Annotated in this window: 692 protein-coding genes, 4 tRNA genes, 1 rRNA gene, 1 other RNA gene, 6 pseudogenes, 3 riboswitches and 2 other annotated features; of the genes and pseudogenes, 624 read left to right on the plus strand and 80 right to left on the minus strand. The window is 49.9% G+C overall.

The annotated features are described in order from the left end of the window. The 10 genes from AC50Y3_RS09950 to AC50Y3_RS09995 all read left to right on the plus strand — a co-directional run. Window positions 1-81: ribosomal RNA gene (locus AC50Y3_RS09950) — 23S ribosomal RNA — on the plus strand; the annotation flags it as partial. A gap of 227 nt (window positions 82-308) precedes the next feature. After that, complete coding sequence (locus AC50Y3_RS09955) at window positions 309-635, plus strand: Mpo1-like protein (protein WP_494818625.1); 327 nt, start codon at window positions 309-311, stop codon at window positions 633-635. Window positions 636-652: 17 nt separating this feature from the next. Then, window positions 653-1900 carry an MFS transporter gene (locus tag AC50Y3_RS09960; RefSeq protein WP_494818626.1) on the plus strand — a complete coding sequence of 416 codons (1248 nt, stop codon included), beginning with the start codon at window positions 653-655 and terminating at the stop codon, window positions 1898-1900. Window positions 1901-2087: 187 nt separating this feature from the next. Continuing rightward, window positions 2088-3896 carry an extracellular solute-binding protein gene (locus AC50Y3_RS09965; RefSeq protein ID WP_494818627.1) on the plus strand — a complete coding sequence of 603 codons (1809 nt, stop codon included), beginning with the start codon at window positions 2088-2090 and terminating at the stop codon, window positions 3894-3896. Between the two features lie 91 nt (window positions 3897-3987). Further along, entirely contained in the window at window positions 3988-4884 is an 897-nt protein-coding gene (locus AC50Y3_RS09970) for an ABC transporter permease (RefSeq protein WP_494818628.1), read from the plus strand. 12 nt (window positions 4885-4896) lie between these two features. Then, a complete protein-coding gene (locus AC50Y3_RS09975) occupies window positions 4897-5775 on the plus strand; it encodes a carbohydrate ABC transporter permease (protein WP_494818629.1) in 879 nt (292 codons plus the stop codon). Between the two features lie 48 nt (window positions 5776-5823). Continuing rightward, window positions 5824-7587: a histidine kinase gene (locus AC50Y3_RS09980; RefSeq protein WP_494818630.1), complete on the plus strand. Its 1764-nt coding sequence runs from the start codon at window positions 5824-5826 to the stop codon at window positions 7585-7587. 1 nt (window position 7588) lies between these two features. Continuing rightward, window positions 7589-9211 (plus strand): response regulator transcription factor, encoded by a 1623-nt coding sequence (locus AC50Y3_RS09985; protein ID WP_494818631.1) that lies wholly within the window; start codon window positions 7589-7591, stop codon window positions 9209-9211. Window positions 9212-9319: 108 nt separating this feature from the next. Next, window positions 9320-10276, plus strand: coding sequence for a 3'-5' exoribonuclease YhaM family protein (locus AC50Y3_RS09990; RefSeq protein ID WP_494818632.1), 957 nt, complete (start codon window positions 9320-9322; stop codon window positions 10274-10276). A 76-nt stretch (window positions 10277-10352) separates the two neighbouring features. Continuing rightward, a complete protein-coding gene (locus AC50Y3_RS09995; RefSeq protein WP_494818633.1) occupies window positions 10353-11339 on the plus strand; it encodes a Gfo/Idh/MocA family protein in 987 nt (328 codons plus the stop codon). 61 nt (window positions 11340-11400) lie between these two features. Here AC50Y3_RS09995 and AC50Y3_RS10000 read toward each other — a convergent pair whose 3' ends face one another. Further along, the gene (locus AC50Y3_RS10000) at window positions 11401-12273 is read right to left on the minus strand and encodes a helix-turn-helix domain-containing protein (protein WP_494818634.1); all 873 of its coding nucleotides are present in this window, start codon (window positions 12271-12273) and stop codon (window positions 11401-11403) included. A gap of 156 nt (window positions 12274-12429) precedes the next feature. Between AC50Y3_RS10000 and AC50Y3_RS10005 the strand changes: the two genes are divergently transcribed. From AC50Y3_RS10005 to AC50Y3_RS10025, 5 genes are all read left to right on the plus strand, one after another. Continuing rightward, a complete protein-coding gene (locus AC50Y3_RS10005) occupies window positions 12430-12756 on the plus strand; it encodes a UxaA family hydrolase (protein ID WP_494818635.1) in 327 nt (108 codons plus the stop codon). After that, a complete protein-coding gene (locus AC50Y3_RS10010; RefSeq protein WP_494818636.1) occupies window positions 12753-13916 on the plus strand; it encodes a UxaA family hydrolase in 1164 nt (387 codons plus the stop codon). The genes AC50Y3_RS10005 and AC50Y3_RS10010 overlap by 4 nt, the downstream gene beginning before the upstream one ends. Before the next feature lie 32 nt (window positions 13917-13948). Beyond that, the gene (locus tag AC50Y3_RS10015) at window positions 13949-15046 is read left to right on the plus strand and encodes a Gfo/Idh/MocA family protein (RefSeq protein WP_494819214.1); all 1098 of its coding nucleotides are present in this window, start codon (window positions 13949-13951) and stop codon (window positions 15044-15046) included. Between the two features lie 229 nt (window positions 15047-15275). Beyond that, the gene (gene sigK / locus AC50Y3_RS10020) at window positions 15276-15977 is read left to right on the plus strand and encodes an RNA polymerase sporulation sigma factor SigK (RefSeq protein WP_494818637.1); all 702 of its coding nucleotides are present in this window, start codon (window positions 15276-15278) and stop codon (window positions 15975-15977) included. Window positions 15978-16201: 224 nt separating this feature from the next. After that, the gene (locus AC50Y3_RS10025) at window positions 16202-17302 is read left to right on the plus strand and encodes a polysaccharide deacetylase family protein (protein ID WP_494818638.1); all 1101 of its coding nucleotides are present in this window, start codon (window positions 16202-16204) and stop codon (window positions 17300-17302) included. A gap of 376 nt (window positions 17303-17678) precedes the next feature. Here AC50Y3_RS10025 and AC50Y3_RS10030 read toward each other — a convergent pair whose 3' ends face one another. Continuing rightward, window positions 17679-18218 carry a hypothetical protein gene (locus tag AC50Y3_RS10030; protein WP_494818639.1) on the minus strand — a complete coding sequence of 180 codons (540 nt, stop codon included), beginning with the start codon at window positions 18216-18218 and terminating at the stop codon, window positions 17679-17681. Window positions 18219-18319: 101 nt separating this feature from the next. Beyond that, window positions 18320-18449: riboswitch (SAM riboswitch) on the minus strand. Window positions 18450-18584: 135 nt separating this feature from the next. Here AC50Y3_RS10030 and AC50Y3_RS10035 point away from each other — a divergent pair. After that, window positions 18585-19562, plus strand: coding sequence for an aldo/keto reductase (locus AC50Y3_RS10035; RefSeq protein ID WP_494818640.1), 978 nt, complete (start codon window positions 18585-18587; stop codon window positions 19560-19562). A 55-nt stretch (window positions 19563-19617) separates the two neighbouring features. Here the strand turns inward: AC50Y3_RS10035 and AC50Y3_RS10040 are convergent, their stop codons facing one another. Further along, the gene (locus AC50Y3_RS10040) at window positions 19618-20556 is read right to left on the minus strand and encodes a helix-turn-helix transcriptional regulator (RefSeq protein ID WP_494818641.1); all 939 of its coding nucleotides are present in this window, start codon (window positions 20554-20556) and stop codon (window positions 19618-19620) included. A 95-nt stretch (window positions 20557-20651) separates the two neighbouring features. On the opposite strand from AC50Y3_RS10040, the gene AC50Y3_RS10045 reads away from it, so the two are divergent. From AC50Y3_RS10045 to AC50Y3_RS10080, 8 genes are all read left to right on the plus strand, one after another. Then, window positions 20652-21425 carry an SDR family NAD(P)-dependent oxidoreductase gene (locus AC50Y3_RS10045; protein WP_494818642.1) on the plus strand — a complete coding sequence of 258 codons (774 nt, stop codon included), beginning with the start codon at window positions 20652-20654 and terminating at the stop codon, window positions 21423-21425. A 50-nt stretch (window positions 21426-21475) separates the two neighbouring features. Then, window positions 21476-22483: a sugar phosphate isomerase/epimerase family protein gene (locus AC50Y3_RS10050; RefSeq protein WP_494819215.1), complete on the plus strand. Its 1008-nt coding sequence runs from the start codon at window positions 21476-21478 to the stop codon at window positions 22481-22483. Beyond that, window positions 22480-23286: an SDR family NAD(P)-dependent oxidoreductase gene (locus AC50Y3_RS10055; protein ID WP_494818643.1), complete on the plus strand. Its 807-nt coding sequence runs from the start codon at window positions 22480-22482 to the stop codon at window positions 23284-23286. The genes AC50Y3_RS10050 and AC50Y3_RS10055 overlap by 4 nt, the downstream gene beginning before the upstream one ends. Continuing rightward, the gene (locus AC50Y3_RS10060) at window positions 23283-24044 is read left to right on the plus strand and encodes an SDR family NAD(P)-dependent oxidoreductase (RefSeq protein ID WP_494818644.1); all 762 of its coding nucleotides are present in this window, start codon (window positions 23283-23285) and stop codon (window positions 24042-24044) included. Before AC50Y3_RS10055 ends, AC50Y3_RS10060 begins: the two co-directional genes overlap by 4 nt. Before the next feature lie 48 nt (window positions 24045-24092). Beyond that, the gene (locus AC50Y3_RS10065) at window positions 24093-25088 is read left to right on the plus strand and encodes an aldo/keto reductase (RefSeq protein ID WP_494818645.1); all 996 of its coding nucleotides are present in this window, start codon (window positions 24093-24095) and stop codon (window positions 25086-25088) included. A 159-nt stretch (window positions 25089-25247) separates the two neighbouring features. Beyond that, complete coding sequence (locus tag AC50Y3_RS10070) at window positions 25248-27293, plus strand: molybdopterin-containing oxidoreductase family protein (RefSeq protein WP_494818646.1); 2046 nt, start codon at window positions 25248-25250, stop codon at window positions 27291-27293. A gap of 13 nt (window positions 27294-27306) precedes the next feature. Beyond that, complete coding sequence (locus AC50Y3_RS10075; RefSeq protein ID WP_494818647.1) at window positions 27307-28194, plus strand: AraC family transcriptional regulator; 888 nt, start codon at window positions 27307-27309, stop codon at window positions 28192-28194. 99 nt (window positions 28195-28293) lie between these two features. Further along, entirely contained in the window at window positions 28294-29172 is an 879-nt protein-coding gene (locus AC50Y3_RS10080) for a phytanoyl-CoA dioxygenase family protein (RefSeq protein ID WP_494818648.1), read from the plus strand. Between the two features lie 22 nt (window positions 29173-29194). Here the strand turns inward: AC50Y3_RS10080 and AC50Y3_RS10085 are convergent, their stop codons facing one another. Beyond that, window positions 29195-30061, minus strand: a complete 867-nt coding sequence (locus tag AC50Y3_RS10085; RefSeq protein ID WP_494818649.1) for a helix-turn-helix domain-containing protein — start codon at window positions 30059-30061, stop codon at window positions 29195-29197. A 124-nt stretch (window positions 30062-30185) separates the two neighbouring features. Here AC50Y3_RS10085 and AC50Y3_RS10090 point away from each other — a divergent pair, with 124 nt between their 5' ends. The 3 genes from AC50Y3_RS10090 (at window position 30186) to AC50Y3_RS10100 (ending at window position 33401) form a co-directional block, all read left to right on the plus strand. Beyond that, window positions 30186-31250 (plus strand): Gfo/Idh/MocA family protein, encoded by a 1065-nt coding sequence (locus AC50Y3_RS10090; RefSeq protein ID WP_494818650.1) that lies wholly within the window; start codon window positions 30186-30188, stop codon window positions 31248-31250. Between the two features lie 21 nt (window positions 31251-31271). After that, on the plus strand, window positions 31272-32111 hold the full coding sequence (locus AC50Y3_RS10095; protein WP_494818651.1) for a sugar phosphate isomerase/epimerase family protein: 840 nt from the start codon (window positions 31272-31274) through the stop codon (window positions 32109-32111). 717 nt (window positions 32112-32828) lie between these two features. After that, window positions 32829-33401, plus strand: a complete 573-nt coding sequence (locus AC50Y3_RS10100; protein WP_494818652.1) for a nitroreductase family protein — start codon at window positions 32829-32831, stop codon at window positions 33399-33401. A gap of 59 nt (window positions 33402-33460) precedes the next feature. Here AC50Y3_RS10100 and AC50Y3_RS10105 read toward each other — a convergent pair whose 3' ends face one another. Further along, window positions 33461-34726 (minus strand): helix-turn-helix domain-containing protein, encoded by a 1266-nt coding sequence (locus AC50Y3_RS10105; RefSeq protein WP_494818653.1) that lies wholly within the window; start codon window positions 34724-34726, stop codon window positions 33461-33463. Between the two features lie 160 nt (window positions 34727-34886). Further along, window positions 34887-38057, minus strand: coding sequence for a beta-galactosidase (locus AC50Y3_RS10110; RefSeq protein ID WP_494819216.1), 3171 nt, complete (start codon window positions 38055-38057; stop codon window positions 34887-34889). Between the two features lie 151 nt (window positions 38058-38208). Between AC50Y3_RS10110 and AC50Y3_RS10115 the strand changes: the two genes are divergently transcribed. The 17 genes from AC50Y3_RS10115 to leuS all read left to right on the plus strand — a co-directional run bounded on the left by AC50Y3_RS10115 (window position 38209) and on the right by leuS (window position 55255). Beyond that, window positions 38209-39315, plus strand: a complete 1107-nt coding sequence (locus AC50Y3_RS10115) for a LacI family DNA-binding transcriptional regulator (protein ID WP_494818654.1) — start codon at window positions 38209-38211, stop codon at window positions 39313-39315. A 381-nt stretch (window positions 39316-39696) separates the two neighbouring features. Next, window positions 39697-40164: a stage V sporulation protein AC gene (gene spoVAC, locus AC50Y3_RS10120; protein ID WP_494818655.1), complete on the plus strand. Its 468-nt coding sequence runs from the start codon at window positions 39697-39699 to the stop codon at window positions 40162-40164. After that, a complete protein-coding gene (spoVAD, locus tag AC50Y3_RS10125; protein WP_494818656.1) occupies window positions 40151-41167 on the plus strand; it encodes a stage V sporulation protein AD in 1017 nt (338 codons plus the stop codon). The genes spoVAC and spoVAD overlap by 14 nt, the downstream gene beginning before the upstream one ends. A 26-nt stretch (window positions 41168-41193) precedes the next feature. Next, window positions 41194-41544, plus strand: a complete 351-nt coding sequence (gene spoVAE, locus AC50Y3_RS10130) for a stage V sporulation protein AE (RefSeq protein ID WP_494818657.1) — start codon at window positions 41194-41196, stop codon at window positions 41542-41544. Between the two features lie 184 nt (window positions 41545-41728). Next, window positions 41729-42685, plus strand: a complete 957-nt coding sequence (locus AC50Y3_RS10135; RefSeq protein ID WP_494818658.1) for an AAA family ATPase — start codon at window positions 41729-41731, stop codon at window positions 42683-42685. Between the two features lie 5 nt (window positions 42686-42690). Then, window positions 42691-43953, plus strand: coding sequence for a DUF58 domain-containing protein (locus tag AC50Y3_RS10140; protein WP_494818659.1), 1263 nt, complete (start codon window positions 42691-42693; stop codon window positions 43951-43953). After that, window positions 43950-46184 carry a DUF4129 domain-containing transglutaminase family protein gene (locus AC50Y3_RS10145; RefSeq protein ID WP_494818660.1) on the plus strand — a complete coding sequence of 745 codons (2235 nt, stop codon included), beginning with the start codon at window positions 43950-43952 and terminating at the stop codon, window positions 46182-46184. Before AC50Y3_RS10140 ends, AC50Y3_RS10145 begins: the two co-directional genes overlap by 4 nt. 95 nt (window positions 46185-46279) lie before the next feature. Further along, a complete protein-coding gene (locus AC50Y3_RS10150) occupies window positions 46280-46834 on the plus strand; it encodes a YqeG family HAD IIIA-type phosphatase (protein ID WP_494819217.1) in 555 nt (184 codons plus the stop codon). Next, window positions 46831-47955 carry a ribosome biogenesis GTPase YqeH gene (gene yqeH / locus AC50Y3_RS10155; protein ID WP_494818661.1) on the plus strand — a complete coding sequence of 375 codons (1125 nt, stop codon included), beginning with the start codon at window positions 46831-46833 and terminating at the stop codon, window positions 47953-47955. The genes AC50Y3_RS10150 and yqeH overlap by 4 nt, the downstream gene beginning before the upstream one ends. A 51-nt stretch (window positions 47956-48006) precedes the next feature. Continuing rightward, window positions 48007-48867, plus strand: coding sequence for a shikimate dehydrogenase (gene aroE / locus AC50Y3_RS10160; protein WP_494818662.1), 861 nt, complete (start codon window positions 48007-48009; stop codon window positions 48865-48867). 40 nt (window positions 48868-48907) lie between these two features. Then, the gene (gene yhbY, locus AC50Y3_RS10165) at window positions 48908-49198 is read left to right on the plus strand and encodes a ribosome assembly RNA-binding protein YhbY (RefSeq protein WP_091219793.1); all 291 of its coding nucleotides are present in this window, start codon (window positions 48908-48910) and stop codon (window positions 49196-49198) included. Window positions 49199-49227: 29 nt separating this feature from the next. Then, the gene (gene nadD, locus AC50Y3_RS10170; RefSeq protein WP_494818663.1) at window positions 49228-49824 is read left to right on the plus strand and encodes a nicotinate-nucleotide adenylyltransferase; all 597 of its coding nucleotides are present in this window, start codon (window positions 49228-49230) and stop codon (window positions 49822-49824) included. After that, window positions 49814-50389 carry a bis(5'-nucleosyl)-tetraphosphatase (symmetrical) YqeK gene (gene yqeK, locus AC50Y3_RS10175; RefSeq protein ID WP_494818664.1) on the plus strand — a complete coding sequence of 192 codons (576 nt, stop codon included), beginning with the start codon at window positions 49814-49816 and terminating at the stop codon, window positions 50387-50389. Before nadD ends, yqeK begins: the two co-directional genes overlap by 11 nt. Next, entirely contained in the window at window positions 50386-50733 is a 348-nt protein-coding gene (gene rsfS, locus AC50Y3_RS10180; RefSeq protein WP_494818665.1) for a ribosome silencing factor, read from the plus strand. Before yqeK ends, rsfS begins: the two co-directional genes overlap by 4 nt. Further along, window positions 50730-51668, plus strand: a complete 939-nt coding sequence (locus tag AC50Y3_RS10185) for a CvfB family protein (RefSeq protein ID WP_494818666.1) — start codon at window positions 50730-50732, stop codon at window positions 51666-51668. Before rsfS ends, AC50Y3_RS10185 begins: the two co-directional genes overlap by 4 nt. Before the next feature lie 2 nt (window positions 51669-51670). Continuing rightward, window positions 51671-52429 (plus strand): class I SAM-dependent DNA methyltransferase, encoded by a 759-nt coding sequence (locus AC50Y3_RS10190; protein ID WP_494818667.1) that lies wholly within the window; start codon window positions 51671-51673, stop codon window positions 52427-52429. 68 nt (window positions 52430-52497) lie between these two features. Next, window positions 52498-52728: a binding site (T-box leader), on the plus strand. A gap of 82 nt (window positions 52729-52810) precedes the next feature. Then, entirely contained in the window at window positions 52811-55255 is a 2445-nt protein-coding gene (gene leuS, locus AC50Y3_RS10195; protein WP_494818668.1) for a leucine--tRNA ligase, read from the plus strand. A 73-nt stretch (window positions 55256-55328) separates the two neighbouring features. On the opposite strand, the gene comER is transcribed toward leuS, so the two are convergent. Beyond that, entirely contained in the window at window positions 55329-56168 is an 840-nt protein-coding gene (gene comER / locus AC50Y3_RS10200; RefSeq protein WP_494818669.1) for a late competence protein ComER, read from the minus strand. Between the two features lie 176 nt (window positions 56169-56344). On the opposite strand from comER, the gene AC50Y3_RS10205 reads away from it, so the two are divergent. From AC50Y3_RS10205 to AC50Y3_RS10215, 3 genes are all read left to right on the plus strand, one after another. Next, complete coding sequence (locus AC50Y3_RS10205) at window positions 56345-56881, plus strand: ComEA family DNA-binding protein (protein WP_494818670.1); 537 nt, start codon at window positions 56345-56347, stop codon at window positions 56879-56881. 178 nt (window positions 56882-57059) lie between these two features. Beyond that, window positions 57060-57590: a deoxycytidylate deaminase gene (locus AC50Y3_RS10210; RefSeq protein ID WP_494818671.1), complete on the plus strand. Its 531-nt coding sequence runs from the start codon at window positions 57060-57062 to the stop codon at window positions 57588-57590. A gap of 139 nt (window positions 57591-57729) precedes the next feature. Continuing rightward, the gene (locus tag AC50Y3_RS10215) at window positions 57730-60453 is read left to right on the plus strand and encodes a ComEC/Rec2 family competence protein (RefSeq protein ID WP_494818672.1); all 2724 of its coding nucleotides are present in this window, start codon (window positions 57730-57732) and stop codon (window positions 60451-60453) included. Between the two features lie 47 nt (window positions 60454-60500). On the opposite strand, the gene AC50Y3_RS10220 is transcribed toward AC50Y3_RS10215, so the two are convergent. Continuing rightward, entirely contained in the window at window positions 60501-60818 is a 318-nt protein-coding gene (locus AC50Y3_RS10220; protein ID WP_494818673.1) for a hypothetical protein, read from the minus strand. Window positions 60819-60989: 171 nt separating this feature from the next. On the opposite strand from AC50Y3_RS10220, the gene AC50Y3_RS10225 reads away from it, so the two are divergent. The 4 genes from AC50Y3_RS10225 to holA all read left to right on the plus strand — a co-directional run bounded on the left by AC50Y3_RS10225 (window position 60990) and on the right by holA (window position 65215). After that, complete coding sequence (locus AC50Y3_RS10225) at window positions 60990-61949, plus strand: D-2-hydroxyacid dehydrogenase (RefSeq protein ID WP_494818674.1); 960 nt, start codon at window positions 60990-60992, stop codon at window positions 61947-61949. A 331-nt stretch (window positions 61950-62280) separates the two neighbouring features. Further along, window positions 62281-62829 (plus strand): RNA polymerase sigma factor, encoded by a 549-nt coding sequence (locus tag AC50Y3_RS10230; RefSeq protein WP_090980011.1) that lies wholly within the window; start codon window positions 62281-62283, stop codon window positions 62827-62829. Next, window positions 62826-63947: a zf-HC2 domain-containing protein gene (locus AC50Y3_RS10235; RefSeq protein ID WP_494818675.1), complete on the plus strand. Its 1122-nt coding sequence runs from the start codon at window positions 62826-62828 to the stop codon at window positions 63945-63947. Before AC50Y3_RS10230 ends, AC50Y3_RS10235 begins: the two co-directional genes overlap by 4 nt. A 251-nt stretch (window positions 63948-64198) precedes the next feature. Then, complete coding sequence (holA, locus tag AC50Y3_RS10240) at window positions 64199-65215, plus strand: DNA polymerase III subunit delta (RefSeq protein ID WP_494819218.1); 1017 nt, start codon at window positions 64199-64201, stop codon at window positions 65213-65215. A gap of 65 nt (window positions 65216-65280) precedes the next feature. Here the strand turns inward: holA and rpsT are convergent, their stop codons facing one another. Continuing rightward, complete coding sequence (gene rpsT / locus AC50Y3_RS10245; RefSeq protein ID WP_210663126.1) at window positions 65281-65553, minus strand: 30S ribosomal protein S20; 273 nt, start codon at window positions 65551-65553, stop codon at window positions 65281-65283. 188 nt (window positions 65554-65741) lie between these two features. Between rpsT and gpr the strand changes: the two genes are divergently transcribed. From gpr to AC50Y3_RS10345, 20 genes are all read left to right on the plus strand, one after another. Then, the gene (gpr, locus tag AC50Y3_RS10250; protein WP_494818676.1) at window positions 65742-66749 is read left to right on the plus strand and encodes a GPR endopeptidase; all 1008 of its coding nucleotides are present in this window, start codon (window positions 65742-65744) and stop codon (window positions 66747-66749) included. Between the two features lie 482 nt (window positions 66750-67231). Next, the gene (gene spoIIP, locus AC50Y3_RS10255; protein WP_494818677.1) at window positions 67232-68551 is read left to right on the plus strand and encodes a stage II sporulation protein P; all 1320 of its coding nucleotides are present in this window, start codon (window positions 67232-67234) and stop codon (window positions 68549-68551) included. A gap of 27 nt (window positions 68552-68578) precedes the next feature. Continuing rightward, a complete protein-coding gene (locus AC50Y3_RS10260) occupies window positions 68579-69061 on the plus strand; it encodes a hypothetical protein (protein WP_494818678.1) in 483 nt (160 codons plus the stop codon). Between the two features lie 66 nt (window positions 69062-69127). Then, window positions 69128-70945 (plus strand): translation elongation factor 4, encoded by a 1818-nt coding sequence (gene lepA, locus AC50Y3_RS10265; protein WP_494818679.1) that lies wholly within the window; start codon window positions 69128-69130, stop codon window positions 70943-70945. Window positions 70946-71072: 127 nt separating this feature from the next. Further along, entirely contained in the window at window positions 71073-72230 is a 1158-nt protein-coding gene (hemW, locus tag AC50Y3_RS10270) for a radical SAM family heme chaperone HemW (RefSeq protein WP_494818680.1), read from the plus strand. Between the two features lie 109 nt (window positions 72231-72339). Further along, window positions 72340-72801 carry an N-acetyltransferase gene (locus AC50Y3_RS10275; protein WP_494818681.1) on the plus strand — a complete coding sequence of 154 codons (462 nt, stop codon included), beginning with the start codon at window positions 72340-72342 and terminating at the stop codon, window positions 72799-72801. 192 nt (window positions 72802-72993) lie between these two features. Next, the gene (locus AC50Y3_RS10280; RefSeq protein WP_494818682.1) at window positions 72994-74076 is read left to right on the plus strand and encodes a C40 family peptidase; all 1083 of its coding nucleotides are present in this window, start codon (window positions 72994-72996) and stop codon (window positions 74074-74076) included. Between the two features lie 302 nt (window positions 74077-74378). Further along, window positions 74379-75404 carry a heat-inducible transcriptional repressor HrcA gene (hrcA, locus tag AC50Y3_RS10285; protein WP_494818683.1) on the plus strand — a complete coding sequence of 342 codons (1026 nt, stop codon included), beginning with the start codon at window positions 74379-74381 and terminating at the stop codon, window positions 75402-75404. A gap of 62 nt (window positions 75405-75466) precedes the next feature. Beyond that, window positions 75467-76033: a nucleotide exchange factor GrpE gene (gene grpE / locus AC50Y3_RS10290; RefSeq protein WP_494819219.1), complete on the plus strand. Its 567-nt coding sequence runs from the start codon at window positions 75467-75469 to the stop codon at window positions 76031-76033. Window positions 76034-76099: 66 nt separating this feature from the next. Next, the gene (gene dnaK, locus AC50Y3_RS10295) at window positions 76100-77944 is read left to right on the plus strand and encodes a molecular chaperone DnaK (RefSeq protein WP_494818684.1); all 1845 of its coding nucleotides are present in this window, start codon (window positions 76100-76102) and stop codon (window positions 77942-77944) included. Window positions 77945-78069: 125 nt separating this feature from the next. Then, complete coding sequence (gene dnaJ, locus AC50Y3_RS10300; RefSeq protein WP_494819220.1) at window positions 78070-79209, plus strand: molecular chaperone DnaJ; 1140 nt, start codon at window positions 78070-78072, stop codon at window positions 79207-79209. 85 nt (window positions 79210-79294) lie between these two features. Further along, the gene (locus AC50Y3_RS10305) at window positions 79295-79447 is read left to right on the plus strand and encodes a YfhD family protein (protein WP_494818685.1); all 153 of its coding nucleotides are present in this window, start codon (window positions 79295-79297) and stop codon (window positions 79445-79447) included. Between the two features lie 16 nt (window positions 79448-79463). After that, window positions 79464-79652 (plus strand): hypothetical protein, encoded by a 189-nt coding sequence (locus AC50Y3_RS10310; RefSeq protein ID WP_494818686.1) that lies wholly within the window; start codon window positions 79464-79466, stop codon window positions 79650-79652. A 125-nt stretch (window positions 79653-79777) separates the two neighbouring features. After that, on the plus strand, window positions 79778-80110 hold the full coding sequence (locus AC50Y3_RS10315) for a cupin domain-containing protein (protein WP_494818687.1): 333 nt from the start codon (window positions 79778-79780) through the stop codon (window positions 80108-80110). Continuing rightward, a complete protein-coding gene (locus AC50Y3_RS10320) occupies window positions 80110-81135 on the plus strand; it encodes a Gfo/Idh/MocA family protein (protein WP_494818688.1) in 1026 nt (341 codons plus the stop codon). Before AC50Y3_RS10315 ends, AC50Y3_RS10320 begins: the two co-directional genes overlap by 1 nt. A 140-nt stretch (window positions 81136-81275) precedes the next feature. Next, window positions 81276-82256, plus strand: a complete 981-nt coding sequence (gene prmA / locus AC50Y3_RS10325) for a 50S ribosomal protein L11 methyltransferase (RefSeq protein WP_494818689.1) — start codon at window positions 81276-81278, stop codon at window positions 82254-82256. Between the two features lie 36 nt (window positions 82257-82292). Next, window positions 82293-83000, plus strand: a complete 708-nt coding sequence (locus AC50Y3_RS10330; RefSeq protein ID WP_494818690.1) for a site-2 protease family protein — start codon at window positions 82293-82295, stop codon at window positions 82998-83000. Window positions 83001-83140: 140 nt separating this feature from the next. Then, on the plus strand, window positions 83141-83917 hold the full coding sequence (locus AC50Y3_RS10335; protein WP_494818691.1) for an RsmE family RNA methyltransferase: 777 nt from the start codon (window positions 83141-83143) through the stop codon (window positions 83915-83917). A gap of 5 nt (window positions 83918-83922) precedes the next feature. Further along, window positions 83923-85311, plus strand: a complete 1389-nt coding sequence (mtaB, locus tag AC50Y3_RS10340; RefSeq protein WP_494818692.1) for a tRNA (N(6)-L-threonylcarbamoyladenosine(37)-C(2))-methylthiotransferase MtaB — start codon at window positions 83923-83925, stop codon at window positions 85309-85311. 118 nt (window positions 85312-85429) lie between these two features. Next, window positions 85430-85867, plus strand: coding sequence for an NUDIX hydrolase (locus AC50Y3_RS10345; protein WP_494818693.1), 438 nt, complete (start codon window positions 85430-85432; stop codon window positions 85865-85867). Between the two features lies 1 nt (window position 85868). On the opposite strand, the gene AC50Y3_RS10350 is transcribed toward AC50Y3_RS10345, so the two are convergent. Continuing rightward, window positions 85869-86852 carry a Na/Pi cotransporter family protein gene (locus AC50Y3_RS10350; protein WP_494818694.1) on the minus strand — a complete coding sequence of 328 codons (984 nt, stop codon included), beginning with the start codon at window positions 86850-86852 and terminating at the stop codon, window positions 85869-85871. Between the two features lie 109 nt (window positions 86853-86961). Between AC50Y3_RS10350 and AC50Y3_RS10355 the strand changes: the two genes are divergently transcribed. From AC50Y3_RS10355 to AC50Y3_RS10380, 6 genes are all read left to right on the plus strand, one after another. Further along, the gene (locus AC50Y3_RS10355; protein WP_494818695.1) at window positions 86962-88371 is read left to right on the plus strand and encodes a class I SAM-dependent rRNA methyltransferase; all 1410 of its coding nucleotides are present in this window, start codon (window positions 86962-86964) and stop codon (window positions 88369-88371) included. Window positions 88372-88662: 291 nt separating this feature from the next. Then, entirely contained in the window at window positions 88663-92205 is a 3543-nt protein-coding gene (gene addB / locus AC50Y3_RS10360; RefSeq protein ID WP_494818696.1) for a helicase-exonuclease AddAB subunit AddB, read from the plus strand. Continuing rightward, window positions 92205-96497, plus strand: a complete 4293-nt coding sequence (addA, locus tag AC50Y3_RS10365; RefSeq protein ID WP_494818697.1) for a helicase-exonuclease AddAB subunit AddA — start codon at window positions 92205-92207, stop codon at window positions 96495-96497. Before addB ends, addA begins: the two co-directional genes overlap by 1 nt. Window positions 96498-96521: 24 nt before the next feature. Next, window positions 96522-97748: an exonuclease SbcCD subunit D gene (locus AC50Y3_RS10370; protein ID WP_494818698.1), complete on the plus strand. Its 1227-nt coding sequence runs from the start codon at window positions 96522-96524 to the stop codon at window positions 97746-97748. Beyond that, window positions 97745-101260 carry an AAA family ATPase gene (locus AC50Y3_RS10375; RefSeq protein ID WP_494818699.1) on the plus strand — a complete coding sequence of 1172 codons (3516 nt, stop codon included), beginning with the start codon at window positions 97745-97747 and terminating at the stop codon, window positions 101258-101260. The genes AC50Y3_RS10370 and AC50Y3_RS10375 overlap by 4 nt, the downstream gene beginning before the upstream one ends. Window positions 101261-101390: 130 nt before the next feature. Continuing rightward, complete coding sequence (locus tag AC50Y3_RS10380) at window positions 101391-102002, plus strand: hypothetical protein (protein ID WP_494818700.1); 612 nt, start codon at window positions 101391-101393, stop codon at window positions 102000-102002. A 175-nt stretch (window positions 102003-102177) separates the two neighbouring features. Here the strand turns inward: AC50Y3_RS10380 and AC50Y3_RS10385 are convergent, their stop codons facing one another. The 4 genes from AC50Y3_RS10385 to AC50Y3_RS10400 form a co-directional block, all read right to left on the minus strand. Then, window positions 102178-103305 (minus strand): Ger(x)C family spore germination protein, encoded by a 1128-nt coding sequence (locus tag AC50Y3_RS10385; RefSeq protein WP_494818701.1) that lies wholly within the window; start codon window positions 103303-103305, stop codon window positions 102178-102180. Further along, window positions 103302-104372: a GerAB/ArcD/ProY family transporter gene (locus AC50Y3_RS10390; RefSeq protein ID WP_494818702.1), complete on the minus strand. Its 1071-nt coding sequence runs from the start codon at window positions 104370-104372 to the stop codon at window positions 103302-103304. Before AC50Y3_RS10390 ends, AC50Y3_RS10385 begins: the two co-directional genes overlap by 4 nt. A 6-nt stretch (window positions 104373-104378) precedes the next feature. Continuing rightward, complete coding sequence (locus AC50Y3_RS10395) at window positions 104379-105797, minus strand: spore germination protein (RefSeq protein ID WP_494818703.1); 1419 nt, start codon at window positions 105795-105797, stop codon at window positions 104379-104381. 218 nt (window positions 105798-106015) lie between these two features. Beyond that, on the minus strand, window positions 106016-107359 hold the full coding sequence (locus tag AC50Y3_RS10400; RefSeq protein WP_494818704.1) for an FAD-dependent oxidoreductase: 1344 nt from the start codon (window positions 107357-107359) through the stop codon (window positions 106016-106018). 269 nt (window positions 107360-107628) lie between these two features. Between AC50Y3_RS10400 and AC50Y3_RS10405 the strand changes: the two genes are divergently transcribed. The 29 genes from AC50Y3_RS10405 (at window position 107629) to rnpB (ending at window position 135253) form a co-directional block, all read left to right on the plus strand. Beyond that, a complete protein-coding gene (locus AC50Y3_RS10405) occupies window positions 107629-108102 on the plus strand; it encodes a hypothetical protein (protein WP_494818705.1) in 474 nt (157 codons plus the stop codon). Window positions 108103-108254: 152 nt separating this feature from the next. After that, window positions 108255-108593: a histidine triad nucleotide-binding protein gene (locus AC50Y3_RS10410; protein ID WP_494818706.1), complete on the plus strand. Its 339-nt coding sequence runs from the start codon at window positions 108255-108257 to the stop codon at window positions 108591-108593. A gap of 119 nt (window positions 108594-108712) precedes the next feature. Then, window positions 108713-108886, plus strand: a complete 174-nt coding sequence (rpsU, locus tag AC50Y3_RS10415) for a 30S ribosomal protein S21 (protein ID WP_090573672.1) — start codon at window positions 108713-108715, stop codon at window positions 108884-108886. Between the two features lie 15 nt (window positions 108887-108901). Beyond that, entirely contained in the window at window positions 108902-109345 is a 444-nt protein-coding gene (locus tag AC50Y3_RS10420; protein WP_494818707.1) for a GatB/YqeY domain-containing protein, read from the plus strand. 141 nt (window positions 109346-109486) lie between these two features. Further along, entirely contained in the window at window positions 109487-110833 is a 1347-nt protein-coding gene (locus tag AC50Y3_RS10425; protein WP_494818708.1) for an MATE family efflux transporter, read from the plus strand. Between the two features lie 77 nt (window positions 110834-110910). Continuing rightward, complete coding sequence (locus AC50Y3_RS10430) at window positions 110911-112287, plus strand: NfeD family protein (protein WP_494818709.1); 1377 nt, start codon at window positions 110911-110913, stop codon at window positions 112285-112287. 18 nt (window positions 112288-112305) lie between these two features. Next, window positions 112306-113301 (plus strand): flotillin-like protein FloA, encoded by a 996-nt coding sequence (gene floA, locus AC50Y3_RS10435; protein ID WP_494818710.1) that lies wholly within the window; start codon window positions 112306-112308, stop codon window positions 113299-113301. Window positions 113302-113351: 50 nt separating this feature from the next. Then, complete coding sequence (locus AC50Y3_RS10440) at window positions 113352-113864, plus strand: hypothetical protein (protein ID WP_494818711.1); 513 nt, start codon at window positions 113352-113354, stop codon at window positions 113862-113864. Window positions 113865-114026: 162 nt separating this feature from the next. Then, window positions 114027-114305, plus strand: coding sequence for a sporulation protein YqfC (yqfC, locus tag AC50Y3_RS10445; protein ID WP_090979929.1), 279 nt, complete (start codon window positions 114027-114029; stop codon window positions 114303-114305). Window positions 114306-114317: 12 nt separating this feature from the next. Beyond that, entirely contained in the window at window positions 114318-115511 is a 1194-nt protein-coding gene (yqfD, locus tag AC50Y3_RS10450; RefSeq protein WP_494818712.1) for a sporulation protein YqfD, read from the plus strand. Between the two features lie 6 nt (window positions 115512-115517). Next, on the plus strand, window positions 115518-116489 hold the full coding sequence (locus AC50Y3_RS10455; protein WP_494818713.1) for a PhoH family protein: 972 nt from the start codon (window positions 115518-115520) through the stop codon (window positions 116487-116489). Between the two features lie 475 nt (window positions 116490-116964). After that, window positions 116965-119220 (plus strand): HD family phosphohydrolase, encoded by a 2256-nt coding sequence (locus tag AC50Y3_RS10460; RefSeq protein ID WP_494818714.1) that lies wholly within the window; start codon window positions 116965-116967, stop codon window positions 119218-119220. Then, window positions 119217-119714, plus strand: a complete 498-nt coding sequence (gene ybeY / locus AC50Y3_RS10465) for an rRNA maturation RNase YbeY (protein ID WP_494818715.1) — start codon at window positions 119217-119219, stop codon at window positions 119712-119714. The genes AC50Y3_RS10460 and ybeY overlap by 4 nt, the downstream gene beginning before the upstream one ends. Beyond that, on the plus strand, window positions 119714-120064 hold the full coding sequence (locus AC50Y3_RS10470; protein WP_494818716.1) for a diacylglycerol kinase family protein: 351 nt from the start codon (window positions 119714-119716) through the stop codon (window positions 120062-120064). The genes ybeY and AC50Y3_RS10470 overlap by 1 nt, the downstream gene beginning before the upstream one ends. Window positions 120065-120083: 19 nt before the next feature. Next, window positions 120084-120518, plus strand: a complete 435-nt coding sequence (gene cdd, locus AC50Y3_RS10475) for a cytidine deaminase (protein WP_494818717.1) — start codon at window positions 120084-120086, stop codon at window positions 120516-120518. Between the two features lie 39 nt (window positions 120519-120557). Continuing rightward, the gene (era, locus tag AC50Y3_RS10480) at window positions 120558-121484 is read left to right on the plus strand and encodes a GTPase Era (RefSeq protein ID WP_494818718.1); all 927 of its coding nucleotides are present in this window, start codon (window positions 120558-120560) and stop codon (window positions 121482-121484) included. A gap of 172 nt (window positions 121485-121656) precedes the next feature. After that, window positions 121657-121809, plus strand: coding sequence for a YqzL family protein (locus tag AC50Y3_RS10485; RefSeq protein ID WP_494818719.1), 153 nt, complete (start codon window positions 121657-121659; stop codon window positions 121807-121809). Window positions 121810-121835: 26 nt separating this feature from the next. Next, window positions 121836-122582: a DNA repair protein RecO gene (recO, locus tag AC50Y3_RS10490; RefSeq protein ID WP_494818720.1), complete on the plus strand. Its 747-nt coding sequence runs from the start codon at window positions 121836-121838 to the stop codon at window positions 122580-122582. Window positions 122583-122606: 24 nt separating this feature from the next. Then, complete coding sequence (locus AC50Y3_RS10495) at window positions 122607-123998, plus strand: MATE family efflux transporter (protein WP_494818721.1); 1392 nt, start codon at window positions 122607-122609, stop codon at window positions 123996-123998. A 368-nt stretch (window positions 123999-124366) separates the two neighbouring features. After that, entirely contained in the window at window positions 124367-125254 is an 888-nt protein-coding gene (gene glyQ, locus AC50Y3_RS10500; RefSeq protein WP_090979907.1) for a glycine--tRNA ligase subunit alpha, read from the plus strand. Beyond that, window positions 125247-127328, plus strand: a complete 2082-nt coding sequence (gene glyS / locus AC50Y3_RS10505; RefSeq protein ID WP_494818722.1) for a glycine--tRNA ligase subunit beta — start codon at window positions 125247-125249, stop codon at window positions 127326-127328. The genes glyQ and glyS overlap by 8 nt, the downstream gene beginning before the upstream one ends. Before the next feature lie 188 nt (window positions 127329-127516). Beyond that, a complete protein-coding gene (locus tag AC50Y3_RS10510) occupies window positions 127517-128335 on the plus strand; it encodes a pyruvate, water dikinase regulatory protein (RefSeq protein WP_494818723.1) in 819 nt (272 codons plus the stop codon). Between the two features lie 81 nt (window positions 128336-128416). Next, window positions 128417-128884, plus strand: a complete 468-nt coding sequence (locus AC50Y3_RS10515) for a YaiI/YqxD family protein (RefSeq protein WP_494818724.1) — start codon at window positions 128417-128419, stop codon at window positions 128882-128884. Window positions 128885-128925: 41 nt separating this feature from the next. Beyond that, a complete protein-coding gene (gene dnaG / locus AC50Y3_RS10520; RefSeq protein WP_494818725.1) occupies window positions 128926-130785 on the plus strand; it encodes a DNA primase in 1860 nt (619 codons plus the stop codon). A gap of 18 nt (window positions 130786-130803) precedes the next feature. After that, a complete protein-coding gene (gene rpoD, locus AC50Y3_RS10525; protein WP_090979899.1) occupies window positions 130804-131928 on the plus strand; it encodes an RNA polymerase sigma factor RpoD in 1125 nt (374 codons plus the stop codon). 106 nt (window positions 131929-132034) lie between these two features. Beyond that, window positions 132035-132862 (plus strand): hypothetical protein, encoded by an 828-nt coding sequence (locus tag AC50Y3_RS10530; protein WP_494818726.1) that lies wholly within the window; start codon window positions 132035-132037, stop codon window positions 132860-132862. Window position 132863: 1 nt separating this feature from the next. After that, a complete protein-coding gene (locus AC50Y3_RS10535; protein WP_494818727.1) occupies window positions 132864-133658 on the plus strand; it encodes a tRNA (adenine(22)-N(1))-methyltransferase in 795 nt (264 codons plus the stop codon). Continuing rightward, on the plus strand, window positions 133622-134743 hold the full coding sequence (locus tag AC50Y3_RS10540) for a Nif3-like dinuclear metal center hexameric protein (protein WP_494818728.1): 1122 nt from the start codon (window positions 133622-133624) through the stop codon (window positions 134741-134743). Before AC50Y3_RS10535 ends, AC50Y3_RS10540 begins: the two co-directional genes overlap by 37 nt. Before the next feature lie 103 nt (window positions 134744-134846). Continuing rightward, window positions 134847-135253, plus strand: an RNA gene (gene rnpB, locus AC50Y3_RS10545) — RNase P RNA component class A. A 99-nt stretch (window positions 135254-135352) separates the two neighbouring features. Here rnpB and AC50Y3_RS10550 read toward each other — a convergent pair. Next, complete coding sequence (locus tag AC50Y3_RS10550) at window positions 135353-137194, minus strand: S8 family peptidase (protein WP_494818729.1); 1842 nt, start codon at window positions 137192-137194, stop codon at window positions 135353-135355. Between the two features lie 197 nt (window positions 137195-137391). Here AC50Y3_RS10550 and AC50Y3_RS10555 point away from each other — a divergent pair, with 197 nt between their 5' ends. The 6 genes from AC50Y3_RS10555 to thiI all read left to right on the plus strand — a co-directional run bounded on the left by AC50Y3_RS10555 (window position 137392) and on the right by thiI (window position 141995). Continuing rightward, the gene (locus AC50Y3_RS10555; RefSeq protein WP_091219611.1) at window positions 137392-137892 is read left to right on the plus strand and encodes a YpuI family protein; all 501 of its coding nucleotides are present in this window, start codon (window positions 137392-137394) and stop codon (window positions 137890-137892) included. Window positions 137893-137945: 53 nt separating this feature from the next. After that, the gene (locus AC50Y3_RS10560; RefSeq protein WP_494818730.1) at window positions 137946-138158 is read left to right on the plus strand and encodes a DUF1540 domain-containing protein; all 213 of its coding nucleotides are present in this window, start codon (window positions 137946-137948) and stop codon (window positions 138156-138158) included. A gap of 6 nt (window positions 138159-138164) precedes the next feature. Next, complete coding sequence (locus AC50Y3_RS10565) at window positions 138165-138572, plus strand: hypothetical protein (protein ID WP_494818731.1); 408 nt, start codon at window positions 138165-138167, stop codon at window positions 138570-138572. 165 nt (window positions 138573-138737) lie between these two features. Further along, the gene (locus AC50Y3_RS10570) at window positions 138738-139442 is read left to right on the plus strand and encodes a lytic transglycosylase domain-containing protein (protein WP_494818732.1); all 705 of its coding nucleotides are present in this window, start codon (window positions 138738-138740) and stop codon (window positions 139440-139442) included. Window positions 139443-139597: 155 nt separating this feature from the next. Then, a complete protein-coding gene (locus tag AC50Y3_RS10575) occupies window positions 139598-140767 on the plus strand; it encodes a cysteine desulfurase family protein (protein ID WP_494818733.1) in 1170 nt (389 codons plus the stop codon). A gap of 7 nt (window positions 140768-140774) precedes the next feature. Beyond that, window positions 140775-141995, plus strand: coding sequence for a tRNA uracil 4-sulfurtransferase ThiI (thiI, locus tag AC50Y3_RS10580; RefSeq protein ID WP_494818734.1), 1221 nt, complete (start codon window positions 140775-140777; stop codon window positions 141993-141995). Between the two features lie 23 nt (window positions 141996-142018). Here the strand turns inward: thiI and AC50Y3_RS10585 are convergent, their stop codons facing one another. Next, complete coding sequence (locus AC50Y3_RS10585) at window positions 142019-142720, minus strand: TerC family protein (RefSeq protein WP_494818735.1); 702 nt, start codon at window positions 142718-142720, stop codon at window positions 142019-142021. A gap of 205 nt (window positions 142721-142925) precedes the next feature. Here AC50Y3_RS10585 and AC50Y3_RS10590 point away from each other — a divergent pair, with 205 nt between their 5' ends. The 7 genes from AC50Y3_RS10590 to AC50Y3_RS10620 all read left to right on the plus strand — a co-directional run bounded on the left by AC50Y3_RS10590 (window position 142926) and on the right by AC50Y3_RS10620 (window position 148366). Then, the gene (locus AC50Y3_RS10590; RefSeq protein WP_494818736.1) at window positions 142926-143585 is read left to right on the plus strand and encodes a YjbE family putative metal transport protein; all 660 of its coding nucleotides are present in this window, start codon (window positions 142926-142928) and stop codon (window positions 143583-143585) included. 108 nt (window positions 143586-143693) lie between these two features. Further along, a complete protein-coding gene (locus tag AC50Y3_RS10595; RefSeq protein ID WP_494818737.1) occupies window positions 143694-144176 on the plus strand; it encodes a hypothetical protein in 483 nt (160 codons plus the stop codon). Between the two features lie 82 nt (window positions 144177-144258). Then, window positions 144259-146100 (plus strand): translational GTPase TypA, encoded by a 1842-nt coding sequence (typA, locus tag AC50Y3_RS10600; protein ID WP_494818738.1) that lies wholly within the window; start codon window positions 144259-144261, stop codon window positions 146098-146100. A 145-nt stretch (window positions 146101-146245) separates the two neighbouring features. Further along, window positions 146246-146545, plus strand: a complete 300-nt coding sequence (locus AC50Y3_RS10605; RefSeq protein WP_494818739.1) for a YlaH-like family protein — start codon at window positions 146246-146248, stop codon at window positions 146543-146545. 1 nt (window position 146546) lies between these two features. Continuing rightward, the gene (locus tag AC50Y3_RS10610; RefSeq protein WP_494818740.1) at window positions 146547-146819 is read left to right on the plus strand and encodes a hypothetical protein; all 273 of its coding nucleotides are present in this window, start codon (window positions 146547-146549) and stop codon (window positions 146817-146819) included. Between the two features lie 14 nt (window positions 146820-146833). Continuing rightward, entirely contained in the window at window positions 146834-147838 is a 1005-nt protein-coding gene (locus tag AC50Y3_RS10615; RefSeq protein WP_494818741.1) for an LCP family protein, read from the plus strand. A gap of 75 nt (window positions 147839-147913) precedes the next feature. After that, window positions 147914-148366: a pyridoxamine 5'-phosphate oxidase family protein gene (locus AC50Y3_RS10620; RefSeq protein ID WP_494818742.1), complete on the plus strand. Its 453-nt coding sequence runs from the start codon at window positions 147914-147916 to the stop codon at window positions 148364-148366. A 64-nt stretch (window positions 148367-148430) separates the two neighbouring features. Here the strand turns inward: AC50Y3_RS10620 and AC50Y3_RS10625 are convergent, their stop codons facing one another. Beyond that, the gene (locus AC50Y3_RS10625; RefSeq protein WP_494818743.1) at window positions 148431-148976 is read right to left on the minus strand and encodes a YhcN/YlaJ family sporulation lipoprotein; all 546 of its coding nucleotides are present in this window, start codon (window positions 148974-148976) and stop codon (window positions 148431-148433) included. Window positions 148977-149090: 114 nt separating this feature from the next. Here AC50Y3_RS10625 and AC50Y3_RS10630 point away from each other — a divergent pair, with 114 nt between their 5' ends. After that, window positions 149091-150422: a PhoH family protein gene (locus AC50Y3_RS10630; RefSeq protein ID WP_494818744.1), complete on the plus strand. Its 1332-nt coding sequence runs from the start codon at window positions 149091-149093 to the stop codon at window positions 150420-150422. Here the strand turns inward: AC50Y3_RS10630 and AC50Y3_RS10635 are convergent. Next, complete coding sequence (locus AC50Y3_RS10635; RefSeq protein WP_494818745.1) at window positions 150419-150940, minus strand: hypothetical protein; 522 nt, start codon at window positions 150938-150940, stop codon at window positions 150419-150421. The genes AC50Y3_RS10630 and AC50Y3_RS10635 overlap by 4 nt on opposite strands. Window positions 150941-151179: 239 nt before the next feature. Between AC50Y3_RS10635 and AC50Y3_RS10640 the strand changes: the two genes are divergently transcribed. Then, window positions 151180-152538 carry an ABC transporter substrate-binding protein gene (locus AC50Y3_RS10640; RefSeq protein ID WP_494818746.1) on the plus strand — a complete coding sequence of 453 codons (1359 nt, stop codon included), beginning with the start codon at window positions 151180-151182 and terminating at the stop codon, window positions 152536-152538. Here AC50Y3_RS10640 and AC50Y3_RS10645 read toward each other — a convergent pair. Then, the gene (locus AC50Y3_RS10645; RefSeq protein ID WP_494818747.1) at window positions 152509-153594 is read right to left on the minus strand and encodes a coiled-coil domain-containing protein; all 1086 of its coding nucleotides are present in this window, start codon (window positions 153592-153594) and stop codon (window positions 152509-152511) included. The genes AC50Y3_RS10640 and AC50Y3_RS10645 overlap by 30 nt on opposite strands. 111 nt (window positions 153595-153705) lie before the next feature. On the opposite strand from AC50Y3_RS10645, the gene AC50Y3_RS10650 reads away from it, so the two are divergent. Beyond that, window positions 153706-154944, plus strand: a complete 1239-nt coding sequence (locus tag AC50Y3_RS10650; protein ID WP_494818748.1) for a class I SAM-dependent methyltransferase — start codon at window positions 153706-153708, stop codon at window positions 154942-154944. A 95-nt stretch (window positions 154945-155039) separates the two neighbouring features. Here AC50Y3_RS10650 and AC50Y3_RS10655 read toward each other — a convergent pair whose 3' ends face one another. Then, the gene (locus AC50Y3_RS10655) at window positions 155040-155276 is read right to left on the minus strand and encodes a DUF2626 domain-containing protein (RefSeq protein ID WP_090979850.1); all 237 of its coding nucleotides are present in this window, start codon (window positions 155274-155276) and stop codon (window positions 155040-155042) included. Window positions 155277-155546: 270 nt separating this feature from the next. Between AC50Y3_RS10655 and AC50Y3_RS10660 the strand changes: the two genes are divergently transcribed. From AC50Y3_RS10660 to AC50Y3_RS10685, 6 genes are all read left to right on the plus strand, one after another. Next, window positions 155547-156194, plus strand: coding sequence for an RsfA family transcriptional regulator (locus AC50Y3_RS10660; RefSeq protein WP_494818749.1), 648 nt, complete (start codon window positions 155547-155549; stop codon window positions 156192-156194). Between the two features lie 133 nt (window positions 156195-156327). Next, window positions 156328-157257, plus strand: coding sequence for a ketopantoate reductase family protein (locus AC50Y3_RS10665; protein WP_494819221.1), 930 nt, complete (start codon window positions 156328-156330; stop codon window positions 157255-157257). A gap of 26 nt (window positions 157258-157283) precedes the next feature. After that, window positions 157284-157679 (plus strand): DUF3397 domain-containing protein, encoded by a 396-nt coding sequence (locus AC50Y3_RS10670; protein ID WP_494818750.1) that lies wholly within the window; start codon window positions 157284-157286, stop codon window positions 157677-157679. A gap of 156 nt (window positions 157680-157835) precedes the next feature. Then, window positions 157836-159464, plus strand: coding sequence for a bacillithiol biosynthesis cysteine-adding enzyme BshC (bshC, locus tag AC50Y3_RS10675; protein ID WP_494818751.1), 1629 nt, complete (start codon window positions 157836-157838; stop codon window positions 159462-159464). A 50-nt stretch (window positions 159465-159514) separates the two neighbouring features. Continuing rightward, window positions 159515-160783 (plus strand): adenosylhomocysteinase, encoded by a 1269-nt coding sequence (locus AC50Y3_RS10680; RefSeq protein WP_494818752.1) that lies wholly within the window; start codon window positions 159515-159517, stop codon window positions 160781-160783. A 149-nt stretch (window positions 160784-160932) separates the two neighbouring features. Further along, window positions 160933-162030 carry a DUF4349 domain-containing protein gene (locus AC50Y3_RS10685; protein WP_494818753.1) on the plus strand — a complete coding sequence of 366 codons (1098 nt, stop codon included), beginning with the start codon at window positions 160933-160935 and terminating at the stop codon, window positions 162028-162030. Window positions 162031-162060: 30 nt separating this feature from the next. Here AC50Y3_RS10685 and AC50Y3_RS10690 read toward each other — a convergent pair whose 3' ends face one another. Beyond that, the gene (locus AC50Y3_RS10690; protein WP_494818754.1) at window positions 162061-162348 is read right to left on the minus strand and encodes a hypothetical protein; all 288 of its coding nucleotides are present in this window, start codon (window positions 162346-162348) and stop codon (window positions 162061-162063) included. A 222-nt stretch (window positions 162349-162570) separates the two neighbouring features. Between AC50Y3_RS10690 and mraZ the strand changes: the two genes are divergently transcribed. From mraZ to AC50Y3_RS10865, 35 genes are all read left to right on the plus strand, one after another. Then, complete coding sequence (gene mraZ, locus AC50Y3_RS10695) at window positions 162571-163008, plus strand: division/cell wall cluster transcriptional repressor MraZ (protein ID WP_494818755.1); 438 nt, start codon at window positions 162571-162573, stop codon at window positions 163006-163008. A gap of 57 nt (window positions 163009-163065) precedes the next feature. Next, complete coding sequence (rsmH, locus tag AC50Y3_RS10700) at window positions 163066-163998, plus strand: 16S rRNA (cytosine(1402)-N(4))-methyltransferase RsmH (protein ID WP_494818756.1); 933 nt, start codon at window positions 163066-163068, stop codon at window positions 163996-163998. A 67-nt stretch (window positions 163999-164065) separates the two neighbouring features. Next, complete coding sequence (locus AC50Y3_RS10705) at window positions 164066-164473, plus strand: septum formation initiator family protein (RefSeq protein ID WP_494818757.1); 408 nt, start codon at window positions 164066-164068, stop codon at window positions 164471-164473. Between the two features lie 10 nt (window positions 164474-164483). After that, window positions 164484-166718, plus strand: coding sequence for a penicillin-binding transpeptidase domain-containing protein (locus tag AC50Y3_RS10710; RefSeq protein WP_494818758.1), 2235 nt, complete (start codon window positions 164484-164486; stop codon window positions 166716-166718). Window positions 166719-166813: 95 nt separating this feature from the next. After that, window positions 166814-168754 (plus strand): stage V sporulation protein D, encoded by a 1941-nt coding sequence (locus AC50Y3_RS10715; protein WP_494818759.1) that lies wholly within the window; start codon window positions 166814-166816, stop codon window positions 168752-168754. A 105-nt stretch (window positions 168755-168859) separates the two neighbouring features. Then, window positions 168860-170344, plus strand: a complete 1485-nt coding sequence (locus tag AC50Y3_RS10720; protein WP_494818760.1) for a UDP-N-acetylmuramoyl-L-alanyl-D-glutamate--2,6-diaminopimelate ligase — start codon at window positions 168860-168862, stop codon at window positions 170342-170344. After that, a complete protein-coding gene (locus AC50Y3_RS10725) occupies window positions 170344-171750 on the plus strand; it encodes a UDP-N-acetylmuramoyl-tripeptide--D-alanyl-D-alanine ligase (protein WP_494818761.1) in 1407 nt (468 codons plus the stop codon). The genes AC50Y3_RS10720 and AC50Y3_RS10725 overlap by 1 nt, the downstream gene beginning before the upstream one ends. 10 nt (window positions 171751-171760) lie before the next feature. Further along, complete coding sequence (mraY, locus tag AC50Y3_RS10730) at window positions 171761-172717, plus strand: phospho-N-acetylmuramoyl-pentapeptide-transferase (protein ID WP_494818762.1); 957 nt, start codon at window positions 171761-171763, stop codon at window positions 172715-172717. A gap of 610 nt (window positions 172718-173327) precedes the next feature. Beyond that, the gene (gene murD / locus AC50Y3_RS10735) at window positions 173328-174767 is read left to right on the plus strand and encodes a UDP-N-acetylmuramoyl-L-alanine--D-glutamate ligase (protein ID WP_494818763.1); all 1440 of its coding nucleotides are present in this window, start codon (window positions 173328-173330) and stop codon (window positions 174765-174767) included. Between the two features lie 45 nt (window positions 174768-174812). Continuing rightward, a complete protein-coding gene (gene spoVE, locus AC50Y3_RS10740) occupies window positions 174813-175910 on the plus strand; it encodes a stage V sporulation protein E (protein WP_494818764.1) in 1098 nt (365 codons plus the stop codon). Between the two features lie 7 nt (window positions 175911-175917). After that, window positions 175918-177030: an undecaprenyldiphospho-muramoylpentapeptide beta-N-acetylglucosaminyltransferase gene (gene murG / locus AC50Y3_RS10745; protein WP_494818765.1), complete on the plus strand. Its 1113-nt coding sequence runs from the start codon at window positions 175918-175920 to the stop codon at window positions 177028-177030. Window positions 177031-177208: 178 nt separating this feature from the next. Next, complete coding sequence (murB, locus tag AC50Y3_RS10750; protein WP_494818766.1) at window positions 177209-178114, plus strand: UDP-N-acetylmuramate dehydrogenase; 906 nt, start codon at window positions 177209-177211, stop codon at window positions 178112-178114. 15 nt (window positions 178115-178129) lie between these two features. Continuing rightward, on the plus strand, window positions 178130-179410 hold the full coding sequence (gene murA, locus AC50Y3_RS10755) for a UDP-N-acetylglucosamine 1-carboxyvinyltransferase (protein ID WP_494818767.1): 1281 nt from the start codon (window positions 178130-178132) through the stop codon (window positions 179408-179410). A gap of 91 nt (window positions 179411-179501) precedes the next feature. Then, window positions 179502-180266, plus strand: coding sequence for a cell division protein FtsQ/DivIB (locus tag AC50Y3_RS10760; protein ID WP_494818768.1), 765 nt, complete (start codon window positions 179502-179504; stop codon window positions 180264-180266). A gap of 241 nt (window positions 180267-180507) precedes the next feature. After that, window positions 180508-181752 (plus strand): cell division protein FtsA, encoded by a 1245-nt coding sequence (gene ftsA, locus AC50Y3_RS10765; RefSeq protein ID WP_494818769.1) that lies wholly within the window; start codon window positions 180508-180510, stop codon window positions 181750-181752. 17 nt (window positions 181753-181769) lie between these two features. Continuing rightward, window positions 181770-182888 (plus strand): cell division protein FtsZ, encoded by a 1119-nt coding sequence (ftsZ, locus tag AC50Y3_RS10770; protein WP_494818770.1) that lies wholly within the window; start codon window positions 181770-181772, stop codon window positions 182886-182888. Between the two features lie 322 nt (window positions 182889-183210). Then, window positions 183211-184215 (plus strand): sigma-E processing peptidase SpoIIGA, encoded by a 1005-nt coding sequence (gene spoIIGA / locus AC50Y3_RS10775; RefSeq protein ID WP_494818771.1) that lies wholly within the window; start codon window positions 183211-183213, stop codon window positions 184213-184215. Continuing rightward, window positions 184194-184916 (plus strand): RNA polymerase sporulation sigma factor SigE, encoded by a 723-nt coding sequence (sigE, locus tag AC50Y3_RS10780; RefSeq protein WP_090638315.1) that lies wholly within the window; start codon window positions 184194-184196, stop codon window positions 184914-184916. Before spoIIGA ends, sigE begins: the two co-directional genes overlap by 22 nt. Window positions 184917-185119: 203 nt before the next feature. After that, window positions 185120-186124, plus strand: coding sequence for a methionine ABC transporter ATP-binding protein (locus AC50Y3_RS10785; protein ID WP_494819222.1), 1005 nt, complete (start codon window positions 185120-185122; stop codon window positions 186122-186124). Continuing rightward, a complete protein-coding gene (locus AC50Y3_RS10790) occupies window positions 186121-186798 on the plus strand; it encodes a methionine ABC transporter permease (protein ID WP_494818772.1) in 678 nt (225 codons plus the stop codon). The genes AC50Y3_RS10785 and AC50Y3_RS10790 overlap by 4 nt, the downstream gene beginning before the upstream one ends. Window positions 186799-186842: 44 nt before the next feature. Next, window positions 186843-187700, plus strand: a complete 858-nt coding sequence (locus tag AC50Y3_RS10795; RefSeq protein ID WP_494818773.1) for a MetQ/NlpA family ABC transporter substrate-binding protein — start codon at window positions 186843-186845, stop codon at window positions 187698-187700. A gap of 192 nt (window positions 187701-187892) precedes the next feature. Next, window positions 187893-188288 carry a GntR family transcriptional regulator gene (locus tag AC50Y3_RS10800; RefSeq protein WP_494819223.1) on the plus strand — a complete coding sequence of 132 codons (396 nt, stop codon included), beginning with the start codon at window positions 187893-187895 and terminating at the stop codon, window positions 188286-188288. Then, window positions 188285-188974, plus strand: a complete 690-nt coding sequence (locus tag AC50Y3_RS10805; RefSeq protein ID WP_494818774.1) for an ABC transporter ATP-binding protein — start codon at window positions 188285-188287, stop codon at window positions 188972-188974. The genes AC50Y3_RS10800 and AC50Y3_RS10805 overlap by 4 nt, the downstream gene beginning before the upstream one ends. Beyond that, window positions 188971-189798, plus strand: a complete 828-nt coding sequence (locus AC50Y3_RS10810; RefSeq protein WP_494818775.1) for a hypothetical protein — start codon at window positions 188971-188973, stop codon at window positions 189796-189798. The genes AC50Y3_RS10805 and AC50Y3_RS10810 overlap by 4 nt, the downstream gene beginning before the upstream one ends. Window positions 189799-189813: 15 nt before the next feature. Continuing rightward, window positions 189814-191028 carry a hypothetical protein gene (locus tag AC50Y3_RS10815; RefSeq protein WP_494818776.1) on the plus strand — a complete coding sequence of 405 codons (1215 nt, stop codon included), beginning with the start codon at window positions 189814-189816 and terminating at the stop codon, window positions 191026-191028. A gap of 165 nt (window positions 191029-191193) precedes the next feature. Then, window positions 191194-191976, plus strand: coding sequence for an RNA polymerase sporulation sigma factor SigG (gene sigG / locus AC50Y3_RS10820; RefSeq protein WP_090573745.1), 783 nt, complete (start codon window positions 191194-191196; stop codon window positions 191974-191976). A 150-nt stretch (window positions 191977-192126) separates the two neighbouring features. Continuing rightward, window positions 192127-192402, plus strand: coding sequence for a YlmC/YmxH family sporulation protein (locus AC50Y3_RS10825; RefSeq protein WP_494818777.1), 276 nt, complete (start codon window positions 192127-192129; stop codon window positions 192400-192402). 96 nt (window positions 192403-192498) lie between these two features. Beyond that, window positions 192499-193347: a peptidoglycan editing factor PgeF gene (gene pgeF / locus AC50Y3_RS10830; RefSeq protein WP_494818778.1), complete on the plus strand. Its 849-nt coding sequence runs from the start codon at window positions 192499-192501 to the stop codon at window positions 193345-193347. Window positions 193348-193350: 3 nt separating this feature from the next. Then, the gene (locus AC50Y3_RS10835; RefSeq protein ID WP_494818779.1) at window positions 193351-194076 is read left to right on the plus strand and encodes a YggS family pyridoxal phosphate-dependent enzyme; all 726 of its coding nucleotides are present in this window, start codon (window positions 193351-193353) and stop codon (window positions 194074-194076) included. Between the two features lie 61 nt (window positions 194077-194137). Continuing rightward, window positions 194138-194584 (plus strand): cell division protein SepF, encoded by a 447-nt coding sequence (locus AC50Y3_RS10840; RefSeq protein WP_091219483.1) that lies wholly within the window; start codon window positions 194138-194140, stop codon window positions 194582-194584. 7 nt (window positions 194585-194591) lie between these two features. After that, a complete protein-coding gene (locus AC50Y3_RS10845) occupies window positions 194592-194855 on the plus strand; it encodes a YggT family protein (RefSeq protein ID WP_494818780.1) in 264 nt (87 codons plus the stop codon). Further along, window positions 194855-195637 (plus strand): YlmH family RNA-binding protein, encoded by a 783-nt coding sequence (locus tag AC50Y3_RS10850; protein WP_494818781.1) that lies wholly within the window; start codon window positions 194855-194857, stop codon window positions 195635-195637. The genes AC50Y3_RS10845 and AC50Y3_RS10850 overlap by 1 nt, the downstream gene beginning before the upstream one ends. 131 nt (window positions 195638-195768) lie before the next feature. Continuing rightward, window positions 195769-196266 carry a DivIVA domain-containing protein gene (locus tag AC50Y3_RS10855; protein WP_494818782.1) on the plus strand — a complete coding sequence of 166 codons (498 nt, stop codon included), beginning with the start codon at window positions 195769-195771 and terminating at the stop codon, window positions 196264-196266. A 67-nt stretch (window positions 196267-196333) separates the two neighbouring features. Next, window positions 196334-196638: a binding site (T-box leader), on the plus strand. A gap of 51 nt (window positions 196639-196689) precedes the next feature. After that, window positions 196690-199785: an isoleucine--tRNA ligase gene (gene ileS / locus AC50Y3_RS10860; protein ID WP_494818783.1), complete on the plus strand. Its 3096-nt coding sequence runs from the start codon at window positions 196690-196692 to the stop codon at window positions 199783-199785. A 125-nt stretch (window positions 199786-199910) separates the two neighbouring features. Continuing rightward, window positions 199911-200237, plus strand: coding sequence for a DUF5665 domain-containing protein (locus tag AC50Y3_RS10865; RefSeq protein ID WP_494818784.1), 327 nt, complete (start codon window positions 199911-199913; stop codon window positions 200235-200237). A 32-nt stretch (window positions 200238-200269) separates the two neighbouring features. Here the strand turns inward: AC50Y3_RS10865 and AC50Y3_RS10870 are convergent, their stop codons facing one another. Beyond that, window positions 200270-200986, minus strand: a complete 717-nt coding sequence (locus tag AC50Y3_RS10870) for a TraR/DksA C4-type zinc finger protein (RefSeq protein WP_494818785.1) — start codon at window positions 200984-200986, stop codon at window positions 200270-200272. Between the two features lie 177 nt (window positions 200987-201163). On the opposite strand from AC50Y3_RS10870, the gene lspA reads away from it, so the two are divergent. From lspA to AC50Y3_RS11000, 26 genes are all read left to right on the plus strand, one after another. After that, window positions 201164-201688, plus strand: a complete 525-nt coding sequence (lspA, locus tag AC50Y3_RS10875; protein ID WP_494818786.1) for a signal peptidase II — start codon at window positions 201164-201166, stop codon at window positions 201686-201688. Then, entirely contained in the window at window positions 201660-202604 is a 945-nt protein-coding gene (locus AC50Y3_RS10880) for an RluA family pseudouridine synthase (protein WP_494819224.1), read from the plus strand. Before lspA ends, AC50Y3_RS10880 begins: the two co-directional genes overlap by 29 nt. 110 nt (window positions 202605-202714) lie before the next feature. Continuing rightward, entirely contained in the window at window positions 202715-203950 is a 1236-nt protein-coding gene (locus tag AC50Y3_RS10885) for an LL-diaminopimelate aminotransferase (RefSeq protein ID WP_494818787.1), read from the plus strand. Between the two features lie 416 nt (window positions 203951-204366). After that, on the plus strand, window positions 204367-204900 hold the full coding sequence (pyrR, locus tag AC50Y3_RS10890; protein WP_494818788.1) for a bifunctional pyr operon transcriptional regulator/uracil phosphoribosyltransferase PyrR: 534 nt from the start codon (window positions 204367-204369) through the stop codon (window positions 204898-204900). 14 nt (window positions 204901-204914) lie between these two features. Then, window positions 204915-205820 carry an aspartate carbamoyltransferase catalytic subunit gene (locus AC50Y3_RS10895; protein WP_494819225.1) on the plus strand — a complete coding sequence of 302 codons (906 nt, stop codon included), beginning with the start codon at window positions 204915-204917 and terminating at the stop codon, window positions 205818-205820. A 32-nt stretch (window positions 205821-205852) separates the two neighbouring features. Beyond that, on the plus strand, window positions 205853-207148 hold the full coding sequence (gene pyrC / locus AC50Y3_RS10900; RefSeq protein ID WP_494818789.1) for a dihydroorotase: 1296 nt from the start codon (window positions 205853-205855) through the stop codon (window positions 207146-207148). 30 nt (window positions 207149-207178) lie between these two features. Next, complete coding sequence (gene carA / locus AC50Y3_RS10905) at window positions 207179-208324, plus strand: glutamine-hydrolyzing carbamoyl-phosphate synthase small subunit (protein ID WP_494818790.1); 1146 nt, start codon at window positions 207179-207181, stop codon at window positions 208322-208324. Continuing rightward, entirely contained in the window at window positions 208311-211529 is a 3219-nt protein-coding gene (gene carB, locus AC50Y3_RS10910) for a carbamoyl-phosphate synthase large subunit (protein ID WP_494818791.1), read from the plus strand. The genes carA and carB overlap by 14 nt, the downstream gene beginning before the upstream one ends. A gap of 90 nt (window positions 211530-211619) precedes the next feature. Continuing rightward, window positions 211620-212351, plus strand: coding sequence for an orotidine-5'-phosphate decarboxylase (gene pyrF / locus AC50Y3_RS10915; RefSeq protein ID WP_494818792.1), 732 nt, complete (start codon window positions 211620-211622; stop codon window positions 212349-212351). Continuing rightward, window positions 212352-212999, plus strand: a complete 648-nt coding sequence (gene pyrE, locus AC50Y3_RS10920) for an orotate phosphoribosyltransferase (protein WP_494818793.1) — start codon at window positions 212352-212354, stop codon at window positions 212997-212999. A 156-nt stretch (window positions 213000-213155) separates the two neighbouring features. Beyond that, a complete protein-coding gene (locus tag AC50Y3_RS10925) occupies window positions 213156-213407 on the plus strand; it encodes a hypothetical protein (RefSeq protein WP_494818794.1) in 252 nt (83 codons plus the stop codon). Window positions 213408-213657: 250 nt separating this feature from the next. Continuing rightward, window positions 213658-214653, plus strand: coding sequence for an ABC transporter ATP-binding protein (locus AC50Y3_RS10930; protein ID WP_494818795.1), 996 nt, complete (start codon window positions 213658-213660; stop codon window positions 214651-214653). A 4-nt stretch (window positions 214654-214657) separates the two neighbouring features. Then, window positions 214658-215482 (plus strand): ABC transporter permease, encoded by an 825-nt coding sequence (locus AC50Y3_RS10935; protein WP_494818796.1) that lies wholly within the window; start codon window positions 214658-214660, stop codon window positions 215480-215482. Beyond that, window positions 215466-216296, plus strand: coding sequence for an ABC transporter permease (locus AC50Y3_RS10940; RefSeq protein ID WP_494818797.1), 831 nt, complete (start codon window positions 215466-215468; stop codon window positions 216294-216296). Before AC50Y3_RS10935 ends, AC50Y3_RS10940 begins: the two co-directional genes overlap by 17 nt. A gap of 124 nt (window positions 216297-216420) precedes the next feature. After that, entirely contained in the window at window positions 216421-217371 is a 951-nt protein-coding gene (locus AC50Y3_RS10945) for an ABC transporter ATP-binding protein (RefSeq protein WP_494818798.1), read from the plus strand. Window positions 217372-217375: 4 nt separating this feature from the next. Continuing rightward, window positions 217376-218491, plus strand: a complete 1116-nt coding sequence (locus AC50Y3_RS10950) for an ABC transporter permease (protein WP_494818799.1) — start codon at window positions 217376-217378, stop codon at window positions 218489-218491. 188 nt (window positions 218492-218679) lie between these two features. Next, on the plus strand, window positions 218680-219444 hold the full coding sequence (locus tag AC50Y3_RS10955; RefSeq protein ID WP_494818800.1) for an ABC transporter ATP-binding protein: 765 nt from the start codon (window positions 218680-218682) through the stop codon (window positions 219442-219444). After that, window positions 219410-220489: an efflux RND transporter periplasmic adaptor subunit gene (locus tag AC50Y3_RS10960; protein ID WP_494818801.1), complete on the plus strand. Its 1080-nt coding sequence runs from the start codon at window positions 219410-219412 to the stop codon at window positions 220487-220489. The genes AC50Y3_RS10955 and AC50Y3_RS10960 overlap by 35 nt, the downstream gene beginning before the upstream one ends. 3 nt (window positions 220490-220492) lie before the next feature. After that, complete coding sequence (locus tag AC50Y3_RS10965; protein WP_494818802.1) at window positions 220493-223399, plus strand: ABC transporter permease; 2907 nt, start codon at window positions 220493-220495, stop codon at window positions 223397-223399. A 6-nt stretch (window positions 223400-223405) separates the two neighbouring features. Then, window positions 223406-224293, plus strand: coding sequence for an ABC transporter ATP-binding protein (locus AC50Y3_RS10970; RefSeq protein WP_494818803.1), 888 nt, complete (start codon window positions 223406-223408; stop codon window positions 224291-224293). A 44-nt stretch (window positions 224294-224337) separates the two neighbouring features. Next, window positions 224338-225840 carry an ABC transporter substrate-binding protein gene (locus tag AC50Y3_RS10975; RefSeq protein ID WP_494818804.1) on the plus strand — a complete coding sequence of 501 codons (1503 nt, stop codon included), beginning with the start codon at window positions 224338-224340 and terminating at the stop codon, window positions 225838-225840. Window positions 225841-225978: 138 nt separating this feature from the next. After that, window positions 225979-226143 carry a hypothetical protein gene (locus AC50Y3_RS10980; protein WP_177245843.1) on the plus strand — a complete coding sequence of 55 codons (165 nt, stop codon included), beginning with the start codon at window positions 225979-225981 and terminating at the stop codon, window positions 226141-226143. An 83-nt stretch (window positions 226144-226226) separates the two neighbouring features. Next, window positions 226227-226303 (plus strand) — tRNA-Met (locus AC50Y3_RS10985). Between the two features lie 21 nt (window positions 226304-226324). After that, window positions 226325-226401: transfer RNA gene (locus tag AC50Y3_RS10990), tRNA-Ile, on the plus strand. A gap of 21 nt (window positions 226402-226422) precedes the next feature. Next, window positions 226423-226508, plus strand: a tRNA-Leu gene (locus AC50Y3_RS10995). A gap of 203 nt (window positions 226509-226711) precedes the next feature. Then, window positions 226712-227272, plus strand: coding sequence for an NUDIX hydrolase (locus AC50Y3_RS11000; protein ID WP_494818805.1), 561 nt, complete (start codon window positions 226712-226714; stop codon window positions 227270-227272). 31 nt (window positions 227273-227303) lie between these two features. Here AC50Y3_RS11000 and AC50Y3_RS11005 read toward each other — a convergent pair whose 3' ends face one another. Then, window positions 227304-227999 (minus strand): helix-turn-helix domain-containing protein, encoded by a 696-nt coding sequence (locus tag AC50Y3_RS11005; protein ID WP_494818806.1) that lies wholly within the window; start codon window positions 227997-227999, stop codon window positions 227304-227306. Window positions 228000-228149: 150 nt separating this feature from the next. On the opposite strand from AC50Y3_RS11005, the gene AC50Y3_RS11010 reads away from it, so the two are divergent. The 3 genes from AC50Y3_RS11010 (at window position 228150) to AC50Y3_RS11020 (ending at window position 230692) form a co-directional block, all read left to right on the plus strand. After that, entirely contained in the window at window positions 228150-228695 is a 546-nt protein-coding gene (locus AC50Y3_RS11010; RefSeq protein WP_494818807.1) for a hypothetical protein, read from the plus strand. Window positions 228696-229150: 455 nt separating this feature from the next. After that, entirely contained in the window at window positions 229151-229852 is a 702-nt protein-coding gene (locus AC50Y3_RS11015; protein WP_494818808.1) for a uracil-DNA glycosylase, read from the plus strand. A gap of 12 nt (window positions 229853-229864) precedes the next feature. Then, entirely contained in the window at window positions 229865-230692 is an 828-nt protein-coding gene (locus AC50Y3_RS11020; RefSeq protein WP_494818809.1) for an SPL family radical SAM protein, read from the plus strand. A 55-nt stretch (window positions 230693-230747) separates the two neighbouring features. On the opposite strand, the gene AC50Y3_RS11025 is transcribed toward AC50Y3_RS11020, so the two are convergent. The 3 genes from AC50Y3_RS11025 to yicI form a co-directional block, all read right to left on the minus strand. Beyond that, the gene (locus AC50Y3_RS11025) at window positions 230748-231752 is read right to left on the minus strand and encodes an S-layer homology domain-containing protein (protein WP_494818810.1); all 1005 of its coding nucleotides are present in this window, start codon (window positions 231750-231752) and stop codon (window positions 230748-230750) included. A gap of 94 nt (window positions 231753-231846) precedes the next feature. Then, a complete protein-coding gene (locus AC50Y3_RS11030; protein WP_494818811.1) occupies window positions 231847-232185 on the minus strand; it encodes a L,D-transpeptidase in 339 nt (112 codons plus the stop codon). A 241-nt stretch (window positions 232186-232426) separates the two neighbouring features. Next, window positions 232427-234754 carry an alpha-xylosidase gene (gene yicI / locus AC50Y3_RS11035; RefSeq protein WP_494818812.1) on the minus strand — a complete coding sequence of 776 codons (2328 nt, stop codon included), beginning with the start codon at window positions 234752-234754 and terminating at the stop codon, window positions 232427-232429. A 125-nt stretch (window positions 234755-234879) separates the two neighbouring features. On the opposite strand from yicI, the gene AC50Y3_RS11040 reads away from it, so the two are divergent. Continuing rightward, window positions 234880-235761, plus strand: a complete 882-nt coding sequence (locus AC50Y3_RS11040; RefSeq protein WP_494818813.1) for an AraC family transcriptional regulator — start codon at window positions 234880-234882, stop codon at window positions 235759-235761. A 130-nt stretch (window positions 235762-235891) separates the two neighbouring features. On the opposite strand, the gene AC50Y3_RS11045 is transcribed toward AC50Y3_RS11040, so the two are convergent. From AC50Y3_RS11045 to AC50Y3_RS11055, 3 genes and pseudogenes are all read right to left on the minus strand, one after another. Further along, window positions 235892-236068, minus strand: a complete 177-nt coding sequence (locus AC50Y3_RS11045; protein ID WP_494818814.1) for a YjfB family protein — start codon at window positions 236066-236068, stop codon at window positions 235892-235894. A 77-nt stretch (window positions 236069-236145) separates the two neighbouring features. After that, on the minus strand, window positions 236146-236331 hold the full coding sequence (locus AC50Y3_RS11050) for an excalibur calcium-binding domain-containing protein (RefSeq protein ID WP_494819226.1): 186 nt from the start codon (window positions 236329-236331) through the stop codon (window positions 236146-236148). Further along, window positions 236317-237030 (minus strand): annotated as a pseudogene (locus AC50Y3_RS11055) (stalk domain-containing protein); the annotation flags it as partial. The pseudogene AC50Y3_RS11055 and the gene AC50Y3_RS11050, both read right to left, overlap by 15 nt. A gap of 490 nt (window positions 237031-237520) precedes the next feature. On the opposite strand from AC50Y3_RS11055, the gene AC50Y3_RS11060 reads away from it, so the two are divergent. After that, complete coding sequence (locus tag AC50Y3_RS11060; protein WP_494818815.1) at window positions 237521-237790, plus strand: hypothetical protein; 270 nt, start codon at window positions 237521-237523, stop codon at window positions 237788-237790. A 258-nt stretch (window positions 237791-238048) separates the two neighbouring features. On the opposite strand, the gene AC50Y3_RS11065 is transcribed toward AC50Y3_RS11060, so the two are convergent. Further along, a tRNA-Val gene (locus AC50Y3_RS11065) sits at window positions 238049-238124 on the minus strand. 146 nt (window positions 238125-238270) lie between these two features. On the opposite strand from AC50Y3_RS11065, the gene AC50Y3_RS11070 reads away from it, so the two are divergent. From AC50Y3_RS11070 to AC50Y3_RS11080, 3 genes are all read left to right on the plus strand, one after another. Further along, window positions 238271-238435, plus strand: coding sequence for a hypothetical protein (locus AC50Y3_RS11070; RefSeq protein WP_494818816.1), 165 nt, complete (start codon window positions 238271-238273; stop codon window positions 238433-238435). A gap of 65 nt (window positions 238436-238500) precedes the next feature. Next, on the plus strand, window positions 238501-238758 hold the full coding sequence (locus tag AC50Y3_RS11075) for a hypothetical protein (protein WP_494818817.1): 258 nt from the start codon (window positions 238501-238503) through the stop codon (window positions 238756-238758). A gap of 129 nt (window positions 238759-238887) precedes the next feature. Beyond that, window positions 238888-239151, plus strand: coding sequence for a DUF3892 domain-containing protein (locus tag AC50Y3_RS11080; RefSeq protein ID WP_494818818.1), 264 nt, complete (start codon window positions 238888-238890; stop codon window positions 239149-239151). A gap of 75 nt (window positions 239152-239226) precedes the next feature. On the opposite strand, the gene AC50Y3_RS11085 is transcribed toward AC50Y3_RS11080, so the two are convergent. Further along, window positions 239227-239961, minus strand: coding sequence for an MBL fold metallo-hydrolase (locus AC50Y3_RS11085; RefSeq protein WP_494818819.1), 735 nt, complete (start codon window positions 239959-239961; stop codon window positions 239227-239229). Window positions 239962-240133: 172 nt separating this feature from the next. Between AC50Y3_RS11085 and AC50Y3_RS11090 the strand changes: the two genes are divergently transcribed. The 3 genes from AC50Y3_RS11090 to AC50Y3_RS11100 all read left to right on the plus strand — a co-directional run bounded on the left by AC50Y3_RS11090 (window position 240134) and on the right by AC50Y3_RS11100 (window position 241475). Next, window positions 240134-240334 carry a hypothetical protein gene (locus AC50Y3_RS11090; RefSeq protein WP_494818820.1) on the plus strand — a complete coding sequence of 67 codons (201 nt, stop codon included), beginning with the start codon at window positions 240134-240136 and terminating at the stop codon, window positions 240332-240334. A 158-nt stretch (window positions 240335-240492) separates the two neighbouring features. Then, window positions 240493-241059: a stalk domain-containing protein gene (locus AC50Y3_RS11095; protein WP_494818821.1), complete on the plus strand. Its 567-nt coding sequence runs from the start codon at window positions 240493-240495 to the stop codon at window positions 241057-241059. Window positions 241060-241175: 116 nt separating this feature from the next. Continuing rightward, a complete protein-coding gene (locus AC50Y3_RS11100; protein ID WP_090976987.1) occupies window positions 241176-241475 on the plus strand; it encodes a DUF1292 domain-containing protein in 300 nt (99 codons plus the stop codon). 61 nt (window positions 241476-241536) lie between these two features. Here the strand turns inward: AC50Y3_RS11100 and AC50Y3_RS11105 are convergent, their stop codons facing one another. Together AC50Y3_RS11105 and AC50Y3_RS11110 are read right to left on the minus strand one after the other, a co-directional pair. Then, the gene (locus AC50Y3_RS11105) at window positions 241537-241956 is read right to left on the minus strand and encodes a DUF1885 family protein (protein ID WP_494818822.1); all 420 of its coding nucleotides are present in this window, start codon (window positions 241954-241956) and stop codon (window positions 241537-241539) included. Between the two features lie 141 nt (window positions 241957-242097). Then, window positions 242098-243564, minus strand: a complete 1467-nt coding sequence (locus AC50Y3_RS11110; RefSeq protein ID WP_494818823.1) for an aminotransferase class I/II-fold pyridoxal phosphate-dependent enzyme — start codon at window positions 243562-243564, stop codon at window positions 242098-242100. A gap of 141 nt (window positions 243565-243705) precedes the next feature. Between AC50Y3_RS11110 and AC50Y3_RS11115 the strand changes: the two genes are divergently transcribed. After that, window positions 243706-244971 (plus strand): MFS transporter, encoded by a 1266-nt coding sequence (locus AC50Y3_RS11115; protein ID WP_494818824.1) that lies wholly within the window; start codon window positions 243706-243708, stop codon window positions 244969-244971. Window positions 244972-244989: 18 nt separating this feature from the next. Next, window positions 244990-246192, plus strand: a complete 1203-nt coding sequence (locus AC50Y3_RS11120; RefSeq protein WP_494818825.1) for an MFS transporter — start codon at window positions 244990-244992, stop codon at window positions 246190-246192. A gap of 76 nt (window positions 246193-246268) precedes the next feature. Here the strand turns inward: AC50Y3_RS11120 and AC50Y3_RS11125 are convergent, their stop codons facing one another. The 3 genes from AC50Y3_RS11125 to AC50Y3_RS11135 form a co-directional block, all read right to left on the minus strand. After that, window positions 246269-246943, minus strand: a complete 675-nt coding sequence (locus tag AC50Y3_RS11125) for a TetR/AcrR family transcriptional regulator (protein WP_494818826.1) — start codon at window positions 246941-246943, stop codon at window positions 246269-246271. Window positions 246944-247016: 73 nt separating this feature from the next. Next, the gene (locus AC50Y3_RS11130; RefSeq protein WP_494818827.1) at window positions 247017-248039 is read right to left on the minus strand and encodes an ABC transporter permease; all 1023 of its coding nucleotides are present in this window, start codon (window positions 248037-248039) and stop codon (window positions 247017-247019) included. Next, window positions 248029-248784, minus strand: a complete 756-nt coding sequence (locus AC50Y3_RS11135) for an ABC transporter ATP-binding protein (RefSeq protein WP_494818828.1) — start codon at window positions 248782-248784, stop codon at window positions 248029-248031. The genes AC50Y3_RS11130 and AC50Y3_RS11135 overlap by 11 nt, the downstream gene beginning before the upstream one ends. 230 nt (window positions 248785-249014) lie before the next feature. Between AC50Y3_RS11135 and AC50Y3_RS11140 the strand changes: the two genes are divergently transcribed. Continuing rightward, window positions 249015-252017 carry an efflux RND transporter permease subunit gene (locus tag AC50Y3_RS11140; protein WP_494818829.1) on the plus strand — a complete coding sequence of 1001 codons (3003 nt, stop codon included), beginning with the start codon at window positions 249015-249017 and terminating at the stop codon, window positions 252015-252017. 60 nt (window positions 252018-252077) lie between these two features. Here the strand turns inward: AC50Y3_RS11140 and AC50Y3_RS11145 are convergent, their stop codons facing one another. Next, the gene (locus AC50Y3_RS11145) at window positions 252078-252932 is read right to left on the minus strand and encodes a phytanoyl-CoA dioxygenase family protein (RefSeq protein ID WP_494818830.1); all 855 of its coding nucleotides are present in this window, start codon (window positions 252930-252932) and stop codon (window positions 252078-252080) included. 167 nt (window positions 252933-253099) lie between these two features. On the opposite strand from AC50Y3_RS11145, the gene AC50Y3_RS11150 reads away from it, so the two are divergent. Continuing rightward, window positions 253100-254005: a helix-turn-helix domain-containing protein gene (locus AC50Y3_RS11150; RefSeq protein WP_494818831.1), complete on the plus strand. Its 906-nt coding sequence runs from the start codon at window positions 253100-253102 to the stop codon at window positions 254003-254005. Window positions 254006-254062: 57 nt separating this feature from the next. Here the strand turns inward: AC50Y3_RS11150 and AC50Y3_RS11155 are convergent, their stop codons facing one another. Further along, the gene (locus AC50Y3_RS11155) at window positions 254063-254713 is read right to left on the minus strand and encodes a YktB family protein (protein ID WP_494818832.1); all 651 of its coding nucleotides are present in this window, start codon (window positions 254711-254713) and stop codon (window positions 254063-254065) included. Between the two features lie 130 nt (window positions 254714-254843). Here AC50Y3_RS11155 and AC50Y3_RS11160 point away from each other — a divergent pair, with 130 nt between their 5' ends. Continuing rightward, window positions 254844-255062, plus strand: coding sequence for a hypothetical protein (locus AC50Y3_RS11160; protein WP_494818833.1), 219 nt, complete (start codon window positions 254844-254846; stop codon window positions 255060-255062). A gap of 164 nt (window positions 255063-255226) precedes the next feature. After that, window positions 255227-257200: a stalk domain-containing protein gene (locus tag AC50Y3_RS11165; RefSeq protein WP_494818834.1), complete on the plus strand. Its 1974-nt coding sequence runs from the start codon at window positions 255227-255229 to the stop codon at window positions 257198-257200. Window positions 257201-257288: 88 nt separating this feature from the next. On the opposite strand, the gene AC50Y3_RS11170 is transcribed toward AC50Y3_RS11165, so the two are convergent. From AC50Y3_RS11170 to AC50Y3_RS11180, 3 genes are read right to left on the minus strand one after another with little or no spacing between them, the layout of a single operon-like run. Beyond that, window positions 257289-258377 carry a Gfo/Idh/MocA family protein gene (locus AC50Y3_RS11170; RefSeq protein WP_494818835.1) on the minus strand — a complete coding sequence of 363 codons (1089 nt, stop codon included), beginning with the start codon at window positions 258375-258377 and terminating at the stop codon, window positions 257289-257291. Continuing rightward, complete coding sequence (locus AC50Y3_RS11175; protein WP_494818836.1) at window positions 258374-259351, minus strand: AraC family transcriptional regulator; 978 nt, start codon at window positions 259349-259351, stop codon at window positions 258374-258376. The genes AC50Y3_RS11170 and AC50Y3_RS11175 overlap by 4 nt, the downstream gene beginning before the upstream one ends. Before the next feature lie 31 nt (window positions 259352-259382). Beyond that, entirely contained in the window at window positions 259383-260378 is a 996-nt protein-coding gene (locus tag AC50Y3_RS11180; RefSeq protein WP_494818837.1) for a Gfo/Idh/MocA family protein, read from the minus strand. A 241-nt stretch (window positions 260379-260619) separates the two neighbouring features. Between AC50Y3_RS11180 and yidD the strand changes: the two genes are divergently transcribed. From yidD to AC50Y3_RS11210, 6 genes are all read left to right on the plus strand, one after another. Then, the gene (gene yidD, locus AC50Y3_RS11185; protein WP_475779293.1) at window positions 260620-260895 is read left to right on the plus strand and encodes a membrane protein insertion efficiency factor YidD; all 276 of its coding nucleotides are present in this window, start codon (window positions 260620-260622) and stop codon (window positions 260893-260895) included. Between the two features lie 378 nt (window positions 260896-261273). Beyond that, entirely contained in the window at window positions 261274-263286 is a 2013-nt protein-coding gene (gene metG, locus AC50Y3_RS11190; RefSeq protein WP_494818838.1) for a methionine--tRNA ligase, read from the plus strand. A 120-nt stretch (window positions 263287-263406) separates the two neighbouring features. Next, complete coding sequence (locus AC50Y3_RS11195) at window positions 263407-264354, plus strand: metal ABC transporter solute-binding protein, Zn/Mn family (RefSeq protein WP_494818839.1); 948 nt, start codon at window positions 263407-263409, stop codon at window positions 264352-264354. A 15-nt stretch (window positions 264355-264369) separates the two neighbouring features. Continuing rightward, the gene (locus AC50Y3_RS11200) at window positions 264370-265170 is read left to right on the plus strand and encodes a metal ABC transporter ATP-binding protein (protein ID WP_494818840.1); all 801 of its coding nucleotides are present in this window, start codon (window positions 264370-264372) and stop codon (window positions 265168-265170) included. Further along, window positions 265171-265977, plus strand: coding sequence for a metal ABC transporter permease (locus AC50Y3_RS11205; protein ID WP_494818841.1), 807 nt, complete (start codon window positions 265171-265173; stop codon window positions 265975-265977). Window positions 265978-265995: 18 nt separating this feature from the next. Then, complete coding sequence (locus AC50Y3_RS11210; protein WP_494818842.1) at window positions 265996-266709, plus strand: cytochrome c biogenesis CcdA family protein; 714 nt, start codon at window positions 265996-265998, stop codon at window positions 266707-266709. A gap of 156 nt (window positions 266710-266865) precedes the next feature. Here AC50Y3_RS11210 and splB read toward each other — a convergent pair whose 3' ends face one another. Then, window positions 266866-267936 (minus strand): spore photoproduct lyase, encoded by a 1071-nt coding sequence (gene splB, locus AC50Y3_RS11215; RefSeq protein WP_494818843.1) that lies wholly within the window; start codon window positions 267934-267936, stop codon window positions 266866-266868. A gap of 183 nt (window positions 267937-268119) precedes the next feature. Here splB and mntR point away from each other — a divergent pair, with 183 nt between their 5' ends. After that, the gene (mntR, locus tag AC50Y3_RS11220; RefSeq protein WP_494818844.1) at window positions 268120-268542 is read left to right on the plus strand and encodes a transcriptional regulator MntR; all 423 of its coding nucleotides are present in this window, start codon (window positions 268120-268122) and stop codon (window positions 268540-268542) included. A gap of 71 nt (window positions 268543-268613) precedes the next feature. Here the strand turns inward: mntR and AC50Y3_RS11225 are convergent, their stop codons facing one another. After that, entirely contained in the window at window positions 268614-268910 is a 297-nt protein-coding gene (locus AC50Y3_RS11225; protein ID WP_494818845.1) for a hypothetical protein, read from the minus strand. Window positions 268911-268942: 32 nt separating this feature from the next. Further along, entirely contained in the window at window positions 268943-269893 is a 951-nt protein-coding gene (locus tag AC50Y3_RS11230) for a DUF1385 domain-containing protein (protein ID WP_494818846.1), read from the minus strand. Between the two features lie 202 nt (window positions 269894-270095). Between AC50Y3_RS11230 and AC50Y3_RS11235 the strand changes: the two genes are divergently transcribed. The 5 genes from AC50Y3_RS11235 (at window position 270096) to AC50Y3_RS11255 (ending at window position 274329) form a co-directional block, all read left to right on the plus strand. After that, a complete protein-coding gene (locus AC50Y3_RS11235) occupies window positions 270096-270620 on the plus strand; it encodes a YqhR family membrane protein (protein ID WP_494818847.1) in 525 nt (174 codons plus the stop codon). Window positions 270621-270705: 85 nt separating this feature from the next. Beyond that, the gene (gene aroQ, locus AC50Y3_RS11240; protein WP_494818848.1) at window positions 270706-271158 is read left to right on the plus strand and encodes a type II 3-dehydroquinate dehydratase; all 453 of its coding nucleotides are present in this window, start codon (window positions 270706-270708) and stop codon (window positions 271156-271158) included. Window positions 271159-271162: 4 nt separating this feature from the next. Continuing rightward, on the plus strand, window positions 271163-272239 hold the full coding sequence (locus AC50Y3_RS11245) for a M24 family metallopeptidase (protein ID WP_494818849.1): 1077 nt from the start codon (window positions 271163-271165) through the stop codon (window positions 272237-272239). 132 nt (window positions 272240-272371) lie between these two features. Beyond that, complete coding sequence (gene efp, locus AC50Y3_RS11250; protein WP_090976934.1) at window positions 272372-272938, plus strand: elongation factor P; 567 nt, start codon at window positions 272372-272374, stop codon at window positions 272936-272938. A gap of 137 nt (window positions 272939-273075) precedes the next feature. Beyond that, window positions 273076-274329 carry an aspartate kinase gene (locus tag AC50Y3_RS11255; RefSeq protein ID WP_494818850.1) on the plus strand — a complete coding sequence of 418 codons (1254 nt, stop codon included), beginning with the start codon at window positions 273076-273078 and terminating at the stop codon, window positions 274327-274329. A 75-nt stretch (window positions 274330-274404) separates the two neighbouring features. On the opposite strand, the gene AC50Y3_RS11260 is transcribed toward AC50Y3_RS11255, so the two are convergent. The 3 genes from AC50Y3_RS11260 to comA form a co-directional block, all read right to left on the minus strand. After that, window positions 274405-274866, minus strand: coding sequence for a DUF441 domain-containing protein (locus AC50Y3_RS11260; protein WP_494818851.1), 462 nt, complete (start codon window positions 274864-274866; stop codon window positions 274405-274407). A 115-nt stretch (window positions 274867-274981) separates the two neighbouring features. After that, the gene (locus AC50Y3_RS11265; protein WP_494818852.1) at window positions 274982-275692 is read right to left on the minus strand and encodes a 2-phosphosulfolactate phosphatase; all 711 of its coding nucleotides are present in this window, start codon (window positions 275690-275692) and stop codon (window positions 274982-274984) included. Window positions 275693-275722: 30 nt separating this feature from the next. Continuing rightward, the gene (comA, locus tag AC50Y3_RS11270) at window positions 275723-276562 is read right to left on the minus strand and encodes a phosphosulfolactate synthase (RefSeq protein WP_494818853.1); all 840 of its coding nucleotides are present in this window, start codon (window positions 276560-276562) and stop codon (window positions 275723-275725) included. Window positions 276563-276765: 203 nt separating this feature from the next. On the opposite strand from comA, the gene AC50Y3_RS11275 reads away from it, so the two are divergent. The 29 genes from AC50Y3_RS11275 to clpP all read left to right on the plus strand — a co-directional run bounded on the left by AC50Y3_RS11275 (window position 276766) and on the right by clpP (window position 301490). Beyond that, on the plus strand, window positions 276766-277032 hold the full coding sequence (locus AC50Y3_RS11275) for a YqhV family protein (RefSeq protein ID WP_210659596.1): 267 nt from the start codon (window positions 276766-276768) through the stop codon (window positions 277030-277032). Window positions 277033-277181: 149 nt separating this feature from the next. After that, complete coding sequence (gene spoIIIAA, locus AC50Y3_RS11280; RefSeq protein ID WP_494818854.1) at window positions 277182-278192, plus strand: stage III sporulation protein AA; 1011 nt, start codon at window positions 277182-277184, stop codon at window positions 278190-278192. Then, on the plus strand, window positions 278185-278703 hold the full coding sequence (spoIIIAB, locus tag AC50Y3_RS11285) for a stage III sporulation protein SpoIIIAB (RefSeq protein WP_494818855.1): 519 nt from the start codon (window positions 278185-278187) through the stop codon (window positions 278701-278703). The genes spoIIIAA and spoIIIAB overlap by 8 nt, the downstream gene beginning before the upstream one ends. 15 nt (window positions 278704-278718) lie before the next feature. Next, window positions 278719-278922 carry a stage III sporulation protein AC gene (gene spoIIIAC, locus AC50Y3_RS11290; RefSeq protein ID WP_494818856.1) on the plus strand — a complete coding sequence of 68 codons (204 nt, stop codon included), beginning with the start codon at window positions 278719-278721 and terminating at the stop codon, window positions 278920-278922. Window positions 278923-278952: 30 nt separating this feature from the next. Next, entirely contained in the window at window positions 278953-279348 is a 396-nt protein-coding gene (spoIIIAD, locus tag AC50Y3_RS11295) for a stage III sporulation protein AD (RefSeq protein WP_091219247.1), read from the plus strand. A 6-nt stretch (window positions 279349-279354) separates the two neighbouring features. Next, a complete protein-coding gene (spoIIIAE, locus tag AC50Y3_RS11300) occupies window positions 279355-280635 on the plus strand; it encodes a stage III sporulation protein AE (protein WP_494818857.1) in 1281 nt (426 codons plus the stop codon). Window positions 280636-280658: 23 nt separating this feature from the next. After that, window positions 280659-281363, plus strand: a complete 705-nt coding sequence (gene spoIIIAF, locus AC50Y3_RS11305; RefSeq protein ID WP_494818858.1) for a stage III sporulation protein AF — start codon at window positions 280659-280661, stop codon at window positions 281361-281363. An 18-nt stretch (window positions 281364-281381) separates the two neighbouring features. Then, window positions 281382-282017: a stage III sporulation protein AG gene (spoIIIAG, locus tag AC50Y3_RS11310; protein WP_494818859.1), complete on the plus strand. Its 636-nt coding sequence runs from the start codon at window positions 281382-281384 to the stop codon at window positions 282015-282017. A 36-nt stretch (window positions 282018-282053) separates the two neighbouring features. Continuing rightward, entirely contained in the window at window positions 282054-282776 is a 723-nt protein-coding gene (locus tag AC50Y3_RS11315; RefSeq protein ID WP_494818860.1) for a SpoIIIAH-like family protein, read from the plus strand. A gap of 265 nt (window positions 282777-283041) precedes the next feature. Continuing rightward, a complete protein-coding gene (gene accB / locus AC50Y3_RS11320) occupies window positions 283042-283533 on the plus strand; it encodes an acetyl-CoA carboxylase biotin carboxyl carrier protein (RefSeq protein WP_494818861.1) in 492 nt (163 codons plus the stop codon). A gap of 55 nt (window positions 283534-283588) precedes the next feature. Then, the gene (gene accC / locus AC50Y3_RS11325) at window positions 283589-284947 is read left to right on the plus strand and encodes an acetyl-CoA carboxylase biotin carboxylase subunit (RefSeq protein ID WP_494818862.1); all 1359 of its coding nucleotides are present in this window, start codon (window positions 283589-283591) and stop codon (window positions 284945-284947) included. Window positions 284948-285086: 139 nt separating this feature from the next. Beyond that, on the plus strand, window positions 285087-285494 hold the full coding sequence (locus AC50Y3_RS11330) for an Asp23/Gls24 family envelope stress response protein (protein WP_090976899.1): 408 nt from the start codon (window positions 285087-285089) through the stop codon (window positions 285492-285494). Window positions 285495-285594: 100 nt separating this feature from the next. Then, window positions 285595-286158, plus strand: a complete 564-nt coding sequence (gene amaP, locus AC50Y3_RS11335; protein WP_494818863.1) for an alkaline shock response membrane anchor protein AmaP — start codon at window positions 285595-285597, stop codon at window positions 286156-286158. An 11-nt stretch (window positions 286159-286169) separates the two neighbouring features. Then, entirely contained in the window at window positions 286170-286400 is a 231-nt protein-coding gene (locus AC50Y3_RS11340; protein WP_494818864.1) for a DUF2273 domain-containing protein, read from the plus strand. 105 nt (window positions 286401-286505) lie between these two features. Next, window positions 286506-286958, plus strand: a complete 453-nt coding sequence (nusB, locus tag AC50Y3_RS11345) for a transcription antitermination factor NusB (RefSeq protein ID WP_494818865.1) — start codon at window positions 286506-286508, stop codon at window positions 286956-286958. Window positions 286959-287092: 134 nt separating this feature from the next. After that, the gene (folD, locus tag AC50Y3_RS11350; RefSeq protein WP_494818866.1) at window positions 287093-287953 is read left to right on the plus strand and encodes a bifunctional methylenetetrahydrofolate dehydrogenase/methenyltetrahydrofolate cyclohydrolase FolD; all 861 of its coding nucleotides are present in this window, start codon (window positions 287093-287095) and stop codon (window positions 287951-287953) included. 11 nt (window positions 287954-287964) lie between these two features. Next, window positions 287965-289317 carry an exodeoxyribonuclease VII large subunit gene (gene xseA / locus AC50Y3_RS11355; RefSeq protein WP_494818867.1) on the plus strand — a complete coding sequence of 451 codons (1353 nt, stop codon included), beginning with the start codon at window positions 287965-287967 and terminating at the stop codon, window positions 289315-289317. 3 nt (window positions 289318-289320) lie between these two features. Beyond that, window positions 289321-289578 (plus strand): exodeoxyribonuclease VII small subunit, encoded by a 258-nt coding sequence (gene xseB, locus AC50Y3_RS11360; protein WP_091219218.1) that lies wholly within the window; start codon window positions 289321-289323, stop codon window positions 289576-289578. Between the two features lie 2 nt (window positions 289579-289580). Beyond that, on the plus strand, window positions 289581-290492 hold the full coding sequence (locus AC50Y3_RS11365; protein ID WP_494818868.1) for a polyprenyl synthetase family protein: 912 nt from the start codon (window positions 289581-289583) through the stop codon (window positions 290490-290492). A gap of 103 nt (window positions 290493-290595) precedes the next feature. Then, window positions 290596-292494: a 1-deoxy-D-xylulose-5-phosphate synthase gene (gene dxs, locus AC50Y3_RS11370; RefSeq protein ID WP_494818869.1), complete on the plus strand. Its 1899-nt coding sequence runs from the start codon at window positions 290596-290598 to the stop codon at window positions 292492-292494. Between the two features lie 17 nt (window positions 292495-292511). Continuing rightward, window positions 292512-293333 carry a TlyA family RNA methyltransferase gene (locus AC50Y3_RS11375; RefSeq protein ID WP_494818870.1) on the plus strand — a complete coding sequence of 274 codons (822 nt, stop codon included), beginning with the start codon at window positions 292512-292514 and terminating at the stop codon, window positions 293331-293333. Between the two features lie 243 nt (window positions 293334-293576). Continuing rightward, complete coding sequence (locus AC50Y3_RS11380) at window positions 293577-294038, plus strand: hypothetical protein (RefSeq protein WP_494818871.1); 462 nt, start codon at window positions 293577-293579, stop codon at window positions 294036-294038. Window positions 294039-294104: 66 nt separating this feature from the next. Next, a complete protein-coding gene (gene ahrC, locus AC50Y3_RS11385) occupies window positions 294105-294554 on the plus strand; it encodes a transcriptional regulator AhrC/ArgR (protein WP_494818872.1) in 450 nt (149 codons plus the stop codon). A 60-nt stretch (window positions 294555-294614) separates the two neighbouring features. Beyond that, the gene (gene recN, locus AC50Y3_RS11390) at window positions 294615-296315 is read left to right on the plus strand and encodes a DNA repair protein RecN (protein ID WP_494818873.1); all 1701 of its coding nucleotides are present in this window, start codon (window positions 294615-294617) and stop codon (window positions 296313-296315) included. A gap of 122 nt (window positions 296316-296437) precedes the next feature. Continuing rightward, window positions 296438-297763 carry a SpoIVB peptidase gene (spoIVB, locus tag AC50Y3_RS11395; RefSeq protein WP_494818874.1) on the plus strand — a complete coding sequence of 442 codons (1326 nt, stop codon included), beginning with the start codon at window positions 296438-296440 and terminating at the stop codon, window positions 297761-297763. A 230-nt stretch (window positions 297764-297993) separates the two neighbouring features. Continuing rightward, window positions 297994-298812, plus strand: a complete 819-nt coding sequence (gene spo0A / locus AC50Y3_RS11400; RefSeq protein WP_475779326.1) for a sporulation transcription factor Spo0A — start codon at window positions 297994-297996, stop codon at window positions 298810-298812. A gap of 125 nt (window positions 298813-298937) precedes the next feature. Further along, on the plus strand, window positions 298938-300128 hold the full coding sequence (locus tag AC50Y3_RS11405; protein WP_494818875.1) for an MFS transporter: 1191 nt from the start codon (window positions 298938-298940) through the stop codon (window positions 300126-300128). A gap of 81 nt (window positions 300129-300209) precedes the next feature. Beyond that, window positions 300210-300890, plus strand: a complete 681-nt coding sequence (locus tag AC50Y3_RS11410) for an RNA polymerase sigma factor (protein WP_494818876.1) — start codon at window positions 300210-300212, stop codon at window positions 300888-300890. Between the two features lie 27 nt (window positions 300891-300917). Further along, window positions 300918-301490 (plus strand): ATP-dependent Clp endopeptidase proteolytic subunit ClpP, encoded by a 573-nt coding sequence (gene clpP / locus AC50Y3_RS11415; protein WP_494818877.1) that lies wholly within the window; start codon window positions 300918-300920, stop codon window positions 301488-301490. 70 nt (window positions 301491-301560) lie between these two features. Here the strand turns inward: clpP and AC50Y3_RS11420 are convergent, their stop codons facing one another. Next, window positions 301561-301854, minus strand: a complete 294-nt coding sequence (locus AC50Y3_RS11420; protein ID WP_494818878.1) for a DUF2627 domain-containing protein — start codon at window positions 301852-301854, stop codon at window positions 301561-301563. Window positions 301855-302015: 161 nt separating this feature from the next. Here AC50Y3_RS11420 and lpdA point away from each other — a divergent pair, with 161 nt between their 5' ends. The 5 genes from lpdA to lipB all read left to right on the plus strand — a co-directional run bounded on the left by lpdA (window position 302016) and on the right by lipB (window position 307786). Beyond that, window positions 302016-303443, plus strand: coding sequence for a dihydrolipoyl dehydrogenase (gene lpdA / locus AC50Y3_RS11425; RefSeq protein WP_494818879.1), 1428 nt, complete (start codon window positions 302016-302018; stop codon window positions 303441-303443). 146 nt (window positions 303444-303589) lie between these two features. Then, window positions 303590-304624: a thiamine pyrophosphate-dependent dehydrogenase E1 component subunit alpha gene (locus AC50Y3_RS11430; RefSeq protein WP_494818880.1), complete on the plus strand. Its 1035-nt coding sequence runs from the start codon at window positions 303590-303592 to the stop codon at window positions 304622-304624. A gap of 1 nt (window position 304625) precedes the next feature. Then, complete coding sequence (locus AC50Y3_RS11435; RefSeq protein ID WP_494818881.1) at window positions 304626-305609, plus strand: alpha-ketoacid dehydrogenase subunit beta; 984 nt, start codon at window positions 304626-304628, stop codon at window positions 305607-305609. 39 nt (window positions 305610-305648) lie between these two features. Then, window positions 305649-307046, plus strand: a complete 1398-nt coding sequence (locus tag AC50Y3_RS11440) for a dihydrolipoamide acetyltransferase family protein (protein WP_494818882.1) — start codon at window positions 305649-305651, stop codon at window positions 307044-307046. Between the two features lie 17 nt (window positions 307047-307063). Continuing rightward, window positions 307064-307786 (plus strand): lipoyl(octanoyl) transferase LipB, encoded by a 723-nt coding sequence (gene lipB, locus AC50Y3_RS11445; RefSeq protein WP_494818883.1) that lies wholly within the window; start codon window positions 307064-307066, stop codon window positions 307784-307786. Here the strand turns inward: lipB and prli42 are convergent. Then, window positions 307754-307852 carry a stressosome-associated protein Prli42 gene (prli42, locus tag AC50Y3_RS11450; protein WP_494818884.1) on the minus strand — a complete coding sequence of 33 codons (99 nt, stop codon included), beginning with the start codon at window positions 307850-307852 and terminating at the stop codon, window positions 307754-307756. The two genes, lipB and prli42, sit on opposite strands and share 33 nt — an antisense overlap. A 78-nt stretch (window positions 307853-307930) precedes the next feature. On the opposite strand from prli42, the gene AC50Y3_RS11455 reads away from it, so the two are divergent. Beyond that, window positions 307931-309064, plus strand: a complete 1134-nt coding sequence (locus AC50Y3_RS11455; protein WP_494818885.1) for a M20/M25/M40 family metallo-hydrolase — start codon at window positions 307931-307933, stop codon at window positions 309062-309064. 93 nt (window positions 309065-309157) lie between these two features. On the opposite strand, the gene mciZ is transcribed toward AC50Y3_RS11455, so the two are convergent. Further along, window positions 309158-309316: a Z-ring formation inhibitor MciZ gene (gene mciZ / locus AC50Y3_RS11460; RefSeq protein WP_494818886.1), complete on the minus strand. Its 159-nt coding sequence runs from the start codon at window positions 309314-309316 to the stop codon at window positions 309158-309160. 109 nt (window positions 309317-309425) lie between these two features. Between mciZ and AC50Y3_RS11465 the strand changes: the two genes are divergently transcribed. From AC50Y3_RS11465 to fur, 4 genes are all read left to right on the plus strand, one after another. Next, window positions 309426-309983 (plus strand): NUDIX hydrolase, encoded by a 558-nt coding sequence (locus tag AC50Y3_RS11465; protein WP_494818887.1) that lies wholly within the window; start codon window positions 309426-309428, stop codon window positions 309981-309983. Between the two features lie 2 nt (window positions 309984-309985). Next, window positions 309986-311206: an endonuclease Q family protein gene (locus AC50Y3_RS11470; RefSeq protein ID WP_494818888.1), complete on the plus strand. Its 1221-nt coding sequence runs from the start codon at window positions 309986-309988 to the stop codon at window positions 311204-311206. A gap of 65 nt (window positions 311207-311271) precedes the next feature. Further along, window positions 311272-311916, plus strand: coding sequence for a stage II sporulation protein M (gene spoIIM / locus AC50Y3_RS11475; RefSeq protein ID WP_494818889.1), 645 nt, complete (start codon window positions 311272-311274; stop codon window positions 311914-311916). Between the two features lie 99 nt (window positions 311917-312015). Next, window positions 312016-312480, plus strand: coding sequence for a ferric iron uptake transcriptional regulator (gene fur / locus AC50Y3_RS11480; protein WP_494818890.1), 465 nt, complete (start codon window positions 312016-312018; stop codon window positions 312478-312480). A 70-nt stretch (window positions 312481-312550) separates the two neighbouring features. On the opposite strand, the gene AC50Y3_RS11485 is transcribed toward fur, so the two are convergent. Further along, a complete protein-coding gene (locus AC50Y3_RS11485; protein ID WP_494818891.1) occupies window positions 312551-313843 on the minus strand; it encodes a S8 family peptidase in 1293 nt (430 codons plus the stop codon). Between the two features lie 207 nt (window positions 313844-314050). Between AC50Y3_RS11485 and ald the strand changes: the two genes are divergently transcribed. The 34 genes from ald to AC50Y3_RS11655 all read left to right on the plus strand — a co-directional run bounded on the left by ald (window position 314051) and on the right by AC50Y3_RS11655 (window position 346520). Next, the gene (ald, locus tag AC50Y3_RS11490; RefSeq protein ID WP_494819227.1) at window positions 314051-315193 is read left to right on the plus strand and encodes an alanine dehydrogenase; all 1143 of its coding nucleotides are present in this window, start codon (window positions 314051-314053) and stop codon (window positions 315191-315193) included. 120 nt (window positions 315194-315313) lie between these two features. Beyond that, entirely contained in the window at window positions 315314-315547 is a 234-nt protein-coding gene (locus AC50Y3_RS11495) for a DUF4227 family protein (RefSeq protein WP_494818892.1), read from the plus strand. Window positions 315548-315647: 100 nt separating this feature from the next. Then, on the plus strand, window positions 315648-316556 hold the full coding sequence (gene xerD / locus AC50Y3_RS11500; protein ID WP_494818893.1) for a site-specific tyrosine recombinase XerD: 909 nt from the start codon (window positions 315648-315650) through the stop codon (window positions 316554-316556). A gap of 7 nt (window positions 316557-316563) precedes the next feature. Further along, a complete protein-coding gene (locus tag AC50Y3_RS11505) occupies window positions 316564-317739 on the plus strand; it encodes a phosphopentomutase (RefSeq protein ID WP_494818894.1) in 1176 nt (391 codons plus the stop codon). 56 nt (window positions 317740-317795) lie between these two features. Continuing rightward, the gene (locus AC50Y3_RS11510; RefSeq protein WP_494818895.1) at window positions 317796-318620 is read left to right on the plus strand and encodes a purine-nucleoside phosphorylase; all 825 of its coding nucleotides are present in this window, start codon (window positions 317796-317798) and stop codon (window positions 318618-318620) included. A 112-nt stretch (window positions 318621-318732) separates the two neighbouring features. Beyond that, on the plus strand, window positions 318733-318906 hold the full coding sequence (locus AC50Y3_RS11515) for an aspartyl-phosphate phosphatase Spo0E family protein (protein WP_494818896.1): 174 nt from the start codon (window positions 318733-318735) through the stop codon (window positions 318904-318906). Between the two features lie 48 nt (window positions 318907-318954). After that, on the plus strand, window positions 318955-320283 hold the full coding sequence (locus AC50Y3_RS11520) for a pyrimidine-nucleoside phosphorylase (protein ID WP_494818897.1): 1329 nt from the start codon (window positions 318955-318957) through the stop codon (window positions 320281-320283). Between the two features lie 195 nt (window positions 320284-320478). After that, entirely contained in the window at window positions 320479-321669 is a 1191-nt protein-coding gene (locus AC50Y3_RS11525; RefSeq protein ID WP_494818898.1) for a D-alanyl-D-alanine carboxypeptidase family protein, read from the plus strand. 206 nt (window positions 321670-321875) lie between these two features. After that, a complete protein-coding gene (spoIIAA, locus tag AC50Y3_RS11530; RefSeq protein WP_494818899.1) occupies window positions 321876-322229 on the plus strand; it encodes an anti-sigma F factor antagonist in 354 nt (117 codons plus the stop codon). Next, window positions 322226-322672 (plus strand): anti-sigma F factor, encoded by a 447-nt coding sequence (gene spoIIAB, locus AC50Y3_RS11535; RefSeq protein ID WP_494818900.1) that lies wholly within the window; start codon window positions 322226-322228, stop codon window positions 322670-322672. Before spoIIAA ends, spoIIAB begins: the two co-directional genes overlap by 4 nt. A gap of 20 nt (window positions 322673-322692) precedes the next feature. Next, complete coding sequence (gene sigF / locus AC50Y3_RS11540) at window positions 322693-323448, plus strand: RNA polymerase sporulation sigma factor SigF (RefSeq protein ID WP_494818901.1); 756 nt, start codon at window positions 322693-322695, stop codon at window positions 323446-323448. Between the two features lie 128 nt (window positions 323449-323576). Further along, window positions 323577-324242, plus strand: coding sequence for a stage V sporulation protein AA (locus AC50Y3_RS11545; protein ID WP_494818902.1), 666 nt, complete (start codon window positions 323577-323579; stop codon window positions 324240-324242). Next, window positions 324235-324678 (plus strand): stage V sporulation protein AB, encoded by a 444-nt coding sequence (locus AC50Y3_RS11550; RefSeq protein WP_494818903.1) that lies wholly within the window; start codon window positions 324235-324237, stop codon window positions 324676-324678. The genes AC50Y3_RS11545 and AC50Y3_RS11550 overlap by 8 nt, the downstream gene beginning before the upstream one ends. Before the next feature lie 180 nt (window positions 324679-324858). Continuing rightward, window positions 324859-326445, plus strand: a complete 1587-nt coding sequence (locus AC50Y3_RS11555) for a spore germination protein (protein ID WP_494819228.1) — start codon at window positions 324859-324861, stop codon at window positions 326443-326445. A gap of 132 nt (window positions 326446-326577) precedes the next feature. Further along, complete coding sequence (gene lysA / locus AC50Y3_RS11560; RefSeq protein ID WP_494818904.1) at window positions 326578-327909, plus strand: diaminopimelate decarboxylase; 1332 nt, start codon at window positions 326578-326580, stop codon at window positions 327907-327909. 26 nt (window positions 327910-327935) lie between these two features. Then, a complete protein-coding gene (locus tag AC50Y3_RS11565) occupies window positions 327936-328367 on the plus strand; it encodes a peptidylprolyl isomerase (RefSeq protein ID WP_494818905.1) in 432 nt (143 codons plus the stop codon). A gap of 231 nt (window positions 328368-328598) precedes the next feature. Continuing rightward, window positions 328599-328802, plus strand: a riboswitch (FMN riboswitch). Window positions 328803-328952: 150 nt separating this feature from the next. Further along, window positions 328953-330077 carry a bifunctional diaminohydroxyphosphoribosylaminopyrimidine deaminase/5-amino-6-(5-phosphoribosylamino)uracil reductase RibD gene (gene ribD / locus AC50Y3_RS11570; protein WP_494818906.1) on the plus strand — a complete coding sequence of 375 codons (1125 nt, stop codon included), beginning with the start codon at window positions 328953-328955 and terminating at the stop codon, window positions 330075-330077. Window positions 330078-330097: 20 nt separating this feature from the next. After that, window positions 330098-330787 carry a riboflavin synthase gene (ribE, locus tag AC50Y3_RS11575; RefSeq protein WP_494818907.1) on the plus strand — a complete coding sequence of 230 codons (690 nt, stop codon included), beginning with the start codon at window positions 330098-330100 and terminating at the stop codon, window positions 330785-330787. A gap of 35 nt (window positions 330788-330822) precedes the next feature. Next, window positions 330823-332049, plus strand: coding sequence for a bifunctional 3,4-dihydroxy-2-butanone-4-phosphate synthase/GTP cyclohydrolase II (locus AC50Y3_RS11580; RefSeq protein WP_494818908.1), 1227 nt, complete (start codon window positions 330823-330825; stop codon window positions 332047-332049). 56 nt (window positions 332050-332105) lie between these two features. Next, entirely contained in the window at window positions 332106-332576 is a 471-nt protein-coding gene (gene ribH / locus AC50Y3_RS11585; RefSeq protein ID WP_494818909.1) for a 6,7-dimethyl-8-ribityllumazine synthase, read from the plus strand. A gap of 36 nt (window positions 332577-332612) precedes the next feature. Continuing rightward, complete coding sequence (locus AC50Y3_RS11590) at window positions 332613-333398, plus strand: segregation and condensation protein A (RefSeq protein ID WP_494818910.1); 786 nt, start codon at window positions 332613-332615, stop codon at window positions 333396-333398. Further along, window positions 333367-333981 carry an SMC-Scp complex subunit ScpB gene (scpB, locus tag AC50Y3_RS11595; RefSeq protein ID WP_494818911.1) on the plus strand — a complete coding sequence of 205 codons (615 nt, stop codon included), beginning with the start codon at window positions 333367-333369 and terminating at the stop codon, window positions 333979-333981. The genes AC50Y3_RS11590 and scpB overlap by 32 nt, the downstream gene beginning before the upstream one ends. Window positions 333982-334050: 69 nt before the next feature. Beyond that, on the plus strand, window positions 334051-334746 hold the full coding sequence (locus tag AC50Y3_RS11600; protein ID WP_494818912.1) for a DUF2953 domain-containing protein: 696 nt from the start codon (window positions 334051-334053) through the stop codon (window positions 334744-334746). Between the two features lie 83 nt (window positions 334747-334829). Then, window positions 334830-335282 (plus strand): GerW family sporulation protein, encoded by a 453-nt coding sequence (gene ytfJ, locus AC50Y3_RS11605; RefSeq protein ID WP_494818913.1) that lies wholly within the window; start codon window positions 334830-334832, stop codon window positions 335280-335282. A gap of 131 nt (window positions 335283-335413) precedes the next feature. Then, on the plus strand, window positions 335414-336622 hold the full coding sequence (locus AC50Y3_RS11610; protein WP_494818914.1) for a D-alanyl-D-alanine carboxypeptidase family protein: 1209 nt from the start codon (window positions 335414-335416) through the stop codon (window positions 336620-336622). Then, window positions 336616-337296, plus strand: a complete 681-nt coding sequence (locus AC50Y3_RS11615; protein ID WP_494818915.1) for a nucleoside recognition domain-containing protein — start codon at window positions 336616-336618, stop codon at window positions 337294-337296. The genes AC50Y3_RS11610 and AC50Y3_RS11615 overlap by 7 nt, the downstream gene beginning before the upstream one ends. A 37-nt stretch (window positions 337297-337333) precedes the next feature. Then, window positions 337334-337822 carry a spore maturation protein gene (locus AC50Y3_RS11620; RefSeq protein WP_494819229.1) on the plus strand — a complete coding sequence of 163 codons (489 nt, stop codon included), beginning with the start codon at window positions 337334-337336 and terminating at the stop codon, window positions 337820-337822. A 121-nt stretch (window positions 337823-337943) separates the two neighbouring features. Further along, the gene (locus tag AC50Y3_RS11625; RefSeq protein WP_090976791.1) at window positions 337944-338684 is read left to right on the plus strand and encodes a pseudouridine synthase; all 741 of its coding nucleotides are present in this window, start codon (window positions 337944-337946) and stop codon (window positions 338682-338684) included. 102 nt (window positions 338685-338786) lie between these two features. Then, window positions 338787-339314 (plus strand): redoxin domain-containing protein, encoded by a 528-nt coding sequence (locus AC50Y3_RS11630; protein ID WP_494818916.1) that lies wholly within the window; start codon window positions 338787-338789, stop codon window positions 339312-339314. A gap of 18 nt (window positions 339315-339332) precedes the next feature. Further along, window positions 339333-340997, plus strand: coding sequence for a cytochrome c biogenesis protein ResB (gene resB, locus AC50Y3_RS11635; protein ID WP_494818917.1), 1665 nt, complete (start codon window positions 339333-339335; stop codon window positions 340995-340997). Beyond that, a complete protein-coding gene (gene ccsA, locus AC50Y3_RS11640) occupies window positions 340994-342253 on the plus strand; it encodes a cytochrome c biogenesis protein CcsA (protein ID WP_494818918.1) in 1260 nt (419 codons plus the stop codon). The genes resB and ccsA overlap by 4 nt, the downstream gene beginning before the upstream one ends. 36 nt (window positions 342254-342289) lie before the next feature. Further along, window positions 342290-343006: a response regulator transcription factor gene (locus AC50Y3_RS11645; protein ID WP_091219085.1), complete on the plus strand. Its 717-nt coding sequence runs from the start codon at window positions 342290-342292 to the stop codon at window positions 343004-343006. Beyond that, complete coding sequence (locus AC50Y3_RS11650) at window positions 343007-344416, plus strand: ATP-binding protein (protein WP_494818919.1); 1410 nt, start codon at window positions 343007-343009, stop codon at window positions 344414-344416. Window positions 344417-344594: 178 nt separating this feature from the next. Continuing rightward, a complete protein-coding gene (locus AC50Y3_RS11655; protein WP_494818920.1) occupies window positions 344595-346520 on the plus strand; it encodes a glycoside hydrolase family 130 protein in 1926 nt (641 codons plus the stop codon). Between the two features lie 119 nt (window positions 346521-346639). Here the strand turns inward: AC50Y3_RS11655 and serA are convergent, their stop codons facing one another. After that, entirely contained in the window at window positions 346640-348232 is a 1593-nt protein-coding gene (gene serA, locus AC50Y3_RS11660; protein WP_494818921.1) for a phosphoglycerate dehydrogenase, read from the minus strand. A 264-nt stretch (window positions 348233-348496) separates the two neighbouring features. Here serA and AC50Y3_RS11665 point away from each other — a divergent pair, with 264 nt between their 5' ends. Continuing rightward, a complete protein-coding gene (locus tag AC50Y3_RS11665) occupies window positions 348497-348823 on the plus strand; it encodes a rhodanese-like domain-containing protein (protein WP_494818922.1) in 327 nt (108 codons plus the stop codon). 4 nt (window positions 348824-348827) lie between these two features. Here the strand turns inward: AC50Y3_RS11665 and AC50Y3_RS11670 are convergent, their stop codons facing one another. Next, the gene (locus tag AC50Y3_RS11670; RefSeq protein WP_494818923.1) at window positions 348828-349754 is read right to left on the minus strand and encodes a hypothetical protein; all 927 of its coding nucleotides are present in this window, start codon (window positions 349752-349754) and stop codon (window positions 348828-348830) included. A 164-nt stretch (window positions 349755-349918) separates the two neighbouring features. Between AC50Y3_RS11670 and AC50Y3_RS11675 the strand changes: the two genes are divergently transcribed. From AC50Y3_RS11675 to AC50Y3_RS11685, 3 genes are read left to right on the plus strand one after another with little or no spacing between them, the layout of a single operon-like run. Beyond that, a complete protein-coding gene (locus tag AC50Y3_RS11675; protein WP_494818924.1) occupies window positions 349919-350512 on the plus strand; it encodes a CPBP family intramembrane glutamic endopeptidase in 594 nt (197 codons plus the stop codon). After that, window positions 350509-350745 (plus strand): hypothetical protein, encoded by a 237-nt coding sequence (locus tag AC50Y3_RS11680; protein ID WP_494818925.1) that lies wholly within the window; start codon window positions 350509-350511, stop codon window positions 350743-350745. The genes AC50Y3_RS11675 and AC50Y3_RS11680 overlap by 4 nt, the downstream gene beginning before the upstream one ends. A gap of 44 nt (window positions 350746-350789) precedes the next feature. Next, on the plus strand, window positions 350790-351677 hold the full coding sequence (locus AC50Y3_RS11685) for a metallophosphoesterase (protein WP_494818926.1): 888 nt from the start codon (window positions 350790-350792) through the stop codon (window positions 351675-351677). Here the strand turns inward: AC50Y3_RS11685 and AC50Y3_RS11690 are convergent. Next, complete coding sequence (locus AC50Y3_RS11690; protein ID WP_494818927.1) at window positions 351619-352620, minus strand: polysaccharide deacetylase family protein; 1002 nt, start codon at window positions 352618-352620, stop codon at window positions 351619-351621. The genes AC50Y3_RS11685 and AC50Y3_RS11690 overlap by 59 nt on opposite strands. Before the next feature lie 178 nt (window positions 352621-352798). Here AC50Y3_RS11690 and AC50Y3_RS11695 point away from each other — a divergent pair, with 178 nt between their 5' ends. The 58 genes from AC50Y3_RS11695 (at window position 352799) to AC50Y3_RS11980 (ending at window position 400511) form a co-directional block, all read left to right on the plus strand. Then, entirely contained in the window at window positions 352799-353119 is a 321-nt protein-coding gene (locus AC50Y3_RS11695; protein ID WP_494818928.1) for a hypothetical protein, read from the plus strand. A 359-nt stretch (window positions 353120-353478) separates the two neighbouring features. After that, window positions 353479-354084, plus strand: a complete 606-nt coding sequence (locus tag AC50Y3_RS11700; protein ID WP_475779370.1) for a genetic competence negative regulator — start codon at window positions 353479-353481, stop codon at window positions 354082-354084. Between the two features lie 159 nt (window positions 354085-354243). Further along, window positions 354244-355485 (plus strand): Glu/Leu/Phe/Val family dehydrogenase, encoded by a 1242-nt coding sequence (locus AC50Y3_RS11705; RefSeq protein ID WP_494819230.1) that lies wholly within the window; start codon window positions 354244-354246, stop codon window positions 355483-355485. Window positions 355486-355557: 72 nt separating this feature from the next. Continuing rightward, on the plus strand, window positions 355558-356256 hold the full coding sequence (gene prsW, locus AC50Y3_RS11710; protein ID WP_494818929.1) for a glutamic-type intramembrane protease PrsW: 699 nt from the start codon (window positions 355558-355560) through the stop codon (window positions 356254-356256). A gap of 52 nt (window positions 356257-356308) precedes the next feature. After that, a complete protein-coding gene (locus AC50Y3_RS11715) occupies window positions 356309-356467 on the plus strand; it encodes a hypothetical protein (protein WP_475779372.1) in 159 nt (52 codons plus the stop codon). A 101-nt stretch (window positions 356468-356568) separates the two neighbouring features. Further along, complete coding sequence (ypeB, locus tag AC50Y3_RS11720; protein ID WP_494818930.1) at window positions 356569-357903, plus strand: germination protein YpeB; 1335 nt, start codon at window positions 356569-356571, stop codon at window positions 357901-357903. Between the two features lie 108 nt (window positions 357904-358011). After that, window positions 358012-358665: a flagellar brake protein gene (locus AC50Y3_RS11725; protein WP_494818931.1), complete on the plus strand. Its 654-nt coding sequence runs from the start codon at window positions 358012-358014 to the stop codon at window positions 358663-358665. Window positions 358666-358766: 101 nt separating this feature from the next. After that, window positions 358767-358943, plus strand: a complete 177-nt coding sequence (locus AC50Y3_RS11730) for a hypothetical protein (RefSeq protein WP_494818932.1) — start codon at window positions 358767-358769, stop codon at window positions 358941-358943. Window positions 358944-359082: 139 nt separating this feature from the next. Beyond that, the gene (cmk, locus tag AC50Y3_RS11735) at window positions 359083-359778 is read left to right on the plus strand and encodes a (d)CMP kinase (protein WP_494819231.1); all 696 of its coding nucleotides are present in this window, start codon (window positions 359083-359085) and stop codon (window positions 359776-359778) included. Between the two features lie 3 nt (window positions 359779-359781). Beyond that, a complete protein-coding gene (locus AC50Y3_RS11740; RefSeq protein ID WP_475779376.1) occupies window positions 359782-360360 on the plus strand; it encodes a lysophospholipid acyltransferase family protein in 579 nt (192 codons plus the stop codon). A gap of 110 nt (window positions 360361-360470) precedes the next feature. Continuing rightward, window positions 360471-361718, plus strand: coding sequence for a 30S ribosomal protein S1 (gene rpsA, locus AC50Y3_RS11745; RefSeq protein ID WP_494818933.1), 1248 nt, complete (start codon window positions 360471-360473; stop codon window positions 361716-361718). 143 nt (window positions 361719-361861) lie between these two features. Then, entirely contained in the window at window positions 361862-362491 is a 630-nt protein-coding gene (locus tag AC50Y3_RS11750; RefSeq protein ID WP_494818934.1) for a YphA family membrane protein, read from the plus strand. A 3-nt stretch (window positions 362492-362494) separates the two neighbouring features. Further along, window positions 362495-363433, plus strand: a complete 939-nt coding sequence (locus tag AC50Y3_RS11755) for a YIEGIA family protein (protein ID WP_494818935.1) — start codon at window positions 362495-362497, stop codon at window positions 363431-363433. Next, the gene (locus AC50Y3_RS11760) at window positions 363426-363611 is read left to right on the plus strand and encodes a capping complex subunit for YIEGIA (RefSeq protein WP_091219041.1); all 186 of its coding nucleotides are present in this window, start codon (window positions 363426-363428) and stop codon (window positions 363609-363611) included. The genes AC50Y3_RS11755 and AC50Y3_RS11760 overlap by 8 nt, the downstream gene beginning before the upstream one ends. Window positions 363612-363750: 139 nt before the next feature. Further along, window positions 363751-365073 (plus strand): ribosome biogenesis GTPase Der, encoded by a 1323-nt coding sequence (gene der, locus AC50Y3_RS11765; protein WP_494818936.1) that lies wholly within the window; start codon window positions 363751-363753, stop codon window positions 365071-365073. Window positions 365074-365151: 78 nt separating this feature from the next. Continuing rightward, window positions 365152-365751: a glycerol-3-phosphate 1-O-acyltransferase PlsY gene (gene plsY, locus AC50Y3_RS11770; RefSeq protein WP_494819232.1), complete on the plus strand. Its 600-nt coding sequence runs from the start codon at window positions 365152-365154 to the stop codon at window positions 365749-365751. Window positions 365752-365763: 12 nt separating this feature from the next. Continuing rightward, entirely contained in the window at window positions 365764-366786 is a 1023-nt protein-coding gene (locus AC50Y3_RS11775; protein ID WP_494818937.1) for an NAD(P)H-dependent glycerol-3-phosphate dehydrogenase, read from the plus strand. 119 nt (window positions 366787-366905) lie between these two features. Next, window positions 366906-367187, plus strand: a complete 282-nt coding sequence (locus tag AC50Y3_RS11780) for a stage VI sporulation protein F (RefSeq protein ID WP_091219033.1) — start codon at window positions 366906-366908, stop codon at window positions 367185-367187. 178 nt (window positions 367188-367365) lie between these two features. Beyond that, window positions 367366-367545: a DUF2768 family protein gene (locus AC50Y3_RS11785; RefSeq protein WP_494818938.1), complete on the plus strand. Its 180-nt coding sequence runs from the start codon at window positions 367366-367368 to the stop codon at window positions 367543-367545. Between the two features lie 52 nt (window positions 367546-367597). Then, the gene (locus AC50Y3_RS11790; RefSeq protein ID WP_494818939.1) at window positions 367598-367894 is read left to right on the plus strand and encodes a 2Fe-2S iron-sulfur cluster-binding protein; all 297 of its coding nucleotides are present in this window, start codon (window positions 367598-367600) and stop codon (window positions 367892-367894) included. Window positions 367895-367911: 17 nt separating this feature from the next. After that, window positions 367912-368490 carry a hypothetical protein gene (locus tag AC50Y3_RS11795; protein ID WP_494818940.1) on the plus strand — a complete coding sequence of 193 codons (579 nt, stop codon included), beginning with the start codon at window positions 367912-367914 and terminating at the stop codon, window positions 368488-368490. Window positions 368491-368524: 34 nt separating this feature from the next. Next, window positions 368525-368872: a 2Fe-2S iron-sulfur cluster-binding protein gene (locus tag AC50Y3_RS11800; protein WP_494818941.1), complete on the plus strand. Its 348-nt coding sequence runs from the start codon at window positions 368525-368527 to the stop codon at window positions 368870-368872. Between the two features lie 15 nt (window positions 368873-368887). After that, window positions 368888-369619: a YphF family lipoprotein gene (locus tag AC50Y3_RS11805; RefSeq protein ID WP_494818942.1), complete on the plus strand. Its 732-nt coding sequence runs from the start codon at window positions 368888-368890 to the stop codon at window positions 369617-369619. 337 nt (window positions 369620-369956) lie between these two features. Then, window positions 369957-371435 (plus strand): stage IV sporulation protein A, encoded by a 1479-nt coding sequence (spoIVA, locus tag AC50Y3_RS11810; RefSeq protein WP_494818943.1) that lies wholly within the window; start codon window positions 369957-369959, stop codon window positions 371433-371435. A gap of 286 nt (window positions 371436-371721) precedes the next feature. Continuing rightward, the gene (locus tag AC50Y3_RS11815; protein ID WP_090976740.1) at window positions 371722-371997 is read left to right on the plus strand and encodes an HU family DNA-binding protein; all 276 of its coding nucleotides are present in this window, start codon (window positions 371722-371724) and stop codon (window positions 371995-371997) included. A gap of 248 nt (window positions 371998-372245) precedes the next feature. Beyond that, on the plus strand, window positions 372246-372467 hold the full coding sequence (mtrB, locus tag AC50Y3_RS11820; RefSeq protein ID WP_091219013.1) for a trp RNA-binding attenuation protein MtrB: 222 nt from the start codon (window positions 372246-372248) through the stop codon (window positions 372465-372467). A gap of 80 nt (window positions 372468-372547) precedes the next feature. Beyond that, window positions 372548-373081: a hypothetical protein gene (locus AC50Y3_RS11825; protein ID WP_494818944.1), complete on the plus strand. Its 534-nt coding sequence runs from the start codon at window positions 372548-372550 to the stop codon at window positions 373079-373081. A gap of 302 nt (window positions 373082-373383) precedes the next feature. Further along, window positions 373384-374253, plus strand: a complete 870-nt coding sequence (locus AC50Y3_RS11830) for a heptaprenyl diphosphate synthase component 1 (RefSeq protein ID WP_494818945.1) — start codon at window positions 373384-373386, stop codon at window positions 374251-374253. Window positions 374254-374263: 10 nt separating this feature from the next. Next, on the plus strand, window positions 374264-374983 hold the full coding sequence (locus AC50Y3_RS11835) for a demethylmenaquinone methyltransferase (RefSeq protein ID WP_494819233.1): 720 nt from the start codon (window positions 374264-374266) through the stop codon (window positions 374981-374983). Further along, window positions 374980-375855 carry a UbiA-like polyprenyltransferase gene (locus tag AC50Y3_RS11840; protein ID WP_494818946.1) on the plus strand — a complete coding sequence of 292 codons (876 nt, stop codon included), beginning with the start codon at window positions 374980-374982 and terminating at the stop codon, window positions 375853-375855. The genes AC50Y3_RS11835 and AC50Y3_RS11840 overlap by 4 nt, the downstream gene beginning before the upstream one ends. A gap of 29 nt (window positions 375856-375884) precedes the next feature. Beyond that, the gene (locus AC50Y3_RS11845) at window positions 375885-376511 is read left to right on the plus strand and encodes a UbiX family flavin prenyltransferase (RefSeq protein WP_494819234.1); all 627 of its coding nucleotides are present in this window, start codon (window positions 375885-375887) and stop codon (window positions 376509-376511) included. Next, complete coding sequence (locus tag AC50Y3_RS11850; RefSeq protein WP_494818947.1) at window positions 376474-377340, plus strand: menaquinone biosynthesis protein; 867 nt, start codon at window positions 376474-376476, stop codon at window positions 377338-377340. Before AC50Y3_RS11845 ends, AC50Y3_RS11850 begins: the two co-directional genes overlap by 38 nt. Then, on the plus strand, window positions 377337-378311 hold the full coding sequence (gene hepT, locus AC50Y3_RS11855; RefSeq protein WP_494818948.1) for a heptaprenyl diphosphate synthase component II: 975 nt from the start codon (window positions 377337-377339) through the stop codon (window positions 378309-378311). The genes AC50Y3_RS11850 and hepT overlap by 4 nt, the downstream gene beginning before the upstream one ends. 21 nt (window positions 378312-378332) lie before the next feature. After that, window positions 378333-378776: a nucleoside-diphosphate kinase gene (gene ndk, locus AC50Y3_RS11860; RefSeq protein WP_494818949.1), complete on the plus strand. Its 444-nt coding sequence runs from the start codon at window positions 378333-378335 to the stop codon at window positions 378774-378776. A gap of 45 nt (window positions 378777-378821) precedes the next feature. Next, window positions 378822-379604, plus strand: a complete 783-nt coding sequence (locus AC50Y3_RS11865) for a CheR family methyltransferase (RefSeq protein WP_494819235.1) — start codon at window positions 378822-378824, stop codon at window positions 379602-379604. A 67-nt stretch (window positions 379605-379671) separates the two neighbouring features. Then, entirely contained in the window at window positions 379672-379839 is a 168-nt protein-coding gene (locus AC50Y3_RS11870) for a hypothetical protein (protein ID WP_177245828.1), read from the plus strand. Between the two features lie 202 nt (window positions 379840-380041). Next, a complete protein-coding gene (aroC, locus tag AC50Y3_RS11875; protein ID WP_090976721.1) occupies window positions 380042-381211 on the plus strand; it encodes a chorismate synthase in 1170 nt (389 codons plus the stop codon). Beyond that, window positions 381211-382320 (plus strand): 3-dehydroquinate synthase, encoded by a 1110-nt coding sequence (aroB, locus tag AC50Y3_RS11880; protein WP_494818950.1) that lies wholly within the window; start codon window positions 381211-381213, stop codon window positions 382318-382320. The genes aroC and aroB overlap by 1 nt, the downstream gene beginning before the upstream one ends. 1 nt (window position 382321) lies before the next feature. Next, window positions 382322-382690, plus strand: coding sequence for a chorismate mutase (gene aroH / locus AC50Y3_RS11885; protein ID WP_091218988.1), 369 nt, complete (start codon window positions 382322-382324; stop codon window positions 382688-382690). 353 nt (window positions 382691-383043) lie between these two features. Further along, window positions 383044-384594: an anthranilate synthase component I gene (trpE, locus tag AC50Y3_RS11890; RefSeq protein ID WP_494818951.1), complete on the plus strand. Its 1551-nt coding sequence runs from the start codon at window positions 383044-383046 to the stop codon at window positions 384592-384594. A gap of 8 nt (window positions 384595-384602) precedes the next feature. Continuing rightward, a complete protein-coding gene (gene trpD, locus AC50Y3_RS11895; protein ID WP_494818952.1) occupies window positions 384603-385655 on the plus strand; it encodes an anthranilate phosphoribosyltransferase in 1053 nt (350 codons plus the stop codon). Further along, on the plus strand, window positions 385645-386439 hold the full coding sequence (trpC, locus tag AC50Y3_RS11900) for an indole-3-glycerol phosphate synthase TrpC (protein WP_494818953.1): 795 nt from the start codon (window positions 385645-385647) through the stop codon (window positions 386437-386439). Before trpD ends, trpC begins: the two co-directional genes overlap by 11 nt. After that, on the plus strand, window positions 386439-387152 hold the full coding sequence (locus AC50Y3_RS11905) for a phosphoribosylanthranilate isomerase (protein WP_494818954.1): 714 nt from the start codon (window positions 386439-386441) through the stop codon (window positions 387150-387152). The genes trpC and AC50Y3_RS11905 overlap by 1 nt, the downstream gene beginning before the upstream one ends. Further along, window positions 387149-388354 carry a tryptophan synthase subunit beta gene (gene trpB / locus AC50Y3_RS11910; protein WP_494818955.1) on the plus strand — a complete coding sequence of 402 codons (1206 nt, stop codon included), beginning with the start codon at window positions 387149-387151 and terminating at the stop codon, window positions 388352-388354. Before AC50Y3_RS11905 ends, trpB begins: the two co-directional genes overlap by 4 nt. After that, on the plus strand, window positions 388350-389159 hold the full coding sequence (trpA, locus tag AC50Y3_RS11915) for a tryptophan synthase subunit alpha (RefSeq protein WP_494819236.1): 810 nt from the start codon (window positions 388350-388352) through the stop codon (window positions 389157-389159). Before trpB ends, trpA begins: the two co-directional genes overlap by 5 nt. Window positions 389160-389349: 190 nt before the next feature. Beyond that, the gene (gene hisC / locus AC50Y3_RS11920) at window positions 389350-390447 is read left to right on the plus strand and encodes a histidinol-phosphate transaminase (protein WP_494818956.1); all 1098 of its coding nucleotides are present in this window, start codon (window positions 389350-389352) and stop codon (window positions 390445-390447) included. A gap of 4 nt (window positions 390448-390451) precedes the next feature. Continuing rightward, window positions 390452-391543, plus strand: a complete 1092-nt coding sequence (locus tag AC50Y3_RS11925) for a prephenate dehydrogenase (RefSeq protein ID WP_494818957.1) — start codon at window positions 390452-390454, stop codon at window positions 391541-391543. Window positions 391544-392124: 581 nt separating this feature from the next. Next, window positions 392125-392721: an RNA polymerase sigma factor gene (locus AC50Y3_RS11930; RefSeq protein WP_090976703.1), complete on the plus strand. Its 597-nt coding sequence runs from the start codon at window positions 392125-392127 to the stop codon at window positions 392719-392721. Then, window positions 392718-393320 (plus strand): anti-sigma factor family protein, encoded by a 603-nt coding sequence (locus AC50Y3_RS11935; protein ID WP_494818958.1) that lies wholly within the window; start codon window positions 392718-392720, stop codon window positions 393318-393320. Before AC50Y3_RS11930 ends, AC50Y3_RS11935 begins: the two co-directional genes overlap by 4 nt. Before the next feature lie 50 nt (window positions 393321-393370). Next, on the plus strand, window positions 393371-393961 hold the full coding sequence (locus tag AC50Y3_RS11940; protein ID WP_494819237.1) for a histidine phosphatase family protein: 591 nt from the start codon (window positions 393371-393373) through the stop codon (window positions 393959-393961). 146 nt (window positions 393962-394107) lie between these two features. Beyond that, window positions 394108-395364 carry a hypothetical protein gene (locus tag AC50Y3_RS11945; RefSeq protein ID WP_494818959.1) on the plus strand — a complete coding sequence of 419 codons (1257 nt, stop codon included), beginning with the start codon at window positions 394108-394110 and terminating at the stop codon, window positions 395362-395364. A gap of 292 nt (window positions 395365-395656) precedes the next feature. Next, the gene (locus AC50Y3_RS11950; RefSeq protein ID WP_090976696.1) at window positions 395657-395839 is read left to right on the plus strand and encodes an IDEAL domain-containing protein; all 183 of its coding nucleotides are present in this window, start codon (window positions 395657-395659) and stop codon (window positions 395837-395839) included. 163 nt (window positions 395840-396002) lie between these two features. Further along, a complete protein-coding gene (locus AC50Y3_RS11955) occupies window positions 396003-396425 on the plus strand; it encodes a DUF2487 family protein (RefSeq protein ID WP_494818960.1) in 423 nt (140 codons plus the stop codon). 254 nt (window positions 396426-396679) lie between these two features. Further along, entirely contained in the window at window positions 396680-397210 is a 531-nt protein-coding gene (locus AC50Y3_RS11960) for a QcrA and Rieske domain-containing protein (protein ID WP_494818961.1), read from the plus strand. Window positions 397211-397226: 16 nt separating this feature from the next. After that, on the plus strand, window positions 397227-397898 hold the full coding sequence (gene qcrB / locus AC50Y3_RS11965) for a menaquinol-cytochrome c reductase cytochrome b subunit (RefSeq protein WP_090976689.1): 672 nt from the start codon (window positions 397227-397229) through the stop codon (window positions 397896-397898). Window positions 397899-397920: 22 nt separating this feature from the next. Continuing rightward, entirely contained in the window at window positions 397921-398802 is an 882-nt protein-coding gene (locus AC50Y3_RS11970; protein WP_494818962.1) for a c-type cytochrome, read from the plus strand. 177 nt (window positions 398803-398979) lie between these two features. Beyond that, window positions 398980-399552: a DUF1405 domain-containing protein gene (locus AC50Y3_RS11975; protein ID WP_494819238.1), complete on the plus strand. Its 573-nt coding sequence runs from the start codon at window positions 398980-398982 to the stop codon at window positions 399550-399552. 44 nt (window positions 399553-399596) lie between these two features. Continuing rightward, a complete protein-coding gene (locus AC50Y3_RS11980; RefSeq protein WP_494818963.1) occupies window positions 399597-400511 on the plus strand; it encodes a hypothetical protein in 915 nt (304 codons plus the stop codon). A 6-nt stretch (window positions 400512-400517) separates the two neighbouring features. On the opposite strand, the gene AC50Y3_RS11985 is transcribed toward AC50Y3_RS11980, so the two are convergent. Continuing rightward, on the minus strand, window positions 400518-401345 hold the full coding sequence (locus AC50Y3_RS11985) for a YitT family protein (RefSeq protein WP_494819239.1): 828 nt from the start codon (window positions 401343-401345) through the stop codon (window positions 400518-400520). 203 nt (window positions 401346-401548) lie between these two features. Here AC50Y3_RS11985 and AC50Y3_RS11990 point away from each other — a divergent pair, with 203 nt between their 5' ends. The 24 genes from AC50Y3_RS11990 to AC50Y3_RS12105 all read left to right on the plus strand — a co-directional run bounded on the left by AC50Y3_RS11990 (window position 401549) and on the right by AC50Y3_RS12105 (window position 425577). After that, the gene (locus AC50Y3_RS11990; RefSeq protein WP_494819240.1) at window positions 401549-401869 is read left to right on the plus strand and encodes a nucleotide pyrophosphohydrolase; all 321 of its coding nucleotides are present in this window, start codon (window positions 401549-401551) and stop codon (window positions 401867-401869) included. Between the two features lie 53 nt (window positions 401870-401922). Continuing rightward, entirely contained in the window at window positions 401923-402468 is a 546-nt protein-coding gene (locus tag AC50Y3_RS11995; protein WP_494818964.1) for a tetratricopeptide repeat protein, read from the plus strand. A gap of 7 nt (window positions 402469-402475) precedes the next feature. Continuing rightward, window positions 402476-403282 (plus strand): 4-hydroxy-tetrahydrodipicolinate reductase, encoded by an 807-nt coding sequence (dapB, locus tag AC50Y3_RS12000; protein WP_494818965.1) that lies wholly within the window; start codon window positions 402476-402478, stop codon window positions 403280-403282. Window positions 403283-403346: 64 nt separating this feature from the next. Further along, complete coding sequence (locus AC50Y3_RS12005; RefSeq protein ID WP_494818966.1) at window positions 403347-403766, plus strand: methylglyoxal synthase; 420 nt, start codon at window positions 403347-403349, stop codon at window positions 403764-403766. After that, window positions 403763-404461: a bacillithiol biosynthesis deacetylase BshB1 gene (bshB1, locus tag AC50Y3_RS12010; RefSeq protein WP_494818967.1), complete on the plus strand. Its 699-nt coding sequence runs from the start codon at window positions 403763-403765 to the stop codon at window positions 404459-404461. The genes AC50Y3_RS12005 and bshB1 overlap by 4 nt, the downstream gene beginning before the upstream one ends. A gap of 125 nt (window positions 404462-404586) precedes the next feature. Next, complete coding sequence (bshA, locus tag AC50Y3_RS12015) at window positions 404587-405747, plus strand: N-acetyl-alpha-D-glucosaminyl L-malate synthase BshA (RefSeq protein WP_494818968.1); 1161 nt, start codon at window positions 404587-404589, stop codon at window positions 405745-405747. A 47-nt stretch (window positions 405748-405794) separates the two neighbouring features. Next, complete coding sequence (locus tag AC50Y3_RS12020; RefSeq protein ID WP_494818969.1) at window positions 405795-407126, plus strand: CCA tRNA nucleotidyltransferase; 1332 nt, start codon at window positions 405795-405797, stop codon at window positions 407124-407126. Then, the gene (locus AC50Y3_RS12025; RefSeq protein ID WP_494818970.1) at window positions 407123-408106 is read left to right on the plus strand and encodes a biotin--[acetyl-CoA-carboxylase] ligase; all 984 of its coding nucleotides are present in this window, start codon (window positions 407123-407125) and stop codon (window positions 408104-408106) included. The genes AC50Y3_RS12020 and AC50Y3_RS12025 overlap by 4 nt, the downstream gene beginning before the upstream one ends. Window positions 408107-408505: 399 nt before the next feature. Next, window positions 408506-409474 carry a 3-methyl-2-oxobutanoate hydroxymethyltransferase gene (gene panB / locus AC50Y3_RS12030; RefSeq protein WP_494818971.1) on the plus strand — a complete coding sequence of 323 codons (969 nt, stop codon included), beginning with the start codon at window positions 408506-408508 and terminating at the stop codon, window positions 409472-409474. Continuing rightward, window positions 409471-410439 carry a pantoate--beta-alanine ligase gene (gene panC / locus AC50Y3_RS12035; protein WP_494818972.1) on the plus strand — a complete coding sequence of 323 codons (969 nt, stop codon included), beginning with the start codon at window positions 409471-409473 and terminating at the stop codon, window positions 410437-410439. The genes panB and panC overlap by 4 nt, the downstream gene beginning before the upstream one ends. Next, window positions 410354-410737 (plus strand): aspartate 1-decarboxylase, encoded by a 384-nt coding sequence (gene panD / locus AC50Y3_RS12040; RefSeq protein ID WP_494818973.1) that lies wholly within the window; start codon window positions 410354-410356, stop codon window positions 410735-410737. The genes panC and panD overlap by 86 nt, the downstream gene beginning before the upstream one ends. Window positions 410738-410866: 129 nt before the next feature. After that, window positions 410867-411655: a hypothetical protein gene (locus AC50Y3_RS12045; RefSeq protein WP_494818974.1), complete on the plus strand. Its 789-nt coding sequence runs from the start codon at window positions 410867-410869 to the stop codon at window positions 411653-411655. A 24-nt stretch (window positions 411656-411679) separates the two neighbouring features. Next, window positions 411680-414586 (plus strand): ATP-dependent DNA helicase DinG, encoded by a 2907-nt coding sequence (gene dinG / locus AC50Y3_RS12050; RefSeq protein WP_494818975.1) that lies wholly within the window; start codon window positions 411680-411682, stop codon window positions 414584-414586. Next, the gene (locus AC50Y3_RS12055) at window positions 414583-415239 is read left to right on the plus strand and encodes a redox-sensing transcriptional repressor Rex (protein WP_494818976.1); all 657 of its coding nucleotides are present in this window, start codon (window positions 414583-414585) and stop codon (window positions 415237-415239) included. The genes dinG and AC50Y3_RS12055 overlap by 4 nt, the downstream gene beginning before the upstream one ends. Beyond that, entirely contained in the window at window positions 415220-416521 is a 1302-nt protein-coding gene (locus AC50Y3_RS12060; protein WP_494818977.1) for an amidohydrolase, read from the plus strand. The genes AC50Y3_RS12055 and AC50Y3_RS12060 overlap by 20 nt, the downstream gene beginning before the upstream one ends. Next, the gene (locus tag AC50Y3_RS12065) at window positions 416521-417045 is read left to right on the plus strand and encodes a cell wall elongation regulator TseB-like domain-containing protein (RefSeq protein ID WP_494818978.1); all 525 of its coding nucleotides are present in this window, start codon (window positions 416521-416523) and stop codon (window positions 417043-417045) included. The genes AC50Y3_RS12060 and AC50Y3_RS12065 overlap by 1 nt, the downstream gene beginning before the upstream one ends. A gap of 158 nt (window positions 417046-417203) precedes the next feature. Further along, window positions 417204-417740: a hypothetical protein gene (locus AC50Y3_RS12070; protein ID WP_494818979.1), complete on the plus strand. Its 537-nt coding sequence runs from the start codon at window positions 417204-417206 to the stop codon at window positions 417738-417740. Next, window positions 417733-419253 (plus strand): AAA family ATPase, encoded by a 1521-nt coding sequence (locus AC50Y3_RS12075; protein WP_494818980.1) that lies wholly within the window; start codon window positions 417733-417735, stop codon window positions 419251-419253. The genes AC50Y3_RS12070 and AC50Y3_RS12075 overlap by 8 nt, the downstream gene beginning before the upstream one ends. Before the next feature lie 159 nt (window positions 419254-419412). After that, window positions 419413-420288, plus strand: coding sequence for a 3-hydroxyacyl-CoA dehydrogenase family protein (locus tag AC50Y3_RS12080; RefSeq protein WP_494818981.1), 876 nt, complete (start codon window positions 419413-419415; stop codon window positions 420286-420288). Continuing rightward, complete coding sequence (locus tag AC50Y3_RS12085) at window positions 420285-421484, plus strand: acetate/propionate family kinase (protein ID WP_494818982.1); 1200 nt, start codon at window positions 420285-420287, stop codon at window positions 421482-421484. Before AC50Y3_RS12080 ends, AC50Y3_RS12085 begins: the two co-directional genes overlap by 4 nt. A gap of 50 nt (window positions 421485-421534) precedes the next feature. Further along, window positions 421535-422830, plus strand: a complete 1296-nt coding sequence (asnS, locus tag AC50Y3_RS12090; RefSeq protein WP_494818983.1) for an asparagine--tRNA ligase — start codon at window positions 421535-421537, stop codon at window positions 422828-422830. Window positions 422831-422854: 24 nt separating this feature from the next. Beyond that, a complete protein-coding gene (locus AC50Y3_RS12095; protein ID WP_494818984.1) occupies window positions 422855-423697 on the plus strand; it encodes a DnaD domain protein in 843 nt (280 codons plus the stop codon). Window positions 423698-423841: 144 nt separating this feature from the next. Continuing rightward, window positions 423842-424924, plus strand: coding sequence for a CDP-glucose 4,6-dehydratase (gene rfbG / locus AC50Y3_RS12100; protein WP_494818985.1), 1083 nt, complete (start codon window positions 423842-423844; stop codon window positions 424922-424924). Window positions 424925-425103: 179 nt separating this feature from the next. Continuing rightward, a complete protein-coding gene (locus tag AC50Y3_RS12105) occupies window positions 425104-425577 on the plus strand; it encodes a Fur family transcriptional regulator (RefSeq protein WP_494818986.1) in 474 nt (157 codons plus the stop codon). Window positions 425578-425601: 24 nt separating this feature from the next. On the opposite strand, the gene AC50Y3_RS12110 is transcribed toward AC50Y3_RS12105, so the two are convergent. Both AC50Y3_RS12110 and AC50Y3_RS12115 read right to left on the minus strand, forming a co-directional pair. Next, window positions 425602-426360 carry an MBL fold metallo-hydrolase gene (locus AC50Y3_RS12110; protein ID WP_494818987.1) on the minus strand — a complete coding sequence of 253 codons (759 nt, stop codon included), beginning with the start codon at window positions 426358-426360 and terminating at the stop codon, window positions 425602-425604. A gap of 219 nt (window positions 426361-426579) precedes the next feature. Beyond that, complete coding sequence (locus AC50Y3_RS12115; RefSeq protein ID WP_494819241.1) at window positions 426580-427923, minus strand: hypothetical protein; 1344 nt, start codon at window positions 427921-427923, stop codon at window positions 426580-426582. 231 nt (window positions 427924-428154) lie between these two features. On the opposite strand from AC50Y3_RS12115, the gene AC50Y3_RS12120 reads away from it, so the two are divergent. The 11 genes from AC50Y3_RS12120 to AC50Y3_RS12170 all read left to right on the plus strand — a co-directional run bounded on the left by AC50Y3_RS12120 (window position 428155) and on the right by AC50Y3_RS12170 (window position 439199). Then, complete coding sequence (locus AC50Y3_RS12120) at window positions 428155-428922, plus strand: glycoside hydrolase family 73 protein (RefSeq protein WP_494819242.1); 768 nt, start codon at window positions 428155-428157, stop codon at window positions 428920-428922. Window positions 428923-429310: 388 nt separating this feature from the next. Further along, window positions 429311-429658, plus strand: a complete 348-nt coding sequence (locus AC50Y3_RS12125) for a DoxX family protein (RefSeq protein WP_494818988.1) — start codon at window positions 429311-429313, stop codon at window positions 429656-429658. Between the two features lie 407 nt (window positions 429659-430065). Next, window positions 430066-431022, plus strand: coding sequence for a D-2-hydroxyacid dehydrogenase (locus tag AC50Y3_RS12130; protein ID WP_494818989.1), 957 nt, complete (start codon window positions 430066-430068; stop codon window positions 431020-431022). A 4-nt stretch (window positions 431023-431026) separates the two neighbouring features. Then, on the plus strand, window positions 431027-431383 hold the full coding sequence (locus AC50Y3_RS12135) for a CidA/LrgA family protein (protein WP_494818990.1): 357 nt from the start codon (window positions 431027-431029) through the stop codon (window positions 431381-431383). After that, a complete protein-coding gene (locus AC50Y3_RS12140; protein WP_494818991.1) occupies window positions 431373-432062 on the plus strand; it encodes an LrgB family protein in 690 nt (229 codons plus the stop codon). Before AC50Y3_RS12135 ends, AC50Y3_RS12140 begins: the two co-directional genes overlap by 11 nt. Before the next feature lie 118 nt (window positions 432063-432180). After that, entirely contained in the window at window positions 432181-433347 is a 1167-nt protein-coding gene (locus AC50Y3_RS12145; RefSeq protein WP_494818992.1) for a peptidylprolyl isomerase, read from the plus strand. Between the two features lie 269 nt (window positions 433348-433616). Beyond that, a complete protein-coding gene (locus AC50Y3_RS12150) occupies window positions 433617-435254 on the plus strand; it encodes a peptide ABC transporter substrate-binding protein (protein ID WP_494818993.1) in 1638 nt (545 codons plus the stop codon). 84 nt (window positions 435255-435338) lie between these two features. Next, entirely contained in the window at window positions 435339-436274 is a 936-nt protein-coding gene (locus AC50Y3_RS12155; protein WP_494818994.1) for an ABC transporter permease, read from the plus strand. Beyond that, window positions 436271-437218, plus strand: a complete 948-nt coding sequence (locus AC50Y3_RS12160) for an ABC transporter permease (RefSeq protein ID WP_494818995.1) — start codon at window positions 436271-436273, stop codon at window positions 437216-437218. Before AC50Y3_RS12155 ends, AC50Y3_RS12160 begins: the two co-directional genes overlap by 4 nt. A 20-nt stretch (window positions 437219-437238) precedes the next feature. After that, on the plus strand, window positions 437239-438237 hold the full coding sequence (locus tag AC50Y3_RS12165; protein ID WP_494818996.1) for an ABC transporter ATP-binding protein: 999 nt from the start codon (window positions 437239-437241) through the stop codon (window positions 438235-438237). Further along, on the plus strand, window positions 438234-439199 hold the full coding sequence (locus AC50Y3_RS12170; RefSeq protein ID WP_494818997.1) for an ABC transporter ATP-binding protein: 966 nt from the start codon (window positions 438234-438236) through the stop codon (window positions 439197-439199). The genes AC50Y3_RS12165 and AC50Y3_RS12170 overlap by 4 nt, the downstream gene beginning before the upstream one ends. 69 nt (window positions 439200-439268) lie before the next feature. Here the strand turns inward: AC50Y3_RS12170 and rocF are convergent, their stop codons facing one another. Then, window positions 439269-440177, minus strand: coding sequence for an arginase (gene rocF / locus AC50Y3_RS12175; protein ID WP_494818998.1), 909 nt, complete (start codon window positions 440175-440177; stop codon window positions 439269-439271). 161 nt (window positions 440178-440338) lie between these two features. On the opposite strand from rocF, the gene rsmD reads away from it, so the two are divergent. Both rsmD and coaD read left to right on the plus strand, forming a co-directional pair. Then, window positions 440339-440923: a 16S rRNA (guanine(966)-N(2))-methyltransferase RsmD gene (gene rsmD, locus AC50Y3_RS12180; protein WP_494819243.1), complete on the plus strand. Its 585-nt coding sequence runs from the start codon at window positions 440339-440341 to the stop codon at window positions 440921-440923. A 2-nt stretch (window positions 440924-440925) separates the two neighbouring features. Beyond that, on the plus strand, window positions 440926-441438 hold the full coding sequence (gene coaD / locus AC50Y3_RS12185; protein ID WP_494818999.1) for a pantetheine-phosphate adenylyltransferase: 513 nt from the start codon (window positions 440926-440928) through the stop codon (window positions 441436-441438). Here the strand turns inward: coaD and AC50Y3_RS12190 are convergent. Next, window positions 441435-442646 (minus strand): nucleoside recognition domain-containing protein, encoded by a 1212-nt coding sequence (locus AC50Y3_RS12190; protein WP_494819000.1) that lies wholly within the window; start codon window positions 442644-442646, stop codon window positions 441435-441437. The two genes, coaD and AC50Y3_RS12190, sit on opposite strands and share 4 nt — an antisense overlap. 100 nt (window positions 442647-442746) lie before the next feature. Beyond that, window positions 442747-443988: a nucleotidyltransferase gene (locus tag AC50Y3_RS12195; protein WP_494819001.1), complete on the minus strand. Its 1242-nt coding sequence runs from the start codon at window positions 443986-443988 to the stop codon at window positions 442747-442749. A 115-nt stretch (window positions 443989-444103) separates the two neighbouring features. Here AC50Y3_RS12195 and AC50Y3_RS12200 point away from each other — a divergent pair, with 115 nt between their 5' ends. The 6 genes from AC50Y3_RS12200 (at window position 444104) to fabD (ending at window position 448657) form a co-directional block, all read left to right on the plus strand. Continuing rightward, window positions 444104-444613 (plus strand): YceD family protein, encoded by a 510-nt coding sequence (locus AC50Y3_RS12200; RefSeq protein WP_494819002.1) that lies wholly within the window; start codon window positions 444104-444106, stop codon window positions 444611-444613. A 99-nt stretch (window positions 444614-444712) separates the two neighbouring features. Continuing rightward, the gene (gene rpmF / locus AC50Y3_RS12205) at window positions 444713-444886 is read left to right on the plus strand and encodes a 50S ribosomal protein L32 (protein ID WP_090976607.1); all 174 of its coding nucleotides are present in this window, start codon (window positions 444713-444715) and stop codon (window positions 444884-444886) included. A gap of 195 nt (window positions 444887-445081) precedes the next feature. Beyond that, entirely contained in the window at window positions 445082-445699 is a 618-nt protein-coding gene (gene fapR / locus AC50Y3_RS12210) for a transcription factor FapR (protein ID WP_494819003.1), read from the plus strand. Further along, window positions 445683-446672 carry a phosphate acyltransferase PlsX gene (gene plsX, locus AC50Y3_RS12215; protein ID WP_494819004.1) on the plus strand — a complete coding sequence of 330 codons (990 nt, stop codon included), beginning with the start codon at window positions 445683-445685 and terminating at the stop codon, window positions 446670-446672. Before fapR ends, plsX begins: the two co-directional genes overlap by 17 nt. 8 nt (window positions 446673-446680) lie before the next feature. Further along, a complete protein-coding gene (locus tag AC50Y3_RS12220) occupies window positions 446681-447667 on the plus strand; it encodes a beta-ketoacyl-ACP synthase III (protein ID WP_494819005.1) in 987 nt (328 codons plus the stop codon). Between the two features lie 63 nt (window positions 447668-447730). Then, the gene (gene fabD / locus AC50Y3_RS12225) at window positions 447731-448657 is read left to right on the plus strand and encodes an ACP S-malonyltransferase (protein WP_494819006.1); all 927 of its coding nucleotides are present in this window, start codon (window positions 447731-447733) and stop codon (window positions 448655-448657) included. A gap of 70 nt (window positions 448658-448727) precedes the next feature. Here fabD and AC50Y3_RS12230 read toward each other — a convergent pair whose 3' ends face one another. After that, window positions 448728-448880 carry a hypothetical protein gene (locus tag AC50Y3_RS12230; protein WP_494819007.1) on the minus strand — a complete coding sequence of 51 codons (153 nt, stop codon included), beginning with the start codon at window positions 448878-448880 and terminating at the stop codon, window positions 448728-448730. A gap of 267 nt (window positions 448881-449147) precedes the next feature. On the opposite strand from AC50Y3_RS12230, the gene fabG reads away from it, so the two are divergent. From fabG to AC50Y3_RS12325, 19 genes are all read left to right on the plus strand, one after another. Further along, window positions 449148-449900, plus strand: coding sequence for a 3-oxoacyl-[acyl-carrier-protein] reductase (gene fabG, locus AC50Y3_RS12235; RefSeq protein ID WP_494819008.1), 753 nt, complete (start codon window positions 449148-449150; stop codon window positions 449898-449900). A gap of 95 nt (window positions 449901-449995) precedes the next feature. Beyond that, window positions 449996-450232: an acyl carrier protein gene (acpP, locus tag AC50Y3_RS12240; protein WP_091218839.1), complete on the plus strand. Its 237-nt coding sequence runs from the start codon at window positions 449996-449998 to the stop codon at window positions 450230-450232. A 137-nt stretch (window positions 450233-450369) separates the two neighbouring features. Beyond that, on the plus strand, window positions 450370-451611 hold the full coding sequence (gene fabF, locus AC50Y3_RS12245) for a beta-ketoacyl-ACP synthase II (RefSeq protein WP_091218836.1): 1242 nt from the start codon (window positions 450370-450372) through the stop codon (window positions 451609-451611). Further along, the gene (gene rnc / locus AC50Y3_RS12250) at window positions 451601-452290 is read left to right on the plus strand and encodes a ribonuclease III (RefSeq protein ID WP_494819009.1); all 690 of its coding nucleotides are present in this window, start codon (window positions 451601-451603) and stop codon (window positions 452288-452290) included. The genes fabF and rnc overlap by 11 nt, the downstream gene beginning before the upstream one ends. Window positions 452291-452495: 205 nt before the next feature. Then, complete coding sequence (gene smc / locus AC50Y3_RS12255; RefSeq protein WP_494819010.1) at window positions 452496-456074, plus strand: chromosome segregation protein SMC; 3579 nt, start codon at window positions 452496-452498, stop codon at window positions 456072-456074. 104 nt (window positions 456075-456178) lie between these two features. Further along, window positions 456179-457183 (plus strand): signal recognition particle-docking protein FtsY, encoded by a 1005-nt coding sequence (gene ftsY, locus AC50Y3_RS12260; protein WP_494819011.1) that lies wholly within the window; start codon window positions 456179-456181, stop codon window positions 457181-457183. Between the two features lie 178 nt (window positions 457184-457361). Then, the gene (gene ylxM, locus AC50Y3_RS12265) at window positions 457362-457688 is read left to right on the plus strand and encodes a YlxM family DNA-binding protein (protein WP_494819244.1); all 327 of its coding nucleotides are present in this window, start codon (window positions 457362-457364) and stop codon (window positions 457686-457688) included. Window positions 457689-457710: 22 nt separating this feature from the next. Next, window positions 457711-459084 carry a signal recognition particle protein gene (ffh, locus tag AC50Y3_RS12270; protein ID WP_494819012.1) on the plus strand — a complete coding sequence of 458 codons (1374 nt, stop codon included), beginning with the start codon at window positions 457711-457713 and terminating at the stop codon, window positions 459082-459084. Window positions 459085-459122: 38 nt separating this feature from the next. Next, complete coding sequence (gene rpsP / locus AC50Y3_RS12275; RefSeq protein WP_090976586.1) at window positions 459123-459395, plus strand: 30S ribosomal protein S16; 273 nt, start codon at window positions 459123-459125, stop codon at window positions 459393-459395. Window positions 459396-459421: 26 nt separating this feature from the next. Next, entirely contained in the window at window positions 459422-459652 is a 231-nt protein-coding gene (locus AC50Y3_RS12280) for a KH domain-containing protein (RefSeq protein WP_091218819.1), read from the plus strand. An 85-nt stretch (window positions 459653-459737) separates the two neighbouring features. Beyond that, on the plus strand, window positions 459738-460253 hold the full coding sequence (rimM, locus tag AC50Y3_RS12285) for a ribosome maturation factor RimM (protein ID WP_494819013.1): 516 nt from the start codon (window positions 459738-459740) through the stop codon (window positions 460251-460253). A gap of 4 nt (window positions 460254-460257) precedes the next feature. Then, complete coding sequence (trmD, locus tag AC50Y3_RS12290; protein ID WP_494819014.1) at window positions 460258-461010, plus strand: tRNA (guanosine(37)-N1)-methyltransferase TrmD; 753 nt, start codon at window positions 460258-460260, stop codon at window positions 461008-461010. A gap of 179 nt (window positions 461011-461189) precedes the next feature. After that, window positions 461190-461531, plus strand: a complete 342-nt coding sequence (gene rplS, locus AC50Y3_RS12295; RefSeq protein WP_091218811.1) for a 50S ribosomal protein L19 — start codon at window positions 461190-461192, stop codon at window positions 461529-461531. Between the two features lie 105 nt (window positions 461532-461636). Continuing rightward, window positions 461637-462344 (plus strand): signal peptidase I, encoded by a 708-nt coding sequence (gene lepB / locus AC50Y3_RS12300; RefSeq protein WP_494819015.1) that lies wholly within the window; start codon window positions 461637-461639, stop codon window positions 462342-462344. 14 nt (window positions 462345-462358) lie between these two features. After that, on the plus strand, window positions 462359-463231 hold the full coding sequence (gene ylqF, locus AC50Y3_RS12305) for a ribosome biogenesis GTPase YlqF (RefSeq protein ID WP_494819016.1): 873 nt from the start codon (window positions 462359-462361) through the stop codon (window positions 463229-463231). 134 nt (window positions 463232-463365) lie between these two features. After that, on the plus strand, window positions 463366-463977 hold the full coding sequence (gene rnhB, locus AC50Y3_RS12310) for a ribonuclease HII (protein ID WP_494819017.1): 612 nt from the start codon (window positions 463366-463368) through the stop codon (window positions 463975-463977). Window positions 463978-464198: 221 nt separating this feature from the next. Continuing rightward, window positions 464199-466127, plus strand: coding sequence for a TP0910 N-terminal domain-containing protein (locus tag AC50Y3_RS12315; protein WP_494819018.1), 1929 nt, complete (start codon window positions 464199-464201; stop codon window positions 466125-466127). Continuing rightward, window positions 466124-466438, plus strand: coding sequence for an EscU/YscU/HrcU family type III secretion system export apparatus switch protein (locus AC50Y3_RS12320; RefSeq protein ID WP_494819019.1), 315 nt, complete (start codon window positions 466124-466126; stop codon window positions 466436-466438). The genes AC50Y3_RS12315 and AC50Y3_RS12320 overlap by 4 nt, the downstream gene beginning before the upstream one ends. Continuing rightward, window positions 466435-466845 carry a YraN family protein gene (locus tag AC50Y3_RS12325; RefSeq protein WP_494819020.1) on the plus strand — a complete coding sequence of 137 codons (411 nt, stop codon included), beginning with the start codon at window positions 466435-466437 and terminating at the stop codon, window positions 466843-466845. The genes AC50Y3_RS12320 and AC50Y3_RS12325 overlap by 4 nt, the downstream gene beginning before the upstream one ends. A gap of 69 nt (window positions 466846-466914) precedes the next feature. Here the strand turns inward: AC50Y3_RS12325 and AC50Y3_RS12330 are convergent, their stop codons facing one another. Both AC50Y3_RS12330 and AC50Y3_RS12335 read right to left on the minus strand, forming a co-directional pair. Continuing rightward, entirely contained in the window at window positions 466915-468474 is a 1560-nt protein-coding gene (locus AC50Y3_RS12330) for a YifB family Mg chelatase-like AAA ATPase (RefSeq protein ID WP_494819021.1), read from the minus strand. Window positions 468475-468585: 111 nt separating this feature from the next. Continuing rightward, a complete protein-coding gene (locus AC50Y3_RS12335) occupies window positions 468586-469053 on the minus strand; it encodes a DinB family protein (protein ID WP_494819022.1) in 468 nt (155 codons plus the stop codon). Window positions 469054-469340: 287 nt separating this feature from the next. On the opposite strand from AC50Y3_RS12335, the gene sucC reads away from it, so the two are divergent. The 100 genes from sucC (at window position 469341) to AC50Y3_RS12835 (ending at window position 572566) form a co-directional block, all read left to right on the plus strand. Beyond that, the gene (gene sucC, locus AC50Y3_RS12340) at window positions 469341-470501 is read left to right on the plus strand and encodes an ADP-forming succinate--CoA ligase subunit beta (RefSeq protein WP_090976562.1); all 1161 of its coding nucleotides are present in this window, start codon (window positions 469341-469343) and stop codon (window positions 470499-470501) included. Window positions 470502-470558: 57 nt separating this feature from the next. Beyond that, window positions 470559-471488: a succinate--CoA ligase subunit alpha gene (gene sucD / locus AC50Y3_RS12345; RefSeq protein ID WP_494819023.1), complete on the plus strand. Its 930-nt coding sequence runs from the start codon at window positions 470559-470561 to the stop codon at window positions 471486-471488. Window positions 471489-471665: 177 nt separating this feature from the next. Then, window positions 471666-472781 carry a DNA-processing protein DprA gene (gene dprA, locus AC50Y3_RS12350; protein ID WP_494819024.1) on the plus strand — a complete coding sequence of 372 codons (1116 nt, stop codon included), beginning with the start codon at window positions 471666-471668 and terminating at the stop codon, window positions 472779-472781. Between the two features lie 26 nt (window positions 472782-472807). After that, the gene (gene topA, locus AC50Y3_RS12355; RefSeq protein WP_494819025.1) at window positions 472808-474910 is read left to right on the plus strand and encodes a type I DNA topoisomerase; all 2103 of its coding nucleotides are present in this window, start codon (window positions 472808-472810) and stop codon (window positions 474908-474910) included. 10 nt (window positions 474911-474920) lie between these two features. Further along, a complete protein-coding gene (gene trmFO / locus AC50Y3_RS12360) occupies window positions 474921-476297 on the plus strand; it encodes an FADH(2)-oxidizing methylenetetrahydrofolate--tRNA-(uracil(54)-C(5))-methyltransferase TrmFO (RefSeq protein WP_494819026.1) in 1377 nt (458 codons plus the stop codon). 222 nt (window positions 476298-476519) lie between these two features. Continuing rightward, window positions 476520-477065: an ATP-dependent protease subunit HslV gene (hslV, locus tag AC50Y3_RS12365; RefSeq protein ID WP_090976555.1), complete on the plus strand. Its 546-nt coding sequence runs from the start codon at window positions 476520-476522 to the stop codon at window positions 477063-477065. Between the two features lie 39 nt (window positions 477066-477104). Beyond that, on the plus strand, window positions 477105-478511 hold the full coding sequence (gene hslU / locus AC50Y3_RS12370; RefSeq protein WP_494819027.1) for an ATP-dependent protease ATPase subunit HslU: 1407 nt from the start codon (window positions 477105-477107) through the stop codon (window positions 478509-478511). Between the two features lie 33 nt (window positions 478512-478544). Then, a complete protein-coding gene (gene codY / locus AC50Y3_RS12375) occupies window positions 478545-479315 on the plus strand; it encodes a GTP-sensing pleiotropic transcriptional regulator CodY (RefSeq protein WP_494819028.1) in 771 nt (256 codons plus the stop codon). Window positions 479316-479565: 250 nt separating this feature from the next. Further along, window positions 479566-479976, plus strand: a complete 411-nt coding sequence (gene flgB / locus AC50Y3_RS12380; RefSeq protein ID WP_494819029.1) for a flagellar basal body rod protein FlgB — start codon at window positions 479566-479568, stop codon at window positions 479974-479976. Between the two features lie 2 nt (window positions 479977-479978). Further along, entirely contained in the window at window positions 479979-480428 is a 450-nt protein-coding gene (gene flgC, locus AC50Y3_RS12385; protein WP_494819030.1) for a flagellar basal body rod protein FlgC, read from the plus strand. 49 nt (window positions 480429-480477) lie between these two features. Continuing rightward, window positions 480478-480786: a flagellar hook-basal body complex protein FliE gene (gene fliE / locus AC50Y3_RS12390; protein WP_494819245.1), complete on the plus strand. Its 309-nt coding sequence runs from the start codon at window positions 480478-480480 to the stop codon at window positions 480784-480786. A gap of 43 nt (window positions 480787-480829) precedes the next feature. Beyond that, window positions 480830-482392, plus strand: a complete 1563-nt coding sequence (fliF, locus tag AC50Y3_RS12395; RefSeq protein WP_494819031.1) for a flagellar basal-body MS-ring/collar protein FliF — start codon at window positions 480830-480832, stop codon at window positions 482390-482392. A gap of 20 nt (window positions 482393-482412) precedes the next feature. Then, window positions 482413-483414, plus strand: coding sequence for a flagellar motor switch protein FliG (fliG, locus tag AC50Y3_RS12400; protein ID WP_091218765.1), 1002 nt, complete (start codon window positions 482413-482415; stop codon window positions 483412-483414). After that, window positions 483407-484234, plus strand: coding sequence for a FliH/SctL family protein (locus tag AC50Y3_RS12405; protein WP_494819032.1), 828 nt, complete (start codon window positions 483407-483409; stop codon window positions 484232-484234). The genes fliG and AC50Y3_RS12405 overlap by 8 nt, the downstream gene beginning before the upstream one ends. Next, window positions 484224-485558 carry a flagellar protein export ATPase FliI gene (gene fliI / locus AC50Y3_RS12410; RefSeq protein ID WP_494819033.1) on the plus strand — a complete coding sequence of 445 codons (1335 nt, stop codon included), beginning with the start codon at window positions 484224-484226 and terminating at the stop codon, window positions 485556-485558. Before AC50Y3_RS12405 ends, fliI begins: the two co-directional genes overlap by 11 nt. A gap of 9 nt (window positions 485559-485567) precedes the next feature. Further along, the gene (gene fliJ, locus AC50Y3_RS12415) at window positions 485568-486014 is read left to right on the plus strand and encodes a flagellar export protein FliJ (protein WP_494819034.1); all 447 of its coding nucleotides are present in this window, start codon (window positions 485568-485570) and stop codon (window positions 486012-486014) included. A gap of 52 nt (window positions 486015-486066) precedes the next feature. Beyond that, the gene (locus AC50Y3_RS12420) at window positions 486067-486975 is read left to right on the plus strand and encodes a MotE family protein (protein WP_494819035.1); all 909 of its coding nucleotides are present in this window, start codon (window positions 486067-486069) and stop codon (window positions 486973-486975) included. Window positions 486976-487005: 30 nt separating this feature from the next. Continuing rightward, window positions 487006-488502, plus strand: a complete 1497-nt coding sequence (locus AC50Y3_RS12425; RefSeq protein WP_494819036.1) for a flagellar hook-length control protein FliK — start codon at window positions 487006-487008, stop codon at window positions 488500-488502. A gap of 53 nt (window positions 488503-488555) precedes the next feature. Next, window positions 488556-489014 carry a flagellar hook capping FlgD N-terminal domain-containing protein gene (locus AC50Y3_RS12430; protein ID WP_494819037.1) on the plus strand — a complete coding sequence of 153 codons (459 nt, stop codon included), beginning with the start codon at window positions 488556-488558 and terminating at the stop codon, window positions 489012-489014. After that, window positions 489007-489384: a TIGR02530 family flagellar biosynthesis protein gene (locus tag AC50Y3_RS12435; protein ID WP_494819038.1), complete on the plus strand. Its 378-nt coding sequence runs from the start codon at window positions 489007-489009 to the stop codon at window positions 489382-489384. The genes AC50Y3_RS12430 and AC50Y3_RS12435 overlap by 8 nt, the downstream gene beginning before the upstream one ends. Before the next feature lie 118 nt (window positions 489385-489502). Then, a complete protein-coding gene (gene flgG / locus AC50Y3_RS12440) occupies window positions 489503-490330 on the plus strand; it encodes a flagellar basal body rod protein FlgG (protein WP_494819039.1) in 828 nt (275 codons plus the stop codon). Between the two features lie 55 nt (window positions 490331-490385). Further along, the gene (locus AC50Y3_RS12445) at window positions 490386-490613 is read left to right on the plus strand and encodes a flagellar FlbD family protein (RefSeq protein ID WP_494819040.1); all 228 of its coding nucleotides are present in this window, start codon (window positions 490386-490388) and stop codon (window positions 490611-490613) included. Beyond that, window positions 490610-491092, plus strand: a complete 483-nt coding sequence (locus tag AC50Y3_RS12450) for a flagellar basal body-associated FliL family protein (RefSeq protein ID WP_494819041.1) — start codon at window positions 490610-490612, stop codon at window positions 491090-491092. Before AC50Y3_RS12445 ends, AC50Y3_RS12450 begins: the two co-directional genes overlap by 4 nt. 45 nt (window positions 491093-491137) lie before the next feature. Continuing rightward, on the plus strand, window positions 491138-492139 hold the full coding sequence (gene fliM, locus AC50Y3_RS12455; protein ID WP_494819042.1) for a flagellar motor switch protein FliM: 1002 nt from the start codon (window positions 491138-491140) through the stop codon (window positions 492137-492139). Next, window positions 492129-493376, plus strand: coding sequence for a flagellar motor switch phosphatase FliY (gene fliY / locus AC50Y3_RS12460; protein WP_494819043.1), 1248 nt, complete (start codon window positions 492129-492131; stop codon window positions 493374-493376). The genes fliM and fliY overlap by 11 nt, the downstream gene beginning before the upstream one ends. A 20-nt stretch (window positions 493377-493396) precedes the next feature. Further along, a complete protein-coding gene (locus tag AC50Y3_RS12465; protein WP_090637619.1) occupies window positions 493397-493759 on the plus strand; it encodes a response regulator in 363 nt (120 codons plus the stop codon). Between the two features lie 4 nt (window positions 493760-493763). Further along, window positions 493764-494375, plus strand: a complete 612-nt coding sequence (locus AC50Y3_RS12470) for a flagellar biosynthetic protein FliO (protein ID WP_494819044.1) — start codon at window positions 493764-493766, stop codon at window positions 494373-494375. Next, window positions 494372-495127, plus strand: a complete 756-nt coding sequence (gene fliP, locus AC50Y3_RS12475; RefSeq protein WP_494819045.1) for a flagellar type III secretion system pore protein FliP — start codon at window positions 494372-494374, stop codon at window positions 495125-495127. The genes AC50Y3_RS12470 and fliP overlap by 4 nt, the downstream gene beginning before the upstream one ends. A gap of 24 nt (window positions 495128-495151) precedes the next feature. Beyond that, window positions 495152-495421, plus strand: a complete 270-nt coding sequence (gene fliQ, locus AC50Y3_RS12480) for a flagellar biosynthesis protein FliQ (protein WP_091218725.1) — start codon at window positions 495152-495154, stop codon at window positions 495419-495421. An 11-nt stretch (window positions 495422-495432) separates the two neighbouring features. Then, window positions 495433-496221 (plus strand): flagellar biosynthetic protein FliR, encoded by a 789-nt coding sequence (gene fliR, locus AC50Y3_RS12485; RefSeq protein WP_494819046.1) that lies wholly within the window; start codon window positions 495433-495435, stop codon window positions 496219-496221. A gap of 16 nt (window positions 496222-496237) precedes the next feature. Next, entirely contained in the window at window positions 496238-497329 is a 1092-nt protein-coding gene (gene flhB, locus AC50Y3_RS12490; RefSeq protein WP_494819047.1) for a flagellar biosynthesis protein FlhB, read from the plus strand. 30 nt (window positions 497330-497359) lie between these two features. Beyond that, on the plus strand, window positions 497360-499393 hold the full coding sequence (flhA, locus tag AC50Y3_RS12495) for a flagellar biosynthesis protein FlhA (protein ID WP_494819048.1): 2034 nt from the start codon (window positions 497360-497362) through the stop codon (window positions 499391-499393). Beyond that, window positions 499390-500721 carry a flagellar biosynthesis GTPase FlhF gene (gene flhF / locus AC50Y3_RS12500; RefSeq protein ID WP_494819049.1) on the plus strand — a complete coding sequence of 444 codons (1332 nt, stop codon included), beginning with the start codon at window positions 499390-499392 and terminating at the stop codon, window positions 500719-500721. The genes flhA and flhF overlap by 4 nt, the downstream gene beginning before the upstream one ends. Next, complete coding sequence (locus AC50Y3_RS12505; protein WP_494819246.1) at window positions 500721-501590, plus strand: MinD/ParA family protein; 870 nt, start codon at window positions 500721-500723, stop codon at window positions 501588-501590. Before flhF ends, AC50Y3_RS12505 begins: the two co-directional genes overlap by 1 nt. Before the next feature lie 28 nt (window positions 501591-501618). Continuing rightward, complete coding sequence (locus AC50Y3_RS12510) at window positions 501619-502926, plus strand: protein-glutamate methylesterase/protein-glutamine glutaminase (RefSeq protein ID WP_494819050.1); 1308 nt, start codon at window positions 501619-501621, stop codon at window positions 502924-502926. Between the two features lie 47 nt (window positions 502927-502973). After that, window positions 502974-505043: a chemotaxis protein CheW gene (locus AC50Y3_RS12515; RefSeq protein ID WP_494819051.1), complete on the plus strand. Its 2070-nt coding sequence runs from the start codon at window positions 502974-502976 to the stop codon at window positions 505041-505043. A 14-nt stretch (window positions 505044-505057) separates the two neighbouring features. Further along, a complete protein-coding gene (locus AC50Y3_RS12520) occupies window positions 505058-505519 on the plus strand; it encodes a chemotaxis protein CheW (RefSeq protein WP_494819052.1) in 462 nt (153 codons plus the stop codon). Window positions 505520-505524: 5 nt separating this feature from the next. Continuing rightward, window positions 505525-506142, plus strand: a complete 618-nt coding sequence (locus tag AC50Y3_RS12525) for a chemotaxis protein CheC (protein ID WP_494819053.1) — start codon at window positions 505525-505527, stop codon at window positions 506140-506142. Then, window positions 506139-506633, plus strand: a complete 495-nt coding sequence (locus AC50Y3_RS12530) for a chemotaxis protein CheD (protein WP_494819054.1) — start codon at window positions 506139-506141, stop codon at window positions 506631-506633. The genes AC50Y3_RS12525 and AC50Y3_RS12530 overlap by 4 nt, the downstream gene beginning before the upstream one ends. A 1-nt stretch (window position 506634) precedes the next feature. Beyond that, complete coding sequence (locus tag AC50Y3_RS12535) at window positions 506635-507057, plus strand: hypothetical protein (RefSeq protein WP_494819055.1); 423 nt, start codon at window positions 506635-506637, stop codon at window positions 507055-507057. Window positions 507058-507061: 4 nt separating this feature from the next. Beyond that, window positions 507062-507847 (plus strand): FliA/WhiG family RNA polymerase sigma factor, encoded by a 786-nt coding sequence (locus AC50Y3_RS12540; RefSeq protein ID WP_091218697.1) that lies wholly within the window; start codon window positions 507062-507064, stop codon window positions 507845-507847. Window positions 507848-507868: 21 nt separating this feature from the next. Continuing rightward, entirely contained in the window at window positions 507869-509275 is a 1407-nt protein-coding gene (locus AC50Y3_RS12545) for a flagellar assembly protein A (protein WP_494819056.1), read from the plus strand. Window positions 509276-509323: 48 nt separating this feature from the next. After that, window positions 509324-509647, plus strand: a complete 324-nt coding sequence (locus AC50Y3_RS12550; protein WP_494819057.1) for a hypothetical protein — start codon at window positions 509324-509326, stop codon at window positions 509645-509647. Between the two features lie 33 nt (window positions 509648-509680). Beyond that, window positions 509681-510286, plus strand: a complete 606-nt coding sequence (locus AC50Y3_RS12555; RefSeq protein WP_494819058.1) for a hypothetical protein — start codon at window positions 509681-509683, stop codon at window positions 510284-510286. Further along, entirely contained in the window at window positions 510279-510839 is a 561-nt protein-coding gene (locus tag AC50Y3_RS12560; protein WP_494819059.1) for a hypothetical protein, read from the plus strand. The genes AC50Y3_RS12555 and AC50Y3_RS12560 overlap by 8 nt, the downstream gene beginning before the upstream one ends. Before the next feature lie 203 nt (window positions 510840-511042). Next, window positions 511043-511741, plus strand: a complete 699-nt coding sequence (rpsB, locus tag AC50Y3_RS12565; protein ID WP_090976482.1) for a 30S ribosomal protein S2 — start codon at window positions 511043-511045, stop codon at window positions 511739-511741. A gap of 149 nt (window positions 511742-511890) precedes the next feature. Continuing rightward, complete coding sequence (gene tsf, locus AC50Y3_RS12570) at window positions 511891-512541, plus strand: translation elongation factor Ts (protein ID WP_494819060.1); 651 nt, start codon at window positions 511891-511893, stop codon at window positions 512539-512541. 115 nt (window positions 512542-512656) lie between these two features. Beyond that, complete coding sequence (gene pyrH / locus AC50Y3_RS12575; RefSeq protein ID WP_494819061.1) at window positions 512657-513388, plus strand: UMP kinase; 732 nt, start codon at window positions 512657-512659, stop codon at window positions 513386-513388. Continuing rightward, complete coding sequence (frr, locus tag AC50Y3_RS12580; RefSeq protein WP_494819062.1) at window positions 513388-513942, plus strand: ribosome recycling factor; 555 nt, start codon at window positions 513388-513390, stop codon at window positions 513940-513942. The genes pyrH and frr overlap by 1 nt, the downstream gene beginning before the upstream one ends. Window positions 513943-514014: 72 nt before the next feature. Beyond that, window positions 514015-514782: an undecaprenyl pyrophosphate synthase gene (gene uppS, locus AC50Y3_RS12585; RefSeq protein ID WP_494819063.1), complete on the plus strand. Its 768-nt coding sequence runs from the start codon at window positions 514015-514017 to the stop codon at window positions 514780-514782. Window positions 514783-514809: 27 nt separating this feature from the next. After that, window positions 514810-515604, plus strand: coding sequence for a phosphatidate cytidylyltransferase (locus AC50Y3_RS12590; protein ID WP_494819064.1), 795 nt, complete (start codon window positions 514810-514812; stop codon window positions 515602-515604). 20 nt (window positions 515605-515624) lie between these two features. Beyond that, complete coding sequence (locus AC50Y3_RS12595; protein ID WP_494819065.1) at window positions 515625-516764, plus strand: 1-deoxy-D-xylulose-5-phosphate reductoisomerase; 1140 nt, start codon at window positions 515625-515627, stop codon at window positions 516762-516764. 79 nt (window positions 516765-516843) lie between these two features. Beyond that, window positions 516844-518124: an RIP metalloprotease RseP gene (gene rseP, locus AC50Y3_RS12600; RefSeq protein WP_494819066.1), complete on the plus strand. Its 1281-nt coding sequence runs from the start codon at window positions 516844-516846 to the stop codon at window positions 518122-518124. 7 nt (window positions 518125-518131) lie between these two features. Beyond that, the gene (gene proS, locus AC50Y3_RS12605; protein ID WP_494819067.1) at window positions 518132-519580 is read left to right on the plus strand and encodes a proline--tRNA ligase; all 1449 of its coding nucleotides are present in this window, start codon (window positions 518132-518134) and stop codon (window positions 519578-519580) included. An 81-nt stretch (window positions 519581-519661) separates the two neighbouring features. Continuing rightward, a complete protein-coding gene (locus AC50Y3_RS12610; RefSeq protein WP_494819068.1) occupies window positions 519662-523972 on the plus strand; it encodes a PolC-type DNA polymerase III in 4311 nt (1436 codons plus the stop codon). A 738-nt stretch (window positions 523973-524710) separates the two neighbouring features. Continuing rightward, complete coding sequence (gene rimP, locus AC50Y3_RS12615; RefSeq protein ID WP_494819069.1) at window positions 524711-525172, plus strand: ribosome maturation factor RimP; 462 nt, start codon at window positions 524711-524713, stop codon at window positions 525170-525172. A gap of 62 nt (window positions 525173-525234) precedes the next feature. After that, window positions 525235-526332, plus strand: coding sequence for a transcription termination factor NusA (gene nusA / locus AC50Y3_RS12620; protein WP_091218655.1), 1098 nt, complete (start codon window positions 525235-525237; stop codon window positions 526330-526332). Window positions 526333-526358: 26 nt separating this feature from the next. Continuing rightward, on the plus strand, window positions 526359-526676 hold the full coding sequence (gene rnpM, locus AC50Y3_RS12625) for an RNase P modulator RnpM (protein ID WP_210661455.1): 318 nt from the start codon (window positions 526359-526361) through the stop codon (window positions 526674-526676). Further along, a complete protein-coding gene (locus AC50Y3_RS12630; RefSeq protein WP_494819070.1) occupies window positions 526657-526992 on the plus strand; it encodes a L7Ae/L30e/S12e/Gadd45 family ribosomal protein in 336 nt (111 codons plus the stop codon). The genes rnpM and AC50Y3_RS12630 overlap by 20 nt, the downstream gene beginning before the upstream one ends. Next, window positions 526985-529921, plus strand: coding sequence for a translation initiation factor IF-2 (gene infB / locus AC50Y3_RS12635; RefSeq protein ID WP_494819071.1), 2937 nt, complete (start codon window positions 526985-526987; stop codon window positions 529919-529921). The genes AC50Y3_RS12630 and infB overlap by 8 nt, the downstream gene beginning before the upstream one ends. A gap of 7 nt (window positions 529922-529928) precedes the next feature. After that, entirely contained in the window at window positions 529929-530282 is a 354-nt protein-coding gene (rbfA, locus tag AC50Y3_RS12640) for a 30S ribosome-binding factor RbfA (RefSeq protein ID WP_091218644.1), read from the plus strand. Beyond that, window positions 530279-531289 carry a DHH family phosphoesterase gene (locus tag AC50Y3_RS12645; protein WP_494819072.1) on the plus strand — a complete coding sequence of 337 codons (1011 nt, stop codon included), beginning with the start codon at window positions 530279-530281 and terminating at the stop codon, window positions 531287-531289. The genes rbfA and AC50Y3_RS12645 overlap by 4 nt, the downstream gene beginning before the upstream one ends. Beyond that, window positions 531286-532209, plus strand: a complete 924-nt coding sequence (truB, locus tag AC50Y3_RS12650) for a tRNA pseudouridine(55) synthase TruB (RefSeq protein ID WP_494819073.1) — start codon at window positions 531286-531288, stop codon at window positions 532207-532209. Before AC50Y3_RS12645 ends, truB begins: the two co-directional genes overlap by 4 nt. Window positions 532210-532237: 28 nt before the next feature. After that, window positions 532238-533194 carry a bifunctional riboflavin kinase/FAD synthetase gene (locus AC50Y3_RS12655; protein WP_494819074.1) on the plus strand — a complete coding sequence of 319 codons (957 nt, stop codon included), beginning with the start codon at window positions 532238-532240 and terminating at the stop codon, window positions 533192-533194. Window positions 533195-533361: 167 nt separating this feature from the next. After that, window positions 533362-533631 carry a 30S ribosomal protein S15 gene (gene rpsO, locus AC50Y3_RS12660; protein ID WP_090574209.1) on the plus strand — a complete coding sequence of 90 codons (270 nt, stop codon included), beginning with the start codon at window positions 533362-533364 and terminating at the stop codon, window positions 533629-533631. Between the two features lie 242 nt (window positions 533632-533873). Further along, on the plus strand, window positions 533874-535979 hold the full coding sequence (pnp, locus tag AC50Y3_RS12665; RefSeq protein WP_494819075.1) for a polyribonucleotide nucleotidyltransferase: 2106 nt from the start codon (window positions 533874-533876) through the stop codon (window positions 535977-535979). Between the two features lie 135 nt (window positions 535980-536114). After that, window positions 536115-537110 carry a polysaccharide deacetylase family protein gene (locus tag AC50Y3_RS12670; protein ID WP_494819076.1) on the plus strand — a complete coding sequence of 332 codons (996 nt, stop codon included), beginning with the start codon at window positions 536115-536117 and terminating at the stop codon, window positions 537108-537110. Between the two features lie 74 nt (window positions 537111-537184). Further along, entirely contained in the window at window positions 537185-538450 is a 1266-nt protein-coding gene (locus tag AC50Y3_RS12675) for a M16 family metallopeptidase (protein WP_494819077.1), read from the plus strand. After that, a complete protein-coding gene (gene dut / locus AC50Y3_RS12680; protein ID WP_494819078.1) occupies window positions 538431-538874 on the plus strand; it encodes a dUTP diphosphatase in 444 nt (147 codons plus the stop codon). Before AC50Y3_RS12675 ends, dut begins: the two co-directional genes overlap by 20 nt. Before the next feature lie 355 nt (window positions 538875-539229). After that, the gene (dpsA, locus tag AC50Y3_RS12685; RefSeq protein WP_494819079.1) at window positions 539230-540129 is read left to right on the plus strand and encodes a dipicolinate synthase subunit DpsA; all 900 of its coding nucleotides are present in this window, start codon (window positions 539230-539232) and stop codon (window positions 540127-540129) included. Next, entirely contained in the window at window positions 540126-540713 is a 588-nt protein-coding gene (locus AC50Y3_RS12690) for a dipicolinate synthase subunit B (protein WP_090976436.1), read from the plus strand. Before dpsA ends, AC50Y3_RS12690 begins: the two co-directional genes overlap by 4 nt. 94 nt (window positions 540714-540807) lie before the next feature. Continuing rightward, the gene (locus tag AC50Y3_RS12695) at window positions 540808-541848 is read left to right on the plus strand and encodes an aspartate-semialdehyde dehydrogenase (RefSeq protein ID WP_494819080.1); all 1041 of its coding nucleotides are present in this window, start codon (window positions 540808-540810) and stop codon (window positions 541846-541848) included. A gap of 80 nt (window positions 541849-541928) precedes the next feature. Further along, window positions 541929-543146 carry an aspartate kinase gene (gene dapG, locus AC50Y3_RS12700; protein ID WP_494819081.1) on the plus strand — a complete coding sequence of 406 codons (1218 nt, stop codon included), beginning with the start codon at window positions 541929-541931 and terminating at the stop codon, window positions 543144-543146. Between the two features lie 188 nt (window positions 543147-543334). Next, window positions 543335-544198 carry a 4-hydroxy-tetrahydrodipicolinate synthase gene (gene dapA, locus AC50Y3_RS12705; protein ID WP_494819082.1) on the plus strand — a complete coding sequence of 288 codons (864 nt, stop codon included), beginning with the start codon at window positions 543335-543337 and terminating at the stop codon, window positions 544196-544198. Window positions 544199-544577: 379 nt separating this feature from the next. Beyond that, window positions 544578-546257 (plus strand): ribonuclease J, encoded by a 1680-nt coding sequence (locus AC50Y3_RS12710; RefSeq protein ID WP_091218615.1) that lies wholly within the window; start codon window positions 544578-544580, stop codon window positions 546255-546257. Window positions 546258-546415: 158 nt separating this feature from the next. Then, complete coding sequence (locus AC50Y3_RS12715) at window positions 546416-547174, plus strand: ClpP family protease (RefSeq protein WP_494819083.1); 759 nt, start codon at window positions 546416-546418, stop codon at window positions 547172-547174. Beyond that, on the plus strand, window positions 547171-547395 hold the full coding sequence (locus AC50Y3_RS12720; RefSeq protein ID WP_210661430.1) for a YlzJ-like family protein: 225 nt from the start codon (window positions 547171-547173) through the stop codon (window positions 547393-547395). Before AC50Y3_RS12715 ends, AC50Y3_RS12720 begins: the two co-directional genes overlap by 4 nt. 76 nt (window positions 547396-547471) lie before the next feature. Beyond that, window positions 547472-550114: an FtsK/SpoIIIE family DNA translocase gene (locus AC50Y3_RS12725; protein WP_494819084.1), complete on the plus strand. Its 2643-nt coding sequence runs from the start codon at window positions 547472-547474 to the stop codon at window positions 550112-550114. A 98-nt stretch (window positions 550115-550212) separates the two neighbouring features. Next, window positions 550213-550992, plus strand: a complete 780-nt coding sequence (gene sleB, locus AC50Y3_RS12730) for a spore cortex-lytic enzyme (protein WP_494819085.1) — start codon at window positions 550213-550215, stop codon at window positions 550990-550992. Between the two features lie 128 nt (window positions 550993-551120). Next, window positions 551121-552401, plus strand: coding sequence for an EF-P 5-aminopentanol modification-associated protein YfmF (gene yfmF, locus AC50Y3_RS12735; RefSeq protein WP_494819086.1), 1281 nt, complete (start codon window positions 551121-551123; stop codon window positions 552399-552401). A 4-nt stretch (window positions 552402-552405) separates the two neighbouring features. Then, window positions 552406-553692: an EF-P 5-aminopentanol modification-associated protein YfmH gene (gene yfmH / locus AC50Y3_RS12740; protein WP_494819087.1), complete on the plus strand. Its 1287-nt coding sequence runs from the start codon at window positions 552406-552408 to the stop codon at window positions 553690-553692. 14 nt (window positions 553693-553706) lie between these two features. After that, the gene (gene ymfI / locus AC50Y3_RS12745) at window positions 553707-554438 is read left to right on the plus strand and encodes an elongation factor P 5-aminopentanone reductase (RefSeq protein ID WP_494819247.1); all 732 of its coding nucleotides are present in this window, start codon (window positions 553707-553709) and stop codon (window positions 554436-554438) included. A gap of 88 nt (window positions 554439-554526) precedes the next feature. Further along, complete coding sequence (locus AC50Y3_RS12750) at window positions 554527-554778, plus strand: DUF3243 domain-containing protein (protein ID WP_475779588.1); 252 nt, start codon at window positions 554527-554529, stop codon at window positions 554776-554778. A gap of 155 nt (window positions 554779-554933) precedes the next feature. Next, the gene (locus AC50Y3_RS12755; protein ID WP_090976411.1) at window positions 554934-555698 is read left to right on the plus strand and encodes a DUF3388 domain-containing protein; all 765 of its coding nucleotides are present in this window, start codon (window positions 554934-554936) and stop codon (window positions 555696-555698) included. Between the two features lie 20 nt (window positions 555699-555718). Then, on the plus strand, window positions 555719-556645 hold the full coding sequence (locus AC50Y3_RS12760; RefSeq protein WP_494819088.1) for a RodZ domain-containing protein: 927 nt from the start codon (window positions 555719-555721) through the stop codon (window positions 556643-556645). A 109-nt stretch (window positions 556646-556754) separates the two neighbouring features. Further along, window positions 556755-557243: a YajQ family cyclic di-GMP-binding protein gene (locus AC50Y3_RS12765; RefSeq protein ID WP_494819089.1), complete on the plus strand. Its 489-nt coding sequence runs from the start codon at window positions 556755-556757 to the stop codon at window positions 557241-557243. Between the two features lie 137 nt (window positions 557244-557380). Further along, entirely contained in the window at window positions 557381-558709 is a 1329-nt protein-coding gene (rimO, locus tag AC50Y3_RS12770) for a 30S ribosomal protein S12 methylthiotransferase RimO (protein WP_494819090.1), read from the plus strand. Further along, entirely contained in the window at window positions 558706-559281 is a 576-nt protein-coding gene (pgsA, locus tag AC50Y3_RS12775) for a CDP-diacylglycerol--glycerol-3-phosphate 3-phosphatidyltransferase (RefSeq protein WP_494819091.1), read from the plus strand. Before rimO ends, pgsA begins: the two co-directional genes overlap by 4 nt. 112 nt (window positions 559282-559393) lie before the next feature. Continuing rightward, window positions 559394-560635 carry a competence/damage-inducible protein A gene (locus AC50Y3_RS12780; protein WP_494819092.1) on the plus strand — a complete coding sequence of 414 codons (1242 nt, stop codon included), beginning with the start codon at window positions 559394-559396 and terminating at the stop codon, window positions 560633-560635. Window positions 560636-560958: 323 nt separating this feature from the next. Beyond that, window positions 560959-562017, plus strand: coding sequence for a recombinase RecA (gene recA / locus AC50Y3_RS12785; protein WP_494819093.1), 1059 nt, complete (start codon window positions 560959-560961; stop codon window positions 562015-562017). A 91-nt stretch (window positions 562018-562108) separates the two neighbouring features. After that, complete coding sequence (locus tag AC50Y3_RS12790) at window positions 562109-562774, plus strand: RecX family transcriptional regulator (protein WP_494819094.1); 666 nt, start codon at window positions 562109-562111, stop codon at window positions 562772-562774. Between the two features lie 179 nt (window positions 562775-562953). Further along, window positions 562954-564495, plus strand: coding sequence for a ribonuclease Y (rny, locus tag AC50Y3_RS12795; RefSeq protein ID WP_494819095.1), 1542 nt, complete (start codon window positions 562954-562956; stop codon window positions 564493-564495). A 75-nt stretch (window positions 564496-564570) separates the two neighbouring features. Beyond that, window positions 564571-565365, plus strand: coding sequence for a TIGR00282 family metallophosphoesterase (locus tag AC50Y3_RS12800; protein ID WP_494819096.1), 795 nt, complete (start codon window positions 564571-564573; stop codon window positions 565363-565365). 145 nt (window positions 565366-565510) lie between these two features. Further along, on the plus strand, window positions 565511-565771 hold the full coding sequence (locus AC50Y3_RS12805) for a stage V sporulation protein S (RefSeq protein ID WP_028597363.1): 261 nt from the start codon (window positions 565511-565513) through the stop codon (window positions 565769-565771). Window positions 565772-565867: 96 nt separating this feature from the next. Then, window positions 565868-566818: a dipeptidase gene (locus AC50Y3_RS12810; protein WP_494819097.1), complete on the plus strand. Its 951-nt coding sequence runs from the start codon at window positions 565868-565870 to the stop codon at window positions 566816-566818. A gap of 190 nt (window positions 566819-567008) precedes the next feature. Then, window positions 567009-568742 (plus strand): 2-oxoacid:acceptor oxidoreductase subunit alpha, encoded by a 1734-nt coding sequence (locus AC50Y3_RS12815; RefSeq protein WP_494819098.1) that lies wholly within the window; start codon window positions 567009-567011, stop codon window positions 568740-568742. Window positions 568743-568745: 3 nt separating this feature from the next. Further along, window positions 568746-569612 carry a 2-oxoacid:ferredoxin oxidoreductase subunit beta gene (locus AC50Y3_RS12820; RefSeq protein WP_494819099.1) on the plus strand — a complete coding sequence of 289 codons (867 nt, stop codon included), beginning with the start codon at window positions 568746-568748 and terminating at the stop codon, window positions 569610-569612. A gap of 98 nt (window positions 569613-569710) precedes the next feature. Beyond that, window positions 569711-570280 (plus strand): phosphate propanoyltransferase, encoded by a 570-nt coding sequence (pduL, locus tag AC50Y3_RS12825; protein WP_494819100.1) that lies wholly within the window; start codon window positions 569711-569713, stop codon window positions 570278-570280. A 173-nt stretch (window positions 570281-570453) separates the two neighbouring features. Beyond that, on the plus strand, window positions 570454-572055 hold the full coding sequence (gene miaB / locus AC50Y3_RS12830) for a tRNA (N6-isopentenyl adenosine(37)-C2)-methylthiotransferase MiaB (RefSeq protein WP_494819101.1): 1602 nt from the start codon (window positions 570454-570456) through the stop codon (window positions 572053-572055). Between the two features lie 22 nt (window positions 572056-572077). Then, window positions 572078-572566, plus strand: a complete 489-nt coding sequence (locus tag AC50Y3_RS12835) for a YlbF/YmcA family competence regulator (RefSeq protein WP_494819102.1) — start codon at window positions 572078-572080, stop codon at window positions 572564-572566. A 57-nt stretch (window positions 572567-572623) separates the two neighbouring features. Here the strand turns inward: AC50Y3_RS12835 and AC50Y3_RS12840 are convergent, their stop codons facing one another. After that, on the minus strand, window positions 572624-573820 hold the full coding sequence (locus AC50Y3_RS12840) for an MFS transporter (protein ID WP_494819103.1): 1197 nt from the start codon (window positions 573818-573820) through the stop codon (window positions 572624-572626). A 193-nt stretch (window positions 573821-574013) separates the two neighbouring features. Here AC50Y3_RS12840 and lepB (AC50Y3_RS12845) point away from each other — a divergent pair, with 193 nt between their 5' ends. From lepB (AC50Y3_RS12845) to AC50Y3_RS13075, 47 genes and pseudogenes are all read left to right on the plus strand, one after another. Next, window positions 574014-574565 (plus strand): signal peptidase I, encoded by a 552-nt coding sequence (gene lepB, locus AC50Y3_RS12845; protein WP_494819104.1) that lies wholly within the window; start codon window positions 574014-574016, stop codon window positions 574563-574565. Window positions 574566-574567: 2 nt separating this feature from the next. Then, window positions 574568-575572, plus strand: coding sequence for a DUF4184 family protein (locus AC50Y3_RS12850; RefSeq protein ID WP_494819105.1), 1005 nt, complete (start codon window positions 574568-574570; stop codon window positions 575570-575572). A 68-nt stretch (window positions 575573-575640) separates the two neighbouring features. After that, a complete protein-coding gene (locus AC50Y3_RS12855) occupies window positions 575641-575982 on the plus strand; it encodes a DUF3889 domain-containing protein (RefSeq protein ID WP_494819106.1) in 342 nt (113 codons plus the stop codon). Between the two features lie 55 nt (window positions 575983-576037). After that, window positions 576038-576349, plus strand: a complete 312-nt coding sequence (locus AC50Y3_RS12860; protein ID WP_210661392.1) for a heavy metal-binding domain-containing protein — start codon at window positions 576038-576040, stop codon at window positions 576347-576349. Between the two features lie 146 nt (window positions 576350-576495). Next, on the plus strand, window positions 576496-576804 hold the full coding sequence (locus AC50Y3_RS12865) for a rhodanese-like domain-containing protein (RefSeq protein WP_091218217.1): 309 nt from the start codon (window positions 576496-576498) through the stop codon (window positions 576802-576804). A 130-nt stretch (window positions 576805-576934) separates the two neighbouring features. Beyond that, window positions 576935-579151 carry a heavy metal translocating P-type ATPase gene (locus AC50Y3_RS12870; protein WP_494819107.1) on the plus strand — a complete coding sequence of 739 codons (2217 nt, stop codon included), beginning with the start codon at window positions 576935-576937 and terminating at the stop codon, window positions 579149-579151. A 39-nt stretch (window positions 579152-579190) separates the two neighbouring features. Continuing rightward, window positions 579191-579455: riboswitch (cobalamin riboswitch) on the plus strand. Window positions 579456-579629: 174 nt separating this feature from the next. After that, window positions 579630-580631 carry an ABC transporter substrate-binding protein gene (locus AC50Y3_RS12875; RefSeq protein ID WP_494819108.1) on the plus strand — a complete coding sequence of 334 codons (1002 nt, stop codon included), beginning with the start codon at window positions 579630-579632 and terminating at the stop codon, window positions 580629-580631. 1 nt (window position 580632) lies between these two features. Beyond that, the gene (locus tag AC50Y3_RS12880) at window positions 580633-581673 is read left to right on the plus strand and encodes a FecCD family ABC transporter permease (protein WP_494819109.1); all 1041 of its coding nucleotides are present in this window, start codon (window positions 580633-580635) and stop codon (window positions 581671-581673) included. After that, entirely contained in the window at window positions 581670-582473 is an 804-nt protein-coding gene (locus tag AC50Y3_RS12885) for an ABC transporter ATP-binding protein (protein ID WP_494819110.1), read from the plus strand. Before AC50Y3_RS12880 ends, AC50Y3_RS12885 begins: the two co-directional genes overlap by 4 nt. Before the next feature lie 100 nt (window positions 582474-582573). Then, window positions 582574-583632 (plus strand): nicotinate-nucleotide--dimethylbenzimidazole phosphoribosyltransferase, encoded by a 1059-nt coding sequence (gene cobT / locus AC50Y3_RS12890; protein WP_494819111.1) that lies wholly within the window; start codon window positions 582574-582576, stop codon window positions 583630-583632. Between the two features lie 40 nt (window positions 583633-583672). Continuing rightward, a complete protein-coding gene (gene cobU, locus AC50Y3_RS12895; protein ID WP_494819112.1) occupies window positions 583673-584296 on the plus strand; it encodes a bifunctional adenosylcobinamide kinase/adenosylcobinamide-phosphate guanylyltransferase in 624 nt (207 codons plus the stop codon). Between the two features lies 1 nt (window position 584297). After that, complete coding sequence (cobS, locus tag AC50Y3_RS12900; RefSeq protein WP_494819113.1) at window positions 584298-585113, plus strand: adenosylcobinamide-GDP ribazoletransferase; 816 nt, start codon at window positions 584298-584300, stop codon at window positions 585111-585113. Between the two features lie 286 nt (window positions 585114-585399). After that, complete coding sequence (locus AC50Y3_RS12905) at window positions 585400-586440, plus strand: LacI family DNA-binding transcriptional regulator (protein WP_494819114.1); 1041 nt, start codon at window positions 585400-585402, stop codon at window positions 586438-586440. A 359-nt stretch (window positions 586441-586799) separates the two neighbouring features. Further along, window positions 586800-588194, plus strand: a complete 1395-nt coding sequence (locus tag AC50Y3_RS12910; protein ID WP_494819115.1) for an ABC transporter substrate-binding protein — start codon at window positions 586800-586802, stop codon at window positions 588192-588194. A 193-nt stretch (window positions 588195-588387) separates the two neighbouring features. Beyond that, entirely contained in the window at window positions 588388-591324 is a 2937-nt protein-coding gene (locus AC50Y3_RS12915; protein WP_494819116.1) for an extracellular solute-binding protein, read from the plus strand. Between the two features lie 109 nt (window positions 591325-591433). Then, on the plus strand, window positions 591434-592306 hold the full coding sequence (locus AC50Y3_RS12920; protein ID WP_240548257.1) for a carbohydrate ABC transporter permease: 873 nt from the start codon (window positions 591434-591436) through the stop codon (window positions 592304-592306). 4 nt (window positions 592307-592310) lie between these two features. Further along, a complete protein-coding gene (locus AC50Y3_RS12925; protein WP_494819117.1) occupies window positions 592311-593177 on the plus strand; it encodes a carbohydrate ABC transporter permease in 867 nt (288 codons plus the stop codon). A gap of 13 nt (window positions 593178-593190) precedes the next feature. After that, window positions 593191-594666: an SMP-30/gluconolactonase/LRE family protein gene (locus AC50Y3_RS12930; protein WP_494819118.1), complete on the plus strand. Its 1476-nt coding sequence runs from the start codon at window positions 593191-593193 to the stop codon at window positions 594664-594666. After that, window positions 594647-595267 (plus strand): Yip1 family protein, encoded by a 621-nt coding sequence (locus AC50Y3_RS12935; RefSeq protein ID WP_494819119.1) that lies wholly within the window; start codon window positions 594647-594649, stop codon window positions 595265-595267. The genes AC50Y3_RS12930 and AC50Y3_RS12935 overlap by 20 nt, the downstream gene beginning before the upstream one ends. Before the next feature lie 14 nt (window positions 595268-595281). Beyond that, window positions 595282-597858, plus strand: a complete 2577-nt coding sequence (locus tag AC50Y3_RS12940; RefSeq protein ID WP_494819120.1) for a DUF5696 domain-containing protein — start codon at window positions 595282-595284, stop codon at window positions 597856-597858. Continuing rightward, complete coding sequence (locus tag AC50Y3_RS12945) at window positions 597855-598757, plus strand: carbohydrate ABC transporter permease (protein WP_494819121.1); 903 nt, start codon at window positions 597855-597857, stop codon at window positions 598755-598757. The genes AC50Y3_RS12940 and AC50Y3_RS12945 overlap by 4 nt, the downstream gene beginning before the upstream one ends. A 36-nt stretch (window positions 598758-598793) precedes the next feature. Further along, window positions 598794-599777 carry a carbohydrate ABC transporter permease gene (locus AC50Y3_RS12950; protein WP_494819248.1) on the plus strand — a complete coding sequence of 328 codons (984 nt, stop codon included), beginning with the start codon at window positions 598794-598796 and terminating at the stop codon, window positions 599775-599777. A 27-nt stretch (window positions 599778-599804) separates the two neighbouring features. After that, entirely contained in the window at window positions 599805-601583 is a 1779-nt protein-coding gene (locus tag AC50Y3_RS12955) for a DUF5060 domain-containing protein (RefSeq protein ID WP_494819122.1), read from the plus strand. 32 nt (window positions 601584-601615) lie between these two features. Next, complete coding sequence (locus AC50Y3_RS12960; protein WP_494819123.1) at window positions 601616-602611, plus strand: glycosyl hydrolase; 996 nt, start codon at window positions 601616-601618, stop codon at window positions 602609-602611. A 43-nt stretch (window positions 602612-602654) separates the two neighbouring features. After that, a complete protein-coding gene (locus AC50Y3_RS12965; RefSeq protein WP_494819124.1) occupies window positions 602655-603650 on the plus strand; it encodes a glycoside hydrolase family 113 in 996 nt (331 codons plus the stop codon). 214 nt (window positions 603651-603864) lie between these two features. Next, on the plus strand, window positions 603865-606414 hold the full coding sequence (gene hrpB / locus AC50Y3_RS12970) for an ATP-dependent helicase HrpB (protein ID WP_494819125.1): 2550 nt from the start codon (window positions 603865-603867) through the stop codon (window positions 606412-606414). A 13-nt stretch (window positions 606415-606427) separates the two neighbouring features. Continuing rightward, on the plus strand, window positions 606428-606718 hold the full coding sequence (locus AC50Y3_RS12975; protein WP_494819126.1) for a DUF1294 domain-containing protein: 291 nt from the start codon (window positions 606428-606430) through the stop codon (window positions 606716-606718). Between the two features lie 227 nt (window positions 606719-606945). Continuing rightward, on the plus strand, window positions 606946-609039 hold the full coding sequence (locus tag AC50Y3_RS12980) for a HelD family protein (RefSeq protein WP_494819127.1): 2094 nt from the start codon (window positions 606946-606948) through the stop codon (window positions 609037-609039). Window positions 609040-609985: 946 nt separating this feature from the next. After that, window positions 609986-610789, plus strand: coding sequence for an aminoglycoside adenylyltransferase domain-containing protein (locus AC50Y3_RS12985; RefSeq protein ID WP_494819128.1), 804 nt, complete (start codon window positions 609986-609988; stop codon window positions 610787-610789). Window positions 610790-610906: 117 nt separating this feature from the next. Next, window positions 610907-612007, plus strand: coding sequence for a DUF3900 domain-containing protein (locus AC50Y3_RS12990; protein ID WP_494819129.1), 1101 nt, complete (start codon window positions 610907-610909; stop codon window positions 612005-612007). Window positions 612008-612041: 34 nt separating this feature from the next. Beyond that, window positions 612042-612461, plus strand: a complete 420-nt coding sequence (locus AC50Y3_RS12995) for a ribosomal maturation YjgA family protein (RefSeq protein WP_494819130.1) — start codon at window positions 612042-612044, stop codon at window positions 612459-612461. A 106-nt stretch (window positions 612462-612567) separates the two neighbouring features. After that, on the plus strand, window positions 612568-613329 hold the full coding sequence (locus AC50Y3_RS13000; RefSeq protein WP_494819131.1) for an SDR family NAD(P)-dependent oxidoreductase: 762 nt from the start codon (window positions 612568-612570) through the stop codon (window positions 613327-613329). Window positions 613330-613405: 76 nt separating this feature from the next. Then, complete coding sequence (locus tag AC50Y3_RS13005; protein ID WP_494819132.1) at window positions 613406-614074, plus strand: response regulator transcription factor; 669 nt, start codon at window positions 613406-613408, stop codon at window positions 614072-614074. A 2-nt stretch (window positions 614075-614076) separates the two neighbouring features. Then, a complete protein-coding gene (locus tag AC50Y3_RS13010; RefSeq protein WP_494819133.1) occupies window positions 614077-615489 on the plus strand; it encodes a sensor histidine kinase in 1413 nt (470 codons plus the stop codon). Between the two features lie 16 nt (window positions 615490-615505). Continuing rightward, a complete protein-coding gene (locus tag AC50Y3_RS13015) occupies window positions 615506-616216 on the plus strand; it encodes a metallophosphoesterase family protein (RefSeq protein WP_494819134.1) in 711 nt (236 codons plus the stop codon). A 162-nt stretch (window positions 616217-616378) separates the two neighbouring features. Then, window positions 616379-616771: pseudogene (locus tag AC50Y3_RS13020) on the plus strand (GNAT family N-acetyltransferase); the annotation flags it as partial. Between the two features lie 144 nt (window positions 616772-616915). Beyond that, the gene (locus AC50Y3_RS13025) at window positions 616916-617317 is read left to right on the plus strand and encodes a GNAT family N-acetyltransferase (protein ID WP_494819249.1); all 402 of its coding nucleotides are present in this window, start codon (window positions 616916-616918) and stop codon (window positions 617315-617317) included. Window positions 617318-617373: 56 nt separating this feature from the next. Beyond that, window positions 617374-617859, plus strand: coding sequence for a DUF1572 family protein (locus AC50Y3_RS13030; protein WP_494819135.1), 486 nt, complete (start codon window positions 617374-617376; stop codon window positions 617857-617859). Between the two features lie 143 nt (window positions 617860-618002). After that, window positions 618003-618203 (plus strand): annotated as a pseudogene (locus AC50Y3_RS13035) (N-acetyltransferase); the annotation flags it as partial. Further along, on the plus strand, window positions 618203-618448 hold the full coding sequence (locus tag AC50Y3_RS13040; protein ID WP_494819136.1) for a hypothetical protein: 246 nt from the start codon (window positions 618203-618205) through the stop codon (window positions 618446-618448). The pseudogene AC50Y3_RS13035 and the gene AC50Y3_RS13040, both read left to right, overlap by 1 nt. Further along, complete coding sequence (locus AC50Y3_RS13045; RefSeq protein WP_494819137.1) at window positions 618420-618854, plus strand: hypothetical protein; 435 nt, start codon at window positions 618420-618422, stop codon at window positions 618852-618854. The genes AC50Y3_RS13040 and AC50Y3_RS13045 overlap by 29 nt, the downstream gene beginning before the upstream one ends. Before the next feature lie 323 nt (window positions 618855-619177). Further along, entirely contained in the window at window positions 619178-619507 is a 330-nt protein-coding gene (locus AC50Y3_RS13050; protein ID WP_494819250.1) for a low molecular weight protein tyrosine phosphatase family protein, read from the plus strand. A 55-nt stretch (window positions 619508-619562) separates the two neighbouring features. Next, window positions 619563-619835, plus strand: a pseudogene (locus tag AC50Y3_RS13055) (NUDIX hydrolase); the annotation flags it as partial. Window positions 619836-619936: 101 nt separating this feature from the next. Continuing rightward, the gene (locus AC50Y3_RS13060; protein WP_494819138.1) at window positions 619937-620482 is read left to right on the plus strand and encodes a hypothetical protein; all 546 of its coding nucleotides are present in this window, start codon (window positions 619937-619939) and stop codon (window positions 620480-620482) included. Between the two features lie 36 nt (window positions 620483-620518). Continuing rightward, the gene (locus AC50Y3_RS13065; protein WP_494819139.1) at window positions 620519-620713 is read left to right on the plus strand and encodes a hypothetical protein; all 195 of its coding nucleotides are present in this window, start codon (window positions 620519-620521) and stop codon (window positions 620711-620713) included. Window positions 620714-620734: 21 nt separating this feature from the next. After that, window positions 620735-621424: pseudogene (locus AC50Y3_RS13070) on the plus strand (methyltransferase domain-containing protein); the annotation flags it as partial. Window positions 621425-621481: 57 nt separating this feature from the next. Further along, window positions 621482-622003 (plus strand): annotated as a pseudogene (locus AC50Y3_RS13075) (GNAT family N-acetyltransferase); the annotation flags it as partial. 48 nt (window positions 622004-622051) lie between these two features. On the opposite strand, the gene thrC reads toward AC50Y3_RS13075, so the two are convergent. Beyond that, a complete protein-coding gene (thrC, locus tag AC50Y3_RS13080; RefSeq protein ID WP_494819251.1) occupies window positions 622052-623320 on the minus strand; it encodes a threonine synthase in 1269 nt (422 codons plus the stop codon). A 182-nt stretch (window positions 623321-623502) separates the two neighbouring features. Here thrC and AC50Y3_RS13085 point away from each other — a divergent pair, with 182 nt between their 5' ends. The 19 genes from AC50Y3_RS13085 (at window position 623503) to fosB (ending at window position 637725) form a co-directional block, all read left to right on the plus strand. Further along, complete coding sequence (locus AC50Y3_RS13085; protein WP_494819140.1) at window positions 623503-624399, plus strand: LysR substrate-binding domain-containing protein; 897 nt, start codon at window positions 623503-623505, stop codon at window positions 624397-624399. After that, entirely contained in the window at window positions 624396-625874 is a 1479-nt protein-coding gene (locus tag AC50Y3_RS13090; protein WP_494819141.1) for an FAD-binding oxidoreductase, read from the plus strand. The genes AC50Y3_RS13085 and AC50Y3_RS13090 overlap by 4 nt, the downstream gene beginning before the upstream one ends. Next, window positions 625871-626431 (plus strand): MFS transporter, encoded by a 561-nt coding sequence (locus AC50Y3_RS13095; RefSeq protein ID WP_494819142.1) that lies wholly within the window; start codon window positions 625871-625873, stop codon window positions 626429-626431. The genes AC50Y3_RS13090 and AC50Y3_RS13095 overlap by 4 nt, the downstream gene beginning before the upstream one ends. A gap of 143 nt (window positions 626432-626574) precedes the next feature. Further along, window positions 626575-627237, plus strand: a complete 663-nt coding sequence (locus AC50Y3_RS13100) for an FMN-dependent NADH-azoreductase (RefSeq protein WP_494819143.1) — start codon at window positions 626575-626577, stop codon at window positions 627235-627237. A 277-nt stretch (window positions 627238-627514) separates the two neighbouring features. After that, the gene (gene helD / locus AC50Y3_RS13105) at window positions 627515-629920 is read left to right on the plus strand and encodes an RNA polymerase recycling motor HelD (RefSeq protein ID WP_494819144.1); all 2406 of its coding nucleotides are present in this window, start codon (window positions 627515-627517) and stop codon (window positions 629918-629920) included. A gap of 29 nt (window positions 629921-629949) precedes the next feature. Further along, a complete protein-coding gene (locus AC50Y3_RS13110) occupies window positions 629950-630378 on the plus strand; it encodes a GNAT family N-acetyltransferase (protein ID WP_494819252.1) in 429 nt (142 codons plus the stop codon). Between the two features lie 161 nt (window positions 630379-630539). Continuing rightward, the gene (locus AC50Y3_RS13115) at window positions 630540-631160 is read left to right on the plus strand and encodes a TVP38/TMEM64 family protein (RefSeq protein ID WP_494819145.1); all 621 of its coding nucleotides are present in this window, start codon (window positions 630540-630542) and stop codon (window positions 631158-631160) included. Further along, entirely contained in the window at window positions 631157-631522 is a 366-nt protein-coding gene (locus tag AC50Y3_RS13120) for a tetratricopeptide repeat protein (RefSeq protein WP_494819146.1), read from the plus strand. Before AC50Y3_RS13115 ends, AC50Y3_RS13120 begins: the two co-directional genes overlap by 4 nt. 299 nt (window positions 631523-631821) lie before the next feature. Beyond that, entirely contained in the window at window positions 631822-632169 is a 348-nt protein-coding gene (locus tag AC50Y3_RS13125; protein ID WP_494819147.1) for a hypothetical protein, read from the plus strand. Window positions 632170-632261: 92 nt separating this feature from the next. Continuing rightward, entirely contained in the window at window positions 632262-632675 is a 414-nt protein-coding gene (locus AC50Y3_RS13130) for a hypothetical protein (RefSeq protein ID WP_494819148.1), read from the plus strand. Beyond that, window positions 632665-633120 carry a hypothetical protein gene (locus AC50Y3_RS13135; RefSeq protein ID WP_494819149.1) on the plus strand — a complete coding sequence of 152 codons (456 nt, stop codon included), beginning with the start codon at window positions 632665-632667 and terminating at the stop codon, window positions 633118-633120. Before AC50Y3_RS13130 ends, AC50Y3_RS13135 begins: the two co-directional genes overlap by 11 nt. Window positions 633121-633183: 63 nt before the next feature. Then, window positions 633184-633615: an NUDIX domain-containing protein gene (locus AC50Y3_RS13140; RefSeq protein ID WP_494819150.1), complete on the plus strand. Its 432-nt coding sequence runs from the start codon at window positions 633184-633186 to the stop codon at window positions 633613-633615. Window positions 633616-633848: 233 nt separating this feature from the next. Continuing rightward, window positions 633849-634517, plus strand: coding sequence for an HAD family hydrolase (locus AC50Y3_RS13145; protein ID WP_494819151.1), 669 nt, complete (start codon window positions 633849-633851; stop codon window positions 634515-634517). Between the two features lie 19 nt (window positions 634518-634536). After that, window positions 634537-635055, plus strand: coding sequence for an NUDIX domain-containing protein (locus AC50Y3_RS13150; protein WP_494819152.1), 519 nt, complete (start codon window positions 634537-634539; stop codon window positions 635053-635055). A 66-nt stretch (window positions 635056-635121) separates the two neighbouring features. Beyond that, window positions 635122-635628 (plus strand): GNAT family N-acetyltransferase, encoded by a 507-nt coding sequence (locus AC50Y3_RS13155; RefSeq protein WP_494819153.1) that lies wholly within the window; start codon window positions 635122-635124, stop codon window positions 635626-635628. 18 nt (window positions 635629-635646) lie between these two features. Next, window positions 635647-636138 (plus strand): NUDIX domain-containing protein, encoded by a 492-nt coding sequence (locus AC50Y3_RS13160; protein WP_494819154.1) that lies wholly within the window; start codon window positions 635647-635649, stop codon window positions 636136-636138. Window positions 636139-636169: 31 nt separating this feature from the next. Next, window positions 636170-636649, plus strand: a complete 480-nt coding sequence (locus AC50Y3_RS13165; protein WP_494819155.1) for an SRPBCC family protein — start codon at window positions 636170-636172, stop codon at window positions 636647-636649. Between the two features lie 40 nt (window positions 636650-636689). Continuing rightward, entirely contained in the window at window positions 636690-637277 is a 588-nt protein-coding gene (locus AC50Y3_RS13170; RefSeq protein WP_494819156.1) for a hypothetical protein, read from the plus strand. Window positions 637278-637317: 40 nt separating this feature from the next. Continuing rightward, the gene (gene fosB / locus AC50Y3_RS13175; RefSeq protein ID WP_494819253.1) at window positions 637318-637725 is read left to right on the plus strand and encodes a metallothiol transferase FosB; all 408 of its coding nucleotides are present in this window, start codon (window positions 637318-637320) and stop codon (window positions 637723-637725) included. Between the two features lie 25 nt (window positions 637726-637750). On the opposite strand, the gene AC50Y3_RS13180 is transcribed toward fosB, so the two are convergent. Together AC50Y3_RS13180 and AC50Y3_RS13185 are read right to left on the minus strand one after the other, a co-directional pair. Next, a complete protein-coding gene (locus AC50Y3_RS13180) occupies window positions 637751-638125 on the minus strand; it encodes a VOC family protein (RefSeq protein ID WP_494819157.1) in 375 nt (124 codons plus the stop codon). 81 nt (window positions 638126-638206) lie between these two features. After that, window positions 638207-639616: a sulfatase family protein gene (locus AC50Y3_RS13185; RefSeq protein WP_494819158.1), complete on the minus strand. Its 1410-nt coding sequence runs from the start codon at window positions 639614-639616 to the stop codon at window positions 638207-638209. A gap of 129 nt (window positions 639617-639745) precedes the next feature. On the opposite strand from AC50Y3_RS13185, the gene AC50Y3_RS13190 reads away from it, so the two are divergent. Genes AC50Y3_RS13190 through AC50Y3_RS13205 form a run of 4 tightly spaced genes read left to right on the plus strand, consistent with a single transcriptional unit; the run spans window position 639746 to window position 642549 of the window. Next, the gene (locus AC50Y3_RS13190; protein WP_494819159.1) at window positions 639746-640801 is read left to right on the plus strand and encodes a formylglycine-generating enzyme family protein; all 1056 of its coding nucleotides are present in this window, start codon (window positions 639746-639748) and stop codon (window positions 640799-640801) included. After that, window positions 640794-641339 carry a GrpB family protein gene (locus AC50Y3_RS13195; protein WP_494819160.1) on the plus strand — a complete coding sequence of 182 codons (546 nt, stop codon included), beginning with the start codon at window positions 640794-640796 and terminating at the stop codon, window positions 641337-641339. Before AC50Y3_RS13190 ends, AC50Y3_RS13195 begins: the two co-directional genes overlap by 8 nt. Further along, window positions 641336-642082 (plus strand): ferritin-like domain-containing protein, encoded by a 747-nt coding sequence (locus AC50Y3_RS13200; RefSeq protein ID WP_494819161.1) that lies wholly within the window; start codon window positions 641336-641338, stop codon window positions 642080-642082. The genes AC50Y3_RS13195 and AC50Y3_RS13200 overlap by 4 nt, the downstream gene beginning before the upstream one ends. Continuing rightward, the gene (locus tag AC50Y3_RS13205) at window positions 642079-642549 is read left to right on the plus strand and encodes a GNAT family N-acetyltransferase (RefSeq protein WP_494819162.1); all 471 of its coding nucleotides are present in this window, start codon (window positions 642079-642081) and stop codon (window positions 642547-642549) included. The genes AC50Y3_RS13200 and AC50Y3_RS13205 overlap by 4 nt, the downstream gene beginning before the upstream one ends. Here AC50Y3_RS13205 and AC50Y3_RS13210 read toward each other — a convergent pair. Next, on the minus strand, window positions 642538-642984 hold the full coding sequence (locus AC50Y3_RS13210) for a GNAT family N-acetyltransferase (RefSeq protein ID WP_494819163.1): 447 nt from the start codon (window positions 642982-642984) through the stop codon (window positions 642538-642540). The genes AC50Y3_RS13205 and AC50Y3_RS13210 overlap by 12 nt on opposite strands. Window positions 642985-643093: 109 nt before the next feature. Here AC50Y3_RS13210 and AC50Y3_RS13215 point away from each other — a divergent pair, with 109 nt between their 5' ends. From AC50Y3_RS13215 to AC50Y3_RS13225, 3 genes are read left to right on the plus strand one after another with little or no spacing between them, the layout of a single operon-like run. Then, window positions 643094-643609 carry a GNAT family N-acetyltransferase gene (locus AC50Y3_RS13215; RefSeq protein WP_494819164.1) on the plus strand — a complete coding sequence of 172 codons (516 nt, stop codon included), beginning with the start codon at window positions 643094-643096 and terminating at the stop codon, window positions 643607-643609. Between the two features lie 20 nt (window positions 643610-643629). Beyond that, the gene (locus tag AC50Y3_RS13220) at window positions 643630-644109 is read left to right on the plus strand and encodes a GNAT family N-acetyltransferase (protein WP_494819165.1); all 480 of its coding nucleotides are present in this window, start codon (window positions 643630-643632) and stop codon (window positions 644107-644109) included. Then, complete coding sequence (locus AC50Y3_RS13225; protein ID WP_494819166.1) at window positions 644102-644563, plus strand: GNAT family N-acetyltransferase; 462 nt, start codon at window positions 644102-644104, stop codon at window positions 644561-644563. Before AC50Y3_RS13220 ends, AC50Y3_RS13225 begins: the two co-directional genes overlap by 8 nt. Before the next feature lie 49 nt (window positions 644564-644612). On the opposite strand, the gene AC50Y3_RS13230 is transcribed toward AC50Y3_RS13225, so the two are convergent. Together AC50Y3_RS13230 and AC50Y3_RS13235 are read right to left on the minus strand one after the other, a co-directional pair. Continuing rightward, complete coding sequence (locus AC50Y3_RS13230; RefSeq protein ID WP_494819167.1) at window positions 644613-646664, minus strand: Tat pathway signal sequence domain protein; 2052 nt, start codon at window positions 646662-646664, stop codon at window positions 644613-644615. After that, a complete protein-coding gene (locus AC50Y3_RS13235) occupies window positions 646651-648060 on the minus strand; it encodes an MFS transporter (RefSeq protein WP_494819168.1) in 1410 nt (469 codons plus the stop codon). Before AC50Y3_RS13235 ends, AC50Y3_RS13230 begins: the two co-directional genes overlap by 14 nt. Window positions 648061-648177: 117 nt before the next feature. On the opposite strand from AC50Y3_RS13235, the gene AC50Y3_RS13240 reads away from it, so the two are divergent. After that, complete coding sequence (locus AC50Y3_RS13240) at window positions 648178-649422, plus strand: helix-turn-helix domain-containing protein (protein ID WP_494819169.1); 1245 nt, start codon at window positions 648178-648180, stop codon at window positions 649420-649422. A 60-nt stretch (window positions 649423-649482) separates the two neighbouring features. On the opposite strand, the gene AC50Y3_RS13245 is transcribed toward AC50Y3_RS13240, so the two are convergent. After that, window positions 649483-649971, minus strand: coding sequence for a YhjD family protein (locus AC50Y3_RS13245; RefSeq protein WP_494819170.1), 489 nt, complete (start codon window positions 649969-649971; stop codon window positions 649483-649485). Continuing rightward, the gene (locus AC50Y3_RS13250; protein WP_494819171.1) at window positions 649968-651233 is read right to left on the minus strand and encodes a DNA polymerase IV; all 1266 of its coding nucleotides are present in this window, start codon (window positions 651231-651233) and stop codon (window positions 649968-649970) included. Before AC50Y3_RS13250 ends, AC50Y3_RS13245 begins: the two co-directional genes overlap by 4 nt. Before the next feature lie 480 nt (window positions 651234-651713). Here AC50Y3_RS13250 and AC50Y3_RS13255 point away from each other — a divergent pair, with 480 nt between their 5' ends. The 6 genes from AC50Y3_RS13255 (at window position 651714) to AC50Y3_RS13280 (ending at window position 660507) form a co-directional block, all read left to right on the plus strand. After that, a complete protein-coding gene (locus AC50Y3_RS13255; protein WP_494819172.1) occupies window positions 651714-652319 on the plus strand; it encodes a Ger(x)C family spore germination C-terminal domain-containing protein in 606 nt (201 codons plus the stop codon). A 1138-nt stretch (window positions 652320-653457) separates the two neighbouring features. Then, on the plus strand, window positions 653458-654477 hold the full coding sequence (locus AC50Y3_RS13260; RefSeq protein ID WP_494819173.1) for a LacI family DNA-binding transcriptional regulator: 1020 nt from the start codon (window positions 653458-653460) through the stop codon (window positions 654475-654477). A gap of 173 nt (window positions 654478-654650) precedes the next feature. Beyond that, window positions 654651-655544, plus strand: coding sequence for an ABC transporter permease (locus AC50Y3_RS13265; RefSeq protein ID WP_494819174.1), 894 nt, complete (start codon window positions 654651-654653; stop codon window positions 655542-655544). A 29-nt stretch (window positions 655545-655573) separates the two neighbouring features. Then, the gene (locus AC50Y3_RS13270; protein ID WP_494819175.1) at window positions 655574-656446 is read left to right on the plus strand and encodes a carbohydrate ABC transporter permease; all 873 of its coding nucleotides are present in this window, start codon (window positions 655574-655576) and stop codon (window positions 656444-656446) included. 92 nt (window positions 656447-656538) lie between these two features. Then, window positions 656539-658062 carry an ABC transporter substrate-binding protein gene (locus AC50Y3_RS13275; RefSeq protein WP_494819176.1) on the plus strand — a complete coding sequence of 508 codons (1524 nt, stop codon included), beginning with the start codon at window positions 656539-656541 and terminating at the stop codon, window positions 658060-658062. Window positions 658063-658149: 87 nt separating this feature from the next. Beyond that, a complete protein-coding gene (locus AC50Y3_RS13280) occupies window positions 658150-660507 on the plus strand; it encodes an alpha-L-rhamnosidase-related protein (RefSeq protein WP_494819177.1) in 2358 nt (785 codons plus the stop codon). A gap of 1038 nt (window positions 660508-661545) precedes the next feature. On the opposite strand, the gene AC50Y3_RS13285 is transcribed toward AC50Y3_RS13280, so the two are convergent. Continuing rightward, window positions 661546-662796 (minus strand): family 8 glycosyl hydrolase, encoded by a 1251-nt coding sequence (locus tag AC50Y3_RS13285; protein ID WP_494819178.1) that lies wholly within the window; start codon window positions 662794-662796, stop codon window positions 661546-661548. Window positions 662797-663193: 397 nt separating this feature from the next. Here AC50Y3_RS13285 and AC50Y3_RS13290 point away from each other — a divergent pair, with 397 nt between their 5' ends. From AC50Y3_RS13290 to AC50Y3_RS13310, 5 genes are all read left to right on the plus strand, one after another. After that, window positions 663194-665005 (plus strand): cache domain-containing sensor histidine kinase, encoded by a 1812-nt coding sequence (locus tag AC50Y3_RS13290; protein ID WP_494819179.1) that lies wholly within the window; start codon window positions 663194-663196, stop codon window positions 665003-665005. Then, a complete protein-coding gene (locus tag AC50Y3_RS13295; RefSeq protein ID WP_494819180.1) occupies window positions 664980-666050 on the plus strand; it encodes a helix-turn-helix domain-containing protein in 1071 nt (356 codons plus the stop codon). Before AC50Y3_RS13290 ends, AC50Y3_RS13295 begins: the two co-directional genes overlap by 26 nt. 154 nt (window positions 666051-666204) lie before the next feature. After that, window positions 666205-667548, plus strand: a complete 1344-nt coding sequence (locus AC50Y3_RS13300) for an ABC transporter substrate-binding protein (RefSeq protein WP_494819181.1) — start codon at window positions 666205-666207, stop codon at window positions 667546-667548. Between the two features lie 99 nt (window positions 667549-667647). Continuing rightward, complete coding sequence (locus AC50Y3_RS13305; protein ID WP_494819182.1) at window positions 667648-668532, plus strand: carbohydrate ABC transporter permease; 885 nt, start codon at window positions 667648-667650, stop codon at window positions 668530-668532. Beyond that, entirely contained in the window at window positions 668529-669353 is an 825-nt protein-coding gene (locus AC50Y3_RS13310; protein ID WP_494819183.1) for a carbohydrate ABC transporter permease, read from the plus strand. Before AC50Y3_RS13305 ends, AC50Y3_RS13310 begins: the two co-directional genes overlap by 4 nt. Window positions 669354-669577: 224 nt before the next feature. Here AC50Y3_RS13310 and AC50Y3_RS13315 read toward each other — a convergent pair whose 3' ends face one another. Both AC50Y3_RS13315 and AC50Y3_RS13320 read right to left on the minus strand, forming a co-directional pair. Then, on the minus strand, window positions 669578-671275 hold the full coding sequence (locus tag AC50Y3_RS13315) for an NAD-dependent malic enzyme (protein WP_494819184.1): 1698 nt from the start codon (window positions 671273-671275) through the stop codon (window positions 669578-669580). Window positions 671276-671499: 224 nt separating this feature from the next. Then, window positions 671500-672105: a TetR/AcrR family transcriptional regulator gene (locus tag AC50Y3_RS13320; RefSeq protein WP_494819185.1), complete on the minus strand. Its 606-nt coding sequence runs from the start codon at window positions 672103-672105 to the stop codon at window positions 671500-671502. A gap of 299 nt (window positions 672106-672404) precedes the next feature. Here AC50Y3_RS13320 and AC50Y3_RS13325 point away from each other — a divergent pair, with 299 nt between their 5' ends. The 13 genes from AC50Y3_RS13325 to AC50Y3_RS13385 all read left to right on the plus strand — a co-directional run bounded on the left by AC50Y3_RS13325 (window position 672405) and on the right by AC50Y3_RS13385 (window position 683282). Further along, entirely contained in the window at window positions 672405-672551 is a 147-nt protein-coding gene (locus AC50Y3_RS13325) for a hypothetical protein (protein WP_494819186.1), read from the plus strand. Window positions 672552-672655: 104 nt separating this feature from the next. Continuing rightward, complete coding sequence (locus AC50Y3_RS13330; protein WP_494819187.1) at window positions 672656-672853, plus strand: hypothetical protein; 198 nt, start codon at window positions 672656-672658, stop codon at window positions 672851-672853. Between the two features lie 225 nt (window positions 672854-673078). Then, entirely contained in the window at window positions 673079-673555 is a 477-nt protein-coding gene (locus tag AC50Y3_RS13335) for a glutathione peroxidase (protein WP_494819188.1), read from the plus strand. 416 nt (window positions 673556-673971) lie between these two features. Beyond that, window positions 673972-675003 (plus strand): LacI family DNA-binding transcriptional regulator, encoded by a 1032-nt coding sequence (locus AC50Y3_RS13340; RefSeq protein ID WP_494819189.1) that lies wholly within the window; start codon window positions 673972-673974, stop codon window positions 675001-675003. Window positions 675004-675118: 115 nt separating this feature from the next. Continuing rightward, window positions 675119-676576 carry an extracellular solute-binding protein gene (locus AC50Y3_RS13345; RefSeq protein WP_494819190.1) on the plus strand — a complete coding sequence of 486 codons (1458 nt, stop codon included), beginning with the start codon at window positions 675119-675121 and terminating at the stop codon, window positions 676574-676576. Between the two features lie 113 nt (window positions 676577-676689). Then, window positions 676690-677565, plus strand: coding sequence for an ABC transporter permease subunit (locus tag AC50Y3_RS13350; protein WP_494819191.1), 876 nt, complete (start codon window positions 676690-676692; stop codon window positions 677563-677565). 5 nt (window positions 677566-677570) lie between these two features. Then, the gene (locus AC50Y3_RS13355; RefSeq protein WP_494819192.1) at window positions 677571-678440 is read left to right on the plus strand and encodes a carbohydrate ABC transporter permease; all 870 of its coding nucleotides are present in this window, start codon (window positions 677571-677573) and stop codon (window positions 678438-678440) included. 11 nt (window positions 678441-678451) lie between these two features. After that, on the plus strand, window positions 678452-679942 hold the full coding sequence (locus AC50Y3_RS13360; RefSeq protein ID WP_494819193.1) for a CehA/McbA family metallohydrolase: 1491 nt from the start codon (window positions 678452-678454) through the stop codon (window positions 679940-679942). 281 nt (window positions 679943-680223) lie between these two features. Further along, window positions 680224-680565 carry a hypothetical protein gene (locus AC50Y3_RS13365; protein ID WP_494819194.1) on the plus strand — a complete coding sequence of 114 codons (342 nt, stop codon included), beginning with the start codon at window positions 680224-680226 and terminating at the stop codon, window positions 680563-680565. A gap of 193 nt (window positions 680566-680758) precedes the next feature. Beyond that, entirely contained in the window at window positions 680759-681223 is a 465-nt protein-coding gene (locus tag AC50Y3_RS13370) for a hypothetical protein (protein ID WP_494819195.1), read from the plus strand. A 130-nt stretch (window positions 681224-681353) separates the two neighbouring features. After that, window positions 681354-681827: a DUF2975 domain-containing protein gene (locus AC50Y3_RS13375; protein ID WP_494819196.1), complete on the plus strand. Its 474-nt coding sequence runs from the start codon at window positions 681354-681356 to the stop codon at window positions 681825-681827. Then, window positions 681824-682027 (plus strand): helix-turn-helix domain-containing protein, encoded by a 204-nt coding sequence (locus AC50Y3_RS13380; protein ID WP_113035934.1) that lies wholly within the window; start codon window positions 681824-681826, stop codon window positions 682025-682027. Before AC50Y3_RS13375 ends, AC50Y3_RS13380 begins: the two co-directional genes overlap by 4 nt. A 466-nt stretch (window positions 682028-682493) precedes the next feature. Continuing rightward, complete coding sequence (locus tag AC50Y3_RS13385) at window positions 682494-683282, plus strand: P-loop NTPase family protein (protein ID WP_494819197.1); 789 nt, start codon at window positions 682494-682496, stop codon at window positions 683280-683282. Window positions 683283-683349: 67 nt separating this feature from the next. Here AC50Y3_RS13385 and AC50Y3_RS13390 read toward each other — a convergent pair whose 3' ends face one another. Beyond that, a complete protein-coding gene (locus AC50Y3_RS13390) occupies window positions 683350-683799 on the minus strand; it encodes an NmrA family NAD(P)-binding protein (protein ID WP_494819198.1) in 450 nt (149 codons plus the stop codon). A gap of 94 nt (window positions 683800-683893) precedes the next feature. On the opposite strand from AC50Y3_RS13390, the gene AC50Y3_RS13395 reads away from it, so the two are divergent. The 5 genes from AC50Y3_RS13395 to AC50Y3_RS13415 all read left to right on the plus strand — a co-directional run bounded on the left by AC50Y3_RS13395 (window position 683894) and on the right by AC50Y3_RS13415 (window position 686495). Continuing rightward, window positions 683894-684307, plus strand: coding sequence for a MerR family transcriptional regulator (locus tag AC50Y3_RS13395; RefSeq protein ID WP_494819199.1), 414 nt, complete (start codon window positions 683894-683896; stop codon window positions 684305-684307). Between the two features lie 422 nt (window positions 684308-684729). Further along, window positions 684730-684933 carry a hypothetical protein gene (locus AC50Y3_RS13400; protein ID WP_494819200.1) on the plus strand — a complete coding sequence of 68 codons (204 nt, stop codon included), beginning with the start codon at window positions 684730-684732 and terminating at the stop codon, window positions 684931-684933. A 155-nt stretch (window positions 684934-685088) separates the two neighbouring features. Continuing rightward, a complete protein-coding gene (locus tag AC50Y3_RS13405) occupies window positions 685089-685331 on the plus strand; it encodes a hypothetical protein (protein ID WP_494819201.1) in 243 nt (80 codons plus the stop codon). 219 nt (window positions 685332-685550) lie between these two features. Beyond that, on the plus strand, window positions 685551-685859 hold the full coding sequence (locus AC50Y3_RS13410; protein ID WP_494819202.1) for a hypothetical protein: 309 nt from the start codon (window positions 685551-685553) through the stop codon (window positions 685857-685859). Between the two features lie 126 nt (window positions 685860-685985). Next, entirely contained in the window at window positions 685986-686495 is a 510-nt protein-coding gene (locus tag AC50Y3_RS13415) for a DinB family protein (RefSeq protein WP_494819203.1), read from the plus strand. Between the two features lie 794 nt (window positions 686496-687289). Here AC50Y3_RS13415 and AC50Y3_RS13420 read toward each other — a convergent pair. From AC50Y3_RS13420 to AC50Y3_RS13435, 4 genes are all read right to left on the minus strand, one after another. Then, window positions 687290-688333: a Ger(x)C family spore germination protein gene (locus AC50Y3_RS13420; protein WP_494819204.1), complete on the minus strand. Its 1044-nt coding sequence runs from the start codon at window positions 688331-688333 to the stop codon at window positions 687290-687292. After that, window positions 688320-689402 carry a GerAB/ArcD/ProY family transporter gene (locus tag AC50Y3_RS13425; protein WP_494819205.1) on the minus strand — a complete coding sequence of 361 codons (1083 nt, stop codon included), beginning with the start codon at window positions 689400-689402 and terminating at the stop codon, window positions 688320-688322. The genes AC50Y3_RS13420 and AC50Y3_RS13425 overlap by 14 nt, the downstream gene beginning before the upstream one ends. Further along, complete coding sequence (locus AC50Y3_RS13430) at window positions 689399-690715, minus strand: spore germination protein (protein ID WP_494819206.1); 1317 nt, start codon at window positions 690713-690715, stop codon at window positions 689399-689401. Before AC50Y3_RS13430 ends, AC50Y3_RS13425 begins: the two co-directional genes overlap by 4 nt. 386 nt (window positions 690716-691101) lie before the next feature. Beyond that, on the minus strand, window positions 691102-691671 hold the full coding sequence (locus AC50Y3_RS13435) for a TetR/AcrR family transcriptional regulator (protein WP_494819207.1): 570 nt from the start codon (window positions 691669-691671) through the stop codon (window positions 691102-691104). 319 nt (window positions 691672-691990) lie between these two features. Here AC50Y3_RS13435 and AC50Y3_RS13440 point away from each other — a divergent pair, with 319 nt between their 5' ends. From AC50Y3_RS13440 to AC50Y3_RS13465, 6 genes are all read left to right on the plus strand, one after another. Beyond that, entirely contained in the window at window positions 691991-692371 is a 381-nt protein-coding gene (locus tag AC50Y3_RS13440) for a DoxX family protein (protein WP_494819208.1), read from the plus strand. Window positions 692372-692676: 305 nt separating this feature from the next. After that, window positions 692677-693585 carry a phosphotransferase gene (locus AC50Y3_RS13445; RefSeq protein ID WP_494819209.1) on the plus strand — a complete coding sequence of 303 codons (909 nt, stop codon included), beginning with the start codon at window positions 692677-692679 and terminating at the stop codon, window positions 693583-693585. Window positions 693586-693662: 77 nt separating this feature from the next. Further along, entirely contained in the window at window positions 693663-695579 is a 1917-nt protein-coding gene (locus tag AC50Y3_RS13450; RefSeq protein ID WP_494819210.1) for a PAS domain S-box protein, read from the plus strand. Next, window positions 695560-695880, plus strand: a complete 321-nt coding sequence (locus AC50Y3_RS13455) for a PAS domain S-box protein (protein ID WP_494819211.1) — start codon at window positions 695560-695562, stop codon at window positions 695878-695880. The genes AC50Y3_RS13450 and AC50Y3_RS13455 overlap by 20 nt, the downstream gene beginning before the upstream one ends. Before the next feature lie 501 nt (window positions 695881-696381). Then, on the plus strand, window positions 696382-697314 hold the full coding sequence (locus tag AC50Y3_RS13460; protein ID WP_494819212.1) for an acetamidase/formamidase family protein: 933 nt from the start codon (window positions 696382-696384) through the stop codon (window positions 697312-697314). 453 nt (window positions 697315-697767) lie between these two features. Then, on the plus strand, window positions 697768-698394 hold the full coding sequence (locus tag AC50Y3_RS13465; protein ID WP_494819213.1) for a hypothetical protein: 627 nt from the start codon (window positions 697768-697770) through the stop codon (window positions 698392-698394). Window positions 698395-698596 lie beyond the last annotated feature (202 nt).

Here is a 698596-nt window from a genome sequence, read left to right on the forward strand (position 1 = left end):
ACGATCAGGTTGATAGGTTCGAGGTGGAAGTGCAGCAATGCATGCAGCTGACGAATACTAATCGGTCGAGGGCTTATCCTACGAACATTCGCTCGGATGTTCAACTTCGGATCAAGATCAGCTAAACAAGACCTTCGCAAAGGTTCGTATCCAGTTTTCAAGGCGCAACACGCCATACATACCAAACCGATTCTATTCCATAGGATCGGTTTTTTTGTTGTGCGAAAACAAAGGATATGGTACCTTGATCTTCGAATACATTACATCACCGTGCGAGAACGCTTACATCTAATTGGGGGATAACATCGATGCGATCTTTTCAGAGCTACGAGGAATTTTGGCCGTTCTACCTGTCACAGCATCGGAAAGCAACTACGCGGGCATGGCATTTTGTAGGTACGACCTGCGTACTCCTATGCGTGGCTGCAAGCTTTATTTTTCAGTGGTGGATGTTCCTTCTGGCACCTGTTATTGCATATGGGCTGGCATGGTTCAGCCATTTCTTTATCGAGGGGAATAAGCCGGCTACGTTCGGACATCCGGTGTGGTCGTTGCGGGCAGATTTTCGAATGTATGGCTACATGCTGGTTGGCAAGTTGGGACAAGAACTCAAGAAAAATGGCTTGAATAACTAGGCAAATAGATCAAGGGGATGCCGCGAGTGTGGAGAAGAATTCAAGGGAATGCGAGGAACTGCTTGCTCTATGAGCCGCTGTTTCTGATCCCATTTAACATGTACATGACCTATGCCTCGATCTATATGCTTGAGCTCGGGGTAAGTGAAACACAGATTGGACTCATCACATCGATCGGGATGGCCATGCAAATCTTCACTTCTTTGATCAGTGGTCACTTGACTGACAAAATGGGCAGACGCCGCGCGCTGCTCGTCTATGATGTGATCAGTTGGAGCGTCGCGACTTTGATCTGGGCGGTATCACAAAATTTCTGGTTCTTCCTGGTGGCTGCGGTTGTGAACAGTTTCCAGCGTGTGCCGACGACCGCTTGGTACTGCCTGCTCGTGGAGGATACCGATCCCAAGGATCGTTCCATCGTGTTTACCATACTTATGTTCATCGGCGTCATCGGAGGGTTGTTCGCGCCGCTTGGCGGCTTGTTCGTTAGTCAATTCACATTGGTGCCGGCGATGCGCATTATGTATGTGATAGCTTTTGTAGGGATGACTATCATGATGATTGTCCGTCATTTAACTACACATGAAACTGCAATCGGAATCAAGAAGATGGAAGAAAGCTCGACAGTCAGCCTTTCGGATACGATCACCGAATACAAAGATGTCTTGAAGATGATCGCAGCGAATAAAGCGTTGATGATTATATTCGGTGTGTACATCCTATTCAATTTTCAAATGACGCTGCGCAATACGTACTTGTCTGTCTATTGGGTGGATGCCCTGCATATCAATGACTCGGTCATCTCGATCTTTCCGGCGATTTCATCGGCTGCCATGATCCTATTCCTGATGGTGGTTACCCCAAGACTCAAGGAGCGTCTCGCCAATCAGTACATGATTGTAGGCTTCTTGATTTCGGCAATATCATTCGTCATGCTGCTGACAACAGGGCCCGAGAACATTACGGCAACGGTCATTAGTACGGTTCTGATGGCTATCGGGGGATTGCTGGCAAGTCCCTATTTAGAGTCCTCCATACAGAATGCGATCGATGACCACAACAGAGCGAAGGTTTTCTCAATTCTTGGCGTGCTTATTCTGATTTTCACGTTTCCTGCGGGAATACTTGGCGGTTGGACTTATACGATCAATGCGAAGTTTCCGCTTGTGTTTATCGTCGCGGCGTTTCTAGTAAGTGTGATTATGATGGTTCTGTATGCCAGAAGAACCGCGCGAACCGCTATTCACAACTCAATCTCCGGTTGATTATATTTGTTAATAAAAGGGAAACCATGCTGCTGATGAACAATCAGAGCATGGTTTTTTATGTTTTTGCAGGGAGTGCGTCAATGTACAATTTGCGATATGAAGTAAAGAATGGAATATATAAACATCAAATGGCCGCCTCTATAATAAGCCTTGTAAGCACCACTACAAAGTAAAGGGGTAGAACATGAAACGGTATGCAAAGCTAGCAAAAGGCGTCACGCTCTCGCTCGTCCTTGGCATGCTTCCAACGCTTGCTGCTTGTTCCGACAACAACAGCAATCAAGAAGCATCGAACACCACTGCAACGACGACGAACAATCAAGCTGCAAACAATGGCGCGGCAGCAACCGATGAGAAGCCGGCGGCTGATATTTGGAACCAGAAATTCGATCCTCCGATTACGATTACAACTGCGGTTGTAGATGATGGCGCTTCTAGGGGCAATGCCTTTAAGCCCGGTGAGTCCATGGAGGACAACGTTCATACCCGCTGGATGAAAGAAAACATGGGGATCGACATTAAGTTTGATTTTATCGTAACGAAACCGGAAGATTATGATACCAAAATCCGCTTGCTGCTCTCCAGCAACGGCAAGCTTCCGGATGTATTCTCGGCACCGGGGGACTCAGTTCAGAATCTGATATCCGCAGACCGGGTAATGCCGCTGGATGAAGCGATAGAGAAATATGCGCATCCGGAATACAAGAAAATTCTTGAGAAATACAACTATGCGCTAGGTGGCGTGAAACGTGACGGCAAGCTTTATGGTCTCCCAAGCTTCTTCATGGGGGATGAAGGTACGGTCATGTGGATTCGTAAAGATTGGCTGGATACGTTAGGCTTGCAGCCGCCTAAAACGATCGCTGAACTTGAAAACGTTCTCAAACAATTCACCGAGAACGATCCGGACGGCAACGGCAAAGCGGATACCTTCGGATTGGCTGTGCCTTTGAAAGAAGGTCCATGGACATGGATGGGACAAACGGACGCGATTGTAGGGGCATTTACGAAACAAATGATCAATACGTACGATGTCACCAGCTACTGGAACTTAGGCGATGACGGCAAGCTGAGCTACGGTGCGATTCATCCGGATGCGAAGAAGTACCTGGAAACGATGAGAGACTGGATGAGCAAAGGCTACATGGATAAAGAAGCAGGGATCAAAGATCCAATGAAAGCTTCCGAGATGGCTGCCAGCGGCAAAGCAGGCGTTATGTTCGGACCTTTCTGGATGGGTGACTGGCCGCTTAGCGATGTAACGAAGCTGAATCCTAAAGCAGATTTCGAGCCTTTCGAGCTTCCGGCTGGTGCGGATGGTTTGGTAGGACGTGCCGAGAAATCGATCACCGGCGGCTTCACGATGTTCAACAAAGACTTCAAAAATATCGAAGCATGGTTTGCTTACTTCAACAAAATCTTCGCTAAAAACCTGGAGCAAGAAGGCGATCCGTACTTCGATCCACGCTTCAAAGACGGTTATCACGAAGGTTACGATTATGTAAATATGGACGGTAAAATCATCAAAGGTAATTACAAAGACGCAGGTGTTCCGGAAGACAAATGGCCGCTTAAAGACGGCAGCCGCATGGATATGCGTTTCATGATCGCGAGCATCATTGGCGGTACTACAACGATTCCGTTCTCCAACGACGCACCGATCAAGAAATTCCTGGCTGATCCTAATGCTGAGCCGCTGACAACAAGAGAGTTTGACGTGAAGCAGATGGCGAAGAAACAAATCGTTGCTGCAGGGGTCCGGATGAACCAAGGTATCGAAGAAGGTAAAAACTATTTCACCGGTCCAATGACGGATACGATGAAATCCAAGGGCGAGCTGCTGAAGAAACTCGCTACGGAGAGCTACCTGAAAATCATTTACGGCGAGAAACCGCTCGAATTCTTCGACGAGTTCGCTAAGCAATGGTTGGATAATGGCGGCGAGAAGATTACCGAAGAAGTGAACGAATGGTACGCAGATAGTATCAAATAACGAGCATGGAATGACCGAGTATAAAACGGGGGAGAGGCTGCTGCAAGCTGTCGCCGATCCCCCGTTTTTCTATGGAAAGGAAGGATGCAGTGTGGCGTCATATTGGAGGAAGACATGGCCGTTTCATATACTGGTGTTGCCTGCGTTAGTGTTATGCATCATTTTTAATTACATTCCGCTATTCGGCGTCATCATTGCCTTTGAAGACTATCAGCCATGGCTTGGTATCACCAAGTCGGCGTGGGTGGGACTGGAGCATTTCCGCACCCTGTTTGAATACCCGGACAGTAAACAGGTCATTTGGAACACGCTCATCATTGCATCATTTAAACTTGTCATTAACTTGTTCATACCGATAATATTTGCGCTGCTGCTGAACGAAGTTGCCAAAACATACTTCAAACGCATTCTACAGACGCTTGTTTATTTGCCGCACTTCTTATCTTGGGTAATTCTTGGCGGGATCATGATCGATATCCTGTCCACGGATGGCGGGATCGTGAATAGGCTGATCGAAGCGTTTGGCGGCAAGAGTATCTTCTTTCTAGGCAATGGCCAATGGTTTCGTTTTACGGTTATAGTAAGCGACGTGTGGAAGGAATTTGGTTTCTCGGCGATTATCTTCCTGGCTACGCTCGTCGGCATCAATCCGGCGTTATATGAAGCGGCAGAGATTGACGGGGCCAGCCGTTGGCAGCAAGTCATTTACATATCCATACCACTCATTCTGCCTATCGTTATCGTAGTAGCAACGTTATCTCTTGGTCGTATTTTGGATGCAGGGTTCGACCAAATCTTGAATCTCTATAATCCGCTCGTATTCTCGCATGGCGATATTATCGATACGTTTGTATATCGTGTGGGCTTAAATAATGGACAGTTCAGCTTTGGTACGGCCGTAGGGCTATTTAAGTCGGTAATCGGCTTCATCTTGATTGTTGTCAGCTATAGATTGGCTTACAAGCTAGCCAACTACCGAATCTTCTAAAGGAGGCCCGTAATGAAATTTCGCTCCCGAGGTTACGCTGCATTTGCGATATCCAATAATATTTTGCTAAGTTTGCTCGGCATTCTCTGCATTCTTCCATTGATCCACGTATTTGCGGTGTCCTTCAGCTCGCGTGCGGCAGCTACGGCGAACATCGTCAATTTCTGGCCGATCGGCTTTACGTTAGACGCTTATGCCAAGACGTTAGCGAATGAGAAGTTTCTGCTTGCGATGTGGATCGGCGCAGAACGTACGATACTAGGGACGGTCATATCCATGGCTGTTATTACGATGGCTTCCTACAGTTTGTCGAAAACAAGCCTTCGCTTCCCCGGGCGTCAAGTATATACGTGGATCTTCGTCTTCACGATGCTATTCTCCGGTGGCTTAATTCCTTCGTATATCGTCATCAGCAAGCTTCACCTTCTAGATAGCATCTGGTCACTGGTGTTGCCCGGTGCGGTAAGCGTGTGGAATATGATCCTCATGCTCAACTTCTTCCGAACCATTCCGCAGGACTTAGAGGAAGCCGCTTATATCGATGGTGCAGGTCATTTGCGCGTATTATGGAGCGTTTATCTACCGGTATCGATGCCTTCTATCGCCACTTTGTCGTTGTTCACGATGGTATCGCATTGGAACTCCTGGTTTGATGGCATCATCTACATGTCCAAGCCGGACGGCTATCCACTAGCCTCGTATCTGCATTCCATGATTGTCAGCGATAACTTGTCCCGAATCGGCGTATCAACGGAATCGATTGCCAACTTCTCGAACCGGACGGTCAAAGCGGCGCAAATCTTTATCGGTGCCTTACCGATTCTGATGGTGTATCCGTTCCTTCAGAAATATTTTGTTAAAGGGATCGTGCTCGGTTCCGTAAAATCCTAATCTAGTCGTTATATAGCTCAAAGAGGAACGGATTCGGATGGTGACCAGATGAGATTCAGACGTGCCGTAGGCGGCAGAATAAATATTTTTACCAAGATCATGATCGTCATTGTGCTCCTGCTTGTACCGATCGTGATGATGTACAACTCCTCTAACAAAATAAGCACGGGCGTAGTGGAACGAGAGCTGCTTCAGGTTAACCTGAATCGGCTCCGTTTCTTTGTCGATCAAATGGATACAGAGGTAGACCGGCTGTGGAGAGCAGCGTTCGTCATTGCAAGAGAACCGGATGTGGTTCAGTTGCAGTTTCGTTCTTCAAACACGGGGGCGTATTCGAGACTTGAAGCGAAGAAACTGCTGCAGGAGAAGCTCGATATGCAGTCGACCACCTTGGCCTGGACCAATAAATTGACTGTTTTCTCGCCACCGTCCGGGATAGCGGTATCGACCAATTGGATGGAAGAGTACAATGAAGCTTATTTCGAGAACGCGGTTCAAGATCATTGGGATTACCGGCTAATCGAAACGGAACGAGGGGAAGAGAAGGCATTCGTACGCCATTTGATACTGCCCTTTACGCCGCTCGGCAAACCTGAAAATCCGAATTTATATGTGGAAGTAACCTTCTTAACGGAGAATCTAGTGAACATGCTGGAGCGGTTCATGCAGGGCAGCGGCGGTAAGCCCTTCTTGTATCACCCGGCTTTCGAGACGATTCAGACGCATGACTCGGATAAGCAGCTGATCGGAGAGATGACTCGTCAATTCGCTATCCTGAAACGGAACACACAAAATAAAGAGGGCTCTGTCAAGGTAACGTTTCATGATGAACCGTATCTGGTTAACTATGCTGCATCCGCCGCTTTGGGCTGGTACTTAGTTGATTTTGTGCCCATGAAGAAGGTATTGCAGCCGATTGATCAAAGCAAACGTATTTTCTATGGAGCAGGACTGCTGCTTCTGGTGCTTGGCGTTGCAGCAGCGGCACTGCTATATCGGAACGTTCAGCGGCCGATCTATGAACTAATCCGTGCGGTTAAGTCGCTGCGCCGCGGTGAATACGGGCATCGCATCGAACGCGAGCCGCAGAATGAATTTCATTATTTGATCGAACAGTTTAACTTGATGTCAGACGATATTCAAACCTTAATCGATAAGGTTTATATCGAGGAGCTGCGTGCGAAGGAATCCTCACTTAAACATTTGCAAGCGCAAATCAATCCGCATTTCTTATACAATAATTTTGCCTATATCCAAAGTATGGCGCAGCTGGACCGCACGAAAGCCATTATCGCTTTCACACAGCATCTAAGCCAGTATTACCGCTATACGACGAAGACGGAGCAGCAGCTCACCTTCCTGTCGGAAGAGATGGATCTGCTTCGCAATTACTTGGAAATTCACCGGATGCAGTCGGAACGGCTTCGCTACGATGAACATATTGAGGAAGGCCTGATGCAGCTGCTGCTTCCGCGGTTACTCCTGCAGCCGCTTGTGGAGAATGCGATCGTGCATGGCATGGGTGGAAGAAAAGGAGAGTGCCGGATTATCATTTCCGGCTACCGCACGGAGAACGGCTGCGAGCTTGCGGTCGAGGATAACGGAATCGGCATGAAGCAGGAGGCGCTGGATGCTCTCCGAAGCTCGCTGCTGCAATCCAGTGCTATTCAGAGTCTTGGCTTATGGAATGTGCACCAGCGGTTGAGGCATTATTTTGGACCTTTATCCGGCTTGCATATCGATCACTCTACGTTAGGCGGACTACGTGCACGGCTGGTCATTATCAAAGAGGGAGGCGATTCCCATATTTGACATGCTGATTGTCGACGATATCCCATCTCAGGTGGACAGCATCGCGGCGACGATACCGAAGGAGGCGCTCGGTATTGCGCGTATTCATAAGGCTTTCTCAGGCGAAGAGGCACTCGCGATATTCAGGGAGCATCCGATTCAGCTTGTCATTACAGATATTCGCATGCCGGAGATGAGCGGCGTTGAATTGATCCAAGAGATTAGAAGGGCGAATCAGAAAGTGAAATTGATCGTCCTCTCCGGGTATGCGGACTTCGAATACGCGCAAAGTGTCGTGCCGTACAACACTTCAGGCTACCTTATGAAGCCGGTAAACCCGGAACAGCTTCGCTCTATGCTGGAGAAACTCGTTGAAGAGATTGCGGATGAGCTGAAAGCGCACAAGCAGCAGCAGCGCAATGTATATGCTTACCGAGAAAACTTACCAACATTACGCAGCGAGCTGCTGGGCCGACTATTATGTGATGGACGCGTTTCCGATACGGAGCTTGAAAGGAAGCTGTCCTTGCTCGAGCTGCCTTTCTCCTCTCAACAAGATACCGGTATGTTCGCCGTGCGACTGGAAGGGCGCATGCAGGATTATAAAAGAATGGATCGGGCACTCATTGAATATGCGGTCATGAATATGGCAGAGGAAGTGTTTCATGACGCGTTCCATCTATGGTTCTGTTTGGATCAGAATGAATATCTTGTCTTTATCGCCTCGCCAATTGGAAGCAGGGACGGCACATTTACGGGTATTGACCGTTCAGCACTCGATTGCCGGGCAGCCAAGCTGAAGAAGAAGGCGGAATCGCTGCTGAACAACAGCTTGTCCGTTGCGGTGGCCGTGAACGGGACCTCCTTTCCGGTGGGCTTGCCAAAGCAATACCGAATGATCGTGAACGGAATTCGGACCATCGAGGAGGCTAAACGTCAAAGCGTGTTTCTGCGGGTGGACGATCAGCCGGAGCCGCTTGCAATCGGGAATATGACCTCCCTGTATAAACCGCCGTTGCTGCTGCATTTGCTAGATACAGGGAATTGGGACGGGGCGGATAAGAAGCTGAGCGATATTTTCAATGAATTAAAGAGTGTTCATTATCCGCCAGAGTATGCGAACGAAGCGTATTTTACGATTGCAGGCGCTTACCAGTATATGGCGCATAAGAAGGGAAAGCTGCTAAGCGAGCTTGGCGGCTCTACCTTTGGCCTTATGCCTGCGGCTCCTTCCTTAGCGCAGCTGGAGAGATGGGCTTACTTCCTCTTTAGAAGTATTCGGGAGCTGTTTGGCGATCCATCCGAGAAGCAGAAGGTTAGCCTGATCGATAAGGTACACAAATATGTGGAACAGAATATGAATGGCAGTCTGTCGCTTCAGACGGTTGCGGCTCATATTGGCTTACATCCGGCTTATCTGTCGCGTGCCTATCGTGCTGAAACCGGCAATAATCTAAGCGATTATATTCTCAAATATCGGATGGAGCTCGCCACCTACATGCTGCGCAGCAGCGATAAGAAAATCTACGAAATTGCCCAGACGCTCGGTTATCAGGCTGTTCCGCATTTTATCAAGCTGTTTAAGGCACATTCCAATATGACACCGCAGGAGTATCGGGAGCGGGTAATACTGCCATCCGGTTAATACAATTGGGTCGTTTTCCTATGAAATTGTGCGCTAATAAAAGGATTTTGCCGTGGCCTTCCCGAAGTTCTAGGAGTTAGGTTGTCGAATAGGTGGAGGGAAATGTGCATGACAATTGTCAGAGATTTGCGAGATGGTGAAGAATTTGTCGGTTACTATCTCATTAAAGAGAGCGAAGTGAAACAAACCAATACGACGCCTCCTAAGGATTTTATGAATATCGTGCTTTCGGATGCCAGCGGTCATGTGGCCGGGAAGCTGTGGGATGCGACACCGTCCGATAAAGAAAACCTAGTTCCGCTTACCCTCGTGAAGGTGCAAGGGATGGCTCAGCTTTACAGAGAGAAGCTGCAGGTAAAGATCGTTCGTATTCGCAAGACGACCGAAGCGGATAACGTTCAGTTAACGGATTTCGTAAGATCGGCGCCGGTTCAGCCTGAGGTGCTGCTTGCAGGGATCCATAAGGCCAAAGACAGCATAACGGACACCGATATGCGCGCCATTGTGGACTATTGTATGAACAAAGTCGGGGATAAGCTGCTTCACGCGCCTGCGGCAAAATCCTACCATCATGCGTACTATGCAGGACTCGTGTATCATATCTCAAGGATGCTGGAGCTGGGTGAGTTCATTTGCAAACAGCGTCCGTTCTTGAATGCAGATTTACTAAAAGCAGGCATCATCCTTCACGATATCGCGAAGCCGGTGGAGATGGTTTCTGAGCTTGGCATTGTGTCAGACTATAGCAATTCGGGTAAACTGATTGGGCATATCTCGCAAGCGTCGCTGTGGGTAGCCGAAGCTGCGATGCGCCTCGGCATCGATCCGGATTCGGAACGTATAATGGCTTTGCAGCATCTTGTGCTCTCCCATCATAATCTGGGCGAATGGGGAAGTCCGGTGCAGCCGCAGCTGGCAGAAGCGCTGGCACTGCATCATATTGATTCCATCGATGCGAAGCTGCAAATGATCGAGGATGCTTTCGACACTACGGGCAGCCACGAGGCATGGACGCCGCAAATTCGCGGTTTGGAGAATAAAGCCTTCTATCGGCTTACCTTCTAACAGCTACTTCTGAAGGATGGCGGCAGCCGGTTCTTCTTGCTACAATAGAAATTATCACCATTGTCGGAGGATTGCTATGATTAGATTTGGCGTTATCGGAACGAATTGGATTACGGATTCTTTTATCGAAGCAGCTAGACAAGTGGAAGGGTTCAGTCTTACCGCAGTCTATTCCAGAACCGAGGAGCGGGCGAAGGCGTACGCAGCCAAGCATAACATTCCGTTCACATTCACGGATGCTGCTGAGATGGCAGCGAGCGGCGAGCTGGATGCCGTATATATCGCCTCGCCAACATCGCTCCATGCTGAGCTGGCTATCTTGTTTATGAGTAAAGGGAAACATGTGCTGTGCGAGAAACCGGCAGCTTCGAACACGCGCGAGCTGCAGCAGATCGTGGATGCGGCAAAGCAGTATGACGTCGTTTTCATGGAAGCGATGAAGAGCACGCAGCTGCCTGGTTTCGCGGCGATTATGGAGCATCTGCCGAAGCTAGGGAAGGTTCGGCGGTATTTTGCAAGCTACTGCCAGTATTCTTCGCGATACGATGCCTATAAAGCAGGACAAGTATTGAATGCTTTCAAACCGGAATACTCCAACGGAGCACTGATGGATTTGGGTGTTTATTGCATTTATCCGCTTGTTGTTCTGTTCGGCCAGCCGGATGAGATTCGGGCGAGCGGTTATTTGCTGGAATCAGGCGTGGATGGGCAAGGCAGTCTGATTGCCAAGTACCCGGACATGGAAGCCTCCATTATGTATTCCAAAATCAGCAATTCTTCGCTGCTAGCGGAAATCCAAGGTGAGGAAGCAACGATGACGATCGACAGCATTAATTTGCCGATCAACATCCGGATCCATTACCGGGATGGACGGGTTGAGGATGTATCGAAACCGGTTGACCGCCATACGATGAGCTATGAGGTAGAGTCCTTTATCCACTTGATTCAAAGCGGAGAAAGGGAGTCCAAGCTCAATTCGCATGCGAATTCCTTAGCCGTGATGAACATCCTTGATGAGGCACGGCGTCAGCAAGGTTTGGTATTTCCCGCTGATCTGAACTAGTTAAAAAAGCTGCAGATGCATGAGTCTACCACTCATACTTCTGCAGCTTTTTTTATTGCCATTATGTGTTTCGATCATCCACGCGTTTGTAATGTGCCGGGGTGCTGCCGGCCACTTTCTTGAACATGCGGTAGAAATGGGGCAGGCTCTCAAAGCCGCACATATTCGCGATTTCGGCAACCGTATAATCGGTGTCGCCGAGCAGCTCCTTAGCGTGCATGACCCGTTTGGCGATGATATACTCCGTTACGTTTAGTCCGGTCATCTGCTTGAACATTCTGGAGAAGTAGGAAGGGCTGACAGCTGCACGCGCCGCGAGAGAGGACAAGCTTAAGTTCTCTACCAGATGCGCGTCAATATAATTCAGCGCGGTTTGCAGCCATAATGGTCTTGAGCCGCCCTGCTGCTGCTTAGGCTGCCCGGGATTCATTTTACGATTCGTATGAAGAAGTACGGTTTGCAGCAGCAAGAGCACCGCTTGACTATAGCCGGGTTGACGCAGTAGAAGCTCTTCGTTCATCTCGTCGATAATGGATTCGATCCGAATGCGTTCGGCCGGAAGCAGCTCAATGCGGTAATTGCGCCCTGTCTTGGCCATATCGAAACAGCGCAAGAAAGAGTACGTATCCTTCCCAATTGCGGTCGTTTGCACATATTGTCCGCTGAAGAACATAGCCGAGGACGTGATCGGTTCATCCGAATGCGGGAGCGTACGATGTATCGTATTGCCGGGGATCAGATAGAGATCACCGGCTTGCATTTCATAGAAGGTATGATTGATAAAGAACGAGCCGGAACCGCCGTGGACATAAATCATCTCATACCAGTCATGCAGATGGTCCGGCAGCTCTGCTTGCAGGTTCTTCGTACTGCGCAGCACGAGCTCAATTGGCAGCGAAGTGTCGGGATCAAAATGTTTGCGAAGCGGGTTCATCGACTTGCCACCTCCAAGATGTGCTACTAGTTCAAAAAAAGGTATATTTTCAGCGAAATTGATTATTTATATTCTGTTTCTTTGTTTCTATAATTGAACTATATCGAAGCTGAAGAAGAATGTCTATCATGGAGTCAACCGGAAGGCGGAGCTAACGTGGAACACCGTATTGAAACAGGCGCAGACGCGTTGTACATGGACGAGCGCGATCATGTAGCAACAGCGCTTCGCGATATGAAGGCAGGAGATTCGATCCATTACCGCAATGCAGCCGGGCTGCAGTTGATAACGCTTGCAGAAGATATCCCTTTTGGCCATAAAGTGGCGATCGCGGACATTGCATCCGGACAGGATGTTCGCAAATACGGAGAAGTGATTGGACGGGCTGTCAAACCGATTACGCTTGGCTGCCATGTGCATGTACACAATATTGAAGGCATCCGCGGCCGCGGAGATCTGGGAACGAAGGAGGCAGCGCAATGAGTAAGACATTCATGGCGTACGAACGCCCAAATGGAGATATCGGAATTCGCAATCATCTCCTAATCATCCCGACAGTTATTTGCTCGAATCAGGTGTGCAGCCGGATTATGCAAATGGTACCCGGTGCCGTTGCTATTCCGCATCAGCATGGATGCAGTCAGATCGGCGCAGATAAAGAGCGTACGTTCGATGTGCTTGCCGGTACAGGCAAAAATCCTAACGTTGGCGCAGTTATCATCATCAGCTTAGGCTGCGAGGTTGTAGACCCCATCGCATTGGCTGAAGATATTCGCAAAACAGGCAAGCCTGTCGAGGTGTTCGACATTCAATCGGTCGGCGGCTCGGTCAAGGCGATTTCATATGGCACGGAATTGGCGAAACGGATGATGGCTGAGCTGGAGAAGGAAGAGAAGGTGCCGGTTCCGCTCAGCAAGCTTAAAGTAGCGGTGAAATGCGGCGGCTCTGACGCGACTTCCGGTCTTGCCTCTAATCCGGCACTCGGTGCCGCGGCGGATTCGCTGATCGCTGAGGGCGGTTCCATCGTAATTGGGGAAACGACGGAGATCATCGGCGCGGAGCATTTGCTCGCTGAGCGCTGCGTGACGGAGGAGCTGTCCGACCGACTCTATTATATCGTGAGCCGTTTTGATAAAGAGGTTGAACGGATGGGTGCAGACATGCGCGGCGGTAATCCAAGCCCGGGCAATATTGCAGGCGGATTGTCTACGATTGAGGAGAAGTCGCTCGGTTGTATTAGCAAATGCGGTAAAGCACCGATTAAAGGTATTATTGAATATGCGGAGTATATTCCTGAGAACGGGCTTTATTTTATGGATTCGCCGGGTAACGATATTGAATGCGTATCGGGTATGGCCGCTGGCGGCGTTCATATCGTATGCTTCACAACAGGCCGCGGCACGCCAACAGGAGCAGCGGTTGTACCGGTTATTAAGATTACCGGAAACAAGATGATGTTCCAGCGGATGGAAGATAATATGGATATTGACGTCAGTGACATGCTGGACGGAACAGCTAGTCTTGAACAAGCAGGCGAGCGGATTTGGCAGGAAATTGTTGAGGTTGCGGAAGGCAAATGGACGAAAGCGGAAGTGCTGGGCCATCAAGAGTTCAGTATTAACCGGATCGGACCAAGCTTGTAAAATCTATCGGAGGTGCTTGAGGCGTGAGCGCGATGAAAGAGAATTGGCTGGATTTAGAGTATCGCCCGGCGCTGCCTGCCAATAAAGAAATGGGCATCGGCATTGTCGGTGCAGGTGAAATTGTGGATGCCTGCCATCTGCCGGCCTATCAAATGGGCGGACTTCGCGTTGTCGGCATTTATGACGTGAATCGGGAGCGGGCGGAGAAGCTTGCAGCTAAATACGGCATTCCGAAAGTCTATAACGAGCTCGATGAGCTGCTTGCAGACCCGGAGGTGCGAATAGCGGATCTTGCTATCCCAGCGAAGATTCAGCCGGAGATCGCGGAACGGGCAGCAGCGGCGGGCAAGCATATCCTCTGCCAGAAACCGTTGGCGGAATCTTACCCTGAGGCTGTGCGTATCCAACAAGCATGCGAACGCTTTGGGATAAAAGGAGCCGTCAACCAGCAGATGCGGTGGTCGCCAAGCATTCGAGCCAGCCATACGATCATTCGGCGCGGCTGGCTGGGGGAGCTGTTGCAGGCTTCGATTCAAGTCAATGTGAAGCAGGATTTTGCCAACTGGGGCTGGCTGCGCGAAATGCCGACGTTGGAATTCATGTATCACAGCATTCATTACATGGATGCGATTCGCTTCCTGTTCGGCACACCGGAGTATGTGTATGCAGACGGAGCGCGTTTCCCGGGTCAACGTACGATCGGGGAGACACGCACGCTGCTTCATATCAAGTTTGCGGGCGAAGCACGCGGTATCATTCATGATAATCACAACCATATCGCTGACGAAGACGATTGGTATGCGACTTATCGCTTCGAAGGCACTGAGGGGATCATCAAGGGCACGAACGGATCGCTGTACAACTATCCGGTTGGACGAGAAGACACACTCAGCTTCTTTACGAAAGCGATCCATGAGGATTACTGGTTTACGCCGAAGCTGCATGGCAAATGGTTCCCGCATGCGTTCATGGGGACGATGGGCGAGCTGATGCGCGCAGTGGAAGAAGAGCGCGAGGCGGAGAACAGCGTTGCGGATAATTTGAAGACGATGCAGATGGTGTTCGGTGCGTATTTGTCCATGAAAGAGAACCGTCCTGTGACGCTTCAAGAGATCGCGGATAGCGTGTAAGTGTAGAAGAGCCTTGTCATATGAGATGACAAGGCTCTTTTGTTGTGGAATTCTAGGGGAATGGAACTGGCAACCTAGGTGCACCTGACTATGGAATATAAAGCCGTACAGGCACGTATAGGCCGCCGCCTACATACACTGTAGAACAGTCTTCACTGTCGGTAATGGGAGAACTACTCTTGTCGTTGTCCTCCTGTTAGAGGCGAAATTGTATGGAGGTGGCTTTTCGATGCCCGGATTGTTTGCGGCGATCGCATTGTTTATCAAACAGCTGTCGCTCCTTGTTTCTTACGTCAAGAACAACGCTTTTCCCCAGCCGCTGCATGAAGAAGATGAGCTCAAGCACCTTCAGCTCATGGCAGAGGGAAACCAAGTTTCGCGCAATCTGCTCATTGAGCATAACCTCCGATTGGTTGCCCACATCGTCAAGAAATTCGACAACACCGGTGAGGACCTGGAAGACCTCATTTCGATCGGTACGATCGGGCTTATTAAAGCGATTGAAAGCTTCCAGACCGGAAAAGGGACGAAATTGGCGACATTTGCGGCGCGTTGTATCGAAAATGAGATTCTGATGCATTTGCGGTCATTGAAGAAAACGCGCAAGGATGTTTCCCTGCACGATCCGATTGGAACGGATAAAGAGGGCAATGAAATCACCTTGATCGATATCCTTGGCACGGAAGCCGATGATGTCGCGGAGAAAGTGCAGCTCAAAATCGAGAAGAGCAAGATTTATAAAAATTTAGATATATTGGATGACCGCGAGAAGGAAGTCGTCGTCGGCCGATTTGGCCTTATTGCCGGCGGCGAGGAACGGACGCAGCGGGAAATCGCGAAGGAGCTCGGCATCTCGCGTTCGTATGTGTCACGCATTGAGAAGCGGGCGCTGATGAAGCTGTATCATGAGTTTTATAAGGCGAAGAAGTGAAAACAGTGGTCACTGTATAGGAGAGACCGTTACGTAACAATTAGAAGCTTAATAAAGTAAGCCTAAGAGGCGGGTGTCAATATGACATTCCGCTTTTTTTGTTCAATCCCGTAATTCTTAGGCAGGACTCAAGGACTAGGCAACATTTGTCGAACTAGCTTCGTCGAATAAATGAAAGCGCGATTGGCTGAATCACCCCTACATTGAATGGCGGAGTTGACCCTATGTCTTTAAAAACCAGAAAATTCGTTCTAACCTCATTGCTGCTGGGTCTAACCGCTCTTTGCTGCGTTTTGATCATCCAAACTTATCATGCCCGAATGCCTTTGGTCGGACGATTGTTCTATGGTAAAGGGGACCTGGCAAGTAATAGAGATCTAAAGCCAGGCCCGGATGAACCCCATGGCGAATACTATAAAGGCCATGTCATTGTGCTCATGTATCACGAGGTCATGAAGCATCCGCACGATGCCAGTGCACTGCCTGTCAGTAAATTTGAACGACAGCTCGAATTGATGAAGGCCAACAATTTTCATTGGATAACGATGGATCAATACCGAGGTTTCATCTTGCGTGGAGAGCCGGTTCCGGATAATGCGGTGCTGCTCACGTTCGACGACGGCTATGAATCTTTCTACCAAGATGTCTATCCGGTCTTGCATAAGTATGAGGCGCCGGCAACTAACTTTCTAATCGTGAGCACGATAGGCAACCCTCGGCACATCGGGGTTCCCAAACTGAATTGGGACCAGGTTAAGGAAATGAAAAGAACCGGAATATCCTTTTACAGCCATTCCTTCGACTCTCATTTATATGAGCCTACGGATGCAAAGGGCAAGCATAAGATAGCTGCGTTGACCGGACCTGTTTATTTGAAAGACAAGGGAAGGCGGGAGACGAAGAAAGAATACCAGCAGCGGGTAAAAGCGGATTTGGAGCACGCGAATAAGGTTCTGGCGCAAGAGCTTGGTAAGTCGAACCATGTGCTTGCTTTCCCGTACGGCGCCTTCTCCAAGCCGTTGCTCGATATTTGCGCGCAGCTTGGTATCGACGTGACTTTGACCGTCAAAGATGGCCTGGACAGCCCCTACCAGCGTAACGGTTTCCGTCTCAATGCCGGTGGCGCACAGAATAATCCCGACTTGCAGGTAGCGCTTATGAAACAAGCGACGCAACGGCTGGGACATGCCCACTTCGACCGCGCGCCGGAACGAAAACGCGAGGCATTATGGACGTTGGCCGCGATGGCGATCATCGCTGCGTTACTTGCGAAATCGACGTTCAAGCTGCAGCAGGAGAAACGGCGCATGAGCAACGCGGCGTAAAGAATTGCATAAGGCGAAGAAGTAAGGGACGGTTGAACTGGGATGATTCCAGGTTCAACCGTTTTTTTAGTTGCACAGTGCCGAGTGCCGTTTACCGCAAGACAGCCATCGCATGTCGCAATTGGCATGTCTCAAAAATCTAACGAACCGTACGGGCGTTATTGGGCCGAATTTCGCGGTTTTCAGATTCTAACGAACCACAGAGGCTTTATTTCGTGGAAAACGTCCTCAAAATACCCGGAAACCGTCAAATAAGACCTCTACGGTTCATTAGATTTTATTTGGAGGTGTTTTCGCTCAAATAAGACCTGTACGGTTCGTTAGATCATTCGGCAAGCGACAGTCAACAGCTCATCTCCGCCGCCCAACGCCTTGACTAAAACGAAACATAAGACTGCGTATAGCGAAGCAGGTGCGAGCGATCCCAGAGGTAGCGTTCATCTTCGTGCTGAGCTGCAGTCGGCTCAGAATTCGCCTTCAGCTTCAGCAGCGCAGACGCGATGAGCTCGGATCTCACAGGGCCCCATGTGTCCAGCTTACTCTGAACGTAGCTGAAGCTCTCGAGCAACGTCTGCCCCTTTATCCGCTGAAGGGGAGAAGCCCACATCACAAAGTCGCCATGCAAATTTTTGCGTGGGATGGTAAACTCCGCTAGCCCAACTGCTCCCGTAGTTGTGGTGATCGCAAGTAAACCGCAGAAATAATCGCTGCCGTGGCCAGGCTGAAGCCTCTCCGTAAGCTCACTGTCGAAGCGAAAACATTCGATTCGGCTAATTTTACACTGCTGCATAAACTCTAACGAATAGCCAATTACCGAATTTCGCAAATTGAGCAGCGCAATCAGCTGGGGAAGCGTATCCCGGTGATACTCGGTTGATTCATCTATCGTCGTATGGTCAGGAATCGTGTTCGGCATCATGATCCTCCAGTACACAAGTGTAGTTGTTTATAGAAAAACAAAAATGACCTTCTCTGGAATCAGAGAAGGTCATAGGAATGTAATGTCATAGATCCTCGCTCTTATCTCCCAGATTCGCTTCGTAAAGCGTTCCGCAAGAATTAGCACCGTGCATTCCTTTGCAGTAACAAAGGTCTGTCGGTTGCCGGGTATCATCGGGCTTGTCCCTCCACCTACTCTTGATAAGAAAAATACATATTAAATTTTTACCATTATGCTACATAAACAACCACTATGTCAAGGGGGTGCGCGTTTTGGCAGCCTCTCATTTTAAGGTATAATAAGCCAATATACTCGCTATTTGTGGAAGGAGCTCAGCAGCGTATGAAATATCGCTATCTCGGAAGAAGCGGACTTGAAGTGTCCGTTCTAGGCTTAGGAACCAATGCTTTTGGGAAACGTGCCGATCAGGAAACATCCATTCGAATTATTCATCATGCGATGGATAAAGGCATTAATTTTATTGATACCGCTAATATTTATGCAGGCACGGAATCGGAACGAATTATCGGGGTGGCATTAGAGGGAAAGCGGGACCAAGCCGTGCTGGCTACGAAGGCAGGACTAGTGAGGGGCGCAGGTCCGAATGCCAAAGGATCTTCTCGCCGCCATCTGATGCAGGAGCTGGAAAACAGCCTGAAACGTCTGCGAACCGACTATGTCGACCTGTATCAAATCCATACATTCGACCCGCACACGCCGCTAGAGGAAACATTAGCTGCGCTCGAAGATATGGTTCGTTCAGGCAAGGTTCGTTATATTGGCGCTTCCAACTATGCCGCGTGGGAGCTGATGAAAGCGCAGGGGATCAGCGATTCCAAAGGCATTGCGAGGTTCGTATCCACGCAAACCAGCTATTCGCTCGCAGATCGGACTCCCGAGCAAGAGCTTGTTCCGGTATGTTTGGATCAAGGCGTAGGCATCATCCCGTATTTCCCACTGGCAGGCGGCATTCTGACCGGCAAATACGGCTTAACGGCGGAAGAAGCACCGGTAAGCTCCAGAGTTGTTACCGACCCTAGCTTCGTTCGCTTCCTGGATGAACGAAGAATTACGTTGGGGCAACAGGTAAGCAAACTCGCGGCTGACAGCGGCTATAGCGCGAGTGCGATTTCGCTCGCATGGCTTATGGAACGGCCTGCAATCTCGACAGTCATTGTCGGTGCCACACGTGTCGAGCAGCTGGAAGATAACTTAAATAGTGTTGAAATGAATCTTGGTCAAGAGGTAACGGATGCTCTGAACGCATGGAGCGAAGAATTCCGTTACGGCAAACCGTTTGCGCTCTACCGTTTACCTTAATGAAAAGGACAGTCTCCAATCCCCGCGAACGGGTGACGCAGAGGCTGTCCTTCTTCTATATCGTCCGCGACAGCTTCCTAAACTGCATGGCCGACATCCCTTCCCAGCGTCTGAAAATCCGGCTGAAATAGTGAAAATCCTCATAGCCGATTGCCCCAGATATCCATTCAATCGTCTGATCCGTTTCCCTCAGGAGCCGTTTGGCTTCCTGATGGCGTACCGTCTGCACGAATTTATTCGGCCCCACGCCCATCATCGCTTTGAACTGCCGACTCATATAATCTTCATGTACGAGCAGAAACTTCGCCATATCCGCACTCGACCATCGGCGGCTGCAATCGGCACGAATCTCATGAACCAGCTCAAGAAGCCGTTTCTCATATTTCGGATGCGGCGTTCCCCGTCCTTCATTCTGCTGACGGAGCAGCAACCCGATCAGTTGGATCATCAGCCCTTTGCACACACTGTCGTAGTCCTGCTGCCGATCATTCCATTCCTGAATGACATTTTCAAACAAGGAGATGATCCTCGGTGACACATTCGTAAGCAATGATTCTGCGAAAATCGGTCGATCTGCCCCCAGATAGGGCATTTCACTGAAGGCATCCGGATCCGGATTAGATTCATCCGCGATGATGGTATGGCTGTTGGCTGCGCCATCGAAAAAGTCAAAATGAATACCAAGCAGCTCTGCATGCGGTTCCGTCAGCACCTCGATGCGATGGTATCGCCAAGGTGTTAAAACAAGCAAACTGCCTGCTCGAACTTCAATGACTTCCCCTTCAATCGTTGCCCTGATCTCGCCATGTTTCACATAAATGAGCTGAAAATCATAGATTCGTCGGCTCCACTTGAACGCCGGAGCACGGTAATGCTGCCGCGCCCAATGGATAACAGGGGAGATGTCCCTTAAAGCCGTTTGCCTAATCGGAGGAAAAAGAGCTTTGTCCAATTGTTCAGCACCGCCTTGTACGCCGAGTTCGGAAAAGTCCAAAAAACGATCACCTTTATGTAAAGCCTTCCAGATACTGAAATGTTAACATGTAAGCGCATTCCTTAACAAGGATGAAAGGAACGGGTGATCTCGACATGAATAGCAGCAGCCATTTATTTCAAATAACAGGTAAAGTTGCATTAATTACAGGAGGGACCGGCGGACTTGGCGTTGTGATGGCACAAACCTTGGCTGAAGCGGGAGCAGCGGTCGTTATTACAAGTCGTTCAGAGGAGAAAGCAGCTGAAATTGCCAAGCAACTATCTATTGATACAGGTACTGAAGTGATAGGAATGGCAGCTGAGCTAACGGATGCCGACCAGGTGGAGCAGCTGGTGCAAGCTGTCAAAGAGCGCTACGGACGGATCGATATTTTGATCAACAATGCGGGAATCAACATTCGCAAGCCGATCGAAAGCTACGATGAAACAAGCTGGGATCTGGTGATGGGTACAAATTTAAAAGCACCCTACCTGTGCATCCGCGCGGTTACGCCGATCATGAAAGAACAGCGATCCGGCCGAATTATTAACGTGGCTTCGATGCTCGGTATGGTCGGTCTGCCGGAGAGAAGTGCCTACTGTGCCAGTAAGGGCGGCGTCATTCAGCTAACCAAGGTGCTGGCCTTAGAGCTTGCCCCCTTCAATATTACCGTGAACGCGCTTTGTCCCGGTCCGATCGCTACTGAGCTCAATACGGTTGTGATGAACAATCCGGAAGCGAATCGGTTTTTTGTCGATCAAATTGCGCTGGGGCGGTGGGGAAGACCAGACGAAATTGCAGGACCGACTTTATTCCTCGCGTCAGATGCATCCAGCTTCATGACAGGCGGGGCGTTAACGGTTGACGGCGGTTGGACGGCAAAATAAAAAGGGCTTCATCACTTAGTTGGACAGTTGGATACGAAAGGGTGATCGTGATGCGTTTTGGCTTATCCGTATTTGGTACGACCTATGCGATGGGCTTGCACCCACGTGCAGGAAGGCCGAGAATATCGGCCGAGGAAGTCATGAACATGGCGCTGCAAAATAGTCTGCAAGGCGTGGAGCTGTCCCTCCCGATGCTGGAAGGTTGTGACCACAGAGCCATAGCAAGTAAAGTCGAGGCGAATGAGCTCTATATCACAATCGCTTCTGACGGCTTCGATGCTGCTCGATTAGGTGAAGCTTTCCACGTCGCAAAGGCAGTCGGAGCCAAGGTTGTACGCACAGTGGCAGGCGGAGCGAAGTTTGGCGGAGATCGCCGTCACTTAGTCGGGAGTTGGCAGCCTTTCCTCGAGGAGGTTCGCGCAGGGCTCACTGCTGCAACAGCTCTGGCAGAAGAAGCAGGCGTCATTCTAGCGCTGGAGAACCATCAGGATCTTTGCTCGGAAGAGCTGATCTGGCTGTGCGAATCGATCGGTTCCCCGAATTTCGGATTAACGCTGGATACGGGCAATCCGCTCGCGACTGCAGAGGAACCCGTCGAATTTGCCAAGCGGATCTCTCCTTACCTCAAACATGTCCACTTAAAGGATTATTGGATTTATCCGAGTGCGGAAGGCTACATGCTCGTCCGCTGTCCAATCGGACAGGGTGCGGTGGATTTTCCGGCGCTATTGAATGTGTTTCGCGAAAGCCAGGCAGCGAACGAGCTGTGTATGTCCATTGAAATGGGAGCATTGGATGCTAGGCATACAAGGGTGCTTGCCGATGATTACTGGCCGGAATACCCGGCGCGATCCGCCAGAGAATTGGCGGAGCTGCTCCGTTTCGTTCAGCGCAATGCGAAGCCGTCCGCCGATTGGCGTACGCCGCATGAACGGGGAGAAACGGTGGAAATCGTTGCAGCCTACGAGCAGTCGCAGCTCTTGTCGAGCATCGCTTATGTGCAGCAGCTGATGAACAGCTTGAACACTGTGAAACCAGAGGAGGAGGCATTGTCATGATCATCGATTTACAAGGGAAAGTAGCCATCGTTACCGGTGCCGGCAGAGGGATTGGACGTCATATTGCACTCACGCTTGCAAAGGAAGGCGTCATTACGATTGCAACGGATATCAAGCAAGAGCTGCTCGATGACCTGGCGCTGCAATTCGCGGAGGAGCAGCTTACAGGCGCGCAGTTCATCTGTGATGTGCGGGATTCGGCAAGAATCGCTGAGGTTGTGGAGGAGGTACGGAGCCGGTTTGGGCGAATAGATATCTTAATCAACAATGCCGGAGTGGCCAGCGGCGGCACTGTTGAGCTGCTCAAGGAAGACATTTGGGACGCCAACATGGATATTAATTTGAAGGGTACCTTTCTGATGTGCCAAGCAGTTGTCCCGATTATGAAAACCCAAGGCTCGGGCCGTATCTTGAACGCGGCCTCCTTCGCTGCGATCGTGCCGGCTTACGGAAGCGCGGCGTATGCTTCTTCCAAAGCTGCGGTAAAACAGTTCACACGGGTGCTTGCGGGCGAGCTTGGCCCCTATGACATTACCGTGAATTGTTATTCGCCGGGGATGATTCCGACGGACATGAACCGTTATGCAGAGCAGCCGGAGGAGCGTCAGCAGCGGCTGCTGGATACGCTTACGCTTCGGCGCTGGGGCAGCAAGGACGATGTCGCGAACCTGATCTGCTTCCTTGCTTCTGACCTTGCCGGATATATTACCGGTACGATGATCGACGTAAGCGGAGGCAAATTCGCGACCCAGATTCCGAGTATCGCCTATGAGGCAGCGCGGAAGGATGCACTGCGGTCATGACGGCTCCCCTCATCACGTTTGAAGGGAAAACGGTCGTTGTCACAGGCGGGGCTAAAGGAATCGGACGTGCAATTGCGAAGCGATTTCTGGAGTGCGGAGCGAGGGTCATCATTGCCGATCATGACGAGAGTGGTGCTGAGACGGCTAGGCAGCTTGCGGATACTTGGGATGAGGTTTATTTTATCCGCTGCGATGTTTCCAAGCTGAATGAAGTGCAGTCGCTCGTTAACGAGACGATGCGTCAATTCGGCGGTGCTATCGATGTGCTCGTCAACAATGCGGGGATTTTCCCAAGAGCTGATTTGCTGAACACCGATGAAGCGTTCTGGGATAACGTGCTCGGCATTAATCTCAAGGGTGCCTATATGCTGTGCCAAGCCGTCGTGCCTGGCATGATTGAACGGGGCAGCGGCGTCATTATCAATATTGGCTCCAACCATGCGACTGCAGGCGAGCCGGCTACGATGGCTTATGCCGTTTCCAAAGGCGGCATCGTCACGTTGACGCGGAATCTGGCAAAGGGGCTTGTGAAGCACGGCATTCGGGTGAATTGCGTGCAGCCGGGCTGGGTGGCATCGGAGGGCGAGGTCGCAAGGTGGAAAGCGAACGGAATGGATGAAGAGCAAATGGCTGCTCTAGCCGGGCGATTGCAAACCGGAGAGGATATCGCGGATGCGGTTGTCTTCATGTCATCCGGCATGAGTAAGCAGATTAACGGTCAAGTGCTCATTGTGGACGGTGGAATTACTTTAAAATAACTGCAAGCTTGCAGCTGGCTGAAAATGGGATCTGGGAGGAAATGAATAATGCGTTATCGCAACATACCGGGAACACCTTTAAACGCAGCTGTCATTTGTATGGGGACAGCCGGTTTCGGCGGCGGAATGCCGCGCGAGGATGCGTTCCGTCTGTTTGATCTCTATCTGGAGCAGGGCGGCAATTTTATCGATACTGCGCTCGTATATGACGATTGGCTCGGCCAAGGAAGAAGCTTGACGGAAATCCGGATCGGAGAATGGCTGAAGGAACGCGGCCATCGCGAGCAGCTTATTCTAGCGACGAAAGGCGCGCATCCGGAGCTTGCGACGATGCATATCCCAAGGCTTGGACGAGCAGATATCGAAGCGGATATTGCGAGAAGCTTGCGCCAGCTCCAGACCGATTATATCGACCTCTACTGGCTGCATCGCGACGATGCGAGCGTACCGGTTGGCGAGATCATGGAGACGCTGCATGACGAAGTGAAGGCCGGCCGCATCCGCAGCATCGGTTGCTCCAACTGGACGGTGGAGCGGATCGAACAAGCGCAGAGCTATGCTGCTGAACATGGGTTAACGCCTTTCGCGGCTAGTCAGCCACTCTGGAATCTAGCCGTATGTACGCCGGGTTCAATTGGAGATCCGACACTCGTGGTGATGAGCGATGCGGATCGGAATTATTTTGCCGAGTCGGGGATGGCCGTCATTCCTTATTCGTCGCAAGCGAACGGCTTCTTCAGCGGCCGATATGCAAGAGGCAAGGATGCAGGCAATCAAGGCAGCGCAGCAGGCGTGCAGAAGATGTATTTCAATGACGCCAGCTTCGACCGTCTGGAGCGTGTACAGCAGCTTGCGGCCGAGCTCGAGACGACCAGCACAGTTATTGCGCTGGCGTATTTAACCTCGCAGCCGTTCCCGGTGTTTCCGATTATCGGCGCCTCGAAGCCGGCATACGTGCTGGATAGCTGCGCAGCAAGTGAGGTTACACTCACGCCTGCGCAATTGCGATTCTTGGAGACGGGCTCCTACGTTTCCGCCGTATGACAATAGCGAAGGCTTGCATCCTGCAGTGTAGGGATGCAGGCCTTTCTTGTTTATACTAGAAGAAAGGCTAACCTTGCCTGCGCTTTTCACACAAGGCTGCACCCGATATAATAGATTCATGTGTACCGCGGAAGTGAAAGTGAAGGAGTGAATCGCAGGATGACAGCAACTTATTTGGAACCGAATGGCGTATTTCCATCGGTCTGCTCACTGGATTGTCCCGATCAGTGCGGACTTCTTGTACATAAAGAGAATGGTCGAATTGTGAAAATAGAAGGCGATCCCGAGCATCCGGTTACGCAAGGGGCGATCTGCAATAAGGTTCGGAACATGACGGAACGCATCTACGATAAGGATCGTTTGCAATATCCGCTTAAGCGTGTCGGTCCCAAAGGGAGCGGGCAGTTTGAACGCATTACTTGGGAGGACGCCATCGGCACGATAACGTCCAAGTGGAAGCATTTGATTGCAGATGAAGGGCCGGAAGCAATTCTGCCTTACAGCTTTTATGGCAACATGGGTCGTATTGGCACGGAAGGTTTAGGCCGCCGATTCTTCAATCGGATGGGGGCAAGCAAGCTGATTTATTCGATCTGCGAGGCTGCGGGTACAGAAGGGTACGGCTACACCATGGGTGGAAGCTACGGTACCGATCCGGAGGAAACCGTTCATGCGAAGCTGATCATCATGTGGGGAATCAACGCGGTCAGCACGAATATGCACCAAGTGACGATTGCCGAGAAAGCGCGCAAGAATGGTGCGACTGTTGTCGTTATCGATGTTCACCGCAATCGGACCGCGAAGTGGGCGGATTGGTTCATTCCGGTTATGCCCGGTACAGATGCGGCGCTCGCACTTGGAATGATGCATATTCTATTCGCCGAGAAGCTGACAGATGAGTTGTTCATGGAGCAGTTTACGGTTGGCCATGAACAGCTTCGTGAACATGTGAAATCGTACACACCTGAGGTGGTATCCTCGATTACAGGCGTGCCGGTCGATGATCTCTATAAACTGGCCCGTATGTATGGCGGCAGTGAAGCGGCGTTTATCCGTATCGGAAACGGTCCGCAGCATCATGATAACGGCGGCATGACGACTCGCGCAATCGCCTGTCTTCCGGCGGTATCAGGGCAATGGATGAAGCGGGGCGGCGGTGCGATTAAAGGAAACGGCGGTTATTTGGCTTTAAATAAGTCCGCACTGGAACGACCGGATCTGCGAGCCGCGGGAGGCGCTCGCGAGGTGAATATGAATCTACTCGGCAGTGCGCTGACGGATTCGGATATGCCGCCAATTTCCTCCTTGTATGTGTACAACTCCAATCCGGCTGTCGTAGCACCGAGCGCAACTAAAGTAAGAGAAGGTCTCTTACGCGAGGATCTGTTTACGGTTGTCCATGATTTGTTCCTGACGGAGACGGCTGCATTTGCGGATATTGTACTGCCGGCTACGTCGGCTTTTGAGAATACCGATCTCTACCTTTCCTATTGGCATCACTATGTGCACCTTCAGCAGCCGGTTGCAGCGGCATATGGAGAAAGCAAGTCGAACTCCGAAGTGTTCAGACTGCTTGCGGCGGCGATGGGCTATGAGGAAGAGGCGCTTCAGGATTCGGATGAGGCCATGATTGAGCAGGCGCTGAACAACCCGAATAATCCGAATTTGGCCGAGATTTCACTGCAGACGCTTCAGGAACACGGTGCGATCAAAGCAAATGTGAAGCCGCTGTTCCCAGGTAAACTGCGGACGCCGAGCGGTCGAATTGAGCTCTATTCGGCTTCAATGGAACGCAAAGGTTACCCGCCAATGCCGACATACACGCCACTTGTGGACGACGGACCCTATCCGTTCTTATTCATACCGACAGTCAATCATAATTTCTTGAATTCGACGTTCTCCAACAACGAGAAGCATGTTGCCATGGAGAAAACGCCGAAGCTGCACATGAACCGCGCCGATGCAGAAGCACGAGGGATCGAGAACGGCAATGTCATTCGAGTGTGGAATGATCGCGCTAGCTGCGAGCTCACTGCGGCAGTAGGTGACGATGTGCTGGCAGGTGTCGTTGTCAGCCAGGGATTATGGGCGGATGGGACTGACGGCGGCAAGGCGATGGTTAATGCGCTCACCCCGGACCGGGTGGCGGATATGGGAAGAGGAGCGACCTTCTTCTCCGGACGGGTGCAAGTCGACAAACGGTGACGAGGTGGCAGGCATGAGCTTACGGCTGGAAATGCAAGGGCAAAGCTTACGTCCGGAGCATATGACGACGGATCGGCAGCAGGGCCGTAAAGGCGTGTTGACGACGCGGCACCAACATCCGGTTTTTCATTTGATGTATATAACGGGAGGAGCGGGAAGCTTCCTCGTAAACGACAGGAAGAGCCGGGCATTGCCCGGCTTCTTGTATGTGATCAACCCGAACGAATGGCATCAGTTTCATGCGGATGACGATATCGGGCTGCATAATCTGGAATGTACGTTTCTGCTTCGCGTTGAAGGGAGCAACGAGCCTGCGCAAACGGTGAATCTATTCGATTGGATCGAAGAGAAGAGAGGATATGTGCTGCCTGCCGGTTTCCGTGATGAGCCCATTCTCGTACCGCCCTCGCTTAGGCCTTTTCTGCTTGAAGGGTTTAATCGGCTACTTGACCCCAGCAATCGATATGTCTCAACCGAGCATCTGTCGCTGATGGTGATCGAGCTGATGCTGCGCGTTGAACAAACGATAGGGAAGCTTAGTGAGCAGGTCATCGATTCGACGTCCACAGAGCGGCAAGCTGGAGCCATAACCGGTGAAATCAACGCTCTGCAGCAATATATGCGCGCACATATTGGCGAGCAGCTTAAGCTGGAGGAACTGGCGCAGCATGTCCATTGGACGCCGAATTACTTATGCCGTGTATTTAAAGCGCATACATCGATGACACCTATGGCTTATCTCCAGCAGCTGCGCATGACAGAGGCGGAGAAGCTGCTGCTGTATACGGATTTTCCCGTATTCACGATTGCTGAGATGCTGGGCTATGAGGATGCTTCGTATTTTGCCAGACTGTTTCGCAGACACCATGGGCGGGCACCGAGCGAATATCGGATAATATAGTCCGTATTCGGTGTAAGATTCTACCTTCCTATCAGATGTCGGCGCCGCTATGATGAAGGAGAGAAGAACAATCCTAGATCAAAGGCGGTCGGTGGGCGAATGCGATTGACGCTTGAGCAAATGATCCGATATCAAACCGAAGGGTATTTGATTGTGCCGAATGTATTCACGAATGAGGAGCTGCAGCCCGTTATAGACGAGCTTTCGGCTGAATTGGATACTAGGGCCAGACAACTGCTGGCTGAGGGCAAGCTGACTGAACTGTACGAGGATGAGCCATTCGAGAAACGATTTACAAGGTTGTATGAGCAAAATAAGGAAATAAGCCGGGGGTTTGATATTAACGGCTACTTGGGTGAAGCGATCTTTCGTTTCATGGGCAGCGAAGGGCTGCTTGATCTTGTCGAATGCCTATTAGGAACGGAGCTCAGCTGTAACCCCATTCAGCATATCCGTGCGAAACATCCGGCGAAGTCCACACAGTCGGAACCGGATTATTTTCAAAATGTCCCTTGGCATCAGGATTGTGCCGTCACCTCGCCTGACTCGGAAGCATCGGAGATTATTACGTTCTGGCTGCCGCTTGTGGATGCAACCGCCGAAACCGGCTGTATGGAGATCATGCCGCATGTGTTCAAGCAGGGATACATCAACCATCGCGCGGAAGGCGGAACGACGATCGTTCCTGAGAAGCTGCCTACCGTAACACCAGTGTTAGCGGAGTGCAAGAAGGGCGGCCTCGTCATCATGAACAAGTACACGCCGCACAGAGGGATCTCCAATCGATCCGATATCATAAGGTGGTCGATTGATTTGCGCTATCATAAGACAGGCGCACCATCCGGGCGTTCGATGCATCCTTCCTTCCCGGTTCGGAGTGCATATGACCCGGCAAGCGTGCTGACAGATGTAACGGAGTGGCGCAAGATGTGGCGTGAGGTTAGAGAAGAAAAAGGGAAGAGCATGCACCGCGTGTAGCTTATAATAAGAAACGGCCCCATTACTGGGGCCGTTTTGCTTTCCGATAGGCCATCGGCACCATGCCTTTACGTTCGCGGAAGATGCGGACAAAGGTTTTATATGAACCGAAGCCGACTTCAAGCGCGACATCCACGACGCTGTAATCGGTGGACACCAGAAGGCTGCTTGCATGACGCAAGCGCAAATCATGGACGAAATGAACGAAGGTTTGGCCGGTCGTTTCCTTGATCACTTCGCTGATGCGGGAGACGCTCATGCCGAAACGCTCCGACAGCTGTGATAAGGTAAGCTCTTCGCGATAATTGCGGTGAATGTGATGGATGATCGGCCAGATGGACAAATTCGTTTTGCCAGGGGTGGTTAAAGGAATGTTCTCCGGCTGATTTGCTCTTCGCTCCCGGTCGAAACAAACGAGCAGCTCCTTCAATCGCGCCTGCAGCAGCGTTTGTCGCCACGGTTCATTCTCCGTGTACTCCTTCAGCATGTCTTCAATGAGATATAGCATTCTCTTGTGCTTCGGGCCGGTAAATGTCGTATACGGTTCAAGGAGGCTAGGCTCGATCAAGTCTGTTAATCCGTCGCCATGACCGGAATCGATGAGCAGATCCATGCTGAAATTGCAATTGTAAAGCACGAGCGTGCTGCCGGGTTCCGTGAAGATCTCATGGACCTGATACGGCTGCACGAACGTAAACGTGCCCGGGAGCATCTCATGTTTCACATCGTTGATGCTTTCCCAGCCTCGGCCGTCAACGACATAGGAGAACTCCAGGAAATCGTGGCGGTGTGCCCGAAACCCTTGTTTGAGTGTGTTCAAGCTCATATGCAGCGGAAACGCGGTATCCATATTCGGATATGATTTCAAGTAATCTGGAAAAAAGGTCATAGAATAGGCGGCCTCCGAAGAAATGGGACGTTTATCGAAATATGAGTCAAGCTTTTTTCTATTTACTACTTTATCATAGAAGTGGTAGAAGAAGTGATGGATCCGAGGAGGCAGTTGGATTAACATGGCGATTCGAATTGGTATTATTGGTGCAGGAAATATTGGAAGCGTTCACGCAGCACAATTCTCGCAGCTCGGCGAGCTCTGCCAAATCACTGCAATCACGGATGTGTTCCTGCCTTTGGCAGAACAGAGGGCCAAAGAATACGGTATTGCTGAAGTGCTGGCATCGCCAGAAGCGCTGATTCACAGCGACAATGTGGATGCTGTTGTCATTGGTGTTCCGAACCAGTATCATGCGGAGCTTGCGATTCAAGCGATTGAAGCCGGCAAGCATGTGCTGCTGGAGAAACCGATGGGTATCAACGCCGATGCAGCCAGACAAATTCTGAAAGCGAGCCGCTCCTCCGATCGTGTCGTCATGATCGCGCATCAGATGCGCTGGGAGTCGGTTCCGATGCAAATCAAGGAACAAATCGACCGCGGCGAGCTGGGTCACATTTATACAGCCAAAACAGGCTGGTACCGCCGCAAAGGCATACCGGGCTGGGGCACTTGGTTTACACGTAGCGATCAATCGGGCGGCGGTCCGTTGATTGATATCGGCGTGCATATGCTGGATCTCGCGCTGTACCTTATGGGCAATCCGAAGCCGGTGTCCGTTTATGGCGCCACCTATGCGGAGTTCGGACCGAAGCGTAAAGGGATCGGTACTTGGGGCAAGCCGAATTGGGACGGTATCTATGATGTGGAGGACTTGGCAACCGCTTTGATCAAAATGGATAACGGCAGCACCTTGTCGCTTGAGGTCAGCTGGGCCGTTCATATGGACACGGACAATACGCCATTCGTGCATTTGATGGGTACGGAAGGCGGCGCTAGTTACCGTGGAGCTAAAGGCAAGCTGCTCACGGAGAAGTTCAATCAGCCGATGGAAATTCCGCTCAGCAAGCCGGAGAACGACGAGAATGAGCGCTTGCGTCTCAGCCGCCATTTCTTGAGCTGCATTAAAGAGGGTAAACAGCCTATAACGTCTGCACTGTCCGGGTTTACGAACAATTTGGTGCTGGATGCGATCTACGAATCCTCTCGTACCGGTAATGAAGTGAAGCTGGACTGGAATCTATAAAACAATTGGAGGATCATGCACATGCTAAGAGGGTTATCACATGCCGGACTCGGCAAGATCGGAAGCGATGAGAATCTAATCGCAGCCGCAAGCCAGTATGGCTTTCATACGGTAGATATTAACGCGAAGGGACTTATTGAGCGCAATGGTTTGGAAGGCGCTAAGGCGCTTCTCGCGAAACATGAAGTAGCCATTGGCTCGATCGGTCTTTCCGTGGAATGGCGGGATTCGGAGGAGAAGTTCCGCGAAGGACTCAGCAAGCTGGCTGAGGAAGCTGCAGCGGCGGCGGCTCTGGGCTGCACGCGCTGCTGCACCTATGTGCTGCCTGCAACGAACTTTAAGGCGGCACATTTCACGGTGCTCGCTACTCGCAGACTGCGCACTTGCGCACAGATTCTCGGCGCATATGGCATTTCCTTGGGCCTTGAATTTGTTGGCCCGCATCATCTGCGCACCGCTTGGACGAATCCGTTCCTGTGGACGCTGGAGGAAACGCTCGATTGGATCGCGGCAATTGGCGAACCGAATGTCGGCTTGTTGTTCGATGCGTACCACTGGTACACGAACGGCTTGACCGTTGCCGATATCGAGGCGCTTACACCGGATCAGATCGTGCATGTTCACATTAACGATGCGCCTGATCTGCCTTTGGAAGAGGTACGCGATAATGGCAGACTCTATCCGGGCGAAGGCGTTATCGATCTGGCCGGGTTCCTTCGGGCGCTGAACGCGATTGGTTACAAAGGTTCGGTTACGCAGGAGATCCTCACGGCCGAACCGCCTGCGCAATCACCGGAGGAGCTGCTTGCACGCTCCCAGGCAGGCTTCGACCGCGTGTATACCGCGGCTGGCTTGGCTTAATAGAGATCGTGAATCCCGCGGGGGCCGGCTGTGAGAGCCGGACTTTGCGGGATTTTTTGTTTTGTGCCGGGGGTCGGTTGGGCGATGTTCGGCCTAATAACGCCTGTACGGTTCGTTAGCTTTTCTCGGAAAGCTCTAACGAACCGTACGGGTCTTATTTGAGCGAAAACTCCACCAAATAAAATCTAACGAACCGTAGAGGTCTTATTCGACGGATTCCGGGTATTTTGAGGCCGTTTTCCCCGAAATAAAGCCTCTGTGGTTCGTTAGAAGCTCGAAGCCTCGAAATTCGGTCCAATAACGCCTGTTCGGTTCGTTAGCTTTTTGCGGAAATTTCTAACGAACCGTACGGTGCTTATTTGAGTGAAAACAGCACCAAATAAAATCTAACGAACCGTAGAGGTCTTATTTGACGGTTTCCGGGTATTTTGAGACCGTTTTCCCCGAAATAACGCCTCTGTGGTTCGTTAGAATCTCGAAGCCCCGAAATTCGGCCCAATAACGCCCGTACGGTTCGTTAGCTTTTCGCGGAAATTTCTAACGAACCGTACGGTGTTTATTTGCCTCCAGATAGCTTCAATGAAATTTCACGAACCGGGTTGGCATTATTTGACGATTCGCGCTCTCTGGGAACTTCTAGCAGGACATCCGTGGATCAAATATTGAGTTGAATTATGCTACAATTATAGTATCACTTACTAGAATAGGAGACGGTCAATGAATATTCACGAGGCAATTCGCACAAGAAGAAGTATTGGTAAAGTAACGCAGGATCCGATCGACAAAGCGATTATCGAGCAGATATTGGAAGCGGGCATCTATGCGCCGAATCATCGTCTAACAGAGCCATGGCGGTTCTTCGTCCTTCGCGGCGACGGACGCAAGCAGCTCGGCGATGCGCTTGCGCGTATTGCTCTTGCCGGCGAAGCTGACCCTTCAACGCCTGAGAATGAGCTTAAAGGCGAATCAGCTAAGAAAAAAGCATTCCGCGCACCGGTCATAATCGCAGTTGCCGTCTCGCCTGTTGAACGGCACGATATCATAGAGCTCGAGGAATACGGCGCAGTAAATGCAGCCATCCAGAACATGCTGCTTACCATACACGCACTTGGCCTTGGCGCTGTATGGCGCAGCGGCGAACCTTGCTACCATCCGCTGATGAATGAAAGCTTCGGCTTGCGTCCTCAGGATAAGATGCTCGGATTCATCTATCTTGGTGTTCCGGACATGGCTCCGCCTCAGCCGAGGCGGGCAGCAGCGGAATTGAAGACGACTTGGATTGACGGCTAAGCTGGACTAAGCTAGGGCAATCGAATGCAGCGAACGAATAAAAAGAGATGGCTCCCGGATCAACCGGGAATCATCTCTTCTTTTTTGTTCAGCGGTTTGTCTTTATTAATCAAGAAACTAGCCGTTTCCAGCGCCAGCTCCATTTGACCGGTGGTCATGTAGTAGTTGAACAAATCTTTCTCGTAACGCTCCACCAGCATGGCGTCACCATTCTTACGGATAATGGCCAGCGCATGGTTACGCAAATAACTATAATAGTGCTCGTGCTGCTCTTCGATTTTGTAGAGGAGAAGCTGGAACCGGATCTGCAGCATCTGGTCATGAATTTCTTTCGCAGATCGGAATCCGCCTTCCGTAACGCGAAGCAGTTCATCTTTGCTCAGCAGATTCCCCTGCAAGGAACAGCGGATATAACCTTCGAGAGAGAGCAGGTACAGCATGGTCTTTGGATTATTCAGCTCCATCGAAGCTTGATAATACTGGAACGCCATCTCGTAATTGCTCTGTTCCAGATATTCATAGGCTAGATTATGAAGCGCAATCCTTTTACGCTCCGGGGCGTTACAGATGTCACAGGACTTAATCAAATTCTCGAAACGCAAAATAATATCCGCATGGTTGCGATTCTCATCGAACACGACCTGCAGCAACAACAGCATCTCTGCATCGATGGTTCTCACGAAGTTACGGCTGTCTTTGAAGAAACGAAGCGATTTCTCCCCGTAATAATAGGCCATCATGTGTGAACCAATCCAATGATAGGCTACAGCCATATGATAGTAATATTCCGGATTGTTATATTCCTCAGCGTCGATTTGCTTCAATGTGTCAATCGCCGTTCGATAGTCTTGTCTAGCGAGAAAGCAGATTCCCGTTACGTGAAGCAGGAGATTGCTCTCATAGGTCGGGAGTTTGGAGTGGCTGCGCTGCATCTTCTGTACGATGGTATAGGCGGCGTCCGATTGGGAATGCGCCAGATAATATTTGGCCTGAATCAATTGGTAGAGTGCAGTATAATCCGATATCTGAATCAGTTGCTCATTCTCGAGCTCAAGCTTAATCGCTTCCATCTCATCTAACATCAGCATCACGATCGCTTCATGCCATGCAAATAGCCGCTTCTTAATTGTGTTTAATTTAACGAGCTCATGTTCGAGGTTGATATTCAACCGTTCGGTGAGTAGTGAACTGACCTCGGGCGAGAAATCCGTCGAGCCTCGCTCGATTTTGCTGATATGTGTATCAGAGCAAATGCCTCTGCCTAGCTGTTCTTGGGTCATACGTGCTTGTTCGCGATAAAATTTGATGATTTTCCCTACATGCATGTGTGATTCCTCCAACTGCAACCCCTTAACCGCTTCAACAACTGGTTCGACAGGGCTTGAGAATGATACGATTTCACCATTATAACATGACCTTGAAGCCTGTATGACAAAAAGAAAAGACAAGCAGGGAGCTCTCTCCGTTCTGCTTGTCTTCGCCATATTACAGGGAGACGTCGATCTGAACCTCATTCGGACGATAAACCGCAAGCAGTTTGCCGTCAGCATCTGCAGCGAACATGACGGTCCGCTCCTGTGGCAATGTAAAGGCGTACACGGTACCCGACTGTGGATCGCGGACTTCAATGGCCGTATCGCAGCCGAATTCGGATACGAAAATGTATAGCGAACCGGAAGCGAACGCCAGCTTGCGGCCGTAAACGCCGGGCAGCTCCCCGCCGTGCAGCCATTCGAGCTCTTCAGCTACGCCGGCTTGCGCCAGTGCAGCACCGTACACCGCTTGCAGCGGCTCAAGGCGCTCATTCAGCTCAAGCGGAAGCGGGCACCAGAGCAGGCGGCCTGCGCCGATCGCAATGTCCGTCACTTTGGCAGGGCCTTTATCGGCGGAGGTGAGTACACCTTTGTTGCTGTCCGTGATGCGATCGCCGCCGAAGGAAATCGGGTGCAGCACGCCATTGCCGAGCTCAAGCAGCTCTTCGCGAAGCAAGTTGCTGACCGCGTTCTGTCCCAGCTCGCCGGTCAAGCGCTCAACCGGGCGCCAGTACTCATCGAGTCCAAGCGGACCGGTAAAGAGCAGCGTACCGCCATTAGCCTTCACATGCGAGAGCAGCTGATCCAGCGCTTGGCTGCTGAAGTTATGAGCGCTTGGCACAATAATGAGCTTCGGCTTCGTAACGGCAAGTGAATCCAGCTGATATTCTCCAAGGCCGAATGCGTGAACATTCATCGTGTAGGACAAGGTCCGAATTGCGCGAGTGGTTGCTCCATAAGCAAGCTTACGGTTCGAGAAGTCGTTGGAATAAGGGAAAACAACCGCAACCTCTTCCAGTTTACGATCCTCGAACAAGTCGCGAATTTGTTCCATGAATGCGCCGAAATCATACGATACGTTTGCTTCCGGTTTCTCCGTACCATCTGCGCGCAGCGCTCCGATATGGGACTCATTGATATTGTTCATGTAGAAGTTAATGTTCCAGATCCACTGAACCGCACCGGCTCCGCCAGTAGAGAAGGCATACGCATATTTGCGCTCCAGAATGTTGCGAAGCTCTTCTTCGCTGCGTTTGGCACGGCCATCCGGCGTCTCCACGTACATAATGCCGGTTTCTTGAATGAGGTTCGGTTTATCCGGTGCTTTGGCGAAAATACCATCCCATACGAGATTGTCCATCAGCCACCACGAGTGAACCGTCGTATAATCGACCTCTTGCGCGTAGAAGAACGGCGATGGACGTTGAGCGCCCAGCCCTTCATCCTGCCCAACAGTAACCAGCTGCTTCGGCTGAATCGCACGAATTGTCGCAACGAGCTGGGAAGCCCAGCGGTTGTGCATATCCATCGTAAACAACGTGTAGTCGAGCCACGGACCGCCATGTTTCTTCAGCGTATTTGTTGTTCCGAAGCTGATTTCGCTTGCTTCAGGAAGCTTCACGGACTCAAAGGACGGCAGCTCCGAAGGCGTCATATTCCAGCGCTCTTGCAGCACGCGAATCGAGCCATGGCGCTCTTGCAGCCATTTGACATAATGGGCTTTCTCGAACTGATCGTGAGCGGATCGCGGTCCGGAGAAGATCCGTGTCGGATCGAACATGGATGGCTCATTGATCAAATCCCAATGAACATGCTTCGATTCGGCATGGCGGGATACGATAGCTGCAATAAACCGTTTCTGCGCTTCCACACTGCGCGGATCCAGGTAAGGGTTGACGCCTTCCCATGCTTCCGGCGTGAAAGCGAAGAAGTTGAACGTCACTTCAAGGTCATACCGCTTAGCCGTGAGGAAGAAGGCATCAATTGCGCGCAGCACCTCTTCGTAAGGATGACCGTCAACGTACATGACGCTGCGATACGCTGTCCAGATCCCGGTACGGATCGAGTTGATGCCCGCACGTTTCATTTGTGCCATGTCGCGATCCCAAACAGCTGCATTTGGCAGGAACAAATATTTACGCGCCACGTCGCTCGTCATGTAAGTCATGCCGACAATCGGAAGCGGACGTCCGTTTTTCCGGAAATAGTCCCGATCGCAAGTAATCATCTCCCCGGATTTGAGCAGCGCCTCATCCATGCCCCAGAAGCCTTGACGGAGCAAGCGGTGTTCGCCCTCAGGGGAAACGGCTTCGCATTCTACGACATAGAAGCCTGATTCTACGTTAAAAGGCAGCACGATGCGCTGAATGCTCAGCTCGCGGCCGATCGCAAGCTCTGCCTTGCTGCGCCATACTTCTGTGAAATCATCCTCTTCATAGACAAAAGAAGGGGTAGGCTCGCTGACCGTATTGCTCTTCGCTTTGCGTACGCGCATATTGAACGACCAAGCCGCTGCTGCTTGATTGCTTGTCCGCTCGTCGCGAGCCAATTGCAGCTGCTGACCTTGGAGCATCAACACCGGACGTTCTCCAAGCTCATACGAGCCGTAATTCGGCTTCAGCCATAGCTCTGTAACGCCCTCCGAAGTGAAGCCTGCCCACTCGGTAAGTGCGGCAGCGCCGTTGCCTGTCCAGAACGAGCTGCGCAGTGGCTGATTGATGAGCATCCAGCGTCCGCCGCTGAAAGGACCTTTCGTGTGCTCAAGCAAGATAGCGGGAGCAGACAGCTCACGCGCAAGACCATCTCCGCTGATTCCGCGAAGCAGCGGATAGATGTGGGCGTCGATCGGGCCGGCAGAGCCGCCCTCGCCCGGCTTGTCATCCGCTCTTGTGACATGCAGCGCAAGGCCGAAGGTGGACTCGATCGCAAACAAGGATTCGTAGCCGGCAAAGAGCGGAATATCGCGGAAATGCTGCAGCTTGGCAACGCCTTCTACAGTAACAGGAAGTGCCTCATGGATATGCAGCTGTTGATGGTAGGCCGTTTGGTCCGGCTCTAATTGCCATTCGCCGTTCTCTTCATAGACAGGTGTCTTAAACGGTGCGCCGCCCGCTACCAGGAGACCTTTGCCTTCATTCGCATGTGCGAGAATAGAGGGCCAAGCTGATTTAGGGAAATAGGAACCGTGAAGATGCACATATGTAGAAGCACCCGGCATACGATCTGCGAGTTCCGCTGCGGTTACGATTTGGAAGCTTTCTCTTAGCTGTGCCAGTGCTCCGGCATCAGGGCGATCTCCGGAATAGGGGAAATTTTCATCATAGAATAAAATAGTGCTGCTCATTCTCAAGTCACTGCCTCTCCTAGTTAGTTCTTCTTGTTCACATATTGTTAGGTTTGTTAGGTTGATCTGCTCTTTATCCGGGGCCAACTTTAGAGGTAAACTAAAGAAAAGTCAATTGGAATTATTGCGGGTATGAAGGGGTAAAACAGCCGTGGCACAGAAAATATCGATGCAGCAAATAGCCGACCGTCTAGGGGTTTCCAAATATACCGTTTCTCAAGCGCTCGCAGGTAAACCGGGCGTCAGTGAGGCGACCCGCAGGGAAGTGACAGCTCTGGCCAGCGCACTGGGCTATAAGGTGCGACCGGTACCTGCCGGGCAGGCAGACGAGGTACAAGGAGCAAGAATCGTACATATCGGTTTAGCTGAACAGCATGTGAAGGAACCGCATTTCTGGCAGCGAGTCAGAGAAGGGCTTGAGGCCGGCTGCCATATGCATGGCATGACGCCGAAGTTCTTTACATTCGGAATGGCGGAAAATGCGGCTGCACAAGATTGGCTGGCGCCTAAGCCTGAGTCGGAGTCCGGGCATGCAGCAGCAAGCACTGCAGCCGGGTTCATTATTGCCGGCAAATGCCCGCTGGACACGCTGCTCAAGTTGAAACGTCTCGGGCTTCCCATGGTGCTGGTTGATCATGAAGAGCCGTTGATCGGTGCGGATGCGGTGCTAAATGCGAATACGGATGCGGGCCGGATGGCCTGCCATCATTTGTTGACGCAGGGCTGCAACTCTCTTGTCTTTGTCGGTCGTGACAGCTTTGCCGTTAGTTTTCGCGAGCGGTGGTGGGGCTGCAAGCTGGCGTTGGATGAGTCGAAAGAAGGACGACGCGGTGCGCCGGGTAAACCGGCCGCGCAGCTGAAGAAATGGACCGTTCCCTATGGAAGCACGCAGTGGAATGCGTGGCAAAACGGTCTTGAGCGGCGATTAGATGCAATGTACAGCACCGCGATCGCAAAGGGAGAGGCTGATCAGCATGAAGAACTGCCGGATGGGTACATTTGCGCGAACGACGACATTGCCTTATGCCTGCTCCAGCTGCTCGAGCAGAAAGGCATCATGAAGAAAGTGAGAGTCGTCGGCATAGATAATACGGCTCCGGGGATGGAGGCGGTTGTTCCGCTGACTACGGTAGATTTGGCGAAGGAATGGCTGGGCATTCGAGCCGTGGAGCAGTTTGCGCGCAAGCTTGCGCAGTCCGAGGCGCAGCCGGAGAAAATCATCCTTTCCGCCAAATTGGTTGTGCGAAATTCAGGCTGACGCATTTATTCTGGGCTGGACAAATCTCGTATCCGCACAAGCCCGCATAAGATAGCGCAGAAGCCGTTTCAGGCGGAGAGGAGCCTCCCCACATGCAAATGGAGCAACATGCCCGTAGAATATCGATGCTGCTTGCGCTTGTGCTGTTCGTGCTGCTGGTTGTGTTATTGTTTATCGCGTTCCTATAAGCTTCACTGCCGGGCTTTACCGTGTAAACCTTTGGTTGCCATACCGAAGGTTTTTTTGCATTTTCTTAACTGTCTGGCGCCTCTTCCAAATTCGGCATAATGGACGACAATTTAACACATACTCCAGAAAGACGAACCCAAGGAGGCAACCATCATCGCAACGAAAAGCGCAGGACAAGGCAAATACCAAAAAATGTCTATGTCACCTAAAGAATATCAGGCCTACGCCAAGAAACGCGAGCCGGCAAGATCCGTACTGGCAAATTGCGTTCGGGCCTTCTTAGTCGGTGGCTTCATATGTGTACTTGGACAAGCCATAACGGAAGTGTTCATATATGGGCTCCATATGTCCAAAGAAGATGCGGGCAATCCGACGGTAGCTGTACTAATTTTAATTTCTGTCATTCTGACTTGTCTTGGTGTATACGACAAGATTGCGCAGTGGGCAGGAGCGGGCACCGCAGTCCCCGTTACAGGCTTCGCGAACTCGATGTGTTCAGCGGCGCTTGAGCACCGAAGTGAAGGCCTCGTGCTCGGTGTAGGCGCGAATATGTTCAAGCTGGCTGGCTCTGTCATCGTATTTGGCGTCGTTGCTGCATTTCTAGTCGGTATCGTCTACTTAGTGTTCGGAATCGAGGGGACTTTCCATGCTACGCGGTAAACAAACATGGTGGTTTGATCAGCGTCCGGTCATTATCGGCGCCGCGACCGTCGTCGGTCCGGATGAAGGCGAAGGACCGCTGGCAGCAGATTTCGATCTTGTCCATCCGGAGCTCGATATGCAGCAGAAGAGCTGGGAGAAGGCGGAGCGACTCCTGCTTGAGCAAGCATCGGAGATGGCGCTGAAATATGCCAAAGTCAACAAGCAGCAGCTGCAGTTCTATGTCGGCGGCGATCTGATGAACCAAATTATTAGCAACAGCTTCGCGGCCAGAACAATCGGTGCCCCTTATCTCGGTGTATTCGGCGCTTGCTCAACGTCAATGGAATCGCTTGCCATTGCATCGCTAATCGTCAATTCCGGCTCTGGCGAATATGTGCTTGCAGGTACTTGCAGCCATAACTGCACAGCGGAGAAACAATTCCGCTATCCAACGGAATATGGCTCCCAGAAACCGCCGACGGCACAATACACCGTAACCGGAGCAGGTGCGGTCGTCGTTGCCCCAGCAGGCGACGGTCCTATTGTGGAATGTGCAACAATCGGTCGGATTGTAGATCTGGGTATTACGGACCCGTTTAATATGGGAGCGGCGATGGCCCCGGCTGCTGTCGACACCTTGAAGTCGCATTTTAACGATACAGGCAGGCAGCCGAAAGACTATGATTTGATCGTGACAGGGGATTTGGCTACAGTCGGGCATGGCATCGCGAAAGACCTGCTGAAGCGGGATGGCGTACCGATGGAAGATACGGTTTTCGGCGATTGCGGCTTAATGATCTACGATGTGCAAAACCAGAAGGTGCAAGCCGGGGGAAGCGGCTGCGGCTGTTCGGCAACGGTTACTTATGGTCATCTGTTAAAGCGGCTGAAGCAAGGGGAGCTGAAACGAATTCTCGTCTGCGCGACAGGCGCACTGCTCTCGCCGCTGTCGTTCCAACAAGGCGAATCGATCCCATGTATTGCCCACGCCGTAGCGCTCGAAAGTCCAATGCACAACTAATAGGGAAGGAAAGGAGCAGAGTTTACATGATCTATTTATGGGCTTTTATCGTGGGCGGGGGCATTTGCGTCATCGGCCAGCTTATGTTTGATATTGCGAAGCTGACACCTGCGCATACGATGGCAACACTCGTTGTTGCAGGTGCCGTAGTGGACGGGGTCGGCTTGTATGAACCACTCGTCAAATTTGCCGGCGCAGGAGCAACGGTACCAATAACGAGCTTCGGCAACGCGCTTGTGCACGGCGCTGTAACGGAGTATCAGAAGGATGGCTGGATCGGGATCATTACCGGTATATTCAGCATCACGAGCGCGGGGATTTCCGCCGCGATTATTTTCTCCTTTTTGGCAGCGCTGGCGGTTCGGCCTAAGGGGTAGCAGTAGACATTCAACTAGCTGAGGATAAGCGGAAAATATAGACAGTTCTACCGAATTGGAGCGTCCCTGTGGGATTCTCCAATTTTTTTTGGCGGATATGTTGCTATACGAGTAGTTGTATTTTTTGTAAAATAATAGAATCACTACTCTCATATCCAACTACCATCATCCGGGAGGAATTGTCATGGACAATCGTACAGCAGAGTATCGCTTATGTAAGGAAATTCGCCGTAATTTGGGCAGTTGTATATTGGGTAAAGAAGTCGAAATCGAGAGACTGCTTACAGCGCTGCTTGCCGGCGGCCATGTACTCATCGAGGATGTGCCGGGAACGGGCAAAACACAGCTTGTCAAAGCACTTTCCCGCACAATAGGCGGCCAATTCCGACGCATTCAATGTAACCCCGATCTACTCCCAACTGATATAACCGGCGTTGCAATCTATCATCCGAAGAATGAAACCTTTATGTTCCGGCCCGGTCCGGTCATGACGAATTTGTTGTTGGTCGATGAGATCAACCGCGCGACCACGAAGACACAATCGGCACTATTGGAAGCGATGGAAGAACATCATGTTACGGTGGATGGCGAGTCGCACGAATTACCGGTACCGTTCACGATGATTGCCACGCAGAATCCCATCGAATTCGATGGCACGTATACGCTCCCAGAGGCACAGCTTGACCGATTTATGATGAAACTTTCACTCGGCTATCCAGATGCCGCGACAGAGAGGCAAATGATTATATCTCCTAATGCTTCCTCTCCGGCAGATAAGCTGGAGTCGGTAGTAGATGTCGAGCAAATCGCCGTTATGATGGAAGCCGTTAAACGAGTGCATCTTGACGAAGCGGTTGCCGATTATATCGTGCGAATTGTACGTGCAACGCGCAATCACAGCGGCGTACAGCTTGGCGCGAGTCCGCGTGCTGCTATTTCCCTGACGGCAGCAGCCAGAGCAAACGCTTATCTGCAAGAACGCGATTATGTCATACCTGATGATGTGAAGCTGCTTGCTTCCTCGGTGCTAGCTCATCGGATGATTATGCATACGGAAGCCAGAATGAACGGTCTGAAGCCTGAGGACGTGATTCAATCCGTCATCCGTGACACGAATGTCCCTGTCCGAATGGAGCGCTGACGCTGATGCTTACGGCTAAAGCGACAATGTTTAGATGGCGTTTTATCGGCCTTGTATATGTGATCTCGCTCTTATTTTTACTTTTTCAAGGCGGCAAGACGTCTTTCATGTTGTTCTGTATCTTTAATGTGCTGCTGATTTATTTGGTCTTTGGCAGGTGGAGCGGTATTGCATCGGTAACCGGAGTTCGGAGGCTGAGCAACGGTGCGAACTCGATTAGTGAGCAGTCATTGTCTGCCGGGACACGGCTTGAAGTAAGTCTGACCATGCAAATTCCGGGCGTCTGGCCCATCCCGTACGTACTCGTTCGCGACCGTTTGAAGAGTATAAGCGGGACCGTGATTCCGATTGAAGCTTCCTTCGTGCCGAACTATCGCAGAAACGGTGTGGTTCAATACGTAACACCGCCGCTGGAACGCGGTGTCTACCGGTTTGATTCAACAGAATGCTCAACGCGGGACATATTCGGTTTATTCGAGCACAAGGGATCTTTCGAATCGTCCGAGCCGTTCACCGTGTATCCGCGGATCGCAGTGATTCGGCAGTGGAAGCAGATGAAACGAGGTTCGAAGGGGCCGTACTCGACCTCTGCATCACGTCTATCAGCGAAAGAAACGACACAGATCAACGGTGTCCGCGAATATATTTATGGCGATCGTCTGTCTAGGATTCATTGGAATGCTACGGCAAAGACAGGGCAGTGGAAGTCAAAGGAATTCGAGCGCGAATCCCTTCCGCGAACCGTCGTCATGCTGGATCGGTATGCCGGTTCATATGAGAACAAGGACCAATTCGAGCTGGCGGTTTCGGCTGCTGCCTCGCTTTTGGAATTCGGGTTTCGGCGAGCGACTGCCGTCGGGTTGATTTCGGCCGGCAAGAAGAGTGAAGGCTTCACGCCCAAAGCGGCTGCTGAACAACGCGAGCTGATGATGAACCATCTGGTCCGTGTGCAAGCGGATGGAGAACAGCCCCTATATCGCGCCATCCGGCAGTCCGGAACGCTTGCAGCAGCGGGTTCCTTTGTTGTTATTGTCAGTCCGCAAGTAGGCGAAGAAACCGTTCGTGCGATGGAATGGCTAAACCGTACCGGCGTCGTCCCTGTCCTCATCCATTTGCAGTCTAAGTCTACTCTAGGGAAGAGTATCGCCGTCAGTGAAAGCCGCAGCAACGAATGGATGAAACTGCTGCGTAAGAACGGCTTCGCGGTGCATGCAATCAGTTCGCTGCAAGAACTGCCAGACGCGCTTGAAGGAGGTCAGCTGTCATGAGAACCTTCAACCGTGTGGCAATCAAATGGTTTTCCGCAGATGTTTATCGTAAACTATCGGCTATATTTTCCGCACTTATTGTTTATCAGTGGATTCGATGCTTGGGTGATTACTGGTGGCCGGAGACCTATACAATCGTCAATGGAGTCTTATTCGCCGCTGTTGCGGCTAATCTGCTCATCCCTTCCAAGCTGCTTTCCGGAACGGTACAGCTGATATCGCTGGTTGGACTTAATGCAGCTTATTCGGGGTACGTTTGGGTGGCATTCGAAGGTGATAAACGATCCGTTACGCAGTGGGTGGATTGGTTCCGGCTTCAATACGACCAACTGACTCCTTTCATATGGATAAGCCTTGGCGCATGGGCGGTTTTCCATGCCATTGTCCTGCTGCGCCATAAACGAGCCTATATGATGATCGCCGTGGGACTTGCGATTCTATCGCTGGCTGCAGCAGATTCCTTGTTTACACCGATCCATCTGTGGGACGAGATAGCCTGGCTGGTTTTCATCGGTCTTGGTTGGCTGGTTGCAAGCCACTTCTCAAGATTCAAGGAACGCCATCCTGAGAATTGGGCGCAGCTTCTGGAATATCCGCTAAGCTTGTTTCTGCCGATGCTGCTTATTATTACGCTTGTTATGGGTGCAGGTCTGTTTGTGCCGGCTGTGAAGCCAATCTTGACGGATCCTTATACGGCGTGGAAAGAAGCGCGCGGGGAATCCATTCCTAATTTGGTGGGAGACAAAGCGATTATCGTTCCCGCCAGCAAGAACAATGCGGATGGGAAATCCGGCTACAGCCGGGACGACAATGAGCTCGGTAACGGATTTGAATTCGATTATACGCCTATCATGACCGTCACGACGACCAAACGCAGCTATTGGCGCGGTGAAACCAAATCGCTCTATAGCGGTAAGGGCTGGTCGGAGGCTCCGCTGGAGAAGAAAGAGAAGGCACTCGGCTCTATCGTAAGTAAGCAAATACTGAAATCCAACGGTATTGCGGATACAACGAAGACAGAGGTTGTCGATCAGACGATTACGATGCTGAAGAAGGATAAGTACCCGGTCTTATTCGGTGCTGGACCGATCTCGTCCGTGCTTGCGGTCAATGGGAAGAATACGTCGCTGCCTAAGCTGAATTGGATGTCCGATGCTTGGGAGCTGCGACTGCCCAAATCCAGCACGACCAGCTACCCGGAGAGCTACATCATCCAATCAAGCATTCCGATTCTGGATGTGGCCGCGATGGAAACCGGAGCACCTGCGACACTGAGTACCGACATCGATCCTATGTATCTGCAGCTGCCGGATACTTTACCGGTTCGCGTGAAGCAGCTTGCTCAGAATATTACGTCTACGGGAGCAACGCCTTACGATAAAGTGAATTTGTTGGTTTCCTATTTGCAGGCGACCTATTCGTATACCAATACACCTGACTTGTCGAAGCGTGTGAGCGATGATTTTGTGGATTCCTTCCTATTTGAAGTGCGCGAGGGATACTGCGATTACTTCTCCACATCGCTCGCCGTCATGTCGCGTACACTAGGTATTCCTGCCAGATGGGTGAAAGGGTATTCGCCCGGCTCTAAACCGGTTGATCCGGAAATGCAGCGTCTCCAAGGAATGACAGGCATAGAAACGGAAGAGAGCGATGCAGGCACGTACACCGTGCGAAACGCAGATGCGCATTCCTGGGTTGAAATTTATTTCAACGGCTATGGCTGGCTGCCTTTCGAAGCGACTTCCGGATTCGCATTTCCTTATGCGGTGCCGAAGGATAAAGCAGAGCCTGAGCTCGCACCTGTTCCGGTTCCGGAACTGGACGACGTCACGCAGCCTGCTGAGGATAGCGGCTTTAAGGTGAAAGCTTGGATGTTCTGGACTGCAGCTTCTGTTCTTGCGCTGGCGCTCGCAGTGCTGGGCTTCCGTCCCTTGCTGGCGCAGCTCAAGAGATATCGCGGTGGCTCCGCCACGATCAATGAGCGAATTGTAAGAGAAACTAACCGTCTGATTAAGCATTGCCGCAAGAAGGGGCTTGATTATAACGAATATGAGACGGTCCGAGAAACGATGGTACGCTGGTCGGGTAGGCTCTCTTCGCTGCAAACGCAGTTCCGTGAGGTGCAAGTGGCGTTCGAGCAAGCGATGTACAGCAATAAGACGATGACGCGGGAAGAAGCAGATCGTTTATCGCTGACGATGAAACAAATTCGGGAGCATTTGGGATAGTCAAGCTTTCAAGCCGCTTAAAGGTGTGTTTTACGCATCTTTAGCGGCTTTTTTGCAACAAATTCACTAATTATGGTATAGTTTGCGTGATAGCGATAAGCAGGGGAGTCGAAACTATGTTTGAACGGCTGTTGCCGCACATGCGCGTCAATACCATTTATGATATCAATATGCATACCTTGAAAGAGCAAGGAATGAGAGGCATCATTACAGACCTCGATAACACACTCGTCGGAGCAAGAGAACCGCTGGCTACGCCGGAGCTTGTCAAATGGCTCGACGATGTGCGCGATAATCTTGGCTTCAAGGTTGTCATCGTATCCAACAATAATCAGACACGGGTCGGGAAGTTCGCGGAGCCGCTGAATATTCCATTCGTACATGCTGCCCGAAAGCCGGCCGGAAGGGCGTTTACTCGCGCGCTTAACGAGCTGGGTTTGTCCGCGGAGCAAACGGTCGTAATTGGTGATCAAATGATGACAGATGTGCTTGGCGGAAGAAGGATGGGATTGTTTACAATTCTCGTCCGTCCAATCGCACCACATGATGAAGGAATCATGACCCGTTTCAATCGGTTTCTGGAACGCATTGCCCTGTCCCGTCTGCGGAAGAAAGGGCTATGGCCCGAGGAGGAACATAAGAAATCATGACTACTTACCATCAAGAAGACAAGAATGCTTGCGCCGGCTGCGGCGTGAAGCTGCAAACCGAATCATCGGACAAGCTGGGTTACATCCCGCAAGCGGCGCTTGCTAAGGATCCGGCCATCTGCCAAAGATGCTTCCGGATCAAGAACTATAATGAAGCAGCGTCAATCGCTGTGGATCAAGACGACTTTCTGCGACTGCTAAGCGGTATTGCGAATACGCAAAGCCTGGTCGTACATATTGTCGACTTGTTTGATTTCGAAGGCAGCCTGATCTCCGGCTTGCAGCGGTTCGTCGGCAACAATCCCGTTTTGCTCGTGGTGAACAAGATTGACTTACTGCCGAAGAGCATTAACCCGAACCGGATACTCAACTGGGTGCAGAAACAAACGAAAGCGCAGGGCTTGAAGGTTGTCGATGTGGTGCTTTGCTCCGCGAAGCGCAATATCGGCTTTGAGCGCGTTATCGAAGCGATCGGAACGCACCGAGGTAAGCGCGATGTGTATGTTGTCGGGGCCACTAACGTTGGGAAATCAACGCTGATTAACCGACTGATTCGCGATTACAGCGACCTGGATCGCGAGCTGACAACATCTCGCTACCCGGGAACAACGCTTGATGCGGTTCATATCCCGCTTGATGACGGGAATGAAATCATTGATACCCCGGGAATCGTTTATTCGCACCGGATGACAGAGATCGTACCGCGCGAGGTGCTTGGCGCCTTGCTGCCGGATAAACCGATCAAGCAGCTGGTCTATCAGCTGAATGCGGGGCAAACGCTGTTTGTCGGCGCACTGGCGAGGTTTGATTTTATAGAAGGGGATCGTCAATCGTTCTCCCTCTATGTCTCGAATGCGCTTCAGGTGCACCGGACGAAACTCGAGCGCGCAGACGAGCTGTACGAAACGCATAAAGGCGAAATGCTTGCACCTCCTTCCAAGGAGCAGCTAGAGGAAATGCCGGCATGGACGCGTCATCGTTTGACGATTAAACGCGGCACGGATACGGATGTGTTTATCTCCGGTTTGGGCTGGATCCATATCAACGGCAGCAGCGGCGCGCTGGTTGATGTATTCGCACCGAAGGGGATTCGAGTGCTGCAGCGCGATGCGTTGATCTAATCGAATAGTGTAACTGCCGATTCATCTTGCATGGGGAGAGTGAACAGAAGGATGGGCAACGCAGTGGACAGCCATACCGTGCTCTACAGTGTAATCGGGGATCCGATCCGGCATTCGAAATCGCCGATTATGATGAACCGCGCATTCCGAGAGACCGGCATCAATGGCATTTACACCGCTTTTCATATTACAGGTGACCGACTTGGAGATTTCGTGGCAGGTGTACGAGCGATGGGGATTCGCGGCGTGAACGTGACGATTCCGCATAAGCTCGATATTATGCCTCTGCTGGATGAAATCGATGAGAGCGCGCAGGCGATCGGTGCTGTGAACACGATTGTGAACACAGACGGTCATTTGACAGGCTACAACACCGACGGACTTGGTTATGTGCGGTCGCTTAAAGAAGAGGCGAAGTCTGATCTTGCAGGTGCTAATGTGCTGATTATCGGTGCAGGCGGCGCGACTAGAGGCATTCTGTACGCACTGGCCCGTGAAGGCGTCGGCTCGATTACGATATCCAACCGTACGGTAGCTCGTGCCGAAGAGCTTGCAGATGCATTCCGACCACTGGTTCCTTCGATTCGTGCCATTGGACAGGATGAATTGCAGGAAGCTTGCGGCTTGAATGATATCATTATTAATACAACCTCGCTTGGTATGTATCCGAATGTGGAGGCCACACCGATCGACAGTACATGGCTGAAACCGGATACGGTGGCGAGCGATCTTATTTATAACCCGCTGACGACGAGATTTCTCGCGGAGGCGCAAGAACGAGGCTGCCGCATTCACGGCGGGCTTGGCATGTTTATCTATCAAGGCGCCTATGCCTTTGAATATTGGACGGGCCGTCCGGCTCCGGTTGCCGCTATGCGGGAGACGGTGCTGGAGGCGCTGCTCGCCAAATAGGGAAGTTCAGTTTTTATTTTGACGAGAGAAGGAATCACATATGTTAACAGGTAAACAAAAACGTCATTTGCGCTCGCTGGCGCATCATTTAACGCCGATTTTTCAAGTAGGTAAAGGCGGCACCAACGATCATCTCGTTCGCCATATCGAAGAAGCGATCGAAGTTCGTGAATTGATCAAAGTCTCCGTGCTGAACAACTGTATGGATGACCCCAAGGAAGTAGGCCAATGGATCGCAGAAGAATCCGGCTCCGAGCTCGTTCAAGTCATCGGCAAAACGATCGTATTGTACAAAGAATCGAAAGATAACAAAACAATCGAGCTTCCTTAAAGGCAGGTTCGGCTAAGGCGAGAGGAGTCATGTCGTTGATTAAAGTGGGATTTATGGGCGGAACGTTCGACCCCATTCATTATGGCCATTTGCTGGCTGCCGAATCGGCACGCGAAGCTTGCGGACTGGACGAGGTTTGGTTTATTCCTGCCGGTCATCCGCCGCTGAAAGAAAACGGGCCTCTTGCTGACGGCCAGACACGGCTGGAGATGGTGTACCGTGCAATCGATTTTCAACCTCATTTCCGCGGGATGGATGTTGAACTGGAGCGTGAAGGCACCAGTTACACGATCGATACGGTAAAATCACTCATGGACTTGTATCCGGACAGGGAGTTCAGCATCATCATCGGTTCGGACCGCGTCAATGACCTGCCGCAGTGGCATCAAATCGAGGAATTGGCAAAGCTGGTTCGTTTTATCGGTGTACGCAGAGCCGGCGAAGAGCTGAAGGTTGATGCTCTTCCCGTTTATCTGCAGGAAAGACTGTCGATGATTGAGATGCCGCAGATTGGTATCTCATCCACGGATATCCGGAATCGTCGTGCACAGGGCCGGTCGATTCGTTTCCTCGTTCCGGAGAAGGTATATTCGTTCATCAGAAGGAACGAACTCTATGAATCGTGATGAGATGATTGCCAGGGTAAAGGCCGAGATGCCGGAGCGGAGATGGACCCACACGGTCGGCGTAATGGAGACATCCGTTATTCTTGCGGAGCGGTTCGGTGCCGATCCTGTCAAAGCGGAGCAGGCAGCTATTCTGCATGATGTCGCCAAATATTGGGCCACCTCCCGCATGGAAGTGATCATTCGGGAAGAAGAGCTCCCCGCTGATCTATTACTGTTTGATAAAGAGCTGTGGCATGCGCCTGTTGGCGCGTTCGTCGCTGAGCGCGATTATGGTGTCAAAGACCTTGAAATTCTTGATGCGATTCGTTACCATACCTCCGGTCGCGAGAAGATGACCCTGATGGACAAGGTCGTTTGTCTGGCCGATTATATGGAGCCGGGCCGCGATTTTCCCGCAGTTCAATCCATTCGGGAGTTAGCGGAGCATAGTGTGGAACGCGCTTTGGTCGCGGGGTTTGATTCAACGATTTCTTATTTGCTGCAGCAGGGAAAACGGATTTATCCGCTTACAGTCGCAGCGCGCAATGATTTACTACTAACGATACGGGAGGCGGGGCTATGACGGTTCATTCCGACGAGCTGCTCAAGCTTGTAGTTAAGGCAGCCGATGATAAAAAAGCGCAAAATGTAATCGCGCTTGACTTGAAAAACATCTCGCTTGTAGCGGACTATTTTGTCATCTGCCACGGGAATTCGGATGTGCAGGTGCAGGCCATTACAACAGAAATTCGCAAACAAGCAGAGTCGCGCGGCGTACGTGTTCGCGGGATTGAAGGCGCGGATACCGGAAGATGGGTGCTGGTAGACATCGGTGATGTTGTAGTCCATGTATTCCACCGCGAAGAGCGCGAATATTACAATATCGAACGTCTATGGTCCGACGCGAAGGTCGTGGAATTCGCATGAGTTTAATTGCCGGTACTACGATGAAGCTTAAGTTGGCACGCGAAGTTTCGCCTTATGGTTATTTCATGACCGATGGCGAATCGGAAGTGCTGCTCCACTATACCGAGCTTGTCGGACACCGTCCGCAAATCGGACAATTCTATGATGTATTTCTGTTCTTCGATTCGGAGGATCGGATCGCCGCAACGATGAAGACGCCTCTCATTCAGCTCGGTACTGTGGCGAGACTCGCGGTAGCGGATATTCATCCGCGAATCGGAGCCTTTCTCGAGATGGGCCTTGGCCGTCAGCTTCTGCTGCCGCTCTCTGAGCAGCCGGAATTGAAAGAGCTTCGCCCGAAACGCGGCGATGAGGTTCATGTTATTCTTGCCCATGACAAAATAGGCCGTCTTGTCGCTAAAGTGGCCTTCGAGGAAGAACTCTCGGAGCTGGCATTCCATGCGCCGCAAGCTTGGCATAACACTTGGGTCGAGGGCTGGGTAACGAAGACGCTGAAGATCGGCTCGTTTGTGATGATCGATGGCGGCGTAATCGGATTTGGCGCTTATGGCTTTATCCCTGCCGATGAGCGGACGCGGTTGCTGCGACTCGGTGAGCGTGTGAAAGCGCGGGTTACTTTCGTACGTGAGGACGGACGTGTCAATCTGTCCATGAATCAGCGTAAGGAAGTAGGACGTGTAGAAGATTCGGAGCGTATTCTGACCTTCTTGAAGGAGCGTCCGAACGGCGCTATGCCATATTCGGATGAAACGCAAGCCGAAATCATCAAGGAGAAATTCAGCATCAGCAAAGGCGCGTTCAAGCGGGCTATCGGTAAGCTGATGCGCGAAGGACTCGTCGTCCAAGAAGGAAGCTGGACGAAGCTGACCGAGCAAGCGAAGGCGGCGGCGACTGCCACGACGCAGGCAACTTCTGCGGCAGACGCGGGGGAATAGAGATGGAAGCTTATCGGCATTTCGCCTCCGTATATGACAGACTGATGGAAGAGATGCCGTATCCGCAGTGGCTGAAGTTCGCAGAGGATTGCTGGAAGCGATACGGAACGCCTAAGACTGTCGTTGATCTGGGATGCGGAACAGGCAGCATTGCGATTCCGCTGGCACGAAGCGGTTATCAGGTCTACGCGATTGATCTTTCCTCCGATATGCTGACCATTGGGCAAAGCAAGTGGGGGGATGAACCTTCACGCAGCGGCGGCTCGATTACTTGGCTTCAGCAGGATATGACCGAGTGGGAGATCGGCGAAGAGGTCGATGCCGTTATCTCTTTCTGCGATTGCATCAACTATCTGACGGAGGAAGAAGAGGTCCAAGCCGCTTTTCAGGCAACCTATCAAGGCTTGAAGTCAGGCGGTCTGTTCCTTTTTGATGTCCATGCGCCGAAGACGTTAGCTAGGTATGCGGATGAGCAGCCTTTTGTACTCGATGATCCGGATGTGGCTTACATTTGGACCTGCGAGCTGGATGAAGAGCGAGTTGAGATCGAGCACCGGCTGACGATATTTGCGCAGGAGAGCGGTCCGCGAGACAGTTATTCTCGCATTGAGGAGACGCACGTACAACGGGCGTATGACGCGGAGTGGATTCGGGAATCACTGCTAATGGCAGGATTCAGTCATGTGGAGCAATTTGCGGATTTCACGATGGATGAGGCTAATTCGGAATCAGAACGGCTGTTTTTTGCGGCAATCAAGTGAAAATGACAGATTCCGGGCGTTCTATGCCTTGACATGACAGGATTCGCTTCTTTATAATCGAACTATCTATTTAGGTGTTGAAGAGGAGCAGTAGCTTTAGCAGCGTTTGGATCAGAGAGCCGGCGGTAGGTGCAAGCCGGACCAACGTGAAGTGAACTCGCCTTGGAGCCGCGCGTGAACACGATTTCAGTGGTAAACGTGCCGTTTCGCCTGCGTTAAGGGCAAAGAGTGAGCAGCGACAAAGCATGTCGTTTGCTAACTAGGGTGGTACCACGGGAGAATAATCTCTCGTCCCTAGCGTTGTCGCTAGGGACGGGAGTTTTTTTGTTTTCTAATAAGGACTGGTTTGGCATGGAAGAGAGAATAGGGAGGCAATTCGTTATGACACAGGAACGCCAGGATCAACAGGGATATAACCCGTTAGTCATTGAGCCGAAATGGCAGAAGCATTGGGATGAGAACAAGTCGTTCAAGACGACCGAGGATGCAGGGAAACCGAAATTCTACGCACTTGATATGTTCCCTTATCCATCCGGAGCGGGACTTCATGTCGGCCATCCGGAAGGTTACACCGCAACAGATATCGTCTCGCGTTATAAGAGAATGCGCGGCTATAACGTGCTTCATCCGATGGGCTGGGATGCATTCGGTTTGCCTGCTGAGCAGCATGCGCTGGATACCGGTGAACACCCGCGTGAGATTACGGTCAAGAACATCAACAATTTCCGCCGTCAAATTAAATCGCTAGGTTTCTCCTACGATTGGGACCGCGAATTCAGCACAACAGATCCGGACTACTACAAGTGGACGCAGTGGATCTTTATTCAGCTGTTCAATAAAGGCTTGGCTTATGTAGCCGAAGTGCCGGTTAACTGGTGTCCGGCGCTTGGTACGGTTCTTGCCAATGAGGAAGTCATCAACGGCTTGAGCGAGCGCGGCAACCATCCGGTTATTCGTAAGCCGATGCGCCAATGGGTGCTGCGCATTACGGAATACGCAGAGCGTTTGCTTGAAGATTTGGAAGAGCTGGATTGGACCGAGAGTATTAAAGACATGCAGCGCAACTGGATCGGTAAATCCAAAGGCGCGGAAGTTACGTTCGCCATCGACGGACATGATGCATCCCTTGTTGTATTTACGACTCGTCCGGATACGCTCTTCGGAGCTTCGTACTGCGTACTTGCGCCGGAGCACGAGCTGGTAGATGTGATTACAACTTCCGCGCAGCAAGCAGCTGTAAAGGATTATCAAGAAACAGCCGCACGCAAGAGCGACCTTGAGCGTACGGATCTGAATAAAGACAAGAGCGGCGTATTCACCGGTGCTTATGCAGTCAATCCGGTTAACGGTGCGCTTGTTCCGATTTGGATTGCCGATTACGTCCTTGCCGGTTATGGCACAGGCGCAATTATGGCCGTTCCGGGACATGATCAACGCGACTGGGAATTTGCAAAGCAGTTCGATTTGCCGATTGTAGAAGTCGTTCAAGGCGGCGATGTGCTGGCAGAAGCTTTCGCAGGCGACGGTCCGCATGTGAATTCCGGATTCTTGGACGGTCTGAGCAATGAAGCGGCGATTGCACGCGCTATCGAATGGCTGGAAGCGGAAGGCAAAGGCCAAGGCAAAGTGACTTACCGTCTTCGCGATTGGCTGTTCAGCCGTCAGCGCTACTGGGGCGAGCCGATTCCGATTCTCCATTTGGAAGACGGCAAAATGAAGCCGGTGCCGGATGATCAATTGCCGCTGCTGCTTCCTGACGTGGATCAAATCAAACCATCGGGTACAGGCGAATCTCCGCTTGCGAATGTAACGGAGTGGGTCGAAACGATCGATCCGGAAACCGGTTTGCGCGCGCGTCGCGAAACGAACACGATGCCGCAATGGGCCGGCAGCTGCTGGTACTACCTGCGTTTCATTGATCCGCATAACGATAAAGAATTGTGCTCCAAAGAGAAACAAGCCGAGTGGCTTCCGGTTGATCTGTATATCGGCGGCGCTGAGCATGCCGTGCTTCACTTGCTGTATGCACGCTTCTGGCATAAAGTGCTCTACGATATCGGCGTAGTGGATACGAAAGAACCGTTCCATAAGCTGGTTAATCAAGGCATGATCTTGGGTACCAACAATGAGAAAATGAGTAAATCACGCGGTAACGTTATCAATCCGGACGATATCGTGAACGTATACGGCGCTGACACACTTCGTATGTACGAAATGTTCATGGGGCCGCTTGAAGCGACTAAGCCTTGGAACACAAACGGCGTTGAAGGCATGTACCGCTTCTTGGCTCGCGTATGGCGCTTGTTCGTTACGGACAGCGGAGAGCTTGCTGAGAAAATCGGCGGCAGCGGCGATGTGTCCGAAGCGTTCAAACGCACATGGCACCGTACCGTGAAGAAGATTACCGATGATTACGAGAACCTTCGTTTCAATACGGCGATCAGCCAGTTGATGATTTTCGTCAACGATGCTTACAAAGCGGAATCCTTGCCACGCGAAGCAATGGAGAGCTTTGTTCAAATGCTTTCGCCGCTTGCGCCGCACATTGCGGAAGAGCTGTGGTCGAAGCTGGGTCGTACGGATGCCTTAACTTATGCGGCATGGCCGACTTTCGATGAATCGTTGACCGTTGACCAAGAAGTTGAAATCGTCGTACAAGTGAACGGCAAAATCGTTGAGCGGATTTCAATTGCTGCAGATACGGACGAAGCAGAGATGGAGCGAATCGCGAAGGAGTCCGAGAAAGTAGCGGAAGCAATCGCAGGGAAAACCGTTCGCAAGCTGATCGTCGTTAAAGGCAAGCTGGTTAATATCGTAGTAGGCTAAACAAAGCGTGGGTTCTACCGCATCCACAAATAATAAAGAAAGAGGTGAGCGACCTCTTAACGCAAAGCATGCGTTAAGGGCCGTTCACCTCTTTGCCGTATAAGGACACTTTTACACGTTCTAAATCTTCGTTGTATTTGGCATGTGTGGCTCGAATGAGCCGATTGAACACGCCGTCCAGCTCATTATTTAGCAGCGCCAGCGCTTGTGCAGTAATACCGCCGGGCACTGCAACACGTCGTTGCAGTTCCTCAGGTGACATGCCGCCCGCCGTTAAGAGCTGGCCTGTGCCTAAGAGCATTTCGCTGGCAACGATACGCGCCTCATCACGCGGAATGTTCGTTTCCTCTGCGGCCGCATCGATGAAACGCTGGAGGAGGTAAGACATGATGGCCGGACCGCAGCTGGATAAATCCGAGACGATTCGCGTATGCTGCTCTTTGATTGGCATCGGCTCGCTGATATAGGAGAGCAGATGGTTCAAGCGATTCTTATCGGCTTCGGTCATCCGGTCGCCGAACATACACAAGGATACGCCGCTGCACATATAGTTTGTGATGCTCGGAATGACTTTGGCTACTTTACAAGGAAGCGATTCCTCCAGCTGCTCGATCATAACCGGACTTGTGATCGAGATGACAATCTGCTGCGGCTGGATGACATCGCGGATTTGGTCGATGACGTTTTTGAACTCCATCGGTTTAATACATAGAAAGATCAGATCCTGATCGATGACGGCATCGCGGTTCGAAGGGACAGCCTGAAGACCGGGATGGCGGTCAGCTAAGCAGATTGCTTTTGCTAAAGTACGGTTGCTGGCTGTTATTTGCGACGGCTTCAGAGCTCCCGATCCGATAAACGTATCGATGAGCAAGCTGCCCATGCTTCCAATCCCGATAAATCCGACATTCATCGCAATCCCTCCTATGCGCTATAAGGCGATCAGCGCAGCTTTAACACAGTAATGGGTAAGTGGAGCGGTAAAGTATTTATGGTGCTCTTACTACGTTATGCCGGGCAGCAAGGACATCATGACCAGCAATAACGATAAAAATGACAAAGTTTTCTAAATTGGGGAGGAGTATAGGTATGCTGCAAAAAGGAACAGACCGAATAGATCGGCAAAAGCTATTGATTTATGCCATGTTTCTCGCCGCGATCCTATTGGCTGTCATTGCTATCGTACATCCGAAGGCTGCGGAGCCGCCAGGCTGGGTTTCGGTGAATGAGGAGGTAGACAGGGCATTAAAGCCGCTTGAGCAGCGAATAGCCGACAAACAATTGGGCGGCGGTGCGGAACCGACACCTGATGTGGCAGCGGTACAGTCAAACGATGCTTTGGTTAGAGAGACTGCACCGGAAGCTGCTGGTACAAAGCCAGTTGCTGCGGGTAATGAGAAAGAGGTGCGTTCAGATGATGCGACTGGTGGGAAGATCGACATCAACCACGCCACGGCTGAGGAGCTGGATGCGATTCCCGGTATTGGTGCCTCCAAAGCCAAAGCGATTATTGAGGATCGGGAGAAAAACGGTTTCTATAACAGCTTAGAGGATTTGCTTCGCGTGAAAGGCATAGGTCCGAAGCTGCTTGAGAAAATGAAATCTTCCATTGTTCTCCATCCCTGATTATGCGACAATAAGAGAAATATCGGGCTGCAACGGCTATAATCACACCTGAAGTAAATAGAATGGATTCCTCTTATTAATGATCATACGTTCCCAAGCCCGTACTTGTGACGCCGGATTGAATGAGAGGTATAGATTGCAGAAGAACATGGATGCGCAAGGAGGAAGGGCTGCAGAGATGACAGAAGAGGTTCAAGACAGCGCCAGAAAAGACTGGGACACTTATTTTATGGATATTGCGTACATGGTTTCTACTCGTTCGCGTTGCCCGCGCCGACATGTCGGTACTGTTCTGGTACAGGGGAAGAAGCTGCTTGGGACGGCTTATAACGGCGCGCCTATGGGCGTGGCAGACTGCTCTGAGGATGGCTGCATGATCGTCGAGGAGCTCGAGATGAAGCAAGTCGGCGATGTGGAGCAAATGGTTAAGAAGCAGCGATGTATCCGTACGATTCATGCGGAACAAAATTTGCTTCTGTTTACAGACCGGATTGACCGTGAGCGTTCAACCGTGTATGTGACGGATCAGCCTTGCTGGACCTGCGCGAATATGCTTGCTAACAGCGGTGTGCGCGAGATTGTATATCATCGTGCATATGCCAAAGACAGCGATAAAGTAGCATCGCTTATGAGCTTAAAGGGGATCGTTTTCCGTAATCTTGCTGCTTATGAGCCGCCGGCTCAAGCAGGTATGAATGTTATTGGATAATCATCAGCACATGTGGGGAAGAACCTCCGACCGTGCCTAAGGAAGAGCGCTGTATGATCCTTAATGGATCATCTCAGACGGCTTTCGTAGGTATGGACGGAGGTTTTTTTGTATGGTTTGAACGAAAGGAGATGGGCGGATGGGGGCGCGAAGACCGCTCATCTGGTTTACGGTGTGTTGGGTGCTCGGAGCATGTGCCGCTGCGGGGTTGATGGACAGCGGCGTTTTTTTGACCGGTTCAGCTTTGTTTGCCGCCTTGCTCGCGTTGGGACTGCTGAAACGTGCTTCATGGCCGCTCGTTGCTGCATGCTTGGCCGCCTTCATGGCTGCGGCCGGAGAGCGAATGTGGGTGGATGCGCGTAATGTCACAGCTCTTCCGGAGCTTCAGGCGACTGCGTATGAAGCTGTTCCTGCCGGTTCAGCCGTGTTCGGGGCGAAGATCAGCGGCATTATTATTTCACCGATTGAGCTTGACGGTGATCAGGTTCGGTTCCGCGTTGCTGTAGATGAGGTTAAGTTGGATGGGGAAAACAGTTCGACACTGTTGGGAGGCGAGCGAGTACAGGTGCAAGTGCGGCTTGCAGCAGAGACCGAACTCGCTGATGCAGCTTGTTGGAAGCGTGGAATGGAGGTGTCGGCTGTTGGTGGGCTGTCCGCGCCTATGGCTGCCACGAATTTCGGCGGCTTCGATTATCGCCGCTATTTGAACAACCAGCACATCCATTGGCAGTTCAGTGTGGATGGCGCTATGTCGGTGCAGGTAAGCGCAGGTTCGCGTTTGTCTCCTGCCGCGCTGCTCCGCTATGTCGATGAAGTGCGCGCCTCGCTTGGAGCGCAAATGGACAAGCTGTATCCGGACCTCCAGTCCGGGTACATGAAAGGCCTCGTCCTCGGCATAAGCGACGATCTCGATCCCGCCGTGTACCGCCGGTTTGCGCAGCTGGGGCTTACGCACATCCTGGCCATTTCAGGCCTGCACGTCGCCGTATTCCTCTACATGCTCGGCGGCCTGCTGCGCTTAACGCGAATGACGCGGGAGCGCATGCTGCTGCTGCTCATGGCGGCGGTGCCGCTGTATGTGCTCCTCGCAGGAGCTTCGCCGTCGGTCGTGCGCTCCGGCATTATGGCCGTGCTCGGCCTGGCCGCCGCGCGCCTCCACAAGCTCGGCGACGGGCTGCATTTACTGGCCGCCGCCGCGCTGCTCATGCTCGCCTTCGACCCGTACATGCTCGGAAACGTCGGCTTTCAGCTGTCATTCCTCGTGACGGCGGGTCTCATTCTCGGCGTGCCGCCTGTGCGCGGCTGCTTGCCTGCCGGGAAGCGCTGGTGGGCGCGCTCCCTGCTCGATTTGCTCACGGTCACTGTGGTCGCACAGCTCGTCTCGCTGCCGGTTACTATTTATTATTTCAACGCCGTACACCTGCTCTCGATCGGCGCGAACCTGGTGCTCGTACCGTTCATCAGCTTTATCGTCATGCCGCTGGGCGGTGCTTCGATCTTGCTCGGTGCTTTATGGCATCCGGCTGGTGCATTGCTGTCACAAGTAGCCGTATTGGGTAATGAATTGACGTTTGCTTTTGTTACACAGCTGAGTAGTTGGAACAGCTTCCGATTGATTTGGGCAACACCGCCGCTGTGGTGGGTAGTGAGTTACTATGGATGGCTCTGGATTAGTTTTGTTTTGCTTGGAAGGATGAAGCGTCATCGACAGCGCGCTTCGGAAGAAACCTCGACTTCCGGTTTTAGCTTGGATTCGTCTTTAAATTTGGATTCGATCTCTCCTTTATACTCACATTCCTTATCAGGCATGGACCTCACACAGCCAATCCTTGGTCCTAGTCATACGGAGTCACCGGTCATTTCCTTCATAGACATGTCGCCATCAGAATCGCCGCGAGCTCGCAGACGCAGCATCTTTCTTCTGTCTCTCTCCGTTATCAGTCTAGGGCTGCTTTTATTATGGGCTTACTACCCAGACATTAGGGACCGAAATGCGTATGTCGATTTTATCGATGTGGGTCAAGGGGATGCGGTTCTGATTCGCAGTTCAGGCGGGAAGCGAATTTTAATCGATGGCGGAGGGGCTGTTCAGTTCGGACGTAAGGAGGCGTGGCGGGAGCGTAGAGATCCCTATGAAGTAGGCCGCAAGCTTCTCGTGCCGCTGCTGCAGAAGCGTGGCGTACACCAGCTTGATCTGCTCGTTCTATCGCACCTTGACAGCGACCATATCAAGGGTCTGCAGGCCGTACTTAGTGATATCAAGGTAAGGGCGATTTTATGGAATGGGACGCTGAAAGATTCGGAGGATTCGATCAAGCTGCTGCGCATGGCGGTTGATAAAGGTATTCCTCTCTATAAAAGTACCGCAGGTTTGAACTGGCAACTCGATTCCAATACGACAATTCAGGTGCTCGGTTTAGCGCCTGGCGCTACCGATAAAATTACCGAAGAGGACGAGCAGAATGGCCAAAGCGTTGCTTTACTCTTCGAGTTGTATACCCGCAGGTTTCTGTTTACTGGTGATGCGGACGGAAAGGAAGAGAAGCTGCTGCTAGGGCAGCTTCAGACTTTACAGCCTCTAATGGTTTCACGGGTTTCAAGCTCACCAATCGACGTCATGAAAATCTCCCATCATGGCAGCAAAACCTCCACCTCCGTTCAATGGCTCAACTATTGGAGGCCTGGGTGGGCGGTCGTCTCCGTCGGACGAACCAATACATACGGTCATCCGGCACAGGATGTGATGGATCGATTAGTCGCGGCAACCATTCAAATACGCCGAACAGATTGGCACGGCGAGATTCAGTTCCGCATCAGCCCGGATCAAGCCATTACCCACAGAGAAAAAATCCCCGGTACCTAGCAGTCATCCTGCAAGGCACCGGGGAAACGCATTTATGTGTAATCTATTTAGTGAAGTGATTTAATTTTCTTCGCCAAATCCATGCGCTGCAGCTTCAACGTTCCAATCAGCTCGCGAATCGTGCTTTCCTCCGCGGGATCGCTGCTCTGCTTCATTTGTGCAAGCAGATCCATCATTTGATGGTTGATCGTATTGAATTTATGCCACAGCTCTTCTTTGGCACTTCGTACAGCCTCTTCGCGGTCCGATGCATTCTTCTGATGCATCGCTTCAAGCAGCTCTTCCTGCCACTGCTGATCGCCAAGCTGTTTGGCAAAGTTGTAGAGGTCCAAATAATCGTCAAACCAATTGCTGGTCTTAGTCATCGTGGAGGGCTCCTTTCGTGCGCTTGTCTACCTCATATTATACTTAGATTAAGAAGAAGATCAAATCTCCCTTGCTCTTTTTTGTTCGACTTTCAACGGTTTCGGTTTGACATCGTTCTTGGAGCGGTGGTAATCTGTGGCAAAGAACGGTTAGGGAAGGGGATCAAGACCATGGGAACGATTGTGTCCGTACATCCTTTTGACGGAGAACAAGTGAAGGCTATACAAGATGCTTGTCCAAGCTTGGATTATCGTAGTGTTAGCGGCTTTGACTCTGATGAGGCAAGAGCGGCTCTAATGAAGGCAGAAGTTATTTTGGGCTGGAACCGTGATGTGCTCAAAATCATTCATGCAGACGGCATACCGCTTAGGTGGCTGCAAAACTTAGGCGCAGGCGTTGACCATATCCCTCTGGATCGGCTGCAAGCTCTCGGCGTCACACTGACTCAAGCTTCCGGTGTTCATCCGAACGGGATCTCGGAATCGATCTTTGCCATGCTTCTATCCTTAACAAGAAACGTACATTTCGCGATTCGTAACCAGCAAACGCAAACGTGGAAACCATCGAAGAATATGGGTGAAGCGCATGGGAAGACCATTGCGATTCTCGGGACAGGCGCGATCGGGCTTGAAACGGCTAAGCTGGCCCAAGCGTTTAACATGAACGTGCTTGGCGTTCGCAAGTCGGGCGAGCCTGCCGAATGGGTAGACCATATGTACACCATGGAACAACTTAATGAAGTACTCGCACAGAGCGATTACATCGTGAATTGCTTGCCGCTGACTGCGCAAACGAGGCACGTCATAGGCAAGGAAGAGTTTGCGGTCATGAAGCGATCCGCGATTTACATTAATATTGGCCGAGGCGGCACAACGGATACAGCAGCCCTGGTTGATGCTCTGCAGTCGGAGCGGATCGGCGGAGCGGGACTCGATGTATTCGAGCAGGAGCCGCTGCCTCAAGATCATCCTTTGTGGACCATGGAGAATGTTATTCTAACCCCGCATGAAACAGGAAATACACCTTATTATATGGACCGGGCATTATCCATAGTGCTCGATAACTTAAAGCATTACAGCGCTCATGGAAAACCTTGCCGAAACGTGGTCGACTGGCAAGCGCAATACTGATTTTTGTTAGTAGTCCAAAAGCCGTACGCCTACTGGTAATTTCTAGTAGGGTGTACGGTTGTTCTATTTTCTGCTATCATTTTGAATAGTATGCTTTCCTTCATCATTTCTTCAAATGGAAGCGGAAATGCATCGTTCTTCCTAAATTCTCGTTGAAAAAAGACTGCCGATCGGCCCGAAAACGGCGATTATCCTCACTTTTTTGGCAGTTGGTCTTTATTTTTGATTTAGCTCCATCACAACAGCTTAAATTTTTATAAAGAAATGTTTAGGCTTGGTGCAACATTATAATAAACCTTTCCGTCTGAAAGGTTGCAAGGGGGGATCCTCCGTGGTAGAGCCAGGCCTTATTAAAGCCGCACAAGCCGGCGATGGCGACGCTCTTATTTCTCTATTGCGCGAGATTGAGAATCATGTTTACCGGACAGCCTATTATATTGTAGGCAATGAGCAGGATGCTATGGATGCGGCTCAAGAAGCACTTATTCGTATTTATACGAAAATCGGCAGCTATGAAGAGAAAGCCCAGTTTAAAACCTGGGTACAGCGGATCGTAACTAACATATGTATCGATAAGTTTCGTCGAACCAAACCGACTGTATCCATTGACGAGCATGAGATGGTGTTCAAGGATAATCAATCGGTTGAAGAGGAAGTTCTTACTTCCTATGCTGCGCAGGATATCCGCAAAGCGATCGACAAACTGCCTGAGCATCATAGGGCCGTTGTTGTTCTTCGTTATTTGCAGGATTTCTCGTACAATGAAATCGCCGATTCACTTGATCTGCCGCTGAATACGGTCAAATCTTATTTATTCCGGGCAAGACAACAGCTGCAAACATACCTGCATGATTATCAGAGAGGGGGTGTCCGAGGATGAATTGTCAAGAGGTGATGGAATATATGCAAAGGCAGCTTGACGGCGATCTGGATGAGCAGGAAGCCGAATTCTTGATGACTCATACACGGCATTGCCCGGAATGTGCAGCCATGCTTGAACGGCTTGAAACGCTCTCCTCCGGACTAACCAACCTGCCGAGGGTCACGCCGAGCTACAGTTTAGTGGATGCGATACTGCCACGACTGGCAGAGCTTCAAGTCGCTCAGGATACCATTCAAGGCGATATTCCTATGCAAGACCGTGAAGCGGATCAATCGGCAATGGCAAGACGAATTGCGCCAAACTCGGAGAAGAGAAGATGGACGGATCGCTTCTCGATTCGTGCAATTGGCGGCGTTATCGCAGCAGGCATCATAGCGGGGCTGTTTCTCGTCAATTACGACCCGAGCCGCTCGATGAGCGACGATTCTGCACCGGATATGTCGACAGCTTCATCCGATACTTATGATACGGCACAGAATACGTCTTCAGCCGATTCTATAGTCAGTACGGATCAATCGGCAGACTCAACGAACGATTCGGCTGCTGCCAACGAGATCACGACTGAAACGGCTGCACCATTGGCTTCTACATCGGATACGAAAACGATGATGAAAGCGGAGAGCCGCAATGTCGATCCGAATGGTGAAGTGATGCCGCCGCTTACAACGGAAACCGATGGCGGGGCACCTGCAGTAAAAGGCCAGTCCCCTAACTACGAGGTTTCCCGTTCAAGCAATTCCGATTCCGGCAATACCGCTGCTGCTACGGACAGCGCTGCCGGAGATCAGGCTGCGAACAGTAAAGCGGATAACGCCAATACGTCGGCAAGCAATAAGAGTACTGACATTGGGGCTAATCACTTAATCATGGCTTCGCCAATCTCGCCGGATGGCAAGTACCAAGCATTTATTGTCGAGGATACCGTTCGCATCTATACCGTTCAAGACAGCTTAATGATTTTCCAAGGTGTCAAACGGGCAGGTATTGCGAATTTGAAGTGGTCCGAAGACAGTGCGTTGTTAACGTATGAGGCTAACGATGGCGATGGGGTCAAACAGATATTCTCCGTTGATCCCAAGAAAGAAGCCGAGCAACAAGTACAATCTATTAAATAATGTGGCAGCTGATGCACACTTTACGGGATGTTCGCGTATGGTGTAGGGAGCAGGAAACCAGTCATAGGACGGCACCTTGACGTCGTATGACCATTCGCAGCCGGTGCCATGGACCGTATGCTAGCGAGTGTTTATATAGATGTTCGGGGACAAAGGGATGAGTCGCATGCTGACTTCATCCCTTTGTTGCGTTTTTTGCAAAATGGCGCTATCGTAGGGTTGGTGGTTAAAGGGGGACTTGTGCCGTGGAAATGAAAGATGTCATGAAGGAATTGAAAGCGGGAACGATTCGTCCCGTCTATGTACTTTACGGAAAAGACCGATATCGCATGCGGCAGTTCGTGTCGAGTTTAACGGATAAACTGCTGCCTCCTGACGAGCAAGAGCTGGGACTAGTAAAATTCGATACATCGGAAACACCTATAGAAGAGGCAGTAGCAGAGGCCGAAACGTTGCCTTTCTTCGCATCGCGCAAGCTGGTGCTAATTCGGGATTCCTCCGTGCTCGCTGCGGCACAAGGCAAAGAGGGGAAACTTGAGCATGGAACAGACACCCTGATTGCTTATTTGAAGCAGCCTTGTGAGAGCAGCGTCATTGTGTTCCAAGTCATGGCTGAGAAGCTGGATGAACGCCGTAAGGTGGTAAAGCTGTTAAAGGAGCAGGATGCTTTAATTCCGTTTCAAGAGCTCCAGGAGAATGAACTTCTACAGTGGACAGTTAAGCGTGCGGAGGAACAGGGACGTGGGATGAGCCGTGACGCCGCACAGCTGCTTCTGGCGCGCACGGGAACCAACATGCAGCAGCTGGCGCATGAAGTGGACAAGCTCTGTCTGCATGCCGGCAGCGGAGGCTCCATCAGCAGCAGCGATGTGGAGCATTTGATTGCATCGACGGTAGAAGAGGACGTGTTCGCGCTTATTGACGCGATGGCTTCGCTGCAAGTGGACCGTGCCCTTAAATTATATGGCGAGCTGCTGCTCCGTCGCGAAGAGCCAATTAAGATCGCAGCTTTGATTGCAAGGCAATTCCGCATTATGCTGCAGGTCAAAGAGCTGGAGCAGCATAATTATTCCCCGCAGCAGATGGCAGGACAGCTGGGCTTGCATCCTTACGCCGTCAAGCTGGCCGCAGAGAAGGCGAAACGGTTTACTGCACAGACCCTCGGGAAACATCTGAACAAGCTGGCAGAGCTGGATTACAGTATGAAGACGGGGCGCATCGATAAGACGCTGGGGCTGGAGCTGTTTCTACTCTCGCTTGCCGCTTAATATGGACATAAAAAAAGTCCTGCTTTTACGCACTAGGCGTAAGAGCAGGACTTTCGTTTGATTGATTAGGCTTGTGCGCTAAGTGCGTTAAGCTTTTTAGCCAGGCGCGACTTCTTGCGAGCAGCTGCATTTTTATGAATCAGGCCTTTAGTTACGGCTTTATCCAGCTTTTTTGTAGCATTGATAAGAGCTGCTTTAGCAGCATCAACATCAGTAGCAACAACAGCTTGATCAGCAGTTTTAACGGCCGTGCGAAGAGCTGATTTTTGCGAAGCGTTCAAAGCGCGGCGTTTCTCGATAGTTTTAACGCGTTTGACTGCGGATTTAATGTTTGGCATTGCATTCACCTCCTGTAAAAAGGGAGAATCCCTTTGTAACAACACAACTTGACATAGTGTATCATGGGCATGACCAAAAAGCAATAGTTCGTTCATGTCTGAATCCACCTAAAACGACAGTAACCGCATAATTCGAGGTCCGCTTTCGCAAACTAGACACAAACGGATGGAAGGAGCGCCCTTATATCATGAGCGAGCTTGATCTGCAAGAGTTTAACGTGGGAATCGATTTGGCGCTTGAAGCGAAGGAATATGCGGAGGCAGCCGGGAACGGCCCGGTACCCGGTGTTCTCTCCGAAGTATCGGAGGATGACGGTATTACGATCACGAGACTTGAAGTAACCACTGAAGAAGGCTCCCGAATTATGGGCAAAATGATAGGTCACTACGTGACCTTCGAAGTGCCGGAGCTGCGTAAGCAAGACACCGTACTGCAAGACCGCGTGGCTACGAAGCTGGCGCAGGAGTTTGCGGAGTTTCTACTGCGAATTGGCGTCAGCAAGACGGCGAATGTTTTAATCGTCGGACTTGGCAACTGGAATGTCACGCCCGATGCGCTCGGTCCGATCGTTGTCGAGAATGCGCTTGTTACGCGCCACTTCTTTGAGCTGATGCCGGGGGAAGTCGCACCGGGCTACCGAAATGTAAGCGCAGTTGCGCCGGGCGTGCTTGGCATAACAGGTATTGAGTCGAGCGACATCGTACAGGGGATCGTGGATCGCTCGAAACCGGATCTCATCATTGCAATTGATGCACTTGCATCTAAAGCGCTTGAGCGTGTAAACACGACGATTCAAATTGCAGACACCGGTATTCATCCGGGTTCCGGGATCGGGAACAAGCGGCGTGGGATCACGAAGGAAATCATGGGGGTTCCTGTTGTTGCAATCGGTGTTCCGACTGTGCTGTATGCGTCAACGATTGTGAGCAACAGCATCGATCTTATGCGGGATCATTTGAAGAAGCATGCGGCGGGGAAGGCAGACGGTTTCCTTGGCTTGCTTGATTCTATCGATGAGAATGAGCGGCTTCAGCTTGTGCGTGAGGCACTTGGTCCGCTAGGCCATGATCTGCTTGTGACTCCGAAAGAAATCGACCAATTCATCGAGGATATTGCCAACATCGTGGCAAGCGGATTGAACGCTGCACTGCATGAGGCAGTCGATAAAACGAATGTAGCTGCTTATACACATTAGGTCTGTTGCTATTGAATCAAGTGTCAACATAAAAGAAGTGCACACAGTGCTTTGGGGCTGTCGGAAAAGCGAGCTATCGCTTTTTTGGCAGCCTTTTCTGTTGGAGGGGGTGGCTCCGCTTGATTTTTACATCCCGGTAATAGTGTTCCAATGCTCTAACGAACCGTACATCGCTTATTTCACCAATATTGACTCCGAAATTATTCTAACGAATCGTAGGGGAGCTATTTGACGGTTTTTGAGTATTTGTGAGCCGATTATTCGCAAATAAGGCCCCTACGGTTCGTTAGATTTTCGCAGAATGCGATCCCCAATCCCCAATCCCTATATCCAACTCTACCAAATCTATTACTCTAGCAATCTAGCGATTCTCCAACTCTAGTAAACTTTCGGTTCTATTAAATTCGCTTGCCTCATAAAGTGATACTAGCCTAGTGCGCGATGAGGCAATGCCACAATTGGAACTGGGAGGAGTACAAGGAATGAAACGATTGATTGTCACCCTGAACCTTGCTAAAGGCAGCATGCGTTTGCGTCAGCTGCTTGTAGCAGGCCGTACCTTTGCGTTGTTGTCATTGGGATCGATGATCCTTGTCATTGTAGTAGGCGTCGGCGCGATTGTGCATCAGAATGCCGCGTCATCGCCGGTTTCATCTATGAAAGGGTTCGCGGCTGCGGTATCCGGCGGATTATTTAAAGACATGCTGTCCATGGAGTTGCCGGGAACAAGCGATGGTTCGCCGAGAACGGCCATTAACGGCCGACAGATCAGTACATTTCTGTTTCGGCTGCTGACCGACATTAATCCGGAAGATCCGAGGAGCTTGTTAGCAAGTCAATATCCCGGCATGAGCGGCGACACTACTGTCATCCTGCGACCGGGAACGGGTACGGATGCGGTAGTCGAATCCGGAGATCATGATTCGATTCCGGGTCAAGAGGAAGTCAGTGACGAAACAGGGCTTCCGGTTACGGATTCGGGCAGGCCGGATCATGAAACAGGAGATACGGAGCCGGACGTAACGGAACCGGATACCGGCACAGATACTGGTGAACAGCCGACGACGCCGGTGAATCCGCCGGTAGATACAAAGCCGGAGACAGATCCGGAGCAAGTAGAGCCTGTAAGTCCGGCGAATCCGACAACCGCAGGCAAAAAGGTCGTTTTTATCTACCACTCGCACAGTCGGGAATCCTGGTTCCCGGAAATCAGCAGTAAGAAATACGCAGAATCGCCTGTGAAGAACATCACGCTTCTTGGCAAACGCCTTGCTTTTCAACTGGAGAAAAGCGGTATCGGGGCACAACAATCTTCCACAGATTATGTAACGGCGATTAAAAACTACAATTGGCTCCTATCCTATAAGTATTCGAAGAAAACGGTCGTCGATGCGATGGCCAAAAATAACGATCTCAAATTCTTCTTTGATATCCACCGAGATTCCTTGCGGCGCAAAAATACGACGATCACCATTAACGGGGAAACGTATGCGGAGGTTTTCTTCATCATCGGGCTGGCCAATCCCAATTGGAAGCAGAATGAAGCATTGGCGAACCGCATGCACGAGGCGCTGGAAAAGAAATATCCGGGACTCTCGCGCGGGATTTTAGGTAAAACGACTGCTAGCGGCAACGGGGAATATAACCAATCGCTCTCGCCTGACAGTGTTTTGATTGAGGTTGGCGGAGTAGACAACACGTTGAAGGAATCCTATCGGACCATTGATGTGCTGGCGAAGGTTATATCGGACATCTACTGGGACTCAGCGAAAGTGACAGCACCGTTATCGAAAGCGAAATAAAAGTTAAAACATAGGGGAGTGAAACGAATGCGTCGTCAATCGATGAAAATGGCACTGGTAGGAGGAGCGGTTGCGCTCATCATTTTGTTTGGTATAGATATGGCTTCGAGCGGTATCGACCGTGTGTATGGACCCGTCGAAGGAGGCGTGCAAGCCGTAAATCCTGCCGGATATTCGTCCTCCGTGCTGACTGAGAACGAAGATGAATCCTCTGTATCCGGTGCTTCGGGTTCAACTGACATTGAGCAGCTCCCCGAGAATCAAGCAGATCAGAATATACAAAGACGCACTGTCGCAGATGCGCAGCACGGGAAAACAGAAGAGGAAATCCGCCTGGAATATGAACGGAAGCTCCAAGAAGAGCTCAATAAACGTTTGACAGGATTACCTGATTTGCGCAGCGATGCGACGGTTAATAAGGTTGCAGATGGGACGGCTGGGGTGCTTCAAACGGTGTCTGCGAAGGGGATTCGGATGGTCGTTTCGTTTTTTGAATCGGTAACGGATTGATGGTGACCCCTCAAGCTGTTATACTTATAAGAATGATTAGCAATTAGGTACCTCTGGGGGTTTAGCATGGCGGACGTACGAGACAGACAAAAACGAATTCGCAACTTTTCAATTATCGCCCATATCGATCATGGGAAATCAACGCTGGCAGACCGGATCCTTGAATTCACCGGCGCGTTGTCATCAAGAGAAATGCAAGAGCAAGTGCTCGATCAAATGGATCTGGAGCGCGAACGCGGCATCACGATAAAGCTGCAAGCCGTTAGACTCGGTTACAAGGCCGACGACGGTGTTGAATACATTTTGAATTTGATTGATACACCGGGACACGTAGACTTTACGTACGAGGTTTCGCGCAGCTTGGCTGCTTGTGAAGGTGCTTTGCTCGTTGTCGATGCCGCGCAAGGTATCGAAGCGCAAACGCTGGCCAATGTATATTTGGCACTCGACAATAATCTGGAGATTATTCCTGTACTGAACAAAATCGACCTGCCAAGCGCAGAGCCGGAACGCGTGAAACAGGAAATTGAAGATGTTATCGGTCTTGACGCAAGCGAAGCTGTACATGCCTCTGCGAAAGCGGGCATCGGCATCAAGGAAATATTGGAGCAGGTTGTCAGCAAAGTTCCCGCACCGACAGGTGATCCGGACAATCCGCTTAAAGCCCTTATTTTCGACTCGCACTACGATCCTTACAAAGGGGTTATCGTGTATGTGCGTGTTATCGACGGCAGTATCAAAGCAGGTAAGAAAATTCGCTTCATGGCAACAGGAGCAGAGTTCGAAGTTATCGAAGTCGGTGCCTTCATGCCTCGTATGGGCATCGTTGACGAGCTGGCTGTAGGCGACGTAGGTTTCGTCGTTGCAGGGATCAAGAACGTTAAGGATACTCGTGTCGGGGATACCGTTACTGATGCGAAGAAACCGGCTTTAGAAGCACTGCCTGGTTACCGTAAGATCAATCCGATGGTTTTCTGCGGTCTGTATCCGATTGAAACGCAGGATTATAACGATCTTCGCGATGCGCTGGAGAAATTGGAGCTCAACGATGCGTCGCTTCGATATGAAGCGGAGTCATCTACTGCGCTCGGTTTCGGTTATCGCTGCGGATTCTTGGGATTGCTTCACATGGAGATCATCCAAGAGCGGATTGAGCGCGAGTTCAACATCCCTCTTATTACGACAGCGCCAAGCGTAATTTATCGCGTCACTCTGACTAACGGCGAAGTGATGGAGATTGACAACCCGTCCAACTATCCGGATATCGGTAAGATTGAATATGTTGAAGAGCCGTTCGTAAAAGCAGGGATCATCGTACCGAATGATTACGTTGGGGCGATTATGGAGCTTTGCCAGAATAAACGCGGCGAATTCGTCAACATGGAATATCTGGACACGAACCGTGTAACGATCACCTACGATATGCCGCTTTCTGAAATCGTTTATGATTTCTTTGATCAATTGAAATCAAGCACGAAGGGCTATGCTTCCTTCGACTACGAGCTGTCCGGCTATCGCCAGTCCAAGCTTGTGAAGATGGACATCATGCTCAACAACGAGCAGGTGGATGCCTTGTCCGTTATCGTTCACCGTGACCGCGCTTATCACCGCGGACGGATCATTTGCGAGAAGCTCAAGGAGCTGATCCCTCGTCAAATGTTCGAGGTGCCGGTACAAGCATCGATCGGAACGAAGGTTATCGCTCGTGAAACCGTTAAAGCGATGCGTAAGAACGTTCTTGCCAAGTGTTACGGCGGTGACATCAGCCGTAAGCGGAAGCTGCTTGATAAGCAGAAGGAAGGTAAGAAACGGATGAAGCAAGTCGGCAGCGTTGAGGTGCCGCAAGAGGCATTCATGGCCGTACTTAAGATCGACGAGGATTAGAATCAATCAAGTTAGAGACGTTGTTCTGGGGAGGGAGCCATCGTGCTCCCTTTCTTCATTCTAATGATAATGTACAAGTTTCACTTTATTGATACGAATTCCCTTACTGTGGAGGTGACAATCGCTAATGTTTAACCATGCGCCGAAGGCGCTTTATATTCATATCCCTTTTTGCACGAACAAGTGCCACTACTGCGATTTTACGTCTTATGTCCTTCGCGGGCAGCCGGTAGACGCTTATCTGGATGCGCTTGAGAGCGAGATGGCGCGTACAGTCGAGGTGCTTCCACCGGAAGAAATCCTTACGGTTTTCGTTGGGGGCGGCACGCCTACGGTGCTGACACCGCCTCAGATGGAGCGTTTTCTGACTTCCGTAAAGAAATATTTCCCCATTCATCCGGATGCGGAATTTACGATGGAAGCCAACCCGGGAACAACGGATTTGGACAAGCTGACAGCTATGAAGGCAGGCGGCGTCAACCGAATCAGCTTCGGAGTACAGTCGTTTGATAACGGGCTGCTGGAGCGGATCGGCCGCATTCACAATGTCGATGATGTCTATCGCAGCATCGACAATGCGCGAACGGCAGGCTTTAGCAACTTATCGATCGATCTCATGTTCGGCCTTCCCGGACAGAGCGTGGAACAGCTATCGGATAGCGTGAATCGTGCGCTGCAATTAGGACTTCCACATTACTCCCTCTATGGTCTTAAGGTGGAAGAGAACACGTTGTTCCATACATTATATGAGCGCAATGAACTGCCGCTTCCTCCGGAAGAGGATGAGCTTGCGATGTATATGCATCTGATTGATCGGCTTAAAGCGGAAGGTTTTCAGCATTATGAGATCAGCAACTTCGCAAAGCCGGGTCACGAGAGCAGACACAATATTACGTATTGGCGTAACGAGCCTTATTATGGTCTTGGTGCAGGCGCACACGGTTATGCAAAAGGCGAGCGGCATGTCAATATTAAAGGGATTCAGCCGTACATTGATGCGGCAGCGCAGCGGCTTCCGCGGCTTGAAACGAACCCGGTTTCCGAGCATGAAGCGATGGAAGATTTCATGATGGTTGGACTTCGCATGCTTGAAGGCGTGAACAATGATCGTTTCTCCGCTCAATTTCCCGGTCAAACGATCGAAAGTGTGTTTGGTGAGGCGCTCCAAGCAGTGCTCTCGCAGGGGCTAATTGAACCTACGGAAGGCAATGGCGGCGGTTATCGGTTGTCTGAGAAGGGAATCCCGCTTGGCAACGAAGTATTCGGTGCCTTTATCAGCGGATAAAGTGAGCGGATCAGGTCAAATTATTCTTGTGTTAACATTCATGTTGGTGTATATTTATTCGTGTTAAACGCAGTTTACTATAGAGTTTATGGAAGCGGAGGCGAGTGGGATGCAAGCGGTATGCAGAAAGGCGACCGAGAATGATATCGAAACATTAGTGGATTTAATAGCAGGGTACGCCGAGAAAGGAATTATGCTGCCGCGATCTCGCGATATGCTGAAGCGTCAAATTCATACATTCGTTGTGGCGGAGGTTTCAGGTGAAGTTGTCGGCTGCGGTTCGTTAACACAGCTGGGCACTGACCTCGTTGAGATCCGCTCGCTAGGCATATCTGAAGGCTACAAAGGGCTTGGTATTGGCAGCAAGCTTGTTGATCAATTACTGCTTGAAGCTAAGGAGCAGAACATCCCTAAAGTGATGGCACTGACTTACGAAGTCAATTTCTTCGAGAAGAACGGCTTCACGATCGTCAACAAGGAGATTTTTCCCGAGAAGGTATGGACGGACTGTATCCACTGCCCGAAACAGCATGCTTGTGACGAAATCGCCGTACTTAGAACGTTGAACTAAGGCAGATCCAACAACCAACCATGATGCAACGACAAGCTTAATATAATGAACAAGCCACCGTGCCTTTTCGAAAAGGTCACAGTGGCTTTTTTGTTTGTTTCAGCCTGCGATCGGCCATAAAAAAGACCTGATTGGGAACAATACAAGCTGACAGCATGAGATCAGCAACCCTTACAGGAGGATACACAAATTATGAAACGCTTAATGATCTTCATCTCCGTAGCGCTAATTCTGGCCTCTTGTTCGGTTAAAGAGAATGCGCATGTAGAGAAGAATAACGCAAGCGGCTCGCTCGTTAATTTACAGCTGCAAGGTCATCAAGGGGCGATAACGACACCTTATAAGATGAGAAACGGGAAGGTTTGGATTCCGGCTGATAAAGCCGCGGAGCTGTTCGGCTATAGATACGAGATGGAACCAACAAGCAGGTCCGCATCGATGGGGTATACGGATCCCATATATAGATTCAATCTGAATGATAAGCAGGCTAACGTCGGAGACGAGCCAATTATGCTGCATGAGGCACCACAGCTAATCGATCGTAAGCTGTATTTGGAAATGAGCTCGTTGTCGCAGCTTTGGCAAACGCCGCTCGAGTGGGATGCAAAGCTAAACTCCATCGTGGTCACACCTCCCCCGGTGGATAAGCCCAAACAATCATCTGCGTTAAGTGTGCGAAGGAACACGATTAGAGCAAAGGCGCTCGACACGAATGATTCGCAATGGGACCCGAATACAGATGGCAACACAGATGGAAATACGGATTGGAATCCGGATTGGGGGCCAAACCCGGATAACAATCCCGATAACAATCCTGATTCAAACACAGGCGGCGAGAACCCAGGCGAGAATCCCAATGGAAACTCGGGGGGGAATATAGAACCCAGCGCAGATGCGGAGAAGGTCATATCTTTTGCCAAGCAATTCATGGCGATCCCATACAAATTCGATGCAGCACCATATGCCAAGAGCCGCAAGTTCGATTGCTCGTCGTTTGTGCAGCATGTTTTTGATCATGTAGGCATTGAGCTGCCGCGTTCATCAAGAGCGCAATCGAAGATCGGCAAATACTTGACCAAGGCGAACTTCATTCCGGGCGATATTGTTTTCTTCTACACCCCCGGCAGGTACAGCAGCAACAAAATTGTCGGCCATGTCGGAATCTATATCGGTAACAATCAGGTCATTCATACGTATGGAAGTCCCGGCGTCACGATTACTGAACTGGAAGGGAGCTGGGATAGGCGGATTTTGTGGGGAAGAAGAGTACTCTAAAGGAACGAACCAAACAATGCTGTCTCGAAAGTGTGCAGGCTAACGCTAACTTTTGAGACGGCTTTTTTATTACGAAGAAGTCGCAGAGACATTACTGCCGTGAAATGTGGCTTTTTTATGTAAACAACTGCCTTCTTCTGGCCCAAAATAGCGAACTGACTTGACAATTGGCAAGCGGTTTTGGTATTTTTGTAGTAATGATTAGCACTCATCGATAACGAGTGCTAACGGCAAAGGGATGACCGTAATTAAGGGAAGCAGCAACAGCACGAATTGACCTTGAGAAACCGGGAGGGACTGCGATGTTAACTGAACGGCAACGAATGATTTTGAATGTCATCATAGACGATTATATCCGCTCAGCGGAGCCAATTGGTTCACGCAGCATTTCGAAACGAAGCGATGTCAGCTTTAGCCCGGCAACGATTCGTAACGAGATGGCTGATTTGGAAGAGCTCGGATTTCTGGAACAGCCTCACACCTCGGCAGGTCGCATTCCATCTATTAAAGGCTACCGCTATTACGTCGATCATCTTGTAAGACTGAGTCAAGTTAACGAACAGGATATGCAGACGGTTCGCTCCTTCTTCACGGAGAAAGTGAACCAAATGGAACAGATTATTCAACATGCAGCCATGATTATGTCCAATCTGACGAATTACACGAGCATCGTGCTTGGGCCGGAGACGTTTACGAATTCGCTGAAGCATTTCCAGCTCGTTCCCATCAGCGATGACACGGCGGTAGCCATTATCGTTACCAACACCGGTCATGTTGAGAACCGTACGATTTCCTTGCCGGATGATATGAGCATGGAGGAAATGCAGCAGGCTGTTAACATTCTAAACAGCAAATTGATCGGGGTGCCAATTGCGCGCCTTAAATCGAAGCTGTATTCCGAAGTCGGTCAAGAGCTTGGCCGTTATGCGGATCAATGCGAGCGACTGCTCGGTGTACTCGACGACGCATTAATGAGCGAAGACGACCACCGTGTATTCTTAAGCGGGACAACGAACATGCTGACACAGCCGGAGTTCAAGGATGTCGACAAAGTAAAGACGCTGCTCGACCTGCTTGACGAGACGCCGACCATTATGCAGATGTTCAGCACGCTGCCAAGCGGTATTCAAGTTCGTATCGGAACAGAGAATACCCATGAGGCGATCAACAACTGCAGTTTGATTACGGCGACTTATTCGGCACAAGGCAAACAGCTGGGCACGATTGGGATTTTGGGACCGACACGAATGGATTACGGTAAAGTCATCAGCTTGCTGGATTTACTGTCCAAGGATATGGCGGTTCTGCTCGGCCGATGGTACAAATGACGTAAATTAGCATGTGTGAAGGCATTAGGGATTACTTTCAGGAGGTGTAAGCGCTCGTGTCTGTGAATGAACAGCATACAGATGAAGAACATAAACATGAAGAGAACCGTGCAGCTGACGAAGTGCAAGAAACGGTGAACGAAGAAACGGCAGCTCCCCAAGAAGAAGGAAGCGCAGAAGATTCCCGCGTAGAGGCTCTTGAGAAATTAGCCGAAGAGAACCAACAGCGATACTTAAGAGCACAAGCCGACTTTGACAACTTCCGTCGTCGTACGATGAAAGAGAAGGAAGAGCTTGGGCAGTATGCTTCCATGAAACTAATCGGGCAGCTTCTGCCGGTAGTTGATAACTTTGGCCGCGCTATTGAAGCTGCGAAGAACGGCGGCGACGGTGAATCGTTCTCCAAGGGCGTCGATATGATTTTCCGCCAGCTTGAGCAAGTGCTCGAAGCTGAGGGACTGAAAGCGATGGATGCGGTAGGACAGCCGTTTAACCCGGATTTCCATCAAGCCATTATGCAAGTCGAATCCGACGAGCATGAAGAAGGCGTCGTTGTTGAAGAAGTGCAAAAGGGCTATGTCCTGAAGGATAAAGTGCTGCGTCCCGCTATGGTGAAAGTCAGCGGTTAACGATCAGCTTGCCTATAGATGATTGTGATCGTTCAAAATATATACCTTTGAGGAGGAACTTTAATTATGAGTAAAGTAATTGGTATCGACCTTGGTACAACAAACTCTTGCGTTGCGGTAATGGAAGGCGGCGAAGCTGTCGTAATCCCAAATCCGGAAGGCAATCGTACTACACCTTCTGTTGTTGGTTTCAAGAAAGACGGCGAGCGTATTGTCGGTGAATCGGCAAAACGTCAAGCCATCACAAACCCAGACCGCACAATCATGTCCATTAAGCGCCACATGGGCTCCAGCCATAAAGAAGTTATCGACGGCAAAGATTATTCGGCTCCGGAAATTTCCGCAATCATTCTGCAAAAGCTGAAATCAGATGCTGAGGCTTACCTTGGCCAAACGGTAACACAAGCAGTAATCACGGTACCGGCTTACTTCAATGACAGTCAGCGTCAAGCAACGAAGGATGCGGGTAAAATCGCAGGTCTTGAAGTACTTCGTATCGTCAACGAGCCTACAGCTGCTGCACTTGCTTACGGTCTTGAGAAAACGGAAGATCACACGATCCTCGTTTATGACCTTGGCGGCGGTACGTTCGACGTTTCCATCCTTGAGCTTGGCGATGGCTTCTTCGAAGTAAAAGCAACAAGCGGTGACAACCGTCTGGGCGGCGACGACTTTGACCAAGTAATCATCGACTACCTGGTATCCGAATTCAAGAAGGAACAAGGCGTAGACCTTTCCAAAGACAAAGCAGCAGTACAACGTTTGAAGGATGCTGCTGAGAAAGCTAAGAAAGAACTTTCCGGCGTATTGACTTCGACAATCTCCTTGCCGTTCATTACAATGGCAGACGGCGTTCCACAGCATTTGGAGCTTAGCCTGACTCGTGCGAAGTTCGAAGAATTGTCGCATGCCCTTGTAGAGCGCACACTTGGTCCAACTCGTCAAGCATTGAGCGATGCTGGCATGTCCCCAAGCGATATCGATAAAGTGGTTCTTGTCGGCGGATCGACTCGTATTCCGGCAGTACAAGAAGCAGTTAAGAAATTGATCGGCAAAGAGCCGCATAAAGGCGTTAACCCGGATGAGGTTGTAGCACTTGGTGCAGCAGTTCAAGCCGGCGTACTGACAGGCGATGTGAAAGACGTTGTATTGCTCGACGTAACTCCATTGTCCCTAGGTATCGAAACAGCTGGCGGTGTGTTCACGAAGATGATCGACCGCAACACTACAATTCCTACAAGCAAATCCCAAGTGTACTCCACTTACGCGGATAACCAACCAAGCGTAGAAATCCACGTGCTTCAAGGTGAGCGTCAAATGGCCGCAGGCAACAAAACGCTTGGCCGCTTCACACTTGGTGATATTCCACTGGCTCCGCGCGGCGTACCGCAAATCGAAGTTACCTTCGATATCGATGCCAACGGTATCGTTAACGTATCTGCGCTTGATAAAGGCACAGGCAAGAGCCACAAAATCACGATTACATCTTCCGGCGGTTTGTCCGAGGAAGAAATCGATCGCATGATGAAAGATGCGGAATTGAACGCTGAAGAAGATCGCAAACGTCGTGAGCTTGTTGAAGCGAAGAATGCGGCTGACCAGCTCGTATATTCCGTTGACAAAACAATCAAAGATCTTGGCGATAAAGTAGATGCAGGCGAAATCGCGAAAGCGAACGAAGCTAAAGAGAAAGTGACTGCAGCGCTGGCAACAGACGATGTAGAACAAATCAATGCAGCTGCAGAAGCGTTGACAGAAATCGTGCAACAGCTTTCCGTGAAGCTGTATGAGCAAGCACAAGCTGCAGGCGGCGCTGAAGGCCCAGGTTCTGAAGCAGGCGGCGAATCCTCCTCCAGAGGAAAAGATAACGTAGTCGATGCTGACTATGAAGTCGTAGACGACAAGAAGTAAGTAGTGTAAATTAAGTTATACGCAAACGGTGTGCCGTCCGAAAAAACTTTGGACGGCGCAGCCGTTTTTCGTGTGTCTAGATAGATAATGTTTATGCAGCGCAAATAGGAGACGGGGTGACGGAGTTGGCTGACAAGCGGGACTATTATGAGGTGCTCGGCGTCGGGAAAGACGCAGGCGAGGAAGAGATCAAGAAAGCGTATCGTAAAATGGCGCGCCAATACCATCCGGACGTAAACAAAGCGGCGGATGCGGAAGATAAATTTAAAGAAGTGAAGGAAGCTTACGACGTACTTAGCGATGATGGTAAGCGTGCTACGTATGACCGACATGGTCACGTAGATCCGAACCAAGGCTTTGGCGGCGGTGCCGGTGATTTCGGCGGCGGCTTCGGCGATATTTTCGACATGTTCTTCGGCGGCGGCGGCGGTGGACGTCGTGATCCTAATGCCCCGCAGCGCGGGAATGACTTGCAGTACACGATGACAATCGAATTCAAGGAAGCGGTATTCGGTAAGGAAACGGAAATTACGATTCCACGTACCGAAACTTGCGACACTTGCGTAGGTTCTGGAGCGAAGCCGGGTACGAAACCGGAGACGTGTTCCGTTTGTCGCGGCACAGGTCAGCAAGAAGTGGTTCAAAATACGCCGTTTGGCCGTATGGTGAACCGCAGAGCTTGTTCGAACTGTAATGGCGCGGGCAAAATCATCAAAGAAAAATGCGGTACTTGCCATGGCGCAGGTAAAGTGAAGAAGCAGCGCAAAATCAATGTGAAAATTCCTGCCGGTGTCGATGAAGGCGCGCAAATTCGCTTAAGCGGCGAAGGTGAGGGCGGGTCACGCGGAGGCCCGGCCGGGGACTTATATATCGTAATTCGTGTGAAGCCGCATGATTTCTTCGAGCGTGAGAACGATGATATTTACTGCGAAGTACCGCTGACGTTTGCTCAGGCGGCTCTTGGCGACGAGATCGAAATTCCGACGCTGACTGAGAAAGTGAAGCTGAAAATTCCTGCAGGTACGCAAACCGGCACTTATTTCCGTTTGAAAGGAAAAGGGGTTCCTCGTCTTCGCGGTTACGGTCAAGGCGATCAGCATGTGAAAGTAACTGTCGTGACGCCGACTGCCCTTAACGATGAGCAGAAGGAATTGCTTCGTCAGTTCTCCGGCGTTGGAGCAGCAGGCGGCAGCACGGATGGCGGACAGCAAGAACACCATGAATCGATCTTCGAGAAGATGAAGAAAGCATTCCGCGGCGACTAATCGGTTAAAGCATAAGATCGCAGCCACTTGTTTATGCTAACTTTCGTGTCCGAATCATCCTCTACATGAAGGAGCATAACCAACCATGAGCGATCAAGACTTGGAGAAACAAAATTTCGCAGAGCTGCCGATCGGTAAGAACGAAGATGTGGAATTTTCAGCGGAGCTGGCTGACGAGGAAGATAAGAAAGCCATGCAGCGAGCCGCAGAGGCGGACGCCAGAGCGCAGAAGAAATGATGAGGCTGTTACTTGTATGACAGTCATCCATGCAACATTTCAAGATGGAGATGGAGCACGGGAGGCGCAGCTTAAGCTGATGGCTCTGCGGCTTCAGGTGGATGGCGGCGCTGACGGCGCCTCGCTGACTGCCACCGTCGGTGATGATCTGGTCGACCGCGCACTTCATTTGATCGAACAAACCGGCGGAACAGCTAATTTGTGAGCAATAGGATGTAGATACCTTACCTGCAATGATGTCGGGGTAGGGTATCTTTTTTTTATTCTTGTGAAACGTTTCAACGTATGGCAAAATGAACGATAGCTTGAAGTTTTATGAGGAGGATTAGCATGCCGGTAAATTTCAAAGGTGCTACGCAAGAATATCCCGAGTGGAGCGAGCTAAGCCATTATGGGATAAACCACCTTAAGGTCGGGGATATCGTTCAGCTGCATTATCATGATGCGAATGAATACTGGATCATTATAAGCGGTAAAGGAACGTGCACAACGGAAGGCGACACATACGAAATCGGTGCCGGAGATATGGTTCTCACGAAACGCGGAGACGAGCACTCCTTAGTCGTTACTGAAGAGATGGTTGCCGTTTATATTTATGGCATTATGCCTGAAGGCGGCCGAGTGGGTTACCTATTCAAGGATAAAGGAGATGCAGCACAATAATGACATTGAATATCATTCAAGTCGGCCTAGGTATGCATGGGTTTGGCGTTGCGCTCCATTTCGTGAAGCAGTCCGTAGATTTCGCTTATGCAGGTGTAGTTGAAATCAATCCGGCTCGTCTGAAAGAATGTGCGGCAGAGCTCGGCGTTGCGGAAGAGAATTGTTATACCGATTACTTGGAAGCGTTCGCATCCTGCGAAGCGGATGCCGTGTTTGTAACCGCAGCTTCCCCTTATCATTATGCAATTTGCAAAGCGGCTTTGGAGAAAGGGCTTCATGTGCTGGTTGAGAAACCGTTCGTCCTCGATATCGGCGAAGCTTGTGAGCTCGTTGAGCTTGCGAAACAGAAACAGCTCATTCTGATGGTCAGTCAAAACTATCGCTACCAGAACCATGTCCTTTCGCTGAAGAAGGCAATTTCTGAGATGGGGAAACCGTTGTTTGTGCAGGCTCAGTTCTTCTATGATCATTTTGGCAAGGACTATCAGCAGGTAATGGAGAACTTCATGCTGCTTGAGATGGCTGTCCATCATGTGGACATGATTCGCTACTTACTGGAATCCGATATTCGGACCGTGTCGGGCAAAACGTGGAATATCGAAGGAAGCATGTACAAGGGTCATCCGAACGTACAGGCAAGTATGGAGCTGGACAACGGAATTCCTGTCTTCTACTTAGGCAGCCTCGTATCCAAGGGTCTATCAACACCTTGGGAAGGCGACTGGCGGATTCAGTGCGAGAACGGATCGATCCATTTGGATGATCTCGGACAAGGCTATGGCGTGTATATCGTGGACCAAGAGCAGAACAAACGATTTATCTCCTATGCAGACGGTCCGCTGCCGGATACTAAGCAAGGCATTCACAGTGTTTTGTCAGAGTTTGCCGCGCGGATCAAAGATGGAGCAGAACCATCTATCTCGGGCCGAGATAATTTGCGTACTTTAGCTGCCCTGATAGCCATCGGCGATTCCTCTCGCACAGGAGAAGTTACGTATCCGGAGAGCTACATTGCTACTAAGTAAGGATGTGCATGACAAGTCTCTGCTGCCGAAGTGCTGCAGGGGCTTGTTTTTTTGTGTGAAGCCTTTATCTGGTGTAGAATAGACAAGATAGGTTTAAAATGACAAAGAGGAACGATAACACGATCAGGGGGATTTACAAAGTGAAATGGCATGAACTGACAATCTCGACGACCGAAGAAGCGATCGAGATGATTTCCAACTTCTTGCATGAAATGGATGCCGACGGCGTATCCATTGAAGAATCAGGTACACTGAACAAACAGCGGGACACATCGCTCGGCCAATGGTATGAGCATCCGCTTAACGATATTCCCGAAGGCCAGGCAGTTATTAAAGGGTACTTCTCGGAGCTTGATACGGACATCGACGCACTCTTGGCTATCTTGCCTGAGCGAATCGATCAGCTTCGCGAATTCGATATCGATCCCGGTGACTATACCATTACGAAGGCACTGGTTGACGAAGAAGACTGGGCTAACGCATGGAAACAATATTTCAAACCGATCCGAGTGTCGGAACGTTTGACGATTAAACCGACTTGGGAAGAGTATACGCCTTCACCGGAAGAGCGCATTATTGAACTCGATCCAGGTATGGCTTTCGGAACAGGTACACACCCGACAACCGCGCTTTGCCTGCGTACGCTCGAGACGGTAATCAAGGGCGACGAAGAAGTTATCGATGTAGGGACAGGTTCCGGCATATTGGCTATCGGCGCCGTTCTGCTAGGCGCACGCCGCGTGCTTGCCCTTGATCTGGATCCGATTGCAGTTACCTCTGCTACGGAGAATACACGACTAAACAAGCTGGAAAATGATATTCAAGTGCATCTAAGCGATCTGCTGGGGGTACTGAACGCAGATGGCAATACGACGGATAAGCCGCTGAACGTGACCGTACCGGTCGATGTAGTTGTGGCTAATATCTTGGCTGAAATCATCCTGCTGTTCATCGACGATGTTTATGCAGCGCTTAAGCCGGGCGGCACCTATATTGCATCGGGTATCTTTAAGAATAAGGAAGATGCCGTTGCGGAAGGTCTTGAGCAAGCCGGCTTTACGATTATCGATCGTCAGCGTGACCAGGACTGGCTCGCTTTCATCGCGAAGAAACCGGAGTAAGCTTACGCTCTGCAAAATGGTGTAGGAGGGTGAACGGTGTCGGACTTTTTGTGGTATCCGATTAAAGATTTACCTTTTATTTTTCTAACGATCATGATTGCGTTTACCGTTCATGAGTTCGCTCATGCCTACAGCGCCTATAAATTCGGCGATCGCACTGCGTACGATGCCGGTCGGGTAACATTGAATCCTCGCGTCCATCTCGATATATTCGGGACCATTCTGATCCTGATTGCAGGATTTGGATGGGCCCGGCCCGTTCCGGTTAATCGGAGCCGCTTTAAGTATCCTCGGTTGATGGGCATCGTCGTTTCGGCAGTAGGGCCGCTCAGTAATTTGTTGATCGCTGTCATTGGCATCCTTGCTGTCTATCTCGTGAATGAGACTGGTTACTTGGACTCCGCATCGCGCGGGGTTCAACAAGCTATCGGGCATTTTTCATATTATTTAATTACGATCAATATCCTATTGTTTCTATTCAATCTCATCCCGGTACCGCCGTTGGATGGGTATCGGATTATTCAAGATTTGGTTCCGCTCAAGGTGAGAGTCCAGATGGATCAGCACGCACAGTGGGGAATTTTCATTTTCCTGTTAATTGTATTTATTCCCTCGCTGCGGCAGGAAACGCTTGATCCGCTCTTTTCATTATGGGTGAACATTTTTTTGTACTGCCGAGATACGTTTGAGCTGTTCTTCACGCCGGTGGATTGGTCCACCCTCTGGACGGATTTCTTCGTGTAGTATCTAGTGACGCCGCGAGCTGGAAAATGTTTAACGACCCTAGCGGAGCGAGTGTAAACCGTGTATGATGTAGGTTGGAGTTTTGACACAGCCCTTGGGTTCAGCGGGACTGTGATTTGACTGGAAAGGTTCTACCGAAGATGCAACGATATTTTGTCACGCCGGAGCAGTTTACTGACAATTTGGTTGTTCTTACAGGCGACGATGCTCATCATGTTACACGCGTGATGCGAATGGAAGCGGGAGATACCATTATTGTAAGTGACGGCCGCATACGTGTCGCGGAAGCGACGATTCGCGCTTTAACACCGGGCAAAGTGGAAGCTGAGGTTTCCGAATGGATGACCATGAGCGGTGAACCGACTTGGTCGGTGACGGTAGCCCAAAGCTTGCCGAAGGGCGATAAAATGGAGATTGTCATCCAGAAGGGGACGGAGATCGGCGCAGCAAGCTTCGTGCCGTTCCAATCCCAGCGGATGATTGTTCAATATGATGAGAAGAAAGAAGCCAAGCGACTTGACCGTTGGGGCAAAATCGCGAAGGAAGCCGCCGAGCAGGCACACCGAAGTCGCATTCCGGTTATTGAGCCGGTAGCGTCATGGCGGGAGCTGGTCAAACGCATTCCTGAGTACCACTTGGCGTTGTTTTGTTATGAGAAGGAAGGCGGTGGACTTGGTTTGCGTGATGCAATCCAGGCGCGCCGAGGAACGGCAGAAGGCTGGAGCAATGATGAGCCGCGCAATATTCTGCTCATTGTTGGACCAGAAGGCGGCTTCACCGAACGTGAAGCCGAGGAAGCAGAAGAGGCCGGTGCCGTCATTATCGGTCTTGGCAAGCGAATCTTACGCACGGAAACCGCTGCGATGGTTGGACTCGCCTGCCTCATGTATGAATCCGGAGAAATGGGAGGCGTTTAACAACTATGCCATCGGTTGCTTTTTACACATTAGGCTGCAAAGTTAACTTTTACGATACGGAAGCGATCTGGCAGCTGTTTAAGAAGGAAGGCTATGAGCAAGTCGACTTCGAAACAACTACTGCTGATGTCTATCTGATCAATACTTGTACAGTAACAAATACGGGGGACAAGAAGAGCAGACAGATTATTCGTCGCGCCATTCGTCGTAATCCGGATGCTGTTATTGCGGTTACGGGCTGTTATGCCCAAACTTCACCTGCCGAAATTCTGGCTATTGAAGGTGTCGATCTAGTCATCGGAACACAGGATCGGGACAAGCTGATGAATTATATTACGGACCTGCAGAATGAGCGTCAGCCCGTGAACGCGGTTCGCAATATTATGAAAACACGTGAGTTCGAGGAACTGGATGTGCCGGATTTTGCAGAGCGTACGCGTGCGTTCCTTAAGATCCAAGAAGGCTGCAACAACTTCTGCACCTTCTGTATTATTCCATGGTCACGTGGATTGTCACGCAGCCGTGAAGCGGAAAGCGTCATTAACCAAGCTCGTCAGCTGGTTGCATCCGGGTACAAAGAAATTGTACTGACAGGCATTCATACCGGCGGTTATGGTGATGATATGGAGAACTACCGTCTATCTGACCTGCTGTGGGATCTTGACGCGATTGAAGGTCTTGAGCGGATTCGGATCAGCTCTATCGAAGCGAGTCAAATCGACGAAGCGATGATCGACGTGCTGAACCGTTCCAGCAAAATGTGCCGTCATCTTCATATCCCGCTGCAATCCGGGGATAACGATGTATTGAAGCGGATGCGCCGCAAGTATACCGTGGAACAGTTTGCCGAGAAAATCAAGCTGCTGCACGAAGCGATGCCCGGCGTTGCGATTACGACGGATGTTATCGTTGGGTTCCCCGGCGAAACGGACGAAATGTTCGAGAACGGCTATGCGTTTATGGAGCAAATGGGTTTCGCCGAAATGCATGTATTCCCTTACTCCAAACGGACGGGTACGCCTGCCGCGCGCATGGAAGATCAGATCGACGACGAGCTGAAGAACGAACGCGTTCATAAGCTGATTGATTTGTCCGAGCGGATGCAATTGGATTATGCGAAGAAATACGTCGGTGAAGTGCTTGATATCATTCCAGAGCGTGAGCACAAAGGCTCGGAAGGTTCCGGTCTGATTATGGGCTACTCCGATAACTACATCCAGGTTGTATTCGAAGGTTCGGAATCGCTGATTGGCGAGCTGTGCAGAGTGAAAATCACGGAAGCCGGCGTCAATGAGTGTCGCGGACAGCTTGTACGCGTATTGGATACTCATACGGCGTCTACTGCCCGTGTCAAAGCTGCGCCGCAGCAACAGCCGCAAGCCATGCAGGCGTAAACTTGTACGAATCAATAGCATGCAGCGAGGATTCTTATGCGGCCCGGACAGGGCTGCAAGAGAGTCCTTGCTCTACATAAGAGCATAATATCCAAGAAACGCGAAGGGGGAACGCAAAATGAAGGAGATTTCAGCAGGTGGCGTCGTGTTCCGTAAGGTTGGCGGTGAGCTGCAGGTGCAGTTGATCCAAGACCGCTATGGCAAGATATCGCTGCCTAAAGGCAAAATGGAACCGGGCGAAACCATTGAGCAGACAGCCCTTCGCGAAATCGTCGAGGAGACGGGAATGGAAGGCGTCATCGTTTCGCCAATAGATCAGATCAAATACAAATACAACCATGAGTCCAAGGGACTTGTGGATAAAGAAGTTCACTACTATCTCGTGGAAGCAGTAGGCGGTAAGCTGCAGGCGCAAGTCGAGGAAATTCGAGGCGTAGAATGGTTTGAACCGATGGAAGCATGGCGCAGGCAGAAGCAATCCGGCTATAACAACAATGATCGGATTCTAGCCGGAGCGCTGCGCCTGCTTGGATTGAATGTTCAAAGCGGCGGCTGATTCAGGTTGCGGACAGTTTCCTTAAACGGGGAAGGTAGCAGATCGGTAAGGCAATCAACGAGCACAGGACATTAAAGATCGTCTGGGCGTGGGCAATTTGACTGGCCGGCGATGATGTTAGTGAGGCCGCAAGGGTGCCGAGTTCACCTGCGAATGGGGCAAACAAGGCTGCTCCGCCGACGTTTAGGAGCACATGCGCCCAAGCAACGAATCGGCCGGATGGCGTACCTCCAAGTGCTGCGAGTACGGCTGTAATACAGGTGCCGACATTGGCGCCGAGGACAATCGCGATGCCAACATCGAGCGGCATGGCGCCGGACTGGGCGAGGCCCATAACGATGCCGATTACGGCGGCGCTGCTGTGAACGGCAGCTGTTAACACAACGCCTGCTGCCAGTCCCCATAGTACGCTGTCTTCCGCACGACTCATGAAGCCTTGGAAGAATGGGGTAGCTTGTACGGCAGGGGCAACGGATTGCATGAGCCCGATTCCAATCAACAGCAATGCGAATCCGCCTGTCACGACAGACCCGTTACGGAAGGGATTCAAGAAGCGGCTAACAAACTGTCCTGCGCGACTCCTGCTGCCAAGGCCAACCTCGCCGAAGAGGGCGGTTAGCAGCCAGATGACGAGAGAGATTTGGAGCAGCGGCCATCCAAGGCTGCCTAGGTTCAGGCCGATCAGCTCGGTCGTTAAGCAGGTGCCGATATTGGTGCCTAGTATAATGCCGAGCGTACGCGGAAATGTAAGCACGCCGGCATTAACGAGGCCAATTGCGATTACGGTAACGGCTGTGCTGCTCTGCAGTACAGCCGTTGTTGCTGTCCCGACAAGCAAACCGTGCAGCGGTGTGGCAGTGGACCTGCGCAGCACGTCCTGCAGCCGATGGCCTACAGAACGATGCATAGCCAGCTCCATCGCTCTCATGCCGAGCATGAAAACGATAAACCCTCCCAGTACGCGGGCTGCGATCATGATTAACATGGCAGTAAGCTCCTTTAACAAGATTAACGATACATATGCAGTAGATCGGACGAGCATGACTAGATCGGATGATCGGATCAGGTAAGCGATAGAAAGGATGAGGCTACATATGGAACGCGCGAAAGCGATATTGCAGCGTGACCGCAAGAAAAGATTGGAGGCCGGGCACCCGTGGGTGTTTGCCGGTGAGATAAACCGTGTCGAAGGAGAGGTGACTCCCGGAGATCTGGTTGAGCTTGTCACGCATCAAGGCAAATACTTGGCAACGGGGTATTGGAATCCCAAGTCGCAAATTACAGTTCGGGTTACATCCTATAAACCGATTGAAGCCATGGACGAAGCTTATTTCCGGGAACGTTTCATGCAATGCGCGCAGCATCGGAGCCGTTTTGTAAACGGTCATGATTGCCGGTTGGTGTACGGAGAGGCTGATTTTCTGCCGGGTCTTATCGTAGACCGGTTCGGTGGTGTGCTAGTCGTTCAATTGCTGACTTTAGGCATGGATATTCGCCGAGATGCGATTGTCGCGGCGTTAGTTGCTGTATTTGCGCCGCAGGGCATTTACGAGCGCAGCGATGTATCCGTTCGTGAGCTGGAAGGAATCGAGCAGCGGACAGGCGTTCTATATGGGGATTGTCCGCGTATCGTGGATATCCTGGAAAATGGCCTTCAGATGGAAGTGGATATCGTAGAAGGGCAGAAAACCGGTTACTTCTTCGATCAACGCGAGAACAGAGCTTCGATCGCACCATTGATGCTTGGCTGGGGAGCACGCAGCGGCATTCAATTGAAGGCAGTAGAAGAGGGCGAGCCTTCGTCGGCTCCTTCGGACGATACCGGAACATTGGCAGCTCTTAATGAAGAGAAGCTTGTCCCCGTCAATGCCAACGGCAAAGTAGTCACGTTCCCTTATTGGGATGGCGCAACGGTGCTGGAATGTTTTGCACATACGGGCAGCTTCACGTTGCATGCCTGCAAATATGGCGCGAAGAAAGTAACATGCCTTGACGTATCCGAGCATGCGATCGAAACCGCACGCCGCAATGTCGTTCGGAACGGCTTCGAGGAGCGAGTGGAGTTTGTTGTCGCGGACGCATTCGAATATCTTCGCAGACAAGTGAAGGGAATCGAAGAACGCCAAGAGCGCAGCAGCGCTAAGGCGGTGGATACCTCCAAGAAAATGGGAGAAGCTGGCCGGAAATGGGATGTAGTCATTCTTGATCCGCCGGCGTTCACGAAGTCGAAGAATGCAATTGAAGGCGCAGTAAGGGGCTACAAGGATATCAACCTTCACGGGATGAAGCTTGTGAATGAAGGCGGCTACCTGGTTACAGCCAGCTGCTCCTACCATATGCGTCCTGAGCTGTTCCTCGAGACGATCCAAGCGGCTGCGATCGATGCAGGAAAGACACTTCGCTTAATCGATTGGCGCGCAGCGGGCAAGGATCATCCCCAAATCGTGGGGGTCAACGAAGGCCATTATTTGAAGTTTGGGATATTCGAAGTGCGGAGCCGCTAGTATCAACTTGATTATCGTTTTAACGCCCCCTTAATTAAGCTCGCTTAATTAAGGGGGCGTTTTTTTGGGGCACCCACCATCAGTATCAACAATACCGCCACCACCCCAACCGAGATTCGTAACCCGGCAGCTAAACATTTGATTTGATTTCCGGCTGTCGGTTGCAGCCAGTTGGCACAAAGAACAATTTACCTTAACCGAAAACGAACAAATGTTTGTGTTTTGGGGTGAAACAAGCCGGGGCGTATGGTAGAATAGTAGAATCGAATAACGAGAAGAGGTTGGCGGATTATGACGCTCCGATTTGTAATTGGCCGGTCAGGGTCGGGTAAGACCCATTATTGTTTGGATCAAATTCGCAGCAGCGTGCTGGCACAGCCAGATGGGCCGCCGATCGTCATATTAGTGCCGGAGCAGGCAACCTTCCAAACGGAATATGCATTGCTGAACCATACAGAGCTTAGTGGTTCAATTCGAGCGCAGGCGCTCAGCTTCCGCCGTTTATCCTTCCGGATTATGCAGGAGACCGGCGGCACGGCACTGGTTCCAATCAGCGAGAACGGCAAGAATATGCTGCTTTACAAAATCGTCCACCGTCTCGAGGAGCAGCTGCAATTGTTCAAAGGCAGCGAATCCCAGCATGGATTTATTGAACGTCTGGGCGAGCTGATGACCGAGTGGAAACGATACGGGATCGGCACAGACGAGCTGTCCTCCTTCGTCGAAAGCCGTATGCCTCAGAAGGGCAGCTCGCTGCTAGGGAGAAAACTTCATGATCTACAAATGATAGCCTCAGGCCTTGAGCGTGAATTGGACGGGCTTTATGTCGATGCCGAGGATTATTTGAGCTGGCTGGTTAAAGGCTTTCATCAAGCGCCTTCAATGGAAGATACAGAGATTTGGGTAGATGGCTTTCACGGCTTTACGCCCAAGGAATTCGACGCGCTAGGCACGTTGATGAAGTACTCCAAAGGTATGACCGTGACACTATGTCTGGACAAGCTTTACGAACAAAGTGAGCAGCCGCATGAGCTGGACCTATTCCGGCCGACTGCGGAGACCTATATGAAGCTGCGCGATTTGGCAGTCGAGAACGGCGTGGAGTTCGAAGAGCCTGTCCTGTTAGGCGGAACACCTTACAGGTTCAAGGAAAACCCGATGCTTGCGCATTTGGAACGCCATTATGGCGGCAGGAAGCCGCTTAATCTTCCCGAGACTGAGTTGAATCAGGGAGGCGTATCACTCCATGCCGCAGCTAATCGCCGTGCAGAAGTAGAGGCGGTCGCTCGCGACATTACGCGCAGAGTACGTGACGAAGGGCTGCGCTATCGGGATATGGCCGTTATGGTACGGAATGCGCCGGATTACAACGATTATATTAAAGCCGTATTCGCCGATTACGGCATTCCCTTCTTCCTCGATCAGAAGAATGGTGCGCTTCATCATCCATTCGTCGAGTTTATTCGCTCTGCGCTGGAAATCGCGACGCATGGCTGGCGTTATGAAGCCGTATTCCGCTGTATTAAATCAGAGCTTCTCATTCCAGAGGATGGCAGCATAACGCGGGAAACGTTTGATTTGCTGGAGAACTATGCGCTTGCAGCAGGCATGAACGGCAACAGATGGACGACGCTCAGCCAGTGGAAGCCTTTAATGCGAGATACGCTGGATGGCGATCCCGTTCAAGCAGGCGAGAATGAGCTGCGAGAATTTGATGCTATAATGGCCGCCAGGGAAGCGGTTGTACCGATTCTGCGTAAATTCAGCAGAGAGATGAAGAAAGCTAGCAGCGTCAGACAAATGTGCGAGGCCATGTACAGACTGCTCGTCACAATTGAAGCGCCGGATCGGATGGAGCGCTGGAGCCGCAAAGCGATTGCGGATGGCAATCCCCTTCGGGCGAGAGAGCACCGGCAGCTGTGGGACGGCGTTATGGATTTGCTTGATCAGCTGACCGAAATGACGGGAAGCGAATCGATGCCGCTCGAGCTGTTCACGGGCATGGTGGAGACGGGACTTGAGAGCTTAAAGCTTGCATCCGTTCCGCCTTCGCTTGATCAAGTGTTGATCGGAAGCATGGATCGTACGCGCTCCGGTCACATCACAATTTGTTATTTGCTCGGAGCGAACGACGGCGTCATGCCGCAGCGCATGCAGGAGGATGGCGTACTGACCGAGCAGGAGCGTGAAACGCTGGAATACGGCGGACTTGTCATGGCGCCGGGCGTTCGTCGCAAGCTGCTGGATGAGCGGTTCATGATCTACAACGCGCTTACGACCCCAAGCGAACATCTGTGGATAAGCTGGCCGCAGTCGGATGAAGAAGGGAAAAGCTTGCTTCCTTCCGAAATTATTCGCCATATTAAAGGGCTCTTCCCCGGCATGATGGAGAAGGGAATCGCAGGCGAGCCTGTTCCGGCTATGCCGACGTCCGAGCAGCAAGCGTTTATGGCACATCCTGAACGAACGCTCTCATACCTAATCACGCAATTGCGGATTTGGAAGCATGGCGGCGAGATTGCTCCGCTTTGGTGGGAGGCTTACAACTGGTTTGCCGTTCGGCCGCAGTGGCAGGACAAGCTGCAGCGCCTCGTTTCTTCTTTGCAATATACCAATGAGGAAGTGACGCTTTCCCCGGAAACGGCTGAGCAACTATATGGAACGCTGTTGCGAGGAAGCGTGTCTCGGATGGAGCGTTTCGTGTCTTGTCCGTTTCAACATTTTGCGATACATGGTCTCCGTCTTCGTGAGAGAGCCCTCTATAAACTGGCTGCTCCGGATATCGGACAGCTGTTCCATGCTGCACTGAACCGGCTGACGGAAACGTTAGGCGACAGCTGGGCTTCGCTCACTCCGGAACAGCTGCGCGACGCTTCGACGGAGATCGTAAACGAGCTGGCAATGAGGCTGCAATCGCAGATCCTGTTCAGCAGCAACCGCCATCAATATGTAGCGCGCAAGCTTCGCGATATCATTAGCCAAGCTGCGGTTATTCTGGGTGAGCATGCAAGGCGGGCGCAGTTTAAACCGGTTGGACTTGAGATTGGCTTCGGGCCGCAAGGACCCTTGCCTGCGGTTACGATCCCGCTGTCCGACGGCAAAATGCTGGAGATGGTCGGCCGAATTGACCGTGTCGACGCTGCTCAGACGACTGATGGTCTGCTGCTGCGTGTCATCGACTATAAGTCCAGCGCGAAGCAGCTTCGCTTGGAGGAGGTTGCATACGGCATGGCGCTGCAAATGCTGACCTATCTGGACGTTCTGCTTACGCATGCACCGGAATGGCTTGGACAGCCTGCGAAAGCAGCAGGTGCGTTATATTTCCACGTGCATAATCCGATGCTGTCTACCTCTAACGGTATGCCGCCTGCGAAGGCGCGCACTGAAATACTGAAGCGATTCAAGCTAAAAGGACTGGTTCTGGCAGATGAAGAAACGGTCAGAATGATGGACGGTGCGCTTTCAACCGGTTATTCCGAGCTGCTGCCGCTTGCGCTGAAGCGTGACGGCGGCTTCTACAGCAGCTCGTCAGTCGTATCCGATGAGCAGTGGGGAACGCTGCGCCGTTCGGTGCGAGGAACACTTCGCCGAATCGGCGACCGGATCGCGGGCGGAGATGTTTCGATTACCCCGTATCGGCTGGGCAATAAGACACCATGTCAATTTTGCGCGTATAAGCCGGTGTGTCATTTTGATCCCTTGGTAGAAGGCAATTGCTATACAAGGCTGAACAAGCCCGGTAAAGATGAAGTTTGGGAGCTGCTCGCGAGCGGTGATGATGATGCAGGCGGTGCGGTTGATGTACAAGAAGATACAGGGAAGGAGCAAAAGTGATGACGACAACGTTACCCGGGAATACGACAATTCCGCCAAAGCCGATCGGAAGCACGTGGACGGATGACCAGTGGAGAGCCATCGTAACAGGCGGCAGTAATATCTTGGTTGCGGCGGCTGCGGGCTCAGGCAAAACTGCCGTACTGGTTGAACGGATTATCCGCAAAATCTCGGCAGATACCGATGTCGATCGGCTGCTTGTTGCGACCTTCACGAAAGCGGCGGCCGCGGAGATGAAAGAGCGAATTCGAATCGCCTTGGAGAAAGAGCTGGATCGAAATCCGGGCTCCGATCATCTGCGACGTCAGCTTGCCTTAATGGGGCGCGCCTCGATCACGACGCTGCATTCCTTCTGTCTGGATGTTATTCGGCGCTACTATTCGTTAATCGGACTCGATCCCGGATTTCGCATCGCCAATGAGACGGAAGCGGAGCTTCTGCGCATTGACGTGCTTGATGCATTATTCGAAGAGCGGTACGGGGAGCCGGAATCCGAGGAAGGTCAATCGTTCCTTCAGCTGGTTGACAAGTTCGGCGGGGAACGCGGCGATGAGCCGCTCTACGCGCTTGTTATGAAGCTCTATCACTTCTCGCAGAGTCATCCTTGGCCGAAGGTATGGCTGGAGGAGACGGCGAATGCGTTCCAAGTTCAGGATGCGGAAGAGCTTAGTCAAACCGAATGGGTGACGAGTTTGACGGATGCCGTATCGTTGTCCCTGCAAGGCGCAGTCAGCCTGCTGGAACAAGCGGAGGCTCGAACCTACCAGCCCGGAGGTCCGGATGCCTATGGCGAGACATTCCGAGATGATTTGGCGCTTGTTCGCTCGCTTCTCTATCGGGTTGAAAGTCAGCCATGGACCACATGGCATGAAGGGTTCACTTCTGCCAGCTTCGGGAAGCTGAAGAGCCAGCGCGGCGATGCATGCGACAAGGCGCTGCAGGAACAGGCCAAAGACTTGCGCGATCGTGCCAAGACAATCATCGCTGATTTAACCGACGAGCTGTTTACTCGTACTCCGGAGGAGTTTGCGGCAGAGCTAGCCGAGATGGCACCGCTTATGAAGACACTGGCTTCCCTTGCCGATCAGTTCGGCAGCCGGTTCGAAGCGGCGAAGCTGGAGAAAGGGCTCATCGATTTCGGCGATATGGAGCACTATTGCCTGCGCATATTGCGCGATGCTGATTCCACAGCCACTTCGTTAGTACCGTCAGCAGCGGCATTGGAATATCAGCAGCAGTTTCAAGAGATTTTGCTCGATGAATATCAAGACACGAATATGGTTCAAGAAGCGATTGTATCGCTAATCTCGCGTTCAGGCAGCGGGAACCGATTCATGGTAGGCGACGTGAAACAGAGCATCTATCGATTCCGCTTGGCGGAACCGGGGTTGTTTCTGCGTAAATATAAGAGTTATCACATGGCCGGTGAAGTGGACGCAGCAGCTTCGAAGGATGTACCTGACGAGCAAGGCAGCGGGGAGTTTGGCGTACGGATCGATTTGGCGCGAAATTTCCGCAGTCGGCAGGAAGTCGTGGATGGCGTTAACAATGTGTTCCGCGCCATCATGCGCGAGAAAGCAGCGGAAATGGACTACGATGCACGTGCCGAGCTGGTGTGCGGCGCAACCTATCCGTCTTCAAGCGAAGGCGGTTCTGCCGAGCGGTATGCGGTAGAGCTTGCCGTTCTTGACCGTGGCAAAGGGGAAGCGGCAGACCATTCCTCTGAATCGCAAGAAGAGACCGAAACGGAAGGCGAAGGCGTGTCGGCGGCTGAATCCGCGGAAGATTTGCAAACCGTACAGCTTGAAGCGCGCTATATTGCCAGTCAAATTGTTCGGCTGAAAGGCATGCAGACAGATGCCGCAAACGCAGAGCCCTTCGAGGTGTACGACGGCAAGAAGGGCCGTAAGCGACCGCTTGCTTGGCGAGATATCGTAATTTTGCTGCGGGCAGATAAGCAATGGGCGCCTGTCATTATCGAGGAGCTGCAGCAGCATGGCATTCCGGCTTATGCTGAACTAAGCAGCGGCTACTTCGAGGCGACTGAGGTCGAAACGATGCTTTCTTTGCTGCGCGTCATAGACAACCCCTATCAAGATATTCCGCTTGCGGGCACGCTTCGTTCACCGCTGGTTGGGCTGTCGGGGGAAGAGCTTGCTCTTATTCGAATCGCTGCGGGTCGCGTTTCCTATTTTGAAGCGGTCAGAAATGCAGCGGATGATCCCAATATGCCGGAAGATACGCAGCGGAAACTGCAAAGCTTCCTAGCTACACTTGAAGTGTGGCGGGGAGAGGCCCGTCAGGGATCGCTTGCCGATTTGCTATGGCGCATCTATCGGGAGACCGGCTATTACGATTTGGCGGGCGGTATGACAGGTGGACTGCAGCGGCAAGCGAATTTACGCGCGCTTCATGACCGGGCAAGGCAGTATGAGGCCACGACGCTAAGAGGTTTGTTCCGATTCCTGCGGTTTATTGACCGGATGCGTGAGAGCGGCGGCGACCTCGGAACGGCGAGAGCGCTCGGGGAACAAGAAGATGTCGTACGCATTATGTCCATCCACAAGAGTAAGGGACTGGAGTTTCCGGTAGTCTTCGCTGCGGGCCTCGGCAAGCAGTTTAATAAAAGGGATCTAAGCAGTCCATTCCTTATGCATAAACAGCTTGGATTCGGTCCTCGTTATGTCGATACGGAGCTGAGAGTCAGTTATCCGACATTGCCGCAGCTGGCGATCAAACAGCGTCTGGCGATGGAAACGTTGGCGGAAGAGATGCGGATATTGTATGTCGCGTTGACGCGGCCAAAGGAGAAAATGTTCCTCGTCGGAACGGTCGCAGACGCAGCGAAGCAGCTGCAGCGCTGGGAATCAGCCCTGGATGCAGGCGGAGGATTGGCGGATTTCCGAATCGCCGGCGCGTCTAGATTTCTGGATTGGCTCGGACCGCTCGCGATGGGAGCGGGAATACCGACTGTCATGGTAAGCGAAACGGATTACTCCGTGGTTGAAGCCGGAAGTGCGGAAGCGGTCGAACGTGTAGGAACATTCGAAAGTTTGGAAGTAGCTGAAAGTAATAAAACAGCCAGAGGCGCTGAGGTTATTGAGTCGTTGTTAGTTGGACAAGTTGGACACGAATCCGAGGCTGCGTTGCCAGTTGTCGAGGCAACAGATGGTGATGGCAGGGTCATCTCCTTCCGCGATTGGCGGACTGCAGTCGTTCCTGCTTCAGTCCTCGGCCTTGAAGCGGCAGCGGGCACGGAGGAAGAAACGGAAGAGGCGGCGGCATTCGCTGAGCGCATGCAAGCTGTACAGGAGCTTGTTCCACTGCCTGAATCGCCGGAGGCTGCGGAGGAGATCGAACGTCGACTTAGCTGGCAGTATCCCTATACAGCGGCTACGATGACGGCAGCCAAAACATCCGTAACCGAGATGAAACGGCTGCATGCCGAAGCCGGAATGGATGAGGCGGCATTTCTGCTGCCGGAGCTTGCTGGAGACGACGGGTTAGCCGGCCTGGGTTCAGCGGAAGAAGCTGATTATCTTGAAGAAGCTTCAGAGATTGAGGCTGTACAGTCTTTCAATGCAAGTATAGGGATGGAGGAGCAGGTTGAGTTTCTTTTTGACGAAGAGTCTGTCAGTTTGGTTCAAGAGGAACCTCAGACTCGGCGTGTAGTAGAAGAGACAGCGGAACATAAAGGAAAACAAGCCTGCGATGGGGAGTATACCTTCCGTCTGCGCCGTCCGAAGTTTATGGAGGAAACTGCATTAACGCCAGCCGAACGAGGGATGGTCAGCCATCTCGTGATGCAGCATATCCCGCTGACGGACGAGCTGTCGGAAGACACGGTTAAAGCAACAGTAGCGAGTCTTCGAGAGCGTAATATGCTGTCTGCACAGCAGGCGGCGGCCGTGGATATCGCGGGTTCGGCGGCATTTTTTCAAAGTGAGGTCGGCCTTCGACTGCTTCGGGCACAATGGGTGCGCCGCGAGACACCGTTTAGCTGTACGTTCCCCGCCGATCGCGTTTATCCGAATGCGTCGCACCAATTGAGCGACGAGCCAATCCTCATTCAAGGGGTTATCGACTGTCTGTTCCAAGATGAAGCAGGCAGACTTGTGCTGCTAGACTACAAAACGGACCGGATTACGTTGAAACGATGGGCGGAGGCGGCGGAACGCCACCGTTTCCAGCTCACGCTGTATGCGGAAGCGATTCAGTCCATTATTGGACGCAAGATTGACGAATGTTACGTGTTCTTCTTCGATGGGGGAGAAGCGGTGAAATTGTTTTAATCAGAAGGGACGGGGAAACAAGCGATGCGCATACTGCATACGGCAGACTGGCACTTCGGGCGGTCGCTCGAGGGTCGCAGCCGATTAGAGGAACAAGCGGCTTTCGTAGACGAGCTGGCTTCTCTCGTTAAAGACGAAGAGATCGATTTGGTGCTGCTCGCAGGCGATGTCTACGATTCCGTCAACCCGCCGGCAGCGGCGGAGCAGCTTTTCTATGAAGCGGTTGCCCGATTAGCCGATGGCGGCAAGCGGACCGTAGCGGTTATCGCGGGCAATCACGATCATCCGGAGCGGGTGTCTGCATCTGCTCCGCTGGCAGCACGAAGCGGCATTCGGCTGGTAGGGATGCCGACAGACCAACCGATTATAGTCAATGTTGCCCGCACGGGAGAGCAAGCAGTTATTGCAGCCTTGCCTTATCCGTCGGAATCCAGGCTGCGCGAGCTGCTAAGTGAAGCGACCGATGAGGCGCTTCTGCGCACGGCCTATTCGGAGCGAGTGGGGCGGCTTATGACGCAGCTTGGTGGTGCTTTTCGCAGTGACACGGTGAATTTGGCGATGAGTCATATTTATGTGCTTGGCGGTTTGGAGACCGATTCCGAGCGTCCGATTCAAATCGGAGGCGCTTATACGGTGGATCCTTCCGCGCTCCGAATCGGTGCGCAATATGTGGCGCTTGGTCATTTGCATCGTCCACAGCGGGTAGCCGGGGATGAGACGATGCGTTACAGCGGTTCGCCGCTTGCCTATAGTTTCTCAGAAGCAGGCCAAGCGAAGTCGGTTACGGTATTTGATGCGGAGCCGGGTAAGGTAGTTGTGCCGCAGGAGATTCTGCTTAGCTCAGGCAAGCCGCTCGTGAGTTGGAACGCTAAGGGCGGTCTGGCCGAAGTATACAGCTGGCTCGAAGAAGGACGCGATGCGCGTGCATGGATTGATCTGGACGTGTGGATGACGGAAGCGATGACGCTTCAGCATATCCAGCAGCTGCGCAAGCTGCATGACGGACTGATCCATATCCGTCCGATCTATCCGGAATCTGCCGAAGCGCTGGAGTCAGGTGAACGTTCGCGTGAGCAGTTACCTGCCGAAGAACTGTTCAGACGTTTTTTTGCCAAGCAGACCGGAGGCGGAGAGCCTGATGATCAGACGGTTCAGTTGTTTTTGGAGCTTATTGCCGAAGAGGAAGATTTGCAAAGCGGCGACAATAGCGTAACTGACGACGAACCGGTGTCGGGAGGTGAGCGCGTATGAAGCCGATATCCCTTCGATTAAGCGGATTACAGAGCTACCGGGAACCGCAGGATGTCGATTTTGAACGGCTAACCGAAGCCGGCGTATTCGGTATCTTCGGTCCGACCGGGAGCGGGAAATCCAGTATTCTTGACGCGATTACGTTAGCTCTCTACGGCAAAGTTGAACGGGCTGCGAACGGGACGCAGGGCATTATGAATCAAGCGGAGAAAACGCTCGCGGTGTCGTTCACGTTCGAGCTCTCCGGTGCCGGAGAGAAGAAGCGTTTCCGCGTTGAACGGCAATTTAAGCGCGGCGGCGACGTGTCCGTCAGCAATACGATCAGCCGTTTCGTGGAGATTACCGAAGCGGGCGATGTCGTTCTCGCGGATAAACTCGTAGATGTGACGCGCTGCGTGGAAGCGCAGATTGGTCTTCATATGCAGGACTTCACGCGCGCGGTTGTTCTCCCGCAAGGGAAGTTCGCGGAGTTTCTGTCGCTGACCGGCAAGGACCGACGCTCCATGCTGCAGCGTCTGTTCCGTTTGGAGCGGTTCGGCGACGGCTTAGCGCTGAAGCTTAGCCAGCGCATGAAAGCGGCGGAAGCCGCGCTCAATGAGGCGGCGGCCGAGCAGCTTGGCCTCGGCGACGCTTCTGCCGAAGCGGTGGCTGCCGCGGAGGCCCGTTACCGCGAAGCGGCTGCCGCAGCCGCGGCAGCGCGCGCCGCGCTTGCCGAAGCGGAGCGGCTGCACGCGGAGCGCCTGCATGTGCGCGAGCGCCTGAGCGCGCTGCGCGAGAAAGAGGCGCTGCAAGCGCAGCTGCTCGCGGAAGCGCCGCGCGTCGCGGAGCTCGAGCGCGAGCTTGCGCGCCTCGCCGCCGCGGAGCGGCTCGCGCCCGCGCTCGGCGCAGCCGCCGCGGCCGAGGCGGCGCTGCGCGCAGCCGCCTCGCGCCGCGAGGCCGCCGGGCTGGCGCACGCCGCCCGGCTTGAAGCGGCCACGGCCGCAGCCGCCGCGCGCTCGGCGGCGGCCGCCGAGGCCGCGGCGGGCGAGCCGCGCCTGGCGCAGCGGCTCGAGCAGCTCGCGCAGGCGCAGCGGCTCGAGAGCGAAGCCGCCGCGCTTGCGCGGAGCGTCGCGGACGGCGAGCTGCGCGCCCGCGAAGCGGAAGAGCGCAGCCGCACCTACGGCGAGCAGGCTGCCAAGGCGCAGGAGATGCTCGGCAAGGCTGCGGCCAAGCAGGGCGAGCTGCGCCAGGAACTGAAGGCGGTGGAGCTTACCGCCGCGGACCGGGACAAGCGCAATGCGCTGAGCAAGAGGCTGCAGCAGCATAATCACTTGAATGCGCAAGCTTCGGCTGCGCAATCAGAACGGAACGCTGCGGTTGAGCTGCACAACCAAGCGAAGGTTCGGATGGAAACGGCGCAAGCCGAGCAGCGTCAAGCGGCGAGCGATCTTCACGGACAGCTCCGGCAATTGAAGCCGGTATATGCATCGTTGACAGGCTTGACCCATGAGCTGAGTGAATGGAGCCGGTCGCTGCCGCAGTGGGTGGAACGCGTCCGCCGGGAGCAGCGCGAACAGCAGCGGTTACAGCTGGCTTCGCAGCTGGCGGAAGGCTTGACGCAAGGCGAGCCGTGTCCCGTATGCGGATCATGTGTACACCCCGGTAATCATGGGATTGCCGACGAGGATCAAGGTTCCGCTGGCGATACGGTGCTTGCTGCTTGGGAGCTGGTGATTCAGCAAGCCCCGCAGCTGCAACTGCGCCTATCACCCTTGCATACTAAAGCCAGTACTGCAATGGATCGGCTAACCGATACGATCGATTCGCTTTCAAATGTTTCGCCTTCGTTTGACTCGGGATCTAGTGACTCTAACTCTATTGATTCTGATTTCAGCTCGACGAAGTTGTCAGATAAAGCAATGCCGGAGGCTGCCGCTGCAGCCGAGTTCACCGAAAGGCTTACATCGGATGATATAGCTTCTGACGAAGCGCTGGCAGCACATCAAGGAGCCTTTAAGGCCATCGCTGAAATGATAGCCATGCACGAAAACTGGCTTGCTAGTGCGGAGAAAGGTTTTGCCGGCAGCCGAGTCCGGTTCACAGATGCCACTCGAATAAGTGAACAGTTCTCCAACGACTATCGGACGCAAGCGGCACTTTCGGATCGCGCAGAGGCTCAATACGAGCAATGCGCGAAGGAACTGAAGCAGGAACAAGCTTTGTGGTTGGAGCAATTCGGAGCCGCCTTGCAGCCGTCGCAAGGGGATGAGCTTCTTCAAGAGCTGGAGCGTCGTGAAACAGCTGCACTTGAATTGCGAAGCCGCCTTGAGCGGAGCGTCAGTTACATCGAGGATACGACGCGGACGCAGCAAGAAAGTGCGAATCAGTCACAAGCGGCTCAGCTTGAATTCGCGACTCTGTCGGCAACGCTTGCCGGCCAGCAGCAGCAGTTAGGCGAGAAACGCGGCCAATTGCATAGCATTACTAACGGAGTCCTAGCAGCAGGTTTAATTACGGAAGCAGAACAAGAATTGTCTAGGCTGCGAGCGAATCTGAAGTCGCTCACCGATCGCCACGAAACCGCACAGCAAGCTTTGTCGGAAGCGGCGCAGCAGCGGAGTGCTGCTGAAGAGGCGGAATTCGCAGCTGACAATCGACATAAGGAAACAAGCGCGGCTTGGCAGGAAGCCTTAGCGGCGTCCCCGTTTGAGAGCAGCGAGGAAGTCATTGCTTTGCAGCCAATGCTTGTCCATCAATCCCGGATTAAAGAAGATATCGCCAAATATCATGAAGCGCAGCAGCAGTTAGCGGCGCAAGTGGAACTGCTTCGGGATCAACTGCAGGGACGCAGTCAAACCGATGAAGAATGGCTAGAAGCGGTTGCGCTGCTAGAGCAAGGCCGCGCGATGAATGAGAGCATGCTGCAAGCGGCAGCCAAAGCCGAACGGGATATGGACGAGCTGAAAGCGAAACAGGAACGGTGGAACGGCCTGGAAGCGAAACGTCTGGGGATGGAGCAGCTTTGCGGCAGACTGAAGTCGCTGCAAACCGTGTTCCGGGGGAATGCATTCGTAGAGTATGTCGCCGAAGAACAGCTGGTACAAGTATGCCGAGCTGCTTCAGAGCGGCTTAGCTTCTTAACGAAGCGCCGCTATGCGCTTGAAGTCGATTCCAGCGGCGGCTTTGTCATTCGAGATGATGCCAACGGCGGTATTCGCCGTCCGGTTTCGACGCTCTCCGGCGGTGAAACCTTCTTGGCATCGCTGGCGTTGGCACTTGCCTTGTCAGGTCAAATTCAGCTCCGCGGCAAATATCCGCTGCAATTTTTCTTCTTGGACGAGGGCTTCGGGACGCTGGATCCGGAGCTGCTGGATACGGTTATTACCGCGCTGGAGAAGCTGCATAACGATACGCTGTCCGTGGGCGTAATCAGTCATGTACCGGAGCTGCGGGCACGCTTGCCGAGACGGCTTATCGTTAAGCCTTCCGAACCATCGGGGCGAGGCAGCCGGGTCGAACTCGAAACGATGTGACGGAACTGTTAACGTTGCTCCATTCCGGTTGCATTCGCGAGCGGAAAACGCTAACTTAGTGAAGGGCCCTTACGGCCAAACCAAGCGTAGGCGCCAATCCTAATCGAACTAACCTTTTGGAGGTAACACCGTGGAGGAGCACAAGCCAAAACGACCGATTTTTACGCCAGTCGTCCTTATTTTGCTTACATTCAGTTTAATCGGCAACGTGTTTCTATACAGCCGTTCGATTCAACATGACAAGGATGAACGCATCAGCCGCGGTACGTCGATCCTGCAGTCCGGCAATGATGCCAAGCTTTACTTTGATCAAGTGACAGCTGGACTTGAGGATTTACTGAAGCATCAGGATATTCCTACCCGGTTGGCAGCCAAGAGCTTGCTGATTGCAGCGTACCATAAGAGCTCTGCCATCACGACTTTTATTAAAGAGGCGGAGACCGTGAGCGGCGCTGAATTCCCGGCACCGAAACGCAATGCAGCCACGTTCTTGGAGCAATCGGAGAAATCGCTGCAGACGCTAGGCAATCACACGGGTCCGTTGACGAATGAGGAACGAATCTACTTAAAATCGCTATTAGCCGTCAATCAAGCCTGCGCGGCAGAGATGGCAACCTTCAAGCATGATACGATATCCGAAACGACCTCGCTGACAATACTTGTCGATGAAGCGTGGGTCAATTCGGGGAAGAAGCTGGTGGAATTTATGAACAAGCCGGCGAATGTTATGTTTGGCAAGTAGATGGAGTAGGAGCCGCGTCAATCCCCATCCGGGATTCGGACAGCAAGCTCTAATGCAAGAAAGGCTGTTCTCCAAGTGCGATATTGCACTGGAGATCAGCCTTTTTCTCATTTCTTATACACAATCTCTTATATAACTCTCAATTCATACCCATCCCTAACTCCACAGCCTTGCTTCAATTCTTAATGCCCTTCGAAATAATCTCAACATCAACCTTCGTCTGAAAATCGGTTTTCGGATAAACAGTCTCCCAGTCGATCGATTTCCAATAGGCAGGATGGAAGGCGATCAAGTCTCGGCCGATGCCAAGTGCATCGGAATTCGAGCGCCGAAGCACTTTCGTAACCTGCTCGGTTTCAGCAGTTAGCAGGCCAGAGAGGCGTTTGTTTAAGTCTGCGATGACCTTTTTATCGGCTAGATTGTCCTTCCCGTATTCAATAACGGAAGCTTTGAGCGACAGCTGCAGCTTAACGGTTACGTTTCCTTCGGCATTAATCGAGACATGCTTGGAGCGTTTTAACTTCACGATATCGATGGAGATGTACTCCTTTATATCGCCAGGCGCGTTCTTCTCTCCATCTTCGAAGTTTCGGGTCATTACGCAGATACCTTCGAGCTTACCGCTTAGCAATAACAGCATCATGGATTGGTTGGTATTCAGGTGATACCCGGTATATTTGCGATTATTCATCAGTGCGACACCATCGATTTCAGCGCGGCTTCCGACCTTCTTCATGATGGGCAGGACCGAATCCCGGCCCGGATCGAAGAAGATGGGAAAGACGGAATGCAGGGTCACGTTTGGAATCGCTGTTTCATAACGCGCGCTGATGATGAGCTTTCTCAGATATTCGCCTGCCGTCGCCGACCCGAATCGTTCCAGTCGAATTAAGTCGCTGGCTTTGCCTTGCACGATCGCAACCATAGATAGCATCGGATCTGCGGAGCTTCGGAATGTGGCATCGAGCAGCGAGGCCAAGTCTTGGCGTGCCAGCTTATCGCTGATCAGCATTACTTGATTCTTGGAGGTGGCAACAGGGCCTGCCAATTGCACGCCGATTTTCTTATATAAGGATTCCTCCATCGTAGCGCCTGAGGCCGAAATAACCTCATGTGTCGGAGCAGATCGCTCCTTTCCCCCCGGAGATTGAATGGTCACGGTCGTCACAATCTCATTTTTATCGTTCAAATCCAGGGATGTAGCATAGATAAGCTGTAAGTTCTTTAATTCATTGTGGTAGCTGCACCCCGAAACCGTCAGTACGGAGAGCAGACACGTCAAGAGCAGAACGGTTCGCTTCATGCAGCCTGACCTTCCTTTTTACCCGTCATCCACGCAATTAGCAGCAGGACAACCGGGAATCCGAGTACGAAATAGGCTCCGTACTCAACCATTTTCGTTAAATGCTCGATCCCGGTATCCGATCTCCAGAACAATCCCGTCATACAGATGAGCGGAGTCATATAATAGATGGCCATTTTGTGTTTATTACGATGAAACAGGTAACCAAGCCCTCTCCCAGTCGCATACACATAGCTCGTTAATGTCGCCGTTACTTTGACCAGCCACAAGGACAGAAACAACAAATCGAGCCGCTCTACGAAAGGCAGTGAGATTCCATTCATGTAGTAAGGAACCGGCTGCGGCACGCGTCCAAGCGCTTCAGGGCTGAAGTTGAAGGAGCAGGTGAGCACAACGATGAGATAGAAGAATGCAGCTGACCCGTTTGCCCATAACATCGGAGCGACCAAGCTTTTCCCATTCTTTTTGACGTCCGAATTGATGACAAACAGAAGCTCAAAGCCGAGAAAAGAGATCACGGAGCTCTTCATCCCGAGCAATATGCCATTCCAGCCGCTATCACCGATTGGCAGCAAATAACGGTAATCAAAGTTATCTTGACCGAAGAACAGCAAGGCCAGCATGAGGATGAGGATAAAAGAGATTAATGTATGGTAACGCGCGATAATAGGAGCGCTTTCCTTGGCGAAGTAGAGGAGGATGACGCCATTTGCAATGATTACAAGCCAAGGATTGGAGAAAGGCAGAATCCATAATTCAACGAACACCATTTCCAGAAGAAGGATCAAAGTGGAAGTCATCGTAAAATAGGCGATATAGACGATAGTCACCAGGTTCCCAAACCACTTTCCAAGCAACAGCGGCGCGAATTCAAATAAACTTTTCTGTGGGAATCGGGAGCATAGTGCTATATAACCAAGCAGGAGAAGCTGAATGATGACACCTGCCAGAAGTACAGAGATCCAACCGTCTCGACCGGCCGCAAGATGCAGCGCATAGGGGAAAGCCAGTACACCGATCCCGACTTGCGTTTGCAAAATAAATCCGAACAATTGAAAGCGTGACATGCTGGTTCACTCCTGCTTGGACGTCTTATTGCCAAACATCCGCATAGGCAGTTGAATTAGCGCGGGCAGCAGACGCCGGGGCTCTAATGGTGCAAACGGATAGAAATAAGGGACGCCATATGATTCGAGTTTCGTGAGATGCATGAACAGCAAGCTGAAGCTAAGCGCGATTCCTACAAATCCGAGCATCGCGGAAGCAAACATAACCGGAATGCTGACAAGCCGAAGGGCGAGCCTCATTTCTTGGGAAGGTAGACTGAAAGAGGCTACCGCCGTTAGAGCTATGACGACGATCATCGTCGTGGATACCAGATTCGCGTTAACCACTTCCGTTCCGATAACCAAACCGCCAACGATCGACAGTGTAGAGGCGATTGATTTCGGCAGACGGAGTGCTGCTTCCCGGAGCAGTTCCAGCACGATGATCATGAATAACGCTTCGATTAACGGATCGAACGGAATATTTTCAAGCGAAGCCTTGAGTGAAAACACGAGATCAATCGGCAGCACTTCGAAGTGGTTGGATACGATTGCAATATAGATCGATGGAAGCGCGACGGTCAGCAGCATGCTAATGTAGCGAAGGAATCGGAAGAAAGTCCCGTTCCACCATCTCGACACGTAATCGTCCGGTACTTGAAAAAACATAAAGAAGGTAACCGGAAGGATTACCGCCATCGCATTGCCGTCAATTAACAGCACGACTCTGCCCTCCATCAAGTGAGACACCGTTGTATCGGGGCGTTCAGAGAATAGCGTTTGAGGGAAAAAGGAGAATGCGCTGCTCTCGAGCAATTCCGTAATCTGGCCGGCAGACTTTACGAAATCAACGGAGATCCCGGAGATTTTGGCTGAGATTTGCTCTACCACGTTGGGATCAGCCATTTCTTGCAGATAAAGGAGTGATACATTCAGCGAGCTCTTCGCACCGAGCACATAATTTCGTTCCACAAGCTCTGCCGCCGTTAACCGCTTTCGGATGAGCTGAGCGTTGATCACTAAATCATCGACAAATCCTTCGTGAGAGCCGCGGATCGTTTGTTCGTTTTGCGGTTCGGCAGCATGGTCGGTCAACTGGATGCTGACATCTGCCAGCATGATCTCCGTGCTTTGATCTAGCAAAATCGCACATTTTCCCTGCTCCATCCCCTCGGCAGCGGAGTGAAAGTCGTTTACTCGCTTCAAATCTAAGATAGGGAGCACGTCTTCAAGGCGATGCTCAGTCGCTCGTTGGATGGGTTTAAGTACGCTGTTTTGCAGACGCTCCCGGTCTGTGTAAGCAATATGGTAAAGGATGCAGCCTTTGATGTCCTTCAGCCGAAATTCTCTGCTGTAAATATCGCCGGGTGCCTTGAAAACATCGGTTAAGCCGCGGATATTCGACTCCAGATCAGCGGAAGTCGGCAAAGCATGAAGATTAGCCATCGCCACAATTCCTCCACATAGCTCGATTAATCCATTTGAGTATGCACCAATAATGGTGTTTTCATCCAAAAATAGTAGAGCTGCCCACTGAAGCCGAACCGAATAAGCCTGCCGCCATAACAAAAAAGCCGAGAACGGAATAACCGTTTCTCAGCTCCTTATATTGTCGGGGGAAGATAAATCTATTAATGGCGTCCTAGCAGCGTCTGTGCGCCGTTCTACAGCTCCACAGCATGTCTTCTTAGTTTTGTTGCCTGCTCTTGCGATAACTCCTCTACAAGCCGCTCCGCCACGCGTCGTCCGCTTGAGAAAGCCCGCTCGGCTAGCTCGCCTTTCCCTTCACAGCCATCACCGCAGAAGTAGAACGGCATGCTTTCAATTCGATTTGGCACAAGCCGGTTGCCCGCAATGTTTTTCACACTCTGAACCATTGCTTTCTTCGATACCCGTTTCACGGCAACGGCATCCCGCCAATTGGGATAATGGCGATCAAATAAAGACTCCATTTGCTGTGTACGCTCTTCCAAGTAGGCTTTGCGGTCTTCGTCGCTGCTGCTCTCATCGCTTAAGTAAGCGATGCCCTGCAGCAGCTGTCCGCCTTCCGGCACGAGAGTGTGGTCAGTGGCCGATACATCCGAAATAAACAGCTTATGGTTCATATCGCTAATATAGCTGAAAGGCCTTGCAACAACGTGATTCAATCCAATGTCATAGACCATGACTTCGGTTGCCGTATTTTGCTCGTAAGGGGCCAGGAATGGCTCCCAAGGCGTCCCGCGCAGCAGCTTAACGACTTGCTGAATCGGCATCGCGAATATGATGCGATCGAAGGTTTCTTCTCGTGCTTTTGTATTCAGCACATACTTGCCCTGCTCATAACGGATGCCGTCAACACCCTCCTGAAGCGCGATCGACCAGCGCTCGGATGCATGGATTTTGTCGCGCAGCTGATTCGTAATGACCGCCCAGCTGCCCAGCACATAGTTCACAGGTCGGTGTGATAGAAACAAATTATGATAATAATCGCTGATGACTGCACCCGGTACGCGGCGGGCATCCTCCGGCGTAATGAAGAAGTTGCTGCACACCAGATGCTCCCACAGTTCCTTCACATCTTCTGCCGCACCTGATTCCGCTAAGTAATCGCCTAGCGTCGCGTAATGCTTAACTTGGTGAATATTCGCCATTATGGCTGTTATTTCACCGACGAAACGGACCTTCTGCATGGGGGTCAATATATCGGTTTTTACTAAATTCACAAAATCCAGCGGAGCAGGGGTCAGATGCTCACCTTTCTCATACATGACTTTGCGTTTGTCCACTTGTTTGCTGCTGAAATCCAAGTGCAGCTCGCGCTCCATAACCGAGAGCGTATGCCGGTCCAAGCCATAAATAGCGTGTGCCCCGTAGTTTAGCGTGAAGCCTGCCTTCTCATACGTGAAAGCACGTCCGCCAAGCTGAGGGCTCCGCTCGAATAAAACACCACTGACGCCGGGCTGCTCTGACAAGTATGCGGCAGCGGTTAATCCCGCAAGTCCGCCTCCGATAATGGCAACATTCATTTCCGATCTCCTCCTAGTGACAAGCAGCCGGGTTTTTGCGTGCAGGTCTGCAGCGTGACGAGCAGCTCGTCCAATCCATCCCTTGGCAACTTATGTCCTTTCACATTATACGCCGCTTGTTCGAAGCCAATCTATCTCATTTCTGACTGATAGACTTGCCGAATCGGCATCGGTTTTCCAAGGGACAAAAGCCCATTTTTAGCGCTTGCAGGCGCCATTTGCCTACGGGCGAATATCATGGTAGGAGAATGAAGGAGGTCATGATCCGCATGGAAAAGAAGGTTTCAACGTCGCCGGTAGGGAAAACGCCAAACCAGCCGATGTCAAACAAATCATTGTCCAACAAATCTATGCCTAATAAGTCGATGCCTAACAAGTCGATGCCCAATCAGCCTATGCCTAACCAGCCGATACACAAGCAGTCAACTGCTGTGATGCCGGCGAAGCACGACAACATGCCTATGGAGAAGCATGAAATGAAAAAAATGTGCCAAGACCATATGCACCGTTACGTGCTCGTGCAAACACGTGACGGCTGGTGCTGCGATGGGATTGTTGAGCATATCGATGACGAATGCGTCTGTATTGCCGTGCCATACTGCGGCCCCCATATGGACCGTGCATTTTTCCCTGGTGGAGGCGGGTTTTTCCCACCCCCGTTCTTCCCGCGTCGCCGGTTCGTTCGGCAAGTGTTCCCGCTTGGCGGACTGCTCGGCTTATCGCTGCTTCCGTTTTATTGGTAAGCGTGATTATTTTCTTGGTTTTGTTAGAGCCGGCGTTCCACGGGGCGCTGGCTTTTTGCACGTGCAGGAGGCATGATTCCGGATTGGACTTGCCCTTTATTTTTCGCTATGATGGACGAAGAATTGTAAACTCGTGAAAAAGGAGCAGAGTCATGGACTGTATATTTTGCAAGATTATAGAAGGAAGCATTCCTTCAAAGAAAGTGTTCGAGAATGAACGCGTACTTGCTTTCCACGACATTCAGCCGCAAGCACCGGTACATACACTGATTATTCCGAAGAAACATATCCCGACGATGAATGACGTTACAGATGAGGATGACGCAGTAATGGCTGAATTATTCACGGTTGCGCGTCAGCTTGCGAAGGAGCTGGGCGTTGCTGAATCCGGCTATAGAGTTGTCAATAACTGTAACAGCGACAGCGGACAAATCGTGTTTCACCTGCATCTTCACCTGCTCGGCGGAGAGAAATTAAAGCCTCTGGGTTAAGTGTATAAAAATAGCATAGTCTTTCAAGTTGACACTGCCTTTCCTTATAACATATAATTTAGTTTGATGAACCGTGTTAACTTTTACTGGACGGTCTGATTCGGAGGGAGGGAAAACTGGTGTCTGAAACAAAAGTTCGCAAAAACGAGACGATCGATGCTGCACTCCGCCGCTTCAAACGTACCATCGCAAAGGATGGCGTATTGGCCGAGGTGAAGAAACGCAAGCATTATGAGAAGCCTAGTGTCAAGCGTAAGTTGAAGTCCGAGGCTGCGCGTAAGAGAAAGTTTTAGGAGGATCCTTCCACAATGAACCTTAGCGAACGATTAAACGACGATATGAAGCAAGCGATGAAGAGTCAGGAAAAATTCAAGCTCACCACAATTCGAATGATACGAGCTTCTATCAAGAATTTGGAGATCGACTTGAAACGTCCGCTCGACGACGCAGAAGTGCTTGATATCTTAAGTCGTGAGATCAAACAACGTAAAGATTCCCTCCAAGAATTTCAGAAAGCCGGCCGCGACGATCTCACGAAAGATGTCGCAGCAGAAATTGAAATTATTAGTGTATACCTGCCTCAGCAGCTGACCGAAGAAGAGATCAAGTTGATTGTTCAGCAGACCATCCAGGAAACCGGTGCTTCTTCTAAAGCCGAGATGGGGAAAGTCATGAGCGCACTTTTGCCTAAAACAAAAGGGCGGGCTGATGGTAAACTAGTAAACACATTTGTGCAGCAATTTCTGCAATAAACATAGGCTGACAGCCAAACACTCCCCGTAAGGGGAGTGTTTTTTCGTTTTATCTGGGCTTACTCCAATCAAGACCTATTGACCATTTGCCCAAACTAGCCCAAAATTAGGCTAACCTATAGAAACGAGGCATACAGCAGCATGTTGCGTAATTGGAAAGAAATTCTAATGTTAGCCATTCCATCGCTTGTCTCATTTGCAAGTATGACGATGACCGGTACCATTAACTTGATTTTGGTCGGACAGCTCGGAGCTCTTATCATTGCTATTGTAGGCGTATCCAACATCATCATGTATAACGCTTTCGCATTGTTCTCCGGTATCGGGCACACCGTCAATTATTTAGTCGCACAGAATCACGGCGCAGGTGATATGAAAAAGGGCATTCAGCGAACGTATATCGCCATGTACATGTGTCTCATTTTTGCCTTGCTGATTGCAGTAGTCGGTTGGATTGGCGCAGATGATATTTTACGCTGGACGGGCGGCTCGAAAGAGCTGGTTGAAACCGGTGATTTCTATCTGGAGCTGCGGTTTTACGCGATGTCCTTTGGTATCGTCAACTTCGCGTTCCATGGTTTTCTGCGCGGCATAGGCGCAACCAAATTGTCCATGGTCGTTTCGCTTCTTGTCAATGTACCGATTATTTTGCTTACGTACACCTTGACCTTCGGCCATTGGGGTATGCCTGATCTCGGATTAACGGGAGCCGGAATTGCCATATTAATCGGTGAAGGTTTGCAAACGCTTATTTGTGTCTTTATCTTCTTCATCGTGCTTCACAAGAAATATCACACCCGCAGTCGTATTGCCTTCGCCATCCAGTGGATGGAAATGAAGCTTCTGATGATCGAGAGTGGAAAACTCGGCATTCAAGAATTTTCGCTGAGCATCTCGATGTACATCTTTACCGCTTTCGTGGCAAGGCTTGGCGATCATGCGCTGGCCGCCAACGAAGTGGCGTTAAGCATCATGTCCTTCGGATTCATGCCTGCATTTGCGTTCGGCTCGACCGCGACTATTCTCGTCGGTCAGCATGTCGGCAAAGGCACACCGCTCAAGGGACGCCGAGTCGGTACCGATACTGCGATATTAGGCTCGATCTTTCTTATTTTGCTCGGCACAGTTGAATTTGTTTTCTCTAAGCAAATTACGCATCTCTATACGAATGATCCCGAGGTCTATAAGCTCGCTGCACATCTGATTCAGATTTCTGCATTCCTGCAGATCTTTGACGGGCTCCTGAACTTCTATGCGGGCGGTCTGCGAGGAATTGGAGATACCACATTCCTGCTTCGTGTATCCTTCGTCGTAAGCTGGTTTATTTTCGTTCCGCTTGCCTATGTGTTCATCTTCGTCTTTCATTGGGGCAGTATGGGGGCTTGGCTCGCGCTCTATGCATTCCTCATGGTATTCGGCATAGCTGTGATGGTGAGGTTCTATCGAACCGATTGGACCGCAGTCCGTCTGAAAGAAGCCAGCCATTAATAACTGAAACGAATTGGTGTCATGTACGTAACATTAACTTAGGTTATAAGCTTGTTAATGTACAAGGAGGGACTGGCGTGCAGCTTGCCCATAGGTGGAGATTGAAATTGGTGCTTCCTGCTCTGATGGCGCTGCTTTATGTGATGGCGATGGCTATTCCGGCCTTTGCCGCAAATGGCGGCTCAGACAGCGCATCAGTAGGCTCAACCATTTACGTCGTGAAAGTGAAGCAGACCGTTGAATCCGGCTTGCAGAAGACGCTGGAGCGGGCTTATCAAGAAGCCGAGGATGCAAAGGCTAAACGAATGCTGATTGTTCTCAATACGCTTGGAGGGCGGCTGGACAGCGCTCTGGAGATCGGAGAACTAATTAGAACGAGTAAAGTGCCGACAACGGTATATGTGCAGGGGAAAGCCGTTTCAGCCGGGACATACATTGCCCTAAACGCAGACGAGATTATTATGCAGCCCGGCAGTACAATCGGAGCGGCAGCCGTTGTGGATGAATCCGGTGAGCTGGTCACGAATCCGAAGACGCTTTCTTTCTGGACGGAAGAGATGAAAGCGGCAGCGCTGCTGAACGATCGCGATCCTAATATTGCAGCAGCGATGGTGAACTCGAATCTGGAGCTTGAATTGAGCGCTCTCGGGCGCACGAAAGCCAAAGGCGATATTCTCACGTTATCTGCCGGGGATGCGCTGAAAGTAGGCTATGCGGAGTTTACGGCGGCAACGGTGGATGACGCACTCGCGAAATTGAATCTGCCGCAACCGAACATTGTGAATTACGAGGTTAGTGCACTAGAGCGGGTCGGACAATTCTTAACCCTGCCAATCGTTATGACGCTGCTTCTGATTATCGGCATAGCAGGCGTTGCGATCGAGCTGATGATACCGGGATTCGGGGCTCCGGGCATCATTGGCGTCATCGGCTTCGGACTGTATTTCTTCGGCCACTATATTGTTGGCTTTGCGGGACTTGAGGATGTGATCCTGTTTATTATCGGGATCTTGCTGCTTGTCTCGGAACTGTTCGTACCGAGCTTCGGGATACTGGGTATACTTGGTTCTATATCGTTAATTGCCAGTGTGCTCATGGCTGCGCCGAATCCGAAGTCGGCCGGTTTATCACTCATCGTGGCTGTCGTTGTTGCGGGCGTTATCGTATTCATCATCGCCAAACGGTTTGCACATCGCGGGATATGGAATAAATTCATTCTGCGTGATCAGCTGACGACGGCTGAAGGGTATATCTCAACGGCAAGCAAAGTATCGTATCTGGGGATGAATGGCAAGACGCTGACGCCTCTGCGGCCTGCAGGAACCATTCGCATTGGCGATAGCCGGATAGACGTTGTCACATCAGGGGAATTCATTCCATCCGGTGCCGATGTTACGGTTATTAAAGTCGAAGGCGCACGTGTCGTTGTCGCCCAGCTTGATGAGAAGAACTAATTAATTGGAGGGGTTTACATGACAGTCGATCCAACTGTAACGATTGTAATTATTGTAGTGCTAGCGGTCATCGCATTATCCGTATTTCTAACCTTCTTCCCAATTATGCTATGGATTTCTGCACTTGCTTCAGGTGTGCGAGTCGGAATCATTACGCTCGTTGCGATGCGCCTGCGCCGCGTTGTTCCTAGCCGGATCGTCAATCCGCTAATTAAAGCGACGAAAGCCGGTCTTGGGCTTACGATTAATCAACTGGAGAGCCATTTCCTGGCGGGCGGTAACGTTGACCGTGTCGTCAACTCCTTGATTGCCGCGCAACGCGCGAACATCGATCTTGAGTTTGAACGTGCGGCGGCAATTGACCTCGCAGGACGCGATGTCCTGCAAGCTGTTCAGATGAGCGTTAACCCGCGTGTTATCGAGACGCCTACGGTTGCGGCCGTAGCGAAGAACGGGATCGAAGTGAAGGTAAAAGCGCGAGTAACGGTTCGTGCGAACATTGAACGTCTGGTCGGCGGTGCCGGCGAAGAAACGATCATTGCGCGTGTCGGTGAAGGGATTGTAACAACCGTCGGTTCCTCTAATTCGCATAAGGATGTTCTGGAGAATCCGGATTTGATTTCGCGTACGGTACTTGGCAAAGGTCTTGATGCCGGAACGGCCTTCGAAATCTTGTCGATCGATATCGCGGATGTTGATGTAGGTAAGAATATCGGCGCGCATTTGCAAACCGAACAAGCGGAAGCGGACAAACGGATTGCGCAAGCGAAAGCCGAGGAGCGCAGAGCGATGGCTGTTGCGCATGAGCAGGAAATGAAAGCGCGCGTTGTTGAGATGCGTGCGCTCGTTGTGGAATCCGAGTCGCAAGTTCCGCTTGCGATGGCTGAAGCGCTGAAGCAAGGCAAGATCGGCGTGCTTGATTACATGAATTTCAAGAATATTGAAGCCGATACCAGCATGCGCAATTCGATCGGAAAAACAGACGCGTCAGCGCCGGAAAAAGAAGAACGTTAATCGCAGACCCATTCTTGAGATGACAACGATAATCTGAAGGGGGTGAGCGTTTGAATGAGCTGATCAAGCTGTTGGTTTCCAACATTTACGTCGTCATCGTGCTCGTAGGTTTTCTGCTTACGCTCATAAACAAAATGAGGAACAAGCCGGGTAATCCGAACACGCCAAGCAATCGGATGCCGCCGTTCGGGGGAGAGCCTCCCTTAAGACGGCCGGCTGCGTCTCCGATGGATTCGCGCCCGGTACAGCCGCAACGGCGGCCTGTCCAACAACGGCCCGCAGAGCCGTCCCAGGAGCCGCGACAAGTTGTATATAAGTCGCAGTTCGATACAGCCGGCGAAGAAGGCGTCAGCTCTGAGTATGCGGATCCTGAGATGCTGCAACGTACCGTGCAGCCGGTTCGCGGAAATGACAGGGCAACACTTCCCAGAGCCGCTCAAGCAGGGCAGCAGCCAAAGCAGGCGGATAGCTTCCGCGTTCCGCAAGGCGATGAGCTGCGTCGTGCATTTATTATGGCGGAAGTACTGGGCGCACCGCGTTCGAAGCGGCCGCTGCGCAAATAACGAAATGGTTAGCAAACAAGCTGCATGAAGCAGAATCAAGTAGAACCGACCCGATTGGGTCGGTTTTTTTGTGTTTGATTGGCGTGCACGCGGCCATATTCCTCATATTTGGGGCCGCTCTCGCATAATTTGGTACAGTACGGGAAGGGGGCTTCTGCCTGCATGCGCCGATTAAATCGCAAACTGCGTAAGATGGCAGCGGATCTACTGGATCTGCCGCCGGATGTCGTAATGGATTTGCCACGATTAACGATGATCGGCGATCGCCAATTATACATCGAGAATCACCGCGGCGTACTGCATTTCTCCAGCGACAAGCTGCGGCTGGCGCTCAGTAAAGGAGAATTGGAAGTGACGGGCAGCGAGCTGGTCATCCGTACGATTTGGACAGAGGAAGTGTTTATAGAAGGGGTTATTAAACATATCGAAGTGCGAGAATAGGGGGCAATTGTAATGAATGCGACATGGATGCAGTGGCTCCGCGGATTTGTATCGATTCGTGTACGCGGCGGGGCTATAGAAAAGCTTGTGAATGCTGCTCTGGCGAAAGGGCTGCAACTGTGGTCCATTCGCCATACAAACGATCGCGAGCTCGTTTGTTATCTTCAGGTCAATGATTTCTTCCGGCTTCGTCCGATTCTGAAAGAGACAGGCTGTCGCATTCACGTCACGTCGAGGCAAGGATTGCCATTCTGGCTGCTGCGTGTGCGGAGACGCGTTTTTTTTGCGGCGGGGCTCGTCCTTTTCTTCGTCGGCATGTACCTGCTCTCCTCGCTCGTCTGGTCCATTGACGTGAAGGGGAATAACCGTTTGTCGGAGGAGCAAATTCTTCAGGTGGCCAAGCAGGAGGGGCTGTACCCGTTTCAGTGGTCGTTCCGGCTTGCTGATGCCTCTGTGTTGTCCAAGCGTCTCGCGCAGCAGCTGCCTGGAGCGGCCTGGGTTGGCGTGGAGAAGCGGGGGACACGCATAACGATACAAGTGGTCGAGACTTCGGTGGCAACGCCGAAGATCCCTCAGAATCCGCGGCATCTCGTCGCTTCAACGGATGCTGTTGTCACCAAAATATTGGCAGAGACCGGGAAGCCGGTCGTGAAGCGTAATATGAGGGTGAAGCAAGGAGATATTCTTATCTCCGGTTTGCTTGGGGATGAGAATAATACCGCCGCTGTAGTCGCGAAAGGCGTTGTGAAGGGAGTCGTATGGCATGAGTACGATATCGTTTCTCCGCTTGAGCGTACGATGAAGGTCTATACAGGCGAGAAGAAGGTCATCTGGTATGGTGTCGTGGCAGGCAGAGCGCTTAAGGTGAGCGGGTTCGGCAAACCCCCTTATGCCATGTACGAGAGCATCAAGCAGGAAGAGAAGGCGGCTTGGCGGACGATGAGTCTTCCATTTGGAAGGATCAAAGAAACGATTATGGAAGTGCGAATGGAACACCAAACCGTTGGCGTAGAAGAGGCTAAAGCGGAGGGCATTCAGCAGGCCAGAGCGGATTTAATAGCGAAGGTAGGGCCTGATGCAGAGGTGCTGGCCGAAAACATTTTGCATGAAAAGACGGAGAATGGTAAAGTTTATATGAAAGTGCTTTTTGAGGTGGATCAGTCGATTGCGATAGAGAGACCGTTAGTTCAGATGCAAGGGGATTGAGTATTTTTGCAAAATGAATTCAAAGTAGCCAAAATTCCACTTGCAAACGCAGCGGAAGGACTTGCTCTGCTAGGCCCGCAGGATAAATTTCTGCGATTAGTCCAGCAGCAGACATCAGCGGACATTATGTCTCGCGATGCGGAGATTTCCATTTCAGGGCCAACGTCCGAGGTGGATTCTATTGAACAGCTTTATACCGTTTTGCAGCAGCTGATAAGAGGCGGATACTCGCCGACAGAGCGCGACATCGCTTACGCCCTGGATCTTTCCAAGACGATGCAGGCCGAACAATTGCTAGACCTCTTCAAAGCGGAAATTACGACAACGTTTCGCGGCAAACCGATTCGGGTAAAAACGATTGGCCAACGCCATTACGTCAAAACGATCAAGAAGATGGATATCGTATTCGGTATCGGTCCGGCCGGTACGGGGAAAACGTATTTGGCAGTCGTGCTTGCCGTAGCGGCATTGAAGGAAGGCTCGGTCAAACGGATCGTGCTGACCCGTCCGGCTGTTGAAGCGGGCGAGAATCTCGGATTCCTGCCGGGCGATTTGCAAGAGAAGGTTGATCCGTATTTGCGGCCGCTCTATGATGCCCTTCATGATGTGCTTGGTCCGGACCAGACGACCAAGGCATTTGAACGGGGTCTTATCGAAGTGGCGCCGCTCGCTTATATGCGCGGACGGACACTTGAGGATTCATTTATTATTTTGGACGAAGCACAGAACACGACACCGGAGCAGATGAAAATGTTTCTGACGAGGCTCGGGTTTGGCTCCAAAATGGTCATTACCGGAGACGTCACCCAAATCGACCTGCCGCGCGGCAAGCGCTCAGGACTCATCGAGGCACAGCGCATCTTAGCGAACATTCCGGAGATCGGCTTTATCTTATTTACAGAACAGGACGTTGTCCGTCACAGCCTCGTCCAAAAAATCATAACCGCCTATAACATCGACGCCGAGGCACAGAACTAAAGGTTTTTGACCGGGTTCTCGCAGTTGTTTGTTCTTGGTGTTATTTAGCAGTAAGCCTTGTGACCGTAGGTCACAAAGCGATTCCCAGCACAACAGTGATGCTAATCGCACGAAAGAAGTAGCGTTGCACACCCGGGGCATCAAGCCGGGGAGGGACGCCGCAAGAAAAGTGTGTCCGCTTCAGCGGACGAAAACGAGCCAACGTCGAAGTATGGTCGAAGACGGCCCAGGCGGCAGGCGCGGTACATTCCGGGTCCAGGGACGGCGTCTCTGGGGTCCCCCTTAGGTAAGGGGGATTTAGGGGGATGTATCGGCAGTTGTAATAAAGTTTATTTTTTAATACAAGGTACATATAGGGTCCAGGGACAGTGTCCATGGGGAGCTCTGGCTGTAAGGGTTCCAGGGACATAGTCCCTGGATTTCTCCTTACGAAGGAGATCCAGGGGGATGTGTAGTTTCTAGGAGGATATCAACCATGGTAAACCAACAAGCCAACCCGGATGAGTCTAAATCATCGTCCTCCGGATGGAGTGGATGGAAGCACAGCTCGGCTGTTCGCTGGGTATTGCTGCTTCTGTTTGTTTTGCTATTTTATTTCTCTCTTGCCCCACACGTGCTCCCCAAAACGTATAACATCGAGTTAGGTAAAGCCAGTGACCGCGACATTGAAGCGCCGGTGGATATTAAGGATGAGAAGGCGACGCTTCAGGCGCAGGAGCTTGCTGCCGAACGGGTGGAGCCGATTTACTCGATCGTAGCTCTCCGCAGCGAAGCGCTGCTGGAGCAGATTTTTGCCCGCATGGAGCAGTTGAATCAGGATGACCAAGTCACGTTGGAAAACAAGGTGTCCATTTATCGCAACGAAATTCCGCAGCTGTACACGGAATACGTCGATCAATTTGTTCAGAATAACAAAGGTAATGGCACCTATAACGATACATTGCTTAATGAAATGGCAGAAGTAGTGAAATCGCAGGCTTATCGCATTCCGGAGGAGACCTATTATAAGCTGCCTTCGCTTTCGGCGATCCAGCTTAGCGACATGCATTTGGTTGGTGTGAATATCGTCCGTAAGCTGATGGGTGATTCGCTTCGCGAAGCGGAAACGGCAAGAACGAAAGTAGCGGAGCTCGTCAATGCGAGCACGCTTACCGAACGTAAAACAAGGGAAATCGTGCAGGAGCTTGCCCGATACGCGATCATGCCGAATAAGTTTCTCGATACGCAGGCAACCAACGACGCCAAAGTAGCAGCGAAAGAGAATACGACGCCCGTTGTGGTGAAGCAAGGAGATATTATCGTTCATAAAGGCGAGGTCATTTCAAAGGATCTCTATGACCGGCTTTCCTCCATTGGTGTGCTGCAAACCAAGAAGTCCTATTGGCCGCAGCTCGGATTGCTGTTGCTCTCCGTCCTGTTTCTTATCGTAATCTACAGTTATCTGGAGAGAGCGGCGGGCTTAAGCAGCGGATCGTCTAATGTGCGTTACAGCAACGCCCAGCTGTCGATGCTGCTCTTGATTTTTTTGCTCAATATTCTCGCCATGCACATTGTGGAATTAACACAAACGCAGGAGATGCCGTATGTCGGCTACCTAGCGCCTTCCGCAATGGGTGCGATGTTAATTGTATTGCTGCTGGACATTCAGCTGGCAGTTGTGAGTTCATTTTTATTTGCGATTGTGGGCAGCGTTATTTTCAATATGGAGTCTGGGCAGCTATTCGACTTTAATTATGGCTTTACGACGGCTGTCGTTTCGTTCGCCGCGATCTTCGCGATACATCGTGCCAGTCAGCGTTCGACGATTCTGAAAGCCGGTATAATGGTCAGCTTGTTCGGCTCGGCTTCTGTTCTGGCCATTCTATTGTTAGGCGAGCTTCCTCCCAAATCAGAGATCATCATGACGGTCGCTTTTGCGTTTGCGAGCGGGCTGTTGACGGCGATACTGGTAGTGGGATTAATGCCGTTCTTCGAAGTGACATTCGGTATTCTGTCTGCCCTGAAGCTTGTAGAGCTGTCCAATCCGAACCATCCGCTGCTTCGCAAGCTGCTCACGGAAACACCGGGTACGTACCACCATAGCGTGATGGTTGGGAATTTATCAGAAGCGGCTGCAGAGTCGATTGGCGCGAACGGTCTCTTATGCAGAGTGGGGTCCTTCTATCATGATATAGGGAAGACGAAGCGACCTAGTTATTTTATCGAAAATCAGACAAACTATGAAAATCCGCATGATTCCATTGAGCCTAAATTAAGTAAATCGATCATCATCGCCCATGCGCGCGACGGTGTGGAGATGCTTCGCAACCATAAGCTGCCGAAGCCGATCCGCGACATTGCCGAGCAGCACCATGGTACGACTTGTCTGAAATACTTTTATCACAAGGCTTATAAATTGGCGGAGGAAGCGGGCATGGAGCCTGATTTTACAGAGGAAGATTTCAGGTATCCGGGACCTAAAGCGCAGTCGAAGGAAGCGGCAATCGTCGGTATAGCGGATTGTGTGGAAGCGGCGGTACGCAGCTTGCGAAGCCCGACGGTGGAGCAGGTAGAATCGATGATTCACAAGATCATTAAAGGCCGGCTGGACGATGATCAGTTCAATGAATGTGATCTGACGCTCAAAGAGCTGGAGAAGATCGCACAGACGTTGAAAGAAACGGTTATCGGGATTTTCCACTCGCGCATCGAATATCCGGAAGATGTAAAACAAAAGGAGCGTCTGGCATGAGCTTGAAGTTAGAATGGAGCAATGATCAAGAAAAAGTCGAAATTTCCGAGTCCTTTATCGGCGTGCTGGAGCAGCTGCTGCAATTCGCTGCCGAAGCAGAGGGGATGACGGATGGAGAAGTGACCCTCTCGATCGTGGATGATGAGGAAATCCATCAATTGAACAAAGAATATCGCAACATCGATCGTCCTACAGACGTATTATCCTTCGCGATGCAGGAGGAAACAGACGAGGAGCTTGAAATCATCTACGAGGTAGAAGATGTGAGCGAGACGGTGCCTTTTGAAGGGATGCTTGGCGATATTATTATTTCGGCGGAACGGGCTAAACTACAAAGTGAAGAGTATGGCCATTCCTTGGAGCGCGAGCTCGGATTTCTGTTTGTGCATGGTTTCCTTCACCTGATCGGTTATGATCACCAAGACGAAGCGAGCGAAGCTGTGATGACCGAGAAACAGGAAGCCGTTCTCCGCCTTGCAGGTCTGACCCGTTAATGAAACGACTGCTGCGCAGCTTCTATTACGCGGGGTCAGGTATTATATCTGCAGTTCGAACCCAAGCGAATATGCAAATTCATGTGGTTTGCACGATAGGCGTTAATGTGGCGGGACTGTTGCTTGGACTGACGCGAATAGAATGGGTTGCCATCATTGCGGCCCAAGCTGTCGTGATGGCAGCCGAACTGATGAATACGGCAATTGAGCATGTCGTTGATCTGGCAAGTCCAAGCCGGCATCCGCTTGCGAAAGCTGCCAAGGATACAGCAGCCGGTGGTGTGCTGGTTACTGCAATTGGGGCCGTTATTATCGGCCTGTTTGTATTTATTCCACATCTTTGGCCTTAGCGGAGAGGAGCTTAAAACGATGACATCATCAATCGGAGAATTATCGCCGGTTTGGCGGCAGTTAATGCAGCAAGCCGTAGAAGCTCGGAGCCGAGCCTATGTACCCTATTCGAATTTTCAAGTAGGAGCGGCACTGCTGGATGCCGAAGGCGGCGTGCATTTTGGCTGTAACGTAGAGAATGCAGCTTATAGTCCAACGAACTGTGCGGAACGTACAGCATTGTTTCGGGCTATAGCAGACGGGCATCAGGCAGGCTCGTTCGAAGCGATTGCGGTCGTAGGAGATACCGATTCTCCAATTACGCCTTGTGGTGTATGCAGACAAGTGCTGGTCGAGCTTTGCCCGCCGGACATGCCTGTTATAATGAGTAATATGAAGGGAGAATGGCGTGTATCGACAGTAGCGGAGCTGCTGCCGGGCGCCTTCTCATCGGATGCATTGACGAAAGCGTAGGAACGCGCAACGTTCTGGAAGGGGATAAAGTTACAGCTTATGAATTCATCATCGTCGGGATCTAAAGGATCCAAGGAGAAATACCATTCCGGGTTTGTCGCCATTATTGGCAGACCAAACGTCGGCAAATCGACCTTAATTAACGAGGTCATCGGACAGAAAATCGCCATTATGTCAGACAAGCCGCAAACAACGCGGAACAAAATTCATGGGGTATATACGAAGGACAATTCCCAAATTGTATTCCTCGATACACCCGGTATACACAAGCCGACTTCTAAACTAGGTGACTTCATGGTGAAGTCCGCCGTAGGTACGCTTGGCGAGGTAGACGCAGCTCTATTCCTCATCGATGCTTCTGAGGGACTTGGCGGGGGAGACCGCTTCATCATCGAGGCGCTTAAGAAAGTGAAGACGCCGGTATTCCTCATCATGAACAAGATCGACAAAATCGAGCCGGAGGCGCTGCTGCCCCTAATCGTGCAATACAAAGACTTGTATGATTTTGCGGAAATTATTCCGATCTCTGCCTTGCAAGGCAACAATGTGAACACGCTTCTAAGAGTGCTCAGCAGCTATTTGCCGGAAGGACCGCAATATTATCCGGCCGATCAAATTACCGATCACCCGGAGCAATTCGTATGTGCGGAGCTTATCCGTGAGAAAATTCTTCATCTGACGCGCGAAGAGGTACCGCATTCTATCGCCGTAGCGATTGAGAATATGAAGGTGCAAGAGAACGGCGTCGTAAACATCGGAGCTGTTATCTATGTCGAGCGTGATTCCCAGAAGGGGATCGTCATCGGCAAGCAAGGTGCGCTGCTCAAGCAGGTTGGCAAAGAAGCACGCCGTGACATTGAAACGTTGCTCGGCTCCCGCGTCTTTCTGGAGCTGTGGGTGAAGGTGAAGAAGGATTGGCGGAATCAAGAGCGGGTGCTTAAGGATCTCGGCTTTAGAAACGACTAGAAGCTCTTGCGGCGGCTAATATAGTCATGCGATCCCCAGCGTATGAAACGGCATTGAGAGTTAATTTCCTTTCTACGGGAAAATGTCCGATATTTGTCTGGCATAGCGATATCATCTTCATCGCATCCTAATCCGTGAGCAACATTTCTGAGCGCGGAAAGGATGAATACGAATGCGAGACTTTTCGTGGAAGTATTTTACGCTGACCGGGGATGTGGAAGCTTTCATGCTTTACAGGGAGATGGACGAGCAGGCAGTTTCTGCGGAAGCTGTCGGCAGCGAGGAAGAGGGAGAACCAGTGCCCGAAACGGATAACTCCGTTTAGGACGCGCAGGTTGGGGGAGAAGCGATATGCAGTACCGAGTCGAAGGCATTGTCATCCGGAGCATGGATTATGGGGAAGGCAACAAAATCATTACGCTTCTGACGAATACGCACGGCAAAATCGGAATTGTCGTGCGTGGCGCCAAAAAACTGAAGAGCAGGCATGGATCACTCGCGCAATTATTTACGTATGGCGAATATCTATTCTTCCGAAATAGCGGCCTGGGTACGTTAACGCATGGTGAGATTATTGAATCTCACCATGTTTTGCGTGAACAGCTGGATAAAACCGCCTATTCTTCTTATGCGGTGGAATTAGTAGATCGAGCACTGCAGGAAGAGGACTTGGGGTCGTTCATGTTTGAACAGCTGAAGGCCTTCTTGACCGCCATATGCGAAGGGAAGGATTTGCTTATTACGATCCAGCTCTTCGAAATGAAAATACTTGCGGCAGCCGGTTACGCCCCAGACCTTAGTGCTTGCATTTCGTGCGGCAATGAGAGCGGCCCGATGGCGCTCAGCGTAAGAGGCGGAGGCATTATCTGCGGCAGATGCCGCTATAAAGACGGAACAGCAATCGAACTCAGCGATGGCGCGCTTAAACTGCTGCGATTATTCTGGCAGCTCGATATGCGCAGGCTTGGCAACATTCAAGTGAAGGACGAGACCAAACAGCAATTAAAGCACATTATGCGTTCATTAATGGATACGCATATTGGACTGCAGCTGAAGTCTCGCTCTTTTCTGGATCAGATGGATCGTTATTCGTTGTAATTAGGCAGGAGGAATCGTTTCGATATGGCTGGGCAGTCAACACCGAGAATTTGGTCGCTGACATGGCCGATTATGATTGAGATGATGCTGCAATTTATGCTCGGAACAGCAGACACCCTTATGGTGAGCCGAATTTCGGATGATGCCGTCGCTGTTGTCGGGATATCGAATATGTTCTTTAATGCAGTCATTATTTTATTCACACTTGTGACGAGCGGGGCCGGAATTCTTATTGCGCAGAAGCTGGGCGCAGGCAAGCCGGACGAAGCACGCAAAATCGGTATCATGTCCGTTTCCATCACTGTAATACTAGGAATTATCATTAGTGTTTTACTTATTTATGGAACGCCTCTATTTACAACGGCACTGCATGTCCCCGACAATTTGAAGGGTTTATCGCATACATACATGTCGATCGTCGGTGGTGGGATGGTCATCACCGCGCTGAATTTGTCCATGAGCACGGCGGTCAGGAATACCGGAAATACTCGTTCTCCCATGTATATTGCGCTTGGAATGAATGCGTTGCATGTGTTTCTAAACTATGCGTTTATTTTCGGGGCGTTCGGCTTGCCGCAGCTTGGACTTATGGGGGTTGGCATATCGACCGTTATCAGTCGAACAGTAGCCTTCTTCTTCCAGCAGCATTTGTTCCGACATGCGTTTGGCGTACCTGTGTTAGTTCGGGAATTTGGCCGCTTTCATGCAAAGCTGCTCAGAGAAGTGCTTAAGATCGGCTGGCCAATCAGCGTGAACGGAGCTTCGTGGACCTTCTCGCAGGTTGTTATTTTCAGCATTATCGCCTCCATGGGCGAGCAGCCGCTGGCGGCACGCACGTATATGAACACGATGGAGTCGTTCGCCTTTACATTCGGCTGGTCGCTCGCGCTTGCTGCTCAAATCCAAATTGCGCATCTGTATGGAGCGAAGAAACTAAGGCAAGCATACTATAGTGCATATCGCGCGCTAGGCTTCGGAGTAATCGTCGTACTTGCCAATACGGCCATCCTGCTGCTATTCCGAACCTCCATTATTACCACGTTCACCAAGGATCCATGGATCATCGATATGGCCGTATCTCTTCTATGGCTCAATTTAGCGCTGCAGCCCGGTAAAATGCTCAACATGGCACTTGGCCAGTCACTCGGAGCGGTAGGCGACAGCCGAACCGTTATGACGTACTCTTTACCGAGCATGTGGATCATTGCCGTTGGCGTCTCCTATATGCTTGCCATCCCGATGCACTGGGGGCTGTATGGCATTTATATCGGCATGATCAGTGACGAGTATCTGCGCGGTGCATTATGTTATTTCAGATGGCGCAAGCATCGCAAGAAGCTGTTGTTTGCCGAGGCTTTCCGTGAAAATGTGAAACTCGGCACCCGCGCCAGCAGCAGCGATACTGTTCCGCTGTAGGTGAATAAAGCTTTTCATTGACACGGGTGGTTAGAATTGCTAAGATAGGATATTATGAAATATGAACGATGATGGAGAAAGTAGTCACGTACAGTCGTCAGATATAGCGAGCCGGGGATAGTGGAAGCCTGGTCGGACGTTCGCGATGAAAGGCACTCCGGAGTTTATGCGAGTTTAGAAAAGAGGGTTTTCAAGCATCCATGCGGATTCGCGCTTGAAGGCCAAGTAGGGTGGAACCGCGGGAGCGTAATAGCTTTCGTCCCTATGTCTGACATCAGACGTAGAGGCGAAGGCTTTTTTATATGCCTTTACATACGTTTCGTTCAGACGCCATGCATGGCAAACAATTTCGATAGGAGATGAGTGACATGAACTTTCAAAACATGATTTTGACGCTGCAGCAGTTCTGGGCCGAGCAAAATTGCATCCTCGTTCAGCCATATGACACCGAGAAGGGTGCAGGCACAATGAACCCCATGACATTCCTTCGTTCGATCGGCCCGGAGCCTTGGAACGTAGCGTATGTGGAGCCGTCCAGAAGACCGGCAGACGGCCGTTATGGCGAGAACCCGAACCGTCTTTATCAGCATCATCAGTTCCAAGTTATCCTTAAGCCATCCCCAGACAACATTCAAGAGCTGTATCTGGAAAGCCTGAAGCGCCTTGGCGTGGATCCGCTTCACCATGATATTCGGTTCGTTGAAGATAACTGGGAATCACCGACACTTGGTGCATGGGGGCTTGGCTGGGAAGTGTGGCTGAACGGTATGGAAATTACGCAGTTCACGTATTTCCAACAAGTCGGCGGCATTGATGCCAACCCGGTTGCGGTTGAAATTACGTACGGTATGGAGCGTCTAGCTTCTTACATTCAAGAGAAAGAAAATGTGTTTGATCTGGAGTGGGTAGACGGCGTCACTTATGGCGATGTATTCCTGCAGCCGGAATTCGAGCATTCGAAATATACATTTGAAACTTCCGATACGGCAATGCTGTTCTCGCTGTTCAACATGTATGAGGAAGAAGCGAAGAAAACGATGGAGCATAAGCTTGTATTCCCGGCTTACGACTACGTACTTAAATGCTCGCATACTTTCAACCTGCTCGATGCAAGAGGGGCAATCAGCGTAACAGAGCGGACTGGTTACATTATGCGTGTTCGCAACCTGGCACGTGCATGCGCAGCGACCTACCTGGAAGAACGCGAGCGTCTTGGATTCCCGATGTTGAAGAAAGGAGTGAACGATAATGGCTAAAGACCTTTTGCTTGAGATCGGATTAGAAGAGGTACCGGCTCGTTTCGTCCGTGGTGCTATGAATCAATTGAAAGAAAAGATGGCAAAGTGGCTTGAAACGTCCCGCATCGGCCATGGTGCTGTAGAAGCGTATGCGACTCCGCGCCGCCTTTCCGTTCTCGTTCGCGATGTAGAAGAGAAGCAGGCCGATGTGAGTGAAGAAGTTAAAGGCCCTTCCCGCAAAATCGCATTGAATGAACAAGGCGAATGGAGCAAAGCAGCACTCGGCTTCGCTCGCAGCCAAGGCGTGGCACCTGAAGATTTCTTCTTCAAGGAGCTTGCGGGAGTAGAGTATATCTACGCAAACAAGAGCAGCATAGGTACGGTCACTAGCGACGTGCTTCCGGAAGGTTTGGTTTCGCTCATCACTTCGATGTCATTCCCTAAGAACATGCGCTGGGGCAACTATGATCTTCGTTTCGTGCGTCCGATCCGCTGGATGGTAGCTTTATTCGGCGAGGAAATCGTTCCGATCGAAATTACGGCTGTTCAAAGCGGCAGAACGACTCGCGGTCATCGTTTCTTGGGCGGCGAAACGGTTATTGCGGAGCCTTCGCAATATGTGGAGCGCCTAAGGGAGCAGCAAGTTATTGTAGATACTGCTGAGCGTGAAGCCCTTATCGTCTCGCAAATTAATGCACTTGCGGCCGAGAAAGGCTGGCAAATTGCGATTAAAGAAGATTTGCTTGAGGAAGTTGTATTCCTCGTTGAATACCCGAATGTCCTGTTCGGTACATTCGATCCGTCATTCTTGAACATCCCTCAGGAAGTATTGATCACTTCGATGCGCGAGCATCAGCGTTACTTCCCGGTTCTGGACGATAACGGCAAGCTGCTGCCATTCTTCGTAACGGTTCGAAACGGCGACCGTACATCGATCGAATCGGTTGCCAAAGGGAATGAGAAGGTACTGCGCGCACGTTTGTCGGATGCGAAGTTCTTCTATGGGGAAGATCAGAAGCTCGCGATCTCCGATGCGCTTGCGAAGCTTACATCGATCGTTTACCACGAGGAGCTGGGTACGGTTGCAGATAAAGTGGCTCGCATCGTAGCTACTACTGAGAAACTGTCGCAGGCACTAAGCACAGATGCTCAAACGGCAACAGATGCAGCTCGCACAGCTGCGATTTGCAAGTTCGACTTGGTTACGCAAATGGTCTATGAATTCCCTGAGCTTCAAGGCATCATGGGTGAGGATTATGCGCGTAAAGCCGGCGAAAGCGAATCCGTAGCGAGAGCAATTAACGAACACTATCAACCGCGTTTCGCCGGTGACAGAGCGCCTTCATCCTTGGTAGGAGCACTGGTCAGCCTTGCAGACAAAATCGATACCATTGTCGGCTGTTTCTCCATCGGAATCTTGCCAACAGGTTCGCAAGATCCGTATGCACTGCGCCGCCAAGCTGCCGGTATCGTACAGATCGTGCTTGCACACGGACTGAAGCTGCCGCTTAGCACGCTGTTTGATCTATCGCTTGAGGTTCATGCTGCCCGCTCGTTGAAACGTGATGCGGCTGAAATACGTAAAGACTTGTATGAGTTTTTCTCCCTCCGCGTGAAAAACGTGCTGTCGGAGCAAAGCGTTCGGTACGACGTAGTCGATGCCGTTATGGCCGTTGGCTACAATGATTTGCGTCAGACGGTGGACCGCGCGGCCGCTGTTATGGCGGTTGCTGCGGGAGATCGCCGCGATGAATTTAAAGCCGTGGTCGATTCGCTTACCCGGGTTTGCAACCTTGCTGCGAAAGCAACGTCTAAAGAAGTAGATGAAAGCTTGTTTACGGACGAAGCCGAAGGCGCCCTGTATCGTGCTTGGTCAGAGCTTCATGATGACGTAGCTGCGCAGGTAGAAGAAGGACGTACTGCAGAAGCGATTGCCAAGCTTGCCAGCTTGAAGACGCCGATCAATGTATACTTCGATAAAGTCATGGTAATGGCTGAACACGAAGCAGTACGTGCTAACCGTCTTGCTACGCTTGCTGCTATCGCAAGCAGCGTCGTGAAAGTGGCGGATTTTTCGAAACTTGTTTGGTAAGTGTTTTTCCGCAGGAAAAGACACTACCTTGGACTAACTTGTTTTTCCGCAGGAAAAGACACTACCTTGGACTAACTTGTTTTTCCGCAGGAAAGACACTACCTTGGACTAACTTGTTTTTCCGCAGGAAAAGACACTACCTTGGACTAACTTGTTTTTCCGCAGGCAAAGACACAGGAGGGGAAGAAATGGCTACAGATACGCAGCCTGAAGTGATTATTTACGTCGTTTCCGATTCCGCCGGTGACACCGGCGAGCTTGTCGTTCGGGCTGCGATAGCCCAATTTCATCCCATCAACGCAGATATCCGCAGAGCGCCGTTCGTCCATGATGAAGCGTCGCTCGAGCGGTTCGTGCTGCAAGCCAAGGAACATAGCGCCATCATGCTCTATACACTCGTACTTCCGGGATTGCGCGATCGTATGGTCGAGTTTGCCCGGATCCACGAGGTAACAGCTATCGATTTGCTGGGGGCGTTAATTACAAGCCTCGAAGACAAAACAAACCGCAAATCGCGGCAGGAGCCCGGTCTCAATCATGTGCTGGATGAGGACTATTTCCGCAAGGTGGAAGCTGTTGAATTCGCCGTCAAGTACGATGATATGCGTGATACGACAGGAATTTTGAAGGCCGATATCGTCCTCGTCGGTGTTTCACGCACGTCAAAGACCCCACTCTCTATGTATTTGGCTCATAAACAGTTCAAGGTCGCTAATGTTCCGCTCATGCCGGAGCTCGATCCGCCGGACGAGTTGTTTCAAATTCCTAAAGAGAAAGTAGTAGGTCTTACGATTGATATCAATTATTTGAACGGTATTCGCAAAGAACGATTGAAAGCACTCGGATTACCGGATAGCGCTGCTTATGCAACAACAGCCCGAATTGAGCGAGAGCTCAAATATGCGGCGCAAATCACGGATCGAATCGGTTGTCTGGTCATTGATGTCTCTCATCGGGCCGTCGAAGAAACGGCAAGTCTGATTTTGGAGTATATAGAATCCAATTGATGCAAGATGGGTGCAGGATTTTTTGGTTATTTGCCGTATATAATAGTACGGTAGTTACAAGAAGATGCGGTGATGCAACGAATGACAGCAATACCAACGATTGTAGTAGATGCTGATGCGTGTCCGGTTAAGAGGGAAATTGTCGAAGTGGCGCGAAAATTCGCGGTTCCTGTTCTGATGGTGGCTTCCCATGATCATCGGCTCCAAGAAGAAGTGGGTGTTTCGATTATGCAAGTCGATCGAAGCGACCAGTCTGTCGATTTGTATATCGTCAACCATATTCAGCGCGGCGATATTGTCGTCACACAGGATTTTGGCCTAGCTACAATTGTATTGTCGAGAGGTGCGATTGCACTATCCCCACGCGGTCAACAGTATGATGACAGCAACATCGATTACTTGATGGAGCGCAGGCACGAGCTGGCGAAGAAGCGTCGAAGCGGCGGCAGAACGAAAGGGCCAAAGGCGATGTCTAACGAGGATCGTGTGTATTTTCAGCAAAACCTGACAAAAGTTTTGCAAACTCGGCAGGAGAATGCCAAGCCGTAGCGAATAGTATTACTTGTCATTTAGGATGAAGGTGAAGGTGTATGGCTTACGAGAAAATACCGGATTCTGTCATTGAAGCGGTGCTTAAGCATCACGATATTGTAGACACGGTAGGAAAGTACGTTCACCTCTCGAAGCACGGGAAATACATGAAGGGGCTTTGCCCGTTTCATTCAGAGAAGTCCCCGTCGTTTACCGTTACCCCGGAGAAGGGAATTTTTTACTGCTATGGGTGCGGTAAGGGCGGCAACGCTATTAAGTTTATTGAGGAGATTGAGGAATATACGTTCCCTGAAGCTATTCGTGTAATGGCGGAGGAAGCGAATATTCCCATCACCTGGTCAGGATCGCAGGAACGTCAACAATCCGCTGATGGGGGAGATCGCGATACTCTGATCGAAGCGCATGAGCTGTCGGTGAAGTTTTATCATTATTTATTGATGAATACGACGAATGGACAGGCTGCGCTGCAATACTTACGCAATCGTGGAGTTACGGATAAGCAAATCGATCATTTTATGATCGGGTATGCGCCTCCGGCTTGGGACACACTCGCGCGATTTCTCGAGGGGCGGGGATTTAATCTCGCACTGATGGAGAAAGGCGGACTGCTTATTGCCAAGCAGGACAAGAGCGGCTACATTGATCGGTTTCGTGATCGTATCATGTTTCCGATCTGGAACCGCGACGGCAAGGTTATCGCCTTGGCAGGCAGGATGCTCGGTGAAGGTCAACCGAAATATTTGAATTCACCGGAGACGATGCTGTTTAACAAGAGCCGCAACCTGTATAACTTTCATCATGCCCGGACAGCCATGCGTAAAAGCCGCCGAATTGTTCTGTTTGAAGGTTATATGGATGTCATCAAAGCATGGAGTGCAGGCGTGCATAACGGTGTAGCCTCTATGGGTACGGCACTGACAGAAGAGCATGCCTCGATATTGCAGCGCAATGTTGAAGAGGCGGTGCTCTGTTATGATGGCGATAATGCTGGACAAGCTGCTGCCTTGAAGACGATTCCGCTATTGGAGCGAGTGGGATTACGTGTACAGGTTGCGATGCTGCCCAGAGGAATGGATCCGGATGAGTACATTGAGAAGCATGGAGCAGAAGCGTTCATGCGAGAAACGATTGAACATCCGGTGTCCGCAACGAAATTTAGACTACTATATGCTAAGAAAAACCATATACTCCTAGAAGAAGAGGGACAGAAAAATTACCTGCTCGAAGCGGTCGGCATCATTGCCGTGCTTGATTCTCCGACAGAGCGGGAATTTTATCTGAAAGAGCTGTCCCGCGAGTTCGATATGTCTCTGGATTCTTTGAAGCAGGACTGCTTTGATCGACGGCAGCAGCTGCAAAAAATGAAACCGCAAAGGGATAATAACGACAATTCGTGGAATAATGGTAGGAATGAAAACCGCGAGAACCGTCGTACGTCCTCTGCACCGCCTGTTTTGCCTGCTTATCAGGTCGCTGAACGCAAGCTGCTTGCGCAGATGCTGCAGGATGCTGATACAGCAAACACGGTGCATCAGAAGCTCGGAGAGGCTTTTAATGTAGAGGATCACGCAGCGCTTGCTGCTTATTTATATGCTTACTATGCGCAAGGACATGATCCGGATGTTAGTCGGTTTATCGCTTCGCTCCAAGATAGCCGGCTTGAACGGACCGCTGCTTCTATATTGATGTCGGACGATGACATTCCCTTCGACGAGCATATGCTCGCTGATTATGTGAATGAAATCTTGAAGGTGCCGAAGTTTCGGGAAATCGATCAGATGAAAGAAGCTATGGTACGCGCGGAACGTTCCGGGGACATGTTGAAAGCAGCACAAATTGCAATTGAGATGAATGCCCTAGAGAGACAGCTAAAAGGTCGGCAGGATGATCGTTTCTAGGGAGGAGGGAGTCGGATTATGGCGAATGATCAACATACTGAATTGGATACTGAACAGAAGCTGGAACTCGTCAAGGAACAGCTGATTGAACACGGGAAGAAAAGATCCTCCTTAACGTACAAAGAGATTATGGAGAAGCTCTCACCTTTCGATCAGGATCCGGAACAAATCGATGAGTTTTTCGAGCAGCTTGATGATATCGGCATTGAAGTGGTAAATGAGAACGACGATCTTCCGATTAGCAATCGGGATGACCAAGAGCGTGAACATGACGACTTCAATTTCGATGATGATCTGGCGCTCCCGCCCGGCATCAAAATCAACGATCCGGTTCGCATGTATTTGAAAGAAATCGGACGTGTACCGCTGCTATCGGCAGATGATGAAGTCGAGCTCGCCAAGCGGATTGAGAATGGGGACGAAGAAGCGAAGCGCAGACTTGCGGAAGCGAACCTCAGGCTCGTGGTCAGTATCGCCAAACGTTATGTTGGACGCGGCATGCTGTTTCTGGATCTCATTCAAGAAGGCAACATGGGTCTAATTAAAGCGGTTGAGAAGTTTGACCATACGAAGGGCTATAAGTTCAGTACTTATGCCACTTGGTGGATCAGACAAGCGATCACGCGTGCGATTGCAGACCAAGCGCGCACGATCCGGATTCCGGTTCATATGGTCGAAACGATCAACAAACTTGTTCGGGTATCGCGTCAGTTGCTGCAGGAACTCGGACGTGAGCCAAGTCCGGAAGAAATTGCGGCTGAAATGGATTTGAGCACGGAGAAAGTGCGTGAAATCATGAAGATCGCACAGGAGCCGGTATCGCTTGAAACTCCGATCGGGGAAGAAGACGATTCGCATTTGGGCGACTTTATCGAGGATCAAGAGGCACTCGCGCCGGCAGATGCTGCCGCATACGAGCTGCTGAAGGAACAGCTTGAGGACGTGCTGGATACGCTCACGGAGCGTGAAGAGAACGTACTGAGACTTCGTTTCGGACTTGATGACGGTCGTACACGTACGCTGGAGGAAGTCGGCAAAGTGTTCGGCGTTACACGTGAACGGATTCGTCAGATTGAAGCGAAAGCACTTCGCAAGCTTCGCCATCCATCGAGAAGCAAACGTTTGAAAGATTTTCTTGAATAACAACCGGGACCTTTCTGCTTGAAGCAGCAAGGTCTTTTTTCCACCTTGTGGAATTTATATGTGTACACTTATAAGAAACCACCATGAGAGGAATTACTTTGACGTTATGGATCAAGAGCGCCGCAAGACTATCGTAAGAGAGATCGAGCATTGGCAGCGCAGTAAACTGCTTCCCGAGCAATATTGTGATTTTCTGCTCAACTTATATTTGGAAGAAGGAGAAAAGCGTGCTCCGTCGACCTTTGCGGGTCGAGCGGCGGTAATAGTGAAAGGAGCATCCGTAAAACAATGGCTCCTGACATTTGGAATTTTTTCCTTGATCTGTTTTGTTTTTCTTTATTTTACTGTTTTTCATCCGGCATTGCAAATTGCGCTGTCGATTGCAGGCGTCTACATCCTGCTGTTCCTAGGACAGCGATATCGTGCCAAAAACGAATCTGTAGGGATCGGACTAATCGGGACCGGGATGCTGCTGATGCTAGGTGCCGGCTTATATATGCTGCAGCTTCATGCGCTTGAAGGATGGGGATGGAAAGCCGGACTTCTTGCATGCTGTTCCTTATTTTGGATTGCATTTGGCATCGGAGCACGAATACCGCTGCTTCATCTATGTGGCTGGATGGCTTCGTTTCTCGTCTATGCTTGGCTGCTGTCTAACAATACGGATTCGCCAAAATGGTTCGAAATTCAGCTGTACTGGCTGCCGGCTTCGTTCGTTTTTGGCTGGTGCAGCTGGTTCTTTCACCGCTGGTCGAGACCTGTGGCTTCGATTTTGTTTGTTGCCGGTGCGCTCGTCTGGTTCATGCCTGAACTCTACTCGGCTGTATTCGCAGATGCGGAGTTTGGATTACAGCTTCAATTAATGGTCAAAATTATGGCGGGAGGGGCACTGCTCTTCTCCCTTCGAAAACAATGGATTGCGTGGGTTGCATGAGATGATAAAGTTGTCTAAACGTTTACAGCAAATTGCAGATCTGGTCTCGGCACAATCGAGAATTGCCGATATCGGTTCCGATCATGCGTTGCTGCCGGTTAATTTGCTGCAAAGCGGGAAATGTCCGTCCGCTATAGCGGGAGAGTTGAATACAGGACCGTTTCAAGCTGCCAAGAGACAAGTAGCTGAAGCGGGTTTGACGAAGAAGATTGAAGTTCGACAAGGCGACGGACTAGCCGTGCTTGCTCCGGGTGAAGCAGACACTGTCACCATTGCCGGAATGGGCGGCAGCTTAATGGCCGACATCTTGGAGACGGGCCGTCAGGCAGGCAAGCTTGAAGGCGTTCGCGAGCTTGTCTTGCAACCGAATGTAGGCGAAGAAATCGTTCGAAAATGGCTCGTAGAGCATGGGTACGTCCTGCAGGATGAAGTAATCCTAGAAGAGGATGGTCGCATCTATGAGGTGCTGCATGCCCTGCATGAACGGCATAGCCCGTCTGGGGTCACCAACGAAAGCGTATATAATCCGTCGTTTCTAGACATTCCGTCAATGACCGAGGCTGTTAAGGGTGATTGGCTTTACCGTATGGGCCCCTATTTGCTGAGACAGCCGAGTGATTGGCTGCATAACAAATGGCAGCATGAGCACGGGAAACTGGATCGGATTTGCCGCCAGCTTGGGCAATCGGATTTAGCGGAATCGCGCGAGAAGGAAGCGCAGCTCCGCGGTGAAATGAAAGGGATTGAGGAGGTGCTGTCATGTTTGCGAACGGCCAAACCGTCATCCAGCTCATAGAACAGCTTGCTCCTAAACATATCGCGATGGAGAACGACAAAATCGGTCTTCAGCTCGGCACCCTGCAGAAGGTGGTCAGTAAAGTGCTTGTTGCACTTGATGTTACCGACGAGGTAGTTGATGAAGCCATCGCATTAGGTGCAGAATTGATCATTGCCCATCATGCTATTATTTATAGACCCCTTGCGAAGCTGGACACTTCAACTCCGGCAGGGAAGTTATATGAGAAGCTGATCAAGAACGACATCGCGGTCTATATTGCGCACACCAATCTGGATGTTGCCGACGGCGGAATCAATGACTGGATGGCTGATATGCTCGGATTGCCAGCTGAAGGCCGCGCGTCACTAGAGGATGTTCATACGGACAAGCTGTTCAAGCTGGTCGTCTTTGTTCCGAAGACGCATCACGAACAAGTGCTTCAGGCGATTTGGAATGCAGGGGCAGGCGATATTGGCGGTTATAGCCAGTGCAGCTTTAATATTGAGGGGGTTGGCACCTTCCTGCCGGGCGATAGCGCGGAGCCGTTCATCGGGGAGAAGGGCAAGCTTGAGCGTGTACAGGAGATCCGAGTGGAAACGATTGTGCCTGCAAGCGTGCACCGGAAAGTCGTACAAGCGATGCTGAAGGCTCATCCCTATGAGGAAGTTGCTTATGACTTGTATCCCGTTGATATGAAAGGCCGTGTGTTTGGTCTTGGCCGCGTAGGCAAGCTGCCTGCCCCAGTGAAGCTGCGTGAGCTTGCCGAGCGGGCGAAAGCGGTATTCGAGGTTCCTGCTCTGCGCGTCGTAGGCGATCTTGATCGCGATGTGCGCAAGGTGGCAGTGCTTGGCGGCTCCGGAGCCAGATATGTGAGACATGCGTTGTTTGCGGGCGCTGATGTGCTCGTAACGGGTGATATCGACTACCATACGGCGCATGATGCTGCTATGGCCGGGCTGTCGATTATCGACCCCGGCCACAATATTGAGAAGCTGATGAAGCCTCGTGTGGCAGAATGGCTGCGCCGAGAGCTCCAGCAGCGGAAATATGCGACGGAGGCGATTGCCTCGCAGGTTGAAACCGAACCGTTTCAATTCTTGTAAAATGTAAGTAAATATTGTTACAGCCGCTAATCATTTCGTCTCGATGGAAATGATATAGACCTTGAGCTTTTCCTTCGATCAGCGTATACTGTGTTGTACACGGAAAGTTTGACAGACAATCGCTGGCGGCCTTGTTGCCGCGAGAGGAAAGTCCGGGCTCCGTAGGGCAAAGATGCTGGATAACGTCCAGTCGGCGCGAGCCGAAGGATAGTGCCACAGAAATGGACCGCCGATGGCCGGATGCAAATCCGGTACAGGTAAGGGTGGAACCGTGGTGTAAGAGACCACGAGCGCCATTGGTGACAATGGGGCTGGTAAACCCCATCTGGAGCAAGACCGAGAGAACGCGGCAGCTTCGCGCTGCACCTCTGCCCGGGGAGCGTTCGGGTTGGTCGCTTGAGCTGATTAGCAATGATCGGCCTAGATAGATGATTGTCGCTTCAAACGTGGGAGGGTAGTTCCCGTCACACCACAAGAGGCACAGAACCCGGCTTACGGCAAGCTTTCCACATGCTCAAAAAACCCGCAAGGCTTATGCCTTGCGGGTTTTTTCGATTCATCTGGGATGAAAACCGATTCGAGCTGTTATCTCAAACGGTTTTCATCCTGCTATTCATATTTGCTTGCGATTTGTGCCAGCCGCCGTTCAACCTGCTGTGGAAATTGCTGCAGGGATACCTTCGACTGCTGCGCCGCTTTCAATGCATTAACGATGTCGATTTGGCCATAGCCAAAATATTTATCCTTGCCTTTATCGCCAAGATCCTTGGCAGATTTCCGCATAATGTCCATGACTTCAACATTGGTTAGCTCCGGATTGATCGACCGAATGAGCCCTGCAAGAGCAGCTACATGCGGACTAGCCATCGAAGTCCCGGATAGCGCAGCATATTGGCTGCCAGGGTAGGTGCTGGCGATACTAAAGCCCGGTGCGGCTACATCGATGTAATCCCCGTAGTTCGAGAATGTAGAGCGAGTTCCGTCCGAATTCGTGGAAGCCACTGCGAACACCTCGGGATAAGCGGCCGGATAGCCGGGACGTTCCGTATTGTCATTGCCGCTTGCGGCTATTAGAACTACGCCTTTGTCATAGGCATATTTGATGGCATCATGTAGAAACTGAGCTTCCGCATAGTTCCCCAAACTCATATTGATGACTTTGGCACCATGATCCGTCGCCCATATAACACCTTCTGCGACCGTGTAAGTGGAGCCCGCGCCGCTGCTGTCCAGCACTTTGACCGGTAACACTTTGTTGTACCAGGTCAGACCTGCGACGCCTTCTCCGTTGTTGACAGCCGCAGCGATGATTCCTGCGACATGCGTGCCATGACCCACATCGTCATCGGGCGGTGTCCCTGCGATAACCAGATTCGTGCCATCTGCAAGCTTGCCTTTCAGATCGGGATGATCCATTTGCACGCCTGTATCCAATACTGCGATAACGACGTTGTTGCTGCCTTTTGAAACATTCCAGCCCTTCTCGGTTTCGATTACGGGCAGATTCCATTGATATTCCGAGTAAAGGGCATCGTTAGGTATAATATCTGATGCCGCATTGGTCATATATAGATAGTGAGGCTCGGCATACACAACATGCCAGCTCGTTTTGAAATACCGCATCATCGATTCCGCATCCATCACTCTGGAGCGAAAAACGTAGGTGTATCCCAATTTTTTCACGGAAAGGGCGGTAATATCAAGCTTGATTTGGGCTAATTGATCTACCGTAGGCGGTTGACGGAATTTCACGACAACTTCATTCATATGGTAGTGGCTCGCATTGCCGTTGTCTTCACCGGTTCTAACCGTAATATCTTCGGTTGAATTCGGTTTGACGGACTCGATCTTGTACTTGCCTTCGGCCGGGTAAGGGACAAGCCGCAAATTGCGCTGTTGATGGCCCTGTACCTTCGTCACGATGTCCTGAAGCAGAATAGCGGCTATACCGTCGCCGATGTGCTTCGTATCCGGCACACCGATGACCATGTAGCGATGTCCATTCAATTGAAGTGGAGAGGAGGAGTAAGCCTTCCCTACGATGACACGCTGCTTCGCCTTCATCATCTCTTCGTTAAGCTGCGATAAAGCAGGGCTGCTGCCCTTCGTAATGGAGTGACTTTGATGTCTCCACCAAACGTAGATCATCTGCTTGTGCATCTTCATTAAGTGGGTGAGATGCTGCTCATTCGTTGCTGCAGAGGCTTCATGCTTCATCAGCTTCTGGAAGTTCTTCGCGCACTCGGCGTGGCATAGAACAGCGGTAGCGTCCATATCATGTTTTACCGTCGCTAGCTTGAGCTGACGCTCACGATGCGCGGACATGGTGCGCATTTCGGGTTTCTTTTCTTTATTGGCGGGACTTGGCGAGCTGAACCAAGGTGTGAACGGAATAAGCAAAGCGAGAGCTGCCAAAATACAAAACCAGCCGACCCACTTTCGCCTCGTCATGATGAATACCCCCTTGAATGGCTGTACTTGCTTTGTTAAACTGGAAGCCCGAAATGGGGCTGCTTGTCTTAGGGTGACGTCGGGTAGGTGAAAATATACGGAGGCTTTGGTAATCCGGAGTACCATCTGTTTGCTATTTGTGGTACGATGTTGATGATTTAAGTATTGTTTGCGATGATGAAAGGGGATCTACCATAATGCCTTCGACTAACGTAAAAGCGATTAGCGAATCAACGAGAGACAAATTAAAACTTGCGGTCGGCCATTTGGAGACGTTTCTGAACCAGTATGCGCTTCCACAGCTAACAGAAGAAGACCAAGGAAGCGATTCCGAGCTTTTCTATAAAGGTCTGCTGGCAGACTTAAGACACATGCTTGTATTCTCCGAAGTGGCTTACGAAAAATTGGGTGTGGCGCTAAGACGTCCTAATTTCGATATTGATTTTGCTGAGCGTGGTCTTTACGAAGCTTATCATCAATGTGTAAATGCATTTTTCTACCCTAAGAACGAATGTTATTCCGAGGACGGCCGTTACGCGTACACTGGACAAGATGCGATTCGTTTCCGCAAGAAGCCTGTACGTGCCGCTCGTGATATCGTACTTACTGTATCGAAGATTTATGAAGAGCTCCGCGATGATCTATCCTACTATGAGAGCGACTATATGACTCAGCGCCGTATGCAGGGTCAAAAATAAGGAAAGCATAACTCACCCCCGGTACGGGCAACTTGATACCGGGGGTGATTTTTATGCCGAATGGCGTAAGCTGTAGTGTTGCCAACTGTTCGTTCTGGAAAGAAGGAAATCAGTGCAATGCCGCGAAAATTGAAATCGACATCGACAGTCATGCGAACAATCATTTCGGATCTGAATTTGCTGAAGAGGGCTTTGGCGGTGAACATCACGATACCGCAGCGAACAAGGCAGCAACCTGCTGCCATACCTTTAAAGCGAAGGAGTGAGGCTTGATGGAACGCGAATCAGAAGGGCATTTCTCCCATAGCCCGCATGATGACTCATCGACTAATCCTTTGTATCATCCTGACATGAAGGCTTACAACGAAGAGATGTCTGCCGAAATTGCAGTACCGCGTCAGGCGATCCATTCCTATCCAAGTCGTGAGAGCAACCATCTCACGAATGATGCTGTCCGTGAAACGAAGTCTGCCGGGCGCGCAACAGGCTGGGCAGCGCTAATATTAGCGGCATTGTCATGGGTGGTATGGCCGGTCGTACTCGGTGCTACGGCAATTATTGTCGGTTTTATCGCTTACAGGCAGGGTGCTCGCGGTCTTGGCGTTTGGTCCATTACGCTTGGATTTATAGCCGCTGCTGCTTACTTGGTCCTTGTTCCCCTTTATTACGCGATAACCTAATGGATCTGAAGCCGGCCAGAGATGAATCTCTGCCGGCTTCTTTCATGACAAACAGGCTACACCGCTTATCGGCTGGGACTATTGACGCACTGGCGGAGCCTGTGAAAAAGTTGTAAAATAGTGCTAACTAATGTCGAATTGCACTAAGGGATGTGGAGGTACACCATGAGCATCGATCCACGAATAATGAAATCATTGCTGCAATTGCAGATGATGCCTAGTCTAGATTTGAACGGGAATGAGAATGTCTTGTCTTCTGCAAGCGGCCAGGATGGTTCCTCCATGTTTGATACTTTGCTTCAGCAGTATATGGCAGGCGGGACAGGCTCATCAGCTCTTTCTGACATGACCGCGCAACCTGGCATGATGTCATTGGATTCATTAAGCAGCTTCATACCGCTGATCCAATCTGCAGCCATTCAAGGCTCATCAGATGACGGTGGAAGTCCCGCTGAATATGAGGCTTATATCAATGAGGCAGCGGCCAAGTATGGCATAGATCCAGCACTAATTAAAGCTGTTATACATACGGAATCTTCTTATAATCCGGATGCGGAATCCGCTGCCGGAGCGAAAGGTCTCATGCAGCTAATGGATGGAACAGCTCGTGGCCTTGGTGTAACCAATTCGTTTGATCCGCAGCAAAACATTGAAGGCGGCACCAAATTCCTTGCTTATCTCATGCGCAAGTATGATGGCAATGAACAAACGGTATTGGCTGCTTACAATGCCGGCCCGGGCAGGGTCGACCGTGCGGGAATTAAGAGCAATGAAGATTTTACGGCAATGATGTCGTTGCTTCCTCAAGAAACACAGCGCTATGTAGCGAAGGTGCAACGCGCCAAAGATCAATACGACAGTTCGATTTAAGCATGCATGCTAACAGCCGCAAGAGATCATTAAGGGCTGGGGAGAATAAGAGATCACGGGGATCGCTGTGACTATGGGCAAGATGCAAGAAGCCCTTGACAGCATTTTCGCTGATCTTTTTCGTTTGTTGGCAGAAGGATGAGAGGAAGCTGGATATGAAGTATTATTTTGACCACTGTGCTTCGACGCCGCCGCATGAAGAAGTCATTCGCACGATGGCGGAAGTAATGGCGAAACATTATGCAAATCCGTCGTCGCTTCACAGAAGCGGACAAGAAGCGGGGAATTTACTGGAGCGTGCAAGAGGTGCCATTGCTTCGCTATTTCCAGCTACAGATACGAAGGAATGGATATTTACCTCCAGCGGGACGGAGAGCAACAACATCGCCGTTATGGGAGCGGCCAGGGGTGGAAGGAAACGCGGGAAGCATTTAATTACAACGGCTGTGGAACATCCATCCGTTTATGAAGCATTCAAAGCGCTTGAGCGCGAAGGATTCCAAGTGACCTATTTACCGGTCGATTCGCTTGGGGTGATATCCGTATCCGAACTTGAAGCAGCGATAACAGATGAAACGATACTGGTAAGCGTGATGCATGTGAATAATGAAGTTGGGGCCGTTCAGCCGATTGAGGAAATCGGCAAGCTGCTGAAACAACACAGAGGCGTACTGTTTCATGTGGACGGGGTGCAAAGCGTCGGTAAATTGACGGTTGATCCGGCAGGCTGGGGCATCGATATGTTCTCGGCATCCGCCCATAAAGTGAATGGCCCTCGAGGCGTGGGATTGTTGTATGTACGGCAAGGCTTAACGCTTGAGCCGTTGTTCAGAGGAGGGAGCCAGGAGCGGGAGCTTCGTCCGGGCACTGAGAACGTGCCGGCCATTGTTGCTTCCGCAAAAGCGTTCCGTCTTGCCGTGGAGAGCAGCCCCGCAAGAGCTGATCGCATGTACAAGCTCAGAGAACAGCTTATAACCTGCATCAAGGATATACCGGAGCTGCTTATTAACGGCAGCACCGAGTGTAAGCCTGGCAGCTGCGCAGCGCCTCATATCGTGCATTTCTCATACCCCGGCATGAAGCCGGAGGTCATCATTCATATGTTGGAGAAGCAGGAAATAATGGCGTCGACCAAATCGGCTTGCTCGTCTAAGAGCGACGAGCCAAGCCGCGTACTGCAAGCGATGAAGGCTTCATATGAAAGCGCAGTGAGCGGGATACGCATTAGTTTCGGGGATGAACATGGCGCGGCGGAGCTGGACTGGCTTTGCCGGAAGCTGCGTTTGGTCGTTCAGCAGCTAAAGCCGCTCGAGAGGAAGGGGTAAACCGATTATGAATCCGGATATGATCCTAATTCGTTTCGGCGAATTTACGATGAAAGGCAAGAACCGAGACCGTTTCGACAAGCGAATGGTTGAGCAAGTGAGACGAGCGGTAGCAGGCTATGTTCGCGCTGAAATTACGCGGACGTATGGAAGAATTTATATCACATTAAATGGTGAACCGTATGAAGAAATTGCTGCAAAGCTTAAGGATATTTTCGGAATTGCGACCTTCAGTCCGATTCGGAAAGTAGCTAACGAATTGGAAGCCATTCGTGCCGCCGCACTGGAAGTGATGCGCGCGCTTCCGGCGCAGCCTGCGACATTCAAAGTATCCACAAAGCGGGTAGAGAAGCAGTTCCCACATGATACGCAAGAGATGAACCATTTGGTCGGCGGCCATGTGCTGCGCGAAACCCCTGGTTTGAAAGTGAATGTAAGAGAACCTGAGGTTGAGCTTCGCGTGGAAATTCAACCGGAAGGCACCTATGTCTTCAGCAGCGTCGTACAAGCCGCAGGAGGCTTTCCTTACGGCACGAACGGAAAAGCGGTGCTGTTGCTCTCCGGAGGGATTGACAGCCCTGTAGCGGGCTATCTGGCGATGAGACAAGGTCTGGAGATCGAGGCGGTTCATTTTCACAGCTATCCGTTCACAAGCGATAAAGCAAAGGAGAAAGTAATCGACTTAGTCAGACGATTGTCACATTACAGCGGAGTGCCAATCAAGCTTCATCTGGTCTCGTTTACGGATATCCAAACGGCACTGGCGCAGTCCGGACAAGATCCGCTCATCATTACGCTGATGCGCCGCTCGATGCTTCGTATCGCAGAATTGATTGCCGAACAGGTCAGTGCATTCGGCATCGTATCCGGTGACAGCTTAGGACAAGTCGCGAGCCAGACGCTTGGCAGCATGAATGTCATCGGCCGGTCCACGCAGCTGCCGCTGCTCAGACCGCTCATTACAATGGACAAGAATGAAATTATTCGAATCGCTCGTCAGATCGAGACGTTCGAGACGTCGATTCTGCCTTATGAGGATTGCTGTACGTTATTTGTGCCAAGATCACCGAGCACCAACCCGAATCTGGCAATAGTCGAGAAAACCGAGCAGGCAATTGACGGACTGGATGCCATGATCGCGGAGGCTGTATCGAGCGTGGAAGTTATGCGCATAACGCCGGAGGTACGAAGTGCTGTTCAGACAGCAGGCGAGGATCGCTGGTTCTAAACAAAAAAGCAGGGAGCCCCAAATTAATGGGTTTCCCTGCTTTTTTCCATTCCGGATGCTTGTTTGCGCGAAGCGTTTTTCCAAAGACCGGCTACGATGATGACAATGACGATCAGAATCAAAAAAGACCATTCAAACGCGGGATTGCTCTTGAAGAATTCTTCCAATTTAATTTCATGTGTAATCATCTTGGCAGCCGTGTAAGCCAGCACGCCGGAACCGACATAGACTATCCACGGGATCTTGTTGATCAGCTTAATAAACAGCGTACTGCCCCATACAACGATTGGAATACTGATGATCAGTCCAAGCAAAACAAGTGCTACACTGCCGTGAGCTGCACCTGCGACAGCAATGACGTTGTCTAAACCCATTGCTGCGTCGGCTATAATGATGGTACGAACGGATTGCCACAATGTGTTGCCCGCTGTGATATTGTCATGTGCTTCATTATCAACCAGCAGCTTGTAGGCGATCCATAGCAGCAGAATGCCACCTGCCAGCATGAGCCACGGAACATTTAGCAAATATACAACTAATGTGGTAGCAATGGCCCGAATACCTACGGCACCGACTGTCCCCCATATAACGGCTTTCTTTTGCTGTTCCTTAGGCAGTTTTCGAGCTGCCAGCCCGATTACGATGGCATTATCACCGGCAAGAATGAGGTCGATAAAAACGATTGTAACCAGTGCAGATAGGAATTCAAGCGATAAAATGTCCATTGACTTCCTGTCCTCCTTTTCTTAAGAGCGCTATGATGTTTATCGTTGTTACGTTCGAAATCGAAGAAGGATTCAAAAATTGATAAACATAAGCTGTCCACTTGGGACATACACGTTCATAGACGAGTGCTTTCCGTACTTAATAGGAAACTCGCATCGCAAAAAGGACGGCAAAAGCCGTTTCTTCTTGAGGGGGCGTAATTTTGTGGACAGCTTAATCATTTTCGTTCAAATTATGTTTATCAATTTGCTCTTGAGCGGCGACAATGCCGTAGTGATCGCTCTGGCAAGCCAGCAGCTCCCGAAAGCCCAGCGGCGCCAGGCTGTTGTGTGGGGCGCTGCTGCGGCCGTACTGCTGCGCTGTTTATTGACGCTGATTGCACTGACGCTGCTGCAGGTACCGTATCTTCAGGCAGTTGGTAGTATCTTGTTGTTCATGATTGCGATTAAGCTGGTAACGGACGCTTCGGCACATGCGGAGGAATACCACAACATGCGCAAAGTAACCTCGCTTTCCAGTGCGATCCGAACCATCGTGATCGCTGATTTTATTATGAGTTTGGACAACGTCCTTGCCATTGCCGCAGTGGCGGAAGGAGAGCCCGTACTTATTCTTCTCGGGATTGCCCTTAGCATACCTATGATTATTTGGGGGAGTCAGCTGCTTAGTACCATGATCCGTAAATTTCCGTCATTTGTTTACATCGGTGGGGGATTACTCGGCTATGCGGCCGGTGAAATGCTGGTTCACGATCCAGCGATTCACCCATTATTTTCGAATGAATTATCCGTTCTGTTAAAGGCCATTCCGGTTCTTTGCATCCCTTTGGTCATTATTGTGGCATTGCTGCGAATAAAAAGATAAGGTAAACTATATTTTTAGAGTAAATATAGCAGTAACACTGGTTTTTTGCCTGCTGTTCCAGTACACTAGTAGATGTTAAAAAAGTGCCAAAGAGAAAGGAACATAGGCATGTCGAAAAACCAATACACCATCGGTCTTCTTTTTTTGATCGTAGGTGCTGTTATTTTACTCGGAAAGCTTGGACTGTTTGCGTTTATCGGCACAAACTTCTGGCCGCTTTTCGTTCTGATTCCCGGCATATTGCTGCACGTGCTGTTTTTTGGACGACTGCTTCCTCCGATTGTTCTGATCCCGGGAGCTATTCTGACAATTGACGCCTTTATTTTTTTCTTTTGCATTGCGTTCGGATGGAGCAACATGCACTACTCATGGCCTTTATTTATCTTGGGGGTTTCCATCGGTTTATACGAATATCATTTGTTTGATACGTACCATCCGAAGTTTCCACGAACGCTTGCCATTATCCTTGCTCTTGTTTCAGCGTCGTTTTTTGGCATCATGCTGGTGTGGGGCTGGGGTTTATACCTCATTGCCATTGCATTTATCGCGCTTGGTGCTTGGCTCGTTGCGGGACGTAAAGCTCGCTGGTAAAGGTTCAATTGTTTAACACGTTTGACGCAAGCCCGCACACAGCAGACTAATAAATAAAAAAAAGTTGGAGTGGATTCTTAACATGCAAGTCAGAGAGAACATCAGGAATATCGCAATTATTGCGCACGTTGACCATGGTAAAACTACGCTAGTCGACAAATTGCTTCAACAATCCGGCACGTTCCGTGACAATGAAACGGTTCAAGAACGCGCAATGGATTCCAATGATTTGGAACGGGAACGCGGTATCACCATTTTGGCGAAGAACACAGCAGTTAACTACAAGGAATATCTAATCAACATCGTGGATACTCCTGGACATGCCGATTTCGGCGGCGAAGTAGAGCGTATTATGAAAATGGTTGACGGCGTTCTTCTTGTCGTTGACGCATTTGAAGGCTGTATGCCACAAACGAAATTCGTACTTCGTAAAGCACTGGAAAGCAATTTGACTCCGATTGTTGTTTTGAACAAAATCGACCGTCCGAATGCGAGCCCAGAGCAAGTTGTCGACGAAGTATTGGATCTGTTCATCGAGCTTGGTGCCAGCGACGAGCAGCTTGAGTTCCCAGTTGTCTATGCATCCGCATTGATGGGAACAGCTAGCTTGGATGTTGACAAACAAGATGAGAACATGCAGGCGCTTTATGAGACTATCATCGAGCAAATTCCAGCTCCGACAGAAAGCGTAGACGAGCCGCTTCAATTCCTCGTTACGTTGCTTGATTACAACGAATACTTGGGCCGTATCGCAGTTGGCCGCGTAAACCGCGGTATCATCCGTCAAGGCCAATCCGTCGCAGTTATTAACCGCGATGGCGTGACGAAACAAGCTCGCATCGAGAAGCTGTTCGGCTTCCAAGGTCTGAAGCGCGTAGAGGTTGAAGAAGCAGGCGCAGGCGATATCGTTGCCATTGCCGGTATTCGTGAAATCAACATCGGTGAAACCATTGCAGATCCTGCTAACCCAGAGGCTTTGCCGGTTCTGAAAATCGATGAGCCGACACTGCAAATGACTTTCCTCGTTAACAATAGTCCGTTCGCAGGCCGCGAAGGCAAATGGGTAACTTCCCGTAAGCTTCGTGAGCGTCTGTTCAAAGAGCTTGAAACAGACGTGGCTCTTCGTGTAGACGAAACAGACAGCCCGGATGCATTTGTCGTTTCCGGCCGCGGCGAGCTTCACCTTGGTATCCTGATCGAGAACATGCGCCGTGAAGGCTTCGAGCTTCAAGTTTCCAAACCGGAAGTTATCATCAAAGAAATTAACGGTCAGAAAAACGAGCCTTATGAGCGTTTGCTTATCGACGTACCGGAAGAAAGCACTGGCGCGGTAATGGAGAGCCTTGGCTCGCGTAAAGCCGAAATGGTCAACATGATCAATAACGGTACAGGTCAAGTGCGTATTGAGTTCATCATTCCAGCACGCGGATTGATCGGATACCGTACGAACTTCTTGACACTTACTCGCGGCTACGGCATTATGAACCATGCCTTTGACAGCTATGGTCCTCTTGCAGGCGCATCTGTAGGCGGCCGTCATCAAGGCGTTCTGATCTCCAGCGAGAATGGCGTAACGACTTTCTACGGCATGATGGGCGTAGAAGATCGCGGCGTTCTGTTCATGGAGCCGGGTACAGATGTATACGAAGGTATGATTGTCGGCGAGCATAACCGCGACAACGATATTATCGTCAATATCTGTAAAGAAAAAGCACTGACAAACGTTCGTTCTGCTGGTAAAGACGACACGGTTCGTTTGAAAACACCGATCTTGTTCTCCCTTGAACAAGCACTGGAATATTTGAACGATGATGAATATTGCGAAGTGACACCGAAGTCGATCCGTCTTCGTAAGAAGCTTCTCAATAAGAGCGAGCGCGAGCGCGCTGAGAAACAACGTAAAACAGCTCAAGCTGGCGTTTAAGAAGTATACAGCCGCCATTGATGGTAGTAGATGACAGGCAGGGCTTGCAGCGATCTCTTCAAAGGAAGAGTTCGCTGTTGCCCTGCCGTTTCTCGTCCCTGACCTAATGGAAGTCATTTCAAGTAAATCAGGAGGTAGAAGCATCATGCAGAACTGGTTTCATGCTCATCCGATTTTGACCTATCTCATCATTCTGGCTTTAACCATTTATATTTTTAACGCTGTATTTCGAGTGCAACGTTTGCCGATTCTAAAAGAAGTACTTGTGCATCTCGTTATGGCTGTGGGCTCATTCGTGCTGTTCGTGCTGCAATTTGATAAACTGCCCATTATTCAATGTATGTCCGTTGCCGTATTTATGATGGCCCTGCTTCGCGGCAGACAATTGTATGACAAGATCAAAGCAAAACGCGGTGGTAGCAGCTCGGATACGGGAGGGGCTTAACTTGCGGTTTGAGGATGCCTTGTTCAATTGGCTTCAAATTCAGCTGGTAGCAGATGCAAGACCGGAAGATCGTGCTGCAGCAGACACCCGGGATTTCTTCCTTGAGATTCTAACGGAGGATCACGGCATATCGAATCTGCACATACATACGGTAGATGACACGATGATCCATTTGAGGTATGACAAGGAAGGCAAGAGCAAGCTGCAAATGTTTCCCCGCGAATCCGGAGAGCAGCTCCTTCAAGATATTAACGAGAATCCGAAATATAACTGACGAAGGTGGAAGTCATGACTAGGGAATCCGATTTGCCTCCACGTAAGGGCAAGAAGAGATATTGGCTGCGCCGGATGATGGTTCTGTTTCTGGCCTTATTGATTGGTGTTGCGGGATATCTTGGCTATTTGTATAAGGTTTCGAAGGACGTACTGGGTGAAATCACGACGGATGCCGATCCGACGGTTACGGTCTCTGCGAATCAGTCGGTTAAAGTGAAACCGGTAACGATTATGCTGCTTGGCGTAGATACACGGAAGGAAACCGGTAGTTTAAATACCGATGTTATGATGATTGCGACGTTTAATCCAAATACGAAGTCAGCAGTTGTCGTGTCCATTCCGCGCGATTCCAAGATTGAGCTGTCCGGTTACAATAGCCGTAAAGCAAATGCGTACTATTCGAGATTCCTCGCAGGTGCAAGAAGCGATGGATTGAAGGGTAAAGACGCGGAGCGGCAAGCGAAGCAGGATTTGCGTAAAATGTTCAGCAAATATTTCGATATCCCGATCGACTATACGGCAACGATCAACTTTCAAGGCTTCGTTGATGTCGTAGACGCGCTTGGCGGCGTCGATGTGGATGTGGATATGGACATGCGTTATGTCGACACGGCTGACGGAACGAACATCGATCTGAAGAAAGGTCCTCAGAACCTGAAGGGTGATGATGCGCTTGATTTCGTCCGTTACCGCAAATCCAATGACGGTACGAATATGTCCAGCGACTTTGACCGCAATCGTCGTGAAAGTCAGGTGCTCGGCGAAATCGCAGATAAGCTCAAATCCTTCTCCAGCGTGCCTAAGATAGCTAACGTTATTAAGGCAGTAGGCAACAATATGCGCATGGATATTCCGAGTAATGAAGTGGAGAATATGATGAAAACTTACTTCGGGATCAGCAAAAGCGATATCACCTTTATCCCGCTCGTAGGAGAGTGGCACTCGCCATATGTTCGCCTGGATGAAGCCAAACTTCAAGAAGCGAAATCGGCACTGGCGTCCAAATTGGCGGAATGAATGTGGTAGTACGACGTATGCTATGTTATAATAAAACCATCGAAGCACTGACACAATAGGCAAGGAGGACTGCGGATGACTGAACTTGTCACCGTACTTACTGACGAGCTGCTAAGTGGCCTGGAGAAAGAACCGTTTGTACTGTTGCACACGATTGATGCAGACAGCGGAACTCCGACTTCCAGCGTAATATCGTGGGTTTATGCGGTCAACCGCTCCACACTGCGTTTCGCCATTGATGGCCGTTCGCGCCTAACGGTGAATATGACTTCGAAAGTGGATGTAAGCGTTACTGTGTTTGCGCCGGGTACTGTTCAAACGATCTACGGCACGGCACGGCTTGTAACTGAAGCGCTTGAGGACGTGCCATTCAAATTGGTATGCTTCGACATCGACATTGCTTCGGTTCGCGATGCGATGTTTTACGGCGCACGCTTGTCCGCAAGACCTGAATATGAGAAAACTTACGACAGAAGAGCCGCAGACAAACTGGATGGACAGGTGTTTGCTGCCATGAAGAAAGCCTAGTGAGGAATCACTAGGCTTTTTGTGTTCTTATACCGACTCTCACGGTGCTGGTGTCTTCGTAAGTCTAAAGCTTTTGACTCATTTTTTGCTTGTCAGTCTTAGCGGGATCCGGTTGCTCCGGTTGGATATCTCTCGGCACTTGAGGGACGATCCGCCCTATGATGTCGGCCATCTCTTCGGCAAATCCGGCAATGGGTCTGCCGCGCTTCATGTCGGCCTGTACTTCTTTCAGCCGAGTCCCAATGTCGATATCGGCCGTTACGATGGCGTCAATACCATAGGGATCTTTACGGAATGCTTCGGCAACCGCATATTTGATTGTGCCAACACGGGATCGTTCCAAATTCCCTGCCACATCGATACCAACGATCGCTGTATTTTTAAACACGACACAGTGAGCGGCCTTCACGCCGGGTACATGCCGCGCCAGATCCTCAAGATGAGCTGCGACTTGTTTAGGGCTGCTGATTTGCTTCTTCTGCGGAGCGCTCTGCTGTGCACGAACGCGATTATCATTTTGTGGAGAGGGTGATGTCTCATTGCGGGCGACAGTATTACAGCCTGTTGCCAGCAAGCAAAGGATCATAGCGGGCACCAGCCACTTTCTCATATTCGCCACCTGACCTTTCTAGAGTCTGCAAAGTTTGTTCAAGCATAGTTTGCCTAGATGAAGGCCGCGCTATGTACGCCTTTGAACGAAATTCCAACGCCAGGAGGGCTCACGATGAAAAAGATATTCGTGCTCGACACCAATGTACTCTTACATGATCCGCAAGCGATCTTCGCTTTCGATGACAATGAGGTCATTATTCCCGCGGTGGTGTTGGAAGAAATTGATTCAAAGAAAAGATTGGCCGATGAGCTTGGCCGCAATGCGCGGCATGTTTCCCGGCTGCTCGACCAAATGCGGCTGACGGGCCGGCTGCATGAAGGAATTGAACTTGATAACGGGGGCGTTCTCAAGGTAGAACTGAATCATCGCAGCTTTATGCGTGTACAGGAAATGTTCGGCGAAATGTCTAACGACAATCGAATCCTTGCGGTAGCGCTCAATTATCATCTCGAAGAGCAGGACAAAGGGGACCCGCGTCCTGTCATTATCGTCAGTAAAGATGTACTCGTCCGCATTAAAGCGGATGTGCTGGGGCTTGAAGCCCAAGATTATTTATCCGATCAGGTGGTAGCGCCATCGGATGTGTATGCGGGTTATTTAACCCTTAAAGTGCATCCTTCGGTCATTGATGAATTTTATACGTACCGTTTTCTTACGATCAAGAACTTGCTGCTGAATACTCGGCTGCACCCGAATGAATTTGTTATCCTGCGGGATGAAATGGGGACATCTAAATCCGCACTGCTCAAAGTGAGCCAAGACGGAGCGAGGCTGGAACCGCTGTATCTGAGCAATGATCCGGTGTGGGGGATTACCGCCCGCAATGCGCAGCAGCGCATGGCACTGGAGCTGCTGCTTAGCGACGACATTCCGCTCGTGACGCTGACCGGTAAAGCCGGTACAGGCAAGACGCTGCTGGCGCTTGCTGCAGGTCTGATGAAGGTGGAGGATGAGCACAAATACAAGAAGCTGCTGATCGCAAGGCCGGTCGTTCCAATGGGGAAGGATATCGGGTATTTACCGGGTGAGAAGGATGAGAAGCTGCGTCCGTGGATGCAGCCGATTTATGATAATTTGGAATATTTGTTTGATACGAAGAAGTCGGGCGATATTGATAAAATATTAATGGGGCTCGGCAGCATTCAAGTAGAGGCGCTCACCTATATTCGGGGACGTTCGATACCGGGGCAATTCATAATCATCGATGAAGCGCAAAACTTGACTCGGCATGAAGTGAAGACCATCGTATCGCGTGTCGGAGAAGGGAGCAAGATCGTCCTGATGGGCGATCCGGAGCAGATCGACCATCCTTATCTGGACTCCATTAGCAATGGACTCACGCATATCGTGGAGCGCTTCAAGCAAGAAAGCGTCAGCGGCCATATGACGCTGGAGAAAGGCGAGCGTTCGAGACTCGCCCAATTAGCTGCGGATCTGCTCTAATCGGATTCGGATGCTTCCAGCACAGTTGTTGAGCTGCAGCGGTAGGCACGTGCAATCCCCTCAATAAGCGCAACCTGATGACGGTCAATGGCGAGCAGCCGGCGGCCGTCATTTTGCATCAGGTGGGCAAGGGCATGCTCGTCCGCTTGTTCTGCGGCTGAAGCAGGTTCAGCATCAGGCGTAGTGCCCGGGATCAAGCAAACAATCGATGCGAGCTCTAAGTTGAGATAACGATTATTTGAGTACGTAATGAGCCCATAATCCGTAAAGGTGCGGACATTAAGCGACCATGTCTCATCAAGCTGGGCCCATTGTCCAAGCTCGCAGCTTACTTTAAATCGCGTGGCGACAAACGCTTCAATTGTATCCGCGTCTGCTTGGCTATTGACGAGGAGCAGCGTGTCATCGCGATCCAGCAAGTTAAACGGAGATTCGGCCAATTCTTGCAGCATTTGCACGAATTGTTCCGGCAGCGTACCTTTCGGTAATTGCAAGTCAACGCTATAAATCGGCTGCATGGTCTCTGCCTCCTTGAAAGGGGAGTTTTCACCAAGTATGACGGATTCTGCAGCGGGAATCAATTTGAAATTCCGCGGACCAGCTGCAATTGACAGGCGACAAAAAAGCGCTTTCTTGCTAAAATAAAGATTAGCTAAAATTTAGCGTTAGAGGTGAGAGTTTGTCTCCGACAAACTCCCTATTAGCGTTAGAGGTGAGAGTTTGTCTCCGACAAACTCCCTATTAGAGGAGGGACACGGTGTCACGCAGAAAATATGTCATGCTGCTGCTGTGCGTATTTACGATTTGTGCTGCGCTGCTTGTTCCCATGTTCGGTAAGCCGGGATCGCCGGTCACTCACTCAGATGACGATCAATTATCGAATGACAAACCTCAGGTCGTTGATGGGGATGAGCAGGATCGAAAGACGATTTCAATTGCAGTCTCGATGGACGAGGCTGAGTACCAATATTGGCAGGGCGAGAATGAGCATTTTGAGCTATCCCATCCTCGAATCAGCATTCAAATGACGAATATACATAACGAAGATGCTGATGAGGCAAGGAAGAAAGCATCGGAGAAAGGCGAACCTTTCGATCTGATGCTGTTAGACAATGATCGCGTGCGAGAATTTGCCGTACAAGGGTTTCTGCTCCCCGTCGACGATATTGTTTCCGGAGATACGGCTGCCGATCAAATGGAAGCGCTAACAAGTATTGTGAAGTGGAATGGCTCGCTGTGGGGTGTTCCTCTTGACTGTAATCCATTGCTTGTAGTTTGGCAGAAAAATCTGCTCAAGGCTGCCGGCCTGATTGCGCCGCCTAAAGATCTCGAAGCATTCAAGGTTGCTGTTGCGGCCTTAGCGGCAACGAACCCTCAGCTCAGTCCGTTTAACCTCAACACGGCTGACGCGAAGGAAATGGCTGCTTGGATGGGGATGTTTAGGGAGAACAGTGAGGCGGCTGCCAATTTGTCTCCATTCACCATCACGCAGAAGGAACAGCTTTATTTTGCCGCTGAATATGCTGCAAAGTTGGACAGGCTAGCGCCTGTCCAACAGAAAACTCAGCTGCTCGGGGCATTTGGAGCCGGAACGCTGATGTCTGCGGTCATGCCGTGGACGCTCTTTAAATCCTTAACGGATGAGGAGAGAGAGCTGTTGTCGGTTGGCACATCGACAGGCTCAGTCGTTCGCACGAATGGAAGAAGCTTTGTGATGCTGGCAGAAACAGAACGGGTGAGCGAAGCCAGTGCGTACATTACGGAAATGACCTCCACAGAAGCGCAGCTGGATGACTATCAGTCGCTCGGGCGGTTGCCTTCACGTATTTCGGGGATGACAAATGAATTTGAATATAACGATATCGATCAAAGGCCGCCTCATTACCTTGTCAGTATGCTAAGCCGAGCATCCGTAACGCCTGATCCTTCCTGGAGGGAAAGATGGGAACGCTGGTCGAAGCTGCTTGTCATACTTGGCGGGAACAAGACCGAACTCACACCTGAGCTGGCCAGTAAATTTATATCCCTATGGAACGAGGAGCCGGAACAACCAAAAGGCGGTGCCGAAGCACCGCCTGAGGAGCCATCAAAGACTGATGGTAAGCTTGATCAATAGCTTGCCATCCTCTACGGTGACCGATTTGGTTTTGAGGAAGGATACGATTTTGGAAGGGTAGAAGCCGAGATCGAATTCTTTCTCTAGAGCTGCTCTTGTCGTGTCCGGCAGCTCCAAGCCGTTAAAAATAAGCGAATCGACATGAAATAAGATGGAGCCGTCTTTCTCCAATGAATAATGACCTGTTAATTGCACTTCCATGTTAACGCGTTTGCCGGTTACGATGACTTTGTCCGGATTGAAGACGAAGGAGAAATTGTCGAACAGCTCATTTTGCTCTCGCAGGAAAGCATTAAGCTTATCGTCCGGGATGGAGAGCGAGTAATTGAAGCCGTCAATTTCAAGCATGTCTTTATTGTTTTGCACCCAAGCCGGCATTTTCTTCATCGCTTTGGACAGCGCGCTGAAGTACCGTTTTACCTCTAACAATCCGACATTCTGCCAGTAGTCCGTAAATTCATTAATGAGCAGCTTGAGTTTGTCAGCATCGGATCGACCGCTTAACGAGGAGTCGACATCTTGCTGAAGTGCCATAACTCGGTTTCGCTGCGTAGTGAGACGTTCTTCGACTTCGGTAAGCTGTTCCGACTGCGTATCGAGCTTGCTGATGCTTTTCTTCAGTTCTTGATATTGCTTCAAGTACGAGTTGAGCGTAAGCTTGTCATTAGTAAAGATAAGGTCGAAAAAATCAAGCAGCTGCAGCAGCTCTGATAAATTGTGCGAAGACACAAACGCCGTCAGGAAAATATCCCGTTCACCGGTGTAGTAGGCGCGAAGCACTTTCCCTGCCTCTTCGCGTTTCTTCTCGATCGTTTGCTCTTGGCTTGCCAGCTTCACTTTGGAATCATGCAGCTGCGCAAGGATCGACTGCTGCTGTTCTTTCACGCGTGCAATTTCTTTGTCAATTTCAACGACGGAGAGGCTTTTCTCCAGTATCGCTCGGACCTCTTCATCCTTCGGGGTTGCAGGGTCGGCAAATACGGGGAAAATAGTTAGCCACACTGCGAGCGCGCAAACGGCGAACGCCGCAATCCGGCGGCGTATCGTTCCTTTCACGAAGGGCTCCCCTTTCTTTCTTCTTCACACTTTGCATGCACTACTATATGCATGTACCAATTCTATTATATCTGTAAGCACTAATTTTGTCCTTGATTTGGAGGGGATTGCATGAGCGGAAACGGCGGGCGATTGTCCTTGTTAATTGGGGAGCAAATCGCACGGAGCCAGCTGAGGGGACGGGATTCTGTACGCGCCCGGGAGACTGCTGAAGTCAGCTGTATCTCGTTCCATGATTATATGGCCCTGTGTTTATATGACGAGAAGGAAGGCTATTATCGCTCAGGGAAAATACGAGTGGGCAAGAAAGGCGACTTCTATACGAGCTCTGCGATCGGCTCCATAATGGGAGAGAAGCTGGCAAGCTGTGCTGCCTCGTTAATCGGAGACCGTGGGGAGTCAGCGCCTGTTAGGATAATGGAATGGGGGGCAGGTACCGGGCTGCTCTCCCAGCAAATGATTGTAGCATGGTCAACGTCAAGGCATTCGTGGCTCTCTCAAGCGGAGCACGTTATTGTGGACAGCAATCCTGTGCATCTACATGAGGCACAGTCGAGGCTGGAGCAAGCAGCAGCGGCCCTGGATCGTTCAGATTCGCCGCGGCCGCAGTTGCGTTACATGACGCCGGAAGAAGCGTATAAAGCATTGCTGGATGCAAACGACAGGGGGACCTCTTCATCTTCGTCGTCGCCGGCGACTTATTCGATCATGATTGCAAATGAGCTGTTGGATGCATTTCCGGTACATCGAGTCGTCTTGAAGGAAGGCCAGCTCTGGGAGCTTGGCGTTGCAGCTAGGAACGACAACGAAGATGGAGAAGCATTTCGCTATGTCTACACACCTTTAACTGATGAACGGATTGCAGAAGTACTGAAACGGGATGGAATCGCCTTGCGGGAAGGGCAGATTACCGAGGTAAACCTCGCTGCCGAGCGATGGATTACAGAACTTACCGGCATGATCAAACATGGGGCACTCCTTCTCGTGGACTACGGTCACGAAGCGCAAGAATTAACGGCATCGCATCGAATGCAAGGAACGCTGCTGTGCTATAAGGATCATGTGGCGCATGACCGTCCCTTCAGCGCTCCCGGAGAACAGGACATCACCTCGCACGTCAATTTCACTGCTTGCAGACATGCAGCCGAACAGGCGGGCTGGCAGGTGCAGTATTATGATACGCAGAAGCAATTTCTCCTCGATCAAGGCTTGCTGCAGGACCTAGTCGCACATGATGGGACGAATCCCTTCGGTGAAGCAGCAAGACGCAATCGTTCCATCCGCCAGCTGCTGCTAAGCGATAATATGAGCGAGTCGTTTAAAGTGATGGTGCTGCTCAAAGGCGAATAATAATGCGGTCAAACGAAAAAAGGCTGTTCCGGAGATGGTATCCCATCTTCTCGGAGCAGCCTTTTGGCTATTTGTGAATGTCAGAAGGTCCGTTATTAGAATGGGTTCCCCATTACAAATACGGTCCAATACGTGAAGCTGACGAACGAGATAAACATGTATCCCCAGAACATCAACATATAGGTTCTTTCGGAAAAGTTCAAATAGCCTAACAGGACAAACACGACGGTTTGAATAAAGAACAAGAGTGCCATCTCGGTCATATGCCCTGCAAACGCCATTAGCGCGATTACAAGCGTCCAGAAACCGAGCACTCGGAACATGCGTGCCATGATTTCATCCCCCTTCTCGTCAGTCTCGACCCGATTACTATTGCCCATTATAACGTTTCAGGTAACATGTGTAAACTGTTTCACTCGTGACGAATTGGCAAACTTTTTGCCTCCTTTTCACGCTCTGATACAAGTTTGCTTCAAATTACGAAAAAACATGTATGAGCCGTCAAAAAAATGGATATACAAATTAGTATCCGATAGATTCTATGAACTCTACCAAGGGCATAGAGATAAAGTAAGCGCCTAATGTTAGGAGGTTTTGGTTGCATGACAGCAGTCAGACAAGATGCCTGGAGCCCGGATGACGATCTCATCCTAGCCGAAGTGACGCTGCGGCATATCCGCGAGGGAAGCACGCAGTTGGCCGCTTTTGAGGAAGTAGGAGAGCGGATCGGCCGGACATCGGCCGCATGCGGATTCCGCTGGAACAGTTGTGTCCGCAAACGCTATGAAGATGCGATACAAATTGCGAAGCAGCAGCGCCAGAAGCGGAACTATATGAAAAAACAAACGTACGTTGCAACACCTCATGTATCCGCGATCAGCATGCTCGACACAGAAGAACGTACGTACAAGAACGATCCGTTGACGGAAGAATCGCTATCAATTGATACCGTTATCCGATTTCTGCGGCAATGGAAAGGTACTTATCAAGAGCTTAATCGCCAGATCAAGACGCTTGAACGCGATCTGCGCGAGAAAGATGAAGAATTGTTCACCTTACGTGAGCTGAATGAAAGATTATCGCTTGAAGTCAACAATGCCCAAACGGATTACCGTGCGGTCAATGATGACTACAAAACGCTCATTCAAATTATGGACCGTGCACGCCGTTTGACCGTGCTGACAGAAGAAGATGAGGCTAAACCTCGCTTCAAAATGGATGCGAACGGTAACTTGGAACGAATCGAATAGCCGGCTTGTTTGACTGAAAAGCCGCTCTCCAAAATCTCTCCGAACCTGCTATAGGTGCGGCGGGATTTTTTAGTTTGCTTCTGTTACGATAAGTTTAATCAGGCGGAAGTAGAAATGAGGCAAACCAGTGAGAATGATCATCGTGGGAGCGGGAGCGCTCGGACTTTTATATGGAGCAAGGCTGGCGGAGGCCGGGACCGAGGTTATTATCTTGACGCGCTCGGAAGAGCAAGCGAAGCGGCTGCGTGAGGAAGGTATCCAGTTGACCAAACGGGATGGCATGCAATATCAGGTGAGTGTACAGGCTTCGACGATCGATACGTATGTTCCAGTTGGACTACAGCAAGAGGATTGGGTCTGGCTCACCGTCAAGCAAGTGCATTTGGATGCGCAGTTGCTGCAGCAGGTGGGGCGCTTGGCTGTCCATGGTTGTTCGATACTTGCGCTTCAAAATGGGATAGGGCATCTGGATTTACTGCGCACGGTATGTCCTGAAGAGCAGTTAAATGCAGCTATTACGACAGAAGGTGCAATGCGAATCGACGAACATTCCGTTCACCATACAGGAAGCGGGACGATAACGTTCGGCAGTTGGCTGAAAAACGAAGAAAAGGCGAGCAAACCTCAAAAAATGTTGTTAAAAGTGCTTAATGGGGCAGGAATTGAAGGCAAACTGTCGAATGAGATGGAGACTGTTGTTTACAGGAAATTACTGATCAATGCTGTCATCAATCCGCTAACCGGCATATTCGGTGTACGGAATGGGGAGCTCCCATCTGATCCATGCCGATTGCGCTGGATGAAGGCTTTGCATGAAGAGAGTGAGCACATTCTCGTTCGATCCGGAATGGTGAAGGATGCGGATAGCTGGGATCAGCTGCTTCATATTTGTGAAGCTACCGCAGGGAATCAATCTTCCATGCTGCGAGACGTATTGGCAGGACGTCCAACGGAGATCGATTGGATCAACGGCGGCATCGCGTCGCTGGCCAGAACCATTCAAGCACCTGCTCCGATGAATGAAGCCGTACTGACACTAATTAAAACACTCCAAACGAACTAATGACCGTAGAGAGGGGCGAACCGAGGATGCAGTGGATTTGGGAAAGCATCAAGAACGTCTACGCTTTTCTAGCTGTTCTTCCGATCATACCGTTTCTACTCGTATATTTTGGTTATGGAGCTTTCACCGGCGATAAGAAGAAAGCATTCAGCACCGCTATGGATGTAACTACCGCACTATTAATTGGCTGTGTGGCCGTATTGTTTAATAAAATTTTTCATAGTTCCTTTGGGATATACGGAATCTTACTTCTTCTGCTCCTTGGCGGCGGTCTGCTCGGCAACGTGCAATATCGGTTGAAGGGCAATATCAACATGCGCCGCATAATGCGTGCAATCTGGCGGCTCGGCTTCTTTCTAATGAGTCTATGTTACGTCATACTGATGTGTATCGGCATCGGGAAGAGTTTTTTTAACGTGTAATCGTTGTTCATCTATCAATATAGATTCGAGGATCACTCTCCATTCACGGAGGGTGGTTTTTTTTTGACGGTGCGCTTTACGTTGTGTACAATGAATGAGAAAAACTGCACTTATTCTAAAGGTGTTACTTACAAGGAAGAAAGGTAGAGACTGTCCATGAAAATCGATACGGTTCAGCTGCCTTTCGGACAGCCTGTCACCGAAGCTTATATACATCGAAGCCACCCCGGCGTAGAGGCGCTGTTCGGCAGCCACGCGGCAGAAAATATGCACTGGAAACGCAGGATGAACTGGCTCTCTGAGAACGCGGATAAGCGCATAGATGCCCAACTTCTTGGCGATACGCTCCAAACGTACAATACGCGTTATAACAACAACGCTGCGGTTATGGCGAATATCGAAGCGATCCGCTCGGGAGCGCCGGTCGTTGTGACCGGTCAGCAAGCAGGGCTGTGGTCAGGTCCGCTGCTCGTCATTCATAAAGCGGTTACGGCGATTTCAGCTGCGAAGGAAGCAACGGCTCGGCTGGGTTCGGTTGTTGTGCCGGTGTTCTGGATTGCCGGCGAGGACCATGACTTCGATGAAGTTAACCACGCCTATGTGCGAGGGGAAGCGGCGTTGACCCGATTGGCTGTCCAGAGACCCAGAGGTGCCCGCACCTCCGTCAGCAGGACGAAGATCGCACAGGAAACGTTCACGGAAGCGGTTCAACTGCTTAGCGCGGCATTGCCGGACACATCCTTTAAGCCGGAGCTCCTGGAGAAACTGGGCCAATTCGCGAAACAATCCGAGACCTTGTCCGATTTGTTCGCTTATTTGCTTGGTTGGCTGTTCGGCAGCCAAGGGCTAATTCTGCTTGATGCGGATGATGTCGGCATTCGGAAGCTGGAAGCGCCGATGTTCGGTCAAATGCTGGCACGCAACGATGAGCTGGAGTCGGCTTACTTCCGCAGTGCAAGCCAGCTGCAGGAGCTCGGATTCTCGCCTTCCGCGGATGTTACGCAGGGGAGTGCGAACCTGTTTCTCTTCGACGAGGAAGAACGGATATTGCTACATAAGCATGATGGCCGGTTTCGGAATCGGAAAGGATCGAAATCATGGTCCATCGAGGAGTTGCAGACATGGGCAGCCGGCGATCCGCAGCGGTTCAGCAACAATGTACTGACGAGGCCGATCATGCAGGACTATGTGCTGCCTGTTCTGGCTGTGGTTCTCGGTCCAGGGGAGATCGCATATTGGTCGTTAACCGGTGAGGCGTTCAAGGTATTGGGCATGGAGATGCCGATTGTTGTGCCGCGCATGTCCTTCTCGCTGATTGAGGACAAAACGTCCAAGTATATGGCCAAGTATGGATTATCTTTCGAGGAAGTGGCTTACCGATTTAAGGCATGCAGAGAAGCCTGGCTTAAGGAGCGGGATGAAACCGGCATTGAAGGCGGTTTTGCCGCTGCCCTAGCAGGTATTGAAGCCCTCTATGAGCCCATAAAGGCTTTAACCGTTTCAGTTGAGAATGGATTAGGAGAATTGACGGATCAGAATCTGCTTCGAATCAAGGATCAAATCTCTTATCTTCAGAAGCGGACAATGGATGCGCATGCCAAGAAGTTCGGAGCCGCACTTCGTCAATTGGACTGGATTGCCCTTTCATTGTGGCCGGAAGGCAAGCCTCAGGAACGTGTATTGAATGTGATGGAATTCTATAATCAATATGGAAGATCGTGGATCGACAAACTGCTGGAGATCCCCTATGATCAGCAGAACGGCCATCATTTGATTTCGATTTAAGGCAAGGATCAACAACGAGCATGTAGAAGAAGAGAGGGTGCTGAAGAACAATGACCGTTAATGCGAAGCAAAACAGTATCGTGCGTGATATGGCGCTTGCGCCGGAAGGACATTTGAAAATTGATTGGGTTGCAGCCCATATGCCGGTACTTAACCGTATTCGTGAGCAATTCGAGAAGGAGCAGCCGTTCAAAGGTTTGAAGGTTGCGATCTCCCTCCACTTGGAAGCCAAAACAGCCTATTTGGCTAAAGTTGTTCAAGCCGGCGGTGCAGAAGTAACGATTACAGGCAGCAACCCGCTGTCCACGCAAGATGATGTATGTGCGGCGCTCGTTGAAGACGGCATCACTGTATTTGCCAAATACAATCCGGAGCCTGCTGAATATAAGTCATTGCTTATCAAAGCACTTGAAACGAAGCCTGACCTCATTATTGACGACGGCGGCGATTTCGTTTCGATCCTCCACGCGGAACGTCCTGACCTAATGGAGAATATTCGCGGCGGCGCGGAAGAAACAACGACAGGTATTCTGCGTCTGAAAGCGATGGAGAAGGATGGTTCGCTCAACTTCCCGATGGTTGCCGTTAATGACGCGTTCTGCAAATATTTGTTCGATAACCGTTACGGCACGGGCCAATCGGTATTTGACGGTATTAACCGGACGACAAACCTTGTTGTAGCCGGCAAAACAGTTGTTGTTGCAGGTTATGGCTGGTGCGGTAAAGGGGTAGCGATGCGTGCGAAAGGTCTTGGCGCGCAAGTTATCGTAACAGAGATCGATGCGATTCGCGCCGTTGAAGCATATATGGACGGATTCACAGTCCTTCCGATGATTGAAGCTGCGAAGCTTGGGGATTTCTTCGTTACGGTAACGGGTAACAAAGATGTCATTCGCGGCGAGCATTATGAAGTCATGAAGAATGGTGCGCTTCTGTCCAACGCAGGCCACTTTGATGTTGAAGTGAACAAACCTGAGCTTGAGGCACTTTCCAACGGTAAGCGTGTAGTGCGCCGCAACATTGAAGAGTACCAATTGAAAGATGGCCGCAGCATTTATTTGCTGGCTGAAGGCCGCTTGGTCAACCTCGCTGCAGGCGATGGTCACCCAGCCGAAATTATGGATATGACGTTTGCTCTGCAAGCGATGTCGCTTAAATATGTGAACGACAACTATAACAGCATCGGCAAGAAAGTTGTAAACGTGCCTTACGCGCTGGATGAGCAAGTAGCTCGCTACAAGCTGGAAGCAATCGGAACGGGCATCGATAAACTCTCCGATGAACAGAAAGCTTATCTCGACAGCTGGCAAGAGCATTGATACAACGTAGTAATTACAAGACGCATGAACTTGTGTTCCTTATGGAACCGGTTCATGCGTCTTTTTTCTCCCACAATATGCAACATCTACCTTTCTGCCAACGTTTGATAGGTAGGTCGACCATATTAAAGAAAAGCGGGGGTTGTATCATGAACATGCTTCATGGCGTAGGCGCAACAAAAAAGAGAAGCGTCCGATGGTTATTGCTGGTTAGCATCGTGGTCATGGTATGGATGCTGGCAGGTTGTTCTGCGGGCAACAGTAATTCAAATGATGCGAAGAGCGACGGGTACGCAGGCAGTAGTGCAACCACAAACAACGCCGCGATGAACACGGAGATGGCAGCGCCGCCGATGGCAGACGGGGACGTAGCCACGAGCAATTCATCTTCGAATGCGAGTACTGCAGACACAGCCAGCAGTGAGGAGGCGCCCGCAGCCGGGATGAGTGATGCCGACAGCAACATTCCGGATGGCGAATCCAGCTTCACTCGCAAAATCATTTATAAAGCGTCCGTGAACATGGAGGTTGAAGACTATGGCAAGGCTCAAACCTCTCTACGGAATTTGATTCATTTGTCCGGCGGCTATCTGCTCTCCTTCTCGGATAAGAAAACTACCTCCGAGCTGGGCGGTACCTACACGATTAAAGTGCCGGCTGCCGGCTTTGATACTTTCATCAGCGAGCTGGAGAAGATCAAACACGAAGGCTTCGAGAGCAGCGCGCAAGGGACTGATGTGACGGAAGAATACGTCGATATGGAGGCAAGGCTGAAGGCTCGTCAAGTGGTAGAGGCTAGATTGACAGCATTCATGGAGAAAGCGACGAAGACGACCGATTTGCTGCAAATTTCGAACCAGCTCGGTGAAGTGCAAACCGAGATCGAGCGGATTAAAGGACGTATTCGCTATTTGGACAAAAATGTGGAGTACTCCACCATTGATCTTAGGATGTATCAAGTGCTGGAGCCTGTTACGACCAAAGAAGAAGAGAATCCAGGGTTTCTGAATCGAATTTCGGATGCTATGTCCGGCAGCACGAATGTGGTATACGCGTTCATTCAAGGCGTATTTATCTTCATTGCCGGTGCATTACCGGTTCTGGCTTTGGTGGCAATCGTAGGTATTCCTGCTTATATGGCATACCGAAGCAACCGGCGTAAACGCAATTCACATCCGGCGGCGAGCACGAAAAATATCCCGGCACCTGAGGCTCGGGAACCAGTTAAAGAAGATTCAGAAGCATAGAAGATCCAATAGGCAAACCGAAGAGCTGCATCACATGTCCCCGGCGACATGGGATGTCAGCTCTTTTTGCCGTGTCTGGCTGCTGCCGGCAGCGCGCTGGAGAGCAAAAGTTATGGCGGTTTTCCTGGCGATCGCAGAGCGTTCCTCCTCGGAAGCTTCCAAGAAGGTTGGATCGCGGAATAGAGCGGTCAGTGCTTCCTCGCTGGCAGCTGCAGCTTCTTCCTCACTGCGGAGTAAATAGTGTGATACTTGATAACAAAGCAGCTCGACCTTGCGAAGAAGGTTGATTTTATAGGTCAAGGCGGAAGTGCCGGTCACAGGCAGGCCCCCTTATGTATGATTCATCCAGCATTTCTTTTCTAGTGTACACGATCCAAAGCACTAAAAAGTTTCAAAATCGTAACAAGGTTAATCCCATAAATTATTTTATTAAATCCTGCTAAAGGAGCAGGATTTCAAGTAGCGGTGGCGAATAGTTCAACCTTAGTGGTAGAAAGTGGGGTTAAGTGGAGGATTTGGGGGAAGGGGTGGAGCGGTTCAATGTTTATGGGCGAATATCAACATAGCATTGACGAGAAAGGCCGCATCATTATCCCGGCTAAATTCCGCGAACAGCTTGGCGACCACTTTGTTGTCACTCGAGGACTTGATAACTGTTTGTTTGTTTATCCGCAAAGCGAGTGGAGCTTGCTTGAACAGAAGCTGAAATCGCTGCCCATGATGAAATCAGATGCACGTGCGTTCTCCCGTTTTTTCTTCTCCGGGGCAACGGAATGCGAGCTCGATAAACAGGGAAGGGTAAACTTACCGAATACGCTGTGCGAATATGCCAAGCTGGATAAGGACTGTATTGTGCTGGGCGTTTCGAACCGTGTAGAGATCTGGAGCAAACCGATCTGGGAGAGCTATTTCAAGCAATCCGAAGAGACCTTCAATGATATTGCAGAGAAGCTTGTTGATTTTGATTTTAATTTTTAGCTCGCTTGCCGAATCATTTAGGTGGAGCGAGGGGTTTAGAGCAGGGAGGATTACAGCATGTTTCAACACATCACGGTATTGAAAGAAGAAGCAGTAGATGGACTTGCCATTAAACCGGACGGCATCTACGTCGATTGTACACTCGGAGGAGCCGGCCACAGCGAGCTTATCGCATCAAGGCTCGGACCCCAAGGAAGACTTATTGCATTGGATCAGGACGACTGGGCACTCGACAACGCGCGTGTCAGACTGTCCGATTACATGGACCGTGTCACACTGGTGAAAAGTAACTTTCGTTATTTAGCGCATGTGCTGAAGGATTTAGGCATTTCCGGCGTAGACGGCGTATTATTCGATCTTGGCGTTTCCAGTCCGCAGCTCGATGAAGGTGAACGCGGCTTTAGCTACAATCATGATGCGCCGCTTGATATGCGGATGGATCAAGACGGTATGCTGACAGCAGATGATATTGTCAATACATGGGATGAACGAGAAATCTCCCGCATTATTACGAACTACGGTGAAGAGCGGTTTGCCAGATCCATTGCCCGCAAGATCATCGCTGCCAGAGAGCAGAAGCGAGTCGAAACAACCGGCGAGCTGGTCGAAATTATAAAATCCGGCATACCTGCGGCTGCAAGGCGGACTGGCCCGCATCCTGCGAAACGTACGTTTCAAGCGCTGCGCATTGCGGTTAACGATGAGCTTGGTGCTGAAGAGGAAGGTCTTGAACAGACAATAGACGTATTGAATGCCGGAGGCAGAGCTTCAGTCATTACGTTTCATTCCTTGGAAGACCGTATTTGCAAGCAGTTGTTTGCGAAATTTGTTGAAAAATGCACCTGTCCAACCGACTTTCCGATGTGTGTTTGCGGCGGAGGGGGCAAGCTGAAGCTTGTGAATCGTAAGCCGATTCTGCCAAGCGAAGAGGAATTGGAACAGAACCCAAGATCGCGTTCCGCGAAGCTTCGCGTTGCTGAGAAACTGTAACCGCATAGAAGACAACACACCATAGATGATGATGTAGTAGTAACAGAGAAGGGGAGAGGGTACCGCAATGGCATATGTGAATGGGAATCTAGCGCTGCAGCCAAAACGAAAGACGGAGCCGCGGCCGCAGTTCCGCGAAACCAAAAAAGTTGTCATCAAACGCAAGTCGCTGCCGGTGCAGGAGAAGCTGCTGTACATGTTTACGATTCTCGTTTGTGTACTTGTAGCCGGCGTCGTTATTTTCCGTTATGCACAAATCTACCAGATGGAGCTTCAAATCAAGCAATTGACAAAGCAGCATGCGCAGCTGACCGAGCAGGTAGCATTCTTGAAATCGGAATACGAGAAAGCGAACGACCCGAAGAATATTAGGGATCTTGCAGAGAAGTACGGATACACTTATCCAGAAGATGACTCCTCCCTAATTAAAGTAAATGCGGCTACTGAAACGACTGTCGCGAGCAGTAAGGAATAGGTGAACAGTTATGACAAAGAGAATTAGATTACGGACATTGTTGGTCGGAGGGTTCATCACCCTCCTTTTTGTTTTATTAGTAGGTCGAATCTATTGGGTTCAAGTGGTGCACGCCGACTTCTGGGCGGATAAAGCCAGAGAAGTATGGTCGAAGTCGGAGAAGATTATTCCGGTTCGCGGTACGATCTCTGATCGGGAAGGCAATATACTCGCTATGGATGTTGCGGCGTATACGGTTGCTGTCAATCCGAAGATCATTCATGACTTGAAGCTGGAAAATGTAATCATCAATAAACTGAGCGGTGTTCTTGGCAAATCGCAGATTACACTGCGTGAAATTGTAGAAGCAAAGCAGAAGAACGGCGAATACTATCAACAGCGCGAGGTGCGTAAGGAAGGCTGGAAGATTGATAAATCGGTTGCGGATCGCATTCTCCGTTTCAGAGATCAGCTTGTCGAGCAAACCGGCAGCAAGGATGTTGGCATCTACTTGATTGATCAACAGAAGCGCTCCTATCCGAAAGGCAGTTTGGCTTCACATATTCTCGGCTATGAGAACAAAGAAGGAAAGGCTGTTATGGGGCTTGAAGCCGCGCTGGATGATAAGCTGAAAGGTACAGAGGGCGAAATCAAATACGAGCGGGACGGCAACGGTGTCATTCTGGAGAATGGAACCGTCAACTTTAAGCCTTCCGTGGACGGTAAAAATATTAAGCTGACGATTGATACCGAAATCCAGCACTACATCGAAGAAGCGATTAAAGAAACGTACGATAAATATAAGCCGAAGAGCATCACGGCGATTGCGGCGGACCCGCAAACGATGGAGATTCTCGGGATGGCGAATATGCCCGATTTTGACCCGAATACGTACTGGACTGCACCGCAGGAGAACTTTTACGATCATTCGATTAAGTCCTTGTACGAGCCGGGTTCGACATTTAAGATCGTGACGCTCTCCGGCGCGGTTCAGGAAGGTTTGTTCAACCCGGACGCGACCTATAAATCCGGTGCCATTAAAGTACCCGGCGGCACGATTCACGATATCAATAGAGAAGGCTGGGGCACCATTTCGTTCTTGGAAGGGTTGAAACGCTCCAGTAACGTCGCTTTCGTAAAGCTGGGCTATGAAGGGCTGAAAGCGGAGAAACTGATGAGTTATATCTCGAATTTCGGCTTCAGCCAGAAGACAGGCATTGAGCTTCCGGGGGAGATCAAGGGACAGGTTAACTTTAATCCCCGTTATCCAACTGAGGTTGCAACCGCAGCTTTCGGTCAAGGTAAAGTACTCGTAACGCCGATTCAACAAGTCGCGGCTGTAGCTGCCGTAGCCAACGGCGGCAAGCTGCTTGTGCCGCATTTGATCAAAGAAATTCAAGATCCGGTCACAAAGAAAGTAGAAGTGATCAAACCACAGGTTGTCCGTCAGGTGATCACCGAACAAACGGCCAAGAAAGTGGATGAATACTTGGAGCAAGTCGTATCCGACCAAGAGATTGGTTCCGGACGCAGAGCCTATATTGAAGGCTACCGTGTTGCCGGTAAAACGGGTACTGCTCAGAAGGTTATCAACGGCGGATATGCAGACGATAAGTACGTGATTTCCTTCATCGGCTTCGCGCCGGTAGGCAACCCGAAGATCGTCCTTTACCTCGTAATGGATGAGCCGAATGATCGGTTAGCATCCGGCGGTACGGTCATGGCGCCTGTATTCAAGCAGATCGTACAGCAAAGCCTTCGCCATATGGGTGTTGATCCGGTGACAACGGTGAAGACGACAACCTCTAGCACCCCGAATCAAGAGCAAACCGTAGAAATTCCGAGTTTGACGAAGCTGGATCTAACGAAAGCGAAAGCGCAGTTGAAATCGCGTAAGCTAAACTACGAAATTGTAGGTAAAGGCACCACCGTCTTGCAGCAAATTCCGAAGGCGGGCACGTCAGTCAGCCCGGATCAGCCAATCTATCTGTTAACGGAAGAGCGAACGAAGCTGCCGGTACCGAATATGAAAGGCTTATCGCTTCGTGACGCAATGGAGATGTGCTCGATTCTGCAGATTCGCGTGATGACCACAGGAGAAGGTTTTGTAATCTCCCAGTCATTAGCGAAGCAGGGGGAGAACAAAGTGCTTAAGCTTGTTCTGTCACCGCCGGCGATACAAGCCTCCACGCAGACGAGTAACGGAGAAGATGCGACAACAGAAGCAAAAGACAACAGCAAATCGGGAACTACTTCAGGGGGCTAGGCTTGTTCTAAGCCCCTTTTTCTTTGAATAGGCTTGGATTAGGAAACGGATGGACGAACGTTCCCGTTTTACGAGCTATTCGGAGGGGATGTTAAGTGAAGGTTTCGAGTGTGACGATCAGGCGCAGGCTGTTCACGGCGCTTCTTATTGGCATTCTTGCATTCTCGCTTCTGGCCGGACGATTGGGTTATGTTCAGCTGTGGAAAGGCGAAGAGCTGGCAGCTAAGGCGGAGGATTCCTGGCGCAGGGAGATTCCGTTCTCGGCGAAGCGGGGCGAGATCTTGGACCGAAACGGCTCCATGCTTGCGTATAATATAAGCTCACCTACCGTGATGGCGATACCTGCCCAGATCAAGGATGCAAAGTCGACGGCCGCTCAGCTGGCCGGTGTGCTGGATATGTCGGAGGATCTTATTTATACCACGATCAAGAAGAAGCAGATGATTGTCAGCCTTAAACCGGGCGGCCGCAAAATCACTACGGAGAAAGCGCAGCAAATTCGGGATCTTAATCTGCCCGGCATCGTGGTAGCTGAAGATAACAAGCGTTACTATCCGCTCGGAAGCTTTGCCTCGCATGTGCTCGGATTTACCGGGATTGATAATCAAGGCTTAACCGGTATTGAAGCTAAGTATGACAATATGCTGGAAGGCATTAACGGGAATATTTCCTTCTTATCGACGGCCGGAGGCGGGCAAATGCCCGGTTCGGGCGATACGTATTTGGAGCCCAAAGACGGACTTAATTTAGAGCTAACGATAGACAAGCAGATCCAGACGATTATGGAACGGGAGCTTGACCAAGCGATGGTCAAGTTTCAGGCCGATGACATCATAGCAATCGCAATGGATCCTACGAATGGCGAGATTCTCGGGATGGCCAGCAGGCCAACCTACGAGCCGGATAAATACCGCGATGTAGATCCGGCGATCTACAATCGCAATTTGCCGATTTGGATGACGTATGAGCCGGGGTCCACATTTAAGATCATTACACTGGCAGCCGCACTCGAAGAGAAAAAGGTCAATCTCACTAGTGAGCATTTCTTTGATCCGGGTGCTGTTGAAATCGGCGGCGCACGGCTGCGCTGCTGGAAGAAAGGCGGCCATGGCAGCCAAACTTTCCTTGAAGTTGTGCAGAACTCTTGTAACCCGGGATTCGTTGCGTTAGGCAATAGACTTGGCAAAGAGAAGCTGTTCGATTATATTAAGAACTTCGGCTTCGGCAAAAAAACCGGAATCGACCTCGGCGGCGAGGAGAACGGCATTATGTTCAAAATGAGTCAGGTCGGACCGGTTGAGCTTGCGACTACTGCATTCGGTCAAGGGGTATCGGTTACCCCGATTCAACAGATCACAGCTGTTTCGGCAGCGATCAATGGGGGTACACTGTATAAGCCGCATGTCGCCAAATCATGGATTAATCCCGAGACGGGCGATACGGTAAGCACGGTACAGCCGGAAGCGGTTCGAACTGTCATCTCCGAGGATACGAGCAAGCAGGTGCGAGAGGCGCTGGAGAGCGTCGTCGCCAAAGGAACAGGACGCAACGCTTTCATAGATGGCTATCGTGTCGGCGGTAAGACAGGTACAGCCCAGAAGGTTATCAACGGCCGCTATTCGCCGAATGAGCATATCGTTTCCTTTATCGGTTTTGCTCCGGCAGATGATCCGAAGATTGTTGTCTATGTCGCAGTCGATAACCCGCAAGGCATTCAATTCGGGGGCGTCGTCGCCGCGCCGATTGTACACAATATTTTGGAAGATGCACTGCCGTACATGGGCGTTGCTCCACGGAAGGATCAGCTGAGCAAAGAGTATAAATACGGTGAAACACCGATTGTGGAAGTGCCGAATCTCATCGGCAAGACTGTCTCTGATATTTATGAAGATTTGAATATGAACTTCAACCTTACCTCGGCAGGGAGCGGGGACACCGTAATTAGGCAGTCGCCTGCTGCGGGCACGCGGGTCGACCGAGGGTCAACCATACGGATTTATTTAGCAAAAGACGATGATGAAAGCACTGTTCGCTGACTATAATGAGTATAGATAGATGAAGTAGGCCGCGACCCAACTCTGCTGCTTCTTCATAGGCGGCCCTGCGCAGATTTGATCTGCTCACGGGAGGGGACTTAAGCGATGCGTGTGGAACACTTGGCTGCACTGCTGCTCACATCTGTTCTTGTCGGTGAAGGGACCGCGGAGGTTGGTGGTATTGAGACCGATTCCCGCCGCGTCTTGCCCGGCTGCGTCTTTATCTGTTTGCGTGGACATACGGTTGACGGGCATGAATATGCCGCAGAGGCCGTTGCCAGAGGGGCTGTTGCGCTGGTTGTGGAGAGGCAGCTGGATCTGCCCGTACCGCAGCTTATCGTCAAAGACAGCCGCTATGCGATGGCTGCGATCGCCAATCATTATTTTGATTATCCGAGCCGTAAGCTGAGATTAATAGGTGTAACGGGGACGAACGGCAAAACGACGACGACCTATTTGATTGAGAAAATCATGAGTGACGCCGGATTCAGCACAGGTGTTATTGGAACGGTGGAAATGCGCTACGCAGGCAAAACGCTGCCGATGTCGGGAACGACACCTGAAGCGCTGGAGCTGCAGCGTAATCTTGCTGTCATGGTTGAAACCGGTACGCAGTACTGCGTCATGGAAGTTTCCTCGCATGCGCTGGAGCAGGGACGAGTAAAGGGCAGCCGGTATCGGATCGCGATTTTCACCAATTTGACGCAGGATCATCTCGACTATCATGCTACGATGGAGCGGTATGCTGCAGCCAAAGGGCTGTTGTTCTCCCGGCTTGGCAATGAATTCGGGCGTGCGCCGGAAGATCGCCTATTCGCGGTACTGAACGCCGATGATGAAGCCTCGCCGAAATATGCGGACGTAACGGCAGCTGAGGTGGTTACGTACGGTATCGATCATGATGCGGATGTACGTGCTGACAAGGTGCGTATTACTGCACACGGGACCGCGTTTCATGTGGAAACGTTCGCCGGCTCTGCGGATATTACACTGCGCATGGTCGGTAAATATAATGTGTACAATGCGTTAAGCGCCATCAGCGCTGCTCTAATTGAAGGAGTGTCGCTGAAACAGATCAAGCAAAGTCTGGAAGATATCCCCGGTGTTCCGGGCCGTGTCGAGTCGGTGCAAGCCGGACAGAAGTTCGCGGTCATTGTGGATTATGCGCATACGCCTGACGGATTACAGAATGTGCTTACTGCTGTAAAAGAATTTGCGGTAGGCCGCGTCATTTGCGTATTTGGCTGCGGCGGCGATCGCGACCGGACGAAACGGCCGCTCATGGGCCGAATCGCCGCGCAGCTCGCGGATTATTGCATCATTACATCGGATAATCCCCGTACGGAGGATCCGGAACGTATCCTGCTGGACGTTGAAGCAGGACTCATACAGGATGATACGGCGGCTAATCGTTACGAGCTGCTTTCGGACCGCAGAGCGGCGATACAAAAAGCGGTTGAAATGGCGAGGCGTGACGATGTAGTATTAATTGCGGGGAAAGGCCACGAAACCTATCAGGATATCAGAGGCGTCAAGTATGACTTTGACGACCGCGAGGTGGCTAAAGAAGCGATAAGGAGTCTTTCATAGTGATTACACGTAAATTAAGTGCGATTGCCGCTATGTGCGGTGGAACGATACAAAACGATACAGACGCCGGCAGTCTGGAAATTGCCGGCGTCTCCATCAACTCTCGGCGCATGTCGCCGGGACAATTGTTCATTCCGATCAAAGGCGAGAACTTTGACGGTCATGAATTTGCAAGCAGCGCCATAGAAGGCGGCGCAGTCGCTACGCTGTGGCAGCGGGATAAAGAACTTCCAGAAGCGCTTGCGAGTGGAGTGCCGATTGTTCTGGTGGACGATACTACGGCGGCCTTGCAGCAGCTTGCGTCCGCATATCGCGACGAATTACAGGTGCGCGTTGTTGGCGTGACGGGCAGCAATGGCAAAACGACGACAAAAGATATGGTCGCAGCGCTGCTGTCGGGCTTTTTTCGCGTGCATAAAACAGATGGCAATTATAACAATCATATCGGCTTGCCACTGACGCTTCTGGCGTTAAAAGAAGATGTGGAAGTCGTTGTGCTCGAGATGGGGATGAGCGAGTTCGGCGAGATCGATCTGCTTACGCGGCTTGCGAAACCCGATGTCGCCATCATTACGAATATCGGCGAGTCTCATATGCTCCAGCTTGGTTCACGTGCGGGCATTACCCAAGCGAAGCTTGAAATTGTGGCTGGCTTGAAAGAAAACGGCTTGCTGCTTATTAACGGTGATGAACCGCTTCTACATGAAGGACTTAAGCAAGTCTCGTTGCCGGAGAACACAGAAGTACAAACCTTCGGTTTGCAGGAGGGGAATCATTGGGCGGCTGCGAACGTTATCGTGGACGCTACGACTTCAAACTTTGATGTTAGCGGCGATAATGGGCTCCGGCACGTTGAACTTCCGGTGGCCGGGACGCATAATGTATCGAATGCGCTCGCCGCGATTGCGACAGCGAAGAAATTCGGTCTGCCCGACGATGTGATTCGTCAAGGATTTGCTGGGCTGAAGCTGACAGCTATGCGCATTGAGCCGGGTGTTGCGTATAATGGAGCAATGCTACTTAATGATGCCTATAATGCCAGTCCGACTTCCGTCCGCGCAGCGATCGATCTCGTAGCAGGGCTATCTGGCTATAACTGTAAATGGCTCGTCCTTGGTGATATGCTGGAGCTCGGGCCGGATGAAGAAGCGATGCATAGCGCAATCGGCGCTTACGTGAATCCATCGAAAGCCGATCAGGTACTGACCTTCGGTAAGCTTTCGCAGAACATCGCCTCAGCAGCGGCAAAGCAATTTGGCAGCTCTGATCGTGTAAAGGCATTCGAAGACAAACAACAGCTTATAGCATGGCTCCGCGCACAACTAGTGCCGGAAGATCTCGTACTGGTGAAAGGATCCCGCGGCATGCGCATGGAAGAAATTATCCATGACCTGCAGCGTGCATAGAGGTGAAATTATGGACGTAAAGGTCATTCTTCTGTCAATCGGCGCTTCCTTCATGCTTGCGATACTGTTCGGACCTTTGTTCATTCCGCTGCTGAAACGGTTGAAATTCGGCCAGCAGATCCGTACAGACGGCCCGCAAAGCCATCTGAAGAAATCAGGGACCCCGACGATGGGCGGCATCATTATAATGCTGGCTGTATTGCTCGCGTTTCTGAAGTTCTCGGATAAAACGTCTTCCTTCTGGGTGCTGCTCGTTGCATCGCTCGGATTTGGGCTGGTCGGATTTCTGGATGATTATATCAAAATCGTATTTAAACGGTCTCTTGGCCTGACAGCGATGCAAAAGCTCATCGGCCAGCTGCTTTTTGCCGTAATTATATGTGTACTGCTCTATCAAATGCATCATAGCACGGTGATCGGAATCCCAGGGACATCCGTGGAGCTTGATTTCGGATGGTTCTACTATCCGTTCGTCGTTATTATGCTGTTCGGCACTACGAATGCGGTTAACTTCACAGACGGCGTTGACGGATTGTTGGCAGGGACAGGCGCGGTCGCGTTCACAGCCTTCGCAATCCTCGCGCTCCATGCAAGCGAACACGAATCGGCGATCTTCTCGGCTACGATGATCGGCGCAATGCTGGGCTTCTTGGTGTTCAACGCGCATCCGGCAAAGGTGTTCATGGGCGATACGGGCTCACTCGGCATCGGCGGCGGTATGGCGGCTGTGGCGATTCTTACGAAAACCGAAATCCTGCTGGTCATTATCGGCGGCGTTTTCGTTCTGGAGATGCTGTCGGTTATACTGCAGGTAGGATCTTTTAAACTTCGAGGCAAACGTATTTTCAAAATGAGTCCGATCCATCATCATTTTGAATTGTCCGGCTGGTCGGAGTGGAAGGTTGTTACTTCCTTCTGGGTCGTCGGGATTGTGTTCGCAGCGATTGGCTTGCTGCTGGGAAGGTAAGGGCAGGAGGCGCTTTAGGGGTAGGACGCTGGGAGTACCCCGCTGCGCGTGCGGATCATTGTTACGATCGCTGTTGTCCGTCGGATTTCTTTGAATTTATAACCGATTTATCGGTTGAATTCCGTCGGACAAAGGCGAACGCTGACGCTTCTACACAACGACCGCCCGCTCCGCTCTTGTACCCGGCTATTCTTTTAAAGTCCCGGAGGGACAAGGCAGCGCAGCTGCCGACTGTCCTCAAAGTCCCGACAGGGACAAGGTAGCGCAGCTACCGACAACTAACCCTGCGCGGAAATGGGAGCGTGTCCCGAAGGGACGAAAGCGGGCACTACGCATAGGTTGCAACAACGCCGCGCCTCTGTGGCCCAAACGTTCTTCAGTGACGAAGTCAACAGGTAGCACAGGCGCACCAAAATGAAAGTTAGTCCCGCAAGGGACTTCGAGCACCCCCACCAACCGGACCTAGGAGCGCCTCTGACACTCGAACGTTATACCTTCCGGGTGTCCAGAGGGCCGGGGCCCTCGGGGTCCCCCTTTCAAAGGGGGATTTAGGGGGATTGTCACTCTAGGGGGATGGCCCATAGGGATTGAAGAATAGGAGTGGACATATATGAAACACCCATCCTTATACAAGGATCAACAGGTTGTCGTCCTCGGCTTAGCGAGAAGCGGGGTCAGCGTCGCGAAGATTTTTCACAAGCTCGGCGCGAAGGTGACCGTTAACGATATGAAAGAACGTCATTTATCTCCCGAAGCGGACGAGCTGGACGCTTTGGGTGTTTCTGTTATATGCGGCAGTCATCCGGCTGATCTCATTGATGCGCATACGGCACTGGTTGTGAAGAACCCGGGCATCCCGTACACGTCCGCACCGGTCAAGCAAGCGCTGGAGCTGGGCATCGAAGTCGTCACAGAAGTGGAAGTCGCCTATCTGCTGTCGCCTGCCCCGATTATCGGGATTACCGGGTCCAATGGCAAAACTACGACAACGACATGGATCGGCGAACTGTTGGAAGCGGCAGGACTCAATCCGATCGTAGCCGGTAATATAGGGACGCCACTATGCGAAGCGGCGCAGACGGCATCGAGCGAAGATTGGATTGTCGCGGAGCTTAGCAGCTTTCAATTGAAAGGCACAACGGAGTTTCGGCCGCGGATCAGCATGCTGCTCAACGTAGCGGAGACCCATCTGGACTACCATGGCAGCATGGAAGACTATGTCGCGTCCAAAGCGAAGCTGTTTGCAAATCAGACGCCTGAGGATACGGCGATTTTGAATGCAGATGATCCGGTTTGCCGCGAGCTGATGCATGCTGGAACGATTCGCGCACGCATTTTGCCGTTCTCTACGACCAAAGAGCTTACATATGGCCTATGTGTAATCCCGCCGTTCCCAGCGGACCTCACAGAGCCTGCCGGAGATGTGAAGCGTCTGATTGTATGGCGTGACGAGCAAGGGCAGTCCCATGACATCATACCGGTGGATGAAGTCGGCATTCCGGGCCGCCACAATACCGCTAACGCGCTTGCAGCCATTGCGGCGTGTATCGCAGCAGGCGCGAGCATCGAAACGCTTGTAGAGCCGCTTCGTCAGTTCCGCGGTGTGGAGCATCGACTGGAATTTGTCCGCAATCACAACGGAATCGCTTACTACAATAATGCAAAAGCAACCAACGGAACAGCTACGATCATCGCGCTGCGCTCGTTCCAAGGCCGCCGTATCGTACTCATTGCCGGGGGGCTGGACAGGGGCTCCGACTATATGGAGCTGCTGCCGCATTTCCGCGATCAAGTGAAAGCTGTCGTCACGCTCGGCGAAACTCGCGCCAAAATTGCCGAAGTGGCAAGGCTTGCAGGTTTAACGACCATTAAAGTCGTCGAACCTGTGGAGGACGCCGAAAGCACGCTGCAGCTCGCCGTACGAGAAGCAGCAGCCCTCGCGGAGCCGGGAGATACCGTTCTCCTGTCTCCGGCCTGTGCAAGCTGGGATATGTTTAAATCCTATGAAGAACGAGGGCGCATTTTTAAAGAATCGGCGCATAACTTGTAAGTAGGGGGCTTGTCCCTACTTAAGCTTGCAAGAGGTGTTCGCGCTATGGCAAAAGGCAGGTCTGCCCCGGATATGTGGATGATCATTTCGATTGGACTCATTTTGGCGATCGGACTTGTAATGGTGTACAGCGCCAGTGCGGTGCTGGCCTTCCATGAATTTGGAGACAAATTCTATTATGTGAAACGACAGGTTTTGTTTGCTGCGCTCGGTATTGGGGCGATGATCGTCACCATGAACGCAGACTATTGGATTTGGCGCAAGTGGGCGAAGCTCGGTCTATTCGTGTGTTTCGGCATGCTTCTGCTCGTGCTTGTACCCGGTATCGGGGTCGTGCGCGGCGGTGCGCGAAGCTGGCTCGGGATCAGCTCGTTTGGCATTCAGCCTTCCGAATTTATGAAACTCGCGATGGTTATTTTCCTCTCGAAGCTCCTTGCGGACAAGCAGCAGGCGGTAACGCAGTTTACGAAAGGCCTGCTGCCGCCGCTCGGCATTATGGGACTGGCCTTCGGGCTCATCATGATGCAGCCGGATCTGGGCACAGGAGCTGTCATGATCGGCGCTTCGCTGCTCGTGATTTATACAGCAGGTGCACGCTTAGCGCACTTGGGATCGTTAGCCTTAGTAGGTGTAGCCGGCCTCGTCGGGCTTATATTGGCGGCGCCATACAGGCTGCAGCGGATTACAGCTTTTCTTGATCCATGGGCAGATCCCCTTGGAGCGGGCTATCAATCCATACAGTCGCTCTATGCGATTGGACCAGGCGGGCTGGTAGGTCTTGGCCTTGGAATGAGCAGGCAGAAGTTCAGTTATCTCCCCGAGCCGCAAACCGATTTTATTTTTTCAATCGTGTCAGAGGAACTCGGCTTTATTGGCGGGACAACCATTATCACCTTGTTTGCGATCTTGCTATGGCGAGGCATGCGGACTGCAATTGCAGCACCGGATACGTTCGGCAGCCTGCTGGCCGTCGGCATCATCGGCATTGTCGCCGTACAAGTGTTTATCAATATCGGTGTTGTAATCGGCATGATGCCGGTTACGGGTATCACGCTCCCGCTGGTTAGCTATGGAGGCTCCTCGTTGACGCTGCTTCTGACATCGTTAGGTATTTTACTGAATATATCCCGTTACTCGAGGTGACTAATACATGCGTATCGTATTGACAGGCGGCGGAACAGGCGGCCACATCTATCCCGCGCTTGCAATTGGCAAGCAGGTGATGGAAGAGCAGCCGGACTCGTCCATCCTGTACATCGGCTCCCCGAAGGGGCTTGAAAGCCGGATCGTGCCTGCGCAGGGCATTCCCTTCGAATCCGTCGAAATTACAGGCTTTAGACGAAAGCTTTCGTTCGAGAATGTCAGGACGGTCATGCGTTTTCTAAAAGGTGTTCGGAGGTCGAAGCAGCTGCTGCGAGATTTTAAGCCGGACGTTGTTGTCGGTACAGGCGGTTATGTATGCGGACCCGTCATTTATGCCGCAGCCAAGCTAGGCATTCCGACACTCATCCATGAGCAGAATGCTGTCGCAGGCTTGACCAATCAGTTTCTCTCCCGCTATGCGAGCAGCGTAGCGGTCAGCTTCAAGGATGCGCTGTCGCAATTCAAGCGGCAGCCGAATACCTTATTTACCGGAAATCCTTGTGCAACCAGCGTCGTTAGAGCCGATAAAGAACAAGGCTACTCCAGACTAAACATCCCGGCAGGCAGTCAGGTCGTGCTGCTTGTAGGGGGCAGTCGCGGAGCGAAAGCGATAAATGATGTCATGGTGGACATGGCACCGCTGCTTGAGCGGCTGCCAGACGTCCATTTTGTGTTTGTAACCGGAGAGAGCTATTACGAGAACACGAAGCGCCGCATTGAAGAGGTACAGCCGGTACGTTCTGAGCGCCTCCAAGTGCTGCCGTATTTGCATCACATGCCAGAGGTGCTTGCGATTTCCGATCTGGTGGTCGGAAGGGCAGGCGCATCCTCTATTGCCGAATTGACGGCACTCGGCATCCCATCGATTCTGATTCCATCGCCGAACGTGACGAATAATCATCAGGAAGCGAATGCCAGAAGTCTGGTAGATGCCGGTGCCGCCGAAATGATCCTTGAACGCAATCTGAACGGGGAGCTCCTATTCGAGCGAATCAGCCGGATTATCCATAGCAAGCAAACGCAGACGGCGATGAGCGCTGCTGCAAAATCACTGGGCGTGCCGGATTCGGCAGCGCTGATCGTCCATGAATTGAAGCAATTAACAACAAGACAAAAATAAGTCTGTCCTATGGGCGATTGTCACACTCCTGTGCGGGAAGGCATAGTATATTGCATAATCGTGACCGTCACCCGGCGGGCCTCTCAGTCTCTGCTTCGCAGCAGGGCGGCGGGCCACCCGGAGGAGCGAACGAGCGCCAGGCAAGTTTCAATCGCTATAGCAGAAGGAGGTACGACAGATGGAGCAGTTTTTGGCGGAGCTTAGCGAAATAGATGCAGGCACAGTCCTGTTTAACAAGCCACTCTCCGAATTTACAACTTGGAAAATCGGTGGACCGGCAGATGTACTTATTATTCCGAATACCGAAGACCAGCTGGTGTCGGTCGTCCGGTTGCTCCATAAACATGGGGTACAGTGGACCAATCTCGGACGCGGCTCCAACATGCTAGTCAGCGACAAAGGAATCCGCGGCGTCGTCATTCAACCGGGTGAAGCATTCGATTATGCACGATTTGATGGCACGCTCGTTCATGCAGGTGCCGCTTTCTCCTTTATTAAGCTGTCGGTTCTGGCAGGCAAAGAAGGGTTATCCGGATTGGAGTTCGCGGGGGGAATTCCAGGATCGGTAGGCGGAGCTGTCTATATGAACGCCGGCGCTCACGGGTCGGATGTGTCACGTATCTTCAAATCAGCTGACATTGTACTGGAAACAGGGGAATTGGTTCGCTACGGAACAGAGGATATGAATTTTTCTTACCGCCATTCATGCTTGCATGAACGGCCGGGCATCGTCATTGGAGCCGTGTTTGAGCTTGTGCAGGGAGAACGCAAAGAAATAATGGCGACTACTTCTGCTTACAAACAGCGTCGACTGTTGACTCAACCGCTGCAATTGGCTTGTGCCGGAAGTGTGTTCCGCAATCCGCCGAATGATTTTGCCGCAAGGCTCATTCAAGAAGCGGGTCTCAAAGGAATGCGCTGCGGTGGCGCCGAGATCTCGAACTTGCATGCCAATTTCATTGTCAACACCGGGCAAGCGAAAGCTGAAGACGTTCTCACCCTGATGAAAACCATACAAAGCACCGTGAAGGACAAATTTGGAGTCGAACTGGTGGCGGAGGTACTGGTTATGGGTGAGCGGTAATCCGGAGGTGATAAATTGGACAAATTGGTGATTGAAGGCGGGAAACCTCTCTCAGGAACCATTGTTATCCAAGGCGCGAAAAATGCCGCTTTGCCGATTTTAGCTGCTAGTATGCTGGTAGAAGGAAAAGTGACGATCGATCATGTACCGAAATTGCTTGATATCGACGTCATGCTTAACATTTTGCGCGAACTTGGCTGCCGAGCCGAGCACGAGGACGAAACCGTCTCGCTCGATACGTCAAGCTTGCATTCTTCCCACATTCCTGAGGCTCTTATGCGTCAAATGCGATCATCCATTTTTCTTATGGGGCCGCTGTTAGCAAGGTTTGGCGAAGTAACGATATATCAGCCAGGCGGCTGCGCGATCGGAGAACGGAAAATCGATTTGCATCTTAGCGGCCTTCGGGCGCTGGGAGCGCAGGTCGACGAGGAAGACAGCCGAATAGTTTGTTATGCAAAACGGTTAAAAGGCGCGGAAATTCACCTGGATTTCCCGAGCGTCGGAGCTACGGAGAACATTATGATGGCCGCGGTGCTTGCCGAGGGGCTGACCACGATCAGCAATGCTGCTCGTGAACCGGAAATTCAAGATTTACAGCATTTCTTGAACAGTATGGGTGCCAAGATCTTCGGTGCCGGTACGGATACGATTACGATCGAAGGAGTAGAGAAGCTGACGCCTTGCCGCTATCAAGTCATTCCGGACCGGATTGTTACCGGAACAGTGATGGTAGCCGCTGCCGCAACGCGCGGGCAGGTGACACTGCTGAATACATGTCCTTCGCACTTAACCTCTCTCATCCATGTGCTTAGACGCACAGGTGTTCAAATAACGGTTGACGATGATATAATCAAAGTAGGTACAGCAGCACGCCCTAAAGCTGTTGACCGCATCGTAACCTCGCCTTATCCTGCTTTTCCTACCGATTTGCAATCGCAAATAATGGTTCTGCTTGCACTGGCAGACGGTGTAAGTGTCATGAAAGAAACGATTTTCGAAGGCAGATTCAAGCATGTCGATGAACTCTCACGCATGGGAGCCGATATCCGCGTTGATCTGAACTCCGCTTTCATCCGCGGCGTGTCGCGTTTATATGGCGCAACGGTAGAAGCAACGGATTTGCGCGCCGGTGCAGCTCTGGTCATTGCGGGGCTTGCCGCGCAAGGGAAAACGGTCGTGGAGCAGGTGCATCATATCGACCGCGGATACGACCGGATTGAGACGATGCTAGGCAGGCTGGGAGCCAGAATTACCCGTTATTCTCCTGTGCCGAACAATCAAATCGTTCCATAACAACAGGTGTGGACAGATATAAGAACGCGTGAGCGGCTTTTGCCATGATTGGCGGGAAGCCGTTTGCGTTTATACAAAGAGGGGACAAGCTATGCAAGAGAAGATGCCCGTGCTGCGTGAACCCGTGAAACGGCGCAGAAGCGGCAAGAAGCTGTTAGCGGTGCTATTCTTATTGTTCGTCGTGATTCTTGGTGTACTATTCTTTAATTCTTCCATTAGCAAAGTAGCTACTGTGACTATTGAAGGTCAGCATTACCTGAACGCAGCCGAAATCCGGAAGGTTGCCGGCATTGCGGCAGGGGATTCTTTCTTTGGGACATCTGCAAGTAAATTGGAAGCAAGAGTGCATACGATTAAAGCCATTGAGAATGTGAAAGTCACCAAAGCATTCCCCGGAAGTATCACGATCCATGTGCAGGAGTTCAAAACCGTCGCCTACACATTGTCGAAGAACGGCGAAATCACGGCTATTTTGGCTAACGGTACCGGTATTGCAGCCGGCTCTGAGATGATTGTCGACAAGCCGATTCTGTCGGGCTGGAAGTCGGATGATCCTATTTTGGCCGAGCTCTGCAAAACGCTATCGACGATTCCAGAAGATTCCATAGCTGACTTCTCAGAGATTAAACCGGAGCCGTCTCCATCGTATAAGGATCGGATCAAGATCTATACCAGGACGCGTTTTGAGGTGATTACAGCGGTGTCGCTGCTGCCCGAGAAGATCCCAACGCTGAATGCCGTCATTGAAATTCAACCACCGGGACTAATTACTATGCTGCTTGCGGATAAATATGCTTCATTTACGCCTGAAGTCGCAGATAATCAAGGGATTTCCCAAAAAGAGACTACTCAATAGCTTCAAAGAATGATAGAATTTTAGTTATGTAGATTTAATTGCCCTTTTTGCATTTTTTCGGAAGAACACCAACCAGAGCATGTACATTCATGTAATGGACGTTTAAATAAACCTTGAAAAAATTGTAGAAAAAAGAGGGATATTCAGGATTACGTTGAATTAAAAAGAAATGCAACGCAGTCGCGGCATTTAATGTACCTAATTAATGTACCTAATTAATGTTGAACGGAGGTGCCAGAGGTTGAGCAGCAATGACATCATCGTCAGTTTGGACATCGGTACATCCAAGGTTCGTGCTATTATTGGCGAAGTGAATAACGGCGTCATTAATATTATTGGGGTTGGATCGGCCGACTCGGAAGGTATCCGTAAAGGGGCTATCGTTGATATTGACCAAACCGTTCAATCCATTCGCAATGCGGTGGATCATGCCGAGCGTATGGTCGGTATTCAAATAAGCGACGTATACGTAGGCGTTCAAGGTAATCATATCGGTTTGCAAACGAATCACGGCGTTGTCGCCATATCCAATGAAGATCGCGAAATCGGAGAAGAAGACATCGAACGCGTTTTGCAAGCGGCGAAAGTAGTAGCTTTACCTCCGGAACGCGAAATCATTAACCTAGTTCCAAAGCAGTACTTGGTTGACGGTCTTGAAGGCATCTCGGATCCTAGAGGCATGATCGGTGTTCGTCTAGAAGTCGAAGCAACACTCGTTACCGGGGCCAAAACAGCGATACATAACTTAGCCCGGTGCGTCGAGAAAGCGAATTTGCGTATTGCCGGCATTATTCTAATGTCATTAGCGTCAGGACAAATGGCGCTCACCAAAGATGAGAAAATGATGGGTACTGTCCTCGCAGACATTGGCGCCGGATCCAGTACCATTGCAATTTTTGAGCAAGGAAGCATTGTTGCAACTTCCACGCTGCCGGTTGGCGGCGAGTATGTGACCAGCGATATTTCCTACGGACTCCGCACTCAAACCGAGCAAGCCGAGAAAATCAAGCAGAAGTTCGGCTGTGCACTTATCGATGATGCGGCTGAAGATCAGAAATTCAAAGTGATGCGCATGGGCAGCAACGTGGAGAAGGAATTCTCTCAGGTTGACCTGGCCAACATCATTGAGCCACGGATGCAAGAAATTTTTCACTTGATCCGTCAAGAAGTACGCCGACTTGGCTATGGTGATAAGATCAATGGATATGTATTAACGGGCGGTACAGTGACGATGCCGGGAACATTGGCTCTGGCCCAACATGAGCTGGAAGCAAGCGTACGCATTGCAGTGCCGGATTATATCGGCGTTCGTGATCCTGCTTTTACCAGCGGTGTTGGTATGATTCAATATGTTTCAAAGTATATGAAAGGCAAGGTGGTTTCTTCGCCTAAGAAGAGCGCCAGCCGGAAGTCCAGTTCAACGAATTCGCCCTCGAAGCCTGGCCTTTTTGAAAAATTGAAAAATATGTTTAGTGAATTTATTTGATCGGGGGATACAACAGCATGTTGGAATTTGATTTCGAAAATGAGCAGCTGGCTCAAATCAAAGTCATCGGTGTTGGCGGTGGTGGCAGCAATGCCGTAAACCGAATGATTGAGAATGGTGTCAGAGGCGTAGAATTCATAACGGTGAATACAGATGCGCAAGCATTGCATATGGCGAAAGCGGAGCAGAAGCTTCAAATCGGTGACAAGCTGACTCGCGGACTAGGTGCAGGCGCAAACCCGGAGGTCGGCAAGAAAGCAGCTGAAGAGTCACGCGAATCGGTCATGAACACGCTTAAAGGCGCGGACATGGTATTCGTTACAGCAGGTATGGGCGGCGGAACCGGAACCGGTGCTGCTCCCGTAATCGCTGAGATCGCTCGCGAGTGCGGCGCGCTGACAGTCGGCGTCGTAACACGTCCATTTACGTTCGAAGGACGCAAACGCTCCGGACAAGCTGAGCTCGGTATCGAAGCGCTCAAAGAAAAAGTAGATACGCTGATTGTTATCCCGAATGACCGTTTGCTAGAGATCGTAGACAAGAAGACACCTATGCTTGAAGCATTCCGCGAAGCGGATAACGTGCTCAAGCAAGCTGTACAAGGGATCTCTGATCTGATCGCAGTACCGGGCTTGATCAATCTTGACTTCGCTGACGTTAAGACGATCATGACGGAACGCGGATCTGCTCTAATGGGTATCGGTAACGCAACAGGCGAAAACCGTGCTGCAGACGCAGCTCGCAAAGCCATTCAAAGCCCGCTGCTTGAAACGTCTATCGACGGTGCGCGCGGTATTATCATGAACATCACAGGCGGCGCTAATCTCTCGCTCTATGAAGTGAACGAAGCGGCAGAGATCGTCATATCAGCTTCCGATCCTGATGTAAACATGATCTTCGGTGCAAGTATCGACGAGAACTTGAAAGAAGAGATTAAAGTAACGGTTATCGCAACAGGCTTCGAGCACCGTAACAGAGCTGAGGTTCGACGTCCTGTAACCGGACAACCGGAACCAACAAGCGCCGATGCTCCGCGCCAGCAAGCTGCAAGCACGGGTCCTAAACCGTTTGGGAGCAATGTATCCAGCGATCAACTCGATATTCCGGCATTTCTTCGCAATCGTCGCAATACCTAGTCTTCTATAATAAGGACTTTAGCCGCTTTCCGGATCATCGGAAAGCGGCTTTTTTGCTATTTTCGCAGCTGGAAATCGTTACTTTTATTGGCATCGCAGAGCTCAATTCAATCCCTTTGCACTAACCGAATTAGGTGAATGCTGCATCCACTGACTCACGTCAGTGCACGCAAACCAATCACCTTCATCGACAAAAAAAGATCGCTCCTGACGGCATGTTTAGACAGACATTGTAATAGGATTTAACTATACTAGACACAAGCCGCAAATCCTCGCTAAGCTTTTACGAGGGAATCGGCGACCAGGGAAGTGCGGCAGGAAGGTGAATGCACTGGATGCAGTTTATCTCGACGTATTATTCATGGTCAACCTGCTCATAGACGGCTCAAATTTGCTGCTGACTGCTTGGGTGCGAAGTATACGTGCAAAGTGGTGGCGGGTTCTCCTCGCCGCAGGTGTAGGCAGCTTGTATGCCGTCATGATTGTGTTTCCGCCGTTGTCGTTCATGTTTACGATCGTCATCAAGATCGCACTGTCTATCATCATGCTGCTCATAGCGTTCGGATTTGGAAGCGTTCAATATTTTGCTCGCCATGTAGGTGCGTTTTACGGCGTCAACTTTGCTGCCGCCGGTGCAGTAATTGGAGCCCATTATTTGTTTATGAACAGCTCCAATAAGCTTTGGAATACCGTCGCCACGGTAAATGGGAAATTATATTTCATGCTGAAGCCATCGATGCTCTTTGTCTTCAGTCTTATTGGCGTCGGCTATTATATCTACCGATCGGTGATGACACAGCGCAAAGAACGTGATTTGGTCACCAATCATCTCGCGGAGGTGAAGGTTCGAATCGAGGATAGGGAGCATAGCTGCACAGGGCTGATCGACACGGGCAATCAGCTGTACGAACCGCTGACCCGTACACCGGTTATGGTCATGGAAGCTGCCGTTTGGCAAGATGTGCTGCCTGCTTCATGGATTGCTCAAATTCGGGAATCGCAGGTCGATAAGCTCTTAGCGAGCATGACGGATGATACGCCCTTCATTTGGCGAGACCGGCTAAGATTAGTGCCCTATCGTGGTGTGAATCGCGGTGCACAGTTCATGCTGGCGATTAAACCGGATCTTGTCATCATCAATCGCGATGGTGAAGTCTATGAATCCAAGAAAGTGCTCATTGGTTTAGACGCCGGTAAACTCGTCGCTGACGGCACCTACCAGGCGATCATCCATCCGTCACTTCTTCAAAATCGAAGTGTCACGATCGATACAATACACAGTTCTTCGGGAAGGGATGGAACAGCATGCTCGTCAAATGGAAATTGATCCTGCAGTTATATTATTATCGCGTTTTGTTTTTATTCGGATTAAAGAGCGAGGAAATTTATTATATCGGCGGGAGCGAGGCGCTTCCACCCCCGCTTACGCGTGAAGAAGAGGAATATTTGCTCGAGAAGCTGCCATCAGGTGACTCCGCGATCCGTGCGATGCTGATCGAACGCAATCTTCGTTTAGTCGTGTACATTGCCAGGAAATTCGAGAATACGGGCATTCATATTGAAGATTTGGTGTCCATCGGTGCAATCGGGCTCATTAAAGCGGTCAACACGTTTGATCCAGAGAAGAAAATCAAGCTCGCTACGTATGCCTCACGCTGTATCGAGAATGAAATATTGATGTATTTGCGCCGCAACAGCAAGACGCGGACAGAAGTCTCGTTTGATGAACCGCTCAATATCGACTGGGATGGTAATGAGCTTCTCCTATCCGATGTGCTTGGAACCGAGAATGATACCATTTATCGTAATATTGAAGAACAGGTAGATCGTAAGCTGCTTCATAAAGCACTGGATAAGCTGACGGAACGCGAACGGATTATTATGGAGCTGCGGTTCGGGCTTGCTGATGGGGAAGAGAAGACGCAGAAGGATGTTGCCGACTTGCTCGGCATTTCGCAGTCCTACATCTCAAGGCTGGAGAAACGGATCATTAAACGGCTGCGTAAAGAGTTTAATAAAATGGTCTAATTGGTGAACAAAGCGTCCGCAATCCCTGTAACAGCAGGGGTTGCGGATTTTTTTGCGCGTAACTAGAAACTCATTCCAGTGACAATGAAGCCAAAAATTGTTTATAATGCTTGTTGTTCTTTCAAGCTGGGCATCAGATTGATAATGAGGGAACAGGGTATTCTAGCGATAACGGCATAGATGGATGGCAGGAGGTTTTACCGCTGATTGAGCTCTTAGACATAAGTAAGTCATATAGCACGGGCAAGACGAATGTGGAAGCAATCAAAAACATTAGTCTTACTATAAATAAAGGCGAAATATTCGGCATCATCGGACACTCGGGAGCAGGCAAAAGCACATTGCTGCGCTGCGTGAATCTATTGGAACGGCCTACTTCAGGGTCTGTGAAGGTTGGAGATGTAGAGTTAACGAAGCTCTCAACTACACAGCTGCAGCAGGAGCGCCGCCGCATTGGGATGATATTTCAGCATTTTAATCTGCTCTCCATGGCGACGGTTCGCGATAATATTGCTTTCCCGCTGGAATTGGCTAAACAATCAAGGTCAGCGATCAAGCAGAGAGTGGACGAGCTATTGAAGTTAGTAGGCTTGGAGCAGCATGCAGATAAATATCCCGCTCAGCTGTCAGGCGGTCAGAAACAGCGTGTCGGCATAGCAAGAGCGCTTGCCAACAATCCGGATGTGCTCCTCTGCGACGAAGCAACCTCAGCGCTGGATCCGCAAACGACAAACGCGATTCTATCGCTTCTGCTTGATATTAATGAGAAGCTGGGCATTACGATTCTTCTGATCACGCACGAGATGCATGTCATTCGTTCGATTTGCGATCGCGTCGCTGTTATTGACGGGGGAGAAATCGTAGAGATGGGGGAAGTGCTGGACGTATTCCTCAAACCTCAGCATGCCATTACGATGGATTTTGTCAGCCAAATTGCAGATTCCTTCGATCCGCGCGAGCTGATCGGTACGCGCAGCGGTCGACTTGTTAAGGTAAACTATGTCGGCGAAGTAACATACGAGCCGCTTCTGTTTAATGCGGTTAAGGCCACTACGGTGGAATTTACGATTTTGCAGGGGACGGTTTCACGTATGAAAAATACACCGTATGGCCAGCTTGTGATCGAATTTATCGGCAATGACCGTGAGATTGACGAAGTACTTGCGGGTTTGCGCGGTGAAGGGCTGGAAGTAGGTGAGCTGAAATGATGCTAAAACAAGGAATCGACTGGTCTGATGTTCGCTGGGAGGAAGTTTGGAAGGCGACTAAGGATACATTAACTATGCTAGGCGCGTCCTTGCTGTTCACTATCATTCTTGGCTTGATTCTGGGTGTAGTTTTATTCCTGACCTCCAGAAGACAGCTGCTGGAACAGCGTGTCGTCTATGCGGGACTTTCGCTTGTAGTTAATATTCTTCGCTCTGTCCCATTCGTCATTCTCATGATTATGATCATGCCGCTTACGAAAGCCCTAACAGGCACAACGCTAGGCGTGCAAGGCTCTATTCCGCCTTTGGTGATCGCTGCGGCTCCGTTCTTCGCTAGGCTTGTGGAGACGTCGCTGCGTGAGGTTGACCGCGGCGTTATCGAAGCCGCACAGTCGATGGGGGCTTCCCGCATGGACATTGTAAGGCGAGTGCTGCTGCTTGAAGCAAGGCCGGGTTTGTTAGCGGCCATTACCATAACAGCGGTTACGCTCGTTTCCTACACGGCGATGTCCGGTGTAATCGGAGGCGGCGGTTTAGGTGACCTGGCGCTGCGATACGGGTATCAGAGATTTCAGACCAGCGTCATGATTGTCACGGTAGCATGTCTTATTATTTTGGTTCAGATCCTGCAGATGGCCGGTGATTACCTGGTACGCCGATTTAGCCGGAAGTAAGGTGAACAGCATAGAAAGCTTTATTACAGATGGAGGAATGAAGAATGAAAAAGGTAAGTTTTGCACTATTGCTTCTAGTACTCGTTGTGGCATTGTCCGCATGCGGAGCCAAAAATAACGAAGCGAACAATTCGAACGCAGGCAATTCGGCTGCCAATAATGGCGGTAATGCTCCTCAAGAAGTAACTCTTAAGGTTGGCGCGACGCCGGTACCGCATGCTGAAATTCTTAATTTCATCAAGCCGGCACTGAAGGCTAAAGGCATTAATCTTGAAGTTGTAGAATTCAATGACTACGTACAACCGAACACGCAATTGTACGAGAAGCAATTGGATGCCAATTTCTTCCAACACACACCTTACCTGGAGCAATTCAACAAAGACAAAGGGTATGATCTGGTCAATGTTGCCGGCGTCCATATTGAGCCGTTCGGTGCTTATTCGAAGAAAGTGAAAAGCGTTGATGAACTGAAAGACGGCGCTAAAGTCGTTATTCCGAATGATCCGTCCAATGGCGGCCGTGCGCTGGCATTGCTTGCAGCAAACAATGTCATTAAGCTGAAAGACGGCGTAGGCGTTGCTGGTACTGTTCATGATATTACGGAGAACCCGAAGAACCTGAAGATCACAGAAGTTGAAGCCGCGACACTGCCACGTGTTCTGGATGAAGTGGATCTGGCTTTGATCAACACGAACTATGCACTTGAAGCAGGTCTTGTTCCAACGAAGGACGCCCTGTTCATCGAAGGCAGCGATTCACCCTATGTGAATATTGTTGTTGCTCGCCCGGATAACAAAGATTCGGATGCGATTAAAGCATTAACAGAAGCGCTGCAATCGGCAGACGTGAAGAAATTCATCGAAGACAAATACGAAGGCGCGATTATCCCGGCCTTTAAATAATACAAATGTAATCAAAGCACTGTCTCTCCCGAACCTAATCGGGGGCGGACAGTGCTTTTTATTTTGCCGAAACAAGGCAGTTGACAAGGCGGTGTACTACGGGTATAGTACACGTATAAGGTGTATGAACTAAGTAGTACACACACTTCAAAAATACGGAGTTGGATATGGATGAACAATAGTGATGGCAGCGTGGATGTGAAATTCAATACCCGAGATCCGGTCTATCTACAGGTGGTAAAACACTTCAAAGAGCAGATTGCAACCGGGCGATTAATGAAGGGGCAAGTGATTCCTTCCCGCCGCGAGATTGCAGGGACGCTCAAGATAAATCCGAACACCGCCCAGAAAGCTTACAAAGAAATGGAGGAACAAGGCTTGATCGTTACGGAAGGCAACTCCCCGAGTCGTATAACGACGGATGAACAAATACTTAGTTTGATTCGCAGTGAACTCATTACGGATGCCGTTGATGCATTCGTGCAATCTATAGCCAATATCCAAGTTCCGGTTGATGAGCTGCTTGCAATTGTAAAGACCAGCTATACGAAAGCCGCAAATGGTGAAGAGAAGGAGGTACAATCATGATTGAAGTGAAATCGATCCGTAAAAAATACGGACGTAAGAAGGTGTTGTCCGATGTATCCTTCTCGGCTAAGAAAGGCGAAATTACCTGCTTAATTGGGATTAATGGCGTCGGTAAGTCAACCATCTTGAAAGCGATTATGGGGCTTACGCCTTTAGATGCCGGGAGCATTGCGATTGATGGCATGACCATCGGCAAACAAATCTATGAACATATCGCCTATGTGCCGGACAATATAACGATGCCGCCGTCGATGACCGTAGCAGCAAGCATGCAGTTTATGAAAGACTTCTACACATGCTGGAATGAAGCTCGCGCGGAAGAGATGCTAACGTTCTTTAAACTGAACCGCAAGGACCGGATCAGTGAACTGTCCAAAGGGAATACGGCTAAGCTGAACCTGCTGCTGGGTTTGTCCCTTGATGTTGATTATGTGCTCATGGATGAGCCGTTCTCCGGTATTGATATTTTCAGCAGGGAACAAATTGCTTCCGTTTTTACCAGCCATCTGGTTGAGGACAGAGGCGTTATCATTACGACCCATGAAATCAACGATATCGAGCATCTGATTGATGAAGTTGTGCTTCTCGACAACGGAGTCGTGAAGAGTCAGTTCAACTGTGAAGCGATGCGGATGCAAGAAGGCAAATCGGTCATGGATGTTATGAGAGAGGTGTTCTACGGATGAATCGCTTTTTGAAGCTGCTCCATATGGAGGTCACGCGTTTTTGGAAGATTTATATATCGTTGTTTGCACTGACGATAGTGATGCAGGGACTCGGAATCGTAATCATGTGTAATCGGTATATGGATCAGGTTAATGAATCTAATATAAGTTCCATCGCCAAATATGTAGCAGAGAACGGGAAGACTAGTTTCTCGGTGATACTCAGCCAAGCGAACCTGTGGTTTCTAAGCCCTATTGCACTCTGTATTGGCGGGCTTTCCTTATATGTTTTCCTGATTTGGTATCGGGAATGGATGGGAAAGAACTCATTTATTTACCGGCTGCTTATGCTGCCAACGGCCAGACATAATGTGTATTTGGCTAAACTCGGTGCGATATTGATTTTTGTTCTTGGTTTGGTAGCTTTCCAGCTGCTAATCCTGCCGCTTGAATACAAACTGTTTGAATCGATAGTCGGCGAGGGATTGCGGAACCAAGAATCGCTGTCGTTCATCATTCAAACGCACTCTATACTGCAGGTATTGATTCCATACTCCTTCACCGAATTTGTGCTTTCTTACGGGTCAGGCCTACTCGCAGTCATTATTTTATTCACAGCCATCTTATTGGAGCGGAGCTATCGTTTCAAAGGTATTATCGCAGCAGTGCTCTACATTGGTCTTACTATTCTGATCTTGGCGCTGCCGGTTCTCATTTCGAATCGAAACGAAGATTATTTGTATCCGATTGAGCAATTCGTGATTGAGCTTGTTGTCGCCATACTCGTAGGGGCTATGTCGCTTGCATTCAGCTTCTACTTAATGAACAAGAAAGTAACGGTATAAGGAGGTATAGAGAAAATGAAACGCTATTGGTTCTCCACACTGCTCGTCATCTTCATCCTTGCGAGCGTTGGCACTTATTATGTGAGAGCGGCTACCCGAAGCTTGCCGGAATATCGACTCGAAACGATATCGGGTGATGATAGAGAAGCAGCAAATCTGGTGCTGTACGGATCTGAAATCAATGAAGGCACGCTCGAGATTACTTCGAAGGGCAGCGCATTTGACAGCCGGAAGTCATTATTCGAACGGAAGTACTCGATTACGGAGATGTACAAATTTAGCCCGGACATTCTCAAGTTGATTAAAGAACATCGCGGCTTTATGCGTGGGAAGCGGGCTTACTCCGTTTTCTATCAAGACGAACAGCACTTGGCTTATGCCGGTGTGAACAGCGGCAGCCAGCGGAATGATGGTTCACGGAGCATGAGCATCTCTTTTGATCTGCTGAACTTGAAAACAAAGGAGAAGAGCGGCTTTACAACGAAGCTTCCAAACAATGAGAACTATAATTGGGTTAACGTTAACAATATTCAAGTAGAAGATCACACGCTGAAAGTATTGACTACCAATTCAAATAAGAGCAGCGTATACTCGGCAGACGGACCTCTTCAAGAGGTTCACCTGTATACCGTTGATTTGAAAGAAAAGCAAATCGTTCGCGACGACATTGTTTTAGCGGACAAGAAGGCAGAGGACGGGACCGTGCTTCATTACTACATGGAGCAGCCTATTCACTCGTCCCTTCCTACGGAGCAGATGATTTACAAGCAGGATACGGTGAAAGTTACGAAGAATAAAGAAGGCGATCAAACCACGGAGACGGTAAAAGAAGAACTGTTTACTTACAACCTTAAGACAGGACAATCGCAAGCAATCCCGGCTTTTACTAGCAGCGATTTGCTTGGTTCCCAGTTATTTGTTGACGGTGATACGGTCATCCTCTTCACTCAAGGCGGTAATTCGGTTTCTGTAAAACGGTACAGCATTAGTAAGAAAGACTCGAAGCAATTCGAAGTTCCTTTGGTTACTGGCAGCAATCCAAACTCCGTGATATCCGGCGATCGAATTTATACAATTTCGACGAACGGCGAGTCAAAGGATGTAGCCATCATCGATCTTTCGAAAGGCGAATTGGTCTATACGGGTTCCGTTACTGTCAACGAATCAGGCGCAGAACGCAAGAAAATGATGCAGCGCTTGAATGTTTACTCCCTTTACTTGAATAATTAGCACGAATTCGTTTCGTAAGCAAGCCCTTGGAATTACTCCGGGGGCTTGTTTGCGTTTACATCGCAGGTCAGCTTTGAGAATGACTTTCTTCTTGCGGGAGGGGGAATAAATTGGGGGGGCAAGGAGATACTGAACATTAATGTTTCTCCTTGGGAGGTAATCACGTTGACCCGAAACAAAGTCGAGATTTGTGGAGTGGATACCGCGAAACTGCCTGTCCTCACTAATGCGGAGATGCGCGAGCTATTTACCGCATTGCAAACGCAAAATGAGTGGGCAGCAAGAGAGAAATTAGTCAATGGCAACTTGAGGCTAGTGCTTAGTGTGATTCAACGGTTTAACAACCGCGGGGAATTCGTCGACGATCTCTTCCAAGTCGGCTGCATCGGCCTCATGAAAGCAATCGACAATTTCGATCTCAGTCAGAATGTTAAGTTTTCCACCTATGCGGTTCCGATGATTATCGGTGAAATCCGCCGTTATTTAAGGGACAATAACCCCATTCGTGTGTCGCGTTCATTGCGTGATATCGCGTATAAGGCACTGCAGGTGCGGGACAGCTTAACGAACAAAAACTCAAGGGAGCCGACGATTTTTGAAATTTCCGAGGCGCTGAACGTTCCGAAAGAGGATGTCGTTTTTGCGCTCGATGCCATTCAAGACCCGGTATCATTGTTCGAACCGATTTATCATGATGGGGGAGATCCCATCTATGTGATGGACCAAATCAGCGATGACAAAAACAAAGACGTGTCGTGGATTGAAGAGATTGCTCTTCGAGAAGCGATGCACAAACTAAATGAACGCGAGAAAATGATTCTGTCGATGCGCTTCTTCGAAGGGAAAACGCAGATGGAGGTAGCCGACGAAATCGGCATCTCACAAGCGCAAGTATCCCGTCTCGAGAAATCTGCCATCCAACAGATGCAAAAGCATGTTAAAACGTAAATCGACCAAAGTGAAACGGCGCCTAGCGCCGTTTTTTTGCTTTGTGTCCGAAAAGCTATAATTACTGGCAAGCAGGACATTTTGCCCATTTGGCACATATAGTGATAATAAGGTGATGGGCAGTTCTCTCGGAAGCGTGGTGAACGGTTAATGAAAATATCGGATTTTCAGACGAAGGACGTTATCAATATCGTAGATGGACGCAAGCTCGGGCAGGTCAGTGACTTGGAGCTGGATTTGCGGCAGGGACGCATTGACTCCATCGTTGTACCGAACTATTCCCGTTTCTTCGGCTTGTTCGGAGGCGGCACAGATGTGGTGATCCCTTGGCGTAATATTGTGAAGATCGGCACAGATGTCGTACTCGTACGGATTGATGATGCAAAGGTGTACCGGACGGAGGAAGACGATGTGCAGGTTCGATAAGCGCGTCAGACTGCCGTTTGATAGGAGCCTTGCGGGCGATGGCCGCTCGCAAGGAGGCTGGCATGCGTGGTACACTGGTATTGAGGTGATTGAATCATGGAACCGTTTAAACATGTTGATACAGCGAAGAGCCCTTCGCTTTTTTTATTGCCACAATGGATAGAGCGGTTTGATGGATTAACCGTCGGATTCTCCGGCAGGGAAGGCGGCGTCAGCCATGCGCCTTGGCAATCATTGAATTGCGGGCTTCATGTTGGGGATGCGCCTGATGATGTCGTACGTAATCGCAGTTTATTGGCAGAGTCGCTAGGCTGGCCGTTCGAAGCATGGACCTGCGCGGAGCAAGTGCACGGCAATCATGTCCATATTGTCGATGCAAATGACCGAGGCAAAGGCAGAGCGAGCCGTGCGTCCTCGATTGCGGATGCCGACGCGCTTGTGACCGACCAGAAGAATGTAATGCTTACTTCCTTCTACGCGGATTGTGTGCCGCTTTATTTCTTCGATCCTGTTCGCGAAGTGATTGCGCTTGCCCATGCCGGATGGAAAGGGACCGTGCTGGAAATCGCCAGGTTGACCGTCGAACGCATGGTATCGACCTTTGGCTGCGATGCGGCCTCCATTCAAGCGGCGATTGGTCCATCTATTGGGATGTGCTGCTACGAGGTGAATGACGTTGTGCTTGATCGCGTGCTGCCGTTAATCGCGGACTTAAAAGCGAATCCAGCCGACATGGTCGTGCCGACCAGCGAAGGAAAAGCTAGGATAAACTTGAAAGAATTGAACCGACAGATTATGATAAAAGCAGGAATTTTGCCGAGCCGTATCGAATGTTCAGATTGGTGCACCGGTTGCGCTACGAATCTGTTCTTCTCTCACCGAGTCGAAGGCGGAGCGACAGGCCGAATGGTGAGCTGGATCGGCATGAAAGAAGGAGACAAGTAAGGCGTGACGACTTTATCACAGCGTATTGAAGATGTGGAACGGCGGTTGGCAGAAGCATGCGCAAGAAGCGGCCGGCAGCGTTCGGAGATTGAACTGATTGCAGTAACGAAGTATGTAGGTGTACCCCAGACGCAAGCAGTCTTGCAGCAAGGTCTAATTCATATGGGTGAGAATCGCTGGCAGGATGCGGCAGAGAAGTGGAACGCGATTTCAGGCAGCCAGTGGGATGCAAGCTTAGAACATGCGCCGTCCGGACAAGCTGTATGGCATTTCATTGGGTCGCTGCAAACGAATAAGGTTAAAGAAGTCATAGGGAAATTTACATACATCCATTCCTTGGATCGTCTTTCATTAGCGGAGGCAATCGAGCGTAAGGCTGCGCAGCTTGAGATCAAGGTTCCATGCTTTATTCAAGTTAATGTATCCGGCGAAGACAGCAAGCATGGCCTTCAGCCTGAAGAACTGATCCCTTTCGCCAAGCAGCTAGTGGCCTTTCCTCATATCGAGCCGGTTGGGCTGATGACGATGGCGCCGCTTGACGGCGAAGCCGAGCAATCCCGTCCCGTATTTCGCGGGCTAAGACAGCTTCGCGACGAACTGAACCGCAGCGCTGTATTGAGCAAGCAGGTCCACGGTTTGTCGATGGGCATGTCCGGAGATTTCGAGGTTGCTGTAGAAGAAGGCGCAACATGGTTAAGACTAGGAACGGTACTGGTAGGTCACAGCTAAGGCTGCGTTTCAGCAAATGAAGAACTGGAATGCAAATTATAAGGGAAAGAGGGCGACGGGCATGATGAATAAATTTATGAGCTTTCTCGGCCTGCAAGAGGAAGAGGAAGTCGTAGAACGTGAACGAATTGACAATCATGACGAACAAGATAATGAAACTTCTCCCTTTGAGCAACGTAAACAACCTGCAAAGGGAAATAATATCGTCAGTATTCATTCGCAGAAGAATGTGCGCGTTATTCTGAACGAACCCCGTTCGTACGAAGAAGCACAGGATATTGCGGACCACTTGCGCTCGCGTCGTTCAGTTGTTGTGAACCTGCAGCGTGTTCGTTCGGATCAGGCAGTGAGAATCGTTGACTTTCTCAGCGGTACGATTTATGCGTTGAACGGCGGCATTTCTAAGCTAGGTCCTAATATTTTTCTTTGCACGCCCGACTCGGTTGAAATTCAAGGCGCAATAACGGAAATGCTGGCAGATGAGCAAGATTACAAAAAAATGAGGTGACCTTGAGTTGGACGTAGCAAATTTAATCTTAACCCTATCACAGATTTATCAGTATATGATCATTGCTTACGTGCTGTTGTCATGGCTGCCGAGCCTGCGTGAGAGCTTTATCGGCGAATTACTGGGTAAGCTGGTTGAGCCGTATTTGGCGCCATTCCGCAGATTTATCCCAAATATCGGAGGCGTGATTGATATCTCCCCGATCGTAGCTTTGTTTGCGCTTCGTTTCGTGGCCTTGGGACTGATATCGGTCATCGATATGTTTATCTAATGAAAAACGAAATCTATGTCCATTTCCATCCGGATGAGCGGCCCTTCGTGGACCGCGCCTCGGAATGGATAGAACGAGCAGCGTTCGGTCACGAAATGAAAGTGACCGATTTTCTCGATCCAAGGCAGGCCGATATCGTAGCGTCGCTAGTGAATCGGCGTGCAGATGTTGGTCTTCGCTTTGTAGGCGGCTATGAAGGCGCGGAGCGTAGAAGGGCAATTATTGCGCCTGATTACCGAGATCTCGACAGTGAGCCTGAAGGGATTGCTTTAATCGAAGTAACCGGCGGCACGCAAGGTCATTTGGAGCTCGATCATGGCGATTATCTGGGAGCGCTTCTTGGTTTAGGCATTAAGCGTGATCGCATCGGTGACCTTCATGTGCATGAGGATAGCTGCCATTGTTTAGTCGTCTCGGAAATAGCCGATTATATTAATATTCATTTACGACAAGTCCACCGTGTTCATGTCCTAACGGACATCCTTCCTCTGGATCAGCTGCGGCCTGCGGTTTCCGCTATGGAAGAGATGAATTTGTCGGTGGCTTCTTTGCGTCTTGACGGGATTGCCAGCGATGTACACCGGATCAGCCGATCCAAGATCGTGGATCCCATCAGGGCAGGACGATGCCGTGTCAATTGGAAAGTAGAAGAGGATCCTTCCGCGCAATTGAAGGAAGGCGACGTCGTTTCGATGCAAGGGCTTGGCCGATTCAAAGTGCTTCTTGTAGAGGGTGTTACGAAGAAAGGCAGGGTTCGGGTCAAAATCGGCAAATTTATCTAATCGTTTGCAGGAAAATGACTCCATCTGTCGAAATTAGAAGTAAACTCAGGAAGGATACCGCTTAAGGCGCTAGTCCCATACGGGGATGGCCTAAGCATGATCCCCTTCGACTACAATCAGGAGGTGCGCCAATGCCGCTTACGCCATTGGACATACATAACAAGGAATTTGGCAGACGACTTCGCGGGTACGATGAAGATGAAGTAAATGAATTTCTTGATCAGGTCATTAAGGACTATGAGGCGCTCATTCGCGAGAACAAAGAAATTCAGAATCAAGCACTATCCATGCAAGAGAAGCTGAATCACTTCTCCAACATTGAAGAAACGCTAAGCAAAACAATCATTGTGGCGCAGGAAGCGGCAGATGAAGTGAGAAGCAATGCGAAGAAAGAAGCGCAGCTGATCGTAAAAGAAGCCGAGAAGAATGCAGACCGCATCATCAATGAGTCGCTTAGCAAATCCCGTAAAGTGGCGCTTGAGGTAGAGGAGCTTCGCAAACAAGCTTCGATCTATCGTGCCAGATTCCGTACGCTTGTAGAGGCTCAGCTTGAGCTGCTTAGCCATGACAGCTGGGATACATTGGATGGCCCGCCAAGCATTTCGAGTGAAATCGCTCGCGGCGTGTAAATTTTGCTGCGATTGGTTTGACAATTGTTTAGGAATCGCGTATAAATGGTAATAATCAATCTATACGATCAGTTCGTTGACGAGAACGAGTACGTTTCTGTTAGCTCTACAGAGAGCCGGTATTTGCTGAAAGCCGGTGTGTGAACAGTTGCGGAATATCCTCTCCGAGAAGCACTGCCTAACCTTATGGACGCCATAAGCAGTAAGCAGTTCCGGAAGTCCACCGTTATGAGGAACTCGGATGCATGCATCCGTGACGAAGGTGCCAAGCATAGCGGCGCGTCCATTTGCCATCTCGCGAAGAGAAGGTAGGAGGTACGTGGCTAAACTTGGAATTAGGGTGGTATCGCGAGCTATAGTCTCGTCCCTTTACAGGGGCGGGGCTTTTTTTATTTTCCAGGAGAATGAAAGGGGTTTGAACGTATGCAACGCGTCGATGTCAAAGAGAAGGCAAGAAGTCGGGACTCGCGAGTACTGGCCAAGTGGAGAGAAGAAGAGACGTTTAAGCAGTCGATTACGAACCGGGAAGGCAAGCCGAATTTTGTTTTCTATGAAGGGCCGCCAACAGCGAATGGCGCTCCGCATATCGGTCACGTGCTGGGACGCGTTATCAAAGACTTCATCTGCCGCTACAAGACGATGGATGGCTACCGCGTAGTCCGTAAAGCAGGCTGGGATACGCATGGATTGCCGGTAGAGCTTGGCGTGGAGAAGCAGCTGGGGATCTCCGGTAAACAGGAAATCGAGAAATACGGTGTAGAAGCCTTCATTACGAAGTGCAAAAACAGCGTATTCGAATATGAACGCCAATGGCGTGAACTGACGGAAGCGATCGGCTATTGGACCAATATGGATGATCCGTACATCACGCTGAACAACAACTACATCGAGAGCGTTTGGCATATTCTATCGACGATCCACGGTAAAGGACTGCTGTATCGCGGTCACCGAGTAAGCCCATATTGCCCTTGCTGCCAAACGACACTAAGCTCGCATGAAGTTGCACAAGGGTACGAGGATGTCAAAGATCTTAGCGCCACGGTGAAATTCAAGCTCGTGGACTCCGATGAGTATGTTCTGGCTTGGACGACAACGCCTTGGACACTTCCGGCGAACGTGGCCCTTGCCGTTAATCCGAATTTGGATTATGCGCGCGTGCTGAAGGATGGTCAAGTTTATATCGTCGCTGAGGCGCTTGTTGAGAGTGTTATGAAGGGCGAATTCGTCATCCAATCGACTGTAAAAGGTTCAGAGCTGGTCGGTAAGAAATACGAGCCGCCATTCAAATACGCACAAGTCGAGAACGGTCACTTCGTAATCCCAGGTGATTTCGTCAGCGACACAAGCGGTACAGGTATCGTTCACATTGCTCCGGCACATGGTGAAGATGACTATAAGGTCGCTCGTCAGAATGGCGTCAGCTTCTTGAATGTGGTGGACAATGCGGGGCGTTATGTCGATGCCGTAACGGATCTGGCCGGTCGTTTCGTGAAAGAATGCGATGTCGATATCGTCAAAATGTTAAGCGAACGCGGCTTGCTCTTCTCCAAAGAACGTTATGAGCACAGCTATCCATTCTGCTGGCGCTGCAAAACGCCGCTGATCTATTATGCGACAGACAGCTGGTTCATCGAAACAACAGCGGTGAAAGATCAATTGATCGCTAATAACAGCGGCGTGGAATGGTACCCGGGGCACATCCGTGAGGGCCGTTTCGGTAAATTCCTGGAAGATCTCGTTGACTGGAATATCAGCCGTAACCGTTACTGGGGAACGCCGCTGAACGTTTGGATTTGCGACAGCTGCGGCGGGCAGCATTCACCGGGCAGCAGAGCGGACTTGGTTGCACGCTCCACATCGCCGATCTCGGAGGACATTGAGCTTCATAAGCCATACGTGGATGAAGTGAAACTTAACTGCCCGCATTGCGAAGGCGGCGTGATGACACGGACTTCCGAAGTTGTCGACGTATGGTTCGACAGCGGCTCTATGCCATTCGCGCAATACCATCAACCGTTTGAGAAGCAAGAGATTTTCGCTGAACAATATCCGGCGGACATCATTTGCGAAGGAATTGACCAAACGCGCGGCTGGTTCTTCAGCTTGCTGGCTGTATCTACGCTGTACAACGGTAAGGCACCGTACAAAGCGGTTATTTCCACCGGGCACATCCTGGATGAGAACGGACAGAAGATGTCCAAATCCAAAGGGAATGTTATCGATCCTTGGGAAATCATTAACGAATACGGTACTGACGCATTCCGCTGGGCTCTGCTGGCTGATAGTGCGCCTTGGAACAGCAAACGGTTCTCGCGTGGAATCGTAGGCGAAGCCAAATCCAAAGTAATCGATACGATCGTTAATACGCATGCATTCTTCGCGCTGTATGCATCGATTGACGGTTACGACCCTGCTGCCGAACCGGCACGCGTATCCGCTGATAAGCTGGATCGCTGGATCGTATCCCGCTTGAACAGCTTGACTGCTCAAGTGAACAAGAGCCTGTCCGTCTATGACTTCCTCAATGCTGCTAAGGGCATTGAAACCTTTGTCGACGAGATGAGCAACTGGTATATCCGCCGTTCCCGTGACCGTTTCTGGGGCAGTGGTCTGACAGACGACAAGCTGGATGCTTACGGGACGCTTCGTACCGTCTTGCTTACGGTTTCTCGCCTGATCGCACCATTCGCGCCGCTGGTAGCCGAAGATGTGTATACGAATCTTGGAGACGGCAGCAGCGTACATCTGGCGGATTACCCGAAAGCCGATGAAGCGGCAATCGATGAAACGCTGGAGCGCGATATGGAAACAGCGAGACAAATCGTTGAGCTTGCTCGCAACGTCCGTAATGAAACGGGCATTAAGACACGTCAGCCTCTATCGGAGCTTATCGTAGCGCTAGACAATGAATTCGACCTGTCGCCATATGAAGCGATCATCAAGGATGAAATCAATGTGAAGACGATTACGATTGCCAGCGGCGACACCGGCTTCGTTGACTTTGCGTTTAAGCTGAACCTCAAAGTAGCCGGCAAAAAGTACGGCAAACATGTCGGACCTATCCAAGGCTACTTGAAGTCGCTGACTCCGGAGCAAACGAGCGGCATTATGAAAGCAGGCGTGCTGACATTCGCATCGCCGGACGGTGAGTCGCTTGAGATTGCGCTTGATGAGCTGCTCGTTGAGAAGCAGGCTAAATCCGGTTTTGCATCGGCTTCGGGTTATAACTTAACGGTTGCTATCAATACTGATATCACTCCGGAGCTTGAGCAAGAGGGTTTAGTACGGGAAGTGATCCGTGCTGTACAGGACACGCGCAAGAAGCTTGATCTTCCGATTGAAATGCGTGTACATCTTGTTCTGGATGTCGATGCGGAGCTGCTTGCGGCTCTGCAAGCCTTCGAATCCGTGCTGTTCGAAAGCGTCCTGCTGCGCAGCGTGGAGTATGGCAGCCAAGCGGATATGGAACGCGTATCGCTCGGAGATAAAGAGATTGGAATTTCTGTCGTAAGGGTATAGTAACCTCATAGCAGCAAACAACACGAACGCCCATGAAGAGGAACGGCGAGCGGCATATTTGCCGCTTCCGAACCGCTGCATGGGCGTCGTTCTTGTTTGCTTCAAGCCCTGGGGAGGGATCCTTCATGACAGAAGAAAATAAAGATTTAGTCGGCGTCCGCCACGCCTTGGATGCCTTGGAGAAACGGCTGCAAAAGGTTGCCGTAGAGATGGAGCGATCGCAAATCGCCGATTATGTGCTGCTCCTTAATCGCCCGTACTCGCTCATGTGGCGCAATTTGCTCGGCGGCACTGCGCGGGGCGTCGGAATCGCGATTGGCTTTACGTTCTTTGCGGCAACGATTCTCTATGTGCTGCAGCTGCTTGGCGCACTCAACTTGCCGATCATTGGTGACTATATTGCAGACATTGTCCGCATCGTACAGCATCAGCTGGAAGGGAAGACTTATTAATTTAAGGGGTAGGGGAATTAGTCGTCATCGCTCTATTGCTGTTCGAGCATATGATCGCCTTCCTCATGCTCCATATAATCATAATATTCCCGATTGCGGACAACACTGATATGTTTGCCTGTAATATCCGTTGCCAGGAAGCTTTCGAGCGGCTCCACGTAGCCGTCCGGTTCATCGGCTTCGATGCCGATCTCTTCGTATGAACGAACATTGGCGTTCTCCGACATGGCCGGTGAATCGGAGTTGCCCCAGCTCTCGACGATTTGCCAAGCATCTTCGCCATCGAAGCCGTTGTATCCATCTTCATGCTCATCCATGCTGGAGCGGCCAAAGCCTGGTGCAAGGAATTGTTCCTCCACCGGACGATGCTCCGAAATGTCTTGTCTTGGTGAATGCGCAACACAGTACAGCGAATCAGGCAGTGCTTGCAGCCGTTCGAGCGGTATACTGCTCCCGCATGTAAGGCAGCTGCCATAGCTGCCTTCCTCGATGGCGGTTAATGCAGCTTCAATGCGGCTTAGATGGAGTTCTTCCTGCTCATGAAGCGCAAGGTCTTTGCCGCGCTCATAAGTTTCCGTAGCCGCATCAGCCGGATGGTTGTCATACGATGACAAATCGCCGGATTCATCCTTAAGTGAGGCGGAGAATCCGTAATGCTCGCTGCTTGCTAGCCGCTGTTCAATTGCCGCTTTCTCTACAACAAGGCTGCTGCGTAGATTTCGCAGCTGGGTGTTCGTAAGGTTCGTCATGATAAGTGCCCTCTCTTCACATTGGCATGATGGCATACTTTCTGTCGTTAGTTTCCCAACAAAGCCGGTGTTTTAGAGGCGGGTATTCATGGATGAATTGGCAAGGGCATACGGAATTTGTCCTAGTCTGTATGAGCTCTCCTATGCTACAATGTTGAGGACAAGGGGGCATATGCGATGAAATATTATTACTATTGGCTAGCGGTTGTTGTATTCGTAATTGACTATTTTACCAAACAATGGGTTGAGAAAAGTCTTACGATCGGTGAAACTAAGCATGTGCTCGGCGATTTCTTTATTCTAACTTCCATTCGAAACAAAGGTGCCGCGTTTGGAATTTTGCAAGAGCAGCGTTATCTGTTTATTTTGATTACGCTTGTTGTTGTAGGTGGCATTGTATGGTATATGATGAAGAACCGCGACTCCGGTAAAGCTTTGCTTCTGGGAGGTCTTGGTCTCGTACTTGGCGGCGCACTTGGCAACTTCTTGGAGCGCGCACTGTATGGCGAGGTTGTCGATTTTCTGCAGTTTACGTTTGGCAGCTATGTATTCCCCATCTTTAACATCGCCGATTCCGGTATTTGTATCGGTGTAGGTATGATTTTGCTGGATGCGATTCTGACATCCAAGAGAGAGAACGGAGATTCAAATTCAAATGGACAAAAAGAACCTAATGGACAAGGGCACCAATTTATTCAATGATGAGCCCATGAGTTTTACCGCGGATGATGCGGATGCCGGTGAACGGCTTGATAAATTCGTAACCGAAAGTATTGAAGAAGGCTCTGTTTCCCGTACAATGGTGCAAGACTGGATCAAATCCGGCGCCGTACTGGTGAATGAGCGTCAAGTGAAGGCGAATTACAAGCTAGCCGTGGCCGACGTGGTCACGGTTATTATTCCTGAGCCGGAAGAAGCTGTTATCGAAGCGCAGGACATTCCGCTTGATGTGGTTTACGAAGACAGTGATGTGATCGTGATCAACAAACCGCGCGGCATGGTTGTTCATCCTGCACCGGGGCATTACTCCGGTACGGTAGTGAATGCACTGATGTTCCACTGCAAGGATTTGTCCGGAATCAACGGTGTGCTTCGCCCAGGTATCGTGCACCGCATCGATAAGGATACTTCCGGCCTAATCATGGCTGCGAAGAACGATCTGGCACATGCTTCGCTTGCTGCGCAGCTCAAAGCCCACACGGTGACGCGAAAATATCTTGCCCTCGTGCACGGGACGATGCCGCATGAGCATGGAACCGTTGATGCGCCGATCGGGAGAGATCCTCAGGATCGCAAGGTGTTCATCGTTACGCAGCGCGGCAGTAAGGAAGCCATCACGCATTTCCAAGTGGCGGAGCGTCTGGGTGATTTCACGCTGCTCGAGCTGAAGCTGGAGACGGGTCGGACGCACCAGATCCGCGTGCATATGAAATACATCGGGCACCCGCTTGCAGGCGATCCGATTTACGGACGTAATAAGACGATCGGTCTCAAAGGACAGGCGCTGCACGCGGCCGTTCTTGGATTCGACCATCCGCGCACAGGCGAATATATGGAGTTTTCTGCTCCGATTCCGCCTGACATGGAACATGAGCTGATGATTTTGCGTCAACGCTAGTTGTGGAATAGTACAAACTTTTCACTAATTTCTTTATGTGGTTCAAGGCTTACGTTGCGCTATGATGATAACAAACTGTAAGCAGTGACAATGAAAGGTGAGATGGATCGATGACTCAAATCAATCACAACTATACGCAGCTGCAAGGGAGCTACCTGTTCTCTGAAATCGCTAAGCGCCGTACTACATTTATTCAAAACAACCCAAATGCTCAAATTATCAGCCTCGGAATCGGCGACGTAACACGTGGTCTGCCGGATGCGGTAACGAAAGCGATGCACGCTGCAGTTGATGAGCTGGCTAATCCGGGTTCGTTCCGCGGCTATGGCCCGGAGCAAGGTTATGACTTCCTCATTAACGATATCATCAACAATGACTATAAAGCGCGCGGTATCGACATTGCGACGAATGAAGTATTCGTCAGCGACGGATCCAAGTGTGACGTGGGCAACATTCAAGAGATTTTCAGCCAAGATGCTGTTATCGCGGTTCAAGATCCGGTATACCCTGTATACGTGGACACGAACGTAATGGCTGGCCGTTCCGGCAAGTTCAATAAAGAAACGAACCAATACGAGAACATCGTCTATCTGAAATGCGACGCGTCGAACAACTTCACGCCGAGTCTGCCGGAGCGCAAAGTTGACCTGATCTACTTGTGCTACCCGAACAACCCGACAGGGATGACGCTTTCGAAGGAAGAGCTGAAGCGCTGGGTTGACTTCGCGAAAGCGAACGACTGCATCATCTTGTACGATTCGGCTTACGAGGCATTCATTCAAGAAGCGGATGTTCCGCGCAGCATCTATGAAATCGAAGGCGCGAAAGAAGTAGCGATCGAATTCCGCAGCTTCTCCAAGACTGCCGGCTTCACCGGTGTTCGTTGTGCGTACACAGTTGTTCCGCGCGAGCTGAAAGCGAAAGATGCAGACGGTAACGTACTGCTCGTTAACGATCTCTGGAACCGCCGCCATACAACGAAGTTCAATGGGGTTTCCTACGTGACACAACGCGGTGCTGCAGCAATCTATACGCCGGAAGGCAAAGAGCAAATCGGCGCGATCATCGATTACTACATGACGAATGCGGGCATTATCCGTGAAGGTCTTGCATCGCTTGGTCTGGAAGTGTTCGGCGGCGTAAACGCTCCTTACATCTGGCTTAAAACTCCGAACGGTTTGGACTCATGGGCATTCTTCGATAAGCTTCTGTCGGAAGCGAATATCGTAGGTACACCGGGTGTAGGCTTCGGGCAAAGCGGTCAAGGTTATTTCCGCCTGACAGCGTTTGGCAGCCGCGAGAATACAGAAAAAGCGGTTGAGCGGATTACGAAGCTCAGCTTGTAACAAAGAAACTTGCGCAGGCGTCCTCGGACGATGCGTAAGTTTTTTCTTTATAGAGAAATATACATACTATCGCATATTAATCCGAATACGGAGCAAAAGAACCTTGACAGCTTTTGTCGAACGTGGGATAATTCTTTTGATAAACAATATGTACCTTTAACTCAGTCCAGAGAGGCTGGCAAGGTAACGTGAATCGTTTATTCGCTTCTTATAGCAGGACAACTTCCCACTCGCGCTGTGTGCGCAAGTGGAGCTTGTCTAACGGCTGAGATGCGAAACTAATGAACGTGAAACTCCTTGCGCACCCGCAAGGAGTTTTTTTTGTGGCCAAAGATGAATGGTTTGCATGTACACAACTGAATATGCAGCATTCATCCAACGTTGATTGCATTGACTCAAGGAGGCGGAAGAAGCGCATGGATGAGCAGCATCGGATCATAATGGATGAGACGGCAATACGCCGCGCGCTGACTCGAATCGCCCATGAAATTGTCGAAAAGAACAAAGGAATCGACAATTGTGTACTCGTAGGGATTCGAACGCGCGGCATCTATTTGGCACAACGTATCGCAGAACGCATTCACGAAATTGAAGGCTTCCCGGTAGAAGTGCAAGAGTTAGACATTACCTTGTACCGCGATGACCGCGAAGCTGGAAGCTCGGCTGCTACGCATGGCAATGCGACTTCGGTGAGCGTGAAGAACAAACGAGTCATCCTATTCGATGATGTCCTTTACACAGGCAGAACGATCCGAGCAGCCATGGATGCGCTCATGGACTGCGGCAGACCGCAATCCATCCAACTTGCCGTACTGGTTGATCGCGGCCATCGCGAGCTGCCGATTAGACCGGATTACGTAGGGAAGAACGTACCGACCTCTAAACAGGAGCAAATCGAGGTTTTTCTCCAGGAAGTCGACGAGAACGATCAAGTGACGATTATCCATTAAGGGGGTGGGCTTTCATCATGACAACCGCAACATTAGTCAGGCAGCGAAGCTTGCTGGGACTTAAAGAACTAAGCAAAGAAGAAATCTGCTCCATCTTGGACCGCGCCTCTTACTGGGAGGCAAGTTCGAATAAAGTCGAACAGGTTCAGCAAGGCAAGTTTGTAGCGAATATGTTTTTTGAAAACAGCACGAGAACGAGATTTTCCTTCGAGGTTGCCGAGAAACGACTCGGTACGGAAGTGCTAAACTTCTCCGCCGCGGTTTCGAGCGTACAGAAGGGCGAATCGATTTACGATACGGTGCGCACGCTTGAATCCATGGGTATCGACGCAGGCGTCATCCGGCTTAAGCCAATCGGCGTTCTGGCCGAGCTGGCACAGAAAATTAAAGTGCCATTAATTAATGCAGGCGATGGAAACAACGAGCATCCGACACAGGCACTGCTCGACCTATATACGATGCGTAAGCAGTTCGGCGAGCTCAAAGGGCTGACGGTTTCGATTATCGGAGATATCCAGCATAGCCGAGTAGCACGCTCCAATTTGTACGCTTTGCAGAAATTTGGCGTCAATGTCCGCTTCTGCGCTCCAGAGACGATGAAGGCAGAAGAGCTTGATGCGCCCTATGTTTCCATGGAAGAAGCGCTTCGCTCCGACGTTGTCATGATGCTGCGCGTACAGCTGGAACGCCACGAGAGCGGCATTCTAAGTTCAGCGGAATCCTATCGCGAGCAATTCGGATTGACCGAAGCACGGGCAGCGACATTAGCGCCCCACGCCATCATTATGCACCCGGCACCAATCAATCGCGACGTTGAAATCGATGATGCACTGGTCGAACATCCGCAATCACGCATTTTCCCGCAAATGGCCAATGGCGTACCGATTCGGATGGCGGTCATCGAACGAGCACTAGCATAACTAACTATGGAAGCCGAAAGGAGAAAACGATCATGGCAATATGGATTTTAAACGGACTCGTTTGGGACGAACAGACAGGTGAGACAGCACGAAAGCACGTTCGAATTGAGAATGGACTGATCGCTGCGATTGCCGATGCGGCTTCCGGTGAGCCGGATACTAAAGGCCACGACATTATTGATGCACAGGGAAAGCTAATCTCCGCAGGTTTTATCGACATGCATGTGCATCTGCGCGAGCCGGGCTTTGAATATAAAGAAGATATCGCAAGCGGTACACGCTCCGCGGCAAGAGGCGGCTTCACGACAATCGCCTGTATGCCGAACACGCGTCCCGTAACGGATACGCCCGAGACAGTACGCTACATACTGGATAAGGCTAAGACCGCAGGAATCGTTAATGTGCTGCCTTATGCAGCCATTACGAAGAACGAGCTTGGCCGCGAGCTGACAGACTTCGCATCGCTTAAAGAAGCAGGCGCAATCGGATTTACCGATGACGGCGTTGGCGTACAGAACGCGCAAATGATGAAAGATGCGATGAACCTGGCTGCTTCGATGAACATGCCGGTTATCGCACATTGCGAAGACGATTCGCTCGTAGTTGGAGCAGCAGTAACGGAAGGCAAGTTCGCAGCAGCGAACGGACTTAAAGGAATTCCGAACGAGTCCGAAGCGATCCACGTTGGACGCGATATTTTGCTGGCTGAAGCTACCGGGGTTCACTATCATGTCTGCCACGTGAGCACGGAGCAGTCGGTCCGCCTGATCAGAATGGCTAAACAAATCGGCATTAAAGTAACCGCTGAGGTTTGCCCGCATCATTTGATTCTCTCCGATGAGGATATCCCAAGCATGGATGCCAATTGGAAAATGAATCCGCCGCTGCGCACGCCGCGTGACGTACAAGCGGTTATCGAAGGTCTTGAAGATGGCACGCTGGACATGATCGTAACGGACCACGCGCCGCACAGTGCGGAAGAAAAGGCACGCGGCATGATGCTGGCACCTTTTGGCATCGTCGGTTTCGAAACGGCATTCCCGCTTATGTATACGAAATTCGTCAAAACAGGCAAATGGTCGCTGGGCTTCTTGCTTAAACGGATGACATCAGACCCGGCGCGCGTCTTCGGACTTCGCAGCGGCGTTCTGGAAGCAGGCGCACCTGCTGATCTGACCATCGTCGATATCGAGAATGAGCGTGAGGTTAACCCGGAGAGCTTCGCTTCGAAGGGTAGAAATACACCATTTGGCGGCTGGAAGCTGTCCGGCTGGCCGGTAGTAACAATCGTAGATGGAAATGTGGTTTGGACAGAGCTTCAAGAATAGTAAGCAACTTGATAACTAGGAGTGATACGGATGCAAGCAAGATTGTTGTTAGAAGACGGCACGCTGTTTACAGGACTCGGCTTTGGCGCTGAGGGTCAATCCGCCGGCGAGGTTGTTTTTAATACAGGGATTACAGGCTACCAAGAGGTGCTTTCCGATCCGTCCTACTGCGGACAGATCGTAACGATGACCTATCCATTGATCGGGAACTACGGCATTACACGCGACGATTTTGAAGCGGTACGTCCCTACATTCACGGCTTCGTCGTTCGCCGCCATGAGCCGGTACCAAGCAACTGGAGAGCGGAGTACACGCTTGATCGTTTGCTGAAGGAATACGGCATCATCGGAATCAGCGACATCGATACGCGGATGCTGACTCGTAAGCTGCGTCACTACGGCACAATGAAAGGGATGCTGACAACAGGCAATGAGCGTATTGAAGAGCTTGCTGAGCGTCTATCCCTGACACCGCTGATGCGCGATCAAGTAGCTCGCACTTCGACGAAGAGCATTTTCTCCAGCCCGGGCGAGCGCGAGCGTATCGTACTGGTTGACTACGGCGCGAAGAGCGGTATCCTACGCGAGCTTACGAAGCGCGGCTGTGATGTAGTCGTTGTTCCTCACGACACAACAGCGGAGCAAATCCGTCGCCTGAACCCGGACGGCATTCAACTGTCGAACGGCCCTGGGGATCCGAAGGATGTTCCACACGCTGTCAAAATGATTCAAGAGCTGCTTGGCGAATACCCGATCTTCGGGATCTGCCTTGGCCATCAACTGTTCGCACTTGCTTGCGGCGCCGATACAGCTAAGCTGAAATTCGGTCACCGCGGCGGTAACCACCCGGTTAAAGAACTGGCATCGAGCCGCTGCTACATCACTTCGCAGAACCATGGGTACACGGTTCTTGAAGATTCCGTAGCCGGAACGAAACTGGAAGTGACGCATATCAACAACAATGACAAAACAATCGAAGGCTTGAAGCACAACGAATTCCCTGCCTTCTCGGTTCAATACCATCCGGAGGCTGCACCGGGACCTTACGATTCCAGCTACCTGTTCGATCAATTCCTAGAGATGATTCGTGCACATAAAAGAAACAACCCGCAAAAACCTCGTCAAGCACAATTGGCGGCATCATTGAGAGGAGAGCTGCAATATGCCCAGAAATAATAAGCTGAAAAAAATTCTCGTTATCGGTTCCGGTCCAATCGTCATCGGGCAAGCTGCAGAGTTCGACTATGCAGGCACGCAAGCTTGCCAAGCGCTTAAAGAAGAAGGCTACGAGGTTGTTCTGATCAACAGCAACCCGGCTACAATTATGACGGATACAAACATGGCTGATAAAGTATACATCGAGCCGATTACACTTGAATTCGTCACTCAAATTATCCGTCAAGAACGTCCCGACGGTTTGCTGCCTACACTTGGCGGCCAAACGGGTCTTAACATGGCTGTTGAACTGGCGCGTGCCGGCGTACTGGAACGCGAGAACGTTCAACTGCTTGGTACACAGCTTACAGCAATCGAGAAAGCGGAAGATCGCGATCTATTCCGCGATCTGATGCGCGAGCTGGAGCAGCCGGTACCTGAGAGCGTCATTGTTACAACGGTGCAAGAAGCTGTGGATTTCGCTAACGAGATCGGTTACCCAATCATTGTTCGTCCGGCCTATACGCTGGGCGGAACAGGCGGCGGTATTTGCGCAAGCGAAGAAGAGCTGCTTGAAACGGTAGCATCCGGTATCCGTTACAGTCCAATCGGCCAATGCTTGATCGAGAAATCGATCGCAGGCATGAAAGAAGTCGAGTATGAAGTAATGCGTGATGCGAACGATAACTGTATCGTCGTGTGTAACATGGAGAACTTTGATCCGGTTGGCGTACATACGGGCGATTCCATCGTCGTAGCGCCTAGCCAAACATTATCCGACCGCGAATATCAAATGCTTCGTTCGGCGTCGCTGAAGATCATCCGCGCACTGAGCATCGAAGGCGGCTGTAACGTCCAGTTCGCTCTGGATCCGTTCAGCTACCAATACTATGTTATCGAAGTAAATCCGCGCGTAAGCCGCTCTTCGGCGCTTGCGTCCAAAGCGACCGGTTACCCAATCGCGAAGATGGCTGCCAAGATCGCAATCGGCTACACGCTTGACGAAATCGTCAACCCGGTAACAGGTCAAACTTATGCATGCTTCGAGCCAACACTGGATTATATCGTATCCAAGATCCCGCGCTGGCCGTTCGATAAATTCATTTCGGCAAACCGTAAACTGGGCACGCAAATGAAAGCGACAGGCGAAGTTATGGCGATCGGCCGTACGTTCGAAGAGTCCATTCATAAAGCGGTTCGTTCCCTGGAAATCGGCACGCACCGTATTCACTTGAAGGATGCACACGAGCTGCAGGACGATGTGCTGCGCAATCGCCTGGCAAAGCCGGATGACGAGCGGATGTTCCTCGTAGCGGAAGCATTCCGCCGCGGCTACAAGCTGCAGGACATTCAAGATTTGACCAAAATCGACTGGTGGTTCCTTGATAAAATCGAAAGCATCGTCGCATTCGAAGCTGAGCTTCGCAGTGCAGTTGTGCTGACGAACGAGCAGCTGTACGCTGCGAAACGTAAAGGTTTCTCTGACCGCTCCATCGCAGAGATCCGTCGTGAAGGCAACCAAACGACATTCACGAACGAGCTGGAGCTGCGTCAGCATCGCCTTGCGCAAGGCATCAAACCGGTCTACAAAATGGTTGATACTTGTGCGGCTGAGTTCGAAGCAACGACGCCTTACTACTACTCGACGTATGAAGTTGAGAACGAAGTAACGGAAACGACGAAAGAGAAAGTACTCGTGCTTGGCTCCGGCCCGATCCGGATCGGCCAAGGGATCGAGTTCGATTACTCGACTGTACATGCGGTATGGGCAATCCAAAAAGCAGGCTACGAAGCGGTTATTATCAACAACAACCCGGAAACGGTATCGACGGATTTCAGCACTTCCGATCGACTGTACTTCGAGCCGCTCTTCTACGAGGATGTTATGAACGTCATCGAACAAGAGAATCCGATTGGCGTTATCGTTCAATTCGGTGGTCAAACGGCGATCAACCTTGCAGCTCCACTAACGAAAGCAGGCGTTCGCATCTTGGGCTCCAGCCTGGAGAGCATCGATGCTGCCGAGGATCGCAAGAAATTCGAAGTGCTTCTGAATGAACTGAACATTAAACAACCGAAAGGCAAAACAGTCATTTCCGTGGATGAAGCGGTTGAGACTGCACAAGGCCTAGGTTATCCGGTGCTTGTTCGTCCGTCGTACGTCCTGGGCGGACGTGCTATGGAAATCGTATATTCCGACGAAGAGCTTCTCACTTACATGGTGCAGGCGGTTAAAATCAATCCGGAGCATCCGGTACTGATCGACCGTTACATGCTGGGTAAAGAAGCAGAGGTTGATGCGATCTGCGATGGCGAAACGGTTCTGATCCCGGGGATCATGGAGCATGTTGAGCGCGCAGGGGTTCACTCCGGCGACTCGATCGCCGTGTACCCGCCGCAATCCATTTCGACGGAATTGCAGCAGAAGATGGTCGACATCACGATCAAAATCGCTAAAGGCTTGAACGTTATCGGGTTGGTTAACATCCAATTCGTTATCTTCCAAAACGAAGTATACGTAATCGAAGTAAACCCGCGTTCCTCGCGTACGGTTCCGTTCCTGAGCAAGGTAACGAACATTCCGATGGCGAACCTGGCAACGAAGGCAATCCTCGGCGAGAAGCTCGCGGATCTTGGTTACGAAACAGGTCTATGGCCGGAAGACGACTATGTATCGGTTAAAGTACCGGTCTTCTCCTTTGCGAAGCTGCGCCGCGTTGACCCTACGCTGACGCCGGAAATGAAATCGACCGGCGAAGTTATGGGCCGCGATCAGCAATATGCGAAAGCACTATACAAAGGCTTGGTTGGCGCTGGCATGCGTATCCCGCCAACAGGCTCCATCATTGCAACGGTAGCGGATAAAGATAAACCGGAAGCCATTGAAATTCTACGCGGCTTCTATGAGCTGGGCTATAACATCATCGCAACGGGCGGCACTGCAACATCGCTTGAAGAAGCGGGACTGCGCGTACAAACGGTGAACAAGCTGAGCGAAGGCTCGCCTAACATCTTGGATCTGATCCGCGACGGTCAAGCGCACTTCGTAGTGAACACGCTGACGAAGGGCAAGACACCTGAGCGCGACGGCTTCCGGATTCGCCGTGAAGCGGTTGAGAATGGCGTCGTATGTATGACATCGCTCGACACCGTTCGTGCGCTGCTTAACATGCTGCAAACCATTAACTTCTCCTCGCGTCCAATGCCGGTACTGGCACAGAAATAACCAATAGAATGGCCGTAATTGGCCGCGAAAGCCTGCCTTCAAGCAGGCTTTCGCCATGCCTGTATAGACATCGAAAGGGGCTGCGTGAAGATGAAACTTAGCAGAGAAGAAGCGGCTGGCCGCATAATGGTTGCACTGGATTATCCGGATGCAGCAGCGGCAGAGGCGCTGGTCAACAGTTTGGAAGGTATTCCGTGCTACATGAAGGTTGGCATGCAGCTGTTCTATGCGGCAGGCCCAAGCTTCGTAATCGGATTGAAAGAACGCGGCTATAAAGTGTTCCTGGATTTGAAAATGCACGATATTCCGAACACGGTGAAAGGCGGCGCTAACAGCATTACGAAGCTTGGCGTCGATGTGTTTAATGTGCATGCAGCAGGCGGCGTCGATATGATGAAAGCGGCGATGGAAGGTGTGGAGCAGGCACTTGCGAGTGATCGCACACTGGCTCGCCCTCTCGTCATTGCCGTCACACAGCTGACAAGCACCAGCAAACAAGTTCTTAACGAAGAGATCGGAATCAGCGGTTCCGTTGAAGAAGCTGTCGTCCGTTACGCACAGCTGGCTAAACAAGCCGGACTTGGCGGCGTTGTGGCATCGCCGCAGGAAGTACAAACGATTAAAGCGACTTGCGGAGCGGATTTCCGCACGATTACGCCTGGAATTCGCCCGGCAGGAGCCGATGTGAATGACCAATCCCGCATTATGACGCCTCGTGAGGCGCTTGAGCAAGGAACCGATTATATGGTTATCGGAAGACCCATTACAGCTGCCGCCAATCCGCGGCTTGCACTGGAATCCATCATTGAGGAGCTGATTTAATTGACTACACCTGTATTGGAACAACTACCGCGGGAAATTGCAAAAGGATTACTGCAAATTAACGCCGTTGCACTTCGCCCGAATGAGCCGTTTACGTGGACAAGCGGAATGAAATCCCCGATCTATTGTGATAATCGCCTTACAATGTCTTACCCGGAAATTCGCGAATTGATTGCGGAAGGATTTGCAACGGTCATTCGCGAGCAATTCCCGGATTGCGAAGCGGTTGCCGGTATCGCAACAGGCGGCATCCCCCATGCGGCATGGGTTGCGCAGAAGTTGAATCTGCCAATGCTCTATGTGCGTGACAAAGCGAAGGGCCATGGCAAAACCAATCAAATCGAAGGTCACTTCAAACCGGGGCAAAAGGTAGTTCTGATCGAGGATTTGATCTCCACAGGCGGCAGCTCACTGAAGGCTGCAGTAGCCGTTCGCGAAGCCGGCTGCGAAGTACAAGGCGTTGTCGCCATCTTCACCTATCAGTTCCCGAATGCGATCGCAGCATTCGCTGAAGAAGGTATCCCGTTAGCGACATTGTCGAACTACTCAGCGCTGATTGAGGTTGCTGCTGAGCAAGGGATTGTAAAGCAAAGCGATATCGCGCTGCTGCAATCGTGGCGTGAGAATCCGCAAGCATTTGGCGTGTAATCAGTTGGCAATTGTAGTCCGGAGCAGATGCTCCGGATTATTTTTTTTTTATTAACTATTGCTCCGAAATGTTTCATCCGTCTCTTAATCGGGTTATATTTAGCTTACGCACTTCATAGACTAGCTTATACCAAATAAGAGATTGCGAGGAAGCCAATGATGAATACCATGTATGAGAGGCTGCTCAGATCAACTGAGGATTTGCTTTATCGTGTGCGCATTTACGATCGAAACTTGACCAGAAGCGAGGAAATCACGCAACTGGACGAAGCTTACGGGTTGATGAGCACGGCTCTGCTTCGTTCCCAAGGCAGTGATGATCATAGTATGGAATGTTTTGCCTCACGACTGCAGCAAGTTAGACTGCGCCTAATCACGATGATGGAGGATCTCCTTCATCCCGCATAAATCGTAGCAAGCTTCCGGAAAAATGTCTTGCCAACCTTAGAATCGGCTGGTAATATGTTACATTAAACGGAAGGGTTTCTAGGGATCCGCACATGGCGAACCGAGCGAAACCGGCAATTGACGATATGTCATGCTACACCGTAGGGATAAAAGACCTTCGGCAAGTTCCGCCTTACAGGGATAAGGCGGTGCTCGCAGGAGGTCTTTTTTGCTTTACCGGAGCACCGTATGTAGACAGGGGGAGAATCCAATGACGACAGCGGTACTGCAGACACAAGGGTTAAGCAAAAGTTTTGCCGTGAAACGCAAGGATGCCGGGCTTTCGGGGAGCATTCGCTCGCTCATTCGGCCGCAATGGGAGGAGAAGGTGGCCGTAAGGCAGATCGATCTGACAGTGGCAAGAGGTGAACGGGTTGCTTTTCTGGGGCCGAACGGGGCAGGTAAATCTACGACGATCAAGATGCTGACAGGGATTCTCCACCCTACGTCCGGTGAAGCGCAAGTACTGGGGTTGACGCCATGGCGGGAACGGACGAAGCTCGCTTTTCGAATTGGCGCAGTGTTCGGGCAGAAGTCGCAGCTGTGGTACCATTTGCCTCCGATCGATACCTTTGATTTGATCAGTCGGGTTTACGAGCTTAACCGAAGTGATTACCTGGCAAGGAAGGCAGATTTAATCGAGCGTTTCGAGCTGGGACCTTACTTGAATATTCCGGTTCGTAAGCTCTCGCTAGGAGAGCGGATGCGCTGCGAGATCGCGGTTTCCTTCCTTCATCGGCCGGAGCTGTTGTTTCTGGATGAACCGACGATTGGGCTTGATGTGGTAGTGAAGCAGCGGATTCGTGAGCTGATCCTCGAAGTGAATCGCCAAGAGGGGACGACTGTCTTCCTGACGTCTCATGATGCAGGAGATATGGAAGAGCTCTGCTCGAGGGCGGTTGTTATTCATCATGGGGGGATTTTGCTGGATGCGCCTGTTGATCGGTTGAAGCGGGAAGTGCTGAGCCGCAAAATCATATCGCTAACCTTAGCAGAACCTTACGTTGTCGGAATGCTGCCCGATCTTCAAGGCATGGACATCATCCAATCGGATGGGCGCCGGTTAAAGCTGGCTGTGGACCTGAAACGAGTTGGCATCGAATCGGTCGTCAGCTCGTTAATGGGCAGGTTCAGGCTAGACGACATGACGGTAGAAGACCCGCCGATGGAAGAGATCATTACGCATATCTATGGATCGGGAGGGTAGCGCGATGACCATTCGGAATATGGACCCGCTGTGGGTACGAAGAGGCAAGAAAATAGGGGCCGTTGCCCAAATTACGTTGCGGCAGCAAATGGCCTATAAGACCGATTTTATTATGCGAGCATCGTTTCTGCTGCTTATCTTATTTGTATTTGTACAGCTGTGGAGCGCTGCCTATGACGGAGACAGCACGCGCGTAATTAATGGCTATACGCTCAAACAGATCATTTGGTATTTGGTATTCACCGAGGCGATTACGATGGGAGTGCCTGCGCTATGTACGGCGATTGAGAATGAGGTAAAGAGCGGCGATATTGCGATCCGGCTCATTAGACCCATCTCGTATGTTGGCTACCAGTATGCAACCTACCTATCCGAAGCAGTATTCCGATTCTTCGTCCACTTGGCAGTTGGAAGTCTCATAGCGTGGACGTTCGTTGGACCGCCGAATTTCGGCTTTGGCTGGGCAGGTCTGCTTTCCCTTACGCTCGGGGCGCTCACGATTGCATTTCTGCTGAACATGGCCGTCGCCTTATGCGCTTTCTGGGTGGAGGAGACGCGGGGGATGGAGTTTGTCCTGCATAAGCTGCAATTCACAGTTGGCGGCATGCTGCTTCCGCTTGACCTTATGCCGGAATGGCTGCAGCGCATTTGCGCATGGCTGCCTTTCCAAGCGATGTTGTATTTTCCGGCGAGAACGGCTGTGAACTATGGGTCGGCCTCCTTGGTGCAGCAAATTGCCATTCAGGCAGCTTGGATTACGGTGCTGACCGGCTTCACGCTTATGTTGTACCGGAGAGGAGTGGCAAAGCTGCATGTCAATGGCGGATAAAAGCGAGAAGGAAAATAAAAAGCAGACACCGCTAGGGACGATCCGGTTTCTGCTGACCTGCTGGAAAGTCAACTTAGCCTCCACAATGGAATATCGCTTGAGCTTCTTTCTGCTCGCGGGGATGATGTTTATCAACAATTTCATGTGGCTGTTCTTCTGGAGTCTGTTCTTTGACCGGTTCCAGGTTGTGAACGGGTGGAATCTATCGGATGTGATGATGCTGTGGGCCGTCGGGGCAGGCGGCTTCGGCTGGGCAAACATGCTCTTCGGCAATTTCCATCGCATAGCAACGGTGGTTTCAGGCGGTCAGCTCGATGTGTATTTGTCACAGCCGAAGCCCGTGCTGCTTCATGTATTGGCTAGCCGGATGTCCCTGACAGCCGCAGGCGATTTTCTCTTCGGGCTGGCCGTGTACGCGTGGGTCGGCAACCACACCTTGCTTGGAGCGGTGCAGTTCGGTTTGGGGCTACTGATTAGCGGCCTGATCTTTATGGGCGTCATGATTATAGCCGGCAGCTGCGCATTTTTCTTCGGCAATTCCGAAGGAATTGCAGGTCAAGTATTTAACAGCTTTGTAGCGCTCTCGACGTATCCTTCCGGGATCTTCCGTGGCGCAGCGAAGCTGCTTTTGTTCACGATTGTTCCTGCAGGATTCATCAGCTATCTGCCGATCGGCTTGATGCGCGATTTCGATCCGATTTTCTTCTGGCAGGCGATAGCGATGACGATCGGCCTATTGGCAGCAGGTACGGTGTTATTTCGTATCGGCCTTAGACGGTATACTTCCGGGAATGCCATTGCTATGCGAGGTTAGCTCATCATTCAATCGTATCGTTCTCTGGACCGAGATCATTTCCCTCCACAGGCGGTTCTTGCTTTTATTTTCCAATGATAAAGTAAGGGGAGAAGTCAGCGCGAAGGAAGGGGAATGATGGCTGGTGACCAAGCATGAGGCAGGCGAGACGGTGCTTACCGTCGAGGATCTGCGCAAGTCATTCGGAGGTACGGTTGCGGTGGACGGAATTAGTTTTGCGGTGAAGAAAGGCGAGGTTTTCACCATTATCGGACCCAATGGGGCAGGTAAAACGACGACGCTTGAAATGATCGAAGGGCTGCAGGAGCCTGATCGCGGATCGGTGACCGTGCTGGGCATGAATTGGGCGTCCAACAAGTCTCGTATCAAAATGGAAATCGGCGTGCAGCCTCAGACCAGTGCGTTATTCGATCTGCTGACGGTGGAGGAGAACCTCGAAACCTTCGCTTCCTTCTACAACAGACGGCGGCCGACAGACGAAATATTAGGCTATATCAACTTGGCTGACCATCGCAATAAGCGGGTGAAGGCACTCTCCGGCGGTCAGAAGCAGCGGCTGGCGATTGGGCTTGCGATGATTAGCGATCCGGAGCTGATCTTCCTGGATGAACCGACGACAGGGCTTGATCCGCAAGCCAGGCGCAACATTTGGGACATCGTACTGAAGCTCAAAGCGATTGGCAAAACCACGATTCTTACGACGCATTACATGGAGGAAGCCGATAAACTAAGCGATCGCGTATGCATCGTGGATCAAGGCCGAATCGTTGCGCTCGATACGCCGAAAGCATTAATCGGACGGCTGACGAAGGAGCGGGAGATTCATCTTACATTTATCGGCGGAGAAGAGCACGCATCGCTGGCGGAGCATATTGCATTAAGCAATACGGCCGTCACGCGCGTGAAGCGAAGCGGTGATCATCTGGTCGTTTGGTCGCTGCAGCCGGAGGAGACGCTGTATCAATTGTTCGGTTTTACCTCGCAGCAAGGCATCGGGGTCGAGCAGGTATCCATTCGTGAAATGAGCTTGGAGGACGTCTTCATAGCGTTCACCGGCAAAGAATGGAGGGACTGAGCCCATGAATCGAAACGGATGGAATCAATTCAAGAAGCTGTTTGGCGCACAGTTCAAAATGACATTCCGCGATAAGAACGTGTGGTTTTGGTCGATATTCTATCCTGTTCTTCTGCTGGTGATCTTCATCATGATATTCGGCGGCAGTTCGGGCAGCAGCTTCTCGGCGAAGCTTGCACTCGTTGAACCTACCTCCAATACTCTAGCTGATGATTTGCGCAGCGGGTTAAAGCAGATTGACGTATTCGAGTATAAATCGGAAACACCGGTAAGCCGAGAGATGGCGGAGGATTGGCTGAAGGATCGTGATGTGGACGCCGTTATTGTGCTGCCGCAGTCGGCGGATGCCTCCTCGCTTGAGCTGCTGCTGAATAAGGAGAAGCAGAACTCTCCTTCTTCACAGGCGATACAAAGTATTCTAAACAATATCGTGCTGCAGATGAATAGTGCCGCTTCCGGTGTTGCCCCTGCATTTACGCTGAAGACGGACTTCGTATCCGCAGGCAGTGAAGAACTCAAATATACCGACTTCCTGCTCACCGGATTAATTGCACTCGCCATCTCACAGGCCGGCTTGTTCGGAATGGTATCTATGGTGGAAATGCGGCGAAACGGTTTGCTCAAGAGACTGATTCTGACTCCGGCGAGTATGGGATTGTTCGGCATGGGCGGCATTGCGGTAAAGTTTATTCTCAGTGCGATGCAGATTGTCCTTCTGACGCTGATCGGGGTTGTCGCATTTGGTGCGCATATCAATATGAATGTACCCGCATTCTTGATCGTCTTCCTTGTTGGCACGCTGTCTTTTGCAGGGATCGGATTTATGCTCGCAGGATTTAGCAAGACGATGGAAAGTTATTTTGGGATGGCGAATTTAACCAGTTTCATCATGATGTTCATCAGCGGCGTTTTCTTCGACATCAATGTACTGCCCAGCTATATTAAGCCGCTCGCGAACGTCATGCCGCTGACTTATTTCGCAAACGGGATACGCGACAGCATGGTGTATGATATCAGCGTGATGCATGCCGCATTCTGGGTGAATATCGCCATTATGCTGGCGTGGGGGCTTGTTTCGGTCATCATCGGGTCGAAATTTTACAATTGGAAGCAGCCATAATGTGTTAGTCTTAAGAGAGAGCTTCTGCGCCTTTAAGCGGATCATGTCCGTTTATGCGGCTCAGAAGCTTTTTTAGCAAATATTTAACGAAATTGGTAGCTGCGCGCGTAACTTTTTAATCGCTTGCTCCGTCTAATCGTTATTGAGATTAAAGTTTTTTAATAGGAAGGGGGGTCTCTGCAGCCGCGATGGGATGGTGGAGAAGCAAACAAGCAACAGAGGAAGCTGTGGAATCCGACGCAACAAGGGAAACTGATGCTCCGTACATACCAACAATCGAGACCAAACCGCTTCTCACCGTAGAGTCGGTTGAACGTACATTCCAGGTAGGTGGACAGCCGCTCCATGTGTTGAAAGGGATAGCAATGGAACTTCGGCCCAGGCAGCTCGTTATGCTCCGCGGACGTTCCGGATCCGGCAAAACAACGCTGCTCAATATGATCGGCGGGCTCGATCAACCTACGAAGGGTCATATTTTCTTTCAAGATATGCCCTTCCATAGCATGAATGATGATGAACGTACGAAAGTACGGCGCAAGCACATCGGGTTTATTTTTCAGGCCTATGCGTTAATGCCGCTCTTATCTGCTTATGAGAATGTGGAGCTGTCGCTCCGTATGGCAGGGATTCCGTCTCAAGAATGGAAGAAACGCGTGGAACATTGCTTGGATCTTGTCGGATTGGCCAAAAGGATGCATCACCGTCCGTTCGAGTTATCCGGGGGGGAACAGCAGCGTGTTGCGATCGCGAAAGCTATCGCACATCGTCCGAGTATGCTTCTTGCCGATGAGCCGACAGCCGAGCTTGATTCACAAATGGCCGCACAAATAATGTCGGTATTCCAGACGATCATTCGCACCGAACAAGTAACAATTTGTATGACAACGCACGATCCCACGATTCTGGAGGTTGCCGATCATGTTTACGAAATGGTTGACGGGAAGTTCATTTAAGACTGCAGCAGTTGTAGTTCTTGGAGCTTCTCTTGTTTTCACGAGCGGATGCTCATTGCTGCCAAACGAAGATAACGAAGAAGCATTGCCTGCTATTGCGCCGCCGCAAATTTCGAAGAAGCCGGAGTACGAGGTGACGACCGCCACACTCGAAACGAAGAAGACGGGCATCGGGAAGCTGATTTCGCTTCAGGAAGAGACGCTGTATTTTACACTTGACGGCAAACGATTGAAGGAACTTCATATCAAAGTCGGCCAGAAAGTAACTGCTGGCCAAGTGATTGGTTCCCTCGATGTGGACGATATGAAGAAACAATTGCGCTCCGATAAGCTGCAATTCTCGCGCGACGAGCTTCAAATGAAGGAAACCTTGCGCAAGAAGGATGAGATGGATCCGGTAGAGTTCGAGCTTGCCAAAATTACGTTCGAGGAGAAACGCCAGAAGCTGGTAGAGTCGCAGACGGAGATTGACAAAGCGATCCTGAAGGCGCCATTCAGCGGTACCGTAGTTTCGCTTAACGTGATGAAAGGCGACTTGATCAAAGCATATGATCCGGTATGTATTATCGCGGATACGGGGCAGTTGACCGCAGCAGCGAAAATGACGGCCGATGAGCTGCAAGGCATCTCGGTCGGTATGCCGGTTGTTGTTGATATCAACAGTGCCGGACAGGTCAAGGGCAAGATTGCTCAGCTTCCGATTCAGAAGGATGATGGAGGCAATGGCAACGGCAACGGTGAAGGCGGCGGACAAGGCGGCAATAAACCGGAACGGCCGGAGGACTTCCTGACCGTGAAGCTTGATAAGATGCCTGCAGGCGTCACACGCGGAACGCCGCTGTCGATCTCGATTATTATGAACCGCAAAGAGAATGCGATTGTCATTCCGCCATCCGCATTACGTTCAATCGGGTCTCGCACATACGTGCAAGTCATCGATGAGAATGGCAAACGCGAGGTGGATGTTGAAGTAGGGCAGCAAACCGCAACGCAAGTTGAAATCCTCAAAGGATTGACACCGGGGCAGAAAGTCGTAGGTCGATAAGCTATGGGGATACCGCTATTTCGCTTTCTGCTTCGCAAAATGTGGAACACGCGATGGATGACGCTCAGCTCGCTGGCCGGCTTGATCATTGCCGTCGCCTTTGCGACCAGTATCCCGATGTACGCGGATGGAGCGCTGAAGCGGGTTGTCGCACAATCGCTTAAGGATGAGAGCAGCGGGCTGCCGGCGGGATCGCTTCTGATGCGTTACCAGGAAACGGCCGGCAAGACGGATCTGAATGCATTGACCGAAGTGTCCCGTTATATCCGCGAGGATGTACCGAAAGAAGTTGGTTTTCCATTCGGCACCTATGTACAAAGTCTGGCCATTCGAAATGCAGAGCTGACGCCTGAGGATCCGACAACCGTCGATGCGAGCCGTGTTCGTCAGATGGGACTTACGTCGATGAGCGGTCTCGATAAGAAAACCGAGCTGACGCAAGGCCGCTGGTTTACGGACGCTGTCGGTGACGACGACACGATTGAAGCGGTCATGCTGGAAGAAGCCATGTACCGCAGCGACGTCCATATCGGCGATGTGTTTGAATACCCGATCTATAGCGGATTGAATCTGACGCTTCGCGTGAAGATCGTCGGAGCGTTTAAGCCGCTGAGCGATACGGACCCGTATTGGTACCAAGGGCTTGAGGGTTTGATGAGCACGCTGCAAATCGGCGAGAATGCCTTTCAGAAAGGGCTGATGAAGGATCGGAAAATTCCGGTTCATACGGCCAATTGGTATTATGCATTCGATTTGAAAGATATCAAGACAAGCGAATTATCGCCGCTCAATCAAACGCTTGAACGGTTGAACATCGAGCTGTACCAGCGTTTGAAGGATACGAGAGTAGAGATCTCATTTGCGAAGCTGTTAAGCGAGTTCCGCAAGTCGAGTCTCCAGCTTCAGCTCTTGCTGTTTACGCTTGCTGCTCCGATGCTGGCGATGGTGTTCTACTTTATCGCGATGAACGCAAGGCAATCGCTCGACAAGCAGCGCAGTGACATCGCGGTGTTACGCAGCCGGGGAGCGGGAACGAGGCAAATCATCGGTATATATACGCTCGAAGGCGTGCTGCTGGGAATAATCTCACTTATCATAGGGCCGTTAATCGGTTGGTTTATGGCGAAGAGCATAGGCTCGGCAAATGGGTTCTTGGAATTCGTGAATCGGAAATCGATCCCGATTGGCTTCGGGACAGAGTCGATCATTGCGGGCATCGGCTCCGTGGTGCTTGCTCTTCTAGCGACCATAATTCCTGCGGTTATTTATGCCAGGGCATCGATTGTGGACTACAAGAAACAGATTGCGCGTTCGGATCGCAAACCGTTCTGGCAGAGATGGTATGTCGACGTGCTGATGCTTGGCGTCGCGGCATACGGATGGTACTTATTCAATGAACGTCAGTTGATCTCGTTTAAGAGTAAAATGACGACGGATCAGTTGAACGTGCAGCCATTTCTGTTCTTTGTTCCGGCGCTTGCCATCTTCGCAATGGGATTGTTCTTCCTTCGTGTCTTCCCGTGGCTGCTGAAGCTGTTTAATTGGATCGGCCGGAAGGTGCTTCCGGTGCCGCTCTACTTGACGCTGACTCAGCTGTCGAGATCGTCGAAGGGGTATTATCCGCTTATGATTTTGCTCATCTTGACGTTAGGGTTAGGGGTTTACAATGCTTCTGCTGCTCGAACGATCGATCTGAATTCCACCGAGCGGACGCTCTACAAATTCGGAACCGACGTAGTCATGCAGACGGTATGGGAAGGAACTGCCGAGGTGATTGACACCGGAGGCGGAGATGCCGGCGGTGGCGGACAAGGCGGCAACGGCGGCGGCGAAGGTGGTGCCGGCGGCGGCAACGGCGGTGGAGGCACTGGAGGAGGCGGTAACGGCGGCGGCGCTACGGTTCCGACTCGTATCAATTATTCGGAGCCGCCATTCGAAGTGTTCCGCAAGCTGGATGGGGTAGAAGCGGCGGCGCGCGTGCTGCAGACGAAAGCCAATATCGTGGTTTCGGGACGTTCAGCCGGACAAGGAACCGTGATGGGCATCGACAATGTCGATTTCTCCAAAGTGGCATGGTTCCGCAACGATCTGTATCCGTCGCATCCGTTTCTCTACTTGAAGTATTTAGGGCTCTATGAACAAGCTGCTATTATTCCGTCAAACGTGGCGGAGAAGTATCAGTTGAAGGTGGGGGATACGATTTCTGCGGGGTTGCAGGAAGGGATGATTGATTTCGTCGTCGTCGGTATCGTACCGTACTGGCCGAGTCAATATCCGGATTCATCACCGTTCATTATCGCGAATCTCGATTATATTTATGATCAAGTGCCGATCATTCCTTACGATGTGTGGCTCAAAATGAAGCCGGGCGCGCTTACCACTCCAATCATGAAGCAGCTGCAGGAAGAAGGCATCGAGCTTGCGAATGTACAGGACGTACGCATCGAGCTAGCCGTGCAATCGAAGCACCCGACCCGCGGAGGTGTATTCGGGATTCTCAGTCTGGGCTTCCTCGTTTCCATTATCGTGTCGCTGACGGGTTATATTCTGTTCTGGTTCTTTAATCTATCAGGCCGGATTGTACAGTTTGGTGTTCTACGCGCGATGGGACTCTCCAGGAAGCAGTTAACCGGCATGCTGCTCCTCGAGCAGGTGTTTACAGCAGGACTGTCCATCGGACTTGGCATCTTAATCGGCAAAATCGCGAGTTTACTATTCTTGCCGTTCCTGCAGACGACCGATAATGTCGCGAACTCTGTACCGCCGTTTAGGGTCGTGTTTGACTCCAAGGATACGACGCAGCTCTACATCGTAGTCGCATGTATGATGCTGATGGGTGCAGCGCTTCTGCTCATCCATATCCGCAGATTACGCGTACATCAAGCCGTTAAGATGGGAGAGGAGCGTTAAGACCTCATGATTACTTGCGAGGGACTCGTTAAAATTTACAAATCAGATGATCTTGAGGTCGTTGCACTGCAAGGGCTCAACCTTCACGTCCGTGAAGGAGAAATGATGGCCATTATCGGTAACAGTGGCAGCGGGAAATCGACGCTGCTCAATATACTGGGCGGTCTTGACCGCCCTTCCGCCGGCCAAGTAAGCGTAGGGCCGTGGGATTTGCTCAAGATTACCGATGAGCAGCTGGTCTCCTATAAACGCGATACCGTCGGTTTTATCTGGCAGAGCAACGCGCGAAATCTTCTTCCGTATTTGACAGCGCTTGAGAACGTGGAAATGCCGATGATGTTATCTTCCAAACTAGATCGGGCCTATGCGAAGCAGCTGTTGGAGTGGGTGGGGCTGAAGGAACGCATGCACAACAAGCTGCACCAGCTCTCAGGCGGTGAGCAGCAGCGGGTTGCGATCGCAATTTCGCTGTCAAACCGACCGAAGCTGCTGCTTGCCGACGAGCCGACAGGCTCCGTCGATACGCGCACTTCGGATCTCATCATGGATATCTTCCGCAGGCTTAACCGCGAAATCGGCATTACGATCGTTATCGTTACGCATGATTTATCGTTAGCCGGTAAGGTCGATCGCGTCGTGGCTATTCGGGATGGACTAACCAGTACCGAATTCATTAAACGAAATCCGAATCTGGACGATAAAGATCATGCAGGCGATCATTCGACACTTGGAGGCGATCATGCCATCCATGAAGAATATGTCGTCGTAGACCGGGTAGGCAGGCTTCAAATTCCGAAATCGTATTTAACAGCCTTACAAATTACAGATAAAGCATCAATGGAATTTGACGGTGAACGGATCATTATTTCACCGCCTAAATCACTGGAGGGGTAGAACGAATGGAGAAGAGAGTTAGACGTTCACGGGGAAAACTAATCATGAGGACTTCGGCTCTGGCGGTTACAGCGGGACTGCTGGCATCAAGTCTTGCAGCTTGCAGCAAGGGGGATAGCGGCAACGAGGCAGAGCGCCACGTGCTTAGAATCGGCTTTATGTATTCCAATTCCGATAATGAACCTTATCTGCGTCAACAATTTACGGACGGTTATGAATTGACTCATCCGAATATCGATATTGAAATCGCTGCGGCTATCAATTACGACGATCAGCGTTTCGAAGAGCCTGATCCGAACAAGAAGCAGCCAGACCCGTACGAGAAGCTGAAAGAGATGATCAACGGCAAAAATCCGGTTGACGTCGTTGTTCTGGAATCCTCTTATTTGAAGCGTCTTGTAGATGACAATCTGCTTAAACAGCTGGATCCGCTAATTCAAGAGAGCGAATTCGATATCGAGGATTTCGTTCCGACGGTTATTGACGGCATCAAGGATGCAGGAGGCGGCAGTCTCTATGCGCTGACGCCAACCTTCAATGCTTCGGCTCTGTACTATAATAAGAAACTCTTTACAGATGCCGGTGTTGCACCACCGACAGACGGTATGTCCTGGACAGATATCTTTACGAAAGCGAAACAAGTCGCAAAGGGCGAAGGCGCGGAGCGGAAATTTGGCTTCTCGTTCAATCGTTGGAGCGGAGACCCGTTCTGGGATTCCCAAACCTACGCGGCACCTCTGCAGCTTAAGATGTTTGACAATAAAGCGGAGAAGATGACGGTAGATACGCCGCAATGGCGCAAAGTGTGGAATGAAGTAGCCGGACTGTATCAAGAGAAAATCGTTCCGACCCAAGAAGATATGAACAACGGCGGCGGAGGCGGCATTGCCAGAGACGAGAAAGCAGCCTTTAACCCGTTCCAAGGCGATCTCTTCATCAGCGGTCGTATCGCCATGATGATTGGCGGCTATGATTATGTAAATGAGCTGTCCAGAGCGAAGGATTATTCCGCTAAGAACCCTAAAATTCCATCTCCGGATTGGGATGTTGTGACAATCCCTACTTTCGAGGAAGCTCCGGGTATTGGCGGTAATATCTACTTGAACAACCTGATGGCAATCAGCGCCAATGCACAGAACAGCGACGATGCTTGGGATTTCATCCAGTTCAACAACAGCAAGGAATGGGCGAAGCTGAAATCCCGCAGCACGTATGAGATGGTAGCGCGCAAATCGTTCCTGAAGCCGAAAGACGGCATGAACTATAACATCGCGGCATTCTACTCCCTGAAGCCGGTACCGCCGCAGGATACGACGCTTGAGAAGCTCTACCGCGATATGCCGAACCTTTATCAGGTTCAACAATTTGCACAGCCGCTCTTCCAGGAAGTCATTCAGAAGAAGAAGTCCGTCGAAGACGCGCTTAAGGAATGGCAAACCAAAGGGGATGCCATGCTGCAGAAGATCAAGGAAAATCCGAATGGTCCGCTTGAACCGGTTGAAGGCGGAGGCGGCGTAGGAATTAATGTTTACGGTGGCAAAGGGTAAGGAATAACGAAGAACCGCATCGGCGCATTTTGCGTCTGTGCGGTTTTTTTGCTTACGCCGGAGTCGTTAGCTGGGGATGCTTTATTTTTCCGCAAATGGGGCATCCTAAGCGAAACGGCGAAGAAGGGAGTAAGTGACATGAAATGGGTGTATTGGGGGCGTCTGTATGAAACCAAATTTCAAGCCGGCTGTCTGGTTAGACGGATGGAAAACGACTGGTGGGTGTATGGGTATGAATGTCCGCAAGAAATCGAAGTATTTCGTTCGCGGAAAGGAAGATTTGGCGTTCGATTCCTGCCATAACAAAATATGCTTGACTTATCCGTACATCATATAGTATATTATTTCTTGTCGCCATTGAATGATTTGTAGTGAATGTGTGTTATCGCGGGGTGGAGCAGCTCGGTAGCTCGTCGGGCTCATAACCCGAAGGCCGCAGGTTCAAATCCTGCCCCCGCAACCAACCTTTCGATTATTATCGTAAGGGCCCTTAGCTCAGTTGGTTAGAGCGGTCGGCTCATAACCGATTGGTCGGGGGTTCGAGTCCCTCAGGGCCCACCATTCCACAATCATCACTCACATGCCGGGGTGGCGGAACTGGCAGACGCACAGGACTTAAAATCCTGCGGTGGGTGACCACCGTACGGGTTCGATTCCCGTCCTCGGCATCCTTAAGTAAGATAAGGATTTACGAATCCTTGAGAGCAATACATAAGTTTCAAAGCAATGAAAAAACTCTTTTTCGATACTTGTCTTGAACAAGTGATGAAAAGGAGTTTTTTTATGGCTAAACGAGGACGCTGACTGAATTTAATCATTGCCATAACCCATCTACTGGAAATATAATTTACTTTAATCAAAGATTTTAATCATGCATAACAACAACGAGGTGAATCCACTGCATCTACTACGAACTATTACAGACAGTCACTTTGACGGTGGTGAACCAGCGTTCATAGAGGTAGTGTCCAGGCACGCTTCCAGAGGGGTACTTGTAAATGACCACCTGCAAGTCGCGATGATGCATATGACGAAGCTCAACCTTTATAAGCTGCCAGGTGGTGGCGTCGAAGAGGGAGAGGATGTCGAGGATGCGTTTTTGCGCGAAGTTAGAGAAGAAACGGGCTGCAATGCCTCAATTATTCATGAGCTCGGTTACATGGATGAACATAAGAATAGAAATCAGTTCTTCCAGCGCTCGTATTGCTACATTGCGAGGATGGTTGACCTTCCGGGTGTGACGTCCCTTACCGAAAATGAGATTAAGCTCGGTATGCAAGTGAAGTGGGTTCATCTAAATCAGGCAATCGTATACATGAACAGCTCCGTCAACGATTACTCTACCCGATTCATGTTACTGAGAGATAGGACCATCCTTGAAGAAGCTGCTAAGTGGCTGAATACGAAAACAAACCTCCTTCGCGGGACCTGAGACATTCAGGTATTCGCAAAGGAGGTTTGTTTTATTTTGCCGGTTTGATGAGTGCATTACTGTGAATGTCTAGCAGCGAGAAAGCTCTTCCGATCATATCTTTATCTTTCTCGAAGAGATGCGTTGCTTTATCGAAGATACCGCTTGTCTTGGCCACATGATTTAATTGATGGACCATGAATTCGGAATTGCAGAGGGCAACCACGCGATTGCTATATTTGGTCAGCTCCTGCTGGAAGACGGTTGCCTGCTCCACAATATCAGGTGAATAGACTACGGCTTCGCCATCGGAGGCTTTCATCTCTCGGTGATCGACCAAGATATTCAGCTCATTAGGCCCATACGCCGAACAGATCCCCAATATAACGGAAGATAAATAATCGACATCATTCTTGCCTGAAAATAACCCTGAAACCGAGAAGGCCAGCAGTTTCTTGTCCGGGTCCAGGTTATATTTGAAACGCTCTCTGAAGGGTACTTTGAAGTCTTTGGGAACATAAGCGGGCGTTATGGAGAAACGCTCCCCAGAGAACATATAGGACATGGTAACTTGCAGTGCGGCGGTAATTTTCTCGATATTGACAAGACTAATATTTCGTTCTCCGCGTTCTACCCCGCTTATGTACGTCCGGTCTAGTCCAGATCGATATGCCAGGTGTTCTTGTGACATCCCACTTCTGGCTCGGAGTTCTTTCACTCTTTGTCCAAACTCCAAACGTATATCCATTGCTGGCAGTTAACCCCCTATTATTTCCCATATGTACATTATGAGAATATAGGCAATGTGACCTAAAGTCAACAGACGGAAGGTAAGAATCTAGCTATTATTTATTGTACCTAGCTGAAATTGATATAAAAATAAAAGGAGTCATCAATAGTGAGAAATCGAAATGCGGGCAAGAGTTACTTGAGGTTTTCTATCCTGTTACTTGTCTTCATCGTTGGGATGGTGACATGGCTGTTCTGGGGGAACCAGTTGTACATCAAGCTTACCCCGTTGTGGTGTGTGGCGTTGCCGATTCTCTATAACGCCATAGAGAATCGCAAAAAAAAGAAATGCGAAGCGCTGATTCGTAAAGAATTCAAGGAAACTCCGATTATGTCGGTTGAGGCTTGGGGAGATGCCGGTTATGGGTTCTTATCCGTGACGAAAGAATCGATTTTTTTCGTGCCTAGGAAAGGCTCTGTATTTTACTTGCCTCATCATGAAACAAGCGATTATGGATATGATTTTATTTGTTCAGGTGAACACAACACTGCGACAAATAGCAGTGGGGATGGGGATGAGCGTGCAAGGCAGACGAAATTGCCCGTGTTTTATGTGGAATTTACAGATCACAGGTTTTACTTTCAATCGCCTAAAAACAAACAATTTTTTCATGAAGTGGAATTGGTGACTCGAGCGTCTGCCCGACATTTTTAATTCGCGACTGAATAATATGATCCGAATCGGTGCATGATAGTTATTGACGGTGTGAAGAGAGGTGTGGTTCCGTTGGACCTTATGGTGCTAGGGCTACTGGAGGAATTTATTTAATCACTTCACGATATGGAAGCGAGGGGTTGTGTCGCAGAGCAGATCTGAACACACGCGCTGATAGCGATCCGTTTAAAACCGGAGAGTGATAAGCGGTGCCCAAGTTTTTCAAAGAAGTTTAGTGTGAGAATGGAAGAATTCAACGATCGATCACCGTCGAGAAGGAGCCTGCAAAGGCTCCTTTTTCTAATCCGAACGAATGCACAATTTTTTGTAATCGACCATGCAGTATGCTAAAATTAGTGTATTGATTTCAAAACAGACAACCTCCTTTGCACCACTTCTGACTGAACTCAGAATGACGGCAGAGGAGTTTTTTATTTCAACCTATGGGGGACAACATGACACTGGTACTTAGAAATGATTGGGCTGAAGTGCTGAGCGGGGAACTGGATAAGTCCTATTTTCGCGAGCTAAATAAGCAATTAACGCAGCAATATGAGACGGAATTGGTTTACCCGGAGCAAGCCGCAATATTGAATGCACTCCATTACACCTCGTATCAGGATACGCGAGTAGTCATTATAGGGCAGGACCCTTACCATGGACCTGGGCAAGCACACGGGCTAAGCTTCTCCGTTTTGCCTGGTGTGAAGACGCCGCCATCCTTGAAAAATATTTATAAAGAATTGCAAACGGACCTTGGACTCCCTATTCCCGATCACGGATTTCTGGAAGCTTGGGCTAAGCAAGGCGTCCTGCTGCTTAACAATGTGTTAACGGTACAAGCAGGATTGCCGGCATCCCATCAAGGCATGGGGTGGGAGCGCTTCACGGATGCTGTAATCGCAGTGTTAAACGAGCGGGAGCAGCCGGTCGTATTTGTTCTATGGGGGAAGCATGCGCAGGAGAAAGCGGTAGCGATCAATCAGGATCGGCATTTTATCATTTCCTCAGCGCATCCCAGCCCGTTTGCAGCGCGCCGGGGCTTCTTCGGAAGCCGGCCGTTCTCGCGCGTGAATCAGTATTTGCGAGAGCTGGGCTTAAGTGAAATTGAATGGCGCATCCCAATGCTCGCGGAACTGCAGGGAGCGGTAAATTAAAGGAGGAGCAGTATGACTGCATCTGAGCCTTCCAAGAAGAAACAGGCGGCTGTTCGCTTCCTCAATCCGGCCTCCGGATATCTGACAGGATATGCGTATACGCTCAATCCGTATGTAGGCTGTTCGTTCGGCTGCTCTTATTGTTATGTACGGCGTATGCCTATTGCGATGTTTCGCAGTGAGCCCTGGGGGGAATGGGTGGAGCCGAAACGGTTTGAAGCGGAGGCATTTCGCAAGGAATGGCGCAAGGCGCTTGCCAAAGGAGAAGTTACCGTATTCATGTCGTCAGCCACCGATCCCTACCAGCCGGCTGAATATAAGGAAGGTGTAACGAGGCAGCTGCTCGAAGTTATGGCCCAAGAGCCGCCGCAGTTTCTACTCGTTCAGACCCGAAGTCCGCTGGTGCTAAGGGATGTGGAATTGTTTAAAAGGCTCGGCGATCGAGTGAGAATAAGTGTGACGCTCGAGACGGATTTGGAGCCCATTCGAAAGAAGCTGACTCCGGATGCTCCCCCTCTGGCTGCAAGGCTGCGGGCGATTCGAGAGCTGCGGGAAGCGGGTATTGCCGTTCAAGCAGCCGTATCGCCACTGCTTCCGTGCAGTGACCGGTTTGCCGGAATTATCGCATCCAACGTGGAGAGAGTCGTTGTCGATGATTTCTTCCGTGGCGATGGCAGCGGGGGCAAACGTACGGCGCAGCTCAAGATCGCGGATCGCTATCAGGAGCTTGGGCATGAAGCGTTATATACGCCGCAGACAGCGGATCGCTTCTTACAGCAGCTAAACGAATTGATGCCTCAGGGAACGGTGTATTTTGGCCAACAAGGATTTCTTCCCTAACAAGACAAAACCCTCAAAGCAACGATGCTTTGAGGGTTTTCTATATTCACATATTTTATTGGCCAACTGCGACATCGGGTGCCGGGGAACTGGAAGACGTGCCGTTTCCGTCAATGATGCCGGTTGACCCGCCAGCCGATGCCCCTGTATCACCGAGAACCGGTTTGAAGCCGGAAGCGATATAGGCGACCGCTTTAACATTGGTAATGACCTGGGCGTAAAATTTGTCTTTATCGGGATAGATCGGTTCGACATGTATGATCGCTTGAGTGCCCTCGAACGAAATGGAGGCAATACGAAGTCCATAGCCGGGATTTGGCGCTTGCGCAGAAACCGTTACTTCAGTAATTTCATTGTTAACCGCCTTCGAGGAAAGCTGCAAATCGTAGAGCGGGAACGGGACTGGCTCCTCAACCGGCGGAATAGTCGGTGTATCCGTCACAAATTGCATGACGCCTCGTAACCAAGCAGCTGCATCGCTGCGCGTAATAGCTGTCTTAGGCAAGAATTTCTGCTCATTGTCCGGCTGAGCGATTCGGAGAATGAGGAGCTTCTGAATACTGTCCATATAGGCTTTGTTGACATCTGCTTCATCCTTCAAGACGACATAAAGGTCAATGAAAGCAAAGTCGCCTTTATGAAGGAGCCCCTGTATAAGATGATAAGCAAATTGCTCCCTTGTCATCAATGCGGAAGGATCGGTGTCTCGAGGAATATCAAGTCCATTCAAGGAAGCGATGATAAAAGAATTCGCATACCAAGCGTCATCTTTCATTTTCGGGAAACTATCCGTTACTTTCGGCTCCTTAATAAAGCGGATGTTGTCAATGTTCAGCCCGAGTCCTTTCACGATCATCGAAATGCCTGCAGCGTAAGTGAGCTTGCCCTTCGGCTGAAACAGATCACCTTTACCGCTTCCGGATAGAATCCCCATCTTCTGAAGTTCAGCGATTGTCGCTTCATTAGGGTCGTTCTTTATATCCGAGAATGCCCAAACCGATTGGGATGCCGATAGAAAAAGCAGCAGCATCATCGAAAACAGTACAAACCGTTTCAACATAATTGGATTCACCTCATAAATAATAGATTGTCTTGTTTATGTAGACGCACCTTCTCTGGATAAAGTTGCAAAAGAAGGCGCACATCTTGCGGAATTACGGCCGAATCGTAACTCGGGTATTAATCGGAACAAGGTCGGATAGAGCAAGGACATCATTATTAAACATGCGGATACAGCCATGAGAGACTTCTCTTCCGATAGAGCCGGGGTCATTGGTGCCATGAATGCCGTAATGCGGCTTAGATAACCCCATCCAGAGCACGCCGAAAGGACCACCAGGATTCTCCTGTTTATTGATAATGGTGTATTCCCCGGTCGGAGTGCGAGTGAGCATTTTGCCAATGCCAACGGGGAACCCGCGAACGACGATATTATCGTCGAGCAGGTAGAGATGTCGATCGGATAAATCCACAATAATTCTGTAATTTGGCATGCTTGAATCACTCCTCTTCGTCAGCATATGAGAGAACAGGAGCGAATGAGTCGTATGGGAGAGAATTGTGCCGATACCATGTCCTAAAGCCTTCATAAACCATCGCCGGAAAATCGGTGGAGACGGTATTACGAATGAATAGGCCAACCAGAACGTACTGGTTGGCCTATTTTTGTAAGCTAATTATGCTGGCGGTAGCCGAGCATGCACTTTTGAAGCAGCCTTATTGGCTAGTTGGTGATTAAGCCAGTTCGATAAGTAGTTTAGCAGCTCCTGATAATGGGATGATCCGTATACCGTCTGAACCGGCATCGGTTTGTCCGCCTTGAACGGAAGCTACTGCATGTTCGCCATGCAGGATGACGCTCCAACCTTCGGACTTGCCTTCTGTGTCGATCGTGATCGTGGAACCATTGCGGCTTGCAGCAGCGGTAAATGCGGTTTCACCGGTCAAGGTTGTTACTACAGAAGTAGCAGTTGCGCCATCTTGAAGCGCGTAGAGCGAAAGTGTAACGCCTGACGCGTAATCGTAATCCGGACGATTGTCTTCGGCGCCTACTGCGATCAGCGAGTTCTCGCGGACAAACAGCGGCATGCTGAAGTAATCGTATGATTCTGTGCGCCAAACGCCGCCTTCCACTTGCTCACCGCTCAAGTAGTGCGTCCACGTGCCTTTCGGCAAATAGTAAGTGGATTCACCGTCCGCATTGAAGATCGGAGCGACAAGAATGGAATCACCCAGCATATATTGCCGGTCAATGTAATCGCAGGTTGGATCGTCGCCAAACTCCAGCACCATTGCGCGCATAACCGGCAGACCGATTTTCACCGATTGCACGGATTGGCCAAACAGATACGGCATTAAGCGCAGCTTAAGCTTCGTATAATGACGCAGGACATCGACTGCTTCTTCGTCATACAGCCAAGGTACTCGGTACGACGTGCTGCCGTGCAGACGGCTGTGGCTGGAGAGCAAACCGAACGCTACCCAACGCTTGTAGAGATCCGGTGGAGAGCTTTGCTCGAAACCGCCGATATCATGGCTCCAGAAGCTGAAGCCGGACAAGCCAAGCGACAGGCCGCCGCGCAGACTTTCTGCCATGGATTCATAGGTCGCTTCGCAGTCACCGCCCCAGTGTACCGGGAATTGTTGGCCGCCGGCTGTTGCGGAGCGGGCGAATAGTGCGGCTTCACCTTTACCGCGTTTCTCTTCCAGCAGTTCGAAGACCACTTTATTGTACAGCTGTGTGTAGTAATTATGCATTTGCTGCGGATCGGAACCGTCGAAGTAGACGACATCTGTAGGGATCCGCTCGCCGAAATCGGTTTTGAAGCTGTCCACGCCCATATCAAGAAGTACAGCCAGTTTGCTCTTGAACCATTCGCAAGCGGCAGGGTTTGTGAAATCGACAATACCCATACCATATTGCCACATATCCGTTTGCCATACGCTGCCATCTGGACGTTTCAATAGGTAGCCAAGCTCGGCTGCTTCATCGAATAAAGGAGAGCGCTGAGCGATGTAGCTGTTAATCCAGACGCAGATATGAAGCCCTTTCGCTTTCAGGCGCTCCAGCATGCCCTTCGGATCCGGGAATACCCGCTCGTCCCACTCGAAGTTACACCATTCGTACTCTTTCATCCAGAAACAGTCGAAGTGGAATACAGCAAGCGGAAGATCGCGTTCAGCCATACCGTCGACAAAGCTTGTAACCGTTGCTTCATCATAATTCGTCGTGAACGATGTAGTGAGCCATAAGCCAAACGACCAAGCTGGCGGAAGTGCAGGCTTACCAGTCAGCGAAGTGTAGTTCGACAGCACATCCTTGAGCGTATCGCCGCCAACAACATAATATTCGAGCGACTCGCCAGCTACGCTGAATTGAGCCTTGGATACTTTCTCCGAAGCGACTTCATAGGAAACAAGCTCGGGATGGTTTACGAAAACACCATAGCCTCGGTTCGTCACATAGAACGGGATATTTTTGTACGATTGCTCGGTAGCCGTGCCGCCATCTTGATTCCAGATGTCGACGACTTGGCCATTCTTCACGAATGGAGTGAACCGTTCACCGAGACCGTATACCGTTTCACCGATGCCAAGGTCAAGCTGCTCGCGGAAATGGTGGTTACCGTTATTTGCTTTGACAAAGCCGGTTGAACGGAAGCCGCTGCGAGTAAGCTTTTTCCCTTTAAAGGTATAAGTAATGGTGAGCGGATGTGCTTTCGTAATGGTTACTGCGGCGTCCCCGCTCTTAAGTGTGACAGCATCTGCTGAATCTTCAATTTCTACAGGCGCTTGGCTGGCTTCGAGCAATGGGAACGAAGAAGGGCCGAGGCGGCGAGCTCCTTTATGATGATAAAACTTCGCGCGGATAATATCCTTCATCGGCGAAGAAAACTCCATTGTCATTAGCGGTGCGTTCAACGTATTGCCACGGTGCTCCAAATGGCTGTGTGTCGCGTATACGGAGATGCTATTGCTTGAAACCTCAACATTATGCACTTCATAAGGGGTAAGGACTTGGTAGCCTTCGCGCGTCATCCAATAACCGTCGCTGAATTTCATGTTTGCAAACCATCCTCTCAATTTCAAATTGTAACAACATACTAACAGTATACTGATTGAAAAATATATTATCTTGCATTATTATGCTATATATTAATACGATACTGATATTTGAGGTGGAATCGATGGATATCCATCATTTGCGTGAGAATAGAAGGCATGGCAGCCCTGGACTTCCGGTCGGCATCTATCGGATGGAGCAAGGGGCAGGCGAGCCGATACTCGATAATCATTGGCATGAGGAAGCAGAATTTCTGATCGTGGAGAGCGGGGAAGCGGTATTCCAAATCGGGTTGTCGACCTACAACGTTCGGGCAGGCGAGGTGCTGTTCATCCCGGGCGGAGAACTGCACGGCGGTTATTCACCATCCGGAGGGGCTTGCTCATATTCGGCTTTAGTCTTTGATCTGGATTGGATGATGAGCCAGGGGGACAGCATGACGATTCAATATATAGAGCCGATCAAACGTGGTCGGCTGGTCCCTGAACCGCATGCAGTCGCGCAATCAGAGTTGTCTTCTGCGTTATGCCAAGGAATGGTTCCATTGCTTGAATTGGAGAAATCGGAAGCGCCGGTCAAAGCATTCCGGTTAAAGGCTGGACTTTATCAGCTGCTTGCGGAATACGTATCCCGCGAAGCATTCGTACGCCGGGAGCCTCGGTCATCGCTCGATATGCATACACAAGAACGGCTAAAGGCAGTGCTGACTTACATCGACGTTCACTATGCGCGTAAGCTGACCATTAAGGAATTGGCCGCTGAAGCGGGCATGAGCGAGGGACATTTCACGCGGGTATTCAAGTCGTTCATGCGCAAAACCCCTGTCGAGTACATCAACTTGCTGCGGATTCGGATTGCAGCAGCGATGCTTGCGGACAGCAATAGTTCAGTTGGAGAAGTGGCACTAGAATCAGGCTTCGACAACTTTAGTTATTTTAGCAAAATGTTTCGCTCGGTATATCAATGCACGCCGTCCGATTATCGGCAACGGGCTGGGGTTGAGTGAGTTTGAGATATGGCAGGAAATTGTCATGCGAAGTTAGTGAAGAATGAGGTGAAGGCAAGAGGTTTGAATTTTGAATTAACTCCGAAATAAGAGAAAGGAGAAAGAATGATCTTTCTCCTCCTACAAACAATTATCCTCTTATGTCTAGATTTCCACCTAAGTTTGGTTGCACGCTTCGTTCCATCATTTGAATCATTTGTTGGGATTGTTCCGTGGTTTGATCTTTGGCTAATTTTAGAACACTGATGCCAACAGCCTGAGATAAATTGATTTGGGCTAAGGACGTAGATAAAGCTGCGATATCCATGGGTTCCTCCTTACTTGGTGGTCTTCTAACACTTTATTTATCGGGATATACAGTTGCATTCGTTAATTTGAAAACCGCTAGGACACTTCGCAAGCAACGCCATCTTTATCTCGATCCAGCTTAAAGCTGTAGCCCGGGTCACCGGTATGAAGGGGAGCTTTCCCCGCGGCCTTGACCTCTGAGCAATTTGCATAGGTAACGGTTGAATTATTTTCCCCTGGATTAGGTTCAGTAGTAGTAGTTCCGGTTAAGACAAATACCACTTTTGTTCCGTTCGGATAATCCTCTAATTGATTGCCAACCCATGAACCGGATCCGCGATTATCAGATGAAGGAACATATTCCACATCAGCTCCGGCCCCGCCTTCCGCGCACATGGCCATTGGCCATTCATCGCGATCATAGCCCTCCTTCGTCGGAATACCCTGAAGCGACTCTTCACGATTATGATCTGCGCCATCACGGTCAATTGTACATACAGTGGATTCGCCATTCTTGATGGCTGCTGCAATATGTGCCGCTGTTAGCGGATAGCGATCCACAGGAAATTGAAGCGTGACGGTCTTAACAGTTGTCGTTACTTTACCGCTTGCTATCATTACTGTTTTAGTCGTCTGATCCCAGCGCACTTCTGCGCCTAAAGCATCTGCGACAAAACGAAGAGGAACGAGCGTCCGACCATGAATGACTTGGGATTTTTGCTGCAATTTAATTAGTTTCCCATCAATACTTGCGTTGCTTTCGCCAATAACAAGGATGATTTGTGTATTTCCTTTAACAGCATGAATGGTCTTCCCTTGCACGTGAAGGGTTGCATCCAGTGCTTCAAAGATTCCTCGAAGTGGCACCATGACGCTGTTGCTAATCATTTCAGGTGGCTGATCGTAGGATTGAGTCACACCATTGATCTTAACTGTGATTTTACTTGCCGCCGTAGCGATTGAGAATGAACTAAACATCATGACAAAGACAAGTGCGACGATGAGCTTCTTCAAGTGAATCCCCCTAGTATGTGATTCGATAATTCTACTATGGAAGCTTGATTAGACTCTACGGGATTAATTGGAAAAAATAATTAAATGTTACATTGTGATCCGCTGATATGTAATTAAATGTAATTTTAGTTCGAGGGACTGACAAGATATCCATGAGTAATAACAAGGTATGAAAATTTGTATTCCAATATCGAGACAAATATTGCATAAATTAGGAAATGCATTGATTGCCTCGCATTAATAAGCGTTGGGAACGACTTCGAGTTTGGCTTCAGGAAATCCAAGTACAGGTACTATTCCGACAAAAGTTCCGATTTATATCGCTGCTAAGGCGTCGATTATGCGAATGTCTCGTCAATTATTCCAACAAAAAGACAACAAAGAGCGACATTTTAATCACCTAATAAATGGTAATATGGGTACAGATGCGCAACCCATATGAATGGAGCGAGTTCAGATGACCCAAGAGTCTCAGCAGCAAATTCATGATTTCGTTAAACTCATTCAAGGTTTTTCCGAAATGACCAACATGATTAGCTTGGAATGGTCGAATTTGAACGATGCAACATGGGTAGCCGTTAATGTGCGCGAGTACCCTTTCCAGTATCCGATCGATGTCATGAAAGTGAAAATCAGCGAATGGGCTGAAGCGCTCTCTAATCAAGCTGAATCAAGAGCTAAAGTAATGGAGAATTGGCTGTATCCGGAAAAGGTAGAAGCAGGCTAATAGGCGAATCACTGGCATACTTTATCTCTACATAAAAAATTAGACGCTCTCGTAGCGTCTGAAAAAAGGGATCCTCCGTATTGACCGAGGATCCCTTTTCATGTTTGACCTGGATTTTGCGATACTTGCAATATTGAAAAAGACTCTTCTAATGATTTTATTACATCAGTTTATATGAAGCGGGCTGTACTCGAGAAATTGTCTGTTCTGAAACAACAAAAAAAACCAGCGTTTCCGCGGGTTTGTGCGTTTGAATTATGGTGATCTGGACAGGGTTCGAACCTGTGACCCCTACCCTGTCAAGATAGTGCTCTCCCAGCTGAGCTACCAGATCATATAGTGTTGCCTCGTTAGTGACAAGAATTAATATATCAAACGGCAAATAAGATGTCAACAAGTATTCGCAAAAAAATAGTCTAATTTACTGTAAACCTGCATAAGGTGTACTCAAGCTTAATCTTTGGAGAGGCGGGTTGTCTAGTGGCGGAAGCTGCCCATTTGGCGGTGTGGTTGGTAGGCTTGTTCGGTATCGTCGGTACGGTTTGCGTGTGTGTGGCAAAGATGGTGATCCATGATACAGTCGCTTATGATGAAGCATTTGTGTGGAGAAGAAAGCTGCCGCCGGAACTGAAATCCAAGCGTTAAGTTTGCTTTGGTGACAGCACGGGTATACTATTCCCAAAATGGTAAAGCCATAGGGAGTGGTATAGTTGAGGAAAGCAATTGGAGCTGTTATTGGTTTATTGATTTGTTCCGGGTGCTTACAGCAACATGCTTCAGACACGGTCTCGACCATGAAGGTCGTCAACCAGGAAAACGTGCTAGGTACGGTTTATCCAACAACGCGATCCGTGTTCGGTGAGGTCTACGATTCACCTAACAAACCAAAGGATATGACTCCGGCTTTACCGGGTGCGGCGAATTCGCGCCAGCAGAAACCTCCGTTACGTGAAGAAAACAACCCATAAATCCGGCCGTGCCCGCCTGGGCACTCCGGATTTTTTTGGCTGCGCCGAAGCTCGCAGGTGTATATTATCAGAGAGAATGAGCCATCCTACTTGAGCGCTATGCAAGCGTAGAGGAGGAGGAATACAAACATGTTTAGTCCGGAGAACGAAAATGAACAAACGAGCAGTGCAGCTGAGACATTCGTTGCGGCACAGAAGAACGGCGATGGAGATTTAATGGCATTTAAGACTTCCTCAGGCCGCGTGCTTAATTACGAGCAAGCGCTGGAAGAAGCGAATAACGGTACAATTGCCGGCGTGAATGTATTTAAAGGAAAAGACGGCGAGCATTACCTTCGAGGGGATGCAGATGGCGATCCGACCAACAATCTGGATCAACTGCCTAACTTCTAACCGCTGCTAAGTCAGTCTGAGATAATGCAAGAAAAGCCCGCTGCGCTGCAGCGGGCTTATTATCGTTATAGCCAATTAGAAGGTGTATCGCTTATGCTGCTCAACAAACCGCATGACGCCGTCCCTATCCAGATCTTTCGGCTTGCTATCATCGTAATGCATCAGCCAGATGCGCTCTTGAATGTAGTCGGGCAGCGTTTGCAGCTCTTGGAGGGTTGCATGCACGACGCCCGGAGGCTTCAACTGGCAGTCATGAAAGATATGCTGAACACCTTGCTTGACCAGTCGTTCGAGTAGGTCAGGATTGAACCTCATATCCGCCGAATAAAAGAAATTCTCATTAATTAGGAAGGAGTAGCTTCGCTTATTCGGAATATGCTCGGTATGTATCGCTTCCACTACAAATCCGGGTAGCAGTTCTGTTCTGACCTCAGTTTGAAGTGGAATGACTTCGAAATAATCCTCAAGCGCTGCGCACTCATCCTGCAGCAGACCGCCCTTTAGGGAGCTTTCCCATAAGGAGTTGACCAGCGATTCATGGATAAACAGCTTCGGCTTGCGTTTATAAACAAACTTCATTTGAAAGGCGAACTCTTCTAAGCCGCCGATATGATCGGCATGAATATGGCTGATGAGTACGGCATCGATCTCGTTAACGGACTTTCCAAGCTGATGCATCGAGAGCAGCGCGGTTGTGCCGCAATCAAGCAGTAGGGTATGGCGATCTGTATAAAATAGCGCATTTGTATTGAAATAGGTTTTGGCAAATGCGCTGCCCGTGCCGAGCATCTGAATATCCAATCGGGACATCCTCCCTAAGCTGTACGTTACTATTCAATTTATCATTTCTGCTTAAAAATGAAAAGGAAAACCTTGCTAATCTGCTTCCGCGATCTAGCACACTTCAGCCATGCACACAGGTGCCCATTCGTTCATACGATAGCTATGAACGGAATGCGAAAATAGGCAGGTGCGGATCAATATGGCTCCTAAAGGTAAAGTCGTCAAGAAGAAGAAAAGCGCTTCGGACCGGAAGCAGGCAGTGCTGAAGATTGTACTTTCGGACACATGTGCAGTATGCAAGACCCCTTGCGCAAGAGGGATGCGTTATTATGAGAGCATGAAGCAGCCGGGAGCAATGGGGAAAGGCGTACCGTGCATTTTGACGCGGACCTACGTGTAAATCGGTCTCTATTTCCCTTCATTATTTCCCAGGCAAGCGCATGTTTCAACATAATATGACAGGTTTTGGTAAGGAAAAATTTTTGTGAAGTGGCGCAACTTTGGACGACTTGGAGAGTATAACCATACATCCAGATTACGGACGGAGGGTTTGCTACCATGAAGTTCAGAAGGCTTCTCATGTTGACGTTGGTGTTGTCGCTGTGGGGCGGCACTATGCTCTTTGCGGATTCCGCCTCTCAACGGGTGCGGGTTATCGTGAACGGAAATGAGCTAGACGACGCGGGGATTTTTACTGACGGCAAAACATACTTATCAGTACGCCAAGTGGCGAATACGCTGCAATCCATTGTGTATTGGGATGAGGCATCGAAGAAGGTTACTTTGTATAAGCCAAATGTACACATGTTCCTATTCCAGGACACCACAATTTTCGGCAATGTCACGAAAGGCAACCGCATCTCATTCAAAGTGTTTGCCCAAATTGACAACCTGTTAACGGATATTTCCGCAGTGAAAGTGACGATCGTGGATCCGCAGAATACGGAAACATTAATTCAGGCGAAGAGCGTCTCGATCGAGAAAGACAACTTCTGGTACCGTACCGATGATTTCAATTATACGTTCGATACCGCTGGCAAATACACGATTAGGTTTTACATGAAAGTAGCCAGCACCGACGATTGGAAATTAGTTTCCGAGAAAACGATTACGGCAAAAGCTTAATAGAATTTATCTATGGCGCTGCATTCCCACAGGATGCGGCGCTTTCGTTTGACCCTGAGATTGTTCCATGTTACGATACGAAGGAAATGAATCATTAATGGAAATGAGGGTATACAATGAGCGATCACGTGCACGACGAGAATTGCAACCACGATCATGATCACGAAGAACACGTATTCCTTGTCACGGACGAGGAAGGCATTGAACGTGAAATGGTCATGGTATTTACGTTTGAATCCGAAGAGCAAGTTTATTCCGTATTGCTGGACCGCAACGATCCGGAAGCTGACGGCGTTATTTTCCGTATTGAAGAAGAGGACGGCGAAGCATTCTTGGTTGGCATCGAAGATGATGCAGAGTGGGAACGCGTAACGAAGATTTATGAAGAAATCGCGAAGAGCGAGAACGAAGCATAAAACAGCGTATATGCAAAATAGAGAAAAACTCCGATGCCGCCTTGGCTTCGGAGTTTTTTCGTTATTTACGCGGATTATAGTAAATGGTTCTGCCGTTAAACATCGTTAGCTCAGCCTTCAAGTGCTTGGCAAAATATTTGCAAAGCTCATTGGCTTTGGATTTGTCGCCGTGTGTCGCGGTATCGGGGAGCACAACCTGCACGTGCGAGATGCTCTGATCACCGTTTTCCTGTGTACCGACTCCGAATAGGATGTAGTTGTATTGCGGCGAAGTGCCTTTCAAGTAGAACCAACGATTTTCTTCTCCCGGCTTCGTTTCAACCGTGTAGGGAAAAGCGGATTCGGTGTAGTCCCATCCAAGCTGACGGCCGGTTAACGAGGTTTGTTCCCGGTAGCGGCCAAGCCTTTCCTTCACCTCATCGAGGCTGAGACGTTCAACTGCTGAACCTTGCACGAATTTAATGTAAGCGCTTTGACCCATTTTGCCCACCCCCTTCCACATCATAGCATTCTGAAAAAGGATTGACAATAACCGCCAAAAGCGAGTCTTCAGAGATACAAAAAAGCCCCCAGTCTGCTCTTGGTTAAGAGAGCGGGGACTGAGGACTTGACTTATAGAGAACTAAGTAATAGCCTCTTCTTCGAAAATAACTTTCACGAATTGAATACTGCGATCCTCGGGACCTTTCACCGGCAGGCCGACTTCCACATGATCGGTGATGTAATCGATATTCGTTTGCGAGATCACTTCACCCGGCAGAAGAATCGGAATGCCCGGCGGATACACATAAATAAATTCAGCGATGATCCGGCCGGCGGATTCTTTGAACGGGACAACTTCTGTCTGGCCGTAGAAAGCTTCACGCGGCGTCAGAGAGAGATGTGGAATTTCCGGAATCTTGACGACGAGCTCATTGGCTTCGTTTCCTTGATGCTGCTCGGCGAGATCGCGCAGCGCTGTAAGCAGCGTGCCAACGGAGTCGGAAGTATCGCCAGGTGTAACGAGTGCGAGAATGTTGTACATGTCGCTGAGCTCAACTTCAATGTTGTAATGATCGCGCAGCCAGTTCTCGGTTTCGTATCCGGTAATTCCTAGATGGCGGACATGGATAGCCAGCTTCGTCGGATCGTAGTCATAGGTGGCTTCGTCACCGAGAATTTCTTCACCGATGCAATATAGGCCGGGCATCTTGTTAATTTCAGTACGTGCAAACTGAGCCAAGGAGATCGCCTTCTCCGCAATATCATGGCCATTAATGGCTAGATTGCGGCGTGATGTATCCAGCGAGGAAAGCAGGATATAAGAAGTCGATGTCGTCGTCAGCATACTAATAATCGTTTGTACGCGCTGCGGATTGATTCTGCCGCTTTTCACGTTCAGAACCGAGCTTTGGGTCATGGAACCGCCCAGTTTGTGAACGCTGGTTGCCGCCATATCGGCACCCGCCTGCATCGCAGACATTGGCAGCTTCTCATGGAAGTGAATGAGCACGCCATGCGCTTCATCGACAAGCACGGGGATATCGTAGCTATGTACGAGCTCGACGATTTCCTTCAGATCCGCACAGATTCCATAATAAGTGGGGTTAATGACGAGTACAGCCTTTGCATCATGGTGACGATCCAGCGCGCGTTTAACGGAACGCGTGGTGATGCCGTGATCGATCCCAAGATTGGAATCGCGGGCCGGCGAAATAAAGACAGGGCGCGCACCGGCAAAAATAATTGCCGACATGATGGATTTGTGAACATTACGCGGTACGATGATTTTGTCGCCTGGGCTGCAGACCGTCAAAATCATGGTCATAATCGCGCCGCTTGTTCCTTGTACCGAAAAAAAGGTATAATCAGCTCCGAAAGCATCGGCTGCCAGTTTTTGGGCTTCTTGAATGACGCCGGTCGGTTGGTGCAGATCATCCAGCGGAGCAATATTTATAAGGTCAATCGACAACGCGTTGTCTCCAATAAATTCGCGAAACTCAGCGTCGCTCCCTACTCCTTTTTTGTGTCCGGGAATGTGAAATTGTACAGGGTTGTTGGCCGCGTGAGTACGCAATGCGCTAAACAGCGGAGTCCGGGTATGATCCATAGCATTCATCCCAGCCTTTCGTGTGGATTGTAACAAACAAAGTTGAGTATAGCAAAACTAGGGGGGATTGCAAGCAACATTTTTGTTGAGACTAGAGTCTACATGGCCAACACGAATTATGAGCAGAAAAGGGGAACGAACATGAGTATCGGTAAGGGCTGGGCAGGGAAAAAGGTTTTGTCGTCACCATTCGTCGTCCAGCTGCTCATTATTATGTATTTGGTTGAATTCGTGAAGGGTGCTTTGCTCGTCTCGATTCTCCCTGTTTATATGAGGGAAGTGCTCCATTTGTCAGCCTATGCGGTAGGATGGGCACTTGCTCTGCAATATATCGGCGATAACGCGTTTCGCAGTCCGCTTGGCTGGATTATTGACCGTATAGGTTACCGCTATGTCATGCTCTTCGGCGTCTTGTTCACGAGTGCGTCGGTGCTGATCGTTTCCTATATGCACGGTATGGGCTGGATTGTAGTTGCCTGTCTGCTGCTGGGGATCGGGACATCGCCGCTATGGCCATGCGTTATTAATGGAGCAACGACGGTTGCCGGCAATGAGTCGAGCGGTACGATTATGAGTGTCGTCTACATGGCTTGGCTTACGGGAGTTGGCTGCGGCCCGATCGTTATTAATTTCTTCATCGTGCACACGTATGCGCCTGCCTTTCGAATTTTAATCGGAATGATGATTGTTGTTATTATCGTTGCGCTGCTGCTGCCGGGGAAGAAACGGTCGATGGAGCTGGAGAATCGGGAAGAAGCGCCTGTTGCCGCAGCTTCTGAAATGGCAGAAGAGCATGTCTCGATGCGGGTGCGGATTCGCAGATATTTTGCCAAGGTCAGCAGTTCCCTGCATGCGAGCAAGCTGCTGTATCCGGCGATGTTTACGCAGAATTTTGCGCTCGGGCTTCTTACGCCTGTTCTGACGCAGTATGCCCGTACTGTCCTGCACCTTACTCCGCAGCAGTACAGTCTGTATCTCGTAGCCGGCGGTGCGGTCACAGTTGTCGGTTTGATTCCGGTTGGTAAATGGGTAGATCGATTCGGCACAAAATGGTTTCTTCATGTCGGATTTCTAACGGCGGCCATTTCGTTGTCTATCCTTGGTTACACCCGATCATTGCCGCTGGTCATGCTCATTGTGACGTTTGTCGGACTGGGCTATGCGTGTATCATTCCGGCTTGGAACGCGTTGATCGCGCAAGCGATCCCCAAATCGGAACGTGGAGCAGTATGGGGGTTCTTCTTAACAATTGAAGGTCTTGGTATGGTGTTTGGCAGCATTATGTCCGGCAAGCTATGGGATATGCTCGGTCCTCATTCTCCTTTTCTGGTCAGCGGCGCCGTTCTGCTTCTCTTGTTTGTTCTTCATTTGTTCATAACAAGACATAAAGCAGATGTGGTACGATGATGGGGTGGAGGGAACAAAATGACACAAAACAAAGACAAACGACTTGGCATAGTAATGGTTATGCTTATTACGACATTTATCGGGTTTGGGATTATTATTCCGGTTTTACCGGAGCTTATTAAGAAAGCGAGTCCGGGATCGGTAGAATTTCATACGGGCATGATGCTTTCCGTATATTCAGCGGTATCCTTTCTGCTATCGCCACTGTGGGGCGGACTGTCGGACCGAATCGGACGTCGTCCGGTCATTCTGACCGGTGTCCTCGGCTTTGCGGCCAGTTTCCTATTATTCGGCATCGCAGACGGTAGTCTGCCGATTATGTATGCATCGCGATTGCTTGGAGGCTTATTCTCCGGAGCGGTAACGTCTGTAATCGTAGCTTATGTTGCGGATATAACGCCGCCGGAGCAACGGACACGTGGTATGGGGCTCGTCGGTATGTCGATCGGCCTTGGTTTTACAATTGGACCCGGCTTCGGCGGTTTGCTTAGCCTCGTCTCTCAGAATACGCCATTCTTTGCCGCAGCCGCACTTGCGCTCGTAACGTTCCTGATCGCGGTCACGAAGCTTCCGGAATCGCTGACGCCGGACATGAGACAAGGGACGAGCGAAGCGAGACCATCGCGCTGGAGTGCTTTTACAGGCTCGGTCAAATACTTATATGTACTTGCGCTTATCGTATCGTTATCGCTGGCAGGTCTCGAAGCGACGCTGCAGCTGTTCGGCATGAAGCGGTTCGATGTTACTCCGCTTCAAGTAGGCGTCATGTTCCTCGTATGCGGCCTTGTCGGTGCGCTGGTCCAAGGCGGAATTGTCCGTAGACGGATTCGCAAAGGCCAAGAGCCGATGTACATCACAGCTGGCCTTATCATTTCGGCTGTCGGTTTTCTGCTAATGGTTACTGCACACTCGCTGCTCAGCTCGACGATTTATCTGGCGATCTTCGGAATCGGCAATGCGCTGATTCGTCCTTGCGTGACATCGTTGATTACGCAGAAGACAACGGTCGGACAAGGTGTCGCATCAGGACTAAGCTCGTCCATGGACAGTTTGGGACGGATCGTCGGCCCGCTGTTCGGAGCGTTCCTATTTACAGTCGACTTGACCCTGCCTTATGTAGCCGGGGGACTGCTGTCGCTAGCGGCGCTTACACTGCTGCTTCGGTTCCGCTTACTCGACAGCTCTTCGGTGGAACAAGCCAAATCGGTCTCACAACGATAACAAACGATACCAATAGAAAGCACCTGCATCAGGCCGCCGTTAGGGCATAGCTGATACAGGTGCTTTTTCGGTTCGATTATTTGGATATACCGAGACCGCGCATAATGAACGAAATCGTCTCCTCACGTTCCCGCTCATCGTCCCATACGGCATCTTTGCGTTCGCCATAGAAGGTTCGAACGGCAACATAACCTATGATCGTTGAAATGCTTAATCTCACGACCGTCATGGAAGGCAGATCGACCATTTGCCCCTTTGCTTGGAATTGCGTTACGAGCTTCTGAAGACGGCTGAGCACCTTCGCAAGAACATCGCGTTGAAAATGCTCCTGCAGCTCCGGATGAAACGGAATTTCCTGCATCAATATCCGCAAGATATTACGGTGCTTCGAAATAAACTCGATCCGATTCTCAATCATCGCACGAATGACACCTTCGTAGCTCTCGTAATCGGCATCGAGTACTTTATTGAAGCCGCGCAGGACGAAGGGGGCAATCAGCTTGGTCATCGCAGGCGCCACGATGGAGAGGAGCAAATCCTTCTTCGTCTTGTAATGCCTGAAGATTGTACCTTCAGCGACACCGGCACGCTGCGCAATTTCGCTGGTGGAGGAGCCTGCGAACCCTTTCTCGGCAAACACCTCAATCGCAGATTGCAGAATCTTCGCCTGCTTCTCGGTCATTTTCTCCCCGCCGCTATCGGTTCGGAGCAGCTCTTCCACCCATTGTTCTATCGTTTCATTCCCATTCATCACGGACAACTCCTTCAGGCCATCACCACGTTCGATTCGTTAATCTTGATGATATCACAGAAGTGAGATCGGATTAAATGGCACGGTGTTTCTTCAGGGCAAGGACGTTAAGCAAGGCGAAGACAGCCGAGAACCCTACAAGCACATAAACATCAAGCTGAATATCGCTCCAGTCCTCGCCACGGATCATAATGCCCCGCATGGCATCCGCGCCATAATAGAGCGGCATAATGGTGCTTAGCTTCTGCAGCCAAGGAGCCATGGAATCCAAATTAAACAAGCCCGAGAAGAAGACTTGCGGCACAACCACGAGCGGGATGAACTGAATGATTTGGAATTCATTGCTTGCAAAAGAAGACAAGAGCGTTCCGAGCGTCAGCGCGGTTAACGATAATAGCAGGTTCATCATGAGCACGAGCCAAATCGACCCATCCATATAGAGCCCTAATACATTAATCGCAAACCAAGCAATCAGAGCGGCTTGAAGCAGGGTAAACAGGCCGAAACCGGATAAATAGCCGAGCACGACTTCAGAACGCCGAATCGGAGTAGCGAGCAGCCGTTCCAATGTGCCGCTTGTTCGTTCTCTCAGGAAGGATACGCCGGCTAACATGAAAACAAAGAAGAACGAGAAGAAGCCGATCAATACGGGACCGAAGGAATCGAAGGAGGCCATATCCTCGCTGCCGTGCAAATAACTAATCGATGGTTGAACAGCAGGCATATCAGCCCCCATCATGCGCTGCAGCAGGAGCAGCACCATTTTGCTTGAGGCAGGGTCGCTTCCTTCCAGCGTAATTGCAGGTTTTCCACCGCTGCCGAGCGAAAGCACCGCGTCTAAATCACCGTCTTGGAGGGCTTGCTCAGCAGCCGCTGCGTTATCGAAAGTCGTAACTTCGGCATCCGCCTTCTCAAGTCGCTCAACCAGTGCGGCCGGGAGTTGGACTGCACCGATCTGAGGTTCAACCGTGTTGCCGTTAAATACAAGCTTCATTAATGTAAGAATAAGAAGCGGAGCGAGAAACAGAAGGGCCAGCGTCCGTTTGTCACGTACAAATTGACGAATGATTCGAATGGCAAGCGCTCTAATTCTCATGGACGACGACACCTCCGCCATAAGCGATAAAAGCTTCCTCGATCGTCGCGCTGCCGCTGCTTGCTTTGATCGCTTCCGGAGTGCCGAGCGCGGTCAGCTTGCCATCTCGGATGAGCCCGAGCCGATCGCATTTGTCCGCTTCGTCCATGACATGCGTCGTAAGGACAATCGTCGTGCCGCGCTTGCGCATTTCGCCAAGCTCTTTCCAGATCGACTGCCGCAAGACGGGGTCGATGCCGACTGTAGGCTCATCGAGAACAAGCAACTCCGGTTCGTGGAGCAAGGAGAGCGCGAGCGACAATCGCCGCTTCATTCCGCCTGAATAAGCGGCAACCGTCTTATTCAAATCATCCTGGAGATTGACGATCGTCATAGCAGCTTCGATACGCTGCATCATATGCTGCCCTTTAAGTCCATACAAGGAGGCGAAGAACGTCAGATTCTCCTTAGCGGTTAGCTCGTTGTACAGCGCATCGGACTGTGCCATATAGCCGAAGCGCTGAAGCATCGCCAGCTTCGGCATCTGCTCGCCAAGCATGTAGACCGAGCCGCCGTCGGCTTTGTCTATACCGGTGATGAGCTTGATCAGCGTGGTTTTGCCGGACCCGGAAGGACCAAGCAGGCCAAACAATTCGCCGCGTTCTACTTGCAAAGAAATGTTGTCCAGAACGGTCTTGCTGCCGAATCGGCGGGTAACTGAGCGCACGTCGACTACCGGCAGGGCTGAGGTTGATAAACTAGTCATTTGGGATCACATCCTCGTTAGAAAATGAGTGATTACTCACATTTATCTTACCGCTCCAAATGTCTTTCTGTAAAGTGAGTAATCACTCATTTTGTCCAAAGGCGTACTTCCGCCTCCGTCTTAGGTCTGGGATAAATACTGGTCTACAGACGTTTACATCAACTATTGGAAAAAGGTATTCTTTAACAAGGAGTTCTGAGGAGAACCATATGAAAGGGGAAAAGGTAGAAATGCAGTTTATTACAAAATGGGCTTTTAACAATAAGGCCGCAATGAAACTCGTAGTGCTTATGGCACTCGTGATGGGGGTAATCAGTTACTTTAGGCTTCCGATGGAGTTCTTGCCTGAAGCTGATAATCCGATGGTTACCGTTGCAGCGATCGGACCTGGCTATGATGCCAAATCGATGGAAACCGAGGTAACCGCCAAACTGGAGGAAGCGGTTCAGTTCGTGAAAGGCAAAAGCCTCATGACGTCGTCTTCCGGTAACGGATATTCCAAAATCGACTTAGCATTCGATTCGAAAACAAACATGAAAGAAGCGAAGGCGGAAGTTGAAGCTGCGATTCGTTCGGTTCAATTGCCGGAGCGCGTGATGACTCCGTATGTTGTACAATTCAACACTTCCATGATCCCAATTTCGTGGGTATCCATTAATTTGGATGGTGTAGCGGCGCAAGAGCGCGAGAAAGTGGAGAAAGAGCTGATCAATGCCTTTAAGAAAGTAGATGGCGCAGGCGATGTATCGCTTGGCGGCAAGTCGAACCCGAACATCTCGGTCATTCCGGATTCGGCTAAGCTGGCAGAGAAAGGCGTTCCGTTCGCTTCCCTGATGGGCGTGCTTCAAGGCCGCGGCGTTGCTGCTTCCATTGGCGAGAAAACAATCGACGGCGCATCCGGTAACATCAACGTTGAAGCGGATATTAACGATATCGATACACTTCGCAAGCTTCCGGTTGCAGAAGGCGTGACACTTGGCGACGTTGCTAAAGTGGAAGCTCAAACGGAGCAAGAGAGCATCAGCAGCCTAGATGGCAAGAATGTCCTCATGCTTACGATTTCCAAAACAGCTGATGCTAACGCGGTTAAAGTCGGCGACGGCGTTCAAGAAGAAGTCGACCGCCTGAACAAGGATATGAAAGGCGTCGAAATTAAAGTCCTTTCGAGCACTTCGGAACAAGTTGTTCATTCCGTAAACTCGATGCTTCGCGAAGTATTGATGGGCGCACTGTTCGCTACAGTCGTCATCCTGCTGTTCATGCGTAATTTGAGAGCCACGCTTGTGACGATCGTATCGATCCCGCTCTCGCTTGGTATTACCCTGTACTTGCTGCAAGTATCCGGCGTCACGCTGAACATCATTACGCTCGGCGGTGTGGCGGTCGCGGTCGGCCGTCTCGTGGACGACAGTATCGTCGTCATCGAGAACATCTATCGCCGCCTGCAGAAGGAATCCTTCTCGGTTGGTCTTGTCATGGAGGCTACGAAAGAAGTAGCGACGGCGATTACGTCTTCGACACTGGTAACCGTTGCTGTATTCCTGCCAATGGGGCTGCTGCGCGGTTCGCTTCAAGCGTTCCTGCTGCCATTCGCATTGACCGTAACCTACTCGCTTCTTGCATCCTTGCTTGTTGCTCTAACCGTAGTACCGATTCTCAGCGCTACGCTGCTGCGTAACACGAAGATGAAAGAACACGAAGGCTCCAAACGTTTTGCTAATTTCTTAAACTGGAACTTGCAGCATAAATGGGTTCCGCTTGTCATTGCAGTGCTGCTGCTAGTTGGTTCTGTTGGTGCGTACATGTCGATGCCTAAAGGGGCAATTGATTCCTCTAACGCAGCGAACTTATCCGTCACGTTGGAATATTCGAGCGATACACCGACAGATAAAGTAATCCAAGAAGGCCGTAAGCTCGAGGCTTTCCTGAACGATCGTAACGATATTGATTGGGTTCTCATGCAGAACGGAAACAGCGCGGATGGGGCGCAATACGGTGAGGTATCTCCCCCTACGCTGGTTACTTATTTGGTTGATATGAAAGAAGGCGCGGATGCGGAGAAGCTGATCAATGATGTGAAAGGTCAGCGTCCATCTTACCCGGGTGCCGATCTGAATGCCGGCGCAATGGACTTCGCCGGCGGCGGAAGCTCGACTCAAGTAGTGGTTGACGTAACAGGCGATGACCTGGATGCGATCTCCAAAGGTGCAGAGCAAGTTATGGCTGCGATTAAACCGGTAAAAGACGTTATCAAAGTCAAATCGAATCAAGAGCAAATGAAGCCTGTGTACACGTTCCAATTGGATCCGTTGAAGTCGAAAGGCCAAGAGGTTGCCCAGCAGCTACAAGGCATGATGAATCCTATTCCACTGGGCACCGTGAACATCGAGAATCGTGTAACAAACGTCATTCTTCAACCGCTTGCGGATCCGAAATCCGAGAATGACCTGAATGGGCTGTTGGTTATGACGGCACAAGGTCCTGCTAAAGTGTCTTCCGTAGCGAAGCTTGTGAAGAGTGAGCAGCCAAGCGTGTTCTACCATAAAGATGGCAAAGCTTATGTCCGTGTAACAGCTGACGTAGATCCAAGTCAATTGTCGATCGTCGGCAAAGAAATTACGAAGCAAGTGAATGCCCTTAAAGCAGCTGAAGGCGTAACGTTCACGGTTGGCGGCGCATCTGCGGATCAATCGGCTGACTTCGCTGATCTGGGAATTATCATGCTGGTTGCGATCGGTATCGTATACTTGATCATGGTAGTTACTTTCAAAACCTTGCGTGCACCGCTTGCCATTCTGTGCTCGCTTCCGCTAGCGGCAATCGGCGCGGTGGTAGCCCTGCTCGTATCCAACGTATCGCCTGACTTCACGGCGGTGTTCGGAGCGCTCATGCTCGTCGGTATCGTAGTCACGAACGCGATCGTTCTGATCGACCGCGTGAAACAGAACGAACAGCGGATGGGTATCCGCGAAGCATTGGTTGAAGCAGCCGTAACGCGTGCTCGCCCAATTCTTATGACGGCAATCGCCACGATCTCTGCTATGCTGCCGCTCGTATTCGGATCGTCAGAGAGTGGAAGCATCGTATCGCAAAGCTTAGCTATCGTGGTTATCGGCGGTTTGGCCGCAGCAACGCTTCTAACGCTGCTCATCATCCCTTGTATCTATGAGCTGTTCTTCTTCCGCAAAGCGAAACGCCAACGTTTGGCTGCTAAGATGACCCAAGCTGCTTAATACGAGTCCTACAAGAAAAGCCTTACGTCCTTCATGGACGTAAGGCTTTTCTACGTTGAATTAGTAGCTCCCGGCAGGAATTGCCGACCACTGGCTCAGCCACTGCTCATAAGATGCTTCGCTTTCCGGATGAAGCGGGTTTCTGGCAATGAAGCCCTGTGCTTTGCCGCTCGTTGTTGCGACCGCAGTCGCTTCGTAGCGGATATCCATGGACCAGCGTACGGCATCGGATTTGTTCGGCAGCGCTCGGTGAGGGAGAAGCTGGGTGAAACAAAGCGCGTCCCCAGGCTCCATTTCTACGGAGAGAGCAGTAAGCTTGGCGGCATCCTCCCGTTTAAGCCCCAGAAAGTTCGTCTCTTCATCGATAACGCCATCCAGCAGTGTTTGGTCGAAGAAACCCGGCGCGACCTGCAGGCAGCTGTTAAACTCGGTTACGCGCTGCAGCGGCATCCATATGGATACAACATGGGTTTTCTCGGCGTCGCGGTAATATTGGGCGTCTTGATGCCATGGCGTATCCGTCCATTTCTGATCGGGCAGCTTCGGTCTGGCATTGAATATGCCGTGAACGGACACTTCTTCCGTTTCGAGCAGCTGCTGGGCGATATCGAGCAGTGCAGGATCTTTCAAGAAATCGTACATGTCCCTGCCCACAAGGTCGCGGCGAGGGCTCCGGCCATACTTGGGCTTTCCTGCGTCATGCCATAGGTGAACAAGGCGGTGCTGAAAGTCCAGCTCCTGTCTTTTATCGGTAATCAACTTCTGTTCATACCAAGATTCGACCAGATCATCCACCCATTTGCTTATAATTCGTTCTGCGAGCTCCAATGCCCGTTCCGGCACTACATTTCGCAAATGCACATAATGATGGCGTTTATAAAATTGAAGCTGTTCCTCACTCAGACGAACCTGCATGGCGTCTTCTCTCCTCAGCGCTTGATAATTCAATTGTACGGTCATAGAACGAGAGGCGGCTATGGCGATAACACGTTACAGTTTGACCATTTGTCGTTAGAATAGAGAATATAAAGTCCCGATAACAAATTGAATTGATCATTACACGATGAAGAGGTCGATCATCCATGGTTGTTCCATTTCACTATCATACGCTTCGCAGCGTTATCGCTGTGGCCAATTGCCATTTAAGAGAAGTCGATGCCGGTTGGTCCTATCAGCTCCATGAGCATAGCGGCTATGAGCTGCTGCACTGCTATAGCGGGCAACTATCAGAGTGGATACATGGAGAGTCTGTGGTACTGTCTGCAGGGGATTGGCTGTTAATCGGTCCCGGCGTCAAACACAGTACGATCAATGAATCGAACAGCGGCTTCGTCTATTTCTCTGTCCATTTTGGCATAGAAGACCCGGAGCTGATCCATGTGCTGAAAAATATGAACTATGTTCATCTATCGCAGAACGTTGAACATGTACAAGTGGAGTTCGCTGAGCTGCTCAGACGCATCAAGCCAAATGGTTCATCCAACGCTGGGGCTGAACATGCAACATTGCCCGCAAATGTTGATCACTACGATGTCCTGGCCAAGTACGGCATTCAACTCTCTATTCAGCGATTGGTGCTGCATGCACTTGAGCTGGCAGTGCAGCAGGAGGGGGCCGGCCTACGAGCGAGCCGGAAGCGGCTTCATGCCTCTGAAGTGGAGCTGGCTCATGTCATACAACAGAAGCTCATTGAAGCGGTATGTACCGCTATGGAAATTAATCTCATCGCGAAGCAATTGTTCATTAGCAGAAGTCATTGTAACGAGGTATTTAAGAAGGTGTACGGCATTGCGCCGAAACGCTTCTTAGGGCTGATGAAGCAGCGGAAAGCGGAGGAGTTGCTAGTACAATCCAGACATGCGGTGGAGACAATCGGCGAGATGCTTGGTTTTGCCTCACTAAGCGCGTTTAGCAGGCAGTTCAAGCGATGGACTGCTCTATCGCCGCAGGAATATCGACTTGGCCGAAGAAGAAGCGAGAAAGGCTGACTCCGTCCTGTTCGAGATGAACGCGCGGAGTCAGCCCTTTAGCTGAAGGTAGCCGAATTAGAAGGACATTTTATAAAGCGGCAGTACGGTTGTAAATGTTTCTTTCACTTTATGAATGAACGCTTCCCCGTCCAGCAGCAGAGGATCGTTACGGTCGATAATGATACCGCAGAGCGCCTCGGAGGCTTTCACTGTGCGCAAACGCTCGAGCAGCTGCACAAGACCGTCTGTGCCAAGCTCACCCTGTGTATCGCCTCCAGGCACCATATGATTGCCGGACCACACATAATGTGCAGGGATATGTTTGTTGATGTCATCCAATTGATTCAGCGCATGCTCGGCGAACACCGACTTGTTATCCGACTCGTAAATGATGGCAAATTGCACGAAGAGATGCGAGCCAAACAGTCCGATTTGGAAATGCGGGAACATTTTGTAACCGCGCTTGCCCGGAGCGAAAGCAATCCACGTATCATTCGGCGGATTAATCGTTCTGCGGGCATGTTTGGCAACGTGCGGGAACATCGGCTCGCCACACAGCTCCGTTAAGAAAGGCGACAGCCGTTCGCCCAGCTCATGCAGCTTAGGGCGAATCCGTTCAATTAATAAAGACATGCGGGCTTCTAGGCCCGGAACCTCGAAAACATCAAAATCATTAGCGGAAAAGCCTGGGAATACAGCGGCCTCCGAAGTTGCTTGCAGCACCATTTCATTCATCATCCTTTTCAATTATTGCCGTTTCTTCATGATAATCGCAGCCGCCTATGTTTGCAATCTCGCGCCGATTCCGTTAGTCTACTCTAGTATGCATAAGCGAAAGGTTAGGAGAGGTAAAGGCATGTGGCAGCAATTGTGGTTTTTAACCAATATGGTTTTTGTAACACTCGCAATCGTATTTTTATTCGTACATCGTTCCGTTACGTTAGCCAAGGAGCAATCGGATCAAAGGCAGCTTAACAAAGCCAAGAGAATCCGAATGATCGTTGCGATATTTACTAGTATAGCATTTATTGTAATGGCAACTTTCTTCTTAATTAACATGCGAGTAAATGGTTAAACGACGATTCCACAGATGTGTCTAAAGCTTGTCTCTTCCCAATCTCCCGCAACCTTTCCAGTCTCGGTTACGTTTAACGTGACATGAGCGGCTGGCAAAACAGCAGCAGCACGCTATTCGGGCACTCGCTGTCTGTAACTAAGAGAGAACAAAGGAGACGCAGCATGAAATCGTTGAAATGGATTCTGATCTTATCATTTCTGATATTCCCTTTCTCTACCATTACTAGCGAAACGGCATCGGCTCAAGGTGTCTCAGATACGCTTATTTTGCAAATCGGAAGCAACGTAATGAAGCATAATGGGAAGTCATACAAATCGTCACAGCCGGTAACAGCAGTGAAGGATACAACGTTTATACCGTTTAGCTCCATCGCATCCCGTTATGGATACACGATTTCGTACGATGCGAAGAAGAAGGAATCGATCGCAACCGGCCCTTCGAATGTCCTTCGATTCAAGATTGGAAGCATGTATGCTTATCGAGGCGGTACGCCTGTTAAGCTAACAGGCAAGCCGTATGTTCTGAATGGTTCCCTGATGGTACCGCTTCGTTCATGGGGCGTGCTAACAGACAGCGCAATCGCAGTTGCAGGGAAGCAAATTACCTTGTCCTGGAACACGGTCGTCATTCCGAAGAAGCCCAAAGCGTTCTTCGAGGTTGAGCCGACTGAAATTTATGCAGGACAAACGACAGTAGCTTATATCGATCGTTCGGTTAACTACACGGATGCACCATTCGTCGACGATCGTTATGAAGGTCGTATGGATGTATTTCCGGAAGCGGGTATCTATACGATTACGAGACAGGTACAGGATATTAATGGTTTATGGAGCGATCCATTCTCTGTAACGATCGAAGTTAAACCGCCGAACCAAGCGCCTGTTGCCGACTTTACAACCGAGCAGTCCAGTTACCGCATTGGTGAGAATATTACCTATATCGATCAAAGTACGGATGACGAGAACGCGATTGTTCGACGTACATGGACAGGAAATGATAAGGCCTTCTTCGAAGCAGGCGATAAGCAAGTAACGCTTGAGGTAGAGGATCGTCATGGCATGGTGCATTCCGTTACGAAGACGGTTACTGTAACGTCGGAAGTGCTATACACACGGGATGAATATAATAAATTGTTTACCAAAATCGGTGATAAATTCGCCATCGACAGCAATTCCGTGCTTAATATTCCGGCGCTGACGTATACCTTCCAATCGGAATCGGCTCAGATGGTGCGCAGTAACAGCCCGGAAACGCTGCTTCAAGAGGGGATCGCTTACGAGGCACAGCTAACGGGTCAGGTACGGTTCATGTTCCATAATGTAAACAACATCGGTTATCCGGTCAAAATGTACTTGCTAGCAACAAACAACAACGGAACTCCGGTCAACGTAAACACCAGCTCGATGGGGATCGGTGGACCAGATCCCTATGTAGTTAATACGGGGAAGCTGTCTACCGTGCGTTACTTGAAGTCGATCGGCGAGAATCCGGCTCCGAGATGGATGACGATCAGACCGCATGAAACGAAAGAGATTCTACCTGAAATTTCGAAAACACCGATGAAAATTATGGAAGTTCTGTCAGCATATGCAGATATCTACGCTGACCAAGAGCTTACCTTCCAAATCGTCGTTGTTGCCGCAGGCAAGAATCCTATTGCGGAGCTGCCGAACCTGTCGATCATGCCGCGCGACGGGAAGCATGTCAGAGGGACGTTCTATAACGCCGACCGCGACATCGATCTGACGGACTCCCTGGGTGAAACGCCGCAGCGCATTATGCTTGGCGATAAGAAGCTGGACACGTATTTGGATGGAATCGATGATACTAGCGGTCAATTAGAGTACAACATCGGCAATTTCGGCGTACTTTACAAAATACGTCTGCCGCATGTAGCACCTAATACGCTTATTGCTCTTAATGCAAGAGGCGGGTACTATACCGGGGCCTTTATGATTAATGGTCAGGTGGTCACCGTCGCGAACGAAACGATTCTTAAGGACAATAAGGAAGCGGCTGTGTTATACCGCACCGGCAATTCGGAAGAATCCGTTGAAATGGTATTCACCTTAGCTGCGGGCAGCAACCTGCCTGTTGCGATGTTGTTCCTGCCGCTGCCGGGATTCCGGCGATAAATGAAAAAGCCTGCAAGCTGGATACACGCTCTGGAGAAGAGCGGGTACCTGGCTTGCAGGCTTTTTTGTCGGTTACAGGCAGTTTAGTTTACCAAGGCAGTACGATTTCAACTTCGCGACGAAGCTCAGCGGAACGAATAACACCGTCGATAATCGCTTGCTGAATCATGATTTGCTCGCCTGGGATCGGGGCAGGACGGCCTTCGCGAATCGCATCCACGAAGTCGCGGACTTTCTCGAAGAACAGGTCTTTATTGTGCTCAATGGCAGGTACCGGTGTAGAGGTTTGCTGGCCCATGAAGTCATGGTACAGCGTCATGCTGCCGACTTTGCCATCCCAGACGCCGGACCAGTTGCCGGTGCCGTGCGGGTTGACTTTGAGGCCGCCATCCGTGCCAAGGAAAATCGTGGAGCCGAGTGAGTCCATATGCATCGCCCAAGAAATCTTGAACTGAAGCACGAGGTCGTTCTCGAAACGGACCATCGCAACGCCGAAGTCTTCGACTTCGAACTTGCTTGCTTCAGGATGATAAAGCGGATTCGTGCCGAAATGATTGCTTGTAAAAGCCGAAACGGTAAGAGGACGTGGGTAGCCAAGTGCATTCAACGCCATATCGAGCGAGTAGCAGCCGATATCCGCCATTGCGCCAGCACCAGCGAGCGCTTTGCTGATGAACGTGCCGCCGGGCATACCGCGTCTGCGTCCGCCGCCGGTTTCTACGTAATAGACATTGCCGAGCTTGCCGGACTGTACGATGTCCTGAACAAGCTTCATATTAGGGTCGTAGCGCGGCTGAAAGCCAATTGTCAGCATGCGATCCGTTTCGCGGGCGGTTTGCACCATGTCAACGGCTTCAGCCAGTGTAACGGACATCGGCTTCTCAAGCAGCACTTGCTTGCCGGCACGAAGGGAATCGACCGTAGTGGCATGATGGGACACGTTAGGCGTACAAATGCTGACTCCGTCCAGATCCAATTCCAGCATACTGCGGTGACTGTCAAAAGCTTGCGTATCTGTCAATGAGAGCGATTCCGTAAATTGCTTGGCTTTGCCTGGAATGACGTCGGCTACTGCTACAATTTCAACGCCCGGCAACTGTTTATATTGCCGAACATGGGCATGCGCGATTCCGCCGCTTCCGATAATCCCAATTCGAATAGGCTTCGTTGTGGTCAACTTCGATTCATCTCCTTTAGCTTCTCGTCCATTCCGGACGATTTCACCGACGTATGCTGAATGCGGAACTGTCTCGGCGTCATATTGAACCGCTTCTTGAAGACATAATACAAATAATTGCTGCTGGCAAAACCATGCTCAAGCGCAATATGCTCAATCGGATTCTGGCCTTCAATAATCGCGGAGCATACTTGAGAGAGCCGGTAATTTTCTAGATACGCACTGAACGATTCTTCACCTTGCTCGCGGAAGATCCGCTGCAGCTGCCTTGCACTGATCGGAATACGCTCAGCAACCTCTTGGAGGGTCAATGGCTGCGCATAGTTGTCATGAATAAATTGGGTAGCGATGCGAAAACGGTGCTCATTCATATTCCTTGACGGCGGTTTGAACGTAGCGTTAGGAACCGACGACATCCGTGATGCACGAAGCAGGATCTGTATAATCGACTGCTTGATCGAAGAGAAAGCACCGGGCTGTCCTTCTGTCCAAGCTCGGTAAGCCGACAGAAACCAAGACATTGCATTGTACTGGTCGACATGCGGACGCAGCGGCAGGTTGTCGAGCGCCTGAATACAATTCTCCGCCTCATGGCGTTCCCAAGGATCTCCCCAGCTTTCTTCATCATCACTTTCGGGAATCGGCACGATATCAATATGCAGACACAGCTCATCCATCGCTTCGCGGGCATCCGCTTCTTGCTGATGGAGTACATTCGGGCCGGTTAAATAAAACAGCCCTTCATGCAGCTGGTGGACCGTGTCTTCCATGATAACCGTACCTTTGCCGCGAGGAATAAAATGAAACTCGTATTCGGAATGCTTGTGGAAACGAACGATTTTACCCGGAGAGAAGGTAGCGAGATGGCAGCGAAGTACGCGAAAGCCATACCCTCCCCAGCGGAACTGAATGTCCAGCCGATCTATTTCATCACTGCGAGTTGCCATGATTGAATACGTAAACGGTTTAGCCAAGGCGCTGCCACCTCCTTCTTCGGAATTTCGTTTAGTTTTTCAGCTCGGACAGGGATACCGAACGTTTCTCGTTCTCGGAAATCGTGGAAGCTTCCATGATTTTAGTCAGATCGATCGCAAGTGCGATGTTCTCATCGGCAGTTGTGTCATTCAAGATATGACCTACCCATTGATCGAAAGCAGGGATACGGTTAGCCGGTTGGTCGATCGTTACCCACTCTTGCGGCGAATCCGATTTCGTGCTGCGTACGCGAACCGCATTGTCCGGGAAGCCGTAGAGGAGCGATCCGTCTGTACCATGGATTTCGAAGCAGAATGGGGAGCACGCGTTAACGAAGCCCGCTTCTGCGATACCGAATGCGCCGTTTGCATAACGCAAAGTTGTAACGGTGTTGTCATCGACTTCTTTGCCTGTAACGTGACCGAAAGTCGCATTAACGCTCTCAGGCAAGCCGAGGAACAAACGAGTCAAGTATACCGGGTGGCAGCCCAGATCGATCAGAGCGCCGCCGCCGCATTGCTCCAAGTTGTAGAAATGCTCAGGCAGCCAGCCAGCTGTCGCACCGTTGTGGGACAGACGAACGCGCACTTGAGTCAAATCGCCAAGCAGACCTTGGCTAAGCACTTCTTGTGCAGCAAGCGTGTAAGAATCGTTGATACGCGGAAGGGAAACGGTCAATTTCACGCTTGCTTCATTAACAGCAGCGATAATTTCGTTTACTTCGCTAAGCGTTGGAGCGATTACTTTCTCTGTGAAAATATGTTTGCCGGCGCGCGCAGCCTTAACCATTACGTCGCGGTGCATGTTTGTCGGTGTATCTACAACTACAGCGTCGATATCTGTGCGAGCAAGCAGCTCATCCAGGTCAGCGATGAATTGTACGCCGAGTTTGTCCGCATTTTCTTGACCGCGGTTTGGCAGCTCGTCCCATACAGCTACGATCTCTGTGTTTGGATTTTCTTGAACTTGTTTGGTGTAATCCCAGGCATGAACATGCCAGTAGCTAAGCATTCCTACGCGAATCATCTAGAAATTCCTCCTGTTAAGTGCTTGAATTTGGGTAATGATGTCGTGCGATCGCAGTTTTTTGTGCTCTGATTATGCGACATGGTTTAACCCTAACACAATTGAAACCGCTGTTAAATACGTTACTATGACATATTAACTATAAAATTACGACATTGCTAGTGTGGAGTGGGTTCATATGTTTGTAAAATTGACGTTAAGATGAAATTAGGTCAAAATAGAACGAAAGGAGGCTGCGGCCATGCGAGCGATCATTAAAGCACCGATTCACGTATACCGCCGGTTCATTTCGCCGATCAAGCCGCCGACCTGCCGCTTCTATCCGAGCTGTTCTGCCTACGCGCTGGAGGCGATCGATAAGCATGGTCCGCTTCGCGGAAGCTGGCTGGCAGCCAAACGCATTTGCCGCTGTCATCCCTTTCATCCCGGAGGCATCGACTATGTACCGCCGACCCGCGAAGAACGCGAGAGGCAGGCATCTGCCGGCCTTGACAGTGATACGCAAGATTCGGTATAGTTTTCGCAAGAGAATCATTACCAATAGGATGTTCGATGAACGGATAAGTACAAGAGAAATGACCTAACCAGAGAGCCGGGACAGGTGGAAGCCGGCAAGGTGCAGCTTTTGGAAAATGGTCCCGGAGAACTCGTGCTCGAGCGCTCAGTCGATTGGAAGGCTGAAGTAAGGGTACGGCGACTGACCTCGTTATCGGTTTGAAGGCCATCGCTTTGCATGTGCGGGCAGATGGTTCTAATGAAGCTTTCTTCGGAGCAGCATGCCGGGGAGAGAAAATTGGGTGGTACCGCGTTAGCGACAAGCTTTCGTCCCATAGTGGATGGAAGCTTTTTTTGCGTTTATGAATCAGACAAAACCCGAACAAGGAGACGAGAGACAATGAGTGAAACGACGAAACCATCCTTTTATATTACGACACCCATCTATTATCCGAGCGACAAGCTCCATATCGGCCATGCGTATACGACGGTAGCAGGTGATGCGATGGCCCGCTACAAGCGTCTGCGGGGTTATGACGTTTGGTATTTGACCGGTACTGACGAGCACGGCCAGAAGATTGAACGCAAGGCACAAGAGAAGGGCAAAACGCCTCAGCAGTTCGTCGACGATATCGTAGTAACCATTAAAGAGCTGTGGAAGAAGCTTGATATCTCCAACGATGATTTCATTCGCACAACGGAAGATCGCCATAAAGCAGTCGTGGAACAAATCTTCGATCAGCTGCTTCAGCAAGGCGATATCTATAAAGGAAACTACGAAGGCCTGTACTGTACGCCATGTGAATCGTTCTTCCTGGAGCGCCAGCTGGTAAACGGAAACTGTCCGGATTGCGGACGTCCGGTTGAGCTCGTGAAGGAAGAGAGCTACTTCTTCCGGATGAGCAAATACGCGGATCGTTTGCTGCAGTTCTACGAAGAGAACCCGGAGTTCATTCAGCCGGAATCCCGCAAGAACGAAATGATCAACAACTTCATTAAGCCGGGTCTGGAGGACTTGGCGGTATCCCGTACAACGTTCGATTGGGGCGTCAAAGTAAAAGGCGATCCGAAGCATGTCGTGTATGTATGGATCGACGCATTGTCGAACTATATTACGGCACTGGGTTACGGTTCGGACAATCAAAGCCAATATGACAAGTTCTGGCCGGCCGACGTTCATCTGGTTGGCAAAGAAATCGTGCGTTTCCATACGATCTATTGGCCGATTATGCTGATGGCGCTTGATCTGCCGCTTCCGAAGAAGGTCTTCGCACACGGATGGCTTCTAATGAAAGATGGCAAAATGTCCAAGTCCAAAGGCAATGTCGTTGATCCTGTAACGTTGATCGACCGTTACGGCCTCGATGCGCTTCGTTACTACTTGCTGCGCGAAGTTCCATTTGGTGCAGATGGTACGTTCACACCGGAGAACTTCGTGGAACGGATCAACTTCGACCTAGCGAATGATCTTGGAAACCTGCTGAACCGGACGATCGCGATGATCGACAAATATTTTGGCGGCAACGTTCCGGCTTACGACGGCACTGTAACAGCATTCGATGAGACATTGTCCACACTGGCAATTGGCACGGCTGAGCAGGTTGAAGCAGCCATGGAGCGTATGGAGTTCTCCGTAGCGCTTACTGCGATTTGGCAGCTAGTCAGCCGCACAAACAAATATATCGATGAAACCCAGCCATGGACGCTTGCTAAGAACGAGGAGAAACGCGGCGAGCTTGCTTCTGTTATGCACCACTTGGCGGAATCGCTTCGGATCATCTCGATTCTGCTGCAGCCGTTCCTGACGAATGCACCGCTTAAGATCCGCGCTCAGCTTGGTCTTACCGAAGGCGCGTTGACGGATTGGAACAGCACGAAGCAATTCGGCCAATTCCCGGGCGGCACAAAAGTAGTGAAAGGCGATCCGATCTTCCCGCGCCTTGACGTAGCGGAGGAAACTTCGTTTATCGCTATCTCTATGGGCGGCGGTACTGCGTCTGCGGAAGCTGCTGAAGAGCCGGCTGCTGAAACTGCGGCGTCTGCCTCAGCTCCAACTGCTCCTGCCGAGACAGAAGCGCCTGCACTGAAAGAAGAGATTGCCATTGACGAGTTCGCCAAGGTAGAGCTGCGCGTGGCGCAAGTGCTGGCTGCCGAGCCGATTCCAAAGGCGGATAAGCTTCTGAAGCTGCAGCTCGACCTCGGCTTTGAGAAACGCCAGGTTGTATCCGGCATTGCCAAATTCTACACACCGGAGCAGCTTGTGGGACGCAAGGTCATTTGCGTAACGAACCTGAAGCCGGTGAAGCTGCGCGGCGAAATGTCGCAGGGCATGATTCTTGCCGCTTCACACGGCGATCAATTGACATTGGCGACTGTGCCTGATGATATGCCTAATGGCGCAATTGTGAAATAAGCATGAACGATAGACCGCCGGAGCGCTATGCTTCGGCGGTTGCTTGTTGACAGGGCATATAGGCGTCTATATAATCAAATTGTAATGTTTACGATTATGAGAAGTAGAGGTGCAGTATAAATGGTTTCGAAATCGTTCCGTCCAATGGCACTGTCAGCGATTACGCTGGCATTTCTTGTTTTTATTCTTGCTGGCTGCGGTTCCGCATCGAAAGGCAAGCTTGTCGAGGGGAAGCTGAATGTGGTTACCAGCTTCTACCCGCTCTATTTCCTCGCTAAGGAAATCGGCGGAAACGGCACGAATGCCATTAACATGATTCCGGCCGGCGTAGAGCCGCATGATTGGAGTCCGAAGAGCCGTGACTTGGACACGGCATCGCAAGCGCGGCTGTTTCTGTATAATGGCGCTGGGCTAGAAGGCTGGGTGGATGACTTCTTGGAAGGTTTGCCGAGCGATACGAAGGTCATGACCGTAGAAGCGAGTAAGGATATTGTGAAGCTTTCCGGTAATCCGGAAGAAGAAGAAGGGCACACCGATGACAGCCATCATATTGATCCTCATACGTGGGTAAGCCCGAAATCGATGCTCATCATGGCGAAGACCGTACTAGATAGTTTCATTGCGGCAGATCAGTCGCATAAGAGTGATTATGAAGCGAACTATGCAACGCTGCATGCGAAGCTAACGGACTTGGATGAATCGTATAAGAAGGCGTTAAGCGCAGCGCCTCGTAAGGATATAGTGACATCGCATCAAGCATTTGGTTATTTGGCCCGTGATTATGGACTGAAACAAGTGGCTATAATGGGGTTGTCCCCTGATGCAGAGCCGAAGGCGCAGGATTTGCTTCGGATCGCCAAGTATGTGAAGGACAATGGGATCAAGTATATCTTCTTTGAAGAGCTGGTATCCGATGAATTAGCTAAGACGCTTGCTAGAGAAGCTGATGTGAGCACCATGGTGCTGAACCCGCTAGAAGGGCTTACGCCGGAGCAGGAAGCCAAGGGGGAAGATTACTTCTCTCTAATGAAGGCGAATTTGCAAAATCTAGTTCAAGCCTTACAATAGAAAGAAGGAAGTAAGATGCAGACAAAGCAGCAACAACCGCAATTTGTGTGTCATCAGCCGATCATAGAGTTAAACGATGTCTCGTTTGCTTATGAGCAAAAACCGGTCATCGACGATGTCTGTTTTTCGATCCAGGAGCGGGACTTCGTTGGGCTGATCGGCTCGAACGGCGCAGGGAAGACGACACTACTGCGCATGATTGTAGGCTTGATGAAACCAACAAGCGGGACGATCAAGCTGTTCGGAGAGCCAATCGGGCAGTTTAGAGATTGGAATCGAATCGGCTATGTACCGCAAAAGAATTCGTTTAATCCACTGTTTCCGGCTACCGTGCGCGAGGTCGTGTTGTCCGGGTTATACAGCCGCAACAAACTGTTTAAGCGTGTGTCGAAGGCGGATGGCATAAAGTGCGATGAAGCACTGCATGCGATGAAGATAGAGGATCTGGCCGGCAAACGGATCGGTCAGTTGTCCGGCGGCCAACAGCAGCGTGCTTTTCTCGCGCGTGCACTCATCAACAATCCCGCATTGCTCATCCTGGACGAGCCGACGGTCGGCATCGATTCCGAGACGCAGGAAGGATTCTTCCATCTGATCAAACATATGCATCAGCACCATAACATTACGTTCCTGATGGTTTCGCATGATATGGAGATGATCCGCTCTTACCTGGGGCAGCAGCCGAAGCAGCAATGCGGCAAAATCAAGTTTTATGTGAAGCATTCCCATGATCTGGAGGATTGTGTGGAAACGAATTTGACGCATAGCTTAAGAGAGCTGCGTCATTCCATGGAGAGAGGGAAAGTAGGCGTTTAGGTGGATATCGTAACGAGTGAATTTTTTCAGAGGGCGCTGATCGGGGGCGTGCTCATTGGTATCACGGCCCCGTTGATGGGCCTTTTTCTTGTCTTGCGAAGGCTCTCTATGATCGGAGATACGTTAGCGCATGTGTCGATAGCGGGGGTCGCACTTGGTTTTCTGATCGGCGTCTACCCTGTCGCGATGGGTCTTCTATTCGCGCTTGCCGCTACCTTCGCCATTGAGAAGCTGCGCAAAGCGTACAAGACCTATGCAGAGCTATCTATCGCGATCATCATGTCCGGCGGCGTAGCGCTGGCGTCTTTGCTTTTTACAATGGGCAAAGGCTTTAACGTAAGTGTCAGCGGTTATTTGTTCGGCAGCATCTATACGCTCGATTCCGTGGATCTCATCTTAATCGGAGTCGTAACCGTCATCGTTCTGCTCGCTGTAGCGCTTCATGCGAAGGAATTGTTTCTGCTCACCTTCGACGAAGATGCAGCGGCCGTCAGCGGTTTGCCGACGCGTTATTTTAATTTCATGATAAGCGTACTGACGGCACTCGTGATCAGCGTGTCAATCAAGATCGTCGGAGCGCTGCTTGTGTCCGCACTGCTAACTATTCCGGCGGCCTGCAGCCTAATCATCGCCAGAAGCTTCCGGCAATCGGTAGTCACCGTCGTTGTCATCGCAGAGCTTGCGGTTACGATTGGGCTGCTCGTTGCAGGAGTTTGGAACTTGGCACCGGGCGGTACGATTGTTATGCTGCTTATTGTTTTTCTATTGCTGCTGCTTTCCATCAGACGGAAATTTAGCGCAGGATGAAGATGGAGGTGAGTACATATGTCTGACGTAACGATTTGGGCTGCTTTCGGAGCAGGGATCGCTTCCTTTATCTCTCCGTGCTGCCTGCCGCTGTACCCGTCCTATTTATCCTATATTACCGGCGTGTCCGTAAGTGATCTGAAGAGCGAGCATCCCGGCAAAGAAGTGCGGATTCGCACGATGACCCATACGTTTTTCTTCATCTTAGGGTTCTCCGTCGTGTATTACACGCTGGGTTATGGCACCAATGCGTTCGCGGAGCTGTTCTCCGAGTATCAGACGCTAATCCGGCAGCTATCTGCTGTCCTTATCATTCTGATGGGCCTTGTCTTAATGGGACTGATTCAGCCGAAATTATTGCTGCGCGAAATGAAAATCCCGCTTAAAACCAACCGTTCCGGTTACTTTGCATCGTTCATCTTCGGCATCGGCTTCTCAGCAGGCTGGTCGCCGTGTACAGGTCCGATTCTGGCCAGCATCCTCTTAATGGCTGCTTCCGAGCCGGGAACATGGTTCCAGCTAACGACCGCATATGCCCTTGGATTTGCGATCCCGTTCTTCGTACTAGCCTTCTTCATTGGCTCCACAAGATGGATCGTGCGTTACTCCAGTATCATGATGAAAATCGGCGGCGCCGTTATGCTGCTCATGGGCATCCTGCTCTTCACCGACCGGATGACCAAAATCACCATCTGGCTGAACACCATCACGCCGGATTGGCTGAAGTTCTAGAACTGTTCAAAGTAAGCTTCAGAACGAAGGGATGTGCCTGCGGCTGCTGTTGATAGGGGGTTATTCTGGATTAGGTTTTAAGGTGATATCCCCCTATCAAAGGCAGCACGTAAACTCTCCGGTCACACCCTTCTTTTCTTTCGTACTTTTATTCGTTCAAGTGAAATACTCAATCTTAGCATCTTCAAAATGTTCAAAGATGCGCTCCGAGATAAACATGCGGAGCGCTTCTGCTTGTTCATCGGGATATACATATTTGCCTTGTCCCCAGCGGCCCCATTTGTATTTGCGCTTCTCGATGTCCATTTCCAGCTTAGTGCGCGGATACCGTTTCTCGATGACGTTCTTCGCTGTTTTCGTGAAGCGATGCTGAATGAGCTCGAAGGTCAAATTCGATGAGGCATCCTTCGGGAGAGCGGCAGCAAGAGAAGAGAGGAGCTCCGCATAACCTTCTTGCCATCCGTCGTACCAAATAATCGGCGCGATGATGAAGCCGAGCGGATAGCCGGCTCTGGCGATTTTGGCGGCAGCTTCAATTCGCTGTTCGAACCTTGAGGTGTTCGGCTCGAAATTCTTGATGACATAATTGGCATTGACGCTGAAACGGATGCGGGTGTGATTATTATGTTTAATATCCAGCAAAGAATCGACATAATGATATTTCGTAACGAAACGGAGCCTGCCGTACTCTTGTCCGGCCATGAACGTGATGAGCTCGCGCAAGCTGCCTGAAATGGGCTCGAGACCAACCGGGTCAGAGGTACAGGCAGCCTCGAACCTTGTGATTTCCGGAATGCGCTCATCGATATAGCCTTTAGCGGCTTGAATGATTTCATCGGTATTCACGTAAATACGGATATAGGGCTTAGCTCCCAGTGTGGTTTGAAGGTAACAATAATGGCAATGGCCCATGCAGCCGGTGGCGATGGGAATGGCGTATTCGGCCGATGGCTTGGACGTATCAAATTTCAGCGTTTTTCGGATGCCGACAACAAGCGTTCTTTTCGCGATTTTATATTGTTCCAGCTCGGTTTCACCGGGTAAATTGGTAATGCGGTTATGAGAAGTCGTCATTTTATAAGGAATACCGATCGACTTGACCCATTCCATTATTCGTTGGCCTTTAGGGTAGTCAAGCGCGGCAGGCTCGAAATAAACAAGCTCCGGAATAAAGGACTCATGCACCCGTATGTTCACGGGTGGTCGTTCAAGCAAAGTTGTACTCAAGTGGAATACACCTCCTTAGGATTCAAACGAAAAGTAGCATTAGTTTGAGGAAATTCGTCACAAAGCAAACATGGAAAGTTAAGTGCGGCAGGTTGCGGCGCGTATGGCGGGCGGTGTATGATACTAAGAGTAATGCGAGGATGGTCCTAACGTACGGGATGACGGTGAATGGAGGAAAGTGGAATGCCTACTCCGAGTATGGAGGATTATTTAGAACGAATTTATAAATTAATCGATGAAAAAGGATACGCGCGGGTCTCCGATATTGCGGAGGGACTTGAGGTTCATCCATCATCTGTAACGAAAATGATTCAGAAGCTGGATAAAGACAGCTATCTGATCTATGAGAAGTACCGCGGCCTAGTGCTGACCAATAAAGGGAAGAAAATGGGCAAACGTCTCGTGGAGCGGCATCATTTGCTCGAAACGTTCCTGACACTTATAGGGGTACAAGACGAGAACATCTATAAAGATGTGGAAGGGATCGAGCATCACTTAAGCTGGGATTCGATTACCTGCATCGAAACGCTTGTGGAATTTTTCCGTCGGGATCCTTCGCGCATGGAAGATTTCAAGGCCGTACACGCTGATCTGAATAACGAGTAGAACAAAAGGGGCATCTCCAAACGTCATGGTTGCCATGGCGCTTAGGGATGCCCCTTTATAGTTGATGCTGCTTAGTGATATTTAGGTAAATTGTCATCATCCTTGCCGCCTTCGATCACACGAAACGGCATATTCTTGCGAGTTTTACTCTTGCTTGCCTGCGGCTGGTCTTTTCGCGCTCCGGTCTTATACCGCGGCTTTGCTTTTGCTCTTGCGGCGCCCGGAGGGAATTTGTAGAGCAGGTAGATAGCACCGAATACGGCGACCGGGATGATAAGCTGGTAGGGATTACTTATCGTTTGGCTAATGATACCGATGACGACAAGCGCTAGGATGATGACTGACAGAAGGCTCATTTTACGAGGCATGACCTTCACCCTTCCTTCCCATATCTTGACTATTAGGCTTGCGTTTTGGCTACTTGACCGTCCAGCTCCAGCATACGATTGAAAGAAGCGATCGATACGGCTACTTGCTCATCGGTAGGCTCTTTCGTCGTAAGCTTCTGAAGCCACAGCCCCGGGTAACCAAGGAAACGAAGTACGGGCAGATCACGCAGCGCGTTCGTGAAACGAAGGGCTTCGTAAGATGCACCGAGTACTACAGGCAACAACAAGATGCGAATATAAATTCGTTCCCATAACGAATCCCAATGGAAGAACGAATATACGATCACGCCGACCAATACGGAGAACACGATGAAACTGCTTCCGCAGCGGTAATGCAAGCGTGTGAATCGTTGTACATTGGAAACCGTGAGCTCCGCTCCGGCTTCGTAAGCGCTTATTACTTTATGCTCGGCGCCGTGATACTGGAACAATCGTTTAATGATCGGTGTGAGCGAGATGAAATATAAATAAGAGAGCAGCAGTAAGATTTTGATAAAACCTTCAATAAGGTTGTGTACTATTATATTCTCGAAAGCATGTTCGAAGAGCAACTGTTCGAGAAGTGCAGGTACAAGTGTGAAAATTAATTTACCGAATACGAAGGATAGTATCCCCGCGATCGCAACCCCGACAATCATGCTGAGGCTCCAGCCGCTTTTCTCCTTGGTTGCGGGCTTGTCTCCGTCTTTGGCCTCGTCAAGCTCATCTTCCGCATACGATTCCATCGAGAAGTTTAAATGCTGTGATCCTTTGGCGCTTGATTCTAGAATTGCGACCACGCCGCGGAGCAACGGTATTTTTTTGAGCTTCTGAATCCAAGGTTTTGTCGTACGAGGTACCTCATAGAAAATAATTTCATTATTCTTCCGACGAACCGCAGTCACATTCGCATGTCTTCCTGCAAACATAACCCCTTCAATGACGGCTTGTCCGCCATAAATATTTTGCGTGCTCTGAGACAAGGGCGAATCACCATCCTTTAGTTTGACATTTGCGTCTATGAATAATTTCGAATTCTCTCCTTATTGTACTTGATTCGCGTACTGATTGCGAGTAGCATCGATTCCCTGAAATGCCGAATGTTCCGATTTGCGGCAGAAACGATTGCGCATACTAATGTCAATCACTCGCTTGATCAAGCCAATTATAGGAGGCACACGACAGATGCGGAAAGTAAAGTCAGAACGCAGAAAGCATAACAGTCCAAGCGATTACAACGGTAAGGCGCATACAAACTCGTTTCGTTATTGTTTAAAATTAGGTTTCTATGCAGGCTTAATATGGGGCTTGCTGCACTGGTTGCTTTTCGCGATCAAATTTACCAAGGTAACGCCGGGGTTTCTCATTGAGCCTTTCTTCCAACAGTCCTTCATCAAGACAGGATGGGGACATTTTGTAGGCATCTTAGCGTTTATCGTGTTCTCGATAGTGGCTGCTTTTATTTATAAGCTGCTGCTGGGAAGGTTACAAGGTCCATGGGCCGGGCTAATCTACGGCTTAGTCTGGTGGCTCCTGCTTTTCATGACGATCGGTCCGGTCATGCGGATGATGGATCCCGTCAATAAAATCGGCTACGATACGTTAATTACAGAAGGCTGTTTCTTCACCCTATGGGGACTGTTTATCGGCTTTACAATTGCCTTCGAATTTACCGACGAAGCGTCCAGAGAGCCGGCTGGCGCACTCTAGAAACACACGGGTCTGGAGAGCTCTTCTCAAAGGGTGGGTCTTTGTGATAGAATGGCTAATGATCTATGCGCCGGGAGGACTCTCCATGACCAGAATACTCGTACTAAATGGGCCGAATTTAAACATGCTCGGCATCCGGGAACCCGGTGTTTACGGCTCGATGTCGCTTCAAGCCATCGAAGCGCTCGTGAAGGAAACCGCGGATTCGCTTGGAGTGGAAGTTTCGTTCTTTCAGTCGAATCATGAGGGAGCGATTATCGATCGCATTCATGAAGCCTATGGCCAAGCGGATGGAATCGTAATGAATCCGGGAGCCTTTACACATTACAGCTATGCGATTCGCGATGCGATTGGCGGCGTAGGCTTGCCTGTAGTAGAGGTGCATATCTCGAATATTCATAAACGCGAAGCTTTCCGCCATGTTTCGGTCATTGCGCCTGTGGCCATCGGTCAAATCGCCGGTTTCGGTGCACAGAGCTATGTACTTGGCCTAAACGCACTGATTCAACATTTACAGCAGCATAATGAAAAAGGGTGATTCCATGACATCTAAACGATTAGCCGGTTTACGCGACAAGCTCCCTGCCCTGCAGGTGGATGCGATTCTCGTAACGAGTGCCGTTAACCGTCGGTACATAAGTGGATTTACAGGCTCATCAGGCGTGCTGCTCATCACCGCTGCGGACAGTTGGCTGTTGACCGATTTCCGTTATATGACACAGGCCCCGCAGCAAGCACCGAACTTTACGGTTGTTGAGCATGGACCGAAGTGGATTGAAACGGTAAGAGATCTGGCCGCTTCTGCGGGAGTTCGCAAGCTTGCTTTTGAACAGGATCACGTCGTATTCAGCAGCTACACCGCTTGGAACGAAGCGCTTGGCACTGCCATCGAATTAACTCCGGCTTCCGGTGTTATCGAAGATCTGCGATTGTTCAAGGATGAAGCGGAGCTAGCGGTAATACGCGAATCTTGTGCGCTTGCAGATGAAACGTTCAAGCATATTCTTGGTTTTATCAAGCCGGGTCTGCGGGAACGCGAGGTAGCGCTTGAGATGGAGATGTTTATGCGCAGCAGAGGCGCAACATCGTCGTCATTTGATACGATTGTAGCTTCCGGAGAACGTTCCGCACTGCCGCATGGAGTTGCAAGTGATCGGGTTATTGGCAATAATGAGTTTGTGAAGCTTGATTTTGGCGCTTTATATAACGGTTATTGCTCCGATTTAACGAGAACGATCGTTGTAGGGCAGCCTACAGATCGCCATCGTGAGATTTATGACATTGTATTAGAAGCACAGCTTGCTGCATTGGCAGGCATTAAACCGGGCATGACCGGACGTGAAGCAGATGCGCTGGCGCGCGACATTATTACGCGTCATGGCTACGGCGACAAATTCGGACATGGTACAGGTCACGGCTTTGGCATGGAAATTCACGAGTCGCCGCGTTTGTCGGTGGGCGGAACAACCGTGCTTGAACCGGGCATGACCGTTACGGTAGAGCCGGGCATTTACATTCCCGGTTTTGGCGGAGTCCGGATCGAAGACGATATCGTCATCACCGCTGACGGAAATGCGTTATTAACCTCATCACCGAAGACATTGTTCACTTTGGCGTGAGTTTTATAAAAGAAGGGGTCTCAAACACCCTATTACCATTTAAAGTGAGAGTTTGACTCCGTCAAACTCCCTATTACCAATCAAGGAGAGGGTTTGACTCCGTCAAACGCTCCTATTACAGGAGGAAATGCAGTGATTTCAGTTAATGATTTTAAAACAGGCCTAACCGTTGAGGTAGAAGGCGATATCTTCACCGTTATTGATTTTCAACACGTTAAACCGGGTAAAGGCGCAGCATTCGTTCGCTCGAAGCTGAAAAACCTTAGAAACGGTAACACAGTTGAAAGAACGTTCCGCGCAGGCGAGAACATCGGTAAAGCAAACATCGAGAACCGTGCGGTTCAATACCTGTACAACTCCGGTTCCGAGTATTCTTTCATGGACAACGAAACTTATGACCAATTCACGCTTGATAAAAAGCAGCTGGAATGGGAAATTAACTTCCTGAAAGAAAACATGACCGTTAACATCTCCAGCTACAATACAGAAATCATCGGTATCCAATTGCCGAACACGGTTGACCTGAAAGTAACTGAAACTGAGCCAGGCGTTAAAGGCAACACAGCACAAGGCGCTACGAAGAACGCAACTTGTGAAACAGGCCTTAACGTTCAAGTTCCTCTATTCATTAACGAAGGCGATGTACTGCTGATCGATACACGCGACGGCAAATATATCTCCCGTGCTAAAGAGCAATAGAACCAGCAGCAAAGCCGTCCGGACATCGTGCCGTACGGCTTTTTTGTCATATTCAAACTTACGCATATATGCTATAATCTTGTTTTATGAAGAACTTTAGACTTTACACTTAGAACTGCGTTGGGAGTGGATCAGAAGTGTCGTTGATAGTAATGAAGTTCGGCGGCAGCTCCGTCGGCTCAACAGAGCGGATGCAACGGGTTGCAAGGCGAATCGCCGATTATAAGGAAGCCGGTCATAAGGTTGTAGTAGTCGTCTCCGCTATGGGAGATACAACCGACGATCTAATCGATCAATCCAAGCTGCTTAACGCGAACCCGCCCGCACGCGAAATGGATATGCTGCTGACGGTAGGCGAACAAATATCGGTTGCGCTGCTTTCGATGGCCATTGATGCAATTGGGCATAAGGCCATGTCATTCACAGGTTGGCAAGCAGGAATCGAGACAGAAGCGGTACATGCGAAAGCACGGATTACGGATATCAAGCCGGATCGTATTTTTGCTGCATTGGACAATGGGTACACGGTTATTGTTGCAGGCTTCCAGGGTTCCACTTCTGAAGGCGAAATCACGACACTGGGCCGCGGAGGCTCCGACACAACGGCTGTGGCGCTGGCTGCTGCCATTAAAGCGGACGTCTGTGAAATCTACACGGATGTGGACGGTATCTACTCCACAGATCCGCGCGTAGTCAAATGTGCTCGTAAATTGGATGAGATTTCCTATGACGAAATGCTTGAGCTCGCGAACTTAGGGGCAGCAGTCCTTCATCCACGAGCGGTAGAATATGCGAAAAATTATAATGTACGTCTTGTAGTTCGTTCTAGCTTTACGCAAAATGAAGGCACGAGTGTGAAGGAGGAAGCGGTCATGGAACAAGGGATGGTCGTTCGCGGCATCGCCTATGACAAAAACGTAGCACGAATCAGTATTCTGGGTGTAGAAGATATTCCGGGCGTACTTGCAAAAGTGTTCGGCGCGCTTGCTTCTAGCGGCATCGACGTCGATATCATCGTTCAAAGCGGGACCCAAGACGGCAAAGCAGACTTTGCGTTCACGGTTTCCCTGAACGATAAAGATAAAGCAATCGCAGTCGTAGAGCGCATCCGCAGCGAAGTGCCATACCGTGAAGTGAACTCCGAAGTTGACCTCGTTAAAGTGTCTATCGTTGGCGCAGGCATGGTCAGCAATCCGGGGGTTGCAGCGAAAATGTTCGCGGCGATCTACGAGCTCGGCATCAGCATCAAACTGGTTTCGACTTCCGAGATTCGTCTATCGGTTGTAATCGCGGCCGATACGGTTCATGATGTTATCCGTGCGCTTCATACCGCTTACGGATTGGACACGGCGGAGCAAGTATTCGTTGGCGGACCACAAGACAGACGTTAATTTCATACAACCAATAGAAAAAAGGACAGCAGCGCGATTGAGCGCTTCTGTCCTTTTTGTTTTCTGATTAAGTGCTTAGAATCGTTCGGCGATAAAGCTGAATAGCTTAAACAAGATTGCCGTAATCCCGGCAGCCATAAGCGGACCAACCGGAATGCCGCGCAGAAACACAATGCCAATGATAGATCCCACGACAAGGCCGACGATGAGCTGGGGATCAAACTTTAGCATTTCGAGGCCTTTTCCATTCACGTAAGTGGCGATCGCGCCGCCGGTCAGCGCCAGTATACCGGGCCAGGAGGTGATGACATTCAACATATCCTTGGAGCTGATTCGCTCGGATGCAAATGGAACGAGAACGCTGAACGTCAGAAATAACAAACCTAGCTCGAGTCCTCTGCGTTCGATCGTAGGGAGAAAACGCTCCAAATGGACGAGCTTGACGATCAGCAGCACGCAGGCTGCCGTTGAAATAATCGGCGAACGGCCGATTAAGCCGATCACAATCAGAAGAACAAGAACTACTTCCCCGCTCATGCTTGTTGACTCCTTCAATTCGTATGTCACCGCCTTCGCGCCTCACGCGCAGGCGCCCATACCCCATTGTATGGAACAAGCCTCCCGGTTATGTCATGACACCTGTCGGCAAAGCTCAGCTCTGTACGAGCATATCGCCTTGCATCCTCGGCACGATCCCGCTAATGTTCACTTGGCTGCAGCGTTCAATATCGCGTCCGCTGCCATTCTTGTTCAGCCTTTTACCTGTCGTGCTGGTCTGAAGCAGCTCATGGATCGTGCTCTCAGCACTTCTATACAGGCCCAGCATCGCGGAGCCAATATCGTTCATCTCAAGCGGAGCGAGGCTGAGCAGCTGAAGCTCGCTTATGAGCAAGCCCGCGCATAAGCCGTCCTCGAGAGCGAATTCATCGTGGCTGCCGGCGCACAGCAGCACGATATCGCGGCGCAGCTCCAGCGCCGTACGCGCGCAGGCTGCCGCATTATTGAGGGAACCGACAAGCACATGATCGGCTCGCATCGCTTTATGAATGGCACGCGTGCCATTCGTTGTCGTTAATACGATCCGGCGGCCGAGTACGTTGTCAGCTGTGAACTCCTCCGGGGAGTTTCCCAGATCAAAGCCGGGAATTTTGCGGCAGAAGCGTTCCCCCGCGATCAAATTGCCGCCGCTTTGCAGCGCTCTCGCTTCAAGAACGGTTTCGACAGGGACTATGCCGGCAGCTCCGGCTTCCAACGCAGCAACGATCGTACTCGTAGCGCGCAGCACATCAATGACGATAGCCGTCCGATGCGTAAAGCGTTCGGATTGCGCTTCGTTGACGTTGGAAATGACTTCGATATGCATACGTGAAACAACATCCCTTCCCATGCTTCCTTAAATCATATAAATAAACGGCTCAACGCGAGCGCCGAAATGGAACGTATCTGAGCGGAGTCCGCGGCGCATCGTTTCCAGCGCCATCACTTCCGTAGGTTGAATATTGCCTAAATTCACTTCCGGGCCGAAGGTTTGCAGAAGCAGAACCTGCTGCTGCTTCAAGGGCGTTTCCCACATGATGCGAGAAATATCGCCTAAGGAATGGCTGACAGCTTCCAGCACGCTTTGGGAGCAATCGCCGTTGCGATCGAATAAGCCCACGTCCATCCCCGATTCTCTTGCTTCAATCGTGACCAATGAGGCGCCTGCCTGCCAGTCTGCCTCGGCAGTTACAACTAATTCATTGGCATCTACAAGGGAACCGGACAATTTCTTACCATATTCAGTGACGACATTCAGACCATTGTTAAGGCCTTCTTTAATGAGCTCTGTACGGAGCTTGCGGCTCAGCTCGATGGTGCCGTCCGATACTTCGATCCCATTAAATCCGAGTCGGCATACTGTGCGGAAGAAAGCAGGCACGACATCCTGTTGAACGGCCGTCTCAAGCAGCGTGCCGCCGGGCATGATCGTAAGTCCGCACCGTTTGGCCAGCTCGATTTTGCTCAAGAGGAGATCGGTCGGATAGAGGGGAGCAGTCCCGAATCCGAGCTTAATACAATCGATGTAACCTGCTGATGTTTCGAGCAGATCAGAGAACGCATGACGTCCGAGTCCTTTGTCAATGACCATGGTTTTGCCGCGTCCGGAAGTCCGGTGCGCTTGTTGGGCGACCTCACGCTGGCCGCTTGGATCGTTTAAAGCCGAAGGCCAAGTAGCCTGTGAAATAGATCTCATGATATCTCCTCGCAATCGTTTCTTTTCCACAGCAATATATGCAGGGAGCCCAGAGCGTGTGCGAGGGGAAAGTGCCTCCTACTCGTATTTTGCCAAAGTTGTGAGAATGAAAGAGAGACAGGCCTGCATAGGCTGTAGAAGAGCCGGGCGTTCTAGCAATACGTGCTGCGCGCTCATGTTCACTAGGGAAAGAGGCGATAGAGATGCTTAACAAAATCGTGCTTAGTATGGCATCGATCCGCATGTTCTCCGGCTCGCTGGAGATTATGGCCGCACTGCTGATGCTGCGCCTGAATCAAATCGATAAAGCGCTCGTTGTGAATTCGTCACTTGCACTCGTCGGACCGTTCGTGCTTATTTCGACGACGATGATCGGCCTCGTTGGTCTATCAGATAAATTATCCTTTGGCAAAATGCTTTGGATCGTTTGCGGCGTCGCTTGCATTCTGATCGGTGTTCTCAAGAAATGAACGAGCAGCGCCTTCCGCGACGATCAAGGACGCAGTGAATCTAGTCATATTACGCGGCTCTGCGGAATAGAATGGGATACAAAGATGGACAATCACTCATCACTCACTCTATCAATCTAGTAGAAACGAAGAGCCGGGAGGGATGCCGGATGCTAAAAAAAGTGCAGCACTTGCTGCCTTCCGAGCTTACAGAGGTGCTCGGACGAATACCGGAGCGGCTGAAGGACGCCGTTGAAGAGATTCGCATCCGAGAGAACAGACCGCTTGAAATCAGCACCGGACTAGCCTTCTGGTTCGTCTCCGCGCAAGGTGTCCTGCTGCCGAATCCGGAGAATGCGTACAAGCCTTCTCCGGAGACATGCCGCAAGCTGCTTGAACGAGTGACGAATCATTCGCTTTATGCGATGGAAGAAGAACTGCGTCGCGGCTACATTACAGTCGCCGGCGGCCATCGAATTGGACTGGCTGGGCGCACGGTGCTGGAGCACGGACAAGTTCGCGGCATCCGTGATATTGCTGCGTTTAACGTGCGGATTGCAAGAGAAGTCATCGGCGCCGCTTCCTCGCTGCTGCCGAAGCTGCTGGATCATCAGAGACGGTCCTTGCAGTCAACGCTCGTGATCGCACCGCCTCAGCAAGGAAAGACGACGTTGGTCCGCGATCTGGCAAGGGCGGTCAGCAGTGGTTCTTGGGGACATCCTGCCGCGATGGACTGGCCCGGACGCAAGGTCGGCATTGTAGATGAACGTTCTGAAATTGCCGCTTGTGTCAGAGGTGTCCCCACCTTTAATGTTGGCCCTCGAACCGATGTGATGGATGCATGTCCTAAAGCAGAGGGGATGATGATGATGCTTCGTTCGATGTCGCCGGAGATCATGATCGTCGATGAAATTGGCCGAGAAGAGGATGGCGATGCCATTCTGGACGCGAGCCATGCCGGCGTTACGGTCATCGCGACAGCACATGCCAAGGACTTGGAGGATGCAAGAGGCCGACCGGTGCTTGGCAGATTGCTCGCTGCCGGAGCCTTCCAACAATGCGTGGAGCTTCGGCGCAACGGTGGAAGCCTGATGAGCCGGGTGCTCCCGGCTGCGGCGGCCGGAAGGGCGCCGACGGCAAGAGAGCCTACTGTCTGGAATGGGGGCGATCGCCATGGTTAAGCTTATCGGCGCTGCGTTAATCTTGTTCGCCGGCACCATGATTGGCTTCCTCCAGGCATCGCGCTATGCTTCGAGGCCGATTCAGATCAGGCAGCTCATCTACGCTTTACAACGGCTTGAGACCGAAATCGGCTATGGATATACGCCGCTTCCGGAAGCCATCAGCCGCTGCGCAGCTTACTTGCCTGAACCGGTAGCATCGTTGCTCCTTGACGTAAACAGACGGCTCGAGCAAGCAGGTGAGCTGACCTTCCGCGAAAGCTGGGAAGGGGCCGCGAACGCATTTTGGCCGCATACGGCCATGCGGCAGCCAGAGCAGGCTGCGCTGATTCGACTCGGCTCTGCGCTTGGCATAAGCGACAGGGAGGATCAGATCAAGAACCTGAAGCTTGCGATGCAGCAGCTGCAGTCGGAGGAAGAAGCGGCACGGCACGATAGTGCGCGGTTTTCGAAAATGTGGAAGAGCCTCGGAGTTCTCACAGCCGCGCTAGTCGTCATTTTGATTTTGTAGCGGGGTGCCGAAAGAATGAACATTGATGTGAGCGCCATCTTTCAAATTGCCGGAATCGGCATTATCACGGCGATGATCCATACCGTACTCAAGCAGATGAACAAAGAAGATATGGCGCATTGGGTGACGCTGATCGGCTTTGTCGTCGTCCTTTTTATGGTCGTGAGTCTCTTGAATGATCTGTTTCAAGAAATCAAAACGATCTTCCTGTTTCAATGACGCTACTGGGGCAAGGCGGGTGAACGGAACTTGGAAATCATCCAAATCGTCGGACTGGGGTTAGTCGCGACGGTGCTCGTCCTCGTCGTACGCGAACAGAAGCCGATGTTCGGTTTCCTGCTGGCAGCATTTACGGGGCTCTTCATTTTCTTGTTTGTTATCGGCAAAATCGAAGCGGTCATCACGGTGCTGGAACAGCTCGCCGATCGTTCCGGCATCCCGTCCATCTACCTGAAGACCATTCTGAAAATCATCGGAATTGCCTACATTGCGGAGTTCGGTTCTCAGATTGTACGTGACGCCGGTCAGGAAAGCATCGCCTCCAAGATTGAATTTGCCGGAAAAATACTCATTCTTGTGCTGGCCGTCCCAATCATCAGCGTCATTGTAGAAACAGTACTCGGCCTTCTGCCGGTGGGGAGTTGAAGCATTATGCGGCGGCACTGGACCATCCGCTTCGCGGTGCTGCAAGCCGTGCTCTTGCTGGGGCTGCTGACGATTCTGCCAATCGCCGCATTTGCGGATACACAAACCGGCAGTCACAATACAGCCGCTATAGTCGAACCGACAGCTGGGCCTGAAGCGGACGACCCTTCTCTGAACGATAATGCAGCCTCGGTGAATAAGAACTTGGCCGGAGATCAGGTCAAGGAAATCAACACGGAGGACGTAGAGAAGTATTGGAACAAGCTGGTGTCTGAATATGGGGGGTTCTTCCCGGATAACGATGTGCCAAGCTTCGCCGAAATGATCATGCCTGGCGGTGAAGGCCTGAAGCTGACTACGGTGCTTGCCGGATTGCTCAAGTATATCCTGCACGAGATCTTGTATAACGGCAAACTGCTGGTCACGATTGTCATTCTCACCGTGTTCAGCATGATGCTGGAGACGATGCAAACTGCCTTCGAACGCAATACGGTCAGCAAAGTAGCATACAGCATTACCTACATGGTCATGATCGTTCTGGCAGTGAACAGCTTTAACGTCGCGATTGGCTACGCGAAGGATGCCATCACCGGTATGATCCAGTTCATGCTCGCGATGGTGCCGCTGCTGCTGACGCTTCTGGCCACAATGGGCAGCGTTGTAACGGTCTCGGTGCTTCACCCGTTGATCATCTTCATGATTAACGCGGTCGGCACGGTTATCTACACCTTCGTCTTCCCGCTGCTGTTCTTCTCAGCTGTCTTGCATATCGCGAGTGCGGTATCGGATAAGTTCAAGGTGACGCAGCTGGCGAATGTACTTCGTAACTTCAGCGTCGGTTTACTGGGTGTCATGCTCACGGTGTTCCTTGGGGTCATCTCCGTGCAGGGTGCTACCGGGTCAGTGACGGATGGCGTTACAATGCGGACCGCGAAGTTTATTACGGGAAATTTCGTCCCTGTTATCGGACGAACCTTCTCGGATGCAGCGGATACGGTCATGTCGGCATCACTGCTTGTGAAGAATGCAATTGGTCTAGCAGGTGTAGTCATTATTTTGTTCCTCTGTGCGTTTCCTGCGATCAAAATCATTACGCTTGCACTCATTTACAATGTTTCAGCTGCCATCATGCAGCCGCTTGGCGATAGTCCTATCGTGAGCTGTCTGCAAACCATTGGCAAAACGCTGATTTATGTGTTTGCCGCGCTTGCCGCTGTCGGACTCATGTTCTTCCTGGCCATCACCATCGTCCTGACAGCAGGCAATGCAGCAATCATGATTCGGTAAAAAGTTAGGCGGTGGCATTCAACATGATGAGCTGGCTGGCGGTTTGGCTGCAGCAAATAATCGCGGTTGTGCTGCTCGCGGGGTTCATCGACCTCCTGCTGCCGAACAAAGCGATGCAGCGTTATGTCAGACTTGTAGCGGGTTTGATTATTCTGCTGACGATTCTGACACCAATCATCAGAGTGCTGCAGGGTGATTTTAACGCTAAGCTTGACGCGCAGGTGGAGAATTGGGTTAACAGTTCGAAAACCGAACATTTTCACATGCCGACACTTGAAGATATCCAGCAAAATGCCAAGGATCTGCAGCGCAAGCAGCAGTCGGCAGCGACAGCATTGACCGAGCAGAAGCTGGAGGAAGCGATGAAGGCAGAACTGGCAGAGAACGCGGGGCTTCATGCAGCGGCAGTCCAGGTCAAGCTCGAATTGAACAAAGACGGCCAATCCGCTCAAATTGCAGGCGTTACCGTGTCGCTGCTGCCGCCCGAAGAGCAGGCTGTAGCCGAAGCTGAGCAGTCTGATCAAACGAAGAGCGTCGATGAGGTCCAAGCCGTTGATGTTACCGTGCAGCCGGACTCGACAGTCCAGGGCGATACGGAAACGGCCGTGAAAGAAGCACCGGATGCAGTGGCCAATGCGGTGAAAGATGTCCTTCGATTAGGGTGGGGCGTGGCGCCTCGATTCGTTGAGGTGAACGTACAGAATGCAGACTCGGATGCGGCGTACTAATGAAAGGGGAGAACGACGTTGGCCAATTGGCTGAGTGGGTTAGAGACAACCATCGGCAAAGGGCAAGGCGGACCTAGGCGAGTCAGGACGCTGCGCTGGCTGCTCATTATCGGCTTAATCGGAATAGGGCTTATGGTGGTCAACTCTTTTCTGTCCTATCAGAAAGTGCCAACTGCAGACCAAGCTGCTTCCGGTTCTCCGCCAACTGAAGAAGCGTTCCTCGGCAATAATTCATCCGAGCATTCTTCCTTTGACGGCATCGAGCAGCCGCTTGAGGCGAGGCTCAAAGATATTTTAGAGAAAATCGTCGGTGTCGGCTTGGTCGATGTACTCGTGACCGTCGATTCGACGGAAGAGGTAACGGTCCATATCGACGAGAAGGAATCGCAGCAAATTACGAATGAAGTCGATAAGAATGGCGGCAAACGCAGCATTACTTCCATCACCAAAGAAGGCAAAGTCGTGCTCTACAACACGAATGGAGATACGGCTCCGATTATCGTCAAACGGATCCAGCCGAAGATCCGCGGTGTGCTCATAGTGGCTAAAGGCGCGGAGAACGGCGTGGTAAGACGTTTAATTATAGACGCGGTGGAGAAAGGGCTCAATGTCGCGATTAATCGAATTTCGGTCGTTCCACGCAAGCATCAATAATACCAATTGGACAATGAAAAGGGAGGCTGTTCGTTCATGAACAACAAAAGGCAAACGATTTGGCTGGTATCCATGCTGAGCTTGATGGTTATATTATCGGCCTACTACTTGTTTACAGAAGATGTGAATCCATCGCCGGTCGCAACAGACGGCACGCAGCAAGAACAGGTGAAAGGGGATGCGACCGAGGCATCCGGCACGTCGGCGAATGATGATGGAATTACAGTTTCGGACGTAACAGACGGGACAAACGCGAATGCAACGGATCCGAATGCAACAGATTCAAATGCAGCAAATTCGAATGCGGCTGACGCGAAGGATCAAGGAACGGCAGCAGATTCTGCGGCAACGGCAGCCGGTAATGCGGAAGATCAAGAGGTGCTCCGTCAACTCGGAGAGGCAGGCGGCTTCAGCGCTAGCGTATTCAGCCAAATGCAGGAGAAACGTGATCAGAAATTATACGATGAGTATAATAAACTGTATGGCACAATCTCAGATACGAAGCAAGATGACAAAGCAGCCGGTTCGGCCGTCGAACAGCTGAATCTGCTTGAAGACAAGAGCTCTAAGATCACAGGACTTGAAGAAGAACTGGTGAAGCAATTCAATAATGCAGCTGTTTATCCGGACGGAGATCGCTATAAAGTCGTTGTACAAAGCGACAAATTAGAGAAAAGCCAAGCGGACAGCATCCTTACGATGGTCATTACAGAGCTCGGTGTTTCGCCGGAGCAAGTCACCATTCAGTACGTGAAGTAAGGCAAATGCGGAAGGCCCCGATGCCAAAGTTAGCGGCAATGGGGCTTTTTCCCATCAGGGATGTATAAAAAATGGGTTCGTGTTCCGCGCGGTTTGTGCTATAATGGTTTCGGTATGTGCAGGTTTGGTAAATGTCACCTTTTTGCAGGGTGCTTACAACCTCACACAGTAGAAGCAGGCTGATGCATGCAGTAGAGCAGCAGGCAGCAATGCAATCACGCAGCGTCTTCTTGCATGAGGCGCAAAAACTTATAGGAGTGAAACGATGTTTAAGCTGAGCGAGATTAAAGAATTGATCAAGCTGGTTGATGGGACTTCCGTACACGAACTTGAAATTGAAAACGATGGCGCCCGCCTGATGATCCGCAAGCCCGGCAAAGCGGAAGTGGTGAATGTACAAGCTGCGTCTCTCGTTCCTACATATACGCAGTCTTACCAGCCACAAGTTCAACCGGCGCAAGGTATGCCTGGCGGTGCTCCGGCAGCTCCGCAAGCACCTGCAGCTAAAGAAGAGAACTATCACCAAATCCTCTCTCCGATGGTCGGTACTTTCTACCGTGCATCGTCGCCTGAGAAAGGACCTTTCGTAAACGTAGGTGACCGTATCAACGAGAAGTCGATCGTATGTATTCTTGAAGCGATGAAGCTGATGAATGAGCTGGAAGCGGAAGTTCGCGGCGAGATCGTGGAAATTCTCGTTGAGAATGGCCAGCTGGTTGAGTTCGGGCAGCCATTGTTCTTGGTTAAACCGGAGTAGCAGAACAAAGCTAAGGTGACACCTAGATACAATGCGCACGAGAGGAGCTTTTACCGTGAAATTCAATAAAATTTTGATTGCCAATCGGGGAGAAATTGCCGTACGTATTATTCGCGCTTGCCGCGAGCTCGGCATTCAAACCGTTGCCGTCTACTCCGAGGCAGACCGTGAATCGCTGCATGTCCGTTTGGCGGACGAGGCTTATTGCATCGGTCCCGTTGCTTCCAAAGACAGCTATCTCAATTTAACTAATATTATGAGCGTTGCAACCTTAACGGACTGTGATGCTATTCATCCCGGCTATGGTTTCTTGGCGGAGAATGCGGATTTCGCGGAAATTTGCGAATCCTGCAATGTGACGTTTATCGGACCTTCTCCTCAAGCCATCAGCAAGATGGGCGATAAAGCAGTAGCGAAGAAAACGATGAAGGAAGCGGATGTGCCGATTATTCCGGGCTCCGACGGACTTGTCGAAGATATGGACGATGCGATACGCGTTGCGCGCGAAATCGGTTATCCGGTTATTATTAAAGCGACTGCGGGCGGCGGCGGCAAAGGCATCCGGATCGCGGAAGATGAAGAAACACTGATTTCCCAAATCTCGACAGCACAGAACGAAGCTCAGAAAGCATTCGGTAATTCAGGCGTCTATTTGGAGAAATATTTGACAGGCATGAAGCATGTCGAAATTCAAATTATGGCTGACAAGCATGGCAATGCCGTTCATTTGTTTGAACGCGATTGCTCGGTACAACGCCGTCGTCAGAAGCTCGTGGAAGAAGCGCCATGTCCGGTACTGAGTCCTGCTATGCGGGAACGTATGGGTCAAGCGGCAGTACGTGCCGCACTGGCAGTACAATATTCAGGTGCCGGAACGCTCGAGTTCCTGCTTGGTCCGGATGGTAATTTCTACTTCATGGAGATGAACACTCGTATTCAAGTTGAGCATCCGGTAACGGAAATGATTACCGGCGTAGACTTGATTAAAGAGATGATTTCCGTTGCAGAAGGCAATCCGTTATCGATCAAACAAGAAGAACTGAAGATTAACGGCTGGTCGATTGAATGTCGGATCAATGCCGAGGATTCCGAACGCGGCTTCATGCCTTCGCCGGGTCAAATCCAGTTCTATCTGCCGCCAGGCGGCTTGGGCGTTCGCGTAGACAGCGGCGCTTATCCAGGCTATACCATTTCACCTCATTACGACTCCATGATCGCGAAGCTGATCGTATGGGGAGCAACGCGTGAGGATGCAATTTCCAGGATGAAACGAGCGCTTGCGGAGTTTGCAATCGACGGTATTCGTACGACGATTCCATTCCATATGAAGCTGCTTAATCATCCAAAGTTTCTCAAAGGGAATTTCGACATCAAGTTCTTAGAGGAAAACGACGTCAACAATCCAGAGGAATAATCGTCTATTATGGCGGTAAACTCAAGCGGAGCGGTTTGTCATATTTCCCTCAGAATGCTATAGTATAGGAATAAGAAGCGGATAAGCTATCGGTTTTTCGATCGGTAGCAAGCTACTTTACGGGAGGTGTAGGATAACCATGAGTACGCTGGCAGCGGACTATGAGAAAACAGACATGGGCACTATTCAAATCGCACCCGAAGTCATTGAAGTGATTGCAGGACTTGCGACAATTGAGGTTCGTGGCGTGGCAGGCATGAGCGGCGGTTTTGCCGGGGGCATCGCTGAGCTATTGGGCCGTAAAAATTTGTCCAAGGGCGTTAAAGTTGAGGTAGGTCAACGCGAGGCGGCAGTCGATGTGTCCATCATTGTAGAATATGGTCACAGGATTCCGGAAATTGCGGCAGACATCCAAAACAACGTCAAACGTTCCATCGAGATGATGACTGGCTTGCATGTCGTTGAAGTGAATGTTCATATTCATGACGTTCATTTCAAAACGGTTGAGAAGCCGGAAGAAGAAGAGATCCAACTGCGAGTCAAATAACGGATCAAGCGTGAATGAATGACGACATACCCCCTAGTGGTTGGGCTTGCCGCTCGGCGCTAGGGGGTTTTATCTAGTCCGCCCCGAGGAGGAACTCTCGTTGATAAGAGTGTTGGACAAGCTTCTGCTGTTTCTATACAGCATCGCGATCGGCGCTGTAGCCGTAATCGCGTTTAGTGCAGGCGTATACTGGTTTCCGGAAGATTGGCTGAACAACCTGGTACATAATTTGTACAGCGGCGATTACCGCTGGCTGCAAGCGACGGTTATTATAGTTTCCACGATTGTGTTATTAATCAGCCTTCGTTTCCTTTACGTATCGCTTCGTCGCAGCAACGCCTCGGCACCTTCTATTGACCAACGGACGGAATTCGGTGATATTCGGATCTCGCTGGAAACGGTGGAGAACTTAGCGCTTAAAGCAGCGAGCCGTCAGAAGGGTGTCAAAGATTTAAAGGCGCGGATCAGAATCAGTGAAGCGGGTATCGAAGTTTCGCTTCGTGCAATTGCAGATGGTGAGAGCTCTATTCCGACATTGACGGAAGAAATACAACGTGCTGTCAAATCCCATGTGGAAGAGATTACAGGAATTCCTGTAGCGGGCGTGTCCGTATTTGTAGCTAACATCATCCAAACCGCGAACTTTAAAAGTCGCGTAGAATAGGGGTGATGCCGATGTGGAAGGAAATCTGGACAACCTATGGTGGACGGATCGCCGGTGTGTCAGTAGGTATCATTCTCGGAATACTTTATTTTATCGTTGGATTTTGGGATATGTTATTTTTCGGCTTACTGCTTTGGATCGGCTACACGATCGGGAAAGTTAAAGACGAGCAAAGCGGCCCTATTATTCCGTGGCATCGGGTAACCGAATGGCTCATGGAGAGATGGCGGCCGTTCAAATAGTACTATGGTCTCCTCCGTACCCCGGACATTGCATGATGAATGTTCGGGGCAGGGAGGAGATCATATTTTGTAGATCGAATCTGTGCGAAATTGTCAGGAGGCCCCATGAAACGTAGGTTAGCGCGGGAGATTGTGGTACAGAGCTTGTACCAAATGGAAATGAATGAAGAAGCTACGGCAGCGTCAGCTGTAGATATGCTTGTTAACGAAGTGAACGACGAGAATGAAATTGAGGCCGATGCGGCGGATGTGGAACGGATTGATGTGTATGTCCGTGAAATGGTTCAAGGTGTCATTGAACGCAAGACCGCGATTGACGACATGCTGCAGCATTATTTAACGGGCTGGCAGGTAGATCGTTTATCGCGCGTTGACCGTCAAATATTGCGTCTGGCTTGCTACGAGCTGGTGTTCCGCGATGATGTTCCGCCGAAGGCGATTATCAACGAGGCCATCGAGCTTGCGAAGCATTTTGGAACCGATGAATCCGGCAAGTTTGTCAACGGTGTTCTGGGACGGCTGCTTCAAGCATTGGACGAGCTAAAGCCGAAAGCATAATGGTTGGAATACGCCATGGCCATGTAGCCGTTTAGCTTCATAACGAGTAGTACGAGCCCCTTAGAGCCCTCCATCATGAGGGATTTAAGGGGCTTACGAAAATTTATAATAAAGACACGATTGGGAGTGATTGCATGTCTGCACAACGTATTGAGGGAAAAGTGATTTCAGATGCAATTCGTTTGGAGATTAGGGAAGCTGCGGTGAAGCTTGCCGAGAGAGACATTAAACCCGGCTTGGCTGTAGTTTTGGTTGGCGAAGATCCGGCTTCCAAGGTATATGTGGGAAGCAAAGAGAAGGCATGCCAGCAGCTCGGCTTTTACTCGGAAGTACATAGACTGGATGCAGCGACATCGCAAGAAGAGCTGCTCGCTCTTATCGATAAATTGAACAACCAAGCAAACATTCATGGTATCCTCGTGCAGTTGCCGCTTCCTAAGCACATTGATGAGAAATCGGTTATCGATGCCATCAGTACGGCTAAAGATGTGGATGGCTTCCATCCTGAAAGCGTAGGTAATCTCGTAATTGGCGATGACAGCCTGCTGCCATGTACGCCGGCTGGCGTCATAGAGATGATTAAACGGACAGGACTTACAATTGCAGGGAAACATGCCGTTGTTATCGGCCGTAGCAACATTGTCGGTAAACCGGTTTCGATGCTGCTTCTTAGAGAGCATGCGACTGTGACAATTTGCCATTCCAGAACGGCGAACATGGAGGAAATCGCACGTACTGCCGATATTCTCGTAGTCGCCATCGGTAAAGCCAAAGCGATCGGACGACAATTCGTTAAGCCGGGTGCAATCGTAATCGATGTGGGTATTAACCGCCTTGAAGACGGCAAGCTTGCCGGAGACGTTGATTATGATGATGTTTTGGAAACAGCCGGATATATCACTCCGGTACCTGGCGGCGTTGGCCCTATGACCATTACTATGCTGATGCAGAACACGCTTAAAGCGGCAAAACAACAACATGCAATCAAGGAGTGAGTAATCCGAAGATGGCTGAACCGGCGCGTATACTTTCGATTAAAGAAATAAACCGCTATATCGGGATGAAGCTGGAATCGGACGAGCTGCTCAGCGACGTTTGGCTGCGCGGCGAAATATCAAACTTTACGCATCATTCCAGCGGACATATGTATTTCACCTTGAAGGACAAAGACAGCCGGCTGAAATGCATTATGTTTGCCTCTTATAATCAGAGACTTCCGTTCATCCCGAAGGAAGGTGCCAAGGTATTGGCACGCGGTAATATATCCGTCTATGAACGAGATGGCAATTATCAATTTTATTGTACAGCGATGCAGCCCGATGGAATCGGCAGTCTTTATCTTGCTTATGAGCAGTTAAAGCGGAAGCTTCAAGACGAAGGGCTTTTTAATGGGGCAAGGAAAAGGCCGATTCCGCGTTTTCCGAAAGCAATCGGTATCATTACGTCGCCGACCGGCGCTGCCGTAAGAGACATAATCATTACGCTGCAGCGCCGTCACCCTTCTGTGCCGGTGCTGCTTTTTCCCGTACTGGTTCAAGGGACTGGCGCTGCACCTTCGATCGTGAAGGCGATTGAAACAATGAACCGTTTAGCCGAAGTTGACGTATTAATAATTGGCCGGGGCGGAGGCTCTTTGGAAGAGCTTTGGGCCTTCAATGAAGAATCTGTTGCAAGAAGCATCGCGAAGTCATCGATCCCCATTATATCCGCCGTCGGTCACGAGACGGATTTTACGATTGCTGACTTTGTAGCGGATCTTCGTGCCGCAACCCCTACAGCTGCAGCTGAGCTGGCTGTTACGAGTATGCAAGAGATGAAAACCAGACTTGCGCAAGTGGAGTCCAGGCTCGTGCAGAATCTTCGGATGACGCTGCAGAACCGCAAGGATCGGCTTGCAAGACTGCGGAAATCGCCGCTTTTCTTGAACCCGCGTAAGTATCTGCTCCAGCATGCCGAACGGCTTGATCGTACGGAGGAGAGATTGAGGGCGCGAGCCATTCGTTTCGCGGAGAAACACCGGGAGCGGTACGCAGCACTGAATCATGCTTTGACACGTGTTCATCCCGGAGCGCAGGCCACCTTGGCTGCTAAACAATTGGAACGTCTAACCGTTCGATTAGAGTCAAACATGCAGCAAGGCTTGAAGTCGCGGCGGGTACAGCTGCTGGCTTCTATCCGTCAACTGGATGCACTGAGTCCTCTTAAAGTAATGTCTAGGGGTTATAGCTTAGTTTACGATGATAAAGATCAAAGGCTCATTAAATCAATTTCGGATGTACAGCTTGGCGATTTGCTCCACGTTAAGGTGGCCGATGGTCAGCTGGAATGTCACGTTTGGGGAATGAAAGGGGAGGCCTAGCAGATGGCAGCAGCTAAAGAACAAGAAGCGATGAGCTTTGAAGCGGCGATGGAGCGTTTAGAGTCGATCGTAAGTAAGCTGGAGAGCGGCGATGTTCCTCTGGAAACGGCAATCGAGCTTTTTCAAGAAGGAATGAAGCTGTCTTCCTTGTGCGGCTCCAAGCTTGAACAAGTGGAACGAAAGATCGAGGTTCTGATTGAAACCGAAAATGGGTTACATAAAAAACCGTTTGCGCAAGCAAACGAAGATAGAGGGGAATAACAGTGAAAACTTCGGTTTCTACTGCAGATTATTTAACACGCTCCGTTCTGGAAATCGAAGAGGCGCTGCAGTCCTCATTGCCGCAGGGCTGGGATATTCCGCCGAAGCTTCGTGAGGCTATGATGTATTCCCTTGAAGCGGGCGGTAAGCGTCTTCGTCCGATTCTTGTACTCACAGCTGCCGAGGCGGTTGGCCAAGATCTAAAGGCGCGTAAACAAGCGATGCCCATTGCTTGCGCGATTGAGATGATCCACACGTATTCGCTCGTTCATGATGATTTGCCTGCGATGGATAATGATGATTATCGCCGAGGCAAACTAACGAATCATAAAGTATTCGGCGAAGCCATGGCTATTCTGGCCGGTGACGGCTTGCTCACACATGCTTTCTACTCCGTAACGCAAGCTTCTGCCCTAGGTGCATCGCCGGAGACAACTCTTGCGATTGTGGCTGACCTCGCTAAACTGGCGGGAGCTGCCGGGATGGTCGGCGGGCAAGTGGCTGATATTTTGGGCGAGCAAGGTGTTACTTCTCTAGAAGAGCTCGAATATATCCATCTTCACAAAACAAGCGATTTGATCGTATTCTCTGTGCTGGCCGGCGCTCGGATCGGCGGAGCAAGTCAGCAACAGCTGGAATCACTGCAGCAATTTGCTCGAAAGCTTGGTCTTGCTTTTCAAATTCAGGATGATATTCTCGATTTGATCGGTGATGAATCAAAGCTCGGCAAGCCGGTCCAAAGTGATGTGGAGCAGCAGAAGGTAACTTATCCTTATCTGATTGGGATGGATGAAAGCCTTGCACTCGTAGAGCGATTGACCCAAGATGCGAAGCAAGCACTTGCAGAATCGAAGCTTGCAATGCCTGATTACTTGCTTGCGATTGCCGATTATTTAATGCGCAGGGATCATTAATAAGCGAGACTTGGGATTTTTGCGTCGTTCTATGTTATAATTTAGCCACATTTGGAGTTTATTGGACAACGGGGATTGCCCACCGGGAAAGCGAGGAAATACCGTGTTACTGGAACACATTCATGACCCTAAAGATTTGAAATCTCTCTCAGTTGCACAATTGGAACAGCTCGCAGCTGAAATTCGTGCTTTTCTCATTGAGAAGCTTTCGGAGACGGGAGGTCATCTTGCGCCGAATTTAGGCGTTGTCGAGCTTACTTTGGCGCTGCATTATTTATTTGACAGCCCGAAGGATAAGTTTCTTTTTGACGTAGGCCATCAATCATACGTTCATAAAATTTTAACGGGTCGCATGGACCAATTCGATACACTTCGTAAATATAAAGGACTGTGCGGTTTCGTTAAACGCTCAGAAAGCCCGCACGATGTATGGGAAGCTGGACATAGCAGCACATCGCTGTCTGCCGCAATGGGAATGGCGCTCGCGCGTGACTTGAAAGGCGAGAAGAACAAGGTAGTCGCGATTATTGGCGATGGCGCCTTAACGGGCGGTATGGCTCTGGAAGCGCTCAACCACATCGGTCATGAGAAGAAGAATTTGATGGTCATTCTTAATGACAACGAAATGTCGATTGCGCCGAATGTCGGTGCCTTACATCATTACCTCGGAAAGATCCGAACAGATCGCCATTATCAGAAGGCGAAGGAAGAGCTGAATCAACTGCTGAACAAAATTCCGGCAATCGGCGGCAAACTTGCCAAGACTGCTGAGCGCTTGAAGGACAGCGTGAAGTACTTGCTTATGAGCGGTATTTTGTTTGAACAGTTTGGTTTCACCTATTTCGGACCGGTTGACGGTCACGATTTGGAGCAATTGACGGAGCTGCTTGAACAGGCGAGCCATGTACCTGGGCCGGTTCTTGTACACGTTATTACGACTAAAGGCAAAGGCTATTCGCCGGCGGAAGCCGATTCCCATAAATGGCATGGCATTACTCCGTACAAAATCGAGTCCGGTCAAGTGCTTAAAGCTGTAGGACCCCCGATGTACACTGAAGTATTCAGCGATGCATTGATGGACCTGGCTGATGAAGATAGCCGCATTGTAGCGGTGACGCCGGCAATGCCGGGTGGATCCGGGTTAATTAAATTCGCCGCTAAGTATCCCAATCGGATGATCGATGTAGGGATCGCCGAGCAGCATGCTGCAACGATGTGCGCAGCGATGGCTCTGGAAGGTCTTAAACCGGTTTATGCGGTCTATTCCACCTTCCTGCAGCGCGCATACGACCAAGTCGTTCATGATATTTGCCGTCAAAATACGAATGTCGTATTTGCAATTGACCGTGCAGGTTTCGTCGGGCCGGATGGTGAGACACATCAAGGGGTATATGATATTCCTTTCCTGCGCCACATTCCGAATATGGTGCTGATGATGCCTAAGGATGAGAATGAGCTGCGCCGGATGATGAAGACGGCGATCGATTATAATGAGGGGCCAATCGCGATTCGATACCCTCGGATTAACGGGCTAGGCGTGCAGATCGAGAAAGAAATGAAGCCGATTCCGTTTGGAACATGGGAAACGGTGCGTGAAGGGGATTCAGCGGTTATTGCTGCAATCGGGCCGATGATTCCAGTGGCGGAAGAAGCCGCTGAACTGTTGAAACGCGAAGGACTCAATGTACGCGTAGTTAACGCGCGATTCATTAAACCGATGGATGAAGCGATGCTGCTGCAGATCGCCAAAGAAGGCTTGAATATGCTTGTACTGGAGGAAAGTGCCGTACAAGGCGGTCTTGGCAGTGCAGTGTTGGAATTCTACTCCTTGCATAACGAGCATAATATTTCGGTACGCATTATGGGTGTGCCGGACGTCTTCGTGGAACATGGAACGATTAAAGAACAGCGGCAGGAAGTCGGCCTTACTGCGGAACATGTGGCAGTTGAACTTAAGACGCTGCTGCCACGACTTCGTAAGCGCGTAACAGGCCAAGTGTAGAAGAGCGGGAGAAACCGATGACGATTGCGAAAGAACGAATTGATATTTTGTTAGTCGAGCAAGGCTTCTATGACAGCCGCGTGAAGGCGAAGGCGGCACTGATGGCAGGACTCGTTATCGTCGACGGTGAGCGGATCGAGAAGAGCGGCATGAAAGTGCCCAGATCAGCTTCCATAGTCGTAAAAGGAGCTCTCCATCCGTATGTCAGCCGCGGAGGTTTGAAGCTGGAGAAGGCGATCAAGCAATTTCAGCTGCAGCTGGATGGAGCGGTCATGCTGGATATCGGAGCTTCCACCGGCGGATTCACTGACTGTGCGCTGCAGAACGGGGCGGCATATGTATATGCCATTGATGTTGGCTACAACCAATTAGATTGGTCGCTGCGCCAGGATGAACGCGTCAATGTGATGGAGCGTACCAATTTCAGATATACCGTGCCGGAAGATTTGAAAGGGCCACAGCCGACATTCGCGACAATTGACGTCTCCTTCATCTCGCTGAAGCTCATTCTGCCGACGCTTGGCACGCTGCTTAAGCAAGGTGCGGGAATTGTAGCGTTGATTAAACCGCAATTCGAAGCAGGCCGTGAGAAGGTGCCTAAAACCGGAGTGGTGCGGGAGTCTGCTGTACATCGGGAAGTGCTTGGGCAAGTGCTAAGCATGGCAGCTTCGGAAGGTTATGTGCTGGAACAGCTCACGTTCTCTCCGATTACCGGGGGAGAAGGGAATATTGAATTTCTGGCTTATTGGCGGTGGGAACCGGGCAGTCAGTCAGAGCCTCCGGGTGAAGAAGCTATTGCGGCTGTCGTGAAAGAAGCTGCAGGAACATTCTCGCTATAGAGTAAAGGGTAACGAATGAAAGCCTTTCTTCATGGCTGCGGCCGTGTTGAAGGGCTTTTTATGTTTTTTTAGGCGGCCCCTCTTTGCAGGATGGACATTATTTGGTACACTAGGAACGAAACCAAACAAACGTTCGGTACTGGGCCGAAACCTCTGGCAGATGGCGTCCTCTTGTTAGAGGAAAAGCATCTGGAGAAGCGAAATGAATAGGGTATGCCTAATCATGGTGCTGGAGGGATCCTGATGGGAAACTACGGGGACTGGCTGGTTATGGTTGTTGCCGGCGGGTTGATCTTGTTCTGGCTTTATCGCATGTTTTACCGCTGGCTTCACGAACCGCCTGGAATGAATACGAAGCTTCTTCTAAGCGATGCCGAGGATGTGCGCGATGATGATATTAACGTGCAGTTTCTGGAGAAAGCAGGCTATGAGGTTACGCATGGCAAGTACCGAGTTCCGATTACGATCGACTTAGATGGCACTACTTTGCAGAGCAGATTATTTATCGATTTATTTGCAGAGAAAGATGGCAAACATTATATTGTAAAAACAGCGCGCGAACGGATGCCGATTGATTGGACAGGCAGTGGCGTTCGAGATCGATTGCTTGTCTACGCGCTGCTGCTGCCAGAGTGCGAAGGGATCCTGTTTGTAGATCATAAGGAGCTTACCATTCGCACGATCACATTTCGATTCGGTTCCTAACAATTGAATGGCTCAAGATCGAATTCGATTCATGAATTCAAAATCTTGATCCTACAGGAGGATATTATGAAGAGTGTAAGACAAATGAAAATACGTGAACTGATCACAAGTCAAATCGTGGAGACGCAGGACGAGCTCGTCGATACGTTGCGATCGGAAGGCTTGCAGGTCACGCAAGCGACTATCTCTAGGGATATCAAGGAAATGCAGCTGATCAAGGTTCCTATCGAGGATGGACGCTACAAATACTCACTGCCGCAGGAGACTAGATCCAATTCCATTCACAAGCTGAAGCGGACGTTATCCGATCACTTTCTGCATATTGACTACACGGATAATCTGGTTGTGATGAAGTGTTTACCGGGAACGGCGAACGCGATTGGAGCCATGATTGACAATATGGAATGGTCTGAGGTTATGGGGACGATCTGCGGGGATGATACGATTCTGTTGATTTGCCGGACGAAACCTCAGAGCGGGGAAATTGTAGAACGATTACTCGGTTTGATGAACTAAAGACGTAATGAAAGTAAAAATACCAATGGGTGCGGAGAATCTTTAAGGAGGAGAGCAACTATGCTAAGCGAGCTGTCTATACGTAATTTGGCTGTTATTGAGTATGTTTCGGTGAAATTCCACGATGGGTTTCATGTATTAACGGGCGAAACCGGAGCGGGGAAATCCATTCTAATCGATGCGCTGAGCCTTGTGGTCGGAGGAAGAGGCGCATCAGACATGGTCAGGTATGGCTGTGACAAAGCTGAAATCGAAGCTATGTTCGAGCTGCCGGCTTCGCATCCGGTTTGGTACACGCTGAAAACCTTCGGCATCCATGTTTCGCCGGAAGAAGGGCTCGTCATTAGACGGGAACTCTCCTCCCAAGGCAAGAGCATCAGCCGCGTCAATGGACATATCGTAACCTTATCGATGCTTCGTGAAACCGGGGAATGTTTAGTCAATATTCACGGTCAGCATGAGCATCAGTCTCTCCTTCGTACGGAGAAGCATTTGGAATGGCTGGATTTATATGCTGGAGAAACCGTTGCTGAAACTTTGAATGCATATCGAGCTATTTACAGAGAATATGAGAAAGTACGCATTCAGCTTAAAGAGCTGGAGGATACTTCGCGTCAGAATATGCAGATGCTGGACTTATTCCGCTTCCAAATCGAAGAGATCGCATCTGCTCGGTTGAAGGCGGGGGAAGACGAATCATTGGCGGAAGAGAAACAGAAACTCATGTATGCGGTCAAACGCAGAGATTCGGCTTCCGAAGCGTATGCACTGCTGCATGGCAATAAAGGTTTAGATGCCATTAGTCGTGCCGTCAGCCGGGTATCGGACATTCGCGAATATGACCCAGCGATTCTGGAACCGCTGCTCGAGCAGCTGCAATCGGCTTTTTATCAGCTTGAAGATGCGGCGTTCCAGCTAAGGGATTACCGTGATTCCGTTGAGTCTGACCCGGAACGTTTAACGCATATTGAAGATCGCCTTGATTTGATTCACAGCTTGAAACGGAAGTACGGGGAAACAATCCCTGATATTTTGTCCTATTTGAGCGGAATCAAATCGGAAGCAGATAAGATCGAGAATCGTGACGAGCATTTGGCGCGTCTACAAGCAGAGCAGTCCCATTTGTTCGCAGAAGCTGTTGTCCTTGGCAACACACTATCCGTATACCGCAGAGAAGCCGCTGATAAGCTGTCGGGAGCGATCGAGAGCGAGCTGCGTCAACTACAGATGGAGCGTACAACGTTCCATGTTCAGCTGCAGCAAAGTAAGGATGGCGATTCGTACAAGCTGCACGCAAACGGAATCGACGAAGCAGCATTCCTAATTGCACCGAATCCGGGCGAACCGTTGAAACCAATCAGCAAAATTGCCTCCGGCGGTGAAATGTCGCGTATTATGCTTGCACTCAAAACCATTTTTGCCTCTATAGATGAAGTGCCCGTGCTTGTTTTTGACGAGGTGGACACTGGCGTTAGCGGTCGTGCCGCTCAAGCTATTGCCGAGAAGATGTCAAGACTGTCAACGCATTGTCAGGTGTTCTCCATCACTCATCTGCCTCAGGTTGCTTGTATGGCAGATCATCATTATGAAATCAAGAAAACGATTGTTGCTGAACGGACATCAACAATGGTAACCGAGCTTGGTTCGTCGACGCGCATCGAGGAACTTGCCCGAATGCTGGGAGGCGTGGAAGTAACGGAAAAAACCCGCCATCATGCACAAGAAATGCTTGACTTGGCAGATAGACAAAAGGGAGCGTAATGGAAGGCAATCAGGGAATGTTTTTGGCGACATAAAACTGTTGGGGCGGGGAACCTTAAAGGTACGCAAATGGCGAACCACCTTTCTCGTCAAGCGATTTTGCAACAGGGAGCGTGAAGTCATTGAATGCCAATCAGCGGAAGCGGTGGCTGGGTTTACTTCTCGTTATCATCGTTTGCATGCTTGGTCTATCCTCTCCAATTCAACATTTCGCCGCATTTCCGAACGAAGTTCGTTTGTTCTCCGGCCAGTTGAAACAATTAGACTATGGTATGCCTGTACATGCTCAAGTTACCGTTGATCCGCACATGCTGCAAGTCAACGGTTCATCTGACCGTTCACTGTCCATCAATTTGAACAAACCGCTCTCCATTCAGTCGTCACACAGCGGAAAGACTACAATGAAATTGAAATTATTTGGAAAAATTCCGTTTAAGACTGTCAAAGTTAATGTTGTACCTGATTTACGTGTCATTCCCGGTGGACAAACCATCGGCGTCAAAGTGAAATCAGCCGGTATTATGGTTGTAGGTCATCATCAGGTAACCGATGCTAAAGGCGCTCGGGTATCACCCGGCGAACAAGCGAATTTACAGCTTGGCGATCTTATTATCCGAATTAATGGGAAGTACATTAACGAGGTGCATAAAGTTGCCCAGATGGCAGAGGAAGCGGGCGACGCGAAGCAGGCGCTGCAATTAACGGTTAAACGCGGAACACGTTTGTTTGAAACGAAGCTTTCACCTGTATTTGACTCGGAGGACCGTGCATGGCGGTTAGGACTGTACATTCGAGATTCTGCTGCAGGTGTTGGGACATTAACTTTCTATGCTCCGGATCAGGGCGTTTACGGTGCACTCGGACATGTCATTACCGATATGGATACTCAAACTCCGATTGAAGTTGGTGAAGGTCAGATTTTGCAGTCCAATGTGACGTCCATCAACAAGAGCCAAAATGGCGAACCCGGGGAAAAAAGAGCACATTTCATTAAAGAAAGTAAAGTGCTTGGCAATATTGAGCGCAATACGTCGTTTGGCATCTTCGGCAAAATGAAGGAACTGCCGTCACATAGCTACAATCAGCAGTCGCTTCCTGTTGCATTTGCAGAAGAAGTAAAGGAAGGTCCGGCTCAACTGCTCACTGTTGTAAATGGTCAGAAGGTGGAACGTTTTAATGTAGAGATCGTTCATGTCACAAGGCAGCAATCACCGGCAACGAAGGGTATGGTTATCAAAATTACGGACAAGCGTTTGCTGGAACAAACTGGCGGCATTGTGCAGGGGATGAGCGGCAGTCCAATTATTCAAGATGGCAAGCTGATCGGTGCGGTTACTCATGTATTTGTTAATGATCCGACATCCGGGTATGGCTGCTTTATCGAGTGGATGCTGCAAGATGCGGGCGTTCTCCTCAAACCAGCAAGCTTAAATCTTAAGGCGGCCTAGCCACCTTAAGATTTTTATTTTTTGTCGAATTAGTACGAATTCTGATAAATGTTGTAGTAAATTATCCATTATAAATCAGATCAATTTAATAATAAAGAAAAATATTATTCGACAGAAGGAATTTCATTGGTCATGTCGAAAATGTTAGTTAGACAAGCTAAGATACGCACAGAGGGCTTTTAAGCGTTAACGACAATAGAGTGAATTACTAGTCTAAGGAGGACTTTACCTTGCAAAGAATTGAAGTGTTGTTGGCTGATGACAATCGGGAATTTACAAATTTGTTGTCCGAGTATATTTCTGAACAAAACGATATGGTCGTTACCGGTGTCGCCTATAACGGCGAGGAAGTGCTTCGCTTATTGGAAGAAACGCGGGAAGTACCGGATGTTCTGATTTTGGATATTATTATGCCGCATCTTGATGGTCTTGGCGTGTTGGAACGGCTTCGTGAAATGAATTTGCCGCAAATGCCCAAAATCATTATGTTAACAGCATTTGGTCAAGAGAATATTACTCAAAAGGCTGTACAGCTTGGCGCATCTTACTACATATTGAAGCCATTTGACATGGAAATACTTGCGAACCGCATTCGCCAGTTGGTTGGTAATCCAACCGTCATTTCATCATCTTATTCGTCATCCGCTTCTTCATCCATTTCGAATAAATCCAATGTTGTTCCGATTGCAAAAGGTAAAAACCTGGATGCAAACATTACGAGCATTATTCATGAAATCGGAGTGCCTGCACACATTAAAGGGTATCAATATTTGCGTGAAGCCATTACGATGGTGTACAACAATATTGAAATTCTTGGCGCGATTACAAAGACGCTTTATCCTGCGATTGCCGAGAAGTTTAAGACGACGCCTTCGCGTGTTGAACGTGCTATCCGTCATGCTATCGAAGTGGCATGGACGCGCGGCAATATTGACAGCATCAGTCACCTCTTCGGCTATACAATTAATATCAGTAAATCGAAGCCGACAAACAGCGAGTTTATCGCGATGGTAGCCGACAAGCTGCGAATCGAGCATAAGGTTTCCTGAGAGCCCCCGAAATGATGCTAATGATTATGAATACATGATATGCGCCACTTTCGTGCAAGCTGCGAATGTGGCGTTTTTCTTGGTTTGATTAAACATGTCAGAGGAATATATTCAGGAGGATTGTTTTGTCACCTATAGAATTAACTGCTGCTCCTTCGCGGAAGCGATTATTTATTTTGTTATCAGTCACACTTGTCTCGGGTTTCAATCAAGGGTTGATCCTGCCACTTCTGTCAATCTTGCTGGACCGGCAAGGCGTATCATCGGATGTAAATGGGATTAATTCCATGGCGTTATATATCGGAACGTTCAGCACGATGTTCTTTATCGAGAAGCCGATTCGCAGCATGGGCTATAAGAAAGGCATTATTATCGGCATTATACTCGCAGCACTTGGCACGCTGCTGTTTCCTTTTCTCACGTCGATTGGGGTATGGTTCGTGCTTCGCATTATCGTTGGCGTCGGTGACAGTGCCCTTCATTATTGCACACAGCTCTGGATCGTAAGCAGCAGCCCTGCAGAGAGCAGAGGCCGATATATTTCACTTTACGGAATGGCTTACGGAATCGGGTTTAGCTTAGGACCAACCGGCATCAATTTATTGTCCATTGGGGATTGGGTTCCATTTTGTTTGAATACGGTTCTGTTCGTGCTCATTCTACTGTTTGTCAGAACGCTTCATCCGGAATATCCAGAGCATTCGGCTAAGCTTGCCAATTCTTCATCGAATCGATACGCAAGGGTATATCGCATTGCATGGTTTGCGCTGCTGCCGGCAATTTTGTACGGTTTGATGGAAGCGACGATGAACAGTAATTTTCCATTGTATGGTTTGCGTATTCACCTAAGTCAAGCATCGATCTCATTACTGCTTCCGGCTTTAGGTGTAGGCAGCTTGCTGCTCATGTTCCCGCTCGGGATGCTCAGTGACCGAATTGGTCGTAAGCCGGTTCTGATGGGATGTGCTTGTATCGCTGGCCTAATGTTTCTCTCTGTTCCGCTTGCAGGCGATCATGTAGCGGTATTATTCATACTGCTTGCGATGATTGGCGGATTTATCGGCTCATTCTTCTCGCTTGGCCTTGCCTACGCAGCAGATTTGCTGCCGCGCGAATTGCTGCCATCCGCGAATGTAACGGCATCTATCCATTTCAGCATCGGCAGTTTGCTCGGTCCCGGCATCAGCGGGTTCGGCATACAATATGTATCAACGAATAGTATGTTTATCATGCTCGGCAGTGCATTTACTCTGTTTGCGCTCATCGGACTCTTCACTCGAGAGGCGCGCCATCAAAAATTGCAATCGAATCCATAATTAATTTTTAAACACGGAGTATCTTTTTGACACATTCATTCGTTTACGTCATGAATCTACGCTAACAGATGAGGAGGTGCCATGATGACAATACAACCGACTGTCGATGAAATGCGGCTCACCTTGTACCGCTACTGCTTATCGCTTACGCGCTCCACCTGGGATGCGGAGGATCTTGTACAGGAGACTTGTTTACGGGCGCTGCCGGTCATGAACGGCGCGCTTGTACATCCTAATCCAACGGCTTATTTGCTGCGTATCGCGAAGAACATCTCGGTCGATCAAGCACGGCGAATGAAACGAGCCAGACGCGTGCTGGAACAGCAAGAAACGGTGCTGGACCGTTTATTCGGCGAATCGCATGAGCTTGAATATGCGCTGAAGCTGCTTATTTATCATTTATCCCCATTGCAGCGGACAGTTTTTCTGCTTAAAGAAGTATTCGGCTATAAAGGCCACGATGTGGCCGCTAAGCTTACCATGTCTGAGGGGGCTGTAAAAGCAGCTCTGCACAGAGCGAGAGCTGCCATAGCTAAGCTCAAACAGCAATCGGATCTTGCGCAAGTTTCGAAGCTGGCGGAGCGAAAAGTCGAGGAAAGTCAGCTTTATGCTTACGTTCATGCCGTTCGTGCAGGTGATGCTCAGGCGTTAGTTGTGCTGGCTAACGTGGAGGAGCAGCTTATGGATCCGGTACAGGCAATTGGTCAGCTTCATAGTTCACAAGGCAACCGCTCATCCGTTAGCATGATGCATGCTGCCTAACGGCAACGAATGAGGAGGTTTCCGGCAATGAGTTTAGTGCCTTATATTGTGGAATCAACCAATCGGGGAGAGCGCAGCTATGATATCTATTCAAGGCTGCTCAAAGACCGTATCGTCATGGTAAGCGGTGAAATTGAAGATCAAATGGCTAATGCGGTCGTGGCTCAGCTGCTCTTTCTTGCTGCTGATGATCCGGATAAAGACATTCAGCTGTATATCAATAGCCCCGGCGGCTCGGTAACGGCGGGTTTCTCCATTTTTGACACGATGCAGTTTATTAAACCGGAGGTTTCGACGATTTGTACAGGGTTTGCGGCGAGCTTCGGCGCGATTCTGTTAGCGGGCGGAGCCAAAGGGAAACGTTACGTACTTCCTAACAGTGAAGTGATGATTCACCAGCCGCTCGGTGGTGCAAGAGGGCAGGCTTCCGATATCCAGATTCATGCCAGCTGGATCTTGAAGACGAGGGAGAAGATCAACACGCTGCTTGCGCTGCATACGGGGCAATCGAAAGAACAGATCGAACGAGATTCCGACAGAGATCGGTTCATGAGTGCGGAAGAAGCGGTGGCTTACGGGATTGTAGATAAGATTCTTTAACCTAAAAAGGCGAGCATCTCCATCACCGGAGGGCTCGCCTTCTTCACCTTGTCATGCTACTACTTTAAGATTAAACACCCGGCCGAGGAGGACGAGGCCGTTTCTCACGAAAACGGGATGCGACATAATTGCGTTTGCGATCGCGGAAGAAAGTCCATCCTCCGATAAAACCGACCCCAAGCAGGAACAGCACCATGCCAAGAATAAAGGTCCACCATTCAAAATTATGGACAGCGGCTTCGTTGCCGAAGGATGAGAAATAATGAAAGATAGCATCCTTCATGAGAAGAAATCCATAAGTTGCGGCGATTCCCGGAATAACGAGCAGTAAAACGGCAATAAAACGAATAGTAACTTGCTTCATGCGAATAAATCCTCCTGTACAGAAACAACGACAATGATGCTATAATCATACCTTTTTCGGGGGAGGCTGTCCATTTCATCCCTTGTGGCAGTTTCAAGGAGCTTTGAAAAAAGGTACAATAGACATGAAACGGCTTTACGATCTGGAGAGGAGCAACAGGAATGACAATTCAATGCGATTTGGCCATCATCGGCGGAGGCATTGCAGGATATACAGCTGCGATCAGAGCGGCACAAGCAGGGAAGAATGTGATTATCGTGGAAAGAGAGAAGCTGGGTGGAACTTGTTTACATAAAGGCTGTATACCTAGTAAAGCGCTGCTCCGCAGTGCTGAAGTATACACCACGATGCGCAAGGCGGATACATATGGCATTCATGTGACTGAGGGAGCGATTTCACTTGATTTCCCTAAAGTACAGCGCCGGAAAGAAAGTACGGTAGAAGGGCTATACAAAGGGCTCCAATATTTGATGCGTAAGCATAACATCACCGTCATGCAGGGCAGCGGAAGAGTAATCGGTCCTTCTATCTTCTCGCCGAAGAGCGGCAGCGTAGCAATTGAGCTCCCCGATGGCGAAATGGAAACCATCGTACCGACGAATCTTATCATTGCAACGGGCTCGCGTCCGCGGTCACTACCGGGTCTGGAACCAAAGCCAGGTGAGATCATGTCGAGCGACGAAGCACTGACGATGGACGAGCTGCCGAAATCCATCTTGATCGTCGGCGGTGGCGTCATTGGCGTAGAGTGGGCATCCATGCTCGTCGACTTCGGCGTTGACGTTACGTTGATCGAAGCGGCATCAAGACTACTGCCGGGCGAAGATGTTGAAGCATCTGCTGAACTGTCGAAGCAACTGCGCCGCAGAGGTGTACGTATATTGACAGGTATTCAATTGAAGCTTGAAACGTATACCTATAATGACGGACAAGCCTCGATAACAGCAGATACAGCAGATGGTCCGGTTATCTTGAATGCCGAGCGGCTGCTTGTTTCGGTAGGCCGTCAAGCGAATGTCGAGGAGATCGGTCTCGAGAATACGGATGTTCGCGTCGAGAAAGGCGTTATCCGCGTGAACGGGTATTTTCAAACGAATGAACCTCATATTTATGCGATCGGCGATGTGAACGGCGGCTTGCAGCTGGCACATGCGGCGGCCCATGAAGCGATTGTTGCTGTTGATCATATACTCGGCGGGAAAGAACAGGCGCCTGATCACTCGCGAGTGCCAAGAGCGATCTATTCCAAGCCGGAGCTAGCTTCCATCGGACTGACGGAAGACGAAGCGCGCAAACAAGGGCATGATATCAAAGTCGGCAAAGTTCCGTTCCAAGCGATTGGCAAGGCACATGTGCTGGGAGAAACGGATGGTTTTGCGAAAGTTATTGCGGATGCGAAGACGAATGATGTACTTGGCGTTCATCTAATCGGGCCGCATGCGACGGATTTATTATCTGAGGCATCGCTCGCTATGTTGCTGAATGCGACTCCTTGGGAAGTTGGACAGCTCATTCACCCGCATCCTACGCTTTCCGAAGTGCTGGGCGAAGCTATGCTGGCAGTTAATGGCAAATCATTGGCATTTTAGATCGAAGCTGCATCTTTATATAGTAAGCAACAACACAATTCGCAGCAATGGACGGAGCATTTCTTTTTCGGTAAAAGTCGGTTATAATGGGTATAGGCAAGTCTTAGTACCTGGTTATAATAGCAGCTAAAAGGAGGGCATCCCTCATGACACAATCCGAATCTGCCGTGCAGCAATCCAAACATGCTGCGCTTGGGCTAACGGACGATCAAGCCATTGAAATGTATATGTTAATGACAACCGCTCGTCGGTATGATGAGCGCTGTCTGCTGCTTCAACGGGCAGGCAAAATCAAGTTCCACGTATCCGGTATCGGGCAAGAAGCCGCACAGGTTGGCGCAGCTTTCGCGCTGGACCGGAATCAAGATTATTACCTGCCTTATTATCGCGACTACGCATTTGTGCTTGCAGTAGGTATGACATTGCGCGAGCTTATGCTTTCCCTATTCTCTAAAGCGGCTGACCCGAATAGCGGCGGTCGCCAAATGCCGGGACACTTCGGTTCGAAGCGTTTGCGCATCGTTACGGGCTCAAGCCCTGTTACAACGCAAGTGCCGCATGCCGTTGGTTTTGCACTGGCTGCCAAGATGAAGAAGAAAAATTTCGTATCCTTTGTTACCTTCGGCGACGGCTCCAGCAATCAGGGAGATTTCCACGAAGGTGCAAACTTTGCCGGAGTGCATAAACTGCCGGTTATTTTCATGTGCGAAAACAATCAATATGCGATTTCGGTTCCGCTTCATAAGCAAATCGGCGGAAAAATCGCTGACCGTGCCATTGGATACGGTTTCCCTGGCTATAGCGTAGATGGGAACGACCCGCTGGAAGTGTATCGCGTCGTCAAAGAAGCACGTGAGCGCGCAGCAAACGGCGAAGGACCAACACTGGTAGAAGCCGTGATGTACCGTTTATCGCCGCATTCCACATCGGATGAGGATCTTGCTTACCGGACGAAGGAAGAAGTCGACTCGCATCGCGACAAAGACGGCTTGCCGAAGTTCAAGCAATATTTGATTGACAGCGGAATTTGGGATGAAGAACGGGACGCAGCCTTAATGCAGCAGATTAAAGCGGCTCTGGATGATGCGACCTCCTATGGAGATCAAGCAGCTTTCCCAGAACCTGAAGATATATTGAAACATGTTTACGCCGATGATCATCATGGCGAAGGAGGACGCTAACATGTCGAAAATGGACTATATTGATGCGATCCGCTTGGCCATGAAAGAGGAAATGGAACGCGATGAGGATGTATTCGTGCTCGGAGAAGACGTCGGCCACAAAGGCGGCGTATTCACGACGACGAAAGGGCTTATCGGCCAGTTTGGCGAGGAACGCGTACTAGATACTCCGCTTGCGGAATCCGCAATTGTAGGCGCTGCAATCGGTGCGGCTATGTATGGCATGAAGCCGATTGCCGAAATGCAATATTCGGACTTCATGTTCCCGGCTACCAATCAAATTATTAGCGAAGCGGCCAAGATCCGTTATCGCTCCAATAATGACTGGACATGCCCGCTTGTAATCCGTGCGCCGATCGGCGGCGGTATCTTCGGCGGGTTGTACCATTCTCAGTGCCCCGAGTCCGTATTCTTCGGAACACCCGGTCTTAAGATCGTAGCGCCTTACACGGCATACGATGCGAAAGGGCTTCTGAAAGCAGCTGTTCGCGATCCGGATCCGGTTATTTATTTTGAAAACAAGAAATGCTACAAGCTTGTGACCGGCGATGTTCCGGAAGGCGATTATATCGTTCCAATCGGGGAGTCCAATGTCCTTCGCGAAGGCGACGACATTACGGTCATCAGCTACAGCCTGCCGCTTCACTTCGTGCTCGAAGCAGCCGAGGAGCTTGCAGAAGAAGGCGTGTCGACACATGTGCTCGACTTGCGGACGCTCCAGCCGCTTGACAAAGAAGGCGTTCTGGAAGCCGCCCGTCGTACCGGTAAAGTGCTCATCATTCATGAAGATAACAAATTCGGAGGCATTGGCGCAGAAGTGTCCGCTATCATAGCAGAAGAAATGCTTTACGAGCTGGATGCTCCAATTATGCGGCTATGCGGTCCGGACGTTCCGGCAATGCCGATCAATCCACCGGGCGAGAAATTCTTTATGCTGAATAAAGATAAAGTGAAAGAAGCGATGAAGAAGCTGGCATTATTCTAAGATCGAAGTCGCTTCGCAAAACATTTAGGAGTGGTCGGAATGAAGAAATTGACGGAAGTCGTCATGCCACAACTCGCAGAATCGCTTGTCTCCGCAACGATCGATAAATGGCTTAAGCAGCCTGGCGATTCGATCGAGATGTATGAGCCAATCTGTGAAATTCTTACTGACAAAGTAAATGCAGAACTACCCGCGACCATTCAAGGGACGCTGATTCGAATATTAGTCGGTGCAGGCGAGACCGTACCTGTAGGTACGCCGCTTTGCCTTATCGAGGTTGATGAGGAGGGAGCGGGTACTGCTGCTCCGACTGCGTCATCTCACGCAGGAAGCGGCAATACCCTTGGAGCGTCGTCCGGCGCTCCGACTCGCGGCAACGAGCGAGCAGCGGTTCGTGCACAAGGTGCAGCAGCTGAAGCAGGCGGGGATGGCAATGATCATATGCGTCATCGCTACTCTCCTGCGGTTCAGTCTCTTGCAGCAGAACATAATGTAAACCTGTCTGGAATTGAAGGAACAGGGCTTGGCGGACGAATCACTCGTAAAGACGTGCTTGCTTTCGTGGAGTCCGGACGCGGGGCTAAAGCTACTGGAACAGCAGCCGGACATGTAGGCAGCGCTCAACAAACACAGCAGTCCAATAAGAGCGGCGGGGAGCAGGTTCGTTCCTCCGGCCTTCATTTGTCTGAAACGCCTCGTATTCCGGGTGTTGAAGTGGAGGGGCAGCAAGTGCCGGGCAGAAGCGAATATTTTATCGATGTTACGCCTGTCCGTAATGCTATCGCACGTAATATGCGCCAAAGCGTTACTGAAATTCCACATGCTTGGATGATGATGGAAGTGGATGTGACCAACCTCGTCTCCCTGCGCAACAAATTGAAGGATGACTTCAAGAAGCGTGAAGGCGTGAATCTTACTTATCTCGCATTCTGGGTGAAAGCCGTCGTTAATGCGATCAAAGATTTCCCGATTATGAACTCGGTGTGGGCCGTAGACAAAATCATCGTGAAGCGCGATATCCACATCGGTCTTGCGGTGGGTACAGAGGATGCGGTTAAAGTACCCGTCATCAAAAACGCGGATCAGAAAAATATTGCCGGCCTCGCCAGGGAGATTGAAGATCTAGCCCGCAAAACGCGCGAAGGCAAGCTAACGCTCGCAGACATGGAAGGCGGAACGTTCACCGTAAACAATACGGGGTCGTTTGGCTCGATCTTGTCATACCCAATCATCAACTATCCGCAAGCGGCAATCGTTACCTGCGAATCCATCGTGAAGCGTCCTGTCGTCATTAATGATATGATTGCGGTTCGTTCGATGGCCAATATTTGTTTGTCGCTGGATCACCGGATTCTCGATGGCGTCATTTGCGGACGTTTCTTGCAGCGGGTGAAAGAAAATTTGGAAAGCTTCAATCTAGATACGAAGCTGTATTGAAACGGGGCTTACATGTTATGACAACGAACGTGAAAGCGATCGATGTTCATTATACGCCTATGCTCGGTTATGCAGAAGCATGGGATTTACAGAAGGCATACGTCAAACAAATCGACAAGGAGGAGCGACGTGAAACGCTGCTCCTTCTTCAGCATCCGCCGACCTATACAGTCGGTTCGCAGCGCCATCCCGAGCATTTGCTCTATTCGGAAGAAGAATTAGCCGCTCGCGGCATCGGTGTGTTTCAAATCGACCGCGGCGGGGATATTACGTATCATGGACCGGGTCAGCTTGTCGGGTACCCGTTGCTTTATTTGGATGGAGCGGGCCTTGATCTGCACGGTTACTTGCGTCAGCTGGAGCAGGCCATTATGGACTGGCTGGCTGGGTATGGAATCGAAACGAATCGGAAGTCGGAGTATACCGGTGTTTGGGTTGGCGACGCCAAAATTGCGGCGATCGGCGTGAAGTTTAATAAAGCCAGGACTCGCCGCGGATTCGTGACGAGCCATGGCTTTGCGCTTAATATTAAAGCGGGCATTGCGCAGGATGGATTTCGAGGCATCATTCCTTGCGGGATCCAGGAATATGCGGTAACTTCTTTTGCCGACGTAACAGGCATCAACTTAAGTGTGGAACAAGCGGCGCGCGAGCTGCTGCCGCATTTCTGCAAACAGTTTGGCTGTGAAGTGGAAGAAGAAACCGGACTATTCGAAGATCCAGCCGATACCCATCAATAAAGTGGAGATCAGCAGCGAGGCGATGAGCAGCCAGATGAACACTTTCATCAATTGGTTCTGACGCACGAGAGCATGCTCCTTTCGTAAATAAGATGTACAAGTATGAGACTATTGTAAACGAAATCCATGAACGGAGGAAAGCCGATGATTAATAACCAACGAATAATCGATGAATTTATGGCGCTTGTCCAGGTGGACAGCGAAACGAAATATGAGCGTGACATTTGTGATGTGCTTACCGGAAAGCTGAAAGAGCTTGGCTTCTCAGTAGAAGAAGACGATGCGGCAAGTATTACGGGGCACGGGGCAGGCAATCTGTTCGCGATGCTTGAAGCAAACGGCAGCGAGCAGGCACCGACGATTTTCTTTACTTCCCACATGGATACGGTAGTGCCGGGAAAAGGAATTAAACCGCGTCTGGATGCAGACGGCTACATAAGAAGTGACGGCACGACAATTCTTGGAGCCGACGATAAAGCCGGACTCGCAGCCATGTTCGAAGCCATTCGCGTAATCAAGGAACAGAATCGTGCTCATGGTCCGATTCAGCTTGTTATTACGGTTGGAGAAGAAAGCGGGCTTGTAGGCGCGGCAGCGATCGATCCGAAGAAGCTGAAAGCGAAGTTCGGTTACGCGCTGGATTCCAATGGTCCGATCGGCGATATTGCCGTTGCTGCGCCGTCCCAAGCGAAGATTACGATCAAAATCCACGGTAAATCGGCACATGCAGGCGTTAATCCGGAGGATGGCATCAGTGCCATTCAAGTGGCAGGCAAAGCGATCTCCCGTATGTCGCTTGGAAGAATCGATCACGAAACAACGGCTAACATCGGACGTTTCGAGGGCGGCGGTGCAACGAACATCGTTTGTGATTTCGTAAAACTAGACGCGGAAGCCCGCAGCATTGTGCAGGATAAACTCGACAAGCAGGTCGAATCGATGCGCGAAACCGTCCTTGCGGTTGCAGCTGAGTTCGGTGCAAAGGCGGAGTTTGAAAGCAAGCTGATTTATCCGGCGTTCAACTTTACCGACGGAGATCCGGTTGTGGAGCTGGCGAAGGCTGCGATTGAGAAAATCGGCAGAACACCGAAGCTGTTTCACTCCGGCGGCGGAAGCGACGCGAATATTTTCAACGGGCATGGCGTCCCAACCGTGAACCTTGCGATTGGGTATGAACATATCCATACGACGAATGAGCAAATTAAGGCAGAGGATTTAGTGAAAACGGCTGAGCTGGTTGTAGCAATTATCGAACAGGCGGCGGAACAGACGGAATAACGGCTTGCCTATACGAATAAGGGTTGCCGGCTGTAGAGTGATCTACGGCGGCAACCCTTTCTATTGTTTGAGCGTGAATGCATCCTACGCCGTTCAGCGTGTCGACTGTAAATATTCGCCAAGCGTGCGACCGGATTTGCCGTTAATCGGGCTTGTCTTCGCGCTCGCTTTGGCAAGCAGCTTCAGTTGGTGCCGGATTTCCCAGGCTTTTCCCACAAGTGTCATCGAGCTTTTTACCGTGTATTGTTTCATGAATGATCTCCCCTTTTGCTATACTGATAGATAGATATGAGAGAGTTAGAGAACATATGCCTGCTGAATTGCCGATTTGCCGAATTGCCATCAAAGGAGCCGATGAGAGATGTTAGAGAAAACCGATCAATTCCGAGAGAAAACAATTAAGACTGAACCGATTTTCGATGGGAAAATAATTTCGCTGCAGGTCGATACGATCGAGCTGCCTGATGGCAAAACAGCCACGCGCGAAATTGTGAGACATCCCGGTGCGGCAGCCGTTCTTGCCCTAATCGATGATAAAATGCTGGTCGTGGAGCAGTATCGTAAGCCGATGGAAAAGTTCCAGATCGAGATTCCGGCTGGGAAGCTGGATGCCGGTGAAGATCCGATGGTTGCTGCAGCGCGTGAGCTTGAAGAGGAAACCGGCTACCGTGCCGGGAAGCTTCGTCCGCTAAGTGCGTTCTATACGTCACCTGGATTCGCCGACGAGAAGCTGTACGTGTATCTCGCAGAGGAGCTTGTGAAAGGGGAAAGCGCGCCGGATGAGGATGAGTTTCTGGCTGTAGAAGCGATTACGTTCGAGCAGGCGCAGCAATATATGAAAGAAGAGCGGATCAGCGATGCGAAGACCATTCTGGCCGTCTATGCATGGCATATTTACAGGCTTACGGGAGAGATCTAGAGGTGACGACTGTGAAAGCGGCTGTACAAGAAGGGAAGCTGGGCCGTGTATTTGCCGATCTTCATTTGCATATTGGACTGACGGAGCGGGGAGAACCGGTTAAGATCAGCGGCAGCAAAGATCTAACCTTCCGAAACATTGCACATGAGGCGGCGGTTCGCAAAGGAATCGGTCTGCTTGGCGTGATCGACTGCCACTCTCCCGGTGTTCAGCGAGATATAGAGTCCTTGCTTGATTCCGGGGAAATGACCGAAATTAGCGGTGGAGGCATTCGCTACAAGAATACGACGATTCTTCTCGGGTCCGAAATTGAGGTTCGCGATGCCGGTTTCGGCACGGCACATCATCTGATCTATCTGCCCGATTTTGCAGAGATGCAATCGTTCACGAAGTGGATGTCCCGCTCGATGCGCAATGTACAGCTCAGCTCACAGCGTTTATATGTGCCATCCCGAGAGCTGCAAGCGGAAGTGAAGGGACGAGGCGGGCTGTTCATCCCTGCCCATATTTTCACGCCGCATAAGAGCTTGTTCGGGAGCTGCTCCGATCTGCTAAGCGATACGCTGGATCCGAGTCTCGTAGATGCCGTCGAGCTCGGACTAAGCTCGGACAGCGAGATGGCAGGGCTCATTCCTGAGCTTGATACGCTGCCGTTTCTGACGAATTCAGATGCGCACTCCTTAGCGAAGATCGGTCGTGAGTACAATGAGCTGTATCTTCAAGAGCCGTCATATAGGGAACTGAAGCTGGCACTTGAAGGGGCAGAAGGACGAGCAATAACGGCCAATTATGGGCTGAATCCGGTGCTCGGAAAGTATCATCGCACGTACTGTGTGAATTGCGGTTCACTCGTGGAGGACAAGCAGGATGCCGAGCGCTGCTTGCAATGCGGTAGTCTCAAGCAAGTACGAGGTGTATTGGACCGGATTATGGAGCTAGGGGCTAAAGCGGGGCGAAGCGAGCCGGTAGTGCCGCAAAATCGTCCTCGTTATATCTATCAAGTACCGCTGGAATTTATCCCGGGGATCGGCCCGAAGACGTTGTCCAAGCTGCTGGATCAGTTTGGAACGGAGATGAACATTCTTCATGATGTACCGACAGCGGCGATTGCAGAGCTTGCAGGAGAATCGGCGGCATCGATTATAGCTGAAGCCCGTACTGGTTCATTAAAGCTGCAAGCAGGCGGCGGAGGCAACTACGGCAAAGTCGCAAGCAAGTCGTAAGCAGACCGTCATAGCTGCGGGGGCTTGGACATACACTGAACCATCTGGGTTTAGGGGGATATGCCATGCGATCATCCGCGCTTCAGCCGAATGTGAAGGATCAGCTGACGCTTTATGTATTTGTTTCTGTTTTATTTGTCGTAGGGGTAGTTTTCGGTGCGCTTCTCGTTAATGCATTGACACTGGATCAGCAGCAAAATTTGGCGGGGGATGTACAGCAATTCATCCATCATATCCAGGAAGGTGTCTTGCAGAGCGGCGGCGAGTCGTTCTGGGATCGGGCTTGGTTCCATGCCAAATGGCTGATCCTCATCTGGGTACTAGGGCTGACTGTCGTTGGGATGCCGCTTGTGCTGGCGCTTGATTTTCTGAAAGGCGTATTGGTAGGCTTCGCGATCGGTACGCTGGTGCGGCAATTTGCGTGGAAGGGTCTGATCTTCTCGCTAGCTTCTGTCGCCCCGCCAAATTTACTGGCTGTACCGGCCTTTCTCATCATTAGCGTGTCGGCGGTTTCTTTCGGACTCTATGTGATTAAGAACCGGCTCTTAGGCCGTTTCGGCACGCTTAGCCAGCCATTATTCACTTTCACATCCAGCGCTGTCATGATGCTGATCATCATTCTGGGAGCTGCTGCCGTGGAGTGTTATGTCACCCCGATGCTGCTAAAATGGGCCGCTCCGCTTATCGTAGGTGTCAGCGGTGGATTGTAATGATTCTAAAAAAAATTGACTTTGTTCGTAATGAGCACCTATAATAAAAGCAAACCGATTCCGTGATAATGGCACAAGTCAGGTATGAGGGGGGAAGCCATGGAATCCCGGATTGATAAGATTAAGCAGCAGCTGCAGTCGCAGGGGTACAAGCTCACCCCACAGCGAGAAGCTACAGTTCGTGTGCTTCTGGAGAACGAAGAGGATCATCTTAGCGCGGAAGACGTGTTCATGCTCGTCAAGGACATCGCGCCTGAGATCGGATTAGCAACAGTATATCGAACATTGGAACTGCTGAGCGAGCTGCATGTCGTGGAGAAGATGAATTTTGGGGATGGCGTTGCGCGTTACGATTTACGGGCAGACAACAACAAACATCATCATCATCACCTCATCTGCGTGCAATGTGGAACCATGAGTGAAATATTGGAAGATTGGCTTGGGTCGCTTGAAGAGCGACTCGAGCGGGAATACGGTTTTATGGTACTAGACCATCGCCTTGATTTTCAAGGAGTATGCGTCAATTGCAAAGCGAAGAACGATGCTCTCAAGGTCGAAAACTAAACACTCCCTTCTGCAGTGTTCTCAGCACTAGTGCTGAGCAACACTGTTAAAGGGAGTTTTTTGTGCGCTTTTAGGGTCTCTTCCTTCTTGACTTGTGACCGGATTTGGACTTGCGAGAAGCTGCCTCAGTCGATTGATCGGAGGAGGAGTAAGCTGCTGCCCCTCCAAGCTGCATAATCCCATAGCCCTGCGCTTTAGAGGAATAGCTCGAGATTCGCTTGGCTGAAGCGCGCAGCCGCTTCGTAATCGTCGAGGGACTGAGCGAGGGATCTAGTGACTTCAATAGCGCAACGCCGCCGGCCACATGAGGGCTGGACATGCTCGTGCCGGATAACACTTGATAACCGCCGCCCAGCGATGTCGATTTAATATAGCTGCCCGGGGCAGTGACGTCGATGCCATAGCCGCGGCTGCTATAATTAGCGACCTTTCCTTTACGAGTAGATGCTGCAACGGCAATCGCTGTAGAGTACCGGGCAGGCTGATCAATACGGCCGGTGCTAGATCCGCTGTTTCCCGCTGAGGCCACGACAATAATACCGTTCTGTCTGGCACGCTGAACGGCTTCCTTCAGCGCGCTGCTCGTTTCCCCTTCGAGTCCAAGGCTCATATTGATGATGGGAATCTTCTTGGAGATACACCAGTCGATGCCTTTAATAATATCAGAGACGTAACCTGCACCGCTCGCATCGAGCGCTTTGACGGCGTACAGCCTCGCGCGAGGTGCTACGCCTTGCAGCACGCCGTTTGAACCGGCTGCCGCCGCTATGCCTGCTACATGGGTGCCATGGCCGTTGTCGTCTTTGTAAGACGAACCGCCCATCGTATTGACGCCTCCGTATATGCGAAGGTCAGAATGTTTGGCGATGCCTGTATCGATAATGGCGATTCCTGCGCCTTTGCCTTTCGTGGACGACCATACTTTATTCGCTTCTATTTGCGAGTGATTCCAGCCTACATTGCTTGAGGACGAATCCGAGTGCAGCTTTCCTTTGCCTGCGCCGCGCGTGCGCAAGTTTTTTCTCATGTAAAGGGAAGCCTTTGCGCTGATGCGGACTTTTGCGTTCTTCGCTTTGGACTGCACCGGGAAACCATGCGCATGGAGCTTGAAATCGGGCTCCACATAGCTGACATTCGGATGCTCGGCTAATGATTGCAGCTGCTGAGTACGACGGCTGTCGACGTGACAGCAGATGACGCGGTTGCGACGAATGCTCTTAACCGGTCGTATGCCGTATTTGGCAAGCTCCTTAAGACATTGCGTATATTGTGATTGCGATTTGAAGCCGATTAATTTACGCGTCGTATGACCTGATGATCTGCCTTTTGAGCAGCTGAGCAGCAGCCGTTCAACATTTGGCAAAGATGCTCCTCCTTTAACGATAGACTGAACTTCCAATCGGTGCAGGAACCAATACTCCAGTGTATGGAGACATTCGTACAAGGGCATGGGTAGATGCTGATACACGGGTACATATTTTCCGTTCCGCGAGAGAAAGTATCAGGGAGGACTGTCAACCCGTCCTCTGCCTGCATATGAAGAATCAAGGAGACGGAGAGGGAGATGCATATGATTATCGGCGTGCCGAAAGAAATCAAAGCAAGCGAGTATCGAGTTGCGCTTACCCCTGCAGGAGCGGGAATGTTGAAGGCTGCCGGTCATGAGGTCGTGGTCGAAAGCGGTGCCGGAGAAGGAAGCAGCTTTACAGATGAGGCCTATATAGCGGAAGGAGCTGCCATCTTACCAACGGCGAAGGAAGTCTGGGCGAAGGCAGAAATGATTATGAAGGTGAAGGAGCCTTTGCCGGAAGAGTTTGGTTATTTCCGCGAAGGGCTGCTCCTGTTCACGTACTTGCACCTAGCTGCTGCGCCTGAACTTACAAAGGCACTCATCGAGAAGGATGTCTCGGGAGTCGCCTATGAAACGATTCAGATGCCTAATGGCAGCTTGCCGCTGCTCACTCCGATGAGCGAGGTAGCGGGCAGGATGGCGGTGCAGGTTGGGTCTCAATTCTTGGAAGCCTTCTACGGCGGACGCGGGATATTGCTTGGCGGCGTACCGGGCGTTCCTCCTGCCGAGGTTATTATCCTTGGCGGCGGCATCGTGGGTACGAATGCGGCTCGTATTGCGCTTGGCATGGGAGCAAGCGTCGTTATTCTGGAACGCAGCGCGGATCGCATGCGTTATATAGATGAAGTGTTTGAAGGCCGCATTCGTACATTAATGTCGAACCCCTATAACATTGCAAGCGCGGTGAAGAAAGCAGACCTGTTGATCGGAGCGGTTCTCATTCCAGGAGCCAGAGCACCGCACTTGGTGACCGAAGATATGGTGAAGACGATGAAGAAAGGTGCCGTCATCGTGGACGTTGCCGTTGACCAAGGGGGAACCATTGCGACAATCGACCGAGTAACTACGCATAAGGATCCGGTTTATGAGAAACATGGCGTCCTCCATTATGCCGTTGCGAATATGCCCGGAGCCGTTCCGAGAACCTCTACACTGGCCTTGACGAACGTGACAATGCCGTATGCGCTGGAGCTTGCCGGCAAAGGGCTGGAGGAAGCCGTGCGGGCGAACGAGCCGCTTCGTAAAGGTGTGAACACGTACAAAGGCCGCGTTACGCATCCACAGGTAGCTGAGGCTGTAAATATGCCGTACATCAGCATGACTCAATTGCTTGAGAGCGTAGCTTTCGATAAACTAAGCTAGCTGGGCGCTTATGCATGATTCGTCGTCCCTGCTCATAAGGTGTTGTAAAGGACAACCATTTGCCCGTCTGCAAACGGGAAAGGCTGCCCATTCTTCGCTTTAGGAAAAGGGGGATATGCGATGGTGGTGTCGGTTCGCAGGTGGCTGAGACGGATATTTTTTGTGCTGCTGCTCTGCTTTTTTACAATTACGATGTACGGCGGCTGCCGGTTTATCGCCGTTTGGATTACGCCCGAGGATCCGTATCGCGTACCGCAGGGTCAAGCATTGAAGGTATTCAAGGAAGAACCGTTTCAGGTGGATGCAAGCAGCATTTATGACAAGCTTCGGTTATTTTACTGGTATGGCGAATAGGATGCAGGTGTTTTGGTTTCCTTTGGCAGGATATTAAGCAGCTTTGTGGAATATAGCAGGGATACCTGCTGAAGCTGTTTATCCGGGAAAGGAACGACCCATGAGAGTGCATCTGCGAACATTTATACAGTATTTACAGGAAGGGCGGAGGCTGTCTGCCAATACATTGTCGTCCTATGAACGGGATTTATCCTTATTTCTGGATTACGCAGAAAGTCAGGGCATTTCGTACGTGGACGGCATCCAAAAGCACCACCTCTCTCTCTACATGCTTCAGCTGAAGCAGCAGGGACGGGCGGTTGCGACTGTTTCCAGGCATATGGTCTCGTTACGTGCTTTTTTCCATTATTTAATTATGCAGCGGCATATGCAAAGCGATCCGACGATTCATTTGGAGATGCCTAAGCAAGAGAAGCGGTTGCCCAAAATAGTTACGATTACAGATGTGGAGAGACTGCTCGCCGCACCAGATCCCGAAACGAATGCCGGTATACGCGATCTCGCCATGCTGGAGGTTCTCTATGCAACAGGGATCCGTGTATCTGAACTTATCTCTTTAGATGATGAGCATATTAACTTGCCGATGGGCTTCATTCGTTGTATCGGCTCCGCGACCAAAGAGCGAATCATTCCACTTGGCAGTGTTGCGACTGAGGCACTGGCCGTGTATCTGAAGCAGGTGCGGGTGAAGCTGCGTAAGCATGACGAAACGGCTCTGTTTCTCAATCAGCAAGGGGCCAGAATGACCCGGCAAGGCTTTTGGAAAATTTTGAAGAAGTACGCTGCAGAAGCAGGCATCGAGGGCGAAATGACACCGCATACGCTGCGGCATTCCTTCGCTGCTCATCTGCTCGAGAACGGCGCGGATTTGCGTGCCGTGCAAGAAATGCTCGGCCATGCCGATATTTCCACAACCCAGGTGTATGTGCAGGTGACCAAGCCGCGCATTAAAGAGGTGTACAACCTGGCACATCCGCGGGCCAGAAGTAAACATACGAATTCGGAGTGATCAGGCTATGAAGTTTGACCGTATTACAGTAATCGTGCTCGACAGCGTCGGAATCGGCGAGCTTCAGGATGCACCGGCTTTCGGCGACGTAGGTTCCCATACATTGGGTCATATTTTGCAAGAGGTGCCGGAGCTTCAAATGCCGCATCTTCGCAGCTGGGGACTTGATCGAATCGCTCCCCTTGGCGGTTGGAAGCCGGATGCAGACGCCTTAGCTTACTATGGCAAAATGGCTGAGGTATCCGTGGGTAAAGATACGATGACCGGCCACTGGGAAATCGCAGGCTTGAAGGTGACCGTACCCTTCCGGACGTTCCCGGACGGATTCCCGGACGAGCTGCTCAGCGAGTTTGAGACTCGAACTGGCCGCGGCGTGCTTGGCAACAAATCAGCCAGCGGTACCGATATTATGGACGAACTGGGCGAAGAGCAGCTGAATACAGGGAAATGGATCGTTTACACGAGTGCGGACAGTGTATTCCAAATTGCTGCAAACGAAGACATCATTCCGTTAGAGGAGCTGTACCGTGCCTGTGAAATCGCGCGTGAGCTTACGCTGGACGAGCGCTATGCCGTTGGACGTGTCATCGCGAGGCCATTCGTGGGCAAGCCAGGCTCTTTCAAACGGACGGCGAATCGGCATGATTACGCGGTGAAGCCGCCGGCACCGACCGTTCTGAACGCGCTGAAGGACGGCGGATTCGATGTCATTGCTGTCGGCAAGATCGATGATATCTTCGTCAGCGAAGGGATTACCGAGGCACTTCATACGAAGAGCAACGAGGATGGCGTGAATAAAACCATCGCAGCGCTGGATCGTCCTTTTAAAGGCATGCTCTTCACGAATCTGGTCGATTTCGATTCGCTATATGGTCATCGTCGCGACCCTCAAGGTTACGCCGGCGCGCTTGAAGCGTTCGACCGCAGTGTGCCGGAGCTGACGAAGCGTCTCGGAGAGCGGGATCTGCTCATCGTGACAGCCGATCATGGCAACGATCCAACCTATTCCGGCACCGACCATACGAGAGAGTATGTGCCCTTGCTGGTATACGGACCGGCTTTGAAGACGCCGGGATCGCTTGGCATTCGTTCAACGTTTGCGGATGTCGCTGCCACCATCGCCGATAATTTTGGCGTGGCGCGTCCCGATCATGGTGTGTCATTTTTGAATGAGCTAAACTGATTAAGTTATACCTGCGCTAAATGCACGTCAACAACAATTACAGGAGGTTCATCAACGTGAACACACTTAAAGCATCCCATATTCAAGAAGCGGCAGCCTATATCAATTCGAAAATTTCCATCCAGCCGGAGGTCGGCCTTATTATGGGTTCCGGACTTGGCATTCTTGGCGATTACATCGAAGAGGCTGTCGTCATTCCTTATCACGAAATCCCGCATTTCCCGATCTCCACTGTAGAAGGTCATGCCGGCGAGCTGATGATCGGCAAACTATCCGGTCGTCCGGTTGTCCTCATGCGCGGACGGTTCCACCTGTATGAAGGATACGGCCCAGATCTGACCGCTTTCCCGGTACGCGTAATGAAAGCAATCGGCGCTTCGAAGCTTGTGGTTACGAATGCGGCCGGCGGCGTGAATACGACCTACAATCCGGGCGATCTTATGCTGATCAGCGATCACATTAACTTCCAAGGCCATAACCCGCTTGTCGGGCCTAATGACAAGGAGCTTGGCGTTCGTTTCCCGGATATGTCCCAGCCTTACAGCAAACGTTTGCGCGAACTGGCAAGAGGCGTAGCGCTGGATCAAGGGTTCACACTTCAAGAAGGCGTGTATATCGCGGTGCTTGGCCCCTCTTACGAGACCCCTGCGGAAATTCGCATGATGCGTATATTAGGAGCGGATGCTGTCGGCATGTCGACGGTTTCCGAGGTTATTGCGGCAAGCCATTCCGGCATTGAAGTGCTCGGCATCTCTTGTATCAGCAACATGGCATCGGGTATTTTGGATCAGCCGCTGTCGCATGATGAAGTCATGGAAACGACGGAACGTGTAAAATCCAGGTTCCTTGGCCTAGTAAACGGCGTTATTCCGCTTATGTAGGCTGTAACAAAAATGTAATAAAGGCCTCGACTGATTGTGACATTCTTTGTCCGCTTGTCGTCGTATAATGTCCGTGACAGATAGTACACAATAAAGTGGGGATTGCGATTTCATGGACAATCAAAGTTATCGTCGACTGGAACGACTGCGAGGACAATTGGTGGCGGCTGCGATGCGTAAGGAAACATTTCTTCACCGAGATGTGATCCAGCTCAGCCAGACGCTTGACCAATTGATCGTCAAAGTGCAGGCAGAGAAAAGCAAATCGTCGAGTGCCCAAAGGTGACCTGATGCAAGTTACGAACATGGTTTATACATAAGGAGGCTCATCCGCTTGCGAGCAGTCGATATCATTCAAAAGAAACGAAATGGCGGAGTGCTGTCTAAGGACGAGCTGTCATTTCTTATAAAAGGCTATAGCCAAGGCGACATCCCGGATTATCAGCTTTCCGCCTGGGCTATGGCTGTTTTTTTTCGCGGTATGAACGCGGAAGAAACGGCTAACTTAACGATGGCTATGGCAGAATCGGGCGATCAAGTCGATCTGTCGCCGATTCGCGGCATTAAAGTAGATAAACACAGCACCGGCGGTGTTGGTGATAAAACGAGTCTGATTATCGGCCCTCTTGTCGCCTCATGCGGTGTACCGGTGGCGAAGATGTCAGGTCGCGGACTTGGACATACGGGCGGCACAATCGACAAAATGGAAGCGATGGCAGGGTTCCGTACCGAACTGACGAGCGAGGAATTTATTGCGCAGATGAACGAAATCGGGCTTGCCATCGTCGGCCAAAGCGGCAATATGACGCCTGCTGACAAGAAGCTCTATGCGCTCCGAGACGTAACGGCAACCGTAGAGTCGATCCCGCTGATTGCGAGCTCAGTTATGAGCAAGAAGATTGCAGCCGGTGCGGATGCAATCGTGCTCGACGTGAAAACAGGAAGCGGCGCTTTCATGAAGACGCTGGAGGATTCGGAGGAATTGGCCAAAGCGATGGTAGCGATCGGGACAGAGGTTGGCCGAAAAACGGCGGCGCTGATCAGCGATATGGATCAGCCGCTTGGTTATGCGATCGGCAATGCGCTTGAAGTACAAGAAGCGATTGATACGCTGCATGGTAAAGGGCCTGAGGATTTGACAGCTCTATGTCTGGCGCTCAGCTCACACATGGTTGTGCTTGGCGGTCAAGCCGGCAGTCTGGCGGAAGCCGAGGCCATGCTGCGCGACCGTCTCACTTCCGGCGCGGCTCTGGAGAAGTTTAAAGTCTTCGTAGCGGCACAAGGCGGTAATCCGCAGGTGGCTGAAGACCGGTCATTGCTGCCGCAAGCGCCGCTTGTGCTTGAGGTTCCGGCAGAGCAGGATGGCTACGTGAGTGCTATTCAAGCGGAGGAACTTGGTCTTGCCGCGATGCTGCTTGGCGCAGGTCGTGCAACGAAGGAATCGGTCATCGATTATGCGGTTGGCGTTGTCATGCAGCGCAAAGTCGGCGACAAGGTGAAGAAAGGCGATTGTCTTGCGCTGCTGCATGTGCGCGAGGACAACGCGTCTGTTCGTGACGTTGTCAAGCGCGTGCAGGAGGCGTATACGTTCAGCAGTGAACCGGTAGCACCTTCGCCGCTTCTTCTGTCTGTAGTGACGGAGGAAGGCGTACAGCGGTTTTAGTAAGGCGTTAGTTGGAGGATCAGAGCGGCTATTCGGGGTATATCCCGAATGGCCGCTTTTTTTTGCAGGATAGTTTTGATTTTCAATCTAAAAAATGGAATATTTTACTGTTCACTCGTCCACACTAGGAATGAGATTTTAGCCGAATTGCGGCCATAGCTATGCCGCGGGCATCATTCAGGAGGAGAACAACCTATGATTAGCAAATGGAAGCAATTGCTCGCCATGAGTTTAACGGCGATATTCGTTCTATCGGCACCTGCAGCTGCCTTGGCGAAAGAAGGCGCAGCGCCGAATGCCGCACCTGCCGGCGCAGCGGATTTGGCACCGTCTGCTCGCTCCGCCATTCTGATGGACGCAGACAGCGGTACGATTATTTATGAGAAGAACAGCCATGCTGCCTTGCCGCCTGCCAGCATCACGAAGGTCATGACGATGCTGCTCATTATGGAGTCGCTGGACGAAGGCCGTATCAAGCTGACAGACAAAGTTTCCACGAGTGATTATGCCGCTTCTATGGGAGGCTCGCAAATTTTCCTGGAGCCGGGCGAGCAAATGAGCGTCGACGAGATGCTGAAGGGCATCGCGCTGGCATCAGGCAATGACGCCTCTGTGGCCATGGCCGAGAAGATCGCCGGAACGGAAGCCGCTTTTGTCGACATGATGAATAAGCGTGCAGCTGAGCTTGGCCTCAAGAACACCCATTTTAACAATTGCAATGGGCTTCCGGCTACCGATCACTACTCATCTGCCCATGATATTGCAGTGATGTCCAGAGAGCTGCTCAAGCATGCCGAAATTACGAAATATACAGGGCTGTACCAGGATTATCTGCGTAAATCCAGCGAGAAGCCGTTTTGGCTCGTGAACACCAATAAACTAGTCCGGTTCTATACAGGTGCAGACGGCCTCAAAACCGGGTTTACAAGTGAAGCGAAGTTTTGCCTGACAGCTACTGCTCGTCGTGACAATCTGCGTGTAATCGCGGTTGTTATGGGAGAGCCAAACACGAAAACGCGTAATGCCGAAGTTTCCCAGATGTTCGATTATTCGTTCGCGCAGTACATGAACCATACGATCTTCCAGAAGGGGGACGAAATGGGAGTCGTGTCTGTTGAGAAAGGTGTACTGCCTGAGCTGAAGCTGACGGCTAAACACTCGTATAGCGTGCTGCTCAAGAAAGGCAGCTCGGTGAAAGATATCCGCTACCAACTGCAGCTGAATCCGCTGAAGGCGCCGGTGACGATCAACGAACCCATCGGGAAGCTGATCGTATTCCAAGGCGACCAGGTGCTGACTGAGTTCGCGGTGGATTCCCCCGCTACGGTGGAGCGTGCCGGCTGGTGGACGTTGTTCAAACGGTCCTGCGGCAGTTTATTTAAATAATTTTGTCGTCAAATGATACAGCTCCCGCGCGGTATTTGTCTGCTTCTAGCGCTCTGCTTCTAGTTTTGTCGGGGGGCAGGAAATGAAAGCTGAAGCGTAGAATTGCTTGTTCAACACTAACTTATCCATCGTCTGCTTTACGCTGGCAGATGGATAGCTTGTGCTCCGCAATAGCAGGGCAATAATCGTTAGGAGTGAACAACAGTATGAGTCTTCAGATCGAATTGGAGCATTATCGAAATGTACTGATCGTTAGACTGCGGGGCGAGCTTGATCACCATACCGCGGATGTTGTCCGGTTCAAGATGGAAGAAGCGATTCTGCATGGCAACAGCGCCCACATCATTCTCAGCCTGAAGGATCTGCTGTTCATGGACAGCTCAGGACTTGGCGTTATTCTCGGCAGGTATAAGCAGCTCAAAGCCAGAGGCGGCAAGATGGTAGTATGCGATGTCAATCAGAGCGTCTACCGGCTGTTCGAACTGTCGGGATTGTTCAAAATATTGCCGATTCACGAGAACGAGCGGCTCGCGCTCACAAGTTTGGAGGTCGTTTCATGAACGGAAGAAATGAGATGACACTTTCATTCTCCGCACGTTCGGAGAATGAAGCGTTCGCGCGTGTTGCGGTTGCGGCTTTCGTATCTCAGCTGGACCCGACAATGGAAGAATTGAACGATTTGAAGACGGCTATCTCCGAAGCGGTAACCAATGCGATTATTCACGGCTATGACAGCGACCCGAACGGCGTCGTTACGATCGAAGGCTTCATTGACGGGGATGTCGTTAAGCTTACCGTCCTTGACAAGGGCAGAGGCATTGAGGATCTGGACCTTGCACGCCAGCCGCTTTATACCTCTAAACCGGAAATGGAGCGCTCCGGCATGGGATTTACCATTATGGAGAACTTCATGGATGGCTTCGATGTGTTTAGCGAGCCGGGCAACGGGACGTCGATCGCGATGACAAAGCGCATTGAATCGAAAAAAGCGCTGTTTAATTAGGCGCATAGGGGTTGGACCGCATGAATGTCGATATGAAACAAACGGCGCAGCCTTATTTGGATGACTCCGAGGTCAAGCGGCTCATTGCGCTTAGTCAATCCGGAGATACGCTCGCGCGCGATACGCTCGTGCAATGCAACATCCGGCTCGTATGGTCCGTAGTTCAGCGGTTTATGGGGCGTGGCTATGAACCGGAAGATTTGTTCCAGATCGGCTGCATCGGCTTGCTCAAATCGGTCGATAAGTTCGATCTCTCCTATGAAGTGAAGTTTTCCACTTATGCAGTGCCGATGATTATCGGCGAAATTCAGCGTTTCCTACGGGATGACGGAACGCTTAAGGTAAGCCGCTCGTTGAAAGAGACGGCCAATAAGGTGCGTAAGACCAAGGATGAGCTGTCCAAGGTACTGGGCCGACTCCCGACGATTAAAGAAGTGGCGGAACGGCTCGGCATCACTCCTGAGGATGTCGTCTTCGCTCAGGAGGCGAATAAGCCGCCGACGTCTATTCATGAGACCGTGTTTGAGAATGACGGTGATCCGATAACGCTGATGGACCAAATCGCGGATGATTCCCAAGATCGCTGGTTTGACAAGCTGGCGCTGAATGAAGCGATCGGCGGCTTGTCGGAGCGGGAGCGGCTCATCGTATTTCTCAGGTATTATCGGGACCAAACGCAGTCGGAGGTCGCCGCAAGGCTGGGTATCTCGCAGGTACAGGTATCCCGGCTGGAGAAAAAAATATTGCAGCTGATTCGCAATCAAATTGCGCAATGAGCGCTGCTCACCAAAGCCAAATTGCCCGAAGGGGCAATTTGGCTTTTTTTGCTGTGTTTGTTCCGATTATCCTGCCCCTCCTTTAATCATACTAACAAGGAAATCCTGACTGGAAAGGGGGTGCCGGCATGAACGCTGACATGCAGCCCAACTTGTATTTGCGCCTTCGCAAGCGGATAGGCATACGACCGGGCGAGCACGTGACGCTGGGTCATGCCGCCCGCTTATTCTCGAGTGATGCCGAGCTGGAACGAAGGCTTACGTCGCTGGTGCTTCACCGCCATTCAAGGAAGGACGGCAATCGTGTCGTCATTGATTTGCTTCAAATCGTCAAACTGATCCGAGAAGCAGAACCCGGAACACTCGTTGATTCGTTTGGTGATCCGCAGGTGCTAGTCATTGTCGCAGATGCACCGAGAAAACCTCGTATCGTCATCCTTATCGTCACTTGGCTGCTGCTGTTCTTTGGCTCCGGATTGGCGATTATGAATTTCCATACGGATGTCAGCATGAAGGAAGTCCATTCTCGCATCACCGAGATGGTGACCGGTAAGAAAACGGAGCATCCGCTGTGGTTCCAGGTGCCTTACTCGATCGGGATCGGCATTGGGATGCTGGTGTTCTTCAATCATCTGTTCCGCAAACGGTTCAATGAAGAACCCAATCCGCTCGAGGTTGAGCTCTATATGTATGAGGAGAATGTCAATGCTTACGTCATTGCCGATGAGATGCGAAAGAAAAGCGAGGCCGGCTCAGCGTTAAAGCAGCCGAGAACGGGGATTGACGATGGCTAGTGCAGCAGCGAATCTGTTTGTCGCGATACTGGGCTTTGCAGGGGGACTTGGGGTAGGCAGCGCGCTTGTCGCCCTGTTGATCGTGCTGGATGTGATCCCAAGGCTGGCACAGCTGGCCTATGCGTACCGGAAGTCCATTTGGTTCGAAACGGCGGTCGTTTGCGGCGCCGTATTCTGGTCGCTTGCCGATTTCCTGGATTGGCGGCTGATGCTTCCAAGGACCGGGACATTAGCATTTATCGGCACGTTTGACGGTATTTTCGTCGGGATGCTCGGCGCTGCTCTGACTGAGGTCATGAATGTGATTCCGATTCTGGCCAAACGAATGAGGCTCAGCCGCTATATGGTTAGTTTGGTGATGGCGATGATGCTTGGCAAAGTAACCGGCTCCTTATTTGATTGGCTCATTTTTCAATGGATGGATGATGCATCGTAATACCGATTGGAAGGGAAGGAAGGGTTCGATATGAGTGGACGTGAGACTGGCGACAATGAAGAACAAACGGGTTCAGGCTTCAAGAAGCCCGTTCATGTTTTCTGGTATGACAGTGAAGGCAAATTGAAAGAAAATGAGGAGGAAGAAAAGGCGAGGGGGGAATCGGGTACCGGCGCCGAAATGCATCAGGATGAGGGTGGGGATGGGGAGGGGATACAGTTTTCTGAGCCTCCGTTTGCAGAAGAAGATCAGCCGATTATCAGTCATCGCAAACGGCTGAAGTCGCAGACCGAGAAGCCCAAAGTTCCGATTCCTCTGAAGATGGAGGATTTCCTGCAGAAGCTGGAGGATGAGGTTGGCTATAAGATGAGCTTCGATATTGTTGTCCGTGAGATGACCTTCGGCAACAAACGAACCGCCTTCTTCTTCCTGAATGGCTTTGCGAAGGATACGGTGCTGACGGAAGTTATTAAGCGGTTGACTTACTTAGAGTCGGAGGACCTCTCCACAGATGTACTGCATGATTTTCTCGATCTCTATGTGTCTGCCGTACAGGTGGCACAGGAGAATGACTGGGAATTGATGTTGAACAATGTACTCGCAGGCGGAACTGCGATGTATATCGAAGGTCAACTGACCGTGCTGCTCATCGATGCGAAAGCTTTCCCGGCGCGAAATCCCGAGGAGCCTTCCTTAGAGCGGGTCGTCCGTGGAGCAAGGGATGGATTCGTCGAGACCATGCTCGTCAATGTGACGCTTGTCCGTCGACGTCTGCGGGATAAGAAGCTGCGCTATGAGATTATGCGTGTCGGGGAACGAACGCAGACCGATGTTTGTATCGCGTACATCGACGATATAGTCGATAAAGAGATGCTCGAGTCCATCAAGGATAAAATCAAAAACATCAAGATCGATGGCTTGCCGCTTGCCGATAAGCAGCTGGAGGAGGCCACAGTGAAGCGGGGCTGGAACCCGTTCCCGCTCGTCCGTTATTCGGAGCGTCCGGATACGGTAGCCGTCCATCTGATGGAGGGGCATATCGCGCTGTTTGTGGATACAACGCCGAGCGTTATGATTTTGCCCACGACATTCTTTGATCTCGTACAGCATGCGGAAGAGAATCGGCAAACGCCGTTTATCGGCACCTATTTGCGCTGGGTCCGTTTCTTCGGGATTGCAGCCTCTTTGTTCCTGCTTCCCTTGTGGTTCCTCTTCACGCTCAAGCCGGAGCTTAAGCCGCCGGCGCTTGATTTCATCGGGGCGCAGAAGCCGGGGAAACTGCCGATGGTCGCCCAATTTCTGCTCGCTGAGGTCGGGGTCGATTTGATGCGAATGGCATCCATTCATACGCCTACGCCGCTTGCTACGGCGATGTCGTTGATTGCGGCTATCTTGATCGGCGATATCGCGGTCAAGACGGGATTGTTCGTCAACGAGGTCGTTTTGTATATGGCGATTGCCTCGATCGGAATGTTTGCGACGCCAAGTTATGAGCTAGGCCTTGCCAACCGAATAATCAGGCTGCTTCTTATCGTCGCCGTTGCGATATTCAAGGTGCCGGGATTTATGATCGCAACGACAGTCACATTTATTATGCTGGTCCTGAGTCGTTCCTTCAACAGACCCTATATGTGGCCGCTTATCCCGTTTGACGCCAAGGGATTGATGAGTATAATCATCCGCGTGCCGGTGCTTTCGAACCGGACAAGGCCGAATTTGCTGAAGCCGCAGCAGCGGGATCGGATGCCTACTGGCAAGCATCGCTGAGTGCTTTTGCAAAAAATGCAAATCAAATGTGGATTTATCCATTTCGGCCATTGACCGAATACGCTATACTGATGTTAAATGGTGCAAACATAATCATTGGGAATTTCATGGGAGAAAACGGAGGAGAACTACATGTACTTACACGGTACTAGCAAAATTAATGCACAAGGCCATCTGGAAATCGGCGGCTGCGATACGGCTGATTTGGCCGCACAATTCGGAACACCCCTTTATATTGTCGACGAGGCGCTCGTTCGTCAGAGAGCTCGTGAGTACGTCGAATCTTTCCGCGCTTCAGGCCTTAAATTCCAAGTGGCCTACGCAAGTAAAGCATTCAGCGTAATGGCTATGTGCACGATCGCTGAACAAGAAGGTCTGTCGCTGGACGTTGTTTCCGACGGCGAGCTGTATACAGCGATTAAAGCAGGTTTCCCTGCTGCGCGCATCCACTTCCACGGCAACAACAAAACGCCGGAAGAGATCAACATGGCGCTTGATGCGAACATCGGCTGCTTCGTAGTCGATAACTTTAACGAATTGTACCTGCTTAACGCTTTGGCAGGCGACAAAGGCAAGAAAGTAAACGTATTGCTTCGTATTACACCAGGTGTTGAAGCACATACACATGAATATATCACCACAGGCCAAACCGATTCCAAATTCGGCTTCGACCTTGGTAACGGCACAGCTTACAAAGCCATTCAAGAAGCTGACGCGCAGCCTAACCTGGAGCTGCTTGGCGTTCACTCCCACATCGGCTCGCAAATATTCGAGGTTGAAGGTTTTACGATGGCGGTTGATAAAGTTGCCGGCTTCGCTGTGAAAGTGCGCGAAGAGCTGAACATCACGTTCCGCGTCATCAACCTTGGCGGCGGCTTCGGTATCCGCTATGTCGAAGGCGATACTCCGCTACCGATTTCGCAATACGTGAATGCTATTACGGATTCCATCAAAACGAACTTCTCGGAAGCCGGTTATCCGCTTCCTGAGATCTGGGTTGAGCCCGGCCGCAGTATGGTTGGCGATGCAGGTACGACGCTGTATACGGTTGGGACAAGCAAAGATATCCCTGGCGTACGCAAGTACATTGCCGTCGATGGCGGTATGACAGACAATCCGCGCCCTGCGCTGTATGAGTCCAAATACGAAGCGGTTCTAGCTAACCGTGCCAATGATGCCCTCGAAGAAACGGTTACAGTTGCAGGGAAATGCTGCGAGAGCGGCGACAAATTGATCATCGATTTGGAGCTTCCTAAAGCGAATAGCGGTGACTTACTTGCTGTATTCTGCACAGGCGCGTACAATTATGCTATGGCGAGTAACTACAATCGCATTCGCCGCCCAGCAGTCGTCTTTGTAAAAGACGGTGCAGCTGACGTAGCTGTCAAACGGGAATCGCTTGACGATATTATCGGCAATGACGTCATTCCTGCGCGTATGCAGCAAACGTCGGCAGCTAAATAATAGGGTTTTGAGGAGGCAGCAATACAATGGCAAAACAAGCAAAAATCACGATGGAAAACGGTGCAGAGGTTCATATTGACCTGTTCGAGAAGGACGCACCGAGAACGGTAGCAAACTTTGAGAAGCTGACAAACGAAGGCTTCTACAACGGTTTGACGTTTCACCGCGTAATCCCGGGCTTCGTCGCTCAAGGCGGATGCCCGAACGGCACGGGCACTGGCGGCCCAGGCTACCAAATCGATTGCGAAATCAATCCGAACAAACATGAGCGTGGAACGCTCGCTATGGCGCATGCGGGCCGTAACACTGGCGGAAGCCAGTTCTACATCGCGTACCAGCCACAGCCGCACCTTGACGGTGGACATACTGTATTCGGTAAGGTGTCCAAAGGCATGGAGCATGTCGATGCTTTCAAAGGCCGCGACAAAATGAGCAAGGTTGAAATCGTAGAAGTGTAAGAAGTGAAGGGGTTGTCCGTTGTGTCATCTGATGATGGCAGGGGCAACTCCTTTTTTTTTGTTTCCGCACCTGTAGAGGTTACGTCGAAAACGAAAACGAGCTTTAATCAAGCATTTAGCCGGAAACGAAAACATGGAAAATAGGAGCTGCCAACTCTTATAAGAAACACGTGGCGGAAACAAGTTGCAATTTCCATGGTGAAGTGGTAACATTTCTACAAAGTATTTGCGTTTTTCCTTCGGGGTAGGGTGAAATTCCCAACCGGCGGTGATCAAAGGGCTGTGCTGCTCGATAATCGAATGGCAGCCGATAACTTTGTCAGTCCGTGACCCGGGTCACATTGTTCCAGACGCCGAGTGGCATGGGGCATGTGAAACGGTGGACCTGGTGTAAATCCGGGACCGACAGTAAAGTCTGGATGGGAGAAGGAGACTGTACGCGAATTCCATTTTTTCATTTCTCGCCAACTTTGTTCTTTTTTTCACAATGTTGATGAGTTTGTTTGAATGTGTCTTCGAATACGTCCCTTTATGGTTTTTTCAACCCATCACCCCGTTGGCCGACTGCCAAGGGGTGATTTTTTTATGTCAATCGCAGTATTGAACGTCGAAATGTATATGCGGCTTGCACTGGATATGGCGTCAAAAGCACAAGGGCAGACGGATATTAATCCGGTTGTCGGCTGTGTGATCGTCAAGGATGGACGTATCGTTGGACTTGGCGCTCATCTTCGGCGAGGCGAGGGTCATGCAGAAGTGCATGCACTCAACATGGCCGGAGATCAAGCAGAAGGTGCGACCGCATACGTAACACTGGAGCCGTGCAGCCATCATGGCCGAACACCGCCATGCTGCGACCGATTGATTGCAGCTAATGTTGCAAGAGTAGTCGTAGCGTGCACTGATCCGAATCCGCAGGTTGCAGGCCGAGGAATTGCGAAACTGCAGCAGGCGGGGATTGAGGTAGAGGTTGGCATTCTCGGCGCAGAATCTACACGCATGAATGAAATGTTTAATAAATTTATCGTCACTCGGCTCCCGTTTGTCACCATGAAATCGGCGATGACCTTGGATGGGAAGCTGGCGGCCAAGACCGGCGACAGCAGATACGTCAGCGGTGCGGGGGCCAGAGAGCTGACACATACGCTGCGGCATCGGCACATGGGCATTATGGTCGGCGTCGAGACGGCGCTGGCCGACGATCCTGAGCTTACGACTCGTCTGACCGTGCCTGCCGTACATCCTGCTCGCATCATAGTGGATTCAACGCTTCGACTGCCGCTTGGGGCAAGAGTGATTCAAGATCGCTCCTCACGTGTCATTGTGCTTACGACTGAAGGTGCTGATCCGGTAAAAGAAGCCTCACTCACAGAAGCGGGCGTTGAAGTGATCCGCTGCGGAAGCGGAGGCCGAGTAGATCTCAAGCTTGCCATGCGTAAGCTGGGTGAACTAGAGATCGGCTCCATCCTGCTGGAAGGCGGCGGCAAGCTGAACGGGGCTATGCTGGAGCTTGGGTTAATCGATAAGCTGCTTCTGTTTATTGCACCGAAGCTTATTGGCGGCTCCGGCGCACCGGGCGTCTTCCAATTCGAAGGCTTTGACAAAATGTCCGATGCCATTAGCTTGGAGGAGATGGCCATGGAACGAGTCGGAGACGATGTTCTGATCAGTGGCTATCTGCGCAATGGAAATGAAGAACGTGCAAACTAAAGGGAGAGGGGGAGAGAACGTTGTTCACGGGACTTATTGAAGAAGTCGGCACGCTTAAGAAGACCCATAAGCAGGGGGAAGCGATGGTTCTGACGATCGAAGCCCCTCGCATCCTGAAGGACGCCGCCATCGGCGACAGTATTTCCGTCAATGGCGTATGTTTGACGGTCACGGAGCTCAGTACCACTATATTCACTGCAGACGTCATGCCGCAGACGTTCCGGCACACGAATCTAAAGGATATAAGACCTGGCGAGCGTGTCAATCTGGAGCGGGCTATGCAGGCAGGCGGTCGTTTCGGCGGTCATATTGTACAGGGGCATGTTGATGGGACAGGCGAAGTGCTTAGCCGAGAGAATAATGTGAACGCGGTTGTGTTTACAATCCGTCCCCATGATTCCGGACTTATGCGCTATGTCGTTCCTCAAGGCTCCATTACGCTTGATGGCATCAGCTTGACGGTAGTGACTGCGAGCACAGACAGCTTCTCCGTCTCCATCATTCCGCACACGCTTCGCGAGACCGCGCTGCAACTGAAGCAAGCCGGCAGTGTAATCAATGTAGAATGCGACGTGCTGGGCAAGTATGTCGATCATCTGCTTCATTTTAAAGGCGAACGTCCACAAACGGACGCAAGAGGCAACAACAAAGCTTCGGAGCCGAAGAGCAGCATAACGGCAGCTTTTCTGGCAGAGAACGGTTTTATGTAAATAGAGACAGACAGCCTTGATAAGGAGAGTGAGAAATGATGAGTACCCCCCCATTTGATACAATCGAGGAAGCCATTTATGATTTGATCTTAGGCAAAGCGATTATTGTCACGGATGACGAAGACCGAGAGAACGAAGGCGATCTAATTGCACTTGCCAGTAAAGCAACTCCCGAGATTATCAACTTTATGATTACGGAAGCCCGCGGACTCGTATGCGTACCAATTACAGCTGAACGCGCCGAGGAGCTGGATCTTCCGCCGATGGTGCAGCGTAACACGGACTATCACGGGACGGCCTTCACGGTTTCTGTTGACCATGCTTCAACGACAACTGGCATTTCAGCCTATGAGCGTTCGCAAACCATTCAAGCGCTGATGGACGATTCCGGCGCGAAAGCAGACGATTTCAGACGCCCGGGTCATATTTTCCCTCTTATTGCGAAGAAGGGCGGCGTACTGCGCCGTGCCGGTCATACGGAAGCGGCAATCGATTTGGCTCGTATGTGCGGTTCCAAACCCGCAGCAGTCATCTGTGAGATTATTAAAGAAGACGGCTCCATGGCTCGCCTGCCGGATCTTATCGAATTCAAAGCGAAACACAATTTGAAACTGATTTCCATTCAGTCGCTGATCCACTACCGCAATGAGAAAGAAAAGCTGGTTGAACGTGTCGTGGATGTGAAGATGCCAACGGATTACGGCGTGTTCCGCGCAGTTGCCTACACGAACGAAGTAGATAACAAGGAGCATGTTGCCCTGGTTAAAGGCGAAATCGATCCGGCCCAGCCAACGCTTGTACGTGTTCACTCCGAATGTTTAACCGGCGATGTGTTTCATTCACATCGTTGCGACTGCGGTCCTCAGCTTGAAGCGGCACTGCGTCAAATCAACGAAGCCGGCAATGGCGTACTGCTTTATATGCGCCAAGAAGGCCGCGGTATTGGCTTGATCAACAAATTGAAAGCCTATCAGCTGCAGGAGCAGGGATTAGATACCGTCGACGCGAATATTAAACTGGGCTTTGCCCCGGACTTGCGCGAATACGGCATCGGAGCTCAGATTCTTAAAGATCTCGGTATCCGCAAGATGCGTCTTCTGACGAACAATCCGCGCAAAATTCGCGGTTTGGAAGGCTACGGGATTGAAGTGGTCGAACGTGTTCCGATTCAAATGGACGCGAACGAAGACAACAACAGCTATTTGCACACCAAAAAGTCAAAGCTCGGCCATTTGCTGAATTTTGATGAATTGCCACAATAAATCACAACAAACTAACTAACCTTGCTAACAAGGAAAACCGAGAGGATGAATAATCAATGCCGCAAGTTTTTGAAGGACATTTAATTTCTGAGGGAATGCGATATGGTGTAGTTGTAGGACGTTTTAACGAGTTTATTTCCAGCAAGCTGCTAGGCGGAGCACTCGATGCATTCAAACGTCACGGCGCTGCGGACAGTGAAGTGGATGTAGCTTGGGTACCGGGGGCATTCGAAATTCCGCTTATCGCGCAAAAGATGGCCGAGAGCGGCAAATACGACGCTGTTATCACGCTTGGTGCCGTTATTCGGGGGTCAACACCTCACTTCGATTACGTATGTAACGAAGCGGCTAAAGGCGTTTCCGCAATCGCACTGAAAACCGGCGTTCCAACGATCTTCGGCGTATTGACGGTAGACTCGATTGAACAAGCCATTGAACGTGCAGGTACGAAAGCCGGCAATAAGGGCTGGGAAGCCGCGGTTACGGCCATCGAAATGGCGAACCTGACTAAAGTGCTGCAAGGCTAGGCTAAGACGAGAATAGTGTAGGAGTTGGCTTTCACCATGGCGGTGACGTATAAGCTGGAATCGTTCGAAGGACCGCTCGATCTTCTGCTTCATCTCATCGATAAAGCGGAAATCGACATTCACGAGGTGTCCATCAGCGAAATAACGGATCAATATATGGACTACTTGAATGCGATGCAAGAGCTGGAGCTGGAGGTCACGAGCGAATTTCTCGTCATGGCGGCCACGCTGCTTTCCATCAAAAGCAAACAGCTGCTGCCGAAACCGCCGGTCATCGATCACGACGACTTTGACGACGAGTGGCCCGATGACGGGCTTGATCCTCGTGATGAGCTCATCGCGAAGCTGGTGGAATACCGGAAGTATAAGCAAATCGCCGAGCAGCTCCGCGAACAAGAATTCGAGCGGAGTCTTGTCTACACGAAGGAGCCGGAGGATTTGACGCCTTTCATGAAGGCTATTCCGGAGAATCCGGTCAAAGGACTGAATGTCGGCGATCTCATCGCAGCCTTTCAGAAAGCGCTCCGCAAAGCGGCAAGACGCAATGTCATCGCGACCATTCAGCGAGACGAAATTTCGGTCAAAGACCGTATACGCGATATTATCGAGGTGCTCCGCGAATTCGAAACGGTCCGCTTCTCTAAGCTGATCCGTGACGATATGAGCCGGCACGAGGTAGTCGTTACCTTCCTGGCGCTTCTTGAGCTGATGAAAATGAAGCATATTCGTTGTTATCAGCACAGCCTGTTTGATGATATCGTCGTGCATTGGAGAGGAGAAGCAGTCGAAGGTGGATTTCTCGAAACTGAAGTCGATTATTGAGGGTCTGCTGTTCATGGCCGGGGATGAAGGGCTGACGACAAAGCAGCTATCAGAAATTCTAGAGCTGGATGCAGCTGTGGCGGCAGACATCGCGAAAGATCTTACGAAGGATTTGAAAAGCAAGAAGCGCGGCATTCAGGTTTCCTTCGTAGCCGGTGCCTATCGGCTTACGACCAACCCTGCGCATGCAGCCTATTTCGAGCGAATGGCTTATTCGCCGACTCGTTCCAGTTTGTCGCAGGCGGCGCTTGAGACATTATCTATCGTGGCTTACAGACAACCGATAACGCGAGTAGATATTGAGGAAATCCGCGGCGTGAAGAGCGACCGGGCCATTGCTTCACTGGTGAACAAGGACTTAATCGAAGAGATCGGCCGCGCCGAGCAAATCGGCAGACCGATTCTGTATGGAACGACGAAGTCGTTCCTCGATTATTTCGGACTGGCAGGTCTTGATGCGCTGCCGGAGCCTTCGGCAGTGATCGACGATTCCTTGGACGAGCAGACGCAAGCGCTGTTCGAAAGGCTGGAAGGCCGTCAAATGACGCTCGAAGAAATGCCTACTCCAATAGAAGAAAGCTAGAAACAAGAATGAGATTTGTCCGCTAGGTCATACTATATCCGACCAATTAAGGGAAACGGGGGAAACGCCATGTTAGGCTACCCGCTCGGATGGATGATCGGGACAGGTCTCTTTTTTTTGCTCTTGATCATTGCGCTATCGTCTCCCGTTGTGATTCGCGGCCATATGAAACGGATCGGCAGCGATGATGATGCGGAATTGCGCATTCGGGCACTTTTCGGTTTGATCCATTATCATTGGCAGCTGCCGATTGTGAAATTCAAAGGGATGAGCATCGAATTGAAACAGGAAATGACAGCGGAGAACGCAGGCGGGGTTGATCTGGATGCCAAAATGAACAAAGTGAATGCGAATTCGATTATGAGTTCCATCGACAAAGCGTATTTGCTGCTTAAGCATACGGACGACATGCTCGGCTGGGTTCGCATCACGCTAGGACATGTCAGACTGACAGAATGGCAATGGCGGACTGCGGTTGGCACGGATGACGCCATGTGGACGGCCATGCTGACCGGCATGGTCTGGTCGGTGAAGACAACGACAATTGGCGTCTTATCGCAGCTGGTTCGGTTAACCGCGGAACCGAGCTTTGTGGTTGAACCGGTGTACCAGAAACCGCATTTCTCAACGGAGGGCCAATTTACGGCAAAGGTGCCGTTCGGTTATGCGATTTTTGCCATTGTGCGGTTATTCGTTCGGATTAAGAAAGCACACGGACTTCCGGGCGGCTTGCTCGGCTTACAGCGTATTCTGCTTCGCGGCTGATTACATAATGCTCCTTCTGCGGGGGAACGATATGAACGGCAAGGTGCAGCTACCGACTTTGAACCAAGGAGGACTTTTTTGAGATGACAGACCATCCGATACAAGGGTTAATGCAGACAGCAATGGAAAATATTAAGGAAATGGTGGATGTAAATACCATCGTTGGAGATCCTGTCCAAACTCCGGACGGCAGCGTCATCATGCCGATATCGAAAGTGGGCTTCGGCTTTGTCGCGGGGGGCAGTGATATCCGGTTCGACGAGCATAAGCACGGAGAAGCGCATAACGCGGCCGTGCAATTGCCATTTGGCGGCGGAAGCGGCGGCGGGGTATCCATAACGCCAATCGCTTTCCTTGTCGTAGGCACGCAGGGGGTACGCATTGTACCGCTGGATAATCAGACTCATTTGATGGAAAAGGTCATTGATTCTGCGCCGCAAGTGTTCGAGAAAATCCAGAGTATGTTCAAAAAAGGAACGACAAGCAGTGACAGCGGGCTGGAATCAGTCCTCATCGAAAGTATGGATGGCCACTAATTGCATATGGAACCGTCCCTGCGGGGCGGTTTCTTTTTTTTCAGGACGGGCTTGGTAGTATATCTCATGGACCGGTTCATATACTGGTACAAGACCATGTTCTTGCCCGCCAGTTTCGAAGGAGGAAGTGTATGAGGTCGAGATTCACCCGAAAATGGTACAAACTGATCCTGCTTGCAACCGCGGCTTTACTTTCCCTGTCCGGAATAACGACAGCTGCCGCTGCTCCGAAACAGACCGTTTCGACTCATGCCAAAGGCGCTGCGCTGATCGATGTGGAGTCAGGGCGTATTCTTTACAGCTATAACGGGGACAAGCCCATGCTTATTGCAAGCTTAACGAAAATCATGACAGCGATTGTAGCCATCGAGCACGGCAAGCTCACGGATAAAGTGAAGACGAGTATACGGGCGGCAGGGAAAGAAGGGTCGTCCATCTATTTGCAGCGCGGTGAGGAAATGAGCTTGCAAAATATGCTTTACGGACTGATGCTTCGATCCGGCAATGATGCAGCAACAGCCATTGCAGAGCATGTCGGCGGTACGGAGGAAGGTTTCGTCCATATGATGAATGAAAAGGCGCAAATGCTCGGCCTGTCTAATTCCCAGTTCATGAATCCGAGCGGTCTGGATGCCGAGGGACACTATTCATCTGCGAACGATTTAGCCAAGCTCACTGCCTACGCCTTGAAGAACCCGGTGTTCAAAGAAATCGTGAAGACAAAGGAGAAGAAGGCTCCGAATCCAAACGATAGCTGGGACTACCTATGGCGGAATAAAAATAAAATGCTGTCGATGTACGAAGGGGCAGACGGGGTTAAAACGGGCTATACGAAGAAATCGCTTCGTACTTTAGTCAGCTCCGCTACGCGCAATGGCCAGCAGCTTGTCGCCGTCACCTTAAATGATGGTGATGACTGGCAGGATCACCGAAAGCTGCTCGACTTCGGATTTGACAATTTCCACTTAACCGAAGTGACGCATAAAGGCCAGTCGATCAACGGGTATCCGCTTGCAGTCGGACGAACGCTCCTCTATCCGTTCGCTGACGGTGAGCAACAGCAGCTTCGCTCGAAGCTGACGTTAATTGATGCGAACTCTACAGCGTATAAACTTGGTGAGCGCGGAAAGCTGGAATGGTTTGTCGGTGAGGAGAGAATCGGCTCGACCCCGGTGTTTGATCCTCAGAGTCAGCGCATTAAACTGCCGGAGAAACCGGCTTGGGTAATCGGTGATGAATCGGAATCAGCCTATGGCGGATTATCGTCTGCTTCCTTCCGCCGGGCGCTGACTGTCACGCTATCGACTTTGTTTGGAGGGAAGGAGGCCGGGGGATGGTAAATTTCATTTGGCTTTTCTTTATTGCGGTCAGCTTCATTGCAGCAATTGTGAATGGTCGAATGGAAGCCTTGACCGAGGCCGCGTTCGAAGGGGCGAAGAGCGGAGTCACAGTCAGCTTCGGGCTCATCAGCGTTATGGTATTCTGGCTGGGGCTCATGCGTATTGGCGAGGATGCCGGTCTGCTCCGCAAAATTGCTGCCTTGCTGCAGCCGGTTGTCCGGTTTCTATTCCCAGACGTGCCGAAGGGTCACCCGGCCCTCGGTTACATAATGAGCAACATGAGTGCAAACATACTTGGGCTTGGCAATGCGGCAACACCAATGGGAATCAAGGCGATGCAGGAGCTTCAGAAGCTGAATCCGGACAAAGAGACTGCATCCGCAGCCATGTGTACGTTGCTTGCGCTCAATACCTCCAGCATTACGCTGGTACCTACAACGCTGATCGCCATTCGCATGACGTACAGCTCAGCGCATCCCGCGGAGATTGTGGGGACGACGTTAGCCGCTACTTTAATCGCGACAGCCGCAGCCATTGTTGCCGACCGCTGGTATCGGAAACGATATCGCAATAAGCCGCCCCGCTGGACAAGTCGTGATGGAACGGGGGCACCTCCTCGAAGCGTGGAGTCGCTAACCGCAGACGGACAAGGAAAGGGTGAGGCCGTTGTATGAATGGATAACGGCCATCTCTGCCTGGATCATCCCGTTCATGATCGTGTTTATCCCGCTCTATGCCGCTTTTAAACGCGTGCCGGTGTATGAAACGTTTATTGAAGGCGCTAAGGATGGTTTCGGTACGGCCATAAACATAATTCCGCATTTGGTCGGTATGATGGTGGCGATCAGTATGTTCCGAGCATCAGGCGCGATGGACATGATGGCTGCGCTGATACGGCCTTTGTTCGATGGCTTAGGCATACCAAGTGAGGTATTGCCGCTTGGGCTGCTCAGGCCGCTTACCGGAGCAGGCTCGCTGGCTTTCACGACGGAGCTTATTAAAACGTACGGACCCGATTCCATGATTGGACGAATATCGTCAACGATTCAAGGCAGTACGGATACGACGCTATACGTGCTCACGGTTTATTTTGGAGCAGTAGGCATCAGGCGCAGTAAATATGCGCTTAAAGTTGGTTTATTTTCAGATTTCGTAGGGTTCTTCGCTGCTATTATTATATGTATAATGGTATTTGGCTAACTTGTCCGGATAAAGCCCATAGGAGTGCGGCACTTACGGTGCATCGCTCTCGTGGGCTTATTTCTTGTCCACTTTCTTTCCACCTGTCTTTTAGGGTATGATGGTGGGTGAGGTGAAATCATTGGAACGTTTACAGAAGATTTTAGCGCAGGCGGGCGTCGCATCACGCCGCAAATGCGAGGAGCTCATTTTGTCCGGTCAAGTACAGGTCAATGAGGAGACAGTTACCACACTGGGGGTCAAAGCAGACCCGGCCGTTGATATCATTACGGTTAAGGGCCGCAGAATCCAGAGTGAAAGCAAGCTTTACTTAATGCTTCATAAGCCCAAAGGCGTCATTACAAGTGCGAGTGACCCGCAGGGACGTAAGATTGTGGCGGACTATCTGCCTGGCATAACAGAGCGTGTCTATCCTGTTGGCCGGCTTGATTATGATACGGAAGGTTTGCTGCTGCTTACGAATGACGGCGAGTTTGCGAACTTATTGACGCATCCAAGCCATCACGTACCGAAGACCTATTGGGCCACTGTAAAAGGGGTGCCGCATGGCACGGCGCTGGAGCGGCTGCAGCAGGGCATTCTGCTTGAGGACGGAATGACAGCACCTGCAGAGGTAGAGTATCACGATGTAAATACAGAGAAGAATCAGGCGACGATTACGATCACGATCTACGAGGGCCGTAACAGACAGGTCCGTCGGATGTTCGATGCCATTAACCATCCGGTATTGCTGCTTCGCCGCGTACGATTCGGTGAATTGGGCTTACATGGACTGGCGCGTGGAAAGTTCCGCCATTTAACACCTAAAGAGGTCCAAGAGCTGCGCGCAGCGGCTGTCAAGACACATAAAATTCAAAAATAACGAGCGACGGCAACCTCAATTGCCGTCGAATTTTCGTTATAATGATAGTATTCGATTGAAGTAAAATGCAGCATAAGAACGGGCGGTGACTAACGAACATTTATGAAATCGAACCGCAGACTCATTCAACTGGTTATTTTTCTGGGCGTACTGCTTCTTGGGGGCTATGCGATCGGCAATGCCCTGTTTAGTTCGCACGACGGGCTTCCGCGGAAAGGCTCTAAACCGCCGGATTTCGCTCTGCTCGGCATGGACGGCCAAACACACCGGCTCGCAGACTACAAAGGCAAAGCGCTTGTCATTAATTTCTGGGGTACATACTGCCCGGGCTGTGTAACGGAGACTCCGGACTTGGTTGCTCAATACGCTAAGCATAAAGACAAGCCGTTTGAAGTTGTCGGGATTAATCTTGGCGAGGACAAATTGACCGTTTCTAATTTTGCAAAGCAGTTTGATGTCAGCTATTCAATTCTTCTTAACGAGAACAATGACGTACAGCGAAAGTACGGTTTGAAGTCGTATCCCACTACCTTCTTTGTGAAGCCGGATGGAACGATTCAAGACATCTTTGTCGGACCGATGGCGGAAGCGGACATGGACAAGCGCATCGAGAAATTGCTTCAGTCCTAGTCGAAGGAGGTTTTTTGCATGTTGACTTTTGAAAATACGAAATGCGAATGCGGTCACCAGAATCCGGTCGGAACCGTACTTTGCGAGCATTGCGGTAATCCGCTGGACGGCGAAGAGGCGGAGAGCGAAGCGCCGCTTGAGATGCGCTACGACGGCATTGCCCGTCGCTCGCAGAAGTCGAATCCATCACCGATTGACCGCGTTTGGAACTTTTTCTCTTCGGTTAAGATCGCTGTCCGATTGATCGTAATTACACTGATTGCGGCTATGGTCGGCACGATTTTCACGCAAGAGAATGCTTTTATCTCATTTGATCCTACGACGTATTACGAAGAGCGTTACGGTTGGATCGGCAAATGGTATTATAAGCTCGGCTTGTCCAATACGTACGAGTCGTGGTGGTTTATCGGATTATTGGTTATGATCGGAACTTCGCTTGTTATTTGCAGTCTTGACCGTGTGCTGCCGCTCTATCGGGCATTGAACAAGCAGCAAATTCGCAAGCATAACAATTTCTTGACCAGACAGAAGACCGTCTATACCAGCGATATTGAGGGCTCTGCAGAGAATTGGACCGCGGCTATGGCTAAGGAGCTGAAGCGCAAGCATTATAAGGTTCATCATGAAGGCGACGCGCTGCTGGCGGAGAAATATCGGTTCAGCCGCTGGGGACCCTATATTAATCATATCGGCTTGATTATCTTCTTGCTCGCGGTATTGCTTCGGACGCTTCCCGGTTGGGCGATGGACAACTACGTAACGGTGACGGAAGGGGAAACGGTTCAAATCCCCGAAACGAATTATTACGTGAAGAACGAGAAGTTCACGATCAACTATTATACGGATGCAGAGCTTCCGGAATCGCTGAAAGGGACAGCCCGGGCTAAGCTCTATGAGACGAAGGCCGTGTTGTATGAATGCGAGGCGGATTGCGATGACCCATCTAAACAGCCGCAGCTGAAGGAAGTGAAGCGTCACAATATTATTGTGAACGATCCGCTTTCCTACAAAGGCATCAAGGCATATCAGTTCGGCTTTGACGATACACCGAAGCTGAAGGCTGTACATCCCGTTCTGATCGATCATAAGACGGGGAAAACCTATGGACCATTCGATCTCGTTATGCGAAATCCGGAATTAACCTACACGCTTGGACCGTACACGCTTGAACTCCGCCAGACGTACATGGATTTTGCGCTGGACGCGGAAGGCAAGCCGACAACGAAATCCAAGGAGCCGAATGCTCCGGCTTTTGTGTTCGTCATGAAAGGCCCGGATTTGGCGGCAGACGGCGAGCCGTATATGTACTTCCCGAAACAGACGGACAAAGCGAGATTCAGTCAAGACCTCATCAATGGGGAGTTGGCTAAACGATTCGAGCTGAAAGTGCCGGCTATGGAAGGCGTTGAGTTCGCAGGTGTAATGACCTCGCTCAACATTCGCTCGGATCGGGCGATGCCCTATATTTGGGTAGGGGCCGGCATCTCGATGTTCGGACTGCTGCTGGGTTCTTATTGGCATCACCGCAGAATTTGGCTTCGCATAGACGGCGGCCGCGTCACGTTAGGCGCACATACGAACAAGAATAATTACGGCATGCGTGCCGAGGTCGCTTCCGCGTTGCGCGGTTTAGGCGTCGTCGTAGAGCCGAAGTCGCTCGATAACGGGAGGAACAAATCGTGAGTTTGCTTGATTTTAGCAGCGACGCCTTTATAGTCGCATTTTTCTTGTATTGCTTCGGATTTATGTTTTATGGCGTTTCGGCGCTGGGCCGCAAATGGAGTAACCGCAGCCCGGAAGAGCATGTTCGCCGCTGGGGCCGTATCGCTTACGTGGTATCGATCCTCGGATTCGCTTCGCATCTTACGTTCTTTATTACACGCTGGATCGGCGGAGGTCATATCCCGACCAGTAACATGTATGAGTTTATGACTTTCTTGGCCATGGCGATCATGTTTGCTTTTATCGTCGTCAATGCCATTTACCGCAAACCGCTGCTTGGTTTGTTTACACTCCCGCTGACGGTTGTTATCGTTGCGTACGCGGCGGTATTCCCGCAAGAGGTACAGCCGCTTATCCCGGCGCTGCAATCCATCTGGCTTAAAGTTCACGTTACGACAGCGGCAACGGGCGAAGCGTTCTTCGCAGTCGGTTTTGCAGCCGGACTTATGTACTTGCTACGTACGGTCGACTTCAAGAAAACGAGTCCTCAAGCAAGACGCGAACAACGCTGGGTCGAATTTACACTCTTTGTTATCGTACTCATCATTGCCTTTATCGGTTCGGTCTTTGCCTTCCGCGGTGCAGGCTACGAAGCGTCATTCAAGCAAGAGAATGTGGTTATCGATGATAAAGGGATTGAAAGCACGACGACCGAAACGGTTGAATACTCCCTTCCACCGATCTTTAAACCGTTCAACAGCCAGGATGTATCGGTTGATCCTTTCCTCGGCGTGAAGAAACCACTGATGGAGACACCGTCGTGGATGAAAGGTGTCAATGCTGCACGGAAGCTGAATACGATCACGTGGTCCATTATTAACGGGACGATTCTATACGGACTTCTGCGCCTCGCTTTGCGCAAGCGCATTGGGGCCGCGATTCATCCGCTTATGGATGGCATCGACGAAGATGATATCGATGAAATCAGTTATCGCGCCATTGCAATCGGTTATCCGATCTTCATGTTAGGCGCGCTCATATTCGCGATGATCTGGGCTTACATCGCTTGGTCGCGTTTCTGGGGCTGGGATCCGAAAGAGGTGTGGGCGCTTATTACTTGGCTGTACTACACAGCCTACCTGCACTTGCGTCTATCGCGCGGATGGCATGGCTCCAAGTCGGCATGGCTCGCGGTTATCGGGTTTGTCGTTGTTATGTTTACGCTGATTGGGGTTAACTTGGTCCTCGTCGGCTTGCACTCTTACGCAGGCGTTTAAAGATGATTAGCACAGAATTGAAAGGAGACAACGGACATGTCTGAAGAACTTCACCGCATTCTTGTAGTCGATGACGAAGAACGGATTCGCAGGCTGCTCAAAATGTACCTGGAAAAGGAAGGCTATCTCATCGAGGAGGCCGAGGACGGCGAAACGGCATTGCGCCTTGCAACGGCAGGCGAGTTTGACCTGATTCTGCTGGATGTCATGCTGCCGGGTATTGATGGCATAGAGGTCTGTTCCAGACTTCGTCAGGTAAAGGCCACGCCGGTCATTATGTTGACGGCTAAAGGCGAGGAAATGAACCGCGTTCAAGGCTTTGAAGTAGGCGCCGATGACTATGTGGTTAAGCCATTCAGCCCTCGCGAAGTGATTTATCGTGTGAAAGCGATATTGCGCCGTTCGTCGGCGACCGCGTTCTTAACGAAGGAAGCTTTGACGAGCAATAATATCGTGTTCCCGCATCTCATTATCGAGCATGATGCTCATCGTGTGATGGCCGGTGGGCAAGAGGTCAGCTTAACGCCGAAGGAATATGAGCTGCTTCACTACTTGGCGATTTCGCCGGATAAAGTATTCTCCCGCGAGGAACTGCTGAAAGACGTCTGGAACTATGAATTCTTCGGAGATCTTCGTACGGTGGATACCCATGTGAAACGACTTCGCGAGAAGCTGAATAAAGTTTCTCCGGAAGCTGCGATGATGATCACGACGGTTTGGGGCGTAGGCTATAAGCTTGAGGTGCCGAAGTAAGTGATGATCTGGCGCAGTGTTGTCGGGAAGCTATGGATTACTATAATTGCGCTTGTGGCGGTCGTATTGCTGATTCTGGGGATGTTCCTGCTGCAGTATATCGACATTGCCTTTAAGAACTCGCATGATGTCAAGGTGCTGTTTGTTTACACGGCTATCATCGGGTTTCTGTTATCGACGTTCTTTGCGTTTTTCCTATCGACCAAAATCACGCAGCCGCTGCTTCAGCTGAAGAAAGCGGCCGATCTGATCTCCCAAGGCGAGTATCGTACGCGAGTACCGATTCGCTCGACGGATGAGATCGGTGACTTGGCCACCACGTTTAATAACATGGCTTCCGAGCTGGATACGTTGATTCATGACCTGAATCATGAGAAGGATCACCTCGCGAGCGTCCATCGCAGTATGGCGGATGCGGTCGTGACCTTCGATGCGGAAGGCCAGATCATATTGGCCAATCCACATGGTCAGAAGTTAATTGACAAGTGGAATGAGCTGGAATGGACAGAGGATTACATCGGCTCACACACGCAGGTGCCGGAGCCGATGTTTGACCTTTACCGCAAAGTACTTCGGGAAGGTCGGGACTTGTCCGATAAAGTGCATGTGCAAAGCGGCGTATGGTCTGTTGTGATGGCTCCGCTCAAATCCAATCATACCGTTCGCGGTGCGGTTGCGGTGATGCGGGATGTCACGGAGGAGACGAAGCTGGAGAAGCTTCGCCGCGACTTCGTTGCCAATGTCTCGCATGAAATCAGGACGCCACTATCGATGCTGCAAGGCTACAGCGAAGCGTTGCTCGACGATATTGCGGGTTCACCTGAGGAACGTAAGGAGTTAGCACAGGTGATCTACGAGGAGTCGCTGCGAATGGGGCGCCTCGTGAAAGATTTGCTCGATTTGGCCAGAATGGAAGCCGGGCATATTGAGATGAAGCTGGTCGAGACGGATCTGACCGGACTGCTCAAGCGAGTCCATCGCAAGTTCTTAGTGCTGGCGAAGGAGCAGGACATTCACCTCCATATCGAGCTCCCTGCAGAACCGCTCGTCATCGGGCAGGCAGACGAGGATCGAATGGAGCAGGTGCTGACGAACCTGCTCGATAATGCGATTCGCCATACGGCGAAGCAGGCGTCGATCACGCTCGGTGCACGCAATTTGATCGTCGAACAGAAGGCTTTTGTAGAAATTAAAGTAACAGATGAGGGAGAGGGGATCCCGCAAGGTGACCTTCCGTTTATCTTCGAAAGATTCTACAAGGCAGATAAAGCTCGTACACGCGGAACGGGCGGAACAGGTCTCGGCCTTGCCATCGTGAAGAACATTATCGAATCGCATCGCGGTCAAATTAAAGCGGAAAGCGTGATGGGAGCGGGTACTACGTTTACCATTCTATTGCCCGTTGTATAGCATACAGAAGAAGCTGCTCCTTATATGGTGCAGCTTTTTTCTTTGTTTACTTGATGTATGTCCCTTTCAAAAAAAGTTGCAAAAAGAGCTTGGTTGCTATAGAAAGCTATATTGACTGGTCAAATTGTACTAAATTAAACTGAGCTTGCATTCACTTCCACTTCAAAGGAGGATGTTTATGAAAGCCGATCAGATGAAGAAATGGGTTCTGCTATTCTTATCGACGGTTTTGATGACAGGCATGTTTGCAGCAACGGCAACCGCAGGCGCTAACCCATGGGCAGGCGGTGATATCGTTTCGCTCAGTGTGACGAATGACGCCAGCAGCACAGCGAACAAGTATATATACAAACGCATTTCGAACAAAGCGTATACGTTTGTTTCCGGTGATTATATCGAATATGATGTGAAGATTTCGAATGGCATTGACGGTGCCGGCGGCATCGAAATTATAAATGCCGACGGGACATACTTCCGAGATACCGGAACATCGGTCTGGAAGGATCAGAACAATATTAGCGGGCATCCGAATGCCAATATCTCCGCCTATGCCACGAACAAGTGGTACCATCGCAAGCTGGCGGTGCCGGCCTCCATGATCGGTAAAACCTCATCCAAATGGGATATCGTCGGAGAGAACGACAGTCCTTCTCAAACGTATTCCGCGCAGTATGACAACATTAAAGTTACGAGCGGAAGCACGACCACGAAGAGCATAGTATTTGTGAATAGCGCTGATTATAACTCGGCTGCAACAGATATCGGTCCTGCTGCAGTATCCTCAGGAAACGTGGCAACCTCGAATATCGCATCCAACATGTCACATTTGATCGATAATCAGGCCTTTATTAAGCTGGATAAAATCAATCCGTTCATCGGCACCTCGTTTTCGATGCACTTCATATCTACCCTTAAAGTGAACGGCGAGATATGGGCGTATTACATCAAATGGGATGCTTTCGGAAAAGGAGGCGTTGGCTTAGCGAAGTCTACCGACGGAGTTAATTTTACGGATAACGGCTTTGTGTTAACGGCAGGATCGCCCGGACAATGGGATGATTCGTTTGCTACGTTTCCGGGCGTCTGGTACGACAACGGTACCTTCTATCTCGTTTATGAAGGAACGGGTACGGGGTCACCCGGACAGATTGGTTTGGCCACCTCGACGGATGGCGTTAATTTCACGAAACAGGGTCAGATTCTAACACACAACTCTACGGGCTGGGAAAGCGTCAATATTGGAACACCGTCGCTCTATAAAGAAGGCAGCACGTGGTATTTATTCTATCATGGCTATGATGGCTCAGATTGCCGCATAGGCGTTGCAACGGGAACGAGCTTGACGGCATTGACCAAATACTCCGGCAATCCGGTAATCGATACCGTACCCGGTACATGGGAAGCCGGAACGGCAGGGCATCGCGATGTTGTCAAAGTAGGCAGCACCTATTACATGACCTATGAAGGCAGCGAAGATCCACCTTACAACACGGCCAAATGGTCTTCCGGCGTTGCGAGCTCGACGGATCTGTTCCACTGGAGCAAGTTTAGTCAAAATAACATTTTGCCTCAGACGGATAATACGTTCGGAAATGACGGACCTAGTTTCTTATCGGTAGACGGCGAGAATTTCATCTATTATCGGACGAATCCTACAAGCCGGGCGCTTATCGCCAATGAGAATGATGGCGGCTTTGATTTGAAATGGGGGATGGCGGATTCCGGTATCGGTCACGTTATTGGGCGGAGCGACGGTGACGGCTGGTCGGCGTCTACAAGCTTGGACGGCCCAGATTACATGCAATATGGTCCGTATACGACCAATACACCGGTAGGGGATAATATTGCCACTTGGAAAATGATGGTTGACAGCATCAGCGGCACAAACGACGTCATTAGGCTCGAAGTTGTCGATGCGGATGATTCGGGGACCGTGCTCGCGGAGCGGATTCTTCAGCGTAACGACTGGAAGCAAACGAATCGCTATGAATACTTCTCTGTGCCGTTTCATTGGGCTGCCGGCAGAAGCGGTCATCGCATTGAGCTTCGTGCGCATTGGTATGATTCGACCTATGTGAAAATGCAGCTTGTCGGGATTAGCTAACGCTTGAAAGTCGGTTCTTGTTGAAGGAAGTAGAGAAATCTTGTTGGTCGTGAAACATTTTCATGACGGAAGAGTGCATAAAAAAGCTCCGACCCTCGAAAAGGGTCGGAGCTTATTCATTAATAGAGATTAATTTCTTTCGCTTTGTTCAAATCAGGCAGTTGGACCAGCTCGGCGATCACGTCTTTCGACACGCCTTTGTCTACAGTCAATACCATGATCGCGGAACCGCCAACAAGCTCACGACCAACCTGCATCGTTGCGATGTTCACGTTGTTGTTGCCAAGCAGCATGCCGACATTGCCGATAATACCCGGTTTGTCGTTATGCGAGATCAAGATGATGTTGCCTTCTGGCGCAACATCGACAGGGAAACGGTCGATTTGTACAATTCGCGGTCCGTATCCGGTCAACATCGTACCTGTTACGAGGCGAGTCGCCGTTTTAGAACGAAGCGTAACCGTGATGGAGTTCGTGAAGTCACGCGCTTCGTGCGACTTCTGTACGACGATATTGACATGGCGTTCTTTCGCAAGATGCATGGAATTGACGACATTGACTTGATCCGAACCCAGGTGGTGAGAAAGCACTCCGCGTACCACGTAGCGTGTCAGCGGCTGTGTATCGACCTCAGCCAGCTCGCCTGCATAACTGACATTGATTTCTTCCACGGCACCTTCAGTCAGTTGAGCAATAAAGTTACCCAGCTTCTCGCCAAGGCCGAAGTACGGTTGAAGCTTGTTCAGCACGTTCGCCGGAATAGGAGGCATGTTGACCGCGTTCATAAACGGTTTATCGCGAAGAATGTTCAACACTTGCTCCGATACATCAATGGCCACGTTCTCTTGTGCTTCAACAGTAGATGCACCAAGATGAGGGGTTACGATGATTTTCGGATGCTTCAGGAACGGATGATCGGCTGCCGGCGGTTCAACCTCGAATACGTCGAATGCCGCACCTGCTACGATTCCTTGATCGACAGCTTCTACAAGCGCTTGCTCATCAATGATACCGCCGCGTGCGCAGTTCACGATGCGCATGCCTTTCTTCATGACTTCGAATTGCGCACGAGAGATCATGTGGCGCGTTTCCGGTGTAAGCGGCGTATGAACCGTCATAAAGTCCGCATTCCGTACGATGTCATCTACGCTGGAGAGACGAACGCCCAGCTTCTCGGCGCGCTCTTCCGTGAGGAATGGGTCATAACCCCAAATTTCCATGTCGAACGCTTTCGCGCGTTTGGCAACTTCGCTGCCGATACGGCCCATACCGAGTACGCCAAGCACTTTGCCGCGTAGTTCGACGCCGAGGAACGACTTGCGATCCCACTCGCCGCCTACAGTCTTGAGGTAGGCTTGTGGAATGAAACGAGCAACGGACATCATCATGGCAAATGTATGCTCACAAGTTGTGATGGTGTTGCCGTCTGGTGCATTAATAACAATAATTCCGCGTTGTGTAGCTGCTTCCAAGTCGATGTTGTCCACTCCGACGCCGGCGCGACCGATAACCTTAAGCGATTTACCCGCATCCATAATGCGCGCAGTAACGCGCGTCTGACTGCGTACGAGAAGGGCATCGTATTCGCCGATAATGGCTACGAGCTCGTCCTCGCTTAATCCAGGCTTCTTGTCGACAACGACATCCTCTGCATCCATAAGTTTCTGAATGCCTAGATCGCTGATTGGATCTGAGACCAATACTTTAAACATGGTGGGTTGCCTCCTGAGCGTTTGTATGATGGATGTATAGTAGAAGTGAAAGACCCTCGTTAAGATGCCGCACAGCGCAGCAGCTTAGGCGAGGGTCTGTCACACGATCACACGTCAAAGCTATTGTTGTACCGGATGGACCAACAGAACCAGGCTACATTAATGTTTACTATTTTAATGCAAGTAGAACGCAAATTGCAATGATTAAAACTTGCCCAAATGTGAAATTTTCGTTATGATCGACCGTAAAAAGGGGGCATTCTTGTGGAACAATGGAGCAATATCGAACCAGAGCCGTTTATGGCGCTTGTACGCGAGGGAAAGCTCTCGCCTGATCAAATCATTGATGTCAGAGAAATGAATGAATGGAATTATTATCATTTAGATAACAGTACACTCATGCCGCTTTCGACCTTCGAGGAAGACTCGGAAGCTATTCATACAGATAAACCAGTCTATATTATATGCGCACACGGTGTAAGAAGTGCTGCCGTCTGCCGCTATCTAAGTGAAAGAGGATACGGCAACCTCACCAATGTCATTGGCGGAATGGCTGCCGTATCCTCGTTGGATGGCTTTCAATACGATTAAGATCTTATTCTTGCTCTGGGAAGAAGAAGGGCAGCTGCGGAAGCAGTTCCTTGGCATACAGCTGAGCTTTACTATCGCTGAAATCGCCTGATCTCACAGCCTCTGTACTGATAAGCAGGTCGACGATGGAATCGACTGTCTTCATCTTCATGCTGCTGGCTTGACCCGAAACGATAAATTGATCGACGCGGGACGCCAGATCCTGCGGGTAGAATGGAGCTAATGTTTTGCGGGCGTTCAACATATCCGCCATCAGCTTATTCTTAATAGTCAAAGGCAGCGGCTTCCATTGCTGGATGCTTAGCACGGATGCGATATCATAATGATCCGGAATGTTCGGATTGACCGATGCACTCCATTTCAGCATCGCATTATAGTAACTTTGCTGTCCTGCCATTGCGAACTGTACACCTTGTGTATAGTAAGCGTCTTTCATTAAGGCTTTCATTAGATCGGCATTTGTCATGTCTTTGGCTGATCCGGCACCGCGCTGCGCGGCTTCGCTGAACATACGCAAGCTCTTGAGCAGCTGGAGCTGGGCGGTTTCGAGAAGCGGCGAACTCTTCGGCACGGATGCATGTTCAGCCTCGTCGTATTTCTGCTCCGCGATGTTCGATAATTCTTTCATAGCGGAGCTGATGTCCGTTAGCTGCTGAGAGGACAGTTTATGAATGGTTTCAAACCAGTTCGATTGAAATTCACGATAAGGCAAAAATACAGTATGATAGAATGATACCAGGTCCTGCTGTTGATAGGCGCCCGCGCTTGCGTTCTTGCTGCTGCTGAGATGTTTGGCGTTCTCGATTAGTTTCGCTTCGGTCTTGTCAGAGCCTATCTTTACGCCATAGAAAAAGGCTGCCACGGCGAAAACGAGCATGAATAGGAAGCCTAAGCTAAAGAGCATTTCAGTACGAGTCAGTCGTTTCTCCATGTTAATCTCCTTCATCCGATATTTCGCCATAATGCTAGCAAATACAAGGCTTAAATTTAAAATGTTTGTCGAATTCCGGAACTTGATTTGATCGTCCTATTAGTATAGGGGAAAACCTTTGAAAAGGAAATATGCACCTTTCATAGCATAGCAGGGAGTTGGATATGAAAAAATTCGACATTCGCAAATTGAAGATAAAACCGGTCAGCATCGATCAGATTGATGACCGGATGCTTCTTATAAATTTGTATGCCACACAAGCGATTACTTTAGTTATCGGTTTCATATGGTTATTATTTCAGCATCGTAATCCATTATTATTATTTGTTTTGCCCAAAGGGCTTCATTTTCTGTATTTTGGCGCCGGACTGGCTGCTGCGGTCATCGCAATTGATTTCCTTTCGGCCAGATTTGTTCCGGATGAAGTGAATGATGACGGCGGTGTGAATGATCGGATTTTTAAGAATCGTGCAATTTGGCATGTGGTGGTGTTGTCGTTAATCGTATCCATTTGTGAGGAAACGTTATTCCGCGGCGCTATTCAGCATCAATTCGGCCCGTATTGGACAAGCATAATTTTTGCAACCATTCACGTTCGTTATTTGAAGCATTGGATCCCGACAGGGCTTGTATTTGCCATCAGCTATGCGTTAGGCTGGATTTATATCCAAACCGGCACGTTATGGGCGCCGATATTGGCACACTTTCTGATTGATATGATTATGGGCTTCGTAATCCGTTTCCGGAGGGAAGAATGAGCAGAGTTCAGAAATTTGGCAGCAGGAAACCGACCGCAAGTGTTTCGGCAAAGAAACAGGCGGAACTGGCTGCTTCCGAGGTAGCCGCAGGCAGAGAAGTACCGTTGCCGTCCAGAAGGCAAACACATCCTTCTAATAAGCAGCAGATGGCAGGCTGGTTTTACAAAATCATAATTTTTCTATTCGTTCTCTTATTGGTAGGACTACTTCTTTGGGGAAAACAATTTGAATAGCCGATTGGACGACTAATCCGAGGAGAGGGTGGTGCTTCGTTTCCATGACGATTTGGATTTCGGCGGCGGCGGCGGCGGTCTTGGTACTGTTTGTGGCTGCATTAGTAAGGACATCGTATCAATATACATTAGATCAGCAGTCCGTTACATTAGAACGACTGCCCCAGTCTTTCGACAGGACAACCTTGCTGCTAATAACAGATATTCATAGAAGACGTATCTCGGATGAAGTGATTGAAGGGATAATCGCCGGCGGTGGAGCTGATTTGGTGTTGATTGGCGGTGATCTGAGGGAGCGGAGAGTGCCGCTTGCCAGGTCTCGAAGCAACATCAAGCAGCTGGCGCGTATTGCGCCAATTTATATGGTGTACGGCAATCATGATTATGATGAAGATATGAGACCGCTTGAGGTGATGCTGACGGAAGAACGGGTACGCCTGCTCATCAATGAAGCGGTTGTGTTAGAACAGCGAGACGGCAGCGGCATTCGGCTGGCAGGCGTGGATGACCCACGCTTGGAGCGAGACCGTCTGGATTTGGCCTTAAGCGAGCCGGAAGTGGCTGCAGGAAGTAACCACCTGTTTACGATCGTACTGGCGCATGATCCCATACTACTTGACCGTATGAATGCGCAGCAGAAGCAGGAAGTAGATTTGGTTCTCTCCGGCCATACGCACGGCGGCCAGATTGCGCTGCCGTTTATTGGCCCTGTTTTACGCGGATCTGAAGACTCCAATTACTGGCGCGGTTGGTTCGACTTCTCTGCGCAACAAACAACCGGAGCCAGCAGGGGACCCCGGTTGTTCGTCAGTTGTGGCTATGGTACTTCTCGGTTGCCAATTCGGTTGATGGCACCGGCTCAATATCACCGCATTACTTTGCGGTCTGCGGCTGTTCCTCCAGCCCCAAATCAATCGTCGCAGGATCAATGAAGCCATAGCCTTTGCTTTCGAGCTTAGTAAGCAAGGTATCGAGTGCTTCTGTCGTCCAAGGCAGCTCATGCATGAGGATATTCACGCCCGGATGAAGCTGCTCGAGCACATTGGCAATGACTTTGTCCGGCTTATCCTTCGTGCTGCTATCCCAGTCGAGTGAGCCGTCAGACCAGGTCATATAGAGCATGCCGTGATCGCGGACAAGCCCTTTTACATAATCATTGCCGTTGCCGAATGGCGGACGGAAGAACTGCGGCTCGGTGCCGACGACTTCCTTCACGATTTGTTGAACATCCTCGATCTGCTTCTTCACCGATGCTTGCGTTTCTTTCTTCAAATCGATATGATCCCAAGAATGATTGCCGATCGTTTGCCCGCGATCGGCTATTTTTTTGAGCAATTCCGGGTGTTTCTTCACCCGATATCCGTTCACGAAGAAGATCGCTTTCGCTTTATGCTTATCGAGCGTGTCGAGCAGGGAGCTGACCGTTTTATCTTCCTTCGGGCCGTCATCGAAAGTCAGCAGCACCATCTTATTGCTCGTAGTCGCTTTATCAATCGGGACGAAGCTGTACACCTTATTCATTTTATAAAGCTTCTTAACCGGCTGCTGCGGATCCGTTGTGGCAGTGGAATCAGGTTCAGGCGCAGTTGTATTCTCCGAAGGAGTGGGCGAATTTGTAGCATTGTCCGCAGGCTGATTGTTCGTTCCCTGATCGGTTTGGCCGCTGCCCGCATTTCCATCGCCTGCTGCTGGAGCTGTGGAGTTGTTTGCAGGGTCCGGTGCAGGCTCAGTCACTGCAGGTCCACTGTTGGCTGCATTGCCCGTTGTGTTCGAATCTGTGCTGTTAGGCTGGTTTCCGTTGCCGCTGCATCCGGATGTAACCAGCAGGGCCATCATAATGACGATGGAGATGAGGTGAGGTTTACGAATCGGCATGCTGTCGTCCTCCTGTGGCCTTCGAGTTGGTTTCGTCAAAAAACAATGCACTTATTGTATCATATTTCGAAATTGAACCGAACTTTACTACTTCCTTAATTTGTGCAGGGATGACCTTCGCTTGCCGAGGCAAACTAAACGCGAGTCGTAAGCAGCATTCAGCATAGGAGGATTGCCAATGAAATTGTCCGGTTTTCTGATTGGAGGTCTTGCCGGTATGGCAGCGGCGGCTTATATAGCGAAGAAGAGGCCCGGCATGTTTGCCTGGGCGAGCAGCGCAGCTGGCACAGCTGTCAACGGGATGACGAAGAGGGCGATGGGAGCGGTCATTAGTCGGAAATTTGGCGGAGACATGGTGCAGCATGCAGCCCCAAAGCATTCAAACGCTTCCGCAAAAGAGTCCGGCAACGCTTGGGGACAAATTGAGCTGCTGCTCAATAGTGATCCCAGCGTGAAGGAGCAGGTCGATCAAATAAAAGCAGAAGCGAAACCTCACTAAGAGGACCTATGGAAGAAACGGTTGTCACCCTTCATGGTAGGCATCGATCGTTTCTTCGCTTAAACCGTATAGAAATTTATAGACATATTGTTATAAATTCTATAGGGACAAAAAGAATCGTTTTGCCGTTCAATTGCGTATAAACAATTGGCGGCGGAACGATTCTTTTTTTTTGCGTCTGTAGTGCATTCCACCCACAGACATGCTAACATAGCAACATAAACACATTTTAATCACCCAAATAACTGCTGCTTCATACGCTATGTATAACAGATACTATCCGCGTTCAATGTGCTTTCGAAGACGGTTTTTGCTCCGAGAATACGAAGCAGATACTACTCGAGAAGGAGGATCCTATCATGAAAATCGAACGGCTCAATCAAGACAAAATACGAATATTCCTGACGTTCGACGACTTGCTGGAACGGGGGATCCAGAAGGAAGACATGTGGCGCGAAATTCCAAAGGTGCACGAGCTGTTCAGTGAAATGATGGACCAAGCTTACAGCGAGCTCGGCTTTGACGCCAGCGGACCGCTCGCCGTCGAAGTGTTTGCACTTCCAGCCCAAGGTATGGTCGTCATCGTTACACGAGGCAAAGTGAACGGGAAGTCCGAGGATCATATTCAGGAAGAAGACAACGAGGAAGACGTTTACGAGATGGAAGTTACGCTCGAGCAAAGTGACATTGTGCTATACGCGTTCCGAGACATCGAGGATGTCATTTCAGTTTGTAAGCAGCTTAAGAGCGCTGAACTGATTGAGGATGGACGTCTTTATGCCTACAACGGCAAATATATGCTGGCCTTCGAGCCAGTCGGCATTGAGCTTCCACGCTACCACGCAATTATTGCGCTGCTGGCAGAGTACGGAGAGGCGACTTCCATTACGACCGCTATTCTCGAAGAGTACGGTAAAGTAATTGTTCCAGCCAAAGCCGTCATGGAAATTTGCACTCATTTCTAACGCGTTCAATTATTGAGAAGCATCAGCTTACGGCAAATTCCGTAGGTCTGGTGCTTTTTGTTTGTTTCTGCCTGTGCGCGAATGTAAGTTTACCGCATAGCCGATTCGGTAACCGCTCATATTACAAAGGAAAAGGTGGTGAACATTCCTTTGAATGGAATGGAGAGCAGCAACGTACTGACATCGACACAAACCGTGATTGAAGAAGCACTCAAGAAGCTTGGCTACGGTGAAGATATGATTGCCTTATTGAAGGAGCCGATGAGGCTTCTGACCGTTCGCATACCGGTTCGAATGGATGATGGCAAGACACGTGTATTCGTGGGATATAGAGCGCAGCATAACGATGCTGTAGGGCCGACAAAGGGTGGAGTCCGGTTTCATCCGGATGTAGACGAAATCGAAGTGAAGGCGTTATCCATTTGGATGAGTATTAAATGCGGGATAGCCGACTTGCCTTATGGCGGAGGCAAAGGCGGTATTATTTGCGATCCGAGAAAAATGTCATTCCGTGAGCTGGAGCGTCTAAGCCGCGGTTATGTTCGGGCGATTAGTCAAATCGTCGGGCCGACCAAAGATATTCCGGCGCCGGATGTGATGACCAATTCGCAAATTATGGCTTGGATGATGGATGAATACAGCCGAATCCGTGAATTTGATTCGCCTGGTTTTATAACCGGGAAGCCGCTAGTGCTGGGTGGATCGCTTGGCCGTGAGAGTGCCACAGCCCGAGGGGTAGCGATTATGATTGACGAAGCGATGGCGAAGAAAGGCATTCCGCTTAAGGGAGCGCGCGTCGTCATTCAAGGCTTCGGCAATGCAGGCAGCTATCTGGCGAAATTCATGTTTGAAGCCGGCGCGAAGGTTGTGGGTATTTCCGATGTCAACGCTGCGTTGTATAATGATCAAGGGCTCGACATTGAAGATTTGATGGACCGCCGCGATTCGTTCGGTACCGTAACGAATTTGTTCAAAGACACGATCAGCAACGAGGAACTGCTGGCGATCGATTGCGATGTTCTTGTGCCTGCCGCAATAGAGAACCAAATAACGGCAAGCAACGCGAACCAAATTCGTGCTAAAATCATTGTAGAGGCCGCAAACGGTCCAACGACGCTGGAAGCGACGCAGATGATAACCGATCGAGGCATTCTGCTCGTGCCTGATGTCCTGGCCAGTGCCGGCGGCGTTATCGTTTCTTACTTTGAATGGGTACAGAACAATCAGGGCTATTACTGGTCTGAAGCCGAAGTCGATTCCAAGCTGCGCGATATGATGATCCGCGGCTTTAATAGTGTCTATGAACTGCATAAGCTTAAGAAAGTGGATATGAGGCTCGCCGCTTATATGGTGGGCGTCCGCAAAATGGCAGAGGCCGTCCGCCTTAGGGGGTGGGTGTAGCCGAATGCCGATCAAGCGGGCTTTGCCTGCATCCCGCAGGGAAAGCCCGTCTCTCGGAAGGTGACTTCAACGATGCTGCTCTTTTCCATACTGACAGCGGCGGTTGCTCCGGGCATCTCGCTGCTGACTTACTTTTATCTAAAGGATCGATATGATGCAGAGCCGATTCACATGGTCGTCCGTGTGTTCTTGCTCGGTGTCTTAATCGTACTGCCGATTATGGTGATCCAACGCGGCTTACTGCTGTGGCTTGGAGACGGTCCGATCCTGTTCTCGTTCACGGTATCTGCAGGCGTTGAAGAACTGCTGAAATGGTTTGTGCTGTATCATATCATTTTCAACCATACCGAATTCGACGAGCCCTATGACGGGATTGTCTACGCAGTGGCGATTTCACTTGGCTTTGCGACGGTGGAGAATGTGCTCTACGCTGTTTTCCAGCCTGCGTCGGTTGGTTCCTTGCTTATTCGCGCTTTGCTGCCGGTTTCCGGCCATGCCTTGTTTGGCGTAACGATGGGCTATTACGTGGGGAAAGCTAAATTCGCCTCCGAAGCGAATAAGAAACGCAATTACCTCATGCTTGCTGCTGCTGTACCGCTGGTGGAGCATGGTGTATATGACTATATCATGGGCTCCGGCAGCACGTATTGGGTATGGTTTATCGTCCCGTTGATGGGTTACCTGTGGATTAAAGGCGTCCGGAAGATGAATCGCGCCAATGCCAGATCGCCGTTTCGTATGCTTGGTCATGAGGAAGAGATTAAGCTTTAGCATTTCCGTCTATAATAGGAAAAAAGCTGCATCTTACTCACAGGAGGATACGATGATTTCGGCTCGTGTAAAGGTAACCATCCGCTGCAACTTGTGCGGCGAGAAATTCGTCCTGCGCGGACGCAGGGAGAAAGACAAGATCGATACCGGGTTCAAACAGTGCCTATGCAACAATCTCAACGACTTCGACGTCGAAGAGCTGGCATTGTAAGAACAGCCATGTAAGCAAAATCATACCAATAACATGCATAAAGCTCCTTTCCGCAAACCAAACTAACACCAGGTTTTGCATACGAAAGGAGCTTTTGCTATATGTACCGTCGTTTAAGCGCTGTGCTGTTTCCGGTGATGACGCTGTTTTTTATCGGCTCTATCTATTGGGGCTATCAAGAGCATCAAGAGAAAAACTCGATCCTGATTAAAGCAGAGAATCAGTATCAACGTGCGTTCCATGATCTGACCTATCATGTCGAGCAGCTCCATCGTGAGCTCGGAAACACACTTGCCGTGAACAGCGCCTCGCAAGGCTTTCACCGCAAAGGTCTCGTCAACGTATGGCGCTTGACCAGCGAAGCGCAGAATGAAATTAATCAACTCCCGCTTACGCTTCTCCCTTTCAACAAGACAGAAGAGTTTTTGTCGAAAATTGCGAATTTCTCGTACAAAACCTCCGTTCGTGATCTAACAAAGCAGCCGCTTAGCCCGGATGAATATAAAACGTTAAAAACGTTATATTCCGATTCGGAATATATTTCCAAATCTCTCTACGGCGTACAGGATAAAGTCATCGCGAACAATTTGCGCTGGATGGATGTCGAGGTTGCGATTGCTACGGAGAAGTCGACACAGGATAATACGATAATTGACGGCTTCAAAACCGTGGATAAGAAGGTCGGCGAATACCCGGAAATCAACTGGGGGCCTTCAGTAGCAAGCATGTATACGAAGCGTTCGATTAAGATGTTAGGCGGGAAAATGGCAACGCCGGAAGACGTGAAGAAGCTGGCGGCGAAGTTCCTGAAACTGGACAACCCCAATGATATCAAGGTGGTTGAGAACGGGAAAGGTACGGAGTATATGTCGTATTCCGCTACCTATAAAGGGAATAAAGGAGACAACCCGATTGAGCTGGATTACTCGCAGAAAGGCGCTCAATTGATCTGGTTCGAGAATCCGCGCGATATCGGGAAGCCAATCGTTAGCGTGAGCGACGCGAGGAAGAAGGCAGATGAATTCTTGTCCCGCCATGGCTATCCGAAGATGAAAGCTATTACGTATGACCGTGATGACTCGATGGCCGTATTTACTTTTGTAGCCAATCAGAACGGGGTTCTGATTTATCCCGATAAGCTGACAGTCAAGATCGCGCTTGATAACGGAGATGCGGTCGCTTTGCAAGCGTCAGACTTTGTGTATGAGCATCACAAACGGAATATCCCCAAGCCGAAGCTGATGAGCGCGGATGCCAGAGCATCACTCAACCCGGACTTCAAGGTGCAAAGGGAACAGATGGCGCTCATCGATAATGACATGGGCGATGAAGTGCTCTGCTACGAGTTCGTCGGCAAAATCAATGGCGGCGTTTATAAAATTTATGTGAATGCAGACAGCGGCATTGAGGAATCTATCGAGCAGCTACCCGAATAAAAGAGCGAAGGCGTGCATGTTATGCACGTCTTTTCGTGTTCTCCCACCTCTCCCCAAATTTCGACATGCTGTGGTATAATTGAACTATTAGGGGAGGGGGAAGCTAGTATGCTGCCAAAAGTGAATCAGTTTCTATATTTGCATGTAGCTTCGTCCGATGAAGAAGAGGCCGCAATCGAGTATAAATCCAGAATTGCGGACAGTGATAACGATGAGTTGCTTATTGATATTCCGCTTCTTGAAGGCACGGGAAAATATAAAAGGCTGTTTCTTGGGGACGAGCTTTCCGCGCATTTTGTTTCCGAAGACGGTGTGAAGAACTATTTTAATACCCATGTACTGGGTTTTAAAGAAGACGGCGTGAAATTAATCCGAATCCGCAAGCCTGAACCGGAATCGATAACGAAAGTACAGCGCCGTAATTTTCTGCGCGTTGCCGCGGAGCTGGAGATTGCCATTCAATTGGCTGCCAATATTCGATTTATCGGGATGACAGATGATGTGGGCGGCGGCGGGATCTCGTTCCTCATCGATGGCAAATGGCCGATGAAGCAGGGCACGAACTTGGAATGCTGGCTGCTGCTTCCGTATCGGAACGGCTCGGTGGATCATTCCCATTTCAAAGCAGAGGTTGTTCGCGTGAAGTCACTGGAGTCAGGTCGGAATCAAGTGATGGCGAAATTTTCGAGTATTCTCGACAGCGAACGCCAGCGAATTATTCGCTATTGCTTTGAGCGCCAGCTGGATTTCCGTAAAAGATAATTATACATTTAACCTAGTTTGTTCCATGGCTTGATGCATAAGGAATGACAACGTGGAAAAACTACCCTTATCCGAGCAAAGCCGGAACAAGGGGGTTATCCATGGCTAAGAAATCACAGGGACACTATCTGTCCATCTCGGACGAGGTTACACGCGTGCTCATAATTATCTTTCTGCTGCTGCTTGTTGCAGTCATATTAAGCCAGCTCGCACTGCAAATTCCGGCGGTCAGGCTATGGGTAACGGGCGTAGATCGGCTTGAAGGAACTCCCTTCTAGTAGGCCTTTCGTTCTTTGCACTTCATGGGCTGCTGTGGTATAATTCTCACTATCGCAGGCAGAGCCTGCTTTTTTAATGGCGATAAGAGCAACATAGCAGCCGCTTACGACTTTCAAGGAGGGTTTACACCGCTTGGACATGGATGGGGGAAACAACGGCGGCCGCATTAACGTAGCAATCGACGGCCCTGCGGGAGCTGGCAAAAGCACCGTCGCTCGAAGAGTCGCTGAACAGTTAGGGTACATATACATTGATACAGGAGCGATGTATCGAGCGGTCGCACTAGCTGCGAATCGTGCGGGAGTTTTGCCAAGTGACGCGGACAGGCTTGCGGAACTCGTGAAGACAGTGGACATTACATTGGAACCGGGAACCGAAGGTCAGATTGTGCGGCTCGGCGGTGAGAACATCACAACCGACATACGTTCAAGAGAAGTAACGCTTAAGGTTTCGGAGATCGCTTCGCATGAAGCCGTTCGGTTGCGTCTTGTTGAGATGCAGCGGGAACTGGCAGCAGCGAAAGGCGTCGTTATGGATGGCCGCGATATCGGTACGCATGTACTGCCCGGGGCCGAAGTTAAGGTATTTCTAGTCGCAAGCGTTCAAGTTCGCGCGTTGCGCCGATACCAGGAGCTATCTGAAAGTGAGCTTGTGCCGCTTGAGCAATTGGAGCAAGAAATTGCGAATCGCGACCGAAGCGACGAGAGCAGAGAATTTTCTCCGCTGATTCGTGCGAAGGATGCAGAAGTTCTCGACAGCACAGAAATGACGATTGACCAAGTCGTCGCACATATTCTAGACTTATGCCGAACCAAAACGGCGGAGGCGAAGTAAACTATGGTATATAACATTTGCCGAAGCCTGCTGCGAATCATCTACGCCGTACTATTCCGGTTCGAAGCAACCGGATTAGAGAACATTCCGGCCACGGGGCCTGTCGTGCTTTGCTGCAATCATATCAGCTTGCTTGATCCTACAACGGTAGGCACGAAGGTGAACCGCAAAGTACATTACATGGCTAAGGCGGAATTGTTCGAGGTACCTTTGCTTGGGCCGTTTATTCGGACGCTTGGCGCATTCCCGGTGAAACGGGGAGGAGTCAGCAAGGATGCTATTCGCAATGCCATCAACTTGCTGAAAGAAGGCAATGTGATGGGGATTTTCCCGGAGGGCACTCGTAATGCAGGCGATAACAGCGCAGGCAAGAAAGGTGCTGCGATGATTGCGCTTCGAAGCGGAGCCGTAGTCATTCCGGTCGCCATTATCGGGAAGTACCAATTATTCCGTAAGATGCGCATCAAGTATGGCAAGCCCATTGATATGACGGCCTTTATTCAGGATTCATCTTCCGATGTGCTCGAACAAGTAACCGAAACCATTATGGCGAATATTCGTTTGATGGCGAAGCAAGGGTAATTATTTTTGTTTTTTTATATGTTTTAGACGGTGGGCCTGCGAGAGTGTGTTTCATTCTGAGGCTGCACGTTTAAATAAAGTTGGGGTATGATCTGAGGAGGTAATTTTAAATGTCAGAAGAAACAAAAGTACAAGAAACCGCAGCAGCGGAAGTTAGTCAAGATGCGATGGACAATTTCGTGTCCTTGAAAAAAGGGGACACTGTGAATGGTACGATCGTCAAAATTGAAGATAACCAAGTGTTCGTAAGCCTTGGATATAAATATGACGGCGTTATTCCCCTTCGTGAGCTATCATCGGTTCAGCTTGAGAGTGCGCAAAACGCAGTTCAAGTCGGCCAAGAAGTACAACTGAAAGTCGTCAGCATTGACGATGAGAAAGAAAAACTCGTTCTCTCCAAAAAAGTGGTTGACGGTGAGAAAGCATGGGACGGTCTTCAAGCTCGCTTCGATGCCGGCGAAGTATTTGAAGTTACGGTTGCAGACGTCGTTAAAGGCGGCCTAGTTGCTGACGTTGGCGTTCGCGGTTTCATCCCTGCTTCCATGGTTGAGCGTCATTTCGTTGAAGATTTCAGCGACTACAAAGGACGTACGCTTCGCGTTAAAGTGAAAGAAATCGACCGCGAGAACAACAAAGTCATTCTTTCCGCGAAAGAAGTGCTGGACGCTGAGTTTGAGCAAAACAAACAAGCTGTTATCGGCAACCTGCAAGTTGGTCAAGAGCTTGATGGTACCGTTCAACGTTTGACTCCGTTCGGCGCATTCGTTGATATCGGCGGCATCGATGGCTTGGTTCACGTATCCGAGCTTTCCTGGCAGCATGTAGCTCATCCGAAGGATGTTGTTACTGAAGGTCAATCCGTTCGTGTTAAAGTACTTAAAGTGGATCCTGCTGCCGGCAAAATCAGCCTGAGCATCAAAGCTGCTCAACCAGGTCCATGGGAATCGACTAACGGTCAATTCAACGTAGGTGACATCGTGACAGGCACGGTTCGCCGTATCGTGAGCTTCGGTGTATTCGTTGAAATCGCACCGGGCGTTGAAGGACTTGTACACATTTCGCAGCTTGCACACCGTCACGTAGCAACTCCGAACGAAGTTGTGAAAGAAGGCCAAGAAGTGAAAGCGAAAATTCTTGACTTCAACCCAGCTGAGAAACGCGTTTCCCTCAGCATCAAAGAAACAGAAGAAGCTCCTGAGCAAGCGCCTGATCAGAAGAGAGAGCGCAGCGACCGTGGAGAGCGTGCACCTCGCGCGCCTAAAGTCGAGCTTAACAATCCAAACGTCAGCCTAAGCAACGAAAGCATGAGCTTCACGCTTGCTGAACGTTTCGGCGACAAGCTGAGCAAATTGAAATAATCGTAACTACGATGAAATAAGAGCCTGTTACTTTGCACATTCGTGCTTGGTAACAGGCTTTTTTCGTTTGCCTAAAACAGGTCCGGCTGGATTAGGTTCACTCTCCTAAGCGCATAATATAGGCCATAAAGAGGTGAAGCACTGTGAATGATGGGTTTATTGCGTTCTGGCTGTTGTCGATGGCATTCATTCTCTACGCGACAGGCTGGAAAGAGCAAGTTGCGGAAGGGATGCCATTCCGGGTGCTTGGTTTATTTATTATGGGAGCCTTATTGCTTCATGTCGCTGAACTCACGATTGGGGAGAGCATGGTCATTACCGGCAGTGCAGCTCTCGCGATAGCTGTGGCGGTTGTTTTATTGGTAAGGATCGGACATTTTGGAAGCATGCTGTTCGTCTTCTTCTCGGCGCTGCTAACCGGATTTATGTGGATGTGGGTGCGGTACATTTATGGTATGGATCCTGTGTTTATCGCCTTGAATCCGGCATGGGATGGACCGCTGCTTGCGGGTTTATTCGCAGGTTTGCTGGCAGATCGGTTCCGCAGTCAATTTGTGATTGTCGTGTTTGCAGCCGTCATCTCCCAGCTTGATCTGCTAATCAGTCCATTAGTCGTATCCAAATTGCTGACGATTGGCTCACCGGCATGGTGGGATGGCATAGTCATTGCACTTACTGCGGCACGAGTAACCGGTAACGTGAAGAATTGGTTGAAACAGAAAGCTGTCCGTTTAGTAGAAGGTCGATCAGGCGAGAGCGGGGGGAATGTATAGTTCATGTGGGAGCAACTATGGACACAGCTGAAAGCAGGACAGCCGCATCATGTGCTGTATGGCATTATGCTCGGTGTCGTGTTTGGCGTAACGGCAAGATTATTAATGCTGCGGACGGATTATCGGCAATACCCGACCTACCCGCACGGCAGAATCATTCACATTTCGCTTGGCGTCATAGCAGCAGCGCTAGGCGCAGTTGCCGTTCCGGCGCTTTATAAGAAGGATTTCACCGCCATTACATTTCTGACTCTGGCTGCGCAGCAATTTCGCGATGTTCGTAAGATGGAACGGGAGACATTGGACAAAATCGACAGCATGGAGCTTGTTCCTCGCGGTACTACTTATATCGAAGGCATTGCGATGGTATTTGAGGGCCGCAACTACCTCGTGATTTTATCAGCTTTATTGACCAGTCTTGCTTCATTGGCATTGGGGCTGCCGTTTGGGTTAGGGATGGGGATTCTGACATTGGGGCTTGTTTATGCCTTGAAGTCGGGCAAAGCTGTATCCCATATCGCCAAAGCGGAAATTGCAGATGTCAAAGTAGACGGCCCCGATTTGTTTGTTGGGGATATCTACATCATGAATGTGGGTCTCACTTCGAATCAGCAGCTGATTGCCGAACGCGGACTTGGCATTATATTGACACCGTTCAATCCGAATGGGAAAGCGACATTGAGCAATTTAGGACAACGGCAAGCCATCTTGTTTGATTTATCCACCATTCTGGGCGTGTATCGCGATGACGGCGAACCGGCGCTCGTTCCTATGGCGAAGCTCGATATGAAAGACGGCAGACTGGCGATATTTCTGATTCCTCAGGAGAAAGACGCGACAAAGGCGAAGATTATCGTGGAGAAGGTGCCGATTCTGGAATCAGCCGTACGTATGCCGACAGAAGCGAGCGTAAACAAGGAGAAGGGAGAACAGCATGGCTAAAATTGTGGCAATCGTGACGATGCAGCATGAGCAGGTAGGAGGAGGGGCGCCGATCTTCGTGGAACCCGATATTGCCAAACGAGAATCGACCGCTTTTCTACTCGAAAAGATATTGGATGCGAGTGTGCACGATTTGAAGAACGGTTGTTTCATATTGGTAGATCATCACCGAGAATGAAATGTTAGCCAATCCCGTTGTTTTTTGCTATGATGGTAGGCGTGAGTATTTGAGTATGCCCCTCTATTACTTGTTATGCAAGCCCAGTGTTACCAATTTAGTCGGCGATCAGCCGGTTCATTATTGAGGAGTGAAAGATGTGTCTAAACCCATTATTGCCATAGTAGGTCGGCCTAATGTGGGGAAGTCTACGATATTTAACCGCGTTATTGGCGATCGGTTAGCCATTGTAGAAGACAAGCCTGGTGTAACTCGTGACCGTTTGTACGGCACGGGAGAATGGAATGGTCGTGCTTTCAGTATCGTTGATACTGGCGGTATCGAAATTGACGGTGAAGATGAAATCATGAAGTCTGTCCGCATGCAAGCGGAACTGGCTGTTGAAGAAGCTGACGTCATCATTTTCATGGTAGATGCCAAAACCGGGCTGACCCATGCCGACGACGAGGTTGCACAAATGCTGCTTCGTTCGCGCAAACCCATTGTGGTTGCGGTTAATAAAGTCGATAATTTAAATCGGCGCGATGATATTTACGAATTTTATAACCTTGGCTTCGGAGATCCGATTGCGATCTCGGGCTCGCACGGAATGGGAATCGGCGATCTGCTGGATGCAGCGGTCGAGAAGCTTCCTGAAATTGTGGAAGAGCATTATGATGATGACGTTATTCGGGTTGCGTTAATTGGACGGCCGAATGTGGGCAAGTCTTCGCTGGTTAATGCACTGCTTGGTGAAGAACGCGTTATTGTAAGCAATGTTGCTGGTACGACGCGCGACGCCATCGATACGCCGTTTGAACGCGATGGGCAGAAGTACGTGCTGATCGATACAGCGGGTATGCGTAAGCGCGGCAAAGTATACGAGTCGACGGAGAAATACAGCGTGATGCGCGCACTTAAAGCGATTGAACGCGCAGATGTTGTACTTGTGCTGATCAATGGTGAGGAAGGGATCATTGAACAGGATAAACATATCGCAGGCTACGCGCATGAAGCGGGTAAAGCTTCGATCTTTGTCGTGAACAAGTGGGATGCTGTCGAGAAAGACGACAAGACCATGCAGCATTTCGAGAAAGATATCCGCGATCACTTCCTATTTATGACGTATGCGCCGGTCATCTTCTTGTCCGCACTTACCAAGCAACGGCTGCATAAGCTGCTGCCGGTTGTCTGTCACGTTTCCGAGCAGCATGCGCTTCGGATTCAAACTCATCTGCTTAACGATGTGGTGTCTGATGCGATCGCGATTAATCCGCCGCCAACTGACAAGGGCAGACGCCTTCGCATTAACTATGTAACGCAGGTTGCGGTTAAACCGCCAACCATCGTACTGTTTGCGAATGATCCGGACATGATGCACTTCTCGTATGAGCGTTACCTTGAGAACAAAATCAGGGCAGCCTTCCAGTTTGAAGGTACGCCCGTACGCATTTTCACCAGAAAGAAATCCGACGAAGATTAAAAATATGGCTGCTGCTCGATTCTGGTGTCTCTGTTTATCGGGGCACCAGTTTCCTTATCTGAAGAAAGAGGCGAAATTATCGTGTTCACCATACTTGCGGTACTCATCAGTTATTTGCTAGGTTCGCTTTCCTTTAGTATTTTGATTGCCAAATGGGTAAAAGGCATTGATATCCGCAATTTCGGCAGCGGTAATGCCGGTGCAACAAATACGCTGCGGGTGCTCGGCAAAGGCCCGGGCATCACCGTATTTCTGCTTGATATCGCCAAAGGTGTCGTTGCGGTACTGCTTGGCATCTATATGGCCGGCGGTGACTGGGGACCGGTTCTATGCGGTTTAGCGGCGATTGCCGGACATAACTGGCCGGTATGGTTTGGATTTAAAGGCGGCAAAGGCATTGCGACGACTGTCGGCGTAATGGCAACGCTCGCGATTATCCCTGCGTTGATTGCAGGAGCGGTGGCGATCATTTCGATCGCAATAACACGCTTCGTTTCACTTGGATCGCTTCTTTTTGCTGTGCTGATGCCCATCTTCGTATGGAATATCGGCGATAAGCCCTTCTCCTATGTATGGGCGAGTCTGATCATCTGCGTGCTGGCGTTCGTTCGCCACCGTACGAACATTGTGAAGCTGCTGCAGGGGAAAGAGAATAAGCTTGGAGCCAGAAAAGGGTAAGGAGGCGAGTACATGACGAAACGTAAAGCGGCGGTGCTCGTAGGCGGCAGCTGGGGTACTGCACTTGCGGCAGTCTTAGCTGATAATAACTACGAGGTTGCCTTGTGGGCTCGCAGCGAGTCGCAAGTCGATGAAATCAACACGCTACATACCAATAGTCGGTTCTTGAAGGATGCTGTACTGCCGCATCATATTACGGCTACTACCGATATCAAGACGGCTGTTACAGGTGCGGAAATTGTATTGTTCGTTGCGCCGTCCTCTGCGATGCGCGATGTCGCGAAGCTGGCTGCGCCTTATATTGCCGAAGATGCCATCTGTATTCATGCGACGAAGGGCTTTGAATCGGTCACTTACAAACGGATGACCACCGTGCTTCTGGAAGAATTGCCGATCACGGCGAATCGGCTGGTCGTATTGTCTGGCCCAAGCCATGCCGAAGAGGTTGTCCGTAAATTGCCGACAACCGTCGTCGTTGCATCCGCAAACATTGAAGCGGCTGAGAAAGCGCAGGATGCGTTCATTACGCCTTACTTCCGTGTATACACCAATAAAGATGTGATCGGCGTGGAAGTAGCCGGTGCCATCAAGAACATTATTGCGCTCGGAGCGGGACTTACAGATGGACTGGGATTTGGCGATAATGCTAAGGCCGCGCTCCTTACGCGCGGCTTGGCCGAAATTAGCCGGCTAGGTACAGCCATGGGTGCGAATCCCATCACGTTTGCCGGACTTGCAGGCGTAGGCGATCTGGTTGTTACTTGTACGAGTAAGCACAGCCGTAACTGGCGTGCAGGCTCCATGCTGGCAGAAGGCTTGTCGCTGGACGAAGTGCTAAGCCGCATGGGCATGGTAGTCGAAGGTGTGCGTACAACGAGTGCAGCACGTGAGCTGGCTCATGAGTACGGCGTAGAAATGCCTATTACGGAGCAACTGTTTGCTGTATTGTTCCAGAACAAATCGCCGCGCAGTGCCGTTGAGTCCCTGATGGGCAGAGGCCGCACACACGAGACAGAAGACCTGCCGGGCGTATAGTATGGAAGTTCTTTAGCCTACACCAATCCCGTCCTTCCTTCATATGATGCTAGCAGCAGCCTTCGGGGTTGCTCGCGAAGCGAGTTTTTACGATGTAAAAACTTGAAGGAGGGAAACTTTTGAGCGGGAAGAAAGATATCTCTAAAGATGTTCTGAGCGCTGTCAATAAAAAGACGGGCAAGCCGATTACCGAGAATGCAGTTAAGAAGCTGGCCAGCGGCGTTACTTCAGATACGATGCAAAGCGAAGAAGAGCTGCGCAAGCTGATCCAATCCGTCTCCGCCATGGCGAAGGTGCCCGTATCGGAAAAAACGATTAATGACATCGTTGGAGCCGTCAAGAAGAGCGGCATGAATATCAATAACATGGAAATGCTGATGAAGCTGATGCTCAAGAAGTAACAGTGAGGACTTAAGCAAAAAGCGCCCGGCATTGCAAGCTCAACGCCGGTTTTAGCTTTCGCTGAAGTCCTTTTCTTTTTGCACCAAATTCGGTTAATCGCGGCAATAGTAGCTGTTTAAACACGACAAGTGGTATAATAGAACGAATAATTGGTGCACAAGGTGGTTTGAGATCATAATGGATCCAATGATGAAGATGTGGGTTTCATTCGTAGGTATTGGATTAATGGCAATAGCGGCGGTATTGATATCGCTGGCAAGATTCAAGACTAAAGGCGTGCTTCGGCTGCTGTTATCCATGACAGCCTTTTTCTTTCTGGTTATCGGCGGTTTCCTCGGCCTGATCTCCATTTCATAACACGCAACTACTAGACGAACTCGGACATGGAGTGGAAAAGGAGTAACGAACGATGCTGGAATTGAAGGGACGCTCTAAAAGCACGACAGTCTATCCTTTGCAGGGGATGTCGCTGCTCGATATGGCGATGAAGCATGAGATCGACTGGGCTTTCTCGTGTTCGCGGGGGACTTGTGCAAGATGCCGCTGCCTAATTGAAGAAGGTGCGGAGTTTCTTGAGGAAGTTACCGATGCAGAATGGGACCGTCTTGAGCCAAGTGAGCTGGAGGAAGGCTATCGCCTCGGCTGCCAGGCGATCATCAAGAAGAATGCGGGCACAATTAAGGCTGTGAACCGGCCCTACTTCTGATGGAAAGACGTGAGCACATGCATACTGCTGAGCCGTTCTACCGCGCACTTGAAGTCATTGCAAGGGAAGCCGCTCCAACAGGAGCTAAATGGCTGATCGGCGGCAGTGCAGGGCTGCTGCTGCGAGGGCTGGAGCTAAGTGATCTGCCCCGTGACCTGGATCTATACGCAGATGATGCGGCTGCGGCCGTACTTCATAAAGCGCTGCTTCCCTACGCTGTAGATGAACAGCATGAAAGTGTGAGTCCGATCTATCGATCGGTGCTCAGCCATTACCTGATCGAAGGTATTCAGGTCGAACTAGTCGGCGGGTTTATCGTATCTGCCGGAGAGGATCGTTATGCAGTTGAAGTGGAAGAGGTTCTCACTCCACTGCAAGCGCCTGTTACAATTGGTGCCTATAAGCTGGGCATCGTCCCGCTCGCGCACGAGCTCTGGTTTAATGTTCTGCGAGAGCGGGAGGACCGCACCCGGCTCATTGTTACCCAAATACGCCAAGAACCTGCTTTACACATGGAGGCTGTCAGATTGATCGCCTCCAGAAACCGGCTTACAGGAAAGACGAAACAGTATGTACAGCAACTGCTAAACGAATAGATGTATGCATAATGCAGGAAGCGAGGGATTCGCCATGAATGTTCAAATTACATTCCTCCCTTCCGGACGCAGTGTAACGGTACGTGCCGGGACAACAGTCCTGGATGCTGCCAGACGTGCCGGTGTGCCCATTCGAACACGGTGTGACGGGAAAGCTGCATGTCTCATGTGTAAAGTAACAGCGCCGAACAGCTCCTCGGGACTGTCTCCGCTAAATGACAATGAGCGTTATAAGCTCGCAGGTCTAGACCGCTCGGGGACAAGGCTCGCTTGTCAAGCGAGAGTGTTTGGCCGTGCCGTAGTCGAGGTTCCGGAAGATCCGCTTCGCGCAGCAGTCAGAAGACAAATGATGCGCCAAGCGGAAGATGATGAATTATGGTAGGGGGAAGTTAGTGTCATGAAAGGCTTGAGAAAAGCGGCTGCAGCTATGGTGCTTGCACTTATGGCTGCTTTCCTGTCTGGCTGTCTGTATCCCAAGGACCAAATGGGCCAGTATCAGAAGCCGCCAAAAGATGCAATTCTAAATGTACAAACGGTTATCGACCAGTTTCAAAAAGACACGGGCTTGCTTCCGATGCAGAACAGCGACGAAACGACGCCGGTATACGAGAAATTCAAAGTGGATTTTGACAAATTGAAGAGAATGAATTATGTCTCAAGCATCCCGGAAACTGCGTTTGAGCAAGGCGGAAGCTACTATTATCTCATCATTAACGAGGATAAAGATCCTACTATTAAGCTTATGAATCTTGTTCTCTATCAACAAATGAATGATGTACAAGCGGCTGTTAAGGCATACTCTGATTCAAACGGCGGCAAACTTCCTGAAGGCGCAGCGCTGTATCCGGACTTTAAAGCCATTGATTTTGATGCGCTGGACCTGAAGGAGCCGGTACTTCACAGTATGTTCACGGGGGGCATTTTGACCCCAATGATGGACGCCAAAGGCAATGTTTATATTGACTATGGCTCAGATATTATGCAGGCTCTTTCCAAGCAAGGCAGTGCCAATAAACCGGATGAACACGCGGATTTACGCGCACTCCTTGTAGATTCTTCAGACTTTGTACCTGTCAAATCTCCTGTGTACCGTTTAGTAAATGGAGAGCCGAAGGCTGTGCTCAAATAACCCAATCGACTTGTTTGCCCTAAGCTCCTGTCCGTCCTGCGGCAGGAGTTTTTTTGTCGTTCAGGCATAGCTTCGATCTTTCTCTCATATATCTCAATCTTGGAAGGCCGGGAGCGGAGAAGCTCATCGAAATCGAAAGATTTCATGGTTGCAGTCGTCATATTCGGGCTATGGACGCAATAAGCTATTACTAGTCCAAAATCATGTACGAGTTGCGTCGCTTGTTTGCAACTGTGGCAGGCGGGTAGCGGCGAACCCTGACGACGAACAGCAGGAGGAAAGCAGCAGTAACGGTACGTCCATGTACAGGCGAAATACGATTGGGAGGGGATATTCAGTGGAGAAAGTGGACATTTTCAAGGACATTGCCGAACGAACCGGCGGGGATATTTACCTCGGCGTCGTTGGTGCAGTCCGCACAGGCAAATCAACCTTCATCAAGCGGTTCATGGAGACGGTTGTGCTGCCGAACATCACGAACGATGCCGATCGGGTGAGAGCTATCGATGAACTGCCGCAAAGCGCAGCAGGCAAGACGATTATGACAACTGAGCCTAAATTCGTGCCTAACCAAGCTGTTCAGCTTCGTGTGGCCGAAGGGCTTGATGTGAACGTCAGACTCGTTGATTGCGTTGGTTATGCGGTAGTAGGCGCGAAAGGCTATGAGGATGAGAATGGCCCGAGGATGATTACTACGCCGTGGTTCGAGGAGCCAATTCCATTCCAGGAAGCAGCCGAAATCGGAACGCGCAAAGTCATTCAAGAGCATTCCACGCTCGGTGTCGTCGTGACGACAGACGGTACAATTGCGGAAATTCCGCGCAGCTCGTATATCGAGGCTGAAGAACGCGTTGTAAATGAGCTCAAAGAGGTCGGTAAGCCGTTCGTCCTCATTGTGAACTCCACACGGCCGAAGAGCGACGAAGCGCTGGCGCTTCGCAGCGAGCTTCAGGCTAAGTATGACATCCCGGTCATTACGCTCAGCGTAGCGACGATGGGTGAAGAAGAAGTCATGTCAGTGCTTCGTGAAGTACTCTATGAGTTCCCAGTGCATGAAGTGAATGTGAACCTTCCTAGCTGGGTGATGGTGCTGAACGACAACCACTGGCTGCGCAGCAACTACGAGAATTCGGTTCGCGATACGGTCAAAGATATTCGCCGCCTGCGCGATGTTGACCGAGTCGTCTCGCAATTCATGGAATACGAGTTCATCGCCCGCGCCGGACTAAGCGGCATGAACATGGGGCAAGGGGTCGCCGAAATCGACTTGTATGCGCCGGATGAATTGTATGACCAAATCCTGATGGAAGTTGTCGGCGTCGAAATCCGCGGCAAAGACCATCTGCTGCAGCTGATGCAGGAGTTCTCCCATGCGAAGCGGGAATATGACCGGTTTGCAGAAGCGCTTGAAATGGTCAAAACGACCGGTTACGGTATTGCAGCGCCGACATTGGCAGAGATGGCGCTTGATGAGCCTGAGCTCATCCGCCAAGGCTCCCGTTTCGGTGTCCGCTTGAAGGCGACTGCTCCGTCCATCCATATGATCCGCGTGGATGTGGAGTCCGAATTCGCACCGATTATCGGTACCGAGAAACAAAGCGAGGAACTTGTCCGCTACTTGATGCAGGATTTCGAGAACGACCCGATCAAGATTTGGGAATCCGACATCTTCGGTCGCTCGCTCCATTCCATCGTAAGGGAAGGCATCCAAGGCAAAATTGCGATGATGCCGGACAATGCGCGCTATAAACTTCAGGAAACGCTTGGCAGAATTATCAACGAAGGCTCAGGCGGTCTGATTGCCATAATCTTGTAAAGCGAAAGAGACACGCGAACACAGCGTGTCTCTTTTTTGTCGTTTTCAGGGGCATTTCGCGTCAAAAAGCATGAAAAACCTAGAGTAATCCTCGGAAAAACTTGTATAGCCTCTTGAAATTCTATAGCCAACTGTATTACTATAAATCTGTTCATGGTTCAGTATGCAGGATTTGCACATAACGGAATTTCTTTGCACCAAGGCCTGCAGGTATATTTTCTGAGGTTTCGGTAAAACAGAATGATAATGATGTGCTTATGAACTGCCGTCAGGGGAGGTGAAAGAAATGAACAAAACGGAACTGATTGCGAAAGTAGCCGAATTGACTGACCTTTCCAAGAAAGATGCTTCCAAAGCGGTTGATGCCGTTTTTGATGCCATCTCCGACTCGCTGCAAGGCGGGGATAAAGTGCAATTGGTGGGGTTCGGTAACTTCGAGGTGAAAAGCCGCGAAGCCCGTAAAGGTCGCAACCCGCAAACGGGTGAAGAGATCGACATCCCAGCAAGCAAAATCCCGTCTTTCAAAGCGGGTAAATCACTTAAAGATCTTGTCTCCAAATAAGAAACGGTTTAGACCGTTGATGACGTCCGGGTGCTTGCTGCATCCGGACGTTTTTCGTCTCTCAGAACCGGTTCCGTTTCTATTGACAAGGTGAGTTAATTCCAGTAGACTTTTTCTTGCGGTTCTTGGGTTGACTTTGAATCGCAGCGCTAACATACATAACAAGTCATAGCTGCTGTCCTGAGCACGACGTTCGGGAGGCAGTTTTTTGGATTAAAGGCCGAATGATCGAATAGGAGGCAGTGTACATGGAAGATAAGAATGGGGAATATATCGTCATTAAAGCGAAAGCCCAAGGTGTACAAGTCATCGGACTGACTCGCGGACAAGATACAAAGTTTCACCACACCGAGAAGCTCGATAAAGGAGAAATCCTCATCTGCCAGTTTACGGACCACACGTCAGCGATCAAAATTCGCGGAAAAGCAACTGTACTGACTAAATACGGTACCGTCGATACAGAGGATTAAACCGAAAGCAGGCATAGCCTGCTTTTTTAGTTTGTACACTAGAGTAGCAGGACATTCTGTGCGCGAAAGGCGGATGGTAGATGTCGCATTACAAAAGACTACTCTATGCGTGTGCGGTAACAGCAGCTGTTACCTTGTTACTGTCTATACTCCCGTTAACGGATTCACGGATGAAGCAAACCAAAGGCGATATATCAGTCTTTCACCCCGTCCCGATCAAACGGCTGAGCGCAGGGGTGATCGTGGATTCGATGCTGGGACTTCATCTTGGGTTGGACGTTAAACGGGTCGATTGGAAAGGATCGGTGCTGTCGGTCGATTTATCTACAGAGCATTATGGGAATGCTGTAGAGGGATGGATGAGCGATTTGCAGCGACTTTTGGAATTTGCATTTGTACATACGGATAATGTGAGCCGTGTCTTAGTCCGATTCGTTACCCCCATGCAGCCTGAGAACGACGATGAGATTCCGGTTAACAGACTGCTTGCTGCGGTCGATGTCAGGCGGAGCGATACCTGGCTGTCCACAGAACTGTCAAACTTAAGCGCAGCAGAGCCATTTACGGACGAAATTTGGAGGCAGCGCCTGCGTTTGTCCATTTCCCAGTTGTAGCGAAACGTCACACATAGTGCTATAATTATTTAGATTATTAACAGATGATTGGTTTGGGGCAATCTGCGATTGCCACAGCATTCATCTAAGATGATTGGTTTGGGGCAATCTGCGATTGCCACAGCATTCATCTAAGATGATTGGTTTGGGTGGACCTATGGTCAACACAGCATTCATCCAGATGATTGGTTTGGGGCGAAACCGAGGTTGACACAGCATTCATCATAAATTAAGATAATTGGCTCGAGACAGCCTATGGTTGACTCAGCAATCATCTAAGTTTTGTCCGGAGGCTAGGCCAAATGAAACCATATAAAATACCTGAGATCGCAAAAAAGTACCTGGAATACGATATGATTCAAATGCACACCGAGCTGCCCGATTTTCCCGACTCGAGGATCAGGCTGCTCTTCGCATTTCTGGCCAATCAACGCACGCCGCTGTTCCACAGTGAGCTCTTTTCGCTTGTCACTTCCTTGGTACAGATGGGGATGGACACGCATGATCTCATCGACTCCGACAGCGGTCGCCTTCAAGAACGCGAGATGCGCTCCCGTCAATTGAAGGTACTCGCGGGCGACTACTACAGCAGCCGTTTCTATCAGCTGTTGTCGCAAGCCGGCCAGGTCGATATGATTCGCCGGATTAGCAACGGTGTATCTGAGGTCAACAAGCTTAAGGTGAACTTATACCTCCGAATGAAACAACTCAAGCTGACGGCTGAAGAGTATCTGGGCCAGTGTGTACAGTTAAAAACAGAGTTGTTCCAAGCTTTCACTGAAAGTATGGATGAGAAGCTAACACGCGCTTGGACAGAGCTGCTTCAAGGCTTCGGACGATGCGAGGTCGTTATGGATGAGCTGATTCGCAGCGAGAAGCCAGAGCGGTTCACCGGCAGCTGGGCATACTGGCATGTGTGGAACAATGGTACCGACGAAGAGAAGCGCAAGTTATCCGATCTATCCACTGAGCCATCTTATGCACAGTCCTTGATCGCAAAATATGATATTCGCACTCAATTGGCCGAGAAGCTGAAACAATCTGCTCTGCATGTACAATCGGTCGTTTCGTGTCTTGATTCCGATAAGCTCGTCCGCGAGTTGATGGGCATCGCAGAAACGTTTACGCGTCCTCTTGTACCTGCGGCATCGGCCCAAGGCGAGAGAAGGTAAGGTGACTACCATGCAATCCAAATCCAAGGAACAGCATGTGCATGCCGTATTTGAAAGCATTGCACCAACGTACGACCTCATGAATGATTTAATCAGCTTCCGTCGACATAAGGCGTGGAGAAAATTCACGATGCGCAAGATGGATGTAAAACCCGGTGCTACGGCAATTGATTTGTGCTGCGGCACTTGCGACTGGACCATTGCGCTTGCGAAGGCAAGCGAAAGCGGTGAAGTGGTAGGGCTTGATTTCAGCGCTGGTATGCTTGAAGTAGGGAAGAAGAAAGTGAAGAGCGAAGGACTTGATCGTCAAATCTCGCTCGTGCAAGGCAATGCGATGGAGCTTCCATTCGAGGACAATCGTTTCGACTTTGCCACAATCGGATTCGGCCTTCGCAATGTACCGGATCTGGAGCAGGTGCTTCGTGAAATGATGCGCGTGGTGAAACCGGGTGGACAAGTAGTTTGCTTGGAAATGTCCAAGCCTACATGGCAGCCGTTCAAAGCGATCTATTATTTCTACTTCGAACGTGTGATGCCAGCAATTGGGAAGATGGTCGCCAAGCGGTACGAGCAGTACAAATGGCTGCCGGAATCATTGAAAGCATTTCCGGACTCGAAGCAGCTTGCAGCAAAGTACCGTGAAATCGGCCTTCAAAATGTTCGCGTATTTCCGTTAGCAGGCGGAGTCGCGGCATTACACATGGGGACGAAGGGAACGGACAACACATGATTCGCAAATTTCGCATTATTCTAGAAATGATTAAGTTTGAACATACCATTTTCGCATTACCGTTTGCTTTCATGGGTGCACTGCTTGGTGCGATTATCATGGATAACCGGCTGCCGGAATGGAGTGAGATTTGCTGGATTATACTGGCGATGGTCGGTGCCAGAAGCGCCGCGATGGGGCTGAACCGCGTCATTGACCGTGTCATCGATGCCAAGAACCCACGCACCGCGAAACGGGCGATCCCGGCAGGCCTGCTGCGTGCAGGAGAAGTCGGCTTGTTCATTGCGGTGTCCTTTATTGTGTTATTCATTGCTGCATCGCAGCTGGATCCAATTTGTATGAAACTGATGCCGATCGCGGTATTCATGCTTGTGCTCTATTCCTATACAAAACGTTTTACATGGCTTTGTCACGTTGTGCTTGGACTGACAATCGGACTTGCGCCGCTTGGCGGATGGGTAGCAATTGCCGGACATTTCGAGCTGTCGGCTTGGGTGCTCTATGCAACCGTTGCTTGCTGGCTTGCCGGCTTTGATATTATTTATGCTTGCCAAGATTTCGAGTTTGACCGCAAGGAAGGCGTGTACTCGATTCCTTCGCGGTTTGGTATGGCCGGAGCATTGCGGCTATCGCGCGGGTTTCATCTGTTGACGAGTATCGGATTCATTTCATTATATTGGTTAACCCCGCTTAGCTGGCTGTATCTGATTGGCGCCATTATCTCCGTAGGCATGCTGTGTTACGAGCATATCTTGGTGAAACCAAATGATATGAGCCGCGTGCAAACCGCATTCTTCACCATGAACGGAACACTGAGTGTTGTCTTGTTTATCAGTGCGCTGCTCGATTTGGTGGTGCTTCACAAGTGGTAGAACAAGTTGCTGAAGTAACGCGCAAGAGTATGGTTGTCGGAATTACAGGAGCGAGCGGCGCGATCTACGGGATCAGGCTGATCAACAGCCTTCTGGAAGGCGGGCTGAACGTACATCTTGTCGTCACCGAAGCAGGTTGGCGCGTATTGAAGGAAGAGCTGGGATGGGATACAACGAAGCGCCAGCTGGCGCTAGCAGCCGTATTTCAAGAAGCGCTGGAAGCAGGCCGGTTGATCCTGCATCCCAATGCGGATATCGGAGCGTCTATAGCAAGCGGCTCTTTTCGAGTAGAGGGTATGATTATTATGCCCTGCTCGATGGGGACATTAGCCTCAATCGCACATGGCATTTCAGATGATTTGATGACACGTGCTGCGGATGTTATGCTGAAGGAAGGACGCAAGCTGATTCTTGTGCCACGCGAAACGCCGCTGCATGCCATTCATTTGGAGAACATGCTGACACTGGCCAAGCTTGGCGTTAAGCTGATTCCGGCGATGCCGGCCTTCTATCACGGACCGCAAACAATCGACGATATCATAAATTTTCTGGTCGGGAAAGTGCTTGATCAGCTTCCGCTGGATCATGATTTGTACAGAAGATGGGGAGATGAACAGCATGGGGCTAAGTCGCCCGATTACAGTCGGTCGCATTGACTATGCGAACGTTTGGCCTATTTTTCATTATGCGGAGGAGCAGCTGCCGCAGGAACGGTTCCGCATTGAGAAGCGTGTGCCTGCAGCATTGAATAAAGCGCTTCGGCAGGGAGAGATCGACATTACCTCGATGTCCTCGTATGCATATGCGGAAAATGCCAGTGAATATTTGTTGCTGCCGGATTTATCGGTTAGTGCAATGGGGCGCGTCAATTCGATACTTTTGTTTCTAAAGAAACCGCTCGAAGAGGTGCTCCAAGGTCGGATTGCCATGACTGCAACGTCTGCAACATCCGTTAATTTGCTCAAAATTCTAATGAAGCTTTATTATAAAGCGGAACCTTCCTATATAACGATGGAGCCTAACCTGGATACGATGCTGGAAGAGGCGGATGCTGCGCTCTTAATCGGGGATACAGCCATTCATGCTTCGTGGGCGAATAAAGAACGAGGCATGGCCGTTATCGATTTAGGAGAGCTATGGCGAAATTGGACAGGATACGGCATGACTTTCGCGCTGGTAGCAGTCCGCAAAGAAATTGCCGCCGCGGATCCGGAAGCAGTTTCGACAGTTCTGCATGCGCTGACGGCAAGCAAGGAGAAAAGCCTCAGCGATTTGCAGCCTCTTATCGATAAAGCATGCGCATTGCTGGGCGGGGAAGCAGCCTATTGGAAACGATATTTCAAGGAGCTGCACTATAACTTCGGAACGGATGAGCAGGCAGGTTTATCGTTGTATTTTGACTATGCGCATCAATTAGGGTTGTTATCGCGCGAGGTTCAAATGCAATTTTTCGCAGACCAATCTGCCCTCAAGGTGAACAAATGAAACTACTTGATATCTACGCCAAAATGAAAAGCGATTTAGATGCGATCGAAAGCCAGCTGGCGCGCAGCGTTACTTCCGAGCATACGCTGCTCACCGATGCTTCGACTCATCTGCTCAAAGCAGGCGGCAAGCGGATTCGTCCCGTGTTTGTGCTGCTTGCTGGCAAGTTCGGCACATACCGCTTGGATGTGCTGCAGAAAATCGCGGTACCGCTTGAACTCATCCATATGGCTTCCCTTGTGCATGATGATGTGATTGACAATGCCGAGACCCGCCGCGGTCAGCTTACGGTAAAATCCAAATGGGATAATCGAATTGCGATGTACACCGGCGATTATATTTACGGCAAGGCGCTTACCATAGTAACGGAGCTTGAAAATCCGCAAATTCATCAGATTTTATCCAAAGCGATGGTCCAAATGTGTATTGGCGAAATGGAGCAAATCCGTGATTTCTTCAATACCGAGCAATCGGTACGCAACTACTTGCTTCGTATCCGGCGCAAGACGGCACTGTTAATTGCAATCAGTTGCCAGTTAGGCGCTGTAGCGGCCGGTGCGGACCGTATGACGGCAAACTGTCTGTATCGGTTTGGGTATAATGTAGGAATGACCTTTCAAATTCGTGACGATCTGCTCGACTTGCTTGGCACCGAGAAGCAAATCGGCAAACCGCCGGGTTCCGACATTAAACAAGGTAATATGACGCTTCCGGTACTGCTCGCGATGCAAGAGCCATCCATTAAAGATGACTTGCTTGTAGAAATAAATAAAATCCGCGAGTCCAATGGAGCAGGTGAAACAAAAAAAGCGTTGAACATAATACGTAAGAGCGCCGGAATTCACACTGCGGATGCCATGGCGACAAGATATATGAATAAAGCGATTGAAGCTCTAAGCGGGCTGCCGAACATTACGGCCAAGAAAAATTTGACGGATATTGCGCATTTTATTGCAAAACGAAACTACTAAAGCGTTTGGGAGGGAATTCAGATGGAAAGAACATTTCTAATGGTAAAGCCAGATGGTGTACAACGCGGTTTGATCGGTGAAATCGTATCGCGTTTTGAGCGTAAGGGGCTAAAGCTCGTTGGAGCCAAATTCATGATGATCACGCCTGAACTGGCTGAACGTCATTATGCAGAGCACATCGGAAAGCCCTTTTATCCGCCGCTTGTAGCCTTTGTGACGTCAGGTCCAGTATTTGCAATGGTTTGGCAAGGGGATAATGTCATCGGTCTTACACGGGCGATGATTGGCAAGACGAATGCGCTGGAAGCAGCACCGGGAACGATTCGTTCCGATTATGCCGTACATACGAACTTCAACTTGATTCATGGATCGGATTCGCCGGAGAGTGCGGCACGCGAAATCGGCATTTTCTTCGCGCCGTATGAATTGGTGGACTACAATCATACGATTCAACAGTGGATTTAACTAACATCAGGCGGCCAAGTGTCTGCGACATCGGGGGAAAACATGATGGAGGACAAGGACTTTTCGCTTTTCATCAAGAAAATCAAAGAAAAAACGGCTATCGATCTTTCCCAGTACAAAGAAGCGCAGATGAAGCGACGTTTGACGACGCTTAGGCAAAAATACGGCTACAATACATTTGCAGCCTATTGGGATGGCCTTGAGAAGGATAAGAAGCTGATGAACGAATTTCTCGATCGGATGACCATCAACGTGTCGGAGTTTTGGCGTAATCCGAGCCGCTGGGAAGCCATGGAGAAGAAGTTTTTACCCGAAGTAATCAAAGGTAGCCCTCGCGTCAAAATATGGAGTGCCGCTTGTTCGACAGGCGAAGAACCATACACGCTATCCATGATCCTGGCAGAGCTCGGCGCGCAGGATAAGTCATCCATTCTTGCAACCGATCTGGACAATATCGTGCTGCAGAAGGCGGCACAAGGTATTTATCAGGATCGATCGATCCGAGAGGTACCACGCACTTATATGAGTAAATATTTTACGAAGCATGATGAAGACAATGTAGCTGTAGTGAATCAACTCAAGCGAAATATTACGTTTAAACAGCAGAACCTGCTTCATGACACCTTTGACACCGGTTTCGATGTGATCGTATGCCGGAATGTCATGATCTACTTCACAGAAGAAGCGAAACATCTGCTCTACCATAAATTTTCGAAAGCGCTTAAGCCCGGCGGACTGCTGTTTGTAGGCAGTACGGAGCAAATTTTCTCGCCGGCCCAATATGATTTCGATTCGGTTGAAACATTCTTTTATCGCAAACGGGCGTAGAAGGGTATATCGTTTTCCATCTTCTCCAATACTAAAGCTATAGATAGTTTGGCAATGGAGGTGCAGCATGGACAAACGTAAAGTTATTGCAGCGTATAAGCGTGGATTCATCACAGTCCAGGAATGCGCCCAAATTCTCGGCATTGATACCAGGCAAATGAATGGTCTCATGAATGATCCGCAGTTGAATGAGGAACCGGATCGTCTGCGCGGCAATCAATCTGTGAATAGTTAGTTTAAAAGAGCTGAAAGCTGCCCTTGTCATGTCTTCTTCGGAAGGTTTGCAGGGCAGCTTTTTTATTGCGAAGTCCTCTAATAGGGGGCGTTCATTTCCTTGTCAAACCGGCGACGCTATACTATAATGAGCAAAGATATTTGGCAGACATACATAACCGGAATATGCGTTTGCGGTGTTCGGGATGAGGGAGGGCTTTACTGTGAGTTTACGTTATTTGACAGCAGGAGAGACACATGGTCCACAGTTGACAGCAATAATTGAGGGGCTTCCGAGCAATTTGCAGCTTGATTTTCAGGAGCTGAATTTCCAATTGCACCGTAGGCAGAAGGGTCACGGCCGTGGCCGCCGCATGCAAATCGAGAAAGATACCGCTAACATTGTCGGTGGTGTTCGTCATGGTAAAACAACCGGAGCGCCTGTAGCTCTGATTGTGGAGAATAATGACTGGAAGCACTGGACATCGGTTATGAACATCGAGCCGATTGAAGGCAGTGACGAAGAGAAACGCCGCGTTCATCGTCCGCGTCCCGGTCATGCGGATTTGAACGGTGGACTTAAATACAATTTGAAGGATTTGCGTAATGTTCTGGAACGCTCCAGTGCCCGTGAAACGGCAGCTCGCGTAGCGGTAGGGGCAGTTGCTCGCCAATTCTTAGCTGCATTCGGTATTAAAGTGGGCGGACAAGTTATTCGAATCGGCGAGATTGAAGCGCCGGCGAATCAATTGCCGCTGGATGAATTAGTCCGTTTGACAGAAGAATCTCCGGTTCGTGTCGTGGATAAGGAAACCGAAGAGAAAATGACCGCTTATATCGATCAAATTAAGGCTGAAGGCGATTCCATCGGCGGAATCGTGGAATGTATCGTGGAAGGCGTGCCGATCGGACTTGGCAGCCACGTACAATATGACCGCAAGCTTGACGGACGAATCGCGCAAGCGGTTATGTCGATCAATGCGTTCAAAGGCTGCGAAATCGGTATTGGCTTCGAAGCAGGCACAATTCGCGGCTCGCAAGTCCATGATGAAATCATGTACTCCGAAGAGCGCGGCTACTACAGGGCGACTAACCGTCTTGGCGGATTCGAAGGCGGGATGACGAACGGGGAACAAATCGTCGTGCGCGGCGTGATGAAACCAATCCCGACGCTGTACAAACCGCTGCAAAGCGTAGATATCGATACAAGAGAACCGTTCACTGCGCAAGTAGAACGCTCAGACAGCTGCGCCGTTCCGGCTGCTAGTGTTGTCATGGAGCATGTTGTAGCCTGGGAAGTAGCAAGAGCGTTTCTGGAGAAGTTCGGCGGCGACTCCATGGAAGAAATTACGGCGAACTACAACAACTACTTGGCACAGCTGAGGAGCTACTAATGAGCGGCGCTCATCGTGAACTGACAGTCGAGCTCGGCGAGCGCTCCTACCCGATTTATATCGGGGAAGGCGTGTTGGATGAAGCAGGTAATCTGTTTGCCGAGCGCGGCATCAGCAAGAAGTCGCCCCTTATGATTATTACAGATGCTAATGTCGCAGAGCGGCATTTGGGTCATCTGACTAATGTGTTAACTTCGGCTGGTTTTACGGTTGTAACAGCTGTCGTACCGGCAGGAGAGGGATCCAAGTCCCTCACGGAATTGGAAAGATTGATTGGCATTGCGCTGGAGCATGGCCTTGATCGCAAATCGGCCATCGTAGCATTGGGAGGCGGCGTGGTCGGTGATCTCGCCGGCTTCGTTGCAGCTTCTTATATGCGCGGCATTAAATTCGTGCAGGTTCCAACGACGATTCTTGCTCATGACAGCAGCGTCGGAGGGAAGGTTGCGGTTAACCACCCGCTAGCTAAGAATATTATCGGTGCCTTTCATCAACCCGAGCTCGTGCTTTATGATTTGAAAACGCTGCAAACCTTGCCTGAACGCGAAGTAAAGGCTGGTTTGTCGGAAGTTGTAAAACATGGACTGATCTGGGATGCTTCTTTCGTGACCTGGTGTGACGAGAATGCCGATAAACTGACAGCACTAGATGCCGATGCGCTCGGCTATGCGCTCTACAAAGGCTGTAGCGTGAAAGCAGCCGTCGTCTCAAAAGATGAGCGGGAGAATGACCTGCGCGCGATTCTTAATCTTGGGCATACCATCGGTCATGCGCTAGAGGCGGTTGCCGGCTACGGAGAGCTTTTACACGGTGAAGCGATAGCGATTGGCATGGTTGGGGCTGCTAGGCTTGCGGTTCGTCTTGGGGCTTCTGAAGAGGTCTATACGGTGACCAAACATGTGCTGCAGCGAGTTGGTTTGCCGGTGCGGCTGCCCGCTCATCTGGCGACGGATGAAATTATGCGCGCGATGATGCATGATAAGAAGTTCCAAGAAGGTACGATGGTCTTTATCGTGCCGACTGCAATTGGCGTCGTGGAAATCAATAAATCGGTTTCGACCTCTCTCATCCGAGAGATCGTGGAACAATTGAAACAGGAGGCCATCTAGAATGAGTGTACGGGGAATACGCGGAGCGATCACGGTCGAATTGAATGAGGAACAGCCGATTTTACGGGCAACGGAGGAATTGTTACATACGATTGTGGCCTCAAATGCCATCGAGCCCGAGGACATCGCCAGTGTATTTATTACGGTGACCGGTGATTTGGATGCTACATTTCCGGCTAGAGCCATTCGCGTGATGCAAGGCTGGGAGCTGGTTCCGCTGATGTGCGCTGTTGAAGTGCCGGTCAAAGGAAGTCTAGCCATGTGCATCCGCCTGCTGGTTTCGGTCAACACGGAGAAGTCGCAGAAGGAAATCGAGCATGTTTATTTAGGCGGCGCTAAGGCACTGCGTCCGGATTTATCGAAATCATAGTAATCGAACGATTGAGAAGCTCATTTTTAAAGGATTGACGGATCCGTTTACGCTGGTGTATAGTGATTTCATACTTGAAGAATGAGCCGAGTTGAGCAGAGTAGTTAGTGAAGTTAGAAGAGATGAGTAGAGCTGAGCTGAGTTTTTAGTGCAAGATTGAGACGAGTGAAGAGATGACGCAGGTCGTAGTTTAGTGCACCCTCTTGGATGGAATCCAGGCTATAGGTGTATCTATTAAGCTACAATCGACGTGATGTTCTATTGCCGTATCAATGCTCATTTTCCATCTTCTGACATGATCACTCCTGCTGCGGCAGGAGTTTTTTTATTTTCCGACAAGGGAGAGATTGGTTATGAATCAGGAGCTTCAAGGGGTTATTCGATTATCAAGCACCTATAATTTAATTCCAATAGTCAGACATGTGATGGCGGATACAGAGACGCCAATTCGTATATTCCAGCATTTCTACAAGGAGCGCCGGGCCTTCTTACTGGAAAGCGTAGAAGGCGGCGTGAAATGGGCGCGTTATTCCTTCATCGGTACCGATCCATTCATGCTCATTCGGGGCAAGAACGGTGAGATGGTTATCGAAGTGAACGGCAAAGAAGAGATTCTGCGCGAGAAACCAATAGAGCTGCTTAAAGCACATTTGCGCTCTTTCCGCAGTCCTTCAATTCCGGAATTGCCGCCTTTCACAGGCGGGGCGATCGGATTCTTCGGCTATGATCTGCTTCAGTATTATGAGAAGCTGCCGCCGCATCGGATTGATGATCTAAATATGAACGATCTGCAATTTATGTTTTGCGATCAGGTTATCGTCTTCGATCATTTCAAACAGCAAATCCAAGTGATCGGGAATGTACATATCCCGAATGCGGCGACTGACAGTGAAATTCAAGCTGTCTATGAGCAAACGGTCAGCCGAATGGAATCAACCATTGAACGGCTGCAGCAGCCACTGCCATCCACATTGATGGCAGCAGGAAGCATTCCGGCTGATCCCGAGCTAGGCGAGGTTTCCTCGAACCTGACGAAGGAACAATTTCTAGCGAATGTCGACAAATCGAAGGAGTATATCCGCGCAGGCGATATTTTCCAAGTGGTGTTGTCGCAGCGGTTCAACATTGAAACCGAGGTTGATCCTCTTCATGTTTACCGTGTTTTGCGAACTATGAATCCTTCGCCTTATATGTACTATCTGAAAATGGATGACGAGGTCATCGTCGGCACATCGCCGGAAGCATTGGTGAAGGTTGATGGTGAACGAGTGGAGACTCGTCCAATCGCCGGAACGCGTCCGCGCGGCAAGACGCCGGAGCAGGATTTGGCGCTTGAGAAAGAACTGCTGGCGGATGAGAAAGAACGCGCGGAGCACTTGATGCTTGTCGATCTGGGCCGTAATGATATCGGACGCGTATCGGAATTCGGTACGGTTCGCTGCGATTCCTATATGGAGATCGAACGTTACTCCCACGTCATGCATATCGTTTCGAACGTATCGGGCAAGCTGCGCGAGGATAAAGATTTCTTCGATGCTTTCGTATCGTGCATGCCAGCGGGTACGGTATCCGGAGCTCCGAAGCTCAGAGCCATGGAAATTATCGCGGAGCTGGAGAACGAAGCACGCGGCGCCTATGCCGGGGCAATCGGCTATCTCGGTTTTGGCGGCAGCCTCAACACCTGCATTACGATCCGCACACTGATCTTCAAGAATGGTAAGGCCTATGTTCAGGCTGGGGCGGGCATTGTTTGGGATTCCATACCGGAGAATGAGTATATGGAAACCGTTAATAAAGCGATGGCTATGCTCAAAGCGGTTCGAGCTGCGGAGGCAATCTTCGCCGTTCCGGATCGCAAGAGCAGCATGATCAATATGGATTACTATGCGGGAGCGAAAGGATGAGCGGGGGCATGGCAGTTACGAATGAACTCATGACAATGCAACGGGCGCTGAACGTAGTGGTGGGCGGGACGAACCTGACGCGGGAAGAAGCGCGCGGCGTAATGGAGATTATTATGAGCGGCGAAGCTTCCGGTGCACAGATCGGCGCAATCGCTACAGCGCTTCGAATGAAAGGCGAAACCAAAGACGAAATTACAGGCTTCGCAGAAGCGATGCGTTCGTTTTCCAATCATGTTCAAACTGAACGAAACAGTCTTCTGGACACCTGCGGTACCGGTGGCTCCGGTATTCATAAATTCAATATTTCGACTGCATCTGCTATCATAGCTTCAGCAGCGGGCGTCCGGGTTGCCAAACACGGCAACCGGGCGATGTCCGGCAAATCCGGCAGCGCAGACACACTTGAAGCGCTTGGTGTCAACATTACATTGTCACCGGAGCTGGCAGCACGCTGCCTGGATTCCATAGGGATTTGCTTTATGTTTGCCCAGCTATATCATCCATCGCTTAAACACGCAGCAGGTCCAAGACGCGAAATCGGTATCCGCACCATCTTTAATATGCTCGGTCCTTTAACGAACCCGGCAGGCGCTGACCGTCAGCTTCTCGGCATTTATGATAAATCCAGAACCGAGACCATTGCTTCCGTATTGGGTGAGCTTGGCTTGAAACGCGCGATGGTTGTAAGCAGCTTCGATGGATTGGACGAAATCAGCATCTCTTCCCCAACGCAAATTTCGGAGCTGCTGGGCGGCACTGTCCGCACGTATACCATCACGCCGGAGGAGCTTGGTTTGACAACTCGCTCTTTAAGTGAGGTCATCGGCGGCGACGCAGCCGAGAATGCACGTATCATCCGCTCGATCTTTAACGGCGATGACTTCGGCGCTTACCGAGATATTGTACTGGCGAACGCAGGAGCGTGTATCTTCGTCGGTGGCGGCGCGGACTCCTTGCAGGCAGGTGTTGCTGTGGCACGGTCCGTCATTGATTCCGGCAAAGCAGCGATGAAGCTTCGGCAGTTGATTGAAACGACAGGAGAGTTGAGTCATGTTTCTTGATAAAATCGTAGCATCTAAACGGAAAGAAGTAGATGATCTGGCGGCCCATTTTTCTATTAAAACGGCTGAACGTCAGATCGCAGAATTAGCGCCTTGTCGAGGTTTCGAGCGCAGGTTAACGTCCGGAACGAAGCGGGATCTGGGCTTAATCGCCGAAGTGAAGAAAGCTTCGCCTTCGAAAGGGCTGATCCGGCCGGATTTTGACCCAGTCGCGCTTGCCCGTATCTACGAGGATGCAGGCACAGACTGTATCTCCGTGTTGACGGACGAGGATTATTTTCAAGGTAAGAATGAGTATTTGACTGCCGTTTCGAAGGCTGTTCATGTCCCATTATTACGTAAAGATTTTACGATCGATCACCGACAAATTTACGAGGCTCGTTTAATCGGTGCAGATGCAATCCTGCTGATTGCCGCTATTCTTCGTCCTTCACAGCTCGCGGATTTCTATGATACAGCCAAATCGATTGGGCTCGATGTCCTTGTAGAAGTTCATGACGAAGAGGAAATGGAATCTGTCCTTGGATTAGGCAAAGCAACGCTGGTTGGCATTAATAATCGGAATTTGCACACATTTGTTACGGATATTAAGACGACGGAGCGATTGATTGGCGTTGTGCCTCCCGGTGTAACGGTTATTAGCGAAAGCTCGCTCTCTTCGCGTGAGGATATTGCGTTTGTGAAAGCTGCCGGTGCGAAAGGCGTATTGATTGGCGAGCATTTCATGCGTCAGCCGGATGTTGGCGCAGCTGTTGAGCTGCTCATGGGACCGGTGAACGCATAATGTCTGCAGCAGGAACTCAACAAGACCATACCAATACCGGTAAATCCAATCCGACACGCATCAAAATATGCGGTTTGCGAGATGCTGCAACAATCCGCGAGATGAACGGGCTTGCCTTTGACGAGATCGGTTTCGTGTTTGCGCCAAGCAAACGTCAAGTGTCTCCTGAGCTGGCCGGATCGCTAATCGAAGAGGCTCGTAAGCTTCATTTGCAAGAGGGTAAAGCTCCTTTGACGGTTGGCGTGTTCGTTAATCCCAGCTTGCAAGAGCTGCAATCGGTTCTGGCTGTTGCTCCGCTCGACGTTGTTCAGCTTCACGGTGAGGAGTCACCTCAGCTATGCGCACAGGTGAAAGAAACTTTGCACGTTCAAGTGTGGAAAGTGTTCTCCGTTAAGGATATCGAGGGAGATAACTCCGCCGGGGCTTCAAGACTTGAAGGTTACGCGGGAGTAGTAGATGGAATTCTCATCGATACAGCCGGCGGAGGCACCGGACAGACGTTTGCGTGGCATGTCATTGATCGGTATGTAGAAGCTGCATCGGCTATCGGCGTACCGCTTTATGTGGCAGGCGGGCTTCATCCGGATAATGTGGTGGATTTGTTAAGTCAGTATTCCCCGAGCGGTGTGGATGTGTCGAGCGGTGTGGAGACAGACGGCTTGAAGGATATACAGAAAATTCGATTGTTTGTGGAAAGGGTGAGAAGCGTATGAACCAAGTCCCGGACGTAAACGGGCGCTTCGGTAAATTCGGCGGACGTTATGTGCCTGAGACGCTCATGAACGCGCTGCTTGAGTTAGAGGAAGCTTACCAGCACTATTCGAAGGATCCGGAATTTATTGCAGAGGTTCGTTACTTATTGACCAAATATTCGGGCAGACCTACTTCGCTGTATCATGCACAGCGGTTGTCTGATCATCTGGGCGGCGCTCAAATCTATTTGAAACGCGAAGATTTGAACCATACCGGTGCACACAAAATCAACAATACGATTGGTCAAGGCGTGCTTGCCAAACGTATGGGGAAAACGAAGATTATCGCCGAAACAGGAGCTGGCCAGCATGGCGTTGCATCGGCTACGGTAGCAGCGCTTCTGGGCATGGAATGTAAAGTGTTCATGGGTGAGGAAGATACGAAGCGCCAAGAGCTGAATGTATTCCGTATGAAGCTCCTCGGTGCAGAAGTCGTTCCCGTTACTTCTGGAACACGTACACTTAAGGATGCTTGTAACGAAACACTTCGCTACTGGGTCAGCCATGTAGATGACACCTACTATATCCTCGGATCTGTAACAGGACCTCATCCATACCCGATGATGGTTCGTGACTTCCAGCGTATCATCGGCGATGAATCCAGAGAGCAAATTCTCAAAGAAGTCGGTCGTTTGCCGGATTATGTCGTCGCAGCTGTCGGCGGTGGCAGCAATGCAATCGGTATGTTCTATCCGTTCATCGGCGACGATGGCGTGAAGCTGCTCGGTGTTGAAGCTGCCGGCCGCGGCGTGGAAACGGAAGAGCATGCGGCAACGATGACGAAGGGACGTCACGGTGTATTCCAAGGCTCGCTCAGCTACGTGCTGCAGGACGAGCATGGACAAGTACAGCCGGCTCATTCCATTTCCGCTGGCCTTGACTACCCGGGCATTGGACCTGAGCACGCATATCTCAAAGATACTGGACGAGCTAATTATGTGCCGATTACAGATGGGGAAGCACTTGAAGGGCTTCAGCTGCTATCGCGTACAGAAGGTATCATCCCGGCACTGGAATCCGCGCATGCCATCGCTGAAGTTATGAAGCTCGCTCCGACACTCAGCCGCGATCAAATTATCGTGGTCAGCTTGTCAGGACGCGGAGACAAAGACGTACAAGCGATTATGGGCTACTTGGGAGGCGACGAAAACCATGGCCATTAATGAAATAGATGCAGCGTTTCAGCGGCTGCGCGAAGAAGGCCGCACCGCGTTGATTCCGTTCCTCACAATTGGCGACCCTGACCTTGGCACTTCTGTGGACATCATTGGCGCACTGGAACAAGCAGGTGCTGATATGGTGGAGCTGGGCGTTCCTTATTCGGATCCGTTGGCGGACGGTCCCGTTATTCAACGCGCTTCCGAGCGCGCTTTGAAGAATGGTCGCGTGACGCTGGTTGATTGCATTCAGGTTGCCGAGAATGCCCGTCAAGCCGGCATCAAACTGCCCTTCATTCTGTTCTCGTACTATAATCCTATACTGCAATATGGACTCGAACGGTTCTTTGGTCTCGTGACCGAGAAAGGCATCAGCGGTTTGATCATTCCGGATTTGCCGATTGAAGAGGATGCCGAGGTTCGCGCAATGGCAGAGGCGGCGGATATTCATCTCATCCCGCTTGTTGCTCCTACGTCCAATGATCGGGTGAAGCGCATTGCTTCCAAGGCACGCGGATTCGTATATTGCGTATCCTCGCTGGGAGTTACCGGCGTTCGCGCAGACTTCCACAGCGGAATCGACGAGTTTCTTGCAACGGTTCGCGAAGCAACAACAACGCCAATCGCGGTCGGCTTTGGGATTTCCAGCCGTGAGCAGGTGGAACGCTTCGGCAAACAGGCCGATGGCGTCATCGTCGGAAGCGCGATCGTTCGCAAGATCGAAGAGGTCGTACCGTTGCTGCAAGCAGAGGATACGAAGCAAGAAGGCTTAGATCAAATCCGTGCATTTGTTCAAGAGCTGCGAGGCTAGTACTTTAATCCGATACCCTTTGGGCTGCCTCCGGCGGTCCAGAGGGTATTTCTTTTGTGAAACGCTTCTGTACATAAAAGCTTAAAAGCGCGAAAGAAAATGGGGCAAAAAGCTTTTAAATGACCACGACTTGTGAGACAATGTTGAAATAGCAATTCTAAACTACGCCACATATACGAGGTGATTATTGGTGCAACCCAAACAAAGTATCGTTCATTTGCCAGTGTACCAACCAGGCAAGCCGATTGAAGAAGTAAAGAGAGAGCTTGGCCTTAAAGAAGTGATTAAGCTCGCATCCAATGAGAATCCGTTCGGAAGCTCCGAGCACGCCAAGGCTGCGATTCAGAATGAGCTTAACAACATTAGCATTTATCCGGATGGCGGAAGCGTCGAACTGACGAACGATTTAGCACGATATCTCGGCGTGACGCCGAAACAGATTATTTTTGGCGCCGGCTCCGATGAAGTTATTCTCATGCTTGCCCGTGCGTACCTAACACCCGGCGACGAGACGATTATGGCGGACGAGACATTCCCGCAGTACAAACATAACTGCGAAATCGAAGGCGCGACGATCATCGAAGTGCCACTGAATAACGGCACGCATGATTTGCCTGCGATGCTGGCTAAAGTTACGGATAACACGAAGATCATTTGGGTGTGCAACCCGAATAACCCGACAGGTACGATCGTACGTAAAGAAGAGCTAGAAGCATTCGTGCGTCAAGTGCCTTCGAACGTAATCGTTGTGCTCGACGAGGCTTATTTTGAATATGTAATGGATGCCGATTACCCGGATGGCATTACACTGCTTCCTGAATTTAAGAACGTCATTGTGCTGCGTACGTTCTCCAAAGTTTACGGACTCGCATCGCTTCGTATCGGTTATGGTGTCGGTCACGAAGAAGTCATTCGCTCGATTAATCAGGTTCGTGAGCCGTTTAACACATCCCGTTTCGGACAAGCTGCAGCTAAAGCTTCACTTGCTGACTTGGAATTCCTAAACAGCTGCAAGGAACGTAATGCGGCAGGCATCCAGTACATGTATGAGCAATTTGACCGCCTTGGTCTAAGCTATTTCGAAGCGCATGGCAACTTTGTTATGGTGGATGTGAAGCTGCCTTCACAGCAGGTATTCGACGGATTGCTGCGCAAAGGAATTATCTCCCGTGCACGCTGGTCGTACTACCCGAATCATATCCGCATTACGGTAGGCAGCCAGGAGCAGAACGAAGCGTTCGTTCGCGCGCTGGAAGAAGTACTCTCAGAAGCGGCGGTGCTGGGTTAACATCATGACGAAAATTGCGATATTCGGCGTCGGTTTAATCGGCGGCTCGCTCGCGCTTTGTTTTAAAGGCAAACCGGGTATAACGGTCGTCGGTCATTCCATACGTGAATCATCCGCAGCCAAGTACCTCGAGAGAGGCGTTGTCGATCATGCGACAACGTCTCTGCGCGAGGCGGCAGAAGGCGCGGATTTTATTTTTCTATGCGTGCCTGTAGGTTCGCTGGAGCAATATGTGCATGACCTAAGCGGGCTCGACTTAAAGCCGGGTTGTATCATTACAGATGTAGGCAGTACGAAAGCATCTGTGGCGGCAACGGCTCGAAATGCTCAGTTAGGCAACGCCGTATTTATCGGAGGACACCCGATGGCAGGCTCGGAGCGCTCTGGCGTAGAAGCGGCCTCTTCCTATTTATTCGAGAATGCTTTCTACGTGTTGACGCCTGATGCCTCAACCACGCAGCGTGATATCGACAAATTGACTGAGCTGCTCACCTACACCAAAGCCCATATTGTACATGTGGGTCCCGAAGAGCATGATGAAATTGTCGGTGCGATCAGTCATCTTCCTCATATTATAGCGGTGGCACTTGTGAACCTGGTTCGCGGCTATAATGACAGCAATTCGCTATACAGCGTACTGGCAGCCGGAGGTTTCCGCGATATTACGCGCATCGGTTCCAGTGAACCGGTCGTATGGCGCGACATTCTGGTGAACAACCGTGACGTGCTGTTAAAGCTGCTGCAAGAATGGCAGGATGGGACAAGCGCCTTCATCGAAATGCTGCAAAACGAAGATGGAGCGGGTATTGAGCAGGCTTTCCGGCAATCCGGACAATTTCGCAGCAAGCTGCCGGAGCGACGCAAGGGGATGATTCATTCCGTTTATGAATGTTACATTGATGTTCCTGACCATCCCGGCATCATCGGCCATGTTGCAACAGAGCTCGGGAACAGTAATATCAACTTGAGCAATATCCAAATTATCGAGAGCAGAGAAGACGTACCCGGTATACTAAGACTCAGTTTCCGTAAGCAAGAGGACTTGGATCTTGCTGTCCACAAACTGGATCAAATTGGATATTCTGTCCATTTTTAAATGAGCTGGTGCTAAAATGAAAACGCTTATTGACAGAATGAAAACGTATACATATAATAAAGGTACAGTATGGTTTCTCTCCACTCCTATCCAAATCCATCGCATAATTTTGCGGGGCCGCCTTATAGGCGGTCTTTTTTTTTGTGCAGAAACCCATTCTGTTGAAACATTCAGCGCGAACGATTCGTTACTAACAGAGAGAACAGTAACAAATGATGTGGCAGCCTTCAAACAGACACTTTCGCAATGTGTATGGAGAGCCGGCTGGCACCTACTATAATGAAGCCTTACTTCTTCAACTCCCACTCGCAATGACTCCCATTTCACGCGGTTGAATCGGATCTTTGTGAAAATTTTACCCTATCTCTCGGACAGCCATGTTACAATCGGTGTAGATTATGTAAAAAAGTGGGTCTAAGCATTATGTCGAAAGAAGCAGGATTTTCGGTTTATATACCGAAATAATTAATGAATAATGCGAGGAAACATTTTTTTGATGATCGCGCAACTTTTCACTCTCGTATCGGTACAATATATTACCGAACCGGGAGCACTCCTAAGGCCAAGGAGGGTCGCCCGCGATGACGGATTCCCAGCTTATACGCGAAATCAAAGATGGTAACATACAGCTATATTCCGAATTGATGCGGCGCTACCAACGTAAAATCCTTGCCTTCATCTACCACATGTTAAAGAGCGCAAAGCTCGAGCTTCTGGCAGAGGATTTATGCTCGGAAACGTTTTACAAGGCGTACCGTAGTCTGCACTCATTCCGGGAAGTTGATGCTTCCTTCTCTACATGGTTATATACCATTGCACGAAATACGGTACTTAGCGAATTGCGCAAGCAGAAAGCAGGCAGCGTATCCTTTGACGAAGTCGGATACATCCCTATCGCACCGCCGGAAGCCGTTCCGGAGCAGCGTTTGCTGCAAAGCGAGCGGATGTCCATGGTTCGAGATGCGATTAACAGCCTGCCGGAGAAACAGCGATCAGCCCTTATATTACGGGAGTATGACCAATTGGATTATCAGGAAATCGCCAATATCCTCGGTCAAACCGTAAGCTCCGTAAAGTCGCTCCTGTTTCGTGCACGCAGCAGTGTCAAAGTACAGCTTGAACCGTATTTCGGCGAATCGCCAATGCTGGAGGAATACGAGGGGATGAAAATGCGATGAAGTGCCTCGAAGTACAACAATCGTTTGGCGTCTATTGGGATTTATCCGAAGATGATAGCGAACGAAAGTCAGTCAACGAACATCTTCTGACCTGCGAGACTTGCAGGGAAGAATTTCGTGTGTGGGAAGAAAGCGAGCAACTAATCAAGTTCTTCTCCGATCATTCCGATGAAATCGGCCCGATCGATCATTTAAATACCGGGGTCATGGACCGTATTTATACGGAACAATCCTGGTATATGCCTGTTGCTAATCGCAGCTACCAATTCACCAAATCATTCCGCAGGAATGTGACGGCGATTATTGCATGCTGCATGGCGATGTTCGTTTCCGGACTTTTCTACTTGTTGAAGGGAATCGGAGATTCCTCTTCGGTTGAGGTGGCAAAGCTGACAGGATTGCTCGAAACAGCCAACGCTGCCAGCGACAGTTCCGTCATCAGCGCCGACTTCTACGCAGATGTTCCTGTTGCCAGCATTAGCGATCCAATCGTATTGAATATAGTGCCGACGGTACCGCAATACTATGTGGCGTTATCGTTACTCGGCATTATTATTACTCTGCTTATTCTCAATTGGTTCTCCCGTACGCGGAATTAGCCAATACGTCTACATATACGATGACTTCTCAGTGAAAGAGGGAATTAATGTTGCGGATCGGACTCATACGCCATGGTAAGACAGACTGGAATGGACTTGGCAAAATCCAAGGACAAACCGATATTCCGCTAAACAGTGAAGGAATCAGGCAAGCCCAAGCACTGGCTTACCGTTTGCTGCATGAACCGATGAAATGGGATGCTGTCGTTTCCAGCAATCTGTCCCGTGCGGTCGAAACCGCTCGAATCGTTGCTGACACACTGGGTATTCCGTTATTGCCGGGTGATGCGAGACTTCGCGAACGATTCTACGGCGAGATTGAAGGAACGACAGAGCCTGAGCGTCTGGCCAAGTGGGGGCCGAACTGGAAACGATGCGACTGCGGACAAGAAAGTGATGCTTCCGTTCGAGAACGTTCTCTTGCATTCGTTGAGGAAGCCGCAGCTGTGGTACCTGCCAGAAACCTGCTTGTCGTGACTCACGGCAGCCTGCTTGCCCAGTTACTGCAAGCGATGTGTGCTGAACTGGCGGACAAACCGATTCACAATTTATCTTTCTCCATCCTGGAGCGGGAAGGGGCAGCCTGGACACCGCTGCTTCATAACTGCACGCTTCATCTCGAGCAGCTTCAACAAAGCTGACAATATCGATGTAACATGTAAAGACAGCCACTGACCAAGAATTATAAGGTCGGTGGCTTTTTTTATCTCAGGAGGTTATAAATTTCGCCAATGTTCCCATAATGGTAGTAAACCTGCAAGCGGGGCCGGGAACGGAGGTTTGATAGATGAATTTAGCGGACATGCTTAGCTACGCAGACATTGGCCAGCTGAGCCGGATTGCGACAACCTATCAATGTGAGTGCAATGGAAACTCGAAGAATGATTTGATTCAGTCTATTTTGTCCACGGTGAATCGCAGGGATGTATTTGAAGCACAGATCGGGGCTATGAAGCTAGAAGATCTCCGATTTATCAATTCCCTCTTGTTTGATGCTAGAGATGCGTTCAGTTTGGAGGAACTGATTGCACGCGTACAGCAGAGTAGATTCAGCAGCCCAGGAGCAGATACGCAGACGGAAACCGGGACTAGCCAAGCCGTTGCTTCAATTGAAACAGTGGTTGATCCCAAGAAAAGTCGTACTTCCAAAGCCAATGCCAAGGCCAAGCCGACCAGCAAGACCAAAGCAGCCAAAGAGAAACAACTGCCTGAACCTGGGCCGAGAGATACGATTTCGAGGTTTAAACAATACGGGTGGTTGTTTAACGGATATGCCGGACCAGACCGTTATTTATTCCAGGTTCCGAGTGATTTGAAGGAACGGTTTAAAGAAACGATGGAACGCAGGCTTATCTCGCAAGTTACGTATACGGACGAAGAGCCGCATGCTTACCGGGATGAGCAAATGTTAATGGGGGACGATGTCTCTCAGCTTCTGACCTACATTCACTTGAACGAAATCTCGCTGACATCTGAGGGCAACATGTATAAACGGAATGTATTGCAGCTGCTTGAGCTGTTTGGGGTGAAGGAACCACTTCCGGGCAAAGGGGAATGGCGCTTTGGCTACGGACGAAGAATCAAGGAATATCCGAGCCGGATGTCGCTGCTGTACGACTATTGCTACTATAAAGGTTGGATTACAGAAACCGAAACGATGCTTGTATTGACTCCGGCAGGCAAAGAAAGACAAGCAGCGAAAACACCGGAGCCGCCGGACAAGCTATATCAATTCTGGCTTAGACTCTACAAAGGCCCAATTCCTAATATTCGGGCGATCGTACATTGGATTGATAAGCTCGGCAGCCGCTGGGTCAAAGCCGAAACCATCATGAGTACGCTAACCCCTTATATCAAACCTTTCTATTATGATCAGCCCGAAACGATTCTGGAACAGCGGCTGATTAGCATGATGATGCATTTGGGTCTTCTCAGAATTGGGGAGCATGCCGAATTTGGACAAGTGATTCGCATGACTCCGCTGGGCAGGACGATAGTAGCGGGGCAAAGTATTGACGATGAAGCGATTGTTCTGAACCGTTAGCAAGGCAATTGTACGGGAAACGGTAGGCATGAGCACATTCATGACCCGAAGAGGGCCATCGTCCTTAGCGGAGTTCATTGTGATGAATATGATTTAGTAGAGCCGGTTCGCTCAATGATGGGGTTTACACAGATGGAACCCACCTATACGCTTTCACTTATTCGCCTGCGGGAATCGTCACAACTTAAGACAAGAAAGACGATCGGCCTTGATCAGCAATAGACGATGGAGAGCGGCTAACGTAAGGAAAGGAATATAGGATCTCTTAAACGCAGTGTTGGAGGTGTATCCTATGGACAAAATGAAAGTATCGTACGAAGTGATGCTCGGGCTTGCCGCAGAAATGTTACTTGATGAAGCTGTACTCAAATTCCGTAGGGATAAGCTTTATCAAGCTATTGATCAGGCGCTTGCCTCCGGCGACAAGGATAAATTCCGTCGCCTGACCGACGAGCTGAAATCTTTATACGCATAATCAAGCAGCTTTGCATGCTGCCTAAAGCCAAGTCTGCAGTCCGCTTCGGAGATAATCCGATAAGCGGCTTGCGGGCTTTTTTTTGTGGAGGTATGATAGGTTAAATGCTAGAATACCCTAAGTACGTTTGACGCATGCTTATGATGAAGGAATGGTGAGAAGAATGAAATTCAGCGAACTAAGCGCTGAGCAGTGGGCGGAACTGCAGCCTTATCTGGACACAGCAGTGCTGCCTGTTACAGGACTAACGGGAGCCGAAATGCCTTATGAAGCAACCGCTGCACTGGAACGGCTTCGAGATGTGCTAGATTTAATCGAAAACCCGTTCAAAGGAAGAATCGTTACATACCCGGCTTGTCAATACGGCGAATGGACGCCGGCATTCATAACTCAGCTTAAAGGAATTTGTGACAATTTACGCGGAATCGGTTTCAAACATGTCATCATTGTCACTGCATTTCATACCGCAAGTGAGGGTGTTGAAACTGGCGCAGACCTGATCATCCAGCCTGTCGAAAGCGGTCTAATCCCAGGCGCAGCCGCGGTTAGCGACGCTGTTCGTACGCTCTGGCTCGGAAGGGCGTAGCAATCTTATGCTGCTATGGCATCCTATTGCATAAGGTGACAGCTCTTGGGGAAAAACAAATGCCAGACAAGGTCAATTGTGACAAAATGATAACAAATCTAAGAAGCGTTTTTGAACTGAACAGCAAATTGCCCGCCATATTCTTGACGCTCCAAATCACCTAGGCTATTATAGGTAATGTCCTAGTTCATCATATGTTTTGCCTTCTCCGGCAGAACACAAGATATGGCTCAGCAAAGGGGGTAGAACAGAAGATGAGTAACCATGAACAACACAATAATTCGCATCGCCCGGTGAAACAGAGGGGAATGTCAAGACGTCAATTTTTGTCGTATACGCTCGGAGGCGCAGGCGCATTCATGGCTGCAGGCATGTCACTTCCGATGATACGTTTTGCGGTTGACCCGATTTTGAAGAAAAAGGCCGGCGGTACATGGATTAAAGTTGTCGAGGCAAGCAAGCTTACAAACGAACCTCAGGAATTTAAATTCAAAATTCACCAGGTTGACGGATGGTATGTCAGCGACCCGGAATTGACAGCTTGGATTTCCAAGGATGATCAAGGAAAAGCATTCGCGCTTTCTCCGGTATGTAAACATTTGGGCTGCACCATTGGCTGGAACACAGAGAAAAACAATGAATATGTTTGTCCATGTCATGGAGCACACTACACCAAAGACGGTAAAAACTTGGTCGTAGCACCAAAACCACTCGACGAATACGATTTGAAGATCGAGAACGAGTGGGTATATCTTGGACCGGTTAAAGCAAATACACGGGTATAAGGAGGCGTAAGCTCAGATGTTAAAAGGTGTATACAACTGGATCGATGAACGTCTTGATATTACGCCGATGTGGAGGGACGTTGCGGACCATGAGGTTCCGGAGCACGTTAACCCTGCTCATCATTTCTCCGCATTCGTGTACTGCTTTGGCGGATTGACGTTTTTCATCACAGTCATTCAAATTCTGTCAGGTATGTTCCTGACGATGTACTTCGTACCGGATATTATCAATGCCTATAAGAGCGTTGACTATCTCCAGCACAAAGTGGCATTCGGCGGTATCGTTCGCGGTATGCATCACTGGGGTGCATCACTCGTAATCGTCATGATGTTCCTGCATACGCTTCGCGTATTCTTCACAGGTTCATACAAGGCGCCGCGCGAAATGAACTGGGTTGTCGGGATGTTGATTTTCTTCATCATGCTTGGCCTCGGATTCACAGGCTACCTGCTTCCTTGGGATAACAAAGCCTACTTCGCGACGAAGGTTGGTATCCAAATCGCGGAATCCGTACCGTACATCGGTACATATATCAAAGAACTAATGCAAGGCGGCGAGATCGTAGGCGCTGAAACGTTGACGCGCTTCTTCGCTATCCACGTCTTCTTCTTGCCAGGCGCATTGCTTGCGCTTCTTGCGGCACACTTCTTTATGATCCGGAAGCAAGGTATTTCGGGACCACTATAAGCCGAAAGGAGGCATTTTGCGAATGGCACACGGCCACAAATCAAACGAAAAAGTAGTATTCGTTGGTGACTCGCGGGTTCGTAAAAAAGCGGTAACTGGACCGATTACACCACCTGACTATTCCGCTTATCCAGGTAAATCGGAAGCATTTATTCCGAACTTCCTGCTTAAGGAGTGGATGGTTGGTGTTGTCGTACTCGTTGGATTTCTTGTTCTGACGATTTCAGAAGCAGCTCCGCTTGGTTATCCGGCGGATCCTACGAATGCATCTTTTATTCCGATGCCGGACTGGTACTTCCTGTTCCTGTATCAATTCCTTAAATTGCAATACGTATCGAAGGACTATGTCGTTCTCGGTACTGTAGGCGTTCCGGGTATTGCATTCGGTGCGTTAATGCTGGCTCCATTCTTGGATACGGGTAAAGAGCGTCGTTTCTACAGACGTCCGATTACTTCGATTCTAATGTTCATGTCGCTTATTTCTGTCTTCTACTTAACGAAGCAATCGTGGGATCACTACCAGCACGAGCTGAAGCTGACAAACACGATTCCTGAGCATATCATTCGTGAAGAGAAAGCGCGTGAAGCTGCAGAGAAAGCCGCAGAATCCGGCGGTGGCGGCGGAGAAGCAGCGGCTGTCGAAATTCCGCTCGTGGATAAAGACGATCCAGCTGTCGAGCTGACTAAGAAAGCACAATGCGTAGCATGTCATGGTGCGGATCTGAAAGGTAACGAAAGCGCTGGAATCCCATCTTTCCATGGTATCGGCGATGAATTCAGCAAAGAAGAGCTTGTTGATATCGTAACGAACGGTAAAAACAACATGCCTTCATTCAAAGACAAGCTGACAGCTGAAGAAATTGATCAGCTAACCACTTGGCTCTCGAAGCAAAAAGCAAAATAAACATAGCACAAACTAAACCTGATCGTACGTTGCGATCAGGTTTTTTTATAAACTAGGGGTACGATTTTGGTTATACTTGTTACTGTTACCACCTTGTAGGAGAGTGATCTGGTGTTGAAGACTGCGGGATTCTTGTGGATTCGCACTTTGTGGACGAATCGGCTGTTTCTATGGCTGATGGTGTTAACGAATGCAGCAGGAACTGTATACGGTTACATCTGGTACGGCAAGCAAATGGAGTACACCTTGCAATTTCATCCGGTTTGGCGGGTTGTTTTTGTTCCGGACAGTCCGACAGCCAGCTTATTCTTTACTTTATCGCTGTTGTTTCTCATTTTTCCGGTGCTTGCGAAGCCGAATCCACTTTACATAGGACTGCGCTCCATCATTGAAGCACTCGGCGTCGTTACTTCAATAAAATATGGCATATGGGCAGTCACAATGATCGCTGCAGGCGCGGCACAAGGCGATCAGCTCGAATGGCAGCATTACATGCTGATTGTTTCTCACTTGGCTATGGCTGTTGAAGCGCTCATCTATATTCGGTTTATGCTCTTTGGCCGTTTTGCTGCTTTTCTCGCGCTGCTGTGGCTGCTCCTGAACGATACGATGGATTATACCTATTTCATCTATCCGTGGCTTCCAGATGTGCTGGAGAATGATTTGCCGGCGATCCAGTCGTTTACAATGGGCTTATCTGTCGTCAGTTTGCTTGTAACTTGGCTCTTTATCTCATTTCGAAAGGTCTAAGTTTGGACATCCCCCCATACCTTGTTAATGGGGGGGATGAGAGCATGCGTTCATCAACGCTATTCGCGCTGTTATGCAGTGTAGTGATTACCGTGTTGCTTTCCGGCTGCAATCTATATAATTACGCTGCCGGAAATTTGGCCAAGCCTGCATCATCGGCGCCTAGCACGGATCCGAGGTCCAATGCCATCGCACAGCTGAGTACATTGTCTGATCAAATTTACACGGCTGCTTACGGATCTAACCGCCAACTGGTGTATACGCTGCTGCAGCGTCTTGAAACGATTTCGGCAGCACCGATTGTACGCAAAAGCGGGACGGCTGCAGGCTGGACTGCCTTTGACGAAAGTATGGCTCTGGCGAAGGCTGCGCTGTTACAGAAGCAAGCAAGCGGGTTATGGTATACGCAAGCAGCAAGGCTTAAGCTGGCCGCAGATGCGTTGAACAGGCCTAATGTGCCGCTGTGGCTGCAATATGAAGGCATACTGCGAGAAGATGAACAACGGATTCGAACAGCCTGGCAGATGCAGTCTGAGGGGCGTGCTGAAGCGGCAACTGTGACGCTTGGCATTTACAGGGAGCATGTAGAACGTTTCGAGGTAGCTGCGTTGATGCAGCGGGATGAAGCCAGCTTACGTCTATTGAAGGAACAGATGACGTATGCGGAGCAGGTACTTGCAGGGGTTGAAGGGGGTACGGTGAGTCCGGAAGCGGTACAAATTGCGCTGAGTGGGCTGGATCATGCCGCCAATCAATTATTTAGACGTTCGGATGGGGAAGTCGCAATCGCGGAAGTGATTCCGCCGGGAACGACCATTGGCAGTCTTCGCAATGGCCGCGCCCAAATCGCGGAAATGTTTATTGCCGCTTTCGTCATGGCGATTCTGGCTCTGGCCGGCTGGCGCAAATACAGGCAGCAGCCGAACGGGGTTCCTTTTCCACGAGAGCGTTTCAAATAAGTGAGGTTATTCTTCTTTGAACCCTTCACCGAGGACATCATGTACTTCGGATATAACGATAAAAGCAAGCGGGTCTATACTGCGAACGATCGATTTCAACTGTCGGATTTCATGACGGGCGACGACGCAGTAGAGGACCTGTTTTTGTTTGCCTGAGTAAGCGCCTTTCGCCGGGAAGATGGTCACGCCGCGTTCCATTTCTTTCGTTATTTGCAGACCGATCTCATCGCCGGACTCGGTAATGATCGAGAATGCTTTTGCCGCATAGGCACCTTCTTGGATGAAATCGATCATCTTCGATGCAATGAATACGGCTACGAGCGTGTATAACACTTTCTCCTTCGTGATGTACAGAAGTGAGATGCCGATAATGAGAATATCAAGCGATAAAATAACTTGTCCCATGCTCCAGCCCCTCAGCTTAGAGGCAATACGGGCAATGATATCGACGCCGCCTGTGGTACCTCCGAAGCGGAACACGATTCCTAGGCCTGCTCCGAGCGTTACGCCCGCATAAAGTGCTGCTAATATGTAGTCATTGGAAGTTTGAAACGGTACGATCCAACCTGCTGCAATCATTTTTTCCATTAAATAGAGAAACAAGGACAAGGACACGCTGCCGAATATGGTATAGCCGGTATGGGAGCGTCCGAGTACTTTCCAGCCTATGAAGTAGAGCGGGATATTGAGTACAAGTGTTGAGATGGAAAGCGGCCAGTCGAGCGAGTAGTTAAGCAAGATCGCGATCCCGGTGACGCCGCCTTCCATGAGCTGATTCGGGATGAGAAAGTAATGGAGCCCGAATGCATAGATGGCTGTACCCAGCATGACCATCGGAAGCGTGCGAAGCAGCTGTGCATAATTGGTTTTCAAAGGGGAATTCTCTCCTTTCCGCAAGGTCGTAAAATTATGAAGGCTTTAACATAGTATGTCTCTTTGCAGGGATTGTCAAAAGCATTGTTTTCAAAAGCGCTTTGATATAACATATGAAAAGAACCTCATGTCAAGAGAGGATGTTTCATGTGTCAGAGAAATCAATGGCCGAGCTGCAGCGGGAAGTCGACGCGTATATCTCCCAGTTCAAGGAAGGTTACTTTAGTCCGCTGTCCATGCTGGCCAGGATGACGGAAGAAGTAGGCGAGCTTGCGCGCGAGGTCAATCATCAATTCGGCGAGAAACCTAAGAAAAGTGATGAAGCGGACAACTCCATCGAGAATGAGCTGGGTGACATTTTATTTATCGTCATTTGCTTCGCAAACTCATTAGGGATCGATCTTACCGAAGCGCATGACCGTATCATGCATAAGTTTAATACAAGAGATGCCGATCGCTGGACACGAAAAAACGTCGAACCGTAAGTCGTGTCCTTACATATGCTGTACCATCACCTGTGTACAAGGAGGATGGGCGGATGGACGGAGAGAGCAGTATTAAGAAAGCTTACGAAGCCATCCTAAGCGGCGATTTCGAACAGGCAATCCTGTTTTTTGAAGAAGCGATTGCGCTGGATCCGAGTAATGGAGCAGCTTACTATAAATGCTCGATCACTTGTGCCCGCAGCGGAAAATGGCAGAAGGCGCTCCAATATGCAGAACAGGCGGTACAGCTTGAACCTTTGCAAGTGATTTATCAGTTCCACCTGGAAACGGTAAAAGCTAAGGCACTTGTACTGCAAGCAGAAGGATTGTTGTCTCGTTCGTCGACGCATACCGAGGATGCACTTGCCTTGCTTCATGAAGCATCAAGGCTGGATCCCCTCAATATTGAGGCGCTGCTTATGCTAAGCGCGGCCTACGCGACGATCAGCCGGTTTGAAGAGGCTTCCCTCTATGCTCGCGAGGCGGTAAGGCTTGAGCCTGAGCATGCGGCTGCACGCCGGTTATTCGCCGATATGAATCGCAAGCGGCGAATGCTGAGAGCGAACAGTCAACGTACTAAACGGAAAAGGAACAGGTGAAAGCAGGATGTCGACGGAATTGATTCGAGTTGCAGTAATGGGAGCAAGCGGCCGCATGGGTCGTGAGGTCGTGAAAATGGTACTACAAGATGAAATACTTACGCTGGCGGCTGCGGTATCTCCATCAGCAGGTCCGATCGATGCCGGTACATTGGTCGGACTTCAGCCATGCGGCGTTATCGTTAGTGCAGATCTGGACGAAGCTTTGGCAGCAGCAAATGCGGATGTACTCGTTGATTTTACAGTACCAAGTGCCGCATACGGCAATACTACAACGGCAATTGCTCACGGTGTCCGTCCGGTTATCGGAACGACGGGATTAACGCCTGAGCAAATGACTGAATTGGACGAGCTGTGCAAAGAGAGAGGCATTGGTGCTTTGATTGCTCCTAACTTCTCTATTGGCGCGATCCTTATGATGCGTTTTGCTGCCCAAGCAGCTAAGTATATGCCTCATGTTGAAATTATCGAATATCACGGAGATCAGAAGCTCGATGCTCCGTCAGGGACTTCCATCAAGACAGCAGAGCTGATCTCAGCTGCACGTCAAGAGCTGCGTCAAGGGAATCCGAAGGAAGAGGAAATTATCGAAGGCGCACGCGGTGGCTATTACAATGGATTCCGTATACATAGTGTTCGTTTGCCGGGTGTATTCGCTCAACAAGAGGTTGTATTCGGCGGTCATGGGCAAACGCTCAAAATTCGTCATGATTCCTACGAGCGTGCCGGTTATATGCCGGGCGTCAGCGTAGCTTGCAAGAAAGTAATGACTTATACGGGACTCATTTATGGCTTCGAGCATTTGATGGACTAAATAACCTAATAAACCGCGCAAATGACATCACATGCGGATATTCAGGAGAGGAGTGCGGCTGGTAATGAACATCGCGTTTATTGCGCACGATCGAAAGAAAGATGAAATGGTTAACTTTGTCATCGCATACGAGCATGTTTTTCAAGGCCATAAGCTCTATTCGACAGGTACGACGGGCACACGGATTATGGAGCAAACAAAATTGTCGATCCATCGCTTCATGTCCGGTCCGCTTGGCGGCGATCAGCAAATCGGAGCTCTTGTGGCACAAAATGAAATGGATCTCATCATCTTCCTGCGTGATCCCTTGATGGCGCAGCCGCACGAGCCGGACATCATCGCGCTTCTGAGGCTTTGTGACGTACAAGGAATTCCGGTAGCGACGAATGTGGCTACAGGCGAGCTGCTGGTCAGAGCGCTGCAACGCGGCGATTTCGCTTGGCGTGAGCTTGTTCATAAATACAAGCCAGGTGAAGCGGAATGATCGAAGCTGTCGATATTCTTGCATTCGGCGCCCATCCCGATGATGTTGAAATCGGCATGGGGGGCACGATTGCCAAACATACGTCTGAAGGCGTTAAGGTTGCCATTTGCGATTTGACAGAAGCGGAAATGTCATCCAATGGCACCGTCGAAATGAGGCGGCAGGAAGCTGCCGAAGCTTCTAAGGTGCTAGGTTTATCCTATCGTTCGACACTGAAGCTGCCGGACAGGGGCTTAACCGGAGCGGCTGATCAAATCGAGGCCATTGTCGCTGAAATCCGTCGATTGCGCCCGCGTCTAGTCTTTGCACCTTATTGGTCGGACAGGCATCCGGATCATGTCAGCTGCAGCCGACTGATCGAAGAGGCCGTTTTCAATGCCAAGCTTCGCAATTACTTGCCTGAATTGCCGCCTGTACAAGTGGAGCAGCTGTACTTCTATTACATAAACGACAGCAATGAAGTAAGTCTCATCACCGATATCAGCGAGCACATGGATACAAAGATTAAATCGCTCCAGGCATATCGCTCGCAGTTTGCGCCGCCGCAGCCAGGGGAAGACCGTGTACAGACGCCGCTTACCGATCGTTATATTCAGCGTGTTGAAGCGCGGGACATGCTATTGGGACAGACAAGAGGCTGGGCTTATGCGGAAGGATTTGCAATAAAGCGCCCACATACGGTAACTTTATTTTAAAGAATGATCTAAAGTAGCGGAATTCGCCTAATTCGGGCATATAATTGAAAAAACGAGTTCATCCGCTCGAAGGATGGCGATAACCGTTTATTCTTAATAGCGTTGTACAACAGGAGGTGGAAGACATGGCCAAACGCTTGAAAATCGGGATTACTTGTTATCCGACACTCGGCGGCTCCGGCGTTGTTGCAACGGAGCTTGGGAAGCTTCTTGCAGAGAAGGGGCATGAAATTCATTTTATTACACATAGCGTTCCTTTCCGACTTGGGCAATTCCAGAAAAACATCTTTTATCATGAAGTTGAAGTAAACGATTATTATGTGTTCCGTTACCCGCCTTATGATTTATCATTAGCCAGCAAAATGGCGCAGGTCGTCAAAAACCAACAGCTTGATGTGCTTCATGTGCATTATGCGGTTCCGCATGCTGTCTGCGCGTTCCTCGCGAAGCAAATGGTCGGAGATCATCTGAAGACCGTTACGACGCTGCATGGCACGGATATCACCGTGCTTGCGCAAGATGAGTCGCTCAAGGATCTAATCCGGATGGGCATTAACAAAAGCGATGCGGTGACGGCGGTTTCCAATGATCTTATTCATGAAACCCGCGAGCTGCTCGATATTACGAAACCGATTGAGCTTACTTACAACTTTGTCGATAAACGAGTCTATTACCCGCGGGAGTGCAGCTCCTTGCGAAGCGATTTCGCGAGTAAAGACGAGAAGATATTAATGCATATTTCCAACTTCAGACCGGTTAAGCGGCTTAGTGATGTCGTAGATATCTTTGCGAAGGTGGCAAAGGAAGTGCCAAGCCGTTTGCTGCTCGTTGGAGAAGGACCGGATTTACCGAAGGTACAGATGAAAATTCGCCAGCTTGGCCTGCAGGATCGGGTTCATTTCCTTGGCAAACAGGATGATGTCGCACAGGTGATTTCGATTGCGGACGTCATGCTGCTGCCTTCGGAGAAAGAGAGCTTCGGACTGGTTGCACTTGAAGCAATGGCTTGCGGCGTACCGACAATCGGATCGATTGCCGGCGGTATTCCTGAGCTTGTCACGCATGGCGAAACCGGCTACTTATCGCCAATCGGCGATACGGACAGCATGGCTGCCAATGCGATCAAGCTGCTGCGCAATCCTGAACTGTACCGTCAAGTCCGCGAGGCTTGCCTTCACCGGGCTCGCCGCCAGTTCTGCAATGATTTGATCACAGCGGAATACGAGCGGATCTACTACAAGGTGCTCGGCATTGAAGCGGATATTCCGGTACCGGTTTGCGATTAATAAATGCGTAATTTCGATGAAAAATAAACCTCAGGAGGGGAGTGCCGATGTCGTGGAGTGATGCGCTGACAAGGGCGCTCCCTTTGCTTCATACACTTGAAAGCTTAGGGCATGAAACGGTGTTCGTAGGCGGCTGTGTCCGCGATACGATTATGGGACGGACGCTCAAGGATGTTGATATTGCAACCGCAGCATCCCCGGAGCAGGTTATTGCTGCATTTCCGCATACGATTCCTACCGGATTGCAGCATGGAACAGTTACGGTTGTGCATGAACGTGTAACCTACGAGGTGACGACGTTCCGTACGGAATCGGTATACGAGAAATTCAGGCGGCCAGCACAGGTTCAATTCGTAAAGAGCTTAGACGAGGACCTGCTGCGGCGCGATTTCACGATTAACAGCATGGCGATGCGTAGTGATGGATCCATCTATGATCCATTCGGCGGGCAGCGGGATCTGCGAGAAGGCGTTCTTCGCTGCGTTGGTGATCCGGATGCGAGATTGCAGGAGGATGCGCTTCGTATTGTCCGCGCGGTGCGGTTTGCAGCAGCATTTGAACTGCGGATTGCGATGCAGACTTGGCGAGCCGTTCTGCGCCATCGGCATTTGCTTGCGCATATTGCGATGGAACGAATCGGCCTGGAATTCGATAAAATGATCGGGGGCAGCGATCCTGCACGTGCAGCTGCCTATCTTGCGGTAAGCGGACTGCTCAAGCATACGAAAGAACCGTTGCCGCAGCTTATGGTGGAGTCGGCGGAACAATACAGACGTGAACACAATGAGGCTTCATTGCAAGCTCATAGAAACGTCATACAGGACATGATTCGGCTGGAAGCTGACGAGGATCGCTGGGCTGCGCTATGCATGTCGCTTCGATTAGACCAAGGACAAGCCAACGAATTGTTCGCAAGACTCCGTTATGCAACAGCTCGCAGTGGGCAGTTGAAAGCTGTAATAGGCATTCACAACGAACTGCAGAGTGATCTTAGTCTGGACGAATGCGGGCGCCGCAAGTGGGTTCGTCTTATTTTGCAATACGGGAAACAAGCTGCTCAGCAGTGGCTGCGAATCGGCACAGCGATACCTGAGCTTGTTTCGACAGAGGCAGCGATGTCCAATAATATAGTAAAGCAGCTTCACGAGTGGCTGGGTGCCGTTCCGGCTTCTGCGATCCGAGAGCTGGCCGTCAAAGGAACGGATATCCTAGCGTTCTCAAAACAATCATCCGGGCCATGGCTCGGCAATTTGCTAAATAAGCTGTTGCATGCTGTGGCAGCTGGAGATATTCCGAATGACAAACAGGCTTTGCTGAAGGCAGCTGCCGATGCATTGCTCCATAACCATAGATCGGAAGTCCAAGAGGAGTTAACATGAATCGGATACTAGAGCTGTTAGAGCAGCAATCGGCTGGGACGGGTTACCTCTCAGGCGAACTGCTGAGTCAAGAGCTCCAAATCAGCCGTACGGCGGTTTGGAAGCAAATAAAGAAGCTGGAGGCGGCCGGCTACCATATTGAAGCCTCAAGGCGGTTAGGCTATCGTTTGATCGGCCGTCCTTCCAAGCTTACACCGCAGGAATTGACATTGAAGCTGCAAAGCAAAGGAACTTCGATCATACAGAAGATCCGCCTGTTCGACTCCGTTGATTCCACGCAAAATATTGCGCAGCGATTGGCCGAAGAAGGTGCAGCAGAAGGCACGCTGGTCATCGCGGAGCAGCAGACGAGCGGGCGAGGCCGATTAGGACGCAAATGGGTGTCGCCATCAGGAAAAGGCATCTATATGAGCTTTATACTTAGACCGGGAATGCCGCTGCATTTTGCTCCGCAGCTTACGCTGTTAACAGCTGTTGCGCTCTGCCGCGCACTGCGAGCCATTGCTTCGCCGCTCGATATTGGCATCAAATGGCCAAACGACCTGCTGATCGGCGGCAAGAAAATAAGCGGCATTCTGCTGGAATCCACCGCTGAAGAAGAACGGCTGCGTTACGTGATTGCCGGCATTGGCATCAGCGTCAACCTAACGGCGGATGATTTCCCGCAGGAGCTGCTGGATATCGCAACCTCGCTGCAGATCGAGCTTGGCAAGCCGCTTGATCGGGCTGAAATTATTGCCGCGTTCTTCGAACAGTTCGAACAGCTCTATACGATCTATCAGAAGGACGGCTTCGGCCCCATCCGAATGTTATGGGAGGCGCTGTCGGTTACGCTGAATAAACCGACAAGATTGATTCTCTCAAGCGGTGAAACCATCGCCACACCGGTCGGGCTTAATGAGCAAGGGGCTCTGCTTGTCCGGAAGAGCGATGGGACGATCGTACCGATATTTTCGAGTGAACAAGTGCCCCAAGGATAGGCGAAGGGTTCATAGACGCGGCATCGATTTTTTGATATACTCGCCTTACTAGCATGCTCCATTAATGGGTGGTATCGTCGCGTACGAACTGCACCGGAAAGTGGAGCTTCAGTTTGCGGATAGAATTGGATGTATCGTTAAGCAGTGCGCATTCTGCTCTGAGCCGTTAGGGACCGAGACAGAAGGAAGCTCTTCTTGAAACGCTTCTCCGCCAATAGGCCGGTGACAGCCGTTTCACCTTGAAACAGGACGTTCCTTTTTGGATTGGACCTTTGTAGCGGGTGCTAGAAGGTTTTTTTGTGTTGATCACATAGGACGACCCGCGATCGTGAAAGCTTAAACTAAGCTTTACAGATCCACGAGAGGGAGCCGGACCAATCCCTGAAGGAGGACGGAGCAATGAAACAACCGTTGACTATTACGAAGCTTAAGAAAATGAAGCAAAGCGGCGAGCCAATTTCCATGCTTACCGCCTATGATTATCCTTCGGCTAAGCTTGCCGAAGAAGCCGGAATTGATGTGATTCTTGTCGGGGATTCACTCGGCAATGTGGTGCTCGGTTACGACACGACAATTCCGGTAACGTTAGACGACATGGTTTATCATTCCAGAGCAGTAGCTCGTGGTGCAACAAATACATTTATCGTCGCCGATTTGCCGTTCATGACTTACCGGCTTGGCAAGGAAACGACACTCCGCAATGCGGGCCGGTTGCTGCAGGAAGGTTATGCGCATGCCGTGAAATTGGAAGGTGGCGCAGATATCGCGGACGAAGTTGCCGCATGTGTCAGAGCGGGCATTCCAGTTATGGGACATATCGGACTTACACCGCAGTCCGTTCATCAGCTCGGCGGTTATCGTGTGCAAGGCAAGCTAGAGCGCGAAGCGCAGCAGCTCATTGAAGATGCCAAGGCGCTTGAAGCGGCCGGAGCGTTCAGTATCGTGCTCGAGCTTGTGACGGAACCATTGGCTGAAGCGATCTCGTCGGCGCTTTCGATTCCGACCATCGGGATCGGTGCCGGCCGCGGCTGCGATGGTCAAGTGCTCGTGTATCACGATATTTTGCAATATGCATCACCCTATCGGGAGAAGCGTTTCGTCAAAACCTATGCGGACCTTGGAACAACGATCCGTAATGCTATCGGCTCCTACGTTTCCGAAGTGAAGTCCCGCGAATTCCCGCAGGAAGCGCATGCGTTTCCGATGGAGCAGGAACTGTTGAGGCAGCTTTATGGCTCAGGTTCGGAGCCGGCCACAGGATCAGGGGCAGCATCTACCTCCGCTAAAGGAGAAACAACCGCAGCGGCGACATCCAAGCAAGCTGAGAAGCCTGTGGCAGATGCCGTCAAAGGAGGCGGACTGGTGTGATTGTTTGTACCACGATTCAAGAACTCAGAGCTCACCTGGCAGAGCAGCGAAAGAACAAACCGGAAGGTCTTATCGGCATCGTTCCTACAATGGGATTTCTGCACGAAGGTCATGCAAGCCTGATGAAGCGGGCGCGTGAAGAATGCAATTATACGGTTTTAACCATATTCGTAAACCCGCTTCAATTTGGACCGAATGAAGATTTCGACCGCTACCCAAGGGATTTGGAGCGGGATTCCGCTCTTGCGCGGGCTAATGGAATTGACTTACTGTTTGCGCCGACCGTTCAAGAAATGTACCCGACCAAACCGCTGACTAAGGTGCTGATTACTGAAGTGACCGAACGATTGTGCGGCGCTTCGCGTCCGGGTCATTTTGACGGTGTCGGTATTGTCGTCAGTAAGCTGTTTAATCTGGTTCAACCGAATCGTGCCTATTTCGGCATGAAAGACGCGCAGCAGGTTGCAGTTATCGAACAGATGGTACATGATCTCAATATGCCGGTTCGAATCGTGCGCTGTGAAACGGTACGTGAAGCAGATGGTCTCGCCATGAGCTCGCGGAATGTGTATTTAAGCGCCGATCAGCGCAAGCAAGCCGTTATATTGTCAGAGACGCTTAGAGCGGCCGAGAGCTGGCTTAAGCAGCCTGGAATGACGCGTCTGAAGCTGTCTAAGCTCATCGCGGATTCGATTCAATCGGTTCCGCTTGCGGAGATTGATTACGCGGAATTACTTTCATACCCGAATTTATCGCCTTTGGATGCCAATACGGAATTATCAACTTTATCTCAAACCATAATAATTGCGCTTGCGGTTAAATTCGGCAGCACGCGCTTGATTGACAATCGTTTATTTCAACTCGGCGGAGGTGACACAAATGTTCAGAACGATGATGAAATCCAAGCTTCACCGGGCGACCGTCACGGAAGCGAACCTCAATTATGTGGGCAGCATCACCATTGATGAGGACTTGATGGATCTTGCCGATCTTTGGGCTAATGAGAAAGTGCAAATCGTCAATAATAATAACGGTGCCCGTCTGGAGACATACGTCATTACAGGGCCGCGCGGCTCCGGCGTGATCTGTTTGAATGGTGCAGCGGCACGCCTTGTACAGCCTGGAGATAATGTCATTATTATCGGGTACGGCATGATGACCGAGGAAGAGGCTCGGACGTACAAGCCAAAGGTTGTCATCCTCGATGCAGGAAACAAGCCTGTTCAACTGCTTGAGCAGGAATTGCATGCCACTATTTTGTAAACGGCCGTCAACCGCACTTGATGCCAGCGCTGTGAAACGTCTGGGATAGGGTATGAAAAGCAGTGCCGGGGCAAAGAATGAGCATAACAAATTCACTTCTATCCTGGCGTGAAGGTGGGTGCGTACGATATGTTCAAACATGTATTTGCTACCATGCAGGAAATGCTCGAAGAAATTATTATCCATTATCCGCACGCAAACGGCGCACAACGCAAGCAGCTTGATGATCAGTTGTCCTCGCTTAAGCAGTTCAGCGATACGTTTATCGAGGAATGGCTTCAGTTTGAAGAGAAAATGGCGGATTTCCGAGATCTGCAGCTGGCACATTCGAAAGGCAGCTCTGTCGGCCAAATACCGCCGCTTAAGCCGGCAGCACCTGTGCCCGGTTATCCCAAGATCATCTCGGCCGTCCCAGCACCATCCGTCCAGCAGCAGAAGCCTGCTGCAGCAAGCAAAGGAAATCCAAGCGCGGCTGCACCGATCGAGAAGTCAGATCCATTAGATGATGATGCCGCGTTCGAAATGCAGCAGGCGATGTCCAAAGGTCAGGGCTATTTTAAATTATTTATGTTTAAGGATGCGTTCAAGCATTTCCAAGATGCGGTCAGAAGATCGCCGGATGATAATCGTGCACGGCTGTTCCTGGGCATGACCTGCATGCATTTACAGGAATGGCATGAAGCTCAGCGTCACTTCCAGCTGCTGGTCGAGGTTACCGAGCATCCGAAGTGGAAGGCGCTCGGCCTTAATGCACTGGGCTGCATACAAGCGGTTCGCATGAATTTAGAACAGGCGGCCATCTACTTTGAGAAGGCCCATGAAGCGGATCCTAATTTTACCGATCCATTGTCGAATATGAAGTCATGCGAGCAGCATGCAGGCCAGCTATCCTTGTTATTCGGGAGTGGCCAGCTTTAGTTTTTGTGAGAGGATACTTACCGGATGAATTATGCCGTACTGGATTTGGAAACGACCGGTCATAGTGCCGGCGATGAAATGATACAAGTAGGTCTTGTGCTGCTGGATGAAGAATTAAACGTTGTTCATTCCTACAGTACGTTTGTCAAACCGACCATTGCGATTCCGCCGTTCATTACGCAGCTAACCGGCATTGATGAATCGATGGTCGCGGATGCGCCTGAGCTGGATGAAGTGCTGCTTGAGCTTATACCTCTTCTCAGCGATGCCGTGCTCGTTGCGCACAATGTCGCCTTTGATGCGGGTTTCCTTAATTCGGCGCTTGATCGCTGCGGTTATTTGCCTTTTGACGGAAGAAGGCTCGATACAATCGATTTATTGCGTATTCTTTATCCAACCTTAACGACCTATCAGCTGGGCGCGGTGACGGAATTGTTCGGTATTGAACATGACCAGCATCACCGCGCAGACAGCGATGCGATGGCAACTGCAGAGCTGTTCAGCAATTGCTATAACAAGCTGAGAAGCCTGCCGCTGTTAACGCTGCAGCGACTGGCTAATCTGCTCGGCGATGATTTGGATGATCTGGGCTGGTTCGTTTCCCAAATGGCCTTCCTGAAAGAAACGCAAACCTCCATCGATCCGGATGCTTATCATTATTTCCGTCAATTTGCCATGAAAGCAGGCGATTGGTCGGAGGAGCAGCATCCAAGGGAGAACATGGACGAGGAATCCGGAACGTTTGTGACAGACTGGACGTTCCCGCAATTTCTGACGCATATCAAGAATGAAATTGCTGCCCTTATTCCCGGCTATGAAGAACGCGAGCCGCAAAATATGATGTTTCAAGAAGTGATTGACGCGCTGGAAGAAGAGCGTCATTTGCTCATAGAAGCGGGCACAGGCACAGGAAAGTCGCTGGGCTACCTGATCCCGGCTCTATACTATGGTGTCCAGCACAATAAGAAGATAGTCGTCAGCACGCATACCATTAACCTGCAGGAACAACTGCGGGCCCGCGATCTGCCGCTGCTGCAGGCTGTCATGCCTTATCCATTCCGAGCCGCCGTCTTTAAGGGACGCGGCAATTATTTATGTTTACGCAAATTTGAAGGTAAAGTAAATATGCGTGATTTCGCTTCACCGGCGGAAGATCGAATTACGGCTTCGCAGATGGTCGTATGGCTTAGCGAATCGAATCATGGGGATCAGGAAGAGTTGAATTTCGGTAATCGCGGCGCTGATTTCTGGAGTACGGTTGCAAGTGACACCGATTCCTGTCTCAACCGTGCTTGTCCGTGGTTCAAACGCTGCTATTATCACCGGGCCAAGCAGGAAGCGAATATTGCGGATGTCGTGATCACGAATCACTCGATGCTCTTCACGGATATACGGGCTGATCACCGTTTACTTCCGGGTTATGAACATCTCATCTTGGATGAAGCCCATCACTTGGAAGAGGTCGCGGGTAAACATCTGGGTACGCAGGTTTCTTACTATTCCGTTCAGCATCCTGTTATCAGGCTTTGCAAAGATGCGCGCAATGGTCAATTGATTGCACTGAAGAGCAGGCTGGCGAACGAAAACGTCGAAAAGACCCAGAAATGGCGTGAAGAAATTGATGAAGTTGTCCCGGTATTCGGTGATTTGCGCGATGAATGGGATCGTTTGTTTGAAATGCTGTACACCTTAATGGGTAACAGTGCATCCGGTACGAAGAGCTCCGGAGATGCTTCAAGCGGCGAAACCGGACAATTCGTACTCAGACTGCGCAGCGGTAAGCTGCCGGACTATTGGTCAGATGCACAGCTCATTGAGGAAGCGATCAACGGCTATTTGAGCCAGATTATTCGTCCGCTTGATAAGGTGTTCGCCGCTATCAAAGAAGAGATCGATGATCCGGGCATCGCCGCGCTGGTGACAGACTTAAGCGGTACAATCAAGGATTTGTCCAGAGCCAGAGATGATTTGCGTCAGTTTATGAAGGCCGATAAGACGGATACGGTATATTGGCTTGAAGCGAACAGCAACTCAAGAGCGAAATCGATTCAGCTTTACGCTGTCCCTGCGGATGTAAGCAGCCAGCTGCGAACTTATTTCTTCGATATTAAGAAAAGCGTCATTCTGACTTCAGCGACCTTATCCGTTCAGAAATCGTTTCAATATGCCTGTGAGCAGTTAGGACTAACGCAAGATGAGGAGCAGGGACGTCTTAAGACGGTTCAATTGCCTTCACCCTTTAATTACAGAGAGCAAGCGCTGGTCATCATTCCGCGCAACTTCCCTGTACTGAAAGGTGCCGCCGGAGATCCCCAGTTCAATGATATGCTGGTGAAGTCATTGACAGAGGCGGCCATTGAGACCAAAGGACGGATGCTCGTTCTCTTCACGTCTTACAGAATGCTGAAGCAGGTGTATGAACCGCTCAAGGAAGCACTGGCCGCGACCGGTATCCATGTTCTCGGCCAGGGGATCGACAGCAGTAATCGCAGCAAGCTGACCAGAAGATTCCAACAGCAGCAAGCTTCTGTTCTGCTCGGGACAAGCAGCTTCTGGGAAGGCGTAGATATTCCAGGGGATGCGCTGACCTGCCTTGCGATTGTGAGACTTCCTTTCCAGCCGCCTAATCATCCGCTGGTTGAAGCGAAGTCTGAGCTGCTGCAGGAGCAGAAGCAAAACCCGTTTATGAAGCTTTCTATCCCGCAAGCGGTCATTCGCTTTAAGCAAGGATTTGGCCGCCTCGTACGGACTGCAAAGGATCGCGGCATCGTTCTTATTTACGATACTAGAGTGATTGATACGTATTACGGCAAATATTTTCTGTATTCCTTACCGGGGCCGAAGATCGAGCATATGCATTTAGAGCAGATTGTGCCGCGTATACGTGAATGGCTTGCACCAAGTCCAAGTGAAGAAGAGGTGGGAAAATGAAGCCGATGAAAATATCCGAGGCGGTCGTTCGCAGACTACCGGTTTATCTGCAGGTCTTGAACGATCTGAACATGCGGGATGTCCAGACGGTTTCATCACAAGATCTTGGCAATAAGCTGGATCTGAATCCGGCACAAATCCGAAAAGATCTTGCTTATTTTGGTGATTTTGGCCGAAAAGGGATCGGTTATGATGTCACTTATCTCATCGAGAAGATCCGTCAAATTTTAAAGCTGGACCAGCCGCTCAATGTAGGGCTGGTCGGTGCCGGTAATTTAGGCCGAGCGCTGTGCAACTATAATACGTACTTGAAGGATAATATGAAGATTACAGCCGTATTCGATGTTCATCCTTCTATGGTTGGCGCCTCCATAAACGGGTTGACGGTATTGCCGATGGATAAGCTGAAGGAAACGGTAGCGGCGTGTAACATTCGCATAGGGATCATAACCGTGCCTGCGATTGAAGCGCAGAATGTTGCAGATAAGTTCGTGGAAGCGGGCGTGGACGGTATCTTGAATTTTGCCCCGACGATTCTTCGGGTGCAGGAGCATGTACGCATCCATTATGCGAATTTCACCACGGAGCTGCTGAGCTTAGCGTATTACTTGGACGAAGAAGGGGACGACGAGAATGAAACGGTTGTGGATTGAGAATGGTACTTTCGTCACGATGGACGAGCAGCGTCCCGTATTAAAGGGGCATATGGTCGTCGAAGGCGATACCATTCTGTATTTGGACGAATTAACGCCGGATCCGGCTCCTGAAGGAGCGGAACGTATAGACGGTCAAGGGCTTGTGTTCATGCCCGGCTTAATTAATACACACGGACATGCTGCGATGTCTTTGCTTCGCGGTTATTCCGATGATGAAGCGCTGCAAGTGTGGCTGGAGCAGAAGATGTGGCCGATGGAAGGCAAATATACGGATGAAGATGCACGCTGGGGAACAGCGCTCGCCATAGCTGAGATGCTGAAGTCCGGAACGACAACTTTCGTAGACATGTACGACCGGATGCATATCGTAGCGGAAGTTGTAGAACAATCCGGCATGCGCGGACTGCTGACGCGGGGCGTAATCGGTCTTTGCCCGCCGGATGTCCAAACAGCGAAGCTGGATGAAGCGAAGAAATTTGCTCAAGAGTGGAACGGAAGAGCTAACGGTCGTATTCGGACGATGCTTTCACCGCATGCCCCATACACATGCCCACCAGACTATATTGCTCGTATCGTAGAGGCCGCCAATGAGTTAGATTTGCCATTGCATACGCATATGTCGGAAACGGCTGCAGAAGTGCAATTCAACGTCAATGATTATGGCTGCCGTCCTGTCGAGCATCTGGACAAGCTTGGTTTCTTCTCTCGTCCGGCTTTGGTTGCGCATGCCGTACACTTGACGGATGAAGAGATCGCGCTCCTTGCTGAACGCGGCGTAAGCGTCTCCCATAATCCTGCAAGCAATCTGAAGCTCGCGAGCGGTATTGCCCGTGTACCGGATATGCTGAAAGCCGGCGTAACGGTATCACTTGGTACGGACAGTGCGGCAAGCAACAACAATCTGGATCTGTTCGATGAAATTCGGTTGGCAGCACTTATCCACAAAGGAATTTCGGGCGATCCTACAGCCGTTCCGGCCTGGGAAGCACTCAAGCTCGCTACTGTATATGGTGCGCGTGCGATCTGGCAGGAAGAGCGTCTAGGTGCGCTTAAACCGGGTATGAAGGCGGATTTTATCGCCTTGAATATGGAACAGCCGCATTTCTATCCAAAGACGGAGATTGTCTCGCATCTTGTCTATTCCGGATCCGGACGCGACGTTGTACATGTTTGGGTAGATGGCGTTCAAGTGGTGAAGCAAGGCGAATGTGTCTTCTTGGATGAAGCGCAAATTCGCGCTGAAGCGCAGCGCTGCTTCGAAAGGCTGCTCTCCAGCTAATGCGTGCCAATCGACGCAAAAGACCGCCGGTAATGACAGCAGGCCGATGGATTGCGCTTAGTGCGACCTTGATCATCCTAATCTTAATTGCGCTAAATTGGTATTATCGGTCTGTGCAGTCTCCTGTCTGGAAAGAAGAACAAGCGGTAGAAGCCGAGGCCAAGGATCGAGGCAGTTTAAGCAGTGTGGACAGTTCTTATCATTATGTTTGGGACGAACCGGTCTGGATCGTGAAAGGGAAGGACCATAACGGTGAAACTACATATGTATGGTTAAAGCCAAACGAGTCGTCCATTACACTGCGCGCGGATGAAGGTGTTGCTAAAGACGATATAAAGGAACGGTTTCTGCTCGGGAAGCCGGATGCCTACATCTCTCACTTGAAGCTAGGTTTATTCGGCGGTGAGCCGGTTTGGGAAGTATTCTATTCTCGGAATCAAGCCGGTGTTACGAATCATTATTACGAATTTTACCGTTTCCGGGATGGCACGTTCCTGATTACGTATAAGCTGCCTGCCAGGTAGCGTACGGTAAACGAAGCAATTGAACAGGCAGTAAGTTTGACCATAGTTCCCTTTTATTACACGCCCTCTACATCAGCAGGTTGTGATATACTTTCGTATAGCAGCAAGTGATAGACGAAAGTGCAGCGCAAATTGTTCGATGAAGGGGGCTTTTTGCTATGAAAATACGTTTGCTTCCAGCCATTATAACCGCAGTTATTTCCGCCGGTCTGTTAGTTGGCGGCTGGTATATACACCGTAATGTGGCGACCATTGGTCCACTGGAACGAATCGTTGCTGAAACACCCGGCGTCATAGAAGGCGAGCCGGTTATTAACCGCAGCTCGGTTACGATAGCATTGAAACTGGATCGCGATGCGAGTTTGAGGGACGTTTATGATACCATTGCAACGAAAGGCGATAACATGATCGGAAAGCGCGAGCTGAAGCTTGATTTCCGAAATGATCAACCGACAAAGCAGCTGGATGAGGTTTGGTCTTCGATGCTCTTTGATGTCGCACAGGCGATGGAGCATCGCAATTATGCAGATATCCCGGCAACCTTAAAGCAAGTTCAGAACAAATTCGCCGGTGTTACAGCGGAATCCGAGATGGACGATGTGAATGTTTATATAACGCTGAAAGACAGCAAATCCGAGAAGCATATCGTACTGCCCCGTACGCCAAATACGTTGGGAGCGTGGCCGAATGTTTAAGTATGGGAAAGAAATGGCGATCGGCTTCGTGCCGGTCTTTATCTTATTCTTACAGTTTTACGTTGGTGTGAACACTATCCCGCTCGTATTGCTTGCGGTTATTGTTGGCGGATTGCTCTATATGGCAAAGACGCGCGGCAATTTAGCCACAGTAGGCGGCGGGAGCAGAGGGAAGACAAGACCGACGAAGCCGTTTTCGTTTGAGCAAATAGGCGGACAGGATCGGGCGAAGCAGGAGCTCGTCGAAGCGCTGGATTTTCTAATCCATGTCGATCAAATTTCGAAATTCGGTATTCGTCCGCTTAAGGGTATTCTGCTCACGGGTCCTCCGGGAACAGGCAAAACACTGCTGGCGAAAGCGGCAGCCCATTATACGGATTCGGTTTATGTGGCTGCGTCGGGCTCTGAGTTTGTAGAAATGTATGTCGGTGTCGGCGCAAGCCGTATTCGTGAATTGTTTAAGGAAGCTCGTCAGAAAGCGGCTAAGCAGAACAAGGAAAGTGCTGTTATTTTCATCGATGAGATTGATGTTATCGGCGGTAAACGCGACGGCGGACAACAGCGCGAGTATGATCAAACGCTAAATCAGTTGTTAACGGAGCTAGACGGGATTCATACGTCGGATACACCGCGTATTCTGCTAATCGGCGCAACGAACCGCAAAGAAATGCTGGATAGCGCACTGCTTCGTCCAGGGCGATTCGACCGTCATATCGCCGTTGATTTGCCGGATAAGAAAGGCCGCGCGCATATTCTCAATATTCATGCGGAGAACAAACCGCTTAATGCCGAGGATGTAAATCTAGACAAAATTGCGGAAGAATCGTTCGGTTTCTCCGGTGCGCAACTGGAGAGCGTCATGAATGAAGCCGCCATCTATGCGATGCGCGAAGAAGGCGAAATGATTAGCCAGCGTCATCTGTCCATGGCGATTGATAAAGTGATGATGGGTGAACGCACGGATCGTGAAGCGACGAGCGAAGAGCGTGAGCGTGTTGCTTTACACGAATTGGGCCATGCGATTGCAGCAGAGCTTATTCGTCCGGGAAGTGTCTCTCAGGTAGCTCTGCTGCCTAGGGGACAAGCGCTGGGCTATGTTCGACACAATCCGCAGCAGGATAAATATTTGTATACGAAGCCATTCCTGGAAGGTCAGATTATGATTGCCCTTGGCGGAGCTGCCGCGGAAGAGATGTTTTATGGCGGACGCAGCACAGGCTCAAGAGGTGACTTCGATCAGGCTATGAGCATCGTTCGTTCTATGGTGGAATCAGGTCTTACCGACCTTGGCATTATCGACAGTTCGATGATGACGCCTGACAAATGGGCCGACGTGAACGGTCGTATCCTGAATGAGCTGATGGAACGCGTGAAGCGCATGCTGGAGAGCAATCGCGAAGTGTTTACGTCTTCTTTGAGCGTACTGACTACGGAAGAAACTCTAAGCGGTGACCGCTTCCGTTCATTGCTGGGCAATGCGGTTCAGGAAGAGCAATTGCTTGTCGCACAATAACTGATAGGACGAAGAAGGCGGAGCTCATCCGCCTTCTTTTTTGTCATTTTCTATGACGGCTATGCGAAGAAACGTACTGTACTTCAAAGGACGATGACAGTCGTTTCTTCTTGGTTTAAAAAAATGTATAATAGACGCAGAACTGTGGAGGTGTGAAAGTTGACAGCGGTACGTAAAGCAGGCGTCGTTGGCGCCGGTACGATGGGGCAGGGCATTTGTGAAATGCTGGCCTTTAATGGTCTTGAGGTCTACATGGTAGAACAAGACAATGCACGGCTGAATCATGCGATCGGCATGATTGAGCAAAGCTTAGACAAGCAGATGGAGCGTTGGGCGCTTACGTCAGCGGAGAAGAAGCTGGTGATGAACCGGATACATCCGATGGCGCAACTCAGCGATTTAGCGGAGTGCGAGCTTGTCATTGAAACGATTACCGAGGATTTGGACAGCAAGCTGGACATCTTCAGACAGCTGGATCAAATTTGCGAGCCGCATGTTATTCTGGCGAGCAATACGTCAACACTAAGCTTAACGGAGCTTGCAAGTGTGACGAATCATCCGGAACGCGTAATCGGCATGCATTTCGTCTATCCGGTCAGCAAGACGGATTTGGTAGAGATCGTGCGCGGTCTAAGAACATCGGATGAAACCTTCGAGCTAACCAAACATTTTGTTGAGGAAACGATACATAAGAAGGGCGTTATGGTGTTTGAGTCGCCCGGATTCGTCACCACGCGGCTCATTTGCCTGTTCATAAATGAGGCGCTTCATGTGCTTGAGGAAGGCGTGGCCTCGGCGGACGATATCGACAGCGCCATGCGGATCGGCTACTCGTTCCAGCATGGGCCATTTGAAATGGCGGACCGATTCGGTCTGGATGCGGTACTCGCGGCGCTTGAGCGGATGTTCCGAGAGTACGGGGAGCTTAAATACCGGCCATCCTTCATTCTGAAGAAAATGGTACGAGGCGGGCAGCTCGGCGTGAAGAGCGGTGCCGGCTTCTTCAGCTACGATAAAGATGGAGGCCGAGTATGATTGTTCTCGTAATGAATGCAGGCAGCTCTTCTCTGAAGTATCAGCTGTACAATATGGAGGATGAATCGGTCCTCGCCCAAGGCCGCGTGGAGCGAATCGGCATGGATGATTCGATTCTGACGCATGAGCCTACTGGCGGCATTGAAGTGAACCGGGTTAGCGAAAATCTCGATCATAATGAAGCTGTGCGCAAAGTCATTAACATGCTGACGCACCGTCAGCACGGCGTATTGAAAGCGATCGAGGAAATCAAAGCCGTCGGACACCGGGTCGTCCATGGCGGTGAAAGCTTCAAGCAATCCACGCTTGTCACCGTGGATGTGAAGAAAGAAATCAGGCGTCTGTTCGACTTGGCACCGCTTCATAATCCACCGGCGATGATGGGGATTACAGCGGTTGAGCTCAACCTGCCGGATGTGCCGCAGGTTGTTGTATTCGATACGGCTTTCCACCAATCGATGCCGATGGAGACGTTTCTGTATCCGATCCCAATGGTGCTGTACAGGCGCCACAAAATCAGACGTTACGGCTTCCACGGCACCTCGCATAACTATGTGAGCAAGCTGGCCGCTCAGAAGCTGGGAAAGCCGCTGAATGAGCTCAAAATGGTCACCTGCCACATCGGCAACGGCGCCAGCTGCGCGGCAATCCTGAACGGGGAGTCTTATGACACCAGTATGGGGTTGACGCCTCTGGAAGGGCTTATGATGGGCACGCGGAGCGGGGATTTGGATCCGGCGATCGTACCGTTTACGATGAACAAAGAAGAGCTGACGCTGAACGAAGTCAACTCTATGCTCAATAAGCATAGCGGCCTTATGGCAATAAGCGGCATCAGCAGCGATATGCGTGAAATCGTAACCGCGATGGATGATGGCGATAAGCATGCGAAGCTCGCTTTTGATATGTACACGTACCGCCTTCGCAAGTATATCGGTGCTTATGCCGCCGGTATGAATGGTTTGGATGCAGTCGTATTTACAGCAGGGGTAGGCGAAAATTCCGTTGCTGTCCGTAAAGCAGTCTGCGAACAGCTGACGTTCCTTGGCATCGAGCTGGACGAAGAACGTAACGCGGAGCGATCCAAGGAAGCTCGCTACATCACGAAGGACGGCTCACGCGTCAGTGTGCTTGTTATTCCGACGAATGAAGAGCTGTTAATTGCAAGAGATACGTATGAGATCGTGAAAGAATAGATAATACCCGAATACTAAGATCCGTATAGACGGAAAGGACGGAATGAACGATGAAAACATTAACGACGATCGCACAACTGAAGGATTTTGCCGGGCAATCGGTATGGATTGGCTGCTGGCTGAACGGTAAACGCTCTAGCGGTAAAATCCAATTTCTACAGCTCCGCGATGGAACAGGCTATGTGCAAGGTGTTGTCGTGAAAAGTGAAATTGAGGAAACGATTTGGAACTCGGCGAAGGAATTGACGCAGGAGAGCTCCCTTTATGTAAAAGGGATCGTGCGTGAAGAGCCGCGCAGCCAGTCCGGCTACGAGCTGACAGTCGAAGATATCGAAGTCATTCAAATCGCGCAGGACTACCCGATTACACCAAAGGAGCATGGCGTCGACTTCTTGATGGATCGTCGTCACCTCTGGCTGCGTTCGCCGAAGCAGCGGGCGATTCTCGTCATTCGTGCAGAGATTATCCGCTCCATTCAGCAGTTCTTTGATGATCGTAACTTTACGCTCGTGGATCCGCCGATTTTGACGCCATCCTCCTGCGAAGGTACGACGAACCTGTTCCACACGAAATATTTTGACGAAGATGCTTACTTGACGCAAAGCGGTCAGCTGTACATGGAAGCGGCAGCGATGGCGCTGGGCAAAGTGTATTCCTTCGGGCCGACATTCCGTGCGGAGAAGTCGAAGACTCGCCGTCACTTGATCGAGTTCTGGATGATCGAGCCGGAAATGGCGTTTGTGGATCATGAGGAAAATCTGCGCGTGCAGGAGCAGTTCGTATCCTTCGTGGTGCAAAATGTCGTCAAAAATTGCCGTAAAGAGCTTGAAACGATCGGCCGCGATATTAGCAAGCTGGAGAACATCGTAGCGCCGTTCCCGCGTATTACGTACGATCAAGCGATTGAGTTCTTGCAGGAGAACAAGCATGAAATTCAGTGGGGCGAAGATTTCGGTGCGCCTCACGAAACGGCGATTGCGGAGAAATACGATCGTCCGGTGTTCATCACGCATTATCCGGCATCGTTCAAAGCGTTCTATATGAAGCCGGACCCGAACCGTCCGGAGGTTGTACTTTGCGCGGATATGATTGCGCCTGAAGGCTATGGCGAAATTATCGGCGGCTCGCAGCGGATCGACGATCCGGAGCTGCTGGCGGAGCGGTTTGCCGAACATGAATTGTCTACGGAAGCGTACCAATGGTACTTGGACCTGCGTAAATACGGCACAGTGCCGCATTCCGGCTTCGGTTTGGGGCTAGAGCGCACGGTGGCCTGGATTTGCGGCTTGGAGCATGTACGTGAAACGATTCCGTTCCCTCGTTTGCTGTACCGTTTGTATCCGTAAGCGCAAGGGAAGGGAGGACGAACGGTGAAAACCGAAATGTGGAAGGCCTATGCACGCGGAATGGCTGCCGCCATGAACGGCGGCGGCGTCGTGGTGCCGGCCGGTCTGCTCCGTGCCTATCGCGGCGTCGGATTAACGGATACGGAGATGCTGCTAATGCTGCAGCTGATGACGTACCGGCAGGTCGAGGGCGTCGACTTTCCGACGCCGGAGCAGCTGGCAGAGCGGCTTGGCATTCTGCCTAACGCAGCCCATCAGCTGCTTAGCCGCTTGATGAAAGAAGAGCTGCTCGCCATCGATGAGGAAGTCGATCCGGTGAGCGGCATGCAATTCGAACGCTACAATTGGAACGGCTTCATCATCCGCAGCGCGGAATGGCTGGCCGAAGAAGCACGGTTGTCGTTCGAGAGCGAACGAGAGCTGCAGCGGGCCGGTGCAGGGACTGCAGGGGTTGGAGTCGGTTCCGGTGGGGGAGCGAGTTTTGGAGCAATTACAGGAGCGAGCGGTGGGGCCGGTACAGGAGCGGGAAGTGGAGCCGGTACGGGAGCGACTAACACGCGGAACTCGCATGGAAGCGTTGGTATCGAAGGAGAGTGGCCGAAGCAATCGGATTTATTTTCTGTATTCGAGCAAGAATTCGGCCGCCCGCTATCCCCGATGGAATGCGAAACGATCAGCGCATGGGTCGATCAAGATCGTTATCCGGACGAGCTGATTCGTTTTGCGTTGAAGGAAGCCGTTTTCGCAGGCAAGCTGCATTTCCGCTACATCGACCGCATTCTCATCGAATGGAGCCGAAACCGAGTTACCAACACCGATGAAGCCAAAGCGCATACTCAGAAATTTCGCGGTGGCCGCGGGTCTTGATGACCTGCGGTTTTTTTTGTGTTTGGGTGCTGAGAATCGTGCATGCTTGTCCGCAAACGAAATAGGGCGAAGTTGCATAAGCTGTTGTCATAGTTGTGTGAGTAGGCTTCACCCTAGGAAAGCGGAGAGGATGACTGGACAGCAATGCCGGATTATTCGTTTTGGCAAGGTAAACAGGTGTTTGTGACGGGGCATACCGGTTTTGTGGGAACATGGCTTTGCTTATGGCTGCACCGCTTAGGTGCTGTTGTTACAGGATACAGCGATGAATTGCCGACTACGCCATCGATGTACCGGCTGTGTGGACTAGAGCACATTATACCGTGGACACGAGGCGATATCAGGGATTCCGCGAAGCTGACAGCTGCACTGCGGGATGCAAAGCCGGAGGTGGTTTTTCATCTGGCGGGGCAGTCGGAACATCAAGGCAAGCATCAAACGGTTGAAATCTTCGATGTGAATGTCGCGGGGATGGCTGCGCTGCTGGATGCGGTGCGTACGGTGCACGAGGATCACCCGATCCGTGCCGTCGTCGCGATAACCGCGGCGGATTGTTACGCGCCGCGGGATTGGGTGCTCGGCTACCGCGAAGCCGACGGCCTCGGCGGAGCGGAGCCCGGCTCCGCGAGCAAAGCCTGCGCGGAGCTTGTCGTGTCCTCCTTCCGGCGCGCATACTTCGCCGGAAGCGCTGATGGGCCCGCGGTTGCGACCGTCCGCGCGGGCCATCTCATCGGCGGCGGCGACTTCGCAAGCGGCCGCCTCGTCCCGGACTGCGTGCGCGCCGCTGCCGGCGAGCGCGCAGCGCAGCAGGGCCAGCAGCCATGGCCGAGCGGCTTCCGGCCATGGCTGCACGTGCTTGAAGCGCTCGCGGGCTGCCTCGCGCTCGCGCAGCGGCTGTTCCCGCCCGGCGGCGGCGGCGACTTCGCCGAGGCGTGGAACCTGGGTCCGCGCACATGCGAAGCGCGGACCTCGGCCTGGCTGGCCGAGGCGCTGCGCGCTCGCCTCGGCGGCCAGCAGCTGGCTGCGCCGGGGCCGGCTGGCGCGGCGGCAGCGGCTGCGGCGCCGATGCTGCTGGACACGACGAAGGCGGCCTCGCGACTTGGCTGGCGGCCACGGTGGGATGCGCAGCAAACGGCGCAGCATACGGCCGACTGGTACGCGGCCTGGATGCAAGGCGCACCGATGCGTGACATCAGCGTTTCGCAAATTGTCCATTATGAAACGTGAATATACGCAGCAAAGAGCAGCCGCAGGGCCGCCCTTTGCTGCTGGGTCATGCCAGCGAATGGATGAAATTGCGCAAACGGGATGAAATTCGAGAGAAATATGCTAAACTAAGGGTATCACTTCCGAAAATGCAGCTGTAGGCAGCGTGAACCTTCGGAATATTGGAAGGACGTTTATCGATGTCAGAACTTCATTCCCATGCCCATACGGATACACATAAATCGCAAGATACGGTCAAGCAAATGATTGAAATCATGTCGCAAAGCGGCTGGCGCATTACAGAGCAGCGCCGAGAGCTGGCTGAGATTTTCGCCAAGACAGAAGGGTATTTGTCTCCGAAAGACGTATACGATCATATGTCACGCGCTTATCCCAGTGTGAGTTTCGATACGGTTTATCGGAATTTGCGTCTGCTGAGTGAGATGGGGGCGCTGGAGCAGTTTTATTTTATGGACGGGGGCTTGAAGTTCCGGGTGAGCTGCCTGTCGCACCATCATCATCACTTAATTTGCATCAATTGCGAGAAGACGCTGACGTTCGAATATTGTCCGATGGACCAGTCTCTCGATTTGCCGGGTTCGTTCAAAATTATGAATCACCGATTTGAAGTGTATGGCGTATGTGAAGCTTGCCAGCGGGAATCGAGTACATGAAATTCATGTATCCGATTCCCGTTTTTAATTGGAGCTAAGCAGCGCTTGAAGCTGGGCTTGGACATCCCCGCGGAACAGGCCGCCATGGTAGCAAATGACCTGGTCGATCGGATACGAAGCTAATTGCTCCAAGGAGCGAAGAGCTGCGGCATTGTCAGCGTTTAAACGGGAATCCGCCATCCGCAGCGCGCCTTCATGAAGAATGAGGGCATCCCCTGCAATCAAAGTGCGGCTCGGTTTATGGTACAGACTGATGTGGCCGGGCGTATGGCCGGGCGTGTCAAGGATGATCAGACCGTCGAATGAAGATAAACGGTCACCATCGTCATAGCCAATAAGACGCGTAACATTTGCTTTAGGAGGATGCTCAAGTGCGTACCGAAAGGCTTGACGTTTCTCTTCAGACACCTCGGGCGGGAGAGAACGAACTGCTTGATCAATGGCATCCGCAGAGATCTTGATCAGCATCTTATCCCCTTGAATATAGGGCTGCTCAATCCGCGATGCCCACACTTCGATTGTGGATTCGGAGGTCTGAAGAATGGAAGGCAAACTGCCGATATGATCGATATCTTGGTGCGTAATGATGATGTCGGTTAGCTGATTAAGCGAAAAATCGTCCGCCTTCAATGCTTCTTGAATAAGTGGCAGCTGGCCTGGATAACAGGTGTCGATTAAGACTGCTTTGGACTCGTTCCATATCAAAGTTGGATGTAAGGTGTCCTGCCTTCCCATGACGATTGCGGTGATTTCGAGCATTGCAATTCCTTTATCGATAAGCAATGTTATCCCTCCAATAGGTTGGTAACGAGTATCATATCGGAAGGAAAACTATTTGTAAATAAAATATTTAATTATATCACATAATATTAAAAATGTCAACATAAATATTTTTTGAGAGTAAAATGAGCAGATTATTAGTCAAAATACGACTACACAAAAAAGGCATAACCGGCGCATCATCAGCCGGTTATGCCTTTTTCACGATAAGCTCGCTGCGCTTTACACAATAAACATCGCAACGACTGTTGTCACGGCCAGCCCGAACAAAACCGGCTTTAAGTTGCGGCGGGCGAGCTCGAACGGATCAACGCCGCATATGGCAGCGGCGGGAATGAGTGCCCATGGAATCAAGGTGCCTCCGCCGACCCAGATCGCAGCAACTTGCCCGAGCGCTGTAAGCGTTGCCGCACCGGATCCGATTGCGGACGCGAAGAGCTGGGCGATGGAGCCGGCAAGCGATATCCCCGAGAAACCGGAGCCATCAAGCCCGGTAATAGCGCCGGTAACGGCCAAAGTCACGGCTCCGACCGCTTGGTTAAGCGGCACGTGATTGGCGAGCGCAACGCCTAAGTCATTCACGATCCCATGAGAGCCTTCCGGCAGCCCGCTGCCGAACAGTTCTGTAAACGCCGAATCTCCCAAGTAGAAGAATGCGGCGATCGGAATAACTGGACCGAATACTTTAAAACCAAACTGAAAGCCCTCGATGAGGTAGGCTGTCGTCTGCTCCAACCCTTTGTTCCGATGTGCCAGCATCGTAACGAGGATCAGAATAAACACGGCTGTGCCTCCGATTAACGCCGTCGCATCGCCTCCCTGAAGGTTGAGTACGAACATCGCGACGACATCGACGATAAACAAAAGCGGAATCAGAATGGCAAGCGTTTTCTTCCATTTCATCGGCAAGCTGACCCGATCCTCCGCTATAGAATTGACGGGATTCGTACTTGCTGCAATTAGGCCGTCTCTCCACTTGCCTGTACGCATATCTCTGCGCATCATCCAGAAGGCTGTAAGCGTGGTTACGACCCCCATTACAATGACGAGAGGCACGCTTGCCTGCATGACGCTGGTAACGGATAATCCGGCTGCATCAGCGGTCAGCTTTGGCGCGCCTTGAATGATGTAGTCACCGGATAATGCGATGCCATGGCCGAACAGGTTCATCGCCATTGCAGCGCCAAGCGCCGGAAGCCCGACTCTGACGGCAACCGGCAACAGGACGGCTCCAATTAATGCGACACCTGGAGAGGGCCAGAAAAACCATGAGGTTACCATCATAATCAATCCAATTCCCCAGAAAGCCAGCGGCGGTGTGCGCAAGAAACGGGTAAGAGGTTGAACCATCACTTCGTTGATACCTGTAATGATCAAGATACGGCTCATCGCAACGATAATCGAGATGATGAAGATTGTACCCAGAAGTTCCTTCGTTGCATAGATGAAGCTGTTAAAAACACCGCTCACCGAATCGCTTAAGCTTTCTGTTGCGATTAGGCCAAGCGCAAAAATGCCGACCACACAAACGAGCGTCGTATCCCGTCTTTTGATCAGCACTCCCATAATAAATACGATAAAGGCAAGATACACCCAGTGCAAGGGAACTAACTGCAATTCCACCAACCATCACCCTTTCCAGCGACTGTTGCATTTATCGTATGCAAGCCGTGAACTGGGCGTTCGTCATGGTTGTTTCATCACGCTGGGACGATTGTCGGCTGCCAAGCTGTTGCAATTTTCATATACATGAATATAGATTGCGAGTTCGAAACGGTAGGGAGGTGTCGTGTGAAAATGGACAAACAATCCTTTTTTGACCTGCTGCTCCCATTTGCGAAACAGCTGTATGCGGAAGGCTCGCCTATTTTTCCATCCGTACGTTTAGCCCAGAGCTGGCTGGAGACGGGCGGCACTATTCCGTACTGGAATAACCTCGCTGGTTATAAAGTCGGGAGCGGGGTACCCAACGGCTATTGGAAAGGCGCGGTAGTAGACAAACGCACTTGGGAAGTCATTAACGGTAAACGAGTTACGGTCACGGCAACATTCCGGGCTTATGATAGCATTTATGCATTCTATAAAGACCAGGATTTATTGTTTGCGCGCAGTCTTTATAAACCCGTACGTATGGCTAAGACACCGTTCGAACAGGTTCAAAAGCTGCTTGAGTGCGGTTACGCAACGGATCCTGCATATGCGGATAAATTGACAGCTATCATCCAAGGAAGCGACTTAACGCAATATGACATCAAGAACAAAGGGGATGAACCGATGACTGCAGAGGAGAAGAAAGCATTCGATGACCTGCAGAAGCTGACCTTGAAGCTGAAAGCGGACAATGATCAACTTAAAGTATCGCTGCAAGACCAGACGAATGCATTAAAAGAGCTGCAATTATGGGCGCTTAAAATCGATGCCAACAACGAAATGGATACGGTGCCTGCATGGGCGAAAAATGCGGTGGATGCTGCGGTGAAGGCACAACTGATCGATACGCCAAATGGCGGCAGCTATGATTTTTACCGCTTATTATTGGTGCTATACAGGAAGAAATTGATTTGACGATGTATATATCCTCCTGAACTGGGCATTCTTAAGATATCGGCGTCGCGAGATGCCGTAGACAACCGCGGAGAAGACTTACGTTTCCCCATAAGCTCTTCGTCCGGTTTCTCCTCTCCCATGAAAGGGGCCCCAGCAATGGGGCCCCGGATTTTTTTTGCCCAGTAAAATCAACGTATTTAAACGAAAGCCGCGATGCTTATTGTTCGCGGCTTTTTATTTTTATCAAAGGCAACGTCCTCGTTTTCAACTAAATGGATAAAATACCTAGAAACTGCATGTAATTTTCCCTTGATTAAAATAAAGCCTAATGTTAGGATAATATTAATCCTAATATTAAATTAAATAATAATAGGATAAAAACAGGAGGTAAGGGGAGAGATTTATAGTGTTGTCCATTATTCTGCAAGTTGTATTAGGTTTAGGGTTTCTGCTGTTTGGTTTTATGAAGTTTGGTTCAAAAATGGTGGATGAATTTAAGCGATATGGGTATTCAGGAGGCTTTAGAGTCTTTACGGGCTTAGTGGAAGTTATTGCAGCAGCATTAGTCATTTCGGGTATTTGGAATGATACACTAGCGGCATGGGGTGCTTTAGTAGTTGTTGTAACCATGCTTGGTGCAATTGGAACCCATATGAAAGTTAAGGACCCTGCAAAAAATACGGTGGTACCAGTGGTACTGCTGATTATTGGAATCATTGTATTGCTTATCAATATCGGGTCCTTGTTTGGATAATGAAACCCTCCGCGCGGAATCATGGTTTACTTAGAAAAAACAGGCTGTACTATTTTATAGTGCAGCCTGTTTTTTGTTGCAATTCTCCTGGATCCAGTTCAGCATTGCACGGCTCCCTATATTAGGAGCCTACTTCGTTGATTTACGTGACACTTGGCAAATAGGAGTTAAAGGACGCTGCTTAACATGCAAAAAAAGCTATATATAATGAAGAAACTTTTTTGGCAAGACGCGTTACAGCAATAAAGCTCCACTCCGTATATGCGTTAAAGTAGTAAAGCTAAGTAAAAAGTCGCTGAAATCCGGTAAAATTTGTTCGCATCACAGCCCGAATGCGGTATGATCAAATTAGCCGCATGCCTAGGAAATACTCCGAATAATGCAGGATGAAGGGGGAGCATTAAGCAATGAAAATTGTAGTCTTGGATGGATTTACGCTAAATCCCGGAGATCTGGATTGGGGCGAGTTTAACAAGCTCGGCGAGCTGATCGTTTATGAACGGACAGCACGCGAGGATATCGTAAACCGAGCGATGAGGGCCGATGTCGTGCTCACGAACAAAACGCCGATTTCAGCAGAAATAATCGCCAAGTTACCGGAGCTTCAATATATCGGCGTACTGGCAACCGGCTACAACATCGTGGATATTCAAGCGGCTGAAGCGCATGACATTGTGGTAACGAACGTACCGGATTACAGTACGCATTCCGTTGTGCAATTAGTCTTCGCGCTCATGCTGGAACTGACTTATCATGTGACTGCGCACAGCAGTGCCGTACATAGCGGTCGTTGGTCTGCAGGGCCGGATTTTACATTCTCGCTGCATCCTCTGATGGAGCTCTCAGGCAAAACAATGGGGATTGTAGGTTACGGTCAAATCGGTCAGCAGGTCGCAAGAGTAGCGTTAGCATTTGGCATGAATGTTGTGGTACATACACGTACACCGAGAGAGGTTCCGGGCCTTGAAGCCGTTACCTTTGTTTCAAACAGTGACTTGTTCCGTTCTGCTGATGTTGTCTCCCTGCACTGCCCGCTGACGCAGGACACGACCGGACTCGTGAACCAACGTACGCTGGGTCTCATGAAACGTTCGGCGATTCTTATCAACACGGCAAGGGGCGGTCATATCGTGGAGCAGGATTTGGCGAATGCACTAAACAGCGGCCGGATTGCCGGAGCGGGTCTGGATGTACTGAGCGTGGAGCCGCCGGCTGTCGATCATCCGCTGCTGCATGCCGCTAATTGCACGATTACTCCGCATATCGGCTGGGCAACTGTCGAAGCACGAAGAAGGCTGATGGGGATTGCAGCGGATAATTTGCGTTCGTTTATTCAAGGCGATGTTAGCAATCAGGTGAACTGAGACGATGCGCGGGTTTTGCATCATTATCGGGTTTGACGGACTGGGCTGGCTGCTGCATCAGTTTGCATCCGTTCCGCTTCCCTCACATGTATTAGGGCTGCTGCTTCTGTCAGCAGCTTTATTTATGGGAATCGTGAAGCTGGAGTGGGTGGAACAAAGCGCTGGATTTCTTAACAGGCATATGATGCTGTTCTTTGTCCCGCTGCTGGCCGGTGCAGCTGCCTTCGGACCACAAATCGGATCATCCTGGTTAGCTGCGATTGTTAGTCTTACCGCTGGGACTTTAACGATCGTAATTACGACTGGACTTATAACCAAGAAGCTGGTTAAGCGGAAGGAGCACGCCGCTAATGAGAAGTGAGCTATTCGCAGATCCGATGTTTGGCATCGTGCTGACGCTGGCCGCCTATGCTTCCGCTGTGCTGATACGTCGTCGATGGAGCTGGCTGCATCCGCTGCTCAGCGCACCGATTATCGTTTATTTGGTTTTACAGCTTGGCGATATCTCCTATCCTGACTATCGAGCAGGGGGAGATATCGTCACCTTTTTTCTCGGCCCTGCAACGGTGGCGATGGCTATCCCGCTGTACAAGCATGCCATGCGGCTCCGCCGCATGCTTCCGTCCTTATTGCTTGGTGCTCTTGTCGGAAGCGCGATTGGTCTGCTGGTGAATACGTTATGTGTCTTGCTGTTTGGCGGAACGGAAACCTTTCTTCGTTCGGCGCTGCCAAAGTCCGTGACAGCTGCGGTGGCCGTTGATTTATCCAGCTGGCTGGGCGGATCACCGGAATTGACTGCTGCACTGACTGTGTTGACCGGCCTTGTCGGCAGTATTGCAGGTCCTCCGCTGCTGCGGTTATGCGGCGTAATAGACAACATCGCATCGTCCATTGCAATAGGTGCAGCCGCACACGGAATAGGGTCGGCCAAACTGCTGTCAGAGTCGGAAGAGCAGGGAGGTTTAAGCGGCTTCTCTATGGCTGCTTGCGCCGTGTTTACACCTGTACTTTTGCTGCCTATACACGCATGGCTATTTTGACGAATTTTCGATTATTTCGTCATATTTCATGTTATCTTAAGGTTTACGCGGGTTATACATGATATAGTGACACAGTAATGTTAAAACTGATTGCAAATGCCGGAAGGGAGTTTTCAAGTTGACCGAGAAAGATAAAGAGAAGCATTTAAATGAGAATGAGCTTGAGGCAGTAGAGCAAGAAACGAAAGAGCAAGGAACGACAGAGCAAGAAGTTGCGGAGCAGGAATTGATAGAGGAAGTCTCCTCGGATGAAGCAGCAGAAGTTGAAGAGGATAAACAAGTAAATGCAGTCGTGCAGCCTGTATCAGAGGTAGAGGCAGCACCTGCACCAAAGAATAACGGCAAGGCATGGATGTACATTTCCATTGGACTAGCTGTTGTTTTGATCTTCACGCTCGTGAAAATGCCACTAGGCGGCAGCAGCGATACGGTGGGCTCCGTTAACGGTGTAGCGATAACGAAGGATCAATTGTACGACGAGATGGCGAAGGTTGGCGGCGAGCAAACGCTGGACAACATGATTCAGGACGAGCTTATTAAGCAAGAAGCAGATAAAGCAGGGATCGTTGTTGGCGATGCTGAAGTAACGCAAGAAATCGACAACATCAAGAAACGTTTCCCATCCGAAGCGGAATTTGAGTCTGCGCTTCAGCAAGCGGGCATGACGCTTGACGATTTGAAGAAACAAACGCCAATGCAGCTTCGTATCCGCAAAATTCTTGAGCCGCAGGCGAAAGTAACGGACGCGGATATTAAAACTTATTTCGACCAAAATAAAGCGCAATTCGATCAGCCTGAACAGGTGAAGGCATCGCATATTCTCGTGGCAACGAAAGCAGAAGCGGATGCAATTGAGAAGCAGCTTAAAGAAGGCGCAGACTTTGCTACGCTGGCTAAAGAGAAATCAACAGATCCAGGCAGCAAAGATCAAGGCGGCGACCTTGGATTCTTCGGCAAAGGCGCAATGGATCCAGCATTCGAAGCAGCTGCATTCAAGCTGAAGAAAGACGAAATCAGCGAACCGATTCAAACCCAATACGGCTATCACATCATCAAAGCTACCGATCACAAAGATGCGAAAGCGGCAACGCTTGATGAGAAGAAAGCAGATATTAAAGAGCAGTTGATCGCGCAGAAGGTACAAGAGCTTTCGCCGACTTGGTTGGAGGACCTGAAAACCAAATCGCAAATCACGAATACGCTCAAGGACGCAGCTGCGGACGATGCGGCGCAAGAACCGGCTACGGGCAACGCGGGAACAAACACTTCGACGAACGCGAAGTAATCCCAAATCCTAATTTAATAAGACGACCGCTACAGGTAAAATTTGGCCTGTGGCGGTCGTCTTATTTTGTGGCACAATAAGTTCGTAAAAGCTAGTGTGTACAAGGACTGAATGCGCTACCAGTCAAGTTCTTGTTAACTAATATGACATGTATGGATAGTAAATCTTTACAATTGTTCAAATTGTGTTTTACAAATTGTTAAATTCGTTGTATTATTGGCTCTGGGTTTAAAAAATTACACTTATCAACATGGAGGCGGGTTCTAAGAATGAAAAAGAAAATGCTAGTTCTAGTTTCACTCATGCTCGTTCTAACAGGCGTATTGTCTGCCTGCGGGAAAAGCGGATCGGGCAGCGATCAAACGTTCCGGATGAACCTTACATCCGAGCCGCCTAGTCTCGATGTTGCACAAGCACAGGATCAAGTATCCTTCACTGTGCTGAGCGGACTCTTCGAGGGTCTGACACGTATGGACGACAAAGGTAACATCGTTCCAGGCGTAGCTGAAAAATGGGATATCTCTGAAGACGGCAAGAAATTCACGTTCCACCTTCGCGATAACGCGAAATGGTCCAATGGTGACCCAGTCACTGCAGGCGATTTCGAATACTCCTGGAAACGTACTTTGGATCCTAAGCTAAACCCACCGGCTCCATATGCTTACCAGCTCTACTACATCAAAAATGCGCAAAACTATAACATCGAGCAAGACAACCCAGATCACATTTCTGATCCGGCACAAGTAGGCGTTAAAGCCATCGATGATAAAACGCTTGAAGTTCAGTTGGAAAACCCAACACCATACTTCCTGAATATCGCAGCGTTCTTCACTTCCTTCCCGGTTCACAAATCGGCGAAAGACAACGCAAACTGGGCTGCTGAGTCGAAAGACTACATCAGCAACGGTCCTTTCAAAATGGCATCGTGGAAGCACGGCGATTCCATTGAGCTTGTACCAAACGAGAACTACTGGGCTAAAGATGAAATCAAATTGTCCAGCGTTAAATTCTCCATGGTTAAAGACGCTAACACTGAGCTTAACATGTACAAAACCGGTCAACTTGACTGGGCAGGCGCTCCAACAGGAAGCATTCCGCCAGAGCAACTTGACAAGTTCCGCAAAGAAAACAACAAAGAGCTTTCTGTAAAAGGTATTGCAAGCACATACTACTACAACTTCAACAACCAAAAGAAACCTTTCAACAACGCAAAAGTTCGTAAAGCTCTTTCGATGGCTGTAGACCGTCAAGCAATCGTTGATAACGTAACTAAAGCCGGTCAAGTTCCTGCTTACGGTTTCGTATCCACTGGTATCCACGGCGTGAACGGCGAATACCGTGCCGAAGTGAAAGACGACTACTTCAAAGAAGATGTAACGGAAGCTAAGAAATTGCTTGCTGAAGGTTTGGCTGAAGAAGGCATGACTTCGATGCCGGAATTCTCGCTTTCCTTCAACGAAGGTCTTCACAAGAACGTTGCTGAGGCAATCGCTGACATGTGGAAAACAAACCTTGGCATCACAGTTAAACTGGAGCTTCAAGAGTGGAAAGTATTCTTGAAAAACCGTCAAAGCTTGAACTATGATGTTGCACGCGCTGGTTGGGGTGCTGACTACAATGACCCGATGACATTCATCGACATGTTCACATCCAAAGGCGGTAACAACGATATCGGCTTCGCAAACCCAGAGTACGATGCACTGGTAAAAGAAGCTTACAGCACAAACGATCAACAAAAACGTGTAGACGCTATGGCTAAAGCAGAGAAATTGCTGATTGGCGACAATCAAGCTCTTATGCCGCTTTACTACTACTCGTCCGCACAACTGGTTAAACCGTACGTGAAAAACTATGTAGTTGATTACAGCGGTAACGTGGATTACACTCGTATCTCGATCGAAAAATAATAACAGCAAGAAAAAACTAAGGGGTATAGGGATATATGTGGGTTCCCCATATATATCCCTTCTCTTTGATTGGGGGGGCTTGGGATGGCTCGGTATTTAGGTGGTAAGTTCGTTAATATTGTGATTTCGTTGCTAATTCTAGCCACCGCAACCTTTTTCTTGATGAAGGCTGTCCCAGGGGACCCTTTCACACAAGAAAAAGCAATTCCGCCGGAGATTAAAGCGCAAATTATGGCGCATTACGGCTTGGATAAACCGATTGGCACGCAGTACGCGATTTACATGAAGAACCTGTTCCAACTTGATCTTGGTGAATCCATGAGAAGTCAGAATCGGACAGTAACAAGCATTATTACGGATTCCTTCGGCACATCGCTTAAAATTGGTTTGATTGCAGTAGTTGTTTCGGTTATTGTCGGGATTTACCTCGGTATGATGGCAGCGCTAAGACATAAGAAATTGATTGATAACCTGGCGATGTTTATTGCGGTTATCGGTATTTCGGTTCCAAACTTCGTTATCGGTGCCATGATCCAATATTACCTTGCAGTTAAGGTGCCGATATTTAATGTTGCAGGGTTGGAAAGCCCGATTGATTACGTGCTTCCTGTAATTACCTTGTCGACACTCCCTATTGCATTCATCGCGAGATTAACGCGTTCAACAATGCTCGAGGTATTGACCTCGGACTATATTCGTACTGCTAAGGCAAAAGGGTTGACTCCGTCAGCTATTCTGTGGCAGCACGGACTTCGTAACGGTATTTTGCCGGTTGTTACCTACCTTGGTCCAATGACGGCGAACATCATTACAGGTTCCGTCGTAGTTGAGCAAATTTTCGGTCTTCCGGGTTTGGGTGCTCACTTCGTGGACAGTATCACTAACCGTGATTACACGCTCATCATGGGCATTACGATTTTCTACGCCGTCATTCTAATGGCAGCACGCTTCTTGACAGATGTTGCTTACATTCTTGTCGATCCGCGTATCAAAGTCAGCGGAGGTGTCGTTAAAAAATGAGTACGCGTCTGAATGAATTGAAGCTTGAAGAGCAAATTGCTAATGCGCCATTTGAGAAATTGAAGCAAAGACATACAGAAGCTGAAGTGATTACGGCTCCGAGTCGTTCCACGTTCCAAGAGAACTGGGCAAGACTTCAGAAGAACAAATGGGCTATGACAGGGATGTACGTTTTGATCGCCATGATAATTTTGGCGGTTGTATGTCCGATGTTTTCGCCTTATGATTCATCTACGAACGATTTGAAGAATACCTTTGCTTCGCCATCGGGCAAGCACTGGTTTGGAACCGATAACCTGGGCCGTGATCTCTTTACGAGAACATGGATGGGCGTTCGTATCTCGCTTCTCGTTGGTTTTACCGCTGCTTTTATCGACCTTGTAATTGGTGTTGCTTACGGCGGTGTTATGGGCTTTGCAGGTAAACGTGTTGGCGATTCTTTGAACAAGCTTGCAGAAGTGCTTTATGCGATTCCGCATCTGCTTGTTGTTATTTTGCTTTCCGTTGTCATGGGCTCAGGTCTTTCGACCATCATTATCGCGTTATCCATCACCGGTTGGATTACGATGTCGTGGATCGTTCGTGGTCAAATTCTGCAACTGAAAAACCATGAATATGTTCTTGCGGCACAATCAATGGGCGCAAGCGGTTCCCGCATTTTGTTCCGTCATTTGATTCCGAACACACTCGGTCCGATCATCGTTACGGTAACGTTGTCGGTTCCGTCCGCTATATTTGCAGAAGCATTCTTAAGCTTCTTGGGTCTGGGCGTTCAATCACCGGCGGCATCGCTTGGTACATTGATCGGCGAAGCAATGTCCTCTTGGACACTGTACCCTTGGCTGATGCTGATTCCTGCATCCTTATTGAGCATTACAATGCTTGCCTTCAACATTTTCGGTGACGGTCTACAAGATGCGTTCGATCCGAAAATGAAAAAATAAACAGCGCAGGGAGTGAGCTTATGAGTGATCCGATTCTAAGTATTTCTGATTTGCATATCTCGTTTCACGTGCGCGGTGGAGAGGTTCAGGCTGTTCGCGGGGTTGATTTGGAAATCCATCCCGGGGAGTCTGTTGCCATTGTCGGCGAGTCCGGCAGCGGCAAGAGCGTTACCGCTCAATCTATTCTTCGTCTGATCCCTACACCTCCGGGTGTGTACAAGAAGGGTTCCATTGAATTTATGGGCGAAGATCTTCTAAGCAAAACCGAGAAAGAGATGGAGTCCATTCGCGGCAAGGAGATCGGCATGATCTTCCAGGATCCGATGACTTCGCTTAATCCAACACTTACTGTAGGTCGCCAAATTACGGAAGTCCTCATCAAACATCAGAAAATGAGCTCATCGGATGCAACTAGCCGTGCGGTCGAATTGCTGAATTTGGTTGGTATTCCGAATGCAGGAGAACGCGTAAAGCAGTTCCCGCATCAATTCTCCGGCGGTATGCGTCAGCGTGTAATGATCGCCATCGCGCTTGCTTGTAACCCGACATTGCTGATTGCGGATGAGCCGACAACAGCGCTCGATGTGACGATTCAAGCGCAAATCATGACGTTGATGAAGGATTTGCAGAAGCAAACCGGCACTTCGATCATCCTGATTACACATGACCTTGGTATCGTTGCCGACATGTGTGACCGCGTTGTTGTTATGTACGCGGGTAAAGTTGTAGAAACCGGCACGAAACAAGAGATTTTCAAAAATCCACAACATCCATACACGAGAGGGCTGCTTCGTTCCCTTCCTCGTCTGGATCACGATAAGAACGAGCCGCTTATTCCGATTATCGGAACACCGCCGGATATGTCATCGCCGCCACCTGGCTGTGCGTTCTGCGCGCGTTGTGATGAAGCGATGCGGATCTGTGTAGACAACGATCCGATTTCGTACACAATCAGCGAAACGCAAGCAGCGAAGTGCTGGTTGCATGACGCGGCCCTCAAAGGGGGAGAAAGTGCATGAAGTCAAACAATGAAATGCTGATCGAAGTCGATCACCTGATGAAGCACTTCGACATTGGCAATGGGAAAACGCTAAAAGCAGTAAACGATATATCGTTTGGCATTCGCAAAGGTGAAACACTTGGTATGGTGGGCGAGTCCGGCTGCGGTAAGTCAACAGCTGGCCGTACGCTTCTCCGGTTGTACGAACCGACTGCAGGATCCGTGAGATTCCAAGGTCAAGACATTATGACTGCTAAAGGAGCTAACCTGAAGGCGCTGAGACGTGAAATGCAAATGGTTTTCCAAGATCCATATGCTTCGCTTAATCCACGCTGGAAGGTTGAAAACCTCATTGCTGAACCGCTTGATATTCATGGTTTGGCTGGCAGTTCTAAGGAAAGAAAGCTGCAAGTTGAGCGACTGCTTGACCGTGTAGGCCTTCGTTCGGATCACGCCAAACGTTATCCGCATGAATTCTCCGGCGGTCAGCGTCAGCGGATCGGGATTGCTCGCGCACTTGCGCTAAATCCGAAGTTCATCGTTTGCGATGAGCCGATCTCAGCGCTTGACGTTTCCATTCAAGCACAAGTAGTCAATTTGCTGCAGGATCTGCAACGTGATTACGGCTTGACGTACTTGTTTATCGCGCATGACCTTGCGATGGTTAAACATATCAGTGACCGCGTAGCGGTAATGTATTTGGGTAAAATGGTTGAGCTTGCTGATAGTGAAGAGCTCTACTCCAATCCGAAGCATCCGTATACCAAAGCGCTGATGTCCGCGATTCCGGTACCGGATCCGGATGTAGAAGAGAACAAAGAGCGTATCGTTCTGACAGGCGAGCTGCCGAGCCCGGTTAACCCGCCTAGCGGTTGTCATTTCCGGACACGCTGTCCGTTTGCAACAGAGAAATGCGCTGCAGAAGTGCCTGCATTCCGTGAGGTTGAACCTAACCATTGGGCTGCCTGCCATTATGCTTAAATAAACGAGAAGGACGGTTCGCTACATGCGAATCGTCCTTTTTTTGCCTATTTAGGAAACCTGTCTCTTCTATAATATACGTTCTCCGAGCAGCGAGCCGATGAGCTCTACGGCTAGCCTAGCTGTCCGCCCGTTTGTATCCAGGAGCGGATTCACTTCAACGATATCGGCAGAGGTCACCATGCCGCAATCAAACAACATCTCCATGGCCAAATGCGCCTCTCTGTAATTGAGGCCGCCACGCACCGGCGTACCCGTTCCCGGCGCTTCCCCCGGATCCACGCTGTCGATGTCGAAGCTGACGTGAACACCTTCGGAGCCATATGAAGCGATCGCGATGGCTTTTTCCATTACGCGACCCATCCCGAGCCGATCAATATCATGCATGGTGAAACAAGTTATGCCCGTGTCGTATATATTTCTTTTCTCCCCTTCATCCAGCTCTCTGACACCTACGAGAACGACGCGTTTGGCTTGCAATTTAGGTGATCGCCCTAGCAGATCCGTAAATCTCGGATCGCCAAGTCCGAGACTCGCAGCCAAAGCCATCCCGTGAATGTTGCCTGTCAGCGATGTGTCCGGTGTGTTCATGTCGGCATGCGCGTCGATCCAGATGACGCCTAACTGCTGAATATGCTCCGTTATGCCGGCGATGGAGCCGATCGCGATGCTGTGATCTCCTCCTATTGTGAGTGGGAACGTTTCGTTTTCCATAGCCAAATGAACGGATTGTGCGAGAGCTTCACTCATCGCAAGCACGCGTCCCCAATTGCGCAACCGATCTAATGTTCGGCGTTCGATCGCGGATTCAGCGGTTTCTTTCCAAGGTAATATAGAGTAGTTCTGATTTAACAGCTGAAGCTTCTCTGGTAAGCCCGCTTGCAGGACAGCCTCTGGACCGCCGCTTGCACCGGGTCTGCTGGCTCCGAAATGAAAGGGGACGGGAAGGACTGTTACGGGTTGCCGATCTTTGTTCATGGGAATCCCTCCTATGGAATGTGTTGCGCTGCATGGTTATATATAGACGCGAAGGAGCGAAGTCATGACAAACCGGAGGCAATCCTTTAACATGCCGGCCCAATTGTGGTACGATACAAGCAGCAGTAAGGATGGATAAGGCGAAAGGGGCAAGAGCGGCTTTGAGAGTAATAGCAGGCACGGCTAAGGGCCGGACCTTAAAGGCGGTACCGGGCAAAAACACGCGTCCGACAACCGATAAAGTTAAAGAAGCGATTTTCAGCATGATTGGGCCATTCTTCGAAGGCGGACTCGTGCTTGATCTCTTTGCAGGTACCGGAGGTCTGGGCATTGAGTCGCTCAGCAGAGGAATGGATCGTGCGGTTTTTGTCGATTTGGACGGAGGAAGCATCGATATCATCAAGCAAAATGTGCAGGCTGCCGGGGTTGCGGAACACTCGGAGATTTACCGTACGGAGGCTGTGCGAGCGGTGAAGGCACTGGCGAAGCGCGGGCTAAAGTTTCAGCTCGTTTTTCTGGACCCGCCTTACCGGATGAAAGAAATGGACAGTTTAATGAATGAGCTGGCAGAACGCGACCTGCTCGGAACGGACGCGACGATAGTCGTCGAGCATGATGCTGACCATGTATATCCGGAGACGATGGATGTATTCCGGCAGATCAGACATTCGAAATATGGCGACACGGCAGTGACTATTTATAGGTACGACAAGGCTGCAGAGCCAAACGTACATATGGAGGCGTAAGCATGACAACACCAACAGGAATGCCAAGACAGCGTGTTGCCGTATATCCGGGCAGCTTTGATCCAGTCACTTGCGGGCATTTGGATATTATTAAACGCGCGGCCAAGCAATTTGATCATGTAATCGTTGCAGTGCTCAATAATTCCAGCAAAAATCCGCTGTTTACGGTGGAAGAGCGTAAAGCGCTGTTGACGGAAATCACCAAAGAGCTGCCGAATGTGACGATCGACAGCTTCCGTGATCTGCTCGTTAACTTCATGCGCTCGCGCAATGCGGATTGTATTGTTCGCGGAATTCGTTCGGTTACCGACTTTGAATATGAGCTGCAAATGGCTTCGACCAATCACCAGCTGGACGGCGAGATTGAGACTATATTTATGATGACGAATCCCAAATACTCCTATTTGAGCTCCAGCATCGTGAAGGAAATCGCCAAGTTTAAAGGAAACGTGCAGGATCTAGTGCCTGATGAGGTGCGAGAAGCGCTGATCGCCAAATATGCGGATCAGGCTTAATTCGACTTCGATTGTGGTGCGGCCAGCATAGAGGCGGATAGAAGTGCCAGCAGCATGAGGAGGAATAGAAGCAGCAGGACAGGTGTATATGGCCACAGTGAATGTAAATCACCCGCGTGGATGATTGCATTCGAGGCGGCGCCTGTCTTTTCTGTTTGTTCCATTGCTGGAGCCGCAGTTGGGACGATGCGGCTTATCAGTGATGTCATTGGCTTCCACGCAGCAAGGGTAAGGAAGAACGCGAGCGCGCCTTGAATGAGCCGTGCAGCGGCGAGCCGATTCAGCGATAAACCAGTGCCGGAGATGGCGCTGCCGGCTTGGAGAAGGGCGCTTAAGCCGCCAAAGCTGAGCACAGCTGCGATAGCTGCCGCGTTCCAAGGCAGGCCGCCGGTGAAGGTCGATGAAGCCGCCGCATAGGTGCCGATATGGCTTTCGACGAGTCCCGGCAGCAGGAAGGCAGGTGTGCCTTCCGGCAGCAGCGGCTGTGTAAGTTTGACGAGAACGGCGCCGAACATCATGAAACCGCCGACGGCCATCAGCTTGTAGACGGACACGGTAACGGAATCGCCAAGCACTTTGCCGAAGGTTCGGCCATCGCGGTTTCTGGCAGCAACCATGGCGACAGCCGCTTGTTTCAGCAAAGTGGGCAGGGATGTAGATGCAGTTGCAGTTGGCTTAGCTTGCTTGCTTGCGCCGGTAGGTATCTTTTTGCTGAATCGGGCATTTAAGAAAGCTGTTAGCAGTGCGGAGACCCATACGGCTGCGGCGATCGCAGCGCCAACTGCAGGACGTTCTAAGAAGCCTGCACCAACAACGAGCAGCATGAACAGAGGGCTTGGCATATGTGCCAGCGCGAGCAGTCTTTGTCCTTCGGGAGCGGATACCGTTTCGCTGCGGCGAAGGGCCGCCGTGGTTTCCGCTCCACAGGGGAAACCTCCGGACCATCCCAAAGCAATCGCAATGCCGGCTTCACCCGGCAGGCGGAACAGCTTGCGCATAAGCGGCTGCAGCAGCGCCCCGAAACCGTGAATGGCACCGAAGGCGAGCATCAGCTCAAGCAAAGTAAGGAATGGCAGCAGACCGGGGAAGACTAGATTCCACCAGACAGTCAGCCCTTGCAAGGACGCTTGAAACGCCTCGTCGGGCCGCGTAATAATAGAAGCGACGAGCAATATCGACAAGCATGCGAGCATGATGGTTCGCGTCATGGGATTCACTCCAATGCTTCATGTAGGGGCTGGGACAAACACAGCCACTACATTTTTACGCTTGTCTACGAGAGTATAGACCTAACTGGTGCAATCCGAATTAGATTGTGATCGGTTTCTCGTAATAGTCGCGGAAGAGATCGCGCGGGCTTGCATCCGGCCAACCGAGCGCATAGGCCGAAGTAGCTTGGATATCAAGCTCTAAATACGGATCTGCTTGCTGTGAACGGGCAGCGCTGTTTAAGATGGGGAGCTTAGCCGTCTTGCGCATTCGTTTAAGAATTTCTTGCCCTCGAGGGCTGTATCCGAGTATTCTTATGTACTGGACACCTTTGCGCAGCCGCTCCGGTGCTAGAAGCTCCTTCGAATGCCCGAGCAGCACGGAGAGCAGCGCGCGCTGAAGCTTCGTACGGGTGTAGCGTTTCGTTTTAAGTTTGTCGAGCAACGGTTCGAAGGCAAGTGTATCGAGCGTAGGGAGTGTCTTCTTCAGCCGATATTCCAAGCCTTCAGTCATTTCGTGATAGCTGCCAAGGGTGTCTGCCGACTCGCTGGCGAGCTTATGAAACAGCTGTGTCGTATATTGCTCCCAGCTGTTACGCCCTCTGCCGGTCGCATGATCGCGCAAGAGCAGCTCAAGCGTGGAACGAGGCACGAAAGGCGCTGCGCCTTCAGGGGAGGCAGCTTCGAGCGTGAGCTTGCGAATGGCCGTTGCACTCGCGATTTGCGCATCCGTAATCGTCGTCTGCGAGTAGCCGGCCTTCTCGCGCTTCAAAGAGAAGGGCTCGATTGCGCTGCCAAGCCGCTCGAGCGCAAGCAAATAATGCAGGCCCAGCGTATTGTTCGGCTGGGCGAGCGGGAAGGCAGCCGCTTCAGCGTCACCGGCCGCTTCCATATACAAGCGAACAGCTTCGCTGTAGGCTGCGGGGTAGCTGGCGCCGCTCCGCAGGCAATCCGCCATGAGCGCGCTGAAGGCCGCTGGCTCATGCGCGAGCAGCCGAGCAACCCGGCGCAGCGGATCGATCTCGCCGGCCTCGCTGCCGAAGCAGAGCGCGTCTACGACGCCTGTCGCTTCAAGGAGCGCGACAGCGCCGTAGCCGAACCATTCCGCCGCCTGCGTAGAATAGGCGACAGGCAGCTCGATGACGACGTCGCAGCCTCCGCGCAGCGCCATCTCGGTGCGCGTCCATTTATTGAGCAGCGCGGGTTCGCCGCGCTGCAGGAAGTGGCCGCTCATGACGGCGATGACGGCGTCGCTTTCCGTTATTTTGAGCGATTGCTGCAAATGATAGTGATGACCGTTATGAAATGGGTTATACTCGACAATGAGCCCGACGGTTCGCATGTATTTAAGCCTCCAAAAGGGGATAGGGTATTTTTTCACTATATCACGGCGTGAAAATGTTGACAAAACGATTCAATAGTCGATATAATAAACTTTGTTTGTTTGGAGTGATGGTATGGAGATTTATGTCCGAGAATTAATAGCCAAAGGATTGAAAGTTCCCACTCAGTCAAGCTTAAACACGGATTGGCTGCTGCAAGTTCGTAAAGACGTATTACATGCAGACCCAATGAACGTCAACATGACGGCGTGGGGCGAAGATGGTATTGCTCATGTGGAGGGCGAACTGTCCGTTGATGTCGATCTTGCATGCTCGCGGTGTTTGGAGTCGACGAAAGAACATGTTGTCGTTCCATTTCACGAGCGTTTCAAGCCGAAAGCCGCTTTAAACGGATCTGAGGAAGAAGAAATCATTCCGGTGGAGGAGGACAAGCTTGAGTTTGAGCCATTTCTTGAAGAAATGCTGATGCTCGCTTTGCCTTTCGTACCGCTTTGTGAAGAGGACTGCAAAGGACTTTGCCACACATGCGGCACCAACTTAAATGAGACAAATTGCGGATGCCAAAAGGACGATATCGATCCCAGACTAGCCGCGTTGAAAGATTTGTTTAAGTCGGAACAATAGAGGATTCCTTGGAAACCGCTATTGTTTCAAGGATCAAAAGGAGAGTATTCTATTCCATTTGATCCGGGAGTACGGAATTCTGTTAAGGAGGTGGGAAACATGGCAGTACCACAACGTAGAACATCTAAAACACGTCGTGACAAACGTCGTACGCACTTCAAACTCGCGGTGCCGGGTATGATTAAATGCGATCAATGCGGAGAGTTGAAATTGGCTCACCGGGTATGCAAAGTGTGCGGAACTTACAAATCAAGAGAGATCATCAAACAATAGTTTAAAGCGTAGCAATAGTACTTCATCCCGTGATGAGGTGCTATTTTTTTGCCCGAAAGTGCGGTTGAACATTGCGCTCGGCAGCTTTCTTTACTATACTATTAGTACCTGGTTATAATAGCTGATTGTAATCAGTGTGCTCAAACATGGTGTATGATAATCAGCCGAGGTACATACTTAGAACATTAGGCAAAGGTGGTGCGGACCATCGAACGTCTTCCGAAAAGACAAAGGCATCAGCTGCTGACTGGACTTATTGAAGATAATCCGTTCATAACGGATCAGGAGCTGACACGTCAGTTGAAAGTAAGCATCCAAACGGTGCGGCTTGACCGGCTGGAGCTTGGCATACCTGAACTGCGGGAGAGAATGAAGCTGATGGCGGAGCGTTCGTATGACGCCGTCCGATCACTGCCGCTGCATGAGGTAATCGGGGATATAGTGGATTTGCAGCTGGACAACAGCGGTATTTCTATTTTTGAAATTAAGGAAGAGCATGTATTTTCAAGAACCGGCATCGCTCGCGGTCATCATGTCTTTGCACAAGCGAATTCACTCGCGGTAGCGGTGATTAACGATGAAATTGCTTTAACGGCAACAGCTGACATAAGATTCGTACGATCCGTGAAGCTTGGCGAGAAATGCATCGCTAAAGCTTACGTTCGTTCCGGCGGCCGCAGCAAAGCAAAGGTTGAGGTTTGCTCGTACGTAGGTGACGAATTGGTGTTCCAAGGCCATTTTGTCATCTATCGTTCCGCAGGCGCAGGCGAACCGGGTATCGAAGGAGGAATGGACGGTGCGGATCGCAATTGACGCGATGGGGGGCGACCACGCTCCTTCTCTGATTGTGCAGGGAGCGTTGGAAGCAGCACTTGAATGGCCGTCAGTACACTTGATTCTAGTTGGTGATACGGCTCAGATTGAAACGCATCTGGGCTCCAAGCGGCCCTCAAACATTGAGATTTTACACGCGGAGGATGTAATCGGTCCTGATGATGAACCGGTTAAAGCCGTTCGCCGGAAGAAAAATTCGTCGATGGTTATGGCCGGACAGCTCGTGCGTGAAGGCAAAGCGGAAGCGATGCTCTCAGCCGGGAATACCGGTGCGCTGATGACGACAGGACTGCTGGTAGTCGGACGCATGGAAGGCATTGAGCGTCCCGCGCTCGTTACGATGCTGCCGACTATGGATGATAAAGGCGTTCTTGCGCTTGATCTTGGCGCGAATATGGATGCTAAACCGGAGCATTTGCTGCAGTATGCCATTATGGGCAGCATCTACCGCAGCAAGATGAACGGCATGGATAAACCTCGCGTCGGTCTGCTCAATGTAGGGACAGAGGCGATGAAAGGCAATGAGCTTACGAAAGCGGCATATGAGCTGCTGGAGACGGCACCGATTCATTTTATCGGGAATGTCGAAGCGCGCGATGTTCTTCTGCGTAATTGCGATGTGCTGATCTGCGACGGGTTTGCCGGTAATATCATGCTCAAGGCAATGGAAGGTACGGCAGGCACATTATTCAAAACGATGCGTGATGTGTTCACCAGCTCGCTGTTATCCAAACTTGCGGCAGCGATCGTACAGCCGAAGCTCAGAGCGCTTCGCAACAAAATGGATTATAAGGAACACGGCGGTGCGCCGCTTCTCGGTGTGAACGGTCTGGTCGTTAAATGTCACGGCTCCTCGGATGTGAAGGCGGTTAAGAACGCTGTGCGTCAAGCGAAATTAGCAATCGAGAGCAATTTAATATCATCTATCGCAGCGGAAATCAGCAGGAAGTGAGTGGGACTATGCAGCTACATCCCGTAGGCATTATCGGTACAGGCAAGTATGTGCCGGAACGCATTTTGACGAATAAAGATTTGGAACAAATGGTGGAAACCAATGACGAATGGATCGTAACGCGGACCGGTATGCGTGAGCGCCGTATTGCTGCTCCGGATCAAGCGACATCAGACTTGGCGCTGCAAGCTTCCAAGAAGGCGCTCGAAGCAGCAGGCATTTCGGCAGAAGAGCTGGACTTGATCATCGTAGCGACCATTACGCCGGATATGTTCTTCCCTTCAACGGCTTGTCTGCTGCAAGAGAAGCTCGGTGCTAAGAAAGCAGCGGCCTTTGATTTATCGGCGGCATGCTCCGGTTTCATCTATGGCCTGGCTACAGCTTCAAATATGATTGCAACGGGTATGTACAAGCATGTTCTGGTCGTTGGAGCGGAATGTCTATCCCGAATTACGGATTACACGGACCGGAATACATGCATTTTGTTCGGTGACGGTGCAGGTGCAGTTGTTCTCGGTCAAGTGGCTGAAGGCCGCGGCTTCCGTTCATTCGAGCTTGGCGCTGATGGCGCCGGCGGCGAATTGCTGAAAGTATGTGCAGGCGGTTCCCGTACTCCATCTTCAGCGGAGAGCATCGAGAACAAACAGCATTATATTTATATGGCCGGTAATGAGGTCTATAAATTTGCGGTACGGATCATGGGCAACGCAGCTGAAGAGGCGCTTCGCAAAGCAGGCCTCGACAAAAGCAAAATTGACCTGCTTATTCCGCATCAAGCGAACATCCGTATCATTCAATCGGCCCTCAACCGTCTGGATTTGTCGGAAGAGAAATGCATGATCAATTTGGATAAGTACGGCAACGTGTCGGCGGCATCGATTCCGATTGCACTTGCTGAGGCGGTTGAACAGAACCGTGTGAAGGAAGGCGATCACCTCGTGCTGGTCGGCTTCGGAGGCGGCTTAACTTGGGGCGCTTCGGTGCTGGTTTGGTAATTCGGCAACGCCATTATATATGCATAATAAGATTCATTGAAAAGCACGGAGGTGCAGTGAAGCTTGGGTAAAATCGCATTTGTTTTTCCCGGTCAGGGGGCGCAGGCCGTCGGCATGGGAAAAGACGTATATGAAGCATTCGAAGCATCGAAAACGGTCATTGACGCTGCGGACGAAGCGCTCGGCTTTAAATTGAGCGATATTATTTTCAACGGTCCCGAAGAGCAATTGAAACAAACCGCAAACACGCAGCCGGCGCTGCTGGCAGTAAGCATCGCTCTGCTGGAAGCGTTGGAAGACCGCGGCTTGAAGCCTGACTTCGTTGCAGGCCACAGCTTAGGCGAATACAGCGCACTCGTTGCAGCCGGCACATTGTCTTACCAAGACGCAGTGCGTACTGTACGCGCTCGCGGCGAGTTCATGGAACAAGCCGTGCCAAGCGGTCAAGGCGCAATGGCTGCCGTATTAGGCGCAGAACGTGAAGCTCTTGCAGCACTTTGTGCAGCTGTATCTTCCGATGTTGGCGCAGTGGAGCTGGCTAACGTCAACTGCCCCGGCCAAATCGTAGTCTCCGGCACAGCCGCTGGGGTACAGGGCGTAGTCGAACGCGGCAAAGAAGCTGGCGCGAAACGCGTCATTCCGCTGGAAGTAAGCGGACCGTTCCACTCCTCGCTAATGAAACCAGCAGCCGAACGCCTTGAAGGCACGCTGGCAGCTATTTCGCTTAGCGATGCTTCAGTACCTGTCATTGCCAATGTAACGGCGCAGCCGGTAACAAACGCAGACGAAATCCGCAAACTCCTGGCAGAGCAAGTTTACTCGCCGGTGCTATGGGAAGACAGCGTACGCTATTTGATCGAGCAAGGTGTCGACACCTTCGTCGAAATCGGATCAGGCTCCGTACTAGCCGGCCTAATCAAGAAAATCGACAAAACCGTCAACATCATCTCGATCAACAGCCTAGACTCGCTCAAAGCAGCCGTACTTTAATAAGCCGCTTGCATCTTTTGATTTGATCATCGGGTTTGGCCTTGGGGGTTTGGTCGGTCTAATTCGCCAATCAGGCGAACAGCCCTGTGGTACCGCAGGTGCCATGCCCCTGACCTGTCGGCGAAGATGAAGTCGCCGACCGATTAAGCAAGCCGCAGGCGCAGGCTGACAACGCCCGCACCAAATGTAAAGCGTGTCCCGCAAAAGGGACGAAAGCGAGCATAAGCACGAACCTCCACCCACGCGACTCTGAAGCAGTCCACGTTACCATGTGTCCCGAAAGGGACAACAGGTAGCTAAACGGCGCCAAATGAGAAGCGTGTCCCGAATGGGACGAAAGCGAGGATCTGCACGTACAACTCACGCGAGCGGTACTCTGTAACTCCTACGTTACCTCATTCCGGGTGTACAGAGGGTCGGAGACCCTTTGGGGTCCCCCTTCCAGGGGGATTTAGGGGGTCATTATAACGTTGAAAGTAGGTGTCCCACTTTGACCTTTGCAGATCTCTCAGGCAAAATCGCCCTGGTAACAGGAGCATCCCGCGGAATCGGCCGTTCCATTGCAATCGCACTGGCAGAAGCCGGCGCGGATGTGGCGATCAACTATTCCGGCAGCGAAGCAGCCGCGGCAGAAACAGCTGAAACGATTTCTGCGCTAGGCCGCCGTACGCTGGTGCTGAAAGCAAACGTTGGCAAAACCGACGAGTTCGACGGCATGGTGAAACAAGTCGTGGAAACTTTCGGCGCCATCGATATTTTGGTGAATAACGCTGGCATTACGCGCGACAATCTCATTATGCGGATGAAGGAAGAGGAGTTCGACCAAGTCATCGAAACGAACCTCAAAGGCGTGTTCAATGGCATTAAAGCCGTAACTCGTCAAATGATGAAGCAGCGTTCCGGCCGCATCATCAATATTTCGTCCGTTGTTGGTGTTCTGGGCAATCCGGGGCAGGCTAACTATGTGGCTGCGAAAGCAGGCGTAATCGGTCTCACGAAAGCATCAGCTCGCGAGCTGGCTTCCCGTGGAATCACGGTTAACTGTGTCGCACCGGGCTTTATTCAAACCGATATGACCGACAAATTGCCGCAAGAAATGCGTGAGAAGCTTGCTGCGGACATTCCGCTTGCAAGGCTTGGAGATCCGAAGGATATTGCTGCCGCGGTTCGTTTCCTTGCGTCTAACGCAGCCGGATACATGACTGGACAGACCATTCATGTGGACGGCGGCATGTACATGTAATCATGGCGAAACGTCCGTAGCAACGCCGCTGGGACATGGTCGGTATGGCAATTTGTCCGCAATTCTCGTATAATACCATGGAGGAGGTGAACCGGATGTCCGATGTATTTGATCGTGTAAAGCGCATCGTTGTCGACCGCCTTGGCGTTGACGAGTCGGAGGTGTCTCTTGAGGCTTCTTTCAAAGAAGATCTTGGAGCTGACTCTCTTGATGTCGTTGAACTTGTCATGGAGCTGGAAGATGAATTCGATATGGAAATCTCTGATGAAGATGCAGAGAAAATTACCAGTGTGGGAGAAGTAGTGAACTACATATCTTCTCTGGCTAAGTAATACAAATGATTAGTCCCGTTGTTACAGGCGGGACTTCTCTCCATATCCGTGTGCCTTGCCATAATAACAGCTGTAAGCGCATTAGCGTTTTTATAGATAGATTAACCAATTGGGTTTCCCATCAGAGGTGAATAGGTATGAAACAGAGAGTAGTCGTTACGGGCATGGGGGTTATGACTTCGCTCGGTTCCGATTTGAATACGTTTTGGGGTAATTTAATGGAAGGGAAATCAGGCGTCTCGTTAGTGGAAGCTTTCGACGTTTCTGAATATCCGACAAGAATTGCCGCAGAAATCAAGAACTTCAATCCCGAAGATTATCAAATTGATAAAAAAGAAGCGCGTCGTATGGACCGTTTCGTGCAATTCGCAGTTGTTGCGAGCACACTGGCTGTAAAGGATGCCGCACTGAACATCGGTGAAGAAGTGGATGCAGAGCGCGTAGGCGTTATGATCGGCTCGGGTATCGGCGGTTTGGGTACTTGGGAAGACCAGCATAATATTTTGCTGGAGAAGGGTCCTAAGCGCGTTAGCCCATTCTTCATTCCGATGATGATTGCGAACATGGCTTCCGGCCAAGTTTCCATGATTACAGGAGCGAAAGGTCCGAACAGCACAGCGGTTACGGCTTGTGCAACCGGAACGCACTCCATTGGTGATTCCTACAAAATGATTCAACGCGGCGACGCCGATGTCATGATTTGCGGCGGCGCAGAGGCGACAATTCGTCCGACAGGTATGGCGGGCTTCTGCTCCCTGCGTGCAATGTCGACAAGAAACGACGAGCCGACCAAGGCTTCCCGTCCTTTCGACGTGGACCGCGACGGATTCGTCATGGGCGAAGGCTCGGGTGTGTTGATTCTGGAATCGCTTGAACATGCACAGAAGCGCGGCGCTCGCATTTATGCGGAAATCGTCGGCTATGGCATGAGCGGCGACGCTTATCATATGACAGAGCCGGATCCGGATGGAGCAGCTCGTTGTATGGTGAAAGCTCTTCGCGACGGTGGAATCGAGCCGTCCCAAATCGATTATATTAACGCACACGGCACATCAACTCCGGTTGGTGACAAGTCCGAAACAACGGCCATCAAGAAAACGTTCGGTGAGCATGCCTACAAGCTGGCAGTAAGCTCCACGAAGTCGATGACCGGGCATTTGCTTGGCGCAGCCGGCGGCGTGGAAGCCGTTATTCTGGGACTTTCCCTGCAGAACGGCGTAATTCCTCCGACGATTAACCTTGAGAATCAAGATCCGGAATGTGATCTCGATTATGTGCCGAATACTCCGCGTAAAGCCGATCTGACTTATGCATTGTCCAATTCCTTCGGGTTCGGCGGTCATAACGCAACGATCGTGATGAGAAAATATGAAGCATGATAAGTTCGAAGAGCTGCAGCAGCGTCTGCAGCTCCATTTTCGTACCATCCGACTTCTTAGACAAGCATTTACACATACCTCTTATGTAAACGAACACCGTCAAACGGCAATGGAGCACAATGAGCGGCTGGAGTTCCTCGGCGATGCGATTTTACAGTTAACCGTTTCCGAGTTTCTGTACAAGACATTTCCGGAACGGCCTGAAGGTCAGCTAACTCGTATGCGAGCTTCAATTGTATGTGAGCCATCGCTTGCACGGTTTGCGGATTTGCTGGATTTAGGCTCTCATGTTCTTCTTGGACGCGGTGAGGAGCAGTTAGGCGGACGTCAACGTCCTGCGCTGCTTGCAGATTTGTTCGAAGCATTCGTAGGCGCGATTTATTTGGATCAGGGCTTGGATGCGGTTCGTGCGTTCCTGACTGGACATATGTTTCCGCATATCGACAGCGACGGCGGCTTGCTGGTGAAGGATTTCAAATCGAACCTGCAGGAGAAAGCACAGCATGCCGGGATGGGCACGATCGAATATCGCATTGTGGAAGAGCGCGGTCCGGCGCATGACCGAGAGTTCATTGTTGAAGTCTATATCGGGGATACCAGTTACGGTTCCGGTACAGGCAGAACGAAGAAGGAAGCCGAACAGCAGGCAGCCGCAGAAGCATGGCGAAAGCTGGTATAGCATCGATGTGAAACAAAATTCTGGTCGCCACTGGTAACCGGGATTTTTTGCATTTACAGGGCAAGGCAGGTGCATACTTGGAAACGCCTTCCTCTATCAGGCGCTAAAGACCTGCAATAAGCGGGATTTCGGGCATTTTCGACGTTTTTCGACCTGACCTTTTGGAACAGTTATGGTACAATAATCGTTGAGGTGAAGGTAAGCGATGTTCCTGAAAAGGATTGAATTAGCAGGGTTTAAGTCGTTTGCCGACAAGACGGAAATGGAATTCGTCCGCGGTATCACGGCGGTCGTTGGCCCCAACGGCAGTGGTAAGAGCAATATTAGCGACAGTATTCGCTGGGTATTAGGGGAACAAAGCGCGAAGAGTCTTCGCGGCGGCAAGATGGAGGACATTATTTTCGCAGGAAGCGATGCGCGTAAAGCGGTCAATTTCGGCGAAGTATCGTTGACGCTGGATAATTCCGATGGCGCCCTTCCTCTTGATTTTAACGAAGTAACGGTCACGCGCCGTGTACATCGCAGCGGTGACAGCGAATATTTGATTAATAAGCAGTCATGCCGACTGAAAGATATTACTGAACTGTTTATGGATACGGGGATAGGTAAAGAGGCTTATTCCATTATCGGACAAGGCCGTATTGAAGAAATTCTAAGTACGCGCTCCGAGGATCGACGGGGAATCTTCGAAGAAGCTTCCGGTATCGTCAAATATAAATCGCGTAAGCGCGAAGCCCAGAAGAAGCTGGAGGAAACGGAAACGAACCTGCTGCGGATTCACGATTTGGTCACAGAGCTTGAGGATCAGGTTGAGCCGCTGCGCGTGCAATCCGAGAAAGCCAAGCAATTCAAGCTGCTGCGTGAACAGCTGAAGCAAACCGAAATTTCGATGTATGTACATAACATTGAAACCGTTCATCATTCATGGAGCGATTCCAATACGCGAATGGGCAAGCTGCAAGAAGAGCAATTGTCCTTGTCTACAGTGGTCAGCAAGCATGATGCGGTACTGGAGAAAGATCGGTTCAAGCTTCGCGAGCTGGAGGAAGCTCTTGATCGTTTGCACGAATCGATGCTGCAATACAGCGAAGAGTATGAGAAATGCGAAGGCTATGGTGAAGTTCTCAAAGAACGGAAACGCAACCTGGAGCAAAATCGTACACAGCTGGAGGCAACGATTGCTGCGCAAAACGAGCGGATCGGTGCGTTAACGAAGGAAGAAGCGGAGTTCCGCGGCAAAGCGGCCTCGCTGGAGAATGATTTGAATACGCTTCGCTTCAAGCTTTCCGAAGAAGAAGCACAGCTGCTTGGTACGTCGGCCTCCGCTTCCGGAGATGCTGAGGAATCACTCAAAGGCGAGCTGCTGGATGTGTTGAGCACGATGGCACAGCTGCGTAACGAGATCCGTTATGCGCACCAGCAGGAAGAAGCGCTTCAGCGCAGAATGGAACGGCTTGGCGATGAGCATTCCAAGTGGCAGGAGCAGCATGAGCGTGTCAGCGCCAGACGAATGGAGCTTAAGCAGCGACTGGAAGCTACGCTGGCTGAGATCAATAAAGTGCGGAATCGCTACATTACCGAAGCGGAGCATCTCCAGAACGGACAGAAGCTGCTTGAAGAAGCACAATCCGCTGTTCGCAAATGGGAGCAGAAGCTTGAGGCGCTTACGTCAAGACGCGATACGATGAAGGAAATGCAGGATGACTTGGACGGCTTCATGCAGGGCGTCAAAGAAATTCTGAAAGCTTCGCGTCGTACAAGCGGCGGCGTTGAAGGTGTACATGGCGCGGTTGCAGAGCTGATTCGCGTTCCTGAGAAAGTGGAGCTTGCGATTGAGACTGCGCTTGGCGGAGCACTCCAGCATGTCGTGATGAATGACGAACGCAGCGCTCGCGCAGCCATTGCTTTCTTGAAGCAGCGTCAACTGGGACGTGCAACGTTCTTGCCGCTTGATGTAATCCGCGGACGTAATATTCAGGAGCATGATAAGCGCACGATCGCGGGTATGGATGGTTTCGTAGGCGTGGCCGCAGAACTGATCTCATGTGATGCGAAGTACGCTCATATCGTTGAGAATTTGCTTGGCAACGTGCTCATTTCCGAAACGTTGGAGCATGCCAACCGGATCGCGGCGAAATGCCAATATCGGTTCCGTGTCGTGACGCTTGAAGGGGATGTCGTTAACGCCGGCGGTTCCATGACAGGGGGAAGCATCCAGAAGAAAGGTGCCAACCTGCTGGGAAGACAGCGTCAAATCGAACAATTGGACGAAGAGATTCGTTCCACTGATTTGCAGCTCGTTAAACTTCGCGACAAAATCAGCGATTTGCGCAAGGAGCAATCCATCCGTAATCAGAACGTGGATGATTTGCGGGAGCAGGGCGAGAAGCAGCGGATCGAGGAGCAGCATATCCGTGCAGAGCTTCAGCAGCTGGATAATGAGAAGCGCCACCTGGATGACCAAGCGCAGCTGTTCCAAGCCGACAGCGCGGGTCATAAGTCCGAGCAGCAGCAGATCAGCGAATCCGCGAAGGATGCAGTGACGCGCCTTGAAGTGTTGACGAAGGAAGAGGCTCGCTTGCAGGAAGAGATTCGAAACGCGGAAGATCGCCGGAAAGCCGGTGAATCGGCGAAGGAGCAGCTGCAGGATCAACTGACGGATTTGAAGATCGCGCTCGCAAAGACGGATCAGGAGAAAATGTCGTTCGAGGATCAAGCGTCACGTGTTCGATCGGATATCGGACGTGCCAAGCAGGAGCTCGCCGGGCTTCGTGAAATGCTGCAGCGCCAGGAGGAAGAGGCAGAGCAGCATCTTACGGAAAGTGTGAAGCAGGTCGAGCAACTGAACGCATTGAAGCTCAAGAAGGACGGCTGCTCCGAGCAGACGGACCTCAAACGTGCACAGCGTGCAGAGCTTACTCGTGATCTGGAGCTGGGCGAGAGTGAAACGAAGGAGCAGCGTGCTCAGCTTCGCAGCATTGAGGATCAACTGCGCCAGATCGAGATTGCTGCGAATCGTCTCGATGTCGAGCTGGACAACCTGCTTCGCAAGCTGAGCGAGGAATATGAACTCAGCTATGAGCTTGCGAAAGAGCGTTACCCTGTTCCTGAAGATGTGCTGGCTGCACAGAATGAGGTTCGTGATCTCAAGCGCCGGATCTCAAGCTTAGGCGAAGTGAGCCTTGGTGCGATTGATGAGTACGAGCGCGTGAAAGAACGGTACACCTTCTTGGATGATCAGAAGAACGACCTTATCGAAGCCAAAACAACGCTCTATCAAGTTATCCGCGAGATGGATGAAGAGATGAGCAAACGATTCCGTACCACGTTCGAAGCCATTCGCGGCCATTTCGTAGTCGTCTTCTCGAAGCTGTTTGGCGGCGGACGCGCGGATCTCATAATGGTCGATCCGGATCGGGTGCTCGACAGCGGTATCGATATCGTTGCTCAACCTCCGGGCAAGAAATTGCAGAATTTGCAGCTTCTCTCCGGCGGCGAGCGTGCGTTAACGGCGATTGCTTTGCTCTTCGCAATCCTGCAAGTGAAGCCCGTTCCGTTCTGCGTGCTCGATGAGGTTGAAGCAGCGCTTGATGAAGCGAACGTTGCGCGTTTTGCACAATACTTACGCGAGTTCTCGCAATTGACGCAATTTATCGTCGTTACCCACCGGAAAGGGACGATGGAAGAAGCAGACGTCCTTTACGGGGTAACAATGGAAGAGGGCGGCGTTTCGAAGCTGGTATCGGTACGACTCGAGGATGAGGACGAAGCATACTCCGCATAAAAAAGAATCAAATTCACGTATACACACGTACTATGAGAAGCCGGAGCTTGGCGCACCCAGCGTCACAGCCCGGCTTTTGCAAGTAAAGGATGGAGGACAATAAGATGAGCTTCTTTAAACGCTTGAAAGAAAGCATTGCACAGAAAACCGAAGCCGTAACATCCAAGTTCAAAGAAGGGCTGACGAAAACCAGAACGGCATTCGTTGGTAAAATCGAGGAGCTAATCACACGCCGCAAAAAAATCGATGAAGCCTTCTACGAGGAGCTTGAAGAAATTCTGATCGGCGCCGATGTAGGCGTGAATACGGTGATGCAGCTCATCGATGATCTGCGTGCTGAAGTGAAGAAACGCAAAATCGAAAATGCAGCGGATTTGCAGCCTGTCCTATCGGAGAAGCTGGTGGAGCTGCTTAAAGGCGATGCGAAAGCGGAGCTGCGAATGGCTGATCAAGGCATGACGGTCATCTTGTTTGTTGGCGTCAATGGCGTCGGTAAAACAACAACGATCGGTAAGCTGGCTCATAAGTTCAAGAACGAAGGCAAAAGCGTATTGCTTGCAGCAGGGGATACTTTCCGTGCCGGTGCGATTGAGCAGCTTGAGGTTTGGGGCAAACGCGTCGGCGTAGACGTCATTAAACAAGAGTCCGGCGCAGATCCTGCGGCTGTTATGTACGATGCCGTTCACGCGGCTAAGCAGCGCGGCGTTGACGTTCTGCTGTGCGATACAGCAGGCCGATTGCAGAATAAGCACAATCTAATGGAAGAGTTGAACAAAATCTTCCGCGTCATTCAGCGTGAAGTGCCAAGCGCGCCTCATGAAGTGCTATTAGTGCTCGACGCGACAACCGGTCAGAACGCGCTTAGTCAAGCGAAGCTGTTCGGTGAGAAGAGCGGTGTAACCGGTCTTGTGCTAACGAAGCTTGATGGAACAGCTAAGGGCGGTATCGTCATTGCGATCCGCAATGAGCTTGATCTTCCTGTGAAGCTTGTCGGTCTTGGCGAGAAGATGGATGATTTGCAGGAGTTTGACTCCGAGCAATTCGTACATGCACTGTTTGGCGGCCTTCTGCAAAGCACGGAAGAAGAGAATGAAGATGGTGACAAGTAAAATTACTTGACAGTCCATAGGCAGCTGAGCTATGATAAACGTCGTGGAATTGATGTAAAGGTAATTGCCTTGACGTAAAGGAGTGGCTGGCATGAAGACGGTCCATGAAGCTGACGCCTCGGCGAAGAAAACTCACTTACCTGAAACGGATGCCCTGGCGAAGACAAACCGAATTAATATGCTGTTTGACTTCTACGAGAAGCTGCTTACTGAGAAACAGCAAACCTTTCTGAAATATTATTTTCATGACGATTATTCACTTGGCGAAATTGCGGCTGAGTTCGATATTAGCAGGCAGGCCGTTTATGAGCATGTGAAACGTGCTGAGACGGTTCTGGAGAGTTACGAAGGCAAACTGCAATTGCTTGCCAAGCATGAAGCTGCAGCGCGAATGCTTTCCCAGCTCGAAGAGCTTGTGGAACAGGTTGTGACGCAGAAGGAATTAAGCATGGAGCTGCACAAGCTCACCCAGAGCTTTCGTGCTCATATACAAGGAGTTACATAGTAGCGACTAGGAGGTGACGATCATGGCATTTGAAGGGTTGTCCAGCAGACTGCAGAATGTATTCGGCAAACTGCGCGGCAAAGGCAAAGTGTCTGAGGATGATGTTAACGAAGCGATGCGCGAAGTACGATTGGCGCTTCTGGAAGCCGACGTTAACTTCAAAGTCGTCAAGGATTTCATCGCAAAGGTGAAGGAACAGGCTGTCGGACTTGAAGTAATGAAGAGCTTCACGCCCGGCATGGTCGTCGTCGACATCGTAAATAAAGAACTAACCGAGCTTATGGGCGGTACGCAGTCGAAGCTTGCGAAGTCTAACAAGCCGCCAACTGTCATTCTAATGGCGGGTTTGCAAGGTGCTGGTAAGACAACGTCCACGGCAAAGCTGGCGAAACTTCTACTCAAGGACAAGCATAAGCCGCTTATGATTGCAGGCGATATTTATCGCCCCGCAGCCATAAAGCAGCTGCAAGTATTGGGTGAACAGATCGGTGTTCCGGTCTTTACGCTCGGTGATCAAACATCACCGGTTGAGATTGCCCGTGCAGGTCTGCAATTCGCTAAAGATAACGGTCATGATTATGTGATCGTGGATACAGCCGGCCGACTTCATATCGATGAGGCACTCATGGGCGAGATTCGTCAAATCCATGAAGTAACAAAGCCGGATGAAGTTCTGCTAGTCGTGGATGCGATGACAGGTCAAGAAGCGGTGAACGTGGCGCAAAGCTTCCACAGCCAGCTTGAACTGACAGGCGTCATTCTGACAAAGCTTGACGGAGATACTCGCGGTGGTGCCGCGTTGTCCGTCAAAGCCGTTACAGGCTGCCCAATTAAGTTTGCGGCAACCGGTGAGAAGATTGAGCCGCTTGAGCCGTTCCATCCGGAACGTATGGCTTCGCGTATTCTCGGAATGGGCGATATGTTGTCCCTGATCGAGAAAGCACATTCCACAATCGACGCTGAGAAAGCGGCCGAGATGGAACGCAAAATGCGTACGGCGGAATTTACCTTTGAGGATTTCCTTGAGCAAATGGAACAGGTTCGCAAACTTGGACCGCTGGATCAATTGCTTGACATGATGCCTGGTATGGGCAAGATGAAGGATATGAAGAACCTCAAGGTGGATGAGAAGCAAATCGGACGTGTCGAAGCGATTGTGAAATCAATGACGAAGGCCGAGAAGCAGAAACCCGAAATTCTCAATCACAGCAGACGCAAACGGATTGCAACAGGGAGCGGAACTTCCATTGCGGAAGTAAACCGACTCATTAAGCAATTCGATGATATGAAGAAGATGATGAAGCAGTTCTCGTCGATGATGGGTCCTAAAGGACCTAAAGGCGGAATGAAGGGTCTTAAAGGGATGCTTCCTAAAGGAATGAAATTCCCGTTCTAATATAGAGCAAAGAAATTTTTTGAAGGAGGTGAATTATCATGGCAGTACGTATTCGTTTGAAACGTATCGGTGCGCACAAAGCGCCTTTCTACCGTGTGGTTGTATCGGACTCCCGTTCCCCACGTGACGGTCGCTTCATTGAAGAAATCGGCACTTATAACCCGGTTGCACAACCGGCACAAGTGAACATTGATGAAGAGAAAGCTCTTAAATGGCTTCAAGACGGAGCACAAGCTTCTGACACAGTTCGCAACTTGCTTTCCAAAGCAGGTGTAATGACTAAGCTTCATGAGCTGAAGCTTCAAAAATAACTACTCGATGCGGGGGGCCTATTGTGATGAAAGATTTGATTCTTGTCATAGCGAAGGCTTTAGTGGATTACCCGGAGGACGTACGTGTCGACGTGAAAGAAGACGATCGCGGCACCGTCTATCTGTTATCCGTGAATCCTGACGATGTTGGGAAGGTCATTGGCAAACAGGGACGGATTGCTAAAGCGTTGCGGACGGTTGTCACATCGGCAGCCGTCAAAACGCAAAAGCGTGTCATGGTCGATATTATTTCGTAGCGATCGTACATCGAAGCAGGGTTAGGATACGAAGGTATCCTAGCCCTTTTTCGATGGTAAATTACGAAAAAGATAGGAGAACACAATGGATCAATGGCTATCTGTAGGTAAACTGGTGAATACACACGGTATTCGCGGTGAAGTAAAGATCTTCTCGCAAACGGATTTTCCCGAGGAGCGTTTCGCTCCACGTAAGAAGCTTACATTAATTAACCCTGAGAACAAGCAGCAGCTTGAGCTTGAAGTACAATCCGCAAGATTTCATAAAAATATGTATATCGTAAAGTTCAAGGGCTTCGAGGATATTAATCAAGTCGAGAAGTACAAAGGCTGGGAGCTTAAAGTGTCCAAGGATGATCTTGTCGAGCTTGAAGACGGCGAATATTATCAGCATCAAATTATCGGCTGTACCGTAGTTACGGACGAAGGCTCGATTCTTGGTACAATTACCGAAATCCTCGTTCCGGGTGCGAACGATGTTTGGGTCATTCAACAGCCAAAGGGCAAACAAATCTTAATTCCTGTCATCGATGAAGTTGTGCTTCATGTCAATGTAAAAGACAAAGTCGTTAAGGTTCACCTGATGGAAGGGCTGATCTAACGGTATGCGCATCGACGTATTGACGCTATTTCCTGAAATGTTCCACGGTGTATTCGGAGCAAGCATTCTTGGAAAAGCGAAGGATAAAGGAATTGTCAGCCTGAACGCGGTTAACTTTCGTGATTATGCAAATAATAAGCATAATACGGTTGATGACTATCCTTATGGCGGTGGCGGGGGAATGGTCCTTAAGCCGGAGCCGTTGTTCGCCGCCGTAGAGGACTTGATGCCGGAAGGCGCAGAGCGTCCTCGCGTAATACTGCTTTGCCCGCAAGGGGAGCCATATACGCAGAAGAAAGCCGAAGAGCTGTCTGCTCACAAACATCTTGTGTTTGTGTGCGGTCATTATGAGGGGTACGATGAGCGAATCCGTCAGCATTTGGTGACAGATGAAATCTCATTAGGAGATTATGTGCTGACCGGCGGTGAGCTTCCCGCAATGGTCATGATTGATAGTATTGTTCGGCTTCTGCCCGGCGTTCTCGGCAATGAGAACTCAGCTGTGACGGATTCTTTCAGCACTGGTTTGCTGGAGCACCCGCACTATACACGTCCAGCGGTTTTCCGTGATTGGGAAGTGCCGGAGGTGCTGATGTCCGGCCATCATGCCAATGTCGAAGTGTGGCGTCGTCAGCAGTCTATATTACGGACATTGGAACGTCGTCCTGAACTGCTTGAGACCGCTGAGCTCACGAAGAAAGAACGGCAATGGCTGAATGAACAGATCCGTTCCCGCGAACAAAACAGCAACAACTAGCTCTGATGCTCCTACTCAAAAAGTTTATGATAGGTTATTGTGTACTGGGCTTGGATGTGTTATAATTTCAGATGTTGCTTTTGCAAAGTCGGACGGTCCGCTATGAAGCCATGATCCGGTTTTCTATCTGTTTCCGGTTAGCTTATAAGAACGTCTATGGTGGAAGGAGTGAAACTACAATGAATCTTTTACAAATCATTGCACAAGAAAATCTTCGTACAGACCTTCCTAACTTTCGTCCAGGCGATACGTTAAAGGTGCATGTAAAGGTTATCGAGGGATCTCGTGAGCGTGTACAGTTGTTCGAAGGCGTTGTTATTAAACGTCGCGGCGGCGGTATCAGTGCTACTTTTACAGTACGTAAAATCTCGTATGGCGTTGGTGTGGAAAGAACTTTCCCACTGAACTCGCCGAAGATCGAGAAGATCGAAGTTGCTCGTCGTGGTAAAGTTCGCCGCGCGAAACTGTACTATCTTCGCGAACTTCGCGGTAAAGCTGCGAGAATCAAAGAAATTCGTTAATTATCGACAAGAGAGGGGACTTGCGCAAACAAGTCCCTTTTCGTTTTTTTTAAATACTAGATTATTTACATATCTATAGTCCCAGCATAGAAGAGGGTGGAATTTGTGGATCAACAGAACCGCACAGAAGAGAATGGACAAGAGTCGAACGAATTGAATCAACGTGATCATGTACATGCTGCAGCAGATGGTGTTGATCCTTCAATCAACGAGTCCAGATCTAAACGATCGAACGGCAACCGCGCTCAGAAAGAGGTATTCGAGTGGGTTAAAGCACTCGCAATTGCAGCTTTATTAGTGCTTGTAATCCGGTATTTCCTGTTTGCTCCGTTCATTGTAGATGGACCGTCGATGGAACCAACCTTCTATACAGGGGAACGTCTTATCGTAAACAAAGTGATATATGACATTCGTGAGCCGCATCATGGCGAAGTAGTTGTCTTTCATGTCCCGGAAGAGGGCAGAGATTTTATTAAACGGGTCATTGGCGTCCCTGGCGATAAAGTCAAATATCAAGATGATGATTTGTTCATTAATGGCAAAAAGGTCGATGAGCCGTATCTCAAAGAATCGATCGAGAATGCTAAAGCAAACGGCGAAATCTTCAACAATCAAGGGACAGACCGTAATTTCCCGAATGCTAATTTTACAACCGACGTTGTTCCTGAAGGGATGATCCTTGCGTTCGGTGATAACCGCCGCAACAGTAAGGACAGCCGGATGATCGGGTATGTATCGATGAAGGAGATCGTCGGCCGTGCGGATATTATTTTCTGGCCGATGGACAAAATTTCTTTCGTGAAACACAAATGAGGTGAAGTAGTAACATGACGATTCAATGGTTCCCCGGCCACATGACGAGAGCAAGAAGGGAAATTCAAGAGAAGCTCAAACTGATTGATATTGCGATTGAGCTGCTGGATGCCCGTGTACCGCTTTCGAGCCGGAACCCGATGATTGACGATATTTTATTGAATAAGCCGAGACTGATTTTGCTGAATAAATCGGATTTGGCGGATGCGCGTACGACTGAGAAGTGGATGGCTTATTTTGCAGACCTCGGTTATACAAGCTTGGCTATCGACTCTTCTACAGGAACGCGCGTCAATGAAATTCCGGTTAAGGTAAGGCAGCTGCTCCATGACAAAATCGAACGACAGATATCCAAAGGGATTACACCGAGAGCTGTTCGTGGGCTGATCGTTGGAATACCGAACGTTGGCAAATCTACGCTTATCAATCGTCTGGCTGGTCGAAGCATTGCGGCTACCGGCGATCGTCCGGGTGTTACGAAAGGCCAACAATGGATTAAAGTCGGCACGGAAATGGAGCTGCTCGATACGCCGGGTATTTTATGGCCGAAATTTGAAGACCAGCTCGTTGGCCAACGACTGGCTATGACCGGTGCCATACGTGAGCAAGTTCTAAACATTGAGGATGTAGCTTTCTTCACGGTGAGAGAACTGGCGAAACGCTACTGGCCGATGCTGTCGGAACGTTTTGGCTTGAAGGACCCTCCAAAGGACTACGAAGACAATGACGAAATCGTACGTTTGATGGAGGATATCGGTCGTAAGCGGGGCTGCTTGGTTAGCGGAGGCCGCGTTGACTTGGAGAAAACATCCGGCATTATTTTGCGTGAGATGCGGGCAGGTAATCTGGGCCGTCTTTCGCTTGAATCCCCGGATGATTTTATGTAATGCGCGGATGGTTATGCGAATGAAGCCGAGGCTTCAAATGCAGTAATCCGCTGCTATGAACGGCTGCCTTGATCATGAGGGAGCCGTTTGTTTTGTATATATGGGCATTTTGTGGTACGGGGAGCGGGATTGTTATGTTAGAGTTTGAGAAACCGTTATGGGAGCAAGGGTATCGGAGCATTGCCGGCATCGATGAGGTAGGACGCGGCTGTTTGTTTGGGGATGTGGTCGCAGCTGCTGTTATTTTGCCGGAGGGATTGATACTTGATGGCGTTGACGATTCCAAGAAGCTTTCGGAGAAGAAACGTGAGGAACTTTACGAGCTCATCATTGATCAGGCGGAAGCTTGGGCAGTAGCTTGCGTGAATGCCGCAGTAGTGGATTCCATTAATATTAAGCAAGCTGCTCGACTTGCGATGAAGCAAGCGGTGGAATTGCTTACCGTTCCGGCTGAATATTTGCTGGTGGATGCGGAGAAAGTGGATCTTGATCTCCCCCAGGAGTCTATCATTAAAGGGGATGCGAGAAGTCAGTCTATCGCAGCTGCTTCCATTATTGCGAAAGTAACTCGCGACCGGCTGTGCAAAGGGGAATGGGATCCGCTGTATCCGGAGTATGGGATTGCAATACATAAGGGGTACGCGACAAAGCTGCATCGGGAGAAGCTGCTGGAGCTAGGAGCTACTCCAATGCACCGTCAGAGCTTCTTAGGGAAGCTGTTTATGGAGCAGCAGGTGTTGTTTTAAGGTGATTGAAGATAGCGAGATATTGGAAGAGCAAAGTGCATGAAGTGAGAGAAGAATAGCTGCGCTTGGACCGTTCGTTCCTATATAATTGGGGATGTTCGGTTTTTTTATTAGGGATGCGTTAATCTGCGTCTCTTCGGAGCCGATAATAACGATATAGGATAGCTGCAGGTACAAACGGTACGTTACAGGAAGTACGGTAGGAAGGAAGCGGTCGCGATATGACATTATCGATCGGGCAATTGATGAAGGGACTGCTTGGCGATGTGCAGCCCGGCGATAGTAAGGCTTTAGAACTTAAGGTCGGGCAAATTGTGCGTGGCGTTCTGGTTAAGATGTTAAACGATCAGGAAGCGGTCATTCAAATAAATGGGACTCAGGTGCAAGCTAAATTGGAAACGCCGCTGCAGCCGGGGCAATCCACCTTGCTTCAAGTGCAGCCGCAGTCAGTCGATGGCACGCTTGTCCTGAAGCTGGTGGATCAGCAAACGGCAACTTTGAATGAAGCGAGCTTGAAAGATTGGCTGAAAGCGTCAGGTTTGCCTGAACAGAAATGGACGCAAGAGCTTGTGCGCGATTTGCGTCGTGAGGGCGGTGCTCTGACTCGCGAGACAGCGAGTCAATTTAAGCAGGCGCTGGCTGTTATGCCGCAAGGCGGCGACGCGCAGGTTTGGGCAAAGTCAGCCGCGCTCGCGAATAAGCGCGGCCTGCCGATGACAAGCGCGACGATCGGAGCGCTTGCACAGACGATCTCCGGCACTCCGGCGCATACGCTGCTGGAGTCGCTGGAGCGGGGGCTTGCCGCTTGGAGCGGCGCCTCGTCCGCCGATGATGGTGCGGCGGGCGAAGCCGCGCAGCCGCCGCAGTCGGCGGCGCAAGCGGCTGCGGCGAAGCTGCAAACGCTGCTGCGCGAAGGCGCAGCGTTTATGCGCGCAGCGCCGGGCGGGGCCGGGGCGCAGCCGGCGGTTTCGAGCGCCGAAGGCGCGCTTGGCGCCGCAGCGCAGCCGGCGCCGGCGCCGGCGGGAGCAGCGGGTTCCGCTGCTGCTCCCGCCGCCGCTGCGCGCAGCGCAGCGGGCGAAGGCGCGGCGGCTGGCACAGCCGCGCCGAGCACCGGAGGCGCAGCTGCGGCGAGCGCGCAGCCCGCGGCTCCGCCAACAGCAGCCCCGCCTATCACAACAGGCGGCGGGGCTGCAAAGTCGGCTTCGCCGGAAACAACCATGCACAATCATGCCGCAGACGCTGGCACGACAACCCCATCGCCGCAGCCGGCAGGATCATCATCGAACTGGGTGGGCCAGATGATGAAATGGCTGGGCGTAGATCATGAGCGTCTGCTTGCTGCTGCAGTGACGGAAGATCAGCAGCAAGCGTCGAAGCAGCCAGAGCTGCAGAAACAATCAACGGACCCTGCGGTTCAGAACGGACAAGAAAATAAATCAACGCTGTCGACCCATCAGTCCCCGAAGGAAAGCTTGGAACGGAATGTCGCAACCTTGATTAATGATCGAGCTCAGCTGCAGCAAGGAAACAATCAGCTTCCGAACGTGATACCTTCTTCGGATTCGCTTGATTCCATGAAGAACGCTGCCGATGATTCACTGAAGAGCGCATTAATGACGCTTGCTTCCTCGGATGATGTGCCACCGACGCTTCGGGATACGGCGCAACAGCTCGTTTCGCATATTACAGGGCAGCAATTGCTATTATCTCCTGAGAAATCAAGCGCATTGTTATCCCATGTGACGATGTTTATTCCGATGCACAGTCAAGATGGGGGACAGACGGCTTCGGTACATATTCAAACAAGACGTGGCCGTAAAGGTGAACTCGATGCCGATAATTGTAGGCTTTTGTTTGATCTACGCATGAAGTCGTTAGGTGATACTGTCGTAGATGTACAGGTCGTTGATAAGATCGTCAGCCTTAACTTGTGGAATGACCATCCGATGGCGGGTTCACTGATAGAGACTTCCCGAGCTGAGTTGTCGGAGGCGCTTCAGCGTGCCGGATATCAGTTACTCACATTGAAAGCGACTCCGATGCCGGAACGAATGGCAGAGCGAATGAATGCTTCTGATGCAGCAACAGTGGGAATAGGAACGACGGAGTGGTCGACGAAGCCTTACAAGGGAGTAGACTATCGCGTATGAACCGGAGAGATAAGAAGGAACCAACCCAAGATGGTCTCATGCAGAATAAAAAAGCGGTTGCGCTCAAATATGAGCCGGGAGAACGAAATGCTCCGGTCGTGGTAGCAAAAGGCCGCGGTAAGATGGCAGAAGCTATACTCGATAAAGCCGCTGAAAGCGGGGTTCCGATTCAACAGGATTCCTCGCTTGTCGAAGTGCTTTCGAAGCTTGATTTGGATCAAGAGGTGCCGCCTGAGCTGTATACACTGGTGGCTGAGATATTGTCGTTTGTTTATCGGTCGGATCGTAAGGCGGGAGGAAGTAAAGATTGAAACCGGATAGCCGCACTACCAAAACCGACACCAGACAAGCGATTGGCAAGTTCGGAGAAGAGGAAGCCGCTCGCTACTTAAGAGAACACGGTTATATGATCGTTCATCGGAACTGGCGATGTCGTATGGGAGAACTGGACATTGTAGCAAAAACAGATTCCAACATCATCATAGTTGAGGTACGGACGCGCAGATCAGGCGGTAGATTCGGTACTGCTGCGGAATCGGTCGATATTCGTAAGCAGCTGCAGGTCAGGTCTATTACCGAGGTTTATCTGTCCATGAATAAGCTGCATCATATTCCGGTACGCTTTGATGTTATTGCAATCACAGTTGTAGCTGTTCATGGAGAACCACTCGAACCCTATCGTGTCACCGAACTCAAACATATTGAATCCGCGTTCTAATTCATCGGTTACATAGTACATAACTAGAGAAAGAGATGGCCCAATGGCCATCTCTTTCTCTAGTTATGACTAAATGACATGAAGCTTTCGATCCAAACTACGATAACCGATCGCTTCAGCAACATGCTGACTGTCTACAAGGTCGCTCGATTCTAAATCAGCGATCGTACGAGACAGCTTTAGTATCCGATCATGTGCACGTAAACTGACGCCAAGTGTATCGAACGCTACGCGAAGCAGCTGTTCGGCTTCTCGGGATAATACAACTGCTTTACGAAGAGATGCACCAGCCAGTTCAGTTATCGAACGACGGGAGAGGCTGGCAGATGTTCGAGCCTGCTGGCGCTCCGTTGCCGCTAGTACTATTGCTTTCATTTGATCAGATGACATGCCGATTGTCAGACCTTCGGTCGTCGGCGGCCGAGGTACTTCAATGTGCATATCTATACGGTCCAGTAGCGGACCGGAAATCTTCGCTCGGTAACGTGCGAGTGCTAACTCGCTGCAAACACAGCGATGCTCGTCAGAGTCATGTCCATAGTAGCCGCACGGGCAAGGGTTCATGGAAGCGGCTAGTAGAAAAGAGGCCGGAAATCGAAATACAGCTCGCGATCTGGCGATGGTAACTTCCTTGTCCTCCAAAGGCTGTCTCAACACCTCCAGTGCAGCTCTCGAAAACTCTGGCAGTTCATCCAGAAACAGCAGTCCCCGATGAGCAAGTGTAACTTCACCGGGTCTGGGGATGGACCCGCCGCCAATTAACCCAGCGGCGGAGATCGTATGATGCGGACTGCGAAATGGGCGCTCCCTCATTAATGAAGGAATACCGCCCGGCAGTTTACCGGCAGCACTATAAATCTTCGTTACCTGGAGTGCTTCTTCTTCATCTAGCGGAGGCATAATGCCCGGAAGCCTTCTTGCGAGCATAGTCTTACCTGTCCCTGGCGGGCCAGAAAGAAGAACATTGTGTTTGCCAATAGCAGATATAAGCAAAGCACGCTTCGCATGCTGCTGTCCCAGCACATCCCCGTAATCTCCATATGATACTCCATAATTCCTTGTACCGGATACAATGTTCTGTTCTGCATGAACATCATATCGAAGCTGTTCCCATGTACGATCATCGGTATTCGCATCACCTAGCTCGCGCAAATGAGAAACGGCAAATAACTGCATGCCTTCTATACATGCCGCTTCTGCGGCGTTGGCCTTCGGCAGCAGCACCTGGGTAATGCCGCTCAAGCGAGCTTGCTCGACCATAGCCAGCACACCCGGAATGGCTCGGAGTTCACCATTTAGCGCCAGTTCTCCCAGCACCAACACGTTTTCAAACATCTTGCTCTTCAGCTGTCCGCTTGAGGTCAGAACGCCTGCAGCAATGGCCAAATCAAAAGCAGTGCCTTCTTTCCGAAGATCTGCCGGTGCAAGATTAACGGTAATCCGTTCCATCGGAAATGTGAATCCGCAGTTCTTGACTGCTGCTCGGACGCGTTCAATCGATTCCCTTACGGCCGGGTCTGGGAGTCCGACCACATTGACTTGGGGAAGACCATTCGAAATATCGACTTCGACGGCAATCGATTTACCTTCCACACCATAAACGCTGCCGCTGCAAATTTGCGTATACAAAACAAAAAACACCTCCACCGAATAAGTCGGATGAAGGTGCTTCCTCACAGGTCCGTATGTGCTCTATTTGAATCATAACTTAGCTGCAAAACAGCTGTCAACGCGTTCCCGTTAACCTGCGATAAACCGATCGATTTCATCTAGATGATGCCGATCATGAGAGACGAAGTCATCTAAATAATGATGGATCGTAAAAGGGTTCCCATCCGCATCCGTGTAGTTCATTTCTCGTCTCTCTTCAGATAGGGAATTCAGTAGCTTCCATAGCTCTTCTCGAACGGACATGCATTCTTCGAGCAGCTGCTCTTTACTGATTGACTCCGCATAGGCGGCTGCATGGCGATTGAAAGCATCGAAATCTGAATGTCTCAATGTCAACGGTCTGCCTTCGGCAATAGGCAGAATCGCTTCTTGCAGGAAATGACGATCCCAAAGCATAATATGACCGATTACGGAGCGGGTGGACCATTTGTCAGGTTTAAGCGGAGCATTCCACATCTCATCAGATAAAGTGCGAAGAGAGCCCGCGAATGGAATCAAGGATTGGAATGTTGATAATAGTCCGGAATAGGTGTTCATCCAGTAACCTCCTAATAAATGCTTAATCACAGGATACTGGAACATATGTTTGGTGTCAATAATTTGTTAAACTTAGGCAATACTAGTCAAGTAATCCTTATTTTAGCCTTTGCATCTCCAAGATGAGTACATTTCATGAATTCCATATCGATATGAGATGAAACTAATATCAAAAAAGGTGGCTTTTTAGGCTAAAAAAATAGGAAACACATGACGAAACGTGTTACAATACTTATGGTTTTGTGTACATACGTAGGATTTGACTGCGGATAGGAGGATTTTCGTCAATGAATATCCATGAGTATCAGGGTAAACAACTGCTTAAGCAGTATGGGGTTGCCGTACCGGAAGGTAAAGTGGCGTTCTCTGTCGATGAAGCGGTGGCAGCAGCAGAAGCGCTGGGCACACCGGTTGTCGTTGTAAAAGCGCAAATTCATGCAGGCGGCCGCGGTAAAGCGGGCGGCGTTAAAGTTGCCAAAAATTTGGATGAGGTTCGCACTTATGCCAGCCAAATTCTGGGCAAAGTTCTCGTAACCCACCAAACGGGTCCTGAAGGTAAAGAAGTTAAGCGCCTGCTTATCGAGCAAGGCTGCGACATCAAGAAAGAGTACTACATCGGTCTAGTTGTTGACCGCGTGACCGGACGGATCGTCATGATGGCATCCGAAGAGGGCGGCACGGAGATCGAAGAAGTAGCTGAGCACTCGCCGGAGAAGATTTTCAAAGAAGTTATCGACCCTGCTGTCGGCCTTCAAGTATTCCAAGCGCGTAAGCTGGCTTACTCCATCAACATTCCGAACGAATTGGTCGGCAAAGCAGCTAAATTCATGCTGTCTCTGTATGCGGCTTTCGTAGAGAAGGACTGCTCCATTGCAGAAATCAATCCGCTCGTCGTAACAGGCGACGGCAACGTTATGGCGCTTGACGCCAAGCTGAACTTCGATTCCAATGCCTTGTACCGTCATAAAGACATCTTAGAGCTTCGTGATTTGGATGAAGAGGATGAGAAGGAAATTCAAGCGTCCAAGTTTGATCTGAGCTACATCGCACTCGATGGCAACATCGGTTGTATGGTTAACGGCGCAGGTCTTGCAATGGCGACAATGGATATTATCAAGTACTACGGCGGCGACCCTGCTAACTTCCTGGACGTAGGGGGCGGTGCGACCAAAGAGAAAGTTACGGAAGCGTTCAAAATCATCCTCTCCGATGAGAAGGTGAAGGGCATTTTCGTTAACATTTTCGGCGGTATCATGAAATGCGATATTATCGCAGACGGTGTTATTTCAGCGGCTAAAGAGCTCGGTCTTGACCGTCCGCTTGTTGTTCGCTTGGAAGGCACTAACGTTGAACTGGGCAAGAAAATGTTGAACGAATCCGGACTAAACATCGTGGCTGCAGACTCTATGGCCGACGGTGCACAAAAAATCGTCGCGCTTGTAAAGTAAGACTTAATTGTCGCACTTTACGCGGCATACGAATTCATTTAGGGGATGTGAGTTTCGATGAGCATTTTGGTAGGCAAAAACACAAAAGTCATTACCCAGGGTATTACTGGTGCCACAGGGTTGTTTCATGCGAAGGGCGCCCTGGAATACGGTACCCAAATGGTTGGCGGAGTTACGCCCGGTAAAGGCGGAAGCAATGTTGACATTACACTAGATAACGGAACAGTAGTTTCGCTTCCTGTATTCAATACGGTAGCAGACGCTGTTGCCAAAACAGGCGCTACAGCGTCCGTTATTTATGTTCCGCCTGCATTCGCGGCAGACTCCATTTTGGAAGCTGTTGATGCGGAGCTAGACCTGGTTATCTGTATTACAGAAGGTATTCCGGTTATCGACATGATTAAAGTAACACGGTACATGGAAGGCCGTAAAACGCGCCTGATCGGACCGAACTGCCCAGGCGTTATTACGCCGGGTGAATGCAAAATCGGCATCATGCCGGGCTATATTCATACAAAAGGCCATGTAGGCGTTGTTTCCCGCAGCGGAACGCTCACTTACGAGGCTGTTCATCAGCTGACTACTCGCGGAATCGGTCAATCCTCCGCGGTAGGTATCGGCGGCGACCCTGTTAAAGGCTCGGAATTCATTGATATCTTGAACATGTTCAATGAAGATCCGGATACTTACGCTGTCATCATGATCGGTGAAATCGGCGGCTCTGCTGAAGAAGAAGCGGCGGAGTGGGTTAAAGCGAACATGAAGAAACCGGTTGTTGGCTTCATCGGCGGCGCAACTGCACCTCCGGGCAAACGGATGGGACATGCAGGCGCGATTATTTCCGGCGGTAAAGGAACAGCAGCTGAGAAAATCGCAACGCTTGAGAAATGCGGCATTCGCGTAGCACCAACGCCTTCCGAAATGGGTTCTACCCTTGTAAGTGTTCTGGAAGAGCGCGGCATGCTCGAGAAATGCAAAACGCACTAAGAGCTTCTTAACACAATAGCTTCAAATAAAGGTAAGCAACCTTTCGATTTGCCCGCTATGGGCTTTCGGAGGGTTGCTTTTTTTCATTTATCAGACCGGTTGGCTTGCATTCTCCTTGCAGCAGGGTCACAATAAGGAAGAATGCGGGCCGTCATTCGAAAGGACGGTGCATTATTAATGAAGGAATATATTCAAGAGCGCGAAATCCTGCTTACGTTACATGAAACACCAGGCATAGGCTGGCAGTCAGTACGTAAAGCTGTGGAGTATGGAGAATGGCGGTTATACGAGCGATTTTCGCCCGAAGCTTGGGTGTCATCAGTCGGGTTAAAGCCGGATCAGGCTAAAGCGATTTCGAATGCGTTTGCAACGGTTAAGCCGGAAGAACGTAAGGAGAGGATGTCGAAGCTCGGCATTCAAGTGATTACGTGGTTCGATGAAAACTATCCCAAACTACTGCGTGAGATACCTCAGCCTCCTTGGGTCCTATACGCAATTGGTCGAATGGAGCTCTTGAATCAGCATGCAATTGCCATTGTAGGAACAAGAGGACCGACAGCTTATGGCCGCAAAACAGCTTTTGACCTAGCTAGGAAGCTCTCTGAGCGAGGATTAACCGTCGTTAGCGGAATGGCGAGGGGAATAGATGCATTAGCCCATGAAGGCGCGCTGGAGGCCGTTGGAAGCACGGTTGCAGTTTTAGGCACCCCCGTGGATCGAATATATCCTTTAGATAACCGCGGGCTCTACGAGCAAATTGTGAGAAATGGCGTCGTTATTTCGGAAGTTTCCCCGGGTACGCCCTTTCATCCTGGATTGTTTCCGCTGCGAAATCGCATTATAGCCGGACTTTCATTAGGGACCGTAGTAGTAGAAGCGGCTGAGCGGAGCGGGTCATTGATAACAGCCGACCAGGCGCTCGACATGTCGCGGGACGTATTTGCCGTTCCGGGTCCGATCTCTTCGCCGAAGAGTGCGGGGACAAACGGGCTGATTCGCCAAGGGGCTAAGCTTATCTCATCAGTCCAAGATATTTTGGAGGACTATGAAGGACTGCTCCCGCTACTTGAAATATCGAAGGCGCAACTAGGGTTAAAATCTGAATTGCAAGACGTGAATTTGGATGAGAATGAAGTCGTTTTACTTCAATTCTTACAGGATGGTCCTCTATCTATTGACCGTCTGCATGAGCTTTCATCCTTTCCTTTTGGACTTTTGCATTCAGTTCTGATAAATTTATCTATAAAACGGAAGATTGAACAGCATCCAGGTTCCATATATAGTGTAATGTAGCATGCATTGGAGAGGAGGGCGCATCTATGGCAGATTCACTTGTCATCGTCGAGTCACCGGCAAAGGCGAAAACAATCGGCAAATATCTAGGAAGCAAATTCATCGTTAAAGCATCGATGGGTCATATCCGAGATTTGCCGAAGAGCCAAATCGGTGTAGAAGTCGAGAATGATTTTAACCCCAAATATATAACCATTCGTGGAAAAGGGAGCGTCCTGAAAGAATTAAAAGACGCCTCCAAAAAAGTGAAAAAAGTCTATCTCGCAGCTGACCCGGATCGCGAGGGTGAAGCGATTGCGTGGCATTTGGCACACTATCTGGAGATAGATGAGAGCGACTCCTGCCGAGTCGTATTTAATGAGATTACGAAACAGGCAGTGAAAGACGCCTTTAAAACACCAAGACCGATTAATATGGATCTGGTAAATGCCCAACAGGCGCGCCGGATACTTGATCGTCTGGTCGGATATAAGATCAGCCCGCTGCTGTGGAAGAAAGTGAAGAAGGGGCTGTCTGCGGGACGGGTGCAGTCCGTTGCCGTAAAGCTGATTATCGATCGGGAGAATGAGATTGATGCCTTTGTTCCCGAAGAATATTGGTCGATTACAGCTCAACTGAAACAAGGCTCCACGACTTTCGAAGCGAAGTATCATTCTCTTAATGGCGGCAAGCGCGAGCTTGGCAACGAAGCGGATGTGCAAGAAGTACTGCAAGCTATGGGCTCTTCCGCGTTCACGGTCAGTGAAGTGAAAGAGAAGGAGCGCCAGCGCAATCCGGCAGCTCCGTTCATTACAAGCTCGCTTCAACAGGAAGCTGCGCGTAAGCTAGGTTTCCGTGCTTCCAAGACGATGTCAGTTGCCCAGCAGCTTTATGAAGGGGTTGACCTCGGTAAAGAAGGGACAGTCGGTCTCATCACTTATATGAGAACGGATTCTACTCGAATTTCGACGATCGCCCAAGAGGAAGCGAAAGCTTATATAGAAGAGAAATATGGAGCTGCATTCGCGCCAGAGCAACCACGCGTTTATGTGAAGAAGAACAGCAATGCTCAGGATGCGCATGAGGCGGTTCGTCCGACATCAGTGCTCCGCGATCCGGACTCGATGAAAGAGTTTTTGAGCCGTGATCAATTCCGATTGTATAAGCTTGTTTGGGAACGTTTTGTAGCGAGTCAAATGTCTTCTGCCGTGCTGGATACGATGACAGTCGACTTTAACGTCGGTAATGGCGCCGTGTTCCGGGCCGTAGGATCCAAAGTGAAATTCCATGGTTTTATGAAAATCTATGTCGAAGGCAACGATGATGGCACGACGGATGAAGAGAAGTTTCTTCCGCCACTGTCAGCAGGCAATGTCGTCGGTACGGAATCCGTAGAACAGAAGCAGCATTTCACGCAGCCGCCTCCGCGTTATTCGGAAGCACGTCTTGTGCGGATGATGGAGGAAGTGGGCATCGGACGCCCAAGTACGTATGCGCCAACGCTTGAAACGATCCAGAAGCGCGGCTATGTGGCCATCGAAGAGAAGAAATTCATTCCGACGGAACTGGGCGAACTGGTCATTCAGATGATGGAAGAGTTCTTCCCGGAAATTCTGGATGCAGAGTTTACGGCGCACATGGAAGATGACCTTGACCATGTGGAAGACGGGAAAGAAGACTGGGTGAAAGTGCTGGCTAATTTCTACACCTCGTTCGAGAAGCGGCTTGAGGTTGCTGAAGAAGAGATGAAGGAAGTTGAGCTGCAAGATGAAATATCTGATGAGCTTTGCGAGAAATGCGGCCGTCATTTGGTTTACAAAATGGGCCGATTCGGCAAGTTCCTGGCTTGCTCCGGATTCCCGGATTGCCGCAATACGAAGCCGATCGTCAAAGATATCGGTGTTGCTTGTCCCAAATGTGCGGAAGGGAAAATTATTGAACGCCGCAGTAAGAAGGGACGTTACTTTTACGGCTGCGATCAGTACCCTGGCTGCGATTACGTGTCATGGGATAAACCGACTACAAAGCCATGTCCGCAATGCAACAGCTTGATGGTAGAGAAGCGGAATCGCAGCGGTGCGAAGCTAGCTTGCACGCAGTGTGAATATAATGAAGAGGTACCTGAGGAGCAAGAACCGGCTGAGGGTTAAGATTGAAAGGATGGTAAGTTCATTGTCAGAATTACAACGTGTGACAGTCATCGGCGCAGGTCTTGCAGGCAGCGAGGCTGCTTGGCAAATTGCTTCGCAAGGAGTGCCTGTTACGCTTTACGAGATGAGACCGGCGACGAAAACGCCGGCTCACCATACGAATAACTTTGCCGAACTGGTATGCAGCAACAGCTTGCGTGCAAACGGGCTGGCAAACGCAGTTGGCGTACTTAAAGAAGAAATGCGCAGAATGAATTCTTTGATCCTGGATTGCGCGGATCGCAATGCGGTTCCTGCAGGCGGAGCGCTTGCCGTTGACCGTGACGGCTTCTCAGGCGATGTGACAAGGATTTTGAAAGAGCATCCGCTGATTGATGTGCGGACGGAAGAAATGACGGAAATTCCGACGGAGGGTATCGTTTTAATTGCGACAGGACCTCTGACGGCACCGCGTTTATCCGCTCAAATTCAAGAGCTGTTAGGTCAAGAATATTTCTATTTCTATGATGCAGCAGCTCCGATCGTGGAGAAAGATTCTATCGACATGTCGAAGGTTTATCTTGCTTCCCGTTATGATAAGGGAGAAGCGGCTTATCTCAATTGTCCAATGACAGAAGAGGAGTTTGAGCGTTTCCACGAAGCTCTGACAACCGCTGAGACCGCCGAAGTAAAGGAATTTGAGAAAGAGCAGTATTTCGAAGGCTGCATGCCGATTGAGGTTATGGCTAGCCGGGGCAAGCAAACGGTATTATTCGGTCCTATGAAACCAGTGGGTCTAATAAACCCGCATACAGGCAAGCTGCCTCACGCTGTTGTTCAACTGCGTCAAGATAACGCAGCGGGCACACTGTACAACTTGGTTGGTTTCCAAACTCATCTTAAGTGGGGCGAGCAGAAGCGTGTGCTTTCCTTGATACCGGGATTGGAGAATGCGGAATTTGTTCGTTTCGGCGTCATGCACCGCAATACGTTCATCAATTCACCGAAATTGCTTCGTTCGACCTATCAAACGATCAGCCGCGACAATTTATTCTTTGCCGGTCAAATGACCGGAGTTGAAGGATATGTTGAATCTGCTGCTTCAGGTCTGATCGCGGGGTTAAATGCCGGTAGAGTAGCTCGCGGCTTAGAACCGCTAGTCTTCCCAGCAGATACTACGCTCGGCAGTATGGCGCAGTACATCACGACGGCAGACTTTAAGCATTTCCAGCCTATGAATGCGAACTTCGGCTTATTTCCGCCGCTTGAGAAGCGGATGCGCAGCAAGAAGGATAAGAACGATGCGATTGCTAATCGCGCGCTGGAGCAGCTTGCTCGTTTCAAAGAAGAGCAGCTGGGCTATCCGGCCGAGCCTGTGCAAGTTGAGGCAGAAACGGTCATAGAGTAAACCATACAACCAGAACAGGCAAAAGAGCAGCGGCTTCGATCGATTCCTCGGCCGCTGCTTCCTTTTTGCATCTATAGGTTTCACGGGAATTTTTGCAAAACTCAAGCTATTCTAACGAAGTAGTTTTGTTATCGTTATCTGAAAGATTATGTCTTCGCGAAACGTATGCCTATCCTTATGAAGCAGTTTCGCGTATGCGAGACTTTTAGGAGGTTGTTACTAATGGAAATGCAATTTCATGCGACAACGATCTGTGCAGTTCGGCACAATGGAAAAGGTGCTATTGCCGGCGACGGACAAGTCACGTTTGGTAATAGTATGGTCATGAAGCACCATGCGAAGAAGGTTCGCCGTCTGTATCGCGGGCAAGTTATTGCTGGTTTTGCCGGATCGGTTGCTGACGCGATTGCCCTCTTCGAGAAGTTTGAAGGGAAGCTGGAGGAGCATCACGGAAACCTACAACGGGCTGCTGTAGAGCTTGCGAAGGATTGGCGCTCTGACCGCGTGCTGCGTAAACTGGAAGCCATGATGATCGTGATGGATGCGACGGGTTTGCTGCTCATTTCGGGCGGCGGGGAGATTATTGAGCCGGATGATGGTATTTTGGCTATTGGCTCAGGCGGTAGTTTTGCGCTTGCAGCAGCTAGAGCACTCTATCAGCATGCACCTCAGCTCGAGGCAAAGGATATGGTTAAATCAGCGCTTGAGATCGCAGCTGATATTTGCGTGTTCACAAACCGGAATATTATTGTGGAAGAAATAGGCTAATTTACGCGTTCATTACGGACTCATTTGGAGGGATCGGAAATGTCAAATGAAGCTATGACACCGAAGCAAATTGTGACGGAGCTTGATAAATATATCGTAGGTCAGAAGCCGGCCAAACGGTCAGTGGCAGTAGCGCTGCGTAACCGTTACCGGAGAAGTCGTCTGGATGAAGCGATTAGAGACGAAATCGTGCCGAAGAATATTTTGATGATCGGACCTACCGGCGTTGGTAAAACTGAGATTGCAAGACGATTAGCGAAGCTGGTCAATGCACCGTTCGTTAAAGTGGAAGCAACGAAATTCACAGAAGTCGGCTATGTGGGGCGCGACGTAGAATCCATGGTCCGCGATCTCGTGGAAACCGCGATTCGGATGGTGAAGCAAGAAAGAACCGAGAAGGTAAAGGATAAAGCGGAGAAGCAGGCTAACGAGCGTATTGTCACTTTGCTTGTGCCGTCCGCGGCAAAACCTAAAAGCCAGAAGAATCCGCTGGAAATGCTATTTGGCAGCACCCAAGGCGCGAAAGAGCCGGAGGTCGAGCCGGAAGAATCTGCTTCGGTAATCGAAAGACGTAAGCAAGTAAAAGAACAACTGGCAGCCGGCAAACTTGAGAATGAGATGATTGAAATTGAGGTAGAGGATAACTCGCCGAATATGCTGGATATGCTTGCAGGGCAAGGTAACGAAGGCATGGGCATGGGCGCGAACATGCAGGAGCTGTTCGGGCAGCTGATGCCGAAGAAATCAAAGAAACGGAAGCTGCCTGTTAAGGAAGCCCGCAAGGCACTCACGCAGGAAGAAGCCAATAAACTAATCGATATGGACGACGTAATCACCGAATCGGTCAGCAGGGCAGAGCAGTCGGGCATTATTTTCATAGACGAAATTGACAAAATAGCGAGCTCCTCGCGAGGCTCAGGACCTGACGTGTCCCGGGAAGGCGTGCAGCGAGATATATTGCCGATTGTCGAAGGATCTACTGTGATGACAAAGTATGGCCCGGTGAAAACCGACTATGTGCTGTTTATTGCGGCAGGTGCTTTCCACATGGCTAAACCATCGGATTTAATTCCGGAACTTCAAGGGCGATTCCCGATTCGGGTTGAATTGACGAATCTAACCTTGGAAGATTTTGTTAAGATTTTAACTGAACCCAAAAACGCATTGACCAAACAATATACGGCCCTCTTGGAGACAGAAGGCATTACGATTACTTTCTCTGAGGAAGCGATTCGTGAGCTTGCATCGATTGCGGCTGAAGTAAATAAAAACACAGAAAATATTGGCGCGCGCCGACTTCATACGATTTTGGAGAAGCTGCTTGAAGATTTATCCTTTGAAGCGCCTGAGCTCTCTCTGGAGGAGCTGGTTATCACACCGGAGTATGTCCGTGAGAAATTAGGCAGCATTGCGAAAAATCGCGATTTAAGTCAATATATACTGTAAAGGACCGGTAAGGAAAGTAGGGGGCATAAGTTAATGATTTTATTGGCAAAAACAAGAACGCTTAATCGCCTGCTGCAGCGTGCGGCAGGCGGAGCGCTCAATTTTCGTGAAATGGCAGAGGTGCTCTGCACAACGATTCAAGCCGACGTGTTCGTCGTAAGCCGTAAAGGGAAAGTATTGGGCTGCGCGGCGGTAGGTCCATTCCAACATGAACAGCTGCGTGCACTACCAGTCGCAGATTTGCGGTTCTCTCTGGAAAGCAATGAACGATTCATGAATATGCAAGAAACGGTTAATAATGTGGCTCCGGATGAAGGCATCAGCGAGACTTTCCCAATGATGTCGGGTCAACGTAAGATGACCGTGGTTCCGATTGTTGGCGGACGTGAGCGCATCGGTACGCTGATTTTGCTGCGCAATGCTGAACCATTCGGTGATGACGAGTTAATTTTGGCAGAATACGGAAGTACGATAGTAGGCATGGAGATTTTGCGTGAGCGTGCAGAGGAAATCGAGCAGGAGGCCAGAAGCCGAACCGTTGTTGCTGTGGCAGTCGGTTCTCTTTCATTCAGTGAGCTTGAGGCTGTTGAACATATTTTCGAAGAATTGGATGGTAAAGAAGGTCTTCTTGTCGCTTCCAAAATTGCAGATCGTGTCGGAATCACACGTTCGGTGATCGTCAACGCACTTCGCAAATTGGAGAGTGCCGGCGTAATCGAAACACGTTCATTGGGAATGAAAGGTACTTACATTCGAATACTAAATACCCAGCTTCTCCAGGAGCTAAAAAAGAACAAAAATTAAAATATTAGACAGTTCCATTACAAATTCATTCATAAACCAGTACAATAATCCCAAATTAAGGTCCTATCTTCGACAAAGATAGGGCTTTTTTCTTATTGTAATAAATTAGGAAAGTGAGGAAGATTAACATGACGGAAAACTTCGACACAACTCTCTCATATTTTTAATAATTCTTTGTCGAATGAAGGAGGAATGAGAGGGATTCTGTTGAATTAAATATATTACACAAGATGGAAAGTGGGGTTTTTCAGTGAACCTGTTGAATGGCCCGGAATTCAGTCGATTACAGGGTGCTATGAATGCTGCAGAAATGCGCCAACGCATCATCTCCAACAATATAGCGAATGTAGATACGCCGAAATTCAAACGCTCTGAGGTTGTTTTCGAACAAATACTAGAGCAAAGCATGGGTGGTAATAAATTCCAGATTTCTGGAAAAAGAACAGATGTTCGTCACATTGCCATTGGTGCTTCATCCGCCGTTCCCGAAGCAAGAGTGATTACGGACGAATCGAGCGTGATGAACAACGACATAAACAATGTCGACATTGATCGAGAAATGTCGCTTCTTGCAAAAAATCAATTGAACTACAATTATTACGTTCAACAGATCAATCATGAAGTGAAAATGATGAGATTGGGCATCGAAGGGAGAGCTTGAGTATGAGGTTAACTAACGGATTTGATGCCAGTGCATCAGCATTAACTGCTCAGCGGCTCCGAATGGATGTCATTTCCTCGAATATTGCGAATGCGGAAACAACGAGAGCGAATTTTGTGAATGGTCGTTACGAACCTTACAAACGTAAACTGGTCGTGCTGGAACCGACTTCCCAATCGTTCGCGGATGTTCTAAACGGACAATTAAACGGTAGTAATTCATCCCCCGGTGTTAAGGCTTCTCGGATTATTGAAGATCAGACGCCATCAAAGCTGGTATACAATCCAAGCCATCCGGATGCGGATGAGAACGGATATGTGAAAATGCCAAACGTTGATGTGCTGAAAGAGATGGTGGATATGATCTCTGCCTCACGGTCATATGAAGCCAATGTAACCGCATTGAATGCCACAAAAGGTATGTTTATCAAAGCGCTTGAAATCGGTAAATAAACAGAGATAAAGCGGAGGGATACCATTGATTAACCCATTGTCGTTGAATATGCTGCAATCGCAAAATGTTAAACTCTTTGACTCAGGAATAGAGAAGAATGATGCAATTGCCCCATCTTCTGCTTCTGCTTCGGACATGACGAAATCGTTTAGTGATTTCCTGAAGAATGCATTGGATGGTGTAGGTGAACAAGAGAAGAACGTACATACAATGACTGATCAATACATGCTGGGTAATGTGGATATATCGCAAGTTATGGTTGCTTCACAGCAGGCTGAACTCGGCTTGCAGCTCACCTCACAAGTCCGCAACAAAGTGATTGAAGCCTATCAAGAGATTATGCGGATGCAAATCTAATAGCAGCACAATTGGCATTAGAGGATAACAGTGAGGTGAAATCGTGAGCGAGAAATTTGCCCAGTATCGAGCTAAGGTTGCTCAATATTGGAATGCAATGGAGAAGAGACAGAAGATTTGGCTGGGAGCCTCGGTTGGCGTACTTGTCCTAACAATTGTATTACTAACTATGATTTTCTCGAGAGTGAGTTATGAAGTCGCGTTTCGCGATTTGGATAGTACGGATGCCGCGGCTGTTATGGAATATTTGGACACGAACAAAATTCCTTACAAGCTTGAGAACGCCGGACAGAGTATCCTAGTTCCTGCTGCGGATGCCGCGAAGGTTAAAATCGAAGCAGGCTCGCAGGGGATTGTTCGTAACGGTTCAATCGGACTCGACATTTTCAATGATTCGAATCCATTTGGCGCTACGGATCGTGAATTTGATGTCAAATTAAGAAACGCATTGAACGGAGAAATTCAGCAGCTTCTTAACGGGATGCAAGGCGTTCAGAAATCGAATGTTCTTGTGACGATACCGAACGAATCTCCATTCATGACAGAAGAAGAGAAAGAGCAGTCTTCTGCAGCAATAACAATGACTTTCCGTCCGGGCTATCGACCGAGTCAGAAAGAAGTTGACGGCTACTACAATTTGGTGAAAAGCTCGATTCCTAATATCAAGATCGACAACATTACCATTTCAAGCCCCGAAGGCGAGCTTCTTGCATCGGATGAGATCGGCGGCGCAGCTTCAGGTGGAGATCTAATTGAGACACACTACCAGCTGCAGCGCAAATACGAGAATGATCTTAAACAAAAGATTCAAACATTCCTAGCTCCGATGGTCGGGATGGAAGATCTCGTAGTTAATGTTTCCAGCTCACTGAACTTCGAGAAGAAGGTTTCGGATCAGAATCTAGTGAGACCACTGGAGAACAATAATAATAACGGCATTGTTTTAAGTGAAACGGAGAATAACAAAACCGCGACCGGCGCAGGAGGAGCAGGCGGGGTTGCGGGGACCGGCGAAACGGATGTTCCGGGGTACACAGCAGATCAAGGAGCTGGCGGCACCTCAGAAGAAAACAATCGGATAACAAACTATGATTATGATAAGATACATAACCAAATCGAATCTGGGCCGTATGCCATTAAGGACTTATCTATTAGTATCGGCGTAGAGAAGAGTAAACTTAATGACGATTCGAAAAATGATATTAATAATTTCCTAACAAATTTGGTTCGTTCCCAATTGGTAGAGTCAGGCCAAGATGTAAATGATGACGTGTTAATGGCCAAAAAGGTTTCCATTATGGCGCAGACATTTGTTGACAATGGCAGTGCTTCTACTTCTGCAATCTTATCAACAGGTTGGTTAACTGCAATCGGACTTGCTGCACTAGCTATCATTGGCGGACTTGGTTATGTCGTTGTAAGACGCCGCAAACAAGCAGCACAAGCAGAAGAACTTGCAGCCAATCAGGCGAAAGTCGAATATCCGACAATCGATTTGGAAAGTGTCCAAAACGAAAGTCAAGTACGCAAGCAGCTTGAAACACTTGCCAAGCGCAAGCCTGAGGAATTTGTTAATTTGCTCCGGACTTGGCTTGTTGATGAATAGAGGTGGCCAGGGTGGCAAGGATGCATGGATTCAGCGGTCGTCAGAAAGCGGCAATTTTATTAATCTCGCTCGGGCCTGAAGTTTCCGCTCAAATCTTCAAACATTTGAGAGAAGAAGAAATTGAACAGCTGACGCTGGAAATCGCGAATGTTCGCAAGGTTGATACGCTGGACAAAGAAACGATTTTAAACGATTTTCATCAAATCTGTGTTGCTCAAGAATATATTTCGCAAGGCGGCATTACCTATGCTCGAGAAATTCTGGAGAAGGCGCTTGGCGAAAGCAAGGCAATGGAAGTTATCAACCGCTTAACTGCCACATTGCAAGTTCGTCCGTTCGATTTTGCCCGCAAGGCGGAGGCGAGCCAAATTCTCAACTTCATTCAGAACGAGAATTCGCAAACAATCGCTTTGGTGCTTTCTTATTTGCAAGCAGAGCAAGCTTCACAGATTCTATCTTCGTTACCGCAAGAGAAGCAAGCTGAAGTTGCTCGTCGTGTCGCACTTATGGATAGCACTTCGCCAGAAGTCATTTCGCAAGTGGAACGCATACTCGAACAGAAACTATCAGCTACCGTTACTCAAGATTACACAAGTGCAGGCGGTATTGAATCAATTGTTCAAATATTAAATGGCGTCGATCGGGGTACCGAGCGTACCATCTTGGATGCGCTTGAGATTCAAGATCCGGAACTTGCGGAAGAAATCAAGAAAAGAATGTTTGTCTTCGAAGATATCGTCAATATCGACAATCGCTCCATCCAGCGTATTATCCGTGATATCGAGAATGCCGACCTACAGCTTGCGCTTAAAGTTGCGAGCGAAGAAGTACGTGAAGCTATCTTCCGGAACATGTCCAAACGAATGGCTGAGACATTCAAGGAAGAGATGGAATACATGGGACCTGTCCGGCTGCGTGACGTTGAGGAAGCTCAAACGCGCATCGTAGCAACGATCCGCAGACTCGAAGAGTCCGGTGAAATCATCATCGCCCGCGGTGGAGGGGATGATATCATTGTCTAAGTTGTACAAATCTTCGCATGTCATTTCCGTAGAAGACTTAAAGCGGCTTGAATGGTATAACAAGTATATTCAAACGCCGGCTCCTGACGAACAGCAAAGCGAGCCTGCAGGGCCAAGTGTGGAAACACTTACCATGCGAGATCAAATCCTTGACGATGCTGAACAATTCGCTAAGCAGCGAATTCAAGAGACTGGCGAGCAAATTGAGATCATGCACGCAGAGGCTAACGCTCAAATCGACCAGTGGTGGTTGGAACGTCGTCTGCAGGACGAACAGCTGATGGAACAAATCCATCATGAAGGTTTTCAGCAGGGTTACCAGGAAGGCAAGGCACAAGCCGAAGCGGATGTGCAAGCGCACTGGGAAGTGATGCTGACTGAAGCCAGATCGATTCTCGATTCTGCCTATGACACAAAAGAACAAATCATTCAAGAAGCGGAACCGTTCGTCGTTGCGCTCAGCACGGCAATTGCAGAGAAGATCATTCAGAAGCAATTGACGATTGATCCGAACTGGTCACTTGATATTATTCGTAAGTCGCTCGAACGTCGCAGAGAGCAAGGTGTGATCACATTGTGCGTGTCACCTCTTCAGCTAACGTTCGTACAAGCCGCTCGTGAAGAATTATCGCTAGTGATAGATTCTCAAGCTGAATTACAAATTGTGCCGGATGTTTCGGTCAAGGAATTCGGTTGTGTGATCCGTTCTTCCTTTGGCAGCATCGATGCACGAATTGATACACAGTTGACCGAAATAAAACGTGAACTCATCCAATTAGCGCATCAAGCGGATGAACAAGGAGCGGCTGATGACTACTAATAGGTTGGATGTAGAGCGCTACATTGAACATTTACGTCCAATTGATCCTGTTCGCGTCAATGGTAAGGTCACACAGGTTATCGGGTTGACCGTAGAATCAGAAGGTCCGGATGCCAGCATCGGTGATGTTTGCTTGATCTATCCGGCAAAGTCTACTAAACCACTTAAGGCTGAGGTAGTAGGTTTCCGTAATAACAAGGTTATTCTAATGCCGCTGGGAGAGCTCCAATCCATTGGACCCGGCTGCGATGTAGTGGGTACAGGTAAACCTTTAACGGTGCAGGTCGGTTCCGATTTGCTAGGCAAAGTGTTAGATGGTCTCGGACAGCCGTTAGACGGTTCTTATATCTCGAGCCGAATGCCTCATCACTCTACTCATAATCTGCCGAGCAATCCACTTTCGAGACCGAGAGTAAAAGATCCGCTCAGCATTGGTGTTCGAGCGATCGACGGCTTGTTAACCGTAGGTCAAGGCCAGCGTGTCGGTATTTTTGCAGGCTCCGGCGTAGGGAAGAGCACGCTTCTCGGCATGGTCGCAAGAAACACTTCGGCTGACGTCAACGTAATTGCATTGATCGGTGAGCGTGGACGCGAAGTACTCGAGTTCATGGAGAAGGATCTTGGTCCAGAGGGACTCGCTCGTTCTGTAGTCATTGTTGCTACTTCAGATCAACCGGCACTCATCCGAATCAAAGGCGCGCTTATTGCGACGACCATTGCGGAATATTTCCGTGACCGAGGTCTGAATGTAATGCTCATGATGGATTCCGTCACCCGGTATGCAATGGCATTACGTGAGGTCGGACTAGCCATCGGCGAACCGCCTGCAACGAGAGGCTACACGCCGTCGGTGTTTGCAAACCTGCCTAAGCTGCTAGAACGTGCTGGAACAGGTGAACGAGGCTCCATTACAGCATTCTATACCGTCCTCGTTGATGGTGACGATATGAATGAGCCTATTGCCGACGCTGTTCGCGGTATTCTGGACGGTCATATCGTACTCAGCCGTGCTTTAGCACATAAAGGTCATTTTCCTGCGATCGACGTACTTCAATCGATTAGCCGGGTTATGAAGGAAATTGTGCCCGAAGAGCAGCAAGAGGCAGCTAATGAACTGAAACGTTTGCTCTCAATTTATAAAGATTCGGAAGACTTGATCAATATTGGGGCGTACCAACGAGGTTCTAACGAAAAAATTGATCAAGCCATCGATTCAATCGACAATATCTGGTCTTTTACGCGTCAGAAAACGAACGAAAAGGTTGGCTATGAGGAATCAAAAGAGAGGCTCATTCACGAATTTCATGCCTCAAACGGGAGATGAACTAGCTAGATGGCACGATTTCTTTACGCCTATCAAAAAATCGTCGACTTAAAAACAAGCGAGAAATCGCAAGCGGAATGGCAATTATCCGTTGTCGTCGGTGAGCTTCAGCATGAGGAACAATCACTCTTAAAGCTTCATCAGGATCGAGCAGAATGGAGCGACCGTTTGCAGCTTTCATCGAATCAGGCGGTGACGCTCTCGGAGCTTATGGTAATCCAAGAGTACATCGATTATCTGGATCTTTGCATTAAACAGAAAATGATGGATATCAAGAAAGCTGAAGCTGCCGTCGAAGTCAAACGGAATGAATTGTCTGAGCGAATGAAAGACGAGAAGGTATGGCAGAAATCGAAGGATAATGCGCGTCAGCGTTTCCAAGCCGATATGTTGCTTATCGAGCAGAATGAGCTTGATGAAATGGCATCTGTTCGTTTCATGTACGCAGCGCACTAACAGTTGAGACGTTTTGCGAATCGGGAGCCAATACCCGAGGGAGGGACTTATTTTGGCGGATTTGGATATGGAGAAGCAGGGCTACAGCGGGTTTGAACGGTTTATGTTTTTTGTCACACCGATCTTGTTTACGCTCATACTGCTTGGCGTACTGGTCACGCTGTTTAATTTCGACTTGCGAAATAAGGCACTTGAAATTGGGAATACGGTTCCCTTTTTGAACAAAGTGCTGCCGGAGCCTGCTACTGATGAGAATTCAGCTGTTGTGGATGAAGGTAAAATCAAATCGGAAAATACGACAGCTAAGATTAGCGAGCTGAGAGCGCAATTGACCGTGAAAGAAACCGAGCTTAGCAAGGCAGCGGATGAGAAAACGAGATTATCGTTGCAGCTTAAAGATTTACAAGCTCAAGTAGAGCAGCTTAAGCAAGAGGGTACGAAGAAGGCGCTGGACGATGCAGAGTACCAGAACAAAATCAATGAGCTTGCAGCCATGTATGGCAAGATTACGCCAAGCAAAGCGGCCCCAATCCTCGAAAGCATGGAGATGGATGAAGCCGTGCTCGTGATGGATGCTATGAAACCGGATGATCGCGTTCGAGTACTAGAGAAGATGAATCCGAAGAAAGCGGCTGAGGCAACGGTCAAGCTGAAAGATGTGAAGACCGCAAAGGATCGTCAGATCGCCGCGCTTCAAGCCAGAATCAAGAAACAAGATTCTGCAGTCGCTCAACCAGAGATCGTACTTAGCAAAGCACAGCTCAACACTACTTTCTCAACTATGGATCCGGCAAGTGCCGGAGAGTTGCTGCTTAAGATGGCAGATGTGAGCCCAAGTAAAGTGCTTCGTATTCTAAATGCGGTAGATGATGCGTCACGCTCTAAGATTATTGCGGAGATGTCGGGATTGAACAAAGACATTACGGCACAATTGGTTTCAAAGCTAATGCTAGGCAAATAATGCTGTTTGCCGAAGGAGGTGAAATACATAATGCAAATGCCAGTATCAAATGCTTCTTCCAGCGTTAATGCTCCAACTGCGGTATCAGGTACAGCGTCTGGTAAAGGGACTGAAGGCAATGAGTTTAACCAGACCTTAGTTCAGACGCTTGCCGGTAATGGAGCAGGTTCGACTTCTGCACAACCTTCCAAAGATGCCGCCGTTGTTTCGCAGTTACCGGTAAATACCCTAGCATCTCTATTAGGCGACAATGTATCGTCTACCGAGTTGCTTGCAGCCATTGAAGAGCTTCTAAAGAAGCTTGATGATGCAGACAGTGAAGATTTGGCTCAAACGACAACGGAAAGCAGTTTGGGCGATGCTTTGGTGCAGTTAGACAATCTGTTGAGCATGCTTTCCGGTATGCCATCCGTACAGCCCGTACTTCCGCTTACAGGAAATCAAACTGCGGACATTGATAATCAAGTCGAAGGCGATTCAGCTGGTGGGATCAACCAACTGCTTAGTATCATGGCAGGCATGATGAATGGTCAAGCGTTAGCTGCCAACATGCAAGGTCAAGCAGCACAAACGACCTCAGCTGCTTCTAGCAAAGAGTCTGTGAATGTTGAAGCGATCTCCGCATTGAAATCAGGCTTACAAGATGCATTATCTGACCTGCGGTCACTCTTGCAAAAGCAAAAAGGGAACGCGGCAGATCGTGAACAAAACGTAGTGGTTAGCAAGCAGCTGATTGCAATCGAACAATTAATCAATGGGAAGAAATCGGAGTCGGCAACGGTCTCGGGAACACAACCATCCGAGCAATCGAACGAGATTGATTCCATCCGTGCGCTGCAAACGCCCCCTGTAACCAACAATCATCTTCAGCGCATGGCACACCAATTACTACATGTAGGATTGGTGAAAGCAACGGCAAAACCTGAAGCAACACAGGGTGAGGTTGAGTCATCGCAGCCGCTTACAGAGCCAAGCAACATCAATCTAGCTCTATTAGCTGGTAATCAAGAGTTGCAGCGCCAAGCGATAACGGCTTCGAAGCAACAGATTCAACAGCCTGTTCCCATCCAGCAGTTCGTTTCAACCATTCAAAAGATGGTTGTGGGACAGTTTAATGTAACGGCAAGCAATGGCATGTCCAATGCGCAATTGACGCTATTCCCGGAGCATCTCGGCCAAGTGAATGTCAATATATCGATGCATAACGGTACACTCACGGCTCAGTTCATAGCAGATACTGTAACTGCCAAGGATATGCTGGAAAATCAAATGGCACAGCTTCGTTCCACGCTGCAAGCGCAGGGGATGCAAGTTGAGAAGCTCGAGGTAACGCAATCATCTGTACTGCCGAACATGTTCCAAGACCGTCAAGGGCAAAGCGGAAGAGAGCAAGGAACTTCCAAACGTCAATCCAGCGATGAAACGATCGGAGAGATCGACTTTGATTCAGGGTTGGAAGAAGTAACGATGGAACAAGCGGTTGACCGTGATCTAGGCCTAGGCCGAGGTATTCATACGAGAGCATAACCTACGGTTATGTATGATTACGATGAACCTACAGATCGGAGGTGACGAGAAAAATGTCCGGTGATAATATTTCTACCCGCAACGTTTGGCCTTATTACAGTGCCAGCAATGTCCAAGCAGCAGCTGAGAAGAAAGCGGACACATCGCTTGGCAAAGATGATTTTCTGCGGATTCTTGTAACGCAGCTGCAAAATCAGGACCCCATGCAGCCTTTACAGGATAAGGATTTCATCGCGCAGATGGCGCAATTCTCTTCTGTCGAGCAGCTGGTAAACATGTCAGATCAATTAACGATGCTCCGTCAAAACCTGGGCATGGCCTCCAGCATGATCGGCAAGGAAGTTCAGTGGTATGAATATGCCAATACCGGTGAGATGCTTGCTGTAACTGGAAAAGTGGATTCAATTATTATTAAAGATAAAGCGCAATATGCAAGAATCGGCGATAAAGATATAAAGCTGGATGACATCGTATCGATCGCTGATCAAGGCGGTGAAAATACGAATGGATGATATCTTGAAGATCGGCCATTTACGCCTTACCGGGAATAGCCAGCTTCGTAAACCGAACCAGCAAGAGAGCGCAGCAGCGAGTACAGCATCGTTTAAAGAAGTGTTGGACCGCAATGTGCTTAAATTCAGCAATCACGCCGAGTTACGCATGGCGCAGCGCGGCATAACGTTCAAACCCGAAACGCTATCCAAAATCGTGAACGCAATCGATCAGGCTGCCGCAAAAGGTGCGAAAGATTCGCTGGTTGTATATCGCGACATCGCGATGATTGTCAATGTTCCAACTCGTACTGTCATCACTGCAATGGACGGTAATTCACTCCAAGGCAATGTATTCACCCAAATTGACAGTGCAGTTATTGTTTCTTAATCGGCTGGACCTTCATATTGGAAGCCGAAGAGTCGTGGATCGACTGAAGCGACTCACACGATTGACTTCTTCGCAAGGCAGATTAACTGTACTTACACCACTAGGAGGTTAACAATTCATGTTAAGATCAATGTACTCCGGCGTTTCCGGCATGCGTGGTTTTCAAACGAAGCTTGACGTCATCGGTAACAATATTGCGAACGTAAATACGGTAGGCTTTAAAGCAGGCCGTGTCATGTTCAAGGATATTCTAAGCCAAACGGTCTCCGGCGTAACGCGTCCGGAAGAAGGAACGACTGGCGGCGTCAATGCAAAGCAAGTGGGCCTCGGTGTTGCGATTGCATCCATTGATACAATTCACACACCGGGTAGTGCAATGACAACAAACGTGCCTACCGATGTTCGTATTGATGGTGATGGATTCTTCGCGGTTTCTCCATCGGCAGACGGTGCTGAAGCGCCTTATCTGACTCGCGCAGGTAACTTCACGCTCGATGCAGCAGGCCAACTTGTTAATGGCGATGGCATGTTTGTACTAGATTCTAATGGCGGCCCGATTGTACTAGATCCAGGTGAGGTTAAATCCTTTACAATCTCACAGGATGGTTCGATCATTTCGGTTGGAGCGGACGGTCAAAGCCAGCCATCAAGTTTCCAACTCGGCGTCGTGAAAGTTACGAACCCGAACGGACTTGAGAAAATCGGAGGCAACCTTTACCGGATGACGCCAAACGCGAATGTTGACGGTGAAGTGGTCATGACTACAGCCGGCGACGCTGAGGCAGGTACCGGCGCAATTATCGCAGGTCAACTCGAGATGTCGAATGTTGATTTAACCTCTGAATTTACCGAAATGATTGTCGCACAACGTGGATTCCAAGCTAACTCACGGATCATTACAACTTCTGATGAGATTTTGCAAGAGGTTGTTAACTTGAAACACTAGTGAATAACCGTAGGGGAGGCCTACCTGCCTCCCTGCTAGTTTAAGGAGGAAGTCCATGATCGCAGTAAAGCGTTTGAATGGAAAGACATTACATATTAACGCGCTCTTGATCGAGCAAGTTGAAGAAACACCGGATACATTGATTACCTTAACAACCGGAAAAAAATTACTGGTATTGGATAAGGCCGATGAAGTTATTGCCTCCATACAGTCGTATCTTCGCAGTATAGGCGTTTATGCGGCTACCATAAAGAGTGAACATTCGGAGGGACCCTCGACATGAAAAAAATGCTGCCCTGGCTGATTACCATTTTACTAGCGATCACACTAATTGCTATCGTAGCTGTTATTTTGTACAACTCACTTATGGGTGGGGATGATCCGAAGGACGCTGTTGGCAAAGCGGCAAATAATGCAGAAGCCGTAAAGGTGGTCAAGCTTACTGCGGATGAACGGGTTAAATTGACCAGTGAAATTGCGGATATTAAAACAAACCTGGCGGACCCGGAATACATCGCGGTACTTGGGCTTGCTTTTCAATTAGATGAGAAATCGACGAAAGAAGATTTCGATAAAATTAAAGATATCCAAATCAAACCGATCATTATTCGCACATTATCTGACATGAAGCCGGATCAAGTTAAAGGTTCTGCCGGTAAAGACGAGCTGTGCGCGAAGCTGCTGAATTTGATCAATCAGGAGCTGCCGGAAGGCAAGCTCATTAAGGTAGAGGTAACAAACTTTATCGTGACGACGCTGTAGTCATTAGTTTGCAACATGACGCATTCCTTGAAGGGGGTGAAATAATTGGTTGATGTTCTGTCGCAGAACGAGATTGATGCGTTGCTCGCTGCTTTATCATCCGGTGAAATGGATGCTGAAGAATTAAAAAAGGAAGAGACGCAGAAGAAAATTCGTGTATATGAATTCAAACGTGCGGTCCGTTTCTCGAAGGATCATATCCGAAGCTTAACTCGGATACACGAAAACTTCGCGCGATACTTGACCACCTATTTCTCAGCACAGCTTCGTACATTCGTACAAATTAGTGTTGTTCAAGTTGAACAGCTGCCCTATGACGAATTTATCCGCTCCATTCCCAAGATGACGATTCTGAACATTTTCGAAGCGGAGCCGTTAGAAGGCCGGATGGTGCTTGAGGTTCATCCGAACGTTGCCTATGCGATGTTGGATCGATTACTGGGAGGGCAAGGTCTGGCGCCTTCCAAGATCAACGCACTGACTGAAATCGAAACGAACATTATGGAGCGAATATTCAGCAGGGCGTTTGAGAGCTTACAAGAGGCTTGGAAGACAATTATTGATATTTCACCTCGGATGGAAGCACTTGAAACGAATCCACAGTTCATGCAGATCGTTTCACCGAACGAAACCATCGCGCTCATATCGCTGAGTACGAAGATTGGCGATACTACCGGGATGATTAACTTATGTATCCCGCACGTCGTAATCGAACCGATCATGCCTAGACTGTCCGTACACCATTGGTTCGTGTCGCAGAAGAAGACAAGGGCTCCTGAGGAAGTAGAGGTCCTGAAGCAGCGTGTGAGCAAAGCTAGGCTGCCAATCGTATGTGAGCTTGGTCAGTCCAGCATTTCGATTCGAGAGTTTTTGGGACTTTCGGTGGGAGATGTCATATCGCTCAGTAAACCAATAGATCAAGGACTTGATATTAAAGTCGGGGATAAGCTGAAATTTATCGGCAGCCCAGGATCGATTAAAGATCGTATGGCCGTTCAAATTGATGAAATCCTCACTGAAGGAGTGGAAGAAGAGTATGACGAGTAAAGATTACTTATCTCAAGAAGAAATCGATGCCTTGCTGCGTCAGACTTCCGATGAGGCTGAGATGCCGGAGTCGTTTAACCGGGAGCAGGAATTAAATAATTATCTGAGCTCAATCGAGCAGGATGCACTTGGTGAAATCGGCAATATAACATTCGGAAGCGCAGCAACAGCTCTTTCGACACTGCTTGGTAGAAAAGTAGATATTACAACTCCAAAAGTATCTTTGATCAAACGCAGTGAACTGGATAATGAGTTCCCTAAACCGCACGTAGCCGTATCTGTAAGCTATGTTGATGGTTTCCAAGGAATCAACTCACTCGTTATTAAAACAAAAGATGCACAGACCATTGCGGATTTAATGCTTGGCGGTGAAGGAAAGCTGCTTGGTTCAGAGCTGAATGAGATCCATATCAGCGCTGTGCAAGAAGCGATGAATCAAATGATGGGCTCATCTGCGACATCGATGTCTACCATCTTCAACCGCTTTGTAAACATCTCACCACCGGGTATCGATATTTTGGATATTCATAGCGGTTCAGGCGTAGAGAAGCTCCCGCCGGACGATCTCTTCATTAAAGTATCGTTCCGTTTGGCTATCGGCGACTTGATTGATTCAACCATCATGCAGCTCCTGCCTATTTCTTTTGCAAAAGAGATGGTAGACACGCTGATGGGCGGAACTTCAGCTTCTGAACCTACACCGGCCCCAACACCTGTTCAAGCGCCTATACATACAACTGTAGCAGCTGCTCCGGCAGCTGCTCCGGCACCTGTGCATACACCTCCTCCGGCCTATATACCGGAACCGCCGGCAGCTCATATGCCGCCTCCGGCAGCTTACATGCAGCCACCGATGCCGCAGTATGCAGCAGCACCTGTTGGGCCTCAAACTTATGGTGCCGCAGCGAACCGCAATGTGAATGTACAACCTGTACAATTCGCTAATTTCCAAGGCGCGCCGTATGTGCAGACAGATGATTCAAATTTAAATTTATTACTCGACATACCGCTTAAGGTCACAGTAGAATTAGGGAGAACTCAGAAGCAAATTAAGGATATTCTTGAGTTGTCTCAGGGGTCAATCATTGAGCTGGACAAGCTGGCAGGGGAACCGGTTGATATTTTGGTCAATAACAAGTTAATCGCCAAAGGCGAGGTAGTGGTTATCGATGAGAATTTCGGTGTTCGTGTCACTGATATCGTAAGCCAATGGGACCGTATTTCAAAATTACAATAACACCTTAGGGGGAAGAAACGATGGCAAATCGCATTTTAATCGTAGACGACGCAGCATTTATGAGAATGATGATCCGCGACATACTTACAAAAAACGGATATGAAGTCGTAGGGGAAGCACAAGACGGTGCTCAAGCAATCGAGAAATACAAAGAATTGAAACCGGATCTTATTACAATGGATATTACGATGCCGGAGATGGATGGTATCGTAGCTTTGAAAGAAATCAAGAAAATCGATGGCAATGCAAAAGTGATTATGTGCTCCGCAATGGGACAACAAGCTATGGTTATCGATGCTATTCAAGCCGGCGCAAAAGACTTTATCGTTAAACCATTCCAGGCTGACCGCGTAATTGAAGCGATCAAGAAAACGCTAGGGTAATAGAATGAAGGTTTTAAAGAGTGTTCGACTTGCTGCTATGGCTGTCTCCGGCTGGCTTTTGACAGCAAGTCTCGCGTCAGCAGAGATTAGCGGTGATGAGGATAAACCGGTAATCGGGACGAGTATCGGGTATTACATCTGGGTCATCATTGCGCTCATGCTGGTCATCGGACTTATCATCCTCGTTATTAAGTGGCTTTCCAGTCGTAATCGTGGTTGGGGGACCAATCGAGCGCTTCGTTCATTAGGCGGCATTCCGCTTGGTCAGAATAAATCGCTGCAAGTGGTAGAGCTCTCCGGCAGAGTTTACGTTGTTGGTGTTGGTGAAGATATCACCCTGCTCGATAAAATCGATGATCCGGAAGCGGCATCAGCAATCTTGGAAGCTATTGAACAACAGAACGGTCGTAATTGGAACACACCGACATTGACGGATGTTATCAGTCGATTCCGTAGAAGCAACAAAGCTGATGAGCCTACTAGCGAGCCTTGGCAAACTGCAACCTCATTCAAGGAACTGCTCAATAACGGGATGATGCGTCAGTCAGATCAGAAGCAGAAGGTTGAGGAACTGCTTAAAGAGCAAAATCAAAATGATCGGTTGTTGGATGAATGAACAAGAAACTATTACTAGCAGTTGCTGCTTTTCAAGTGTTTACCCTATTGTTTCACGCTCATGCCTTTGCAGAGCCGCTGCCAAATGTAAGCGTAAGTATTGGAGACAGCGGCAGTGAAACCCCTGGTACGAGCGCGCTTTCCCTCTTATTGATGATAACCGTTCTAAGTGTGGCTCCGGCCATTCTCGTATTAATGACCAGCTTCACTAGAATCGTAATCGTTCTGGGTTTCGTCCGTACATCACTCGGAACGCAGCAAATGCCTCCGAATCAAGTATTGATCGGACTTGCAATGTTTCTCACCTTCTTCATCATGTCGCCGACTTTAGGGGTAGTTAATCAAGTGGCTCTTCAACCTTATCTCAAAGGTGAATTAACGCAAACTGAAGCGCTTAACAAGGCCGCTGTTCCAATGAAGACATTCATGATGAAGCAAACGAGAGATAAAGACTTACTTCTGTTTTTGAAATATACGAAGACAGAGAAGCCGAAGTCCATAGAGGATGTTCCAATTACGATTATGGTTCCGGCTTACGCGCTAAGCGAGCTTCGAACGTCATTTCAGATGGGCTTCATGATATTCATACCGTTTCTCATTATAGACATGGTAGTCGCCAGTACGCTAATGGCGATGGGAATGATGATGCTTCCACCGGTTATGATATCGCTACCGTTCAAAATTTTATTGTTCGTACTGGTAGATGGCTGGTATCTCATCGTCAAATCGTTACTATTAAGCTTTAATCCGTAGGTTCTGTCAGGAAGGAGTGCAAGCATGAGTACAGACTTCATCATTGCCTTGGCTGGACAGGCAGTATATACGGTTCTGAAAGCAAGTGCGCCAATGCTCTTAATCGGACTTGTAGTTGGACTGATCGTTAGTATTTTCCAAGCTACCACTCAGATTCAGGAGCAGACTTTAGCATTCGTTCCTAAGGTGGCGGCTGTGTTACTTTCCATCTTGCTGTTTGGGCCGTGGATATTGAATACGCTGGTCGATTTCACATACAACCTGCTGAATAACTTGTATAAATACATCGGATAGGCTGTGGATCGATGGAGTTGTTTCTTCAAGGATTCCCTATTTTTTTGCTTATTTTTTGTCGAATAACAGCGTTTTTCGTCGTGGCGCCTATCTTTTCGACTCGAAATGTGCCGAATACGTTTAAATTGGGATTCTGTTTTATTATATCGCTTCTCGTTTTCTTAACGTATGGTCTCAAACAAACCATTGTACCCGATGCTGACTATGTATTAGCGATCATTCGGGAAATATTAGCAGGTGCTTTGCTCGGGTTTGCAGCCTATCTGTTTTTTACGATTGTAAATACAGCGGGTAGTTTAATCGATATGCAAATGGGCTTTGGTATGGCGAACATCATTGACCCCATGACAGGTGCTTCGGCGCCGCTCATTGGCAACTTCAAAGGCATGATCGCAACCCTCGTATTCTTATCGATTAATGGTCATCATTACTTGCTTTCCGCTTTACTGCAAAGCTACGAATGGGTTCCGTTAACGAACACGCTGTTTGCCCACGTCAGTAGCGGGAGCATATCCACCTATTTGATCGGAATGTTCGGGCAAACATTTATGCTTGCCGTTCAGATGTCAGCACCACTAGTTGTCGCGATGTTCTTAACGGACGTTGGTCTTGGATTTCTTGCGCGGACAGCGCCTCAGTACAATGTATTTGTAATCGGGATCCCAATCAAAATTTTAGTCGGCTTTCTCATGTTGGCTGTTATGATGCCGGGTCTGGTAGTCCTGTATGAGCACTTGTTTGAACAGATGTTCACTGCCATGCGGAAGCTATTCGACATTTTACAAGGTCCTGCAGCTTAGGTAGGAGGCAGTAATTATGGTTAACTATCGTTGGACGCTCGATTTACAGATGTTCAATGGTGAAAAAACAGAGCGTGCAACACCGAAGAAGAGGCAGGATGCTCGTAAGAAAGGCCAGACGGCCAAAAGCCAGGAAGTTCCGGCTGCTCTTATTCTATTCTTTATTTTTCTAAGCTTTATCTTGATGGGTGATTACTATAAGGTCCGTCTGATGCGTATATTTGGCCTGATATTAGAACAGAAGCTGTTGATGCAAGTGACGACGGATAATATCATCGCATTGTTCTCTGATTTAATGATGCAGGGCTTCATGTTATTGGCGCCAATATTTGCGATCACGGTACTTATCGCGATATTGGGCAATTACGCACAGATCGGAATTATGTTTACCGGTGAGCCGCTTATGATGAAGTTCAGTAAAATCAGTCCTCTAAAAGGATTTAAACAAATTTTCTCCATGCATTCTGTAGTCGAGTTTGTGAAAAATATTTTGAAACTGCTTCTCATTGGATTCATGGTCTATTGGATTCTGTGGGGCGAACTGGATGTCATTATGCAGCTCGCGACGGTTTCGATTGGCGGTATCTTTAGCCTCATTGCAAGAATTACGATCAAGCTTGGTTTATATATTGGAGCAATCCTTGCAGTATTAGCGATTTTCGATTACATGTACAAGCGATATGAACACGAGAAGAGCTTGAAGATGTCTAAGCAAGACATCAAGGACGAATATAAGAAATCCGAAGGTGATCCGCTCATTAAAGGGAAGATCCGGGAGCGGCAGCGCAGGATGGCTCTGCAACGAATGATGCAGGATGTACCTAAAGCTGACGTCGTCATCACCAATCCTACTCACTTCGCCATTGCCATTCAATATGAAGGATCAAAAATGGATGCTCCTAAAGTAATCGCAAAAGGGATGGATTTTGTGGCCCTTCGCATCAAAGATGTGGCAAAGGAGCATGGCGTCATCATGATGGAAAATAGGCCGCTTGCCAGAGCGTTATACGATCGAACGGAAATCGGTGATACGGTTCCCGTTGACCTATTCCAGGCTGTGGCGGAAGTACTGGCATATGTATATAAGCTCAAAAAGAAAGTGAAATAATCTACATTTATCTATGGAGGAGGGAACGTCATGAAGGCTAGAGACCTGACCATATTAATCGGGATCATCGGCATCGTTCTTATGATGGTCATTCCGATTCCACCAGCTTTACTTGACGTGCTCCTAATAGTCAACATTTCAGTTGCGCTCATGATTTTGCTTATAGCTATGAATACGCAAGATGCATTGGAATTTTCCATATTTCCGGCATTGCTGCTCATCACAACCTTGTTTCGATTAGCCCTGAACGTTTCAACCACACGGAACATCCTTCAGCATGCACATGCCGGCAAGGTAGTAGCAACTTTCGGTAATTGGGTAGCCGGCGGCCAAATCGCAATTGGATTCGTTGTCTTTCTAATCCTTGTAGTTGTTCAGTTCCTCGTTATCACGAAAGGCTCGGAACGTGTCGCAGAGGTTGCCGCAAGGTTTACATTGGATGCGATGCCCGGTAAACAGATGAGTATCGATGCCGACTTGAATGCCGGCCTCATCAACGAAGTACAGGCCAGAGAGCGTCGTCAAAAAATCGAACGTGAAGCCGATTTCTACGGATCGATGGATGGTGCCAGCAAATTTGTTAAAGGGGATGCCATTGCATCCATCATCATTCTAATCATTAACCTTCTTGGCGGATTTGTAATCGGGATGTCGATTCATGGCATGAGTTTTGCGGATTCGTTACATACGTTCTCTGTTCTAACGATCGGTGACGGACTAGTCAGCCAAATTCCCGCACTATTGATTTCAACGGCTACCGGTTTAATAGTCACACGCGCTGCATCCGATGGAAACTTGGCCCATGATGTTACTTCGCAGCTGTTTCGTTATCCGAAACTGCTCTACATTGTAGCAGGTACGATCACGCTGCTTGGAGTTGGAACGCCAATCGGTCCGATTGCGACGTTGCCTTTTGCAGCTATGATTTCGTATGGAGCCTACAGGATGCAAAAATCGCTTACGAAGGAACAAGAAGCACAAGAGCTTCTTGTGGAAGAACAGGAAATTGAAGAAGTTCGAAGCCCTGAAAGTGTAATCAGCTTGCTGCAGGTTGATCCGATCGAATTTGAATTTGGTTACGGTCTTATCCCGCTTGCCGATACGCAGCAGGGCGGCGATTTGCTGGATCGGATTATCATGATTCGTCGGCAATGTGCGCTTGAACTCGGGCTTGTTGTACCGGTTATCCGAATTCGAGATAATATCCAGCTTAAACCGAATGAATACATAATTAAGATTAAAGGCAATACAGTAGCGCGCGGCGAGCTTCTGCTCAATCATTATCTTGCGATGAGCCCGGGCTTTGAAGATGATTCGGTTATTGGTATTGAGACAGTTGAGCCAGCCTTCGGCTTACCTGCCATTTGGATAGATGAGGCTACAAAAGAGAGAGCAGAGCTGACAGGCTATACGGTTGTTGATCCTCCATCTGTTGTCGCAACTCATCTGACTGAACTCATTAAGCGCCATGCGCATGAGCTTATCGGGCGGCAAGAGACGAAAGCACTTGTGGACAATGTTAAGGATTCTTACCCTGCATTGGTTGACGAACTCATTCCATCTATTCTAAATGTCGGTGAAATTCAGAAGGTGTTGTCCAAGCTGCTTCGTGAGAAAGTTTCTATTCGCGACATGGTAACGATATTCGAAGCACTCGCCGATCATGGAACCTATACGAAGGATACGGATATTCTGACTGAATATGTTCGCCAGGCCTTGTCCAGACAAATTACACAGCAATTCTCGCATAATGGAGATACTCTTCGCGTCATAACAGTGGGACCAACGCTTGAGAAGAAGATTGCTGAATCGGTACAAAGCTCGGAGCAAGGCAGTTACTTGGCTCTAGACCCGGTATCGACTCAGACCATCTACCAGAAGTTGAATGAACAAGTAAATAAACAAATTCAATCCGGCAATCAGCCGATCGTGCTCGCATCACCTACTATTCGCATGTATTTAAGACAAATCGTGGAACGTACGATGCAGGATGTTCCGGTTCTATCTTATAGCGAGCTCGAACCTAGTATTGAAGTACAAAGCATTGGAGTGGTGAATCTATGAAGGTAAAGCGTTATGTGGTCAATGCATTACCCGATGCGCTGCCGATGATTCGCAATGAGCTTGGTGTAGATGCCATTATTTTGAATACGAAGGAGATTCGGGTTGGCGGATTTCTTGGTATGTTCGGCAAGAAGAAAACCGAAGTGATTGCAGCAGTCGAGGCGGGAAGCAAAGCACCGACACCTAAGTCGCCCTCTCGCCCTCAAGCGGCTAAACAGCCCACTGTCTCAGCGACAACGATGGCTTCGATTACATCAATGGCTGCAACTGCTGTAGCCGAACGGCAAGCCAATAAAGACAAACTTGCCAAACCGGAAATAACAGCTCAACTAACACCTGAACTATCAGAGTTGCCTCGTGTCACCTCATCTGCGACATATGAGCCTAGATTACCTGCACAACAGCAGCATACCAGTGCGGAGAATCGCAAGCTTCGAATGACAGAAGATGAATTGATTTCTGAGATTCGGGATATGAAGCAATGGATTGTCAAAATGTCCAAGCAGCAGAAGCTAGAGACAAGACCTGAAGCATTGCAAGCTTTATATGATCGACTTCTGGATCAAGAAGTCAGTCAGAAGCTGATTGACAAATTAATGGAAGAAATCGAAGAAGAGCTGGAAGCTTCTGATCCTTCAAGTCAGACGACTCCCGTTGATCGATTGACGGTATGGCGCATTGCTGAACGGATGCTGCTAGATTGGCTCAAGGATTTTGAAGCAAGTGTCATTGGAAGAGATACGCAGGTTATCCATTTTGTTGGGCCAACCGGAGTTGGGAAGACGACATCTATTGCTAAACTGGCTGCCGAGCAAACGTTAAAGTCGGGTCGTAGAGTCGGCTTCATCACCTCCGATACTTATCGCATCGCCGCAGTCGATCAATTGAGAACGTACGCTACGATTCTGAATGTACCTCTTGAGGTCGTGTTCTCTCCATCGGAAGTAGCAAGAGCCTTCAAGCAGCTTGAAGACCGCGAGCTGATTTTTATGGATACAGCGGGCCGGAACTTTCGCAACGAGCTTTATGTATCTGAAGTAAACAGCTTGCTTCAATCTGACCGACGTTCAGAAACATTCCTAGTGCTCAGCCTGACCGGCAAGTTTGCCGATATGTCGAGCGTCGCCGAGAACTTCGCGAAATACGGTATAGATCGAGTGCTGTATACGAAACAGGATGAGACGAACGCGTGTGGAGCCATTCTCAATTTAGCTTTGGAACAGGGACTCCGTCCTACTTACATTGCATACGGTCAAACGGTTCCTGACGATATTACGACGTTCAAGGTATCTAGTTACGTTTCGCAATTGTTGGGGGCTTCTCAATGATGACTGACCAGGCGGAAGCACTGCGGAATTTAGTGCGCAATCAAGAGCAGAAGAATGAAGGACGCACGACCAAAGTCATAACGGTGACAAGCGGTAAAGGCGGCGTTGGGAAATCTAACTTTAGTCTGAATTTCTCACTCGCTCTGCAGCGGGTAGGGCAGAAGGTGCTCATTTTCGATGCTGATATCGGAATGGCCAATATCGATGTGTTAATGGGTGTGTCGTCGACCTACAACCTCTACCATCTCTTGAAACAAGAGAAAACGATTTGGGAGATTATTCAAGAGGGGCCACAAGGGGTTCATTTCATTGCAGGCGGCTCGGGGTTTAAGGATCTTCTTGATTTATCAGCAGCACAGCTTGACTACTTCGCTGAACAAATTAGCAAGCTTCATGGTCAGTATGATGTGATTCTGTTCGATACGGGGGCAGGGCTTTCCAAGGAAACGGTCAAGTTCATCACTGCTGCCCAGGAAACGATCGTCGTCACGACACCTGAACCGACCTCGATTACAGATGCTTATGCACTAATTAAGATGGTCACAGCAATGGAACATGACGTTAAATTCAAACTGATTGTGAATCGGGCCATCGATACCAAGGAAGGCAACGCAACCGCAGACAAAATCGGTCTGGTGGCACAGCGTTTTCTAAATATTGAACTGCCGGTGCTGGGCATTTTGCCGGATGATCCAAATGTAACAAAGGCCGTAAAGAAACAAGTTCCTTTCGCTATTGCCTATCCGGGTACCGAAGCTTCGAAATCGATCTTGGAAATTGCCAAACGATTCGTTGACGTACCTCACACTCCTGCCGCCGCAAATAGCGGTGTCAAAGGATTTCTACATAAGATGTTCAGACTCTCATAATAATCCTTTGAATCGAGGAGGCAAATCGATGAATGCAATCTCGCGAGTATTGGTGGTAGATGATTCTGCCTTTATGCGGAAAATTCTGTGTGATCTGATCGCTGTTGATCCCCAATTTGACATTATTGCTACAGCAAATAATGGCCGCGAAGCAATCGAGGCTGTACGAACGCTTAAACCGGATGTCATTACGATGGACTTGGAAATGCCGGAGATGAATGGGCTAGAGGCGTTAGAGCGTATTATGCGAATTCATCCGGTACCGATTATTATGCTCTCCAGCATTAGCGATGACGGAACAAGAGAGACAATTAAAGCGCTGCAGAATGGCGCCTTTGACTTTATCCGTAAGCCTTCTGGACCGATGTCTCCTGATATCCATACCGTTGGCGAGCAATTGCTGGAGAAGCTTCGTATCGCAGTACTGACGAAGAGGCATTCTTACTTGTTCCAGCCTTCAAAACCGGTTCCGGCACCGAAGAAGCCCAATATCGCTAAATCGAAGCCTGTGACAATCAGCTTTGAATCAGCACCAATGGTTAAGGACGAGCTCCCACAGAAGCCTGCGCAACCGCTAATGGAAGAGTTTACGAGTCTTCGTGAGCGGAAGCCTGCTGCTAAAGAGAAAACAGCGAAACCAACGCCTCCGATGGAAGCAAACAAACGCGCGACGAAGAAGGAACCTGAACCCTTGTTACCAACGGTGGATTCAGAAATGGAATCGGTCATGAAGCCGAATAAGCCTGTACGTTCCAGAAACTTCAAGCATTTGGTTGCGATCGGAACCTCGACTGGAGGACCGCGTGCCCTTCACGAAGTTATTACGACACTTCCGATTGACTTCCCGGCTCCTGTGCTGGTTGTACAGCATATGCCGCCCAAATTCACACGTTCCTTGGCACAGCGGCTCGACACATTCAGTTCGCTGCATGTTACGGAAGCTGCACATGGAGAGCGAGTAGAAGCGGGTGTCGTTTACATCGCTCCAGGCGGATACCATATGGAGATTGTCAAAGAAGGCGGCGGGTATTCGATCAAACTATCCGAGGATGCACCGCGCTGCGGGCACAGACCATCCGTCGATACGATGTTCGAATCCTGCGCCGCATTCCCGGAATTACGCAGACATGCGGTCATTATGACGGGTATGGGAAGCGATGGAGTAAAAGGGATGAAAGCTCTTAATGACAGCGGAGCAGAAACGGCTATTGCCGAGTCGGAAGAGACTTGTGTCGTATATGGAATGCCGCGTTCCGCAGTAGAAGCAGGAGTCGCCAAGTCGATTATTCCGCTTCGACAGATCGCAAACGCAATTACCCATGCCGTCAGAAAGTAAGGCATACATTTTCGCATGGCAACCATTTATACAGGAGGTGCATGGAAATGGATATGAACGCTTATCTATCAATGTTTATTGACGAATCAAATGATCATTTGCAGTCTTTAAACGAGAATCTATTGAAACTCGAAAGCGCTCCGGAAGACATTAGCATCGTTCAAATCATTTTCCGTTCTGCCCACACATTAAAAGGCATGTCAGCGACCATGGGCTTTGAAGATCTCGCGTCGCTCACGCATGAAATGGAAAATGTACTTGATCTTGTTCGTAATAACAAGCTCAAAATGGATAACTTCATTTTTGATACCCTATTTAAAGGTCTGGATGCCCTCGAATCTATGGTTCAAGACATTATTGGCGGCGGTACGGGGAAGGCGGATGTTACGTCCATCGTGGCTTCCTTGCAAACCATCGTGAAAGCTGACTATAAAAGTGAGCAAAGCACTTCTGCCGCAGCTGCAGCTGGGGGCAGCAATGGAGATGGAGCGATCTTAGACGAGTTCCAAAGCTCTATTCTCCTGCAATCTATCGATGCCGGCCACTCCGTCTATCATGTAGTAGTGACAGTCCGCGAGGATTGCGTGCTTAAAGCAGCACGTGCCTATATGGTATTTGATTTCCTGGAACGAAGCGGAGAGATTGTGAAATCAACTCCAAGCGTCCAAGAGATCGAGCAAGAAAAGTTCGATCGTTCCTTCACCGTGTTTACGATTGCCAGCATCTCAGAAGAGGCACTGCGCAAAGGCATTGAAACGGTTTCTGAAATCGAAGGTGCAGCCATAACACAGCTTGATCGTGAATCCTTACAGCAGCTTTGTGGCGCAGCATCGCAAAGTGCACCTGTTGCAGCAGCGAGTCCGGTGAACGCAGCCCAAGGAGAAGTGAATGCTGCTAGATCCCAGGCAGCAGCGACAACAACGGCTACAGCGGCTACACAGCCAACCGTATCGTCTGGTGGCAATGCTTCTCGCACAATACGCGTAGATATCGAGCGGCTGGATGCATTAATGAATCTATTTAGTGAGCTGCTGATAGATAGAGTTAGGCTTGAACAGCTTGCTAGTGAGATTCGCCGTAATGAACTTACTGAGACAGTAGAACACATGACTCGTGTCAGCAGTGACTTACAGAATATCGTACTTAAACTAAGAATGGTTCCGGTAGAATCGGTATTTAACCGCTTCCCACGTATGATTCGCGATCTTGCCAAGACGCTTGATAAGAAAGTGGATCTAATCCTCTCAGGAGCTGATACGGAGCTCGATCGTACTGTAATCGACGAAATCGGTGATCCTCTCGTTCATTTACTTCGCAACTCGCTGGATCATGGCATCGAACCGATTGCGGATCGAATTGCAGCGGGTAAGTCAGAGACGGGTGTTGTGCATCTCCGTGCTTTCCACAGCGGCAACCATGTCTTTATTGAAGTGGAAGAGGATGGCCGCGGAATTAACCGAGAGAAAGTGAAACAAATCGCCATTAAGAACGGAGTGGTTTCAGCTGAAGAAGCCAAGCGCCTAACAGACAGTGAAATTAACATGCTGATCTTCGCGGCAGGCTTCAGTACGGCGGACAAAATTTCCGATATTTCCGGCCGTGGCGTAGGACTTGACGTCGTCAAATCCAAAATTACTTCGCTCGGAGGTCATGTAAGTGTAGAATCCGAACCGGGAAAAGGCACGAAATTCTCGATTCAGCTGCCACTTACGCTTTCCATCATTTCTGCGATGCTAGTGAAGCTCGGGACGGAGAAATACGCGATTCCGCTTTCCTCTATCGTTGAAACTGGAATTGTACCGCGTGAGCAAATCCGTAAAATTCACGGCAATCGCATGATCGATTATCGCGGTTCATTGATACCGCTTATCTCTCTTAGTCAAGTGCTCGATGCGAAGTCCTTCCTAGAGGAAGAAGAGCATGAAACGGAGATCGTCGTTATTCGCAAAGGCGATAAAACGTGCGCAATTACGGTCGACGAATTTATCGGTCAAAGTGAGATCGTATTGAAATCGCTGGGCAAATATTTAACGAATATAGAAGCAATTTCTGGTGCGACCATTCTTGGCGATGGACAAGTTGCCTTGATCGTGGATCCAAACGCGCTCATTAAATAAAGGAGGGATTACGAATGGCTGAGGAAATCAAAGTTATCGTATTTGGCCTGGCACACGAAGAGTATGGAATTGAAGTGGAAAAAGTACGCACGATTGAGCGTATGCTGCCGATTACACGTGTTCCTAAAACACCGTCATTCATTAAAGGTGTCATTAACCTGCGTGGTGTTGTTCTTCCCGTCATCGATCTTCGCGGCCGTTTTAGCTTAGCGGAATCAGAAGAAACGGAAAGCTCCAGAATCATCATCGTAGCCGTAAATGATTTGGAAGTGGGATTCATCGTTGATTCGGCAAATGATGTCATCGATATTGATCCAGACTCCATCGATTCGCCTCCGGAAGTTGTGGGTGGCATTAAAGCGAAGTACTTACGCGGTGTAGCAAAAATCGGAGACAGCCGATTGCTTATCATGCTCAACCTTTCTGAAGTGCTCAATAAGAGCGAAATTATTCAACTGGAACAGCAAGAGGTTTAAGCCCCGTGAATCCATTAGATACGCTAGAAGCATTCAAGCTTGATGTATTGAAGGAAGTCGGGAACATCGGTGCGGGCAATGCAGCGACGGCGCTTTCCAGACTTCTGGACAAGCCTGTCGATATGAATGTGCCCACTGTCAGTTTAATCCCCTTCGAGCAGGTTGCCGATCGAGTAGGCGGATTTGAACAAGTAGTTATTGCCGTGTTCCTTCGAGTTGAAGGCGATGCTCCAGGTAATATGTTCTTTCTTATCGAGGAGCATTCAGCGAAGAAGTTGTTGCGTAATTTACTTTCCATTCCAGTTTTAGAAGAAGGATATTCCGAAATGGAATTTTCCGCACTGGCTGAGATCGGCAACATACTAGCAGGATCTTATTTATCATCTTTGGCCGATTTCACGCAGTTGAACATGTCGCCGACCGTCCCAGCCATCGCAATCGATATGGCCGGAGCTATCTTGAGTTATGGACTTGTTCAATATGGTGAAATGGGCGATTCCGCGCTGTTAATTGATACCGCGTTTCTTGAAGGTCGGGAGGAACTTGCAGGTCATTTCTTCCTTATTCCGGATCCAGAATCTTTTGGTAAAATATTTAGCGCTTTAGGAGTGCCTAACGAATGATGCAGGAAAATCTCGTGAAAGTGGGCATGGCCGACCTACAGATTGCACTGAATGGAGCAATCTTGAAAACAACGGGTCTCGGGTCATGCGTAGGCTTGACTTTGTTTGACGAACGCTCGAAGGTGGCAGGCATGGTACATGTCATGCTGCCCTCCTCCGAGATTGCAAGAGAGGCTCCGATTAATATCGCAAAATACGCTGATACATCGGTTCCTCATTTGATTGGGCTCATGAAGCAAGCAGGCGCAGAACCGAGAAGACTCGTTGCCAAGATGGCAGGCGGCGCGCAAATGTTCGCTTTCACATCAAACAGTGATTCGATGCGGATCGGTCCGCGGAATGTTGAATCCTGTAAAGAGATGCTGCGTCAATTCTCAATCCCGCTATTGGCGGAAGATACCGGAGCAAATTACGGTAGGACGATTGAATTTAACAGTCTAAGCGGTGTACTAGTGATACGCAGTGTGCAGCAAGGAGTAAAGGAGATTTAGCATGGTAGGGTCTTGGCGCTGGAATGTCTTCCTTGGAGTAGGCGGCAGTTTACTTACATTATTATTCTCGCTGGACAGTAATGGGATGGCGGTTACTAGCCTTCGTTGCTTGTATGCTTTTCTGACCTTTTTTGTACTGGGCTTTGTTTTCCGCGCGTTAGTGGCACTTATTATGAATCCAAAGGCGCAGGCTTTATCACAGCTAGACGGTGATGAATCGAAAGGGACTTCGATTGACTATGCAACACCGGATCAAAGTGATGAGTTGAATATTTTGTTGAAAAATCAGCTGGAAGGTACCCAATCGCTTGATGCAACGCAAGGAGCCATCTTTCAACCGCTGACACCTCCCAAATTAGTTTCAACTCAGAATAGAGAGCCTGAAGAACTGGCTAAAGCAATACGTCACCTAACAGGAGGGTGAGAAGATGATTGAGCCGAAAGCGCCTCATTTGTCTAACATCGAGATTTGGCAGAAGTGGAAAGAAGACGGGGACATTGAAGCGAAGAAACTGTTGATCGAACAATACTTAACGTTGGTTGATTATGTGAGTAACCGTATGGCTATCGGTTTGCCTAAGAATGTGTCCAAGGATGATTTGGCAAGCAATGGGGCTATGGGGTTAATTGATGCGATCGAGAAATTCGATTATAGACGTGGTCTTCAATTTGAAACGTATGCTTCATGGAGGATTCGTGGCGCTATCATCGATGGTTTGCGTCAAGGCGACTGGGTACCGCGTTCGGTACGCGAGAAAGCCAAGCGTATCGAAGAAGCGTATCAATTGCTTGAGCAGCAATATATGCGTTCGGTGACGGATGCGGAGATCAGCGGATATTTGGATGTTTCGGAGAAAGAGTTTGACGTTATGCTGCAAGAGATCGCGGTTACAACGGTATGCTCGCTCGAGGATCCGATTCGAGAAGAAGAATCCGAAACCCGCTTGTCGCTGCTCATCGATGAGAAAGCGAAGAACCCGGATTACAAGGTACATGAGTTTTTCCTTAAAGAATCACTGATTCGCGGTATCGATCGTTTGACTGAGAAAGAGAGAACGGTAATTTCGCTTTTCTATTACGAGGAGTTATCGCTAAGTGAAATTGCGGAAGTCATGTCATTATCACCTTCACGGATTTCACAACTTCATTCAAAAGCAATTTTGAGACTACGAGGTGCATTAGAAAAACAAAAGGATCAATTAATGCAGCATTAGTGTAATAAAGGGGGGCCAGTTTTGTCTACATCTGAAACATTACAATCACATCTCGTTGTTCAGCTTGCACCTGATAAACTGACCGCTACGATCCAATTTAATGTTGCGGATGAGCAGTTTTCATGTACGGAAGGGCAGCTAGAAGAGTTTTTGAAAAGCCACGGAGTTAGTTACGGCATCAGCCGCGACATGCTTCGAAGTATCTCGCAGCGGCCGAGTGCTTATTTTTACAGTCAAAATGTCATCGCACAGGGCAATCAACCCGTTCATGGTGAGGACGGCTACATCCGTTTCTCCCATGATATGAATGAAGGCGAATACCGTCCGGTGGAACTCGAAGGCGGTAAGATTGATTTTAAAGAAGTAACACAGCTGAAGAATGTGAAGCGTGGTCAATTGATCGCCGAGAAGGTTCCCGCTAAAGCGGGAGTGGATGGCAAGTCAGTAACCGGTGATCCGATTGCTTGCAGAAACGGAAAAGAAGCGTATTTTAAAATCGGCAAAAATGTCGTGTTGAATCCTGAACAAACAGCTATGTACGCTACAATTGACGGACTCATCTCGCTTACAGATAAAAGCAAGATCAATGTGTTCCCGGTTTTTGAAGTAAATGGCGATGTGGATTACAAGGTTGGCAACATTGATTTTGTAGGTACCGTAGTCATTCGAGGGAATGTATTGACCGGATTTAAGATTAAGGCATCCGGTGATATTCGAGTAATTGGCGGCGTTGAAGGTGCCGTACTCGAATCGGACGGCTCGATTGAAATTACCGGCGGCATACTCGCAAGTAATAAAGGCTATGTGAAAGCGAATCGCAATGTGAAAAGCTCGTTTATTCAAGACAGCAACGTCACAGCGGGAGAAGATGTACTAGTCTCGCAAAGTATCATGCACTCTCATGTTCGTGCGGGAAGAAATGTCGTTTGCAGTGGACCCAAAGGGCTGCTTGTCGGAGGGAATATCCAAGCCGGTGACCGTGTAGTAGCGAGAACGATTGGGAATACGATGTCAACGGCCACCACGCTCGAAGTTGGTGTGCGTCCGGAATTGAGAGCGGAGCTAAGCGATCTTCGCTTGCAAATTAAGCAATCCGTGGATAATTTGGACAAGACGGAGAAAGCACTCAAACTGCTGGACCAGCTTGCTGCTGCCGGCCAATTAACCCCTGATAAAATGACGATGCGCATTAAACTGACTTCTACCAAACGTGCTGCGGTAGAAGAGATCGCAACAGCAAAGGATCGCGTACTTGAAATTGAGAAGTCACTTGAAGATACCGATCGCGCCAGAATCGATGTCGTCAACGTCGTTTATGGAGGTACTAAGATCGTAATCGGCCGGTACACTCGTTTTGTCAAAGACGCGACGCAGCGTGTTTCTTTCCGGTATTTTGAAGGTGACATTGTAATGGCGCCTTACGTCTAGCACCTTATGTTGGGTTGAAGAATTGCTTGATGTTTAGGAGGAAACGGGATGCCTTTTAAACCTATTGATTTCCAAATGTCTATTCCGCGCATGCCTGATAACAGTTCGCAGCAGCAGCAGTTAAATCAGAGACCAGTCGCAGAACAAATGAGGCTGGAGAATGATACGGCCAAGCAAACCGAACTGCTGCGTAATCGAAATACAGCTGTTGAACAGAACATAGACACCAAGATCAAAGATAACCGGCAGCGGGGATCTGAGAGGAAGCAGAATCGGAAGAAACAGCAAGACGGTGAAGCTGGAGCGGATGCGGAAACCGAGCAAGGACAGAACCATCCCTATAAGGGAAAACATATCGACATATCAATGTAACTGATTGTTAAACCGAAATGCAGGTGAATGAAGATGGAATCATGGCAAACGATCATGTTAATAGGCGGAATTGTTGTGGTTTGCGCAGCTGTTCTGCCGCGTAGAGCATCAAATGGCAAACCGGAGCAATCGACGCAAACCGTTCGCAATATGGAAACGGCACTGGAGCAGTTTATGGAGAATATGGAAGCGGACAATCGAGAGCTTGTTGAGCTTGTCAGTAAATCCACCCAAGATACGCAGCTTCAGTCCAAGAAGCGCGATGAGCGAATGGAAGTGCTGGAGAAGCGCTGTGCCGAGCTTGAACGGCTTCTAGCTGAACAAACGAAGCTGCATGTTTCTGCAATGGAGCTTCAGTCTGTAAAGGCCCCGAATCCACCGATCAACCAAATACCGGATACTCAAGTAACTCAGCCGACGTTTCAAAATCCATTCGCTGCAGCGGCAATTGAAGCAGAAGCTGAGTTGGAAGCTGAAGAACCTATTTTAACGATTCGTGATCGTTACTCCGACTTATTTGAAATGTATCAAAGCGGAAAATCGATTGATGCAATAGCCAAGAAGCTCGGTAAAAACAAAGGTGAAGTCCAGCTTATTCTTCAGCTTTCGAAGCAGGAGGAAGCTGCGCGTCATGAATAAACGTACATTTCTCTTTGGTGTTGGTGTCGGAATTATTATTGGTGCAGCTCTTCTGCAGCTCATGTTTATAGGTGAGAACCAAGTGAACAGTATGGAAGAGCCGGTAAAGCAGGAGACTACAGAATCTGCGGTCATTGGGTATTCGAAAGCTGAACTGGATCAAGCTGTTGCCGATGAGCATAAACGGGTAGAGACTGAATATAAGAAGAAACTAGCGGAACAGCAGGCAAAACAGGATCAAGCGAAGCAAGATGCTGCAGCGGCTGCAGATAAGGATGATAAGGAGACAGCAGCAGCTTCAGAGAATACAGCTGTCTCTAAACCTATAGTCGTGCGCATTCCGCCGAATGCAAGTGTAACGGAAACAGCAGATATTTTGAATGCTAGTGGCGTCATAACGGATAAGAAAGCTTTTATCAGCCTGATGCGTACAACGATGATACGCGCAGGTTATTTTGCTTTTAAAGGTGACTTGTCCTTGAAGCAAATTCGCACGATTATTACGAGCAAACCGAATGCTTCTTCAGCCGATTTGCCTTCATCCGACGACTAAATCAGAGTCTAGCGAAATATGCTAAGGAAACCTGTCAATTGCGGTTGCATGCGTGCATACAGATGTGGTATAGTAATTGACGGTGTTAAAAACACACGCCGATTAATTTCGTTATTGGTGCTTCGACCCGGTCGAAGTGATGACGGAAAATGATATTGGCGGAGGTAACCACTAAAAACCATTTAACAGGAGGTGTGTAAGAGATGGCGGTAATTTCCATGAAACAGCTTCTAGAAGCTGGGGTACACTTCGGTCACCAAACTCGTCGTTGGAACCCTAAGATGGATCGTTATATCTTCACAGAACGTAACGGTATTTACATCATTGACTTGCAGAAAACAGTTAAGAAAGTCGAAGAAGCTTACAACTTCGTACGTTCGATCGGCGAAGAAGGCGGCACAATTCTCTTCGTAGGTACTAAGAAACAAGCACAAGATTCGGTGAAAGAAGAAGCAGAACGTTGCGGCAACTTCTACATCAATCAACGTTGGCTCGGCGGCACGCTGACTAACTTCCAAACGATTCAAAAACGTATCGACCGTCTTAAAACGCTTGAGAAATGGGAAGAGGACGGCACTTTCGAAGTTCTTCCTAAGAAAGAAGTTATCATTCTCCGTAAAGAGAAAGATCGTCTTGAAAAATTCCTCGGCGGTATCAAAGGCATGAGAGGTTTGCCAAGCGCATTGTTCATCATCGACCCACGCAAAGAGCGTATCGCGGTTGCTGAAGCACGCAAACTTGGTATCCCAATCGTAGGTATCGTTGATACAAACTGTGATCCGGATGAAATCGACTACGTGATCCCAGGTAACGATGATGCAATCCGTGCAGTTAAATTGCTGACAGCTAAAATGGCTGATGCAATTGTTGAATCGCGTCAAGGCGAAGTAACAACTGCTTAATAGAGTTTACGATACGACACGAAAGGGTGGTCAGAAGGTGCATAACCTCTCACCGCCCTTTTTTCGAATGTTCACGCTGATTGTTTTGAATGGACCAACGGTTCACTCCGCGGTCAGTTATACTTAACTAATTTCAGGAGGTTTCCAACATGGCAGTTAGTGCGAGTGCAGTAAAAGAATTGCGTGAAAGAACAGGCGCAGGCATGCTTGATTGTAAAAAAGCGCTTGATGAAACAAACGGTGATATCCCGAAAGCAATCGACTTGCTTCGTGAAAAAGGTCTTTCCGCAGCAGCAAACAAAGCGGGTCGTGTAGCTACTGAAGGTACAGTAGAATCCTACATCCACGCTGGCGGCCGTATCGGTGTCCTGGTTGAAATCAACTGCGAAACTGACTTCGTTGGTAAAACAGAACAATTCCGCGAGTTCGCTCGTGATATCGCAATGCAAATCGCAGCTGCAAACCCTAAGTTTGTTAGCCGTGAAGAAGTATCCCAGGATGAGCTTGATAAAGAGCGCGAAATCCTGAGAGCGCAAGCGCTGAATGAAGGCAAACCAGAGAAAATCGTTGAAAAAATGGTTGATGGCCGTATCAGCAAATACTACGAAGAATACTGCTTGCTTGAGCAGCCGTTCATCAAAGATCCAGACAAAACAATCCATACCTTGCTGAAAGAGAAAATCAGCACAATTGGAGAGAATATCTCTATCCGCCGCTTTGCTCGTTTTGAGCTTGGTGAAGGCCTTGAGAAAAAAGAAGACAACTTCGTTGCAGAAGTTATGTCGCAAGCTAAATTGTAAACCGAACGCGCAGGCGGGGCGGGGCGTTCGCCCCGCCTATTTCCTATAATTAGGTCTAAATTTTCAAGTCCGTATACGGCCTTTTAAACAAAGTTGATGATGGAGGTATACCAAGTTGCAAAGTCCCGTGTACAAACGTATAGTGCTGAAGGTGAGCGGCGAATCGCTCTCGGGTAATAATGGCTTTGGAATTGATTCCGCAATGATTTCCTCGATTGCAGAGCAAGTGAAAGAAGTAGTGAAACTGAATGTTGAAGTCGCGATCGTATGTGGCGGCGGAAACATCTGGCGTGGAATTGCCGGTTCGGAGAAAGGTATCGACCGTGCTACAGCAGATTATATGGGTATGTTGGCAACAGTCATGAACTCTTTGGCCCTTCAAGATGCGCTTGAGCAAATCGATGTGCCAACTCGTGTGCAAACATCAATCGCCATGCAGCAAATCGCTGAGCCTTACATACGCCGCCGGGCGATCCGTCACCTGGAAAAAGGGCGTGTCGTTATTTTCGCGGCAGGCACAGGCAATCCATTCTTCTCCACCGATACGACTGCAGCGTTGCGCGCAGCAGAAATCGAAGCAGAAGTTATCCTAATGGCGAAAAATAAAGTGGATGGCGTATATTCCGCAGATCCATTTAAAGACGCGACAGCGGAGAAGTTTGAAACGCTGACGTATATGGAAGTCCTGAACCGCAATCTGGGCGTCATGGACTCAACCGCTTCATCGCTTTGCATGGACAACAACATTCCACTTGTCGTCTTCAACATTACCGAACAAGGGAATATCAAACGTGTTGTCCTTGGTGAGAAAATCGGTACTATTGTGATGAAAGGTAGTGTGAACTAATGCCACAAGCCATTAAGAAAAGCGCAGAAGATCGGATGGAGAAAGCGATCGGAGCACTGAGACGTGATCTTTCAACACTTCGTGCAGGCCGTGCTACACCAGCGCTGCTTGACCGGATCCAAGTTGAATATTACGGTGCAATGACACCGGTCAATCAATTGGCTAACGTCAATACGCCTGATTCCCGGACGCTCATGATTCAGCCATGGGATAAATCCTCCCTATCTGCGATTGAGAAAGCGATCATGAAATCGGATCTCGGATTGACACCATCGAATGATGGCGCAACCATTCGCCTCAGCATACCAATGCTGACAGAAGAACGCCGCTCGGAGCTTGTCAAATTGACGAAGAAGTTTGGCGAAGAAGCGAAGGTAGCGATCCGTAACGTTCGACGCGACGCGAATGACGACATTAAGAAACTCGAAAAAACCGAGATTTCTGAAGATGAGTCCCGCCGACACCAAGATGACGTTCAGAAAACAACGGATAAATTCATCGCAGAAGTGGAAAAAGTTCTCGCTGCGAAAGAGAAAGAAATCATGGAAGTATAATGCAAGCTCTCCGGCCCCTCCGAATGGTGGGGTTTGTTGCATAAATCAACGTTAGCGTGGGAGGACGAGCGTGTGTTAAAACGATTGAAGGAGTTATTCGGTAAAGCGTCCGCGAAACCATCTTCGCCGACGCTTGATCCGGATGGCATCCCGGAGCATATCGCCATTATTATGGACGGCAACGGCAGATGGGCCAAGAGCCGCGGTTTGCCTCGAATGGCCGGACACCACTCTGGAATGAAAACAGTCAAGAAAATTACGATGGCTGCCGATCGACTGGGTGTGAAATATTTGACGCTATATGCCTTCTCTACGGAAAACTGGAAGCGTCCGAAAGCTGAAGTGGAGTTTCTTATGAAGCTGCCTCAGGAATTTCTTTCTATAGAACTCAAGGATCTGATTGAGAATAATGTTCAGGTTCGCATGATGGGATATAAAGGTGATTTGCCGGACTATACGCTGAGAGCGGTAGAAGAGGCGATCAACAAAACGGCTAAAAATACAGGGCTTGTTCTCAACTTCGCCCTAAATTATGGCAGCCGGAAAGAAATGATTGAAGCGGTACGTGTGATCGGTCAAGCTGTTCAAGAAGGCAAGCTTTCGCCGGATGATATTGATGAATCAATGATGGAAGCTAACTTGCTGTCTGCAGGTGTTCCTGATCCTGATTTACTCATTCGTACGAGCGGTGAACTGCGTTTGAGCAACTTCATGCTCTGGCAGCTTGCTTACAGCGAGATGTGGTTTACAGACGTCTATTGGCCTGAGTTTACAGAAGAGCATTTCTTTGAAGCTGTTCGAGAGTATCAGCGTCGCGGCCGTCGCTACGGCGGACTGTAATCGGCCTTACTGGAGAGTGTCATACAGGTGAAACAACGTATAATTACCGGCCTTATCGGCGGCGCAGCATTTATATTTCTAACTGTACTTGGCGGATGGTTTTTCTTTGCACTCCTCCTATTACTAGCTGTTATTGGGTTTATGGAATATACACGGATGAATGGCGTCTCTGCTAAACATCCGCTATCGTTAATCGGACTGGCGGGTATGCTGGTCTTGTTTATTCCTTGGGAAGATTTCGGCCTAGACTCGCCTACAGCCATACATACCATTTGGTTATTGTTATTCTTATTGCTCACGGTAACGGTATTGACGAAAAATGTCATTACCATTGACGGTGCAGCTTTAATGTTGCTTGGCGCTTTATACGTAGGCTATGGATTTCATGCGATGTACGAAGTACGTAACGCGGAATTCCATGGTTTGCTTACGACCTGCATGGCTTTCGGCGCAATATGGGCTTCCGACATCGGAGCTTATTTCACCGGACGAGCATTCGGGAAAAATAAACTGTGGCCATCCATCAGTCCAAATAAAACAATTGAAGGCTCGATCGGCGGCATTGTGCTTTCACTAGCCATCGCGGCCATTTTTGCATTGACATACCCGGATATCATCAGCATCAGCAGGGCACTGCTTATCGGTCTCATTGCAGCTGTTGCAGGGCAGTTTGGAGATCTCATTCAATCGGCTTACAAACGCATTCGCGGCATCAAAGATACGGGATCGATTTTACCCGGTCATGGTGGTGTATTGGATCGTTGTGATAGCTGGCTAATCGTGTTTCCATTGCTCGTTATGACCGAGCTGCTCCCGCTCTGATTCAAGGAGGCTCCTTAGCGTTGAAGAAAATAACGATTCTCGGTTCTACCGGTTCTATAGGGACGCAAACCTTAGATATTCTAGGCCATGAGCCCGATCGCTATCAGGTTGAAGGTTTGGCCGCAGGCAGCAATTTGCAATTACTCATTCAGCAAGCTAATCAATTCAAGCCGAAGACCGTTTGTTTATCGACAAAGGCATTAGCTGATGAAGCGATTCCTCATCTGCCGAAAGGAACTAAAGTTCTTTACGGCAATGAAGGATTGGTTGAAATCGCAGCTGATAATGAAGCTGATACTGTAGTCACTGCAATCGTTGGCAGTCGCGGCCTTCAAGCCACACTAGCCGCAATTGATGCAGGCAAACATATCGGACTTGCGAATAAGGAAACGCTCGTAACGGCAGGTCATATTGTTATGAAGCGTGCCATCGATAAAGGTGTGTCCATCCTGCCTATCGATAGCGAGCACTCCGCTATTTTCCAATGCTTGAACGGAGAACGCCGCAGTGATGTACACCGCATTACACTTACAGCATCAGGAGGCTCCTTCCGTGACCGTTCGCGGGCAGAGCTTGAAGGGGTTACCGTTGCTGAAGCACTGAATCACCCAAACTGGTCGATGGGTGCCAAGATCACTATCGATTCGGCGACAATGGCCAATAAAGGACTTGAGGTTATTGAAGCTCATTGGTTATTCGGTCTTCCATACAGTCAAATCGATGTTCTCATTCATCCGGAGAGTATTATCCACTCTTATGTTGAATTCGTAGATCACAGCATTATTGCACAGTTGGGAATGCCGGATATGCGAGTTCCGATTCAATATGCACTTACCTATCCGGAGCGTAGGCCAACGCCAACGGAACGACTGAATTTAGCGAAATTGTCCGCCTTGCATTTCCGGGAAATGGACTTTGATCGCTATCCATGCCTTCGATTTGCATATGAGAGCGGGCTGGCCGGTCAATCCGCGCCTACAGTCTTCAATGCAGCGAATGAAACGGCCGTTGCGCGCTTCTTGGCTGGCGGGATCACATTCCTTGAGATCGAAACTGTTATAGCAGCTGTGCTGGATAAGCATCAGCTTGTGGATGTTCCCGATGTCGAGGCCATCGCAGAAGTAGATGCCTGGGCTCGAAGAGAAGCGGCAAGCATCTAACCGGGGGTTCTCTTGTATCGAACGGGAGAATAATGATAATCTAAGTACAGGCCGTTACGAACAGGAGGCAAGGGGAACGATGCATACGATTCAAGTCGTCTTTTTGACGGTAATGGTCTTCTTCGTCATTGTGACCATTCACGAGTGGGGTCATTTTTATTTTGCGAAGCGTGCCGGAATATTGGTTAGAGAGTTTGCGATTGGGTTTGGTCCAAAGCTGTTTTCCATTAAACGTGGTGAAACCAGATACACGCTGCGGCTTGTCCCAGCTGGCGGTTTTGTCCGAATGGCCGGTGAGGATCCGGAGTTAATTGAGATTCATCCCGGGCAGACAGTCGCAGTACGGGTGAAAGATAACACGGTTACTCGTATTTACTTAGATCGTTTGGATGATCGCAGCAATGTTGTTCGCGGTGAAGTTGAAACGATCGATATCGAGCGTAAACTCAAGCTTACTCTGAGTGCCGACGGAATCACAGATTCTTATGACGTACATCCGCAAGCGCTGATGATCAGTAAAGGGAAAGAAACGCAGATCGCACCGATCGACCGCCAATTCGGCAGCAAAACAGTTGGTCAACGGGCACTCGCTATCGTTGCGGGTCCTGTCATGAACTTTGTTTTGGCTTTCGTGTTGTTCGGTCTGTATTTCCAAATGGCTGGCGTTCCGATGGAGAATCCGGATCGTTTGTTAATCGGCAGCGTAGTTGCAGGGATGCCGGCATCACAGACGGATCTTCGTGTCGGCGATGTCATTGATTCGGTGAACGGGGAAAAAATCGGCGGCGATTCCAATAAGATGATCGAGCTGATCAGTAAATCGGTCAACGTACCGCTCGTATTTAATGTGCTGCGTGACGGAAAGCCGATCTCATTCAAGATCACACCGAAGAAGGATCCCACTACAGGTGTCGGTAAACTAGGCATCTCAGCTGCGGTACCTACACGTTCTGTAACGTTTGGCGAAACGTTCACTTATGCCGGAAAAGCGATGAAGAACATGACGATCATGATCTTCGATGGATTTAAGAAGCTGATTCTCGGTGATTTCAAGATGGAGGATCTTGGCGGACCGGTACGGACTGCCCAAGTGACTAGTCAAATCGCGGATGAAGGCGTAGTCCAGCTGACTTCATGGGTAGCGGTTCTCAGTCTGTATTTAGGGATCTTTAACCTGCTGCCGATACCGGCACTGGATGGAAGCCGATTGGTATTCCTCGGATTTGAAGCTGTACGAGGCCGTCCGGTTGATCCAAACCGGGAAAGCATGGTGCATTTTATCGGCTTTGCGATGCTGATGCTGCTCATGCTGGCGGTTACTTATAATGATATATTGCGATTGGTACGAGGGGAGCACTGAGTCGGTCATGTCGAAGGATAAGCAATTCGTAACGGAAATTACACCGCAAAACGAGGATTTCTCGCGGTGGTATATCGATGTAATCAAGAAAGCGGAATTAATGGATTATTCCCCGGTGCGCGGTTGTATCGTATTCCGTCCAGAGGGTTTTGAAATTTGGGAGCATATGAAGGATGAGCTGGACCGCAGGTTCAAAGAAACCGGTCACCGGAATGCATACTTCCCAATGTTCATTCCGGAGAGCTTCTTCCTTAAAGAGAAAGAACACGTGGAAGGATTCAATCCAGAGCTGCCATGGGTAACCGAAGCCGGTGGAGAGAAGCTTGAAGAACGTTTGGCGATTCGCCCGACATCGGAAACGATTATCGGCCATATGTACTCCAAATGGATTCAATCCTATCGGGACCTGCCCGTACTGATCAATCAATGGGCAAACGTAGTTCGCTGGGAGAAGCGGACATTGCCATTCTTGCGTACAACCGAGTTTCTGTGGCAGGAAGGCCATACAGCGCATGAAACCGAAACAGAAGCGCGGGAAGAAACAAACCAAATGCTCGAAATTTATCGCGACTTCTGCGAGAACTATTTGGCAATTCCGGTCATTATGGGGCAGAAGACACCATCGGAGCGTTTTGCCGGTGCGGTAGATACGTATTCGATTGAGGCGATGATGAAAGACGGCCGTGCCGTACAAGCAGGAACGTCCCATTACCTTGGCAATAAATTCGCAGTTGCGTTCGATATTAAGTACTTGGACCGCGAGAATACACAACAGTTTGTTCACACCACCTCATGGGGAGTATCGACACGTCTTCTAGGTGCAATGATCATGGTTCATGGTGATGATCGCGGTCTGGTGCTTCCTCCGAAGGTTGCACCGACGCAAGTCATCATGATTCCAATCGGACCGCCGAAGACACGTGAGCAAGTGGTTGGACGCGTGGACGAGCTGTTCGCTGAGCTGAAGAAAGCAGGCATCCGCGTGAAAGTGGATGATCGCAGCGATGTAAGCCCAGGCTGGAAATTCAATGAATATGAAATGCGCGGCGTACCGATTCGTCTTGAGCTTGGACCTCGTGATATGGAGAATGGACAAGTCGTTCTCGTGTCGCGTATTACCGGTGAGAAGCGAATTGTCCTGCAAAGTAATTTGAAGGAAGAAATTGAGCATATGCTGACTGAGACGCATAATGATATGCTTGAGCGTGCTAAGCAATTCCGTACGGAGCATACTTACTCGGTGGAGACGCTTGATGAGATGAAGGCACTCTTCGAAGAGCAGCGCGGGTTCGCGCTTGCCGGATGGTGTGGATCTGATGCATGTGAGCGCCAAGTGAAGGAAGAAACGGGTGCAACAAGCCGTAATATTCCGTTTGAGCCTGCTGAGCACAAAACAGTTTGTCTCGTTTGTGGAGAGAAATCCGAGCATTCCGTCGTATTCGCCAGAGCTTATTAATTGCAACAAGAGTAAAAAAGGAATAAACGGCTGTATTCGCTGAAAGGCGGCGACAGCCGTTTCGTCTTGGGGGAGGACAATATGAACCAAACCGGGGGAAAGCGACAGCGGTTCGAGCTGCTGTTGAAGCAGGCGGATCTGCCGCAGCAAATGGTCGATGAGTATTTTGCAGATGGTTATATAGAGAAAGTAATCGTAAGCCGGAGTAACCGGGAGTGGACGTTTTGCATAGGCAAAACGACTGTGGTTCCTTTACCGGCTTTTGGTGTTTTTTGCCGCGCAGTCGTTGCGAAATATGCGCATATAGCCCAAATATCGTTTCAGTTTCAGTATGGCAGCGATGTACCGAAGGACGAGCTGGTTCAAGAATATTGGCCGGCTTTCGTGGAATGGCTGCAGCAGAACAATCCTTCCGTTAACGGCTGGATCAGCAAATCGAAGATGATTGCTGAAGGAGATCTGATTACCCTTCATTTGATGGACGAAATGGGTCTGGAGCTTGCCAAGAAGAAGAAAATTGACGAGCTCGCGATCAACTTTTTCAAGCAGCAATTTGCTACAACATGCCGCATGAAGATGATTGTCGGTGAATCCAATCAAGAGGTGTACGAACAGTTCCAGCAGAAGCGGGATCAAGAAGAGCGCGAAGTCATTCAAGCGATGATGACAAGCACGACGGTTTCCGAAGAGCCGACGCTGGACGAAGGCGAAGTTCGCCTTGTCGTCGGGTACGATATTCGCGACGCACCTGTGCCAATTATGAATATTATTGAAGAAGAGAAGAAGATCACCGTCCAGGGCGCGGTCTTCGGTCTCGAAGAGAAGGAACTCCGTAACGGCAGCACGCTCTTTACGTTTAACGTCACGGACTTCTCCGACTCGATTGCGATGAAGATGTTCGCTAAGACGAAAGATGATGTCAAAGTGCTGAAGCAGCTCGCGAATGGCAAATGGATCAAGGCACGTGGACGCGTCGAATACGACCGGTTCATGATGGAGCCTGAGCTGGTCATGATGCCATCTGACATGCATGAGGTTCTGGCGCCTAAAGAAACGAAAGACGATGCCGAAGAGAAGCGCGTCGAGTTCCATTTGCATACGACAATGAGCACGATGGATGCTGTTGCTCCGGTTGATGCTTACATTAAGCAGGCTGCCAAATGGGGACATAAAGCGATAGCCATTACGGACCACGGCAATGTACAGTGTTATCCGGAGGCGGCGAAAGCGGCTAAGAAACATGGCATTAAAGTGCTGTTCGGCTTAGAGGCGAACGTAGTCAATGACGCTATTCCCATGGTTATGAATGCACGCGAAGAAGCGATGCAGTCTGCCGTTTACGTTGTATTCGACGTGGAGACGACGGGACTATCGGTTGTGAACAACAAAATCATTGAGCTTGCCGGCGTGAAAATGCTTGAAGGCAAAGAAATCGATCGCTTCTCGACGTTCATTAACCCGCATGAGAACATTCCTTATAACATTCAACAGTTAACGAATATTACGAACGAAATGGTCGAAGACGCGCCGGAGCTTGGTCCGAAGATTCACGAATTCGTTGAATTTATTGGCGATGCGGTACTGGTTGCCCATAACGCTCGATTTGATATGGGGTTCCTTCAAGCGGCTTGCAAACTTCATGGTCTACCGGAAGTGAAGAATCCCGTTCTGGATACTCTTGAATTTGCGCGATTCCTGCATCCTTCGATGAAGAATCACCGTCTGAATACCCTTTCGGATAAATATAAAATCAGTCTCGAGAATCATCACCGCGCGATCGATGACTCCATTGCACTCGGCGGCGTACTATTCGGTCTGATCGGTGATGCAGCTGCCCGCAACATAACCGGCCTACAAATGCTGAACGACTACGTCGGGCTCGACTTGTCGAACATGCGGCCCTTCCATTGCTGCATCTACGCGCTCAATGGCGCGGGGAAGAAAAATTTGTTCAAACTGATCTCGAAATCGCATACCGAACATTTTAAACGCGTCGCTACGATTCCGAAGAGCAAGCTGACCGAATTGCGCGAAGGGCTGCTGGTAATCTCGGGTTGCGAGAAAGGCGAGTTCTTCGAAGCCGTTATGAATAAGTCGATGGAAGAAGCAGAAGAAGTCGCGCATTACTACGATGTACTGGAAATTCAGCCAATCGACTTTTATATGCATCTTGTTGAGAAAGGTTTTGTAGCAAGCCGCGCTGAGATCGAACAGGCCATTCGCCGCGTATGCGAGATTGGCGATAAGCTCGGGAAACCGGTCATTGCAACAGGCAATGTGCATTACTTGCTGCAACGGGACAAGCTGTTCCGCGACATTACGATCCATGGCATAACAGGCTTTAGTCCGCTCAAAGATATCCGCAAGCCGGATGCTCATTTCCGTACGACGAAAGAAATGCTGGAGGAGTTCGCTTTTCTCGGTGAAGCCCGCGCTTATGAGGTTGTAGTCAAGAATACGTCAGAGCTTGCGGAACGTTTTGAACCGTTTGATATGTTCCCGCCGAAATTGTTCGTTCCTATTATCGAAGGCGCCGATGATGAAATGCGTAATACATGTTATGACACTGCACGTAAACTGTATGGGGAACCGCTTCCGGATGTCGTCGTTCAACGTCTCGAGAGAGAGCTTGTTCCGATTACGAAAGCCGGTTTTGCTGCCAACTATCTCATTTCGGCGAAGCTAGTGAAGAAGTCCAATGAGGATGGATACCTGGTTGGATCACGGGGTTCCGTTGGTTCTTCCATCGTTGCAACCTTCCTAGGGATATCTGAAGTAAATCCGTTACCTGCGCACTACACTTGCTTAGATGAAGCATGTAAGTTTAGTGAATGGTTCCTTGACGGCAGTTATCCGAGCGGTTTCGATTTACCGGATAAGGCTTGTCCAAACTGCGGCAAACCGCTCAAAGGCGAAGGGCAGGATATTCCTTTCGAGACGTTCCTTGGCTTTAAAGGGGATAAAGTTCCCGATATCGATTTGAACTTCTCCGGCGAATATCAAGCGGTAGCCCATAACTTCACGAAGACGATGTTCGGAGCGGAAAACGTATTCCGTGCAGGTACAATCGGCACGGTTGCGGAGAAAACAGCTTACGGCTATACGAAGAAATACGAAGAAGATTACGGCAAGAAGTGGCGCGGTGCTGAGCTTGCAAGGCTCGCCAACGGTTGTACCGGTGTAAAACGAAGCACGGGCCAGCATCCGGGCGGTATCGTCGTTGTGCCGGACTACATCGAGGTTGAGGATGTAACACCGGTGCAGTATCCCGCCGATGATCAGAACGCCGAGTGGAAAACGACCCATTTTGACTATCATGCTTTCGAGGATAACCTCTTGAAGCTCGATATTCTGGGGCACGACGATCCAACCATGATGCGCATGCTTCAGGATCTCACCGGAATTGATCCGACTACGATTCCGATGAACGATCCGAAAGTTATGAGTATGTTCAGTTCTACGGAAGCCCTTGGCGTCACTCCGGATAAAATACGTTCTTCCGTCGCGACCTATGGCGTACCGGAGATGGGAACCAAGTTCGTACGTCAAATGCTTGAAGAGACGAAACCGGCGACCTTTGCCGATTTGCTGCAAATTTCAGGATTGTCTCATGGAACAGGGGTATGGCTCGGTAACGCGCAAGAGCTGATTAAGAACCGTACATGTACGATCAAAACCGTTATCGGGTGTCGTGATGATATTATGCTTTTCTTAATTTATAAAGCAGGTATGGATGCGGGTCTCGCCTTCAAAATTACCGAGAGCGTTCGTAAAGGTAAAGGCCTTACTCCGGAATGGATCGAAGAAATGAAACGCTGTAAAGTGCCGCAATGGTATATTGATTCCTGTCTGAAAATCGAGTACATGTTCCCGAAAGCCCATGCGGCTGCTTACGTTATCTCGGCCGTGCGGACAGCATACTTCAAGCTGTATCAGCCTATTGCGTATTATGCGACGTATTTCTCTATTCGCGCCGAGGACTTTGATTTAGAGCTGCTTTGCAAAGGCTATGAGGCTATCGCAAAGAAGCTGGTCGAAATCGAAGCTAAAGGCTTCAATGCAACGCCGAAAGAGAAAAACAGCGTCTCCTTGCTTGAGATGGCGCTGGAGATGACGGCTCGCGGCTTCTCATTCAAGCCGGTTGATCTCTATCGTTCGGAAGCTACGCGATTCATCATCGATGGCAACTCGATCATTCCGCCGTTCGGCGCGATCAGCGGTATCGGGGAGAACGCTGCGAAGAACATCGCCGGAGCTCGGGATTTTGGCGAGTTCCTATCGATCGAAGACTTCCAGCAAAAGTCCAAAGCAACCAAAACCATCGTCGAAGTGCTGACGACAATGGGCTGCTTCCGTGGCTTGCCGGAGTCGAATCAGTTGTCCTTGTTCTAAGATCTAGGCACTTAAAGTTCACCGCAGGTGAACAAGCCCCCGAAGGGGGCGACTTCTCTAGATGTGGGCATTGAAAGTTCACCGCAGGTGAACAAGCCTCCGAAGGGGGCGACTGTTTTCAGGTTTAGGCACTTAAAGTTCACCGCAGGTGAACAAGCCCCCGAAAGGGGGCGACTGTTTTCAGGTTTAGGCACTTAAAGTTCACCGCAGGTGAACAAGCCCCCGAAAGGGGGCGACTGTTTTCAGGTTTTTCTTCTGGGGTTTATGGTAGTTAAAGGTTGGCGTGAACCACCGAAGTTGCCGGATTACCTCGGCAACTTCGGCTTCGCTCCTAAGCGCTGGTAAGCGAGGGGAAAGAGCGGAATTCGGGGTGCAGCCGGAGAGTTTACGTGCCGCCTTTGAACTCGGGATGCTACCGCGAAGCCGTCTAATCGAGCATCCCGAGTTCAACAGCGGCCCGCAGGCGCACCCCGAATGGAGCGACCCACCCCGAGCGCACCCTCCAGCGCCGTATTGTCACCACATCATGGTTATGTTATAATCTTTCTGGTAATGCTGATGATACGACCTTTTCGCAGAAGAGTGGGGAAACCCACTCTTTACGTTTTGTCTGCACCTTTTTACATATACGATGGGACATAAGCAGGTTCTGCAACAGGTGCATTTCAGCTGAAAAATTAAACTGACCGTACGCCGCCTCTGTTGTGGCGCACCGCTGCAGTGGGAGGTACATTGTTTTTGAGCACATCCACAATCAAAACCGCTGTCGAAGAAATGGTTAGACCGTTCCTCGATGAAAATGGATTTGAACTCGTTGACGTAGAGTATGTGAAAGAAGGAAGCAACTGGTTTCTTCGTGTCTACGTGGACAAAGAAGGCAACATTGATATCGATGAATGCGGCCGGATTAGCGAATATTTGAGCGAGAAGCTGGATGAGAATGATCCGGTATCTGACGCTTATTTTCTCGAAGTATCCTCACCGGGTGCGGAACGTCCGCTTAAGAAGCCCGAAGATGTTAAGAAAGCGGTCGGCAAGCATGTGTTTGCAACGACCTATGAGCCGATTGGCGGCTTGAAAGAATTCGAGGGCAAGCTTCTTTCATTTGATGGGGAAGAGATCGTCATTGAAATCGGTAAAAAGAAACACACCATACCGTATGCGAAAGTTGCCAGTGCCCGTTTAGCCATCGTCTTCTAAGGAGAAGACAACGGCATGATTATAACGTTAGGGAACTAGTTGAAAGGGGGAACTCATTTCCAATGAGCATGGAATTTATTGAAGCACTGACGGAAATCGAAAGAGAGAAGGGGATCAGCAAGGATATCTTGCTGGAAGCCATTGAAGCAGCCCTGATATCGAGCTACAAACGCAATTTTAATACCGCCCAAAATGTACGTGTTGATATTAACCGGTTTACCGGAGTCATTAAAGTGTATGCACGCAAAGCCGTAGTAGAGGATGTACTAGATCCTAGACTTGAGATCTCGGTTGAAGCTTCCCGTGAAATCAACCCGCATTATCAGCTTGACGATATCGCGGAAATCGAAGTAACGCCTCGTGATTTTGGCCGGATTGCGGCTCAAACCGCGAAGCAGGTTGTTACGCAACGTATCCGTGAAGCAGAACGCGGCCTCATTTACAATGCCTTCATCGATAAAGAAGAAGACATTGTGAATGGTATCGTGCAGCGTCAAGACGTACGCAACCTGTTTATCGACCTTGGCAAGGTAGAAGCGGTACTGCCGCTGACCGAATTGATGCCAACGGACAAATTCAAGCATGGAGATCGCGTGAAATCGTTCATCACGAAAGTGGAGAACACGACGAAAGGACCGCAAATTTTCCTTTCCCGTACGCACCCGGGCTTGCTGAAACGCCTATTCGAACTCGAAGTGCCTGAGATTTATGATGGCGTAGTTGAGATTCGCTCTGTCGCGCGTGAAGCGGGCTTCCGCTCCAAGATCGCTGTTTATTCCCGCAATGCCGAAGTGGATCCGGTTGGATCATGCGTCGGTCAGAAAGGGATGCGCGTGCAAACCATCGTTACGGAGCTCAAAGGCGAGAAGATTGATATCGTTCGCTGGTCCGAGAACGTTGAAGAATATGTTGCGAATGCGCTTAGCCCTTCTAAAGTTATCGAGGTAATCGTATACGAGCAAGAGAAGATGGCACGCGTCATTGTTCCGGATTATCAGCTGTCGCTGGCAATCGGGATTAAAGGTCAGAATGCTCGTTTGGCTGCGAAGCTGACGGGTTGGAAGATCGATATTAAGAGCGAAACGCAGGCGGAGCAAGAATTTGGTCGTCCAAAGTCGCCGATGAGCACGATGCATCAGGATTCCGTCTCCATCGACTAAGAGCTGATGTTCAGGGGGGATGAACGGTGAGACCTAGAAAAATTCCACTGCGTAAATGTGTTGCTTGTCAGGAGATGAAGGCAAAGAAAGAGCTGATCCGCGTCGTTCGTACGCCTGATGAATCGGTTCTGATCGATTTGACGGGGAAGAAAGCAGGGCGCGGCGCTTATCTTTGCGGGAAAGTCGCTTGCTTTAAGCTAGCCAAGAAGAGCAGGGCACTTGATCGGGCTTTGAAACAAACCGTTGGCATTGAAATATATGATCAGCTGGAGCAAGATTTTATCGCTGTAGAGGACACGTTTAACGCGAATAAGGATGAGATCGATGACGAAGACGAAGCATAAGTCGCTTAACACGCTTGGCATGGCGATGCGGGCCGGTAAGCTTGTTACCGGAGACGAGACCGTATTGAAAGCAATCCAGCAGGGCAAAGCGAAACTTGTCATAGTTGCCGGTGATGCATCAGATAATACGAAGAAGAAGTTTCGGGACAAATGTGCTTCCTACAATGTCAAACTCGTAGAAGCATTCGACCGAATTACGCTTGGGGAAGCAATCGGCAAGTCAGAGAGGGTTCTCCTAGGTGTAACCGACTCAGGCTTTTCTAAAAGCATTGCACAGAGCTTAATTGAACCTACGGAGGTGGAGTATATTGACTAAACAACAAGACAAAGATAAATTACGCGTCTACGAATACGCGAAAAACTTAAATATGAGCAGCAAGGAAATCATTACGATCCTAAAGCGACTCAATCTGCCCGTTAACAATCATATGAGCGTTATGGAAAATGAAATGGTTTCGAAGGTGGAAGGTTTCTTCCGCGATATTAAAGCTAACGCAGCAGCGAAACGCGCCCAGGAGAGCGCGACCGTCTCTGCAGCAGCTCAGTCGTCTAATCGCCAGCAACCGCAGGGTCAGCCTGAACGCAAGGCTCAATCAAGCACGAATGCTCCAGCGCAAGGACATGGACAGGTCAACAAAAATACTCAGGAACAGCAGGGGAATATGAATACAACTAATACGCAAGCACCTAGCACGAACGCAGCTCAGACTGCGAACGCGGCGCCAAGTCCGGCAAGCACACAAACACCGGCAACAGGCGTAACAGCGAGCACGACACCGACGACCTCCACTCAACAGCCTACATCAGGCCAACCGCAAGGCAGCTCGAGCTCAAATCCGCGTCCGCAAGGTCAAGGCGGCTATCAAGGCAATCGTCCGCAAGGTCAAGGCGGCTACCAAGGCAACCGTCCGCAAGGTCAAGGCGGTCAAGGTGGTCAAGGCCAGCGTCCGCAAGGTCAAGGCGGCGGCTATCAAGGCAACCGTCCAGCAGGTCAAGGCACCGGCTACCAAGGTAGTCGTCCACAAGGCCAAGGCTCTTCGCAAGGCGGTCAAGGACAACGTCCGCAAGGCCAAGGCTCCTCGCAAGGCGGCCAAGGTCAACGTCCACAAGGTCAAGGCGGCGGCTACCAAGGCAATCGTCCGGCAGGTCAAGGCGCAGGCGGTGGCGGCGGTTATCAAGGCAACCGTCCTTCGGGTCAAGGCTCGAGTACTGGCGGCGGTCAAGGCGGCGGTTTCCGTCCTTCCACACCGCGCCCGGATCAAGCGAGTCAACAACCGAACCGCAGTGCTGCTCCAGCTCGTACATTCGAGTCACGCAGTACGACGTCCGATGATCATGCAAAGAAAAGAAACAATCCGAAGGCGGCTAACAGCAACTTCGGTGCGAATAAACGTTTTGAAGATTCCCGTACAGGCAACTTCAAGAACAACCGCGGCGGTAAGAACAACCGTGGTAAAGGACAACAGCAAGAGCGCAAAGAGAAAATCGACAATACGCCGAAGAAAATTATTGTACGCGGTACAGTAACGGTTGGCGAATTGGCTAAATTGCTTCATAAGGATGCTTCCGAGGTTATCAAGAAGCTCATCATGCTTGGTGTAATGGCTACCATTAACCAAGAGGTCGATCTGGATACCGTTCAATTGATCGCTACAGAATATGGCGTTGAGGTTGAAGTGAAGATCCCTGTAGAAGAGGATGCATTCGAAACACTGGAAGAGAAGGACGAAGAGGATACACTGGAAGCTCGTCCACCTGTTGTTACCATCATGGGTCACGTCGATCATGGTAAAACAACACTTCTTGATGCCATCAGACACACTAGCGTAACTAGCGGTGAAGCCGGCGGTATCACGCAGCATATCGGTGCTTATCAAGTTGAAATCAATAATAAGAAAATTACGTTCCTCGATACACCGGGTCACGAAGCATTTACGCTCATGCGTGCTCGCGGTGCTCAAGTAACGGATATTACGATTATCGTTGTAGCAGCCGATGACGGCGTTATGCCTCAAACGGTTGAAGCCATTAACCATGCTAAAGCAGCAGGCGTTCCGATTATCGTAGCGGTTAACAAAATCGATAAGCCAGGCGCTGACGTAGATAAAATCAAACAAAGCTTGACGGAGTATCAGCTCGTTCCGGAAGAGTGGGGCGGAGATACCATCTTCGTAAACGTGTCCGCTAAGCAACGCACTAATCTTGAGGAACTCCTTGAGATGATTCTGCTCGTTGCCGAAGTGAACGACTACAAAGCGAACCCGAACAAACGTGCACGCGGTACGGTAATCGAGGCTGAGCTTGATAAAGGTAAAGGTCCGGTTGCTCGCGTTCTCGTTCAACACGGTACGCTTAAGATCGGTGACGCATTTGTTGCGGGCAACTGCTTCGGCCGCGTTCGTGCGATGGTCAACGATAAGGGCCGCCGTCTCAAAGAAGCGGGTCCTAGCACGCCGATCGAGATTACGGGTCTAACGGAAGTTCCGCAAGCCGGCGATCCGTTCCTCGTGTTCGAAGACGAGCGCAAAGCACGTGCGATTGCAGATCGCCGTGCAATTAAGCACCGCCAATCCGAACTCGGTGCAAATTCGAGAGTAACGCTCGAAGATTTGTACAATCATATTAAAGAAGGCGAAATCAAGGATCTGAACGTGATCATCAAAGCTGACGTTCAAGGTTCCTCTGAGGCGCTTAAAGGATCCCTTGCCAAAATCGACATCGAAGGCGTACGCGTTAAGATCATCCATAGCGGTGCAGGCGCGATTACAGAATCCGATATCAACTTGGCAGCAGCGTCCAGTGCTATCGTTATCGGCTTTAACGTTCGTCCAGAGCCTCAGGCGCTTGCAACGGCGGAGCAGGAGAAAGTCGATATTCGTCTGCACAGCATTATCTATAACGTGATTGACGAAATTGAGCATGCCATGAAAGGGATGCTGGATCCGATCTTCAAGGAAGTCATTATGGGCCAGGCTGAAGTGCGTAATATTTTCAAAGTTACAAAGGTCGGCGTAATTGCAGGCTGTATGGTTACTTCCGGAAAAATTACACGCAGCGCGAAAGCTCGCTTAATCCGTGCCGGTATCGTGGTCTTGGAAACCGAAATCGAATCGCTTAAACGGTTCAAGGATGATGCAAAAGAAGTGGCGCAAGGCTATGAGTGCGGCATAACGCTCGAGAAGATGAACGACCTTAAAGAGGGAGACATTATCGAGGCTTACGTCCTGGAAAGTGTAGAGAGGTGATCAACCTATGGCTAAAGTCCGCGTAGGACGTGTAGGTGAACAAATCAAGAAAGAATTGAGCCAAATCATTCAGACGGAGCTCAAAGATCCGCGCATCGGTTTCATAACGGTAACCGGCGTTGATCTAACGAATGACCTCTCGCAAGCACGTGTTTATCTAAGCGTGCTGGGCAGTGAAGAGCAGAAAGAAGAAACGCTTAAAGCTCTTGCCCGCGGTACAGGTTTCATTCGTTCCGAGCTCGGTAAACGAATTCGATTCCGCCATACGCCGGAGCTGCTGTTCAAATTCGACAGCAGTATCGAGTACGGCAGCAAGATCGAAGCGTTACTGCATACGATTAACGGCCGGAGCGGCGAATGACCACGGCGAAAGCTGCGGTTTTCTCGGCCGCTTATAAAGAACAGCTGCAAGCGGCGCTTGACTTCATTCGAGACGGCAATCGGTTTCTTGTCGTCTCGCATGTTCAGCCGGACGGAGATGCCATCAGCTCGACAGTAGTTGTTGGCTGGCTTCTTCGCCAATTGGGTAAGCAAGCCGTCTTGATTAACGAAGGTGCGGTGCCGATTCGTCTAGAGTTTCTGGAATCGTCGGCATCGATCATTAATTATAGCAAGCAGCCATTGGATGAAACGTTTAACCGCATCATTGCTATTGATTGCGCGGACTTCCGCCGAATCGGGCGTGTGAGCGAAAGATTTGCCGAATCAGCTCAATTGCTTAATATTGATCATCATCCTACTAATGATGCTTTCGGCACAGCGAACTTAATCCGAATCGATGCGGCCGCAACGGTCGAAATTTTATATGATCTAATCGAGTATGGGGCCATTTCACTTGATCGTGAAGTTGCTACCGCCATTTATACAGGTCTTCTTACGGATACAGGCGGATTCCGTTACTCCAACACGACTCCAAGGGTCATGCAGGTTGCATCGCGCATGCTGGCGGAGGAAGTTGAAGGACACTGGATTGCCAATCATTTGCTGGAGCAAATGACAAAACCTCAGTTGCTTCTTTTGCAGCGCGGACTTAATCGGTTAACGTTCTCGGATGATAACCGAATTGCGTGGCTGTATGTCGCTTTCTCCGATATGGCGGAAACCGGTGCGGTTGGCGATGACCTTGAAGGTCTGGTCAACTACGCGGTAAATGTGGAAGGCGTTGACGTAGGCATCTTGTTCAAAGAAACCGAGAATGGCGATGTGAAAGTTAGCATGCGCTCTACCGGTAAAGCAGATGTAGCGGCAATTGCGCAAACGTTTGGCGGCGGCGGACATGTCCGGGCAGCAGGCTTCCGATTGGAGCACGGGATACAAGAAGCAATCGGCAAAGTTGTGCAAGCAGCAAGCGAGGCGCTTAACCTATGATGGATGGCATTTTGGCAGTTTGGAAGCCCGCTGGCTGGACCTCGCATGACGTGGTCGCTAAAGTCAGAGGCATTGTTAAAGTCAAACGAATCGGCCATACCGGTACGCTGGATCCTGCCGTAACCGGAGTGCTGCCGCTTTGTATTGGCCGAGCGACGCGCGTAGTCGAATATGTGCAGGAACGGCCTAAATGTTATGAAGCGGTAATGCAGTTCGGCATTGCGACAGATACAGAGGATTTAACCGGAACGGTGCTCGAAGAGCTTCCTTCTGTGACGTTGACGGAGGCGGATATTCGCCGCGTCTTATCTTCGTTCGTAGGCGAGATCGAGCAGGTACCTCCGATGTACTCAGCTGTTCGAGTTAACGGTAAACGGTTATACGAATTGGCACGTGAAGGTCAAGTGATTGAACGGAAATCCAGACCGGTAACGATCTATGCTCTGGATTTACTAGATATGAAGCTGGACCGGCCGCACCCAACCATTCGATTCTCTGTTTCCTGCTCCAAAGGTACTTATATCCGCACGCTATGCGTAGATATTGGACAAGCCCTTGGTGTACCTGCTGTAATGGCAGAGTTAATTCGCACGATGTCCGGAGGTTTTACGAAGGAGCAATGCTTCACGCTCGAACAAATCGCGCAACTTCAAGCTGCCGGCGAGCTAGAAGAGAAGCTGACGCCTTCTGATGAAGCGCTTGATCATTTTCCCCGTGCTACAGTTAGCATGGAGAATGTACAGCGTGCCTTCCAGGGCAAGCGGATCTCCTTGAACGCGATGTTCGACCATGGAGATTATCGTACGGATTCCATCATTCGCCTCTATGGCATTGACGGTACATTCGTCGGCTTGTTTTCTCCGGATGAAGATACAGCGACGCTTAAAGCTGTGAAGGTTTTCACCAAAACAGCAGATTAGTGAAGAACTTAAAGCAGGTGTGACTGCAGTGGAAATTATCTCATTACAATATCCGATTGTCTCGTCTCAAGCAGCGCTTACAGCCAAACCGAAAACGCTGGCAATCGGTCATTTTGACGGCGTTCATCGCGGCCATCAGAACGTGATTCGGCATGCAATGGAAGCTGCCCGCGCGGCAGGCCTTCAGGGAGCTATTATGACCTTTCATCCTCACCCGAAGGAAGTGCTTGGTCAGAACGGGCAGTATACGGCAAGTCTTACTCCCCTTGATGAGAAGGTAGAACGCTTCCGCAAATTAGGTGCTCAAGTCGTATACATCGTGAACTTCGATTTGGATTTCGCCAGCGTAACTCCGGCAGACTTTGTCGAGTACGTGCTGCGACCGCTTCAAGTGAAGCAAGCGACGGTTGGCTTTGATTTTACCTTTGGAGCCAAGGGTGCAGGGAAGCCGGAAACATTATGGGCACTTGGTGAGCCTGATATCGAGGTGGAAATCGTGGATCCTTTCATGCAGGATGGGGATAAAGTAAGCAGTACGCTAATTCGTGAAGCACTTTCTGAAGGGCGGCCCGAAGTAGCGGAGCAGCTTCTCGGCGAACCGTATCAAGTACGGGGAGTTGTTATTCATGGGGAAGGCAGAGGACGGACGATCGGTTTTCCGACAGCGAACATTAAGCAAGAAGCAGCCTATCTGATTCCAAGACAAGGCGTTTATGCTGTAATGGTTCAAGTTGACGGGAAGCGGGTGCCGGCTGTTCTCAATATCGGCGTAAAGCCGACTTTCCACGAAAAACTGCCAGAACCGGTTATGGAGGCGCATCTGCTCGATTTCAGCGGTGATCTGTATGATAAATCCATCACGGTCCAATTTATCTCCTTCTTACGAAGCGAGAAGAAGTTCGGATCCATTGATGAATTGATCGCTCAGATCAAATCAGATGCCGAACAGGCGAGTTCCGTTCTGGCAGCTTACAATAAGAATTAGGCTCGGCATTTACTTCTTGTAGGCAGATGTGTTATACTCTATTTCGTTGCGTAATCATGTTCTATTGACACTACGCGCAGCGAAACAGAACCTTAGCTTGGCCAGTTCGTTTTTCACCGGGCGACGGCGAGGCTAACGGCGATTATGATAGAAGGAGGTGAACATGGATGGCACTTACACAAGAGCGTAAACACCAATTGATCGACGAACACAAAACCCACGCGAACGATACCGGTTCTCCGGAAGTTCAAATCGCTATCCTGACGCAAAACATCGTCAACTTGACAGATCATCTTCGGACGCACAAGAAAGATCATCACTCGCGTCGCGGTCTGCTTAAGATGGTTGGTCAACGTCGTAAATTGTTGGCTTACTTGAAAAACAAAGACGTTAAACGTTACAGCGCATTGATCGAAAAACTCGGCCTTCGCCGATAATAGATGCGGGGATAAAAGCAACCTGGTTGTCAAGCCGCCTGGGATTCCAGGCTCAGCTGCACTGGGTTGCTTTTTGTAAATAAACCATACATAATGTTTTTGAGCAGCTCCAAGTGGAGCTTTTCTTATAGGTAATTTTTCGACAGTTTTTGGTAATGGAGTGCGTGTGTGGAAATTAATGAAAACCTGACAGCTGAGCATCCCGGGTGGGGTGTAGCGGCTTGCAGTTGAGGAGGAATAATATGCTGCATCGTGTAGAAACAACGCTTGGCGGCCGACCGTTCATTCTTGAGACGGGTCGTTTAGCCAAACAAGCAAACGCAGCGGTAACCGTGAAATACGGTGAAACTGTAGTATTATGTACGGTGGTATCATCCACTGAGCCGAAGAATCTTGACTTTTTCCCACTGACAGTCAACTATGAAGAGCGTTTATATGCAGTAGGTAAAATTCCAGGCGGTTTCATTAAGCGTGAAGGTCGTCCAAGTGAGAAAGCGATCCTGGCGAGCCGTTTGACAGACCGTCCGATTCGTCCGCTATTTCCGGATGGCTTCCGTAACGAAGTACAAATTGCCAATATCGTCATGAGCGTGGATCAAGACTGCACACCGGAAATCGCAGCGATGATCGGTACGTCCGCAGCGTTGACATTGTCGGATATTCCGTTCAACGGACCCGTTGGCGGCGTTATTGTTGGCCGTATCGACGGTCAATTTATCATCAACCCTACGGTTGACCAAGAAACGAAAAGCGACGTGCACGTTGTAGTTTCCGGTACCAAAGATGCGATTATGATGGTAGAAGCGGAAGCAAACGAAGTATCGGAAGATGTCATCCTCGAAGCGATTATGTTCGGTCACGATGAGATCAAACGTATTGTCGCTACGATCGAAGAGCTTCAAGGTCTTGCAGGCAAACCGAAGGTTGAAGTGAAGCTACATACGGTGGATGCTGCGGTTAACGAGGCTGTTCGCGCGTTTGCGAAAGCACGTCTTGTTGAAGCAGTCAGCATTGCGGAGAAGCATGCTCGTCAAGAAGCGATCGACGTTGTGAATGCAGACACGATTTCCCACTTTGAAGCGGAATATGCGGAAACGCCTGAGCTTCTTGGCGATGTGAAGGAAGTCCTTTACGATATCGTGAAAGAAGAAGTGCGTCGTTTGATCACGCATGATAAGATTCGTCCGGATGGACGAGCTCTAAGCGAAATCCGTCCAATCGAATGTGATGTCGCCTTGCTGCCTCGCACGCATGGTTCCGGTTTGTTCACACGCGGACAAACGCAAGCACTAAGCATCTGTACGCTTGGCGCACTGGGCGATGTGCAAATTCTTGACGGTATTGATCTGACTGAAACGAAACGTTTCATGCATCATTACAACTTCCCTCCGTTCAGCGTAGGGGAAGCTAGACCGCTGCGTCCTCCGGGCCGTCGTGAAATCGGTCACGGTGCTCTTGGTGAGCGCGCGTTGTCCAAAGTCATTCCGAATGAAACTGAATTCCCATATACCATTCGTCTCGTTTCCGAGGTGTTGGAATCGAACGGCTCCACCAGCCAAGCAAGTATTTGCGCAAGCACACTTGCCATGATGGATGCAGGCGTTCCGATTAAAGCACCGGTTGCGGGTATCGCAATGGGTCTAATCAAAGACGGCGATCACTTCTCCATTCTCTCGGATATTCAAGGGATGGAAGATCACCTCGGCGATATGGACTTTAAAGTTGCCGGTACTGCAGCAGGCGTAACTGCGATCCAAATGGATATCAAAATCGACGGTATCGATCGTGCGATTCTCTCGCAATCTTTGGAACAAGCTCGTGTTGGCCGTTTGCACATTCTTGGTAAAATGAATGAAGTCATGCAAACACCTCGTACAAGCCTTTCCAAATATGCACCGAAAATCGTCATTATGAAAATCCATCCGGACAAAATCCGTGACGTTATCGGCTCAGGCGGTAAAATCATCAATAAAATCATTGATGAAACCGGCGTAAAAATCGATATCGAGCAAGATGGAACAGTGTTCATTGCATCTTCCAACGCAGAAGCCAATGAGCGTGCAAAACAAATCATCGAAGGCATCGTTCGTGAAGTGGTTGTAGGCGAGGTTTACCTCGGTACAGTGAAACGGATCGAGAAATTCGGCTGCTTCGTAGAAATTTTGCCAAACAAAGACGGTTTGGTTCATATTTCACAAATCTCTACAGAGCGTGTTGCTAAAGTTGAGGATGTCCTGAAAATCGGCGATCAAATTACAGTTAAAGTAACGGAAATCGACCAACAAGGCCGCATCAACTTGTCCCGCAAAGCAGTTCTGACTCCAGAGGTTCCTGCTCAGCAGTCCTAAGGATAGAGTAACAGATAAGAATGTAGAGACAGATGCTGGCATCTGTCTCTTTTTTGTTGCCTTATTGTCCTTCGCTTCTTCTCATAAAGTGGGCCGAGCCATAATATGATGAAGGAGAAGGGTGGGACAGCTCCTATGAGGCTGAAGAAAGCTATCGTCATGGCATTGGTCATGTGCACGCTAATAATGTTTGTAAGGCTGAATAGCCCGCTCGCTGAATACGTGACGGCAGTAAAGAATGGCAACCGTGGTGCATTCGAGCCGACACTATATGCATTCTCCGGAACGAATTCAGCTCTTATGGATACGATTCGATCTGAAGCAGAGAAGAAGCGGATAGCACCGGTTGACGCAAGAGTGGATCGGGTTTGGAAAGCGATACCGGGCTACAACGGTTTGGAGATTGATGTGGACAAAACTTATCGGCTCATGGAGAATGCTCCCGAGAATGAGCCTATTCGGTTTGTATACAAGGAAGTGGAGCCGAAGGTTAGCTTGAATGATCTTGGACGCGTTCCTATTTATAAAGGCAATCCAAACAAGCCTATGGTGGCCATAATGATTAATGTGGCTTGGGGGAATGAGTACATTCCGTCCATCTTGAACACGCTGAGGAAGGAAAACGTAAAAGCGACATTTTTCTTCGATGGGTCCTGGCTGAAGAAAAACACCGATGTGGCCAAGCTTATTCAAGCCGAAGGACATGAAATTTCGAATCACGCGTATACGCATCCAAAGATGAGTCAACTTGATCGGCGTTCTGCATATAATCAAATTGCAAAGACCGAAGCCTTACTGAAGTCTACTTTGAATGTCACGAACAAATGGTTCGCGCCGCCTTCGGGTGATTTTAATCAAATGACGGTTGATGTCGCAGCGGAGCAGGGGCTCAAGACCGTCCTCTGGACGCTCGACACGGTTGACTGGACGCATCCGCCCGCATACTCGATCATTCGTAAGGTGCGTACCCGCGTGGAGCCGGGATCGCTCATTCTGATGCATCCGACGGATTCATCAAGCGCTGCGCTTCCGGGAATGATTACCGCAATCAAGCAGAAAGGTCTCATGCTCGGTACCGTCAGTGAAACGCTCTCCTCCAAGAGAACCTCATTAGTTGAGGCAAGACCATAATTTTGTTATAGTGAAGTCATTGTATTTCTGCTAGATGGTGATGAAGCAGCAGAAAACGTGTAGGAGGAACCGAATTGAATAACTATACCCTTAGCAATGGTTTACGCGTCGTAGTAGAATACATACCGACATTCCGATCGGTGGCCTTTGGGATCTGGGTCAAGACCGGCTCGCGCAACGAGTCACCTGAGAATAATGGGATTTCCCATTTTATCGAGCACATGTTGTTTAAAGGAACAGAACGTCACAGCGCGAAAGATATCGCAGATCTGTTCGATGGTATCGGCGGCAACGTAAATGCGTTTACTGCCAAAGAATACACCTGTTATTTTGCCAAAGTATTGGATCAGCATTTGCCTATCGCCGTAGATGCGTTAGCGGACATGTTCTTCAATTCTCAAATGGACGGGGCGGAATTGGCAAAAGAGAAAAATGTCATTCTCGAAGAAATTTCGATGTATGAAGATACGCCTGATGATAAAGTGCATGACGAAGCGTCTCGTTCTGCTTATGGCGATCACCCGCTTGCGTATTCCATTCTCGGTCTGGAAGAGCGGTTAAGTGCCATGGATGGCGACTCTCTGCGCGGCTACATGAAGAGTCAATATCGAATTGATAACACCGTTATAAGTGTGGCAGGCAATGTTGAAGAGAAATCGCTAATCGAGCTGCTGGAGAAGCACTTCGGCGGATTCACAAATAACGGGACAGAAACTGCGGTTACCACACCAACCTTTAGCGGGCAATACCTGTTCCATAAGAAGAAAACAGAACAGAATCATATCTGTATCTCGTTTCCGGGATGTTCCTTTGCAGATCCGCAGCTCTATGCCATGATTTTGTTGAATAATGCAGTAGGTGGAGGCATGAGTTCCAGACTGTTCCAAGAAATCCGTGAGAAACGCGGTCTGGCGTATTCGGTTTATTCTTATCATACCTCTTATGCCGACAGCGGTTTGTTTACCGTTTATGCAGGGACCGCGCCGAAGCAAACCAAAGAAGTGCTGGAGTTAACGATGGCGCAAATGCATGATTTGGCTGTTAAAGGACTGACGGATATTGAACTGCACCGCGGTAAGGAGCAGCTTAAAGGAAGTCTGATCCTAAGCCTTGAAAGCACATCGAGCCGGATGAATCGGCTTGGCAAGAACGAGCTGATGCTTGGTCGCCACTATACGCTGGATGAGATGCTGAAGCGTATTGACGATGTGGATATGAAGGATATTCAAGACGTAACGAAACGTATGCTATCCGTTCCTTTTGCCGTGGCGATGGTGGGCAGCAACGATAAAGCAGCAGCGTCAATCGGGAGGGATTCACTTGTTTCAAGTGTTATTTAAACGACTGCCCGGCAATGAAGAAATCGCACTGCCACGCAAGATGTCTGAGCTTGCGGCGGGATTCGATCTTCAAGCGGCAGTAAGCGAGCCTGTTATCTTGAACCCGGGAGAGCGCAAGCTCATCCCGACGGGGTTCTCGATGGCCATGCCTGCGGAACTAGAAGCGCAAATCCGTCCTAGAAGCGGGCTTGCGTATAAACATGGCATTACTTGCTTGAATTCGCCCGGAACAATCGATGCTGACTACCGCGGCGAGGTAAAGGTGCTGCTCGTGAATTTGGGGCAGGAGCCATTTGCGATTGAACGCGGGGAGCGCATTGCACAGATGCTGTTCCAGATCGTGCCTGATGTAACGATTACTGAGGTGGATGAACTGCCGGATACCGTACGCGGTGCAGGCGGCTTTGGCCATACCGGTGTGTAATCTGCAAAGGTAGAAATCATATATTTATTGTACGAAGAGCACCGGGGCTGCAGCCTCGGTGCTTTTTGTGTTTGACGGCAGCCCGAATTTCATTTTCACCCCGCTCTGGGCGGATGCATAAGATGGTCTATAACCAAGTGCGCATACTGTCATTTGGGTTGCCTTGACGGAAGGCGCTGGGGCAGTTACAGAGATGCTGCTAACCGAGCCGCGGTTCTCGCGCGTCTAACGGTTACAGTAGTACTGCTAACCGAGCCGCGGTAGCTCGCGCGTCTAACGGTTACAGTAGTACTGCTAACCGAGCCGCGGTAGCTCGCGCGTCTAACGGTTACAGTAGGAAAGGAGTGATACCCTTATGTTGACAGGGGTTCAGGTCTTGCTTCTAGGCGGTGACGCTCGGGGGCTTGAGGTCATCCGGAAGCTGACCGAGCTCGATGCATCGGTAACGGTTGCGGGCTTTGATCAGTTGCATTCCTCACTGGACGGAGCGGTGCGCGCCGAGCTCAGCGAGGACTTATTTGCGACTGCCGATGCGCTTGTGCTTCCGGCTGTCGGAACGGACGATGACGGCAAAATCATTGCTGTTTTCAGTGACCGTGAATTAGTGCTGACTGATGAGTATGTCGCACGATTACCGAAGCATTGTACCGTGTATACGGGGATGGCAAAGCCATATTTACGCAATTTATGCGGTAAATATGCGATTCGGCTTGTTGAACTGTTTGACCGCGATGATGTCGCCATTTATAACTCGATCCCGACAGCGGAAGGTGCTGTCATGATGGCGATACAGAACACGGATATCACCATCCATGGATCATCTTGCATGGTGCTCGGCATCGGTAGAACCGGGTTTACATTGGCGAGAACGCTGCAGGGGCTTGGGGCAAAAGTGAAGGTAGGCGTGCGCCGCGAGGAGCATTTTGCAAGAGCGTACGAGATGGGTTTTGAGCCCTTCTACATCAAGGAATTACAGCAGTTTGTGGGGAATATTGACTTGCTTTTTAATACAATTCCGACTATGATAGTCACAGCGCAAATTATAGCAAATTTGCCATCGCGAGCGGTCATTATTGACCTCGCTTCGAAGCCCGGCGGAACGGATTTCCGCTTTGCGGAGAAGCGCGGAATTAAAGCATTGCTCGCCCCCGGCCTACCAGGAATCGTCGCACCCAAAACCGCTGGACGTATCATTGCGGATTGTTTAAGTCGATTGATTGAGGAAGATTTCAGGCAACGGGGGAATGAGCAATGAAATGGCAAGGCAAAACGGTGGGCTATGCGCTCTCCGGTTCTCACTGTACGTTTGCAGAGGTCATGCCGGTAATTCAGCGGTTTGTTGACGAAGGAGCGAATGTCGTTCCGATCGTGACCCAAACACTGATTACTACGGATACGCGGTTTGGAACTGCGGCAGAGTGGCAGCGGCAGCTGAAGTCCATCACTGGCAATGAAATTATTTCGACAATCGTCGATGCTGAGCCCCTGGGGCCGTCTAAACTGCTCGACGTTCTTGTTATTGCGCCTTGCACGGGCAATACGACAAGTAAACTCGCCAATGCGATGACTGACAGCCCTGTACTCATGGCTGCGAAAGCGCAAATGCGCAATCAACGCCCGCTCGTTCTCGCAATCTCGACGAATGACGGTCTCGGCTTAAACGCCGCTAACATTGCAAAACTTTTAGTATGTAAAAACGTTTATTTTGTACCCTTCGGGCAGGATAATCCTATCCAGAAGCCCAACTCGCTTGTCGCCAAAATGGAGCTGGTGCCTGAGGCTTGTGAAGCCGCCTTACTAGGTAAACAGCTGCAGCCTTTATTGATTGAACGTTCTTAATTTGTAAGCAGAAAAGTCTCAATTTTACGAATTCAGATGTAATTGGAGAAATCCTTGACTTACGTTCTTTTTTTGAGGGGAGACAACAACCAGCATGTCGAAGCAGAAATTGTTTAACGTCGCAGTAGTTGGTGCGACAGGCGCAGTAGGAGAACAAATCATTGGTTTGCTCGAGAAAAGGGATTTTCCGATTGCTGAGCTGAAATTGCTGTCTTCCGCACGCTCAGCAGGTACGAAGATCATGTTCAAGGGTAAAGAAATCACGGTGGAGGAAGCTTCGCCGGACAGCTTTAAAGGAATCGAAATCGCCTTGTTCAGTGCGGGCGGCGATGTGACAAAGGCACTTGCCCCCCACGCTGTCGAGCATGGCGCTGTCTGTATCGATAACACGAATGCTTATCGGATGGATCCGGATACTCCGTTAGTTGTACCTGAGGTTAATATCGACAAGGTAAACGACCACAAGGGAATCATTGCGAATCCGAATTGCTCGACGATCCAGATGGTTGCTGCGCTGAAACCATTGCAAGACCGTTACGGCATTTCTCGAATTATCGTCTCCACTTATCAGGCCGTTTCCGGCGCAGGCAGCCGTGCAATCGACGAAATGCTGCGTCAAACGCGTGAAGTTTTGGATGGCCATGAAGTGGATCCGGATATTTTACCGGTAGGATCGTTGCCGGTGAAGCATCAGATCGCATTTAATGCAATTCCGCAAATTGATAAGTTTCAAGACAACGGCTATACCCTCGAAGAAATGAAAATGGTTCGTGAAACAAAGAAAATCTTGGGTGATGAGTCCATCGACGTAACAGCGACTTGTGTTCGTATTCCTGTCGTTTATGGCCACTCGGAGTCCGTATACGTAGAGCTCAAAAAAGATTATGAACTGGAAGACGTCAGAACGCTCATTGCCGAAGCTCCCGGTGTCGAACTTGTCGACGATCCTGCAGGTCAACGTTACCCGCTTGCTACTGAAGCGGCTGGCAAACCTGAAGTATTCGTGGGACGGCTTCGCCGTGATCTGGGCCATGCACGCGGTTTGAATCTATGGATTGTTTCCGATAATCTGCTCAAAGGTGCAGCATGGAATGCTGTGCAAATCGCAGAATACATCGCAATTGAGAAAGAATAGACGTCCTACAACAGAAGCAGGTTGTTCAGGAAGCTAACGATTCGGCGACGTTGTTCTCGTTCGGATACGGAGGCTTGTGAATGCGCATCCTCGTTCAGAAGTTCGGCGGGACTTCATTGTCCTCGGACGAAGCAAGACAGTTAGTAATCGGACATATTGATCGGGAACGGCAACGACAGTACGGACTCGTCGTTGTCGTCTCTGCAATGGGGAGAAAAGGCGATCCCTATGCAACGGACACGCTGCTCTCGCTTATTCGCAATCATGGTGATTCATTGCCTGCTAAAGAACGCGATATGCTGCAGGGTTGCGGAGAAATCATTTCTGCTGCTTTATTGTGCAGCCTGCTGCGTGCAGCTGGGATATCAGCGATCGCTTTAACCGGCGGAGGCGCAGGAATTATTACCGATAATCAATATGGGCGTGCCCGCATTATTGAAATACGGACGGAAGCCATTCATAAAGCTTTAGAGGATGGCCAAGTTGTAATCGTTACCGGATTTCAAGGCGTTACTGAAGCAGGGGATATTACGACGCTCGGCAGAGGTGGCAGCGACACTTCGGCAACCGCCTTAGGAGCTGCACTCCGCGCAGAGCGAGTCGATATTTATACAGATGTAAACGGCATTCTAACCGCAGATCCTAGGATCGTGAAGGATGCTCGGCCATTATCCGTGATCAGCTATGCTGAGATCGGCAACATGGCAAGGCAAGGCGCGAAAGTCATTCATCCGCGGGCGGTAGAGATTGCTCAGCAAGCTCGTATTCCGCTTCGTGTACGTTCGACCTTCTCGGAAGAGGAAGGCACGCTTGTGACGGACACCTTCGATGCTGCTGCGAAAGCTTCTGCAGTGCGCGATCGTCATGTTACGGGTGTGGCGCATGTCAGCGGCGTTACTCAAATTACGGTACAGGCGCAGGACGGTCACACCGATGTACAACTGCAAGTGTTTCAAGCAATGGCAAGGCATCAAATCAGTGTAGACTTCATTAATGTAAATCCTGGTGGCGCGGTTTATACCGTATTTGATCATGATGCAGACAAAGCCGTTTCGGTTCTGCATGATATCGGTTATGCGCCGCGAGCAGTAAGCGGATGTGCCAAAATCTCCGTCATAGGCGGCGGAATGAACGGTGTTCCCGGCATCATGGCACGTATTGTGGAAGCGCTGACGGAGCAAGGCATTCCAATCCTGCAATCAGCAGATTCAAACACTACAATCTGGGTGCTGGTCAGCGAAAATTATATGGCCAGCGCACTGCAAGCGCTGCACTCGAAATTCTCATTACATGAGTAGCAATCGTAAATCGTAGTCAAGCTTTGCGGAGCAAGGCAACTGAAGAGCCATGTTTTGCTTCGCAGACCTTTTTTTCATATAAGAACGTATAGGTTTCACCTTATACTTAGCTTATATTTCATCGGAATGAAACGCGCTTCTCCGCCGAAAGGGCGACGATAGCCGATTCACCTTGGGAGGAATCATACATGGATTTCGGAAGAATAATTACTGCAATGGTTACCCCGTTCCACGCGGACGGATCGATTGACTGGGAAACGACAGGGCGGTTAATGGACTACTTGATCGAGGATCAGCAAAGCGACAGCCTCGTAGTTTCCGGCACAACCGGAGAATCTCCGACGCTTACCGATGATGAGAAAATCGCTTTGTTTACTTTTGCTGTAGAGCACGCACGTGGACGCTGCAAAATTATTGCAGGCTCCGGAAGCAATGAAACGGCCCACTCCATCCATTTGACTCAAGTGGCTGAGAAATGCGGCGTTGATGGGGCATTATTGGTTGTGCCTTATTACAACAAGCCGACGCAAGAAGGGATATTCCAGCATTTCAAAGTAATCGCAGAAGGCACCAAACTGCCAATTATGGTCTATAACGTTCCTGGACGTACCATTGTCAGCATGTCTGCTGAGACTACACTGCGTCTTGCGCAAATTCCGAATATCGTTGCAACGAAAGAGTGTGCTTCCCTAGATCAAGTTACGCTTATCGCTTCTCAAGCTCCTGCAGATTTCCGCGTTTACAGTGGAGACGACAGCAGTGCATTGCCTGCGGTTGCTGTAGGGGCACATGGCATTGTCAGCGTGGCAAGCCATATCATCGGCAAGCAGATTCGTGAAATCATCGAGTCTTATTTGAAAGGCGATGTTGCGCAAGCTTATAAAGTGCATGCTGCTTCGCTGCCGGTTTTCAGAGGACTGTTTGATCTTCCGAACCCTGTACTTGTGAAAGCAGCGCTAAACCTGAAAGGGTTGCCTGTTGGCGGCGTTCGTCTGCCTCTGGTTGACGCCAATGAGTCAGAATTAGCTGCGCTTCGCACTATTTTGAACTAATACTTTATTCACTGCTCGTGGTACTTCTTTCCGCAGTCGCCACAAACCGGTGCGCTTGCATCGGTTTTTTGTTTGTACATAGAGAAGGTCATGCCAGACTGGACATTTTCTCCTTTACTTGTTTTTCGTATTTTCAATCATGTATAATGAAAGCAAGTGACGGTGTGCGGCAAAATATTGAAAATGTGTAACGCCTAGGGTGGCGTTGAACAGCACTAGTTATTACTTGTATGAAGCGCGTTCCTGCGGGAGGAACGTCCAGCCATACAATTTGGACAACTATTATATAAAGTTCGATCAGATTAGCTTCGGTTTCTGTCGTTAGGACAGTGATGAGGTCTGGTTTGTTTCGTAAAACTATTAGGAGGTACGGATACACTTGTCTAAGAAAAACATCCAGGATAAGCTGCTTATTTTCGCACTAGGCGGCGTCGGTGAAATCGGGAAGAACATGTATGTCATTCAATATGGAAATGATATCGTAGTCGTAGATGCAGGTCTTAAGTTCCCGGAAGAAGATATGCTCGGAATTGATATTGTCATCCCAGACATTACGTATTTAACGGAGAATCGCGATAAAGTTAGAGGGATTCTGATTACGCATGGTCATGAGGATCATATCGGCGGCTTGCCATATGTACTGAAGCACCTGAATGTGCCGATTTACGGCACGAAGTTAACACTAGGCCTTATCGAAGGCAAATTGAAGGAAGCGGGCTTGCTTGGCGAGACGAAACGCATCCTGATCAATGCGGATTCGGAAGTTCAACTGGGATCCATGAAAGCGTCCTTCTTCAGAACGAATCACAGTATTCCGGATTCCGTAGGCGTATGCTTGGATACTCCGGAAGGAACTGTCGTACACACAGGCGACTTTAAATTCGATCATACACCTGTAAATAATCAATATGCTGATTTGCAGCGTATGGCAGGAATCGGAGCGCGCGGCGTTCTGGCCTTGCTTTCGGATAGCACAAATGCAGAGCGTGCAGGCTTCACACCGTCAGAGAGCATGATCGGTGTTGAACTTGAAGATATTTTCCGTAAAGCTACACAACGTGTCGTTGTTGCAACATTTGCATCCAACGTTCACCGTATTCAGCAAGTTGTGAATGCAGCTATTGCTACAAAACGTAAAATCGCCGTTGTTGGCCGCAGCATGGTCAATGTCGTGTCGGTTGCTTCTGAGCTTGGTTATTTGAACATTCCGGAAGGCACGATTATCGAGCCTGAAGAAATCAACAAAATGGCCGCTGACCGCGTTGCTGTCCTTTCGACAGGCAGCCAAGGCGAGCCAATGTCCGCTCTTACACGTATGGCGCGTTCGACGCACCGCAAGGTTGATATTATGCCTGGCGATACTGTTATTATTGCAGCAACACCAATTCCGGGTAATGAGCGTTATGTGGGACGTACTGTAGACGAGCTGTTCCGTCTCGGCGCCAACGTTATTTATGGACCAGGTTCTGTTTCCGGCGTTCACGTTTCCGGACACGGCAGCCAAGAAGAATTGAAGCTGATGCTTAACCTCATCAGACCGAAATATTTCATTCCGATTCACGGTGAATACCGTATGCTTCGTCAGCACGCATTGCTTGGCGAATCCGTCGGAATCGAACGCGAGAATATCTTCGTTATCGACAATGGGGATACGGTTGAGTTCACAGGCGGAGTTGCCCGTAAAGGCAGCAAAGTGCCGGCAGGTAACGTTCTGATTGATGGACTTGGCGTAGGCGATGTAGGTAATATCGTACTTCGCGATCGTAAGCTTCTGTCCCAAGACGGCATTTTGGTTGTCGTAGTAACGCTGAGCAAGCAAGATGGCGCGATTTTGTCCGGACCTGACATCATCTCCCGCGGCTTTGTTTACGTTCGCGAGTCCGAAGGACTGCTTGAGGAAGCGAACCGTATCGTAACTTCAACGTTGCATAAGCTGATGAACGATAAAGTCAATGAGTGGGCATCGCTCAAAACAAATGTGAAAGATGCACTCGGACGTTTCTTGTATGAGCAAACGCGCCGTCGCCCAATGATTTTGCCAATCATCATGGAAGTATAAATTGCTCCACCACTAGGAAACGGTCTCCGAAGAGCGTCATGCTCAATTTCGGAGGCCGTTTCTTTTTGCCCGGAATTGCATAATTCTACAGGCAGATTCCATACTATGCAGAGCCGACCATAGGCAGTCTAGGTGGAATGTTGAGGAGGACAAGGCATATGTTTGAGGATGAATTAGTTTATAAATCGGAGCAGCCGGAGCCACCGGCACCTGATCGTAAACCGAGCACGAATCCGATCGTGGAAACGATTCAGCAGTTAGGTCAGACGGCGACACCGCAGTCGGAGTCCAACATATTTTGCATGACCATTATTGGGCAGGTGGAGGGGCATCTCGTATTGCCTCCGCAAAATAAGACAACAAAGTACGAGCACTTGATCCCCCAGCTGGTTGCGGCGGAGCAAAATGCTAAAATCGAAGGCATCATGATTGTGCTGAATACGGTGGGCGGGGATGTGGAAGCGGGACTAGCTATAGCTGAAATGATCTCATCGCTTACCAAGCCAACTGTCACGCTTGTACTGGGCGGGGGTCATTCGATCGGGGTACCGATAGCAGTTGCCGGCAACAAATCGTTTATCGCGGAATCAGCAACAATGACCATACATCCGATCCGGTTGAACGGGCTTGTTATCGGTGTACCGCAAACCTTCGAATATTTGGACAAAATGCAAGAGCGGGTCGTTCGATTCGTTACTTCTCACTCCAACATTTCCGAAGCGAAATTCAAAGAATTAATGTTCAAGACTGGCGAATTAACCCGGGATATCGGAACGACCGTCATTGGGCCGGATGCGGTGAAGCATGGATTGATCGATGCAGTAGGCGGTATTGGCCAAGCGCTGCGGGATCTGAATTTACTGATCGATCAGCGCAAGCAAGCAACGGCTGCCGGGGCAGGAGGACTGACGCAATGACAATCTATTCCACAATGCCGCTTGAGCTTGTCTATGATGGAATTAACCATCAGCCGGGTCCTTACGTGTCCATAAAGATAGGGGATGTACAGCTGCAAATTGAATCGGTTACGCCGGGTGTTGGCCGTATCGTTCGTTTGCTTGACGGCCCATTGGATGCGTATTTACGTCCGGAGCTTTCGCCGGGAACACTGATTGCTTTCGGGCACCCATCCTCGTAGAAAGCCCGCCTTTGCTGGATAATAGTAGCACATCCTATGGTCTCCTATGGTATAATGGCTACCAGAGGTGACCATTTTGGCGAAGAAAAAGAAGAAGCGAAAGAGCTCAATTGGGACGAGCCTTAAATATGAAGTATATGGCATTTTACTCATAACCGTATCCGTAATCGCGCTATCGGGTGAAGCAACGGTCGGCCGTTCCTTGTCCAAATTATTTGGTTTATTGCTGGGTAAGTTTTATTTTGTCCTTCCGCTAGTCGGTATTTATGTAGGGCTGATCGTCATGGTGAAACGTGCCTGGCCTACAGGCTGGTCGACTCGTAAGACGGGCTTTCTACTCGCAGTGCTTGCTTGCACTTTATGGAGCTCGGTAGCCGTAATGGATCTCAAGACAGAGCCGACAGGCGGGCTGACAGCTTCTTACATACTTTCTCAACTTGGAAGCGATATCCGAGGGACGCTCATGACCTCTGCACAACAGGCACGGGCGGAGGGTGTCGTGCAAACGGTTAGCGGCGGGTATGCGGGAGCCATTCAGTATACGCTGCTGTATTGGTTGTTTGGTTATTTTGGCGCTAAGTTCGTTATGATTGTCATGTTTGCCATCTCCATCATGCTGATGACGGGCAAATCCTACGTGGATTTGCTGCGGGCAGCCCGAATCAGAGGCGGTCGTTTCTGGTCCTTACTTCGGAAGAAGCTATTCTCGAAGAGGCAAACGCTGGCGTCTTCGGGGGCGAAGGCAGGTCCGGTTAAGGGTAATGTCGTTACGTTGGATGACCTCGATGACGACGATGATGATGAGAACTATGCGCCGGTGCATAACCCGCGTCCGAAGAAAAGCAGATTCCCTATTTTCTCTTGGTTTAATGAAGTACCTAAGACCAGTGATGATGCTCATGATACCGAGTGGCAAATGGATGATGGACACCAAACGGGTGCTAAAGGTCAAACGGGGCGGATGCCTTGGCAGGACGATGAGGATGCAGACGAGCTTGGCTGGCAAGCGAATGTACTGGAGCAGATTGAAGAACCTTCAGCGAAAGCTAATGAAGCACCACTCCCTGCGACTTGGGAGCTTCCTTATGATGATGAGAAGGAAAATGCCGAGGTACTAACGGATTTCCGTCCGGTTGACGATGCGACCGGTATAGATGATGATCCGTCAGAGGTAGATGAATTCGAGGAAGAACTACCGGCTGCTGTGACAGCCATTCCGACAAGTCCTGCCATTATGCCTGATGATCCTGATTCGCCGGAAGGCGCAGTCAGCATAGTGAAGCGACCGACAGAGAAACCGTATGTATTGCCATCGTTGTCACTCCTGCAGAAGCCAAGCGGACTTGGCAAAACCGGTGAAACGGCGGATTCCTTAGAGTCCCGACGTAAACTGGAAGCGACACTGGAGAGCTTTGGCGTGAGAGCCAAAGTGCTTGATGTTGTGCGAGGTCCTGCAGTGACCCGCTATGAAGTACAGCCTGCTACTGGCGTTAAGGTTAGCCGAATTGTCGGTCTGACTGATGATATTGCGCTTGCACTTGCAGCGAAAGATATTCGGATGGAAGCCCCGATCCCAGGCAAATCGGCGATCGGCATAGAAGTGCCGAATACAGAAGTATCGGTTGTTACGATGCGTGAAGTTATGGAGACTCCGTCATTCCTCAATGCGAGTTCGAAGATGTCGATTGCTTTCGGACGTGATATTTCGGGTCAACCGATCGTCGGCAATCTGGCCAAAATGCCCCATCTGCTGGTAGCAGGTGCTACGGGCTCCGGTAAATCCGTTTGTATCAACGGGATTATTACAAGCATTCTGTACAAAGCGCGGCCGGATGAAGTGAAGCTGCTTATGATCGATCCGAAGATGGTTGAGCTTAACATGTACAATGGAATTCCGCATTTGCTCGCGCCGGTTGTTACAGATCCAAGACGCGCTTCATTAGCACTGAAGAAGATTGTCGTTGAAATGGAGAAGCGATATGAGCTGTTCTCCAAGTCCGGCACGCGTAATATTGAAGGTTACAACACACTTATGGCAGAGAACCCGGCTGCGGTACTCCCCTATATCGTGGTTATCGTGGATGAGCTTGCAGATCTGATGATGGTTGCCGCGAACGATGTTGAGGATGCGATTTGCCGCCTTGCTCAGATGGCGCGTGCATCAGGCATCCATCTGATTATTGCGACGCAGCGTCCGTCCGTAGACGTTATTACGGGTGTTATCAAGGCTAACATACCTTCTCGTATTGCTTTCGGCGTTTCATCGCAAGTCGACTCTCGCACCATTCTGGATATGGTGGGGGCGGAGAAATTGCTCGGTCGAGGCGATATGTTATTCTTACCTGTGGGCATGTCCAAGCCGATTCGGGTACAAGGTGCATTCCTCTCGGATCATGAGGTAGAAGCCGTTGTTGCTTATGCACGTGGTCAAGGCGAGGCCGAATACAAAGAAGACTTAGTGCCCGAGATTGATGATACCGTCACAGAGAATGAAGAGATTCTGGACGAGCTGTACGATCAGGCGGTTCGGATTGTACTGGAAGCGAAGCAGGCATCGGTTTCTTTGCTCCAAAGACGGATGCGAATCGGCTACACACGTGCTGCGAGGCTGATCGATCAGATGGAGGCACGCAGTATTGTAGGACCTTACGAAGGCAGTAAACCGCGTGAAGTACTGCTCACCATGGATCAGTACGACTCAGGAAAGATTAGCTCTTAAGGCAAATTCATGCATAATCGTATCCTTGATTTCTCATACTAGGAATATGCTTCGCTTGCTTTGCGAATCCATTTGCAAGAGAAAGGCAGATTCTAAAGATGAGAAATCGTTTAATTACGGTGACCATCGTCATCGTCCTTCTGTTGTTCGGCGCCTTCACATTGAAGCATGCCTCGTTCGGTAAAACAACCGAAACGTTCAGCAGCGCTACACTCAAAGTCGGGTCATCAGGAAAAGACGTCACAGAGCTGCAAGGCCGGTTGAAAGCACTTGGCTACTTCGACGGCAAAGTTGACGGAGTTTTCGGGACCAACACGAAAAAAGCAGTCACCTGGTTTCAATGGAAGTTTGGCCTGAAATCCGATGGGGTTGTCGGCGCAAAGACGAAATTGAAGCTATGGGAAGCAACGAAGAATTGGAAACCGACCGCAGCAGATACAAGCAGCGGCAGCAGTGGCAGTGGATCGAGCGGTAATAAGGAAACATCGGGATCGGATGTAAACAAGTCCAATAACCTGGGCCTTTCTGCGAACGATCTCAAGCTGATGGCAAATGCCGTGTACGGCGAATCTCGCGGAGAACCGTTTATCGGACAAGTCGCAGTGGCAGCCGTTATTTTGAATCGCGTGAAGTCACCGAGCTTCCCGAATACGGTTTCCGGTGTTATTTTTCAACCGGGTGCTTTCACGGCAGTAGCCGATGGGCAAATTTGGTTGACGCCAAATGAGAACGCGAAGAAAGCGGTACAGGATGCGATCAATGGCTTAGATCCGACCGGCGGATGTCTCTATTACTTTAATCCGGAGACTGCAACATCCAAATGGATATGGTCTCGTCCACAAGTGAAAACGATCGGAAAACATATTTTCTGTATGTAGTAATTGAGGAGCAGCCTGCAGATCGACGCGGGTTGCTTCTTCCATTTCCGATCGGGTAGAATGGAATAGATCCTAGGAAATTGGAATAGATTGACTTTATAAACTTGAGCGGAAGGGGGTCGTGTTGCGTGAGCAACTCTCCATTTCAACGAGGACAGCTGAATCGAATTCGATTGCATGTTCTGCCCACACAGCGCTTCAAAACATTTTCCATTTCCTTGTACTGTGGTCTCCCGCTGACGGAAGAGACCGTTACGCCTGTGGCGCTAATTCCATTTGTGCTGCGCCGGGGAACGGCTTCAACGCCGGAGACAATTGAGTTCCGCGAACGTCTCGACGAGTTGTATGGCGCAGGCTTCGGCTTCGACGTGTACAAACGCGGCGACGCACAAATCGTCCAGTTTAGAATGGACGTCATCAACGATCGGTTTGTTTCGTCCGAGCAGCCGCTGCTTGGCGAATCTTTGAAACTGTTAGGTGAAGTATTGACCGAGCCTACATTAGAGAACGGGCATCTGCGCGCCAAATACGTGGAAGCTGAGAAAGAAACGCTGCGTAAGCGACTGGAAGCGATCATTAATGATAAAATCCGCTATGCGGCAGAACGTTGCTTAGAGGTGATGTGCGAGGATGAGCCATATCGCCTGCACCCGCTTGGTAAACTCGAAGACATTGCGACGCTGACACCGGAGTCCGTAACAGCGGCTTATCGGGAGTGGCTGTCTAAAGCAGCATTCGACTTGTATGTAGTCGGCGATACTTCGCTGGAAGAAGTGAAAGCGCTCGTAGCCGAGGCGTTCCATCATAATGAGGGAGCACCAGCGGATTATAAACTGCCGGAGATTCACAAACCCATTAGTCAGGTTCAGACGGTTGTCGAACAAATGGACGTGAATCAAGGTAAGCTAAACCTTGGCCTCCGTATAAATACGGCATACGGGGATGACGATTACCCGGCCGCACTGCTCTATAACGGTATTCTAGGCGGCTACCCGCATTCTAAGTTGTTCCTTAATGTTCGGGAGAAAGCGAGCTTAGCTTATTATGCTTCCTCTCGTTTAGACGGCCATAAAGGTATTTGCACGATTCAATCCGGCATTGAAATCGCTAATTACGACAAGGCGACGACAATCATTAAAGAACAGCTGGAGAGCATGCGAAGCGGCAGCTACAGTGACCTTGAAATGAACCAGACCAAAGCGATGATAGCCAATCATCTGCGGGAGCTGCAAGATTCCGCCAATGAGATGATCGGCTTTGATTTCAATGCGATTCTATCCAAACGCGAGCGTTCCGCCGCACAGCTGCTGGAGCAGGTGCAGGCTGTTACTGCCGAGCAAATTGCAGCTATCGCACACAAAACCGAGCTCGATACGATCTATTTCCTGCGTGACAGGAAGGAGGGCTAAGCCTATGGAAACGTTAGCTTACCCAGGCGTTCAAGAAACGCTGTACCGTGAAATTATGCCGAATGGTTTAGAAGTAGTCGTGCTGCCCAAAGAAGGATTCAGCAAGACCTATGCCACATTCTCCACTCGTTATGGATCGATTGATAACCGGTTTGCCGTAGGCGATCAAGCACCGATTTCAGTTCCGGATGGTATCGCCCATTTCTTGGAGCACAAGATGTTCGAAGAACCGACCGGTGATATTTTCGCAACTTTTGCATCGCAAGGTGCTTCGGCGAACGCTTATACAAGCTTCGACCGCACCGTTTATCTCTTCTCGGCTACAGAGCAAATCGATGCGAATTTAGAAACCTTAATCGATTTTGTTCAAAATCCTTACTTCACCGACGAGAACGTCGAGAAGGAGAAAGGGATCATCGAGCAGGAGATCAATATGTATCGCGATAATGCAGATTGGCGCGTTTATTTTGGACTGATCGATGCCCTATATCACAAGCATCCGATACATATCGACATAGCCGGAACGGTTGATTCTATCCGTCAGATCACGAAAGAAACACTCTATAGCTGCTATGAAACCTTCTACCACCCATCCAACATGTTCTTGTTTATTGTGGGCGGTGTTCAGGCTGAAGCTGTGATGAAGCTTGTTCGGGAGAATCAGGCGCGCAAAACGTTTGAGCCGCAAGGTCCAATCTCCAGATTCTTCGATCCGGAGCCGGAAACGGTGAAGATTCCGCGCAAGACAGCAGCATTGCCTGTTTCCATGCCGAAATGCATGATTGGCTTCAAGGAGAAACGCGGCGCTTTGAACCCGGAGGAATTACTTCGCACGGAGCTTGCAACAAAGTTGATGCTCGAAGCGTTACTAGGTTCGAGTGCACCGCTTTATCACGCGTTGTACGATGATAATCTCATTTCGGATTCCTTTGGGCACGAATTCAACAGCAGTGAGGATTATGCGTTCTCCGTTGTAGGCGGCGAGACTCGCGATCCGGATGAACTTATTCGCAGGCTTCGTGCTGCTATTGAGGAAGCACAAAAAGTAGGATTAAACGAAGAAACTTTTGAACGGACCAAACGCAAAAAAATCGGTGGATATCTTCGTATGCTTAACTCCCCTGAAGCAATCGCCGGTGAATTTACACGCTATCGTTTCCGTGGTGCAGATTTGTTCAAGATGCTTCCTGTCTATGAAAGCATTACGCTCGAAGAAGCAAATGAGCGGCTGCGCAACCATTTTGACTGGAATCGAATGGCTGTATCCATTGTAGCGAAAGAGTCGGTTTGAAAACATTAAAAGAAATGACGGTGCTCGTGACCGGGGGAAGCCGTGGGATCGGAGCGGCCATAGCGCGCCGCTTCGCCGCGGAGAACATGAATGTCGTCATTCATTATAATCAAGCACATGAAGCCGCTAACGAGACGGCTCGCAGCTGTATGCGGCTGGGTGCAGCCAATGTGTTGACCGTCACAGCGGATATTCGTTCCAAGGAACAACTTATTCGTATGCGCGAGAAGCTGGAATCACGCGGTATGTTGCCGGATATCGTCGTTAATAATGCCGGCATTGCCCACTACAGTATGTTAGCGGATGTATCGGAAGAAGCTTGGGACGAAGTCATGAACGTGAATTTAAAGGGTATGTTTCTCTGTACGCAGCTCTTTATGCCCGCGATGATTTCCCAGCGTTTCGGGCGGATCATTAATGTATCGTCCATATGGGGGATGTCCGGTGCCTCTTGTGAGGTGCTGTACTCAACCAGTAAAGGCGGCATGAATGCCTTCACGAAAGCACTAGCCAAGGAACTGGCGCCTTCAGGTGTTACTGTAAATGCAGTAGCGCCTGGGGCTGTCGATACCGTTATGCTGGACAACCTTAATGCAGAAGAGAAATCGGCATTGGAGTCTGAAATTCCCGTTGGCCGTTTTGCGCAGCCCGAGGAAATCGCTTCGCTGGTTTATTTCTTAGCGCTGCCGGAGTCCGCATATATCACAGGCCAAATCATTAGTCCAAACGGCGGATGGCTGACTTGATCTTCAAATCCGTATAAGATTGATCCTTTGCGTGTACAATACGGTTGTTGCCGTATAACGGCTAACATGCGAAGGAGGAACAGAAACAATGTCAACTGTCCTTTCTAATTTCGAAACCTGGAAGCACTTCTTGAGCGATCGCGTGGATCAGGCCAAGGGAATGGGATTAAATGAAGACACCATTGCAAATCTTGCCTATGAGATTGGCTCCTTCCTTGGAGAAAAGGTCGATCCCAAAAACGAGCAGGAACGCGCAATCAAGGAACTCTGGGATGTCGGCGACGAGCAGGAACGAAAAACGATTGCTGGCCTAATGGTCAAGCTTGTACAAAGTTCGTAAACCTTCCACGAGAAAAGCCTCCCGAAACGGAGGCTTTTCTGTAATGTTTGCCGGAGGTTGCAGGATTTTGACGAATATTGTAGAATAATCTTTTATCACACATGAATGATTCATTTATCTTATTACCTATTCCTCCACAAACACGAGGTGTCATAATGGAATTTAAACAATGGTACATGGAATACAGAATACATAAGAACCGTCCGGGCTTGCTTGGCGATATCGCGTCCTTGCTAGGTATGCTTGAAGTAAACATTCTTACGATTAATGGTGTTGAGAACCGTACTCGCGGCATGCTGCTGCAAACGAATGACGACGAGAAGATTGAAATTCTCGGCCGTATGCTTCAGAAGGTCGACAACATTACCGTGCTTAAGCTGCGCGAGCCGAAACTCGTAGACATTCTGGCTGTTCGCCATGGCCGCTATATTGAGCGTGACTCTGATGATCGCAAAACGTTCCGTTTTACGCGGGACGAGCTTGGTATGCTGGTTGACTTTCTCGGTGAAGTGTTTAAACGAGAGGGTAACCAATTAATCGGACTGCGTGGAATGCCGCGCGTCGGCAAGACAGAATCTATCATTGCGGGCAGCGTTTGCTCCAATAAGCGCTGGACATTCGTTTCTTCCACGCTCCTCAGACAAACCGTGCGCAGTCAGCTATCGGAAGAGGAAATGACGCCAAACAACATTTTTATTATTGACGGGATTGTCAGCACAATTCGTTCAAATGAGAAACATCATGCGCTCTTGCAAGAGATTATGGCAATGCCATCAACGAAAGTCATCGAGCATCCGGATATTTTCGTGAAAGAATCAGCGTATGAATATAGTGATTTTGATTATATTATCGAATTGCGCAATACACCCGACGAGGAAATTTCTTACGAATCGTTTACGATGGGCTTTAACGATTTTTGATGAAATGAGGAGGTGTGGTCATGTCGGATTTGGGTGCCTTGCTTCAGAAGGCGAGGGAACAGCGAAGGCTGTCTCTGGATGACATCCAGGAATTGACGAAAATTCGTAAACGCTATCTTGAAGCGATTGAGGAAGGCAATTACAGTGTGCTTCCCGGTTCATTTTATGTGCGTGCGTTTGTAAAGAACTATGCAGAAGCAGTGGGGCTTGATGCGGATGAAGTTCTTCGGTTGTACAATAAAGAAATACCCTCTAACGTCCCGGAGCAAGTCGTGGAGCCCATTCAACGACCACGCCGCCGCTCTCAGACGCAAGCAAACGATCGATGGGGCAAATGGGGCTTCCGTACGCTGATGTGGTCGTTTCTGCTCTTGATTATCGTGCTTGTTTACATTTATGCGATCAAGCAGCCGAGCAAGGATAATGTGGATTCAGCGGATCAAACGAAGATGACGGATCAGACGAAAGCGCCGGATTACAACCCGGACAAGGATACGGTCAAAAATAATGATAATGCTTCCACGAACGAATCTACCGGCGGCGATGATACAGTGCCTGTAACACCGCCTCCTACGGAGGAGAAGCCAGTGGAACCAGCTGTGCCAGCTACTACGCTGACACTTGATCGTTCATCCGGCTCGACGGACTATTACAAGGTTGCACCAGCAGGCGCGCACAAAATCGTGTTTAATGCGACAGGCCGTGCTTGGATTGGGGTTAAAGAGAAGAATAAGAGCGGGAAGTATATTTTGCAGCATCAATTCAATAAAACCGGCGAAACCATTGAGCTTGATATCAACGGACCTGCTTATATCAATGTCGGGCGTGCAGATCTAGTTGAAGTGACGCTTGACGGCGTTGCCATGGACGATGGGAATGCAGCAAATCCGCATCGGATGCAGCTGGATATGGTTGAGGGAGAAGCGGCTGATAAGACTGCTCAGTAGCACACAGAAGGCATTCATCCTGGGAATAGCCGGGAGGAATGCCTTTTCTTGCGGAGTAAGATGCGTTATAATACGTGACAAAGAAAAAGCAAAGGAGCTGCAATGATAGATGGCAGAGAATTCATTTGATATCGTATCGAAGGTTGACATGCAGGAGCTGAACAATGCAATTACACAAGCGGAGCGGGAGATTGAAACACGTTTCGACTTCAAGAACAGCAAGAGCAGCATTGCAATCGAGAAAGAAGATATCGTCGTAGTATCGGATGACGAGTATAAATTGAAGAGCGTCGTCGATATTTTGCAATCCAAAATGATCAAACGCGGTGTTCCGATCAAGAACATGGAATTCGGTAAACTGGAGCCGGCTTCATCGGGTACGGTTAGACAGAAGATCAAGCTGAAACAAGGCATCGAGCAGGATATTTCAAAGAAAATTAATATTCTGATTCGTGATTCCAAGCTTAAAGTGAAAAGCCAAATTCAAGGCGATTCCATCCGTGTGACAGGCAAAAGCCTGGATGATTTGCAAGCGGTCATGGCGTTGCTGCGCGGTGCGGATCTTCAAATTGATCTCCAATTCACGAACTACCGCTAAGCGATTTAGGTACATAAGAAGAGTCCCGGTCCGCAGGCAAAGTCGCGGTGGCTGGGACTTTTTCGTATTTTGACACTGAATATGCCTTGTATTATACTTGTTAGGATAGCTTTACGGAGGGGTTTGGGGGATACAAAATGACAGAACGAGTGAAAGTCGTAACATTGGGCTGTGAGAAGAATTTGGTCGATTCGGAGATTATGTCCGGTCTAATCGATCAACGCGGCTACCAATTGGTGGATCAAGCAGATGATGCCACCGTTATTATCGTGAATACATGTGGATTTATTGATGCGGCTAAGGAAGAGTCCGTTAATACAATTCTGGACATGGCCGAATTCAAACAAACAGGCCGGCTAAAGGCGCTTATCGTCTCCGGTTGTTTGACACAGCGTTATAAGAAGCAGTTGATGGAAGAAATGCCGGAGATCGACGGTATTGTCGGTACGGGAGATTTTCATCAGATTACGGATATTGTCGAAGAAGCACTTCGCGGTAAACGTCCCGTTAAAGTCGGGAATCCGGTCTTTGACTACGATCAGAAGCTTCCGCGTCTTGTGACTACGCCGCGTTACACGGCTTATGTGAAAATCGCTGAAGGCTGTGACAACGCTTGTACATTCTGTTCAATTCCGATCATGCGCGGTAAGTTCCGCAGCCGTTCGATGGAGTCCATTGTGGCTGAAGTCGAAATGCTGGCTAAGCAAGGCGTGAAGGAAGTCAGCTTGATTGCACAGGATTCCACGAATTACGGTACGGATCTGTATGATAAGTTTATGCTTCCGGAGCTGCTGAATCGCGTGAGCGAAGTGGAAGGCATCGCATGGGTGCGTCTGCACTATGCATACCCGGGCTTCTTCACGGACGAGCTGATTGACACCATCGCTGCCAATCCGAAAGTATGCAACTATATTGATATGCCGCTTCAACATAGCGAGGATTCCATTTTGAAGAGAATGCGCCGTCCAGGACGCCAAACGGATACTCGCGCATTAGTGCAGCGTATTCGTGCACGTATTCCGGATGTAGCGCTTCGGACTTCCATCATTGTTGGCTTCCCAGGCGAAACCAATGAGGATTTCGAGCGACTGTGCGATTTCGTTCGCGAGATGAAATTTGATCGTTTGGGTGTGTTCACGTATTCAGCAGAAGAGGATACTCCAGCGGTTCGTTTGCCGGATGCTGTTCCTGACGATGTGAAAGAGTGGCGCTCCAATACGCTTATGGAAATTCAGCGCGAAGTATCCAAAGAGCTTAGCGGCAAACATGTCGGCAAAGAGATCGACGTGCTGGTAGAACGCTATGACGGCCGCAGTGATGTATACGTTGGCCGCTCGGAATACGATGCACCTGAGATTGACGGTGAAGTGTTTATCTCGAAATGTAAGGCCGCAATCGGCGAAATTCAAAGAGTGCGTATTACGCATGCTTATGAGTTTGATATGTCCGGGGAGGGGCTCGCGTGAATTTAGCCAACCGCATTACGCTTGTCCGCATCTTTTTGGTGCCTATAATTATGGTGCTGCTGCTGATCAATGTTGATCTCAAGCCGCTCACCTATGATGATTTTTCCATTACTTGGAATCAGATTTTGGCCGCGCTGGTCTTTATCGTTGCAGCGAGCACAGATGGACTTGACGGCTATATTGCACGCAAGAACAAAATCGTCACTAATTTGGGCAAGCTGTTAGATCCGCTGGCAGACAAGCTGTTAGTTGCGGCGGTGCTTATTTCGCTTGTCGAAATGGCTAAGCTTGATGCTTGGATCGCGATCGTAATCATCAGTCGTGAGTTTGCAGTCACCGGCCTTCGCCAGATTGCGCTGCTTGAAGGTTCTGTTCTGGCTGCCAGCACGTGGGGCAAATGGAAGACAGCCGTTCAAATTACGATGATTATCGCGTTATTGCTTAACAATTTCCCGTTTGCGTTTCTGGACTTTCCGTTCGATTTGATCTCTAGTTATGCAGCGGCACTCATCACGGTTTACTCCGGTATCGATTATTTTGTCAAAAATAAAAATCTCATTCCGGTAGCCTAAACCGGCATTGAACATGTAGCATCACTCCTTCTGTTCGTCAGGAAGGGGTGATGCTTTGCTTTTCCTCAATCGGGTTTCTATTCCACCTTATACATAGATTGGAGCTGCTGTCATGCGCGCTGAAATTATTGCTGTAGGTACGGAATTGCTTCTGGGTCAGACTGTGAATACGAATGCTACATATTTGTCTCAAGGGCTTGCGGAGCTTGGCGTTGATGTTTATTTTCAGACCGTCGTTGGCGATAATGCCGGCCGGATCCGCCAAGCGATCGAGCTTGCGCGCACAAGAGCCGATCTCATTCTCTTTACCGGTGGCCTTGGGCCGACGATGGACGACTTAACGAAGGATGCACTGGCGGATTATTTGAACCGTTCCATTGAGATCCATCAGCCGTCCATGGACAAAATAGAAGGGTTGTTCAGTTCGCGCGGTATTCATATGGTGGAGAGCAACCGTCGTCAGGCGCATCTGATCGAAGGCAGCGATCCGCTGATGAATGATGCGGGGTTAGCTGTAGGAAATGCGCTTACCTTGGATGGAACGAGCTATGTGCTGTTACCAGGGCCGCCGCGTGAAATGAAACCGATGTTTGATGGGCCGGCTAAAGCGTGGATCAGGTCCGTCATGGGGGAAGAGCGCAAGCTGTTCTCGCGTTTGCTTATGTTCGCCGGAATCGGCGAATCCAGCTTGGAGCAGGCCATCATTGATTTAATTGAAGGTCAATCGGATCCGTCGATTGCTCCATATGCCAAAGAAGGCGAAGTCGCCATTCGGATTTCGACGAAAGCACTGGACGAGCAGGAGGCAGAAGCGCGACTCAAGTCGGCAGAGGAGCAAATTCTTGCACGCGTTGGTACGCACCTGTACGCGCGTGAGGACATTCCGCTTGAGGAAGCCGTAATAAGACAGCTGCGTGCAACCGGACGCTCGCTAGCCAGCGCTGAGAGTCTTACAGGCGGTTTATTCTCACAGCTCGTGACACAAGTGCCCGGGAGCAGCGGAGAGTTCGTTGGCGGCGTCGTCACGTACACCAATTTAATGAAACATAAATTGCTGAGCATCCCGATGTCGCAGCTCGAAGGAACAGATGCACCGGGTGCAATCAGCGAATCTACCGCGGCGCTTATGGCGGAGCGGGTGCGCGAACTCGCAGACAGCGATTTCGGCGTATCGTTAACCGGTGTAGCCGGTCCGGCCGAGTCCGAAGGGAAACCGGTCGGACTTGTGTATTTCGGACTTTCGGAGCGCGGGAAGCCAACTCAGGTGTTTACGGCGCATCTTAGCGGCAGCAGAGGCATTATTCGACTTCGTGCGGCGAAGTCACTTCTTTATCGGCTGTGGCAGGCGCTATAAACTAGAATAAATTGCTAATTTAAGCTTGCCAGATGATTAATTTTCGACTATAATCGACATTAGTTAGCGGAAGAACCGTGGCGAAGATTACTTTGCTGCGGTTCTTTTTTTAACGTGATAGACATGTATAAGTTTCCACTATTATATGTCTAGAAAGTCTAAAGGAAGAAACCTGCCGCACCTCTAAAGTGTGGCTATAGCTGTTTCTTCTTGTCTCTCTATTTGGCCAAATGAGAAATAAGAATATATGTTCGCAAAAACGCTTGTCAAAGTGGTAGAAACAAGGTATCATGAAAGTATAAATTATAAGGGATGTGGATTCGTTGGCAGATCGTAAAGCCGCATTAGAAATGGCATTGCGTCAAATAGAGAAGCAATTTGGTAAAGGCTCCATCATGAAGCTTGGTGAGTCAACTCATATGCAAGTTGAAACAGTGTCCAGCGGTGCACTTGCATTAGATATTGCACTTGGAATTGGCGGCTTCCCACGCGGCCGGATTATTGAAGTATACGGACCGGAATCTTCCGGTAAAACAACAGTTGCGCTTCATGCGATCGCAGAAGTACAACGTGCAGGCGGACAAGCTGCATTTATCGATGCCGAGCATGCACTTGATCCTTCGTATGCAAGCAAACTTGGCGTTAACATTGACGAATTGCTTCTGTCTCAGCCGGATACGGGTGAACAAGGCCTAGAGATCGCGGAAGCATTAGTTCGCAGTGGCGCGGTAGACATTGTCGTTGTTGACTCCGTTGCGGCACTCGTGCCGAAAGCGGAAATCGAAGGCGACATGGGAGATTCCCACGTTGGTTTGCAAGCGCGTTTGATGTCGCAAGCACTTCGTAAGCTCTCCGGTGCGATCAGCAAGTCGAAGACGATCACGATCTTTATCAACCAGCTTCGTGAGAAGGTCGGCGTTATGTTCGGTAATCCTGAGACAACACCAGGCGGCCGTGCACTGAAGTTCTACTCCACAATCCGTCTTGATGTTCGTCGTATCGAGTCCATTAAGCAAGGCAACGACGTTGTCGGTAACCGGACACGTATTAAAGTTGTTAAGAACAAAGTAGCTCCTCCTTTCAAACAAGCGGAAGTCGACATTATGTATGGCGAAGGCATCTCCAAAGAGGGAAGCATCGTGGATATTGGCGTCGAGCAGGATATCGTTCAGAAGAGCGGTGCTTGGTTCTCCTATAACGGCGAGCGTCTTGGACAAGGCCGTGAGAACGCGAAGCAATTCCTTAAAGATCATAAGGACATTGCGGCTGTGATCGAGAAGCAAATTCGTGAAGCCAGCAACATGGCGGCTGCAGCTGCTGCTGGAACTGCATTCAGCGAGGACGAAGAGGACGAGGACGAGTTGGATCTGGATTTGGAATAAACCGATTGTGATCGATTTCCCAGAGAAGCACCTGTAAAGGTGCTTCTCTATTTATTAAGCAAGTGAGTGTGGAAGTGGAGGAGGAACAGAGGTGCTAGTAATTACAGGCGTTGAACAGGACCGGAAGTCCAAGCAGCGCTATCATCTGTTTGTCAATGATTCGCAAGAACCGCACGCCAGCGTACATGAAGACCTACTGATTAAATTTCGTCTGCTGAAGGGCAGAGAAATTCATGCGGATGAGCTGAAGCAGATTGTCGAAGAAGACACCAGGCACCGGGCGTACATTCTTTCTTTATCCTATTTAGGGGCAAGGCAGCGGACGGAGAAGGAGATTAAGCAGTATTTGGCGCGGAAGGAAATTGATCCCGAATCTGCAGAGAAGGCGATCGAGCGTCTGACGCAGGAAGGTTTGGTAAACGATAAACAATATGCCAATATGTATGCTTCTGAACGGATGCGGACTCAAATGAAAGGGCGCCGCTTATTGCAGCAGGAGCTTGTGCAGCGAGGGATCTCCAGAGACATGGCGAAGCAGGCTTCCCAGAAGCTGAATGAGCAGTCAGAGATGGATATCGCTATACGTGCCGCTCATAAGAAATGGCCTCACATAAAAGGTGAACCTCGTGAGAAGAAACAGAAATTAGCGGTGTTTCTGCTGCGCCGCGGGTTTCCGATGAATACGGTAAGAGAAGCGGTAAAGGCTGCTGTTCTCGGAATGGAAGATGATGAGGATGGGCATATGCTTGACAATTGATTTTCACAAAAGATAAAATAAGTTTGTATTCTTTATTCTAGAATCGATTTTCCTTCCAAAAATTGATTCGAAACGATTATTTTCGTCAAATTAAGTATGTATGATCGGGTTAAAAACCGGCTAGAAAACCAAATATGTCCCAAGCGTTTGCTTAGGTGAGCAACGAGGAGGTGAGAAAGATGCCAGTAGTGGTATGGATCCTGATCATTCTCGTTGTTGGTGCAATTTTCTTTGGTGTCGGTTATTTTATTCGCAAATCGATCGCCGAGGCCAAAATTTCAAGCGCCGAGCAGGCCGCTAGTCAGATTGTTGACAATGCGAAGAAAGAAGCCGAAGCGCAGAAGAAAGAAACGGTTCTCGAAGCGAAAGATGAAGTCCACAAGCTCCGTACCGAGGCTGAGAGAGATATTCGCGAACGTCGCAATGAGGTACAGCGTCTTGAAAGACGACTGATTCAGAAAGAAGAGTCGTTGGATAAAAAAATAGAAGCGCTGGAACGCAAAGAAGAACAAGTTGCCAACAAAGAGAAGCGGATCGAGGAAACACAGGAACAAATCGATACCCTTTACAAACAGCAGCTTCAAGAGCTTGAGCGGATTTCGAACCTGACGATGGAAGATGCGAAACAAATCATCTTGAACAACGTTGAGCAGGAAGTTCGTCATGAAACTGCACAAATGATTAAAGAAATCGAGCAGCAAGCGAAGGAAGAAGCAGATAAGAAAGCACGAGATATTATCTCGCTTGCCATCCAACGCTGCGCAGCGGATCATGTGGCTGAAACTACGGTTTCCGTAGTAGCATTGCCAAATGAAGAGATGAAAGGCCGCATTATCGGACGTGAAGGCCGCAACATTCGCGCACTGGAAACGTTGACCGGTATCGATCTCATAATCGACGATACACCGGAAGCGGTCATCTTGTCTGGTTTCGATCCAATTCGTCGTGAGATTGCTCGTACATCACTCGAGAAGCTTGTAGCTGATGGACGTATCCATCCGGCACGCATCGAGGAAATGGTAGAGAAATCACGTAAAGAAGTGGATGAACGTATCCGTGAATACGGAGAGCAGGCGACTTATGAAGTTGGCGTGCATGGCTTACATCCGGATCTTATTAAGATTTTAGGTCGCCTCAAGTATCGTACGAGCTATGGTCAAAACGTGCTCAAGCACTCCATGGAAGTCGCTTATTTGACCGGCTTAATGGCTGCAGAGCTGGGTGAAGACCTGACGCTTGCAAGACGTGCGGGATTGCTGCATGATATCGGCAAAGCGCTCGATCATGAAGTGGAAGGCTCACATGTCGAGATCGGCGTAGAGCTGGCGAAGAAATACAAAGAGCATCCTGTTGTTATCAACAGTATCGCGTCCCACCACGGTGATTGCGAAGCAACATCTGTTATCGCAATGCTCGTTGGTGCGGCAGATGCCTTGTCGGCTGCAAGACCGGGTGCACGCAGAGAAACACTCGAAACGTACATCAAACGGCTGGAGAAGCTGGAAGGCATCTCCGAATCATTCGAAGGTGTTGAGAAATCTTACGCGATTCAAGCAGGCCGCGAGGTTCGCGTTATGGTTCAACCTGACAAAATCGATGATACGGAAGCGTTCCGCTTAGCACGTGATATTACGAAGAAAATCGAGAGTGAGCTCGATTATCCGGGGCATATTAAAGTAACGGTCATTCGTGAGACGCGTGCTGTCGAATATGCGAAATAAGTAAATAGCAAGTTACCTGGAAAAGTGGCTGCTTGCAGCCACTTTTCTGGTCTTCACTAGAGAGGTTATGGTGTCATGAACGTATTGTTTATCGGGGATATCGTCGGTAATGTGGGTCGTAACGCGGTCAAGAAAGTGCTGCCGGCACTGAAATCCAAATACAACCCACATATTATTATTGCCAATGGCGAGAATGCAGCAGCAGGCAGGGGCATCACATCAACCATTGTGAAAGAGCTGCTTGAGGCTGGCGTTCACGGCATTACAATGGGCAATCATACATGGGATAACAAAGATATTTTTGAATGGATCGATGATCAGCCCAGAATGGTTCGTCCAGCCAACTTTGTGGCCGAAGCGCCCGGCCAAGGTGCAACGGTCATTAAGGCAAACGGTAAAGAGCTGGCGATTATCAATTTGCAGGGAAGAACGTTTCTGCCGCCGATCGATTGCCCGTTCCGTAAAGCGGATGAGCTGATCGAAGAGATGCAGCAGCAAACGAGGAACATCCTGGTCGATTTTCACGCTGAAGCTACTTCAGAGAAAATCGCGATGGGATGGTACTTGGACGGACGCGCATCCATCGTAGTCGGCACACATACACATGTGCAAACGAACGATGACCGCATTCTCCCGGGAGGCACGGCCTATTTGACGGATGTGGGCATGGTTGGGCCAAGAGATGGCGTGCTTGGTATGGAACGGAATGCTGTCCTGCACAAGTTCCTAACGCAGCTGCCAACACGGTTTGTGGTGGATGAAGGTGATTGGCATCTCCATGCCATCGCGGTTGAGATCGATGAAGCAACCGGGGCTGCGACGAAAATACAGAAAATACGATTAACAGAAACAGATTGGCTGCTGATGTAGCAGACAATCTGTTTTTTGTTATCGTTCTATGAAAATTCTCATAATTCAGAATATATTGTGAAGTGAAAGAAGGAATTATTTCACCTCTCTCGAATATCTATCTAAATAGCAGTATTCATCCATCATTCCCGAGGAGGTACTTTCCATGGATGTCTTAAAAGTTTCAGCAAAGTCCAATCCAAATTCTGTAGCAGGAGCGCTGGCTGGCGTATTACGCGAACGCGGCGCAGCTGAATTACAAGCAATCGGGGCTGGTGCGTTGAATCAAGCGGTAAAGGCGGTAGCAATTGCAAGAGGATTTGTAGCACCGAGCGGGGTAGACCTCATTTGCATCCCGGCATTTACAGACATCGTTATAGACGGCGAGGATCGTACAGCGATAAAATTAATCGTTGAGCCGAGATAGAATCCACTCACATAATTCCATCTGAACTCTTCGACCTGTTTACGCTGTAGGCAGGTTTTTTTGCGCGAAAAATAAGTGATACAGGAGAGTGTGTCCATGCCGAAATTAAGAAGTGTGGATTTTCATTGCGATGTTCTGTGGAAGCTGCTTGAAGATCAGTCTTTGTCATTTGAGCAAGATTCGACGAATAAGCTCGATGTCACTTTACCGCGACTTAAACAAGCCGGAACCGTTCTTCAGACCTTCGCGATCTACGTTCCTGAACGGATGGAGAAATCCATGACTCCAATTCTACATAGTATTGATTTGTTTCATCGTAAAGTACTGTCAGTCCCGCAAATGACCTTCGTACGGACTTCTGCCGATGCAGCTCGGCTCATGAACAATAGCAGCTCAATAGGAGCAATGCTATCGCTTGAAGGAGCAGACGGTCTGCATGGCGATCTGGCGATGCTGCGCATCCTCTACGAGCTCGGGGTGAGGGCGCTGGGGCTGACATGGAACTATGCGAACTGGGGCGCCGACGGGGCTATGGAGCCGCGTGGAGGCGGTCTTACAAAAAAAGGCCGAGCCCTAGTAAAAGAATGTGATAGATTGGGTATACTGTTAGATGTGTCTCATTTGAGTGACAGCGCATTTTGGGAAATGATCAAGGTTTCAACAAAGCCACTGATTGCATCACATTCAAATTCTCGAAGGCTGTGCGCGCATCCCCGCAATCTCGCGGACGATCAAATTCAAGCGCTCATTGAACGGGGAGGTATGATTGGGATTACTTTCGTGCCGCAATTTGTTGCGTCTCATCATGCCGTCGCAATTGCTGACGTGCTGCGTCACATAGAGCGAATTTGTGAGCTTGGCGGAGAAGAGCAGCTCATGTTCGGATCGGATTTCGATGGGATCGAGTCACATGTACAAGATTTAGCACATCCCGGGGAGCTGTATAATTTGCAAAATGCCCTGCTTGCGCGATATTCCGAAGAGCGAGTGGATGCATTTTTCGCCGGAAATGCTTTACGTTTTCTGGTAAAGCATCTACCTAGCTGAACGATTAAGGGATTCCCATCTCGCTGTGATATGGGTATAATCGAAAAGAACTATGTGATGAAAACGCATTTACACCTTGCATTTTAGTACTTTGAGTCATAAAATTTATTTGACTGTTGAAAGAAATTTATTATTTTTGTTAAAAGATGTCGAAAATATTGCAGGTTCATCAAAAGAGGAGATGGGCGTTTTGATTAGTCAATTGTCTTGGAAAATCGGGGGACAACAAGGGGAAGGCGTTGAAAGTACCGACCGTATTTTCTCGACAGCTCTTAACCGTCTTGGTTACTACTTGTATGGTTACCGTCACTTTTCTTCACGTATCAAAGGCGGTCATACCAACAATAAAATCAGAATCAGCACCAAACCGATGCTTGCCATTTCAGATGATTTGGACATTTTGGTTGCATTTGACCAAGAGAGTATCGACTTAAACGCACATGAACTGCGTGCGGGCGGCGTAGTCGTTGCCGACGCGAAATTTAATCCTGTTCTGCCGGAAGGCATTAATGCACGTCTATTCGCAGTACCGATCACTTCGATTGCAGAAGATCTGGGTACTTCCCTAATGAAAAACATGGTGGCGTCCGGCGCGTCTTGGGCGCTTCTTGGTCTGCCAGTTGATGTATTTAATAAAGCAGTAGAAGAAGAGTTCGGCCGTAAAGGTGCCGCAATCGTTGAGAAGAATATCGAAGCGGTTAAACGAGGTTCGGACTATGTACTAGAGCTGGCTGGCGGTCCTCTGGAAGAGTTCCAGCTAGAACCGGCCGACGGCAAACAGAAGCTGTTCATGATCGGCAACGAGGCAATCGGCCTTGGCGCCGTAGCAGGCGGCTGCCGCTTAATGTCGGCATACCCAATCACACCGGCTTCTGAGATTATGGAATACTTGATCAAGAAACTTCCTAAATTCGGCGGAACCGTTATTCAAACCGAAGATGAGATCGCAGCGGTAACGATGGCAATCGGTGCAAACTATGCAGGCGTTCGTACGATGACAGCCTCTGCAGGCCCTGGTTTGTCGTTGATGATGGAAGCGATCGGTCTTGCAGGGATGACAGAAACGCCGCTCGTAATCGTAGATACGCAGCGCGGAGGTCCTTCTACAGGTTTACCAACGAAACAAGAGCAATCCGATCTTAACGCAATGGTATACGGAACACACGGTGAAATTCCGAAGATCGTTATTGCACCGGCTTCTCTGGAAGATTGCTTCTACGACACGATTGAATCGTTCAACCTTTCGGAGCAATATCAAGTTCCGGTTATTCTGATGACTGACCTTCAGCTTTCGCTCGGTAAGCAATCCTGCGAAGCGCTGGATTTGAATAAAGTGCCGATCAATCGCGGTAAACTCGTTCGTGACCTGCCCGAGCTTGAAACGAATGAACTGTTCAAACGTTATGAACTAACGGAAGACGGCGTATCCCCGCGTGTTATTCCGGGCGACAAAGGCGGTTTGCACCACGTAACGGGCGTTGAGCATGATGAAACAGGACGTCCTTCGGAAAGTGCCATCAACCGTAAGAAGATGATGGATAAACGTCTTACGAAGCTTGACGGTATGTATATCCGTGATGCTGTTCGCGCAGATGCTCCCCATAAAGAAGCAGATCTGCTTATCATCGGTATGGGTTCGACCGGCGGTACGATCGACGAAGCTCGTCAACGCATGGAAAGTGACGGCCTGAAGACGAACCATATTACGATTCGTCAAATTCACCCGTTCCCATCGGAGCTTGTGAAGCCTTACCTGCAAAGCGCTGCGAAGGTTGTAGTGCTTGAGAACAATGCAACCGGCCAACTGGCTGATCAAGTGAAATTGCATGCAGGTTACGCGGACAAAATCAAGAGCGTTCTGAAATACGACGGTAATCCGTTCCTGCCTTCCGAAGTGCACAAAGCATGCAAGGAGTTGGTCTAAGAGATGGCTACATTTAAAGAGTTTCGTAATAATGTAAAACCGAACTGGTGCCCAGGCTGCGGAGATTTCTCCGTTCAAGCCGCTATTCAGCGGGCCGCTGCTAACGTTGGCCTAGAGCCTGAGGGCTTGGCTGTAATTTCGGGTATCGGCTGTTCCGGCCGTATCTCCGGCTATGTGAATGCTTACGGTCTTCACGGTATTCACGGCCGCGCATTGCCAATCGCACAAGGCGTGAAGCTTGCAAACCGCGAGCTGACAGTTATCGCTTCCGGCGGTGACGGTGACGGCTTCGCAATTGGGATGGGCCATACCGTTCATGCCATCCGCCGTAACGTTGACCTTACGTACATCGTAATGGATAACCAAATTTACGGCTTGACGAAGGGTCAAACTTCGCCGCGTAGTGCGGAAGGCTTCAAAACCAAATCGACTCCAGAGGGTTCGATTGAAACAACGCTATCGCCGCTTGAAATCGCAATGTCGGCTGGCGCTACTTTTATTGCGCAATCGTTCTCCAGCGATCTGAAGCAGCTGACTGCTTTGATCGAAGCGGGCTTGAACCACAAAGGCTTCTCGCTGATCAACGTATTCAGCCCATGCGTAACGTTCAACAAAGTGAACACGTACGACTGGTTCAAAGAAAATATCGTAAACCTGGATCAATTCTCGGATTACGATCCAACGAACCGTATCGCGGCTATGAACAAAATCATGGAAACGAACGGCATGCTTACAGGTCTTATCTACCAAAACAAAGAGCGTAAATCGTATGAGGATATGGTGAGCGGCTTCCAGCCGGAAGGTCTTGCAAACCAAGATCTATCCTTGTCGCAAGAGCAATTCGAGAAATTGGTAGCTGAATTTAAATAATCGCAACGTCCAGCCTATATAGAAGGCATACAGTTCATCTCATGAGCTGTATGCCTTTCTTATCGCCTGGTGCGTGATAGAAGGGTGTTAACAAACCTATGAAAATGGTTCCGGTTGGCGTATCCGCCAGACATATTCATCTTACTCAGGAGCATGTAGAAGCATTATTCGGACAAGGTGCCGAGTTGTCCGTCTTCAAACCGCTATCACAACCTGGACAATACGCAGCTAATGAAACGGTAGAGGTTGTAGGACCGAAGGGAAGCTTTGGCAAAGTTCGGATTCTAGGTCCCGTGCGCAAACGTACGCAGCTGGAAGTTTCCCGTACTGATGCATTCACGCTTGGCATAAATCCGCCGGTTCGCGAATCCGGGGACATCGCCGGTTCAGCTGGAATCACAATTAAGGGTCCTGCAGGTGAAGTTACAATTGAAGAAGGCGTCATCGTAGCTGCGCGTCATATTCACTTCCATACCAGCGATGCCGAGCGTTTCGGAATAGCGGATAAGCAGCGTTTGACAGTACGATTGCAAGGCGAACGCGGCCTTGTGCTTGAGAACGTAATCGCCCGTGTATCACCGGAGTTCGCGCTTGATATGCATATCGACACGGACGAAGCGAATGCAGCAGGTGCATCTACCGGCGATCAAGCCGAGATCATCGGGTAACCTTTTATAGCTGATAGCTTGTAAGAGACAATCACTCGCGTGGGTGAAATGTCTCTTTTTTGTTACATTCTGCCCCCTGCTAGGTTGAACAAAGGTTCATTTTTCTTTATAATCGCCAGCGGGTTTGCTATAATATTGGAATGGACACGTATGGAGGAAGGGCGTGAAGGTTTGTGAGTAAGGAGACGCATGACGCGGCTGCGGGCCAAGCTAAGTCCGTGAACGGCGATAAGGACTTCTCCAAGTATTTCGACTTCACAGGTGCGAAAGTACTGAGAGAAGAAGACGGGAAAACAACCTACCGAATTAACGGTCGAGATATAACGGTGAACGCTGCGCCTAACTATAAGGACGAGAAGCGTAGAGGGAAGGAAGCCATTCAGGTTCACTATGAATCGGCAACACCTCCGGAACTCCTGCAGCTTGGCAAAGGCAAGCTCTATCATATTACGACTTACGGCTGTCAGATGAACGAGCACGATACGGAAGTCATGAAGGGCATGTTCGAGCAAATGGGCTATATGCCGACGGATGACCGTACGCAAGCGGATGTCATCCTGCTTAACACTTGCGCGGTTCGCGAAAATGCGGAGGATAAAGTATTCGGCGAGCTGGGTCATTTGAAGCATCTGAAGCTGGAGAAGCCGGGATTGATTCTTGGCGTATGCGGCTGCATGTCCCAGGAAGAATCGGTTGTCAGCCGAATTATGCAGAAGCATAGCTTCGTAGATCTGATTTTCGGCACACATAATATTCATAGGCTCCCTTACTTATTGCAAGATGCGCTGTTCAGCAAGGAAATGGTCGTTGAGGTATGGTCCAAGGAAGGCGACATCATCGAGAACCTGCCTAAGAAGCGTGAAGGCATGCGCGGCTGGGTGAACATCATGTATGGCTGCGACAAGTTCTGTACGTACTGTATCGTGCCTTATACGCGCGGTAAAGAACGCAGCAGACGTCCGGAGGATGTAATTGCAGAGGTTCGCGAGCTGGCTCGGCAGGGCTTTAAAGAGATTACACTGCTCGGACAGAATGTTAACGCGTATGGGAAGGATTTTGACGATATCGAGTACCGGTTCGGCGATTTGATGGCGGATATGGCCAAAATCGATTTGCCGCGCATTCGGTTTACGACGAGTCACCCGCGCGATTTCGACGATCATCTGATTGAGGTTCTGGCAACAAGGGGCAATCTTGTAGAGCATATCCATCTGCCCGTCCAATCCGGCAGCACAGAGGTGCTGAAGCGGATGAGCCGTAAATATACAAGAGAAATGTTCTTGGACTTGGCAGCCAAAATTAAGCGTGCGATTCCCGGCGTCTCGATGACTACAGACGTCATTGTAGGGTTCCCCGGTGAAACGGACGAGCAGTTCGAAGATACACTCTCCCTGATGCGGGAGGTCGGGTTTGCTTCTGCTTACACCTTCATCTACTCACCGCGTGTAGGAACGCCTGCCGCAGATATGGAAGATAACATTCCGGAAGCGGTGAAGAAAACGCGGCTCGCGCGACTGAACGCCGTTATTGCGGAGCTCAGCCGTCAAAGTAATGAAGCAGCGATTGGGCAGATCGTCGAAGTGTTAATCGAAGGCCAGAGTAAGAACAATGCACATGTATTGTCCGGACGTACGCGTACGAACAAGCTGGTTCATATGGAAGGACCGGCAGAGTGGATCGGCCAGTTCATCGAAGCAAGAGTGACCGAGGCTCAAACTTGGTATGTCAAAGCAGAGCCTATCATGGCATATACGAAACACGAAGCAGTATCTTAACAAACTAGAGGAGCTGGAAACATTGGCAAAAGAGCAAACAGCGAAACACGATCATAAACATGACCACGATCACGACCACGATTCGAGTTGTACGGTACCGAAATTCAATACCGAAGATATTATTGTGCGCGCGGATATCATGGCTAAGACGAAAGAACTCGCAACGATGATCTTCACTTCGGAAGAAGTGCAGCAGTTCCAACGTGCCGAGAAGCAAATTCAAGGCAATGAGCGCGTGCAAGGATTGATTGCGCAAATCAAGAAGAAACAGAAAGAAATCGTTGCTTTCGAGACAACGTTCAAGAACGCAGATATGGTGGCTAAAATCGAGAAAGAGATCGAAGTGCTGCAAGATGAGCTGGATGGTATTCCGATCATTACGGAATTCCAACAAAGCCAAGCGGATATCAACTATCTGCTGCAAACGGTCGTTTCCGTTATTCGCGACACAGTTGCCGAGAAGATCTCAATCGAAGATGCTCAAGTTGAAGATCCGGAAGAGTGCATGTAGTTAGAGGCAATGAGAAAAACCTGCCGCGCGAGTCGAGTGCGGCAGGTTTTTCTGTTGTTATGCGGATTGTGGCGCGTTACTGCGGCGCCAGATTAGCGTGAGGGCCAGTGCAGCTAGAGCGAAGAGTCCGCCCAGCCAGAATCCGTAATCGCGACCAAAGGCTTCATTAATGAAGCCGGCTAGGAATGGGCCTGCGAACATGCCGATCGAGTAAACTGCTTGGTAGAAACCCATCGCCGTTGCGCGTTTAGAGGACTCAAACGGCTGTATGGCGAGCCCGAGCAGCAAGGGCAGGTGCATGCCCTGAGCAAAGCCGTTAAGCGCCTGTGTGAGAGCCAGCCATCCCAGCGAAGGGGAGTAAGCAATGGCAATCGTGCACACTGCACTAAGTGCAAAGCCGATTGCGATAACATTCCTGCTTCCATAGCGGGGTGCCAGAATTCGGCCTGTAAGCAAGGAAGCGATAGCATGCGGAACCATGAAGGCAATGACGATTAAGGTGAGCTGGCTGCTTGATGCCCCTAAGGATGTGGCTTTCAATGGCGTGAAACCAAACATCGTGATAAACAGAACGCAGTGAGCCAGAATAGACAGCGTCGATACCTGGATGAGTGAAGATGTCCGAACGACTTCACGCAGATGCTGCAGTGAGATCGGCGGTCGTTCTACCCCTTCGCGCGGCTCTTTAACGGCAAAGGAAAGCAGCAAACCGGCGATGCCGAGTCCGATTCCTGCGATAAAAGCAGCATTCCAGCTGTAAGCGCCGGCGAGCCAGCCGCTCAAGGTCATTCCGATTAATTGGCCGGAGACGGTCATGAAGCTGATATTACTCATTGCTTTCGTTGCTTCGGAGGAGGCATAGTAGGCTGCATACAATACAGTAAACGCTACCCATGCAGAGGCGCAAACGCCTGACATCATTCGTCCCGCTAGCGGCCACAGCCAGGAGCCGGGAATCGTGAACAATACACAGCTTAATGCACCGCTGACCATGCCCAGCATCAGGAATGGCTTTCGCTTATGAAGCTTATCGGAAGCGAGTCCGAGCGGGAAACGAACGAGCATCTGCGTGAAGCCGTAGCTGCCAAGCACGATGCCGATCAGTACATCGGCGTACCCGCTGCTTTTCATGAATGGTGGAAGGATCGGGACATAGACATAAAGCGTGGACCAATACAATAAAGTGACAACGATGAAAATAACATGGTCGGAGCGCGTAGTAGGTATAAGTGCAGCCTTAGCTTCAGCGGACAACGAAAATTCACTCCCTTTAAAAGTTGCATTAATCTCCTAACTTTATCCTACCAGTGTGTGGACGGGCAATGCTTTTTACAAAATGCTGTTTTCAAAGAAACTATTTGATGGTTAAAATCGTAATATGTTATAGGAAGTTTAACTAGAAAACGAACGACGAAACCGATACTGTACGAGTAGGAAGGAGAAGGAAATGGAGAAACCAGAAATTACACCTACACCTAATAAACGGTGGGCGAGAGAGATAAGGGACTGGATTCTCACGTTAGGCGTGGCGATGGTAGCCGCGCTGCTGATTCAGAACTACGCATTTGCCCAAACGGAAGTAAGAAATATTTCGATGCAAAAAACTTTAGTTGAAGGTCAACGGCTAATCGAGGACAAAATCAGCTACAGGTTCGAATCGCCGCATCGGGGGGACATTGTCATCATCAACGGACCCGAAAGTGACAAGCGACTCATTAAACGCGTGATCGGCTTGCCGGGAGATGTTCTAAACATAACCGGAGACGGCCATGTGATTCTTAATGATAAACAATTGGATGAGCCGTACATAAAAGGCCTCACCTTCTCAAACGGGCTGGGAATGCCCTACACCGTTCCGTCTAACACCGTATTCGTAATGGGCGATAATCGAGAAAACAGTCAAGACAGCCGCGTATTAGGCCCTATCGCCTTATCCAGCGTGGAAGGCCGAGCAGTATTCCGTCTATGGCCGCTGAATAAGTTCGGCGGGTTGGATTAACCGTGCCTTTTACATTTGCACATCCGCTCTTTGCGGTTCCGCTACGACGAATAAAGCCAACATGGGTAAGCGTTACGGGACTTATCCTGGGAAGCATGTCGCCTGATATGGAGTATTTTGTAGCCATGGAGCCCTACGAGAGTATTGGACATTCAATAGTAGGTTTTCTGGTTCAAGGTTTGCCCTTATGTTTAGCCTTCGCATTCGTGTTTCATCTCATGATCAAGCCGGTGCTGCCGAAGTTTCTACCGTCGTTCGGGAGAATGGACCAGTTTGTCAAAAGCATGTGCGTGGACTGGAAGTTAGATTCGATGCGCGCGTGGATTGTGTTTCTCATTTCCTTATTCATTGGTTATTGGACCCATATGTTTGTGGATGCTTGGACGCATGAAGGCGGTATTTTTGTCAAGACGTTCTCGTTCCTGCGCGAATATCATAACGGAGAGCCATTATATGCACAGTTGCAGATTGACTTCTCGTTGGTGGGGCTGTTTATACCGGGACTGATGCTCTTGTATCGATACTTTCGCTTCTTAGGCATGACACGGTCAACGGTTAAAGAAAAGCTCGCAGCTCCAAGCACGAAAATTGCCTTATGGTTAGTGATGCTCGCCACGACAATGATTACTTACAAGTTCAAAACGATGGTTATCCACAGGCATGATTTCGTCAGTCTCGTTGTTGTGGCACCATTGTCTTCGTTATTATTCGGATTCTATGTGGCTTCACTGCTCTATTGGGCCGTGAAGAAGCAGAAATTGTGGCATGCGCTCGTGTCACTTGCACTAATCGTTGCGGCTATTCTTGCGCTCAGAGTCGGTTCCAACCTAAGAGACACTTTATTCACAGACGGTATCCCTTATAAGTTTATTCATCCGCCTAAGGGAGTCTTTGATCCGCTCTGGAATGGATTTCTATGGTGCTGGAGTGCCGCGCTGCTGCTATCATGTCGGATTTTGATAAGAAGCCAGCATGTGGTCAAAGATGCATTCCAGTTGAAACAATAAGATTAAGCATGCATGAACGGGCTCGAATTGGGGAATTCTACCATCGCCTAGACTATGGAGGTGGAAGAATGAGACCATTAATTATTCTATTGATGACTTGTATGATGTTGCTCTGTGCCGTAACCCCTGTTTCTGCGGAACCGCCGTACGCAAAGTGGGGCAGACTCGCGATGAAAGAAACGATGCACCGCTATCATGCCGAAATCGTGGATTATAAGCATGTCGGGCGCAAAGTGGAGGAAGCGGGCATGATGACAGAAACGTTTCGCATGCTGCTGAACAAAGGCTCCCGCAAGTTCGAAGTGACCGTTCGCATTTGGTTTGAGCAGCATAGCGAGAAAGTCGTTCGTATTCAATTTATGGAAGACGGGAAAGTGGATGGCTTGCCTGCTTTTTCATCCATGATTTGAATCCAAGGACTGACTTCTTACGTATGACTCACTATACCGATTGGGAGGGATTTCGATGATAGTAACGACTACGCCTACGATTGAAGGACATCCGATTCAGCAATACCTTGGTGTTGTAACCGGGGAAGCGATTATGGGTGCAAACATAATGCGTGATTTGTTTGCCAGCATTACCGATATTGTCGGAGGACGCTCAGGTGCTTACGAGACGAAGCTGAAGGAAGCGCGTGACGTTGCTTTTAGTGAAATGCAGAGTCAAGCTGCAAGGCTTGGCGCAAATGCACTTGTCGGCATCGATATCGATTATGAGGTCGTACGTGAAGGTATGCTTATGGTTGCAGTAAGCGGGACAGCGGTACGCATTTAACGAAATGGATGGAAGGAGCAGCGTTCGCGGGAAGTAGCGGAAGCTGCTCTTTCTTATGTCGTTCTCTGGATGGACATTGGGCCTGCCAGAGGAGTAGAATGCAGGTATAGGTTTGAATATTATGCGTTAAGGAGCGATTGCAGGAAATGGGAGAAATAACAGCAAGTGAACTGGAAACCCGATTGCGGGAAGGCGAGAAATTGAGCGTGATCGACGTTCGGGAACCTGATGAGTGGGAATCCGGTCACATTAAAGAAGCGGTGAGCATCCCGCTCTCCGTCTTCATCGAACGACTAGGGGAATTGAATGATTTCGAGGAACCGCTGTATATGGTTTGCAGAAGCGGCAATCGCAGCGGCAAAGCTTGTGATTATTTGGCTGCGCAAGGGTATGAGGTCGTTAATGTGCTCGGCGGTATGCTGAGCTGGCCCGGTGAAGTGGCTACCGGGGAATAGCGTATGGATCAAGAGAGCACTTTCGCGCTTGCTGCGCGAAGGTGCTTTTTTTGTTTATATCATGAGTCGAACAACCCTGCCATATAGTGGAGAGTAGGACAGCTAGTTTGTTTGATTTAGGAGGTTCCTTATGCAGCAGCAACACGGAGACCAAGCGCTTGATTTGCGAATACACGGCATGAGCTGCACAGCCTGTGCAACCCGTATCGAACGGGCTGTAGGCAAGCTGGCAGGCGTATCCGGTGTATCCGTTCATTATGCGGCCAAATCAGCTTACATCACCTTCTCACCGGAACAAACGACACCGACATCCATTATAGAACGAATCGGACAGCTTGGATTTCATGCTTTCCTCTACGGGAAGGATGGTGACGGCACATCTGAACTCGACTCGCTTAAGGTGCGCGTCTTCGTAGCGGTGCTCTTCACGATCCCGCTGCTATGGACGATGGTGCATCATTATGCATGGCTGGAAGCCATTCCGGTTCCGTTGATTATTCAAGAGCCGCTGCTTCAGTTTGTGCTTGCAGCAATCGTGCAGTTCTTTATCGGGATGCCGTTTTACATTGGGGCATTCTACGCCCTTCGAGAACGAACGGCGAATATGGATGTACTCGTTGCGATTGGGACTACGGCTGCGTTCGCGTACAGTTATATCTCCATGATGACCGGGGGAGCGTTATATTTTGAAACGTCTGCGGTGGTCATAACCGCCGTGCTGCTCGGCAAGCTGCTGGAGGCGTCCGCATCGGAGCGGGTTATGAAGGAAAGCGACAGCTATGCCGCGCTCCAAACCAATGAAGCGATCGTCATTCGCGGTGGCAGCAGGGAGAAAACTTCTCTCGCCAAAGTGAGGATCGGAGATCACCTTATTGCAGCGGTTAACGAACCTCTCCCTGCTGATGGCATCATCGTCGAAGGACATTCGACGATGGATGAATCATTCCTAACAGGCGAGAGCGCACTTGTTGTGCGGTCTGCCGGCGATCAAGTGTACGCGGGTACAATTGTTCGCGGACAAGAGCTGCGAATTCGAGTCACGGCGACAGGGCCGGATACGATGTTAAGCCGGATTGCGGCGTTGACGCGCCAAGCTCAAGCGACGAAGTCCTCGATCGGGAGAAGGGTAGATCGGTTATCGGCTATTTTTGTACCTGTCATGATGCTGCTCTCTATAGCTACCTTGCTTCTCTGGCTAATTTGGCTTGAGCCGGGCAATTGGGGGAAGGCGTCGCTTCACGCGCTGGCTGTGCTTCTGGCTGCCTGTCCGTGCGCACTTGGCTTGGCAGCGCCGATTTCACTCGTATTGGCTACCGGTAAGCTTGCTCGCCGCGGCATTGTAATGAAGGAAGCCGGCGCGCTGGAGCGTCTGGCTCAATTAGATACAATCGTGCTGGATAAGACGGGGACGTTAACCGAAGGCAAACCTGCGTTAACGGAAGTATCCGCATTGTCCGGTTCACCAAGTGCGCTGCTGCGCTTAGCGGCATCGGCTGAGGCAGATTCGCAGCATCCTTTCGCATCAGCAATAAAGGCGGCCGCTAAGAGGGCTGGGTTAGTCATTCCGGAATCAACGGCATATCATTCGTTCCCTGGTAAGGGGATTGAGGCTGTCGTGGAGAGTAAGCGGGTTGAAATCGGAAATGCAGGTTTTGCCGCTGAGCGGAACTGGACGATGAACAGGGTTTTGTTAAGCTTCGTCAATCGTAAAGAAGAACTCGGGGAGACGGTCATTTATGCCGCGATAGACGGGGAGTGCGCAGGTGCGTTTGCCTTCACGGATCAAGTAAAGCGCTCCTCGACAGATGCGGTGACCGCGCTGGCAGCCGAGGGGATTCGGATTCTACTTGCCACTGGCGATCATCCGTCAGCAGCTATGAACGTAGCCAGGATCACGGGCATTGCAAAGGAAGATGTTCATGCCTCCATGCTGCCGGAGCACAAGGCGGAGCTCATTCGGGAGCTGCAAGCGGAAGATAGAGTCATCGCAATGGCCGGTGACGGCTGGAACGATGCTCCTGCACTTGCGGCCGCAGACGTCGGCATCGCGATGGGCGGCGGTACGGAAGCAGCGCTTCATGCCGGGCATATGACACTGCTTCGTTCGCGTCTGACAGGCATCTATGAGGCGTTTCAAATCAGTAGGCTGACGGTACGCAATATCCGTCAGAATCTAGGTTTTGCGCTGTTATATAACTCCATTGTGATCCCATTTGCAGCAGTGGGCGGCATAGAGCCGTGGATGGCCGGAACAGCTATGGCACTCAGCTCGGTCTCGGTCGTATTTAATGCATTGCGTTTAAACGGCCAAATGAATCGATTTCTTCGGAAACGAGGCCAAATATAGACATCTTAAATAGGTGATGGTATATTTACTCAAGCACAATTTCATAGTTTAGGAACAGGTGCTAAGCGTATGCCGTCGATTCAAGCATTTGAAGAATCGCGCAAGCTTAGCTTAAAAGGGAAGACCGGTGCAATACCGGCACGGACCCGCCACTGTAAGAAGCGTCGATATTGGATGGAGGTATGCTCGTCCATCTGCGGTCGACAATGCATCAATACGAAGTCACTGAACGATGGGATCGTTTGGGAAGACGTTGATGACAGAAGCTTCAAGTCAGGATACCTGCCTGTTCAGAATGAACGCTACCTACGAGGACTTAGGGAGGTGTTGGAGATGGGCAGTTTTGTATTGCCCGCTGATGTTCTAAGGAACGTAAGCATTTCTGACGCTCAAGTCGGAAATGCTTTTTTTGTGTCATTTTAGAATGACAGCCGTTTCTTCTTGTACGCAATTATAGAATAGGGAGAGTATGAATCAAATGAAATCAAAATTAATGCCATTAACTAAAATCGCATTACTAATAACCATGGCCGCGCTGCTGTTGATTACAGCTGCTTGCGGTTCGAAGGAAAATAACGGAACTCAAGCTGCCACTGAGAGTAATACCGCCAACTCGGCTGATCAGAATCAAACTACAAATAATGCGGCACAACATTCGGTATATCCGCTGACGTTGAAGGATGTAACGGGTACGGAGCTCACGTTCCAGTCGGCACCCGCGCGTATTGTTTCGCTGCTGCCTAGTGAGACGGAAATCGTCTATGCTGTAGATGCAGGGCCCTCTCTGGTTGCGGTAGATAATTACTCCAACTATCCGAAGGAAGCGGAGAGTCTGCCGAAGATCGGCGACATGGACGCCGATATTGAGAAAATCGTTTCGCTTAAACCAGACCTTGTGCTCGCCTCCTATACAATGGGAAAAGCCGTTGTCGATAAACTTCGTTCGCTTCAAATTCCGGTATTTGCAACAGATCCTAAGACGTATGATGCAGTCATGGAGAAGGTGAAGCAGATCGGTGAAATTTTGGATAAGAACGATCAAGCCGCACAGGTTACGGCTCATATGGAGCAAGTTAGAGAACAGGTTATTAATGCCGTTAAAGATGCTCCGAAACGGAATGTGTACTTGGAATTCGCACCGGGCTGGACAGTCGGTAAAGGAGAGTTTCTGGATGAACTCATTACTCTCGCCGGCGGTGTTAACATTGCAAGCGAGCAGGGCTGGTACGAGATTGATCCCGAGTCAGTCGTGAAATCGAATCCGGATCAGATTATCTATGCTTCCATGACGCTTGCCGAAGGTGAGAAGAATCCAATCCTAACCGGGATTGAGACTAGACCGGGCTGGGCAACGATTAATGCCGTTAAGAATAAGCAAGTATTTGAAGTTGATCAGGATCCGTTGACCCGTGTCGGACCTCGACTAGCCGATGGGCTGCTGGAGGTAGCGAAGAAGCTGCATCCGGATCTGTTCAAGTAAGATGAGAAAAAAGCTGTATGTTTATGGAGGAGCAGCGATGCTCCTTCTTGCTGTATCCGTCGTCGTCAGTTTGTCTATCGGCTCATCCAGATTGCCGTTGCTGAGCGTTTGGGGAATTCTGATTCATCAACTGCCATGGATGGAAGATCCGAGTGGTCTCTATGATGCAAGCGATATTGCAATTGTGACTCAGCTGAGATTATCCAGAGTCGTATTGGCCATGCTTGTCGGATCTTGTTTGGCGCTTGCCGGTTCCGGGTTTCAAGGTGTGCTTCGAAATCCACTGGCCGATCCGTTTACCCTTGGTGTCGCAACAGGGTGCTCGGTAGGCGCGGCGTTTATGATCGTATTTGGTTATCAGACGGTAATCGGTTTATGGACTGTCCCGCTAGTCGCGTTCACAACAGGAATAATTACACTCATTATTGTATTTGCACTCTCGCGAGCAAGAGGTGCGATTAACGTCGAGACGCTAATCTTGTCCGGTGTAATCGTTCAAGCGTTCCTTGGCGCTTTCGTGACGTTCATGGTTTCGATGTCTCAAGGCGTTATTAACGAAGCCTTATTCTGGCTAATGGGCAGTCTTAGCGCACGGAGCTGGGAGCATGTCCGGTTGATCGTACCGTTTCTCATTGTCGGGCTGCCGGTGATGATTCGTTACGGGCAGCATCTCAATTTATTCGTGCTGGGTGAGCGACATGCCGCGCATTTAGGTGTAAATGTTGAGCGTACGAAGCTGATCGTTCTTATCGTTTCTACTTTATTGACGGCTGTTGCGGTTTCGATTGCCGGTGTAGTAGGATTCGTAGGGCTAGTTGTGCCTCATCTCCTGCGCCTCCTTGTCGGTCCTGATTATCGCTTGATTATTCCGCTGTCTGCCGTAGGTGGTGCAATTTATCTCCTATGGGCGGATACGCTCGCTCGGACTGCACTCAGCCCGAAAGAAATTTCGCTTGGCGTGGTGACGGCGCTTATCGGTGCACCGTTCTTTGCCTATCTGCTCTATCGGCGCAAGGTGCTGCAAGGAGGGTCGCAGGCATGATCGAAGCAAGGCGATTATCCAAAATAATTGCGGACAAGCAAATTCTGCGCGAGATTAGTTTCTCGATGCGGGAAGGTCGAATGTACGGCATTATCGGTCCCAATGGCGTCGGTAAATCTACGTTGCTCCAGCTGCTAACAGGAATGGAACCGCCCACTTCCGGCGAAGTGTGGTTGAGGGAGCAGGCAGTTGCTGCATATAAGCGCAAAGAACTGGCGAAATGGGTCGCCGTGCTGCAGCAAGGCGGACTTCCGGCGGTTGGTTTTACGGTTCGAGAGGTAGTCACGATGGGGCGTTTTCCCTACCAGAATTGGCTGGGTGAGGAAACCTCCGGCAGCGGTGATGTGGTCGACGATGCACTTGGAGCCATGGGACTGCTTGAACTGCAGCATCGACGGATCGATCAGCTTAGTGGAGGCGAGCGTCAGCGCGTTGCTTTGGCAAAAGTGATGGCGCAGGAGCCGGAGCTGCTGCTTCTCGATGAGCCGACCACTTATCTGGATATCGGCTATCAGGTCCAGCTGCTGGATACGGTGAAGAAGTGGCAGCGCGAGCGGGGACTTACAGTAATTGCTGTACTGCATGATTTGAATTTGGCTGCGCATTACTGCGATGAATTGCTCGTATTACATAATGGAGGCATAGAAGCTTTTGGGCCTCCTTCGGAAGTCATTCGGCCTGAGCTCATTCTAACGGTATTTGGCGCCAGATCCATCGTGCTGCCGCATCCGGATACCGGCGTACCCCAGCTATTACTGCAACCCGGCGTGCAACCAGGGGAATACGTTCGAGGTGAATGACAATGGTTTCGCCTTGCGAAGCTCCCTTCGAGTGGACAGTTCCATGACGGTGTTCAGCCGATATTTTAGTTGAAAAGGGCATTGGAAAAGGAGAATTAGCATGAAAAACGAAATTTATTTAACGGGGTTAATTGAACGAATTCAGCCACTATACGTGGAGCATATGGAAGCAGCGCAGCTGCATTTGGACAATTTGACGAAACCGCCCGGCAGCTTGGGAAAGCTGGAGGAAATCGCGAAGCAAATAGCTGGCATAACCGGCGAAATCACGGCTGATTTATCGAAGCGTGCGGTTATTGTGATGGCTGGTGATCATGGTGTATGCGAAGAAGGAATTAGTGCTTTTCCCGCTGAAGTAACACCTCAAATGGTATTGAATTTTCTCTCAGGCGGTGCATGCGTGAACGTACTTGCCAGAGCTGCAGGTGCCGATGTGTTCTGCGTGGATATGGGCGTGAATGCGGATTTGGAGCATCCGTCATTGCTTACCTGCAAAACCCGTAAGGGCACTGCGAACATGACAAAAGAGCAGGCGATGACGCGCGATGAAGCGGTCGCGGCTATTATAGATGGCTTTCATTTGACGGAAAAGCTTGCTGCTGACGGCTATCGCATGTTCGCAACGGGCGAAATGGGGATTGGCAATACGACGGCAAGCGCCGCGCTCTGCGCGGTGCTCGGCAGCATGACGGCAGATGAGGCGGTTGGACTTGGTACCGGCATCAACGAAGAGCGGCGTTTGCATAAGGTCGATGTGGTCAAGCGGGCACTCGCCTGCAACGCGCCTACTTCGAGCGATCCGATCGGTACGCTGGCAAAAGTAGGCGGACTTGAGATTGCCGGATTGGTCGGCGTCATTCTCGGCGCCGCCGCCAATCGCTGTCCGGTTATCATTGATGGTTTTATCTCTTCGGCAGCGGCGCTTGTGGCAGCCTCGATTGCACCGCAATCGGCGGCGTTTATGCTCGGCTCACATCTCTCGCAAGAGCAAGGACACCGCAAGCTGCTCGCTCAGATCGGCCTATCGCCGATGATTCATTTGGAAATGCGGCTTGGCGAGGGGACGGGAGCCGTGCTTTGTTTCCATTTTGTCGATGCGGCACTTCGTATAATGCGGGAAATGGCTACGTTCGAGAGCGCCGGTGTTTCGCGCGAGTAGCTGCCTATAGCAATTGGTGGAACGAGAGGTAGGGGAGAACATGGCGATATTCATTACCGGCGGTGCACGGAGCGGGAAGAGCGGCTTTGCCGAAGCGTACGCGAAGAAGCTGGCTAAGCGGGGCATCTATGTCGCCACATCTCAGATATGGGATGAGGAGATGAAGGAACGGACCGATCACCATCGGGATTCGCGCGAGCGGTCCGGGTTTGCTTGGCAAACGATTGAGGAGCCTTATGATGTGGCGGAGCTGTTGGTAAGGCTCGAGGCGGAAGCGGTGGTTGCGGGAGAGGGGCGAGACCATGACCATGGGCGTCCGGCCGTTATCGTCGATTGTCTTACGTTATGGTTGACGAATCAGATGCTTCGACTAGGTGAATTCGATGCGAATGACGGAGAGTCGTACCGCTATGATTCCGGTGCACTCTCAGCGGAGGTTAATCGACTTATTGATGCTGTTTCCAGCTACACCGGTTCGCTTCTGCTAGTGACGAACGAGGTAGGCAGCGGGATCGTGCCTGCTTATCCGCTCGGACGCCAATTTCGCGACGAGGCGGGGCGAATGAACCGCAAGCTGGCTGCATGCGCAGAGCAAGCATTGCTAGTGGTGGCCGGAATCCCGCTTGATTTGAAGGCGCATGCTTTTGACCTGGGGGAGGATTAGCATGCTTAGCCGAATACTGAAAGAACAGCTGCAAGCGGCTGGAACCGCATTTCAACTGCTGACGAGAATTCCGATCCCAGTCGTGATCCCATTCACGCCGGAGGTACTTGCGCGAAGCGTCATCTACTATCCCGTTGTAGGTGCAGTGATCGGCGGTGCTGTGGCGTTGGCTGGCATGCTGCTTCATGACGCAGTGCCAGCGATGCCGTCTGCCGTTATTCTGCTCGCGGTCTGGATTGCGCTTAGCGGCGGACTGCATACAGATGGGCTGATGGATACCGCGGATGGGGTGATGAGCCACCGCTCCCGCGAGAAGATGCTGGATATTATGAAAGACAGCAGGGTCGGCGCGATGGGCGTATTGACGGCGGTGCTGCTGTTATTGTTTAAATTCTCCAGTTTGTCGGCTGTAATGAACGTATCGGAGCTGGACTGGCGCTGCCTCTTCCCTCTGATCATGATGGCTTGCGCCTGGAGCAGGTTATGGATTGTCCTCGCCATGGCAGTGTTTCCGTTCGCAAGGCCAAACGAGGGGATGGCATCGTTGTTTCGAGCGGTGCGCTTTCGTCATGCCGCGTGGGCTGTGGTGGTGACCATTTTGCTGGCGGCAGGTTCATGGCTTGTATGGCCGAGTGCTGGGCTTCAATCGGCGTTGGTTACGCTGCTGCTGCAAGGCGGTATCGCGGTTGCCGCGGGTTGGATTCTCGGCATTTGGCTGACCCGCAAACTGGGCGGTTTGACCGGAGATACCTATGGAGCCATGTCTGAAATCATAGAATCGATTCTGCTGTTTAATCTAATGTTGGTTTTGGTGTAATTGGAGTCTCGTTTACGCATTGCGATCGAGAAACGATAAGGGACGACCTGCGGTTATCAAGACTGCAAGGTCGTTCTTTGTATGTCCAAATGGGACTTTCGTTGAGATTTTGCTATTCGACCAAACAAATACATAACAAATTGCAACATCTGATTTACGTTTGACAAACTGTTTGCTATGATTGGTTTACAACAAGCGGCAAATTTGGACTCATTCATCGAAATGCGCTCAAAGACCGATCAATAGGCTGAGATACCTAAATTGTGCACAGAATGGACTGGTCCGAATGAGAGGAAAAGTGAAAATCCAGGAAATCGCCGATTTTGCGGGCGTTTCAAAGTTTGCAGTGTCGCGCGCGCTATCTGGCAAGAATGGCGTGAGCGAGCGAACGAGAGAAATGATCATGAAAGCGGCAGGCCAGCTCGGATATTTCAAAAATAATGAGCCCGCCCGGTTTACGGGAGAGCTGAACGAGCATGAGGACATGAAGCGGAGCGGAACCATTGTCGTCCTGTTTCCGAACGTGCGATATCAGAATCGGGATTCCGTGTATTGGGGTCCTGTATTTGACGGCGTCAACGCGAGATTGAGCCAGCGGGGCATGGACATCATTACGCTGACCGAACCGTCCGGCGAGCATGTATTTTCGCTTCTCAAACCCGAAGCCATCCAGGGCGTCATTACGATCGGCTCTGTCTCGACTCAGATTCTGCTCGATATTAAACGAATGAATATCCCTGTCGTGATGATCGACCACAGTGATCCGGCACTCCATTGCGACACGATATTCTCCGACAATTTCAGCTGTGTACAGGAGCTCATGACGAAATTAATAAGCAAGGGCTACCGGAAGTTCCAATACGTTGGGAGCATCAATGATGCGCCTAGCTATTTCGAGAGATGGCTTGCCTTCCGCACGACGTTGGAAAGCTATCAGATCGAATTGAATCAAGACCCGCAGTTGATCGGTCCCGACGCTCAAGATATGTATCTCTTATTCTCCAAGATCAAGCTGGGAGAGCTGCCTGAGGTATTCGTCTGCGCGCACGACGTGAATGCAAGGTATTTGATCGAAGAGCTGAATAAGCTGCAGATCCAGGTTCCGGAACAATGCGCCGTTACCGGCTACGACAACACCTGCGACAATTATCCGATTCTTGCAACGGTTAATGTGAACAAGGAATTGCTTGGAATGAGAGCTGTCGATCAGATCCTGTGGCGGATCCTTAATCCGAGCTCGTCCTATGAGAAAAAATTGATTTACGGCGATATCATTATTCGAGATGCCTATGCTCATCCCATTACGAGCATGGAATCCGTTATGTGAATTGATATATGGAATCCTTAAGGCCCATCTGAATGCGTCGAAGCGCGTTCCGGCGGGCTTTTTATATGCCGTTAGGTATGCATAAATACCTAACAAAATAACAATTACATAACACTTTAAAAACATTCGAGAATTTTATTTGTTATTTTAACCAAAATTTAATTGACTGTTTTTGGCAGGTGATGCTATGCTTGGCATGTGCTTTTGGAAATGTTAGCCTAACGGTGGTGGTGAGATAACATTAAACGATGAAATGTAAACGTTTACTTTGGGGAATCTGGTAAAGAAAGGCGGTTCGGAGGCGGATTGGCTTGTGCTCCGAAGTGCGGCAAGACAAACAAATAGGAGGTTGTTTTGCAATGAGAAAAATGAAAGCACTTACAATCCTGTCTGTCTCGTTAATGCTTACTCTAAGCGCGTGCGGAGGAGGCAACAGCAATAACAGCAGCAATGTCTCAAACACAACCGAAAGCAACACTGCAACCAACACAACGACCGAACCTGCCTCAAACAATGCCGCAACCGAAGAAAATAACGCAGCGAACGAGCCTGTGGCTGAAGCCATCGATTTAGGCGGCCGCACAATCAAAATCTCCATGTGGTGGGATGGCAAGCCAAAAGGTGAAACGGCCGGCGAGAAAGCCTCCTTGGCGAAGATTGCAGAACTCGAAGAAAAATATAACATGAAGCTCGAATTCGTGAACATTCCGTTCGATCAATACATGGACAAGTTCACGACCGCAGTGCTTGCAGGCGAGCCTATGGCCGACATTTCGATGATGGAGTTCAAACGCTCGATCGCGCCAATTAAACAAGGCTTGGTACTTCCGCTTACGGACTTCACAACGGCTGATAACGACATCAACAAAGAACAGAAGCACGTTCAGAAGCTGCCGGCAATCGGCGGAACGGAATATTCGTTCAACACGCCTGGCATTTCGGCAGTGGGCCTGTACTATAACCGCGATCTAATCAAGAAGCTTGGCTTGCAGGATCCGCAGGATCTGTACAACAACGGCGAATGGACTTGGGAGAAGTTCATGGAAATCGCGAAGCAAGCAACGACCGACTCCAACAACGACGGCAAGAAAGATACATGGGGCTACGCAGGCTGGGCAGCTGACGCGGCTCGCCACATCGGCGTAACGAACGGCGCGCTGTTCGTTGCCGATACGGACTTATCGCTAGGTTTTACAGATCCGAAGATGTCTGAAGCGCTTGAATTCGTTAACCGTCTCTACAATGTGGAGAATGTCGTGAAAGTGAAATCCGGCAATAAAATGGACTGGAACGAAACAAATACGTTCAAAGACGGCGATGTCGCCATGTCAATCAACTATGACTGGAACATGGGGGATCTGACCTTCGAGGTTGGTCTCGTGCCTAACCCGGCAGGTCCGCAAAGCGACGGAAAATATACCTTCGCGAACACGGCGCAAAATGGTTACTTTATTCCAAAAGGAACGAAGGACCCGCAAATCGTGTACCAAATTTTCGAAGAATTGCAAGATATCCCTGCGACAGAAGAGTATCTCGGTCAAGACTGGCTTGAGGCTCGCTTCAAGAACGAAGCTGACATCAAGATGGCGATCGAGCACGTAAACGGTACTGGCCGCCTTTCGATTGAAGAAGGCGTTGCAGACTTCCCGTTCTTCACGATCATGGATGACATTATCGTCAAAAATCAATCCGTAGCGGCAACGCTTGAGAAGTATAAGACAAACGGCCAAGCTGCGTTGGATAAGCTGAAATAAGCTGATTGGAGCAGGATTGGCAACTAAGTAGAGGGGCTGCCGACAAATCGGTACAGCCCCTTTTGTTTCACCAATTCCCGGATGCTACTTCAACCTATCATGCGATCATAACAACCTAACTGTCCAGTTAGTTCGTTAGGTGAAAAAATATGAGGTTGGCCGCAGATCAAGTCGCCGCATAGGAGGGCTGACATTGAAAGGAACTGTTCGAAAGAAGAAGTTGACTTTATGGTTGATCGGCATCATCGGAGCGGCCGGACTAATTGTGCTCTGGTCCCAGCTTGGGGCAGACAACGTTAGCGGTGCTGGCGGGAAGTCGACGTTCGTCAGCGGTTCGTGGACCTCGCTGCAGCAAGAACGAGGCGATTACACGTCGTACCTGGCCAAGAATGAAAGTGCCGGGTTCCCTGATCGCGAAGTGATCATCCATGCTTCCGATTATGCGAAGGCGGAAGGCGATGACATCGAGAAGCTCGACAATTACGAGGGGATGGGCGGTACTTCGCTCAAGACCGGCGAACAAGGGCAAGTCGACTGGACGGTGAATGTCCCGGAAGCGGGCTTCTACAATATCTCGGTAAAGTACTATCCTATCAAAGGAAAAAGCTCCAGCATCGAGCGTTCATTGTTGATCGACGGAGAGCTGCCGTTCGAGGAAGCGGGTTATTTGCAATTCGACCGCATTTGGGACAATGAGCTGGATCAGGTGAAGCGGGATAACCGCGGAAACGACCTGCGCCCGCAGCAGTTTGAGCGGCCCGAATGGCGCGAATTGCTGCTCAAGGATTCGAACGGCTACTACGCGGATCCTTTCCGGTTCTACTTGACCGCCGGAACGCACACGCTCTCATTCGTATCGCAACGCGAGCCGATGGTCATTCGGCAGCTGCGCTTGTATCAAGACAAACATCCCGCGCTATATGAAGAAACCGTTAAGCGATACAAGCAGGAGGGCTTGAAGGAAACAGACGGCCAGCTCATTACGGTTCAAGCCGAGAATGCGCGCGCCAAGTCTTCTCCGACGCTCTATCCGCAAACCGAACGAGCCAGCGCAGCCGTACAGCCGTATAGTCCGGAGCTCATTCGGGTGAATACGATCGGCGGCTACAATTGGCGAATGCCCGGACAGTGGATTGAATGGGCAATTGACGCTCCGGAAGCAGGATTATACAAGATCGCCTTTAAAGCCAAACAGCAATTCGTCCGCGGCATCTACTCGACGCGCACGCTGTACGTTAACGGAGAAGTGCCCTTCCGGGAAGCGGAGCAAATTCCGTTCCGCTATAAGAGCGGATACCGCATCGACGTCATGGGAGGAGACGAGCCGTATTTGTTCGAGCTAAAGAAAGGCAAGAATATCATCCGCCTTGAAGACACGCTCGGCGAATTTGCGCCGCTCATCCGCGAAGTGAAAGACAGCTTGTTCAATCTCAACGAGATGTACCGCAAAGTCATTATGATTACGGGCGCATCGCCGGATAAGTTCCGCGACTACCGCGTGGACGAGCAGGTTCCGAACCTGTTGAAGACGTTCAAGTCGGAGGAAGAAAGACTGACAGCCGTCAGCAAAGAATTGAAGAGACTGTCGGGCGGAAGCAGCGATTCCGAAGCGCTTCTCAAGACGATGGCGCTGCAGCTTGGTGAGCTTATCGATAATCCGGACACGATTCCGCGCCGCCTTGCCGCTTACAAGAGCAACACGGGCGGTCTGGGCACTTGGCTGCAGAAGGCGCTCGAAATGCCGCTGCAAATCGATGAAATCTATGTCGCTTCGCCAAATAAGAAACTTCCTTCCGCCGGTGACGGTTTTTTTACGAGACTTAGCCATGAGATCACAACGTTCGCGTATTCCTTCTTCATTGATTACAACCAGATCGGCAATGCGTCCGATGAGAAGAATCCGCGTTCCATTACCGTGTGGATCGGAAGCGGGCGCGACCAGGCGAATACGCTGAAAGCGATGATCGACGAAACCTTCACGCCGGAGACCGGCATTAACGTGAATCTGAAGTTGGTGCAAATGAATACGCTGCTGCCGGCTACGCTTGCAGGCCAAGGGCCGGATGTCGCGATGCAAATCAGCAACGATATTCCGGTGAATTACGCGATGCGCAAAGCTGCGGCAGATCTGTCGCAATTCCCGGATTACCAGGAAGTAGCTAATTGGTTCCGCCCAAGCGCATTAGTGCCATTCACCTATCAGAAGGGCGTGTATGCGCTGCCGGAAACCCAAACCTTCAATATGCTTTTTTATCGGAAGGACGTTCTGAAAGAGTTGGGCCTTGAAGTGCCTCAGACTTGGGACGATATGTATAAGCTGCTCGCAGTGCTGAACAAGAACCGGATGCAGCTTGGCATGCCGATTACGACTCCGGCGACCTCCGTGCCTATTCCAGGCCAGAACATTCCTCCCAATGCCATCTTTGCTACCCTGCTCATGCAGAATGGCGGGCAATTTTACCGGAATGAAGGCAAAGAGTCTGATTTGGATTCCAGAATCGGGGTCGAAACGTTCAAAACCTGGACCGACCTCTACAGCGATTATAAGCTCGAGCGCGAATTCGATTTCGCGAACCGCTTCAGAACAGGTGAAATGCCGATCGGTATCGTCGATTACACGACGTACAACCAGCTGTCTGTATTCGCGCCGGAAATTCGCGGCATGTGGGGTTTCGTTCCGATTCCGGGTACGAAACAGCCGGACGGCACGATCCGCAGAGATACGCCGAGCAACGGCAGCGGCACGCTGATGCTTAATGAGGCGAAGGATAAGGACGCCGCATGGCAGTTTATGAAATGGTGGACCGGCGAGGATGCGCAGACGAAGTACGGCCGCGAGATGGAGGCGCTTATGGGCGCATCCGCCCGCTATCCGACCGCGAACGTCAAAGCGCTTGACAGCTTGCCTTGGCCAGTGGCCGATTATGACAGCTTGAAAGAGGAATTCGAGTGGGTCCGCGGCATTCCGGAGGTTCCGGGCGGTTACTTCACCGGACGGCATTTGCAGAACGCATTCTTGAAAGTCGTCGTCGGTGCGAATACGGAGGCGCGCGAAGCGATCCTCGATTACGCGCAGTATATCCAAGATGAAATTCGCGCGAAACGCAAAGAATTCGGCCTGCCGGAATAAAGGAGAAGTCCAAATGTCAAATATCGATATCCCGAATCAACGAACAACGACTATGGCAGGAAAAACGCCGACGAGAACTCCGAGCTGGTGGGCTGTCAAATGGGAGATCATGAAGGGGCATAAGCATTCTTATATCTTGATGTCGCCTTATTTGCTGCTCTTTGCCGTATTTACAGTGCTGCCTGTCATTATGTCAATCGTTATTAGTTTCACTTACTTCAATATGCTTGAATTTCCGCGTTTTATCGGCTGGCAAAATTATGGCCGCTTATTTCTGGAGGACGACGTGTTCCTAATCGCGGTCAAGAACACGATCCTCTTCGCGGTTATTACGGGACCACTCAGCTACATCGCCTGCTTCGTGTTTGCATGGCTCATTAATGATCTGCGGCCGAAGCTGCGCGCATTCATGACGCTCGTGTTCTATGCGCCGTCGATCTCGGGAAACGTGTATTTCCTGTGGCAGATGATCTTCTCGGGCGACCGTTACGGCATCGCGAACGGTTTCTTGATTAAGATGGGGGTGATCCTGGACCCGATTCTTTGGCTGAAGACGGAAAAGTACATTATGCCGATCGTCATCCTCGTTCAATTATGGCTCAGCTTGGGTACCGGCTTCCTTGCCTTCATCGCTGGATTGCAGACCGTCGATAAGACGCTCTATGAAGCAGGCGCCGTCGATGGCGTCAAGAACCGTTGGCAAGAGTTATGGTATATTACGTTGCCGTCGATGAAGCCTCAGCTGATGTTCGGCGCCGTCATCCAGATAACGGCGTCACTCGCCATCGCGGACGTTTCCATCTACTTGGCAGGCTTCCCGAGCGTGAACTATGCCGCGGAAACGATCGTCACGCATCTGATCGATTTCGGTACGATCCGATTCGAAATGGGTTACGCTTCCGCGATCGCGACCGTCTTGTTCCTTCTGATGCTTGGCGCGAATTTGGCGGTTCAACGACTTCTCAGGAAGGTGGGGAATTAACCGCATGAAGCTTGCGCTAACGCTTCGCAAAAAACGCGTAAACCGTTCCTTCGTCGGAACGTTCTGGCTTACGGTATTTCTGGCTCTCGTTGCTTCTTTTATGGCGCTGCCGCTCGTTTATGCCATTAATGCGGCGTTCAAGCCGCTGGACGAAATTTTCTTGTTCCCGCCGACCTTGTTTGTCAGACATCCGACCACGAGCAATTTCATTGATTTGATGACGCTGCTCGGTCAATCGTGGGTCCCGTTTTCGCGCTATATTTTCAATACGTTCTTCATTACCGGGATGGGAGTAGTCGGGCACGTCTTGCTGGCTTCCGCCGCAGCCTATCCGTTAGCGAAGCATCGTTTTCCAGGCAGCAAGATCATCTTTACGATCGTCGTACTGTCGCTGATGTTTACGCCGCAGGTTACGGCAATTCCGAACTATATGGTCATGTCCTGGATCGGATTAATAGACACGTACTGGGCGGTCATCGTGCCAGCCTTCGCGTTCTCGCTCGGCCTCTACTTGATGAAGCAGTTCATGGAGCAAATTCCGGACGCGCTTCTTGAATCGGCGAAGATCGACGGGGCGAACGAATACCGGATTTTCTGGCAAATCGTCATGCCGAACGTGAAGCCGGCTTGGCTCACGCTCGTCATTCTCTTGTTCCAAATGCTTTGGGGGACGGATGGCAACGGGTTCATCTACAGCGAACAGCTGAAAACGCTGCACTATGCGTCCAATCAAATTATTTTCGGCGGGATCGCCCGTGCAGGCGTCGGCTCGGCTGTCGCATTGATTCTCATGAGCGTACCGATTGCCCTGTTCATATTCTCGCAGAGCCGCATTATCGAAACGATGACGACGTCCGGCATGAAGGACTAGAGGGGGTGGAAGCGTGCAAAGAAAGAGAGTGCTCCTGCTTGCCGCGATAATAGCGCTGGTGATGACGATCGTTGTACCGCCGCCGCCAGCCTCGGCAGCTGCGCCTTATGAAGCTTACAATTACGATTTCTACGGGGATGCCGTGCCGCTGCCCGCCCCATACTTGCCGGACAGCGCGATTACCGGAAGCAGTTTGGGAGTCGGCGAATTCAATCAGCCTAACGACATGTATGTGACGCAAGACGGCACCATGTACATCCTGGACAGCGGCAATGCGCGCGTGGTCATCGTTGACAATCAATTAAACGTCAAGCAGATCATTGCCAAGTTCGACAATAACGGCAAGGAAGATGGCTTCGCGGCGCCGGAAGGGCTGTTCGTCTCGGAGAAGAATGAAATCTACGTCGCCGATACGGAGCACAATCGGGTCGTCGTGCTCTCGAACGACGGCAAGTTGATCAAGATCGTCGAAAGCCCGAAGTCGGATATTTTGCCGAAAGACTTCAAGTTCGTGCCGCTTAAGGTAACGGTTGACAGCGCAGACCGATTATTCGTAGTTGCCCGCGGCGTCTTCGAAGGCATCATGCAGTTCGATGACAAGAGTCTGTTCATGGGCTACGTCGGTACGATCAGCGTATCGCCAAGCCTGTGGGAGCGGCTCTGGAGATCCTTGTCCACGAAAGCGCAGAAGCAGCAGATGGAGCTGTTCATCCCTACCGAATTCGCTAGCGTCGATATTGACGGCAAAGGGTTCGTCTATGCGACCGCCATCGATAACACGTCGGATGAAACGATCAAACGGCTTAATCCGTCCGGCCAAGACGTGCTCAAACGGTTTGGCTACTGGCCGGTCAAAGGGGATATCCGCTTCCGGAGGTTCGGCAATAATTCGGGACCTTCGAAGCTTACCGACATTAAGGTGCTTGACGGCGGCATGTACGTAGCGCTGGATTCGAATCGCGCGCGTCTGTTCACGTACAATGACGAAGGCGACTTGCTCTATGCTTTCGGCGACAGGGGCAACCAGCTTGGCGTATTTAATACGCCGGTCGCCGTGGAACGGATCGGCGATAAGCTCGCCGTGCTCGACCGGGGCAAGAACAATATCGCGGTCTTCCGTCCCACGGAATTCGGCAGCCTGGTCCGTCAAGCAACGATTCAGCATTACAGCGGCAACGATGACGAGGCCGTCAAGATATGGAGCCAAGTGCTGCATCTGAATACGAACTACGAGATTGCTTACCTGGGCATCGGCAAATCGCTGCTCATGGAGAAGAAGAACGAAGAGGCCATGGAATACTTTAAGCTCGGCATGAGCCGTAAAAACTACTCCGTCGCTTACAAACGCTATCGCCGAGAAGTGATGAAGGACAACTTCGGACCATTCATGACGGTGCTGATCTCGCTCGTAGCCGCATTCGTCGCGTTCCGCATCGTCAGGAACGCTATAAGAAGGAGGACTGTGAAACGTGAAGCAGGATTATATTAAGTTTCCGCTCCATCTCATCTTGCATCCGTTCGACGGATTCTGGGACATGAAATACGAGAGCAAAGGGAAGGTCAACGTTTCCTTGGCCATTCTCCTGCTGCTTGTGCTGACGCTCATCCTGCAGAAGCAATTCGCGGGCTTTCTCGTCAATTTCGTGGATCCGAGATCGTTAAACAGTCTGGATGATTTGCAGTTCACGGTGCTGCCGTTCTTCCTTTTCTGCATAGCGAACTGGTCCATCACGACGCTGATGGAGGGCGAAGGCAAATTCAAGGATATCATTATGGCAACCGGCTATGCGCTGCTGCCAATGGTGCTGCTCAATCTGCCGATCACGTTTATAAGCCGGTTCATGACGCAGGAGGAGACGCCCTTCTATTGGCTGGTAAACAGCGTGGCGACCATCTGGTTCCTCCTTCTGCTGTTCATTGGCATTATGACGGTCCATCAATATACGCCGGCTAAAGCGATTCTCACGCTGGCGCTGACCGTGATCGCGATGGGATTCGTCGTATTCCTCGGTACGCTGGCGTTCAGCCTGGGGCTGCAAATATATTGGTTCGTTTATGATGTATATCGCGAAATCATATTCCGTACGTAAAGGAGGCCGCACCCTTGAATAACCGAATGAAATGGTATGCGGCGCTGGCTTGTATCGGGATAGCGGGTATCTCGGCTCTCGCCTATTACCAGTCTACTAAAGGAGCGCCTGCGATCGAGGTACGTACCTATATGCAGCCGGACGATAAGCCGGCCGCGGCCTCAGAGCTCAAGTATTTGCCGGATCGCTCGCCTGCCGTTCCGGGCATGAAGCTAGCGGCCCAATCGGATACGCTGGCGCTGTATTTCAATCCGGACACGACCGAGATCGCGGTGCTTAACCGAATCAGCGGCAAAGTATGGCGGAGCAATCCGGAGGATTTGGGTTCGGACGCTAAAGCGTCGCCTTTCGAGAAGGATCGGCTGGCCGCCCAGATCACGATCAATTATAGGGATTCGATCGGAACGCTTGGATCGATAACGAACTTTACGGATAGTATCGCACGCAAGCAGTTCAAGGCCGAGGGCATCGAGAACGGCATCCTGCTTACGTATACGATCGGGGACACGTCGCTCGGCATCGATGCGCTGCCGAAGAGAATCAGCAAGAAGCGCATGGAAGAGAAGGTCTACAGCAAGCTTGATGAAGCGACGGCGAAATACGTAGGCAACCGGTATTTCCCGCTCGAGAACAATCCGGAGGTGCTGGAGCGGCTTGATACGGCAGTATCCAGAGCGCTCGTGCTCAGCAGAATGCTGGATGCTTTTGCGAAAGCGGGTTATACGGCAGAGGATTTGGCTGCCGACAATCAAGAGAACGGCTTGGCTGTCGAAAGCGGAGCGAGCCGTCCGAACTTTACGGTTCCGATCGAGTACCGGCTCGCCGGCGATGAGCTGACGGTTCGCGTGCCTGTTCAAGACATTCAGGAAAGCAAAGGCTATCAAATCCGCACGGTGGAGCTGCTCGACTTCTTCGGCGCTGCCGGTTCCGATGCGAAAGGCTACATGCTTGTGCCGGATGGCTCCGGAAGCTTGATCGAGCTGAACAACGGCAAGACCAAAGAAGAGGTCTATGCCCAGCGCGTCTACGGCGAAGACGAGAACAACAACTCCCGTCGCCGAGGGCAGCTGTCCGAAGCCGCACGCCTCCCGGTATTCGGCATGAAATCCGGTGACGACGCCTGGTTCGCCACGATCGAGAAAGGCGAAGGTATCGCCAGCATCAACGCCGATATTAGCGGCCGCAAAAATTCGTACAACTATGCGTACGCGAGCTTCGCCATCCGCGGGGAGGATGAGCTCGAAATCTATAAAGGCAATAAGGTAGACGAGATTCAGCTTCTGACCGAGGATTCCTTCAAAGGCGATCTTCAGGTCCGCTACAGCTTCTTATCCGGCGACGAGGCGAATTACTCCGGCATGGCAAAACGCTATCGAGAAAAGCTGGTACAGGATAAAGTGCTGCAGCCGAATGAATCGCAAGGCGGGCTGCCGTTCTACCTCGATGTGCTGGGGGCCGTGGACAAACAAAAGTCGTTCCTCGGCATTCCGTATAAAGGGCTCATGCCGATGACGACGATCGAACAAGCCGGACACATGGCCGAGCAGCTGGAGGCTGCCGGCGTTTCCAACATCCAAATGCGCTATGTCGGCTGGTTCAATGAAGGCGTCGATCACAAAATCGCGAAGAACGTCAAATTGGACAGCGAACTTGGCAGCAGGACCGAGCTGAAGCAGCTGTCCGAGAAGCTTGAAGCGATGGGCGGCCGTTTATATCCGGATGTCGCGTTTCAGCATGTGCTTCGCGAGAATCGCAACTTTAAGCCGGCCTCGGATGCGGCGCGCTTCGTAACGCGCGAGCAAGCGATGCTTGCGCCAATCAATCGCGCGTTCAACGCGATGGACCTTTCGCTTGGCTCCTTTTACTTGCTTTCTCCGGCCAAGCTGCCTTACTTCGTTGACCAATTCATCGACAGTTATGACGGCTACGGAATCGATGCCGTTTCGCTCCGGGATATGGGAGACTTGCTGCAGGCCGATTACCGGGTTAGCCGCGTCATATTCCGAGATGTCGCGAAGAACATCGTTACGGAGCAGCTAGGCAAACTGGACAAGAGCTTTCCTAATATGCTGCTGACCGGCGGAAACGCCTACGCGCTGAAATATGCGGATGGGCTGATCGACGTACCGATGGCCTCCAGCGGTTTTGGCATTACCGATCAGGAAATTCCATTCTACGAAATGGTCATACACGGGTACAAGAATTATGCCGGCTCTGCCGTTAATCTGGATGACAATCAAGATTTGACCTACCATTTGCTGCGTTCGCTAGAGTATGGAGCCGCGCCGCATTTCTTCTGGTCCTATGAATCGTCGTCCAAGCTGAAATTGACAGCATACGAATCGTTTTTCTCGACGCATTATACCGATTGGCTCAAAGCCGCTTCCAGTCTATACGGCAAAGTAAACGATGCCCTCGCCGGTTTGCAGAACAGAACGATTGCAGAACATGTCCAGCTTCAACCCGGCGTCGTGCAAGTGCGCTATGACAACGGTACCTCCGTTTATGTGAACTACACGGAAAAGCCGGTTACGGTCAATGGCATTCAAATCGCAGCCAAAAATTTCTCGGTAGGCGGTGATAATTCGTGAACCTCAGACGATTAACCTTGTCGCAAAAGCGTGCATTTCTCGGAGTCGCGTTTATTACGCCTTGGCTGCTTGGCTTCGTGTTCCTGTTCGCGACGCCGCTGGTTCAATCCATCCGATTCAGCTTCAGCGAGCTGAAGGTGGCTCCGGGCGGGTATTCGCTGGACTTCATCGGACTGAAGAACTTTACCGATGCGCTCTCGGTTGATCCCAACTATAACCGGATCCTTACCGAATCGTTAACGGAAATGGCTTGGAACGTGCCAATGATCCTGTTCTTCAGCTTATTTACTGCTGTCATGCTCAACTCGAAGTTTAGAGGCAGGTCGATCGCGAGAGCGATATTCTTTCTCCCGGTCATTCTCGCTTCAGGCGCCGTAGCCGCAGCTCAATCCTCCGGATTGATTCAGTTGACGGGCAGCTCCGAGGTCGCGCAGGAATTAGGTCTTGCACAGAACGGCTTCGACCCGCTTATGCTTGCTTTTATGCTTTCCGATGCGGGCATGCCGACCCTTTTCATCGAATATATCATCGATGCCGTACAGCGGATCTATGAGATCATAAGCAGCTCCGGCGTCCAAATTCTTATTTTTCTAGCGGCGCTTCAGTCTGTACCTGTCACGATGTATGAGGTTGCCAAGATGGAAGGGGCAACGCCTTACGAGACCTTCTGGAAGATTACGTTCCCTATGGTAAGTCCGCTTATTCTAACTAACATCATCTATACGATCATCGACTCCTTTACGGAAAGCCAGCTAACGAGAACGATCTACACCACGGCATTCCAAGCGCAAAATTTCGGTCTGAGCGCAGCGATGTCCTGGATCTACACCATCGTCATCAGTTTGATTCTCATAGTCGTCGGCATTCTGGTTTCCAGGAAAGTGTTCTACTATAACTGAAGCAGAAGGGAGGAGAACAGCTTGAAAGGTTCGCTTATGGAGAACGAGATCGTAGTCTTGAGGATGCAGAAGGCGAAGAACAAATCGATCGAGCTGCTGTGGTCGATTTTTCGTTACATTCTGATTATCGGCATCTCATTCGTCATCATCTATCCGCTCCTTCAGCAGTTTTCGGTCGCTATCAAAGATAAGACCGATATTTACAATCCGACGATCTATATGATTCCCGTTCATTTCACGACGGAGAATTTACATCTCGCATTGAATGTGCTGAATTACTGGCCGCTGCTGAAGAATACGCTGCTGTTCGTCGTCTCGACGACGGCACTGCAAGCGGCGTCTTGCGCCCTTGCAGGCTATGGCTTCGCGAGGTTCACATTTCCGGGACGCAATATTCTGTTCACGCTCGTTATTCTAACGATTCTCATTCCTTCAAGCACGCTTATGGTGCCGATGTATTTGCACTTCCGCAACTTTGACATCATGGGCTTGGTGAATCTGTTTACAGGCAAAGAGGGCATCAACATGCTGAATACGTATGGTCCCTCCCTGATAACGGCCGCTCTTGCCAACGGCTTGAAGTCGGGTTTGTACATTTATATATTCCGTCAATTTTTCCGCGGCATGCCGGCGGAAATTGAGGAAGCGGCGCTCATCGACGGAGCGGGAGGCTTCCGGACGTTCTTTACGATCATGCTGCCAAATGCGGTTCCTCCTTTGATCACGGTCACGCTGTTCGCTTTCGTATGGCAGTATAACGATACCTTCTACAGCTCGCTCTTTATGAGCCAAAGCAATCTCATGGCTATCAAGGTTGCATCCTTGCCGGCTGACGCCAACCAATATTTGCCCGGCATTCTAGGCGTCGGAGCCGGCTCGAACGTGAAGGTCGATCCGAATCTGGTATCTATGATCGTGGATACAGGTATTCTTCTGGCAATCGCTCCCCTTGTAGTCATGTATCTGTTTGTTCAACGATTCTTTGTAGAGAGCGTCGAGCGGACAGGCGTCGTTGGTTAACCGGAGGCGCGAGAGGAGACATCACGCATGATCAATCGCAAACTAGCCCTCTTCGCAGGCGGAAGTTTACTCGTGTTGGCAGCCGTCGGCTTTATGGCGCTGACAGCGGGTAAAAGCCCCGCAAATCACGTCGGGCAGACGCGGAAGGAGTCGGGATCGGCTCCTGATGCAGTCACGACGCAGTCGCAGAAGGAGTCGTCATCAGCAGCTAATGCTGGGACGGCGCCAGGTGCGGTGCCAGCGGCGAAAGTGCCGGTCATACGAAATGTTGTTGCGAATGCAGATGCAATCGAGCTCTATACGAAATTCGAGCTCACGCTGGAGATGGACGCCGATTATAAGAATCCGTACGATCCGCGTGAGATTGATCTGTCCATGGACTTGACTTCGCCAAGCGGGAAGAAGTGGTCGGTTAACGGCTTCTATGACGGTACCGGATTTGCCTGGAAGGTCCGGTTCTCGCCGGATGAAGCCGGCAAGTGGAGCTATCAGCTGCATGCCTTAGCAGCTGGAGCTGCGACTGAAGGCCCACTAGGCTCGTTCGAGGCGGCCCCTACCAAGCGTCGCGGATGGATTCAAGTGTCGGACGATAATAAGCGGTATCTCGAGTATAAGGACGGCTCTTCCTTCTACGGGGTAGGCGTAGCCTATCCGTGGGGAATTACCGACGTCAATCTCGATAAGATCGCGGCGAACGGAGGCAACCTCATTACCTATTGGAACGGCAATTATGACAGCGCCGGTAATGGCGGCGGTACCAATCAGCTGCAATCCTCCACGTTCGGAGTCGAGAAGATCGACCCGCTGAAAGCAAGACGAATCGATGATTTGATCGAATCGTTCGAACAGCGGGAGCTGCACATGAACTTCGTCATTTGGCCGCATGACTCTCTGGCTGACACCTTGGACGGGTGGCCGAAAGCGTGGGAGAAGAGCGGTTACGCGGAGCTCGGCGAAGCGAAGGATTTCTTCTCGAGCCAAGAGATGTGGGTGTATCAGGAGCATCTCTACCGGTATATCATTGCCCGCTGGGGATATAGCAGCGCAATCGGCATATGGGATTTGGTATGCGAGATTAACGGCACGGACGGCTGGGTGCACGGCAGCACTGCAGATACCGATGCTTGGACGGCGAAGGTGCACAGCTATTTCAGAGAGCATGATCCGTACGGGCATCCGACGATGGGCTCTATGGCGGGGAATCGCCAGGATTATTGGGATTATGGCTATCGGACGCTGGATCTTGCCGATCGGGAAAACTACTACAATCTGAGTTACAAAGCCTATGCCCAGGACATACGTAAACGGTGGGACAGCTATGAGAAGCCGCTTATGATCGGCGAAACTGGCAATGTGACCGATACGTTGAACTATCATCAAGCGATCTGGATTTCGCTGGCAAGCGGCTTGGCTTCCTCGCCGTTCTGGTGGGATTTCGGACAAGTCAGCGACGAGATGTTTCTGCATATGAAGCATTTTGCCGCGTTTACTAAGGGTATTGATTTTCGCGAGAAGCGCGTACCCGTTACTAGTTCGGAAGCAAGTAAAGGTAGTCAGGTGCAAGCTTGGGCGATGCAAGGAGAACGCCAATCCTATGGCTGGCTGCTCGAGGAGAACGGCGGAGCCGGAGGCAAATCCGTTACGCTGCCGAATTGGCCGACTGGCATGTACACCTTGTCTTGGTATGATCCATGGACAGGCGTCTCGCTTGGCGATAGTCGTTTAGAGGCAGTGGAAGGCAAGCTTATTCTCGCCTCTCCTGATACCTCTCAAACCGATTTGGCGTTTACGATAACTCGGAACTAATGGCATGACGATCAATCATGGGGAGGCGGAGTATGTCAGCTATCGCTGGAGATCACAATCGGTTTCAGGTGCAGCCGAAACTAATTAATCCGAACGCTGATGATTGCGCCAAACGGCTGATGTCTTATTTATGCGATACCTACGGACGCAAAATGTTGACGGGACAGCAGATAGGCGTTATCACGACGCCCGAGATGGATGTCATCCATCGCGAAACAGGCAAATATCCGGCTGTCGGCGGATTCGATTTCATGAACGATTCCCCTTCGCGCTTGGAGCGAGGCGCGGTTGGGACGGACACGGAGCTTGCGCTCAAATGGTGGGAAGATGGCGGCATCGTCACCTTCTGCTGGCACTGGAACGCGCCGAAGGGCCTCATTGATCAACCGCCCGACAACGGATGGCATCGCGGCTTTTATACGTCGGCGACGACATTCGATTTGGCAGCAGCGATGGAGAATCCCGAATCCGAGGAGTATCAGCTGCTGCTGCGCGATATCGATGCCATTTCGGGCTTGCTGGCCAAGCTCCGGGACGCCGGCGTACCCGTACTGTGGAGGCCGCTTCACGAAGCATCCGGCGGCTGGTTTTGGTGGGGGGCGAGAGGTCCGCAGCCGTGCATCCGGCTGTGGAAGCTCATGGTCGAACGCATGACTCATATGCACGGGCTCCATAACCTGATTTGGGTTTGGAACGGACAGCATAAAGACTGGTATCCCGGTGATGAATACGTCGACATCATTGGCGAGGACGTTTACGTCCCCGAGCGCAACTACGTTTCGCACGCTAAGAGATTCGATCAGGCAGTCGATTATACCAAGGAAGCCAAACTTATCACCCTCTCGGAAAACGGGCCGCTGCCTGATCCTGACAGCATGCTTGCGGACGGAGCGCTATGGGCGTGGAACTGTACATGGTATGGCGATTTCGTGAATTCCGAGCAGTTTACCGACTGGGAGATGCTTCGGAAATTCTACAATCACCCGTTCACGCTGACGCGCGAGGAGCTTCCCGATCTGAGAAGCTAACCATTGTGAGTGCGAGAATACTACGAAAAGGAGAGAAGAAGCGTTGCCGACCGAATTGTTCATCAAAGGGATGACGTATGGATGGAATAGTTCCCGAGGCTCTTACAGGCAGCCTTATGCGGTTGATTCTCTCCGCAAGCTGAGCGAGACAGGCAGCGAATGGATCGCCTTATCGTTTTATACGATGCAAAATAACGTGTACGCTACAGAAATCCCGTTCGATTACGGGTTGACGATGACCGATCGGGATATCGAGCACACCGTAAAAGAAGCCAAGGCGTTGGGATTGAAAGTATGCTTAAAGCCCGTCGTCAACTCCAAGGACGGGATCTGGCGCGCACATATCGGCTTCCCGGAGGAATCCGGCGCTGAGCCTTACTGGGATGCATGGTTCCAATCTTATGGCAATTTTCTTAGCCACTATGCGGAGCTCGCACAAGAACTAGGGTGCGAGATGTTCTGCATCGGCTGCGAAATGGTGAAGACCGAAGCCAAGCTTGAGCATTGGATGCAGCTGATCGCGCGAATCCGGGGCATCTATGACGGGCCGATCGTCTATAACGCTAACCATGGGTCGGAAGAACGGATTAAATGGTTCGACCAAGTGGACTTCATTGGTACGAGCGCTTATTATCCGGTCGCGAATAACCCTGGTGGCAGCGAAGAGGAAATGATTGCTAACTGGCTGCCGGTGCGCGAGAAGATGGCCTCGCTTCACGCAAAATTCGGCAAGCCGGTTATCTTCATGGAAATCGGCTGCCGGAGCGCGCTTGGCTGCGCGACGATGCCTTGGGATTTCACGCATACCGAGCTGCCCGTAAGCGAAGAAGAGCAGGCGAATTTCTACAGCTCGGTCTTAAAGGTGTTCTGGGACGAACCATGGTTTGCCGGTTTCTTCTGGTGGGATTGGAGCGTGAAGCTGTACGACAGGGAAGAGGCTCAATCGAATGTTGGCTTTGATATTTATGGCAAAAAGGCGGAGTACATTTTAAAGGAATGGTATGAGAAGCCCAAGCAATCGCTGGTCCAGCTTGGATAAGATTCGGAACGCGATAGCATTTGATATGGCCGTCAGAGAGTTGTTCTCTGGCGGTTTTTTCGTTATAGGCGTGTTTAGTGGCAAGCAATCTGTAAGCGGCTCTATAAGTCCGAAAGGGAAGCACAGGCCTTGTTCCTGGGTTCTGAATTTTGACGGTGAAAGCAGTAAGTCCCTATAATAGGACATATGAGATTGTGAGACAGGGGAATTAATCATGAACGAACGTAACAACAATCGAACGGTTCGAACGTTTCGCGCTGATGAAACGCTTCCGATTGACGGGCTTCTGCCTGAGCTGCGGCAAGTGCTGGTAGAGCGGTCTTCCGCCGTGCTCGTAGCGTCGCCCGGCGCGGGCAAGACGACACGTGTACCGCTCGCGCTGCTGGATGAGCCGTGGCTTCAAGGTCAGCGGATTCTTATGCTGGAGCCGCGCCGATTGGCGGCTCGATCCGCCGCTCGTTACATGGCTTCTGCGTTAGGGGAACAAGTGGGAGGAACGGTCGGGTATCGCGTACGGATGGATACCAAGGTCGGACCGAATACCGTTATCGAGGTCATCACGGAAGGCGTTTTGACGCGAATGCTGCAAAACGATCCTGCGCTTGAAGGCGTCGGTCTCGTTATCTTCGATGAGTTCCATGAGCGGCATTTGCATGGAGACCTGGGGCTGGCGCTTTGCCTGCAAACGCAGTCTGTCCTGCGAGAAGAGCTGCGGTTGCTTGTCATGTCAGCGACGCTTGAAGCAGAGCCTGTTGCCGCATTGCTTGGCGACTCACCGATGCTTGTGAGCGAGGGACGCGCTTATCCGGTTGAAACTTTCTATGCTGCAAAGCCAGTATCCGGCAGAATCGAAGATGCAGTGGCGCGGACTGTTATTGAGGCGATGCGTCAGCATAAGGGGGATGCGCTTGTATTTCTGCCGGGAGCCGGTGAAATTAGGCGTGTCGAAGGGCTGCTGCGCGCTGCGCAATCGGTATCTTCACTGCCTGGAGCGGAGCACCTCTCCATTATGCCGCTCTATGGCGCGCTGTCGCCTGAGGCGCAGGATCGAGCCGTTGCGCCGCCTTCTGCGCCGGGCATGCGCAAAATCGTCCTCGCCACCTCGATTGCGGAATCCAGCGTCACCGTGCGCGGCGTCCGTATCGTGGTGGACGCCGGACTAAGCCGCGTACCGCGATTCTCGGCACGTACGGGGATGGCGAGATTGGAGACGGTTCCCGTCTCTGTCGCTTCCGCGGATCAACGGCGCGGTCGTGCCGGCCGGGAAGCGCCCGGATACTGTTACCGTCTGTGGACGGAGCAGATGCATGTTCAGCTGCAGCCTCAGAGCGATCCGGAGCTGCTCGGCGCTGACCTCGCGCCGCTGGCCCTTGAGCTGGCGATCTGGGGAATCGCAGATCCGGGCGAGGATTTAGCTTGGCTCACGAAGCCGCCGGCAGCCGCGTATGCGCAAGCGACGGAGCTGCTGCGCGAGCTTGAAGCTATCGATGCCGATGGGAAGCCGACCGCCCATGGGCGAGAAATGGCGGAGCTTGGCATGCATCCGCGGCTAGCGCATATGGTGCTGCAGGCCAAGAAGCTCGGCCTTGGCCGCCTCGCATGCGAGCTCGCGGCGCTGCTGAGCGACCGTGATTTGCTGCGCCAATCGCGCAGCATCGACATGCGGCTGCGCCTTGATGCACTGCACGGGCGGGCCGCGGGCGAACAGCCGGACGATGCAGCGGTGAAACGCATCGCAGCGGAGGCGAGGGAATGGATGCGCGCAGCAGGCATTCATGATGCAGCGCCGCAGTCCGGCGACAGCTGCGGGTTGCTGATTGCGCTGGCGTATCCCGACCGCATAGCGCAGCGACGCAGCGACGGCCGTTATCTGCTCCGCAGCGGCCGAGGTGCAGCCATTCAAGAGCTGCAGCCGTTATCGAGCTCAGCTTATTTGGCAGCGGCGGAACTGGAGGACAGCGGAAGTGACAGCCGCATCCAGCTGGCGGCGCCGATTACGATAGTGGAGATTGAGCATGATTTTGCCGATCAGATCGAGACGGAAACGGAAGTGAAATGGAATCGCCAGACGGAGTCGGTGCGAGCTCGGCGCAGGCTGCGGCTTGGCGCGCTGATTCTCAAGGAAACGCAGCTCACCGATGCTGAGCCTGCACTTGTTGCAGAAGCGCTGCTTAGCGGTATCGCTGAGCAAGGTTTGGAGCTGCTGCCTTGGTCGAAGCAGGCTCGTCAGCTGCAAGCGCGGATTGCACTCATGCATACCCACAATAGCAGTTGGCCTGATGTTTCGAGTGAGGCTTTGGTTGCTACGTTGTCGGAATGGCTTTCTCCTTACATTGGCGGTATGAGAAGTCGAAATGATCTGTCGCGGCTGTCTATGGTGGCTGTATTGGAATCGCTGCTCACTTGGCAGGAGCGTTCGGAGCTCGATCATGAGGTGCCAACGCATATTACGGTGCCGAGCGGTTCGCGTATTCCGGTCGATTACAGCGATCCGGCAGCCCCTTTTGTCGCCGTTCGATTGCAGGAATTGTTTGGACTGCAGCAAACTCCTCGCATTGCCGGAGGGAAGCTGCCCTTGACGATTCATCTGCTTTCTCCGGCACAGCGTCCTGTGCAGGTGACGCAGGATCTGGCGAGCTTTTGGCAGCATGCTTATTTTGAAATCAAAAAGGATTTGAAAGGCCGTTATCCAAAACATTACTGGCCGGATAATCCGCTGGAGGCAGAACCGACTAACCGCGCGAAGCAACGCCCCAAGAATTAAGGAGGTCTGCTAAATGACACTGACTTTACTGGACAAGCTCGTTCTAGCGTATATCATCATTATCAATGCGTACGTGTTTGCTTTAATGCGGATTGACAAAACACGCTCCGTCCGCGACCGCAGACATCGCATCCCTGAACGCCGATTGCTCGGAATGAGCGCCATTGGCGGAGCACTCGGCGGATTCCTAGCCATGCGTATGTTCCGTCATAAGACGAAGCATCCTTCGTTTTCTGTCGGGCTGCCGCTGTTGCTTATTTTGCATATTATCCTTGCAATTTGGCTGCTTCGAACTGTGCTGTAATAGTCGTATCTTGTCTAAAATGGGATGGATTGACTCGGGTGGTTCGGTTATGCTATATTGGTCACTCGTGCTCCGCCCTGGAGCCTTAGCTATTATCACATATTATCAGACCAAGCCGCATGCGAATGCGGCTTTCGCCGCCTCCTGATAAGCCTATCGGGCACGGGCAGTGAGAGCTGTTTTTACGCTGCAAAAGCGGCTTGCAGTCGCAGAGGGAGGTAACTGACATGACCGTTCAAAGTGCCTTTCAAGAAGAGGCTGCGCGCGTAGACGAAGTACTGGTGCAAATTCGCAAACAGCTTCGCGAAATCGGACCGCGCTACACCGGCAATGATTTCACCGAGCAAATGTTGGAGCTGCAGCGCGAACAGCGGCAGCAACGGCTGGAGGTGGCCGAGCGAGAGCCTTATTTTGGCCGAATTGATTTTCAAGAGATGGTGCATCCTGCACCGAAGCCGCTCTATATTGGAAAAGCCGGCGTTGCCCATGAGAAGTCGAATGAAGTGTTAGTCGTCGACTGGCGCGCGCCTGTGGCCAGTTTGTTCTATGCCTTTAGCGGCGGGGAAGCGCCCGTAACGTACGAATCGCCGGATGGCGATGTTGAAGGCACGGTGCATCTTAAACGCAACCTGATGATCCGGGATGGAAAGCTGGAGCGGGTTGTCGACAGCTATGTGCGGGGACAGGAAGAAGAGTCCGTGATCGATGAGTTTCTGCTTTATCGGCTAGGTGAGAGCAAGGACAATAAGCTGCGCGATATCGTCTCGACGATTCAGCAGGAGCAGGATCGCATCATTCGTACAGATAAAAATAAAGCTGTTTTCATTCAAGGGGTTGCGGGTAGTGGAAAAACGACCGTTGCGCTGCACAGACTGGCTTATCTGCTTTATCGTTATGCAGGTGCTATCCGGGCAGAGCGCATGGTTATTTTCGCTCCGAACCGAATGTTCCTTGATTATATTTCCGGCGTTTTGCCGGAGCTGGGTGTCGGAGATATTCTGCAGACTACTTTTGCCGATTGGGCGCAGGAGCAGCTGCAGCACGAGGTTCGTCTGGATGAAGCCTATGATCCCTTTGTTTATTGGTTTGAGCAACCGAGGACGCGCGAAGAAATGGAGCATGCGCCAAGCCGAGTGAAAGGTAGTCTCGCCTTCAAGAAGTTGGTTGACGAGAAGCTGGCGCTGACTGAAGCGTCGCTAATCCCGGAGCAGTCCTTCGAGCCGATGCCCGGCTGGAAGGTAACGCCGGCGATGATCGTCGAGTGGCTCTCAACGGACGATGCAAGCGAGCCTTATATGAAGCGGCGCAACCGGCTGGTTAGCCGGCTCAAGCGCTGGCTGGAGTCCGAATGGAAGACGCGCAGACTGACCGACAGCAAGCTGAAGTCGCAGCTGGGGACGAAGCTGAATGCCTATGCGAAGAAAATTCCTTCGTATACGGCATCTCAGTTGTACAGCTCTTTGCTGCGTGAGCCGGCTGTTCAAGAGCTGTTGCCCGCCAAAAGCACGGCCGCGACGATCAAAGCGCTGAAGACGAAGCTTGTTCAGCCAGAGGATTTGGCGCCGCTTGTATATATTCAGCTGCGGCTGTTCGGCTTCGAGCATTCGCCGTATGATCACATCGTCATCGATGAGGCGCAGGATTATTCGCCGTTCCAGCTTGAAGCGCTGAAGCAGTGTCAGCGTCAGCCGTCGATGACGGTGCTTGGCGACTTGCAGCAAGGGATTCACGGCTATGCCGGTATTCATAGCTGGAAGGAGCTGATTTCGCTGCTGCCGGAGGATGATACGGGCTACTTCGAGCTCGACCGGAGTTATCGGTCCACGATGGAAATCATCGATTTCGCGAACCTTGTTCTCGGGGCGATGGGGACCGGCGTGAAGCCGGCTGTACCCGTGTTCCGGAGCGGCGAAATGGTGGAAGTGGCGAACGCTTCCACCGATGAGAAGCGCCTCGTGATGGTTGTTGAAACCGTGAAGGAATGGCAGAAATCCGGCCATTACCGGACGATGGCCGTACTCGGCAGAACGGCGCGCTCCTGCGAGGAGATTGCCGGTAAACTTGCGGAAGCAGGCATCGCAGCCTCGCTCGTGCAGAGTAAGCAGGATGCTTATGGCGGAGGATTGACCGTCGTGCCTGCGTATTTGTCAAAAGGTCTCGAGTTCGACGCCGTGCTGATCGCGGACGCGGATGGTGACAGCTTCGGCAGCAATGATGCGAAGCTGCTTTATGTAGCTTGCACCCGTGCGTTGCATAAGCTGAAGCTGCTCTATTGCGGCGAGTTGACTTCTTTGGTTTCCGAGCCGGTAGCTGCTCTATAGTGATTGTGTCAGGGCTGTCCCATGTATCATCAGTTGATGATGGGGGCGGCTCTTTTCTTTTGTGGAGGGGAGGGCTGAGGCTAAGCGGGGGAAAATGGGACTCTCTGCGAACCACTAAACTAACTAGCCTCACAGGTACAATCGAGAGCGGAGTATCCGCTTAAGGAGTAACAATCGCTTGCGACTTGGAGTCGATAGCGGAATAGCCGCTTATAGCTCTGAGGAAAGGCGAGGTTAGTTGGATTTCGGTGATTGTGTCACTTCGGTAGCGGAATATCCGCTTACAGCTTCGAGAAAAGGCGAGGTTAGTTGGATTTCGGTGATTGTGTCACTTCGAGAGCGGTTGATACGCTAGCAACACCTACAATGTTAAAATTAATGGGGGTTCGTCGTCAGCACAGGCCGAGAATCGGAAAATCCGACTTCCAGCTGCAAAACCGACAATAAAAAGAGCTGAGAGTCGGAAAACCCGACTCTCGGCATAAAAAGTGCCATGACTTCATTCCCCACGCAGGCTGAGAGTTCCAAAATGGAACTCTCACCAGCAAAACCGCCGCAATAGAGAGCCGAGAGTTCGAAAATCGCACTCTCAGCCCTGAAAGCGATGCGATTTTGCCGTCAACGCATAGTGATAGTTCCAAAATGGAACTCTCACCGGCAAAACCGCCGCAAAAATGAGCCGAGAGTCTCAAAACCCGACTCTCAGCCCTGAAAGAACCGCGATGCCGCCACCTGCCCTGGCCGAGAGCCGGAAAACCCGGCCCCCACCCAACTAGCCGATCGCTACAAGCAGCTCAAGCACCTCTGGTGACCGCCCACTCCCACCCCATTTTCAAAATAAGAAAGAAAATAATTCAACTTTTCTCTTTTTGCCGGGGTGAGATACCGATAGTATGTGGAGGGAAGCTCCTACACGGCAAGTCTTAGAGGAAGGGATGGGTGAACCATGAACAAATCCATGATTCCAGATGAATTAATTCCGTTGATGGACGATTTTGGCCGGTTGCTTCGTTTGCATGTGCCGCATCTCGTGCATGGGCTTTATCTTCAAGGCTCGATCGCCCTGGGCGGTTATCAGAGCATGAAGAGCGATATAGACTTCATTGTCGTGTTGAATCAAGCGGTCATCGACGAGGAAGACAATGCGAAAATTGCCGCCATCCATGAGGAATTACATGCTCGGCATCCGTTTCATCTGGCGGTTGAAGGGCTGTATACGAGCTTGGCACATCTGAGCAAGAATGCGGAACCGGCAGGGGAGACGTTTCCCAGACTGACTCATGGCGGGAAGAAGAGTCTTCATACCGGTTATGTTGATGCCACATCGGCATGGATTTTGAGCAATCATGGCATTGCGGTGTTTGGACCTGAAGCAGAGAAGCTGGGCATCGTCGTGGATTGGGATGAAATACGTGCGGCGATGAACTATAATTTGAACGTCTACTGGGCGGGGAAAGCCGACCGCGCAGAGCTCTATATGGATGAAGAATGGATTGAATTCGCGGTGCTGACGCTAGCCAGAATTGTCTACACCCTGGAGCACAGCAGCATAATTACGAAGCTCGAAGCGGGGCAATACCTGCTGCAGCAGGAATCGAATCGGTGGCATCGCGTTATACGGGAGGCTGTTCAAATCCGCAGCGGAGGTACCGGGGGGACGTTGTTCAACACGGATCTGGAGCGTGCACAAGAGGTGCAGCAGTTTGTACGGACTACGATTGCGGAATGTAACGCGAAGTATCCGTTCTAAATATTCCGAACTTGATTCCCGGCAGGACAGCCTGAGGCGAATTATGCTATGCTAATGACTTGAGTGTCAGCTTGACCACTTCGCAGATTATTTCAGCCAAAGGAGTTTACATACCGAATGGATTTTATCGTCGAGTATTTATCGTTTTTTGTTATACAAGGTGAAGGTGGCGACAACAGCGCCGCGAAGACGTTTAAACATTTTCAAACCTTGGATCGTTATGATTACGCCGAGAGCGAGCTGAAAGCCTTCCTAGACGGGGAGTTCACGCGTATCTGCAAACGTAAGGCAGAGCGTCATCCGAGTACCGAAGGCGCGCCGACCAAAATCGGCCGTTTTATCGTGGAGCCCGGCTACGAGCTGGACAGCAACCCGAATTATAATACTTTCCAGCGGCTGCGCGCATCCGAATCAGCTTCAGAGTTCCATGGCTTCGCCGACGAGCTCGTTCGCCTCTATATGGAAGCGGCTGCTGTACGCGGTGGTGCTTTACTCGTTGTACATGCCACGCCGAACCGTCATACGGATGAGCCGCTAATCTTCGTGTTGAAATGCGATTTTGAGCCGAAAATCGCCCGTATTACCGATGAACATAACCTGATTTCGCATGTCGAGATGGCCATCAGCGCGCGTAATATGAAATCCATCCAGTATCCGTTTATGCCGGAGGATGGCATGCTGGAGCCGTGGGAGCTGAAGATTCATCAAGCGTCGCATGCCCGGTATTTCGAGGATTTTCTGCGGTTTGTCAGCTACGAGAAAGCGATGCCTGAACTGATGAGTGAGCATATGCTGACGATGGTTCATGAGTATATGGAAGATAAATGGCAGGGCCATGTGGGCGAAGAGCGCCAGCAAGAAGAGAATCAGTTCGAAGTATGGGCGGCCAGCGAGAAAAGGGAGCTGCAGCAGTCTTGGGATCAGGAGCGAGTGGTAGCCGCGGCTGAGCGCCTGGTTGAGCAGCAGCCTAACCTAAGCGTTGCGTTTAAGCTTGGCGAAGTTTCGGTGAAAGGACCGCTTGCCGAGTTCGGGCAATCGATTCATTTTGCAACCTATAACGGCCGTTATATTGCGCTCATCGAAGGGGACGCGTTCCAATTCGACCGCAGCATGTCGCCGGTTGAATTGCTGCAGCCGCCGGATCTGCTGGAAGTGCTTGAAGTGGTTGGACGGAAGAAAGAAAAGGCGAACACGAACAAGGATGATTTGCCTTACTAAGACCGATTATGATGAAGGTAGTTAGGGGCTTCGGATGAGACGTCGTATCCTATATTTCGTAGCAGCGCTGGTGCTCATTGTGCTTGGCTTATCTGTCAGGCACTACGGAGACCATCTTCCTAAGATTGTTGCCGATCACGCGGGCGATGCGCTTTGGGCAGGCATGATTTATGTTGGATTCCGCGCTTGCTGGGTGCATCAGCGTGCTTCGTTAGCAGCCGGTATCAGCTTTCTATTCTGCATGGCAGTGGAATTAAGTCAACTGTATCAGGCGGATTGGATTCATGCGATTCGCTCAACTGTAATCGGCGGTTTGGTGCTGGGACAAGGCTTTCTTGCCATCGACCTAGTCCGGTACACGGTGGGCATCGCTATCCTTTACGGAATCGATATTGGGCTCAGCGCGATCTGTATACGCAGGATGAATACCATGGAATATAAGAGCGATCTGTGAGCGTTGTGCTTGCAGGTCGCTTTTGTGTCGTGAGGGCAGGCAGGTTGCGAAGTTCATCCATAGATCGCTACAATAGAGGAAAATGATACCAGGGAGGGCGACTGCTATGAACAGGGGAAAATCAGTTGCAATCGTAACGGGTACGTCACGCGGAATTGGGGAAAGTTTGGCGCTTGAGCTGTTATCTGCCGGATATGAAGTTTTTGGTTTATCACGTTCGAAATCAATCCTGCTCGCAGGACGCGACGAATTCACTTACATGCCTTGTGATTTGGCGAATGCTGAAGAACTTGAGCAAACGATAGAGCGTTTGTTACTGACCATTCGCGAGGACGCTGAAGTTAGCGAACTGCTGCTCATCAATAACGCCGCAATGCTGGAGCCGTTAAAGCCGATTGATGCAATCAATGCTTCGGAAATGGCGGCGCATATACAGACAAGCCTGTTAGCACCTATGCTGCTCTGCAGCCGATTTATTCACCATACCCGAGCGTTAACGACACTTCGCCGCAAAACGATTATTAATGTGACATCCGGACTTGCTGAATATTCGGCACCTTCCATGAGTATGTACTGCAGCGGCAAGGCGGCCCTCAATATGCTGACACGGTGTATTGCCGATGAGCAGCGGGATGAGACGAATCCGGTTCTCGTGTTCGCTTTTGACCCCGGTATGACCGATACACAGATGCAGAACGTTGCCCGGGGACGGGATAAGGCGGATTTTCCGCTGCAAAGCTTTTTTCAAACTAGCTATGAGCAAGGGAAACTGCGTTCGACCGCAGCTGTGGCAGCAGAGCTGTATCGTTTGCTGGGAGAATCCCATCAGAACGGGAGCGTCCTGCGTGCTTTCGAGAATGAGCGATAGCTGTTCATATTTTGTTCATGGAGCGGCCTTATAATAAGCGCAGGAAAGAGTAATTTATAGACCGGAGATGATCACCATGACCAAACTGCTTATTGTAGATGACGATCCCCATATTCGTGAACTGATATCGCTGCTGCTTGCTGCAGAAGGCTTTGAGATTGTGGAAGCGGGCGACGGAAGGGAAGCGCTCGCGGTTCTTGAATCCACGCAGGTTCAACTAGTCATTCTGGATGTGATGATGCCGAACATGGATGGCTGGGAGCTGTGCAAGGAGATTCGCGACGGAATGGAGCTGCCTGTCCTTATGCTAACGGCAAAAGGAGAGACCAGCCAGAAGGTAAAAGGGTTCGAGCTTGGCGCAGACGACTATCTCGTTAAACCGTTCGAGCCGCTTGAGCTGGTGGCTCGGGTGAAGGCGCTGCTGAAGCGGTATCGCATTGCGACCTCGCAAACGGTGCAAGCCGGCGGCGTTGTATTGAATCGGTCAACCTATTCGGTGACGGTTGAAGATTCGACCATGACCCTGCCAATGAAGGAATTTGAACTGTTGTTCAAATTAGCAAGCTACCCGGGTAAAACCTTCTCCCGTGAGCAGTTGATTGAACAGCTCTGGGGTTACGATTACGAAGGCGATGAGCGAACGGTGGATGTTCATATTAAGCGTCTTCGCGAGAAGTTTCCTGAGGAACAGAGCCGGTTTCGCATTCAGACCATTCGTGGCCTTGGCTATCGGCTGGAGGTATAGGGATGCCGAAATGGAAGAGGTTTCTCTTTGGTTTAGCAGGTGTTCTGCTCATGAATCTCGCAATTTATACGAGCTATACGGCTGCTTACACCATCGTTTCTTTTACGAAAGAAAAGCGGAATCACTCCGCGGTTACATCGGCGCTGCTTCATGAGGTGGATCTAATCACAATTACCCTTGCTAATCGAGAAAATGTATCGGAATGGATCGGCGGCTTGAAGTCGCTTTCGAATAGCAAGGGCTATCGGTTTATAGTGATCGATGCCGCTGGTCGCGAGCAGCGTGTCGGAGAATTGCGTGATTGCGGCAAAGAAGTCGCAACGGCGGTGGAGCAAGAGCATACGGCTAAAGTGCTCGGCGGTGGAAGCGTCGAAGATGTGGAGCGGGGTAATTTGGTCGGTAAAGGTCTCGCGTTAGTGGGGATGCCTGTTGATATCGGCGGAAAGCGCTATGCCCTGTTCGCCGAACGGATCGTACCTAGTATATATGCCGGATTCTTGGAGCAGGTGTTTACCGTGTTCCTCGGCTTTCTTCTCTTGTTTATTGTGTTGTTCGTCATTGGCCGGCCATGGAGGCACCGGGAAGGATTCAATATCTATATCTCGGCGATTCGCCGCATGTCGAAAGGGGATTTCTCCGTCACGATTGAATTGCCGAAGCAAATGCGCGGTGAATTCAGTGAGCTAGCCCACAGCATTAATGATATGGCAGCGGAGCTGAGTCAGATGGAGCAGATGCGGCAAACGTTTATCTCAAACGTGTCGCATGAAATCCAATCTCCGCTGACATCCATTCGGGGCTTCGCGCGCGTGTTGCAGCAAACGAATTTAGAAGAAGAACAGCGTCAGCACTACGCCGGCATCATTGAAACGGAGAGTGTGCGACTCTCCAGGTTGAGCGATAACTTGCTGAAGCTTACCACATTGGAGGCCGATCAGCAGCCGATGCGAATGAAGCCCTTCCGGCTTGATCAGCAGCTGCGCTCTGCCATACTGGCCTGCGAGCCGATTTGGACGGAAAAAGATTTGCTCATGGATGTGAATTTGGACGAAGATGTCACTTACAACGGGGATGAAGAGCTATTGTCGCAAGTGTGGACCAATGTGCTCGCGAACAGCATGAAGTTCACGCCTGAGGGCGGAAGTATTTCCGTTGAAGTCAAGAGGACAAGCGGCGGAGCAAGCGTCTGTATTTCGGATAACGGAGTGGGAATCTCTGAAGAGGATCTGCCTCATATCTTTGAGCGGTTCTTCAAGGCGGATAAAGCGCGCAGCCGTATGGGGGGCGGGAGCGGACTTGGTTTATCCATTGTGAAGCGTATCGTCGAGATGCACGGCGGCACGGTCACAGCGAGCAGCAAACCCGGAAGCGGGACTACCATGACGGTATTGCTGCCGGATACAGCAGTTAAATAACACTAGTGATGGGAACATGGAAAGGTTGCAACGTCTTGAAGGACGGCTGCAGCCTTTTTTATTTCCAGTTTTTCCTATAGCTGATATACTGGGAGAAAACTTACGCGATTGTACTAAAGATCTGGCCGGAGGAGATAGGATTAGGATCTTGGTTGTCTCCGATGAAGAGTCCAACTATATCTGGGATCATTTTGATCCCAAGCGGTTTCAAGACATTAGCATCATCCTTTCATGCGGGGATCTAAAAGCGGACTATTTGTCTTTTCTCGTCAGTATGATTCACGCGCCATTATTTTATGTTCACGGTAATCATGATTCTACCTACAAGCAGTCTCCACCTGAAGGGTGCGAAAGTATTGAAGACCGGATCGTTACTTTTAAGGGAGTACGTATACTGGGGCTTGGCGGCAGTTATCGTTACAGTCCAGGTGAATTTCAGTACACGGAGAAACAAATGAAATGGAGAATTTTGAAGCTGAAGGCAAAGCTATGGTGGACCAAAGGCGTCGATATTCTGGTTACTCACGCGCCGGCTTACAAAATCGGTGATGGTGAGGATCTGTGTCACAGAGGGTTTGAGTGCTTCCTTTCATTTATCAATCAATATCATCCGAAATTATTCCTTCATGGTCATCAACATTTAAACTATGGAAGAAATGAAAGAATTCATCAATATAAAAATACTAAAATTATAAATGCTTTCGGTTACTATATCGTTGAGATTTAGCAGGCTGCGAGATCGAGAAAGTGGCTGCCTTGCTGCCATTTTACAATAACGCATTTATTAAGCTGTTTGACGGAAACGAAATCACTTATATAGATGAGGGAATCATTCATTGATCTCGGGAAATGGAGTTTGAACAGACAATATAAGGAGAGTAGACGGCGCATGATAATCGCAATTCAAAAGGTTGAATACGAGCAGAAATCCATTCTGCGTAATATATTGGAGCTATACCGATACGATTTTAGCGAGTTTTTTCCGGAAGATGATCTCAATCCTCAAGGGTTGTATGAGTATAAATACTTCGATCATTATTGGACGGAAGAGGGGAGATTCCCTTTCTTCATCAAAGTGGATGACAAGCTGGCAGGCTTTGCACTTGTGAGAGAGCTCGGCATCAATGATAGGCATGAGAAGATTTATTGGATGGCTGAATTTTTTGTGCTGAAAAATTATAGACGGCTGAAAGTCGGACAATCCGCTGCATACGAGCTGTTTAATCGCTTCCCGGGTTCGTGGAAAGTGGCTCAAATCGAAGCGAATGTACCTGCAAAAGCTTTCTGGAGGAAGACCATAGACAGCTACACGAACGGAGCTTATGAGGAAATCAAGGAAGCGGACTGGAATGGTCCGATTCAAACGTTCTCGTCCTCTAATCGGGATAGTCACGAACAAGGGAGCTCGGGCAACACTCCTTCTCAGATACAAATAGGCTCAACGGATGATGCAGCTTATGTGAGAAATCAGTTAATCGCGTTCAATGCGAAACATGTGCCAAACGGCCGCTATGAAGAAGTGAATTTATGCATGAAGGATGCTAAGGGCGAGATTATTGCGGGGCTTAACAGTGCGGTCTGTTGGAACTGGATGGAAATTGATATTTTATGGATTCAAGTCGACAGACGAGGGCAAGGACTTGGTAAGAAGCTATTGGAGGAAGCGGAGCGGATTGCCAGAGCGAAGGACTGTACGTTCATTAAGCTAAATACGTTCAGTTTCCAAGCCCCTGAATTCTATAAGAAATACGGATATCAGATAATTGGAATTATCGAGAATGCTCCGGAAGGCAATAAACATTATTACTACAAGAAGGACCTGAACTAAACTTCATTTCTAACGTTGTGATGCTATTGCAAACTATCGGATAGTAGGTGCGTACCATGGAAGAAATTAGAAGCATTCTGATAAGCAAATTCGAAGAAATCGAGCGAAGGATGCGGTCCATTCTTGAGCAGCTTAATGATGAGGAAGTCAATTGGCGACCGAATGAAACAAGCAATAGTATTGCGAACTTGATCGTACATATCCATGGCAACATTAACGAAAGAATCGTGAGCGGCATTCTTAACGGGAAAAACGTTAGAAACAGAGACGAAGAATTTGAGGACTTCTTTAGAACGAAACAAGAGCTGCTCGAGATCATCCATGTATCCTTTCAGATTACAATTGAAACGGTTAAAGGTTTTGCGAACGAAGACTGGCAGAAGATCCAGATCGTGAGGAACAAGGAAAGAACCCATCTGGACGTCCTCGTTCATTGTGCAGCTCATTTCTCAGAGCATTTGGGGCAAGTGTTTTATATTGCAAAGCTAATCAAGGGCATGGAGTATATTACGACATCGATTCCGAAAAAGATCAAGCCATAACCTCCGAATCGATTCGGGCCAACAGTCCTCCTCCATGAGGAAACAGGCCAAGTAATTGCGTATGGGAATTTATATGATATTAAAGAGGAGAAGTGCTGGCTTGGCAACGTCATCGTTTCCAGCAGTTTTAGAGGAAAGGCGCTGCGGAGCGCTTGCTGCAAATGATGAAGGACAAAACAAAAGCCGAATATGGTGCGAAACAATTACTATTGTCATGCGCCAGCACCAATTCCAGAGGATTAGCGTTCTATCACAAGCATGGTTTTACGCCTATCGGGATGCGAATTAACAAAATGGATGATGGGCAGAAGGTGATTACGTTTCAGATGATGGTGGAGCTGTAATGAACAAACCATTTTGGAAAGCGTTGCTCGTTATCGTTTCATTATTTTTATTGCTGTATGTGGTCTTCGAGGTTTGGATGCTTAGCAGCGTGAAGAGCTTGCTGAGGTCGATTTATTTAGGCGGTATAGAGAGCGAATCTGCGAGTAGGCACGTTTCGGAGCCGATTAGAAGTAAGTTTTCGATGGCAGGCATGTGCCCTGCGAGTGATGCGATAGATGAAATTCATTTCTTATGGCTCTTCTAATGTGCCGATGAACCTTAAGGTTAGACTTGATCATGGCAAATGGATAATCGTAGATAAGTTCGAGCAACCGAAGAGCACGGATGTAGGGGCGGACCGAAAACTATCTTGTGGGAAGGAGATTACTGTGATTTTATCCGTTAAAAAAATCATCTTACTTGTTGTTATAGCCGTACTTTTATTTAAGTTCTGGAATTCTTATACCTCTTCCACTTATGAGTTAGCTAAAGTAATAAAAGTAAGTAAAGATGAAATCACAGTAGTTAATTTAGCAAAACGCGAGAGAACAATTGCTGTATCCATAGACATTTCAAAATTGGTTGAGATCGATAAAGACTACATCATTTTGTACAAAAAGCGAGTGTTGGACAGATACCGGCTAAAATCTATTCATTTATCGCTCGGATAAAATTCAACCTCATAAGATGGCTTAGCTCGAGTCAGCAAGATGGCATGCCATTGCTGCAATTTCGCTCTAACGAATCCTTGAGGTCTTATTTGAAGGAATTTAGTCAATTTCCAAATTTAACGAATCGTAGCGGCCTTATTGTGGGGAAATGAAGCGAAAAAGAACCGTTTGACACCAAATAAGACCTGTAGAATTTGTTAGAATGTTACCCCCCCTCTTTTTGATGAAATAAGGCTTGTAGGATTCGTTAGCAAGCGCGAACGCGTGAACATTAGCTAAATACAGCAACAACGCAAGCAAAAACAAAGTTAAAGGTGATCAATATTAAATTATTGTTTATTTGCAGCAGAAATAAATGGAGAAGCTTAACGGCAGAGAAGATTTTCGAACCGTATAGTAATTATCAAGTTAAATCCGCGGGAACCGAAACGAATGCGAGAATTAAGCTGAACGCCGGACATGTTGGATGGGCTGATCTGATATTTGTTATGGAAAAGAAACACGAGAGTAGATTGAAAGAGAGATTTGGGCACGAAATAAAAGGAAAACGCATCATCAGACTCGATATCCCGGATGAGTATGGATTCATGGATGAGGAGTTAATTGAGTTATTAAAGAGTCGAGTGTCGGAGTTTATTGACGTGCCTGATTGACGGTGAACCTGTTGATTATGCAATACAACTATTGAGGCTCTAACGGCCGGATTAAATACGTGAGGTTAGAGAAGAGACGGGATTGATCGTGAAAGACATCATCTATAAAGGGCTCGATGAGTTTTGCGAACCGAATCAAGGTTTACGATACATGGTGTTCAATTACTTAGCTACTTCGCATGAAGGACAGTTGCTCAGCCATCTGCCTGAAGGGGAGCTGCTGTGGGTGGACATCGAGGAAGCGTTGAAGCTGCCGATGCAGAGTTGGTTTAAGCGAAGATTTCCGTTGTTCTTTGAACAGGGAACGTTCGAAATAAGCTCCGTATGAGATGAGAAAAACAATCAAACCTTAGGGCAAACGATCAAGAATTATGGCGCAGGCGAACGCTTGCTAGATTCTAAACGAACTTGAACAAGAAGGAAGATACAATGAAGAAGTTTGTGATATCCGGTGTTGTGCTAGTCATTCTCGCTGCAGTTCTTCTAACCGCTTATACCTTTTATCCTAGGAAAATAGAAATCCATGCACAAGGGATCAAATACCAATTAGGAGAAGAGGGTATCGGATCGGAGAAAACAGTCGCCGTGAATATAGAAGGTAAAATGTATCGCAGCCTGATGGGAAACCGAACGTTTAAAGGAACGATGGATATTGAAGGTGAAGACATACCTGTTCCGGAGGATCAGCGAGAGCTGAAGATTTCTTTTTTCAAAGCACGTTATGGACTGATCTGGTATCCCTATATTACGAATCATACCGCCCAGCTCTTTCATTATGGCTACATGTATATCAATATTGACTTCAATAAGGCGTCTATTATGGTATTCGACCCCAATCAGAAAGCGGCTTGGCGCCCCTATGATGGTGAGATGATCGCGGTACCTGCCGCGAACAGGGAGGAAGCCGTACAGCTTTCGAATGAGCTGATGAGAGTCTACTTGGATGAGTCTCTAAATGGGTATATTCTGAAGTAATCCATCGCTAACTTATAAGCAAATGAGGTTGGTAAAATGAAGTCCTATGCATTCGGTTATTTTCTCCTTTCCGTTGTGATTACTGTCTTTCTGTTCTTTCTACTAGTTGTAATCATGCAACCTTCAGACGGAGAAATGATTATTGTTATTGGAATCACCATCTCGCTTCAACTCTCGTTCCTAACGGGATGGGTCATCAACAAATTGAATCAAATTCAGAGGAAACGTTAATAGAAAGCGAGAGGATCTATCATGTCGAACACGAATGTAGGACTCGATCTGGATCGTATTATTTTCATCGGACGAACGTTTGAAGAATACAGCGATATTTTCAACCTGTCTAAGGAGGACCTGCTCCATGCTAAAATATTGGATTGTCCGTCCGGCGCCTGTTCGTTTACTGCGATTGCTAATCAGCTTGGCGGAGATGTTACAGCGGCTGATATTGCCTACTACCATCCCGTCCAATCGCTTAAAGAGAAAGGACTTCAAGATCTGGAACACGGTATCGCGAATATTCAGAAGGTGAAACAAAATTACAAATGGCATTATTTCGAATCCGCGGATGAGCTGCATGCTACAAGATCGAAAGCGTTGATCGACTGCACGAACGATATGGTTGCAAATCCGCAACGTTATGTTGCTGCAACCTTACCTCAATTGCCGTTTGCAGATCAACAATTCGATTTAACGTTGTCGGCGCATTTCTTATTTATGTATGCGGACCGGCTGGACCTTAACTTTCACAAAGCGACTCTTGCCGAGCTCATGAGGGTAACAAGGAAAGAAATCCGCCTGTTCCCGCTTGTTGATCAAACCAGTGAACGGTCTGCGTTTGTAGACGAAATGCTTAGCTTCATCGAAGAGATGGGCTGGAGCTATGAGATTCAAGATACAGACTATGAGTTCCAACGAAATGCCAATCAAATGCTAATCATTAAAGCTGCGAGAGTAAGAATGAACGTGTTTACGATTGATTGCAAAGACGTCGTGTTAAGGGAATTTATCCCGGCAGACTTGGAGTCGTTTCATTCTCTGACCTGGCAGCCGGAGATTCATGAGTTTCTTCCGGGCTGGAACGTGTCGAGAGAACAACGGGAAGATTGGTTCATGAACTACGAAATACCAGAGAACAGAACCTTTCTACGTGCCATAGCAGAAGGTGGAGACATTGGTGAATTGCGCCTTCGTTTGGGCATGATTCACAAAGAGTCGGGAGAGCTCATTGGCTGGTGCTGCACGGGATTAAAGGATGGACTGCCCGCTCCTAACCGAGAGATCATGTATGCCATATCAAGGGATCATCGGGGGAAGGGATACACTACACAAGCGGCACAAGGGTTAATCACATACTTATTCGAGCACTCCAATGTTGAGGTGCTTAATGCGCTAGCGCTGCTGCGCAACGAACCTTCGAATAAAGTCATCCTTAAATGCGGGTTTACATTCCAAAGTATCATCGAAATGGATGGAGAGCGATTTAATAGCTACAAGCTGAATAAGCAGGATTGGTCAACATAAAGCGATGGTTAAAGGCTGAGCGGATGTTTCCCGCTCAGCCTTTTTGTGTTACACCAGTAGTCCATCGCGGCCAAGTGTTACAGTTCGAATTACGTTTCGCAGGTGTGGAGCGCTCAGCTCGCCATCAATATGGTATTCGCGGATAGCATCGGTATCCTTGAGCATGCTGCCGGTGAGGATGCATGCCGCCGATTCCTCCGGTGCGATGATACCTTCGCGCACGAGTTTGCGCAGCCCCGCGACCGCCGCGGCGGAAGCAGGTTCGCAGCCGATGCCGCTTCGGTCGACGCAGGCTTTGGCCTCCATGATCTCTGCGTCATTGACAGCTGCGGTTACGCCATTCGTCATATCGAGCATGCGCAAAGCCTTGAGCCAGCTTGGCGGATTGCCGATATTCAGCGCTGACGCGCGAGTTGATGGTTTCGGCTCGGATATGAGGGTTCGAAGCGAGGCATCAACCATGCGATGGAAGGGGCTTGCACCTTCTGCCTGAATGACGGCTACTTTTGGCAGCCTATCAATAAATCCTAGTGTGAAGAGATCATGCAAGCCTTGTCCAAGTGCAGCTGCATTGCTGAGCGCGCCTCCGGCAAGTACGATCCAGTCCGGTAACTGCCAATCGAGATCATGGGCGAGCTCGAAAATAATGCTTTTCTGCCCTTCGATACGCAGCGGATTAATAGAATTGCACACATACATACCTTGCTGCTCGGCGTAACTGCTTAACCACCGAATGCCATCGTCGTAGGTGCCGCTGAACGTATTTACCGTTGCCCCATATGCGAGTGTTTGCAGCACTTTATTGGGTGAGACCTCGCTGCTCGGCACTAGAACCATAGCTTGCATGCCCGCTGTAGCCGCGTACATGGACAGTGATGAAGAAGTGTTCCCTGTTGAGGTGCAGGCGAAAGTGGAATAGCCGAGCCACTTGCCGTGAGACACGGCGACAGCCATGCCATTGTCCTTGAAGGAGCCGCTCGGATTCTCGCTTTGCGCCTTCAAGCGCAGGCGGCGAACGCCGGAAAACTCCCGTACCGCCGCAGGTTCGTACAACCCTGTATTGCCTTCGTTTCTGGTCACGATGGCTTCGTCCGGCAGCTTAGGAGCAATAAGCTCCTTATACCGCCAAACTCCGCTAGCCGAGATACAGTTCCGCATCCCGCGCCGCTCATCAAATACCCGCTTCAGCTTCGCAGCATCAACCTGACTGAAGTCATGAACGATTCGCAGTAATCCCCCGCATGCACCACAATGATACTGCATCGGCTTACGATCCAGCGCCACGTGGGCTTCACATTTAATACAAGCTGCCTGCATCATCCTGCCTCCCTTTAACCGTTCTTTAATGTTTGTTCGCTTGTTAAGCCGCTTTATACTTCATACAATAAATTGGAATGATTAATAATTCCAATATAGAGTTTTATGGTTATCATAATTTCAAGTTATGATATAGCGACTTAGATTAGCTGTCTGTCTCAATAGGGAGGCTCCAACGGACGATGAACCTGTACGGATTAATAGTATTTCACCATGTCGCTGCTTCAGGCAGCGTTACGAGGGCGGCTGAAATTCTTCGTATCAGCCAACCTGCAGTTACCGCGCATGTGCGCAATATGGCAGCCGAACTTGGACTCACTCTGCTAGCGCCCAAAGGTAGAGGGATTTTGCTTACCGAAGCGGGCGTGCGGGTGGCCAAGCATGCGGCCAAACTATTCGCGCTCCAGAACGAAATCACGCGAGATCTCGATCTTTATCGGATCGGGGAAGCAGGAGAGCTGCGGATTGCGGCTACTTCTCTGCCAGCAAACTTCCTGCTTCCTGAACAACTGGTTTCCTTCCGAGCCGCTTGTCCGGCCGTTCATGTCACTATGCAGACGCTGAACGCAAGCGATGCGCTTGGGGCGCTTCAACACTATAAAGCCGATATCGCTGTCATAGGCGGCGGGGTAGAAGCTCGCCCGGGATTAGATCGGAAGCTGCTGCTGGAGGATGAGCTATGGTTTGTTGCAGCGGCGAATCATCGTTACGCAGGGAAGCGACTGGCTTTTGCGCCCCTTATGGAAGAGCCATTCATCATGCGTGAACCGGGCAGTGCAGCGCGAGAGAGGCTGCTCTCTTTATGCCGTGTTCAAGGAACAAGTTTGCCGGAGGCGGCCTTGCAGGTGAACGGCGTACATGAATCGCTTCATGCCGCTGCGGCCGGACTTGGCGTATCGTTCGTATCTTCACTTGAAGCCAGTCGTTCCGTATCGCGCGGAGAGCTGGCCCGAATTGAAGTGGAAGGCGTAGATCTGCGCAACCCAATCGTTCTGTATACGAGGGAAGGGGAAACGCCGCCGCCTGCCGCTCAGCATTTTATCCAAGTGATTACGAAGCAAGTGGAGGTGCTGGTTTGATCGATATCGAACCTGATAGGCCCATTCGAAAGTTCCGTAGTCGACCGTTTATCCTTCTGGCCGTTTTGCTCTATGTTAGTTTACTGGCGGGGTCGGTCATCATCCGGCTGCATGTTCAGGATGATGAGTATGCGAGTGATGTTAGTCGGCTTATGGAGGTTCGTATCTTCAAGACGGTTCATGTGCATGAAACAGCAGATATTAAGGAGGCACTTAAGGAAGCTAAACGAAGAGGGCTGCCGATCTCTGTTTCCGGGGCCAGTCACAGCCAAGGCGGGCAAACCTTCATAGAGAACGCGATCGTACTGGATATGAAGCCTTATCATCAGGTGCTCCAACTTGACGCGAAGCGCAAAGAAATAACCGTCCAAAGCGGTGCGACTTGGGAGCAGGTTCAAGAAGCGCTGAATCCGCATGGCCTCTCACTTCGAATCATGCAATCGCAAAACCTGTTCACCGTTGGTGGAACAATGAGCGTTAACGCGCATGGGCGAGATATCCACGAAGGTCCATTTATCGAGTCGGTTCAATCGTTTCGGCTGATGAATGCGGAGGGTAATATTGTACAGGTTAGCCGAACGGAAGAGCCGGAGCTGTTTGCGAATGTGATTGGCGGCTACGGATTGTTCGGTATCATCTTGGACGTGACGCTGGCTCTTACGGAGGATGAGGTTTACAAGCAGCATGTGACGCCTGTTCATTATGAGGCATTCCCGGATCTCTTCAAGAGACAGGTGCTGGAGCAGCCTTCAATCGCAATGGCAATTGCACGATTGTCTGTGTCTCCCGACTCTTACCTAACCGATATGTTTGTCACTACCTATGAACGGACGGATGAGCCGTTGACCACTAAGCTGCGGGAGCTTCGAGAGGAGAATTTTGCAAGCGTAGGGATTACGAAATTCGCTTTTGGTTTGTCGCGCAAATGGGAATGGGGCAAGGAGCTCGTCTGGAAGCTGCAAAAGAAAGGTTATTTGCTCAGTGACGGCGATCTGATTTCACGTAACAATGCTATGCGACCGGCAGCCAAGTTTATGGAATACGCCGATACACAGCGGGCGGATTTATTGCAGGAGTATTTTGTGCCGCTTGATCACTTTAAGCCGTTTGTCGACGGCATGAGGACCATTATGCGCGAGGATAAGCTTAATTTGCTCAATATTACGGTGCGTTATGTACCACAAAATGAAGAGTCCACGCTCTCTTATGCGAAACACGACAGTTTCGCATTTGTCCTGCTCTTCAATAACAAACGTTCATCGGCCGAGGTGGAGAAGCTTGCCGCATCCACTCGGCGGTTAATCGACTTAGCGATTCAAAATGGTGGCACGTATTATTTGCCGTATCAGCTGTTTGCGGGTGGCGAGCAGCTTCGAGCTGCGTATCCGAAGACGGAAGCGTTCTTTGAAGCCAAACGGCAGGCAGACCCGGGTCAGCTTTTCCAAAATGAGTTCTACGCGAGGTATGCCAAATGACGAAGACGATGCGCTTAATGATGCTATCGCAAAGTATGATGACGTTCGGCTCGGGGATTGTGTTTCCGTTCTATCTGATTTTCGTCAAGGAAATCGGCGGAGATTTTACGCAATATGGCATAGCTTATGGCTTATTTACGCTATGTTCGGCTTATTTGAATTGGTGGTTCGGTAAATCGTCGGACAAATACGGACGTAAACCATTTCTGCTGTTAAGCGCTTGGGGAACTGCGGTTTTGTTTCTTCTCTTCCCACTCGTATCAAGCATTTGGCAGGTTTACGCACTGCAAATTGCGATGGGCGCATTCGGTGCGATGCAGCGGACTTGCGAGAAGGCTTTTCTGGCTGATCTGACAGAGGAAGGACGCCGAGGCGAACAAATCGGGCGTTATCATATCGGAGTGTCCATCTTCTCGGGTATCGCTGTCATAGCCGGCGGTTTCCTCATTGATTTGTTTACGCTCGATTTCATGTTTTATCTGGGATCGGTCATCTTATTTATTAGTGGACTCATGCTTTCGCGTGTAGATGAAGCAGAAGCGCATACGCGAAGCTGAGCATCATACTCACGTACTTTTTGACATTGTCTCCAACAAGACTTCCTTACATGCAGCGCTCCGCCATACATTGTTCGCCCCTGGTCGGTACACTCTAATCAGCGTGTTCGTCAATCTAACGAAGAGGCAGGGATCGCTACCTTATGGCAAAGCTTCTGTATATTACTGCTCATCCTCATGATCACCAGGCTTCGTATAGCATGGCTGTCGGCAAAGCATTCATTGATTCCTACAAAGAGTCCCACCCGCAGGACGAGGTCGTCCATTTGGATTTGTACAACATACAGATTCCCTATATCGATGCCGATGTGTTCAGTGGATGGGGCAAACTAAGGAGCGGCGGCAGCTTTGGTGACCTGTCGAACGAAGAGCAGCAGAAGGTGCAACGGCTTAATGAGCTGGCGGATCAGTTTGTCGGTGCAGATAAATACGTGTTCGTAACGCCGATGTGGAACTTCTCCTATCCGCCAATTATGAAGGCTTATATTGACTCCATTTGCGTAGCGGGCAAGACGTTCAAGTACACGCCGCAAGGTCCGGTCGGACTCCTGCCTGACAAATCCGCCATTCATATTCAGGCTCGGGGCGGCGTCTATTCTGAAGGTCCCGCAGCTGATATCGAATGCGGCCATCGGCATTTGAGCATGATTATGCAGTTCTTCGGCATTACGGACTTCAAAGGCATCTTCGTCGAAGGCATGAACGCGACCCCCGATCAGGCTCCGGCTATTAAAGAGAAGGCGATCGCAGAGGCGCAGAAGGAAGCCAAAGTATTCGGCAAGCAAGCAGCAGGCGCAGGGAAATAACGAACAAGAACTCCTTCCGCTACAGGTGCAGATTTCGCAGCACTTGTGGTGAAGGGAGTTCTTGTGTATACATATAAGAAGAAACGGCTGTCGCCGAAACCTTATTACTTCTATAATAAGAATGAGATGCTGGTTTTATTTGGTCGGCGTCTCGGGAAAGCATGATGTGTCAGATGCAAGTGCAAGGTATCTTTCTCTAAAGGCTGGAGATGAAATCGCTGCGGCTATGCAGGTTCATAGGCGAGTTGATCTTATCTCAAGAGAGGATGGGTTTAGGTTGAGTCAAGATAATGTATGGAAGCTGGAGCAAAAACGCGTAGTCTCGGTCGTCAATCAGATCGGGCAGCGTATGAAATCACTAGAGCAACAAACGGCGGATACAAGAGAAGAAATGGTCGATATCCGCAAAAACTTCTGGGATGAAGTAACGGTCAACTTCGAAGATTCAGTCGAAATGGCGGAATCCTATGCAAGCTTGAAGCAACAGGCGGAGGTTCTCTCGGAGCGTGAACGGACGCATCGTCAAGCTGCCTTGCAGCTGAAGACACTGAGGAAGCTGAAGTCGTCGCCATATTTTGGACGGATTGATTTTCAAGAGAATGGCGAGGGTCATGTAGATCAGGTTTACCTCGGCATTGCGTCGCTTCGTGATGCTGCGGACGAGGATTATCTCATTTATGATTGGCGTGCGCCGATTGCGAGTCTCTATTACGACTATCCCCCAGGTCCGGCTCAGGTGGAGACACCAATGGGAACGGTTCACGGGGAGCTGCAACTGAAGCGGCAGTTTGTCATTAGGGATGGCGAAATCCGCAGCTTATTTGATACAGGTGTGACAATTGGCGATGAACTGCTGCAAGAGGTGCTGGGCAAGCAGTCTGACGCAGCCATGAAGAGCATCGTCGGTACGATTCAGAGGGAGCAGAATCGGATTATTCGTGATGAGCGAAGCCGACTGCTGCTGGTTCAAGGTGCGGCGGGAAGCGGCAAGACATCAGCAGCGCTGCAGCGTGTAGCTTATCTGCTATACCGGTTCCGTGGAACGCTGAGCGCCGATCAAATCGTGCTGTTCTCGCCGAATCCGATGTTCAACAGCTACGTTTCTACGGTATTGCCAGAGCTTGGCGAAGAAAATATGCAGCAAACGACGTTCCAAGAATACTTAGCCATTCGAATGGGGAAATCGTTTAAGCTGGAAAATCCATATGCACAGCTGGAGTATGCCCTTACGGCGGAGCAAGAACCCGGTTATCAGGCTAGGATGGCAGGTATTCGCTACAAAGCGTCGACTGATTTTGTCGCATTGATTGAGCGGTATCTTGGTGGGCTGGGCCAAGAAGGGCTGAAGTTCCGCGATGTTGCTTTTCGTGATGAACTGCTTGTTTCGGCGGATCAGATTGGCGACTACTTCTATGCGCTTGACGGCTCCATTGCGATTCCGAACCGGCTTCGACTTGTTGCGGAATGGCTGCTCGGTTTACTGAGAGAGCGGCAGAAAGCTGCGCTCGAAGAGGCGTGGGTAGACGAAGCGGTTGAGCTGCTGGATAAAGATACGTATTTGAAGGCGCATCAAAGCTTGAAGAGGCAAAATCGCAAAAACTGTGAAGATACGTTCGACGATTTCGATCGGGAGCGCGAGCTTCTGGGTCAGTATGTCGTGCAAGAACAGTTTAAGCCCATTCGTGCCCGCGTGCGCAAGCTTGCTTTTGTCGATTTGAAGGCAGCGTATGTGAAGCTGTTTAGCGATCCGGCATTCGCAGCGAGTTTATCCAGTTCCATCGGCAAGCCGCTGCCACAGGAATGGACGGAAATTTGCAAGCAAACGACATCACGATTGCACGATCGGACCATGGCGTATGAGGATGCCACGCCGTTCCTGTATGTGATTGAGCGAATTCGTGGATTCCAAACGAATACTTCGGTGCGACATATCCTCGTGGATGAGGCGCAGGATTATACGGCATTCCAATTCGCTTATCTGAAGCGGTTGTTTCCGTTTAGCCGCGTTACCGCACTTGGCGATCTCAATCAATCGATCAACGCACATACGGCATCGGATGAGAGTACGGGTTTTGCTGCGCTGGCTGCCTTATATCCGCAGGAAGAAACGGAGACGGTGGTGCTGAAGCAGAGCTACCGGTCAACGCGCCCCATCGTGGAATTCACCAGCCAGCTCATTCCCGGCGGAAACGAGATTCAACCTTTCAATCGGGACGGGAATCGGCCTACTTTAACAGTTGCGGCCGACTATGAAGAGTTGCATCGTCTTCTTCATGCCCGCATCGAGAAATTGGTCGCAGGAGGCAACCGAACGATCGCCGTTATTTGCAAAACAGCCGTGCAAAGTGCAATTGCCTACGAAGCGCTTCGTCATGACAGTACGGTTAGGCTGATTGAGAAAGAAACAGCAACCTTCGAACCGGGTATCGTCATCATTCCGTCGTACCTTGCCAAAGGGGTGGAGTTTGATGCGGTTCTGGTGTATGATGCATCTGCCGCCTCCTCCGGATATGTGAGGGAGAGCGACCGCCGGTTGTTCTACACCGTTTGTACTCGCGCGATGCATGAGCTGCATTTGTTCGCTGTGGGCAATTCGCTGAGTCCGTTCTTGAACGGAGAAGCGGCAGATTACTACGATGTTCCAGGCACTCGGTCTGATGCCACGCCGGTTCATACTTTATAAATGTGAAAGAGGTATTATTCGTGGATTATATGCGAGCTACTACAACTGATTTGTTAGAAGAAGCAATTGCCGTACGATTCGAAGTTTTTGTGGATGAGCAGAAGGTACCGGCGGACTTGGAGCGGGATGAATACGATGTCTCGCCTGAAGCTTGTCACCATTTTGTCGTCAAGGATAATGGCAAAGCCATTGCCGCCGGACGGTGGAAAGAGTATGAGCCGGGCGTTGCGAAGCTTCAGCGTATTGCGGTTCTGCTGCCTTACCGTGGACACGGGGTGGGCAAGAAGCTAATCGAAGTGATGGAGCAGAATGCTCGCGAATGCGGCTATACATCTTCCATATTAGGCGCACAATGCACAGCTGAAGGCTTCTATCAGAAGCTGGGCTATGTGACGGAATCGGCGGAGCCATTCCTTGACGCCAACATTCCGCATGTGAATATGCGCAAAATGTTGTAAAGCTTTAGTCATTTGGTTAGACCAAACACCTATAGAGAAGCGGAATAGCTGCCGTGGACACTATAGGTGTTTTTGTATGCTTATGCCGCCTGAGTGACCATTTGTTGCAACTGTCAAATCGAGTATGCGATAATCGCCAATAGAAAGCAGGTGTACGTGCGTTGAAACGCGGGTTGATTATCGTCTGTTATGTTTTGATTATTGCGATTGTTTGGTATAACAAAACCGAGCTGCTGCATTGGATGAAAGACGGGGAAGCGCCGTTTCTGTTGATTATGCTGCTTGTTACCGGCCTTGCGTGCATTCCGGTCATCCCATTCAGCGTCGTGATCGGAACGATGGGATTTCTGTATGGACCTTTATTAGGTGCGCTGCTTAGTTTAACCGGTGCGTGGCTTGCCGCAATCTTCATGTACGGCTTGTTCCGGTACGCCCTTCGTAAGCGAGGTCGAGAGCTGCTTCAGCGCTATAAACTGACGGATCGGTGGACGACGATGGTGGAGCGGCATCCGTTCCGTTCCATTCTGCTTGCAAGGCTGATGCCGATTTTGCCGCAAACCGCGGTTAATTTGTATGCATCCGTAGCAGCGATTCCATTCTTGACGTATGCCTTAGCATCTTTACTGGGCAAAATGCCGGCGATGCTGATTTTTGCTTTCATCGGGGATCACATTTCGGGGGATTGGCAGTCGTTGCTGCTTGTGGCAAGCGTATATGTCCTGTTTCTGCTCACGGTTTATGGTTCATTTCGGTATTGGCAAGCGAGGGGGCATAAGGTATGAATGATTTACATAAAGCCATTGCGCTGCGAGAGACGGGGCAATTAGAAGAGGCACGGTTGCTTCTGCTTGAATTGGTGAAGAAGGACGCGGATGATCCGCAGGTGTGGTATCAATGCGCATGGGCCCATGATGTGTTGGAGCTCGAACGTGAAGCTGTACCCTATTATCAGCAGGCGCTTGCGCTTGGAATCTCAGGCAAAGATAGACAAGGCGCATACCTGGGACTAGGCAGCACGTTTCGAGTATTAGGGCAATATGCAGACGCCAAAGAGAGCTACGAGCAGGGGATTTCCGAATTTCCGAAGTGCCGGGAGCTTTACGTCTTCTATGCGATGGTGCTGTATAACTTGAAGGATTACTAAGGTGCGATGGCAATTATGATGCGCGAACTCGCCGAAACGAGCGAGGATGCGGGCATCCGCGATTATAAGCGAGCTATTCTTTATTACTCGGGCAAGCTGGATGAAGTGTTGGACTAACCGGCGGAAGAACTGACAGTACGAAGCAATCCCTGCGAGTAATCGAGGGGTTGCTTTTTTTTATACTTAAATGTAGTTAGGCTTATAAAAAAGTAAAATTTTAGAATTAATTAAGTCCGAAGCGGACTACTTTCGTTTAGGATAGAATTATAAACCGGGTGATCCTATTGGAGGTAGAACACGTGCTGCGCAAAATTACAAACCCGCATATCGAAATCGTCGGTTATGCCGCTTCCATCCTTACCACTGTGCTTTGGATGGTTTTAGTGTGGCAGGACCCTTACTTCGAGGGGATGAACAAGGTTGATCCCACCCAATCCTTTCTAATGTTAGTTCTGCCTGCTTGTTTATTTGGCATTGGATTATTGCAATCAAGGGTCATCATCATGCTGGTTGCGTTTCTTTGGAGTGTCCCGTTCAGCATTTTTATGTTATTCTCTTCCAGTATGTTCGTCTTGTTTGGTGTTTGCTGCATGCTCTATCTGATTTGCGCTGTCTTGTCGCGCGTAAATAAGATTCGATATTGGTAGAGTAGCAGGAGATTACAGGGCAGTGAAACTTTATTGCAGATGGTGACGTTGGTAGAATATAGAAACCAGTTACCAAGGTCGGGGGTTATAACATGATACGAATAACGATGCTGTTCTTGGTTATCTTCTTGGCTGGCTGCCAGATGCATTTGGGCAGAAGCTCTGGGAAATTACATTCGATTACTCTAGCGGAGGCTTATCCCGGGGATATTTCAAAGGTGACAAGAATCGAGCTTTTGAACGGTTCCTCCGGAGAACGGGCTGCGGTGGAAGATAAGGAAACGATATCGCAGTGGCTCAATCAGGTAAAGGATCTGAAGCTGAAACCGGACGAGAATCAAGAGGATCGAGCGGGTTATGTGTTTGGCATCAGCTTGTTTGAAGGGGATAAGAAAACAATGGGATTTACTCCCAATGGAATAGGCGGGGTTTACTATGAGTCGAATCCACAGTTTGAATCCTATACCCGTTCCTTATTCGAGAAGGCGTTCGGGCATGCGTTCTAGACGCTTGAAGCGTATTCTCGCGGCGGTTGTTGTTTTAACTCTTCTCGCAGTCATCCTGCTGATTCACTCTCTGTACTTATTCAATCCGGTGACGTTTCATCGAGATCATGTGACATTGTATAGCTGGTGGAATTACCCCAAATCAATGGTGATGGAAATCGCGGATATTGATAAAGGCTGGAAAACCGTAGTCGTTACCGATTCGGATGAGATTCGGCGTATTTATATGGAGCTTAAGGCAGCGCCGGAAACAGAGAGCACGAAGCAAGTGGGCAAACACTTCGTCATCACGACAAGGCACGCCGGCACTTCAGGAAACGACGGCTGGATTGATCAGTTTACCGGATATATGGAAAGCGGCGTCCAGATTAACAATGGGAAGCAAGTTGAAATCGGAAGTACATTGAAGGCGTTGCTGGAGAGACTGATGACGGAGCGGGAGTGAGTGGGGGCGGCTTTACAGTAGATTTGTAAGGATGATCTTATCTAGTTCGAAAAGAGGGATTCCATGCTGAAAGGTCAGGATGCTTCAGGAATCATCATCATCGATGAGCAGAACAGGGTGCTGCTGGTTCGTCAAACGTATGGGAAGAAGAAGTGGTCCATTCCCGGCGGCATGGTTGAGGATGGGGAATCCGCATGGAATGCGGCCGAGCGGGAGCTGCAAGAGGAAGCCAATATTAGCGTTCGCGACATGGAGCTGTCCGGGCTCTATTTTCAACCGCATAAGAACCGATACATCTACACCTTTAAAACAGATCACTTTGTAGGCAGCATCCGCGTAGATAACAATGAAATTGATCAATATGGATTTTTCGATGTGGCAGCACTGCCGAGGCCGATCAGCAGCTTCACGATTCAACGGCTGATGGATGCGATCCAACATACGAAAACCGTGTTCAAAGAAGAGTCGATTGCTCAGTATGAAATATTGTATTAATCGCCGGGCAGTGTTCATGGTCACTCACGCTAACGAATCCTAGAGGCCTTATTTCAACAAAATGAAGGGGTCCCAAATTCTAACGAACGCTACAGGTCTTATTCGGTATAAAAAGGCTCTTTTTCACCCCATTTCGCCTCAATAGCGTCTCTACGATTCGTTAGATTTAATAAGTGGCTAATTTCGCACCAATAAGACCCTCAGGATTCGTTAGCGCGTAAGGAGGAGACTACATGACGGTTAAAGCTGTATTTTTCGATTTGTTCGAAACGTTAATCACTGAATTTGAGCAGGGGAAGAGACTGTCGAATCGGAACTATGATTACAGCACGTTACTAAGCATCTCGAACGCAGACTTTAAGAAAGAGTGGAGCCTTCGCCAAGAGAAGCGCATGAATGGACATTTCGCCTCCTACGCTGAAGTGCTTAGAGACATCGCGCTGGCGAGAAACTTGGAGATTAATGAAGACTCTGTTCGCTATCTCTTTCAATCAAGAATAGAAGAGAAGAAGCTCCCCTTCCATTCGATTCAAGATGAGATCATAGAACTGTTAACTGAGCTGCGCAGTCAGCAAATCAAGATCGGCTTAATAAGCAACTGCACGGAAGAAGAGGTTACCTATTGGCCGGAATCCCCAATAGCGGCGTTTTTCGATGATTATGTGTTCTCCTTTGATGTAAAATGCAGCAAGCCGGATGCTAGAATCTACGAGCTAGCTTGTGAGCGGTTAAATGTGAAGCCAGAGGAATGTGTATTCGTAGGCGACGGAGGATCCAATGAATTGGTAGGGGCATCACAAGCAGGAATGCGCGTGTATCATGCTTTCTGGTTCAACACCTATGTGCAAAGCGAGTATAGCAAACTGCTTAGCCCGAAAGATCTTATAAAGGAACTTTGGTAGGCGGGTAGGCGAACGAAACATGCGAAAGGAAGTCCCCATGGAGCTAAGACAAATGGCAACGGTGTTCTTGTTCAATGACAATCATGCATTGATGATGAAGAAAACAAGCAGCAGGCTGTATCAGCATGCGTTTTATTCCGGGTTAGGCGGGCATCTGGAGCCAAGTGAGCTTAATGATCCGAAGACAGCCTGCCTTCGAGAGATTCAAGAGGAGTCGGGCATTTCCGAGCACAGCATCCATGACTTGAAACTGAGATATATGCTGCTGCGTGTGAAGGAAGGGGAGATCCGGCAGCAATTTGTCTATTTTGGACGGACAAGCGATAGGCAATGTGTGCCTTCTGAGGAAGGCGAGCTGCTATGGGTCGAAGAGGGAGATCTGCTTAACCTGCGCACCTCGAAAATCATTCATTTTATGCTTCAGCATTACTTCGCTCACCGTGAGTCCGATGAGGTTATGATTGGGACGATTGCTCTTAACGACGAACAAGAGCCGATCATGCAATGGTCGCGTTTGCAGGATCCGATTATTTTCTAGATGCTCGAAATACCGTTGCCAATCCTGGTACGGGTCTAATTATTTTCGAAGAGGTGGGTGGGTCGGATGATCATTCGTGAAGCCTCAATTGATGATTGTGAAGGAATTGCCAAGGTCCATCTGGAAAGCTGGAGGACAACGTATGCCGGTCTCGTTGCAGATTCCTATCTGGCCGGACTGACATTGGAAAGTCGTATGCGCAACAGGTTATGGACATTCAACAATCCCCATCCCGATCAAATTACACTCGTAGCCGAAGAGGCGAACGGCCGTATTATTGGCTTTGTCGATGCCGGGAAGAGCCGCGAGCCGGATTCGGGCTACGAAGCAGAAGTGTATGCCTTCTATCTGCTGCAAGAAGCACAGGGCCAAGGCCACGGTAGACGGCTGTTCACTGCTGCGCTTGACGCAATGAAGGCTAGAGCCTACTCCTCGCTGATGCTCTGGGTATTGAAAGACAACCCCTCATTACATTTCTATACAAGACTTGGCGGGGAAGTGATCGCGAGTAAAGAAATTCAAATTGGGGAGCAGCTGCTGTTGGAATCGGCGATAGGATGGACAACCCTATAAAAGGAGGATGACGGCAGGATGACGTTTCCTATTCGAGTAAGGCCTACCGCTCTAATTATCGAGAATAATCATGTTCTGCTCATTGAATACAGCGAGCATAAGGATCGGCTTCATTATAATCTTCCGGGCGGAGGTGCCGAGCCAGGTGAATCCGTTACGGAAACACTGATTCGCGAATTGCGCGAAGAAGCCAATGTCGAAATCGATATCGGGCCGATCGCGTTCGTGTACGAGTTTGCACCGCATCGACAGTCGGGGGAGTACGATTCGGTGACTCCTTGTCTTAATCTTATTTTTGACTGCTCGATTCAAGAAGGATCGGTGCCCAGGTTGCCGGATTCGCCTGATCCGATGCAGGTTGGGGTACGCTGGGTAAATCTTCGGGAGCTCGAATCCGTTACGCTGTATCCCAACATGAGTAAACATATTATCGAATACGCCCGCACGAAGAGATCCATTGCCTTGGTTGAAGACCATCAACTAGAACGGTATGCTAATAACAGGCAATAACTTGACCTAACTCAAAGGAGCTGTTCTCAAAATGATCCAAACGACGTTGATTGCTGAACCGGGTAAACAGGAGTATTTTATGAGCGTTACGTTCGATGCACCGCGCGAGCTTGTTTTCAAAACCTATACCGACCCGAATACGATTGCGGAGTGGTGGGGGCCAAGACGCTTGACCACGACGGTGGACCAAATGGATGTCAGAAAAGGCGGCGTATGGCGGTACGTTCAGCATGACAGCAAAGGCAATGAATACGCATTTAGCGGTGTCTATCATGAGAGCCTTGCGCCTGAGCGGCTTGTCCAGACCTTCGAATTTGAAGGTATGCCGGGTCAAGCCGGTCTTGTCATCGTAACTTTCGAAGAGCTCCCGGACGGCAAAACGAAGCTGACGGAGCAATCGATCCTCCCGTCGCTTGCCGCTCGCGATGGTGTGATTCAATCGGGCATGGAAGCAGGGGCGAAGGAGCTTTATGAACGGTTTGCCGAGCTGCTGGCGAAGCTTCAAGCCTAACTCGCATCCACAACGAATGAGGGAGTGAGGTGGGAACGAGATGTCGCCATCCTTAACGATGAGAAGTGATACGGCCTATACCTTGAATTTCCTGGTGTATATTCAAAATCTGTATCTAAACCAACGAAGCGGGCAGGGTGAGGAGCGCTATAAATTTCCTTATCTTTCGGGACGGGAGATTCCGTTCTTGGCTGATTTTGAGAGGGAGTTTGCGAAGGTGTGGGCCGAAGCCGCTACAGCTCGTATAGCCGAGGAGCCCTTTCATGATTTGAACATGTTTAAAGCACACAGGGAGCTGGTATACGAAAGGCTGTTCGTGCAGGAGGAAGACAGTGATCGCCACTATCACGAAATCTATCAATCCTTCTTTGCTTGGTGGAACAGCATGGCCGGGAGGTTCGCGCTGGAGCAGGCTTTTGACAATCGAAAGCTGTATGCTGCATTGAAGGCTGCTGTTCAAGCGACCGGCGGCGAAATCCGCAAAACGTTCGATATTAGCATTCTGTACGACGCTTGCACGCTTGGAAATGAAGAGGTATTCTCTTATTTTGCGATTATGCCGCTTGTGGATTGCTTATTGAAAGAGGAAGTCCTCGTGGCTAAGTTGATGGCTTGTTTACATCATTAGAGGTTTATGCTGGGAGGAGATAACTTTGCAGCTGGAACGTATGAATCATCTTTGTTTCTCTGTATCCAGTTTGGAGCGTTCCGTTTCCTTCTATGAGCAGGTGTTTGGTGCCAAGCTGCTTGTGGTCGGGCGCTCACTTGCTTATTTTGATTTATTCGGGCTGTGGATTGCCTTAAACGAGGAGCGGGACATCCCGCGGAATGAAATCCATCAGTCTTACACGCATATGGCCTTTACGATTGCGGAAGCAGACTTCGATGCTTGGCTTGCGAAGCTGGAAGGGCTTGGTGTGAATATATTGCCGGGTCGGTCAAGGGAAGCAGAGGATCGTCAATCGATCTATTTCACCGACCCGGATGGACATAAGTTCGAGCTTCACACGGGAACGATGGAGGAGCGAATGGCACATTACCGAAACACGAAGCCGCATATGACGTTCTACACGTAGGCTCTTTCGGTACTGAAGCTGGTGGTTATTGCCATTCCAGAAACTCTAGTCGATTGCCGAAAGGATCAGCCACATAGAATCGTGTGACACCTTCGTCTGCCCGTGCCTCATCGTCGATGACTTGAATTTGACTGCGGAGCAGATGCTCGCGCAAAGCTTGGATGCCGCGAACGTGGAAGGCCGGATGCGCTTTGGTCGCGGGGACAAAATCCCGCTGCACCCCGATATGGACTTGGTGGATGCCGCATTGAAACCATACGCCGCCGCGCTGGCGCAGCGGTTCAGGTTTGGGCAGCTCCGTCCAGCCGAGCACATCGGTGTAGAAGCCGCGAGCCGCTGATTCGCAGCCTTCCGGTGCTGCGAGCTGAACATGGTCGATGCCGCCGTATTGGTAGGGCATGAGGTAGCCTCCTTGAACTCAGCCCCGACTTGCAGAGCTGAGTTTCGTAGTTGATCTTATCGATATAAGATTATTCCTGTGCTAGTGCAGCGCTTCATCTCCGACATCGTGCATGAGCTGTTCCAGCTCAAGCGTGAGCGCTTTTACAATCTGCTCGTAGTCCGGAGAATAGTAGACATTGCTCAGCTCATACGGGTCTTCGGCCAGATCGAACAATTCCCATTCCGGCGGCTTCGATTCGTCGCGGGAGCCTGTTGTGCCGAGTGCTTCGGCGTAGTAATAAATAAGCTTATAACGCTGCGTTCTCATTCCGTAATGGGCGTACACCTCATGGGCACCGTCAAGATGCATCCAATAACGGTAATACATGGAGGTTCTCCAGTCGGATGGTGTTTCGGCGTTCAATACGGATCTGAAGCTCCGACCTTGCATCGTTTCCGGGACCGGGAGGGCGGCATAGTCCAAGAAGGTAGGCGCGAAATCGACATTCAAAATCATCGTGTCGCTGACCGTACCGGCCTGGATGGCCCGAGGGTAACGAATTAGGAACGGCATGCGCAGCGATTCCTCATACATAAACCGTTTATCGAACCAGCCATGGTCGCCTAAGAAGAAGCCTTGGTCGGACGTATAAATGATAATCGTATCGTTTGTTTCGTCTTCTTCATCCAAGTAATCGAGCAAACGGCCTACATTATCGTCGACGGAGGCAATGCAGCGCAAGTAATCCTTGATATAACGCTGATATTTCCACTTCTTCTCCTGCTCCGGGGTAAGTCCCGCGGGCGGTGCGCCTTTGGTATCTAATTCATGCAGATCTTCGATGCGCATCTTCGCATTCACGGCAGCTTGAGAGCGAGTGGCATAATCGTCGTAAAAGGTTTCCGGCTCCGGAATATCGATATCTTCGTATAAGTGCATATGCTTCTGATCCGGCTCCCAGTGACGATGCGGCGCCTTGTGGTGGCACATGAGCATGAACGGGCGTTCTTTGTCCCTGTTCTTCAGCCAATGCAATGATTTATCTGTAATAATATCCGTTACATAGCCGTCAACCTGCTGAGAGACGCCCATCTCAATCATGACGGGATTATGGTACTCCCCTTGGTCAGGCAGGACGCTCCAATAGTCAAAGCCGGTCGGATCGTAGTTGCCGCCGTGGCCGAGATGCCATTTGCCGACAATCGCGGTTTGGTAGCCATCCTTCCGGAGCAGTTTCGGAAAGGTAGTCATGCGCCGCCCATCGAGGGGGTCGGCAAGCGTTTTAACTCCATTGATATGATTGTATTGCCCTGTTAGAATGGCTGCTCGGCTCGGTGTACAAATCGAGTTGGTGCAGAAGCAATTGTCAAAGCGCATGCCGCCTTCTGCGATACGGTCAATATTCGGCGTTTCATTGATTTGGCTCCCATAGGCGCTGATGGCGTGGGAAGCGTGGTCATCTGACATGATAAACAGAATGTTCGGTCTTTTCGGAGTGTTCGTGGTCAATTTGCATCTCTCCTATCCTCTTGAAACGTTTCGATAGATTCACCGTTATTGTATAATATTCCCTTGGAAGCGTCTACAACGGGTGCCGTTTGCGGCAGTCCGATTCCTATAAGCTTGGAGATGACAGAGATGGCAGAACAACTTAAATCCTGCTGCTGCGCAAGCAGAGGCGATGCTTCTGTAGAAGCGCAGACATCGGCGCCCGAAGTGTCAGGCGAGCGCAGCGAGAGTGCGAATCAACAGCGGTTACCGGAGCTAGAGACGAAGCCGGCGTCATCTCCACAGGTTGACGAAGATATGATGCTCATCCCCGCGGGAGCGTTTCTGATGGGAACCGATGATGCGGAAGGTTTTCCCCAAGACGGTGAAGGTCCAATCCGCAATGTGAAGCTGGATGCGTTCTATATCTCTCGTTACGCGGTTACGAATGCGCAGTTTGCTCAGTTTGTGGCAGCTACCGGTTATGTGACGGAAGCGGAGAAGTTCGGCTGGTCGTATGTGTTTCACCTTCTGGCCTCTGATGCTACCCGTGAAGCAGCGGCTGGTGCACCCCAAGGCACGCCATGGTGGCTCGCGGTGAACGGAGCATATTGGGCGCATCCGGAAGGGCCGGACTCCAATATCGAGGAGCGTGCGGATCATCCGGTCGTGCACGTGTCTTGGAACGATGCCGCAGCCTATTGCAGTTGGCGAGGCGGGCGACTGCCGACCGAGGCGGAGTGGGAGTATGCGGCAAGAGGCGGTCTGGTGCAGCGGCGGTACCCGTGGGGGGATTTGCTGAAACCGGACACCGAGCATCTCTGCAACATTTGGCAAGGGAAGTTTCCGGTCAAAAACAATGCAAGCGACGGCTACCACGGAACTGCGCCTGTAGATGCTTATAAGCCGAACGGGTACGGGCTGTACAACATGTCCGGCAACGTATGGGAGTGGTGCAGCGACTGGTTCACGCCGCAGTATCACCGGGTTACTTCAGCGGTTAGTCCTCACTATACGAAGCCGACGCATGCGCGTTCCATGCGCGGAGGTTCCTATCTGTGTCACAAATCATACTGCAATCGGTACCGGGTGGCAGCGCGAAATTCCAATACGCCGGACAGCTCGACCGGGAATTGTGGTTTTCGTATCGTTAAGGCAGTTAACATGGGCGAAGGCGCAGGCGAGGAGGCAATCGGGTGTGAGTGATCCGATTATTATTGTTCCTTATGATGCCGGGTGGGCACGCGAGTTTCAGGAGATTGGCCTTCGTCTGCGCGAGGTACTTGGCGAAACGGCGCTGCGTATTGACCACATCGGCTCCACGTCGGTTCCCGGACTGGCTGCCAAACCTGTGATCGATATTCAAGTTTCGGTCCGTTCGCTTGAGCCGGCAGATGTGTATCGTCACGGTTTGGAGCAGCAAGGCTATATATTCAGAGCGGATAATCCCGAGCTCACCAAACGTTACTTCAGAGAAGGAACAGGTATGCGGCGCACGCATATTCATGTCCGAGAAGCGGGCAGCTTCGGGGAACAATTCGCGCTTCTTTTCCGTGATTATTTGAGAGCGCATCAAGATGAAGCAGAGGGCTATGCAAATGTGAAAATGAACCTGATGGCGCAGTTCGCGCACGATCGCCACCGCTACGTCGATGAGAAAGATCCTTACATCTGGGCTATCATGCGCAGGGCCGGCAGCTGGAGTCAAAGCATGGGCTGGAAGCCGGGAGTATCGGATCTATGATGAAGGTTGATTTTGCGGCTTGGAAGCATTATTTTCTGCATAATCAGCAGAACTTGAGGGCGATTGATTGGGCGGATTCGTATCGGCTGACAGAGGCCGAGCGAGCGTGCATCCAGACATCCATTCAGCAGTTCCAGCTCGGCGAGAGCTCCGAAGGCAAACATCTGATTCACCAGGCGAAGCGTTATGCCGAACGAACCGGGAATCACGATTACTATGAAGCGGTCACCGCTTTTATCCGCGAGGAGCAGCGTCATGCCAGAGATCTGGCCCGGTTTATGAAAGGTCAGCGGATGCCGTCCATCCGCGGCCACTGGGTGGATCATGTTTTTCGCAAAATGCGCCAATTCGCGGGGCTTGAGCTGTCTGTCATGGTGCTGATCACAGCTGAAATTATCGCGAAGGTCTACTATATTGCACTTGAGCGGAGCACCGGGTCGAAGACGCTGCAGGACTTGTGCGATCAGATTTTGCAAGATGAGGAGAAACATGTCGAGTTCCAATCGGAGACGCTCTTTAAGCTGGGCGAGGGCAGATTGTCAGTTTTGAATCGCTCCTACAGGCTGGCTCACCGTGTACTGCTCGAAGGTACGCTCGTCGTCGTTTGGCATCAGCACCGAACTGTTTTTCAAGCCGGCGGATACCGATTCTCTGATTATCTGGCTGCATGTCGGAAGGAATTTCGATTATCAGGCAGCATAGCCGCTGGGGTCTCACAAACGGGGAGGACGTATGAGGGATGATTCAAATTATCGAGCTGGGTGATCAGCCGCAAGCTTTCATCGATGAGGCGATCCGCTATATCTGGAACCAATGGGGCAACGAGCACAATTATGCGTTCTATCGCGATTGTATCCTACATGCCCTGCAAGCAGATGTGGATGTGCCGAAATTCTATGTAGCCATCGATCAAGAGAAGGTGCAGTTTATCGGCATATGCGGCGTGCTGCGCAATGATCTTATCAGCCGGCAGGACCTGTTCCCGTGGCTCGCTTGTCTCTATGTAGACCCGGCCTACCGGGGCCAAGGGCTTGGCAGCCGCTTAATGGCGCGCTTGGAAGTAGAGCTTGCCGGCAAGGATTATACGCAGCTTTACTTAAGTATAACCCTTGACGATTATTACGAGAGGTACGGGTGGAGCTACTTCAGCCAGGGCTATTACATGGAAGGGAGCAGCACGAAGGTGTATCGCAAAGGGTTAGGCGGATAGAGCCCAGTAAAGCATCCCGTCTTGCGCGTTCGTTTGCTTCATGCCGAGCTTCTTCAGTACGTTGATCGAAGCGAGATTATCTGCGAGGCATTCGGCGATGATCGTCTTGGCTTGGGCGGTGGAGAACGCCCAGTCCAGGAGAGCACGAACACTCTCGGTCGCGTAACCGCGATTGCGAGCGGAAGGGACGAAACCGTAGCCGACCTCCGCGATGCCTCCGGCAGGTTTCCCTTTAAACCCGATGTCGCCGAGCACTTCGCCGGTTGCGGTGTCGGTCACCAGCCACACGCCCCAGCCAAGCAGCGTGGGATCGAGCTTCACCTGCTCTATGTAACGGCCGATATGTTTCTTGTCTTGGATATAGGCTTCGAAGTCATTCGCGTTCAGGGCGGAAACCGGGAGCAGTGTGAGTCGTTCGGTTGTTACGGTAAACATGAATTCGGTTCACTCCTTAAGCAAGCTGCGTTTTAGGGCACATGTTCAATCATAGGGGCAGGGTACGGTTGAACACAAGCTTTTATGGAAGAGGAGGGAGAGGTTAGCGATGATTGTGGTCAAAACGATTACGCCTGACGAAGTAGATTCGTATTGGCGATTGCGGCTGGAAGCGCTGCTAGACAGTCCGGAAGCGTTCGGGGCGACGTATGAGGCATCGGTCGACACGCCGATTGAATCGGTTAAGGCACGGATTCAGGTGACCGAGGATCAGTATATTCTAGGTGCGTTCACGGAGTCCGGGGAGCTTGTCGGCATGGTCGGGTTTCGAAGGGAAGAGTCCGTCAAAACGAAGCATAAAGGCTTCGTGTGGGGGATGTACGTGTCTCCGGCAGCACGCCAGCAAGGTGTTGGACGACTGCTTCTGCAGGAGCTGCTGAACCGGGGGCGTGAGCTGGATGGGCTGGAGCAAATCAATCTCATGGTCGTCACGGGCAACGAGCGGGCAAGAGGCTTGTATCTGTCGCTTGGCTTCGAAGTGTATGGCTTGGAGCGCAGGGCGCTTAAGTATAAAGGCATTTACTACGATGAAGAACTGATGGTCTATACCATACCATCTAACTAGGAATAGGGGAGGTTATCAGAATGGTGGTTGTTCGCCCATATAGGGAGTCGGATCTAGAGCCGCTCACCGCGCTGATGGCTGATCTGGGATCGCCTTCGACGTTTGAGGATATGAGGCTGCGCATGGCGCATATCGAGGGAAGTCCGAATTATTTTACATTCGTGGCGGAGCTTGAAGGTGCTGTGGTTGGCATGGTCGGCCTGCGGATGCAGTTCAGCTATGTCAGTAACGACGTTAAAACGCAAGTATCTTCGTTAGTGACGAAGAAGGAGTTTCAAGGCCGCGGCGTGGGCCGGGCGCTGCTTGCGCATGTGGAGCAGTGGGTGCAGGAGCAAGGCGGGAATTTTATCTACGTGAACAGCGGGATCAAAGAAGAACGGCTGGAAGCCCATGAATTTTATAAGAAGCGGGGCTACGCCATTACGGGCTATCGGTTTGCGAAGAAGCTCGGCGGATTGGAGCTAACGCTGGCGGATAAGGATGCGCCTACTGATGTCTAAGCTGAGAATTCGCTCAATAGGTGAAGACGAAGAGCTGCCTTACGGGCTGCTGCTGCTGGCTGATCCGGAGCGGCAAGCGATTGACGCTTATGCCGGGCGAAGCATCTGCACGGTGCTGGAAGAGGACGGGCAGGTGATCGGCGTATATTTGCTGCTAGCCACTAGGCCGAAAACCGCCGAAATCATGAACATCGCCGTGCGGGAAGACCGTCAGGGAAAAGGATATGGCAGGAGGCTGATCGGGCATGCCGTGCAGTATTGCAAGGAACAGGGATATCGCGCGGTTGAGATTGGGACAGGTAATTCCAGTCTGGCTCAGCTGGGGCTGTATCAGAAATGCGGGTTTCGCGTGGTAGGCGTGGAGACGGACTATTTCGTAAAGCATTATGCGGAGCCGATTATCGAGAATGGCATTCCTTGCCGGGATATGATCCGGCTGAGGATGGACTTATAGAAACAAGCCCCAATCGGGGCTTTTTTTGTATGTTCATCCTGACTTTTAATTAGTTCACAACAACTCTAACGCGGCACAGATTCATTACTTGGGTATAGAAGTCACCGCTATCGCCATCTCTGCTCGAAGCAGCTCGTAATACCGGAAAATAAGTTCCCGGTTTGGAGAACGAATAGGTCGCCTCCACAACTGCTTGCGATTCCGCATCATTGGTGTACGTCATCGTTGCAGCAATTGGGAATGCAGCTTCTCCTTCAAAATCCCACTGTGCCGAAACGAGCGTTCCGGTATGCGGAGGAGCTTCGATCTCAGCATGGAACGTAACTGTATCCCCTACAGATACAACTGCACATTCTCCGCCATTTGCTTTCAACGTAATGACGGGCTGAATGCCTTTGCGCTCTGCGGCTTTGACTGGAACCGTTACCTGGCCGTCAACCACTTTGTAGTTGGTGCTTTCAGGAGGACTGATTCCTTTCTCGACCCATGCGCTCAGATCGAGAAGGGCTTGATGCAGAGCAGGAACGTACGTTACGACGTGCAATTCATCACGTTCGCCGTTCGAGCTGTTATCCGCGTGCAAAGCGTGATCCACATACCAAAGTCTGAACTGCTCATCCAGATCGTCGCCCAAATGTTCTTTCACTTTCGTTCGGTACCAATCCGCTTGCCAAGGGAATGCACTCTCATCCATCAAGGTCTGCACAACAATCATCTTTCCTTCAAACCGGCCGCTTTGAACGGAGCCGGCTCCTCCGTAAGACACAGCCGGTCCCACTTGAAAAGAACGCTGCGGATATAAGGGCTCCCCATCCTTATCTCGGAACTGATCCCATACATAATAATCACGCGACGGAACCTGATGGCGATGATAGGTTTGAATGGCGATGTAGTCTGAGTTATCGATTATGATCTCATCTCCGTCTTTCACCGATTCCAAGCTTTGAACTGCTGCGAAAAACCCGAATGCCGAGCCGATCGTGACAACATTTCCTTTCATCCGCCCAAGAGGAATTTTTAGCCCGGCAGCATCTCCGCTTACAATGCGGATAAACGCGCCATCGAGATAGGCATCCCCATCCGGTACACTAGTCAACTTAAAGTACGGAATCGTTTCTTCCGCTGTCTCAAGCATTTTCCAAGCCTCGTCAACTCCCATATTCGTTGCTGCCTGATTTGCCGGTGCAGGTTGTTTTCTCGGCCAAACCATTTCCTTAATTTCGGTCTTAAATTGAAGACGCGCCTTTGATGCCGAGCTTTCGGGATCAGCGCCAAGGTAACCGGGAACGGTCCAGAAGTCTTCGAAATAGCCAGGATCCATATGCATGACGGCTGGTGTCAGAACGGTTAGCGCGCCATCGCCAATTTCTTTGTAGGCAAACCATGCCTTAGGCGGGAACCCCATCCGGGTTACTTCTTCAAGGGCTTGTCTTTCTTTATCGTTTAATCCGGCATACATGTCTCCGCTCCCGCCAGGCTCCAGCGCATCGATAATAGCCGGAAATTTATCCTTGAGAATTCGCATGGCATGAACGCGAGCCGTAAACACATTTGGAATTGCCATCGGCGTTCCAATAACGAATGGCACTGCACCGTCCCAGATGCCGGTCGTATTTTCAATGAAGCTCATCGTTTTAAATCCGCCGCCGCTGCCGCCGTAAATATAGCCGTAAGCACGATGCGGGCCGAATAACTCTGCCGCTTTAACCCGGGAATATAACGCCACTGCGGCACTTGCCCGATAGACAAGCGTAACATCGGAGGAAGCTCCGCCCATATTGGTTTCTACCAAGTAAGCGCCGCTCGATACGGCAAAACCGATTTTGTTGTCAATGCCAGCAATGTGGCTTTGAGCTGCGTTTTCACTGCCTTGCACAGGGTAAACCGGTTGGAAGAAGCGGCCCTTATAATTCGCTTCCAGCGGAAAATAGAACGAAAATTTCGTCTCCGTGCCATCAAAACCGCCATGAATGTACCGGTGGCGAACCGGCACTTCTCGCCATTCATCTATATCCACATAAGGATGCCGGAACTCGGGATCCTGCAGACCGTCATAGAGTGGAGGTACTTGAGTTGCATTTTCGTTATCATGAATGGACATGGTTATTCCTTCTTTCTGAAAGTTCTTTGGCTATTTGGGCCTGCTTCGTTTCCGTCAGATCAAACCAGAACATACATATGGCGAAAGCGCCGAATAGGGCAGGCAGTACCCCTACCAATACTTTAAGACCAAAGAGAGTCGCATCACTTTGCTCCGCACCCGGAACATATCCGATTACCGTCAAAGCGGCGGCTGCAATTGCGCCTGATATCGCTGTCGCAAAGGTTTGGATAAATCCATTGAAAGAGCTCATGAATGCATTCAAATTCAGCCCGCTTTTCCATTCGGTATAATCAATTGCAGCAGGCATCATTGCACCTTGAGCAGGGCTCGCAAACCCGCCGATTAAAGCGGTGATTACCGATACGGCCATAAAAATGATGAGGCCGGTAGTATTGGACGGGATGAATAAATAGATCGGGCATGTGGCCAATCCGACTATGACTCCGGCCAGCACCGTGTTTTTCAAACCGAATCGACGGATAACCCTTTGACTGAATGCGACGCCAATGAGGGTAGGAATCAGAACGACAATGCCAACAATGGCCATTAAGCCTTCATTATTAAAAAAATATTTGTAGAAATGGATTTGAACGCCGGACCGGATGCCTGAAGAGATAGAGCCTGCGAACAAGTAGACATATAAAATGACGGCATATTTGTTCGTGAAAGTAGCTGCTAGCATCTTCGTGAATGAGGCTGACTTCTGATCTTTATTTACAGCCAGGACGTACCTCTCTTTCACGCGCACCGATTGAAAGAGAGCGATCATAATCGTTACAATAGCCGCCGCTGCCATTAATAGCGAGAAGCCTCTTCCATCATCCCCGCCGCCTAAAGCTTTGTATAATGGCACAGTAGCCACTTGAACAATTAATGCGCCGATGAGAATGAACAGGAAACCGAGCTGAGCAATGGATATTCGTTCTTCGATTCTTTTGGTCACGGCAGGTATAACCGCATTGCCGGGGATCGTGATAATGGATGCAAAGAGACTATAAACCGTATAGGTGCCCACTACATAAATCAGTTTTCCGGTCTCATTCAAGTCGGGAACCGTAAAGGTTAACCATCCGGAGATGCCGAACGGAACACCTAAGATTAAGAACCAAGGCGTGTATTTCCCCCAAGGCGTACTGATTTTGTCGAGCAAAGCGCCAAACAATGGAGAGATGACCGCATCAGCGAACCGAACGATAAGAAACAATGCAGCTATAAAAGCCGGATCAATTTTCATAAAGTCTGTGTAGAAGTACAACAAATACATTTGAATGATTTGATAATGGAACGTATTTGGCGCGCTTCCAACAACAAGTGCAATCCTCTCACTAAATCTCAGCTTCATAAGTTCGTCCGTATGAACGACCGACTTCGCTGCCACCTCCACAACTGCCATAAAGCTCCCCCTTGGACGCATGATCTTGAAAGCACTTACACAGAAATTATGACATATATTCGACCCTGTGTATGGTACGATAGATATATAAATTGTACATTACCGAGGTGGTTCCATATGTCTAAGACAGAGCATACAGCCGATTTAGATTATCTATGTAAATTGCTTCATGAAAGCTTGAACCTCCCGGTTTACTGTAAAATCATTTCTGACTTGCAAGAAGAATCGTTCTGGGCTGCCGGTATGCCTAATCATCCCTTGTTATCCGATGCCGCAGACTTGTTCCGTAAGGCAGCAAGTAAAGGGTCCGAGTTAAGCAGTCCAGTCGTTCATGAAACCAATTACACCGAGCAATTTGCCGTAATCCCGGTCATGCGACATGCACAATGTCACGCGGTTATCGTCATGGGTCCGACCCTTCGGCATAACCCTGGCAACCTTGCTGCTGAATTTTGGAAAGAACATGGTATATCGCAAGAGAATCAAGCCATATGGGCGGAATACTATCGCAGTCTCCCGTTCGTGGACCGATTGCGACTTCTTTATATCTGCGCCTCAGCGAATTGGATGATCAATCAGCAAGCATTGGATATTACGGATGTCATCGAAACCACTTTGCAGTACAACCTGCCTGATCAACAGCAGGAGAAAGAGCTGGAGCTCGCGGATCGCCGGGAGTACTCGATATTTCATGAGGGTAATGTGGGGCAAAGCTATATGCTCGATCTGATTAAACGCGGGGACAAGAACGAGTTGATCAAACAGTTGGCCAAAGCAACCAATATTGAATATATTAGCGAGGTTAATGCGAAGCGGAGTCATCTGCGGAATGTGAAAAATCTTGCTATAGGCGGGGTTACGATAAGCAGCCATATGGCTGTCCAAGGCGGAGTGTACGAAGCGTTAGCCACGACGCTATGCGATTTACATATTAAGCATATTGAAGAACTGAACGATCTGGCAGCGGTGGAAGCCGCGGTGTTCGCTGCAATCGTAGACTTTGCCGAGCGTGTCAGCCAATGCCGAAATAACAACGTTTCTAAATCCGTCTATAGCTGCAAAGAATTCATCTACCTTCATCTGTTCGAAGAGATTACCATGCTGCAGTTGTCGGATGTAACCGGGCTTAACCCCGACTACCTCTCGCAGTTGTTTAAGAAAGAAACGGGGCTAACGGTTATGAATTACATCCAGCGGGAACGTATTGAGGAGGCAAAGAAGCTGCTCGACCATTCCAGCGACACGATTGCGAATATCGGCGAACGCCTCACTTTCTACGATCAGTCTCATTTCGTCAAGGTATTCAAGAAGCACGCAGGTATGACGCCGAAACAGTACCGGATTCGCAAGCGATGGGGCTGATGCTTCTCTCAAAAAAATGCTGTTCCGATTAGGGTTAATCGGAACAGCATTTTTATGCAGTCACTTCTTATGGATAAGCCCGCTGAAATGCTTCTCGAGCTGGGCGATATATTTTCCTAACCGTGTACTAATTTCAGACCTCACTAAAAACCTCATTAATGCGAATTTATGTTCATACCCTCGATAGTAAAATTTATAGTGTGCGGCATCGTCTACTCGTTCTTCCTCGATGACTTTAATGTGATGTTCCCTTAACTCTTTGCGGATCCCGGCCAAGTCTGCATGGATGGCATTTAACAGTGTGTTTGCAGCTGCCGTATAAAGTGTCTTTAAGGAGTGGTTCGACCTCTCGATCTCAAGCCGATTGTTCTCAACCACCGTCATCATGATCGGTAAAAGCACGGAGTCACGTACCATTATCAGGATCTGTTGAGGTACCTTCTGGGATGCGCCCTTATCCGGGTCGCTAAGCTCGTTGAGCTGATCACGATGCTCGGGAGAAATAAACTTTGTGCCCCAACGGCCATTCCCCTCGAGAAATTTGCTCATTTATAGTGCCCTCCAATTTTTTGAGCTCGCTCGCGCGCCTGCCCAGATTTAAGGAGCGATGCGGCGCTTAAAATGGCCGCCTCGCCGAACCGATCTTTGATTTTATCCTTGGTTGCGGCGAGTGCGTGCTGTCTAGGTAAGTCCTCAAAAAGGTCCAGTTGGTACACGCTATTGTCTGTTAGCTGGGAAAGGTCCACGGCAAGATGAGTCAGGGGATTACCGTCCCAGTGCGACATAAACAATTTATGTGCAGCTGCCAGGATGTGATGCTCCAAGCAAGTGGAACTATCTAAAGTGGTTTGGCGGCTGAAGCCACTGGATTTAACCCCATTCGTTGTACCCGCGCTGACAGTGACTTTGCGCCCTTTATACTTGTGGTATCGGCTTGTGCGGCATACCTCGATCACGAGTTCGAGCAGGAGCGGCTCAATGTCCTCTAAGGTTTGGTAAAGCACCCAAGGCAAAGCGCGGCCTCGTGTGACCGACTTCGGCTTGCCAAACGCGCCGGCTACGACAGGGCTGGGGTCAATGCCGCGCGCAGTCTGCCAGTAATAGATGGCCTTAATATCGCTCTGTTTGCCCATCCGTTGCTGCATCCGCCGTTTAAAGTCATGCAGCTCCATCCTAGCTAAATCGCCGATCGTGTTAATCCCCATGCGTATAAAGTGCACGGTCATGCGAGAGGCGACCATAAACATGCTGCTGATGGGCAGCGGCCATAACTCGGATTCGATATTTTCGTAATCAAGTGTGAAGATCCCGTCCGGCTGCTTTTTGGCAAAATTGTCCGTTGCTGTTTTCGCCAATATCTTGGTTGGCCCACAGCCAATACGCGTCCAAACACCGGTTGAGAGCAACACCTTGTTCTGCATTTGATTCGCGATGTCGATCGGAGGGCCGTAAAGCGAGACCGATCCGGTGACATCCAGAAACTGTTCATCGATCGAGAAAGGCTCAACAAGCGGCGTGAATGACTTGTATATCTCCGTAATGAGCAAGGATACGTTTATATACGTCTGCATCCTTGGCCGGATCACGACGAGCTGAGGACATTTTCCAAGAGCTTCACCCAGCCGCATGGCTGTGGAAACGCCGTAAGATTTGGCAAGCGGGCAAGCAGCTAAGACGATCCCCGATTTGCGACTTGGATCGGCGCCTACAACGATGGGCTTATTCGCATGCTCAGGGTGCGAAGCCTTCTCTACCGACGCATAAAAGCTTTGACAATCCGCTAACATGATTACCCGATCTTTAGCCGACATCGCGGATCACCGGCTCATGTGCCAAAATATTTTGAAGCTTAAATAGCCGAGGCGCGCCTGATTCTAGGCAGGTTGCTCGTACATGCGTATGTGTAACTGCGTGTATAAGGATTTGTCTTTTGGTTATCCGGTCGTTTCTGTCCTGATAAATGATAACTACGGCCATCCCCATGTATTTGCTGAGATTTGATTGTAATGATGGCATTCTTATTCGCCTCCATACGAACGTTTGTTCTTTATTATACTACAAACATATGTTCGATATGCAAGGTATGTTTCTGGAATTTTTTGAAGAACCTATAAATGGGTGCGATATTCATGTTCATGCGTATTTCTGCAGGATTCGTGGAGGATTCTGCTTCGGACTTATTAAGATGGAGAATGGGGCAACCATCTTCCTCGAGGGTCTTGGGCGCTCAATACAACCGACGAGAAAGAAGCGAAGGCGTTGCTCTACGGCACGGATGTGGCGGAGCGGAGATGAAACGGGTAACCAGCCAGGATGAGCTAAGCAAGACTGAAGTAAGCTCCAAGCTGATGCTGGGGAGACTAGCGGTTCTGAATCAGGATAAGCTGGCAGGATGGTTATCGAAGCAGGAGGCATTAGGAGCGAATTTCATACACAACGATGTGTTGGGGACGATCATATCGTTCAGTTGCAAGGAGAGTTCTGCAGGCAAAGACTCCACATTTCATCTTATAAAAACGAAAACCCGCCTCATTCCGCATAAGAGCGGCGGACACTATAGCATTGATATCCATGTCAAAGGTTCGGGGGAACTTATGGAGACGAATTGCCCTCTTGACCTGAATAACCCTGCGGTTGAAGAGGCTTTGGAGCAGCAGGTGGAGAAGGAGATCGAGAAAACAATCATGATGGGATGGGGGGCGGTGAAAAAGCTGAAGACGGATGTCGTTGGCTTCGCGGACCTTATTCATCGCAAGTATCCGGGGGACTGGAAGAAGATCGGATCGAAGTGGGAGACGGAGTTCGTTCAGACGGAAATACATCCGCATGTGGAAATAGGCATAAAGAGGGTGGGGCTGACCGGGAAGTCGTTCAAGTTACAGTCGGAGGAGAAATGAAATGAAATGAACAGTATGACAACCCATTTCAGCAGAATTAAAACCATTAACTTGGCGCTAGTGAACACTAAAAACGCGTACGAATGAATGAGAACTAGAGGGCACGCACCGGGCACGCTCGATGCTCTACGTATGAATTCGGAGGATATGAGCGATCTGGGCTGTCTTTAAGCGGCTTGCGGCAGCCGTACAGAATTCAGGTGTCTGCAGGTCAATACGAAGCAGTTGGAGAAAAAAAGTAAACATCGATAATCCAACTGAATCAATATTTATTGAACAATAAGGATGAGCCTTCATCTCCTGCAATAAAATATTTTAACGAACCTTAGCAGCGTTTTAATTCAGACGTAAAGTAGGGAGTAGAGCAATGAAGAAGATTGGTTTAGATTTCTTATAGCGTACTTTTCCATCGGAATATACGTTACTTTTAAGTGCCTGGGTTGGCTACCTAATCGAGATACAAGTGGTACAAATGGTTGGACAATGTTTATTTATATTGGATTGATACTCACTTTCTTATTGGTATCTTGGATAAGAAGGCACAAGAAATAGATCAATTGCGAGTCTTATAATTACAAATCGATATAGAGTGGCTTTACGCTAACGGGTACAATAGTTGAACGAACGGAGCAGTTTGCCAGCGGCAGCTGCTCCTTGTTTCGTTAAAGTAATGGGCAGTTATCTTCAAAGGTAAGAATTCGCAGATTTCAACCTGTAGTAAGCCTTATACGCCAGCAAACGATGGCGTTACAAAAGTTAAAAAGATTCTAAAATTCGTTAAAAAAAGATTGCAAGCGCTTTCGTAAAAGGATACAATGGGCAATATAAAAGAACCGAAACGTTTCGGATGAGTTTAATTGTCGACTAACCAGAAATCCGAAATCGCCGATGCCTTATCTCCGGAATCTTCCGAATTTTCGGAGTTTTTGAAATCCTTCGAAGCTTCTGTGCCTCCTTGCTGGTCGTAGTTCGGAATAAAGCGGCACTAAAAGCGCTGTACCCTGCAGATTTGGCTATAATTAAGAGTCTAGATCAATTGATAAGGTGCCCCAAAAGCTGCCCTCCCGTATAACCGGCTGAGCGGCTTCAGCAGTGCTTATATCCGAAACGTTTCGGGAAAATGGAGGAGGATGATGCGTTGACCACCATTAAAGACTTGGCCAGAATGGCTGGCGTATCCGTAACAACCGTCTCCAGGGCGCTAAACGGATATGACGACGTAAATGAAGATACCCGAATGAAGATCAAACGCATCGCAGAGGAGCTGAATTATCGCCCCAATGCGGTCGCCCGGAGTTTGGTGACTCGAAAAACGCGAACGATTGGGGTCATTTTGTCCGAGATCAACAGGGACGGCGCGAAAGATTCGTTAGCGTTCGAAATATTGTGCGGCATAAACGAACGCTCCGTCCAATTGGATTATGACATTTTGCTCTTCAGCACCAACCCCAAAAAGCAACTTGCCAAGTCCTATGCCGATTTGTGCAAGGAACGCAACGTGGATGGGGCCATACTGTCCGGTCTTCGGGTGAACGATCCATATTTGCAGCAAGTTGTTCAGAATACCAGCTTTCCGTGCGTACTGATCGATATTCCGGCCACCCATCAGAATGTAGGGCACGTAACCACCGATAACGTCAGCGGGGCAAAATGTGCCGTCAAGCACTTGATTCAGCTCGGTCATCGTCATATTGCCATGATCAACGGACATAATGAAGCGTCGGTCAGCATGGAGAGACAGCTCGGATACCGGCATGCGCTGGTTGAACATGGAATCGCTTTCCGCGAGGAGCTTATATTTAACGGTGAATTTAAGGAAGACGGCGGCTACGCCGCCATGCACCAGATCTTGCGCCACCATCCGGAAGTCACCGCGGTTTTCTCGGCCAGTGACTTGATGGTGCTAGGTGCGCTAAGGGCGCTAGAGCATCTCGGACTCAAAGCTCCTAAAAATATGTCCATCGTCGGTTACGACGATATTGTGATCGCTTCGTACTGCTCGCCGCCAATCACTACGATCCGCCAGAACCGATATGAAATGGGCTATCAAGCAGTACAGCTGCTGATCGATATGTTGGAGAAAAGAAAAGTGAACCGCAAAATCGTGTTGAATTCCGATCTGGTCGTCAGACAAAGCACCTCCCCGTTTAACGGATAACAGCGGAGGCGGTGGTCGAAACCGCGGAAACCAGTACGTTGCGGATACTGGTGGAAATACTCGCCATGCAGCAGATTTTAAGGAGGTATTTTGTGATGCAGGGGATAGCCAATAAGAAAAAAACGGATATGCGGGGGATTTTCTTTAAAAAAAGGCACGGATTTCTTTTCGAAATGAAACGGAATTATCCTTATTACTTCATGATGTTACCGGCAATAATCCTCCTTTTTGTGTTCGCCTATTTGCCGATGCCGGGAATTATAATTGCCTTTCAAGATTTTAATTTCGTCGACAAGTTTAAAAGTCCATTCGTTGGATTAGACAATTTCAAATTTTATTTTACAAGCTCTTATGCGTTCCGAACGACTTACAACACGATCTTTATCAATGTGAACTATTTGTTCTGGACAACGCTTGTAAGCCTTCTCTTTGCCATTCTATTGAATGAGATCAGATTGAAATTCGCTAAGAAATTCTATCAAAATCTGATGTTCTTGCCGTTCTTTCTCTCAGCGGTCGTAGTCGGCAAATTCGTAACGGAACTTGTCTTTTCAGACCACAATGGGGTGGCAAATCAGATCGTCAAGCTTTTTGGGCATGAACCGATCGTATGGTCGCAGACTGCAGGTCCATGGGCCTGGATTATTATAGGAGCTCACGTATGGCAGGCTGCTGGTTACTCCACCATTGTTTACCTGGCAACTATCACCGGAATCGATGACCATTTGTTCGAGGCGGCATCCCTTGACGGCGCAAATCGCTGGCAGCAAATCAGGCTGATTTTATTGCCGCTATTAGCTCCCATGATTATCATCATGTGCTTGTTAAGCATTGGCGGCATGCTGCGAGGGGATTTCGGGACCATCTATTCCATCATCGGAGATAACGGACTGTTATTCAAACATACGGATGTCATTGATACCTATGTGTTCCGCGCCATCAAAGGGGCAGCTGATTTCGGGACAACAGCCGCGGTCGGTTTATATCAGTCTGTGGTAGGGTTCATCTTGGTTTACGGATCCAACGCCTTGGTCAAGAAATACGACAAAGACAGCGCATTGTTCTAATAATAGCGGTTACGGAAAGGAGGAGTCTGATGATTCAGCGATCACTAACTGAAAAAGTCATGCAGTTCTTGATTCACCTTATTCTACTTGCATTTGCCCTCTCATGTGTATATCCGTTTATTCTGACCTTCATGGCTTCGATAAGCAGCGAAAAGAGCATTTTGGACTATGGTTATCAGCTCATTCCCAAAGAGTTTTCCTTACTGGCTTATGATTTGGTATTTAAAGATCGATTTATTTATTCCGGTTATGCCGTATCGATATTAGTTACGGTGGCAGGAACGGCGATGTCACTGCTCATTTGCGGCATGGCCGGTTATGCCATGTCGATCAAGCGCGTCAAATATCGAAACGCCGTCGCCGTCTATTTTTACCTTACCATGGTATTTGGTGCGGGCTTGTTGCCTTGGTACTTGGTATGTACGCAGTTTTTGCATTTGCAGAATACGATTATGGCGTTAATTCTCCCGGGGTTGGTATCGCCATTCAACGTATTCTTAATGCGCAACTATTTTGCATCGATTCCGTCCGAACTAATCGAATCGGCGGAGATTGACGGCTGCGGAGTCATGAGAACATTTGTCCAGATTATCATCCCATTGTCCCTGCCGATTATGGCCACCATTACCTTGTTCATTGGTTTGGCCTATTGGAACGATTGGGCAAGCGCGCTATGGTTTATCGATAATCCTGATTTGTATCCGCTTCAATACATGCTGTACCGGATTGAATCCCTGATGAGTTTCGTGAAGCAGTATGGCAGCATGGGCGACATGACAATGCCGACAGAGACTTTTCAGCTTGCCACCTTGTTCGTCACCATCGGCCCGATCATTTTTCTCTATCCGTTTATTCAGCGCTATTTTGTCAAAGGGATCATGATTGGTGCAGTCAAAGGTTAACGTTAGACCTGGTTTCAAAAGTTTTAATCCGAAACACCAGCGGAAAAAACTTTTCAAACATATAGCTGTCGAAAATAAAGGGAGGAATTGAAATGGTAAGATTCAAAAAGACGGTTTTCTCCATGTCAGCTGCTCTGATAGCAGTGGCTATGATCGCAGGCTGCAGCAATTCAGGAGGGAAGAACGAAGACGGCAACGCCGCAAGCAACAGTTCAAGCTCAAGTACCGACAACAGCGCAAGCAAAGAAGTCGTAAAACTGACGGCCGCTTTCCCAGGCCAAGAATCGCCAGGGCAAAAAAGCGCATTACTTGCGATTAATGAAAAGCTGAAAGCGGACGGACTGAATATCGAAGTCGACATTAAATATCTTGATGACTACTGGCAGAAGCTGGCTCTCAATATTGCTGGCGGAACAACTTATGATTTGGCATGGGCGCACAGCTCTACGCTGTCGGATTTGACAGCCAAGAAGGTATATCAGCCTATTGATGACGCGCTGAAGGAGTACGGTTCCGATCTGGTGGCAAGTACGCCTAATTATGTGTTGAAAGGCGGCCAAATTCAAGGCAAGCAGTATGCGCTTCCGAGAGCGATTCCGATGACTGGGTTTAATAATGTCTATAATATTCGCGGTGACCTTCGCGAAAAGTATGGCGTCCCGAAAATTACGACAATTGAGGGCCTGGAAGCTTACTTCGACGCGATCGCCAAAAACGAGCCAAATATGGTTCCGTTCGGCGGCTATAATTTTCAGGAGTTGCTCCCGGTGTATGCCAACTACTATTTCCCGATCGGAGATGGCGGCGCATATCCGGTATATATTGATCCTGCCGACAGTTCTTATACGGTAAAATCATTCCTGGATTCCGACGCATTTGCTCAAGTGATTGCGAAAAAGAAAGAATGGAAAGACAAAGGATGGCTTAGCTCCGACACGAAATTGGATATTGAAGGCGGATTTGACAATGGTAAGGTTGCCGCTTTGGCTGCCAATATTTTTAGAGCATCCGAAAGAATCGACACAGTTACGAAAAACGTTTCGGGGGGCAAAGTGGAAACCGTTTATCTAGAGCCTCAGAAACGTTACATTTTCTCTGCCGGAGACAATATGTTGGCCGTTCCAAGCACAAGCAAGCACGTAAATGAGGCCGTGGCATTGATTAACTGGATCAAAAAAGACCAAGCGAACTACGATCTTTGGTCATATGGGGTGGAAGGCGTAAACTATAAGCTAGCCGACGGCGCCGTTGATGTCAGCGGCATCGCCGAGAAAGATCAGTACAATATGAACGTATGGATGTGGAACGACCTGCGTCTCGCTCGGTTCTCTACCAACTATCCGAAAGAAGATATTGAAGCATTGAAGAAATGGGATAGCAGCTCTGAGGTCACGCCTTTCGTCGGCTTTACCTTGGATCAGAGCAAGATTAAATCCCAGATCAGTAACATCCAGGCCATCATGGGTGAATACATTACGAATCTGGGCTTAAGCGTAACGGACTATAACAAAGTAAAAGATGAAATGATGAGCAAGCTCCAGGACGCAGGTTTGCAAGACGTTATCGATGAAACGCAAAAACAAATTAACGCTTATGTGGAAGCACAGAAAAAATAAAATTGAATGCAGCGGAATTGCTAGGGGCGGGCGGCAGGGCATGCGTCCGCCTTTCTCATTTCCGTTACCAAAGGAGGAGACAAGTCTATGAACAGGCAAGAGGTGGCTACATCACTGAGTGCGGGGCCAATATTGGAGGTTTATCACGAGTCGCGAGAAACAAGCGGATTATCCTGGAAGGATCTCTATATTACACCTGGTAACCGGACCTATATGATCGGAAGTCAAAACGGCGGGTTTCCGGACTTTGGCCATCACGTTAAGCTTGAAATGGGCGGCCTGTGGCTGCATCCCATTAAGCTGCTCGACGGCTTCTGGCTTCGTGTTGCCAATAGCGGTTCGGAAGATGCCATTGACGGAAAGTGGCTAACGGAATCGGACTCTTTTCACAATTATCCATTTCATAACGCACACCGTTACTCTCTGCGTTCGCTTCAGCTTGAAGTAGAGCGCAGCCAGTTCTGCCCGGATGATGCCGAGGGCTTCGTTATTTCCTATAAACTGCTGGATACGAGCGGCAAGCCAAGAAGCCTCCGCCTCGACTTCCTTGCAAGAACGGATTTGAGCCCAGTGTGGTTCTCGGAAGGCAAGGGAGTTGAGGACAGCTTTGACGAAGGGCGTATCGATCGGGAGAAGGGGCTCTTCCTTGCTAAAGATGCCGGCCAGCCATGGCACGTAGTCGTCGGTGCAGATCGCGCGTGCTGCAAAGGAGAAGTCGGTCGCGAGTTATTCGGCCCTCACTGGACCGCAGGCAAAGGAATCAGCGGGGAACTGACCTACGATGAGATTGCTGTTCCGGCTGGCGGTGAGACGGTCATTCGTTTCTTCATCGCAGGTTCCTATTCATCCGAAGAATCGGCCCTGCTTACCTATATGAAGCTGGCATCCAACTATTATGAGCTGTGGGCTAACAAGCGCGCACGATATGAAGAGATTGCAGCGCAAACGGTCATTTCTATCCCTGATCAACACTTGCAGAAGGTGTTTAACTGGGTGAAGTTTCATAACGACTGGTTCGTGCGCGATGTCCCGGAGATTGGCCGCGGAATGGGGGCTGGACATCCGGAATACCCGTGGTGGTTCGGCTGCGACAACAGCTACACGCTGCTGGGAATTCTGCCGCTTGGCGGACTCGACATGGCGCAGGAGACGCTAGAGTTGATCCGGCGGATCTCTGAAGAAACGAATGGAAACGGACGGATTATTCACGAGCTCTCCACAAGCGGACTTGTCGCGAATTCGGGCAATACGCAGGAAACAGCGCATTTTATAAAATGCGTATGGGATGTGTTCGGGTGGACCGGCGACATTCAATTCCTCCAGAGCATGTATCCGAGCGTCAAGAAAGGTCTGTCATGGCTGTTAGGGGAGATGGATCCGGATAACGATTTGCTGCCCGAAGGCTATGGTATTATCGAGATTGAAGGGCTAAACGTAGAGTTGATCGATTCCGCCGTATATACATGGTCCGCATTGCGCGCAGGTACGCATATTGCCTTGCTGCTTGGAGAGCAGGAGCAGGCGGTTGAATATAGATCGTTAGCTGAGCGCCTTGGCGATACTATCAATCAGAAGCTGTGGTTGGAGAAAGAGGGGCTCTACGCCGATGCGATGGCATCGGTCAGCAAGGTCATGAGCCGCATTGATATCTATATCGAGCGCGCCCGCAGCATGGGAGCGGAACGCGCCGTGACCAGCATGCAGGCGATGAAGGAAGAGATGCAGGAGCTGGATCCGGCGAGCGAGCAGCCGTGGCTGTTCAAGAACTGGGTCATCAACACGCCGATGGAGACGGGACTCGCTCCTCGCGAAAAGGCAATTCAGGCGCTGGACCGTATGGGTTCGGACGAATTCACAGGACCTTGGGGCACCTACTTATCCGGCCTGTATCAGGATCAAATGATGACAATCTCGACTGGCGTACAGGCTGTAGCAGAAGCGCAGTATGATCGGATGGATGAGTCGCTTCGCTATGTCCGCTTGATTGCTTCAACGTTCAACAAGCGGCTTCCGGGCTCGATCTCGGAAATGTCTCCGGATTACGGATGCTTTGTTCAAGCTTGGACGGTATACGGCATCGCATGGCCGATGCTGACCGGCATGTTCGGCATTCAGCCTGAGGCATACCGTCGTACGCTTAAGCTGCGTCCGCGCTTGCCGAAAGAGTGGAATGAGATAAGCGTGAAGAACGTGAATTTGGGACTTGGCAAGCTACACAACGTGCTCGACTGGGCGATTAGCCATACGGAATCCGTTCAAACTTACTCATTCGAACTCAAGCAAGCGGGATGGTCGGTTGAGTTGGATGTACCTGTTGCCGTGGATGAAGCTGTAATGCTTGACGAAACTCCGGTTGAGCCGGCGACAACGGCGGACGGCGGCTCAGCGATTCGAATTGAAACTGCCGGCAAGCATGTAATTGTCGTGAAGAAGCGAAATGTATAAAAGTTAACTTTTGTTTGTGGACATGATGCTTATAAAAATATATAAAGAGATATTTTTATGGAGGTAAAAACAGAAGAGATTGATGAGAAAGTAGTGCAAGAACTGATGTTAAAGTTATTTATCGCATCTAGTAAGGTAAGTTACTCTACTAGTATTGATAAAAAAACTAAGACTGCTTAAATTAATTTTGATGATGGGCAAAATGGGCCAAGCATGTTCGTACTTGATGCTGTAGATTACGGCGAAAGTACAATGAATTTATACCGTAGATTGTAATAACGAAGCCAAGCAGTAACTGATAATTTGCAGATTAATTTATTCAAGGGTTAGAAATTAAGCAGAATTATTAATTGTAATATTTGAACCTATTTAAATAACTAATTAATATGTTTGTTTGAGTAGACTAAAGTTATATTTGTGAATTTATAAGCATGCAATAATAATATTGGTTTAAAGTATTTTGATTTGTCATCAAACCCGATCAGCCAATGCTGATCGGGTTTTTATTGTTTAATTATTGCTTTAAGAAAACCCCTTATACTCCTTGGTCGTATTTCCGGATCTCACTCATGAATGAATTAATATACATAACATGCATACGAGGGCAGAGAGCTTTCATTTTTTATCTAAAGAATTCGGGAATATCCATTTAGTTACGAACTTCATAAATTATGTTTCTAATGATTTATGGAATAAGAGTGCACTATAAGTGCGGGTTTGCTGTACTTATTCTCTAAGGATTTATGGAAAATGACAAAACAAAACAACGAAACAAACACAACACACACACTTAAAGAATGGATACAAATTTTCGAGCCACGTGCGCACCGCAAAGTGAAAATAAGAAAGCGCCGGGAAATGGGATTCCGTCGCCTTTTTTAGTTATGAATGTGAAAAGCAGAATAGCAAGGAGAGTAACTAACGTGGCACGGGTAACAAGCGGACCAAACATAACGTTTGCAGATCCTGACGGTAACATATGAATAGTGTGGCAATCATCAAAGTGCCAGTGGATGCGGAGCCTGTAAAAGCTGTTTTTTAATGTACTGGCGACCACCAATTACCGGACGCGACTAACATGCAAAGTGTCCTGATCGTATTGCCGTAATAATCGTTGTCATCGAAGCTGGCATTTACCATATGCGTCCAAAGCTTATTAAGCCACTCCTGATTACCGGCATGGATCATTGCGCTTACGGCAAAAGGAGACACGAAGGCCAGATGATTATTGAATTCTGTCCGCAAATCATTGCCATTCAAATAATAGCCTGCGCGAATTTTTCCAGGATCGCTACCGGTTTTGCTTTTGATCCAATTGTTCAGCTGCGAGAATTGAGCAAAGGCTCTTCTATCTCCCGTCAACAAATAATCCAAAGGGATGCGCCAAGTTGTCCTGCAAGCGTTCATATAGTAATCACCGTCATAAGGCCCTTCCAAAAAATTAGGAGGAGCGGGTGCAAAGTCGCCGTTATGTTTTACGGCAAAATCTGGCAATAAGCCTGTTTTAGGACTAAAATCATTAAATAGCCGCCTCGTTATAGAGTACGTTTTATCCACGACCCAGCCCCACTTGGCATTATCCGTTGCGATCTGAAACGCTTTCAGATGCTCGATCATAAAGTCGGAGGGGCGTGTTCCTCCGTTATATTTGGGGGTATCCGGTTTTACCCAGTCCCCCAGCTTTAAAAACCATCTCCGCTGGTTTACGTCATCATTCAAGATGGCAGCAATCATTTTTTTGGCTTCGTTTAAATATTTGATCGATCCCCGGTTTCCCCACTGGTTATAAGCCAATAAAAGGGAAAAAGCAATGTCCATATCGCCGTCAGTGGCGGAATCACTGCCTTCTGCATCTACGATGTTTCCACTGGCGTCTTTAACCTGCTTCCAAGCCATTAACAGGGGATTATTGGAGCTAGGATGTGCTTTGTAAAATCGGAAAAGGCCATCGAAATACTCCCGGGCATTTGGATCATAGCCGGCCAGATAAGCGGTCAGAAGCATTCCGTGCCCATGGCTTTCCGACGTGGATGCGGAGTTGTTCGGTTCGGCCTGCCCTTCTAGGTTAAAATAAACGTAATATTGATCGTTCACTGCCGGATCTTGATTAAGATACTTAGATTTCCAAATGTCATAAAAGTCTTTTACGCTCTGATCTAACTGTGCTTGGTTGACGTGGTTTGGTCTAATCGTCCTCGCTTTATATCTAGAATGCTGAGGGAAAGCTCTTTTGACTTTTGAAGCACGAGATTCGAAAATAAAGAACCTTTTCCAATTGGCCGCTTTCATACGAATCCCCCTCTGAATCCGAATATCATGACATATTATTAGGCCCTTAAGCAAATAAGAACGGGATGGTCAACGTTTATATCGAATTAAAGGACGGACGTACCGCTGAAGCCTTAGGCGGCAACAATCGTGAGTAGTTGCGGATATCATTCTGTAATGTATACTCTCGGACATCTCGATACACCGGTGCACCTGGATACGTATAGTCCCATCCACTGCAAGGGCTTTAGTTCTATATCAAGAAACTTTTAACGCAAAGCGAAATGGCATGCTTATCGGCACGCCATTTCTTTGTTAATTCCAGAAACAATTCCGTGATTATGAATGCGTTGACAACCTAGCCCGGTAGACGTCAAACTGACTATGGATGCTATCATGCGTACAAGAGGGGATGCCATTGTTCAAGTGGGCCAGGAATGCTTTGCGAAGAATTATCAGCCCGTTCCAAATCAGCCTGCGGTACAAGCTGATGCTGCTCATGGTGCTGATCGCGGTGTTGCCGCTGTCGCTAGTTACGCTGTTTGCGACGAAGACGACGAAGCATTCGCTCGCTTCGGAGGTCATCCGGTCGAACGAATCCAGGATGGAATGGGCGGCCAAATATTTCGACGAGAAATTCGATCAATTGCAGGCGGTGTCTTATTCGCTTCTTCTGGATAGCACGCTGTTTCCGAACGCGAACGGCGGAGCAATTCAGAGTGTAGGCACACCGTCGTTCGTGAACCAATATACAATCGACAAGCTAAAGTCATTATATAGCGCCAACAACAAGAATATCGCGCAGGTCGCGCTGTATCTGAAATCCCAAAATCGCCTCTATGTCGTCGACAAGGATGCGGGGATCTCGACCGATAAGCTGAAGACGCCGCAGGTGGACTGGGGGGCTATCGGACGCTCCCACGAGAGCTTGAATTTGCTGCTGAACAACGGGCAGAACACCTTCTCCATCGTGCGGAGCATGAACCGGTTCCCAGACCGGGAGGTGCTCGGGGGCGTTAGGCTCGAGGTACGGTGGAAAATGATGAACAGCGTGCTCGACATGGTACGCTCGGAGTCGAACAGCGAGGTGTTCGTAGTGGATGCGGACGGCAACGTAATGTACAATCCGTATTCCGAGCGGATCACAATTGATTCGGCGACGATGAAGGCAATACTGGCCGAACCGGATGGACAAGGCTATACGGAATCGAAGCGGGGCTTCCTATTCTATCAGCCGAGCGTGTCGGGCCAAGTCTGGGTCGTGAAATTTATTCCGATTGCATACGTGACCAAGGGAGCGTCCTCGACGCTGAATTTCAGTCTGATCACGGCGCTGGCGTTCGCGATCGTGGCAATTGTCGCTTCAGTGCTCATCGCGTACATTACGACGCGTCCAATCATCCGTCTGACGCAGTCGATGAAGGCGGTCGAAATCCAGAACTTCGAGGTGGACCTCCGGGAGCCGAGAAGCGATGAGATTGGCACACTGGAGCGCCGGTTCAACTCCATGCTCAGCCGGATAAAGGAGTTGATCCAAACGGAGTACAAGGCTACGATTGAGAAACGGACAGCCCAGGTGAAGGCGATGCAGGCGCAGATCAATCCTCATTTTCTGCATAACGCGCTTCAGGCGATCGGAGGCATCGCGCTGTCCCGGAATGTGCCGGAGATCAATGACCATGTTCGCGCGATTAGTGATCTGTTCCGCTATACGATCCGAATGAAATCCGACCTGGTCACGATCGCGGATGAGCTGGAGCATGCCCGGAACTACCTGCAAATTCAGAAGCTGCGCTTCCAAAGCATGATTGAGGTTCGAATCGACGCGGACGAGGAATGTCTTGGCTGCAAAATTCCGAAGTTCTCGCTTCAGCCGATCGTAGAGAACTGCTTCTTTCACGGCCTGGAGGGGAAAATGGATACTTGGACGATATCCATTCGGATGGAGCGGGTGCTGGATGAGATAGAAATCGACATCGCCGACAACGGCACGGGCATCGAAGAAGCGCGTCTGGCCGAGATTCGCCGTCGGCTTAGCGAGCCCGCGGACGGGCAGGAGAACGGAGAGGGCCTCGGCATGAGCAACGTCAACGCGCGAATCAAGCTGCTGTTCGGCGACGAATACGGGCTGTTCATCTCAAGTGAGTTGAATGCGGGAACGACGGTGAAGCTGCTCATTCCCGCGCAAGAAGAGGGGGGACGACATGAAAGCGGTTATCATCGACGATGAATTCTGGACGCGCGATAGCATCAAGCGGCTCGCGGATTGGGAGCGCTTCGGGATCGAACAGGTCGAAGAAGCGGAAGAAGGATTAAGCGGACTGCGGATCATCGACGAGATTCATCCGGACATCGTCATCACAGACATGCGCATGCGCGGAATGGACGGTGCGGAGTTGCTGAAGAAGCTGACGGAGGATTATCCCTTCATCCGGAAAATCGTTATCAGCGGCTTCGACGATTTCGCGTACACGAAGCAAGCTATCCTCTCCAAGGTGGATGAATATATTCTGAAGCCCGTGCAGGCGGATGAGTTGAACCGAGCGCTGGAGAAGGCTGCGTCAGAGCTGCGGATCGTGCGGGGACTTCATGCCGCGCAGCCCATGGACAAGGACGTCATGAGCGTGGTGACCGAATATAAGGAGCAGATATCGCGGCAGTTTCAGGAGCTTCTGGCCGAGGCCGTCCGCGAGTCGTTCGACGCGCTCGAAACACTGCTGCGATCGCAGGCGAACACCGCACCGGGGCTGCATCATTTACTGTATAAGCATTTCATGCTGCTGCTGGACGAACTGATGGCGAAAGCCGACATCGATTCCGCCACGGCGCTTCCGAAGAAGGCAGCATCGTTCTACGTGACCGACTTCACGCCGCTCGAGCAGTGGATCGACATGCTCCGCTCCTCATACGGAGCGGTGTTGGAGCAGACGATTCAACTGCGCCGAAGCAAGCAGCGCATCGATATCGAGCATATCCGCCAGTTTATCAACCGTTCGTTCGCGGAGCCGATTACGCTGGAGTCGATCGCGGGCCTCTACTTCGTCAGTAAGGAGCATCTGTCGCGGACATTCAAACAGGCAACGGGCTCGACGGTCATGGACTACATCGTTACGAAGCGGGTAGAAGAGGCAAACCGGCTGCTGCAGTCCTCCGTATCGATCAAAAGCGCGGCAGAAGCCGTCGGGTATTCCGACCTGACCTATTTCCACCGCATTTTCAAGAAAGTTACGGGCATCACGCCCGCGCAGGCGAGAAAGGAATCGGCGGAGCAGTGACTTCGAATGGGCTGGCCAGGTTGAACTACGCGTCGGTCAAAATGCCTAATATCAATATCGTCCATAAAAACACGCAAATGCGGTCCAATGCCAAGGGTGCTGCCTCCCGTTATACTCATGACGTAAGGTTATCAAAACTTAGGGAGGTCTTGAAATGAAGAAAACGATCTTAATCTTGACAGCGGTTACAATGCTGGGGCTAACAGCTGCCTGCTCCGGAGGAGGAAACGCGAATAACGGAGGCGCCGAAAATACGCAAGGAAGCGGAGCGAACGATGCGCCTGCAAATACGGCGGCCGATAACAAACCTTCGGCAGCGCCGAAGAAAGTCGAGCTGAAGATCTTCCTGGGCGGCCTAGATCGTTTCCGCGAGCAGTTCGACGGTTACTTCGAGAAATTCGCGGAGAAAGAGAAAGCCGAGAAAAACATTGAAGTCACGTTCAACTCTGAATATCCGGGCGCGGACAACGCCGCGCAGATCCTGAAAACCCGTCTCGCCACTGGCGACGTGCCCGATGTATTCAGCCTGCATGCCGGTAATGATATACCTACGTTCTACAAGGCCGGCTACCTGACAGACTTGTCCGACCAGCCGCTCGCGGGCAAGCTGATCGACGGCATAAAGGACCTCGTCTCCATCGACGGCAAAGTCGTTGCGGTACCTATGGAAAGCTTGTCCTGGGGCTACCTGTACAACAAGAAGATCTTTGGCGATCTCGGTATCACGCCGCCTAATACGCTGACCGAAATGAAAGCGGTGGTGCAGAAGCTGAAGGACAACAAGGTGACGCCGTTCCTGCTCAGCTACAAGGAAAGCTGGATTCCGCAATTGTTCCTGCCGCTGACGGTAGGCGGCCTCGTCAACAGCAGCCACCCGGACTTCTTGGATAAAATGAACAATGACCAAGGCAGTTTCACAGACATTAAGGAAATATTTGATATTATCGATCTTGTCAACGCGAACGGCACGGACCGCGCGTTCGAGAAAGGCAATGACGACGGCGCGGCCGACTTCGCGAACGGCAAAGCGGCGATGTGGGTGCAAGGCACCTGGGACGCGGACAGCATCTTGAAAATGAACGACAAGGCGGATTTCGGCGTCGCGCCGCTGCCGATCAACGACGACCCGGCTTCGCTGCGCATCAACGTATCGGTGTCTACGGCCCTGTCCGTGCCGCCGAACAGCAAAAACAAGGAAGTCGCGATCGACCTGCTCAATTTTATCCTCGACGACCAAGCGTCTAACGACCTGTACCAAAGCCTGAAATTTAACCCTGTTTCCAAGAACCATACCTTCAAGCCTTACCCTTGGGTAGAAGACGCCGCCGTTTACGTGAACAAAGGCCAATCCTACAGGGACCCTGCGATTCCATCCGCGGTTAAAGACGAGTCGGGCAAAGCGCTGCAATCCTACTTCGACAAGAAGCTGTCCAAAGAAGACGTCATCAAGCAATTGGACAAGGCATGGAAGGAAGCCAACGCGGCAGCCGCCAAGTAACCCGGATCCGGATCAAAACGAGCGTATCCTGTTTCCGCAAGGCTCCTTTTGGGTGCAAGCGGGAGCGGGATATGTCTTCCCTAAGGAGTGAACGCAATCATGACGAGCCGACGCTACAAAGCGACCTTTTCGCTCGTATTGTTCGTGCTGCCCGCCTTCGTGCTTTATCTGCTTTTTCTGGTCGTACCGATGTTCCAAGGTTCGTACTACAGCTTAACGGATTGGAACGGACTGAATATGACCTACAACTTCGTCGGCATTCATAATTTCGTCGAGGCGCTGCGGGACGACCGCTACTTCCGTTCGGCAATCTGGTTTACTGCCAAGTACGTGATCTTCTCGGTCGTCTTCCAGAACGTGCTCGCCCTGCTGCTGGCGATGCTCATCGAATCCCGTACGCGGGCCAAAGGGCTGTTCCGGACGATCTTCTTCATGCCGAACATGCTCAGCGTCATCATCAGTACGTTTATGTGGGTATTCGTCTTCTCGAAGGTTATTCCGGCCCTATCCGAGTACGCCGTGTTCGAGTTCCTCAATCTGTCTTGGCTCGGCGATCCCCAGGTGTCGTTCTGGTCGATACTGCTCGTGTCTTTATGGGGCGGGGTCGGCACGCTGATGCTGATTTACATGTCGGCAATCCAGGGAATTCCATCACACTTGAAGGAAGCGGCGATCATCGACGGGGCAACACCTTTCCAGATGCTACGGTACATCACGTTGCCGCTGATCGCCCACGCGCTGACTATCTGCATCTTTCTGACCTTGAATAGCTCGTTCAAGGTGTACGATCTTGTCTATGCCTTGACCGGCGGAGGTCCGGGGCGGGGCACGCAGGTCATCACGATGAACATTCTCGAGGAAGCGTACCAAGGCAACAACCGGTATGGCTATGCCAGCGCCAAGGCGATCATCCTGTTTCTGATCATTCTCGTCATCACCATGATCCAAGTATCGATGATGAAGAAGCGAGAGGTGGAAGCATGAGCAGACGCGTTTATACCGTTGCGGCCTGGGTCGTGCTCGCCGTGCTGGCGGTCTACTTCCTCTTTCCGATATACATGGCCATCGTCAATTCCTTCAAGACGGAGGGAGAGGTATACAACTCCGTGCTGGGCTTGCCGTCTACTTTGAAATTCAATAATTACACCGAAGCATTCAAGAAAGCGAACATGCTCCGAAGCGGATGGAATACCGTCATCGTGACCGTAACGGGCATTGTCGGCATCGTTGTATGTAGCTCCCTGGCTGGCTATAAGCTTTCCCGCACGCGAAGCCGGCTGAGCAGCTGGATCTTCATGATGTTCGTCGCGTCCATGCTCATTCCGTTTCAGACGATCATGATTACGTTAACTCGAATGGCCCGCGATCTTGGATTACAGGGCTCGCCTTTCGGACTCGGGGTCGTCTGCGCGGGGCTCGGCGTTAATATGGCGATTTTCCTCTATCACGGTTTCGTCAAGGGCATCCCCCGGGAGCTGGACGAATCCGCGAGCATGGACGGCTGCGGCGAGTGGAGAGGGTTCTTCCTGATCATTTTCCCGTTGCTCGTGCCCATCACTTTCACAATAGTTGTGCTGAATCTGCTCTGGCTGTGGAACGACTTCCTGCTGCCGGTGCTGCTCTTGAACGATTACCGCCAATACACGCTCGTTCTAACGATTAACATGTTCTTCGGCAAATACAGCCGGGACTGGGCGCTCATTCTTGCATCGCTGATTCTCTCGTCGATTCCGATCGTCCTGATCTTCGCTTTCTTCCAGCGTTGGATTATTCAAGGCATTACGGAAGGGGCAGTCAAAGGGTAACGCCGCATGGAGCAGGCAGGATCTATGATCGTACTGTTGATAACTAATCATTAATTAGTAGTGCAACATATTGAGAAAGACCATCAGGGTACTTGATACTTGATGGTCTTTCTCATTAATGCTGTTTGGCTGCCCTATCAGCAACCGCTGATTCTCGTGACTCCTCAGAGGAAAAATAGATGAAATAAATGCATTGACTCATCTACCGAACAGTCGGGAGCGAATCATATCCGCATAATTCGGGCATAGGTTGGCTGCCACATTGATTCAAATACGGCTTGTTCAATATTATCGAGTTGTGCTTTTGCAACTCCTTCAAGTAAAGCTGCCTTAACAACTTCAACCGCAACGGCTTCGGAAATTTGCCGCAGATCATTAACATTAGGAAGCAACGATGCTCCGGGCACATTCATGGTTACCATTTCCGCCACAGCTTTTGCAGCAGCAACCAACATGCTGTCGGTCACTCTCTCTGCTCTCGACACAATCGTACCAAGTCCAATTCCAGGGAAAACAAAAGCGTTATTTGCTTGTCCAATGCTGTACGTAATCCCTTTATAAGTCACGGGTTCAAATGGACTGCCTGTAGCAAACAAAGCGTTCCCGTCCGTCCATTCAATGAGATCGGATGGCTTCGCTTCGGACTTGGCATTAGGATTGGAGAGTGGCAAAATGATGGGGTGGGTTACATGAGCAGCCATTGCTTTGACAATTTCCTCCGTAAACGCTCCTCCGACTGTAGAGGTCCCAATTAGAATGGTGGGGTGAATTTGCTTTACCACTTCTAGCAGGCTTATTTTTCCCTCGTTATCTTTATTCCATCTCTCGACTTCATTGGATGGGCGAGCAAATGGCTTTTGAAAATCCAGCATGCCTTCAATCGTCTGAAGCAGCAAACCCGGTCGGTCAATTACCCAAAATCGGTTGTTCGCCTCCTCTTGGGATAATCCTCCTCGTACGAATTCATCACGGATTTGTTCAGCAACCCCGATTCCTGCAGTGCCTCCTCCAAATATGACGATCCGATGCTCCAATAAAGGAATGCCCGATGCACGCACAGACGACAACACAACCGCCAGTGAAATCGCACCAGTACCTTGTATGTCGTCATTAAAAGTGCAGATCTGGTTCTTATATCTTTCAAGGATAGGTCTGGCATTGGGCTGGGCAAAGTCTTCCCAATGCAGAAGGGCATTAGGGAACATCTTCTTTGCGGTACGAACATATTGATCGATGAATGCATCATACGATTCACCAGTAATTCGTGGATGACGATTGCCGATATATAGCGGGTCTTTCAACAATTCCTCACGGTTCGTACCCACATCCAGAATAACGGGGATCACTCGGAAAGGGTGGATACCGCCTGCGACCGTATAAACCGTCAGTTTTCCTAACGCAATATCAATCCCGCCTACCCCCCAGTCACCGATACCCAAGATACGTTCACCGTCAGTGGCTACTATGAGGTCAATGTCATCTGCTAGAACACCTAAGTTGACGAAGGCTTCTTCAATACCGTTCGGGTCATCGATGGAAAGATAAACGCCAACGGGACGGCGGTACAGCTGGCTGTACTTCGCAATCGCTTCACCAATGGTCGGCGTATAGATAATGGGCAGCATTTCACTTAAATGATCGGAAATCAGTCGATAATAGAGCACCTCGTTCCTGTCGCGAAGAGCCAATAAATAAACATTTTTCAACACATTGGTGGACTGGTTAGAGTACTGTTGATAAGCCCGTTCAGCTTGCTGTTCAATGGTAAGAACGGTTGGAGGGAGTAACCCTCGTATTCCCAGTTCGCGCCGCACTTCGGAAGTAAATGCTACCCCTTGATTAATTTGAGGGGTTCTCAACACTTCAACGCCTCTACTGGTAGTTTCGATAATTCCCTCGGATTGTACTCTGAAATTACGCATTGATGTTCATTCACTCCTATAGCGTTTTTCGCGTATTCAGTATTTGTTAGTACGATGGGAAAAATGCATAATATGAAGCGGCGTCCATGTTCAATCCAAGTGTCGATGTCAGCAAAAAAACGGTAGTGTCATTTCCAGTGTGGTGTTTTTGAGTTGGGGTACGGGGAAATCCAACCGCCGCAGATTAATAGGGTCAAGAGTGATAGTTAAGTCAGAGATTAAATTTACTCCTCCTCTTTAAGTCCGAAGGTCTGCAACGGACCGAAGGTGCTCATGCGGGTTATCAACAAAGCCATTTCTCGAGAAGAAATCTGCATGCTGTGTTCTAACCAGTGCTGAATGACACCTAAATTCGCAGATGCCAAATAAGCAATAATGTACTCGCGCGGCATTGTATTCTGTTCGGGCTGAATGAGGGACAACTTATTATAGATAAACTTTTCCATAATTCGTCTGATTTGAATGGGATAAGCCGGATCGCCTTTAGGTCCTAAAAGAACTTTGAAAAATACGGCATGCAAGTTAAAGAAATCGAACAATTTCAGGAAAACCGGATAAGGCTCGTTACGTACGGCATGCTTCATGAGTTGAATAGGGTCAATGACATTAAGGATTCCTAGAATCTCATTGAGCATATCCTCTTTACTCAGTTCCAGCAAATCGTATTTATCGCGGTAGTGTAAATAAAATGTACTCCGATGCAAGCCGGCCTGCTGCATCAAATCCCGGATGGTTATAGCTTCTAATCCTTTTTCCTCCAATAAGTCAATCAAGGCATCTCTAAGCAACAGCTTCGTTCTTATTATTCTAGGATCTGTCTTGTCCGGCATGTTCTTCCACCTCTAAGTTAACTAATTTCTAATTTAATGGACTTCTTTATTCCGTGTGTCGGATAATCGACTTTTAAGAGAATCTTGATCATTGAATTTATCCGCCATCTCATTATAATAAACTGTGTGACGACTAATCAACACGAAGTCGATTAATTGAGGGAGATTGTATATGAGATCGGAGATGGCAATCGAATATTGCTGCTCATCGATTCGTTCTTCATGAAATGAAAAAAAAACGGCTAAAGCTTCAAAATCGCGGCCTTCAGCTCCGAAAACGAAAAGAGGAGATGCTGCACATGAGCGAAATGACAAGAAAATGGCTTAATTGGATTGCCATCGTGTTGGCTATTGTTGGTTGTTTCTTTGCTACTTCCTGGATGGGCAGCATAGCCGTTATCCTTGGACTCATTTGCATGGCTACCGGTCAAACGCCTGTGCGGTGAAATGAATGGTTTTACAGAGGGTTGCCATGATGCGACATACCTACCTTGTTTAAATCGTAGCTAACAACTTGAATATACAATCTAATATAATGGAGATGTTGAAGATGAATGAAACCGCAGCAAAATGGCTTGGTTGGATCGGTATTGTATTGGCCGTAATCGGGTTTTTCTATGCACCTTTCTGGTTGGGAGGGATTGCGGTTATCCTAGGGATCGTTTGCTTTGCTAACCCTAAAAAGGGAATCGCGTGGTGGACGACCATTCTAGGTGTGATTGCATTGATCATTCCATTATTTCAATAACGAAATCATCCGTACGTAACAGCCTTTAAGTCTAGGTAGGTATGTGGCATCATGGCGATCCTTGAACTCTTGCGAAGCAAGGGTTCTTTCATTTTGTCAGGGTTTTGTTGTAGCACGGTTTTTAATAATACGAACGGGAAGGATAGTTCGAAACCACCGTTGAACTATAGGGATAAAGTTCCCAGACGCTCAGCGTCAAGAGGGCTACTATAGGAGGCGTTCGCCATGTCCATCTATGACATCGAAGTACGGACAATTCGGGGGGGAAAGCAGAATTTGTCCACTTACAAAGGCCAAGTGATCCTCATCGTCAATACGGCGAGCAAATGCGGCTTTACTCCGCAATATACCGGGTTGCAGCAGCTATATGATCGGTACAGGGATAAGGGATTCGTCGTGCTTGGGTTTCCGAGTAGCCAGTTTGCCAATCAAGAGTATAAAGATGAAGCTGCAATCTCGGAATATTGCCAACTGAATCACGGCGTCACGTTCCCTTTGCATGCCAAAATCGAGGTGAGGGGCAGAGGAATTCACCCGCTATTCGATTATCTTACACACGCTAAGCCAGGAATCCTCGGGACGCGTAGCGTGAAGTGGAACTTCACGAAATTCCTCGTCGACCGGAGAGGGCAGGTCATCCAACGGTATGCCCCGAAGAATACCCCGGAGAAGATTGAGAAGGATATTGTGGCGCTGTTGTAAATCCAAGAATAAAAGGACAGCTTGCGTTGCGCTTTAGGGCGCGTTTATACGAATCAGTAAAAAGTGCCCTGAATGGCTGCCGTCATTCAGGGCTTCTTTTGCGTTTGCGGCAAAAATTACGCATAGCAGCGCCACTTACAGTAACTCAAGCAGATACGAAGGCTGCTGCAGCAATGTGATTTCAGTATGAAAGATAAAATTTCATTAAAGCGGTTTAATGATACTTTATTCCTAATTAATGGGTAATTTTTCTTATATAACTACTGTGAAATGAGACTATAAGAGAAAATTACGGCTTTTACAATAACTAATCATGAAATTGAAACGGAATTTACAAAACCGGTTTAAGCTTGTTATCGGGTCCGGTACCGTTCCCACACCGGATCATCATGGGAGAAAGCGAGGTTCAACAATTCTTGTCAACCATCGACGACGTCGCGAAGGCATCTGGCGTATCCAAGGGCACGGTTTCGAGCGTATTCAGCAAGAAAAGGCCCATCAGCAAAGAAGTTACCGAACGCGTGCTTGCTGCGGCCAAGTCGCTGCACTACAAACCGAATTACTGGGCTAGAAGCCTTGTGAGCCGTTCCAGCCGCATACTCGGATTGAATATTCGGGGCGAATCGCTTGAATTCGGTCAGTTTCATCACTCCTTGCTTAACGGAGTTTTGCGCGTCTGTTACGAGAACGGCTACCGCCTTCTGGTCAATGCCCTGTCGCCTGCTTATCTCAGTCAAGTCGAGAACATTTCCTCGGACCCGGTGGATGGCGAAATCCTATTAGACCCCATCGCATCGGACGGCAGGATTGAGGATCGGCTTCAGAGCGGCATGCCCATCGTCATTATCGGCCGCCCGCCGGAGCCTTATGAAGCGCAGGTCAGCTACGTCGATAACGATAATGTCGGGATGGCTGCTCAAGTCACCCGCTACTTAATCGCACTGGGGCATACGGAAATTCTGTTTCTGAACGCGCCGATCTCGAGAACCGTGTCGGGAGACCGCGGAGAAGGATTTAGGAGCGCGTTCAAGCAAGCGGGCTTGCAGCCGAAGCCCGATCTGCTGCTGCACAAGCCGCTGAAAGGCGAGTCGGCGCATGCTTTCGGCTACGAGTCGGCGCTCGCCAAGCTGACGGCTTCGCCGGACATTACGGCGGTCATCGCCGATACGGATATGATGGCGCTCGGCGTCTACAAGGCGGCGGAGCAGTTGGGGCTGCGCATTCCAGAGCAGCTGTCGGTCTTCGCGTTCAGCGACGACACTGTGCTCTCGCCGGAGTTCTCTCCGCCGCTTACCGGCGTTCGGCTCCATGCCGATCGGTTAGGCGTCGAAGCGCTGAAGCTGCTGCTCGAACAGCTAAACGCGGATCAGAAAAGCGCCAAACGCGTGCTTGTCCCGACGGAGCTCGTTATTCGCGGCTCCTGTGCGGCTCCGGGCGCGCGCGGCTAATCAGGCAGCCGTTCCTTTCTATATCTCTTTAATTAATCTTTCGTGCAGGTTGACAGTCGTTTAGTCGCTCCGATCCGAATGCCAAATCATGATTATATTCAGGAGGTTTCAACGAATGAAAAAAGTATGGATGACGATGTCGACGGTTGCCGTCGCAAGTACGATGCTGCTGACCGGCTGTGGTACGGAGAACGGAACGAATGACGCGGCAAATACGAACGCGCCGGCAGGCAATAGCGCAAACGCCGGTGCCAATGCCCCGGCCGAAACGCCTGCGGCGGACATGAAGCTTCGCATTCTCGACGCTAACGTAGGCGGCAAGACGCCGGAAGAGAACGCGAAGTTCGAGGCGGAGCTCAAACGCCTGACGGGCATAGACGCTTCTATCGAGAAACCGGCAAGCGACTACGACCAAAAGGTGCTGACTGCGCTTGGCTCCGGCGAGAAATACGATCTGATTGAACTTAGCGACCTGGGCAAGCTGGCTACCTTCGTGGATCAGGGCGTCGTCACGGATATGACCGATTTCGTCACCGGTTCCAACGTGTTATCCGATCCGGCGGTCATCCCGACGGCCGAATGGGATCAACTGAAGGACAAGGACGGCAAAATCGTCGCCGTGTTCAGCAAGTTCCAAGGCGGAACGATGCCGATCGTGCGCAAGGACTGGCTCGACAAGCTCGGCTTGAAGGAGCCTAAAACGCTGGATGAGTATTACAACGTCCTCAAGGCATTTAAGGAGAAGGACCCCGACGGCAACGGCAAGAACGATACGTACGGCCTCAGCACGTCCGATCTCTACGATATTCAAGGCTTCATGAGCGCGGCCGGTCTGAAGGCGCATTATGTGATGAAGGACGGCAAGCGCACGATTCCGTATGCAACGGAAGCAGCCGTTCCGATGTACGAATGGTTTGCGAAACTCGTGAAGGAAGGCATCATGGATCCGAACTTCGTAACGAACGACACGGGCAAAATGCGCAATCTGTTCCTCTCTGACCGCGTCGGTATGGTCACATACTGGGATGCTTGGGTCGGTATGTTCAACAACACGCGTAAACAAGCGGATCCGAACACGAAATTCCAAGCGAAAGCGCTCGAAAGTATTCCTGGCGCGGACGGCACCATGCTGATGCGCCGCGGAGACCCGGATTTCTGGATCATTCCGGCTAACGCCGAACATCCGGATGCTGCGAAGAAATTCCTCGAGTTCTGGCATACGGAACCGGGCATTACGCTCGGAAGCCTCGGCATCGAAGGCGAGGATTATACCAAGGAAGGCGACGTTTACAAATTGACGCCGACCGGCACAGAGCACAATATGGATCACGGGGTGCCGTTCTGGTACAACCAGAATGTAAAATATCCATTCGGCAAGCTACCAGGCGTTCAGGAAGCGCAAGATCTCGTAACGAAGAACGCAACGCTCGAATTATCGCTGCCAGGCTGGCCCGATGCGGAGAAGATCGTCAAGAATTACGCGCTCAAAGCGATGTCCGGCCAAATGGATGCCGCGGAAGCCGTGAAGAAAATGCACGATGAGCTGCTCTCTCAAAACCTAATCGACGAATAAGCCGTTCCAAATGCATTCGAACGACAAGCAGGCAGGGGAGCACGGAACCCCTGCTTGCCTTGTTTTCAGCCAGATAAGGGTACCCTTTGCCAGATAAGGACGTGGATAAAAGCATGAGATTGTTGAAGAAATACGGCGCACTCTATGTCATGATGGTGCCGGTAATCGCCTATTTTCTCGTCTTCGCCTACTACCCGCTCGTAAAAGGGCTGCAGACCAGCATGCAAGACTACAAGCTGATGGGCGATCGGCCGTATGTTGGGTTCGCGAACTACGAAACGGTGCTGCACGATTCGCTGTTCTGGGAAGCGATGGTCAACACGCTCGTCATTGGAGGGGGCATTCTCCTCTTCGGCTTCACCGCGCCGCTTGTGATCGCGCTGTCGCTTAATGAAGTGCTGCGGACCTGGTTTAAGAAGATGGCGCAAATGATTCTCTACGTGCCGCATCTGCTCTCATGGGTTGTGGTAGGCGGGATCTGGATTTTCATGCTATCGCCCGACAGCGGGATTGTGAATATGATTCTGGTCCATGTGTTTCACCGGGCGCCGATCAATTTTTTGGCGGATTCCGGTTATGCGCGCTGGATAATGATTCTCCTCTCGACGTGGAAGGAAATGGGCTACACCTGCATATTGTTCCTTGCGGGGATCGTTTCAATTAATCCGTCGCTGTACGAGGCGGCGCGCATGGACGGCGCGACGCGATGGCAGCAGTTGACGTACGTGACACTGCCGCAGCTTAGCAACACGATGAAGGTCGTCTTCCTGTTGAATACGCTTGGCATCTTGCGGATATTCGACCAAGTGTTCATCCTCCGCAATCCTACGATTGCCTCGAAGGTGGACGTGCTCATGATGTATACGTTCCAAAAAGGGATTCTCGAAATCAAGCTCGGCCCCGCAGCGGCGGCCAGCTTCTTCGTCCTGGTTTTGACGCTCGCGCTGACGCTCGTCGTGCGGCGAATGACAAGATTTGATGAGGTGTAACGACAATGTCCGATCGATTCGAACGGCTCGGCTGGAAGAATAAAGCGTTTGATACGTTAAACGGTCTTTTTCTGCTGGCGCTGATGCTCACCATGATAATTCCGTTTATTAACGTGCTCGCGCTCTCTTTCTCTTCGGGCATCGCATCCATGCGGCCGGAAATCGTGCTGTGGCCGAAGCAGTTCAGCACGGAAGGCTACGAGATCGTATGGAAAAGCCTTGATATTTGGCGGCCGCTGCTGAACAGCGTCATTGTGACCGTAATTGGCACAGTGCTGCACGTGCTGCTGTCCAGCTTGGCGGGCTACGTGTTCATCTATCCTCGCCTGCCGGGCAAGAAGCTGATGCTGACGTTCGTTCTCATTACGATGATGGTACCGCAGGAAGCGATCATGATTCCGCTCTATGTGGTTAACAAAGACCTGCATCTCATTAATACACTGAGCGCGCTCGTGCTGTCGGGCCTCGTGTCCGGCTTCTCGATCCTGCTCATGCGCAGCTTCTTCTTGAATGTGCCGTACGAGATGTCGGAATCGGCGAAGATCGACGGCGCGGGTGAGTTCCGCATCTTCCTGACGATGTACTTGCGGCTCGCGGCTGCGGGTCTTGCGACCGTCACGCTGTTCGAGTTCGTCGGACGGTGGAACATGTTCACGGCGCCGGTCATGTTTATTAACGATTCCATGAAATACACGCTTCAGGTGGCGCTGAAAGCGATGATTATCGACACAAGCAGCAATTCCGGCACCTATTTGGTGACGACGAACGTGCGGATGGCGGGTATCGTCATCAGCATCCTGCCGCTGATCGCGGTGTATCCGTTCGTTCAGAAGTATTTTATGAAGGGCATCCTGCTCGGCGCTAGCAAAGAATAGGAGGACGCACGATGGAGATGAAGAAACAGCGGCTCACGCTGCGCAGACGAATCGGGAAGAACGAGGAGCGGACTTACCTGGAGGTTCCGTTTACGGTAGAAGGACCGGTGGAGCGCATCAATATCGCGTACCGCTACGAACGCGGTGCAGGGGAGACGGTCGTCGATATCGGACTCCGCTCGCCGGAGCGAATCGTCGGTTGGAGCGGCGGCGCCCGCGAAGCGTTCTTCGTTGGCGCTGAGAAGGCGACCCCGGGTTATCTGGCTGGCCGGATTGCCGAAGGCGAATGGGCCGTGCTGCTTGGGGCGTACAAGATCCCGGAAGGCGGCTCGGAGGTATTCGTCGAAGTGGAGCTCGTCCTACCGCATGGACGCTGGATGAAAGGCGACCTTCATATGCACAGCGTGCACAGCGACGGAAGCTATACAATCGAACAGGCGAAGGATTCGTGCAAAACCCGCGGGTTGGAATTCATGGCGCTGACGGATCACAATACGTCCTCGCAAAATTGCACGGTGTTTGCTCCCGACGAGCTGTTGCTGCTAATTCCCGGCGTGGAGATGACGAGTTATTTTGGGCATGCGAACGTGCTCGGAGCTTCGGATGCGCTGCGGGATTTTCGCGTGACGACTTCGGAGCAAGCGGACGAAGTGCTCGGAGAAGCGCGGGAGCGGGGTGGGTTCGTATCGCTGAATCATCCGTTCTGTCCATCCTGCCCTTGGGAGCTCGGCTTTGACGTAGATTACGACGCCATTGAAGTATGGAACGGTCCGTGGCGCGCTTTGAATGAGCGCGCGCTGATTTGGTGGCAGGAGCAGCTTTCACAAGGTCGCCGGGTGATCGCATTGGGCGGCAGCGACACGCACCGGGTAGACCGGTTCGTGAAACACGGGCGTCCGACCGTCTCCGTTTGGACGGAAACCGATACGGTGCAAGGCGTGCTAGCGGGTATTCGCGAGGGTCGCGTCGTGCTGCAGTTCGATCCCGACGAAACCTGTATGGCCCTAACCTCAAGTGGGTACGGCATTGGTGATACGATACCGCGGGAGGCCGTCGAGGAACTGGGCGGCGTTCCGCTGACCATCTACATCTGTGGCGCCAAAGGTGACCGCGTGGCGTTATGGTCGGACCGCGGCATTGAAGCCGTGTGGGACATTGCCGTTCCGGCGGCAGCTGTCGAGGCAGGCGAGTGGGAGACGGAAGTCGCGGAAGCCGGTGGCTGGACCGTTCAGCGGGAGATCGCTGCAATCATGGCCTTCGACGCATCGGAAGACAAGGGCTGCATGCCCGTGACCTCAGCCGGGGCTGCCGTAGAATCCGATGTCGCGCTGTATAAGTTGGAGGCGGAGAACGGCCAGGTTCGCGTGCAATTTCAGGGCTCGGGCGACCGGCTGTTCTATCGGCTGGAGGCACGCCGCGCCGTGGAAGGGTTGAATCAGTCTGTCGTGACCTGCATAACGAATCCCCTGTACATCGCGCTGGCTGAGGCGCTGGGCACCTGAACGGGAACTTTAACTAACGGACCAATATGGAGCAGTTTGCCGGAGGCAGCTGCTCTTATTTTTCGTGTGTTGTCCTCATTAAGAAATAAAGGTTCAGTTAGCAATTCTATTAATAAATATGCTGGCAGGGCATTACTTGAAAATCGAGCTAATGCGAAGCTTCCGATACATTCGGTCGCTTCATTACGTTAACGGACAGTTAACCGTAACAAAGGAGTAATCTTAAGCGTCTAAATAAAGGAGATATTTCCTAATGGATTGCTAAAGGAGGGAATGAATGTATGAGGATGATATTTTTTGTTTTGCTCGTGTTTTTCCTGGCGTCAGGTTGTAGTGGACAAAATAAGGAGTCAAACTCATCAAGTAGTTATCCAAGTGCCATTGCCTGGAATAATATCCTTTATGGACTCTCTGTTGAGGAGGTTTCCATTGAACAAATCGGTGAAGAGATTGGAAAGCTCGAAAGACGAACAACCCCTATGCCGAAGAAAAATGGAGACTCAAATGATTTACCAGCAGGAAGCATACTTTACGAAATAAAAGGAAAAGACCCTAATGAAGTAATTGCAGTAAAAGTAAATGATAAATATTTTAATGCTTCAAAACTGGGACCTTTGAAATGAACTTACAGGATACGTTAGCACGATAAATACGAAGACACTGCAGCCGGTTATTGGTTGCCGTTTTCTCAAATAACGGGCAGGATTGGAAAAACCATTGGAGTGGATTACTGGCATAGACGGCAGCTTGTTCTGCTAATGACCAGGATACTTAAACAGAAAATTGAATACCGATGTTAGAAGGGGCGTGATAATAATGGGTAATGAACTACTTGAATTTACCCGTATTTCTATTTTTAGAATGTGCGAGCACTACCTTCCCAAACTAAAAATCGCCCTTGATGGTATTGATAAAGAGGTTCTATGGGGACATGAAAAGGAGACAGCAAATTCTGTTGGCAGCATTGTGTTGCATATCGGGCAGCACATTGAACGTCATGTCATTAGGTTCTCGAAAAGAGGGAAGGTTCAGGATGGAATTGAAAATTATTTTCCTGACGAAGTTGCTCTTTCTTCTTCTGATTTAATTCAATTTATGGTTGAATGCTTTAATTCTTGGAGAGATGTTATGAATGGTTATTTTGAAGGGCGCGAGGACGAGAAGAGCCTCGATATGTTTGATATTTACCATTTAGTCGAACACACCGGGTATCATTTAGGACAGATTATTGATCGAGTTCAGAGGTTGACGGAGCGACAATCGGTTGCCGTTTTTCATTGAGTAACGGGCAGGAACAAATAAGCCGTATGGCTTCTTCTTTATAAACTTGTTGGGCTCAAACAAATGAATCAATACATTTTTATTGTAAAACGATAAATGAAGTGATAAAATCAAAGATGAGGTGAAATAAATGAAAAAAGAGACACTCTTTTTAAAAGTTGTTCTGGTTGTTATGGCAATTCCTGCATTGGTGATGTGTTTTTATGGACTCCCAGCGATGGCGCATAGTATGATGCCGGATTTCCCGGATATTAAAGTTTATCTTTCCGCTTTGGCTGCGTATGTGGCGTCTATTGCGTATTCATTTACGCTACTTCAGGCATTTAAGCTTCTCAGGTACATCGATACAAATACCGCTTTTTCGCAAACCTCTGTTTTAGCGCTTAAGAAAATAAAGCGAGCGGCGGTTGTCGTATCACTCATGTTTGCATGTAATCTCCCGCTTTTCTACTTTGTAGCTGACGGTGCAGACGCACCAGGCGTCATGGTCATGGGGCTATTTATAACCTGTGCGCCAGTCGTAATCGCAGTATTTGCCGCAGTTCTTGAGAAACTGCTCAAAAACGCGATCGAGCTCAAAGAAGAACAGGAGTTGACCGTATGATAGTGGTTAACATTGACGTCATGCTTGCAAAGCGGAAAATGAGCGTAACTGAGCTATCGGAGAAAGTCGGCATTACAATGGCGAACCTGTCGATACTTAAAAACGGAAAAGCGAAAGCCATTCGAATCTCAACACTCGAAGCGATCTGCAAAGCACTCGATTGCCAGCCTGGAGATATTCTCGAGTATCGGCAGGATTGAATAAAATAAAAAAAACGCCAGTACGTCGCAGATGTAAGTAATGATGAAGAGTTCGAAAGCTATATCAATCCTAAAATATACAATATACAGAATTAATGATTTTCCAAACTTGTTGCTTTCGTTGAGATTTGAATTCGTATACAGAGTGAATGAAATCGAAATAATTAGGATGTCGGGACTCAATCGGAGAGAACTGACCTTCAGATAAAGGCGCTAGCAACACAGCAGGACTTAAACGTAGATATGATATCGTCAGCAGTGAAGTAAACAGACTCAATTTTTGGGTCTTTTTTTTATTTATCTGTCTTTTTGAGGAGCTTGCTACACGGCAGCTCCTTTTAATTTGTTGAAGTAACGGGCAGGATTGTTCAATGATGCAGTCGAATTTTATCCCTAGTTCAAACTAGACAAAGGATTCAACGATTTTAAGGAATTAGGAGAAAATTACATGCGCAGGAAGTGCAAGTTGATTTTGGTTGAAGGATTATGTGGAACGGGCAAATCAACGTTAGCAGAACGATTGCACGATTACCTAGCAAAGAAAGACATATCATCCCTTTTTTACGATGAAGGAGCCATGTGGCATCCGACGAGCTTGAATTGGCACGCTTTTTTCCGAGAAGTGGAATATAAAGAACTTCTTGAGCGATATCCGAATGCAGCTAACGAAATCAGTTTGCGGGCTATAAATGATGAAAGTAACTTTCTGATTCCGTATCATGAGTCTGTGACGCCATTTATTGAACTGCAAGAACTTTATTCCGAGTTAAAGTCTCGCGAGCTATGCTGGACGCATTCACCGGTAGCTACGCTGTCAGAGTTTACATATTTAATCCAGGGGCAGTGGGCACGCTTCTCTAAGCTAGCCAGCAATTCAGACGAGGTTTATGTGCTAGAAGCTGTGTTCTTTCAACATCAGATTCATGATTTGCTACGACATTATCAAGCTGATGATTATCAAATCGAGCAGCATATCAAGGGTATTGCAGATCAGATTGCTGCAATGAATCCTGTATTAATTTATTTAGCTCAACCGAGTGTACGAGAACAAGAGCTTTGGATTTCCTCCATTCGTTCTAAGGATCACTTCGCCACCGAACAAAGTATTAGGTTTATGGAAAACCGCAAGCGAATTGAATTAAGACTGCTTGATTTGTTGCCTTTTGGAACCTATTTAGTTGAGAATGAAAACCGAGACTGGGAAGTTGTTTTTACTAAAATGGTAGATGCAATTAGTCCAAACTTTAAACGATGAAAGCATTTTCTTTCGTGGCAATAACAAGCTGACTTCTCTGATTGAACTAACGAGCACTATAGTTCAATCATGATATGCGGCAACTCGTAAGGATGAGGACACGTAAACAGCTCACTTTGCCATCCAATTTGGTTAAGTAGTTCAACCTGGATGCGAGCACGGAAATATCCAAGGTATGTCCGTTTCTGTGAGCCGTGGTAATGAACGGCTTCCCGGAGCCTTCCAGCGCCGCTCCCATGGCTTCAACAGCCCGCAAATCCAGAGCCAGCGCACCTTCAAAGTCGGAAAAATCGTTGGTAAATGCCAGATGAATCACGCCGTTCGCGGCCGCTGCGCCGCTGCGCAGAGTATCGAGGTCATCCAGCGTGCCGTACAGCGCTTCGGCTCCCGCTGCCTTTAATCCCGCGGCTTTCTCTTCAGAGCGGCAAAGACCCGACACTGTATGTCCCGCGCCGATCAGTTCCCGGACGACAGCGGACCCGACATACCCTGTTGCTCCCGTAACAAAAATATGCATAATGTTATCCTCCTTCATAAGTTGACTGCTTGAACATGTTAAGCATAAACTATGAAGTGAACTCTAGGGCAAGCAATCCAAAGGAGAAACGATTATGAAAATTCAGGAACTGGCGGATAAGATGGGATTAACGATTCATACGATCCGCTTTTATGAAAAGGAGGGCTTGCTGGATGAACGGCATGTCCGGCGAGAAAGCAACAATTACCGCAACTATTCGGTAGAGGCTGTCGAGCGATTGAAGCTCATCAAGAAGTTCCAGTCCATCGGCTGTTCGCTGGCTGAACTGAAGGAAGCACTGCAGGATCATGACACCAATGCGCGCACTAATTTGCAGATTATAGATTGGATTCGCGACAAGAAAAAGGAGATCGAAAGCAAGAAGGAAGAATACGACCAAATGCTGGACACCCTTAACAAGATGCTGGAGTATCGGACTCTACTCATGGACGATCCGTTAAAAGCTCAAGAGATGCTAAAGACTTGGCATGCCGGCTCATCCGATTGAGCTGCTTTAAGCTTCCCCATAAGTCCATGCGTAACAACTTAAACCGCCTCTGGGATAAAGAAATCAATGCCTACTTAAGATGTAATAATTAGCGAAGTTCGAAAATTAGATGTCATACGCTATTACTGAAGTCACAAACTATAAGGAACAAAGTGATGAGAACAATTTCGAAATCTAGTATGTTTTATCTTAGATTTGGAACTAGATTTAGTTTAGTAAGTCTGTCGTTAATCCTTATTGGAATATTTGTTTTAATTCAATCTATATCTGAGAATATCAACAATTTACCTATTGCAGTCGGTCTCTTATTGGTTGGTCCTATGTTGTTAATTGTGAGTGTGATTAGATCAAATAACAAGATCATGTTAATAATGACTGGGGAACACTCAAGGGGTAGATATAAAGAATGGAAGAACTCTTTTATGATTCAGAACAATAGTACATTGGTCTTCTTGATATATACGTATTACGATAAGAGAGGGAAATTAAAAGAAACAGCAGTATTATCGACAAATACAAGTGCAAGGGAAGAAGTAAACATTTTTTATAATGAAGATGACAGTGTTGTACTTGAATATTTACCTGGAAGTCCATGGATGAAAAGCGTAAATGAAATAGTTAGATAATAAGAACTACGGTATTATTGCCGGCCTGCTCGACTTACGGGCAGGATAGTTTAATCAACTCGCGAATACTCCAAGGATGATTATATTTACTCCGTTCGTATATTTATCGTTATATGTAATCAATACTTAGTTCTTAAAAGAAAGGAGTAGGTTACTTGAAATTATCCAGAATATTGATAATTCTTATTCTGGATTCCACTTCCTTTAGAAGAAGAGTTAATAGTTTTATCTATAAAGATAAGGAAGGGAATAATAGAAGTTATTTTATAGATTATCGCCAATCTGGAACTTTTATGGTTGATAATAAAGATTATCAAATATATGGAAAGACTAAGTTAACAATCGATAAACTTGTAGTTTGGTTTAAAAAAGAAGGAACTTTGTTAAAGGCTTCATGAGTTATGTCTAATCAGGTTAACAGAGGTGAGTAATATTAAGGATTATTCTAAGTTGGAAGCTAAAATAGCCCTGTTATATGAATGCATTCGTGAGGAAGGTGGCATTGTTGATTTCGATTGGTGCACAGGGCTTTTATACCCTTACCACTATCACTTTAACGATGTCAGTTGAAGGTATAGGTGTGCCTCTTTAATAGCATTTTTAGGATTATTAACTGAGTGGGAAGACGGCAGTGGATTTCCCTTTATCGTTCCCGAAAAGAACTTCATAAATGCCACGATTTTGAGTACTACTTGGATGCCTTTATACAACACCGAAATGAAATTGAGCGGGAGTTTCCCAGGATATTTTATTCAATCGTAATTACTCTACTGTGGCTGATTCACCATGAGGATATCATTGCTACATTTTCATATATTGATGAACAAAAACTTTCCAGGTTTATAACAGTGATTAAAAGTATTGAAATAAAAGAGAGCAAAGACGTCTTTAAAATCGCTTTTGAAGAAGCAGGAATATTCAACTAACGGGAAACGATACTTGAACGGCTGCCAAAACACTTCAAACTAATGCATTAATCTAGGCATGGCAACAATATGCTTCTAAAGTTATGAAGAGCTATAATTTCTATCCCCATAGAGAGGTGATTACACATGAACCAAAGACCGTCAGAAGAAGAATACGCCGGGGACTCCGGCGAGTATATCCGGTTGGTGCCGGAAGGCAACATCATCGACATTCTGCTCGCCCAGGAAAAGCAAATGACCGAGCTGCTAGCATCTTTGTCCGAAAGCCAGGGCGCGTATCGGTATGCGGAAGGGAAATGGACGCTGAAGGAAGTCGTGGGCCACATAGCGGACGCGGAACGCGTCATGAACTACCGCCTGCTCCGGTTCGCAAGAGGGGACCAGACTCCACTGCCCGGATTCGACCAGGAATTATTCCTGCCTCCTTTCGGAAGCTGGGCAATCGCGCAATCGGCCGAAGATTATCGCGCGGTAAGGAAATCGACGATCACGCTGTTGCGCGGGTTACCGGCGGAGGCGTGGTCCCGTAAGGGCACAGCCAACGACGTAAGCATTACGGCGCGCGCCCTCGCGTACGGCATCGCAGGACACGAACTTCATCACATGGGGGTCATCCGAAATCGTTACTTGAGATAGACGTCCGGATGATCGTGACGGAAGCTTGCGCGGACAACGCGGCTTCCGTCCTTACTATGACCCGCCCTTCCCGCCCGATTTGGACAGTTCTCTACTGACATACATCGTTAAGCTAACGGGAACGTTAGCTAAATAGTCCAAAAACAGCACGGCAGCCATAAAATTGGCTGCCGTGCTGTTTTTGGATGCTGTCGGGGTAGAGGAATCGGACAATGTTCTTGTCATTTATCGGATAATTGTCGGACGACAAGAACATCTATACAAAGCCGTTTTAGGACAAGAACTTCTATACAATCCTGTGAACTAAAATTATACGATTGAATAGTGAGACGCGGAAATGCCGGAAGAGATGGCCATCAGCAAAAATCGCCTATAAGAATACAACTTTCCGTTATATGATAATTTCAAATAGCAAAGGAGGTTAGTCAATTTGGCTAAACCAAAAATTACTCCAACTTGCCGAATTTGTGACAAGTTGAATGTCTAAATGACACATTGCGCGATCTTCGGAGCGTTTACGCCTGGACAAGTGGATAATACTGCAGTAGGTGCTGCTTGTAATAAATCTAATGATTATGTGCGTCTTCTGCATGCTGTTCCGAATGAGTGTAATTACGGGAGGTCTCCGGCTGGAAAAGTTGTTGACGAAGAGGCAGACAGTCACCACGAAGCATTTCAGATAGTAAAAAAAAGCACCTCTTATTATGATAAGAGGTGCTTTTGAAGCTATATATGGCTCACATGGACTTGGAAATTCACTTTTAACTTTGGATAATAGTCTTCTCTCCAGCTTTTTAGCTCACATGGACTTGGAAATTCACTTTTAACTTTGGATAATAGTCTTCTCTCCAGCTTTTTAGTTCCGGATATGGAATCTGATTACGGAAAAGTTGGCCAAACCCGAAAATATCCGATTTGTTTTTTTGGGCTTGTTCGAATATCTTGTTAAACCGCTTTTCGATCAGCTGTTCGAGTTCTTCTTGGATCTGTTTATCCGTCACTCCCTCTTTTCTTTCCATAACTTTTATTTTTAATTTTAAACCGCATGACACCAACGGTTCATTCTTTTTCATTGACGACTTGATGTGCAAAGAGCTGTTTTTTACGATCATGCCGGCAGAGCCCGTACTCACTATCTCTCCTATTGCCGTGCGGTGATGAAACAAATTAACCAGTAAATTTTCCTCTGGGTTAATCCTTCCCACCATTGTCCCTTTTTTGAAAATAGCAGCCCCCTCAAAGCGCAATACTGTATCTTTGCCGGAAATGACGAACGGAACGTTTATATCTTTCGTATAGGAATGCAAACTCTGATACAATTCCCAAAGGCGGGTACTCGCAACCTCCGGAGCCCACTCCCCTTTATAAAAAAAGTCATGGATAGAGGTTATTTGAACACCTACCATTTTGTCTATATTTGACAACATATTTTCTATATCCTCATCTGTAATGGCAACCAACGCTTTTGACGGCAGTTGCTCTAACTCCATTGAAAGTTGAATAAGTTTACTCATTTTCTCTTCGTTCTGTGCCAAGTTGTTTTGAAAGACAATGAATTGTACTTGTCCGTAATAAAGGGCATTATCAGAGTCTGTTCTCATTTTTCGGAAAATATTGGGTAAAGTATTGCCTTTTTCCGTTACAATTCTTGATATTGTTTTTTGTCTTTGCGTTTCTGGAACATAAAATGTCACTTTGTATTCATCATCATTTCCCTTCGATATGCCAATGAGCAAAGGAGTGGTACGCAGATTGATTTCTTTAATATCCCAACATCCGCAGAGAAAGGTTAAAGAAGTAAGTACAATGAAAAGTTTGAATCGTTTATTTCTTTTCATAATCCGCCATCCTTCTTCGATACATGACGCCATAAATTAAAATGGTCAATGGAATGATTACGATTAACAAAGCGTGAGCACCTGCGCTCAACTCCACAAATTTTTCAACCAAATACTGGTTTGGGACATATATTCCTATAAGAAATGCGATTAGAGAGAAAGCAATGATCCAATAAGAACGTTTGGTTCTTTGCCAATTGAATGTTTTCTGCATCAGTTGTCCGGCCATCCATAGCACAAGGGCATTCAGGAAGATCGTGAACGTAACTAATGAAATGCCGAAGAACATTGTTTGCCTGCTGAACATAAACCATCTCATATCAACGGTATCCATGGCCTCTTCCACCATATAATGAAGCGTGACAACTGTTTCTTGTCCAAATATGAAAAGAGGAACATACACAGATTGTAATATGAAGAACGTCACATATGTCCATACCCCAAACAGTTGGCCGTATTTCAAATTGTTTTGGGAGGGTACAAATCCCAAAAATAATAATGGTGAGAATCCCAAAAGAGAATTAAATTTTGTGTTCCATAAGAATTGAAGAGATGAAGGCCAAGCTGGAGAAGCATTGTGTAAATCAAAGTTTATTACCGCAGTAAACGTGTTCAAAATGATCAATAAATTAACGATGATGAAAACAATGACAGAAGCACGCATCATCGTTCCCAAGCCTTTAATTGCTAGAAAAGCGGATATAAAAAGTAAAAGGGTCAATACCGCCCAATAAGGTGTCCGAGTCAAAAAAATTGCAATGACTTCTTCGCTATGGGCACGAAGACCGAATCCAACCATAGCAGTCAGAACGAATGCAAAAGGGACAAGAAAGGTGAATGCAACCCACTTTCCCATTTGCCTAAATATATCGATAAGATCCTTTCTCGGAAAATAATCCAATCCTTTTTTGTAGATAAGCATAAGAACCATTTGCAGCAATCCTTGAAAAAGGACCACTACCCAATGACCTCCTTCTGTCGACGATATGATGAGCTTGGGATACAGCAAATAAATAAATCCCCCGCTCGCGACACAAAACAATAATACAAGTTGTACCCTTTGGGTCACTGCGCATCTCCCTTTTCTGTTATGCGAAATGCAATATAAGGAATATCACATGTCGTTAAACTTGCCAGTAGTATGCATACAAATAGTAATCCGACACATAAACCCAGAATGCCGAAAACGGATGCCGCAATTAAAAGAAAGTATTTAAGCACGCGAAAGTATAACGAGTTTTGCGCACCAACTATTGTTGAACCCGCAATCACCATAGCAGCGATGATAATGACCAATAAATTACTGACTAACTTAGCTTCAACAACCCCTTGGCCAAGTATGACACCTCCAACCATTGTCACGGTGGGGCCAATGGTTTTGGGGAGCCTCATAATTGATTCCGTGATTAAATCAACTATTAAGAGCATAGCAAGGGTTTCAAATAAAGGGGTTAAAGGGATGCCATATCTGCTTTCTGCGACAAACAGGGAGAGGTCTGTTTTTAATACTTCAGGATTGACTGACGTTATGGCGACATATAAAGCGGGAAGGGTTAGAGTGGCAAGGATTCCCAATCCTCTTAGGATTCGAACAAAAAATGCAAAACTAACATTGAAATTGCGATCGTTTGCTGTGGCTAACATATCCCAAATCAGATGGGGGAGAACAAGGGCGTAGGGAATGTTGTCCAAAAAGAGAACGACTCTATTCCGTTTTAACGAATAGGTGGCTTGAATCGGAATTTCAGTTGCGAATAAATGACTGACAGGTACGAACTTGCGTATACCAAAAAGATTATTCAGATCCTCTATCGTTTCAATATCCGATCGAGCTTGACTCAACTTCTGGTTTATTTTTTCAATAAGATCGTTTGGAGCCTTTCCTTTAATATAGAGCAGTGAAATCCTCCGCTTTGCCAGTTCTCCGACTTGATAAGAACAATGGCACAGACGTTCAGTACCCAGCCTCTTTCGGATCAGCCCTATGTTAATATCAACATCCTCTCCAAAGGCATCTAAAGGCCCTTGAATAGGGCTTTCATTTTTGGGCTCATCAATGCTTCTCCTCAGGCTTTGGGGGACGGCTTCCATAATGACATTGCGTTGACCGTCTCCTGTTACGATGACCATTTTGCCTTCAAGAACGGCCTTTATGATTTGTTTAGTATCAAGATCAAGCTGATCACTGAGGTTTGAAAATAGTTCATCAACGGAAGCAGACGATTCAGCCATTTTTCGAAGATATAAATTGGACTTGGTAAAATTGATGAGCGAATGAAATCCAATAAGAAAAATCGCCATTTGATCAAATTGTTCTTCCTGTATGAAAAAGTCATCATGATCGGCAAACGTGGATTTCATTTCCTGGATGATGTTGCTCATGAGATCTGCCCCTTTAAGTACCTAGCAATCCTATAATAGTCGCCGAAAAATGGAAAAATTATGCGTGGTCAAGCCGTATATCTAAGAATCGCTATATCATGTAAAAAAGGACGGTGAGCAACACCGTCCCTGCACAATCTTCAGATGATGCTTCGATCCGGTTGTTTGCCACCAGCGGCAGTTGAATGGATTGCTGTAACTAAGCAGATTAGGATGATCACGAGTATAATATTGCTTTAGGAGTAATAATCGAGGGGGAGGGCAGTTGCATTAAGCAAACTGCCCTTCTTTTCATTATCATTACGGTCACATCTAAACATGTCGGTTTTAAGGGATATATACCAAACACTGACGATCATTAATAATTTTGGGGAGACTAATAATTGTTAAGCTGTTCCATTTTCTAATAATTGCCTAATTGATATAAATGCATAATCAAAATAATCCTCAGATGATTTACTACTGTTCTGCTTCCAATCAACTGCAGCGGCGTAAATCATCCAACTTAGCATGGTTGCGACAATTCTTAGCTTTTCGTTAACTTCACCCGGATACTTTTTTAACAGTAACTGATAAATAATACGTTCCAGTTCTTTTTTTATTATGGTTTCTACATTCACACTCATATCATCATAACTTCGCTGACAGCGTTCAGATAAGTTCATGTTAAATTTTGTTATGGATAAAAATACACTTTTAAGCATTTCTTCATTTATCTCTTTATTATTTGAAATTTCCTGAAGAACATTCTCCATTAATTCTTCTTTAACCACTTTTTCGAGCAAATCATATTTATCAACAAAATGGTGATAAAAAGTTGCCCGATTAATCATGGCTTGTGATGTGATTTCACTGATTTTGATACTGTTGAAATTCTTTTTCATCAAAAGTTGTAAAAAGGAATCAATAATGAATTTCCTTGTTCGAATAATACGCAGGTCTTTATTGCCCTCCATCAAAGATACCTCCATTCCAGAAATGAATTTTAGACAGCTTAGAAAACATGTGGCATATGCAACAATATTAAGATTATGTTTGTTGAGTTGCGGTGAATTAATGTCTATAATTTAATTATACAACACCTGTTCCATATGCAACAGGAGTTAGATTTGTGGAGTAGGGGCGATAAATTTACAAATCCCATTTGGAAAGCAGTCTTTGATGGCGGATATTTGTTAGGAGAACGCAAGAAAAAATCAGACAAGCATTTCAGGATTTTTAAGCTGAAGTTTTAGGGTCACCTGCTGTAAGGGGAAACACGAAAGGATGATATTTATGGATTTTGTAATTTTAATTGGAAGAATATTGTTTTCAATTATTTTTATATCTGCGGGATTTAATCATTTAAAAGATTTTTCTCACACAGTAGAGATGGCGAAGAAAACCAAAGCTCCTTTTCCCCAATTGTCAGCTGCTGCTATGAGTCTCTTTGCACTTGTTGGAGGCTTAAGTGTTGCACTTGGCTTTTATTCAAAAATCGGTGCAATTCTACTTATTATTTTTCTAATACCAACAACTTTTATCATCCACCGTTTTTGGGGATTGCCAGATGATCAAAAGCAAATTCAGACAGTTCATTTTTTTAAGAACCTTTCTCTTACGGGTGCATCATTAATAATTCTCTATTTCGGTTCTGGTCCTTTAAGCTTGAATTAGATCCTACTTATAGGTAAGGAATTAGATAAATAACAAATAAGAAGCACACCTACTACAATATTGGTGTGCTTCTACTATTCCATTGCAGAAAACTTAGCAAAACCGATTCGTCGCCATCTATGTTCTTGTCATCAAATGGAGTTTTATTATGAGGAATGTAAGGAACATTAGATAGATTAGCAAGAATAAGAACATTGCCGTACTAATAAATTCAGCAGTCTTCATTGCGCTAACGGGCAGTTATGCGTAACTTCCAGGGAATGTAAACATCTAAATAACGTAAGGAACGAGGAGGCAGACAATTCATGGGAGGAACGAATGTATGGGATGCGGAGTGGGAGGTTAACGAAGAGCAGGCGCGGACGCTGATCGGCAGACAATTCCCTCAGCTGTCATCGAAGCAAGTGAAGCGATTGGGCTGGGGCTGGGACAATACGGTTTTTCTCATCGGCGACGAGTACGTGTTCCGGTTTCCAAGAAGAACGATTGCAGTTGGCTCGATTCGTATGGAAGGGAAGCTGCTGCCGAAGCTGGAGGCATATATGACCATCCCCTATCCGAAACCGTTGTTTTATGGCGAAGCAAGTGACGAATACCCGGCACCATTTCTTGGCTATGCCTACGTGCCAGGAGATTTCCCAATCGGTTTGACGGAAGAACGCCGGGCTTTATCGGCAGAGACGCTGGCGAAATTTTTGCGGAGATTGCATGAGTTTCCGGTGCAGGCGGCGCTGAAGTGCGGAGTTCAGCAAGATCATCGAAACTTGACGGACATAGCATCGCGCAAAGTGAAATTGGAGGGCTTTCTATCGAAGGTGGTTGAACACTTGTCGCCGGAGGAGTCCGGTGTGATCGAAGCGTATATTAGCAGGCTGCAAAAGGACCGTGTCGAGGTGGTGAACGCACTGCTACATGGCGATCTTCATTTCTTAAATATGCTTGTGAATGAGAACGGGATCGTTTCCGGCATCATTGATTGGGGCGATCTGAGCGTAGGCCATCCGGCTTGCGATTTGAGCGTTGCTTATAGCTTTTTACCACCTTACGCTCGCGGCGTGTTTTTCGAAACGTACGGAGGAGCGAACGAGGAAACGAAGCCGCTGGCGCGGCTGATCGCGGTATACATCCCCATACTGATCTTAATGCAAGCGGTGGAAATAAGCTGTATAGCTGTAAAGGCTAGGTTTCAGAGGAAAATAAAGTGTGTAATATAACTTGAGTTGTACCTATAATATACATTGGCTTGTCTTCAATTCATCTGTGCATATTAATTACCAAATGGAGGTTACATATGAATCGTGTCAACCTTGATCAAAATTCTTTTAATGAACAGGTGTTCAAGTACGCTTCCTTTGGCATCGCACTGTTGGCTCCTGATGGCTTAATTCTAACCAGTAACCCTGCATTTGAGCGGATATTTGGATATACAAAAGAAGAGCTTGATGGCAAGACATTCGGATGTTTTTCGCTTCCCGATGATACTGTCCAGAACATAGATGAACTAAAAAATCTTATGGGCGTTGAAACGGAGGCTCACCTGGAAAAGCGCTATTTTAGAAAAGACGGTGTGGTAATCTGGGGGCTTCTGTCGATTCAGTTATTTCGTGATGAAGAGGGGCAACCTCTTTATTACATTGTACAAATCATAGATATTACCAAACAGAAAGAATCCGAACAGCGTCTTCAAGAAACAGTAGAACGGTATACATCGTTGAAGAAATACAACCATGACGCCGTTATTTCATTCGATTTACAAGGAAGAGTGATCAATGCAAACGCTGTAGTGGAGAAACTGACGGGCTACAGCGTCGAGAGAGAACTAATCGGCATGGAGCTTTCTAATCTCATTGGACAAACCCACGTGGATCATATTTTGACAGACGCACTTCATGACAATACGGTGGAACAAGGCATAGATAAAATTATCAACAAGAATGGTGATACCGTTGAAGTGCTCACGAGCATTGCACCGATCTTTGTAAGAGGGCAGAACATTGGCTTCTACCTCATCTGCAAGGATATTTCCGAACAGAAACAACTGGTGCTTGCCAAGGAGACGGCAGAAGCCACCAACAAAGCCAAAAGTGAATTCCTAGCTATGATGAGCCATGAAATCCGAACGCCGATGAACGGCGTAATCGGCATGACTGATCTCTTGCTTGATGCAGATCTTAACGATGAACATAACGAGTATGTGAAGATTATTCACAAAAGTGGTCAAACGCTTTTAGCCATTATTAATGACATTCTTGACCTTTCGAAAATCGAGGCGGGAAAAACGGATCTCCAAGAAGATACTTTCGATCTGCGAATGATCATAAAAGATAGTTTTTCTGTTGTTTCTCCGAAGGCAGAGAAAAAAAGGCTGGAACTGTCCTATTCGATCAATCACGATGTGCCCGATTACATTTTCGGTGACGCCGATCGCCTGAAACAAGTGTTACTGAATTTGATTAGCAATGCGGTTAAATTTACGCCGAGGGGCAAGGTGTCGGTTGTCGTTAAGAGAGTATCGGGACCGCAACCTATTCTTGGATTTACGATTAAGGATACGGGTATTGGGATTCCACCATCACGGCTTGAAGAAATCTTCGAGCCCTTCACTCAGATCGACCGCTCCAATTCTAGCGAACACGAAGGGACAGGTTTGGGTCTTTCCATAAGCAGGAGTATCGTCGAATTGATGGGAGGTGAAATCTATGCCGAAAGCGACGGCATAAACGGATCATCCTTTCACTTCACCATTCAGCTGAAAGAAAATATTGCATGTGAATTCAAATCCCCCCAACTATTAAATCAACACATTATGGGCCAAGCGAATATTTTGATTGCAGAGGATAATGCAATCAACACGTTTGTACTTCAGAAAATGCTGGAGAAAATGGGACACAGGGTTACAGTAGCCGTAAACGGAAAAGAAGTGATTGAAGCAGCGCTTAAAGATACCTATGATTGGATTTTTATGGATATCCACATGCCAATCATCAATGGGTTGGAGGCAACTCGAGCTATCAAAGAAAAACTAGCCCCAGAGAAGTGTCCACGTATTGTAGCGGTGACTGCAAATGCGATTAAAGGCGATCGTGAAAATTGCTTGGCGGTAGGAATGGACGCTTACATAAGTAAGCCTATAAATCGAGAAGTCATTGAGAAGCTTTTGTTTAACCCCAGTAGAACGGTATACATCGTTGAAGAAATACAACCATGACGCCGTTATTTCATTCGATATACAAGGAAGAGTGATCAATGCAAACGCTGTATTCGAGAAACTGACGGGCTACAGCGTCGAGAGAGAACTTATCGGCATGGAGCTTTCTAATCTCATTGGACAATCCGAAGGTTCAGCTAGTGAGAAGTATACAATGGGGTTTTCGCGGACGCATGTCGGACGACAAGAACATCTATACAACAGAAGTCGCATAAAATGCGGCTTTTTTATTTATTGTATAGAAGTACCGCGAAGGTTATCGACACCCTTCCGGAGTATTCTCCTCCTACATGGTTGGTGAGGCAAGCATGTGTGTTATGAGGAACAATGCTAATAAAACTCCTGGTGTCCCTGATAGCAGGTATACGGTGTTTTTGGATTAGGTATTATAAACAATTTAGTTTGACGAAGAAGCTTCCGCCGCCAGTACCGGTGGTGGCTTTATTTTTATTGAACAGGGGGATCGGACAATGTTCTTGTCGTTTATTGGATAATGTTCTTGTCATCCGACAGGGGAACACGGCAGCTGCTCCATTTTTTCATTACGCTAACCTACAGGGTAGTTCAATCATTTCGCGAAAATTTTAATACATAGCTGATAAGGAGAGACGAGGGACAGGGGCGACTGCATTATTCTTGCTACCGTAATCGCAGTAATACTAATAGTTCCATACGAATTTCCAAAAAACCATCAAGAGCTGGAAATAAGAAATTTAGAATAAGTGGATATGTCAGTGCTGGAGAGGGAATTTATAACAGTCGTCGAATCAATAGACTAACCAATTGACGAGGAGGAGTAGCCATGATTTATCAGTCCATACCGCAGCTTTATTATAATACGATAGGCCAGCATCCACCTATATTGACGATTCGTGATGGGGATACAGTCATTACGACGACAGTCGATGCGAGAGGCTGGGACATCAACGGCGAAAGCGCAGCTACTCGCGGGAATCCAATGACAGGACCTTTCTATGTGGAAGAAGCGATGCCTGGTGATACGCTAGCGGTTAAATTCGAATCAATCACTCCGAACCGCGATTGGGCTTGGACAACTAACATGCTTGCACCATCAGTTATCGAACCATATGTTGCTGCTTCATTGCTGCCATCGGACATCGTACGCTGGACGGTGAATGTTTCACAGGGGGTTGCTTATCTCAAGGAGCCATCGCCGGGGCTGACTGAATTGAAGCTACCTTTGCGGCCTTTTCTAGGCTGTTTTGGCGTAGCACCTTCTAATGGTCAGTTCATCTCAACTTCTACAAGCGGCGAGTATGGCGGTAACATGGACTATAAAGGACTGGTCGCAGGTACTACAGTTTATTTTCCGGTGTCGTCCAAAGGTGCATTGTTTTATTTGGGTGATGGTCATGCCTTGCAAGGCGATGGGGAAATCATCGGTACAGGGCTCGAAATATCTATGGATGTTCGGTTCACAGTTAGTGTTCAAAAAGGCAAAAAGATAGGCTGGCCGAGAGGTGAAAGCAATACGCATTGGTTTTGTATCGGCAATGCACGGCCGCTTGACCAGGCGCTTCAACATGCAACAACCGAAATGTATCGACTGCTGCAGGAAGATTTCGGCTTAACGTCTTCGGAAGCTAGCTTATTGCTGGGACAAGCAGTAGAATATGAAATTGCCAACACGTTTAACCCGGCTTACAGCGTGGTTTGCAAACTACCGAAATCGGTTTTATCGCAATTGAGCTATCGAGAAAAAAGTGTTCATTAACATCAGAATGAGGCTGCCGATAGATTCGACCAGGTAGCCATAAACTGGCAGGCTGGAAATAGGGATTCTGAGTCCGCGTAAATGTTAGAAAGTTTGAACTAACGAGGAACGATAGTTCGATTAAATACCTATAACGAAGCTGCCGGCACGAACGGCAGCTTCGTTATGTTACGGGCAGGATAATATTGATATTAGGGAACTCCAACTGAAAGACAAAACGACAAATTAAAAACAAAAAAGATTCTTAACAGATTTGAACCCTGAGCTAAGGTGAGATAGCAGAGGAACTTACTTTGTGGCAGTTCCTTTTTCGTTCATTGAAGTAACGGGCAGGATAGCATGGTAAAACCTTAATAAGAAGGAAATTCATATCATCTAGCGAATATAGTTTAAGTTTAAGCTTGCCGAAGTAACTAAGCGGCAGAAGTAGTTGAAATTTTGAGGTGGAAAACAGTGCTCAAAAATCAAGATATTTATTGGATAGGTGGCTCCTCTTGTGCGGGTAAAAGCACATTAGCAAAAATGTATGCAGATAAGTATGGATTGGAGCTATATTCATGTGATGAACATTTTGATAGACATTTGCAGGATGTTTCAACTAATGAGTACCCAGCGATGCATAAAGTTTCTACGATGAGCCCTAATGAAGCTTTCTATACAAGGGAAGTTCAGGAACAGTTAAGTGTATATATACAAGCTTTTGTTGAGGACTTTTCCTTTGTTATAAAGGACCTTGCGAAGAATAGCGATAAACCTGTTGTTGTTGAAGGCAATCAATTATTACCTTCGCTTGTATCAGCACATTTAAATGAACATCATAAGGCTATCTGGATTATTCCGACAGAGCAATTTCAGAAAGCACAATATTCCAAAAGAGAATGGATACAAGATATATTGCAAAGCACTGAAAACCCTACTGTAGCTTTTAAAAAATGGATGTCTAGGGATGCATTATTTTCAGAATTAGTCCAAAAAAATGCATTTGAATTACAGTTAAATGTAATAGAAGTAGATGGCAGTAAAACTCTACAGGAGAACTTTGGAGTTATTGAAAATCTCTTCGGTGGAGCTCATACGTAATTGAACTATCGGGAGACGGTTTTAGGGCTCCGTCTTATTAAGATATATTATATTTGGACTTGTCCCCTCTAATCACAACAAGTTTAGAGCATTGAACTCCCTCGGTACGACTTAGTTTTCTCAAGAATGCTCGCTTATTCGCAGGATTTCACCCTTGCAAGAAATATAGAAAGAGAGTAAGAGGGACCTTGTAGTAGAGCCG

This window comes from Paenibacillus sp. J22R98 (genome assembly GCF_059383835.1).

Excerpts from the sequence above, each read along its gene's own strand:
- ylxM (WP_494819244.1), top strand. The coding sequence starts at position 457,362 with ATGCTGTTTGACTTCTACGAGAAGCTGCTTACTGAGAAACAGCAAACC.
- AC50Y3_RS11790 (WP_494818939.1), top strand. The coding sequence starts at position 367,598 with ATGCTGGAATTGAAGGGACGCTCTAAAAGCACGACAGTCTATCCTTTG.
- AC50Y3_RS13225 (WP_494819166.1), top strand. The coding sequence starts at position 644,102 with ATGTCTAAGCTGAGAATTCGCTCAATAGGTGAAGACGAAGAGCTGCCT.
- AC50Y3_RS10980 (WP_177245843.1), top strand. The coding sequence starts at position 225,979 with ATGAAATGGGTGTATTGGGGGCGTCTGTATGAAACCAAATTTCAAGCC.
- AC50Y3_RS10100 (WP_494818652.1), top strand. The coding sequence starts at position 32,829 with ATGAATATTCACGAGGCAATTCGCACAAGAAGAAGTATTGGTAAAGTA.
- AC50Y3_RS11245 (WP_494818849.1), top strand. The coding sequence starts at position 271,163 with ATGACATCTAAACGATTAGCCGGTTTACGCGACAAGCTCCCTGCCCTG.
- AC50Y3_RS11615 (WP_494818915.1), top strand. The coding sequence starts at position 336,616 with ATGGTAAATTTCATTTGGCTTTTCTTTATTGCGGTCAGCTTCATTGCA.
- lepB (WP_494819104.1), top strand. The coding sequence starts at position 574,014 with ATGGAGAAACCAGAAATTACACCTACACCTAATAAACGGTGGGCGAGA.
- lepA (WP_494818679.1), top strand. The coding sequence starts at position 69,128 with ATGGCGGACGTACGAGACAGACAAAAACGAATTCGCAACTTTTCAATT.
- AC50Y3_RS13285 (WP_494819178.1), bottom strand. The coding sequence starts at position 662,796 with ATGAAAGCGGCCAATTGGAAAAGGTTCTTTATTTTCGAATCTCGTGCT.
- AC50Y3_RS12760 (WP_494819088.1), top strand. The coding sequence starts at position 555,719 with ATGTCGGATTTGGGTGCCTTGCTTCAGAAGGCGAGGGAACAGCGAAGG.
- carA (WP_494818790.1), top strand. The coding sequence starts at position 207,179 with ATGCAAGCAAGATTGTTGTTAGAAGACGGCACGCTGTTTACAGGACTC.
- AC50Y3_RS13245 (WP_494819170.1), bottom strand. The coding sequence starts at position 649,971 with ATGAGCAAATTTCTCGAGGGGAATGGCCGTTGGGGCACAAAGTTTATT.
- AC50Y3_RS12550 (WP_494819057.1), top strand. The coding sequence starts at position 509,324 with ATGCCTTTTAAACCTATTGATTTCCAAATGTCTATTCCGCGCATGCCT.
- bshC (WP_494818751.1), top strand. The coding sequence starts at position 157,836 with ATGAAAATCGATACGGTTCAGCTGCCTTTCGGACAGCCTGTCACCGAA.
- AC50Y3_RS11645 (WP_091219085.1), top strand. The coding sequence starts at position 342,290 with ATGTCTGAAGAACTTCACCGCATTCTTGTAGTCGATGACGAAGAACGG.
- sucC (WP_090976562.1), top strand. The coding sequence starts at position 469,341 with ATGAATATCCATGAGTATCAGGGTAAACAACTGCTTAAGCAGTATGGG.
- hepT (WP_494818948.1), top strand. The coding sequence starts at position 377,337 with ATGAAACTACTTGATATCTACGCCAAAATGAAAAGCGATTTAGATGCG.
- AC50Y3_RS10210 (WP_494818671.1), top strand. The coding sequence starts at position 57,060 with ATGACAGAAGAGGTTCAAGACAGCGCCAGAAAAGACTGGGACACTTAT.
- AC50Y3_RS13160 (WP_494819154.1), top strand. The coding sequence starts at position 635,647 with ATGACGTTTCCTATTCGAGTAAGGCCTACCGCTCTAATTATCGAGAAT.
- lysA (WP_494818904.1), top strand. The coding sequence starts at position 326,578 with ATGTACTTACACGGTACTAGCAAAATTAATGCACAAGGCCATCTGGAA.
- dapG (WP_494819081.1), top strand. The coding sequence starts at position 541,929 with ATGCGCATCCTCGTTCAGAAGTTCGGCGGGACTTCATTGTCCTCGGAC.
- sucD (WP_494819023.1), top strand. The coding sequence starts at position 470,559 with ATGAGCATTTTGGTAGGCAAAAACACAAAAGTCATTACCCAGGGTATT.
- AC50Y3_RS13085 (WP_494819140.1), top strand. The coding sequence starts at position 623,503 with ATGAACCTGTACGGATTAATAGTATTTCACCATGTCGCTGCTTCAGGC.
- AC50Y3_RS12220 (WP_494819005.1), top strand. The coding sequence starts at position 446,681 with ATGCAGCTACATCCCGTAGGCATTATCGGTACAGGCAAGTATGTGCCG.
- dprA (WP_494819024.1), top strand. The coding sequence starts at position 471,666 with ATGAAGGAATATATTCAAGAGCGCGAAATCCTGCTTACGTTACATGAA.
- AC50Y3_RS13045 (WP_494819137.1), top strand. The coding sequence starts at position 618,420 with ATGAAATTCATTTCTTATGGCTCTTCTAATGTGCCGATGAACCTTAAG.
- yqfC (WP_090979929.1), top strand. The coding sequence starts at position 114,027 with ATGCGCCGATTAAATCGCAAACTGCGTAAGATGGCAGCGGATCTACTG.
- AC50Y3_RS11670 (WP_494818923.1), bottom strand. The coding sequence starts at position 349,754 with ATGGAGAAACGACTGACTCGTACTGAAATGCTCTTTAGCTTAGGCTTC.
- AC50Y3_RS10560 (WP_494818730.1), top strand. The coding sequence starts at position 137,946 with ATGCCGAATGGCGTAAGCTGTAGTGTTGCCAACTGTTCGTTCTGGAAA.
- rseP (WP_494819066.1), top strand. The coding sequence starts at position 516,844 with ATGCATACGATTCAAGTCGTCTTTTTGACGGTAATGGTCTTCTTCGTC.
- AC50Y3_RS11340 (WP_494818864.1), top strand. The coding sequence starts at position 286,170 with ATGTGGAAGGAAATCTGGACAACCTATGGTGGACGGATCGCCGGTGTG.
- rsfS (WP_494818665.1), top strand. The coding sequence starts at position 50,386 with ATGACGGTTCATTCCGACGAGCTGCTCAAGCTTGTAGTTAAGGCAGCC.
- typA (WP_494818738.1), top strand. The coding sequence starts at position 144,259 with ATGCAAGTCAGAGAGAACATCAGGAATATCGCAATTATTGCGCACGTT.
- AC50Y3_RS10535 (WP_494818727.1), top strand. The coding sequence starts at position 132,864 with ATGATAAAGTTGTCTAAACGTTTACAGCAAATTGCAGATCTGGTCTCG.
- AC50Y3_RS10585 (WP_494818735.1), bottom strand. The coding sequence starts at position 142,720 with ATGGACATTTTATCGCTTGAATTCCTATCTGCACTGGTTACAATCGTT.
- AC50Y3_RS10075 (WP_494818647.1), top strand. The coding sequence starts at position 27,307 with ATGAGCTTACGGCTGGAAATGCAAGGGCAAAGCTTACGTCCGGAGCAT.
- rplS (WP_091218811.1), top strand. The coding sequence starts at position 461,190 with ATGAATCTTTTACAAATCATTGCACAAGAAAATCTTCGTACAGACCTT.
- bshB1 (WP_494818967.1), top strand. The coding sequence starts at position 403,763 with ATGATCGAAGCTGTCGATATTCTTGCATTCGGCGCCCATCCCGATGAT.
- AC50Y3_RS13140 (WP_494819150.1), top strand. The coding sequence starts at position 633,184 with ATGCTGAAAGGTCAGGATGCTTCAGGAATCATCATCATCGATGAGCAG.
- AC50Y3_RS10260 (WP_494818678.1), top strand. The coding sequence starts at position 68,579 with ATGCGTCGTCAATCGATGAAAATGGCACTGGTAGGAGGAGCGGTTGCG.
- codY (WP_494819028.1), top strand. The coding sequence starts at position 478,545 with ATGATTTTATTGGCAAAAACAAGAACGCTTAATCGCCTGCTGCAGCGT.
- ftsY (WP_494819011.1), top strand. The coding sequence starts at position 456,179 with ATGAGCTTCTTTAAACGCTTGAAAGAAAGCATTGCACAGAAAACCGAA.
- fliQ (WP_091218725.1), top strand. The coding sequence starts at position 495,152 with ATGAGTACAGACTTCATCATTGCCTTGGCTGGACAGGCAGTATATACG.
- AC50Y3_RS12880 (WP_494819109.1), top strand. The coding sequence starts at position 580,633 with ATGAGAAAAAAGCTGTATGTTTATGGAGGAGCAGCGATGCTCCTTCTT.
- AC50Y3_RS11025 (WP_494818810.1), bottom strand. The coding sequence starts at position 231,752 with ATGTTGAAACGGTTTGTACTGTTTTCGATGATGCTGCTGCTTTTTCTA.
- AC50Y3_RS10395 (WP_494818703.1), bottom strand. The coding sequence starts at position 105,797 with ATGGCTAATCTTCATGCTTTGCCGACTTCCGCTGATCTGGAGTCGAAT.
- AC50Y3_RS13235 (WP_494819168.1), bottom strand. The coding sequence starts at position 648,060 with ATGGCAGTTGTGGAGGTGGCAGCGAAGTCGGTCGTTCATACGGACGAA.
- AC50Y3_RS10485 (WP_494818719.1), top strand. The coding sequence starts at position 121,657 with ATGCGAGACTTTTCGTGGAAGTATTTTACGCTGACCGGGGATGTGGAA.
- AC50Y3_RS10840 (WP_091219483.1), top strand. The coding sequence starts at position 194,138 with ATGATGAATAAATTTATGAGCTTTCTCGGCCTGCAAGAGGAAGAGGAA.
- spoIIM (WP_494818889.1), top strand. The coding sequence starts at position 311,272 with ATGCGATCATCCGCGCTTCAGCCGAATGTGAAGGATCAGCTGACGCTT.
- AC50Y3_RS13150 (WP_494819152.1), top strand. The coding sequence starts at position 634,537 with ATGCGAAAGGAAGTCCCCATGGAGCTAAGACAAATGGCAACGGTGTTC.
- AC50Y3_RS10145 (WP_494818660.1), top strand. The coding sequence starts at position 43,950 with ATGAGAACCTTCAACCGTGTGGCAATCAAATGGTTTTCCGCAGATGTT.
- AC50Y3_RS11005 (WP_494818806.1), bottom strand. The coding sequence starts at position 227,999 with ATGGATATACGTTTGGAGTTTGGACAAAGAGTGAAAGAACTCCGAGCC.
- AC50Y3_RS11830 (WP_494818945.1), top strand. The coding sequence starts at position 373,384 with ATGAAACCATATAAAATACCTGAGATCGCAAAAAAGTACCTGGAATAC.
- AC50Y3_RS12130 (WP_494818989.1), top strand. The coding sequence starts at position 430,066 with ATGAAAATTGTAGTCTTGGATGGATTTACGCTAAATCCCGGAGATCTG.
- flgG (WP_494819039.1), top strand. The coding sequence starts at position 489,503 with ATGTTAAGATCAATGTACTCCGGCGTTTCCGGCATGCGTGGTTTTCAA.
- ribD (WP_494818906.1), top strand. The coding sequence starts at position 328,953 with ATGTCAATCGCAGTATTGAACGTCGAAATGTATATGCGGCTTGCACTG.
- recO (WP_494818720.1), top strand. The coding sequence starts at position 121,836 with ATGCAGTACCGAGTCGAAGGCATTGTCATCCGGAGCATGGATTATGGG.
- addB (WP_494818696.1), top strand. The coding sequence starts at position 88,663 with ATGACGCTCCGATTTGTAATTGGCCGGTCAGGGTCGGGTAAGACCCAT.
- AC50Y3_RS10605 (WP_494818739.1), top strand. The coding sequence starts at position 146,246 with ATGCAGAACTGGTTTCATGCTCATCCGATTTTGACCTATCTCATCATT.
- AC50Y3_RS13040 (WP_494819136.1), top strand. The coding sequence starts at position 618,203 with ATGAACAAACCATTTTGGAAAGCGTTGCTCGTTATCGTTTCATTATTT.
- AC50Y3_RS11700 (WP_475779370.1), top strand. The coding sequence starts at position 353,479 with ATGAAAATCGAACGGCTCAATCAAGACAAAATACGAATATTCCTGACG.
- aroE (WP_494818662.1), top strand. The coding sequence starts at position 48,007 with ATGGGCAACGCAGTGGACAGCCATACCGTGCTCTACAGTGTAATCGGG.
- smc (WP_494819010.1), top strand. The coding sequence starts at position 452,496 with ATGTTCCTGAAAAGGATTGAATTAGCAGGGTTTAAGTCGTTTGCCGAC.
- rpmF (WP_090976607.1), top strand. The coding sequence starts at position 444,713 with ATGGCAGTACCACAACGTAGAACATCTAAAACACGTCGTGACAAACGT.
- AC50Y3_RS11600 (WP_494818912.1), top strand. The coding sequence starts at position 334,051 with ATGTTAGGCTACCCGCTCGGATGGATGATCGGGACAGGTCTCTTTTTT.
- AC50Y3_RS10620 (WP_494818742.1), top strand. The coding sequence starts at position 147,914 with ATGACTGAACTTGTCACCGTACTTACTGACGAGCTGCTAAGTGGCCTG.
- AC50Y3_RS10795 (WP_494818773.1), top strand. The coding sequence starts at position 186,843 with ATGAAAAAGGTAAGTTTTGCACTATTGCTTCTAGTACTCGTTGTGGCA.
- AC50Y3_RS13345 (WP_494819190.1), top strand. The coding sequence starts at position 675,119 with ATGAAAAAAGTATGGATGACGATGTCGACGGTTGCCGTCGCAAGTACG.
- AC50Y3_RS12445 (WP_494819040.1), top strand. The coding sequence starts at position 490,386 with ATGATCGCAGTAAAGCGTTTGAATGGAAAGACATTACATATTAACGCG.
- AC50Y3_RS13300 (WP_494819181.1), top strand. The coding sequence starts at position 666,205 with ATGAAGAAAACGATCTTAATCTTGACAGCGGTTACAATGCTGGGGCTA.
- AC50Y3_RS10970 (WP_494818803.1), top strand. The coding sequence starts at position 223,406 with ATGATTACTTGCGAGGGACTCGTTAAAATTTACAAATCAGATGATCTT.
- AC50Y3_RS12715 (WP_494819083.1), top strand. The coding sequence starts at position 546,416 with ATGTTTGAGGATGAATTAGTTTATAAATCGGAGCAGCCGGAGCCACCG.
- AC50Y3_RS13110 (WP_494819252.1), top strand. The coding sequence starts at position 629,950 with ATGCGAGCTACTACAACTGATTTGTTAGAAGAAGCAATTGCCGTACGA.
- flgC (WP_494819030.1), top strand. The coding sequence starts at position 479,979 with ATGAGGTTAACTAACGGATTTGATGCCAGTGCATCAGCATTAACTGCT.
- AC50Y3_RS12750 (WP_475779588.1), top strand. The coding sequence starts at position 554,527 with ATGTCAACTGTCCTTTCTAATTTCGAAACCTGGAAGCACTTCTTGAGC.
- cmk (WP_494819231.1), top strand. The coding sequence starts at position 359,083 with ATGGATGGGGGAAACAACGGCGGCCGCATTAACGTAGCAATCGACGGC.
- AC50Y3_RS11105 (WP_494818822.1), bottom strand. The coding sequence starts at position 241,956 with ATGGGTCAAAGCGCTTACATTAAATTCGTGCAAGGTTCAGCAGTTGAA.
- metG (WP_494818838.1), top strand. The coding sequence starts at position 261,274 with ATGAGTGAAACGACGAAACCATCCTTTTATATTACGACACCCATCTAT.
- AC50Y3_RS13275 (WP_494819176.1), top strand. The coding sequence starts at position 656,539 with ATGGTAAGATTCAAAAAGACGGTTTTCTCCATGTCAGCTGCTCTGATA.
- xerD (WP_494818893.1), top strand. The coding sequence starts at position 315,648 with ATGAGAGTGCATCTGCGAACATTTATACAGTATTTACAGGAAGGGCGG.
- AC50Y3_RS10400 (WP_494818704.1), bottom strand. The coding sequence starts at position 107,359 with ATGAATGTTGCCATTATCGGAGGCGGACTTGCGGGATTAACCGCTGCC.
- AC50Y3_RS10235 (WP_494818675.1), top strand. The coding sequence starts at position 62,826 with ATGAATTGTCAAGAGGTGATGGAATATATGCAAAGGCAGCTTGACGGC.
- AC50Y3_RS10710 (WP_494818758.1), top strand. The coding sequence starts at position 164,484 with ATGACAAAGAGAATTAGATTACGGACATTGTTGGTCGGAGGGTTCATC.
- yicI (WP_494818812.1), bottom strand. The coding sequence starts at position 234,754 with ATGAAATTCAGCGACGGTTATTGGATGACGCGCGAAGGCTACCAAGTC.
- AC50Y3_RS09995 (WP_494818633.1), top strand. The coding sequence starts at position 10,353 with ATGATTAGATTTGGCGTTATCGGAACGAATTGGATTACGGATTCTTTT.
- lpdA (WP_494818879.1), top strand. The coding sequence starts at position 302,016 with ATGACAATTCAATGCGATTTGGCCATCATCGGCGGAGGCATTGCAGGA.
- fosB (WP_494819253.1), top strand. The coding sequence starts at position 637,318 with ATGAATCATCTTTGTTTCTCTGTATCCAGTTTGGAGCGTTCCGTTTCC.
- era (WP_494818718.1), top strand. The coding sequence starts at position 120,558 with ATGAATTCATCATCGTCGGGATCTAAAGGATCCAAGGAGAAATACCAT.
- AC50Y3_RS11545 (WP_494818902.1), top strand. The coding sequence starts at position 323,577 with ATGAACGCTGACATGCAGCCCAACTTGTATTTGCGCCTTCGCAAGCGG.
- AC50Y3_RS10885 (WP_494818787.1), top strand. The coding sequence starts at position 202,715 with ATGACTCAAATCAATCACAACTATACGCAGCTGCAAGGGAGCTACCTG.
- AC50Y3_RS11975 (WP_494819238.1), top strand. The coding sequence starts at position 398,980 with ATGGTGTTAACGAATGCAGCAGGAACTGTATACGGTTACATCTGGTAC.
- xseB (WP_091219218.1), top strand. The coding sequence starts at position 289,321 with ATGGCAGCAGCTAAAGAACAAGAAGCGATGAGCTTTGAAGCGGCGATG.
- rfbG (WP_494818985.1), top strand. The coding sequence starts at position 423,842 with ATGCCGGATTATTCGTTTTGGCAAGGTAAACAGGTGTTTGTGACGGGG.
- AC50Y3_RS10015 (WP_494819214.1), top strand. The coding sequence starts at position 13,949 with ATGAAAGAGAATTGGCTGGATTTAGAGTATCGCCCGGCGCTGCCTGCC.
- topA (WP_494819025.1), top strand. The coding sequence starts at position 472,808 with ATGGCAGATTCACTTGTCATCGTCGAGTCACCGGCAAAGGCGAAAACA.
- AC50Y3_RS11715 (WP_475779372.1), top strand. The coding sequence starts at position 356,309 with ATGATTTCGGCTCGTGTAAAGGTAACCATCCGCTGCAACTTGTGCGGC.
- AC50Y3_RS10355 (WP_494818695.1), top strand. The coding sequence starts at position 86,962 with ATGGAACGCGCGAAAGCGATATTGCAGCGTGACCGCAAGAAAAGATTG.
- yqeH (WP_494818661.1), top strand. The coding sequence starts at position 46,831 with ATGACTACTTACCATCAAGAAGACAAGAATGCTTGCGCCGGCTGCGGC.
- dnaK (WP_494818684.1), top strand. The coding sequence starts at position 76,100 with ATGAGTAAAGTAATTGGTATCGACCTTGGTACAACAAACTCTTGCGTT.
- AC50Y3_RS12515 (WP_494819051.1), top strand. The coding sequence starts at position 502,974 with ATGGATATGAACGCTTATCTATCAATGTTTATTGACGAATCAAATGAT.
- hemW (WP_494818680.1), top strand. The coding sequence starts at position 71,073 with ATGTTTAACCATGCGCCGAAGGCGCTTTATATTCATATCCCTTTTTGC.
- AC50Y3_RS13130 (WP_494819148.1), top strand. The coding sequence starts at position 632,262 with ATGATACGAATAACGATGCTGTTCTTGGTTATCTTCTTGGCTGGCTGC.
- AC50Y3_RS12670 (WP_494819076.1), top strand. The coding sequence starts at position 536,115 with ATGAGGCTGAAGAAAGCTATCGTCATGGCATTGGTCATGTGCACGCTA.
- AC50Y3_RS12780 (WP_494819092.1), top strand. The coding sequence starts at position 559,394 with ATGCGCGCTGAAATTATTGCTGTAGGTACGGAATTGCTTCTGGGTCAG.
- nusA (WP_091218655.1), top strand. The coding sequence starts at position 525,235 with ATGAGCATGGAATTTATTGAAGCACTGACGGAAATCGAAAGAGAGAAG.
- AC50Y3_RS12435 (WP_494819038.1), top strand. The coding sequence starts at position 489,007 with ATGGATGATATCTTGAAGATCGGCCATTTACGCCTTACCGGGAATAGC.
- ndk (WP_494818949.1), top strand. The coding sequence starts at position 378,333 with ATGGAAAGAACATTTCTAATGGTAAAGCCAGATGGTGTACAACGCGGT.
- AC50Y3_RS11150 (WP_494818831.1), top strand. The coding sequence starts at position 253,100 with ATGGTTGTTCCATTTCACTATCATACGCTTCGCAGCGTTATCGCTGTG.
- AC50Y3_RS13335 (WP_494819188.1), top strand. The coding sequence starts at position 673,079 with ATGTCCATCTATGACATCGAAGTACGGACAATTCGGGGGGGAAAGCAG.
- murD (WP_494818763.1), top strand. The coding sequence starts at position 173,328 with ATGAAACACCCATCCTTATACAAGGATCAACAGGTTGTCGTCCTCGGC.
- cobS (WP_494819113.1), top strand. The coding sequence starts at position 584,298 with ATGCTTAGCCGAATACTGAAAGAACAGCTGCAAGCGGCTGGAACCGCA.
- yqeK (WP_494818664.1), top strand. The coding sequence starts at position 49,814 with ATGAATCGTGATGAGATGATTGCCAGGGTAAAGGCCGAGATGCCGGAG.
- AC50Y3_RS13060 (WP_494819138.1), top strand. The coding sequence starts at position 619,937 with ATGAAGAAGTTTGTGATATCCGGTGTTGTGCTAGTCATTCTCGCTGCA.
- AC50Y3_RS12960 (WP_494819123.1), top strand. The coding sequence starts at position 601,616 with ATGTCAGCTATCGCTGGAGATCACAATCGGTTTCAGGTGCAGCCGAAA.
- AC50Y3_RS10335 (WP_494818691.1), top strand. The coding sequence starts at position 83,141 with ATGCAACGATATTTTGTCACGCCGGAGCAGTTTACTGACAATTTGGTT.
- AC50Y3_RS13220 (WP_494819165.1), top strand. The coding sequence starts at position 643,630 with ATGGTGGTTGTTCGCCCATATAGGGAGTCGGATCTAGAGCCGCTCACC.
- fliI (WP_494819033.1), top strand. The coding sequence starts at position 484,224 with ATGACTACTAATAGGTTGGATGTAGAGCGCTACATTGAACATTTACGT.
- AC50Y3_RS12630 (WP_494819070.1), top strand. The coding sequence starts at position 526,657 with ATGACGAAGACGAAGCATAAGTCGCTTAACACGCTTGGCATGGCGATG.
- AC50Y3_RS10865 (WP_494818784.1), top strand. The coding sequence starts at position 199,911 with ATGACAGAAGAAAATAAAGATTTAGTCGGCGTCCGCCACGCCTTGGAT.
- AC50Y3_RS11980 (WP_494818963.1), top strand. The coding sequence starts at position 399,597 with ATGCGTTCATCAACGCTATTCGCGCTGTTATGCAGTGTAGTGATTACC.
- AC50Y3_RS12610 (WP_494819068.1), top strand. The coding sequence starts at position 519,662 with ATGAACCAAACCGGGGGAAAGCGACAGCGGTTCGAGCTGCTGTTGAAG.
- AC50Y3_RS09980 (WP_494818630.1), top strand. The coding sequence starts at position 5,824 with ATGAGATTCAGACGTGCCGTAGGCGGCAGAATAAATATTTTTACCAAG.
- lipB (WP_494818883.1), top strand. The coding sequence starts at position 307,064 with ATGACAACGAACGTGAAAGCGATCGATGTTCATTATACGCCTATGCTC.
- AC50Y3_RS10565 (WP_494818731.1), top strand. The coding sequence starts at position 138,165 with ATGGAACGCGAATCAGAAGGGCATTTCTCCCATAGCCCGCATGATGAC.
- AC50Y3_RS10050 (WP_494819215.1), top strand. The coding sequence starts at position 21,476 with ATGCGTTTTGGCTTATCCGTATTTGGTACGACCTATGCGATGGGCTTG.
- pgeF (WP_494818778.1), top strand. The coding sequence starts at position 192,499 with ATGGAACCGTTTAAACATGTTGATACAGCGAAGAGCCCTTCGCTTTTT.
- qcrB (WP_090976689.1), top strand. The coding sequence starts at position 397,227 with ATGTTAAAAGGTGTATACAACTGGATCGATGAACGTCTTGATATTACG.
- ytfJ (WP_494818913.1), top strand. The coding sequence starts at position 334,830 with ATGACAGACCATCCGATACAAGGGTTAATGCAGACAGCAATGGAAAAT.
- AC50Y3_RS10390 (WP_494818702.1), bottom strand. The coding sequence starts at position 104,372 with ATGTCACGCTTTCAATTGTTCGGATTTATTTTGCAAACGCAAGTCGGG.
- AC50Y3_RS11655 (WP_494818920.1), top strand. The coding sequence starts at position 344,595 with ATGAAAGCCGATCAGATGAAGAAATGGGTTCTGCTATTCTTATCGACG.
- AC50Y3_RS11760 (WP_091219041.1), top strand. The coding sequence starts at position 363,426 with ATGGCTAAAATTGTGGCAATCGTGACGATGCAGCATGAGCAGGTAGGA.
- AC50Y3_RS10370 (WP_494818698.1), top strand. The coding sequence starts at position 96,522 with ATGCGCATACTGCATACGGCAGACTGGCACTTCGGGCGGTCGCTCGAG.
- AC50Y3_RS12020 (WP_494818969.1), top strand. The coding sequence starts at position 405,795 with ATGTCGTGGAGTGATGCGCTGACAAGGGCGCTCCCTTTGCTTCATACA.
- AC50Y3_RS13325 (WP_494819186.1), top strand. The coding sequence starts at position 672,405 with ATGAGCGAAATGACAAGAAAATGGCTTAATTGGATTGCCATCGTGTTG.
- AC50Y3_RS13155 (WP_494819153.1), top strand. The coding sequence starts at position 635,122 with ATGATCATTCGTGAAGCCTCAATTGATGATTGTGAAGGAATTGCCAAG.
- AC50Y3_RS11815 (WP_090976740.1), top strand. The coding sequence starts at position 371,722 with ATGAACAAAACGGAACTGATTGCGAAAGTAGCCGAATTGACTGACCTT.
- AC50Y3_RS11870 (WP_177245828.1), top strand. The coding sequence starts at position 379,672 with ATGGACAAACGTAAAGTTATTGCAGCGTATAAGCGTGGATTCATCACA.
- AC50Y3_RS10010 (WP_494818636.1), top strand. The coding sequence starts at position 12,753 with ATGAGTAAGACATTCATGGCGTACGAACGCCCAAATGGAGATATCGGA.
- AC50Y3_RS13030 (WP_494819135.1), top strand. The coding sequence starts at position 617,374 with ATGGAAGAAATTAGAAGCATTCTGATAAGCAAATTCGAAGAAATCGAG.
- AC50Y3_RS11165 (WP_494818834.1), top strand. The coding sequence starts at position 255,227 with ATGAAATCGTTGAAATGGATTCTGATCTTATCATTTCTGATATTCCCT.
- rny (WP_494819095.1), top strand. The coding sequence starts at position 562,954 with ATGCCAGTAGTGGTATGGATCCTGATCATTCTCGTTGTTGGTGCAATT.
- AC50Y3_RS12315 (WP_494819018.1), top strand. The coding sequence starts at position 464,199 with ATGACATTATCGATCGGGCAATTGATGAAGGGACTGCTTGGCGATGTG.
- AC50Y3_RS13375 (WP_494819196.1), top strand. The coding sequence starts at position 681,354 with ATGAAAAAAGAGACACTCTTTTTAAAAGTTGTTCTGGTTGTTATGGCA.
- cdd (WP_494818717.1), top strand. The coding sequence starts at position 120,084 with ATGACATCATCAATCGGAGAATTATCGCCGGTTTGGCGGCAGTTAATG.
- AC50Y3_RS12540 (WP_091218697.1), top strand. The coding sequence starts at position 507,062 with ATGATTGAGCCGAAAGCGCCTCATTTGTCTAACATCGAGATTTGGCAG.
- AC50Y3_RS12070 (WP_494818979.1), top strand. The coding sequence starts at position 417,204 with ATGAAAATACGTTTGCTTCCAGCCATTATAACCGCAGTTATTTCCGCC.
- flhA (WP_494819048.1), top strand. The coding sequence starts at position 497,360 with ATGAAGGCTAGAGACCTGACCATATTAATCGGGATCATCGGCATCGTT.
- AC50Y3_RS12430 (WP_494819037.1), top strand. The coding sequence starts at position 488,556 with ATGTCCGGTGATAATATTTCTACCCGCAACGTTTGGCCTTATTACAGT.
- AC50Y3_RS13440 (WP_494819208.1), top strand. The coding sequence starts at position 691,991 with ATGGATTTTGTAATTTTAATTGGAAGAATATTGTTTTCAATTATTTTT.
- AC50Y3_RS10495 (WP_494818721.1), top strand. The coding sequence starts at position 122,607 with ATGGCTGGGCAGTCAACACCGAGAATTTGGTCGCTGACATGGCCGATT.
- comA (WP_494818853.1), bottom strand. The coding sequence starts at position 276,562 with ATGAGATCTATTTCACAGGCTACTTGGCCTTCGGCTTTAAACGATCCA.
- AC50Y3_RS11225 (WP_494818845.1), bottom strand. The coding sequence starts at position 268,910 with ATGCCTCGTAAAATGAGCCTTCTGTCAGTCATCATCCTAGCGCTTGTC.
- rpsT (WP_210663126.1), bottom strand. The coding sequence starts at position 65,553 with ATGCCAAACATTAAATCCGCAGTCAAACGCGTTAAAACTATCGAGAAA.
- nusB (WP_494818865.1), top strand. The coding sequence starts at position 286,506 with ATGAAACGTAGGTTAGCGCGGGAGATTGTGGTACAGAGCTTGTACCAA.
- ffh (WP_494819012.1), top strand. The coding sequence starts at position 457,711 with ATGGCATTTGAAGGGTTGTCCAGCAGACTGCAGAATGTATTCGGCAAA.
- hslV (WP_090976555.1), top strand. The coding sequence starts at position 476,520 with ATGGAAATGCAATTTCATGCGACAACGATCTGTGCAGTTCGGCACAAT.
- gpr (WP_494818676.1), top strand. The coding sequence starts at position 65,742 with ATGAGCGAGCTTGATCTGCAAGAGTTTAACGTGGGAATCGATTTGGCG.
- mraZ (WP_494818755.1), top strand. The coding sequence starts at position 162,571 with ATGTTTATGGGCGAATATCAACATAGCATTGACGAGAAAGGCCGCATC.
- AC50Y3_RS11970 (WP_494818962.1), top strand. The coding sequence starts at position 397,921 with ATGGCACACGGCCACAAATCAAACGAAAAAGTAGTATTCGTTGGTGAC.
- AC50Y3_RS12190 (WP_494819000.1), bottom strand. The coding sequence starts at position 442,646 with ATGACGCGAACCATCATGCTCGCATGCTTGTCGATATTGCTCGTCGCT.
- AC50Y3_RS11015 (WP_494818808.1), top strand. The coding sequence starts at position 229,151 with ATGACACTGGTACTTAGAAATGATTGGGCTGAAGTGCTGAGCGGGGAA.
- AC50Y3_RS11110 (WP_494818823.1), bottom strand. The coding sequence starts at position 243,564 with ATGGATCATACCCGGACTCCGCTGTTTAGCGCATTGCGTACTCACGCG.
- AC50Y3_RS10940 (WP_494818797.1), top strand. The coding sequence starts at position 215,466 with ATGTCAATGGCGGATAAAAGCGAGAAGGAAAATAAAAAGCAGACACCG.
- AC50Y3_RS11180 (WP_494818837.1), bottom strand. The coding sequence starts at position 260,378 with ATGATTCGCGTAGGAATGCTTAGCTACTGGCATGTTCATGCCTGGGAT.
- AC50Y3_RS13380 (WP_113035934.1), top strand. The coding sequence starts at position 681,824 with ATGATAGTGGTTAACATTGACGTCATGCTTGCAAAGCGGAAAATGAGC.
- AC50Y3_RS11430 (WP_494818880.1), top strand. The coding sequence starts at position 303,590 with ATGACACAATCCGAATCTGCCGTGCAGCAATCCAAACATGCTGCGCTT.
- ribH (WP_494818909.1), top strand. The coding sequence starts at position 332,106 with ATGCCGCAAGTTTTTGAAGGACATTTAATTTCTGAGGGAATGCGATAT.
- AC50Y3_RS09975 (WP_494818629.1), top strand. The coding sequence starts at position 4,897 with ATGAAATTTCGCTCCCGAGGTTACGCTGCATTTGCGATATCCAATAAT.
- AC50Y3_RS10280 (WP_494818682.1), top strand. The coding sequence starts at position 72,994 with ATGAAACGCTTAATGATCTTCATCTCCGTAGCGCTAATTCTGGCCTCT.
- cobU (WP_494819112.1), top strand. The coding sequence starts at position 583,673 with ATGGCGATATTCATTACCGGCGGTGCACGGAGCGGGAAGAGCGGCTTT.
- AC50Y3_RS11020 (WP_494818809.1), top strand. The coding sequence starts at position 229,865 with ATGACTGCATCTGAGCCTTCCAAGAAGAAACAGGCGGCTGTTCGCTTC.
- AC50Y3_RS12865 (WP_091218217.1), top strand. The coding sequence starts at position 576,496 with ATGGGAGAAATAACAGCAAGTGAACTGGAAACCCGATTGCGGGAAGGC.
- AC50Y3_RS11955 (WP_494818960.1), top strand. The coding sequence starts at position 396,003 with ATGAAATTCAGCGAACTAAGCGCTGAGCAGTGGGCGGAACTGCAGCCT.
- AC50Y3_RS10615 (WP_494818741.1), top strand. The coding sequence starts at position 146,834 with ATGACTAGGGAATCCGATTTGCCTCCACGTAAGGGCAAGAAGAGATAT.
- AC50Y3_RS12765 (WP_494819089.1), top strand. The coding sequence starts at position 556,755 with ATGGCAGAGAATTCATTTGATATCGTATCGAAGGTTGACATGCAGGAG.
- AC50Y3_RS12320 (WP_494819019.1), top strand. The coding sequence starts at position 466,124 with ATGAACCGGAGAGATAAGAAGGAACCAACCCAAGATGGTCTCATGCAG.
- AC50Y3_RS10630 (WP_494818744.1), top strand. The coding sequence starts at position 149,091 with ATGAAAAAGATATTCGTGCTCGACACCAATGTACTCTTACATGATCCG.
- AC50Y3_RS10935 (WP_494818796.1), top strand. The coding sequence starts at position 214,658 with ATGACCATTCGGAATATGGACCCGCTGTGGGTACGAAGAGGCAAGAAA.
- AC50Y3_RS11620 (WP_494819229.1), top strand. The coding sequence starts at position 337,334 with ATGATCGTGTTTATCCCGCTCTATGCCGCTTTTAAACGCGTGCCGGTG.
- AC50Y3_RS12870 (WP_494819107.1), top strand. The coding sequence starts at position 576,935 with ATGCAGCAGCAACACGGAGACCAAGCGCTTGATTTGCGAATACACGGC.
- truB (WP_494819073.1), top strand. The coding sequence starts at position 531,286 with ATGATGGATGGCATTTTGGCAGTTTGGAAGCCCGCTGGCTGGACCTCG.
- ylqF (WP_494819016.1), top strand. The coding sequence starts at position 462,359 with ATGACGATTCAATGGTTCCCCGGCCACATGACGAGAGCAAGAAGGGAA.
- rnhB (WP_494819017.1), top strand. The coding sequence starts at position 463,366 with ATGTTAGAGTTTGAGAAACCGTTATGGGAGCAAGGGTATCGGAGCATT.
- AC50Y3_RS10870 (WP_494818785.1), bottom strand. The coding sequence starts at position 200,986 with ATGACGAACCTTACGAACACCCAGCTGCGAAATCTACGCAGCAGCCTT.
- AC50Y3_RS11080 (WP_494818818.1), top strand. The coding sequence starts at position 238,888 with ATGTTTAGTCCGGAGAACGAAAATGAACAAACGAGCAGTGCAGCTGAG.
- AC50Y3_RS13370 (WP_494819195.1), top strand. The coding sequence starts at position 680,759 with ATGGGTAATGAACTACTTGAATTTACCCGTATTTCTATTTTTAGAATG.
- nadD (WP_494818663.1), top strand. The coding sequence starts at position 49,228 with ATGTCGTTGATTAAAGTGGGATTTATGGGCGGAACGTTCGACCCCATT.
- dnaG (WP_494818725.1), top strand. The coding sequence starts at position 128,926 with ATGGCTTACGAGAAAATACCGGATTCTGTCATTGAAGCGGTGCTTAAG.
- AC50Y3_RS12555 (WP_494819058.1), top strand. The coding sequence starts at position 509,681 with ATGGAATCATGGCAAACGATCATGTTAATAGGCGGAATTGTTGTGGTT.
- AC50Y3_RS10085 (WP_494818649.1), bottom strand. The coding sequence starts at position 30,061 with ATGACCTTTTTTCCAGATTACTTGAAATCATATCCGAATATGGATACC.
- AC50Y3_RS12120 (WP_494819242.1), top strand. The coding sequence starts at position 428,155 with ATGGACAAACAATCCTTTTTTGACCTGCTGCTCCCATTTGCGAAACAG.
- AC50Y3_RS12925 (WP_494819117.1), top strand. The coding sequence starts at position 592,311 with ATGAAGCTTGCGCTAACGCTTCGCAAAAAACGCGTAAACCGTTCCTTC.
- AC50Y3_RS13390 (WP_494819198.1), bottom strand. The coding sequence starts at position 683,799 with ATGCATATTTTTGTTACGGGAGCAACAGGGTATGTCGGGTCCGCTGTC.
- AC50Y3_RS10060 (WP_494818644.1), top strand. The coding sequence starts at position 23,283 with ATGACGGCTCCCCTCATCACGTTTGAAGGGAAAACGGTCGTTGTCACA.
- AC50Y3_RS10810 (WP_494818775.1), top strand. The coding sequence starts at position 188,971 with ATGAATCGCTTTTTGAAGCTGCTCCATATGGAGGTCACGCGTTTTTGG.
- AC50Y3_RS13000 (WP_494819131.1), top strand. The coding sequence starts at position 612,568 with ATGAACAGGGGAAAATCAGTTGCAATCGTAACGGGTACGTCACGCGGA.
- AC50Y3_RS13310 (WP_494819183.1), top strand. The coding sequence starts at position 668,529 with ATGAGCAGACGCGTTTATACCGTTGCGGCCTGGGTCGTGCTCGCCGTG.
- AC50Y3_RS09990 (WP_494818632.1), top strand. The coding sequence starts at position 9,320 with ATGACAATTGTCAGAGATTTGCGAGATGGTGAAGAATTTGTCGGTTAC.
- AC50Y3_RS10410 (WP_494818706.1), top strand. The coding sequence starts at position 108,255 with ATGGACTGTATATTTTGCAAGATTATAGAAGGAAGCATTCCTTCAAAG.
- AC50Y3_RS13445 (WP_494819209.1), top strand. The coding sequence starts at position 692,677 with ATGGGAGGAACGAATGTATGGGATGCGGAGTGGGAGGTTAACGAAGAG.
- AC50Y3_RS13240 (WP_494819169.1), top strand. The coding sequence starts at position 648,178 with ATGTCTAAGACAGAGCATACAGCCGATTTAGATTATCTATGTAAATTG.
- AC50Y3_RS11925 (WP_494818957.1), top strand. The coding sequence starts at position 390,452 with ATGACGAAAATTGCGATATTCGGCGTCGGTTTAATCGGCGGCTCGCTC.
- AC50Y3_RS10035 (WP_494818640.1), top strand. The coding sequence starts at position 18,585 with ATGAAATATCGCTATCTCGGAAGAAGCGGACTTGAAGTGTCCGTTCTA.
- AC50Y3_RS11755 (WP_494818935.1), top strand. The coding sequence starts at position 362,495 with ATGTGGGAGCAACTATGGACACAGCTGAAAGCAGGACAGCCGCATCAT.
- AC50Y3_RS13180 (WP_494819157.1), bottom strand. The coding sequence starts at position 638,125 with ATGCCCTACCAATACGGCGGCATCGACCATGTTCAGCTCGCAGCACCG.
- AC50Y3_RS11100 (WP_090976987.1), top strand. The coding sequence starts at position 241,176 with ATGAGCGATCACGTGCACGACGAGAATTGCAACCACGATCATGATCAC.
- AC50Y3_RS13315 (WP_494819184.1), bottom strand. The coding sequence starts at position 671,275 with ATGCGTAATTTCAGAGTACAATCCGAGGGAATTATCGAAACTACCAGT.
- AC50Y3_RS11740 (WP_475779376.1), top strand. The coding sequence starts at position 359,782 with ATGGTATATAACATTTGCCGAAGCCTGCTGCGAATCATCTACGCCGTA.
- AC50Y3_RS11495 (WP_494818892.1), top strand. The coding sequence starts at position 315,314 with ATGGTGGTGTCGGTTCGCAGGTGGCTGAGACGGATATTTTTTGTGCTG.
- AC50Y3_RS11375 (WP_494818870.1), top strand. The coding sequence starts at position 292,512 with ATGACGATTGCGAAAGAACGAATTGATATTTTGTTAGTCGAGCAAGGC.
- AC50Y3_RS10185 (WP_494818666.1), top strand. The coding sequence starts at position 50,730 with ATGAGTTTAATTGCCGGTACTACGATGAAGCTTAAGTTGGCACGCGAA.
- AC50Y3_RS11380 (WP_494818871.1), top strand. The coding sequence starts at position 293,577 with ATGGGAAACTACGGGGACTGGCTGGTTATGGTTGTTGCCGGCGGGTTG.
- fliJ (WP_494819034.1), top strand. The coding sequence starts at position 485,568 with ATGGCACGATTTCTTTACGCCTATCAAAAAATCGTCGACTTAAAAACA.
- AC50Y3_RS13400 (WP_494819200.1), top strand. The coding sequence starts at position 684,730 with ATGATTCAGAACAATAGTACATTGGTCTTCTTGATATATACGTATTAC.
- AC50Y3_RS13200 (WP_494819161.1), top strand. The coding sequence starts at position 641,336 with ATGATGAAGGTTGATTTTGCGGCTTGGAAGCATTATTTTCTGCATAAT.
- AC50Y3_RS13330 (WP_494819187.1), top strand. The coding sequence starts at position 672,656 with ATGAATGAAACCGCAGCAAAATGGCTTGGTTGGATCGGTATTGTATTG.
- AC50Y3_RS11840 (WP_494818946.1), top strand. The coding sequence starts at position 374,980 with ATGATTCGCAAATTTCGCATTATTCTAGAAATGATTAAGTTTGAACAT.
- AC50Y3_RS10650 (WP_494818748.1), top strand. The coding sequence starts at position 153,706 with ATGAGCGGAAACGGCGGGCGATTGTCCTTGTTAATTGGGGAGCAAATC.
- AC50Y3_RS12975 (WP_494819126.1), top strand. The coding sequence starts at position 606,428 with ATGACACTGACTTTACTGGACAAGCTCGTTCTAGCGTATATCATCATT.
- trmFO (WP_494819026.1), top strand. The coding sequence starts at position 474,921 with ATGGTAAGTTCATTGTCAGAATTACAACGTGTGACAGTCATCGGCGCA.
- AC50Y3_RS11525 (WP_494818898.1), top strand. The coding sequence starts at position 320,479 with ATGATTAGCAAATGGAAGCAATTGCTCGCCATGAGTTTAACGGCGATA.
- thrC (WP_494819251.1), bottom strand. The coding sequence starts at position 623,320 with ATGCAGGCAGCTTGTATTAAATGTGAAGCCCACGTGGCGCTGGATCGT.
- AC50Y3_RS12060 (WP_494818977.1), top strand. The coding sequence starts at position 415,220 with ATGAAACGGTTGTGGATTGAGAATGGTACTTTCGTCACGATGGACGAG.
- AC50Y3_RS10460 (WP_494818714.1), top strand. The coding sequence starts at position 116,965 with ATGGTAAACCAACAAGCCAACCCGGATGAGTCTAAATCATCGTCCTCC.
- AC50Y3_RS10030 (WP_494818639.1), bottom strand. The coding sequence starts at position 18,218 with ATGCCGAACACGATTCCTGACCATACGACGATAGATGAATCAACCGAG.
- AC50Y3_RS12065 (WP_494818978.1), top strand. The coding sequence starts at position 416,521 with ATGCGTGCCAATCGACGCAAAAGACCGCCGGTAATGACAGCAGGCCGA.
- ahrC (WP_494818872.1), top strand. The coding sequence starts at position 294,105 with ATGAAGAGTGTAAGACAAATGAAAATACGTGAACTGATCACAAGTCAA.
- fliR (WP_494819046.1), top strand. The coding sequence starts at position 495,433 with ATGGAGTTGTTTCTTCAAGGATTCCCTATTTTTTTGCTTATTTTTTGT.
- AC50Y3_RS12860 (WP_210661392.1), top strand. The coding sequence starts at position 576,038 with ATGATAGTAACGACTACGCCTACGATTGAAGGACATCCGATTCAGCAA.
- hslU (WP_494819027.1), top strand. The coding sequence starts at position 477,105 with ATGTCAAATGAAGCTATGACACCGAAGCAAATTGTGACGGAGCTTGAT.
- AC50Y3_RS13435 (WP_494819207.1), bottom strand. The coding sequence starts at position 691,671 with ATGGAGGGCAATAAAGACCTGCGTATTATTCGAACAAGGAAATTCATT.
- AC50Y3_RS12645 (WP_494819072.1), top strand. The coding sequence starts at position 530,279 with ATGACCACGGCGAAAGCTGCGGTTTTCTCGGCCGCTTATAAAGAACAG.
- spoIIIAA (WP_494818854.1), top strand. The coding sequence starts at position 277,182 with ATGCTAAAAAAAGTGCAGCACTTGCTGCCTTCCGAGCTTACAGAGGTG.
- AC50Y3_RS13100 (WP_494819143.1), top strand. The coding sequence starts at position 626,575 with ATGGCAAAGCTTCTGTATATTACTGCTCATCCTCATGATCACCAGGCT.
- AC50Y3_RS10955 (WP_494818800.1), top strand. The coding sequence starts at position 218,680 with ATGGGATGGTGGAGAAGCAAACAAGCAACAGAGGAAGCTGTGGAATCC.
- rbfA (WP_091218644.1), top strand. The coding sequence starts at position 529,929 with ATGGCTAAAGTCCGCGTAGGACGTGTAGGTGAACAAATCAAGAAAGAA.
- AC50Y3_RS12530 (WP_494819054.1), top strand. The coding sequence starts at position 506,139 with ATGATGCAGGAAAATCTCGTGAAAGTGGGCATGGCCGACCTACAGATT.
- AC50Y3_RS12820 (WP_494819099.1), top strand. The coding sequence starts at position 568,746 with ATGGCTACATTTAAAGAGTTTCGTAATAATGTAAAACCGAACTGGTGC.
- rpsO (WP_090574209.1), top strand. The coding sequence starts at position 533,362 with ATGGCACTTACACAAGAGCGTAAACACCAATTGATCGACGAACACAAA.
- carB (WP_494818791.1), top strand. The coding sequence starts at position 208,311 with ATGCCCAGAAATAATAAGCTGAAAAAAATTCTCGTTATCGGTTCCGGT.
- AC50Y3_RS12910 (WP_494819115.1), top strand. The coding sequence starts at position 586,800 with ATGAGAAAAATGAAAGCACTTACAATCCTGTCTGTCTCGTTAATGCTT.
- spoIIIAF (WP_494818858.1), top strand. The coding sequence starts at position 280,659 with ATGATGAGCTGGCTGGCGGTTTGGCTGCAGCAAATAATCGCGGTTGTG.
- rpsA (WP_494818933.1), top strand. The coding sequence starts at position 360,471 with ATGTCAGAAGAAACAAAAGTACAAGAAACCGCAGCAGCGGAAGTTAGT.
- AC50Y3_RS11515 (WP_494818896.1), top strand. The coding sequence starts at position 318,733 with ATGGACAATCAAAGTTATCGTCGACTGGAACGACTGCGAGGACAATTG.
- AC50Y3_RS13420 (WP_494819204.1), bottom strand. The coding sequence starts at position 688,333 with ATGAAAAGAAATAAACGATTCAAACTTTTCATTGTACTTACTTCTTTA.
- AC50Y3_RS10625 (WP_494818743.1), bottom strand. The coding sequence starts at position 148,976 with ATGAGAAAGTGGCTGGTGCCCGCTATGATCCTTTGCTTGCTGGCAACA.
- AC50Y3_RS10090 (WP_494818650.1), top strand. The coding sequence starts at position 30,186 with ATGGCGATTCGAATTGGTATTATTGGTGCAGGAAATATTGGAAGCGTT.
- spoVE (WP_494818764.1), top strand. The coding sequence starts at position 174,813 with ATGGCAAAAGGCAGGTCTGCCCCGGATATGTGGATGATCATTTCGATT.
- AC50Y3_RS10950 (WP_494818799.1), top strand. The coding sequence starts at position 217,376 with ATGAATCGAAACGGATGGAATCAATTCAAGAAGCTGTTTGGCGCACAG.
- AC50Y3_RS11785 (WP_494818938.1), top strand. The coding sequence starts at position 367,366 with ATGGATCCAATGATGAAGATGTGGGTTTCATTCGTAGGTATTGGATTA.
- AC50Y3_RS10095 (WP_494818651.1), top strand. The coding sequence starts at position 31,272 with ATGCTAAGAGGGTTATCACATGCCGGACTCGGCAAGATCGGAAGCGAT.
- rsmH (WP_494818756.1), top strand. The coding sequence starts at position 163,066 with ATGTTTCAACACATCACGGTATTGAAAGAAGAAGCAGTAGATGGACTT.
- AC50Y3_RS10320 (WP_494818688.1), top strand. The coding sequence starts at position 80,110 with ATGACATTGAATATCATTCAAGTCGGCCTAGGTATGCATGGGTTTGGC.
- AC50Y3_RS13210 (WP_494819163.1), bottom strand. The coding sequence starts at position 642,984 with ATGTTTACCGTAACAACCGAACGACTCACACTGCTCCCGGTTTCCGCC.
- yqfD (WP_494818712.1), top strand. The coding sequence starts at position 114,318 with ATGAATGCGACATGGATGCAGTGGCTCCGCGGATTTGTATCGATTCGT.
- AC50Y3_RS11235 (WP_494818847.1), top strand. The coding sequence starts at position 270,096 with ATGCGGAAAGTAAAGTCAGAACGCAGAAAGCATAACAGTCCAAGCGAT.
- spoIIIAC (WP_494818856.1), top strand. The coding sequence starts at position 278,719 with ATGAACATTGATGTGAGCGCCATCTTTCAAATTGCCGGAATCGGCATT.
- AC50Y3_RS10530 (WP_494818726.1), top strand. The coding sequence starts at position 132,035 with ATGGATCAAGAGCGCCGCAAGACTATCGTAAGAGAGATCGAGCATTGG.
- AC50Y3_RS11435 (WP_494818881.1), top strand. The coding sequence starts at position 304,626 with ATGTCGAAAATGGACTATATTGATGCGATCCGCTTGGCCATGAAAGAG.
- AC50Y3_RS13450 (WP_494819210.1), top strand. The coding sequence starts at position 693,663 with ATGAATCGTGTCAACCTTGATCAAAATTCTTTTAATGAACAGGTGTTC.
- AC50Y3_RS10660 (WP_494818749.1), top strand. The coding sequence starts at position 155,547 with ATGACAGCAGTCAGACAAGATGCCTGGAGCCCGGATGACGATCTCATC.
- rocF (WP_494818998.1), bottom strand. The coding sequence starts at position 440,177 with ATGAACAAAGATCGGCAACCCGTAACAGTCCTTCCCGTCCCCTTTCAT.
- AC50Y3_RS12195 (WP_494819001.1), bottom strand. The coding sequence starts at position 443,988 with ATGCGAACCGTCGGGCTCATTGTCGAGTATAACCCATTTCATAACGGT.
- AC50Y3_RS10190 (WP_494818667.1), top strand. The coding sequence starts at position 51,671 with ATGGAAGCTTATCGGCATTTCGCCTCCGTATATGACAGACTGATGGAA.
- AC50Y3_RS10960 (WP_494818801.1), top strand. The coding sequence starts at position 219,410 with ATGTTTACGAAATGGTTGACGGGAAGTTCATTTAAGACTGCAGCAGTT.
- AC50Y3_RS11675 (WP_494818924.1), top strand. The coding sequence starts at position 349,919 with ATGAAAAAATTCGACATTCGCAAATTGAAGATAAAACCGGTCAGCATC.
- AC50Y3_RS12950 (WP_494819248.1), top strand. The coding sequence starts at position 598,794 with ATGGAGAACGAGATCGTAGTCTTGAGGATGCAGAAGGCGAAGAACAAA.
- AC50Y3_RS11550 (WP_494818903.1), top strand. The coding sequence starts at position 324,235 with ATGGCTAGTGCAGCAGCGAATCTGTTTGTCGCGATACTGGGCTTTGCA.
- dpsA (WP_494819079.1), top strand. The coding sequence starts at position 539,230 with ATGTTGACAGGGGTTCAGGTCTTGCTTCTAGGCGGTGACGCTCGGGGG.
- AC50Y3_RS10220 (WP_494818673.1), bottom strand. The coding sequence starts at position 60,818 with ATGACTAAGACCAGCAATTGGTTTGACGATTATTTGGACCTCTACAAC.
- AC50Y3_RS11410 (WP_494818876.1), top strand. The coding sequence starts at position 300,210 with ATGATGACAATACAACCGACTGTCGATGAAATGCGGCTCACCTTGTAC.
- comER (WP_494818669.1), bottom strand. The coding sequence starts at position 56,168 with ATGAATGTCGGATTTATCGGGATTGGAAGCATGGGCAGCTTGCTCATC.
- AC50Y3_RS11800 (WP_494818941.1), top strand. The coding sequence starts at position 368,525 with ATGAATGTTCAAATTACATTCCTCCCTTCCGGACGCAGTGTAACGGTA.
- AC50Y3_RS10420 (WP_494818707.1), top strand. The coding sequence starts at position 108,902 with ATGAACCTTAGCGAACGATTAAACGACGATATGAAGCAAGCGATGAAG.
- AC50Y3_RS12230 (WP_494819007.1), bottom strand. The coding sequence starts at position 448,880 with ATGCTCGCTTTCGTCCCTTTTGCGGGACACGCTTTACATTTGGTGCGG.
- AC50Y3_RS11085 (WP_494818819.1), bottom strand. The coding sequence starts at position 239,961 with ATGTCCCGATTGGATATTCAGATGCTCGGCACGGGCAGCGCATTTGCC.
- AC50Y3_RS12005 (WP_494818966.1), top strand. The coding sequence starts at position 403,347 with ATGAACATCGCGTTTATTGCGCACGATCGAAAGAAAGATGAAATGGTT.
- AC50Y3_RS13360 (WP_494819193.1), top strand. The coding sequence starts at position 678,452 with ATGGAGATGAAGAAACAGCGGCTCACGCTGCGCAGACGAATCGGGAAG.
- accB (WP_494818861.1), top strand. The coding sequence starts at position 283,042 with ATGTTTAAGCTGAGCGAGATTAAAGAATTGATCAAGCTGGTTGATGGG.
- lspA (WP_494818786.1), top strand. The coding sequence starts at position 201,164 with ATGAAATATTATTACTATTGGCTAGCGGTTGTTGTATTCGTAATTGAC.
- fabF (WP_091218836.1), top strand. The coding sequence starts at position 450,370 with ATGAAACAGAGAGTAGTCGTTACGGGCATGGGGGTTATGACTTCGCTC.
- floA (WP_494818710.1), top strand. The coding sequence starts at position 112,306 with ATGACAGTCGATCCAACTGTAACGATTGTAATTATTGTAGTGCTAGCG.
- AC50Y3_RS13205 (WP_494819162.1), top strand. The coding sequence starts at position 642,079 with ATGATTCAAATTATCGAGCTGGGTGATCAGCCGCAAGCTTTCATCGAT.
- AC50Y3_RS13165 (WP_494819155.1), top strand. The coding sequence starts at position 636,170 with ATGATCCAAACGACGTTGATTGCTGAACCGGGTAAACAGGAGTATTTT.
- AC50Y3_RS10685 (WP_494818753.1), top strand. The coding sequence starts at position 160,933 with ATGAACATGCTTCATGGCGTAGGCGCAACAAAAAAGAGAAGCGTCCGA.
- AC50Y3_RS10375 (WP_494818699.1), top strand. The coding sequence starts at position 97,745 with ATGAAGCCGATATCCCTTCGATTAAGCGGATTACAGAGCTACCGGGAA.
- dapB (WP_494818965.1), top strand. The coding sequence starts at position 402,476 with ATGTCGACGGAATTGATTCGAGTTGCAGTAATGGGAGCAAGCGGCCGC.
- AC50Y3_RS13010 (WP_494819133.1), top strand. The coding sequence starts at position 614,077 with ATGCCGAAATGGAAGAGGTTTCTCTTTGGTTTAGCAGGTGTTCTGCTC.
- folD (WP_494818866.1), top strand. The coding sequence starts at position 287,093 with ATGTCTGCACAACGTATTGAGGGAAAAGTGATTTCAGATGCAATTCGT.
- AC50Y3_RS10680 (WP_494818752.1), top strand. The coding sequence starts at position 159,515 with ATGACCGTTAATGCGAAGCAAAACAGTATCGTGCGTGATATGGCGCTT.
- AC50Y3_RS10635 (WP_494818745.1), bottom strand. The coding sequence starts at position 150,940 with ATGCAGCCGATTTATAGCGTTGACTTGCAATTACCGAAAGGTACGCTG.
- AC50Y3_RS11130 (WP_494818827.1), bottom strand. The coding sequence starts at position 248,039 with ATGAGAATTAGAGCGCTTGCCATTCGAATCATTCGTCAATTTGTACGT.
- AC50Y3_RS13320 (WP_494819185.1), bottom strand. The coding sequence starts at position 672,105 with ATGCCGGACAAGACAGATCCTAGAATAATAAGAACGAAGCTGTTGCTT.
- AC50Y3_RS10055 (WP_494818643.1), top strand. The coding sequence starts at position 22,480 with ATGATCATCGATTTACAAGGGAAAGTAGCCATCGTTACCGGTGCCGGC.
- AC50Y3_RS11210 (WP_494818842.1), top strand. The coding sequence starts at position 265,996 with ATGTCTGACGTAACGATTTGGGCTGCTTTCGGAGCAGGGATCGCTTCC.
- cobT (WP_494819111.1), top strand. The coding sequence starts at position 582,574 with ATGAAAAACGAAATTTATTTAACGGGGTTAATTGAACGAATTCAGCCA.
- AC50Y3_RS10110 (WP_494819216.1), bottom strand. The coding sequence starts at position 38,057 with ATGAGCAGCACTATTTTATTCTATGATGAAAATTTCCCCTATTCCGGA.
- AC50Y3_RS10975 (WP_494818804.1), top strand. The coding sequence starts at position 224,338 with ATGAGGACTTCGGCTCTGGCGGTTACAGCGGGACTGCTGGCATCAAGT.
- AC50Y3_RS10540 (WP_494818728.1), top strand. The coding sequence starts at position 133,622 with ATGTTTGCGAACGGCCAAACCGTCATCCAGCTCATAGAACAGCTTGCT.
- ald (WP_494819227.1), top strand. The coding sequence starts at position 314,051 with ATGATTATCGGCGTGCCGAAAGAAATCAAAGCAAGCGAGTATCGAGTT.
- rimM (WP_494819013.1), top strand. The coding sequence starts at position 459,738 with ATGGATCAATGGCTATCTGTAGGTAAACTGGTGAATACACACGGTATT.
- hrpB (WP_494819125.1), top strand. The coding sequence starts at position 603,865 with ATGAACGAACGTAACAACAATCGAACGGTTCGAACGTTTCGCGCTGAT.
- AC50Y3_RS11610 (WP_494818914.1), top strand. The coding sequence starts at position 335,414 with ATGAGGTCGAGATTCACCCGAAAATGGTACAAACTGATCCTGCTTGCA.
- AC50Y3_RS12690 (WP_090976436.1), top strand. The coding sequence starts at position 540,126 with ATGAAATGGCAAGGCAAAACGGTGGGCTATGCGCTCTCCGGTTCTCAC.
- AC50Y3_RS11420 (WP_494818878.1), bottom strand. The coding sequence starts at position 301,854 with ATGAAGCAAGTTACTATTCGTTTTATTGCCGTTTTACTGCTCGTTATT.
- AC50Y3_RS11935 (WP_494818958.1), top strand. The coding sequence starts at position 392,718 with ATGAAGTGCCTCGAAGTACAACAATCGTTTGGCGTCTATTGGGATTTA.
- AC50Y3_RS12955 (WP_494819122.1), top strand. The coding sequence starts at position 599,805 with ATGATCAATCGCAAACTAGCCCTCTTCGCAGGCGGAAGTTTACTCGTG.
- AC50Y3_RS10275 (WP_494818681.1), top strand. The coding sequence starts at position 72,340 with ATGCAAGCGGTATGCAGAAAGGCGACCGAGAATGATATCGAAACATTA.
- fliY (WP_494819043.1), top strand. The coding sequence starts at position 492,129 with ATGACGAGTAAAGATTACTTATCTCAAGAAGAAATCGATGCCTTGCTG.
- AC50Y3_RS12855 (WP_494819106.1), top strand. The coding sequence starts at position 575,641 with ATGAGACCATTAATTATTCTATTGATGACTTGTATGATGTTGCTCTGT.
- AC50Y3_RS13355 (WP_494819192.1), top strand. The coding sequence starts at position 677,571 with ATGTCCGATCGATTCGAACGGCTCGGCTGGAAGAATAAAGCGTTTGAT.
- ymfI (WP_494819247.1), top strand. The coding sequence starts at position 553,707 with ATGACGGTGCTCGTGACCGGGGGAAGCCGTGGGATCGGAGCGGCCATA.
- AC50Y3_RS11630 (WP_494818916.1), top strand. The coding sequence starts at position 338,787 with ATGAAATCGAACCGCAGACTCATTCAACTGGTTATTTTTCTGGGCGTA.
- dapA (WP_494819082.1), top strand. The coding sequence starts at position 543,335 with ATGGATTTCGGAAGAATAATTACTGCAATGGTTACCCCGTTCCACGCG.
- murB (WP_494818766.1), top strand. The coding sequence starts at position 177,209 with ATGGAGCAGTTTTTGGCGGAGCTTAGCGAAATAGATGCAGGCACAGTC.
- leuS (WP_494818668.1), top strand. The coding sequence starts at position 52,811 with ATGACACAGGAACGCCAGGATCAACAGGGATATAACCCGTTAGTCATT.
- fliG (WP_091218765.1), top strand. The coding sequence starts at position 482,413 with ATGCATGGATTCAGCGGTCGTCAGAAAGCGGCAATTTTATTAATCTCG.
- AC50Y3_RS11865 (WP_494819235.1), top strand. The coding sequence starts at position 378,822 with ATGGAGGACAAGGACTTTTCGCTTTTCATCAAGAAAATCAAAGAAAAA.
- AC50Y3_RS12155 (WP_494818994.1), top strand. The coding sequence starts at position 435,339 with ATGGCTCGGTATTTAGGTGGTAAGTTCGTTAATATTGTGATTTCGTTG.
- flhB (WP_494819047.1), top strand. The coding sequence starts at position 496,238 with ATGGTTAACTATCGTTGGACGCTCGATTTACAGATGTTCAATGGTGAA.
- flhF (WP_494819049.1), top strand. The coding sequence starts at position 499,390 with ATGAAGGTAAAGCGTTATGTGGTCAATGCATTACCCGATGCGCTGCCG.
- AC50Y3_RS13170 (WP_494819156.1), top strand. The coding sequence starts at position 636,690 with ATGTCGCCATCCTTAACGATGAGAAGTGATACGGCCTATACCTTGAAT.
- rimO (WP_494819090.1), top strand. The coding sequence starts at position 557,381 with ATGACAGAACGAGTGAAAGTCGTAACATTGGGCTGTGAGAAGAATTTG.
- AC50Y3_RS11455 (WP_494818885.1), top strand. The coding sequence starts at position 307,931 with ATGATTAATAACCAACGAATAATCGATGAATTTATGGCGCTTGTCCAG.
- AC50Y3_RS11125 (WP_494818826.1), bottom strand. The coding sequence starts at position 246,943 with ATGAATGGGAATGAAACGATAGAACAATGGGTGGAAGAGCTGCTCCGA.
- AC50Y3_RS12980 (WP_494819127.1), top strand. The coding sequence starts at position 606,946 with ATGACCGTTCAAAGTGCCTTTCAAGAAGAGGCTGCGCGCGTAGACGAA.
- AC50Y3_RS10205 (WP_494818670.1), top strand. The coding sequence starts at position 56,345 with ATGCTGCAAAAAGGAACAGACCGAATAGATCGGCAAAAGCTATTGATT.
- AC50Y3_RS10805 (WP_494818774.1), top strand. The coding sequence starts at position 188,285 with ATGATTGAAGTGAAATCGATCCGTAAAAAATACGGACGTAAGAAGGTG.
- AC50Y3_RS11695 (WP_494818928.1), top strand. The coding sequence starts at position 352,799 with ATGAAATTGTCCGGTTTTCTGATTGGAGGTCTTGCCGGTATGGCAGCG.
- AC50Y3_RS10510 (WP_494818723.1), top strand. The coding sequence starts at position 127,517 with ATGGCTACAGATACGCAGCCTGAAGTGATTATTTACGTCGTTTCCGAT.
- AC50Y3_RS13270 (WP_494819175.1), top strand. The coding sequence starts at position 655,574 with ATGATTCAGCGATCACTAACTGAAAAAGTCATGCAGTTCTTGATTCAC.
- AC50Y3_RS11990 (WP_494819240.1), top strand. The coding sequence starts at position 401,549 with ATGGCCGAGCTGCAGCGGGAAGTCGACGCGTATATCTCCCAGTTCAAG.
- ypeB (WP_494818930.1), top strand. The coding sequence starts at position 356,569 with ATGTACCGTCGTTTAAGCGCTGTGCTGTTTCCGGTGATGACGCTGTTT.
- AC50Y3_RS11120 (WP_494818825.1), top strand. The coding sequence starts at position 244,990 with ATGACACAAAACAAAGACAAACGACTTGGCATAGTAATGGTTATGCTT.
- AC50Y3_RS10215 (WP_494818672.1), top strand. The coding sequence starts at position 57,730 with ATGGGGGCGCGAAGACCGCTCATCTGGTTTACGGTGTGTTGGGTGCTC.
- AC50Y3_RS10345 (WP_494818693.1), top strand. The coding sequence starts at position 85,430 with ATGAAGGAGATTTCAGCAGGTGGCGTCGTGTTCCGTAAGGTTGGCGGT.
- AC50Y3_RS12995 (WP_494819130.1), top strand. The coding sequence starts at position 612,042 with ATGAGACGTCGTATCCTATATTTCGTAGCAGCGCTGGTGCTCATTGTG.
- pyrF (WP_494818792.1), top strand. The coding sequence starts at position 211,620 with ATGAAACTTAGCAGAGAAGAAGCGGCTGGCCGCATAATGGTTGCACTG.
- AC50Y3_RS13415 (WP_494819203.1), top strand. The coding sequence starts at position 685,986 with ATGAACCAAAGACCGTCAGAAGAAGAATACGCCGGGGACTCCGGCGAG.
- spoIIAA (WP_494818899.1), top strand. The coding sequence starts at position 321,876 with ATGAGTCTTCAGATCGAATTGGAGCATTATCGAAATGTACTGATCGTT.
- serA (WP_494818921.1), bottom strand. The coding sequence starts at position 348,232 with ATGTTTAAAGTATTGGTCTCAGATCCAATCAGCGATCTAGGCATTCAG.
- AC50Y3_RS12535 (WP_494819055.1), top strand. The coding sequence starts at position 506,635 with ATGGTAGGGTCTTGGCGCTGGAATGTCTTCCTTGGAGTAGGCGGCAGT.
- trmD (WP_494819014.1), top strand. The coding sequence starts at position 460,258 with ATGCGCATCGACGTATTGACGCTATTTCCTGAAATGTTCCACGGTGTA.
- bshA (WP_494818968.1), top strand. The coding sequence starts at position 404,587 with ATGGCCAAACGCTTGAAAATCGGGATTACTTGTTATCCGACACTCGGC.
- AC50Y3_RS10930 (WP_494818795.1), top strand. The coding sequence starts at position 213,658 with ATGACGACAGCGGTACTGCAGACACAAGGGTTAAGCAAAAGTTTTGCC.
- AC50Y3_RS11135 (WP_494818828.1), bottom strand. The coding sequence starts at position 248,784 with ATGACTAGTTTATCAACCTCAGCCCTGCCGGTAGTCGACGTGCGCTCA.
- spoIIIAE (WP_494818857.1), top strand. The coding sequence starts at position 279,355 with ATGCGGCGGCACTGGACCATCCGCTTCGCGGTGCTGCAAGCCGTGCTC.
- AC50Y3_RS12170 (WP_494818997.1), top strand. The coding sequence starts at position 438,234 with ATGAAGTCAAACAATGAAATGCTGATCGAAGTCGATCACCTGATGAAG.
- xseA (WP_494818867.1), top strand. The coding sequence starts at position 287,965 with ATGGCTGAACCGGCGCGTATACTTTCGATTAAAGAAATAAACCGCTAT.
- AC50Y3_RS11040 (WP_494818813.1), top strand. The coding sequence starts at position 234,880 with ATGGATATCCATCATTTGCGTGAGAATAGAAGGCATGGCAGCCCTGGA.
- panB (WP_494818971.1), top strand. The coding sequence starts at position 408,506 with ATGAAACAACCGTTGACTATTACGAAGCTTAAGAAAATGAAGCAAAGC.
- pyrR (WP_494818788.1), top strand. The coding sequence starts at position 204,367 with ATGGATGAGCAGCATCGGATCATAATGGATGAGACGGCAATACGCCGC.
- AC50Y3_RS12905 (WP_494819114.1), top strand. The coding sequence starts at position 585,400 with ATGAGAGGAAAAGTGAAAATCCAGGAAATCGCCGATTTTGCGGGCGTT.
- AC50Y3_RS11905 (WP_494818954.1), top strand. The coding sequence starts at position 386,439 with ATGTCTGCAGCAGGAACTCAACAAGACCATACCAATACCGGTAAATCC.
- AC50Y3_RS10225 (WP_494818674.1), top strand. The coding sequence starts at position 60,990 with ATGGGAACGATTGTGTCCGTACATCCTTTTGACGGAGAACAAGTGAAG.
- ileS (WP_494818783.1), top strand. The coding sequence starts at position 196,690 with ATGCAACGCGTCGATGTCAAAGAGAAGGCAAGAAGTCGGGACTCGCGA.
- AC50Y3_RS11930 (WP_090976703.1), top strand. The coding sequence starts at position 392,125 with ATGACGGATTCCCAGCTTATACGCGAAATCAAAGATGGTAACATACAG.
- AC50Y3_RS10925 (WP_494818794.1), top strand. The coding sequence starts at position 213,156 with ATGATGAATACCATGTATGAGAGGCTGCTCAGATCAACTGAGGATTTG.
- AC50Y3_RS12470 (WP_494819044.1), top strand. The coding sequence starts at position 493,764 with ATGAAGGTTTTAAAGAGTGTTCGACTTGCTGCTATGGCTGTCTCCGGC.
- AC50Y3_RS13005 (WP_494819132.1), top strand. The coding sequence starts at position 613,406 with ATGACCAAACTGCTTATTGTAGATGACGATCCCCATATTCGTGAACTG.
- AC50Y3_RS11685 (WP_494818926.1), top strand. The coding sequence starts at position 350,790 with ATGACGATTTGGATTTCGGCGGCGGCGGCGGCGGTCTTGGTACTGTTT.
- coaD (WP_494818999.1), top strand. The coding sequence starts at position 440,926 with ATGACAACACCAACAGGAATGCCAAGACAGCGTGTTGCCGTATATCCG.
- AC50Y3_RS11945 (WP_494818959.1), top strand. The coding sequence starts at position 394,108 with ATGAATTTAGCGGACATGCTTAGCTACGCAGACATTGGCCAGCTGAGC.
- AC50Y3_RS13430 (WP_494819206.1), bottom strand. The coding sequence starts at position 690,715 with ATGAGCAACATCATCCAGGAAATGAAATCCACGTTTGCCGATCATGAT.
- AC50Y3_RS10815 (WP_494818776.1), top strand. The coding sequence starts at position 189,814 with ATGAAACGCTATTGGTTCTCCACACTGCTCGTCATCTTCATCCTTGCG.
- AC50Y3_RS12075 (WP_494818980.1), top strand. The coding sequence starts at position 417,733 with ATGTTTAAGTATGGGAAAGAAATGGCGATCGGCTTCGTGCCGGTCTTT.
- AC50Y3_RS13460 (WP_494819212.1), top strand. The coding sequence starts at position 696,382 with ATGATTTATCAGTCCATACCGCAGCTTTATTATAATACGATAGGCCAG.
- AC50Y3_RS12695 (WP_494819080.1), top strand. The coding sequence starts at position 540,808 with ATGTCGAAGCAGAAATTGTTTAACGTCGCAGTAGTTGGTGCGACAGGC.
- fur (WP_494818890.1), top strand. The coding sequence starts at position 312,016 with ATGGAATCCCGGATTGATAAGATTAAGCAGCAGCTGCAGTCGCAGGGG.
- AC50Y3_RS10065 (WP_494818645.1), top strand. The coding sequence starts at position 24,093 with ATGCGTTATCGCAACATACCGGGAACACCTTTAAACGCAGCTGTCATT.
- AC50Y3_RS11590 (WP_494818910.1), top strand. The coding sequence starts at position 332,613 with ATGGCGGTGACGTATAAGCTGGAATCGTTCGAAGGACCGCTCGATCTT.
- AC50Y3_RS10070 (WP_494818646.1), top strand. The coding sequence starts at position 25,248 with ATGACAGCAACTTATTTGGAACCGAATGGCGTATTTCCATCGGTCTGC.
- fliP (WP_494819045.1), top strand. The coding sequence starts at position 494,372 with ATGAACAAGAAACTATTACTAGCAGTTGCTGCTTTTCAAGTGTTTACC.
- AC50Y3_RS13215 (WP_494819164.1), top strand. The coding sequence starts at position 643,094 with ATGATTGTGGTCAAAACGATTACGCCTGACGAAGTAGATTCGTATTGG.
- asnS (WP_494818983.1), top strand. The coding sequence starts at position 421,535 with ATGAAAACATTAACGACGATCGCACAACTGAAGGATTTTGCCGGGCAA.
- AC50Y3_RS12875 (WP_494819108.1), top strand. The coding sequence starts at position 579,630 with ATGAAATCAAAATTAATGCCATTAACTAAAATCGCATTACTAATAACC.
- AC50Y3_RS10880 (WP_494819224.1), top strand. The coding sequence starts at position 201,660 with ATGGACAAGGGCACCAATTTATTCAATGATGAGCCCATGAGTTTTACC.
- glyQ (WP_090979907.1), top strand. The coding sequence starts at position 124,367 with ATGAACTTTCAAAACATGATTTTGACGCTGCAGCAGTTCTGGGCCGAG.
- AC50Y3_RS10385 (WP_494818701.1), bottom strand. The coding sequence starts at position 103,305 with ATGAAGCGAACCGTTCTGCTCTTGACGTGTCTGCTCTCCGTACTGACG.
- thiI (WP_494818734.1), top strand. The coding sequence starts at position 140,775 with ATGAATCCGGATATGATCCTAATTCGTTTCGGCGAATTTACGATGAAA.
- AC50Y3_RS11195 (WP_494818839.1), top strand. The coding sequence starts at position 263,407 with ATGGTTTCGAAATCGTTCCGTCCAATGGCACTGTCAGCGATTACGCTG.
- mciZ (WP_494818886.1), bottom strand. The coding sequence starts at position 309,316 with ATGAAACAATACACGGTAAAAAGCTCGATGACACTTGTGGGAAAAGCC.
- AC50Y3_RS12105 (WP_494818986.1), top strand. The coding sequence starts at position 425,104 with ATGTCAGAACTTCATTCCCATGCCCATACGGATACACATAAATCGCAA.
- AC50Y3_RS10705 (WP_494818757.1), top strand. The coding sequence starts at position 164,066 with ATGGCATATGTGAATGGGAATCTAGCGCTGCAGCCAAAACGAAAGACG.
- mntR (WP_494818844.1), top strand. The coding sequence starts at position 268,120 with ATGCCTACTCCGAGTATGGAGGATTATTTAGAACGAATTTATAAATTA.
- AC50Y3_RS10045 (WP_494818642.1), top strand. The coding sequence starts at position 20,652 with ATGAATAGCAGCAGCCATTTATTTCAAATAACAGGTAAAGTTGCATTA.
- acpP (WP_091218839.1), top strand. The coding sequence starts at position 449,996 with ATGTCCGATGTATTTGATCGTGTAAAGCGCATCGTTGTCGACCGCCTT.
- AC50Y3_RS12160 (WP_494818995.1), top strand. The coding sequence starts at position 436,271 with ATGAGTACGCGTCTGAATGAATTGAAGCTTGAAGAGCAAATTGCTAAT.
- AC50Y3_RS11030 (WP_494818811.1), bottom strand. The coding sequence starts at position 232,185 with ATGCCAAATTACAGAATTATTGTGGATTTATCCGATCGACATCTCTAC.
- rnc (WP_494819009.1), top strand. The coding sequence starts at position 451,601 with ATGAAGCATGATAAGTTCGAAGAGCTGCAGCAGCGTCTGCAGCTCCAT.
- AC50Y3_RS11145 (WP_494818830.1), bottom strand. The coding sequence starts at position 252,932 with ATGCAGGTTCGTCTGAGTGAGGAACAGCTTCAATTTTATAAACGCCAT.
- AC50Y3_RS10305 (WP_494818685.1), top strand. The coding sequence starts at position 79,295 with ATGAGCGATCAAGACTTGGAGAAACAAAATTTCGCAGAGCTGCCGATC.
- spoIIIAB (WP_494818855.1), top strand. The coding sequence starts at position 278,185 with ATGGTTAAGCTTATCGGCGCTGCGTTAATCTTGTTCGCCGGCACCATG.
- AC50Y3_RS11505 (WP_494818894.1), top strand. The coding sequence starts at position 316,564 with ATGAAGTTTGACCGTATTACAGTAATCGTGCTCGACAGCGTCGGAATC.
- AC50Y3_RS10570 (WP_494818732.1), top strand. The coding sequence starts at position 138,738 with ATGAGCATCGATCCACGAATAATGAAATCATTGCTGCAATTGCAGATG.
- AC50Y3_RS12800 (WP_494819096.1), top strand. The coding sequence starts at position 564,571 with ATGAACGTATTGTTTATCGGGGATATCGTCGGTAATGTGGGTCGTAAC.
- recN (WP_494818873.1), top strand. The coding sequence starts at position 294,615 with ATGCTAAGCGAGCTGTCTATACGTAATTTGGCTGTTATTGAGTATGTT.
- AC50Y3_RS11045 (WP_494818814.1), bottom strand. The coding sequence starts at position 236,068 with ATGGATATCGCAGCTTTATCTACGTCCTTAGCCCAAATCAATTTATCT.
- yfmH (WP_494819087.1), top strand. The coding sequence starts at position 552,406 with ATGGAAACGTTAGCTTACCCAGGCGTTCAAGAAACGCTGTACCGTGAA.
- AC50Y3_RS11115 (WP_494818824.1), top strand. The coding sequence starts at position 243,706 with ATGAGTATCGGTAAGGGCTGGGCAGGGAAAAAGGTTTTGTCGTCACCA.
- frr (WP_494819062.1), top strand. The coding sequence starts at position 513,388 with ATGCCACAAGCCATTAAGAAAAGCGCAGAAGATCGGATGGAGAAAGCG.
- AC50Y3_RS10405 (WP_494818705.1), top strand. The coding sequence starts at position 107,629 with ATGGAAAAGAAGGTTTCAACGTCGCCGGTAGGGAAAACGCCAAACCAG.
- AC50Y3_RS10080 (WP_494818648.1), top strand. The coding sequence starts at position 28,294 with ATGCGATTGACGCTTGAGCAAATGATCCGATATCAAACCGAAGGGTAT.
- AC50Y3_RS12140 (WP_494818991.1), top strand. The coding sequence starts at position 431,373 with ATGAGAAGTGAGCTATTCGCAGATCCGATGTTTGGCATCGTGCTGACG.
- sigE (WP_090638315.1), top strand. The coding sequence starts at position 184,194 with ATGCTCGTCAAATGGAAATTGATCCTGCAGTTATATTATTATCGCGTT.
- AC50Y3_RS12560 (WP_494819059.1), top strand. The coding sequence starts at position 510,279 with ATGAATAAACGTACATTTCTCTTTGGTGTTGGTGTCGGAATTATTATT.
- AC50Y3_RS09960 (WP_494818626.1), top strand. The coding sequence starts at position 653 with ATGCCGCGAGTGTGGAGAAGAATTCAAGGGAATGCGAGGAACTGCTTG.
- AC50Y3_RS12520 (WP_494819052.1), top strand. The coding sequence starts at position 505,058 with ATGGCTGAGGAAATCAAAGTTATCGTATTTGGCCTGGCACACGAAGAG.
- ybeY (WP_494818715.1), top strand. The coding sequence starts at position 119,217 with ATGAGCTTGAAGTTAGAATGGAGCAATGATCAAGAAAAAGTCGAAATT.
- AC50Y3_RS12025 (WP_494818970.1), top strand. The coding sequence starts at position 407,123 with ATGAATCGGATACTAGAGCTGTTAGAGCAGCAATCGGCTGGGACGGGT.
- AC50Y3_RS09955 (WP_494818625.1), top strand. The coding sequence starts at position 309 with ATGCGATCTTTTCAGAGCTACGAGGAATTTTGGCCGTTCTACCTGTCA.
- AC50Y3_RS09965 (WP_494818627.1), top strand. The coding sequence starts at position 2,088 with ATGAAACGGTATGCAAAGCTAGCAAAAGGCGTCACGCTCTCGCTCGTC.
- AC50Y3_RS11275 (WP_210659596.1), top strand. The coding sequence starts at position 276,766 with ATGCTTAACAAAATCGTGCTTAGTATGGCATCGATCCGCATGTTCTCC.
- AC50Y3_RS11200 (WP_494818840.1), top strand. The coding sequence starts at position 264,370 with ATGCAGACAAAGCAGCAACAACCGCAATTTGTGTGTCATCAGCCGATC.
- mtrB (WP_091219013.1), top strand. The coding sequence starts at position 372,246 with ATGGAAGATAAGAATGGGGAATATATCGTCATTAAAGCGAAAGCCCAA.
- AC50Y3_RS11140 (WP_494818829.1), top strand. The coding sequence starts at position 249,015 with ATGCAGTTTATTACAAAATGGGCTTTTAACAATAAGGCCGCAATGAAA.
- AC50Y3_RS12450 (WP_494819041.1), top strand. The coding sequence starts at position 490,610 with ATGAAAAAAATGCTGCCCTGGCTGATTACCATTTTACTAGCGATCACA.
- AC50Y3_RS12135 (WP_494818990.1), top strand. The coding sequence starts at position 431,027 with ATGCGCGGGTTTTGCATCATTATCGGGTTTGACGGACTGGGCTGGCTG.
- AC50Y3_RS10555 (WP_091219611.1), top strand. The coding sequence starts at position 137,392 with ATGCCTTCGACTAACGTAAAAGCGATTAGCGAATCAACGAGAGACAAA.
- AC50Y3_RS12055 (WP_494818976.1), top strand. The coding sequence starts at position 414,583 with ATGAAGCCGATGAAAATATCCGAGGCGGTCGTTCGCAGACTACCGGTT.
- panD (WP_494818973.1), top strand. The coding sequence starts at position 410,354 with ATGTTCAGAACGATGATGAAATCCAAGCTTCACCGGGCGACCGTCACG.
- mtaB (WP_494818692.1), top strand. The coding sequence starts at position 83,923 with ATGCCATCGGTTGCTTTTTACACATTAGGCTGCAAAGTTAACTTTTAC.
- holA (WP_494819218.1), top strand. The coding sequence starts at position 64,199 with ATGAAAGATGTCATGAAGGAATTGAAAGCGGGAACGATTCGTCCCGTC.
- AC50Y3_RS13395 (WP_494819199.1), top strand. The coding sequence starts at position 683,894 with ATGAAAATTCAGGAACTGGCGGATAAGATGGGATTAACGATTCATACG.
- AC50Y3_RS11090 (WP_494818820.1), top strand. The coding sequence starts at position 240,134 with ATGGCTCCTAAAGGTAAAGTCGTCAAGAAGAAGAAAAGCGCTTCGGAC.
- AC50Y3_RS12280 (WP_091218819.1), top strand. The coding sequence starts at position 459,422 with ATGAAAGATTTGATTCTTGTCATAGCGAAGGCTTTAGTGGATTACCCG.
- spoIIP (WP_494818677.1), top strand. The coding sequence starts at position 67,232 with ATGAAACGATTGATTGTCACCCTGAACCTTGCTAAAGGCAGCATGCGT.
- AC50Y3_RS12425 (WP_494819036.1), top strand. The coding sequence starts at position 487,006 with ATGCAAATGCCAGTATCAAATGCTTCTTCCAGCGTTAATGCTCCAACT.
- AC50Y3_RS13065 (WP_494819139.1), top strand. The coding sequence starts at position 620,519 with ATGAAGTCCTATGCATTCGGTTATTTTCTCCTTTCCGTTGTGATTACT.
- AC50Y3_RS11845 (WP_494819234.1), top strand. The coding sequence starts at position 375,885 with ATGGTTGTCGGAATTACAGGAGCGAGCGGCGCGATCTACGGGATCAGG.
- AC50Y3_RS12755 (WP_090976411.1), top strand. The coding sequence starts at position 554,934 with ATGGAATTTAAACAATGGTACATGGAATACAGAATACATAAGAACCGT.
- AC50Y3_RS11000 (WP_494818805.1), top strand. The coding sequence starts at position 226,712 with ATGCATAACAACAACGAGGTGAATCCACTGCATCTACTACGAACTATT.
- AC50Y3_RS12810 (WP_494819097.1), top strand. The coding sequence starts at position 565,868 with ATGCCGAAATTAAGAAGTGTGGATTTTCATTGCGATGTTCTGTGGAAG.
- AC50Y3_RS13230 (WP_494819167.1), bottom strand. The coding sequence starts at position 646,664 with ATGTCCATTCATGATAACGAAAATGCAACTCAAGTACCTCCACTCTAT.
- AC50Y3_RS11835 (WP_494819233.1), top strand. The coding sequence starts at position 374,264 with ATGCAATCCAAATCCAAGGAACAGCATGTGCATGCCGTATTTGAAAGC.
- rpoD (WP_090979899.1), top strand. The coding sequence starts at position 130,804 with ATGGCGAATGATCAACATACTGAATTGGATACTGAACAGAAGCTGGAA.
- AC50Y3_RS13015 (WP_494819134.1), top strand. The coding sequence starts at position 615,506 with ATGGAAAGGTTGCAACGTCTTGAAGGACGGCTGCAGCCTTTTTTATTT.
- sigF (WP_494818901.1), top strand. The coding sequence starts at position 322,693 with ATGAATGTCGATATGAAACAAACGGCGCAGCCTTATTTGGATGACTCC.
- AC50Y3_RS11265 (WP_494818852.1), bottom strand. The coding sequence starts at position 275,692 with ATGCATATCGAAGTCATTTCCAACGTCAACGAAGCGCAATCCGAACGC.
- AC50Y3_RS12115 (WP_494819241.1), bottom strand. The coding sequence starts at position 427,923 with ATGGGAGTGCTGATCAAAAGACGGGATACGACGCTCGTTTGTGTGGTC.
- AC50Y3_RS13255 (WP_494819172.1), top strand. The coding sequence starts at position 651,714 with ATGAAACGGGTAACCAGCCAGGATGAGCTAAGCAAGACTGAAGTAAGC.
- AC50Y3_RS10425 (WP_494818708.1), top strand. The coding sequence starts at position 109,487 with ATGTTGCGTAATTGGAAAGAAATTCTAATGTTAGCCATTCCATCGCTT.
- AC50Y3_RS13265 (WP_494819174.1), top strand. The coding sequence starts at position 654,651 with ATGAAACGGAATTATCCTTATTACTTCATGATGTTACCGGCAATAATC.
- AC50Y3_RS10965 (WP_494818802.1), top strand. The coding sequence starts at position 220,493 with ATGGGGATACCGCTATTTCGCTTTCTGCTTCGCAAAATGTGGAACACG.
- AC50Y3_RS10315 (WP_494818687.1), top strand. The coding sequence starts at position 79,778 with ATGCCGGTAAATTTCAAAGGTGCTACGCAAGAATATCCCGAGTGGAGC.
- AC50Y3_RS10720 (WP_494818760.1), top strand. The coding sequence starts at position 168,860 with ATGCGTGTGGAACACTTGGCTGCACTGCTGCTCACATCTGTTCTTGTC.
- AC50Y3_RS11725 (WP_494818931.1), top strand. The coding sequence starts at position 358,012 with ATGCTGCCAAAAGTGAATCAGTTTCTATATTTGCATGTAGCTTCGTCC.
- trpD (WP_494818952.1), top strand. The coding sequence starts at position 384,603 with ATGGCAGTTACGAATGAACTCATGACAATGCAACGGGCGCTGAACGTA.
- AC50Y3_RS11095 (WP_494818821.1), top strand. The coding sequence starts at position 240,493 with ATGAAGTTCAGAAGGCTTCTCATGTTGACGTTGGTGTTGTCGCTGTGG.
- AC50Y3_RS09985 (WP_494818631.1), top strand. The coding sequence starts at position 7,589 with ATGCTGATTGTCGACGATATCCCATCTCAGGTGGACAGCATCGCGGCG.
- AC50Y3_RS11730 (WP_494818932.1), top strand. The coding sequence starts at position 358,767 with ATGGCTAAGAAATCACAGGGACACTATCTGTCCATCTCGGACGAGGTT.
- AC50Y3_RS13250 (WP_494819171.1), bottom strand. The coding sequence starts at position 651,233 with ATGTCGGCTAAAGATCGGGTAATCATGTTAGCGGATTGTCAAAGCTTT.
- AC50Y3_RS12465 (WP_090637619.1), top strand. The coding sequence starts at position 493,397 with ATGGCAAATCGCATTTTAATCGTAGACGACGCAGCATTTATGAGAATG.
- sleB (WP_494819085.1), top strand. The coding sequence starts at position 550,213 with ATGAGAAATCGTTTAATTACGGTGACCATCGTCATCGTCCTTCTGTTG.
- AC50Y3_RS12510 (WP_494819050.1), top strand. The coding sequence starts at position 501,619 with ATGAATGCAATCTCGCGAGTATTGGTGGTAGATGATTCTGCCTTTATG.
- AC50Y3_RS13305 (WP_494819182.1), top strand. The coding sequence starts at position 667,648 with ATGACGAGCCGACGCTACAAAGCGACCTTTTCGCTCGTATTGTTCGTG.
- AC50Y3_RS13190 (WP_494819159.1), top strand. The coding sequence starts at position 639,746 with ATGGCAGAACAACTTAAATCCTGCTGCTGCGCAAGCAGAGGCGATGCT.
- AC50Y3_RS12165 (WP_494818996.1), top strand. The coding sequence starts at position 437,239 with ATGAGTGATCCGATTCTAAGTATTTCTGATTTGCATATCTCGTTTCAC.
- AC50Y3_RS13350 (WP_494819191.1), top strand. The coding sequence starts at position 676,690 with ATGAGATTGTTGAAGAAATACGGCGCACTCTATGTCATGATGGTGCCG.
- AC50Y3_RS10470 (WP_494818716.1), top strand. The coding sequence starts at position 119,714 with ATGAAACGACTGCTGCGCAGCTTCTATTACGCGGGGTCAGGTATTATA.
- proS (WP_494819067.1), top strand. The coding sequence starts at position 518,132 with ATGTCGAAGGATAAGCAATTCGTAACGGAAATTACACCGCAAAACGAG.
- AC50Y3_RS11555 (WP_494819228.1), top strand. The coding sequence starts at position 324,859 with ATGCATCAGGATGAGGGTGGGGATGGGGAGGGGATACAGTTTTCTGAG.
- resB (WP_494818917.1), top strand. The coding sequence starts at position 339,333 with ATGTTGACTTTTGAAAATACGAAATGCGAATGCGGTCACCAGAATCCG.
- AC50Y3_RS12720 (WP_210661430.1), top strand. The coding sequence starts at position 547,171 with ATGACAATCTATTCCACAATGCCGCTTGAGCTTGTCTATGATGGAATT.
- AC50Y3_RS10850 (WP_494818781.1), top strand. The coding sequence starts at position 194,855 with ATGAAAAACGAAATCTATGTCCATTTCCATCCGGATGAGCGGCCCTTC.
- AC50Y3_RS10135 (WP_494818658.1), top strand. The coding sequence starts at position 41,729 with ATGGACAATCGTACAGCAGAGTATCGCTTATGTAAGGAAATTCGCCGT.
- AC50Y3_RS11330 (WP_090976899.1), top strand. The coding sequence starts at position 285,087 with ATGAGTACGCTGGCAGCGGACTATGAGAAAACAGACATGGGCACTATT.
- yhbY (WP_091219793.1), top strand. The coding sequence starts at position 48,908 with ATGTTAACAGGTAAACAAAAACGTCATTTGCGCTCGCTGGCGCATCAT.
- AC50Y3_RS11565 (WP_494818905.1), top strand. The coding sequence starts at position 327,936 with ATGGCAAAACAAGCAAAAATCACGATGGAAAACGGTGCAGAGGTTCAT.
- spoIIAB (WP_494818900.1), top strand. The coding sequence starts at position 322,226 with ATGAACGGAAGAAATGAGATGACACTTTCATTCTCCGCACGTTCGGAG.
- pnp (WP_494819075.1), top strand. The coding sequence starts at position 533,874 with ATGCTGCATCGTGTAGAAACAACGCTTGGCGGCCGACCGTTCATTCTT.
- AC50Y3_RS13120 (WP_494819146.1), top strand. The coding sequence starts at position 631,157 with ATGAATGATTTACATAAAGCCATTGCGCTGCGAGAGACGGGGCAATTA.
- AC50Y3_RS11260 (WP_494818851.1), bottom strand. The coding sequence starts at position 274,866 with ATGAGCGGGGAAGTAGTTCTTGTTCTTCTGATTGTGATCGGCTTAATC.
- AC50Y3_RS12085 (WP_494818982.1), top strand. The coding sequence starts at position 420,285 with ATGATTGTTCTCGTAATGAATGCAGGCAGCTCTTCTCTGAAGTATCAG.
- aroH (WP_091218988.1), top strand. The coding sequence starts at position 382,322 with ATGAGTGTACGGGGAATACGCGGAGCGATCACGGTCGAATTGAATGAG.
- AC50Y3_RS12990 (WP_494819129.1), top strand. The coding sequence starts at position 610,907 with ATGGATTTTATCGTCGAGTATTTATCGTTTTTTGTTATACAAGGTGAA.
- glyS (WP_494818722.1), top strand. The coding sequence starts at position 125,247 with ATGGCTAAAGACCTTTTGCTTGAGATCGGATTAGAAGAGGTACCGGCT.
- AC50Y3_RS11795 (WP_494818940.1), top strand. The coding sequence starts at position 367,912 with ATGCATACTGCTGAGCCGTTCTACCGCGCACTTGAAGTCATTGCAAGG.
- AC50Y3_RS12045 (WP_494818974.1), top strand. The coding sequence starts at position 410,867 with ATGTTCAAACATGTATTTGCTACCATGCAGGAAATGCTCGAAGAAATT.
- AC50Y3_RS13280 (WP_494819177.1), top strand. The coding sequence starts at position 658,150 with ATGAACAGGCAAGAGGTGGCTACATCACTGAGTGCGGGGCCAATATTG.
- AC50Y3_RS11315 (WP_494818860.1), top strand. The coding sequence starts at position 282,054 with ATGAACAACAAAAGGCAAACGATTTGGCTGGTATCCATGCTGAGCTTG.
- AC50Y3_RS11825 (WP_494818944.1), top strand. The coding sequence starts at position 372,548 with ATGTCGCATTACAAAAGACTACTCTATGCGTGTGCGGTAACAGCAGCT.
- AC50Y3_RS11950 (WP_090976696.1), top strand. The coding sequence starts at position 395,657 with ATGGACAAAATGAAAGTATCGTACGAAGTGATGCTCGGGCTTGCCGCA.
- aroB (WP_494818950.1), top strand. The coding sequence starts at position 381,211 with ATGAGCGGCGCTCATCGTGAACTGACAGTCGAGCTCGGCGAGCGCTCC.
- AC50Y3_RS13365 (WP_494819194.1), top strand. The coding sequence starts at position 680,224 with ATGAGGATGATATTTTTTGTTTTGCTCGTGTTTTTCCTGGCGTCAGGT.
- mraY (WP_494818762.1), top strand. The coding sequence starts at position 171,761 with ATGGACGTAAAGGTCATTCTTCTGTCAATCGGCGCTTCCTTCATGCTT.
- addA (WP_494818697.1), top strand. The coding sequence starts at position 92,205 with ATGACGACAACGTTACCCGGGAATACGACAATTCCGCCAAAGCCGATC.
- AC50Y3_RS10790 (WP_494818772.1), top strand. The coding sequence starts at position 186,121 with ATGATGCTAAAACAAGGAATCGACTGGTCTGATGTTCGCTGGGAGGAA.
- AC50Y3_RS10515 (WP_494818724.1), top strand. The coding sequence starts at position 128,417 with ATGACAGCAATACCAACGATTGTAGTAGATGCTGATGCGTGTCCGGTT.
- AC50Y3_RS10105 (WP_494818653.1), bottom strand. The coding sequence starts at position 34,726 with ATGCATGTAGGGAAAATCATCAAATTTTATCGCGAACAAGCACGTATG.
- prsW (WP_494818929.1), top strand. The coding sequence starts at position 355,558 with ATGCTGCTCTTTTCCATACTGACAGCGGCGGTTGCTCCGGGCATCTCG.
- AC50Y3_RS12920 (WP_240548257.1), top strand. The coding sequence starts at position 591,434 with ATGAAGGGGCATAAGCATTCTTATATCTTGATGTCGCCTTATTTGCTG.
- AC50Y3_RS10550 (WP_494818729.1), bottom strand. The coding sequence starts at position 137,194 with ATGACGAGGCGAAAGTGGGTCGGCTGGTTTTGTATTTTGGCAGCTCTC.
- AC50Y3_RS12150 (WP_494818993.1), top strand. The coding sequence starts at position 433,617 with ATGAAAAAGAAAATGCTAGTTCTAGTTTCACTCATGCTCGTTCTAACA.
- pduL (WP_494819100.1), top strand. The coding sequence starts at position 569,711 with ATGAAAATGGTTCCGGTTGGCGTATCCGCCAGACATATTCATCTTACT.
- AC50Y3_RS12200 (WP_494819002.1), top strand. The coding sequence starts at position 444,104 with ATGGAGATTTATGTCCGAGAATTAATAGCCAAAGGATTGAAAGTTCCC.
- rpsP (WP_090976586.1), top strand. The coding sequence starts at position 459,123 with ATGGCAGTACGTATTCGTTTGAAACGTATCGGTGCGCACAAAGCGCCT.
- AC50Y3_RS11060 (WP_494818815.1), top strand. The coding sequence starts at position 237,521 with ATGACCCAAGAGTCTCAGCAGCAAATTCATGATTTCGTTAAACTCATT.
- AC50Y3_RS10000 (WP_494818634.1), bottom strand. The coding sequence starts at position 12,273 with ATGAACCCGCTTCGCAAACATTTTGATCCCGACACTTCGCTGCCAATT.
- AC50Y3_RS12505 (WP_494819246.1), top strand. The coding sequence starts at position 500,721 with ATGACTGACCAGGCGGAAGCACTGCGGAATTTAGTGCGCAATCAAGAG.
- AC50Y3_RS10575 (WP_494818733.1), top strand. The coding sequence starts at position 139,598 with ATGAAGTATTATTTTGACCACTGTGCTTCGACGCCGCCGCATGAAGAA.
- AC50Y3_RS11440 (WP_494818882.1), top strand. The coding sequence starts at position 305,649 with ATGAAGAAATTGACGGAAGTCGTCATGCCACAACTCGCAGAATCGCTT.
- AC50Y3_RS10670 (WP_494818750.1), top strand. The coding sequence starts at position 157,284 with ATGCAGTGGATTTGGGAAAGCATCAAGAACGTCTACGCTTTTCTAGCT.
- ftsZ (WP_494818770.1), top strand. The coding sequence starts at position 181,770 with ATGTTGGAATTTGATTTCGAAAATGAGCAGCTGGCTCAAATCAAAGTC.
- murG (WP_494818765.1), top strand. The coding sequence starts at position 175,918 with ATGCGTATCGTATTGACAGGCGGCGGAACAGGCGGCCACATCTATCCC.
- AC50Y3_RS10855 (WP_494818782.1), top strand. The coding sequence starts at position 195,769 with ATGCCGCTTACGCCATTGGACATACATAACAAGGAATTTGGCAGACGA.
- AC50Y3_RS10665 (WP_494819221.1), top strand. The coding sequence starts at position 156,328 with ATGATCATCGTGGGAGCGGGAGCGCTCGGACTTTTATATGGAGCAAGG.
- AC50Y3_RS11960 (WP_494818961.1), top strand. The coding sequence starts at position 396,680 with ATGAGTAACCATGAACAACACAATAATTCGCATCGCCCGGTGAAACAG.
- AC50Y3_RS11995 (WP_494818964.1), top strand. The coding sequence starts at position 401,923 with ATGGACGGAGAGAGCAGTATTAAGAAAGCTTACGAAGCCATCCTAAGC.
- AC50Y3_RS11850 (WP_494818947.1), top strand. The coding sequence starts at position 376,474 with ATGGGGCTAAGTCGCCCGATTACAGTCGGTCGCATTGACTATGCGAAC.
- AC50Y3_RS10350 (WP_494818694.1), bottom strand. The coding sequence starts at position 86,852 with ATGTTAATCATGATCGCAGCCCGCGTACTGGGAGGGTTTATCGTTTTC.
- AC50Y3_RS10760 (WP_494818768.1), top strand. The coding sequence starts at position 179,502 with ATGCAAGAGAAGATGCCCGTGCTGCGTGAACCCGTGAAACGGCGCAGA.
- AC50Y3_RS10310 (WP_494818686.1), top strand. The coding sequence starts at position 79,464 with ATGACAGTCATCCATGCAACATTTCAAGATGGAGATGGAGCACGGGAG.
- AC50Y3_RS11465 (WP_494818887.1), top strand. The coding sequence starts at position 309,426 with ATGTTAGAGAAAACCGATCAATTCCGAGAGAAAACAATTAAGACTGAA.
- AC50Y3_RS11705 (WP_494819230.1), top strand. The coding sequence starts at position 354,244 with ATGGAGAGCAGCAACGTACTGACATCGACACAAACCGTGATTGAAGAA.
- AC50Y3_RS13295 (WP_494819180.1), top strand. The coding sequence starts at position 664,980 with ATGAAAGCGGTTATCATCGACGATGAATTCTGGACGCGCGATAGCATC.
- AC50Y3_RS11690 (WP_494818927.1), bottom strand. The coding sequence starts at position 352,620 with ATGCCGATTCGTAAACCTCACCTCATCTCCATCGTCATTATGATGGCC.
- clpP (WP_494818877.1), top strand. The coding sequence starts at position 300,918 with ATGAGTTTAGTGCCTTATATTGTGGAATCAACCAATCGGGGAGAGCGC.
- AC50Y3_RS11775 (WP_494818937.1), top strand. The coding sequence starts at position 365,764 with ATGACGAAACGTAAAGCGGCGGTGCTCGTAGGCGGCAGCTGGGGTACT.
- spoVAD (WP_494818656.1), top strand. The coding sequence starts at position 40,151 with ATGCTACGCGGTAAACAAACATGGTGGTTTGATCAGCGTCCGGTCATT.
- dinG (WP_494818975.1), top strand. The coding sequence starts at position 411,680 with ATGAATTATGCCGTACTGGATTTGGAAACGACCGGTCATAGTGCCGGC.
- trpE (WP_494818951.1), top strand. The coding sequence starts at position 383,044 with ATGAATCAGGAGCTTCAAGGGGTTATTCGATTATCAAGCACCTATAAT.
- AC50Y3_RS10825 (WP_494818777.1), top strand. The coding sequence starts at position 192,127 with ATGAAAATATCGGATTTTCAGACGAAGGACGTTATCAATATCGTAGAT.
- hrcA (WP_494818683.1), top strand. The coding sequence starts at position 74,379 with ATGTTAACTGAACGGCAACGAATGATTTTGAATGTCATCATAGACGAT.
- AC50Y3_RS11160 (WP_494818833.1), top strand. The coding sequence starts at position 254,844 with ATGTGGCAGCAATTGTGGTTTTTAACCAATATGGTTTTTGTAACACTC.
- AC50Y3_RS10140 (WP_494818659.1), top strand. The coding sequence starts at position 42,691 with ATGCTTACGGCTAAAGCGACAATGTTTAGATGGCGTTTTATCGGCCTT.
- AC50Y3_RS11680 (WP_494818925.1), top strand. The coding sequence starts at position 350,509 with ATGAGCAGAGTTCAGAAATTTGGCAGCAGGAAACCGACCGCAAGTGTT.
- rpsB (WP_090976482.1), top strand. The coding sequence starts at position 511,043 with ATGGCGGTAATTTCCATGAAACAGCTTCTAGAAGCTGGGGTACACTTC.
- AC50Y3_RS11580 (WP_494818908.1), top strand. The coding sequence starts at position 330,823 with ATGATGAGTACCCCCCCATTTGATACAATCGAGGAAGCCATTTATGAT.
- AC50Y3_RS11985 (WP_494819239.1), bottom strand. The coding sequence starts at position 401,345 with ATGGTCATGCTGGGTACAGCCATCTATGCATTCGGGCTCCATTACTTT.
- pyrC (WP_494818789.1), top strand. The coding sequence starts at position 205,853 with ATGGCAATATGGATTTTAAACGGACTCGTTTGGGACGAACAGACAGGT.
- AC50Y3_RS10595 (WP_494818737.1), top strand. The coding sequence starts at position 143,694 with ATGTCGAAAAACCAATACACCATCGGTCTTCTTTTTTTGATCGTAGGT.
- AC50Y3_RS11805 (WP_494818942.1), top strand. The coding sequence starts at position 368,888 with ATGAAAGGCTTGAGAAAAGCGGCTGCAGCTATGGTGCTTGCACTTATG.
- AC50Y3_RS12805 (WP_028597363.1), top strand. The coding sequence starts at position 565,511 with ATGGATGTCTTAAAAGTTTCAGCAAAGTCCAATCCAAATTCTGTAGCA.
- spoVAC (WP_494818655.1), top strand. The coding sequence starts at position 39,697 with ATGTCTATGTCACCTAAAGAATATCAGGCCTACGCCAAGAAACGCGAG.
- fliE (WP_494819245.1), top strand. The coding sequence starts at position 480,478 with ATGCTGCAATCGCAAAATGTTAAACTCTTTGACTCAGGAATAGAGAAG.
- AC50Y3_RS12335 (WP_494819022.1), bottom strand. The coding sequence starts at position 469,053 with ATGAACACCTATTCCGGACTATTATCAACATTCCAATCCTTGATTCCA.
- AC50Y3_RS10655 (WP_090979850.1), bottom strand. The coding sequence starts at position 155,276 with ATGGCACGCATGTTCCGAGTGCTCGGTTTCTGGACGCTTGTAATCGCG.
- tsf (WP_494819060.1), top strand. The coding sequence starts at position 511,891 with ATGGCAGTTAGTGCGAGTGCAGTAAAAGAATTGCGTGAAAGAACAGGC.
- AC50Y3_RS13095 (WP_494819142.1), top strand. The coding sequence starts at position 625,871 with ATGACGAAGACGATGCGCTTAATGATGCTATCGCAAAGTATGATGACG.
- trpC (WP_494818953.1), top strand. The coding sequence starts at position 385,645 with ATGTTTCTTGATAAAATCGTAGCATCTAAACGGAAAGAAGTAGATGAT.
- aroQ (WP_494818848.1), top strand. The coding sequence starts at position 270,706 with ATGACCAGAATACTCGTACTAAATGGGCCGAATTTAAACATGCTCGGC.
- sigK (WP_494818637.1), top strand. The coding sequence starts at position 15,276 with ATGCCCGGATTGTTTGCGGCGATCGCATTGTTTATCAAACAGCTGTCG.
- AC50Y3_RS13145 (WP_494819151.1), top strand. The coding sequence starts at position 633,849 with ATGACGGTTAAAGCTGTATTTTTCGATTTGTTCGAAACGTTAATCACT.
- yidD (WP_475779293.1), top strand. The coding sequence starts at position 260,620 with ATGCGAGCGATCATTAAAGCACCGATTCACGTATACCGCCGGTTCATT.
- AC50Y3_RS10025 (WP_494818638.1), top strand. The coding sequence starts at position 16,202 with ATGTCTTTAAAAACCAGAAAATTCGTTCTAACCTCATTGCTGCTGGGT.
- spoVAE (WP_494818657.1), top strand. The coding sequence starts at position 41,194 with ATGATCTATTTATGGGCTTTTATCGTGGGCGGGGGCATTTGCGTCATC.
- AC50Y3_RS12985 (WP_494819128.1), top strand. The coding sequence starts at position 609,986 with ATGAACAAATCCATGATTCCAGATGAATTAATTCCGTTGATGGACGAT.
- AC50Y3_RS12885 (WP_494819110.1), top strand. The coding sequence starts at position 581,670 with ATGATCGAAGCAAGGCGATTATCCAAAATAATTGCGGACAAGCAAATT.
- AC50Y3_RS11155 (WP_494818832.1), bottom strand. The coding sequence starts at position 254,713 with ATGGTGCTGCAAGCAACTTCGGAGGCCGCTGTATTCCCAGGCTTTTCC.
- trpB (WP_494818955.1), top strand. The coding sequence starts at position 387,149 with ATGAACCAAGTCCCGGACGTAAACGGGCGCTTCGGTAAATTCGGCGGA.
- AC50Y3_RS13135 (WP_494819149.1), top strand. The coding sequence starts at position 632,665 with ATGCGTTCTAGACGCTTGAAGCGTATTCTCGCGGCGGTTGTTGTTTTA.